The following is a 922746-nucleotide window of genomic DNA, read 5'->3' as shown; positions in this document are numbered from 1 at the left end:
ATGAAGAAGACGGCAAAAACACTACAGCATTCTAGAATTTCCACGACCGCATTGAGTAACTCCATGATAACGCCGAATGCTATCCATACCTCGGCGGGAACAAGGCTCAGGAGCGCGCCCAGGGGTATTCCTGAAAGCAAGCCAATTCCCATACCTATCAGCGGCGTTGAGGCTCCCTGAAATTGCGCGATCAGACCACCAACAATAATGCCCGCTGCCGCTCCAATGGCGCTACCAATGAGTAGGCGCATTTTTGTTTGCATCAATTTCTACCTTATGCAATAGGTATCTATTAATCTTTCACTTCTTTACGATAGCAAGCCGCCTGAGTTGCAGAAAATCTATGTTCTTCATTATATACAAGCAAACAGATATATGGCATAATCATGTGGATGAGTTTCCATTATGTATGTATTTATTTGTGAAGGAACAGAACATCTATGCAATGCCAGAATTGCCATAGTGAATTGCCTGAGGGAGCCAGGTTTTGCTTGGAGTGTGGAACCTCGATTGCACCCGCTCCCCAGGCGGTGCCTACGCCATCTGAGATATTTCAAAGTTCTCCTTTCGACCAGGAGCAGGGAACATCCCATGCGGCATCCGAGCCGACCGAGGTCTACCAGGTCCCTTTATCTTATCAGGAGTACGTGGGACCTGCTATGTATCAGGAGTATGCGGGCCCATCTCAGAATGCCCAGGCTCCGCTTACTGCTACGGCCTACGCACCCAAGCCGGGAACGCCTGCCCCTGGCGCTCCCTATGCGGGCTATCCCGCGCCGGGCTTTCCGCCCAATGCCAATGATCCATATGCCACACAGAGCGCATACACTCCATATTTCGCCGGGGCGGCGCCAAATCAGCCTCGCCGTCGTAAGAAGACTGCTCTCATCGTCACGCTGGTGACAGTGATCGCGCTGGTTGTGCTTCTAGGTGGTGGCATAACTTATTTTGTCGTCCAGAATAACCAGAGGAGCCAAGCCGTTCAAGCCCTGCAATGGGATGATCCCAACTCTCTTTATTCTGGAGTGCAAGCCTTAACTCCAACAACGACCTCGGCACTTGATAGCGCAAGTGGAAGTCTCTGGAAGGAGAGCGCCCCCCTTTCTGATAGTCATCCCTATGCCTGTGAGTTTAAGGACGGCTCATATCATGTAACAACAGCGAAACTGAAATACATGTACACATGTCTTGAGAAGACAAGTTATAGCGATTTCGCTATGCAAGCCGATGTTTCGATCTTACGGGGGGAAGGAGCGGGTCTCTCCTTCCGTCACCCTGGCACTGGCGACTACTATACCTTTCTCTACAATACGCAAGGAATCTATAGCGTTGAGATCTATAGTGGGGGAGAATATAAGCGTTCGCTGGCGTCAGGCTTTCGCTCGCAAGAGCTTAAACCAGGACTAGAGCAAACGAATACAGTCATGATCATTGCGCATAAATCAGCCATTGATATATACGCTAATGGAAAATTTGTGGATACTCTTTATGACAGCACCTATGCTGAAGGTACGCTTGGCCTGACTGCCTCTACCAAAAGCAGCCCCACCGAGGTAAGCTTCTCCAACCTCAAAATCTGGCGTTTGTAGGGTCCATGCTAGCATGGACTCCGAGCGAAGCGATATCCATGTGGGAGGGGAAGCCAGCATCCCACGCCTGTGCAGGTGTGAAAGGTAGTGCTTGTAAACGGCGCACCTACCTTTCGCACCTGTCGGGTGTGGGGCGTATCGACCGTGCGCAGCCGCCCAGCAGGAGGACTGAGGTAGGTTGTGCTCCTGTGCTCCCTAATGGGGGTTAGAAGCACATTCTCAGTCCTCTTGCATGGGCGGCGTGCCGCCTTACGCTTTAATACGTGTGCAGGATGTGCAGCATGTAATCCTTGCGGTTCAAGGGATTGAAGTCGGCGCGCTTTCTGGTGGGGAAGGCGTCCTCTATTTTGCGAAACCCGGAAGGCCTCGTCAGGAAAATGCCTTCGCCCTCGGTAAACGAATGCAGGCTTCTTTTAAACTCTTCCGTCGTTGCCATGGGTAGCGTACCCGTTAAGAGGAAGGTGTCGCCGCGCAGGATTGGTCTCTCCACGCTTGCCTTGAGCGCTGATAACCTGAATAGTGCCTGGCTGATAGCATGGGCGGGGGCGCTCAACTCAAACTGGTTCAGGGGCTCATAGACCCCGGTACCCGCCTGGGAGAGTGCCTCCATCACCACAAGTGGCACCAGGTTACGGAAGTCTGCCGCCGTTGAAACAGGGCTGCTGTAGCCGGTATGTGTCACGACTACGACAATGTCGGTGACCTCCCAGCCGTAGAGTCCTTGCTGCAAGGTCTCGTAGACTGTCTCTTCAATCGCCCGGTGAAAGGCGAGGGGGAGCGCACCCAGCTTGACCTCTAGCCTATAGCTGATGCCGCTGCCAGGGGGCGCTGGTTCGACTCTGAAGCCAACGGTTGCATAGAAGGGATTTCCTCCTTTTCTCATCTCCTCCAGGGCCTGCCCGATCCCGGCAGGCTTTTCGATGCAGACGACCCTTGTCTCTGAGAATTGGATGTCCAGGCCATAGTTTTCCTGAAGTATCGTTTCGACGACCTCTTTCTGTACCTCGCCAAAGAGTCGCAGGTAGATCTCATGATGAAAGGTATCTTGCAGCACTTTGACCAGCGGATCTTCTTCCGATAGCTCCAGCAGGGCTTGATAGAGCTGGTGACTCTGCTCCCGGTGCCTGGCTTCGATACGCGCCTCCATTTGCGGGGCCACAAAATGCAGATCCTTGATGCTGTCGGACCACTCCCCCACGACATCGCCAATTTTGATGTCCTTCGGGCCCCAGACCTTACAGAACTCGCCCGCCTCAATGCAGGAGGACTGAAGCGTTTTCCCTTCCCAGAAGACATGCAGCTTTTTCACCTTGTCGGTGTGGGTTTCAACCACACTCTCGCTGATTTTTCGGCTCACAGGCACATACTCTCTGACATGCAAGCTGCCCGAGAATACCCTCACATAGGCGATCTTCTCGCCCGATGCCTCCTTCTCAATCTTGAAGACGACCCCGGATAAAGGGCCATCCTCTGACCTGGGATTTTCTGAGAAGAAGGTTGCGACGCTCGCGAGCAGTTCCGCGACGCCGATCCCGGTCATAGCTGAGCCAAAGAAGATGGGGTACAGTCTGGCATCTCGAACCTGGCGCTTCAGTGCCTCTTTGACCTGCTCTTCCGCCACTTGCTCTTCGTTGACGTAGGCTTCAAGGAAGGCATCGTCGTTGAGCGCGAGCAGCCCGATGCACTCCTCCATGAAGGCTGGATTTTTGGCGTGGCTAAAGCTATTTTCGACAATAAAGGCCTGTTTTGTGCCGAGATTTTCGGGGATATAGAGGGGAAGCACCGATTCCGCGAGCTTCTCCTTGATATGCTTGACGAGGGTGTGGGACTGCGCCCCGTTTCGATCAATCTTGTTGATAAAAATGATCGTGGGAATACCAAGCCTGGTGAGGAGGGACATGAGGAACTTGGTTTGCGCTTGAATCCCCTCCACGGCGGATATCACCAGAATCGCCGCGTCTAGCACGCTGAAGGAACGCTCAACCTCAGCGATAAAGTCTGCGTGCCCGGGGGTATCAATCAGGTTAATTTTAAGGTTTTTATCTAGGGTTTTATCTTGTATAAAGAAGGAAACGACCGAGGCTTTAATCGTGATGCCTCGTCTCTTTTCCAGGTCTAGCGAATCGGTCTGGGTATTGCCCTGGTCAACGCGACCAATGGCGTCGATAACATGGGTTTCAAACAGTATGCGCTCCGTCAAGCTGGTCTTTCCCGCGTCTACGTGTGCGACGATCCCAATGTTCACTGTTGTCATTCAGTAGAATCCTCTGTATGTGCTCTTTTCTCATTTTTATCTCCTCGTTTGTATTGTTGAATTGGCGCATGTAATTCTCCATTCTTTTGTGGTAATGCTACATAGTAGCGATATTTAATAGCTGTACCATATACGACGAGAGACCCTTTTGTCAAGATAGTTTAGGGCGTTAATTTATCGCTTTTTAATCGCTTTGCATAAGCTTTCGCGCCTGCGGCGCTCAAGAGTAAGGGTGTGTGGGTGGACAACGGCAAAGCCGTTGTCCACCCACACACCCTTACTCCGAGGCTAGCAAGCTTGCCTTAAGTAAAGGGGTGGCGTAGGCGTTAATTTATGGATCTACTTGCGTGCCAGAATGCTTAGGCAAAACGGCTTATCACCATCTGTGCGTCGCATCTCTTCCGGAATATAGCCCTCTGGCATTTCACCGACGAGGCTCTCGGCTACATCGAGGATCGTCAAGCCACAAGCCTGGATTGCCTCCAGGTAATCATCTTTGGTACGCTCTACGGTGGGAAGGTGATAGAGTACTTCCTCGCTCCGGAAGGCCGTCCTCCAACCGTAGAGCGTATGGTCCGGATGAAAATCGGTAATGAGCAGGGAACCACCATCCTGCAATACACGCGCAAACTCCCGAAGCGTATGAGCCAGGTCAGGAACGTGGCACAACGTGAGAGCACAGATCAGTAGGTCAAATTGGCCAGCCTCGAAAGGCAGACCGCTCTCTAGCGAGAGGAGGTGAAAATCAATCGACAGGGCTTCGCGCTGTGCCGATTGACTCGCCACGGCAAGCATCTCGGGGGACTGATCAATCGCGGTGACATGTGCTCCGCGCCGGGCGAGCTTTAAGGCATGCCTGCCAGTCCCGGTGCCCACATCGAGCACCTTGTTGAACGAGAGCGGAGCCAGTAGCCGATCTACCTGCCGTTCTTCAAGAAAGATCAAGCCATTTTCTTCCTGGTCATACGAGGCAGACCAGAGGGCATATCCCTCTTGTACACTGACTTCTTTGATGGGAGTTTCGGTCATACTTCCTCTTTGATGCAAAATAGACAAATAATTCAGAAAACTTGTAGCAGCCTGCTCTATTGTACAAGCCCTTTTCTCTCTTTTACAAGAAAATCCCTCTCGAAGAATCGAAGCCTATGCCTCAAATTCTGCTCTCAAAGGTTTAATTATCTCCTCATCGAGGCGGTGAACGATACCTTCTGGATAGGGCGCGCGCAAACTCAGAATGAGATGGGTCGCGCCAGCCTGGGCATAGCTGCGTACCTGATTGCGAGTTTCCTCCAGGTCTTCGGGATAGACCAGTACTTGGATTGAGCGCTGAATTGTTTGTGGATCTCGTCCAATGGAGGCACAATGGTTATCAAGGACGGCGCTCTTCTGTTGAAAAACCTCAGCGTCCCCTCCCACGAAGTTCCAGATAGAGGCGTACTGAGCAACGATGCGCAGCGTCAGTTTCTCGCCCGCTCCGCCAATAACAAAGGGTGGATGAGGCTTCTGTATGGGTTTGGGTTCACAGTAAGCGTCTTTAATTTGATGGTATTTGCCTTCATAACTTGGCGTGGTTTCGGTCCACATCCGTTTAATGATCTCGCATGCCTCGCCAAGGCGCCGTATACGTTCTCCAGTAGAGTAAAGGGGGATACCATAGGAGCTGTGCTCACGCTCATTCCAGCCCGCGCCGATGCCGAAATCCAGACGACCCCCTGAAATAATATCTACAGTGGCTGCCATATTGGCCAACACTGCCGGATGCCGATATGTATTACCCGTCACCATAAGGCCCAGGCGTACGCGTTTGGTTACAGCCGCGTAGGCTGCCAGCAGCGTCCAACCCTCCAGGCAGGGACCTGTGAAATCCTTCCCCAGGGGCATAAAGTGGTCGAAAAGCCAGGCGTGTTCAATGGATGGGATACTATCGGCCTCCTGCCAGACGCGGAGCATATCCTCATATGTTGTATGCTGTGGTACCGTTTTGATGCCAAAGCTCAGCCTTTTACCTGCCGTCATTATGACTCCTCTAGCTCATAAATAGCGTACGTATATAATTTGCTCGCGAAGCGTTTTAATCTGGAGAGGACAACGGGTCCCCATCGTTTCCTCAGCCTCAACTAGAGTATATGGCGAGAAGCAGCAGAAAAAATCGGCCAAAGGAACGATGTGCAAGGGGGAACAGTATGGTAATATAAGGATGCAAAGAATGCAAATGTTATTTGTCAAATTTCGGGCTTCATAATTTAGGACTATGCTTGCATGGAGTTGTGCAAGGCTGGTTCTGTTTTGCGTGGGAGGCCGTAGAAGGCGGGCTCCAGGCGAGAGGGATGGATTTTGCCGCTGAGACCGAAGAACTCGCAGAAGTTCATGATGAGGGGGCTCCATTTCTCGGGATCGATGTAGTTATCCGTGCCGGGGACGAGGAGGTCTTCCGCGATGTGGACGCGGAGAATGCGCATCTCGATAGCCTTGATGCTTCCATTCTGCTCGTCGAAGGCGTGTACCTGCTCGACCTGCGCCTCCAGTTGGACCGGGCATTCGGCTACGAGTGGCGCGTTGACGAGGTCCGCAGGGATGGGGGTTAGGCCTGAGATGCCGAACTTGTCCGGCTCATAGCGATAACCGATCTCTGCCTTGGATTCGGGGACGGGATTGCGTCCCGTGGTGAGGGCCAGCCGGTCGACCGCGCCGACAAGCTCGGTCGAGGGGAGATTGAGCACGCCCTGACCCTCACGCAGCAGATTCTCCACCGTTTTTGATCTCCCACTCATTCCCAACATGCATGATTGGTTCAGCCACCAGGCTGAGGACATGGGGGCGAGATTGAACGATCCATCTGGATTGCGTGTGCTGATGAGGACGACGGGCGTGCCAAAGTAGAGAATTTTCGGCTCGATGACTCTATGCATTAGGATAGCTCCATTCTTTGTGCTGTATGCGAGGAGAGGCCATGCCAGCATGGCCCCTACATGTGCCAAGCATACGGCAGAAATGAATGGGAGACTATCTGATTCTTGCGCTTCAAACTTCCAGGCGCAGAATAAACTCCTCGGTCTCCGCGCCACGGGCGTTGGCATAGCCCTTGCCCTCGCCGCAGATGGTGTAGCCGCACTTCTCCAAAACGCGGCGTGAGGCGAGGTTATCCTTCGCCACGCGGGCAAAGATGGGGCGTACTTGCATAATCTTCAGAAAGGCCGCCAGGGCCTGGGTGGCGATGCCCTGGCCCCAGTAGGACTTGCCAAGCCAGTAGGTGACCTCTGGCCCCTCCATCTCTTCATCTCGATAGCTCGAGACGCTTCCTGCCACCTGTTCCCCAGAAATAATCGTCTTAATCGTGTTGCTCTCATCATTGAGAATCTTCTGCCAATGGTGCATAAAGGCTTCGCGGTCAGTTGGGTCTTTGGCTGTGAAGGCCGCCATATAATTGGCCTCGGGGTCTAACTGCTGCTCATAAAAAATGGGGAGGTCACTTGCGATCACATCGCGCAGGAGAATCTGATTGGTCGTGGAATCTGGTGTGGGTTGGCTCATTTGTCCCTGCCTTCCTGGCTGCTATTCTATCCTGATGAACATTTTTTCTATGTTCGCTTCATTCTATCACATACAGGAGAGGCTTTGCTCATTCTTGTAGCATAGCATAAGCGTCAATCTGGGCGCATCGGGCGAAATGCCGGTGTTTTCCTCTGGCATTTGACATATACTTTCTCTACCTATGTCCCTCGATGATATGGTGCATCGAGGAAGGTTGAAAAGAGGTTGATCCAGGTCTTGAAGTTGATACTTCTTTAAGAGGAAGGTGAGGATTTATATGGGCAAGCCACTGCTGGTAATTGTAAATGGTCTCCCTGGGGCTGGAAAGACAACCCTGGCCAGGCGCCTGGGAGCGGATACGCACCTTCCAGTTTTCTCCAGAGATGGGATATTTGAAACCCTTCATGATGGCCTTGGAGGCGCCAACAATGAGCTACCCTCACAGCTTGGCTCCGCCTCTTTCGCCCTGCTCTATTACATTGCCGGTTGCTTGTTAGCAGCAGGGCAATCCCTGTTGATTGAAGGCTTCTTTGGGCGCCCAGAATTGAGGGGCGCCGAGTTCCTGCAACTGCAAAGCACTTATGACTTTGAGCCATTGCAAATTCTCTGTAAGGCTGATGGCCAGGTCCTGCTGGAGCGCTTCCTGGCCCGTGTGGAGAGCGTAGAACGCCACGCAGGCCACAGCGACCTGGCATGGCTCGAAGACAACAAAGAGCGGCTCTTGCAGGGAGAGCTTACGCCCATGGCGCTTGGTAGCCAGGTAATTGCAATTGACACCACAACACCGGACAGCTTTGAGTATGCCGAGCTCCTCCAGCAAGTTCGGCAGGCTCTCGCAAACGACCGCGTACAGCAAGTCCGCAGCATATGATAAGATGGAGCAAACGGCGTAGGAAAACAATCATAGACGCCCGATAAATCGGGCGTCTATGAGGGTGGAGTGCCCATTGCAAAAAGTTGCCGCACACCCAATCTCACGGATAATCTAGTCCAACAAATTTCAGATGTGTTAAGATAGTTTTGCAGAAAATAAAGCGATTTTTCTTTCTAAGGAGGATAGATGACCTACGCTTTTACGCACACAGATCGTGCCAGACAACGACTAGAAGTGCTCGCGGAAGTATATTCTGCGTCAACAAGCCTCTTTTTGCGCGAGTGCCTTGAGGAGACGCCCTCTCTTGTGATAGATCTGGGATGTGGACCAGGCTACACAACACACCTGCTTGCAGACACGCTTCAAGCAAAACAAGTGATTGGCCTGGATCTCTCTCCAAGCTTTATCGCCTCTGCACAAAAGACTGCAACGTCTCATATCTCGTTTGCCTGTCATGATATCACTGTTGTACCCTTTCCCTGCAGCCCGGCGGACCTGATCTACTGTCGCTTCCTGCTGACTCACCTTCAACAACCCCAATCTATCATTGAGCGTTGGGCTACACAATTGCAACCAGGCGGTTTCTTGTTGATAGAAGAGACGGAATGGATTCATACACAGCATAAATTGCTTGCCCAGTATCTAGAGATCGTTGCGGCCATGCTAGCTCATCAAGCAAATAATCTGTACATAGGACCATCCTTAGAGGCGCTAACACAAAGCAATTCCCTTCAAATACATAGAAATCGGGTGCAGGCCGTCAAAGTGACGACGGCACAAGCCGCGATGATGTTTTGGATGAATATTCAATCCTGGAAACACCAGCCATTCATCCAACAACACTACTCCCCTGACCTGATCAATAGCATAGAGGAGGATTTACGGGTCCTCACACAAGTCTCTGAGAGAGACGACGAAATTGAATGGGGAATACGACAACTAGCACTTGTGCATATATAACTGGTCGGTTGGTGTTTTTTTCGTGTTATACTTGAGTATATAGATTGAAAGGCTGGAACTTTATTGTGCTGCTTTAGTCATTGCCTGCCTCTTGAGAGGCTATAGCGGAATAATTACTCGCGGATCGTTTGGGAGAAGAGTCCATGCAAGCATGGACCCTACAGATGAGGCGTGTCCGCGAGCTATTACTTTTCCTTTTGGCCGGAGGGCTGCTTGGTTACGCCCTCTCTGTGCTAAGCAATGACTGGAGTTTGATGCATGTTTGATTTTGATGCCGAGTTGGCTGAGCACTATGGCGCCTTTACTAGCTATACGTCTGCTGTCTCCCCCGCTCTCGTTGAGTATTATGGCGAGAATCCCACTGCTGAAGTTGATCGCTTGCTGGACCTGTATGCCACGTCGGAGCGTACTGTGCTGGATCTGGGGTGTGGCGCGGGCCAGACCCTCTGCCGCCTGGCGCCAAAGGTGAAGCATATCTGGGGCCTGGACCAAAATCAAGAGCTGCTGGCGGCCACACGTCTGCGCGCTGAGCGCCTGGGCCTGGAGAACATAACTACTGTGTATGGCAGTAGTTACGATGCTGAAGCCATTGCCAGTCTGCCAGACGCTACCTTTGAGCTGGCCTTTAGCCGCCGGGGGCCGAATTTCAGTGAGCAGCTTGTGCCTAAGTTGCGCCAGGAGGCCATGGTGGTGCAGGAGTTTGTCAGCGGCTTCGATGGCTATCCGCTGGGCGAGATCTTTGGCCGCAGGCACTATACGCCCTACTACTACACCGATCACGAATTGATTATAAGCACATACGCGGGTCTGGGACTCTTCCCAGTAAGCTCCAAGGTGTACTTCTACGAGGAGTACTTCCGTGATGGAGAGCACTTTGAGGCCTATCTGAAGCAGATGTGGGCCATGCTCAGCAACTGGCGCCTGCCGCCATGCCCATATGAGGCCGCTCGCGACCGGGCGGCGCTCGAACTCTATGTGCGCTATAACACGACACCAAAGGGCGTGCGCCTCCTGCGCCAGCGCAAGGTTTACGTCTTGCGCCGCGCCCCCGTGGCCTTCTATCCCTGCCAAAAATTGTAGCAAAAAGCACTGTTCGCTCGTCTCTACTTGAAGCAGACAGAATTGCCTGTACTTCTTGTAGAGAGAGCGGTCGTAGTTATTCGTATTATGTTTGTAAGCGACCAGTATCCTCCCATGATTGGAGGAGTGCCGCAGCTCACGCGAGGCCTGGCGAGCGACCTGGTCAAGCGGGGACACCAGGTCTGGGTGATTGCTCCCAACTATGGCGTGCGCGATAGCCAGCGCGTGGAGCAGGGGGTACACGTCTCACGCTTCACCTCCATCGAGTGGCCAACCTATAGGGAGCAACGCATCCCCTTCCTCCCCTTCACGCCGGTATATAGCCTGCTCAAAGAGTGCGATCCCGATGTCATTCATATTCAATCGCCCGTGGTCCTGGGGAATATCGCGCTGATCCTGGCGGGGCATTTTGCCAAGCCAATCGTCGTCACCAATCACTACCTGCCGATTAATATGAGCCGCTCGCTGACGAAGCACCCCGTCTTTAGCAAGCCCTTCTCCACCATTACGTATTCGTATCTCGTCCACTTCTACAATCGCTGTGACTTCGTCACCTCGCCCACGCGGATCGCCCTGGACCTGCTGATCGAGCGTGGCCTGCGCTCACCTTCGCAGGTGATCTCCAATGGAATTGACCTTAACCGTTACGTGCCGGGACCGCGCCAACCGGAGGTGCTGCGTCGCCTGGGGCTTCCTGAGGACCGCCCGCTGATCCTGCACCTGAACCGCCTCAGTCGGGAGAAGCGCATCGACGTTCTGCTGCACGCCGTCGCACGCATGCGTATGCCCGCGCACGTCGCCCTGGTCAGCACGGGACCAGCCGAGGCCGAGTTGCGCGCCCTGGTCCAGAAGCTGGACATAGAGGAGCACATCAGCTTTCTGGGCTATATCCATGATAGCGATCTCGTACCCCTGCGCCGCTCTACGCACCTCTTTGCCATTCCCTCTGAGGCCGACTTGCAGAGCATGGCCATGATGGAGGACATGGTCTGCGGACTTCCTATAGTCGCAGCCAACAGCTATGCCTTGCCCGAGCAGGTCCATCATGAGCGCAACGGTTTCCTCTTTACCCCCGGTGACAGTGAGGAACTGGCCACGCGCCTGGACCAGTTGCTGGAGGATGAAGAGCTGCGTACCCGCATGGGCCAGGAAAGCCTGGAAATCATCACCGACCATGATCGCACAAAAGTTCTGGAGCAATGGGAGGACCTCTACCAGCGCCTCGCGCGAGTAACTGCGAACACATAGGCGCCACGTTTACGATTCCGCTGGAAAATTTTGTAGGACATGTTGCAGAGAGTAAAAAAGTAGCCATACAGCTCCAGAGGCTAGTAGGGACCCGGTTTACCGCGCCCAAAGGCGATTAATCGCCTTTGGGCGTAGCCCGAAAGACGCTGAAAAGACCTTTCACGTCACCATGCGCTTGCCACCTCGCAAAAACATGGCTGCGCCGAACTGCCATAAATAGCGTTTGGACGCGATGAATCGGGTCCCTACCAACAATTCGGGCGTTTCTCACAAGCCTGTTCGGACAACTTGACGAAATTTTCCAGCGGAATCATAAATGTGGCGCATCCCTTACCTCGTTACTACAGGCATGGTCACGCTTTGCTGGCCTGTTGTGGTCTGCAAGGTTTGTACCTGCTGTAGGACGTTGTCATAGGTGGTAAGGGTTAAGGGACCCAGGGGCCTGGTGACAGGCACGCTGGTATTGGTCTGTACCTGGAAGGTCAGCGCGGTTGGTATAGGATCTGTTGTAGAAATGGCTTGCTGCGTGAAGATCTGATCTCCCCGGTTGAGAGCGGTGAGCTGACAGGTGGGATTGTCTTTGGCCAAGCCAGCGGGATTAAAGAGAAACTGGGTATTGTAGAAGGTGCGCGCCGCCGCTGGCTGGGTCTGCTGAACCTGCCAGCGGGTTGAGAGCCACTGGAGCTGGTTATCAGGTGTGTGCAGGACCTGTGCGGAGGAGCTTAACGCCTTGAGATTGCTGCTGAACGTGCCTGCCACGGGCGCAGGCTCGGCCTGGGCGGTCAGCAGATACATATTGTAGGGTTGCTCGCCCAGGCGGGGTGGGCGGGCGACAAGCGTCGCGTGTGTATACTGCTGGATAAGTTGGTTCTGAATAGCATTCCTCGGGTCAGCGATATAGAGGACTGAGCCAGCCTGTGAGCCGGGCAGGACGGTACACATGGTCGAGCCATAGAGTGTGGTCGGGGTGTGTAGTTGCTCCGCCAGGTAGCGCAGCGATTGTCCATCGGCGAACGTGGTCGAGATATAGATGCGCTGAATGTGGTGAGCCCGGGCAAACTGATCTGCTTCATTTAAGGCCGATTGCATAGACGAGAGATTCTCATAGCCCGGGTAGGCGGCATGCGCATCAAAGCGGCCCTGAGCTGTATCAATCATCATTATGGATATACCCAGGGTTTGGGCGAAGAGGATGAGAACAACGAATCCTAGCAGGCTAAAGCGTGCGATAGTCGTATATGAGGAGCGATATTGTTGCAGGAACTTCACAACTCTGACCACAAAGATAGCAATCAGAATAAACTGACCTGGCAGGTACATGATGTAGTAATGTGGATAGAGAGGAATCGAGCGACGTAGGAGCGTCAAGGGCAGAATGATCTGCCAGATGAGGAGGAGCAAGAGGCCTTGGCGAGCAGGCGATACCCAGAAATTCTTCAGCCAGCTCCAAACCTGCCCCTTGATGCCCTGTGATGCCTGTGTCGCCTGTTCTTTCCTGGGGGACCAGATGACGGAAATCAACGCGCTTACGGCGCTGACCAAGAAGAGTAGTGGCATCACCTTCTCGCTCTCAAAGCGGAGGGGGCGCTGCAAATAGTGCAGTGGTGTGCTGACAAGTACCGAGGTTGGATAGTTTGGCAGATGATTCACGCGCAGTGCTGGACTCATAAAGTAGGCGGAGAACAAGTATTGATAATAATCGATGGTTTGTGTATCGAATTGAACTGTTCTCTTGGATGCATTGAGCAGGATCTGAATGTCCTGGAAATTGTTCTGAAATTCCCAGTAGATAAAGGGCGTGATGATGAGCAAGATGACCAGCGCAGCCAGCACAATTTCGTGCCAGCGAATGGTCTTATACGCCAGAACGCAGGCTACCAGCAAGGGAATGACGAGCAGCAGCGAACTGCCATGGAGCTGATAGAGCAGGCCCAGCAGGACGAGTGCTGGGAAGAGCCAGTTGCCGCGCCTGGTTACGACGCCACGAAACAGGCAGAAGAAGAAGAGCATGATCAGAGGCGGCATCAAGTTTTGCTGCCAGATATTCTGACTGTATGCCCGGGCCATGACGGAGGTGACATAGAGCAGCGCGACCAGGATCGCGGCGAGCCGTCCATAATACTTCCGAGTGAAGAAATAGGAAAGGAAGATTGCAACGACATTGAAGAGCGCGACTAGAATCTCACCTCCCAACGGGTCCGCGCTAAAGGCGGCGGGTAGCATAAAGATATACTCAACGAGGGGAAAATTAAGATTTCCCAGCGAGGCCCTATTGCTAGTAACGGGGAAGAGCCCATGCGCAAAGGCGTCATGGGCCATACGAAAGACAATCGCCTCGTCATCCATAAATGAGGTTGTGTTAAGCAAATAAAAGCGAAAGAGAATCGCTAATAGGAGAATGACATAGAGCTCCCAGCTTTTCAGCCAGGTTAATAGGGAACGAGCCCCTTTGGCTGGGGGAGCTTGTTCATCGCTCACCTGGGGCTTTAGAGATGTCAGGGACATGAGATAACCTCCGGCTACTATGAAAAAATTGAGAAGGGCCTGGTTTCTGCGGCAATAAGCGGCGTTCTGTAGCCTTATAGTAGCATTTATCTATTCAGTTCGTAGAACGGTTGAGGATATTTTGTAGTAACCAGCCTTATACCTTTGGAACTTGACCAGAGCATCTCCATGAAAAGAGGTTTTCATGTCAATTTGAAGCTCAAAACACACTAGCGCCTGAGCACCAGGGATTGAAAGCGCCAATCTGAATTTGTGATTGAGATAGACTTAAAGGAGACAATCTCAAAAAAAGGTGAGACAGCCTGGCGCATGAACTCGTCAGTGTGATGGGCGAAGAAACGCGGCGGTATATGCCAGTCTTCCTCACGCACGCCCTCCTGCTCGTCGCCGCCGTAGACGCCAAGGAAGAAGAGGCCGCCTGGGCGGAGGAGGTCGCGCAGCTTCTCCAGCACGCTGGGGAGATCCTTTGTTGGCACATGGAGCAGGCAGTTGAGCGCGTAGATCGCGTCGAAGGAGGCCGAGGGGAAATCCAGGCCCAGAAAATCCATGACGTGAGCCTCCAGGCCCTTCTCGCGGCATAGCTCGACCATGGCGGGCGAGAGATCAGTGCAGACAACGCGCAGGCCCTGCTGCTGAAAGAAGAGGCCATCCGTGCCGGTTCCTGCTCCCACCTCCAGCAGTGCTTGCTTCCCCTCACGTTGTAAGAGGTCGAGAAAATCCTGCCGCTCGGCAACCTTCCAATCCTCTTTCTTCGTCTGGTTGCGCTTGCTGGCACTCTCGCGACTGTAGGCTTCTTGCAAAAGGGTCGTGACCTGTTGGTAGTCCATAGATACTTGTGCTCATCCTTTCTCACTGCTTATCATTGGCTTCTTGCGCTTTACGGCTCAATTATTGTAACACATACCCACTGAATAGTATGATACAATTGAATATGATTTTGTCGCGCATTTTTGAGCTATGCGCTTTCCGAACTCGTTGGAAGAGGCAAGGCGACAAAAAAGGTCGTGCCCTTTTCTGGCGAAGACTCTACCCAGATGCGCCCGTTGTGCAATACAACAATTTCTTTACAAATGGCAAGTCCCAGCCCCCATCCGGGTGTCGCGGAGGATTGGGCTTCAGGACTCCGATAGAACGGCTCAAAAAGGGTTTCCTGTTGTTCTTTGGTAAGCACAGGGCTTTCATTGTTAACTGCAAGGATGACCTCTCCTGGTCTCTGGCTCACCTCCACGAGTATGGGCGTATTCTTAGGTGAATATTTGAGAGCATTGCTGACCAGATTGCTCACGACCTGAGAGAATCGCCTGTCGTCGACTTGCACAGTCACAGGATCGGCAGGAAGTCGCAGATCGATTGAACGATCTACCAAAGCCTGTTGTTCTTCGACAATTCTCCGGCATAGGCAACCTAGCTCACAGGATGCCAGGTGCACTGGCATCTTCCCTGAATGCAACGTATTGATATCGAGCAAATCATTCACTAGACCCGTTAACCGCCGGGTTTGCTCATCCACTTTACCCAGAGCGTCGTACATGGGAAGCCATTCCGGATTCTGTATGCTTTGCTTCTTCAATCGGTGCAGGAGCAATTGTACATACCCTTGAATACCCGTCACCGGTGTTCTCAGTTCGTGGGAGGCCATCGAGAGAAACTGATCTTTGACCCGGTCCGCCCGTTCGAGTTGAGCATTGCTCTCCGCCAATTCCTCAGCATGTTGAGAGATCTCCTGGTTAGCATGGAGAAGCTGCTGTCGGTAGTTTTTCTGAACGACGACCAGACCCAGGACCATAAGCTGGATGAGAATAAACGGCGCGAATGAAGCAATATTGGGCCACAGAAAAAACGAGATGCTCCCGAGAGGGGGACAAGCCAATAATCGATTGCAAGTACTTCGAGAAGCAAAGCTAGCAGTGCTGGACCGATGCCCCAGAACCATCCAACCAGAAGCGTTGCGATGACAAACGGCGGCTCAATAAAAAGATCCTCAATGCCCAAGGATTTCTCAGACATGGGGATCAAAAACGCGCCGGTGGCAAAGAGAACAGCAAAAGGATAGCCAAGAAGAGGAGAATGCCACCATGAGTGATGTTGGTCAACTTGTCGATGCTTTTGTTGCTTCTCTTTGACTTTCATTGCCTACCTCAAAAATGGAGGCTTCATGCCAGTTGCTGATGATGGTATGCGAGACCTTGTACTCACGACTGAGTTGGCCCAGGTACTTTTCGCCGCTTACCAAGTGTCGAACAATATGCAGTTTTTCTTCTGGGCTTAATGGTCGTTGAGTCATGATGTTTGCTCCTAGCTTGCCCACAGTATATCTCTCAAGGGAGGAATTTGAAATCTGAGCCAGAGTGGCTTTTGAGGAGCAGCCCACCCTGCTGCTTCACCAGCGAAGGAGGTGCGCTACTGACTACCCTAATGAACTTTAACAATCAAGATCGGTAATGCTATCCTCTCAAAGGAAGGTATTTCTCAAGAGAGGAGTTTCTGATGAGCCAAATGAGCAAAGTCGGTCAGAGTTGGCACGTGACATTCAACAAGCCAGAGCGTGTAGCGCTAGAGGAAGCGGTTCATCATCACCCCTTGCCTCATGTGCGAGAGCGTTGCGCAGCCCTGCTCAAAATCGCCCAGGGGCATTCACCCCATTGGGTTGCTAAACATGGACTCTTGCGGCCACGAGACCCTGATAGCGTGTATCAGTGGCTGCAGTGGTATCAGAACGAAGGCCTCATGGGTCTGGTTGTTCACCGACATGGTGGCCCTCATCGGATTCGTCTTCGATCATACTCAAGAGATTGAAGAGCGACTGAGAGCAGGCCCTGGAGCTCAGTGTCGAGAGAACCAAGAAACGCTGCCCAATCGGTGGACGCTCTCTGAGATCGCCAAGGTGTTTCCTTTTCTTGCGAACTACAGTCTGGCTGGGATTTGGAAAGTCCTGCAAGACGCAGGCTTTTGCTTGCGTGCTGCTCGTACTCAGATGTATAGCCCTGATCCTCAGTATCAGCAAAAGCTTGAGCATCTCCTGGCCGTCTTAGAACAAGTTGCTCGCGCCCCTTCTCGCTTCGTTGCCTTGTTTGTCGATGAAATGGGCTTCTTTCGCTGGCCCGACCCAGCTCCTGATTGGGGAGCGCGTGCTCCTGCACCACCGCCAGTAGCTGACCGCAAACGATCTCCTCAAAGGCAATGGCGGATCATTGGTGCTCTTGATGCCTTAACTGGCAGAGTGACGACCCTAGACAATTACATCGTGGGACGCAGGCAGGTCTGTGCCTTCCTGCAACAAATCGACCGCTGTTACCCCAATACTGAGAAGATCTATGTGATCATGGATAACTGGTCGATCCATACCCATGCCGAGGTTCAGGCGCAGTTCAAGCTTCTCCCTCGCCTAGAGATTGTCTGGCTCCCGACCTATGCTCCTTGGCTCAATCCCATTGAAAAGCTCTGGCGCAAATTTCGACAAGAAGTCTTGCACTTACACCGTTTCGCTGATGCATGGGACCAATTTCGTCAACGGTGTCGTGCCTTTTTTGCTCAGTTCGCCCAAGGGTCGCAAGCTTTGCTTCGCTCTGTTGGGCTCCTTGGTAATGGGAAGCTCGCTGTTGCCCTGCGTAGTCCTTGATTACCGACTTTGATTGTTAAAGTTCATAAGGGCAAGGTACGCGCCTACTCAAGTATGCTGGGTGAAGGAAACGCAAGTCATTCGTCCAGCATACTTGAGTAGGCGCGTACATCAGTACTGCACGTTTATGTATGTATGAGAAGCGACTACGTATTTTCGGGCATCATGTCCTCCCCCTCAGTTTTTGTTGTTGTAATTGATAGCTTCCCGCGAAGGGTTCGAGTGTAGAGGTAGAGGGCAGGAAGCAGTAGCAGTCCGGAGAACAGGAGCGCGGGCCGGGTTGTCAAGGCTGTAGCCAGCGCGCCAATAAGTAGCCCACCTGCTATCGCCGCCAGCGCGCCCACCAGGGAGTTAAACGAGAGAATGGTGGCGCGAATGTTGGAGGGCGTATGCTGATTAATCCAGGCTTGCCGGAGAGGAATGCGAGGCCCATTGGCGGTTGTGAGGAGCCAGAGGCCCGCCAGGGCCAGGATAAATTGTCCGGAGAGGGCAAAGAGCACAATACCCAGTAGAGTGGTGCCCTCGATGAGCAAGAGGCCCCAGGCCACGGCTCGCTGGTTGTTGGTATCAAGGCGGCGTTTAGCGATCTCGATCCCGACGATATTTGTCAGGGCAATGACGATCTCGATAACACCAAACCAGGTGATTGAGGGCAGGTTGCTTATAGTTGGAAAGGCAAAATTGTGTAGCAGGTGATACTGCCATAGGCGCCCAAAGGCCTCTCCCACAATCCCCGAGAAAACACCTGTTCCCAGGATCACCAGCAGTGTGGGGTGGAAGCGGATCAGGCGGAAGCCCTTCACAAGCGTCTGCTGCATCTGGCGCCAGGATGAGCTGGATTCCCTGGTGGCGGGCTTGAAGCGACGCTCCGGCATGATCACGGCCAGTAGCAGGCCGAGGGCCAGGTAGCCGCCTCCACCTACAAGCATGGGTAGATTCAGGTGGATGCTACCCAGACCTGCGCCAAGCGCTATGCCCGGCAAGGTACAGAGCCAGCCAACCTGGGTCGCGCGCAGATAGAGCGAGCCTACTTGCTCGCTTCCCAGTTCATCGGCGATCCAGGCTGCATCGGCGCCATCCATCAGCGAGGACCCCAGGCCCCAAAACGCCTGGGCGGCGAGCACAGCCGCGAACGACGGAATCCCGCCCTCGATCAAGAAGCCTAGTCCAATGATAAGCAGTCCACTCACCACCGCCCAGCGGCGGCTATACATATCTGCCAGCACGCCCGTTGGGGCCTGGCACACAAAGACCACCAGCTGATTAACCATACCAGCCAGGACGAGTTGGAAGGGATTAAGCCCAATACTTTGAGCCTGGTAGATCAACTCAACCGTATAGACAACGGCCACAAACAGCGAGGAGATACCCCTCAAGAGCAGGTATATAGTAGCAGCACTATGGCGTGTTTGCATCTCAAAGCCTCTGATTCTTATAGTCATGAAATCCCAAAAACATCTTTAAAAGGCAAGAGGAGAGAGGTTAAAGGGATACAATGAGGCCAGGTGAGCAAACACGAAGGGGACGACGCTACTAAAGTACGCGTCTACATATAAAGGCGCGAGATGCTTCTCTCGTCATATGCAATGCGAGCGGTGCTCTGGTATGTAATCTCTGCCTTGTTTGTTTGACCTCAAAGTAGCCCAAAGCGAAAAACAACAACATGCAGAGATACCTACCTTTCTTGCGAGCAGCCACCCAGGCCGCTTCTGTCTAAGCGATACTATAATGCTTTGATTGTACCCAACTTCGCGCCCTTTTGCAAGACAAAATAGATATTCATGGATAAAGAAAGACTCCCTCTCCCTTTTTGCCTCAGCCCACGCTCTATGTGCGCCTCGTATCGCGATACGGGCCTGGCTCAGCATCTGATGCGCCAGGCCCAGCATTAGGCGGCCACGCGTGGAGCAGCGTGCATACAGTTGTATATCACGACCAGCAATAAGCATGCCCGTGCCTTTTACCGCAAGTGCGGATGGCAACTAGTGCAGGAGATCTGACGCCTGGAGATGCAAGGACAGGGGCCGATGGAACCGCTCGGCGATCTATCATTCAACCGTAAATGTGTTTTCTGAGATATACTATCATTATGCAATTGGATAGTTGCAAGTTAAAAAGAATGGAAAAGTGGAGTAATTCACAAGGAGGAAACACCTTAGCTGCGTGTTTACCTTGAGAGCACCATTTCAGCAATATAGCACAAGCAGCATCCACCGTTTGCGTTTTCTCCTGTATGTGGTGTTTTCAGGATCGCAAACAGGAGAGGGGAACATGTGATGACAGATTCACAGACACACCAGGTCTTTGTAGCCCTCGCAGATCCAACGCGCCGTTTGTTGTTCGAACAGCTCTGCCAAGAAGGGTCTGGGACAGCAACGAGCTTTGCTGCACGTTTACCAATCACACGCCAGGCAGTGACCAAGCACCTGACGATTCTGGCGGAGGCCGGCCTCGTGGTAGTCCACGAGGCCGGTCGAGAACGGCGGTATACGCCACATCCAGAGGCCTTGCAGTCCGTCACGACCTGGATTGCGACCATCGAAGCACGCTGGGATCATCGTTTGGCTGCTTTGCGGAGCTATCTGCTTGATGAGCCACGCACACCATCCACCCCGGAAGAAGAGAATGTCACCATGGCATCAGAGAAGGAAAGAATTGATGAGCATGACCCAAATGATTGAAAAACGGATCTACCTCATCCTGCGTAAGCGAAGTTGCAGCCGCGGCAAGGTTTTCTTTTAGATGTTCAAGGCTTGTGGTGCCCGGAATCGGCAGCATGTTTTCAGAGCGGTGCAACTGCCACGCTAAGGCGAGCTGCTGCAGCGATACTCCGTGCTTTTCGGCGATCGGGTCAAGCACTGCGTGAAAACGCGGTGCGCTGTCGTCTTTCCGGAGAACTGCCGGGTGCCACGGCGAAAAGATGATGCCGCTTTCTTTGGCGGCTTTCAGCAGACACCTTCCCTCTCATTCATAGAGGGCGACAATCTGTTGGGCCTGCGCGCGAATGGCTTCACGAAGCTCCAACGGCTCTAAGACTTCCAGGAGATTCCCCATGCCCAGAACAACTGCCTGCGCATGAAGAAGAGAATGAAACGTCATCGAAATGAGATGCCATCCCTGATCGTCGTCGATTGGCTCTTCTCTCATCGAGGTTCGTACCGTTTCATCTACTCTCTCGAAGAGTTTCTGGATTCCCTCTGGCGCAAGACGAAGACGAACAACATAAGGAGTATACTTCGCTTCCAAGGTATGTTTCCACGTTTCCCAGTAGACCCGCACATCGAACTCTCGCGGGCGTTGACTGCTTTCCGAAAGGCGCCGAGCCTCGCGCACACGCGAAACGCGGAAGATCCGTATCTGGCCATCAACCGCGCCAATCAGATACCAGATGGTGGATTTTGCCACCAACCCGTACGGATCAATGATGCGCTGACGGATTTGACCATCGTGGCGAGAATAATCCACCTCCACTTTCTGACCCAGCCAGAGCGCCTCATTCAACAGAGGTAAAAACGGTACAGGCTCATGTGCCCAAAGCCAGCCTGTGGAATCCAGGTGAATGGATCGTTTGACGGTGTCAATATCTCCCTGCCAATGCGGCGAGAGCACTACTTCAAGTTTGAGGAATGCTGCTTCCAAAGCCGATCCCAGACCCAGATCGTGAAGAGGTCCTCCCGATTGCGATGGGGCCAGTGCGCGTACTTCGGACTTCGTGAACCCCGTCAAGCGCGTTTGATACTGTTCGACGAGTGCGTATCCTCCTCCTGTCCCTGCGTCTGCATAGATAGGAATACCTGCCTGGCTGAGTGCTTGAAGATCTCGATACATGGTCCGCACAGATACCTCGAGACGTTCTGCGAGTTCTTGGGCAGTCATGCGCCCTCGTGCCTGCAGCAGCAACAAAATGGTCAGTAAACGATCGGCTCTCATCTCTCTTCCCCTCTGATTGTTCCGCATGTTCAACGAGAGTGTACCATCTCTTCCGCTCCCTGACAAAAGATGTCAGGGAGCATCAAGTATGCTCTGAGATGAAGATTATGTGTTGAGCCGTTGCCAGCCGATGGCGAGCGATAGCAGATCATGGCGTCCACGTCTCGCTTTTTGAGCGAAAAGAGAACGCAGAAAGTAGGAATGTATGAACAGAAGCATTGAGCCAACCAAACTGGATCTCAAAACAGATTTGAAACACTTCTATACCCCTCCTGTGCAGGAGGTCGTGGTTGTAGAGGTTCCTGCAATGCAGTTTCTGATGCTGGATGGGAAAGGCGATCCCAATACGGCACAGGAGTTTAAAGATGCAGTTGAGGCATTGTATACGGTTGCCTATACCACCAAGTTCTTGCTCAAGAAAGAAGCGGCCATTGACTATCCTATCATGCCTCTTGAGGGACTCTGGTGGGCTGATGGTGGCAAGGACGCTCCACGTGAAGACTGGCAGTGGACGGCGATGATGATGCAGCCGGATTGTGTGACGGAGGTATGGTTTACCGAGGCATGCAGACAGGCGCAGCGCAAGAAGAACCTGCGCGCGCTGGAGAAAGTACGCCTGGAGAGGTTCCACGAGGGAACCGCAGCCCAGATCATGCATGTTGGTCCATTTGCAGATGAAGGACCAACGCTCGAGAAGCTTGACCGTTTTCTGGAGGAACAGGGATATACCTTTCGCGGGAAGCATCACGAGATCTATCTGAACGATCTGCGCAGAGTTGCCCCAAACAAAATGCGCACGGTGATCCGCCATCCTTTGGGATAAGAACTCTTCCAGAACGGTGACGGATATCACAGACAAAGAATGGTCAATCGAGATGATCGGTGACGCGAGGAGAAAGATGATGTAGCTTGAGACGCGCGTCATTGGTCGTACATTGCCACGAGATGGTACAATGTTCCCGATTCCGTAGCACTTTTCCACTGTCGCTTATCCCCAAAGCTGTGTCTGAGCCAAATTGCATTGATTCTATGGGAAAAAGGAGGCATTGGCATGAAGCCGAAACCTGGTCATCTCGGCCTGAAGTATGCCGAACAATTTAAGGATAGCAGCATTGCTGAGGCGTATCACCACCGATCGCCTTATGCTGATGAGGCCATTCACAAGCTCGTTGAGCTTATTACTGACGAGCCACGGACGGTCCTGGATGTAGGCTGCGGCACAGGGGACCTGGCGCGCCGGCTTGCAGGCCTGGTGGAGCGCGTTGATGCCGTCGACTTTTCGCAGGCTATGCTAAACGAGGGGCGAGCGCTTCCGGGTGGCGATCATCCTCACCTGCGCTGGATCTATGGGCGTGTGGAGGAGGTCGAGTTACAGCCTCCCTATGGGCTTGTCACGGCTGGAGAAAGCCTGCATTGGATGGAATGGGGTGTGGTCCTGCCCCTGTTTCACCGCATCTTGACCTCGCATGGCTACCTGGCGATTGTTGAGCGCGGACACGAGCCTGCACCTTGGAACCAGGGACTCGGGGCACTCATTCAGCGTTTCTCCACGAATAAAGAGTATCGCCCATACAATCTCGTTGAGGAACTGGAAGAGCGTCACCTCTTCCAGAAACAGGGAAGCTTTCGTACACGTTCGAGCGTCTTTGTACAATCTATAGAAGACTATATTCACTCCCTCCACTCGCGCAATGGCCTCTCACGAGAACGCATGGACAAGGCTGCGACACAGACCTTTGATGCAGAAGTCAGAAAACTGCTCACACCCTTCCTCCAGGATGACAATCTGACGCTGTCTGTATTCGACGAAGTTGTATGGGGAATTACTCTTGCTTGCTCGCTGTCTCTTTAGTGTGTTATACTCATCCTTGGCGGATAATGAGGTGAGTAGGCAGAAGAAGCAACGGGAAAGGAATCTATGTCACAGACTTCAAGCAAGAGCAGCAGCACACTTCTGTTACAGACCAAACTCGCTCATCCGCAACTTCCTCTGGCACTGGTATCGAGGGAGCGCCTGCTTAGAGACTTGGACGCGGTGTCTGCTCACCGACTAACCCTGCTTTCCGCCTCTGCTGGCAGCGGAAAGACCACGCTGCTCTCCACATGGGCGATCCACATGCGTTCTTCTGCGCGCAAGGTTGCCTGGCTTTCGCTCGATGAATGGGACAATGACCCCATCCGCTTCTGGGCCACGGTCATCGCGGCTCTGCGCACGTACCTGCCTGCTGTCGGAGAGGAAGCACTCCGCATGCTCTCCACCCCGCAGCCGGCGCCGATCCAGGCGATCTTGACCGCACTCATCAATGAGATTCTGGAGCAGGGCAGCGAGATCATCCTGGCGCTGGACGACTATCAGATAATTGAGGATCAAGCGATTCACGAAGCCCTCACGTTCCTGCTCGACCATCTTCCGGTCAACCTGCACCTGGTGCTTGCCAGTTGTATCGATCCTGACTTGCCGCTCTCTCGTTGGCGCACGCGGGGCCAGATGCTCGAAATCCGCGATCCTGATCTGTATTTTACTCAAGAAGAGGCGACCAGCTTTCTCGTCCAGGCGTCGGATTTCCCCTTCTCGGTGGAGGAGGTGGTATCGCTTCCACGATCTCTTTCGCGAGGTGCTCCTCGCGCATTTGCAGGCCACACAGGCGGAGCATGTACCGTCTGTGTGGCTACGGGCAGCACGCTGGTATGAGGCACAAGGTGAGATGCGCGAGGCCATCGTTCACGCGTTGGAGGCAGCAGATTTCTCTTACGCGGCTTCGCTTCTGGAACGTACAGCCGAAGACATCTGGTTGCATGGCGAGACCCATACACTGTACCGCTGAATCATGGCATTGCCAGATGCGGTGGTGGGCGAACATGCTCGTCTGGTGCTAACTATCGCCTACTATCTGGTCACTTCCTCTGCTTCGACAGCGGATGCACAGCAAATCAGAGTACACATGCAGGTAGAGCAGATGATAGAACGCGTGGAGGGGGTTCTCGGGCAACAAGGCAATGATACTCGGCCCTCGGAGGAGGTGGCAATCCTCCAGCAGCGGCTTCGTTTGCTGCGCGCATGGATGCTGTTATTTGAGGCTACAACGACAGGCGATGTGAAATTTCTGCACTTGAGTTCTCAGGCCATGCCGCATGTGAAGAGGGAGGACGAGATTATCTGGCAGATGATCCCATATTTCAGCCGCTTCGTTCGCTACTACACTTTTTTGCGTGAAGGAGGCGTGGTTGTGCCAGAACTCCAGGAGATGAAGCAGCGCGTAAGCCGGGAGAGGAACCGCTATGCGACCCTCAAGGTCACGCAATGGTTGGCACTGGCCTCTGTTCGTTCTGGACAACTGCACCTGGCGTACCAGGAAGGTCTGGCAGTCCAGACCCTGCTGCAACAGATTGAGGGGCATGTTACTCTGGCAGGATACGGTGATTGGGGCCTGGCTGACGTCTTGTATCAGTGGAATCGGCTGGAAGAGGTGCGCGCTTTGTCAGAGAAGATGGTCCATGATGCTATTGCCTGGCAGCAGATCGAGTTACAGAGCACAGGATATGTGTTTTCTGCCAAGCATGCGCTCGCAACGAGGGATCTGGAGAGCGCACATCAGGCGATCCAGGGGATGGAGCACATGCTTCAACAGGAGCGATGGAAGACGTTCTGGGCGCCCTGGATCACCACGGTTCGGGTACGATATTGGCTTGCTACAGGCGACCTGGCTGCGGCAAACGATTGGGCAGCGCACGTTGTCTTTCACACGGAGAACTGGAACCCGAGGCGCAAAGTTGAGTTTCTGACGCTGATGCATGTGTATTGCGCACAACAGCGATATACCTGGGCGATAGAGATGCTCGAACGTTTCCGTGCCTATCTTGATCTGCCAGGAGATATCTTTGATACGATCGGTTTTCTCGCGCTCTCCCTCGTCGCCCTGCATCATGCGGGCAAGCAAGCAGAGGCTCGCAGAGTCGCGGCTCGCCTGTTTGCACTGACCGAGCCAGAGGGCTTCCTGCGTGTGTATCTCGATGAAGGCGAACCTATGCGCCGTGTGCTCCAGGAGCTGCTCAACGCACCGGTAGAGGACACCAGCTTCTCGCGCTCCTATGTCTCAGTTTTGCTAACAGCTTTCGAGCAAGAGGAGCAATATCATGCGAAAATGGCAGATGCATCATCTGCCAACTCTCAAGGAACGCTGTCACCCTTGCCGCAAAATCCCTCTGTTCTCGCCCAGGCAGCGCTCAGCGAGCCGCTGAGTCCCCAGGAGCTACGGGTGCTGCGTTTGCTTGTCGCCGGGCGCACCAATCCCGAGATCGCAAGTGCTCTGGTAGTCTCGGTCAATACAGTGAAGACGCATTTGCAGAGTATGTATCGCAAACTGGGTGTCACCAACCGCGTAGAAGCGAGTGCTGCCGCACGCAGCCTCCATCTGCTCTAATCACTCCTGTTCTCATCCCTCTAGCCTTCCTTAATATCCTTCTTTATCACCCACCCTGAATCACCCACCTGGATGAGTCTGACTCACCCAGATCTTCTATACTCTTCTTATCAAATGAAATAAATGGAGCGGAGGACACATGCGAGATGCATTGCCACATCTATGTGGAAGGGCACCTGGACCCGTCCTGGCAAGAATGGCTGGGAGGATTAACCATTCTCCATGATGCCACGGGAACGACCCTGCTCACTGGCACGCTCCTCGACCAGGCGGCGCTGCATGGAGTGCTAGGAACGCTGCGCCGTTTGAATCTGAGCCTTCTTTCCCTGCAAACGGATGAGACATCCCAGGCTGAGGAGCCGCACGTTTCTTAGGGTCCCGACATAAAAAACCTCAAAATTACGGTAAGGATCTGATGGGCAAGAGCGAAACCGGATATTTTCCGCTAAGCTTGTGCTCCTGGTGTTTTCCGGGTTCCTTTGACAGAGCGGAAGAAGGTCGAGTAGAAATCCTAGGATGTACAAAACGACGACACGGAAGCTTGTCATGTACCCCAGGGATGTCACAGAAAGAACCGGGCGCTAGTTTATCGAGAAAGGTATTACAATCGAAATACTACCTTGACAATAATAGTAATGTGATGTATACTCCAACTATGAGGTGATGAGATGAGTGAACACAAACTGACCTCCGACCTGCTGCGCGGACATATCGATACGATGATTTTACGGCTCTTATCGGAAGCTGACCGCTACGGCTACGAGATTGTCAAGCTGCTTGCTGAGCGCTCGGGTGGGGACTATGAATTAAAGGAAGCCACGATGTACTCTAGCGTCCGGCGACTTGAGCTGGACGCTGATATCGAATGGTATTGGGGCGATGAATCGCAAGGCGGAAGAAGGAAATACTTCAGGATTACGGAAAAAGGAAAAGCAACCTACGATCGCAACAAAGGCAACTGGGAGTACGCGAAGGGCGTGCTGGAGAACCTCTTGTAAAGGAAAGGTGTTGGTATGAATGAGAAATTGACCAACTATGTCAACGGCGTGTTTGCTCCCTACGAGGAGGTCAAAAGCGCCGCCGAATTAAAGGCTGATCTGCTCTCCGATGTGCAGGAGCGCTTCCGTGAGCTCAAAGCCGAGGGCAAGGATGATGAAACCGCCTTTGATATGACCATTGAGAGTATCGGCGACATTGAGCAAACCGTCCAGGAGGTCGCCAACCTCTCCCACGCGCTGCAGCGGCAGGTGGCCATCAACTTGAGTGCAAGCCATCTGCCACAGAGCGACTTTGCGGGCGTTGTCGCGCATCAAGGCAATTTTCAAGCGAGTGCCTTGCGCGGCTCGGACTTTACGGGCGCAGACCTCACCGGGAGCTCATTTCGGGGCAGTGATGTCCGTGAAGCCAATTTTGCAGGCGCCAATCTGACCGATTGCGACTTCTCCACCCTTGACCTTCAGGACGCGAACTTCCGTGAAGCCATCCTTGTGCGCACCAACTTCAGCACATCGGGGCTGGTCGGAGCACACTTCATCGGCGTCACGCTGACTGATGTCACCTTGACGAAGACCGACCTGAGAAAAACAACTTTTGAACGCTGTCGCTTTCTCGGCGTGGACTTCAAACATTCCGACCTGAGCGGACAGCGACTTGATGGGCAGACCTTTCTCGGCGTCACGTTTGACCTGCCAGCACTCAAGGATGTTTCGTTTCAGGGAGCGACCCTGAAAAATGTGTCTTTTCGCCCGGTGGGGATCTGGTCTTTGAAGCGTGCCATTCAATCCATTCACTTTGAGGGCGCGATGATGGATAAGGTCACGTATGCCGCGCTCAAAGGCCTGGGAGCTGATGTCTCGAAGGTGGCTGTTCTATCATAAGGAGCGAAGATTGTGCAAAACACTGCAATTCAGGTAAGAGATCTCCAAAAATCATACAAAAAGCTCAATGTCTTAAAGGGCGTGAATTTCAGCGTGGAGCAGGGCAGCATTTTTGCCCTGCTTGGCTCCAACGGCGCGGGCAAGACCACGCTTGTCAAAATCCTCACCACGCTGCTCAAACAGGACGGCGGAACGGCCATCGTCAACGGCTTTGATGTGGCGTCACAGCCAGACCACGTGCGGCAAGCAATCAGTCTGACCGGGCAATTTACCGCCGTGGATGAGATGTTGACCGGGCAAGAAAATCTGATCATGATCGCCAGGCTCCGACGCCTCAAACAGCCGCGCCAGGTGGCCGACGAGTTGCTGACCCGCTTCGGTTTAATCGATGCTGCCAACCGCAGGGCCTCGACGTATTCAGGCGGGATGCGCCGCAGGCTTGACCTGGCCATGAGCCTGGTGGGAACACCACCGATCCTGTTCCTTGACGAGCCGACCACCGGGCTGGACCCCGAGGCACGCATCGAGATGTGGAAAGTCGTGAAGGAGCTGGCTGATGGGGGCATCACCGTCTTCTTGACCACGCAGTACCTGGACGAGGCGGAACAGCTGGCTGATCGCATTGCCATTCTCCATGAGGGCAAGATTATTGCTAGCGGCACGCTCGCAGAGCTCAAACAGCTGTTTCCCCCTGCTCAAAAGGAGTATGTGGAAAAACAACCGACTCTGGAGGAGATCTTTCTGGCCATCATTGGCAAAAAGGAGGAACACTAAATGGAAGCGATACAGAAACAGGAAACCATACAGAGGCACTTTTTCAGCGATATGAGCGTGATGCTTGGTCGTTCTATGCGCCATATTTTCCGCAGTATGGACACCATTATCACAGTCCTGATCACGCCTATTGCGATGATGTTGCTGTTCGTGTATGTGTTTGGTGGCGCCATTCAAACCGGGACAGGCAATTATGTCAATTACTTATTACCTGGGATTTTACTGATTGCGATTGCGAGCGGGATAGCCTATACGGCGTACCGGTTGTTTAACGATGTGCAAAAGGGGATCATTGAGCGCTTCCGCTCTATGCCGATAGCCCCTTCCACCCTGCTGTGGGGACACGTGCTGACCTCGCTGGTCTCCAACGCGCTTTCGTTGGCGGTTATCATCCTCGTTGCACTGATTATGGGCTTTCGCTCGTCGGCGGGCATTCTGCCATGGCTGGCCGTCGTCGGTATTCTCGCGTTGTTTACGCTGGCGTTAACTTGGCTAGCGGTGATTGCCGGATTGAGCGCCAAATCGATGGAAGGGGCCACCGCCTTTTCGTATCCGCTGATCTTCCTGCCCTTTATCAGCTCGGCGTTTGTGCCGACCAAATCGATGCCACTGGCAGTCCGCGTCTTTGCCGAAAACCAGCCCGTGACGGCGATCGTGAACACCATCCGTGCGTTGCTATATGGACAGCCCGTGTCTCAGGAGATCTGGGTGGCGCTTGCCTGGTGCGTCGGCATTCTGGTGGTGGCCTACATCTTTGCGATGAGGGCCTATCAAAAGCGCGTGTAAACAGAGGGCCTTCTCCGAGGAAAGAAGTTCACACCATCTCTCCTCTTGCTCGACACGTTCAGCACGTCCATATGACAGAGAGACGACAGGATGTACATTTACCTTCAATCCCAGGCTGACGATGGGAGGCCTGCTGATGATGGCGATACAATGACTCTGTTTCAATGAATTCTTTGAAATCCGGTCTTGTTTTTTGAGCTGCCCTTTTTCATCTTCCAGGGAGACACCGATGATCCGTTACAAATCGGGCGCCTGCAGGCCGTGCATGCCCAGGGTCAGGGAGACCTCGCCGCCGTGGTGGATATCGTGCTCGATGAGGTGCCAGATGATCCACTGGCGGGTGAAGGTCTCTGGCTCGTCGCCAGGATCGTTCTGGTAGGTAATATGCCAGTCCTCCTCTGTCCAGCTGGAGATTGCTTCGTACATGACACTCCAGGTTTTCTCCAGTCCATGGACCAGTTCGGCGGCGCTGCGTTCAGGCGCATCCCGTCTATCCCAACCTCCCATGCTAATAAACTCCTCGTCTCCTACCCCCATCATCTGGTGGAACCAGCGCGCACGGCCTCCGATGATGTGGCGCAGGATGATATCGATTGAGCGCAGGCTGGGATCGGCGCGCTGCGTCAGCTGTTCAGGGGTCAGGGGCGCGATGGCTTTAATGAGTAGATTCTGATAGTTCTGCCAGTTTTCGTAGAAGACCGCGAGGGTCGAGCCATTCTCGGGCATGGATTCTAATCCTTTCAATGAGGCTTATGGTATTGTTCTTACATCTTTCCCTTATTGTACCAGGGAAAGCGGACATCATCGCTCCTGTTAGTGCTTAACCTGATTATGATTGTGAGGGACTGGCTGCCTGGCAGGTGCCAGGCAGCCAGTCCCTCACAATTTTATTTTCCCTTGACAGAAACCGGTTTCTAACTTATACTTTTCACAACAACACAGTTGTTTACTAGGAGTGTATCGCGAAGAAGCGGGAGCGTGGGCATGCAGAAAAAGCTGACCATTCAGGATATTGCGCGCCTGGCAGGCGTATCGAAGGCCACGGCATCGCGTGTGCTGAACGGCAATCCATCCGTGAATGGCGAGTTGCGCGCGCGCGTTATGCGCGTGGTTGAGGAACATGATTTTGTGCCTAATGCTACCGCGGTTAGCCTGGCGGGCGGAAATACGCACCTGATAGGGGTGCTGGCTCCTCCCCTGGTCTGGCCCGCTCTACCCGAGATTATACGTGGCGTCGCCGAATATATCGAAGATAGCGCGTATGAAATTGTCCTCTACAGCATTAACTTTGCCAATGCCGAGTGCAATCACTCTGAAGTGGTCAAGCGTATTTTGAATCTGCACCTGGTCTCCGGTCTGCTCGCGATCTTCACAGATGAACTCATGCCTCAGATTACCCGCCTCGCGCAAGATGGTTTGCCCATCGTCCTGATCGATGACCAGGAGGAGCCTGGACACATCCCCTGGGTGGGTATTGATAACAGGGAGAGTGCTTGCACTGCGGTCCGCTATCTATTGGAACTTGGCCACACACGCATTGCGCATATTAGTGGCCCACAGCATTACTACTGGGCGAATGAGCGCTATAGGGGCTACTGCCAGGCATTGCAGGAGGCAGGGATCGCGCCTGAGCCTGAACTGCTCCTTCAGGGCGGTTTTGAGCCACTGCATGGTCGCCAGTGTGCCAAGCAATTGTTCTCACGTGAGCGGGCGAGCTGGCCCAGCGCCATTTTTGTCGCCAATGACCAGATGGCCTATGGCGTACTGGAGTACGCGGAGCAGCAGGGAATCCGCGTCCCAGAAGATGTGACAATTGTGGGCTTCGATGATAACCTGCTCTCTGCCTATACGCGCCCTCCTTTAACCACTGTGCACCAGCCCTTCTCTGAAATGGGTCGCAGAGCCACCGAGCTACTCTTGAACATGATCGACCCCCAATACCTCGCTGGCCCAAAAGCATCGCAGCAAGTCCAGGCGCCAACAGATTTCCCCCGGCTCTCCGAGCGGGATCAACCTGTGCACCTGCAACTACCAACCAGCATGGTGATTAGAGCATCCAGCACCCAGGCATCCCTGTCCGTCAAGACTTAGAAGCCCTGTGGTGTACCCATCTACCATAGGCGCGCGATAAATCGGGCGCCTATGTAGTGTGTAGCCTGTAGACTTGTCACATAGTCATCATGTTGTCGTGTTTTTTCGTTGTAATGTTTTAGCCGGAAAGGGGGTGGTTGCAACCACAAACAAGCTGTATCTAGCAGCGATCTCGCGTATGACCCATCTCCGCGATAGCAGAGTTGAAGGCACAGGAGCTGTGTCAATAGCTCAAATACAAGGATGTTGATTTGCTATAGCCGATAATGTCATCGGAGAAGGAACAATCCATGCAAAACAATTTTGTTTCCTCGCGACCGCCAGGACGGCGGCGCACCTTCCACATCGCGGCACTCCTGCTTATTGCCGCTCTGGTTTTCGCCGCTCTAAGCTTTTTCCCCTATGGTAAGACGTCAAGCGCCCAGGCTGCTACCTGGAACCAGGTCTTCAACGAGGATTTCAATGGGACCTCTGGTACTGGTGTAAATACAAGCGTCTGGAAGTATGATACTGGCACGGGCTGGGGTACGGGCGAGATTGAGAACATGACCAACAGTACATCTAACGTCTCCCTGGATGGAAGTGGACATCTCGCGATCACCCCAAGGCGCGACGGGAATGGAAACTGGACCTCCGGGCGCATCGAAACGGTACAGGATAACTTTGCCGCGCCCGCTGGCGGTCAGTTGAAGATTACCGCCTCGCTGCAACAGCCCAATGTCTCTGGCTCGGCGGCTCTAGGCTACTGGCCTGCTTTCTGGACCCTGGGAACTCCCTATCGCACAGACCAGAACTGGCCCCATGATGGCGAGGTTGACATTATGGAAGATGTCAACGGCCTGAGTTCAGTGTATGGCACGTTGCACTGCGGCGTCTCGCCCGGCGGTCCCTGCAATGAAACCTCGGGTATTGGCAGCGGTAAGCGGGCGTGCTCGGGCTGTCAGACCGGCTATCATACCTATACTGAGATCATTGATCGCAGTGTCTCCCCAGAGCAGATTCACTGGTACCTGGATGGCGTCAACTACTTTTCGGTAAGCGCCTCGCAGGTTGACGCGGCTACCTGGTCCAGTGCCGTCGATCATGGTTTCTTTATCATTTTCGATCTCGCCATCGGCGGTGGCTTCCCCAACGGCGTCTCCGGCACCAATACGCCCACCTCTGCGACCCAGCCCAATGTGCCGATGCTCGTTGACAATGTCCAGGTCTTTACCTCGAGTGGGACGGCTCCCACGCCCACACCGACGCCTGTTGGCTCTACGCCCACACCGACGCCCACACCCAGTGGTGGCTGTACGGGAAGCACTTTCACCCAGGGTGCACAGAGCGTCAACTCCAGTACGGGCCTCCTCTGGTTCCAGCCTTGTGGCTGGACGGCGGGCTATGTGATCGTGCATTATATCGTGGGCAGCAACACACAGCAGAACGTCTACATGAGCTATAACAGTGGCACCGGACACTGGGAGTATAGTGTTGGCGGCTTTAGCGCAGGCAAAACTGTCCAATACTCCTTCACCTACCAGAAGAGTGGCCTCCAGTATGATACTGGCTGGTACACCTGGACGCATCCATAGCCGGGTTACCGAAGGTTCTTAACAGAAAGGGAGCCGGGAGAGATCCCGGCTCGCCTTATTCTCGTAGTTTCTGTAATTGAGGGCGACTTAGTAGATAGGTGAGGGAAATAACCGACCCTTACATGACCTACATTTATTATACTCCGGGATATTAAACAATTAGTGCATTGTCATGGATAAATGCAGATTAGCTTCTCTCGCTGGTAGAATGCTACCAGGCAGTCAGGAGAGAACCAGAACGAGATGCCCTATGATCCACCCAACCAGGCGGCCTGGATGAATGGAAGCACCAATGACTATGCGGCCTATAAGGTTGGCGATTTCGTATGTTTTTAGCCAGGGCCCGCTACTGGCGTACGCGGCTACTGGGGCTGCGCGGCTACTGGCGTGTGACTAACTGGTTGGCTTAGGGACAAAGGAATGTTCCTACTTCAGTGCATGAAGGGAGTTTATGCGATGCCTCAACCTGTCATGGGCAAGCGGGCTGATCTTCCTCTCGCCGCTCGTTCGCATTCTGATGCTCGTGCTCGCGCTCGTAAATGTTTGAAGGGGCTGGCCTTCAGCCTCGCACTCTCTACAGTTCTCGTAAGTTTGTTGCTAGCCTCGCCTCTCTTTACCTCGATCTCCCGGGTTCATGCTGCTGCTACCCTGCTCTCGCAGAATCAGCCCGCGACAGCCTCCTCGACGGAATCGGCTGGTACTCCTGCCTCGGCTGCCGTGGATGGCAATACAGGCACGCGCTGGGGGAGTGCCTTTAGCGATCCACAGTGGTTGCAAGTGGACCTGGGCGCGACGGCCTCCATTAGCCAGGTAGTGCTGAACTGGGAGACCGCGTATGGCAAGGCCTACCAGATCCAGGTCTCCAGCGATGGAACCAACTGGAGCAGCATCTACTCCACTACGACGGGGGCAGGTGGAACGGAGACGCTCAATATTTCTGGCACGGGCCGCTATGTGCGCATGTATGGGACGCAGCGCGCGACTGGCTACGGCTACTCGCTCTGGGAGTTCCAGGTCTATGGAGCGCTCCAGGGGGCGGGCTGCGGCACAACCAATGCCGCGCTGAATAAGTCGGCGACGGCCTCCTCCATCCAGAGTAGTGACCTGGCGGCAAGCAACGCCGTTGACGGCAATACAGGCACGCGCTGGGGCAGTGCCTCCAGTGATCCACAGTGGTTGCAGGTCGACCTGGGTAGCTCCCAAAGCATCTGCAAGGTCGTCTTGCAGTGGGAGGCCGCTTATGGCAAGGCCTATCAGATTCAGGTCTCCAATGATGCCAGCACCTGGACAAATATCTACTCGACCACTACAGGGGCCGGTGGCACCGAGACCCTCAACATCTCTGGTAGCGGGCGCTATATCCGTATGTACGGCACGCAGCGCGGAACCGGCTATGGTTACTCGCTCTGGGAGTTCCAGGTCTATACCGGTGGCACATCTACCACGCCCACGCCAACCCCAACGCAGCCTGCGGGCTGGACCCCCGTCTGGAGCGCCAATTTCACGGGCTCGGCAGGTAGCTCTCCCTCCGCGAATGACTGGACCCTGGATACCGGAACGAGCTATCCAGGCGGCCCGGCCAACTGGGGTACTAGCGAGGTCGAGACGATGAGTAGTTTGACCAGCAACGTCTCCCTCGATGGCAGCGGTCACCTTAACATTACAGCTTTGAACTCCAATGGCTCATGGACCTCGGGCCGCATCGAGACGAAGCGCAGCGACTTCGCGGCCCCCGCGGGCGGCCAGATGATGATCTCGGCCTCTATCAAGCAGCCTAATCCCGCCAATGGTCTGGGCTACTGGCCGAAGTTCTGGCTGATGGGCGCCGATTACCGCAATAACATTTCGTCCTGGCCCTCGGTAGGCGAGCTGGACGTCATGGAGAATGTCAATGGGCGCAGCCTGGAGGCCGCGACCATGCACTGTGGAACCGCACCCAATGGCCCCTGCAACGAGTATAATGGCAAGACCAGCGGCCTGGCGACCTGCTCCGGCTGCCAGACCGACTACCACACCTATTCTGTGATCATTGACCGTACCCTCTCGGACGAGCAGGTACGCTTCTACCTGGACAACCAGCAGATCTGGATTGTGAGCGAGAGCCAGGTTGGTGTGAGCACCTGGCAGGCGGCCATCGATCATGGCTTCTTCATGGTCTTTGATCTCGCCATCGGCGGCTCCTTTCCCAATACGGTCTGTGGCTGTACCTCGCCCAGTAGCGCCACCTCCTCGGGTGGAACGCTCAGCCTGGGCTCGCTCTCTGTCTCGCAGAAGACTGGTACCCCGCCAACCCCGCTTACGACGCCACCTGTGCCCACAACGCCCAGCGTCGTTCACGTCACAGGTACCCAGGGGAACTGGCAACTGAACGTTAATGGCTCACCCTACCAGGTCAAGGGCCTGACTTATGGACCTCCTGCCGCAGCTGCCGATGCCTATATGCCCGACCTGAAATCGATGGGCGTAAATACCATTCGCACCTGGGGGACGGATGCTTCTTCCAAGCCTCTTCTCGACTCAGCGGCGGCCTATGGCATCAAGGTTGTCAATGGCTTCTGGCTTAACCAGGGCGCCGACTACCTGAACGATACGACCTATAAGACCAACACCCTCAATGACATCAAGAACTGGGTCACGACCTATAAGGATCATCCAGGCGTACTCATGTGGGATGTCGGCAACGAGGTCATTCTCACGATGCAGAATACCTACTCAGGCACGCAGCTTGAGCAGGAGCGCAACGCCTACGCGCAGTACGTCGACCAGGTTGCCCAGGCCATTCACGCCATCGATCCCAATCACCCGGTGACCTCGACCGATGCCTGGACAGGAGCCTGGGCGTATTACAAGGCCAACTCGCCCAACCTCGACCTCTACGCGGTCAACTCCTATGGCGCCGTCTGTTCGGTCAAGCAGGATTGGATTAATGGTGGCTACACCAAACCATACATCCTCACCGAGGGTGGTGCCCCAGGCGAATGGGAGGTTCCCAACGACGCCAATGGTGTGCCCACGGAGCCAACAGATGTGCAGAAGCGTGATGCCTATCCCAGCGACTGGAACTGTATCACGGGGCATACCGGCGTGGCCCTGGGTGGCACGCTCTTCAACTACGGCATCGAGAACGACTTTGGCGGTGTATGGCTGAATCTCTTAACCGGCGGTTGGAAGCGGCTGGCCTATCACTCGCTCAAGCAGGCCTATAGCGGGCAGAGTTCGGCCAACACTCCACCCGTCATCTCCAGTATGTCGGTGAGTCCGTCGACAAATGTTCCGGCGGGCGGCCAGTTTACCGTCTCGGTGAGCACCAGCGATCCCAACAACGACCCGGTCCGCTATAACCTGATGTTTACCCATAAGTACGTCGATGGAGGTACGGGGCTCTCCTACGCCACCTTTACTCAGACGGGCGCGGGAACCTTCTCGGTTACCGCTCCGCAGCAGATGGGCGTCTGGAAAGTCTACGTCTACGCCTACGACGGCCAGGGGAACGTTGGCATCGAGACAAAGTCATTCAAGGTTGGCCCGCCGCCGGTAAACGGGACCAATGTGTCAACTGGCAAGCCCACGACCGCCTCGTCCTACCAGGCAACGGGCACTGGCGCGCCCTTCCCGGCGTCGAACGCGACCGATGGCAACTTCTCGACGCGCTGGGCAAGCGACTGGAGCGATCCCCAGTGGCTTCAGGTTGATCTCGGCCAGGTGACTTCGATCAAGCACATTCAACTGGCCTGGGAGAGCGCCTATGGCAGTGCCTACCAGATCCAGACCTCGAATGACGGCACCAATTGGACGACGATCTACTCAACCACCAGCGGTGACGGAGGCTTCGACGACTTCGATGTCACCGGCTCCGGCAGGTATGTACGCCTGTACGCCACGCAGCGTGGCACTACCTATGGCTACTCCCTCTGGGAATTCGGCATCTACGCCTGAGCCTATGATAAGAAAGCGGGACGGTAGACCTCTTGAGGTCTACCGTCCCGCTTTCTTATGAGGTATGAAGTCATCCTCCAAAGATGTTTGGTAAGTTTGGGAGAAAAGTGGAGGTAGAAGCACCCATAATAAGAGGATTTTTGCCTCCCAAATCAGGCAGAGATCCTCTTGTGCTTCTGGAAAAATACTCCTGATGCTTCTCTTTCTGGTGGATGGCGGGAAGCGTGTTTACGTTTATGCTTGGAGCATGAAAACGGACACATGTCATAAACATGTTATTTGAAGAGGAGAGAGCAATGTCTGCAGAAATGACACGAACGCTGGGAAGAAGCGGCATTGAAGTGAGTGCGCTGGGTATGGGCTGTTGGGCGATTGGCGGGCCGTTCTGGGCGGGCGACCTGGCCTTAGGATATGGCAAAGTAGACGATGCGGAGTCTATTCGAGCTATTCAGAGGGCGCTCGACCTGGGTGTGACCCTGTTTGATACGGCCGGGGTTTATGGTTGTGGGCATAGCGAACGTATCCTCGGCCAGGCGCTAGGAAAGCGGCGCGCAAATGTGCTGATCGCTACCAAGGTTGGGGACCAGTTCGACGAAGAAACACGCAGAATTACCGGCGGTCTGGATGATCCTCGATCAGGCGTTCGTCGGGTCTGCGAAGAGAGCTTACGCCGCCTACAAACGGATTATATCGACCTCTACCAACTCCATTTTAATGACTATGATCTTGAGAGGGCCGTAGAGGTGCGTGAAGAGATGGAACAACTCGTGGCGGAGGGAAAAATTCGCTATTATGGGTGGAGCACGGACGATCCAGAACGCGCGAGCCTTTTCGCCCAGGGACCGCATTGTACGGCCATTCAGCATACGCTCAATGTCTTTGAGGACAATCCCGCCATCTTAGCGGTGTGCGAAGAACACAATCTGGCGAGTATCAACAGGGGTCCCCTGGCGATGGGCGTGTTGACCGGGAAATATACCTCAAGAGAGCAGATAGGACAAGAAGATATTCGACTGTCTGACTTTTCGTGGAATTACCTCAATAGCGAACGCTTACCAGGATTGTTGCAGCGACTCGACCAGGTTCGCGAGGTCCTGACGAGTGATGGCCGTACGCTGGCACAGGGTGCTCTGGGCTGGCTCTGGGCGCGCAGCGGGCATACTATCCCTATCCCCGGCTTTAAGACTGTCAAACAGGTAGAGGAGAATGCCGCAGCCATGCAGTACGGCCCACTCAATCAGGAACAGATGCGCCAGATTGATGAGCTATTGGGGAGTGCCAGTGGAGAAGTAGCGGGCAGAGCTTAATGAGGCTGTGAATCTGCGTTTCTTTGAGAAATTGAGCCAGCTCCCCTGGAAGACAAGCATGAGTAGGGGAACTGGCATTTCAAAAATCCCGGCGGCGTGAGTTGGCTTCTGTTGACAGCAGGAACGTTCAGTGTTTATGCTGTACTCACATGGGTTAATAAGTATCGACGGGATAAGAAAAAACGATGGCACGAACCACCCCACGAGTTGAACAGGAAGTCCTGGTACTACCAGAGAACAAAAAGACCTCGGTGCTAGTTGGGTCGCAGCAGTGGTATTCCTGGCTGACTGAGGAGGAGAATCGGTCCTTTTTCTTTGTGAATGAAATTGGTTCTTTTACTGCGCGTAAGGAGCGCCGACGACGGGGAGGGTGGTACTGGATCGCCTATCGCAGCCAGGGCGGGAAGCTAGCCAAGACTTATATTGGACGTAGCGAAGATCTGGGCCTGGAGCGATTACGCGAGGTAACTTCCCGGCTAGTGAGCCAGTGGAGAAGCCAGCACAACACGACCTTGTTGAGTCAGAGTCAGCCACTGGTTGCGACCACCTTTCTTCCTCCTCTGCACGCGAACAGGATGATCGAACGGCCAAAGTTGCTGGAACAGCTCGATCAAAGCCTGAGCGTCAAATTCACGCTGGTGACAGCCCCGGCTGGCTTCGGAAAAACAACGCTGTTGAGCAAGTGGTACGAACGCTTCAGGCAACAACGGGGAGACGAAAGCACCATCGCCTGGATCACGCTGAGTGAACGAGACAACGATCCCACCCGTTTCTGGAGGATGGTCTGGCATGCACTGCAGGGAGAACAGGCAAATACGGATTTTGATATTGCTGCCTCGCTCGCCTCGACCCCCCAGATGCCGCTGGAAACTGTTCTGGCAACCTTGGTGAATACTTTGGGGAAGAGGCCAGCTGGTATCCTCATCCTCGACGAGTATCATGTGATCACGCATCCACAGATTCATGAGGGCATGAACATGCTCCTGGCCCATCTCCCAGCCAGCATGCATCTTCTTCTTGCTAGCCGGAGTGAGCCACCGCTGGCCCTGGGACGAGCCCGCTTGTATGGGGAACTCGTCGAATTGCGTGCCAGCGATCTCCGCGTAACGCCAGGCGAGATCAGATGTTTTCTGCATACCTGCACCGACCTGGAGCTCTCGGATGAGGAACAGGCTCTCTTGGAGCAGCGGCTCGACGGATGGATCGCGGGCTTGCACCTAGTCGGTCTAGCCATGCGAGGGCAACAGAGACCAGGCGAAGTGCTGACACGTTTGAGCGGGAGTCAGCGTTCTCTCTTTGATTATTTCGCCGAAGAGATTTTCGCCCAGCAGCCGGAGGTTGTGCAGCATTTTCTCCTCTCGACCACCCTGCTGACGGAACTTACCCCTCCTCTCTGTGCCGCCATGTGTGATGACGAGAGAGCCCAGGGCAGCGTAGAGCGTGCCCGGCGTCTGCTCGACACGCTTGAACGTGCCAATCTCTTTCTTGTCCCGCTGGACGAAGGACGCCAACGATATCGGTATCACACCCTCTTCCGCGAATTTCTCTGCGAGAAATTGCAGCGTAGTCTGCCTGATCTCGTCTCACACCTGTACCGGCGAGCAACAGACTTGTATGAGCAGCAGGGCATGAGGGAAGAGGCGCTTGAGTACGCCCTGGCCGCGCAGGACACCGAGAGAGCCAGGCGTCTGCTTGAACACATGGGTGAGGAATGGCTGTGGAAAAAAGGCGAGGTGGCAAGGCTGCTGGCCTGGATACAGAAACTTCCTGTCTCAGCGCGTGAAAGGTATCCACATCTGGAGATGCTGTACGCCTGGGCCCTACTTTTGAGTGGACAGAGTAACCTGGAGGAGGTCAAAACGAGGCTTGATACCATTGAGAGGCGAAACGAAGAAGCGGCAAAAGGTGCGCTGCGAGGGGAGATCATGGCTCTGCGCGCCAGGCTTGCCGCCTTTCGCAATGATCTCCCGCAAGTGCTTGCTTTCTCCCAACAGGCCCTGCAGGTGCTGCCGAAAGAACGAGCGCTGCTGCGTGCCGATGTCGCCTTTGGCCTGAGCGGAACATCCAAAAATCTGGATGAGTCTTACCGCATGCTGGCAGAAGCTCAACACCTCAGCCTGGCTCTGGGCAGCCTGCGCACCGCCATGTTTGCCAGCCGATACCTGGCCGCGACCTGTATGGATCAAGGCAAATTGACCGAAGCGGAGGCCATTCTCCAGCAGGCTCTGCACATCACGGGAGATACGGAACAACAACGCGTGCCAGTCGCGGGCTTCATCCATATTGGGCTGGCCGAACTTTTCTATGAGCGCAATGAACTTGCTGCAGCCCGGCGTCACGTCCTGCTAGGTATCGAGATGGGTGAGCGCTGTGGTGAGATCAAATCGCTGTTATATGGCTACTGTCTCCTGGCCCTCATTGCCGCGGCCCAGGGGGAGATCGAGCAAGGATGGCGCGAAGTGCGGCGGGCAGAGCAGATCGCGCTCATAGGAAATGTCCCCTGGCTAAGCGAACGCATAGCTGCCAATGCCGTTCACCTGGCGCTCCTGCAGGGGGACCTGGGAAAGGCAAAGTGGGTGCTGCACAAACGGGGCATCGACGTAGAGCAAGGGAGAGAACACGCTCCAGGCCAGGTGTGGGATGACGAATTGCTCGCTCTGGCCAGAGTCTGGCTAGCCGAAGAGAAGTATGACGCCGTGCTCAGCTTGCTCGAAGTGGTGGGGGCAAGGGCACAGCAGAGGAAACACGTGAGAAATGTCTTCGTGGCCCAGGCGCTACAGGCGAGCGCCTTTTTGGGATTGCAGCGACGCCAGCAGGCCGTGCAAATGCTTAACGAGACGCTGAACCTGGCGGGACCAGAGGGCTACCTGCGCACCTTTCTTGATTTGGGGGAACCGCTGCGAAAACTCTTGCGAAGACTTGAGAGAGCGGGAAGCGCCAGGGGATACGCGCACACACTGCTTGGAGCGTTCGACAAAAACCTCGATCCGCCCGCGCGCCCTTGTGGCTTGAGCGAGCGTGAGTATGAAATCCTTCAACTCGTCGCCAGAGGCATGTCGAATCAGGAAATAGCCGACACGCTGATCGTCGCAGTCAGTACCATCAAAGTCCACGTCAGGCATCTGTGCCAGAAACTAGACGTCCAGAACCGCATCCAGGTGGTTGCAAGAGCGCGCGAGAAAGGGATAGTATGATTCCACAAGAGAGCAGGTGCGAGCGCCAGGATAACATGTGGATACGTTATGGGCAACTGGCGCTCTTTTAGTGAGAGTGATGCCGATGTGGCTGATTTGGGTAAAGGGGATCTTTGATGCTCACCAGGTATAGAAACTTGCCAGACCATATGTTCCCAAGGCCAGGGAAAGCTCGCCTCCATGATGGATCTCATGTTCAAGGACATGCCAGACAATCCACTGTCGGGTGTGCGCAGGCTCTTCTTCTAGCCCTTGATCCTGTAGCCATGCCTGATGAGAGGCCGGGGGTGAAATAAGCTGTTCCAAATCAGCGGAAGTCCAGCGGGTCATGGCGGAAGACATTACGTGCCAGGTCTTCTCGAATATGGCGACCAGCTCTGCTGCCTCATACACAGCTTGCTCGTCCCTGCTCCGCACCTCATGCCAGTGAGCCATATCGGCATTTTCTTCCCCCAGCCACCTGGAGAACCAGGAGACGCGTGCATCGATCATATGGGCGAGAAGTTCTCCGATTGACAAGTAATGTGGTGCAATAGGGAGGGCAAGTTGTTCGGATGAAAGCGATGCGATGGTTGCGACGAGGGCTTGCTGGTAGTTCTCCCAACCTTGTTGGTAAAATGTGACGATGGGAGATGCCTGTTCTGTCATGGATGTCTGCTCCTTGCTTCCGATGATGTGTTCCCATGAGCGGGAGTGTGAGTATCGTAACATAGAGGAGAGGCCAAAACTTCTTCGATCTTGCTCTTCGCGAACCTATAGTCCCTTTGCCTAAATGGATATATAATACTTTTTCACTCTCGGCTTAAGCCGAGCTGGCGGGCTTTGATGATGGCCTGGGAGCGGTTACGGGCGCCCAGCTTGGAGAAGATATGGTTGATGTGGGTCTTAACGGTAGCTTCACTGACGAAGAGCGTGGCGGCGATCTCAGTGTTGCTCTGTCCTAGCGTGACCAGGCGCACGACCTCCAGTTCGCGCGTGGTCAGCCCCAGTTGCTCTGCTACGCTTAAGGGAGTGACTTCTGGGGCCGCTGGTCGAGTTTGCAGGCTGGCAAGGAGCTGAGCGGCGCTCGATGCCTGTAGAAGTACCTGGCCGCGCGCCACGGCCCGGATGGCGGTACACAACTCCTCCGCGCTGCAATCCTTGAGCAGATAGCCGGAGGCGCCAGCTCGCATGCCCTCGATCACCAGCTCAGGTGTATCGAAGGTGGTCAGGAGCAGGATGCGTGGCCTCTTGAGCGCCTGTTGGAGAACGCGCTCGGTCGCGGCAATGCCATCGAGCACGGGCATGCGAATGTCCATCAGGATGACATCAGGTTCCTGGCTCTCGGCGATCTGGAGCGCGCTCAGCCCGTTCTCGGCCTCGCCAACAAGCTCGATGTCAGGTGCACCCTCCAGGATGATGCGCAGCCCCTCGCGCATCAGGCGCTGATCATCAACGATGAGAACGCGAATTTTTTCCTCGCTCACGCTGTTCTCTCTTTCTGCATAGTGTTTGCAACAGGCGGTTGTAGTGGTAGGTGCAGCGTGACTGTGAAGCCACCTTCGACTGCTGGTCCGGCTATGACCTCGCCGTCCAGAGCCATGGCCCGCTCGCGCATGCCCTCGATTCCATGATGTCCACCTACATTAATACTCTCAGTCCCTTGAGCTGTTTGAGCGCTTCCTTGTCCATTATCGTGTACCGCCAGGCTAAGATTGGTATCTTGCCAGCGGAGGGTGATCTCGGCGGCCTCGGCTGTACCATGGCGATGGGCATTGGTCAGCATCTCGCGCAGGGCCTGGTGCAGCGTCTCCCACTGCTGGGCACTTACCTGCTGGGGCGCGCCACTTTCGCTGAAGTGGCAATGAATGCCGGTACGCTCATTAAAGGTGCTGGCGAGCAGGGAGAGGCTTTCGCCCAGGTTCTCGCTCCTGGCATGTGCCGCTGGCTGTACTCTGAGCAGGCCAACCACCTGGCGACTCTCGGTGATGCTCTCGCGTAGGAGCGCCGCCATATCATCTAGCTTGCTCGCCAGGCGCTCGGGATTATGTGTGAGCAGGTGCCGAGCCGCCTGGAGCTGGATTGAGAGCACTGCCAGGGAGTGCGAGAGGACATCATGAATGTCGCGTGCGATTCGCGTCCGCTCATGCTCGGCCGCCAGCTCCGCATTGCGTGCCATCTGCTCCTGTAGCTGCCTCTGAACCTCGTGCAGGCGTACGACGAGCCGGTATTGCGCACGCAAATTTAAGCCAAACCAGCATAGTGCCCCCAGGAGGATGAGATTAAAGACGGAGACGCCTGCATAGGCTGGCTGTGGTAGGGGGAGAAAGCTCAGCATCCCATTGGTGAAGGCGAACGCCAGAATGCATAGGCTCACCAGGGGCAGGGACCAGCGACGCGGCAGGCGGAAGCAGGTGATCACGCAGAGCGAGTAGAAGCCTACATTCCCCCAGGCGCCCGGAAAGGCGAGATTCAAGATACTGCCCAGACCAAGCACGGTCAGGTAGGCACAGACGACTAGCAGACTGTGCTTAAGCAGCCTTGTAACAAGCATCAGCGCGAGAATGCCCGCGAAGAGCAGTTCCATCAGTATAACTGTTGCGGCGGACGCGTGCGTGCTGAGGCCAATAACGACCAGAACACTTACAAGGATCATATCCGAGGTTAGCGCTATACCTCGCCCAAAGGCAAAAGGGACGCCTGGTCCCAACTGGACAGCGCGCCACCAGCGCCAGCGCCAGGCTGGCCGTTCTTCTCCGGATATGACCTCAAATATTGCACTTTCCGGTAACAGGTTCATAGCCGCCTTCTGCTACCTTTCTCATACTCGAATGTACCCAAAGATACCTCCAAGCGGTCAGTTGTTCCTGCTTCCTCGCCGACTGCCATGGCACGGGAACCTTTGAATCAGCCCTCCCGTTTCGGTCTCACACCAGCTCCACAGGCACTTTTCCGTCCGGTCGTAGCCACTACCCAGGACGGCCAACTTTAGGCAAGAAGTTGGCGAAGCATCTCTCGCGCAAACCATTCCAGATTGTAGAGTAGACGGCCAGCGAGGTTCTGTTTCCAGACCTTTTCTGTCCGTCCCTCTCCGAACCTGGGCTTGCACCCTTTCGATGCACCCGGCTCTCCAGTTTCTTGTCGCTTCGTGGAGGTAGGCGTTGCGCATCTCGCGCACCGCTCCGTTCACGAACAATACTCCCTGCTTCCCTTCCCCTTGTATCAAGCATTACCTTGATCATTTGAGTACTATGAAAGCTCCGTCGTCATAGGCTCGCACCCGTAGACGATCCCGCATTTGCGCATATCAAACGTTGAGTACGTGTAGGTGCCCCGTTCGTTTCCTTGAACCAGCTCATTGCTGGTCGTTCATCGGAGAGAGTCTTCCGCACTCGCCATCAATAAGTGCGTATTCCGATGACATCGCCACAGGTATGTTGCGATGAGCCAACGCTTAGACCACTGGAGACTAGGGTTCAGCCAATTCAGGTTTCACCATGCGTACAGGACTTGCGGTGCATCACAGTACATACCTTCCTGTTTAACCGCGTTCCCGACATGCTAATTTTCCCTTTGTGTTTCCACGCCAGGTAAGTTGGGCGCCCTTGAGGTTCTTACTCTCAACCTCATCTCCCTCTGGGAGAAATTTGATATGTACCGAAGCGGCGCACCAAGGCCGCGTTCAGGTCTCGGTCGATGACCAGCCCACACATCTGACACTGATACGTTCGATGCTTGAGAGGCATGCGTTTTTTGACGTGGCCGCACCCCGAACAACGTTTGGTGGAGGGGAACCAGCGAGAGGCCATGAAGAGGTTTCCGCCAGAAGCCGCCACCTTGGTTTTCAAGAACTGCAGGAGTTGTCCCATCGCCGCATCCGCAACGGCGCGGGAGAGCTTCCGATTGGCCATCATTCCCAGGATATTGAGGTCTTCAATGCCAATGGCTCTGCACGTTCGAGCGAGTTCGGTCGTGAACTTGTGCTGGATATCCCGGCGGATGTGAGCGATCTGCTGGTATTTCCGCGCCACCTTCAACCGCTGCTTCTGATAGTTCCGGCTGAAGACCGTTCTCTTGGTTTCTGGATCGTGGGTTTTCTGTTTGCGGCTGAGCGTTCGTTGCAGCTTGCCGAGCTTCTTGAGATGGTGTGCCAACGGCTTTTGGTTCTCAAGCCTGCGTCCATCCGAAACCACAGCAGCCTGCTTCACGCCCACATCCACTCCCACCACCGGTTCGGGCGTGGGAGGTCGCTCACGGGTAACCTCGACCTGGATGCTCACGTACCAGTGCCCCGCTTCGCATGACACGGTGGCCCCTAGAATCTTGGTCTCATCACACAGGACGTGTTTGCGTCGCGTGCGCTTCTTCGTTGGGACGGAGGCGTTCCCCTGCGTGACAAAGCGCAGCTTTTCTGCCAGGTTGACCGTTCCCAGTTTCCGTCTGAGCTTTCCTCGATCCTTCTTGACCTCGCGTTGGTCGAGGATGAAGCGGCCCAAGCCTGCAATGGCGATCCAATGACTGCCGAGGGTCACTTTGTCATTGGACAGATAAAACGATTCGTGGGACTTGCCCTTTTTCTTGTACTGAGGATAGTTGGCCCGTCCGGCAAAGAAGTTCCTGTAGGCTTTTCCCAAATCATCAAAGGCTCCCTCCACCACACACTTGGTCACGTCATACGTCCAGGGATACGCTGTTTCTCGCAGGGCATGGAACTGTTTTTTCAGAGCCAGGGCGTTGGGTGGGTTGAGCACGCGCTCCCCTTCGGGAACAGCGTCTTGCTCCAGCTTGTACGCCTGATACTGCTTTTCCCACTGTTCCCGTCCCCAATTGTAAATGAAGCGCTTTGTGCCACACGCTCGCTTGAGATACTCAATCTGTTCCGGTGTCGGGTTCATCCGGATCTTGTGCGCGGTTTTCATCCTTCAGTGCTTTCTCTCACGCTTTGCGATAAGAACGCCATCCATACACGTTGCAGCAAGGTCTGCTTCGGAAGAGTACCGTCGCCCGGAGGCGGTTCGCTTCACGAGTCTTTTGCCTTCCCCATCCCAATGCTGCAACGTTTTCACGCTCACGCGAACGTGTTTGGCAACGTCCGAGATTGAGTATCTCCATGAAGTGTAATGCACTTTTATACACTTCGTCAAGATCTAGTAAACACCTCCTATTGAAGCGATAGAAACGCCTTTCTCTATTGTATCGCATTGTAGAGTATCTCATCCGCATTAACATCCACCCCAGGGTTGAGATTATCCACGCGCAAACCTCAACCCTAAGTCATCCCTGGCGCGGATGGAGATTTGCCTGTTTTCTTCTACACTTACCAGCAGAAACAACAAACCTGAGTAATGGATTTACAAAATTGAGGGGAGGTGCAGGAGGAGACCCTCCTGCCGGGGTGTGGGGTGTCCCCACATTCTTTTCTGCCTTGCCGCCGTAGGCGGCAGAAACAACTTGTATATGTTGGCAGATAATTTAAGAACAATAAAGAAAGGATTCTAACAATGGAAGAGACTTTCGAGTATGGAGAAAAGCAAGCGAGCCATTCTGAGGCAACATCTCAGCTTAACAGACCAGTTCCTACGCCTTTACTAGTGTGGCTTACCTGCGGAACGCTGGGATCATTGCTTTTCGCGATCACCTACCTGATTGAGGGGGCCACACGTCCCGATTACAACGCCTTACAGCAGTCGATCAGCTCGCTGAGCCTGGGGCCTGGCGGCTGGGTTCAGCAAGTCAATTTTATCGTCTTCGGCTTGAGCGCCATCCTGACTGCTATCGGCTGGCGCGTATTCCTCAAAGGCGGTGTGGGAGCGACCTGGTATCCGATTTTTCGCGCCTTGCAGGGCGTGGCCCTGATCGCAGATGGCATCTTCTCACAGGACCCGGCGTTTGGCTATCCCAAGGGCGCGGTCCTCGTGCCTCCCACGCTTCACGGGACGCTACATGTCATCTTTGCCTTCATCTCTCTTATATCCATCGCTTCAGGTTTCTTCGTCCTTGCCCGGCGCTTTACCCGGGAACCCGAATGGCGTGGCTGGGCCACATGGTCAGTAATCACAGGAATCTTAACGATTGTCTTTATCACCACATTCGGGATACTCAATGGACAGCATAGTGAGATCGCTGGCCTCTTTGAACGCCTGTCTACAGCCGCCGCCACCATCTGGGGTATCATCTTCTTCATTCGCCTCTGGACTGGCACTGGCTTTGGAGCGTTCCGCCGAGATTAGATTCTCTTCTATGGCACGACGCTGCTAATGCAGTTTTAATAATTAATCCGCTAATGGACACGCTCAACGTTAGCGGATTAATTATTAAAACTGCATTAGCAGCGCAACCTGTGACTCGTTCTCTACACTTGATCTCACCTGGCGCGTAACATGCCAGGAGCCATCCCCTCCGTGATGATGAGCAAGACATCCTGGGCCGTTTGCTCTGAGGTCTTTGTGGTCGTTCCCCGGCTCCACTGGACCGCCGCGCCGAAGATAGCCCAGCTCGCGACCTGCGCGGTCGTTTCCAGCGATACTTGCCTGTGCGTCGTCCCTTGCCTCGCCTGTTTCAACCACGCCAGGAGGAGGGCTGCCAGTTCCTCCTGTATAACCCTTTCGAGCAAGGCGTCCCTGACTGGCGATGGATAGCAAGCGTGAAGCAGCTTCTCGAATCCCTCTAGCACAGTCTGAATGAGCAAGCACAACGTGTCCTTGTCCCAGCGCGACAAGGGGGGAAGTCCGTCTAGTATGAGATGCTGAACCTCCTCGCGGAGCAGCGCCTCCAGCAAGTCGTACTTGTCCGCGAAGTGCGCGTAAAAGGTTCCTCGATTGACGTTGGCACGCTCGGCAATATCCCGAATGCTCGTGGCACTGAAGCCCTTCTCTTTCATCACATCAATGGATGCCTGCCGCAACAACTGGCGCGTTCGCTGGACGCTCCGGTCCATGCGCTTCGTAGGGGTCGTCATGACGCTTGCTCCTGTTCCTTTACTGCTGGGTAGCGACCCGACAGATTGACTCTTTTGTTCACTTTCCAACACACATCCGCGATTGCTTATTGATCGCGCGCTCTCTTCCCCCTAGTATGAAAGGCAGCAGTTGAGAAGTCAAGCAGCAGCGATTGGACAAAAGATAATCTTAACAAGCATACAAGGAGGAGATATGAACGCTGAAACTATGAAGGCCATACGCATATATAAGGAAGGAGGGCCTGAAGTCTTAGTGTATGAGGACGTGCCACGTCCTACGGCGGGACCGGGCGAGGTCCTGCTGCGCATTCATGTCGCGAGCATTAATCCCGCTGACTGGCGCGGGCAGAGGGGCTTTCCCGACATTCCGGAGAAGTTCCGGCCTCGCGTCGCCCGTCCGAGTATTCCGGGTTTCGATGCCTCTGGCATTGTCGAGGCGGTGGGACCGGGCGTGAGCGAGTTCCGCGAGGGCGACGCCGTCTTCGGCATGATCCGCTTCCCCGAACGGGCCTCGACCTACGCCGAGTATACCACGGCCCCCGTGACGCAACTGGCCCGCAAGCCAGCGACCATCGATCATCTCCAGGCGGCGGCAATCCCGATGGCTGGATTGACAGCCTGGCAGGAACTCTTTGACCAGGCAAATCTACAAGCCGGGCAAACGGTCCTGATCAACGGCGCGGCGGGCGGCGTCGGTCACTTCGCGGTCCAACTGGCAAAGGTCAGGGGAGCGCGGGTCATCGGAGTAGCGTCAGGCCGTCACGCCGACTTCCTGCGCGACCTGGGCGTCGATCAATTCATCGACTACACAACTACACCTGTAGAACAGGCGGCGCGCGATGTCGACCTGCTCATCGATATGGTAGGAGGCGCGAACAGCGACAGGCTGCTCGCTACGCTCAGGCGCGGTGGCACGCTGATCCCGGTGAACTTCAACTACTACACGCCCGAGCGGGTCGCCGAGGCTGGCGCGCTCGTCAAGGGCAAGCGAGTACAGGTCAATGTGGGCCAGCTAGCCGAAATCGCCAGGCTGGTTGGTGAGGGACGCGTGTGTGTCGCCTTCGAGACGATTCTGCCGCTCGCGGAGGCGCGCAAGGCACACGAGATCGCCGAGGCGGGCCATGTGCGCGGCAAAATAGTCCTCCGCGTCATCGAGTAAGCTATGTATGAGGAAGCGTGCGGCAGAGGATGTTCACGCTCCCTCATATGATCGGTACAAAACACTGGTGGAGAGCTGTTGTAATACGCGCTGGTTGGGAATATCCCCATAGGATATGCTGGCCCAATTAAAGATCTTCCCCTGCTTTTTCACCACTATGACCGTCCTCCCGAATTGTATCTCCTCGACCTCGTTCCAGGGCAGAAACTTCGTGTTGTAGGTAAGGCCAGATAGATCGAGGGTCAATGGCCCAAAGTAAAGTGGTTGCCCCTGCTGATAGGAGGCCCGCGCTTGCGGAAAGAGCAGGCGCGCGGTCTCCTCCTCGATCATGCTTCCCAGTTTTTGATTTGTGCGGAAGAAGAAACCAAGCTTAAACTCGCTGCCATCTTTCCGCTGAAGAGTGTAGGAGTGCGTAATACTATTTTTGTTCCGCGTCACCTTATGCCAGACAATGGCTATCTCCTCCCAACGAACGGCCTCGACGCCATTGGTACGCACCGCAAGCAGCCCGTGCTCATAGATATATATGCGCCTGTTGCGCCCTCTATAGAGGACAATTATGACCGTAAGGCAGCCCAGGATGACCAGGCCACAGATAGGAAGCCATATGGTGGCGAATGAAGCATCGTTGATAGGATGGAGATAAAAGTTTATAAACAGCATTACAATAGGAAACGAGCTCCAAATGAATATATACACCCAGATATTGGGCGTGAATTCTTTATGTAGTTCCCCTAGTTGATAGGTCTCTGCCAGCCCTTGAGACTCATAGAAGCGTGAATCTAATGGTGTAGGTTTCATTCTTTCCTCATCTGCACAGAAAAGGGCAGGATAGGTATATGCTTGCACGCCTTTTCTTTCTATTACTTTCTAGTAGACGCAGATCCTATGCGAAACTCAAACAGTGTAGGACAAGCCTCGGCGCTAATAAATTACGCGCCTACATATGACGTTCGCGCGCGTTTTACGTGGTCGCGTGTCATATCATTTACACGCGACCCTAGAACGGTAACGGCATATGTAATATGTAGACGCGTGCTTATGCAGCGTCGGTCGAGAGCACGAGACTTCTCCTTAAAGAGTCGCCCACCCGGAGCGCATCTCCCAGTGCTTGCCAGCCTGTAGATGCTCGACGACGGCTTTCTCCAGCGTTGTGCGCGTCGGTAATTGATCGACAGACGGCGTCCCATCTTGTCTGAAGACGAACCAGATCACGTCCTCATCGCCGATTTCGCCGCCGGTAACAAGGTGGAAGTGTCGCTGGAAGCGCACGATGTTGGCCGTGGGTGGGAGATAGTCCGCAAGTTGGGGATCAAGCAGCCATGAGTTACAGCGCGCAAAGAGATATTGTTTCTCGGGGAAGTGGCGGGCGAAGAACTCGCGGGCCCAGGCGAGCGAGGCGTCGCAGGCTGCCGGGTCTATTGATCCTCCTGATTCGGGAATATGGATGGAGAGCGCGGGCGCCTCAGGGAAGGGCTTGGGTTCGGGCAGACTATCGCTGTTCGCCTCATCATAGATTGGCCATTTGGGAGAGAAGCGCCACAGCTCAAACTGGAGGCGGCCCAACCGGTAGATGATCCCGCGAAAGTGTAGCGTCAGCCATATGTGGCTGTATAGGCCCGCGTTACCATATACACGCCGGTGGATGGCGATATGTTCACCTAGATCGGCAAGGGTCGCCCAGGAGACCGCGTCCTCAATGTCCCGCTCCTGGTGCCATTGGCGCACAGCAGGCACAGTTGCCAGGTAGACATAGATAAAGAAGAGCCTGCCCAAGGCTCCCAGGTGAGATGGGAGGCGGTGCCACTGACCATAAAGGGAGATATCCGATCTCCCCATGAGCGTTACCAGCTGCCTATGACAGTGTTGCAGCAGCCACCACAACTCTGGATTGCGCTCGGGCGAGGGCCAGTTGGCGCGCAGCTCCTCCCCAGCCTCCGGCGTGATGCACAGGCGCGCGAATAGCTCATCAATCTCATGCTCATCAGGTAAACTTGCGGGCAGCGTAGGCGCCCCAATACGCTCCAACTCCGCCAGCCAGGGCGCGAACTCTTCGCCCAGCCCCAGCCCGGTGCTTACAGCCTCTGCGTTAAGATCCAACCAGTTCATAACAACTCCTTCTGCTCATCATTTTCCTCTGCATATGATACTATTAAGGAGCACATTGAAGGAAGAGGCAGAAAAGATGCTCGATTACATGACGAAGCTAATTGCTGAACGCATCGCCCCCTGGGGCAAGGTCCCGCTGCTGCAAGAGATCTTTCAGAGCGAAGAGCCAGCGACGGTAGCACGCCATATCTATGAGTTCTGTGAAGCGGAGCTGGGCCAGCAGCCAACCGAGGCGCTCTTCTTCTTCTGTAGTATCGGCGTCGTCTTTGGGCTAGAGATGCCTGGTGGGCAACGTATCGTCATCAAGGCCCATAAGCCTGAGCGGCCCCTTACGTTCTTGACCCAGATGGGAAACGTGCAACGCTATTTAGTTGCGCGAGGCTATCCCTGTCCACGGCCTATCTTAGGACCGCGTCCACTGGGGAGGGGGCTGGCAATCATTGATGAACTGATCGATGAGGGTGTATTCAGGGACGCGCACGAGCCGGTGATTCGTAAGGCCATCGCCACTGCTCTTTATGAACTGATCCAGCTCCTGCGGCATGTAGAGCAGGCTGGCATTGATCCAACGCCCTTTGACCTGCGTCTCCCGTCCGATGTTCTCTGGCCCAACCCCCATAATGCCATCTTTGACTTTGAGGCCACGCGCGAGGGCGCGGAGTGGATCGACGAACTGGCCTGGAAGGTCAAAAGAATCATCGAAGCGGATGAGCAGCCCCCTGTCTTGTCCCACGGCGACTTCTCGGCTAACCAGATGCGCTTAGTGGGCGATCACCTGCGCATGGTCTACGACTGGGATAGCCTCACCCTACGCTCGGAGCTGGTCAGCGTCGGCGCCACCGCCTCCACCTTCACCTATAGCGAGCAGCCAGGCATAACCAACATCGAGACTACCTACGCGGATGCCGCAGCCTTTATCGTCGACTACGAGGCGGCGCGCCAGCAGCCATTTACCTCGGAGGAGCAGCGCATCATTCAAGCGGCCACACTCTTGGGACAGCTCTACAGCGCCCGCTGCCAGCACGCCCTGCACCCCCACGAGCACAAGTATTCCCGCATCTGGTACGAACAGATGTGTGCCGAGTATGGGACCATCCTTTAATACTTTGGGTACATAATTCGATGTAGATGTTGTACGGGACGTGGGCATCCGCCCACGTCCCGTACAACATCTACATCGAATTATATTTTTACATTACAGAGGGCATATGCTTGCTTGAGGGAGGTCAATGGGTCGCCGAGGGGGACGAATTCTTGACCGAGGTAGCCCTCGTAGCCAGTGGCTAGAATTGTGCGTACAATGGGTGGATAGTTGAGTTCCTGGGTTTCGTCAAGCTCGTGGCGGCCAGGATTGCCCGCCGTATGGTAGTGAGCAAAATACGTGTGGTGGTCCTGAATGGTGCGTATAATGTCGCCTTCCATGATCTGCATATGGTAAATATCATACAGCAGCTTGACGCGTGGCGAATTGACCATGCGGCAGACCTCGATTCCCCAGGCAGACTTATCACACTGGTAATCGAGGTGGTCGACCTTGCTATTTAGCAGCTCCATAACCAGCGTGACGCCAGCGTCCTCGGCGATCCTGGCGACATGGCTCAGGCCCTCTGCTGTGATTTCGGCCCCGGTTCTGTCGTCAAGCCCCCGGCGGTTCCCACTGAAGACGATTACATTGGGGATGCTCCATTTTTCCGCCTGCTCGATGGTGGCGCGGATATCCCGTTCCAACTGTGCATGATGCTCGCGCCGGTTGAGCCCCTGCTCAATGGAGAGACCGCCATTGGTCGAGGCAATGGTTAGGCCGAACTCCTTGACCAGGGGCCAGTATTCTGGCTCGATCAGCTCAACAGCTTGATAGCCAATGTCGGCGCTGGCCTGTAGTAACTCGCGGGGCGTCAAGCCCCTGTTGGCGAAACACCACCAGGAAACCGCTTGTTTGATGCTGCCCATATGAGATTCCTTCTCCTTCTCTTGCTGGTTATGTGTAGGGTCCATGCTGGCCTGGACTCGCCCAGCTAGCAGGCCGACCCCCCAACGCTGGAGCATATCGCTTCGCTCGGAGTCCAGGCCAGCATGGACCCTACAATTTAGCGCCCGGTGACGGGGATTTTTTCCACGGCCGGGAGTAGCTCAGTAGCGAGGAGATCAAAGGTCGCGGGATCGGCGGGAGCACCAATCATGACTTCATCGATCCCAAGCTCGGCCAGGGCCCTGAATGTGTTGAGCACCGCCGGATCCAGGTGCCCATTATGCGCTGTAGGCGCCATCATGAGCGTGGTCTTCTGAATCTGCTCGTAGGGGCGATTCAAATCCTCGCAATGCTTATGCAGAGTCTCCAGCTTGGCGCGCATGTCGTCAAGATTTTGTGCAAAGCCAATACTGACCACGTCAGCGTACCTGGCCATCAGGCGCAGCATCCTGTTGCCCTGGCCCGCGATCAAGATGGGGGGATGGGGCCGCTGGATATAGAAGGGGTCGCCCAGGGTGCTTGCGAGCTGATAATATTTTCCTTCAAACGGTTTATCCTCGCCTGACCAGAGTTGCAGAGCCATCTGGAGCACCTCTTCTAAACGTGTCACGCGCTCGCCTGCCGGGGGAAAGGGCAGACCCATGCGCTGGTGCTCATCGGCGCCGAAACCAGGACTCGCGCCCAGGCCCAGGTATGCCCGGCCATTTGAGAGCGCGTCCAGGGTGTCCGCCGTCTTCACCAGGACTGCCGGGTAGCGCATGGTGATGCCAGAGACCATGGTGCTAAGTCTAATGCGGCTGGTGCGAGCCGCGATAAAGGCCAGCACGCTCCAGGCCTCATAAAAATCGGTCACGGCCGGTATCGAGCTACTCTCATCTCTTCTGAGCCAGGGTGTACTCTCTGGCCGTAGCGAGAAGTGGTCCGGCACTGTTAGCGTTGAGAAGCCTGCCTGGTCCGCCTGTTTGGCCAGGCCAATAAGATAATCGCTCAGGGAGCGATTTTGAGTTTTCGTTATGCCTACTTGTAATCCTAAACGCATAGTTTCCTCCTGACGAAAAGCAGGCGTGCACGCATACGCATGTGCCTGCTACACTTCTTGCATTATCGCACAAACATGGGTGTCACCTGGAGTACTGGTGAGGAGGGCCAAAAGATTGCGCATTCATTTAGCTGAGGTCTGGTCATACATCATCAGACTGATTCTGGGAAGATGGTGAATGTTCAGATTCGCAGGCGCGTCTGCGCAGCAGCGGCTCGCGAATCGCCGTTGTATCCAGCTTGCTCGCGCCGAGAAACCTCACGAATCGCGCAAACCCACAAGCCAATGCCTCCGCAAAGGCCTCATCGTTGCCGAGAGCCTCATCCTCCAGCCACAAGCCCAGGATGATAAACGTGTTGGTCTTTCGGTCGAGTTTGCTGTCGAACCGCGCGACGAGCCGGTCGCCCCACAAAATCGGCAACGTGTAGTAGCCGAACTTGCGCTGGTGCTCAGGCTTATAGACCTCCCACACGTAGTCGAAGCCGAACAACACTTTGGCTCGCCCTCGCGCACTGACGTGATCGAGCGGTGCAAGGAAGACGACCTCTTGAGTCGTGGTTGTCTCCAGCGGCGTCCAGGCCTTTGGCACGCGTCCAGCGCTCAAATCGCCCAGTACCTCGGCGTCGCTCCCCAGCGCGTAGTGCACCCTTTTCCAGCCTTCAACCTGCACCTCGATGAGGTCGCCATCGGCCACCATTGCCCCAAGCAGCTTCTTCGCTGTGCGATCCGGCTCGCCGCGCCCATGAAACGCATCACTCGTACGGCTCAGCCGCGACAGGCCAAAGAAGCTTACTTCCTTTCTGATCAAGAAGCGCTCAGCCTCGGCCTCGTCGCTTTCGCGAATGAGATGCGCAGGTGCGACCGTTTCCGTGAGGGCGTACACGCGCTCGAAGTTCTCGCGGTGGTGCGTCATCACTTCTCCGGTGCGCCAGAGATAATACAAGGCCAGCGCGCTGTCCTTGCTACCGCGATAATTCTGTGTTCGCGTTCGCGTCGCCATCTTGAAGTCGCGGTTGCTCACGGTGCCGCGCTCGCGCAGGATGGCCCGCATTTCGTCGATGGCATCGGCGTGTTCGCGCGCCATGCGGCAAATTCGCGAGTCGCCAGAGTGGCCATCACGCTCGCGACGCATGACCACGCGCCAGTGCGGCAGCTCGTCCATCGGACGGACAGCCAGCCAGCCACCCCAATCAAAGAACTTGCGCTGCTGATAGGCCAGGTCTTCCCACATGCCAGGCGTGTAATCGAGGACGCGGCTGTGCAGTTTAATGTCCTGGCTGCGCGCGATGATGTGCAGCGGGTCGAGTTGCAGGTACTCCATCGCGCGCATGGCCTGCTCGGCGCCCTCGATGCCTCGCCAGCGCCGTCCGGGCCATAAGCCCTGTTTGCCGAGGATGAAGCGACGGGCTGTCTCGATGTTGATGGTTAGCATAATGACCTCTTGGAAAGTCTCGCAACCAGACCTGTCTGATGGTGTTCGCTAGAGAGAGTATGTTGTGGTAGATTGAAGCTGTAAGGGGTCTGATCACTCATGAAAAAGAAACCCTTCTTTTTGTGAAGATGAGTAATAGGGAGAGGAATGCTCAAGAAGTATGGTATGGTGCTTGCTTGACAGTCTCAAAACGTTTGAGATATGAAGAATAGAATAAAAGTATATTCCTCTGTAAGAATGTAACAGAACTCTTGAAGAATGTAAAGCGTTTAGAGAGGTGTGTAGGGAGGCTGATCCCTGATTGTTGACGGACGCTGTTGATGCTCTTTGGTTGAGGGTACGTGAGGTGCGTGAACATCGTAATTTTTCAGGCTAATTGCAGCGTTGGTCAGATAGCACAATGAAAGGAAACTTGTGTATGTCCTTGCTTAGAGCATCGCAAACCCCAGGCATATCGCTTGTAATGCCTTCAACTCGGGTGGCAGTTATCTTTGGGCATCACGCTCTTCAACTGCCTGCCGGTAAGCTGCTATATACTGTTCGGCATAATCTTGTACCGCAAGGGGATCTTGCCCGGGAACATTCTGCACCTCTTGTTGCGCGATAGCAAAGGCGTGATTTCTTAGATCCCCATCGGCACGCAAGACGTTCGGGAAGGAGGCCCCTACGTCATTTTTCGCTCGTTGCTGGATTTCGTTTTTCGATGATGTCAAGGTGTGTTAACTCCTCTCTTTTTACTTCGTGGTGTACTCCTCTCTAGATTATAATGGAGCAGTTAGAAATCGGTAAAAAAGAATGTACTTTGCTAAACACCGCTCGGCCTCACCCAGTGTGATCCCATAAATCTGGGTAATCAGGGTCCGAAGCTCGCCTGGCAGCGAAAATTGTTGCATAGCTTTAACTCCCTCTTCAAGCTTGATATAAAATGTATCCAATGCATTGCTTGGCTCACGTCAAAGTGCTGCTTTAACACGTTATTAATGTTTGTAGAAAGAATATACGTTATACTTATGCAGAGAACCATAAAAATTCTCTCTTCTATTTTGCCTCTGGTGTCATTCCTCTCTTAACCAAAGAGGGTACGCTTTTCATTCAGAAAGGGAGTTTTGTATGAAAAGATTGTTCCTACTCATCCGAGATTTTGGCGTCAAAAGGCGCTTCTTGCTCTCCCTCGCCCTTGTATTTCTGCTTGTGGTTATAGGCGTGGGGTATTCGTACAACTCGCTTGTCAGCGCGAAGCCCGCACAGCCACAGGACCTGCAAGATGCTGAAGCAGACCATGAGAGCCTTAGACCTCAACCATTGAGCAGCACGGGAAGCTGTGGTGTGGAGCGCTGGGCGGTCAAAACAGGTACGGATGCCGATATTGGCCTGGTCAATCTCCAGTCAATCACCCCAACCACGATTGCCACCTTAACTGCTTTGTCCGCGCCAGGCACTCTGCCAGCCAATAACCGTATCCAGCCAACCGAAACCACCGTCTACCAGGTCCAGGGAACACTGACACAATACAAGTTGGAGAGCGACTCTGACTATCACCTGATCCTCAGCGATACATCAGGCAAGACCATGATTGTCGAGATTCCAGATCCAGCCTGCGTCGGCTCCTCCAGCCCGTTGATGTCGGATATTCAGAAGGCCCGCACGGCCTTTGATGCCCGCTATAACGTTACGAGTAGCTTCCAGACTGCCAATGTCCCTGTGACCGTTACTGGTGTCGGCTTCTTTGACTTCCTGCATGGTCAGACGGGCGTTGCCCCCAACGGCATTGAACTGCATGCCATCCTTGATATTCAGTTTGGCAGCGGTAGCGGTGGAACGCCAACCCCCACTCCAACGCATACGCCATCTACTACACCTACGCCCTCTCCAACTGGGACGCCGACGGGCAGCAACCTGATTCAAAATGGTGGTTTTGAAGCGAGCGGCAACTGGACCTACTCGGGTTCGCCTAATCCGGTACGCTCGACCACTCAGAAACACAGTGGAAGCTACTCGTTGCGTGTCGGTGCCACCAGTGGTCAGCAAGGGGATTCAATCGCCTACCAGATGGTGACTATTCCTAGTACCTCTACCAGCGCGTCGCTCAGCTTCTACTACTGGCCAACTACTAATGACTCGAGCACGTATGCCTGGCAGGAGGTAGACGTCATTAACAGTAGCGGACAGGTAGTGCAGCAGCTCTTTAAGAAGACTGCTAACGACCGCGCCTGGGTGCCGGCAACCTTCAACCTCTCCAGCTACGCGGGCCAGACGATTGGCATCCGCTTTCTGGACCACGAGAACTCTAACAGCCAGTCCTATTATGGATATATGTACGTCGATGATGTGACTCTGACCGCGAACTAAAATCCCTTCGGGCGTCAAAGCAGTCGAAGCACAACAAAGAGAGAGGCATTCTTAACTTATCGAGAATAACTCTCTCTTTTTTCATTGAGCAAGAGTCAGTTCCACACGCTCTGCCAGTTCTTGAGGCCAGGCATAGCCATGCTGGGCGACCATATTGTGACATACTTCATAGGCCAGGTTGGCAGCATTTTTAAGGGCATCGGCTCTGCCACGGCGTACCGCTCTAATGGGCAGGGGAATAACTGGCCTTTCAGACAAGGCGGGATGTTCATTTGTGCCTTAAACTCTTTTGTAACGAGGCCAAGCTTTCCTTAAAGGCTATAAAGAGGAGTGTGTAAGATGAGCATAAATGAAAATGGCTTTTCAGAGAGAAAAACTATTCTGGTTACAGGAGCGACTGGTAATGTGGGCCGGTACGTGGTATCTCAGTTGCTGGACATGGCCGTTCCTGTCCGGGCCGTGGTTCGTAATCCCGGTTCTGTTGATCTGCCGGATGGGGTTGAAATTGTGCGCGGGGACCTGGCAGAGCCCAGCACGTTAGGTGAGACTTTAGCTGGAGTTGGGGCTGTGTTCCTGGTCTGGCCTGGCTTACCTACGAGCCTGGCGCCTGCGGTTCTGGATGAGCTGAAAAAGTACGCCCAGCGCGTGGTTTACCTTTCATCAATGAGCACACGTGAAGGACGCGCGCAACAGGCTGAACCGATTACCGACTTTCACGCCACTATCGAGAAATTGATCGAAGGATCTGGCCTTAACTGGACTTTCCTACGTATCAGTGGACTCGCGACGAACACGCTCGGTTGGGCACAACAAACTCGCTCTGGCGATGTTGTACGCTGGCCTTATGCGGCGGCTGCCAGGACGCTGATTCATGAGAAGGATGTGGCTGCGGTGGCGGTTCAAGCCTTGACCAGCGACAGGCATAACGGGGCAAAGTATATCCTGACCGGTCCTCAAGTGCTCACCCAGGCTGAACAGGTGCAGGCCATTGGTGAGGCTATCGGACGTCCATTGCGCTATGAAGAGATTTCGCCCGAGGTCATCCGACCAAAGATGCTGACCCAATTGCCGCCCGCGATGGTAGATGGCATGCTCAACGCCTGGGCAGGGTTCGTCAGGGAGCCAGAGCCAATCTCGTCCAAAGTTGAAGAGATCACCGGCACCCCGGCACATACCTACAAAGAATGGGCAATTGATCACGCCAGAGACTTTTCCTAAGAGGATATGGGTGTAATATGCGAAACGCTGTGCGCCGCTAGCGGGGTGCACTACTCCACGTGAAACGCGAACTTTTGAAAACTAACCTTCCTGGTGGGCATAATGAGCCATGAGATCGAGCATGCCTTGAGGCGCATCGGAGCGGAAGCTGATGGTGAGATTGCTGGCGGATGCAGCAGCGGCGGCTTCGCTGCGAGGAAATGACGCTTCTTCATAGAGTGCGAGCGCTGTTTCTATGTCGTCTGGATGAGCAAGAATGGCTTCTGCCAACTCTGCACCATCAAGCATGGCGAGATTGGCACCCTCGCCAGCGAACGGCGACATCAGGTGAGCGGCATCGCCAAGCAATGTTACCCCAGGGGTGCGTTCCCAACGGTGGCCAACTGGCAGTGTGTAGATGGAACGAGGAATAAACTCTGCATCACTCTCTGTGATGAGGGCACGTAACTGGTCACTCCAGCCAGTAAAGTGCTTGAGCAGCCATCGCCTGGCGGCCTCAGTATCACGAAAGTCAATTTCACTGGAAGCCGCCCAGGGCTCGGGAGTCTTGAGCGCAATATAGACGTTGATCCGTCCATCGCCGTCCCGGTGCGTAATCAGACCCTTTTCGTCGGACAGAGCAAACATAGAGCCATGTCCAACCAGGTCGGCGCTCTCAGGATGACGCACATCTGCATCAAGAAGATGCGCTTCAACGAATGAGATATCCAAGTATATCGGTTGCGCGTCTGAAAGCAGCGGCCTGACTTTTGACCAGGCACCATCCGCGCCGATCAATAACGCTGTCGTGAATGTCTCTCCACTCGCCAGCGTTACCTCATGTCTTCCACCTTCCAGTTTGACGACATTGGTCACTTTGCTTCCCCAATGAATGCAGTTGGCTGGCAGTGATTGTAACAAGATGTGGCGCAGCGCTCCGCGATCAACCTCTGGTCGAGTATCGTTACCACTGTCTTCCCAGCGAACGGTCCCGGTCTTGTCAAGAATACGCATGTCATCGCCACTTTGAATGACAATCTCTCTAAAAGCCTCAAAAAGTCCAGCCTTCCGTAGGGCAAGCTGCCCCGATTCTTCGTGCATGTCCAGGACGCTCCCCTGATGACGGGCCGTAGCCGACGCTTCAAGCTCGTAAATCGTGGCATCAATACCGTGCCTATGCAGCACGCTGGCGAGGGTAAGACCACTAAGGCCCGCACCGATAATAGTTATGTCTTTTTCCAATAGAGTGTTTTCCTTTCTATTATTAACGATATATCGTTTGAGGCCGCATTCTCAAAGGTCAATGAACTGTCAGCTTGAGTGCCGTGGCCGTTAAGAAGAGTGCAAATGCCATGATCGCTACCCATGTACGAGCCCTATCGAATCGCTGCCACCGACTGACCAGCGTCCGCCAATTCTTCGGCGGCGCAGCAGGCTGCCAGGTGAGCACGGCTGCGTTGATGGGGGCCGTGCCGATGAGCGCGAGCAAGAAACTGGTGAGCACAACGAGTAGTCCTGCTAAGCGGAAGGCAAAGCCCTGATCGAACCCATCTAGAACCGTTATGGCGACTCCCAGGAGGATCGTCAGAATAAAGATGACAGGCATCAATATACGCAGGCTTCGTATCAGGGTTTGGCGTACCTGGATCTGCGACTGTTCGTCCAGAATGGCGGCGACTGCGTGCCCTACCCCGTAGTCAATGACGAAAAGTGCGCCAGCTAAGATACCGGCGAAGAATAAGCTCACGAAGTCGAGGACGGTAGCAGGATTCATGCGTCTTTTCCCCTTTCATGTTTACCTCTATCACACAATACGATATATCGTTATCTTTATTCGAAGCATAAACGATATATCGTTAACTGTCAAGGGTGCATGAGGATAGTTTTGCCCATCGGCATACAGGAGACAGGCAAATGCTGGCAGAAGTCGCATCTGCTGGTGATAGTCAAAGCGCTTACAGCGGTGACTGGCGGATTCCAGCGACCACCGGCTTTTAGACTGGTCACTGGAATACACTCCTGGCCCTCTATCTTAAGCGCATCAAAAAGCCCAGCCGAAAAAGATGTGCCCTAACCAGAAAAATACTAGAAGCAATAATGACCAGGTGAGCAGGCCAAGCCACCAGTAGCGTTTCATTCCCTTCGGGTTCTTATCGGGTAGTTTGAGGTTGCTTCGGATGATGCTCTCAACAGATTTGGCTATACCCAGCCAGATAAAGCCGACCCAGGCCCTCCAGTCAACGGGTAGAAAAAGATTCAGGAGAGCCAGGAGGCTATAGGTACCTCCATATACCATGCCCATTAAAAAAAACATGGTAGGGTTATTTTCCAGATACAACCTTACCCGCTCCATGTCTTTCGGGCGGCGCGAGGGCTCAGTGGAGAGCATCTTATCCAGAAGTTTTCTAAACCTGGGTGAAATTGGTCTGGGATTACGCGAGGGCTCGCCCTCCGCTAGCTCCAAGGGATCGCGTCCGGTGAGCAGGGTTTGCAGAGTCGCGCCCAGGCTGTAGATATCGGAGCGCGGGCTGGTCTGGGCGCGGCCGTACTGCTCTGGCGGAGCGTAGCCGGGCGAGCCGAGTGGTACGGTATCCCTTGCCTTATCACGGGTAAAGGTGCGTGCAATGCCAAAGTCTATCAAAAATATTTTGTTATTGGGCGTGAGCATGATGTTCGCGGGCTTGAGATCGCGAAAAATAACTGGTGGCGCCGTGATGTGCAGGGTGTGCAGGAGGCTCGCAAGTTTGAGGCCAAGCGCGATTACCTCTTTCTCATCAAGATAGCCACCTGGAGCTTTCTGCAAATACTCCTCCAGGGTCTGGCCCTCGATATATTGTGTGACCAGATACCAGTTCTCCGCGTCGGTCAGGTGCTCGCAATAGGTGGGAATGCCACTCAGGTTCTTCACGCGTGCCAGCATGGCGATCTCGCGGTAAAAGGTCTCGGTGGCATCGATTGCCTCGCGCGAGGAGAGCTTATCCAGTTGAATACGTTTGATCGCGACCAGCCGTTGGTCGGGGCCAGCTTTCAAGTCTAGGGCGCGATAGACCGTAGAGAAGCCGCCGCGTCCAATCTCTTCTTGAACCTGGTAGCGTCCGGCCAGGACACTGTCAGGTCGAAAATCGCAGGTTAAGGTGTTGGATGCTGTTACAGGCGCAAACGACTCCTGGTCCTCCAGGTCCAGAGCGGCTCCGGCGCACACTTCGAGTACTGGCTTTGGGGTGAAAGTGATAGGTGCAATCGGTGAAGCGTCGCGTTCACTGTCCTGGCTCTGATGGGCAAGTGAATGCTGGCAGGAGACACAATGGCTGGCGGTAGCTTTGTTAGCCAGTCCGCACTCATCGCAGAAGAGTACCATCGATGATTGCTGCATACATTTTTCTCTATCTTGCAAAGTGGTTTTTCTCAAGAAGTATAACATGCGAATGTGCAAATGATGAGGTCAATATTAGATTTAAGTCATGGGTGTTTGTCTGATTGTTTGCCGCTGATATAGCTGATGAGCAGAGCGATGACTGTGACGAGGTAGAGCTGGCCGGAGAGGGCCTCGATGACGGCCAGGGAGCGGGCGAATCCGCCCTCGGGTGCGAGATCTCCATAGCCCAGCGTGGTAAGGGTGACAAAGCTGAAATAGAGATAGTCGCTGATAGTCGGCTTCATGATTTTGGTAAAGACCGGTACGGGAATGAGGAAATCAAAGACTGTATAGAGGCAGCCGAAGAACAGCCCGATTAGGAGATAGATGCAGAGCGCCCCCAGCAGCGTTTGCATGTTGATAATGTGGCGCAAAAAGAGGCGGCGCGCGATCACAATAGGCGTAATCAAGATCAAGAGCATATCTATTGTCTCCGGCAGCCAGAGATACTGCTCCCCGCGAATGACGGCCTGTACAAAGACTGTGGCAACGCTGATAGTCAGCGCGCCCAGGCCAAAATACATCGTGCGCTGGCCCGAGCCAGAGGCCCACAGCGCCAGCAGGAGCGTTATTGACGTCAGAAGGACGCTGAGCGCGATCACCCAGAAATGATTGGCGCTCCCAGCGATAATGCTAATTGAGAGCACAATGAAGACCAGCACCAGGCCATAGTTCCCCACCAGAGTAATATGTGGATGGCGAATTTTCATCCATATTGAGGACTCGGACAATGCCCCTTCGGGTGGATCTCCAGGCTTCATACGCGCTCTCCTGGTACTTGTATAGCTGTAGAGTTAATAGATGTCTTACATGAGCAATCCTATAACACCACTATATATGCGTTATAAAACCATAGACGCCCGATTTATCGCGCGCAAGGCGATTTATCGCATATATACAGAAGAACGGGACTTTTTCGCCACGCTGGGTTCTCTCGTGGGAAGCATCTTCAAGCCGAAAAACTCTATGCAGAACTATATCATCTTTATATAAGTAGGACCTGCCAAGCCGTATCACTGCGATAAATCGCCTTGCACGCGATAAATCGGGCGCCTATGTTGAATTAATCGTTACGCTCGATTAAACTTTTCTAATTTAGTCAGTGGGTATGCGATGCATAACGACCTGGGAGGGGAAGGCGCGAAATCCTTGTATTTCATAAAAAGGGAGAAGCTTCTCCTGGCAAAAGAGCGTGATGGTTTTGACATTGGGGAGCGCCTCTAGCAAGCGGGATACCAAGAGCTGGCCGATGCCTCGCCGCTGGTAGGTGGGGTGGATCATTACATCCTCTATATAGGCATGGAAGATATGATCAGAAACGACGCGCGCAAAGCCAACCAGGCGCTCTCCATCCCAGGCGCCGACCGCGACATCGCTGGCAAGGACCTGGGCGATCTGCTCTTCGGTCCGTTCAGGCCACCACTCGACGCTAGTGTAAAGCTCGCGCACTGCGTGAGGATCAATTGGTTGCTCCTCGTGGAGAAATATCTGAATTGTGGACATAGTGCTTTTCCTTCTCTATTTATACTGCTTAACGCCTGCCTATTATACCCCAATCCTGGCGTGCTGAATCATCTCGACGCAGAGCCGTGCCAGGGGTATCTTCCCCGGCAACCTTTCCCACTCGTTGCCAATTTTCAATGCGATCCGCTGTCCCTCGATGCGCGCATCGGCGATCTCGTGCCAGGTATTGGTATAGCCATTGCGTTTTATTCCACGTGTGTCGAGAAGGATATCGCCGAAATTAAGCGTCTCGCCGCGCTCATAACGCTCAAGTATGCGCGAACGCAAGCGTTCTTCCAATCTATCTTCAATAACTCTCCAGAGTTCACTATTGATAAGACCCTTCTCAATAGAAAATGCACTCTCATCGCTCCGTTTGAGGGTGCAACTTGTTGTATCATTGGTCACCTCTTGAACTTCATCCCAGCGGATAACCTTTGTCTGCTTGCCAGTGGTAAATAGTAGCCCTTCACTGCACAGGTACAGGCGTTTTTTGCGCTCAGGCCAGTAGAGAAGGAAGAGGACGAGCGTTACAAGCAACGGGAGACTGGATATCCAGATTTTTGTCTGCATTTGCTGTGCTGTAGAGTTAACTATGTTTTGTATGCTCTCTTTATTACTCTCGATACAGGTTGAGCATACTCTGAAGAAGTTGTCTGTACTCTGAGCCCGGCTTTGCCATTGATGATAATCATAAATAGAAAAGACGATGTTGCACGTGGTTATGACAAACAAGGCCAAAGCAAGAATTAAAAGAGCAAGCACTCTTTTATTGCGATAAGACTTGAGCGGTTTACCAACATGGTGCTCGCTTGCCTCTCTGTAAATAGCTTCGGACAGGGTGTTGGGCATAGATACGCTCCTGGAAAAATAATATATCTAGAATAGGTTTTTACTTGCTATCTGGTTTAAGATTATCTGGTTTGGTCGCATACATCGCTGTGTATCCACACACAAGATAGGTAAGGGCGACTGTATCAGAGTATCTATTTTTCTTACTGAAGAGTGGAGTTGAACGCAGGGGTTGCTTGAGCATAAGGAGATTAAATCCTCCATGAACAGGTGTTAAAGCCTCGACAAGTACACGCTGCCCTCCACATTCAGGACATGGCTTAATATAGGGTTGTGTCATAAAGGATGCCTCTTTTTGTGTTTTCTATAGTTTTAGATGTGTGTGGATTATAACCATCAAACAACATTACAAGCAACCCTGGTATGCTATACTGGCAAAACTGAAGCATATTTAGCGAAGTATATTTAGCATGGTTGTTTTGCTAGTGGAAGGAGCCAGAATGCGGCCCTCTTCGGCGTGGGCAACGTCTTTGCTGTGGCGGGCGTCGCGCTGCTGCTGGTAGGCGCCTGCGTCTGGTTGGTACGCGTATCACCCAGTGTAGCCGAGCCTGAGCAGGTGGTATCTGGCGTGCTTGGTGAGTAAGTCAAGGAACCAACATAAACAGAATGAGTAACACAGAAGAAAATATGAGTCTGCCACCAGTGTGGTTGGATTGTACTGTGACCGGAAGGGGATGGGCAGAAGCATCACTCTCTGATGGGACCAACGAGTGGACCATCACAGCCTCTTATCTCTCCGATGGCCTGAGTGATCTCCTTAAGACCGTCATCTCGTTGGTTGAAGGGGCGCAAGAGGGCATATGCCGCTGGCAAGAAGAACCTGGAGAGTACCGCTGGCTCTTCTCTCGGCAAGAAGAACAGATCGAGATCCGTATTCTCTGGTTTAAAGAGACCTTTTCTCATCGGCTAAATGACGCAGGGAGATGTGAATTGGTTCTCACATGTTCGCTGCGCGAATTCGCTACTAAGTTGAGGAGGGAATTTTCGCACCTCCTTAATACCCTGGGCGAGGAAGGCTACGCGAAGGAGTGGGGGTACGGGTTTCCGCGTACAGACCTGCTGAAATTGCAGCAACTCCTCTCACGTAAGAAAGCAAAATAACAAAATTCACTTCACTCCTCTCTTGATATGGGTAAGGGTGTGGTGGCTGCGTGGCTCTGTCACGCAGCCACCACACCCTTTTACTCGGCGAACCTCACAGTGGCGAGTCTCCCCAAATATCCCCCTTGTGGATTGCCTGAATTGCTGTTGTAACAAAAATTGCACCTATACGATGTGTTTTGCGAGATCTCAAAAATACATAAAGTAGGGGAATATATGCGGAAAGAGCACACTCCCTCGCTGAATGATAAGGCCTATTTGACCGCGGTCTATCGGCAATACTCGCCAGCGCTCCTGGCTTATCTGTACCGGCATCTGCGCTCGCTGGAGGATGCGGAGGACCTGCTCCTCGACGTTTTTCTGGCGGCCCTGGAGCGCTCAGGCTTTGAAAGCCTGGGCGCGAAGGAGCAGGAGGCCTGGCTCTGGTGCGTGGCGCGCAACAAGGTGACGGATTATCATCGCAAGCTCAAGCGCCGGCAGGGCATCTCCCTGGAATTTGTGCCAGAGGAGGAATATGAGCAGGACTATGTGACGCCTGAAGTCGTGCTGCTTCGTAAAGAGGAGGCGACACGCCTTCAGGAGCACATTAAGCGTTTGCCCGCTCTGCAACAGGAACTGGTACGCCTACGTTTTGCTCATGGCCTGCGCAGCGCTGAAATTGCGACTATTGTGCAAAAGAGTGAGGGCGCGGTCCGTGTCATGCTCTCACGCGCAGTCAAATTATTACGCAAAGTCTACGAAAATGAGTAGGAGGAACACATATTATGAATGAACACAATGAGCCTTTCTCCCCTCAGCGCGTAGATGAGTCAATTGAAGAGATATTGACCATGGGTCAAGAATATCTGCCTGGACAGCAGCCTGAGGACGTGGATGTACGCCTGGTGCAGGATCTACAGCGTGTATATGATCCAGAGTTTAAGCGCTATCAGCAGGTGTTGCAGCGGGTGGAAGAGCGCCTGGTGGAGCAGCGCGGATTGATAGAAAAGATCGGAGCCGCGCCGCGCCCACCTCTCAGACCTCTGCCAGCTTCGCAGGAGCAAGCGCTGTTCCAGGCACAACATATACAGCGAGGAAATAGAAAGAATATCATGGACGATAAAAAAACTGGTCTTAGACGCTACGAGCGCTCTCTGAGCCTCCTGGTCGCCGTTATTATCCTGGCCGTCCTGGTCGGCGGCTTCTTTGTCGCGCAGAGCCGTTTCGCGCAATTGGGTGCCTCCGGCTCAAACAACCTTAAAGCGGTAGCTAGCCCAACGCCAAAGCCGTTGCCTACCCCGCAGCCTACTGGCAACAATGCTGTGACCATTCCAGGCGATCAGATGGGTTTCCAGAGTGTGGCCTGGTCAAACGATAGCCAGAGGATTGCCTCCACTACTGATGATGGTGTAAAGATTTGGGACGCGGCGACTGGTAAAACGCTCCAGACAATCAAGCTTCCTGGGGAGGGTGAGTGGGCTTATGGCGTGTCCTGGTCGCCAGATAGCCAGTCGCTCGCGATTGCGACGAATCAGGCCTTGCGTATCGCCAACAGCCAATCGGGTACGGTGGTGCGCTCGTATACTACATCGTTGGCACGCACGGCAACTCCAGGGGCCATGAACTCGCTGGTTGGCGGCTCTCATCTCTCGACTCTGTTCCCCGCCAGTGGTGGCCTGGGTTTTAGGGACGCTGCCTGGTCGCCTGATGGTAAATCCATCGCGTTAAACGTGAGCGCGGGACCCTACGGCTACATTCAGGTTGTGAACACACAGACCGCTACGCTTGACTACACGCTGAAGTGGGATGGTGGCTACAATGGAGAAGGCCTGGCCTGGTCCTCAGATAGTCAGTACCTGGCCACTACTGTTTTCAATACGCAAGGTGGCGATCCCACAAGCTCGAATTTTATCTGGGCCTGGAAGCTCTCTAGCCGTGCGCTTGTCTTCAAACAGAATGGCGGCGGTAACCCTGGCTCGCTTGCCTTCCAGCCCAAAACGCACAACCTGGCCTTCAACAAATATGCGATGAATGCTCCTGTGCTCATTCAAGTGTGGAATGTGGAGACCAATAAAACGGTCACCAGCTACCCTGGAGCTAACCTGGTAACGTGGTCGCCTGATGGTCAGCAGGTAGCCTATAATGGTTCTACACAACTGGGTAAGAATAGCTATGAAAGCAATATCACGATTGTAGCTGCTAATAGTGGCAAGGTCGTGCATGTTTACAAAGAGGGTGCTGTGCAAATTTCTCAGCTGTTCTGGTCGCCCAATGGAAAGTATATGCTCGCCATTGAGATGAAGATCATAACGAGCAAAGGTCAGGTCACACCTTCAACAACGCCCGATACCCAGCCCACAATAATGCCCGATCCCCAGACCGTTGCTCGGGTGTTTCCGGTAGCCTGATTTACTTGAGCACTTTGCCATAAAGCAAGAGGGCGTGGGAGGCGGGGCAGATAGCCCCGCCTTCCACACGTTGCAAAATGACCTGGCGATGTGATACAACACGACGTGATAGACTGCCTGACGCTCTACGATAAAGAGTGGGAATATCATACGCGCTCCTGCAAAAGGTGCTATACTGGCTTGTGTAAGCCACTCATGATCATGATGCAGGAGGTTTTCCCGCCCCCGGTTTGTAAGAGATAAGGAGTAATATCGTGCAACAACCACCATCCCCAGGCCCAGCGAATTATCCCGGATCATTCCCACCAGTTCCCCAGCAGCCGGGACAGTCCCAGGCGTATCCGCCTGCATCTGCGCAGCCCAATTATGCAGGCTATCCCAGTCAGCCTGGTATGCCACTTGTTGGCTATCCTTATCCTGGCTATCCGCCTCAGCCGGCGCGACCACGAACCACAAGGGCCGCCGTTTTGAAATATGGGCTGATCTTCGGCGCGATCCTGGTGGTTGCCAAACTTATCGATGCCAGTGTGGGCCATGCGTTCATTCAGGTTTTGATAAGTGCTGCTGCATATTCCCAAAGCACCATTGAAGCCCTTTCCTATATACCGACTATTATCTTCACCCTGGTTTACTGGGTGATCTATTTCCTTGCAGGTCTATTCGCCGCTCGCCAGGCGCGAAATGTGACAGCCGCCACCCTGACAGGTTTGTTGGCGAGCCTCTGTTTCTTTGTGGCCTATTTTATCGTGCTGATTATCAATCTAGCCCCTATCTGGGGAGTGATTATGCGCATTGGTGTGGTAGGAAACTCCCTGGCTGGCCTGGGTGTGAGCATAGCGATCACTCTTATCGTGCAAATAGGCCTGGGTATCGGCCTGGCCGCGCTCGGTGGTCTGCTTGGAAAGGGCAAGACAGCATAGCTCGTGTTGGTGAAAAAGCAAAGGAGAGGGTGCGGAGGATCTTCCTCCATTCTTTTCGCTATGCCGTAAAAGTTTGCCCAATCTATAAAAACCGGGTAAGATACGGAAAAAGTATCCACCTGCATCCGGTGGATAATCTGGGATAGAGGGATAGTAGACGTGAAGAGACCGAACATAGTCAAGATTTATTCAGAGAATAACCAATTTCAATATATCGAAACGCTGCGCAGAAAACGGGAGAAACGGCTCCGCCACAAAGAGTTCTTTATTGAGGGCGTGCGACCTATCAACCAGGCGCTTGCGCACCATTGGACAATCAATGCCTTCGTGTATTCGCGCGAAAAGCAGCTCTCGGACTGGGCGAAGGGTATTCTAGCGCGTTCCCAGGCGCAGACGCATTTTGAAGTTCCCCTGCACTTGCTAGAGAAATTGAGCAATAAAGCCGAGAGTTCAGAGCTGTTGGCGTTGATTGCCATGCCCGAGGACGACCTGGCACGCATTCCCCTGACTCAGAATCTACTTGTGGTGGTCTTTGACCGACCGGCCAGCCCAGGCAATCTGGGAACGATCATTCGCTCATGTGACGCGCTTGAGGCCCATGGCTTGATTCTCACCGGTCATGCCGTCGATCTCTACGATCCTGAAACGATTAGCGCGAGCACCGGCTCCTTCTTTGCCCTGCCGACGGTCAGGCTGCCCTCGCAGAGAGATATTGAACCCTGGCTGCAAAGCGCGAAAAAGCAGCTTGGCGCCTTACAGATTATTGGCACCGACGAGAAAGCCGAGCTGGAAATCTCGCAGCATGATTTTACTGTTCCAACGGTCCTCGTCGTCGGCAATGAAACCTGGGGCATGAGCGCGGCCTACAAAGAATTGTGCGACGCGGTTGTGCAAATCCCCCTTGTAGGCTCTGCCTCCTCGTTGAACGTAGCCTGCGCCACCTCTATCTGCCTCTACGAAGTGAGCCGCCAGAGGCGCCTGGCCTCACGAGCCAGCTCAACAAGCCAGCCTAACAAGACGGTAGGGACCCACTTTAGCGCGTCCAAAGGCGATTAATCGCCCGTGGGCGCAGCCCGAAAGATGCTGAAAAAGCCCTTTCACGTCACCATGTGCTTGCCACCTCGCAAAAACACGGCTGCGCCGACAGGCCATAAATGGCCTTTGGACGCGCTAGCCTCCCGATTCATCGCGGAGGTCCCTCCCAATAATTTGGGCATTTCTAGTATTGATAGTTATGCATGTTCTAATGTGTTTCGGATTACAAATTTTTATATGGTCAAGAGGGGCCGGGTGGGTGGGATAGCGAGCCGGGTGTCTCTGGCAATCAGGCTTGTAGGGCCTGGGCCTGGCTGTTGTGCAGAAATTTGAGAAAGCGGTGCAGCGTGAAGGGGAGCAGCAGACAGGAGATGTCGTGCTCGCTGCACCAATCAGCTACCTCATCGTAGGCGGTGGTAACAATGGTTGGGATGGGGCTGCCCAAGAGCATCTCCAGGGGCAACCCCACTTTTATAATACTATCGCTACTTACTACAAGCATCTCGTAGCCTTGTGAACGCTGAAGGTTAAAATGAAGCATGCTAGGGAAACTGGTGGCGTCTATGTGCTCCATTTCGAGAAACTTTTCGAGTACATAGGCCAGGTCGTTATTGTCTTGTACGAGGGCAATCATTGCTACGCTCCTACTCCGAATACCACACTACCAAAAACCTTTGAAGCATGCCCCATGTTAACATGCATCAGGATATGCGTAAATCAATGAGTACTATAGTAATAGGCTTTTTTATTCTTCCTGTTCATCTTCGAACGTTTTGTCGTGATATGAGGGTGGCGTGCGCATCCATTCCGCCAAATCGATGATCTTCTGCTGGACATAGGTCTCGTCGTCTGAGTTTTGGGCCTGCTCTTGCTCCTGCTCGACGAGGTAGTAGCGCTGGAGCAGGCCAATGTACTTGATCGCCAGTTCCAGGCGTTGTTTGCCGTTAAGCTCGTCCAGGTTGACGCCATCAAGCAGAGCGTTGACCTGTTGCTCTATCCGCTCGATCCAGTAGCGCAGGGTGAATTGCGGGGTGTTTTTCTTGGCGTTGCGGCCCGGTTTCTGCTCTGGCATGGTGTTGTGTCCTTTCTTTTATTTTGTTTCTTTGCTGAGAGATGCGCCACCTGCGGCGGCGAAAAGAGAGAATACTGGGGCACAGCTCCAGACCCCAGTCAAGGGGCAGCGCCCCTTGCAACCCCGTTGATGGGTAGGCACCAGGCGAGGCCATCAACGGGCAGACCAGTTTACATGATGTAGCCGTAAATGTAGACTGTGGCGTAACTGGCGATACTGGCGTTCAACACGAACTGTCCGCTGCTGAGGGGTACGGTACAGCTCATGTCGATCTCCTTATTTGTCGCCTGGACGTTCATGGTACAGGTGGGCGCGCCCGTGGGGCCAATGCTCAGGGTCGCGCTGGCGCTACTGGAACAGATGTAGGCAATATTACAGAGCACGGCGTTGGCCGCGCCGGGAACGTTGCTGACGCCAGCCGCCGTGATGGTTGTCGCGCCGACGGGAAGGCTGGCGTCGTAGATTTTGTATTTAGGAATGAAGGCGACGCGTCCCGGCCTATAAACTGGGACGCTACCACTGGTGGGACTGGCATAGGCCGCGATGACGACGGCGTCATTGATATTATGCTCATCGAAGAAGAGGATGGCGCAGTAAGCCCCGGTCAGCATACTCGTGTTGTCCACGTGGAGCGCGACCGGTACGTTATCAAGCGTGACGGTTTGCGCCTCCATGAGGTAGATCGAGCAGGTATAGATTGCCGGGTTAAAGCTGGCGATGAAGCCACGTTTGATGATCTGCGCCATGCTGCTCTCCTCCTATCTGTCTTTAAACCCATAGGCACCCGATTTATCGCGTGCAAGGCGATTTATCGCCCGAGTACCGAGTGGTAATCCGCTCTATGCCCTGTCGTTGCTTGCTATGGGATATCGTAATATGGGAAAACGCTTGCTATTCTGTATCACTGCGATAAATCGCCTTGCGCGCGATAAATCTGGCGCCTATGTTTGAGGTTGCCCCGCCCGGCAGGAGGCCCTACGCGTCGTTGCAGGCCTGGCCGAGCTGGCTGGCGGGAGGGCATCGCTGCCTGCACTGTAGCTGTGGAAGTTACCAGCGGTATAGGTTGTTCCCAGGACAGTGTTGATTGTGCTGGCGATGACCGTGGCGGTCAGGGTAGCGTTTGTGCTGACCAGGTGCCACGTGCCCGCCAGGGGGAGCGTCCCATCGCTGGCCTGCTGGTAATAGGCGAAGGTACGCATGTTGACATAGGTGCCAATGGGGCAGGTTTGCGTGCCACTATAGCGACCAAAGTTGATTTCCATAATGTTCATCATGATGCTTGCTCCTTCTTATGTTCTTTAACACATTGACTTTGCATCATTAGGTAGCTCACCGGGTCAGGTGTATTGGCGGACGGGCGCAGCCCGTCCACCAATACACTTATATTTCAAGCCACCTATAGGTGATTTTCCAGTCACCGGTGGCGGCGAGGTCGAGGTAGAGCGTAAGGCTGTTGCTGGCGCTGGCTGGCAGCAGGAGCAGGGAGCCGTTGCCCAGGACCTCGATGAGCTGGCCTATGGGAGCGCTAAAGGCGTCGAGCGCCGTGCCGCTGATCGTCTGGTTGCTATTGGCATAGGTCACGTTGCCAGCGGGCAGGAGCGAGCTGTTCCCGCCCAGGCTAGCGTTGCTGACGAGCGCGTTACTGCCCAGGGAGAGGTTGCTACTGCCGCGCGTGAGCTGGTGCGTGCGTGTGCTGCCCGAGAGGCAGGTAATCGAGTAGAGCAGGATGTTGGCGCTGGTATTGTTGTAGAGCGAGCAAGCCACGATCGCCGCGCTGCTGGCTGTTTGCTTGCCCGTGGTGGCACTAAAGCTCTTGCCGTTGAGTAGGGCGTTCTGGAGTGTCCCGCCCGTGACAAGCAGGTTCCCGCCCGCGTCGACGCGCAGGGCCTGCCCGATGCCCTGTGGGTTGAGCGCGCCAACCAGACCAGAGCCATCATTATTAGTAAATCCACTCATGTCTAAGGCTCCTTTGGAAGAGCTTGTAGGGTTCAAGCTAGCTTGGACTCCGAGCGAAGCGACTTTCCCTGCGCCCGGGAGTCGTCCTGCGGGCCGGGCGAGTCCATGCAAGCATGGACCCTACAAGAAGGCTCTAGACGCCCCGATAGAGACCGCGGAAATCCGTAGTCGCGCCCCCATACTCGTGGCGGCACTTAAACGTCAGCACGTCCTGTGTAAAGTTGAGCCCGAGCATGGGCTGGTCCTGGATGAAGAGGGCGGGGTTGACCTGCCCGCCGACGAAGCCGACCTCGATGGTGTCGATCTCGCGTGGGTCGGCCGCCAGGAACCACTGCGTAGAGCTGGTCAGCTGGGGCGAGACGATGGGCTGGACGTAGCCGAGCATGGGATTGATGTCGTTATTGGGTGAGCCGGGGACGCCGGCTGACTTGGTCACGACCATCGAGGTCCACTCTAGCTCGGGTGGGACGATCAGGTAGCGTGGGCGCAGGCCGATGCGCTTGCCCGCGAAGTTGGTCTGCTCGCGCATGGCGGTGACTCCCTGCTGTAGCGCGAGCGTTGAGAGGGCCTGCGCTCCCAGATTGTTATGGGGCGCACCTGTGGTAAAGAGGGGCTGTCCATCGTAGATGCTCGGATTATTGGCGAGGAAGCCATAGACGAACTCGGCCAGGGTATAGGCGGCGGCCACGGCCAGCTTGCCAGGAATCTGCTTGATGGCGTGCAGATCGTCGTTGATGATGGCCTCACGCGAGATGGGCACGAGATTGCCGCGCTTCTGTGCTACATAGGTGGCGGCGCTATCGCCCAGCGTGATGCTCTGGTAGGGGCTATCCTCGGGCACGATGGCAAGGCTACCAAAGGCACCCATGCGCACGCGGCTCTGCTGCTTAAAGTCGCGAATGGGGGCGATAGAAACGAACTTCATCCACTCGGCGGGCCAGGCCTGGTAGTCCTTGAGCAGGCGCTTGTTCATGCTTGATCCCAGCAGGTAGGAGAAGCTGGCCGTGGTGACATCGGCCTCGCTAATGAAGCCCGTGGGTCCGAAAGGAGACATAGGAAGCTGCCCAAGCTGGCTGGAGCCACTGATGCCGCCCTGGAGGCTGGAATCGCCCGTTACGCGGGCGTAGGCCTCGCGGATGCTGGTGAAGCCGCGCACATTGCCCAGGCGGCCCGTGTCGATCTCCAGGTCAAACATGGCGTCGAAGGAGGCCTGAACCTTCTCGGCCTCGCTCACCATGCCCGTGATGCTAGCCTTCTCATAGCCGTGACCGCGCACGAGACCGTCGCGCGTCAACTGGGCCATCATGGTGAGCGCGGCTGAGAGTTCATGCTCCAGTTCTTGCTCCTCGAAGAGGCGTTGCTGGAAGCGACCTCGCACCTGGGACTTGACTGGCTCGGGCAGGATGCTCTCGCTCAGGCGGCGTTCCAGCAGCAGCTCACAGCGCTGGCGTTGCAGCTCCTCTCGCAGGCGGTCGATCTTCTGAGTGGCGATAGCAGGGGTGCTGGTAATGGGCGCATCTATCGGAGTAATAGAAGGCGAGGAGGTGATTTCGGAGGTCTGCGTGTTGTGCTGCTCTGCCATAGGATGTTCTCCTTCTGGTAGTGACGATAGTGACGACTCGGCGTGGAGAATGCGGCGGAAGGCGCCGCCCGCGCTGGGTCGAGTAACGACATCGCAGGAGTTGAGGGTGTGAATGGCGCTGATCTCTTTCGCGCCCGTGGCTTCGTTGACTTGCCAGGCACCGAAGAGGTCGACCGAGAGACCGATCAGCTCGGGGCGACCCAGGGTACAGGCCTCGTTGATCAGTGTCCAGAGCCAGTTGGCTGCCTCGAAGATGTGCAGGGTGGCATCGACATGTCCTGGCTGCCCTGCCGGACCCGCGATATACTCCGCGTCGTGGTAGAAGCCCACGACATCGCGGACACTGCGCGTCTGGAGATCGGCCTCCGAGCGCGAGTGATCGGCGTAGGCGTGCGTGTCTTCCAGCAGTGCCGCGATCTGTCGCAGTGCCGCCTGGTCATAGACGAAGCCGTTTTTGGAGCGCCCGCCCTGGATGACGGTCACGCGCACGGCATGTCCGGCGCCTACGCTTGCATCGGCCAGGCGCTCAATGATGTGTGCCTCTGTGATCGTGATCGGTTGTTGAGAGGCAGCGGTGCTTGTAAACCGCGCACCTACCTGATGTGGGTGCTGGGTCATGAGTTCGGCTCCTGCTCGCCGTCCTCCCCTTGTTCTTCTTGCCAGAGCTGGTCGTCTGCGAGTCCCTGGGCCTGGAGGGTCAGGTCACGACTGCGGTGGCTATTGATGTTGGATTGATCCATGAATACCTCGGGATATATCTTCTCCCCAATGTCCTCATTGTGTAGCTGCTCATCTAGCATCTCCTCGGCCTGGGGGGCCAGGTCGCCTGGGCGCTCATCCTTCGCTAGCGGGGGAGGCGTCGCCGGCAGTGGTGGGGTCATCTCCAGTCCCAGCCAGAGCTCCATTTCCAGCTGGTCGGCAAAGCCCAGGTCCTGGTGCGTGGGAAGCTCGCTGTCGAACTGAGGTTGAATGGGGTCATGGGCCAGAGAGGACATATTGCGGACGCTATAGGGATTGCCGGGGTAGGCATCAGGCTCCAATGTGGGGCGTGTACTTGTGGGCGGGATCGCGTCCGCCTCGTGAAAGGAGTTGTGCATATGTATATCAAGCTGTTGTTTATTTTTCATAGCATTGATCCTTTCTTTATATACATTCAGGTCGCGTAGACTTCTCGCCACTGCGTGGTTCACCGGGGTTATAGGTGTGTTGGAGGTGTCATTTGTTTGCCCACAGAATGGCTCGCCGTTTGTACTCTTTATCGGGTGCCCTACCGGGTCAAGGTGTGTTGGAGGTGCCTCGCCTCCAACACACCCACAACTCTATCTGAAGCGGCGCAGGTAGACACGTAGATGCGTGCCGCCAGGGATGATGCCGGCGGGAACGCTGGTGATGATCTCGTACTTGGGCGCGGCCTGCACGGCTGCTGTGGTCGCAGTCGGCGTGTCGGCGATGAAGACGACGCCGGCCAGATTGGTGCCCAGGGGCGCGATCAGCACGAGTTCCGCTTGCGCATGTGGTGGCATCCCGCTTTGATCGGGTATTTGTGGATCGGCGGCCAGGTCGGGTCGGAAGACGACCGCCATCGCGCTATAGCTGTAGTTGCCAGCAGTATTGGTGACCAGCACAACATTACGCTGGCGCCCGGTGAAGCTTTTATTCACCATCTGCTGGATGTGAGCCGCCTTCTGGTTATCGAGCGGCATGGACTGCACCCATGAGGAAGATTGGGCTGCTTAGTAGTAGTGATTGTGGCAAACGTAGTAGTTGTCTCATTGTGGAAACCCCTCTCCATCCCATCCTTACCAACCTTCTCCCGTCCTACGTGCCCTGCCAGTGAACGTATAAACCCTCTAGCATGTGGATAGGAGAATATGTTATACGACTATGGAAGCACCAGGACCTTTCCTGGTATATATAGGAGCCAACTACGAGCAAAACATTATATTACAGTAACTTTTGCAACTATAACATATGTTTATAAAAAATGCAAATAGAAGAGCAGCAATATTAGTATAAAGAGAAATACTGAAAGGTCTTGACCTCAAGCACTTGAGGTTTTTTATACTACGGACATGAAGAAGAAATTATCTCTTGAGGATCAAGAGTACGAGAGTATTGTGAAGAATTTAAGATAACTAATAAAGGTGGGAAGCAAATGGCAGAATTAATCACAACACCATTCGGTGCGACAACAACCGCGATGGAAGTCATTGAAGGGATAGATCTCCGTGGGAAACGAGCTCTTGTCACAGGAGGCTCAAGCGGTATCGGAGTGGAAACGGCTCGCGCCCTGGCGCAAGCTGGTGCTGAAGTGATGCTCGCCGTTCGTAATACCGATGCAGGTGAACAGGCAGCCAAAGACATCAGGCAGACGACAGGCAACCAGCATATTCGTGTTGGACAGCTCGACTTGTCAGACCTGATTTCGGTACGCGCGTTTGTGAGAGGCTGGGAGGGTTCACTTGATATCCTCGTCAACAACGCCGGCGTCATGGCCATTCCACAGCGGGAGGTCAGTGCACAGGGGCACGAGATGCAATTCGCCACGAACCATCTCGGCCACTTTGCGCTGGCGCTTGGTTTGCACGACGCGATGGCCGCGACGGGCCATGCTCGTATTGTGTCAGTCAGTTCGGTGGGGCATATCAATGGCGGGGTTGATTTTGATGACATCGACTTTCACGCTCGCCCCTATGATACATGGGTTGCTTATGGACAATCCAAGACGGCCAACATCCTGTTTGCAGTAGAAGCATCCAGGCGCTGGGCAAGTGATGGTATCGTTGCCAATGCACTGAACCCTGGTCGAATCGCCAGTACCAATCTTGGACGCCACATGAAAGATGCACCGGTGAACCCCGCACAGTCAGGCCCAGCAAGCACAGGGGTATCGATTAAAAATATTGAGCAAGGCGCGGCGACCTCTGTGTTGCTGGCCGCCTCACCGTTGGTCGAGGGCGTAAGCGGTCGCTACTTTGAAGACTGTAACGAAGCTGGGCCACATCAGCCCGGTATTCGTAGAGGGGTAGCGGCACATGCAATCGACCCTGAGAACGCTGTAAGATTGTGGAACACCTCACAGAACATGCTCAACGAAGCACAATGACACAGATTGCCTCCCTCCTGCGATAGGGAACCCAGGAGGGGTGGCGTCGATTGTATCATGATCTGCCGGAAACTATCCTGGCCCATATGCTTTCGGGGCGAGATCTGAACTCAATCCAGATAGTACCTTGCTGGGCTGAGGGACTCCAGGCAAAATACATGTTGCTTTCATGCGGATAATCGGGGTCAGGCCCATAAGTTCGGAGGGCTATTAGAGCTTCTGTAACCTTGAGAGGGTATGGCCATGTCGTGACAAGGGCTCCACATTGCTCAATAAGGTACTTCGCAGCCCACATTCGCTTGCTCTTATGCTTTTCTGGGATAAGCAAAATGCATTCCTGGGGTAGTGCCTCCAAGACCTGCTCAAGGTTTCCTATTCCTTCTTCAATATACTCACAATGGCAGAGAGGTTTCTGTAGTGAAAATTGGAGGGAATTGCTTTCGACTGGCAGGCGTTGGGGCGTTTTTTCTGTCTTTGGTACGAGTGTGCTCTCCTGGCTCTGCCAGGTGCGTATAGCAGAAACTTGATATACGCCCTGGCATGCCAGGCAATGTTGTATAACAGGCCAGGTCGCGCTGTACCCTTCACTTGGTTCAAATGGGTCTGGTATCAGGCGCTCGTGAATATCTATCTCACGCTGATTAAGTGTCGATAAGGGCCAGCTATCGAAGAGGCTTATGCGTGTGTAGAGTCCACAATAAGGACACTGGTACCAGGACCAGTGCTCATTAGCATGGCTCCATATCTTCCGACCACTCGTTTGCTCACTGCCATGACCTATGAGGACGAGTGGGGTGCCGCAGTCAGCGCACTTCTCTGTGCTTGCCCTGGCGTGCTTTTCTCCTCGCTTCACTTCTTCTTCTTTCATTTTAGGGTAGTGGTTACGCTGAGTATCTCATCGATTTTGCTTATTCTGGTAGCCATCACAACGAAATGTAGTAAGGTGGTCCAGATAATTGCGCTCTAGAAGCGTGACAAATTCCCTGTATATATCTATACTCTAAAAAGAGAATAATGTATATGCCGCAGAAAGAGAAAACAATGGAGACATTCTCGACGCGTCCCGCAACGGAAGCGGATATTCCTCAGCTTTGCCCCCTGTATTGGGATTTTCACCTCTATCATGTCGTGGGCCTTCCCGATTGGCTGCGTATGCCCGATAGAGTGGAGGTGCGCGAGCAGCAAACTGGCGAACTAGCAAAGGGTCTGCGCGACATCATCCAGCGGGAGGATGCCGCGATCCTGATGGCTGAGCAAGCCGACAGCATCATCGGCTTTGTAGAGGTATACCTACGCGAAGACGAGGTGCATCCGCTCAGGGTGGCCCATCGCTATGGCTATGTACAGAGCCTTTTTGTAACCGAGGCCTGCCGGAAAACGGGCTGTGGTCGAGCCCTTATGCAGGCGGCTCATGACTGGGCCAGGGCGCGGGGCGCGATCGAGCTCCAGCTTGAGTCCTGGGACTTTGCCGCCGGACCGCTGCGCTTCTACGAAAAGCTTGGCTATCGCACGGTGAAGCGCCAGATGGTGGCCTCTTTATCCTGAATATGGACATATCCATATTTTTGAGAAGCGCGTGTAATTAGCGTCAATCTCTTTGAGGGATTATTGTTATCTTGTGTATCTATCTTGAAGGGATGGACGTAATGCATATTACCATCTGGCGTATGAGAAATAAAGCTCTCTCCCTCTTTCTGGCCATGCTCGTTGCGCTTCTATGCCTGCTGTTGCTGCCTCTGAGTGGGTGGGCCAAAACGGTGACTATCCATGATCAGGCGCAGGTGCTCAATGCATCGTCTGTGCAGGAGGCGGGAGCGAAGCTTCCCAATGATCTCATCGTTTATACAACTAATACATTTCAAGGAGACCTGGATGCACTCAACACGGAGGCGCGTAGTCTCCTTCCCGATCAGCAATCAATTGTGATCGATATTGATACTGTTCATCGCAATGTGTCTATTCAGAGCGGCACCAGTGTCTCACTCTCGAATGAGCAGGCGCAGGACGCCGTCTCTGCCTTTGGTGATGCCTTTCACAAGGATAACAAGAGCGATTATACCAGTGCTACTATCGCGGCTCTCTCATCGCTCCAGGGGACACTGAATCATGAGCAATCCTCACTTACTCCAGCTGGCATCGTAGTTGCGATTGTGCTGGGTTTTGTTTTGCTTGGTGCGCTTATTATTATTGTGGTTGCCCTCGGGCGGCGGAGAGGTTCCTCAACGGGTGGAGGTCCCCGGCGCTCAGGTGGCCGTGGTCCCTTTTACGGCGGACCCGGCACCTATACTCATGTGCATACTTACACACCTCCAAGTAGTTCTGGTGGTGGAAGCTTTGGCGGCGGGAATACTGGTGGTGGCGCGGGCGGTCACTTCTAGATCTGGCTTACCATGTAGATGGTGATGGGCATTGCTCATCACCATCTCTCTATTTATCGAGAGATCCTTCCATCAGGCTGTAATATGGCATATCCACGTTCAGTCGGCAAAGATTTGAGCATAAAACTGGTCTCTTCCCAAACGGTCAAGATAGGCGATTTTGCGTCGCTCGTAAAAATCCTCTCCCTCCCAGCGCTCGAAATACCAGATACAGTCGAAGAGGATACTCAATTTATACACATCAAAGAGGTGCCACTTTTCGTCCATGCTCAAAGGTCGATGCCTGGCGTATTCCTGCAAGATGGCCCTTGTCTCGTTGAAATCAAATACATTCTCTTCCTCCTGAAAATGAGGCCAGGTGTTCCAGTCGAAAGAAGCCTGGAAAGGATTGATCAAGGCAGCGAGATCTAAGAGAAGGAAGGTGTAATTAGCATCATCAAAGTCAATTAAAGCGCTAAACTTCCCATCTGTGAAGAGCAGGTTGGAGAAATGGAAATCACAGTGACAGACTCCCCTGGGGAGGGATGGCGGTAGATGGAGCCCTGCGAGCGTGTGCTCAAGCCACGCCAGCTTTTCTCTGGCTTGAGCAGTGTTGATCCTTTGAGTGGCCTCTTGAGCTAGTTCCCAGCAAGTCTCTACATTATAGTTCAACCTATATGGCGTATGCAGTGGTTTATAGTCCCTGGTGATGGTGTTTAGCTCGGCAACCTGCTGGACAAGCTGCCTCTTCTGTGCCTCGTTAGGATGCTCTAGATGCTGACCTGTGGCAAATTCAAAGATGGTATACGGTTTTTCGTTATAGATGCCAGCATGTTCCCCGTTTCTATCTTGTAATACAGCCGGGCAGGGATAATTGCAGCGTGTCAAGTAGCGAATGAGCTCGATTTCAAACAAGACGGACTCCAGGGAACGATTCTGATAGTAGCGGAAAACAAACCTACCCTGTGTCGTCTGAAGAAAGTAATTCGTCTGTACCGTCCCCGTGGTAACTGGCTCAAACGCGAGAAGCTCCCCCAATGTGTAATGGGAGAGAATATCTTTCAAAGTATCTTCTGAGAAATGTGTTTTTGCAGCCATACAAGCTATTGTAGCAAACGCTAACCGAAGTTACCATGTTTTATCTATCTATATCTATGTCTGTTTTACAAACAAAGTTGTCCCTGCGCTTGATTGTTCTCAGTCATGCTGGCGGTTAGACTATGGCTATAGTTTGATCGTTGTAATGAGTGCCATGCGGCAAGGAGGTTTGGCATGCTGACACAGGAACAACTGGCGTTCTACCATGAAAACGGCTATATTTTGGTAAAGGGATTGCTCTCCAGAGAGGAAGCGGCGGCATATCGCCAGGAGTGTCATGAACTGGCGGATCGGCTGGCAGCCCAGCGCAATATCGATGCGACCTGGGCTAGTGCGCGCGACGCGATCATGGCGACCGATACAAAAATCCTGCATTGTCATGATGTGCAGTTTTACGGGGCCTCGTTTGGTCGTCTGATCCTCGATGAACGGATTACGGGTGTTGCGGCTGATGTTATTGGTAGCCCGAATGTGCAGTTGCATCATACAAAGATGTTTATCAAGCCGCCCGAGAAGGGTTCGCCCTTCCCGCTGCACCAGGATCATCCCTTCTTCCCGCATGCCAACCATAGCATGATAGCGGCGATTGTGCATTTCGATGACGCGCGGCTGGAGAAGGGCTGTGTCCGCGTGGTGCCGGGCAGTCATAAACTGGGTCCGGTTCCGCATAATCCCGAGGGGAGCTGGCACCTTTCGTTTGATGAGTATCCCCTTGAGGCGTCGCAGCCCTGCCCCGCCGAGGCTGGGGATGTGCTCTTCTTTAGCTACCTGACCATTCATGGCTCGGGCGTCAACGTGAGCAGCGAGGCGCGCACAACCGTCCTGATTCAAATGCGCGATCCCGCCGATCCGCCTACTGTCGATACACATAAGTCACGAGGGCAGGGCATGATCCTGCGGGGTATTGATCCGCTGACTCTGTAGAGTGCCTGCCGTTCCTAAGAGGAGGTTCGCCCTGGATAGTCTCGCGCCGCGCCAGCGTTTTACTGATCTCAGCCATCTCACGCTCTCGTTATGTCTGGGTAGCTTCCAGAGTGAGATTGTGGGGTGGGGCTTTATCGGGCCGCGCTGGTGGCGGAATTACCTGCATACTCATTCCTTCTTCGAGGTTTGCTATGCCTTTCAGGGCCGGGGCCTCTTCCGCTTCGCTGGAGTGGACTATGCTGTCCAGGCAGGCGATGTCTTTATCGCGAAACCCGGTGTGGCGCATGAGATTATCTCATCCGAGGAAGACCCGCTGGGTATCTATTTCTGGTCGTATACGCTCTATGAGCGAGCTGATGCACAAAATGTGTCTGCCTCGGGCGTGGACGAGCTCCTCCGGGCCTATCTCGCCTCGTCCTCCGTGGTTAGTGCGCGTACTACGGCGATGCTGCCCACGCTCGAACTCCTGACTGAGGAGGGTACGCGTCGTGAGCCGGGCTATCTCCAGGTTGTTGAGGGCCTGGTCATCAAGCTCCTGCTGGATACTGCGCGCTCCGTCGTGGATACGAGTGACTTGTATGAGCCGCTTCCCACGCCGGCTCGTAGTCCAGAGGAGGCCGTGACGCAGACAATCAAGTGCTACCTGCGTGATAACTATGCGCGCCCGGTTACCATGCGCGACCTGGCGGCCCAGGTGCACCTCAGCGAGCGCCACACTGCGCGACTCTTTCGCAAGGTCACGGGCGACTCGATTATGGACTATCTCACCAGGTTGCGGCTGGAGATGGCGGCGCAGCTTCTCCTGGACCGGCAGGCTCGTATGCCGATCAAAGAGATAGCCCAGGTCTGCGGCTACCCCGACGTCCGCTACTTTACCACGCTCTTTCGTCAGCGCACTGGCCTGACTCCAGCCCTCTTTCGCCAGCAGGGTGGCACACGTTTCTTCACTTCTTCCCCCTATTTGTCTTGAAACGAAAGTGGCCTCAAGGATAACGAACTCTTCCAATTGACAAAGTCAGCGGTGGGTGTTTTTAATTGATAGATATACACACATGATTATTTGCATGGAAGGGAAAACCGCTCTCTATGAACGATCTCAAAGACCTTTATTTCCTGCCCGCGCCGCGCTCAGTGCGCCGAGACGTGGATCTTTGCATCCTCCCGGCCCGCGCCTCTATTATTTTGCACGCCAGCGAGGCCGGGGCTATCTTCCCCAGCGCGCAACGCTTGCAGCATGCCCTGCTCGACCAGGCGGCTGTAACGGCCGAGATCCGTGCCTCTGGAGCAGGTATGGCGAGTGATGAATTTGGTATACAGCTCGTCCTTGATCCGCAGCAGGAGGGCCACGAGCAGGGTTACCAGCTCCAGGTGACATCTAAGGCCATCACGCTTACGGCGCGGATGCCCGTGGGCCTCTTCTACGCCGTTTGTACGCTGATCCAATTGCTCCAGCAGTGTGGGCGTGTCCTGCCCTGCCTGGAGATCCTCGATTGGCCCGATGTCCCGGCACGTGGCGTGATGCTTGATATCAGCCGCGATAAAGTGCCGACCATGGAGACGCTGTTCCAGCTCATCGATCTCCTGGCCTCCTGGAAGATCAACCAGTTTCAACTCTACACTGAGCATACCTTCGCCTATCGCGCGCACCAGGAGGTGTGGGGCAAGTCCTCACCCATGACAGGCGAAGAGATTCTGGAGCTGGATGCCTATTGCCGTGAGCGCTTTGTAGAGCTGGTCCCCAACCAGAACACCTTTGGACATATGAAGCGCTGGCTGATTCATCCAACCTACGCGCACCTGGCCGAGACGAGCGGGAGCTTCCCCGTTCCCTGGGGAACGCTAGAGGGACCATTCAGCCTCGCCCCCGTTCAGCCTGGCAGCGTGGCCCTGGTGGAAGAACTCCTTAGTGAGCTGCTTCCGCACTTTGCGAGCCGTGTAGTCAATATCGGTTGCGACGAGACCTTTGATGTGGGACACGGCCAGAGCCAGGAGGCCTGCCAGGAGCGCGGACTGGACCAGGTCTACCTGGAGTATGTGCTCAAGATTCGCGATATCGCGCAACGTCAGGGGCGCACTGTGCAGTTCTGGAGCGATATCCTGAATGATTACCCCGAGCTCTTTAAAGAGTTACCGCGTGATATGATTGCTCTCGAATGGGGCTATGAGGATAACCATCCCTTCGCCGAGCGCAGCCAGCACCTGGCGGCGTCTGGTATGTCCTTCTATGTCTGCCCAGGTACCTCCTCATGGAACTCGCTGGGGGGCGCGTCGATAACGCCCTGGGGAACCTGCGTAGCGCGGCTGAGGCGGCTCGAACCTATGGTGCCAGCGGCTATCTCAACACCGATTGGGGTGATAACGGACACTGGCAGCCCTTGCCGATAAGCTATCCTGGCTACGCAGCGGGTGCCGCCTACTCCTGGTGCCTGGCGAGCAATTCCGACAGCGATATCCCAGCTCTGACGGGTCGCTATGCCTTTCAGGATGAGCAGGGGGAGATGGGCCAGCTTATCGCGCGTCTGGGTAATGTCTACCAGCTCTTCGAGATCATTCATAATAGCACGCCTCACTTCTGGGCTCTGCACCGCCCGCTCGCGCAGGTGAAAGATGATCCGCTCTTCCCGCTCCAAACCTTCATCCAGGCCGATGAGCAACTTCTGGAGATCGAGCGTGAGCTCGTGAGCATCCGCCTGCAAAGTCCTGAAGCCGCGCTGATTGTGCAGGAGTACGAACTGGTGTGCCGCTTGATGCACCATGCCAGCCTGCGCGTTCAACTAGCGCATGATCCCACCAACGCCGATCTATTAGAGCGCGCGCGCAAGGATGTTCAGAGCCTTCTCGGCGACTTCCGCCAGGTCTGGCTGGCCCGTAACCGCGAAGGTGGCCTGGCCGACAGCATCGCGCCTCTAGAGAAGATGCTCACCGAAGAGTATCGCTAAGATAAAAAACGATTAGCATTTTAATGCCATAGGCACCCGATTTATCGCGTGCAAGGCGATGTATCGCAGTAATACAGGATAACGATTATGTCTCTATAACGATGGGGTATCATATGACAAGCATTACCAGGCCATATGCTTGGTTGCAACCCCGTATCATTGCGATAAATCGCCTTGTGCGCGATAAATCGGGCACCTATGATTAATGAATTTGTGGGCGCCTATAGCGGATAGATTTATTAGAAAGGAAGAAGAACCATGATGGACCCGATTGTTGCAACTGCCTCGGGCCAGGTCCGAGGCGCCACGAGAAATTCCATTTATGTCTTCAAAGGTATTCCTTATGGAGCCTCGACCGCCGGGCGTGGACGCTTTCTTCCTCCACAGAAGCCCGAACCCTGGAGCGGCGTGCGCGATGCCTTGCGCTATGGCGCTAGCAGTCCCCAGCCAGAGGGCGGCCTGGGAGTGATGCTCTCATTGAGTGGCGGCGCGGAGCCAGAGCCTCTAAGCGAGGACTGCCTCTATTTGAACGTGTGGACCCCCGCGCTCAATGATGGTGGCAAACGACCAGTAATGTTCTGGTGCCATGGCGGCGGCTTTACCATGGGCTCGGGCTCGGCAGGCTTCTACGAAGGGACCAACCTGGCACGCCGGGGCGATGCCGTGGTCGTGACAGTCAACCATCGCCTTGGCGCGCTGGGGTATTGCTACCTGGGAGAGCTGGCGGGCGAGGAGTATGCAGCCTCCGGCAATGTCGGCATGCTCGACCTCGTGGCGGCCCTGGAGTGGGTGCGTGACAATATCGCGGCTTTCGGTGGCGATCCCGGTAATGTCACGATCTTTGGTGAATCGGGCGGCGGGGCCAAGGTCAGCATCCTCATGGCCATGCCTGACGCGCAAGGCCTCTTCCATCGCGCCATCATCCAGAGCGGTCCCGCCCTGCGTGTGAGTCCACGTGCGAAGGCGACTCACCGCGCTGAGAAGCTCCTGCGTGAGCTTGAGATCGCCCCAGGCGATGTCGAGCGTCTGCGTGATATCCCTATTGAGCGGCTCTTTGAGGCCAACGCCAGGATTAACCCGAACGCGCTGGCAGGCTGGGGACCAGTCATGGATGGCGTGGTCATCCCCAATCAGCCCTTTGATCCCGTCGCCCCCGCCATCTCCGCTAATGTGCCGTTACTGATCGGCACAAACAAAGACGAGATCACCCTCTTTACGCTGGCCGATACTGGACTGGCGACGCTCGACGAGGCGGGCCTGCACGCTCGTGTGAGCCAATTCGCGGGTGCCAGAGCGGACGAGTTGATTGCAGCCTATCGTGACGCGCAGCCCCAGGGAACCCCTGCCAACATCTACACGGCCATCGGCAGCGACCGCATGATGCGTATCAACTCGATCACCCTGGCCGAGCGCAAATATGCCCAGGGCGCGGCTCCGGTCTATATGTACCTCTTCACCTGGGAGACGCCGATTCTGAATGGGCGTCTGAAGTCGACGCACGCCCTGGAGATCCCCTTCGTCTTTGATAACCTCGCCTATGCCGTAGGCTTTACCGGTGGTAGCGGCCCCGAACTCCAGGGCATTGCCGACGCCATGAGCGAGGCCTGGCTCGCCTTCGCCCGCACAGGCGCTCCTGGCCCCAACTGGCCCGCCTATACTCCTGAAGAGCGCGCGACCATGATCTTCAACCGCGAGAGTCGCGTCGAGCACGACCCCGCCGGGCCCCAGCGCCAGGCCTGGGGCGACATGCTGATCAACGGTTTCAGCGAGTAGTCACGTCCAGTAGCCGCATATGCCAGTAGCGGACCCGCTACTGGCATATGCGGCTACTGGCCAGATCCGTTTCCTTGACGAGCTATCCCCAGGGATTATACACTGAAACTGTTCAGGTAATGATGTATCTCTGTATGCTCTATACATGGAAGGATCTTCTTTTGCTATCGCCTCTAAATCGATTCAAAACCTTTTTTACAAATCTCCAATTCTCGCGTCCCTTCTGGTTCCTTATCACAGGTTCTTTTATTAATCGTGCCGGGAATTTTGTCATGCCCTTTTTCGCGCTCTATCTTACCTCTTCCCGGCATCTCCCCATTAGCGAGGCCGCGCTGGTCGTCTCGCTCATGGGATTTGGTTCGCTGGCGGCAGGTGCATGTGGTGGAATGCTGGCTGATATGCTTGGTCGCAGGGTCACGATCCTGATCAGTTTGTTGGCTGCGGCGGTGATGATGCTGGCCTTGAGCTTCGCGGGAAACGTCTGGCTGATTGTGGTCCTGGCAATCATCTATATGCTGTTTAATGATCTCGCGCGTCCCGCGACCTCGGCGGCGATTGCCGATATGACGCCGCGTGATAAGCTGGCGCAGGCGTATAGTCTGCGTTACTGGGCGAACAATATTGGTTCAGCCGTTGGCCCGATCATCGCGGGCCTGCTGGCTCCCGTCTCGTATCTGCTACTCTTCCTGGGCGACGCGCTCACCACATTCTGCTTTGGCGTCCTGATCTGGTTTGGCGTTCCTGAGACACGCCTGCCTCGCACAGTCAAGAGTGAGGAGAGTGCCGAGCGACCTGGGTTGATGCGCGTAGCCCTGGCCGATCCCTGGCTCTGGAGTTACGCACTATTAGCGCTGCTCTTCGATATAGTATATTTCCAGCATGTGACCGCTATGCCGCTTGATATGCAGGCGCACAGCCTGAGTCCACTTATCTATGGCTCGGTCATGGCCATCAACGCCGTCCAGGTGGTCCTCATCAGCCTGCCGCTCACCGCGTTCTTCAATCGACGCTCGCCGAACACCTCGCTGGCGATTGCCGCCCTCTTCCTGGGAGCTGGCATGAGCGTGTTTAGCTGGTGGCATTCCTACCCTGGCTATCTCGTGGGAGTCATGATCTGGACGGTAGGTGAGATCCTGAACTATCCCATTTCGACCGCCATCATTGTCGATATCTCGCCAAAGCACCTGCGTGGTACCTATCAAGGTGTCTTCCAGACTGTACGCGCCCTGTCAACCGTTATCGCGCCCGCGCTGGGTGGCTTTGCCCTACAATACCTGGGTGCGACGTTCTTCTGGCAATGCTGTCTCGTCACGGGCTTGCTGATCGCTCTTGGTTACTTTATCCTGGGCAACGCGCGCCGTATCCGCGAGGCCCGTCTTGCCCCACACGTCGCCGAGCCGCTTCCCGCCGCGTCCCCTGTGGGGAGTGAAATCTCGGTTAATGAGTGAGTCCGCTACTAGCGTACGCGGCTACAAAGGAGCAAAATGCAAGTACTCTGTTCAACTGGTGCCTTCACCCGCAGTTCTGACCCTCACTGCCACGAGGTCATCTTGAAGTATAGCCAGGAGTTTGTGGCGGATGGCCTGGAAATTATGTTTTATCCTCGCTGGTATCAGGAACCCGAACCCATTATCCGTGCCTTACGCACCTGCAAGCTGCCTTTCCCGGTAATGCATATGGAGAAAAGCATCGGCGAATGCTTCGGTAGCAGCGATGCAAGCGAACGAGAGCAGGGAGTCCTGCGCTTTGAGCAGAATTGCATCTTCGCCCAACAGCTAGGGGTAGAGATCGCAGTGTTGCATTTGTGGGGGATGCCATCGTCTGACTTCCATCTGGAGTATAACTTGCAACCCTTAGCGCGTTGCCTGGATCTCGCCGAGCAGTATGGGCTCACGCTGGCCATCGAGACCATTCCCTGTAATCGTGCCGACCCCCTCTCCAACGTCAAGCAAGCCTTTGAGCATGACCCTCGTGCACGCGTGGCCCTGGATACAGAGTTCCTGGCCTGGCATGACCAGCTTGAAGCCGTCTTCGCGGCCTCCTGGCTCTGGCAGGCAAAGCTGGTACGCCATGTGCATCTAAAAGACCACCATGGTCTGCTCGCCTCAAGCGAGGGGCGCTACTACCTGCATCCGGGCGAGGGGCACATCGATTTTCATCGCTTTGTGCAGCAACTGAAAGCAACAGGATTTGAGGGAGCCCTGAGCCTGGAGGCGCGAGCTGTCAACTCCGAGGGTGAGATCGATGTCGCACGCATCCAGACGAGCCTGCAATTCATGAGGGACTTGATCGCTGAGAGTGAGTCAGAACGCTACTAGAGCAGTGTACAATGCATTGAGCGTATGTATGGCACGACGCTACTAAAGTACGCGTCGCTCACGACAACCATTCCCACACCTCTACCGCCTGGGCCAGTTCCACTGCCCAGGCCTCATCCATGTAGGTGTAAAATCCCTCTTCCAGCATCTGCCCGGTTGCATCCTCGCGTAGCCAGGCCTGGACCTGGCTGCTTTTGGCTAATCGGCTATCCCAAGCATGGTTGCTGATTACCTCGGCGAGCTGGCGCAGCGACGAAGGCATGCACATATCTCGCCAGGCGTTCAGAAAAGGCGCCAAATCATCGATACCATAGAGCGTCGCCTCCAGGTATTCACTGGCAAGCAGGCTATCCTCCTCGCGCTCCGGATGGCCCGCCAGTATCCAGCGCCAGAGCGCTAGCAGATAGTTGGTGACCGCTTCACGCTCTTGCTCTGTCCACTCTTTGCAGTAGCCCAGCTTCCCAAAGATGACGAAGAGATACGGTAGGTCTCTCCGCTCCTGGGCGTCACTCACCAATTCCAGGATACGCGGCAGAAAATGTTTAAAATCGTCTTCGTCTCCCCAGGTGCTCATAGCCTTCCATGTAAACCGCTCCAGGTCGTAGCCGTCCAAATGGCGCAGAACTTTGGAGGCAATACGCTCCTGATCTGCCCTGGAAACGCAACATGTACAGCCTATGACGGGATGGCGCAAAGGATAGCCAGCGAAGGTTGTGTACAATCTCTCGATTGCTTCGTGCAAATCTGCTAGTTCATTCATGAGCTGATCATATAATGGTGGCGCTCTGCCCAGTTACCCTCGAAGTCCTGGTCGAAGAACGTTCCTACAAAAGTCATACCACATTTCTGCATCACCCGTGCGGAGGCGGTATTCTGCGTTTCGCACTCAGCAACAATACGAGATGTTGCTAGAACGTTAAACTCATAGTCAAATACAGCCTGCAATGCTTCCGTCATATAGCCATGTCCCCAGAAGCGTGGACCGAGGGCGTAGCCAAAAGATTTTGTGTCTTCCCCATGACTGGAACCACCGATGAACAGCCACCCGATCAGCATCGCGTTGTGTTTGAGCGTAATGCCCAGTTATAAGCGTCGCGTTGAGGCTTTAAGGCATGTTCAAGCATCCAGTCAAACCATTTGTGGCGCCTGGTCTCATCCCAATTAGAGAAGTGCATATAGCGTGTGACCTCTGGATCTGAAACAATGGCATTGATGGCCTCCCAATCCTCCAGGGTAAAGCCGCGCAGGAGGAGGCGTTCAGTCTCAAGGGTAAACATCTTTCCTCGCTTGTTCTTGCTTGTATTCTTCTATGAGAGTATATCATGTTACAGTTAGTTCATTGCCTGTGTGATTCCTTATTTGACACAACTTCGAATCGGGGACAAAAAATTGTAAGGCGATGTAGTGAAAGTGGCTGGTAAATAAAATGAGTATTGCATTCGATGACCTGGTAGCACGTTTTGATGTGTCAGAGGTGCGCGCGCTTGTCTTGATGGGAAGCCATACGCGAGGTGAGGCTGGACCCTATAGCGATATCGACCTGGTACGCTTTACATATAACGCAGAGTCCTCTGAGCCGGAGAGCTTTCTCTATCAGGAGCACTTGCTGGTTGTGAGTACGGTTGCGCCGGATGAAGTCGAGCGCTGGTTTCATGAGCCACAGGCGGCGACTGATACAATTGCTGGTGTGCACTGTGCTCGGGCGTTGCTGGATCGCGAGGGCTATTTTGCTCAGATCCAGGCCCGGGCCAAAGCCTTTGTGTGGGATGATACCATGCAGCAGCGGGCCAACCGCTGGGCGAGCGAGATGCTGGTGGGCAACGCCGAGGAGGCTCGCAAGGGACTGGAGGGTCTGCGCCGCAATGACGTTGGACGCCTGTTGAACGCTCGCTTTGGCCTGTCCTGGAGTATGAGTCGCGTAATGAAAGTGCAGCGTGGTATCCTGCTCTCTGGTGATAATGCTATCTATGACGAGGTAGCACAGGCTATGGATGATCAGCCAGAATGGGTGAAACTGCGCCGCGCCGCCTTTGGGATTGAGGACGAATGCGGACAGGCTCTCACTCTGCACGAACAGGTGCAGGCCGGTCTCCAGCTCTATGCTCTAACAGCAAGGTTGCTCTCTCCCATCTTGCTGCCAGTGCATAAGCCAATCATCGAGCATACTGTCTCATTGATCCAGAAAGCCCTTCCGAACCCATCTGAATTCATCGGGGAGACATAACACAGAGCTCACGGTCTTCACAAGACGAGGCTGAGGTCAGTCATCTATGTTCATGGGGGAGGCGCGAGAGTAGCTGGCGAATGGTCACAAAGCGATAGCCACGCTCAAAGAGGGTTTCTAATATTTTGGGTAGGGCGGCAAGCGTCTGGGAGCGGTCGCCTCCCCCATCGTGCATCAGGATGATTGAGCCGTTCTTCACATGGTCGAGCACATTATGCAGAATTGTATCCGTGCCGGGGCGCGACCAGTCGTGTGCATCAACATCCCAGGCCACCGCGACCAGTCGGAGGCTGGTTGCGAGCTGAAGTGAAGATGCGTTATACGCCCCATAGGAGGGACGCATCACAAGAGGTCGCTGGTGGGTTACTCGTTCAATCGTGTTGCTGGTATGTTGCAACTGGTCCTCCAGGCTTAAACCAGTCATGTCGGGATGACTCCAGCTATGATTCTCGACCGCATGTCCGGCCTTATAGGCGCGCAATGTCAGGTTAGGAAAGGCCTGAACCTGGCGACCGATGCAGAAGAAGGTGGCTTTAATTCGATACGCTTCGAGTACGTCCAGCACTTTCGCTGTAAAATTTGGAAAGGGGCCATCATCAAAGGTCAGGGCGACTTCGCGTAGATTCTTGTTTCCATGAGTGATCAAATGATTCGTTCAGTTCTTACATTTTTATGCAACGATGCAAAAGTATCGTGATACCACTCTAATTTGTCAGCCAACGCTGAGCTTACATTCCCTACTATATGTAACCTTTCCCACTATACATAACATTTCCTCCTGCACAAGTTTTTAGATGCTTTAGCTAGCGAAAACAAACTTTTAATATAATTATATCATCTATGCAAAATAATATATCAATAAGATACAGCGCCGCCTCCGCTCAGGAGGCGGCGCTGTATCTTATTGAGCTAATCTACGTTGCGCACGCCAGGATGTAGCAGCCCCAGGCCGACGATAAGTACGCTGAGGAGGCCGCCAACCAGGAAGGTCATGGAGGGTCCGATGTGGTCGGCGACGATGCCCGCCAGGGCGTAGCCGATGGGCAGAAGCGAGTAGGAGCCAAGCGCGTCAATGCTGGAGACGCGCCCCAGGAGTTCGTCAGGCACCAGCTCTTGCAAGCTATTAGCCCAGGCCAGGTTGAGTGTGCTCGTACCCGCTCCCAGGACGAACATGGCGAGGCACATTACCACAAGCACAAGGGGCGGGCCCATGACAAAAAGCATCAGTGACGCGGCCACCCAGGGAACATAGACCAGGTAGCCCCGGTGGCGCAGACGCTTCATGCGCCCCAGCCAGATTGCCGCCAGAATTGAACCCGTGGCCTCGAAGGCCAGGATAAAGCCGTAGAGCTGAGCGTTCGCGCCAAAGCGCAGCTTGACGAGCAGGGGCATCGCCGCGTCCAGGGGACCGCTCAGAGTCAGGTTGCTGAGGCCCGCGACGGCGATGGTCACCCACAGCCAGGGCGAGGCGAGCACCGTTGCGATCCCCTCGCGTAGATCCTTCAGCACGCTCGCTTCAGCCTCCATCGTGCGTACCAGGGCACCCTTGCGCGGCATGGCGAGCAGGCAGATGGCCGAGACGATAAAAGACAGAGCATCCAGGCTGAAGGCTAGCGCCGTGCCTCCCTGGGCGATTACCAGGCCCGCCAGGAGGGGACCGATGATACCCGCCAGGCGCCCGCTAATGCTGCGCAGCGAGTTCGCGCTGGGCAGGGCCTCGGATGGCACCACCTCCGGCACGATGGCGGTATAGGCGGGATAAAAAAAGGCATCCACCACACCGAAGAGCGCGCTGATGACCAGCACATGCCAAACCTCCAGCAGTTGCATGGCGGCCAGGAGCGCGGCCACGCCTACAATAGCAGCGCGTGCAAAGTCCGAGCCCAGCATCATATGCAAGCGCGAGAAGCGATCCACAACCACGCCTCCCAGCAGGAGTAGCAGGAGCGTCGGCGCATTAGCGAATATCAGCACCAGGCCCATCATGGTTGCCGAACCCGTTTTCTCCAGCACCCACCAGGCCAGCGCCACCGTATAGAAGCTATCACCCAGGCGCGAGATAGTCTGCCAGCTCCACAGCAGGGCAAAAGCACGGTGTGTAAGTGATTTTAAGAAGTCCATAAAACAGGCATTTCCTTCTGTCGAAACAATCTCAAAGCCCTTGCCTGTCTGATCATATTTATATAACGTGATGCGCAAGTGAGTGAGGGTTCAGAGGCGCGGCTACTACACTTTTTTTGAGAGCCAGTGGTAGGCGTAGAGCCTGTGGAAGCCAGCGGTGGTGCCCAGGCCGAGCATGGCGGCGTTATCGCTGCTGGTCATGAAGGAGGCCGTGTCGACGTCTCGTGACTTGAGGTAATGCAGACCGCCCAGGAGCACGGCACGGCCCAGTCCCCGGCGCTGGTAGTCAGGGTGGACACCTATGGGATCGGTATAGCCCCAGTTGCGCCCACTCTGCGCGTTCTCCTCAGGGGGTACCTGGCATATACAGTACGCGATGAGTGCTCCACCTGGCGCCTCGATCACCAGGTCTCCGCGAGGATTATAATCCGGCTCGCGCATGATCGAGAGGCGCTGCTCAACCGTCATATTCTGCGTGCCAAAGGCGGCACGATGCAGCACCACACACGCCTCGGCCTCAGCTTCTCCCGCCACATGACGTAGCCTGTAGCCCTCTGGTAGCTTCGGTTCGGGAAACTCCTCGGCAAGTGTCCGCACCATTACGGATACCTCGCCCTCTTCAAGCACAAATCCTGCCTGGAGAAGGTAGTACAGCCGCTGCTCATCGCTATCGCGGCAATTGGTTCCCAACCCTCGCTCTTCTTCGCCCACTCCACTGGCGGCGCACATCGCCGTCGCATAGGCGATAATCTCTGTGGGAATGCTCGTCTCCCATGCCAGTGGATGTATCAAGAATGAGAAGAAGCCAGACGGAAGCGCCACATTCGCATAAGCCAGGAGCTGGCCCTCGCCATCCTCCCACAGCCGAATATGTATATGTTGTCCTTCCCGCACAGAATTAAGAAACTCATGCAGATCCGTCAGCGAGGGGTAATCGGCCACGTTCTCAGGTGTCGTACATGCTCGCCGCAATGCCAACACCGCCTCCCGATCCACCTCTTCAACATAAGCCCGTGTCGTAAATGTCATTTGGCCTCCTGCCTTTCCATTAAAAGCAAACAAACAATTACAGACCGAGTAGGTGCGCGGTTTACAAGCACTTCCTTTTTCTCCTGCTGAGCGTGGGAGGTTGCGGGAAATGCCTCACACCCCATACCGCTCCAGCAGAGGCCTGGCATACTGCTCAAAGAACGCCGGATTATCCTCCCGCAGCCAATAGAGTGGTCTCAGCAACACCGGCGGCAAATTATGTGCCAGCGCATGCTCAATTGCCTCGATTGCCAGGTGTGGTCTCCCTCGGTAGTAATAAGCACACAGCATCCCTTTCCAGAAAAAAGCATCTTCTAGAGTAGTTCTTGCTTGAATTGCCTTCTCCAACTCTTCCAACCCAGCCTTAAGCTTCCCTCGTAGTCCTAGCGCAACCCCTAGACAAAGGTGCGCAGTTGATGCTTGCGGATCGGTTGTTGCTATTTGCTCCAACTGGTCTGCTACTTTAATCCAGCCTACGCGCGGACCCGCAGCGGCCATGACCAGGCGCAGGAGCTGATCGCCTTCGTCAATCTCCTCATAGGTATCGAAGAAGATCAGGATGGGATAGTTCGCGGCGCAACGGGCCAGGTCTCGTCCCAGCGCGAAACCCAGGCGCCGCGCCGGGTCCAGATAATCCTCCAGCCGCTCGCCCAGGCGTCGCTGAAAGCGCTGGTAGAGGTAGGCCACCTGTTCGCCCGTAAGCTGGAGTAGAGCGTCCGCCCCCTTCTTAACCTTCTCGTTCTGGACAATTCCCTTGCTTCCAGGAACATAGGTGCTGAGCGCGCTGGCAACGATGTCGATAGTGGCGCCGCGCAGGGCTGAGCCGAGATCATCCTGTTCGCGCCTGACCTCCTCCAGGATCTTGCTGCTCTCGTGCCTGACCTTCTCCACTTCGCCAACCGCCTGCTGATAGGCGCGAAAATTTCCAGGCTGTCTGTCGAGCCTGGAGGCGAGCTGGGCGCACAGATCCTTGTAGTATGCCAGCGGGTCGAGCGCCTGCCCCTGAGAGGGATTATAGATCGAGCGCCGCCCCTCGACGGCGAACTCCCAATCCACAGGACCGCAGAGCGTGAGCCGCCCACCCAATCCCTGCTCGTTTGCCTGTGCCGCAATGCCATAGTAGCGGTTGAGCAGTGTGCTCTTGCCAAAGCCGCCGCGTCCATAGAGCATCACGACCAGCCCCGGTAGCTTATTGCGGGGCGAGGGTAGCTCTGTCACCTCCGGCACCTCGGCCTCCTCCTGGGCTAGCATATACTTCCACTCGCGCAATAATCGCCCAAATTCGGCCATCTGCTGTTCGCGCCCAATAAAGATCTGGTTAAAGTCGAATGGTTCCTGTGCACCCTGCGCGCCCGGTTGAAGCGAGTGTGCCATCTACCCACATCCTTGCGCAATCTACGAATCTATCTACAATTCTTATGCCCTTATATAATAACGCCTTTCGCGCCTTTATTGTACCCCTAACCTATTAACAATAGCGTTCCTTACACCAGATGGTTCCCCAGCCTGGTAGGGACCAGCTTTAGCGCGTCCGAATGCCATTCATGGCAGCGCGGCGCAAGCCATTCTTTTGCAGGGCTACATCACAACCCAGAAATGGTTTGGGCTGCGCCTACAGGCGATTAATCGCCTTTGGACGCGCTAAAGCTGGTCCCTACCGGCATCAAAAGCGGTCTCGTATTAATTGGCTAGCTCCTCCAGTTCCTGGCGCCAGAGGGCGCTGCTGGCGTCGCTGGGCATGCGCCAGTCGCCACGGGGCGAGAGGGCCACGGAGCCTACTTTGGGGCCGTCGGGCATGGCCGAACGCTTGAACTGGGCGGCGAAGAAGCGCTGGTAGAAGGATTTCAGCCACTCCAGGACCTCGGCGGGCTGGTGATGCTTGGCGAAGACCTGGCAGGCCAGCCAGTAGACCTTGCGCGGCGTGAAGCCGTGGCGCACCACCTGGAAGAGGAAGAAGTCGTGCAGCAGGTAGGGGCCAATAGTGGCCTCCGTCTCCTGTACAAGCGTGTCGTTCTCGCCCAGGGGCAGCAGCTCGGGACTGATGGGCGTGGCGTTGATGTCGTGCAGCACCTCGGAGGTGACGCCGCTGTAGACGCTCTCGGCGCACCACTCGATCAGGTAGCGCACAAGCGTCTTAGGTACGCCCGCGTTGACGTGATACATCGACATATGGTCGGCATTGTAGGTGCACCAGCCCAGGGCCAGCTCGGAGAGGTCGCCAGTACCTACCGCCAGGCCGCCAACCTGATTGCCGATATCCATCAAGATCTGTGTGCGCTCGCGAGCCTGGGCGTTCTCATAAGTTACATTGTGCAGTTTGGGATCGTGTCCGATATCTTTGAAGTGCTGGAGAACCGCGTCGCGAATGGGGATCTGGCGCAGGGAGATGCCCAGAGATTCCGCCAGCCGCTCCGCGTTGGAACGTGTGCGGTTCGTCGTACCAAAGCCAGGCATGGTGATTGCTACAATCCCTTCGCGTGGCAATCCCAGCATCTCAAATGCCTGCTGGACGACCAGCAGGGCCAGCGTCGAGTCCAGGCCACCAGAGAGGGCAATCGTAATCTTCTTGATGCCTGTATGCTTGAGCCGCTTGGCCAGGCCCACCGACTGGAGGTGGAAGATCTCCTGACAGTGTTTGGCCCGCTGCGAGGGATCGGCGGGGACAAAAGGCGTTGGTGTGAGATCATTGCGCAGGAGTTCTGCCTGTTTTCTTGATCCAACTCCCTCGGGCAGGTTGAAAGCCAGCATACGATAGGCCCTATCGGGCAGGGCCGAGGAGAAGCTGCTATTGCGCAGGCGCTCGTGGTTCATACTCTGCACATCCACATCGGCCACGGCCATCTGAGTGGAGAAGAGGAAGCGCTCCGTCTCGGCCAGCATACGCCCGTTCTCGTTAATGTAGGCGCCCCCGGAGAAGACCACGTCGGTCGTGGACTCGCCCGGTCCCGCCCCCGCGTAGAGGTAGATCGCCAGGCAGCGTGCTGCCTGTTGCTGGATTAGTGCACGTCGATACTCGGCCTTGCCCAGGATCTCATCGCTGGCCGAGGGATTCAGGATTACGGTCGCGCCCGCCAGGGCCATGCTGCCGCTGGGTGGCTGGACCGCCCACAGGTCCTCGCAGATCTCGATACCAAAGATACAACCGGGGAAGTTGCTGGCGGAGAAGAGCAGGTCGGTCCCAAAGGGAATGCTTTCGCCGCCAAGCTGAATCTCGCTCAGCGGGGAATCCTTGGCGGAGCTAAACCAGCGCTCCTCATAATACTCGTTTGTGCTTGGCAGATAGGTTTTGGGAACGATGCCCAGGACTTTTCCATCGCTGACGAAGGCGGCGCAGTTGTAGAGCTTTCCTCCCAGGTGCATAGGCAGGCCCACAACGGCAGCTATCTGTGCCTCTGCCGCTGCCTGGGCGATTGCAAGCAGGGCATTGCTCGCTTGATCGAGCAACACGGATTGATAGAAAAGATCGGCGCAGGTATAGCCGGTGATGCATAGCTCAGGAAAGAGGGCCAGGCGGGACCCGCGTGCCGCCGCCTCCTGCAAGGCATCAATGATAATTTGTGTATTATAGCGAATATCCGCCACGCGCAATTCTGGTACCACGACCGCGACACGCAGAAAACCCAGCGAGGTCGGTGAAAATAGATCTTGCTTCACTTTATTCCCTCTTCTCTCCTCTGATGAAGTACCTTTGAGTATAGCACATACAATGGATGTGGCGTTTCTCAGAATACTTTTCGTTTCAGGGTAGCTCCCATGCCGCTCCACAAAGCGAGGGAATGAGAGAAGCGGGATCACAACCATCCCTTTTGTTCGGCCAGGTGTGCCGCCTCCATCCGATTGCGTGCCCCCAATTTCTGCATGGCTGCGGAAAGGTGATTGCGCACCGTTCCTTCGGATAAAGAAAGGCGTGCAGCGATCTCTGCATGACTGAGGCCAGGAAGGGCGGCGGCGAGCACCTCCCGCTCTCGATAGGTCAAGGGATTGTTTCCCTCCGAAAGCGCCAGCAAGGCCAGTTCAGGATCAACGACTCGTTCCCCCTGCATCACCCGCCGTAGAGCGAAAGCGAGTTCGGAGGCTGGGGCATCTTTGAGCAGAAAGCCAACTGCCCCGCTCTCCATCGCCCGGCGCAGATAGCCGCTACGCCCAAAGGTAGTCAGGATCACTACGCGGCAGGATGGCAACGCCGTGCGCAACGCGTGGGAAGCTTCGAGACCGCCTCCCCCAGGCATTTCAATATCCAGCAGCGCTACATCTGGGAGAGCCGTCAGGGCTGCTTCGACGACCGTATCCCCCCGCGCCACTTCCGCGACGACTTCGATATCTGGTTCTCGACTCAGTAACGCTGCCAGTGCCCCACGCACCATCGCCTGATCTTCTGCCAATAGCACACGGATCATGATCATTCCTCCGGTATAGTTGTCACTTCCATCTGGGGCTGCATCGGCAGTTCCACATGTAAGCGAAAATGTGGCTCGCCTTCCAGCAGAAGTGGACCAGCTTCCATCATTCCTCCCAGTACACTCACCCGTTCCCGCAGGCCAAGCAGCCCACTCCCCTGGCCGATGCGTTGCGTGCCAGCATCTGCTGTCCCTTCCCTATCGTTGAGTATCTCCACCCCAATCCACCCCTGAACCCGCGTGAACCGCAGCAGACAGTGTCGTGCCCGGCTGTGACGGATGACGTTGGTGACCCCTTCCCTCACCGTCCACGCCAGGGCCGCATCGAGTGACTGGGGAAGCTCTTCATGAAGCTGCTCAACGGAATACTCGATCCCCGCTGCTTCGAGCAGTTGTTGTGCTCCGTCCAATTCGCTCACAAGTCGCGGTTGCCGGTAGCCCGCGACGGTCTTGCGAACTTCGCGCAGTGTCATCCGCCCGACCTGTTCAATCTCAGCGAGTTCCTGGGCACAGCGGGCGGGATCTTCCGTGATCAGGCCACGGGCCAGTTCACTCTTCAGGGTGATCACCGAGAGCCTTTGTCCCAGCAGATCATGCAAATCCCGCGCCAGGCGCAGGCGCTCTTCCTCCACTTTCAGGCGAGCAAGTGCTCGGCGTGCCGTATGCAGTTCTCGAAGGGCGCTGCCCAGGCGGGATACGCCAATCATATCCAGGCCCAGCCCTCGCACCAGCAGCATCAGCGCGATGAGCCACCACCAATTGATTCCTGCCACGTCTCCATGGGTGAAGATAGTGATGAGGAGCGGCAACAGCGTCAAGATCACGACGACCACCCCCGCCCGGCGCATGGGGAGCACCACTCCAGCCATGGCACTCACCCCAAGAAAGGGCCAGAGCCAGGCAGGATCATCAAGGAGGCTGAACACGGTGACCTGGAGGCCGAGCGCAACCAACAGGGGTACCGACAGATGGGATCGGCCACGGGTTCGCACTCCCCGGCTCGCGGGATGCGGCCACATGATCCAGGTATAACTGATCGCAAAAAAGAGCAGGGCCGTGCTGCTCACAGCGAGACGAAGCCAGGTATCTGGTTTGCGTACCAAAGAAATCAGAGGAAAAGACAGACAAATCAGTAGCCAGAAGTGCTGGTAGAGCCGCCAGATGGGGATGGTGACGCCACTCTCCCTCATCACTTCATCGTTCGTCTCGACTTCCTCCTGGCTTATATTTTCCTTTGCTCGCCACGGATTCTCGTCTCGTACTCGCATAACAGGACCCCTTCTTTTCGGCGCCACAAATGATGTCACTGGGCATCCGCTCTCATTTTACCACCGCCGTTTTGCCCGGCCCACCCTCCATGACGGACTCGACGAAGCGCACCCACGTATCGATCAGTTCCTGTTGCTGCTCGGGTTTCGTCTCAAAAACATTGATCAACGTTACTAGCTGACCCTCTCGGGAAATATGCATCTGTTTCCTCCTCTCGTAGAGTTCTTCTCGCTCTTGATTCCGGTTCTCACCCAGTCAGCCTGACCCTCGCTTGTCTCTCAGCTAGCTTGAGTTGGCTGCGAAAGCGAAACACATCTCCAAGAATTCCAGGATACGGACTTACTTCATATCCGAAAACCCTGAGCGCGAAGCGCTAGTCACGCCAGTGACGTTGGGTTTCGGAATAAGATCTTAGTGGTGCTGGAGCCATGCTTCCCAGCTGATTGTACCAGTCGCCTGTTGGGGGCAGGTATTGCCACCCTGGCGCAGGCCGCGGGCGGTTTTGCCAGGCAGGAAGATCGGGAGAATGATACGGTGCATCCCATGCTGCTTGAGCCAGATCCGTGCCAGCTCTCCCGAAGTGTAGACCTGCGGGCCACCCATATCTGGCAGGCGACCGGAGGGGCCGGCCTGGACGATCTCACAGAGGCGCCCGGCCACTTCCTCCTCGGCCACCGGTTGCAGCAGCAGGTCAGTCGGCACAAGCAGCACCAGGGGAAGCCTGGTCAGCTTGTGCAGCATGAGCTCGATGAGGTAATGAAACTGGGTCGCTCTCAGGATGGACCAGGAAATACCGCTGTGCTCGATGAGATCTTCGCAGGCGAGCTTGACTTTGCCATAGTTATATAGGACCCGATCAATGCCCATAATCGAAATGTAGACCACATGCGAGACACCCGCCAGGCGGGCAGCATCCAGCAGGCGGCGCGTGCCTTCGAAATCGACCTGCCAGGTCCCTTGGCCGGCGGTATGGACCACCACATCCATGCCCTGGACGGCGCGAGAGAGGCCCTCGCCGGTCACCAGATCAGCCTGCTTCCACTCAGCGCCGGGCCAATCCTCTCCCGGGCTGGCCCGGCGACTCATCCCATGCACCCGATAGCCAGCGGCGCTCAAGTGCTTTACCACCAGGCTGCCCAGCCTTCCTGCACCGCCGGTCACCAGAATATGTTGCATCGTTTTTCCTTCCGTGCTTCCCTGTATCTTGCATGCTGCGCATACATGTATCGGCCTCCTGCGGCGTGTGACGACTTTTCAGCAAACAGAAACTCAGAGCCGCGACACTTGAGATGCAGCCTCAGGCTTCGCCTCGCCGCGCTTAAGCGTCCTGTAGCGCGCGCCGATTGCGCTCGTTAGCACGATAGCGCCGATGCCGGCCAGCAGATGCAGCGCCTGGATCAGCCAGTGCAGATTCCCGACGAGCAGGTTGAATTGCAACTCGCCAAAAATTAGCAGGATGATGGCGTAGACGATCCCGACCATGCCCCAGATGCGCTGTCCCCTGGCGGTGAGTGCGATAATGCTCATCACCAGCAGCCCCAGGGTGACAAGCAGGCCGAAGAACATATGGATGTCAGTCAGGTCAGTGTTGGCGATCCAGATTACCAGGCCAAGCACCAGGGCACATAGCCCGGCAAGACCAACGATGATCTGAAGAATACGTGCTGTCATGATGACAATCAACCTCCTACGGATTTGCTCTGATATGCTTATTTCCGTGTGTTCATCCTGGTGAACTTCTACACAGGAGTGTACCTGCATCTGGGCAGGAGGAGAAGTGAAATTCCTCCAGATTTGACCATGACAAATATCACGGGTGGGAAAATCAGCACGGCTCTCCGGATAGGCAATCGGTCTCTGCAACGAGGAAGGAGAACCTGCTCATTGACAATCCTCCCTTTTCTCACGTACTCTTATCTTCGAGGAGGGAGATTCAGAACATGAAACGCTATGGACAGATTATTGGGGTAAAACCAGGGCAGATCGAAGCCTATGAGCGCATCCATGAAGAGGTCTGGCCGGAGGTATTGGCCACAATCGAGGCCTGCCATATTCGTAACTATACTATTTTTCGCCACGGCACTCTACTCTTTGCCTACTTTGAGTATATCGGAGACGACTTTGCCGCCGATATGGCGCGCATGGCCGCCGATCCCAAGACGCAGGAATGGTGGCAGCACACCGATCCCATGCAAGAACCGCTTGCCGACCAGGCCGAGGGCGAGTGGTGGTCCGTCATGCGCGAGGTCTTTCACACCGATTAAAGGAGTGCGCTTCTATATTGATATTTGGATTAATTGTGTGATGCCGGGTTGCCACAGGCAACCCGGCATCACACAATTAATCCTCACCTTATCTTGGGGCGTAGTTCCTGCCAGCTCTGGCGCATGGCTGCTATTTCGCCTTCGCCTGGTTGGGTGCCGCTGTAGCGCGTCATAGTGTACACATTGGTTAGCTGGGTTAGTTCTCCTTCTCCAGCGGGCATGGATTCAAGCAGGCGCTGGCGAAACTCGGCCGGAGTCTCGTCAATCCGGCGCGCATAACCTGCTTTGAAGGCGTGGCGAAGAAATGCGCGATAGATCTCGCGCACGGTGCGCGTGGCAGGCTCGCCTGTGAGCTCCTCGCTCCAGGCTATGTCCTGCTGCTTACGCATACGTGTATGCAGAGTGCTCAGGCTCCTGAAGATGTCTTGCCAGAGGCTCTTGAAGAAGGCCTTGAGTTGCTCTTTAAAAAGCTCCCAGGACCACGCGCTGGTATATATCTCCACAATGATCTGCTGTGTATGGCGCCTCCTCGCGGCCCGCACTATCATCCACCTTGTGCTTAAGATGAGCACTAGTACGACTGCCAGAATGCCAGCTCCCAGGCGCAGCAAAATGGTCCACTCTGGATCGGCCTGCCCTGGTCCAGGTTGTTTAGTTACTTTATGCTTGTTATCAATGATTCCGTGAGGGGGAACCTGATTTGTAGGCAAAGACTTTAACCAGTGGAAGAAGGGATCAGTCAACTGAGCCAGCCAGTTGGGCGAGAGTATAAAGGTAATCAATAGAGTCACCAGGAGTAGCATGAGGCTAAAGAGGAGGGTGTTGAGCAAGAGCTTTCCCTCCTGTGCCCGGACACTCCCCAATAATCCTTGAGCGTGATAATGCTCATTGCGCTTCTCCGCCGCCTTCACCAGGGTATGTGCTAGCAGGCCCAGAAAGAGGAAGCCCGGAATGACCAGCAAGAGCGCGCTGTCTGCGGTGTTTACTCCCCCAATCGTGCGCACCAGCAGTACGCCCAGGAGAAAGCCAATTCCACTCTTGAATACCTGTACGATGTCTTGTGCCTCGACCTCCTTCCTCGACAGGGCGAGACCCCGGATGCCGAAAAAGCCTATAAGCATGGCAATGAAGAGCGCCTGGACGATATAGAGGGGATTGTTGGTAATATCATCGAATGCGAGGGGTAGCCAGCGCGGATCAAGCAGGAAGGCTTGCTGAGTATACCACTGACCCCAGATCACGACCAGGAGCAGCACCAGAAGCGATCCCGAGTACCAGCGCGTGGTAAGCTGCCTCAGTCTTTTTAACGTAACGCCCCCGCTTTGTGAACGTCGCGCCAGCCAGAAACCAAGCAGCCGCTGCATCGTTTGTGCCAGCCAGAGCAAGCCACAGGCCATAAGAAAGAGCCACCAGGCTGGAACAACCTGGTCAACTTCTCTAAAAGGTGGAGAGGTCACCATGCCCTTTAACACTACCAGGACGATACAGGCATCGATAGACGCCAATAAATAGGGGAGGAGGCGTTCACCCATGCTGCCAGACGTATTTGCGTGAGGATATTTTTTATGTTCCAGAGCCGTATTGCTATCCTGTGACGTGGCGGCTAACGGCGAGGATAGTGGCATGTAGTATCTCTTTCTTAGAAAGGGCAATTCAAACAGATAGTTTTAAAGCTTGCTAGCAAGCTTTAAGAGTAATTGCATATATGTCGTTAATACGCATTTTACTAGCCTGATATCACAGAAGAGGATAAATTTATAAAAGCACAGCCCTCGCTTTTAACGCAACGGATGACGCTACTAAAGTACGCGTCTACATATAAAGATATGACACGCTCATATCTTTATATGTAGACGCGTACTTTAGTAGCGTCGTGCCATTCTAGACGCAAGAATTGGCGCTATTTGACCATTCCTTCTGGATAGTATAGTTCCCCTCCTGACGAGTCTGCCAGGCGCAGATGTCGCCGATCTCACCATTGTTCTGATCGTACCAGCCCTGTCCGGGGATGGGATCTGTGATCGCCTCGCACAGCTCATGCGAACTGGTCGATGTGAGCGAATCGAATGCACTGAGATTATTGGTGCAGCCTGCGCAGTCGGGGTAGGGCATGACGGCATAATAGACCTTGTTGTTGATGGCATTGTGATAGCCGCAGAACGAAGAGCAGGAGCTATCACCACTCATCGTGACCGTTGTCCCGCTCGGCAGGTATACAAAGTAAAGCGTATTGGCCGTGGGTTGTGGTAGCGTAGAGTTAGCAATCGCATCGGTTATGAATTGCTGGATCTGGTCGTCTGTGACATTAGAGCCGGGCTCTGAAGTGGTAAGGGTTGTCGTGCCAGAGCGGCTCCCGCGCCCAATCTTCTGCTCGGCGGTGCTATACTCCGCCATCTGGTCCAGCAGCGGACTGGTCAGGATATAATCAAAGAAGGAGTTCAGCTTCTGCGCGAGGTCGCTCTCGGGTGCCTGCTGCCACTGCGAGCCCCAGAAGACGGTGTAGACCTCCACAGTGGTAAGCAGGGGACCATTGTTATAGACAAGCTGCGCCGTAGGAGCAGCAGTTTCTAGAGAGGGCGAATGTACAGGAACAATGCGAATAGGCTCGTCGTATGAGGGGAGGCCGGTTTCGGATGAGGTGAAGTTGCTCGCCATAAAATCCATTCTCCTTGCGGTAAAGACGACGGTGTGCGCGTTTTGCACTCTCCCATTCTATCTCACGAGGTCAAACTCAACCAGAATCCCTCTGCCGTTAAAACAACTATTGGCTTCCCCCGAGGGATTTCTGGCAAATTGAAGAGTCCATGCAAACATGGACTCTTCTCACCATGCGATATACCTACCTCTCCGCACCATTGTCAGTCATTATTAGCTGATCGCGAGAAGAGTAATCCCTACCAGGATAAGCGCGGCCGAGACTATGCGCCGCGCGCCCTGTTTCTCCGCCAGGAGGCGCGTCCCCATCAGGGTGCCGATCAAAACACTGCTCTCACGTAGTGGCGCGATCTGGCTGACTGGATTCGAGATCAGAACAAACAGAATGATCAGGTAGGCCAGGGGAGAGAGAATCGCAACCCCCAGTACCCCCAGGCGCTGTGATCTCCAGGTTTCCTTGACCTGCCCCCAATGCTTTAGCGAAGCTGGCAGCAGCAAAACAGCCATTACAATGCTTGTAAACTCCATCATCAGTAGCGGCGAGGTATGCAGCGTACTCACGGCCTCTTTATCCCACAGCGTATAGATAGCGATAAACACACCTGTAAGGAGGGCGTACAGGATAGCGCGGCGCTTCCCCTCAGCAAAGATGCGCAGGGGATTCCCCACCAGGAAGACGATTCCCACGATAAGCAGCGCTATGCCCACCAGCGCGCCCACCGCTGGTCTCTCGTTAAAAATCGCGATGGCGAAGAGCGTTGAGAGTAGCGGACCCGTGCCACGCGCCAACGGATAGGAGAGCGAGAGATCCCCAGTCTCATACCCTCGCTGCAAGAAGAGAAAGTAGGCCAGGTGCAGGCAGGAGCTCCCCAGCGCAAAAAACACCTGGACCCAACTGAACGATGTATGCTCGGCGAAGAGCACATACGATAACACTGGCACATAGATAATGCTCGACAGCACATTAAATAACCAGACAAAACCCTTGCTATTCCCCGCCCTCTTCGCCAGAAAATTCCAGCTCGCATGCAAAAACGCCGCCACAAGCACCAGCAGAAAAACAAATGAACTCATAATCACCCAGCCTCCTGCTCAAAAAAAAGAAATATTGTTTCCTAGAATAAAGATAAAATAAAGTTTCATTTCTGTCAAGGAAAATCACTGATAATATGTGTATGATGCGGATTGCCCGGCATTGCCGGGCAATCCGCATCATACACATATTATCAGTGAGCGCCACAGGCGCGAAAGCTTAACCCTCTTGACAGAAACTTTATTTCTCTATACACTAAAAGAAATAAAGTTTCATTCGTTAATGAGCTAAGGAGAAAAAAGGCATGACTTTCTCTTTTGTGCAGATTACCGACCACCATCTGGGGGAGACCGAGTCTCAATTGATGAAGGGGTACTCGACCGCACATGCTGTGCGCAAGGTGCTGCGTCATATCGCGGAAAATGTCGGCGAGCGTATCGATTTCTTGATCACGACCGGCGATCAGGTCAATGATGCGTCGGAGGTATCTTATAGCAATTTCTGCCAGATGTTTCAGTTGCAGGCTGTCTCCGCTGCGCCGGGACCAGCGTTAGTCACACTAGAGGGCTTGCAGGCCTTCCCTATGTATTTTCTGCCTGGCAATCACGATGACCGCGAGCTGTTTTTCCGCTATCTCTTTGCCGATACGCCTTCCATGCCTCTGATGAATGTCAGCTTCCAGCACAAAGGCGTGCAATTTATCTGCCTGGATTTTGGCGCGGGCGATGATGCTGTTGCTTATCCTGAGACTCTGGACTACCTTGAGCGCTCATTACAAGCTGGATTCCCATCAGTGATCTTGACCCACCATCACATGGTTCCCATGGGCAATCGTTGGCAGGATGATTATTTTCTGGATAAAGAGAAGAGTGAAATATTCTGGAATATTGCAACCCAGTATCAAGCACAGATCCTGGGTGTGCTTAGTGGACATGTGCATACGACCTATGAGAAGGTGAAGCGCGGCATTCCCGTCTTTGGGCTGCGCTCGACGGCTCCCCAGGTAGTGTTTCTGGATGAGCCGTTCTTTTGTCTTCAACCGTTGCACTATCGCCTGGTGACTGTTCAAGATGGCATCCTGACGACAAGAATTTTTGAGGTTCCGCTATAAATGGGGTGTTCTCCACACCCCACGTACAAGTTATTCTGGGTAGAGAGTGTGATGCGGGTTGGCAGCCGCATGCTGCCAACCCGCATCACACCCTCTACCCAGGCGAGCGCCGCAGGCGTGAGAAGTCATGCCAACAAGTTGCCTCGCGTGGAAAAGCGGGATATACTTTTGCTGACACAGAAGATGTGATGGAGAGGAAGGTCATACCCATGTCGCAATCACAGGAGCGTCCCCTCATTTCGGAAGGCGTCCAGGCGCGTTTACGCGCCGCCTCGCAGACCTTGACTGAGGCCGAGGGACGCGTGGCACAGTTCTTTGAACAGCACCCCGAGGAGGCGATTCATCTCTCTGTCCAGGCCCTGGCCCAGCGCATTCAGGTCAGCGAGGCGACTATCGTACGTTGTTGCCGCTCGCTCGGTTACCAGGGATTACGCGACCTCAAACTCGCCCTGGCGGCGGAGAGTATGACTCCGCTCCATCAGATTCACGAAGACATTCTGCCAGACGATAGTGTAGGCGTGGTGGCGCGTAAAGTGCTCCAATCGGATATCCAGGCCATTGCCGACACCCTGGCCGTGCTCGATGAACAACTCTTAGAGCGCGCGGTCGAAGCCCTGGTGAACGCGACGCGCATTGAGTTCTATGGCATTGGCCCCTCCCTGCCCATTGCCCTGGACGCCTATTATCGCTTCCTGCGTATCGGCCTAACCGTGACCGTAACCCATGACGCCGTGATGCAGGCGGTCTCGGCCGCGAATCTGCCCCCAGGCTCCGTCGCCTTCGCCATCTCACACTCTGGTCGCACGCGTGAGACACTGAACGCGCTCCGCTCAGCTCGCGCCGCAGGCGCGTTCTGCATCCTCCTGAGCAGTCATGTACACACGCCGCTCAGCGAGTACGCCGATATCGCCCTGATCACCGCCTCGCGCGAGACCGCCTTCCGTACCGCGGCTCTTACCAGCCGCATCGCCCACCTCAGCGTGATCGACGCCCTCTACGTCGCCGTCGCCTCGCGCCGCTCCGAGTCATCCCTCATAGCCCTCGAACGCTTCTCCGAAGCCATCGACGAGCACCTCTTGTAAGAGATCTCTGAAATTGTGTTATAGGGTTCATGCAAGCATGGACTAAAAACGCTTACACTTCTCAAAATGCGTGATCCAGAGTCCCGCTATGACCTCTCTCTCCCCTATATCGCGAAAGCCCAGGCCTTCGTATAGCTTTTTAGCAGGCAAGTTCCTGGCCCCCGTTGAAACGATAATCCTCTCTATCCCTTCCTCAACCCCCTCCACAAAGCTTACAAGCGCCTTGCCGATCCCACGCCGGAAATAACGGGGATGAACCATCAGGCGATAAATATCCAGGAGCCCGCCCTCTTTCTTATACGAGATGGCGCCCGCCAATCTGTGATCTATCCAATAGCCATAGAAGATCTCGTCACTGTTTTGGAGCGTCTCCAGATCCTCCTGCAAGGCTGGAATGGCGAACGAGCCGATCAGTTCCGCCTCAACCAGATAGGCCGCTCGCTGCATCTCCAACAGCTCTTTTGCTTGCGCCATATCCTGTAGATATATTTTTCCTATAGACAAAAAGCCCTCTCTTTCTGTGAACACATATGTGCCAGTAGCCGCGTACGCGAGTAGCGGGCTAAGCAAGCTTGCGATACCGGGCTGGAGGAATGCCTGCTTCACGCTTAAAGGCTTTGCGAAAGGCTACTTCCGAATCATAGCCCAGCCTCTGCGCGATCTTTTCTACCTCTACTCCCTGCTTAAGCAGGTGGGTTGCCATGTGCATACGCCAGTGTGTAAGGTATTTCATGGGTGGCTCCCCCACAAGTTGCGTAAAGCGCGAGGAGAACGCTGAGCGGGAGAGGGCGACCGCCTTCGCCAACTCCTCTACCTTCCAGCCGCGTTCGGGCGATTGGTGGATCAGACCCAGGGCGGCGCTAATAGGCTGGTCGCGTAGAGCCGCGAACCATCCTTCAGTGCCCGTCGCTTGTTGCGCGATCCAGACTCGGATAACCTGAATAAAGAGCATCTCGGTCAGGCGTCGCAACATGACCTCTGTGCCAACCTGCTGCAAGGTGGATTCATAGGCAAGCAAACTTACAATATTGGCGAATCCCTCTACCATGAGCCCCTGTTCTCCGGGGATATGGATGACTTTAGGGAGATTTTGCAGCAAGGGGTAATTGCTCGGATTCTCGAAATGGAACGCCCTACAGAGTAAAATTGTCTGTGTTCCTTCGCCCTCAAAGGGATAAATTTCGTACTCACCGTGCGCATCATAGTCCAGGTGGACCGCCGCCTGGGTCAGGGGCGAGGCAGGTTCATCATAGATAGTGTGGGCATGTCCATGGGGAAAGACCACGACATCTCCATCTTCGACTCGCAGAGGTGTGGTATCTCCCTCAATATGTAAATAGCCCCCACCAAAATTGAAAATGTGAAAGGTGCTGTCTGGACTGGCCAGAAAATCAAAACGCCAGGGAGGGGAAACCTCGGTACGTGAACCAAGCCAGCCTTTCAACTCCAGTGTGTTGAGCACATTTGTCAGGATATCCATGATAGTCTCCAAAATTTGGACGTTTAGACATATATTGTGGACAGTATGGCATAGATCCTCTCACCCTTCAAGGGTATACTATGCCCATCAAACACGGTAAGGCTACAAAGAAGGGATGGAGGCCGCAAGCGCCTCTTACCACTTCCTTTGTGTTACTTGAACTGCATAGTCATGAAGAAAACAAGGAGAATGATAATACGATGGCTACCATGAAAACTGTTCAGATATATACACCAGGTAATGTTAACGTCTTGACATACGAAGATGTTGAGCGACCAGTGCTGCAAAAGGGTGAAATCCTGGTGCGGGTACGAGCCGCTGGCATAAATCCAGTGGATTATGTCTCACGCGCGCATGGCTTAATCCTGAGCACAGGTACGTCGGTTTTGCCTTATGTCGTAGGGTGGGACGTCTCCGGTGAGGTCGTCGGGCTGGGCGAGGGCGTGACACAGTTCGCAGTTGGCGACGAGGTCTATGGAATGCCGCGCTTTCCCCATGAAGCGAAGGCCTATAGCGAGTATATTACTGCGCCGGTGGCGGATCTTGCCCTTAAGCCGCGCAGCTTGAGTCACGCGGAGGCCGCTGGTATTCCCCTGGCCGGGTTGACGGCCTGGCAATCGCTGTTCGAGGTAGCCCACTTGCAAGCCGGACAGACTATTCTTATTACTGGTGGAGCTGGTGGCGTTGGTCATTATGCCATCCAGCTCGCGAAATGGAGAGGGGCGCGGGTTATTACGACCACGTCCACGCGCAACGTGGAGTTCGTGCGTGAACTGGGTGCCGATGTCGTCATCGACTATACGCGGGAATCCCTGGCAGAGGCCGTAAAAGATGTCGATGTTGTGCTGGATGCGATTGGCGAAGATGTGCTCAGAGACTCGTTCAAGGTCGTCAAACGGGGTGGGATTGTAGTGTCTCTCCCGGGTCACAAAGGTGTCAAAGCGGTTGGCGAGGAGCTGGCTCCCCAGTATGGCGTGACCTTTGTACTGACCTTTGTGCATACCTCGGGAGAGCACCTAGCTCAGATGGCCGAACTGGCGGATGCTGGTCAGCTCAGAACACATCTCGATGCCACCTTCCCGCTCAAGGATGCAGGCCAGGCTCATACCCTGAGCGAAGGTGGACATGTGCGTGGCAAGCTTGCGCTCACCGTTGAGTAACATCCTCACGCAGGCGGTCTAGCAGCACTTTGAGGTTAAGGGGGATGCCGTGCTGCATCTCCCACCTGGCCTTCATATGAGGAATGATAAGTGTCGCGTAGAGCATAGCCAGGTACAGGGGTGCCAGTCGTTGCGCCAGCTCGAAGGCCTCTACCAGTTGTTCGCGCGTGGCATAGCGTTCCCAGGGCTGAAGATAGGCCCCACGCAGGCAAGTCCGGGCCTTGGGCCAGCGGGCCTCAATGTCGAGCAGGAAAGGGTACAGGCTAAAGAAGGGGTGGGCGATACAACTATCAGTCCAATCGTAATACAGGTAGTCGCCCTCGCTCAGAACGATATTCTGCGCGTGCAGGTCGCCATGCTCAAGGGTCTCTGGGAGCGCATAGCTGGCTAACTTCTGGCAGAGTGAGCGTATAAGTGGTAGTGCGTCATACAGTCGCCTTACCTGCTCCAGCGAAAGGGCCGTAGGAGTGTCAAATAACAGCGACTGCTCATTTGCGAGCAAGTGCCCAAGCTGCTCTGACAAAGTCGCCAGTGGGAGGCGTGGACACCCCAGCTCCTCCAGTTGCTCCACCTGTGTGCTGTGATCAATCTGTAATATGGCATAGCGGCGCAGCGCCTCCTGCCAATCCGCCAGGTCCAGGCTCTGGTCCAGATGTCTATCGCCAAAGTCATGCATCAAGAGCCAGCGTTCACGCTCATCCACGGTCACAAGCGCTGGCATACACCCTACCCGGTATCGTGCCAGGTGTTGTAGCAGCGTAAGCTCATGTCGGAAGAACGCAGGCAGGGCCTTAAAATAAAAAGTGTTGTTTTCCGCTGCCTGCACTCGCAGCAGGCAGCCGCGTTCCGCCACGCCTATCTGCTCTATTGAGACTATGGGCTGGACCTCCAGTTTCGCCAATGCTTGCTCAATCCAGTCCTCAGCCCTCGACAACCAGCCAGGATGATACCAGGGAGTGCGCTCCTCTTCGTCCCGCTTTACCAACCATTCTTCCAGCCATACAAGATGCTCCGCCGGCGTGATCATAATCTCTTTCAAGGCTTCAACATCCATCCAGCAGGTATCCGCCGGAAGATTATCATGGGACGAGTGTAGTTCCATGACATAGACCCGGCTAAAGCGCATTGTCGCGCGCTCAAAGTCCTCGCCCAGGCAGCGGACCGTCGACAAACCCACAGCAAGCAAGCCCTGCATCTCACGATTAAAGCGGGCGACCTCTTTCCACGAACTATACTCGTCTGCCTGCCACTCCACCTGGGGCAGCATCCAGCCACCCTGCACAGCCCGCAAGAGTACTCGCATTCTCACAGGATGCATGATAATACCCGCCATATTGAACGTATAGCGTGCCGCTTCTGGCATATACCAGTTTATACCTCCAATCTACAAGAAAACTATACGGCCCCTTTCGCGAGATGGTTCCCAGGCTGGTAGGGACCCGCTTTAGCACTCACAGGCGATTAATCGCCTGTGAGTGCAGCCCCCATTGATACCATGATTTTATCAAACTCCTTTATCCTTCATATAAGCTACAAGTATCAGGTTCATGCCAATACACGCCAAAGTAATTGTGATTGGGAAACGTAGCGCTTGCTCCAGGTTGAACGAGGCCTGGATAGCGATGATGACCATACCTATTATCATAAGTGAAAAACCAAGGGCTGAAGTGAAGAGATTTTGCCGCTTACTATTATTCTTCTATCTAACTTTGCACGTTCTGTTGAATCCATGAGCGCCTCAAGATATGTATGCCGCAAAAGATTTGCTAAATAACGTGAGTTCTGGATAAGCAAACCCCTTCCGATGGGCGAGAATAGGAGTTAGATGAAGGGCTTCTATTCCACCATCGGAGGGATCTAGACATGAGTGTACTCGAATTGTTTTGCGCTGTCGATGATTTTGTGATGAGCTTTGCCCCACAACTGCAAGCGAGCCAACTGGCAGCAAGTAAACAACGAGCACGTGCGGGCCAACTTTGGCCAAGCGAAATCATGACTATTCTCATCCATTTTCATCAGTCCCGGTATCGCACCTTTAAATCCTATTACACGCAACATGTCCAGGTTCATCTGACGAGTGAATTTCCTCACCTGGTGAGTTATCAGCGCTTTGTGGCTCTCATTCCCTCAGTGCAAGTTCCACTGTTAGCGTACTTGCAAAGGTGCTATGGAGCTTGCACAGGCATCAGCTTCATTGATTCGACGTCGTTGGAAGTCTGCGACCCCAAACGGATCAGTCAGCATCGCGTCTTCGCCGCCGATGCTAAGCGTGGAAAAACCAGTACAGGATGGTTTTACGGGTTCAAGCTGCACCTGGCAGTGAATGATCGCGGCGAGTTGCTGGCTTGTTGCCTCACGCCTGGCAATGTCGATGATCGCGCTCCTGTTCCCACTCTGGTGAAAAAGCTGCGCGGCAAATTGTTTGGAGATCGCGGCTACATTTCCGCTCCTCTGACCCTATGGCTTTTTGAACAAGGATTACAGCTCATCACCAGATTGCGTAAAAACATGAAAGATTGCCTCATGCATCTTTCTGACAAGCTCTTGCTCCGCAAACGAGCGATTATTGAATCGATTATCGATCAACTCAAGAACATTTCCCAGATTGAGCATTCTCGCCATCGCAGCCCGACCAATTTTGTCATCCATTTGATCGCTGGACTCATTGCCTACTCTCATCAAGAGAAAAAGCCGGGTTTGCACCTCGATGAACACGCTCTTCTGGCTGCTTGATTGCCTTGGCTTATCCAGAACTCACGTTAAATACATCTTCAATCATACAGGCAAGCTGGGTTACATACAAGTGTGTAGAGCGCGTTCCTGTCGCTACCTTCTTTTCCCCTTGACATCTCCCTGCATTTCCGTGTACTATTGTCACTAGTTAGTGACGTCACTAATTGGTGACATTTGTGAGGAGAAATCTGGTATGACTGAAGCTGGCAAGAGACGGGGAGAGGCCAGCCGCGAGGCTATTCTGGCGGCGGCGGAGAGCGTTTTCGCAGAACATGGCTTTGATGGTGCGCGCGTCGACGTAATTGCCCATGCCTCGGGCTATGATAAGAAGCTGATCTTTCGCTACTTTGGCGATAAGCTTGGCCTCTATACCGAGGTGCTTAAGCGGGCCGATCAGGAATCGAATACCCTCCTGGCTCGCATCTTCGCGCCCCTGCTGGCGGAAGAACCCCTCATCCTCCAGGCTCAGCAGTTCAAATCTTTCCTTACATCCATGCTCTATGCTCTTTTCGATTACCTGCTTGAGCATCCACGCTTTGTGCGTATCATGACCTGGGAGATGGCTGAGGGCTGGCAGATTTATACCCAGATTGCCTCACAATTCCCTCATGAAGATCTTGACCAGTTTGAGCGCCTCTTTCATAAGGCGCGTAGTGCGGGACTGCTCAGGTCAGACTATCTGCCCGCGATCCAGTTGTCGACAATCACGCAGTTATGCCTGACCTATCTCTCCTCTCTACCTTTATATAAGACGCTATTACCAGGAGAGGATCTCTCATCGCGCGCAGGCCTGGAACGCGCTCGCGAGTATATCGTAGCTTTTGTGGTCGCCGGTATGATGGCCGATCCCACAGAGTCGCGGCCCGAGAAAGGAATGGAATCAAGATGACAGAAATCACATTACAGGACGTTTTCGCGCAAAAACATAATCCCTATCCAGCCTATGCGCGCCTGCGCGAGCAGGGACCCCTCACCCGCTGGAACTGGATGGGGCAGGATATGTGGCTGGCGACCACCTATGAGGACATCATCGCGCTTTTGAAAGATCCGCGCCTGACCATAGACATGCAGAAGCTTCTACCCCCAGAGCATGAACAGAGTCTCGGTGGAGGAAGTGCTGAGCGCTATGTGCCCCTCGCTGGCATGCGGCACCTGCTCAACACGGATCTTCCAGACCATAGCCGCCTGCGCACTCTGGTCTCCAAAGCCTTTACCCCGCGCATGATCGAGCAGTTGCGCCCACGTATCCAGCAGATCGCAGATGACTTGCTCGACGCCGTTCAGGAGCAGGGAGAGATGGACCTGGTCGCCAACTTTGCCTTTCCGCTGCCCATTATCGTTATCTCGGAAATGCTGGGCGTCCCATCGGAAGACCGCCAGCAGTTTCGTACCTGGACCCAGACCATCGTGCAGAGCCAGGGTGCCACGCTTTCGTCCGAGAAACAGGCCGCAGGCCGGGCCGCCGAGGCAGAGTTCATCAACTATGTCAAAGCACTGATAGCTACAAAGAGAAAACATCCAGACAACAGCTTGACAAGTGATCTTATTCAGGTTGAAGAGCAAGGCGACAAACTGAGCGAGAATGAACTCATTGCCATGATCTTTCTCCTGCTGACGGCTGGACACGAGACAACGGTGAACCTGCTTGGCAACGGTACGCTGGCCCTCTTAGAGCATACCGACCAGCTAGAGCTTCTGCGAAGCGATCCTGGCTTGCTTCCCTCGGCCATCGAGGAGCTTTTACGCTATACTACTCCTGTAAGCCTTACCGCTCCGCGCTGGGCCTTGGAAGACATCGTGTTGCATGGCCAGGTAATCCGCCGAGGCGAGATGGTGCGCTGCGCCCTGCTTGGGGCTAACACCGATCCCCAGGAATTCGCGGACCCCGAAGTCTTGAATACCCTGCGCCAGGAAAACCAGCACCTGGCCTTTGGCAAAGGCATTCACTTCTGCCTGGGAGCGCCCCTGGCTCGCCTGGAGGGCCAGATCGCCATCGGCACCCTGCTCCGCCGCCTGCCCAACCTACGCCTGGCAGTGCTCCCAGAGCAGGTCGCCTACAAGGATGCTGGTTCCCTGCGCGCCCTCGCGGCCCTGCCGGTCACGTTCTAAGGTGGAGCCCGCTACTGGCGTACGCGGCTACTCCTGCCAGCCAGCGTAGGCGCGTACGTCAGTAGCGCACTACACAACCCGCAGTGGCCCGCGTAATACGCCCTCGCGCATGGTCTCCAGATTACCAGCGGGTATGTACTCTACCCACCAGGTAACTCCCGCATCGGCCAGGGATTTCATCAGGGTGCGATCATGCTCCCAGTCTGCTGAACGACTGCGTCCTCCAAGTTTGATCTCGTAGGGCTTGCCTCTCTGCTCTTCGCTGCGATGGTTCTCGATAAACTCCTTGAGTGTACGCACCTCATCTGGTGTCCAGTCACTGTCATCTCCCCCCGGCTCATGTTGTTTGTAGAGGCAGCATCCCTCATAGCGTGCCGCCCGGAGTGATGGCCCCTTTAGTGGCCAGCCTCCTCCGACCAGGATGGGGATGCGTGGTTTCTGCACTGAAGTTGGCAGGAAGGTCATTTCTCGCACCTGGTAATACTGCCCCTCATAGCTGAAGGGGTCGCCGCTCCACAACCCCACTATGACATCCAGCGCCTCGTCTAGCATCTTCGCGCGCTCTTTAGCATCGCTCGCTTCATTGACCCGAGTAAAACCGGCCTCCCCCGCGTCGCCTGAACCTACCCCTAGAATAAAGCGTCCATTTGACAGTTGATCCAGTGCCAGCGCCTCGCGTGCCACCTTCCATGGCCGCCTCCTGCTTAATGGCGTCACTGACGTTCCCAGGCGTATATGTTTCGTGCCGATGGCCATCGCTGCCATCGCGATCCAGGGATCACAAGTTGGCACCGCTCCATCACTCTGATGCACAATATAATCCTCGACGAACACTCCATCCCAGCCTGCTTCTTCCGCCAGGCATCCCAACTCTGCCAGCACCCGTGCATCCCCGCATACGCCACCATTTGGGAGCGAAAGACCATACCGCATAAACCGACTCCTTTCAGACTAATCCGTTCCAAGGTCGTAATAAGCAGTATAGCCCGCCAAAATGACACCTTCTGTCTTATTTGCACAAAAGAGGCGGAAATTTACTGTCCATCCACACCATAGTAAGGAGCATTTTTGTAGATTACAGGCATGAATCTATCTTCTTGCTCCATATTTGTGTCTTCTTGTGTTACGTGGAATTCTCTTGCGTTTGGTGTCGTTGGTGTCAAATTTGGTGTCACAATATTACCTTGTCACAGCTCGAAAAGCGGCTCTCAACATAATGCTGCTTGTCTCTTGTAAACTCGAGTACAATTGTAAATGTGCATGCTCGAATTCGCTTTTGTTTTTTTCAGGAATAAGGAGAGAGAAGAGGAATGGACCCACTAAACAACCCGAACGCCTTTGCAGTATCGACCTTGCCCATACTTCTGGTTATCCTGTTGGTTGTGTTGGTATTTAATCTGCTCGACAAAGGCTGGTGGAAGTGCAGTGCCCCAGGATGCGACTTCCGAACAAGAAGCGAAGAGGAAGCGCTTGGACACCAGGCAAAACACGCGCAGCACAAGGCGGTGCTTGAAGACTAGCGTGAAGAAAAGCCCCTGGCCATCGAGTCCTGAACTCACCAGCAGCAAAAAACAAAAAGCATCGAGGTTGACCAGCACCAACCTCGATGCTTTTTGCTCCACATCGACAAACATCACTGAAGCGCTTGTTTTAAGGCCTGAGCCAGCTGGTAAATAAGGCTCACCTGCCATTTTGATGTTGAGGGGAATATCTGAGCGGCAAAGCGTATTAAAACGTGCCACATGAACCTCACTGTGGCTGCCCTCTGCTTCGTTGAACGCAGCTTTTCGGGGTTCGTTTGTTCGGTTGCTTATACTTTTCAATCTCATCATCAAAAGTACGTTTGAGCCTAAACTACCCTTAAGGATAAGTAGTTTTAGAAGGTAGATTGGCAATGAACTCATACGACCTAGACCAACCGCCCACATAACTGGATTATTCGCCTCCTGAGCCGCTTGTATGGAGACTTTGTAATAATGTTGGGCATTGGAATAATCATTCATATCAAAATAGATCGCCCCAATGTGTTGCCCGATCAGGCTGGCAATGCCACACAAGCGCTCGTGAGTACTAGCTGCTTGTGGCCTCCTTAGAAGCGCTATAACTGTATCCAGATGACCCAAGAAGCTACCGAGCAAGTTTTGATAGCCAAGACTGGTACGCAGTGACCAATAATCTGAGGTGATTTGTTCCAAGCTCGTTAAAGCACTACTATCTATTATGGATGGTTTTCTCAGAGTCTGAGAGAGGCGCTCCCAGGGAGGAGGCGCAGTTATTATTGCTTGCGTGCCTACAAGAGTTGTTCCAATAATACCCGCTATCTTTTTTGCGGCTTCACGTCTGTTCACGTCCTGCTCGCTTTCTTCGCCTTCGGCTGGTGTGCTTCTTTCACCTAAATACGAGCTACTATCATAGTGGGTTCTATGCTCCTTTGCCGCCTCTACTCCTTCAAAATTTAAACCCAGTTCCTTGGGGAGAACACGACGATTATAATGCTCGCTAAAAAAGCTACAGATACGATGGATGCTATCAGATCTTAAAGCCTTCCCTGCCTCGGCGCGTTTAATTGTTGCGATTCCCACCTGAATAAAGTCTGCCAGTATTTGCTGTGAGTAACCTAGTTCCAGTCGCGCTTTTTTGAGTGGGTGCATAGGGTATCCCTCCCAAAATCATCACTCAAACTCCACTACCAGGCCTACACATTACATTTTCGATTTTAACTGGTTGAGCTTTTCCGTGGCCCCTTAGGCCCTGTTCTACGCGGTGTCGCAAGAAATACCTTGAGGGAATCCTCATAAACAAGCCAATCATGGCCTGTCTTAAAGCCTTCAACTTGCCCCTTGCGTAGCAATCTTTGAATATATTCTCGGCTAAAACCTGATACTACGCTGGCTTCCTGGGTGGTTATGAGGATACGATCTCCTCCAATTCTTTGCGACATACGCGTTCACCTACAATTAGTTTGTTTAACAAGACTTTATAGTTCTCTAAGTATACCATTTCTTGGATAAATCACCAATTCACCCTAAATACCCTTGACAATTAGTTCGTTTATCCGGTATAAATTAATTAGTTCGTTTATACGAACTCTCGAGGAGACTTTAGGGATCAAAGAAGGATCAAATAGATATCCTAGCAGCATCAAAAGATACGTAAAAGATTTGTATTAGATCCAATTTACCCTGAATTCTGCCGCATAATATGCACAACAGAAAACCGCTTGCGGCGGCAACCACAAGCGGTTTCGGAACCCAACCAGCACCTGGACTGGCACAAGCCTGAGAAACTTTCCAGTCCAGATGCTCTTAACATCGGGCCTGCTCTAACAGTAGCGCAAGCAGGCTCGGGTGTCAACTATCACTTGGCTTTAATAGTAAGAGAAGGAGCCTGTTATGACAACGACACCGCGAACCTTCGCGCAACGCATTGGTCTCTTCAGCCCGTGTGTTGCACCAGCAGCAATTCTCTCTGACGGTCCTCTTCGGATGGAGGAAGACGGTCTCACGCCACTTACTCTACGCCAAGAGGCTTCGCACGACGGTCTCTGCCATCTCCGCGTCCTCCGTCGCCTGCCCTGTGGAGATCTCTATCAAGCTGAAGTTGCGGCCACACCCCAGCTGCTTCATGCACAACCAGTTGTCGCCTACTTCACAGAAGAACAGCTACGCTATGCAGCGCCCTGGGACAAACGGCTAGACGGCGCAGATCCCGACTCGATCCTCGCACGGCTTGAGGCACGCGCAGCCGCGAATCAGCCAGTCATCCGCATCGAGCCAGGGGAACAGAAAAAGCCTGCCACTCCTGAGCCAGTCGTCGCCCTTCAGCGCCTGGATCTACCTGTGGAAGCCACACAGAAACGTTTACAAGAGGCCCTTGAAGCCATCACGGCCGGAACACCTACCGAGGCACATACTCTCCAGAAACAGCGCGAAGTCTCGACCCGTTCTATCGGTGCATTTCATATGCAGCAGGCCTTCCTCTGCGCGGCCATAGATACCCTCATGGATAGGCTTTATCGCTCCACGGAGCAGGTCCATCACCTCATGGTGAAGACAAACTGTGCTCTGATCGCCCAGGTACAACGCTGGCATCGCGACGCCAGGCAACGCGTGGTAAATGCGATCCCATACTTCAACAAGCGCGAACAGCGGCACACCTGGCGGCTGCTCATCGGAGTGCCTGAACACCTCCTCCAGACTGTCTAGCGCTCTTCACTCTGCTCACCTGTACTTTGTCTATCATGCATGCAGTTGCTCCTCGCGAGCCGACTGAGGAGACGTTATGCCTCAAAATACTGCCACGCTCTTAAGAGAGCCGATCTGCACGACTGAGCACCGCGAGAGTACCCAGGGTACCGCCAATGATGTTGATAGGACGCCGCCAGCCGAAATGAGCGCGTCCATGCGCGATACGGTAATCATGTCTCTGCAACCTCAGTTGCGAGCGATGGCGCACCGATTTGCACGACAGATGCATCTTGCAGAGAACGCCGTCGATGGGCCCGATCTCGTACAAGAAGCGAATGTCGTCCTGCTCGAAGTCTATACAGAAGCACTCTGCAAGCCCAATCCATATGCGTACTTGATGGGCGCTGCGCGTCTGACCATGATCAAAAGTGCCTCTTCTCATACGCGAACACACGGAGTACGGATGATGAGCCTGGATGCACCTCTCTCACGCGAGAGCGGTCGCGTGACATGTCTGGCTGATGTGATCGCAGTCCCACAGCGGGAAGAGGCGCCCCTCTCTCAGAGATCTCAAAGCCTTACGCGACACCTTCAGGCAGCTATCGCGAGACTGACGCCAGCACAGCAAACCGTCATTCTTCATCATTTCTATGGCATTGACGGCCCTCCTGAGTCGCTGGCGGCCATTAGTCGACGCTTTACCTGGAGTAAGCAAAATGTCCAACAGCATAAGCAGCGGGCGCTTGCGAACCTCCATAGGCTTCTGAGCCTGCACGTCACCCCATCACAGCTATGAAAGTGAGGTGATCATCCTTATGCAATTCTTCCCTTTTGAGAGGCCTTCTCCTTGCACCAATAGAAGCGTCGGCATACTGGTCTGGCATCCAGAATGTCATGCCCTCCTGCTTCAGGAACACGCTCGACCACCCTTTGGGATCGCGGCCCCAGCTGGGCATGTCGAGCCAGGAGAGATGTACCCACGCGCTGCTCAGAGAAAACTCGAAGAAGAAACTGGGCTCCACATCTTTTCCATGCAATCGGTCTACATCGGCCGCCTGGACTTTGCTTGTTGCAGACCAGGGGGAAATTACCACGACTGGCATGTTTACCAGGCATATGCCAATGGTCCGTTGCTTCCCCGCCTCGATGAAGCACATTCTCTTGGATGGTATTCGCTCGAAACGGTGAAACGATTGGCTGAGCGCACTGCCGCTTATTCTGCGGGTCATATCAACACACATGACTGGGAGCGTGCACCGGGGCTTGAACCCGTCTGGTGTGTCATCTTCGAGAGTTTGGGCTTGCTCTCATGAAGGCTCTTACAACGCTTTGGCAACCCTCATACCTGCTGGTGGAAGACCGCCGGATTGAAGAAAAAGAAGGAAAAAAACTGATGCGACTGCATTTCCCAAAGCGGGCGATACCTGGAGGTGGCACCGCTCCGAAGGAGGAGCCACTGGTGACCCTTCCAAAGGATACGGAAACCTGCTCTTCCTGTGGCGCGCAGACCATGATTTGTTCTCATTGTCGTCGAATCTACTGCCCTTGCTGCGATCTGCACCATGTGCAAGAAGATTCTAAAGGGGAACTCTACTGGGGGTGTGACTACTTTGATGGGCTTCCTAACGACTCGTACACAGGGCATCGTTACGACAATAGCGCCGCAACCCCTGTCGATGACGCCGGGGACTGGGTTCCCTGGATCTACGCCTAAATTTCACCTGTCCTTGATCACTTTCGTTCAAGGGCTTTTTTATGCCTACAAATCAGCAACTACAGTTTTAACACCTCACAAAGAGGGGGAAAAACATGTCTTCTCCAGACCAGGAATTCGAAGAGCTGGACCAGGATCAAGACGAGGGCGAAAAGCTCCGTACTGGCGGTGCGCAACATCACCGTTCTGGTGGCTGTTGGATCATTATACTCATTGTAGGCCTTGTCGTGGCGGCCCTGTTGTATAGCGGCGCTCGCATTGGCAGTAGCGGGCTTAAAGGTGTGCCAGGAGGCGGATTTGATGCCGGGGCAAAAGCCTATGCATTGGCTCAGGAAGCCGAGGCCTATCGGAGAGTCAATCGCAGTAATGCCAACTATTGCGATTTCTCCGTTGTCCTTGAAGATGCACAGGGTAACCTGGCAACGTTTCCCGGGTTGATCTATGAGGGGTACGGCAGGGAGAACAATAAGAATCACTGTGAGCAGAAATCACTGAGATACGTACAATTCAACCTGTTTCCCGACCAGGTTTACCCCAAACTCAAAAACCTTCACGTCATTCATATTGTGGTGTTTTCGCAGGTACGAGTCTGTGATACCTGCGATGAGGGGTTTCCTGCCTGGCAGACAACGTTGCAACAACTCATCAAGCAGAAGCCAGGTGGAGAGAACGTTTCAGTCGATCTTTCTGTTTGGGAGATTCAGGCCGGTTCTCCTAGCGGGTTTGCTCCTGCTGACTACCTCTACGGCCCCTATACACCTGGCGATCCCAAGCCCAACACGACGAAACCAATAAACGTGAGGGCTCAGGATGTCATCCAGGTGTATCCTTGAAAGACTTGACAAGGTTGTTTCTCCTATGGTACATGTAACTTTAAAGAAACAAGCACCATAGGAGATGGGATGGTGAAAAGCGTTTTTGATGCGCAGAGAATGGCCGCTATGGTCCAAACGAAGCGAGGGAAGCAGAGTTTGCGCGATGCCGCTTCTGAGATTGGCGTCAGCGCTGCAACCTTGCAACGAATTGAGCGGGCCGAAATCTCGGATATTGCGATTGCATTGCTGGTCTCAGACTGGCTGGCTCTCCCTTTGCAGGATTTTGTGGAGCAACAAATGAATATCACACCTACGACAGAACAACTTATTGAGCAAATTCGGTTAAAGGCTCAAGTGACGGGATATGGGCCAACGGGTTTGCGCCCGAGAAACACAACGCTAGCTGGTTTTTGGTGCCTTCCAGCAACATCCGAACAAATTCGGGTCACAGAAGAACTCCTTGGCTTCCCCCTACCAAAGGAGTTGGCTACCCTCTATCACGCTCTCGCCAATGGAGGGTTCGGGCCTGCAGCGGGACTGAGGGGAACGGTTGGAGGGTACGGAACGCGCTATACCGCACTTCCGAATGGGGGGATGTTCTATAACGAAGAGACAATAGTGAAGTTTCATCTATGGGCCGAGGATTATCTCGTGGATCTGAATGCCTATAAGGCCGACCAGTGGAAACAACAGGCATCAGGTTCCAAGGTCCTTCCTCTCCCTGCAGAGGTCTGGCCGCGCCAGATTATCCCGCTTTGCGACTGGGGCGATTGCGTAGAAGTTTGCTGTGATCAGCATGGTTTTTTGTGTTACTGGTACGCCTCAGAACGCCCGGGGTACTATGAACTAGAGAAGACAGTGAAGCCCTTCAACTCCTGGCTGCAGGAATGGGCTGTGAAAAAGATCTAGAGCCTCGAACGCCCAAAGAACAATATCCTTAGACAGACAGCCCTCTCAGGTTTATGGCAATGGGGTCATCATCCCGGTGAGCAACGGTTTTGCTAGGTCTTCCTCATCCAGGCGAATCCCCAGAGCCTCAAGGAGGGCAGACATGAGTTGGATGGCATTCCGATTCTCGCTATTCGGATCGATTCTTGCCTGGCGAAGCACTGTCTGGAGACGATCTGGAATCGGATCTGATGCTTCAAACTGTTCCAAGAGCACTCCATTCTCCGCATAACTCAAGAGTGTGAGAGCATTAACGTCACGGTACACCGAGACTGCTACGGCTCCGGCTGCAAGGGCGCAAAGCACTTCCGGACGAATGCTTTGATCCTCATGCATCAATTCAATGGCAAAAGCCCAGTTTCCGCACTGTCCTACCTGAAGAATAGGTCCGTGGAGATCTTGCCAGATATCGAGATCCTCATAGGCTTCAAGATCTTGGAACGTATCAAGATCTCCACAGGGGATCGGCCAGGCATGGGACGGGTCTCCTCCGAAGCGGGTGAGCATCTCGGGCCCATCTATCCCTCAAGCGAAGGTCACACAGAACGGCGAAAATCTCTGGTTCAGATGCGAAAGACTATCAAACATACAGCAATCCTCCTCATGTTTTCCATTCATTGCTCGGATATTCTTTGTCACACCCATTTTTCTGGTGAGCCAGTCTTCGGTTTCTTCAGATCTTGCAGTTGTCCTTTAGCCGCTTAGCCATCGCGGAAGGAACTGGTCGGGGCTACTATACTGAACCGGACAAGCTTCCAAATGAATATGCTAGCCCTCCAGGGCATTACTGCGATGGCTGGCCATGATTCACCCTTACCTTACTGAGCTGATCCTTAGAGACACGCAATGCCTGTTGGATGTTTGTATCGAGAAGCACTACTCCGTTGAGAATAGCACCATTGAGATCCGCCCCACGTAGGTTGGCACCACTCAGGTCTGCATTGCTGAGGCCTGCATTGCTGAGATCCGCCCCGCTCAGATTGGCTCCACTGAGATTCGCTCCATTGAGACACGCTCCGCTCAGATCCGCATTGCTGAGATCTGCGAAGCTAAGATCTGCATCGCTCAGGTCGGTTTTGTTCAGGTAAGAGTCTCTGAGATTCGCTCGGCAGAAAGAGGCTCCTTCAAGCTTGGCAGCTCTCAAATCAGCGTTACTGAGGTCTGCTCCATCGAAGTGGGTTTTGTGCAATCTTGCCCCGCTGAGATCCGCTCGGCAGAGATCTGCTCCTATAAGGTCAGTCATGCTGAGATCGGCTCCGACAAGTATTGCCCTGTTGAGGCGAGCTTTAAAGAGGTGAGATCCTCTGATACTCGATCTACTGAGTCTGGCCATGTTCAGGTTCGCTTCATTGAGGCGAGCCCCGCTCAAATCGGCTTGCTCAAGATTGGCGCCGCTCAGGTTCGCTTCACTGAGATCTGCTTCGCTCAGATCTAGATTATGGGCATCAAATCCTTTCAAATCCATACGATTCATATCTGCTTGATGTAAAGAGACAATACTGGCGCCTCGCTCACTGGTCACGAGCTTGGCTTCTCGTAAGAATGCAAGCAGATAATTTATTCGAGGTGTATCTAGTTGCTTCAATGCAGTCAGTGTTCTTACCCTGGCAACATTCCTGACTTCAGCATCGGCTGCCGATTGGCGCAAATTCTTTTCTAATAAAAGATCGGACATTCGATCTAAATAAGTTTGGAGTAAATCTTCCAGTTGTTTATCCTTCGCGATCGCCTGGTCGTTCAAATATCGTTCTTTGGCTATTTCCTGGTCATTTACGTATCGTTTTTCGGTGTTTTCTTGTTCAGTTTTGCTTGTCGTGTGATTGAGCAAGAAACCACCCACTGCCAGGACAAGAGGTACGACAAGGAGTTGCATCCATTCCCAAAGAGACTTGGGCGTTTGATATTGTGAAAGTGCAACTAACCCCACGCACACTGTGATTCCCAAAATCGTAGCGATGCTCATTTTTCGCTTTCCCCACCAATGTGCCAATTTTTGCTTCACTGTACTTTTCCTCTTCTCTTACATCTAGAGCAATGTAGCCATCACAGATATTTAACTCGTAAAGGGGCGACAAATCAAGTAAGTAAACGCAATAAAAGCGAGAGAACAAAAGTAGACATTGAGAAGCGTAATGAGCCCTCCTGATAGGTGCAGGAGGGCTTTTTCTAGGAAGGACCCCTTGCCTATGCTTTCAGCACCGTCACCACCACTGGCGCTCACGCTTCGGCCCTACCAGGAGGAATGTGTACAACGCGTCCTGAATACGTACCAGGAACAGCCCGAAGGTGGAAAAGCACTGGTGGTGCTTCCCACCGGGTGCGGCAAAACCGTCGTCTTTACCGAAGTAGCGCGACGGCTCGGTCTCACGACCCTGGTGATCGCTCACCGTCAGGAGCTGCTCCAACAGGCGGCGGATAAGTTTCGCCTCGCTGACCCGACTGCAGTCGTTGGGCAGGTGGGAACTGGACGACATGAGTGGGGCGCACCCACCACAGTGGCTTCGATCCAAACGATCAGCAGGCCTGAGCACCTCAAGAACCTCTCCCAGTTTAGGTACCAGCTGGTTGTGATCGATGAGGGCCACCACGCGACCTCTGATGGCTACAAGGCGGTGCTTGCAGCCCTCTCCAACGCGTTCGTGCTCGCAGTGACCGCAACCCCTGACCGGCTCGATAAGCAGCGCATTGAGTCCAGCTTTGGGGAGCCGGTGTTTTCCACCACCATCCTTGAGATGGTCGAGCAAGGCTACCTCTGCGACCTGCGCGCCATTGCAGTCCGAACCACAACCTCCCTCGATGGTGTACACACACAAGGAGGCGACTTTAAAACCAGAGACCTGGAGGAGGCTGTCGATACCCCCGAGCGTAACCTACGCATCATGCGTGCCTACCAGGAGCATGCTAAGGATCGGCAGGCCATCTGCTTTGCGGTTACCGTCGAGCACGCCCACCACCTGGCCGAAGCCTTCCAGAAGGCGGGATTTCGGGCCGCTGTGGTCAGCGGCGACACGCCTCAAGAAGAGCGCAAGCATATCCTCCAGGCGTATGCACGAGGAGAGCTTGAGGTGCTCTGCAATGTCAGCGTGCTCACTGAAGGGTATGACCATCCCGCAACCTCTTGTATTATCATGGCCCGTCCAACTAAGTCCCGTGCGCTCTATACTCAAGCGATAGGCAGAGGGACGCGACTGGCTCCAGGCAAGCGCGACTGTGTGATCCTCGATGTCACCGACAACTGCCTCAAGCATCGACTACAACCGCAACTGCTTCAGCAGGCGCTGGGTGTAGACATGCGCAATGGGGAGAGTATCACTGAGGCACGCCATCGCCTTCACACCGAAGCGGCTGAGGCTCCAGCTCCATCGGAGCCAGGGAAGGAGAGCAATGAACGAACCACCAAAGTGCTGGCGCGCACGAGCGATCTCCTCGTCAATATCCTGGCACCCATGGACTGGAAGCGCCTCTCAAGTGGGGCGTATGTCCTCGAAGTCGGCGAGCACAGGCACCGGATCGCGCTCGTCCCTTCCGCGTTGAGGGAGGGGTACTATGCGGTTTGGGCAAAACTCGCACCCACCTTCAAGCCACAGCTCTGGCTCAAAGAATCCCCGCTGGAATGGGCCCAGACCCATGCCGAGATGAAAGCGCGGCTTTTGCAGACCGACGAGAAAAAGCGGGTGCTGGTCGATAGCCATGCGCCTTGGCGCTCGTACCCAGCATCTCTCAAACAACTCTCCACGCTGCGCTACTATGGTCTCGACTTTCAGCCAGAGATTACCAGCGGCGAGGCCTCGGATCTGATCGGACAAGAAAAGGCGAGACGTGAGCAAGCAAAAGCCAAACAGCGCGTCGCCAGACAGGCCCCCAGATCCAGGCAAAAGACATCATGAGGCAAATTCCCCATATGAGTAGTCCCGCATGGCCTGCTCTCCTTCTTTTGCTCCTTCAATCGCTCATCGAGTCTGAAAGGAAGGTCTCGAATGCTTCTCACTTCATCGCGCCCCACAGCCCCGGCCTGGGCTGAGATGGTCCCATCCCAGATTGCTCGTGATGCATTAGAGCAGCGTGGGTGGTCCGTCTTTCCGCTCGATGCTGGCAAGCGCCCCTTTCCCTTAGGAACCTATTATCCTGATGGAACGCCCAAGCGGCTGGGGTGGAAAATACATCAAACGCGGTGCGCCTCGCTCAAAGAGATCCAGTATTGGGAGCGGCGATACGCACCGCAATTGTGGGCGGTCATCACTGGCAAAATCAGCCGTCTGGTTGTGCTCGACTTCGATGGGGAAGCAGGGCAGGAAACACGCGATAGGCTGGGACTCAGCCCACACGTTCAAACAGGCTCAGGCGGCGCGCATGTCTACCTTGAGCATCCCGGTTGGCCTGTTCCCACTCTCAACAGTAAGAGCAAGCGTGAACTTGGAGCGCGCTGGCCGGGGTTGGATATCCGAGCAGATGGAGGCTATGCGGCCTTCTGCGGGGAGAGCGAGAGCGGACCCTACCTTTGGCTCCGTGATCCTCAGCTTGACCCTCTCGACTGTTTGCCCGAGGAACTGAGGGCCTTTCTGAACCTGCTTCAGCCTCCGGTCTCAGCCAGCACCGCCAGAGGGCAGGAAGTGACCAGCGCGGCATCGACGACGCGCATTGCAGCCTCGACCCTTCTTGAGCGTGCGCTCAAACATATCCATGAGCAGGGGAATGGGCGCAACGATACTGGCTTCTGGCTCGTGTGCCAGCTGCGCGACAACGGTTATACTGCCAACGAGGCGGAGGGGGTCATGAGCCAGTATGTCGAGCACACCCCAAAGACAAATACCAAAGGCATCGTGGAGCCCTATACCATCGATGAAGCACTAGCAAGCCTGGGAAGTGCCTATGGCTCAGAAGCCCGTGAACCCTGGACCCCTCTTGAAGGTGTGCAGTCTGCTTCAAGTGGTCAGCGAGGCGGTGGAAGAGGGAACGGATCGAGAACGACGGTCACGGGGACCGCAACCCCTGAGGAGCCAGAGGAGCCGAAGCCACTGCCAGAGATCCTGATCAACAACTCGCAACTACGTGAGCGCACTGACCAGGCGATTGACGCAATTATGCGGCAGGAACGGCGCAATCCCTCCTTGTTCATGCAGTCTTCGCGCATGGTTCGTGTCAGTCGTGACGAGATGCGACGTCCGATCATTGCCCAGATGGGCGTCACAGAAGTCAAGGAGGTGCTCACCCAGACTGCCAACTACTACCGGCTGAGAAAAGTCGCTGGAGAAGAAGGCGCATACGAGAAGGTACCGATCTCACCGCCTAAAGAACTGGCCGAGCAGACGCTTGCACGACAAACCCAGGCCCCCTACCTCCCTTTCCCTCCGCTGGCAGCCATCGTAGAAACGCCTGTGATTCGCCCGGATGAATCGATTCTTGATATGCCAGGGTATGACTCGATAACCGCGCTCTACTATGCACCGGCTCCTGGCATGAAAGTCTGCAAGGTGCCGCTTCATCCTACACACCAGGAACGCGAGGCGGCCCTGGCTCTGCTCTGGGATACCATCGGAGAATTCCCGTACGTGAGCGAAGCAGACAAAGCGAATGCTCTGGGTCTGCTTCTCACCCCGATCTTGCGCCCGGCTATCGCTCGTCATGTACCCCTTGCCCTGATTGATGCCCCCAAACAGGGAACGGGGAAGGGCCTACTCAGCGATGTTGTCTCCGTGATCGCAACCGGTACCAGTGCCGCCATTCTCACGATGTCAGACAGCGAGGAGGAGTTGCAGAAGGCTATCACATCCTTGCTTCTGGAAGGCTCGACTATTATTACCATCGATAATATCACGGGCCGCCTTCAATCCAAACATCTTGACGGCGTTCTCACCTCCACGACCTGGAAGGGTCGCATTCTTGGTCAGTCGAAGATGACAAAGGTTCCCCATCGGGCAACCTGGCTTGCTACAGGCAACAATATCAAACTCGGCGGAGACCTCGCACGCCGTTGCTACCGCATCCGTCTGGATGCCAAAGTGGCTCGCCCCTTCATGCGCAAGGATTTTAAGCACGAAGACTTACTTTCCTGGGTGACAGAAAATCGTGCCGAGTTAGTGGGAGCATTGCTCACCTTGGCACGTGCCTGGTTTGCAGCTGGAAAACCTCGCTACGTGCATCTACCGGCTCTGGGAACATTTAGCGGGTGGGTCACTATGGTAGGCGGCATTCTTGAATATGCAGGGGTCTCCGGTTTCCTCTCCAATCTAGAACAGCTCTATCAGGAAGCTGACGAGATCTCAGCGCAATGGGAAAGCTTTCTACGCACCTGGCACGATCTCTTTGATGGGGAATGGATCACTATTAAAAAGATCGTAACTCACCTCTCAGATGACGATGATCCAGAGCCTGAAGGAAGTGCGGGGAGTTGCGAGCATCTTTCTCTTTTTGAGTCACTCCCTGAAACTCTCCAAACGGCATTCAAAGAGAAGCCTCAAAGCTTCCGTATACGGCTTGGTAGAGCGCTTGAGAAGTGGGTTGATGCATGCTTTGGTGAGGAGAATTTTCGCCTCGAACGGAAGATGAATGCGCATCAAAAAACAGGGGAATGGCGAGTAATGCGGGGAGTGGCGGGAGTTGTAACCGTCGAATCTACACAAAATTCTGAGAAAGATATTACATATATATAACAGTGGCTACAACTCCCGCCACTCCCCGCATTTGCCCCTCTATTCTTCGACGAAAAACCACACGTCCTGGCTTGTAAAGCCATTCTATTATCCCGGCTAATTGCGGACCTGAGAACAGGCAGCGCGGGGAGTTGCAGACAACTCCCCGCGCTGCCTGTTCTCAACAGAGAGGTGAACCATGCAAACACAAACACACCCTCTTACGACGTTTCTTCAAGAGCTTCAAAAGCAACATATTCAGGTCACACTTGCGGGTGATCGTCTCAAAATAGAGGCCCCGAGAAAGGGAATGATCACGCCCGAGCTATGCGAGCAGCTGGCGCAGAGGAAGGCCGAACTGATCGCACATCTTTCGACTCCCTCGCCCCCTGTTTCCCCTTTCACGCCAAATGGTAGCATCTGTCGGTGCCAGCAGCCCGCAACCTGCTACAGCGACCAGGGAGACTCCTTCTGTGAGGACTGTCGCAACCAGGCCTCGCGTACACAGTGCGCGGCCTCCCCGGCACTCGTACGTGTGACCTCGGCCCCGTTCTTCCTGCAAGATGTCGCAGGTATTATCGAATGGACGCAGACCTATCAGAGCCTCATCGTCGACCTGGAGACGACGGGTATGCACGAACATCTCGACCGAGTGGTTGCGATCACCCTGGGCAGACCTGGAAAGATTGCCATTCTTGACATGCGCCCCTACTACGGTCTTCCCGCTGAAGAGCAGGCCACGTGGCGCGAAGTGCTCCACTACCTCTTTCACCAGGATGGCATCACCTGGATCGGGCATAACCTCAAATTTGACTGGAAATTTCTGGCCGCCCATTTTGAGGTGCATCTTCCTCGCGTCTATGACACCATGCTGGCCGAGCAACTTATCCATGGCGTTGGCCTCAACCGAGCAGGAATGCGCGAGTCAGCGGCTCGCTACCGCCTGCCAGTCTCCAAAGAGGCACGCGCATGGTTCCCAGGTCTGCACACTCGCCCAACGGAATGGGTGGCCCCCTTCCCTGCTGAGCAGTTGGTCTACATGGTGCAGGACATTGAAATCCCCTATGCCATTGCGCAGCACCAACGACCCCGTATCAAGGAGCTGAAACTAGCGAGGGTCGTCCACCTCGAAAACGAGGCCGTTCCAGCGCTGGCAGCGATGGAGATGCGCGGTGTTTGCATTGATGTCGAGCGCTGGCGCTCCATCCTCGCACGCAAACAGGAGCGCCAGCAGGCACTGGAGCCTGAGTTAAGAAAGGCGCTAGGTGCTGCATTGCAGCGCGCGTGTGACGACTACCAGGCCGCCCTTACCCAGGAGGAGAAACGCCTGGTCGACGCCTACCGCGCCAACCCTGCACAGAGCAGCTGGGAACCCTTCCGGCGCAAGGGCCTTGCCCAGTGGCAGGCGACGCATAAAAAGCCACTACAACCGAAAGAGAGGGGAACTATCAATCTGGCCTCGCCGCCACAACTGCTGGCAGCGCTTCGAGCCCTTGGCGTTCCCGTCACTGCGACCGACGAGGAAACGCTCGAGCCCTATGCCAAGGAACATACGGCGGTTGCGTCACTGCTGCAATGGAAGGAGCTGCACAAGTTTGCCAGCTCCTTTGGGGAGAACCTGCTTGCCATGGTCGACACCGACGGTCGATTGCGTACCGACTACGCTCAGATTGGGGCCGTCTCCGGGCGCATCATTTGTAGCAAGCCCAACCTCCAGCAAATCCCGGCTGAGGAAGAGGAAAAAGGCCAGGAAGAACCGGTGCGTCGCTGCTTTGTGGTACCGCCTGGGTACAGCATCCTCAAGGCGGATCTCAGTAACATCGAGCTGCGTATTCTCGCGGAAGTCTCGCGTGATCAGACCATGCTCCGCCTCTTCGCCGAAGGCAAGGACCTGCACGCTGAGACCGCGAAGCTGATGTTTCATCTCTCGCCTGAGACCGACACAAAAAAGCATCTCTACAAAGGCGTACCGGTGCGCAAAATCGCCAAGACCATTAACTTTGGCCTCGCGTACGGGATGGGAGCGAACGGTCTTGCGAACCGCGCAGGCGTCGACCTCCCGACGGCAAAATCCTTGATCCGCACCTACTTTGAAACCTACCGGGGAATTGCGCGCTGGCTCCCACTTACCGCGAAGCAGGCACTAGAGCAAGGCTATGCAGTGACGCTGGCTGGGCGACGGCGCACATTCGGATCGATACCGACTTCGGTGGACTGGAGCAGAGAGGTACGCGCCAGCGCAGAACGTTCAGCGAAAAACCACCCCATTCAGGGGACGAATGCGGACATTCTCAAGCGCGCCCTGGCACTCCTGCATGCATCGCTTCCACCTGGCGCGCACCTGATTTTAGCGGTACATGACGAGATCGTAGTGGAGTGTCCAGAGTCATGTATGGCGGAAGCTGAGCAGGCCATGAAGGAGGTGATGGTGCAGGCCTGCCGGGATTTTCTCAAGGTGGTTCATATCCCCGCGCCAGAGGTACTCATTGATACCTACTGGCGTAAAGAGTAGCCCTATAGGAGGGCTACTGTTAGTTTTGTACTATAGCGGGCCGAGCCGTCCAAACACGTCCCGCTACAGGTTGTAGCATGCCGGGGCATGTACATGTGTAGTATAGCATGACGTGCAGGCCCGGCGGGAGGGTAAACGCATGAAGCGTTTCTTTGGTATTGTCTTCCTTTGCCTCGTCGCTGGCCTCGTGATTGCGAACCTCATAACGAATGTCAAACCCGTTTCGGCAGCCCTCACCTCTTCCAGCGCGACATCGTACCAGAATATGGCCCGCCAGGAAGCAGCGGCCGCAGGTATCCCCCCTGACCTGTTTGTGAACCAGATTAACCAGGAATCCGGCTTTAACCCAAACGCCCGTGGAGGATCGGGCGAGATTGGTATTGCCCAGTTTATGCCTGAGACAGCCAAGGGGCTGGGGATTGACCCAGCAGACCCACGCCAGGCCCTGCATGCAGCGGCTCAACTGATGGCGAGATATTATCAGGCCAACGGGAAGGACTACGCCAAAGCCCTGGCTGGCTATAACTGCGGCGGTGGATGCTTGGCCCACGCGCTCAGTGTTGGTGGAGAGCAATGGGGATGCCAGATCCCGCAATCGACGCAACGCTACATCTGGCTCATCATGAGCAGGCGTGTATGCTAAGGAGGCTCACGGTTCCGTGGACTCGTCTCAATCATCAAAACAGTGAATAGACGGAATACAGGCGTACACTCACCTCAACAGGAAAAATACCAAAATTTAGTAAAAATGAGCGGAAATGGTATAAAAGGGTAAATTTCCCTAAAAGCGTGAGGTGGCGAGCGACCTCACGCTTTCAGCGCATGTACTCATAACGTGCGTAGCGCGCTTTCTACAGTCAGGCATCCCTCTTCTTGGTTCAAGTTTGCAACCTTATGGAGGGAAACGTTCTCTGATGAGAGTCTTTCCATTGGCTAGTCTACCGTTGCAAAAACAGGATACTATGCGATGTTCACGCACTCGAGAGCACGTCCTTCCTCAGCTGAGACGTCGAAAGGATGGCGAGCACCCCTCTGGGCTGAGAGGTGCGCAGTGCGATGGCGTAGGACCATCCGGCATAGTAAACATGTTTGCCCTCAGGCGAGCGGGGTGTGATCCCCTGCGACGGCAACAGCAGCGTCGCCTCCTGCCCGCTATACAAGCAGGAGTTGACCTCCGGAGAGGTCATGCGGTACGACTCGTACCGCCGGGTTTGCTGAGAGGTGAGGAGAAAGGCCATGCCCAGCCGAGCAATGTTGAGCGACGCCGCGTAATCCCTCGCCCCGTTCCACAGGCACTCGGCGTTCGAGCAGCAGAGCATCGGCCCCCACGCCACGGCCTTCTTCCGGTCCTCTGGTGCAGCAGAGGCGTACGTCTTGGCCGGCTCACCACAGCGAGGACAGGTGTGGGTCGTGCCACGCGCTTCCACCTGCCGCGCCCGGATGCCCAACAGGTGGCACTTGTACTTGAGGACACGCCAGAGCTCGCCTCGCACAGTGCTATTGTTGCGCCAGTTGCGGAAGCGTCCCCGCACCCCACGGCCACGCCCCTGCGTCTTGAGCGTCCTGAGGTCTTCTCCGCAGATGAGCCGGCAGTCGGAGAGCAGCGCCAGTAGGATCAACAGGTTGGAGGCCAGGTGCGCCAGTTCGCGGTTTCTCCGCTCGTAGCTCTTCCAGCACTGGCTGATGCGCGCATCGTACTCCCGGACGCGCTGCTGCCAGCCCGCAAGATGCGCGGGGAGCGGGGCTCCATGCTCCTGCTGGGCGGCCTGGGCCTCCTTGACGAGCTGCCCGTAGCGATCGCGGCAGGCCTTGAGCCGATCAATCTCCCTTCGCAAGCGCGCCTGCCTGCCATCGATGCCGCCCGTATCCAGGAACAGTGGACGGCTCACCTGCCGGTACCGCTCCTCGTCGCCCTCCTCCGGCGGTTGCAGGATCGAGACCGTGATCAGCGAGCGCACCCCCCAGTCCCAGCCCAGCACGCGCGTCTCCTGCTCGAGCGGAGAGACGTACCTGGCCGATACCTCCAGGGTGAGATCGAGCACGGCCACACGGCTGCCATCGTCGCCCCGGATCTCTCTCAAGGTCGGCGCCTGGGGGAGAGCCCCTTGCGCGAGGAGCGCGCAGACGGCAGGGGGCAGCGCGATGGCCTGGCTCCAGGCACCCCAGCTCCATTTCCCCTGGTCATCGGGGGTGCGCAGTCGCAGCGAGAGCGATGCGAGTTGTCGCTCTTGCCGGCTCTCGAGATCGCAGCCCGGGGCCAGCTCGATGCGTGCCCGATAGGTCTGACCGGCCTTCATGCCGTCGTCTCCGGCAAAGGTCAGGTGACCAACCGACAGGACGGGCACAGGTTGAAGGGCTTCATAGGTGCTAGGGAACGCTCCGGTGTGCAGGTACCAGTTGCAGGCCTGTGCCATGAGATTGGTCATGGCCACAAACGCCTCAGCATCCTCCCCGGCATCCTGCAGCTGTGCGCGCAGGGTGCTGACCTGCTCGGTGATCTGCCGGTGATCTTTTCTGGCGGGCTGCTTGCCTTGGGCGGGGATGATCAAGCCCTCGGAGAGCAGGGGCACGATCGCCTCGAAGACGCGCTTGCGGCTGGCCTGCGCGCGCAGGATGCGGCCCGCCTGCTCCATCTCGCAGCGCTCTTGCCGGCTGCCGTGACCAGAGCGGGTGAGCAGGTGGCGCTCGACCTGCTTCCAGGCAGGACCAGCCCTCTCGCCAGCAAAGGCATCGAGTTGGGGCCAGAGCGTGGTGATGATCTGGTTGATGGCGAGGCGGCTGGCATCGAGGAGCCGCAGGGCCTGAGCTTGCATGCCATCGGGCACGCGGATGGGGAACGAGAGCGTGTGCGTTTTGACCACCTGCGTCCTCCTGGCTTCCTCCTGGGTTCTGACCCCGCGAGACAATTCGCTGCCGGGCCATCGATGCGTTGACCTCGATACTTGAAGTATACGAAAAATCAACATGTGTTGCAACTGTCAGCAACCCTTGGTGTCTACTCGTCAAGCATCTCACTCTGTTTCATCCGTGTTGGTGCCCGCCAGGGCATCACGCTTCTTAGGAAGGGTGACCGTAAAGGTGGAGCCTTTCCCAACTTCACTGTCCACGGTGATGGTACCTCCATGGTGCTTGATAATCTCGGCCACAATGTAGAGCCCCATGCCCAGGCCGGGAATCGCTCGCTGCCTGGGACCAGTGACCCGATAGAACCGGTCAAAAATCTTGTCGCGCTGCTCTCGCGGGATACCCAGGCCATGATCGCGTACCCGAATGGTAGTGGTCTCAGGGGAGACGCTCAGGTCCATCTCGACCGTCTCTGCGCCGGGAGAATACTTGATGGCATTGCTGAGCAGGTTGATGAAAACCTGTCCGAGTCGGTCTTTATCCCCTTCCAGAGAGCAAAGAGTCGCGCCACGCACGACAATGGTATGAGTAGTGGAGATCTGCTGCATGGTATCTGCCACCTCCCGCAGCAAGGCGTCGAGATCCACCATCTCCAGCCGATACTCCAATCTGCCTGCCTGGATCTTGGAGACATCCAGCAATTCTTCCACCAGCCGGGTGAGTTTGTTGATCTGAGTCTCCATGCTCGAAAGTGCCGGAGTCTGGAGGCCTTGCTTGGCCAGTTGCCGGTGCAGCAAGGTGGTCTGCAGTTTCAAAGCGGTGAGGGGGTTCTTCAGTTCATGGCTGGCCATGCTGATAAAGTCATCCTTGCGTTGTTCGAGTTCCTTGCGCGCTGAGTTATCCAGCACAAAGGTGATCGCTTGGGACGAGTGATGCTCTAAGAGGACCGCGCCCACGAGCACGGGAAGGCGACTGCCATCTTTACACACATACTCTTTCTCATAGGGCGTTATCGACTGCTGGGCGTCAAGTTCCTGCCGGGCCTCTAAGCTCCGAGCCAGATAGTCTGGAGGAGTCATGTGCCACCAGTTCATGCGCCCGGCACGCAGGTCTTCTCGTGTATAGCCGGTCATGTACAGAAAGGTGTCGTTGGCATCCACAATCTGGTCGCCTTTGCCGACATAGATCCCGATAATGTTGGAGTTCATCAGGACGTTCGCTTGTTCCTGACTCTGGCGTAAAGCTTCCTCGACGCGCTTCTGGTCATCAATATCAGTGCCAGTGCCGAACCACTTGATGATCTGACCCGCTTCATCGCGGACTGGGAGCGCACGGGTTAAATACCAGCGGTACTCTCCAGTCCGTCCATCCTTAAGACGATATTCGTTCTCGTAGATTTCCCCTGTTCTGAGTAATTGGTGCCGGAGCACCAGTGTCCGCTCAATGTCCTCTGGATGCACGAACTGACGCCATATATCGTCTCCTTCGAGGGTAAGATTGGCCTGCGTTACGTCGCGATAACGCTGATTCGTGTAGTCTAGACGGCCGTCGGGCCACATGGTCCACACCAGTTGCGGCACCATTTCGGCGAGCGTGCGAAAGTTCTGCTCACTGGTTTTGAGCTGCTGCTCAGCCTGTTTCTGCTCCTCGATGTCAGTGCAGGTGCCAAACCATTTGAGGATCTGACCGGTTGCATCGCGCACCGGCAGCGCGCGGGCTAAAAACCAGCGATACTCTCCAGTTCGCCCATCTCTGAGACGCTGTTCGTTCTCAAAGAGTTCACCGGTGGTAAGGGATTGCTGCCGAAGCGCAAGCGTGTGCTCGGCATCTTCGGGATGCAGGAACTGACGCCATCCATAGTCCCGTATCTGCTCGAAATCGGTCTGCGTCAGGTCACAATAGCGCTGATTACAGTAGTCAAGACGGCCATCTGGTCGAGTGGTCCACACCAACTGCGGCACCGTTTCGGCCAGCACGCGCAAGCTTTCCCGGCTTTCTTTGAGCTGTTGCTCGATCCGTTTCTGCTCCTCGATGTCGGTGCAGGTGCCAAACCACTTGAGGATCTGGCCTGCCTCATCGCGTACCGGGAGCGCACGAGCTAAGAACCAGCGATAGACCCCCGTTTTGCCATTCTTGAGACGATATTCGCACTCGAAGGGTTCACCTGTTTCAAGCGCATGACGCCAGAGCGTCAGCATGTGCTGAGAATCGTCGGGGTGGATGGCCTGGATCCAGCCGTCCCCCTGGGATTGTTCAACGGTCATGTTGGTATAGTCACACCAGCGTTGATTACCGTATTCACTCGAGCCATCGGGGCCCAACATCCAGACGAGTTGGGGGATGGCATCGATCAGGACACGGATTTCGTCTTCGGCCTGCTTTTTGTCGTGAATGTCGGTGCAGGTGCCAACATATTTGAGGATCGTACCCTGGGCATCTGTGTAGGGCGTTGCTTGCATGAGAAACCAGCGATACTCCCCGGTTATGCCATGGCGCAGGCGCTGTTCTGCTTCATAGGGCCTGCCAGTCTGGACGGCACGCTGCCATGTCTGCAGGACGCGTTGCCGGTCCTCAGGATGGGTACACTGCATCCATCCCTCCCCCTGAGCCTCCTCGGTGCTCAGGCCGGTATAGTCGCGCCAGCGTTGATTATAAAAATCGACATACCCGTCTGGTCGCCCGGTCCAGACCAACTGGGGAATAGCATCGATCAGGTTGCGGATTTCATCTTCGACCTGTTTTTTGTCATGGATGTCGGTGCAGGTGCCAAACCACTTGATGATCTGGCCTGTTTTATCACGCATCGGCATGGCGCGGGCTAAAAACCAGTGATAGGCTCCGCTCGTGCCCTGGCGCAGGCGCTGTTCTGTCTCAAAGAGGGTGCCTGTTTTCCTGGATGTCTGCCATGCGTCCTGGATACGTTGCTGATCATCGGGATGCAGGCACTGGATCCACCCATCACCCTGTGCTTGTTCGGTGCTCAAGCCGGTATAGTCGAGCCAGCGTTGATTATAATAGTCGATATAGCCGTCCGGTCGCATGGTCCAGACCTGCTGGGGGATGGCATCGATGAGGGTATGGAGTTCCGCTTCGGCGCGCTTGCGCGCGGTGATGTCGATGCCAGCCATGACGAGATACTCGACGTGGTGATCCGCATCCCTGTGGGGGGTGATCGCGACCTCCAGGTGAAGCTCCATGCCTTCTCTGGGGTGAATGGGGGTCTCGAACCGCACCGTTTCGCCCCTGCTGGCGCGTTTGATGGCTGCGCGTAATTGCGCTTGACTGGGAGGAGAAAAGGACCACCAGGGGCCTTCAACCAGGGGTTTGCCAACCACCTCTTCGCGTCGGATCTGCGCATCGTCTAACGGAACCTTATTGAGGTCCAAGACGATCCCCTCGGGCGTCAGAAAGACGATCCCAGCATGCACGTTCTCCAGGACCTCCATGTAGAGGGACTCGCGCTGGTGAACTATCTCCTGGCGCTTAGCTGGTGTTCCCATCTCATGGAACTGCAAGGTGAGTCCCCCACTAGTCGAAGAAAGATGCACGTGCAGCCAGCGCTGGGTGACGGAAGACACATACTGCACCTCGGTCAGAGCTCGGGTCTGTTTCGTCTTCTGGATGGCCTGGTAGAGCGCCGTGCTCACCAACTGTGGCGCGCAGCGCCAGAAGCTGTTTCCAACCAGTGTCTCTGGTGTGGCGCCTAGCAAGGCCTGTGCGCTTGCATTGGCGTAGAGAATTATTGAGGCATCATCGAGCACAAACAAGGCCCCAGGAAGGGTCTCGAGAATCGTGAGGAGCGTCTCATGAGACTCTGGCGTGAGACGCGTAATGTGCCTTGTCTTTAACATAATGCGGTCAACCTCCCTTTCACGTGTCCCCATCCCTGGTGGCGAAGATGCGTACCTGCTCTCACCTCAAGAAGTCTAGTGAAATGATGTGATATATGCGAGGGAGAAGCAAGCTGTACGATTAGATATCGGTGAAATCGTTCGTCCTCTTCATAGGACTATCGGCTTATGCACATCAATGAGACGTTGAGACCTCAGGGGAACTTGTAAAAATAGACTCAACATCTCTCTGTGGGCCATACCATTTTTCCCACCGAGCGGCACGCTGACCGCCCGAAGACGTCATGTGTCGCAGCTGCACTGCCCGACAGAGAACCTTGGGAAAGGCGCCTTGTCCTCTTGCTCTGAGGTCGTTCTCGATGAATGTACCCCTCTGCACACACCATTCGCATCTGGAGCAGTTTTTCAGCTCGTCAATGGGTGAGCCGCCACTTTCCGGGACATTTATCGGTATAACACGGGAGAGGGTTATGCATCTCCCCAAAAGTAGTGTGTGCCCGCATACATATATAGGTGTAGGTTTTGTTCTTGGTGCTGCAATAAGCATCTTGTCCCGTGGGAATAGCCGCGCCTTTTGCGCTCAGGGACGCGGTCCACTCTTAAAGATAGTGTTTGTACTGAGCGCGGGGAGGAAAAGCCACATGCTTACAGAAACCGAAGTGAAACACTTGGAGGAACTCCCCGAGGAAATGATCAAGGAGATCGAAAACACCGCTACATCCGCCGAGGCCGCCGTAGTGTACGGCAAGGTCGGCCGCGCTTGCTCCAGGGCGCTGGCTCAGGAAGCGGGACGTAACGCCTTGCGTACCGCTCGTACCAGCAATACCACCAAGTTCCAGAGCGCCCGTCAGACCCGCCTTCAGGCCCGTAAAGGTGGAAATGGTTCCGCAGCGAGCCAGCCACAGCCGCAGGTGTCCCCCCTGATCTATTCGTGAACCAGATCAATCAAGAGTCAGGATTCAACTCGAACGCTCATGGAGGATCGGGCGAGATTGGCATTGCCCAGTTTATGCCTGAGACAGCCAAAGGCCTGGGAATTGATCCAGCAGACCCCCACCAGACCCTGCACGCAGCGGCCCAGTTGATGGCGAGATACTATCAAGCCAATGGAAAGGACTATGCCAAAGCCCTGGCAGGCTATAACTGCGGCGGTGAGTGTCTGTTCCATGCCCTCAAGGTTGGTGGAGAGCAATGGGGATGTCATATTCCGCAATCGACGCAACGTTACATCTGGCTCATCATGAGCAGGCGCGTGTGTTAGCTGAAGGAAAATACCAAATTTTGGTAAAACCCTGGGGTAGTTGACGCTTTTGTACATATATAGGTGAAGGTTTTGTTTGTGGTGTCACAAGAGACACCCTGGTTCGTGAGGATGCTGCACTGATCACGCTCCGAGGTGCAGCTCGTTCCCTCTCATAGTGTTATCGTGAGCGTAGGGAGGTACAAACACATGCTCTCAGAAACCGAAGTCAAGCGTCTGGAGGAACTCTCCGAGGAAATGATCAAGGCGATTGAAAACACCGGCACCTCTGCCGAGGCCGCCGTGGTGTACGGCAAGATCGGGCGCGCCTGCTCCAGGGCGCTGGCCCAGGAAGCTGCGCGCAACGCGCTTCGTACCACACGAACGCAGCATACTACGAAGTTCCAGAGCGCCCGTCAAACTCGCCTCCAGGCTCGTAAAGGTGGGAATGGTTCTTCATCGAGTCAAACACAGCCGCAACCAGCGCAAGTCTAGTAGCGCAGAGCCTAACATCATGAGAGATCACCGAGCATCCTCTCTTTAGAGGGCTCCCTTCACTAAAACATTGCATCGAACTAGAGAATGGTCGGTGATCTTCTCCCTTTTTTCTAGAACACGTTGCTGGCAGTATCACGAGGCCAAGTTCTGGGCTGTCTTTTTGCGCATCATTTCGTGAGACACTCATGAGATGACGTGAGACACCCATGGGACTTCGGTGAGAATGGAGGCGAGCTTAATGGTACATCTCCGGTACATTTTCCAACTAAACCGGTACCTTTAACATTTTTGCCTCTCCTTTTTTTGTGCTGAAAATGAGAGGGAGTTTTTCATCTATGCCACGTCTCGACTTTTTCAAACAGAAATACGATGAGAGCACTGTCCTTGAACGAGCCAAGAAGAAAGCGAAGCACGACATTGCGCTCCAGCGCGTGATCGAGATTGTGTACTTTGATCCTCAGGTCGAGGATGCTGATCTCACACAGGCGCTTTCTAACGGCTCCGGCGATGACATTAACCCAAACGATGTTAAGTTACGTTTGCGTCCCCAGGCTCAACGCTTGATTGAGCAGGAACGCTCAAGGAACACATCCAAAGCTCTTGCACCTCAGGTTACCAATACGCCAGCACCCCTGGGGCAGCAAGCAGCAGAAGATGAGACGATCACCATCAATGCCAACGTGACGGAACTTCCTGGCACCTCTATTGATAGTTTGGAGGCCGAGGCCGTACGCATTGTGCTTAAAGCCCATACAGGGGTTTCCCTCAATGCGCGGATGAAGAAGTGGATTATCTTCGTCTTCAAAACCTTTGCCCCCTTTGCCGTCCTGTGTCTGACGATTCCAGAGAGTATCTGGGTCTTTAGCCACATTTATACCAAGACCGACCAGACCCTGGAAGTTCTGACAGGCATCTTTGCTGTCCTGGTTGATTTCGGGTATCTCTATCTCACGGTCCTGCTTGAACTCAACAAAGAAGCCATCTTTAAACGACGGCGGGCAGGCCTGGAGGTCGAGGACCACGAGTTAAAAGCCGTCCGCCTTCAGGAAAAGCTCTGGTGGATGGTTGCGGTCATGGACATTAGCGCTCAGGTGGTTTTTCTCTACGGTGCCACCAAAGATTCAACGTTTTTTACGCACCAAGTGGTCTGGGCGCTGGTCGGCATTCGTATTCTCTCCTTGTTCATCACCATGTTTGTGGTGTCCTTTGCCGGGACGGAGTTGATGACGGATGTCGATACCGTCGCCAATGAGCAGGTCGAACGCGCCGCGAAACTGCAACGCGTCATGACGACGCTTGGCGAAGCGAGAGCCAAGCAGAAAGAAGCCCGCTTGAAGCTGGAACAGATGGAAGAGGATCGGAACCTTCGGCGAGAGGGAGAGCGATTCTTAACGGAATTGTATGCAGATGCACGCGAGGAAGCGAAACGCCAACGTGAAGCGGTTAGGCGTCTGCGCAACCAGGGCCTCGATGATCAGGAGAACAGCACGCTGCGTTAGCTCGATGAAGGGAGGACATGGGCATGCTCTTACGTACGCGTCACCAGATCCTCTCTGTCTTAGAATCCAGGGCGTACACGACGGGCGTACGCCAGATGAATGACGGTCCCGGTCATCGCATCCGCGTTCACTTCAAACGAGGGGCGATTGACCGGGAATTTGAATGTGTGGTCTTGGTGCGCAGTTCGCTCTGGTACGAGCACCGACTCAACCTGTATGGCATGGGGCTGATTGAAATGGTGGTATGTGCCAGACACGATAGCTGCCTCCCCATCCCTGTGTGGTCAGTGGAAGAGGGGAAAGTCTACAACCCTGGAGAGACAGCCTACCTCCTTTCAGCTCTGGAGAACAAAACATTTCGAGGATCTCGCACGGGGCACGCGCTCTTTATCGCGGCCATTCTCACACAAAAACAGGAGGCCCTCACATTGCTAGAAGACGAAAGATATATTCCACGCTCGACACGCTACCGGCTCAAGGCCAAAGTCCGGGCCTATGCGAACTTGAAGCGTGGAAAACGCCTTAGGATTGAATAGTCAAGGAGGAGAGCCATATATGGAATGGATTCTCGGGTTTCTCGCAGTGATCACCTTGTTGTATGTTCTTGCCGTGGCGAGCCTGGCATGGCGACTCACAAACCAGCCACGCCCCTATCCACTCGCGTGGAGCGAGAACTATCGGCGCTCTGTCGCGAAGATGCAGTCCTCGCTCTGGATCGTCTGGGTGATGCTTGGTGGCCATGCTATTGCCTTTTTCCTGCCCTCGATGATGGGCGGCACACCAGAATCACGCTGGAGCGCGTCAGCGTTTGCACTCTTTGACCTGCTTGGGGCAATCGTGCTCTACGGGCTCTGGCGCTGGACCAAAGCTCTTCAACATCAAGCTATGGTAGGGACACGAAAAGACCGATATCAGGAACGATACACCTCCTAACAACAAGCGCATACGTCACCAGAAGGTGATTGCCATGTTTACCATGAAAGCCTATGGTTACCCCCACAAATGCGTGTAAAGCAGATGTGGGGGTTTCTTTTTGAAGGGAACCCGTTATGCGAGACCTTGCAAAAAACGTGCTACTGCTGCTTCTGCTTGCCTGTGTCCTTTTTGTCTTCTGGGGCTATGTCCGCGCGACACCTTCAGCGCAGACGCATGCGCAATCGCCCTCAGCCACAGTAACCCAGGCAGATATACACCCAGCAGAGGAATCACGTCACCTCATACGCGTCAACCAGTGGGATGTGAGCCAGTATGCTAACCAGCAGGAATACGACGATTGGCACCTCTCGACCTGTTCCTCCGCAGCCCTGACAGTGGTCATCAACTACTACACCGGGCAGGCCTATCGCCTCACAGACATCCTGCACGCGCAACTGGCAGTCAAAGCCATCTCTGCGCAGCTGGGTCTCCTCGATGAAGATGGGATCACACGGACGGCTGCACGCTTTGGCCTGGGTACCGCTACCAGCCACGTGCGCACCCTCGATGAATTGATAGCACTGGCACAGCAAGGGGAGCCAAGTATCGTGAGCTTTCCCCCTCCTGCCTTTGATGGAGGCCATATTATCGTCCTGGCTGGGGGAGATACACAGAATGTCCGCCTCGTCGACTCCTCACGCCTCAACATCCAGATCATGGACCGAGCCACATTCCTGAAGGATTGGCGTGGATTTAGCGCCATTCTGCAAAAGAGCGCTTAGAGCATCAAAAGAAGGAGCGTTTTATGACTCTCGATATCACTGCCACAGATATGTTCTGTGGCGCGGGTGGGTCCACCACGGGAGCCGTCGCTGCTGGCGCTACTGTGAAGTTGGCAATTAATCATTGGAGCCGTGCGATTGAAACGCACAACACCAATTATCCGCAGACGCTACACGCGCTGACAGACCTGCACAAGGCCAGCCCCCGGCGGTTCCCTTCGACGACCATATTGATGGCCTCGCCCGAATGCACGTCCCATTCTCTAGCGAAGGGGCGCAAGCGCAAAAAACAGCAGGATGCGCTCCCAGGAATGAACGAGCCGGATCTAGAATCCGAGGCCGAGGAGCGCTCCCGCTGCACGATGTGGACGCCCCTCGATTGGGCAGAGTATCACGACTACCAGGCTATCATCCTGGAGAATGTCGTTGATGCGCATCTCTGGCGACCATTCCAGTCCTGGCTACACGCGTGGCGAAGCCTGGATTATGAATACCAGCTGGTGTATCTCAATTCGATGCATGCTCACCCGACGCCTCAAAGCCGCGACCGGATGTACTTCGTGGCCTGGAAGCGCGGGAACCGCAAGCCAGACCTCAAGGTCACGCCAGCGGCCTATTGTAGGCCATGTGGCACAGATATCGATGCGATCCAGTCCTGGAAGAACCCGGGCAAGCGCTATGGCAAGTACAAACAGCAATACGTCTACCGCTGCCCACGGTGCGCTCGTGAAGTCGTTCCGTACTATTATGCCGCGGCGAACGCCATTGAATGGTCGCTGCCAGCACCCCGGATTGGTGACCGGTTAAAGCCCTTGCGTGAGAAGACCCTACAGCGGATCGCCTATGGCCTGGAGAAGTTTGCGGGGAACCCTTTTAGCATTCCGATGACCAGGGTACAGGACTGGCTCCGAGATATGACCCGGGAGCCATTCCCAACCCAAACAGCGACGGAAACGCAGGGATTGGTAACGCCGCCATTCCTGCTCAACCTTAATCACCCAGAGGTACGCCCGGTCGCGATTGCTGATCAGCCATTCCCCACACAGACAGCGTACGACTCGAGCGGGCTTACTGTTCCACCTTTCATCCTTGATCACCTGGGTGAATATCGACCTCGCGAGATGACACGCCCCTTCTCAACCATTTGCGCGGCCGGGAACCATCAAAGCCTTATTGTTCCGCCTGCCAGGAGTTGGCTGATGACCTACTACAACAATGGGCAGTTAGTTCCTCTACAGGAAGCTGCACCAACGGTGACAACCCTTGCGCGCCATGCCCTAGTGACGAGTCACAGTTCAGCAGAGAAAATAGCGGTTGAAGATTGCGGATTTCGCATGCTCGCTCCTCAAGAGATCCAGGCCGCAATGGCGTTCCCGAAAGGATATATTCTGACGGGTACTCGTCGAGAGCAGGTCAAAATGTTGGGGAATGCTGTCACCCCTCCGATCATGAAGCTCCTCATGGAGCGGGTTATTACATCTCTTGAATAGAGCTAAAAAGGGGTATAACCAGCCCTTATAGCACCTGTTATAGGGCTGGCTTGAGCCTGCAAATGCTGTACAATTCATGTGACGGTAAGCAAAATAGATTCGAGGGAGGAAACAATATGGTACGGGGCTTGCCCCCGCTTTCACAACGAAGACAACTACTTCAAACCGAGTATAGTTGGTTGTATAGTTCACTCATGCATATACTGTTTGATGCTGATCCAATAGGATTGAGCTTTGGATTAACCTTTGATGAAAATCCAGATGAGTATGAAAGTGAGCTGACAACCATTTTGCCTCGATTGCAAGAAGCTCAATCTTCAACAGACGTTCGTCGGATTGTTTACGAAGAATTTGATCACTGGTTTGGTGATGCATTAACGAGTCGTTGTCAGCGTCTCCCACAAAGAATGCAAGCGTGTTTTGATGCCCTTGCTGAGACCATATGGAAGGAATGGCAACGTTGGTTAGAGGAAAAGCAATCTCAAACATGAGCAGCATAACGATACATTCATAATGTCACTTTAAAACCTTTTTTATCAGCCCTCATAGCACCTGCTATGGGGGCTTTTCTTTTGAGGTAAAGCTATGAACTTCCCTGATCTCCACCAGGCAACACGGGTTGTGGTCTCCGTGAGCGGTGGGAAGGACAGCATCGCCATGTTGCTTGAGGTGCTAGAAACCGTTCCTCATGAACTGGTGATAGCCCACCATCAAATTGTCCTGGAGGACTGGCCTGGAACGGTGGAGTATTGTGAAACGATTTGCCGACGGTTAAACGTCCCGCTTTACTGCACGCAAGCGAGCTACAGCGGCTATGAATGCCTGGAGTGTCACCATCGCTACCTTGTCTCGTGTGCCACGCTTTCTATCCCCTACTGTCGGGCCTGTGGCTCGCGTCACGCGAAGTACCTGCGCCAGGTGGAAAGCGTGCTTGACCTGGTGGAGTGGCGGCAAGCATGGCCCTCTCTTTCGGTTCGCTTCTGTACATCCTACTTTAAGCGCGATAACTTCAACTCCTGGGCCAGAGCCAATGCGAAACTTCTGGGTGATCATCCCATGATCTGTCTGGGTGAGCGAGCCTTAGAGTCTCGTGGACGTGCAACGTTACCTGTCTGGCGTGAACGTTCTGGCCTCAAGCAAGGATGGATGCACGAATGGCGGCCCGTGCTTTCCTGGCGACGGATCGAGGTCTTTCAGAAGATGCGAGCCTACCAGATCGAACCGCACTATTGCTATGCGCTCCAGGGCATGACCCAGCAGGACATGTATGAAACAGACGTGGAGGGCGGCCCCCGGATGTCGTGTGTGATGTGCTTTCTCAAGAGTCCTGAGCAGCTGCGCACTGGCTACTACACCCAGGAGGGCCGGGCAGTGATGGAACGAGCGTTAGCCATTGAAGCGAAGACAGGACACACGATCCAGCATGGACTCGCCCTTGCTGAGATGTTGGCGTAAAGATATATCCAGCCCTTATAGATGGTGCTATAAGGGCTTTGGAGGCAAGATCAATCTACAGCAGCGCTCAGAAAGTTTGAGGTCTGCAAAGAGATGAATTGTCCCTCTTCTACCCCTAAAAGCACTACTCGCTTCTGCTATCATAAGAGCATGTCTTGAGATGAGAAAATTGTAAATTTCACTGGAGCATATGGAAGATGAGATGCTTGCGAGTGCTGTGAGCAGAAGAAATATATTACTTTGTTGCATACTGCATATTTTGCTTACACAAATCTCTCCCATGAAATCCAGCTTAAGGCACCCTCTAAGAGAAACAGAGAAAAAGGAGCAGAAATGGATACATGGCCTTTTTTAGAAGATGCGAGTGAAGAGCCGAAAATGGGTTCACTCTTCGAGAATCCTTTCCATATCGAAGATATTATGGTCTTTGATGACTCCACCTTACACCGCTTGCTGGCAAGTAGAGGAACGGAACTAGAAGTGACGCGCCTTGCTCAAAGTCTCCACGGCGTATCAGATGTCATAATCAAGCGTATCGAATACTCTCTTCCAACTGAGCAACAAGCCTACTTTCGAACAATATTGCTCCTCCCGATATCAGACGATCAGATCCGTCAAGCCCGTGAATATGTGCTCAATGTGCTCTTCTGGGATTTGACCTACTGGAAAACCCCTCAATGGTACCACGAGTTAACAGAAGGTGAGTTATTGCATCCAAGCATCTTCGAGCAGTTGGAGCCTGATATACATCATCACATCGTCCTTGATGCTGCAGCAGGGAGTGGGCGTGCTACCTTTGAGTGTTTACGCCATGGAGCAAGGCTGGTCTACGCGGTAGATCCTGCTCCAGAGTTATTGCGTATTCTGGAACACAGGCTGTTCGACGAAGGAGAATCTGAGCGTGTGATCTTACGTCAGGGGAGTTTTGATCACTTGCCGCTGGAAAATGATAGCGTCGATCTGGCCCTATCTTGCTCAGCGTTCCAGCCAAAGGAAGCCCAGGGAGGCGAGTCTGGATTGGCCGAATTGTGGCGTGTGACGAAAGCGGGTGGCAAAATTGTGATGATTTGGCCACTACCACAGGATTATCATTGGTTTGCCAGTCATGGCTTTCAGTACCAATCATTCCCCCCACTTCAAGAGCCAATGGTACGTTTCCGATCCAGGGAAAGCGCATTGCGTTGTGTAAAACGCTTCTATGCTAAGCGCCCTGAGAGTCTGCGCTATCTTCTAGAACACGAGCAACCAGAAATCCCTTACTCCATATTAGGCTTCAAACAGCTGAGCGACTATTGCTGGCTTGTCGTAGAGAAGGGAGGGAGTCTTTAACCATCACGCTTTGTCTGCAATCACGAGTAGCCGCGTGATTGGTTACTCTCGTTTCGATCCACACCCCACTACAAGTCGCTACCACCCTTACAACTCAAAATGATGTTTGTCTAGATTTCAAGCTCTTATAGCTGGTGTTATAAGAGCTTTTCTTATGGAGGCTGATATGGAGAAAGAAATAATCCAGTTAGAATAGCAGTCATTGTGTGCTCTGGTTGCATGGATAGTCGATGGTATAGGTTTTCTCCCCTTTAGTGAAGAGTCAAAACCTGCTGTTGATGCACCGCTTCGTACTCGACCAGATCAGGACCAGCATATTGAAATTGTTAACAAGCGACACTGTTGGGGCGCGGTCTAGTAACACGCGCTCCTCCGGTTTCGATTTGGCGTTATTCCCTGCTCTTTAAGCGAATAGTTCAGAAGGAGAAACACCTATGTCGCGTGCTTTGATACCTGTAGCACCTGTTTCCTCTAGCACCTCAGAGAAAACCCGACGTGGTCGCAAGAAGAAAGAGAGCGCTACTGATGTTACGCCCCAACAACCACCCTTCGATATTGGCCAGGAGCGTGCGCTTACCATTGAGCAGACAGCGCAATATCTGGGCGTTGGGCGTCCTAAAGTCTATGACTACCTCCGAGACGGCCTTCCCTCGGTCAAACTGAGTGATGGCGTGCGTCGCGTCATGCTCTCTTCACTCATTGCCTGGCTCAAAGAGCTAGAGACGCGCGGTGTTGTGTAGGCCCTTCCCCTCTGTAAAGGCGAGACGAGACGAGGTATGCCTCATCTGGTCTCGCCTGTTTCTTTATAAGTTTTGTGGTCTCAGACCAGAAAGGAACCTCTCTATGTCTAAAAGTCTGGATTCTATTGTTGTCACTCTGGGTACTGGTGTCGCCGATGAACGCGCCAAAGGACCTGTACAAAGCTATCAGGACTTGCAAGAGCGTGTGCAGTTACGAGCGAGCTTGTACGAGGGGTTGCAATACATGGAGAGTGAGTTGCAAAGACTTCAGCGAATCGTTCGGTCTCTGCCAGCTCTCCCGCCAGAGCGAGAAGTCCTCTGGGCAAATGCGGTGCTTGCCCTGCCGAACCTGGCCTTCCTGGAGATTGATACCACGGGTCTCTCCGAAGACGCCGAGATCGTACGCGTGACGCTTCTAGATCGCACGGGCACCCTCATTGAGGACATCCTGATCAAACCCAAGCATCCTCTCACGCCACATCTTAGCGAGATCAACGGGTTGCGCAATGAGGATCTGGAGCACGCCCCCTCGATTCACGAGGCCTGGCCACGGATCGAGCAGTATCTTCAGGGTCGCTATATCGTGAGCTTCGCGCAGGATTTTGACCGGGAGAAGCTCAACGAGACAGCCCTCCGTGAGCAGCTCCCTCGCATGAATTTTATTGGTGAGGATCTCCGCCCGCACCTGGGGCATTTTCTGAATGATAACTACATCAAGCTGGCAGATGCCTGCACACATATCGGACATCCACTTCCTGAACGCCCTTATCAGACAGGGATTGACCGAGCCAAGGGACAGCTACACACCCTGCAAGCCATGGCGAATGCGGTCACCTCGTGCAGCACGGTGACGCAAGCACTTGGCTCGGAAAATAGCGAGGATCACCCTTTCGAGACTGGCGACCATCCTTTTTAAAAGCAACATGAATGCCGTCTACCATTGAAAAAAGAAGATGAGAGCCACGTACAAGATCATTCTGTACGTGGCTCTCAGCTTCAGAAAGAACAAGAGGAACAAGAGAATGACAGAACCGAAGAAGAGAGCACGTGGCCCACAAACGAGAAACTTGGTGAGGGTGTTTACAAGAAACGAGCTTTATTCTTTGCAGGAGGCCGCGGAAAGGGAGGGGATCGGCCTATTGTTTCTGGTAGCACTCAGTACAGGCCTACGACGGGGAGAACTGCTCGGCCTGCACTGGCAAGACCTGGAGATGGAAACGCGAGCCCTCTCCATTCATCGGAGCGTATCGCTCTTCCCGAAAAGTGACTTCTTAGAACGGGAGTGCGCGCCTCTTCACCAGCGAGCAATCAAACTTCCCGCTTTGCTCGTACAACACCTCCAACGCCATCAGCAAGTGCAACACGAGGTACGCCAGCAGGCCGGTGAGGAGTGGGAAGAAAGGGGCCTCGTCTTTCCCAACGAGAGGGGAAACTATCTCTCACCTTATCGCCTCAGCCAGTGTTTTCAGCAGGCCCTGGAAGAGGCGAACCTTCCTTCCACCCCGTTTCACGCTGTGCGTAATACGACCATCTCTTTGCTGCTGATGCTTGGAGCCGAGCCCAGAGTGGTACAGAGCATGTTAGGAGTCAGTTGGCGCGATACCTCCACGATATCCATAGCACCTATCACGCTCGACCACTATGAGAATGCGATACAAAGAATTCTTGATTTTCTCCACAATGAAGGCGAAAAAGAGTAAGCAAAAAACGCGCACACAACGCCCAGGGAAACCTCTTTGCTATCTTATAGCCTAACCTCAAACAGAGGCTTCTTGAGGTTTTCAGCAGGATTTAGCAACAAAGACCCCATCAAAGGTGAAAGCGAGGTCGTTATGGCAAGCAGGAAGAAAGACGGTAAGGGTTCTAAACGGCGCAGGAAGGTTCTGCCCGGCAACTGGTCCGTTTACCAACGGGCAGGTGATGGTCGGTGGGTCGCAAAGTTTAAGGTCGAGGAGACCGGGCGCTATAAGGAACTGTATGCCCAAAGCGAAGATGAGGCCTACGAAAAGCTTCAGCAGGCTCTATTTGAGCAGAAACAGGGCGTGCTCGCGACAGGCCCGAAACAAACAGTGGGCAAGTACTTAACACAGTGGCTGGAAGAGGTACATAAGCCAACCCTTCGACCGAGTAGCTATGCTCGCTACCACGGGCTTCTTAAGAACCATATTCTTCCCGCGTTGGGGCACATCCAGCTTCAGAAGCTAACGGCGCAGCAGATCCAGACCTTCTACACGCGCAAACTGGAGGAGGGCCAGTCTGCGAGCTCTGTCACGTCCATGCACAAGGTTATCCATAATGCGCTCGCCAACGCTGTGCGCTGGCGGCTTGTCACGCACAATGTCTCCGAGCACGTTACGGTCCCCAAAGAAACCGCGCGTCGCGTACAGCCTCTCTCGATAGAGCAAATACAGAAGTTTTTGCAGGCTATCCAAGGGGATCGCCTCGAAGCTTTTTTTATTCTGGCCCTCACAACGGGAATGCGTCACGGGGAATTACTGGCCCTGCACTGGAGCGACTTCAATTTTCAGGAGATGAGCGTCGCCGTGCAGAGGAATGTGAACTACCTCGCTGATGCGAATGGCGTGTGCCATTTCGTCGAAGGAGAGCCGAAAACAAAACGGAGCAAGCGCAAAATCTTGCTAACACGTTTCGCCGTCGACGCTCTGAAGGAACATAAAACCCGGCAACTCCAGGAGAGGCTCAGGGCTGGCGATACATGGGAGGAGCGTGGTCTGGTTTTCTGCACGCGTGTTGGCGGCTATCTCTTGAAACCAACTGTTATTGCTCATTTCTACTCGCTGCTGAAAAAGGCCGAGCTCCCAAAGGTGCATATCCACGACCTGCGGCATGGGGTCGCGACATTACTCTTAAGCCTGGGTATTCACCCAAGGCTGGTACAGGAAATCCTCGGTCACGAGAATATCGACACCACTATGAGCACCTATTCTCATATTCTCCCCACCATGCAAGCGGAGGTTGCGGAAAAACTCAATACCCTGTTTGAAGGGCTGATTTGAGCGTTTTTCGGGGCGTTTTGGTGTCATTATTGGTGTCAACTCTTTAAAACTTCAAGAGTCGACACCAATAAACTGAGGTGAGGAGCCGCTTTAAATAGCGGGGGAAGAGAGAAATTGGATGACACCTTCTGTCTTATTTGCGCAAAAGAGGGAGAAATTGCCTCTGACCAAATTTTGGTGAATGATGAGCTTATCTGAGGGTTGCCCTCCTTTTTCTAAATATGTAAACATGAGCGTACACCTTGCGAGATTGGTGGGCGATTGAACATGCATGGGTGCGCATACATTGTTTGAGCCTGGCGGGCAACGATCACTTTCGCGTTTGCTGGCTTGGCAATCCCCAGACGGACGAGCAATTTCACCGGGAAGACTGGAGCAGTGTTGTAGTACAGTACTGCTTGCTTGTTTTTCGCATCTATCGCATAATTTCACTGGGTTTTTTGAGGTGAGGGCAGGAACAACATCTTCACTACCAGGGATAGGGGCGTGTGAAAGGGATAGGGGATCACTATATGTCGAATTCCAAGCAGACCGAGCGTGCCACTCCTGGGTCGTGTGAGACGCTCCTCCACATTCTTGAGGCGCTTCCTGGTGCCTTATTTGTCATCGATGGCACCGAGAAAATCGTGTATGCCAATGCGAGCGCGCAGGCCATGCCAGGCGCCACACCAGAGGCACTTGTCGGGAACAGCTTCTGGCGTGGCGCTCCCCACCTGGTGAACACCACGCTCTATCAAGCAGTGCGTAAGGCCAGACAGACCCAGGAACCAACCGAAGTGGAGTATATTTCTCCCGTCACCCAGAACTGGTTGCATGTGCAACTCGTTCCAACCGCTGGGGGGCTGGTGTTGCATTTCCACGAGAAAAGAGCACTAACTCGACGCCAAGAGACGTCTTCCCCAGACGAACACCTCGCCGCTGATGTCCTGGAGAACATGTATGTCGGGGTCGGATTTCTCACGCCCGAGGGGATCTTGTTGGACATCAATGAGGCTCCGTTAGCAGATGCGCAGGTCCGACGCGAGGAGGTGATTGGCCAGCCGTTCGCCCAAACCCCCTGGTGGACCTTTTATCCCGCGAGCCAAGACCAATTACGCGCAGCCATTACACGCGCCAGCAGGGGAGAAACTGTGCGTTTCGAGACGCTGGTTCACCCTAGGGAGGGGATGGACCTTCACCTTGAGGCAACGATCACGCCCCATAGGGACGTGGATCACCATGTCGAGTACCTCGTCTATGTCGGGACCGATATCACCGCGCGCAAGCGAGCCGAAGGAGAAATCCGTGCCCTCATCGATGCCATTCCCCAGTTGGTCTGGACCGGGCGACCAGACGGCTATGTCGATTTTTATAATCAACGCTGGCGCGACTATACCGGCCTGAGCACCGAGGAGGTCGAGGGAGAGGGATGGATGCAGTGTACGTATCCTGAGGACCGGCAACGCGTCCTGGAGACATGGCAGCGTGCCGTCCAGACTGGCAGGCCCTATGAAGCGGAACAGCGCCTGCGCCATGGCACGACCGGGGAGTATCGCTGGTTCCTGATGCAAGCCACGCCCTACACAGATGCCCAGGGCACGATCCTCAAATATGTTGGCACCTGCACCGATATACATGACAAAAAGCAGGCCGAAGACGAAATCCGTGTTCTGGCCAATGCCATCCCCCAAATCGTCTGGATGATGCGCCCCGATGGCTCGTGTGAATACTGTAACCAACGCTGGCGTGACTATACTAATATGACTTCTGAACAATCTCAAGGGGATGGCTGGCTCCAGGCCATCCACCCCGATGATCAACAGCGCGTCCTGGAGAGGTGGCAGCGTGCCGTCCAGACCGGCAGGCCCTATGAAGCGGAACAGCGCCTGCGCCATGGCACGACCAGGGAGTATCGTTGGTTCCTTGTCAGAGGAGTGCCACACAGGGATGATCAGGGGACGATCCTGAAATGGTTTGGGACTGCTACCGACATCGAGGAGCAGAAACTGACGGAGGAAGCCCTACGCCAGAGTCAGGAGCGCGCGAGTGTCTTGATGAACTCCAACATTATCGGGATCTTTGTCGACGAAGGCGATCGTATTGTGGCCGCTAATGACACCTTTCTGCGCATGACCGGCTATACCCAGGAAGACCTACGGGAAGGGCGCATGAATTGGTTGCACATGACCCCTCCAGACTATCTGGATCGGACCTTAGAGGCCCATCAGGAGCTTGCCTCCAAGCAGTCGATAACCCCCTATGAGAAAGAGTACGTGTGTAAAGATGGTAGTCGCCTTCCGGTGCTCGTGGGTGGGGTGATCTTACAGCATCATCCAAGCCAAGCGATCGGCTTTGTGCTGGATAACACCGCGCGCAAGGAACTCGAGCAACGCAAGGATGACTTTATTAGCATGGCCAGCCATGAACTGAGGAATCCCCTGGCCACTTTGAAACTACAGACCATCTTGCTGCACAGGCAACTGGCCAGGCAAGGCACCTTGGCTCCAGCTCTTTCCAGCATGCAGACCCAGATCAACACACTCACAAGGCTAGTAGAAGACTTGCTGGATGTCTCCAAGATCCAGGCAGGCAGACTGGGGTATGTGCAGGAAACGGTGGATCTCGACGCGTTGCTGCGAGAAATTGTCGATACCATGCAGCAAACCCATCCCAGCCATCGCATCCTGATGCGTGGCGCGGTGCAGACCAACCTGCTTGGGGATCGAGATCGGCTGGAACAGGTCTTCACCAACCTGATCAGCAATGCCATCAAGTATTCCCCGGGCGCCGAGACCGTCGAGATGGATCTCTCCACCTCCCCTGAGTCAGCGACCATTCGGGTCCGCGATCATGGCCTGGGGATCCCGCGAGAACTGCGCGACAAGATTTTTGACCGCTTCTATCGGGTCACTGATCCGAAGCAGATGGCGATTCCCGGCCTGGGCATGGGGTTGTACATTGTGTCGGAGATCATCAAGGGTCATGGGGGAACCATCACGGTGGACAGCGACGTCGGGAAAGGCTCGACCTTTACAGTGACCCTTCCCCTCAAGAGAGATGCCTGATTCATCAAATGTGAGCCTGATCCCACGAGGTGCCTGGGGCATGTATGGTGATGAAAATATTAAATCTCTTGAAGACAGGCAAGCACTCGTTGTACCTCGGGATGGTCAGAGACTGCCTCAGTAGGGAACCATGCCACATCCTCTAGCATTTTGTGCTCCACACCTGCATCTTCTGGATCATACCCTAGAGCAATCTCCGCCTGAGCATCAATTTCAACGAGAAAGATCTCCGACGTGCCTAAATCGTAGGGGAGGGTGAAGAGGAAGTGAAGCATCTTTCCTTTCAGGCCTGTTTCCTCTTCCAACTCACGTAACGCAGCCTCTTCAGGCTTCTCTTGAGGCAAGAGCCCACCTCCTGGTAAGATCCACGAAGAGCTTCCGTCACGCCACCGATGCTTTACTAGCAGAATTTCCTGGTTTTGATTGCGGAGAACCGCGGCAGCAGCCCGCGGTCTGGTAGATGTCGATGTCATATCGATTCCTTTCAACTTTTGTATCCCCTATTGTATCATGGGGAAGCCGCTTTTATATCATCTATTCAATCTGGACCAAGAGACGATGCACTCACGCCTGGCAGGACGGGAGGTGCGCCCTTCAGAAGCACTATCTTCCCGTCCTGCATGGGCGTGGGAGAGCTACGTGAATCAGCGCTGCCCATGTCCCTCGGATGCGGAGCTTCCTGCATGAGTGCGGGAGGTGTAGTAGGGAGGTGGAAAATCTCTTGTGTGATAACAGGCGAGGAAGTATAATTGGCGTGTATTGATATATTGGTAGCTAGGGGTGAGAAAGTGAGCGCCATGCGTACTGAATATGAGGCCACATTTCCTGATGTCGATTTGGAGGAGATACGCCAGCGCCTCAAACAATGTCAAGCCCGGCTAGAGCGCGAAGAATTCCTCCAGAAGCGTTATGTGTTTGACCTGCCAGAGGGACAGGATATTCCTGGCGCATGGTTGCGTCTGCGGCACGAGGGAGATCGGATTACCCTGACGCTGAAAGCGATCACAGGCCAGGCCATCGAACTACAGCAAGAGCTCGAAATCGAAGTCAACGATTTTGAGCAAACATCGGTGTTACTGAGTATGTTGGGATGTAGCAGACGCGCCTACCAGGAGAGCAAGCGTGAGCTATGGGACCTGGATGGCGTTCAAATCACCCTTGATACCTGGCCGTTCTTAGAGCCATTCGTCGAGGTCGAGGGATCATCTGAGCAGGCCGTACGAGGTGCCTGCACCCACCTTCAGCTACCCTACGAGGAGGCCATCTTTGGCTCCATCGACCAGCTCTACGCTCGGCGATATAATATCTCGCGAGAGGTTATCACGCAACAAATCTCTAACCTGGCCTTCACCGAAAACTCACGCCATGAATTCAACCATCACGTAACTAATAACTGCGCAGAGTAGTCGCGTACGCCAGTAGCGAGGAGAACATCTATGACAGATACCAGTCAAGTAGACGCGCTGCGCGAGCGCGCATACCAGGACCGTATGAGCCTGCAAGAGGCGTTTGAGTTGTGCGATGCCCTGCCAGGTGTCGAGATCGAAACCATACTGGGTAGGTGGCGTGGCAGCGAGGTCTCCACCCATCACCCAATGGATGGGATGCTGGAGGCCTTTGGCTGGTACGGCAAAGAGTTTATTGATCGTGACCATGTTCACCCTCTATTATTTTCTGATAACCATAACCAGATCTTCTACATCGATCCCAAGCGCCTGCCCCTTTCTTTCGTGCTCAAATTGCCTATTCCACGCAACAAACTAATACGCCGGTTGGTAATTATGGCGCGCTTCCTCTTGCAGACCCGCCAGGCGAAGGCGCGAGTACGCATGGTGGAGTATCGCGGCAAAGTCAGTGCCTCCATGCTCTATGACAACCTGCCGATCTGCGACACTTTCCGCCTCATTGATCAAGATACGCTCCTGGGCATCATGGACTTCAAAGGCATGGAGCAACCCTTCTTTTTTAAACTGCACCGCGACAAATAGCTGTTTATAGTATAGGCCCGGCGCTACTTATGTACGCGCCAGGCCTATATTGGTTCTTCTTGTTCATATTGTTTAATGGTGTGTCTCGGTGTATATGTCCGAAAACCGCCAGCAAGCATGCAGATTTTCGCGTAGAATGATGTCATCAAAGCAACAATAAACTTACAATATATTAATTGCGGAGAGATGGAAAATAATATGACAAAACGCGAAAAAGCGGAATTGCTCCTACGCTTACAGCAGCGTGGCTCCTCGTTACTACTGCCTAATGCCTGGGACGCGGCGAGCGCGCGCCTCTTTGAAGAGGCAGGGTTTTCCGCGCTAGGCACCACAAGCGCGGGTATTGCCTTTAGCTATGGTTATCCCGATGGGGAGCGGATGAAGCGCGAGGAGATGCTCCAGGTTATCGCACGTATTGTCTCAGTTGTTCAGGTTCCGGTGAGCGCGGATATTGAGGCTGGCTATGGTCCATCGGCCAGGGACGTGGCGGACACCGTTCAAGGAGTTATTGAAGCTGGGGCAGTCGGCATTAATCTTGAGGACAATACTGGCAATTCCACACATCCACTCTTCCCGTTAGAGGCGCAGGTGGAGCGCATCGCAGCCGCGCGTGAAGTGGCGGATCATGCTGGTCTCCCCCTGGTTATCAACGCGCGTACCGATACTTACCTGGCGCAGGTGGGTGAGGGAGAGGCGCGCCTGGAGGAAACTATCCAACGTGCTAATGCCTATATTAAGGCAGGTGCCGATAGCATCTTTGTTCCCCTGCTCCTCGACCCGGAAATTATCCAGATCCTGGTGCGCGAAATTCCCGTCCCGCTCAACCTTCTCTCGCTTCCTGGCGGACCATCCGCACCCGAACTCTTTCAACTGGGCGTAGCGCGTATCAGTATTGGCCACAACGCCATGCTTTCGACCATGGGCCTGGTGCGCACTATTGCCAACGAGCTTCACGAACAGGGAACCTACGAAACCATGAGCCGCTATTTTTATGGCTTTGCCGAGTCAGCGGCCCTGTTTTCAGTTTCTTAATGGTGTGCTGAACAAAAAGAGGCGCAGAAAGGGAATCCTTCTGCGCCTCTTTTTGTTCAGCACACCTTAAATTCTACCCCTCAAATAGTACTACGCTCCCTTGTTTTATATACAAATATATAGCAAAATAGGTGGGGTATAGAAAAAACGCTTTTTCTATAAATTAATAGGCATAGACATAGCCTTGTGGCGTAGGAGCTTCGCTCGCATGGATAGCAAAAATTTGTCTCCTTTTGAAGACAAGAACAACGATGTATGGAAAACTGTTTCTTCTCAACCGGCCCAGCCGACCGGCTCTATGAAACCATTAAACTGGTGGTACCAAGTTGCCACTCCCTCTGACCCAGAGGCCAAAACCTCTTTTGCCGTGCAGGATAAGCTTCGCCGATCTCGTCTTGCCAGCCTTATCCTTCTCCTTATGCTGGTTGTCCTTGTCTCCTTTATCCGACTCGCACTCCTCGCTAAAAATCCCCTGTTATTTCCCATTATTCTGACCGCTATTGGGATTTGCTTACTGGTTCTCTTCCTCAATCGACTGGGCCATGTGACCCTGGTAGGAATACTAAGCGTGATTACGGTGAATGCGGCCATTATGCTCAACCTGATTACCTCGCCAAGTGGCATGTTGGACATGAATGGTTTTCTTACGTTTGATCTGCTCGTCTTCTCAGAACTGGTGGCGGTCTCGCTGCTCCCGCCGAGCAGCGTCTTTTTTGTGGCGGCCCTCAATATTGGCTGCATTTGGGGAGATATCCTCCTGCAACCGCACGCCCCCGATCTCGAACATTTCTGGCTTACGATGTCATATACCTTGCTTGTGCGCCCCATCGCTTTGCAGATTGTCGTTGCGGTCGTGACCTACTTATGGGTGCGCGGCGCCCTGCGAGCCTTTAAGCGCGTAGACCGTATCGAGGAGGTTGAGCGTTTGCAGCTCGCGCTAGCCGAGCAGAAGCGTGACCTGGAGGTTGGCATTCAGCAGATTCAGCGGGCACTGGTAGAGGCGGCAAACGGCAATTTTGCCATGCGTGCACCGCTTGCCCAGGAGAATGTGCTCTGGACGGTTGCCGTCTCGCTGAATACGCTGCTCTCACGCTTACAACGCTCCAGCCAGTCAGAGCAAGAGTTACAGCGCATCCGTGGCGAGGTGCTGCGCCTGGTGAATATTGTCAGTGAGTCGGAGGCGAGACGCGTCCCGCTGCGCCTTGCCCCCACTGGTACGTTGCTTGATCCACTTTTGAAGAACCTGGCTGGTCGCTATCTTCTGCAACCCGCCTCGGGCGATCGCCCCTCGCGCCCTTAAGTCCATGTCAGCATGGACCCTACAAAAATAGGGTAAGGAGTGTGGAAAGTGGCGCAATAGCCGCTTCCCACACTCTTTTACCCTTCTTGACCCGTGTAACGAACCAAACATATATATATATGCTTGCCTCTGTCATGTCTGTATCTCTTTTTTCTCTGTAGCCAAAATGTACACACCTATTGTTAAGTACTTTTTAACAATAGGTGTGTGTATGGTAATGTTATTATGAACAATATATTAAAGGATTAAACATGGATAAAGTATCTATGCATTGCATGGGAATTATAGGCAGATTGCTATTGTAATCTCTTAAGCTCAACACTACACTGTCTTTTAGGTATCAAAGAAGATCTTTTCTCTGCCTTCGATGATATCGAGTTTCTCTGCCCTGTTAATCTGTATCTACTAGATAACTCTCTGTTTGCTGTCTTGTATGCCTTACCCGCAACTGCGCAAAAGTCAGAATGTCTTGGACGCCTGACTGAACGCCTGGCTGCGTAAGTAGGCATTACAATTTTTCAGACCAGGAGCTATGCATTATGGTAGATATGAATGAGCGTTATGCTCGCCGTTTATTTTTCAAACAGGCAGGCGCATTAGGCCTCTCCGCCGCCTCTCTCTCCGCCTTTTTAGCGGCATGTGGTAGCGCCGCCACCACCACCACTGCCTCCTCCGTTGACCTTGCCGGTCCAATCGCTATCGAGACGCTTCTTGAGAAGGCGAAAAAAGAGGGGAAGCTTGAAGCAATTGGTATTCCACCTGAATGGGCTGACTATAAAGACATCCTGGATACCTATACCTCGAAGTATGTAAAGGTGCAGTACCAGGCCGAGGCTGAGTTCTCATCCGCCCAGGAGCTGGAGGTCTTTAAAAAATCAAAGCTTCACCCCCATGGCGATATCGGCGATGTCGGCTTTAAATTCGGTCCACAGGCTGTTCAGCAGGGACTGGTGACTCCATATAAACATTCCAAATGGGATGATATCCCCGCTGAGTTGAAGGATCCTAAGGGCAACTGGTGTACCGAGTATTGGGGCGCCCAGGCCTTCATCATTAATACAGACCTGGTAAAAAATGAGCCGACCTCTTTCAAGGATCTGCTCAATGGTGATTACAAGAATATGGTTGGTATCGATGGCGATCCACGTGAAGCCAACGATGCCTTCATCTCTGTCTACAGCGCCGCGTTGGCGACGAGCGGTAGCCTTGATAGCATTCAGCCAGGCATTGATTTCTTCGCTCAGCTCAAGAGAAAAGGTAATTTTACCGTTGCTCGTTCGAGCCTGGCTAATGTCACAAAGGGCGAGGTCGCTATCGCGATCATGTGGGACTACCTGGGCTTAGGCTTCCGCGATCAACTCAAGGGCAAGCCCAATCTAAAGGTTATTATCCCCTCGGATGGCTCTATTGCAGGTCCCTATGTCTCCATTATCAACAAAACGGCCCCGGATCCCTACGCAGCGCGTCTGTGGATGGAGTATATCTTCTCAGACGAGGGCCAGTTGAACTACCTGAAGGGCTATGCGCACCCTGCTCGCTACCAGTCCCTGGTCAAGGCTGGCAAGGTTCCAACTGAACTGGCGGCCAAACTTCCACCAGCTGAACAGTATGCTAATGTCAAGTTCGTGACAGACCTCAGCAAGCTTGATGCTGCCGCGACCGCGCTCTCCAATAACTGGCAGTCCCAGGTGCTTGGACAATAATTGCTTTTCATGCTTCTCTTCGATTGAGAAGCGTTCATACTCGTGTGAGGGCGCAGGATGTATGCTTGCCCCTCACATGTTCTTGTAGAAGGTGGTGTGATGGACGTTCCTGTTATTCCAGGCACAGATACAACTCAGGCCACGCTTAGCCGCTCTGTCAAGCGCCGCTCGGGCATACGTTGGGGATATTCGATGGTAAGCTGGTTAGGCCTGGCCCCGTTCCTTGTGTTTTGCCTACTGTTTGAAATTCTACCGACCCTTATCATCCTCCAGAGCAGTTTTACGGATGATCAGGGAGCCGCTACGCTGGACAATTATCAGCGAATTCTCACGCAACCCAGCACGTTACGTGCCTTCCAGACAAGCATCTTGCTCTCGCTGGTCTCCGCGCTGATTAGTGTTGTTATCGGCTTTATTGCGGCTTATGGTGTCTATACCATGCGCACCAGCTGGTTGCGCAACCTGCTTATAGGCTTCTCCAGCCTGGCCGCTAACTTCTCAGGCGTTCCCCTGGCCTTTGCCTTTGTTTCGACGTTGGGGGTTACGGGCTTTGTGACGGCGCTCTTTAAGACGTGGTTCCATATCAATCTCTATGATCTGGGCTTCAATCTGTATAACTTCTGGGGCCTGGCTCTCACCTACGTCTATTTTGAACTGCCGCTTATGTTGCTGATCACTGTTCCCGCGTTAAGCGCTTTACGGAATGTGTGGCGCGAGGCGGCGACTAATCTGGGCGCATCGACTTTTACCTACTGGCGTAAGGTGGCATTCCCAATCCTCCTCCCATCGCTTATCGCGGCACTGATGTTGCTCTTCGCTAACGCCTTTGGCGCCTTTGCCACGGCTTATGCACTGGCGCAAGGCAATATTAACCTGGTTACGATCCTGATTAGCTTCGCGGTTGCAGGCAATGTGAGTGTCGATGTCGGCCTGGGAAATGCCCTGGCCGTAGGGATGATTCTTGTCCTTGTGATCTCTGTCTCTCTCTATGTGTTTATGTTGCGTCGCGCCAGCAACTGGCAGGGAAGGTAGGGGAAGTGATATGAAACAACAACAGGCGAAACGTTTCTCCCTGGCATTGGATAAAATTATCCTGTTTCTAGTGATGCTCTACCTTATTATTCCGCTTGGAGCGACCCTGGTTTTTGGCCTTAACGATGGTTCGCGTTTCAACCTCGGTGTCCTGACGCAGGTGTTCAGTGATAGCGATTTTGCGAAAACGCTGCTCCTTTCGCTGGGATTAGCCATTGCATCGACGCTTATCGCGGTTATATTGATTACGCCTACTGTTTACTGGATGCAGCTCCGCCTACCCCAGGCCCGTCCCCTGCTGGAGTTTCTCTCCCTCCTGCCTTTTGCGGTGCCTCCAATCGTTCTTTCGCTGGGCTACCTGGAAGTTTTTGGCGATTCCCATACCTGGATTGATGTGCTTTCACTTGGGCTGGTTCCCTTGCTGAGTAATGAGCCATTCACTATCGCTAATACGCCACAGCTATTGATCTTCGCCTACGTGGTGATTGCTCTCCCCTTTATCTATCGTCCTATCGATAACAGTCTGCGCGCGCTCAATACACGGGTTCTCTCTGAAGCGGCCTCAAACCTGGGATGTGGCTGGTGGCGCACCTTTCTCACTATCATCTTGCCAAATATCTGGCCGGGTGTTATCAGCGCCGCCCTGCTGACCTTTTCGACCGCTATGGGTGAGTTCACTATCGCCGTGCTCTCAGGTATCTATACCTTCCCTGTGTATCTGAATCAGATTGGACAGGGTAACGCTCACCAGGCTGCCTTACTCACCATTATGAGCTTTCTCATCACGCTGCTCTGTGTCCTCGGCATCCTTGTACTGGTGCGCAGCAGGGCTCAAGGCAAAGGACAGACCGTTGAAATTGGCGGGGGGAGATAAACGAGGATTGTGTCTTTTGGGTTTATGGATTTGCAGATAAGGAATAAGATATGGCTTTTCTCGAACTACTAGATATATCCAAGCATTTTGGACATACCGCTGCTGTCGATAACATCGACCTGTCGATTAAGCAGGGTGAGTTCTTGACCCTGCTTGGGCCGAGTGGTTGTGGTAAAACCACGCTCCTGCGTATGATCGCGGGCTTTGAAACGCCTACAACTGGTAGCATCTTGCTTGATGGCGAAGATATCACCAACCGCCCGGCCAATAAATGTCTGATGGGAATGGTCTTTCAATCCTATGCTCTCTTCCCGCATATGAGCGCTCAGGATAATATCGGTTTTGGCATGACTATTAAACGTCAGCCGAAGGATGTTATCAAGAAACGCACGACCGAATTACTTGAGCTCGTTGGGTTGGCCGAGATGGGACACCGTTATCCGCATCAACTCTCGGGTGGGCAGCAACAACGTATCGCACTCGCGCGCGCCCTGGCCGTCGAGCCGAAAGTCTTGTTGCTTGATGAGCCGCTCTCGGCACTTGACGCCAAGGTTAGAATCTCGCTGCGTAATGAGATTCGTCGTATCCAGCAAGAGCTGAAGATAACGGCCATTTATGTTACCCATGACCAGGAAGAAGCCCTCTCGCTCTCCGACCGCATTGCGGTGATGGCAAAAGGCAAAATTGAACAATTGGATGCTCCCGAAAACATCTATAATCAGCCACAGACAGCCTTTGCCGCAACCTTTGTCGGCAACAGTAACCAGTTCAACGGGATCATCGAGTCGGCGGCCAAGGGTCTATGCCAGGTTGGCACACGGACCTTGAAGGTCTCTTCCCTCTCTCAATTCCGCGATGGCGAGAGCGTATTGATCATGGTTCGCCCTGAAGATATTGCTATCCAGGTTGATGTGGACACTCAAGCTGGCCTGAACGTTCTGGCGGGAAGAATTGGCCTTCGTACCTTTCTAGGGCCGTTTACGCGCCTGCATGTAAGCATCGATGAAACCACAACGCTCCTGGTTGATATTCCCACGCGCCAGGCTGCAAGCTATACACCAGGCAGCCAGGTGCGTCTTGTCTTCCCTCTCCAGGCCTGCAAAGTCTTAGCCCTCGATGCCAAGGATGCAGAGTTAGTGCATCTCGCGGCCGCAGAGGCCGTTTAGGTTTCGTGGGAGGACGATGCTGCTGAAGTATTCGTCTACATATAATGGCGCGATATGCTGATTCCGCTGGCAAATTTTGTCTGGACAAGTTCTGAGCGTGGAAAGGTATCCAGAGGCTTTCAAGACCGGTAGGGGCCCGGTTTACCGCGTCCGAAGGCGATTCATCGCCTGTGAGCGCAGCCCGAAAGATGCTGAAAAAGACCTTTCACGTCACCATGCGCTTGCTCAATCGTAAAAGCACGGCTGCGCCGACAGGCCATAAATGGCGTTTGGACGCGATAAATCGGGTCCCTACCACTAATTCGGGCCTTCACCTTGCGCGCGATGGCATCCGCGAAGTGCTCGCATGCAAAATAACTCGTTTCTAGATTACTGTCGCTGGTGGTCCATAATCCAGTTCGTATCCCAGGTCTGACCACCATCAAAGGAGAAGGCTTGCTGCCAGCGAGCACTCTCCTCGGTGATCTGGTCCCAGATAAAGCGACTATGTACTGGCTTCCCATCGAGCGGAGATTCGATGACCTGATAAAAAAGCCCCACGCCCTGCTCGAAATGTCCCAATAGCGGCCTGAAATCCGGTGAATTGCGATTATCGAGCCAGACAATCGACCATTGTTGCGTCTCCTGATCGAAGGCGCGAATGGTCATTCCTTCGAAGCGATCTCTCCAGCGGCAGGGTATTCCCCATTCGGGGATGTAGCGGCCTGCGGGCCGAAGAGTCCATGCCAGCATGGACCCTACAACTTTGCAATTGCTCTACCTAGCGTGGGGTCAGGACCGCGCTGAAGGTCTGCCACATGCCGAGGAACATGGCGCGTGACATGCTGTGGAAGTTGGTGGGGGCGGAATCGGCGATATAGACGTTCTGCGCATCGCCACCGCGCACCACGAAGATATGCCCATAGGGGTAGTATGTTGGATGGCGCACGCTCACAATCACAGGCTTGCCACTGTTGGCGGTATCAATAACCTGCTGGAGCGTCATGGTGTGCCCCCAGCTGGTGTTGAAGCCGAAGTAGTTGGCCGTCATGGAGATGCCCTCTTCGCGCAAGAGGCCCTGATCGACGCTCCAGACGCCCAGGTTAAGCTCCTCTTGCAACACATCGGAGGCGATCAGGTGGCGTCCATAGGCATCCATGACCATCACCATAGCGAAGCCCGAGCAGGAGGAATAGACCCACGTCTGGCGCTCATAGAGCGTGGAGTACTGGCTGGAATCAGCGGAGTCGAGGCGCACCAGGCGCGCGCTCGCGTCGAGAAATACCGGATCGTTAGTACCTGGATTGCCCGGGTTGGTCTTCGCGGGCTGCTCCAGGACATGGCCAGAGGGCGAATAGCTTATGCTATTGCTGTACTGTCCATCCAGGGTACCCTGCGAAAACTTCGCCAGCGTCCCACCCGCCAGGCCTACCTGGAGAAAGAGGGTTAAGCCAAAGAGCACGAGCACACCTACGGAGACCAGCGAGCGCCTATGCGTCGACCAGGGAGAGCGCGTCACGACTGACGGCAGAGAGGCCGTTGGACTCTCGATAGAGACGATCTGGCCCTCGTTGAGGTGCAAAATAGCGGTCACATGTCGGTCGAGTGGATGGGCCGGGAGGCGATTCTGCGTGGCAAGCACTTGCCTGTTATGCCTGTGCTCTCGCCAGGCGCTTACCCCCACAACGGCGGTGATAAGCAACATCAAGATGGCCAGAAAAGACGTCATCGTAGCTGCCGACATAAATATCCCTCTAAATATCCCTATATATCTGGCGCCGCACGCCCCGGCGTTTGCTCTCGCCGGAGATGACGCCGCGCTTAGCATTTCTCCAGTATGTATCGTTATCTATCAATAAGTATATGCGATAATGCCGGACATACACCAGTTTCTCCCCAAAAACGGCCATATGCCCCAGGGGAAAACCAAGAATGTTAACCACTATACCTCCCAAATTGGAGAATGGCCCGGCTATTGCGTCCCCTATCTGCTCCATTTCACGCTTTTTAGCCTGTCTTTCACGAAAGGTTTTGTCCTCGCGCCTGGACGCGTTCCTGCCTATGACAAGAGTTCTAGTCCAGTAAGCAGAAGATCCAGATAGTGAGCAAGTTCCTCTATGGAGATAGACATACCATTCTCAAGCCACCAGCCACCAAGCGTTACGATCGCTCCCCCGTAAAATTGTGCCATGACCTCTGGTGGCATAGGCAGTTGGATTCCTTTTTCCTGAGTCCGTTTGAGATCGTTTTCTATGTCTCTGGTTAACTGCTGGCGCATCAAGTTTGTCAGTGAATGGGTTTCTTTTTCTACCATCATCAGAGAGTAGAAACGCTGGTGCATTGCGATCTGTTCAAGCATTCGTATGTGCCTTCTCTTTGTTTGAGAGGCTTCTACCTGATGAAATTCTTCAAGTAGCTGCATTTGGGTGGTTTGGATGCCATACTCTAACAGGTCATACTTATCCTCGAAGTGTTTATAGAACGTGACTCGATGCACCATTGCTTTCTCACAGATCTCTGTGACGCTGATCGATTCGAATGGACGCTGCTCTAAGAGAGTGAGTAGCGCTTCCCATAAGAGCTTATAGGTTCGTCTGACCCGCAAATCTTCTGGCGGTTGGGATGTGTTTGGCAACATTTTCTCCTTCTATGTTAGTTAGGCTACCATTGGTCTCATTTTGTATCTTGATACTCGTTTGCTTTCCGTCTATAGTAAATAGAAACAGGTATATGTGTAATTATACACCTGTAGCCATTTGAAAACGCAACCGTTCTCAGTTTAGAAGAAGATAAGGAATATAATGGCAATGCCACTTAATGAAAAGAGCGATATCCCACAGACCCATGGAAGCGGAACGCAGGCGCTTGTGCTTGGGGCTGGTATAGCCGGACTGTTCACCGCACGTATCCTTGCAGAGTATTACGACCAGGTTTGCGTGGTAGAAAGAGATACGCTTCCTGAGGAGCCTGAGAATCGTCCAGGCACTCCTCCCTCCGACTGACCAAGAGGGTTTCGATCAGGGCCTGCATCAGTTACTTTCTCAGGAAATTGCAGATGCCTTGCAGGAGGCGGAGCCAGTCACACAGCCGAGAGGCTATCGGATCCTGGAATGCCTTCGTCAGCACTATGGGCAAATGGAACGCTGGCCTTCAGGTCTGCTGGTTATGGGTGATGCATTCTGCAATGTTGATCCTATCTATGGTCAAGGCATGAGCATGTCGGCTATGGAAGCAGAAATGCTAGAAACCTGTTTGCGTGAGCAACGCGAGTGGCCTCAACCCGACTTTGAACGTCGTTTCTTCCAGCGCATGCAGGATGCAACTGAACCTGCCTGGTGGCTCAGTGCTATTGCGGATCGACGCTGGCCTGGTGTCGAGTATGCTGGCTCTTTGTCGTTGGAGGGGATGACATTGGCTCAGAAATACTTTGATCTGTACCTCAAGCACGCCAGTTGGCAGATAGCTCAAGATCCGCAAAATCCGCAAAGCATGGGCCTGCACATGAAATATACGCTGATGAATGGCTTAATGGTATCTCCGCGTGAAATTGTCAATCCGTCGATGATTGCCACCCTTCTTGAGGCCAATTCTTCCTCTGATGAGGGGAGACAACTCACACAATTCCTGGATACCCTTTCCCGTAAATATGGTCGACCATTTGAGCAGATCTTTGATGAGATCGTACCCACCTTTGAGGGGTTTCCAGCTTTGAATGAGGGGAGTTGGCTTCTCTCGGTTTCGTAGAGTGGAAGCAGAGCCATCTGGCACCCTCTCCAGAGGAGGGAAGCATGGCGAAACCACAACCCAGCAATACGAAAGAACCCAAACGTGCGATACGAAGTTGCTGGCAGTGAGTCCCACGAGTGTAACGATAGAACAACCCTGTGAAGCATATGTTGGTACTGCGTAGCATGCCCTGGCAGAGAAATCAAGGGAATGTGAGGGAAAAGGCCACAAAACGGCGGAAGATCAACGCGGTGCCACGATATGCTACAAAAGAGCCACCACGCAGCAAGATCTTCCACTATCTTTTTCCAATAGCTGAACTATCTTTAAGAAATTCTTCAAATTGCTTAATATTTTGAAAGCGCTTAATTCCGACTCCTTGGCCCATTAGGTGACTTTGGAGAAGAGAGTCAAGACGTTCCACAGCTTCACGAAGTGACACTAAATTTTGATTATTCAAGAGGCCTACCAAATCTGAAAACCCTAAACGAAAGTAATAATCTTATCGAATACACCCTTCATCTCCTCGTAAAAACCCTCCATTCTCTTGGGATAGGAGGGCCCATCTGAGAAATCTGGTTTCTTTAAGAGGAGGCACTCCAGTGTATCCTTGGTTAATCGTTCACAGGCTGCTTGAATATCGGCTGGTGACTGCGCGTACATGATTGCGTTTATGAGTAATTCCAACCGAACTGGTTTTAACGGTAGCTGAAGTATTTGGTCCATATTTTTCTCCCAGCCCTTGGTGAAATATGTTTGGTTTAGCAGAGCAAGGGCTTGGAAGACTTTCGTTAAAACCCCGTACGCCTCTGTGCGGAAAAATAACATATCCTTCACCGCATCTGTGGATTTCATCTTATATAAATGAACATAAACATCCCGCAGCTGTAGTTCTGCTTTGTTGAGCAGGTCCAGCCCATGTTTGTGTGTAATTCCATAGCGAGGGGGCGCCACTGGCGTACGCGGCTACTCTCCAAAGTAGCCGCGTACGCCAGTGGCGCTACTCCTGCGGCGTCTCGCGTAGCGTGGTCAGGCGGCGGATGTCGGGAAAGGCGCCCGCGACGATGAGCACGACTAACAGGGTGCCAATGCCACCGGCCACGACCGCGGCCACGGGACCCAGCAGTTGGGCCGTGAGTCCCGATTCAAAGCCTCCTAGCTGGTTGGAGGTGCCAATGAAGAGCGAGTTGACCGCGCTCACCCTGCCGCGCATCTCGTCCGGAGTGCGCACCAGCGCGAGGGTCGAGCGGATCACGACGCTGATATTATCAAAGGCGCCAATGAAGAACAGTGCCAGGAATGAGAGCCAGAACCAGTGCGAGAGGCCAAAGACGATCGTTGCCAGGCCAAAGCCGGCTACCCCCAGCAACAGCACCGGGCCAGCCCTCTTGAAGGGAGGACGGCGTGCCAGGAAGAGCGCCATCGCGATGCCCCCAATAGAGTCTGCTGCCTGGAGCCATCCCAGTCCTACAGGTCCGACATGCAGGATGCCCGTCGCGTAGATAGGTAGGAGCGCGACGGACCCGCCAAACAGGACCGCGAAGAGGTCGAGCGTAATCGCCGCTAGCATGACCTTGGTCTGTCCAAGAAAGCGCACACCACTCACGAGTGAGCTGAGCTTGCGCCCCTCGCCCAGGGTTCTCTTTTGTGGCTGAACATGGATAAAGATTAGCAAGATGGCAAAGGTCAAGAAGAAGCCGCTGCTCAGGAGATAGACGGGAGTCGCGCCCTGAAAGAAGCCGATCAGAAAGCCGCCCACCGCAGGTCCGATCACAGCTGAGAGCTGGCCGATGCTGCTGCGCCACGTCATGGCGTTCTCATAAGCCGTCTCTGGAATGACCTGGGAGACCAGCGCCGAGTTGGCTGGCTGGCTGAAGCTCTGCGCGCCACCTATCGCCGCCAGGCAGCAATAGATTAGCACCAGGGGACCATGCAGATAGGAGAGAAGCGCCAGGCTTAGAGCGGCCAGCACGTTAACGAACTGTGCCACAAGCACAATATACTTGCGATTGACGCGGTCGGCGATATAGCCAGCGGGCAGGAAGAGGAGAATAAGTGGGATCACCTGGGCCAGTCCGACTCCTCCAAGCACAAGCGCGGACTTCGTCTGGATATATAATTCCCAGCCAATGGCGACCGCTAGCATCTGTTGCCCAAAACCCGCCAGGCCCACGCCAGTAAAAAGCAGGCGAAAGTCGAGGAACTGTAAGGCACTGGTGGAAGTATTTGGTGTCTCTACTGGAGGTGAAATATCTCTGGCTTGATCCTCTGATAATGCCGTTTCATCAGCGATAGGTTCCATGTGTTTTCCTTGATCTAGAAATTGTCTCCCGCGATAACCTACTTGGGGTAGGGCTGGTGTGGAGTGGAAATGCCGAAGGCATTTCCACTCCACACCAGCCCTACCCTGCGAGCCACATAGTGGCGAGAAGTCTTGAAGAAATACTTTAAGACATAAGAGGTGTTAGGATAGTGGAAGAACAAAAAAGCGCCAACCTCCACATCCTACAGCCCTCTATGTTATCGCAGGCCGTACCGATGTGCGTTGGTTGACGTTAAACGCTTACGTTTATTCAGTTTTATGAATATAGTGTAGCTTCTATAGCCCCTTTCTGTCAAGAAATCTTGTTTCGCTGGGCGCCCGTCAATATTTTGCAAGAGTGCTTCCAATCGCATAGGCGCTCCGTTTACGGCGCGCAAGGCGATTTATCGCAGGAGTACAGAGTTGCGACCAATGTGAGAGCGTGGTGTGGCTTGCCCGAGGGAGTTAGAGTGTTCTGGAAAGATGCCCTTCATGCTGTATTCTTGCAATAAATAGCCTTGCACGCGATAAATCGGGTGCCTATGGAGTATATTGTGCAAAAATATGACGCACATCCTGTTTCGCTGAGGAGTTTTCTTTTTTGCAGCACAACCGATGAGAACTCCTTTAGAGGTTTCCAGAAGGAAGCAGAAACCAGGCAAAGCACACTGAGAGCTATCAATCCTACGAGTGTGCCTATACCGAGACAAGAACGCCTATCGTCAATGGCCAGATCACCACCACATCGAGACCAATCTACAGGCGAGAGGATGAAGAGGAGGATTCGCGAGTCGTATAATAAAGAGTGCCGGGAGAGTAAGTTGAGTAGTTTATGCGGATTTGCCCGCACATAAGAATGCCAATGATTAATAGAAAAGGATATATATGCCACAGAGAACGATACAGCAGACGAGCAAAATGACCGATGAGGATTGGAAATATCCCCAGCAGCCTTACAGAAAGAACGGTTGGTTACAGGTAGACGATAACCCTCCCCTGAAATCTCCGCATAAGATTTATTACGAGGAATATGGCAATCCTGACGGGGAACCCGTTATGTTTCTTCATGGAGGGCCGGGCGGCACGTGTACCCCCAATTTCTCCCGTTTTTTTGATCCCGAACGTTACCGTATCATTCTCTTTGATCAGCGCGGGTGTGGCAAAAGTGTGCCTAACGTAGCAAAGGATGGCGCACAGGCGGGGCTGGCGAATAATGAAACGTCGTATCTGGTGGACGATATTGCCAAGCTGCGTAACCATCTGGAGATTAAAAGCAAAATGCATGTATTTGGCGGCAGTTGGGGAAGTATTTTGGCCCAAGCTTATGCAATCAAATACCCGGAAACCGTGCAAACTCTGATTTTGCGGGGTATCTGGCAGGCTACCAAGCAGGATCTGGATTACATGTATCAGGGCAATGCGGAAACGTATCATAAAGGCCCCTATAACGTGACAGTGCCCGGCTCTTATCTATTCTACCCTGAAGAGTGGAAAGAGTATGTTGAAATTATTCCCCAGAACAGACGCAAGGATATGATAAAGGCCTATAAAGAAATTTTTGATATGGTTCCGAGGACTCCCGAGCAGCAGGAAACAAAAAGGAAAGCGCTGGTGGCGTGGTCGAAGTGGGAAGAGGTAATAAGCAATATAGTTCCTAATACTAAAAATGTTGGTAAATACGGCAGTGATGAATTTGCCACTAGTTTTGCCCAGATTGAAAATCATTATTTTACGAATAATATGTTCATGGAAAATCATTATTTGATTAAGAATGTGGAAAGAATTAAAGATATTCCTATACATATTGTACACGGCCGTTTTGATCAGGTATGCCCTATGTACCAGGCGGATATTCTGGTGGATGCGCTCAGGAATGTAGGGACGGAACCAGCGAGTTATGTAAGAACTACGGCGGGACACAGTGCTTTGGAGTTGGAAAATGCCATGGTATTGACCAATATCATGGATAACCTTCCCAAAATGGATCACAGTAAATTGCCGGGGACGAAAGTAACCGGAGCGGATGCCACGCAATCCTATTAGAGGATATCCCATCGCCACTTTTCGTGAGTACGTGGAGGAGCGTAAGTCGTCTGGTTTGCTTCGTTCGCGGATGAGGCAGCTTCTAGAAGCTCTCATTCCACTTTGACACAAAGTCAGGAGTGGATCACCTCAATTGTTCCCGCCCTGCAGATGTGGGGAACTTCGCGAGAAGAGGCGTTGGAATTGGTCCCAACGAGACGTTCGCTCTTGCGCCACCGTGCAGAAGAGCAAGAAACAAGGAAGGACTTTGGAGAATGACCTTTCAACTTCCAGATGAGAGCACAATTTTTGGGAAAAATGTACGGCGTCGCGTGCATGAAGAGTATCTCATATGGCTGACCACAGTAGATACGCGCGGGATGCCTCAGCCCGCACCCACCTGGTTCTGGTGGGATGAGACGGCATCCAATTTTTTGGTCTATAATCTGACTCATGCCAGACGCCTGGATTTTGTGCGCCGGAATTCCCAGGTGGCTCTGCATTTTAATGGCGACCAGACTGGCTCTGGGATCATTGTGTTTACCGGGCACGCCCAGATCAGCACCGCTGAACCTCCTGCCGATCTGCATCCGCTCTATCTGGCAAAATATCGTCACTGGATGACCAGCAAGTTTGGCTCGCCGGAACAGTTTGCAGCGGAGTATTCGGTGGCGTTGCGCATCTCTCCCATCAAGGTGCGAGGCTCATCTTCATAGTGTGAGTGTTTTATTTCAACGTCCTTCAGCCGTTTATCTCATGGAGAATGATTCTGTTGAACTGGAGGCTCCATATTTACGCACGTTACCAAGAAGTTCATGAAGCTTTTTTCATGGTTGCTGAAGGTTAAATATGGCTCAGTTAAAAGTGCAACTGTAGTGCCATGCACTCTTACCGTGACTATTCCATCCATTTTACCTGTCGCTTCCGCGAGATACAGCTTCTTGCAGCATCTGAGCGGCTTCTTCGACAACGGCTTCCCATAATCTCTTTCCCAACTCAGCACTCGCGTACGTCGGATCGCCGATCACACCGGTAGAGGAATAGCGAGCAAAATCCAGGTTTGGATCATTCCAGTCAACCTCTGTGGAATGGGGATTGGTGATCCACTCTTGTCGAACTGTTTCCGGTCGGAGATAGAGCGAAATAGATGTGGTAAAGCTATCCGCGTGCCCGACAGGAATCATGGGGTCAGCTAATCGGCACCAGATCTCATGAAAGGGATGAGGTGGTAAGAATGCTTGCGCCTTGCCCTGGTACATCTGATTGAAGCGCTCAACGACCCCGTTTAGAGCATGACCGCCACAGCCTCGCCAGATGACCATTCTCTTAAACCCCTGTGTTACCAACGAGGTCAAGGTCGCTTCGATCAATGCATCATGCAAGCTGACGGGGACATCAATAAATCCGCTACCAAAGTTGCGATGTTCCGGCGTTGGCCCAAAGGGCATCGCCGGTAACACGACAGCCTGGACTGCAGCGTCTTGCGCCGCTTTTTCAGCGGCTGCAACCATGAGCGTTTCAGCAAACCAGGTATCAAAGTCGACCGGAAGGTGAGGGCCTTGCTGCTCGGTACAACCAGTAGGAATGATCGCTAACCAGCCCTGTTGAGCACATTTGCCAATCTCCTGGTAGGTCAAATCACCGAAGCGCTTGCTCTTTTCTTCTATTGGGGGCATATTTTCTTCCTCTCAGATTTCTCATTGCTTCTGAAGAGAGAATATCTCTAATCATTATGGATATGGTATCACCCCTTCTAACCTATGATCAAAGTAGGGGCCGCCACCAGTCAGTGTCTGCACGATATCGAAGACGTTCAGGCTGCCCAGGATCGCCAGGAACAGGATCACCAGACAGACCTACGCCGCGCAATATCGGGACGAAGAACTGTCGCCGCCACCACAGGCGACGTCGCCCACTTCATTTGGACGCTTCTATCTGTCTACAATATGTCTAGTAGATGCTATTGGATGCTAGATAAGGATTCGTTACAATACAGACAGAATCGGCTCTTTCAGGCTCTTACCGTTGCTTACGCTCGATTATTTATGAAGAGAAAGAGAGTTCGTTATGACAAGGATGTCGGGTAGTTTGAGTTTGCCCTATGGGAGGGTAAAATGGATGATCGGCGCGGGGATGTGCTGCATATTGATGCTGTCCATCCTGGTTGTAAGCCCGTTGAGTCACGCGGCTGCCGCGACCAGTGCCCAGGTCACGATTAACGCTGGCCAACCTCTTGGTACTCTTCCCAACACAAGCGAAGGGATCAATACCGCCGTCTGGAATGGGAATATGCTTGATAGCGCGGCGGTCACCGCGCTTGGAAACGCGCATGTCAACGTCGTGCGCTATCCTGGAGGCTCGACCTCAGATGTCTATCATTGGCAGTCGAATACGACGGTGTCAGGTCAGAGCTATGCCAACCCCAGCAATACCTTTGATGCCTTCATGGGCGTCGTCCAGAACATCGGCGCGCAGCCGATCATTACAGTCAACTATGGCTCGGGCACGCCGCAAGAGGCCGCTGGCTGGGTGCAGTACGCGAACAAAGGCGGTTCTGGCTATAGCGGTCCGGTGCCGACCTACACGGGAGGCAGTAGCACCGGCCATACCTATGGCATCAAGTATTGGGAGATTGGCAATGAGCTGTACGGTAATGGCAGCTATACCGCCAACTGGGAATACGATACCCACTCTAAGAAAGGCGCCACCGCCTACGCTCAGAATGCCGTGCAGATGATCCAGGCCATGAAAGCCGTGGACCCGACGATCAAGGTCGGCGTGGTGCTGACTACCCCTGGCGATTGGCCCAATGGTAGTGTCGATACGACCGATGGCGATACGATGGATTGGAACCATACCGTGCTCTCCATTGCCGGTCCCTACATGGACTTTGGGGTTATCCACTGGTACACGGATTACGCCTCGGGTGGCAACTACACCGACGCCGGGCTACTGGGTAGCCCTGCCGAAATCGCCGGGAAGGTCGCCACGCTGCGCTCCCTCTATACGCAATATCTGGGTTCGAGGGCAAGCCAGACTGGCATCGCCGTGACCGAAATGAACTCCAATGGCGGTGGCTATGCTCCTGGTAAGCAAACGGTCAGCCTGGTCAATGGCTTATTCCTGGCCGATGCGTATATGACCTGGCTAGAAAACGGTGTCTTCAATGTCGACTGGTGGGCTGAGCATAATGGCATCTCGACCAGTGGGGACAATAGTTCCAGCCTGTACGGTACGGCCAATTATGGCGATATGGGTGTGTTGTCTAATGGCAGTTCATCGGGAGGCGTCAGCGAGCCACCGGCGGACACACCATTCCCGCCATATTACGGCCTGGAGATGCTCGGTCACGTGTTCAGCCCGGGGGATACGCAGGTCTCGTCCTCGTCCAATCAGAGCCTGGTGGCTGTCCACGCGGTCAAACAGGCCAATGGGAATCTCGCCGTGCTACTGATCAACAAGGATCCCAACACGACCTATAACGTTTCGCTCTCGCTTAACGGCTACAGCGCGGGCGCGAACGCGACGCTCTACACCTATGGCGAGAATAGCAGTGCTATCACCTCGACGCAGGGATCATCCTCAAGCGTGAGCATAGCGCCTTACTCGCTCACAACCGTGGTTTTACAACCGGGCACTGGAGGGACACCTACACCTACGCCTACAACGCCCACTCCTACCCCAACGAATACACCGACGAATACACCCACCCCAACTCCACCGCCATCCGGTACGTGCAAGGTGGTGTACACAGTAACCAATCAGTGGCCTGGCGGCTTTGGGGCGAGTATCGCGATCACCAATACCGGGAGCACAGCAATTAACGGCTGGACGCTGAAATTCACCTTCCCTAATGGGCAGACGGTCACCCAGGGATGGAACGGCACCTTCTCGCAGCAGGGCAGTAATGTGACGATCACCAACCTCTCGTATAATGGCTCGATTGCTCCAGGTACTACGCTGAGCTCCCCTCCGGGCTTCAATGGCTCGTGGAGTGGTAGCAACCAGGCTCCGACCTCGTTTACCCTCAACGGAGCGCCGTGTAGTACTTCCTGAGTGGAGGGGATTTCTTCCATCTCACCTCTGGCACCTGAGGTGGTTCACATGGGGTAAGGGTTGTGGTGCTGGATACCGCAGGTATCCAGCACCACAACCCTCAAGAGCTATGTTTTTCATAATTAGATTTCGAGTTCTAAACCATGGAAAATCATCGGGAAGCAGAGCGTCATCATTGCCGAGTGGCTTCTCAAGCAGGATGTGATAGAAAAGTTCGTCTTGTCTGCTGTTTCTCTTCTATGATATACTCATCCTTGTTGGGATGTTGGGAAGAACCTCTTTGTGGAACAAAAACGTATGCCAAAATCACCTGCAGCGACTCTCACCTGGTCCCCTGAGAGCAACGCCTACAATCTCCATATCTCTGACCACCGACCGATGTGGATTGAGCCGGGAACCGAGGGGCCGTGGCTTGCCTGGTTAACAACCCATACTTCATTCTCTTTCCAGGGACAACACGGGCATCTTAACGTCTATAAAGAGCAGCGAGCACGAGGCGCAGGCTACTGGTATGCCTACCATACAGCCGCTGGCCAGACCCACAAGCGCTATCTCGGACGAAGTGTCACTGTGACGCTTACCCGTCTAGAAGAGGTAGCTCGGGCCTTTCGGGAGTTGCCATCTGGCGAATTGCAGACTGCTCGTATGGGCGGAGAGGCCACTTCCACCACGACACAGCAAGGCAGCGAACCCGGTGAGCTGAGAACGACGATTGTGATGACCAGGCTCTCCCCTCCACATTTGCCTGCCACGCTGGTCGTACGAGAACGGTTGCTCGCGGCGTTGGATACCGCCCTCTCTCGCCCGCTCACCCTCCTCTCCGCTTCCGCTGGATGGGGCAAGACCACCTTGCTTGCGAGCTGGGCACACAGGCATCCTCAATCGGTGGCCTGGTTCCCTCTGGAAGAGATGGACAATGATCCGACGCGCTTCTGGACCTCGCTGATTGAGGCTCTGCGCCGATGCTGGCCTGGGATCGGGGAACGCGCGCTCACCCTGCTACAGGCGTCTGCCCCTTCGCTGGCTCCCCTTGTGACTGTCTTGACAGCCTTGCTCAATGAACTGGCTGACCGGCAAGCAGAGACCTCGCCCATCTTGCTGATTTTGGATGACTATCACGTCATTCACGAACCGGCGATTCACGCCTCCCTGGCCTTCTGGTTGGAGCATCAGCCTCCACATGTGCATCTGCTGCTGGCCAGTCGCGTCGATCCAGAGCTTTCCCTGGCTCGCCTGCGGGTGCGCGGGCGCCTGGGAGAACTTCGCAATGCCGAGCTACGCTTTACGCAGGAAGAAACGCAGGATTTTCTCACCCAACGCATGGGGCTTACCCTCTCGGAGACAGATGTTGAACTGCTACAAGCTCGCACCGAAGGGTGGATTGCCAGCCTGCAACTGGCGGCCCTTGTGCTGCAGAAACACGCCGACCCGTCCGCTTATGTGCAAACACTGCGTGGCAATCAGCGCTTCTTGCTCGATTACCTGCGCGAAGAAGTGCTGGCGAATCTGCCGGAAGCGCTCCAGGATTTCTTGCTGCAGACCAGCGTGCTCCACCGGTTCAGTGCCTCGCTCTGCGCCAGTATCACAGGGAGAGATGATAGTGATCGCTTGTTGGAACAGGTGGAGCGGGCCAATCTCTTCCTCCAACCTTTGGATGACAGTCAGCAGTGGTATCGCTATCATGCGTTGTGGGCGCAGGCCATGCAACACGAAGCCCGCCTGCGCCTGGGAACCGCCGCAGTGCGTGAACTTCACCGCAAAGCTAGTCGCTGGTATGAGCAGCAGCAGATGCTGCCTGAAGCGATTGAAGCCGCGCTGACGGGCGAAGTGTTTGCCCGCGCGGCGAAGTTGATCGAGCGTTTTGCGGCTCCCAACAGCTTTCGGAACGAGTATCGACTCTTACACTCCTGGCTGAGACGTATGCCGGAGGAGGTGCTGCAAGCCCAACCAGATCTCTGTTTTCAGTATGCGCTCACGCTGATGTTTATCACGGATCGACGTTCGTCCATCTCATGGACACGTATCGAGTCATTGGTGCAGTGGGCAGAGCAGGGTTTTGAAGCCAGAGAACAGTGGGAACGGCGAGGGGATGCGCTGCAACTTCACGCGGTCCTGGCCTTTTTTCAAGAAGACCTGATGCATCTGTTTGCGCTGACCCACCAGGCTCAACCACTCCTTACCGAGCGTAGTCTCATGTATTCTAATTATCTTTTGACCAGGGGTTATGAAGCCTTACTCGCGGGTGAGGTGCAGGCGGCCTGGCAGCATCTTCTCAAGGGGTACGAGCAGGTAAAAAACCTCGGCGATTATTCCGGCGCCTTCGGGGCAGCTCTCTTCCTGGGTGAGGTGTGCCTGGAAAAAGGCGAGCTGCGCAGGGCCTCGCACTACTTCCATCAAGCACTGGGCCACATCGATGAAGATCAAAGTCTTGGCCAGCAGCAATTTCTCCTGGAAACAGGGGGCACCGAGCCGTTCTTCGTCTCTTGGGCCTACCATTGTCTTGCTCGGCTCGCGTATGAACACAATGAACTCGCAGACGCTCAACGTTATCTGCTGCAAGCACTGGCGTTGAGAGCAAAACCGGAGGACGAAATCCACGTTCATGCTTCGGGGGGGCTCATCCAGGCTCGCCTCCTCCATGCTTGTGGAGAAACCTCCCAGGCTCAGGAATTGCTCTTGAAATGGGAGAGGCATGCCCGCTTTCCCTGGTCTTTGTGTTCGATACGTGTCTTGTTGGCACGGTTTCATCTGGCACAGGGATATCTCGCCGCGGTTGAGCAATGGGCGCAGGAAAAGGGACAGACATTGGATTTCCAGGCGTCCGAACAGGAGAAAGCGTTCTCGCTCTTGCACCAGCAGGAAGAAGCGCTCATCCTCGCGCGCTTCTCCATTGCACAAAGGAGAGGGGAAGCCGCATTGAGAGAGTTGACTCCCTGGAAAGAGAAGGCCCAGGCGCAGGGGCGCAAGCGAAGCGTTCTCAAAATCCAGATTCTGGAGGCCCTGGCTCACGCTGTCCGTCAAGAACACAGGATGGCCAGATCCGTTCTCATACAAACACTCAAGCTGGCTCAACCTGAAAACGATCAACGCGTCTTTCTGGACGAAGGTCCGGCCATGGAGGCGTTATTGAAAACGCTGTTGCCGGAACTGCGCGAGGCGGCGCTGATCTCCTACGCGCGGATCCTTCTGCGTGCATTTGCCCAGGAATCAGGTGCTCAGCCAACCCGGGAGGCGCAGCCTCGCGGGGAGAATGTACTCCTCCTGGACCCGCTCAGCGAGCAGGAGCAGCGGGTTCTCCGTCTGCTGGCCGCCGGGCGCTCCAATCCAGAGATAGCAAACACCCTGATGCTTTCGCTCAATACCGTAAAAACCCACGTCCAAAGCCTCTACCGCAAGCTAGACGTTCACAGTCGTGTCGAAGCCAGCGAGGCGGCACGGCGCTTCTCCTTGCTCTAATCTCTCCTCCTCCTCCCCTCACCCGCTCACAACCACCCCATCGGGCGATCACAACTCACCCGATGGGGCTTTATACTTCAACCATCCTGAACGAAAGGAGGAAGGCGTTGCAGGTGCGATGCTTTATCTCTGTCGAAGGACATCTGGACACGTCCTGGCAAGAATGGTTTGAGGGACTCGATATTCTTCACGAGGCATCCGGCAAAACGGTGCTGCGCGGATCACTGGTCGATCAAGCCGCGCTCTACCGGGTTCTCTTGAAAATTCAAAGTCTTGGGCTCGTTCTGCTTTCCCTTGAGACGAATGAGCAAGCCCTGGACCAGGAGCAGTAAATTTGCTCATTGGAAGCAGCGCTACGTAAGCTGTCCACCAGCCACAAAGTAGCGGGTAAGAGCAGCAGAAAGAGCATGGGTATTGGGGTCACTAGATCACAGCGGGCGAAACATACGGTAAGCTCTGAAAGGTCTTCTCATCAGGACAAAGAGATTGTCAAATCACACAACCCCTCGTAAGAGCTTTATCCGGCTTTCTCATGCGAGGAACTGGAAACACCTCTTGATTTTGAACCAAGTAAGAAAGATAGAAGAATGAATCGACATTTTCTGCAACCAAATAACAACCATACTCCTGTTGAACATGCCTTTCCGCAACCCCCTCTATCCAATAAGGAACCTATTCCGGCACTTCAACTCACTGCACTCTCTAAAACATTCGACGAGACAATTGCAGTGGATTCTCTTGATTTAAGCGTGCCTGCTGGCTCGTTCTTCGGACTTGTCGGCCCCAATGGCGCTGGTAAGACGACTGCATTGTCAATGGCCGTTGGCTTGTTACGACCAGATACAGGGACGGCCAGGATCTTCGGCATCGATATCTGGAAAGAGCCAACACAGGCAAAAAAACTGATTGGGGTATTGCCTGATGGACTTTCCATGCCCGAACGCTTGACGGGACGGGAAATCCTCACCTACTTCGGTTTACTGCGAGGACTGTCGGCGAGTACGGTTGCTCAGCGTGCTGAAGAACTCCTCTCGGTTCTCGAACTGACTAACACTGAACATACATTGGTGATCGACTACTCGACCGGGATGCGCAAGAAGATTGGCTTGGCTACAGCCCTGCTGCATAACCCGAGATTGCTCATCCTCGACGAGCCGTTAGAAACGGTAGATCCTCTCTCGGCATCTACTATTAAGTCACTTCTGAGACGGTTCGTGGCATCTGGTGGTTCTGTCATCTTCTCCAGCCATGTGATGGCCCTGGTTGAGCAGCTCTGTGATCAGGTTGCGGTGATCGCTTCAGGGCGCGTGATTGCCTCTGGTTCCCTGGAACAGGTACGTGGTGGGATGACTCTGGAAGATCGTTTCATCCAGTTAGTTGGTACGCGTCACGAAGGTGATGAGGAGTTATCATGGTTGGCATTCTGATTCGCATGAAATGGTCAGTGTTACGACACTCCATGAGTTCACAACGAGCGAGCAATCTGGTCAGTGGTATCTCCCTCGGTCTGCTAGTTGCAGTAGGGACCATCTGGCTTGCTACGCGTTCTTTCAGCCTCGAAAGCCTCTCAATAGATGTGCTTGCAGCGACATTCTCCCTCTGGCTGCTTGGATGGATCATGGGGCCGATTTTCTTCGGAGGTGGGGATCAAACCCTGCGCCTAGAGCACTTCGCGTTGCTCCCTATCTCCCCACGTCGCTTAGCTCTGGGGTTGCTGGGTACAGCTTTTGTAGGACCTGGAGCACTCGTCACACTGGTCGCCTTCACCAGTCTCATTGTCTATGGTGCCAGAGGAGGCATTGGACCTCTTATCGTCGCCATACCAGCCGCTTTCCTCCAACTGGTTCTCATTATTCTGCTCTCTCGCTTGACAACCGAAGTATTTAACCAGGCGATGAGTTCGCAGATCGGTGCCGCTCTTGGCGCTCTCATCAGTGCCACGATCATGGCTCTTTTGGGTTCAGGATGGGCACTGGTTCCAACCATTAGCCAGGCGCTCACCCTGGGGTTCCCACCATTGCTTTCTGGGGCAGTACGTGCACTCCCCTCTGGTTGGGGGCTTGTTGCGATAGATGCAGCCAGTAGGTCGAATTGGTTGCTCTCTACTGCTATAATCTTTTGTCAGGTGACACTCATTGGTCTCTTACTGATGATATGGAGCGCATTGCTTGTGCGGCGCACGACAACGATAAAAGCAGCTCATCCGTCGAAGTGGAGGATGGGAGCAGTATTCCAACATCATCTGCTCTCGACCACCCCCGTAGGCGCAGTGCTTGGCAAAGAGCTTGTGAGCTGGTTGCGTGATCCGATGCGCATGTATTACTTCTATTTTGCACTCTTCTATGCCCTTCTCTTCTGCTTCCTCCCTCTGGCGCTAGGCCTCACAGTCTTCCTCCCTTTCGTGAGTGCAATCTTCATCGTCATGGCTGCCATGATCACCAACTTCTACGGGACAGATGGGAGCGCGCTCTGGCTCACCCTGGTGGTTTCCCATGCAGAGCGTTATGATGTGCGTGGCAGACAAGCAGCATGGGTGCTGGTCGTTGCCCCGACAGCAATGGTCCTCACCATTGTTTGCACTGCTGTGAGTGGGCAAAGTTGGGCCTGGCCCTGGGTGCTGGCGCTGCTTCCAGCATTGCTGGGTGGAGCAGCAGGACTTCTTCTGTTGACCTCAGTCTTCTATCTTGTTCCCAGAACCGAGCCTCATCTGCGAAAAAAGGATCTATTGCAGGCAAGTAGCGATATGGGGCAGGCCGTCCTTATGCTTGTACTGGTTCCCATAACAGCCATACCTGCGGCCTCCGTAGTGCTGGTTGGTATGACACAGAACAATGCCCTTCTCCAATGGGCGGGCGTTGGTGTGGGCATTGCTACTGGTGCTCTTTTCTCCTGGTTGCTTGGTCGTATTGCTTACCGACGACTTGAAGCTCGGGGATCTGAACTGCTGCATCTGATGCGTTCGGGATCGAGTAGCCCCTCCAGGCGCCGAGGCGCGAATGGCTTGCTCTCTGGTCTTTCTCCCGCAAAACGGCAAGTAGTTCTTCTTTGCTTATCAGCGTGTTGGATTCCGCTCATCCCTCAAGGGATAGTGCCGATGGTGATGAAACTGAGTGGTACGAGGGTGCTTTCCTGGTTTCTCGCGCTGTATCTGCCGGAGCCGTATCAGTGGCCCATCATTATCATCATGATAGCAGTTGGCCTCCTTCTCTTCTGTACTGGACTGTTCATCATTATTCAGAACAAGAGAGCGCAGCCCTCAAATTCATAAAGCTCTCTGCTGGAGAGGTTTCCGAGCTTTGAGAAAGGGCGGGTCAAGATTGAAAGCAACCATTGACCCACCTTTTCTCATCAAACGAACGGTTTTGTGACACCTCATCGGAAGAGCGCTACTCAACCTGGTCCGATGATCAGATTCTGCTGCGCTGTCTCGACCACGTCTTTCGTCACCATCTGCATGTGATTTGCAGGAAGGACATGCTCAACCTGGAGCATCAGACGTTCAATACTTTGCGTGCGTCGTTTTTGGCCTTTCCGGTTTTCCTTCGCGCAAAGAGAATGGATTGATATCTTCTCGCTTCCTGCGAGAGAAACAGAACTATTGAAAGGAGCTCTTAGATGAACGAACCCATCACACCACTCGACACCCAACACAGCGCCCCACGCGGAGGGGTCACGCCATGGGAGGAGACGCATCGGGTGCTGGAAACAGCCGAGCTCTTTTGGCTCTCAACAGTGCGGGCCGACGGTCGCCCTCACGTCACGCCGCTCGTGGCCGTGTGGCACGACGAGGCTCTTTACTTTACCGCTACCGACACCGCACAGAAGACTGCCAACCTGCGTGGAAATCCGCACGTCGTTCTGACGACCGGCTGCAACCAGATCGACTCGTTCCACAAAAAAGAAGGACTCACCGTGGTGGTTGAGGGCGACGCCGTGCGGATCACCGACCAGGACGCGCTCGAACGCTTAGCCTCGGTGTGGGCGACCAAGTGGGATGGAGACTGGCCATACCAGGTACGCAACGGTTATTTTTACCTCTACGATGAAGACGAACAAAGAGTTCTCACAGATTCGAACCTCGTGTTCTCCGTCAAACCCACCAAGGTCTTCGCATTCGCCATAGGTCGCAGCCAAACCCGCCACCAGTTCTAACTGCTCGCGTCGCGTAGCCACGCACGCGGGGGAGTTGGCGGGGTGGGGTGGTGTCCCCCAAGTTGCCAGAGCTGGCCGGGGTGACTTGCTGCTGCTTAGCCTGGCCGGGGTGATCGTCGAGGCCTCGGCCTGGTCACTGGTGGTTTTCACTTGCCCTGATTCCCCCTTTAGTCAGGGCAGCGTGCCGCCCCCGGAGCGGGAGCAGGCCGAATTAGAGGACGCTCCTGCTGCTCGAATTTACAAAAACGTTCCACACATGTTGGCTTGTGGCGCGGCCTGATCCGCTATCAATGGCTGAACTGCTCAACCTTCTGGGCAAATGTCAACCTTTGAGGGCAAAAACCGCTCACTTCCTATGAAAATCAGAATCCTCACCCGACTCGCTAAGCAACCTCCTTGGGAACGAGCGTCACTGTGTAGCCGAGAGCCTCAAGTTGCCGGACAGAACGTTGGGTCAGCCGCGTGCTATCTCGTTGCTCGAAATAGTCTGCCCCCAGATCGCGGTAAGGTTGCTTGGTAGAGAGCACGTGATAGATGATCACCAGAAGGCTGTGGGAAACCGCCACGACCGCCTTCTTCTTCCCCAGACGACGCGCCAAGCGGTGGTACTGGGCGGAAAGATAGTTATCTTTCATGTGTGAGATCACCCAGACCACTTCTGCCAGAATGGCCCGTAACGTGGCATTGCCTTGGGTCGTCTTGCCGCTGAGCCGTTTGCCCCCACTTTGCTTGTTGCCTGGGCACACCCCAGCCCACGACGCGAGATGCTTGGCGGAAGGGAACCGCGTCATATCATCGCCAATTTCTGCCAGAATAGCCGCAGCAGCAAGGGCGGCAATGCCGGGAATGCTCATGAGCAAGGTCATGGTCTCCTCAAAAGGGCAGAGGTGTTGCTCAATCTCCTGTTGCAGCTGCTCCAAGGTCTCTTCCAGAAAGATGATATGAGCCAGAATATGTTTGAGTAAGAGTCGATGATGGGCCTGGACACGACCATCTAAAGCCTGCTGTAATTGAGGAAGCTGCTTGCGCAATTTCCCACGCGCTAGCTCGGCGAGGATTTCGGCATCAGTGGTCCCTTCAATCAATGCAGAGAGCATATCCCGCCCACTTTTGCCCAACACATCGGTTGCTACCGAGGAGAGCTTGATATTGGCGGTTTCCAACACTTTTTGCACACGATTGACCTCTCGCGCACGCTCCTGAACCAAATTCTTGCGGTATCTGGTGAGATCGCGCAGTTCACGAATAGGGGCCGGAGGAATGAAACTAGCTTTGAGCAGCCCATGGCGCAACAAATCGGCGAGCCATTCGCTATCTTTAATATCGGTCTTGCGACCTGGAATGGCTTTCATATGCTGAGCATTGACCAGGATGACGCTGCGACCCTCTTCCAACAAGTTAAACACCGGTCTCCAGTAAATTCCGGTCGATTCCATGGCGATCACTGTGACGGCCAGGCTCTCCAACCAATCAGAAAGCGCCAACAAACCAGCCGTCATGGTAGAGAAGGTCCGAATATGACGCTGAACTTCTCCATTGGCCAGGGTGATCAAAATACAGGCCACGACCGTCTTTTTATGCACATCTAAGCCACAACAGCGCTCATGGACGACTTGCATACCAACTCCTACCTCTCTCAATAGGCGTTCTTCATCTTCGCTGAGACCAACGAGAGGTGCGAAGTAAGACACAAATTTCCTACGCGTGCTCAGTTCTTTCAATCTGGCGACAATCAGCTCTGCTGGACGCACCCGGATCAGCTTCGTAGACGGGTTGATGCACACCACTGTGAGCCGACCTCTACACGTTGGCCTCCTGGGTATTCTATCCCATTTTCATCATTTTCTCTGACGCAGAGAGTCATCATGCTTCGTAAGTCATTTACCATGTGCATCAGCTTGGCCGCTAGCGCTTTCCTCCGACCCACTGCGTCTTCCCTTAGTGAGCGCCAGGGGCGCGAATAACTCTATTACATGCACGAACGTATACATTGCATGCTCTACTGATATATCAATGCAAAGAGAAGGGAAGAAGTATGCAACGCAAAGGGATAAACTATGATGTAGGGATCTCCTTCGCTCCCGAATACCTGTCCCGCCCCCGTTTTGAACGTAGCGTGGTTCAGCGTGAGCTTGAGATTATTCGCAATGACCTCCATTGTAACGCAGTCAGGATATCGGGTACGGAGATGAACAGGCTGATCGCGGCGGCTGAAGAGGCGCTCAAGCAGGGCTTAGAGGTCTGGCTCTCACCACACCTGCATGATAACGATGAGCAAGAAACACTTGCTTACACCGTCAGGTGTGCTGAGGCCGCCGAGTCCCTGCGCAAGCAGTGGCCCGACCTCATCTTCATCGCTGGTTGCGAACTAACACTCTTTATGCAGGGCATTCTGGAAGGCAATGACATTTTTGAGCGCGTGAACCATCCCAGGCTGATTGAGGTCATTAAAAGCGGGGAACCTACCAGGAAGCTGAATGCCTTCCTCAAGCGAGCGAACGAAGAGATCAGGCAGGTCTTTCATGGCAAAGTGACCTATGCCGCCGCTCCCCTTGAATGGCCTGATTGGAGGCCGTTTGACTGTATCGGCCTTGACCATTACCGTGAATGCACCAACAGAGCATCCTACATTGAAAAGCTGAAGCCTTATTTCGCGCTCAACAAGCCTGTCATCATCACCGAGGTTGGGTGTTGTGCCTACCAGGGAGCGCAAGATCTGGGGGCCAGGGGCTTCATGATCATTGACCAGCAGGATCCTCCGCAACTCAACGGTGACTACGTGCGCGACGAGGGTGTGCAGGCCCGCGAACTCAGCGACGTGCTGACACTTCTGGATGGCGCGGGCGTCGAGGGCGTCTTCATCTTCACCTTCGTCGCGCCTGTTCTTATCCACCAGGAAAGCCCGCGCCACGACCTGGACCTGGCGAGTTTCAGCATTGTCAAGAGCTACGCCAACAACCACGGCTCTACCTACCCGGATATGACATGGGAGCCGAAGGACGCCTTCAAGGCCGTCGCCAACTACTACGCTGGGCACTAGCTCCCCTCCATGCCCGCATCAAGCGCTAGCCATATATCTGCATATGGCTAGCGCTTGATGCGGGCATGGAGCCATCATGTTGATGGGTCTGTGGTGGTGTTATGAGAAATTTTTGAAAAGTTGTGAGCCTGATGCCTAAGAGGCAAAAATGAATTTTCATTGCGATACGGCTATGATGATACCACCGGGATTTTCAACGCTGGTTGGCCCAAGAGAGAAAATGGCATAGGTAATCCCCTTGGTTAAGTTGATATCGTGTATGGCTTCCACTGAATTGTCGATATACAAGGTATCCTTTACCGTAGCCAGTAATTGAAACTGCTGATCATGATCAGAGATCAGGCGATACACATTGTACGCCGTAGCATTCTGCCCCGCGGACCAGGAGAGGGCAACCCCACCATTACTCGTGTGCTGATATTGCCCATGCCCAGGCGCGGCTGGTATCTGCCTTGCTTCTATCCACCTCACCTGCGTTGTGAAGGCAACTACTACCGCACTCGCGCTTGCGTTAATGAGGATGGAAGGAGCGTATTGCTGTTGATAGGTGGCCGTCATCTGGTCCTTGAGCAATACGCCATTAAACGTGATAGTGACGGAGCCCGCCTCGGAGTTCACCACCTGGGTATAGTCGATAGCCGTGCCACCATCTGTATGTAGCGTAACCTGGGCCGTTATGGGCGATGCTCCTGGACTGTAGACTTTGACGTGATCGCTGTTGTCGACCACAAAGAGGAGGCGTTTCAGTTCGCCGGTGATCTCTGTTTTGATGGCATTTGCAGCCAGGGGTGTGATTGCTCCATTATTATCCTTTGTTGCCCCATCAGCGCTGGAAAAGTTGAGGGGCGTAGCGAGCAGGAAGTTTGTCGGCCCATGCAAGGCTGATGACTGTAACGTTGAAGTCGGTGCTGGTGGCGCAGAAGTTGGCACGGGTTGGGTCTGTGAGGCCGTGGGACCAGGGGGCAGAGAGGTCGTATGAGCATCGGTGCTACAACTGGCAAATGCTTGTAAAAGCAAGAGCATCGTTAGCGACAGAAGAAAACAATGCATGGTGTAACGACCGTCACCCGCGTTTCGTGTAAGCAAGGCGCAACTCCTTTCGCAGCAGACTAAGATGGTTCAGGCGTGCGTGGTCCGGCGCTATGAAAGTGCGCGCCTACATATCCAGGCCATATGTAGGCGCGTACTTTCTCGTAGCGTCGGGCCAGTTGGCTTATTGCCCGGTGAATCTCTTAAAGCCCATAACTGGCCGGAAGCAGCTCAGGAGGTACTACAGGTCGTGCCATTGAGCGTAAAGAAAGTGGGAAGCGAATTGCTACCACTCCACGAGCCATTAAAGCCCGGAGGGGAGCTCAGAGTAGCGCCCGGAGCAAGCGAGCCGTTATAGGAGAGGTTGGTAATCGTCACATTACTGCCCTGCTGCGAGAAAGTGCCTCCCCATCCCTGGGTGACCGTCTGGCCATTGGGGAAGGTGAATTTCAGCGTCCAGCCGTTGATCGCCGTGCTCCCGGTATTGGTGATCGCGATGTTCGCGCCAAAACCACCAGCCCACTGATTGGTCACCGTATACTGCACCTTGCAGTTCGTCCCGGGTGTAGGCGTTGGCGTAGTGCCAGGTGTGGGTGTGGGAGTTGGTGTAGTGCCAGGCGTGGGTGTAGGCGTCGGCGTAGTGCCAGGTGTAGGTGTGGGCGTTGGTATGCCCCCGTTGGGAGTATTGCCCCAGACCTGCGTACTGCCATCAAACATCGGAATATTGGTGACCTTGACTGGAGTGGCGCCGGCAGGCGTAGCGACCCCCTGATAGGACCAGTCGTTGGTAGGGTCCCACGCTCCCGAGCTGGTGATGCGGAACTGTACCTGTTTCTGGTAATTGCTCTGCCCGCCAGGGTAGATTGGAGTGCCCGCGCAACTTACCGTTATATAGTAGATGTTGCCGGAGTATTGGGTTGGCCCTGAGAGGTGGCTTCCACACTCGGTATAATTGGTGTTCAATGAAAGCATGCTCGGGGTCACTCCTGGCTCCAGCGTAAAGTAGTAGCGCAGGGAGAGATTGCTGGTTACGCGCGCGGGCCAACCGGTCTTATTGACGAAGATGGCTTTGATCTCGGTAAAATTTGTACCCGAGGCATTAACGGCGGCCGTTGCGTAGATCTCATCGTCATCTTTGGCCTTGTCGGGCAGTGAAGCCGCCGGACTGCCACCATACTCACTGTACAGACGCGCCAGCGCGCCAGTGAGGGCCGCGTTGTAGTCGTCAGCAGGCTCATTGGTCTGATAATCCTGGCGATTATCGGTGAAGGAGTCGTTAGCTGAACTGGGACCACCAGCCACAGCACCGTAGAGGATATGGCGCTGGTAGGAGGGGTCCGTGATATTATCGTCCCATGAGCCATGTGAGGTACGATGATGCGGTGTCTGGGGATAGCATGAGCCGAAGCCGACCATATAGCTACAGTTGCGCGGGTTCGCGCCCAGGATGTAATTGACCTGCTGAACGGCGAAATCATGGTAGCGCGAGTACAGTGAATTGCTTGTTCCCAGGTAATCGGCATAGACAAGGGCTAAGAATGCTGTATTGGCCGCGTAGCGCAGCGATCCCCATTGACTGAGAAATGCCTCGCCACCAGGAGAATATGTAACCTTCTGTCCGTTTACCCCGACCGTCCACCAATCGAGAAAACGCTGGGCGTCGTCCTTATACTGCTGTTGGCCCGTGAGCTGTGCCAGCAGGATGTAACAGCCATAGGAGACATCATCCCAGCTAATCGTCCACTGATAAGAGTGGATGGTGGTCTGTGACTGATAGCTGAGGTTGCTGTAATAGTTCTCGGCTTTAGTGAGATAGCTGGAGTCGTTCGTGGCGAGATAGAGCCAGAGGGCTCCCCAAACCAGTTCGTCATTATAGCCGCTATATGAGGTGTAGAAGCTGCTGGCGGCAGTAATGCAGGAGTCGTATTTGCCACGGAAATTGTCGGCAAATGAGTAGAGCTGCTTGGCGTGGGTGAGGAGTGTACTGGCGTAGGTCGGATCGGTCGCTTGAAAAACAATTGAGGCCGAGGCCATTGCGGCTGCTGTCTCGCCTGCTAGATCTGAGCCTGGGCAGCTCTCACTGATCTTGTATGCGGGGCGAGTCATCTGCATAACCTCTGCTGGTCCCCAGAAGGAGTGATCCGCATTAGGGTCACCAACCTGGCCATATAATACGTCAGGCGAAGGATGCGCCTTGATAAAGTAGTCGGTGGCCCACTTGATATTGTTCAGGCTATACTGCAACTGACCATCCTGGACATAGGCATTGCGGTTCGCGATGATGCCCCAGTCGAGCATGGTCACACTATAGGCCATCGGCAAACCAAATTTAACATGGTCGCCGGCATCATACCAGCCACCAGTCAGATCAAGACCAACGTCTGAACCGTCGTTCAGGGCGGAGTCTCCAACCCAGGGGACGCGGTTCCAGGACGGTTTAGGGCCGGAACTCTGCTCTTCATAAAAGTAAATACTCTTTTGTAAGGCTTCCCCATAGTTAATGACTGGAGCAGCATGTACGGTTGGGATATGCAACGGACCTATGAGAAAAACCACCAGGAGAAACACGCAGAGCAGGGGTAGGATCATCGTAAATGGTCGTTTCAACCTGCGTGTGCCGAGCGTCTTGAGCAACATCATAGAACTCTGCATCCTTTCAGAGTGTACCCAGCTACGCCAGGTAGCATAGAGTACGTCAGCACAAATACTCGTATTTTGTGAACAGCGAGAACGACAGAGTAAATTGTTTGGGTCTTCCTATCTTGTCCTCCTATCTTGCCCCTCTTGTCCCTTTAAAAGCCAGGTATCATAAACGTTTTTAGGAACCATGGCGAATTCTTGATGTTTCTTGACGATCCTCGCCGGTTTTTCGTTCCCACAGGATAGTGCGTCCTCGCTCCAGCAGGCAGCAATCTTTGGGCCGAGCATTGGCTGGCTCGCCCTTTACGCGGGGGAAGGCAAGATATCCAGTGGAATAGATCGAGTTGATCTGCTTCACATATCGTTCTTTCACGCGCACGATGTCCCCCTTGCGAAAGCCATCGAGCTGTTCGTTGACTTGATAGCGGACCCGGCCTTTGCCCTTCTGCGGTACATCCAGAAACCTCCGACGCGTCTGGCGAGGTCGGAAGGAAATCGTGAAAAAGCGCTCTCGCTGATAGGGGACACGCTCTCCAGTCGTGTAGGTGGCGAGGCAGAGGGCATCAACATCATGCTCTTTGGGAAGCTGTTGTGCCTTGCGCCAGGTTGCCGTCTGGTAGCCAAAGAGCGTCGCGAGCCGTGTGGGAGCTCCAAGCATGGCGTACAGATGGCTCTTGCCTTGCATCGTCCGCTGAGCAATCTGGTCAAGATGCCCGCTGACTCCGCTCACGTTGAGCTTCAGCTTCCCTTGATGCAGCTTGTGGTGGCATTCCTCACACAGGGTCAGGAGGTTTGAAAGCATATCCTTGCCGCCATGCTCACGATACTGAATATGATGGGCTTCCAGACGAATCTGTTTCTTCCGGCAGGATTGGCACTGATACTCATCGCGCATCAGGCAGGCGATGCGCAGATTCTCATCGAGCCGTGTCGGATCTTGATACTGACTCCCTTGCAATTGCGGGTTATTGAGCCGAGCAATATCCACTTGCACATCCTCGACGATGATGGCGCTGATGGGGAGAGGAAGCTTTCTTACCACGCGGATCACTTCCTGCACGTTGGTTTTGATCGTCGGCGGGATGCGCCCGCTCCGTTTGCTTGAGGCTCGATTCCGCCAGCGCGGTGGGCGGTGCCAGAGGCGGTGACGCCGACTACGACGATGGGCTCGTCTCGCATCCATTTTGTCTTTGACATCGAGGCGATGGTGGATTTCCCCCGAGAGGAGAATTTGCCCATTCCCAACGCAGGAAAAGCCCGTGACATGGCTGCCCTTGTCAATGCCGAGTGTCACCTCCTGGACATGCTCTTCACAGTCCCAGAGCAGTTGAATGGTGAATGGGCTGTGCTTGATGACCCTGGCCCGCCTGTCTCGCAAGAGTTTGCGGGCCTTGGCTGGCTTGCAGGGCATCAAGCATGCTCCATTCTGGTTGACGACGTATACAAGAGGATGAGTCATAGCTGTAAGCTCTCCTTTCAGAGTGAGATGCTCCTCGCGAAGGTTCAAGAAGGTTTTTCCAGAAGGGACACTTTCAGCTTTCGCTTACCCTTAATCACTTCCCACAGGGCCTGAAGCTGGAACAACACTCCAGGGTGTGATGCACTTCTTGAACTGCTGTCTGCCGAAGCAGTGACCCGCTGGTAGCTCCATGACCGAACAAATCAAAGATTCGCTAGATTTTAGGAACTATGATGTTACTGTATCTACCTCCTGAGCTGGGCACAAGAGCATATACTAGACAGTTACTAAGCACCTGGCCAAGAATCCCATGAGAGTGCCAGCTTAGCCCTCCCATGTATTGTTGCTTTTACCTGTCTACAGGGTGTCTAGCGCATGTCATTGTGTGTTAGAGAAGGACTAGCTACAATACAAACAAAATCAGTTATTTTAGTATATTAACATTACTTACACTCGCCCGTAAACGCTCACGTGAACGTTTACACGCACAAATTCACTATATATGCGATACATGGCTCCGCCGGTAAATTTTAGCAGGTTGTCCAAATGGGCATTTGCGAAAGGCTCGAAATGTCGGTAGGGACCAGCTTTAGCGCGTCCCATAAGTGTCAAGAGAAGGCCAGTATCGCGCTTGCATCACAGATCGGGTAGTGCTTCTAAACCCCCATTCGGGGGCGCAGGGGCATTACCTACCCTCACTTCCCTGGGAATGGAAATGCCCACGCCCGGCAGGAGAAAAAAGGTAGGTGCGCCCTTTAGAAGCACCTCCTTTGCACCTGCATGGGCGTGGGAGGTAAGCAATACTCCTAAACTTGACGCTTATTGGACCCGGTTTACCGCGTCCAAACCACTATTTTCGGGCGTTCCGTGCAATCCTGTTCGGACAACCTGCTAAATTCGCCAGCGGAATTATATATCAGGTATCTATGGAAGGAGGTGATGAATCGATAGGTGAACTGCCCGCGATTTTTATGATGGAACATCAATCTCACGAGCAGGCGGGCAATATTAGGATGACCTGCATCCTCTGGGTTAACATCTTTCATAACAAGGAGGTTAGAATGACCAGGAAGAGGATCTCTCAATCCATATCACTGGTGATCATAGCAATCGCGCTTGTGATCTCTGGCTTTTTAGGCGTCCAACGTATTCCGGTCGCGCATGCCAGTCCGGGCGCTACTCAAGCCACATCTACTTATACCCAGCGTTTCCTGACTTTGTATGGCGAGATCAAGAACCCGGCAAACGGGTACTTCAGCCCACTGGGCATCCCCTATCACTCGGTGGAGACGCTCATCGTTGAAGCGCCAGACTATGGACATGAAACGACCTCGGAAGCCTTCAGTTTCTGGATCTGGCTGGAGGCGACGTATGGTGAAGTGACGGGAAACTGGCAACCCTTCACGAGCGCCTGGGCGACGATGGACAAATACATGATTCCATCGCATGCCGACCAGTCGACCAATAGTGGCTATAATGCTAGCAGCCCCGCGCAATATGCGCCCGAGTCCCCCAACATCACCGATTACCCGACTCAATTGTCTTCCAGCGTGTCTGTGGGACAGGACCCACTGGCGAGCGAACTCCAGCAGACCTATGGCACCGCCGACATCTATGGCATGCCCTGGCTGCTGGACACCGACAACTGGTATGGCTACGGCCATTGTGGAGATGGCACAACCAAGCCGTCCTTTGTGAACTCATACCAGCGCGGTGCCTCAGAGTCAGTCTGGAAGACGGTCGTTCATCCAGAGTGTGAGACATTCACCTGGGGCAGAAACGATGGTACCGGCTTCTTGAGCCTCTTCAACACACCGGCTTCGGGTGGCGGCTACTCGCAGCAATGGCGCTATACCGATGCTCCTGACGCTGACGCGCGTACCGTCCAGGCGGCTTTCTGGGCCTACACGTGGGCGAATGCCCAGGGGCAGGCGAGTGCCGTTGCCAGTCAAGTTGCCGAAGCTGCAAAGATGGGCGACTATCTGCGTTATGGTACGTATGACAAATACTTTAAGACGTTAGGTTGTACGAGCACAAGCTGCGCTGCTGGTAGTGGCAAAAACAGCTCGACCTACCTGCTGGACTGGTACTACGCCTGGGGCGGGGCGGTCCCCTCTTCCGGTAGCTGGGCATGGCGCATTGGCTCCAGTGCGGCCCACCAGGGTTATCAGAACCCCCTGGCCGCGTGGGCGCTGAGCAGCGTGCCCGCGCTCGAACCGAAGTCTCCAAGCGCACCGGGTGACTGGGCAACCAGCTTGCAACGCCAGTTGCAGTTCTATACATGGTTGCAGTCGTCTGAAGGCGCGATTGCCGGTGGTGCGACCAATAGCTGGAATGGCAGCTACAGTGCTCCTCCTGCCGGTACTCCAACCTTCTATGGCATGGCATATGACTGGCAGCCAGTATACCACGATCCACCCAGCAACAACTGGTTTGGCTTCCAGGCCTGGTCCATGGAGCGCGTGGCTGAGTACTATTATGAGACTGGTAACGCGACGGCCAAGTCGATCCTGGATAAATGGGTTGCCTGGACCAAGTCGGCGACGACGGTCAACTCCAATGGAACCTATGCCATCCCCTCGACTCTGAACTGGAGCGGCCAGCCGGGTGGTAACTGGACTTCCAGCACGACTTCGGTGAACAATTCAGGCCTGCATGTAACCGTAGTGGACACCACAACGGATGTAGGTGTAGCAGCTGCTTTGGCCAAGACGTTGCTCTACTACTCCGCCAAGTCCGGCGATACCGCGTCACGCACCCTGGCCCAGACGCTGCTGGATGATATGTGGACCAACTACTCGGACAGCATTGGTGTTTCCAACCCGGAAACCCGCAAGGACTACAACCAGTTTAACGACTCCGTTTCTATTCCTTCTGGCTGGACGGGCAAGAACGCTCAGGGCGCGACACTGGATTCTTCAACGACCTTCCTCTCTGAGCGCCCCAAGTATCCATCGGACCCCGCCTGGTCGAAAGTGCAGACGTACCTGAACGGTGGTTCCGCGCCTACATTCAACTACCACCGCTTCTGGGCGCAGTCCGATATCGCTATGGCCATGGCCGATGTCGACATCCTGTTCCCAAGTTCGTCAGGAGGGACACCCACGCCCACACCGACCCAAACCCAAACTGCTACACCCACGCCGACCCAGACCACGACTCCGACGCCCACGCCGACCCAGACTACGACACCCACGCCCACGCCAAGCCCGACACCTACCCCCGGCACTGCCTGTAAAGTGCAGTATACGGTGACCAACCAGTGGCCTGGCGGCTTTGGCGTAAACATCGCGATCACCAATACCGGGAGCACGGCGATCAACAGCTGGACGCTGAAATTCTCCTTCCCCAATGGGCAGACAATCACCCAGGTATGGAACGGGAACTACACGCAGAGCGGGGCCAACGTGACGATCACCAACCTCTCGTATAATGGCTCGATTGCTCCGGGGACTACCCTGAGCTCCCCTCCGGGCTTCAACGGTTCCTGGAGTAGCGCCAATTCGCCTCCCACTTCCTTTACCCTCAATGGCACGACCTGTAGTACCTCCTGAGCCGCTTGCATCCTCGCGCTGTGGCGCTCATAGTAATAGAGAGTGTTGGGGTGTTCTGGATGAACACCCCAACACTCTCTATTGTGCACCTGGTCTGGTCCAATTTGCTCATAATGGTGAGGCTGTCATACATGAGGAGTCGTCACAATGATGTGCGCACGACATAGTGTGGTGAACGTTCCTCTACGACACGCAGAACGATTTTCCCACGTGCATGACCACTTTCGCTCAGCTCGTGTGCTTTATATGCTTCTGCCAGCGGTTGAACCATCGAAACCTCGACGCGCACACGACCTGTATCGATAAGCTTGCTAATCTCAGCGAGCTGTGCCGTCGTGGGGAGCAACAGGACCACGTCCTCAACGGTCAAAGAAGCCGAGGCTGCGTGCTTAGTGGAGTAATGGCCCCAGGTCGTTGGAATCAGCGTACCGCCGCGTTTGAGCACAGAGAGCAAGCGATTCCCGTTCTCACCGCCCACCGTGTCAATGACGAGATCAACGTCATGTGCAACCTGTTCCACAGGTGTGGTAGTATAGTCGATAAAGAGATCAACGCCAAGTTCGCGCAGAAATGCCTCGTTACGTCCTGAAGCGACCCCGATCACCCGCGCCCCTTGTGCTTTTGCCAGTTGCACAGCAAAGTGCCCAACGCCTCCTGCTGCCCCATTGACGAGAACCGTCTGGCCAGCCACGACACGCGTACGCACAAAGAGAGTATGCCATGCGGTAAAGGTAGACATCGGCACCCCTGCCGCCTGAATGTGATCAATGGACACTGGCTTGAAAGCCAGGTGCGAAGGATCAGCAGTGGTATATTCCGCGTACGCCGCGCCGTGAGTGGTCATGCCATACACTGCATCTCCCCTCTGGAAGGTCGTGACACCGGGTCCAACGGCTTCCACAATCCCAGAGACATCATAGCCTGGAATGTAGGGGAGCGGGACGTCGATTTGGAATTTTCTGTGGGCAAGCCCTGAACGCATCTGCCAATCACCGGGATTCACCCCAGCAGCATGGACACGAACGAGCACCTCTCCTGCTTGGGCACTGGGCAATGGAATGTCCTCAAACTGTAACACTTCGGGGTCTCCGTAGGTATGAAAGCGTATGGCCTTCATGGTTTTGGGAATATCGATCTCCATCTATTTCTCCTTTGACGGTATTGCTCAAAGAGCCTTGCCTGTATGTCATTCCTGTTGCCAGGCCAGGCAAGCATTGTCTACAATGATAAGGGGAAAATGCACAGCAAGCCATGTGCAATCAAGCCCTTTTGTCGGTTAGGGAACAAAGGAGCCCGCCTGTCGGGAAAAAGAGTACAGTACCTGGCAGAATCGTGGTCAAAGAAAGCAGGAACAGGAGCACTTGCCAATGGCGACCCCTCCGAAAAACGTCGATCGACGTGCCCAACGCACCCGTCAGGTATTATGGCAGGCTTTCCTTGAAATTATGCAAGAGAAAGGTTTTACCGCCATGAGTATTCAGGAGATTACCGAGCGAGCTAATGTCCATCGAGGAACCTTTTATGCTCACTTTGCAGATAAGTATGCATTGTTGGAGGCCATTATCCGTGAGGAATTCCGAGATTTGCTGACAAGCACGCTCCCGTCCGAGTCGCAATGGGAGCGAAAGACCTTGCATCTGCTCATTGAGACCACGTTGGACTATTTCAAGAGCATGCATCGTCAGTGCCCCCCATTGGATATCATTGACCCCTTGGTTAAACAGGTAACCCAGGAGGAACTGGCCACACTCCTCTACATCTGGTTGAAAAAGAGCAGGCGCACGCACATGAGGTGGCAGATACCAGTGGAGATGGTGGCTCAACTCATGAGCTGGACGATTCTCGGAGCGGCTATCCAGTGGAGCCAGGATACCACTACGATGTCATCAGAACAGATGGCCCAGAATGTCTTGCTGATGCTTTTAGAAGGTGTAACACATCTGGCTCCTGATGCGTTGCCAGAGTAATACCTCCTCTTTTTACAGCAACCCGAGTTCTCTGGCTTTGAGTGCCGCCTGCGTCCGGTCGCGTACCCCTAGCTTGCCCAGGATGTTGCTGAGGTGATTCTTGACGGTGCCGCTCGCGATGTAGAGGGTCTCGCTGATCTCACGATTGGAGGCACCACGCGTAAGCAAGGTCAGGATCTCCCGCTCTCGCTCGGTTAACTGCTCTACGTCGCACACGCCATCGAATGTAGGGGGAGCAGGAGCGGTCACGGCGGGCAAGCTTTGTGCAGAAGAAAGGGAAGTCAGGACTTTATGTGCAACATCGGGATGCAGAAGAACCTGTCCCTGTGCGACCACCCGAATAGCTGCCGCGAGTTGCTCTGCGGTAATGTCTTTGAGCACATAGCCCAGAGCCCCTGCTTGCAGACCAGTCTGGATCAGCTCTCGATCGTCAAAGGTTGTCAGGATGATGACGCGGATTCCAGGCCAGCGCTCTTTGAGGGCATGCGTCGCGGCAATTCCATCCAGACGTGGCATGCGTACATCCATTAGCACCACATCAGGAAGCATGTGTTCAGCCTGGAGGCGTTCGACGATCGCCAACACTTCCTTGCCATCTCCTGCTATGCCGATCACCTCCAGGTCCGATTCCAGCTCAATCAGCTTGCGAAAGCCCTCGCACAGCAGGCGCTGGTCATCCACAATCATGACACGAATCCGTTCTGCCATAGCTAGATGTTCTCCTTCTTTTGGTGTGCGCATGTTGAGCTCTGCTCCGCTTGCCCTTGTTGTGTGAGCGGGATGATCACTTCAACGCGCCAACCGTGCCGTGGTTCCGGACCAGCCCGCAGTGTCCCACAAAGACTCGCGACACGCTCGCGCATGCCCTGTAGGCCGAAGCCAGATGCGCTGTGCTCGTGCTTTGGTAGATACCCCTGGCCGTTGTCCAGCACCGTCAGTTCTACCTGCGTATCGTTTGAGGAGAGGCGTAGCAGCACTTTCGTCGCGTGTGCATGCTTGCGAATATTGGTCAGCGCCTCCTGTGCACAGCGGTAAAGCGTCAGGCACACGTCTGGATGCAATGGGGGGGTATTTCTTCCAGATCAAGCGTGATCCGGGGTTCTCGGCTGATGGCTTCGCAGGCCGTCACAAGCCTGCGCAACTGCTCCTGCAACGAACCGCTGGTGGCTTCTTCGGGCCGGAGCGCCTCGACGGAATGACGAACGTCCGTCAGGCAGGATTTCGCCACCTGGCGTGCTTCCAGGAGCTCCTCGCGCAAACGGGGATCGCCGCGCATTTCGTGCTGCGTGGCCGTTTCCAGTTGGACCGCGAGCAGCGTCAGCGAGTGGCCAAGCGTGTCGTGGATCTCGCGGGCAATTCGGTTGCGTTCGCGGATGATGGAGAGTTCCTCCACCTGGGCGCTATACTCCCGTAGTTGTGCGTGGGCCGCCGCGAGTTCGCTGATGGTCGCCGTGCATCCACAGGTAGAGCTAAACGAGATCAGGAGAATCATCTGACCGCCAGCATCCCACTGCCGGGTGAGGAGGCCAAGCGCGAGGCTGGTACTCAGCCAGAGGATACCTGCCGCGAGCAGACCGAGAACGCGTGGTTTGGTCGCCATCATCAGGCAAGCAGTCATGGTTGGGAGGATCGGGAGCCAATAGACGTTCGTGCGCGGCAAAGGGAGAAAGAGAGAGGCGCAAGCCAGACAGAACAAGGCAAGCAACCAACCGGGATGGGCGCGTCGTCTTCCGAGATGATAGATCAAGAGCCAGGCACCATAGATCCCCGTAAGCAGGAGAACGCTGACCAGGGTGCGCTGCACCAGAAAGAGACCGAAGAGATAGCCAATGCCAGCGACGCAAGAGGCAGCCGAGCGTTGGAACCAGCCGAATGGGATGGGATGTGTATGGATGATTTGTTCTCGCTTGCCTATCATGGATCCGTCCAGCTTCTTGTGAGAGATATGTTGTGTTTGTTTTCCTCAGTATACCCGACGTTTCTTCTCGCTCGCTAGTGTCTGCGGTCATAGGTCCGCCCGATTGACCTATGACGCAGGTCATACCAGAGAGGCGCAGAAATAGACCTGTGATTCGTGACCGAAGGGACGGGCGTCAACGAGCTGATGCCGGCTATACTCGACCCATCGAGTTCACCGAATGGTCGAACCGAAGACAGAGAAACAACAGACATGTTTGAAGGAAGGATTATATCATGACTGCCCGCATCATCACCGAAGAACACCTGAATCATCCGCAGAGTCAGACGGCATTTCGTAACGTGAAGCTGCTCGTTGGCTGCTACCTTGGCCTCAGCATGCTTACCCTCGTGGCCATCGTCTTGCTGCGCGACAACACCGCAATCGTGACCCCGGCGGTCTGGGTCCGTGGGACCATTGTCGTGGCCTCTGCCTTGCTCACGACCTTCTTCGCCGCCCAGATGGCCCGCGGTTCCCGTGGCGGGTATCTCCGACTCCGGCTCGTCTCCGCCATCATGTTGGTAGCCATCGTGGTCATCATCGCGCTCCCCGGCACCTTCCCGCTGTGGATGAAGATCGAACAGGGCGTCTGCGGACTGCTCCTGCTCGGTGTCGTGGGGGTCGTCAACAGCAAGCACCTGCGATCAACATTTACCACCAGGTAGAGCAAGCGCCCCCGCGTCGTCGCTGTTTGAACACAGTGGTCCTTTACGGTGGTGATCCTTAAGGGCCGTTTTTGTTCGTTCCCGGCTTAGAGCAGTGTATAGAAAGGTTGATTTAGGGCTATCGACCGACGCTACTAAAGTACGCGTCTACATATCAAGGACGAAATGCCCCGTACCTTGATATGTAGACGCGTACTTTAGTAGCGTCGTGCTACCACACGCTCAATGCATCTGGACACTGCTTTAGGTACCTCTACCTGCCTCACAGGCAGCGGCTTGAAATTCGGCTTTTTAATTCCGTTGTAAGGTATCAATGAATTAGTTGGTCGGCGTCCCATTCAGGGTAAACGAGGTCGGGGCGGGATTGCTTCCGTTCCAACTCCCATTGAAGCCCAGCGAGATAGAGCTTCCCGGAGCAATCGTCGCGTTATAGCTGACATTCGTAATCGTTACCTGGTTCCCGGATTGCGTCACCTGGCCATTCCAGAGATTGGTAACCTGTTGCGTTCCAGGAAACGAGAACTTTAATGTCCATCCATTAATGGCCGTCGACGTATTGTTGGTAATGGTGACATTTGTCGTAAAGCCGCCCGGCCACTGGTCCACCACCTGGTAGGCCACATGGACACCTCCAGCAACAGGCGATGGAGTTGGTGTTGGGGACGGTGTATTTATTGGAGTCGGCGTGGGCGTCTGCCCGATTGGCGTGGGAGTGACGCTTATCCCACCACCAAGAGCTTGAATAACTGCAGTATATGCTGGCTTCGGGTTGTAGTTGTTATCAAAAAGCAGTGCCGCCCCTTGACCAGAGAAGGTACCTGGTATCCATGAGTCCGGATCTCCTACACCCCATGTTGTAATATCGTTGCAACGGGTAACTGCCAGGCAGGCAGATACAACCTTACTGTAGTCGGTCGCTTGCTGCTGAAGGTTCGCGCTACTGGCAGGCGTTGGCATACGAATATCCAGCTCCGTAATCTGTACATCAAGGCCGAGATCGGCGAAGCGCTGCAAGTTGGTCTGGAAGTCTGATGGCACCTGGCCCACGATCAGGTGCGATTGGAAACCGACGCAGTCAATAGGGATACCACGTGCCTTGAAGTCCTTGACCATGTTGTAGACGGCTGTGCTCTTTGCATTAACGCCTTCGATGTTATAGTCGTTGTAGCACAGCTTGGCATTGGGATCAGCCGCGTGAGCAGACACAAAGGCGTCTTCGATATAGGCGTTCCCGATTTCATTCTGGAAGATGTCACTCCGGCGTGTCCCATCATCGTTGAATGCCTCATTGACGACATCCCAGTACCAGATCTCGCCCTTATAATGGCTCACTTCACCGGTAATGTGGTTCTGCATAGCACTCAGGAGCGCGGTACCCGAGGTGATATTGCTGACCCAGCTTGCAAGCTGGTTATGCCAGACCAGGGTATGACCACGTACCTTCATATTATGAGCCTGGGCGTGAGCGACAATGGCGTCACCAGGTCCGAAATTGAATGAACCTTGCGAAGGCTCGGTCGTCTGCCATTTCATTTCGTTGCCGGGAGTGGTGCCTGTGAACTCACGATCAAAAACGGTCGTGTACGGCGTCGTGCCAAGGAGATTGCCTGCGACTGCAGCCCCAAAGACACGGCCCTTTGCCGCCGCTGCTGAACCGAGCGTATCGGCGGCCGATGCCTTGAGCAAAGGCATGCTGCACACAAACGCTAAGAGGAGAAACACCAATGTTACTACGAAAAATCCTTTTCGAGTGAGACGATGAAACATCATTATTTTCCTTTTCCTTCCTTGGACTAAGATCTTATTCCGAAACCCAACGTCACTCGCGTGCCTAGCGCTTCGCGCTCAGGGTTTCGGAGAAGTAGTAAGGAAACATCCAGGATTATCTAGTGCTCTGTCAATCTTCATGTCTGCACTCCCCACCTTTCCAATCAACTTTGACAGAGTACTAGTGGGATATCATCCCGTTGTCTCTCATGGTGGAACGGATACTGGAAATCATTTGCGTTCAGTGAGTCGAGCGGAAAATTGGGCGTGAGACGAGGGTGAGACGAAGCAGGCGACTGACCAGCCGCCTGCTTCGTTTACAATGTTTATCCGATGCTACAATGAGAACCATTGAGAGTAAAGGAGGTCGGCGGATTATTAGCGCTGCTCCAGGACCCATTAAAGCCAGGTTCCGAGCTTACCATGCCTCCCGCGGGAATGCTTCCGTTATAGGAGAGGTTGGTGATGGTCACGTTGGCCCCGCTCTGCGTGTAGTTCCCGTTCCACAGCTGGGTGATTGTCTGGCCATTGGGGAAGGCGAATTGCAGGCTCCAGCCGTTGATTGGCGTTGACCCTGTATTGATAATCGTAAAGGTCGCGCCAAAGCCACCCGTCCACTGATTTGTCACCGTGTAGGTTACCTTACAACTCCCGGAGGTCGGAGTAGGCGTAGGCGTACTCGTAGTGGTTGGAGTAGGAGTAGGCGTACTCGTGGTGGTTGGAGTAGGCATAGGTGTATTGGTTGAAGTCGCGGTCGGCGTGGGCGTAGGCGTGCCACCCAGTGAGAGCAAGTGCGCTTTGTATCCAGCGCCAAAGTTGGTCGGCGTACCGTTCCAGTCGCTGATCAGCGCCGGTGTGCCGCCGCAGTTGCCGCTGGCTGTCCAGGTCCAGGCCAGATACCCGGTATTATGCGAATCGAACCAGCTCGTCAATGTATTGACAAAACCAGAGGCGCAATCATTCTCGCCTATCTCACCAGCGATCACCGGTACCTGTGCGATGACTGGCGCGATCTGCGAATCCCAGCAACTACTGTTGGAGCACGCGTTAAAATTGTAGATGTGCACTGAGGCGGCCAGATTGTTCTGCGGATCGCTGGGCTTATTCGCCAGCCACTGCGAGAGATCATTTGACCACGCCAGGCCGCCCAATAGCAGGATATTGGTCGCCCCTGTGGCACGCACGGTGTTGATCAGCGTCTGCATTCCAGCCACGGCAAATCCCACACCGGAGCAGTTCCCCGATTGGGGGGCCGTACTACCGCCAAGCCAGCAGGCCCAGCTAATGTCGTGGGGTTCGTTATACAGATCGAAGATCACCGATGAATTGCTCTTGAACGTATTTGCCACCGAGGTCCAGAAGGCTGGGGAGTGATCCAGGTCCGTCATTGGTTGCTGACCTGTTGACTGATTGCTCCCGGAATTGTTCCAGTGCAGATCAAGAATGACCACCAGGCCATTCGCGTTCAGCAAATTCACCCAATTGACAATGTCTGCCTGGTATTGCGCGGCCGATCTCCCGTTGGCGGGAAAGCCATTGATGCCCAGCCAGCAGTCCTCATTCAGAGGTACACGCACGCTGTTGATGCCCCAGGCCAGCATATTGCTGACGGTCGCCTGGTCGACTGGCCCGTCGAAGTCGGTGGGCGCGTTTGTCGCGTTCTTGGTACACTGGTATTCCGTGCCCATACGGTCTACCCCATGGGACACAAAGACATGTCCACTGCCATCTACAATCTGATTTCCTACCACATGCAGACCCGTTGGTACGCTGGCTGCTCTGGCCGCACCAGGCGACTGCAGCGTGAGCATTGCCGCGACGGAACAGAGTAGCAGCGCTACAATGGCAAATGATAGTAGTCGAAAGTGTCTCTTCCTTGACATACTTTCCTCCTAGATATATGAGCATGAAGCATATCCCTCCTGCTCTCAATGGGGTCCACCCATCCCGCTCATAGTGATACAGAAGAAAAGTATACCGTTTCTCTCCAGCAAAACCACAGCATGTACGAAGCATCCAATCGACAGATAAGAGGCAGGCCCCTTAAAAATATGTTGTCGCATTGACGGTCAAGTGCTTTCTATCTGTTCTGGCTTGTTACCCCTGCGGCCTTCTATATGTGTTATGATATTTTTGTCACCGATGTATTTGTTACAGCACGAAAGGATTTGTACTGTGGTGCAAAACCCCTTTGCCTTCCCGTTTGCCCCAGTGCACAACGTAACCTGCTATAGGGTGCAAAGCAAGCTGTTGTTTGCCAAACCCCATGTTGTTCTCCGTCATCCTCCTATCCAGAGTACCTGTTCTAGCAGAAATATGGGAGAAAATTTTCGTAAGCGTCAAATCGCATTCGCTCAACGGTACATCGTCGTCACGTTTTGATCAAGCGGTCAAGGAAAAGGATTGGTTTATGCTTACGTACACATACTTCTCTCTCAAGCTGCTCAGAGTTTGCCGTCCGAGACGCCTCGCCACGGTAGCTCTCCCTGTGATTGTGACACTGCTGATATGGCAATTGGTATTGCCAGCCTATACTGCAAACACTCGAACAGTACCGCTGCTCACCCCTCTGTCCTCTGGGTGTATTTCGCCTAGTGACTGTGTCTCGAAAATGACTCTGTCTGAAAAAGAGGGGCAGATGACCCAGGTAGAGAACAATGCCTTCACCAGGGCCGGAAACTCGATAACGGATATTAGAACCTATTTCATCGGTTCGGTGTTGAGTGGCGGCGGCGGCGGCCCTAATGGCGCGGGCGGCACCGCCACTCAGTGGGCGAATATGGTGGACAATTTCCAGAGCTATGCCCTCCAGACCCGCTTAGGCATTCCGCTCATCTACGGCGCTGATGCGGTCCATGGACACAACAACGTGTATGGCGCGACGCTCTTTCCACATAATATCGGCTTGGGAGCGATGCATGATCCTGCCCTGATCACCCAAGTCGAGCAGGTGACCCGTGACGAGGTTCTAGGGACTGGCGTCCGGTGGACGTTTGCTCCATGTGTGTGTACGCCACAGGATATTCGCTGGGGACGCACGTACGAGGGCTATAGTGAGGTTCCATCTGATAATGCGACTGACGGCTCTGCAGCCATCGTGGGGTTCCAGGGGCCGAATGGTACTTTGGGGCCAACCAATATCCTGGCAACGGCAAAACACTTTATCGGCGATGGTCACACTGCCTGGGGTACCGGGTCACCTTACCTTAATGAGGGTGATGCCCGGATCTCTGAGCAGCAGTTGGATACGATCGATCTCCCACCCTATCAATCAGCGGTCTCAAACAAGGTCGGTTCGGTGATGATCTCCTATAGTAGCTGGAATGGGCTCAAAGACCATGCCAATCAGTATCTGATCACGACTAAGCTGAAAGGTACGGGAACAGACAGCTACGGCACACCCAATTTAGGGTTCCAGGGCTTCGTGGTCTCGGATTGGCAAGCCATCGACCAGATTTCTTCGGATTACAACTATGATGTGCGTACCGCGATTAACGCTGGCATCGATATGGTGATGGTCCCGGATAATTACAAAACCTTCATCAGTACCCTCGATGCTGAAATCAAGGCAGGTAACATTCCTATGTCCCGTATTGATGATGCGGTCACGCGTATCTTGACCGAGAAGTTTGCGGCAGGCTTGTTTACGCAACCCTATGCAGATCGCAGCTACACTCCCAATGTGGGATCGGCGGCACATCGCGCGGTTGCACGGCAGGCGGAGCGAGAATCGCAAGTATTGTTGAAGAATAACGGTGTGCTGCCCTTATCAAAGACCGGGAGCTATACCCTGGTGGTGGGAGGCGATCACGCGGATAATCTGGGCTACCAGTTAGGTGGTTGGTCGATCTCCTGGCAAGGGGGAAGCGGGACCACTACCGTTGGAACAACGCTCTGGCAGGCTATTCAGCAGGCAGGACTCTCATCCTCGGTGAAACTCAACTTCGTTGGTACACGCACGAAGGGAAATTACAAAGGGGATGTCGGGATCGTCGCTGTTGGGGAAACGCCGTATGCCGAAGGCAATGGTGATACGAATACCCTGGCACTCAGCAGTACCGACGCAACTGAAGTCTCGGACGTGTGTAGTCGGGTCACTAAGTGTATTGTTTTATTGTTCTCGGGGCGTCCGATGATCATCAATACCCAGCTGAACCAATCCTCGGCATTCGTCGCCTCGTGGATCGGTTCAACGGAAGGCGAGGGCATCACCGATGTCCTGTTTGGCGATTATGGTTTTCAAGGGAAATTGACCTATACCTGGCCGAATGCGGTGACGCAAGAACCTTGCAATCAGAATAATGGCTGCACAGGTGCCTTATTCCCTTATGGATATGGTATCACTCCTTTCTAGGAGAAGAAGGACAAGGCGTGATCAATCACGCCTTGTCCTTCTTCCCTCTTCTTCGAAGCTCACGTGACGACAAGTTGTTGAGAACCCCAGGCAACTGCCCCAGGAGAAGAGCCTCCCAGAATCTCGACAGCATGCCCTGTCTCCTGCGCGTACAGTGCAGCAATGTGTTCAATTTGCGCCTGTGAGCCGCGTCGGGCAAGGACTGCGACGGTTCCACCACTGCCACCGCCAGTAATCTTTGCTCCATAGAGATTGGCTGTAGGTCCGGCCTGACGCACCAGTTCTACCAGACGGTCGGTTCCGTTTGAGCCAAGGCCACAAGCGCTATAGCTGGCATGTGATTGATACATCAGCTCGCCGAGCAGGTAACAGTCTTCGTCAGTGAGCGCTGGGCGCGCGAGTAGGGCACGGAAGAGGCGTACGCGATGGTGCTCGTAAATGGGGTGGGCCGTCGGCTGACGAACGGCGTATGTACACGTTGGGTCGATATGTGTCACGCTATCCGTCGAGCCCTGGTACTGACGCAAAAAGGCTGCGCCATGGATCTGGTGTGGAAGACGATCGCGATACGCTCTCTCCCAGAGCGAGGGGGAAATATTTGCCAGATAGCCCTGCCATCTACTGTCCTCGATGGAAACGCTTTGCTCACCATGGGTCTGGACTGGCAGGTCAGCCAGATCAGCAATGATGCGGTAGCCCATAAAAGCCCCGATGCGTACTGAGCCATAATCTGCGCCGGTCACGGCATGACGAATCCCTGAATCAATGCCCCAGACTTCTAGCTCGTTTGGAAGCGTGATGCTCTCCTGCAATTCGGCTGGCTGGCAGAGCAGGGCCAGTAAACTATCCTGCTCGCCACAGGCCGAGGTCATCTGGTCCATAATACCGCATGGCGCCCCGACAACGAGATTTTCCACTTTCTGGCAGAGAAGTGCCAGCTCACGACCAGCGATATGCATATCATAGAGCGTAGATAACGCCTGCATGGTCGCAACCTCAAGCGCGGCCGACGAACTGACGCCCTTGCCTGCCGGAACATTTGAGTGGAGAAAGAGACGCAGGCCACGCTCCAATAGCAACCCACACTCACGTTGTAAAACAATCAGACACCCGGCAACATAGGCTGCCCAGGAACGCTCGGGATCACGAGTGAGGAGGGTGTGTGCCGCGGCATAATCCAGCCTGGCGAGTTCGGCGAGTTCTATCGTCACCTGTGGTGTATCCTCAACCCCTGTACTCCGGAGCGTGATTGCTGGCTCATCGCTAAACTGGACTGCGGCCCAGGTGGCGGCGGCAAGCGGCAATTCCAGGACGAGCGCGCCCGAATAATCGGCGATCCCGCCCATCAGATCCAGGCGGCCAGGCGCGCGCGCCACCACTATTGATTGCTGGGGAGAGAAAAAATCAGCCTGATTGTTCAGGTTCGACAGAAAGCGTTCGGCGTCCGCCCGTGTCGACTCTGGCACGTCTGTAAATCGCCACATTAGGTGTATTCCTTTGTTGTTTGAGATGTGAAAAGCCCTCGCTGGCGTAGCGCGTCGTGTAACACTGGAGCGACCTGCTGCTGAATAGCCTGGTTGGCATAGCCGATCCAGGTGACGTTGGAAGTCACATCGAGCAGTGCTGAAAGCAATTCTCCATGCTCGTCGGTCACGATGATCCCTGCCTCACGCGCAACCAATTCGGTGCAGAGATCATACGGATGGCCGCATAAGCCAAAAATCTGCCCCCGAGCGCGCATCTGGGCATCAATGCCGGGGCGCAGGTCCGCGATCCAGCGATCGTGTCCCACCAATAATTCGTAGAGCTGGCCACCCGATGCAATGTACTGATCTTCAAAGGTGCGCGCCCTCCCCTCGCTTCCTGGGCCAAGGATACGATCAATCACCGTATCCTCAATCTCTGCCAGTTCGGCGCGGCCACCTGGGAAGAAACGCGCGATGCTACCATACCCATTGGCGATCGTTGTAGCCTGTGACGGCTGGATTTGCAGCGGAGAGTGCTCGCCTGTTATGCGGTTCACGCGTTCGCCTTGCGCGCCCTGGCCCGCAATAGCCCAGAGCGTATCGCTCAGGTGCTGCTTGACCAGCGGAATCTCCGTCTGAAGCGCGATCTCGATATCGTGGAGACCGGTCAGGGGACCACGATTAGGAGCCACCCCTGTTAAAATCCAGGCCGCACGTTTCTGATACATCAACCCTCGTGTCCCATCAATGGGGTCGATAATGATACGTAGCTCTGCCTCGTCAGGCGCAGTTCCCGCAGGAAAGGTCATAATTCCATCCTCACCCAGGCCTTCTGCGATTAACACAAATGAGCGTTCCTGGGACAGGACGCTGAAATGTTCGATCAAGACCTCTTCAGAGACGCGATCAATGGCGAAAATGGTATCACCGGCCTGTTCTGCCACTACCAGCGAGAGCTGCTCAATGGCCTGTTGCTCACAAACAGTCACCACCGCGTCACGAATGGCGGCATGGATAGTGCGTAACTGAGCCAGGAGCCTGGCTGCATTTGCGATCATTTCACACCTCACATCTCTCGATAATGCGTTAATGGTAGTGCCAACAGTTCAGCGGCTTTCGCCTCCGGGGACGTGTCGCTGATGAAATTTCCACCTCCGATTTCGGGGCCAGCCAGGTATTTGAGCACATTTGGGCGTCGCAAGGGTGGGTGAAAGGCAATGAAGAAGTGATAGGCGCGATAGTCTCCACCATCACAGGGGGCCTGGTGCAAAGGCATCACGTAGGGAAAGGGCATCTGCCAGAGGTTATCAAAACGCACCGTCACCTGCTTGAGTGCCTGTGCCAAAGATGCCGTTTCCGCGTCGGTCAAGGCGTGAATATGTGGAACGCCTCTCTTTGGCGCGAGGTAAACTTCATACGCGTAACGCGCAAAATAGGGGATAAAGGCAATGCTATACTCATCTTCAAAAAGAATACGCCGGCCATCGGTCTGTTCAGCGGCAATGATATCCGCAAAGAGGCTACGCCCGGTCTCATTCAAGTAGCGTTGCGAGGCTTGCAATTCTTGCTCAATCGTCTTAAACACAAAGTTGGTTGCATAGATCTGGCCGTGTGGATGTGGATTGGAGACTCCGACCACCTCGCCCTTATTCTCAAAGCAGAGCACGTGCTTTACAGCATCGCGCTTGCCCAGATCCAGCGTTTGTTGTTGCCAGACCTGGACCACTTCGGTGATATGAGCAAGGGGCATCTCGGCAAGTGTCAAATTATGTAATGGACTATAACAGATTACCCGTGCATGACCCTGGGCGCGGCGTACGCGGTTGGGGAGGGCAGGAATAGCCAGTTCGTCGGGCGCATCCTGACCAACACAGGGATGATCGTTGTCAAATACAAACGTCCGTTCATACTGCGGATTGCTCTGACCACTGATCCGCTGGTTGCCGGGACAGAGGTAGCAATCTGCAAGATAGGATGGGATAGAGGCGGCCGTGTTTTCGACCGTTGCGCCAATCCAGGGACGATTTTGCCGATGGGCGGCGATAACCACCCACTCCTCACGTAGTGGATGCCAGCGTTCTTCCCAGATAGCTTCTGCCTGGTGCGCTGTTGGGGGTAGTGTCATAGCATACTCCATACATAATGAGAAGGAATGCTTGAACGAGTTTGTGGAAAGGTGGCCTGTGCTCAGTTACGAAAACCCTGCACATGCGTGCTGTGCCACTTCCAGGCTGTTTGCAGAATGACTTCCAGATCATACTGGGCTTTCCAGTCCAGTTCACTTTCTGCTTTGCGGCAATCAGCCCAGACTGTCGCAGGATCGCCAGGGCGGCGTGGAGCATATTCTACCTTGAAGTCAACACCACTGATACGCTTGGCTGCGTTGATCACCTCCTGGACCGAATTGCCCACGCCCGTTCCCAGATTATAGGCCTCGCTGGTATTGGTCCGCTGGATATACTCAAGCGCTTTCACATGCGCAATCGCCAGGTCCACCACGTGGATATAGTCACGCACAGCGGTCCCATCCGCGGTGGGATAATCAGTGCCAAATACCTTAATCGATGGGGTAACACCCAGCGCCGCCTTCATGACCAGCGGAATCAGATTCTGTGTGCGGTCCCAGTCTTCGCCGATCACATTGTCGAGCGAGGCGCCTGATGCATTAAAATAGCGCAGCGCCGCATAGCGAATGTCTCGTGTTTTCTCAAACCACCTGAGCAAGGTCTCGCCCATCAACTTCGTCTCGCCATACACACTCTCTGGGCTGAACGGGGCATTCTCCGTGACGGGTAGTTGCGTAGGGGTACCAAAGACAGAGCAACTGGACGAAAACACAATGAAGCGCACCTGATGGCGAGCCATTGTTTCGAGCAGCGAGATGGTTCCGCCAACGTTGGTACGAAAATATTTTTCTGGCTCAAGCATCGACTCACCCGGCGCTTTGTAGGCGGCAAAGTGAATAACTGCGTCGGGCTTCTCCTGTGCAAAGACGCGCTCAAGAAACGCATCATCGGTAATACTTCCTTGATAGAAGGGAAGTGAACCAATCGTCTGCCTGCTACTTCTCTCCAGCGTATCAAGCACCACCACATCATAGCCACGAGCTGTTAGTTCTCGCACTGTGTGTGAGCCAATATAGCCAGTACCACCAGTGACTAACACTTTCATAGAAGATCTAAGCTCCATTTTCTACTATAAAGATGTAATCATATCGTTCTGTTCCCAGTATAATGCGTCAATTCGTTGCTGTCAATGCACATTCGCGCAAAAATATTGCGCGTTTTTAGGAGATTCCTACAAAATATGCGTGCTTCTTGACTTGTAGTCAAGGGAGACCTATAATGGCCCCACTGAGAATGTGCATGAGAGGGAACATGGCCAACGGAGCAAAGCGAGCCGAATTTATCTTACAGGAATTACGTCGTCTTGGACGCGTTGATGCAGAAGAGTTGAGTTGTCAACTAGAGGTAAACACCTCTACGATCCGGCGTGATTTAGAGCGCCTGGAAAAGCAGAACCTGCTTCGCCGCGTTCACGGAGGTGCTGTTCTCATCGACACGTTGTCCTATAGCGCTTATGGCCATGAGCTTACGTTTCAAACGAATATGAGTAGGCAGGTCGAAGAGAAGACGCAAATCGCGCAAATCGCCCTACGTTTGATTCAGCCAGGTGATGCCATTGCGCTTTCTCCAGGCACCACAACGACCTACCTGGCACGCGCTATCCGTCATACCCAGATCCAACCATTGACGGTAGTGACGAATGCTGTCAATATTGCCATGGAGCTGGCGGGCACAAAGGGGATTACGCTAACATTGACCGGCGGTTTACAGCTGGACGATTTCTTTGCTCTGGTTGGTCCTCTTGCTGAGCAGAGCTTGAGTCAGATCTATGTGGAGAAGGCCTTTCTCGGTGTTACTGGCCTGCACCCCGTTTATGGGCTGACGGGCCCCAATCAACTGGAAACCCTGACACACCGCCTGACGATGGAGCGCGCGCAACAAACCATCATCCTCGCAGACCACACGAAAATTGGCAAAGTAGCACTCCATTCGATCACGCCAATAACAACTATGCAGACGCTAGTCACTGATCGCGACGCTCCCACTGATGTAGTGATGCACTTACAAGAAATGGGAATCACTGTTTGCATGGCTTGAGAGTAGGGTCCTAAACATGTAGCTGTCCCCTGCCTCTCCTTCGTGGGAGGCAGGGGACAAGTCTTTGTGGTTGTGCTTATGAGGCAACGCTGTTCAGCTCGGTCAGCTCGTCCTCGGAAAAGGTCAGCGTGGCACCGGTGACATTGTCGCGCAGATGCGCGACGGATGAGGTACCTGGTATAAGCAGAATGTTCGGTGAGCGCTGTAGCAGCCACGCCAGCGCGACGGCCATTGGTGTGGCGTTGAGACGGGTGGCGACTGATCTCAGCTTGTCGGACTGTAGTGGAGAGAAGCCACCGAGCGGGAAGTAGGGCACGTAGGCGATGCTCTGTGCGGCAAGGGAGTCGATCAGGTCGTCGTCGGCCCGGTTGGCGATATTGTAGAAGTTCTGCACGCACACAATCGGTGCGATGGACTGTGCCTCGGCGATCTGCTCGGCGGTCACGGTGCTGAGACCGAGGTGCTTGATCAGTCCTTCTTGCTGCAGTTGCGCGAGTACCGTGAACGGTTCGGCGATCGAGCCAGGAGTGGGGCTGTCGAAACCCCCGACGCGCAGGTTGACGACGTCTAGTGCGTCTAGCCCGAGGTTCCCCAGGTTGTCGTACACGGCCTGGCGCAGCTGCTCGGGAGCTAGCGCCTGCGGCCAGTTCCCCTCGGCGTCTCGCAACGCTCCGACCTTGGTGACGATGTGCAGCTCGTCTGGGTAGGGGTGCAGGGCTTCCTTGATGATCTGGTTGGTGACATGCGGGCCGTAGAAGTCGGCTGTGTCGATGTGCGTGATACCCAGCGTCACCGCCTCGCGCAGTACGGCCACGGCAGCGTCACGGTCGGCGGGTGGGCCGAACACGTGCGGGCCAGCCAACTGCATCGCGCCGTACCCCATGCGGGTGACCGTCAGACCCTCGGCCATGGTGAACGTTCCTGCGGCTGTGGCTGGCAGATTGCTATGTTCATTCGCTGAATGCGATACCATAGAAAATTTCCTCTTTCTCTCGTTGAAACGATGACGATCACGATGTGTGATACACTGAGGAGTATGCCATGGTGGCTATCGTATAACCAGAGCCGCTTTATCATATGATTGAGACTAGCAGGATAAGGAGCAAAGAGGATGGTGAGCGACGAACAACGTAGACAGGACCTGGCGGATTTTCTACGCACTCGGCGTATGCGCCTCTCGCCTGAACAGGTCGGGTTAATACGTGGTGGGAGGCGGCGCACCCCAGGATTGCGACGCGAAGAGGTGGCGCAGCTAGCGAATGTGGGCGTTTCCTGGTATACCCTGTTGGAGCAAGGACGCGATATTCATCCTTCGAGCGAGGTGCTCCATAGCATTGCTGATGCATTACAACTCACGCCCGACGAACGGCAACATCTTTTCTTGCTTGCTGGTCAGCAACACCTCGTTGATACACACGCATCTCATGAACAGGTAAGCCCTGCGTTACGCCGTGTGCTTGACTCGCTCAGTCCTACTCCAGCTTTCGTCGTTGGTCGTCGTTGGAATTATCTCGCCTGGAATACCACTGCTGAGCATGTCTTTTTGCTGTCGAGGTCGGTGCCGCCATATGAATATAATGCCGTCTGGCGGATTTTTGCTGATCCGATGAGTCTTCATATATACAGCCCTAAGTGGGAGCAGGTAGCGCAGAAAGTGCTAGCGGAATTCCGTGCTGATAGTGTGTATTATGCCGATGAAGAATGGTTCAAACGCTTGATCGCTGACTTACAGCGCGTAAGCCCTGAGTTTCGCGCATGGTGGCCCCGTCACGATGTACGCGGTAGAGCCGATGCACAGAAAGGCATAGAGCATCCGCTTGTAGGGCGCCTGATGTTTGAGCATACAACCTTACAGGTGCCTACCACGCCCGAACTCAAAATCATGATCTATACACCGCTACCCGAAACGGATACTCTAGCGAAGTTACAGCAGCTGATGGATATGAAGATAGCTGAGAATGTTATGTATTGATGTCGACTCTATTCTCGTGGCTTACGCGAGGCCAGCCAGCGCCCATACCTTGTCCAGGCTTTGTTTGACTGCGTCCACCCTTTCATCGGCAGGCAACTTCGCCAATTCAGCATTAAATGGCTCAACGACTACAGGACCTTCATAGTGCATACGCTTCAACACTTGAAGGAACTCAGTAATATTGATCTTCCCACTTGTGCCTGGTAGAAGGCGCTGATTATCTATCTGTTCATCAACGCTCCTATGAACAGGGGCATCATTCAAGTGAACAGAGACCACCTGATCAACGCTTAAATATGTGAGATCTTCAGATGAACCATGCGAGGTATACCAATGGAAGCTGTCAAGCAGTAGTCCTACATTCCCTGTGGCGATGCGTTCGCCAAGGTCTAAAATCCCCTGAAGTGTAGAGATAAATTCATAACGATGACCAGCCCGAAACGTCTTCGCCCCAACAAATTCCAATCCGAAGCGGCAGCCATAATCAGCAAGGATGCGCGCAATTGGCCGCAAGCGCTGTATATGGAATTCCAGGTTGGCATCATACTCTAGTGTATCCGAGAAAGGCTTAACCCAGGTACAGCACCGGGGACTCCCCAGTTCCTGAGCGAACTTCGCGTATGCCGGGAGTAGCTCCAGTCCAGCACGATACGACGCTTCGTCTCCATAATAATCAACCGGTGGTGCCCAACTCCCAGCACGCACTCCTGTTGAATGAAAGAGATCCTTTACCTCTTGCGCAGATGATGCTTCCGCGAGTCGAAACAATTCACCGATAGGAAGATCCAGGCCCGCGAAACCATGACGAGACGCCAGCCCCAGTGCTTCCTCAACATGCACAGATAATGACAATGCACCTGTATTGAGGCAACGAAACATCTTTCTTCAACCTCCTGCAAAATTCTCTACTGAAATTGCCATCAATTGTATTTGTTAAGGCAAATTGTACGCTCCAATCCTGCGCTTTTTCAATGCGGCGAGGCGACACTATGGTAAGAAAATACGACCTCTTCATTTGACTTTAATTTACAACAGGGAGCATCAAATTGATTAATCTTTGCTCCACGAATTGACTAACCACTCCGTGTGCGGCATTCCACGTTGTGAAAGGAGTGCGAGGAACCCTTCGATATCAAACGGCACCCGGAGAAGCTCGACGCTGAATTGGTTCTCATCGATATTCAGAATGGCATATTCCCCCCAGGGTGGATTACGTGCTCCCATCTCGACTCTTACCCGTATGCGATCCAGCGGCTGACCAACACTACCGGGATTGAGCACCAGTTTGTCTCTGTAACGGAGGAAGAGTTGTTGATGGGTATGTCCACCGACCAGAATCTGCGCCGTTGTGTGGTTAGCGAAGTATTCGTCCAATTGTTCCGTTTGGGTCGTAGGATAAATGCGCTCCAGAAATGACCTGGGAGAGCCATGGTAGGCCAGCAACGTTGTCTCCTCATTGAGCCGCCATTCAATGGTAGGCTGAAAGGTGCTTAGAAAAGCTTTGTCTTGATCAGTCAGCTGCTGTGATGACCAGTATTCAACCTCCTGCAAATTCTGCCCATACAGATCTGGGTATTCGCGCAGACGAGGTTTAATCACCCAGGCATCGGTATTGCCCATCACAGTAGGACAGCCGATTTCTCGCAGGCGAGCGAGCGCCTCACGTGGTTGAGGACCAGAGGTAACAACGTCTCCCAGACACAGGATATGCTCAACCTTACGCCGACGAATATCCTCTAAAACCGCATCAAAGGCGAAAAGATTTCCATGAATATCAGAAATCAAAGCCAGTTTCATTCGCTATCCTTTCCTCTGAAAACTGAGTACAAAAGACAAAAATCTCTCCCCCACCATCTGAACCTTCGTTATCAATTGTTCAGATTAGGTAAGAACACTTAGACGAGAGTCATCTCGACCTGAGGCTGCAAGATGACTGTATTGCCCAGGCGTTCCAATTGGCGAACGAGCCGTTGTTGGATCTTCTGTTTGTTGACCGTTGTAAAGTAGTCTACTCCTTTCTCATGGTATGGCTCACCCGTTTTGACCATGTGATAGAAAATCACCAGAATGCTGTGCCCAACAGCCATTGCGGCTTTCTTGCTTCCTCGTCGCGCACTAATCCGACGGTACTGTTCGCCGAGATACGTCTGAGTATGGCCTGCGGCGTGAGCCGCCTGAATAAGCACCGTTTTGGCCCAGCGATTGCCTTGACGTGTGCGGCCACTCTGTTGCTTGCCTCCTGTGCGCATGTTGGCCTGGGCAGATGCCGACCCAGGAAGCTGCGTGAGCGGCGTCAGGAAAGTGGTTCATGTCCCAGCCGAGTTCGCCAAGCAAGACCTCGATGCTCCGTCGCGCAAGTCCCGTCACCGCATCGACCCGTTCAATGAGGGCATCAAACCTCCGTAAGCGTTCAGCCACCTCCCGGTCGAAGTGGGCAATGGAGCGATCTAATGTGGCAATCAACGGGAGCAATTCTTCGAGCTGCATCCGGTGATGTGGGGTCAGCTTACCTTGCAAAGCTGCTTGTAACTGGTCCTGTTTCCTGACCAGGCTCCCTCGCGCCAGATGCGCCAGGTGCTCAGGATCTTCTAGCCCCGCTACCAGCGCGCTCAGAATCGCTTGTCCCGTTACTCCCATAATATCGCTGACCACCGATGCGAGCTTGATATTGGCATCTTCGAGCACCTTCTGGATGCGATTGATCAGGCGGGTGCGTTCCTGGAGCAAGCGCATGCGTGTTCGGGTGAGGTCACGAACGGCTTGTTGCTCGCTGCTTGGAATGAAGGAGGCTTTCAATAACCCATGTTGCAGCAAATCGGCAAGCCATTCTGCGTCTTTCACATCCGTTTTTCTCCCAGGGACGGCTTTCATGTGTTGGGCATTGACCAGCACAATTTCAAAGGAGTCTTCGAGCACGTGAAAAATGGGTTTCCAATAGACCCCGGTGGACTCCATGGCAATCTGGCGACAGCCAGAAGCTAAAAGCCATGCCTTCAATGCCAGGATGTCGCTGGTCATGGTACTGACCTGTCGCAATTCTTTGTGGCGCTGCCCATGCTCGACAATACTTAGGCATGCCACGACAAAGCGCTTATGGACATCCAGACCACTGCATCGCGGATACACGACTTCCATTGCTGTTCCTCCTGAAAACTGATCAGACAGACGCACTGAAAGATCACCAAGAGGGCGTCTTTCCACAATGAGAGTTTCCTCTACGTGCTTCCAGGAATGGAGCGACAATGAGCGGTTCTTCCAGACGCCCAAGACAGCTTCTCTTTCAAGCTCTCTGGCCTTAGTAAGGACATCGTTTTCATTCTTGGCATCTTTCCTCCACAGTATAGTCCTTCGAGTCCTTTTTCATTCAGAACGGGGCGCCTGCGGCGCATGACGCTTCTCTTGTTCTTAGAGAAGAATCTTACCCCATCCGTAGTATGATCTTTGTTGCTCTGGCCGTGCCCTTGACCAGTTCGGCAAAGGCAGCTGGTCCCTCAGCCAGCGGGCGTTCTTCCAGCCAGTCAGCCTCTGGCCGCAGCTTGCCTGCTTTCAACATGGTCACGGCGCTGCCGAAATCATGGTGGGTATAGGCAAAACTGCCGGTAATGGTCACTTCTTGCCGAATAAGATAATTCGCGGCGAGCGGCGATTCCTCATCATGGAGGCCAATAAAAACGACGCGGCCACCAGGGACCACGGCCTGAATGGCCTGCGCTCGTGTGGCGGTTGCGCCGACGGCGTCAATCACCGCCATTGCGCCGCCGCGATAGATCTGCTGGACGCTTTGCACGACATCGCTTGTGCGCGCGTTCAGGGTTGCGCTTGCTCCCCATTGCTGCGCAATCTTTAGGCGCGCGGGAAGCATATCGCTCACAAGGATTTCTGTAATACCTAGTGAACGGGCATAGGCCAGGCAAAAGAGGCCGATGGGGCCGGCTCCGATGATGAGCAGGCTGTCTCCCGGAGAGATATGAGCGAGTGTGACGGCGCGGATAGCGCAGGCCAGCGGCTCTGCCAGAGAAGCAGCAGTATCCGAGAGATTCTCTGGCACGGGCCAACATTGGGTGGCAGGAACGGCTACGTAGGAGGCAAAAGCGCCTGGGCGGTGCGCGCCAACGAGCTGGCGTTGGCGACAGAGGTTGGTGTAACCTGCACGACACCGATCACAGGCACCACAGACGATCAGCGGATTGAAGGTCACACGCGTCCCCACCTGGCCTGTGGTGCCATCGGCGAAGGTCGTTTGCTCGCCTGCTTGTAGGATACGACCAGAAGCTTCATGCCCCATAATCAATGGTGGACGGCGCAGGCTGTTCTGGCCGAGATATCCGCTTAATTCAGAGCCGCAGATGCCGATAGCGCTTGTCTCAATCAGCACTTCACCGGGAGCAGGTTCGGGGAGCGAGACAGTACGAAGCTGCATATCCTCCGGTCCCAGCCAGACTAGTGCTTTCATCTCTGAATCGGTCAACATTCCATTGTCTCCTCTCATGATTCAGCCGTTGTAGTCGGCTGGGGCGTGGTCGTGGTGGCACTGGCCGCGAGATCATCGAGCAGTCGCTGCTCGATATGGGTAAGGTGTTGATACATGGCCTGACGCGCAGCCTCGGAATCACGCTGCTTGAGTGCCTGGATAATGGCACGGTGATCTTCAATAACCTGGTAAGCGATCCCCGGCAACACAGCGGTGCGTTTACGACTGGCGAGGCTCAGATGATGGATGCTGGCCATGATCCTGCTGAGAATAGGGCTTGCGGCTGCTTCGGTAATGATCTCGTGCAACTCCACATCAGCCTGAAAATACAGTTCCGCATCGGTCAATCCAAACAGCGATTTTTCCAGGCAGCATTCCAGGCGAGTGATCTCTTCATTGGTGATGCGCTGCGCTGCCAGGCCACAGATGCCGACCTCCACCACCTTGCGTGCCTCAAAAAGCGAGAGGTAGGTTGAATCAGCCAGAGCAAAGACAAAATCAAGATGCTCGACCAGGCGTTGGGGTTCGAGAGAAGAAATGTATGTGCCAGAACCCTGCCGTATTTCCACAACATGCATGATCGAGAGCGCTCGCAAGGCCTCCCGCAGCGAAGGACGGCTCACCTGGAGTTGTTCCGCCAGATCCCGCTCGGAGGGTAGGCGATCGCCCGGTTGGAGTTTCTTTTCCTTGAGGAGAGCGAGCAACTTGTTCACGATGTCTTCGGAAAGGGCATTTTTGGGAGATATTTCAAACACCGGCTTCTCCTCCTTTCTCAATCGTCTTTCGAGGTTGACAAACTGAGTGGTTATTGGCTACAGTAATTGGTAATATAACTTTACCAATTACTGTAGCCAATAACCACTCAGTTTGTCAACCTGTTTTCAGGGAAGGAGCAATGCCATGCGAGAATCGCGGGTTGGAGTAGGCGTGATTGGTCTGGGGGGTATCAGTAACAGCGTCCACTTGCCTGGGTTGAAGCGCTGCGAGCAGGCGGAAATCATCGCTCTGTGTGATGATAATGCTGAGCGGCTCAAGCGGGTTGCACAGGAGTATCATGTTTCGAATACCTTCACGGAGTACGAGCGCTTACTCCAGCATCCTGCTGTGGACGCGGTGGTTATAGCGACACCCACGCTGCTGCACGCGCCGATTGCGCACGCGGCTATCGCGTCGGGGAAGCATGTGCTGGTTGAGAAACAGCTTGGCATGACCTACGCTGAGACAGTAGAAATGTATGAAGCAGCGGTCGCCGCTGGGGTGCGCCATATGACCGCGTTTACCTATCGCTTTGTGCCCGCTATGCGCTATCTCAAACACCTGGTGGGCCAGGGACTGGTCGGTCTGCCGCGTCAGTTGCGCGTGGCACGTTTGCAGGATTTTCCAGAGACCTCGCTTGGCTGGCGCCAGCAGCGTCACCTGGCAGGCTCTGGTGAGGTGGGAGATATGGGCGCGCACCGCATCGATTTCTGTCATGACGTGATTGGCCCGATCGCCCGTGTGGTCGGCCTGACACGTACGTTCGCGCCTGTGCGCCCAACTCCTGACGGAGAACCGTTCCCCGCGGATGTTGAGGATGCCTCTGTTTTTCTGGCCGAGTTTGCCGCTGGTGTGGGTGTTGAGCAGGGCACAATGGCCTCGTTCGATCTGAGCAAGGTCGCCAAAGGACGCGGAAAGGGCGGATATGGCCTCGATGAGTTTGAAGTGTACGGAACAGAAGGCACACTCATCTATCATCTGCATCGCCCTCATGAGGTTCTCGTCGGTCACCCTGACGGCACGCTGGAGGTGCGGGAGGTGCCACGTGAGTTCCTGGTCTATCCCGATTCGCCACGCAATCCCTCTCTCGGCGAACCAACCGTGACTTTCCGCTATGATCAGGATTTTGCTTTTATTCAGGCTATTCTTACGGGAGGCAATGACATTCCAACCTTTTATGATGGGATGCGCTGCCAGGCGGTGATCGACGCTGTTTTGCAATCCGCGCGGGAGCGACGCTGGGTCGATGTGCCAGATGTGCCGCCCGTCACACGGCCAATCGCCGCCGCCAGGCCGTAGTTGTCACAAAGGAGTAGTGTATATGGCGCTTGACATGTTTAAGCTGGATGGCCGACTCGCGCTGGTCACTGGGGGAACGCGAGGACTGGGCCTGGTCATGGCTCGGGCTCTGGCGGAAGCTGGAGCTGATGTCGTAGTCACAAGCAGGGATCAAGAGAAAGCGCAGCGTGGCGCGGAGGCTCTGGCTGCCGCGACTGGACGCCGTGTTCTTGGCCTGGCGGTCGATGTCACCGACGCCCGGCAGATTGAGCAAATGGTTGAGGCCGTTATCGCAGCCTTCGGACGCATCGATATCCTGGTCAACAACGCCGGAATCAATATTCGTAAGCCAGCCGAGGCTTTTGACGAAGCCAGTTGGGATCTGGTGCAACAGACCAATCTCAAGGCACCGTTTCTCTGCGCGCGTGCTGTGGCTCCCCATATGAAGAGACAGGGCGCGGGCAGAGTCATCAATCTCGCCTCAATGCTTGCGCAGGTCGCTCTGCCTGAGCGCAGCGCCTACGCCTCCAGCAAAGGTGGTGTACTTCAACTGACCAAAGTTCTGGCGCTGGAATGGGCCAGACATGGAATTACTGTCAATGCCCTCTGTCCTGGTCCCATGGCGACTGAACTCAATGCGCCGGTTATCAATGATCCGCAGGCCAACCAGTTCTTTCTCAACCACATTCCGCTGGGGCGTTGGGGCAAACCGGAGGAACTGGCGGGGGCGATCGTCTTCCTGGCTTCGGACGCCTCTAGCTTCATGACCGGCGCAGCCCTGACCATTGACGGTGGATGGACAGCCGAATAAGAAAGGAAAAATTCTATGCGGTTTGGCCTTACAGCATATGGTACCGTTTTTAGCATGGGCCTGACTCCCCAGTCCGGGCGCCCCCGGATCAAGCCGATCCAGCTTTTAGAGCGCGCGCGGATCTGTGGACTGATGGGAGCTGAGCTGCCGGCAGTGCTTCTGGAGGGGGAGGACATTGATGCTGTGGCGCGGTACGCTCGGGAGCATCAGCTCTTCCTGAATCTGGCAACAGGAGGATATGCCCCTGAAAAGCTGGCGGAAACGCTTGAACTGGGAGCGCGGCTGGGTGTGGAAACAGTGCGTACCGTGGTAGGAGGCGCGCAAATTGGTGGGGATCGCAGGCTCATTGCAAACCGTTGGAAGGCGTTTTTAGAAGAAGTGCTGGAGGGATTGCGCGCGGCCACACAGGTTGCCGAACGTGTCGGAGTGAATCTCGCCGTCGAAAATCATCAAGACCTGGCTTCGGAAGAGCTTCTCTGGCTATGCAACGCTATCGACTCATCCCGCTTTGGAATTACGCTGGATACTGGTAATCCGCTGGCTACGGCTGAAGAACCCCTGGACTTTGTCAGGCGCATCGGACCACATCTCAAAAACGTCCATCTCAAAGACTACTGGATCTTTCCTACAGACGAAGGCTATCGCCTGGCACGCAGTCCCATAGGTCAGGGAGTCATCGACTTCCCGCAACTTTTTGCCATTGTGGCAGAATTTTGCCCAGATATTACCATGTCCTTGGAAATGGGAGCCTTAGAGGCGCGTCATATCCGAGTGCTAGCCGACGATTACTGGCCAGCGTATCCACAGCGTTCAGTGCCACAGCTTGCGCGTGTGCTGCGCTTCGTTTATACGAACGCAAGACAATCCGAGAACTGGCAAACGCCTTTTGAACGCCATGAGCCAGCCGAGGTCATCGTGGCCTATGAAGAGCAACAGCTGATGGAAAGCCTGACCTATCTCAAGCAATTTACACATGCATAAAAAGCGCAGGCCAATCATCAAGCGGATCAGATCAAAGACCAGTAGTCGCTTTCAAGAAATCAAGGCAGAGAATGAGCACGCAACGTATTTATCTTGTTGGGGCGGGAGTCATTGCGCGTTCCCACGCCGCCGCTATCCAACGCCTGCCTGACCCGGAACAGGTTATGCTGGCGGTCACAGACCCCAATCCTCAAGCAATGGCAGCTTTTGTCAGGGAATATCCTCAGGCGCGGGTCTTTGAGGACGCGCAAACCATGCTGGCTGAAGCAGCAGATGAGAATGACATCGTCATCATCTCAGCTCCACCATTCGCGCACGAAGAACTGACCTGTGCCGCGCTGGCTACAGGCCGGCATGTGCTGTGTGAGAAGCCCCTCGCGCTCAATCAGGAGCAGGCGCGGCATATGCTGGCGGTAGCCCACGCTTATCACCGTTTGCTTGGCTGCTGTAGCGTCAGGTGTCTTAACTGGCCGCCAGCCGAGGAGGCACGCCGTCTCCTGCAGAAGCAAGCACTGGGCCAGCTTTATCATGTGCGCTTTCTCAATCTAGAGCAGCGTAATCGGCCAGGGATCGAGTTTCAGCCTCAGACAAACTGGTTTCTCGACCAGGCCAGAAGCGGCGGCGGAACCTTAATGGATCGCGCTCCCTACGAATTTACCGTGCTCAATGACCTCTTACAACCCAGGCGCGTGGAGGTGCTCAACGCCTGGCTGGCCAATCCCGCCACCGCCCTGCACCTTCCTCCGCAAACCATCGTTGACGTCGAACAGCACGCCGGAGCTACGCTCCGCTATACGCTCGTCGATGGCAGCAACGTGATCATGAATTACGAACGCGCCTCTGGCACTCATAGCGAGGAGCAGTCCATGATCGAATTTACCGGCGTCAACGGTTCCTTACGCTGGAGCTGGCCGTTGTCCAGAGGTCGTGCCACCCTGACGCACACCTATGACCGCGACGGGGCAAGCGAGAGCCGAATCATCGCTTTTCCCCCACCAGCAGCGGAGGCACTGCGCTTCGGAGAGAAACCGCTCGTGTATTTCTATCAACGCATACACAATCAACCATCAGCAGCAGTAGTAAATGAGCAAGCGCTCTTCAATTTTTCCTGTATCCGTGCCATCTACGACTGCGCAACATCGGGACTGGCCCAGGTTGTGGAGAAGCAATCTCTTTCGTAGAAAAGGATTAGATGTATTGAAACCGATCTTTGAAAGTATAGCGAATTCTTGACAATCATTGAGTAGCATAGTATGATTTGAGCATGAAACTCAGTGATTACGCGAAACAACAAGGGGTCCGCTATGAGACAGCCTGGCGTTGGTTCCGGGACGGGAAAATCCAGGGGCGGCGCGTAGGGGCTCACACGATTCTCATCGACGAGCCAATCAGGGTGTCAGTCCCCTCATCGAAGCCTCAAACCGTGGTCTACACGCGGGTGTCTTCCGCAGAAAACAAGACCAACCTGGACAGTCAAGCTGAGCGGTTGGTTGCCTACTGCGCTGCCCGTGGCTATCAAGTGGGCAAAGTTGTCAAGGAAATTAGCTCTGGCGTCAATGACAATCGGCCGAAGTTTCTGGCTCTCTTGGCCGATCCAAGTGTGGGCCGTATCGTCATTGAACACAAGGACCGGGGTACCCGCTTCGGGTTCCGTTACATCGAGACCCTGCTTCAAACCTATGGGCGTGAGATCGAGGTCGTCAATCAGGCCGACAATGGCACAGAAGACCTGCTCTCAGACCTCACCAGCATCGTGTACTCGTTCTGCGCCCGGCTCTATGGGCAACGGCGTGCCAAACGCAAAACAGAGCGTCTTGTGCAGGAATTGGAGGCCGACCGTGCACCTGGTTGAAAAGCACATCATTCTTCGGAGTGATCCACGCTATGCCACGCTTGACGCGGCCTGTTTTGCTTCCAAAAATCTCTACAATACGGCGCTGTATGAGATCCGTCAGGCCTTCATCTTTGAGGGAAAACACCTCAACTACAATGAAATGGATCGGCGGATGCAGTCGCATGAAGCGTACAAAGCACTGCCTGCGAAAGTGGCCCAACAGGTATTGCTGCTGCTCGAACGCAACTGGAAATCCTTCTTTGAAGCGCTCGATGCCTACAAGCGCGATCCCTCAAAATTTCGCCGACGCCCCCAATTCCCCAAATACAAGCACAAAACGACAGGCCGCAACGTACTCATCTACACGATGCAGGCCGTAAGCCGCAGCAAACGGACCCTTGGACGACACCTCATTCAGCCTTCGGGACTGGGCATCCAGATCAAAACCCAACAAGATCCCAAGGCGATCACTCAGGTCCGTGTGGTTCCCAAACACGGTTTTGTCGTCGTTGAGATCATTTATGAACAGGAGCCGAGCCGCTCCGCCGTCGATCCCGCGCTCATCGCTGGCATCGATCCTGGTCTGGAAAATCTGATCGCACTAACTTCAAATAAACCGGGTTTTGTCCCGGTCGTCGTTAACGGGCGCGGTCTGAAAAGTACGAATCAGTTCTACAACAAGCGGCGAGCAGAACTCCAACAAGCTCTTGGTCGTCCTGGAAACACGCGGCGCATGGAGCGCTTGACTCTCTGGCGCAATCGGCGGATTGAGCATGATCTGCACACCATCTCGCGTTTTGTGATTGATGTGCTGGTGGCTGAGGGGATCGGAACGCTCGTGATTGGTCGCAACGTGGGCTGGAAACAGGAGATCAACCTGGGGAAACGGACAAATCAGAACTTTGTTCAGGTGCCTCATACCCAGTTCATCCAGATGCTCACCTACAAAGCTGAGCAAAAAGGCATCCAGGTGATCCTCACCGAAGAAAGCTACACCAGCAAGGCCAGTTTCCTGGATCGCGATCCTTTGCCGATCTACCAGCAAAGCCAGGAGCATGCGCCTGTTTTCAGCGGCAAACGGATCACACGGAGGCTCTATCGGGCATCCAATGGCCAACTCATTCACGCCGATTGCAACGGGTCCTATAACATCATCAGAAAAGCAGCTCCTGATGCCTTCGGGTCGGAGGGAGTAGAGGATGGGGAGCGCAGGGTTCATCTGCCGGTAGTCCATCCCGTGAGGCTGTCATTCCCTCACAAACCCGCTCGCGAGAAAATCCTGGCCTCTGTCAGGATTCGCTAGTCACGACGGAACTATTTATATCTTGCAATTGCCAAGCGTTGGATGTACATTACAGAGGTAGCAAGCGAAATAGCTGCGGTGGATTGAAACGCTCAGACCGTGTGTCTTTCCGGGCGAGCCAGACGTCCCGCCTATTCGGCTCCGTGCATCTGGGTCCATTCCGGAGGATGCAGTGCCCAGTAGATGGGAAGGTCGTGACCGTTAGTAACGTGAGGGCGGACACACTGACCCCAGAGGAATTGGAGGAAGCCCGGAAGTATAGGACATAAGCGGCCAGCAGCATTGCGGTCTCGTACCTGATCAGGCACAATGCTAGCAGTAAGCAAGCCGTGCTGCAACAAATCGGCAATCCATTCCGCGTCCTGAACGTCCGTCTTACGACCGGGCACCGCCTTCATATAGTGAGTGATTGGATCAACGGAAGACCTGAAAAGGAAGAGTGGGGGATGGTGGTCAGCTACAACTTGAAGAGATATTTCTCAGGCTCATCTGGCTGGATATAGACATTGACTTTGCTCTTACCGGGATAAAGGACACGCGGGAGATTATATACCCAACGACTTTCATAGTCATAGGAGAGATCTGTTAGGGGATCCTTCCAGTGTGCATAGACTTTGTACTTTGTGTAAATGCGGCGGTTGTAGACTCGTTCGCGTTCTTCAATATCAACAACTGTGGCAATGACTTCTTTCCCATGGGTCTTATACCAGCGGCTTCGATAGACCTGGATACCAATGTAGATCAAGAAACCGAGTAAAACTATGCCTGCCAGAACAAGAAGAATCAAGAGATCTTGTGACATATCAAATCCTTTGAAGAAGCTTTGCGTGCATTCTAATAGGTAAATATGGCACTGTCAAGAGTGGGAATCCTAAAGAAAAATGGCTAGATGCCCGCCCTCGTCTTGTTTGTTGTACACATAGGGTGAAAACAGAAACGTATGAGATAGACCCGATGTGGAGAAGGCCCCGGAAGCACAGAACTTGATCCAGATCCTGTGCTTCTGGGGCCTTTTTCAGGCGTCCTGAGGAGGAGCCTGGCCTGAGGCTTGCTCGCCGCGTATTCTGGCCAGCTCGTCGTGGACGCTGATATCTTCGCCAGCGAATTTGAAGAGCAGGCGCATGGCGGTCTCATCGCTGAGCCAGCCCTGGGCCTTGGCGGCTGTGAGGGCCTGTGTGAGGGCGTTAGCGGCCCCGGCAAGCTGCTTGTTATCGTCGAGGTCGATCTCGGGAAAGATCAGGTCATAGCTGAGATTGACATTTTCGCCGAGACGACCGGCGCCCTGAGCCTCGGCAAGCACGCGGTCGAGGATACAGCGCAGGATATATTTCATAGCCCATGGTCGCCGTCCCGATGTTCTATTGCCTTCGCAAATTCGCTCAGTCCCGCAGGGTAGAGCCATACGGCAAAGCTTTGGCTATCCCTCTTAATGGTCTTGCTGCTCGTTTGAGCGACCTGTTCAAGAATTTTAAGTGCAATGGCTCTGTCTGGTATAACATTTAGATCAGAAACTGTCACATTGTCAGCAATAGGTGAGGTTTGGGAAATTTGCCGACGCACACCCAGGAACAGCGCCCGCTCCCGTATCATATTCCAGGTCTTCTCTGGGAAGTGGTTAAGAATCTCCCATTTATTGCCAGCGCCATAGTGGGTTTTGATATATTCGTCTTCTTCGACAGTCCATCGTTCAATATGCCGTCTGCCCCGCTGGCACCAGATAAGACAAACATCGGGCCGAGCAGCGAGAGGGCTGCGCCAGAAAATGGTAAACCGGAGCCAGTGGACGCTGACATCCTCGATTACGATGCTTTCAGTGATAAGTCTTGCCAGCTTTTGCTTTCGCTCCATTGTGCAGCCGTCAAGTTTGCCAGGGATGTCAGCCAGCACATCTGCTAACTCTTGGAAGTCTTCTTTGAGTGTTGTCTGTGAAGTATTGTTTTTAGCCTCAATTAGTTCTTTAGACATAAAGTCGCGTATGAATGTTACCAGCTCCATATCGGTAATTGGCCGCGTGTCGCGGTAGATAGCGTCTTGGCCAGCTCGAAAGCCAGCCTTGACGTCAGGATGCTCGATATTAAACGGTAACTGCAAATCGGTCATCTATTTGCCCTCCGGTAGATTCTTGCTGAATGAGTTGCCTTTGGTGCCGTAGAGGGTAACACCAATGGGGCTTTCCTCCGTGCCAACAGTCACATCAGGAATACCGTCGCTATTGACGTCGCGTGTTTCAAACACCACCACAGCGTTGTCGCCAGCGCTTTGCAGCATAAAGGTCTGGCTGTTCTCGGGATGTCCCTCGGGGATGTCATAGATGGTCACAAAGCCGCGATAGACCTCTCCGACGAAGTGGTGGCCGGATTGATTATAGTGGGTCATATGGCTGTCACCGTAGTGCCACTGGGTCTGTAATCCATTCCAGCAGGGCAGCAGCACATTAATGGTAGACAACAGTGGGAGCAGACCTACGGACATACCGATGCCGAGAAGCAGTACAGCATTGCCTTTCTTGGGACGAGGCTCGGGTAAATCTTCAGTTGTTTGGTCGTTATGTCGCTGCAATTCTTTCTTCTTCATGAACTGGATCTGGTGGGGATCATACGTAGGCCGCGCATCTTCTACCAGCACATAACCGTTCGTGGCAAATGATGCCGTCGTCAGCTTGGGTTTCTTCTTGTTTGGCGGGTCTGGCAACTCACGCACAGGAATATATGTCACGGTTACACCTGCCTTCCCTGAATGGTGCGTGTGGCTTCCTCAGCGGTAAGTAGGCCGTCGTTGTACTGTTGGTTCGCAACCGATACCAGCGCAGGATCGTCGTGACAATTGCAGGTGGGGTCAAAGCAGAATTGCTGAGCCTCAGTGTGGACAGGCTCGTCGTCGAGGGGAATAACCGGCGCAAAGTTGTCGCCATAAGGTTTAATGCTCATAACGCTCCTCTCTGTTCCATTCAAGGCTCCTGGCGCGTTATAACCATAGGAGCCTACTCAGATAGGTTCAGAAAAGGCATCGTCCGGGGTCGAAATCGAGCGATGCCTTTTTGGCGTCCAAAATCGGATGCAATCAAAGAATACCCACTTTTATAATAGTTTGTCAAGCTTCGTAATATATTGTCGGAGTTTGTAACCTATTGACCAAAAAACAGACAGGTCATATAATCTAATGACTTCAAGAAAAGGGGGCACGACGACTTGGCGGATGAGTTACTGACCATTGATCAGGTAGCCAGTGAGCTGCAACTACATCCAGACACCATACGGCGCTACATACGCGAGAAACGCCTCAGGGCCACCCGCGTTGGTGGCCGGTTGCGCGTCCGGCGTTCAGAACTGGACAGGTTCCTGAGCGAAGGCGAAACATCTGAAGATAACCTGGATTAACCGCGCCAGCAGCACTTATTTTTATATGAAAGAAACCCTCACCGTGACACCTAAGTGTCCAGTGAGGGTTTTGATTATCTGAGAGACTTTTCGATTTCTTGTTTGACAAGCTCGAGTGCTCGACCAGATAAATCGCTCTCAGGGAGCTTACCGCGCCATTGCTCCATATATGCGTCATACGTTTCCAGCGCCCCGCCATACTTTTCGCTGACTGGCTTAAACTGCTTCTGCAAGCCAGGAAGCTCTTTGTCGATAAACTCAGCAACAGCTTTCGTCTGTTTGCTCATCTCCTGGTATAGCAGCAACACACCTTAGCCACTATCGTCCGTGTTACGAGCCGATTCGCGCAGCTTTTTAATGCTGGATGTGAAGGTGTTATTGAGCAAACCGATCTGTTTACGGGCTTTGCTGTTCTTGCGTTCCAAACCCTTTCTGTCCTGGCCTCTGCCCATACCCTGCCCCTTGTGCCAGCACTGGCCGTCATGTTGGGAGCAAATGTTGGAACAACCCTTCCGGCGATCAGCGCGGCGCATTCTCGTCATACCTCCATGGGGCAGTGGCTGGCACTCATTCATACTGGGACCAAGTGCATTGGCGCGTGCCTGCTCTTCTTGTTTCTGCAGCCGTTTGCAGCCTTTCTTCTGTCTCACTGGCCCAGCCCTGCAATGCAAGTCGCTATGGCACATCTTGGATTTAACATCCTGTTGACCTGTTTCTGGGTGCCTCTGGTGAGTCCTCTGGTTTGGCTTCTCGTGCGTCTGGTGCCAACGGAGAGAAAGGCGTTTGCAAGCCCAGTGCGAGCACCTGCAAAACATCTCTTCCCATCGACAGTGACTGAGGAATGTGAGGGAGATGCAGGTATTCACGTGTTGATCCCCAGCGGTTCTTCCTCTCAACGTGGCGTGGAAACCTCGGTGGTTCGCTGACATCTCTTCCCTTTTGCTCACTGAACAGAGCCGTCGTGTGATCTGGGGCTGAATTCTTGCCATTGCTGCTAGTCGTGGGTTTGTGCCGAGGAAAAGGAGCGTCAGGCGAGGCGTCGAATGCGGTACAATAAGGAGGGCTATGAAACAAGGAGGGCTCATGCGGTTGATGAAGAGGCAAGAGGGAGTGACAGTCCACATTTCCTTGCCATGGGAGATTGAGTATTTGGCATCTCTGTCCGAGCAAGGAAGAGAATGGGTCCCTCTCTCAAGTACTGGAGATAATGCCCAGGTAGTGGGTATGATCAATAGCCGGTCGTACGAAATCCAACTCCATCCAGGAGTGGAGATTGTCGATCGGCAAGTGGTGGTCCTTTCGCCACCAACGTCTTCCAAAGGCTAAGTGGGAGATTGCCATGGAGGGATCCGGGGCAACCTCAAGGCCCCCAGATCCCACCATGGTTTTTGCAGTATGCTATCTCTCCCAGTGCACACCCTTAAGGACATCCAGCAGGGGAGTAAGCAGCATCCGCTCCTGCGTCTGCCGCACATACTCCTTAGCCTGGGCTTGCGAGAGTCCGTGCTCACGCAACAGCGAAAGTCGCCCGCACGGGATCTCCTGGCTGGCTGTGGTGGAAATGGGGCCTGGTGGGTACTGCTTCCCTCTACCTCTGCCAGTACACTATGTTCTGACATCATTTATCGTGATGGACTTGCCCACCTAAGTGTCAGCTCAAACATGCTGGAAGTGGTACATACGCTGACTTGTGTGCAGCCACCAGCTTGGGCAGGATATGACCGTAGGATCGATATCGAGATGGTACAAAAAGTTGCTTGGCCATTGTGGCAGCAACCACTCGTGTTTGTGTGCAGCCCTACCCAGTTCGTCGGAAGGGTCGTGTTAAGCCTCGTTGAACTTGGATATGAGCCAGAACATATCAAAACCGAACGCTTTGGATAGATGGGAGAGACATGGCGACGGCTCCGTTCCCTAATGGTGGTGCGGACCCTGGCTCTGTCTCTCTGCTAACAAAACATGATGTGGCTGGCCTGTACCTGCAGATCGTCTTTGACATCAGCACTCTCAGTAGAGACCACCCGACCCAATAGGAACTTCGTCTCTATGCACCTGTTGGCATCGTTTCCGGTACTTGGCCCAGCGCAACCAATACTTCATGCAATCGGTCACGGGTCTCGTTGGTCTCAGGATGCGCTGGACTAAGCATAGTTTCACGGATTGTTAGCGCTCGTTGATACAAGACCGCTGCTTCCCCGATTTGTCCTCGGGTCTGATGAAAGCCTGCGAAATCATGCAGGACACGAGCCGTTTCAAGATGCTCGGCCCCTAACTGCTGCTCGCAGATGCACAGTGCCCGCTGGTAGAGCGATTCGGCTTCTGTAAATCTGCCTTGAGCGGTATAGACATTGGCTAGCCCATCAAGTGGTGGCGCCAGTGTAGCGTGTTCAACTCCTAATTGTTGCTCACGGATATGTAATGTTCTCAAGTAGAGGGGTTCGGCCTCTCTATATCTCCCTTGCTTTTCGTAGAGAAGTGCAAGACCGCTAAGAATGATTGCAACATTGCGGTGCTCAGGTCCTAAGTGATGTTCGCGGATACGCAAGGCTTGCTGGTAGAGCGGCTCTGCTTCTCTATATCTCCCTTGCTTTCCATAGAACCAGGCTCGGTTCTGCAAGATAAAGGCGATCATGGGATGCTCTGGCCCATATTGCTGTTCCCAGATGTGCTGCGCTCGTAGATAAAGCGGTTCGGCCTTGGTGTGCATTCCTGGCATAGAGGTATAGAGGACAGCCAGATTGTTGAGAAGTTCGGCTACCTGAAGATGCTCAGAACCCAACTGTTGTTCACGGATACGCAATGCTTGCAGATAGAGCGGCTCTGCTTCTGTGTAGTTGGCCTGTGTTGTATATAAACCCGCTATATCATGTAAAGACTCTGCGATATCTAGATGTTCGGGTTCCAGATACGCTTCACGAAGGTGTCGCGCTTGCTGAAACAATGCCTCGGCTTGTGCGAGTTTATCTTGCCAGTAATAGAGCCTTGCCAGACGATGAAGAATCCGTGCTTCGCTCAGTGGCTCGGGGGGGCCTTGCTGGGTTAAAACGTAGAGTGCCTGTTGGTAGAGTTTTTCTGCGTTAGCGTACAAGGCTTGTTCAAAGAGATAGATACCTGCGCGCTCGAGGATTTGTGCTGCTTCAGGGAGGAAGAGTTGATGGTCCCTGATTAATAGGTCACATACCTGCACCTGTTCCAGGTAGCGCTGGCACTGGGGCCAGGCAGCAACCGGGTCTGTTGGATCAGCAGGAAAAATAGCGTTGACCGAGCTTACTATCCGTTGCGCCCACTGGCGTTGTTCCTCGGGAGAAAGGCCCTCCATCTGTACCGCCTGTACCAGGCGATGGGTACTGAGCAGGCGATCCGAGGTCTGCCGCTTCACCAGGGAAAAGGCCATCAGGATTTCCAGCATCTGATTAAAGCGAAATCGATCCGTCACGGCCTGTTGCAACAGAGGAGGCCAATAGGGGGCACCTCCAGTCAGCAGTTCTTCGGGGATGTGGTCCGGGGCGAGAAACGCGCACAAACGCAGCAACTCGGCGGCTGCCGGGTTGGCCTCCTGAACGTACTGAAAAGAGAGGGACCAGGTCGTGGCGACCGAGGCTGGATACTGCGTCGCCTGCATTCCCCGTCGTGCAAGCAAGGCTCCACGATGCGTCTGGTAGAGTTCCTGGTAGTCAGCGATGCCGCATCCTGTCTCTTCAATATACGCACCAGCCTGATCAAGCGCGAGGGGAAACTGCGCGAGCGCTACCGTCAGATTGGTCGCCTCATTGATTTCCTCATCCGTAGCACTGGCAAAGCGCAGGGCGCGGCGCAGGAGCAATTCGGTTCCCTCCATCACTCCCATAACATCGACCTCAAGGGAGGATGCCAGCCAGCCAACAGCAGAGGCTCTTGTCGTCAGCAAGACACTCCCATTGCCCTTGAGAGGAAGATACGGCTGAGCCAGGGACAAGTCATCAGCGTTATCCATAATCAGTAGCCAGGGTTCCTGGCATTGCTCCAACCAACGAATGACGGCAGCGACGAGCTTGCGCTGATCAGTTTCGGCGGCTGAGGCAAAGGCGGGCAGTTGCGCTGCCAGCGTGACAAAACTCGTCAAGATGGTCTCCTCGCTGGCGGCAGCGATCCAGAGGGTATGGGTATAGCGTCCCAGCTCGCGGGCACGGTAGGCATATTCGACGGCAGTCTGCGTCTTACCGATGCCTCCCAGCCCTTTGATAACCTGCGCCTGGGTCAGGGCCGCGCGATGGAGGGTCGTCGGCTGATCTGACGCGGGAGGGGTGAGCTGCTGCATGAGCTGCTCGAGCAATTCGTCGCGTCCGGTAAAATGAGGATTGCGGGCAAATGGCACAGTCCAGAGCGCGATCTTCTCAGTAGCAACCGCGCTATCTTGCCCGGCAGCAGAGGACGGTTCGCTCGCGGTCTGGGTCGGGGTGGGGGACGGTCGACTGAGCAGTTCCTGCAGCCACCTCTCATCGAGGAGTACCTTCTGGTGGGCCGCGCGCCAGAAAGCGCGGATCTCCTCTTCCTCCTGTCCGGCAGGAAACACGCCGTGCTGCAGGGCCAACGCCAGCAGGGCTTGCAGGTGCGAGGCTTTCGGGTACGTTTCACCGGTCTCCCATCGACCAATGGCTTTGCGCGTGATGCCTAATAACGTCGCCAGGCCCTCCTGGGTCAGCCCGATGCCAGTGCGCATAGCCAGCATCCTCTGGCCGAAGACATAATCTAGCTCTCCGTGGAAGGATCGACTCATGAGGAGACTCCTTTCGACGGACTGCAGGAGGGAACAGACATGGACGTGAAATGGAACCTGTTGGGTACTGCTTCCCTCGACCTCTGCCAGTATACTCTGTTCTATCAGATGTACTCCATGCGAGTCCACTGTGATATTAGGAGGGCCTGGAGACTTCTCACGGGCTTCCAGGCCCTCTCCTTAATATTCTTCTGCTCTTTATCATAGCAGATAACCAGGCAGAAGGCGAGAGGTAGCGTATTCTTCTGAGTCTGCATACCTGATCGCACCTTGTCCACTCGTTCCTACAAAACAGGAGAGTTTCCATGATCCAAAGCGCATATCTGCGTTCACCACTGGTGCGCCGGGCCATCGAAGCCATCAACGAGGGCCGGCTCGAAGATTTCCTGGCGTTATTCGCGGAAAACGCCACTCTCATCGATGGGGCCACCTATCATGGCCGAGAAGCGATTCGAGCGTGGGCGCAACGAGAAACATTTGGGGTCCAAATGCCCACGCGATGCGCAACGAGATGAGGAGGGCGGAGAGAATGGCCTGCTGCACGGTTTGAAGATGTTTTGCTCTCGTTGAGGTTGATCAGCAACGGTGAGGCTTACGAAGCCGCTAAGAAGGTTAGAGAGGGATATCAAAAGAGCCAGCGAGGCGAGCCATGCTCAGGCGATACGGAGACCGAGAGAAGCAGCAAAGGCATCTGGTATTCCGAAAAGCTTGATAGAAACATCTGGAGCGGCCTTCGGGCGAGCATTGCGCGCCAGGCGCTCAGCCCAGGAGAGACGGTAGTGTGCTCGTTCTGCACGAGAAAGTGACCGGACTGGCGGAGGTTGCTCAGATGGAGATGGTTCGGCCAGTTGGATATCGACGCGCTGGGAACGAAGCAGTTTCACCAACTCGCGCCGATGAAAGCGACGCTGCCAGTCGCCCCAAAGCACTGGATGGGAAGCCGATGGACGTGAAGGGACCGCTGACGCAGAGAGAGACTCATCTAAGGTCAGTGCGGACGAAGAGAGAGGCCAATAGACGGCACTGACCCGTCGTGCTTTGATGGTGGTTGCTGATTCTTGACAGCGCTCACGCAGCGAACACGCTCGACAATGGCCAATCCGCGCCGCATAGAGCACTCGTAAGGAGCCATCGCGTTCTGGTCGCCGCTCTTGTGCATACAGAGGTCGCCCGGCTGGACAGCGCAGCGTCCCATCAGGCTGTAAAGAGAAATCGGCTCCGGAAAATCCTTTGGTGTACGATGGGCGTGCCCACTGTGGTAGCCCATAGATGACGGAAACAGATTCAGAGGGTTGAGGGGCCGAAGCAGGTGCAGCCGACGCCTCTTCATTCTCTGCTGCCGGAGCAAATTCCGTCGTACGCATGGGTGTGGGGTGCAGCGTGTGCCCCAATTCGAGCCGGATATTCCAGGCCCACTGAGAGAGAATTTGCCAAAACTCCTGGCCCCAGGCGGTATGAGAGCACCAACGATCTGTATCTTGCTCCTGGTCTTCATCAGCGAGCGTGCACTCAAATGCTCCCCGATGCAGATAGAGATCCACGATATCAGCAGGCGTGAACGCTCCTTGCGGCAAGGCCGTGTAGAACAACTCGTAGACGACCGCCCCACGTGTGGTACCGACCTTCGCTGGTACCGCGCTCGCCGGATGTGTGGCGATGATGACCCGTGTAGATGGCCCTGTTGGAGAAAGATTTACATTAAGGCAGTCAAAAAGTGCCCGGCTGGTTCCTGTTTCGGGATGGATAGTGTGCTGGTCCGGGGGCTGCGCCAGACGGGTCTGGACTTCTGGTTCATCGAGGAGACTGTAGTCTTTGCCCCGCATGACATATGCCAGCCCAGCTACATCTGCCACAATGGCTCCATTGCCGTATTGGCCGTCCAGGCGCACCACGGCTTGGCTTAGGGAGACAAACTGTGCTTTCACATACGCACCAATGGCCTTCGTCGCCAGCCGCAACTCGCCACGGTAATCGCCATTGCCTGCTCCCGATGCCCCAGAAAACGTGCCGATCCATTGGTGCGTATGGGCCTGAAGCACAGTGGTTCGAGTCCGAACGGCTTCCCCTCGCTTGCGTCCGAGATAGCCTGGGGCACACACCTTGTCCAATAGGCGCTGTGCGGGTGGCAAATCAGGTATGGACGGCAAAGCGCGCTGGCGGGCAGCTTGCCGTGTGCCATCAATGTCGAAGATGAGCCATTGGTTTCCCTGTCGATCCCACAATCCACCCATTTTTCCCTCTTTCTCCAGCGGTCGGGCGGCCAGATCTTCGAGAAAAACGGTGCGTAATGCCTCAACTGCTCCTTGATTCAGTGCGGCGAGAAAGCGAGAGAGCGTCGAGCGATGAGGGAGGCGTTCTCGCCCGAAGAGCGCCATGAATGGGGTTGCGAAGGGATGTAAACGCTCATAGAACGTTTCCAGTGTACGTTCGCCGCTGATGGCGTAACCCAGTAACACAACCACAAAGTCGATCAGATCGTAATGGCCGAACCGACGCCGGGCGAAGCGCACTCGCTCTTCAATCATCGAAAGCGCGCCTCTGTGTCGAAGATAGAGCGCGATCACGGTCATTTCTGCAAACCAGGAAGGGATTGCAGGGACCGATTCCGGGGTAATCTGGATAGAGACCGCAGGTGGCGTCATAAATGAAGGGGTCCTCCCAGGTTAAATACCAGCCAATCCTATCAGCTCGTCTCACGAGGCGGTGTCCCGGTGGGAACACCGTCATGCTGTTCCCACCGGGACAGAAGAATATCCGGCATTGAGCATCGTCCGGTTTCCAGGCTGAAACATCCTTGAAACAGCAGAACAAGCCAAAAGCTGTGGTCATGACCGGAGTTACGACCACAGGAGTTCTCTCGGATCGCTGGCTCTACTGACGTGGGGGAGTGAGACCTTGGGCGAGCCCCCCATCGACAAAGAGCGTACTGCCTGTGGTGAAGGTCGCGTCGAAGGCGAGGAACAAGACTGCACGAGCCACCTCCTCGACGGTGCCATGACGCTTCATGGGGGTGATCTGGTCCCCCACCTTCTCAAACGCTTCCCTCTCCGCTTGGGGCAGCCCAGCGGCCCCCATCGTCTCTGTCTTGATAAAGCCTGGGCTGACAATGTTCACTCGGATGCTTCTGGGCAGCAGTTCAGCAGCCAGTACCTGCGCAAAAGCTCGGAGCGCCGCCTTTGACCCAGCATAGACACCCATGCCAGGCGTTCCCCTCCCGTCGGCGATGGAGGTGGTGAAAACGAACGCTCCTCCCTCCTTGACAAGGGGAGCCAATCGCTGTGCGGTGAAGAACGCACCTTTGGTATTGACGTTGAAAACCTGGTCGTAGGTGGCCTCTGTGACCTGATCGAACGGCTCAAGGCGCGCAACCCCGGCATTCATGAACACAAAATCGACCTGACCAAGCTTCTCTTCGATCAACTCATAAAGGCGGTGGATATCGGCTATGCTCGCCATATTGAAGCAGACCACGTCTGCCTGCGTTCCCACTTGACCTCGTGTGGCTTCGAGGTGGGTCTCCGTTTGACCGGTAAGCAGGACCTGCGCACCTCCTTTCACAAGGGCTAGACCTGTTGCAAGTCCTATCCCGGTCGTCCCCCCGATAATCACGGCCTTCTTTCCTGTATACTGTTCCATCTCTCTTCTCCTTCGTTTAAGTATCCAGCCTCTCGTCACCTGGAGAGAGGCTGCTGGGCCCGTTCGAGACGTTGTTCGAGGTACTTTTTTGCCTTTTCAAGAGAGGCGATTTGGCTCTCTATCTCTGCAAGCTTCTCCTGATAGAAGCCAACCTCATTTGGGCAATGAGATGATACTGTCTCCTCACAGAGAACCTCGCCCTCTTCCGGGTTGCGACAAAACACCACGTCAAAAATTTCCTTGGTGGTCAATCCCAGATCCAGATAAAACTGGATCGTTCTCACTCGTTCAATCGCCGTGCTATCGTAGGAGCGATACCCGTTCTCCCCCCGCTGAGAGGATAACAACTGCTTGGTTTCATAGTAGCGCAAGGAGCGAATACTGACGCCCGTCTGGCGCGCAAGTTCGCCAATGTTCATGTGTCTCTCACCTCCCTGTTCATCTCGTCAAGAGCATTCTAAACCATGACATCATGTCAGAGTCAAGTCTTTTCAGAAGCGAGTGTCCTGGATGAGCGACCGACAAGGTCAGTGAGCTGAATCACGCTCAGGAATACCAGGAGAGGAGGGAGTCTCGATCCGAGAAGACGGGAAGGGCTGATGATTGAAACATGACTGTTTGCGTGGACTGAGCAAGATGTTGCGCCGAGAACTCTTGCCCTTTTCATCCAGGATAATACAAGTCAATGGGCTTCCTTTTCGCCATTATTGTTCAGTTAGCGGGCCTCGTTGCGCATCCCGTGGGAAATGCGAATTGATGTCCAGCGAGAAACCAATGCCGATGGCACTTCCCTGGCGATTGAGGCCGCATCTCATGGAGGATATTCCGGTCCAGGCTCGTTTCACTTTACCCTGCGTGGGGATATGGTCGAGCGTTTAGAGATCCACTAAGTGAGGAAAGAGCAAACGTGCGATGGAGAAAGTAGAGAGCATCGATCGCAAGCCTCCTGTTATCGGTATCCTCGCTTTGCCATCATGAAATATATCTAAAGGAGAGAATGCAATGAGTACATCTCTGATCAACAAAGTCGCGCTGGTCACCGGAGCATCTCGTGGGATCGGTCAGGCGATCGCGGAAGCACTGGCGGCCAATGGAGCAAACGTTGTCATCAATTATGCTCACAACAACCGTTTCGCTGAGGAGATCGTGCATCGTATTCAACAAAACGGCGGTCAAGCTCTGGCTGTGCAGGCAGATGTCAGTAACAAAGCTGACCTGGAAGCGTTGTTCCGGGCAAGCGTTGAACACTCTGGACATCTCGATATTCTTGTCAACAATGCCGGGATTATGACGACCAAGCCTCTTGAACAGGTCACGGAACAGGATTTCGATCGGGAGTTTGCCATCAATGTGAAAGGGACCTATTTTGCCTGCCAATTGGCGGCCAGGTACCTCCAAACAGGTGGACGAATTATTAACTTCTCCTCCTCTATTCTTGGGCAAATGGTTCCCACCTACAGTCTCTACGCGGGCACCAAAGGCGCCGTTGAACAAATCACGCGGCAGCTTGCCAAGGAGTTTGGCTCCAAAAAAAATACAATCAATGCGATCGCTCCTGGACCGGTGAACACGTCCTTGTTTACGGCTGAGAAATCAGAAGCTCAGATTGAGACATTCAAGCGGATGATTGCCTTTGGTCGTCTTGGGGAACCGGAAGATATCGCCAAAGTGGTGATGTTTCTGGCAAGCGAGGAAGCCGAATGGATTACTGGCCAGGTCCTGCGCACAAACGGTGGTTTTATTTAGCGCCTGATACGCTTTCCCTGTCAACCTCTCATGCTACATGCAGGGCATCATCCATAGGCCAGTTCATGTGAGAACCATCAATGAAGAACACTAGCAACAAACATGAGGAGATACAACCATGAGTCAAGCCAATACCCCACTCGTCATTCTTGTCACTGGCGCTGCCACCGGCATTGGGCAACTGAGCGCTCGTAGCCTGGCCCAGGCGGGGCACACTGTCTACGCGAGTATGCGCAATATCACGACTCGCAACGTGGCACGCGCGCAGGCAGAACGCGACTACGCTCACTCCCATGGAGTGGATCTGCGCGTTGTCGAACTGGATGTGACCTCTCAGGAGTCGGCGAACCAGGCGGTGCAGACAATTCTGGCGGAACGGGGCCATATAGACGCTGTCCTGCACAATGCAGGTCATCTGGTCGTTGGATATGTCGAAGCCTTTGAGGCCGAGGAAATTGATCGCTTGTTTCAAACCAACGTCCTGGGTGTCGCGCGGGTCAACCGCGCCGTCCTGCCACACTTGCGCGAGCGCGGAGCAGGTCTGCTGCTCTACACGGGAAGTACCACATCAGTCGTCGTCCCGCCGTTTATGGGTCCCTACGTCTCCTCGAAGATGGCCATGGATGCCCTGGCACAGACCACGGCCTACGAAGTCAGTCAGTTCGGCATTGAAACGTGTATTGTGATGCCTGGACCTTTTACGCAAGGTACATCACACTTCCCAGACGCGACCCGTCCCGCCGATCGTGCCACAACAGCCGCCTATGCGCGCCTGGACAGTATGGTAGCGCGCAATGAAGAGGCCACCAGTGGCCTTTTCACGCCCGGAGTGGATGCGCACCCGCAGGCGGTCGCCGACGAGTTTGTGCGGCTTGTGAGCCTGCCCGCCGGGACCCGTCCATTGCGCACAGTGGTCGACTTTTTCGAACGCTCGTGTAGAAGATGCCAATGCGCTGCTCTGGAAGCTCCAGGAAGACTATCTGACGCGCATGGGATTTGCCAATCTGCTCCATCCAGTGATCCCCAACAGCTAGTGCCTTTTCTGGCAAGACGCCACGGCTAGTGCAATGAGACGAGGATGGTCCAAGGGGCGGCTTTTTTAACGACCAGGGCAAGTGCGCCCTGGTCATCTCAACTATTAATTTGTTGTTGTTTTGATATTGTACTCCACTTGAAAGAGGCAGAAAGATGAATTTTCGTCAACTCGGTTCGACTGGCCCACGCGTTTCTGAGATCGGTCTGGGCTGTATGGGAATGTCTGATCTCTATGGTCCTGCAGATGAGATGGAGAGTCTCGCGACCATTCATGAGGCGCTGGACGCCGGGATGACCCTGCTCGACACGGGCGATTTCTATGGCATGGGGCACAACGAACTGCTCTTGAACAGGGCGTTACAGGGACGTTCTCGTGAACAAGTGACGATCAGCGTGAAGTTTGGCGCGTTGCGCGATGCTGATGGCAACTGGCTGGGCTATGACGGGCGCCCGGCCTCAGTCAAGAACTTCCTGGCCTATACACTACGTCGCCTGGGCACCGATTATGTGGATGTGTACCGTTTGGCGCGAGTTGATCCGACCGTGCCGATTGAGGAGACGATTGGCGCTATCGCCGAGCTGGTCAAGGCGGGTCACGTCCGGCACATTGGGCTCTCGGAGGCTGGGGCGACAACGATCCGCCGCGCCGCCACTGTGCATCCGATCTCTGATCTCCAGATCGAGTACTCACTGCTCTCGCGTGGCATCGAGGCCGAGATTATGCCAACTTGTCGCGAGCTGGGTATCGGTATCACAGCCTATGGCGTGCTCTCGCGCGGCCTGCTGAGCGGTCACTGGTCCAAAGAGCGCGTTCTGACTCCCGGCGATTTCCGCACCATCAGCCCACGTTTTCGTGGAGAGAACCTCGATCACAATCTGGAGCTGGTAGAGGCGCTACGCGCCATCGCCGAGGCAAAGGGCATGACAGTTGCACAGATTGCCATCGCCTGGGTCCTCTCACGCGGCCAGGATATCATTCCCCTGGTCGGAGCGCGCCGCCGCGAGCGACTCACCGAGGCCCTGGGGTCGACCGCGTTGCAACTGAGCGCGATTGATCTTGCACAAATCGAACGCGCGGTGCCAGCCGGTGCTGCTGTGGGTTCGCGCTACGCCGCACTGCTGATGACTGAACTTGATAGCGAGCGCTCATAGCACAGCAGATTTGCACGGGCTGGGTTCACAATGGAGGCAAACTTCAGGAGCCTTTCAGAGGTCATGTGAGCAGCCTTTACGCCTGAATAACGTGTGAAGAAGAAGGAAAAGCCACATTATGTACATGCTTACGACTCCAGTACCTTCTGGTAGGGCACAACTCTCCAGCGAAATTGTTTCTCATCTCTCTCCTCATGCATTTCATTGCTATCAGCATGCCCTGGCTGGGCACGCTGAGCGTGTGAAGTTTCTGGCGCAAGCAGTGGCACGCCAATTACAGCAAAGTGAAGATGAGATACACCTGCTGGGCTTAGCCGCTCTGATGCATGATATTGGCAAAATTGCCATTCCCTCTGCTCTGCTCAATAAGCCTGGGCCTCTCTCAGAACAGGAGTGGACAGTCATGCGCCTTCATCCAATAATTGGCGCTCGCCTGCTAGAGAAGGCTGGCGGAATCTTGCCATTACTTGCCCCGTCTGTATTGGCTCATCATGAACGCTGGGATGGGAATGGATATCCCTATGGATTGGCGGGAGAAGCCATTCCTTTACATGCTCGCATCCTGGCTGTCGTAGATTCCTATGCTGCAATGACTGAGCAGAGGCCCTACCGGCTCGCTTTCTCTTCAGCCGAGGCCCGGGCAGAAATTGAGCGCGGTGCTGGTACTGCCTACGACTCCCAGGTAGCTGAAGTGTTTCTTACCCTTCTCTCCCAAGGTGGTAGGCAAGAGCTTGCCTACCCATCCTCAGCAGTCGGGTGATATCATTCATATCCTTTCGAAAGGACATGATGCTATAAGGATGCAAATGTACATTAGAGTACTTATTGGAAAGGGAAATCCATAGTTGGGCGTTGCGACACCTCGCCGTATGATGCTTGAAAGGGGTGCGCACTCAAATTGGGCAAAAAAGTTGGTGTCATCGCCGAGGTTGATAGAGGGCCTCTCACCTTTTCTGGGAATGGGTGCTGACTATAGGTAGAGAAAAGCAAGATGGGAGAAGTTTTGTTCGGGTTCGCATGCTATACTTCGAAAGCGGGCGCAACTCGACTTCTCACAGACCAGATGACCAGAGCTACAGAGCTGCATCACTGAATGATCGATAGGAGGGTAATCATGCCAACTCGTGCAGAGATTTTGGACACACTTGCGGCATCGCAGACGCAGGTCATGGCGTTTTTTCAAGGGCTAAGCCCGGAAGACCTGGAGCGCCCGGCAACGACGAGTGAAGTTCCCGGAGCTGCTCCGTGGCGCGCCAAGGATCATTTTGCTCACCTGGTGAAAAGCGAGCGCAACATCCAGCGATTGCTGCGACGTACACTCGCCGGCGACACTCGAGACGTTCTCTTACGCTCTCAATACCCGGCGGGAATGGAAATGCCGGGCATCCTGGGCGATCTGAGCGCGCTGACCCCGCAGGAGGAGGAGCGGCTGGGGATGGCCGTCGCCAGTGTCAATCAAACCTACGTGAACGAGCACCATGACGACAGTTTGGAGAAGGTGGCAGCGGATTACCTGGCGGCGCGGCAGGACACAGTGGACCTCCTGCACCAGTTCACCGATGATCAGCTGGCCGCTCTGGTGCCCACTGTCGTTGGTGACCAGACCGCTGGCGACTTGTTTGCCGGGAGAGCGGGGCATGCAGCCACGCACATGACCTGGATTGAGGAAGGATTTCGTCAGGGCGTGTGACACTCCCCGAAGCTTATGCCGGAGGCTTCTCGGCTCACGCCGAGCTCTGTGCGGGGTGTCCGCCCAAACTACTGCGCCCTTGGCGCAGATACCTCACCTACAGGGGCAGGCAACGGCCTGGGAGCTTGACCGAGACCCAGGATATGGAGTTGCGGCAACTCGCGTCACGCGGGCTTGTGGCCCTACAGTGCGGGCAACAGTCTATCCTGCGGGGCCCGGCTCCCCTCCCCGCAGACATGTCCCGTCTGCGGGGAATACCTCTCAATACGGGGGTTCATGGCAATTGAATCTGGAAAGAAAGTACCTCATTGTTGAAGAAGCTGTCTCTCTAAAGACGCGTCATGACTGGGAGTTGTACACGCATCTCGCGGCAAGGTTTGGGCCAGTTCTCGCCACTCATGAAGAAACCTGCTGCCGCTGGTTTTCATCGAGATCAGGCAGAGGAAGTTGGATCACATCTGGCTTCCGCTGCGGCTTTTTCCGCGCTGCGTAGTCCGGCAATTTCAGGAAGAGCAGCCATTCATCAGGTCCGAGCGTCCACAGTTTCAATTGAGGCGACTGATAGCCCGTCTCGATGAGACGCGGATTCTTGACCTCTTTAATGTGCTTGTTAGCCTCCCATTCTATCGTGTAGAAAGCCAGCTCCGTCTCCTGATATTCGATCTTGAGCGTGCTGGTGTAAAAGCTCACCTGAACTTGTTGCCTGGCAAGTCCCTCTTCAGCGTAGAAGCGCCATCGGCGAAAGCGAATATACCCTGATCGATCCAAGTGACGGGTAAACTCTGTGGCAAAGAAGATGCGGGCCAGCGTTGGTGCAGGCAGAGTACGCGCCAGTACACCACGCAGGACATCCTGGGGGCTATGGCGATTGTCATTACGCTCCCGGTGCGCAAAGTGAATTTGGGTATTGTAGTCCCGAATGAATTTGCGGTGGGCCTTTTTCATCTCATCAAGCGTAGGAGCTTTATTTAAGTAATAATCCGCAAGACGCCGCATTATCCCGAAGTGCGCCTCTATGTAATTTTGCCAGCTCTGTCTGGGGTCTATCCGCTCCTTGCGGATATCTAGGGCCTCATATATTGCCATTGCGCGTTTTGAATAAAACACCCCACCACTATCTGTAACAATAGCCTCTGGAGCGCCGTAGTTACGCAAGACTTTGGCAAGCACTTTCAGGTAGGCGATGGTGTCCTGTCTTTCCGAGATAGCAGATGCCAGCAGCATTCTCGAAAAGTTTTCCAGAATACTAATTACATAGACTGGACCTTTGATGTTGGGAAGCTGGTGATGCTCGATATATCGTATATCTATCGACCAATATTCGTGCCTCCGAGCGGCTTTAAAGGTCATCTCTTTCTTCGGCTTAGGTGGAGCTTTGGGCTTATCCCATCCATAGATGGCACGATTTTTTGCCATGATGCGTCCACATGTGCGCGGAGACAGCTTTATTCCCTCCTGGAGTAACGCGGCATGCATGCGCCATTCTCCAATGAGCGGGTTCTCTTGCTTTTTGCGAATCTCATTAGCGACTTCAAGCGTGACCTTTCTTGGGCGCGGATGCCGGGCGTGCGATTTGTCATCCAGTCCCTTGACTCCTTCCTGCCACCAGCGTTTCAGTGTTGTGTACACCGTCTGTTTACTCACCGCCAAATACTCGGCGATGGAAGCCACAGACCATCCTTCCGCATGGAGTTGCACAATGTTGTGGCGGCGCTGCGCAGGATCAGGAGTGTCGTTCCAGGGAGGGAAGCGGCGCATCTGAATAGAGGGAGGTGGGCCAGAAGCCAGCACCGTCTTGATTGAATGATGAGAGGGCCGCCGCTGAAAGCGGGTGTCGCAGATCTCCGCAATCTCACGGATGGATATGTTCGGCATTTCCATGCGCAGATCAACAATCAACTGGCGCATATCTGGCGGTAAGCTCCGTGCCGTTTCCTGTGGCTGTTTTCGCGGCCTGGAAGCGAAGAAGCTGACCATGCCTTGCTCATCGAACGTATCCGCTTTGCGCTCCAGGCTAGTGCGCGGCTCGCCTGTCTCTTGTGCCCGTTGAATAACTGGATCGCCGAAAAGTACAACGGGGCGGAGCAACTCGTAAGCCGTTTGCTCCGGCCAGAGTGTATATTGTTGAATGGTCTGCCAGTCTTCGGTATGCTCCCGCTGGACGCGCTTGCGCTTGGGCACCGTGTGATCCCCCTTGACACGATGAGATAGACTGATGCATCAATCGTACCCAGATTCTCTCCCACTTTCAAGCGCCCAGGCGTTTTTTGCCCAATTTGAGTGCGCACCCCTTTCAAGCATCATACGGCGAGGTGTCGGGCGTTGCTACGCATCTTTTCTGCAATGAGCGAGGAAATAGAAAATGAACAAATCCCTTCTTGAAGAACGATATTGCTTTACAAATTCGTCCATAAATATGCCAGACACACTTTTGGCACAGCAGGTTCTGATCGGCAATCAACTGGCCTTTGAAACCATAGTCCGGCGTTACCAGAATCCGCTCTTCAATTTTATTTATCGTTACCTTGGCGACTATGATCAGGCATGGGATGTTTTGCAGCAGGTTCTGTTGCGTTTCTTTATGTCACTACCCAACTTAGACACGAATCGGTCCTTCAAGCCCTGGCTCTTTCGTGTGGCACGCAATAGCTGTGTTGATGAAATACGACGTCGATACCGCTACCCCCTTTCCTTTTCGCAAGTCGAATTCTATGAGGAGGCTCATGACGACCAGGAGTTCTTGCTTGAAATTCTCGATCAGGAGCCTTTGCCAGAAGCAATAGTGGAAAGGCGTGAGATGCAACTGGTTTTACATAAGGCAATTACCTCTCTCCCGCCGAAGTTACGTGCCGTGGTCCGGCTGCGCTATGCCTATCAACCCTCATTTTCTAAAATTGGGAAAGCGCTCAATATCCCAACAGCAACTGCGAAGGTACGCTTCTATCGTGCGAAACCACTCCTGTGCCAGAAACTTTCTGCCTATATAGACAGCTCAGTTGTATCTTTACATCCTGCGTAGTGCTTGAGTCGCCGGCAGAAAGAGCCTTTCGGAAATATCTGTAGAAATATTCTTGAGGTCTTACTACGACTTTTGTTGTATATGCTTCTTTTACTGTCATTAGCCCTTTGGCCATAACATTTTTCATATCCAGATCGAGCCCAAGCAGCGAGGACGGCGAAAAAAGCAATCTGAACGCATTGTCCCTGTGGGGGAGCCACCTCTTCTTCGAACACTCATTCGTTAGGAAGAGGACGCCAACTGCGATCATAAGCTTCAAGGCTCGTCCATCCTCTTTGGCATCATTGGCGTTGATGGCGGGCTGGACGACCTGCCAGCTCTCGGCCTCGTTATGCAGCAGGACGGAGCCGGGCTGGGGAGGCGTCGAGTACTCCATGCGCTTGGTATCGATGGTCTTGCGGTCGGCCCCGCGCAGGGTCACATCCCAGATGAAGGCCCCTTTATATTTATTGATGCGTACACGGTCGGTGAGCCAATCTTTATAGCGACGGAGCCAGGGGAGCATGGTTGCCAGGTCGGAGTTGCCACGCTTGGCGTTGGAGACCTTGTTGATGGCGAACTGCTGCATCTGGCTGTCGGCCTCAAACCACTCGCCCTCCGTCTCACGCTCGCCCGGCCGGAAGACCAGCTTTAAGCCGCCAGTCGTCGAGGATGGAGCGCTGGCGCTCTCGCCCACCGGGCGGCGATGGAAGCGGAGTGGCGTCTCGATATCCTCGGGATCGGTCTCGATCTGGTCGATAAGCGAGGGGTCGGTCAGGCGCACCTTGACGCTGCCATCGAAGCGATTGACGAAGTAGCGCACAAAGATCTCGCCATACAGGGCCAGCTCATTGCAGATGGTGTAGACACGCTCATCCATACTATTGGCCTGCCAGAACTCGTCGAGGAGCTTCTTGACACGCTTATTGCTGGCATCCAGCTTGACACCGCGCCCCAGGACAAAGCTGGTCGTCATCTCAATGATGGCAAAGGCCAGGGGATTGGCGTGATAGGCCTCGTAGACCTGGTTGTGCATCTCCAGGTAGGCTGAAGGCACAAGATCCTTCAGGTAGAAGTTGTCCGAGAGGCGCCGCCAGTAGTAGTCCTCCTCGGTGCCGCTGGCATAGCCCCAGCGCCGCTCCTCCTCCACGCCCGCCGTCGAGGAGAAAAAACCGGGATTCATCTGCTCACTGATACGCGCATCCCGCGCGCCACCACTCACTGCCTGGCGTATACGTCCAAACCACGATATCTGCTGCTTCTGTTCCACACGTCACCCATCCCTTCCAACACGCGCACGTACAGAGAACACCTTACGAGGATATACTGGAGAGGCTTGTTTTTGAGGAAGAACTATGCAACTGTAATTATAACATAAACATGTAAAAAATGCAAATAAGTAGTGATCGATTCGGTCTGTGAAGGTATCATCCCTTGAGTGCGCCCTGGAGGAAGGCGAGCAAGGTGTCGATTTCGCTCACGTAACTCGTGGACGTGCTGTCTTTACGTTCCATTACCAGGAGTGATACGTAGAGGGTTCCCACATAACGACCAAGTTTGTCGTCTGAGATATCAGTACGGATCTCCCCCCGCTGCTGCCCTTGTTGAACAATCATGACAAGTGTCTTGAAAAAGCCATGACCGTGGCTGAGCTTCATCATCGCGGGCTGTGGCTGAAAGAGCTCGGCTCGCAGGCCTCGCTCCATCTCAGGGAGTGTGAGTACTTGCTCGTAGATGCTCATGAACAGAAACCGTAACACATCATGTGTGGCTGGTTGCTCCTTCAGATAGGAAAGTATCTGTGGCTGAATATTCTTCTCGTAGAGTTCATTTGCGAAAGGAAGCAGCAGGGCTCGCTTGGTGGAGAAATAATTAAATAATGTGGCCCGGCTAACCTCGGCCTTGTCTGCGATGTTGTCCATCGTCGTCTGGTCGTAGCCAGCGGTGGAGAATAATTCGATCGCTGCCTCAATAATACGCCGCATCGTACGTTGTCGATTTCGTTCACGCAGGGGTAAACGGTCAATCTCTTGTTTCACGCATGCCCACCCCCTTTCAAGAAAATTGGCACGTTTGCTTTCCATAGTGGAGAGGACTGATTGATTGTAATGCGCCCGCACTGCAATCAATCAGTATCTGAGGCTTTCGGCTAAAATGCGACGGGAAGGCTGGTCAGACCACGCAGATTGAAGGAGCCTCGCCAGGTAACCGATTCGCGTGGTACATTGAGTCTCAGGTCGGGCATACGCCGTAGCAGCGTCGTGAAGGCAATGTCTCCTTCCAGACGAGCGAGAGGGGCACCCAGGCAGATATGAATGCCCTGCCCAAAGGCGATATGCCGATTCAAGTCACGTGCGATATCCAGTTCATCGGACTGTGAGAACTGTGTTTCATCACGATTCGCAGACGCCAGTGCCGTAATAATGATATCACCTTTGCCAATGTGCTGCCCGCCTAGCTCTGTGTCTTCTGTGGCAAAGCGTGGCGCGGGCATGAGCACCGGTCCGTTAATGCGCAAAAGCTCTTCGACTGCTGAGGGAATAAGGCTCATGTCGGCCTTCAACTTTGCCAACTGTTCTGGATTATCAAGCAAGACGAGCGTCCCGATGCCAATCAGGTTGGATGTCGTCTCATGGCCCGCGAAAATGAGCAGGCCCACCATCGAGAGGAGTTCTGGTTCACTGAGATAGTCGCCTTCGGTTTCGGCCTGGATAAGCTGGCTGATCAAATCATCCTGGGGGTTCTTGCGCTTCTCGGCGACCAGTTCCACAATGTAGTTGGAGAAGGCTTGAATGCGTTTGCGACGTTGTTCATCGCCGGGCCCTCCAGTGGCAAGAGCCTCTGACCACTGGCGAATTTGTTCCCGGTTCTTCTTAGGTACCCCAAGCATATCGGAGATGACATTGATGGGGAGCGGATAGGCATAGTCATGCACAAGGTCCATATGCCCCTGGTCCTGTACACGATCAAGCAATTCATCGGCAATATGTTGAATGGAAGGTCGCAAGCTCTGGATATATTTGGGTGTAAAGGCTTTGGAAACCAGGCCTCGAAGACGACGATGGTCTGGCTCGTCAACCGAAATCATGGATTGCCCGAGTAGACCAGGAGCGTCAGCGAACTCACGTTCCCGTTGCCGAAAGAAACCTTTCGAGTCGGCTGCCCTTCTATCAACAGTGAAGCGTTTGTTGTCCTTGAGGACCTGTACTGCTTCCTCCATTCGTGTAATCATCCAGGCTTTCTGTCCGTCACTGTATGGAAGAGGAACCGGGAGAGCGGCCCCCATTGAGCGTGCCATGGCAAGCAATGGAAACGGATTCTCAGAAGACTGGTTGCTGAAGAAGTTGAATGCAACTCCTCCACCGTTCATATCAGATTGCTTATTCACACAGCTTCTCCTCTCATCTGTTTGCTATATTGAATATAAGCATACATCGGGAACAAACTTATACTGAGTATAAGATTTTGGAGGAGCAGGTGTCAATGGAAAAGTGGGGAGTGCAGAGGGGCGTCAGCCCCTCTGTGTCCCTTTCCCCTCCCGCCGCAGGCGGTATGAATCCCTTTCAAACGAAATTGTACAGCGTACTAGCCCTCAACAGGGGCCAGGGGGAAACAGAAGAAGGAGAGAGATGATGGGTGAACGAGATCCCAACACGCGCATGCGTGCGCGCGAGGCGGGGATTATCCTGGGGACACTGCCTCCGGGAACAACCAATAGCATCGCCGATGTCGCAGGCGTACGTGTTGGCCATACGACGCTCATACGCGGAAATGGCGCGCTGGTCCGCGGAGTGGGACCGGTACGCACCGGTGTCACTGCAATCCTGCCGCACGACGACGATCTTTTCCGCTTGAAGGTGCCGGCTGCAGCTTCGGTGTTCAATGGTTTCGGCAAAACCATCGGCCTGGTGCAGCTTGATGAGCTTGGGCAACTCGAAACGCCCATTCTGTTGACAAACACGCTCAACGTGGGTCGGGTCGCTGACGCGCTCGTGGCCTTTATGGTCGAGCGAAACCCGGCGATCGGCGTCACGACGGGCACGGTCAATCCCGTCGTGTGTGAATGCAACGATAGCTTTCTTAACGATATCGGGGGCCGGCATGTCGGGGAGCAAGAGGTACGCCCTGCGCTCACTGTTGCTCCTGGCACGCCGGTCTTGGAGGGCAACGTTGGTGCAGGAACAGGGATGACGACTTATTGCTTTGCAGGCGGGATTGGAACAGCTTCCCGGTGTCTCTCGCCCGCTCAGGGCAGATACACGCTTGGAGCGCTAGTATTGTCGAATTTTGGACGCTGCGGCGATTTGGTTATCGGTGGGGTTCCGGTCGGTCGCGAACTGGAGGAGCCGCGCCAAAAGCGTGTGGCGCAACACGTGGGACAGGAGCAGGGATCAATTATTGTGGTATTAGCAACCGATGCGCCCCTTGATGCGCGCCAGCTTGGTCGCCTTGCTCGGCGGGTGCCGCTTGGTCTCGCACGCACCGGGACCTCTGGCGGACATGGCAGTGGCGACCTGGCTATCGCCTTTTCGACGGCTGATCGCATTCCACATGATGCAGGTCCTCTCGTCCGCAGCGTGCAGGTGCTTAACGAACAGAACCCAGCCATAGATGGACTCTTTGCAGCGGTGGTCGAGGCAACTGAAGAAGCCGTGATCAATGCGTTGTGTACCGCGCACTCCATGGATGGGCGAGATAACCATTGGGCACAAGCCCTTCCACTCGTCGAGACCCTGGCCATTTTGAAGCGGTATGGACGTATCCAGTGAAAAATTCCTGTTGCGGTTATTGTAGGAGTTTTGGGGCAATTTTGGGTTCAACCAGCTGCTGTGTGATTTGAATCACAGTATGCTCCTCTCTCTTGCTCTGGGCAACCACCTGGATGCGGTTCTGGGCGGCCAGTTTCCCCCACTCATGTTCACAAGTGGAGGAAACTAGCCCGGTCTCTCAGAAATCAAAGACCAGCATCTATCCCAAATACTGGCTCGTCAGCGAATGCCTGGCGCCGAGGAGTTCTCGCGGTGTCCCCTCGAAGATGACCATGCCGCCCTTATTGCCGCCTTCTGGACCCATATCAATGATCCAGTCTGCGTTGCGAATCACATCGAGATGGTGCTCAATCACAATCACGGTGTTCCCGCCATCGACCAGCCGGTTCATGATGGTGAGCAGGCGCCCAATATCCGACAGGTGCAGGCCAGTTGTCGGCTCATCCATGACATAGATACTGCCCTGTTTATGGAGTTCGCTGGCTAGCTTGAGCCTCTGGCACTCGCCGCCGGAGAGCGTACTTAAAGGTTGACCAAGTGTCAGGTAGTCAAGACCCACATCACTCATAGCCTGGAGTTTTTGCTGCACACCTTTGACTGTAAAAAACTCCAGCGCCTGGTGGATGGTCATGCCCAGGACATCGGCAATGGATTTCCCATCTAATGTATATGTCAGCACCTCGTCCTTAAAACGCTTCCCACCACATACTTCGCAAGGAAGCTTGACGCCCTCAAGGAAGCCCAGGTCGGTGTAGGTAACGCCCAGACCCTGACAATTGGAGCAGGCCCCCTTTGAGTTAAAGCTAAATAGACCGGCATCGACGTGGTTCGCCGCTGCAAAAGCTTTACGTACGTCATCCATGATGCCAGTATAGGTGGCGGGATTGGAACGGCTGGACGTACTCATAGCTGACTGGTCAATCACCACCGCGTCCCGGTGCTGGCCCAGGAAAGCCTCATTGATCAATGAACTCTTGCCCGAGCCAGCCACACCCGTGATTACCGTCAAGACACCGGCAGGAATATTCACGCTTACATCCTTCAGGTTATTGACCGTCGCATGAACAATCGGTAAGATACCGCTGGCCTGCCGAAATTCATCCTTAAGCGGCCTTGTAGACTGCAAATGGTTGCCGGTGAGCGTGTCAGCTTTGAGCAGGCCAGCAAAGCTACCCTCGTAAACGACCTGGCCGCCTTCACTCCCTGCATACGGCCCCATATCCACAAGGTAGTCCGCGACTTTTATGACATCGGGATCGTGCTCCACCACAATCACCGTATTCCCTTTATCACGCAATTTTTCGAGCAGCTCGTTCAAACGGTGGACATCGCGCGGGTGCAATCCGACACTCGGTTCGTCGAAGATATACACCACATCCACAAGACTCCCGTTGAGATGCTTGACCATCTTCACTCGCTGTGACTCACCACCGGACAGCGTATCGGTGGATCGATCCAGGCTGAGATACTCCAGGCCAATCTCCACCAGGTGTTGCAGCCGTTCGGTCAACGTGCGAACGATTGGCGCCGCCGCCGGTTCTGTGATACCCTTGACTACCTCTAAAAGCTCATCAACCTCCATCGCTGCCATGTCGGCAATAGTGTACTCCTTGACCTTACAGCTTAAGGCGGCCTGGTTGAGCCGGGCACCCTTGCAGAGCGGACAGGGGCCGAGCTTCAATAAAGGCTCGACCTTTTGCCGGATGCGGGGCGAGAGCGTCTGGATGTCCCGCGCAACGAACTTGCGATTGAACTTGTACACCAGACCCTCATAGGTGTTGTACGCCAGACCCGTATGTTTGCGCGGTTCGCTGGAGAGAAGCAGGTCCAGTTCCTCTGTTGTATAATCGGCTATCTTCTTGTCGTTGTCGAAGTAGCCAGAATTCGCATAAAGTTCGCTTTCCCATCCGGCCAGTCCTGGGGCGATGACAGCTCCCTCGTTCAGCGATTTTGTTGTATCAATCAGATCTTGCGGGGTAATGCCGACCTTGCGGCCAAGCCCATTACACTCCGGGCACATGCCCTGGGGATCGTTGAAGGAAAACGCATTTGCAGAGCCCACGTAGGGTTGACCAATCCGCGAAAAGAGCAGGCGCAACACAGACGCGATGTCAGTAACCGTGCCCACCGTCGATTGCGATCCCCCACCCAGGCGTTTCTGATCAACAATCACCGCCATGCTCAGGTTCTCAATCGCATCGGCGTCTGGTTGAGGATAGCGTGGCAGGAAGCTGCGAATGAACATGCTAAAATTCTCGAACAACAGCCGTTGTGCTTCGTTTGCCATGGTATCAAATACCACCGATGACTTCCCCGAACCAGATACGCCGGTAAAAATGGTGATTTTGCGCTTGGGCAGCCTCAGTGAGACATCCTTGAGGTTGTTCTCGCGGGCGCCACGAATCTCGATATATTCTTGAACCATGTTGATATATGTTCCCTCTTGATCTTTTAACCAGGATTTACCTGGCTTGCGCTGTCGGAACGCCTTTGTTCAGGCCCTCCGCGTCTCCGCTTCTAGCTGTACAAAGCAGCAGTATAACATAGAAGGATTGACAAAACCTCTTCTCTTTTGCTCTCGGGTGCGATTCACCTTTGGGAAACATACAAGCATGTCGGAAGCCAGATCTGTCGTCAGCCAGAGGTGATGGTGACTCTGTTGGCGTAGCTGGTGATTTCGATGTCGTAGCATGGGGCAGTCGGATCAAAACCAGGACTTTGCAGTTGCGAGACGTTGCCCGCAACGCTGAAGGTTTGATTGTCGAAGGCTAGCTCGGAGGCCCAGCCCTTGAAGTTGATGCGGATGGCGACGCCCGCGGGGCGGTGCACAGTAATCTCTGACGCTCCTCCTGCGAGCCGTATAGGAACCATGCTGGAGGGCGTGGGGAGATCCAGACGGATCGTATTAAATCCTCCTTTGACTTCCAGCCCGGCGAGATTAAGCCCGCCCAGTTCGGCGACAGCCTCTGCTGCTCCGCCCTGGATCGCGATCCGCCACGGGATGGCGACGCTGAGCGCGACCACCGCCTGGCCCTGCTTCTCGCCCAGGCCCAGCAGGCGCCGTGGATAGCGGATGTTGACCACCCCATCTTTCGCTTTCACGCCCGGTATCGGTCCCTCGAAGCGGGCCTGGTAAAGCTCCGCCATTTCCTCGTCCGTGCGCACAGTCAGCCGGGAGATTCCGCAGGAGACGACGAGCCGGCCACTCTCCTGGCCTTCCAGCGGCGCGGAGAAGATCTCCCCTTCGCCCGCTGGCGCCTCCTGTTGCAACTGAGCAAGTTCTTTCCTGGATCGCGCGTTGCTATATTTGAGAAACTCCAGGAGGAAAGCGAGCTGCTCATCGTCATAGCGCGACGCCACCTCACCCCACGTCTTCTCAACGGAATCCAGAATCGAGCGAACCTTGCTCATTTCATCCTTGCCCCTTTCGAGGCGGACTATGACCTTGCGGCCATCGTTGGGATCGCGTTCCCGGCGCACAAGCCCGGCTTTCTCCAATCGGTCGAGTATTCTGGTGATCGCCCCGGTCGTCAGTCCCGTGAGATCGGCAAGTTGCCCAGCAGTCGCCGGGCCGATGAGATCAAGGATATCGAGCACCTGCATATCCGTAACGGCTATCCCGATTCGCGTTGCTGCCACCCGAAAGAAGGAGGCGTTGATTTCAGTGAATTGCCGGATCTCCCGCGAAAACTCCTCACGGGTGTTCGCGCGTTCATCCTGAGAAAAGCTTGACAAGGCTCGTCCCTCCATCCTACAATATATTTACCTTACATTATCAGATAAATATTTTATATTCATCTGATAATGTAAGGTTAGATTCTAAATATTCGCTGATATGAGCAGCGAATATAGTATAGCATGGCGAGGGCCAGGTGTCACGATGAGGCGAAGCAGGGCGAACGTGCCTGCTCCTTCTGCGACATGTCGTGCCCGGCGACATCAGACTATTCCACGTTTTATTATTAAAATTTGAGGAGGACAAAGGATGCACGTAATGGCTGTTTCCACAATCGCTGACAACGACAAGTTCTGGGGTTCGCTGAAGAAGGCGTACGGCCAGCTGCCCAAGGGGGCCAGGTGGACCCTGGCAGTGGGGAGCATCGATGGGACTAAGGCGGTGAACGTTATCGTTCATGACTCGATCGACAGCGTCAAGAGCTTCTTCGAGGAGCACGCCGGTCCCTTTGGCACGACAGAGTACTTCGAGGCCGACGCCGCTAACGCGGTTGGCCTCCCGAAGAAGTAGCTGTCGACACCAGCACAAGACTGAGATAAGGAGAGGCCCTCAATGACAAAAGGGATAGATCCAACGCAAATTCAAGCTCGGGTTTCCGAGCTCCTTTCGGAATACGGGATCCCGAGTGCTGCGATCGGTGTGCTTCATGACGGAGAGATCACCGACTTCGCCGCCGGTGTCAAGAACCTGTCAACTGAGGAATCCGCAACGACCGACACCATCTACCAGTGTGGCTCCATGACCAAGACATGGACTGCCCTCGCCTTCATGCAACTCGTCGACGAAGGGAAAGTCGGCCTGGACGAACCGGTGCGGACCTACCTTCCCGGTTTCAAGGTCGCCGACCCCGAGGTCAGCGCCAAAGTCACGCCCCGTCATCTCCTGAACCACACGAACGGTATCGAGGAGGACTACGGTTATCCCGGCGAAGACGATGATGTCTATGAGCGTATGGTCGACAACATCGCCAGTGCACCTCAAGTTCAGCCTTTGGGCTACACCCATGGATACAGCGCAGCCCTGGGCTACGCGATCCTCGCACGCATCATGGAGGTGATTGACGGCAAGCGGTGGGACGACATCATGAAGGATCGTCTCTTCGATCCCCTGGAATTGACCAGCACGAGCAGTTGGCGTGAGCAAGTGGACCAGGATCGGGCTGCGACGGGGCATTTGATCCGGTCCCTTGAAGAGGGACCCATTGTTTCGCCACTGGGTTACCTGCCGCGTGCTTTCGGCCCTGGAGGCAACATCACCTCGACAGCTCGGGAAGTGCTCGCGATGGCACACGTCTTCCTCAACGGAGGCAAAGCGCCAAACGGAACGCGAATTGTCTCAGCCAAAATCATGCGCGAGATGATGGAGTCTCGTGTTCCCATACCTGACCCATACATGTTTGGGCCGTACTGGGCGCTGGGTCTCATTGTGTGTAATTGGCACGGCGAGACAGTCTACGCGACCGACGGCAGCACCGTTGGTCAGAACGCGCGTCTGCGAATTCTGCCGGATTCGAACATCGCGATCTCGATGCTGACCAACGGAGGACCGCGAGAGAGCTTCTACAAAAAGGTGTTCAATGAAATCCTGGCCGACCTTGGAGCAGCCACGATCCCAGACTTGCCGAAACCCGATCCGACGCTTTCGCTCGACTTATCCAGGTATGAAGGTGCTTACGAGCGGCCTGGTGTCCGTTACGAAGTAGAAGCCGAAGGCGGGAAGCTCTACCTGACATTCATCCTCAATTCTCTGCAGGCACAAATTCTCGATAAACCAGAACGCATCAAATACGAGCTGCTTCCGATAAGCGAGACGCACTTCTTAATGCCTTCGGACGATCCGCTTGAGGACACACAGACCGTCGCGATCTACGACTTCAAGAACGGAGTCGCGCAGTACCTTCACACCAATTGTCGTGTCAATCCAAGAGTTATAAAGGATGTATGAGTCAACCTTCTTGACACATACCTGACCTACCCATTGGGCTAAAAACCCTTGTCAGGACAACATAAACCGTGTAAGGTGCTTATAGGGGAATATCCAAGTTTTGCATCGAAATCCGGTAAGTTGCCCTGACAGAGGGAGCTATGCTCAAACGGAGATTGGCATCATTGAAGGTAGTGTCTGAACCGCAATTATTATTGACCTGTTTTTGTAGTTCCTCTTGAGCATGGATGTACTGTCTATGCACCTCTAATATGGCTGCTATACTTGAGCAACAAGTGTAATAAAAAGTTCGTAAATTGAATTACAATCTTGTATAATATGTTTGTGGATGTAGAGCCTTGCTAATAACAGTTATTTCTTGCCTTCCCGTTACTCGCTTAACCGCATCATTCACCTTATTTATAGATCCTTTCAGCATAACAAGAGAGGCTGAAAAGGTCTTTTATGTATTCTTTTTAGAAAGGATAAGAATGATGAGTGATAAACACTCATTGATATCTGATTATCGACTGGCTGAGTGGACGAAAGGGATCGCGCCAAGCGTTTTGCAGGAGGCCGGATTGCAGGCACAACGGTCAGATAGTATCTCTTTTGCTCTTGGCATGCCTGCTCCAGAATTATTTCCCGCCGAAACATACACGCAAGCGCTCGCGCACGCTTTACGAGAGCGCCAGGTAACGGAATATGGACTTCCGGACAGCGCTTTGAAGCAGCAGATTGCCCACATGATGAGAGGGCGAGGGTGTGACGTTCAGGAAGATCTCATCTTTGTGACTGCGGGAGCGCAACAAGGAATGAGCTTACTTGCCTCGCTATTCCTTGATCACGAGCGGCAGATTATGGTCGAGGAGTATACCTACGCGGGTATTTACCAGGTTGTTGCACCCTGGCAGCCAGAAATACTCACAGTCCCAATAGATACCGAAACCGGATTGGATGTGGATGCGCTTGAGCAGCAACTACGGGAAGGGGCACGACCAGCGTTTATCTATACAATTCCTCAGGGGCATAACCCGGTGTCAGTGACCCTGAGCCTGGAAAAGCGCTACAGGTTGATTGAGTTAGCACGTAGGTATCAGATACCTATAATCGAAGATGATGCATATGGCTTCTTGTCGTATGCTGATGAACAACTGCCAACATTATATAGTCTGGATAAAGATTGGGTATTTTACGTTGGCTCTTTCTCCAAAATCCTCGCTCCAGGGTTACGCGTAGGGTGGCTAGTGGCCCCAACTCAGTTTCAGCATCTGCTCTGGGCAGCGAAAAACGCCCAGGATCTTCAAACGTCGAGCACCACCCAGTATGCTCTGGCTGCTTATCTCAAAAACACATCCTTTGATGACTACCTGGCGCTCTTGAGAACTACCTATCGTGAGCGCCGAGACACAATGCTTGAGGCTCTGCGTGCTCATTTTCCGTCTTCCGCATGCTGGCATACACCCCAAACAGGTATTTTTATCTGGGTTGAGATGGCGGAAGTATATGATATAGCCTCTTTAGCACGACGCGCGCTTCTTGAAGAGGGGGTTGCGTTCATTCCAGGAAGAGCATTTCTTTCAGCCTCACAAGCAGCCAGAAGAGATCGATATATGCGTTTGAACTTCTCTCATACAAATTGCGAAAACATTCAAGAAGGCATACGGCGTCTCGGAAGCCTGATCAAAAGAATAGGCCAGTAAACGAAATGAAAAGGGTGTTCTAGCTCTATCTGGTTAGAAAGGTTTTTGATGGGGATTCATCCTGAATTTATGCAGATGTTACGTCTTGCTTTGCCTGAAGAGGCTTTCTCTCTCAAGCGCGAAGATCTCCAGAACAGCGCTCGTGACTTCTGGTCGCAACAGAGTGAACCGGGTGCTGTTGTGCGTGCTACCCATATCGAGCACGTTATCAAGACATTGCAATATGCTTCAGCATACAAGGTGCCTGTGATACCACGTGCAGCAGGAACGAATATTTGCCAGGGATTCCACTCCTCTTCTGAGTCCGTGATGCTAGATATGCGGCAATTTAAGCGTATCAAGCAGATCGACGTGGAGCAAAGGCGAGCTATTGTCGAACCTGGCGTTATTAATGGCGTGCTCCAAACTCAACTAAAGCCATATGGCCTGTTCTTTGCTCCTGATCCAGCCTCTGCGCAAATTTCAACAATTGGCGGAAATATCGCTACAAATGCTGGTGGTCCACATTGCTTAAAATACGGAGTGACGACTCACCATGTACAGGAAGTTACTGCCGTATTAGCGAATGGATCAGTGGTGCGTCTGAATGCAGATGATGTAGGACCAGATCTCCGAGGCCTCCTTATCGGTTCGGAAGGTACGTTGGGAGTCATCACGGAGGCTGTGCTCAAGCTCTCTTCCTTGCCTGAGACTACCCATACTCTGCTTGCCGTATTTGATAGAGCCGAACTGGCCACTCATGCTGTGTCAGCTATGATTCGTGCCGGGATCATCCCCACCGCTTTAGAGTTCTTTGACAATAAGGCTGCCAGGCTCTTTGAGAGCGTTCGCCCCTCAGGATATCCATTGGATGCGGAAGCATTGTTGCTTATCGATGTCACTGGTACTGATGATGAAGTGCAGGTTGATTGTGCCCTCATAGAGAAGTTACTACGCGGCCAGGCACGAGAGCTACGCCGAGCCCAGACCGAGGAGGAGCGGGCTTTTTTGTGGCAGGGACGGATCTTTGGCGCACAGGTTCTGCTCACGACTGGGCGTGGCTTCTATATCGCGGATACAACTGTGCCTCGCCATCGTATACATGATATGTTGTATGCCGCACACGAAATTGCGGATACTCATCAACTGGAATTAATTACTACTGGCCATGCTGGCGATGGTAATATTCATCCTGTTTTCCTCTTTGACAAGCACGATCCTTTGCACATCGAGGCTGTGCGCAAGGTATGCGATGAACTTGTGCTGGCAGCCCTGGGTATGGGGGAACATTGACAGGAGAGCATGGAATTGGTGGCGAGAAACGCAAGCATATGCATCTACGCTTCTCAAAAAGTGAACTTGCTGCTCAGCGAGTGCTGAAAGCCGCGTTTGATCCAGCCCATATTTTGAATCCGGGTATTCTACTTCCCGATCCGTATGTCGATGAGCCAGCGCTGCCAGGCTTCCAGCAACGTGTACTTGAAGCTGTCTCAGCTTGTACTTCCCAGGCAGCGGCTTTCCATGCCAGAACGCCCCCCACAGCCCTTCAAGGAGCACAAGCGGACCCTGGTATACAGATCAACGTAGAAAATCTGACCATAACGGCTTTGGCTCATGTTCCTGTCTCTCTTTTGCGAGCATCCCTTAGCGCGCAAGGGCTCTCTTCTGACCTGCTTTTACCTGGATATGAAGACCAGACACTTTCTCAACTTCTACAAGAGGATAGTACGCGCCCGGCGATCCTTGAGCATCTGCTGGCAATCAAGGCTACATTACCAGATGATGTTTCTGTTCGCTTTGGAAGTGAGAATGTCAAGGATGTAGCGGGCTATGACATGAAGCATCTCTTCGTTGGAAGTGGTGATCACTTTGGCTGTGTACAAGAGGTGACTCTGAAGGTGTCTCCATTACCCCATCGGGCATAGCTACCTACACAAGCATTTCTGGTAAGGAGAGAATGCGTTGAATAGATGTGAAGGCCTACCTCCAGGTTTTGAGATGATAGATACTCTCATTGATTTGCTCACATGGAGGGCTCAGCAACACCCTGAGAAGCTGGCATATACATTTCTTGTGGATGGTGAAGAGGAAGCTGTATCCCTTTCATATGAAGACCTCTATCGCCAGGCGAGAGCTATAGGAGGATGGCTGCAAGAGCGGATGACTCCAGGTGATAGAGTGCTTTTGATGCAGCCCTTTGGATTGGAATACATTACCTGTTTCTGGGGATGCCTGTTGGCGGGAGGTATTGTTGTTCCAGCCTATCCACCTTCGCCTAACCGGCCAACGCCGCGTATCGATGCTATCCTTCATGATGCGCAGGTAACGGTGATCTGTACGTCAGTGTCAATGCAAGCCGCGATGGAGAAACACTCCGCTGTTGTTGCGGAAGGTCAGGTATTTCACTGGTTTACTCATGACCTCCTGACGCCTGAACTGTATGAGCGCTGGCAAGCGCCCATTGTGACGTCTGACTCATTGGCGCTTCTGCAATATACTTCTGGCTCTACCGCGGTGCCAAAGGGCGTGATGGTGACGCATGGAAACCTGCTCCATAACTCATTACAGATCTATCGCATATTAGAGCATGACGCGGACAGCCATATCGTCAGCTGGCTCCCTTTCTTTCATGATATGGGCCTGTTATTAGGTTTAATGCAACCAGTCTTTGCTGATGTGCCAGTGACACTCCTCTCAGCTACAGCCTTTTTGCAGCGACCTGTGAGGTGGCTACAGGCGCTATCGCGCACAAAGGCATCGGTCAGCGCTGCTCCGAATTTTGCGTATGAGCTATGTGCCCAGAAAGTGCTTCCTGAGCAACAGGAAGGTCTGGATCTCAGTAACTTGAAATCGGCTGTGAATGGCTCTGAGCCTGTTCGCTATCAGACATTGAAGCGTTTTGCTTCCGCCTTTGCCTCCTCGGGTCTGCGCTGGGAGCACATGAGGCCTGGATATGGTATGGCGGAGAATACCCTGGTAGCCACGATGGGTAAGAAGGAAACTGAGCCACTTGTGCTTGCGTTTAAGGATGAGGCGTTACAATTGCATCAGGCACTGAAAGTGGCTCCTGGCGAAGACGGAGCGCGCTTACTGGTGAGTTGTGGCTATCCACGAGCAGATCAGCAACTGCTGATTGTGAACCCAGAAAACCTCGTTCCGTGTACAGAGGGACAGATCGGTGAGATCTGGCTGGCAGGGCCAAGTACCGCCAAAGGCTACTGGCATAAGCCCGATGAGACCCGGCAGACCTTTCAAGCGTACCATACCTCTTCTCAGGAATGGGGAGATGGTCCCTGGCTACGCACTGGTGATCTGGGCTTTCTTGAACAGGGGGAATTATTCATCACTGGTCGCCTGAAAGATATGATTATTATCAATGGGCGTAATTACTATCCTCAGGATATCGAGCAGAGTGTCGTAGAGAGTCATCCGGCGGCTCGTCAGGATTGTACTGTCGCCTTCTCTCTCGATGTAGAAAATGAGGAGAAGCTTATCATTGTGCAGGAGGTCGAACGGGCGTATCGACATACAGATTTGCGAGAAGTGATCGCTGCGATGCGCCATGCTTTATCCGAGCATTATGATCTTCATGCCTATGCGATTATCCTAATTAAGCCTGCAAGTATGCCTAAAACGACCAGCGGCAAGGTACAGCGCCGGGGATGTCGCAATGCCTTACTCTCCCAGGAATTGGCGATTCTCCATGCTGATATTCCCTCTCCCCTGGCATCGCAGATTTCTCAGCACACGCAGAATGCTTCCATTCCCCAGAAGCAACATGCTCCTGAAGCAGTTCAGGTCGTTGCGCGAGATAGTGATGGCATTGCTGAGAGCGCTTCTCGGCAACCTATGAAGGATATGCAGTTTAGTCTGCTCTATTTCTCTAGCAACGAGGAGACGAGCGATGATGACAAGTATCACCTCTTAGTAGAGGGAACGAGATTTGCGGATCGCAATGGTTTTACTGCGGTATGGCTACCGGAGCGGCACTTTCACCCATTTGGCGGCCTCTACCCCAATCCCTCAGTGCTGGCATCGGCTCTGGCTATGATTACACAGAACATTCGCCTGCGTGCTGGGAGCGTCGTCTTGCCGCTGCATCATCCGTTACGCGTGGTCGAAGAATGGTCTGTTGTAGATAATCTCTCTCAAGGCAGGGTTGACCTGGCCTTTGCGACGGGCTGGAATGTCAACGATTTTGTACTGGCCCCGACACATTATGCCGAGCGCAAAGAGGAGACGCTAGCGAGTATAAGGGTCGTACAGGAGCTCTGGGAAGGGAAATCACTCTCATTCCCTAATGGGAAGCAGCAGGCGACTCCGACGCGTGTGTATCCTCTTCCCAGGCAAAAGACGCTTGTTCCCTGGCTTACATGCACAGGGAGCCTCGAACGTTTTAAAGAAGCGGGTGCTATGGGGCTGAATGTGCTGACTGGCTTGCTTTTCCAGAGCGTAGAGGAACTGGGAGAGAAGATCACGGCGTATCGCATGGCGCGTGCCCAGCATGGCTATGACCCTGAAACAGGCCATGTGACTCTGATGATGCATACCTTTATCCACGATAGCCTCGATATTGTGCGTGAAAAAGTGCGCGCACCATTTACAGCTTACCTTGAATCTTCGGTCAACCTGTGGAGGCATGGGAAGCAGAAGCTTGATCAGTTGACGGTAGCCGAACGCGAAAAACTTCTGGCTTACTCCTTTGAGCGCTACTTCCGCGAAAGCGCCTTATTTGCAACTCCGCAGACAGGCATGGCTTGGGTTGAGCGATTGCAGGCTGTAGGTGTGAATGAAATTGCCTGTTTGCTTGACTTTGGCGTTGACGATGATAGCGTATTGAGTGGTCTATATGCTCTCAATGCCCTACGAAAGCGTTGCCAGGCTCAATCCACCGCGAAAGGGTCCACACCATTAATTACAGGTTCAGCCCTAACCTCAGAGAAGAAGCCTCCTCTTTCTCTACCTGATCGTGAAGTGGATATTCTAGGATCGCAGGTAACACGTGAGGGAGAACTAATTGGCGCAAGTGGGGTCCCTTTTCAGCTGAAAGAGATCGTTGAACAGGTACAGACAGCTTCAAAAGCGCAGCGATTGGCTTTGATCAGGCAATATCTGCTGCTACAGCTTGCGCTCTTATTGCGAAAGCCTTTGGCAGAAATAGAGCATGTAAAAGATTTGAAAGATCTTGGAATGGACTCATTGATGGTGGTGGATATCATTGGTCATTGTCAGAATGATTTTCATGTCTCGCTGGACCCGGTGCAGTTTTACGAGAGGAGCATTCTAGACAAGCTCACGGAATATATTGTAGTGGAAATTGACCGTGTGCATGTACATATATCTTAGTGTTCTATTAAAGCTTTATTGAAAAGGAAAAGTGGGGAGTGCAGAGGGGCATCAGCCCCTCCGCGTCCCTTTCCCCTTGTGATTGAACCTGTAAGCAAAGCGCAAGAAGTTAAAGAGTTAAAGATGAACTATTCACGCGTAGCCGACCAGTGGTTCTCGCCTATACAGGTGACGCCCCAAACGAGCTGTGTATTATTCTGCTTTCCTTATGCTGGAGGCGGGACGGGAATCTTTCGTCATTGGCCTGATTTTCTGTCATCAGACATACTTGCCCGTCCAATCCAGTTCCCGGGACGAGAAGCAAGAATACACGAAGCTCCATACACCCATGTGTTACCTCTTGTTGAAGCTATTGCTGAAGCGATAGCCGCTCAGTGTCGCGTTCCATTTGCCTTTTTTGGGCATAGCATGGGCGCCTTTCTGAGCTTTGAGGTTGCGAATTATTTACATCTGCATTATCAACGTGAACCAGTTCACTTGTTTGTATCGGCGCAACGTGCCCCCCATCTCCCACCGAAGATTCCCTATCCCTCCTCCACACTGTCGGATGCTGATCTCGTTGATGTGTTGCGGCAAGTGGGTGGAATACCGGCATCTCTCTTCTCAAATGCATTGCTTATGCGTTTTCTGCTTCCTTCTATACGAGCTGATCTTGCTGTCTGCTCTGATTACCAATATAAGGAAGGCTTGCCATTGAACTGCCCTATTTCAGTGTTTGGTGGGGAAGATGATCACCAGGCGAATTTCTCAGATCTGGAGGCGTGGAAGAGATATACTCTGGGTTCGTTTGGTATGCAGATGTGGAAGGGAGGGCATTTCTTTTTGCAGCAAGAGCAGGAAAGGCTCGTCGCGACCATACAGACGGCCATCTTACATAGCCTTTCACGCTCAAAGTGATGATAACCAGTAATGCCTAAAGCAGGACAAAATCGACTAATAGCGCCTGAGATTTTGAAGTATGAACGCCTTGTTTGCATGTGCTTTTGTGTTGTGAGGATTGAGCTGTAGTGCCTGCTCGCAGGCATGAAGGGCTTCCTGGTATCTACCCATCTTCATGAGCGCCACGCTTGCATTGTTGTGTGCCCATGCATCCTGAGCATCAAGTTGAAGTGCCTGATTACAAGCAACCAGGGCTTCCTGATATCGTCCCAATTCAATGAGAGCCCAACCTTTGGTAACATAGGGCAGGCCTGAAGAGGGATCAAGCCGGATGGCTTGCTCACAAGCTTCAAGAGCTTGCTGGTATCTGCCCAAATTTGCGAGAGCCACACCTGCATTGTTGTGTATTAGAGCGTTATGAGAGTCATACACAAGCCCTTGATTACAGGTATCAAGGGCTTGTTGGTATCTGCCCAATTCAATGAGAACTCGACTTTTATTGATATAGGTTTTGGGGAAGGAAGGGTCAAACTGAAGTGCCCGTTCGCAGGCTTCAAGGGCTTGCTGGTGTCTGCCTAACTGCATGAGGGCTTCGCTTGCATTATAGTGAGCCAGGGAAATACGAGAATCGCGCTGAAGCGCTTGATCGCAGGCTTCAAGGGCCTCCTGATATCTTTTCAATCCACAGAGAGCACTGGCTCGGTTCACATAAAGCAAAGCAGAGGAGGGGTCAAAGCGCAACGCCTGCTCACATATAGCCAATGCTTCCTGATATTGCTTCACTTCAATGAGAGCCTTGCTTTGGTTAAGATAATAATCCGTAGTTTGCTGAAGCGGCTGTGATACTATTGGTGTTATGATATCGCTGCTTTTCACAGAAGTGTAAGCTCTTCCAGGAAGCGTGTTTGAGATTTCTTGATTCGCAAGCTGCATTCCTGGCTGCTTCACATTTTTTATCGCTTTTTCGCACATATCTGCGAATTCCTGAATCTGCCCGTAGCGGTCTTTGGGGTCTTTCGCTAGCGCTTTCAAGACAACCTGTTCCAGTTCGACTGGCAGGTCTGATACTTTGTTACGCAGGGGAGGCGCTGGTATTGCCAGATGTTGCGCGATCATTTCCATGGAAGAGCCCTGGAAGGGGAGCTCTCCCGTTAGCCACTGATAGATTGTTACAGCTAAGGCATACTGATCGCTCTCTATGCGTGGTTTCCCTTTGATCTGCTCTGGTGGCATGTAGGCCAGGGTGCCCATTAATGTTTGCGTACTCATAGAGGAGGTGGAGTGGGCAATCGTGGCAATGCCAAAATCACTGAGCAGAATATCTCCCCAACTCCCAATGAGCATATTCTCTGGCTTGATGTCGCGATGGATGATCTTACGATCATGGGCAAATTGCAGTGCGCTGGCGATCTGCGTTATATAATCAACAGCCAGCGATGGAGTCAATCGGGTACCTCTGGGATGCTTGTGTCTCAGTGTACCATTAGGGGCGTAATCCAGCACAAGAAATGGAATACCCGCTTGTACCTCAAAATCCAATACCCGGATGATATGTGGATGCGAGAGAGCAGCAATGGTCTGTGCCTCCTGCTGGAAGGCGCGAGTCTCATCTTCCGAAAGGCTGGTATGTAAGATCTTTACAGCCGCTTTCATTCCTAACCGCACATGCTCTCCCAAATACACTTCGGCAAAGCCTCCTTTTCCAAGCAACTGCGTTAATCGATAGTTGCCTAATTGCTGTCCAATATAGTCCGCCATCCGTCAATGTCCTACTTTCTCCTGGCGCCCTCAGATTTAGCGCCCTAATTGCAGCTGGATATGCTGATTATCAACTACTGGCAAACAACGCAAGTTGTCGGAAGAAGACAATGGCTATTCCTCTAGACTCCTTTCGCGGAGCAGATTTATAGTGCCATCATTAGTTGTCTCATGCAAGCTTTACGACTTATGCACAAATAAGCTAGTAATAGCTATGGCGATACTGGAGGCTCCAGTTTAATCTGTGCCAGATCCCTGGTCAATCTTTGAAGGAGCTGGGAGCGTGCTGTCTGCAGAAAGAAGTGATCACCGGGAAAGGTCTGGGTGGCACAGGGACCACTTGTCATTGCAGACCAGCTCACAAGCTCTTCGGGCAGAACGGCCTTGTCACCGGCGCCGCTGAAGGCCACAATAGGACAACGCAGCAACTCTCCGGGTGTGTATGTATAGGTCTCGCAGACGGTGAAGTCTGCCCGTAGAAGTGGGAGTACAAGGTGCATGACATCCGGATTCTGTAGTACCTCTTCACGCGTGCCATTGCGCTGGCGCAGCTCAGCTGCGAACTCGGCGTCAGAAAGTCTGTGCGCAGGCGTAAAACGGTCAGGCATCTGTGGGGCACGATGACCAGAGACAAAGAGAATGGTTGGTTGGAGATGCTGCTCGGCCTGGAGTTGACGGCTAAGTTCAAAAGCTACGAGCGCCCCCAGACAATGGCCAAAGAAAGCAAAAGGTTTGTCGAGGTAGGGCAATAGTGCCTGTTTGGTTGCATGGACGAGTGGCATTATATGTGTGTATGGGTCCTCGCGGAGACGCCGCTCTCGTCCTGGGAACTGGATCGGGCGCAGGTCAACCTCAAGAGGTAGCTCCCGTGACCAACTCCTGAACATAGAGGCCCCACCTCCTGCATAGGGAAAACAGAACAGGCGAAGGGGGGCTTGTGGATGGACACTTGGCCAGGGGAGCCAGGGATTGGCCTTTGTTGTATCAATCACCATTTTATCCTTGCTGTATGCATGATGTTGCGGGTCCGCGAAATGGACCAGGTTGTTTTGGCATAATGATACCTTGTATTGCCTGTTAATACTAATGGGTATAGATGTTGAAATATTTGCTTTTGCAACAACTACTAGATCTATTAAATTTTCTGGTTAAAGACAGATCTAGTAATTTGAATAGTCTGAATACTGAGTTCTCCAATCTATTGACAGCTTGATTGCTCTTCAATATAATACTACATTATGTCAAGGAAGCACCGGTTGATTGCTTTATTGTAATCTATTACAGTATATGAAAACAGACAAGGAGCCACTCGAAAGGATACGCATGAGATTGCATCATGTAGGTATTGTTGTCGATAATATCGATAAGAAGGTGGCGCTCTATCGTCGTGTAGTGCCAGTTGGTTTCCCATCTGAAATCGTCTATGACGAGATACAACAAGTGCGAGTCGCATTTGTGGATGCAGGCAACAACGTCACTTTGGAATTTATTGAGCCCGGTGGTGAGGCGTCGCCAGTGATACGGGCCTTGCGGCAGGGTGTGAATCTTCATCATCTTTGCTATGAGGTGCAGGATCTTGGACAGGCCGTTGCGCAGGCACGTGAAGCTGGTGCTCTTGTCGTGTGTGAACCGGTTCCGGCCCGTGCCTTTGAGGGAAGACGTATCGCATTTGTGTATTCGGCAGTGGGGGGCCTCACTGAGTTCGTTGAGGCTCTTTGACGTTTTGACAGAAAGAAATCGTGTCCTTTATGAAGATTGCTTTGCTTAGTTCCTTCAATGCAGACCTTCTTTCTCGTTGGCTCGCCAGGTTTTTGCAAGAGGAAAGCCATCTTCAGACAACCTTTTATGTCAGCGGTTATGGGCAATATCAACAGGCGATCCTTGATCCTGAGTCAGAGTTTTACAGGTCGCAACCAGAGATTGTGATACTGCTTCTCGATTGCCAGGATGTCTACTCTGACCTGATTCAGCAGCCGCTTGACTACCCGCTTGAGTTGCGACGAGCGCGAGTCGAACGTGAGCTTGAGAGCTTATGGCACGCTATCGACCTCATAGGTAAACGCCTCCCTGATAGCATCCTCCTGTTGAACACGCTAGTTGCCCCCCTGTCACCTCCCTCGGCCTTCTCGAACATAACTCCCTTTACTCTATACGTGGTGCTATCTCTCAATATAATGCCGGACTGATAGAGTTTGCTCAGCGAGGCCAGCGTATGTACATTGTGGATTGTGAGGCGTTGGCATTGGAGCTAGGCTGGCATGTATGGAACGATGAGCGCATGTGGTTATTAGCACGTATGCGCCTGAGCAGGCGGGCGCTAGAGCATGTGGCGCGTCGTTATTACTTGACCATCCAGGCCATATACGGAAGTCCGAAGAAGGTGCTGGCGTTAGATGCGGATCAGACACTCTGGGGTGGTGTGATTGGTGTGGATGGTGTCGCGGGTATTCAACTGGGGCATGAAGGTATTGGCCTTGCTTATAGACAATTCCAACTGGAGGCGCTGACGCTTTATAAGCGAGGAGTCCTTTTAGCACTCGTGAGTAAGAACAACCTGGCCGATGTGCTTGAAGTGCTGGATACGCATCCAGAGCAGGTGTTGAAGCGCGAGCATTTTGCGGCGCTTCGTGTAAACTGGGATGACAAAGCGAGTAATCTGCGTCAGATCGCGGATGAACTGAACCTGGGACTGGAGAGCTTTGTCTTTGTAGATGATGACAATGTTGAATGCGCCTGGGTAAGAGACCAATTGCCTGAAGTCCTGGTACTAAAGATGCCCGCGGAGCCTGCTGAGATGGTACGTGGCTTGCGCGAATCTGACGCCTTTGCAACATTGAAGATTACCGATGAAGACCTGGTGCGTGGAAGACGTTATCGTGAGCAGCAGCGCCAGCAACAGCAGCATACGGCGAGCACGCTTAAAGCGTTTTATGCCTCGCTAGAGATGCGGGCCGTGATCCAACACGTGACTCCTGCAACGCTGGTGCGAGTTGCGCAACTGACCCAGAAGACAAACCAGTTTAATCTGACGGCACGACGCTATACTGAGGCCGAGGTGAGTGCTTTCGCCAGGGATCCAGGTCATGATGTGTATACTCTTACGCTTTATGACCGCTATGGAGATAATGGTTTGGTAGGGGTCGCCATAGTGCAATGGGAAGGCGAAAGTGCCCGGATCGAGACGTTTCTTCTAAGTTGTCGGGTAATGGGGCGCACAATTGAGACCGCTTTTCTTGCTTCTATCGCTGATGCTGCGTTAGCTCGGGGGATGCGCTATCTGATTGGTGAGTTCTTACCAACCCAGAGGAATGTAGCTGTGCGTGAGCTTTACAAGCTTCATAAGTTTGTATCGCTGGATACTGATGGTTGCCTGTGGCAGCTTGACTTGCACACTACCAGCCTATCGGCGCCCGATTATATAGAGCTAGAACTTCCTGAGGAGATACGTAATGCCGCACCAACAACTGATTAAGACGGCTGCCCAGGTTTTCAGGGTTCCTGAAGAGAGCCTGACATTGGAAACTGGAATGGGCGATATTGAAGCCTGGGATTCGCTGGGTCATCTACGTTTGATGATGGAGATTGAGCAAGAGTTTGCGGTACAGTTCTCCACCGAGCAACTTCGTCAATTGACCAGTCTTTCTGAGATCTGGGAGGCCCTCCCGGAAAAAGAGCGCAATTAAGCAAGCTTTTCCTATCCGATAAGCCTCTATTTATTTTTGCAGTGTCAGTATTTCGTACAGGGAGGTATGTAAATTTATGAGTCAAGCTGCAACTGGCCTAACGCGTTACCCACGTGCGTTACAATCCCGCGCCTTTGCCCTGCTCTGGTTGGGTCAGGCTATTTCTTCGCTTGGGGATGGAACGTTTTATATTGCCCTGGCCTGGCAGGTGCTTGTTTTGACGGGCTCTGGAACCGCCATAGCTGGAGTGCTTGTCGCTGGAACGATTCCACGTATCCTGTTCTTTTTGATCGGTGGCGTGGCCGCTGACCGTTTACCACGTCGCCTGATCTTGCTCTGTTCCGATAGTGCACGCGCTGTTATTGTGCTGGTGGTTGCCTTGCTCAGCTGGATGCATGTACTTCAGGTGTGGCACCTGGTAGGGCTTGCGCTTTTATTTGGAATTGTAGATGGCTTTTTCAATCCAGCTTATCAGGCGATCATCCCGCAACTGGTGGAGAAGGAAGCCCTCTCATCAGCCAATGCCTTAACGGGTATCAGTCAAAAGGTGGGCTTGATCCTTGGGTCAGCAGTGGCGGCTGGCAGTATTACATTATTTACAAGCCCGGCCAGTGCCTTTGCCTTCAATGGCGTAACATTTATCGTTTCGGCGATATGTATTTTGCTATTGCGTCTACCTGCTCAGTCCCAGGCAAGCGCTCTCCCTTCGACCGACCTCAAGCAAGTGGATGAGCCCGCCGGGTTAGAAGGTGTTCCCGCAGCACAGGAAAGCGCAACAGTTGCATCGTCAGATTCAACTACACCCGTAGGGATGATTGGGCATGTACGTAGCCTCTTCAAAGACGCGGGTGAAGGGTTTCGCTACGTCCTCAAATCGCCCTGGTTACGTGTCATTATTCCAATCTCAGCTTTGTGCAACATCGTGATCTCCGGACCCAGCCAGGTCGCAACACCCAAACTTGTGCATGACTTCTACGGCGCAGGTGCGTGGCTCCTGGGAACAATTGTCATGGCGAACTCCATTGGCGCGACTATCGCGATGCTTCTGGTAGGGCAAATTCAATTGCAGAAGCGGCGAGGCTTGCTCATCTTTCTCGGACTCATTGGCCTTAGTGCGGCCATGATCACGTTCGGCCTGCCCTTACCAAAGAGTTGGGAGCCAGTAGTGGTAACGGTGGCGGCTCTCATAGGAGGCGGGTGCCTGGGATTCTTCTCGATTATCTGGATTACCTTACTACAGGAGAAGGTACCTGGCGATAAGTTGGGGCGTGTGAGTAGCATTGATATGCTTGGTTCTTTCGCGCTCTTGCCGATTGGCTATGCCCTGGTTGGCGTGCTGACGGATCTGTTTGGAGCAGCTCCAGTCTTCGTTGTTGGTGGAATCGTGAGCCTGGCCCTATGCCTGATCGCACTTAGTTTTCGTGGTGTGCGCGAATTGCAATAATGCACGCACATCATGAATTGTACGAACTATTGAGAACTATTAAGTTGACCCCATTCCGACCGCTAGAGGGTGGAGAAACCATGCATAGCTTTGATCCAATCATGTCTGAAAGCGCTGCACAAGTGGCTGCTTATAAAGCCATGCGGGAAGATGTTCGCTTCAAAGATACGTGTATCGTGCAATTATTTGAGGCTCAGGCGGAACAAAATCCGACTGCTAGTGCGCTCTGGTACGATGGGCAGGACGTGAGCTACCAGGAGTTGAATGAGCGCGCAAACCAGGTCGCACACCTGCTACGAGCATTGGGAGTTGGTCCAGAGGTGAGAGTGGGCATCTGCCTGGAGCGAACGGTGGAGATGGCGGTTGGATTGCTGGGAGTACTTAAATCTGGCGGAACGTATGTGCCCCTGGATCCGCAATATCCACCAGAGCGCCTGCGGTTTATGGTAGAGGATGCGCAACCACTTGTGCTGGTGACCATGAAGCATTTATGTGATAGGCTTCCCGAGAACAAGACCACAAACGTGTATTTAGACACAGACAGAGCGGGGTTGGAGCAGCAGCATATTACGAACCCGCCAGTTACGGCAACTCCTGCAAATATCGCGTATATCATGTATACCTCTGGCTCTACAGGTCGTCCCAAGGGAGTCATGATTTCACAGCGCGCAATCGCGAATCGACTGCTATGGGCGTACTGCGAGAACCCCTTGCGGCCAGGGGATAGCGTCTTTCAGTTCACCTCATTTGGTTTTGATGCCTCGACCTGGGAGTTCTTTGGCCCCTGGCTGAGTGGGGCGCGTTCGGTGATGGTGGACCCTGCCAGGCAGCTTGATGCCGAGTACCTGGTAGCGCTGATGCATGAGCAGCGTATTACCGCTTCGTTTTTTACCCCCGCCGTTCTCCAGGTATTGGTGGAGATGCCTGGGTTGGAGAACTGCACCAGTCTGCGCGCGATTTATTCAGGCGGCGAAGCGGTGCCAGTCACCTTACCTCCGCGTCTATTGGCGCGAGTGCCAGTCGATTTCTATCAATTTTATGGTCCAACTGAGGCTGCGGTCAGTGTGACATCGTGGAAATATAATGGGGATACGAGCCTGCAAAACCTGCCCATTGGTAAGGCGATGCCCGGGATGGAAACCTATGTGCTCGATGACGCTTTGCAGCCTGTGCCAGCGGGAACGGAGGGTGAGCTCTACTTAGGGGGAGACGAGGGTCTGGCGTATGGGTACTTTCAGCGCCCGGAGCTAACTGCCGAGCGATTTGTGCCTCATCCCTTCAGTAAACGAGATGGCGCGAGGCTCTACCGTACGGGTGATGTAGCGCGCTATTTACCAGATGGCGATCTGGAGTTCCTCGGGCGTGTTGATCACCAGGTGAAAGTGCGAGGTATCCGTATTGAAACCGAGGAGATTGAGGCTGTACTTGGCCGTCTTCCTGGTGTGAGAGATGTCATTGTGAGGATGCGCGAAGATCGGCCTGGTGATAAACGCCTTGTAGCGTACCTTGTCGCCAGGGCGAATAAGGGAGAGATGGTACCTCTGACGACCAATGAGTTGCGACAGGCTCTCCAGGCAGAATTGCCACAAGCAATGGTGCCTGCTGCTTTTGTCTGGCTACAGGAGTTTCCTCTCACACTCAATAAGAAAGTGGATCGGCAGGCCTTACCTGCGCCTCAGTGGGAATACTCGGTAGAACTGCGCGCGGAGCAGATGCCACGTACGCCAACAGAGCAGGCACTCGCCGAGGCCTGGGCGGAGGCATTTGGTATACAACAGGTGAGTCGGGAAGCGAACTTCTTTGAGCTAGGGGGCCATTCGTTGCTGGCGACCCAGTTGATCTCGCGTGTGCGCAATCGCCTGCAAGTGAATCTACCGGTACGTGCACTCTTTGAAGATCCAATATTGGCGGCGCTCGCGGCGCGCATAGAGGCATTGACACGGGATGAAAAGGCAAGCAGCAAACCATTGCTACGTGCTCGGAAGCTGGAGGCTGAGGTCCCCCTTGCCTATGAACAGGAGCAACTCTGGTTTCTGGCACAGTTTGATCCATTAAGCCCTGCCTACAACACAACGTTGCTCTTGCAACTGGAAGGTCCATTACAGGTCAAGGCTCTAGAAGAGAGCCTGAACGCAATTGTTGAGCGCCATGAAAGCCTGCGCACGAGTTTTCATGAACGCGATGGCATTCCCTTTCAAGTTAGTAAGTCGGGGGTCACACTCTCTCTGCCACTGCTTGACCTGTCGGAGTACAGTGAGGCGGAGCAGTGTGCGCACTATGAGCAAAGTTGTCAGCGAGAGGCGAACACTCCCTTCGACTTGAAGCAAGCCCCACTGGTGCGTGTCCAACTGGTACGCTTTGGTCCTGAAAAGCATGTTCTATTGCTGACGGCGCACCACCTCGTCTTTGACGGCCTCTCTCAGGAGATCTTCTTCCGCGAATTAAGGATATTCTACCAGGCCAGGGTGACAGGAACAGGCACACAATTGCCCCCATTGCCTATTCAGTATGCAGATTATGCCCGCTGGCAACGGGAGTGGTTGCAGGGGGAGACGCTGGCGGAAGAACTGGAGTTCTGGCAAAGGGAGGTGGCAGGTGCGCCAACCTTCCTGGATCTTCCGACCGATTCTCCTCGTATACCAGGCTCAAGCTCGCGTGGCGCAACATGTTCATTTGCGTTGCCGCAAGATCTGACGGAACAGTTGAAAGCTTTTACACGCCAGGAAGGCTGCACGCTCTATATGGTGCTGCTGGCAGGGCTGGAAGTTGTGCTGAGTCGTTATAGTCGCCAGCAGGATTTCCTGTTAGGGATGCCAGTGCATACACGCAGGCAGGTTGAAGCCGAGGACCTCATCGGAATGCTGGTCAATACCCTGGTGGTGCGTGCGGATGTGCAAGGCGAGCCCAATGGACGCGAACTGGTGCAACGGGTGCGAGAACGCCTGTTGACGGCTCAGGGACATGCCGAGTTGCCATTGGAGAAGCTGGTTGAGGTGCTCAGGCCCGAGCGCGTGGGGAGCGCGACGCCACTGGTGCAGGTGGCCTTTGCCTGGGAGGAAGCGCCTCCAGAAAGCCAGGAACTGGGACCGGGGCTGCGCTTACACGTTGAGCCATGGGCAAGTCACACGGCCAAGTTTGAGCTTACTGTCCTGGCCTGGGAGACACCGGAAGGGGTACAGGGTTTGCTGGAATACAACACAGCCTTGCACCAGGCGGCAAGCATAACCCGGTTGTGCGAACACTGGTGTGCGGCCCTACGGGGTTTTGTCACAAACCCGGAAAAATCGGTTCAGCAGGTAGCGTTACTCAGTGAGTCGGAGAGGGCGCTCCAGATAGTGGAATGGAACCAGACCGCACAGGCGTTTCCACGAGAACGTTGTGTGCATACTTTTGTCGAAGAGCAGGCGCGGGTGCGTCCTGGCGACATAGCCGTCAGCGACGAGATGGGGGAACTGAGCTATGGAGAACTCAACGAGCGAGCAAACCGTCTGGCGCACTACCTGAGGGAGCAGGGGGTCGGTCCAGAGGTACGGGTAGGGGTCTGCCTCCCTCGCTCGATTGAACTGGTGGTGGCGCTGCTCGCCGTCTTAAAGGCGGGAGGGGCATATGTGCCCCTGGATCCGGGGTATCCGCGTGAACGGTTAGCGTACATGCTCAAGGATTCGGGTGCTTTCCTGGTGCTGAGCAGGAAAGATTTGCAAGCGGATCTGTCAGAAGCAGGAAGCCGCGTGCTTGCTCTGGATGCCTTGGATGCTGTTTTGTCACCCTATCCGGTAACGAATGTGGCAAGTGGGGTAGGAGCAACGAACCTGGCATATGTGATGTATACCTCAGGATCAACAGGCTTGCCCAAGGGTGTCCAGGTGACCCATCGCAATATCGTGGACCTGGTCTATGCTCCAACGTATGTGGCGCTGAGCGCGCAGGATCGGGTAGGGGGAGCATCGAGCGTAGCCTTTGATGCGCTGACCTTTGAGATCTGGGCGACATTGATCCATGGTGCGAGACTGATGTGTCTGAATCAGGAGGCGCTGTTGCAGCCCCAGGTGTTGGCGAGCACCTTGCGCCAGCAAGAGATCACTACGCTCTTTTTGACGGCGGCCCTGGTCAATCAGGTTGTGCAGCAGGAGCCGACAGCCTTTTCCTCATTGCAAACCCTCTTAGTCGGCGGTGAAGCGGTTGAGCCACGCTGGATACGGGTCATGCAAGAAGCGGGCGCACCCGGGCAACTAAGAAATGCATATGGCCCAACAGAATATACCACCTTTGCGCTTTCCTTCCAAATTGAGCGCGTGGGTGAAGAGGACATAACCATCCCAATTGGTCGCCCCATCGGCAATACACGAGCCTACGTACTTGATGCATATCAGCAATTGGTGCCCATTGGGGTGATAGGGGAGCTCTACCTGGGTGGGGAGGGACTGGCCCGAGGGTATCTCAATCAGCCAGTGTTGACCGCTGAGCGGTTTGTGCCTGATCCGTTCAGCGAGGAGGAAGGGGCGCGGTTGTACCGGACGGGGGACCTGGTGAGAGCGCGAGCGGATGGAACGGTGGAGTTTGTTGGGCGAGAGGATGGGCAGGTCAAGCTGAGAGGCTATCGTATTGAGACGGGAGAGATTGAGAGCCAGTTGCTCAAGCATCCGGCAGTGCGTTCGGCAACAGTGATCCTGCGCGAGGATCGACCAGGGGAGAAGCGTCTCGTTGCTTACTTGCTGAGGCAGAGCGAGGAGACCCCAACGGCGGAAGCATTGCGAGCGTATACACGTGAGCGCTTACCGGAGTACATGGTGCCAGCAGCCTTTGCCTGGTTGGAGGCGTTGCCATTGACGCCCAATGGGAAGGTGGATAAACGGGCTTTGCCGCAGCCCCAGTGGGGTGAGGTGGGGATGCTGAGTGAAGAGCAAATGCCTCATACCGATTTAGAGAAGGCGCTGGCGGCCATCTGGGCAGAGGTTCTGGAGATACCGCGTATAAGCCGGAATGCGAGCTTCTTTGACTTGGGAGGGCACTCTTTGCTAGCAATCCAGTGCATCTCGCGTGTGCGGAGCCGTCTGAGGTTGGAGGTTCCAGTTCGTGTGCTCTTTGAAGTGCCAACCCTGGCGGATTTTGCGGCAATCTTGCCAAGATATGAGCAGGTACCAGGCCTAGCAAACGCAAGTGCGCGCCTGTTGCTACGAATTAGCAAGATGTCAGCTGAGGAGCTAGAGGTACAACTGAAAGCAAAGAGAAGAGTGGAATAAGTATGGAGCCTAACGATATGAGCCAGGAGCAGGCGTTTTCCGAGCAGCAGGGTGAACTTTTAGCATTGTTGCTCGCGGAAGAAGGGTTCAACGTATCCGTCAGGCCTCCAATCACACGTGGCGCGTATAATGATGGATCGCCAATTCCTCTCGCCTACGAGCAAGAGCCGCTCTGGTTCTTGGCGCAGTTGGAGCCGAATAATCCTTTCTATAATGTGCCACTTGTGTTGCGGTTGGAAGGATCGTTGCAGGTCGATGCCCTGGAAGCTAGCCTGAATTTTCTTATAGCGCGCCATGAGAGCCTACGCACAAGCTTTCATGAGCAGGAGGGGCGTCCCTATCAGGTAGTTGAGCAAGATGTCAAACTCTCTTTGCCTCTTCTTGACCTATCAGCCCAGAATAGAGCGGAGCGAGAGGAGGCGTTGCGATTGGCGGTCCAGCAAGAGGCAGATACCACCTTTGACCTGGAAACTGCGCCGCTGGTACGTGCCCTGCTGCTACGCTGTCAGCTTGAGGAACACTATCTCCTTTTTACTGCTCATCACCTCGTCTTCGATGGTTGGTCGCTTGAAATCTTCTTTCGCGAACTGAAGGCACTCTACCAGGCAAGAGTAACAGGAATGAGCGTGCAATTGTCACCCTTGCCCATTCAGTATGCCGATTACGCTCGCTGGCAACGAGAATGGTTGCAAGGCGAGGCGCTAGCGGAAGAATTGGCCTTCTGGCAAAGGGAGGTAGCAGGAGCGCCCACCTCCCTCGATCTTCCAACCTCTTTACCGCGTACAGGCGTACCAGGCTTTCAGGGCGCTAGCCAGAAGTTTATGTTATCTGAGACTTTAACGGACCAGTTGAAAGCTTTCACACGCCAGGAAGGCTGCACGCTCTATATGGTGCTGCTGGCAGGGCTGGAAGTCGTGCTGAGTCGCTATAGTCGCCAGCAGGATTTCCTGCTAGGGATGCCAGTGCATACACGCAGGCAGGTTGAAGCCGAGGACCTCATCGGAATGCTGGTCAATACCCTGGTGGTGCGTGCGGATGTGCAAGGCGAGCCCAATGGACGCGAACTGGTGCAACGGGTGCGAGAACGCCTGTTGACGGCTCAGGGACATGCCGAGTTGCCATTGGAGAAGCTGGTTGAGGTGCTCAGGCCCGAGCGCGTGGGGAGCGCGACGCCACTGGTGCAGGTGGCCTTTGCCTGGGAAGAATTGCCCCCAGAAAGCCAGGAACTGGGACCGGGGCTGCGCTTACACGTTGAGCCATGGGCAAGTCACACGGCCAAGTTTGAGCTTACCGTCCTGGCCTGGGAGACGCCCAAAGGGATAGAGGGCCTGCTAGAATACAACACGGCCCTACACGACGCGGCAAGTATCATGCGGCTGTGCGAACACTGGCTCGCAGTCTTGCAGGGTCTTGTCGCGGACCCAGAGCAGTCGGTTATGCAACTAGGGATGCTCAGTGAGTCGGAGAGGGCGCTCCAGATAGTGGAGTGGAACCAGACCGCACAGGCGTTTCCACGAGAACGTTGTGTGCATACTTTTGTCGAAGAGCAGGCGCGGGTGCGTCCTGGCGACATAGCCGTCAGCGACGAGATGGGGGAACTGAGCTATGGAGAACTCAACGAGCGAGCAAACCGTCTGGCGCACTACCTGAGGGAGCAGGGGGTCGGTCCAGAGGTACGGGTAGGGGTCTGCCTCCCTCGCTCGATTGAACTGGTGGTGGCGCTGCTCGCCGTCTTAAAGGCGGGAGGGGCATATGTGCCCCTGGATCCGGGGTATCCGCGTGAACGGTTAGCGTACATGCTCAAGGATTCGGGTGCTTTCCTGGTGCTGAGCAGGAAAGATTTGCAAGCGGATCTGTCAGAAGCAGGAAGCCGCGTGCTTGCTCTGGATGCCTTGGATGCTGTTTTGTCACCCTATCCGGTAACGAATGTGGCAAGTGGGGTAGGAGCAACGAACCTGGCATATGTGATGTATACCTCAGGATCAACAGGCTTGCCCAAGGGTGTCCAGGTGACCCATCGCAATATCGTGGACCTGGTCTATGCTCCAACGTATGTGGCGCTGAGCGCGCAGGACCGGGTAGGGGGAGCATCGAGCGTGGCCTTTGATGCGCTGACCTTCGAGATCTGGGCGGCATTGACCCATGGCGCGAGACTGATGTGTCTGAGTCAGGAGGCGCTGTTGCAGCCCCAGGCGTTGGCGAGCACCTTGCGCCAGCAAGAGATCACTACGCTCTTTTTGACGACGGCCCTGGTCAATCAGATTGCCCAGCAGGAGCCGACAGCCTTTTCCTCATTGCAAACCCTCTTAGTCGGCGGTGAAGCGGTTGAGCCACGCTGGATACGAGCCATCCAACAGGTGGGAGCCCCTGGGCGGTTGCGGCACATATATGGTCCGACGGAATGTACGACCTATGCACTCTCCTTCCAGGTTGAGTTTGTAGCGGAAGAGGAGGCAACCATCCCAATTGGTCGTCCCATCGGCAATACACGAGCCTATGTGCTTGATGCATATCAGCAATTGGTGCCCATTGGGGTGATAGGGGAGCTCTACCTGGGTGGGGAGGGACTGGCCCGAGGATATCTCAACCAGCCAGTGTTGACCGCTGAGCGGTTTGTGCCCGATCCGTTCAGCGAGGAGGAAGGGGCGCGGTTGTACCGGACGGGGACCTGGTGAGAGCGCGAGCGGATGGAACGGTGGAGTTTGTTGGGCGAGAGGATGGGCAGGTCAAGCTGAGAGGCTATCGTATTGAGACGGGAGAGATTGAGAGCCAGTTGCTCAAGCATCCGGCAGTGCGTTCGGCAACAGTGATCCTGCGCGAGGATCGACCAGGGGAGAAGCGTCTCGTTGCTTACTTGCTGAGGCAGAGCGAGGAGACCCCAACGGCGGAAGCATTGCGAGCGTATACACGTGAGCGCTTACCGGAGTACATGGTGCCAGCGGCCTTTGTCTGGTTGGAGGCGTTGCCATTGACGCCCAATGGGAAGGTGGATAAACGGGCGTTGCCGCAGCCTCAATGGGGTGAGGTGGAGACGCTGAGTGAAGAGCAAATGCCTCGTACACAGGTGGAACAGCAGTTAGCGAGTATATGGCGCGAGGTACTCGTTGTTGAACAGGTGGGCCGGGAGGCAAACTTCTTCGAACTAGGAGGGCACTCGCTCCTGGCTACCCAGTTGATTTCGCGCGTGCGAAATCAGTTTCATATAGACTTACCGCTTCGAGCGCTTTTTGAGTCGTCGACGTTGATGGGCTTAGCCAGTCAGATCGAGGCAGTACGCCCTGTTGAAAGTGAGTTGCAGTTTCCATCGATATCCAGGGTTTCCCGGCAGCGTGATCTGCAGCCCTCCTTTGGGCAAGAGCGCTTCTGGTTCCTGAACCAATTAGAACCTGAGAATACAGCTTATAATATGCCCATGGCTTTTCGCCTGGATGGTCGCTTGCGACTGGACTGCATGCAACAGAGCCTTGATGAGATTATCAGGCGCCACGAGATCCTGCGAACGACATTTGTGGAGGTGCAGGGCACACCGGTACAGCGGATCAAGGCAGAGTTTTCTCTGGAGTTGCCGTTGCTCGACCTAACGGGTATTGAGGAGGAGGAATGGGAGGCAGAGATACAGCGAAGGCTGACCATTGAGGCCCGGCAACCCTTCGACCTTGAACGAGGACCGTTGCTGCGCGTATCACTGCTACGCCTGGACGCGCAAACGCATGTACTCTTCCTGACGATGCACCATATCATCTCCGATGGCTGGTCATTGAGTGTATTTATGAGGGAATTTGGTGAATTCTATAGCACCTTTGCAGAGGGGCGTCCTTCACCTCTGGCGGATCTAACTGTACAGTACGCCGATTACGCCTCCTGGCAGCGGGAACAGTTGCGAGGCGAGGGCTTGAAGAAGCAACTGCACTACTGGGAAGCGCAACTGGCGGATCGGCCACCTGTGCTCGATCTGCCTACGGACTACCCAAGACCAGCCACGCAGAATTTCCAGGGTGTGGGCCTGGAGCTGATGCTACCAGGTGAATTGACCAGCAAGCTCAAGGCGTTGAGCCAGAGAGAAGATGCCACGCTTTTCATGGTATTACTGGGTGCCTTCTCCATCCTCCTCGGGCGCTATAGTGGACAGGATGATCTCCTGGTTGGTGTCCCAATTGCTGGGCGCACACGCTCGGAGTTTGAGGAACTGATCGGGCTTTTCCTGAACACTCTGGTTTTGCGTGTACATCTGGAGAACAAACCAACCTTCATTGAGTTGCTGAGCAGGATACGCGAGGCGACGCTGGGAGCATACGCACACCAGGATCTTCCCTTCGAGTACCTGGTAGATGTGTTGCAGCCTGAGCGCAGCCTGAACCGCAATCCCCTCTTTGAAGTAATGCTGAATCTGGCGAATATGCCCCAGAATGCATTGAGGCTTCCAGATCTGGAAGTGCATAGTGTGGAACTGACCGAGCCAGAGGCCAAGTTACCCATAACGCTCTATATCGATGAACGAGAAGAGGGACTGCTATTACAACTTGTCTATCAACGCGCCCTATTTTCGGAAGCGCGTATGCGTCTCTTCTTGAGCCAGTTTCAGGTTTTGCTAGAGCAGATCACGGAGTCGCCAGAGAGGGTGATAGATTCATATTCGCTGATCACTCCCGATGTTCGCCACCTACTTCCTGATCCAACAGCAATGCTGCCAGTGCCGTATTGTGAGCCAGTTACGAACCTGATAAAAACCTGGGCCGATGATCCACGCGAGTTGAGCGCACTCCGGCAGGCGGGACGAGAATGGAGCTATCGTGAACTGATTGAGCGGGCAGAAGTTATCGCATGTACGCTGATCAAACGAGGCGTCAGGCGTGGGGATGCGGTTGCGATCCAGGGGACGCGGAGCTTTGGGCTTTACGCGACGCTGCTAGGGACCCTGATGAGTGGAGGCGTGCTCTTGACGCTGGATCGAACACTTCCTCTGCGTAGGCGAGAGGTGATGGTGCGGGAGGCACAAGCCAAATATCTGGTGCTTCTGGACATGAGCGAGGTGGAAGCGTTGGGAGAACTGAGCGCGCTGACCAGATTAGCGGTAGATGGACAAAGTGGGCGACCGGTGGGTGAGCCTGGCGAGGACCTGCAAGCGGTTAAACTACCAGAGATTATGCAGGATGACCCAGCCTATCTCTTCTTTACCTCGGGAACGACGGGCGTGCCAAAGGGGGTGCTGGGGCGGCATAAGAGCTTGAGCCACTTTCTGATGTGGCAGCGCACGACGTTCGATATCGGGCCGGGCGACCGTTGCGCGCAGATAACCTCTATCTCGTTTGATGTGGTGCTCAGAGACATTTTCACGCCCCTGGTGAGCGGAGCAACACTCTGTCTGCCGGAAGCGTATGCCGAATTGATGCCTGAGCGTATCATTCCCTGGTTAGCTCACGAGAGAATTACGATCCTGCATATTGTGCCAACGATGGCCCAAAGCTGGCTCAATGATGAGGCGGTCAAAGATAAGCTACCCGCTATGCGGCGCGTCTTTTTCGCCGGAGAGCCCCTGACGGGCCTCCTGGCCCGGCGCTGGCGCGAGGCCTTTGGTTGCGAGGGGATGCTTGTCAACCTCTATGGACCAGCTGAAACGACGCTTGCTAAGGCTTGGTACCAACTACCTGAGGAGGCCACTCCTGGTGTACAACCAGTGGGGAGGCCTCTGCCAGAGACGCAAATGCTTGTTATGGGGAGAGGCGGTCAACTCTGCGGTCCGGGCGAACTGGGCGAGATTGTCATTCGTACACCGTTCAGGAGTCTTGGGTATATCAATGCCTTAGAGGAGAGCGGTAAGCGCTTCGTGAAGAACCCTTTCCGCGACGACGAGCAAGACCTGCTTTATCATAGCGGCGACCGTGGGCGCTACACCCTTGATGGTACATTGGAGATTCTTGGTCGCCTGGATGAACAGGTGAAAATTCGTGGAGTCAGGGTTGAGCCACACGAAATTGAAGTAATTCTGCTCCAGCACCCGGCCATTCAGGCGACGGTTGTACGAGCGTATGCCAAGGATGATGGTGAGAAGCAGTTAGTGGCCTACATGGTTCCAGCAGCGGATGGGCAGATCAATCCGACGGAGACTGAACTGCGGCGCTTCTTGCGAACGACCTTGCCAGAGTATATGCTTCCCTCCGCTTTTGCCTGGTTGGCGGAGTTGCCGCTGACGCTAAATGGCAAGCTTGACTGGCGTGCGCTACCCGTACCCAGGCCTATCGAGGAGGCAAGTGAAAATTATAGCGCGCCACGAACGCCAATTGAAGAGTTGGTGGCAGGAATCTGGGCGCAGGTACTCCAACGAGAGGCCATTGAGATTGATGACAATTTCTTTGAAGTAGGTGGACATTCACTGCTTGCGGTACAGATCATCTCACGCTTGCGTGATGCCTGCCTGGTAGAAGTCCCGCTCCGTACCCTCTTTGAAGCACAGACGGTTGCGGCCCTGGCGGAGCGTATTGAGCATTTGAGAGCGCGTGCCCAGGTTCGACAAGAACCAATCAAGCGGGCTAAGCGGGAAGGGGAGTTTCCTCTCTCATTCCCTCAGCAACGGCTCTGGTTCCTCGATCAGTGGGAGCCGAACAACCCGTTCTTTAATATCTCGCGCCTGGTGATGATCCGGGGACCGCTGGATGTTCGTGTACTAGAACGAGGCTTGAATACCATCATCCAGCGGCATGAGTCGCTTCTTACCATCATTGTGGTGCACCAGGGGCGACCGGCACAGGTCATCTTGTCCGAGCTTTACCTGCTACTGTCAGAGGTGGATCTCAGCATGTTGCCTGTAGAAGAGCGCGAAGCGGAAATGCAGCGCCAGGCGCGCATGGAGGTTCAACGGACCTTTGATTTGAGCCAGGGGCCTTTGATTCGCGCTCGCCTATTCCGTTTGAGCGATGAAGAGCATGCGCTCTCACTGACAGTGCATCACATTGTCTCTGATGGCTGGTCGCTGAGTATTCTTTTACAGGAGCTCGGCGTGCTCTATGACGCTTTGACAGAAGGTGAGAATAGTACGCCGCTGGTGGATTTGCCGGTTCAGTATGTAGACTACACGCTCTGGCAGGAGGAGCGCTTGCACAGCCGCGCGCGTGATGAGCAAACTGGTGAATTGGGCGCGTCATTGATGGAACAACAGTTAGCCTACTGGCAGGAGCACCTGAAAGGCGCGCCCCCAATGCTAGCTCTTCCAACTGATCGCCCGCGCCCACCTTTGCAGACGTTTCGCGGCGCACAGCACCCATTCAGATTGCCATCGACGCTTGTGCAGGCGCTCAAGGCGCTGGCGCAAAGGGAGGGAGCGACCCTCTCGATGACGATGCTTGCCGCATTTCAGACACTCCTCTTCCGTTACACGGGGCAGGATGACATTGTCATTGGATCGACAAACGCCAATCGAACGCATGTGGAGATTGAGAACCTGATTGGCTGCTTCTTCGATATCCAGGCCCTAAGGACGCGTCTTAATGGTAACCCCACTTTCCGTGAACTCCTGGGGCGTGTACGCGAAGTTGCCCTGGGGGCATATACAAACCAGGACCTGCCATTTGGCAAGATCGTAGAAGCGCTACAACCTGAGCGCAGCTTGAGCCATCCTCCTTATTTCCAGGTTGCGTTCTCGCTCCAGCATATGCCCATGGTAACGCTGGAACTGGCCCGCCTGACACTGAATCTGCTAGAAATCGATACAGGTTCATCACGCCTGGATCTGATGATCTTCCTGTGGGAACAAGAGCAGGACATCTTTGGCACTATTGAATACAACACCGACCTCTTTGATGCAAGTACCATTACGCGTTTTATTTCACACTACCAGCGTTTGCTGGAAGGGATTGTAGAACAGCCTGAGCAGCGGATCGATGCGCTTCCCCTTCTGCATGATGCTACAGGGATGATTCAGCGCCTGGGACCCGTGGAGCGCCAGGTAGAGTTGCGTGGATACCGGATCAGGCTCGGTGAGATTGAGGCGGCGTTACTCTCCTATCCTGGTGTACAAGCATGTGTGGTGGTCGTGCGCGATGACCAGCCTGACGAGTCTCAGCTTATCGCTTATTTTGTGCCTACCCAGGATCAGCCCAGGCCTACGTATAGCGAGTTGCGCCAATACCTGGAGAAGCGCCTGCCTGATTATATGTTGCCTGCTCGATTGGTTCAGGTGAATGCCTTCCAGGTAGATGTGACCGGGAATATCGACCTTCAGGCCTTGCCGCGCCCAGAGGTAGAAGAGAGCAGTGTGATAGAACCTCTTGCACAGAATGAGCGTGGCGATATCGAGGCGAAGCTTATAGAGATCTGGACGGATTTGCTTGACCCCGAAGATGTTGCGCTTGGGGTCTTTGGCGATCCTGCGGAGGGGATAAGTATTGATGATGACTTCTTCGCGCTTGGAGGCCATTCATTGCTGGTAACCCAGGTCATGTCTCGGGTCCAGGAGACCTTCCATGTGCATCTACCCCTTGCTGTGTTCTTTGAAGCCTCAACCATTGCTGAACTGGCGGAGAGGATTGCGGCGGAGCGTGTACTTATCGGGCCGCGCCAGGTCCCCCCACTCCTACCGGTCGCGCGCACGCATCCATTGGCGCTCTCTTTTGCTCAGGAGAGGCTCTGGTTCCTTGAGCAGCTAGAAGCGGAGAGCGCGGCGTACGTTATCATGGGAGTCAGGCGCATAACTGGCAGGTTGAATATCGGGGTGCTTGAGCGTAGCCTGGATATACTTGTAGAGCGACATGAAGTGCTTCGCACGGCTATCCGTGTTGGAGAGGATGGGCATCCAACCCAGGTGATCATGCCAGCATATACCGTTGCCCTTCCAGTGAGCGACCTGAGCACTTTACCCGAGAGGGAGCACGATGTGGCTATACAGCGTATCGCAAATGAGGAGATGCGTACGCCTTTTGACCTTGAGCGAGATCCAATGCTACGAGCACGAGTGTTGCGCTTGAACTCAGAGAGCCATGTGCTGCTGCTGACTATTCACCATATCGCCTCGGATGGCTGGTCGCAGGGCATTCTCTACCGGGAACTCTCGACCATCTACACCGCGCTGTGTGCCAATCAGCAAGTTGTGCTCCCACCGTTGCCCATTCAATATGCCGATTATGCGGTCTGGCAGCGGAACTGGTTACGTGGAGAGACAATGGAGGAGGAGATCGCCTACTGGCGTGAGCAACTGGCGGGTGCGCCCGAACTACTCGACTTGCCAACCGATAGGACCCGGCCAGCGGTCCAGAGCTTTGCGGGAGCTATGTATAGCTTCCATTTGCCTGCTGAACTGGCGGATCGAGTACGGGCCTTAAGCCAGCGAGAGGATGCCACCCTGTTCATGACGCTTCTGGCAACCTTCCAGGTGCTGTTGCGTTATTACAGTGGTCAGGAGGACCTCGTTATCGGCACCCCCATTGCTAACAGGACGCGTATTGAGACCGAAGGTCTGATTGGTTTCTTTGTGAATACATTAGCGTTGCGCACCAACCTGGGAGGCGATCCCACCTTTAGAGAGCTTCTGAGTCGTGTGCGCGCGGTCTGCCTGGGGGCTTATACACACCAGGAACTCCCCTTTGAGAAACTTGTCGAGGCCCTACAGCCTGAACGCAGCCTGAGTTACAATCCCCTCTTCCAGGTCCTCTTCGCGCTACAGAATATGACCATCGATGCTCTGGAACTACCAGGGGCTGTGATTGAGATGCAACCGCTGGAGAGCTCCGTATCCAAGTTTGACCTGAGCCTCTATCTCTCTGAGGACCAGGATGGCTCATTGCAAGGCGCGATTGAGTACAGCACGGATCTCTTTGATCTAGAGAGCATAGCGCGCCTGGTCGAGCATTACCAGGGATTGCTTGAGGCGCTGGTCGCCAATCCTGAGCAGCGAATCAGTCAGGCCCAACCAGTGAGTCCTGACGAACGCGAACAGCTTATCCCATCCTGGAACAAGGCCGAAGTCACCTATCCCATAGCGTCGAGCCTTGTGCATAGATTTGAGGCGCAGGTGGCACGTACACCGGAAGCGACCGCGCTTATCTATGAAGCGCAGCGAGTCAATTATCGTGAACTGGATCGGCAAGCTAACCGGGTCGCACACGCATTACGCGAGCTACATGTTGGGCCGGAGATGCGGGTTGGCTTATGCCTGGAACCATCAATCGAGATGGTGATCGGTATCTTTGGCATTCTGAAAGCTGGAGGAGCATACGTACCCCTGGACCCCGACTATCCTGTTGAACGTTTGAGGCTAATGGTGGAGGATGCGCAGGTGTCGGTTGTGCTCACGCAGAAACATCTTCGTTCGCGCCTCCTCTCTCCCTCCATACGCTTCCTGTGCCTGGATAGCGACCAGGAACAGCTTATGCGTTTGCCAGAGGAGCCTCTGAATGTGCATATTCAGCCAGAGAATCTGGCATATGTGATATATACCTCGGGATCAACGGGAAGGCCAAAGGGTGTGTTGGCGACGCACCAGGCTACCCTCAACCGTTTACACTGGATGTGGCAGACCTATCCCTTTGTGGATGATGAGATCTGTTGCCAGAAAACATCATTAAGCTTTGTTGACGCCGTATGGGAGATCTTTGGTCCGCTGCTTCAGGGCGTCCCAATAGTGCTGATCCCAAGAGCACAATTGCAGGACCCACATGACCTCATAGAGACATTGGCAAGCCAGAACGTTACCCGCCTGGTCCTGGTGCCCTCTTTGCTTCAAAGCTTGCTTGACCTGGATACCCAGATAGGGGCGCATTTGCCAGGCCTCAAGCTCTGGAGTGTAAGTGGAGAAGCTTTATCACGGGAACTAGTACAGCGTTTTCAGGTAGCTTTACCAGGAGCTACGCTTCTAAACCTGTACGGTTCCTCTGAAGTGGCGGCTGATGCCACCTGCTATGAATTGCCTGCTGGTACACAACCAGCTACGAAGGTGTCGATTGGGCGCCCCATTGCCAATATGCGTGTCTACATCCTGGATGCGCAGTTGTCTCCCCTGCCTGTTGGCGTGCCGGGTGAAATCTATATAGGCGGGATTGGTCTTGCCAGGGGGTATCAGGGGCGTGCCGACCTGACGGCTGAACGCTTTGTTCCTGACCCCTTTAGTAAGGAGTCAGGCGAACGGCTCTACAGAACCGGAGATCGCGCGCGCGTGCTTTCGGATGGGATTCTTGAGTACCTGGGACGGATAGACCAGCAGGTCAAGATAAGAGGTATCCGCATTGAGATAGGTGAAATTGAGGCTATTCTCATGCGGGATGAGCGTCTGCGCCATGCCGCGCTACAGGTGGGGCAAGCCCCATCGGGCGAGAAGCGCCTCGTCGCCTACCTTGTCGCGTCCCAGGAACCCTCTCCATCGGCGCAGGACCTGCGGGCCAGGCTCCTGCAACACCTACCCGCTTATATGTTGCCCGCAGCCTTTGTTTTCCTTGATGCGTTGCCATTACTACCCAATGGCAAACTGGATCGACAGGCACTCCCAGCACCTCAACTTGAGCGCGTGGATCTTGAGGAAGGTGATCAGGAGCCGCGCACACCAACCGAAGAAGTGTTGGCGTCCATCTGGGCTGAAGTCTTGCACCTGGAACGTGTGGGCCGGCATGAAAACTTCTTCGAGCTGGGAGGAGACTCTATCCTTACTATCCAGATCGTGACCAGGGCCATGCGGGCAGGATTACGTTTGACCGCCAGAAATCTCTTCCAGTATCAGACCATCGCGGAACTCGCCAGGGCGATTGAGAGCGCCGAGAGCGTACCAGAACATGATGAGCCAGAAGTACAGGAGCACGAGCAACCCTTTCCCCTGGCGGACCTGGATGCAAAAGAGTTTAGCAAGCTTGCCAGCCTGCTTGGTAAAATGACCAGTACAGAGGAGCCACCGAGATGAGCTTTGACAACGTAGAGGATGTGTATGTCCTGTCGCCAATGCAACAAGGAATGCTCTTTCATACCTTGTATGATCCAAACACGGGAGCGTATATACTGCAATCCGGCTGGGAGTTCGAAGGAGGCTTGAACGTTGCCTTATTCAGGCAAGCCTGGCAGGAGGTTATCAATCGACATGCTATTCTACGTACGGGCTTTGTCTGGGAGGGATTGGAGAAACCACTTCAGGTGGTGATGCATAGTGTAAATATTCCCTGGCAGGAGCACGACTGGCGTGAATTGGCGTCTACTGAACAGCAGGAACGTTGGGAGCAGTTCCTTGAAGCTGATCAGACAAGCCCTTTCGCGCTTGACAAAGCACCCCTATTGAGGCTGACGCTCGTGTGCCTGGGCGAGAGAACATACCGATTCGTTTGGAGCTACCATCATATGCTCCTGGATGGCTGGAGTTCGCCGCTGGTGCTCAAAGATGTCTTCACCGCTTATGAAGCTCTGGTGGAGGGGCAGCAACCCAGGTGGGAGGAGTCCCGTCCCTATCGCGATTACATCGCCTGGTTACAGAAGCAGGACGTAACGCAGGCAGAAACGTTCTGGCGCCAAACGCTCAAAGGCTTTACTGAGCCTACAAGGCTGCGCGATCTATCAGTGGTAGAGCATAGATCTGGAGCGGATAAGGAAGGACGCGAGGGTCACTTTGAAGCGCAAACGCTGACGATCTCGCAGGAGACTACAAGCGCTTTACAGGCCTTTGCACGTACACACCAATTGACTCTGAATACGCTCGTACAGGGGGCCTGGGCGCTTCTACTCAGCTGGTATAGCGGAGAGCATGATCTCAGTTATGGAACGGTCGTTTCTGGACGTCCAGCTGCTCTGGCAGGGGTCGAATCTATGATTGGGTTATTTGTGAACACCCTGCCTGGGCGTGTACGGTTTTCTGCTAAAACGGACCTGCTCTCCTGGCTGAAGGAGTTACAGCGCCAGCAGGTCGATCTACGCCAATATGAGCACAGCCCATTAATGCAGGTTCAGGCGTGGAGCGAGGTTCCCCGTGGTCAACCCCTCTTCGAGAGCATTCTGGCCTTTGAGAACTATCCAGTTGTCGAAATGGAAAATGACGGCGCGGAGCGACTACGCATTACACCGCTGTCAGCCAATGCGCGTACGCATTATCCACTCGAACTTATTGTCGTGCCACGCCAGACGCTGACATTGCGTTTAAGCTACTCATGCGAACGTTTTGCTCCCGCCACGATCAAGCGCATGCTCAGTCATCTCCAGTACCTGCTGGAGGGTATACCAGCGCAGAGTGCAAAGTCACTTGGACAACTGTCGATGCTAAGTTCAGCAGAGCGTGAACAATGGTTGCGAGCCATTAACATACCTGACCAGCGAGCAGAAGTAGGCGGTATTGAGCGACAACGTCTATGTGTGCATCAACTCGTTGAAGCACAAGTGGAGCATCAGCCAGAGGCAAGAGCGGTGGTCTTTGGAGAAGCGTCTCTGACCTATGCGGAGCTCAATTATCGTGCCAATCAGCTCGCGCGCTACCTACAGCAGCAGGGCGTGGGGCCAGAGGTGTGCGTAGCTGTATACATGAAGCGCTCTCTTGAGCTTATTGTGAGCCTGCTGGCGATCTTGAAGGCCGGGGGCGGCTATGTTCCATTGGACCCCGCTTATCCGGGTGAGCGCATTGCCTATATCCTGAAAGATGTGCAGACCCCCCTGGTGCTGACCACGCAAGAGATGGTTGCAGGATTGTCGCAGCTCGAAGAAAGCTCCCTCCTGGTTGTCGATCTCGCGGGAGAACTGCTGAGTCACCAGGAGGGCACAAATCTTGCGAGTTCTGTGGTAGCGGCAAATGTTGCAAACGTTATGTATACCTCGGGATCGACTGGTAATCCCAAGGGAACCATTATCACGCATCGCAGTATTGTTAATTTGGCGTATCAGCCAACATATGTTCACATTAGTGAGCAAGATGTGTTGTTGCTCTTCTCTTCCATCGCCTTTGATGTAGCTACCTTCGAAATATGGGCAAGTCTTGTGAATGGTGCGCGGCTGGTGGTCGCGCCAGCGGACGTGTCTTCGCTGGACGAGTTGGTAGAGGTTATCCAGGGGCAAAAGGTTAGCGTTATGTGGCTAACAGCAGCTATCTTTCACCAGATGGTGGAGACCCATCTTGATGGCCTACGGGGAGTAAAACAGTTGATGGCTGGGGGTGAGGCGCTTTCAGTGCCCCATGTGCTCCAGGCGCGGGAAGAACTGGGTGGTTGCCAGATCATCAATGGGTATGGGCCGACCGAGAACACTGCCTTCTCATGTGCTTACGCTATACACGAAGATGATGCACTTGATCCATCCGTCCCAATTGGTAGACCTCTTGCCAACACACGTGCCTACGTCCTGGATGCGGCTATGCAACCGCTTCCTCCTGGCATTATTGGCGAACTTTATGTAGGTGGAGAAGGTGTCGCGCGCGGCTACCTTAAACAGCCAGCCTTGACGGCTGAACGCTTTGTCCCTGACCCATTCAGCGAGATTGCAGGTCAGCGACTTTATCGAACAGGCGATCTGGCATGTATGCGTGAGGATGGAACACTGCTCTTTGAAGGTCGCATAGATGGGCAAGTGAAGTTGCGCGGCTATCGAATTGAATGTGGAGAGATTGAGGCTAGCTTACTCAAGCATCCAGCGGTGCGTTCGGTGAAGGTGATCGTGCGTGAGGACCAGTCTGGCGAAAGGTTATTGATTGCCTACCTTGTCGCGAACCCTCTATCAGGTGAGCAGGCATCGAGCGAACTGCGCGCGCACCTGTTGCAATGGCTACCGGAGTATATGGTGCCAGGAGCCTATGTGTGGCTGGAACGTTTGCCTCTCACGCCAAATGGCAAACTGGACCAGCACGCACTGCCATTGCCAACCAGGCAGGGAGATGCCGCCTCCTATCTCGCACCTCGGACGCCAGTTGAAGAGCAGTTGGCGAGGCTATGGGCAGAGCTGTTTCACCTGGAGCGCGTGAGTATTACTGACAACTTCTTTGAGCTAGGGGGGCATTCCATTCTGGCAATCAGGCTCGTGGGGCAGGTTCAGGCTCTCTTCCAGGTTCAGATGCCATTGCGCACCCTCTTCGAGCAGCCAACAGTGATGGGATTGGCACTGGCAATCGTACAGATGCAACTGGAGCAGAGCGAAGATGATGAGCTTGAGAGGCTGCTTGCGGAGGTCGAGAATCTTGCACCCGAGACGAATAAATAGAAGATTATAAATGTACTCGACAGCGCAGTCGACTCAGAGAATATGAGCGAGGGAGTAAAGCGTGACAGATCTATCCAGGCGGCTTGCCAAACTTACACCGGAACAACGGGCGGTATTGGAGAACCGACTTCGCCAGAAGCAGTCTACCGCGCAGCCTGAAACACGTATCATGGCATGGAGAGGCGAGGTCGGAGCGCCTCCTCTCTCGTTTGAGCAGCAGCGGCTCTGGCTTACCGACCAGCTTGCGCCAGGTAATCCGGCGTATAATTCGCCCCTGGCGCTTCGCCTTCGTGGTGTGCTCGATAGGGCCGCTATTCAGCGTGCCCTCAAGGAGATCATGTGGCGCCATGAAGTATTACGGACCTCGTTTGGTGTGCAAGACGAACAACCTGTGCAGGTGGTTCATTCAGACGCCGATCTTCACCTGAGGAGCATAGATCTGTGCGCACTGCCTGAGAGCGAGCGAGAGGCAGTGGCATATAAACTTGCATGTGAAGAGGCGCAACGTCCATTTGACATCACACAAGGCCCAATATTTCGCGTATTGCTCATGACTATTGGTGAGGAAGAGCATATCCTGACCCTGGTTTTTCATCATATAGCCGTGGATGCCTGGTCCATCGTCATCTTCTTTCGCGAGCTAACCGCCCTCTATGATGCCTATCAGCAGCAAAAAGAGCTGCCATTGCCGCCGCTTACACTTCAGTATGCCGATTATGCGCTCTGGCAGCGCCAGACCCTGCAAGGCCCCAAACTTGATGGCCTGCTTACCTACTGGCGAGAGCACCTGGCCAATCTCCCAACCCTGCGCCTCCCAACTGATTATCCGCGCCTGGCAGGCCCTGCGTTTACTGGGGAGAAGCAGACTATCTTACTCTCGTCGACGCTCAAGCGGAAACTCCTGGCAATTAGCCAGCATAACCAGGCAACCCTTTTCATGACCTTATTGACCGCTTTTCAGATCCTACTCACGCGCTATAGTGGACAAGAAGAGATTGTCATTGGAACGTCTGTTGCTGGTCGCATGCGGAAGGAATTGGAAGACCTGATCGGCTTCTTTATCAATATGCTGATCTTGCGCACAGTATTGCCAGGATCGCTAAACTTCCACAAAGCCTTGCAACATGTGCGTGAAGAATGTTTGCAGGCGTATGCCCATCAAGACCTTCCTTTTGAGCGCCTGGTTCAGGAACTACATCCGGAGCGCGATTCGGCGGGCATGCTACTCTTCCAGGTCCTTTTTCAGAGCGTTGAGAGCCTGAGCGAGAGTGGAACCTTTCCTGGCCTGGTCGTGGAACCTTATGCTTTACAAACAGGAACCTCCAAGTTCGACCTGTTAGTAAGCATTCGCGAGCCTGGAAAGGAGATTAGCGTTGAACTGGAATATAACACCGCTCTCTTTAGGGCTGAGACCATAGAACGCCTGTTGGGGCACTATCTGAGCTTGTTGGAGGCTCTGATGGAGCATCCCGAGCAGCCTATTCAAGAGCTACCGGTTCTAACGAAGCGTGAGTGGCACACAATGATATCGGCCTGGAATCAGACCGAGACTCCCTTCTCAGATGATCTCTGCCTGCATCAGTTATTTGAACGACATGTTGCGCAACAGCCAGGAGCTCTCGCCCTGAGCTATGAAGAGCAGGAACTTACCTATGCTCAGCTCGATGTGCGCGCGAATCAACTGGCGCATTACCTGCGTCGTCTGGGTGTTGGTCCTGATGTTATCGTTGGCCTTTGTGTGGAGCGCTCAGTAGAGATGGTTGTAGGGATACTGGGCATTCTGAAAGCTGGAGGTGCTTACGCGCCACTTGATCCAAATTATCCAGAAGAGCGCCTGGCGTTTCTGCTCAAAGAGACCAGGGCTTCCGTCGTCTTGACACAACGAAGGTTATTGGCCAACTTGCCTGCGCAGGAGAGATATGTCATATGTCTAGACTCTGACTGGACAAGAATTGAGCAGGTGCAAGGTGATGCCCCACTATCAGATGTTGCTCCGACAAACCTGGCGTATGTCATCTCAACGTCTGGTTCGACGGGAAGACCGAAAGGTATTGCCATCCCACATAGAGGGGTCGTCAATAATATCACCGACCTGAACAGGCGTTTCCAGGTTGGGCCAGGTGATAGCGTGTTAGCGTTATCTTCACTGAGCTTTGACATGTGTGTCTACGACGTTCTAGGTATCCTTGCGGCGGGCGGGCGAATCGAACTTCCGTCAGCCTCTTTGAGCAAGGATCCCGCACACTGGGCGCAATTGCTGGTGCGCAAGCGTATTACGCTCTGGAACTCTGCGCCATCCCTACTGGACTTGCTGGTAACTCATTGTGAGCAGACGCAGACGGGACCGTTACACCTGCGCCTGGCGCTCCTGGGTGGCGATTGGGTGCCTGTCACGTTACCGGATCGACTCAAGATGCTGGCGCCTGGAATCGAATTTATTAGCCTGGGCGGTGCGACCGAAGCCTCGATCCACTCGATTATCTACCCGGTGGAGGCGACTGACCCCAACTGGAAGAGCATTCCATATGGGCGCCCCATGGCGAACCAGGAAGCGTATATCCTTGATGCGAACTTTCAGCCTGTCCCTGTCGGCATACCGGGTGAACTGCACCTGGGGGGGATAGGCCTGGCCCGTGGATATCTCAATCGACCGGATTTGACGGCGGAGAAGTTTGTGCCTCATCCCTTCGCTCGGGAGGCTGGAGAGCGGCTCTATAAAACAGGTGATCTTGCGCGCTATCGCGAAGATGGCGTAATAGAGCTACTGGGGCGCCTGGACTTCCTGGTAAAGATTCGTGGATTACGCATTGAGGCTGGCGAGATAGAAGCAACGTTAAAGCAGCATCCAGCCATACGCGAGGCGGTCGTACTCGCCCGAGATGATCGAGCCGGCGATAAGCAACTGGTCGCATATATTGTTGCACCTGAAGGTGAGCCAGAGCCAACGGAATTGCGCTCTCTTTTAAAGAGGAGCCTCCCCGAATATATGCAGCCCCAGGCGTATGTGTTTCTAGAGCGCTTGCCGCTCTCTCCTAATGGCAAGGTTGACCGTAAGGCATTACCGGAACCAGATCGGGCGCAACCACTGCGAAAAGATCTGGTCATGCCTCGCGATGAGCTTGAACGCCGTCTCGCGCGTACCTGGTCGGATATTCTGGGCATCGAGCAGATTGGGATTACCAACAACTTCTTTGAACTCGGAGGCGACTCCTTCAAGGCGATTCGGGCTGCCAGAGCATGTAGTGATACCTTGTCCTTGATTGACTTCTTTCGGAACGCAACCATTCAAGATCTCGCGGCCCATTTGCGCCAATCCCCGGAAAATACCACACGTTTGCTCTATGAACTCACAGGGCATGAGAGCTTACCTGAACTATCCTTCGTATGTGTGCCATATGGAGGAGGCAATGTCGTATCTTATCAAACGCTGGCGAATAACTTGCCTGAAATGTATCATCTCTACTCTGTGGCTCTGCCAGGACACGATTTTGTACGTCGCGAGGAGCCACTCATGCCCCTGGAAACGGTGGCACGTGTATGCGTGCAGGAGATTATGCAGACGGTGGAGAGCAAGCCCCTTGCCCTATATGGTCAGTGCGCGGGTGTGGCCTTAACAATTGAGATTGCGCGCCAGTTGGAAGCGCAAGGGAGAGCACTCACAGCAGTGTATCTAGGCGCGGCATTGCCCGATAGAGAGCCAATGCGTTCAATCGCGCTTGGAAAAGAGGTCTCAGATGAGGACCTCTTAGAATGGCTACAATACCTGGGAGGGCTTGAGGATATTTTTGCGCACGATGATCTCCAGCACATCCTCCGCGCTGTGCGTCACGATTTGCTGAATGCTGCCGAACATTATAGATATGCTTATGAGGTCCCACCTGTGAAGTTGAAAACTCCCATTATCTGTATCGTGGGTACCGAAGATGCCGCGACCAGGGATTACAAAGAAAGATACCGAGAATGGGAGTATTTCGGGGATCAGGTTCATCTACAAACAATCGACGGAGCCAGGCACTATTTCGTGAAGCACAATGCCAGCGAGTTAGCGAAGATTATTTGTCAAACCTCCACTCTTGAGGATGAGTCTCTGCGTAAGGATGGAGATTAGAATGCATAAGGATATGTTAGCGGACTTTCTTTTAAAGGGGACCAGTTTGCTCAAAGAGGAGGATCCCGAACTTGAGAGACTACTGGTTCAAGAGCACCAGCGTCAACTCAATACTCTGACACTTGTGGCTGCATCAAGTATTGCGCACCCATCAATCTTCGCCTGTTTAGGCTCTTCGATTGGCAATCTTACCACTGAGGGCTATCCAGCCAGGCGCTTTCATGGCGGATGCGAAGTTGCTGATGAGATAGAGCGGTTAGCCATTGAGAGAGCAAAAGTTGCCTTTGGTGCGTGCTATGCGAATGTACAGCCACATTCAGGGACCAGCGCGAATCAAATAGTGATTGGAAGCTTGCTCAAACCTGGCGAGAGGATCATGGGGTTGGGATTGAACTCTGGTGGGCATCTTTCGCATGGATCGCGCGCCTCGCTCACTGGTCAGTGGTTCGATGTTGTTGAGTACCATGTCAATGAGGAGAGCCTGCTTGATTATGATGAAGTGTGGCGTTTAGCCTGTCAGACGCGACCGAAATTGATTGTCGCGGGTGCGAGTGCGTATCCCCGCAGTATTGATTTCGCGCGTTTTCGGGCTATCGCGGATGAAGTTGGAGCCTACTTATTGGCGGACGTTTCGCATATAGCGGGTCTTGTGGTTGCTGGTGAGCACCAGAGCCCGATCAATGAGGCGCACTTTACAACGACCAGTACCTATAAACAGCTCTATGGTCCGCGTGGTGGTCTGATACTGATGGGAAGAGACTCTGAACAGTTGTCATCAGATGGACGAAGTACATTGGCTGAGAGGCTTCAGAAGGCCACCTTTCCGTTTTTTCAGGGCACTCCTAGCCTTAATGTTATTGCCGCCAAGGCGCGTGCCCTGGAAATGGTGGTATCGCCGAAATTCAAGCTACTGACATATCATGTGGTAGAGAACGCCAGGGCGTTGGCTGGCGAGTTGCAGGCTCGAGGATATGATGTGCTTACCGGTGGAACCGACAATCATATGGTCATCTTGAATATAGCGTCAAATGGGCTGACAGGTATCATTGCTGAGCGAGCTCTTGAAGAATGTGGCATTGTGGTAAATAAGAACCGCATTCCGGGCGACACGCGATCTGCACTGATAACAAGTGGTTTGCGCCTGGGAACGAACAGTGTTGCGATGCGAGGAATGGGTGTAAAAGAGATGAGGATGTGTGCCGAACTAGTTGATCGTGTCCTTTCATCGATCTCTGTGCGTAATGAAAGGCAATATATATTACCTGAAGATGTAAAATTGGAAGTCAGAGAAAAGGTGGAAGAGTTATGTTCGTCATTTGCCATACCAGGATATGAAGAATGAATACCAGGCAACTAAGTAGCGTTATTGTCAGGTACCCAGTAAAATAGCTCTTCCGTACTTTTCGTGTTCAGCAGCCATCACTCAGTCTCATGCTCCTGGCGGCCAGGCTCAAAGCTGATACTTCTCTGCTTGCATTCGATAAAGTTCTGCTTCCGAATGCGGTTGAAGCGATGTGCAGGCGGGCCGCGAGCGGTTCCCGTCTCTTGCCCCTCTTGCTATGTTATTCCCTTTACAACCCTGGCCAGGTGCTTGATCCCCTCGCGTATTTCCTGTTCATTGACTCCCGCATATCCTAAGAGCAGCCCGGCTCGCTCAGGCTTCTGTTCGCTACACGCTGAGAGAGGCAGAACATCTATTCCTTGCTGAGCAGCCAATTGAGAAAGCAGGTGATCATCAACGCCCTGTGGGAGCCAGCCAATGATATGCATTCCTGCCTCATGCGCCTCCAGTTTTATTGTTTCGCCAAGCTCCTGCTGCATCACCTCAATCAAAAGCTGCTGGCGCTGAGCATATAGCGCCCGCATCCGCCGGATATGGCGGAGAAAATGGCCTTCTGTGATAAAATCCGCCACAATGGCCTGCTCGAATGTGGGGGCGGAGCGCCCGCAAAGTGCACTGAGAGCAAGAAAGGGCTCCAGGATCTCAGGTGGTAACACCAGATAGCCCAGGCGTAGGGCCGGAAAGAGGCTTTTGCTAAATGATCCCATATAGATGACACGCCCATGCGTATCCAGACCTTGCAGAGAGGCCAGAGGACGCCCGCGATAGCGAAATTCGCTATCATAATCATCCTCTAGTATCCATGCTCTGGTGGTCCGCGCCCACTCAAGAAGCGCGAGGCACCGGGCCAGACTCATGGTGATTCCCATAGGATACTGATGTGATGGAGTCACATAGGCCAGGCGTGCCTGCATGCTCAGCTGTATGCCTTCCTGAAGGTTGAGCCCTTCGTGATCAAGTGGAACGGAAACGACCCTGGCCCCAGCTCCCAGGAGAATCTCGCGCGCGAGGATATCCAGGATCTTCTACCCACACGACATCCCCCTCATCGAGAAGAAGACGAGCGGTGAGGTCGATGGCCTGTTGCGCCCCCGAAACAATCAACACCTGTTCAGGCTGACAACATACTGCTCGCGAGGTAGTCAGATAGTGAGCAATAGCCTCGCGTAAAGGACGGTAGCCTGCTGGATCACCATAGGCAAACAGTTCCAATGAGGAGTGCTGAGAACGCCGTGCAATGAGCCTGCATACATCAGCAGGGAAGGCATCCAGTGCAGGCAAGCCTGGCTGGAAAGCCTTCATTGGCGGTGTGTAGGGCAGGGAATGTAACGGAACAGGCATCACCTGCTGGCTGCGCTGTGACACTTGAGGCATCCGCCCCGGGAGAGGTAGGGGTTGGGTTGACACTTGGAGCATCTCTTCAGGCAAGGTCGATAACACAAACGTTCCTGACCCTACACACGCTTCGAGATATCCTTCGGTAATCAGCTGCTCAAAGGCCGTCACGATCGTCGTACGCGACACTGCCAGTTCAGTCGCCAGCACATGTGTGGGCGGCAATTGTGTTCCTGCGCTCAATTGGCCACGCAGAATAGCCTGCCTGAGCGCATGGTAGAGTTGCAGGTAGAGCGGCTCTGCCCTCTGCGGATCAAGCGGCAGGAGATAAGGCCAAGCCACCAACGGTGGCTTGCTCATGTTTGGGCTTCCCTCCGTCTCTCATGAGGAATTGGTATGCCGATCATATCAGATATTGGCTCTGGTCACAACACCAATCGGCCTGTACACTCAGAAAAACTCCCGCCTATGCTGCTTGAGCAAAAAGAGAGCATGGAACGCGCGCAAAAATACTCATTTACCTGGAAAAGGCGGAGAAAATCGCGCGAGGGAGAAGGAGGAATAAATTCTCATGATGAGATGTGAACCTATCACTTTGAGGGGTCAAAAGGTGCTTCTGGAGCCACTTTGTCTTGCACATGCCCCAGCGTTATACGAGGCAATCAGGGAAGCCAATATACAATCGCAACGGGCTATTGAGCGTCTGGGAGCGGTGAAAGAGGGTACTATGCGTAATAACAGGATTATGCCTGATGGCTCCTATCGCCACTCAGTTTACTACAGTATTATTGAAAACGAATGGCAGCAGGTCAAAGCGGGACTTGAGGTAAAGATGCGCCGCGCTTGAGAACGTGAGAACCAACTGCTTAAAGAGATCTACCTTGAAGTGGGTAACGGCGGCTTGGGTCCAGGATATGGGTTGTTTCCGCCTCCTGATCCCTTTGTTTCCTGAACAGGAGGCAAACTAGCAGGATGCCTAATAGCAGGAGCAACGGCGAGGCTCGTTTTTGTGGAAACTTCACACCTGGATGTGAAGTTTCCACTGTGACTCCTTATTCCGCCCACACGCGAAATTCAGCAATCGCCATATCAAAATAGGGATTGGCCTCTGTCGTCAGTTTGACAACGCGAATGTATTGCGCAGAGACAGGGGTATCAAACGCGAGGGTCAGGGTCCCTCCTATAGGGAGGCTGTGGACGCTATCAACCCTTCCAAGTACGCGATAATGACTCATATTCTGCCTATCTTCAGAAGCCTGGATTTCGAAGTTGTAGCGGCTCAGCGGATAGTCGCGGTCACTGAGCGTAGTGAGGTCGAGTTCCCAGATCCGATGGAGACGACCAAGGTCCACTTGCCACCACGTCAGTTCATCTGCTGGTAACACATTGCGATTTTTGGGAGCCCAGGCATGTCCATCTCCTCCCTCACGGTGTCCATCAAGAGCGAACTCTGCTTTCCATGCTTCGCTCCACTCGGAGGAGGCGGTTGCGGTCTTCTTGAAAGCAACATTGGTGAGTTGCGTGCGTACGGGTCGCTGTAACGTAGTAGTCATGCGTTTTCCCTTTCTGGCTCGGCGGTCACGATGGATAACTAACGTACCACCGGTAAACTTTGATTGAAAAGCAAACAGTGTTGCTCATACACCACTGTTTTTTTAGTATAAATACAACCACAACTTTCCTCTCAACCTGGTCCCACCTCCACCCCCGAGCCAATTTGTCACTATCGCGCCAGGCACAGAGCAGGTGATTCTGAAAGCATTGGAGAAAGCGCTCGAACAGCGCTTCCCTGATGTGAGTACCTTGAAGAGGTTGAGCATCTGCAGAGGAAGATTAAGGGGAGAATTAAATAGCCCTGGCTCTATTCTACGAAGCGGTAGCCAACGCTCCAGACGGTGACAATTTTTTCTCCTACGCCGCCGAGTTTCTTGCGCAGGCGTGTGACGTGTGTATCGACGGTGCGATCAAAGCCATCGTAGTCGTATCCCCAGAGCTGTTGCAGCAGGAACTCGCGGCTAAAGGCGCGCCCAGGATGTGAAGCCAGTAAAATCAGCAGTTCGTATTCCTTGGGCGTGAGCATGATACCTTCGCCATGAAGTTTAGCAATGCGGGCATTAGGGTCGATCTCCAATGGTCCGCGTATGATAGGGGGTTGGCCTGGTGTGGGTGTTATCGCGGGTGATACTTGCGCCGCTGGGGGTTCTGTTCGGGCCTGCTGGAGGGTCTGGGCCAGGCGCTGATCCAGATCGACGCGGCGGAGCATGGCGCGCACCCGGGCCATAAGCTCACGCATACTGAAAGGCTTGCTAATATAATCGTCGGCTCCCACTTCCAGACCTAGAATCCGGTCGATCTCTTCATTGCGCGCGGTGAGCATAAGAATAGGCATGAGGTAGTTCAGGCGCACACGGCGACAAACGGAGAGGCCGTCCAGGCCGGGCAACATCCAGTCGAGGATGATAAGCTGTGGCTGGTGCTGCTCAACCAGGGTCAGCGCTTGCAGGCCGTCATTGGCCTGGTAGACAGTATGCCCCTCGGCGCTCAGTTCAGCACAAATCAGGTTACAAATAGCGACTTCATCCTCAACAACAAGCACACGAGCCATGTGACAACTTCTCCTTCGCAACAACATGGGAAAATAAGGACATGGGAATTGGTCCCAAGCCCATGCTTAGTGTACACGCTGCTTGTGGCTGGCGTCCAGGCCTTATTGCTGCGGTATTGTTTGTTATCGCTAATTTGTCATCGCCAGTTTGTTATCACCAGGTTGTTATTGCTAGATTGTTATCGTCTGGGCGAGCCGCAAATGAATATGGAAGCAACTTCCCTCTCCGTCCTGGCTCTCAACCGTTATCTTCCCTCCCATGGCGTCTACCAGGTCTTTGACAATCGAGAGGCCCAGGCCAAAGCCGCCTGAGGAGCGTGAGCGTGATGCATCCGTACGGTAGAAACGCTCGAAAATCTGCGTTAGTTGATCGGCTGGAATGCCCATCCCCGTATCCGCGACCGTGATAACCAGGTAATCGCTGTGCTCCTGGTGCGTCGAGATCGAGATAATGCCCCCATCGGGTGTATAGGTGATGGCATTGCGTACCAGGTTCATCAGGACCTGAGTGAGACGCTGGTGATCGGCCTGTACGCGTGGCAAGCTCTCAGGCAGCGAGCGGACCAGCGTAATCATACGCTCCTTGCGCGCCAGGGGGAGCAGCGCCTGGTAGACCTCCTCAATTATTTCGCCGGGTGGAACCGAGGCCATATTCAGGCGCAACTTATCGGCTTCCGTACGCGAGAGCGAGAGCAGGTCCTCAACCAGAGAGCTGAGGCGTACAGTTTCTCGATGCGCGATGCCCAGGTAATTACTCAACTCCTGGGGCTGGAGTACGAGGCCGTTCTCTTGCGCGCAGGCTTTAAGCAACACCTCCAGATGCGCGCGTATGCTGGCGACCGGCGTCCGTAGCTCATGCGAGACATTGACGATAAGTTGTTGGCGGCTCAACTCGGCACGCTCGGCTTTGGCCTGTTCACGTCTCACCTGTTCCTCTGCCTGGGCGACGCGCAGATCCTGGTTGTTCATGCCCAACAAGGCGCGCCCCAATTGCTGCCAGATCCAGACCATTCCCAGAAGAATATATCTGGGCAGCAGCACCAGGCCAAAGCCCGTAAACACGTAACGTACGAGATCCTTCATGCCATTAAGGTAGATTGGTCTCCGTCCGAGCCAGCGTATTACAAGCGGCGCGTTGCGGGCCACGAGTATCAAATAGAGTATGGGCGTGCAGAAGAAACCCAGGATGAACGTGATCAAGGCCAGTACCAGCATCAAGATCGGAACCTGGATAGCGAAGACAAAACTGAGTATCCCCAGGGGAAATTTGAGCAAGAGAAACGCCAGCGTCTTCCAGGTCATCTTATTGGTGAGACGCGCGCGGAGATACTGGAGCCAGTTCTGTTTGGGCTGCCGGGAGAGCGTAAGCGGCGAGATGTAGCAATTGAGCCAGCGCATAGCGAGGTAGCGCTCGAAGATGGCGAATTGCCAACTCAGATACAGCCCCAGAATGAGCATGGGAATGCCAATCCAGACAATGAATAAGCCCACGCTCAGGGCCAGGAAGACGACCAGGACAACGAAATACAGTATTCCTGACGGAAATGAGAGTAAAAGATAGGCAGCGGTGGGCCATATTTTTGCCTGGCCTCTATTGCTGCTTGAAAGGGTTTCCTGCGCTTGCATTGGACGACCTCGCTATACAGTGTGAAATTACGAGAATGTGTATAGCATAAGGCAAAGATGTTACAGAAGTATGTCTACAGCCCCTTCTTACCCCAATACATAATTGACACACTTTGGCCACAAATTTACTCCAGTTTGGCGATAACCCGTTCACATTTAACCTCTATTATTCCTCTCAACGCACACATTTCCAAAGTGGGGAGTGCACAGGGGGGCATCAGCCCCTCTGCCCAACGCACGCATCTCCAAAGTGGGGAGTGCAGAGGGGCGTCAGCCCCTCTGCGTCCCTTTCAACGCACACATTTCTAAAGTGGGGAGTGCAGAGGGGCGTCAGCCCCTCTGCACTCCCTTTCCTCTGCCGCCGCAGGCGGCATGAATACCTTTCAATGAAACCGAACAGCGCAGTAGTTGCAAAGAAAGATGTAATAGTATGAATACTGCACATAAAGAAGCACAGAAAACACAAAGACTCTACTATTTTGACTGGCTGAGAACGCTTGCATTCGTGTTCGTTGTCTTGATCCATTGTGTAGAGATGTTTCATGACCTCTACCAGGCCCGCAACGCGCCAGGATTACAGAATGATGCGCTCGCGGCCTTCCTGCCCGCGCTCACTCAATGGTGTATGGCCCTCTACTTTCTCCTGGCAGGGGCCAGTACCTGGTTCGCGCTAAAACGCAAATCGCCAGCCGAGTTTGTCAGAGAGCGCTTCTCCCGCCTTTTTATGCCACTTGCGTCGGGCTTCGTTCTGCTCTTCCCATTACAGGCCTATGTGACGATGGTAAGCAATAATAGTTATCAAGATTCTCTCTTTGCCTTCTATCCCTACTTCTTAAGCGAGATCCTGCTCAGGGGAAAGCTATACCTGATTATTCTCTATATTCACCATCTCTGGTTCCTGGCGTACCTCCTCGGCTTCTCGCTACTGACGCTTCCCCTGTGCCTCTTGCTACGGAGCGCTAGAGGGCAGACGTGGACCGCGTGCCTGGGCAACTGTCCTGGCGGCCTGTTAACTCTGGCCTTCCCTCTCCTGCTTCTGCGGCTGACCCTGCTTCCAGCCTTCCCTGAGTATTGTAGCCTCGCGGATGCCTCCTGCTGGCTGCTTACCTATATGTATGGTTATATGCTCTTTGCCAACTCCTCTATCCAGCAGATGCTGCGTCAGCAGGGACGCCAGGCGCTCGCACTGAGCATGCTCTGCTTCGGCACGCTCCTGGCCCTCTGGTGTATGGGACTCCTACGCGGCGAATTGCTGATACCTCGCTATACCCTGAACTCCATGCTCTACCAGGCGACCCAATGTATCGCCCTCTGGTCCAGCCTCATCGCCATGCTGGCGCTGGGAGGCATATATATGAACCGCACATGCCCTCTGCTCAAGTATAGCAGCAGCGCCTCATTCCACTGGTACCTGCTGCATTTTCCCATCGTTGTGATCAGCGCCTACTATATCCTACGCCTCCCTCTGCCAGCCTGGTGCGCCTTCAGCCTCATTGGAGCCAGCTCCTTCCTCGTCACCTTTCTCCTGGCGGACCTCATGGCCCTCCACAGGCAAGGCTTGCGGCAGGTATACAGCTCTTTGAGCTCGTTCCAGCTCGCAATCTCGCCCTCTGAGTAGATAGGCATAACCTTGAGTGCTCACGCCTGCGTAGCTCCAGGAAATCTGCCACGCTGCCAGGCACGTTCAGCGAATCGGCCTCTCTCATAATATGGCGTAGCATCGCAAAGAACGCTCTTGCCGTTTTCCACTTCCCTTCACGTGTCAGATTCCGCAACACGTTCGTCAAGATATTTGGAGAATGCGCCAAGAAATACCTGAAAAAGGTCGCATTTCTGGCCCATCTCAGGTATACTTCTTCTGGCGGCAACCCTGGTCCAGACCGGGACCAGATGGCCGCCAGACGAGAGGAAGAGAGAGACTGCAATGGAGGCGCCAACCCAAACCGCACTGGTGCTCGCCGCTCAGGCGGGCGATCAGAAGGCGTTCGAGGCGTTGATGAGTGCATACCGGCGCGAGCTGCTCGTGCATTGTTATCGGATGCTGGGCTCATTCCATGACGCCGAAGATCTGGTGCAAGAAACCCTGCTACGTGCCTGGGAGAAACGCACCACCCTCACGAGTCCGGCATCATACCGGGCCTGGTTGTACCGTATCGCCACCAATCTCTGCCTGGATCGGCTCAGGAGTGCTCCTCAACGATCTCTGCACCCGGTGAGTGACTCCAATAGTCCCTCCCCGAAACGAATACGGGAGCCAATCTGGCTGGAACCGTTCCCCGATGACCTGCTCGCCGATCAACACAGCGATCCCGAAGATCGAGCGGAGAGGAACGAACGGACCACCCTGGCTTTTCTGGTGGCGCTACAACACTTAACGCCAGCGCAGCGGGCTATTCTGCTCTTGCGCGAGGTGTTGGAATGGCCCGCCAGCGAGGTAGCCGAATGGCTCAACCTCTCGGTCGCTGCCGTCAATTCTGGTCTGCAGCGGGCCCGACGCGCGTTGCAGGAGCACAACAGCCCCTCAGAGAAAGAGACTGCTCTCCCACTCTCTCAATTGCAATCGCTGCTGGACCGCTATGTGACGTGCTGGGAGCAGGCGGACATCCCTGGATTCGTGGCGCTGCTGCGAGAGGATGCCTGGTTCACCATGCCGCCGCTTCCTCTCTGGTTCCAGGGACCAGTGGCTATCGTCACAGAACTCTCGACAAGGATCCGTGTTCCTGGCAGGCACTGGCGCCTGCTTCCGACGCGCGCCAATGGCAGTCCGGCTTTTGGTCTCTATCGGCAGGAGGCCCAGTCCGACAGCTATCAGCTCTTTGGTCTGATGGTGCTGGGTGTGGTGGAAGGGCAGATCGCAAACATGGTCTCGTTCCTGGAATTGTCCAGCTTCTCGTCCTTTGCCCTGCCGCCCACCCTTCCATATGTGAGAGAGCATATCTAGCCCAGGGAGTGCCAGGTATTATGCTCTCTCACGTATGACGAGAGTACCTGGCGCTTCTTTCACCCCAGAAGAAGACACTGCAAGAGGGCGCAAACAGAATCTTTGCAGGCTTCAGGGATTCGACTACCTTGGAGCGTATTCCAAGTATGTGTGAGCTTAGGCTTTGCGGGTGTGTTCGGCAATCCAGTTGGTATCCCAGGTTGCGCCGCCGTCGAAGGAAAAAGCCTGCTGCCAGCGCGCAGTGTTCTCGGTGATGTTATCCCACAGAAAGCGCACACGCATGGGAAAGCCATCGAACGTCTCCATCTCCTGGTAGAAGAGACCGATGCCATCAGTAAACTTGCCTACTACGGCGCTCAGATCTGGCGGGTTGCGATTATCCAGCCACATGATCGACCAGAGTTGGGTCGCTTCGTCGAACGAGCGCAGGCCCAAGCCCTTGCGTACCTCGCCATCGGGCAATGTGCCCTCAAAATGGTCGATGTTGGCCCGGCCATCGAGGTAGGGTATGCAGGTAACGGTGGAGATAAATTCTTGCCAGACGCCCTCCTGATTACGGTAGAGTGCGTTAGTTCTCCGCTTATTCTGCGTAATCCATGAGCCGTAGAAAAAATCGAAGTCGTGTAAACCGGCGCGCTGATCCATGTTTTTCACTCCTCTATATGAGTTCATCACCCGTTGGTGAACTCATATAGAGTATATGCTCCTATGTGGACAATATTGGTCCTCATTAAGTTGACTTGGAGTCATAACATTTTTCCAATTCTGGTATGGAAAAATGTTATGACTCCAATGTTGCAAGCGAGCATGCACGCCGCCAAGGCCACGACAAACAGCAAGAGGCCAGCGACGAACATGAGCCAACGCCCGAAGGAGCTGGGGTCGACCGCGATGGTAACTCGCAAAATCAGGTTCAACAGACCTGGACCGCAGCTTTTTAGCCGCTAGTCATCCGAGCCACCCGTAGTTAAATTGACAGTAGTTCCTGTCATTCTGCTCGCCTTATCGGACGCCATGAAGACCGCGATGTTTGCCATCTCCTTGAGCGTCATGATCCGTTGCGGGTGGGCCGTGCTGGCGAGGCACCCTTGGACCTGTTCCCAGTTTATGCCCGATGCCGCCTTGACGTCGGAAACCTCCTTCATCGTGCGTGTCTCCGGCATGCCGTGTGGTCCCTACCTCCCTTCAGATGGTAGTTCATAGGTGAGCGTGACAATGCCTGTCGAGAAGCTCTTGGCCGCAACAAATTTCAAGGTGGTGTTTAGACCCTCTCGCAAGAACTGCCTCCCGTGACCCAGAACCAGCGGATGGACAGAGAGATCCAGCCCATCGAGCAAGTGGTGCTTGAGCAGCGTTTCACCAAGAAGACCATGACCAAAGATGAGCAGATTGCTTCCTTCCTGCTGCTTGAGCCGACTCACCTCTGCCACCACATCGCCTCGAACCAGGGTCGAGTTGTTCCATGAGGCTGTTTCCAAAGTCGAGGAAAACACATACTTTGGGATCGTATTGAGCCTCTCTGCCCACGGGTGGGGGCTTCTGGGCCATATCTTTGCCCAACTCTCGTAGGTACTACGCCCCATTAAGATGGCGTCACCGGAGAGCAGAAGGCCCAATCCGTCCCTCAGATACGTCTCGTCCTGGTACGCAAAAAACTTCGAGAAGTCTGTTTCTGCGAAAACGCCGTCTACTGAGATCAGGGTAGATTCGATAAGTTTGCGCATAAGTTGATGTCCTTTCGACATTCGCTACCTTCACCCAGGCACCTCGCGCCTGGGTGAAGATGATGGTTCACTATGAGATCGATCACTTTTCACTTATAGGACGGCGAGTTGATCCAAAACTCATCGCAGATGATCAGCAAATTTGGAGAAAGAGGGCGGGAGCCGCGTCGATACATTAAAAAGGCGAAAGAAGAGCAGAGGATCTTCCTCTGATTGAGGTATTCTTTGGAGATCTAGGCAGGGCGCTTGTTGAAGAAGACAAAAAGAAAAGGACCACATTTTTGTGGCCCTTCGCAAAATCAAATTTATTAAGTACAATCAAGTATACCTGGAAATGTGCGAAAAGTCAAGGCTAATTACGAACCAAAAATCACGCCAGATTACAGTCGCGAGTTCTTGAACTGGTGCCAGAGGCGGTTCGCAAGCTCGGTAGAATCCCGGTGCAGGCCATAGCGCCCGATGTATTTGCAGATATTGTCGATATCGCGTAGTAGCAGGTTGTAGGCGTGTGAGTTGAAGCGGGGATCGACCGCCTGGGGAAAGTCGATGATGGTCACCTTGCCCTGCCAGTACAGGATGTTATAGGCCGAGAGGTCACCATGCACGACATTATGCTTGAGCCAGAGCTGGATGTTGTCCATCAGGTTGGCGAAGGTGGGATAGACCTCGTCGGGGGCCAGTTGTACACCCTGGAGGGCGGGCGCGGGCTGCTGCGGCTCTCCCAGGTATTCCATCAGGATCGCGTTGCTGTTATGGGCGATGGGCCTGGGAATCGTGGCTCCGGCTTTATATAGCCCGGTGAGCATCGTGAACTCGTGCGCGATCCACATACTGAACTGGGCCTCGCGTCCCGCGTCCGACTTATTCTTCATGGCGCGCTTGATACGCTGGTCGCCGACGTAGCGTCCCTCCTGGTAGACCGAATCATTCTTAAAGCCGCGATTATTGCGTGAGCGGTAGACCTTGGCCGCGATATAGGGAACATCCTGAGAGGGATGGGCGCGACAGCAATAGACGGTCGCCTCCTTGCCACTTTTCACAACGTGCAGGATCTCGCTAATCAGGCCATCGGCGAAGAAAGAGTCGAGCGATGCCTGAATGGGGTCCGCCGCCTCCTGGTCCTGCTCTTGTAAGGCTTCTAGTTCTTCCTGCTCTTCGAGTGCACGTAACAATTTTCGCTTAGACAATGGTTACTCCTTATATATGTAGACAGATGTTGTTTGTGGTTGTCGTAGTTGTTTAGAAAGTTGTGCATGTGTCACCTCTTATTTCAGAGCGGATATGTGCTCCAGAACAACGAAAAGAGGCCATGAGCATCACGCTCATGGCCTCTTTTCACACAATAAAAAAGACCAACCTTCACGAGGTGGCCTGTCAGTTTATGGTCTTATCTTTGCCCTGGCTTATGGATGCCAGCTAGCAGCAATGGCCCTCTCGGAGACGTGATGCAGTTGATACGACATGATTTCTTTGCGCATCATGGCACGCTCCTTTCAATGTTTGAGCCACCTGGGCTCAGGGCCTTTTTCCTATCTACTAGAGGCTAGGATACCAGATACTCAGCCTTCTTGTCAAGCGAAATTTCGCGCCAGGGTGTGGCTCATGGACTCGTTTGGTGAGAAGAAATGGAACCAGATCGGCCTGGGAACAGCGAAGGGCTATGCTGAATCCTCTCCATGCTCTCGAAGGTGTGCAAGGGCTTGGTGCGCTCTTGCATACGCAATCCGTATCACCAAACGAGTCCATGAGCCAGGGTGTGCTTCACATTTCTCGGCTTAATTATTAAAATCGCATTAGCAGCGCTGTCGGATTTTTTGTTGCCTGAGCCATATTTGTGCTATGCTAAAAGCCAGAAGATCGTTAGAGGGAAAGCGAGGAGCAACCTATGAGCGAGGAGCACGGACGCGTAGGCTTTGCCACGCTGAATGGCACACGTTTCTCCTATGAGATCGCGGGCACGGGCCAGCCAGTCGTCTTCCTGCACGATGGCATCACCGATAAAAGCATGTGGAGCGAGCAGTTTGCTAGTTTTGCCGCCACCTACCAGGCCGTACGCTATGACCTGCGCGGCTTTGGCGAGACTTTACTGGTGGAAGGCACGTATGCGCACTACCAGGACCTCCATGCCTTGTTGGACTACCTGCATATTGAGTCCGCACACCTGGTAGGCTGCTCCATGGGAGGATGCACCATCCTGGATTTTGCCCTGGCCTATCCCCAGCGTGTGCGCTCCCTGACCGTGGTAGCCAGTACTCCCAATGGCTATGAATATCACATAGAGGATGCCTCCGCGCAAACCCTATTGGAGGAGCACGTGGCCGCGGTACGCGCCGGAAATATCAAGCGCGCCGCCGATCTTGAGACGCGCTACTGGCTCGTTGGTGTGCAACGCCGGGTCGACCACCTCCCGCCTGCCCTCATCCAGCGCGTCGAAGCCATGAACCGTGTCGCCATGGCTAATAAAGTCGCCTTCTTCAACCGCGTATCCGAACAGGAGCTACAGCCGCCCGCCGTGGAACGCCTGGAAGATATCCGTGTCCCAACCCTGATTATTGTAGGAGATCTCGATGACCGCAACATTCTCGCCGGCTCCCACTATATGACGACCCATATCCAGCGTGCGCGCAAAGCCACGATCAGCGGCACCGCTCACTTCCCCAACATGGAACAACCAGCCGAGTTCAACCGTCTCGTCTTGGCCTTCCTCCGCGCCCAGGTCTGACAACATGTACAATCCTTTTCTAAATTCCTTAATATAACCGGTCGAGCGTAAGCCATCGTGCTAAAGCTGGTCAATAATGAAAATATGTGCTTCTCAAGAGGCTATACAGGCATTGTTGTATACTATTGCTATGTATAAATATCTCTAGGAATAAAAAATCAAGTGTGAAGGAGTCGTACATGTATCACCTGGCCCAGGTCAATATCGCGCGTATGCGCGCCCCCCTGAGCGATCCCCTGATGGCAGAATTCGTTGCCCAGCTTGATCCGATTAATGCCCTGGCAGATCATAGCCCTGGTTTTATCTGGCGTTTGCAGTCTGAGGAGGGCGACGCCACCGCCATTCGCCCCTTTGATGATAATGCAATCCTGGTCAATCTCTCGGTCTGGGCCTCGCTCCCGGCGCTTGCGGATTATGTTTATAACAGCGCGCATCGCCAGGTCTTACAGCAGCGCCGGCAATGGTTTGAGCGCTTCGAAGGCGTATACACCACGCTCTGGTGGGTGCCAGAAGGACATATGCCGTCAGTCACAGAGGCGAAGGCGCGCCTGGAGCACCTGCAAGCTCACGGCCCCACAGCCTTTGCCTTTGCCTTCAAACAGCCCTTTCCCGCCCCGAAGGAACGCAGGTTACTCCAGATCCCGTTCTCGATGAGTGCCCTGCTTAGCAATTTGCTTTTTTAATCAGTAAGAGCGCCAGTGATGCAGAAAGTATCACCCGCACTCTGCCAGTGAAAGAGAGAAGCGATTTTGAGCGAAACTATCAGGAAGGCTAGCGCTGACGATGTGCCACGTATGCTTGACCTGGCTGAACAGAGGCGCCAGGAGTATGCACACTATCAGCCTGTCTTTTGGAAACCTGCCACGGATGCGCGCGAGAAGCAGAGTGCCTGGTTCGCGCAGCTAGTTCGGCGTGAAAATATCGTTACGCTGGTTTATGAGCGAGACGGAGAGGTCATTGGCTTCGTAATCGCAAATTTTGTACCCTCGCCGCCTGTCTACGATGTACCCGGCCTGACGTGTAATGTCGATGATTTTTGTGTCGCAACGCACGAAGACTGGCTGCATTACGGGCGAAAATTACTGGAGGCCGTTATGGAGGAGGCAAAGCAGCGAGGCGCGGCCCAGATCGTCGTTGTCTGCGCCCACCTTGACCACGCCAAACGCTCCATGCTAAGCGACGCGGGCCTGACTATCGCCTCCGAGTGGTATACCACCCCTCTGTAGGATGCATGCTAGCATGGACTCAATCGCCTTGCTGAATTATGGGCAGCGTGAACCAGAAAGTCGAACCCGTGCTGCGCTGGCTTGTGACTCCAATGTCCCCATTATGCTTGCTGATGATGGTCTGGCAGATGTAGAGGCCCAGGCCCAGGCCGGGGCGTTGCCCATGCTGGATCTTCTTGCCTGGAGTCTGATAGAAGCGCTCCCAGATACGCTGCTGCTCATAGGATGTCAGGCCTGGCCCCTCGTCCTGAACCGAGATACGCACAAACTCATGCTCTATCTCCAGGCGCACCTCGATAGGCTTATTATCATCTGAGTATTTGTGTGCGTTAGTGAGATAGTTATTGAGTACCTGCCCTATCCGGTCTGCGTCGGCAATGATTGGCAGCGTGTCGACCTCGGGTAGCGTAAGATTAAAGGGCCGCTCGGTGTTGACAGCTCGTTGATCGGTGACTACCTCTCGTACGACCTTGACCAGGTCGCAGACATCAAAATGCAGCTCTAAATTATTGGCAGTGATACGTGAGACATCGAGCAGATCGCTTATCAGGCGCGTCTGAATCTGTACCTGGTGCTCTATCCGCTCAAGCAGGTCATCGATTCGGGTTATCTTCTCCGCCTCGCTAACGTTTGGATCGGCCAGGCGTTGTAGGCCGCGCCGCGCAAGCTGTACATATGCTTTGATTGAGGTAAGAGGTGTTCGTAACTCATGGCCCGCCATGCCAATGAAATCATCTTTCTGCTGCTCGGCCTCTTTACGCTGGGTGATATCCTGGACTGCGCCGTAGACGCGCACGACCTCGCCCGTTTCCGGATCGAGTATAGGGCGGCAGTAGTCACGTAGCCAGAGTATCTCACCCTGCCTGGTTGTGATGCGCCACTCGCGCACATCGGATAGGCCCGCAAGCACGGTTCGCAGGCGTTCCTCAACCTGTTCTTTATCATCTGGATGGATGAACTGCTCCCAGCCACGTTCGTCGAACTCCTCGGGTTCAAAACCCGTCAAAGCCATAAAGGCGCTGGTCGTCCACTCTCGCTCAATCGTCCCATCGGGGCGGAAGTGGTAGGCATAGGCGTAGTCTGAAGTCAGTTCGGCAGTTGTACGAGCCTGTGCTTCGCGTTCGCGCAACATATCCTGTTCGATAACCAGTTTTTTTACAAAATCTTGTAATTGCAGGCGTGCCTCTTCTGTCTGTATCTGCTGCATTTGTGCTAGCACATCCCCCCTTTCTTGTAGCCTGGTTTCTCGCTCTAGCTCAGCCTGTTTCTGCTCAGTAATGTCGCGCAATGTAGCGACAATGGCTGCCAGGTTCGGTACATTGAGCCTGTTGACGTAGGTTTCTTCTAGCCAGCGCGTGGTTCCATCGGCCTGAGTGATGCTATACTGCGCCTTTGCCGATAGGCCTGGAGCAGTAGTAACCCGTTCAAAAGCCTTAGCTACTGCTTGCTTATCAATGTGAGAGAGGACATCATAGAGGCTAATAGATAGCGTGTTGGAGGAGGACAGGTTGAGTAGTTGTGCGGCGGTGGCATTCGTGTAGAGGACCTGCCCATGGAGATCGAGAAGCCTGATGCCCTCTGAACTAAATTCGACAAGCGTACGAAAGCGTTGTTCTACGCTACGCATTTTTTCAGAGTGCGCTTCCCTGCTTTTCCCCGTAAATGTGCGGCGAATGAACATCTGACTTTTCCTTTCTCCTTTCTGAATGATATGCCCAACGCATCCCTTTAAAAGCACAGCTTTTTATCTATAATATACTGTATTTTGCTCTGCTATGGCTAGCACAATATCCATATTTCCCGGGCTTTTCAATTCTAGATAGAAGATGGCAGGTGGGCATCTGCCCACCCGCCATCTTCTATCTAATTTTACCAACCCTCGTGATGAATGAAGTCCGTGGTTGCCTTGCGACCGCGTTTGAGCGAGGGTGAGAGACGGTCCTGTGCCGGGTGCCCAACGGGAATCACGCCAACAGGGGTGACCTCAGACGGAATACCCAGTAACTCGCGGAAGCGCGCAAAGTTATGCGCGGGCACGCCCGCGAAGGCCGCTGCCAGCCCCTCATCAACAACTGCTAGCAGCAGTAGCATGACCGAGCAGCCAATATCCATGTGCCAGTAGGGGACGGGCCAGGCGATCTCCTCGCCATCCTCATCGACCTTGTCGCTCTCCTGGTAACGACTATGATAGGCCGCCTCGCTTGTGCAAGGAATGACCAGCACGGGTGCCTCAGAAATAAAAGAATGGAAGCCAGAGGAGACATATTCCTGCTCGTCGCACAACTCGGCGATGGCATTCTTCATCTCCTCGCGCGTCACGACGATAAAGGACTGCCCCTGAGTAAAGCCCGCGCTGGGAGCACGTTGAGCCAGGGCCAGCAGGCGCTCAACAGTTTCGGGCGCGACCGGCTCAGAGGTAAAGTGGCGTACCATGCGGCGTTTGCGTACGACATCGGAAAATTCCATAAAATATGTGTGTCCTTTCGTGGTGCTAAGCTAGCGGGCAATAATGTAGAAGTGTATAGCGGCTATAGCCGGGGGTGAGAATGGTAATAACCACATCCAGATATTTAAATTATATCAATGTATGTCAATCAAGAAGTCTATCCTCGGCGTCCAATATGCATCAGGTGGAAGTATCATTCACCCTTTCTCCGCGTTTGAGCCAACTTTGTGCATTTTGCACTGATATATGACGTATAATCTATACATTATCAAAAGCTTTATATATGCCTTAAGTATTCTATGCTGGCCGCCAGGCGTAATTTCTGAAGCGTATAGAGAAGAGAAGGAACTCATATGCACATTGGGAAATTCTATTTGCCGAAAAAGATCCTCTTCTGGCTTGTTCTATTAAGCATCTTTGCCACATCCGCCACGGTTGTGGCGGCCTCACCCGCCCAGGAGCGCGTCGCGAGCATCAGGTCAAATGGGGTCGAGCTAACTTTACATGTCCCCAATGAACCAATCTTCTTAAGTGAATTACTACCTGTCGATGTGTCCCTCACTAATGAGAATTCCCAACCTGTCACACTCATGGGTGACATCAACTCTACATTGTTCTGTAATGCAGCTGTAAAACTTTCTATAAAAGGTGGTGGCGAGCCACACTTTCAGCTTCCCCATGAACAAAATGGGGTTACTCATGGCTGTGCTGCCTTTGGGGAGGTCACGGTTCAGCCTCATCAGACTGTGACGACCCATTATTTTCTGCCCATGACCGCGAGCGGCGCTGTAACGCTCCAGGCGAGCGCATCGTTAGCCAGTAGAAGTGGGGATATTGTAAGCACAAACGATGCCTTTATCCATCACACTCCCACCCTGGCATTTAACGTCAGCCCGCAAATACCTGCTGAGCGGAGGTTATCCTTACGGCTCTCTGGCTCGCGCATCTTTGTTAGCGCGCCCGCCCCGGCGCGAGCACACCTGTATTATCAAGCGTTTGGCGAATGCCAGTATGGAGATGGTAGCTCGATCCATCGAAGCCTTGAATGGATAACTCTCCCTGACCTCGCTTTGAACGTGCCAGACTGCGCTCGCGATACCTCTAGAACTGTTACTGGCCAGGACTGGGGTGTATCAGTTGGCTCTCCTGGCTATGCCATTGCCACCTTGAACAAATAAAATCCTACGACATACAAAAAGGCCTGGGGCAAATGCCCCGGGCCTTTTTGTATGTCGTATTGCTGCTACGGTATTCTGCTCCGATTAATGTAGGAAAACATATGCAAGCACCGCTCTCCTACACCTTTCGTTGTTGCTGCTTCCTCCGTAGGAGCCGCAAGACAACCTGTGCCTTTTGGTCTTACCCCGCGTCCACAGCCAAGTTTGCGTCTTCGTCCGAGCCAGTACCGGAGACGGCTTGATCTATCAGCCCAATCAAGCACAAGGCTTCATGCAGGATATTCAAAGCTGCATTGTAATCTCTATCCTGTTCAAATTGACAATACGCGCATTCGGCATTCTGACAGAGAAACACCCGATCTGACAATTGCATGTTTTCCCATTTCCAGCCGCAGCAGTGACACGTTTTGCTTGATGGAAAGAAGCGATCCACTTTGATCACCTGCCCGCCGCGCTGCTCCACTTTGCTTGTCAAAAGCGACAAGAGCTTGCCTAATGCCGCATCCGAGAAGGACCGAGCGAGCTTGCGATTCTTCAGCAAGCCCTTGAGATTGAGGTCCTCAATGCCGATGATCCCGTAACAGTTCGCGAGCCGGGTGGTCAGCTTGTGGAGCACGTCATCGCGCAAACAGGTCATCCGATAATGGAACCGTGCTACCTGCCTGCGTGCTTTCTCCCGATTCTTTGAGCTGAGTTTGCGGCGATGTAAGCGTTTGTTGGCCCGGCGCAGTTTCTTGAGGGCGGTCTTGAGGAAAGCTTGGTTCTCGATTTCCTCTCCTGTACTCAAGGTCGCCAGGTGGTTGAGACCCACATCAATGCCAATGGCAGCTTGCTTTTTCTCTGGAAGCACATTAGGCAGTTCGACCTGGATACTCACGAACCACCAGTCTGCCGTCTTCGTGATCCGTGCCCCTGTCACCTTGCCCTGAAAACGCACATTCTCGGCCATATTCACCCAACCGAGTTTGGGGATCCACATGCGATGATCGCCTACCTCGAATTGATCATTAGCAAGATAGAAACTCGGTTTACTGCGCTTTTTGCTTTTGAACTTCGGGCGGCGGGCACGGCCTTCAAAAAACGCTGTAAACGCCTTGCCTAAATCAAGAAACGGCTGATCCGAGGCGTTCTTGGTGACTTCCCAGGTCCAGGGGAAGTGCTCACGCCGGATGGAGTTGAATTGCTTCTTGAGCTTTAATGCTGTCGGCTTTTCTCCGGCCTCGTATTGCCGATTCCATTCAGCTAAGGCCCAGTTCCAAACGAACCGTGCGGTTCCAGCGGCTTTGGCAACGTAGATGGTCTGCTCAGGCGTGGGATGGAGTCTAATCTTGTGTGCCTTGATCATCCTTGATGTCCTTTCCCAGCGCCGCCGCTCGAATCAGATTTTTATGCGAGCGCAGACCATGGAGGCGGGCAGAGAAGACAGTCACAATGGCGATCAAATCCCGCACGAGTTCTTCTTCGGAGGAGAAGGTTTCACCGTTAATCACGGTAATGTCAGTTCCGTGCCGCTGGCAAAACTGCTCAAACCAGTCATAGCCAAAGCGCACAAAGCGATCCTGGTAGCCAATGATCAGCCGCTTGACCTGCCCTAACTCGATGAGTTCAATAATCTGATGAAAGCCCTTGCGCTTGTAGTTAAGCGCGGAGCCAATATCTTCGATCCACTGATCGACTTTGATGCCATGTTCCACGCAGTAGGCTCGCAACGCTTCTTTCTGAATGGTGAGATCCTTCTTCTGACCGGGAGATGACACACGGGCATACGCAATCACTAATCCCTGCTCAGACGAAATCAACCCGCGATACTGCAAGTATTGTTCATGCGTGTAGTAGCGCCGATTCGTCGGACTCCGGTACGCGGGCAAGATGCCTTTGCGATCCCATTTTTGCAGGGTATTGACGGATTTGCCAATCAGTTTCCCAAATTGTTTGGGTGAATACGTATGTTCCATGCATACAGTTTAATATATTATCCTAGCTTTTTCAATACTGTTGAAGGCTCTTTTAGGCGGGATAGTAGGAGAGAATAGTGACACCAGAGCTAAACGTCTTGACCTCACCCAGGCGCAGCGTCTTCTTGTCGATACCCTCCTGGAAGAGGCGCTTACCTTTGCCCACTACGACAGGGTAGAGCATGATCCGGTACTCATCAATGAGGTTATGTTGCGCGAGCGCGTTGACAAGGTCGGCGCTGCCTGAGAGCAGGATGTCCTGGCTCGTCTGCTCTTTGATTTTGGCTACCTCTTCGGCAATGTTCTCCCTGATCACAGTGGAATTATTCCAGGTGGCCTCTTTGAGGGTCGTGGAGATAACATACTTGGGGAGGCTGTTCATGCGGTCGGCGAAGCCTGCGTCATCCTTCATGGTGGGCCATGCTGCGGCGAAACCCTCGTAGGTCACACGACCCAGGAGTAGCGCATCACTGGCAAATAGTTCATCGAGCTTAAACTTCGCTGCCTCATCACTCCAGAACTGGAAGGACCATTCATTGGGCGCCTCCATGACGCCATCCAGGGTTACATACTCTGTCGCAACGATCTTTCCCATTGAATTTTCCTCTTTCTATTATGACCCTATCTGGGATTTTCTCGGGTTGTGCTAAATTATTCTCCCTCTACAGGGAAAAGCGGAAATCTTGTTGCTCCATGACTATTCTATTAGACAAAAAGGGAGGGTATGAGTTGCGGGTGTACATCCGCAACTCATACCCTCCCTTAATCCAGGACCGTCAGACGATGGTTGTATGAGCGATCAGGGCCAGATGGAGGAAGCCTTGATGAAGTCACTGACGGGCGCGAGCTGGCCATTCTTGATCTGCAAGAACATAAAGTCACTGACGCCGCTGTGGTGATCGGCGCTCCAGGTCAGCGAGGGACCAAAGCCGGTGTCATAGCCGCTGAACTGGCTATCGAGTGCCTTGCGCAGGCTATCGCGGGTCAGGTCTTTGCCAGCCTTTTGTAGCGCGTCTACAAAGATCTTGGCGTTGATGTAGCCATAGAACTTGTAGGCGCTGAAGACACTATCCCCGCTGGTGGCCTGCAAGTATTCCTGCCCAATCGGGGTGTTTGTGCTGGTATAGCCGCTGACGTAGATGCCTTCACCCGCCTTGCCCAGCACCTTCGCCCAGGAGTTATCGGCCATGGGATAGTTGGCGAGATAGCCCAGGGATGGACGGTAGCCCTGCTGCGCGGCGGCGGCAACAAACTTGGCGGTAGGCCCTGGCAGGCCGTTTAGTACGATGATATCAGGGTTGGCGGACTTCAGGGTCTGGATTGCCGCCGAGAAGTCAGTGTCGGTCGCCTTATAGCCGGTGGAGGCCACGAGCTGACCACCATACTTCTGCAAGGATTCGCCCAGGGTTGTCTTCTGTTGTAGACCCAGTACATCATCTTCGTAGAGCAGGGCCACCTTCTGGGCCTTAAGCGTCTTGGTGAGGTAGTAGCCCAGGACATGGCCCTCGTCGCCGTAGTTGGGCTGCGTCATCCACATCCAGGGCAGCGTCTTGCCCTGAGCATCGGTAAACTTGGAGCCGCCGCCAACCGGGTCCACCATGGGAATGCCCTTGGGGCCAAGATAGGCCGAGGCGACATTGGCGGCACCCGAACCGCAGACCTGGAAGATGCCAAAGACATTGTCCTGCTCAACTAGTTGGCGTACCGCGTCACGCGTCTTCGTTGTATCGCCGTTATCGCTGACCTGCACGAACTTGATCTTGCGCCCATTGATGCCGCCAGCCTTATTGATCTTGTCGAAATAGAGCTGGTCGCCCTGCAAAATAGGTTGACAGATGACCTTAATAGCGCCCGTGGTGTCGAGTACTCCGCCAATTGTAATCGTGTCGTTCGTCACTCCGGGAACGTTGCCGCTATCACCTGCCGCTGCGCTACTACCGCCGCACGCGGACAAAATCAGTAGAAGCATGGTTGCCAGCCCCAGAGTGGCGTACCATCTGCGCCTGCCCAGGTATGATGCTCTTTTTAAAAATAATTTGCCCATGTCGCCTGGTTTCCTCCTCTTTGATCTCCCCCACACTCTTTGTGGGATGCGCCTCAATATACTTGACGTCAGCCAGATAAAAAGATACATTACTATAAACATGACACTTGAGTCATGTATCATATAACAGATAAATGATAATTGTGTCAAGGGATGAAGTGGGTATAAAGGGATTGATTTGAGATTACTGTAAAAGGAGAACACCATCCATGCTTGCATTGGTCCAGGTTCTCATCTCCGGGCTGGTCACGGGCTGTCTGTATGGTCTGCTAGCCCTGGGCATCGTGCTTATTTATCGCACAACGGGCGTGCTCAATTTCGCCTATGGAGCCATCGCCTCGTTCTGCACCTGCTTTATGTATGCGCTTATGTCACTGGCGCACCTGAACTTCTGGCTGGCGGCCCTGCTGACCCTATTCGGCTCGCTGCTCTTTGGCGCGCTTCTGGAGCGAGGCTTTGCCCATCCTGTGTTGCGCGCTCCCATTTTTACCAAGGCCATCGCGACGCTGGCCCTGGCCCTGGTGCTGGAGACTGTGGCGCAGCTTATCTGGCCTCAGCTTACCTCTCCAGTGCGCTTCTCTACGCCTTTCGAGGGCCTGGCGCTCCATCCGGGTGGCCTCTACCTCTCGCTCATCGATCTGCTTGTGGTGGGGGTAACTGTTGTGCTCGTGCTCGCGCTAAACCTCTTTCTTACCCGTACTAGCCTGGGCATTGCTATGCGCGCGACCTCGGATAATCTCCCCACGGCGCGCCTGATGGGCATCCCCGTGGGCCTGATCTTCTTGTTAGTCTGGTCGCTCGCGGCCCTTATCGCGGCCCTGGCTGGCATATTACTGGCCAGCCGCCAGCAGTTGATCGAGGTGCGTTTTATGGACCCCATCCTGTTGCTGGCCTTTGTGGGCGCGGTCCTGGGAGGCCTGGAAAGCCTGCTGGGTGCCCTGCTGGGTGGTATCCTGGTGGGTGTCGTCGATAACCTGCTAACGCTGCTGCTCGCGGGCCACACGCTGGGGGCGCTGAATATTGGCGACCGGAGTATCGTTGAGATGCTCATTTTCGTGGCTTTTGTGCTGGTTCTCTTGCTACGGCCTCAAGGGCTACTTGGGCGCGCATTGTTGCGCAGGGTATAGCCGTTCCAATCAAGGAAGATTTTGCTATGGCAATGAAAAAGCGTGCTGAGGGCCGGTCTCCCGTGCTCTCGCCCGTCCCGACAGAGACAGCCGGGCGCTTCTCGGGACGCATGTGTGGCTGGATAGCCAGCGCCTGTCTCTTGCTATTTCTCCTGCTGCTCCCCACGCTCTATGATGGGTTCTTCGGCGGCAGTGCTAACTTTGAGCTGCATCGCGTGAGTCTGATTGGCATCTTTGTCATCGCGGCCCTGGCCCAGAATGTGCTGACGGGCTATGCCGCTCAGCCCTCACTGGGCAACGCGGCCTTCTTTGGCGTGGGGGCCTATATGCTGGCCTGGACGACCAATGATCTCAACTGTCCCTTCTGGCTGGGAATTCTTATAGCCATGATTGCATCGGCTATTCTGGGGGTAATCATTGGGGGGCCCGCGCTGCGTATCTCGGGTGCGCACCTCGCCGTGGCGACCCTGGGACTGGTGCTAATCACAGGCTCACTCCTCGATCTATGGGACAAGGCCGCGGGCCGCCAGAACTACGATCTCAATACGATCCCTCTCTGGCTAAGCGATGACCGCGCGCTCTATTTCCTGATTATGGCCGTGGTCGCGCTACTGCTCTTTTTGAGTTTCTACCTGCTGCGCTCGCGGGTGGGGCGGGCCTGGATTGCCATTCGCGACGACGAGGCCGCCGCCGAGGCCTTTGGAGTTAATATCACACGCTATAAACTCCTGGCCTTTGTCGTGAGCGCCGTGCTGACCGGACTGGCGGGCGCGCTCTATGCCACCTGGGCCACGACCGCCAGTTCTTCGATGTCCAGTTCGGACCAGACGATTGCCTTCCTGGCGATGATCGTAGTAGGCGGTCTGGGCTCGATCGTTGGTTCGGTGCTGGGCGCGCTCTTCGTCGGCTTCCTACCCCTGCTCCTGGGCCAGTTGCCCAATCCCCTGGTCATGGGCAGTATGCAGATCCAGGTTGCGACCTTGACCACGGGCATCTACGGCCTGCTCCTGCTGCTGGCCCTGATCTTCTTCCCCCACGGCTTGAGCGGCCTGGTAGAGCGTTTCCAGGGGAGGCGTGATACAAGAGGAGGACAGGCATGATGACTGCACAGAACACGCCTCTACTGGAGATTCGCGATTTGAGCGTGCGCTTTGGTGGCCTGCTCGCCCTCTCCGAATTTTCGCTGACGGTCGAGCAGGGAGAGATCTACGCCCTGGTCGGACCCAATGGCGCGGGCAAGACGACCGTGCTGAATTGTATCAGCGGCTTTGTCCGCCCCGTGGCTGGCTCGATCACCTTCGCGGGCACCTCGCTCTTGCCGCTGGGACGAGACCGCCGCATCCGCCTGGGCATCGGGCGCACCTTTCAGCAGCTACAACTCTTCGCCAGCATGACGGTTCTGGAGAACCTGCTGGTCGCGCAGCACTCCGCCATGCGCTCGGGTCTCTTTGAGGGAATATTGCCCTTTGGTCGCGCTCCGCGTGAGGATCGCAAGGCCCGTACGCGTGCTCGTGATACCCTGATTTTGCTCGGGTTGGAGGAGTACGCCGACACCAGGGTAAGCGTCCTCCCACATGGCATTCAGAAGCTTGTAGGGGTGGCGCGTGCGCTGGTGCTCCGTCCACGCTTGGTCTTGCTCGATGAGCCAGCCGCAGGCATCACGCATCAGGATGTTGAGGCCATGGCGCAAAATCTGCGTACCTGGCGTAAAGAGCTTGGCACGACCCTGCTCCTGATCGAGCATAACATGAGCCTGGTGCAGGCCGTGGCTGATCGCGTCTGCGTCCTTGATTATGGGCGCAAACTAGCAGAGGGTGAGGCGCACACCGTCCTCTCCGACGCTGCCGTGCTGGAGGCCTACCTGGGCCGCGAGGCGCTTGAGGAGCCAGAAGTTGTGCGCAGCGCTGTGCATGAAGCAACCAGTATCTCTGAGGATCAAGAGGCGCGAAGGGAGGATTCAACGTGTTAAAAGTAGAGCATGTAAGCGCTGGCTATGGCGCGGTGGATGTCCTACATGACGTCTCTTTCGTGGTGCCTGAGCGCGAGATTGTGACCATCCTCGGCGCCAATGGCGCGGGCAAGACCACACTCATGCGTGTGCTCACCGGACTGATCAAGACGCGCCAGGGGTCAATCACATTGCAGGGACAGCAGATCGAAAGCTGGAGTCCTGAGCGACGTGTGAAAAAAGGCCTGGCCCTTGTTCCCGAGGGACGTGAGCTCTTCCCCTCGCTTACCGTGTACGAGAATCTCTTGATGGGAGCCTTCACGCGTGCATCGCGCCAGGAGCGCGAGGAGACCCTGGAGCGCGTGCTCAAGTACTTTCCGCGCCTGAAAGAGCGCCTGCATGCCTATGCCGCCAGCCTCAGTGGCGGCGAGGGACAGATGGTCGCCATTGGACGTGCTCTCATGGCCCATCCACGTGTGCTCCTGCTCGACGAGCCTTCGCTTGGCCTGGCCCCAGTCGTCGTGGATACCGTCTTCGACGCCATCGCTCGCTTGAATGTCGACGAAGGATTGACTATCATACTGGTAGAGCAGAACGCTCGCCGCGCCCTGCGCATTGCACGCAAGGCCTACGTCCTTCGTGGAGGGACCATTGCCATGGAAGGCACAACGCGAGAACTAGCCTCCAGTGCCGCCATCCAGCAACTCTATCTTGGAGGCTAAGCAGACCTTACACATTAATTTTCAAAGGAGAAACAAGCTATGACAGGCTTAGAAGGAAAGGTTGCCCTGGTCACCGGTGCCGCATCAGGGATTGGCCTGGCAATTGCCCGCGCGCTCGCCGAACAGGGCGCGCGCGTTACATTGACTGATATTGATATAGAGCGTGGCGAGGCCGCAGCCGCGGAAATTCCCGGCGCGCGTTTCCTGGCCGCCGATATGTCGAAGAGCATCGAGATTGAGCGCCTCGTCGACGAGATTTTGAAGACCGAGGAGCATATCGATATCCTGGTCAATAACGCGGGCATTCAGCATGTCTCGCCCATCACCGAGTTCTCGGAGGAGAAGTGGCGCCTGATCATCGACATCATGCTCACCTCGCCCTTCCTCCTCACCAAAGCTGTGCTGCCCTCCATGTATGAGCGCAAATGGGGCCGTATCCTCAATATTGGCTCCGTACATTCGCTCAGGGCTTCTGCATACAAGTCTGCCTACGTAAGCGCCAAGCACGGTCTTCTAGGCCTGACGCGCGTCACCGCCCTGGAGGCGGCTGAGCATGGTGTGACTTGCAACGCCATCTGTCCCTCCTATGTGCGCACACCCCTCGTCGAGAAGCAGATCGCCGACCAGGCCCGCATCCACAACATCCCCGAAGAGGAGGTCGTCGAGAAGGTCATGGCCGCCGAGGGCGCGATCAAACGCCTGCTCGAACCCAGCGAGGTAGCCCAGCTCGCTCTCTTCCTCTGTAGCGACGCCGCCAGCGGTATCACCGGTAGTGCCCAGACCATCGACTGCGGCTGGACCGCCCACTAGAGCTAATGCCCGACGCGTGCTTTAGCAGCGTCGGGCTATTCGTATAGTCTGCGTAACCGCTCGTGTTCTATGCCTTCCATATCCGTGCTATCGCTCCACTGGCTCAGGCTTCCTATCAAGCGCCGCCCGGCGATACGCTGCACATCGGGATCGGTAATCTCTTCTCGCAGCGCCTGGGCGAATAGCTCGCCGTGGATAACCCGGAAGGGACGATCATAGAAGCTGGAGGCGACCTCGGGCAGGACCTTGCTTACGCTCAGCGCATTGTGCATGCGAGCCAGGACCTCGTAGGCGTCGGCGAGGGCATCCATGCGTTCCTGCCAACTCGCGGCCTGTTGCGCCCGCCAGAGCAAAGGGTAGACCTCCCCGGCACAGCGCAGCCGTTGAAAGCCCGTGCCAAACCACTTGGCATAGGGGGCGTACTGCCTTTCCATCAAGAAGCATAGATTCATCACATCGCGGACGAGGCGCGAGGCGATGAGCGCCGAACCTAGCTCGTCACCCATAAATCCGGCGCGGGGCATCAGGTGCTCCTCCTGCCCAATACGCTGCCAGCCAGAGGCCAGGAGATAGAGCCACACATCATGGGGATACCAGGCGAAGCGCTCGCGCAGCGTGGTAAGCTCGCCTATGTCATCGTGATACACCGCTCCCGCAACGATCTCTCCCAGTGAGTGCGCTGGAAAAGTTAGCCAGTCGGCGGCCTGCAAGGGTTGCGTGAGATCATAGCCAAGCTGAGCACGCCCAAAATCGCGTAGTGTCATCGTGAGCGCACGGTGCTGAATTGGGCCGACCAGGGGGCGCTTCAGGCCACGTAGGGGCGACCCGCTGACGTCTAGTGGCAGCGAGACTGGAAAGCCCGCGAAGGTGGCTGGTAGCCGTTGGCTCAGCATATCGCTAATGGCCTCGCTCAGCCCGGCATCCTCCTCGCGAACAAAGAGAAAGAGGCGTGGGCCCCAATCGTGATCCATTGACATCTCGCTGTCAAAACCCAGCACCTCGCTCCCCGGACCCATCAGGGCGGCGGCATACGCCATCTCGGGAAAAGTCTCTACGAGCAAGGGCCGCACGATCTCCTCATAGAAGCGGCGGCTCAACTCAACTCCCGGGATAAATATGGGCATGCGAACTCCTTCACAAAAGATCTAAGCGCCAGTCATTACAGCGCATAAAGTGGCCCTTTGGATACTCAAACTCGCATTCCTCGATCAGGGTGAAGCCCAGCTTGCGGCAGAGTGCGTTCGATGGCGGATTTTCCACAGAGGGGAAGGCGTGCAGAAAGCGGTGCTTGCCGTCCGCCTTTGCCATGGCAATTGCCAGGGCAGCGCCCTTTCCCGCGATGCCTTGGCCTTGGAAACCGGGAAGCACCGACCAGCCCATCTCATAGATCTCTTCGCCATTATGGCTACTGTCCCAGTAGCCGACCGATCCGACTGCCTCGCCCGTCTCCTGAAGCACAACCTTAAACATCCGCCCTTTGCCAGATTCAGTTAGTTTCTCATAGTTGGCCTGGCGCTTGACCAGCTTCTCATCGCTCTCAGGCCCACCGAGATGCTCCATCATCGCTGGATCGCCCAACAGCTTTTTCAACAGCGGCAGGTCACCCTCACCCCATGCTTCAATCCGCACACTGCTCTTATTGCCCATATCACTTCCTGACTTGCTATTTACAGACATTCTATTCTCCTTTTTGTATGAGTAATACAATTAGAAAATTGTGGGGTCTAAGCTAGCTTGGACTTTCTCTCGCTTGCTACGTTGTTTTAATATATCATTGAAACCTGTCAATACCTGTCAGGAATAATATAGTTCGCGCAACAAACCAGGGCAGAAAGGAAAAACCGTGAATAATCAGCCCGCAAACATACGCTTCGTTCAGCCCTCAACGCTTCCGCCAACGCCAGGCTATACCCAGATTGTCGAGGTCACGCGAGGGCGGACCATCTTTATCTCCGGCCAGATCGCCCTTAACCCATCCGGCGAGATCGTGGGCCTGAATGACTTCCATGCCCAGGCCCAGCAGGTCTTTGAAAACCTCAAGGCCGCGCTTGCCGCCGTTGAAGCCGACTTCACCAGCGTCGTCAAACTGAACATGTACGTTGTGGACATGTCTCAAATTCTCACTCTCCGCGAAGTACGCGACCGCTACATCAATACCCAGAACCCGCCCGCCATGACCCTGGTCGAGGTCCGCAGGCTGGCTCGCGAGGAATTCCTGCTCGAAATCGAAGCCATCGCCCACCTACCGGAGTAGCACAAACATATCCTTTATCCTTCTATGAGGAAATGTGCGACGGAGCCGCAAGTAAAGCACCCGCTTAAGAAGCGTCTTCGTCGCATATCCCCGGGAAACTTTGCCTATTTTTATTCAGCCTGGAGGGATTCCATGAACTTCTCTGTGTTTACCTCTTCATCCGCATTTTATGTCTGGATCAGTGCTTTTTTTGCTATATCTTTGATTGCATTAGGTTGGTTAACGCGCTGGCGAGCCACGACAAAAAAGCCCTGAGATGATGCAAGCATCAAAGGTTTTCGTCAAGAAGCGGAGCGCTGGCATGTTCCCGAAGCTGCGTTATCCGATTACATGTCTAGCATAAATATCTTTATGTCTACGGCCTCAATTGGCGCTGCCGTGGCTTTCCTATTTTTCATGATAATCTACGCCTTTTTGTTGATAAGTCCCGTGTGGTTGCTGATCTGCCCTTTTGCCATCACGATTTTCTTAAATTATGTCTGCTATCTGATTGGAATTATTGGGGCAAGTATTGGTGGCGCTCTCGCGCTTCGTCGTCTACAACGCGCTGCCCGTGGCATACGCGAGCCTGGGCCGCGTCGCACCCTGAGCGATTATCGTTCTCCAATTATCTTCTGGTTTCTCTTTGTGGTGCTGACTCTGACTAGCACCACTGCCTTGCTTTTCCATGTAGTTCATATGCCTGCAAGTGCTTGCGTAAGCGACGATTTCTTTCCTATGCCCTGGCAGCCTGAAATTATCTATCCCTGGGTTGGATTGCTATTTGTAGTTTTGTTGTACGTAGAGCTAATGCTGGTGCGCATTGCTTCCGTTTCCTCACCTATTGTCCCCACTAGCATTCCTGAGGTTGATGCTGTTGATGATATGTTCCGTAGCAGAGTAATAATTTCACTTCAGTATTTAGTTTTGTTCATGCTCTTTCTCTCTATTTCATCAATATCTGGCATCGCGGCCTTGCCCTATTCCTGGATCATTATGCTTCTTTATTTTCTTCGTTTTATTGCTCTCACATTTCTTTGTACTGAGATTGTGGCTGGCAAGAGAGGCTTTGGCGGCAAACTCCCCAGCGCCGCCTGGAAACCTGAACGCTCTTCTCCGGAACAGCAGTAGCCGTGTACCCCAGGAGCGGACTCGCTCCTGGGGTACACGGCTACTTATATTAATGCGCGTCCATAAACTCGGTGCATAACTTGAGTACCTCATCTTGCTTCTCGATGTGGGGCGAGTGGCCGCATTCGGGTAGTACATGCTCCTGGTAGCTGCCGCCATTGGCCTGGTAGCTCTCTAGCAGCGTGCGGATCTGCGTCTTCATTGGCTGGGGTGGATAGATCTGCGCGCCGGGCCAGCCAGGGATCACGCCCAGTTGCCCCAGGAAGCCAATATCGAACATTGAGGTATCGGAGACGATCTGGTCATCCGCGCCATGGAACCAGAGGATAGGCGGCTTGTCTATGATATCGACCAGGGCGCTCTGATTCAGGTATTTGGGCGCCAGGGCATTATTGACGCCTAGCTTGCCGGGGGCGAGGCCGGGCCAGTTCTCGGAGGGAAGTGTGTCGCCGGGATAGTTGCCGGGTGTGACCTTCGTCGAGAGGATGGCGCTTACATAGATCTCCTCACGCTCAGGCGACACCTGGAAGGGGGGCTTAAAATAGAAGGCGTTCATCGTCGTGCGTGACGAGGTGGGGCCGCTGCCACGGTCGCCACTCTGCAGGCTCTTGACGAAATCGGCGTTGACGGTCCCTCCGCCGCTGCCCGCGCTGTCCAGCCAGGTTGGCGTGCCTGCAGCGTCTTTAGAGCCTCCAAAGCCATAGGGCGAGCCGCTCGCCTCCAACAGGAGCGTGCGCGCCGTGCCTGGATAGTCGATGGCGTACTGCATGATGATATTTCCACCCAGCGACCAGCCCAGGAGATGGAAGGGAGGCAGGTTGAGCGCCTGGACAAAGGCGGCAAGGTCATCGGAGTAGTCGCGTACCCCACGCGTGGCGTCGACGGGTAGTGTCTCGCTCTCACCATAGCCGCGCATATCTGGCGCGTAGACTGTGTAGCTTCCCGTGGCCGCCAGGGCCAGCATGAAGTCCTGAAAGAAGAGTGAGGACGAACAGTTACCATGCACCAGGACCACAGGCGTCGTCCCCTGCCCCGTGGCCAAATATGCCATTGTGAGCCGCCTGGTCTGCGTCGTGCGCTGGCTAATTCCGTCCAGCAAAAGCGATGTCGTCATCTGATTATCCCTCCGTTACGAATTGTGTGCGCAACTGTGCCTTCATGACCTTGCCCATGGCGTTGCGTGGCAAAGCATCAGTAAACATAAATATACGCGGAATCTTATAGCGTGCCAGTTTGTCGGCGCAGTAGGCTACGATCTCTTCTGGCGTAAGCTCCGCCTGCTCGCGGGGTACGATCACGGCCAGGCCAACCTCGCCCCACTTGGGATCTGGTCGGGGAATGACCGCTACCTCGTAGATAGCGGGATGCCGCGCCAGGACCTGTTCGACCTCGGCTAAATACACGTTTTCGCCGCCCGAGATCAGCATATCCTTCTTGCGCCCCACGATGTAGTAATAGCCCTCTTCGTCCCGGTGTACGAGGTCCCCGGTGCGCCACCAATCATCTAAGCGCGCCTCCGCCGTGGCCTCGGAACGCCGCCAGTAGCCTGAGCAGACATGGGGACCCGCCAGTAGCAGCTCGCCCTCGCGCCCCGTGGGAACATCGTGCCCCTCTTCATCCACAATGCGCGCTCGTGAATGAAAAACGGGCTGCCCTACCGAGCCTGCCTTGCGCAGGGCATCCTTGGGTGCCAGGCTAAAGCAGTTGACACCGACCTCTGTCAGGCCATAGCCCTGGCGAAAAACCAGGCCCCGCGCGGCATAGCCCTCAATCACTGGGAGCGGACACGAGGAGCCACCCGTGACACAGAAGCGGAGCGAGGAGAGATCACTTGTAGCGAAGGCCTTGTGATGTTGCATCATCTGGAAGACGGTCGGAACGGCAAAGACAATCGTGCAGCGCTCCCGCTCAATGGTTTCCAGAATGGCTTCAGGCGTTGAGTTGCGCAGGAGCACTACCGTGCCGCCGCAGTGGTAAAGTGGCGTGGTTAGCACATTCAGACCGCCCGCGTGAAAGAAGGGTGCGAAGGTTGGCGTAATGTCGTTCTCACGTACGCCCCAGCTAATCTGCGTGTTGATCGCGTTCCAGGTCAGCATGCGGTGCGAGAGCATGGCCCCCTTGGGTGTACCCGTGGTCCCCGAGGTATAGAGAATCAGGGCTATCTCCTCGCCATCCTGGCTCTGGAAGGGCCTGGCACGCTCTGCGAGTTGCGCATCAGCGCCGGGAAAGCTTGCGAGTGCGCGTAGTTGTGGCGCGTGTGAGCTCTGTAGTCCCAGGACTGTCGCGATAGTCTGGGACTGCTGCTGGAAGGTCGCGTCATGCAGCAACAAGCGCGGCTCGCAGTCTATGAGGATCGTTGTCAATTCGTTAATTGTCAGGCGTATGTTTAGAGGAACGAGGATCGCGCCGATGAGGGCGCACGCGAAAAAGGCATCCAGGTATTCTGGCGCGTTCTGCGCCAGGATCGCCACGCGTTCTCCCTGCTGCACGGCGTATTCTTCCTGAAACACAGCCGCCAGGGAGCGTGCGCGCTGGTTGAGCATACGATATGTCAGTCGCCTATGTTTGGAGGCCGTCTCGCTATCTACCAGACCGACTTTGTCTGGCGTCAGTTGTTCACGGCGCTCAAGCCATTCGCCAACATTGATGAATGTCATGTCACACATCGCCTCTCTGCGTTCTCTGCTAACAAGTATGCATGAAAATCGATTGAAACACAACCAGAATAAATTGCTGCTTTAAAACTCACTTTCTGTGCTCAGGCTAGCCCCAGCGCAACGCCGTCGCGCCCCAGGTAAAGCCCAGGCCCGCGCTCGCCAGGACGACCAGTTGCCCTGGGCGAAGCATATCGCGTTGTTGTGCCAGTTCCAGGGCCAAAACCTGGTCGGGCGCGCCAATATGGCCATAATCCGAGAGATAGATTGACTGCTCCTCGCGCAGGTTAAGCATGGAGAGGATGCGGCGATGCATCGAGGGCTTCATATGATTGATCGCGAGCAGATCAATATCCTCCACGCAGTACCCGCTGCGCTCTACAGCGTCACTTACCACCTGCACAAAACGCTGCTCTGAAATAAGGTCCAGCCCCTGGCGCAAGTGCTCAGTATCTGGAACATGAAAGGTATGCAGTCCCTGCTCCAATGTCTCGCGCGAGGTTGGATGCCTCGTCCCGCCCGCGGGAATAATTACATCCTCTGCCAACGAGCCATCCGTGATAAAGGCCGAGTTCAGCACCTGGTTCAGCACATAATCGCGCTTCAGCAGCATCGCGCTCCCTCCATCTGAGAGATTGAAGAGGAAGCGACTGGAGGCCTCGCGAAAGTCGATCAGGTCCGCCGTCCGATGCCCACCACAGATCAAGACCGTGCGCAGCCGCGTATCTGAACGCATTAAGTCGCGTGCAACCTTGAGCGCCAGCACGTTTGTTGTGCAGAGAGCCGCCAACTCAAAGGCGTAGGCGTTTTTGGCCCCTAGCAGGTACTGAATGCGATTCGCCGCCGACCAGACATAGAAATCCTTGTGCATGCTTCCCGAGTAGAGTACCAGGTCAATCTCTCCCGGCTCAAGCGCCGCCAGTTCCAGCACCCTTTGCGCCGCCCTTACCGCCATGACCGAGGTCTGATCTTCATAGCTCGCGCGCCGCTTCTGTTCAATCCCAAGCTTCTCGCGCACGATCTCCTCGGGAATCCCACTCTGTTCAGCAATATAGGTCGCATCCTGTACCTGCTCTGGTAAATAGGTCGCGAATGCCACCAGCCCAATCGGCGCCGCCAGCCCTCCATCCTCGCCTTCTATCGCCCTGAAGCCGCTCTGCTCCTGTGACGCATTCTGTTCCAGGCTCACGCCATTACCCCCTTGTGTTATAATATGACAGTTGAGTCACCTTTCATATATGGTACTCAACCATCTCCAGAAAAGTCAAGCGGGCAAGAGAGAATAGATAGCTGAGAATAGACAGCCGATAATGAATATGCGATTATTGACAGTGACGAGTTCTAGATCATAAAGGGGAGTTGGATAGATGCAAGAACACACCTCAACGACTTCGCAGCCGGAGGAAGGCGCGGAGAAGCAGGCCAAAGGGAATGCCCCACTCACTGCCAGGGGCGAGGCCACGCGTCGCCGTATCCTGGATGTCGCCGAAGAAGTCTTTGGCGAAATAGGTTACTACGAGGCCAGTGTCTCAGAGATCACGCGGCGTGCGAAGGTGGCGCAGGGCACGTTCTATATTTATTTCCCAACCAAACGTGACATTTTCGCCGAGCTGGTGCGTGACCTGAGCCAGCAACTGCGCGGAGCGCTGCGTCAGGCCACGGCTGGCTCCTCAGGTCGCCTGGAGACGGAGAGGCGTGGCTTTAAGGCCTTCTTTAGCTTTGTCGCCTCGCACCGGGGGCTCTATCGCATCGTCCAGGAGGCGGAGCGTGTAGCTCCTGAGGCCGCGCAGGAGTATTACCAGGGCATAAGTCAGGGCTACATTCGCGGTCTCCGCTCGGCTATGTCTGAGGGAACGGTAAGAGACATGGAACCCGAACCCCTGGCATATGCCCTGATGGGAATAGGTCATTTCGTCGCCCTGCGCTATCTCATCTGGCCTGCGGATAACCAGGAGGAGCCTGCCCAGATCCATGACCTACCACCCGAAGTCTTCGAACCCCTCATGAGCTTTATCGAGCAAGGGCTGGCCCAGCCAGCCCACAAAGACACCCCGAAATAAAAGGCGCAACCAAACCGTACTAGCTTATTTTCATAAGGAGACCTGCACATGAACGCAGAGCTTGAGCCCAACCTGCCACCCGTCGGAGCCAGGGTTACCCGCACCCGCACCATTACTGACCAGGACATTGTGCGCTTCGCAGAGGTGAGCGGCGACACGAATCCCGTTCACTTAGATGAGGCCTACGCCGCCCAGTCGCGCTTTGGTCGCCGCATCGCGCACGGCTTCCTTACCGGCTCCATGATCTCCGCGCTTATCGGCACCGAACTGCCGGGACCAGGCAGCATCTACCTGGGACAAACCCTGAAGTTCTCCGCCCCCGTCTACATCGGCGATACCATAACCGTGAGCGTCGAGGTTACCAAAGTCCGGGCTGACAAAGGCCTGGTCTTCCTCCAAACCGAATGCATCAATCAGGACGGAGTAAAAGTTCTGACCGGTGAGGCTACCGTCAAATACGAACCTGATACCACAGCCGCTTCTTAACTCACTGGCAACCTCTCAATGAAAGCGTACAGTGTGTGAGAATTCTTCTCCAAGAATCTCAAGAACTTTCTAAAAGCCAAGGTACTATTTTTTTACTGTTTCTTCGATAGCAAGTGCCAGGCGCGTAAAAGCTGTTGCTCACGTTCAGGCGCGAGGCCAGCATGCAATTCGTTGTTTGCTGGGCGTGTAGCGTCCCAATCAAGAGTATCCTGAATTGTCTCGGTAAGTGGACGAAAGCGCAGGCCCGCAGCAATTGCCTTACTACAATCAACCCGTGCAAAGCCGACCATCTCACTGGGTACCCAGAGGGGTAATTGAAGATAGGGCGTGACCTCTTGCTCCAGGAGAAACTGTTCATCTACCCACTCAAACTGTGCGTCGCTGCCACTCACCTGGCGGCAACATTCCAGGAGTTGACGTATCGTTAATGGATTACCAGGTCCCTTCGCATTATAAATACCAGTTTGGCGCGCTTCGGCCATAGCAATGCACCACGCCGCCAGGTCACGCACATCGATAAACTGAACTGGCTGCTCTGGATTACCGGGTGCTAAAACCTGGCCACCTTGAGCGATACGATGAGGCCAGTAGGTAAAGCGATCAGTGGGGTCATGTGGCCCCACGATGAGGCCTGGGCGAATAACCAGCACGCGGTTGGGTAGCGCCTGCTCTGCGTAGTGCTCACAGAGTGCTTTACGTGCTCCGTAAGTCTCCCGTGTTTGGATCTCAATGGCGGTATCTTCGAGTTCTGAGAGTGGTGAGAGCTCATTGATTGGCGCAACGGTAAAGTCTGCGTAGACCGAAGTAGTAGAGATAAAGGTATAGTGGTCAGCGTTCTCTGCTAACAAGCTAGCACTTTCGTGTACCTGGCGCGGAATTTGTCCGTTGGAATCAATCACTGCATCCCAGATGCGCCCATGAAGCAACTGGAGATCGCGGTCGCGGTCGCCATGGATCTGCTCCACTTGCGGAAACAGTTCGGGATGCGAGAGTCCACGATTAAAGAGTGTTACTGTATGCTGGCGCTCTAACGCTGCCTGAACAAGATGACGACCCAGAAAACCAGTTCCGCCAAAAATAAGAATTCTCATGTTTTTCTTTTTCCTTCTCCAGAATGCACTGAACAAAATGATACATGAGATTCTTTCTGAGTGAAAAGAGCAAATGCATGCTGATAGCATATGTTTGCAAGGTTACAATGCTATCAGCATATGTACTTCATCAAACATTGCCGTATTTTCGAAATTATGATATGTATGCTTTAAATATCCATGGAAGGATGCTTTATGGAAAATACAGAAACTGCACTTATCATTGTTGATGTCCAGGTCAACATGTTCTCGCCTGAGAACCCCGTGTATCAAGGTGAACAATTGCTGGCAACAATTGCTCGCCTCCGCGAAAAGGCGCGCTCAGCCCAGATACCCATTATCTACATCCAGCATGGCAGTCAGCGCCAGGGACATCCTATGGAAGTGGGGAGCGCAGGCTGGCAGATCCATCCTGCTCTTGCACCGGAACCACAAGACGCCATTATCCAGAAGCATATGTCCTCCTCTTTTTATCAAACCTCACTTGATGAGTATCTAGCCAGCCACCAGATCCAAAAGCTCGTTATCGCTGGCATCCAAACAGAACTATGTGTTGACACAATCTGCCGGGAGGCTTGTAACCGGGATTATGATGTCACGCTGGTCAAAGACGGCCATAGTACCTGGCAAAGAGGTGAACTTACAGTACCTCAAATTATTGCCCACCATAATTCACTGCTCAATGATTGGTTTGTCACCGTGAAAGAGGAACAAGCTATCTCTTTTTGAAAAGAGTGGCATGCATTGATGATGGCACGCGCACAAACCCCATGTAGGGTCCATGCAAGCATGGACTTACGCCCCAGCCCAGTAGCCGCATACGCAAGTAGCGGCTACTGGGCTGGGGCGTCACCCATATGGGTGGGTCTATTTGCACAGCTTGACAGCGCCGGGAGGCTGTGGGATAATGCACTTCGCTCCAACACACGGTAAACAGCGACAATCACCGGCTTGATCGGTGCTCCTGTCCGATTTACCCGGCGTCTCTACCTCGCTTTTGAAGCGCAGGTGAACAGATGCCCAGGTGCCACGCTAAGGTGGCTCGCCACGGGTACTTCCCCCGCTGCATGACACGTTCTCTCCAAGAAGAGTGGACGTGACTTTATGCTGTCTCTGATAGGATGCAAAGAGGGTCCCTGACCAGATTTTGCGCGCCTGAAAACGAGTTTTCAGCAGTCGCAAAAAGACGTCAGAAAAGTACTTGACAAAGCGCAAAGTGTATGCGATAATGACGAAGTCAACGGCGAACACGAACACCGCGAGCGCCGGAGCGAGACAACGAATGAGGCAAGCCCACGAGGCCTGCCGGGTTGCGGTTCATCAACAACAAAAAGAAGAACGAACCAGAGCACCCTGAACAACTGAAGAGTGGAATGCAGAAGTACAACGGAACTTCGCTGATTGGGCATGTCTCAATCGCGGAGAACACCGTTCCTGTCAATTCTGCGAACAAAGCAATGAAGTAACGACAACGTGCTTCTAGCCTGGACGCAAACTTACAATGCTTACTACGTCGCTGTGTAGCAGTGATGTGGAAGATACATTCATCACTTGAATGGCGAGTTTGATCCTGGCTCAGGATAAACGCTGGCGGCGTGCCTAACACATGCAAGTCGAACGCCCTCTCGCAAGAGAGGGAGTGGCGGACGGGTGAGTAACACATGGGTACCTGCCCCGAGGTGAGGAATACCGGCGAGAAATCGCCGACAATACCGCATATGTTTCTTCGGGAACAAAGCTCGCAAGGGCGCCTTGGGATGGGCCTGTGGCCGATTAGCTTGTTGGTGAGGTAAGAGCTCACCAAGGCCACGATCGGTAGCTGGTCTGAGAGGATGGTCAGCCACACTGGGATTGAGAACGGCCCAGACTCCTACGGGGGGCAGCAGTGAGGAATTTTCGTCAATGGGGGCAACCCTGAACGAGCAACGCCGCGTGCAGGAGGACGCTTTTCGGAGTGTAAACTGCTTTTCTTGGGGACGAGTAAGGACGGTACCCAAGGAACAAGCCCCGGCTAACTACGTGCCAGCAGCCGCGGTAATACGTAGGGGGCGAGCGTTGTCCGGAGTTACTGGGCGTAAAGCGCACGCAGGCGGTTTCGTACGTCTGGAGTGACAGTTCCCGGCTCAACTGGGAAAGGTCTTTGGAAACGGCGAGACTTGAGGGCTTCAGAGGGACACGGAATTCCGGGTGGAGTGGTGAAATGCGTAGAGATCCGGAGGAACACCAATGGCGAAGGCAGTGTCCTGGGAAGCATCTGACGCTCAGGTGCGAAAGCTAGGGGAGCGAACAGGATTAGATACCCTGGTAGTCCTAGCCGTAAACGATGACCACTAGGTGTGGGAGGTATCGACCCCTTCCGTGCCGTCGCAAACGCAATAAGTGGTCCGCCTGGGGAGTACGGTCGCAAGATTAAAACTCAAAGGAATTGACGGGGACCCGCACAAGCAGCGGAGCGTGTGGTTTAATTCGATGCAACGCGAAGAACCTTACCAAGTCTTGACATGCAGATGCACCAGCGGTAATGCGCTGTTCCTTCGGGACATTTGCACAGGTGCTGCATGGCTGTCGTCAGCTCGTGTCGTGAGATGTTGGGTTAAGTCCCGCAACGAGCGCAACCCCTACTGCCTATTACAACTTCTAGGCGGAACTGCCCTCACGGGAGGAAGGCGGGGATGACGTCAAGTCAGCACGGCCCTTACGACTTGGGCGACACACACGCTACAATGGCCAGTAACAAAGGGATGCCAACCCGCGAGGGGGAGCCAAGCTCAAAAACCTGGTCTCAGTTCAGATTGCAGGCTGAAACTCGCCTGCATGAAGGTGGAGTTGCTAGTAACCGTAGGTCAGCACACTACGGTGAATACGTTCCCGGGTCTTGTACACACCGCCCGTCACACCACGAAAGTCGGCAACACCTGAAGCCGCCAGGCTAACTCCTTGTGAGAGGCAGGCGTCGAGGGTGGGGTCGGTGATTGGGGTGAAGTCGTAACAAGGTAGCTGTACCGGAAGGTGCGGCTGGATCACCTCCTTTCTAGGGAGTCATCACTATCGATTTCGGTAGTGCACTCTCAGGTCGAACAGGAACGACCTGTCCGGATGTACCCTGCTTCCACTCTTGAGCGGTTCGGCCGCTGGTTCAATCCAGATCCGAAGCCCGCATTGTACCTGAACAACCAAAGAAGTATCCTTCAATTTTGCTGAGCGAGCACGTTGGCATGCAAATGCTCAACCGTGACGTGAGTCATTCGAAGCTCGTGACAGTGAAGAACGAAGACCGAGATCCCATACAACAAGGGTTAACACAAGAAGAAGCAGACAAGGCAGAACAAGCGAAACAGAGTACGAGGTGGATGCCTTGGCGCTGAAGACCGATGAAGGACGCGGAGACCGGCGAAACATTCAGGGGGAGCTGCATCCAAGCGATGAGCCCTGAGAGTCCGAATGGGGCAACCCCTCCAGAGTCATGTCTGGAGACCTATCGCTGAACACATAGGCGATATGGAGGATCGTGGGTGAACTGAAACATCTCAGTAGCCTGCGGAAGAGAAATCAACCGAGATTCCCGTAGTAGTGGCGAGCGAACCGGGACGAGCCCAAACCATCTATTCTTCGTGAATAGGCGGGGTTGTAGGACCAACAGTAGCGATCATGTGCTTACTCGAAGGCATTGGAAGGTGCCACCAGAGGGGGTGAGAGTCCCGTAGAGGACGAGGACATGAGCGTGGTTGGCATCCTGAGTACCACGAGACACGTGCAATCTTGTGGGAAGCTGGGGGGACCACCCTCCAAGGCTAAAGAACTTCAGCGACCGATAGCGAACAAGTACCGTGAGGGAAAGGTGAAAAGTACCCCGAGAGGGGGATGAAAGAGTCCCTGAAACCACGTACTCACAAGCAGTCAGAGGCCACTGTGCCACGAGGCACCAAGGGCTGATGGCGTGCCTTTTGTAGAATGATCCGGCGAGTGCATCGCACGTTGCAGGTTAACCAGCGCTAAAGCTGGGGAGCCAGAGGGCAACCGAGTCTCAAACAGGCGGGTATGTAGCGGCGATGCGACCCGAAACCGTGTGAGCTACCCATGAGCAGAGTGAAGCGGATGTAACAGTCCGTCGAGGCTCGAACCCACCAGTGTTGCAAAACTGGGGGATGACTTGTGGGTAGGGGTGAAATGCTAATCGAACACGGAGATAGCTGGTTCTCCCCGAAATGTATTGAGGTACAGCCGCGACCAAGAGCGTGGTGGAGGTAGAGCACTGGATAGGCTAGGGGCCCTGTGCGGGTTACCAACCCTACTCAAACTCCGAATGCCACTACGTGTTTATCGCGAGTGAGACGGCGGGGGCTAAGCTTCGTCGTCAAAAGGGAAACAGCCCAGACCATCGGCTAAGGTCTCCAAATCGATGCTCAGTGTCAAAGGGGGTCAATGCGCCCAAACAGCCAGGATGTTGGCTTAGAAGCAGCCACCATTTAAAGAGTGCGTAATAGCTCACTGGTCGAGTGCAATGGCACCGACAACGTATCGAGGCTAAAGCATCGTACCGAAGCCGTGGAATATAGGACTACCTATATTGGTAGGGGAGCGTTCTCGACGCCTGAGAAGCCAGACCGCAAGGACTGGTGGAGGTAAGAGAAGTGAGAATGCCGGAATGAGTAGCGCAATGTCTGCGAGAACCAGACACACCGAATGCCTGAGGGTTCCTGGGCAACGTCAATCGTCCCAGGGTGAGTCGGGCCCTAAGCCGAGGGCGTCATGCCGTAGGCGATGGAAAGCAGGTCAGAGAATCCTGCACCGGAACATTTCGTTATGAGCAATGGGGGGACGCGGTAGGGAAGGTGAGCCGATCGAATGGACAGGATCGGTGCCTCTGTTGAAGCGCGTGACCGAGGAAAATCCCGGACACATTATGCGTGACACTGAGGCCGAGCGCCCGCGAGGGTGCGGAAGTCATTGGTCCCCAGGCCGTCAAGAAAAGCCTCTCGCCAGAAATTGTTCCGCCCGTACCGCAAACCGACACTGGTAGGCAGGGGGAAATCTCCCCAGGTGATCGAGCGACCCTCTGTTAAGGAACTCGGCAAATTAACCCCGTACCTTTGGAAGAAGGGGTGCCTGCGTAGCTGTGTGTGCTTGCACACATGGTGAGAAGGTTGCAAGAAATCGGCTCAAGCGACTGTTTACCAAAAACACAGGTCTCTGCGAACGCGAAAGCGGAAGTATAGGGGCTGACTCCTGCCCAGTGCCGGAAGGTTACGAGGAGTGGTGTGCGTAGCCACGAATCTAAGCCCCGGTGAACGGCGGCCGTAACTATAACGGTCCTAAGGTAGCGAAATTCCTTGTCGGGTAAGTTCCGACCCGCACGAAAGGAGTAACGACTTGAGCGCTGTCTCGACAGAGGACTCGGCGAAATTGAAGTACCCGTGAAGATACGGGTTACCCACGACAGGACAAAAAGACCCCGTGGAGCTTTACTACAGTTTGGCCTGGAAACGAAGTATGGTGTGCGTAGCATAGGTGGGAGCCGGAGAACTCATCCTTGTGGGGGTGAGGGAGGCAGCAGTGAAATACCACTCTCACCATGGTTTGTGTCTCACACGTCACCGTGATCCGGGACGTGAACAGGGCCAGATGGGTAGTTTGACTGGGGCGGTCGCCTCCCAAAGAGTAACGGAGGCGCCCAAAGGTTCCCTCAGGGTGGATGGACATCACCCTCTGTAGAGTGTAAAGGCACAAGGGAGCTTGACTGTAAGGCGTACAGGCCGAGCAGGGACGAAAGTCGGGCTTAGTGATCCCACATTCCCGTGTGGAAGGAGTGTGGCTCAACGGATAAAAGCTACCCCGGGGATAACAGGCTTATCTTGCCCAAGAGTTCACATCGACGGCAAGGTTTGGCACCTCGATGTCGGCTCGTCGCATCCTGGGGCTGGAGTAGGTCCCAAGGGTTGGGCTGTTCGCCCATGAAAGCGGCACGCGAGCTGGGTTCAGAACGTCGCGAGACAGTTCGGTCTCTATCCGTCGTGGGCGTCGGAAAAGTGAGGGGAGTCATCTTCAGTACGAGAGGACCGAGATGGCTTGACCGCTAGTGCGCCAGTTGGGGGGCCTCCTCCAGAGCTGGGTAGCTACGTCAAGAAGGGATAAGCGCTGAAAGCATCTAAGCGCGAAGCCGACCCGAAGATAACTTTTCCCACTCTCAAGAAGAGTCAAGATCCCAGGAAGAAGACCTGGTGGATAGGCTGCGCGTGGACGCCTGGTAACAGGTGGAGCGGAGCAGTACTAATGATCGTACGGCTTGTTTCCCATTCTGTTTCTTCGCGTATGTGGTGAGTCCTTGTGGTGTGAGTGAGAGCGGTCTGAGATCGGATCTGAGCACGAGTGAGAGGACATCGCGGCACGGGGAGCGTGAGCAGGCCAGCGTGGCTCAGCAAAATTGAGGGAATACTTCTTTGGCAGGTTACATCAGAACGAAAAAGGGTTCGCAACGAAAGAATGATGTTGCGAACCCTTTTTCGTTATCATTCTAGCAACATATTCATATTCCTCACGGCTCTTTCTTCTGAAATGAGGGTCCAACGTGGCAGGGAAGCACTTCAATGCGCTCCCACACCTTGCCTGTGACATAGGGCTCTTTCGCTAACCAGGCATCAAGCTCTTCCCGAGTAGAAAAATCGCAGACGATGACCGAGCCGATCATTTTCTCATGCTCGTTGAGCAGCGCTACTCCAAATAATTGCTGGCCTGAGGAGACCATAGAATCTCCCAAGGCAATATGAGCTTCGCGTGCTGCCAAGCGCCTTTGCAAGGCCTCTTCACCTGTTCCATCATAAGCAATCACGGTAAATTGCATAAACACTTCCTTTCAAGGACACCTATAGGATAATCAGGAGCTTCTCTTTCACTCTACGCCTCCTCAATCTCACACATCGTGGAGTCTATGTCAAGATGCGCTTCTCACTCCAGCGCACAATTCTGGCATCCCTTATCAAAATATGCCCTTTTACCATAACATGTGATACGCTCAACTGTAGAAATTTGCAGCATTCGATGCTATACTTGCGGTCATTCTCTTTCTTGGCTGAGAAGAGTATGCTGTCAGAGAGACCAACTCAAGCGTGCAGTTTATTTGTAATGGCTAATTAATTTGTTATTGGCAGCATAAGCATTTTCAGCGTGGCCCATAGCGCGAGAAGGGCCTTGAGGAGTGGCGCCTTATGAGCAGCACAGAGCTTATACCCTATCGTATAGATGTGCATCATCATGTTATTCCGCCCTTTTATGTCGAGGTTCTGCGCCAGGAGGGCATTACTGAAGCGGTGCCGGGTGTATCCTTCCCCAGCTGGAATATCGACGACATGATCACCATGCTGGACCAACAGGGCATTGCGGCTGCTATTGTCTCGATCTCGGAGCCAGGCATCTACTTTGGGGAGAAGGTCAAAGCTCAGGCCATGGCGCACCGCGTCAATACATTCCTGGCTGAGCTAGTGCAGAGCCATCACACACGCCTGGGTGCCTTTGCCATTCTCCCCCTGCCCGATACTGATGCCGCGCTCAAAGAGATAGAGTACGCGCTCGATACGCTCAAGTTAGACGGTATTGGCCTGCTCACCAACTATCGCGGAACTTATCTTGGCTCTCCAGTCTTTGACCCACTCTTCGCCGAGCTGAACCGCAGACGGATCCCCGTCTTTATCCATCCCTCCACTCCTCCATCCAAGGATCAGCCGCACTTCGGGCTTCCTGCGCCACTCTACGAATTCCCCTTCGATACCACGCGCGCGGTTGCGAACCTGTTATACAGCGGTACCATGGAACGCTATCCCATGCTGCGCCTGATTCTCTCCCACGCAGGAGGTACAGTCCCATTTCTGGCCAAGCGCCTGATGACTGGTGCAATGCTTGCCAAGCTCAGTGATCGTACTCCCGAGCATCTGCTAGCCCTGCTCAAGCGTTTCTATTATGATGTCGCCATGTCAATCTCGCCCTACTCGCTCCCCTCGCTCCAGGCCCTGGCCGACCCCTCTCACATTCTCTATGGCAGTGACTATCCCTTCGTGCCAGTGGACGCCATCGCCCGCGATATCAAAGAACTGCGCAACTACGATGGCTTCGACCGCCAGGAGATCCACCTGGTCGAGCGCGAGAATGCCCTGCTCCTCTTTCCTCGCTTGCGCTCATGAAGGGCAAAAAACAGGCCTCTTCTTAAATGCCCTTTTCACATGCAACAGGCAAGAGGTAAAATAACCGTTGAGATAAAGATGTCCAACAAAGATATTTGAGGAGCAATAACGGGGTATGTCACATGAACACCTTGATCCACATGCTATTCTTGAAACGCTTGGTTTGTTTGATATTACTGTCGTAGCCCCTGTGCATGGAGGAACTGATACTGCTATTTGGCGCGTTGAAAAAGCTGGAACGGTCTATGCCTTGCGTGTCTTCCAGAAAGGGGAGGGTGACGACTGCCAGCGCGAGCAAGTGATAATGCAGGCCGCACTGGCAGCAGGTTTGCCTGTGCCGCAGGTTCATGCAATGGGGAAATGGCACGATTTTCCCGCACTTCTTTTATCCTGGCTCCCAGGAAGGCCTGTTGCTGAGGAACTGCGCGCACATCCCTGGCGAGCCTGGTCTCTGGGGCTGCTATTTGGCCAGATGCAGGCCACTATTCATACCCTTGCTGCACCTGAAGTGCTCTGCCAACAACCCGAGGCGTGGATCAACTGGTCTGGCCCAGACGAGAGGCTGCTGCAAGAGCGCCTGCATCGAGAGAAGCAGCAAGCTCTTACGCTGCTTCACCTGGACTATCACCCTCTCAACGTACTGACTGACGGAAACAAGATAACTGCAGTGCTTGATTGGAGGAATGCTCTCTCTGGCGACCCTCGCGCTGATGCGGCCCGCACAGTCTCTATCCTTCGTTATGCTAGTCTCGGAAGACGATCTATTTTAGAATTGCTCGTGCTGAGGATCTTTGAAGCTGGCTGGCGTAGGGGCTATGAACAAAAAAGAGGAGCCTTAGGAGACATGAACCTCTTCTACGCCTGGGCTAGTGTTGTGATGGAGAGAGACCTGGCAACAAAGCTCACACAGAATGAACTCTCTCTTATTCACCAGTGGACGTTAAAATGGAAAAAGCGCATAGGGTGCCTCTAGAAGCCATCTCTACAAGTCCTCAGTACACTGGATTGTTTTTACATTGAAGGTCAGCTATACCCTTTTTGCATGAGCCGACCTAAGTAAGCAGGCTGATTGTGTTTTGCGCATAACTTGGAAATAGTAAGACCCTGCCAACGCTTCTTAGAGCAAACTTTTATTTTTGATAATCTCTTACACAAAACTTTGTAAAGGATGGTTCTGTAGAGTTCATGGACGCAACTACCAGTACAACCAACCCACGGAAAAGAAATCTTCTGATTAGCCGCAATTATGCCTTTCTCTGGAGTGGGCAGGCCATCTCCAACCTCGGTGACATGGTCTTCGATACCACGCTTGTGCTCTGGGTGGCGACGAAAATCGCGGCTGGTCAGAGCTGGTCTCCCCTGGCGGTTAGTGGTGTAATGCTCTCTGCTGCGCTGCCTGTGCTGCTTGTGGGACCACTCGCCGGAGTATTTGTCGACCGCTGGGATAAGCGCCGCACGATGCTGCTTATGGATGGCATTCGTACACTCCTGATCGCCCTGCTATTTCTTACCGCGCTCCCGTTGCCTCTTCACTTCTCGCCATTTGTGCAATTGGGCCTTATCTATGCGACTGTGGCCCTGGCCAGTACTTGCGCGCAGTTCTTTGAGCCGGCGCGTACAACTCTCCTCGGTGATATTGTCGATGAAGCTGACCAGGCCAGGGCTGGCGGCCTGGGCCAGGTTTCACGCAATCTCGCGGTCATTATTGGTCCACCGCTGGCTGCGCCGTTGCTCTTCGTCGTCGGCGTCCAGTGGGCTCTCCTTATCAACGCGCTCTCGTTTGTGGCCTCTTTTATCGCGATCCTGGCTGTACGTCTCCCTTCGCGTGTAGAGAATAGCGAGAGTGCGAGCAAGCAGGTACCCAACTTTTGGAGCGAGCTGGCAACGGGTTTACGCTTCTTTGCCCATAGTCGTGTGCTTGTGACCTTGCTGATCAGCATCATCATTGTTACCCTTGGTACTGGGGCCCTGAATGCCCTCGATGTCTTCTTTGTCACGCAAAATCTCCATACCGATCCCAACCTGTATGGCGTTATTGGCATGGGTCTTGGCGTGGGTTCAATTCTAGGCGCGCTGCTCTCTGCCTTCTTCACTCAGCGCCTGGGTGTTGTGCGTACCTATTGGGGTTGCCTGGTCTCGGCTGGTTTGCTGATGCTGTTGTACTCGCGCATGAATAGCTTCGTACCCGCGTTCATTGTGATCAGCTTTGTTGGCATTCCGATTGCCGCTTTGAATGCCGCCATGTTCCCTCTCTTATTGCATGCCGCGCCGCGAGAATTGCTGGGCCGCGTCGTTGCCGTGCTTACCCCTTCTCTGACCCTGGCCTCGCTGCTCTCAACAGTTCTGGCGGGTTTTCTGGCCAGTAACCTGCTCCTGGGTTTTCATGCAACTGCATTTGGTGTCACCTTTGGCACTATTGATACCATCTTCAGCGTCTCAGCCATCCTTATCATCCTGGGCGGCCTCTACGCCCTGATCAACCTGCGCCATATCCGTCTTGATGAGAAACCATCCTCACCACAGGAAGAGATTGCAATCGCTGAGTAAATGCATTTTAAGAGCGTGGGAGAGCGCTTTTGGCCAATATGGCGTTCTCTCATGCTCTTTGTTTTTGCTTCTAGCCCGCCAACTGTATTCCTGTGTAATGGTCCGTGTGGTAACGTGTAAGGAGCACCATCTATTTCAACTTTGTGCAGGAGGGCATGTATGAAGCTCAAACGGCTGGGTAATACTGGTTTGCAGGTGAGCGAGGTCGCGCTAGGGACGATGACCTTTGGCCACCAGGCGAACCAGGAGGTGGCCTTTCAGATGATGGATATTGCGGAGAGGGCGGGCGTCAACTTCTTTGATACAGCTAATATTTATCCTGATACCGAGGCTGGCTTGCAGGGACGCACCGAGGAGATTGTGGGAAACTGGCTGCGGGTACGTAAGGCGCGTGAGCGTATTGTGTTGGCGACGAAGTGCGGCGGTCCGATGGGCGAGGGACCAAATCAGTCGGGCCTGAGTCGTAAGCATATCCTGGCAGCCTGCGAGGCCAGCCTGCGCCGTCTGCAAACTGACTATCTCGATCTCTACCAGGTGCATTGGCCCGATCCCCAGACGCCCATAGAGGAGACGCTGAGCGCCCTGGATCAGCTTGTACGTGAGGGTAAGGTACGCTATATCGGCTGTTCAAATTTCCCTGCCTGGCAATTAGCAGATGCGCTCTGGACCAGCAAAATGCATGGTTTGTCCAGCTTTGTGAGCGATCAGCCGCGTTATAACATGCTGTTTCGCATGATTGAAGACGAAATTCTGCCTCTCTGTCGCGCGCATGGCCTGGGAGTCATCGTTTACAATCCCCTCGCCGCTGGTGTCCTGACGGGTCGTTACCGGCAAACCCCAGAGGTGCAGCAAGGGACACGCTTCAGTCTTAGAGGTAGTGGTCAGCTCTATCAGCGTCGCTATTGGAAGGAGGCTATGTTCGAGGCTGTCGAACAACTCCATGATTTCTTCACGCCACGTAATAAGAGTCTTACCCATGTTGCCCTGGCCTGGGTGCTTCAGCAGCCTGGAATTACCAGCGCCATTCTGGGGGCAAGCAGGCCTGAGCAACTCACCGATAGCCTTAAAGGTGTTGAGCTGGCACTGGATGAAGAGGAACTCAACGTGTGCAACGAGGTCTGGTTCCAGTTGCCACGCGAACAGGATCAGGGAGTTGCGCGCAGATAAGTTTGCACTCAGGAGGTGTTAGTATGAGTGAGGTCGTACGGCGAGAGGACCTGCTGCGCCATCTGCGCGACCTCAGTACCGGAACCTATGAAGGCCAGGTAAGTCGTGCGGAGAAAGAAGAGATCTATCGTAAGGCCGTCGAGCTATTAACTCCAGTGGTACAGTCGGTCCTGGAAGAGGCCAACTGCCTATTTCTAGATGGTACAGGCCAGGTGCGTGTTATTGGACCAAAGAATGATGGTCAGGGTGGCCTGGAGACACGCTTTGAGCTGACCTGGCCGAAACAGCGGACGGCCCAGGTCATGCGTGGCCCTCGCGCTCCACTGCGACCTATAATCATCAAGGCGCACTATGGGCGCGGCTTTCTGCACCCACATCTCTCTGGCTCTAGCGGCGGCAACTGGCCCTTACAGATTCTCAACGCTGAGGACGCTGAGCGCCAACGCACTATCCTGGCTGCCATCGTCGAGATGGAGCTGCATGAGCGCATCTTCGAGACCGATTGGCACATCCTGCCTATCAGTCGGCAATGGCAGCAGGATAAAAGCTAACTGCTTCTTATGGACAAGAGGGTGCTTGCACTGACCACAAAGCAGCGCTCTCTTGTCCTTTTCGTTTTTTGCTGGTAAGCAATTGATCAACAATAATATCGCCTGACATAAGAAGTATGTAGAGACGTACTACTGGCTGGCGTTCGCCAGCCAGTAGTACGTCTCTACATATATACTTTTAAACCTATGAGCGCCAAAGGCGCGAAAGACTACGTAGCAAGCAGACTAGCAAACTTTACAAGACATTCTCTCTGGCATGATAATGTAAGGGAAACGGATGAAGGAGTAACAAAAATAATTATGGCTAAATTGCGCTTCACCATATTCATTCAACGCCCGCCGGAGACAGTGTACAAGGTGCTTGCCGACCTGCGCGGCTATAAGTCCTGGCTGCCATCGTCGAACCTGTTTAGGGAGACTGCTGTTACGACTGATGGCCCGGTACAGGTAGGCACAGCCTATGTGGATAAGGGTCCCTCTTCGGAGATGCAGGGCGAGGTCACAGCTCTTGAGCCACATTCACATATCGCTTTCCACCAGGCGGCGCGTAAGGGTATGCTAGATATTCATGTGCGTTATACGCTTCAATCAAAGGAGGGTGGTACGCAGGTTGTCAGGGAACTGAAGTTGCGTACGAAGGGCCTGGTAGCCCTTTTACAGCCGGTTCTTGTACGCGGCATTCGTAAGGAGAACGAACGCATTCTTCAACGCTTGAAGTGGTATCTGGAGGCGCGGTAGCCTGAAAACACTTCCTTCTCTGAGAGAGGTCACATGCCATAACGGTAGTAACAGTGCATGTGGCCTCTTTTTATTTTTGGCGTAACACTTTATATAGCTCATGCGACGGAACAAACGAGATCTCAAAACTAGAAAAATTGCTGAGGACATGGATGCAATTGTTTAAGCAGCAAACAAACCCGGACCATAAAGCCCTGGTGGCCGAATTATATACATGTTATGCGCCGGCCATAATGATGTATATACGTCGGCAAGTACCTTCTCAGGAGGATGCGGAAGATATCTTATTAGAGGTATTTACAGTCGCGCTAGAGAGCAAATTGCTTGGTAAGCTGAATGAATATAAGCGAAAAGGCTGGCTCTGGAGTGTGGCGCACAATAAGGTGATGGATCATCACCGGCGCGCCAAACATCGCACTCATACGAATTTGGAGGATGTGGTAGAGGATCTGCTGGAGGACGAGATGGATGCGCCAGAACTTGTCGCTTTACGCAATGAGGCGCATGCCCAGGTGCGCGAGCGTTTGCTCTCGCTTTCAGAGGTGCAGCAGGAAGTGGTGCGCTTACGCTTCGCCCACGGCCTGCGTAGCCCTGAAATCGCAGCATTGGTCAATAAGAGCGAGGCGGCGGTGCGTGTCATGCTCTCGCGCGCGCTCAACAGTTTGCGGGGAATCTACAACATGGATGGCGAGGAGGCACACGATGGACGATAAAGAGTACTTTAACCCAGGGATTGTAGATGAGCAGATCGATGCGTTACTGCAAACTGGGAGCCATCCCAATGAAGAGACGCGCACTGTACACGATCTACAAGGCCTCTACTGGAGCGATCTGCGCTCACTGGAGCGTGTATGGGAGCGCCTGGACCTGGGTACAGACACAGGCTTTGGGAAAAATCCCTGGACAAAGAGAATTTCTCACAACAACAAATCATTAGAATTTGAAAGGTTTCGATATATGCAAGGACAGCATACTCAACGAGATAAAGCCAAATCACCTTCGACGTTTACGCGCCGCTTTGGCCTGATTGCGGCAGTGCTCTTTACGGCCCTCCTCGTGGGAAGCCTGGTTGCTTTGCTGAACGCTACGCGCGGGCAACATAATAGTCATAATGGTCCTGCCACTTCAAGGCATACACAAGTTGTTACCAATGCTCCCAATCTTCAGGTGAAAACGCCGTCTGGAGTATATGTTGGCGGCGACGGTGGCGTAACCAAGATCGATCCCCAGACGGGAAATGTGATCTGGGGCTATAGCATAACACTTAATAAGACCTTGAAGGGAACACCACCGAGTATGCTCGGTGCAGGTGTTAATCGAATTATCTTGAGTGGCAATACCCTCTTCGCCCTGATTGTTAGTTCTGCGAGTCAAAGTACGGAGGCGCAACAGGGGATAATAGCGCTCAATGCCCAGGATGGTTCAGTCTTCTGGCATAAGAATGTAGATCAAGGTTTAAGGGATATTGCCTTAGGCGATGGCCAGGTCTATGTTAGTACCATCACGTATTCCGCTAAAGATTCTCCTACGTCTGAAATACACATTTTTAACGTGAGCACAGGCATTGAGAAGCGTAGTTACTCCCTCCAGATGGATATCAACTCTATGACGTGGAATGCAAGTAAGTTGTACCTTGGTACCAATCACGGTCTGTATGCCATTAAGCCAGCCGATGGTACCGTCCTCTGGAGCCAGCCAGTATCACATGAGCAATTTTACGTGACGCGGTTACATATCGTGAATGGCGTAGTGTATACCTCCTTCGATTACACTAATGAAGCTGGACCGAGCCATTCGAATATTGAGGCGTTTGATGCCCTGAGCGGCAAGCAGCTATGGCAGACGAACGATATCCCCGGTCAGGTCTATGATATTGCCCTGGATGAGAAGGCTGTGTACCTGGGTATCCTGCGACATAGTCCAGACAAATTAAATGTATTCCGGGGTACGGTCTATTCTTACGATATCAAGAATGGACAGCCAAACTGGTCAACACCTGTAGATGGTGCGGTACAGAGCGCGCCTGTTGTCGCCGATGGTGTCGTCTATGTGCCGACTTATGGAGGTCCAGATGGCAATGGTCATACAACGACCGCTCTGGACGCCAGCACCGGCAGCCAAAAGTGGCAGAAGCCCATTACCCTGGGTATCATGCTCAATCCAGTTGCGGCTAATGGCTTGATTTACGTCGCCGACTGCAATTCCTTCGATTCCAAGTCTCCATTGGGAACCAAGGTCTATGCCTATAAGGCGGATGGCACCCTGGCATGGCATTTTAGCATTGCTCACAGCCTATTAGCTCTGGAGGTGGCTGAATAAGCAGGTTTTCACGGACTTGATGAGAAATGATGACGGCGTGGGTGGTGGGTATGTACCCGCCACCCACGCCGTCATCTCTTACTCTAAATTCGAGCTAGCGATCACCTCTTATCTGGCTGAGCAAATTTTTGGCCTGTTCGGCGTGTTTGTTGGCAGCCTGCTGCTCATCATTAAAGAATTGAGCAATCTCTTGCTGCCCCTGGCTCTGGGCGTCTTGCTTGTAGCACTCACAGGTCTGTGCTTCCCGTAATGAGTGGTACAGTACACTAACTACATTGTATACATCGTTGTGTGTGGAGGTGCTTTGCGGCTCTTGCATCGCGTTCTATCCTTTCCGTGTTGTTGTTCATGGCTTTCTATCGTTGAGTTGCAGCCAGGTGAGAGTTACTCACGCAGGCTGCACGATAAGCGAGCGCCAAACGTTTCGGCATGAGTTTGCACGCTGATACCTTGCCTCCGTGTATATGCCATTCAGGAATTATTTTTGGGCAATATTGGTTGTCAGTAGACCAATTTATCCTCTTATGCTCAAAAATGTACTAGCTTCGACCTCCCGTTTCTCGTACGATACCTGAGCTGATCGCTCTATGAGCGCTACGCCATCGTGCGCGCTTTTGCAGGGCAAGAGCCATGCCCTGGTGCTGCTGGATACCCGGAGCAATACGGTAAGCACGTTGATTTCGCCAGGTGAGGTTCCAGCACCTCCTCTGCCTGGAGACCCAGAATGGTACTAACAAGCTCACTCGCCTGGTAGAGTGGGCAAAGTAGACCCAATTCCGTTTATCACACAGCCGAGGGCGTCGCAAGAGGCCCTTTTTTCTCAGCCCACCACTGGCGTACGCGGCTCCTGGTGGGGGCTACGCGCTACTGTCCTTCGCTCTGCCTGTGCTGCTGAGGACAAGGGATGGTAACGCTATCCTGCGCATTGAAGATGCTCAATTGTTTGCCGTGCTTAATTACATCTTGCTTAAATAGTCACACATGCGATACCAGATGCTGGGAGGATCGCCAGGCGCGGGAGCTGGTGCGTTGGCGTAGTGGAGGTATAGCTCATGGAGCAGTTTGGATTCATGGGAGGGATGGCCTTCGATGATCCATTGCAGGGCCTCCAGGTCTTGCAAGAGTTGCTCAACTGAGATGGCAAGCTCTGTTGGCACCACCGGAGGTGTCTCGCTGGCCTCCTCGACCGCCTGTGCGATGAAGGTGGCAACCTGGTCATCTAGTAACAGGCTTGTTGTGAGTGTGCCTCTCGGTTCAGGAGGAGTGTTACTACTGTTATTTCCCAATTGGAGATCAATGATGGGATATACTTCGTTGAGAGGATCAACAAAAATCTCAAAGAGGGCGTTGTGGATGGCCTCAGAGAAGGCAACAGGATCGTCCAGGGAGTCTGCCAGCGCAAATCCCTGAATGGTTTCGTAACGCTGAAGAGGCAAAGGGAGGCGCGTGCGGACGAGTTGTTGGAGTTCACGCGTAATCTCGCCGCGTAGTTCACTGATCGAGGTGTCAGGCCGCCAGGGACCAGTACCCAGGCAGTAAAAGGACCAGCATTTGATAGTTCGCCACTCAGCGGGCCAGGAACATCGCCGGTTGACGAGATAGATGCACTGGCGCTCGCTGGCACTGATATTTTCTGCAAGCCCGGGTGCAGACTGGTCGAGGAGCGTTATCGCGAGTAGATCAAAAGGCTGGATGTTCGAGGCATCCGCGACACAGCATTGCCCACCGCACTGACAACAATAGTTGAAGCCGTTCCAGAGGATATGGTTATACTCTTGAAATAGAGTGGAGAGGTCGCGCACAAACTCCCGTGCTGACTCATAGGTCCAGGTAAGCCCATATGCTGGCACTGAGATTGTGTTGTTGTGCGCTTGCCACTGAATGATGGCCTGTTCACAGAGACGAAAAGCTTCTCCATTGGCTATATAGACCCGCTGATACTCGGGATGCTGAGTTAATTTCATCTCGCCCTCCCTGAAGAGATGCACCATCGCATTCTGCAATAGTGGTTTGTCGGAGCACACTAATGCTCTATCTTCACCGAACTCACACTGTATTATGGCATATATCTATACTGTGCTCTATTCAAGATGGGAAAGCCGGCGAGTGCATAAGCATTCTCCGGCTATGTGGTGCGAAATAAAAGTGAGGGTCTGGAATGCTCTACATCTCGCCTTGAACGATGGCCGCGATATTAAAGGCGTGGGATAGAACGCGGCTCATGGCGTTGAGCAGGTCGAGGTGAATGGCGCTTGAAGAGAGGCTGGGCGCGACCCTCTGTTGCAGGCGGCGTACATGACGCAGGTGGAGTGTGCGTTTGGTTTGGGCGAGAATTGCTTTGCGGGTGAGGCATTCCGTGGCAAGGGTTGGATCTTGCGACGCCAGCGCTGCCAGCACCTGCTGTACCGCGAGCTGCACTTCCTGATAATAGGTAATAAGATCCTGCCAGCCCTCCTCTGAGAAGACGACCTGTTCGCGCTGCTTGCGTTGTGCGAGCCGGACGATCTGTTTATCAATAATATCGCCAATCGCCTCTAGATCTGTTACAATGTATAGTAGAGCTAGCTCACGCCGCGACTGTTGCTCTGTCATCTGTTCTTCATCAAGCCGGGTCAGGTAGCTTTTCACAGCTTCTTCTAGATCATCGAGCTGGTCATCAAGCTGGTCGATATGCCTGGGAACGTTATCACTTTCTTCATCAAAAGCCAGAATACCACGTTTAAGCATAACTGTGACCAGGTCAGTCATGCGCACAATCTCGCGCATAGCCTGGCCGAGGGCAACGGCCGGTGTTGCCAGGGCTTCTGGATCAAGATGGCGTGGTCCATCTACGCTCTGACTCTCCTGATCGGGTACCAGGGCCGTTACCAGGCGTACCAGTGGTGTTGCCAGGGGAGCGAAGACCAGTGCCAGGGCGATATTCAGCCCCATATGCGCGATTGCGACCTGCGTCCCACCATTTCCAAGATGGGCGAGTAACTGAGCCAGCGGCTGAAGTAGGAGGAACGCCACAGTCACGCCTATGAGTTTGGTTCCGGTATGCAGGTAGGCCAGGCGACGCCCGACGCGGGATGAGCCACCCAGGGCAGATAAAAGTGCTGTGAAGGTATTGCCAACGTTTGTACCCAGCATGATTGCCAGGGCTGCGATAGGCGGTAGCGCTCCATTGCCTGCCAGGACGATGACCAGGCCAATAGAGGCTGCGCTCGAGGTAAAAGCGATTGAGAGGATGGCGCCAATAAGAGCCAGAACAATAGGAGCGTTGACCATAGCTTGTAGTACATCTGCCGTAAGAGGACTGGCGGCGACGGGACGGCTCCCAGCTTCGAGTGCCGCCAATCCAACCGTGATCAAGCCAAAGGCGAAAAATGCCTTCCCAAATGGGCGTAGCCCGGAACGGCGGGTGAAGAATGCTATGGCGGTGCCCAGTCCCAGGATTTCCAGGGCATGATCCGTAATATGTAAGGCTAGCAACTGGACAACCAGGGTAGAGCCAATGTTGGCTCCCAGCAACATAAAAAAAGCCGTCGTCAGGGTAATAAATTGTGTATTGACGAGACCAACAAGCAGGCTGGATGTGGCGCTAGAACTCTGTGTAATCGCAGTGGTGATCAGTCCGAGCAGTAGCGCCATCCAGGGGCGACGTGACAGCGTCGCCAGGGCACTACGCAAACGGGCGCTCATTGTCTTCTGAAAGATATCAGAAATTTGCTGTACTCCATAGAGGAGCAGCAGGACGCCTGCAATTAGAAAACTCACCACCGTGGTGGGCGATGTTGGCAACTGCATAAAGGGGCCTCCTCTCATCCTTGTCGGGAAATGCCTCTACCTCTTCTGCTAGTGGGTTTCCTTTCTCGCTGGTAGCTCTCAATCGAGAGATTCCGACTTTGTGTATAACCCGGCAACCGGCAGTTTGGGCGTGAAAATCAAACAATTAATATTAAGAGAATGTTAACGGAATATTAAGAGAATGTTAAATACTATAACACCTTCTGTCCAGAGGCGCAAGCAGAAAAGAGGGGCAAATTTTAAATACTATAGATGTGTGGTGAATTGGGAGCGAAATAGTATAGTGCCAGCCAAATTTATAACCTGGCTGGCATCTCTTATCAAATGTGGAATGGTGGCTAAACGGAGGCGCTCTCCGCTTTCATTTCGTGCCCAAGCAATATGGCAAGGTTACTTACGCTGTCTATCAGGTGTGTAGGTTGCTGGTCCTGGAGTTCCTCGTAGGAGCCATAGCCATAGGTGACGGCGATGGAAGGGAGGCCATTCTGCTGGGCGCCGATGATGTCGTGTTTACGATCGCCGATCATGATCGCGTTCTGGTAAGCTGGAGCAGGAAGAGAGGCCAGGGCGTAGGCAATGACGTCGGCCTTGGCAATGCGTGTGCCATCCAGTTCGCTGCCTACGATAAGCTCAAAATAATGTGCTAGATCGAAATGGGCCAGAATGCGCTCGGCGAAAACCGTAGGCTTGGAGGTCGCGACCAGCAGGCGCTTATGGCTGGCACGCAGATCGGCGAGCAGAGCAGGAATGCCGGGGTAGACCGCGTTCTCATACAGCCCGGTATCAGCGAAATACTCACGATAGTAAGCAATGGCCTGCTGGGCCTGCTCGGGCGTGAGGCCATAGTAATGGTGGAAAGACTCGGCAAGGGGCGGGCCAATAAAGGGAACGAGCACTTCAAGATCAGGAACATCTATGTCAAAGCGTGCCAGGGCGTACTGCACGGACTTCGTAATGCCTGGCTTGGGATCAGTCAGCGTGCCATCGAGATCGAAGAGCAGAGTATCATAGGTTAGCATAAGTCTTTTTGTAGTTCGCTTTCTTGCATATTGATTAGCTCTATCATAACACAAGAACTTATTTGGAGATGGCATAATACGTCCAGTGCCATAAGCAGTGATGAAATCAATGAGTGGACTGGACGTGGTTGAGTGTATGTAATGTCAATGCGCATATCAGAGGCTGATCCACATGTACATGTTTTTTGTCTCGGCGTGAGCGCGGACGGCGAGCTGGCAGAGCTGTTGGAGAAATTGCGTGGCCGCCTCGGTAGGGGGCAGGCCTTTCTTGCTTTGCCATTCCTTGGTCGCTCCCCACTGCGCGCCATAGTGGCTGATCTCAGTGTCTTGTAGCGTAGCTAATCTGTCAACCAGGGAATCGGGGAACTGGTAGATCCATTGCTCGGTGGATTCGGCCTCGCCGAGCATGCGTTCATCAAGGCTGGACAAGATAGCTGGTAGGCTATTCTTTTCCAGATTCATCACGATGAGTTCCAACTGAGCCAGCATGAGAGGGTCGATATTCTTGCCCTGCATGGTTGGAAAGAACTGGCCTGGATTGCCCTGACTCATGAATTGTGTCTCTTCTAGCTCAGTCTCAGTCGCAATAAAGGCGTCGCTTATGAGGCCCATTGTGTTATCTCCATTATTTTAGCGCTTCTTGTCACAAATAGAAGCTTAATTTGTATTTCATGTATTAATCTATATCTGAAGTTTAAGGTTGTCGTGCAACAAAAGCATCTTCAGTATATCATTAACAGACCATATCCGCCGTATGTAAAATCCATGATGCTTTCATATCTGTTTCTTTGTGGAAGGGAGCCAGGGTGGGCGTCTCCCTTCGCCAAGAATGATACGTGATATAGCTGAAGGATGCGTGGTTGCGTGCTACGGCGCAACCATATTTTCTGCCTGAATTAGTGTTAGCGAAGGGGACAAGAGAGATGGCAAAGCGCTTAGAGGGTAAGGTTGCGTTGATTACGGGCGCATCGTCTGGAATTGGAGAGGCGACGGCGCTGGCCCTGGCGGCTGAGGGGGCGCAGGTAGCGGTGGTAGCGCGTCGGGCTGAACGCTTGCAGGAGCTGGTTAAGCTCATTCATGAGCAGGATGGCACGGCGGTGCCCGTGGTGGCGGATGTGGCCGACGAGAAACAGGTGCAGAATGTGGTCAACCATGTGAAGGGGAAGCTGGGGCGCATCGATATCCTGGTCAATAACGCTGGCCTGATGCTGCTGGGCATGATCGATGGCGCGAATACCGAGGATTGGCGGCGCATGGTGGATGTCAATATTATGGGCTTACTCTACACAACGCATAGTGTGCTACCAATCATGAAGGAGCAGAAGAGCGGGCATATCATCAATATCTCCTCGGTGGCGGGCCGCACGGCGCGTGCGGGGAGCGGCGTCTATAATGTCACCAAGTGGGGTGTTGTGGCGCTCTCTGAGGCGCTACGGCAGGAGGTCTATAAAGACCATATTCGTGTCTCCGTCATCGAGCCTGGCGCGGTCGCGACCGAGTTGACCGAGCATATTACCGATGAAGAGGCTAAGAAAAAGCAGGCCGAGTGGTTGCAAGGCATTACCCCGTTGGAGAGCGAAGACATTGCCAATGCCATCGTCTACGCTGCGACCCAGCCCGAGCGCGTCAATGTCAATGAGATTCTGATTCGCCCAATCGAGCAAGATCGCTAAGCTGCGTGCGGCACAACGCTGCTAAAGCACGCGTCTACATATAATGATATGGCACGCCCATATCATTATATGTAGACGCGTGCTTTAGCAGCGTTGGTCAGAAACTCTAGCGGCTAGCGGCCAGTTGCTCAAAGAATTCGGCGGCCTCGGTGGCTGTGGGTATTTTGAGAATGTTCTCGTCGGCAAAGTCCTGGGCCTGGGGATAGCCGCTCTCGCGTACTTGTTGGGCGGCAGCCTCCAGGTCATACTCCGTCCGGCGGAACTCGTGGCCTTCGGGGGTGAGAAGCAGCCAGTATGCGCCCGGGCTATCCGCGTAGGGCATGCCCACACTACCTGCGTTGATGATGCGTGTGTTGCCTGTCTGGCGCTCAAATTGTATGTGGGTATGGCCGCAAATGACGATAGGATGGGCGGTATTGGCGAAGAGCGTGTCGAGGCGCTTCTGGGGCGTCAGGGGAGTGAAGAGGTCCTCATCGTTGTGGGGCGTGGCATGGCAGAAGAAAATTTCGCCCTGTTCTTCGAGAGGGAGGGTTAGACTCTCGGGTAGGCTGGCCAGGTAATCGCGCTGAACCTGCTCCAGTTGCCGCCCAACCCAGCTGGTTGCCGCCTGGCTCTCTTCTGACATGTGTGAGGGCAGGGGAAGGCCGTCGAAGGCCAGGACGGCCTCGCGTTCTCCATTACCACGAATGGCGCGCATGTGCAGATCGAGTTGTTGCAGGCGTTCCAGCGTCTGACGCGGGAAGGGACCCGAAACAATATCGCCGCCCAGTACCACCAGGTCGGGCTCTATCTCCTCAAGCTCATTGAGCACCGCTTCTAGAGCAGGCAGATTTCCATGAATATCATAGAGGGCCGCAATCTTCATATGTTAACTCCTCTTTCATTTCTATGTCTCTATGCAAAGCATAGCAAAGACAGGCCGTATGGGGAAGAAGATACATATGCTTGTAGCATATATATCCGGTCGTGGGGTGGATTTTTTGCTGGGCTAATGGGAATAGAGCGTGCGGCTCACCCCTCCATCACGTGAGCAGGCACTTGATCGCCCACCCGACTTACTATATTGCCCATCCTTGCACTCAACCACATAACCCTTCCCACTCGAAAACGAAGATATACGGTCAAAGTACCCACAGAAGCCAGCGGGCGCATTGGTGATCACATTTCCTGGATTGAAATCATATCCCCAAGGGTTTCCATTAACGCCTGTGTCTGGGACAGGCGATGGTGTCGGCGGTTGAATAGGTGTTGGTGTTGGGGATGGTTTAGGTGTGGGGATTGGCGTTGGGCTAAACTGGTCCATTGGTGTGTCCTGCGCCTTCGCCACGGGTGAAGGTTGTGACGCAAGTAAATTGCCCGAGAACATGTGGGTGCTCGCGCTAGCGCACGAGAGACAAAGTATGAGTGCTACAAATATCGTAAAGCAGCCAATCCAGCCTTGCACCTTTTTCGATTGTTTTTTGTACCAGGCCCAGGGCGCGAAGGGTCGGCGCGGCGGACGTGGTGGTGTCAATGGCAAAAACGGCGGAGACGGAGGTGATATAAAGTGTGATTGTGTTGGGTCCATCATACATCCCTAAAACATATATTCCTTTCCGTAAATATACCTCTTGTAGATATACCTCTTATATGCGAAAGTGAGAAGGATTTAGGATATGTATGCAGGGCCTTCCAATTCTCATGCATATGGAGTCCTTCGCGCCTGCGGCGCTCGGGGGTAAGGGGTCTGCGTGGAAAATGGCTTCGCCATTTTCCACGCAGACCCCTTACCCCCGAGGCGAGCGTAGCGAGCCGAAACAGAGCAAAAGAGAATTGGAAAGCCCTGGATATGTATGAACGCATCAAAATACGAAATTGGGTATTTGCCATTGTACTGAGCAGGAACGTAGCAAGGGACGCACGCTCATACACAAAGTTTGTTGAATTGATACATAGGCGTAATATTCATAAAGAAGCCAGGTGGTTGGGAAAGTGTTGCTTTGTGTTGCTATTGTGTCTTACACTGAAGTTATGATTGAGCACGCACGAAAATCCCTGATATAAAATAAGGAGGCGCGAGCTTTGAGCCATTTCACCGAAACTGAGATTGCATATATGCAGGGGCAGAAGCTAGGGCGGCTGGCAACGGTGGATGCCAAGGGGGATCCACACGTGGTTCCGGTGGGCTTTCGCTATAACAGCGAGCTGGATACCATCGACGTGGGTGGTTACAATATGGGTCAGAGCAAGAAGTTCCGCGACGCGGGGCGTCATGGGCGCGCTGCCTTTGTCATTGATGATGTCTTGTCGCCCTGGCAGCCACGTGGCATAGAGATCCGTGGGCGTGCTGAAGCCATCCAGCAAGGTGGAAAAGAGATCTTGCAGAATGAGAATGTAGATGCCGAGTTTATTCGTATTACGCCCACGCATATTATCTCGTGGGGCATCGATACCCATCCCTATCATCCCAGCAGCCGGAAGATCTCTTCCTAGCCTCGCTGAAACAGGGGTGGCTGTGCGCAGAAACAAAAAATTTGGAAATGAGTGAGCAAGGATATATGGCTAAGTTTCTTTTTTGTAACGTGCCACGCTATGGACAGGTCAATCCCACGCTGGCGGTGGTGCAGGAGCTAGTTGTGCGGGGAGAGCAGGTGGTGTACTGCTTAACCGAGGATTTCCGGCGCGCGGTGGAGGCTACTGGCGCGCGCCTACAGCCCTATCGATCGACGATGTTTGGTTTCAGTTCGCCGAGCGCGCCGAGGGGCCCCTATTCCTCAAGCACGCCCGCGCGCCTGGTGGAGGAGAGCCGCTACGTCCTCTCGCAACTACGAGATGTCGTGCGTATGGAGAAGCCGGACTGCGTGATTTATGACCCGGCCAGCCTCTGGGGCTATGTGCTGGCTCAAATGCTGGGTGTGCCAGCGATCCAGTTCCGGCCCGGCTATGTCTTCAATGAGCACTTTCAATTTGCGAGCGAGCTGTGGGAGGGGGCCGCGGAATCGATTCATCCCCATCCCTTTGAGCAGGCGAACAATGATTTCGAGGCGCTCTGCCGCGTCTATGGCGTGAATGCGTTTCCCTTACAGGAGATGTATGCTCGGGCGGAAGCGCTGAATGTTATTTCTATTCCCAAGGCCTTCCAACCTGCGGGCGAGACCTTTGATGAGCGTTTTCGCTTTGTCGGACCCTCCATTGTCTCGCGGCTCACGACCTCGGAGTTTCCCCTGGAGCGCATCAATAGCCAGCCTGCGCTCTATATTTCCCTGGGAACGATCTTTAATAACCGCGTCGATTTCTTCAACACCTGCTTTGAGGCCTTTGGCGGGAGCGCATGGCAGGTCGTGCAGGCTATTGGCCAGCGCATCAACCGTTCACAGTTGAAAGAGATCCCCAGCAACTTTATGGTCTATCCCTTTGTGCCGCAGTTGGAGGTCTTGCAGTATACCGACATCTTTATTACGCATGGCGAGGTGGGTAGTATCATGGAGTCGCTGTATTATGGTGTGCCGCTTATCGTGGTACCTCAGACCTCCGAGGAGGCGATCACCGCGCGCCGCGTCGAGGAGCTTGGCCTGGGCCTCTCGCTGGACACGGGCGATCTACATGCCGATGTCCTGAAGCAAACTGTAAATCGTATCGCCAGCGACTCTAGCTTCCGCGTCAGCACCAAGCGTATGCAGCGTGCCCTGCGCGAGGGCGGTGGCTACCACGCCGCCGCAGATGCCATAGTTGATTTTAACCAGCGTAGGTAGCCCGCTACTAGCGTACGCGGCTACTGGGGCTGTGCCCTGGCGTACGCGGCTACTCTCGCCCTCGAGCAGTAGCCGCGTACACCGGTAGCGGCTAAAAGCGACTTTAACAATCTGATGATACTTGTTTGATAAACATATTTTATATTTGTGGTGCAGCTCGTCGTACTGTTTTAGTCCCCCTTTACGTGCATAACTCTCTATTGCCTCTCTGTCTGGTGAGAGATACTCCCTTCACTTGACGCCAATCCGCCTGTTGCCTCAGACGGGCAATCTCCTCTCCTAGGTCGCCGCTGGTCTGGTCATCCGCGACTCCTCCCAGTTGGCCTTCTTGAGAGACTTGGAGAAGACACCTTGGGGATCTGATTCATCGGGGCAGCGAAGACCTCGGCTGAGAAGGGCCAGTACTCCGCCATGGAGAGATAGGTACTCCCCATGATATGGATACCCGCTTCAGAACTGGTGGCGGGTGTGGCTAAAGGTGCCCTTAGCGAACGCAAGGATCTTGGTGGGCGTGACCGAGAACACAGGAATCGTATCGCTTCCTTCGTGCTGAAAGACGCCGTTGTGCACCTTGTATTGCCATCGCCCGTCCCACTTTGTGGTCCATGCTTCGGCGAGGCGTTCGAGTAGGTCATTGTCGGTGAGTTGGACGGCATCGCCCTCGACCACGACGTCTAGTCCTGCATCCCAGTGGTTACAGCCGGTCGTCAAGATCACATGCGGGTTCCCACGAAGGTTCAAGGCCTTCTGTTCGGTAGCACCGGTACAGAAGTAAATGGCCCCATCAAACCACACGGCCACGAGCGGAGTAACATGGGGGCGACCGTCGGCCCGAACCGTCGAGATCCAGAATATCTCGGCTGTTTCAAGTACTCGACGCGTCTCATCCCATGATGTGGCAACCGCATCCGAGTCGCTGAATCGCGGATCGATTTTCGTGATTGGTTCGTTCATCAAAAGCACTCCTTTCAATCACCACGTTTTTTTTGTTGCTCAATTCGCGCTGATTTCCTGACATTCACCCTAAAATTCGTGCTAGTTTGACCCAATTTACTAGCTGCTTTGTGTGCGCCGAGCGACTGCCCTCGTGTGCCCGATCCCGTTGGGGGAAGTCGTGTGAGGTCGGTGTACGCGGCACGATCGGTTCAACCAAGCTGGAGCACGAACGGCTCAGGGCCGAACCAGCCTACTCCTGGGTAAACAGCTTCCAGTGCCCCTCGGAGATGACGTCGACGACGCCATCAACCACTTGTATGGCGGTCTGATCGTCAATCAAGTACGCCGGCACCGGCATGCCGGCGGCCCATTTTTCAGCGTTGGCCATGGAATTGTCCGGCATATCGTGGTGATCCAGGTGCGGACACATCGCAAAATCAACCAGTCCCAGCGTTCTATCGCCACCAGTGGGCGGCTTCCAGCCGACGAAGTCCTCCCCGATGCTGGGGGCCATCACCATGCTTCCGGCGCTCAGTCCCACATAGACCGTCTCGCGCCCAAGCTCCGGCAAGAGGTCGGCCAGTCCGGATTGCCGCATCCAGTAGCACAGATACAGGGGATCGCCGCCTTCCACCAGCAGGGCGTCCGTCTCTTTGACTAGCGGGAGCCAACACTTTTCATCGATACTGGGCAGCGCGGTGAGTTCCAGCACGCCCAACGACTTCCACCCCAATTCGCACATGGAGGTGAATCCGTCAGGGAATGGAGCGGTGTTGGTCTCTCCGCGGATCAGCCGGGCGGCCATGGCTGGACCATTGGGGTTGGCGTACAACGCGGTGGGAATGTAGAGGGCGCTGGACTCGGAGATCGGTTTGCCTAGCAGATCAACCAGGGCGTTACGAATGCTGTCGTTGCTGATGCCACCAGAGGTGAGCAGAAATTTCATGAGGGGTTCTCCTTGCCGATTGAATGGGAGCCGAAAGGCTCCTCCAGTCCCTCTCTTTGAGACTGAAGCAGAACTCCCCCAGAACGGAACGACTGCGTTTCTCCCAACTTGAGTCGTCTGCTCTCGTTGTCAGTCTTGCGTACCAAGGTCTTCCGCTCCCTCATTGCATGCAAGACATTCTACCGTCTTACCAAGCACAAAACTTCTCCTATCTTGCTCTTCTTGCCACGCAGGGTTGCTGTCGTGCATTCCAAAACATGGTCTAAGATAGTGTTTGAAAGTGGTCATCTCGCCGAGAGGAAGAAGAAAGGGGTTGATGTAACGAGTCGAAGAAGCAGAAAGAAAGTGCAGAAGGCGTATGAAGGTGACACTGGGGAGGAAAGCCTATCCCTCCGATCTGACGGATGAGCAGTGGGAACTGTTGGAACCCCTGATCCCTCAACCATCCCTGCAGGGCCGCAAGCCGTTTGTCTCGCGACGCGAGGTCGTCAATGCAATTTTGTACGTTTTGCGCAGTGGATGTCCCTGGCGCATGCTGCCCCATGAATTTCCCGCGTGGCAAAGCGTCTATTACAATTTTCACCGCTGGGAGCGCGAAGGCGTTTGGGATCGTATTCTGCAAACCCTACGCATGCGGATGCGCACCAGGCAAGGCCGAGAGGAAGAGCCAAGTGCGGCGATCATCGACAGTCAATCCATCAAAACGAGTGCGGTTCGGGGTCCTGAAAAGGGCTACGACGTCGGGAAAAAAAACGTGGGGCCGCAAGCGTCATGCATTCGTCGATACGCAGGGCAACCTGTTGGCTGTGAAGGTGACAGGAGCCCAGGCCTCTGATCACCAGGGCGGCACTGCCCTGCTCGAGCCACTCAAGAATGCGCTTCCCCGTCTGCAGCTCATTTGGGGCGATAGTCATTACGGCGGAACCTTTCTGACCTGGGTGAAAGAAACGCTGGGCTGGACGATTGAGACCATCCATGCAGTCACGCTCCCCAAACGAGGCCTGCTCGTGCCCGAAGGGGAGGAGGTGGACTGGGACGCATTGTTTCCCACAGGCTTGCGGCCTCAGCCCAAGCGATGGATCATTGAGCGCAGTTTCTCCTGGATCGTGCGCTGGAGGAGGCTTTGCCGCGATCACGAGGGGCTCCCACAGAGCAGTGAGGCCTTTATCAAGCTCTCTGCCAGCTACCGTATGCTCACCACGCTCGTGCCAGCTTTCCCATCGCGACCGTTTTAAAACACTATCTCAGAGAATGGTACGGGCACATCGCGCCATGATATGAAGACGGTTGAGGTTGTTCGGGGCTGACCTCTAATTTAAGTGCTCTCACACCAAGTGTTCTCACGCCGTTTCGTCGATATCATCCTTTCAGGAATTGTAGAGGTCTTCGGGGTATGGTACAATCTTGCCTAAGATCCACCACTGAAGGAGATATTTATGGAGTCTGCTCAACCTCTTGTCATGCTTAATCCTGCCGCTCGACATGGCAAAGTAGACCTCTATCGTACACTTGTACGCAGCCGCGCGGAACAGGAAAAGGCCGAATATATCGAGACAAGCGCACCAGGAGAAGCGCGGGAGCGTGCCCGGCAGGCTGCTATGCAGAAGCGTCCCGTGATTATTGTTGGCGGGGATGGCTCGGTAAATGAAATCGTCAACGGCCTGTTGAGCGTGAGCCAGCGTGTTCCGTTGGGCATCGTGCCAGCAGGTTCAGGCTGTGATTTCGCCTGGAATACCCTCCACTTGCCTCATGATCCCCAAGCCGCAGTCGAGCGTGCTTTTAGTGGTAGATTGATTGATGTGGATGCTGGCCAGGTAAATGAACAATATTTCGCCAATTCGTTTAGCGTGGGGCTTGATGCCGATATTGCTGTGGCAGCGGGGAGCCTGAAAAAATATTTGCGCCTGGCTGGTATGCCTCTCTATTACACCTCAACCCTGCGCCAGTTGCTGTTCGGCTACCACCGTTGCCCCTGGCTAAAGTTCAGTCTGGATGATAATGGAGAGAGGCGCGAGCAGGAACAGCGCTTTATCCTTATGGCGATTACCACGGGGCCAACCTATGGTGCCGGCTTTCGCATCAATCCTCAAGCCGATCATACAGATGGCCGCTTCGATATCTGTACCATTCGTTACACACCCTTGTTGCGTGCCCTGCGCCTATTACCAATCGTCCAGAAAGGTGAACACAGCGATTTGCCAGAAGTAACCTTCTATCGTGCTAGAACCGTGCAGATTGAGAGTCGGGAGCCTGTGCATATGCAGATGGATGGCGAAACCATGTCCGCGAGCAGCTTCAATGTCACCATTTTGCCGAAGGCCTTGTGGGTACGTGTATGAAAAAGGCCGCAACCTATGGAAGTGGCCGACCAGGCAGCATCATTTACACTCTGTTGCGTCCAGTGGCTCGGTTGTTGATATTGCTGGTCTGCCGTGTCTCGGTGCGTAGTTCGGAGCATGTGCCAGTGACTGGTCCCCTTTTGCTCGTCTCTAATCATCTCAGCTGGTTCGATCCCATCCTGGTGGCGGGTCTTTTTCCTCGCCGTACCTGGTTCTTTGCTAAGAAAGAGATTTTTTCCTGGCCCATTGTGGGCTGGCTGGTGCGCTGTACCGGGCAAATTCCTGTACATCGTGGCGAGAGCGATCGCGCGGCTCTGGAACAGGCGCTTGCCTACTTACAGGAGCAACGACCCTTGCTCATCTTTCCTGAGGGGACTGTCGCCCGCCAGGAGCAGATGCTTCAGGCCCACACGGGGGTCGCGATGCTTGCCCTGCGTACCGGAGCGACAGTTCTCCCTGTGGCGTTGAAAGGGTCACGACGTATTCTACGCCCTGGAGCTGGGTGGCGCCCTCATGTCTCTGTTCAGTTTGGTGAGCCCTTTGTTCCCGTTCTGCCCGCAGGATTGACGCGTAAAGAGGGGTTACGCAGTATCACACAAGAAATGATGTTGCATATCGCTACCCTGTTGCCGCCAGAGCAGCGGGGAGTCTATCGCGATTTGCCGCTGGAGAAGATGTAGAAGGTGTGTCGATCCGTAACTCTGCTGGTAAATTGGGAAATGCGCCACAAGTGGGAGCCCTGTTGTATCTGAACGCTTTTGTGGCGCTTTTGTCACCAGATTTATAACTTACCCCTGAGGGGTTAGATGCAGATTCTGGCGAGAATTGGCCATTTCTGCCTTCTTCGGATGCCGGGCCCGATGCCCGCGCCCAGTAACTATATACACCACCCCCGTATAGTTCACAAGATAGGCATAACTGCAAGCAAACCCAATCAGCGCGATCAGGGAGATGAGGCGTGTCCATCCTATCCAATCGGGAATAGGAGAGGGCTGAAAGGCATCACTGAGTAGGATTTCCAGACCCAGGAAGAAGAGGAAGCCAATACTCGATATAAGGGTCGCGCGCAGCCGTCTCTTCTTGCGCACTTCCACGCTGTCTACCCTAAATTTGACCTCCTGCTGACAATCCGCACATTTTACCAGCACCACTCGGTTCCCACTGAGAGGCGGGCTGAACAAGACGGGTTGGCTCGTGTACTGGGTGGTTGTTTCGCGTGCTCCCAGCAATGCGCGTTCGCGTGTCTCGACGCTCAGAATATGATCTAATTGCAGCAAGACCTGGTTATTTGGGAGCGGATCCATCAGCCCCTGCTGCCGCCACACTACATACTTAAATGCCGCGCCAATTACTACCAACAGCGCGTAGCCATAAAAGATGATCGAGAGAGGATTGAGAAAGCCGGATGGTCCTAAGCCGACAACACCACAACTCGTGCCCAGCGCGAAAGCTACAATACAGTGTAACAGTAGCCTTTGCGGTGTTCCATTAATTAAGTTGATGAGTCCTCGAATGAGCGTATAAAACATGGATAGCGGTGATCCTCCTTCCGGGGGACATAATCTCAAGTATAAATACATGGATTATTTGGCAGACGCATTTTTTTCCCTGTAAAGTGATACGACCCCTTGCAGAAAGAGCGAGATCGCAAGGAGCGCCAGGAGAAGCCAGATGCTAGCACTGATCTCTGGAAAGCCATCAGTAGGAAGCTGCGGGTCTCCTTCAATGGTTCCAAAGATAACCAGGCCGGCGACTAAGACAGGAATAACTATCATGGCGACTAAGAGGTTTCTATTCCCCTTATCTGATTTTGCATCTGCTTGTTTGCTCTTCTGCCGCCGGGAATGTCGCCAATCCCAGAGATTAGTGACAAGCCATCCAATCAGGAGCAAATAGGTGAGTGCGATAAACCCGTACCAGAGCGCGCGTCCACCAGACCAGAAATAGCTTTCTTGTGGCAGCAGGTGGATCTGAACAGGAATAGCGAGATCCTCCGAACTATTTCCAATGGGGCCATTCGTGAGGATAGTTCCCGTAATCCGCCCGGAAAGCTGCCGGTCCATGGGGCCACTTAGCGATGTGGGAAGAGTTACAACCCCCCGCACTTCGACCTTTTTAGGTTGATTACTGATGGTATATGTATCGCCCCAGTCGGGTTGGCTTGATCCAACAATCTGCAAGGGGGTGCTTAATCCAGCCAGTGTCAACCGCACACCTGTAGGACTCGCCCATGCTCCGTCGCCTGAACCTGAAAACCCGAGATCGATAACAATGGAGAGAGCTTCCCCGCGCACTGTGGTGATGTGTAGGCTCTGTTGATTCTGTGTGATAGCAGTATGCTTCTCTACAAATTGACGCGCCGACAAAATATATCCTGGAATAGCCACAACGATGAGAAGAACCAGAAGCAACCACAAGGACTTGTTCAGAGAGCGCTTGCTACTTTTAGTTGTCTGAATTGGCATTTTTGCCATCAATACACCTCCTTTCTTTCTTCGCTTTGCTTGCGACGGCAGCTTTACGCTTCCCGATGATATCAGAAGAAACGGGATTTGACCATGCCATTGACCTGCCATTACCCTGACACTTTGCTTTAAATGCTTTACACAGCCGATTTATTTCCTTTATACTGTTCTTAGTATGATGTGTCGAGAGAACCCCCTCTCTGAGAAAGGGCAGGAAGATAGCATGCAATTTGGTGCACGTTTGCGTCAGGAACGGATACAGCGTCATCTCTCTCAGGAAGCTTTGGCGGAAGCGCTGGGCGTCTCTCCCCGCAGTATCGCTCGCTGGGAGCAAGGTCAGGCCCTTCCCCAGGCGTCTATCCGGCTACAACTCAGTCGTTTCTTTAATCTCCCTCCCAAAGAGTTTTTTGGAGAACATGAGGCACAGGTACCCCTCAAACCCCTCTGGGGTGTGCCATATCCGCGCAACCCCTTCTTTACTGGTCGGGAGGAGGTCCTGCATCACCTGCACGAGCTACTCAATCGAGAACATACCACGGCCCTCACGCAGTCCTGGGCTATCAGTGGACTTGGAGGCATCGGCAAGACCCAGATCGCGCTCGAATATGCCTATCAGTATCGTCAGGATTATCACTACATCTTCTGGGTAAGCGCAGCGACACGGGAGAGCCTGTTCGCTGACATTGTGACCATTATGGACCAATTGCAGTTACCTGAGCGAAATGAACAGGATCAGAAGAAAGTGGTTACAGCCGTCAAACAGTGGTTCGCCTCTCATCAGGAATGGCTGCTGATTCTGGATAATGCAGATGATATTACGATTGTGCCTGACTTTGTACCGACGAAACGTTCTGGACATATGTTGCTTACCACTCGTGCACAAGCATTGGGGGCACTGGCACAACGGATCGACGTTGCAACTATGGGGATGGCAGAAGGTACACTATTTTTGTTGCGCCGTGCCAAAATTGTGCCTCCTGATATGCTACTCGATCAGGTTGAGGAAGAAACACTCGCTGCGGCAGAAACTATCGTCACAGAAATGGATTTTCTCCCGCTCGCACTGGATCAAGCAGGAGCATACATTGAAGAAGTAGGATGTAATCTTTCGACCTATCTGGAACTCTACCGAACACACCGCAAAGAACTTCTGCAACGCCGGGGCACATCCCGACCGACCATCCTGAACCAGTGGCAACAACATGGTCTCTCAACTTTCAGAAAGTTGAGCAGGCTAATCCCGAGGCTGCAGACCTATTACGTCTCTGTGCCTTTCTGGAACCAGATACCATCTCGGAGGAATTATTCAGCGGGGGAGGGGCGCAATTCGGCTCGACATTACAGGGGGTCGCGACCAATGCTTTTCGGTTAAACGAAGCCATCGAGGAGCTACGCAAGTTCTCCCTCATTCAACGCAATCCCGAGACACAAATGTTGCGTATCCATCGTTTGGTACAAGTTGTCCTCAAGGATGCCATGGCGGTGGATGCTCAGCGCCAATGGGGAGAGCAAGTAGTACGAGCGACTAATGCTGTATTTCCTAAACGCATTGAGATTGATACCTGGCCCCTTTGTCGACGTTATCTGTCTCAAGCGCAGGTATGCAGTGGGTTGATCCAGGACTACGCGTTCACCTTTGAGGAGGCAGCAGCGCTTCTCTATCGTACAGCAATCTATTTACAGATGTATGCGCTCTATGAGCAGGCAGAGCCATTGTATCGGCAGGCATTGAATATCTACAAACAGATATTAGAACCAGATAGTCTCGAAATAGCCGCCACACTCAATAGCCTGGCCGACCTCTATCGCGTACAGGGAAAGTATAAGCAGGCCGAGCCGTTGTACCAACGAGCCTTAGGCATCCGAGAGCAAGCGCAGGGGCCGGAGCATCCTGATGTAGCTAACTCGCTCAACGGATTGGCCCTACTCTATCGCGAGTGGGGGAATATGAGCAAGCAGAATTGCTGAATCAGCGAGCCTTACGTATTCGAGAGCAAGCGCAGGGGCCAGAGCATCCCGATGTAGCTAGCTCGCTCAACAATCTGGCCATGCTCTTTTATGATCAGGGGAAGTATGAGCAGGCGATGCCGCTGTATCAACGAGCCTTACACATCCGAGAGCAAGCGCAGGGACCGGAGCATCCAGACACCGCCCGCTCCCTTAGCAATCTGGCCCTTATCTATCACGAACAGGGAGAGTATGAGCAAGCAGAAACGCTCTACCAGCGAGCGCTGCGCATCCGGGAACAAGTATTGGGAATGGAGCATCCAGATATCGCTCGTGCCCTCAACAATCTGGCTGTCCTCTATTTTGAGCAGAAGAAGTATGAGCAGGCAGAACTGTTGTTTCAACGAGCCTTGCACATCCGAGAGCAAGCGCTGGGAGCAAACCATCCCGATACTACTGGCCCACTCAATAACCTGGCCAGTCTTTATGTAGAGCAAGGGAAATATACACAAGCAGAGGTGATGTACCAGCAAGCTCTGCGCATCTTTGAACAAGCGCAGGGGCCAAACTCTGCTGGCATTGCTCACCCACTCAACGGATTAGCCAACATCTGTCGTGAGCAGAAGAAGTACGAGCAGGCGGAGCTGTTGTATCAACGAGTCTTACATATCCGAGAGCAAACGCTGGGGGTAGAGCATCCTGATACAGCAGAAGCGTTGCGCGACCTGGCAACCCTTAGGGAAACTCAGGGGAACAATGCCGAGGCTGTGTCTTTATACCAACGTGTGCTGGGCATCCAAAAGCAGGTTCTGGGACAACAGCATCCGAAAACGGTGGAAACTCATGAGCGCCTACGTGTTCTATTGCAAGGAATGAACGAGTAAAATGCTGCATTGAGGAAATCTTGCCTATCCAATATATCCCCCTGAGTAAAATATAGGTTTGCGGCGGTCTTAACCAGGCTGAGATGGAACCGCCGGCGAGCAGGTGCTGACTGATTGACGAATAATGAGTTGACTCGTTATTTCGACGCGGATAGGAGCGGCCTCGGGCTGAAGGGCGCGGTAGATCATACGCTGTACAGCCAGCCTCCCCATCTCCTCGCTGTTGGCGTGCAGCGTGGTAAGCGCAGGGATCAGAAGTGAGGCTGCGGGAACATCATCATAGCCGATCACAGAGATATCTTCAGGTATACGCTTCCCGGCTTCTTGTAGAGCACGCATGACACCAATTGCGCTCGCGTCATTGGCACAGAAGACTGCGCTGAAGGGGGATGCAGCCTGGAGAGCCAGGTTTGCATCATGTGATGCGCGTCATCTACCTTGAGCTGGCTTTCGAGTAGGAAGGCGGGATCATAGGGAATATGGGCCTCCTCCAGAGCTGCACGATAGCCAGCCAGGCGGCGTTGCAAGGTGCTCCTCCGCTTACTCTCAGGCTCGGTCATGTGTAGGATACGCCGATGTCCATGCTGGAGCAGGTGGCGTGTGGCCTGGAGACCTCCGATGAAATTGTTGGGAAGAAAGGTATCGACCGCCAGGTCGCGCTGCTCGGCATTAATTAGAACCACTGATGTTTTAAGGTTAAGGAGCTCTTCAATGAGCTCACGATCATCAATACTCACCAGTAAGATGCCAACCTCTGGACGTCCTCGGGCCTGGGCCAGTATACTGGCTCTATCGGCTGCGCTCTGCTCAACCACGGAATAGTTCAGTAAAATGTCATGCTGACGGCACTCCGCCGCGACACCGTCCAGGATATTGACGTGGAATGTGTGAGGGGCTTTCATCGTAGCGTAGGACGGTGTAAAAAGATGTAGCTGCTGCAACTTGCCGGGCGTTGCTGTGTCCTGGTGTCCAAGCTCCGCCGCACTTTTTAAGACATGGTCCCGAAGCTCCTCACTAATGCCTTCCACGTTATTGAGCACCCGAGAGACGGTACTGGGGGAGACACCCGCGTGTTTGGCAATAGCCCGTTGTGAGACGCGACGCATTGCCAGGAGGTGAGGGGAAGCGTTGTTCTTCATATGTCCTCTCTTTACTACTTATCCGAAAACCTGAGCGCGCGTGTCCCCGAATGGGGGAAGCGCTAGGCACGCGAGTGACGTTGGGTTTCGGAATAAGCTCTTAGAGTTGGAGGAAATTCCAAATCAGATTTATCTATGTGTATATAGCTTACGCTATTGTGAAATTATGCGCAATAGTGTTTCTGAATTTTACGCTAAATCCGCCTGAAATGCGTGCTGAGGAAATGAATTGTGGTTGAATCGAGGAAAGAAACGGAAAATTTCGCAACGTTTTCGCAACATAATGGCTTGAAAAGGTGCGAAGTTCCTCGGTATACTTGAAGTCATAGATTGCTTTATGTTGCGAAGTTGCAGCGCACTAGATCAAAGGAGAAGTTATCCCGTTACTCTACAGTATCTCATACTTACTTTTATTAGTTTGCCTCCTGTGATGTATTTCAGCGAAAGGATTCTTCTCTATGCCGCGTCTCAAAGGCATATTTATCTTGCATTCTAGCGCATACGAAGAGATATATGGGCCTGAGGTGCGCGAAGCGATTGACGAACTGATCGACGTGGTTGCGCCGCCGCAGACGGCTGAGGAGATACTCGCCCATCCCGAGCTCTTGCGCGAGGTGGAGGTGATTCTCTCTGGCTGGGGCGCGCCCCTCATAGACGAAACCTTTCTGGCGCATGCCCCTTGCCTGCGGGCCATTTTCTATGGCGCGGGCTCTGTTCGCGGCTTTGTCACGGATGCCCTGTGGCAGCGTGGCATCCTTGTAACGAGCGCCCAGGAGGTAAATGCTATCCCGGTGGCGGAATACACACTTAGCGCGATCCTCTTCTCACTCAAGCATGGGTGGCGCCTGGCCGGGCAGGCACGCCAGCAGCAGCGTTTCCCTCCACGCGATGGGGTACCTGGCGTGTATGGAGCCACGGTGGGGATTATCTCCCTGGGCATGGTTGGGCGACAGGTCCGCGAGTTCTTGCGCCCATTTCACCTGCATGTGCTCGTGTATGATCCCTATGTTTCTCCTGCTGAGGCAGCTGAGCTAGATGTCTCCCTCTGTTCTCTGGAGGAGCTCTTCCGTGAGGCCCAGGTCGTATCTCTGCACACGCCCCTGCTGCCCGAAACCACAGGCCTGGTACGTGGCACTCACCTCTCCTCTATGCAGAAAGGATCCACGTTTATCAATACGTCGCGTGGAGGATTGGTGCGGCATGAAGAGTTGATCGCGGTGCTGGAGCAGAGAAGTGACCTGCATGCGATTCTGGATGTGACCGATCCAGAGCCGCCGCAGCCGGACTCTCCGCTCTACACACTACCTAACGTTACGCTCACGCCACATATTTCTGGCTCGCTTGGCTCAGAGCGTCGCCGCCTGGGCCAGGTGATGATGGAGGAATTGCAACACTTTGTTGCGGGAGAACCACTGCGCTATGCGATCACGCGGGAACGACTCTCGCTGATGGCAACGCCATAGTTCTTGCTCAGCGCAACGTAGCCCATGTGCAATGTCGTTTTATTTCGTTCAACAAACTGATTGTGTTTGGTACTCATGCAAAAGTATCAATTTACAGCGTCGTTTGGTTCAGTTCAACAGGAAGGGTTCTTCATATGCGTCAATGGCGCCGTCTGGCATTTGTTGCCCTGATGTTGCTGAGTATGCTACTTACCGCCTGTGGTGGGAGCAATGCTCAAGCAACTATTGTCTTAAAGATCGCCGATTACTCTCCTGAACAGAAAGCGTTTCACGAAGCGGTTGCCGCCGAGTATCATCGACTGCATCCTGATGTGACCATTCAGTGGCAATCGACGGCGCAGGCTCAGTACCTGCAATCGTTGCCGCTCTCGTTCCAGAGCCACCAGGCTCCAGATATTTTCTTCTACAAGTCGCAGCTTTCTCCCGAGCTCTCCATGTCTTTTCTGCTCAAGCAGGGATGGATTCGCCAGCTCGATCCCACGGGTAATCCAGATCAGAGTTTCTTGAGCCGCTGGTCCTCTGACATGTTCCAGGAAGGGATCAATAAGCACAACGGCCAGGTCTATGGCTTTCCCTTCACCGACAATGTGATCTGGGGTCCGGGCTTTATGTTCTACAATAAGTCGCTCTTTCAGCAGGCTGGCCTTGATCCCGCCAATCCGCCCACAACCTGGAGTCAGTTTACCTCCGCCTGTCAGGCAATTAAAGCCAAGACCGGGAAATATTGCCTGGGTGTATCGCTCAAGGGGACCGATTTACAGCGCATGTGGTATCCCATCGCTGGCTCCATCATGACCGACCAGTTCTTTGACTACAAAACCGGGACCTTCGATCTTAACAATCCACAGTTGCTCCAGGCCTTCAGCTTTATTCAGAGTCTCTACCAGAAGGGCCTGGTGGCTCCTGGTGTGAACGACAAGACCTTCTCGCGCCAGCAGCTAGCCAGTGGGCAGGTGGCCATTTACTTTGATGGTACCTGGCTGCCCAGTACCTTAACGCAGCTTGGTTTCTCCGAGAGCCAGTATGGCATCGCGGCGCCTCCTTCTCCTGACAATGGCCCTCGCGGTGCCGAGGCGATCTTGAATACGCAGAATGTCTACTGGGTCAGCAGTCAGACGCAGCACGCCAACCAGGCCTGGCAGTTTCTCCAGTGGATGACTGACCCGACTGGCTTTTTTGCCAAGAACTATTTGAAGGATGGCTTTGGCACCCTGGCCTTCGCGGATAATAAATCGCTGATCACCGATCCGGCCATGAAGACCATGGAGCAGATTGCTGCCAGCGGTCTGCGTGTGAACTATCCTGAACCGTTGCTCAAATGCCCCGACCTGGCGAAGTCACAGGCTTATTCCAAGGCCGCAGGGACCCAGCCCAACGGCGAATGGCAGACCATGGTTGACGCCATTGTCAAGAATACGCCGCTGAAGCCAGGTGCCGATAAACTGGTGACGCAGCGCCAGAAGACCTTCCTCGATACGTTGCAGCAGGAGGCGGCCTCGGGCCTGAAAGTCTCGCAGTCCTGCTTCGCGTTCTCCAATTGGAACTATAACGAGAATTACACAGGTGGCTACTAGCCTGTATAATATCGATTGCCTGCGGTTGCTCGGGCGATTGCCTGAGCAACCGCAGGCGAGACCAAATCACCGCAACGTTGTTAGCATCGCCTACTCGCGATCTGAAGAGAAGGTACACAATGGGTAAAGTTATAGAATCCTCTCGCTCACTTGCTGCATCCGCCTCGGCAGGTGGAGGAAAACGTGTTCAGACGCGTGTTCGTGGCAAGGGTACAACGGGCTTCTGGATCTTCCTTTGTCTACTGCCATTTCTCCTGTTCTTTGGCGCCTTTACGCTCTGGCCGCTGCTGGCTACCGTGGTCTACTCGTTCTTTGATTGGAATGGCATTGATGCTCTCTCCGCGCAAAACTTTGTCGGCCTGAGCAATTACCTGGAACTTTGGCATGATCCCTTGTTCTGGCAGTCTTTCTGGAATACCCTGCTCTTTGCTCTGGCCAATACTGCCATTAAGCTCCCACTTTCGCTCTTTCTTGCCATTATCCTGACACGCAAGTGGCTCTGGTTTAAACGCTTTTTCCGCACGCTCTTCTTTGTGCCGATCATCCTGCCTGTTGCGCTTGCCGGACAGATCTTTACCTTCCTGCTTAATCCCTCCAATGGGGCGTTGGATAGCTTTCTGCTAGGGACCGGGCTGATCAAGCAACCTATCGACCTGCTGGGAAATGGGAACACGGCCTTGTGGACCGTTATTCTGATCTCCGTCTGGCAGATTTTCGGTCAATATATGCTCTATTGGATGGCCGCGTTACAAAATGTGCCGGAGGAACTCTATGAGTCCGCACAGATCGACCGGGCTAACGCGTGGCAGCAATTTGTGCATATTACGCTGCCCACGATCGCGCCCATGGCGATTGTGATTACGCTGCTCGGCCTCGTTAATTCGCTGCATGTCTTTGGCATTGTCGTGACCATGACCAGCGGCGGCCCTGGTACCAGCAGCTATGTACTCTCCTATTATATCTACGAGGCGGCTTTCCAGAACCTGCCTTTCCGCTACGGATATGCCTCGGCGACGGCCGTCCTGTTTATCCTGCTGGCAGCGATCTTTGTTATTATTCAGTGGTGGCTGGGGCGGGACAACACGCAGACCACGCGCCAGCTTGGTGGAGGCCGCGCATGAAATTGCTCTCACAACGGAGTGGAGGCCGCTTCCTCCGCTACAATCTGATTACGGTTACCCTGCTACTGCTGGTGGGCTTTTTCTGGGTCTACCCTTTTTTCTGGGCGATCGCGGGTGCGTTTAAGACGCAGAGCGGTCTGTTTACTTCAGGGATTAGTTTGTGGCCCAATGAGTGGGATTTCTCCAATTTCCAGCGCGCCTGGGTGACGGCTGGCTTTGGTCAGTATTTCTTCAATACGTTGCTCTACTCTACCGCCTCTACGGTGATTGAGCTGTTCAAATCGGCGCTCTGTGGCTATGTCCTGGCGCGCTATCGCTTCCCTGGACGCAACCTGCTCTATGCGCTAATTGTCGCCACGCTCTTTGTGCCGCTGGCATCGATTGTCCTGCCGCAATTCCTGGTGGTGGAGTCGCTGGGTCTACTCAATACCCAGGCCGGGGTAATCCTGGCTTTTTCCGGGGCCACGGGCGCCCTCTATGTGCTGCTCTTCGTCAACTTCTTCAAGGGCATTCCTGAAGAGTTGTTTGACGCGGCAAAGGTCGATGGCGCGGGCTTTGTGCGGCTCTTCCGCCTTGTCTTCCCGCTGGCGCGCCCGGTGATCGCAACGGTGGTAATTTTCAACTTTATCGCCACATGGAATGATTTCAATATCCCGCTGATCTATACACTGAGCGCGCCGGATCTGCGCAACCTGGCCGTGGGAATGTTCGCCTTCCAGGGCGAGAACTCTTTTGATTGGACCGGCTTTGCCGCGGGTACCGTCATCTCATTTGTGCCTGTGCTGCTGGTCTTCCTGGCCTTCCAGGGATACTTTGTACGCGGCCTCTCTGGCGCGGTGAAAGAGTGATTTAGAGAGTAATTGCTAGAAAGAAAGATAGGCGTATGCGCCATCAAGCTGCTAGATGTATCAATGAAGCGTGGCGTTTTCACCTGGGGGACCTTCTGCCCTCGGACGTGATGCGAGCTGAGGGGCAGACCTGGAGCGGGGTCACGCTGCCCCATAGCTGGAACGCCCTGGACGCGTTGACAGTAGAGGAAGCGTACCACTATACCCGCGCGGTGGGCTGGTATGTGCGCGAGTTTGAGTCGCCTGCCGCTGGACAGCGCCTCTGGGTGGAGTTTGAGGCCGCCTCGCAGCGTGCCAGTACCTGGTGCGATGGCGTGTGCCTGGGAAAGCATGCCGGGGGCTATACGGCTTTTACGGTGGAACTTCCCAGGCAGCCGCAAGAGAGCATGCCGGGAGAGTCACTGACGCTGGCGCTGCGCGTGGATAACCTTCCCGATCCCGATCTCATTCCCTCTGACATGTCGGACTTCTTCCTCTATGGCGGTCTGACGCGCAACGCCTGGTGCTATACCACCGGCTTGCGCCGCCTGGCGAGCCTGCGCTGTGAGACGGAGGTGAGTATGGAGTCAGCCACGCTCACTATCCGTGGCGAGCTGGATGCGCCGCCTCCGCGAGCGCTGCGCTTGAGCGCCCGGCTCCTCTCGCCCCAGGGCGAGCTGCTCAGTACCATCGAGGGGCCAGTTACAACAGAAAGCTTCGAACTGCCTGCTTATATTATTAAGCAACCGCAACTCTGGTCCCCAGGCCAAGCGGTCCTCTATACCGTAGAGGTGATGCTGCTGGATGGTGAGGAGGCCTGGGATGTGGTCACGGAGCGGATTGGCCTGCGCTTCTTCGACTTTCCCAAGGGCGGCCCCTTTCTCCTGAACAGGGAGCCGCTCAGGCTGCATGGTACGCACCGGCATGAGGATTGGGCGGGCTATGCCAGCGCCGTCCCTGATACCCTGTCGCGCCAGGAGTTACGGCTGATCAAGGAGGCGGGCTTTAACTTCGTGCGCCTGGGCCACTATCCGCAGGCGCGGGCGGTACTGGAAGCCTGTGACGAATTGGGCTTGCTGGTCTGGGATGAGCTGCCCTGGTGCCGGGGTGGTATTGGCGGCGAACACTTCCGCGCTCAGACTCAGGCGATGCTTGAGGAGATGATAGAGCAGCACTATAACCACCCCTCCATCGTCATGTGGGGCCTGGGCAACGAACTGGATTGGGAGAGCGAGCATCCAGATTCTAGCGATGAGAAGGTCTGTGCCTTTTTGCAGACCCTGCACTACTTTGCCCATGCCCGCGATCCTCAACGCCTGACCGCCCTGCGGCGCTTTGAGCCGGGGGCGAGCATCGTGGATGTCTATTCGCCCTCGATCTGGTCCGGCTGGTATCGTGGGCGCTATGAAGACTATGAGGCAGCGCTCAACGAGGCCCTGGCGCGCCATCCCCGCATGCTGCATATCGAATGGGGTGGCGATAGTCATTACGCCCGCTATAGTGCTGGCGAACATATCAACGCGGAAATCGATCAGGAGAGCGACCACGCCGAGCGGCCAGGTATCGCGACCGGTGTAGGTGGTCCGGCGCGTGGTAGCCGCGATAGCGACTGGAGCGAGAGCTATATTCTCGACCTGATGGAGTGGCACCTGCAAGTTCAGCTCCGTACCCCGCGCCTTGTAGGCAACGCGCAGTGGGCGTTTAAGGACTTTGGCACGCCGCTGCGGCCCGAGAATCCCATCCCCTATGTCAACCAGAAGGGCCTGCTGGACCGGGCGGGTCGACCAAAAGCGCTCTATTACCTCTTCCAGAGCTACCTGGCGACCACGCCCATGTGCTTTATTGAAGCGCCAACCTGGGCCATACGTACAGGCCAGCGCGACGCGTTGCAGCGTGTGCGCATCTATTCCAACTGCCCCCAGGTCACGCTCTTTGTGAATGGTCGGGATTGTGGCGAGCGGCGGCGCGACGGCATGGCCTTTCCTGCCGCGGGCCTGGTCTGGCATGTCCCTCTGCGCCTGGGAGCAAACGAGCTGCGTGCCGTGGGTCTCGCCGTCGATGGACAGTGCGTAGAGCATACGATTAGTGTGGAGTATCACGAGGCTGCAACGGGTCCTGGCGCCGCCTTTCAGTGGCAGATTCAGCCAGCAAAGACGGTTGGTGGTGAGGAGGGGCAACAGGTCACCATCCAGCTTGTAGACGAGGATGGGCATCCCCTTATCGAGGATCGCCGGCGCGTCTCCTTCGAACTAAGTGGTGCTGGAAGGTTGCTCGCCTGCCTGGGAATCGCCGGTGGAAGCAGCGTGATTGAGCTCGCCAATGGGCGCGCCAGTATTACCGTGCTGGCTAAGGAAGCGACTACGCTGCTGGTCAGGGCCGACCAACTTCCAGAAACACTAATTCCCATCGAGCCAGGAGATAGATAAATATGAACCTTGCATATTCTTCCCTTGCCTGTCCAGGCTGGACGATTGAAGAGGCCGCCGAGGCGGCTGCACGCTATGGCTACCAGGCCATTGAATGGCGCCTGGCGGATGGCGAGACGCTTGAACCTGACGCCTCGCCCGTGGTACGGCGTCGCCTGCGCCAGGCCTCCAGTGCCTATGGGATCGAGATTGCCTGCCTGGATAGTTCGTGTCGGGTGACGCAAGGCACACCTGAGGAGCGTGCGGCGGTGATCGAGGCCGGTCAGCGTATGCTCGATATGGCCGCTGAACTGGGCGCGCCTTTTCTGCGCGTCTTTGGCGGCGCTCTCCCTACAGGTACGACGCGCGCCGACATGCTCGCGCCCACCGCCCAGGTGCTACACACGCTTGGCGCCTATGGTGTTGAGCGCGGCGTTACCATCCTGCTAGAAACCCACGATGCCTGGACCCGGAGCGAAGATGTTCTAGACCTCACCCGGGCCGTGGCTCTGCCCACGGTCAAGGTTTTATGGGATGCCCATCACACCTATCGCGCGGGCGAGACTCCCGCGCAGAGCCTGGCGCTACTCGGAGACGAGATCGCCTATGTCCATCTCAAGGATAGCCGTTTGCTTAATGGCAAGCCGGGAGCCTGGACATATTGCCTGCTCAACGAGGGTGATATGCCGCTGCGCACGATATGTACTCTCCTCAAGCAAGGGGGCTATGATGGCTATCTCTCGCTGGAATGGGAGAAGAAGTGGCATCCCGAGATTGAAGAGCCAGAGGTCGCTCTGCCCCAGGCGCTGCCCTACCTGCGCGACCTCTGGCGGCAGGTCTGAAAGGAGGTGAGGCTTATCCACTGACAGCTGTTTGAATGTCTCTTTTCGGTTGTGTGTTTGTGCTAACAAAAGAAGGGATTCTATGAAAAGCATCTCTCGTTATCTTGGATTGGGAGTGGTTTGTCTCCTGGTCATTATGATGGGCATTTTGTCACAGTTGCCGAAGACCAGTCATGCTGCATCTTCTCCGCTGAAGGTGCAATACATGCCAGATAACACCAGCACGACGACGAATAAGCTTCAGGCGGGGCTGCAAATTGTCAATACTGGAAGCAGCAGCGTCGCGCTCAGTGGGCTTACCATGCGCTACTGGTTTACGCGCGATACTAATCAGGCCATCTCGGTGTTCTGTGACTATGCAGCCATTGGTTGTAGCAGTGTGACGGGGACGGCGGCAGCGGTAGCCCAACCCGTAGCGACGGCCGATTACTACGTCCAGGTCGGCTTTACATCTGGTATACTGAATGCCAACGCCAACACAGGCAAGATCAAGATTCGCGCCAGTAAGGCCGACTTCAGCAGCTTTACCCAGACCAACGACTACTCGTTTAACGCCTTGTTCACAGCCTTTACTGACTGGCAGAACGTCACGCTCTACCAGAACGGCGTTCTAGTCTGGGGAGTCGAGCCGACCGGCTCTTCTACGACGCCCACACCAACGCCGACCCAGACCCAAACGACAACACCCACACCGACCCAGACTACGACGCCTACCCCAACGCCCACGCCACCACCCACAAGCTTCGACCAGAGCCAGATCGACGCCGCGGTAGCCGCGCCTCTCCTGGCCTTCCCGGCGCCAACAACGGCCAATAGTGGCAGGCCTGGCGACTCGCCAACGGCGGTTTATAACGCGAAGGCCTTCTACTTCTTGGCCCTGGTGAGCTGGTATAATCCCAATGCTACCGCAACGAATGGCACCTCGGTTGCCAGTCGCCTGGCGGCCTCTATCGGCCAGCTGGTCGCGGGCGGCAACGAGCCTGATGCCAATGGTGGCCTGGAGGGCTGGGGCCATAATGATACCGCGCAGGGACTGCTGCTTGCGCGTAATGAGCCAGCGGTCTGGAACCAGTTATCCTCCACTCAGCAGGCGAAAGTCAATTTGCTGATGCAGGCGCTGGCTATCGCGGCCAACTTCGATTTCAACGACACCAACAACTTCAACCAGGACATTGATTACTACCTTGAAGGGAATCAATGTAAGTTCAACAAGTCCTACAACCCGAACTATCGCGAGGGCTACCTCAATATCATGATTGCGGCCAGCCTCTACTTTGGTCCCAGTACACTAAATACCTTCTTCACCTCGTTTGACTACACCAGCTTTAATCAGCAGTTGCAGTCCGCTGGCTTTACCAATATCCAGGCTGCCTGGGCCAATGCCCAGACGCTCTTCATGAGCGGTGGCAGCGACAATTGTAGCGGCACTGGTTCGGGCGTGCGTACCGCCTTTACCTACAACAACATTCCACTCTCCAATCCCGCCGGTATCTTTGACCAGCTGGCTATCTTCACCTACCAGGATACGGTGACCAGCACGGGTGCAGGCGGCAATGCGTATATCGCCGATAACACCACCAGCCCCTACCAGGGCCAGCAGGGCATGGAGCATGAGTTTAACTCGACCGACTCTGGTGGCGCACGCAGTGATGCCCTCTACGCCTACGAGGGCTGGATGAACAGTATTTCTTCGCGCACGGATATCACCCTCTTGAATGCCTGGGGCTGTGGCACAACCCAGACGCAGGATATACGGTTGGAGAGCGTCGGCTCTGGCGATCTCCTCTACAAGCTACAGCATGGCTATGAAGGCTACTATCTTGCCCAGAGCCGCCTGGTCAACAAGACAACGCCCTCTAGCGATGGGCCCTCTGCCAAGGGCTTCTACTTCGACCAGCAGGTCTGGAACGTCGTTCTCTCAAAGGTCCAGCCCTGCTAAAAAAGTATCCACTGAATCCGCCAAATGCCAATGGGGTCCAGAAAATGGACCCCATTGGTTATGCGCTTTTCTGGCTTTTATTTATTGGTTGGCGTCGTTGTACTCTTGTAGTGAGTCATTCGACTTCTGAACGGCACTATCCAATGCAGATTTAGCACTACTGGTTTGACCAGTGAGATAGGCATCCATTGCGGTCTGAACATTGTTACGCATCGTAAGCATGTTCCCGGTAGCCGCGCCAGCATTGTAGTAGTTAGTCTGGCTGGAGCGAATCTGGTCAAGGCCTACCTGGAACTGGGGGTACTTTGCCAGGGTATCCTTCATCGTCTGCTGATTATAGGCGGAGAGACGGGTCGGGATGTAGCCAGTGTTGGAGGACCAGTACGCCTGAGTGTCTGGCTGAGACAGGAACTTGGTGAAGTCCCAGGCTCCTTCCTGCTGTTCTTTCGTACCCTTGTTCGTGATCCAGAGAGAAGCGCCACCGATGGCGGTGCGGCCCTGGGCAGGGAGGGTCGGGCGAGGGATATAAGCGACGCCGATATCCAGCTTATTACCGTTTTTTGCCGCCGTATTGACGAAGTTGCGCATTGAAGCGACAGACTCAAAGGTCATCGCCGACTGGCCTTTGAGGAAGGCTGACGAGGAAGAGCTTGAGCCGCTCGCACCAAAGTATTTTGCTGAGCCGTCAGAAATCAACTGCTTCTCGAACTCCAGCCACTTGACGCCGGCATCGTTGTTGAAGCTGTACTGCGTCGCGCGACCCGAACGACCATTGTTGGGGGTAGCCAGGAACTGGTTGCTCGAGGCCAATGCCTGTTCAAAGAACCAGCTATAGTCATAGAAGCTAATGCCTGCACGAGTGACCTTGCCGCTAGAGTCCTTCTGAGTTAGCTTCTTCGCAGCCGCAATCACCTGATCATAGCTCCAGAGTTTCTGATTGGGGTCCAGACCTGCTGCTTTGAAGGCGTTCTTATCATAGTACATCACCATCGTCGAGGAGTTGAAAGGCATGGAGTAGAGTGTTCCGTTAATCGTGTAGTAGTTGCGGATCGCTGGCTCCAGGTCATCAACGACGCTCTGCAGATGATCGCGGTTGATCAGATCCTGCACCGGAATAATTTGCTTGGTATCGACCATGCGCTGGGTGCCGATATCATAGACCTGCACGACATTGGGAAGCTGGTTTCCGCTCAACGAGGCATTGAACTTGCTGAGGGTGTCATCATAGGATGACTGGAAGATGCCATCAATATAGTATTTATTCTGGCTCTCATTGTATTTGTTGATCAGTGTGCGCAGAACGTCACCGTTCACACCACTCAGACCATACCAGAAGGAAATTTTGAGCGTTCCTGGTTTCTGTGGATCGAGTTTGACCGCCGGGGTTGCCGCAGGCGCGGCAGGTGTGGACGCGGTATTGGCAGTGCTTGTGTTACCCCCACCACAACCAACCAACAGGATGGTTGCGAGAAGCACTAATATGATTTGTTTTGCGTAACGCATGGGAAATATGATCCTCCAATAAAAGTATTAGTATCTACACAGGACTTCAATTGTTATTTAATAATGCCCGCTGTTAACCCGCGCACGAGTTGACGATGGCCAAAGATCAAAGGTAGAAGCGTTGGAAGCACAACGATAAGCGTAGCGGCCATCTGGGTATTGAGAAAATTGACTTCACTAGAGTGAAAGATTGCAATACCAATCTGCGTAGTACGCCACGTCGACTCGTTAGTGACAAGAAGGGGCCAGTAAAACTGGTTCCAGGTCGTAATAAAGGTATAGAGACCCAACGTCGCCAGGGCTGGGCGTGCCAGCGGAAGCAGGAAGCTCCAAAGGAAGCGGAAGTGTCCGCATCCATCTAACTTCGCCGCCTCTTGCAGTTCGGGCGGAATGGTCATGAAGTACTGGCGTAGCAGGAAAATGCCAAAGCCTCCCGCAAGAAATGGCAGAACCAGTCCCTGATAACTATCTGTCCAGTTCAGGTGTAAGATCAACAGGAAATTGGGCACCAGCGTCGCTTCAAAGGGGATCATCATTGTTCCCATGACAATAGCAAAGAAGATCGGTTTACCCCAGAAATTAAGGAACGCAAACGCGTAAGCGGCCAGCGATGATGTCACCAATATGCCAACGGTGACCAGAAACGAGACAACAAAAGAATTGAGAATCCAGCGCGGCAAATCCGGTTGCTGAGCCAGAACCCGCACAAAGACTCCCCAGTCAAGTTGGGTCAGATCCGGAAGGAGTTGTGGTGTTAGAGTCTGCCCCTGCAATGCGATAGAGAACGCGAAAAGCAAGGGGAAGAGAATAATCAGCGAAACCAGCACCAATAAGATATAGGTGACGATTGTCCCCAGGCGTTTCCCAATACTGATCTTTCCCTGGGGCATTGTATTGACAATGGCACTCATCGGTAATGTACCCTCCTGCCCAGGAAGAGAAATTGCATCGCACTAAGAATGAGCAAAATGATGAACAGAATAATTGACATTGCCGACGCGAAGCCATAGCGATGATCAGCCCAGAACGATTGATAGATCGCATAAACAAAGACATTGGTCGAGCTTTCCGGTCCTGGTCCATTCACCAATACATTGAACTGTGTAAATGCTTGAAAGCACGAAAGGGTGTTAATAATCAACAGAAAGAGCAGGATAGGCGTTAACATTGGCAGTGTGATGTGGAGGAAACGCTTCCAGCGACCAGCGCCGTCCAGAGAGGCGCTCTCGTAGAGGTCCTCGGGTATAGCCTGCATACCAGCGAGCGTGATAACAAAATTGAAGCCCAGACCCGACCAAACCGACATCACGGCTATGGAGATGAGCGCAGTTGAGGCATTATTAAGTAATCCCGGCTGTGGCAAGTTCAATAAGTTGACCAACCAGGTAGTAATGTTCGTCGTTGGATCAAAGATCAGCGCCCAGATGACACTTGAGCTTGCTAGCGATATAGCAATACTAACGGTAAATATCAAACGGAAGACGCCAATACCGCGCACCTTCGCCATCGCTAACGAGGCAAGACCCAGCCCACAGACGATTTGTAGTGAGACTACAAGCAATGCGTACTCAAAGCTTATCAACAGGCTGTTCAGGTAATCATTTTCCGGGTCACTAAAATTCAGGATTTGTTGATAGTAGCGCAAGCCGACGAACTTTACAGGATCACCCAGCTCATTGGTGATGTTGAGACTGAGCCAGATGGCACGGAAGAAGGGGAAATATGTAAAAACGGCGAATACCACAAGTACAGGAGCCAGGAAGAGCAATCCCAGGCTAAATTCGCGTACCCGCCTGCCTAGATTTCTATATACCTGAACATTTATTCTTTTTCCCTCTGGTTGCTCAGATTTCGCAGATAGCTTCTCTGCTTGTAACGGGACATCTACATCCAGGTGTTGTATAGAGGATTGTTTCAACTTACCACAGATACTCCTTCTATTAGGGATAATAGCCACTTCCTTGATTAGCAAGCTTACTTAGAATAAACCTCTTGCGTTAATTTAATATTAAGTATATATAAAGTTCATGATAAATTTGAGTTAAATGATGTCATCGAAACTATATATACCCTTTTCAAAAATATACTTTAATTCAAAAAACAAAAGGTTTAAGTAGATCTTTTATCGTTTCTTCTCCTATCTTCAAAAGACGAGACTATCCCAGGAGCTGTAAGTGGGAGCCGACATCGTGATTGAGCATGGGGAGGCGAGTATCGCAATAAATATTCTTGCGTGTTCGGCGCAAGATTCTATTCAAACTGCGCAAGAACATAGGCGATTGCACATTCTCTCTGAGGTACTCTTAGAGTAAGAGAAAGGTGTAGAGGAGCCATTTGAAAGACCCGGTTAGCTCCTTTCTCTGTACATGATCTCTCTCTCCAGGGATCTATGGAAACAGGTGTGAGTAAGACATACTGCTTTCCATGGACAACCATTACGATATAGCTTGAAAGAAGGAAACTACAGTGTCTGAGAAAAAAACCGCTCTTGTGACTGGAGCTTCATCGGGGATTGGGCTTGAACTGACGAAGACCTTACTTGCTCAGGGATATCAGGTCGTCGCCAACTCGCGCACTATTACCCGTGCGGGAACGCTGACCGCTTCTGATCGCCTTGCTCTCGTTGACGGGGATATTGCCGATCAGGAAACCGCAAAAAAAGTCGTAGACACAGCCGTTCAACGGTTTGGCGGGGTTGATCTGCTCGTGAATAACGCCGGGATCTTTATCGCGAAGCCCTTTACTGACTATACCATTGAGGATGTTGATCGCCTGGTCAAGACAAACCTGCTAGGCTTCTTCTTTGTGACGCAGTATGCCGTGGAGCAGATGCGAAAACAGCATGCTGGGCATATTGTAAACATTACCACCACGCTAGCAGATCAGCCCGTCGCAGGTGTTTCGGCATCCATTGCTCTTTTAATAAAAGGTGGATTAAACGCGGCGACCAAAGCACTGGCCATTGAGTATGCAAGTGAAGGTATTCGCGTCAATGCTGTTGCGCCAGGCAACATTGCAACTCCTCTACACAAAAACGATGATCATGGTTTCCTCAGCCGCATGCATCCAATCGCACGTATGGGTCAGGCATCTGAGATTGTTGATGCGATCATGTACTTAAACGCCGCAACCTTTGTCACCGGTGAGATCATTCATGTGGATGGAGGAGCACATGCCGGCAAATGGTGATCGAAACAGTCCGCGAAAGCATAGTGAGAGGCTGGATGCGCTTGGCATCCAGCTTCCAACGCCTCCCACACCACTTGGGAATTATGTGGAAACATCGTTGGTTGGGACCCTGCTCTTTACCAGCGGTATCCTACCCTTTGTTGATGGGAAGCTCCTGTTCACAGGCCGTTTGGGTGTCGATCTGACGGTGGAACAGGGGCAAGAAGCGGCCAGGTATGCAGCATTGAATGCTCTAGCAGCGGCGAGTCATTTCCTGGGCGATATGGATCGTATTCAGAAAGTGGTACGAGTCGGAATTGCTCTGGCGACGACCGAGGCATTTACGCAGCATGCAGCAGTTGCAGACGGTGCCTCAGATCTGTTTGCACAGATCTTTGGGAAGGAACAGGGGCATACCCGGCTGGTCTCTGGGGTTTACAGCTTGCCTGTTCGAACCCCAGTGGTCCTGGATGTAGTCTTTGAAGTTGTTGTGCAGTAATGTACACCTTCGTGTGGTGAATACTTTGATAGAGGAGGAAGGACAAATGACTCAAAGCACAACGCATTATTATATCCTGAACCTGATATATACTCGCCCATTGGCTGAGGTCGAGCTCTTAATTGATGAGCATTCACATTATCTCCAGTCTGCATTTGATCGAGGTGATTTTCTGCTTTCTGGCCGCAAGGATCCATGGACAGGAGGAATCATCCTCGCGAAAGCGAGTAGCCAGGAAGCTATCCAGGCTATCATTGCGCAAGACCCACTGCTTAAAGCAAACGTTACCAGGTATGAGGTAATTGAGTTCCATCCCACCAGAGCAAATACTGATTTTTCATCTGTACTTGCCTCTAAGAAAAAGTAATGTCTCTCTATCCTTGTTACAGGAACGGGTATGCTCAAACCGACGACCTCAGATTGTCTGCCTGAGCATACCCGGTCGATATGGAAGGGTTTTGCTGGCTGGTTTTCAACCATATGGTATGTTCGTTATCGAGCGTTTGCCTGCTCATTGGGTTGGTAGTGGAGTTCGACGATGCCGGATGAGCGAGTTATGGTGTTGACAAGTTTCAGCTTTGTGTAGTCCTTGAAGAGGGGTTTTCCCTTGCCAAGGGCGATAGGGTAGAGAAGAAGCTGATACCGGTCGATCAGGTTGTGACTGGCGAGGGCCTGAACCAGGCTGGCGCTCCCATAGATAATGATGTTCCTCCCTGGCTCCTGCTTCAGTTGCGTAATCTCGTCAGGGATAATTTCCCGGCGTACAGTGGAGTTGTTCCACTCGGCGTTTCTTAGCGTCTTGGAGAAGACAATCTTGCGCATCTCGTTCAATTTGCGAGCGTATGCCTTTAGACCCTCTGGAGCATCCGGGGAGTTGGGTACATGTGGCCAGGAACCGGCAAAGCTCTCGTACGTGGTGCGTCCTAGTAAGAGCGTATCAGCAGCAGAGACAAATTGGTCCTGATATGGTCCGTTGTCCTCATCGTTGATCTCACCCATCCAATTCATTTCCCCATCGGGTCCAGCGATAAAACCATCAAGTGTCACCCACATGGTCATAATAATGTTTCGCATGGTATGCAACCTTTCTTTTTGTACACTATTACTCTGTCAATCTTCATTGAAAAGGTTTCAAGCCGCCTACGGCGGGAGGGGCTTTAGACGCAGAGGGGCTGACGTCCCTCTGCACTCCCCACCTTTCCAACACCTGAAATTACTTTTTCTTTTGATTTACTTGCATTTTACAAGTGCAGACACTCTACTATTCTGCATGGGGAACCAAAAAGTGGAAAGAATAAGTCTTTTTCGCTTGTCCGCCGTGTGCTAAGTGATTGCGACCAGCACGCTGCCCAGCAGGAACAGTAGCGCGACCAGCAGCAGCGCGATATGCATGCCAGCAAGAAATGCGCTCCTCTCACTTAACGAACCGAGTATCGAGCCTAAAATCGCAACGCCAAGCACACCACCCAGTTGACGGCTCGCATTCAGCAGTGCTGAAGCGACACCCACCTGGCTCTTGGGAACAGTATTAAGGATAGCCGTCGTCATGGCAGGGACCGTCATACCACAGCCAAGGCCAATGAGGATTTCTCCGGCTGTCAGCAAAAGGATGGAAGCGCCAGTTTCGCCCAACAGGAGCAAGAGTGTGCCAAGACAGCTTGCTGCCAGCCCTGCGATCATTGGTCGGCGCGTGCCCAAACGTGCAGTGATCCTCCCTGAGATCAGAGCTGTGCTTCCTGTCGCAACAGTGCTTGGCAGTAGCGCAACACCTGCCAGAGCCGCTGGGTAATGATAGATGTCCTGAAAGAACAGGGAAAGGACAAATAGGATACCATACAGGCCAAAGTTGAGGATGCACCCTACCAGTATTGGCATGCTAAAGGCTGCCGATGAGAAGAATTGTAGGGGAAGCATAGGCGTACTGTGCCTGGTTTCGATGAGCAAGAAGCCACCGGATGCTCCTATGCACAGCAGAAACATGCCAACGATCTGGGGCGAGATCCATCCCTGGCTGCGCCCCTCGATAAGTGCGTAGGTCAGCGTGGCAAGGGCAATGATCACGCATGCCTGTCCCCACAGGTCACGTTTCTGCGTTGTTGTACGTGGCGTCTCGCTAACAAAACGCATGGTGAGAGCGAGAGCGAGTAGACCAAAAGGCACATTCAGTAGAAAGATGCTGCGCCACCCCAGCGTTTCAACAAGCAATCCACCGACGATAGGACCTCCTGCCAAGCCGATGCCCGAACTACCTGCCCAGAAACCGACTGCCCTTGCCCGTTTCTCAGGGCTCTGAAAGCCGTGAGTGATCAAAGAGAGTGAACTTGGAACCAGGAGTGCGGGTCCCACTCCTTGAAGCACCCGTGCCGCTATCAAGATATTGAGCGAGGGAGCAAGGCTACAGAGGAGCGATGCCCCTGTAAACAGCACGTATCCCGTAAGAAATGTGCGCTTATGCCCGAGTCGATCCCCGAGCGTGCCCGCGCTGAGCAGCAAGCTCGCAAAGATCAGGGTATAGCCGTTGACCACCCATTGCAATCCCTCAAGCGAGCCATGCAGATCGTGCTGCATGGCCGGAAGAGCCACATTGACAACGGATGTATCGAGAATAACCATGAAGAACCCGAAGCAGATGGCAGTTAACCCAAGGGCATGAAGCGACTCTTTCTCTGAAGGGATAGATGGAATATGGAGTTCTCTTGACATATCTTCCTGCGTCTCCTGTACAGATTCTGCAAAATACGAGTGCCACAATGTGGTCACATACCTAAGAAGCAGACAGCACTCTTGGCTGCAACCTCCTGGTCGTTCCCGTGAAGGATTTGTTCTCTCCTTACTCTAGTATGAAGCGAAGAGGGATGCACCCATATTCTTGCGTCAGCGCAACATAATCTTGCGCGGTTAACGATAGGAACTGGGGATGAGTCCAGTGAGACACTTGAAACGCAGCGCCAGGTGGCCCTTAGAGGGGATTTTGCTGGGGAAAAATGTTGGGACCCCAAAACTATGAGGAATTTCATAGCTTTAGGGCCCCACTTCTTGTTATACTGGTTTCGGAATCCTAGTCAATAAGATAAAATAGCTGTATTTAGAAGGTGAATGTCAATACTCTGTTAAAATTGAATTAACTGTAAACGACGGCCTACCACTTCACTACAGATAAGAGCGAGAAAGAAAAGGATATACGACGCGTATGGAAACGATACTACAATTGGGTGAGGGCTTGGATGGGTCCTTCTGGTTTATTATCTTGCTAGCATTGATATTACTTGCGCTGGCTTTACTCTTCGAGGGAGTCCTACGTGGAAACAAGACGACTGCTTCTTATGGGTCGGCAAAGTTCGCGCAGATCCGCGACATCAAATCGTTGCTTTCCTCAAAAAAGGACTTCGATGGTCCCGAGCAAGCAGAAGGAGAGCCTGCTCCCAGCAGTTTGCTGTTAGGCCGATACAAAGGGAAGACAATCGCTTTGAATGAGGAGGTATTGGAGAATCATGTTTTGATGGTTGCACCAACAGGCGCAGGCAAAACAAGCCGCGTCATTCTACCTGGCTTGCTCAGGGAGGCGGGCCACCGGAGCTTATTTGTGATCGATCCCAAGCAAGAGCTTGTGAAAAAGAGTGCGGGGTATATTGCTAAGCATCACGAAGTCTGGATCTTTGCGCCCAATGACGCGGCCAGGAGCCATAGCTATAACCCCCTTGCCTACATTACAAACCTCGACGATGCCCGTGACTTTGCCATGAGTTGGATTCAAAATACGGGTGAGTCAAAGGAACCGTTTTGGGATCGTGCGGCCGAGCTGTTGATCACAGCAACAGTACTCCACTTGCGCACTTGTGAACCAGATGCACCGTTCTCCCGGCTTGCTGATATCTTTAGTATGCCATTTGAAGATCTCAAGGCCCTGCTAACAAAGAGCGATAACCAGGCAACGCGAAAGATAACAACTTCATTTCTGTCCAACATGGAAAAAAATGGGAAGCTGATAGGTAGTGTCATGACGGACATTGCTAATCGCTTTTTTATGTTGTTCTCACCAGAGGTCCAGGCTGCAACCGCGGAGAATGACATTGACTTTAACGCCATGTGTGACCGGTCTATTGCTCTCTACCTCTCCATCCCTTTCGGCGACGCCGAACGGTTACGCCCTCTCTCCGCAACCTTGATAATGCAAATGATGCGCACCTGGATCCGGCGTGCCGACCATAGCCCTAACGGGCAACTTCCCCGGGCTATCGGATGTTACCTTGATGAGTTTGCCAATGCGGGGCGTATACCTCACTTTGAGAGTTATATTTCTACTCTCAGAAGTAAGCGTGTTGCACTGTTGATGGCAATCCAGGCGTTTTCTCAGCTTGAAGAAGTGTACGAGCCGGCAGGCAAGGAAACGATCATTAGCAACTCACGTACTAAATTGCTGCTACCAGGCGCTGGCCTGGAAGAGTGCGAGTACTTTAGCAAATTGACCGGGCAGACAACTACTGTAACGAAGAGCCAGAGCAAGAGTATACGTGGGATCAGCATATATGCGATACTCTTTGCTGATAGCCAGAGTTTTAACAAAGCAGAAACTAAGAGAGATCTTATGACACCCGATGAGATGAGAACTATGCGCGAAGGTTCGATTCTCATGATATCGGGTAGTTTTCCTGTAGTGCTTGTGCAGAGCATTCCATACTATCAGAACCAGGTTTTGGTCGAGCGGTCTCAGATGCATTTCCAGCTGCCAGAGCGTACTACAGTAATTGCGGCTAAGGAGGATGCATCTTCCGGACAGGGGCGGAAGCGGAAACGGGGACGAAGGGGGGCCGCCCGGTCACAAGATCAAACGAAAGTCACCGTAAAGGAAGAGGCAATGGTTCAAAGCGAGGATGATGCATATATAGGACATGTGGAGGACATCATTTACTTGTAAAAATAGGTTGAGACAATTTCGCCTTTTTGTCTTGACAAATGTGCCTATCATATGCTATAAATTAAAGCATGTAGTACCTTCTCCATCTCGCTTGTTCGCTGGGCTTACGCTCGCACCGAGATGTGTTACAAGGTGCTTTTTGACCAACTCACAACTTGCATCTCTCACAGAGATTGCTTGTCGTAGTTGGTTTCCCTGAGCTGATGGTGTTTTCCGGCTCACTCATAGACTTTCGAAGTTAGTAGCTACTGTTAGTACTGCTTCGAAGGAAAAAAAACCGTTTTCGACCCAAGGAGGTCATCTTGCAGAACAACGGCAAGTGCGGCTCTTGCGGCGAGGTCTACGACGACGCCGGTCGCTGTAAGTGCTCCAGGTGAGTGGAGAACATCAGCTCCACTCCCTCGCTGAAATGTGAGGGATAACAGGAGGCGGTGCTCTGGGTAACTCCAGGGCACCGCTTCTTGTTTATGATCTCCCGCTCGATGAGCGACTGCTCGCAGCATGCAATGCGATCTGGTACCAGCTTCCGCGTGAGCAGAACAAAAGCCAGCACAACATATTCTTGCGCGGTTAACGATAGGAACTGGGGATGATTCCAGTGAGACGCTTGAAGTGCAGTGCCAGGTGGCTTTCATTCGCAAATCCTACCGCGTGCGCAACGGTGGTGAGGGACCAGTTCGTTGTGGAGAGTAACAGTTTGGCTCGCTCAATTCGACGCTGGATGACGTACTGATGAGGAGAAAAGCCGGTTGACGCTTTGAAGAGACGTGTGAAGTGGTAGGGGCTAAGAGACGCGACCGCCGCGATTTCTGAAAGCGAGAGACCCTCGGCGAGATGGTCTTCGATGTACATGCTGACGCGTCTGAGCGTCACCTTGTCTAGACCAACAGATCTTGAGAGGGAGGGTTGCTTCACCGACGAGTGTTGTCTGAGCAGGTGGATGCCCAGGATGTTCGCTAATGACTCCACATAGAGCTTCCCACCCAGACCATCCGAGCGAAGCTCCGAGAACAGCGAGAGCGCGATGGACTCGATCTGCGGATCGAAAATGCCGAGGGCACCAACGAACTCAACCGTATCAGGATAAATGTCTGCCGAGGTGGCGATCTCCTGGATGAAGGTGGGTGAGAGATACAGATGCAGGTGACGTACCTCTCCCTCGCGCTCCAGGTGCCAGTTGGTCGGCGCTCCCGCAGGCAAAATGACCAGGTTGCCGGTTCCAAGTTGTCCTTGACGCCCAGCGAGCCGTTCTTGAATAGTAGAAGGCGCACTGAGATTGATGATGAGGATATGGCGAGGAAGAGCAGGCAAGGCAAAATCATCGAGCGGGTGGATGACCTCCGCAATATCAAGCCCATTCCAGCCCTTTCCGCTGCTCGACTGCACAATATGTTCAGGCGGAACATCGAAAACAGTGCCGTGTCTGTCGCCTCCTAAAGGAACCTGCTCCACTCCTTGTCTCCTTTTCTACCCACGAAAAAATGATGCCGGGTACATGTTCTACTCACTCATCATATAGGCGTCAATGACCTCATGCGATTATACATCAGACCTTCGCCTCTGGATACTCCATGCCTCAAGGCAGGAGTATCCAGAGGCGTTCCCTTCTGTCTCTATAGGTTCCCATCTTTTTCCCCGGCGCTTTTGGAGCCACGCGACTGAACGCTCCTGAGTTTAGAGACGAAGCACGATTTTGCCATACGAGGCCCGCGACTCCAGCAAGCGGTGCGCTTCCGCAACTTCTTCAAGCGCGAAGGTGCGCATGATGCGTGGGCGAACGTTTCCTTGCTCGACGTAGCGTCTAAAGGCCTGCCTCCCCTGTGCAATGAGATCAGGATGCTGCTGCATGAGGGTGAAGGACGAAAAACCTTCGATCCGTTTCAGCCCCATCATGAGCTGGGAGACGCTCTCCGATGGCAAGGCGGGAATGTGCCCACTAGCTGCACCGGAGACAATGAGACGACCAAATGGAGCTAGGAGTGGAAGGCTTTCAACCAGGATCTGACCGCCCACTACATCAAGGATGACATCAACGCCCTTCCCTCCGGTTGCCTGCATAACCTGCTCGGTCCACCCCGGCTCGGTGTAGTTGATCAGCGTGTCAGCTCCCAGGGTCTGCGCCATGTCGAGTTTAGTCGCGGAACTGGCGGTGGCGATGATCTGTCCTGCCCCCATTGCGCGTGCCAATTGCACCGCAAAATGTCCAATGCCTCCGGCAGCTGCGTGAATCAGCACCCGTTCACCAGGGCGCAACTGCGCCGAGGTCGCCAGTAGATGATACGCCGTATCGCCCGCAACGGGGAGGGCCACCAACTCTTCTGGCGAGAGCGAAGCCTCTGGCAAGGGCTGAAATCGGAGCGAGAGAGGCACCAGCGCGTATTCGGCATAGGCTCCCACTGGAGCAAAACCGAGGATACGCTCTCCCACCTGAACCTCGCCTACCTCTGGCCCCACCTGGGCCACCGTGCCGTACACATAGTCGCCTGGTGCCACCGGGAACGTGGGTGTTCCCCACGGTGAGTTCTCGCTACGTATCTGCGTATCAACATACCCAACATCAATGGCTTCGACTTTGACCAGGACCTGGCCAGCCTCAGGCTGAGGAATAGCCACTTCCTCGACCTGTAAGACTTCTGGTGCTCCAGAGGTGTAATATCGTACCAGTTTCATTTCTTTCTTCTTTCTTTTCATCCAATTTCAACGTGTTCACATAATCGCGTTATTCTATCAGCGAAAACGGCACACCAGACAGGTATCAGGATCATTCCTGGCCTGAAGTCGTGGCGCATCTGAGACGCAGACACCGTTTGTAGCGCGTGTCAGAACAATCACTTTGTCTGTCTGGTGATAGTATGGAACGATTCCTCTGCATTAACCAGGAGTGTGTTGTATCATATGTCTAGAAAGACATAGCCTCCGGAGAACGTGCAGGGAGGTCATGAGGAACCTATGAGAGAAAGAATCAAGAGCCGTGCGGGACTGGCCGATTTTTTACAAAGCCGTCGTGCTCGTCTGCATCCAGAACAGTTTGATTTTCCAGCATTTCAGAGGAGACGAACGCCTGGCCTCAGACGAGAAGAGCTTGCTCAACTGGTTGGCGTGGGTGTTTCCTGGTATACCTGGCTTGAGCAAGGTCGGAATATTCAGGTTTCCGATCAGGTGCTGGAACGTCTCGCATCCATTTTGCAACTTAATGAGGAGGAGCGCCGCCATTTGTTTCTCCTGGCGCAAGGTCCAGGCCCATTCGTGGGTGACCAGGAGGATCAAAAGTATGTGCCCAATGCTACCGTACAAAACATTATTGATGGCTTCAAGTACCCGGCCAGGCTCTTCGATCCACGTTTAAATGTCGTCGGATGGAATGAAAGTGCCAATCGGGTCTTTGGGGATTATCCCAGCCGAACTGACCGAGAGCGCAATGCCCCCTGGTTTCATTTCATGTATCCATCGTCACGAATTTTTGAGGTTCATTGGGAAAGGGAGGCGTGGCGCTGCCTCGCCGCCTTGCATGCCAGGTATGACCAATACCCTGATGATCAATGGTTGAGCGAGTTGATTGCGGAGTTGCAGCAAGCCAGTCCAGAGTTTCGCGCCTGGTGGCCTGAGCATGAGATTGTGTTGGACTGTGGCAGCCTCTACGAAATTAATCATCCGCTCGTTGGCCGTCTTGCCTTGCATCCCACAGTTTTCCCCATGCCTGAACAGCCTGACTTACAGATGATTATCTATACTCCACTGGCTCAGGAAGACACTGCGGCAAAACTGAGTGCGTTAATGGTCGAAGAGGACCAATATCATCTTATGATATCGTAATGCTTGGATGGGCTATGTGCTTGAAATGGCACACGCGTTGTTGCTTCCGACTGAACATATTGTTCAGTCGGAAGCGAGAGTGACCACGAGTTACTCAGGAAACCCAGGCATGCATTTCTTCTCATTGCTGGACAGCAGCAATGTTTCTTATAACTTAGTCCTGCGCGAGCAACTGGCGCAAGATCATGTGGAGCACACCGCCATGGCGCAGGTACTCAATTTCGGCTGCGTTGTCCACGCGAGCCAGCACAGGAAAGCGTTGCAGGCGCTCACCGTCCCTGGCCTCTACTTCGAGCAACCGACCCGGTACCAGACCATCTGCGATGCCCCGAATCGTAAACTCTTCCTGCCCTGTTAGTCCCAGCGACTGGCGGTTCTCGCCCGGCTGATATTGCAAAGGCAGAATTCCCATGCTCACCAGATTTGAGCGATGGATGCGCTCGTAGCTCTCCGCAATGACCGCTTTGACCCCCAGTAAAGATGGTCCCTTCGCGGCGGTATCGCGCGAAGAGCCGTTTCCGTACTCCTTGCCAGCCAGAGCGATCAGTGGTACACCCTCTTTCCGATAGCGCATGGCGGCATCAAAGATCGTCATCAACTCCCCGCTCGGCTGATGAGTAGTCCAACTGCCCTCTTTGCCGGAAGCCAGTTCGTTACGTAGGCGAATATTCGCCCAGGTGCTGCGCATCACGATCTCATAGTTGCCTCGCCGCGTCCCATAGGTGTTAAAGTCTGGTTTGCGCACACCATGCTCAAGTAAAAAATAGCCAGCCGGGCTCTCGGCGGCAATGCTTCCGGCGGGAGTAATATGATCGGTCGTGACGGCATTGCCGAGAGCGACCAGGACGCGTGCGTCCTCGATATCACGCAATGGAGACGGCTCAGGTGTGAGATCCGCGAAAAAGGGCGGTTCCTGGACATAGGTTGAGGCAGGCTCCCAGGCATACGTTGAGCCAGCAGGCGCCTGTACCTGCTGCCATTGCTCATCCCCCTGGTAGATCCGGCCATATTCTTGCGCGAACTGATCTTTGCGCAGCGAAGTCTGCACAATATGCGCCACCTCTTCAGAAGAGGGCCAGAGATCGCTGAGGAAAATTGGCTGGCCCGCGTCTGTGTGGCCCAACGGCTCACTCGTCAGATCCTTGCGCACCGTTCCAGCCAGGGCGTAGGCGACAACCAGTGGAGGTGAGGCCAGATAGGCAGCTTTCACTAACGGGTGGATTCGCGCCTCAAAATTGCGATTGCCCGAAAGCACCGCGGCCACATTGAGTTGCTCGCGCTGAACCTGCTCCTCTATCGCCGGGGTGACCAGCGGACCAGAGTTACCGATGCAGGTGGTGCAGCCATAGCCGACGAGATAGAAGCCGAGCGCTTCCAGATAGCTCAGCAGCCCGGCCTCGTGCAGATACTCGGTGACAACACGCGAACCAGGAGCCAGGCTTGTCTTAACGTGAGCAGGAACGCGCAAACCGACCTCGACAGCACGTTTTGCCAGCAGGCCCGCGGCGATCATTACAGAGGGATTTGAGGTGTTTGTGCAACTGGTCAGAGCCGCAATAACTACCGAGCCATCACTCAACTGTTCGTCCGAGTTGACTGGCGTGGGCACGGCGGAAACCAGGTCAGCAGGGCGCACCTCTTGCTCCTTTGAAGGGAAAGCGGCGGAGAAATTTTCCCGCACTCCGGAGAGCGGCACACGACCCTCAGGGCGCTTTGGCCCCGCCAGGCTCGGCTCGATCGTCGCGAGATCGAGTTCGAGCAGTTCACTGAAGATGGGCAGTGGCGCGCCATCGACGCGGAAGAGCCCCTGCTCTTTGCAATAGCGCTCAACTAGTTGAATAAGCTCGATCTCGCGATTGCTGGTCTCCAAATAACGTAACGTTTGCGCATCAACCGGGAAAAAGGCGGCGGTCGCGCCATACTCCGGGCACATATTGGCGAGCGTGGCCCGGTCCGCGACACTCAGACTGGAGAGTCCATCCCCGCAAAACTCAACGAAGGTATTGACAACACCATGCTTGCGCAGCAACTGGGTGAGTGTCAGCACCAGGTCGGTGGCAGTCGTGCCAGGCGGCAGCGCGTTGGAGAAACGTACCCCGATAACAACCGGGAACGGTAGATACATCGGCTGCCCCAGCATACATGCCTCCGCTTCAATACCACCAACTCCCCAGCCCAGGACGCCGAGCCCATTGACCATTGGCGTATGGGAATCTGTGCCAACCAGGGTATCAGGAATGACAACCTGCCGTCCGCCTATCGACTGGACCTGAACACAGCGACTCAAGTGTTCCAGGTTAATCTGGTGGCAGATACCCATGCCAGGAGGTACCAGCGCAAAATTGTCAAAGGTTTGCTGGGCCCAGCGCAGGAGGGCAAAGCGCTCACCGTTCTGCTCATATTCGCGCTCGCTATTGGCCTGATATGCTCGTTGAGAGCCAGACTGGCTGACCTGAACGCTATGATCAATCACTAAATGGGCCGGCACAAACGGATTGACGCGGCGTGGATCTTTGCCAGCTCGCGCCATAGCTGTGCGCATTGCGGCCAGGTCGACCACTGCCGGTATGCCAGTATAATCATGTAAAAGCACGCGAGCGGGCCTGAAAGGAACTTCAAACTTCTCCGAGGGCGGCTCTCCTGTCCATTGCGCAAGGCCTCTGATGGTCTCATGTGTCGCGTGTTCATCACGCAACTGCATTTCCAACAAGATTTTCACCGTCATTGGCAGACGACTTGGATCTCCCAGCCCCTGATCCTGGAGAGCTGAGAGTGGATAATATTCCAGATCAGTGCCAGGTAAATGGGCACGCAAAGCAAGCATAAGTTTCCTCCTGTTAAGCGCCGTCTTCTTGCTATAGCCAACTCTTCCTGAGACTTTTTATTTTTGCTACTTATTGTCACCCGAAGAAGAGTCGACACTTTGTTTCGCAAATCAATAATAACATGCTAAAATAGCACTAGTCAACCCGATTTTGAGGAAAAGTGTAGACACTTATAAAAGCCGGGCAGAATAGTATATAATTCTCTCTCAGAGAATACACAAAGAGGGGGATAGTCGTGGAAGTCTCAATGCACAGCATCTTCGCCAACGCACTGGAACGTTCGGCAAACCTCGATTCGCTGGTTGGCTCAATCGCTGAGTGGGTCGGCCTCGCCATCATTGATGGGCGCCTGCGGCCAGGTGACGACCTGAACTCGGTCGCGCTTTCCAGGCAATTTAAGACCAGCCGTACACCGGTGCGCGAGGCCTTGATGCTCCTGGAAAAAGAGGGCCTGGTAACGATTCCGCCGCGCCGGCGGCCCTATGTGACGCCCATCAGCCTACGCGAAGTGCGCGAAATCTACCAGGTGCGAGCGCATCTCTACATCCTGGTCGCGAATCTCATCGTCACCCAGGCCTCAGACGAAGCGATTCACGCACTCTGGGAGCACCAGGTGCGCTTAGAAGAAGCGGTCAAAAACAATGACCTGGACGCGTATTTCTGGAGCAACCTCTCGTTTCGCGCCACCGAAGCCGAAATCTGCGGTAACCTCTATCTGCAACAGATGCTCAGTTCCCTTGGCCTGCGCACGCTTCACCTGCGCCATCACACGCTGTCCTATCCAGGGCGCATGGAACGCTCACTCAAAGATCACGCTCGCCTGATCCAGGCTTACGAAGAGCGAGACTCCTCGCTGGCTCAGTCCCTCACCCGCTCGCTCGTCCTGCGTGGACTGGCCTCAATCGAGCAAGCAGAGTGGGGCAACGGGCAGGGCGAGCGCGGCACAACTGCGGAACGAGAAGAGGAAAGCGAAGAATTTTAATTTTTTCAAGTCTTTTGGTCTAGTGGTTGAGCAGGTCGCGTAGCACAACAGCGTTGTTGTGCTCGCTATCATGCGCGGAATACACGAGCGTTAGCGGCCCCTGCAATGCCATGTCGTTGAGGCGTTTGAGGGTGGCCTGTCCCTCTGGCGTCTTTAACTCCTCTTCGTAACGGTGTCGGAACTCGTCAAATTTGGCTGGCTCGTGATTGAACCAGTGGCGAAGATCGTTGCTGGGCGCGATCTCCTTGAGCCAGAGATCAATATGAGCGCGCTCTTTCGTGAAACCGCGAGGCCAGAGACGCTCAACTAAAACGCGCGTGCCGTCATCTTTTTCGGGTGTCTCATAAATGCGTTTGATCGCGACCTGGTGACGTGCCATAAAACCTTGTTAGTCTCCATGAACTCTGCTATAGGGCCTCATTCTCACTGTTACTAGTGTAATCGTTTAGGCGAGTCATCTTTTGAATCCTGATAAGCTGGTCTTTCTGCAACGCCAACTGGAGGAAAGGCGAGGGCAACAAGAGCACAACACATAGTAATCTTTTTCTCTATTTCATGTTAATATGTAAATGCATCAATGTATATGATGGTGAAATTGAGCTAAGCGATATGAAAAAGCATAAAGGAGATTCAGTTCATGAGCCATATTCCCCGACGCATTGGGAAATATGAATTGCAAGAGCTTTTGGGAAGTGGTGGGATGGCAGAGGTATGGAAAGCTCTTGATACTCAATTGCATCGCTATGTCGCTATAAAATTACTGCATGCAAATTTACATGCAGATCCGGATTTTATCTCTCGTTTTACTCAGGAAGCGCAGATGGTTGCAGCCCTGCGTCACCCAAACATTGTACAAATCTATGACTTTCATATTTCGGAGTCAACTGAGACTGAAGATACACCAGCCTATATGGTTATGGAGTATATCCAGGGCCAGACCCTGGCTCATTATATCCGTACTACGTCCCAGCAGAAGAATTTTCCTTCTGCTAACGATATTATTCAGCTCTTTACCCCTATTAGCCTGGCTTTAGATTATGCACATCGGCAAGGCACAATCCACCGTGATATTAAACCGGCGAATATTTTGCTTGACCAAAAGAATCGGACGCATAATCCAATGGGAGAGCCGATTCTCTCAGATTTTGGCCTGGCCAAGGTGATGGATGCTCCTTCCCGAACAATAGCCGGAATGGTGTTTGGCACTCCCCTCTATATTTCTCCTGAGCAGGTGCAGAATGGATTGATAAGCAACCGCACTGACCTTTATTCTCTGGGCATTGTTCTCTATGAATTGTTTACCTCGCAGCCACCTTTTTCTGGTGGGAGTTCGAGCCATATTATGCTCCAGCACGTTCTCGAAGAGCCCACTGATCCACGCAGCATTAATCCCGGCCTCTCCTCTGCGTTGTCAGAAGTTCTCCTCAAAAGCATCGCCAGAGATCCGCAGGATCGTTTCTCCAGCGCTGCTGCTATGACCACCGCAGTGGCGGAGGCACTCGATCTCCCAGTGCCAGAAGCTGTGCGGCTGGCACTGGCCTCGACACCTCAGGCGCAAAGATCAACGAATGATGCACAACCAGTTGATCAAGAAGCCGCGACGGTAATTACTTCGCCTCCTGCGGCTATGCTGGGTCAGCAAAAGATGAATGCGGTTGTTGATGACGATGCAGCGAAAGTCGATCTGCTCTCAGCAGAAAGGGTGGAGGACACTGGCGGCCCCCTGAATTTGCCAGATTCTGAACCGCCATTGGCAGGAGTCGCAACCAGTGACAAAATAGCGGCTGCTGATATTCTTGACTCCGGAGCAACTCTTCTCTCCAAACCAGGCCAACAAGTGCCTGATGATGATGCGCAATCCGAAGCAGCTGCTCAAAGCGATGCCAGGGAGGGGCAGACGGTTGCAATACCGGTAAGGTCCGCATCCTCATCTCCTTCAAAGATGCCACCGGTAGCCCCCCTACCGTCACATGCACCAGGAGCGCAAAAGCGCCAGAAGATGCGTATAGTGATCGCGGCCCTATTCATTAGTATCTTGATTGTGGCGGGGTCAGGCGTGTTCTTTCTCCTGCAAACGCCGCATAAGGCCACCACGACCACCAGCACAAATAGCACTGTTGGGCAGGCTTTCTTTCTCAGTAGCGTAAATATGGACCAGGATACGGCCAGGGGAAACAACAGTAAATTAGAACTAGATCTCAAATCCATTCCGGCCCCTCAAAATGGGAAGAGCTATTATGCCTGGTTACTGCCTGATAAAAATCAGCCTGAAGGGGCGCCTATCCTCCTGGGACAACTTATAGTGAAGGATGGAACTGTTCATTATATCTATCCAGGCAATAGTGATATCTCGGATTTGCTTGCGATGACCAGCCGTTTTCTCATTACTGAAGAAAGTTCCACCATCACACCGGATATCCCTTCTCCTGATCTTAATGCCTGGCGCTATTATGCAGAGATTCCTCAAATGGTGCCTGCCGGTCAGCAGTATAGTTTGCTTAGTCATGTCCGTCACCTGCTGGCGGATGACCCTGACCTTATGTCGCTCCATTTGTCTGGAGGGTTGGATATCTGGGCCAACCGAAATATATACGAGGTTGCTCAGTGGTCTAAAGGGGCGCAGAACGATTGGAAGGCAAAGAATTTTGACGCGATGCACCAGCGTATCGTATCCATTCTTGATTACCTTGACGGAGCTTCATATGTTAAGCAAGATGTGCCAGCGGGTACCCCTCTCTATGCCAATCCCCTGGATGCCCAGGTTGGTTTGCTTAACCTTAATTCCGGAAGTCAAGGTCATCCCAGCTATCTGTATCATATCGCGCTTCATCTCAATGGTGTGCTTTCCTCACCCGGTTCTACTCAGTATCAACGTTCACTAGCACTACAAATCAATACGGGCCTCAGTAACGTAAAATTAGAGTTAGTGCAAGTACGGCTGGATGCCATTCAACTGGTGCATATGAACAATGCCCAACTGGCTCAGCCTTCGTCTCTTGCACTTCTGAATGATATCGTAACGCGGACCAATATCGCTTACGCAGGTCAACTAGATACAGCCACTCACCAGGTAAAGATAATGGGTATGACGCAGATTTACCAGGATAACCAGAGGTTGGCTACCTTTGAGATTAAACCTTATCGATCGTGACGATTCCCCACGTACACATGCGGGGTCTTCTCAGGTGGCTTGATTTAGCGCCTGTTTTGAGGCACTGGTCAAGCACCCGTCCCCTTCAAGGGGACGGGCTTGCAGAAAGACTCACCTTTGTTATCCTTTCAAGCCGCTTTGTGTATAGCCCTGGACGATGTAACGCTGAAAGAAGAGAAAGAGAAGTATCAGGGGGAGGATGCCGATGGCCGCCGCCATAAATAGCTCATGCAGAATAATCGTCTGAGATGTCTCGAACGTAGAGATGACCACCTGCACCGTTTGACCCGAATCACTATTCTGCGCATTCACAAGAGGCCAGAGAAAAGAATTCCAATTGGCAATCAGCCCCGTAATACCGAGAGCCGCGAAAATGGGAAGCGAGTTCGGAACAACGATACGCCAATAGATGCCCCAATAGCCAAGCCCATCGACATGCCCTGCCTCCTCAAGTTCCCGTGGAAAACTCAAGAAGAACTGGCGAAACAGAAAAGTCGTAAAGCCGCTAAACAGACTAGGAATAATCAAGCCCTGTAACGTCCCGATCCAACCAATATATGAAACCACAATATATGTTGGCAGAAACGTGACCGCACCTGGAATCATCATCGTACCCAGAACCGCGCCAAACACAACAGTGGACCAGCGAGAAGGAATACGCGCCATCGCATAAGCCGCCAGCGACGTGACAAGTACCTGCCCGATCGTACCCAGGACAGCCATCAACGCAGAATTTTGCAAACCAACAAGGATCGACGTAGAGCTATCACTAAACAGCTCTTGAATATTCTCAAAGTGGAGGACATTGGGAAAGAGGACACCAAGGCGAATATCCTGTTCGGTTGCCAGACTATTGCGTAGAATTAAATAAAAAGGAACCAGAAAAAGCCCTGCCAGAAAAATGAGCAGCGCATAGCGTAGCACAACGCTCACAATAGATCTTATTGACCTGGCAGCCCTGACGGAACGCTTATCGGGTTTTTGCCTCGAAATAGTTAACGACATAAGCTATTCCCTTTCTTCACGACTGTACTTTGCCAAAGCCAAACACTTTTGCCTGCACAACAGTAAACACAATAATAATGATTGCGAGAATGATTGCACCTGCGCTCCCACGACCATAATCTTGCGAACCTAGAGCGACCTGGAAGATATAGAGGAGCGGCGGTCGTCCCAGAGACGCATTGCCACTGGACGCCGTACTCCCCATAATGTTATAGAACTCATCGAACGCTTGATAGGCTGCGATCAAGTTCAGAATCAGAATGGCAACCGAAGTATTGCGTAGCAAAGGAAAGGTTATATAGCGGAAAGTGGTCCAACCACGCCTGGCACCATCGACCGTCGCGGCTTCATACAATTCTTGCGGAATGGTTTGCAATCCTGCAATAAAAAGCAACATATAGACGCCAACCTGTATCCAGAGACGGAGCGAGACCAGTACAATCCAGTAGTACGGGGGATTTGGGCTGGAAATCCAGGTGTTAATAGGATCCATATGCAAGGAGGTCAAAATGGTGTTGGCAAACCCCGTAGGGAGACCATTGAAGATATCGAGCTTCCAGATGAGCGAGGCCACGACATAAGAACAGGCCGTTGGAAGAAAGAACACGGAACGGAAGAATGGTTGGGCAAAACGAATACTGTTGACCATGAGCGCAAGTCCAAGAGAAAGCGCAAAAGTGGTCGGTATAATGAAAAGCGCGAAGAGCGTGATCGTGACCAGAGCCTGCTGATAGGCTGTATCATTGAGTATGCTGGCATAATTGGCCAGGCCAACAAATTGTGTCGGTGCTATGGTGCTGCGGGCATCGAAGAAACTGAGGAAGATACTCCAGAGAATAGGGATATAGACAAACACCACCAGACCAATTAGGAGAGGGGCCGCAAAACCCCAGAAGGCGAGCTCAATCTTGAGACGTTTTCGTAGCGTAGAGCGTTTCCCTCTCTGTTTCACGTCCAGAGGTGCCTCTGGTTGAGCAGGTGAAATGACTTTGGTGGACTCCATACAGCTATCCTTCCTGAAAGGCACCTGTTGGTATGAACCAGTAAATTCAGTCCAGTACACTGCCAGGTATCGATATGGTCATAGGCCTGCAGTGGAGCATGAAACATTCCGCCAGGTTTGTTCATGCTCCTCGATAAAACTACTTTACAATCGTTTGTAACTCGGCCTGGCACTTTGCTTCTGCTTTAGCCAACTCAGTTTTGGCATCGGCACCATTTTTGACGATATTGGTGACGGCATCTGTAAGTGCTGTACTCATGGTCGTATCCCAGGCGGGAGGATTGGGCTTGCCATATTGGTTGAGGATACTTACAGCATCTGCGGCTGGACCGCTGCTGAGTTTTGAGGCGGAAGCGGCAGCGCTCTTCCGTGGTGGAAGATGGAAGCCGTAATTCAGACTCCAATCCTGCTGATCTTTCGTATTATCAATCCAGAGCCATTTTGTAAACGCTTTGGCCTCCTGCACGTGCTTCCCTTTGGCTGCAACCATCGCACCCCAACCGCCAGAAAATGTCGCTGGTGTCCCCTGTGCATCAAGTTTTGGCCAGGGTACGACTCCAAAGTCATCGCCAAGACCTTTGATAATAGCCGGCATTGACCATAAGCCACCCCACTGCATAGCAGTCGCTCCACTAATGAAAGCGCCAGGGTCCGCCCAGTCAGTGGTATAACCCAGCAGCAGACTCTTCGACTGATAGAGCTCACGCACCTTTTGATAAGCCAACACAGTCCGATCATTATTGAACACAAGCTTATTATCCGTTGTCAGGAAGTCGCTACCAGCAGACCAGGGAGCGATCTGTAGCAATGCGCCAATGCCACCATCGTTTCCAATGAAGAGACCCTTCTGATTACCAGTCGTAAGCTTGTTCGCAGCATTGATCAACTCGTCCATAGTCTCAGGTGGCTTGACTCCAGCCTTTGTAAGGACACTTTTGCGATAGTAGAGCAAACCAGTATCTACAATCATTGGAATGGCATAAACTTTTCCGTTGTATGTGTAGGGGATGAGGCTGGAAGCGGAAAAGTCGTCTTTCGCAGAAGCAAGGATATCATCTAGTGGCTCAAGCAATCCGGCATTCACCTGATCTGCATGAACCCATCCTTCAAAAGTATCAGGAGGATTCCCGCTCAATAAGGATGCATTGAGGGGAGTGAAATAATCGCCAGGTTTCCAGACGAGGTTGATGGAGGTTTGGGTGTACTCCTTTGCGTAACGCTTGGCAGCCTCCTCGGTGCCCGCTTCACCATACTGGTGATACCACTGCTGTAACACCAACTGGCCATTACCACCGGTACTACCCGGAGTGGTATTACCACAGGCAGCCAGAAAAGCGGCACTCGCCGCCGCTGCGCCGGTGGCCTGTAAAAAACGCCGGCGGTTGATTTTGTCGAGAATTGTTTGAGTGTCCATGAAGAAGCTTTTAACCTTTCTGCATCATCGCAAATAAACCTAACAATGTAAATGGCCTTGCCAGTAAAAGCCCCGACAGCGAGATATGCCCATTACTACAGCCATGTAGTAATGTTAGGCAGTCATACTGTCAAACGGTTGAATTGACGTCTTGTTGAGGTCATCCCTGCTCTCCCAAGTGCCGGGACACACACGAGACAGTGATAGACAAATACCGAAAAAAACTAACTCCTTTCTTTAGAGAATTCAGGGGTGAGCGGGCAAGACGAAAAAGCGATGGAGAACCAGAGCCGCAGCCCCGCGCGCCCAGCTTTCGTAGCCAACTAGCGGCTCAACCAGCAGGCGCAGATTTTTCCCTAATTGGGAGAAGAGATTCTGTCGTAGTACGGCTTCCATCGACTGGAACATTGCCGGTGCGACAAAAACTCCCTCGCCCGTGAGAACAATACTCTCGGGATTCAGGACATTCACCAGGTTGGCCAGGGCAATGCCCATCAGTTCACCACTGTGTTCAAAAGCCTGCGCGGCCAGTTCATCGCCTCCCAAAGCCAGTTCGAGTAATTCATGAATCACGCGCTCCTCGGAGCGCACAGCCCGATCCGAGGAGCTGTCCAGAGGCGTATTGAAAGGAAGCGTTTTCTTATAGTTGTGCTCGAGATAATTGGCGATGATGCCGCGAAAGGAGATATACTCCTCCAAACAGCCACGTTTGCCACATTCGCAGCGCCGGCCACCGGGAACGGCTACCATATGGCCAAACTCGCCGGCCCCACCGGTCGAGCCGTGATAGACCTCGCCGTTCAGCACCAGCCCCAGGCCCACGCCGCGCCCCAGTACGACCGTAAAGAAGTTCTCGCTGCTGCCCCCCAGCCAAAGAGCCTCTCGTAGGTCGTAATGCAGCTCACATCGTTATCAATTACCACAGGAAACCCCAGACGCCGACTAAGTGGTTCGGCCAGCTCAATAGAGTGCCAGTCCAGATTCCAGGAATCGATGCAGATGCCATTTTGCGCGTCGATATAGCCGGAGAGCGCGCAGCCAAGCCCGATGACCAGGTCTTTCTCGACCCCCGATTGGGCCAGCAGATCGTTCGTCATCCTGACGATGTGTTCCAGAGCCTGGGCACCTTGATGTCTGAGCACAGTATCCCAATGGAGCGAAAAAATCACATCGCCGCGTAAGTTAACAACCACTCCGATGCATTCAAAGCCCCGTACCATCAGACCAAGAGCAAACCCTCCTTCGGGGTGCAGGTCCAGCAACGTCGCCTTGCGTCCTCCTGTCGATTCCGCCGGGCCACTCTCCACCACAAAATGTCGTCCGATAAGATCGCCAGTCAAACCGATCACCGTAGCCAGGCTCAGACCCGAAAGTTCAGCCAGCTGGGGGCGCGAGATTGGCGCATTCAGCCGAATCAAATTCAGCAAGTTATTCTGATTAATTGCGCGGATCAACCTGCGATCCGCCGGCACTGCTTTCCCCTGCATCGTTTTTCTACCCCGAAAACTTCCTTTAGTGATTGAAGTTAGGCAGAGTATACCCGCGAAAAAAGCTAGTGTCAAGCCCTCAATCCTCTGGATTGCAATAACTCCTGCCTTCTCCGTCCCGAAATATCCCGGAATAAAAGCGACCATAGGAGCAGAAAGGGCTTCTTCTTGACAAGGGAACCCTTTCTCAGTATGCTTATCAGTATACTTAGTTTAATCATTGATTAAACTAACCGGTCACTGTGCTTGTATGGGAAGAGCACGAGACTCTTGTCATTGGCCGCTACAAGGAGGTATTTTTTATGTCTCAACGTCAGAGAACGATGCCCCGACTTCTCTTTGCCCTCACCATTTTGCTCTTATCTGGTAGTCTACTGACCTTTGCAGCCTGGCATCAGGGAAGGACGCCTGTCGCCCATGCTGCAACCAATGTCACCAATGGTTTGGCCCAGACGCCGTATATGGGCTGGAGTAGTTGGAGCCTGGAATCCACTAATGCCAGTGGATATGGGACGAGTTGGCTAACCGAAGCGAATGTCAAAACCCAGGCTGATGCCCTCCATCAAAAGTTACAGGGGAGTGGATATCAGTATATCAACATTGATGCTGGTTGGTGGATGGATTATAGCTGGAATCCTACCTTCGATTCCTTCGGACGTCCGGCGCCTTTCCCAGGTCGCTTTCCCGATGGCATCGCGGCTGTTGCTGACTATGTCCATCACTATGGGCTCAAACTTGGGATCTATTATGGTGCGGGTCTGGATTTTGTTGCCTACAACAACAACTATCCCATCTATGGCACGAGCTGTCACACACAGGACATTGCTGTCCAACCGCTGACAAAGACCAATGGCTGGCAGGGAGCCTATGCCATCGATTATAGCAAACCCTGCGCCCAGGCCTATATCAATTCGATTGCCAATCAGTTTGCAAGCTGGGGCGTCGATTTTATGAAGCTGGATGGGGTCACACCAGGTTCGTTCAATAATGGCGCCAGTTCTGCGGACAATCGTTCAGATGTTCAAGCCTGGTCACAGGCGCTGTTTCAGACAGGGAGACCGATCCAGTTTGTCCTCTCCTGGTCGCTAGATCACGATTTTGTCAACACCTGGCAGCAGAATTCCAATGGCTGGCGCATTGATACCGATGTCGAGTGTTACTGCAATACGCTGGTGACCTGGGATAACTCGGTGAAGCAGCGCTTTACTGACGTGGTACCCTGGATCTCCGCTGCCAAACCGGGTGGTTGGAATAACCTGGATTCGCTCGATGTAGGTGTCGGGAGCATGGATGGCCTGACAAACGACGAGCGCCAGACTTATGAGACCCTCTGGGCTATCGAGGCGGCTCCGCTCTACACTGGGGATGACCTGACAAAACTGGATAGCTATGGCCTTTCCCTGCTCACCAACAAGGATGTCATCGCCATCGATCAGGCTGGCCGTCCAGCCAGGCCGGTTGCGCTATCAAGCAACCAGCAGGTCTGGTATGCTAAAAACGCGGATGGCAGCTATACGGTCGCGCTCTTCAATCTCGATAACACCCCTCAGACGGTCACCGCGAACTGGAGCGATCTGGGCTTTGTAGGGAAAGCCCATGTACGCAACGTCTGGGCTCACGAGCAGCTGGGCCAGTTTGGAAATAGCTTCAGCGCTGCGTTACCCGCTCATGGCTCTCGCCTCCTCAATGTCCAGCCAGATTCTGTCACTTCGGCTCCTCCCCCTCCCACAGGTAATGCCGTTTCCTATGAAGCGGAGGCGCCCGCGAGTATTATCGGCGGGGGCGCGGTTGTAAGTGGTTGCTCGACCTGTTCTGGTGGTCAGAAGGTTGGCTATCTGGGTGGTGGTGGCTTCGTCCAGTTTAATAATGTGACTGCAACGAGCGCCGGTATCTACAATCTGACGATTTATTACGTTGACGGAGATGGTTGTTGCCGATCTGCCGATCTCAGCTTCAACGGTGGCTCAAGTGTCTTGATGGCCTTCCATGGCGATAGCAACTGGGGGAACGTCCAATCGATGCAGATCCCGGTGCAACTCCAGGCTGGCAACAATACCATCAAGATCGATAATCCCACAGGTTATGCTCCCGATGTGGACCGTATCGTGGTCGCCCCCATTGTGAAAACGACCTCTTATGAAGCGGAAGCCTCCAGTAATACCTTGCGTGGAGGAGCATCAGTGGCCAGTTGCTCGGACTGTTCTGGTGGTCAGAAGGTCGGCAATCTGTTGCTGGGTAGCTCCCTGCAATTCAATACCATTACTGTGGCCAACGCGGGTACCTATAACGTCACGGTCTATTATGTTGACGGTTCCTCTGGTCGCTCGTTAAATGTGAGCGCCAATGGCGGCCCGGCGCTCACCATGTACACCAATGGCACCAACGATAACAACTGGAATGTTGTACACTCAATGGTGATTCAGCTCGACTTGCGGGCAGGAACAAATACGATCCTCTTCGCAACCACTACCTCAATGTATGGGGCTGATATCGACCGTATTGAGGTATAATGTTTTCTGATGAGAAATGGGTTGCCTGGCGAGCCGAGCGGCTCGCCAGACAACCCTTCATCCCTTGTCCAAGTTGTCAATTGAAAGGAGTCGATACGCATGCACCAGGCAGCGCGTGTTCCACAAGTCAAACCTCCGCTAAAATTATGGTATCGCCAACCCGCCACACAATGGCTAGAGGCACTTCCGGTGGGTAATGGACACCTGGGGGCGATGATTCATGGTGGCATCAGAGAGGAGGTGTTTCAACTTAACGAGGATACGCTCTGGTCTGGCGAGCCATATGATACGGATAACCCTGACGCAGTTACCCATCTGCCTGAACTCAGGCGCTTAATTCTGGAAGAGCGTAACTATGCGGCTGCTCAGAAGGTTGCGCGCCGTATGCAAGGTCCTTATAATGAATCGTATCAGCCGCTTGGATATTTGCGTTTGAAGTTTGAGCAACAGGGCGAGGTCCAGGCATATCAGCGTGCATTGGATCTGAACACCGCGTTGGCAACGGTACAGTATAAAGCAGGTGATATCCTCTTCTCGCGAGAGGTATTCTCTTCGGCTGTAGATGATCTGCTGGCTATACGCCTGACTAGCGATACCTCTCATGCTCTTTCCTTGACTGTCCACTTAGAGAGCATACATCCGTTTACCTGCGCGCCCGCTGGCCCCAATGCGATCAGGATGACGGGCCGTTGCCCCAGGCACGTTGATCCAAGCTACATTTCTACAAATGATCCTGTTATTTATGACCACGGCGAAGACGGCCAAGGTATGCGCTTTGAGACACAGCTTCAGGCCATTGTTGAGGGAGGGCAGGTCTCTGCGGATGTAGACGGCACACTGCGAGTGGAAAACGCGCATACGGTGACCTTACTCCTTTCTGCGGCTACCAGTTACCGTGGTTTCGCCTCTCGTCCAGACCTTCCTGCGCCTGACCTGGAGCAACGGTGTGTAACCAGGCTCGCCGCGGGCATGAGCAAAGGGTATGAAGTTCTGCGTGCAGCGCACATCAGTGATTATCAATATTTGTTCCAACGCGTTACCCTGGATCTGGGCAGCAGTGAAGGGGGAAAACTTCCTACTGATGAGCGTTTAGCCGCGGTGCAAAAGGGGGCCAAGGATGATGCGCTGCTGGCCCTCTTTTTTCAGTATGGCCGCTATTTGCTTATAGCCAGCTCACGTCCGGGAACTCAGCCCGCGAATTTGCAGGGAATCTGGAATGATCAAGTACGACCTGCCTGGAGTAGTAACTGGACCATAAATATTAATACCCAGATGAATTACTGGCCTGCTGAAACCTGCAATCTGGCGGAATGTCATTCCCCCCTGTTCGACCTATTGGAAGAGGCCAGCGTGAGTGGGGAACGAACCGCGCAGGTTTATTATGGTTGCCGTGGCTGGGTCGCTCATCACAACATGGACCTGTGGCGAAATACCGCCCCAGTTGGCAACTGTAGCGGCGATCCGCAGTGGGCAAACTGGAACATGGGAGGAGCGTGGCTTTGCCAGCATCTCTGGGAACATTATGCCTTTTCGGGCGATCGCTCGTTTCTCTCCCAACGCGCCTATCCGATTATGAAGAAAGCCGCCCAGTTTCTGCTCGATTTCCTGGTGGAAGACAAGCAAGGGTATTTGACAACCTGTCCTTCAACTTCCCCAGAAAATCTCTTTCTGACTGCCAGTAGAGAACAGGCTGGTGTCAGTGCTGGTTCAACCATGGATCTCGCCATCATTCACGATCTGTTTACACATTGTATTACAGCAAGCCAGGTATTAGACATTGATCAGGGATTTGCGCATGAACTGGCGCAAGCACTTGTCCGTTTGCCGCAGCCAGCGATTGGCAGGTATGGGCAATTGCAAGAGTGGAACGAGGATTTTGCTGAAGTGGAGCCTGGTCATCGTCATATATCACACTTGTATGGTCTCTATCCTGGCGAGCAAATTACCTTTGAAAAGACGCCAGAGCTCTTCCAGGCAGCACGCAAGTCCCTAGAGCGCAGACTTGAACACGGAGGAGGGGCCACTGGTTGGAGTCGAGCCTGGGTAATCGCGTTCTGGGCGCGGTTGGGTGAAGGTAATGCGGCCCATGAGCATGCAATCCAGTTGCTCAAAGATTCGCTTGCTCCAAATCTCTTTGATCTGCATCCCCCCGTGATCTTCCAGATTGACGGTAACTTCGGCGCGACCGCTGCAATTGCCGAGATGCTGGTGCAGAGTCATGCTGGCGAACTGGCGATTTTGCCCGCCCTTCCGCATACGTGGAACGACGGATATGTACGCGGCTTGCGTGCTCGGGGCGGTCTTGAAGTCGATGTGGAGTGGAATAATGGGCATGCCATATCCGTCGTTCTGCGCGCAGAACAAGATGGGCGCTACCTGCTACGCCTTCCTCAAGATCAACAGCCAGTAGCCATAAAAGATCAGAGTGGTCAACAGATTCCATGGAGCAGTGAGCGTGGTCGCGTTGTCCTTGTGGTGCAACATGGAAAGAACTATACATTGAGCTTTCGCTAAAGTGCGTACTAGTACTTTGTCAAAGTTGATTGGAAAGGTGGGGAGTGCAGAGGGGCTGATGCCCCTCTGCGTCTCTCCCCTTGCCGACGCAGGCGGCGTGAAACCTTTCGGATGAAGATTGACAGAGCACTAGAGCATATTGATGAGGCTGTGGTGACAATATGACAAATACAAAAATTCAGAGCTATCAGGTATTCCAACGCGATGGCGATAATAAAGCGCGTGTAGATCAAGAAGATGGACAGGGGATTGTATTACCCGTTGGAGGCCCTTACACCGTAGGAAATGCGCAGAATATTCTAGTAGGGGATCTGTGGGTGCTCGCGGGACAGAGTAATATGGAAGGGGTTGGGAATTTAATTGATGTTGAGAAACCTTCGCCATTTGTGCATTCGTTACAATCACGCGAGGAATGGGCGGTGGCCGAAGAACCACTCCACTGGCCGAACGAGTCGCCACGCATTATCCATCATAAACTGATGGGCGCTGACGTTGTGCCTCATCCCTTGCCTTTCCATGATCCCATGCGCAAAACAGGAGCGGGCCTGGGCTTAGCCTTCGCGAAAGAGCGCTATATCCGGACAGGAGTGCCGATTGGACTGATCCCTGCCGCTCATGGTGGAACTTCTCTGGAACAGTGGGACCCGGAGTTACGCGAGCAGGGGGATGCATCGCTCTATGGTGCATTGCTCAAGCGAATTGAGGATGCTGGTGGCAAGGTGACAGGCGTGCTCTGGTACCAGGGTGAGAGCGAGACATCCTCCTTAGAAAACATAGAACGCTATCATCGCCGTATGCATGCTCTGTTGAAGGCTCTACGTCGTGATCTTCAACAGCCTGATCTGCCGTTTTACTACGTGCAGCTCGGCTGTACTGTGTCATATGACGCGGATGCCAAAAATTGGAATGGCATTCGGGAAGCGCAGCGCACATGGCCTCTCCTCCTGTCCCACACCGCGATGGTTTCAGCGATTGATCTTGAGTTGGATGATTCGATCCATATAGGTACTCAAGGACTGAAACGGCTTGGACGTCGCCTGGCGGATGTGGCTGACGGCCTGCCATCACCTCAATTGATAGGAGCGACGTTTGAGGCTGAACAATCTCGTATCCGGGTCTCATATCGCTATGTCCGTGGTGGCCTCCATGCGAGTGCTCGTCCATCAGGTTTTTCTTTGCGTGATCGTAACGAGAGAGAATTACCTCTCGTGCATAAGGTGTCCCTGGACGAGAATGCCGCTGTTTTACATCTTATTGACCGCCCTGTTCCACCTGATACGTTTTTATGGTATGGTTGGGGCTTGAATCCCTACTGTAACCTCACCGATGCTGCGGATGCCGCTCTTCCAGCTTTTGGCCCACTTCCATTGTGATACTCCGCAGATATTGTAGATGAATTAAGGCACAGAAAGGCGTTTCGTTCTTCCAATGATAACGAGTGTTCAACTAAAGCATCCCGATGAAATACAGCGGCTAAGGGATGACTACCTTCATACCCTCGTCGCTCCAATGGATGGAATGTGGGAAAGCGCGATTATTACGCAGGCAACTTTTTGGGAAGTACAAGTCCAAGAGCAACGGGCGGGATATTTTTGTATCGACTCCAACAACGATTTGCTGCGCTTTCACCTCATGGAAAGCTACCAGGCCCGGGCGCAGGAGATCTTTTGTTGGGTTATCTCGGCCTATGGCATCCAAGGTGCTATTGCGAGCACCATAGAACCCCTGTATTTCTCTTTATGCCTTGATATTCAGAGAAGCATTGCACTTCACAGTTATCTTTTTCGAGATAGTAGACCAGTCGAGCAACCGTTCAATCTCAGCAAGGGTATTTTCAGAAAGGCTGAAAAGAGCGAGTTGAGTGATATTGTGCGCTTTTATCAAGTAAATACGGAGGGGCCAGGAGAGTGGATTGAGGCATTTCTGAGAGCTCGTCTCGATTGTGAAGAATTGTTTGTCTTGTTGGATCAGCAAACACCGATAGCAACGGGGGAATGTAGGCCCAGTCAGAAACAGCCACCTTACGCAGACTTGGGGATGGTGGTGGCTCAATCGCATCGTGGAAGAGGTCTGGGTAGCTCTATGCTCATTCAATTAAAGAAACACTGTTATGAAGCTGGCTGGAAGCCTATCTGTTCATGTGAGGCTGCCAATCATGCTTCAAAGAAAGCCATAGAGAAAGCTGGTTTTATCAGTGAGCACAGAATGGCGAAGATACTGTTCTAAAAGTACGTTTCTTCGTAAAGCCATGCTTCTTGACAGGAGATGACTCCTTCAATGCGATACAGACCCGTGGAGCTACTCCATACGCCTTGCTTTCTCCCCAACGATCAAGTAAGATGGTGAACGCATCGATTTTGCTGAACAGATCGAAGAAAGGCCCACAACGAGAGTTTATAGATGAATCGTATTGACCGCCTGACCGCTATCCTTTTGCTCTTACAAACAGGCAAATGCAGCGCCGCAGAGATTGCCCAGCATTTTGAGGTGTCCCGGCGCACCATTCAGCGAGATATCGACGCTCTCTGCGAAATGGGCATTCCCATAGCCGCCGACCTGGGTGTCACTGGCGGCTATAGCTTACCACCAGATTACACCCTGCCCCCGCTCGCTTTGACCTTGCACGAAGCCCTCTGGTTGCGCCTGGCACTGAGCAGTCTCTCTCAACTTAGCGCGACTCCCTTCAAACAGGAGCGCGAATCGCTGCTCGCCAAAATCCAGACCTTGCTGCCCCAACGCGAGAGCGAGCATCTTGAACAGCTCACACACACACTTTCTCTCAACGTCCCCTCTCTGCCCTATCCGACTCCGTTTCTCGATCAGCTTCTGGAAAGTGCACGCGAGCAACAGTGGGTCTGCGTAACCTATCGCTCCGAAAAAGGTGTCTCGCAGCAAATGATCCTGCCGACCTACCTGCGTACCCACGAAGGTCTCTGGTACTGCGATGCCTACTCCCATGAGCGCCAGGCATGGCGCATCTACCGAGTTGACCGTTTTCTGGACGTGAAAACCGCCCCATCGCCTCCACCACCATTGGAACACCCTATCCCAATTCCCACCCGTGAACATCCTTCATTTCCTGAGATACGTGTCCACCTGACAGCCCGTGGCGTTCTTCGCCTGGAACGCAATGCTTATCTGGGTCCCCGCCTACAACGTCAGGACAATGACGAAGGATTGCTTCGTTTGCACTGGCGACCAGAGGAGTACGATTGGCTTGTGCGCGTCTTATTGAGCCTGGGCACCGACGCCGAAATACTTGCTCCAGAAGAGTTGCGCACTCGTGTTCAGCAAGAGGCTCAAAAAATTGCTCGTCACCACACGGAATTATGACATAAGGTTGTCGCCATTCTCTTGCTATACTCTCCCATAGATAAGTGATGAAAACATTACTGCGGAGGAAGAGAATGCACAACGATCAGCCCGATTTTGAGCAATTCAGAGGGAATACAACGATGACAACACACGCGTTAGTGCTCGGCGGAGGGGGAATAGTAGGAATTGCCTGGGAGACCGGGCTGCTGGTGGGGCTGGCGGAAGCCGGGATAGATATTCGCAATGCCGACTTGTTTGTGGGAACTTCGGCAGGTGCCAATGTGTCAGCACAGATCACCAGTGGCCTTGCACTGGATGAACTCTTCCAGCGGCAGGTTGATCCAGCGTTACAGGCTCACGAACTGGCACCGCAGCCGGACTTTGAGAAGATGCTCGCTGAATTCACACGTGCTTTCAAAGAAGGAGGAACCGGTTCAGAGATTCTGCAACGCATCGGCGCTCTGGCGTTAGCAGTTCCTACAGCGCCAGAGGCCCAACGCCGGGAGGTAATTGTCTCACGGTTGCCGGTGCATAGCTGGCCCCAAAGCCGGTTAGAGATCGTGGCTGTTGATGCGCAGAGCGGCAAACGAACCATTTTCAAACAGGATTCTGGGGTTGAGCTAGTTGACGCGGTAATGGCGAGCTCCGCGTTACCCTATGCGTATCCTCCGACTACGATCAATCAGCACCGCTATATCGATGGCGGGTGCTACTCGATAGCAAATCTGGACCTGGCAGCTGGTTTCGACAAGGTCCTGGTACTCCAGCCCGACCTACCTCCATTCCCTTTCCTGGAAAGCCTGGATGAGCAGAGAGAGCGTTTGCAGCGCGAGGGAGCGCAGATAGAGGTGATCACGCCCGATGAGGCAATAAAGGCTGCCCTGGCCTCCGTTGGAGGCAACGCGCTCGATCCCTCTCTGCGAGGAATCGCCGCCAATTTGGGACGAGAGCAGGGCAAGCACGAGGCGGCTCGCGTGGCTGCTCTGTGGCAATAATCGGAGGTGTCTGTTTCCTGCCGCATCTCGTCAAGCAAAGATTGATAGTGCGCTCGCACCTCTTCGGCAGATTGTTGTTCAGCGTTGGTGAGAAGATGTGCCGCTCGGTGCACCCACTTGTATCCAGCTTGCGCGTCGGGCCACAAGGCAACAGTGGCGGTTAATCCCTTTTTGAGAAGGCAGTACAGGCGCTCAATCTCTGTTGGGAGGCCCCCTTTTTTGCGACCCATTCAAGGGAGGTTGCGATGAGAGTCAACCGATCGTGTAGCCTCAGCCCAGAGGCAGTCAGTGGGGGATGCCCATCATCGGTGAGGGCACTGCGGACGGCCAAACAATAGCTGCGAATGACCGTAGCTATCTCATCACTGCGTTTCTCAATCCCACGCTCAATGGGGCGAACGCCGCGCACCTGCTTTTTCAATTCCTTTTTGGCATGACGATCTGCCTTGTAGACTGGTTTGGCTGCTTCTCGCAGATAGTGAAAGTGACACAGTTGATGAGGCACATCCGGCAGTGAGGAGGCGACCGTCTTGCGAATGGAGTGTTGCCCAGAAGAGGGCGACTCATAGACTCCTCCTTGTCTGGATGCATCGGACATTCATAGAAGTTCCGACGCTTTTCCCTTTGATTTCTCTGTGAAGAGGTTGCCTGAATGGCGAAGGAGTGGCGTCTCAATTCGTCACCCACTCACGTTCCCAGACCACTCGTTCCCCTCAGCCAGACAACTGAGGGGAACGTAAGCAAGATATGTGGCGGGAGCCGAGGCATACTGGGAAGCACAAGCCAGAAAAGGTCGTCTCCAATGACCACAAAAGCTGGGTTTAACGTGAAGCAATCTCAGCCTGGCTGATCCGCCCATGTTCTTCTTCCGTCAATTGCCAGCCGAGCGCTCCAGCGTTCTCGCGCGCCTGTCGGGCATTTTTTGCGCCAGGAATGGGGATCACGCACTCGTCTTTCATCAGGAGCCAGTTCAGCGCCACCTGTGCACTCGTTTTCTTGCGCGTACGGGCAATCTCCTCCAACACCACAAACAACGGCTCCAAGCGCTCACGCTGGAGAACACGAGGGGGCGAGAGCAGGCGCTTCACGGCTGGCGTTGACCCTCTGGTGTCCCCGAAGGGATCAAGCCTGTGAAAGATATTCAACTGCCTGGGGGCTGATGTCTCCTGGCTGCGATACTTGCCAGTCAGGATGCCTTTCTCCAACGGATTGTACGCAATCAGCGCAACTTGCAATTCTCGGCAAGCATCCAGTACCCCATTGGTCTCAGGATAGCGATGCAACAGGTTGTAACGGACCTGATTGGAAGCGAGCGCGATCTCATGCTGTGCCAGGCGTGCATGTGCCTGACGCAGCAATGGAGCGCTGTAATTGCTAACACCAACCGCGCGGATCTTCCCCGCGTGGACCGCTTCCGCCAAGACATCCATGAGTTCCTCCACCTTGAGGCGAGGTGAGGGCCAATGGATTTGATAGAGATCGATCTGCTTGATTTCCAGACGCGCCAAACTTTGGTCTAGAGCATCTAGCAAGGAACGCTTCCGAGAAAAACGGGTGAGTGGGGGCGCAAATTTGCTGGCGATGAGGATAGGGCGATGATCGACCTTGAGGCACTCACCCAACAAACGCTCTGATGCCGGGTACGGTTCAGCCGTATCAAAGAAAGTGAGTCCGGTATCCAGACACAGGCGATAGGTCTGGAGAATATCCTCGCGGGTGTGTGACGTTCCGTAACCAGCTTGCTTGTCGCCCCAACTCGCGACGTCGGTTCCCAGAGCCGGGACAACTAGTTCTGATGCCCCTAATTTCCGTTGATCCATAGTAAGCATATCGACTCCATTGAATGCTATGCGATAAACGCTTGGGCGAAGCGGCGACGAGAATCCAGTTGGACAGCGTCAGGAAAAATGATCTGGAGTTCTTGCACGCCTGCCGCCTCGTAGGCTGCTATGCGCTTGCGGATGGTTTCAAGGGTGCATGTGGTTTCGCCTTTCCTCTGTTCAATCTGAAAACTGGAGTGAATGTTCATGATCAAACAGATGTCTTTTGCTCTCGGATGCTCTCAAATCGGTTTCAGTCGCGCTCGATGATGGGCAAGATCAGATGCGAAGGGGGCGCTTCATCATGGTAGATCCGAATTTTTCCCCTACTTTCCCTCTAAAGGATGTAGAGCCAACAATTCAAATATAAATGCTCCTTTTGTATTGTGAGATTTGAATAATTCAAAGCGTAATCTTATATGGTTACTTGTTTCTTCCTTGCTTTAACTATATTTTTGTTCATTTCCGCCGTAGTAACGTGAATAAAAATATAGATAGGCTTCTCTCGAATCAAAGAACTGGCCCATCCTTTAAAGCTTTGGTTCATTGTAGGCGTTTTTATTTTTCAAGGAGAAAAAAGCTTGGAACCTGGAAAGAAACCTGTCTTGTTCCTGATGACCTGTCTATGCCTGCTCACGATGTTGTTAGCGGCATGCGGTGGTGGCTCCTCTGGACCCTCCTCAACAAAGGCTTCGGATGATAAGCAAACATTGCGTTATCCAGTTGTAGGTGATCCAGATATTAACACCTTTGACCCGGCCCTCGTTCAGGATACTGACTCCAATTTCCCTATCCAGGCCGTCTTTACGGGCCTGGTCACCCTGGACGCCAATCTACAGGTAAAACCTCAACTGGCCGAGAGCTACCAGCAGTCCGATGGAGGACTGACCTGGACCTTCAAACTTAAGCCCAATCTGACCTTTAGCAATGGAGATAAGCTCACTTCAGAGGACGTCGTGTATAGCATCAATCGCACGATCGATCCTGCCACGAAGTCGAGTGTCTCTGGTTACCTTCAGCTTGTCAAGGGTTATAAGGACCTGAGCGGCGGCAAGGTGAAGACCCTGATTGGCACGAGTTTGCTGGCCCCCGATCCTCAAACAGTAGTCATTAAGATTAGCCAGCCGGCAGCTTACTTCTTGCAGACCCTTTCCTATCCAACCTCCTATGTGGTCAACAAGAAACTGGTCGAGAAATATGGCGCACAGTGGACCGACCATGTTGAAGAAGGTGGCGGTGCTGGCCCCTGGAAGGTAGAAAAGTACACCCACAACAAGGGTCTCGAACTGGTACGTAATGACGCGTACTATGGGGCGAAACCTCAGATGAAGAGACTCTCAGTGATCTTCTATAAGGACCAGGACTCAATGTACCGCGCCTTCCAGGCTCAGCAGCTCGACTTCACGCCTGTTCCGTCAACAAACCTGGAGCAGGAGCGTAGCACGCCTGGCTTTAAAGAGACACCTATCCTGACCATTCGTTATATTGCGATGAATTACCTGGTGAAGCCCTTCGATAATATCAAAATTCGCCAGGCTTTCGCGCTTGCTATTAACAAAGACCTGATCGTGCAGAGCGCCATGAAGAACGCCTTTACGCCTTCAAACCATGTTATTCCCAAGGGCATGCCTGGTTATGACGAGAATCTTACTGGGCCGCTTGGCACGGGCACCCAGGGCGATGCGAATAAAGCAAAGCAAGTCCTGGCTGAGGGGCTCAAAGAGGCGGGCTACGCCAGTGTCTCCGCGCTCCCCCCTATTACGCTCACGTTCTACCCACGCAACCAAAACTTTAAGGATGCTCTCACCGCGATTGCGCAAATGTGGCAAACGACATTGGGCATCAAGGTGAACATCGACGTTGTCACGCGCCCTAAACTGCTCGATCTGACGACCGCCACCAAGAACAATGGTTCCCTTCAGATGTGGCAGGCTGGTTGGAACGCTGACTATCCCGATCCTCAGGACTGGCTGACGCTCTTCTTCGACAAGGGGCAGGACTACAACCAGTTCAACTATGGTCAGAATAAGATGCAAGATACCAGCGCTCAGTTAGACGTACAGAAGAAGTTGGAGCAGGCTGACCAGGAACAGGATGCTACCAAGCGTATGCAACTGTACAACGAGGCCGAACAGCAGGCGATAAACGATGTTGGTTGGCTTCCTCTCTGGCAGGAGAAGGTCCAGTATCTGGTCAGGACAAACGTGCAGAATCTTTCGCTCAATTCGCAGCAATTGATTCCACCAGATGACTGGAGCAAAATCTATATCACCCAGTAACGTTTACCAGGTCCGGTACCATTCGCGTTTCTATGCGTTGGAACTTTCAATGGAAAGCTCTCTCACATAGGATGCGTCACCAGGCGGTTGCTGTTTGCAGAAACACATTTCTTAGGCTATCTGCGAATGGCAACCGCGACCTATGCACTTTTTACGCGCACGACTACTCTGCCGTCCTCCACGCGCGCCGAGGAGTGCCCATGGCATAGCGTCAAGAACAGACCCTGAAGAACTATGGGGAGTGTTGTATGATTCGCTTTCTGCTAAAACGGCTCATTGGCCTGCTATTTGTCGTTGTTGGGGTCACACTTATCACCTTCTTTATGGGTCATTTCGCGCCCGGAGACCCCATTCGCGTCTTGCTTGGCGACCACCCGAACGCGGTGCTGGAGGCCCAGCTCAAACATCAGTATGGCCTGGACCTTCCCTTATATCAGCAATATCTCAACTATATGGGACACCTGATCAGGCTTGATTTTGGGCTTTCATTTCGGAGTATCAATCGCCCCGTTTGGGATATTCTCAAAGATGGCATACCAGTTTCTCTTGAGTTAGGCTTATGGGGTCTCTTTCTGCAATTACTGCTTGGTATTCCCCTCGGCGTGGCCTCCGCGCTGCGAGCAAACACCTGGGTAGATACGTTCAATATGGGCCTGGCGCTGGTCCTGTACGCCATACCAGTGTTTATCTTTGGTGTGCTCTTCCAATTGCTCATCATCTGGATGGACAAGCAGACTGGTTTGCGCTGGCCCGTTACGCAATGGGGAACGCCATGGCAATACACCTGGCAGGATATACAGTATAAGCTTGCCCCTATTCTGGTCTATACGGCGGCAGGTATGGCCTACTATGCGCGTCTCGCTCGTACCAGCATGCTTGAGGTGTTACGCCAGGACTACATCCGTACGGCTCGCGCCAAAGGACTGCTGGAAAATGCCATTGTCTATCGCCACGCCTTTCGCAACGCGTTAATACCACTGGTGACAGTGATTGGCGTCTCGATTGGGTTCCTGGTAACTGGTGCCTTCTTTACCGAAAAAATCTTTAACCTTCCTGGCATCGCGAATCTAACCCTGGAGGCGATTGATTCGCTGGATTACCCGGTTCTCCAGGCGACAACGGTTATGCTGGCGTGTAGTGTGGTCCTTGGCAATCTGATCTCAGATATCCTCTACACGGTCGTCGATCCACGTATCAGAGCGGAATAGAAGCGCGAGGTAAAGTTATGGACATGGATACCAGGGATAATATGGAAGCCAGCAAGGAGCGTGAAGAACAGGTCGCACAACACCTGGAAGAAACACCATCTGTTGAAGCTGTGACTCCGCCTCCTGTCGATCTGCTGGAGGTTGAAGGTGACGGTACGCCAGAGAAGACAACGTTGCCACCGCTTCAGAAGCCCCCTACGCCTCTACAGGATTCACTCAGGCACTTACGCCGCGATAGACGAGCCATGATCTGCCTGGGGATCATCGTATTCTTCGTGCTGCTTGCCATCGTAGGGCCTCCTATCTATCAGCACGTTGGTGGCGACTACAACAGCCCTATTAACGGGAGAGTTCCTTCCACGGTCTATCATAGCTTCTCGCACCAGGAGCTTAATCGCCTCGATGAGGGACCATCGGCGCAGTACTGGCTGGGAACTGATCGTATCGGGCAGGATCTCTTTGCCCGGGTCTTGCAAGGTTTGTTGATATCAATCCTTGTCGCCGTGCTGGTCGAGGTCGTCAACGTGCTACTGGGCCTCATTGTGGGCGTCCTTGCTGGTTACTATGGGGCTGGACTGATTTTCTCCTGGCCCGCTTTGCCGACCTGATATTTGCCTTTCCTGGCCTCCTCTTCGTCATCCTGCTGACCGGCATTTTTGGGACGCAGGCTGACGTAACGTTGTCTCGCGTCCCCATCCTGGGACCAAACGGTAACGCGCGTCTGATCCTGGTTTCGATGGCGTTGGCTCTCACCTCCTGGCCCCTCATGGCGCGCTATGTACGTGGGCAAACCATGCAGATCAAGCAACAGCAGTTTATTGAGGCAGCCAAAACAGCGGGTTCGAGTGACTTTAGCATTATCGTGCGACATATCATTCCCAACCTGCTTAGCGTGGTTATTATCGTTTCGACCTTGAATATATCCAATACCATTATTAGCGAAGCTGGTATTAGCCTGCTGGGGTTAGGGGTTCAGCCTCCCGGTGCGAGCATTGGTCTGATGATCTCAGATGGTGCGACCCTGTTGAGTACGCACCCCTGGGAAGCCTTGCTTCCTTCGGGAGTACTGGCAGCTATTGTGCTGGCCTTCTCATTTCTGGGGGACGGACTGCGCGATGCTTTCGATCCGCGCACAAAAGATTAATCATCCTCCTAATGGTAGGTTGTTGAGTAGGGATTTTGACTTGTTTTAATCCTATTTCCCTTCTTCCCCCTTCCACAAATTCTGTTTTTCTGGTATCATATACTCATTGTACATGTTCCTCTGTCCCACCTCGGCTTGGCTGAGTTGCTGGGGATATCGAACGCACAAGGGTTGTAATGTGTCCCGCGTGTGTTTCCCTCCGATTAAGCAAAACGAGGTCAGCAATGATCTCTCGGATGGGAAGGAACGCAAAAGCACATGCGCAAAGCACGACTCTTCAATGTTCCGCTTCATTCGAAGGAGTGAGCAATGCCCACGAACCCGAATCCCGAGAACGTCCCGGACCCCAACCAGGCCACGATCGACGCGATCGCGGCAAAGATGGCTGAGGCAGCGGCCGAGGCGGCCCGTAAGGCGGCTGAGGCAGCCAGTCAGGCAACGGAAAAGAAGTGAACGGCAAGGAGGCGTGACAGACAGGCGTCGTCCACTCGCGCGCGCGAGTGGACGACGCCTGTCGCGCTTGTACTTCCCTTTGCACAGTTCTCACTTTCCCAATTCTTTCCTCATCTACCGGTACTTCGTTGACAAAGGGAGCCGCGTCTGATTTTGATCATTTATCCTAAGCCCTAAATCAACCTTTCTGTACACTGCTCTAGGCATGGGGGGTTCTGACTAGAATGTTGCGTTAGCACTTGACAAAGGGGAAGTTGATTCTTATGCTTAATATTAGTGAATATATTCCCCATCGTGCAAAAAAAACTCCGGATGCAGGCACTTTTATTTTTTTCTTTTATGCACACGTGTGCATAAAGATTTCTTGTGAGGATCTCTCGTAAAGGGGGCAAGCGTTGCGCCGACAAGAGGTTTCTATTGCCGATATCGCTCGCGTTGCCGGCGTCTCACACACGACCGTCTCGCGTGCGCTCCGCCAGAATCCGCTCATTAGCGCGGATACACGCGAGCGCATCCGGAAGCTGGCCGATGAAATGGGTTATACACCCAATGCTATCGCGCAAAGCCTGCAAACACAGCAATCCAGCACTATCGGCCTGGTCGTAACCTCGATTGCTGATCCCTTCTTTGGCGATGTTGTCAAAGGCGTTGAGGAAGTGGCGCGTGCCGCGCATTTTAGTGTTTTGCTCAGTGCCTCTTATAACGACCCTCAAAAGGCTACAGATATCATCGAAACCTATCAACGTCGACGCGTCGATGGTATCCTGGTCGCATCATCGCGTATTGCTACCAATTACAGCCACCGCATTTCCCATATCCGCATTCCCACTGTCTTAATCAATAGTCAGGGCGAGTTACAGGCCAGTCAGCTGCACTGGATTGCAGTAGATGATCACCAGGGCGCGCAGCTTGCCGTCAACCACCTGCTGCAACTCGGGCATCACGCTATAGGCTATCTGGGCAGTAGGAGTCGCCCAGGTTCAAATCAACAACGGCTTCAGGGATACATAGACGCGCTTGATCAGGCTGGTATACAGAGGCAAGCAGCATGGGTGATCCAGCCGCCATGTGATGAGGCCTCGCAGGATGAAGATATAAGTGTGGGGCAGAACGCCCTGCTCGATTTGCTCGGCGCAGGTGTTACTGCTGTTTTCTGTTATAACGATATGATCGCTATTGGTATGCTGACAGCATGTCACGAAAAAGGGATCGCGGTGCCACAAGACCTGAGTATCATCGGCTTTGATGATATCCAGATCGCCAGTTGTATGACGCCGCCATTGACTACCATTCATCAGCCCAGAGTAGAACTAGGACGCCTTGCGACTCAGGTAATGTTAGACCTATTGAGTGGTCATCCAGGTAAAAATCATAGCCTGCCCCCATCTCTTGTGTTACGTGGCAGCACCGCGCCATTGCGAGAGCAGTATCGTTAGTACCGCGGCCATGCGGCTCTATCAGACCGGCCTGCCTGTAGACCTGTAATGTGTATAAGCAGACAAGTAGATATGAGAAAGGAATTGATATGCGGCAATATGATGCAAGCAACCTGATTGTTCATTCTGGTAATGTACATGATGCCAATGTTATCGTCGAGGTAACAGCGGAGATGGCGGGCTGGGATTACCTCCATTTTCAGGTGCAACACCTGTCTGCGCGGGACACATGGACGTTTGCCACAGGCGAGCGTGAACTGGCATTGGTAGTCCTGGGTGGTCGTATTCAGGTTGAATCGAATCGCGGTCAATGGTCCCACATTGGGGAACGCGAGAGTGTCTTTGCTGGTCTACCACACGCGCTCTACCTGCCACGCCAGACGACGCTGAATGTTCGAGCCGAAACGGAGTGCGAATATGCCGTTATTTCTGCTCCTGCAGACCAGGATTTCGCACCATGCCTGATCACGCCACACGATATCGCTACCGAGATTCGAGGTGGTGATAATGCCACGCGGCAGATTAACAATATCATCCCGCCCGGCTTCTCCTGTCAGCGGCTCGTCGTGGTAGAGGTGTATACGCCCGGCGGTAACTGGTCGAGTTATCCTCCGCATAAGCACGATATCCATAAGACGGACATACACGGTCAAGTTGTGGAGGCTGACCTCGAAGAGGTGTATTTTTATAAGCTGAGCCGCCCTGAAGGGTATGCCTATCAACGTATCTATACCGATCCTGAGTCACCCTTGCACCAGGCTGGCTTTCCCATCGATGCTCTCTTGATGGCGCATGATAACGATGCAGTGCTGGTGCCAGAAGGGTACCACCCCGTTGCGAGCCCGCCCGGCTACACGACGTACTACCTCAATGCTCTGGCTGGTAGCGCCCAATCTCTGGCGAATAGCGAAGATCCGCGCTACGTGTGGGTCAAGGAACACTACAAAGGGCTTGACGAACGTATACCGCTCTACGAGATCAAGCATAGGCTATAGCATAGGAGAAAGGCATGAATACGGGCAAAAAATATGATGTCGTGACAATGGGGCGCTCGTCGATTGACCTCTACTCGAATGATATTGGTGCCCCGTTTGTGGGGATTACGGGTTTCGCCGCTTACGTTGGCGGCTGTCCAACGAATATCAGCGTGGGCACGCGCCGCCTGGGATTGAATGTCGCATTGCTCACGGCGGTAGGAGAAGATCAGGTAGGCGACTTTATTCTGCATTTTCTCATGCGCGAAGGGGTCGAGACGCGTTTCATTCCGCGCAAACCGGAGAGACGCTCTAGCGCGGTGGTACTGGGCATTGAGCCGCCGGACCGCTTCCCGCTGACCTATTATCGCGAAAATTGCGCCGATATCGCCTTGACTATCGACGATGTGCTGGCAACACCCATCGCCGACAGCTGCGCGTTATTGATCAGTGGCACGGGCCTGAGCCAGGAACCAAGCAGAAGCGCGACCTTGTTCGCGGCTGAGATCGCACATCAGGCGGGCGTAACCGTGCTGCTGGATATCGACTTTCGCCCTGACCAGTGGCACGACCAGCGCGCCTTTGGCGTGACGCTGCGTTCGGCGCTACGCCTGGTGGATGTCGTTTTAGGCACTGAAGATGAAATCAACGCGGTCATGCTGACCGATGTGAGTCAGATACGGCTCACCCATTCCCAGATTTCGGATGCGCGGGTGAGTGGTGATAGCCAGGCTGCTATCCAGGCCATGCTGGGGCTGGGGCCACAATGGGTCATCCAGAAACGGGGGGCTGAAAGTTCTCTCGTTCACTCTACCTCCAGTGATCGCCTTGCCGGGCCACTATCGGTGCCAGGTTTTCCAGTGGAGGTGCAGAATATCCTGGGCGCGGGCGATGCCTTTGCCTCTGGTGTGCTGTATGGTCTGGTCAATGGGTGGGATTGGTATAAGACAGTGCGCCTGGCAAATGCCTGCGGAGCTATTCTGGTGACCCGGCATGGGTGCGCGAACTTTATGCCTACTTACGATGAGGTGATGGCTTTTATTCAGGATCACGGCGGATTCTAATGCTCGCGGGAAGGATGCTGTCAACAACCCCTGGATCCATCATAGGGGTTTTCCAGAAGCGGAGGTTCAGTAAGTTGACGACGATGACAATGGCCCAGGCACTGATCGCCTTTCTCAAGAATCAGTATATCGCGTGTGATGGCGTAGAAAGTCCCTTTTTTGCTGGATGTTTCGGCATTTTCGGCCATGGGAATGTCGGCGGTATCGGTCAGGCGTTGCAACAAATGCCCGATTTTCGCTACTATCAATCACGAAACGAGCAGGCAATGGTACACGCCGCTGTGGCGTATGCCAAAACGAAGAATCGGCTGCAAGCGTTTGCCTGTACGTCATCGATTGGCCCGGGCGCCACTAATATGCTCACGGGAGCGGCCACAGCCACGATCAATCGCTTGCCAGTGCTGCTCTTGCCCGGTGATATCTTCGCGCGTCGCAATGTCGCACCCGTTCTCCAGCAGCTTGAGTTTGAGCATTCACAGGATATATCGGTTAACGATTGTTTTAAGCCAGTGAGCCGCTACTGGGATCGCATCAGTCGCCCCGAGCAACTCTTGACGACACTGCCCGAGGCTCTGCGCGTACTAACCAGTCCCATAGAGACCGGCACGGTAACGCTGGCCCTCCCACAGGATGTGCAGACCGAGGCATATGCATATCCTTCGGAGTTCTTCGAGCGCCGCACATGGCATATAGCGCGCAATCGGCCAGATCGCCGCGCACTAGAGCAAGCCGCCGCCTGGATTCGCGCCAGTGAACGGCCTCTGATTATCGCTGGAGGAGGCGTGATTTACGCGGGGGTGACGGAACTGCTGTGCAATTTCGTCGAGCGTTCGGGGATTCCCGTCGGAGAAACAATGGCTGGCAAGGGTGGCCTGCGCTATGATCATCCGCTTAATCTTGGCGCAATAGGCGTTACCGGCACCTTCGCCGCCAACCGCCTTGCGCGGGAAGCTGACCTGGTGATTGGCATCGGCACGCGCTACAGCGACTTCACAACTGCCTCGAAGACGGCTTTCCAGCATCCCAATGTACGCTTTATCAATATCAATTGCGCCGAATTCGATGCCTTCAAGCACCGAGCCTGCCCCCTGGTTGGGGATGCGCAAGCGACGCTAGAAGAGCTTCAGACACTTCTGGGAGACTATGCGGTTGCGGTTGACTACCGGGAGCAGGCCGAGCGACTTCATAGTGCCTGGGATCGTGAAGTGGAGCGGATTTATGAACTGCGTAATGAGCCGTTACCATCTCAGGGTGAACTTATCGGTGCTGTCAACGAACTGAGTTCACCTGACGCTATTATGGTCTGTGCCGCGGGTAGTCTACCCGGTGACCTGCATAAGCTCTGGCGGGCGCGTCATCCCAAGAATTACCATCTCGAATATGGGTATAGCTGTATGGGCTACGAGATCGCAGGTGGCCTCGGCATTAAGATGGCCGCGCCCGAGCGCGACGTGTATGTGATGGTAGGGGATGGTTCATATCTCATGATGAACAGCGAGATTGTTACCTCCATTCAGGAAAACTATAAATTGATCATTGTGTTACTGGATAATCATGGTTTCAAGAGCATTGGTAGCCTCAGCCGGTCATTGGGCCAGGAAGGCTTCGGTACACGCTATGCCTATCCGGAGAATGGTGCCTTGCCCGGAGACGTGCAGGGCACAGAGGTTCGTCCTCTGCCTGTTGATCTGGCAACGAATGCGCGTAGCCTTGGAGCACATGTCATTGAGTGCAAAAGTCACGCGGATTTTGTTGCCGCGCTTGAAGCTGCCAAAGCAGTTGAGCGTACAACAGTTATTTATGTGCAGAATGATCGCTATCAAGAAGTCCCAGGCTACGAAAGTTGGTGGGATGTACCAGTTGCGGAAGTCAGTACAAAGCCGCAAGTAGAAGTAGCCCGCGCCCAGTGGGAAGAAAAGCGCCAGCAGGAGCGCTACTTCCTATAACATGCCGCTATGGCCTCAATGACGTGGACAAGCGGTTAACCCGTCCCTGGCTAGCGAGAACCAATCACTACATTAGTGTCTTTGTAATAGCCACTGTAGTTCTTCAAGGAGGAGAATAATGAAGCGGTTCTGCCGTATAGTAGCCCTGGTCGCGACCCTACTGTTTATCCTTACTGGTTGCAGTGGAGGAGCGAATAGCTCCCAGAATGCAGCGCCCTCTGGGAACACTGCTCGCTCCAACCTACGCTTTGTTGTCATCACGCATGGACAGGCATCGGACCCATTCTGGTCGGTCGTCAAAAAAGGCGTTGATCAGGGAGCCAAAGATATGGGAGTGAAGGTCGAATACCAGGCTCCCGGAACCTTTGATATGGTTGCCATGGCGCACCTGATCGATGCCGCCGTCGCCTCTAAACCTGATGGCCTGGTCGTCTCCATCCCTGACGCGAACGCCCTTAGCCCTTCAATCCAGAAGGCCATAGCGGCTGGTATCCCGGTTATTTCCATCAATTCAGGAAGTGACGTAGCGAAAAAACTTGGTATTCTAGTCCACGTTGGACAGACCGAGTATGAAGCTGGCCTGGGTGGTGGTGAGCGTATGGCGAGCTCGGGTGTCAAGCACGCGCTGTGTATCAATCAGGAAGTCGGCAACGCTGGACTGGATGCACGTTGTAAAGGCTTCACCGACGCGATGGCGAAAGCCGGAGCCAAAGTTGAAGTGCTTGCTGTGAACCTGGCGAACCCCACGGAATCGCAGCAACGCATTGAGGCAGCCCTTAGAGCCAAGCCTGACGTAGATGGCTTGATGGCTCTCGGACCAACCGGAGCTACACCGGCCCTGAAGGCTCTACAGGCTCTCAATAAAGGCGATAAAGTCAAGCTTGCGACCTTTGACCTCTCACCGGACGTATTGCAGGCCATCAAGGGTGGTACTATGCTCTTCGCCATTGATCAGCAGCAGTATCTCCAGGGCTATCTTCCCATTGTTCTCCTGACCCTGTACCGGACCAACCTCAACACTATTGCGAATGATGTCTTAATGACCGGGCCGGGCTTTGTCACAAAGGATAACGCGGATAAGGTCACTCAGCTAGCGCAGCAAGGGACGCGTTAGTGGGACATGGTTGGAGCCAGGCGCATTGGCTCCAACCATACCATTTGGGAGGAAACATATGCGTGTATCTCGAGGGGCCGCGAGCAAGCGCGAGGTCAATACTGATGAACGTGTCATGCGCGTGAGTGTATGGCGTAAGTTACTGGTTCGCCCTGAAATGGGAGCCATTGGAGGCTCAATTGCTGTCTGGATCTTCTTCGCTATTATCGCTGGCGATAGCGGGTTTCTCACTCTGGCAGGCACGGCAAACTATCTGACTGTATCTGCTGAATTAGGCATTCTGGCTGTTCCCGTTGCGCTCCTTATGATAGGCGGAGAGTTTGACCTTTCAATCGGTTCCATTATCGGTGTTTCTGGCATGGTCGTCACGATCTTATCGGTGCAGTTGGGGTGGAATATCTGGTTCGCTATTCTGGTCGCTATGCTGCTCGCCTTACTGGTGGGATTTCTCAATGGGTACCTGGTGCTGCGTACCGGCCTGCCCTCGTTCATCGTGACCCTGGCAACTCAGTTTATCCTGCGCGGGACAACGATAGGCGTCACACGTGCGTTGACAGGGCTTACCCAGGTAGGTGGCTTGAACCAGACCGCGGGCTATCAACTGGCCAGGGTCGTCTTCGACAGCAGCATTACGATTGGCGATGCTCAGTTCCCAGTATCTATTCTCTGGTGGCTGGCAATCACGGCGATAGCAACATGGGTGCTGCTGGGTACTCCATTCGGCAACTGGATCTTCGGCGTTGGAGGCGATGCTCAGGCAGCGCGTAACGTAGGGGTACCAGTCAGGCGCGTAAAGATCCTCCTCTTTATAGGAACGGCTCTTGCTGCCTGCTTGCTGGCAGTTATTCAAGCAGTTCACGCGACCGGAGCTGACGTCCTGCGCGGACAGAATCAAGAATTTCTCACAATTATTGCCGTGGTCGTTGGTGGCACACTCTTGACCGGCGGTTATGGCTCGGCAATCGGCTCCGCCTTTGGGGCATTGATCTACGGTATTGTGGGCCAGGGCATTTTCTTCGCGGGTGTGGATGCCGACTGGAATAGCGTAGTGCTTGGTTTACTGCTTTTGCTGGCAGTGTTGCTCAACCGCTATGTGCGCAAATATGCAATGGAGGTGCGTCGATGAAGGCAAACGATACTCCTTTGCTCGAAGTGCAAAATGTCTCAAAGTACTTTAGCAGTGTCATCGCGCTAAAAGGCGTCTCCATGAGTGTACGTGCTGGCGAGGTCATGTGTCTGCTTGGCGATAATGGTGCAGGGAAATCGACACTGATCAAAATCCTCTCAGGTGTGCATCAACCAAGCGATGGGCATTATCTGGTAAGGGGCAAAGAGGTTCATTTCAATTCGCCGCGAGATGCCCTCAACGCGGGTATCGCGACTGTATTCCAGGACCTGGCGATGATCCCGATGATGAGTATTTCGCGCAACTTTTTCCTTGGCTCGGAGCCGACGCGAGGCTGGGGACCCTTCAAGCGCTTTGATGCGGCTCGCGCCGATGACCTGACACGCGACGAATTGGCGAAGATGGGTATCTATATACGCGATACGAGCCAGCCTGTAGGTTCGCTCTCTGGTGGAGAGCGCCAATCCATCGCTATTGCGCGTGCTGTTTACTTTGGAGCCAGGGTTTTGATTCTGGATGAGCCTACGGCGGCACTGGGCGTCAAGGAAGCTGGCGTGGTATTACGCTACATTGCCCAGGCGCGTGCGCGTGGACTGGGAGTGATCTTTATCACGCATAACCCTCACCACGCCTATCCGATCGGTGACCGTTTTACCCTGCTCAACCGTGGACGCAGCCAGGGAACGTTCACAAAAGCCGAAATCAGCAGGAATGAGGTCGTTTCTATGATGGCAGGTGGTGAAGAACTGGAGGAACTGAGTCACGAACTGGCTGAGTTCGCGCGTATCGACGCCGGAGCTGGCGAAAAACTAGCGGAGGCTGCGCAAGAATTTGAGGCCGAGCTTGAAACGCTACATCATCAACACCCTACTAGGGATGGAGGACAGGTATGACACAGCATCGTCAACTTATGAACTATATTGGCGGCCAGTGGACACACTCGCGAGCCGCTGAATATCTCCCAGTACGCAATCCTGCGACAGATGAGCTCCTGGCGCATGTGCCCCTTTCACCTGCTGACGAGGTAGATACGGCCGTACAGGCTGCCCAGGCCGCCTTTGACGGTTGGCGACGTACACCCCCAACCGAGCGCATCCAATACCTCTTTAAGTTCAAGCAGCTTCTGGAAGAGCATTCCGAAGAGATTGCCCATTTGACCACGCAGGAGTGTGGTAAAACGCTGGCGGAAGCTCAGGGTGAACTCTTGCGCGGCATCGAGAATGTTGAGGTCGCGACAGGCATTCCCTCTTTGATGATGGGCTATAACCTTGAGGATATCGCCTCTGGCATTGATGAGCATATGTTTCGTCAGCCAGTCGGAGTGGTGGCCGCCATAACACCTTTCAATTTTCCCGGTATGATCCCGCTCTGGTTCCTACCCTATGCTATCGCCTGCGGTAACTGCTTTATCCTCAAACCATCGGAGAAAGTGCCACTGACGATGGCGCGCGTCTTCGAACTGATTGACCAACTTGGCCTGCCAACGGGGGTCGTGAGCCTGGTCAATGGCGGCAAAGAGGCCGTTGACGCGCTGCTCGATCATTCGTTGGTACGCGCTATTTCGTTTGTGGGTTCCTCGCCTGTGGCAAAGTATGTCTATAGCAGGGCGGCAGCCAATGGAAAACGCGCTCAATGCCAGGGAGGCGCGAAGAATACCGTTATTGTGCTTCCCGATGCCGATATGGAGATGACTACACGTATCGTTGCCGACTCATCGTTTGGCTGCGCCGGGCAACGCTGCCTGGCTACCTCGGTCGCGATTACGGTGGGCGAAGCCCGGACAGAGTTTCGCGAACGCCTAACAGACGCGGCAGTGCAACGCAAAGTAGGATCTGGCCTGGATTCAGAGGTTGAGATGGGGCCAGTCATTACCCCTGAGAGCAAGCAACGTATCGAGTCGCTTATCGCGAAGGGCGCTCGGGAGGGCGCGGAACTGCTTGTAGATGGGCGCAATACACAGGTCAAAGGCTATGAGCGCGGGTATTTCGTACGCCCGACACTACTTGATAATCTCGCGCCGCAAAGTGAGCTTGCGCGTACCGAGATATTTGGGCCTGTCCTCAGCCTGATACATGTTCAGGATATCGATGCCGCCATCGAGCTGATCAATGCCTCTCCGTTTGGAAACATGGCCTGCCTGTTTACAAGTAGCGGCGCCGCGGCCCGTAAGTTCCGCTATGAGGTGCGTGTGGGCAATATCGGTATCAATGTGGGCGTAGCAGCCCCGATGGCTTTCTTCCCTTTCACGGGTTGGAAGGATAGCTTTTTCGGCGATATGCACGCTCAGGGGCGCGATGCCATTGAGTTCTATACCGAGAAGAAGGTCGTAGTTGAGCGTTGGCCTTGCGAGTGGTCACGCAAGTTCTAGAGTTCTAGAAACGTGAGAGGGACGAAGATGCGTATTGCTAACGCCCCCTGTTCGTGGGGAGCACTCGAATTTGACGATGTGAAGGGCGAAGGTATCACCTACGGGCGAATGCTTGATGAACTGCGTGATACAGGCTACGTTGGGACCGAACTTGGCGATTGGGGCTTTATGCCCACTGTTCCCGCACAATTGCAATTAGAGTTGAAGCGACGCAACCTGAGTATGGTGGGTGCGTTTGTACCGGTGGCGCTGAAAGATGCGCGTATGCATGCCGTTGGAGAAGCCGAGGCGCTCAAGGTCGCCCGCCTGCTGTCCGCCATGGCCGAGGAGGAAGATCAGTCGCCCTTCCTTATTCTCGCTGATGCCAATGGAACAGAGCCGGAGCGTACTCACAATGCGGGGCATGTCACAAACGAGATGGGGTTGAGCGCGGCGCAATGGACTACCTTCGCCCGTGGAGCTGAACGCATTGCGCGCAGGGTACGTGAGGAGACTGGCATGCCAACAGCTTTCCATCATCATTGTGCTGGCTACGTCGAGACACCACAGGAGATTGAGCGCTTGTTGGATATGACTGATCCCGAACTCTTAGGGTTAGTCTTTGATACCGGGCATTACCTCTATGGTTCAGGGGACATCGATGGCCAGAGGGTATTGGAAGGGCTTGAGCGCTTTGGGAAGCGTATTCAGCACGTCCACTTTAAAGATTGTCATCCTCTGGTTGCCCGGCAAGCGCGCTCCGAAGGTTGGGATTATTTTACGGCAGTGAGCAATGGGGTATTTTGCGAACTGGGGCAGGGCAGCGTCCCATTTGAGGTGGTGCGCGACTGGCTACACGGACGCGGCTATGATGGCTGGATTGTCGTTGAGCAGGACGTTCTGCCTGGTATGGGGAGTCCTAAAGAGAGCGCTCAGCGCAATCGGGCCTATCTGAAGGCAATCGGGCTGTAATAGAGGAAGAGGAGCCTTATGTCAGTAGACACCTTGACGGTCGGCCTGATTGGTGCCGGGCGTATTGGTTTATTACACGCTCAACATTTGGCCAGACACATTCCGATGGCTAGCCTGCTCATGGTTGCCGACGCGAACGAGGAGGCCGCCAGGGAATGCGCCCGGCGCTTTGCGATACCCTATGCCACACAGAATTACCAGGCGATACTGGAAAATCCAGATATTCAAGCCGTAGTGATCTGCTCGCCAACGGATACGCATGCTCGTATGATTCAAGAGGCGGCGCAGGCTGGCAAACATATTTTTTGTGAGAAGCCTATCGCCCTCGATCTTCCCTCCATAGATCAGGCTGTCGCAGTAGTAGCGTCTGCCGGAGTGAAATTACAGATTGGCTTTAATCGACGCTTTGACGCGAACTATCGTCGTGTGCGACAGGCCCTGGAGCGTCAGGAAATCGGTCGCCCTCAGATCCTCAACATCACCAGCCGCGACCCAGGGCCGCCGCCGCTGGCCTATATTCGGGTCTCAGGTGGTCTCTTTCTTGACATGATGATCCACGATTTTGACATGGCTCGCTTCCTGATTGATAGCGAGGTTGAGGAAGTTTTCACCATGGCGGGTGTCATGCACGATCCTGCGCTTGGAGAGGTGGGCGATGTGGATACGGCGGTGGTCATGTTGCGCTTTGCCAATGGCGCCATTGCCACAATTAATAATAGCCGCTACGCTTCCTACGGCTATGACCAGCGTGTAGAGTTGCTGGGAAGTAGCGGTGCAATTAGTATTGATAATAAGTATGCCAATACGGCCATTATCAGCGATGGGCAGAGCATTCGGCGCGACCTTCCGTTACATTTCTTCCTCGAACGCTATAACGAGAGTTTCTTGTTGGAGATGACGGCCTTTGTCGATTCTGTATTGCACGACCAACCTGTGCCCGTCAACGAGCAAGATGGGCGCGCCCCGGTGGTCCTGGCTCTGGCGGCACGCCGCTCGCTGGATGAACGACGACCCATTTCTATTGATAAAATGAGATAAGGGGATGCGCAATGACAGTGAGAATGAGCAAAGGCAAATTCGAGGGACTCAACGCCTGCGCTAATGAGTACGGTTGTATTGCCGCGCTGGCAGTTGACCACCGCCAGAATCTCTTGCAAGCCATTGCGACAGCGCGCGGAGCGGAGGCAACGGCACATGATATGCAAGCCTTCAAAGGAGCGGTAGCAAAGGTTTTATCCCCATATGCCAGCGCTATACTCTTAGATCCAGAGTATAGCCTGATGCATGATCCTCAGGATAAGGCTATAATGCTGGCCTATGAAAAGTCGAGCTACGATAACAGCACAGGAGATCGGCTGCCTGATCTCCTGCTGGAGTGGAGCGTACGTCGTCTCGTCGAGGCCGGAGCCAGGGCTATCAAAATTCTTCTTTACTATAACCCATTCGACAAAGAGCGGATCAATGCCATCAAGCAGGCCTATGTTGAGCGCATTGGTGCCGAATGCATCGCGCTAGATATACCCTTTTTTCTTGAGCCGCTAGTATACGATAACGCAATAGGGGACGAGAAGGGGCTGGAGTTTGCGAAGAAGAAGCCCCTCTATGTTGCGCGTACCATGGAGGAGTTTTCACAGCCTCGCTATGGTGTGGACGTGCTCAAGGTCGAATTGCCAATAAACCCTATCTTTGTGGCGCAAACGCGCGCCTTTGCTGGCGGTCAGGCAGCCTATACACGCCAGGAAGCGTTAATGCACTTACGGAAGACCGCCGATGCAACGAAGCTGCCATTTATCTACTTGAGCGCGGGTATCAATAACGAGGTGTTCTGCGAAATGTTGGAATTGGCCGCCGAAGCGGGAGCGAAATTTGCGGGTGTGCTGTGTGGGCGAGCCACCTGGCAGCAGAGCATTCAGGTATTTGCGCGAGAAGGTGTGAAAGCGTTGGAGTACTGGTTAGCGGAGCATGGCGCTCAAAATATCCAGGCGCTTAATAGGGTGCTGACCACCCATGCTAGCGCCTGGTGGGACACGTATGGTGGGAAAGGCAATATCGAGATCACATAGCTTCGTGTTACATTCCGACCAACACGCTTTGCGCAAAAATTGCGTAACATCTTCTGATATTACTTCTCGTACCCGCTGTGTTTGTTATCTGGAAAGCAGTGTGGAGGTTCATGTATGCTGCAAGGCACACACGAACCTCCACACTGCTTTTCTCTATAGAATACACCATCCACTTCTGTGTCTCTTCCTGTTGTGCTATTGCCAGAGCCGAAACGTTCTCTTGCCATCTTTCCGCACCAATCAACGCGAATGTAGCAGCATAGCGTTATGCAGAAATCAGCATTATTAACAACTCGTTTTCACAAGACATGCATGTTTTTGAAACGATAAAATAAGGAAAGGCATACAGTAATTTGTAGTGCTTTCCATGTTTTTGGACATGTTTGGATTGCTTTCTCAGATTGTAAGCACAAGTATTCGCATGGGCGACCTTACGACATGTCATTCTCTCTATAGCACAAAGAACAGGAGAATGTATTTATGCGATCTGGCACGAAATTTGTGAAGGGCATTCTTCCAACGTTTTTCTGTCTGCTCACGCTCCTGCTCGTAGGCTGTGGTGGTGCACAGCAAGGGGCTGTATCAACGACCAGGGCCGACGATAGTAAGCAAGTCTTCATCTGGCCTAGCAGTGGTAATGATCTCAAGACGATTGACCCCGCGCTCTCGACTGATGGGGGCTCTATTGCCGCTATCGACCTGGTGTTCACTGGTCTGCTCCAGCTTGATAATAAGTTGCAGATACACGATCAGCTCGCGGCCTCACACTCCGTTTCGTCTGATGGCCTCATCTGGACTTTTAAGTTGCGCCCCAACCTCAAGTTTAGCGATGGTACCCCATTGACCTCTGCCGATGTCGCGTATAGCATTGATCGCGCCCTCCAGCCCAGGGTAAAGTCTGCCGTGGCTCTGACCTATATGGGGCTGATTAAAGGCGCGCCAGAACTGGCTGCGGGCAAAGTGAAGACCATCATTGGTGATGGCATTCTTACGCCTGATCCTGATACGGTGGTGATTATTACGACTCAAAAGGCATCTTATTTCCTGGAAGAACTGACGTATTCGTGCTCGTACGTGATAGAAAAGGGCATGATTGAGAAGTATGGCGACCTGAACTTTGTAGACCATCTCAGCCAGGGTATTGGCGGGGCCGGTCCGTTTATGGTTTCCAAGTACGAGCATGGAAAGGCTATCGAGTTTGTCCCTAATCCGCACTACTATGGTCCCAAGCCGCAGTTGAAGAAGATTGTCATTCCCTTCTATAAACAGGCGGATACGATCTATAAGGCCTATCAGACGGGGCAGGTCGACCAGAGTAATGTTCCCTCTGCGCATATAGATGCCGCGAAAGCCTTGCCCGAGGGGCAATTCCATTCCATTCCCCAGTTGTGGATTACGTATTATGGGATGAATTATCTCGTTAAACCGTTTAACAACATTAAGATTCGCCAGGCTTTTGCTTTAGCTATCAATAAAGAAACACTGGCGCATAATACGTATAAAGACAAGGTTATCGCGACAAATCATATTGTCCCACAGGGGATGCCGGGCTACGATGCGGACCTCACGGGACCGGCTGGCGTTAAGAGTCCCGCGGGTGATCCGAAACTCGCGAAACAGTTGCTTGAGGAGGGCATGAAGGATGAGGGCTATACCGCCTCGACGTTCCCATCGGTGACTTTCACGGTCGCGACCAATGGTAGCTCCGATACACGCAATGAGCTCCAGGCCGTCCAGCAGATGTGGCAGAGTGTGCTGGGTATCTCGGTGAAACTCAATGATATTGACTACGGAAAGCTGCTAAGCGATGTTCCGGCGGCGCTGAATAACCCCAATGGTGTGCAGATGTTTGCCCTGGGCTGGGTCGCCGACTATCCTGATCCGCAGGACTGGCTGACACTGCAGTTCGATAAGGGATCACCCAACAACGTAGTTAACTACGGACAGAATCATTCTGCTAACGCATCTCAGCAGCAAGAGACGCAGAAGTTAATGGAGCAGGCTGATAGCACTCAGGATCAAGCGCAGCGGATGAAACTGTACAATCAGGCGGAGCAGCAGCTTGTCAACGATGTGGTATGGCTGCCGACTGTCCAGGTAGGAAGCGTGATTGTGCGTAAACCATGTGTGGTTGGTATTGCGGATAACGCGCAGAGCATGATTCCACCCGACGATTGGACAAACATCTATATCTCGACAGCGACCCCATGCGCCGATACAAGTCAATATTAAACGTTCGCTGTTAGAGATGAGCATAAACATGGATGCCGACTCGCTGTTTTTAGCTTCGAGTTGGCATCCATGTTTGCCTGGTTAGATGTAAATTTGCGAATTAAGTGGGCGGATTGTTAAAAATTTTGATGATTAAATGGGAGAGCAAGCAATCAATATGAATCGGCTTACAGAGAGATCTCGAAACGTCGCCTTGATGGGGAGCAAAAATTTTGTGCTCTGCTGCCCGTTCTACCGCCCATTTAATTGTCAAGATTTAGTCAGAATCCGCCCACTTAATTCGCAAATTTACACTCTAAGGAACACCTTCATTACGACACTGCCTGCCTGTCTGCCTCCTTCCTGACTCCTCTCTCACCTTAGAGAGGAGTCAGGCATTCCCCTGACACTTCAACACCAGGAGTCTTCCCTTGGTATTGTCAACTTGCTGAGCGTCTCCAATTTCTGGTAGACTGACAGTCATGAAAACACAAGCACTTCCATCCCTCTTCAAAGGCTTTCGTTTCCCAGCTGAGATTATTGGCCATTGCATTTGGTTGTACTTCCGCTTCTCCTTGAGTTTCCGTGATGTTGAAGAGATTCTGGCTGAGCGCGGGGTTGTGGTAACCTACGGAGACCATCAGGCAGTGGTGTCTAAAATTTGGCCAAGTGTATGCCAATCAACTGAAACGTCTTCGCCCAAAAACGGGAGATACGTGGCACTTAGATGAAGTGTATCTCAAGATTAATAGGATATTCAGGCTGTCTCTCTTGCCAGAATGTCTGCTTCATTGCTATATTCAAGTGGATCTCATCGATACAACACCATACCATTATGATGGGCTTGCAGGACTTTTGGGGAGAGAAGAAACTGGGAAACTAGCGTCTCTGTTGTTCAAATTCCACCGGACTCACATACGCGAGGGTGGAATGTCGGCGAACCCGATTGTAAAAACATTCCAAATATTCAAAGATCGTTTGTCTGGCTTCGAGCCTCGTGGCGAACCGCGTGCGATCCACACACTCGCCTTTGAGGGTGCTGAAAAAGCTTTCCATGGCCGCATTGTCGTAACAATCTCCCGTGCGACTCATGCTGACCACGATGCCTCGTTCGAGCAGCTTGCCAAGGTAGCCGTGACTGGTGTAGGGGCTGCCTTGGTCAGAGTGCAAGAGCATTTCGGCAGGCGGATTGCGGCGCAGCAAGGCCATCGAAAGTGCCTGGCTGACCAACTCTACTGAGCATCTCAATGAGAAGACAAGTGTGCGCCCTAAAACGTGACCGCTCTTCTCATTGAGATCATAAGCAACCTTTATGCTTGACCACCGAATATACTGGCTGCGATACGTGCAATCTCTTCGGAAGGAACATCTCGTAGATGTTGCGCGAGGTTCCAACGATAGCCAAACGGATCAAGGATTTGCCCATGCAGGTCGCCCCAGAATTGTTCTTGCAATGGCTGTAAGATCACAGCCCCCGCATCTATTGCGCGTTGCCAGAGCGCTTCGACCTTCTTTGTTGTGAGGTGGAGAACAACTGGCGTTCCCCCGATTGCTAAGAGCGAGAAAATACCCGCATCGAGAAACTCATCAGCCAGCATCACCGCTGAGTTTCCAAACCATAACTCAATTTGCATAAACTTACCACCCGGAACAGGAACTCGCCCCCGTTCTTCGGCCCCCAGGACCTCTTTATACCATTCAGCGGCTTTCCCTGCGTCTCGTACAACGATATGGGGTGTGAGGGTGTCTATCCTTTCGGTAGTGGCTTGTATCTCTGCTTGTGTCACAATCATGCTCCTTTCTGCTTCAAGACGCGCAATGCCTCGTTCTGCGCGTGTGAATGTCATACGCCCGTCAACAAATCTCTTTATAAGCGCCCATCAACGAGTTGCCCCTTATCTCCATAGATCCAAGGTGCGGTGGCATTGATAAAATTGGTAGGAAAACCAGGGTCAAATTCCGTGGCGGTATTCAGGTGGGTCATCAGTTCTGGGGGAATTTCAACTGTGAGCGCCCCTAGATTCTCCACCAACTGCTCATGTCTGCGTGCTCCAAGGATAGGGTGAATGGCCCGTGAACGGCTGCGTATCCAGGCAATAGCTACTTGAGCGGGAGTAACGCCAAGCTGATATGCCACATCTTGAACCACGCGGACAACGGTATGGGCACGTTCGCTGATCGCAGTGGGTGCTAAACGTGTTCGCCCTTCAACGCCTCCAGCGCGCGTAAATTTCCCTGAAAGCACACCATCGGCGAGCGGTCCCCAGGTGGCGACACTCATTCCACATGCCTCAGCCATAGGCAATAACTCGCGCTCGATGTCGCGTTTGAGGAGGTGATAGGGAACCTGCAAAGCGGCAAACGGGCTCCAACCGCGCCATTCGGCAAGTGTGTTAGCACGTGAAACAATCCAGGCTGGCGCGTCCGAAATACCCACGTAGAGGATTTTTCCTGCTCGTACAGCATCATCAAGAGCACGCAGAGTTTCCTCAATGGGAGTATGATGATCCCAAATATGCACCCAGTAGAGATCAATGTAGTCGGTACGTAAGCGCTTCAAGCTGCTCTCAAGGGAGTGCATAAGATTCTTGCGGTGATTGCCAGCGGCATTAGGGTCTTCACGGTCGCGTGTCACTGTGTATTTACTTGCAAGCACAAAGCGATCTCTGCGCCCTTCGAGTAGCGCTCCAACAAAGCGCTCGCTTTCGCCGTTTCTATAATTGATGGCTGTATCAATTACATTGCCGCCAGCCTCAGCGTAAGTGTTTAGCATCCGGCGGGATTCCTCTAGTGAGGCGCCCGGCCCTGATTCCTCGCCAAAGGTCATCGCGCCAAGAAAGACTTCTGAGACGCGCAAACCACTTGTTCCTAAAAGTCGGTATCTCATTACAATGGTTTCCTTCTTCTCTCTGCTTCTCGTCATGCACCAGGAATATGCTCTGCTAAGCAGTGAACCGTAAGATGTTCACTTTTGTTCTTGCTTATGCAGAGTATAGAGAAAAGCGGTGTGCTCGTTGGTAGCCGAAAGAATACCTCTTGAGGTGTAAATGTCCCAAAGGTTGGGGGTGGAAGTATAATAATCCTGAAGAAGTAGAGCAGGAGAAGGGATGCCGATGTTGATTGTGCTAGAGGAGCCTGGAATCGCGAGCACGAGCAATGGCCTGTATGCGATTCTCAGCTCCTAGTTTATTCAATAGATTCGTGACATGCTTCTTCACCGTTGCCAATGCAATGACAAGCTCATTAGCAATATCCTGGTTGGTGGCTCCCTGTGCCAGTAGATGTAACACCTCTTGTTCACGTGCGGTGAGAGTGGCAAGAGATGACCTGGAAAATGAGCTAGGAGGGTGGCCCACAAGGATGTGCTGACCATTCATCTGTTGCTCGAAGGCCAAGAGGAGCGCCTTAAGAGCATCGAGAGGGATCTGGATGTGTTGCTGCTTCAGTGGCGCATCAATTTCACACAGAATCTTCTGAAGCACCTGTTGCATAGGATCGCCTATATCCAGATAGACACGGAGGTAGTCTGCTGGCTCGGCCAATTGGAGCAGATGGAGCGCGCACTCTTGTGCTCGCGCAAACTCGCCGGAAGTCTGCCACACGAGGACTTGTAGCGCCAGGATATGTATCAAGTTCCATGTATCCTGGTTTCGCTCCACATGGAGAAGCAATGAAGTCAGCAGTTCGTGAGCGTCGTTATCTTTCTCTGTCGCTAAATAGACCTGTATGAGAGGCAGCATGAAATGTTCAATGGACGCCGGATCGGTGTAGAATGCGCGGCTCTGTGGATCAAGGTCGCAGTAAGCCACCCAGCGTTTTGCCGCGTCTAGCTTGCCCTCAGAAAGCCAGAGGCGGGTCTGAGCGAACCCTAAGCACACACGATGCCACCTCCACGACCCCTGTTGGCTGAGGAGAGTAGAGCATGGTCAACGCTGTTTCGCCTGGTTCTAGCTGACGCTGTGAAGCGACGCCAGAATGCACACGTAGGGCCGCGATGATATAGGCCCAAAAATGGGCCGGGTCATTATCCCGTTCATCAGACGTGCCAGGCTCCCTCTGCGACAGATACTTGCCCTTTTTCGCTCTCACATGCCCGCCTGCTCGCAACCAGCAAAAAAAGAGCGGTTCGCAACAACTCGCTCTTTCACGCTCAATACTATGGATGAAACTCTTTGCTCGCGGGGGAATAGCAATAGTATATAGCAACGCTTCTGCCCCGGTCTAGCTCCCCAGGACCTATCACGCACCTCCTGCTCCTCTCTCCCGAAACAACGACACAACATTCTCGGCAGGAAGCTCCGCTGCGCCATCACGTGACCGAGCACTAGCCTCAATCTTTCGCTGCAAACGCCTTCGCTCGGCGCGGTGTACACCCGCGTCTGCGGGTTCTTCCGGTCAATGATCGCTGCCGGATCCACCAACCCCAGATACCGCGCATGTTTGGAGGCTTGCAACAACATCTCCCAGGCCTCGTTGGCATTCGTATATGGCTTGCCATTTGGCAAATGGATCGCCGGTACCTGGCTCAAGAGCTGATAATGGGCCCGTCTCAGATGTACACCCCGCTCATATCCCAGACGCCCCCCCACAGCGCAGTAAACCATTCTGCTTTCAGGACAACGTTGACATGCTTTCACGACCTCCCCCGGTCCTTTCCCTCTCCCTGACGCTTCCCTGTCCTCCCTTCGGCACGTTGCGCATTCCAGACACGATCATTGCGGGAAATGAGCAATAAATTTCCTCGCTCGCACGGATCGCAGCCACTATACTTTGAACAAGGCCTGTTGCATTTCTATCGTGTGAAAGAGAGGTTTTCATGAACAAGCTTGTAGTGCTTGCCCTGTGGGGGCAATCCTTCTCGGTGGCTTGGGCTTCTGGGCCAGTGGCAATCATACCGCGGCAGCCACCGCTTCCCCTGCGGACGTTCAAGCCACGCGCATCGCCTTTGTCACGAGCGGGGTGGTCCCAAGTGCAGTGGTCCCAACTGCTGCCCGACAGACCGCCCAGCCACCTACCAGGCTGCGCAGTTACATCCCTCCTCTCTATTGGCGCCTATGATGCCAACACTTCAATCCGCTCTTCGCCCATGAGAGGAGGGTCATCATCAAAGCTATCACTCGCCAAGATGGAATCTGGACTCCAACATCTTTGTCATGCTGCGTCTGGTCTGCCATTTCCCATGCACCCTCAGCCTCGATTGGCTCAGCCCAACCGGACACCCAAAACGTGGCTTTGGCGAATCCCTGTCAAGAGCGCTGTGATTTTTTGCATGTGTGATTTGACACTGGTTTCGTCCTCGATATCGAATCATAATGCATATGAGAGGTCAGGAGCAAATACGCGAATTGCTTTTCATCAGAGGAATGTCATTTCATGTGAATCTCCCGTGCGGTATTAAAAGTGTAGCCTAGCAGGTCAAGGCCAAGACGAGCACGCCCCAACTCCTCCACGCTCATCCTGCGCGGCCTTGACCTGCTAGGCTCTGTAAAGGGTAACCCGCACGGAGGGGACGCGGAGCGGGCTGCGGCAGACGGCAGAGAGGGACACGCTGAGGATGACTCGCACGGTCGTCGAGAGGAGAAACAATGGGGACCGTTTGGCGGCTCCAGCAGGAGGGCCTTCCCCCTCTCACAGAACGATCAGCATCCTGTGGTGGGTGGAGAGGCCAGGACTCGTGGATGTGGCCTGCCCAGTTACACACGAAAAGTTGTACTGGCCTTCATTCAAACGCGTATGAAGGATTTTACACACATCCCCCAATTATGGTTTAAAGGTTGACTCATATCCTGTCTAAGGTTCTGCGAGTCCTTTCCTGAAGAGAGCTAATCTTCAGTACCTCTCCACCGAGAACACGTTTGGGAATGATTTCAGGGTTCAAGCTCTGCTACTTTCACCTTTCGTGTGTATCCTGTCCTACGACCTGCCTGAGAAGCGGCTTGAGAGAAACCGCTTGAGCAGGAAATGCTGATCTTTTGACGCATATACGTCACATTGGTCCAATTTAGGAACTATAAAGTGTCCTTTGGCCCATTGCAGAGAGTCTCCCTTTGTGAGAGGACGAAATGCTCTTGTTTTTCGGACTCGCGTTCTCAGATATGCGTCAAACGGGACATCTTATGACTCTTACGCAACCTCGCTGATCATAAATGTGATAAAATAGAAGGTACAATCTTCCCTGCCTTCATTACCCATTTCGCTTCTTCGAGTGTCTCCCATGGTGATTTTCCCAGATCTTTCTGACGGAATGGTAGAGCAGGTTCAGGTCGCCGATGAGATCACGGTGACGCTGCGATCTGCTTCCCAAACAGCCGCTTGTCCGTGTTGCGGTATGGTGGCCAAACGGGTGCAAAGTCGTTACATCCGTCATTTACATGACCTTCCCAGCAGCGAACGAGCTGTTCATTTGCTGGTAGAAGTCCGTCGCTTCTTTTGCCCAAAAAAGACGTGTCAGCGCAAAATCTTTGCGGAGAGGTTTCCTTTCTTGGCACTTCCCCATGCCCAGCGGACGATCCGGCTGCAGCAAACACTGCAGATGCTCGGATTTGCTCTGGGAGGGCAGGCTGGCGCACGCGTCAGTAAACAGCTTCATCTCAAAGCCAGCCGCGATACAATCTTGCGTCTGGTGCGCCAACGTGATTTGCCAGCCCCAGAGCCTCCACGAGTCGTTGGAGTGGACGAGTGGGCGTGGAAGCGCAGACTGCGTTACGGAACCCTCCTATGCGATCTCGAACGGCGGATACCTCTGGACATCCTTCCCGATCGCAGAGTAGAAACCGTTGCAGCATGGTTCAAGAGGCACCCCAGCATTGAAGTGATCAGCCGCGACCGCTCCGCTGAGTTTGCCGCAGCTGCGTCTCAAGGGGCACCTCAGGCCATACAAGTCGCCGACCGCTGGCATCTTGGCAAGAATCTGTCAGAGACGCTCACAGCGGTCCTGGCCCAGTGCCAAGCGGAGCAGAGACGAGCAAACCGAGCAAATGGGCACCAGGAGGAGCCGCTGCGAGAACCTTCCCAAGAGCGCTCGGCCTATCGATCAGAAGAGAGGAACAAGCGCGGCTGGCTCGAAAAGCAGAGCGGGAGCAACGGTATGAACTGGTTCGCACGCTTCATCTGCAGGGTCTGAAGACGAGTGACATTGCCAAGCACGTCGGAATGGGGGAACGAACTGTTCGAGATTGGCTGGCTCACGGCAGCTATCCTGAGCCGAAACGTCGGCGACGACGACCCAGCCTGGTCGATCGCTATGAACGCGAGGTTCTCAAACGATGGGAGCAAGGAAACCACAACGGCGCGTCTTTGTATCGGGAACTGCGTGCCCAAGGCTATCGTGGCTCGCAAAAAGCTCTCTATCGCTATCTCGCGCGCTTACGCGCGCCTCGTCAAAGATCACTCATGCTGGAGAAAGAGCAGGTGCCTGCTGGACCGCTGGAGCGTTTATCAGCTGGGCGTATCACCCGGCTTTTTCTGCGGAAATCGGTGGATCTCAGTCAGGAGGAGCAGGAGGAATTATTCCAGATCAGACAAGCTAGCCCGGAGATTGAGGCTGCTTATCAGTTGGTTCAGACGTTTCTCCAGATGCTGCGGGAGCGCACCGGTTAGCACCTGGAGACATGGCTAAAAGCGGCAGAAACGAGCCACATCCCAGAATTCGAGTCATTTGCTGCCGGGGTGCGACAGGACCAGAACGCAATCCTTGCTGGTCTCACATTACCGTGGAGTAGCGGTCAGACTGAGGGGCAAATCACACGACTCAAGTTGCTCAAACGAAGCATGTATGGTCGGGCAAAGTTTGACCTGCTCCGACTTCGCGTCCTCCATCGTGCCGAAGATAACCCGAAGGTGGACAAAACCACGAGAAAAGTGCATCATCGACAACAAGATCCCGCAACCGTGCCGAGAAGCGGAGAAAAAACCGTAAACTCTCAGCATACCACCGCTGTGATCAGCGAGGTTGCGTAAGAGTCCATCTTATGGGTAAAAAGTATGCTATGAGCATGGGTTTCCTCTTTACTTCTTTGCTTTGAGTATTTATCCTTGAGGAAGGGGACAGACAGACAAGTGTTGTTAGCCCGAATGAAAGGAGAGAGAAGTGAACCACTCCCTTGAGGAAATTGTGCATGCTGAGAAGCAGCTTCAACAGGCAATGGTGAACAATGATGTGCAAGCCCTTGAACGACTAATACATGATGATCTGGTGTTTATTGATGTCGAGGGAAATGTACAGGGAAAACGCGATGATATCGAAAGTCATGCGTCTGGTGCTGTTGTTCAGACAGCAGTGGAGTTTGTCGAAGAACCAGTTATGCAATTCTATGGAGAAAGCGCAATTGTTGCAGTAAAAGCTCATGTAAAGGTGCGATTGCAGGGAAAACCTCTTGAGGCTTTCTGCCGCTATCTGCGTGTATGGCTGTTTCAGGATGAGCGCTGGCAAATTATCTCAGGAGCTGTACGTATCATCTCTTGATGACGACTCATATCATCTGTTTTCTTCAGAACGAAGTGCTTCTGCTGGAAAAGTTCCTCTTTGCTCAGCCGCATACACAGGCTTTTCTGGCAGATGAACTACAACACGGTTTTGACCGATAAACCGTCTGACTTGTCATTGACCCATGTATCCTGTCCTGTGGGGACAAACTGGCTGGCAACATCGAGATTGGGCCTTTTCCGATGAGTTGCCCGAATACCCATCCCTCTTTTTTCCATTCTGTTTGAGCTTGTGGGAACGAACGAAGGCTGATCTGTTCCCTGTCCCTCTTTCTCTCTTTGCCCTTACACACAACTCGGCATGGCGTCTGAAGGTTCGTTGCTCTTTGGCCATGATCTGCTTTCTCCTTTGTGGTTCTCTTTTGTCTCTTACTCCCTCCACAAAGGTGGGCCATGGTCAATCTCCTCCTGCATAGTCTCTTACATCCCAGCTTTAAACCACCCAGAGGGCAATGCGCCTTCGTAAGCTTGCCCGCTCGCGTACCATCGCTCGTCTGCAGAAAACGCTGGAAGAGTATCTGTTGTTCTTCAGAGGCTGAAGAAGCCTATTCAGCTATAACGGAAAAGCGTATAGTTCCATCATATCCATCGTCCCAACTCCCTGACCAGTCACACAGACCGTAGGTGATTTTCACCGTCACAAAGGTCTCTTTGATCGAGTCGATTTCGACATCGACTTGGAGCCGCCCTAAATGGTGGTCTTTTTGGTTCGAAAACTGCACCTCAAAGCCATTGAGAACCGCCACTGCATGTGAACAGGGTTGCTGAATGACAAGATTTCCCTATCCTGTTGTAGTCCGCACACTTCTGTAGGGCATTTGACGAGGTACGCCAGTGCTTCCGGTTTCGCACCACTATAAACCAATCGGTGTCTTTAGCACAACAACGCGAGTTGTTCCTCCGACGACTCGACAACTTGCAGACGCTGGTTGTGGCAACCTAACACCGAAGGTTGGCGGACAAGAACCCCAATAACCTTGGATTGCTTTCTGTGTTCTCAATTCTGACACATCCGTCTGGAGAGAGACTCCTGAGCCTACAACGGCCCGCAACGTTATACAGATTTCTCCCGCTCAATGTTGGGATTTACAACGTGAAGATGATGGTAGCCAGAGCGGCGCAGCTCGTCCAGATGAGAACAACGGATGTGTCTTTCGTGATAAGATAAACGACGAAGACAGCAATGTATGCACCGATCATCCAGATCGTTAAAAGTATACAGATGACATCATTTATCTTGCCCTATGGTGATGTCTATTTTCGCAGAGGCTGGACAATTCTGAAATTATGGGAGGAGCACCAGATATTCTATGAAAATCTACCTAGTGGATGGTACCTATGAGCTGTTTCGCAGCCACTTTGGCGCGCCGCCGCGCAAGGCACCAGATGGGCGCGAGGTCGGCGCAACGCTGGGCCTTTTACGCAGCCTGCTGATGCTCTTGACTACGCCTGGCATCACCCACGTGGCCTGCGCGTTCGATCACGTGATCGAGTCCTTCCGTAACGACCAGTACCCCAGCTACAAGACCGGCGCGGGCGTTGACTCCAACCTGATCGCCCAGTTCCCGCTGGCCGAAGAGGCTGTTTCCGCGCTTGGGCTGGTGGTCTGGTCGATGGTGGAGTTCGAGGCCGACGATGCCCTGTCCAGCGCGACCGCCCGTTTCAAGAACGAAGCTGGGATCGAACAGATCGTGATCTGCTCGCCGGATAAGGATCTGGCCCAGCTGGTCTCTGGAAGCCGTATCGTTGGCTGGGACCGCCGCCGCGATATTCTCATCGATGAGGCGGGCGTGGTGGAGAAATTTGGCGTGCGCCCGCAGTCGATCCCCGACTGGCTGGGGCTGGTGGGCGATGCGGCCGACGGCTTCCCCGGCATCCCGGGCTGGGGTGAAAAATCCGCGGCAGCCGTGCTTGCAAAATACGAGCACCTCGAGGCGATCCCTGCAGATCCGCAAACCTGGGGTTTGAGCGCCAGCCGCGCGGCGCGCCTGGCTGAGAGCCTGGCACAGCACTGGGCTGAGGCGCTGCTTTTCCGCAAACTGGCTACGCTGCGCGAGGATGTGCCATTGAAGGAAACGCTCGCCGATCTGGAATGGCAGGGCGCCTACGAGCGGCTGAAAGATGTCTGCCACCGGCTGGGCGATGAAAAGTTCCCCAGGCGTGTTCCGAGGTGGCGCGAGAGATGAATTTGGCACCTTCAAGCAGGGGTAGCGCTACGCTGGCTTTTTAGCCATTTGCGTGGGAAACGCACCCACATTCGGCCGCGAGCGCTCGTATCTACAAACTACCAGCGCATAGCCATGCCCGGCCTTCCGCTCCGCGCTGTGGAACTAGCCACCCTCTGGGAGCGAGATCCCTAAGCACTGGCAGGCTGTGTGCAGTGATTGAGAGCGGTAGTCGTAGAGACCACGTGGCTCGCCATGGACGACGGCGTATTAACGTTCCCTTACTATAGCATGGCTGCTCAAGCCTGACAAATTGACACCGTTCCGACAGATTCTTTACCACAAAGCGTCGAAGAGAAAGCCGTACTGGAAATGATCGAGGCTGAACCCAACCCATTTAACGAGACGAAAAACGGGACACAAGCTGAACCTGAGATAGAGACTGTTCTGGCAAACAGCCATGATTTATGACAAAATTTTAACAGGCAGACAAAATTGTCGATGAACATAGCCGTATCAAAGGAATCAGGAGAAGATACATGCCACAAGTACGACCGTTTCGCTTTGGCATCATTACAGATGGCGCCCCTACCCGCGAAGAATGGATCACACGGGCACGAGAGGCCGAAGATCTGGGCTACTCTACCCTCTTACAGCCAGATCACTTTACCAACGAGTTTTTCCCTCTGGCCTCCCTCATGGCAGCCGCGGACGCGACGAAAACCTTGAGAATTGGCACGCTGGTCTATAACAACGATCTTCGTCACCCGGTCCTTCTCGCGAAAGAGGTAGCGGCGCTGGATATGCTCTCCGGTGGACGTTTTGAACTGGGCATTGGAGCGGGCTGGAATCGACCGGAATACGACCAGGTTGGTGTGCCCTTTGAACGTGCCGGACTACGCATTGAACGCCTGGAAGAAGCCTTAAAGATTATTAAACAAAGCTTCAGCGATGAAACCGTCAATTTCACCGGCAAACACTATACCGTGACCGATCTCAACGTGACGCCAAAACCCATTCAGCGTCCTCACCCGCCGATCGTCATGGGTGGTGGTGGCAAAAAACTCCTGAGCCTGGCCGCGCGCGAAGCCAATGTTATTGGTCTGCACATCAAGGTGAATGATAATGGCACAGTCGATGCCACAGAAAATATTGAGGATACCCTGACCGAAAAAGTCGGGTGGATTCGCGAGGCCGCGGGCGAGCGTTTTTCGTCCATCGAGTTGAATATTCTTATCTCCGGCTTGGCCCTGGCACAAAATCAGCAGGAGGCCGCGGAACAATATATCCGCGAAAGAGAACTGACAGACGCCACGGTTGAGCAGGTGCTTGCCAATCCTTACGTCATGCTCGGAACCACCGAACAAATAGTCGAGCATATCCAGCTCTGGCGCGAGCGCCTGGGCGTCTCATATCTTGTTATCCGCGCCGAGTATATGCGTGACTTCGCGCCGGTTGTGGCCCAATTGGCAGGGAAGTAAACGGGTAGTGTTGCAAAAAATTTAAAACTCAGCAAATTGAAGCGCACTCGAACATCTCTCACCAGGAAAAGATGCAGAACACGCACCTTTTCTCGGCGGCAATGATTCTTGTGCCGTCATTGCCCGCTCCATTTTCTCAGCTCAAATTTTTTTGCAACACTACCTGACGAAACCTATTTCAGGTGAGGTCAGTGAGTATGTCACGCACCGGGCGTGCTTGCGAGGAAGCACGCACCAGAAGTTGATGTTGTAGGATAATTTCTTGCCTGGAGAGGTTGGGTTGCCGTAGATTTTGCAGCAAGCGAAGGGCCGCCGTTCTCCCCAATTCATAGGCAGGCTGGGTGACCGTTGTGATGGAGATCAGATCAGGAATAGCCCAGCGCACCTCGTCGAAGCCTACAATGGCGATATCTGCTGGCACACGTTTCTGGCTGGCATAGAGGGCACGTAAAGCTCCCACGGTGATACGATTGTTTGCTGTCAGGACGGCTTCTAGCGGAGGATCTACTTGCAGCAAACGTTGTATCCCACGCTCACCAGTCTCTTCTCTAAATGGTCCCCGGTACTTCAGTGAATCATCATATACGATACCCGCTTCCTGCAATGCCTGATGATAGCCAAGTATACGTTCGTTGGCGGTCGTAACGGATCGTGGGCCAGTAATGATGCCAATGCGGCGATATCCATTGCCTATCAGATGAGCCGTAGCCTCTTTGGCTGCCAAAGCGTTGTTGACGAGAACGGCATCAATGGAGGAATCATGCACACGCCTATCTACTGTCACGATAGGGATATTGCGTCCCTGGAGTATGGTGAGTGCGTCCAATCGCTCTCTTGAAGGCACAATGATTGCACCGGCGACTGACTCGGCTGCCAGAATCTTGATATATTGCGCCTCTTTCTGAGGATCTTCAGTGGTATTACAAATGACAAGGAGATAACCATTTTCCTGGGAGACCTCCTCAACACCGCGCATAAGGTCCATAAAAAAGGGGTTCTGAATATCGGAGACGAGCAATCCTAAAAGCGCTGAACGGCTACCGGCCAATGCGCGAGCGGCCCTATTCGGTTCATACTTGAGCGCCTCTATGGCAGTGTGTACCCGCTCTGCGAGTTGAGGATCAACGGTATTGGAGCCGTTGAGGACCCGGGAAACGGTTGCCATCGATACACTTGCCTGTTTTGCGACTTCGCGGATTGTGACAGGTTTGTGCGATTGTGAGTCATGTTTTGTATCTGCCATAAGTGTCAGCGACTCCTCCCCAAGTATCTGTGTGTCGTGTTGTTGTGCTTTGTCGAGCTGCAGTATTGCTTCTGGCCCTGCACGTGGAAAGTAAGCGCTCTCTAGAAATATCTTCTTCGGAAAGAAATCCCTCATATTGTTGATAGGGATATCATAGCGTATTTCCGACATTTATGCAAGTTTACTGAAGCTTTTACGGCAGAACAGTTGAAAGCTTGACAAATCCATGAGTGTAGTTTACTCTTGTTGAGAAAGCGTTTTCTCGTAATGGCCATCTCCAACAATGGTGACATATTCCCTGAAGGCAGGGAAGTGGTTTCCTATAAGGGCGTAGTAGCTGTCCCGGGCCATCGTTCATAAGTCGATGGTGTAGGGAGAAGTATGACACCAGAGGGCCAATGGCTGGCCTTTTCATGGAGGAAACAACAGATGGACCAACAAAGGAGTGTGGAGACCTGGATGCGCGAACTGGAGCAAAAGTTCGCGGAACGTGGCTATAGTCGGCGCGATTTCGTCAAAGTTGCTGGCGCGCTTAGCCTCTCAGGCGTGCTCGTTGCATGCGGTGATGTCAGGCCACAAACCCAGCAGGGAAAGCAGGCGGGCAACACCAATTCCATTTACTCTATCCGTGATGCCGATGGACTTCAGTGGCCTAAGACGGCGGTTCCTGAACCCACTTCCCCGGTACAATTGAGTGTTTCTCATGCCTGGGATGCTACCTTCATGGCTCGTCAACAGCAGTTCGATCAACTCTTCACCAAACGCCACCCGAATATTACGATCAATGCCGAGAATACCCCCTGGAATAACTACCTGCAGAAGTACCTGGCTCAGGCAGCAGGAGGGACCTTGCCTGATATCATGTACACCCACTATAGCTGGATTCAGCAGTTCATCACCCAGGGTATTCCTCTCTCGCTCAACACCTACATCGCGAAGCAGCCCGACTTCAATATGGCTGACTTCACCAAACCATCGATGGGTTTCTACAAGCAAAAAGGGCAATTGTACGCCGTTGCCTATGACTGCGGTCCCGTTGTGCTTTTCTACAACAAAGACCTATTTGATAAAGCAGGGATGAAGTATCCAGATGCCAGTTGGACTCTTGACACCCTCAAGCAAGCTGCTATCAAGCTCACGAGTGGTGACTCCCACAACAGAATCTATGGCCTGGCCTCCCTGCCCACCCCGGCTTCTGCTAACATCGCACCTCCCTTCCTGTTCCCCTTTGGCGCTCGGTATGTCAATGAGGATCAAACAAAGTCTCTCATCGATCAGCCTGAAGCGATTGAGGCCATGCAGTGGTGGATGGAAATCCAACTCAAGCATAATGCTGCACCCGGTCTGGCTGAACAACAGGCAATGCAGCAGCAACAAACCGACGAGTTTACTGCTGGTAGAGCCGCTATGGCCTACAATGGCTCCTGGATCACCCCTGGCCTGCGCCAAAATGCCAGCTTCAAATGGGATATCGCACCCTGTCCAAAGGGACCGAAAGCGCAATCAACCTCTGCCGAGGGCAGCGGATACCTGATCAGTAAGAGCGGCCAGCATAATGATGCGGCCTGGATCTATCTGAACGAGTATCTCTCTTCAGTAGGGCAGCAGTTTATGTGGGGTATGACGGGACGAGGCAGTCCCGCACGCTCTTCGGCCTGGGATTCCTATCTCAAATCCTCCTTCGCGCCTTCAGGGGCGAAAAATATCCTTGATGCCCTCAATAACTACGGGTCGAACGAAGTGCTCTACCTGCCTGCCACGCCAAAGGTCGTGAATGCCGCACAGCCAATCTGGGACCGCGTCGTGAATGGACAATTAGGCGTTGCCGATGGGTTGAAGCAGGTGAAGCAGCAGATCGACCCCTTACTGGCACAAAATGCTGGCTTGCGCTAACAATTCCTGACATACAGATGAGCGGCTGTTGTTCTATCAGTTCACTCATCTGTATGGATATGCAAAGTAAAGAGGAGAACAGATTATGCAACTCTTTATGAGGCGTACCGGGCAAGCAGCGAGCCATGCGCGTAGGAGGAAGCTTAGCAAGGTGGAGTTGCGTGAAGAGAGGCAGTTTTATCTCTTCATTTTGCCATGGATCATTGGCTTCATCCTTTTTGGAGGCGGTCCTATTATCGCCTCGGGCGTGATTAGCCTTACGAACTGGTCGCTGCTCTCGAATCCACAGTGGATTGGCCTGCAGAACTATGTGCAGTTGTTTCAGGATCCGCTGTTCTACCTGACGCTCAGAAATACCTTGTACTTTGGTATCGGGAGCGTCTTGCTCACCGTTGTCGTATCCTTTGCCCTGGCCCTGCTCTTAAATCAGAAGGTGAAGGGGATTTCGGTTTTTCGTACCGTATTCTATCTGCCTTCGGTCGTTTCTGGAATTGCAACTGCTCTGTTGTGGATTAACATCCTGCACCCTGATTTCGGGATGGTCAACTACCTGCTAGGCCTGTTTGGTATTCAGGGGCCTGGATGGCTCTACTCTGAAGACTGGACGATTCCTGCTTTGATCATTATGAGTGCCTGGGGTGCTGGCAATACCATGGTCATCTACCTGGCAGGTTTACAGAGCATTCCATCCTATATGTATGAGGCGGCTTCGATTGATGGGGCGGGTCACTGGTCAAAATTCTGGAATGTGACGGTCCCTATGATGTCACCAGTCATCTTCTTCAACCTGGTGACTGGCTTCATTACATCGTTGCAAGCCTTTGTGCTGATCCTGGTGATGACCAATGGAGGGCCTGCTAATGCCTCGCTGGTCTATGGACTCTACATCTATCGCCAGGCATTCCAGTACTTCAATATGGGCTATGCCTCGGCACTCGCGTGGATTCTCTTTGTCTTGATCATTATCATTACCTTCATTCAGTTTGCTCTGGCTGGGCGCTGGGTCTATTATGAAGGGGGAGTACGAAAGTAGGTAGCTTATGAAAGTCAGCATCTCACGCCCGACCCCTTTGGCAGAGGTTCTGTCGGAGCAGGGGAAACAGGTCCAGCCGACTAGATCCCGTGGTCACGTGCGTCGTTTGTCGATCTACATCGTACTGGTTGTCTGCTCACTGGCCTTTCTCTCGCCATTCCTGTGGATGATCTCGACGTCACTCAAGCCTTCGCAGGAGGTCTTTGTTTTTCCACCCCGGCTTCTCCCCTCGAGTGTGCAATGGCACAACTATTTTGATGGGTGGATGGCATTACCCTTCACGCGCTTTTTAACGAATACGGTCCTGGTAACGGTGGCTGCGATCATCGGCAATCTGGTATCATGCGCGCTTCCAGCGTATGCTTTTGCTCGCCTACGCGCGCGCGGAAGTCGGTTCGCATTTATGCTCATGCTCGCTACCATGATGATCCCGATAGAGGTCACGATTGTTCCCATTTTCCTCTTGTACAGTAAGGTTCACCTGATCAACACACTGTGGACGTTGATCATACCTCCCTGGCTTGGATATCCTTTCTCGATTTTCCTGCTGCGGCAATCGTTCCTCAGCCTGCCACGAGAGATGGACGAGGCGGCACGCATCGAGGGTGCTACGCACTTCCAGATCCTGACGAAGATTATTCTGCCGCTGTCTAAGCCAGCCCTGGGGGCGGTGGCGATCATTGCCTTTGTCGGAAACTGGAATAACCTCTTAGCGCCGTTGATCTACTTGCGTTCGACCGATAACTATACGTTGGCAATTGGCCTCAATCTGTTCTACGGTCAATCTCTGACGGCCTATAACCAGTTGATGGCGGTTTCGGTGCTTTCCATTCTACCAATTGTGATTACCTTCTTTTTCGCGCAGAGATACTTTATTCGTGGCGTAGCATTGACTGGCATGGATCGCTAGCCGCTTAGAAGGAGATATAACTGATGCGCCGTTATGGGCAAGTCATTCGAGTAAAGTCTGATCGTATAGCAGACTACGAGTGCATGCATGCGTCGGTCTGGCCCGAGGTGTTAGCGACCATTCATGCCTGCAACATGCGTAACTATACCATTTTTCGCTACAAAACATGGCTCTTTGCCTACTTTGAGTATGTAGGGGATGATTTTCCTGCGGACATGAAGAAAATGGCAGAGGATCCCATGACACAGAAATGGTGGTCTCTTACCGATCCCATGCAAGAGCCTGTAGAGGAGAGCGGGGGGAAAAGTTGGTGGGCCAGTATGAAGGACGTGTTTCATATAGACTAGTGAGAAGAGGAGAGCGTCTATGTATCGCACTGAAGCAACCAAAGCCATTCAGCAGAGCATCAACGTCGGTCCATTCGCCGCTAACTGGGAATCGCTCAAGGGGTATAGCATCCCTTCCTGGTATGAAGATGCCAAGTTTGGTATTTTTATTCATTGGGGTGCCTATGCTGTTCCCGGCTTTGGGAATGAATGGTATCCACGGAACATGTATCTGCAAGATTCGCCCGAGTTCAAGCATCACCTGGAGACGTACGGTTCACAGAAGCAATCTGGCTACAAGGACCTCATTGCTCAGTTTAGCGCGGATAAGTTTGATCCTGACGCCTGGGCGAATCTGTTCAGGCAGGCCGGGGCACAGTTTGTCGTTCCTGTGGCTGAGCATCACGATGGTTTCGCGCTCTATGATTGCAGTTTCTCCGAATGGAATGCGACCAGGATGGGGCCAAGGCGTGACATCATTGGAGAACTGGCCGAGGCTGTACGTAAACAGTGGCTGGTCTTTGGCCTCTCCAGTCATCGCGCTGAACACTGGTGGTTCTTCAATGGTGGCATGGCCTTTGACTCCGATGTGCAAGACCCTCGCTCTATTGGCTTGTATGGTCCAGCCCAACCCGAAACACTCCCTCCAAATGAGGAATTCCTTGACGACTGGCTGGCTCGAACGTGTGAGCTTGTGGATAAATATCAACCACAGATCGTCTGGTTTGACTGGTGGATTGAGCAGCCGGCGTTCAGCCCATACTTACAGCAATTCGCGGCCTATTACTACAATCAAGCGGCACAGTGGCGGCGAGGCGTCGCTATCAACTATAAGCACCAGGCATTTCCCGAAGAGGCTGCTGTGTTTGATATTGAGCGGGGGCAATTCTCTGATATCCGCCCCCGTTTCTGGCAGACGGATACCTCGCTTTCCAAGAACTCCTGGGGCTACGTCAAGAATCAGGAATATAAAACAGTTGAAGCCGTTATTGGTGACCTGGTCGATATTGTGAGCAAGAATGGGGCCTTGCTCCTCAACATTGGCCCGCGCCCCGATGGAACGATCCCTGAGGCAGAGGAAGCGATGTTGCTAGAGATTGGACGCTGGTTGAGCGTGAATGGTGAGGCGATCTATGGCACACGTCCCTGGAAGATCTTTGGCGAGGGACCAACTCGCATCGAGGATGGAAGCTTTACGGACACTCACCGGGCTAGCTTTACCAGCCAGGATATTCGTTTTACGATTCGTGGCGAATTGCTGTATGCGACCGTTCTAGCCTGGCCGGAAAATGGTCGTGTGACCATCAAGTCGCTGGCAACTGACAGCAATGTGTTCGGTCAGCAGATAGAGAAAGTAGCACTGCTGGGGCAGAAAGAGGAGGTCCAGTGGAGGCATGATACAGATGGGCTGACCATTGAGATGTCCTCTACAAAGCCCTGTGAACAGGCCTTTGTGCTCAAGATCTCTCCAAAGAAATGATATGAGGGGCGGGGATGCAAGGGGCGGTAGCCCCTTGACTGGTTTCCAGGGCTGTGTCCTGGCTTCTTCCTTCCCCGCCCGCGTAGCGGGCAAGCATTCACATGAAGTATGGCAGACTACACACTTGAAGGAGCCACAAAAAGAGAGACTATGAAAGCTATTCTTTTAGAGAAACCCGGTCAATTCCGTCTTCTTGAGCAAGAAGCACCGTCAGCACCCGACCCCGGTACTGCCCTTGTGCGGGTTCGCCATGTAGGCATCTGTGGAACGGACCTGCATGCCTTTCGGGGAGAGCAACCGTTCTTTACCTATCCGCGTATCCTTGGCCATGAATTGAGCGTAGAGGTGATCGCGACTGAGTCTGCAGATCCGTCGCTGGCGGTTGGTACGCTTTGCGCAGTTGAACCGTATTTCGATTGCGGAACTTGCCCTGCCTGCGTGCGCGGTAAACCAAACTGTTGTCTCAATCTCAAGGTATTTGGAGTGCATATCGATGGAGGTATGCGCGAATTTGTGCATATTCCAACCTCAAAACTCCACCCATCGACCAGCCTTTCTTCGGAACAACTCGCCCTCGTTGAACCCCTGGCAATAGGTGCGCATGCGGTGAGTCGCGCTCAACTGACCCCACATGAGCGCGTGCTTGTCGTAGGAGCGGGACCAATTGGTCTGGCAGTCACGCAGTTCGCGCTGCTTGCCGGTGCTCAGGTGACGGTTATGGATATAAGCGAGCCAAGGCTAGCATTTTGTCAACGACTATGGCCTCACATCGCCTGCCTGCATGCTCATGGTGATGCATTGGCTCTTCTGCAACACGAGGTTGGGGATGATCTCCCGCCGGTAGTCTTCGATGCCACTGGAAATCCACACTCTATGCATGCTGCGTTTTCCTATGTTGGTTACGCGGGACGCCTGATCTTTGTGGGTCTCTTTCAGGGGGATGTCAGCTTTCATGATCCTGATTTTCACCGCCGCGAACTCACGTTGCTGAGCAGTCGCAATGCGAACTCCACGGACTTTCGTCGTGTAATCGATCATCTTGAGAGTGGACGTATAGATATTGCCCCCTGGATCACGCATCGAACTACGTCAGATACGGCCCTGGAATCCTTTCTCCATTGGTTTGATAGTAAGAGTAACTTGCTTAAAGGAGTAATAGCGTTTGCGCCAACAGGAGAGACTCTATGACACGGATAACCTTGCTCCCTCGGCGCCAATTGGGAAGGACAGGGCTGCGGGTGACCCCTCTTTGTGTGGGGTGCGCGGCTCTGGGCAATATGCCTGAGACCTTCAGCTATGAGGTAGCTGAAGAGCAAGCCTTGACGACGATTCGCGTGTTTTTTGAGAGTCCCATCAATTTCCTTGATTTAGAAATTTGCTGATCCTCCATGATCGCGATCTGCTGATCGAAGCAAGAGCCGCTGCCATGCTCCCGATTGTTCAGTGGGACGTGAGGGATAAGTGGGAGGACGCCATTGCAGTGTTCAGGTGATGGGTGCTGGGCGCAAGGACGCGAGTCATACGTCTGGGAGGTCGTGGTAGCGGTGGCATCCTGACGGGTATGGCCTGCGCGGGCGAAGGCGTTCGCTGCGTCCATGGTGCTTGTGGGCGTGGGAGGAGGAATAGTCGCGCGGGGGTGCGTATCCTGGCTTGTCTTCGCGCGCGGGTGGGCATTCTGGTTTGCCATTATGTTCATGGTCGCCCAGAAGCTTCCCAGGATGAGTATTTGGAGGAGGAGAACGAGTGCCAGGAGTCCAAGCAGAGATCGTCTTTTCATGTCGCTTCTGCTCCTTTCGCGGAGTGTCTTTGTGGGGACACTGGAAGGTGGGTGATGGTGTGTCTGTGTGGTCTGTGTGTATTTCTTGCGCGCGTACCTGCCGTGTGGCAGGCGGACATGTATGAATTGTTCCAGGGTGATCCGACGGGGCACCTGATGATTCAGTACTTCTGGACCCCTGGGCCTGTTGATGTGTTTGAGGCAGGGGCGCTGACCAGGGATCTGCCAGGGATTGTGGAACACGCTTTTCATGAAGAAAGGTGAAGACGGTCTTCATGATGAAAACGCACCTCTGAAAGAGCGCGGTGCTGTACTCCGCTGTGTGTGATGGCCAGATCCTGGCGAGAGCCTATCTGTAAAGGGTATTGTTGCGAAGGGTTTCTCACGGTGGCCTACCCGAAGCCATGATAGCCGTTGTGGCTCCGTGCGCGACCACTGTTCACAACTCCCACCTGGAGAAAACTGATGACGCTGTTGACCGGACCCCTTTAGGCATGTTCCGAGAGCAGAACACATCTCCCATCAATACGATGAAACCTCACAAAGGCATATTCAGTCTTTCTCTGCTTCCACGATGCGGCTGGTCACCGGGGAAGAGAGGACAATAGATGTCGTAGACTGACCATACTGGGCGAGATGGTCGATGAGCCTCTCCAGATGGTTCATTGAGGAAACAGCCACTTTCATCAGGAAGGAATCTTCACCTGCTACACGATGGCATTCGAGGACTTCGGGAATGTCCTGTAATTGTCTCCCAACATACCCGCTTCGCTCTCTCGGGGTGCTTATTCGTATGAAAGCTATGATTGACAGACCGACCCTTGCCAGGTCAATCTCAGCCCTGTAACCAACAAGAATTCCCGCTCCCTCCATTTTGCGGACGCGCTCAATCACGGCTGGTGCGGAGAGTCCAACGCGTTGTCCTAGTTCTCTGAAGGATTGTCGGGCGTTTTCTTGCAACGCTTGGAGGAGCTTCCATCCAATGTCATCGAGGAGGGAATCGTCATGTTGTAAGGTCATAAAACTCTTTTCTTTTACATTTCTTGCTTATCACGAAGAAATATTTATCATTTCTCCTGTATTATTGCATATTTTCCTTCTATACTGAGTATATACAAGCAAATCACCGAGGAAATGACTCTTTTGTCAAGCAGAGAGAAGTTTCTCCCATTTTTGAGAACAATGAGAGCAAACAAAGGAGACGATAATGAGTACCACCCACGAGAGAGAGGCACATGCAGATGGAACTCCAGTAGATACGCTGCTCAGCCTCACCTCTCCAGCGCAAACCCTTTCCACCTCCGCCACCCTTGCTATGAACGAGGCGGTGGTGAAACGGCGTGCGGCGGGTCGTGAGACGATCCATCTCGGCTTTGGCGAAGCCGCATTCCCGCTGCATCCCCTACTGAAAGCGGCCCTGGCTGAAGCTGCAACGAGCACAAGCTATGCCCCTGTGTTTGGGATACCTGCACTGCGTCAGGCCATCGCTGCGTACCTCACACGCACACGTGAGGTGTCATATTGTGCTGATCAGATCGTGGTCGGTCCAGGAAGCAAAGCATTGCTCTTTGCACTTGTGCAGATCCTCGAAGGCGACATTCTGCTGCCGATTCCTTCATGGGTCAGCTATGCTCCAATAGCCCATCTCGGGAATCGGCGCGTGATCGGAGTACAGACCGAGCCAGATGATCATCATCGTCTGACGCCACAAGTCCTTTCGCAGGCGATGACCCAGGCGCGACAGGACGGAGCCGACCCACGCATTTTGCTTGTGAACACGCCAAGTAATCCAACCGGAAGCATGTTTGACCTTACTGACGTGGAAGCCCTCGCACGCTGGGCACGCGAAGCAGGGGTTACTCTTATTAGTGACGAGATTTATGCTGAGTTGGCTCACGGATGGCGCGAACACATCTCACCTGCTCGTTTCTACCCTGAAGGCTGTATTGTGACCGGAGGGCTCTCTAAAGCCTTTTCGGCTGGAGGATGGCGGCTTGGATATGCAGCACTGCCTTCGACGACCGCGGGCAACAAGGCTATGTCAGCTCTACGCTCCCTGGCGAGTGAAATCTGGTCTGCGGCCGCTACACCAATCCAAGAAGCGGCTCTTGCCGCCTTCCTACCCAATTCATCAGTTGAGCACTATGTCCAATGCTCGGCACTTGTTCACGGGTATGTCGCCCGTCAGCTTTATGACGCGCTCACGCAACTTGGCATTCCTTGCCCACGCCCAGCAGGAGGCTTCTATCTCTATCCGGACTTCTCCCCATGGAAAACCGCTCTCCTGCAACGAGGAATCAAGACCAGCCAGGAGCTTGCGCACTATCTGCTGGAGGAGTGGGACATCGCTACCTTCCCTGGTTCAGCCTTCAATGAAGAGCCACTCACTCTCCATCTTCGCTTAGCAACGAGCCTCCTCTGTGAACCGGAGCATGTTACCTCTCAAGAGGAGCGTGAAGCCGAGCTCTGGCACGTGCTCGATCAGGCTGAGGCGTTGCAATCACCAGGTGGGAAAGGACACCTGTTTCCTATGCTTGGACACGCCAAAGCACGATGGGCCGAAGTGATTCATGATTTGGAAACACGCAGAGTGTCTCACTAATGCAGAAAGACGAAACCCCTTCGTGAAAGGAGGTGCAGGGGTCCTTCTCTGCCGGGGCGCGGGATGTTCCCCGCTCTTGAGCCAGGTGCCGGCGATCCATTTGCCGAATGGCATGTCCATATCTGGGTAAGTTTCGGAGGCGCGCCCGTAACAGGGTACGTAATACAGCGGGAGCAATCCTCATTCTTGTAGACGAAGAATGTGCTCACCATCTTACTCCAGAGCCGAAAGGCAAAGGGGGACCATAGCGCGATGGAGCAAGGGAAAACGACGGCTCTCCCAGGCAAGCGGGTCTCTCAGAGCAATCTTGATAGGGTGAAAGCTACACTGCTTCAAATCGAGAGTCCAGTGGCATCAACTTTGACGGGTGGGAACGGGAGTGACACCCACTCTTCCCTGAACAGGAACCGATTATGAACAGGAACCGATTATCCGATGGTCTTGTGTCTACGCGGGGAACACGACCTGGATCCCAGGAAAACGACTCGAAAGGATCACCTACGTCAAGAGTAGCTGGCTACGTACCTAAACGGGGATCGTGCGAGTCTGAACGCATCGGGTCAACGGCGACCTGACGCTATGGCGAAAGAGCCTGAAAATCAGACCAGACGACGGAGCATCCATAGTAGTCGGTGGAGTCATGATCTCTCCTGTGTGTTGATTGTGTTGTATGCGGCGATCGAGCGGTTTGGCGCACCGAAAAAACTTATCATCGATAACGGCGGCGTCTTTCGAGCGAAGCAATTGCTGGCCATATGTGAAGCTCTGGATATCGAGAAGAAATACATCCATGCCCGTCAAAGCTGGGAAAATCTGGTCGAAACTCATTTCAACGTGATGAGACGGATGAGTCAGGTGCATTTTGAGCAAGTGACGAGTTGGCAGGGAGCGAAGTTGGCCCATGAGCGCTTTGTCACCGATTACAACCAGCAGCCACATTGGGCGCATCGCAAGCGGGATGATCACCGCCTGAGTCCTGCGGAAGTCTTGGGTCAGGAAACCGGGAAGCTGCGTACCCCAGAGCAATTGCACCGTATTTTCTATGCGACCAGACATCTTCGGCGCTTGGATCGGCTCGGCTACGTCCATTTTCGGCGCTGGAAGCTGTATGGAGAGGGAACGCTGGCCCGCTATCCGGCGGTGATTTGGCTTCATGGGGATGCGCTTACCGTGGAATACCGAGAGACACCACTTGCCTAATATATCGTGCGCTACCAGCCAGATCAGAAACATTTCAAAAGCATCCCAGAAGCCAGACGGTTTGAAACACCCTACCGTTCCTTGCAGGGACAGTTCTGGGAATTAGACGGCACCCTTTGGCAGCTTGCCAAACGGCTTCCAGACTACGCGCCCCGCAGGAAACGCACGGTCCAGCCGAAGCCGATCCAGTTGTCCCTGTTGGAAGACGCGAAAGCCACATGCGACGAGGAGGAGTAAGCCATGAGCCTTTCAGACACCCTCCTCCAACGGGTCACGCACCTGTTGAGCACATCTGCTGGAACGCTCGTCCGCATTGTGAAGACAGAGCCCATCACAGAGGGCTGGTCGGCCAGGTTCGGGATGTCCCCTTGGCCCTGGGTGGCCCGATGCGCCATCGCAGCCGAGACCACCACCCTGCCTGCTTCGGTAATCGTCAAAGCCCGCCATCCGGCGAGACATTTCCGCAGCGAGCCAGAGCGCTTCCACAACGAGGCTGTGGCTTTGGACTTCTTAACCAGGATCGAGAGTGCTGCTGGGCCACGCCTGCTTGCTGCTGACTATGAGGAGGGGATTCTCATTCTGGAAGATCTTGGGACTGGTCCAGCCCTGGAAGATCTGCTCGTGGGTCATGATGCTTGGAGGGCTGAGCAAGGGCTTATCGCCTTTGCTACAGCGCTGGGGCGGATGCATGCAACGACCGTTGACCATGCAGCGTCGTACTATCACTTGAGGAGCAGATTCGGGCCGGTTGATCCTGCTTTCGATCGGCTCAGCATCCTTGGCATTGACATTCGTGGGGCATTTCGACGACTCCAAGAGATCACTGCCTCCCGTCCCTACTTACCTCCTGCTGTTGATGTTGAGAAAGATGTCGATGAGATCCTTCGTGTCCTGGCTGAGCCTGGCCCTTTTCTTACTTTCTCCAATGGAGACACCAGCCCAGCGAACTGCCGATTATCCGATGGCGGTCTCCGGTTTCTCGACTTTGAGCATGCGTGCTTTCGCCACGCGTTGCTCGACGTTGCCGCTCTCCGTTTCCCCTTTCCAGCCTGTCCATGCTGGTCGCATGTGCCTGAAGAGATTGTCCAAAGGGCTGAAGACGCCTACAAGAAGCAGGTGGTTCGCTCCTGCCCCGAGGTACTCGACCCCATAAGGTACACCCAGGGGTTAACAGCGGCGTGTGCGGCCTGGACGATTGTGCGTGTCACCCGACTGCCCAAGTTGGAAAAGACCGACGAGCCCCAACCAATGGGGTTCTCACGGCGAGGACAACTCCTGGACACGATCGCCACCACCGTGACCTGTTCGCAACAGTCCCGCAGCTTGCAGTCCCTCGCTGGCTGGTTCACCGATGTGAGTCAGGCCCTCCGTCTCCGCTGGCCCCATCTTCCTCTCGCTCAACCTTTCTATCCCGCCTTCTGTTGAGGGTCAATTTTGGTAGCAAGGGATACTTGCCATAGTCAAACCTCGTGTGAGTTGGTGGCTGTTCGTGCTCTGAAATGGCTTCAGAGGCCCATTGGTCATCGTTACTGCCCGGATCTGTAAACTATCCGTGGCGAGGTCTGATAGGTACCATCCAATCGTGTCAGCGTCCGCTTCGTTTGGTAGGCAACCCATGCGGCTTTTCCACAGATCCGGCAGTGATGGTGCTCAGGCTCAAGGCGATGGGCAAGAACTATTGCCGGAGAACGTTTGATGCGAGACATGCCTCACTCCTCTTCATGAGAAAACATCTGCCCGTGAAGCAAGTAATGAGAGATTGCCGTTTGCCAGGATGCGATCCAGGTCTGGTAATACTCCTGAGTAAACGCAGCGAGATAGGTATTCCCCTGCGGGGTGAGTGCCGTCAAGGTGTAGGTGATATGCGCAATGCTCGCCTGCGTCCCAGCAGATTCACACCGAACATCAATCCAACTCGTATGAGACCCGGGCAAGATGTTGAAATAGGTCACATGAGCCTGTTCTCTCTCATAGGCGATAATGGTCCAGATCTTGGCTGGTTCGTTGGCATGGTGCGTCGTGAAGATGGTACCGACCGAAGCCACTCCAGAGGGGGGATAGAGCATTTCAGGGTCCCAACCTGCTGCCCAGTGCTTTTCACCGAGTGGTTCAAACAGCGGAAATACCTGGTGGAGGGCAGCAGGCAGATGAATCACATGAGATCGTGTGACATGCAAGGCAACAAAAGTCGACATAGCAGTATCATCCTTTTAAGACACCGTTTTACAAGAACGAGAAGCGAATAGTGAGTAGAAGATGAACGAGGAGATCATTCAGGATGGCTCTTTGCGTGTGGTCTGTTCGATAAATCGATGGCTGGCACTGGCATCATAGTCCATCTCATAAACCTCCTTGAGCTGGGCAATGCGTTTGAGGGTTTCCTCGCTAAAGGGATGTTTTTGCTCGAAAGCATGTAAAGCTATCCCTTCAAGCAAATCGCCAAGCGAGATGTCAAAATATTCTGCAAGAGCTTTGAGCACTTTGACCAGATTCTTTTCCATGCGCGCGCCAATTTGCACCCGCTCAACGGGAATAGTCTGTCCATGCGGATTGGCAGTTTCTTCAACCTGACCCATCATATTTCTCTCTTTCAGGGGATGTTACTATATTACATTGGTAACAAAATAACATAGTAACAACAAAGAGTCAAGCAGACGAAAGAAAGAGAGATGCAAAAAGCCAGTGAGGAGGGAAGCTATCAGACTCTTTGTTAGCATTTTTGCTAAGTTTTACCCCTGCAACGTTTGCTGCTGTAGAAAAAAAGCGCGACATTGAAAAGTGTCTGCAGCTATCGATGATGTATAAAGTATCTCCTGAGGAGGAACAACAATGAGAAGGGATCTCCCTCGACCATTAGAATTCGTTGAAAAGATGATCCTGGAATGTCGACCTACTGTATGGGTCGCTCTCAGTATCGGTGGCTGTGGTATTCTCACCCGCGCGATAGTTGGAAAACATGATGAGGATTTCACGGAGGCTCGGCGCACTGGGATGACGTTTGCCCATCGTGTCATTGAGGCGATCGGTTTTGCCTCTTCTCCTCACCGTGTTTCGACACCCCAGATTCTCGTTGATACTGCGGATGCGGTGATCAATGATCCTAAGCATGTATGTTTGGTTGGTACGACTTGGCAGTGCCTGCCAGAGGGAGTCGAGATCTGTTCGGTGGGCACCAACTCGGTACTCGTCTTTGAGGGGGATATCTTTCGAGAGGTGATCATTCCCCATTCAGCCACTGAGTTCCTGCGAAGTCAGGGTCATCAAGTAGACGATTTGAGGTATGGAATGATAGGTACACATGCGCTGGGGGCACAAAGGGCTGTCGTGTTGATGATGTGAGAGTCGCTCGTGTCCCTCTCTTTCCAACGACTACCATTGCAATTATTCAGAATCGGCGATTGGCCGACACCATCATGCAGCTTGTAGTGCCACGAAACGAACTTCCATCCTTTATTGAGGCTTGGGCTCCCCCGGAAAACAGAACCGAACTAGTGTTCTCATCTCTTTGTAAGGAAGAGGGGATGAAATGAAACAGAGAAACTTGGCTAGGTGGTGGGCCAGTCAATGAGCGTCGAGAGGATGCCACAATCACAGGTGATCCCTAGCGCTCTGAGCTGCGCCAGGTGGCTTTCGACATTCAGACCCTGACGCCCTCAGCCAGATGGCTGTATGCTCAAAGGTGTGGTTACACTTGTAGCGCCATCCAGTCTTGGTCGGCCTGGCATGGCACTGCTGGGGTTCTTGAAGCCAGGTAGAGAGCGCATCGAATTGACGTTGATCCAACATCGTCACACCGTCCCTCCCATCGTGCTCCCATTACCGCTTTCGCTGTCCTCTGGAGAAGGTGCCCGCTGAGCCTCTCTCCTATCTTGGAGAGGATTCACCGGAGTGGAGAGCGAGCCTCCATAGCTGATCTCAGCACACCTGATCCAGGACAGCAGGAAGAGTTGCCACGCGACCTCAAGCAGCATGGTATCTACCCCTCTGGGAAACAGGAACCAGACGGTCCTGGGGAGACGTTTCTGACAGTCTGGGAGCATCTCCGGGTCTATCCAAGGTGTGATCTCGGTCAGCACCTCTGTCCAGGGAGTGAAGAAGAGATGGAGACAGTAGAGCCTTGCCGGGTGTGCTACCTGATTTTGCTTTGAGAACAGTTCGTCAAAACACTGCCAGTTCATCCGCAGAGCATAGCCATGGGCCTCGAAGCAAAGCTGGTTGACCAGGGCAATGGCTTCTTGCAGCGAGGCCTCATCCTGGATTACCTGGCGACTTCGCTCATAGGACATCGTTCCCAACGTCACCATCTGCCAGGACCGCGTGGCGAGACGGGTGCGCAGCGCCTCTTCGTGGCGGGCACAGGAGGCGAGGGTCCGCTGGAGCATCTCTACTGCTTTGACCAGAAGGAAACCATCTCCCAGGCGAGAGAGGGGACCAAAGAGTATGTCAGGATCAGGATCGTCCTCGAGCTCATGCACCAGTTCCCAGCAGGCATGCAGCATGCAGCGATCAAAGGTGAGCACCTCCATGAGCAAACCAGGGTCAGTGTTGGCCCCTGTGAGCACATCATGGAGCAACTCACCCGCCCATCCCCGTACATTGGCTTCGAGCCAGAGTTGCTTGAGGGCACGCTCTGTCCGCTCGGTATCGGTACTCCCAAGAATGGCAGAGGCGGCGAGGCGCTGCTGCAAACACGCCTCCACCTCTTCCAGGAGCCCTGCAACGATCTCCTCCGAGAAGAGATGCCCCATCTCCCACGCGTGGGCCAGGGCAATGGCCCGTTTCCAGGTTGCCCTCTCTTCCTCCCACTCCTCTTCGAAGGACGCATAGGGCAGTTGAGGAGGACATTGAGCATGTGCCAGTTCGTGTAACAGGGGTCGCAGGGCCTGCTCATCTGGCGCGTCAGGGGCATACCAAACCCAGATGTCATGATCCTCGAGAGAATAGGCTCCCGCAGCGCGGAAATCCAGTGGCTGACGTACCACCAGAAGGTCGCGCATCCCTATCCCCGCGACTTTGGCACACTCCCACAGGTGGAGGAACGCGTCAGGTGGCGGATCGATCAGGGGATCAGGTGCCTCTGGAGGCAGCGATGCACGCAGCTCCTGGAGTTGACGAGTGAACGTAGTAGATGGGCGGTTATGCATGCCTCGTCCCTCGCCTAGCAGGTGTCGTAGTGGAGACTGCAAACTGTGTGCCCAAGCGTTGCATGACGACGAAGAGGCAATCGGCCAGTGCCTGGTCTTCTGGCATCTCGTGTAATGCTCGCCAGAGGTCATGATAGGCCGCCTGCCAGTGCTGCTGTTTGGCGTGGAGTAACCCGCGAATGGAGAAGAAGCGAGCGCACGTGGGATGCAGTTCAATCGCGGCGTTGAGATCCTCGATGGCTTGTTGATGGTACTGTAAGAGAGAGCATACCCCGCCACGCTGCGCGAAGAGTTCGACATAGGCCTCAGCCCGTTCCTCCTGTCGTGGCAGGCGTGGATCAGGAGTGGTGGGGGAGAGGACCTCGGTGAGGACCCGGTAGGCCTTGCGCAGGTGGTTGAGCTGCACGAGGACCTTCGCAAAGTACCAGGTGAACGCTAAGCGGTCGTATTCCTGTGGGTGGAGCCAGGCCCGCGCCTGTTTCCGGAGCGGGAGCGCATCCGGGTAGCGTTCCTGTTCCGTGGCGAGGATTGCAAGCACGAGGCAGGCGAGTCCTTCCCGTCGCCTCGTTGTCGTTCCACCGCGTTGTAGGAGCGCATGCAGATCCTGCCGTGCCTGCTCAGGGGCTCCAAGGAGGGCATAGGCCGTCCCGCGTTGTAAAAGCAGGCTTGGGTGCGCTCTTTGTTCAGGAAGATGCGTGGGTTGGACAGAGGGCGTCTCAGGTGGGCAGACCAGGTGGTCATGTGCTCAGAGAGGCGTGTGCGTTCGACGGTCCCCTCCTCGCTCACGGAGGAGAAGACCTCGGTGAGCGGGTGGGTTGGATGCAGGGTGAGGATCTGGCGCAATGCGTATCCAACCTCTGAGGCAAGGGTGGGTGTTGGTGATGAAAATGTGAGCATGATGTAACCAAAGTCCTTTCTTACTGAAGCATGTTGTCTGATGGTGCTGTGCCAGAGGGAGAGTGGTGCTGTTTCGCTCCCCCTGGCTGGTCTTTGGGGTGATGGTTAGTCCTCGCCTGCACGAGCCATGGCGCAGAGCACGCCATAGAAGGCCTGGGCGCATTGGAGGGGATCAGGCGTGGATGGGAGCGTGACCCCACATCGCGCGCACAGATCTGAGAGACGCAGCCCGAGTTCGCCGAAATAGGCGCGAGTGTGAGCGCGTAGATCGTCCATTTGTATGGAGAGAGGTGGAAGCTGCAAACGCTTAGCGGCAGCTTCTAGCCGCGCCAGGTCATAGTCGCGCTGGAACGTGAGCAAGAAGCGATCATGGCAAGCCTGGGTAAGGCGTTCCCATACTTCGGTAAGGAGTGGCGCCGAAGCCAGTTGAGCCACCGTCAGACCAAATGCTTCGCAGCGCGCGAACGAGATGGGTTCCGTTGGGCGAATGACAAGATGCTTAATGGGCATGCCTGTGTGATTAACCAGTGTGACGGCAATAATCTCGGCATCATCGGTGAGCCCGGCGGTGGTGAGGTGGAACACGGCCAGATCGGGACGTGTCAGCATCTCCTGTGCCCAGTGGATCTCCTGCAAGGGTGGCAGTGGTGGCAGGGTATGCAGAGCGTAACGCAAGTGACCAATCTCCTGCTGCATGCGGATCTGGATCTGCATGAGCAGTCGCCCGAGTTGTTCGCGTCTCTGTGTTCGCGCTTTGTGAGAGAGACCTGAGGGCACAGGGCTTGCCTGTTGCTCTTCTTCCAGGAGGGCACGTGCTTGCTCGATGGCTTGCTGGTAATCAAAGCGTGGTGGGTTGATATGTGTCATATACATTTCCTTTCAGACAAAGGACGACAGCCTCTCACTATGCATGGAGGAGGCTGTCGTCATCAGAAAACAATGGAGAGAATGTTGCATGCCTGGGAGATCGTGAGGTATGCTCAGAGGAGAGAGCGCGTTGGAGGAAATCCCGCTCCCTCTTCACTCAGTGCCTCTTCAGGGGTGATGTTACAGACTGTGTCCCTGAAGAGGTTCTTTTTGTTTAAAGTTGATCCTCATGCCTCTGCTGCAGCAGGTGTTCAACGGAGACCAGAGCCTCGCGTATCTCCTTGAGCTTGTCGGGCAAGATGTAGTAGTAGTTATGCGTTCCCTGTTGTTTCACTCCAATCAGCCTGGCAAACAGTAAGAGCCGCAAATGGTGTGAGACGACGGGCTGGCTGCGTGGGATTCGCTCGACCAGTTCACTCACACACAGGTTGCCGCCTTCTTGTGCGAGCAAGCGGAGCAAACGAAACTGGATGGGGCTGGCGAGGGCCTCAAGCAGGAGCACGAGGTCTGCGTCCTCTTCCAATCCTGCTTCTCTCCGGTTCGTGTGCTCAGCCGGCGCTGAGGCTGTCTCCGTGACGGAAGGTATAAGCGAGAGGTGAGGGGAACGTTGTTGCTGTGTGTTCATAGGGTGTGTTTATCCTTTCTTCGGTGTGTTGGTTGAAGGGGCGTGGACATCGTTGCGGGTAAAGGGGCCGTCAGTGTACTGACAGAGCGGGCAGACCAGGGTCAGGGTGCGCTGTGTTTGCTGATCCACATGGGGTGTGAGCCAGCTTTCGCAATGTGGACAAGAGGGAGACTCCTGCATGAACCCCAGGGCCGTGGAAGGCAGGCTGGCAACCGGTTTCAGCGGTACAATGACCTCTGTCTGCGCCGTGAGCCAGTGGCGGACCGCATCGGCGGTCTGTCCTCGCAGTTCCAGGGTCTGGATAGAGGAGGTTGAGGTATCTCCCATAAGTGGATCTGGTAGTGAGTTATAGCGCAGGAGGAGGGTATTGTCGCCCTCAATGGCACTTTCCAGCAGTTCGCAGATGTGTGCTCGTGAGAGCAGGTGGGTGCCGAGCTGGAGAAACGGTCGAGAAATCGAGGGACGCGCGTGGAGATACCAGTCGAGCAGGACCTCCTGGTCGGTTGGGTCCTGAATCAAAAGGGGTGCCAGGCGTTCGCTTGCGAACACGACCTCTATCCCCGGTGCAAGCAGGCGGGAGCGATGATCGATGAGGGTGATCATGTGTTCGCGATCAAGGATGCGACCACCTAGTGGGAGGTACCGGTAGGACTGGTCCTTGTAGTCGGCGTCAAAAGGTGCATGTGTGTCATGGTGGGTTTCAGACATAACGGTATGGTGTCCTTTCTATACGTGCGTTGTTGGTGAGACGTTGATCTTGAGAGCGAGGCGCGATGGAGGGCTGCGGCAACGGGGAAGGGAATGACTAGTCATGGATAGTGGCTCTCTGCATGGTCTGTTGTTGTGGGATGCCCCGGCAGGGCGGTGTGTGCGAGGGCAATGGCAGTGGGGTGATCTGAAGGGGGCGCTCCGTGTAAAAAGTGATCAGTTGGGCCAGGCGTTTGGCGAGGGCGCGATGTACTGCGGGAGGGAGGTGTTCCAGTTGTCGCCAGTCGGTGAGGGGCGCCAGCCGATGGAGTCGTGGCAGGAGCAGGGGAGGAAGCAGACGCAATGGGGCGGGCGGGAGCGGAAGGCTCCAGATAACGTAGCCTGTGCAACAGGTGCTCACCTGACATCGGCGTGTTCTCACCCCACCTTCGATCCTGACCAGGAATTGATCGGTATAGCGCCAGGTGCGAAATTCACAGGGGATGAGTGCCCTGGGACGTGTCGGTAGCGTTGGCGGAATATGGGCAAAATCGAGATGGTGGCGTCGCCACGTTTGCCGCCACCATTCGACGAGGTGCTGTTCCATCTCGTCATTGAACGGAGTCAGGACCGTGTCGCGGTAGGGCAGAAAGAAGTGCGTGGGTTGAGGGAGCGGTTCAAAGGGCTGGAAGAGTCCTTTGATCGTGTCAAAGCCGTCGATACGTGCAAGGGCCTGACCAGGAAAGACGTGTCGGTACCCGTGTTCCTGGTCTGTCACGTTGGATGGGTCGCTGGTAAACTCCACGAACCAGTCCCGGGCCGTGGTTTTGTAGAGGCCAGTGAAGGCCTCTATTTCTTTAAGCAGAAAGCGGTAGCGGGTATCTTCTCGACGCATAGGAAATGCTCCTTCTTGTGCCTTCAAAAAAGACATGAAAAAACTGGCTCACCCGCCTGTCCGTGCAGGCAGATGAGCCAGTGAGTACGAAGAAAACGCGAATTTATATATACAGGAACAGCGCTGTTCCTGGGTGATGGTGTCTGCTTAGCGCAGGTAGGAGGTCAGAACCACGTCTCGACGGTTATGCCCGAGTGCCCGTGACACGACCAGGACGGCTTCCTCATCAAGAATGCCAAGGGGGAGTCGCCCCTGTGACGGAGGGAGAGGACGACCAGAAAGGGATTGGTAGAGTGCCTGGGCATGCTGTCGGCGATAGGCATGGATATCGAGGTGCTTCGGGAGGCGAGGAAAGACCTTCTCCTCGCCCCGTCGTCCCTTGACCAGGCGGAGCACCGTGGTTTCTTGCTCTGGAAGGACCGGAACCTGTCGTATTTTGCCCCCTTTGCCGTGGACGTGGGCAAGCACCACCTGTCCATCTGGCTGTCTCTCGATCTGACCAACCCGCAGCGCTCGCGCTTCATGCCGCCGTAAGCCGGTTGCGCCAAGAAAGGCGAGGAGATCCTGCCAGTCTTCAGCGGACATGTGGCGAGGCCGTTTCTGATGCGAAAAAGGGGTACGGGAGCGACGAATGGCCTCTCGGCGACGTGCCGGTAATGCGACTTCGCTGGCAAGGGAAGGGGAGCTAAAGAAGAGGCGCAAGGCGCTGCGCGTGGTTGCAAGTGTCCAGGGACTGTAGCCCTCCTGCACATGCAGGTGCAGATAGGCAGAGACGAGCGTATCTGCACGTTGGTCGATCTCGTGCAGGCGTTTCGTCCCATAGGTTGCGCGGCACCAGCACAAAAAGCGCATCACGATGTTCTGGTACGTTATCCGTGTGGTATAGGCGTGAATCTTCCCATCAGAAAACGGCCAGTGATAGGTTCCCAGGAGACGGGCTCGGGCTTTGGCATGCGCGCGGCTTTGCCCCAACGCCATTAAGCCGTCAAATCTCTGTTGCGCTTCATAGAGGAGCCCTGGTCGTTTCCCCATCGCAGGTACACTCTTCTTTGTGTGAAATGATGTGGTTGCCCTACATGGTCTGTCGTTGCGTTCAGTAATTGCGAAGCCGTCTGTTTGCACATGATCACATATGCAGAGCAGGGAGAAGACGGTGAAGAGGCGCTCCGTGATCTCTTTTGTGTCCTGTTTTGCTCAGGCGCTTGCCTCCCATAGAAGTTGGGAACCACGCACCAGTCTACACAGGCTACATGTTGTCTTCTCGTGAGGTGCAGACAGAGAGCCAGGCTCAATCTGTTGCACGTGCAGTGCCAGCAGAGCAGGAAGGATGGAGCGACTCAACATCTACCCTGCTCTGCCTTCTTATGCACTGCGGTTCTCGTGAGTGAGAACACATGTTCTACTGTGATACGGGTGAGTAGAGGCTGTGGTTACATGTTTTTCCCCACTTTCTCAAAAAGCGACTTTTCTCTTGGAAAAAGAGTTTGGAACAGAATATGCGCCTTACTCCGGTTGAGTGGTAGGAGGCTTCACTGGGGATGGTTGCCGTCGTGGGTCGCTCCCGTCCCAGAAGCTCATGCTTCAGACCGCTTGCTGAACCGGAGGGGTCTACCGGCTCCGCCGCGCCATAGGGGGATTTTTTCTCGGGCGGCACGAAACACGCGAAGGCGTCCACAGCAAGCAGGAGCACCATCCGTGCCCAAACACAGATCTCACGGGCTCAGATGACGTGCGTGGCGTGCTTTCCACACTCAGGCCTCCCTCCTCCTGGGAAGGGTGACGGTAAAGGTTGATCCTTTTCCAACGTCGCTGTCTACCACGATGGTTCCCCCATGGCCCTTGACGATCTCAGCCACAATAGAGAGCCCCATGCCCAGCCCGGGGATCGCTCGCAGCCTGGCAACATCGGCCCGATAGAAGCGCTCAAAAATCTTGTCGCACTGCTCTCGAGGGATGCCCAGGCCATGATCTCGCACCAAGATCGTGACCGCCTCTTCGGAGGAGGAGAGCTCCACCTCGACGGTCTTTGCATCGGGAGAATACTTCATGGCATTGCTGAGCAAGTTGCTGAAGACCTGTCCCAGCCGGTCTCGATCCCCAATCAGGCTGGTCTGCACGCTCCCATGGACCACAATGGTATGACTGGGACTTGTATGTTGCATGGTGTCGGTGACCTCCCGCAGCAGCTCGTCGAGATCCACACGCTTCCAGACGTACTCCAATCTCCCTGCCTGGATCTTGGAGACATCCAGTAACTCTGCGATCAGGCGTTCCAGTTGCTTGACGGGCCCCTCCACCCTGGAAAGCTCGGTGGCCGCCTCATGCTGGGAGTGCTTTTCAAGGTGTTTTCGCACCAGGTGGGTCTGCAGCTTGACCGCAGTGAGCGGAGTCCCCAGTTCATGGCTAACGATATTGAGAAAGTCATCCTTGTGTTGTTCCAGTTCTTTGCGCGCCGAATTATCCAGCACAGAGTGGATCACCTGGCGTGGAGAATGCTGGAAGACGACTCCGCACACGAGCACCGGCAGGCGACGGCCATCTTGACAGAGATACTCTTTTTCATAGGGCGTCATCGACTCCTGGGTGTCCAGTTCTTGACGAGCCTGCCGGGTCCGAGCCATATAGTCTGGAGGGGTCATCTGCAACACGTTCATGCACCCCGCGCGCAGGTCTTCTCGCGTATAGCTGGTCATGTGCAGAAAGGTATCGTTCGCATCCACAATCTGCTCGCCTTCTGTGACAAAGATCCCGATAATCTTGGATTTCATCAAGGTGTCTGCGCGCTCCAGAGCCGGGCGCAAGGTTTCTTCGATCCGCTTCTGCTCGTCGATATCGGTGCAGGTGCCAAACAACGTAACGATCTGACCTGTTTCATCGCGCATTGGCATGGCACGAGTTAAGAACCAGCGATACTCTCCCGTCGGGCACTGTTTGAGACGCTCTTCGTGCTCAAACATGGCTCCCGTCTCCAGGGCATACTCCCAATGCATTCGGTTCCCTTCCTGATCATCAGGATGGATGAACTGGAAATGAGCCCATACGCTTTGCACCTGCTCAAGGGTGAGCCCGGTGTAGTTACACCAACGCTGGTTCACATACTCGTGCCAGCCGTCGGGTCGTGCCGTCCAGACCAACTGGGGAATAGCCTCGATCAGTGTGTCACCTGATACAGGAGGAACACGCCTGGTTTGCTTGCTCTTCAACATAGTGCAGTTAATATCCCTTTCACGTGTCCCAATCCCTGGTGGCGAAGATGCGTACCTGCTCTGAACTCAAGAGGTCTAGAGAAATGATCTGCTCTAATCGAGAAACAAGCGAGCTGGCATTTCGTATTCCCCGGTCACGGCTTGTGCGCTCGTATTGGCATCCACAACCGTCTCAGTGTCATCGACGACACATGAGGTACGGGGAAGTGCCTCCAATAGAGACGTATGTTGAGGACGTGATGTGAGCAGAGCGCTCACTAATGTAGTATCTGGGCACATAGCATGACTTCTCTTCTTTCCCCCTTGCTCAGTCCCTTGGGCAAAAGGAGCAGACGTGCTCGCTCAATGAAACGATCTGTTCCAACCTGGCTGGACGTTCACCACGCCATCATTCTTCAACAGATGGTATTCTGCGTCTTTGCATGCGCTCTACGGCAAGTACCGTCTTCCTCTCTTTGAAGAGAGGGATTGCCATGCGCAACGGAGGTGAAAGACGTTCTCTCCTGAGCAAGAGTTCCCATAACTATTCCTGTCGAGAACAGCCTTTTTCACAAATGTCAACATACAATGGTCAACGTGTGAAAAAAGATTACCCCCAAATTGTGTTGTTGTCAATAGGATTGTGCTCAATCTAAATTTCTTCATGAGTGGAGTACGTCAAACGTGGTTTGGCCATACATTTCACGCTTGATAAGTTTCAATTTGGTCACGTAGCCTTCGTTTCGCTCATTGCTTTCTGGTCGGGGGCGTGCCGCAGTAGAAGCGGCACGCCCCCGCTCAATCCCTTGCGCAAACTGCCGCAGTTCTCGTACCGGGCTCATCTGGGCGCTCTCCAGCCAGGACGGAAGCCCAAACGCATGGGGACAATAGCGCAATTTAGAGTGGGAAAGAAGCGTAGAGAGTGGATCTAGCTCACATTTGATGCTCCCTTGAAAAAGGGGAGTTGAGAATGGTTATCACGTCGCACTATTTCCTCGCGTACAATGTCGACCTCGGGAGGGGCCGTGATCCCGAGTTTTACCCTTCCCTCATGTACCTCGAGCACTTCTAAGAGAATATTGCCAGCGAGGAGAATTTTCTCCCCTTCCTTGCGCCGTAGAACTAGCATGATGGGTTGTTCCTTTCTTTTGTGAAGGGCTCTGATGGCATTGGCGGGTTCGCAGGTGGCGTTTCCTGCTCTGGAGGCACCGTGTTCTCTTCATAGGCTCTGGCAACTGCTTTTTTGATCACCTGCCGTTTGCGCAGGGCGGGGCGCAGCAGTGGGACCCACTTGGGGTCAGGATGCTTGACTGTGACCTCTCCCTCCCGCCGGGTGCCATCTTTGCGCGTTGGGTAGCTCCGGGTAAAGGTGTCGATGATCCGCTGCTCATAGAGCAGATCTTCGGGTTGGGCCTGGACCAGCCAGTTCTTGCGTTTGTTCGTGCTTGTGGGTTCTGGGGCTTCGGCCGCAGCAGGGCGAGGAGCCGTCTCTGAGAGGCCGTAGGAGACGGTGGTGTACGTGCGCGAATGCGTGACCCACTTCTCTTTGGGCTTCCCTTTTCCTCGTTTCCGCGGGACGGATGCTTTGGTCTGGTAGGAGACAACACGATCAGGAAATGACGGCGTCTGAGGGGTGCGTGCATAGCGTTTGTGGAGCATGCCGCTCGCGATGGCAAGCCAGCGTGTCCAGGGGAACACCTGGCTCATGTGCTGGTCGTCTTCTCTCAATAACAATCAATTACAAAAAAAAGAAATACATGAAAAAAGTGAAGATGAATTGAGAGAACATGGTCTTATAAAAAAACAGGTCGACGGTTTGGTGCGTACCGAAGAGCAGCAAGGTCGATCATCTGCCACCTGTACCCGGAGAGAGGTCATTGATGAGCGTTCCTCCACCCTATTTTCTCCAGCGCAAGAGAATGTCTCTCTTGTGACCACAGAGGATGAGGGTGATAGTCCTGTTCTCTCCCTTCGGGATCAGGTGGCTGCAATGAAGCGCGTGTATGAACCAGCGACCCATGAGATGCTTGAGGCACTGGCTCTGGATTACTCACAGCGCTTTAACCAGACGAGTGAAAACGTTGGCGTCTACCTCAAGCGTATGCGTGAGCATCCGGAGTGGCTTCATGTGGCGGCGGTGGACGCTCTGGTGCGCACCTGGTTCCCTGATCCCGGACGTCGTGCGGCCAGACTCGGGGGAGGATGGGTGATCAAGAAATACCGTGAGTATGTGGAGGAGCAGGAAGAGCCTCCCGCCGAAATGGTGGCCTGGGCAGGGTGGATGCTGAATGGTGGGTTGTCCTATAACCATCTGGAGTGGGTGCTTGAAGTCACAGCGCGCGAGGGTTCAGCCACCCCAGATGAGGGAAAACGCCCGCTTCCTCATGAGGTGATTATCGAAGTGGGATGGTTGCAAGAGTTCTGGGCAGCAGGCGGCGCACAAGGCCTGGAGCGCTCTGGTTATCTCTTTGTGGATCTTGATGGAGAATTCTTTACCCCTCAGGACTACGAGCAGTATCGTCAGGCGGCGGTCGACGAAGTGCTTTCTGCCCCCTATGACCCCAGTGATGCTCAGGTGATGTATGAGATCCAGACCTATCTAGTCTGGGCGGAGTCTCAGCGGCTTCCTGCAGAAGAAGAGCAGGAACTCCTCACCGATTTACCACGTCCCCTGGTGCAATGGGTACGCGCACTGGGCAAGCGTATTGATACTGATCACTACAGCATCGGTGTCCGTCTGGCTCCTCGAAGCCGTCGACGGGTGATTGAAATTAGAGAGAAGCCAACGTTTGGACAGGTCTGGCATTTGCGCAACCAGCAGCAGATTCTTGCATGGCTGGATTGGTATCCTCACTCAGCTGTTGTTGTGCCTGAACAGGTGAGAGAAGACGTTTCCCTCTAAGGGCGAAAGTAGCACTTTGCTGGACAGCATAGGTATGTCATATATGCAGAAAGCACAAGAAATCATGTGTTTATCTCAATTTTTAGAGCCTCTACAAAAAGGCCTAAGCTCAAGCATAAACACTGACGCGGGGTGTAGGTGCTCTCACTGTGAATTTCTTGTAGCCATTGTAAATGATATGAATTATGAGAAGGAGCAGTTATGGAACAGCATGATGCTATGCCATCTCTTCAATTACTTTTAACGATTCCCCAAGTCGCCAAGGCTCTGAACCTGGGGCGAACCAAAGTCTACGAATTAATTGGAAAGGAGAACTTACCCGTCCAACGGTTTGGGCGTGCCATACGGGTCTCACAGGAGGATTTAGTGCGCTGGCTAAAGGAGAGGCAGGCGAGGGATGATGGTGGCACATGAAGAAAATGCGGATGAGAGATCACCTTTATTAATCATTATCATCTCGTTGCGCATCCCGTGGGCAGTGAGAACAAAGGAGGCCGATGATACATCATCGGCCTCCTTTGTTCTCACTGAGCTGAGCCACGTGTGTTGCGCTGGTTGTAGGGAGGAGTCTTTAGCCGTTTGAATACATGATGGATGGGCTGTAGTCAGAATAGGCGATGTCTGCGGAAGGGCCGCCATATGGATAGACGATGGATGAGTTGTAGCCAGGATAGACGATGGATGGGCTGTAGCCAGGATAGACGATGATAGGAGCGAGTCCGCCCAGGATAGGCCATATCGAGGTGGCTAGCGCCATACGGGTAGGCGACCTGGGGGGTCGAGTTATGCGGAACGGCAGCGGGAGAGCTAGCGCCATGCGGGTAGGCGACCTGGGGGGTCGAGTTATGCGGAACGGCAGCGGGGGAACTAGCGCCATGCGGGTAGGCGACCTGGGGGGTCGAGTTATGCGGAACGGCAGCAGGGAAGCTAGCACCATGCGGGTAGCCGATAGATGGATGTAACGAGCGTGTATGGTACGTTGCCGTTTGATGGGAGATAGCGAGGGAGTGGGCAAGCAGGATCATGCTGGCCAGGAGAGCAACGATGAGGAGCATTCCATGCAGTTGACTATGATGTTGACGAGCAAACATGATGGTTCGCCGTATGCGCAGTTGACTATAATGTTGACGAGCAAATATAATGATTCGCCGTATGTGCAGCTGACTATGATTTTGACGAGCGAACATAATGGTTCGTCGTATGTAATGTAAAAGATGGGACATATCTGCTCCTTTCGTGTGGTCGTATAAGGAACATGAAACGGGACGCATGGTGCTATCCCGGAGAAGTTTAGATAACCTCTATATTTCAATTATAGCGGAACATACTTCCCCCTAATTGGGTATGTACTTGAACGCGCTGAACCCACGGGTTGCGCAACGAGATTGCAGCAGCACACAGTTGGTAGAGTGCGAAACGGCTTCAGAAGCTATCTTGGCCACAGCATTTGCTTGTGGTCCGCCTCGACCACGCGCCTGCCCTGCTTGCGTTCGAGCGGGAGAATCGAGCCTACTTCGCGGCGGTGATACCGGATCGGGGGATGAGTTCTTTACTGAGTTCGACATGCGGCATGCGCAACTGCTCGCGCGGCAGGCCACCGGGACGGATTACTTCCACCTGCTGGTGGCCGAGGGCGGCGAGGTGGTGGGGCGGGTGAACCTGGCCGAAGTGGCAGGCGGGTCGGCGGAACTGGGATACCGGATCGCGCAGAAGGCCGCGGGGCAGGGACTGGCCACAGCGGCGGTGCGCAAGGTGCGCGAGCTCGCTGCCACAGAGTACGGACTCACCAAGCTGCGCGCGAGGGTCACGTTAGACAATCCGGCCTCGCGCAAGGTGCTTGAACACAACGGATTCGTCGCCGTCGGTGAGTTAACGCTCAACGGCAAGCCAGCCATATCCTACATCTGCGAGCTCCGATGACGAAGCAAAAAAGGAGGGGAAGATTCATCTCTGCACCTCTTTCTCTTCTGCTCCTAACGCGTGAGTAAAACAGCGTTGAAGGCTCTCTCTCCGATGGCGAAGGCGTTCTTTCGCGCGCACCAGTTCTTGGCCTAAATGAGCAAGATCCCGGAAACAAAGATTTTTCAATTCGCGCCGTTTGAGCAAATTCCAGACCTGCTCCTGCAGATTGAGATCAGGCGCGTAGCCAGGCAGGCGCTCCAAATGCAAACGCTTGCCTTCTTTGGATCTGAGAAATTGCTTGATCACCTCTTATGTCTGCCGAGGAAAGCAGGGACCTATCCATTCTCGACGAGAGGAATGCTGCCATTCTCGTTATATTCCTGCTGGGCAGTTGGATACATTGGTCTGGCAGGACCTCTGTGAGGTGCTGCAGCACCCAGTCGTCATTGAACAGGCGTTGCAGCGAGCACAAGCGGGGGCGTGGCTTCCGCAAGAGCTTCAAGCTCGCCGGACACAGGTCCGCACAGCGCGTAACACCCTGTGCGGGCAATTGGAACGGCTGACTGAGGCCTACCGGGCCGATGCATTTCCTCTGGGAGAATACAAACGGCGGCGGCAGGACGTGGAACAGCGGCTGGCAGCGGTGGAGGCGCAAACAAGCCAGATTGAAGCGAGTGTCCAGCAGCACATGGAATGAGCCAGCATCACTTGTTCAATCAACGAATTTTGTCAGCGTATTCGTTGTGGCCTCTCTCAGGCCACCTTTGAGCAGAAACGGCAGTTGGTAGAATTGCTCGTCGACCGCATGGTCGTCACGATGGATGAGGTGGAGATCCGCTATGTGATCCCCACCTCACCGCGCAATGAACAGGTTCGTTTTTGTCATTTGCTTACGGACTATTCAGCCGCAAAGTAGCGGGCAGGATGAGCATAGGATGTATAGATTGATAGAATGAAATATGGTAGAAAAGAGAATAGTGGAGAGAAGGGGAAGGTGGAGAAAGAAACGTTGTGGAATCTTTCTCCACCTTCCTGATAGGGCAGACACTTATTGTGCAGGCTTACGGGCACGCACAAAGGTGCTGATAAAGCGTCCACCTACCTCGCGGCGTTCCTTTGGCGAAAGAACCACAACGGATGCGCTCGCCCCACTTTGATTGATCAAGAACCTTTTCTATGCAATGCTCGCGCCATCTCCATCGGGTTGGGCGCGGTCCTATTGCGCTGCCAGAAGGTTTCGAGCTGCTGGCAAATGAAGTCGGTCTTTTCATCAAAGACCCAGTGACCGCATTCTTCGATCACGCCGCCTTGAGCGCTGAGGGAGATCGCCTTGGCACTGTCGATGCAGTGCGACCCGAAAAACCCCACTCCACCCCAGGCAAGCATCGGGACTTTCAGCTTCTCCCGTGTCAGTTCTGCCGTCTGCTCTGCCATCTGCGGGATGTAGCCATAATAGTTGAGGCTGGCGCGCAGATTGCCCGGCTGGCGCATCTGCATGACGTAGCGTTCAACCTCTTCCTCCGGAATCGCGTTGGGAATGTACGCAAAATCGCGGAAGAAGTGACGCAGATATCTATCCTCACGCCCCTCAATGAGGAAGGTCGCGATGTCCATATTCATATGCATGTTATGATGCCAGTACGACACGCGCGGGTCGACATAGCCAGGGTAATTGAGCCCAAAGAAAGGCGTCTCGATCGTTGACAGCGACAAAGCCCGATCACCTGCCATGTAGGCCAGCGCGACTGCCGGCGGGCCACCGAGATCATGGCTCAGGATGTGAAACGTCTCGATGCCTTCGACCGCGAGAAGCTCTACCAGATCCTGAGCGATCGTCTTCGGCTCGTAACCCGAGTAGGGTTTGTCGCTGTCAGCGAACCCCCTGAGGTCGGGGGCGATAAAGCGGTAGTGGCCTGCGAGTTTCTCGATCACTGGCAAGTAGGCCCGGTGGTTCTGAGCCCAACCGTGTATGCTGAGCACCACAGGTCCTTGACCAGCCAGAATGTAGTGCAGCTTCACTCCGTTGACGACTGCGCGTTTGTTGATGTAGTCAGTCATTGCTTTTCTCCTTCTTCTCTATGTGGTATTAGATTGTATTCACCAGGAGCCCTCCATCCGCAACCAACTCCGTTCCTACGATAAACGATGAATCCATCGTGGCCAGAAACAGCGCGACCTTCGCTATTTCTTCAGGATTGCCAAAGCGCTTGAGCAGTAAACGCTGCTGCAATAGCTGCGAAAATCCTTGAATTTCTTGCGCAGATGCCCCAAGTTTGTCAAAAAATGGTGTGCTTATCGGTCCAATGGTGATGGCATTGACGCGAATCTTGCGATCGCTCAACTCAGAAGACAGGGTTCTGGCCAATGAATGGATTGCGGCTTTACTGGCTGAATACACGGAAACACCAGGGAAACCAACATGTCCATTGACCGAGCCATTGAGAATGATCGAAGCCCCCTCATTGAGATAGGGCAGCGCTTTCTGAATGGTGAAAAAAGCACCTTTCAAATTGATATCCATGATAGTGTCAAAAGACTCTTCCGTAACCTGTTCGATTGGCTCCATCCGAGCGATACCTGCATTTGCGAAAAGGACATCCAACTTGCCAAAGGTCGCCTGTGCGGTAGTGACGGCATGCTCAATATCACTGATCCTGGTAACGTCTGTGGGGATAGCCAAAATACGCTCCCCCAGTTCTGCCCTCACCTGCTCAAGGGCTTTTTTGTCACGACCGGTGATGGCGACCTTTGCCCCCTGGGCATGAAACTCTTTTGCCGTGGCCAAGCCAATACCGCTATTACCACCAGTAATCAGGGCAACTTTCCCTTCTAAATGATTCATGTTGTTCTCTCCTCTGGAAGGATTTCATTCTGACCGTGCTCCAGTTTATCTAGCCCGAAACGGATGTAAAAGCTGTACTAGAACGTTGATCATCAAAGCTCATTTCATGATGCAAGTCACCTGCAAATGAGACCATCTCTGTGCACCATACCGCGTTTGGGGAGCTGAGTGCTAGAGTGCGATGAGGGCTAACCCGGATTCTGGATCGTGACGGCGATACCAATGTGCTGGCGACTCTTCGAGGAGAAACTCCAAAGTTGGCCTTACATGAGCCTCCATGATGTGACCACCATGCGCCAGTCCATGAGAGTCGCCAACGACAACGTGGGCATGGATCTGAGGTGTACCATCCTCCTTCAAGGTAATGTCACCTGTGAGGGCAAGCACCTCGACCTGCTCATCGAGGGAAATCTTCTTATATGACTTCTTTTCAGGCTCGAAATAACCCAGTATCGCATCGCTGAAACCACCGATGGCGGTAAAGTGAGCAGCAGCCAGGCCATTTTGCGTCGCAAATTGGAGTAGGGTTGCTATGAACTCATCATCTTGGTCGAAGACGAGGATATAGGTCTTCCCTCCCTGATCATGCAGTAATTTTGCTTTCATAGGTTTCTCCTCAATGAGGTAGCTACACAAGAGTGCTTTTCTTAACGTAAGATCTGCCTTGGAGCCTCCCTCCCTATCTGAGCTTCCCGCCTTCTCTGGGACGACCAGCAGGAAGTATCATGAAAGCCCTATGAGTATCCGTAGTAATTTTCGCAAGGTTCCTGTGTTTCCTCAATCAACCCTGAGAGAAGAAGAGCTGAAGTGCATGATAGGTTTCTTCAGGGGCTTCTTCTGCAAGAAAGTGTCCTGATGGGATACCATATCCCTGGACCATTTCTGCACGTTCGCGCCAGATTGCCAGGATATCATAGTGGCGTCCGAGAAAGCCGTTTGTTCCCCACAAGACGAGCAACGGGCACTGAACTTTTTGCTGCAAATCCGCTTCATCATGCAGTAAATCAATGCTGGCGGAGGCACGATAGTCCTCACATATGCCGTGGATAGTTGCCGGATCGCTGAAGCAGCGCACGTATTCGGCCAGAGCTTCCGGTGTAAATACGGAGATATCCCTGGATAGACTCTTCAGTGTGTTGTGGAGAAAGTATTCCGCCTGCCCTGCAATCAAACGCTCAGGGAGTTCAGCAGGCTGGATGAGAAAGAACCAATGATAAAAGGCCGTTGCAAATGCTTTATCAACAGTTGCGTATGTTTCGTATGTGGGTACCATATCGATAATGGCGGCTTTTTTGATGCGCTTCCCATGATCGAGGAGCATGCGATGAAGGACACGTGCTCCTCGATCATGTCCAATCACGTGAAACGACTCGTAGCCAAGTTGACTCATCACTTCAATCATATCCTGAGCCATCACGCGTTTTGAGTAATTCGAGTGATCAGGTTCCCCCTTGGGCTTGGAGCTATCGCCATACCCACGTAGGTCAGCAAGGATAACGGTAAATGACTCGGTGAGGCGAGGCGCGATTCTATGCCACATGACATGCGTTTGTGGGTAGCCATGCAGCAGCAAAAGCGGTTCACCTGCTCCTCCTTTCAGCACGTGAAGGCTGGCTCCACCGGTCTGAATTTGCAGAGGAAGAAACGCTTTGAACATTTTTCTGCTCCTCTTGCTCTCCTTTTGTTACCGAGAGATATGCATACAAAATGGTCAATCTCCTTTTCTAGAGCCAGTATACATTCTTCCCAAACCTGGACAGATAACGGCGTGTTACAGCAGCCACTCGTTCTCCCTTTATTGCTCGTTTGCTTCTAGCTCGTTGCGTATCCCGTGGGGAGTTCCAAACTATGCTTCACATCTACCTATTAAGAGATTTTGCAATCATTTAAGCAATTTCAGGAAATTGACCTCATGTTCTGCTTCGTCAAAGACCACTAAGAATCGCCTGAAATTTGGACGTCTTACTCATCAAGCGCCTGGGCCACGGCTTGTTCTAGTGTCAGCTCGCGTCCCTGGGCCCAGGTAGCCTGGAAGGTCTCCTCATCGAGTTGGGCGCGCACAGCGGCGATTATGCCATCTATCTCCCGTTTGTCATTCGGTTGGTGGAAGGCCCCCAATCTCTCCAGGGTTCTTTCTGAAGCGCCGAGCAAACGTGCGGCTTGCTGCGGCTGGCCCAACGTACCAACGGCCCCTGCGAGGAGCGCCAGATCCGTTGCTATTTGGAGCCTATTGTTGATTGCGCGTGCTAACTGTAGCCCCTGGCGTCCCAGGTCTCTGGCGCGCCCAGCCTCACCTTCATGTAGGGCGATGTAGGTGAGGTTATTGTACATAAAGACGATCCGGCGTGTTTCTCCCGTTTGCTGGGATACTGCAAGGCATTCCTCATAAGCATGCCTGGCAAGGTCATCATCCCCACTGAAACGCGCTATTTCCCCCATGATGTTCAGCGCCTGCGCCATCCCTGGCTGATGAGAAAGTTCGCGGAACAATGCTAGACTTTCCTCAACGAGAGGCATGGCTGCAGATCGCTCTCGCAACATCGTGTAGCCCAGCAAAGCAAGTGCCCAGGCCATCTGGAGCCGATCCCCTAAATCACGGGAAATCTCAAGCGCTCTCCTAAACAGGGGCTTTCCGGCATCGAGATCGTAGAGAAAGGCTAGATGTCCAGCGCTGAGCAGGAACTTGGGATGATACACCAAAGATACTTCATCAAGCCGCTCTAAGAGTTGTTGGGTCCATCGGCGCCCTTCAACATGATACCCATCACCGTACCAGAACAGGCAGAGAGCACCCGCTAATCGTATGCCCAGCGCCACATCTCCACTGCTCAAGGACCAGGAGAGCGCCGCACGGATATTCTCCATGTCCAATTCGAGCCGCCCAGACCAATAATCGTACCCTGCCAGCCGCAACTCTGGCTCGGCACGTTCTGCCAGCTCAACAAAATACTCGGCGTGCCGTCTCCGCGTTGTTTCCTCTTCACCGCTTGTTTTCAGTCGCTCACGTGCGTACTCCTGGATCATTTCCAACATGACAAAATGTGGTTCACTGTCTGGCATCTCTTTCTGCTGCACGAGATGTTTATCCACCAGGGATGCCAGCCCGTCTAATACATCAATGGATAGACCTTCACCACAAATGCCCTCGATGGCTTCCAGCGAGCAGCCCCCACGAAAAACTGCTAGTCGCGCCAACAGATGTTTCTCATCCTCATCAAGCAGGTTATAGCTCCATTCAATGGAGTCGCGCAGGGTTCGCTGTCGCGGCGGGGTGTCACGTGAACCACCTGCGAGCAGACGCAAAGGCGAGCTATCCCTCGTTCCTTCCAACCGCTCCAGCAACGCCTGCGGCGTGAACAGTTTACAACGCGCCGCAGCCAGTTCGATAGCTAGCGGTAACCCATCAAGACGGATACAGATTCGCCCAATCACCGGGGCTGTAACTTCACTCAGCGTAAAGCGGGGCAGTGTCATCTGTGCACGTCTAAGGAAGAGCAGACCTGCTTCGGATTTGGTGAGGCTCTCAACGGAAGGTGCCTCAGCGAGAGGTAGTGAGAGCGGCGGGACGAGGTATTCCTGCTCCCCGGCGATGCGCAATGGCTCCCGGCTGGTGACGAGGATTTTCAGGCGTGAAGAAGCTGCCAGTAACTTGGATACCAGTGGAGCTGCCTTGATCACATGCTCAAAGTTGTCAATCAGCAGCAACAGCTCTCGTTGGGCGAGCGCCCGTTTCAGGGTATCTGGTAGGGGTTCCATAGGACGTTCAACTACACCAAGCACGGAGGCGATGGCTTTTGTCACCAGAGTGTAATCTGAGAGGGGAGTAAGGTCGACGAAGCAGACACCATCAGCGTATGCTGAAGCTTCCTCTGCCGCCACCCGCAACGCTAGCTGCGTTTTGCCAGTTCCTCCGGTGCCAGTGAGAGTTAGCAGACGGGATGTGCCCAGCAGTTGCTTTACTTCAGCAATTTCACGGCTGCGCCCGATAAAGAGGAGGGTCTGTGGGGGAAGATTGGACCTGGATACCGGATGCGGCGACGTCGAGACCCTGCTCTCGAGCAAACCGAGGTCTTTCACGCACGCGATAGCTTGAGTACGGCTTTTGACCCCCAGTTTGTTGTAAATCTGGCGGTTGTACCATTTAATGGTATTTGGACTCAGAAAGAGCTCGTCGGCAATCTGCTGATCTGATAATCCGGTTGATAGTCGCTTCAAAATCTCTTGTTCGCGTTCGTTCAGGAGATCAGGCGACGTCGCCTTTCCTTTCATAAGCCTGTTCCCAGATGATAAGGAGACTTATACACAATTATTACGTATTATCACGAACACAAACATTCTACTCTTTTTTTGCTGGGCTTGTCTACCGCTTTTTTCCATTCTTTCTAATGGTGACATTTCTCCTCATTTTCCTTATGCTTAGGAAGACGAAAGCAATGCAAAAGCGAGATCAAGGATCCTGCAGAACCAATGAGGAATTGTCCATCCACTAAGGAGCAACATTGGCGCAAGAGAGGAGGATGTATCATGGCACAAACCACTGTCCATATCCGAACCGGTCAGGATGCCTGTATTGCCGTAGGATGGGCTAGGCATTGCACGCTTACTATTGACCGCGAGACGCAGGCAGGGGGGATGGGATTGGGTTTCAATGAAGGGGAGTTACTCTGAAAAAACATCTCGAGCTTTCTCCTTATTCTTCAGTCACCAGACCCCATGGGTAAACCCAGGGGCTTGCACCTCACCTCCCTCTCCCCAGGGGACCAGGGGTGGACGCATTCACCAGCAGGACAAGCCTGAAGGTCGTTGGGACGGGTGACGAGCGGTTCAACCAACCGCCACTCTCCGTAGAGAGTCGCCCCACCAGGAAAGGGTACTCGCAGGTTGAACGAGCGAGTAGGGCTTTGGCCCCATGCCGATCCTGGCATGCTGAACAGGCGCGACTGATGCAGGTAACCATGCATCACAAACAGTTTCTCGTGCTATGCAGAGGAGTGCCTTTGTGCTGACCTGTTCGTAGCGTCTACATTCTTCTTCTCAAACAATGTAGGAAAACCGGAAAGGAGAAGGAACCTCGCCACCCATGCGCCTGAAAAGGACTCGGCATTCCTCCCCCCGCATTCATGCGGGGGGAGGAATGCCTCGATTCAATGAACGCTCGCTAATTATCATACCGAGAAGAAAGGAAAAGAACCATGTCAACACCGAACAGCGAACAGGGGAAGAGTGCAATTCAGATTGTTGCCGAAGCCCGCAAAACCATCCCAGAACTCACCGTCGCACAGGCGAGAGAGAAGTTGGATCAGGGACAAATTGGTCTGCTGCTTGATGTCAGGGAACCCGTTGAGTGGGAGAAAGGACATATTCCAGGGGCAGTACTAGCCCCACGCGGCATGCTAGAATGGTATGCCGACCCAACAACGCCTTACGCCAAACCAGAACTCACGACGAAGCGGGATGCTCACATCATTGTAGCGTGTGCCTCTGGTGGGCGCTCGATGCTGGCGGCTCAGACACTCCAGTCGATGGGCTACACCAATGTGGTGAGTATGGCAGGCGGCTTCAATGAGTGGAGCAAGCAAGGGTTTCCCACCGAGGAGGGGACGGCAGAGATGAAATGACCGTTTTACCAACATATATGCTGGTGAATATAATGAGAGACGAAGGCAGAAGCCTACCATCTTGGATCGCTTCTGCCTTATACCTGTTTTCTACTATTCGTGAAGTTTTTCTGCAAAACTGTGCTTCCCCAAAAAGACCCTTTTCAGAACAACATGATCAGCAAAAAGAGTCTCCTGCTATCCTCGCCTGCTCCTGAACCTGTTCACCACACTCCTCCAGCCAGAGAAGGGGAGCATGAGAAGCAGGTGGAGGCACAGCATACTCTCCATGTGGTTCCTGTTGCATTGCTTGAGCAGGTGCAACAGGTGTTTGGGTTTCCACAGGACCGGCGCTGTCTCAATGGGCAGGAGTTTCTGGTCCACTGGCTTCGTGTGGCGCGCATCGAACAGATCCCACTTCTCCCTCATGAACCTCCTCAGCCAGTTGCTGTGCTCACGATCCAGAGCCTTCGCGCGTTCTGTACCTCACTCTCACCTGCCTGGCCCTGGTGCTATGATAGCACCGCAAAATACCTTTCGGTGTTACAAGCTGCAGGCCTCCTGCTCAAAGTGAAACAGCCCAAAGGGATGGGGACACGTTATTATTTCCCACTGACCTCGACGCCCTGTCTGCCAGTTTGCGTCGAACAGGTGCAGCAGCTAGCGGGACGACGCAAAAGCGTCAGACGTTCGCGTGCGCTGCAACGCGCCTCGGCATGTATGGAGACCTCTGGCCCAGAAGACACTCACGATGGAAAGGAAGCAGGAGACGTGAAATCCCGTCCAGTTCATCTCCGTCTTGTCCCACCTCTGCAGCAGGGGCAACACGATCACGGAACACGCGATCGTTCTTCTCAGATGACGCAGAGGCATGGTGATTCATCCGACAAAGAAGAGCAGGTGTGGCGTACGGTCGAGCGTCTGGCGGCGATGATGCAGTCCTTTGGGATGCGTCTCACCCCTGCGGTGAGAGCATCGATGTCCGTGATTGTCTGGGAGGAGTTTACTCGCCCGGTGCAATCGGTCTCATCACAATCGTCTGATGAGACCGAGCCCGTCTCCTCGCCACCCAGAACGCAGATGAACACACGCAATGATGGGATGCTCAATGATCGAATACCGATGACGCGCAAACGTCGATGTTCTCGAAGACGGTCCAGAGGCGTGGAAGAGGAACGTCAACCTCAATGTGATGAGTCGACTCCAGAAGGAAAACGTCGACCTCAACCTGATACATCGACTCGTAGAGAGAACGGAGGATGTGCTGAGAAAACGTCGACTCTTGCGGAAGAACGCCGAGCGTCTCCTGAATCGTCGACGTTTGAAACAAACTGTCGACCTATTGTGAGCACATCGGTAGTCGAAGAAGATGGTCAACCTCAACCCAAACCATCGACTTCGGTGCAAGAATGTCGACCTTTGGCGCAAGAAACTGTCGACCTTCGCGGCGCACAAACGCAGACTCGTGAGACCCCTACACATACACGTGCGCGCGCGTGCGCTGAATTCAATCATCTCAATTATCATCTTTCATTAAAAAAGAAATAATTGAGATACGTGAAGATGAAATGAGAGAGCAGGGTCCAACAAACAAACAAGTCGATCATTCATCCAGAGCGCGTATCGCAGAGGAACCAGGTCGACTATCTGCTGCATGCTCTCGTGGAGAAACGGTTGAAGATCCTTCCCAGACACTTCCCTCTCCGAAGCAAGAGGAGGGCTCTCTTGTTGCTATACCTGATGAATCTGAAATTGTGAGGAGGGCGATTGATGCCTATCTCGCATGGAATGACCCAACGTATCAACCAACACCACCCACCCCCAAACAAGGAAGAGCCATTCATCCCCTGGATAAATCACAGGGGCTTTCTGTAAAAGTCATGTGATGCTACTTAGTGGCTCATTCGCTAAAAGAGTTGTAGAATAGAGAAAGGAGAAGCGAGCACAGAAAGGAGAAATCAGATGCGTGGACCATTGCGAATGCGTGCCTTAACAGCTGAAGAAGAACGGGTGATTGGCAAACTCGCCCACTCACGTACGGCTTCGGCTCGCTTGGTGGAGCGGGCAAAGATCATTGAACTGGCCCAGAAGGGACAGACGATCCCGCAGATTATGCAGCAATTGCACCTCTCAGAGCCAACCGTTCGCAAATGGTGGAAGCGCTTTGAGCTGATGGGACTCCCTGGTTTAGAGGATGTCGGGCGCCCTGGGACCCCAAGACACTACAGCGACCTGGATCGTGCAAAGATCATTGAGGTGGCTCTCACCCGACCCGCCAACTTGGGGCTCGCATTCAACTGTTGGACATTTGACCGACTCACGACCTCTATTCAACAGCAGTTCGGGATTGCAATGAAAAAGACACGCATCTTTGAAATTTTGCACGAAGAAGGCTTGCGTTGGCGGCAGCAAGAGAGCTGGTTTGGTGAGCGACTCGACCCCGAGTTCGCCCAAAAAAGGGGGCTATTGAAGCCTTGAGAAAGGATACCCCAGCTAGGCAGTGTGATTGTAGACATCGATGAAATGGGACCAGTTGCGGCAAAGAGTTATCCAGGACAAGAGGCGGTCAATATCAACGTGCGTCCCGCGCAGCGAGCCAAACAAGAGATTGATTATGGCCGTCGTGCCAAGGGGTATGTCTATGGAGCCTTACGAGAAGCGACAGGAGAATGTTTCACCCAGTGCTATCCACGTCGTTGCTTGCTTCATTTTATCGACTTTCTCTGTGAGGTAGATGACTGGCTTGATGCCTCGATTGAGCGCATCTACGCTGTCCTGGACAATCTGGATATGCACCATTGCCGCGATTTGCTGCTCTTCCAGATCCACCATTCTCGTTGGGAATTTGTCTATCAACCCAGTCGCGCCGCCTATCTCAATTTGATTGAACCTTGGTGGAAGACCCTACGCTCCCTTGCCTTAAAAGGAAGACGTTTTGAAACGTGGGAGGAGGTGATGAGGGCCGTTGAAGCCGCCACAGCCTATTGGAATGCGCACAAGCATCCCTTTGGCTGGGGACGTCGTCGTCGTCACCAGCCACTTCGTCAGTCTCACACATTCTCTTTCCAGGTCAAAGTTATGCGTATTTAGCGAATGCGCCACTTAGAAAGGTATCATGTCTCTTTGTACCTCATCGAGATGTGTAGCGAGTGAGGATGGCATCGCTTCAAGTGCCGGGAACCCCGCATGCAAGCAACAGAGGCAGGCCAGCAGGGCTTTCCAATTCTCAAAAGGGTGATGAAAAAGAAGAGTTTTCCTTGTAGAATACGAAAACCAAATCATCTCTCAAGGAAAACTCTGCATGGACTATACCACATTGACGCTTTCAACACGAGCGAAACATCCCCCAGAAATGGTTCCCGCAGCTTCGCTGTACCACACCTTGCAAGCCCTCTCAGACAAGAGACGCAAACAAGGAAAACGCTACGAATTGGCTCTGGTCCTTTCTCTGATTGTGCTCGCCAAGCTCGCAGGGCAACAGACACTCAGTGGAGCCACCGATTGGATTCGTCATCATGGCGTGCCTTTGGCACAGCGCTTTGGACTTCGTCGCCAGCAAATGCCATGCCAGATGACCTATTGCAATGTCCTGGCGATGGTAGACAGCAAGCATCTCGACGAGCTTCTTTCGGCATTTTTCATCCGTTGGGAAGCTCAGGCTCGATGTGGGGAGCAATCCAGTCGCCTCCTCATTCCAAGCCTACAGACCAATCACGCTCATGTCGCTGTTGATGGCAAAGCTCTACGGGCGACGAGCAACGAGGTCCATCCGGTTCACCAACTCAGTTGCTATGAAGTGGCGACTGGCATCGTGCTTTGGCATTGCAATGTGCAGGAGAAGGAAAATGAGATCAGTGCCCTCAAGCCCTTGTTGGCGCCATCATGGGTCAGTGGACGCATTTTGACCCTCGACGCTCTGCATACGCAACGCGACCTCTGTGCGCAGATCCATCGCTTGAGAGGAGACTATCTCCTCATTGCCAAGGACAATCAGCCCACCCTCCAAGAGGATATTGCTGATTTGTTTGAGGACGCTTTCCCTGATCGGCGGCGCTGGAAGCAGGCAGAGACCTGGGACAAAGGACATGGACGATTGGAACATCGCCAGCTTCTCTCTAGCCCTGATCTCAACGATTGGTTTCGCAAGGACTGGGAAGGCATCGAGCAAGTCTTTCGCCTCGAACGAACGACGCGCATCCTGAAAACGGGAAAGCTTCGCCACGAAGTGGTCTATGGGCTCAGCAGTCTCTCGATGAGCAAGGCTCCTCCCCAACGCATGCTCCAACTCGCCAGAGACCACTGGGCCATCGAAAATCGGCTGCATCATCGGCGAGATGTCACTTTGGGGGAAGATCGCTGTCAAACCCGTACAGGATCCGTTCCCAGTTTGCTTGCTCAGCTCAATAGCGCCGTATTGAGTCTGATGGATCGCCTTGGCGTTCGCAATGTTGCTCGCCAGATGCGCTACTTGAACGCCCATGTTGATCAGGCTCTTGATCTTATCCTCCTTGGTCAATGTTCTGTTTATTAGAATTGGAAAGCCCTGGGCAGGCCAGTGCCAGACCTTGACAATATGTTGTATATACACTATAGTGGGGTCACGATGATGAGCACTGAAACTGAGACAGCCGATGCTGGTGTGGTTGGCGAGATCACTCGCACTTGCCTGCTCACGCGCACGCGTCGCATAGCACGCATTATTACCAATATGTATGATCAGGCCCTGCGGCCTTACGCTGTCAATGCTCCGCAGTTCTCCTCTTGTCCCGGAAGAGCGACTCCCAGGTGACCTCTCTCCTCTCAATAGGACACGAACCTTTGTTTAAAATCAAGAATGATTCCGGCAGTCTATCGGTACTTTGTTGGTTCGGGATTTTGTCTTGTTTTAAGCTTATGAAAGAGCAGCATTTCAAGCTCAAATTGCTCGAGATAAAAACGTTCTATCAGACGCAATTTCCCCAGTCCACAAAGTACCGCTATAGCAATATTCACAACGATTGAGCCACCTCATTTTTTCGCCTGTCTTTCAAACCAGCGTGCTCGCCCTGGCGATCTTAGTGTGATGAGATTGCAGCCTTTCTCCACGACGCATACAATAGCCTTAATAAGAGGTGTTCTTTTTCTCAGCTTGCAACACGATTGAGCATTTCTGAGAGGAACTCTAAGGTGGGTAAAAGCTCGCACCATGTCACACCACGCAAACAGGAATGGGGGGGATGTCTGGAGGGAAGTCGATTCCTCACTCCCGCCCTTTGAGGATCACACCACACGACCAGATGCAACTTCACCAGTTGAAAGCCATTTGGGAGTCGTTCCCGGAGGGTCTCATTGCGTGTGACCATAACCAGAAGGTTGTACGGATCAATGCCGCTGCTCGCACGCTCTTTGAAGTGGGTTCCGAAGCCCAATGTCAAGGAAGAGACTACCAGCAATTTCTCACATCCTACATCCGCTCTGATGAGCAGCCACCATGTGCTCCCTCAGAGCAATGGCTGATGAACCTCGCTCTTGCCGGGACAACAGGAGCCGGTTTGCCAGAACAGATGCTGCTGCACCTCCCTTCCGGGCGCAAGATCTCGGTCACGGTTCGCACCTTTCCCGTGAGTGCTCAAGGGCACGATACAGAAGAAACCGTCTCGATCTTCCATTGTGGGGATGAAATTTCCTATCTCCAACGTGTCCACGAGTCGATGTTGGATCTGCTCACCGCGATCGCGCAGATTCCCGAGCAGATGGAATGCGTCTTGCCGGAAGAAACCTTCCTCCTCTCGTCTCCGGTGCTCTTCGTGGCCCAGCAGGTGGTGGATGTCATCCAGTCTGTCCTGAATTGTCACAATGTGAATATGATCGCGCTCGGTCATCGAACGGGCCATCTGTATTATGTCGCAGGAAGTGGCTTGACCGCTGAACAAGAACAGTACTGGCGGGACATCGGGGGATACTTCCATGGCTCAGAAGTGCTTGGCGATGCGGCATACGCTCGCCTGGGCGCCAACCAGGAGGTCGTGCTTGCTATGGATCAGTTGCACACCATTGAACGTCTCGGGAAACAATTGCCTTTTCCGGCGTCTCTTTACCCCGTGTCTCCTGGCTCCGAGACCATCCTGTTCGTTCCTCTGTTTCTGGGGCAGCGGTTGGTTGGTACGCTGCTTGTCGTCAAAGCGCGTTCGGAAGGAGCGTACACGCCAGAGGAGATCGTGCTCGTGAAAGCCGTTACCGCGCAGACCATGCTGCTCATTGAGGGCATTCACGGTTTCTCTGCACAGGAAGGGAAAAAGAACAGAGCCCTTGCCCAGCAGGAAGTGCGTCGCCTGGCTGGCGAATTTCTGACCCTGGCCAGTCATGAACTGCGCACCCCGCTGACGGGGATCCTGGGCAATCTGCAATTAGCCCAGCGCCGCTTGCAGACCTTCAAAGGGCAGCTTGTCCCTCCGCCTGCTCAGATAGGCGAACCCATTGTCTATGTTCAGCACCCCTTAGCCGTTGCCTCGCAGAGTGCCGAGCTTCAGCAGCAGATGATCAATGACTTGATCGATGATGCGCGTATCCAGACCAATACGCTCCCATTCTTCCTGAACCCTGAGGATCTGCTCACACTGCTGAGAGAGGTGGTGGCCAGGCAGCAACGATCTGCGCCAGAGCACCCCATTATGCTGGATATTCCTTCTCCGGAACAAAGGGTGCCCATCCTCGCCGATGCTGGGCGAGTCAAGCACGTTCTCACCACCTACCTGACGAATGCACGCACCTATTCTCCTCCAGGACAGCCTGTGGTGGTGCAGTTAAGAATTGAGGAAGCTCTCGCCCGCATCACCGTCCACAACGAGGGAGCAGGCATTGCGAGAGAAGATCTTGACCATATCTGGGAGCGCTTCTATCGTGCCAAAGGGAGTGCTGTCCAGCATGAACTGGATCTGAGCTTCGGATTGGCCCTCTATTTGTGTAGAGTGTTCATTGAACGGCATGAGGGGAGCGTTGGAGTGCAGAGTGCTCCTGGCGAGGGCGCCACGTTCTGGTTTACCGTGCCCATCACACCATCTCGAGGAAAATGAGACACGTTCCCTTGCCATCTGGCTCAATCTTTGTGAACACCGCTGTAGCGCTAGTTTGTTGACAATGGATTTTGTCTCGTTTGAAACCCATCAAATGATGCCTATCTAAGCACAAATTGTTCAGGCTATACTTCCAAAATTGGGAGCGATTTTCCCTGGTCAACAAAGTAGCACTATGTCAAGTCCGAAAAACTCATGAGTAATTTGCAAGATTGTGAATGGAAGAAAGGATTGGAGATTGAGCGATGTTAAGTATTCAATTTGAACGTTTCGGGGAGCCTACAGAGGTTCTCCAGGTTGTTGACGTGCCCGTACCGGAACCAAAGACCAATCAGGTTCTGATACGTATGCGTGTACGCCCCGTCCATTCTTCAGATCTCCATATTATGCGAGGGCGCTACGGTATCTTACCACCATTGCCGATCAGCCCAGGAATTGAAGGGATGGGAGTTATTGAGAGCCTTGGTGAAGGCGTTCAAGGCTTTCACGTCGGGCAACGAGTGATTCCTTTCAATAGCTGGGGATGTTGGCAAGAATACCTGGTTGCTGACGCGTCCAGACTCTTGCTTGTTCCTGATACGGTGAGCGATGAGATGGCAGCACAGCTTATCATCAATCCCATGACAGCGTGGGTTATGCTGACCCAGGAACTCCAGGTCGAACGAGGTGAGTGGCTCGTGCAAACTGCGGCAAATTCGGCGGTTGGACGCCTGGTGATCCAACTTTCCCAAATTCTTGGGCTGAAAACAATCAACATTGTCCGGAGCCGAGAGCAGGTCCAGGGACTTCTGGACATGGGTGCTGACGAGGTGATCTGTTCTGCCGATGAGAATGTCGTCGAGCGGATAGCACAGATTACTGGCAGCACTGGTGTCGGTAAGGCAATGGATAGTGTTGCTGGACAAGTTGGTGCAGACGTGTTACAAAGTCTCCGGTTTGGTGGCGTCATGCTCCAATACGGAGCACTCTCGACGCATGGACAGACGGACCCCGGCAAGATGATTCTACCAGTGTTTGCACCAAAGATGATATATGGCGTGACGAGTGTGCGAGGCTGGTGGATCTATCCCTGGCTCTCGAGCGTGTCTCTTGAGGAGGCTAGGGGGATCGCGAACCAGTTGCTGAGTTTGATGGCGCAGGGAAGGATCGTTTTGGGATCTGGCCAGGCGTTCGCGCTTGCAGATGCGAAACAAGCGGTGCGCTATGCACAACAGGCACAGAGGCAGGGAGGCAAGGCACTCCTTGTTGGGTAAGAAATGACGACTCCCCACGGCTATAGTTATCTGAAGTTCAGTGACAATATACGCACAAATGACGGCATTGATATGTCTTCAACGTGAAAGTATCGTACAGCAGATTCGTTGAGGCAACGATCTCAGGGGGAGGAAGGGAACCATGCATTGCGATGCGTTCCCTTCCTCCCCTGAAACAGAGGCGCAAGTAGTTGACAAAGGTCGTGTGATGCTCTTCATTGAGCAAGATTGCATCGGTAGTGGCGGTCTTCGAAATGCGGATTTCATAGGGGGAGCCATCACTCATATTCGCTTTGTGATACAAATCGGGAGCAATAACCACATGATAGTATTCCTCTGGGAGCGGCTGTTCTTCTTCTCTATACCCATCGGCCCAGTCATCGCTATCCTCTGGTGGCTCTTCATCCGGTCCCTCAACCAGTTCCCGACCAAATGCGTAGACAACCAACGGATCAAAGATCTCCGCCTCTTCATTCCAACCCACGAAGTTCACCCCGCCAACTTCTTGATAGAAGGCTCGCAAGGAAAGGGGAAGGAGTCCTACTTCACGCTCCAAAACACCTAACTGCACAACGATATTTGAAGGAGGTTCGGTACGTACTGGTGGATTTGCTTGGATCCAAGCAAGCTCCTGCACGGAGCAGCCTCTCTCCTTGGGGAGCTGATCGTGGAGAAATACGTAGCCAAGTGCTCGCAAACGAGGGATCATTCTTTCAATGTTCTGCCGAACCCGTCTCATGGTTTCGCAGGCCACTGCCCAAGCATCGGAGTATATTGGCTCGTTCTGTATCTGATCACCTAGCGCGACAAGACTTGGATACACTCACCTTGGAGATAACGCTCTAAATAACTGGCCATGTCCTTCTTTCCTGTCCTCAGGTCTTCCTCAAACGCTTTTTCTGCAGATTGAAGATCAACATATCAAAACCGAGCATTGTTGTCAAAGCAAGCAAACTCACTTCTGGATACTACTCATCACGATGTTCGCGTTCCTGATCTTCGGCGAGATCGAGCGCGAGCACGCTGGCAAGAATGAGGACATCGTCCTGGTCAGGAGCGATATCGACGCTATAAGTATCCCGCAAAGCGAACCAGCGTTTCGAGACTGTTGCAACAAGCTGACCTGCCTGTGTGATGCTGAACTCGTGCTCAAAGATCGACCCGGTAATGTGCAGATCATTTGGTCCGGGAATGTCCACGGTGAAGCGGTCAACAAATGGGCTAATCAGGTGTTTGCGGACTTCTGCGAGTTCCTGCCCCTACGGGTGATCTCGTAGGTTGGGCGTAAGGCGAACAGCCGTCGATGAACGCTCGCGACCTCGTTTCCACTTCTGTCGCGAATGATGAGCCGATGGTGCAGGCTGAAGACCTTGCCGTCGACCTCAAAGATCGGTTCTCCTGTTTCGCTCAGGATAGTCGAATCTTCCCCCAGATGGAAGATCTTCTCACGGATCAAGTAGCGCATAGGATGGCCTCCTGTTTGCTTCTTTTTATTTGTTATCCTTACTATGATACGTTCAAGTTCACATCTGCGTTTTGCTCCAATGGACCCAACAAGCAACGCAGGAGGCGTACCAGAAAGGTATGCGACAAATCTCAAGACCTACCCACTTGCCAGTTTCACACAGGAGAGGATGATATAGAGAAGGTGATTTGGTATATGCAGCAGCTGCCTGCGTCTCTGAATGCTAGGTAGCAGTAATGGCTTTCGCACAAGCAGGGTATATGCCTATCCTAGCGCTCTGCTTGTGTGCTTGGCTGCCAACGGAGAACGAGCCTTCGTTGGTAGTGAACATCTTCAGCCAGAAGCTGAGAAGTTGCGCCGCTTACGGTGAGAAAATGAGGCGTTGAGGCAGGAGCGTGACATCCTGGAAAAGGCACTCTCCATCTTCTCGCATCCGTGGAAGACCGTTTTCGCTTTATCGAGCACTGCCGAGGGCAGTTTGAGGCTTGTCTCATATGCCGCGAGCTCTAACAGTAGCAAACAGGTATTTTATACGGGGCGCGGCGAGAAAACCGCGAGGTCTTCAGCCTCGTGGATGAACGCCGCCCCTTCCTCCTATCCCTGGCTTTCAATGTACTGGCGAATAGTCTCCTGCTACCACTCCTGCTCATTTATTATTTCTCTCAGAAGCATCTGATCGGCGGTATCGCAAGTATGGGACTTAAAGGCTGATCGGAGCAACGGCTCTTCCGCAAGAGCCGTTGCTCCTGAGAGCCGGGAGGCAGTTCCACATGCGGAACAGTGAGTACACGTGGCTTCATTCCTCTTGCCACACTTTGGACAGAAAAGGGGGGAGTGCTTCATATGTCCAGCATACCTCGAAAGCGTTTCTCAATAGTTGATCTTTTGTTCAGATTATAGGAGCAAGAGGGCGTTTGAGACGAGGACAAGAGGGTATGAACAACATTCAGCAAAAAATCCAAATGCATCTGAAAACGGATTTTCGCTTGAGAGAGGAAATGTAAGAGCGTGTTTGGGACAGGGTTAGGCTCTTCTGCTCAGACCGTGTTTTGCAATGCGCGGCGGTAATGCTGCGTGGCCAAAAGAGCAAGATGGGAGAAGTATTACTCGATCCCTCCCTGGTATAGTAACGGAAACGTGAGCATACGACTGCGCATGTTGAGAGTTTTCGCAACCAGAAGCAGAACCATCATAGGCCGCCTGATTGGTTCTTGATTTCTGTCCTCGATTTTGGTTGCTGAATAAAGAAAGGGTATACCTGATGATGAAGCTCGGCATAGACGCCATACTGCTCTTTGTGCGCGAACTGGACAAATGTACCGCATTTTATCGTGATGTCCTCAAACTCCCCTTTGTAGGAAGCGATCCCGGCGTTGCCACCTTCAAGGTGCAAGACCGCTACCTGACCCTGCAATCACCAGAAGGAGTCGCAAAACTCTTTGGGATTGAGCCCGACGCAGTTAATATCGAGGGCAACCCGCGTGCCATGATAGCCTCTCGAGTTGAAGATGTTCATGCGACCTATGAAACCCTCAAAGCAGCGGGTGTTCCCTTCCTCCGACCACCCACCGATCATCCCTGGGGGGTACGCACTGCCATATTTGTCGATCCTGAAGGCAACCTCTGGGATATCAACCAAGATCTAGAATAATGGGTGGGAACGGGTTCGTAGATGCCGCGCCAAACGGGCGAGGAGCAGCCGAATCATCGCCACCTGGATCAGCGTCTCGCTGGTCTGCACCTTTCGTTCGTAATCCTTACTGAGTCTCCTATTGTGGGAGATCTAACTCAATGTTTGTTCGACTACCCACCTTCTGGGTAAGACACTGAAGCCACGCGTGCCTGGTTGTCGCTCGACGACCTCCAGGTTCCAGTTGCCTTGGGTCAGACACCACTCGGCCAGTTCTTGGCCTCGATAAGCTGCGTCGGCCCAGATCTTTTTGAGGCGTAAGCAACGAAAATGATAGAAAACTGTTTGCCACGGCGGAAAGTTAGTTGGCAGGTAACGCCACGGGCAATCGGTACGCAGGACGTAGAAGATGGCATCAAAAATGGAACGCAATGAGTGAATTGGAGGCCTGCCTTGTCTGGACTGGGGAGGGAGATAACGTTGGTGACACTTTCACTCTACATCAGAAAGATCGCTTGGGTGTAAATCCAAAAATTCAGTGAGGTAATTTCTGTATAATTATCTGAGGTAATGACAGCGAACAGATCGCTTCCTCTTTTTAGCTTATGAGTCTGATGATGGAGTGGTTGCCTCTTTGATATATCGGTAAAGCGTGGCACGAGAGATCCCCAACGCAGCACAAATTTCAGGGATGGAATGGCTCTGGTCGTCGAACATACGCTTCGCCAGAGCAATTTTTCCATTGGTCTTGAGCTTTCTGGGCCTCTCGCCGACCCGTCCTCTGGCCTTGGCTGCTGCTAACCCGGCATTGGTCCGCTCACGAATGAGGTCACGCTCAAATTCGGCGAGTGCTCCCATCAGATGAAAGATCAGCTTGCCACCCGGGGTTGTGGTATCTATCTGTTCGGTAATGCTCACAAACTCGATGTTTCGCCCTTGGAGATTCCTGAGGAGTTCGATCAGGTGCTTCAAGGAGCGTCCTGCCCGATCCAATTTCCAAACCATGAAGGTGTCGCCTGATCGGACATAGGCCAGCGCTTCGTTCAGTCCTTTGCGCTCGGCTTTTGATCCCGTAATCTTGTCCACAAACCATTTCTCACATCCTGCTGCTTCCAGCGCATCAATCTGGAGTGCCTCGTTTTGTTCGTGTTTGGAGACGCGCACATAGCCAATCTTCATAATCTCTTCCTTTTGTCTCAAGACTCCCATTGATTGTCCAACTTTTTGAGAATTGTCAAGAAAAGAGTTCGTGCGTAGGAAGGCCATGCGCCGCAACTCTAGAAAAGCAGAGCTATATGTCTCATTAAAGGGGACGGTTTTGAGATGCATTTAACGGTCGATTTTGAACTATTCTCCTGACGCGTCATTGAACCGTCTGGACAGATGAAGCTGGAGCGGATGCGCACGCTTGCAGGCTCGCCTCCCCTTTGGTATACTCACCCTGTTGGGGAGTTGGGGAAGACGTTCATTGTGGAGTTGTGGAGAAGAAAGGAAGCCATGCCAAAGCCAGCAGCTCATGCCCTGCTCTGGTCTCCCGAGAACCAGTGCTATCTTTTGCATACCCTCAACCAGCCACCATTGCCTATATTTCCAGAAGACAAAGGAGCGTGGCGGGCCTGGTTGGCGACGCATTCCTCCTTTTCCTTTCAGGGCCAATATGGTCACTTGAATGTGCTCAAAGAGGTTCGTTCTCGTGGGAATGGCTACTGGTATGGCTATCACACCCATTCCGGCCAGAGCAGGAAGCGCTATCTGGGAACCGATGCGACCGTGACCCTTGTTCGTTTAGAGGAGATGGCACAGGATCTCCAGGAGAACCAGCAGAAGCCGTCATCGTTCCCCTCGCGCGTGCTGGAGGCGAGTCCTGTTTCCTTGCATCTCTTCCCTGCTGGCAACGAGGCTCCTTCTCGCCTCGTCGAGCCTGGTGACTCCTTCGATGCTCCCGGCATGCTGATGGTGCTGACCAGGCTGACTCCTCCCCCTCTTCCTGCTACTCTCGTGGTACGGGAGCGTTTGCTCTCTGCTCTGGAGGCTGCGCTGTCCCGCCCACTGACCTTGCTCTCTGCCTCCGCTGGCTGGGGCAAAACCACCCTGCTCTCTGCGTGGGCGCAGCAGCATCAGGGAGCCGTTGCCTGGCTGTCTCTGGAGCCCCTGGACAATGACCCGACGCGCTTCTGGATTTCGGTGATCGCGGCTCTGCGGACGTGCTGGCCAGATATGGGAACGCGTGCCCTTGCCCTGTTGCACACCTCTGCGCCGCTTTCGAGCAGCCTGACCACCCTGCTCAATGAGTTCGCAGGTCAACATGCAGAGAACTCCCCTCTGGTGCTGATCCTGGATGACTATCATGTGATCGAGGAACCGAGCATTCATGCCTCGCTGACTTTCTGGCTGGAGCATGCGCCCCCGCAGGTGCACCTGGTGCTGGGCAGTCGCGTCGACCCGGATCTGCCGCTCTCTCGCTTGCGGGTGCGCGGGCACCTGGTCGAGATCCGCGATACCAACCTGCGCTTTACGCGGGAAGAAACGCAGCGCTTTCTCACGCAGCGCATGGGACTTGCCCTCTCGGAGACCGACGTGACGCTGTTGGAAGCGCGCACCGAGGGCTGGATTGCCAGCCTCCAACTGGCCGCCCTCTTCCTCCAGAAACAGGCTGATCCCTCCACTTCGGTGCATCTGCTCAGTGGCAGCCAGCGCTTCGTGCTCGATTACCTGCGTGAAGAAATCCTCACCAACCTGCCGGAAGACCTGCAAGACTTCTTGTTGCAGACCAGCTGGCTCAATCCTTTGAGTGCCTCCCTCTGCGATGCTATCAGAGGCAGAGAGGATAGTGCTCACCTGCTTGAATGGATAGAGCGAGCGAATTTGTTTCTCCAACCCCTCTCCGAGAGTCGGCAGTGGTATCACTATCATGCCCTGTGGAAACAGGCTATGCAGCATGAAGCACAGCTTCGCCTGGGGACAGCCACCATCCGTTCCCTGAGGAGCAAAGCCAGTCAGTGGTATGAGCAACAGCGGATGTTCCCAGAAGCGATTGAAGCGGCACTGGCGTGCGAGGAGTTTTCCCGCGCGGCTGTGCTCATTGGACGATTTCTGGTCCCTCACAGCTTTCACAATGAGTATCATCTGCTCTGCTCCTGGCTCAAACGCATGCCAGAGAAACCGCTGCAAGCTCAACCGGAGCTCTGCCTTCAGTATGTGCTCGCGTTGACGTTTACGACTGATCGACGTTCGCCTGGGACCTGGGAACAGGTCGAGAGGCTGCTTCAGTGGGCAAAGCAGGGCTTTGAGGCGACGCAACAGTGGGAGCAACTGGGAGAAGCACTGCAACTGCACGCCGAGCTGGCTTTTTTTCAGGATGATCAAGCCCGCGCGTTGGCGTTGACTCGTCAAGCCAGCTCACTCCTTTCCGGACAGAGTCTAATGTATTCGGACAACGTTGTGATGAGTGGACTAGAAGCCTTTCTGGCAGGCGAGACGGACGTGGCCTACCAGCGCCTCCTTGAAGGGTATAGGGGGTTAAAAAACCTTGACAATCTTTCTGCTGCCTTCGCGACATCCCTCATGTTAGGAGAAGTCTGCCTGGAAAAAGGTGAGCTACACAGAGCCTCACACTACTACCACCAGGCCCTTGCCCATATGGATGAAGATCAGGAGATTGCTCGACAGCAATTGCTGCTCTCTACAGGAAGCACAGAACCGTTCTTCCTCTCCTGGGCCTATCATGCTCTTGCTCAACTTGCTTATGAGCGCAATGAACTCTCCGACGCTCAGCGCCATCTCTCTGGAGCGCAGACGCTGAGAGCAACGCCGGAGAAAGGGATTCACGTTCTGACATCGGGCGCTCTCGTCCAAGCTCGCCTGCTACACGCTTGTGGGGAGACACAGAAGGCTCTGGAGATGCTTTCGAAATGGGAGATGCATACTCGTTTTTCCTGGTCTTTGAGAGTAATACGCGTCTGCCAGGCGCGGCTCCAACTGGCACATGGAGATCTGTCAGCGGTCGAACAATGGGTGCAGGGAAAGGATCAGACGTTCAGTTCCCGAACACACGAACAGGAGGAAGCACTCCCACTCCTGCTCCAGCAAGAAGAAGCGCTGCTCCTCGTGCGTTTGCACATTGCGCAAAAGCGAGGGGAGACCGCATTGAACGAGCTGGTCCCCTGGAAAGAGAAAGCCCAGGCTCAGAGACGCAAGCGCAGCGTTCTGGAAATCCAGATTCTGGAGGCTTTGGCCCATGTTGCCTGTCAAGAATACAGCCAGGCGAAATCCTCTCTTCTCCAGGCGTTGCGGCTGGCATACCCTGAGAACTACCAACGCCTCTTTCTGGATGAGGGTCCTGCGATGGAAGCGCTGCTGAGCATGCTATTGCCAGAACTACGCGAGGCCTCCCTGATTGCCTACGTGCGTACCCTTCTGGGCGCATTTACCCAGAAAGCAGGCGCTCAGTCCACAGAAGAGGTGGTGCCTCTCAGGGAGAATGCATTGCTCCCGGAACCACTCAGCGAGCAGGAGCAGCGGGTCCTCCGCCTGCTGGTCGCCGGGCGTTCCAATCCTGAGATCGCCAATGCCCTGGTGATCTCGCTCAATACCGTGAAAACCCACGTCCAAAGCCTCTATCGCAAACTGGGCGTCCACAATCGCGTTGAAGCCAGTGAGGTGGCACGACGCTTGTCTTTGCTCTAATCCATTCTGTTTCCTCACCCACCCACAACCATCCGATCAGGTGAAGGCAACTCACCCTCTGGCGCCTTATACTCCAGGCATGTTCAACGAAAGGAGGAAGGCGCTGAATATCCATTGTCGCATTGCTATTAAAGGACATTTGGACCCATCCTGGCAAGAATGGTTTGAGAGCCTTGAGATTCTTCACGAGACAAGCGGCAGAACAGTGCTCCACGGACTCCTGGTCGATCAAGCGGCGCTCTATCGGGTGCTCTTGAAAATTCGCAGCCTCGGGCTGGTTCTACTCTCCCTTGAGACGGATGAACTCCCATCAATTTGACTCTCTATCTTATAGGTGCTTACTCGCCTTAAAAGGTGGTGTACTCATCAAGCACATTTTTGGAAAGGAAAACAATTGAGAAAACTCATTTACTATATTGCATCGACCTTAGATGGTTATATTGCCGGACCAGAGGGCCAATACGATTTCTTTTTCACGATGACTGATCATCTCCCCTATCTTCTCGGGGAATTCCCCGAGACGTTCCCTGCACCTGACCGCGCGCACTTCGGGATCAGCGCTGCCAACAGACATTTTGATACGGTTGTCATGGGACGTGGAACGTATGAACCTGGTTTGAAGGTGGGCCTGACTAGCCCCTATCCGTAGCTCCGCCAGATTGTCATAAGCTCCAGCCTGTCAGCAGAGACCGATCCTTCCATCGAATTTGTCTCTGGCGATCCTCTCAAGAAGATTCAGGAACTCAAGCAGGAAGAGGGAATGGATATTTGGCTCTGTGGAGGCGGCAAGCTGGCTCAACAACTGCTCTCTGAAATAGATAAACTGATTATCAAGCTCAACCCTGTTGTGATCGGCAATGGGATCTCGCTTTTTTCTGGTCCGTTCCAGGTACAGCAGTTTCGTCTGGCGTCTACAAAGCCCTTTGAAAGTGGCGTGATGATTCTCCAGTACGACAAGCGCTCGTAGACCAAAGCATTCGTTGAAAGGAGAACACAGCTCTACCATGTTACAACCTATTCAGACAGCTCGACTGCAACTCATTCCCTTTTCTCTGACATTGAAAAAAGCAACGCTTGAGGATAGAAGCGCTCTGGAGCAATTGCTGGGAGTGCATGTGCCTCCTCATTGGCCATTGCCAGATTACCTTGAAGCCTTACCATTTTTCATTCAACTCATGGAAAATGATCCGAAAGGCGCGATCTGGGATAGCATCATTCTTCATACCGCCGATCAACAGGTCATCAATGACATCGGTTTTAAGGGCGGGCCAGATGAGCAGGGAATGGTCGAGATTGGCTACAGCATTCTTCCCGAATATCGTGGGGCAGGCTATGCGACGGAAATGGCACAAGGCCTCATATCCTGGGCCTTCCAGCATATTTCCATCAGGTGTGTCACAGCTGAGTGTCTTGATGACAATATCGGTTCCATCAAAGTGCTTGAGAAAATAGGCATGCAGCGTCTTGAGCCTGATGGAAGCATGCTCAAATGGAGACGAGAGCGGCCTACCCATCGAAGTACTCCAGCGTCCGGCGGCTTGAGGTCGACAGGGACATCGAATGGTATTGGGGCGATGAATCGCAAGGCGGAAGGAGGAAATACTTTAAGATGACTGAAAAAGGGAAAGCAACATACGAGCGCAACAAAGGCAACTGGGAGTACGCCAAGCGCGTACTGGAGAACCTCTTGTAAAAGAAAGGTATTGTTATGAACGAGAAATTGACCAACTATGTCAACGGCGTATTTGCTCCCTACGAGGAGGTCAAAAGCACCGCCGAATTGAAAGCTGATCTGCTCTCCGATGTGCAGGAGCGCTTCCGTGAGCTCAAAGCCGAGGGCAAGGATGATGAAACCACCTTTGACATGACCATTGAGAGTATCGGCGACATTGAGCAAACCGTCCGGGAGGTCGCCAACCTCTCCCACGCGCTGCAGCGGCAGGTGGCCATCAACTTGAGTGCGAGCCATCTGCCACAGAGCGACTTTGCGGGCGTTGTCGCGCATCAAGGCAATTTTAAAAGTAGCGCGTTACGCGGCTCTGACTTTACGGGCGCCGACCTCACTGGGAGCTCGTTCCGGGGCAGTGACGTCCGTGAAGCCAATTTTGCGGGCGCCAATCTGACCGATTGCGACTTCTCTACCCTTGATCTGGCGGAGGCGAACTTCCGTGAAGCCATCCTTGTGCGCACCAACTTCAGCACATCGGGGCTGGTCGGAGCACAATTCATCGGTGTCACGCTCACGGATATCAACTTCGCGAAGACCGACCTGAGAAAAACAACTTTTGAACGCTGTCGCTTTCTCGGTGTGGACTTCACCTCTTCGGATCTGAGCGGACAACGCTTTGATGGGCAGACCTTTCAGGGTGTCAGGTTTGACGAGGCGGGACTCAAGGACACGTCATTTCAGGGCGCGACCCTCAAAAATATGTCGTTCTGCTCGGCGTCTCTGTGGTCGAAGAAATATTACCGGGCCCTCAAAACCATTTCCTTTGACGGTGCGCTGATGGATAAGCTCACCTATGCCGCCCTCAAAGGCCTGGAGGTTGATCTCTCCAAGGTCACTGTTCTCTCATGAGAAGAAGACGATGCACAACATTTCCATCCAGGGAAACGATCTCCACAAATCATACAAGAAGCTCGATGTCTTACAATGCGTACATTTCACCATGGAAAGCGAACCATAAGCGATGTGTCTGAGTTTTTCTAGGAAGAACGAGCAGAGAAGCAAGAATAAGGAATTATCATGTCAACTACTTTGAGTCCAAAGGAATTCGCACCGGCTAGCACGCCGGAACGAGTGAAGCAGACAGGCGAAACGAACACACAAAAGGGTTCGATGGAAAGCGCAGCGCAGCCAGACACAGCCAAACCGGCTGCTGGGGGGATGATGCGGCTCTTCAAAGTGCCCAATTTTATGTTGCTCTTCGGCGGTCAGACCATCTCGACCTTCGGCGATGCGCTCTACATGGTGGCGCTGCCGTGGCTGATCCTGACCACGGGCGGCAGCGCGCAGGAGCTAGGCATTGTGCTGTCCGCGTACGGTATTCCCCGCGCGGTGTGCATGCTGGCGGGCGGCTGGCTCTCGGATCGCCTGCGCCCACGCCGGTTCATGTTGATTGCTGATACGGTGCGCCTGCTGTTGATGGGAGTCTTGGCGGTGCTGGCCTTTGGTGGTCATCCTCTCCTCTGGCAGCTCTGCGCCATCGCGGTGCCGCTGGGAGCCCTGGGAGGCGCATTCACCCCCGCTTCCATGTCCATGGTGCCAGATATCCTGGACAGAGACGATCTGCAAGCTGGCAATGGACTGATGATGGCCTCGATGCAGGGCGCGAACTTGATTGGTTCATCGATCGCTGGCGTGATCGTCTCCGGGCTTACTTCGGCAGTGGCTCTAGCTATCGACGCGGTCACCTTTCTCTTCTCGGCGGGCTCGCTCGCGCTGATGCGGGGGACCAAACATGCCACACCTGATGGAAGCCAGATCGAAGCAAGCCCAGAAGCAAGCCAGGACCATCCACAAGCCAGCGCGCAGGAAGTGGGGATGCAGATCAGTTTCTGGGGGTATCTCGGCACCTCACGGTTGATTCAGATTGCCCTGTTCATGTTCATCGTGAGCAGCCTTGTGACAGGCGGGTTGATCGAGGTGGCGCTGCCCGCGCTGGTTCAGGGTCCCATGCAAGGGAACGCGAGCGGGTTTGGTTTCATCCTAGGGGGTTGGGGTGCGGGCGCGCTCATCGGGTCCATCCTCGCTGGCATGGTGGGCAAATACAAACGTAAAGGACTGATTATCCTGCTGGGGGGGATGATCATAGCCGCCATGTTTGCGCTGCTCCCGGTTGGGGGTGTGCTTGGAGCCGTGGCCTGCATGCTGATTGGGGGCATTGCCAGCAGTGGCTTCGCCGTCCTGTTCTTCACCGCGGTCCAAATGAACATTCCAAGCCATCTGATGGGGCGTATCATGGGCTTGTTGATGTTCAGTTCACAAGGGCTGTATCCTGTCTCGACGGTCCTGGCCGGTGTCCTCGCGAACCATTTCGGTCCAGCGATCCTCTTCCCATTTGCAGGGCTGGTGCTGGCTGTGGTGATGCTGTTTGGGATGACACAAAAAGTGTTGCGAGAGCTCTAGTGCAGAGAATCAAGTAGAAGATATGAAAAAGAGAAAGAAGAAATATGATGCAGATAAAGACCAATAGAGAAGAGATCGTTGCCTTGTATGACGGGTTTCGTCAGATGCGTGAGACGCAGCCCGTTTCCTTCAACCCGAATTTCCAGGCATGGAACCTCTACCGCTATGACGATGTGGCACGCGTGCTCAGCGATCACGCAACGTTTTCTTCCGAGCAAAACCGCTTCATACCAGCCGAGTACCGCGATAGCAGCCCAATCAGTTCGAGCATTGTGCGCATGGACCCGCCGCGCCATCACAAGCTGCGCCAGATCGTGTCGCAAGCCTTCACGCCGCGCATGGTGGCACAGATGGAGTCGCGCATCCAGGAGATCACCAACGGCTTGCTCGACCAAGTAGTGGCAAAGGGTGAGATGGATGTGATCAGGGATCTGGCCTATCCGCTGCCGATCACGATCATTGCAGAGTTGTTGGGGATCTCCACCGAGCGGCGTGCAGAGTTCAAGCAGTGGTCCGATGCCTTCGTCTCGGGAGACGGAGAAGCGACGGAAGAGGATATGCAGGCGAGCATGCAGGCAATGAGCAGCATGGTCAACTACTTCACCCAGCTCTTTGAGGAGCGGCGTGCCCATCCCCAGAATGACTTAGTGAGCGCGCTGCTGCTGGCAGAAGTGGATGGTGAGCACCTCTCGAACGAGGAATTGATCGGATTCTGCGTGCTGTTGCTGGTCGCAGGCAACGAGACCACGACCAATCTGATTGGCAATGCCATCCTGTGCCTGGATGAGTATCCAGGAGAAGTGGAACGCCTGCGTGCCCAGCGCGACCTGTTGCCCAAAGCGCTTGAAGAGGCCCTGCGCTACTACTCGCCGGTCAGACTCCAACCGCGCTGGGCTGTGACCGAGACGACGATTGGCGAGCAGCGCATAGAGGCTGGTCAAATGCTCTTTGCCTGGATCATCTCGGCGAATCGTGATGAGGCCCAGTTCCCCGAGGCCGATCAATTCAAGATCGAGCGTGAGCCGAATCGGCACCTGGGCTTCGGGCGCGGCGTCCACTTCTGTCTGGGGGCTCCCCTGGCGCGTTTGGAGGCGAAGATTGCGCTGAACGCGATGCTCGACCGCCTGCCTGGCTCCTGGCACGTGTCCGATGCGCCGTTGTTCCCGATCAAGAACATGTCCACTTTTGGCATAAAGAAGCTGCCCTTGACCTGGAACAAGTAACAGCACGTGCGTGCTGGCGAGGAGATCCCTCTCCGATGGCTGTGTAGAAGCCCTCCCAAATGCTTCTACACAGCCATCGGAGGGATCAGCCAATCATCACCGCTCTCTCGCAAAACCCCATGCACGAATCGGAGGCCAGTTCTGGTTATGAAACGTCTTTTTCACGTGGGTCAGGTCGTGTCTCATCCCTCGACACTGGCTGTTTTCTCTGGTTTGTTTGCTGCGATCATCGCCTTTCTCATCAATCTTCTCAGCGGAGGAAATACTTCAGGTCAAATTGTCACCGCGCTGGTCTTCGCACTATTGCTCAGTCTGTGTCTCGCGGCCTGGCAAATGTACACGCAGGATCAGAGCGGGAAGCAATGGATGGCGATGATGCAGGAGATGGTCTTCCAGACCTACTTCCTCACGCTGCTACCGACAATCCAGAGATCTCACAGATCGCACAACAACGGCTGGGCCAGGTGTTGAAAACCTTAAATGGCGATCAGCAGGTTAGCATGGTGGAGTTTTTCAATCACAACGGCTTGCCCGCGACCTTTCTCGGCGATGGCTTGCAGGGAAGCAAAGCCCTGGTCGGGGCTGATCTCCAGAAGATAGTGCTGCCGCAGATCAATTTAGCCCAGATGGATCTGAGGCGTGTGAACTTCAGGGAGGCGAATTTGCAAGGGTCCGACCTCAGCGGCGCGAACCTCACGGAGACGACTCTCACGGAGGCGAATATAGAGGGAGCCAACCTGACAGAGGCAAATCTGAGCAAGGCGACCCTCATTGGCGCGAACCTGCGCCAGGCTGACCTCAGCGGGGCGAGGCTCACCCTGGCAATCTTCGAGATGGCCGATCTGCGCGAGGCAAAGGTAACAGACGAACAATTGGGCACAATAGGCTCTGGTGAGGCGCTCAAACGCGAGCCTTGAGCTCCGCTCAGAGCGCTCGCAGCGTTGCTTGCCACTGGCGTCGGGACGGGATGAACAGGATGTAGATCCCAAAATTCAGCAGGAAAAATTGGATAATGAAGTGGGCGGCTCGGCAGTTTCAAAAACGAACCAGCCTGTTGAAAAAGTCTAGATAATCTCATCATTTTACCCTTGGAGCACACAATTCGAGCATAAATGGTAGTGATATCGTAGGATATGCTCATCCATTGGAGCCTTTTTCAACAGGCTGGAACGATTTTGAGGCAACTCAACCGATATGCTGATTGACTTACGAGCCAGAAGCTCCGATCAATCTCCAATGATGAGATTATCACGAGCGGTCTCCACGACTTCCTTGGTCACTACCTGGAGTTGGTTTGCCGCTAAGATATGCTCCACCTGTATCATGAGACGCTCAATCAAGCGGATATTGCCTCTGGTAATGCGCACAATCGTTGCCTTTCACGCGCCTTCTCCGATGCAGCCGTGGGCAAACTCCTAGACCTGCTGGAAAGCAAGGTAGCCGCTCAGGGGAGGATGCTCATCAAAGTGGATCGTTTTTTCCCATCCAGCCAATTGTGCCAGTGCTGTGGAGCGCGCAAAGAAGACCTCACGCTTGCTGATCGCATCTTTGTCTGCCCGAATCCTGCGTGTGGCTATGTTGGGGACCGGGACGAAAACGCTGCCTGGGTGCGCCGTTTTGGCGCGTATCAGATTTCCCTCTGAGAGGGATGAGGTTGAGAGGAGATGACCTTAAGGACACCTGACCAACCTGGCGGGGAAACCCAAAGGGGAAAGCAGCATGTCACGGAAAGCGGTTAAACAGGAAGGTATGTACTGTGATGCACCGCAAGTCCTGTACGCATGGTGAAACCTGAATTGGCTGAACCCTAGTTTCCAGTGGTCTAAGCGTTGGCTCATCACACCATATCTGAAGTGATGTCATCGGAACACGCATATATTCTTGGCATATGCGCAACCCTCTCTCCGATGAACGACCAGAAGTGATCTGGTTCAAGGAAACGAACGGGGCACCTACACGTACTCAACGTTTGATACGCGTAAATGCGGGATCGTCTACGGGTGCGAGCCTATGACGACGGAGTTTCCATAGTACTCAACCGCTCAGGGTAACGCCTGAGACACGGGGAAGGGAAACAGGGAAATGCACTGAACCCAATCGCAAGACGAGGCCGTGAGATGCGTAAGTCCAAGTCGATATTCGATTGTCAAGGTGCAGGAACTGGAGAGCCGGGTGCTGTGAAAGCAGCAAGCCCTGGTTCGGGAAGGGGCGGATGAAAACGTACCGCAAGGCAACGCGTCAGCCGCCTACTTCACAATCTCATCTTAGAGGCACTTCGCATGTTTGGCCTCAACCTGAACATGCCGTCCGGGGTAGTGGCTACGACCAGACGAAAAACGGCCTGGGGACTTGGAGCAAGACCAAAATCCCTCCGGGGATGAGGCATATGGGGATGAACCAGGAACAACAAAGAGTGTACTTGTAATCACTTATGAGTATATTCGATGTAGCAGAAAGCCCAAGCTGTGTCGCATATTTGGTAATTGCTCCGATCGCTCGTCGCAACTCACCGCGATAATCCCCATTGCCAGGTCCGCCAAACGTGCCGAGAAGCTGATGCGTATGCGCCTGGAGGATCACCGTCCGGGTACGAACCACTTCTCCTCGTTTGCGGCCCTGATAGCCTGGTGCGCAGACCTGATCAAAGCGACGATGGGGAGCAGGCAAGGCGTCCGTCTGTGGCAGCGCTCGTTGGCGAGCTGCTTGTCGAGTTCCGTCCACGTCGATAACGAGCCATTGCCCTCCCGTCCGGTCAAAAAGACCCCCTGAGGATGCAAATGGCTTGCGCGCCAGCAGATCCTTGTCAAAGAGTGTACGGAGTACTTCCACCGTTGGCTGATTAAGGGCAGCAAGAAAACGAGACAAGGTCGAGCGATGAGGCAACTGATCTCGGCCAAACAAGGCCATGAATGGCTCGGCAAATGGCGACAGCCGTTCATAAAAAGCCAGGAGCGTTGGTTCGCCTGAAACCATGTAGCCGATCAACACGGCGACGAAATCGATGAGGTCGTACTGGCCGAAGCGGGCGCGGGAGAAACGCACTTGATCCTGGATCTTTTCAAGATTTCTGTGTGCGTAAGAGCCTGGGCAAAAGCGGCCACTTCTCCCATCCAGGAGGGCATGGCGGGCTTTGATTCCGGCGTAATCTGGATCGTGACAGAAGCATGCGTCATACTACCGATGCGTTCTCCTTGTGGAGGCGAAAGCCGTTTTCTTCCGACGGCGAGGAGGGGCATGTTGTCTACTGCGCTCTGGTAAACAGCATCGCTCCCATTCGTTTTCTGAGACAGAAAACCGCTCCTTCGTGATAGGTGTTGGCAACTGACCGTCGCGCAGGTGTCAAGGGAGGGGCGAGCGCGCTCACCACTCCTTGCAGTTGTCTCCGCTGGTGGTCGTGTTGAGAAACTCCTGGGCGAGATCAGCCAGGAGGGTGCCGCTGCGACTGTTTAGGTGAATGCCATCGCGATGAAAACGCCAGCCATTGAGCTGTCCAATCTCATCATTGCTCTTGCGTAAAACAAACTGCCGGAACGCGTCATGATAGAACGGGAGAAAGTCGAAGCTGGTGAAGGCGCGACCGGGAGACGCACGGATAAGATCGCGCAGGCGCTCGTAGAGAGGAAGATAGCTCACCTTTTCCTGGCACGCGATGTCCTTGATGATGGCGCTGTACTCCTCAATACGCCGGTTGGCCGCAGCCTGGAAAGGATGCTGCGAATCCGGATCTTCCCCAATGGGGATCAGCGAGCAGAGCGCAATGTGGGCCGAAGTGTCGCGTTTCAGGCGACGCACGATCACTTGCATATTCTCACGATACCACTTCGGCGTGGGCTGGACGGGCAGATGCTTCGTGAGGCGATCAAACTGCGCGACCTGCGGAGAAATCAACGCCAACACATCGTTCTCGCCAAGCAGCACGATTACGTAGTCTGGCTGACTGGCGCTGATGGCGGCGACGCGCTGGAGGCCATTGTAGGCCAGATCTCCTCCCTCGGCGAAGCGGTAAAAGCGCAACGACGCGTTTTCGGGCCGCCGCGCCAGGTCTGCGATCCAGTCGTAACTGCCTGCTGCGTCGGTCGCGCTGGCTCCCAGACAGGCGACGATGGTCTGGCCCGGACCAGGTGGTGTTCCCGTCACCACCGCTCTGCCACCTGCCTGGTCACCTCTCCTCAGGAGCGCTCGAAGCAGGCGGAAGAACCAGCTAAAGATGGTTCCCGTTGCTATCTCGCCTGACTGTTCTTGCCTGTCATCTCTTCTCATATCGTTATCTGATGTATTCATGGCCCTTCTTCTGAGTACATGATGCCTGCTCTTCTGTCATGACTATGAGCCTGGCGCTTGTGGATCGACGAGCATGCCGGCCACAATGAGGGTCACCAGGTACTCGCGGGCGCGGAAAAGCGCCTCCCGGGAGGAGAGATCTTCCTCTGGGAGCATCACCTGATACAGGGGCAAAGAGGCCAGGTAGGACTGACAGATCGGGGTAATCATCGCCAACTGGATGAGCGGCGTGAATCTGGAGCGCAGCAGCCCAGTCAGCTCTCCCTGTTGAAAAAGCCGATCGAACGGCTCCCGATCCTCGCTCTGCAAGTGGGAGGCGATCTGTTTGTAGGTTTGCCAGCCTCCAGCCATCTCCCAGGTTAAGATGCGCAGAAAACGGGGATGCTCCAGCAGATAATCAAACAGCGTTTGCACCACGGTGACGAGGAAGTTCCTCATCTTCTGGGTGGGTATGGAGCCTTCGGCATGTTCAAGCATAGGAGCAAGAATCCGCGCCTGCAGGGCGGTCAAATCCTGGTCGGTGCGCTTCAGTACTTCGGTATAGAGGCTGAGCTTGCCCCCAAAATATTGAAAGAGTAAACTAATGTTGTAGCCTGAAGCCTTCGCAATTGCGTCAATGCGTGCCCCATCGAAGCCATGTTCAGCGAAGCCCACTTCTGCCGCATCCAGAATCACCTCACGTGCCAGCCTGGCATCACGCGTTCGTCCTCGTTTGCCTCCTGGTTCAGCCATGTGATTCTTCCCTTTCCATCTGACGCTTTTTATTATCTAAGTGATTAGTTAGATAATAAATGAGAGAGAGAAGCCTGTCAAGAGGAAAGACAAGGAATATCTAGGGGTTGCTCACAGTAGGAACAGAAAGTCGGAATAGGAAAACAGCCCAAACAGGCATGCCTGGGGAATATGCTCATGATTTCTGAATGCCACTTCAGGAAAAGCACAGGGTTCTCGGGAGAGCGGTTCTTTGCAGAACCAACTCCCGAGAACCCTGGCTTGCGCCTTGCCAGCGCTCGTCAGGTAGCTAGCGTACTAGCATACCTTGAGCCCTGATGATCAGCAGGGGAAGCCCTGCCCCAGGGCAACGGTGATCGTCTCCCCCGGTCGGAGTTCCTCGCTGCCCGGCAAAACCAGCTTGCTGCGGGTCGTGTACTCGACGTCAAGCACCGACGCCGGCGTGTTCGGGAAGATGGGCCCCGCCGGCGAAGCGGGGTAGCCTCCCCCTCGCCGGTGACGAAGGAGGCCACCCAGTTCTCGGCGGCCTCCGCGAAGCTTTGGTTCGCCAGCCCGAAGATCCACATCTCGCGAGTGATGCTCTCCGAGCAGCAGAACATGAACCCCCAGTGGTAGGCACCCCTGGAAAGCCTGAAAACGCTCCCGTCGAGCACCTGGAGCGTGCCAGCCTGGTAGGCCAGCCGCGCCTTGCGGAACGCCCCACGGTAGAACCCCCCACCGATCGCGACGAGGACGGCCTCCCACTTGCGAGCCTCGTGGTGGAGGTCGATCTCCACCAGACGCCCCTGCCCGTCACGGTACGTGACGAGAGCAGGCTGGACCTCCAGGACCTTCTCATGGAATTCCCGGTTTGTCCGTGACGGGTCGATCACGTGGATCGGGCACCCATCCTCGGTGTGAGCCACTGTCATCAGCAGCTCATAGATCGATGGCCCGATGCCGATGGCCAGGGTCTTCTTGCTCTTGCGCTGGAAGCCCGGCACATGCTGGAAGCCCAGATGCACGCGCTGCAGCACCCCCAGGTCGAGGGCGCTCGGCTCGCCGACGAAGTTGACGCCGTAGTACCAGTTCGGGTCCCACGGGTACCGCCTCTCCAGCCGACCAAAGTTCTCGGCGACGATGCGGTCTGCCAGGGGGTAGATGGAGGAACGCCCAGACGAGTCCGGGATGAGTCCAGCAGCGATCTGGCGCTCGTACCAGTCGTTGATCTGCCTCGCAGCCCCGCTCAGGAGGTCAGGTCCAAGGACATTCGTTTCGGGGGTAGCCACGAAGACCACCATTCCCTTCTCGTGTGTGATGTGTTGATGGAACAGGCCTGGAACTGCGCGTTCAATCCAGGGTCGTGCATCGGCCACAACCCACCCGAAGTCTTCCAGGCGGATGATGACTGAAACTCTGTCCTGAAAAGACATGCGTTACCAGATTTCGCACTTCTCACACATGGAAAAGCTCCTCAGCATCGCCTGAGGCGACTCTGTGTTAGTGCACCTCCTCTCGATATTGACAACTTGTATCGCCTCGCCTCCTTTGTGCTGGCGATAACGAATTGGACGACGATCGCGTGGTAGATCTTTTAGCATCCTCGCGCAACGAGCGCAGCTCCATTGTCAAGGACGGTACGGGCTCAAGGATCGATTATGCTGATCCAGAGCGCTAGAGAGAACTGCAGCCCCTCCTTCGCGCTCGACCACGAAGTGGCGTCAAGGCGGCGTAGTCAGGTAAAGGCGTGCACTCCAACAGCTCTTCCATGAGGAGCCCAGGAAAGACGTACAGAACCTACTCTAATGGAAGCAGTAGCTTAACTATATACGACTTTTGCGCTGCAAGGAAGGAGTTCTTCTCCCTCTTTGGAGTGATGACATTTTTTGTCCCCATTTTCCCCGCTTCGCCACCTATGAGCTTTGTTCGCGAAGCTGGCGTTTGGTGATGTAGGTGTTGAGCGCGAGATGGTTTTTATACCCAAGGAGGGTGGCAATTTTGCGGAACGAGAGTCCCAATTTGAGGAGGTCCTTGATACGGTCAAGATCTGCGTCAAATTTGCTTTTCTGAAGAGTGCCCCTCGGTTTTCCGAGCGTTTTCCCCTGCTGCTTTTTTGCCGCCAGCGCTTCTTTCGTTCGCAGACTGATCAGATCTCGCTCCAGCTCCGCAAAGAGTGAGAAGAGGGTAATCACAATTTTTGAACTCATATCGTGCCGGGAGATATCCAGGTTCTGCTTGAGGATGATCACCCGGATATTGCGCGCGACCAGTTCATTTGAATCGGGGAGAGGGCGGCACAGTGTCGCTCGCCATGTGTTTCACGGCCAGCGCGGCGAGTTGCGTCAACGGTATCGTCAGGGGCAGGAAGATCAACTGGGTGCGCTGGGCTTGGTCGTCAATATCATCGTGCTCTGGAATACCTGGTACATGCAGGATGCACTCGACGAATTGCGGTGCAATGGGCAAGAGGTCCGACCAGAGGATGTCGAACGATTGGCCCCCTTGCGCTTCCAACATATCAATGTCCACGGACGATATCATTTCACGCTCCCAGAAGCCGTTGCCCTGGGCCACCGCCGCCCTCTCCGGCAACCATCCTCCTCGCCAGAAGACCAGTTCTAAGCTGTCCCCAAAAGATCGCTGGCCTTTTTGGGCTGTTTTCCTATTCCGACTTTCTGTTCCTACTGTGGGCAAACCCCGTCCACTCCAACTACCGTGAAACCTTGTTGCAGGAGGTGAGTAACAACTATTCGGCCAAGGCGACCACTGGCACCTGTAACTACAACGCGCATAATTGCTCCTTTGTAAATTTCTTATTTCTACATTACACCATTTTATAGTAATATAAATGCTTTAAGGATAATTTTGTTTGGTTTAGATTATAAGGGTCTTAGATTTTTTAGCGGTTATACCTCATTTTTCAAAACATCGGCGGGAAAACCCCGGTAGTAGAACCGCACGCGGATCGTGTTAGCGAATAGCTAGAAGCCAGGCAGCTTCTACTTGCTCGACAGAAGTGACCAGCTTTGCAAAACAAGAGGGAGGCGTGGTTGCGAGTCTCTGTTTCCGGTGGTGATCACTGCATCTGCACCTGCATGGGCACGTCGATTTTCTTGCTTATTGAGGACCATACGCGCATGAAACGGACGAACTAATTTGTGTTCCTTTTTTGCCCTTGCGATCTCCTAATGGTTCCGATTATACTGGTTATGTTGAGGCACTATTGATATTGTCACGATAAAATGAGCTTAAATACCCATTTAAAGCATATATGTTCTGGAAGAAGGAAACATGCAATCTGAACAGCAGTTTGATGAAAGACGGAAGGACAATCGCGATCCGCGCGAGCAGGTGCCCGATGCGTATGGTTATCGGGAATCAAAGGCGGATTACATACAACCTCCACAGCGTCCGCAGAAGCGGGGATCAAGATTCCTGGGTGTCTTGCTCGTCTTGCTCCTCTTGCTGGGTGCAGGTTCGTTGTTTGGAGGACATATGCTCTCAAGCAATACCAGCGGCACGCTCCCAGCGCATACGTTCACGCTCACGGGCAAAGATAGCCTGCGTATCATAAGTACGCATGGCGATGTCCATATCCACCAGGGGAACACGAATACTGTTGTCGTGACGGCCACCAAACGCACACCCATTCTAGGCAATTTTGGCGATAATCTGAAGGTAGACTATACTCAGAATGGCAATGCTATCGCCGTGCAGGTCGAGGGCAATAGTGGCGGGTTTCTCTTCAATTCAGCCAGCATTGATCTCGATATCACCATTCCAACCACGAGCGATGTCGACATCAATGACGCCTCCGGTGATATTACAGTGTCAGACATCACTGGGCAGGTCAAGGCTGAGACGGGTAGTGGTGATATTGAAGTGACAAATGTAGAGGGAACAACGACGCTGAAAACAGGCTCAGGGGATATTCAAGCGAGCGGGATAAGCGGAACGGCGGACATACAATCGGGTTCGGGTGACGTAGACCTGGAGGATGCGCACCTACAAGGGAAGAGTGTTCTGCATACCGGGAGTGGTGATATCCGCTTCGATGGCTCGCTCAACGCGAATGGTGACTATACACTTGAGAGTGGAAGTGGCGACATTGATGTGACTCTACCCGCCGATTCCGCACTCCAGTTTAGCCTGCATTCCGGCCATGCTGATATTAAGAACGACTTCGATACCGAAAGCGTCGGCAACGGCCCGCGTGCGCCCGTTTCTATCCGTACCGGTAGTGGCGATATCAACATCCATAAGCGATAACACATCCGAACCTTTTGGGTTGTAGAGCGGTGAAGGGCTGGGTGCGTGATCCCCTGCTATGGATCGCGCCCTATGCCTTACCATCGAGCAGGGTCAGAGAGAAGAGATGGCTGGTTGATCGGGTGCCCCAATCCTCCAACCAGCCGAAGAGGATCAGTGTTCATTGCGTAGGCGTGGAGATGGATCAGTTCACACATTGGTTGCTCCTTTGAGAGAGGGGTTTCGCCCTCTCTCGCTCCAATGGTCCTCACTGGCTTCAACTGTTGCGAAGCTCTGAGGAATAGCAGAAAGCCTTTTGTTCAGGAGCGCTGAATCGCGGGCATGATTTCGCGGGAGAAGATTTCCAGCGTTTCGGTATCAGTGGGAAACTGCGACAGCAAACTCGATCTGAACTGGACATTCTCTTCTCACGGCAAGGAAGTCCACAGGGCTATTTCATTCTCCCTTCGGCGGGAGAATGAAATAGCCCTGCATAAAATGCAGCACATTTGACGGCAGGCCGATGCCTGGGTTATAATCACTGGCGTGCTGCTCCGATTGCGAGAACATGCAGCCCAAAAGAACAAGAAAGAGGTATCTCGTCATGGATACAAGCGTGAGATATGCCGGGCTACGCTCTTTCGATCAGCTTTTCACACAATACGATCTTCCCGCACATTCACCGCTCCTCATCATTTCCGGCAGTCCAGATTGAGTGAGATGCTCCTCTTTTCACTTTTCCGGGGGCACTCGTGGTACAAAGGCGCAAAGTAAGCCAAGTCTCACTCGCAAATGCTCTTCCTTTTGCCCATGAGCCAGACCCCAATTTCTCCGTAGAAATTTTTCTTTGAAACAAAGGAGCTCTTTGTCATGTTTTTGCGCCATTCTGGACTCTGGCGACACGCTGACTTTCTAAAACTTTGGGCTGGCGAGACCATTTCGCTCATGGGGAGCCAGGTAACCTTGCTGGCTTTGCCTCTTACCGCGATCCTGACTCTGCATGCTACCTCTATGCAAGTGGGCATCCTTGGGGCAACTGGATATCTCCCGATGCTCCTGGTAAGCCTCTTCGTAGGAGTATGGGTTGATCGATTCCCTCGACGCACGCTGCTGCTCATCAGCGACCTTGGGCAGGCACTCCTACTCAGTACGGTCCCATTCATGGCACTGCTTGGGATCTTACAGATCGAGTCCCTCTACGTGATCAATTTCTTGGTAGGCATCCTGACCGTCTTCTTCGGCGTGGCCTACCAGTCTTACCTGCCAACGCTGATAGAAACAGAGGAGATGGTGGAGGGGAATAGTAAGCTAGAGGCCAGCGGGGCCTTTGCGGAAGTGGCAGGTCCGGGGATCGCGGGTACACTGGTTCAGGTCATGACTGCTCCTCTCGCTCTCATTGCCGATGTTGTTTCTTTCCTGGTCTCAGCCCTGTGTTTGGGACTCATTCGGCGAGGCGAACCGGCACTGTCCGCTGGAAAGGAGCAGGTGAGTATCTGGTCGCAAATCGGGGAAGGTCTCCAGGTCGTTGGGCACAATCCCGTCTTGCGCTCCATTGCCAGCTGCAATGCAAGCCTGAACTTCTTCAATATTCTGTCATACACGGTCTTTACCCTCTACGCGATTAGCGAACTGCATATGAGTCCAGCACTCCTGGGACTGACAATAGCAGGAGGGAGCGTTGGAGCACTGGTTGGCTCGTTCGCGGCTACTCCGGCAGCCAAATGGTTTGGCGTCGGACGCGCGATAGTGGGAGCCGTTTGCCTGGAAGGACTGGGGGCTCTGCTGATCCCGCTGGCTGGAGGTTCGCTGTGGCTCGCCATTCCCATGTTCATTACCGGGCGCTTTCTCATGGGGGGAATGGATCTCATCTACCATATTAACCAGCTGAGTCTGCGCCAGATCAGGACTCCCAACAACTTACAAGGGCGGGTCAATGCCACCATACGCTTCATTGCTGGCGGTGTCGTCGCCTTTTCCTCCCTGCTTGGCGGTTTTCTCGGCACAGTCATTGGTCTACGCGCAACACTCTTTCTTGGAGCTGGGGGTGTTTGCCTCTCCTGTTTGTGGCTCATCTGTTCTCCCATTTGGAAAATAACAGACCTTCAACCAGTACGTAAGGGCGAATAGTTCGGTCAGAAGCTGATTGTTCGTGTCTTTCCAGAAAAATGAGAGGCCAGTGAGCGTCGTCGTTGCCTGGCCTCTTTTTCGGTGCGATTGCCCTGCACAGGAGATTCGCTATGACGAGAAAGCAAGCGCGCCCTCAACCCGGCCAATACGTCACTCTTGAGCCCTTCCTGACCACCTGTCGAGCATGTAGCTGCCGCATGCGGATGGGGCATCATAGCCACCGAACAGTGACCACGTTACAGGGCGTCACAAGGTTAACCCTCAAAGTGTATCGCTGCCGCAACGCGGAGTGTTTGCGCTTTCATCAGCCAACACGACCGGAAGAGGAAGGTGGATGGGCATTGCCCCACGGAGAATTTGGCCTGGATGCGATCGCCTTGGTGGGAACACTACGCTATCCGCAGCAGCGCAGTATTTCCGCAGATCCATGAAGAAGGGGACTCCAAGTGGCCGAGCGCACCGTCACGAACCAGCTTTATTGCTATGAAGCGCTGCTCGCGTTACACCTGGCTGATGAAACACGGCTGTGCGAGCAACTGAAAGAACACAAGCAGGTAATCCTGACGCTCGATGGGTTGCAGCCAGATGTCGGACACGAGGTCTTGTGGGTCCTGCGCGATTGCTGTTCGAGAGAAGTGCTGGTGGCGCGGAGCCTGTTAGGAGCGACAGAGAAGAATTTGGTTCCGCTCTTGGAAGAGGTTGCTAATCTGTGTCGAGCATTGGAGATCCCACGGGTTGCACAACGAGATGAAGGAACGCAGGTAGATGAGAAACCTCTTTCAGTCAAGAAGAGTGGTTCAGGTGAGCTTGAACCGATCAGACGAAAAAACGCTCTGATCGGTGATGGCGTAGCGGTACCGATATGCCCAATTGCCCAAACCGTCGTCATCAATATGTCGTTCCTTGTTACTCCACTTGAGAAGGATGAGAAGCATGTTGCACGGGAGACTGGGTCTGTTGCCAGAGGGTCAGGGCGCGTTGAAAGTAGTCCTCGGCCTCTGTATACTCCTCCTCCCTGGCATACAAGTCGGAGAGGTAGTGTAGCAGGAGTACCTGAAAGGCTGAATCTGTTGACCTGTTTTGCTGCTTTGCGGCAATGGGGCGCAGGAGCGCAATGGCCTGCGCATAGCGTTTCTGTTTTTTGTACAAGAGCGCGAGGCCAAGCAGAGTAGCATGGCAAAGACCGAATGCTCATTTCAGATGATGGAAAGGGCTGGTCTGGAGCGTTGCCGTAGCAGGCCACCTCTGCGCTGTCAGGCCAGCGATAGCGCCACGATCCTGGCAATGGTTCGTGAGGGACTCGGCATCACGCTCATTCCGCGTATGATGCTCCCGAAAAAGCTTAAGGGAGTAGTGGCTCTGCCGCTTGATCCCCCTCAACCATTGCAAATCGGACTTGCTGTCAGGTCGCAGGAAATGGCCTCCAGAGGAGCAACATTGTTTGTCCAAACGGCATTGGCTTGGGCACAAGAGCAAATATCGTTGCCTCCTCGCGCATGTTGAGCTGCGAGACGGTGCACATTTTTGCCCCTTTCCCCTCCCTTTCTACGACTTTGTTGCGCATCGCGTGGGAAACGCCTACGGGATGCGCAACGAAGAGAGAGAATCCTGCCAGGCTTTCGAGAGGCGAGTGGAGTTGACATTACCCGTCACACCTGTTATTATTTAGACGGCATAATAATAACAGGTGAGGTCTATGCAAGAACCAATCACAACGTATCTGGAAGAGAGTATTAGTTTGTCCCTTGTACGGCTCTATAAAGCGCAGCACCAACAGGCGGAAGTACGGTGTCAGAAAATCGGCCTCCACACAGCTCAAGAGCTTGTCATTTTCCGCTTATTGGAGGAGGATGGCCTCTCGCAGTCTCATCTCGCAGCTCGGCTTGGCGTCGAGATTGGCACAGTTGCCAAAACGGTCCAGCGCATGGAAAAAGAGGGACTGCTGATCCGTCGTCAGGATGCTGAGGATGCTCGGATCTCGCGGGTGTATCTGACTGAAAAAGGACGGCGTCTAGGCGAACCAGCTTTGCACATCTGGAAAGATCTCGATGCTTGCCTCGTGCAGGGGATGAGTCAAGCAGAACAGCTCCTCTTTCGTCGCTTGCTCGTCCAGGCGGCAGCCAATTTCTCGCGCTGCTCGTTTTCTCCGGCAGATGAACACCCATAGAAACTTTTTTTCGCTTATTATTATGCCGGCATAGTATTGTACAAGAGGCCATTTTTGCACAAGCAATGTCTGAAACAAGGCGCAATGGCTCGAAAACGAAAGGAAAGAGATACATGAGTTCAATACGTGCGATCGTCGTTGATCCTGAGGTTCCAGGGCGGCTTGCCATCAAGGAGGTCGAAGCACCCCAGTCTGGTCCATCGGAAGCACTTGTTCAGGTTGAGACCATTTCGTTGAATCGAGGAGAGGTGGGGCGTGTCATGCAGGCCGCAGCGGGCTGGCGACCTGGTTGGGACCTAGCGGGAACGGTCATCAAGCAAGCTGCTAATGGGGCAGGACCGAAGGTCGGGAGCCGGGTGGTGGGCACGGTTAATGCAGGTTCATGGGCTGAGCAAGTGGTAGTTCCTACCAACAGGCTGGCCGAACTTCCTGACAGGGTGACGTTCGCTCAAGCAGCAACCTTACCTATTGCTGGACTCACCGCGCTCCGTGCGCTTGAGAAAGGAGGACTTCTCCTGAACAGGCGTGTGTTGATTACCGGTTCCACTGGTGGGGTGGGACTCTTCGCGCACCAGCTCGCTCGGCGCAGCGGTGCCTATGTTGTCGGTACTGCTCGCCAGACTCGCAACGAGGCGTTAGTCCGTGAGGCGGGAGCCGATGAGGTGATCGTGGGGGATGATCTTGAGCCTGCGCGTGCCTATGGCCCGTACCACTTGATTATCGAGTCGCTCGGTGGGAAAGCACTGGCGAGCGCACTCTCTCTGCTGGCACCGGGGGGAACCTGCGTCACGCTGGGCTGGTCAGTATCTCCAGAGGCCACCTTTGATGTCAGCAATTTCGTGGTTACTGGAGGAACTACCCTCTACGGGCTGGTGATATATGTAGAATTACAGCGCCGTGCGGCATCTGAAGATCTGGCCTGGCTCGCGCAACTGGTAGCCGAGCAGCAATTGCGGACGCCAATCGAGGTGGAGGCTTCCTGGCACGACATTGGTGAGGTCGCACAACGCTTGCTGCAAAGACAATTCACTGGCAAAGCTGTTCTGCATCTGGCGTAGAGAGTACTGAAGCTGCAGGAATCTTGAATGCTTCTCAATGCTGAGAGCATCTTGGTAATGTGTAAATTTTGGCATTACGCTGTCGATTTTTAGGGAATTCTGCTGTCGAGAATATTTCTCTCCCTTTGGCTTCTCAAGCCGACTTTCCGGCGGCTGGTCACGAGAGTGCCTCTCGCCAGCAGGATAATTACCGAGAAAATCGACAGCGTAATGCCAAAATTTACACATGGAGCTGGCACCGAATTCTTCCTCACGGCACAAAAGATGCCATGAAGAAGAGGGAGAAACAGCGTCATCGCATAGCCCCATAGATGCTCTTGAAAGAGGACAGAGAAAGCGTATGATACCCGCTTCGGTCCATGTCCAAATTGCTTCCACTGACCTGCTCTCAACGCCTCCCTGGATGGGAGAAGTGGCAGCCTTTGCTCAGGTTCTCACCCATATGGGAATCTTGGCACGCATCCAGGAGCAGGTGCGGTTCGCCCGTGCACGCTTTGGCACCTACGATGTGATCGATTTCGTTGCCATCCTGATTGGGTATACTGTATCTGGCGAACCCACTCTGTAAGCATTTTACGAACGGCTGTTGCCGTTTGCCGGACCATTCATGGCGCTCTTTGGGCGAAACCGGTTGCCCCATCGCTCAACCCTGTCCCGCTTTCTCGCTGCTCTTGATCAATCCACAGTGGAAGCCTTGCGGACACTCTTTCACAAGGATCTGCTTGCGCGCTCGCCATTTCCCACTTCTCGGTTATAGTTCCGTCGTGACTAGCGAATCCTGACAGAGGCCAGGATTTTCTCGCGAGCGGGTTTGTGAGGGAATGACAGCCTCACGGGATGGACTACCGGCAGATGAACCCTGCGCTCCCCATCCTCTACTCCCTCCGACCCGAAGGCATCAGGAGCTGCTTTTCTGATGATGTTATAGGACCCGTTGCAATCGGCGTGAATGAGTTGGCCATTGGATGCCCGATAGAGCCTCCGTGTGATCCGTTTGCCGCTGAAAACAGGCGCATGCTCCTGGCTTTGCTGGTAGATCGGCAAAGGATCGCGATCCAGGAAACTGGCCTTGCTGGTGTAGCTTTCTTCGGTGAGGATCACCTGGATGCCTTTTTGCTCAGCTTTGTAGGTGAGCATCTGGATGAACTGGGCATGAGGCACCTGAACAAAGTTCTGATTTGTCCGTTTCCCCAGGTTGATCTCCTGTTTCCAGCCCACGTTGCGACCAATCACGAGCGTTCCGATCCCCTCAGCCACCAGCACATCAATCACAAAACGCGAGATGGTGTGCAGATCATGCTCAATCCGCCGATTGCGCCAGAGAGTCAAGCGCTCCATGCGCCGGGTGTTTCCAGGACGACCAAGAGCTTGTTGGAGTTCTGCTCGCCGCTTGTTGTAGAACTGATTCGTACTTTTCAGACCGCGCCCGTTAACGACGACCGGGACAAAACCCGGTTTATTTGAAGTTAGTGCGATCAGATTTTCCAGACCAGGATCGATGCCAGCGATGAGCGCGGGATCGACGGCGGAGCGGCTCGGCTCCTGTTCATAAATGATCTCAACGACGACAAAACCGTGTTTGGGAACCACACGGACCTGAGTGATCGCCTTGGGATCTTGTTGGGTTTTGATCTGGATGCCCAGTCCCGAAGGCTGAATGAGGTGTCGTCCAAGGGTCCGTTTGCTGCGGCTTACGGCCTGCATCGTGTAGATGAGTACGTTGCGGCCTGTCGTTTTGTGCTTGTATTTGGGGAATTGGGGGCGTCGGCGAAATTTTGAGGGATCGCGCTTGTAGGCATCGAGCGCTTCAAAGAAGGATTTCCAGTTGCGTTCGAGCAGCAGCAATACCTGTTGGGCCACTTTCGCAGGCAGTGCTTTGTACGCTTCATGCGACTGCATCCGCCGATCCATTTCATTGTAGTTGAGGTGTTTTTCCTCAAAGATGAAGGCCTGACGGATCTCATACAGCGCCGTATTGTAGAGATTTTTGGAAGCAAAACAGGCCGCGTCAAGCGTGGCATAGCGTGGATCACTCCGAAGAATGATGTGCTTTTCAACCAGGTGCACGGTCGGCCTCCAATTCCTGCACAAGACGCTCTGTTTTGCGTTTGGCACGCCGTTGCCCATAGAGCCGGGCGCAGAACGAGTACACGATGCTGGTGAGGTCTGAGAGCAGGTCTTCTGTGCCATTGTCGGCCTGATTGACGACCTCGATCTCACGCCCATAGGTTTGAAGCAGGGTCTCGATGTAACGGAACCCGAAGCGGGTACCCCGGTCCTTGTGTTCAATGACGATACGGCCCACACTTGGATCGGCCAAGAGAGCCAGAAACTTCGGCCGATTGTCATTGACGCCAGAGCCAATTTCCTTGACAACTTTGCCCACTTGATAGCCACGGGCAGCGCAGTAGGCAACCAACCGCTCAGCTTGACTGTCCAGGTTGGTCTTGTTTTCTGCGGAAGACACCCGCGTGTAGACCACGGTTTGAGGCTTCGATGAGGGGACTGACACCCTGGTTGGCTCGTCGATGAGAATCGTGTGAGCCCCTACGCGCCGCCCCTGGATTTTCCCGTCCCGGAACCAACGCCAGGCTGTCTCATAGCGGACCCCTTGTTGTTTCGCGTAATCACTGAGTTTCATGCTCAAATCATACTATGCTACTCAATGATTGTCAAGAATTCGCTATACTTTCAAAGATCGGTTTCAATACTCTCAATTATAGGCGAGTCAAGCGAGATGCGCTCTTTTGCCAGAGACAAAGAGAGGGGCGGAGAACAGGGACTATGTGTCTGCTTGCCTAAGGGCGCTTCACAAGAGCACTTCACAACACTCGGGAGGGACAAGTCGTCCCTCATCACAACCAAGATTCCGAAGGAGAAACGTTTCATGAGTATCCAAGCTTTTACTATAGCCATTCCTCAAGGAACCCTCGACGACTTGCTCGTACGCTTGAGCCAAACCCGCTGGCCTGATCAGGTGGAGGGAGCAAGTTGGGAGTATGGCACCAACCTGGACTATCTCAAGGAACTGGCAGACTACTGGCAGCATGAGTTCGACTGGAGAGCACAGGAAACGAGACTCAATCAATTTGCGCAGTTTCGTGCAGATATTGATGGCCTGGGTATTCACTTCATCCACGAGCGCGGCAAAGGACCCAACCCGCTGCCGATCATTCTTACCCACGGCTGGCCCAGCTCGTTCTTCGAGATGCTCAAGATCATTCCGCTGCTCACTGATCCGGCGCGTTATGGTGGTGACCCTGCCGATGCCTTCGATGTGGTCGTGCCATCGCTGCCGGGATTCGGCTTTTCCGACCGTCCACGTGAGCGTGGCTGGCAACTCCCCAAAACCGCCGAGTTGTGGGCGCGCTTAATGCGCAACGAGCTTGGCTACCAGCGGTTCGCCGCCGCAGGTGGGGACTTTAACTGCGGACCTTCTATCGCCCTCTCCGCGCGGTATGAGCCCTCCATGCTCGCTAAACGGGAAAGCTGATCCCTGCTCACATGCTTTCACATCTGGTGAGATGCGAAAGCACGTGAAGACTTCAAGGGATGACGTTTTCTTTTCTCTTTACTTGAGTTTATCTCGTTGCGCATCCCGTGGGCAAACCCGGATTTCACCCAATTTACTAACTATCTCACAATGGGTGCTTATCAAACCGCGCCGTAAAACCCCTAGCTTTAGCTACTGTCTTTTACCCACATTGTTTCATGCCTTCCTCCAGACTGCGTCGCACTAACAACCAGCGCTGCCATCCAGTGGTTTCTGGTGCCGCCAGTTCGATGCGGGCCCACGCGAAGAGGCGCGGGCCTTTGCTCCCCGCGCCTGCACTCAGGACCTGCCAATCTTCTCTCGCGAGAACCTGGGCGAGTTGATCCACCCGTTTGCGAACGCCCTGCACTTCCACCTGCTCTTTGCAGGTTACCGCCAAGGCATATGCCTGTCGGCGCTCCTCCAGCGCCATCCGCAGTAACTGGGAGCTCCCATAAACGGTATCTCCTACGACCCAAGCGGCGGGAAGACCTGCGTCCAGAGTTCGTTCGAGCATGCGTTGCGCTAACTCCGGCTTGGTCGCAAACGTCACTCCGTCGGGCACATGTGCTTCTCGGCATCGCTGCGGATCACCTGTCCAGCTTTTCGGCACATACAATTCGCGGTCGACCAGCGTGTGTCCGCGCACGCTTGCGTAGGAGAGAAACACGCCGATTTGGCAATTCTCGATCCGCCCCGCTGTGCCACTGTACTGTCGTTGCACGCCAACTGATTTGCTCCCCTTTTTGAGGAAGCCCGTCGCGTCGATCACCAGGATCGCTTCAGGAGTCGAAAGGTTCTCTGAAACAAAGGCACACAACCCATCTCGTACCTCTTTGCAATCCCATTTTGCTCGATCTAATAGGCGCTGGATGGCATAGGTCGTGGCTTCTCCCACCGCTTCAGCTACTTGCTATCCATTTTTATGTGCCACCATTCCCATCAATCCCTGCACATAGACAATCGCTCGCTGATGGGCTTCTGGTCGCACAAAAGCATGTCTAATCGCTGGCCCAGCTCGTTGAATGCAGTGGCCCATATCTCTTCAGGTAAGGCAGTGGAGGCATAAAGAGGCATGGAGGCATCTCCTTCCGAGAGAGAGATCGTGGGAAACAATTCAAAGCCCGGAGAGCTGGTCGAGAATCTCATCAAGAGAGAGGACTTTCGCAAAGCCCTTTTTGAGCACCTGTAATTCGGGCTCTTGCATCGCAGGATCATCAGTGGCGGTGATATCGCTGCCGAAAATGACCTTGAAGCCGCGTTCATATGCCTGCCGAGCGGTGGTTCCACAACAGAAATTGGTGAGGGTGCCACAAATGATCACCGTGTCCCTGCGTAGGTTCTTGAGGATCGTTTCCAGGGGAGTATCGTAAAACGCGCCATACGACGACTTGTAGAGCACGATCTCGTCTTCTAAAGGCGCCAATTCGTGCCAGATGACGCCATCGCGAAACCAGGCAGCATCCTCTTCGGCATAGCGATTGGGCATGAACTGCCCAGTGAGGGGACGATCCAGGTAATGATGGGTTCTGGCAAAGGCTGTATAAATGACCGGAATGCTTGCTGCGCGGCACGACTCAATCAGTCTCTTGATGTGAGGAACCTGTCGCGTGGCTTCTGGAACCCAGAAGGGTGTGGAGTGTGGTTTGACAAACTCCTCCTGCATATCGATCACGAGCAATGCGCAGTGGTCTCGTTCCACGCCAAAGGCGGAGTTTCCTTCTCGATAGGCCAGACGCGCGAAGGTGAGAACTTCTTGTTCCGAAAAGGTTTTGGTCATGGGATCTCCTTGAAAAGTCTGCTTGTCTGTGCAGAGTATATCAGGAAAACAGTACCAAGTACATGCATTTTTAAAAGAGGTATGTTATACTACTTTCAAAATCGAAAGGAAATGGTGCAATGGCTTTCAAAGATGATCGTCTCCTAGATGAGGCGGGGTGGAGTATTCTGCGTGAGTTGCAAAGAGATGCCCGGCTTTCTTTTCCTGAACTGGGCCGACGGGTGGGACTGTCTACCCCGGCTGTTGCTGAGAGGGTACGCAAACTGGAAGATGCCGGGGTGATTACTGGCTATGGAGCGCGCGTCGATGCGGCAAAGGTTGGCTTGCCTATGATGGCCTTTGTTCGCATTACCACGACTCCCCAGACGGAGGCTGGTCTGCGCGCTCTCATGGAGGATCTTCCTGAACTGTTGGAATGTCACCGTGTCACGGGAAATGAGAGTTTTCTAGTGAAATTAGTCGTCACCTCGATCACTCATTTGGAACAGGCCCTCAATCAACTCATGAGTGTTGGACCTGTCACCACATCCCTTGTTCTATCCACGCCACTCTCTGGAGAGCCTATCAAACAAGAGGCGACAAGAAGAGAGCATAACCCGATTGCTCATGTGAGCCAGGAACGCTAATCGGGCTTCTCCAGAGAGCCTGCTCTTTCATTTACAACTGTAGGATTAGGCGAAAGAGTGAGTCCTTGTGACTTGCTCTTTTTTTCGCGGAAATTTATCAGAGAATTTAAGAGAGAAACGGTGAAAATCAAGAGCATACAAGAAGCCTCTGAATAATCCAAAGGCTTCTTGTATGCTTAATCTCCAACTAGATTCACAGGTACTTAAGACGTGTGCTTAGGAAGAAGGCCTCACGAGGACTTCTCCCTTAAGGTCTAATTGCATTCTCCCAGGGTAGCCCAAGTCTTTGGTCCAACAATTCCATCGACTTTCAGACCCAGTGCACGTTGCCAGTTCTCTACAGCCTTCTCTGTCTGTGAACCAAAAATTCCATCGACCGTGAGGCCGCCAGGAGTACGTGAATAGAGGTCTGACTGGAGCAATCTGACTGCACTCCCGGTTGAGCCTCGACTGATAGTAGGTGGACAACTACTAGCCGCCTGGGCCATGTTGCTCTGTACTGTCGCGGCGGAGACAGGAGAGGGAGTAGCGCCAGTGATGGTAAATACTCCTAGGAGCACCAGCAGACTGAGCAGGCCCCAAATAGTCAACATCTTTTTCATTGGGATCCTCCTTATATAGAAAGAAAAATAATTTGTTCTAACGGGAACAAATACCCCTTTGGCAATTTTTCTCACTTTTGAAGCAAATGCATGCATTTATTTCTCTTATAGTGAGAGTATAAGCAGAAAGACATGTAGGTACCAGGACGAAAGGAGGACACTTTCCGGCCACTTTGCTCCAAATATGTTATATACTGATATTTATCCGTTGTGTTATTTCAAGTTATCTCCATCAAGTTTTTGAAGATGAGAGCTATTTCCCTGAGTGATCCGAACTCATCTGCTCTTGGAATGGCTACAATCTCCATGGGAACATCCCTCCGCGCTACCTCCTCGTTGTTTTGGGGGAGGGTCAGTCCTGTCATCACGTTGCATCTCCTGGGGAGGGTCGTGAACCATGATGGTCCACGATACAATCGATGATAAGCACGGCAGTGTTGTCCTTCCCCCCCACCATATTTGCCGCATGCACCAATGCCTGGCAAGCGGCCTCGGCTTGCGGAGAGGTTCGCAAGATCTGAGCGATGTGTGCTGGTCGGGCACCAGAGCGGTGAGCCCATCGGTACACAGGAGGAGCCGATCTCTGGTGAGGAGCGGCAGCGTCTGGACAACAGGTGTGACCTCGCCTTCCATTCCCACATAACGGGTGAGTTGCCCACGGGCGGGATGGGTGCGTTCCTCTTCTGGGGTGATCTCTCCGCGTTGCCGCAAGAGTGTTACAACGGAGTGATCCTCTGTCAACGGCAGGAGACGATCAGCGTGGAAGAGATAGAGACGGCTATCGCCGAGGTGCGCCAGAGTCATTTGGGCATCATGGAGCCAGGCCACGACGACGGTCGCGCCCAGACCATGCAGTCCCACACGCCCGGTACTCTCCGTTCGCAGGTGCTGGCTCAGTTCCACGATGCTCTCACGCAGGACGCGTTCCCGTACCTGGATCTCAGCGGTGTGAGCTCGTGCCAACCCGCGCGCCAGCAGGGCAGGCAGGACGGTGACCACGGCCTGCGCGGCGACTCAAGAACCACCCACTATTGCACACAGAGAAAGGAACGCTTTTAAAAGAGCAGAATGGACGGTGTGCTTGGTGTGATCTGTACTTTGTGAAACGAGATGAGGACCTCTTGGAAGTTGACCACATCATCCCACAGGCATTAGGAGGGTCCAATGAATTGTCGAACAAGAGAGTCTATCATCGACACTGCCACGATGAGAAAACAGCACGAGACCTCTCTGAGATCAGAGAACAGAAGGCTGCTGGTATCAAGCATTCTTGACTCTACACTGAGGAGCCGGATGTCGTGAAAATGACGTGTCCGGTTCTGGATTGGCGGTGGGGGAAGCAATTCCCTCGCCGACCATACGAAGAAACCTTGCTTGCCTCGCTTGCCCGCCTGGATAATTTTGGCCCTTGAGTATTAACGGACCGGAATATCACACTAAGCACTTAGTGTGATATTCCGGTCCGTTAATACTCAAGGGCCTATCACCCCGGAAGAGGGCGATATGTTGCTGGAGGCGCTAGGAAGCTAATTCAATCCCCAGAAGCATCGATCCCATGTGCTAACAGATCGAGACCAGCCGTGACCATAGCGGAGAGACCAGCATGAATCTCCTCGGAAGATTCGCCTTTTAATCGCCGCCTCGCGTATTCCGCAAAGATCCTCGAATAAAGGGTCAGGATCAGATGCGCAACGAGGCGAGGCACGATATCATCCGATTCTGTGCCCATGTCTTCGGCAAGGGCATGGGCCAGATCCTCTTCAACAGACTCAGTCATTTGCCGACCCCGAGCTTGCAGGGTAGGGCTTTCCCGAATCACCCGGAAGACCTGCTGCCGCGTAGAATCTTGCTCTGGGGACGGCATCGCTTTCATAGGTTCGAGACTGCCGAGCAGCAATTGACGCAGAAAGGTGAGCAATGATTCGCCTTTCTCACGGTGACGAACGATTCCGGCCAGGGAAGCCTCCATAGGTTGATTGAGTCCAAAAAAGAGGTCCTCTTTAGTTGGAAAATAATTATAGACGGTATTTACCGACACATCAGCCGCTTCAGCCACTTCGGTCACTGTCACCTGCTCAAAGCCACGCTCAATAAAGAGCTCTAAAGCCACTCTTGCGATCTTCTCCCGTGTCTGCTGCTTTTTTCGTTCGCGTCGTCCTGGTGTCTGTGTCATAAACGCATTGTAGCTCTTTTTGCAATGGACCGCAAGATTGGGGTTGACTTTCTTTCTGCACCGCATTTATAATTGTGGTAACTTAAAAATTTAAGTGAATGCAAAAATTTATGAAGTGCAGAAAGGAAGAACAATAATGGCAGATGTCTCTGTTCCGGTTTTGATTGTTGGTGCCGGACCAACCGGACTCTCGACCGCGCTCTTTCTGGCGCAGCAACAGATCCCGTATATACTCATTGAGCGACATCCAGGCACAGCGATCCATCCCCGACCAGTTGGCCTGGGAGCGCGGACGATGGAGGTATTTCGGGCGCTAGGGCTGGAAGAGAGAGTCAGGAAAGCCGCCGAGCCGCTCAGCAGGAGCCGGGGTGAAATTTTTGTCGAGACCCTTGCCTCCGCCAACATGGCACAGGTCAAACGCCTGAATCTGGATGGGAAAGATCTTGAGACGTTCGACCAGATGAAAGAAGCAGAGAAGGCTATCAGTCCTGCCACAGGCTGTCTGTGCAATCAGGCTGCTCTGGAGCCCGTGTTGTTTGAGGCGGCGCGGGAACGAGGGGGAGATCTGCGCCTTCAGACTGAATTGCAGTCTTTTGAGCAAGATGAGACGGGTGTGACGGCTCTCGTTGTGGATCGCAAGACGGGAGTGCAGCAGCGTATCCGTGCTGACTACCTGGTTGCCGCGGATGGGGCTAATAGCCTTGCACTGCGCACTCTTGCAATCCCGACGAAAAGCTTTACGTTGTCAAAGATGCATACACTCGCGATTGACTTTCGTGCAGACCTGAGCGAGCTGGTACGAGGCCACGAGTTTATACTCTGTACGATAGAGACCCCTGAAGCTCAGGGCCTGCTCATGGCAGTCAATAATAGTGATCGCTGGCTTTTTCAGATGCCCGGGTATCTCGAAAATGGAGAGTTGAAGGTCCCATCTGTCAAACGCTGCCAGGAGCTGGTGCGCAAGGCTATCGGGATACCTGACCTCGCGGTAGAAATCATGGGTATTCTCCCCTGGGAGCCGCAGGAGAGGCTGGCTGAGCGCTACCAGGTTGGGCGAGTTTTCCTGGCTGGCGACGCGGCTCATATCATCCTGCCCACAGGCGGCGTGGGTGCGAATCTGGGCATCCAGGATGGACAGAACCTTGCCTGGAAGCTGGCTGCCGTTCTCCAGGGTTACGCTGATTCCACCTTGCTCTCGACCTACGAGACGGAAAGGCGTCACGTGGCTGGCTTTGCTGCCGAGCAGGAAGAGATCACCGACCGAGAAAAAACGACGGATAACGAACTACAGGCTCGCTTCGGATTCTACGCCTCTTCAGCTGTGCTCTCAGATGAAGAAGGAATCACACCAGACTATACGGAGCTGAAAGGGCAGTCCGGCTCACGTGTGCCTCACCTGTGGGTAGAGTATCAGGGCCGATGCATCTCAACTCTTGATATTACCAGTCGTCATTTCGTCCTGCTGACAGGCTCAGAAGGGAGAAGCTGGCAACAGGCTGCGCGGGAATGTGCTGTTCACTCTGGCATCGAACTGCCCGTCTATAGTGTTGGTTCTGAAGGAGAGCTTTTAGCAAGCAAGGAGAGCTGGCAACGGGCGACCGGCCTGCCTGATCATGGCATGCTCCTGGTTCGGCCTGACGGCTTTGTGGCGGCTCGTGTGAGCGCCCCTGATGAGGATAGGGGTCGGCAGCTTATGGGGATACTCTCGGCGTTGCATTTGTGTCCCACTTAAAGAGGGATTGGAGAGCAACAAGGGAAGATGGGTGGAGGGGGCAAAACGGACTTGTAAACGGGATGTAGATAGTGTTTTGATTGCCAAGGGGTGGTGGCTGGTCGCTGACGAAAAAATGAGCACAGCTTCTCCCCGCGCTGTGCCGCAGGCACAGCGCCCCGATGAGGCCAGCAGACAGATCCACGTGCGTGGATCAGGTTATGCGGCGGTCAGACCACAGGTCGGATCAAAGGGCTTGCCGGATCGGACCACGCCAAAGATGATGCGGGCTAACTTGCGCATGGCGGCTCCTAGCGCCACCATCTTGAGCTTGCCGCGTGCCAAGAGCCGCTGATAGAGGGCTTTGACCTGTGGATTGAAGCGCGCCGCCACCATCGCCGGGAAGTAGAGCGCACGGCGAAGCCTGGGGGCACCGATTTTACACAGAGGGGAACGCCCCCTGCGCCTGCGTCCTGATTGACGTTGATGAGGCGAGAGGCCCAGATGGGCCACCAGCGCATCAGCGTCTTCAAACTGCGAAAGATCTCCTAACTCGGCCAGCAAACACGTCGCCGTTTTGGCTCCAATCCCTTTGATCGAGCAGAGCAACTCAAAGATCTGTTTGAGATCCTGTGGCAATGTGGCTCTGAGTGCTAGGGGTCTTGTGACTATTGAGACGGGGAATCTGTGCAAGATCTCGCAGTGAGCATGTGTTGGGTCTTCCGGTGGCGAATTGGATTTGCTTGGGTAAAGGGTTGTGGAAGACGATAAAGAGGCACGGACCTGGGTGTGTCTATGCAGGTTCCCAGGGAGGAGGGTTGATACACGCGCTCTGATGGGGCGAGCATCTTGTACTCCTCAGATGTTTCCAAAAATCCCCTGTCCCTTTTGGACGATTGGTGTGTTTCTATATGTGGAAGGTCAATCACCCGAGTAGGCCTGCACAGGTGATTCATTGAAAACCGAAAGAGATCAACCAATACACCATTGTAAGGAAACGTGTGATGAATGAGAGACTTGTATCGTCTGCGGAGGGGTTGTCTGTCAAGGACGACGAGGAGAACGAGGTTGTGTGGATAGAGGCAGCACGCGAAAACCCCGCTGCTTTTGAGCCACTCTACGTGCGCTATCGCACGCGTCTCTACCGCTATCTGCGCACGCGACTGACGAGTGACGAAGATGCAGCAGATGTCACTCATCAGGTCTTCTTGATCGCGCTGGATGCGCTCCCGAAGTATCAACAATGCGGACTCCCTTTTGCTGCCTGGCTATTCCGCATTGCGCACCATACGGTAATAAATATCAATCGTCGCCAACGTTCTGTGGTTTCCTGGGATGCCCTTCCCGACACCCTCCAGCCTCTGGATGATCAGAATCCGGAGAGTTTGGCGCTCCACCAGGAAGCATTGATGCAACTGCGTATGTGGTTAGCGAAGCTGAAGGCGGATCAACGTGAATTGCTTGCCTTGCGCTTCGCTGCTGAATTGACGGTTCCACAGATTGCTGCTGTGGTTGGGAAGAAACCGGAAGCGACGAAGAAACAGCTGAGCCGCCTCCTCCAGTCATACAAGGAGCTTCGATCACATGCATACTAAAGATCGCTATACTGACATCTTTGATGAGCCATTCGATGCCTCATTTGAGCAAGACCTTGCTCAAATGGCAGCCCTCTATGGTGCTCACGAACCGCCTGCGCAGCTCTCCTGGGCGCGTTTGCAGCTTCAATTGCGTAAGAAGGAGCTTGTGAGTTCGAAACAGCAGAAAATGGCGTTGAACTGGATGCATCCAACATCTCGCGAACCACGTCGTCTGGTTCTGGTCGCAAGCCTGCTTCTTTCTCTCCTGTTGCTCAGTGGCTTTGCGTACGCCACATTCAATCTTGGCGTGTTGGATACCCTTTTTCACGCTGAGCCAGCCTCACAGCACTTGTTGCAAACGAAGCAATTTACAACACTGCAACAGAGCCAAGTCATTGATGGCTATACAGTCACGTTGGAGAAGGGGTATGCGGATGCCAACCGCATTATTGTTGGGTTTATCGTCACCTATCCTCATGGGATCGACCCGAAAACCTGGAACACCTCTTTTGTGGGGAGCGGTCGGGAAGTGGTCAACTTGAAGACGTCGTCTGGTCAGTCTCTCTCTCTACTCGGTACAACGAATGGGTTGGACGGTGGAAATCCCAAAGCTGCAAAAGAAGGCATCGCGATGGCTTTCGATGGAGCGACTATTCAGGGGAAGCCAGCAAGGCTTCCGCTTAATCTCACGTTAGGAGCGGAATGTGGCCTCGTCAATTCGCAGTATGGTTGTAAGCAGACGTTGACCTATAACTTTACGCTGCCGTTTCATCAAGGTCGTGTCTTGAACCTCCATCAGACGGTGACAGCGAATGGACATAGACTTACCCTGGAGAGAGTCGTAGTCACTCCTTCTGAGGCACGCGTCTATGTCCGCTGGCTGAAAGGTGATTTGGAGCAACCAGCCTTTGTGCTCCCAGGCGGGCCAGCAGGACCTGCGACCTATACCCAGCCGGTCTACGATCTACAGCTTTCTGCAGGTGGGCAGACCTACCCGATTTGTGAAGTGAGTGGTGGGCTTCCTTGCCGCGTAGGTTTCGGTCCCGGTTCTTTCTCGGAGACAGCTTCATCTTTTGTAGATAAGGGAGGATCATTTTTTGAGCCTGGTCGGCTCGATTCCCAGACGGTGGGTTTTTCGCTCTTCCAGCCGCTCTCCAACCAGCATGGTACCTGGACCCTGACGATCACAAAGATGGATATGCCGATGAAGAAAGTGACTCAAGATGGTCATGTCGGGTATGAGAGTACAAGTTCACCATCGAAGGACTCTTCTGCTCAGCCATGGACGTTCACCTTCAATGCGCAATAACATGGATGTGCTAAGGACGTAAGAGAAAAGATACGGATGGGTAAGATTGTGATTTTGCAGCATACTGTGGCTCATGGACTCGTTTGGTGATACGGATTGCGTATGCAAGAGCGCACCAAGCCCTTGCACACCTTCGAGAGCATGGAGAGGATTCAGCATAGCCCTTCGCTGTTCCCAGGCCGATCTGGTTCCATTTCTTCTCACCAAACGAGTCCATGAGCCATACTGTGGCAAAATTTGTCTTTTGAGAAAAAACGTTAGTGTGAGGACAGAAGCCACATCGCCGTTGCTTCTTCTGGCAAAAAACGTTTGATACGTCTTTCATGGAAAGATCTCGTTCGGCTTGAGAGCGTCACATTTAGCGTTCTCATGAGAACAGGACAACAACGAAGGCGTTCTCACGTCAAACGTTCTCGTTTTTATCGTTTTTTGCGGTACGTCTGTGTCTCGAAAGAAAAAATCGAGCGCGATATACTTCGCAAGGAGAGCGGCACGATATACTTCACAAAGGGGGGGCGGTCGAAATAGGAGATTTCCTCCCATCTGAGTCGGAGTGTCGAGGAGCGTCCGTAGAAAAGTCCCTCACCCCGCGCCGATTTTCTCAAGTTGGCTGGGGTGAGGGTGGCTCGTGGGTCGGGCGCTTTTGTGTTACAAGATCTCCTGCCAAGATATGGCTCATGGACTCGTTTGGTGATACGGATTGCGTATGCAAGAGCGCACCAAGCCCTTGCACACCTTCGAGAGCATGGAGAGGATTCAGCATAGCCCTTCGCTGTTCCCAGGCCGATCTGGTTCCATTTCTTCTCACCAAACGAGTCCATGAGCCATATTTTGGCTCATGGACTCGTTTGGTGATACCACTTGAAGGAATACAAGAGGTCGAGAGAGTTCCTACTAGTGAATCTCAATGAGACCATGAAGAAGTGACTTCTTTTATCATTTGCTCTAGCCAATCATCATATCCTCGTTGTTGGGCTCGCCGCCGTAGATCAGCCAGAATCTCACTCGTGGGAAGCTTCTGCTTCCACCTCCGCTCTAATTGGAGAGGAAGGAGATGGAACGTATCTGCCAGCGAGAAAATCTCTCTGTTCTGCGTCTCGTAGGCTTCGACGCGGATTTCCAACAAGGCAAAAAAGAGCAGCCAATGGAGCCATGATCTCTGCTCAGAAACAGAAAGATCGCTGAGATCTTTCATGGTATCTCTCGGTTCTTCAGCAAAAGCCTTCTGCTGTTTGTAGTGAGTGAAGGCATGATCCAGCCAGTGTAGTACAGGCCTGGGGAGTTGAGAGTGCCACTGCAATCCAATGGAAGACCACGTTTCCTGCAACTGAACCTTCCCCATAGCAGCAGGAAGCCCTTGGCACATACCTGCCAAAAAGATGCACTGCTGCTGCTGCCGCTCTTTACCTTGCTGATACAGCGTGAGCAGACCTCGATCAAGCGACTCATAGAGCAGGAGCGTGTGATCATTTTTTGTTTCCATTCGTAGGTTTTTCCTCCTTTTTCGCTGAAACAAGAGAAGCAGAAGGGCCTCACACACCTGTAGGAAAGGAAAAGTGTCTCAAGCCGCGTTAAGCACACGTTGCCGTAATAAGTCGAGTCCTGCTCGCCCATACATGCTTCGCTTGATCAGTTTCAGTTTGGTAATCTGTCCTTCCACCTGCCCATTGCTCCAAGGCAGTGTTAATCCCGCGAGCACAGCAGCTTTGTCGCGCTCGATACCAGTGGCAAAGCTGTCTAACTCCGCAATCTGGCTCTGGGCAACGGTTTCTAGCCAGACATCAAGCTGGTTTCCTGTCCGTTGGTGTACCATCGTCATGAAGCTTTGGACGAGCTGATATGCTGCCTTTGCCGTTGCACTTGTCTGACACACGGTCGAGAGGCTGGTGCGCTGTTTCTCGTCCAGATCGTCAGGATCACGGACAAAGAGCCAGGTGGTTTCTTGAGCGGAAAAACATGCCAGTTCCTGCTGCAAGGCGGGTGTCACCAAACCTTTGGAAAGTGGTTGCAAGAAGTTGTAGACCGAGCGAGCACTTCCTGCATATCCCTGTTCACGCAGCTCCCGCCACAGTTGATACCCATTAGTACATCCTTCTTGCCATCGACGTAACACATAGCCTTTGTAGGGATCAAAGCGGCTGCGGCGTTGGCGACGCTTGACTTCAGGGAACGAGTCGTGTGCCCGCCATCGTTGGATCGTGCGTACGCTCAGCTTGGTACGACGCGCAATCTCAGCGTCTTTGACTCCCTCTTTCGCGAGGGCCATGATCTGCTGATACTGGCTGAGCCGTTGGCCCCGACGCGCTTGCTGGGCTCGTTGTACATGCGGTGGGGTCAAAGGACGCCACTGTGTCGAGCCGATCTCATCACGACAACGGGCCAGCAAGAGCTTCACTGCTTTGGCCAAATTTTGAATGATATGAAAGCGGTCTGAGACTTGGAGCGCCTGGGGAGCGCCTTGGCGAATGGCGGTGGCATATTCAGCAGAACCGTCGCGACTCACGATTTCCACGCCGGGATGCGCTTGAAACCAGGACTTGACGGTTTCAACAGAGCGATCAGGTAGCAGATCAATGGGTTGGTGTCTCTCTAAATCAACGAGAATACTCCCATAGGTTCGTCCACGCTTCCAGCACCAATCATCGATCCCCACAATCCTAGGAGCAGGCTTTCCTTCAGGGAGTGAAAAAGCATGAAGCGCACGCAAGATGGTTCGTCCACAGACTGGCATCCCCACGTGTGTCGCGAGCCTGGCTCCTGCTTGCCCTCCGAGGGCCAGTCCAATGTGTTCAAGCACCCGCTTACGTAAGAGCGTCTGCTTGCCGTGGGGCTCACAAAGTTCTGGAAGTCGTTCTGTAAAGATGCTTTGAGGGCAGGCGGCAGCTTGACAAAAGAATTTGTGAACACGGAGACGAAGCATCACGGTCTGGCCACTGAAGGAAACGTCCGTCAGCGTCCGTTCATACCGACTATGAATACGGTGCGATATCTGCTGGCTCATCGACACGTTTGGTGATAAAAAAGAGAACTATATCAGCCTGGGAACTGAGAAGAATGCCCAGAGTCACTGCAAATGCGTCTTGTGGATGATGCAAGAGCCAAGGGGCCTTCTTGACTGTGCAAGCCACATCACCAAACGAGTCTAAGAGCCTATCTGCTGACAGCAAGGACATGGTGCCTGTTTGCGTGTGCTCATACAGATCAGCGTAATCTGCTGGTCATTCGTGGAAAGCTTGTCTACGCGAAAATGTTGGAGATGGGGAAACAAGGTGTTCAAGAACATGGGAAACTCCTACTTCCCATTTTATCACATCTGTACGTTTCATCGCATCACCAAACGAGTCCATGAGCCATATCTTGGCTCATGGACTCGTTTGGTGATACGGATTGCGTATGCAAGAGCGCACCAAGCCCTTGCACACCTTCGAGAGCATGGAGAGGATTCAGCATAGCCCTTCGCTGTTCCCAGGCCGATCTGGTTCCATTTCTTCTCACCAAACGAGTCCATGAGCCAAGATATGGCTCTTAGACTCGTTTGGTGATGTGGCTTGCACAGTCAAGAAGGCCCCTTGGCTCTTGCATCATCCACAAGACGCATTTGCAGTGACTCTGGGCATTCTTCTCAGTTCCCAGGCTGATATAGTTCTCTTTTTTATCACCAAACGTGTCGATGAGCCAAGATATGCTTCACAATGTGCCTGGGTGGTGGCCCGCTTTCTTGCCCATGTGGTTACGCTATTGAAGTTTTCTGAACTGGCGAGAGGCATGCAGTCCCCCACAAAGATGAGAATCCCAGCCCCGATATGAAGCAGGTTGGTCGCGTTCAGTTCGCCTGTGGGCAGATGGACGACGACCCCTTGCAGCAGCGTACTGCTCACATAACCGCTGAGGAACGTGGCGAGGAATGAACTCAGGGCCGTGACGGTTCCCAGGGTGGAGAAGACGCGGCCCACCATCTGCTCTGGCGTGGCAAAGAGGACCAAGGGGCCAACCAGCACCTCGGCCTGCATCGTGGCGGTGCCAATAAGCGTGAAACCCACCAGGTCGATGATCGCCTGATTTGGTACGGTTGAGACGACAACCATCACCCCAGCAAAGAGGAGGGCGCGAGCATAGACTCTGGTCGCTCCGACTTTGGCCGCCGCACGATCAACGAGCAAGGTCCCCAAGATGCCCCCAATGGCTGGCACAGCGCTGAAGAGGCCAAACAGGCTCATGGGCACATGAATATTCTGGGTGATGTAGAAGAAGGCCAGGACGCTCACTATGCCCCATCCAAAGGAAAACAGGCTCTCGGTAAGCAGAAGAGTGCGGAGTTGGAGCTGGCCCTGGATGAATCGCAACCCCTCGCGCAGTTCAGTCAAGACGCGCCGCAGTGATGTGGGGTAGGCTGACGCGACCCTTTCTGCCGCAGATACGCGCATGTGCGCGATCAACGCCCAGGAACAGGCAAACGAGGCCGCATTCAAGGCAATCGCCCACCCGATTCCCAGGGAGACATAGCAGATGCCGGCACAGGCAGACCCGATGCCCCAGCTGAACACGCCGCTCCCGACGGTCAGCGCCGAAGCGCGGGTAAGCTGCTCTTGCGGGACCACCTCTTTAAGGATCGCCTTGGTCGCCGGAGTGAAGAACTGACTCAGACCACTGACGGCTGCCACAACGAGGTAAATGATGGTGAGCCTGACAGCCAGTGGCAGCGGGAGCGGGAAACTTATCGGCAAAAGGGAGCACACCAGCACGGCCCGCAGCGCATCCATGAGGCGCATCTTCCGTTGTTTGGGCCAGCGATCCACAAACACGCCAGCGAATGGGCCGATCAGGAGGGCCGGGAGCGCGGCGGCCAGCACCACGCCGCTGACAGCAAGGGGGGCCGCGCTCTGGTTATGCAGTAGCGTACCAACCCATAAGATGAGCATCATCGTGAACAGAATATCGCCAATCAGCGAGATCATACCACCAAGCCACAACAAGGTGTAGTTGCGATTGATGAGCAGTGCGAGCTTTGGGAAGGCGCGCAGGCGTTTGGAAAAGCGAGGAAACATAGGAATCCTTTCACACACACAGAGCGTTGAGATGCGAGATCGGTTCAAGCGTGTCTCAAGAGGGGTGCGGTGCGAAAAAGAGGGGATAGGTCCCAACAGGGGAAACAATGGGGAGAGCTTGCCTCTCCGCTCACTCCTCGATTCGCGCCGCATGCGGCGCGAACACACCCGCAGAGTGAGCAAGGACGTGTATGAGGCAGGTCAGGGAGAGGTGAAGTGGTTTCATCATGGCTGCATCAAGATCCTTGTTGTTAGCTGTTTGAAAAGATGTTTGGAGCTTAGCACAGAATGTTCCCATCTGTCAAATGTCATTCCACATAGGGGTGCGACTCAACATTTTGCAAAAGGGATAGACAGGAAAAAGAAAAGCAGGTAAGATCGTCGTAGCAAAAGAGAAAGTAGGGAGCAAGCCGTGGAACGTGAAGCATAGCTCATCATGAGTGAAAAGGTCTTATCTGACGTCAAAGAATGGTGCAAAGCTCACCCCAAAGCCACCTTTGTGGAAATTGAAGATGAGGTTCATCGGCGTATGGTCCAGTTAGAAGCCCAGCTCCTGCAAGATGCAGCTCTTGAGAGGAGCAGTCGAGAATGGGGAAGAGACCGTTCTGAGCCAGCACCGACCTGCCCCACCTGTCATGTGGCATTACAAGCGCGAGGCAAACGTTCACGAACCTTGCAAGGCAATGGGGGAGAATCGGTGACCCTCACGCGAACCTACGGAACCTGCCCCAAGTGTGGGGAAAGCTTTTTTTTCCCTTGATGAAGAATTGGCTTTGCTTCCTGGATCACTGGCTCCCAGGCAACAGGAACATCTCGTCCATCTGGCAAGTGTCATGCCTTTTGAGCATGCCAGCAGCATCCTCAACGATCTGCTGGGTGTTTATGTAAGTGGGGAAACGGCCCGCAGACTCAGCGAGCAGGTTGGCAAGCATGTGGAGCATGTCCAAACCACCCAGGCCTATCTTCCTGACAAGCAAGAGGCCATCTTGAGATTCAAGGCCCTTCGCCTGGCCATGAGCGCCGATGGCGCGATGGTCCCTTTGGTTGGGGGAGAATGGGCTGAGGTGCGCACCCTGGCCATTGGAGAGGTTCCTGCGACTGGTGCCACCAACACCACCCTGGCGACGGTGCACGTTGGCAAGCTGTCCTACTTCTCCCGTTTAAGTGATTCCGCAACCTTTATTGATCTGGCAGAAGTCGAAACCCGCCGACGCCATCTTGTTGGGGCCAAAGAGGTGTGCGCGATAATGGATGGGGCTGAGTGGTTGCAAGGGATGATCGACGTGCATCGGCCAGATGCGGTGCGTATTCCGGATTTTCCCCATGCCGCAGAACATGTAGCGAAGCTGCTGGAAGCGCTGAGTGCACAGGGAACGTGCTTTCCTGAAAATCTGTTGCAACGGTGTCTGCACGTGCTCAAAGAGCGGGGACCGGCGACGTTAGCCAAGATGGCTGCTGGCTTGAGCGAGGAAGAGATCTCTCAGCCAGAGGTTCGAGAGCATCTAGGCTACTTACAGAAGCGATGCTCACAGATGCAGTATCTTTTCTTTCGACAGGCAGGATGGCCCCTTGGCTCAGGCATGGTTGAGAGCGCCAACAAACTCGTGGTAGAAAGGCGCCTTAAAGGACCAGGGATGCGTTGGGAGCGCCACGATGTGAATCCCATGCTTGCGTTGCGCAATGGGATCTGTAATGAGCGGTGGCAGGAAACCTGGCAACTGGCAAGCTCTCAGCGTCGGAAAGAGCGTAGGCATCTGCGCTGTCAACGGGCAGCACAACGACTCAACCCCCTATCCGCTTCTGGGGGTTTTTGCATAACCCCCCATACGCACCAACTTAAGCAAGGCAGAGGCAAAAAGAGGCTCCATCTGCGATGATGTCAGAAAGAGAAACCTGATATCGAGAGCAGAGGGAGCACAGACATGGCAAATGTAGCACACGTCGAGCAGTCTTTGAAGCACATCCTGGAAGAACGAGCGAATGTCCTGGCCCGCGAAACGGGCTGTATTGAACGGCAGAGAAAATTCAGTGGAGCCGACCTGCTGCAAACGCTGGTTTTTGGCTGGCTGAGCCATCCGGATGCCAGTCTGGAGCGGCTCGCATCCATGGCGACCATCCGCAAGGTGGAAGTGACAGATACCGCGCTGCACAAACGCTTCACGGAGCCCTGTGCCCACTTCTTGCATGCGGTGTTTGAGGAGATGGCCAGTGTGGTCGTTGAAGCCAGCCAGGATGTCCCGTTGGAGCTCCTGTGTCGCTTTCAGTCAGTCGTGCTGGAGGATAGTAGCAGTATCGCCCTCCCAGAGGAATTGGCAGAGCAGTGGCAGGGATGCGGGGGATCTCCTGGAAAGGGGCAAGCTGCGGTGAAATTGCATGTTCGTTGGGAACTCAAACGGGGACAGGTGCAAGGCCCAAGGCTCACGCACGGACGGATCATTGATCGATCCAGTCCGTTCAAAGATGATGGCTTGCCGGTGGGAAGTCTGTATATCGCCGATCTGGGGTATCTGGATTGGGGAGCGATTGCTGCTCGACGAGCGGCTGGCAGTTACACGCTCACTCGTGCCCAGGCCAGAACCAACTACTGGACGCCGGAAGGCAAACCGCTGGAACTGGATGCGCTGCTCCCACAGCAGGTCGGACAGACCCACGAACGCTGGGTTCGTGTGGGCAAAGAGCATCGGCATCTGATGCGTCTGCTCATCTTGCGAGTTCCCCAAGACGGAGCTTCGCGACGACGCGCCAACTTGGAGGCTGATGCCAAGCGACGCGCTCAACCCGTGCGGGAGCAAGCCTGGAAACTGGCCGACTGGACCATCTTGCTCACCGATGTCCCTGCGAATCTTCTGAACTTGCAGGAGGCTCTCGTCCTGGTGCGGGAACGATGGCAAATGGAAATGCTTTACAAGTTATGGAAGCAATACGGGCGGATTGATGAATGGCGCACCACGAATCCCTGGCGCGTGCTCTGTGAACTGTATGCCAAGCTCATTGGACTGCTCCTGCAACACTGGCTCATTCTCCTGTTCGCCTGGCAAGATGAGCAGCGCAGAATGCCGCAAACTGGCACAGGTGGTCCGCGATACCGCCAGTTCGCTGCTGGAAGCTTTTGCAGGGGAGCGCTCGTTTCTCTCTGCCCTACAAGCCATCCAACGTCGCATGCGTTTAGGGTGCCAAATGAACAAGCGCAAAAAGCATCCCAATTCCGCCCAACTCCTCCAGCGGAGATCGACCAACTGGGCTTTGAGTCCTTAAGTTGGTGCGTATGGGGGTTTTTGCATAACCCCCCGAAACGGTGCATTCGGCTTCACCCAGACGTCTCCTTCATCCACATCGAGATGATGGGGTTATGTGCTAATGCTTCGACAATTTCCTCCAGATTGATGGACTCTGGCGCTTTGGTAAACTCATACCGACCATAGAAATTAATGTGTTGCCAGGCCACCGGGGAGATGTGTGCGATGGGTGTCATGTCGTCTTGGGTGGCCTCCTGGCGTGCCCACAACTGCGACAAGATGGTCATATTGTAGTAGATGATGCAGTTGGTGACTAATAGGCTACACTCATGCCACAGATGTTGGTCATCTTCTGATGTGAAGCGCAATTTCCCAAAATTTGCGTAGGAAACCGCACGACGAAGTTGATGGTAACTTTCACCCCGATTAAGCGCAGTCTGGACATTCTTGCGGAGAAGTGGTGAGTCGACAAAATCGAGCAAGTAGAGACTGCTGATGATATTATCGTATTCCCCCAAAGCTTGGCACGTTTTGTTTTTGCGCGCGTAGGAGTTGAGTTTGTGGACAATGATACTCTGCGTGGTGGTTTTTAACGCCAATGAGACGAAAATGCGCTGCAGGTTCTCCCATTCTTCCACAATCAAATCGGTATTGAGTTTGCGTATGGGTTTCAAGAAGACCTCACCATACTGATTGGGGTGCTTGAAGCCATACAGTGAGGTGCGCAGTTTCTCCTGGATGCCTTTATAGCGCGGCGCAAACTGATAGCCGAACAGATGCAGCAACGCAAAATTCACCTGGTTGGTTCCGTGCGTGTCAGTGGAATGCACCTGCGGGTGAATGTCCGTGGTGTTGTTGAAAAGCAAATCGAAGACAAATTGGCTCTCATGATCGTGAGCACCAATCATCTCGGCATTCACCGGGACATGATTGGCAACCAGGGTGTAGGCCACCATACCCTTGTTGAGGCCAAAATACTTTGGTGAATAGCGGGCATTGAATGTAGGAAGCGCTGTTTCAAACTTTTGTCCATCGCTACTGGAGTGGACAGCACCCGCAATATCATAGTGCCGAAAAATCGCCAGAGCAGCGATGGCATTACTGACGCAATCATTGGCCGCTTTCAGGGTTTCGGGGCGCAGAAAGTTGTCCGAGGTACTTGCCAGCGTGGCGAAGGTGATATCCGAAATGTCCCCCATGCGCCCAAGACCCATGTTGGTTGCCCAAGCCACAAGACAGGCACTCAGAATGCGCTCATCGGCAGCCTGTTTGCTGTACCGTCCCAGAACATGCTCGAAACACGTCATGAAGTGGCAGTGGTGATTCACAAAGTGGAGCACACGACTGATGTTCACCTGAGGCACCGTTTCAAAGATCGGATGGTTGATGGGCTCTGAACTCGCTGGATACTGCAGCGTCCAACTCTTGCGTTTCCCCGTGGTCGTGATGTGCAAGTGGCTATTTTCCCCGGCACTGATGCGCTGATTGACCGTGCTGAGACGCTCTTCCAATTGGCCTTTCAGCGCATCGAGATGGTCTTGAATGGGCTGTGCCAGGAGTGCTAAACCCGTCTGCGCAAGTAACACCTCTTTGCTGGCCCACTGCTGATCGTCCACTAAATCATCCTCAAAACTGCGGAAGTGGACACTGTCGCGGCAAAAGAGATCGCCAGCTTCGAGTCGCTGGCGCACCAGGCGATAGACCAGAAATTCATAGCGGTCGGGGATGATGTGTTTCTGATCGGTTTCATTTCGCTGGTAGAGGTAGCGTTTGTCTCGGACGGGAAAGAAAGCGGTGGGAAAATCTCCCGACTCGACCTGGCGGAGTGAGCGGTCTGTTTGGAAGGCGGTCTTGAGAAAGTGGATAGCTTCCTGGATGGGCGCGTTGACTCGGGTGGCAGAGAGATCGATGGCGCGAAAGAGGGGACGGAGATGTTGCTTGAAGCGCCGGGCCATGGAGTCAATATGCTCCCATTCAACGGCCATTTCATCGCAATTCGCCTCGTTGCTGATATACTCAGCAACACGTGTTAAGCGTTGCCGATCGAGAAGAGCAAATGCTTGTTCCTGGACCGTACAAAATGGCGTGGTGGATTCATACTCGGCAGTAAAGAGCTTGAGGACCTCCCCAGCTTTGGGCAGATCTTGATGACTGAGCCCACGGTACTCATACACGGCTCTTTTGGCGGTGGCTTTCGCTTCGTCTGAGTACTGTTTCACCAGATGAAGAAAACAGGTGAGCAGATGATCGTTGAAACGCTGATAGCGATGGACAACAAAGCATAACAGGTAGAGGTAGACGATCCAGGTGTCGAGTTGCTTGAGCCGAAACACCGAATAGTAGGAGACCAACGAGGAATAATACGTGATGCCTTCGCGAGAAATATCCAGATGTGGCACGATCCGTCTGGCCATAGTGTAGAGTTGGACGAGAGACTCGCCACGGGTCATTTCGCGGCGCATTTCACCTAAGCTGAAGTCCTTTGGCTGTCGTTTCAACCAGGTGATGATATAGAACTCGTCAGTTTCCGTGAGGAGAGCATCAAGTGCCAGACACTCTTCAGAGGATAAAAGCGTGTGGAGCATGGTCGCTAAGCGCTTTCCTTCTGCTGTGACGGCCTTCCCAACCAAATCTTCTTGCAGGAATGTATAGCCAGGTTTCACAAGACGATGTTCGGTGAGGTAATGGAGGATTTCACGCAAGATATAGATGGGCTTGCTACTGATTCGTGCGGTTTGCTGGGCATGAAGAAACAGATCATGTCGATCTGTCGGCGTGCAGAGGCGATAGCCGAACAGTTTCAAAATACATTGCCGCTGTTTGAGGATCGTGCGCTTATTGAGCATTCGCAGTTCTGGTCGTGGCGTCTCGGGAAAATAACGCTCAAGCAGGTATATGACATCCTCGGCCACGTCGTCAAAGGCAAAGGCGAAGAACAGTTGTTTGGCTTTGAAATAGCCCAGTTGAAGGAGAAAATAGAGCTGAATAGGGAGAGATGTAAAGGATGCGAGGAGGTCTTTCTCCGGCTGAGTCAGTGTAAACACATCAGTTCTCTCGTCTCCAGTTAAGCAAGGTCTGCCATAGAGAGCTTCAATTTCCTCATCGTCGAGAATATGCAGTCGCTTCAGTTGTGTCGTGACATCCGGCGTGGTCATACATCCTCCTCCTCTACACAGTCTTATCAAGACGGGGCATGAGCAACGGTCAGATCTCACGATGGCGGCGTTCCCACTCGCGGGCTTTGCGTTTGGCTGCCTCACGGTTGTCCGCGATGTAGCGCTCCAGGCTGCGCAAGGTGGTATGACCACTAAAGCGTTTGAGGTCCACTTCGGTATAATCGTGGGCAGCTCTGACACTGATAGCTGTGTGGCGCAGTTGGTGGAGATCCCAGTCCGGCGTATACTGTTTCCAGAGGGTGTCAGCCTGGCGGTACGAGAGGCGCGCATAGCCGTCAGGCGTGAGATCAGCGCGTCGAGGGAGCCGTGCTTTGCGATGGGTCACGAAGAGCGGTCCTGTGGTCGGGCCGCCGCGCGTAGTCAGATATTTGTCCAGGAGTGTCCCAACCGCACGGGAGAAAAACATCTCGCGCTGGTATCCCCCTTTGCCATGAATGAGGATCGAGCGATCCAACCAGGAAATATCGTCAATATCAATCGCAAGTGCCTCCTGACACCGCAGGCCACCATCATAGATGAGCCAGAAGAATGCCCGGTCGCGCGGGTCGGCAATCTGACGCAGCACCGACTCCACACGCCCTGCGTCGAGAGCACGCGTTTCTCGTGCCCGCTCCGGTTTCCGTTCAACGCCTGCAAGGAGTTCATTGGTTTGCCATCCCTGCGCATCCAAAAAGTTCAGAAAACTGCGCAGGGCTGCGAGCCGCCGATTGTAGGTCGTTGGAGCAAGCGGCTCCTGCCGGGCGAGGTACGCCTGGATGACCTCTGTGGTGAGTACAGACACGGGCGCGTGACCATACTGTGTAAGCAGTGGTGCCAGGTCATCGGTATAACTTTCCCGCGTGCGCCGCGCAAAGGATGCACTATCAAGAAACTGTGCAAACGCGTCGGCCAGGGTCGGTGTTTCCAAAGTATCAGGTCGCTCCATCTGCTATCGCACCTAATGCGGATTCTGGGGATCATCGGCATGGTCTCCCCGTGCGAGACCAGTATAACGTTTTGGCCCGAACAGAGCAAGCTATCGCAGCTAATGACCCATTAGCTGCGATAAGGACGCAGACACGACAGGATGGTGTAGGCCCTTGAGTATGAATGGAACCGAAAAACAACGCGAAGCCGCGAAGCCTCTTCCCAGGCTCACTCCCAAACTATCAAGTCGAGTTTACTGAGGCGATAGGAAGTGTGTGGCCGCAGGTACGTGCAAGGTCCATCAAGAGGAGCACGTGCGATTGTGCGATGGATAAGAAGAGACACAAAGCAGGGAGAAACAGACCGAGGAGAATGCCAGGGAAGAGTGCCCCTGTAGAGCGTCACCGCCGGTATTGATACCTGATACCAGCACCGACGATGACGCTCTCTGGGGAGTTGGCAGTCGCGCAGTTCCGGGCTCTGATTCAAGAGATGGCTACGTGGAGAAATAAACTCCTCATAGGTTGCATCAAGTCAAGTTAAGAAACGCCCTCTCCTCCAATAACAACGAGGAGACCACCAAGCATGGCAAGATTTTTGAAGAAATGAATCTTTTGATTAGCTTTTGCTGCAGGATTCTCTTCTTTCCAGTAAGGATGGCCAACAAAGGTCGTAGGAATCAGACAAGCCGCCAGAACACCAGCAGACAGCTTAGGGGCAATGTTGGCGGCCAGCAGAGTGCCACCAAGGACCATAAGGGCGCCATTCAGGATTACAGACTGACGAGCTTGAGGAAGACCAGCAGCCTCAACCTTTTTGGCACGACTATCTGGCTCTAAAAAGGCGCCGAAACCATTTTGAATAAACATATTGGCCAACAGGCCACGGCCAAGAGTGTTCGCAAGCGACATAGAACTCTTTCCTTTCACAACGGTACAAAACAAGAACTCAATGATCCTTTTGCACTTGATACCCGCTCCTCTGCCGCCTTTAGACAACCAGCTTAGCGCTACCCCATCCTGAGTGGTCAATTGCAACACAGCCCTAGTGTGTGGTGGTTGCGGTGCGGTAGAACTCGGCTGCGGTGAAGGTGGCAGGGACGCCGAGTTCGGCGGCGACCGCGGTGATCGCGGTGGCGCCGATGGCGAGGTCAACCTGGCCGTCGGTGGTGTAGTACGGTGCGATGAACCGCTCGTAGTGGGCTCGCACTTCGTCGGCGGTGTGTCGACCGAGGAACGTCTGTATGTACCGCACTGTGGTGTCGGGTTCGTTGTGGATCACCTGCAAGGCGCGCCGGTGGGCTCGTACGACGGCCTGGACTGCGAGGTCGTCCGGTTGGATGTAGGTGGGGTCGACGACCACGCCTACAGTAGGAATCTGGAAGTGATCGCCGACCCAGGCCAGCATATTCCAGCCGTACTCGGCGGCTATCGCCTCTGGTGCCATGGTGCTACCAACAAAAGCGGCGTCGATCCTGCCTTCACGCAGCCAGCGCAGGTCCATGCCGTAGTCGCCGGGCGCGCGGACAATAGTCTGGATGTCGCGGTCCGGGTCGAGGCCAGCCCGGCGCAGCACGATCCGGGCAAAGCATCCGGGTGGGGTGTGGGGGGGATGTACCGCCAACCGTTGGCCAGCCAGGTCGGCCAGGGAGGTCAGGCCGGGGCGGGCGAGGAACCAGAACAGCGGGCGCTGGGTGTTGACAGTGAGTGCGACCCAGGGGATGCCATCGGCCAGTCGGGACAGCAGTGTCCGGCCGAGCCCAATAGTAGCGCAGTGGCGCAGCCGCTCGTCGTTCCAGGAGCAGCCGTCGCGCAGCGCGACGTGGACACCCTCGTCGGCATAGTACCCCTGCTGGTCGGCGATGTAGGCGACCAGTTCCTCGTGCATGCCCCGCCCGACGTAGGCGAGATCGATTGTGTACATGAACGTTTCTCCTTTTTCCTTGATTGTGTCACCGCTATGGGCCCGCGGCACGCGCGGGCCCGGCTGCTGCGGCCCATGGTGCTGAGGTGACGGTGGGCAGGATGCGGTCCAACCGTTGGTCGGACCGGGACGGTATCGCTCCGTGTGCAGAAGACAGCGGGGCGTTACCACATGGACATCCCGCCGTTGAGCGCGGCCGTGGTGCCGGTCATGAAGGAATTGTCCTCGCTGGCATAGAAGGCAACCGCTTGAGCGACGTCGCCCGGGTATGCCAGACGGCCTAGGGGGATAGTAGCCACCAACTGCCGCTTGTGCTCCTCGTCGAGCACATCCGCTGTGCTGCGGGTGTCCCCCACCGGGCCGGGCTCGACGACATTGACCGTGATGCCCCGCGGGCCCAGTTCCTGGGCAAGGTACCGCGCGAACTGCGTCAATGCGGCCTTGGCCGTGCCCAGTGCGATCATACCCTCCCGAGGCTGGCGGCTGAGGCCAGTGCTGAGATAGATGATGCGTCCCCAGCCCTGTTCAGTCATGGCGGGCAGAACGGCTTTGGTGACCGTGAACGCCGCACGCATCTCGTCGTCGAGCTTGCCACCCAGTTCTTCCCACGTCATGTCCTGGAACGGCTTGATCACATACGGGGTGAGCGCGCTGTGCACAAGTACGTCGATGCCACCCCATGCCACCTGAACCTGCTTGATCATGCTCTCGACCGCAGCTACCTCGCGCACGTCAGTCTGCACGGCCATGGCCTGGCCGCCTGCGGCCTTGATGCCGGCTACGACCTCCTCGGCTGCCGTGCTGCTGTGGAGGTAGTTGACCACCACGCGCATCCCTCGCGCGGCCAGAAGGCGCGCGGTGGCCGCACCGATTCCGCTGCTGGCCCCTGTCACCAATGCCACTCTGCCAGTTGCCCCAGTCACAGGCCCACTGCTGCCAATAACCATACTGAACCTCCTCCTTCGTAGCCCGTACGTCGGGCTTGTGATGTCGAAACATATAGTCTGATGAGTGCTGGAAAGCCCTGGATAAGCATTCTATGGAAATTCCATAGCAGATCATCAGCACCTCTGGTACCAATCAAAGGCTCGCCAGTTCGATGGGCGTTCAGCTTCGCTTCGGAATGAAACCCGGAATCCCGGTCTCCACTACCGCATTGAGTCTCTGTCTAGTTTGGATTTGGTTGATCTTGTCAAAAGCGGTCTTTGGAATAGCGCGGATGTTGAAGTTTTCCTGAGCGTGGGCTGGTGTCTTCGCAGTAGTGAGAACTGCCGTGCCACGTTGGATTGCCCAGGCGAGCAGAATCTGTGCTGGGGTTTGGTTGACTTCCTTTGCGATTGCCAAAATTGCCGGGTCATCGAGAGGGCCCGGCCTTGTTCCATGACCTAAGGGAGCAAATGCCAAGAACACAATGCCCTTCTGTTTGCAGAATTCCAACAACTCTGCTTGTGGAAAATAAGGATGCGATTCAACCTGAACAACGGCAGGTTTAATCCTCGCAGAATTGTAAATGCGCACGAGTTCTTGGAGACGGATATCAGACAATCCAATGGCTCCGCACTTGCCATCGTCAACGAGACTTTCCATCGCCCGCCAGGTGTCGATGAGACTCACGCCTTCGTCGTAAAGGATATTGCCATGTTCATCCCGTGGGTCATAGTCGTCCCCCGGTCGAAACGCAAATGGAGTGTGAATGAGGTAGAGATCTATGAAACTGATTCCGAGCCTGTTCCGACTCGCCTCAAACGCCCGCTCAACACGCTCCGGACGATGGTTGGTATTCCATAGCTTTGTGGTGATAAAAAGATCCTCCCGCGTGATTCCGCCAGCTTTGAGTTTTGCCTGCAATGCTTCGCCTACCTCTCGCTCATTCCCATATCGTTCGGCACAATCAAAGTGTCGAAATCCGACTTCCAAGGCGCTTCTGGTCGCACGTCTTGTCTCGGTCGCGTCCGGGATCAATGTGCCAAAGCCGAGAGCTGGAATCTTTCCGCCTCCGAAGTTGAGCGGTATTGTTTCGAATCGAAGTTCAGAAGAGCGATCGAATGTCATTTAGAGCTTCTTTCTGGCACGCTACTGAGCATGTGCACTGTAATTGACGAAGAGACGTTCTAAGTTTGTTTCTCTTGAGAAGAACATACCATCGTTTTCTAATATTGTCCAATATATGTTATAATATCTATATCATATGTTAAATGGTATGAAAAAGGAGAGAAACGGTGGAACTCTTGCAGCTCAAATATTTCCTGACCGTTGCACGATTGGAGCACATGACCCGCGCAGCGGAGGAATTGGGAATTGCCCAACCACCTCTCAGCCAGACCATTGCCCGCCTAGAGGAAGAGTTGGGGGTGCCTTTATTTGACCGTCTGGGGCGAAACATTCAAAGGCTTGAACAATCGGGCAGAAAATTCGCACCAACCCACACGGTTGCGAGAGAAGAAAATGCGGCGTTTCACATCAGCAAAACAGGCACAACACTTTCTTTCCGCCTTCGGCCCAATCTCGGGACATTTTCAACCGCGAAGACACCGTCTGAGTGCTGGGGAATACCATGCCATGTTACAGACCCGATTCCAGACCTGGAATGAGGTAACCAAAACAAAAACTGCGGCATAACGCTGCATGGCCCACTCCTCCTCTTCTGCTTCTTTTTTGTAACCTCTTCCACTCTTTCGATAAGTTGACAAGACCTTTTCAAGCCTTTTCCTCACTTTCACCAGTTAGCAGGTAGGAAGAGTGCTTGTAAACGGCGCACCTTGTATGTTTAGAGAACAGGAAGGATCTGATACACTAAGGGAAACAAAGCAAAAGGGAGTCCCCGAGGGTGAATCTGAGGTGCACCTCGCGTCAACAACGCGAAAGGTAGACGGAGATCCCCTCCCGGTGTCACCCGCTCTTTGGGCAGACCGAATGGTATCAGAAGTTGCTGACACCGCGGTGCGTGATCTGCTCCTGAGGCTGGGCTACCGACTGGCAACCAACAAGAAGAATCTGGAAGGCACCTCACATGAGGATCGTGATGCCCAATTTGCGCAGATCAAAGCTCAGTGCGAGCAGTTTGAACAGCGCGCAGAGCCGATTCTTTCCGTGGATTGCAAGAAAAAAGAGTTGCTTGGGACCTTCAAGAATAACGGAGCAGAATGGCAGGCGAAAAGAGAGCACACCAACGTGAACGTGCCTATCCAACTGGTCTCAAGGTCACTGATGACGAATTGGCGGCTCTTCGTCTGGTTCAAGCATCTTTTCATGGAGAGTGGAACTATACCCTCAACCCCCATGAGGGTTGATCAGGTTATTTCCGTGAGCCGCCTTAGAAAACCAATTCGCCAACACTATCTTAGCAGGGTCCTACCATCTTTTCAGTAAGAAGCATTTCTTCAAGAGTGACTAAATACGCTTTATGCTCGTCGCGCCATCTCTCCCTCCTGTTGTTTGGTTGTTTGCCGGGTAAGTAGCAAGCATATATCGGAGTGTGACTAGCACCTCGCGCAGCATCTCCTTAAGTGGAGGATTGATGCTAATGCGTTGCCCGGTACGGGTTGCATCCTCGACGTCGCGCAGCACCCACTTCATTTGCTGGCGAAAACGTTCGAGTTGATGAAACTCGCCATGCTCGGGCCGGGTCGAAATGTGAGCCGCGAGCGTGGTGACACTATCACAGATACGCTGGTTATACGTGACGAGCATCTGGAAGCGCTCAATTTCATTCTCACTGGCCTTTTGTTCGTTCAGCATGCGCTGGAAAGCCGCTGCCGCGTTCACGTTCTGCACGTGCGCGTCTTTGCTTGCCCGCCGCACCGCTTCCAGTTTGTCCTTCTTGTTACCGCCAGCTATATAGGCCGCGAGAACGCTGGCAATGTATGTCTGGTTGGCCAGGATGGTGCGTCCCATTTGCTGGGGAAGACGCTTATGCTCCCACAGAGGCCAGAAGAGATAGCTCGCCAGGATGCCCATACTGCCACCAACCAGCGCAGTGGCGATGCGAATGAAGGGTACCAACCCGTTTCCCGGCATGACCAAACTGAACATTATAATAAGGAAGGTAGTGAAAAGCAGAATGAAGAGAGTATTATTGTTGTCCTGGTACATAAAGCAGAAGAAAGACACGACGATCAACACTGGAAAAATAAGAAAATTTATGTGCAGGGCGGCTATTGGGAAAGTGAGAAAATTTATGTGCAGGGCGGCTATTGGGAAAGTGAGAAAATTTATGTGCAGGGCGGTTATCAGCAACATCGCCAGGATTGCGCCAATGACGGTTCCGAGAATCCTTTGAACTGTTTGCTTGCGCGTCGAGCCATAATCAGGCCTCAGGATAAAGAGGATGTTCATACCAATCCAACTACCATCGGGGATGTTCAACAGTTTGGCGATAGCCACCGCAACGGCTAAGATAGCCGCTAGGCGCAGGGCATGACGCAAGATAAATGAGCGCAGTGTCAGATTGTCTTTGAAGAGCAAGACACGTTCCCGCACAACGGCATAAAGCGCCTTCCAGGAGAAATTGCTTTTGCTTGTTGCCTCAGTCTGAAGCATTCCCTGCAAGATCTCCTGGCCGTCCGATTGCATGAGAAGATCACGCGTCTCGCGGATAAGCTCGCTCATACGTTCGAGCAGATTTGCCAGGTTGCGCGTGTTGACGAGACGTAATGAGAGCCACTCATGGACTAACGAGTGCTGGGGTTCGGGTTGGGGCTCCAGCTTGCGCGTGTTGGCGAACGCGTAATAGTCTTTCTCCAGTTGTGGAAGTGAAGCGCGCAGGGCATACTCCTGCGTTTCAATGGCATACAGAGAGTGCTCCAGGGTTTCTGGCCGGAGAGCGTGTTTCTTGCCTGCGATAGCGTATGCCAGCTGTTCAAGGAGCGCCGCACACTGTTCCATTACAAACGCCGACTGCTCGCCTCGATGATAGTTATAAGTGCGTGACACCGCCAGTTCTTCGAAGAGGGCAATCACGGCTTCCATTATAGAATCGGCCCTGAGGATGAGCATCAACAGGAGGTAATTGAAAGGATGAGCGCCCGAGCCTTGAGAGCGCCGGTCAGCAACGATCCGGTGCGCCTTATCGTAGGCCTCCCGCAAGCGTGCCCGTTCCTGCTTGACTTCCTCATTCCAATGCTGCCCCAGTTCTATATGACAGACCTTACGTAGCAGAGCACTCCCCGCCTGATAGTATCCGCCTACAGCCTGGCGTGCAGGGAGAAAGCGGCGGAAAGGCCAGGGACAGAGAGATATTGCCATAGACCAGGCAGCGCCAATGATAAAGGCGATCATGCGTACCCAGGCTACTTCTATGCTCGCGGGCTGACCCATAACGAGAATGAAGACTAAATTGGCGGAGAAGCCGACTTTACCCGGCAGACTGCCATAGAGACCAACCATACTACCGAAAAAGGCCCAGGCGAACATGACGAGCGTTACCAGCCAGGGATTACCCCCTGTGATGGTCGCAACCAGGGCCGTAACGGTCATGAAGACAGCTGCGGTGAGCATGGATATGGCACGGTTATGATACGCCCCACCCACATCCGCGAAAGAGACGCTCAACGCGCTAAGGAGGACCATAGTGCTTAACGCGAGATTAGCAGTGAGCACGCCAATGAGAATAGGTACCACGCCAATAATAGTCATGCGCACGCCGTTCTGCCAGGCGGCGGTATCAAGGCGAATATGCGCATGGGTCGCGTTCCGTGCACGCTTAGTAGGTGGCTGTAAGAAAGAGAAGAACATAGAATTTATCATCACTTTCAGATACACTTGAGAGGGTACAGGTCCAGGCCCGAGATCACGTAGACCACCATAAACCACAAACAGAGTTATGCAAGAGTATTTATTCGGATACCTCTTTCCATAAACTCAGGAGCACAAGCATAAACCGTTCCCTTCATACTGCATCGTGTGTTTTTCTTGAAAAGCATATACCATCCTTTTCATACTGTCCAATATATAATATGATATCGCTATCATATATTAGACGGTATTAGAAAGAAGAGAAACGGTGGAACTCTTGCAGCTCAAATATTTCCTGACCGTTGCACGCCTGGAGCACATGACTCGTGCAGCAGATGAGTTGGGGATTGCTCAACCCCCTCTTAGCCAGACCATTGCTCGCCTGGAGGAAGAGTTGGGCGTGCCTTTATTTGATCGTCTGGGGCGAAACATTCGCCTGAATCACTTTGGTCGAGCGTATGTCCAGCGCGTTGAGCGGATCTTTGAGGAACTGGAGCAGGGCAGGCGTGACCTGAACGATCTTGCGGATGGCAGGCAAGGACAGATTGGGCTCGCGATGTATGCGGCAACCCACCTGCTTCCAGACCTGCTCAGCGCCTTTCGCAAAGATCACCCGGGCGTTCATTTTTTGCTCTCGGGGCATCAGACCAATACCGTCACCAGCCTGGCGCAGCACCTTGCCAGGGGAACATGTGACCTGTGTATTTCCTCTCCTCCAATCCAACAACCGGACATCACCAGCGTTTCCCTGCTGACTGAGGATATCTGGCTTGCTTTTCCCTCGGGCCACCCGTTGGCCCAGCGCTCCCAGCTTCGGCTGCAGGAGGTTGCCCAGGAAGCCTTTATCATCATGCAGCCAGGGAACGGCTGGCGTGAACTGACCGATAGTTTCTGCCAGCAGGCTGGGTTTCGTCCCAGGATCGTTTTTGAAAGTGATGATCCTTCGACGATCCGAGGATTGCTCAGAGCGGAGCAAGGCATCGCTTTTGCGCCAGCGATTTCCTGGCAAGGATTAGTCGATCCAGCCGTTATCCTAATGCCGATTTCAGAGCCAACGTGTCAGCGTACAATTGGACTTTCCTGGCTGACCGATCATCGCCTCTCGATGGCGACACTGCAATTCCGCCAGTTTGCCATCGATTATTTTGCTCGTCTCTCCCTGGCATGATGCGTGTCTTCCATCACAGCATAGACGGTCTCTCTCCTCTGCTTATGCGCCGGGCTTCCTGGTTAGAGACGTACTGGCGACGATGAGCGCTCTTCTCGTTCTCTCTGAGAGAGATGAGCATGAGAAGCTATTTGAGCGCTTCACATGCCTCACGGGGACTGCTATGTAAATCCCAACATTGTGGGCTCTTGTCCACTTCGGAAATTACTGTTTGGTTGCTTTTAGATATATTGGGAGGCGGTGATATCATCCCTTCCAGAAGCGTCTTTCATCACTAAGAATGAGGTCATGATGGGCCATTTCCAACGTTTGTGGTTTCAGGGGCAACATGGTTAGAGAGTTCAGGGAGCATGAAATAGCCCTAACGCCTGCCCCTCAAGATATTCGCCTGTGCCTCTGGAGAACGGTTGTTGAGCTACGCACACGAGAAAGAATGTCGATATATTACTTCTACTGACATCCACTCATAAATCGCTTTGCCAGAGCTTCCCATTTGAAAGGATGGTGCGTGGTGCAGCATTGAAGTGGTACAAGTTCATCAATGCCGTACTATGCACAAAATGGTCGCCGCAGGCGACATACAGACCTGAGTCGCTACCAATGTGGCTGCGAAGCCCTTGATTGGATTTATGAGTGGTTGTCAGACTTCTAGCCTTGACATGAATACGGCGCTGTGTCATCTTCACATACGATGGATGGTGCTCTGTACGAGCCAAAGGGAGAGAAACTATGGAAAACGAAGAAATTCGGAGAGCTCTGGATCAACACTGGGCAGCCTCCGCCGCTGGGGACATTGAAGTGGAACACGAGATCTATCACGATGATGTCCTGGTCGAGTATCCTCAGTCGGGCGAGCGAATCCGCGGTCGCCACAACATTCAAGCCCTTCGCGGACACCACCCGGCGAAGCTGGGTTTCACCATCCGGCGCGTCCTTGGGAGCGGCGATCTCTGGATCACCGAGTACGTGCTCAGCTATAACGAGCAGCCAACGCAAACCGTCAGCATTATGGAGTTTCGCGATGGCAAGGTTGCCCACGAGACGCAGTACTTTGCCAATCCGTTCGAGGCACCTGCCTGGCGAGCTCAGTGGGTCGAGCACCAGAAGCAATGAAACGCCTCTCCTTGTTGGGGTCACTCGATTGACAGGGGCAGCGCATACTCTAAGGCAGTCGAATGGGTTTAAGGTAACTGTTTTTACCGCAAAAAGAGAGAAAAGCAGCACCCAGGAAGTCTTGAAAAGACTTCCTGGGTGCTGCTTTTCTCTTGAGGTGAAGCCGCTTGAGAACTGCGCCTATTGCTTAGAGTATATGCTGCCCCCGTCAATCGAGTGACCCCTTCTCGGTGCCATACCCCATCATCCCATTCTCTCGATGTGGGCGAAGGAGATGCCTGGTTGAAGCTGAGTGCACCGTTTCGGGGGGGTATGCAAAAATCCCCTTCTGCGGAGTGCAAGCCTGTTGAGTCTATTTGGCACACGCTGATGGGCTGATTCTTGGCTCAGGAACACGCTATGGAGGAATGTCAGCAGCCATGAAAGCCTTTTTGGAACAAGCGAGTCCCCTGTGGAGGAGCAATGCCCTGCTTGGTCGTCCTGCTGGGGTGATGGCTGTGGCTTCAACCCCGCATGGGGGCGTTGAACAGGCCACTTTGGGGATGATGGTGCAACTGATGCACCTGGGCATGCTCATTGTGCCATGTGGCTATGCCACCCCTTTGCTCCAGCGTGCAGGATCGCCGTATGGGGCGATGGCGATTGCCGGTGGGGCCGTGGGCCGTACCCTCTCCGAAGATGATCTGGCCGTGGCTCATTACCTGGGACAGCAGGTGGCCGAAGTGACGCTTCGGCTTGGTCCCAAGCAATTCCAAGCGTAAGGACAGGAAGAGCAGCAAGGCAAGCGTACAGAAACGGCTCTCCGACCTAGACACCAGAGAGCCGTTTTCGTGACTCAGTCTCACATGAGGAGTGCTGCGTTCTTCCTTCCAACGAGCACCAACAGGGGAAGAGAAATTGTCCTAGTTTCCTTCTCAGGAGGGGGTAGACAAGCGTATGCGACATCCAACCGTAACAATCCAGATCTCTTCAGCGTCGGCCCATCGACTCCTGCATGGTTTGGTGAGGTGGCCATTGTGGCTCAAGTGCTTACCCAGTTTGGTCTGCTCAAAGCAGCCCAGGAACGCATGCGTTTTGCTCGTCCTCGGTTTGGCCACTATGACACCATTGACTTTGTGGTGGCCCTCCTCGGCTATGCTGTGAGTGGAGAGCCCACGTTGAAAGCGTTCTATGAGCGCCTCTCGCTCTTCGAGAAAAACCATAAAATCCGGAATGATTTTAGAAAAAATTCTTAGAATGGATTGAAAACGTCCGCGCTAACTTTGGAAAAAGCAAAAACATTCCATTTACACCCCGGCCACAGAAAAATCGTCGCTTTTCGGGAATATTCTCGCGGACTCCTCATCTTTTAATGAGTAAGAGACGAAGCAGCCAGAAGCAGCTAGTATCAAACTTCCTGGCATGCTGGAATAAGCATCTTACACTAACATTATTAGTTGATGCGACTGGCATCGACAATTAGGAGGAACGATGTCCGAATTTGATGAATGGAATCGCAATGCCGGGGCCCCAATATCGTGAGCGGTTTTGTGCCGCTGCCGTTTTTCGCGTTTTTCCACAGCCAGGGCATTCCGCAGGCCCTGGTGCCATAATATGACCTTGATTTCGCTGCAAGGTCGTGTGAAAATGCCAGCAGGAGTTGGTTTTTTCCGGGAAAGGATTACGTTTACTATTATGCTCGATCAGAGACTGCTTCAGCCTGTCTGGTGGGAAGAAAATGAACAGGGTGTGTATGTTGGCCTCATTGACCAGACCTTGCTGCCGCAGCAGACGAAGCATCTGAGGCTGACCAGTGAAGTGGAGGTCGCGGAGGCCATTCGCGCGCTGCGTGTGCGCGGCGCGCCCGCGATCGGGGCAGCCGCGGCTTTTGGCCTGGTGCTGGGACTGGCCCGCCAGGTACGCGAGCGCGGGGAGACGCTCGGTCTGGTCGAGGCTCGCGAGCAGCTACAGGCAATTGGTGCTCTGCTAACAACCACGCGTCCCACGGCGGTCAACCTGGCCTGGGCAATCAAGCGCTTACTGCGTTGCGTGGACGAGAATTTCGCGCTCGTGCGGAATGCACAGGAACTCCAGCGCGTTTTGCTGGCCGAGGCCAGGGCTATCGTGCAAGAAGACCACGATGCCTGCGAGCGCATGGGTGAACTGGGCGCGGCCCTGCTGGCCGAAGGGGATACAGTGCTGACGCACTGTAACGCGGGCGCGCTGGCGACTATGGGTATCGGGACCGCGCTGGCTCCCATCTACGTCGCGCATAACGCTGGCAAGCGCGTCCACGTGCTGGTCGACGAGACGCGGCCCCTGCTGCAGGGCTCGCGCCTGACTGCCTGGGAACTTCAACGAGCTGGCGTGCCGTTGACCCTGATTACCGATAACATGGCTGGCTCCTTTATGCGCCAGGGCCGTGTACAGGCAGTCTTCGTAGGCGCTGACTGCATCGCGGCCAACGGGGATGTCGCCAACAAAATAGGCACCTACTCCGTGGCCGTGCTGGCCAGCGTGCATCAGATTCCTTTCTACGTTGTTGCTCCAACCTCAACCTTTGACCTCTCGCTTTCCTCCGGCGAGCAGATTCCGGTTGAGCAGCGCAAGCCAGAGGAAGTCACCAGCGTGCGTGGGAGCATCATTGCCCCAGAAGGCGTCAACGTCACCAACCCCGCCTTTGATGTAACTCCCCACCAATACATCACCGCGCTGATCACCGAAAAAGGGATTTTCCGCGCGCCTTATGAAGCCTTATTGCGCAATGTGTGGTGAGCATGGCAGGAGTACAGGGGATGACTAGTCTCCACCAGGGTTTGGGGTGTCCCAAAAACGTATATTGAGCAAAGCGGGAGTGCAGAGGGCGGCGAACCCTCTGCTGGGGTTCGGGGTGTCCCCGAAAATCCCTTATTCTTTTTATGCGCCGCCACAGGCGGTGCAAGAATGTCATCTGAACAGTTGCTAAGAAAGCAAAAGATCCTATGAGCATTATTCATCGTGCCGCCGCGGGTGAGAACGGCGAATTGCGCTGGCAGGGTGTTCCTGTGCGCGCGTATGGGTCGGAGAACAGCGGCGCGGACAGGGCGACGCGCCAGATTATGATTGGTACGGACGAGGCTTCAGACAATTTTCATATGCGCTACTTCGCGGTGCAGCCAGGTGGCTATACCTCGCTGGATCAGCACGCGCACGACCATGGAGTGTATATCTTGCATGGCCGGGCGCGCCTGCGCCTGGGAGAGGAGGAGCACGAGCTGGCCCCGGGCGATGTTGTCTATATTTCGGGCAACGAGGTGCACCAGTTCTTTGCCCTGGAGCAAGAGCCATTTGGCTTTCTCTGTATTGTGCCAGCGAAAAGATGAAAGAAGGTCGCGGTATGCGCGTGGTTCAGTATTATGCAAACGATGATGTGCGTCTGATAGATCTTCCCGTCCCGGAGATCGGGTCGGGCGAGCTGCTGGTCGAGCTACGGGCCTGCGGTATCTGCGCGTCCGATGTCATGGAGTGGTATATGAAGCCGCGCGCGCCCCTCTATCCTGGCCACGAGCCGGTCGGGCGCGTTGTCGCGCTCGGGGCGGGAGTGCAGCAGTTCGCCGTGGGAGATCGCGTTTTTGTGCACCATCATGTGCCGTGTATGGTCTGCCATTTTTGCCAGCGCGGCGCTTTTTCGCAGTGCGCGACCTTCCGAGCGACCCGCCTCTATCCGGGTGGGCTTGCCGAATATATTCGCGTGCCCGCGCCCAACGTTGAGCGCGACGTGCTGCTTTTGCCTGGCGATCTTTCATATGAAAGCGCCACGCTGATCGAGCCGCTGGCCTGCTGTCTGCGCGGCATCGAGCGCGTGAACATACGTCCTGGCGACAGCGTTTGTGTGCTGGGAGCGGGGAGCAATGGCTTGATGCTGGCGCAACTAGCCCGCCAGCGCGGAGCCACGACTGTCGTGATTGTCGACCCGATTGCCTATCGCCGCCAGCACGCGTTACAAACCGGCATCGATCACGCCCTCGATCTCTCCGACGACCTGCTCACGCCGATCTTCGCGCTCAACCAGGGACGCAAGCCGGACATCGTGATCGTCACGCCCTCGAAAATTTCTGCTATGCAGCAGGGGCTCAGTCTAGTTGGACCTGGCGGCACACTGCTTCTCTTCGCCCCTCCGCAGCCCGCAGCGATCCTGCCCATTACACCCAATGCCATCTTCTTCCAGGAGATCACCCTGCGCACCAGCTACTCCGCTGGCCCCTACGAAACGCGCCTGGCCCTCGAACTCCTGCGCACCGGGCGCATCCGCTCCGAAACCATCATCACCCACCGCTTCAGCCTCGACGAAGCCTCTCAGGCCTTCAAATTAGTAGCCAACCCCGGCGAAGCGCTCAAAGTCATTATAGAGATAGAAGAGTAAAGAGATCAGCCAGAAGCATGAGCGCAACCGGACTGGAGCCCTGGCTGACCTCTTTACTCTTCTACCTCTATAATGTGATTCTTTTCAGTCAATCTATTCTGCTTTATTGTAAAGGTGACCGGGAGATTGACAAGGTGCCTGGTTGTTGCCTACCATAATTATTACAGGTTTGCGTCCGAAGGGGTTGTACTGGCTACCTGGTACATCCGTTAACAAAATTACCAGCATCACCTCCCTTGAGCCAGCTACTGACTCGTTCTGGCTCTTCAACTTTCTAAAAGTCCTTTTTCTAAAATTATTGCGGACGGCACACTACTTGATTCTTATTGACCCCTAAAGAAGATGGCAAATTCATGTTTTGCTCCATATTTTTGCATTTATTAATTGGGATAAGGTAAGCATATGAGCGTCATTGGGTATTGCGGCTAAACCTTCGTTTGTTGCATCCCACATTCAAACTTCTTGTATGCCTGTCCCATTGTCAAGCAAGCAAAGGCTTCCTCGACAATGGGATAGCTGCATACTCATGCATGTGCGCCTGCAATGACTGGACCAAGAGTCAATCGAGGTTGAGCATTGAGAAACGCTCCCATACGCTCTACCTGCCCATCGAGTTCGTGGCGTTGAGTTGCGGTGAGTTGGTCAAATGGTTCTACGGTAATATCAAGCCAGCGGCCAGAGCGCCGTTGATGCCAGACCCCTGCGACAATTCCATTGATGAGGAGCACCGGGTAGTTTCCCGCCTGCCCACTCGGAGTCAGAGCACGTTGGGCGGCTTGTCCGGGAAAGAGCAGCTCCCGCGATTGGCTGCCGACAATATAGGCGTCGAAGTAGGGAAGGAGCCGGACGCTTTGAAGCGAACTGGACGGGAAGGCGGTATCTCCAGCCACCGCCCATGCCAGACTGCCGTTGACTGAAACTTCCTCAAGTTCATCAGAAAGAGCGTTGAATAGCTCCCTTGCCCAACTCCGTGGGGCGTTCAGCCACTGTGCGAAGTGCTGAGGTGTGGCTGGCCCATAGGCAGAGAGATAGCTCTTGAGCAGCCAAACGAGCGCACTTCGTTCTTCCACGGGAGCAAATGCTGGGAGAAACCTTCGCGGACTGGTGTAGGTGACTTTGGTACCTTGATTGGGGCCAAAGCACAGCGCGCCGCGAAAGCCGGACTGAGCTAGAGCCATGCGCCAGCGAGGCCACATATCGTTGAACGCAGGCATGACCCGCTCGCCAGCCCAGGGGCCGGTGGCAGCAATCACCGCATCGCTCAGTTCGTCAATGGTTAACTCGGTATCGACAAGCGCGGCAGCAATGGCCTTGATGACCTCATCGGTTTGCTCGGGAGTAAGCCGTACCTCTTTGCTATGACCGTTGTGGGACGGAGGTATCGCTAAAAGCGCACCAGCCCATAGAGGCAGATCTTGTGTCGCGAGCAGGTGAACCGTGCCGCGTGGGCCGAATGTTTTGACCAAGCTATGTTCGGTCCACAGGGCATCTTTGACCTCTGTCGAGGTGAGAGAGGCACCTCGTAGCCCGATGGACCAGAAGGCAGCAGAGGCGACCTGAGCGTGCGCTCCACAGAGCGCTCTCACGATCTCTGCTGGTCGAGCGCTCTGTGAGTGGATGTCGAGCCCTTGGCGAACTAGTCTACGAGCAGTCACCTGGCTCCATGAGAGGGAGAGTCCCCCTGTTGTTGATCGCGTCATCGAGAGACACCTATATGGCTTTCGGTATCGCTTCGGCGCTTCATCTCCTGATCAAGAGATGCTTGAAACGAGCGCATCGCTTCACGATACTGCGGCTCTGCGGCACGTTTTGCCATTTCCTCAAGAGTGAGGTTTTCCAGGCGGGTCTGAATCCACCACACATGACCAAAGGGGTCGCGGACGCGTCCCACGCGGTCGCCAAGGGCCAGGGTAGTCATCTCGGAGACTGCGGCCGCTCCAGCAGCAAGCGCTTGCTGATACACGGCATCCCCATCGGGGACGTAGAGACGCAGGAAGCAAGGAGTAACAGGCCATCCCTCTTGCTGCGCATCAAAGGCCATAACGATGCTGTCGCCAATTTTGGCTTCGGCATGACAGATGGTGCCATCCTCGTTGTAGACCCGTCCCAATTCCTGTGCGCCAAATGCTTTGCGTATGAAATCAAGGAACTGAGCCGTGTCTCGTGAAATGATCCACGGCGTCACGCTATGATAGCCATTAGGGATTGGTTGCACGTTCTTTGGTAGTGTCGTCATATGTGTACTCCTTCTATATTGTCTCGATAGAGACAGTATATCCTCAAAGGAGGTCAGAATCGACCCTTCTTTGAGGATATCTATTAAAAGGCTGGTGGCGAAGGAAAAGCGCGCAACCACTGAGGGATAGCCCAATCGTCGTTGAGCAGATCCGTTTGCAGGGCGACCTTGGCGGCGGCATTCGACTGACACCAGTTCATAGCTCATTTCTGCGCACGAAGACTGACAAGTTGCAAAATTGACCGCAGCCTGTTGAAAAAGTCCGAATTAGCTCATCATTTTACAGATGGCGTGCAAAATCTGAGCGTGAATAGTAGTGTAATTGTCAGGTACACTCATCCATCGGAGGGTTTTTCAACAGGCTGGCCCGTTTGTTGAGATCGTCAAGCGCTCGAAACGTTCAGGATCTTGCTCCCAATTTCATGCACCTCATAACCTGTTGCATTAGATCGAAACCCGTCTCAAAAACGGCGTCTCAAAACGTGCCCATCTCGGCGGAAAACATGAGACAAAAAGCCGAGGCTTTTCACTGCTTGAGGAATGGGAGGCATCTCTCTTCACCTCAACGTTGGCCATGGAATGGCTTCTACGGGACGTGGAGTGTCAGCAACCAATGATATGAGGTGAATATCATACAACTCACTTGTCCTCTGTGAAGGGTGCGGCAAGTTTTTTTGCATGAGGCGGAGTTCAGGCAACAAGCCGTTACCACAAGCGGCATCGACACACTGAGAGCTTTCTTGAGGAGATGATCGTGGGAGGCTGGTGTCATGGGAGGTCCGTATGCAACATCGCGTTCTAGCGCGATTGGCCTTCCTCCTCCCCTTTCGCTTCAGGCTCGTTCTGGCAAGCAGAACCGCTGCTCCTTTCTAGGCCCTGGCGAGGCGGCGTTGGGCTTTGGCCAGAGCGTTCTCTTCCTCACGAAAAAACCTGGGGTTGTCAATGTGGGAGCTATCGGAGAGAAAGGCAAAGGTCTTGAGGGGCTCATACACAGATTGGTGAAACCTCTTCAATAACCCTGTAAGTAAGATGCTCATGTCAAATCGTCTTATGGTTTTGTTGCTCAATTCTACACAAAAAGCTTGACAAATCAATCCAGAAAACGTTATCTTTTTTATAAGCCTTATCTGTTTGCCTGTTACCACATTGTTCATTCTATACAATATGGAAGTTAGCATTTAGTAACAGATGAGCTATTGTCTACTCATGCGTATAGATGGATATATGGACGAAGGAGTACGTATATGCAGATGCATCGACGATCCTTTCTCAAGGCCGTGGGAAGTGCGACTGCGGGAGCCAGTTTATTGCTGAGTGGTTGCGCACCAGCTATCAATACCGGAGCCAAGAAGACGCTCAACTTCTGGGCATTCTCCAACACCCGTATCCAATGGCAACAACAAGCCTGGGAACTCTACAAGAAGGAGAAGAAGCCCGACTTCGAGATCAACTGGATGATCTTTCCTTTTCAGCAAATGCACGACAAGGTCCTGATTACGGCCCTGGCTGGCTCAGGCGGTCCCGATATCGCTGACATCGAGATTGGCCAGTTCGCGCGCTTCATTAAAGGCGACGTCATTTTTGTGGATATCGCTCCTAAGCTTCAGCAAATGGGAGTCATGGACAAGTTTTATCATCCTTCGGCTACCGATCCCTGGTCCTGGAAAGGCAAGATCTATGGTATTGGCAATGAATTGAACACCTGTCTGCTCAGTTACCGTTGGGATCTCTGGGAAAAGGCCGGTATTAAGGCCCCCATTAATACTTGGGATGAGTTCGCGGAAGCAGGTCGGCGTTATCAAAAAGCTACAGGCAAATATTTCATCGATTTCCCCTTCAACGACTCCGGTTACTGGTGGATACAGACACTTCAACGCAAAGGCGGCTTCTTTGATGCCAATGGCAAACCTATCTTCAACTCCTCTGAAGGTTTAAACACGCTTCGCTATCAGAAGCAGGCCATCAACGAAAAGTGGGCAGGGATACGCCCCATTGGTCAGGCATACTGGGCCAAGGTTTCTGATGGTACATTTTCCTCTCTGATCGGCCCTTCTTGGAACTTTAGCGGTTTCGTACAACAGAACGCGGCAGATACTGCTGGCAAGTGGCATCTGCAACCACTTCCGCAATGGGAGGCGGGAGGTTCACGGACCGCCACGCAGGGCGGTACTGGCGTTACTGTGCTTAAGACCTCTTCCAGTATTGAGGAAGCACTCGACTTTGTGCTCTACGAGCACACAAGCATCGAAGCGTTACTTGGCGACTATGGGATACGCCAGACCTGGCCAACCTATAAGCCAGCGCTGGAACAGGCCAAATTAAGCGAGCCGTTGAAGTTCTTTGATAATCAGAGGGCGGGTGAGATCATCAAAGAGGTTTCGCCAGAGATAAACCAGTGGTATAACTCTCCCTACTGGCCTGAGACAACCGATGCTTTTACACGTCTCGCACTCACTCCCTGTTTACAGCAGCCGGGCGTCATGCCAGAGTCGGCGCTACAAACTGCTTATAACCAGGCTTTAAGCATCATCAGTTTCGAAACTGCTTAGCACATGGCTCCATTTAGCTCCTGAGAATATTCGCGTATGCCATACCCAAAGGAGGGATGCACATGACTCAGATACATACCAGCATGACAGCCCAACCTCGCCAGAGTAGCAGTTGGTGGCATCGCAATCAACGCAAGCTCGCTCCTTACATCTTCATCTCACCCTTCTTTATTCTCTTCCTGGTATTTGGGATCTATCCCATCCTCTACTCCTTGTGGCTCAGCTTCTTCAAAGGCTTTGGCTTTGATAAGAAGACGTTTTTTGGCTTTGGCAACTACATCCATCTCTTCCAGGACCCCCGCTACTATACTGCTGTGCTCAATACGACTAAGTACGCTCTCGGTAGTTTGTTTGTCCTCACTCCCCTGGCCCTGATCATGGCCCTTGCTATCAACTCCCTCTTCGTGCGCTGGAAAGGGCTTTACCGCGTAGGACTCTTCTTTCCAGTCATTACCTCAACCGTGGTCATTACGGTTATCTTCGCGCGCGTCCTTGATACGCAATATGGCTTGCTCAATGTCGCGCTTGGCTGGTTTGGTATTCCCCAGATTGGTTGGCTTACAGATCAGCCAGTTGTCATGCCAGCCTTTATCCTCATTGGTATCTGGACCTATCTGGGCATCAATACCCTCTTCTGGATGGCGGGTCTCAATGCCATTAATAAAGAGTACTATGAGGCGGCTATGATCGACGGCGCTAATCGCTGGCAGGCTTTCTGGAGCATTACGCTTCCGCTACTTAAGCCAGTGACGCTCTTTATCGTCATCCAGGCCATTATCGGTTCTTATAACCTCTTCGCTGAGCCTTTGCTGCTCACCGGTGGAGGTCCTTCAGATGCCTCGCTCACCATTACGCTCTATGTCTACACCCAGGGCTTCCAGAACTTTAACGTTGGTTATGCGAGTGCTATTGCCTATTCGATGACGCTTCTGCTGCTCATCCTCTCCGTACTGAATATTAAACTCTTCGGGGGGTATGGAACTGCAGCCTCTTCAGATGTAGCGTGATAGCCGGGTAGTTTGCGCTATGTGCCTTGCCTGTGCCTCACGCACAGGGTTCTTTAGAGAGGATCTCATCATGGCAAGCATTGATACAATGCTTCAGGAACCGAAGACAAAAATGCAGCTTTCTCCTGCCGCCCGTAAACGTCGTTATTCTTTTATTACCGGATCAGTGCTGGTCAACCTTCTGCTCCTTTTGCTGTTGCTTCTGACAGTTATACCTTTCCTTTACATGGTCTTTAGTGCCTTCAAGCCCAACACGGAGATCTTTGGTACGCCAATTACGCTCTTGCCTCGCAACCCAACCCTGGCAAATATGGGGGCCTTGCTTACGCAATTTCCCTTCGCACGCTGGATGTTAAACACGGCAATTGTAGCCATTGGCGGCACAATTACCTCTCTGCTGCTCAGTTCGCTGGCGGGCTTTGCTTTCGCGAAGTATGACTTCCGTTTCAAGAATGCCCTCTTCACCCTTATGCTGGTAACACTTCTCATCCCGCCTCAGGTCTTGCAAATTCCTCAATTTGAGGTGATCCGCGAACTTCACTGGTTCAATACCTACCAGTCTTTGATTATCCCTCGCGCAGTTGGAGCATTTGGGATCTTCTTGATGCGTCAGTACACAACAACCGTTCCCAACGAGATTCTCGATTCTGCCCGCGTTGATGGGGCATCTGAGTTCGCGATCTGGTGGCGCATCGTCCTTCCCCTGGTTCGTCCGGGGCTGGCCGTGCTAGGCATCCTCTCATTCACTGGCTTATGGAATGACTTCTACTGGCCACTCGTCGTGACTACCGATCCATCCATGTTTGTCGCTAACCTGGGAATCGCGTCCCTTGTTGGTCCATATGACTATCAATATGGGATTCTACTCTCGGGCGCTGTGCTGGCTTCGCTACCCATTATCCTTATGTTCCTTATATTCCAGCGCCAGTTTATTGCGGGTCTTACCCAGGGTGCTGTAAAGTAAAGCCAGAGGCATACCTCTGCTGTTCAATGATTGTGGCATGAAACGACATGAGCGGGGAGTATAGGGATACAGGTAACAACCTTCACTCCCGCTCACCATAGACCCCTGTGCTGCTGGCTTTTTTACGTTCGCTTTCACAAACGCTGGGGGAGGCATCTTCTGCTGTTCCAGCTCCTCGATGCGAGCCAGGGCTTCTCGCAGGGCTTGATTTTCTGCCCGAAGATGGGCGATTTCTTCCTCTTGAGTCATGGCTTGAGTGTATCAAAGAGGTCAAGTCTGAACACTTTCTCAATCCGAACAATTCTGTGAGCGTGCTAAATTATATCTATTAGTGTGAATATCCTCACGTATTTTGCTCTTCTTTGCTATACTTGGCATGGCTCTTGTGAAATACGGATAAACCTATCTCTATTTACCTAATTTTATCCCCATCCTCATATCGCAAGAGCCGTATGTGCCGGGAGTAATCCCGGCCTTTTTGCAATTACTGGTAAAATCCCTGAATGTTGAGTCTGGCACAAATTTGGTGATTCGATCTCATAAGCGCGTAGAGGAGAGCGGATGCAAGATCACCACGGGAATTGGTAGTGTTGCAGAAAAATTTAAGCTGAGGAAATGGAGCAAGTAATTACGTCTTACGAATCAATATCGCAGAGAAAAGGCGAATATTCCGCATCTTTTCCTCGTGAGATATGTTCATATGCACTTCAATTGCTGAGCTTTAAATTTTTGCAACACTACCTCAATGAGGATCGGATCGTTTCGCCCTATGATGAATAGGCGCGCTCTGCTCGCAAACGAGAACTGGTCTGGTTAGGGTACAAAGTGCATCTGACATAGACCTGTGATCAAGATCCGCAAGTGCCTCATCTGATTATCCAGGTTCACACCGTTGCAGCGACCGTTCCTGACAGCATGGCAGTGGAACCGATCCTGCAGGACCTGCGCGAACGCGAGGTGGCACCTGCTACCATCTTGGTGGACCAAGGCTACACCAGTGCCACCTTTCTTGTAGAGCAAGCGAAACAGTGAAGTAGCAAAAAAATATATTTTTGAATATAATTATACGGAAGGGCTTGTAATTGAATCCTGGATACTGAATTACTAGTATAACCTGTTCTTCCTATTCGTTTAGAAACATCCAGATTGGCTATCTACTGGACGTTGCTTCTTATAACACCTGTCGCCCTGGAAATGGTCTAGCTGAATTGTCCTTCTGACGGAAAAACTAGCCTTGCAGAGAGACTTCTGGCAGGAAAACCACTAAGTGCATTCATGGAACTTTCGCGGCATTGTCTGCGCTCTGTGAGCAGCCTCATTGCCCAAAAAGTTAGTTGATTGTGCTTAGTGCCTGACCTGCGTTAGATCAGGAGCAGCCCACAAGATCAGCCATCCATTTTCTCAATAGATGTTGTTATTCCCCTGACCATAAAGGAGATTGCATTGACCGAAGAAAAAGCACAACAGACCTGGACCTCTCCCGCCTGGATCCGCGAAGGAGAGCGCACCATACGGTATGGTATCCTCTCAAACATCTTTCTTGACTGGGAAAGTTTGCTCAAAGAAGTTCTTTACATCGAAGAACTTGGCTATGATGCGGCCTGCATCTATGATCATCCAGTGAGTACTGGAAGCTCTGATTGTTGGGCAACTCTGTCTATGCTTGCCGTTACGACCAAACGTATTCGTCTTATGTCATTCGTTAGCAGTGCCTCTTATCGGCATCCGGCAATCTTGGCGCGGATGGCGGCGGATGTCGATCGTGCCAGCCGGGGTCGCCTGGTTCTTGGACTGGGTATGGGCGATGATCAAATTGAGTTTGAGCAGTTAGGTATACCTTTGCCGAGTGTCAGCGAACGCCAGGAGAGACTGGAAGAAACTGTTCAGATTATTAAGGGTCTCTGGCAAGGGAAACCGCTGAATTATCTGGGTGGTCATTTTCAGCTTCAGCAAACAAACGGCTATCCGTTGCCTGTGCAACAACCGCATGTCCCTCTTCTCATTGGTGGCGGAGGTGAGCGTGTCACCCTGCGCCAGGTTGCTCAATATGCTGACATGAGTAACTTCGGTCCCCATGTCTGGACTGGGAGCGCCTATCGTCTTGAGGATGTCCAGCGTAAATACGATGTGCTCAACTCGTATTGTGAAAGGTATAACCGTCCCCCTGAGAGTGTTTTGCGTAGCTATTTTGTTCCAACCCTCCAGGTTGCCCGCACTCCGGAAGAACTGGTCGCCAAACAACTTCTCAACCCTATCCGAGAAGACGCGGTCAAGGGAGCTATCGTTGGCACAATTGAGGAAGTAAAGACGCAGATCCAGACCCTGGTGAATATGGGGATGCAATACTTCATTATGTATGTTTTTCCCACGGATACCGAAACGCTGGAAATTTTCTCCCGCGAAATCATGCCAGCGATTCGGTACTCCTGAGCAAAAGGCTTTCTGCTATTCCTCAGGACTTTGCAACAGTTGGAGCTAAAGTTACCCCAATTCGATGGAAGCCGAGAACTGAAGAGAATCGCCATCTGGTGGCTCCGACGAGACGTTAAAGACACCTACGGACCCGGGGGAAGACCAATGGGCTTGGGCCCGGAGGCACCTGGAATGAAACAGGAATAATGAAAGGTGTGGTGCTCTCGACCGGTGAAGTGGTAGGCAACCCCAAATTCTTTCACAAGGATGAAAAGAACCTGGCCAAAGCCCAACGCCGTCACGCCAGGAAGAAAAAAGGCTCGAAGAACCGAGACAAAACGCGTCTCAAGGTGGCTCGCATGCATGCCCGTATCGCTGATCGCCGCCGTGATTTTCTGCACAAACTTTTACACGCTTGATCCGTGAGAACCAAACGATCTGCGTGGAGAGTTTGCAGGTCAAGAACATGGTCAAGCATCCCACCCTCAGCAAAGCCATCAGCGATGTGGGATGGAGTGAGTTTGTGGTCTAACTGGAATACAAAGCCGACTGGTACGGTCGAGATCTTGTCAAAATTGACAAGTGGTATCCCTCCAGCAAGCGGTGTTTCGAGTGTGGTCATCTCCTCGGCTCCTTAGCGCTTGATGTCCGTCAGTGGACGTGTCCAGCATGTGCTGTGCAGCACGACCGCGACATCAATGCTGCCAAGGTGCGCCGTTTCGGTGCGTGTAAAGATCCTCTCTTGAAGAGAGAAAGGTTGAGAACAAGACCTTTAGGACAACCAACCTACTTAGAGGGGAAACCCAAAGAGGAAAGCAGCATGTTGGTAAAGCGGGTATGAGGGAAGATATGTACATCATGGCTCCGCAAGTCCTGTATGCATGGTGAAGCTGAATTGCTGAACCCAAGTTTCCAGTGGTCTAAGCATTGGCCCGTCACACCATATCTAAAGTGACGACACCGGAATACCTACCTTTTCTTGGCGGATAGGAAATGTTCTCTCCGGTGAACGACCAGTAAGGAACTGGTTCAAGGAAATCAAAGGGCACCTCCCCATACTACTACGTCTTTCACGCGCAAATACGGGATCGCCTACAAGCCGAAAGGCTCATGGCGACGGAGTTTTCATAGTACTCAAATGCTCAGAATAATATCTGAGACAAGGGGAAGGAAAACAGGGAACACCGAGAACTAACATAGGGAGGTGCGCGAGATGCGCTCTGCCACAACTATCTTAGGGATCATTCATGAACGAGGCAAACAGAGATTGCCATTGGAACGAGTGTCTAGGCTCCTGTTCAATCGCGATCTGTATCTGATGGCCTACGGCAAAATCTACAGAAATAACGGAGCCACAACGCCAGGGAGCACCCCTGAAACAGTGGATGAGATGTCCTTGCAAAAAATTGATACCATTATCGAAGCTTTACGCTCCGAACGGTACCGATGGGCACCAACGCGACGTGTCTACATTGAGAAAAAGAACTCGACGAAGAAACGTCCGCTCTCGATGCCCACTTGGTCGGACAAACTCTTTCAGGAAGTCATTCGATTGATCCTGGAGAGCTACTTTGAGCCGACCTTCAGCAACTTCTCTCATGGCTTCCGCCCTGGCAGAGGATGCCATACAGCGCTCAGGCAGATAGACGACAACTGGCACGGAGTCAATTGGTTCATTGAGGGAGACATACAAGCGTGCTTTGACAGCCTCTCACATGAATTCCTCATGCAAGCGTTGGCTGAACACATTCACGATGGGCGATTCCTTCGACTCATCCGAGAACTCCTACGAGCGGGGTACTTAGAGGAATGGAGATACAACGCCACAGTCAGTGGCGCACCCCAGGGCGGGATTGTTAGCCCCATCCTTTCCAATATTTACCTCAGCAAATTCGACGACTACGTTGAAAATACACTCATTCCAATGTATACCAAAGGAGCCAGACGAAAGAAAAACCATGAGTACGATAACCTTCTGTGTCAAGGCTACCGATTACGAAAACGAGGACAATATACTCAGGCGATCAAAGCGCGCAAAGCCGCACAGAGACTCCCCTCAGTAGACCTCTATGACCCTGACTATCGAAGGCTCAAATTTGTACGGTACGCAGACGACTGGCTTCTGGGACTCACTGGTACAAAGAAAGAAGCTGAAGACATCAAAGAGCAGATGAAGACCTTTCTCCGTGAAGAACTCAAGCTCGAATTATCGGACGAGAAAACTCTCATCACTCACGCAAGGACCAAGGCTGCTCGATTTCTCAGCTACCACATTTCAGCTTCACAGGATGACACCCGTCAAACCAAGAAAAAACGGAGTAGCAACGGCCATATTCGGCTACGAGTCCCACCAGATCTCTTGCAAAAGAAATGCCAAAAATATCAGCGAAACAACAAGCCCGTCCACCGAAAAGAATTGAGCAACAACACGGAATACTCCATTGTTGCTCAGTACCAATCGGAATTTCGGGGTTTCGCGGAATATTACCAACTAGCAAATGACCTTCACAGGCTTAACAGTCTGAAATGGATAATGGAACAATCCCTAGCAAAAACGTTGGCAACGAAACTGAAAACGACCGTGAAAAAGGTCCACAAGAAGTACGGAGCCACCTGGACAGGAGACGGAAAACTCTACAGAGGGCTTCAAGTCATTGTCCCACGCGAAGGAAAGAAACCATTAACCGCCAAGTGGGGAGGCATTTCTCTCAAGAGAAAACTACACGCAATCCTCAATGACCACCCCCAACCTTTCTGGCCGAACCGGTCAGAACTAGAAAAGCGCCTCCTAGCTGATGCCTGTGAGTTATGTGGCTCAACAGATCGAGTGGAAGTGCATCATATTCGAGCCCTGAAAGACCTCGAACAGAAAGGAAGACGAGAAAAACCTTTGTGGGCAAAAGTGATGTCGGCCCGCAAACGGAAAACTCTTGTCGTATGTTGGTCGTGTCACAGAAATATCCATGCCGGGCGCTCTGTGACGATGCTTCAGACATGAAGTGGGTGTGACTGGAGAGCCGGGTGCATCGAAAGATGCAAGCCCTGGTTCGGAGAGGGACGGGCAGAAAAGGCCTGGAGACAGAACCTCGCTGGCCGTCTACTCTACAACATTGTGGCCGTGGGGCTCACGGTCCTTAACGCCTGTGGAGAGTCCGTAAGACCTGGACGGGTGTTGGCTCGTTTGGGCAAGACTCCGCGAAGCAGGAACCCCTCGAGGTGACTCGAGGAATCCCCTGGCTTTAGCCATGGGGAGGATGTCAATCGTGAGTAGCGAACATTCTTCTCAGTAGCAGACATTATTGTTGGTGCACAGTAGGAGGAGCATGTACGAATAGGCGTCTAACCTCTACTGTTCGATAGTGCGTGCAAAATTGCCCTTTGCCACAATGGTTACCATTGTGGCAAAGGGCAAAAATGTTCGACAGCTCATACAAAAACTATTCGAGGGGTGGCACAAAATACCACTGTCGTGCTGGGAGCTAAGAGGGATAGTCGTGTTTGTAAAAAAGGAAAACGGGGTCTATACTAGTAATGTCTCAATCAATAGACGCGTCAGGATTGAAGACCATCTTTGCTATGTGGCTTGCGCGAATGAAAGTTGTGCAGGAAACACCGACAGCGAAGATGCGTTTCTCTCAGTGTCTCTTAGACTTTCACGATTGAGAGAAATGAGTTGGAGCCGAGAGCTTGCCAGATATCAGGTAGCGACTCGGCTTCAGCATTTTTGGCAGGTGGAGAGCGTTGAGGCAAATCGCAGCCCGAGGTGAGTGCTCAGTGGTGGGTTGATATTTTCATGTTGGAAAAAGTGAGCACCTCTCACCCGGCCTCAACAGTAGAGGATGAATGAGAGTGGAGTTGATGAACTGCCTGGAGTAACGGTGTCAGGATCTGCTCAATTTGTTCCAGTCTGGCCCAATCTTCAGCCTCGAAGGTGTCTAGCATCATGGGAGAAGGCATACTTGAGAGCAACATTCCTCCACTACGGAGAAATTCCGTGGTCATTTCTCGCCAACGCAGACGGGTCTGCTGCTCGTGGCCCAAGGCATTGCGTTCCAGCACGCTCTCTCGTGCTTGCTCGCTCACACTGGCAAGATGGCGTGAGAGCATGTCGCGCTGAGTGATCAACTCTTTGACGTGCTGCTCCAGCGTCTGTATGTGTTGTTGGACGTGTGCTGGAAGAAAAGGCGCCTCCTGTTCCTTTTGTTGGTGGGAGACAATGTCCTGACGGAGTTGGAGGCGTTCTTGCTCCAACGTTTCGATCTGTCGACGAAGCTGGAGCAATTCGTCATGGCCTGGTGCCTGTTCGGGTGGTGAAGCCGCTACGACGGGTCCCTCAGTGGGTGTCTTCTGGTGCGCTTGCTCTTTGGCCGCGCGCACCGCAGGGAGGGTGGGTGGGATCTCCTGCTCTTCGATCTGCTTGAGCACGTCCTCGGGCGCATTGAGCAGTTCGTAGAGGACCGAGATGGGGATAGCACCAAACCGATGCACATTCTCTCCAAAGCGCTCTGCCACCCGCATGAAATTCTGACAACTCTGCCGCGTCAGTCCCAGTTCCCCTTTGACCCAGGCCATAAATTGTCCGTGGGGCAGGCGCTCTTTGACGGCGTGCAGATTGCGCCCAATCTGCACTACATCTTCGGCAGTTCGTTTGAGATAGCCTTGTGTTTCCACTGTTTTCTGGTAGACGAAGTGACGGGTCTCTTCATCAAAAACGGTGTAGTCAAACCCGAGATGCTGAACTGATTGCTGAGGAGTGTGCTGGGGTGTCTGCATACTCGTCGTTACTCCTTTGTGGTATTCTGAGGCAACATCTCTGCCTGGTCTGCAGAGGGCGCGATCAGAGGCAGAATTGCCTGCGGTAAGGCGACTCCCTCAGGCAATGGAGGGAGTGAGGGCAGTGGGTGGCGGATAGGAACCGTCCAATCCAACAGGCGGGTTGCCTGGATCTCAAAAAGATGCTCGATCATTTCTTTTGCCTGCTCAGGTTGTCTGACGATGTGATGAATGGCCTTGGCGATTTCCGTCGTCATCGTGTTAAGCGCCATGAGATTCCTCATCTCCATGGCGCACCAGCTATCCGCAAAGGCCTGCTCGTTTTGCTGGTAGGTCCAGGCATGGTGTTTGGCCTCCATCACTTTGCGCAGGATGACCAGGGCGGTCACCTGCTCAAACCACTGAATCTGCGCGGGGGTGCTGAGCCAACGATAGCGTTGCGTGTATTTGGTGAGCAGCCAGGTGCGATAGAGTTTGACCAGCGGCTCAGCGCTCTGCGTCAGCGAGAGAACGTTCACGGGATGTTGAAGAGAGGCCAGAAACTTGTTCCAGGTGCGTTCATCAAAGAGATCTTTGCCGTGCATGAGATGGGGCCTTCCTCGTGGGTCGACCAGTTCCAGGTCAGCTGCGAGGTGATGCAGATTCAAGCACTGCGTAAAGTTGGCACCGCGTACTGCCGAGAGCGCCTGGCGTTCGGCATGTTGTTCAAGAAGCAGTGCTTCTGCGTGTTCCTGAGCGATAGGTATATGGGGAGCATGAAACAGATGCATAGCTGTCTTTCCTTTCTACTCTTGTTTCTTTGGGATCGTCTGGGATGGAACAGGCTGAGAGACGGCCTGTTGTTCGTGTGGCGTAATGGACGCTTCCTGGAGAGGGACTGTATCACTCTCTGCTGAGGCCTGCGTCCCCAGTGCCTTGGGGCGGCGAATACGGACACGTTTCTCACTCGATGCGTGTGCCTGTTCGTCCTGAACGATGATCGTTTGTGCCTCTTGTGTGCGTGGGGTTTCCTCTTTTGCCTCCAGCCGGGAGAGCGTGGAGAGGGGGATGATGGCAAGTGAGGAGGAGAGTGCCACCCCTTGATGGTCTGCTTCTTGAACAGAGGGGACTGACTCCAGGTGTGGGAATGGGGAAGCTGTCGGTTCATGGACACTCTCTTTCTTGCGTGGACGCGCTCCATGGCGCGCATTGAGCACATCAAGCAGGGCATCGACCTCCCCGACTGGTCGACCGTACCGCAACGTACATTGCTCGCGCAGGTGTTCTGCTACCTGCATGTTTCCAGATGGCGGCAGATCAAGGGTGAGGGAAAAGAAGGGAAGGCGTTGTCCTTTGAGCGACCAGCGCGCGTAGCAGGTGTAGTCGGGAAGGTTGGTCACGTCTTCGGGGCTGAGCAGATGCCCCAGTTCATGTCGTAGCAAGTAGGCATCTTCTCCGGCGAGCGTAAAGACAAAGAGATGATCTGCGTTGGCAAACACGGTTGGACGCAAGGCCCGGTCCACCACATCGAGTTGGACCAGGGATTGGGTGGCCAGGACCAGGAAGGTGCCTGCTTTGCGCAGTTCGCTCAGGATGGAACCGTAATTGACCGGATAATTTTTGAACTCGTCGACCAGGAGCAAAAAGACGTTGCGCTCTGATAGCGGGAGGGAAAGCTGCCGGGAGAGCGCTGCTGAAAAGAGCCCCAGGATCGAGGCCCCAATGAGCGAGGAGACATTCTGGCCTACTTGCCCACTGGCAGTATTGATCAGCAGGATCTGGCTCTTTTCCACGATCTGCGAAAAGTTGATGGTTGAGGTGGATTGCCCAAGCAGACGTCGTGAGGTTGGTGCGCTGGCATAGGCAGAGATTTTGGTGAGCACGGGCGTCGTAATCTCATCCTGCATTCTGGCATCAAGGCGCTCGTAGTATTGGTGCCACCAGTCAAGCACATGCACATCCTCCACCTGGTCGAGCACTCGCGCCTGGAAGCTCTGTTTGTTGAGTAAGACGGTGAGATCAAGCAGGGTATATTGTTGCGCCGGGCCCTGGTGGGGATCTGTATGTACAAGTGTCCGGTTGGCCTCTAAAAGCGTCTTCAGCGAAAAGCGCATGACATTTTCCACACGCGGCCCCCAGGCCGTGCTCCAGATGCCTTTAAAGGTCGTCAAAAGGTGACTGACAATGAGGTCTGCCTCTTCCAGAGAGGCCACCTGTATGGCATCAAGGGGGTTAATCCCAGGAGGAAATCCCTGTTGATGCAAATCAAGAAGGATGACTTCCTCTTCTCGTTCTGGTGGCAGCAACCCGAGAAGATCCCCGATTAAATCACCGTGCGGCTCGATGACGCAGAGGCCAGGACGCGGTTGTGGGCAGGTGGAGAGATGCGTCAGCGCCAGGTGATGAAAGAGCGTGCTCTTGCCTTTTCCGGTACGCCCAATCACGAATTTATGCTTGAGGAGTTCCGAGGGAGGAAAGCGCACTGGCACACATCTACCAGCATGGGTAGAGGTGCTGATCTGCCACCCGTTTCCGGTTGTGAGCATATGGGGAGCGAGGAGCGAGCGCTCTTGCCGTTGTTCCACATTGGTCCCTTCGCTCAGATGGTCTCCACGTGGCAAGTGCCAGAGGGTCGCGACTTCCTCTCCGGTAAGAAAGAGCGAACCCTGTTGTAAACCTCGCCACCAGGTGCTTTCCTGCGTTAGTCGCTGCGCGTAATGTGTCGAGAGCCTGTGGGAGGTGAAGTAGGCCGTTGAGGTGTGGCAGTGCCGGTAGGCGGCAAAGAGTGTGGCATGGATCTGTTGATGGCGTCGTTGCCGTGCTCGCTGACGCTGAAACTGTTGCCAGGAGGATGCGAGCTGTTCTCTGATGGTGTGTGTGCGTGCAACAGATCGTATCTGGTTTGCATCTATGGGAGAAGACTCTTCAAGAAGGTAGACACGTAAACGCGCCCGATAGGCACTTTTGCTGATTTTCTCGGCCACCCGTTTCATGTCGTAGTATCTTGCCCCCCCCAAACACATGCTCTCCCAGCCAATGTATGCCTCTGGTAAGCACTGCGATGAGCATGATCACGATCACCAGTCCTATCCCAAGGATGGCTTGCTGGGAAGAGGAAAGATGGGGAAGGGAGCCGTGCAGGAGACTGAGCATGTCCTCCTGGAGCCATGGAGGGAGAAGGTGATGCGCCTGGCCATAATTCCAGCCAACCAGTAACGTCACCACGATGCCCAGAAGTAGTATTTGCTCCCAGCCTGGTGCGCCCCGGCGCAGGCGTGATTGCGCATCCCGACGCTGTTCTCGCTCTTCCTCAAGCGGGTGCTCGACGGAGAGGCGTTGATACTTGCGAGCCCAGGTTGGTGGTAGCGGAGTGAGCGCCAGTTGAGTGATTGCGCGTATCCCGGCGGGAAGATGCTCAAGCGTGGTGAGCACCCCGAGCAAGGGATCGATCCCTTGCTCAGGGGACTTCCCGGGAGACCAGGATCGCAGCGTCTCGTAGGCTTCGCCCCCGGCTCGCAGTTCCATCACACTTATTGTCTCATGTTCTTGTACGTGTAATGGGTCTTCTTCAGGGGGAACGTGGCGTACGATGACCTGGGGATAGCGTACCTGGATCTGCCGTGTCGCGGCACGTAAAGCGTCTTCAGATGGTGCGCGTAGCAGAAATTGCACGCTTCGTGCCTGCTGTGTAGTGGTAGTGTGCTTGCGATTCCCAGGGCGAGCGCGCTTCCTTGCAGCACCAGTGACTGCATGGTGCCCTCCAGGGCGCTGCGTTCAACCAGCGTCATCCCGCGAGCAGGGATGATGCGGGCGAGAGAGGGTGTGCTTGTTGCTTGCGAAAACGGCCAGATGGATGTCATTTCTTGCCTGCTTTCTCATGGACCTGCTGGCGTTGAACTGCCAGTTCTTGCGGGTCAGTGGTGATGAGGGCATGCTCTTCAGGTGAGGCATTCATTTCAACCAGCATGCGTTTGGAGCCAACGGAGAGCAAGGCCCGGTTTTGCTGTATGGAGAGCAGCAACTGCTCTTCTTCCAGTGTCAATCCGAAGGCCTCACGAGCGGCCTGAGCACCAACGCTATCCAGGCGTTTTAAGACTTTGATGAGCGCGTTCTGCGCGATGATGTTGCCGTAGAGGTTGAGAATGAATTGCTCCGGGTTCTGGGTGATGGTGACCAGGCTCAGGTAGTGCTTGCGCGCCTCACGTGCTAAGCGTTCCAGAAAGCGCCCACCTTCCTCGTGTGCGATGAGCGACCAGGCCTCATCGATATAGCAACGCCTGGGGCGTGGATGAAAGAGGGCCTGTGACCAGATGAGTTCTGCAATCAAAAACATGCCGATGGGACGCAGTTCTCGACTGCCACGCAGCTCGCTCACATCAAAGCTGATGAGCGAAGTTTCAAGCGTCACACTGGTCTGGCGATTGAAGAGCCCAGAGAGGCTGCCATGGGCGTAGCACTCTAGCCGGTCGGAGAGACCATAGTCATCCTGGCCGACGACCCCGCTTTTGAGCACATCGTAGAGATCGCGCAAGAAGGGGGCCTGCCGATCATGGGTGCGTGGGTCGGTCGTGATGCCCACTTTCCGGTAGCACTCGTAGAAGGCCCGATCCAGGAAGGCCTTCTCCCGCGCAGAGAGCGTGGTGGGATGAGGGATGTATTCTGCGAGCAGCAGGTCCAGAAAAGCGTGCAGTTGCGTCATCTTTTCCGCGAGCCGGTCTCCTCGCCTCTGAGTGGTAACATACCAGTCCATATCGACCCCCTGGGGTAACACATCAAAGGGATTAATAGCGTGCTCGGAGCCGGGAGAGAGGCGAAGGACCGTTCCTCCAAACACGTCGACCAGGCGTTCATATTCGCGGGACGGGTCGAGAATGAGCACCTGGGTATCGGGATGGCGGAAACGTTCATGCAACAGCCACAGTTTGACCGAATAGGACTTGCCACTCCCAGTGACCCCGCCCCAGAATTCGTGCGGGCTTTCCAGCGCCCAGGGATTGAGCAGGACGGGTTCACCACTGGTGGTCACGCCCACAAAGGTGCCGTCCTGCATGGCGAACGACTCACTCATGAAAGGGAAGGTGCAGGCGGCAACCGTACTGGTGGTCGTGAAGGTGCGTCCAAGGGTATCCGTACAGGTTGGTTGGCATGCGCGGAAAGCCTCCGCATGTTCCAGGGTGGTTGGATGGGCCACAAAGAGATGCTGATGCAGGATCTGGCGCAGGCGGTCAGTGCGCGCGTTAAGGGTGGTGAGATCTGGCGCGCGGACCAGGAGGTAGAAGCCCATCTCCAGCATGCTCTCTTCCCCGGATGCTAGCGGCCCAATGAGCGCCGTCACATCGGCTTCAGCGACCTGGAGCGTCGGGTCCTGTTGCCGGCCTCGATGCAGGTTCATCCGCTGGGTGGAGGCGTACTGCTCTTTGCGGAAGAGCAGCCGCTTCACAAATTCAGCAGTGTTTTGTGGCGAGAAATGGAAAGAGAGATCAAAGATCTCATCACAGGCGAGCAGCGGCGAGAGGCACCCCTCCACAATCTCGCGCGGGAAGCCAACGACGGCGAGTCCTCGCACATATTCCTCACCAATCTGCAGATAGCGCGGGGTGACGCGAACACTTTCCGGGGTCAGCAGGTCTTTGAGGGCCATGAGATCGGCAGGGGCCAGCAACCGGTCGCGGGCCGAAGGCAGGAGCAAGGCCTCCTCCATTTGCACGGTGTACGGGTCGAACGAAGTCTCGTCCTCCTGTGATGTGGGTGAGAGCACGTCAAGGGCTGGACGCGCGAATGGTTTATCCGAGAGCGCGAAGATGCTCTCAGGCAGTGGAAAGCGCAGCGCCTGCTCTCCCTGGAGCGCGCCATGCGTCAGATCGGCCAGTTCTTTGCCTGCCAGGCGATGGCTTGGGAGTCCCATCGCGGCGATTTGATGCTGTATGGCCTGAACGCGGGTGGCAAGGATCTGTTGGGCCTCGTCCAGGCGCTTCTCTCGCGCACGCGTTCTGGCTCGACGGCTGAGCAGGCGCCAGAGGGAGGTGTTCCAGGTGTTCTGTATCCCCTCCTGCTCACTGCTGATCAGGAGATAAAAGCGACGATCGATGAGGGTACGCTCAGCTCCAAGCAGGCGCATCGCGCGTTCATGCGAGATGGCAATCTCTGAGGCTTCTCCTTGCCAGAGGGCCTCGTGAGTATGAAGCTCTTCCACATAAGAGGAGAGATCCATACGCTTCGAACGAATGAGGACCTGGATGGGAAAACGCAGTGAACGCAGCAGTGCGCGAAAGGCGAGCATCATCGTCGAACGCTCTTCTTGAGATTTCAATGTGTAGTTGGTCGCCCGAATCTCAAGAACTGCCAGATACGCACGTTCTTGCGGTCCCTCTGCTAGAGGCGCACGATTGACCTGCACATCCTGAACAATATGATCGAGCAAGACAAATTGCTGCTGCACGCTCCCATGTTTCCGGCTCTGTCGATGCTGGCGACGAGCACGAGGTGAACGCTGCGGGCGTGCTGACCGAATCTTTTCCGCCTGGGAACGCTCCTGCTGTGCTGTGAGGAGCGATGGGTCGTTGGTAGGCTGATCATCGTGCACGATCATGACCATCCCTCCTGTTCGTGCTCACGCTGGCCCTCTCGCGTATGGGCGCTGTTTTGTGTGCGAAGACGACGCTGCTCGGCCTCATCCCATTCGGCGCTGCGCCAGACATAGGTGACTGGTGCGAAACGCGCGCGCATCCAGATCACGACCCAGAGTTCAAGCGAGCGATCTGCAATTTGGAGGAAGGTGAAGGCGAGTGTCACCAGAATGAGTGGAAGCACGACCAGCAAGGCGAGGCCTCGACTCCAGAGGAGCCCTCTTTCCCAGGCCATAGTCCAGGTCAGGACCTGGAGCCAGATGGCATAGGTGACACTTGCCCCGGTGATCAGGACCAGGAGCTGACGAGCCGTCAGCCCAAAGAGCAGCTTATCTGGCTCGTTCATATGCGTGGGCACGGTGTAGCTCTGGCGTCTGGTAGATACCTCTGTCGTGTGGGTCGATGTCATTGCAAAAAAGCTCCTTTCATCTCTACCCCCTCAAGGGGCGGCGCTATTGATGATGGACGAGATGGCCGTTGCGAGCAACACGAGGGCCAGCCCTCCCAGCGCGGTAGAGCGCGGCCTTCGCGTGATCCTGGGATCGCTCATGAGGAAACATGAGACTGATCGCTCCCCACGCAAAGAAGAAGAGGGCGACGGCATAGGCCACGGGTTTGATGCCGTTGTCGTAGAGATTTTTGAAAAACTGGGTGATGGTCGAGGCGTCCCCTCCTCCGCCCCCAGCGGCTGCTATGGCGAGTGGGAAGAGGGGATGGGGAATGGGAGGGTCAGCCAGCCAACCCGCAAGGTGAAGCGCGGGCAGTCCTTCCAGGACCCGTACCACGGTGGCAGCGAGTGCCGGGTGCCAGTAAATCATGGTAATCATTGTTATTCGCTCCTTTTTGTTCTGAATTTAGGAAAGGGTGAGGGGGTGGAGGTAGCCCACCACCTCAAAGGCATTCCAGTACCCATTCTGAGTATTGATGGATCCATCCGGGTTGAGAGGAAGGGTTTGAACCGGAAACTCGCCATTGGCCTGGGCAAAGGTGATGGCGGTATGGTGAGGGGCAACGCCAAGGACAATACTGACATGGCCATAGACCCCTCCATTCCAGGCCATAATATCGCCGGGTTGTGGGAGGTTCCCACGCGCAGGGAGGCGTTGCCAACCCGGCTCGCTGGCAAAGTGTTCCCAGTACTGATTGGCATTCTGGCCCTGGACGGGGAGTGGCTGGACATAGGCATAGGCGGCGATGACGAAGGCCACACACTGAAAGGTGTCTGGTTGCCAGGAGGCGCACCCGGGACAGTGCGCGTTGGCCCACGCGATGATCTCAGGTGGGAAACCTGCGTCGTAGTAGTGATCAGCGCCACTGCCCTGACAATCGGTGGCGAGACGAGCAGGGGTACAATGCAGATGGGCGGCCATCTTGAGCGCCCATTGCACCACGTCGCCGCGTTTGCCCGAGCCTGAAGTATCAATGGTTGAGAGACCGGGATATGCTGTCTGAGGTACTCCCTGCGCCTGTGCGTCCATCGCGACCGTCATGCTTGCGCCAAACATCCCAAACACAACAAGGATCATGACGCCAAGAAGGAGGAACTTGAGCATCCCTTCTCACCTACCTTTCTCCCTTTCGCTTAGAGGGCTGCGATGGCTCGAATGGCCATCGACTCGACCTGGGTCGTGACCTGTGATTGGACGGAGTCGGCTTGCTGTTGCGCCTGCAAGATCGGACGCAGGGCATAGCTCTGGATCATGGAGGGCAGACGTGGGACCAGGTAGAACACGGCTCCACTCAGAAGAAGCGCCACAATCTGCTGGATGATCGTGTCGAGTCCCGCGACCGGGTTTGTGCTGATCTGGATGCTGGTGCTATAGCTGACCAGGAGCCCTCCCAGGCTGAGCGCAGTGATCTGAATGAACTGGATCATGACGCTAGAGACAAAGGCGGAGAGCCAGATCTGGCCCCAGCGCTGGGTTTGCGGGAGGGCCAGGCAGAGCAGGCCCAGGGGGGAGAGGGCAGTGAGCAGGGCGACCACGGCAAGACGAACCAGCAGCTGCCAGGCGAGCTAGAGCATGTGCCAGAAGAGAAAAATCACAAACCAGACACGCAGCAAGAATCCGATGGCGACCTGGTCGGGTGTTTGCCCCACGAAATTGATCATCAGGGAGAGGGTGTCTTTGAGAAAAGAGTGAAGAAATAACTCGTCGACACCCAGGCAAAGGGCATTGTTGAAATCAATGATGAGCCGACACACGTACAGGCTGATGTGGGCGGCAAGAAAGGCCACGCAGAGTCGTGGGAGAGCTTCGTGTAGGGAGGGCATGGGAACGCCGATACTTCGTCCAATGAGCACATTGTAGGCCAGGAAGCCGACAAGGACCACCACCGCTGTATCCAGAAAGCCCAGTTCCCACTGCACCATCTGCTGAATCTGACTGTTGTCATAGGTGGCGAGCGCCGGAGTCTGAGACAGAAAATTGAAGGGATTCTGCATGAAGAGTTCGATGATGGGACGCACAATGTTCCAGATCTGCTCGGTCAGGTTGGCCAGGAACTCATTGCTGTAGCAGGTAACATCTCCAATGCCACAGGCAAAGGCTTGCTGCTGAGAGGAAGGGCTGAAAGGCATGCGTGCGTATTCGCCTCCACCGGCCTGAGTGACGGGAGGAGCAGAAAGCGAGGTCCCCTGAACGGCGGGAGATGCGCCAGAGGGCGCAGGCGGATGAGCAGTGAGCAGCATCCAACCCCTCCTCCTCGTGTAAGCATGACATACGGTCTTCTTGTCATAAGTAAAAGTAAGACACGAATAAGCAAGCGAGACATCGAATAGCTCCTTCTTCTGTAGTGATCTCTCTGTCAGGGGTAAGTGTACTCAACGAGGATAGAAAATGGGAAGAGGAAAACCATCCAATGTCGGGCGAAGTTCTTCCCAGTTTTGGGCGAAGTCGGATATATCTGGGGGCTCGCTCTATTTTTCCGGCTAGATGACTCTTATACGCTCAAGAAAGATTGTTTGCAAAAACGACCACATTTTATTTTTTTCTAGGACCGCATTGGTTGCTGGCGCAGTTTTTCCTCCAAGGCTGAGAGATACTCAACAGGGGCCTTTCTGAAACGATATTGCTGACGACGAGCTTTCTGGCGACTTTCTACCTGGTGACGTAACGTTCGCCACTACCGAAGATCGCATGGCTGAAGGTCCGGGCCGGAGAAAAGAGAATGCTGGCTGGCAACCGAAGCGACCATGCGTACTGCACCCCGAATCACCAGGCCAGGTGACGCCTGTTTCCGACCAGTTGCACGCCGTTCATGGTAACTCACAGAACCAAAGGTGTGTTCCAGATCGTTGTTGGTGCGTGGAAGATCGGCCACCTCATAGCAGAAGAAAAGCCCTGCCCAATAGCTGTCTGTTACCTTCAGAAAGGTGGTCATCATGTTCCGAAGCGGCTCAGAAACAGCACCTTCCTGTCGCATCTCATCCAGTAAGGATTGATACTGCTGTTGTACGTTCTGGGCTGTGTGCTGCTCAGAATGAGCCAGGATGTGCGCAGCTCGATGCACCCAAGCATACCCAGCCTGAACATCGGGCCATAGATCGGCGGTCGCAGTCAGCCCTTTCGTTACCAGATGCTGCAATCGCTCCAGTTCTGGCGGGAGGCTCTCTTTTGAGCCACTCGCTCAAGGGAGGCAGCAATAAGGGTCAACCGTTCGTGAAGTTTGAGTCCAGGAGCAGCAAGCGGGGGACGACCATCGTCGGTCAGAGTGCTACGCACGGCCAGACAATACTGGCGAATAATGGTAGCCTCGGCATCGGTGCGTTTCTCGACAGCCCGCTCAATGGGGCGGACACCCCGTACCTGCTTTTTCAACTCCTTTTGGCATGACGATCTGCCTCGTAGACGGGTTTGGCGGCTTCTCGGAGGTAATGAAAATGGCAGAGTTGATGAGGCACTCCTGACAAAGCAGAGGCGACCGCTTTGCGAACGGAGTGTTGTCCATCAGAAACGACGCTGTGGATTGGCACTGGCAAAGCGGCTTGCACTTCTGTGATCAGAGCTGCCAGGTCCGTCTCACATTCACTCAAAAGAGGGCGCGCCAGGAGAATTTCTCCAGACACGCAATCACGAAAGACCCAGAGCACTTCATGACCAACATCCGGACGGAGTCCGTCAAGGGCGAAAATGGCAGCGGTTTGATGAGCAAAGATCTGCTGGAAGCGCTGGTGATCGGAGAGATGAAGGGACACTAACTCCTCGTAGCGGGCCAGCAAGTTGAGCACGGTCCGTTCCCCAATTGGGAGACCACGGTCACGGAGCGCCCGGTGCAATTCTTCCAAGCTGTGATGGTAACGGTACCGGAGCGTTCCGACCAGCGCAATCACGTCCAGACCATATTCCCCATATGGCAATACCCATTGCCCTTCTACTTCGGGGCGGTAGGGCTGGTGATAACGAGGGCAGGCTGCTTTTTGGCACCGTCGTACAGTAAGAGACAAGCAGAAGCGGCCCTGCAAGATCGTGATCCGCCGTTGCGTGTGATACGCAACCGGTGCTGGATGCCCGCAGATGGGACATGTGGTTGAGAGTGGTTGGAAGGAAACCACTGGTGCTGCTTCATCCATACGTCGAGGGCGACTCATGAGATCCTCCTGTGGACGTCTGTTGCCTTGTCTTTCGCTTCGTTGCCAGAACAGCCGCTTCTTTCTGCGATGAACTCTCTGGCGAAGCGGCGAAGCACCTCCAGATCGGTTCCATCCACAAAGCGGAGCACTAACTCCTGCACCCCTGCTGCTTCGTAGGCAGCCAGCCGTTCTCGAATCGTCTCAGGACTGCCAATCAAGGCCGTCTGCACGGCGTTTCCCAACCTGGCTTTGCGATCAGCAGGAAGCTGCTCCAGCGCTTGTTCGTCGCTGTCGGCGAGAAGACAGACGGTACTGGAGGTACGATAAATCTTCTCGTAGTCACGTCCCACGCGCTCGCAATGCTGTTTGAGGACAGCTAACTTCTGCTTCACGGTGGGAGGATCACCGCCCACGTTGCAGGCATCGGCATACTGTGCCACGAGCTTCAGCGTGACCTGCTCGCCACCTCCGCCGATCAGCAGCGGGATATGCGGAGGCTTGACGCCTTTGGGCTGATTGATTGCCTGGTGCACCTGGTAATATTTTCCCTCAAAGACCGCTTCCTCTTGAGTCCACATCGCCAGGATCACCTGCACCGCCTCGCGCAGAGAGCGTAGGCGCTCAGGTGCGTCGGAATACTCGTAGCCATAGGCGCGGTATTCATGCTCGTACCACCCGGCTCCGATGCCAAAAGTGAGTCGGCCATGCGAGAGCACATCGACTGTGCTCGCCATTTTCGCCAGCAGGGCTGGATGACGATAGCCATTGCAGGTAACCATCTGGCCAATGCGGATCGTCCTGGTATCACGTGCCAAGGCTGCTGTACTCATCCAGCATTCAAACGTTACTTCCTGCGAGGGGAAAGGAATCGTATGAAAGTGGTCAACCAGCCAAGCAGAAACGAACCCCACCTCTTCAGCCGTTTGAGCAACCCGTGTCATCGTTTCGTAGGCTTCTACCGGATCGTCGATGTGTGCCAGATCCAAGGTCCAGCCCTGGGGCACCAGTACACCAAATTGGAGTGTCATGGAATAGTTGTTCCTTTCTTTTGATTTTTGGCTTCGATTCGCCTTTCCGAAGCTGTGGCTTTGTTCCTGGCTTGTTTGCCAGGCTGCGCCTCAACTTCCCGGTGGAGGGCTACGCCTCCTGCAACCAGGAGAATCCCTACGATTTCAGGGGTGCTGGGAATTTGGCGCAACACCACGACGCCGATCACCGTAGCGGACGCAGGGAGCAACGAGAGGAGCAGTGCGAAAGTGGCCTGCGGCAAGCGAGCCATGGCCAATTGATCGCAGACATAGGGAATGACCGACGAGCAAATCCCCACGCCAACACCGGCCAGGACCAGCAGCGGATGCGTCAGAGCTGGCAGCGCGCCGCCCAACCCCAGCGGGGTAATGGTTACCAGCGCGATGAGCATGGCTGCTCCCAGGCGATCAATCCCGGCAGCGCCCCCATCCTGAGCGATCCGATGGCCAAGCATGACGTAGAGCATGAAGAAAGCGCAGTTGGCGAAGGCGAACAGGAAACCCAGCGGCTGCCCGCTGAAGCGCACATCAGTGAGCAGCCACACACCACCGATCGCCAGGAGCAACGCGGCGATATTTCTGCGCGTCCGTGCGCCCAGCGCGGCGAGAGTAATCGGGCCAAGGAACTCGATGGCACCCACCGTTCCCAAGGGGAGGCGAGCTATCGCCAGGTAGAAGCAGGCATTCATCAAGCCAAGGACCACCCCAAGCGCCAGCAGGGTGCGCTGCTTTGTCCAGGGCATCTGGGTGAAGTGACGCCAGGGCCGCCGCCAGACGGCAAACACGACAGCGGCGCTGGCAATGCGGAACCAGGCGACACCAAGCACCGAGACAGTGGAGAAAAGCAGCACTGCAAACGATGGTCCCAGGTAATGGAAGACGGCGCTCACGAAAAAGAAGACATGAGGCGGAATTCGCCTGGTCAGAGACGTTTTTTGCCCTTGCAGCAGCATCGTACACACCTCCTTACAGCTTCTCGCTCTTGTTTGTATGGTACAATGGAGATCAGCGAAAGTACATGGCAATGTCAAGGAGATAGAGCATCTATGGTTCAAGATTTAAAGGAAAAACGGCTCTTCACTTACACTGCTCCCAATGAGGCCATTGACGCAGTGAACAAGCGCATTCTGGAGGAATTGCAGCGCGAACCACGCCTCACCATGTCAGAACTGGGTCGCCGAATCGGGATGTCGTCGCCTGCGGTGACGGAACGGGTCCGCCGACTGGAGGAGACTGGAGTCATTCGTGGCTACCGACTGGATCTGAATCCAGCGGCGCTGGGGCTACCAATTGCTGCCTACATCCGCATCCGTCCCAATTCAGGGCAGCTTCCCAGGATTGCGGAACTGGCGCAACAGATTCCTGAAGTCGTTGAATGCCACCGCATCACCGGCGAGGACTGCTTTCTCGTGAAGGCGTACATTCCCGCCATCGATCAACTTGATCGCTTGCTCGACAGCTTTCTCGTGTATGGCTCCACGACCACCTCCCTGATCCAATCCTCGCCGGTCCCACTGCGTCCGCCACCTTTCCCAGAAGAGGCGTTGTTTGAGGAAACCAGCAACTAATGCGACTCTAGTTTTTTTAACGTCAGTTCTGGATAAGCATATCTCACTCCGATGAGCTAGAATAGGAGCAAGCAGACTTCCTCACTAAGACTTCACGCGCGCCAGCAGGCAAATTGTCTGACCATACCCGGATTGCTTGCAAACTTTTAGGGCGTTAGGTACACTTGAGGCAAACAACATTGCATCGGAAGGCAAGGGGAAATACCCGGACCAAAGGGAGCGTGGATGGAATGAGAATTATCACCTATAACATCTTTTATGGAGGAGAGGAAAGGATTCCATTGATCGCTCAGATTTTGCGTGACCAGAATCCTGATATGGTAGCCCTTCAAGAAGCCAATGACCGAAGCAATGCCGAGAAATTAGCAGCCGCACTGAATATGCACCTGATTTTTGGCGAGTCCGACAACACATTCCATGTGGCTTGGCTTAGTCGCTTGCCCGTTTTGCGTATTCGCAATTATCAGCTTCCTCTACTTCATGAAGGCCCGCTGACGGAATTTACAATGCATAAAACCTTGCTGAGTATTGATGTTGAATGGAATGGCTCACTCCTCCATCTTTGCACGACACACCTGCAAGCGAGCTATCCTGATGAATATGAAGAGTGTCGTCTGCGCGAAATCGAGGTCATTCTGAGGGAAATACAACCACTACAGGGAGAACCTTTCCTGTTAGTAGGAGATCTGAATGCCTTTGCTCCTGATGATCCGGTCGAGTCCTTGCCTATCGGCGAGGATGGTTTCGCTGATCGGCGGTTCTATAGAACAGGGAAAGCGTCTCGCCATTGCCCGACTCCAGGAGGCTGGGCTAGTGGACTGCTACCGTGTGCTGCATCCCAGACATGAGGGCTACACCAGTGATGCCAGGAGGAGGCCCTCGATGCGGATCGATTACTGTTTCGCCTCATCTCAACTCGCTCAGTCGTTACACTCCTGCGAAGTCATTAGGAACGAACTGACTCCAAAGGCGAGCGATCATCTGCCTGTACTGGTTGAGTTCGTAAGAAAGTAAATCAGGGGATTTGATCTGGGGAACGCGCGCTAAGGCCACGTTGATACACGGTCTGCTCTCGGTGACCCCAATCCAGAAGCGCGCTTATCAATTGGTGTTTTGATAACCAAAGAAAAAAGGCAGCCTTGATTGCCAAGAGCCGCCAAATCACGTAAGAAGGAGAGCTAGTTGCCATCGAGCAAGGAGAGAGAAAGCAACTGTTTCCAAAAAGGTGGAAAAAAGGGATCAACCGTGGGCAAGGAGCCACGCTTTCGGGCTTCTTGACAGATGAGAACACCTGACCTATACTTAAGAAAACATCAGGCAGGAGAAAGAGCAGAACCGCATGATTCGCGCCCATAAGATCAGACTGCATCCCACCTCAGAACAGGCCAACTCCCTTGCATGCGCCGCAGGGGTGGCCCGCTTCGTGTGGAATTGGGCGCTGGCCGAGTGGAATCGGCAATATGAAGCCGGGGAGAAACCGACAGCCCTCAAGCTCAAGAAGCAATTTAACGCGATCCGACGGGAGCACTTCCCCTGGACCTGGGAGGTGATCAAGAACGCCTCTGACCAGCCCTTTCTCGATCTGGGCAAAGCCTTTACGGCGTTCTTCGAGGGCAAGGCTCGCCGTCCGAAGTTCAAGAGCAAGAAACGCAGCAGGCCGAGCTTCTATCTCGCCAATGACCAATTCGAGATCGGGGATCATCGCCTCTGGGTTCCCAAGCTCGGATGGGTCAATATGGCCGAGAAACTCCGCTTTCAGGGAAAAGTTCTGGGTGCACGCATCACCAGAACAGCCGATTGGTGGTTCGTGAGCATCCAGGTCGAACTCCCTGAGGAGATCCCGGTGGAGAAAGCGGCAGCGGTGGGCATCGATGTCGGACTGAACCGCCTGGCGACCTTGAGTACGGGTGAGCAAGTCGAGAACCAAGCCTTTCTCAAAACCGCGCTCAAGAAGCTGCGCCAGGCCAACAAACGCCTGCATCGCAGAAAACCGGGATCGAGGAATCGGGAAAAAGCGCGCAGGCAGGTGGCACGCCTGCACTACCAGATTGTGTGCTTGCGCCAGGATGTCCTTCAAAAGCTCACCACCAGGCTGGCGGACAGCTATGGAATCATCGGGGTGGAGAACCTGCATCTCAAGGGACTGCTCAAAAACCGACACCTGGCCCGCGCGTTCTCCGACGCCTCGCTGGGCACTCTGGTACGCCTGCTGGAAGCCAAGGTCCCCCAACGGGGTGGACAGGTGATCAAGGTGGACCGTTTCTTTCCTTCCAGCAAGACCTGCCACGGCTGTGGGTGGACATGGGATCAGATGACCCTCAAGGATCGCATCTTTGTGTGCCAGAATCCCTCCTGCCCATATTTTCAATTTCCCCAGGATCGCGACCACAATGCTGGTCACAATGTCCTGCGGGAAGCCCTGCGCTTGATCGGGCTCATTGATCAAGCCGTCTCCGGTACTGGCTCGGACGAAGACGGAAACTGGGCTGTGGACGTGGGGTAAGACCAAAAAGACCAGCCGGTCTTGAGGCACCTGCGGATGAAGCAGCAACAACGAAAGACGCAGGAAGGCGATGCTTGCATACGTTTTCCTCCATTAATCGGAGCAGTTATGGTACAAGCTTCTTACAATGATATCGCCCAGTGGTATGATCAGTTTCTGCGCGAGAGACCTATCTACACGGAAGTGATCCTGCCGAGCCTGCTCGCTCTAGTCGGAGAAGTCGATGGGGAAGTCATTTGTGATCTGGCCTGCGGGCAGGGGTGGGTAGCGCGCGAGTTGGCTCGACGCGGAGCTCAGGTCACCGGTCTCGACCTGGCACCCAACCTGCTGGCGCTCGCCCAACGCTATGAAGAGCAGGAGCCACTGGGAATTGAGTATATTCAAGGAGACGCTCAGCGTGCTGAGGAACTGAGCGACAATCAGTTTACCGGCTGCATCTGTGTGATGGCACTGATCAATATTCCTGATCTTCAGGCCACCTTTCAGAGCATCCGACGGATTCTCAAACCAGGAGGCTGGTTGGTCTTTGCCATTCCTCACCCCTGCTTTGAGACCCCTCACGCTCAGTGGACGTCGCTGTCTGATCCCGAGCATCCGCTGGGTAGGATCGTCACTGGCTATTTTGACGAACGTCAATGGTTCTCATCGAACCCCGATGGAGTCCGTAGCCGAGTTGGAGACTATCACCGCATGCTCAGCACGTACCTCAACCAACTCGCCACCGCAGGTTTTACACTGGAACGTGTCCTGGAACCAGGCCCATCTACCAGACAAGCTGAGCGGGTGCCGGGCAACCGCGAAGTTCCCACGCTTCTTCTGATCCGTGCTCATCTCTCAGACAGTCTTCAGGCTGAGAACGTGAGCTGTGGCTAAGGGCGCTCCAAACAGGGTGATAGCCACATCAGGAGCTGAACGCCCTCGTGCATTGTGAGCCAGCCGCTCAGCCCACAAGAGCCGATAATGGGCCCGCTGGGCGGGCGTAGGCGCGAGCGTTGGGTTGGCAGAGAGCTTCTGCTCTACCTGCACTTCCACATTCTGGTGCCGGAGCAGTTGCATACACACCCGTCGATGGTACCGACGATTCCAATCATGCCAGAGCACAGGAGCCGAGCCGATCACTAATGGATGCTGTAGGACGCTCACCTGGCGCGGCTTCGCGGTTGCGTTGCCCTGCCATTGACACTGCTCGCGCAGAGGACAGGGGCGACAACTGCGAATGCTGGCTGCATACACGACGCGCAGACTCCCGTCAGCTTCTCGACGCTGTTCCTGAGCATGAAGCGGCTGTCCGGCTGGACACCGGAGGGTTCCATCGGGCTGAAGAGGAAAGTCTTGCCCCGAGAAGCGACCCGTTTTCCAGGAGGAGGCCGTGGTGGGTGGGCCATACCCAGGTGCGAGAGCAGGTGAGGGAGCAGGTACATGAGCAATGAGCAGCATACCCACTATCACGAGGAGAACAATACCTCCCCAGCGTGTGAGTATGACATACGGTCTTTTTGTCATGAGTGAGAGTAAGGCACGAGTAAACAGGCGAGACATCGGGTGGCTCCTTCTTCATTGTTGATCTCTCTGTGTCCAGGGGTAAGTGTACTCAAAGAGGGCATGAAATGGGAAGAGGAAAACCACCCAATAGTGGGCGAAGTTCTTCCCAGTTTTGGGCGAAGTCAGAGCCACATGGGTGCGAGGTGTGCCTGTATATTCGCTCGAGGCGCACGTTGAGGCCGATACATCGGGAGTAACTCCTTGCCATCAGCGGAAGAGGTTTTTTCTGCTACCGGAAGTGCAGAGAGATCTTCAGTTGCAGCCCTGGAGGATGGAGACGATCGACCTGCTTGCTCATCAGTGCCGACCATAGCGAAATGGCTGATTTGTTTGTGGGTGAGGTGATATGTACTCACTTCACTATCATTATTTTCATGTTTCTCTTTTTTGGTGAAAGTGAATATGTGAGATGAGTGAATTCATCACGCGCGTGCGCGCGTGTATGCGTATGGCTCTCTCGGGTCTGCGTTTATTGCGCAGAAACGTAGACCTTTTCTGGTGCTAAAGGCCTGTGATCTTCAACGATCGTAGACTCGTTTCCAGACGGTCGAGTATTTTTCGCAAGAGTCGACGTTTTGAGCAAAGGTCTCGTATTCTCGCCAACCGTAGACCTGCTCTCAAAAGTTCGACCGTTCTCTAGAAGAGTCGACCTTTCGAACTGAGGTTTATGACCCTCCCCAATCGTCGACCTCTGCTCAGAAGATCGACCTTTTTGTCGCATTGCTGCTTGTTCCTGCACCAGCACATCATTTGATCGCTTCACCTGGCGAGTGGATGGCGAGGAGACAGATTCTCTCTCGTTGACTCCATAAGAGCGCGTAGGAGTGTCGGACGGGCGAACTCCTCCAGCAAAATGGTGCGTATGGATGCTCTTATCTCAGATGCGATAGGAATGCCATGAGAGTGTATGAAGCCCATCAGACGCCCAAGAGCATGCGAAACCTGTTTTTCCCTCCCAGGCTGTTCGCCATGATCCTGAGGTGTCAGGGGAATGACCTCTTTTGTGTTCTGTCCCTTCTTCCTCTGTTGCTGTGTCTGGGGAACAACGCCCAGACGAATGGTCTTGTGAGTGCCATATTCATGACTGCTTTCTTCCTTTCGTTTCGGGTCTCCCGTTTGGCGAGGGGTCTCAAGACACTCAGATACCCGTTGCAGCGCACGTGAACGACGAACACTTTTGCGTTGGCCCGTTAACTGCTGTACCTGTTCCGCATATACGGGCAGACAGGGCGTCGAGGTGAGTGGGAGATAGTAGCGTGATCCCTGCCCTCGCGGTTGTGGTATTTTGAGAAGCAAGCCTGCTGCTTGTAACACCGAGAAGTACTTGGTAGTGGTGTCACCCACGCGATGCGCAACGAGAATCATAGCTGAACAATAAAAAAACGGCCTCATGATGATGGGATGACATTGCTTCTCCATCCATCTCCAGTGTATGGATCTCCCACCTCTCCTGGAAAATGCTCTTCTCTTGAACCGTAAAAGGAGTCATCTTCTTACAAAGCAACGGTCACTCCTCACAGATACGCGCGTCTCCGGGAGTCAAAAAGGCCAGGAGCCATATCATTGACATTGCTATCTATTGACGATATCAAGAGTTGATGATATAAATGAAAAAGATAACGCCTTCTCCCAAAGTGCGGAAATTACAGAGGACTCGGAGGCAAAGTGACGAATGGATGTTCTTGATGATACCTTCTTTCAACAATTGGCGTCTGTCTGTTCTGAATCCAGACAAGCCTTTGATCACCATGTCGGCATGAGTCAGCTCCGACGACAACTGCTGATCCTGTTGTCCGAGCTCGGCGAGGTGAGCCATGCTGCTTTACAGCACCACTTAGCCGTTGATGGAGCCACGATTACTCGTCTGGTTAAGCAGTTTGAGTCCGAAGGAGTACTCAGCCGTCGCCTCGATCCCCAAGATAATCGCTACACGCTCGTCTCTTTGACGGGTTCCGGTCAGCAAACCGTTGCTGGCCTGATCGCGGCACACCGCCTCTTTCAGGCACGGCTGCTCGCTGATATCCCCAAAGAAGAGCAAGAGACGGCGCTGCGCGTTCTCGAACGCTTACGCGCCAACATACGCGCTCTTCAGGACGAAAGCCGACAGCAACAATGAGTGCATGTGCAATACACAAGCAATCGATCGAAAGACAAGAATCATTTACAGGAGATTTGGCCATGACAGCAACAGACAACAAGGCTTTGGCTTCTCGTGTCTATGAAGCCATTAACACGCAGGACCTCGCGACCTTGGACGAACTCTTTGATCCACACATTATCAGGCATGCCATGGGAGAAGTTGGCATCGAGCGCGCGAGAGCGGCTGTGACCAATGCCTTTGCCACCTTCCCCGAGAGACGCTTCGTCGTCGAAGATCTGATTGCTGAAGGCGACAAAGTCGCGCTGCGGGTCACAGTTCACGGTGTTCCCATGCCTCCGGGAGAGCCTCTCCCTCTCATCATGGAGATTTTTCGCATTGAAAACGGACGCGTTGCCGAAATCTGGGGAGCTGGAACCTTGCGCCGGCCCGATGCATAACCCATCCCACAGACAAACGACATATGGAGGGCGCGTGAGCACATACTGCCAAAACTCGAGCGAGAAGCTCTTCCCCCTGTCCAGCCCAACCTGTCTTCTGGTTCGTTCTCCGAAGCCGTGCCGAACTTTGGCGGTTGCTTTCTCGCATTGAAGAGGAGACGCTTGTCGTATGACGTTTTCTTCCGTCACCGTCCAGATTGCGCCAGAATCGAAGCCCTCAACTCCGTCTTGGATGGGAGAGGCCCACGGGATGAGCAACGAGATGTAGCTCAGAAGTGATTTGGCTTGAGAGTGTTCTTCGCTGCCCTCTCGTTTTCATAAAGCAGAGGTTTTCTGATCCTTTACCAGCAAAAAGCCGGAGCGTGAAACGGCCTGTGAAGACACCTCAATCAAAAACACATCTCGTTGCGTACGGGCCAGATTGATGAGATCACTGGATGAGGGGAAATGGGCATAATTATTTGAGGGAGTACAGGGTTCTTCTGCTTCAGATAATGGTGCGATTTTGCCCTCATCCAGTGATCTCATTTACATTCTTTGCTCAACCACGTCATTATCCGATTTTCGTTCACACAAAGATCTGATTTACAGTCTACTTTAGCGAACGTTGCTTAGCCGTTGCTCGATGTGTTCCGCGATTCTTTGCCGACCAGTGGTTTCAGAACGCTAATCAGCAATGCTCTACTATTGACCTGAGCATGAGGATCTAAAGTGAAGAACGATGCGAGCCGATGAACGGAGGTATGAGTAAGAAAGAAGCCCTTCCCAAAGGTTGGCGCGAAGGCCGACGACTGTGTGCCTGGCAACTCTATCAGCAAGGCTGGAAACAGAAAGACATCGCCGAGGCCTTGGGAGTCACTGAAGGCGCGGTGAGTCAATGGATGCGTCGAGCGAAGAAAGATGGTCCTGATGGGCTGCGCCACCAACCGCCTCCAGGTCCCCAACCCAAACTGATGCCAGGAACAACGCGTCCAGTTGCCTGACCTGCTGGCCAAAGGATCCGAACACTATGGATTTCGCGGCGAGGTCTGGACCACAGCTCGGGTGGCAGTGTTGATCAAGCAGCAATTTGGCGTCAGCTATCATCCAGCCCATTGTAGTCGCCTCCTTCGCGCATCCCGCGTACAGTGTGCAAAAACCGGTCGAACTGGCCACCCAAAGGAATGAAGAGGCCATCAAGGCATGGAAAAAAGAGTGCTGGCCTGCCCTCAAAAAAAAGCATAGCAGGAACAGCGACAGATCGTTTTTGTAGACGAGTCGGGCTTTTATTTGTTGCCGATGGCGGTGCGCACCTATGCTCCTGTGGGCCAAACGCCGGTCCTGCGCGTGCCACTGACGTATGACCACATCTCGGCTATTGGGGCGCTGACTCCTGAGGGGCGCCTCGCGCATGCAGACCCAACAACGCTCTTACAAGGGACCAGATGTGGTGTGTTTTCTGCGACTGCTTTTGCGCGAGATCTCAGGCAAGTTGCTCGTCATTTGGGACGGTTCCACCATCCATCGCTGCCAGGCCGTCAAAGATTTCCTGGCGCAAGCAAGGCGCTGCTGCACGCATTCACCTGGAGCGTTTGCCTGCCTATGCACCCGAGTTCAATCCTCAGGAAGGGGTCTGGAATCTGCTCAAACGCCGTGAGCTCAAGAATCGCTGTTGCAAGGATCTGGCTGAGCTTGAGCAGGAACTGCTGCTTGCCTGAGCCTTGCACGGGCATCGCAAGCAGGCTTTGCGTCACTGTTTTGTTCATGCCGGCTACGCTCTTTAGGTTCTTATGCTGAGATCAATAACTGTAGAAGTTGACTTTGCACTGGAATGGAAGTGGTGCTGTTTTGGAGTGGTGGGGAGAAATCGCACAATTTGGCTTTTTCTCAATGTGTATAACAAATTTGAGCATAACGAAAGGGACATTTTACACCAACGGGAAATGATCATGCTGGTTGCGTATTTCCCACAAAGGACGAAAAAACACGAATATCTTCAGCAATTGCTTCTTGGTGTTCCCATTCGGGGAAGTGGCAACCCGAAGGCAAATCTTTCCAGTGATCACACTTTCAGAAGCGATCGGGCTAGAGGCCTTCCCTTCATTCATGGCACATGAGCCACCGAGATCACCTGAAGAGTTGTATGCCACAATACCCAAGCCAGAGGGAAGGCTAAGATCCTAGCGGAAATGGTAACTATTCAGATGGATCAAGCAAAAGCGGGAAGAACAGGATTCTCCGCCAATGTTTATTCCAATGCAGCAAGCAGCTTTATCCCTTGCTTACGCAACGTGGAAAGATAACTGCGAATGCGACAAAACATGAGGATGGGCTAAGGTCCTAGCAAAAATGTACATTAGCGCACTTCTGTTCTAATATCCAGTGAATAAATACTTTTTTTACCTCTTGTGCACCATGACTAAAAACGTTTAGCCGAAATTTCTCGAGGCTGACATGCATATGCGCATCTTCTTCCCGCTCTCTTGCGGCTAGTAACAGCTCCGTAGCGCGGCCCTATTTCAGCTTGATTTGGTCTTGCTGCACATTTTCGCTAGGATCTTAGTCTACCCTCAAACCAGAGCGCTCGTCCCTTTTGAGGGGGCGATGGGAAATGGAGAGTCCTTTTCTGGGACTTGGGTACCGGGGTTCCGATTTCCTGAGCCCCAATGAGAATAGCCTGGTAGAATCCTCCTTCTGCCATGTGGTCCAGGAGTATGGGAAGGCACTCTTCCCTTGAAGAGAAACGGCTTGTACGCTGATCGGCTCCCGCAAAGAGCGCTTCTGTAAATACATCCTGGGCTGATGATCAGCCCAATCCTAAGGTGATGTGTGCGCAGTGGGTCGGACTCGAAAGCAGTCCGTTGCCCAACAGGCTCATCAGGTCACCCGACCCTGAAGCCCTGGCTCTCCTCGGAGTTGAGGGCAAGCCTTTCCCCTAATGAACTTTAACAATCAAAGTCGGTAATCAAGGACTACGCAGGGCAATAGCGAGCTTCCCATTACCAAGGAGCCCAACAGAGCGAAGCAAAGCTTGCGACCCTTGGGCGAACTGAGCAAAAAAGGCACGACACCGTTGACGAAATTGGTCCCATGCATCAGCGAAACGGTGTAAGTGCAAGACTTCTTGTCGAAATTTGCGCCAGAGCTTTTCAATGGGATTGAGCCAAGGAGCATAGGTCGGGAGCCAGACAATCTCTAGGCGAGGGAGAAGCTTGAACTGCGCCTGAACCTCGGCATGGGTATGGATCGACCAGTTATCCATGATCACATAGATCTTCTCAGTATTGGGGTAACAGCGGTCGATTTGTTGCAGGAAGGCACAGACCTGCCTGCGTCCCACGATGTAATTGTCTAGGGTCGTCACTCTGCCAGTTAAGGCATCAAGAGCACCAATGATCCGCCATTGCCTTTGAGGAGATCGTTTGCGGTCAGCTACTGGCGGTGGTGCAGGAGCACGCGCTCCCCAATCAGGAGCTGGGTCGGGCCAGCGAAAGAAGCCCATTTCATCGACAAACAAGGCAACGAAGCGAGAAGGGGCGCGAGCAACTTGTTCTAAGACGGCCAGGAGATGCTCAAGCTTTTGCTGATACTGAGGATCAGGGCTATACATCTGAGTACGAGCAGCACGCAAGCAAAAGCCTGCGTCTTGCAGGACTTTCCAAATCCCAGCCAGACTGTAGTTCGCAAGAAAAGGAAACACCTTGGCGATCTCAGAGAGCGTCCACCGACTGGGCAGCGTTTCTTGGTTCTCTCGACACTGAGCTCCAGGGCCTGCTCTCAGTCGCTCTTCAATCTCTTGAGTATGATCGAAGACGAATCCGATGAGGGCCACCATGTCGGTGAACAACCAGACCCATGAGGCCTTCGTTCTGATACCACTGCAGCCACTGATACACGCTATCAGGGTCTCGTGGCCGCAAGAGTCCATGTTTAGCAACCCAATGGGGTGAATGCCCCTGGGCGATTTTGAGCAGGGCTGCGCAACGCTCTCGCACATGAGGCAAGGGGTGATGATGAACCGCTTCCTCTAGCGCTACACGCTCTGGCTTGTTGAATGTCACGTGCCAACTCTGACCGACTTTGCTCATTTGGCTCATCAGAAACTCCTCTCTTGAGAAATACCTTCCTTTGAGAGGATAGCATTACCGATCTTGATTGTTAAAGTTCATTAGGGGAGAGGTAGGTGACACAAAACGACAGCGAAACTATTACTTCTGCTGGTAGGTCAAAAGTATCTTCTCCAGTAGCCCAGGGAAGCGCATCTCCAAATCCTCTCGACGTAGCGTAACCTGCATCCGTCTTCCCTGTGGCACCATTCGTACCAACCCAGCTTCACGCAACATCTTAAAATGAAACGAAAGCGTTGACTTTGCCACGGCTTCGCCGACGAGAAAGTCGTGACATGCCATTGTTTCCTCTGACTCGTTCGCAGGAAAGCCAAGGGGAAGTAAACTTTTGATTCTATAACCATATCGGGTCTCGCACCACGAAGTCAAGCACCTTTCCCCTTATTCAAGGGGAGGATGCTTGACTTCGTCTGATTTATGCTTAACTATATTCCTTGGGAGAGAAAGGTGACCCACTGTCACTCTGTCATTTCTCGCTCTCACTGCTCATCCAGGTCCTCACGTGAAGAGGAAGCGAACACGCGCACGCAATCAGATGGAAGCACAAGGTAGGGCTGAAGAACCTGCACCAACGTGAGCTGTTCGAACTGAGCATCGTTGATTTCCACCGCCAGGTGGGCGATGTCGCTACTTGGACGGCCACACGACCAGCCACACGATCATCCATGTGTCTTTCTCTTCTCTCCCATCCATTGTTCTCTGGATCGTGGACGCGGCCTCCCACTCCGTGTATGTCAGTCGCGGATGACGGCTTTGGTGCGCATCAAGAACTCGCCGAGATAGCTATCATGTGGGACGCCTGGTGCTATCCAGTACGTCGGGTGGTTGCCGATATAGAGGTTCTTGATCGTCGGATCCGTGAGCAGTTCGTCCAGCAACTTCTCGTACCGGGTGACCGCCGTAAGCACCAGGGTGTTTTTGAGGGGAGCGATCCCGGCCTCCTGCGTCCACGGCGCAACCCATACGCACGGAAAGGCCAGTTCGATATTTGCCTGCTCGGCGAACGGATTGTCCAGTTGGTGAACGGCTGGCCGCAGCACCGCGCTGCCATCTCCCAGTTCATCCACGACTCCGTTGCCGCCCAGATGAGCCCGGGTCCCGGCGGCTTTGTCCAGCAGGTAGCGCTCGATTTTCTTCGCGGCCTCCAGGGGATAGGCGGGCAGGACCGCCTGCTCGTTTTCGGGCGGCAGGCTTGGAATCGCCGCGAGCCGCTCGGCAATGGCCTGTGCGACCGGCGCCGGGTCGCCCTCTACAAACACTGCCGTGGTGTTGATGCAGGCCGTCCCGCCCATATTGCTGATCGAGTCAACAATCATGTCGAGGGAGGAGTGCCAGTCCGAGTCTGCAGTGACCAGGATCTTCGACCGACCAGGCCCATTGGGCAAGATGGTGGGGTTTGCGGCGTACTTCTCGATGACCTCCTGCCCCCCGTAGACCATACTCAGATCGGCCTGGCGCAAGATCTCGTCGGCAGCGTCATAATCGGTAGGTAGCAGGACCACCTGATCATCGCCGAACCCGCAGGCCCGCAGCGCGTTCATCAATCGATATGGGGTGAGCGGTTCCCGCCGCGAGGGCCGGACGGCCACACGGTAGCCCAGGGCCAGAGGCTCCAGCCAGAGACTGTGCACGCCAGGTTCGTTGCCAGGTGCATGCACGGCAAAGACGTTTCCACGCCGGATCCAGACTCCCGTCCCCTCACGGGCCTGTGGGTCACGCCAGTCGTTCACCGCTCCGATTGGCCGGGCTTGCTGCGCGCTCCAGTAAGCCTTCGCCGCGTATTGGGCAACGGCCTCCACGGCTCCGCGTACGATGGATAGTGGCGTTCCGGACATGCGACACACCGTATGCTGGTACTCTGCAGAGGACATGCCATCGACCTCTCCCATTGCGAACAGTTCCCCAGCCCTGCGGAGGGCGGTCAGGCGGTCCTCCACGGGGAGCGTCTTCGCTTTATGCAGCGCGGCCATGGCCCGCGTGACGAACAATCTGGGCACCAAGCTCAGTTCGGCCAGCGGGTGGCCCGCAACATCCGTAACGGTCAGACGGTTATGTGTCCGGTACGCCCCTTTGGGTCCCAGCGCATCTATGCAGAGCAGTTGACTGAGTACACTCATCAGTACACCCCCTCGATAACAGCTTCGTTGCCAAACTGCGCGACGGGAGCCACGTCGGCCACCGAGTCGCCTACCTGACCCGCCGGGGGTGCGATCCGGGTGGCCAGGTCGCGCTCCAGGTTGTTGGGGAGCAGCATGTTCTTGCTGACGTGGTTCATCACGACCTGGCCTCGTTTGCCGTAGTCCACCGTGTGGCCACTGGCAGGGTCGATCACGGAAAAGGTGATGAAGGGCGAGGGGGGATCGAAAATGCGGGGATCGTCTTCGGTGAGACCCACGCGCTCGGGAATACCGCAGAGGATCATCGTGCTTCCAAACGCTCCGACGAGCTTCACGTTGGGGAAGACCTCGGTCTGAAACAAATGGCGGGTGTCGGTATCCATGTGCGCTCCGGCCCACAGAATCCCCTTCACCTTCTGGTTGATCAGTTCCACCAGATCGTCGTGTTGGGCGATGCGCTCCAACAGAGGTGGCGTGGTCATGAGGACGCCGATGTCCTGGCTGTGCAGTAGGAACGAAGCCTGCTCGACGAGGTGCTCGACGTACGCGCGGGCCTCCTCGCTTTTGCCGGCGGCAATGAGTTTCTTGACCCAGCGCGGATCCATGTCGATCATGAACGCGAGACCACCGCGTGTAGTAGCGTGCAATCTGGCAAACTCGCCGACCATATGAGGTCCTCTCGGGAGGAGGGCAAGCCAGTTCACGTTTCGTGGAAACCCGTGGGCGTCGAGCCGGGCGTCCAGCCATGTTCCCACTTTGTCCGCCCAGTCACGCAGGAAGACCACTCGCTTGGGGATACCAGTAGTGCCACCGCTTTCGGGAACGCCAAAGACATCGGGGTGCGGCCCGTATCCTCTGGGGATGAGATCCTCCGCTCGGACATCGCGCAGTTCGTCGACGATATTGGGAAAAAGCGCCAGGTCCTCGATGCGTTTGACGTCTTTGCGCGGATCGAAGGGCAACGACTTCGCCCGCTTCAGCCAGTATGGCGAGCCGGTCTCTGGATTGAAATGCCACTCCATGGCGGTGTGAAGAAACTCCTGGGGGTCTATCCTGGCATCAAGTGGTAGATCCAGGAGAGCTTGCGATGCGATCATATGAGACTACCTCCATCCTGACCGACGTGATCGACCAGGTGATCATAGTGTTTCACCTTGACAACAACTTCAGGAAGAGTCCCTTCAGTAATATTCTATACATACGCCAATAGATCGGATCAGCCGATTTTTTCGCCGGTGCTATTATGAAGAGAGTCAGGGAAGGGCTGTTTGAACTTGATGAGCAGGCTATCTCTTCCATTGCGGCGGAGGATGATCGTCTGTCTCCCCTCTCGCGTCTTTTTCTTACTCGTTGCCTATGCACTCACGTCCACAAAGGAGGGACGAGATGGGTCAGAACGCGCCGCAACCAGTACCATCAGCGTTTCAAAAATCGATGTCGTTATGGCACCTCGAAACGTATTTTGCCTCTCTTCCCGATGCCATCATGGTGTGGGACCGGGCAGGCAAGCTCCTCTTCCTGAATGCTGCGGCGCTGACGCTCTTTGATGCCCAGCCTTCAGCTCCCTGGTTGGGCACCTCCGCTCAGCAGTTCCTCCAGCGCTATGCGTGGTACGACGAACAGCAACGACCGTTCTCTTTTCCCCCGTGGCTGACCACTCTCAAGGAAGAAACCGCGTCCTTTCCCTACGAGCAGATCCTTGTCCTTGCTCATCCTTCCCAGCACCAGGTGTGCCTCGAACTGCGCTGTTCACTGGTGTTTGACGGACAGCAACAGCCAACAGGCGTGCTAGCGTCCTTTCATGTGGTGGCTTCCCGCTATCAAAAGGCCCTTCACATCCAGCGGGTCTACGAAGCGTTGATGACCTTGAACGAAGCCATCGCGCGGATTCCTGAGCAATTCCAGGGAGCGCCCTCTGAAGAAAACCTTCTCCTCTCTCCTCCAGTACTCTTTGTCGGCCAACAGCTCGTGGACTTCATTCGTCAGATCCTGGCGTGCTGGTGCGTGAGTATAATGGCCTTTCGCCCTCCATCCCCTCATGTGGGGGTACGTGGTGGGCAGCGGCTTCACCGCCGAGCGAGAATACCTCTTACGTGCATTGAATGAACACTTTTACCCCACCGACTTTTTTGACGAAACCGTGCTCGCTCGCCTCCAGGCCAATCAGGAAGTGGTTCTCGCACCAGGTTGCTTCCGCATTCCGACCGGGTATCCTGAGGAGCTGGGGAACGCGAACCTCCTGGTGCTTCCCATAATATTCTGGAAGCAGAGGCTGGTTGGGGTGCTGGTGATCCAGAAACACGAGTGGGAGGGTGGATATACCCAGGAGGAGATTGATCTCATCAGAACGGTCGCCGAGCACGTCCGGCTGTTCATTGAATGTTTGGGCTCCTTGCAAACGTACTTGGGGAAACAGGCCAGGGAATTGGTCATGCCCGAAGTGAATCGGCTGCTCAACGATTTCCTGCGGCTTGCCAGCCATGAACTGCGCACCCCGCTGACAGGGATCAAGGACAATCTGCAGTTAGCACAGCGCCGCTTAGAGCGATTACAGAGCGAGCTCGCCCAACAGGCTGAGCGCACGAGTGTGCAGCTTGAACGGACCCGGCAGTCGCTGGAATCTGCTGAGCAGAGCGTCCGGCTGCAAGAGCGCATGGTGCAGGATATGATCGATGACGCGCGTATCCAGGCTGGTCAGCTAGATCTTACGCTTGCGCCCTGTGATCTGCTCGTGCTGGTCAAACAGACGGTGGCAAAGCAGCAGGAGTCTATACCCGAACGAGCGATCAAGCTCGAAATCCTGACTCCCGAACTCACCATCCCTGTCTTGGCCGATGCTGGGCGAATCACCCAGGTGCTCACCATCTACCTGACCACGTCCCTCGCCTCTTCCCCAGTGGAGCAGCCCGTGACCCTTCAAGTGCAAGAAGAGGAGCAGATGGCCCGCGTCTCGGTCCATGACGAAGGGCCAGGTATCCCACTTGAAGAGCAGGTTCGCCTCTGGGATCGCTTCTATCGGGGAAAAGGCAGCTCCGTTCAGCAGGAACTGGATTTGAGTGGGGGGTTACGCTTCTACCTGTGCCGGACACTCCTCGAACATCATCACGGCACCGTTGGGGTTGAAAGCACCCCTGGGCAGGGAACGACATTCTGGTTGACCTTACCCATGATCAAACCGGCGAGTGCGTCAACAGCATGACACCCCTACCTGTTATGATGGAGTAGTTCCGCTGGTCCGTCGGAGAGGGGACGGGCAGCACGTTTCAGAGGGACACGCCCAGGTGGCTGATCCGGTCGTGGGCCTGCCTGGATCTGCGATGTGGGCCGGATGACGACTTCCTGGGTGGAAAGCGTGATGGTCTCGTCCTCATGCCAGACCGCCAGCGGCGAGCCTTTCAGAAGCACATACCGCACCTCTGTCGGCGTGATGTCCACCCCGATACAGCGGTTGCGGAACACCACGCGGAACGTGAGCCGGGTGATTCCCTCTGGCAGCCTGGGGCCAAACGCGAGCGAATCGCCGCGCAGACGCAGTCCTCCGAAGCCAGCGACCAGGGCGGTCCAGATTCCCACCAACGACGCGAGATGCAGGCCGTTGCGCGTGTTCTGCGCCAGATCATACAGATCCAGAAACGCCACCTCGGCGAAATAGTCATACGCGAGCTGAAGGTGGCCCACCTCAGCCGCAATGACGGCCTGCGTCGCTGCTGAGAGCGAGGAGTCGCGGACGGTCAGCGGCTCATAGTAGGCGAAGTTGCGCGCCTTCTGCTCTGGCGAAAAGGCATCGCCCCGCAGATGCATGGCCAGAACCAGATCAGCCTGTTTGACCACCTGCTTGCGATAGAGATCAAAATACGGAACGTGCAGGAACAAGGGGTACTGCTCTGGTGTGGTGTCCGCAAAGTTCCACCGTTCATAGGAGGTAAAGGCGTCATCCTGGGGGTGACGTTGAGGTCCTGGTCATAGGGGATGAACATCTTCTCGGCTGCCTCGTTCCAACTGGCTATCTCGTCCGTGTCTACGCCGAGGGAGCAGGCTACCTGCGGATGACGCCTGGAAGCCTCTGCCGCTGCGCGCAAGTTCTGCTGAGCCAGCAGATTGGTATAGACATTGTTGTTGGCCAGGGCGCTATACTCGTCCGGTCCGGTGACACCATTGATGCGGAACTGCCCATGGGTATCAAGGAAACCGAGCGAGCGCCACAACCGTGCAGTCTCGACAAGCAATTCCAGCCCCACCTCCTGCTCAAATACGTGATCGTCGGTGCATGCGATGTAAAAGGTCACCGCATACGCGATATCCGCGTTGATATGAAACGCAGCCGTACCAGCCGGCCAGTAGCCTGAACACTCCTCACCATGAATGGTTCGCCAGGGAAAGGCAGCTCCGCGCAGTCCAAGTTGGCGAGCCCGTTCCCTGGCCAGCGGGAGGGTCGAGTGACGCCAGTGCAGGGTTTCGGCGGCAGCGTGAGGGTAGATCAAGGTCAGCACGGGCAGAACAAAGATCTCGGTGTCCCAAAAGGTGTGCCCATCATAGCCGGGTCCGGTCAATCCCTTGGCCGGAATCGGTCGCTGCTCTCCTCGGCGGCATGCCTGGAGCGCATGGAACTGCGCGAAACGTACTGCCTGTTGCAGCTGTGCATCCCCTTCCATCTCGATCCCTGCATGCTTCCAGAACATCTGCACAAAGTCACGCTGCTCCGCGAGCAGGCCCTCCCAGCCCGTGGACCGGGCAGCAGTGAGTGCAGCGAGGAGCTGGTCGTGGATCGCTGATCGCGAGCGCTGGCTCGACCAGCCATAGGCCAGAAACTTGATGATTCGCAGTCGCTCGCCAGGTTGCAACCTGGCACTGAAGGAGATGCGTGCGATGTCCGGAGTACTCTCTGCTTCCATCGTCATCCCCTCCGGCCCCTCGACCAGGTGATCCATTGCCGCGCCGATGCGCAGGTGGCTGGCCTGGGTGTGATGAATCAAGAGTCCACGCAGGTTCTGAACATCGTGCTCCTCGCTTTCGAGCGGGAGCAGGGGAACCGCGCCTGCTCGCGGATCTTTGCCGACATCGGGTAGCGCCTCATTTGCCACGAGCTCCGATTGCACCACGATGCGCACGGGAGCGTCAAGTGGCTCCACCTCATAGCTGATCGCCGCGATCGCCCGTTGGGTAAAGGAAACCAGGCGGATCGACGATACCTTGATCGTGCGGCCGGTCGGCGAGCTCCACATGGCGGTCCGGCGTAAGACTCCTGCGCGCAGGTCGAGTTCCCGCTCATGACGTTGCAACTGGCCATACCGGATATCTAACGGGGCACCATCGACCAGCAGGCGGATGATTTTGCCATTGGTCACGTTGACGATCGTTTGCCCCGATTCAGGATACCCATAGCCTCCCTCTGGATACGGCAGGGGCCGGAGCTCATAGAAGGAATTGAGATAGGTGCCGGGAAGGCCACACGGCTCTCCTTCATCCAGGTTGCCACGCAGCCCGATGTGTCCGTTGGAAAGGGCAAATATCGATTCGGTCTGTGCCAGCACGTCAAGGTTGAGTTCCCTCTCGCGAATGGTCCACGCTTCGACGGCGAAAGCCGGTTGTGTGATCATCGGTCGTTTCTCCCTTTGACTCCAGGAAGGGACGAATTGAGGGGAGAGTCATATGCGAGGGCTTCTTCCCCATGAAAGCGAAAGACTTTTGGCGCCAGAAACACTCCGCCCAGAACTCTGACAGCGTGTCAGATCCATCACAACCCTCATGTCAATGCTCCTTCATACTATACTATTTCTGATCCACCTCCGTGGATGAGAGAGGCTCCTTCATAGTATGAACCCAGGAACAAAGATCAACCAAAAACGGAGAGCCAGGTTATGGGTCAATGTAGCGCTGTGTTTCATCTCAACGCTACATTAAGGATGTATTCGCATAATCTAGAAAGATGATTGATGAGAGATGTTGAGAGAGAAGCAATCATGTTTCCCCTTATACGCTAAGCTTAAACCAAGCCCCCTTGATGAGGGCGGCAGGAAGTGGATAAACTGACTGCGATGGGCAGGAGGGCGAAAGCGCATTTTCTCCACCCGGCTTGACCGACTTGAAAAGAATGAGCTTCGCTTTCCCTGTTCCTGGAAGCCAATGATGATTGGAAGGACGCGCTTTGAGCGCCAAGTATAAGGACCCCCATTTATCCAGGAATGGCCCGGCCCGCGAAAGGATCTCGATATGTGGTATGCTGGCCTCGATTGGGCTGATCGACACCATGACCTCGTGGTCATCGACGAAACAGGCCGCAAAGTCGGCCAACTGCGAGTGGAACACACGCCAAAGGGGCTCGCCAGATTGGTAAGCTTCTTGCAAGACATTGCTCCTCTCAATCAAATTGCTTGTATTGTAGAGACGACTCATGGTTTGCTCATGCGCGACCTTGTTGGAGGACGGAGTCGCTTTGTATCCAGTCAATCCTAAAACCGTTGATCGCAAGCGCCCTGCAAGTGGAGCGAAGACCGATCTGATTGATGCGTATTTGCTGGCCAAGCATGGCCGTTCGGAGTTTGCTGATCTGCGCCGTCTGGACCCTGACAGCCCCACCGTTGCAGAACTGAAAGTCCTGACTCGTGATCAGGATACGCTGATCCAGATGCAAACCCGGCTGGTCAATCAACTGACCGCTTGTCTCAAAGCGTACTCTCCTGTGGCCTTGACCTTGTTCACCAAGCTCCAGCAAAAATCGACCTTGCTCTTTTTGCAAGCCTACCCTACGCTTGAAGCGGTTCAGGCGGCGACCCAGGAGCAACTGCAAGTGCTGCTCAAACAGGCAGGCCACCCCATGCCTGCCAAAGTTGCCTCCACTATCGTCGAAGCGGTACGACAACCGCAACTGTGCGCTGATCCCATCACGGTCAAAACCCGCATCTCGCCTGACGCTGGCCTTGGTCGCCCAGTTGTTGTCCCTGATCGAGCAGATCAAGGCATATGACAAGGAGATTGCTGATCGTTTTTTGACCCACGTCGATAGCCCGATCTTTGAGAGTCTTCCCGGAGCTGACAAACGCCTGGCTCCCCGGCTGTTGGCCGAATGGGGAGACGATCGCCAGCGTTACGCAGAAACCAGAAACATCCAGGCTCTGGCTGGAACCTGTCCCGTCCCCTGGAAGAGCGGGGAGTACGCCACGGTCCATCAACGCTTTGCCTGTGTTAAGCCGCTGCGCAACGCCTTGCACCAATTTGCCTGGCTGAGTACGCAGCAGGAGGCGTGGGCTAACCACTATTACCAGCGCAAGCGCGCGGAGGGCAAAAGTCACAGCATGGCCGTTCGCGCCCTGGCAAATGTCTGGGTGCGTATCATCTTTGCCATGTGGCACAAACGTGAAGTGTATCAGCGCGCCACTTTTGAAAGTGCTCAGCGCTTGCATGCTCAACACGCCGCCTGAGGCCGTTCTTCGATGAGAGACCTGTTTGAACCCATCATTCCAAAGGGTGGGGCGGCTTCTCATACTCGTTTTCTCCCTCGGCAACTTCATCGCTTTCTCTCAGTTTCTGATTACCCTTCCGGGGCTTATAATGGGGGCGGAAAACTGGACAGGGAGATGAGATAAAATAGCAGGAGGGAGAGTACATCCACAAGGAGGCAGATTGTGGCAAGTTCGCCGAAGAAGTACAATAGTGACTTTAAAGTGAAAGTGGCCTTAGAAGCCATCAAGGGACAGAAGACCCTCAACGAGATCTCATCTGAGTATGGAGTTCACACCACTCAAATTACGCAATGGAAAAAGCAAGTGCTTGATGAACTGCCACAGATCTTCGCACGCAACGGTCATGAGCGGGCCAAGAGCGAAGAAGCCTTAATCGCCAACTTGTATCAAGAAATCGGTCAGCTCAAAGTCGAGCTCGATTTCCTGAAAAAAAAATCTGGTCTTTCCCGTTGAGCAGAAGCGGCTCCTCATCGAGCCTGAGCATCCTCACTTGTCGATCGTTCGTCAATGTGAGCTGTTGGGGCTGGCCCGTTCAAGTTACTATTATGAGCCTGTCCCTGAGAGCGAGGAAGATCTTCTCTTGATGCGCTTGCTTGATGAACAGTATACCAGGACGCCTTTTTACGGGAAGCGCAAGATGGTCACTTTTCTTGCCGAGCAAGGATATCAGGTAGACCGCAAACGCGTCAGACGACTCATGCAACGAATGGGGCTAGAGACGATCTATCCCAAACCACGGCTGAGCCGACCTGGCGAACCAAGCGTACGTTATCCGTATCTCTTGAGAGGAGTGAGTATCACCAGCCAAGATCACGTCTGGAGTAGCGATATTACCTACATCCGCCTGGCCCGAGGGTTTGTCTACTTGGTGGCCATCATTGATTGGTTTAGCCGCTACGTCCTGGCCTGGGAGCTCTCAACGACGTTGGACACTGGTTTCTGTGTCGATACGCTTGATCGGGCTCTGGGGGCTGGGCAACCCAAGATTTTCAATACTGACCAGGGGGTTCAGTTTACCAGTCACGAGTTTACCACTCGTCTGCTTCGCTCAAACATTCGCATCAGCTGGGATGGGCGAGGACGAGCCTTAGATAACGTGTTCGTAGAACGTTTGTGGCGCAGTGTGAAGTATGAGGAAGTTTACCTCAAAGACTACCAAACGGTTTCAGAGGCGAGGAGTGGACTGACTCACTACTTCCAGTTTTACAATCATGAGCGATATCACCAGTCGCTGGACTACAAAACACCTTTTGTGGTGTATCGCTCCAAACATTCGTCATGACTTTTCCATAATGCTGAGTTTACTCTCAAAATTGGCCCATTTCTGTCTAGACAAACGGTACCACCATAGCTTGACATAGAAGTTCTTCTCAACAAATTGAGAGATGGTAACATCGGTGATCAAGACAGAGGGGACACATACAGGCACTTGACCTGTCAATTTCTGAAAGTATTGGTCGCAGCGAATGCAGAGGAAGTGAGCAAGTGTGGTTCAGACCAAGATAGGAGGAAATGCGAGGAGTTAGCTGCCGCCTTGAGACACCGCACAAACGCTACCCCGTTCCAATGAAAGGGAGACCTCCGCATTGTCTATTTCATCAGCGAGCTTCAAGGGCCGGTTTGACATTTTTCCTCTCTGATTTTACCACAGATTGCGAGTTGGTATGACACATCCGTATGTCTGGCACAGTGACAGTATAGCCCGCGCTCCTGGCATAGAAGAGACTCTGATAAATTTTACCTTTATCAGAGTCTCACAGTTTGTGTCGAACGATTGCGTATAGAGAACCGGGGCAGAGAAAAGCACGTATTACAGCACCGGCATTGGTACTTCTGAGAGTTCCTCCTGGCCGGAGATTTCACGTCTCATCGTTGCCTCTGCATCTTTATCGCGTACCTGGTGGGTAATGCTCACGCCGATGAGGACAAGTACAGCGGCGACAGCAAAGGCAATCCGATAGGCGGACAGATTGGGGACCGGGATGCCCTGCATTCCGGGGCGTGAGAGTCCGACGATGCTGAGCACTGTACTCATTACCGCAATCCCAAGGGCCGACCCCAGTTGCCAGAGCACATTGTAGACGGCCGTTGCTCTGCCCATCTGTGCGGGCGTGATCGTGGCGAAGGCCGCCGTTTGCATGGAGAGAAACATATAGGCCATGCCTCCACCCATTAAAAACAGCAGGATGCGGATCAGCCAAAGACTCGTGTTGCCATCCACGAAACACATAAACACCATCATCCCGGTAGCCCAGAGCAACCCCCCGATCGTCAGGCGGCGCGGACCGATACGTCCGTAGAGGCGCGAAACAATCTGCATTGACGCAACTACACCTATCGATTCAGGGAAAGTTGTCAGACCAGAAAGGAGCGCCGATATGCCGCGTCCTTCCTGTAAATAGAGCGGGGCCACAAAAAGAACGCCCAGAAAGCCCGCGCTACCGAATAAGCCGACCAGCGTACAGGTGCGAAAAATATGATTGCCGAACAGTCGCAGGTCAATCATTGGTGTTGGTGTGCGTAGTTCAACGATCACGAAGGCGGCCAGTAAGAGCAGGCCGATGATGGCGCTACTCAGAATACTCGGAGAGGTCCAGCCAAAGGATGCCCCTTCACTTAATGCATACATCGTCAGAGCCAGACCGACGCCAGCCAGCACAAAGCCGGGTAGATCGAAGTGTTCATCGGCAGCCTGTCGATGCTCTTGTAGGTAGAGCAGGCCAAAGATCGTTGCCGCGATCCCAAAGGGAATATTAACATAGAAGATCCAGCGCCATGATAATTGATCTACAAAGAATCCACCGATCACTGGACCGGTGGCTGGTGCAAGAACCGTTGGAATCATCAGGATGCTTGACAGACGAATCCGTTCCGATGGTGGAAAGGTGCGATAGAGAATCGCTGTGCCGACTGGTAGGAGTGCTCCCCCTGCCAGTCCCTGTAAAGCCCGAAAGGCCACCAGTGTCTCGATATTCCAAGCCAGGCCACAGAGCGCGGAGGCCAGGCTGAAAAGCGCCAGGGCCGACAAAAAAACCTGTTTTGTTCCCCAGCGATCCCCCATCCACCCTGATACAGGAATAATAACTGATAAACTTACGATATACACTACCATTACAATATTAATAGATGTGCCTGCCATATGAAACTGTTTACCCAGTGAGGGTAAGGCCACAGTAACGATTGTTCCGTCCATAATGCTCATAAATAATGCCGCGACGAAAACAATGCTTACACTTACCTTCGGATTGAGACGAAAGCGGTGCATAAAAAGAATCCTCCAGGGAAATAGACATTCATAGGATTTTTGCTCAATACAATGCATGTTAGAATGATGTCGGCTTCAAAATATCGCCAGTTTGAGCAAAGAATAATGGGTGCGTGCAGATGCACCTCGTTTAGATCGAGAGGCTTACTGTTGAGTTTACTCTATCCTGCTATAACTTGTAAACAGTCCTTCTGATGAACTTATTCCGGTTGTGTTGCAAGAAATAAGCTGATCTGCTACATTCGAGAAAAGAGGATCGCTAATGACCGAGCAGAATCCCGTTATCATTATGCACAAAAATGCCGTCTATCCCAAAGTGTATGCTGAATTGAAAGTGGAAGGACACATCCTTGAATGTCATTTAACTTGATTTGTGGTTCATTCCATAGGATGCATAACGAGATTTATCTCAGCATTTCCCTAAGAGAAGGAGGCACTTTCTGCTCCGATTTTCCTATGCAAACGTATGCAAGCACACGTTTGCACCGAATTTCGTTGTTCCTGTTTCATCCGTAGGTGCCTCCGGGCCGAAGCCCTTTGGTCTTACTCCGCGTCCGCAGGCAAGTTTGCGTCTTCGTCCGAGCCAGTACCGGAGACGGCTTGATCCATGAGCCCGATCAAGCGAAGGGCTTCCCGTAACACATTCTGACCTGCGTTGTAATCTCGATCCTGCGGAAACTGATCATACGGACAAGCAGGATTCTGACACACAAAGAAGCGATCCTTGAGTGTCATCGCTTCCCACGTCCAACCGCAGCAATGACAGGTCTTGCTGGAAGGAAAGAAACGGTCCACCTTGATCACCAGTCCCCCACGTTGCGCCGCTTTTGCCTCAAGCAGACGCCTGAGGGTGCCCAGCGAGGCATCGGCGAACGAGCGAGCGAGACGGCGATTCTTGAGCAGTCCCTTGAGGTGGAGATCTTCCACTCCGATGATCCCGTAACTGTCGGCCAGCTTGGTTGTGAGCTTCTGAAGGACATCCTGGCGCAGGCAGGTGATGCGATAATGCAGGCGGGCAACCTGTTGGCGCGCTTTCTCCCGATTCTTTGATCCCAGTTTTCGGCGATGCAGCCGTTTGTTGGCCTGACGCAATTTCTTGAGCGCGGTTTTGAGGAAGGCTTGGTTTTCGACTTCCTCTCCTGTACTCAAGGTGGCCAGGCGGTTGAGCCCCACATCGATACCCACGGCGGCTGGTTTGTTCACCGGGATGGCCTCAGGGATCTCAACCTGGATGGAAACAAACCACCAATCCGCTGTTTTGGTGATGCGCGCCCCTTTCACACGGCCCACAAACCGCAGTTTCTCAGCCAGATTGACCCATCCGAGCTTGGGGATCCACATGCGATGATCCCCCAACTCGAATTGATCATTGGCAAGGTAAAAGGCGGGTTTGCTTGTTTTCTTGCTCTTGAACGTGGGGCGTTTGGCTTTCCCTTCAAAAAACGCGGTGAAGGCTTTTCCCAGATCGAGAAAGGGCTGATCTGAGGCGTTCTTCGTCACCTCCCATGTCCAGGGAAATTGCACCCGCCGAATCGCGTTGAATTGCTTCTTGAGTTTCAAGGCGGTGGGTTTTTCTCCGGCCTCATATTGGCGGTTCCATTCGGCCAGTGCCCAATTCCACACAAAGCGAGCAACGCCTGCGGCACGAGCAAAGTAGTTGGCCTGCTCAGGTGTGGGATGCAGTCTGATCTTATGGGCACGAATCATGCGGTTCTGCTCTTTCTCTTACCTCATATTTTTTAGTATAGGACAAACGTTCTCATCTGTCAAGAAGCCCGAAAGCGTGGCGTCTTGCCCACGATTGATCCCTGCTTCCCACTTTTTGGGAAACAGTTGCATTCTCCTTCTCTTGTGGAAAATATCTTCAACGTGAACAGAGGAATACGATGCCTCGGTTGACCGAATAGAGCAACTGTTTACTATCTTCTATATGAACTATTCATCAAGTACTGGAAATTCCGTCACACGCAAGTTCGTACAACCATAGGGGATCAGTGTGAGATCCTCAACGGGCTGCTCTGATGAGACTGGAGAAACAGGGAGCGGACCGGCGGCATTGTGTTCAAGCGTCCAAGAAGGGATTCGCCTCCCCTTTACCCTCAGATGCACAGAGGCTCCTTCTGGAGAGAAAGGGACTGCGCCTGGTGAATGAAAGACTGTGTGGCAGGAGTGCTCTAGATGTGCCCTATCCATCTTGAGCGCATAGTTCCAAGGTCCTTTTGGATGGACCTCCCAATCAGCATGTGGAGGCTCGCCTCGAATCTGCTTCCATTCTTCTTCTATTTTCAGAGCATAGACGAGAGGGCCTCGCTCAACCGAGACACTGGCATGATAGCGCGTTTGTGCGTGTATCCGCATAGGAAGGTGCAGACAAATGAGAGCGGGCCGATGCCATTCTTGTTCAACGCGATAATAGGTGCCAGGTTGCATTGGCTCTTGCCTACCACCCTCCAGAATAATATGAGCACCTTCAGCCCAGGTTGGAACACGTAAAAGAAGGGGGAAACGTATCGGACATTCAGTAGAGACGACAATGTGTACTGTTTCACTAAAAGGATAGTTCGAATCCACTTGAATCTGCACTGGTATTCCTAACACCTGAGTAGCAATGGTACAGGGAGCATAGGTCAGTGCTGCCAGTCCTTCGTCCTGGGTTCTCATCCATAAATGCGTCGCAAACTTCGGCCAGCCCTGATGCATATTGGCCGTACAGCACCCAAAGTGTGGTTCCAGACCAAAAATGTTTGCATCCGCCCCATTCGTTGTATAGATCTTATCCTCGTCAATTGCACAAATTACCTGGTTTACTTGTTGGTCATATTGATGTGCCCACATATCTGGTTTGAACGTCGCAGGAAGAGCATTGAAAGCGATTCTTTCCCAACGATCAGCCAGAGAGATCTCCCCCAGAATAGCCAGAAGCACTTCTAACGAAAACAAGTATTCGACGACAACACATAATTCTGTCCCCTGTGAGGGATTCTTTCCAGCAAGGTTTTCATCTGCCGAGAATACTCCAGTGACTTGTCCATGATAGGTATCGAGCGTCTCAATGATTGTTTGTATGGCTTGGCGGTGCTGTTGCTGTTGCGAGAGGCGATACCACACAGCCGGTTGCTTCAAGGCCATACTTGTGTTGACCCCATGATTTTCATGTTCCCAGGTATCCTGCCTCTCTGTATAGAGAAAATGCTCAAAATGCTCTATCCAATCATAGCTTTGTTGTTGAACAGTCTGTATTAACGCAAGAAGCCAATCCTCTTCTCTTCGCTCATACAGCCAGTACAGAGATAAAACAAGATCGGCACTCCGCATCCGAGCCCATGACTTCAGAGATTGCAGCGCAAGCAGTTCTTGCAACCTCTGAAAGAAGCGTACCAGAGCTGGGATGATTCGCGAATCTCCTGTGGCCTCCTGATACTGGGTCATGGCTTTGAGTACTACCGATACGGGCCATGGATCATGTTCATATCCATCCTTGTTCTTTTGCAGAGGACCGATCCATCCATCTTCATGTTGGTGATCTAGAATATACGTTATCCAATAGTGAGCCTTGGCCTTCAGACGTTGATTGTCGAGAAGAAAGGCTAAAGGAACCAGACCATCAAGCCAATAGGGACCTCTCTCCCATGCATCTGCTGTTCCACCAATCCAGCCACTGTTTGCAATATCAGGCCAGAATTCGTCGAGGTGCCCGGTCAACCCTTCGGCCTGGATCTGCAACTGACGTAACAGCCACCCAACTGGACGAATATGGCCTGGTGGAAGAGGATCGAAGGTGGCTCTGACTAGCTTCTTCCTGTTTTGCTGCATGGTTCTTGCTGCCTTTCTAAATCTACTCAAAAGTGCTCACGCACGCTCAAATAGATTCAATTGCTGCACTTGCCCCTCACAGGAAGCCTCCTTGACTTCTACACCGCTTTGGGTCGCATGCAGCACACCGCACTCAGAACGAGCCTGAGCGTGTGGCTCTCGCCGAGCAAAGAACCTCGCTAGGATATTGTGAGCACTATTTTCATCTCTATCCATCACGAGTCCACATTCAACGCAACAATAGGTGCGTTTCCAGAGCGGCATTGCTTGTACATTGCCACAGCCAGAACACATCTTGCTCGTGTTGCGCTCATCTAAGAAATGCAACTCTTTCCCAGAGAGGACACATTTGTACTTGAGCATTTCGAGAAAGGCATACAGCCCCTACTCGTTATAGACCGCTCGATTCAGGTGTTTATTGCGCTCTCTATGCTGTTTTGTGACCATTTGCCGTTGGGAAAGATCCCCCACCACAATAGTTCTTTCAACCAAGTTGTGGCTTATCAAATGGGAAGCCTTATGCAGACTGTCCCTTTGCTTATTGCGTTTCTTCTGGAAAACGCGCTTGTACACCTTGCGCAAATGCAAGTAACGGCGTGACTTTTTCTTGCACTTGTCACGCTTTGACCGAATTTTGTCCAGTTGTTTGTTGTACCAGCGTGACCCTTTGAAGCCTTCGACTGTATAGATTCTGCCTTGCTCATTCACGCCCGTTGCCAGTGTTTTGACGCCTACATCAAAGGCGGCAACACCATCGGTTGTGCATGGCTTGGGTGTTCGCTCAGCCGGGAAAGAGGCAGAGTAGTTGCCTCTGGCATCTCGGCTGATCGCCACTTCCTTATAGCCTTCTGGAGGTATTTCTGTGAGACGTGCAATGATGTTGTGATAGACCTTTGCACCATGCTTGCCTCCGCCTCCTGTGGGTAGAATGAGCTTGTCATCTTCAATCTTGATGTACATGGCTGGATAGCAGAGCGTAAAAAAGCAGTGCCGTGGGCGCACACGTGGGAAACCGGGTTTCTCTCCTGCTTTGACTCTGCGATAGAAGGCTTTCATTGCGCCATGAAGGCGATAGTAGACCTCTTGAAGGAGTTTGCCATAGACCTGAACAAGTTGAGGATCATGCTGCTTACTTTCTTGCAAGCTTCGTTTCGCCTCATAGAGATCCCACTTCTCACCCGCCCTGAGCTTCATCACCCACCAGTTGTACAGTCCCCGACACTTGCCTTGCATAAATTCAAGGGTGGCGGCATCTTGCTCAGAAACCTCAATCCTGATCTTTTTGCAAAGCAGCATCCTTGCTTTCCTCCTTCTGCTGTCGTTGCAAACGGATATATTCTTGCTGAACCAAATGCTTGAACGTGTGAACCATACTTTCTCGACGAAGCGCAGCTACCACTTTGAGAGTTTCAATGTCTTCTTTAAATGCACGAAAATTTGCGTACTTTTTAGTATCCATGTACGCGTTGTACGCAATTGCGCTGTATTTGTCAAGAGGGAAAAATGTATGCAAGTAGAAGATATTTAAGCACAATTACACACAAATTCACTAACTGTTGATATGCTCCTCTCTCTAAAAGCAACGACAAGGATCTATAGGATCAATCTCAGGCTGTCCAGGCTCAAGTGTCTTCTCGGCCATTGTTCACCCCTTTTCGCCCTTCTCTTATCAGTGCGCCTGGAAAGGGCCTGGAAATCGAGCTGTGTAGAACGAGTTGAAAGAAGAGACATTGTATGTTGAAAATGTACGATGTCTCCTCTTCTCTATGAGCGCGAGAGACGCTTCTTACAGAAAGCGAGCCAGAAAGCCCCTGTGATTTATCCAGGGGATGAATGGCTCTTCCTTGTTTGGGGCATGGATGGAGTAGGCTGATACGCCGGGTCATCCCACGCCAGATATGTATCTAAGGCTCGGCGTATGATCTCTGCCATTGGCAAATCCTCTTCCTCACTCCGTTTCTCAAGTTGCTTCTTTTGACGTTCTGTGATGTAGATGTTCGTTCGTTCTTTGCGCATATTCCTTTTCCCTTCTTCTTTGACATACAACCCCATTAGGTGGCATAATAACAGAGAGATACATGAAAGGCAAGGGCGCAAGGATGCTCATCTACGAGTACAAACTTGATGGGAACAAGGCACAATACGCTGCCATTGACGAAGCGATCCGTATTGTGCAGTTCATTCGTAACAAGTGCCTCCGCCTCTGGATGGATGACCACGCCAACAAGAATGACTTGCAGTGCTACTGTGCTGTCCTTGCCAAAGCGTTCCCCTTTGCTTCCTCTCTCAATTCTCAGGCACGTCAAGCCAGTGCCGACCGAGCGTGGTTTGCCATTCAGCGCTTTTATGACAACTGCAAAGCGAAAAAGCCAGGGAAGAAAGGCTATCCCCGTTTTCAGCACGATAACCGAAGCGTCGAGTATAAAGGGACAGGCTGGAAGCTAGAACCCGATGGGCGGCATATCACTTTCACCGATGGATGTGGGATCGGTCGTCTTCGTCTCGTTGGCACACGTGACATGAAAACCTTCCCTGTGAAGCAGATCAAGCGTGTGCGCCTCATTCGTCGCGCCGATGGCTACTATGCACAGTTTGCAGTGCAAGCAGAACGAAAGATTGAACATGTTCCCGCAGGGAAACGGGTTGGTATTGATGTTGGCTTAAAAGCGTTCTATACCGACTCTGAAGGGCAAGCTGTTGAGAACCCACGCCACTATCGCAAAGCGGAAAAGCGTCTCAAGCGGCTGCAACGCCGCCTCTCCAAGAAACAGAAGAAGTCAGCCAACCGCAAGAAAGCTCGTCAAGCGGTCGCCAAAGCGCATTTGAAAGTTCAAAGGCAGCGCGAAGACTTTGCCAGAAAGCAGGCAAACGCGCTCGTCTCGTCTCACGATCTGATTGCCTTTGAAGATTTGCAGATCCACAATATGGGAAGAAACCGCCACCTTGCCAAGAGTATTCACGATGCTGGCTGGGGACGGTTTCTCTTGTGGGTAAACTACTACGCCGCATTGCATCACGTCCCTGTGATCGCTGTTTCGCCTCACTACACCAGTCAGAAGTGTTCAGCGTGTGGCACACTTGTCAAAAAGACGTTGAGTATGCGCACGCATGTGTGTACTGGCTGTGGGGTCGTGTTAGACAGAGACCACAATGCGGCGTTGAACATTTTGCAGAAAGCGCTCAGTACCATAGGGCATATGGGAACTGATGCACCGTTGAGTGCATGAAACGCTTCTGGACAGGAAGACCGCTACTGCCTCTCAGTGATGGGAGTCAGCACGTCGCCTGGGTAAAGGAAGAATCCCCCTGGATTTATCCGGGGGAGTGTCAATCTGGCTTAATGGGGAGCCAGACCTGCATGGGCCCAGCCTCGCGATTGGCCCATGCGTAGTAAGGGATAGCGGTCAGCGTCGCCGGGGCGTAGGTCGGTTGTTCCTCGCCATAGGTGCGGTAGAGTTGTTGTTGCCAGTCTGTGTCTGTACGCGCGAAGGCTAATGTTTGAGCGGTGACGACGCCACCCAGAAGGTTTTCAGCGTAGTGCTCGCTCCACTGAAAGTCTTTGGGTAGGTACAAATCCCAGACATCGGCCTCGTGGTCGGCCTGCTCGACACAGTAGACCAGCGGACCGCGCAGTAGAGCAACACGCCCATTGTTGTTTGAGATGTATGGATGGCTGGTCACGGCGCGCATGACCAGTGGCAACACAAGCTCTACCTGATCGCCGGGTTGCCAGGTGCGTTCGATGCGACAATAGCTGCCAGGCTGGATGGGAGGCGCGAGTCTTTCACCATTAACGCTGACCGTCGCGCCATGCGCCCAGGCAGGGATGCGCAGATTGAGGCCAAAGGTAGTGTTTGCCTGTTCGGGTTTGATGCTGAGCTTGATCTTACCATCCCAGGGATAGTTGCTGGTCTGCTTACATTTGAGCACGCTACCTTGTGGCAAACGCACATTGGCTTCACTACTCGTGTAAAGGTGAACCCAGAGGTCAGCGTCCGAGGTTGTGTAGATGTAACCCGGAAGCGAGGCCAGCAAGCGCGCTACATTGGGTGGGCAGCAGGCAGTCCCGAACCAGGGCTGACGGCGATGCCTGCCACGGTCCGCCAGGGGATTCTGATAAAAGTAGCTCTCACCATCCAGCGAGATACCAGCGAGCATGCCATTGTAGAGGGTGAGTTCCATAGCGTCGGCATAAAGGGCATTGCCGGTGAGGAGGAGGAGACGCCAGGCCCACATGATATGCGCGATGGCGGCGCAGGTCTCGGTGTACGCCTGATCGTTTGGTAGCTCATAGCTCTCACCAACGGCCTCACCGTCGTAGCGTGATCCGACGCCTCCCGTGACATAGACTTTATGCTGCTGTAGGTCCGCCCAGAGGGCATTGATCGCATGCAAGAGAGCTTGTTCACCGGTTTCTGTGTAGACATCAGTGGCCCCGGCATAGAGATAGAGAGCACGGACAGCGTGTCCCACTACCTCGTCTTGCTGGCGGAAGGGCGCGTGATCCTGGTAATAAGTCTTGCCGCTGATAATGGGAGGCTGTTGACCACGATTGTCAATGAAGAATTGTGCCAGTTTAAGATAGCGCTCCTCGTCCGTATCGCGGGCCAGTTCGACCAGGGCCATCTCTATCTCAGGGTGTCCACAGGTGCCAGGACGCTTGCCGGGGCCAAAGACGCTATCGATAGAGTCAGCGAAGCGGGTGGCGACATCCAGCAGGGTTGTCTTGCCCGTGGCGCGGTGGTGAGCTACGGCAGCCTGGATCAGGTGTCCCGCGCAGTAGAGTTCGTGCATGACCTGTAAGTCTGTCCAGCGCTTATCGGCGTTCTCGAAGGTAAAATACGTGTTCAGGTAGCCGTCTTCACCCTGGGCGGCGGCGATCAGTCCAATGACCTCATCAACTAGCGCTTCCAGTTTCTCATCCTTCTCGGCTGCAAGCGTCCAGGCTACGGCTTCGACCCATTTGTACACGTCGGAGTCGTTGAAGAAACGACCCTGGAAGGGACCCTCGATCTGGCCCGCCGCGCGCCGGAAGTTGTCGAGACGCCCCGTCTGCACGCATTGCTGGTACTGCGAAGGAAGTGTGATGGTACGGTTGATCTGGCGGCGTGGTTCCCAGAAACGATCTTGCAGGCGCACCTGGCGCAAGTGTAATGGATGCAGGCGTGCCTGTGGGCTGTAAGTGGTATCTACTACGAATGGCTCGTGAAGGTGAGGATGTGATTCTGTTTGTCGCAGAGTCATGGTTTTGTAGATCCTTTCATTGTCAAAAGTGGGCGAGGAAAAGTCACCTTGCTACGATTTTATGGCACCGGCGATCAGGCCATTGATGTAATAGCGCTGAAGCAGCAGGAAAACGATAATACAAGGGAGTATCGTAATGGTCATTCCGGCCTGGATAGCTCCCCAGTCTACCGTTCCATATTGTCCGCTTTGTGCGCTGATGAGATAGACGGGCATAGTGTACTGGTCGCTATCCGTCATAAAGATGAGAGCGGCCAGAAACTCGTTCCAAGCGGCGAATATCGCGAACAGTGCCACAGTGACCACGCCGGGAAAGATGACATGGATGAGCACGCGGTAAAGCACACTTACTGAGGTGCAACCATCAATATAGCCCGCCTCCTCTAACTCTTTAGGCACGCTATCGAACGAGTTGCGCATCATAAAGATGGCGAAAGGGAGTTGGAAGGTCGTGTAGACCAGAGCCAGTCCCAGAAGTGTATTCTGGAGCCCTAAGGAGTGTAAGAGCAGGAATAGGGGCGTCAGGATGGATTGGAAGGGAATCATCATTGTGGCAAGAATGACCATAAAGATGATGTCTTTCCCCGGAAACTTGAAGCGTGAGAAGCCGTAGCCTCCTAGAATGCTGAGCACGAGCGTCAAGACAACTGTGACAATAACGACAAAGCCGCTATTGAGCAGATAGTTGACGATACCAGTGTTCAAGATGCTGGTATAGTTCTCGAAAGAGATGTGTGACGGCAGAAATGTCGCTGGCGATTGCATGGACTCGCTGGCTGGCTTCAGGCTGGCAAGAATAGACCATCCTATGGGAAAGAGAAAGATCAGGGCGAGTACAGTGCAAACGATATAGTAAAGCGCACGGGTTACAGGCGCTTTGGCCTGAAGGCGGTGCTTTGATTGAACTTTCATTGGGATAGCCATGTTACTTAAGCCTTCCTTTCTCGAAAAAGGACAGCATCTCTAGTATTGAGTGTCATCGCGTAAGAGATATAACTGAATGACGCTCAGGATAATCAGAATGATGAGCAGGATGATAGAAAGCGCCGAGCCGTAGCCAAGCTTGTAGTACGTAAACGAATTATTGTAGATCCAGTACACAACCGTAATCGTGGAGTTTTGTGGACCACCGTGCGTCATAACATAGAACTGGTCGAAGGCCAGATATGAGCCAATCACTGAGAGCACAAGCGCCAGCGCTAAGGTACGTTTCAAGAGCGGCAGCATGATATAACGGATGCGCGCCCAGCGTCCAGCGCCATCCACGTTGGCCGCCGCCAGCAACTCATCGGGAATGGCATTCATGCCCACGACCAGGAAGATCATAGTTGAACCTACAGTTTTCCAGACGACCATGATGCCGATAGCAATGAGCGATGTTGTCGAATCCGCAAGCCAGACGATGGGTTCTTTGATGAGATGTAGGCGCAGCAAAACGCTGTCAAAGATGCCAAATTGATCGTTAAACATCCATGTCCAGAGCAGGCTCGCCGTGCTAAGACCAATCACAACGGGGATAAAGTATGCCGTGCGAAAGACTCCTACCCCCGGTACCTGCTGACGAATGAGTAGAGCCAGGATAAAGGCAATAATAAAGATCGCAGGCGTCACAATGATCGTGTATCTGGTTGTGAACCACAGGCTCTGCCAGAATGTGCTATCCGAGGCCATCTGGATATAGTTTTGCAGTCCGATGAAGTGATGGTCACCAAGCAGGGGCCAGTCATAGAGAGACATAACAGCCGTCATGATGAGCGGAACCAGGAAGAAGACCGCCACGAAGAGCACACTGGGGAGAACGAATAAGATCCCGGCCCAACGCTGTTTCCGCTCGAATCTGCCGGATGCACGCGTCTGCTTTTTCCCTACAAGCACACTTTGACTGCTTTGGGCGTAGGCCATAAACATGTCCTTTCTTCTAAATAGCACGGCGAGAAGTGGCATAAACCAGGAGAATCGCTGCGCCGGAGTATTTAGTCGAGAAGTGCCTAAGAGGTATCTCAGGCGATGTCTCGTCGTATATGATCAGACATCGCCTAGAACCTCTGACGCCGATTGGATAGCTTAGCTATTGAGTATCTTGGTGAACTGGTCTTGAGCTGTCTTCATGGCGTTATCGACCTGTCCATCGAAGATGGCCTTTTGCAGCATAGCCAGCCAGGGGCCATTTGCGTCATTAAAGAGTTGATTGTAGTGGACTGAATAGGGTGTACGACCCTTTGCCATGGCCTGCGATGTGGTAACATAGCGTGGATCGAGCTTGCTATATTTGTTCTCAGCAAGGTCGGTACGGACTGGAATACTACCGTTTTTGGCGAACTGGTTGATCTGGACATCCTCAGAGAGCGCCCACTTGATAAAGTCGGAGGCTTCATTGACGTGCTTGGAGCCGCGAGGAATGCCGATGGTATCTCCACCCGCGAAGGATGAGAAACTGCCGTTTTCGCCAGGCAGATAGGTAATGCCGAAATCGATATCTGGATGCTGCTCCTTGAGCGTGCCGATTGAGAAGGCTCCACTACCCACCATGCCGACTTTACCTGTGGAGAAGGCATTCAGCCCGTTTGAGCCATCATCGACCTTGGCACCTGCGGGAATCTGTCCCTCGTCCCACAGGCGTTTGTAGAAGTTCAGCGCGTCCTTGACTGCGGGGGATGAAGTGATGGTCGCCGTCTTGCCATCATCACTCAGCACATCGCCGCCGCTGGCCCAGATGTAGGGAAGATAGGTGAAAGCATTGCAGCCCGCGCAGCGACCGGAGAAGTAGTATCCCTTCACGCCGTTGCCGAGCGCGGTAATCTTCTTGGAATCTGTCTCTAGTTCGCTCCAGTTGGTCGGAGGCTTGTTTGCGTCCAGTCCTGCCTGCTGGAAGAGTTTCTTGTTATAGAGGAGCACCGAACCCTCGGCGCTGAAGGGTAGGGCATAGAGTTTGTCATTGTAAGTAGAGAGGCGCATGTGGGAAGGGCTGAGCTTATCATAGAACGAGAGCGAATGCGCCATATTGGTAATATCGGTCATCTCGTTAGCAGCCGCGAAAGAAGGCATATATACGAGATCGATAGCCACGACATCAGGCGCGTCTCCGCCCGCGACAGCGGTACCAAACTTGGTCACAAACTGCGCGTCTGGAATGGTCGTCAGTTTGACCTGCGTTTTGTGACTGGCGTTATAAGTGGTGACCAGTGGGCGTACAAAATTCTCATCAGCCGCGCGAACCCAGAAGGAGATAGTATTGGCGTCGGACCCGTTTGACCCTAGTGCCGAACAGCCGAGCAGACTCGTCGAGACGGCTACACAAGCGAACAACAGGCTTGCAGCCCGCCATAAGTTTCGCATCTTCATTGCAAAATATCCTTTCCTCGTCGTTTCATGTGCTGCAATGCACTTAATGCCCGTTCCTGGGGAAAAACTATAGAGGCTCTACTTTGTTTGGGTTCCCCTTTCTAGAAGCATTCAACATATAGGCATGTTGCAATTATGTCCGCATGACGACAAAATATATCCTGACCATTACATCAGAGAGTGATGTTCCCTGTGATATATCTACAGACAGATGTGAAAATGCCTTCCTGGTAAGTGGAAGTTGTTTTATCCAATTGTGGCAAGAAAACCACGAAGTCTTTAGCTTCGTGGATGAATTGCCACATTCACCCCTGATTAATTGGCAGTGGATGAGATATGCGGCATGGGCGCTTGACACATCATCCATGAAGATCGTGCCCTCACTCGCTTCATCTTCTCAAACTTCGGAATTGGCCTGAGATCGACCTTGTTCCCATCAATGTCCATCAGAATGGCATAGCCAGTAGACATTCGGCCTTTAATAAGGTACTCCTGTCCCTGATAGCGCACCATATCAAATTTCCGAAAGCCGCCAATTTTCCCTGTGAGAATGCGTTGTTCGCTGTGTCGCCCTTTGGTTTGCTGGTAATCTCCATCGGGGATGCATCGCTTCTTGAGAACCACCGTGGTCTGAAACGTGGGCATGGCCCCTCGCGTGGTAATCATGACCGCATCAAAGCAATGCTCCTTGGGCAAGCCTGCTATCTGACGGTGTTCTTTGGTCACAAATCCCCACGTTTCCTCTGCCTGAACCTGCTTCAACAATTGAAGACGAATGCTATTCATCTGTGTGGCATGGTTCAAGTTTCCTTTCTTCTTACCAGTGCGCTTGAGCGTCACGGTTCCGGCATGCAGCCCATCGTGACAGGTTTTGCAGAGGGTGAGTAAATTGGCTTCTTCATCACTGCCGTTCTGACTGCGAAAAACGATATGATGGACTTCTAACCGCTTGTCTTTCGATTTTCCTGCACAGTGTTGACAGGTATAGCTATCGCGTGTTAGCACATAGGCTTTGGTATTGGCAAAACCATAGTTGATGCCCTTCTGGTAGAGCCACTTGTGCTTTAAAACGTTAGGATTTTTAAGGGCATGGGGATCAAATGTTCCTGTTTCCAGCACGATATGGCGAATGGGCAGGATGGATTGCACAAAATGGATTTCCCGCAGGTGTGCGTCAATTTTACTACGCATCGTGGGAGAGAAGCGATCTGTTTTGATGGAGTTCTTACGATTACGCCATCGTGCTTTTCTATATCTGGTCTTTCGGTTGCGCCGGTTCCGGCGATACTTTACACGCTCTTTCATGGTGGTGGCAATATCATTGCGAACCTGCACTTCTGACAAATACACCACCTGCCCCTGCGTATCGGTCACCGCTGAACCAATCACGGCACTGCCCGTATCTACCCCAAGGGTCAATGGTTGGGTAGAGGTCGTTGCTGGCTGAACCAACAACTTGATCGTAAAGGGCGTTCTCCTTTTGACTTTTGCCTTGCCATCTTTAAGTAGTAATCGTGCAATAGCACACGAACATGGCATCAATGGCGTGCCATCTGGTGCCAATACATAAACAACGTTCATCGAAAATTCCTTTTCAGAAAAATGCTCTGCCAGGTGGCAGGTGGTGCGTATCCCTGTACTGCGACCATACAGGGAATCCGACTTCATCTCGACAAGGTTCAGAAGGCTTGTTGGGCCTGAATCACCGGGACTTACCTCATCCCTACTTAAACTCAGGCGATAGAGCAACCGTCTGATGCGCCAAGGGTTGGTATCATGACCTCCCAAACATAGCTCACCTTTCGGTGGCTGAGTCTGGTGAACTCAGGCTTCCTCTTCCGAAGAAGCCGCTCAGTCTTTAGCTGAGCGGTAGTTCACAGGATGGGTACCGAATCGTGGCTTCCACAGGAAGCGCGTATGACTAGGTGACAAGGATGTCGGATGACACCCGTCTCTCTTGAGCCATCGATCATCGCTAGCAGGCGACTACCTGCCAGTTGTCCCAGGTGATAGATGTCCAGGTCAACAGTCGTCAGTGGTGGGCGGCTGGACGCCGCGATGATCTCCCAGTTGTCGAAGCCGATGACGGCGATGTCATCAGGAACCTTCCTCCCCAGTTCTCGTAGCATGTCAATAGTGCCACGAGCTATTTGATCGTTGCCACAAAATATCGCATCTACTTGTGGGTCAGAGGTTATGAGAAATTGAGTGGCGTTGTATCCCCAGCTTTCTTGCCAAGGCCCGGAGAGAAAGCGTTGCTCGTGGGTAGCCAGCCCGGCCTCCTTAAGTACCTGGCGCACTGCTTTCTGTCGCAATTGCGTCGACTCAAAGTGGCTTGGTCCCATGATATGGCCGATATGGCGTCGTCCATGCTCGACGAGATGCTCAATAGCAAGACGCGCACCCTGTTCGTCATCAGGTAAGATGCAGAGTGCATTTCCTTCTTTTACCTGTGTATAGGCATAGAGCACTGGTATACCCGTTTGCCCAACGTCGATAGCGGGACGCGGATCGGTCCGGCGCGAGGTAACAATGATACCGTCAACACGCTTGCTGAGCAGTGTCTCAATGTACTGACGCTCACGTTGGGCATCGTCGCGCGCGTCACAGAGAAAGACCAGAATCTGCGCTGTACCAAGCGCGTCCTCAATACCCTTCATCAAGGGGATGCTAAAGCGCCCGTAACTATCAGTGGTGAGCAGACCGACGGTATAGCTGCGGCCTCGTAACAGATTTTGTGCCATCATGTTTGGGCGAAATCCCAGGCGTGCCGCCACTTCTTGAATGCGCTCACGTGTCTCGGACTTCAGTTTTCCCTGTCCATTGAGGGCCTTCGATACCGTGCCAATGCTCACTCCGGCTTCGCGCGCTACATCGTGGATAGTCACGCTCTGCATCTGTCGACTAACGGATTCATTACTTACTTCGCTACTCACGTATATCTCCGAACGATCTGGTAAGGAAAAGCTTTTCCTTGCTACGAATATAGATTACCCCCGATTTATGGCTCTGTCAAGGGATATAACGGCGAATATCGCGCCTTTTTGTCGATAAAATCGATGATAGCTAGGCTCAAAGAGCTAGTAAAGAAAAGGGTTTCCTGATTTTTTATTAATTGATGGTTAGCTAGGTATTGTCAAGTTGGTGTATGAAGAAGGTGTCGTTGTGAAGAAAGGCTTATGAAGGAAAAACAAGACAAGCGAGAGCTGGAGAAAGTGAACGTGTCATGCCCCCTTGTTTCCAGTGGTAATATCGTTCCAGATCTCAAAGCGCTCTTGCAGAAGAGAAGGGCACGATAGTTTGAAGCGCTAAGACGATGTCTTCTCGGTCGGAAATGGTCAGAGATGGGGCCAACGGCCGAGAGGAACCGTTGGGTATGGCCTGGTGATGTGAAACGCCGCATTGCCCGCTCTCGTTGTCGCATTGATTGATGGGAGTTCTCCGCTCGATTGTTGAGGCCTTTGTGTTGGAAATGCTCAACATGAGGCATGATTTCTTTTCTGGCGGCGGCATAGTTTGCCAACTTATCGGTGATGATAACTCTCGGCATATATTCCAGTCCTTTGAGCAGTTTGCGAAAGAATTTCTTGGCTGCTTGTTTGTCTGGCCGGCTCTGGACGAGAATATCAAGAACGTTATCATGTTGATCGACGGCCCGCCACAAATAGTTTTGCTTCCATTGATGGTGAGAAACACCTCATCCAGATGCCACGTATCTCCCGGCCTGACGCGGCGATGCTTCAGCTCATTGGCGTACATTTGCCCAAATTTGAAGCACCACTGACGGACCGTTTCGTAGGAGAGCACGACTCCCCGCTCTGCCATGAGTTCTTCGACATCACGAAAACTGAGCGAAAAACGGAAATACAGCCAGACACAATGACCAATAATCATGGGCGGAAAGCGGTACCCTTTGTAGGGTGAAGATGAGATGTTCTTTTTCATGAGGGCATTGTATCATGCTGTCTAGCTTTTTGTGTATGGCTTCAGCAACTTGACAATATCCTCCCCTGTGCTTTACGGACGAGATCTTGATGTTCGCGGAAGGCACATTGTAGGATATACATGGAGAGGCAGCGAGGAGATGCCCCCCTCGTTCCAAGGAACTGAAGACCCCTGCCTGGCTTTTGGGGTGACCCCTTATACGCATCTGGGGCGACCCCTTGTACATGAATGAGTGCGCCGCATCGGCAGTTCCTTGCCTCTCTCGCCAGGTCTTTGTGACCGTTTGTCTCCTCAGAATGCTCTTGCTTTCCTTTCAGCCGGGGGAGTAGTCACATGCTTTCTCTGATAGATATCTGACAAAAAGAGAGAGATGTCTCCAGCTAGCGATTTTACCAAATTTTGGTAAAACGACTATTTATAGAATTATTCTGCTCGAAAAAAAGCACATTCTTGAAGAATATCGGCATATTCCTCCAGGTATGCCTCCTTAAGAAGCTGTACCTGGAGGAATTTTTGCATGCTCTGTCTATAGAAACGCTTATGTCTCTTCTGAGGAGAGATGATGAGTTACATGTTCATTGTCAGCAACCTCTTCTGGCTGGGTCGTATGAGGCGCTCCCACTATATGCTGACAATGCCGTTTTGCCTCCTCTTTCCCAAAGAAGCCAGCGAGGATCGCCTGAGCGTCAAAATGCTGACCAAAGCACGCGATGCCACCCGAGGCAAACGAGAGTACCGCCAGGGCCTGCGCCAGCCTGTTGAAGAGATCAGCCGTTTCACCTCTTACCTCGCTTCGAAAGAGGAGACGATCTCCTTTCGAGGCCAGGAGTGTTCCTACCCGATGGGCTGTTTCCAAGTCGTTTTCATCGGGACCCTGCCGTTCATAGAGTGCCAGCACGCGAAGAGGAACGGCGGCACTGAGCGCGATGGCGAGATGACTTGAGGCGATTGAAGGTTGCCCAGCAGTGTGAGGCGCTGCACCCAGGGGAGGACGAGGTCGTACCTCCTCCTGGCTCGCTGCCGCCCTTCGCTCGGCACGCTGGGGGTATCGGATGCATCGCTCTTGCGTAAGATGGGTGAAGTACTGCTTCATCTGGGGAGCAAGCACGCGTTAATCATTCATGGTGAGGATGGAATTGATGAATGTTCATTGCAAGCTCCCACGCGAGTGTGCGAGGTTCGCCGGGACGCCAAATTGCGAGAGTATACAATTACACCTGAAGATTTTGGGCTGACGCGTATCAGCGATCAGGTAGTATTACAGGGGGGATCCAGCTTATAATGCCGCGCTTTTAACACAATTGCTTAGCGAAGATACGAACAGCCCGGCCACAGATATACTCTGTCTGAACGCCGGAGCCGCGTTGTACACGAACGATCTGGTTGAGTCGCTGGCTGATGGTATAAAACTGGCGCGAGCAACACTGCGTGAGGGCAAGGTTCGCCAAAAGCTGGCGGATATCGTTGCTTGGTCTCACGCACAGAAATAAGGTCAGGCACAAAAACACTTCCAGCACCATCGAAGGCAACTGGTAAAAAACAGAAAGAGCCGGTCTTCACCATTCAGGCGAAGGATGAGCATATTTTTGAAAGCTCCTCGCGTTTTTGAGTACAAAGAATTGCTTCCCATTGTTCTATTGATATACTTATCACCTGAATTATGCCAGGGCCGCTCTTTACCTTAGTTATCAATCAGCAAGATGACAAAAAGAGAAGGAACACCAATGGACGAACACGCCTGGCATGCAAAGAGTATCGAGATCCTCACGGAGATCAAAGCGTGGCGACAAGCGCATCCCGCCGCTACCTTTGTAGGCATTGAAGAGGAAGTCCACACGCGCCTGATGGAACTGGAAGCATACATCTTGCAAGATGCGGCTTCGACCAGCAAGAACCGGGAGTGGGATAATTCAACGGTCACTCCTGCTCCATTGTGCCCCACCTGCGCGGTTCCGTTGCAAGCACGAAGCAAGCGAGAGCGAACGTTGCATGGCAATGGAGGCCAGAGCGTGACCTTGCCCCGCACCTACGGCATCTGCCCCAGGTGCGGGGCTGGTCTTTTTCCCCCTCGATAAGGAACTCGCACTGCTGCCAGGTCGCTTGGCGCCTCGGCAGCAAGAGCACCTCACCCATCTAGCGTGCTTCATGCCTTTCGAGAAAGCCACTCAGATGCTTGAAACGCTCCTAGGGGTGCGAATGACTAAGGAAATAGCCCGTTGTCTCACCGAGCGCATGGGGGGATGCACAAAACGATCAGAGGACGGAGGCAAACTGCTATGATGACTCTCTTTGGCGAGCTGGCCTTCCAGCAGGTTGAGGCGCTCTTGTTGAGAAGTGATGAGTTCTTCAAGCATCTTGAGGTGCTCCTGCTGCGATTCAATGGCTTTGATCGCTTGCCTGAGTCCCTCACGTAAGTCGTGATTTGCTTGATGTAGTTTGCTTCATTCCTCATCCATTCTCATGCATCAACAGACGCAAGGTGTTTCCGCAACTGCGTGACCCTTCTGAACAGTTACCCCTGTAGGAAAGTAGAGCAACTTTCCATTAAGATGACGACAATACCACTGGAGCTGTTGAGGCGCGTACGATGAGTGTTGGCGTGAAACGCATGAACGTAGGTCTGCCTTCGGGCAACTTTTGGAGCTGAAGATAAGTAGCGATCAGGTGTATTGCCTGTTCGCCAAGGATGCGAGCTGGTTGCTGGACGGTAGTGAGGGAGGGATGAAGCAGGGCGGCGAGAGGAATATTATCATAGCCAACGATTGAAAGCTGTTCGGGAACAGTGAGGCCGGCTTCCTGAGCTTCGATAATAGCGCCTATCGCGACCAGGTCGTTATAGGCAAGAATGGCAGTAGGATAGGAAGCTCTCTCTGGTGGCTCTACCTTCGATCCTGTTGGTAAAAGATGGCGCGCCGCTTCTCTTCCTCCATCGAGTGTGGGCTTGGCTGGCACAATGTAGTTTTCTGGAATGCTGATGCCAGCCTCTGCACATGTCGCGCGAAATGTGGCGAGACGGCGTTGATAGACCTGCGCGGTCGTGATGCCTCCAATGTAGGCGATCCGGCGATGTCCAAGATCCACAAGATGCTGCATCGCAGCTCTGATTCCCGCTTCCTGGTCGGTTTCCACTGTCCCGATGCTCGCTGAAAGTGGCAGGTGATTAATGAGAACAGTCGGGATGCCCACTTGCATCAGTGGGAGTAGGCGCTGTTCTGGCAAGCATGAGGCGCAAATGATCAATCCATCAGTCTGGCGCTCTTCAAGTAAACTCAAAATCTGTGCTTCACGCTCGGCATCTTCTAGCGTATCGTAGAGTAGTATATTCAATCCATGGGTGAATGCCGTTTCTTCGATTCCCCGCACAATCTCCGCGTAAAATGGGTTGGTGATATCGGCAATAATGAGTCCAAGCGTTCCTGTGCGCCGTATCGCGAGATTACGCCCCAGCGCGCTGGGCTGGTAGTTCAGGTGCGCAATAGCCTCAAGTACGCGCCGCCGCGTTGTTTCTGATACGACTGGCCGATTATTGATCACACGCGATACAGTGGCGGGAGAGACGCCTGCCATTTGCGCGACATTATCAATTGTTGCTGCCTCATCAGCGGCTGGTAATCTTTCATGCGTTGCGTTAATTTTCTTCACCATGAATCTGAACTCGTTGCCTTCCTAACTGCTTCACTGTATAGTGCCGCGTCTCAGCCTACTGCCCTATTCTATCTCATTTTTCTTCCAACGTCATTACTTTCCCTTCACTTACATTGACAGCTTGCTGCTGTCAATGTTATAGTTCTTCAATACTTTCATGAAATTTTCTGAAAGAAGTTGCTGCAAGGCATTGAAAGGAGTTCTGAAAGCAGAATTTCCGCTTTCGTAGCTCTACTACTAGCTTTTGCAGGAAAATCAGTTCCCCTGATCACTGTTGTGTGTAATTATCCGTGCAATGTATGCAAATGAAGCGAATGCGCAAGTACTGGACGGCGATCGTCGCCGTCTGTCACTCATCTAAGCGCGATTTTGAATGGAGGCTATCTGGATGTCAGTATTTGATTGGATTGTCCTGGCACTCTACTTCTTGCTCATGGTTGCTATCGGTATCTGGTCCCATCGCCAGGTCCACAATACAAGTGATTACTTTACCGCAGGCGGAAAGATGTCATGGTGGCTCGCCGGTATCTCACACCACATGTCCGGCTATAGCGCGGCTGTTTTTGTTGGTTATGCTGCCATCGCATATACCTATGGCTTTACCCTTTACGTATGGTGGGCCTTTGCCATTAGTGTCGCCGTCATCGCGGGCGCGTTTATCATTGCTCCTCGCTGGTCACGTCTCAGGCAAAGACTGCATATTATTTCACCGATGCAGTACCTGGCAACGCGTTACAATGTACCGACGCAGCAGTTGCTGGCGTGGAGCGGCACCTTGCTGAAAGTCTTTGACGTGGGTGCGAAATGGTCTGCCATCGCGATAATCCTGAACGTTTACACCAGCCTGCCCCTGGCTGTAGGCATTCTAATCTCTGGCGGTGCTTCGCTGATCTATGTTACTGTCGGTGGCTTATGGGCCGACGCGCTGACCGATTTTGCCCAGTTTATTGTGCAGCTGGTTGCCGGCGTTATGCTCTTTGTGATTGTGCTGGCGAAACTGGGAGGGGTAACTGCTCTGGGTGGAATGTGGAATCAGCTTCCGCCTAGCCACCATGCGATCTTTGGTGGCCCATATACCATCTGGTTTGTCCTGGCGTATCTCCTCATTAATTTTTTAAGTTACAATGGCGGCACCTGGAATCTGGCACAGCGCTTTATCGCGGTTCCCAGTGGCTCTCAGGCACGCAAGGCTGCTATCCTATCGGCTGTGCTCTACCTTGTCTGGCCGATTATCCTGTTTTACCCGATGTGGGCTGCCCCCATCCTCTTTCCGCACCTGCCAGATCCCTCTCAGGCCTATGCCATTATGTCTCGTTCCCTCCTGCCTCCTGGTCTGATTGGTTTCGTGCTTGCCGGCATGTTCGCTCATACGATGGCGATGACTTCCTCGGATGCTAATGCTATCTCAGCGGTCGTAACCGGCGATATCCTGCCGTTCCTTTCACGGAGGCTGCGCAATCTGTCAGGTGAAGATACACTGCGCGCTGCGCGTATCGTTACCTTTATCTTTACGGTTTTGAGCATGATCATTGCCCTGGAATCGAACCTCTTTGGGGGGGTCATTGGGCTGATCGTGACGTGGTTTGCCGCGCTCATCGGGCCAATTTCGATTCCCATGCTCTTTGGATTGCTGCCAGCCTTTCGTCGTTGTGGCCCGGCTGCAGCGATTATCTCCTGGGCGGGCGGTATTATCGCTTTCGGCATCATTAAATATGGCTTTACCAATGATGTTGCCGCTACGGTGTCCCTGCCTGTCCTTGTATCCATCATCCTCTATGTTGGTATCGGATTAATAAGCGGTCGTGCCAATCCAGATACCGACGCGTTCGTCAAATCGCTCAACAGTGAGGATGGCGGTGAGGGGTTAGCGGAGCCAGAGCTGGTAGACGCAAAACAGCTTTAGCCCGCTATAAGGTTGCCATCGCTGAGCATAGATCGTCACGCGATCTATGCTCAGCGGTACATTGAGATGAATGAGATAGAGGTGACATAGTGGATATAGACGATTCCCAAGCTTTACAAAACTTTTATCAACAACACCTTGAGATGGTGATTCTGCCGTTCTGGTTAGAGCGGGGCATAGATACGGAGCAGGGGGCGTACTTTACCTGCTTCGATAACCGGGGCGAACGGCTCGTGAGCACCGATAAATATACCTGGTCGCAGGGGCGCATGATCTGGTTGTTGGCTCGCCTGAGCGAATTGAGCCACAATGGCTTGCTACACCAGGATGCTGATCGCTTACTCGACCTGGCGCGTCAGGGCGTCGAGTTTGTGACGCGCCACGCCTTTCTTGCAAATGGAAACTGTGCCTATCTGCTTGATCGCTCTGGACAGAAAAAGGAGCCGATTCCCGGTCAGGGGTTTGATACCAGTTTTTTTGCCGATTGCTTTGTGACGCTTGGTTTTACCGAATACGCGCGTGTCGCTCAGGATGCCCAGGTGCTTGAGCAAGCCTTAGCGCTGTGTACGCGCATTGTGCAGCGCATCAAGGCCGGTTCTATTCGCAGCGAGCCGTATCCCGTTCCAGCCGGATTTGAGGCCCATAGTACCCCTATGATTATGCTGAATGTGACTCAGGAGCTGGCCTCTGCCCTGGAGGTGTTCGGGCATCCCCAGTCCCAGGAATTGCGCCACTTGAGTTTTGCGTATATGCAGGCGATCATGGAGCGTTTCTACCAGCCGGATGGCCTTGTCGCCGAACTTCTTCCACAATCTGGCGACGCGCCAGATACAGTGTTATGCAGACACGTGACGCCAGGCCATACCATTGAGAGCATGTGGTTTGTGCTGCGCGAAGCCCAGGCCAAGGGACAGAAGCAGTGGGTGCGACAGGCGACGCAGGCGATAGCGAAAGCGTATGAGGTGGGCTGGGATCAACAGTACGGCGGTCTGTTTCGCTTCGTCGATCGCTCTGGCGGCAAGCCTGGTGGCACGCAGACTGGCGCTGTGTATGAGCGTTTAATCCTGGACACATGGGATACAAAGCTGTGGTGGCCGCATTCAGAGGCCTTGTATGGCACTTTGCTCGCGTACTATCTTACCGGGGATGCAAGCTTCGCTTCATTGTATCAGCGCACTCATGCGTATGTATTCAAGACGTTTCCTCATCTCGATCAACGCAGCGGCGAGTGGATTCAGATCCGCGATCGACAGGGGCGACCCATTGATAAAGTTGTGGCCTTGCCGGTCAAAGACCCCTATCACATTATTCGTGATCTCGTGCTCATTATTGAATTACTACAGCAACAGTTGACGATGGCATAAGAATGTGCGCAGGGCATGAAATACACTCTATTGACAAGGAGATGAACATGAGTACACCAGTGCAGCCAATCAGTTCTCAAACAGTAGATAAGCTACGGGTCCAGATTTACGCGCATCGACAGGCGCTTGGTCTAGCCGCCGGCCAGGATGTTGGTGCCAGGTTGCGGGAGTTGCTTGCGCAACAGGCGCAGGTACGCATGATCTTTGCAGCGGCGCCCTCACAGAACGAGTTTCTGCACACGTTGTCGCGGTACGAAGGCATCGACTGGGCCCGCGTGGTTGCGTTTCACATGGATGAGTATATTGGGCTGTCGGCGAGCGCTCCCCAGCGTTTCACGCGTTTCCTATCCGATCATCTATTTGATATCGTCAAACCGGGCCAGGCGCATCTCATTGATAGCAGCGGTGACATCGATGTCGAATGTCAGCGCTACTCCGATTTGTTGCGTTCGGCTCCCATCGATATCGTGTGTCTAGGGATCGGTGAGAATGGTCACATTGCCTTTAATGATCCCCCTGTCGCCGATTTTAACGATCCATTGCTTGTGAAACCGGTCGCACTGGATATCACCGCGCGTCAGCAGCAGGTCAATGATGGCTGTTTTGCGCGCCTCGATGCTGTGCCCACTCATGCGATTACGCTCACGATTCCCACATTGCTATCCGCCAGGACATTGTTCTGTATGGTGCCAGGGGCAACAAAGCGTGATGCCGTGCGGCAGACGCTGCGCGGCCCCATTACGACCGCATGCCCTGCGACCATTCTGCGCCAGCATGCCGATTGCGTGGCCTATCTCGATACCGACTCCGCTGCCCTGCTCTAAAGAGAGCACAAGTGGGGCAGGGGCTGGATAAGTAAGGGACTGGCGCGGTTCCAGTCAGGATATGATGAGGAGAAATAACGATGAGTACTCCAGCGATGACCCGGTATCTACAACTGATTGTAGAACATTTACAGCTATTGCATGAATCGAATCGGGCGTCTATTCAGCAGGCCGCTCGTATGGTGGCCGATCAGGTGAAGGCTGATAAGCTTGTCTATGCCTACGGACCGGGTGGGCACTCGAATCTTGGTTCGCAGGAACTCTTCTTCCGAGCGGGTGGATTGATGCATGTGAGCGCGATGCTGGATGAGGGAACGCTGCTAAGCGGAGGCGCGCTGCGCTCGATGGCTATTGAAAGAACGCCCGGTTATGGCAAAATCGTGATCGATGACTATGGACTGGGTGAAGGTGATTTGCTGATACTGATCAATGCCTATGGTATTAACGCTGCTTTGATCGATGCCGCTTTAGAGGCCCGGCATCGCGGTGTCAAGACTATTGGTGTGACATCGGTTCGCCATGCGCAGGCAACGCCAGAGGGTCATCCGGCGCGCCACCCTTCTAAGAAGAATCTGTATGAGTTAGTTGATGTGGTTCTCGATAGCAAGATTGAGGTAGGGGATGCAGTAATCAAGATTGAAGGCATTAGCCAGCCTGTTGCCCCTATGTCTACCTTTGCCACGGCTTACCTGCTCAACTCACTGGTCGCGGAGACCGTCCAACTGCTCGCGCAAGAGGGCGTGGACCCTCCTATCTGGCGCAGCGGGAATGCGCCGGACGGAGATGAGATCAATGCCAGATTCATCGAACATTTTAAAGGGCGAATTAAGAAGCTCTAGAGAAGCAATATGTCCGGAATGTGCTGGAAAGAGAAAGGTTTTATACAGAAAGGTTGTACATCAATGTGGATTGAAGGGCGACTGGTCGAGAGCAATCAGATGGTGCGCTTGGAAGTAGCAGATGGTATGATTGGTCGCATAGAAGCGGCGAGTGCTGCCTCTGCCATTTGGATTGCGCCTGGCTGGCTCGATATTCAGGTGAATGGATATGCCGGACATGATGTAAATGGTCCTGACGTAACGCCAGAAGCTATCATAGCATTGACCCACTCACTCTGGCAGCGCGGGGTGACTGCGTTTTGTCCTACTGTGATTACTGAATCGGAAGAAGCTATTTGTCATAGCCTGCATGCCATAACAGCCGCTTGCGAGGCCGATTCGCGTGTGGCCCATTCCATTCCTTGCGTTCATATTGAAGGTCCAGCCATCTCGCCAGAGGATGGGCCACGCGGCGCGCATCCCATAGAACATGTGAGAGTGCCAAGTCTGGTTGAATATCATCGCTGGCAGGTGGCGGCTAAAGGGCGCGTTGGTCTGATAACGCTCGCGCCGGAGTATCCTCAGGCTTGCGAGTATATTCGCGCCTTGCACGCCGATAATGTCGTTGTCGCCATCGGGCATACGGCAGCCAGCGCGGAGCAGATTCAGGCGGCTGTCAACGCTGGTGCGTGTCTTTCTACTCACCTGGGCAATGGCGCACATGCTCAGCTCAAGCGTCACCCGAATTATATCTGGGAGCAACTAGCCGAGGATCGCCTTGCCGCGAGCTTCATTTGTGATGGCCACCACCTTTCACCATCGGTTATGAAGGCAATGCTGCGTGCCAAAGGAACGGAACGTGCGATCCTGGTGAGCGATGCGGTCGCTATTGCGGGGTTGACTCCCGGCATTTATGATACATCGGTGGGAGGCAGGGTAGAGCTATTGCCTGGTGGACGCCTCAATCTCTACGGTACGCCCCTCCTCGCTGGCTCGGTGAGTTCTCTACCGGAGTGTCTTGCGAATGTTCTACACTATACTGATGTTACTCTGGCCGAGGCTGTGCGCATGGCGAGCACAAATCCGGTACGGCTGCTTAGCTTGGACGAAAGGGCGAAGCGGGGGACGGTGCGCAGTGGGAGATCAGCCGATTTGACGCTGTTCCGGTTCGATGCTGAGACGAAAGCAATCATCATCGAGGCTACCATCGTTCAGGGTGAGGTCGTCTACCAGCGCCATGAATAAACATATTTTGAGCGGTTTTTCTCATCTAAGATGGCAACGAAGCGGAGCAGACTATGTCTTATGCTGAATTTACTACCAGGCGCGACCTCTTGATGGGCGTCGCGCGCGCGGTGATCACTCCTCCTGTGGGAAGCGAAATGTCAGGCTTCATCGCCAGAAATTCTGGCATGTTGGGAGTGCATGATGATCTCTATGTGCGGGCGATGGCCTGGTCCAACGGCGATGATGCCTCACGTGCAATCTTGCTGACACTTGATGTTATTGGCCTCGATTTCTCGACTGTGGAAGCGATCCGGCAGCGCATTACTGCTCGCACCACTATACCTGGAATACGGATCGCGATCACTGCTACACATACACATGGCGGTCCATCGGTTATGGATGGTCGCTTGGGAGGAAAGGTTGATCCCAGCTATCTGGATTTTCTGCTTCAGACCTCCGCTGATACGGCCGTGACAGCTGTCAGTAAACAGGTTCCTGTCACGGCTCGCTTCACGGTTGGATATGAGCCAACGGTTGGGAAGAATCGCCGTATCCCGGACGGTATTATTGATCCAGCGGTTCCTGTGTTGCGCTTTGATGGTCTGGATGGTCGCCCCTATGCTCTGCTGGTGAGTTACGCCTGTCATCCGGTAACGCTGGGAGCTGATAATTTCCTGGCGACGGCAGATTATCCTGGCTATACCGTGCGGGCACTTGAAGCTGTCTATGCGGACGCGCATGTGCAATTTGTGACTGGCTGTTGCGGTCAAATTAATACCGGTCACTCGGCACAGGATAGCGTCAAGGGGCGTGGCTTAGAGCGGCGTACGTATGCGGAGTGTCAGCGCCTGGGCCGTTTGATTGCTGGCGCTGCTTTACAGGCGTCCGAACGCGGCGCTGCTCCGGGGGGAGCACCTCTTGCGATGCTCTCCCGCGCTCAGGGAAGTGCAGCAGTGCAAGTTTTGCGGCGAGTCGTAGAGCTTCCTCTGCTCAAGCCTGAGTCACCTGATGCGTTGCGTCAATTCGCTGTGCGCTGCCATGAAGAAGCGGCGCGACTCCAGTGTACCGGCGTATCGACCGGCGATGTGCTATTGTTGCGCGGATGGGCGGCCTGGGCTGAGAAGATGAGCACCGATCCTCATCCTGCTCGTAGCATTACCGCTGAGATCATCGTCCTTGCGCTAGGCGAGATGAGTATAGTGATGTTACCAGGTGAACCATTTGTGGAGCTTGGTCTCACGATAAAAGCGCGGGCCGGGAATGAAACTCTCATGGTGATAGGGTACGCCAATGGCAGCCCTGGATATATTCCCGATAGATCTGCCTATGAGACAGGCGGCTACGAAGTGACGGAGGCATATCGCTTCTATAACTATCCTGCCGGTTTCGCTCCTGAAGCCGGTGAAGTGCTTGTGCAGGGTGCGCTTGATCTTCTTGCTCAACTTTGATGACAAAAAAGGGGACGCTGCTGGCAGTTTTCCTCTTTCCTTGCCGTGGGAGATAGAACATCTAGCGTCTCTTGCAGCGCAAGGAAGAGAATGGTGACCTAGCTCCCCTATTTGTACTCTCTACGGTTCTGCCAGAACTCAAACCAGATTTTGGCACGGAGCTCATATTTCTGGTATGCTGATCTTACCATTCTGATTAACGCTCTTGAATTTCCTACCGACGTTGTCCTGCTTGCGGTCTTGTGGCGGCTACGCTACAAACTGAGCCTGCGTGACGTGGCTGAAATGTTTTGGCGTCAAGTAGCGTCGGGATAAGGAGAGGTGCGACATCGCTACCAAGGCTTCTGTATTTGTGCGATAAAATGGAAACGCCTCTGCAATAAGAGAGGCGTTTCCGTCGTATAACCACTTCACATACGAGCAAATTGCATAGAAGACGGACTCTTTCAATGTTAAGCGCTAGCGGTTTGCGTGGCTGACACCGCTTCCTGCGCAGGAACTTCTGATGTCTGTATCAGACTGTAGCCGCTCCAGCCGAGTGCCGCTATGAGCAGAAGATCAGCCCCGGTAGTAACCACGGTATTTACTATGCCTTCCAGGGGGAATGCTGCTGCTGATACTAGTGATGAGACTATGAGCAACCAGCCAATCCACGATGAGAAGATGCGCGCTCGAATAGTTGCTATTCCAAGAAGGATACCGCCCACCAGTTGAGTGGCGGCTAAAGTAATAATCAACGCGAAAAAGGAGGCTGGCGGAGCTCCATCTTGAGCCGCCTGGGGAATCAACTGGAAGAATACTGCTAAACCCACGAATAGTCCTGCACCGAGCAGAGCACTGCAGAAAAAAACAATCCATCCAATAAGACCGAGGGTGCCAGCCTTCGTCGCCTGTCTGACGAGAATGCCAGGCATTCCTATGATGAGGAACATGATACCGATCAGCCCGAAAATGGCCGCCAAAGGCGGCGGGGGGGCGCTTGCCTGTGAGTTAAAGACAATGTTGAGCACATCAGAAATGATGTACACTGGACTTCCAACAAGTAGCGCTATTCCACTTAAGCGCAAAAGGTTTTGACCTGACATACTTTCTTCTCCTTTGCAGGTTTTTCTGCATCTTCTCACCAGGGCTGTTGCAAAGTCCTGTTTGTCGCCTGCGGCGACGAGCAAAAGAGGGGAAAAGAGGTTTGTGCGGGGACATCCCGCTCCCCGGCAAAGGGCTGCCGCCCTCTACACTCCCGCTTTGCTGTTTTGTTCCCGACTTTGCAACTGCCCTGTCTTCTCACCAGGGATATATCGTTCCCACGGCTGACTTCAGCTTGCTCTATCGAGAGCAGAGCGGATTACTAGAAGTGTATGTAATCATTGATCTGGATACCATGAGGGAGACCCACATCTTTCTCACAGCTTTTTCTCCTGTGGTTTGGCAATCAGAGACAAAAACCTGAATTGTGCATCGTCTATCTCTATAGAGTGAGAAACAGAGTTCGTTGGGAGACTTATGAAAACACCTTCCTTTGGTGCGCTCCTCAAGCAGTACCGTATCGCCGCAGGGCTTTCTCAAGAAGCATTGGCTGAGCGTGCCAATATCAGTACCCGCGCTATTAGCGATCTGGAACGCGGCATCAATCGCGCCCCCCGCTCCGATACGCTCAATGCTCTCTTGCAAGCTCTCACCCTTTCAGAGGAGCGACGACAGGCACTCATTGATTCCGCCCGGTCAATCACCGCTACAGACTCTGCTCCTGCCAGCCCACTGTATGTGCTGCCTGTTCCTCCAACGCAACTAGTTGGCCGAGAGCAGGAAATTGCCCGTGTCACGATGCTATTTCAGGGGAATAGAACGCGACTCCTGACCCTGGTGGGACCTGCCGGTGTTGGCAAAACACATCTTGCTCTTGAGATCGCTCACCGGCTGCGCAGCGACTATAAAGATGGAGTGGTATTTGTTTCGTTAGCTGCCACTTCCGACGCTCCCCTGGTCCCCTCACTGGTAGCCCAGGCTTTGAAGTTGCAAGAGTCTGCTGGCCCTTCGCCCTCACAACAGGTCGCAGACTTCCTGACGGGAAAACATCTTTTACTTATTTTCGATAATTTTGAGCATATTATTGATGCTGCACCTATTGTCGCTGATCTCTTGCAAAGCTGTCCACACTTACGCGTACTTGTTACCAGCCGTACCCCACTGCGGCTACGAGGCGAGCTAGAATTTCTGCTATCGCCGTTAGCAGTCGAAGCTGCTGTGACGCTTTTTCTCCAGCGTGCCCAGGCAATACGCTCTGACGTAGCAGGCGAGGCACCAATCGCTACCACGATCTGCGAACGGCTGGACTGCTTACCGCTGGCGATAGAACTGGCGGCGGCTCAGCTCAAAGTTCTCTCGTTGCCGCAACTCCTGGAACGCCTGCAACGCCGTTTGCCTCTTCTTCAAAGTGGAACCAGGGATTTACCGAAGCGCCAGCAGACGATGCAAACTGCGATTGCATGGAGCGATGATCTGCTGGCACCACCAGCCCGGCAGCTCTTGCGTATCGCCAGTGTTTGTGAAGGAGGCTGTAGTGAAGAGGCGTTGGCTTTTCTCTGTGCTGAAGACAGTATCGTTGCCACTGATCTTTTGACGCATCTCAGAGCGCTGGTTGAAGCGAGCCTGATACAGAGTGAGGTGATGCAAGATGGAACGATGCGTTTTTACATGCTCAAACTTGTCCAGGAGTATGCTCAGGAACAATTGCGCAGAACGGGACAGGAGGCGGCCTATCGCTGGCGGCACCTCGAACATATGACGCGCCTGATAGAGAGGGCTATCAGGCCAGGCACCCGCCAGGAGTGGATAGAACCTGAACAGCCTAACCTGCGAGCTGCATTACACTGGACTTACGAGCAGAAAAAAGTAGGGCCAGGACTACGACTGGTTGCGGCCTGCGGTGCCTATTGGATCAGGAGAGGCCAGATGCATGAAGGTGATCTGTGGCTGCAAAAGATGCTCAAACTAGACGACCTGGCGACCGAAGAGGACAGGGCCCTCGCTTCGGTGCGGCTCGCTGCACTCTACTGCGCTGGAGGAATTGCCAGGCATTTAGGACAGCCGGAGCGCTCGGCTGCTATTGCTCGAGAGGCGCTTTTGCTGGGCGAACGAACAGATGAGCATGTGGGGATGAGCAATGCGCTGGCTTTATTGGGACATCTGGCGAAGGCTCACGGCCAACTCGAAGAAGCAGCTTCCTATTTTGAGCAGAGTTATCAGCATGCGCGCCTCGGAGGAACGGGAGACGATGGTGGATCGCTGGGTCGTGCACGCGACAATCTGGCGATGATTGCACGAGCACAGGGAAATCTTGCTCTTGCCCACCAGATACTAGAAGAGTCGCTGGCCTATTGTCGGAGCGAACATTTTACCTGGGGTGTAGCCCACGTCTCGACTATGCTTGGGCATGTTGCTCGCGACCAGCAGCAGTATGCCCTTGCCCGGGCCTGCTATCGAGAAAGCCTGTACATCTATCACACCATCGGCAACCTTACCTCTATCGCATCTTGCCTGGAAGGGGTTGCAGTTCTCAGTAGTGTCGAAGGGGATCATGAGCAAACCGTCCGCCTGTGTGCACAGGCAGCCATTCTGCGAGAGAAAGCCCACACGCCACTGCCACCCGATGAGCAGCAAGCCTTCAATATGATCATCTCCCTAGCACGCTCCTGTCTCGCTGAACATCTGTTTACGACAGCATGGCAGCAAGGGGAAGCACTGACCGTTGAAGAAGGCATGGCCCTTGCTCTTACAGGGCTGGGGGAATGCTGATCATCTGCTTAGGCTTGTGATGACCCCTTCACTTGATTTAAACAACGTTTGATTGACAACAACCAGATAGCAATGAGTTATCATAAAACCCCCTCATTTGATTATCGTATTTACTATTTCGTGATGAACTACCCAAGCACCTGGTAGGCCAGGTGCTCAGAAGAAAGCTCTAGGTAGAGCAGTAATGGGAAAAGGTGTGCTAGGCAAAGTGATCACGATCACTTTGCCTAGCACACCTTCTGTTTTGTAGACAGCGAACGTTAGGCAGGTGAGAGATGGTATGCTATGTGTGGGTGAGAGAGTGAAAAAGATCAGGACATTTGCCAGATGCGAGGAGAAACTATGTTGTGGGAGCAGAGCTTGCTCAGCCTATTCCCGCTCATCGTTGCGCTTATAGGCCGAGCAAGCTCTGCCCTCTACTGAATTAGATCAGGAGGAAAACGTTGGAGTATCGCAAGCTGGGACGAACGGGGCTCAAGGTCTCGCAGCTCTGCCTGGGAACCATGCAGTGGGGCTATACCGCTGATGAACAGGCGGCTTTTGCTGTGATGGATGCCTTTGTCGAGCAGGGCGGTAATTTTATGGATACGGCGGATTTCTATGCGCGTTGGATAGATGAGAAGCTGGGCGGTATTTCGGAGACGATCATTGGGCGTTGGCTCAAGGCGCGTGGCAGGCGCGAGCAAGTCGTGATCGCCACCAAGGTCTACCAACCAATGGGGCCTGGACCCAACGAGCGCGGCCTCTCGCGTCAGCACATCATTCAAGGGGTTGAGGCCTCCCTGCGCCGTCTGCAAACGGACTATATTGATCTCTACCAGGCCCACGCCTTCGATGATGAGACGCCTATTGATGAAACCCTGCGCGTCTTCGATGATCTCCAGCGTGCAGGCAAGGTGCGCTATGTGGGCGCGGCCAACTATCCCGCCTGGCGCTTGATAGAGGCGCTCTGGAAGGCCGATGTGGGACAAATAACGCGCTATGACTCGCTGCAGCCGCACTATAATCTGGTGCATCGCGCCGAGTTCGAGAGCGAGCTCAAGACGATCTGCGAGCGCTACCAGATCGGGGTTATCCCCTATAGCTCACTGGCGGGCGGCTTTCTGAGCGGTAAATACCGGCGTGGCGATCAGGTCCCCAGTAGCCAGCGTGCCGAGAGTATCCTCAGGCGCTATGATAATGACCGCGCCTGGAAGACGCTGGAGACCGTGCAATGTATCGCTCACACTCATGAGACGACTTCCTCCGCGGTTGCTCTGGCCTGGCTCCTGGCCCAACCCGTGATTACCGCGCCTATCACTGGGGCCAACTCCGTCGAGCAGCTACACTCCAGCCTCGCCGCTACCCAGGTGAAGCTCACCCAGCAAGAGTTGAGCGATCTGAGCGAAGTCTCGGCCTGATAGTATGAGGGAGTCAGTGACCCCACGCTTCAAGGCCTGTCTTTTCTACACATTTAACGAGGTAAAGAAGAGACCGCACCAGATGCGGATTGACAAACCTGAGATTTCAAGACCATATTTGTCAACTCTTCTTTCCCGGAAAGCTTCTTCAGCCACGCGGCGAATTCGCCTTGTAAAATGTGTAGAAAAGACAGGACACAAGGCAGGGGGACTCCTGCAGTGGTTTGTTGAAAAAACGCTAGTGAAAGGACGCGCTTATTGTATGAATACGCCCCAATTTCAAGAGATAATTACTTCAGAGGAAGATCTGTGTGAGCTGCTGGGTTTCCTAAGCGAGCTTGTTGTGCGCGATCAGCTCTCCACGCTGGATAGTCACCGTCGCAACGTTATCGCTCACCCTCCCTTTCTGCTGATAGGGACATCGGGAGCTGACGGCCACTATGATGTCTCGCCGCGTGGCGATGCACCTGGCTTCGTCCAGGTGCTTACTATATTCAGTTAAGAAGAGAAAGAGCGTTATAGGCCAAATCGTCATAAGCATCCAGAGATGTAGCTCAAAGCCAAAGCCTACTTCAAGTGTTGTTGGCAGAGGGAGTGCTTGTGTGTTTCGAGCAGGCTGAGTAATTGCCAGTGCCCCTCGCGTTTTACCCAGTGAATGTGGTTTAAGATGCGGCCAGTAGCGATCGTGAGCCTGCTGACCTCTAGAGCGCTTTCTCGAAAGTAAGATGAAAAGTGTATCGTTTCATGTGCTCATAAATGAGCGAAATTGTTTCAGAAAAGCGTAAGAAGATGGTTGTTGCCAGGGAGGGCTCATGCTATCGCTGCACACCGTGGATGCCTGCGAATTAGGGGTTTCTTTGTTCTGTGCAAATTCTGCCTGATTGGTACAAGCTCTGTCACGCGTGAGCGACCACATGGAGAGCCGAGCGAGGTGATGTTCCTGTCCAAAGGCCAGAAGGGTACGTGCGTCATCGAGGGTAAAGATTTGGTCCCCTATGTCATTGCGCCCAATCATCGGGGTGATGCCGAGCATTGCCCAGGCTTGTTGTGCTGCTTCTGGATCTGTTGCTGAGAAGAAGAGGGTTTGTAGCCATGCGTGAACGGACGTTGCTGCATGAACCGCATCCTGCTCCATGTTGCGGTGGAGTGGGTAGTCTCCATAGTCCATCATCATGAAGTTGACGGTGGCAAGTTGCAGATGTTGATCTCGAGCATCTGTAAGGAGATGTTTGACTTGGGTGAAGGTTTCCTCATCAGGCACGGTGGGATCATCGAGTCCATAGGGGCCTATAGGGAGGGTATAGGAGATCACTAAACCTTGGTTGCGAGGATTGCGTTGGAGGGCTGCCAGGGCGTGATTGCGCTTCTCGATGGAATCATTATGAGCAAGGAGAGCTTCTCCCTCGATATCCAGGTCGATGGCGGTGGCATGATAGGTATCGAGAACAGATTGGTACTGTGCCTCAAGTTCTGACTCACTGCAGTGTTGAGCAAGCTCAGTGTCGCTTCCGCCCCCAAAGGCAAGAATTACGTCGCCAGGGGCTGGTCCTGTGCGTAGCGCTTCTATCTCGTGGTGCAGAAAGCCTGTTGTCGCAGCAATGCCTGTTGTTCCCCAAACTGCATGACAATTGCCGCCGTCCATAAGGAAACCAAGCGTAAAGTATGGACTTTGTGTCTTCTCAGCCAGCGCCTCCAGGTTGAGAGAAGAATGTGGCGTTGTGATTTCAAGATAGGGGGCAAAGACGTGCGCGGGGAGAGAAGAGGGATGGGACTCCTGTTCTGCATGCGTTGTGTTCTGGGTAAAGAGTGCGAATCTGTCAGAATGCAACAGTGGTGGAAGGACAATCGTGCTCGCCATCACGACAATGATCGAAACAAGGGATGCGATGAGCCATATCCTGCTTTTAAGGTTTCTTCCCATTTACTACTCAATCCTCTTCTTCCTCTCTCGTCTCGCGCCAGTCTGCATGCTCACAACTTTTTCTAGTAGTGGCACTCTATAAGTTGACATCCTCCCCACGTGTCATTTGACATGATTAAAAACCTGTTTGCCTTCATTCTTGGCGCTGCATAACCATGCAGAACGAGCAGGAATGGAGCCTTCTGCCACCATAATATGGCGTGCATCGTCTTCTCGTTTCAAGATGCTCATAACTCATCTATTTGACACTCTTTTTTGCAGCATGCGTCATGATATGTGGCAAAAGGGTCGTATTTTGGGCTGATCTCAGGTATACTTGAGAGAAGATGAGGGAAAGAGATACACGGTTTCAATCCTGCTTACGAGAAGACAATCATGAGGATGACGCCCGAAGAATTTCATAGCTGGAGCCAACGTCTCCAACTCTCCGAGACGACTGAGGCGCTCATTGCAACTATCCGCTCTTCGCCTCCGGTTCGTCGTGTGAGTGGGCGTGCCAACAATATCACCGGACGCTATCCTAGCCCAAAGATGGGGATGTCCATTCAGTTTGAAAGTGAGCGTGTGGAGTTGTGGGCTATCTATGCCATGGAAAGAGATGACGATGTCTTGGAGTTTTACGAGCAGTCTTCTCGCATCCCGCTCTCCTACCGCGCCAAATCAGGCCGCAAGACCACCCAATGGCATACTCCAGACTTCTTCGTCTTACGCCGCACATCTGCCGGATGGGAGGAGTGGAAGCAGGCCTGCGCACTTGAGAAGGAAGCCGCAGACAAGCCCGCTCGCTATCAGCAGGAAGGCACCGGGCGGTGGCGCTGTCCACCAGGGGAGGCATATGCTCAACAGTTCGGACTCACTTATCGTTTGCGTTCCTCTGCCGAATTCCACCCACTTGAAATTCAAAACCGGAAGTTTCTCCAGGACTTCTGGGCACACGAGGTTCCTCCGGCCCCAAAGCTCGAAACACTCGCGCTTTCCCACATCAAGGCTCATCCTGGCGTCACGGTAGACGAATTACTTGCAATCTATCCTGATCTTCCGGTTGATGTGCTTTGGGTCCTCCTCTCGACTTGTCGGGCATTCACTGATCTCTCCAGGACTCTGCTCACGAACCATTCCGACGTTTCTCTTTATGCGGAGGAAACACAGGTTCATGCACGCGACAGTGAAGAAGTGACCTCAGATGTATCGAGATCTGAAAGTCTCCCCTTAGCCTGGGATGGACGACTCTGGAGAATCGAAGCCTTGGGGGATAGAGTGCAACTGCGGCCAGAAATCGGCGAGTTGGTGACGTTGCCGCAAATCGAGTTTGAGCACCTCAAGCAGACCGGCTTGCTCTGGTTCGTGGATTCAGCCTCTCCCTCTCCTATGACATTGGAGGTTCGTCAAATTCTAGAACGTGCTAGTCCCAAAGCACAAGAGGCCGCAAATCGGCGGATGGCTCACATGCTGGCTTATGCACGTGGTGAACCCACAACAGCCCCCAGGCGGTCTGTCCAACGATGGTGGAAGACGTACCGGGAAGCCGAAAAGCACTATGGATGTGGCTATTTGGGACTGCTTGACCGGGTCGCAGCGCGAGGAAACCGGACGCCCCGTATCCCTGATGCGTCTGTGCAACTGCTAGAGGCATATTTACAGACCCACTATGCGACTCCCCAGGCCAAAAACGCAGCAGTCGTCTATCAGATGTATCGAGAGAAGTGTGGACAACAGGGCATTCCTCCCGTGAGCGAGCGAACCTTTTACCGGGTTCGCGCCCGTTTCACCACCAACGAGGTCGAGGTCAGGCGTCATGGCTCGAGTGCCGCCTACGCATCTGCCCCTTTTGCCTGGTTAGATCAAACGACCCCTCGCCACGGAGAACGCCCCTTTGCACTGGCGCACATAGACCATACAGAGCTTGACATCCTTCTCGTCTCGTCGGTAACAGGCAAGCCCCTGGAGAAACCCTGGGCCACCTTTCTGACGGATGCCTACAGCCGACGCGTTCTGGCTTGCTATGTGACGTATGATCCCCCAGTTATCGGTCAGTGATGATGGTCCTTCGGGAGTGCGTGAGGCGTCATCAGCGCTTGCCGCAGGAATGCTTCGTTGATCGTGGTCCAGAGTTTGGCAGTGTGTACTTTGAGACGTTGCTCACTCGGTTCTTTATTACCAAAAAAGAGCGTCCAGCCCGGCAACCTCGCATGGGTTCAGTTATCGAGCGGCTCTTTGGGACTGTGACGACGCAATTGCTTCATCAATTGTTAGGCAACACCCAGGCGACGAAAAAGTCGCGACTTCTGACACGTGAGGTTGACCCCAAACGGCTAGCTGTCTGGACACTGCCCAGGTTTTCTGCCCGTCTGTGCCAATACGTCTACGAGGTGTATGACCAGATGGAGCATCCTGCGCTGTTCATGAGTCCGCGTGAAGCATTTGCGCAGGGGATGAAGCTTGCAGGCATGCGTACCCACTGTCTGACTCACTACACGGAAGAGTTCCTGCAATTGACGTGTCCGACAACACGCACCGGATGTGCAAAGCTCGATAGAAGGCATGGCGTCATCATCAATGGGTTACACTACCACCATCCTCTGATGAATGAGTCGGAGGATGTGGGCAAGTGTGTGCCAGTCCGGTACGAGCCTTTTAATATGGCAAGAGCATATGCCTTTGTCGATGGGCAATGGTTGCCATGTACTGCCGACATCTTTCTCCTGGTTGAGGGACGTTCAGAGCGCGAATGGGAATTGATTGTTGATGAGATGCGTGGGCAACAACGACAACATGGCAAAAACCGAGTTACAGTCAATGGTCCGTTGCTCGCTCAGTTTCTGGAAGAGGTGGCAACTGAAGAACAGCTTTTGCTCCAGCGGCAACGCGACCTGGAAGGGCAATCTATCCGCGAGGCGATTGAAGGTTCGGCTCAGAAGGATTCTCCCGCCATCCCCGTAGTGCAGGAAGAGGAAGACGACGAGCTTGATCTGACAACTCTTCCCCAGTATGAGGAGTATCGCTAAGATGGCAAAGCTTTCAGCAGAGGCAAGAGCACAACTTGATACCTTTAAGGCCGTCACCGTAAAGCACACGCACTTGCAAGCAGTTGATGACCAACTGTCCTTGTGGGTTGAAGAGCATACAGATGCCACACATGTGCTCCTTTGTGGACCAGGTGGGGTTGGGAAGTCGAAAGCCCTCAAAGTTGTGGCAGAACGGTTCACGAGGGAAGAGCCAGATCGCTTTGTGGTTCCGATTCTCTTGCTAGAGCCGATCCCACCCGACCTGGGACCCTACCTCAGGCTCGATTATTACTGGCAAATCATCGATGCGCTCAAAGAGCATCTTCTGGTCAAAGAACTTGTGGGAAATGTGGCTCACCTTATGGCCGCACCCAAAGCGACCCGTTCAAAACTGGGGGCAATCGATTGGCTGAAGATGCGTGCAGTAGCAGAGCAAGCCCTGATCCGAGCTCGCGTCAAAGCGGTGTTCGTGGATGAGGGACATCGCCTGATGCAAGGGGATGGCAGTCACACTGTCGATGAACAACTGGAATGGTTGAAGTCGTTAAGCAATCGCACCAATGTCTTACACGTTCTCGCCGGTCCCTATGCCCTCTTCGGGTTTCGCAATACGAGTGGGCAACTCGCTCGTCGTGGTCGGGATATTCATTTTCAGCGCTACCATGTCAACTCATCCGAAGAACGTAAAGCGTTTGCGGGAGCCGTGCAGTATTTGCTCGAACGGGTTCCTTTGACCTGTGACATAGATGCCTTTCTCAAACGCTGGCGCTGGTTTGCCGAAGGCAGTGTTGGATGTGTTGGCATTTTAAGGGACTGGCTGGTCGATGCAGTAACAGCAACCCTTGCGCAGGGAGGGACCAGCTTAACAGAAGAGGTTCTTATCCGAACTATGCCTCATCCAGCTAGGCGGGTGAGTCTGGAAATGGAAGCACGTACTGGCGAACACAAAGTAGCTCTCCACGATAGCGAGGGTGCCAAGCAGTTCCAGGCTCTGCTAAAAAAGCCTGGAAAAGCGACAAACGCAGAGGTGATACCAACGCAAGGAAGCAGGCCAAGGCCAGCGGAGGCAAGCGTCGCAGAGCCTGCCTCTGTGACACTACCTCTGCCGCAAGTTTCTCCCAAACCCACTCAACCTCGTGTAGGTCAACGCGCCCCAGAGCGTGACCCGGTGGGGAGGACGAGTGTTCCATCTGCGCGGAAAACTTCCGGATGTTCTTTTATCGAAGCAATTCCGGTGACACTCGTTCAGATAGAAGAAGTTGGAGTTTCACGCTTTGAATGTCCAACTTGTTTAGCGGTGAGAGATATCAAGCCAAAGGGAGATCGGGTGAAGTTTCCCTCGCACCCCAGGCGCATGACCAATACCCCAAATCAGGGGTCGCGTTGGGTGAAGAGAGGAAGCGTCTGGAACCTTTTTGACTCCTAAGTGCTGTCCATTTTGGAAGCGAAGCTATACAGAGAGGACAATGATGCAGAACTTACCGACCGGTACGGTCACGTTGTTGTTCACCGATATCGTCGGGTCCCCCCATCTGCTCACCCAGTTGGGTGAGCAGTATGCCCGTGCGCTCTCAGATTGCCGCCAGATCCTGCGCAACGCATTTGGACAGTGGAATGGGAATGTCGTGGACACCCAGGACGGCACCTTTTTCGTGGCCTTTGCCCGCGCCACCGATGCCGTCCACGCCTCCGTGACAGGCCAACGCGCCCTCGCCTCCTACGCCTTTCCGTACGATTCGGTGGTACAAGTTCGTATGGGCCTGCATACGGGCGAGCCCGTGCTCTCGGCTGAGGGCTACGTTGGCCTGGATGTACACCGCACTGCCTGCATCATGAGGGCTGGGCATGGGGGGCAGGTGCTGCTCTCCCAGACGACGTCTTCCCTTGTGGAGCAGGACGTGCCAGAGGGGGTGTCCTTGCGTGATCTGGGGGAGCATCGCCTCAAGGACCTGGGACGCCCCATGCGCCTCTTCCAACTGGTGATCTCTGGCCTTTCTGCCGACTTCCCATCGCTGCACACCCTGGAGAGCTTCCCCAATAACCTGCCGGTCCAACCGACGCCGTTCCTTGGACGTGAGCACGAAGTGGCAGCGCTCCGAGACCTCCTGCATCGCGAGGAGGTGCGCCTGGTGACTCTCACTGGTCCGGGAGGGACAGGCAAAACCCGCCTTGGCCTGCAGGTGGCAGCAGACCTGAGTGATTGGTTCAAGAGTGGGGTGTTTTTCGTGAATCTGGCTCCCATCAGCGATCCGGCCCTGGTTCTGCCAACCATCGCCGAGGCACTCGTCATCCGGGAAGAAAGTAGCCGAGCGCTCCTGCAACAGCTTACAGAGCACTTGCAACAGCGGCGGCTGTTGCTGCTGTTGGACAACTTCGAGCAGGTGGTGAGCGCGGCAGAGCAGGTAGCAGCCTTGCTCGCCGCCTGCCCACGACTCAAGGTCCTGGTGACGAGCCGGGAAGTGCTGCATGTGCGAGCTGAGCACGAGTTCCCAGTCTCTCCGCTGACCGTCCCTGACCCTGATCACCTGCCCGATCTGGCAACCCTGTCGCACCAGGCGGCGGTCGCGCTCTTCCTTCAGCAAGCTCAGGCCGTCAAGCCCGACTTCCATTTGACGGAGACCAATGCCCGCGCCATTGCTGAACTCTGTGCCCGCCTGGATGGGTTGCCCCTGGCCATTGAGTTGGCTGCGGCTCGCATGAAGCTGTTCTCCCCACGGGCCTTGCTCGCCCGGCTGGGCCTCTCCCTCTTGACCAGTGCGTCACGAGATGTGCCCACCCGTCAGCAGACCTTGCGTAACACCATTGCCTGGAGCTACAACTTGTTAGACGCTCGTGAGCAACGGATCTTTCGCAGGCTCTCAGTTTTTGTTGCTGGATGCACTTTGGAGGCGATAGAAGCCCTCGGTACCTCGCTTGACGGCGAATCGGAGGCCGTCCTGGACAGTGTTGCTTCCCTCGTCGACAAAAGTCTGCTGCAACAGATGGAGTGGCAAGTGGGAGACGAGCCACGCTTCGTGATGCTGGAGACGATTCGGGAGTATGCCCTGGAGTGTCTTGCGTCCCATGGGGAAACAGAGGCAGCGCGAAGGGCACATGCCGCCTACTTCCTAGCGTTAGCCGAGGAAGCCAAGCAAGACATGGCAGGTCCACAGCAAGCGCTCTTGTTGGAGCGCTTGGAACAAGAGCACGACAATCTGCGAGCAACCATGCAGTGGTCACTAGAACAAGCAGGAGAAAGGAAAGAAATAGCTTTACGCCTGGGAGGAGCGTTACAATCATTCTGGCATATTCGAGGTCATTTCAGTGAAGGACAGGATTTTTGGGCACGGGCACTCCCACAAAGCGATGAAGCTGCAGCACCTGTGCGAGCAAATGCACTATATGCTGCTGCGAGACTGGATGATGATCTTGATCGAGCTGAGGAATTCTGTCAACAGAGTCTGGCACTGTACCGGGAACTGGGGGACGCGATCGGCGTTGCTTCCTGCCTGCACTTGCTGGCAGACAAAGCCGAGGGACGAGGGAACCTCGCCGTGTCTCGCGTGCTCGGGGAAGAGTCTCTGATGCTCTTCAGAGAAGCAAGTGACAAGCAATCAGTCGTCTATTTGCTCTATCACCTGGTGGTTGTTGCCGTCGAGCAAGGGGAGTACGCCAGGGCGCACGACCTCCTCGAGGAGAGTTTGACGCTCACTAGGGAACTCGGAAATACACGAATCATTGCTTACTCGCTCTTCTACCTGGCGCAGGTGTCCCGCTTGTCTGGAGGTGATCTGAGGCAGGCACACACGTTGCTTGACGAGAGTTTCGCCCTCTTCCAGGAGTTGGGCGACAAAGAGGGGGTCGCCTCCTGCCTTAACCTCTCAGGGATGCTTGCCCTCGATGAGAGAGATACGGCTCGTGCCGCCTCGCGAGTCGAGCAAGCCCTGGTGCTCTTCCAGGAGATGAAACTACAGTATGGCACAACTCTTTCACTGTACGCATCAGCGCAGGTGGCCGAGGCTTCGGGCAACCACATGGCTTCCCAGGCTCTCTACGAGCAAGGTATAGTTCTGGCTCGCAAGTCAGGCAACAAATACACGGTCATCTTGGGCTTGGAAGGATTAGCAGCAGCAGTTGCCGTTCAGGGAAAATATGCCTGGGCGGCCCACCTCTGGGGAGCGGCCGAAGCCCGGCGCGAGATGGTTGGAGCGCCACTCCCGCCAATTGAACGTGACCCCTACAATCGAGCCGTCACTGCTGCCCGTACCCGGCTTGGAGAGCAAGCCTTTGCCTCTGCATGGGCCCAAGGACGCACGATGGAACTTCAGCAAGCCCTTAGCATACTAGGATGGGAAGCTCTTCCTGCCTCCAGCCAAGAAGAAGAAGCATTCTCCCCAACTCCCCTCTCTCCTCCATCCTATCCTGACGGGCTCACAGCCCGAGAGGTGGAGGTACTGCGGCTGCTCGCAAAAGGACTCTCCAACGCCCAAATCGCCGAAGAACTCATTGTGAGCCAGCTAACTATCAAAGCGCATCTGCGCTCTATTTATAGCAAGTTGCAGGTTACTTCCCGCAGTGCGGCCACCCGCTATACCCTGGAGCACGACCTCAGCTGAAGACCATGCATGAGAGGTTGCCCACCTCTTGCGGCCTGGTCAACCCTCGAGAAGTGCAGGGGGCATGAACACTCGATGTTCCTCAAGCACCGTCTAGTTCCTTCGAACTAGACCTTCCCCGCTTTTCCCCGCGACACAAATACCTCCTGCGAACGATGTGTTTGGCCCGCTTCTCGACGTACACTGTGAGTGAGGAGTGAACCCGGGTGAGGACCCAGAAGCAAGCAGGTCCCCAAGATCAGGGGACGCGCCGGGGAGCAAAAAAATCGAGCACCAGGATGAGTTCCAGAACGCATCATGAAGGAGAGCAGAGATGGCTAAGAAGCAACCGGTGGACGAGGTGAACCTCGATGGCTCTGGTGTCCCGACCATTGCATGGGAGCGGGTGCGCGAGCGCTTGGAGGAGGATGCGGGCATTTCGCCAACCCATTGGCTGGCAACTGTACGTCCCGATGGCAGGCCGCATGTCATGCCAGTATGGACGGTCTGGGTGGATGGCGCCTTCTCCTTTGTGGCAGGCGCCACCACGCGCACGAGGAAGAATCTCGCGCACAATGCCCACTGCGTCATCACCGTCGCCAGCACAGGACTCGACCTGGTGGTCGAAGGCGAGGCCAGGAGGGTGAGCGACGAAACCAGACTCCAGCGGATAGCCGACGCGTATGCCGCGCAGGGATGGCACCCCACTGTGCGCAAGAGCGTCTTCTCTGCTGATGACGAGGTGCCAGGCGGGGGTCCACCCCCATACGACGTCTACGAAGTCGTTCCTGTGACCGTCGTCGGCCTGGGGACGGACGAGCCTTACGGCGCGACCCGCTGGCGCTTCTAGCCAGCGGCGACATTATTCACCTTTCATCAGGTGGATGCGCGCCTCTTATAGATGTACATCCCAGCATGGAGTGCGGTGATGGCTGTCTCATGCTTCGAGGAAGAGAGGAGGGAAAGAGCGTCTCCCCTCTACCCATTCCCAAGAGAGACTGGTACAGAGATGACTGCACCCAATTCCAGGATCTACACCGATTACTGACGTAGAACATGATCATTTCCGCATTTTGGAATACTTTCGCAAGAATACTTGCAAATTGCAAGGAAACAAGAGCAACACCGAAGGAGAACACTCATGAGGAATACCGTGAACATTCAACTGACCAATGGAAAGAGAAGAACTGGGCTGCAACGCCTGGGCCTCTTGCCAGTGGCGATTATGATGCTTACTGCGTACGCTGCGATCTACCACTTCTACCTGGCTTACTACCTGTTTGAGTGGATGGCGAGCAGTGCAAAAGCAGCACCGGGCGTGCAGATGTTTGCGATCCTGTTCATTCTCAATGGTCTGGGCTATCTGGCACTGGTGAGCGCGCTTTATCTGCCAGCGCTCCAGCCTGTTCGGCGCATCACAGGCTTTCTCCTGATCGGCTATACGGCCCTGACGATGCTTCTGTGGTATCTCCTTGGGAACCGCAGTAACGAGGGTCTGATGGACTATTCAGTGAATATTGTGGAAGGCGTGCTTCTCGTTCTCCTCCTGGTGAAGATCTGGCAAGAGCGGCAGGGTCGGCGGCACGCAGCCTGATGAAACACCACAGGGAACGCACGAGCGTTAACTTGTCGGCCAAGCGCGGGAGCTGCACATATGCCACAGGCCAAGCGAGAACGCCGGGAGCGAACGGACAACGACCATTTGCTGCAACAATGGTGGCGAACACCAGAGCAACGCTTGTATGAGCAATCAAAGCATGGAAAGCAGAAGCTTTGAATTTTTCGGTGCATCAAGGGCCAAACAATGGTTCTTACTCGCACTCATTCACGAGAGAAAGGACGAACCCATGAAACTAACGACCAATACGCAGATCTCCGTCGATGGAGTGGTGCAGGGAAACGGCGGGCCGGATGAGAATCGCGGCGGCAGAGTGTTCCATTTCGAGCGCGGCGGATGGGCCAGACCGCTGTTCGACAACGAGGTCTTGACGTTCGTCAACGAGTTCTACCAGCGCGCCGACGCGTTCCTGTTCGGTCGGCTGACCTACGAGCTCTTCGCCGACTACTGGGGCGTGAGGAAAGATCTAGAGAACCCCATCGTAGGTGCCTTGAACACGCGGCCCAAGTATGTGGTATCGAACACACTCACTCACCCGCAATGGGCGGACACGACCATCCTCGCAAGTCGGGTCGCGGCGGCCATCCGGGAACTGAAGGCTAAGCCCGGGGGTGAACTCCAGGTGCACGGCAGCGGCACCCTGATCCGGTGGCTGCTCGAGAACGACCTCGTCGACGAGATCACCCTGCTCGTCTGCCCCGTGGTCGTTGGCCAGGGCATGCGGCTGTTCCCTGACACCGGCCCTGACCTAGCGCTTGACCTAGTCGAAGCGCGAGCCTTCCCCAAGGGCATAACGCTCCAGGTCTATCGACCGGCCGGGCGCCCGAAATACGCCAAGTAACTACCAGCGCGATCATGACGAGTAGGACCAACATGAGAGAAAGGACGAACATATGAAACTGACGACCACCACGCAGATCTCCGTTGACGGAGTGATGCAAGGACCCGGCGGGCCGGAAGAGGACGAGCGCGGGGTATTCGAGCGCGGCGGATGGGCCCATTTCGACAACGAAGCCGGGAAGGTCATGGACGAGATCTACCTGCGCGCCGACGCGTTCTTGTTCGGTCGGCGGACCTACGAGATCTTCGCCGGCTCCTGGGGAACGTGGGACGATCCGGGCGACAGCCCAATCTGGACAGCGTTGAACACGAAGCCCAAGTACGTGGCATCGACCACACTCACCGACCCGCGGTGGACGAATACGACCGTCCTCGCAAGTTCGGTCGCGGCTGCCATCCGCGAGTTGAAAGCCAGGCCAGGACGTGAACTGCAGGTGCACGGCTGCGGTGCCCTGTTCCGGTGGTTGCTCAACAACGACCTTGTCGATGAGATGAACCTATTTACCTTCCCTGTGATCGTCGGACAGGGCACGCGGCTGTTCCCTGACACCGGCCGGGAAAGGGCGCTCGAACTGGTTTCCTCGCGGGCCACCCCAAGCGGCGTGACGATCCAGGTCTACCGACCATCCTGAGTCACGAAACGGCCACGCCCGCCTGAACACGTGACGTAGGTGCCGCACGAGGCGTCCAATCGTTTCCTTCCGGGCAAGTCCCGACTGCGTGGGAGTAGCGGGCTCACCGTATGTACACTCCCGCACGGATGGATGCGGGGCTCTGCCAGGTACAGGCCTGAACTGGCTGATCGGATACAAAGAGGCATGTGTCCCGCACCAGCGTTGGTTTCCTGGCATTGCTCTCCCAGGCGCAACAAGGGGAATCAGAGTGCTGACACCAGCTCATAAAGTCAGTACATGGCCGATTTTCCACGCATGTTGGCCTCTTGTTGAGAGATACTTACCAGCATCGCGCGAGCAGCAAAAGGAAGAAACGAACAACTATGCGAAAACTGATTGTCCTGTCTTTTATCACCGTCGATGGCGTGATCCAGGCTCCTGGCGGGCCTCTTGAGGACACCAGCGGCGGATTTCCCTACGGTGGATGGCAGGCTCCCTATCTTGAGGAAGTTCTGGACAAGGTCCTCGATGAGGAATTGCGCGACCCCTTTGATCTCCTTTTGGGAAGAAAAACCTTTGGCATCTTCGCGTCGTACTGGCCTTCTCATGCGGAGCAAGGACCAGGACCGGGCATCAACGACGCGACCAAGTATGTGGTCTCCAAGACGCTTACCTCCCATGAGTGGAAAAAGTCCGTCTTCTTAAAGGGCGAGGTTGCCGAGGAAGTCCGCAAGCTCAAACAATAAGGTGGTCCTCACATCTTTATCTATGGTAGCGCCAATCTGATCCAGACGCTGCTCACACACGATTTGATCGATGCCTTCTGGCTGAAAATCTATCCGATTACGCTGGGGACAGGCAAACGTCTGTTCGCGCAAGGCACGATTCCGGCGGCATTCAAGGTTTCGAAGAGTCTGGTTACACCAATTGGGGTCATTGTCACCAATCTGGAGCGAGCGGGCGAGGTTGCCACGGGGAGGACGGTTGGAGAATAGGCTGAAACCGAGAGTGGGGACGTTTCTCGAAAGCCCCTTGTCTGAAGTGCGAAGGCGTCTGATCTTTTCTGAAGCATTGAAAGGAGACAAGTGATGAACCAATCCTCTCTTCATCTTGACGACTTGCGTTCAAAAATTGACGGCTTAGTGATCGAGCCAGGATCTTTCGAGTACACTGCCCTCCCGAAATTGAACAATGCGCGCTTCGATCACATTCAGCCCCAAGGAGTCGTCCTCTGCTCCACACCAGCCGATGTGACGCAGACCGTTGGTTTCATCCGAAGTCTCCGCCTTGAGACGGCGACGCGATGCGGGGGCCACTGCTTCGCGGGCCGCTCGTCGACGCCAGGACTGCTGATCGATGTGTCGGCCATCAACTCCGTATCCCTGTCCAACGGGACTGCCAGAATTGGGGCCGGTGCCAGGCTTGGTGAGGTCTATAGTATGCTGCTGGCCAATGGTATGACCATTCCTGGAGGGTCATGCCCGTCGGTTGGCATTGCTGGACTCACTCTCGGCGGAGGTCTGGGCTGGCTGGGCCGCAAGTATGGTCTGACATCAGACCACCTTATCGGAGCAAAGATCGTTGTGGCTGACGGTCGGATTCTCTCCTGCGATGAGGGTCACCACCAGGACTTGTTCTGGGCGCTGCGCGGCGCTGGGACCGGGCACTTCGGAGTGGTCGTCGAACTCCTCTTCCAGACCCTCCCCGCCCCACAGGTCGCGACGATCTTTCGCTTGACATGGCCTTTTTCCCACGCTGCTCGGGTCGTGGACGCCTGGCTTGGTTGGGCAGGAGGCGCGCCTTCCGAAATGGCGGCCAGCCTCGATCTGCGAGCCAGCGAAGATCCCACGGAACCGCCGTCGTGTGAACTGTTTGGGATGAACCTTGGGACTCGATCTGACACGTTGGAGTTGCTCGAGGCATTCACCGCCCGTCTCTCTACCTCGCCGACCTCAACGCTCGTAGAGGAGATGACCTACCAGCAGACCCTTCGTCACTGGGCCGATCGGGCTGGCGAACGGCTGGAGGTGCCACGCGCGCCTAACACCAAACGCCGATATGAGGCCATCAAGTCTGAATTCTTTGCTCAGCCCTTGCCCCCCGAAGCTGTCGTCGCCCTTGTTGACAATCTGACAAGAGAAAGAGTGCCGGGCTCGTTCCGCGAACTCAACTTCTCTGCGTGGGGTGGCGCGTACAATCGCGTTCCGGCTGACGCCACTGCCTTCGCGCATCGCGACGGGCGCTATTGGCTCAAGCACACAGCGGCCGTCGAAGTTTCCGCCGAGGCTCATGAGAAACTCGCTGCAGAACGCTGGGCGAACCGCTCGTGGCAAACCGTACGAGGTTGGGGGACAGGCCACGTGTTTCCTAACTTCCCCGATCCCAACCTGGCTGATTGGGGTCACGCCTATTACGGAGCCAACTACGAACGCCTTCTTGAGGTAAAGTACCTGTACGACCGCCACAACGTGTTCCACTTCCATCAGTCTTTACCAACCACTCGCTGAAATTGGCTTGGACTCCAGACACCACATGAGGTGGGGCTAGGATCACTGCAAAAATCTATCACAAGAAATTTGGTCATGCACACTTTTGGTGGAAAAGCACAACAAGAGATCGCCACAGTAGCTACTCAAGCTTTTTTCTTTCAATTGTTGATGAGGTTTTCCACCAAAAGTGTGCATGACCCCCAAATCTGACTACTCTTCGCCTTGTTTACTACTCATCTATTATTAAAATCTCGCGCCACTTTATGGTGGCAAAAAATTGTGCCGCTTCGAGAGAGGCTTCCAACAGATACGCGCCATTTTATGGAAATAAAGTTGGTCATTGTGTCCTTTCTGAAGAACGCTAAAATAGATGAGATAAGATGACATGCCATATTATGGTTCAGAGCCTCTTTTTGGGTCAGACGAGGCTAGGAGTGATTCTAATCTCTACAGACGCCATCACTTACTGGCAGATACGCGCCATTAATCTCGACGAACGACATGATCTTCTTTGCTTTCTCTTTACACCATACCTTGCTTTTTCCACCGAAAAACAAGGAACCGTCTCAGCACGCATCTGAACGGTATCCGCAATGTGTAAACCATCCGTGAGCGTCCTGCGGGGTGATCGTAAGAAGAGCTTGCCCGATCGCCTCTTGCAAAGTTTCTGGAGTGCGTGCTCCCACTCGGCGTAACACGGCTTTGAGTTTGGAAAACGCCTCTTCGATCGGCGACAAGTCGGGAGAGTAGGAGGGCAAAAAGAGGAGCTGACATCCTCGTGCTTCGATGTCCTGCCGCACTTTTTCTCCCACATGCGTGTTCAAATTGTCCAGGATGACAATCTGTCCGGCTGGTAAAATTGGGGCCAGGATCTGCTCAATATACGGCTCATGGCCAGGTTTGGTGAATCATGAGGTTATCGGAAGAAAGGCCTCTGCTCTCTGCAGCGTAAACTAATGAGTTTTAGTCTCTTTTATTGAAGGGCTTTCACCAAAGTTGGCCATGAGCCAATATACAGCTCAAACACCGCAGAATCCGCTGAGCCTTCCAGGATGAACGCTTCACCCATCCCTTGCAGCGAAAGCGACGCGAGCAGCGTGATATTCGCCCTCCTGTTGCGTGGAACAGAACCGTAGACGCGTGTCCCCTTAGGGGATCGAGCATACACGCGCGTGAGGGCAATGTTAGAGCCACATTCATCAAGAAACACCAATTTGCTGGCATCCAGCTCTTTGGCTTGCTCGCGCCAGGTAGCGCGGTCGGTCTCATTCTGCTCACTCGCACGGATCGTCTTTTTCTTGCGAGTCCAGTTCAGACGCGTGATCGCCCGACTCATGGTCGCGGAACTCACCTGGATGCCATGCGTGGCTTCCCACCACTGGCAATGCTCATCAAGGGTCGCATCAGGATGAGTTTTAAGTTGAGGGAGGAGTTCAGCGTGCAGCGCTGCCCCTTTCTTTGAGGGGCGGCCTGCAGCGGTCTTCACAAGAATTGAACTCGCGGCCATTCAGAGTGTGTCTGAACTCCATAGCAGTTGCTTGCTCGCGCCTGCGGCGCTCGTCGCGCGAACACCTTGACCTGAGAGAGCGAGGTCTCCGAAAATCAGATATGTTCTAAAGGGGGAAAGCAGAGCGCGACTTTTGAGAAGCTCTGGTAAAAATATATTTAAGCTTTGCCTTAATTAAGTGAATGGTTTATAATATGTCTATGGATATGTTTGTTGCGCTCTCCGATCCGACACGACGGGCCATTTTAGAGATCCTTGCCAGCCGCGGCGAGCTAACCGCGACCGACATCTACGAGCAGTTTTCCATCAGCCCGCAGGCGATCTCGCAGCACCTCAAAGTCCTGCGCGAGGCCAGACTGGTAGTGATGGAAAAACGCGCGCAGAAGCACCTGTACAGCCTCAATCCACAGACGCTGTCCCAATTTGAACAGTGGGTCCAGCAGACGAGGCAGAGGTGGGAAGAGCGTTTCGGGGCACTGGACAGAGTGCTAGAAGCTGAGAAGCAGAAGCGCGCGCAGAATGAGCAAAAAGAGAAATGAGAACATGAACAAAATAAGGAGGACGCCATGAGAAAAGTTGTTCTCACTCTGACGATGACGCTGGATGGCTTCTTTTGCGGGCCGAACGGCGAACTGGACTGGATGTCGCAGGCGCCGGACCAGGAGCTCAACGATGACATGGTTACCTTCTTTCAAGGAGTCGATGATGGGTTTATTGGCTATCCAACGGCCTCCGGGATGATTCCCTACTGGCTGGGCGTCGCACAAAACCCTGCGGCCTCAAAGGAGGAACGCGCCATCGCGCAGGCTGTGAACAGATTACACGCGTTTATTCTCTCGAACAAGGAAGAAAAACTTGCGTGGGAGAATACAGAGCTGCTCGTAGTGAAGAGCGATGACGAACTGATTGAAACAGTGCAAAAGATCAAGCAAAAGCCTGGGCGTGCCCTGGGCGTGCCCGGCGGCATTCGCACCGCGCAAACGTTTGTGCGCCTTGGCCTGGTTGACGAGTACGTACTGGCAGTCCATCCCGTCACCATCGGCCAGGGGCAGAGCTTGTTCACCAGCAGAGTCAACCTGGATCTGGTAAGCGTGAAGACCTACAGGTCCGGTGTGATGCGCGCGCATTACCGGCCACGCTAAAGAGCCGAAAGGAAGGAAATACAGGAGAAATGGCAGACAAGAACAAAACGACCATTATCGCGGAACCGGGGAAACAGGAAATGCTCATCACGCGCGAATTCGACGCGACGCGCGAACTGGTGTTTCAAGCGTTCACCGATCCAGGGCTTGTCCCGCAATGGTGGGGGCCGAGACGCCTTTCAACCCTGGTTGATAAGCTGGACGCGAAATCTGGCGGCCAATGGCGCTTTATCCATCGAGATCCTGATGGGAACGAATACGGCTTTCACGGCGTCTATCACGAAATACTCGCGCCCGAACGCATTATCGACACCTTCGAGTTTGAAGGGCTGCCGGAAGCGGGCCACGTATGTCTCGAGACGCTCACCCTGGAAGTATTGCCCGGAGGCAGAACCAGGCTCACTGCTCAATCCGTCTTCCAGTCGGTCGCCGACCGCGATGGGATGCTGCAGAGCGGCATGGAAGAGGGGCTCAACGATTCCTACGAGCGGCTTACAGAATTGCTGGAAAAGATGTAAAGGAGAACCCTATGGGAAAAGTTACCTTTGGCCTTTCGGTCTCGCTCGATGGCTTCATCGCCGACAAAAACGATGATGTCTCGGAGGTCTTCGCCTGGATGGGGCGTGCGATGGAGCATTTCTATGAGGTTATAGGCGACCAGTTTAGCGAGGGCGGCGTGGTCATCATGGGACACCGAAGCTTTCATCAGATTGACAATGAGCAGGGGTGGATCATGCCTGATGGCACGCCTCTACCCGGTCCGGTGGTTGTCATGCAGTCGCAAGCGCGCGAACCCCTGAAACAAGGCCAGACGCAATATTACTTTGTCACCGAGGGCATCGAGAGCGCGCTTGCCAAAGCCAGGGAGCTTGCCGGCGAGAAAAATATTGCCCTGCACGGCGCCAGCGCGGTTCAACAGGCCCTGCGGGCGGGCCTGCTCGACGAAATCAATATGAGCGTGGCCCATGTCCTGCTGGGTGAAGGCGTGCGCCTCTTTGATCACCTTGGCTCACAGCCGATCCACCTGGAACACATCCGCACGCTGGAGACGCCGGGAGCAACGCACCTCTCGTTTCGTGTAGTGAAATAACAACGATTTCTTCTGTGTTGTGGAAAAATGCGTGAAATGCATTTTTCCACAACACAGAAGAAATCCAGCGAGCGCCCGCAAACAGCGCAGGTACAGCTGAGCGAGCACGAGAGCACGCGGCTGTGCGTCGTGGACCTCAACATCGACACGCATCTGGCGGTCTGTACGATCCAAACGGTCGAAGGCACGGTGGTCGCCACCCGCTTCATCCGAGGCGACAAGCGACTTCACGGCCTTAGGAAGCAGCAGTTAGGACGCATCGCCCGCAACCACCGGGCCACGGGCATCATCGCGGAGGGGGAGCAAGACAATGTGCAGCGGTGGGCCAAGGTGCGTGCCCTCGACGAGGACACTGCCCACCAGGTCAGCCATCGCATCGTGCCCTTTGCCCAGGCCCACGGCGCCTCCATCCTCGTCTTCGAGCACCTCGGGCACTTCAAGCCAGTGAAAGGCCGTTACAGCCGACGGGGCAATGAGAAGCGCTCGTATTGGCTGCTCAGTTAATTTGAGTGCGTACCTATTCAGAGCAACAATTGGCAGGTTTGCGTGCATCCACAACAACACGCAAGCAAGAGACTGTAGAGCGTCTCCGTACAGCTATCGAATCACTCAAGGGCCAAAAATTGCCGATTACTGCTCAGAGTATCTATGCTGAGTGCGGTTTACACTATTCATCCTATGTTCGTAACGAAGAAGCCATTACGCTTTTTCGAGCCAACAGTACTCATCTAAACGCACAGAAAAAACGGTCAAGACGCAAACACAGCCCCAACGATGAGACGACATCACCACCGCGTGATTCCTACCTCAACTACAAAAAGCCGCAATTAGTAGCTCGTTTGAGGAAAGCAGAGAGTACTATTCAAGATCTAGAGTACCAACTTTCAACACTTGCGGATGCTTATCTTCTCCGTGAGACACGCGTAAGTGAGTTAGAAGCCAAATTGGCAACACTCGAACCGTACAAGGCTTTTGTCGAGCAGGTACGTCAGCGTGTTCGACAAGAAGAGCATGGAAACGACATTTCTCATTCCTCCTAATTGACAAATTTCTTTCCCTTGTGGGGGTGCGGCAAGTTTTTTTGCGCGGACATCGGTGAGACTGTTTTCAAAATAGAGGCAAAACAGGCAACATCTTTCACGTTCCTTTTTGTATCCTCTCTGGTCATACTGCCTGTACAAACAAATCTGCCAATTGGCTGGCGTGTTCAAGTATCCAGTGTGCGTCTGTTATTTTTTCGACGTGCTTGATGACCTCGTTCGCAGGGTTGGGGAACAAATGCGTTTCTGCAATCCAATACAAGGGAACACGTGCCATTTCCAGGGGGAGTGCTCTTATTTCCTGTACCGTTAGTGGCATGAAGGTTGCTTCATTGTAGAAAGCAAGCAGTTCTTTGACTCGGTGCCAGCAACTCACGGCTGCGATGTGCCCCTGCTTGCCGAGCCACCAATACAAGGTGTAGGCAAGCTCAAACACTCGTTTTCTGATTCGCATGAAATCGAAGTCCAGCATCGCTACTGGCTGCTCATGGAGAAACAGCAGATTCCCTCCACCATAATCGCCATGAGTCAACTGCCTGGGGAGTTGTTCTTGTGTCTTATCCCACTGCTCTTGCAAAGTGATGAGCATTTGCATCGCCTCTGTATACAGAGAAAGCGCTTGCCGCGTTTGCTGAGCCTTGATCTGTTGGGGTGACTGAGAGCTTTCTTCTGCTGCTTGACGTGTCCAAGCGAGAAGCATCTCGGGAGTGCCATAATTGCTCACGACGGGATCGATCAGATGGATGTTGGTCGCCTCTGTTCCCAAAAAGGCGTGCAAATTCCCTAGCAGGGAGAAAGCTATGCCATTGCGTTCCCAGGTATCAGCTTCTCCATCATGAGCAATGAACGGCTCCAACTCTAGCAGATGATCGTGGTTGCGCAGGATCGTCTCGCCAGAGATGGCCGGCAACGGCAAGGGCACTGGAAAGCCTGCATGAGCCAGGAGACGCTTCACCTGATGCTGTTGCGAAAGACGCAACTGCGTGACCCAAGGACGATAGAGACGAAGCACATACTTACCCCTCTCTGTTTGCAACAAGGGATTGAGATTGTAGGCTCCCCCTAGATCCCTGACGAGGCTCACCGAGCCGAGACGATACTGTCCACTGAGGAAGGAGACATCACACAGTTGCGCTCTAGGGGCATATCCATCCTGTTTCATCTAAGTCCTTTCCCCACTCTATTGCACGTGATAGAAAGTTTCTGCCGTCTTGCCACAGTGTAGCACACGTGGACAGGATATATTACAGAGATATTGCCGAAAAGTTAGGTGAAATGACACAATGCGACACGTGAAACGATATGGACTCAGCCTCGCGCAAAAAAACTTGCCGCGCCCATACTGTTGTTCCCTTTTTCCTGATGTAAGAAAGGCAGGTATGCGGCGTCTACTCCCTGTTGTCGCGCTGTTTGCAGTAATAGGTAGTGGGTTGTCAGAATCTGATGCGCTCGTAGGTCGATCTGGCTTTCTGCAAGCGTTGCCAACAATGCCTGCTCGGCTGCCTCTGTTAAGAGTTCAGCGTGAGCCTGTAAGTACTTTTGAGAGGTAAGCCAGTCTGGGGTACGAAGCCAGCCTAGGAGGAGAGCTATGAGCTCTTCAGGATCCAGCGGTACTCCTGCAGACGTACCATTGGAGGCAAGTGGCTCTTCTTTGCCGTTCTCCTGGCTATAACCTGTTTCATCTGGTGCATCAGACAGAGGTGGCGCTTGCTCTGCATGCTTATGTGAAGATTCCAGGTTCATCAAAGATTCCTTTCTGGTCTTCTCTCAAGAGAATGTGATGATTGCGTGGGTGACAACCAGTATGCTGCAACGGGTAAGCTGTTTGTGTCCAATTGAAGTATTTCAAATGATAAACGCTCCAGCTCTTTCTTCTTGGGATTAAAATCTTCTTTTGTATAAAATGCTGATACTGTATGTACTTTCTCTGTTTGCTATGGCGAAAGTCATCACGTGAACAAACGTTGATTGCCATAGAGACGAAATGCTGAAGATGAAATGATACGTTTGCTTTGCCTCATTCTGTCGTTCATATAGATAATAAAACTGAAAAATCTGCTTTGGATTATGTTGCAGCTCTTGCGAGATGAATAAAGAAGCCAACAGAAACAGCTAGCTAGCAGGTTTATCACACTTTGGCTGAATTTACCTTTGTATGCTCAAGCACCCTGAGCGAGTATATGCATAAATGAATAATCTCGGCCTGAGTAAGAAAGGAATGATTGTGAGCCTGGAACACTCACATGAAGATGGAGCGCAGGAAGGGACTAAACCAGTTGTAGAGGATGGCATAGACCTTGTTCTGGAGGGGCGTCAAGGAGAACTGCGTTCTGCACATGCCAGACCTGGCAACGATCAGGATATTGTAACCTCTTCGGTGCTACAAGGTCCTGCCATATATAACGAGGCTGGTAACCTAGCATTTAATCAGTATCAAACCAGTAAACACATAGAAGACCTGAGCCGAGCAGTAACATACTGGCAGAAGGCACTCAATTTTGCCCCGTCTGACATGGCGAGTCGAATCCCTTATCTGGTGTCACTTGGTGTCGTGTTACGAGTCCGCTACGAGCGGACAGGTGAGTTGAAGGATCTGGATGCGAGTATTGATGCCTTCCAGCAGGTTGTTCGTGCCACCCCAACTGGGGAGCCCAATCGATCGCAGTATCTGGGCAATCTAGTTTTGGGACTGGTGAAGCGATATGAACGCACGAGAACATTGGAGGATCTGGATGCCGCCATCAGCGCCGTTCAGCAAACAATTCACGCCTTAGCAGCCAATGCACCTGATCTGTCAGACTATGTAAGTGGCCTGGGAGAGTTGCTGCGTATTCGATATAAATATACAGGAGTGTTGGAGGATCTAGAAGTCAGCATTACCCTGTTGCGGCAGGCTGTTCAGGCCACCCCCACTGACGCGCCCAAGTGGCCAGGATATCTGGATAACCTGGCCAAAGCGTTGCAAGACAGATATACTCATACAGGAGTGTTGGAGGACCTGGAGGATGCTATCAACGTCTTGCGACAAGCTGTTCAGGCTACTCCTTCTGATGCGCCCAAGTGGCCAAAATATCTGAACAGCTTGAGCATGGGATTACGTGCTCGATATGCACATACGGGAGTACTAGAGGATTTGGAGGCCAGTATTCATGCGAGCCGGCAGGTTATTCAATTGACTCCAGCCGAAGCGCCTGATCGAGTAATATACCTCAACAGTCTCGGATTAAGTTTATGCGACCGATATGCTCGTACGGGATTGCTCGAGGATCTGGAAGCCGCCATCGACGTTCTCCAGCAAGCTGTGCAGATCGCTCCAACGGATACGCGAGATCAATCGCTTTACCTGAACAACCTGGGCAATGGGCTGCGCTTCCTCTATAAGCGCATTGGAGCCTTTGAAGATCTAGAGCGTGCTATCAGTGCTTTTCGGCAAGCCACTCAGGGCTCGATTGGAGCATCCAAGTTGATTTATCTGAACAATCTTGGAGCAGGGTTACTTGATCGATATCTTCACACGGAAGCATTGGAGGATCTGGAAGCCGCCATCGACGTTCTCCTGCAAACTGTTCGGGTCGCGCCAGCCAATGCCCCCAATCGGCTGCTCTACCTGAATAATCTAGGCCTGGGACTGCGTATCCGATACCAGCGCATGGGAAAGCTCGAGGATCTGGAAAGCGCCATCAATGCCTTGCAGCAAGCCGCTCATATTGCGCCATTAGATGCACCTGGTCGTTCCCTCTACCTGAGTAACCTTGGTGCAGTGTTACTTGACCACTACAATCTTACAGGAAACGTAGAGGGTCTGGATACTGCCATTAACGCACTCCAGCAAGCCGTTCAGGTTGCTTCTGCGAACGCGTCGAATCGATTGCTCTACCTGAGCAATCTGGGAGTAGCGCTGCGTCTTCGATACGAACGTACAGGAAGCCTAGAAGATCTGGAAAGAGCCATTACTATCCTTCAGCAGGCCGTTGAGGTTACCCCAACCGAAGCGCCTGATCGGGCATTAATCTTGAGCAATCTTGGTGTGGGGTTGTATGTCCGGTATGCTCGCACAGGAACGCTGGAATATCTAGATGCTGCCATCAATGCCTTCCAGCAAGCCGTTCACGCCGCTCATATAAATGTATCGAATCAATCACTTTGCTTGAATAACCTGGGCGTTGGGTTACGCAACCGATACGAGCGTACAGGCATTCTAGAAGATCTGGAGAATGCTCTCACTGTCCTTCAGCAAGCTGTCCAGACCGCTCCAGTCGATGCTCCCAACCGGCTCCTGTACGTCAGTAGCCTGGGAGTAGGGTTGCTTGACCGATATCAGTGTACTGGGGACCTGGAAGACCTGGAGGCTGCTCTACGCATGTTTCAACAAGTTGTTCAGATCGCTCCATCCGACGCGCTTGATCAATCAATCTATCTGAATAATCTGAGCTATGGACTCTATATCCGATATGAGCGCACAGAATCGTTGGAAGATCTGGAGAGCGCCATCGACCTTCTCCAGCAAGCTATTCAGGTCGCGCCTTTTAATGCCCCCAATCGCCTGTTCTACCTGAACAGTTTGGGTATGGAGTTGCACGACCGATACGCTCACACGGGAGCGTTAAAGGATCTAGAGGCTGCTATCGAAGCGTGGGAAGCGAGTTGGTCCATCCCTCAGTTGCAGTTCGCCGCACTCCCTGTAGTCTATCAACTGGGCCAGCAACGCCAGGTGGGTGGAGGTATTGCTCGTCTTGTCAACGCCTACTTACAACGCACGAACCAGTTTCATCCTCGCACCTCCAGTGCGCTCCGTCGAGCATTGGAGGTCGTGGAAGGCAACAAATCGCGTGTGTTGACACAACTGGTTGGTCGAGGACCTCTGCCGCTCCCGGATGGGTTTTCCTCTCAGGATGCTGTGCGCGAACGGCAACTCCTGGTTCATCTGACCACCTTAGATACTCAAGAACTAGCCTTTCTTGGTCGCCTAACCTTTGTCGAGGAGGAAACTGGCTATTTGGACCGTCTTCAACAACGTCAGTCCGCCTTACAAGAACTAGAGAACCTCTGGACCAGTCTGCTGCGCCTTAGCCCGGAGGGAGCAGCCTATGTGGCTCTGCGTCGTGGATCTGCCCCTACCTGGCAAGAACTCTCGCATCTGGCGAAAGCGTTGGGGCCAGGAACTGTGCTCCTCTCGCTTTTTACCGCTGCTGATCACACGTTGCTCTTCCTCGTACGGGCTGGTTGGCGTGTGCCTCGTGTCGTTGAGGTGCCGCTCAACCTGGGACGTTGGACTGATATTGTGGAGCGCCTTGCGCGCGAAGTCCATTACTATACACCTGGTCAGTGGCGAGGAGAGACCTGGGAGCAACCGTTGCGTGCGCTGTTGACAAAAGCACAGCAGCATCTGGTTGGAGCCGAGCGACTGATCCTGGCACCAGAGTGGGATGGACACCTGCTCCCCTGGGGGGTGCTGGCTGATCGCGCTGGATGGCAGACTGTGACAGGACAACCCATTCCTCTGGTGACCCTCCCAACTTTAGGTATCCTTCCCAGGCTACGACAACACCCTCGTGTGCGTATCGGGACTGGTTCGGCTCTTGTCGTGGGCAATCCTCGTGGTGACTTACCCTATGCTGAAGTTGAGGCCAACGAGGTGGCAGCGCGCTTTGGAGCACTCCCGCTTCTGGGGACTGCCGCCACCACATCCGCAGTGCTGGCTCGCCTCCCAGAGGCAACCATGATCCATCTTGCCACCCATGCGCGCTTTGAGCCGGAGGACCCGCTCGAATCGGGCGTCGTCCTGGCCGATGGCGTCTTGACAGCGCGCGATATCCTCCAGCATCGTCTGCAAGCTGATTTGCTCGTGCTCTCTGCCTGTGAAAGCGGTCGGGTTGGTTTTCTGGGTGGTGAGGAACTTGCAGGATTAAGCCAGGCCTTCTTACAGGCGGGTGTTCGCTCTCTTCTTGTGAGCCTTTGGAAGGTGAACGACCCGGCAACGGCGGCTCTTATGCAAGCCTTCTATGCTGCTCGGCAGGCTGGAGCCGATAAAGCGCAGGCACTCCGAGAGGCCATGACACAGATCCAACGGGACCCACGCTGGCCACACCCGTACTACTGGGGCGCTTTTACCCTGGTAGGGGACTGGGACTAAGTATTGATGGTGCACTATAACAGTTCTTTCCCAGAAGTGTGAACACGCAAAGGAGATGATTCATGTGGATAACAACCCCTGAAACAATTGAGCAGATCCTGCTTGAGGGCCAACTGGAACCAGTAAGCGATGATGCTCTTCAGCAATCTGCACGTGATTGGCAGAGCCGAGGAGTGAAGCTCACCTCTCACGATGCGTTGCGCATCCTGCCGGTGGTGAGCATCGGCCAGCCCGAGACGTGGCCTCTTCAAGACCTGTATACATCTAAGACGTTGCCGCGCCCTATTCAGACCAAGCTTAAACAGGCAGATTTCTATCTGGTCCGTTTCTCCTGCTCTTTTCGCCCACTCCACGAGGAGAGCCGCGTGGAGTGGGCTCGTTTCTGTGTGAATCTCCTTCCTCATCTAACAACCAGGGAGCACCCAATGGCTTTTGATTTCTATCCCCAGCAGGTGATGCAGGAGGGGGCAAAACGCCAGATCAAAGTGACACTGAGTCCCTTACTCAAGTTTCAAGAACTGGAGGCAAGTCTTGGCAGCGCAGAATTTGGGTTCGAGAGCCTTGCACACATTCCCATTATTAGCGCTGCCCTCGGCACAAGCTTTGATCCGAGTTGGGACTATAGAAGTGATTCACCGTCTGGAGTCCTGGGAACCAGGTGGATGTATCTGCTTGTCAAGGCTCCCAAGGGACTGGCAAATGGGCAGGCCCGGCTGGAGTTGGAGGCAGATGTCCTGGTGCGGGGAACACGCATTGCGGCGAAATTACGACGCCAATCGAATCAGGCAGGTGCGCACCTCATCGTCTCATTGTGGGGCTAATGGCAACATGTAAAAACAACAATGAGCGATGCTATACATGCTTATCACAGAGAGATGCATGGCTGGCGGAACCGATATCCCACTCCTGCAATGGTCTCAAGATAGGTGGGATGTCTCGGATCATCTTCCAGTTTGAGTCGCAATGTATGGAGGTAGACACGAATATAGTCCACTTCCTCGTGATACCCTTGGCCCCAGACAGCATAGAGCAACGATTGATGAGAGAGCACTTTTCCCCCATCGCGCATGAGGGTGAGTAGCAATGCGCATTCGATGGGCGTTAAACGGAGCATCTGCCCACGAACAACGACACATCGCTCCAGGCACAGTAAGCGAATCTGCCGATCCTCACTTTCAAGCACAGAGCACGGGCCAAGATGTTTTGATGCGTCACATGATGATGTCAGAGACGCTCGATGGCGCCTGGCATGCCCGTGTAAGCGGGCATGCAGCTCCTGTTTGCCACAGGAAAAGAAGACATAATCGTCGGCGCCAGCATCGAGCATACTGACGATGTGCGCTTCCTCCCCCTGATCGGAACAGATCACCAGGGGTGTGCGAGGCGTGATCTGACGAATCTGTTGGACCTCACGTGAGCATGTACAGCAGGCAAGCCAGACATCGTGTTGCATCAGCCGTACCGTCATGGCGGCGGCACTACTTCCCAGATGCACCAGATGCGTGACCTTGAGCTGTCCTCCTCGCAGTTGTGGCCGAAGCATGCGCGCTTCTTCCCGAGTACCAAGGAGGAGGATGTGAGGCGGGTGCAATGGCACGGTTCCTCTGGTGTCTTCTGCGTTCATAGATTCTTGTTTCTCTCCTGTGTTCAGTGAGGCCGTCTGTCGGGATTGAGATGAGAAAACGCCTGTGTCCACGATGTGAAGACCATTGGGCGACACGCTCAGGATGCTCTCAACTGCCAGGTCATCAGGTTGCGCTTCTGAAGGATCTGGATGAAGTGCTCAACCTCATCGAGCGGCAATCGCAACACGTTCGCAATGTCCTGGGGAGTGCGTTGCCCATTACTGAGCAAAAAGACGTGGCGTATGCGCATAGGGAGCGCAGCCAGAGGCGCTTGCTCAACAGGAACGGCCTGGAGCGGAACATTGACAGGCGCTTCCGTGGCGCTGCTTCTGCCTCATGATCGTGCTGGGGTGCGTGAATCTGCCAGGGAAGTGCGCTGACTCCGTTCAGGACCTGGAAGGCTTCACGCTGTTGCATGAGCACGCGGCCACTCGTACGCAGGCACATCTGGCAGCGCGTGATCCTTCCCTGCTCAAAGGACAGCTCGGCGACGATCTCCTGCCCCTCCGAGCGTGTGGCAACAGGCACAGATGGGGGAAGGACGGCAGAAATGGAGAGGGTTGCTTGCGCAGTGCGCATCTGCTCAATTAAGGCGGCGAGTGGTAGGTGATAGACGTGTGCGGTCGGTGTCATGTGTCTGTGCTGCATGGTGTCTCTCCTTGTTCTTGGTGTGATGATTTCTCTGTGCTGATCTCTTGCTTTTTCTTCTTGCTTGGCTGCTCTTTCTCGCGTAGCTGTGTTCCCTCCTACGTGATGAAAAGGGAACATAGCTGGGAGCATGGTCGAAGGAACTGCGGGATTGGGTGTTTTACCTGCATGGTGGGGATCGTTCGTGGTACGCGTCCCGAGGGCTTGTAGCCCCAGATGGTGCAGAGGTGCCAGTACCCACGAAAGGTGGGTTCGAGGAGCTCCAATTGCATCTCGTGATAGATCTGTTGATAGGCCTCGCGAGAAAGAGGCGTATCTTGACGGGTGCAGAGTGGCGCCACGAGCTGATAGAAGTCATCGGCCTGCTCACGGAGCGTGCTATGAAAGGGTGTTCCGGCAGAGAAGTCGAGCAGGCTCTCGTGTTGCTCAACAGAGACAAAGCCTCTCTTCTCCATCCGAGTGGGGAGGCATTCAGGTCGAGAGAGACGCATTGTTCGTGTTCCTGGGAGTGATGGGCGAGCCGCCGCTCGCAGCCTGTCCATCTGGTGCCAGTAGGAGGCACACAGCGTGCCAGCAGCAGCGCTGGTACTCGCTCCTTGCACACACTCCAACAGGCGCAACACTCCGCCTGGTCGAAGGAGCCGAAAACAGTCGTCAAGCACCAACGGCCACGCGTACTCAGGAAGAGTCGCATGGAGGAAACGTCCGCTGATGAGGTCCATACTCTCGGCCGGGAAGGGAAGAGGTCGGGTGAGTGGACAGATCTGAAGAGAGACATGGCGGCATCCCTGGACGGCGGCAAAGAAGGCAGCCTGTCTGGCGTAGATCACCTGTGAGGTGACGCCGATGATCTCCGTGGTTGGCCTCCTTGAGGCCAACTGTCGCAGCCACTCGCCGTGAGGGTCTGTTCCGAGTTCCAGTACGCGCTTCATCTGGAGGCCCTCGCCTTGCTCGGGAAGCGGCGTACGGAAATGCTGTACGAGCAGACGCGCCTGCTGGCAGCGCCGCCGCCATTCCAGAGGATGCACCGGCGACACCAACACCTCCTCATCGAGGACCAAAGGATCCGAGGGGGTATAGAAGGGATAGAACGCTCCCTTGTGTGCACGAGGGGCCTGGCATCCCACGTCCTCACGCACCTGTGGCATGAGGAGGTGGGATGGCTTGTCATGTGCCGGGTGCTCGTTCTTTTCAAAGAAGAGCAGGCCTTGTGGTGAGGGAAGGTGAATGCTCTGTTGTAGGCTCATTGTGCTCCTCCTGATTTATAAGCATGGACACGAGAGAGGGTCCAGTGCCCCTTGAAGGTGGGGGCGCTCATCTCTGCTCGCATCTGCTCAAAGATCTCCTCAAACCTCTTCGGGGTCAGGTCGGTGGTCTGGTAGAACACTGGGGCAAGCTGGTAAAAGAAGGATTCGGCATTGGTGCGCATACTGGCTTGGTAGAGCGTGCCCGCCGAAAAGTCGAGCAGACTCCGTTGTTCTTCAATGCCACAGTAGCCAACGTCGTGCAGGTGTTCGAAGAGGCGTGTGTGTTGCAAAGGTATACTGGCAAGGCCTGAGCCCTCCTGGCATTCTTCGTGCTGAGAGGGGAGTGTCTGTGTGCGCACAGCAAGGGCCTGCTCGTAGTAATGAGTCAGCGTTTCACAGGCGGGGCTGTTTGAGAAGGCAGCGATGCATTCCGTGAGGCGGAGGAGACCTCCAGGGCGCAGGACACGCCAGCACTCCCGGAGCAGCCGGGGCCAGCCTGCCTGGGTGAGAAAGGTGCGTAAGAAGTGACCGTTGATAAGCGTGGAGAAGTTGGCAGGGCAGCATAGCTCCCTGGCAAAATCCATCTGGAGAAATTGGACACGTGTCTGGGTCTGTATCTGGCGAAAGGTGTTGGCTTGCCGGACGTAAGGGGCAAGGGCCGAGACGCCAAAGACCAGACAGAAGGGATCGTGAAAGGCCATATCACAGGCCCAGGTGCCTCCTGGCCCACATCCCAGATCCAGAATGAGGTGTGGTGAGGTGGACGTGGTAATGCCTAGCTCTTCCAGTTCGGGTAAGGGCTCCTTGAGGGCTGAGGCGAGCATGTGATATTGCGTGATGACGCGAGCCTGTTCGGCGGAGGCCAGTGGATCAAGCAGCAGGGGGCCATGCGTGCTGCTTTCGGCATAAATACGATGGGAGGCGTGAAACATCTTTCCCTTCCTCTTCTTCACTCCTCTCAACCTGACAAAATGACAAGCGTATCTCTCTTCGCATCAATCGCGTTGATGCTGCATATAGTCATGCTCTGCCCACGTTTCCTCACGAGGGATATCTGAGAGGGGAACAGTGCCATGATTCTCGTGTGGTGATTGCGCTTCTTCTGGTGCTCCACCAGTTTGGCCGTGTTGCTTGATGGGCGCGTCATAGTACTGCGCTTTATGCGCTTGCATGTGGGTGATAAGGCGGTGTTTGCCGTCGGTGGCGTGCTCCCAGTGGTGGGCAAACCAGGTGGTGAGGTGTTCCAGGAGCAAAAGGGTAGGGAGCCGGGCGGCGAGCAGACGCTGCTCCTGGGAACATTGGAGCAGGAGGGTGCGTTCCTCTCGCTCTAAGAGCCCTCGAAGGCGCTTGAGCGAGATGTCCTCGTGGGTGAGGTGAGCGCTATGCATAATGTTGAGTTCGGCATTGATGAGGAGCCCTGCTCGGGTGAGATCGGATGAGCCGACGATTGCAGTCTGTGGGGCGATACATGCGCTATCCTGGTCGGCGTAGAAGAGAAAGCATCGGGCATGAAGGTGCGTGTGCTCGGCAAGGCGGACCTCCACGTGCTCCTGATGCAAGAAGGCGATCAGAGCTTCAATCTGCGTGAGTTGTTCCTCCTGAGGGGCTTTAGAGCACTCGTTGCCTGACGAATGGTGCATGTTCTCCAGAGACTCATCCTCAATGGTGGTGAGGGTCTCAGGATGAAGGAGGAGGCGAAGGTTTCCTACCTGTTGGAGACCTTCACGGACAAGTGCCCACCCTTCCAGGGTGAGACGTGTCGTACAGAGATCAAGGGCTCGGCCAGCGTGGTGAGCCAGGAGATGGTGTAAGGTTTCGTTGAGCGTGACGCGCTGGTTGTCAAGCAGTAAAAGGCGCGCCATGTTGGGTGGCTGGATGGTATTCATGGTGAGAGATGATCATCCTTTCTATATCGAGAGTTGTCACTATGGTCAAAATGGGTATGGGAGTGCTTCTGTACCCACCAGTTCATCAGGGCAAAGACCTGGCACACGCACAGGTCCAATCTGAAAGCCGTTTGGGCACGGAGTAAAGGTGTGATGAGGATGCTGGACAAGCTAGGTTTGAGCACGAAATGCTACCTCCAACTTGTCACGGGCATAGACGAAATGGTAGGCATCGTTGCCTCCTTCTTCCCATCCTTCCTGCTGTTGCATTGAGGCGGAGGCGCGGAGAAGCCAGAGGGCCAAATATTCTTCCCAGAGCACCATGTCGATATTCTCCAAGGTCAGTGTGAGCCTGGTGTGGTTGGAGAACGCCTGAAGGATCTTTTCCGTATCCTGGCGATGGATGGGGCGCTGAAGTAATGCCTGATAGACAATACTAGTTTCTACTCTTGTGGCTCGCGCAAGATCGGGCACGTCGAAGGGGAAGAGGGTTCGTATCTGTTCCAGTGTTGGCTTTTTCTTTCGGTCGTGCATTTCCTGATGTCCATTCTTGAATACATTTTCTGTTCTAAAATAATGAGTGCCGATATTATGTCCTAAGGGGAATTCCTTTAATACAGGTGAGAGACATACTGAAATTTGAGGTGCGCTTTTCGAATTGCATGGTAGACAGCATCTTTTGTATACTCTTGGTAAGAAAACGTACCAGAGAAGGATAGGCATGCACGATGGAAAGTGTTGATTGGGCACGTTTCGGACTTCTCTCTCCAGTCGAGATGGGAACGGACGGATTCCCGCGCCCTGGCAGAACTGCACGCTGGTATCGAGAACAAAAAAAGCATACTGATGCGACCTGGACACAGAAGCGCCTGGCACAGGAGTTAGGTCTGACGGAACGGGCGGTGTGTTACCTGGAGAGCCACGATGTTGGACTCGACTCGATTTCTCTTCGTCGCAGACTGGCACTGTTGTTTAACATCCCCCCCATTCTCTTCGGGCTGGCTTCTATTGAGGATGAAACCGATCCTGGACAGACCGCCAGGTCACATCGTAAGATGAAGCAAAAAGAACACCCCTTGCGCAGCCAAAAAGGACTTGCACGAGCGCTCAGCATGACAGAGAAAGCCATACGAGACATGGAAAAAAGGAATATCGGGCTAGACTCCATTGCGCGCCGCCGCGTGCTGGCTTTGTTGCTCGATATTCCACCAGTAGCATTAGGCATTGTCACCCTTGAGGAAATTCTGCTCCAACAGTACCAGGATGTACCGATCACGCCACATGCCGGAGAAACAAGAGAAAAAGATGCAACTTTCGATCTGGCAATCTACACAGATCGTCTCAAAACCCTCTGGAATCGCAACCATACTGGCACTGCGCAAGACCGCCTGACCCAGATTGCCGCTGCTATGGCAGATCTCACGACTACGTTACCCTACGTCAGTGGGGACGATGAGAAAGAGGTACGGGCAGTACTGTGTCGCTATCACCATCTTTTTGCACATATCTTACGTGATCAGGGTCGGTATGATACAGCAATTGTAGAATTAGAAAAAGCAGCTATTTTAGCTGAAAGGGCTGGACGTCCTCATTTGCTCGCGGTGACGTTGCTTCGGATTGGTAGTGTGCTCCGCGATAGAGGAACGGTATTCGAAGCTCAAGCAAAAATGGAGGCTGCAAGAGGGAATAGCACAGGTGCGCATCAAAAAAGAAGACAAGCGAATACTGATTATCTGGCAGCCATTGACTGCTATACCAGGATACGCAATCTTGAGCGGCTTCCCGAAGCGTTACACGGCGTGATGTTATTCGATGAGGGATACGCAAAGGCACATCTGGCACAAGGAAATCGGGAGGCAAAACGAACTGCGCTGGCTCACCTCAAGGCTGGTGGGAAAATAATAACAGAGACAAGAGATATCCTTGAGGAGGAGTTCTCGATTAGAATCACCGAGCGAACCTATCGTAACACAAAAGTAGCCGCAATGCTGGAAGCAGGCTGGTCCCGCGAAGCCCTCCAGGAACTTACAGACCTGATGGACCTTCCAGAAGAAGGGGACATGACACGGAAAAATGCCTATACCGATTATCTTTGGGCACAAGCCTACGCCAATCTGGGATTGATTGATGCCGCAGCCACTCCAGCACAAGATGCGTTCGCCAGAATGAAGCAAATAAAGTCCCGTATCCACATCACGCGCATTGCCGGATTACAAGGACAACTGAGCCAGCTCGATAGCAAAAACATCGAGGTCATTCGGTTAGGTGTGATGATTCATTCATAAGGGAGAAACAATGTATCGCCAACCTGTCAGAGAGTATCCGAATCGTCAATATGTGACGGGAGAACAACAAAAACCAGGAACGTTCCTGCCAGATTCAACCTATGCAGCAGCATTGGATGCGCTCGTAATTTGTTGTGCTGATGCTGCTCTCTTGCATCAAGGGTTGTGGTTGATTGCCAAGCGGGCATGGGAACCCCATCCCGACTGGTGGGTTATAGGAGGACGGATGCGCAAAGGTGAGCTTATTGAGCAGGCATTACGGCGGAATTTGCGACGAGAATTGCACCTTGATATTCCCGAAGACCGCCTCCGAAATATTATCGGCTACTATAGTCAGATCTGGGATACAAGAGCATGGGAGCCAACAACGAACGGATGCCATATGTTCTCAATCACAACATCCGTCAATCTGACTGATGAAGAAAAAGCGAATGTGCAACTTAATGAAGAGTATGCCGATTCTCAATGGGTCTATCCCTTGCATGTGATAGAGAATACTGATTCCTTTCATCCGTGCCTTGTTCAAATAGCACGGGACATTATCTCAAAATAACTGGATCTTCCCACGAGATGCTGATGTAGGACTCGCCAGAAGAAGCATATTTCCTAGAAATATGTTTCGGATGCTTGAATGCTCACTGTAGGCTACCCTTTGGGATTTTTGGCTTTCTTGATTTCTCTGCGCTTAACCTGATTTACTAGAAAACAACATATATAGAAGAGGAGACGCACTTGGGAAGTTATCAGTCAGAGAGCTGCTATTACCTGCATGTCCAGTTGACTGGCATTGAACCACCGATTTGGCGCGAAATGGTCGTGCCTGGTGCCATCAGTCTTCACACCCTCCATAAAATGCTTCAGGTGGTCATGGGGTGGGAAAACTCCCATCTCTATTTGTTCAGGTTAACCATCAATAAGAAAACAATGGTGTATGGTCTTCCTGATCCTGATTGGGAAAGTGCAGATATGCGCATCAGGGATAGCCGACGCACAAAACTTGATGCAACTGTCTGGGCTGAGTGGCTGACGTTGACCTACGAATATGACCTGGGAGATAGCTGGATGCACCAGATTACGATTGAAAAGATCGAGCATCTCCAAGAGGAAAATAGAAATGAGGATGCTTTTTGGATCACGCCTCGTTGCCTGTCTGGTGAACGGGCATGTCCTCCAGAGGGTGTCGGTGGGATAGGTGGATACACTTCTTTCCTTGAGGCATTGCGGAATCCCAAGCATCCTGAGCACAAACGTCTGCGCCAGTGGGTCGGCGCGTCTTACCATTCTGAGCTCTTTTCTGTCCAGCAGGCCAATTCAGCGCTGGCGATCCTGGATTGACACAAGTTGCCACACCATCATTTCGGTATAGGTTACCTGTGTCGGCATTGTCCCTGCCAGGACAACCAACCCGGCAGTCTTCAGACTACTATTCTCACCCTGAATTTTGACGAGCTGGTTCTTATTCACATAGAACCGGAACATGTTGCCTTGTACCTGAAGCGTCACGATATTGCTTTTCCCTATCCCCTGGTGGATCGCGCCAGTGCTATCATGTTGCGAAAATATGACCTTCACTGTTGCTTCGTTCCCTGTGCCCTCATATTTGCGTAGTGCATAGAGCCCATCAGAGCAGACGAGAAATTCATAGCCATTTTCTGACCCGCCACGAAATCCCACGCCTCCGCAATCCCCTTGGAGGATGCTCATCTGTACTTGCAATGCGAAATTTTCGGGTGGATCTTGTATTGCACACCCATAAGCGTGATGGGTTTTGTCTTCTATGACATGTTCTCCGTCTGGCTTCATATAGCACGTCCCCCCCGCATTTGCATCGGTGAAAGGAACGCTCCACATCCCCGACATTGCCAGTAAGTTATACTGGACCAGTTTCCCTTGCCCGGGTAAGTAGCTTGGATATGGGTGCTTGTTTTTGACCGTTGCCGTCTGTTGGAGGAAATACGCTGTGCGCGTATTAGTGACGCTGATCTGATATGCCTTGGTCTCGTTCTGGATGCGTGGGGCCATAAGCGCTATGAGCAACACCAGGTACGCGAGGAATGCCAGCATAATGCCTAATCGTTGCCCGGGTCGCTTTGTTTGTGCCCGCCCGGGTGCCACAGGTGTATGTTGGGGCGTCGGCGTTGTCCCGGTGGGGGGCTCAGCCTTTGCCCCTGGTGCCAGGGACACAAAATAATCAAGGAACACCTTATGCGTAAAGGCATAACCGCCGCCGACCCTGTAGAGCAAAATATGGTGTGCTGCACCGTTAAGGAACGATGACAACTTTTGGGGCATTCCGTCTTTGCGTGTGAGCAGGAAAGACAACACATGATGTTGGAAGCTGACGAGCCAGCCATTGAAAAGGGCCGCTATAAGTGCAACACTGACAACCCCTTCCCAGTTGCTTTGAAAATAGCCCAGGAAGGAAATGGTATGATTCCCCTGCATCTGAATCCATGCGAGAGCGAGGTGAACCACTCCTATGACGAGCAGGCCTATGAAGCCATAGAGCAGGCCGTTGCTCAGTGAGCGGCGAATGCCCTGGTTGGGTCTTGTCCGCCGGTCGTTGTCGATCGTCTCACTCGATAATCCCTGATAGAACCCCGACACAAGCCAGTAGAGCAGCCCGAAGAGGAGACCCATAAGGAGAAAACTGAGAAGGCTGGTAGGGCGATTCCCTGCGAAGCCAAGATACCCGTAGAAATACATTTCTAGCCACTTGGGCGCTATATATGAGTATGCTCCTATGAGTGCAAATACTGCGACAATGCCTGCTACAATCCCGATTTGACGTTTTGAGCCGAGATGGTTTCTCACACTCCACCAGGACCAGGTAACCAGGTCCGCTGGTTGAATCTCCCAATTTCTGCCAACCAGAAGTCTGCTGAGAATACCACCGGTGATGCCAAAGATCAATCCAAAGAATGATCCATAAAGCAGTCCGAAGAGCAATCCAGCATAGAACCCGTTGGATGCCTGTCCTGTTGGTGTGCCAGTGAGAAAAAGACTAAATACTCCGTAGCATAGGCCAAAACTGAGGGTGGTTGCCAATCCAACAAGAAGGCCGTTGCGCAGCCACACCTGTTTTACGAGAAATTGCCTGATAGGAGCTTTCGATCCTTGTCCGGTCAGCATCGTCTTTCCCGTCGTGCGGGTCGGTTCTAATGCTCTCTGGAGTACGGCACCATACACCACTCCGATGAGTCCTGCAATCAGCGCTTCTACAAGCGAGTACAATGAGCCGAAGAGCACCGCAAAACCAACGCCTGCGATGAGTGCTCCCGGCCAGCGCGTAAAAGCAGGCACACGATGGTTTTCCTCTAAAGTAGCCCCTCGGATGAAGCTGAGGCCCATGAAGATACCCAGACAGACGATAAATACGAGTGTGCCTGGTCCGTTGCTGATGAAAAAAGCGCTGACCGCGAAACTGACCAGTATGCCAAGAAAGCATGCTACGAAACGTATTGCCAGCCAGGTATAGGTCTGCCGTAGGCGCTCTCTGGAGAGCCAGCTTGCTTGAAGGGTCTCGATATAGAATACTACCTGGTTGTGTTGCCGCATGCCGCAGGCCAACCAGCTGAGCCACGCAAGGATATCTTTTTTCGCTTGAGACACCTGCAACATACGATCCACATATGCTGCGAGAATTCGTTGCTGTAATTCCCCTGCTGTGCCAGTGCTCGGCAGGCTGTCTTCTGGCGCGTTGCGGTAGGTGAGCATTAATACATTGAGCATGAGGGGGGATTGGGCTAATTCTCGTAGCAGCCCATGCTGCTGCATGGCGGCGCGGAGCGTGGCTACTTGCTCACCAGCCATGGCCAGATAGCCGTCGATCTGTTCCGTGCTAAGCGGCTGCAACGCAATTGCCCCCTGTAATTCCAGGAGCTTCTGTTGTAAGAAATATTCGGTCGTGCGGCTCGCGACTGCCAGCGGCGTCAGGTGCGCTCTACGATAGGTATTGATCGCCTCGATGCATGCGCTGCGGGCCGTATCGACCACCTCATCTAGCCCATCAAGCAATGGAAGAATCAGGCCGTCTTCCAGCCAGCGTTTACCCAGCTTGCGAGGAACCTGATAGCTTATGAAAAGCTCTTCGACCAGCCACTCTTCCAACGCCTGGCGTTTTTCAGCCCAGGAAGCGAGGTTGAAAATGACTGGTAGGTGTTGAAGATCGTCTGCCTGTGCCCGCTCAATCAGGCTGAGAGCAAGGGTAAGGAGGAGCGTGCTTTTGCCCGAAGCAGCATGCCCCGTGCCGGGACACCACCAGGGATGAAAGAGGATATACTGGAGAGATCGCGGCCAGGTGAGAACGGACGCCCAGTTATGAACATGAGCGTGAGCCCGAAGCTGTCTCCAGGTACCCGTTTGCACCGCCAGTTGTCGCTCTTTTCCAGAAGCACGTAGAGGAATCTAACCTCACAGGCCGGGTACTTCCTGGTCGCTGATCGCTAACCATTGACCACAGCGTATCAGAAGGAGGAACCCTGATGGAAGTCCTGTATCGAAGCTGTTGCGGGATTGATGTCCACAAACAATTTCTGGTGGCATGTTTGCTCGCTGTCGATGAGAAAGGACAGCAACACAAAGAGCTGCGGCGCTTTTCGACGATGACGAGTGAATTACTCTCGTGCGTTGACTGGCTGAAAACAGCGCGGTGCCAGGCCATCGCGATGGAGTCAACCGGGGTGTATTGGAAGTCCCCTTTCAACCTCATGGAAGGGCACTTTGAGCAGGTCATGATTGTCAATGCCGAACATCTCAAACGCGTTCCAGGTCGCAAAACCGATAAAAAGGATGCGGAGTGGATCGCCGAACTCTTGCAGTTTGGGCTCCTCAAACCCAGCTTTATCCCGTCACCCCAACAACGAGAGCTTCGTGATCTGACCCGTCTGCGCACAACTCTGATCGCCGAGCGAACCCGGCTGGTGAATCGGCTCCACAAAACGCTGGAAGATACCAATCTGAAGCTCTCGTCCGTGTTGACGGATATCATGGGGAAATCAGGACAGCAGATTCTCTCGGCTCTCCTTCGCGGAGAGGAAGATCCAGCCGTGTTAGCAGATCTGGCTCTGGGACGTGCGATGAGCAAACGTGACGCGCTGGCACAAGCGCTGCGTGGACGCCTGAGGGACCATCACCGCCTCCTCTTGCAGGAACTGCTCTCCCTGATCGAGCGACATGATCGGGGAATTTCGCGCCTGGACAGGGAGATTGAGGAGCGCTTGCGCCCTCAGGAGGCGTTGATTCAGCGGCTCGATGCTATTCCTGGGTGTAGCCGTCGAATCATCGAAGTTCTCCTGGCTGAGATAGGCTCGGATGTGTCTCCTTTTCCGGATGCCGCTCACCTCGCCTCCTGGGTGGGCATTTGTCCTGGCAATAACGAGAGTGGAGGCAAACGCAAAAGTGGACGCATTCGCAAAGGCAATCGCTGGATTAAAGCGATGCTGGTTCAAGCCGCCAATGCCGCCGCTCGAACCAAGCACAGCTATCTCTCGGCACAGTATCATCAGATTGCTGCTCGTCGTGGCAACAAACGTGCTGTCGTGGCGGTGGCTCACAGCATTCTGGTGATCTACTATCACATGCTCACGACTGGTGAGCCCTATCAGGAAAGAGGAGCAAACTACTTTTCGGAATTAGATCGCAAGCATGCTGAGCGACGGGCAACCAGGCAGCTTGAACGGTTGGGATATCAGGTGACGCTGACCCCTACTCAGATCGCTTAATCCTGCTTCCAGCATACGAGCTTGCGGATGAGGTTCTCTTGGGTCACTTGACCCACAGGGGGGTGTTTTTGTCTCTTTCTCCAGCTCTTTCAGAGGAACCAGGTTCGCCCAGTAGCAGGATTTCTCCTCCCGCTTCGTCATACACCTGTGTGATCGACGTATCCTGTGGTAACGCGCGTTCCTCCGTGTCCAGATGGCGAAAGACGAGACGCGTTGGCGAATTCACCGCCTCCAACCTGGTATGTAAACCAAGCGCAAAGAGCATTGCTCCTTGTAAGGATTGCGCAAGAATAGCGGAGTAGCGGGCATACAGACGGACTAAGAACCGCGCTCGGTTGGCGTCAGGAGACCTGAAATTGCCAATAGCATTCTCTATGCGCTGATAAATAGTGATGCGTTCAGCATTATACTGTGTCTGAACGTTCTGGCCTTTTTGATCAAATGTGATCATTAAAATAACTTTTGTATGGTTTCAATTGCACCGGTAATCACGGGCACCAATCCTGCTACTGCGCTGGCACCTTCCAGGAGAGACCTGGCAGTGACGAGGTAATCAAGGAGCGATTTTTTATTCGGCCTGGCTTCTCCCGCCTCATCGATTGCCTGCGTTACCTGGTTGACGGCATCGTTGGCGCTTTTTTGCTGAATGGCAATCTTTCCTTGTTGAGCTTTCAAGAGTTTCGAGGGAGCTTTCACTGAAAGCTCCCTGAAGAAAAGGCATGTTATGACGAGAGAGACGTACTTATCAGTTCGTTTTCTGGACCGGAATCTTCCGACCGAACCCATTCACCCATGGCTACAAAAAGAGGCTCGAGGCGTCTTCCCCTTTCGGTCAACTGATATTCCACATGCAAAGGCACTTCCGAGTAAATCGTTCTCGTCACGATGCCTCGCTCTTCTAACAGACGTAATCGATCGGTAAGGGTCTTCGGGCTAATCGGGTGGAGCATCCGACGCAATACGCCAAAACGTGTAACACCATTGAACAGATGACGTAGGAGCAGAAGGGTCCACTTCCCTTCTAAGATCTCCACGAGGCGCTCGATCGAGCCAGGGCAGGTCTGTTCGCTCATGCATGATCTCCTTTAGTTCATTTTCGGAAACTATTGCACTTTTTTAAAACTACTTTACAAAACTACCATGGTTCACTATGCTTGTGCAAGAAGCCCTTTTTGCACAAGCAGAAAAGAGCCCGAAAAGAGAGTACCAATAAAGGAGAAGAACATGAATCTCAATGGAAAAATAGCGATTGTGACTGGAGGCAGCCGTGGAATTGGGTCAGCAACGTCAAAGCTCCTTGCTCAGCGTGGTGCGAAGGTCATCGTCAATTATCTGAGTAACGAAACCGCAGCTTCATCCGTTGTTGCGGATATACGGACAAATGGAGGTGAGGCTGTCGCTTTTCAAGCAGATGTACGCGAGGAAGCAGCCGTTGACGCACTCGTGCAGTTTACGCAAGCCACTTTTGGTGCTTATGCAGATATTCTAGTGAATAATGCCAATATTCCTTTTCAATTTTCCCCTTTTGCCGAAGCCTCCTGGGAGGGCTTTGCACTGAAAGTGAACGAAGAACTGAAGGCGGCATTTCTTCTGACGAAAGCGGTTCTTCCTTCCATGATCGCACAACACACTGGACGGATCATTTATCTCTCAGCCGGTCCGGGAACATATCCTATGGACGGGCTCATTGCCCATGGCACAGCCAAGGGAGCACTTGATACCTTTGCCAGATACATTGCCCACGAGTTTGGTCCTCTTGGGGTGACAGTGAATGTCATTGCTCCCAGTCTCACCGAAACCGATGCGACAGCCTTCCTCCCGGAGCAGGTCAAGCAAACGTTCAGGAGCTTCACACCACTTCGCCGCATGGGACAACCTGATGATGTTGCCCACGTCATTGCCTTCCTAGCAAGCGATGACAGCAGGTTCCTCACCGGAACCTATACGCCGGTAGATGGAGGCTTTACTATGGATGTGTACTCCAGGATGGATGCTCCTCTCCCGACTGCCCAATGATCATGGACTTGACCCTACAAGCCCGGCTGCGGGCCTGTCTGTCTGCGACGACCGAGAACTGGATATGAGGTCCAGCTCTCGGTCGTCGCAGGAAACGAAGCGATTGAGGGAATGGAGGCCAGCCGACCGGTCGTTTTGAACACAGGTCAGGCATGGCACCGCCCCAATGTCGAGAAAGGGCGTGTTTGATGGCAAGAAAAGCATGCCGAGCTCCTGCGACGATGGAGCAGGAGCTCACGTGCCTGCATACCTCTTGCAGTTGCTGTGGCTATCCGATAGCGGTGGCGTACCGCAATCCAGCGTGCGCGTGGTATCATCGGCCTTACCGGCCAGAGGAGGAGGGAAAATGGGCCTTACCACATGGAGAGTTCGGCCTCGATGTGATTGCCCTGGTGGGATCATTGCGCTATACTGCTCACCGGAGCATTCCTGAAATCCATCAAGCGCTTCGTGATCGAGGCGTTCCCATTGCTGAACGAACGGTGACCTATTTACTCCAGCGCTATGAGGAATTGGTGACGCTCCATCTTTCCGACCGGCGCCGATTACGGGAACGCTTCAAAGAACAGGGCCAGGTGGCTCTTGCGCTTGACGGGTTACAACCAGATGTGGGCCACGAAGTTCTGTGGGTCGTGCGTGACTGTCTTTCTGGCGAAGTCCTCCTTGCTCGAAGCCTACTGAGCGCCCGTGAGGCAGAACTGGCAGATCTGCTGCGTGAGGTGCAGGAGGTGATTGACGGCATCTCTATTTGTGGAGTGATCTCGGATGGGCAACACTCCATCCGCAATGCGGTTCAAACGGCGTTACCTGACGTGCCACATCAGTTGTGTCACTTCCATTATCTCCGCGAGGCAGCTAAGCCGATCTATGAAGCGGATCGGCATGCCAAGAAAGAACTGAAAAAGCACCTTCGCGGAGTCCGTCCGATTGAGCGTGCCGTCGAAAAGCGGAATGACGTAGAGGCTGAAGCCATTCGTGGCTATTGCCTGGCGGTCCGCAGTGCCTTAACCGATGATGGCAGATCACCCTTAGCGGCCCCAGGGCTCAAGCTCCATGAACGGATTACTGCCATTGCTGCCTCGCTCACGCGGGTCTCTGAAAAAGGGGCTTGCCGCGTGAGCTAGAACGCATGCAGATTTTTCTGGCGAAAGGGCTGACCGAAACCGCGGCCTTGTGGTCAGATGTGAAGCAAGGATATGCTTGGGTGCATCGCGCTGCGCATACTCTCTCCAACAGCGACGAACTGTCGGCAGCTCAGGTGCGCCAGACGTACGAAACGCTCTTGACCGAAATGGAGCGCATATCGACACCCTCTGAGCCCCTCATCACAATGCTCTCTACCTTTCGCAAAGTGACCGCCAGCTATTGGCCTGGCCTGTTTCATTGCTACGATCAGGCTGACCTGCCACGTACCAACAATGAGTTAGAGCAGTATTTCGGCTCGGCGCGCTATCATGAACGACGCACAACCGGGCGAAAACAGGCGTCACCAGGTGTCGTTGTTCGTGGGGCGGTTCGAGTGGTTGCCTCCGTCGCTTCCCGTTTGCATACCTTTTCTGGGGCAGAACTATGTCCGACTGATCTTACCCGCTGGCGCACCTTGCGCAGCGAATTGAACCACCGCCATGAGGCCCGACAGATGCAATGTCGCTTCCGCAAGTCTCCTGAACGCTACCTTGCAGCTCTTGAACAAAAACTCAGCAAGGAAAGATTACCGTTGTAGCTTTTTTTATCCAGTTGCCCGTCTTCCTTTGCTTTGAGGAGCCCGGCTTTTAATTTCTCCAGTTCCACTATCAGGTCCTGAGTCGTTTGTACTGCGCCAAAATTCATCTGCTGGGCATTGTACTGCGTATGTACGTGCTGCCCACGCTGGTCAAAGAGTGCCATGGATCACCCCTTTGTAGATAAAGAGAGGAACGTTTCTGCGGAAAATAAAGAGCGAAACTCTATCGAAAAGAGCCTATGGATTGAATTGTAGCATAAGGGGGAATTGCCCACAAGAACCGCAATCTCCCCTCCTATAATTAATACTGTTTGTGGAATAATGCTGTTCGGTATCGAGATGGAGATGTCGTTTGCTCTGAGCATGAAGCTGCAATTCGCTAACACACTCTGAGCGGAGTTCCACCACGAAAGCTGTATGGAGCCTCGCTTGCAAGCGAGACGAGAGACGCCCTCGGGAACGTCTAAAATCGTTCCCGAGGGCGTCTCTCTGTTTGGGATACTGACATGTTCTCACTCGAGTGGAGTGGTGGGCGAGTAAGAGCTTGCTTGGCAGATCACAATCGCTGTATGAATGTCTGCGCCAGGCTCATCCCTCGCGTAATTCGCTGATGGCCTTAGTGATGCGCCGCTGCCTTGTCTCGGCGGTTTTGGCTCCTTCGATGGAGAGTATGATGCGTTGCTTCGCGCTTTTTGATAGTCCGTCGAAGATGCGCCCGGCATCTGCGTGGACGTCAAGGGCTTCCTTGAAATCGAGGGGTATTGCCACCTCGCGCGGCTCGGTATCCAATGCGATCTCTACATCCACCTCGTCGCCAGCCTTCACACCAGCCTGTTCACGGTTCTCGGCGCTGACGGGAAGCAGGAACTTGCCCCCCATGGGGGCAACTGTGCTGCGGTAGGTGTAGTTGTTGATCGTGACGCGAACCGGTGGGCGCTTGCCCGACTTGAGGCTCTCAACGATATCGGGTGGGACCTGAATACCTGTTGCTGTCTTCCCGTGTCGTTCTATTTGTGCACGAAATTGCACGCGTGAGCTTCCTTTCTCAGTTCTTCTTAGAGATATCAGGCGGTTTAGAGATATCAGGCGGTCAAGAACTCGATCAGGACGGGAACAAGGGCTTCTGCCTTGACCATGTGGGTTTGCCCTTCCAGGGTGCGGTAGTTCGCATTAGGGAGCGTCTGGGCCAGTGCGTGCATTGCATGTCGCATCCATGTCGGACTTTTTCCCCCATCCATGACCAGGATTGGGGCGTTGATATTGGACCCCAGCGTAGGCGGTAATGGTTTGCCCGACCCGTAAGCGACAATGATGCTGATGTCGTACGGCAAGGTATGCGCCACAGCGGTCAATTTCGACCACATAGGGAAGAGCGGCATAATGGCAAGCATAAAACCGGGCGTTCCGACCTGTTTCATGAACATTTTGACCGCTTTCGAGCGCTGGTTCTGCGCGACCGCCTCTTTGAGCCTGGCTAAGAATGCCTGCGTTACCGGTTTGCCTGTCTCATCGACAACAAATGGCGCCTCATACAGAGCCAGTTTTGTGATCCCTGGTAGCTGATTCGCCGCTTCCATGGCAAGCGCTGCCCCTGAGGATTGCCCGGCCACATACGCTGTTCCACCTACGGCCTCAATGAGGGCGGCAAGATCCTCGACTTCGCGTTCAACCGCATATGGCTGAGTATCACCGCTTTCACCACGCCCCCGGCGGTCATAGGTGATGACGGTGAAATGAGGAGCCAGCTTCGCCGCCAGGTCCTGGGACGGCCCGAATTGCCGGTAGCAGAGCGCTCCATCTACCAGGATGAGAGCCGGCCCTTGACCAATCTGAGAGTACGCGATAGTGGTGCCGTCTTTGGACGTAACGGTATGCTGCGCGATGGCTGTGAACATGGACCTTCTCCTTTACTTTGCTTGTATTGTTTGCACATACTCGACCAGGTAATCCCAGGTCATGTTCATTCCCTGCTGCATTCCCATATCGAGAGCGACTTTGAGAGCCTCGACATTCTCGAACTGAACATGCGCAGTCACTCTCGTTTTCCCACCCTCTTCAGTGAAAATGATAGTGGTCAGATGTTCAGGAATGCCTTCAATTGGGTTAGCATGTTCGTCGGCAAAGGTCGAGGTGTAGACCAGCTTCTCCGGCGGGATGATTTCGCTGTACACGCTACGCGACCAGTGCTCCTGCCCCTCTGGCGAACGCATCGCGTAGTGCCAGATGCCCCCCGGTCGTAGGTCGATGGTGCAGGTGGGCACGGTGTAGGGCTGAGGTGCCCACCAACGCTTGAGATGCTCAGGCTGGGTGAATACCTGAAACACTAGTGCGCGGGGGGCAGCAAATTGCCGTTCTACGGTAAATTCTTGCTCGCCAGCACGGGAACTCAGAGAGTGATACTCAAACATCGTTTTCCTCAATTCGATTACTTGTCCGTTGCTCGGTGCCTTGTATTTCCAGGAGGTAGTCATCCAGGCGGTCGAAGCGTTCTTCCCAGAGGTGACGAAAGGAGTAAAGCCAGGATTCCAGTTCCTGGAATGGCTCACGCCTCAGCCGATAAATCCGTCGGTTGGCCTGCGGCTGTACCTCAACGATGCCTGCCTCGCTCAAAACCTTGAGATGCTTCGACACTTGCGGCTGCTGCAATCCCAGCCGATCCGTGATTTCCCCTACCGTCAGGGGGCCATCGCGCAACAGTTCAATAATGTGTAAGCGATTTGGCTCCGTCAGAGCAGTCCACAGTGTTTTCATACCCAAATTATACCCCAAGAGGAATATTCTTGTAAAGGAATATTCCTCTTGGGGTATGCTGTAACTTATCGAGTGATAAACACGGGTGTGAGTGAAACGGAGAGATGCACCTGACCAGCACGCACTTCTGTTGGTATTTCCCGGACAAATACATGAGAGCGGCAAAACTTCAGATGCAATCGTTCCCTCGCCCATTTTGCCTCTTGCAGAACATAGAGCTTATCCGAAAACCTATGATACAATGACGACAAAAATCAAAGAGGTCAACATCGATGGCACGAACCTATCCCTGGAAAGTCAGCGATGCTCCCTGGGAACGCGTGAAGCCCTTGATCCCGGCTCGCCCAGCCCATCCCAAAGGAGGGCGACCAGCCGCCGATGATCGGCAGATGTTTTCTGCCATGGTCTATGACCGCTTTCGCTGGTGGGAAGAACAAGGCTTCTTCCAGCGATTGTGGCAAGCTGGCTTGACGGAGTACGACGAACTGGCTGGGATCGGCTGGGGCTCGCAAAGCGCAGATGGATCGATCGTAAAAGCCCCTTTGGCCCAAGCCGCCGTCGGGCCCGCTCCCACCGATATGCCGCCTTTTCGAGATATGGTATTCTGTAGCCAGAAGAAACCACAAATTTGAGGATGTCGGAGAAGAACATGAGCCACAGCATGCATTATTGCTCCTGTATATACGTTCACAGAGAGGGCCAGAAGTAGCTCAGCTCTCTGTGAACGTATCACCGTGCTCCCCAACAGCCACCTGATAATCGCTGTCTCCTTGCACGTCTCTTGTCTGAGCTACCGCCTCTTTCACACCTGTTGACATATATAAACGCTACCTATTGCAGAGGAGATATGCTCATGTCGTTGCATAGACAGAATACGTCAGCAAAGCACGAAGAAGATACTCTTACCCGCCCACGCGGAGGAGATACGCCTATGTCATTAAAAGTCTATAATACACTGACACATCGGAAAGAAGATTTCGTTACCCTCCAACCGGGGCTGGTCAGGATGTATGTCTGCGGCGTGACGGTCTACGCCAGCAGCCACATCGGTCACGCCATGAGCGCGCTGACGTTTGATATTACCCGCCGCTACCTGGAGTACAGGGGTTATCAGGTCAAGCACGTTGTCAATTTCACCGATATTGATGATAAGATCATTCAGCGCTCCCTCGCCCAGCACGTCGATTGGCGTGCCCTGACCGAGCGCTATATCCGCGAGTATCTCGATTGGATGGATGCCCTCAATGTGAAGCGCGCTACGCATTATCCGCGCGTAACGGAGGAGGCCGATGGGATTATCGACGCGATCCAGATTCTGATCGCCAAAGGCTATGCGTACGAGTTGAAGGGCGATGTCTACTACCGCGTTTCCCGCAAGCCCGAATATGGCGAACTTAAGCACCAGAGCCTGGATGAGTTACGGGCAGGAGCGCGCGTGGAGAAGGATGAAGAGAAAGAAAATGTGCTCGATTTCGCGCTCTGGAAGGCAGCCAAGCCGGAGGAGCCGAGCTGGCCAAGTCCCTGGGGTCCAGGGAGACCGGGCTGGCATATCGAATGCTCAGTTATGTCGCTGCACCACCTGGGCGCGCAGATTGATATACATGGTGGTGGCACCGATCTGATCTTCCCGCACCACGAGAACGAGATCGCGCAAAGCGAGGCGCTCACCGGAAAACGTCCATTTGTGCGTTACTGGATGCACAATGGCATGATGCTGGCCAGAGTCTGGAACGAAGAAACAGGCAGCTATCAGGTAGAGAAAATGTCCAAGTCGTTGGGCAATGCGCTGACGGTAGATAAGCTGCTCGCTATGGGCGATCCCGATATGCTGCGCATATTTGTGCTGGGTTCCCATTATCGCAAGCAATTGACGTATACTGATGAGAGCTTCGATATTGCCCTGCGTCAGCTCGAACGTCTCAAAAGGGCCTTCGAGCTTGAAGAGAAGTGGCCCGATCCGGCATCTGAGGCGGGTGATCCCACCGCTACGGCCACATTAGAAGAGGCCACCCGCACCGCACATCACACGTTTGAGGATGCGATGGACGATGATTTTAATACTTCGGTGGCGCTGGCCAGCCTCTTCGAGCTTTCGTCCGAGATCTTCAAAGGGCGCAGCGCCAATGCGAGCGGGAAAGCGCTTGAGGAGGCACGCGAAACGTTGGCTGAACTGGGTGGTGTGCTCGGACTGCGCATGAAGGAGATTCCGCAGAAACGCTCACAGGATAGCGAGCCATTCATCGCTCTGCTTATTGATGTGCGCCGCGAACTCAAGGCTGCGCGCCAGTTCGCGCTGGCCGACCGCATTCGCTCTCAGCTCAAAGAACTGGATGTGAGGCTGGAGGATCGCAATGACGGTACCACCATCTGGAAGTTCGAGCGCTAAATGCGCTAACATTTAGAACTTACTCGAAAAACCCGCGTAGAAGGCGCTTCCTCTGCCCTCGGCAGCGGCCCTCCAGTTGAGCATGGAAGGCCACCCCCGGAGGCCCACCAAAGCGTCTGGTTTGCCTCCGACAGGACGTGCCACCTGCGCGAAGAAGGGGGAGGTTTTCGGATAAGCAGATATTGGATTAGGGCAAAATTGCTTCGATGTGTCTATTGGCTCTGTAATTGGTGTTTGCATACTCTACAGTATGAGCCTTCCCCGATTTGGTAGAGTATAGCTCAGCTTTAGGGAATCTACCAAATCGGGAAAGGCTCACCCTGGCCAATGTGTGGGTCAGAATCCTCTTCGCCATCAGACGTAACGGTATCAGCTATCAGACGACGACCTTTGAGACGTCTCAGCGACTTCATGCAAGGAAAGCCGTCTGACGACCATCTCGTTCTCGCCTTGAGAGCAATGCCGGCCTTTTGAGAGACAAAACCACCTGTGTTTTGCCCTTGTCAAGCGTGAAAGCACGCTTGACAAGGGACTGTTTATCGCGCTATCATATTTGTATGGACGACCAAATAGCAAAGAAACCGAAGAAAACCTGGACACACCAGCGAGACAACCGTGAGCGTCTGATCGACGCTGGCTATACTCTGCTTTCAGAGAATGGCATCGAGGCCACGACGGTCAAAGAGATTGCACGCCTAGCCGATGTCTCGCCCGGTCTGTTCCATTATTACTTCGCCTCTAAGGACGAACTGCTACTGGCCGTGATCTATGAAGCTGGTACGCGCTTTAATCAACAGTTGATGCAGGAATTTCAGAAGTTGTCAGTCGAGCGCCCATTCGCGGAGGTGGCAATGCTCGCGGTTGCCACGGTCAGTCGCAGTCATACGGCGTGGTACAGGTTGCGCTACGAACTCTATGCCCTCGGGTTGCGCAATCCTGACTTCCTGCCCGCGATAGGCGAGATGCTGGCGAAGGGACGGCAGGGAATCGCGCAGACGATTCAAGAGCAGACAGGTATCGATGAGGTGCGAGCACGGGCTATCGCGTCGGTGTTCCATGCTTGTACTGATGGCCTGGCCCTGCAACAACTGGCACAGCCCGGTCTCGACCTCACGGCGGCCTATGAGCTTGTCCAGCACTTGCTTGTTGTAGAACCTGCACCGGAGAAGTAGCGTTTTTTTATGCGCGAATTTGGTTGGTCATACAACCAGATCGTGAGAGAGTACTTGAGGAAAGGGAAGACAGCTATGACAACTATCTCAGAAAACAATGATGTCGTGACCACAATCAATACCTTCATGTTCGAGCCGGAGAACCAGCAGCGAGGACTGGAATTGCTGGTTGAGATTGCGAAGATGATCCGCAAGGAGGTGCCTGGCTTTCTTTCGGCCAACTTCCACATGAGCGTCGATGGTACCCGCGTGGTGAATTACGCCCAATATAGCAGCCATGAGGCGTTTCAGGTTGCCACGGCAAAGGTGTTTGAGAAGGCGGATACGTCCCTGTTGATCGAATTGCGCCAGATCGCGACGCCAGATGCACACGAATACAAAGTTCGCACTATTCTTGAAGGGTAAAGGATAAGTACATGGCAAAGACATATCGACACACATTTATAAGGCAAGCGGGAAATGCCCTGGCGACGACCCTCGTTCGCGCTGGAATCAAAGCGGGGCCAATTCACCTGCTCACCGTGCGGGGTCGCAAGAGCGGGCAGCCGCGCACGACCCCAGTAGCGGTTGTGGAGCGGAACGGGCAGCGCTACCTGGTAGCGACCTTCGGCCTGGTGGATTGGGTGCGCAATCTGCGCGCGGCAAAGGAGGCAACACTCACGCGTGGTCGGCGTCCCGAGGCCATTAGCGTGGTTGAACTAGCGCCAGCGGAGGCGGCCCCTATCCTGAAAAGCTGTATCGGCACAGGTGGCCCCATCACTGAGGGCTACTTCGACGTGACTCCCGAATCCCCGCTGCAAGACTTTGAGCGCGAAGCCCTACGGCACCCGGTGTTTCAAGTGATAAGCAAGCGGTAGATATTATACGTGACGACTCCCCACGGCTAAAGCGCTGTCTTTTACCCACATTTTACAAAGTGAGCTTGGAGACGCCGTTGATGGGTTTTCCTTTTCAATGGAAGCTCCCAGCGCTCAAGCTCACTTTGTAAAATGTGGGTAAGCGCTATGACCTCTCTGCCAGAGAAGTGAATGAAAATGGGCTACAATAGCAGTGAGAGCGGTGAGTCAAGGTCAAGATTCACTGGTGCCATCGAGCCCGATGGGTAAGCTGACCTGAGTGTCTCCAGAAGAGAAGTGTGTTGCCCTTTGTAAAAAGGAGCACGTGAAGGAAACTTGTTTGTTCATGTTCACTCCTCATCGTTCTCTGTACACACGATGATCAGTTCAGATGAGAGAAAGGAAGAAGCGATGGAAGTGCTCTATGAACGCTGTTGTGGTTTAGATGTCCATAAGAACACCGTTGTTGCCTGTATCATGCTCACGCCACCAAACGGTCGGGTGCAGAAGACCGTGAGAACTTTTGGGACCACCACCGCAGAGATTGTGGCATTACGAGATTGGATCGATGCGCAACACGTGAGCCATATCGCCATGGAAAGTACCGGCATCTTCTGGCGTCCTCTTTACAATCTTTTAGAAGATGAACACACGATCATCCTTGTGAACGCTCATCATATAAAGTCGGTTCCTGGTCGGAAAACTGATGTGAAGGATAGTGAATGGATTGCTGATCTCTTGCGCCATGGATTGCTCAAGGCCAGTTTCATTCCCCCGAAGCCTTTTCGCGACGTGCGGGATCTCATGCGCTATCGAAAAAGCTTGGTCTATATGCGCACAGAGGAGATCAATCGTTTACAGAAAGTGTTGGAGACAGCGAACATCAAACTTGCATCGGTGGCGACCAATGTCTTAGGAAAAAGCGGGCGGCAGATGATTGAGGCATTGATTGAAGGTGAAGATGACCCTCACGTCCTCACCGAGCTTGCGGTAGGCAAATTACGAATAAAACTCCCACAATTGCAAGAGGCTTTGGAAGGACGAGTCGAGGCACATCATCGTCTCTTACTCAAAGAGATAGTTGCCCACATTGATTTTCTGGAACAGCAGATGGAACACCTGCTTGAAGAAATTGAAGCGAGAATGTACCCATTCAAAGAAGCACTCGACTTGTTGATGAGTATTCCGGGCCTCCAATTGCTAAGTGCGCTCACCATCTTGTCTGAGGTAGGCATCGACCTGAGTGCCTTTCCTTCCGACAAGCACTTCGCCTCCTGGATTGGCGTGTGCCCTGGCAACAAAGAAAGTGCAGGCAAACGGCTGAGCGGACATGCAACAAAAGGCAACGTCTTTCTGAGAGCAGCTTTAGCCGAGGTGTGTTGGTGCCTGAGCCGGATGAAAGGCAATTATCTTTCCACCCAACATCATCGCTTTGCGCGTCGAATGATCAAGCCCAAAGCCGCTGTAGCTACCTCACATAGTCTTGCAGTGATTGTTTATCATGTTCTCAAAAAGAAAAAGCCGTATCAGGACTTAGGGCCAACCTACTTGGATGCGTTAGATGGAGAGAGGGCAAAGAAACAAGCAATACGGCGACTTGATGTTTTAGGCTATGAAGTGGTCTTAACACCTAAGGAGGTGAGTGCCTAACTGCGATCTTTCTTTTCATCTCACCAGAGATGTCCTCCTGTACTCCTCATCAATATGAAGAGCACAGGAGGTTTGTGCCCCTTTTCCCAACGATCCTTTTCCCATTTTCGAAGGAAGAATCAGGGTTTTTAAGCGGGGGAGTGTCAATTTGCAGGTAGTGGCATCCCAGCGCGCAACTCCTTTTGCAGGAAAAGATATTCGCGTGTTTTACGCATGCCAACACGTTGATAGAGCCTTGTCGCGCCAGTGAGATTTTGCGCATCGACAGAAAGACTGGCTCGCCGCAAACCACGGCGAGCAAATTCGCCAAAGGCATGTTGCAGAAGTGCCAGGCCAACCCCTCTGCCTCGCCATTCACGGGCAACGGCCAGGGTATTGACCCAACCTACTGGACCTGCACTACATAGCGCACCACCAATCGGTTGATCGCCTGACCAGGCAACGTGGTAGCGTGAAGGATCAAAACCAGCCTGTTCGATGGTGTCTTTCCTTGCGCTAATTCTCTTTTTCCTTTGTGTTTTATTTTGTGCAAAGAACGCTCTACTACCTGGCGTATGCGTTCGCGTGAGAGCGAAAATGTCTGAGCGACCTGTTCTAGCGTATGTGGCTCCCCACTGACAATCCCATATCTCGCTTCAACGAAGGATTGTTCTCGTTCAGTTAGGGCTTCTCTTTGTGCATTGCACTATTCGTGTCATCAATAACAATACTTTCCCAATGTATCCTTTCAAGGAGAGAAGAACCAATATGTCATTGGTCATCTCAGTCTTCTCGAAGAGTCTACCATTCTCGCAAAAAGTCTACTATCTCCGCATATGTGAAAAGTCTACCGTCTGCCGAAGAGTCTACCATTCCTGCCCCTATGAAAGGTCTACCTTCTGTGACACTCCGCCGGCGGTTAAAACCGCGCGGCTTCTTGTGGCACTGCTACGTACGCGATCCTCTGAGTGGATGTCCCGTGGGGACGACTCGGCGAGGATCGTAGTGGGTGAGCAATACCCAAAGAGACGCTTGCCATCCCTCACGTCTTCTTCTGCGCGGTGCCCTGCGCGACCACGGCTCCATGCCCTGCGCCAAGAATGGATGGTTCTCCTGCGCATTGGGCGGCTTGGGAGCCGTGCCCACCTCCCGCTTTCGCGGACCTCTCTGCCTGCAGAGGAGCGTGAGGCTTTTCCTTGTGACACTGGTAGGATCCAAAGCGAGCCAGGAGTCGTTTGCCGATGACGCGGGAGGCATTGCGATCGGCATGGTCCCTCGCATCACAGCTGGGGCAATACATGAGGGGTGCTCCTGGCGTATAGCCCTCTGTGGGTTGCCCATAGGCATAGCGAGCGATCGCCCCTCCGCAGTCGGCATGCTCCCGGCTCGTGTTGCGCGGGTTCACCCGACAGGTGATGATCCCCTGGTGGAAGGCTTTGTAGCGTGTATAGCGGAAGATGCGTCCGCGCAGCCAGTACGAGCGCTTCTCGTTGCCTCGACGGCTGAAGCTGCCCTTCACTGGCTTGAAGTGCCCCAGGTGCTCGAAGACGAGGATGGAGGCGCCGTGGGCCTGGGCAAAGGCCACGATGCGATGGCTCACCTGGTGCGCGGTGTCCTCATCGAGGGCGCGCACCTTCGCCCACCGCTGCACATTGTCCTGTTCCCCCTCCGCAATGATGCCTGTGGCTCGTCGGTTGCGGGCAATGCGTCCAAGCTGTCTTTTCCTAAGGCCGTGGAGTCGCTTCCCGCCTCTGATGAAGCGGGTCGCCACCACCGTGCCTTCGACGGTTTGGATCGTACAGACTGCCAGGTGGGTATCAATGTTGAGGTCCACGGCGCACAGCCGCGTGCCTTTCTGCTCGCTGAGTTGCGTCTGCGCTTTTTGTGGACGCTCGATCTCGCGTTGCAGTGGGGTGTGCAACCACCAGCGCCCACCCTTGCGCACCAACTGGGGGCTGCCTGCTTCCTGCGGCGTGCAGCCCTGGGGCAGGGGAGGGCCTGAGAGGCGCAGTTTGGTCCAGACCCAGCTGCGCCCCGTCCACAGCTTGAGCAGGATCTTGGGGCAAGCCCTCTCCTCAGTTGTGTCTGGTCTTGCCCCCTGGATAGGGGGTCCCTTGGCCTGCTGTCCCAGGGAGCGGCCCTTCCACATTCCGGCGTAGAAGGAGACGGAGCGATTCCAGGTGCGAGGAGGGACCGGAGGACGCTCAGTAAACCGCTTCTGTTTTGCCTGGGCCTTCTCTTTGCGCGCACGCCATTTGGCCAGGCTGATCGTGAAGGCGTGGGCAGCTCCTAAAGCCGCATGGATGGTGGCACGGCGGAACATGGCCGGGAGCTCTTGCGCGATCTGGGAGAGCGGCATGACCGGGTGAGGGTTCTGTTTGGTGGCATGGGTAAGGCGTTCCAGAGCCGTCAAGGCCTCCTGGCTGGAGAGGTCGAGGATCAGAGGGTGGGCTTGGATGACCTCGAAGTAGAAGGACGCTACCTGATTGAAGAGGGTCTGCGTGGCGTGAAACCAGTTCGCCTGCTTGGAGCGAAGGAGCACAGCTTGCTTCATGGTCTTGGTACTCCTGAAAGGTTTCCCTGCCATGGATCCACCTCTTCCTTTCTTCCTCGCGGTGTTCCCGCTTGCCGCTGAATAGGAGTTGAGAGGGTTCTGCTCCCCTTGTTCGTGCCAACGAAACAGGCATCTGCCTCATATGGCTCGTGCAGAGTATAGCACAGATGGAACACGCGTTTAACCCTCTTCGAGGAAAGCCAGCAGAGGATGAAGCCAAGGCAAACCAGCCTCACTGCTGGGGCGACAAGCTACGTGGTTTGCGGCGGGTTCTTCTCTCTCAAGAGGCAAGGGCTCAAGCCGCGTACGCCTAACTACTGGGGCTAAAGCCCCATAGCTTGCGGCGGGCTCAAGCCCTTTTCTGTCAAACGATATGAATAAAGAAGCCTACCATCGCCATTCTTCGTTCTATCACACATCCACTTGCGAAAGGCGAGCTGTGCTGCTCGCCTGGCGTTGGGCAAAGGCATTCGCGTGCTCCAGGCGTTGCTTGAGTATGGGGTGCGTTGAGACCAACAACTTCCATCTTGTGTTGCTTACCGGCAATACGCTGTGGTGTGCCATGCGCTGTATCGAACGTTTAAAAGCGTCTGTATTCTGCGTTACTTGCAGGGCATACTCGTCCGCCCAATATTCACTCCATCTCCGTAACCAGCGGCGCAGGAGGAAGAAACCGATAAAAATCGTATAGCAAAAAAGCAACAAAATGACCGTTCGGTGAGTAAAACTCAGCACGAAGGAGTGCAGACGCATTGTAGGCGAGCCAGAGGCAAACAACAAGTGCTGACAGGCAAATAACCATAGGCCGATGAAAAGAGTCCTCCAGCCAATGTCATGCAGGACATCGCGATGAACCAGGTGCCCAAGTTCATGTGCCAGAATAACTTCTTGCTCGTCGAGAGGAAACTTTTGGTGAAGAGTATCAGTAAGGACGATACGTGTTTGATGACCCCAGTGAGTCAGGTACGCATTGGGCACCAGGATTGCTCCCGTAGGTTTGGCACCTTTCAACTCCTTCATGTACAGACCATCCACATGCGTGCCTGTGCGTTAAAGCAGTCCCTCCAGGCACGCTGTCAGAGGCCCCTGTGGTATCGGGATCTCTCTGGTAAACAGGGATATGTCTAGCACCGTCATAATAGAGGCTTGTGCCAGGTACAAGAGGCCAAAGTAGAGCGTGCTCGCCAACCACCAGGCAGTGGGTAGGAGGATAAAGAGCGCATAGACCACCTCAAGCGACATCAGGAATTGGCATAGGCTGGAGGCGTGGTCCAGACTATACGCTATAAACCAGCGTAGTGAAAAAGCGAAGAGAGACTTCCACCCTCTCTTTTTATAGAGACAGGGGAGCCAGACAGCGTAGATCCAGCGCAGTGGCAAGCGCAACAGATACCTGAGACCATACCCAATGAACCCAATGCCAAGTGCCAGCCAGGGGAACCATTCGGGTCTCGGCTGAGCAAGCACAAATGGCGCCGCAGCAAAGAGCATCAGGAGCGAATGAGCGATGAGGTCTCCATACGAAATACAATAGTGGATCAACAGCAGGAGGAAGACAATGACACAGGTCAACCAGGTAAAAGGGATATAATACAGTCGGGCACGGTTCAGCCTGCGCATACGACGCCTAGTAGCTGCATCCGGCCTCGCTGGTGGAGCTTCTTGTGCTTCGAGGTGAAGGGATGCGAGATCAAAAGAGGCGAGGCCCAGCTGTCCCTGGAGAAGTTCAAGAGTAATCCCCGCTTCACGGAGTAACCTTGCTCCCAGGCTCTGCTCCTCGTACCAGAGCGCCAATAAGAGATGTTCCGGGTTGATGATTGGCCCAAGCGGAGAGCTAGTCAGGCGAGCAGCGCGACCAACCACGACCTTGCTTCGCTTGGACAACACAATCTCACCTTCGACCGACGCCTTTTCCTTCTGTGCTAAGCGAGCGCGCAAATCCTCATAGAGGATATTGATGTCCATGTCTAGCTTGAGCAACATCTCAGCCAAAGAACAATCGCTTGCGTGCAGTAACCCGAGCCAGAGGTGATCCGGCTCGATCCTGGGGAAACCTAGTGTCTGGGTCTCTTCTCGTGCGGAATGCAGTATAGCTCTAGCGGTATCTGAAAATCGGTTGAATGTGCTCATTGTATCCTCAGAACAACTTTTGGCATTCGAAATCAAACCACATGAAAGCGTACAAAATGCATAAATGTCTCTTTCGTATATAGAAGAGTATACATGAATATTTGGCTTAAAAGTATGATGTACCACACAACCTGCTGCTGCGCTTGTACTTCCCTTTCAGAAGTATTCTCTGGATAAGTTATCTCGAACGCCAGGATATTTCTACGGATCTCGTCAGCAGACTGTTGGAATTGACAAACAGCGGTCACTTCTCTGGCACCTCAGTGGACTACGTACACCATGGTGATGGCAAAAAAACATCGGGAGCAACTTTCCTTGGATGATCACCACCGATTCCCGTGATTGACGTCCCCCGTTTCACCTGAAAATCGGTCGAAGTTTGCTCAATTTACCAGCCCTCTCCTATCGTACCGTCTCTCCATTGCTCTGGATGAGCTCGACGCAAAAAAACTTGCCGCACCCCTTTCAGGCTATGTTCCATCGGGGGAATCGCACAGTTTTCATCTCGTAAGAAGCGCTTTTCTCGAAAAAAGTTCCATCTCTTTAAGCAGGAGAAAAAACTTGCACAAACGTAGCTCCCGCCAGTTTGCGCTCGCGTTTCACAAAGCTGGCTTCTTTGGCCAGCGTGTTCGCTTACAAAAAACGAGCCAGAAAGCCCCTGTGATTTATCCAGGGGATGAATGGCTCTTCCTTGTTTGGGGGTAGATAGGGGCGGGCTGGTACGTTGGGTCATTCCATGCGAGGTAGGCGTCAATTGCCCTTCTCACAATTTCAGAAACAGGGATGTTGTCTGTTTCACTCTTCTGCCTGAGCCGTTCTCGTTGTTGGTCATCTAAGTAGATGTTGGTACGGGTGAGCGACATATGGCGTATCCTCTCTTGCAGTACATCTTATTCTGATGTATAATACTACCACAGCAAACAGGAAAGGACAAGGCAAGGACGTGCTGATCTACGAATACAAACTGGATGGCACCAAAGCACAATACGCCGCTCTTGATGAGGCGATCCGCGTTGTGCAGTTCATCAGGAACAAGTGCCTACGCTTGTGGATGGATGAGCATGCCAGCAAGAATGACTTGCAGTGCTACTGTGCCGCCCTTGCCAAAGAGTTCCCCTTTGCGCGCGCTCTCAATTCCCAGGCACGTCAAGCCAGTGCTGATCGGGCATGGTTTGCCATCTCCCGCTTCTATGACAACTGTAAGCAGAAGAAGCCAGGCAAGAAAGGCTATCCCAAGTTTCAGCATGATAACCGGAGCGTGGAGGACAAAGCGACCGGATGGAAGTTAGAACCCGATGGCAGGCACATCACCTTCACCGATGGCTGTGGCATTGGTCGGCTCCGTCTCGTGGGCACGCGTGACATTGAAACCTTCCCCGTCAAACAGATCAAGCGGGTACGCATTCTCAGACGCGCAGATGGCTATTATTGCCAGTTTGCCGTGCAGGCCGAGCGCCATATTGAGCATGTCCCCACGGGCAAACTGGTCGGCATTGATGTTGGCTTGAAGACGTTCTACACCGACTCTGAAGGCGCGACCGTCGAGAATCCCCGCCACTATCGCAAGGCTGAAAAGCGCCTCAAACGCTTGCAACGCCGCCTCTCCAAGAAACAGAAGAAGAGTCAGAATCGCAAGAAAGCACGTCAATCCGTCGCCAAAGCGCATTTAAAAGTTCAAAGGCAGCGTGAAGATTTCGCTCGCAAAGCAGCGAACGCGCTTGTCTCGTCTCACGACCTGATTGCCTTTGAAGACTTGCGCATCGCAAACATGGTGAGAAACAGGCGTCTCGCGAAAAGCATCAGCGATGCCGCGTGGGGTCGCTTCCTCTCCTGGGTCAACTACTACGCCGCCTTGCACAACATTCCTGTGATTGCGGTCCCGCCACACTTCACGAGTCAGAATTGTTCCGCTTGTGGTACCTGCGTGAAGAAGAGCCTGAGCGTGCGCACACACATCTGTACCGGTTGTGGCGTGGTATTGGACAGAGATCACAACGCCGCCGTGAACATTTTGCAAAAAACGCTCAGTACCGTCGGGTAGACGGGAACTGATGCATCGTTGAGTGCATGAAACGCTTCTGGACAGGAGGGCCTCTACTGCCTCTCAGCAATGGGAATCAGCAAGCCGCCTGGATGAAGGAAGAATCCCCCGTGCTTTAGCTGGGGGAGTGTCAATCGCTCAAGATCTGGTTCAATGTAACTTCACACTATGTTATACTGCTCATCGGGCTCGCTCCTTGGTCGGTGAATGTTTGATGGACCTTCATTCTCTCTCAAGGAGCATTCTCTTGTCTTTTTTCAAAATTTCATGCGCATGGGGAGAAATACGGAGAGACCTCATGTAGCCATTGCCGCCACTATGAATGACATTCAACTCATGAGCTGGCTGCGAGGAAGAACGCTGGGGCAGACCCGTACCTCTCCTTTCAAACGGGTCATGGAGCCAGTGGCCTGAGATCGCAGTTTCGACTCTGCCACCAGTAACAAGAGTGACCATGAGCCGTTTAATGTTGGGGATTTTCACTCATGGAGAGGAAAGAGATGAGATTAAGCATTCTGCGCATAGAACTCCTTCTCGCTTCGATGCTGCCTGTCACCGCGATTTTTATTGTAGGTGTGGTAGGAATGAGGCAGAACGATCAGACAGATGTCGGCCCCTTTTTATTTGTGCTTTTTGCCTGTGCTATTGCGGTCTTTGGAGCTGAAATCGCTCTGATAAGTTTTATGCAACGCGCGACAAAAAAGCAGTACGCGCAGCTGATTGAGGTCTGCCAGGCGTATATGGCTGGACAGAGAGAGAGGCGAGCTCCTCTTCTCGGCGATAATGCGCTGGTTGCGCTTGCTCATACGCTCAATGCCCTGCTCGATTCAGCAAATGGGAGTATACAGCAAGCCCAGCGTGCCAGTAATACCGGCTCGCTCGCGCAACAATGGAACGCTTCGATTGCCAACTTTCAGTTACCCGAAGAGAGCCTGGGCTACGCCAGCATGGGGGATTTTTCCACTCCAATGCATCCGCTGTCCCCGCCACCACCAACAATAGCGGCGGCTCCATTGCAACCATTGGCAGCTGAGGCATCAATGGGTATGTCAATGTCGCCATCGTTGAAGCAGAGCGCTCGGCAGTATCCGCGTCGCCACCGGTTACTCCTTGTCTTGGGGAGTGTGTTGCTAGTAATCTTGCTGGTCACCGGGGGAATAGTGGCGGCGTTCGCACGATCTGCACCAGGTAGAACTGGATCTCAGCAAATGGAAGGCGCTAGCGGAACAGCGCAATCAACAGCAACAAGTGGTACAACGAAAAATAATCAGGGCCATCCCACTGCTACTCCCACACCAGTTTCAAGAGCCGCAGCCATTGCCAGCGCAGGACCAGATCAGCTCTATAATGTCGTCACTAGCGTCAGCCCCACGTGGCAGGACCCGCTCAGCTCCCAGGATAACAATAACTGGACTGTCTCGGAGAATTGCGCTTTCAGTGGAGGTGTATACCATATCACCTCTACCACAACAAAGACCGTGAAAACATGCTATGCCGATAATACCAACTTTTGCAATATGGCCTTTCAGGTACAGATCACTAATTTTAGCGGTGAGGGTGGTGGTATAACCTATCGTGCAAGTAACAATGGTACCAAACGCAAGGGATATACGTTTACGCTCAAGCCTGAAGGTGCTTATGACCTTCTAGCATCCGGTGTAAATCTCATTCCTTATACGCGCACCTCATCACCCGCCGTTCACACTGGCTATAATGTGAGTAATGTGGTAACTGTCATTGCTCGTGGGAGCAATTTCTACTTCTATGCGAATCAGCAATTTCTGGTTAGCGCCAGTGATAGCTCCTTGACTTGTGGTAAAATTGCTCTGATTGTTCTAGACTGGACCAGCCTGGCATCGGCATCGTTCAGCGATGTTAAAGTCTGGACCTTTTAAAATCCAGGGAAAAAGAACATGGCAATAGAGTCTTCAGCAGTATTGAAAAAGTAGGGAAATCATGTTAGAATGTATGTATGGAGCATACATATTCACCAAAACAATTTGGAAAACTGATTGGAAAATCGGTCAATACCTTGCAAAAATGGGATCGCAAGGGGATTTTACCCGCGTTTCGGAGTCCGACAAATCGGCGCTACTACACACATGAACAATACTTGCAGTATCGTGGGCTGATTTCCTCCGAGCAGGGATTGGTGATCGCGTATGCTCGTGTGTCTTCCCCCTCACAGAAAAAAGACCTGGCTCTCCAAAAAGAAGCTCTGCGCGCCTACTGCCTGGAACATGGGATCAACGTGGACCAGTGGATCGAAGACATTGGCTCTGCACTCAACTACAAACGCAAAGGCTTCAATCAGGTGATCGAGCACATTGAATTAGGACAGGTGGCTCGGCTCATTATCGGCTATGAGGATCGGTTCGTGCGCTTTGGCTATGACTGGTTTGAGCAGTTTTGTGAACGGCATGGAACCCAGATCACGGTGGTGAACGGCGAACTCTTCTCCCCCGAAGAAGAACTGGTGCGGGACTTGATGGCCATTGTGACCGTCTTCAGCTCTCAGCTCCCCGGCCTGCGTTCGCACAGAAACCTGATTCGAGCAGCAGCTCTGGGAAAGGATATCAAGGATGATCAAGACCCACAAGATCAGACTCCATCCCACACCTGAGCAAGCCCATTACTTTGCAAGAGCCGCAGGAACGAGCCGGTTCGTGTGGAATTGGGCGCTTGCCGAGTGGAATCGGCAGTATGAGGCCGGAGAAAAACCCACTGCCTTGAAACTCAAGAAGCAATTCAACGAGATCCGGCGCTCTCAATTTCCCTGGACATGGGAGGTGACGAAGAATGCCTCAGATCAGCCCTTTCTCGATCTGGGAAAAGCCTTCACCGCGTTTTTTGAAGGGCGTGCCCGCCGTCCCCAGTTCAAGAGCAAGAAAACAAGCAAACCCTCCTTTTACCTTGCCAACGATCAATTCGCGTTGGGGGATCATCGAATGTGGATCCCCAAGCTCGGATGGGTCAATCTGGCGGAGAAGCTGCGGTTTGTGGGCCGCGTGAAAGGGGCACGCATCACCAAAACAGCGGATTGGCGGTTTGTTTCCATCCAGGTCGAGATCCATGATCCCATCCCGGTGAACAAACCAGCCGCCGTGGGAATTGATGTGGGGCTCAACCGCCTGGCCACCTTGAGTACAGGAGAGGAAGTCGAAAACCAAGCCTTCCTCAAAACCGCCCTCAAGAAATTGCGTCAGGCCAACAAACGGCTGCACCGCCGAAAACTGGGCTCAAAGAATCGAGAGAAAGCGCGCCAACAGGTCGCCCGTCTGCATTATCGTATCACCTGCCTGCGCCAGGATGTCCTTCAGAAGCTCACAACCAGGCTGGCCGACAGTTACGGGATCATCGGGGTGGAAGATCTCCACCTCAAGGGACTGCTCAAGAATCGCCGTCTCGCTTGCTCGTTGGCCGATGCCTCGCTGGGCACCCTCAGGCGTCTGCTCGAGGCAAAAGTGGCGCAACGTGGGGGACTGGTGATCAAGGTGGACCGTTTCTTTCCTGGAAGTCAAGACCTGTCATTGCTGCGGTTGGACGTGGGAAGTGATGACGCTCAAGGATCGCATCTTTGTGTGTCAGAATCCTGCTTGCCCGTATGATCAGTTTTCGCAGGATCGAGATCACAACGCAGGTCAGAATGTGTTACGGGAAACCCTTCGCTTGATCGGGCTCATGGATCAAGCCGTCTCCGGTACTGGCTCGGACGAAGACGCAAACTTGCCTGCGGACGCGGGGTAAGACCAAAGGGCTTCGGCCCGGAGGCACCTACGGATGAAACAGGAACAACGAAATTCGGTGTGAACGTGTGCTTGCATACGTTTGCATAGGAAAATCGGAGCAGTATTCGCATCTGTTCCAGTGTTGGCTTTGTCTTTCTGTCGTGCATTTCCTGATGTCCAATCTTGAATGCATTTTCTGTGCTAACATAGTAAGTGCAGATATGATGTCCTAAAGGGCATTCCTTTGGTATTCCTCAAGCAGTCGTGTGATTTCACTTTTATTGGTTTTGTTCATACCATCCCTCAATGAGATCATCAGTCCAGAAACGTTGAGTCGCTTTCTCTAAGTAGACAAGCATGCCTAGTGCTATGACACAGGACTCACTCTATCACAGAAGCAGTAGCCAGCAATACAAGTGAACATATTACAAACCCGATGATCGCGTACGTGAACGAAGGCTGTATGCTGCTCCCGACTCTTTCCCGGATGCGAATTTACCAAAATTTTGTATTGTATAAATAGTGGAATGTTCGCTCAGATAAAGACCCTGTCGTGAACGAATGCTTTCCCGCGCCACGGTGGAGTTGATGACCTCAGATTACCTCATCCTGAGCAGCGAGCAGGCCCGGGCATCTTTTTCGGGACGCATTCCAGTTGGGGGTTGGCATGGCGGTAGACATTCGGCGTAACGATATCTTCCATACTCCAGGCCGATTCGGCTGGACTGGCGGTTTAGGCACGACGGCATACATTGTTCCTGCGGAGGGCATGATCGGTATCCTCTTCACTCAGCGCATGATGGATTCGCCGGAACCACCGAAGGTCTTCTCTGACTTCTGGCCACTGTCGTATGGCGCAATGGAATGGACAATGGGCAACGGATAGCGTCTAGAGAAGAGGCAGATCACTTGTGTGGGCTGTGATCACACCACATTTACAGAGAACGTGGGGAGAAAGCTCCAGTCATTGATGCACGGGGCTTTCTCCCCACGTTCTCTGTAGCCCGCCACATCGAGGCATAGAAAATGCTATGATGTACCTGTGAATACGCAAGGTCATGAAGCGCTTCCGCTTCCTTCGAGGAGGAGATTGTGTGACGTCAAAAGCTACTTGCTTGTCCTGCCGACATTGCCCATTAGAAATACTGCCCGAATCCGACGCAAAGATCACTTTCTACCGCTGTCCTACCTGTCATCGCCACTTTGCCCAACTCCCAGGTCGATCGCTCACCGAAAGATGGGGAGGATCTCTCAGCCTGGTCTTATACGGCACGATCTTCTCTCAAAAGCCCCAGGTAGATGCCCGGCGTATTGCCAGCATGTTCCGCAACCGAGAGAGCCGGGAGCAATTGACTCACATCGTTGCCGACATTCGACAAGAACTCGCATATCCGAGCCAGCCCGTTCGTGACATCCATGGTCAATCCGCCTCCGAAGAGGATCTGAGAGCATTTTTAACCCTGGTCGCGGATCTCTTGACGGAGGAAGTGAAAGAAGATGCGGTCGTGCAGGCGCTCAAGGGGCATGCGAGTTGGGTGCGTTGCCTTGCCTTCCGTCCCGATGGGCAGATTCTTGCCAGTGGCAGTATCGATGGCTCCATCAAGCTTTGGGATCCTTCGCGCGGCCACTTGCTGCACACCCTCACGGGTCATGTCGGCGGCGTGTTCGCTCTCGCCTGGAGTCCGAGCGGAGGGCTTCTGGTCAGTGGTGGACAGGACAGCGCGATCAAACTTTGGGATCCTCAGAGCGGGAAACTCTTGCGCCCTCTTGAAGGCCATGGCAATGCAGTGCGCTCTCTTGCGCTCAGCACTGACGGACAAACCCTTGTCAGCGCGAGCACCGACCAGACTGTCAGACTCTGGGACCTGCAGACTGGACGGCTTCTGCTGCCCTTCATCGACCATCCAAGCCCTCTTTACAGCGTTGCTATGAGTCCCAATCACCAGATCATTGCGAGTGGAGACGAGGTCGGCGTGATCCGCTTATGGCACGCTCGCACTCGAAAACTCCTTCGTACTCTCAGAGGCCACAGTGGGAAAGTGTTGTCTTTGACCATGGTGGAGGACGGGCAATTTCCCATCAGCTCAACGATGCTGCTGAGTGGGAGTGCAGATAGGACCCTGAAATGGTGGGGGGCCGACGAGGGGAGGCTCATTTCCACTTTCACGGGTCACGCCGGGCCTGTCCGTTCAGTCGCGTTTCATCCTGCATGGCAAACGGTCATCAGTAGTAGCGAAGACAAAACCATCAAGGAATGGAATCTTTACGGCTCTCAAGAAACTATTCGTACCTTGCCGGGCCATGCAGGTCCTGTCTACAGCCTTGCCATCAGTCCCGATAGTCGGTTCATTGCCAGCGGCAGTCTGTCAATTAAGATTTGGGGGAAAAAACGTTGATCCTTGATCATTCAGGCTGCTCTCGAATTCCGTAAACAGCATCTTGTTTGGGCAATGATGCGGTCAAGATGCGTTGGAAAGGAGATGTTTACTGGATCTTGACAAAGTGTGCAAATGTGTGTGAAACATTCCACACGGTTCCAGAAATTGGACTGGAAAGCCCTGGTGTTTCAACCCCAGGGGACGCGCAAGTCGTTCCTTTTTGGGACGCAGTCGGGAAAATCGATTTTCCCCCAACCAAACTCCCCTTGACAGTTCTCACCTTCTCTGGTGCATTTGTTCCAATTTACCAGAAGGAGCGTCGCTCTCGTCGATGGCGGACATTCCCACCAGCGTCCGGGTGCGGGCTCGGGTCGGACGAGAGAACCCATCACTGGGCGAATGAGGAGACCGCTGTCTCCGAAGCCCCGATGTGGCGGAGGGGGCGAGCCCATCGACCCAACGTCTGGGGGACCTGTCACCCGAACCTGTTCTTTGGGCAAGGAGCGTGACAGCCAACCCAGCCTCCATCCCATTCCTGGCGGGGAGGAGCAGTCACTGTGGTGAGTTGTTCTTTGTGCGGATGGCGTCAGTACCGCAAAGCGTGAGAGAAGGCACTCAACAATGAAAACGGCGCACAAAATCCGGATGCATCCGACCCCTGAACAAGTGGAGTATCTCAAACGAGCCTGTGGGACGAGACGGTTCATCTACAATTGGGGACGGGAGCAGTGGGAAAAGCAGTACCAGGCGTATAAAGCTGAGCAGGAAATCGTTCCTGAAGAGCAGCGCGTGCTCAAACCGCCACATGCCCTCGCACTCAAGAAGCAATTCAACCAGATCCGGGAGCAGGAGTATCCGTGGACCTATCACGTGACGAAGTGTGTGGTGGAAGGGGCGTTCGATGATCTCAAAAACGCCTACGACAACTTCTTCGCGGGGAGAGCGAACTACCCCCAGTACAAGAAAAAGGGGAAGTCGCACGAGTCGTTCTATCTCTCCAACGATAAATTCACCTTGGGGACCCATTGGATCTCCATTCCTGGCTTGGGCCGCTTCATCCTCGATCAACGCCAAACGAAGAAGGACCGAGGCAAGCTCTTACGCAGACTGGGAACGGTGAACGTCGCCGAAAAACTGCGCTTCGTCGAAAAGGGGAAAGCCACCACTCCCACGAAGAAGCGCAACAAGCGCAAGCACGTCGTGTGCGAACGCGTCAAGATCCTGGGGGCGACGGTCTGCTGTGAAGCGGGCCACTGGTACGTCTCTATTCAAGTAGACATCACACGGGAGTGCCCCAAAACGCCCGAACTAGTGGTGGGGGTAGATGTGGGCTTGAAGCAAGCTGCTGTGGTGAGCGATGGACGCAGGCTTGAGAACCAAAGGCCATTAGCGCTCCATCTCAAGAAACTCGGCAAGCTGCAACGCCAACTCAGTAAAAAACAGAAGACGAAAGACCCTCAAACCAAGCGAACCGTGTTCAGCAAGAATTACGAGAAGCAACGGCTCAAGGTAGCGCGCAAGCATCAGCAAATTGCCACTCTTCGCCGAGATGTGCAGCACAAGTTCACGACCGAACTGGCGCGCACCTGTGGGGGCATTGGCATCGAAGACCTCAACATCCTGGGAATGATGACCAATCGAAAGCTCGCCAGAGCCGTTGCCGATGCCGCGATGGGGCAACTATTGCAATTCTTGAAGACCAAGGTCGCCGCCGCAGGGGGAGAGCTCTTCATCGCCTCTCGCTGGTTTCCTTCGACCAAACGCTGTTCGTGCTGCGGGCAGGTCAAGAAACGCATGCCGCTCAAACACCGCACCTATCAGTGCCAGATCTGTGGACTGGTGATCGACCGGGATGTGAACGCCGCTTTGGTGCGCCGCTTCGGTACATATCAAATTTCTCCCAGAGGGAGATGAGGTTGAGAGTAAGAACCTCAAGGGCGCCCAACTTACCTGGCGTGGAAACACAAAGGGAAAATTAGCATGTCGGGAACGCGGTTAAACAGGAAGGTATGTACTGTGATGCACCGCAAGTCCTGTACGCATGGTGAAACCTGAATTGGCTGAACCCTAGTCTCCAGTGGTCTAAGCGTTGGCTCATCGCAACATACCTGTGGCGATGTCATCGGAATACGCACTTATTGATGGCGAGTGCGGAAGACTCTCTCCGATGAACGACCAGCAATGAGCTGGTTCAAGGAAACGAACGGGGCACCTACACGTACTCAACGTTTGATATGCGCAAATGCGGGATCGTCTACGGGTGCGAGCCTATGACGACGGAGCTTTCATAGTACTCAAATGATCAAGGTAATGCTTGATACAAGGGGAAGGGAAGCAGGGAGTATTGTCGTGAACGGAGCGGTGCGCGAGATGCGCACCGCCTACCTCCACGAAGCGACAAGAAACTGGAGAGCCGGGTGCATCGAAAGGGTGCAAGCCCAGGTTCGGAGAGGGACGGACAGAAAAGGTCTGGAAACAGAACCTCGCTGGCCGTCTACTCTACAACATAAGAAATCATTGGCTCGGGCGGGCCTGAAGGCGCGCTTCAGCGCGGCTCGAGAAGCCCCCGGATGTATCCGTGGGGAGTCGTCACACATTGGGAATATACCATGATCAGAAGGAGCCTCGTCCAATGTCCAACACCCCTCCGGTCTTGTCGCCAGAGCAGGTACTTGAAAAATTGAGGCAGCACGCCGATCCGCAGGTTGTTCAGGGGCAATCTCGCTTTGGCAGCCGACCCGCGCACCCACTAGGTATCAAAATACCAGTCCTGCGTACCATAGCGAAAGAGATCGGGCGCAACCATGCTCTTGGGTTAGCGTTATGGACATCAGGCATTCATGAGGCTCGTATCCTGGCGGCCATGATTGATGAGCCGCAATATGTCACGTGTGAACAAATGGAGGCGTGGGTGCGTGATTTCGATACCTGGGATGTATGCGATCAGGTATGCGGCGGCCTCTTCGATAAGACTCCCTATGCCTACCAGAAAGCCATCGAGTGGTGCCACCGCGAGGAGGAGTTTGTGCGGCGCGCGGGCTTCGTATTGATGGCATACCTGGCGGTTCACGACAAGCGAGCCAGCGATAAAATGTTCTCGCCCTTCTTTCCCCTGATCAAGCAGTATGCCACTGACGAGCGCAATTTTGTGAAGAAGGCAGTCAACTGGGCCTTACGCCAGATCGGCAAGCGGAACGTCCAACTGCGCACCCAGGCTATCGCCTGCGGTGAAGAGATTCAGCAGGTCAATTCCAGAGCTGCTCGCTGGATCGCGAGCGATGCCCTGCGTGAATTGCGGAAGATAGCAAAAACAAGCTCAGGTGTTGAGAGCAACAGCGACGAAGGTGCCTGGCGGCGCTTCCAATCTCTCCGATGCAGCCCTCTCTCATCCATGTCCGGTAGTTACGAGGGTAGTGTTGCAAAAAATTTAGAACCGAGAAAATGAAGTAAGTAATTACGGTACAAGAATCATTTTCGTAGAGAAAGGGTGGGCATTCTGCACCTTTTTCCTCATGAAATATGTTGTGTGCACTTCCATTTGCTGAGCTTTAATTTTTTTGCAACACTACTATGATTTGCGCGTTACCGCTCCAGAACGCTCGCTGGTGCTGGAGGTGCCCGAAGACTGTGCGATTATGGTGCTGGCTGATCGGGCACGCATCTGCCAAGTGATGACCAACTATCTCACCAATGCGATCCGCTATTCACCTCCTGGCCAGCCCATCCACATTGGCCTGACTGTGCAAGAAAACGCGGCTCGCGTTTGGGTGCGAGACCAGGGGCCAGGGCTTACGGAAGAGGAGCAAGCACACCTGTGGCAGCGCTTTTCTCAGATCAAGGGCATTCATGTGCAGAGTGGTTCGGGCAAAGGGTTAGGTCTAGGCCTCTACATTTGCCAAACACTTATAGCTGAGCACCAGGGTGAGGTCGGTGTGGAAAGTGAACCTGGGAAGGGTTCGACCTTCTGGTTTTCCTTACCTCTGATCGGCTGTTGATGCTTCTAATGCATATCTCCTATTACTGTGCCGTCTTGAAGCCGATGTTGTCCTGCACGACCGTTGCCGGTCCCACCGGTAACAACTCGACAGGGTCGATGTTGAGCCTGGTGAAGTCGATCTTTTCGCTCCATACCTTTCTGAGGAGATCCTTGAAGAAACCAATGGTGAGGAACTCACCCGCGCAACGGCGATACCCGAAGCCGAATGGCGCATACCCGGCATCGTCGCATACGGGATAGGCCTGGTCATCGACGCGCGCGTATACTGCACCAAACGCACTGTTGGGTATCGTAGCCTGCCGACCATCCTTGACTCGAAAAGCTTCCCTGCTGAAGGGGCATTGGGCCAACCCGACTTGCTTGCATCTGGCCTCGTCGTTCTGTTCACTCGTGTGAGCCTGCTTATAGCGATCTGGGTCGAAGTCATTCGGATTGTTCCAGTGAAGCGGGTCTCTGCTGGTTTCCGGATGAGGCGTAATAATGGTGCTCAAGCCAGTGTCCCCAGTGCCAAAGGCTTGTTCCTGAGCAGGCAGCACTGAGGCGCTGCCGCGGTTGGGCGAGATGGTCCGGAACAACTCCATCACGAAACGGTCAAGCCTGCTGAAGGCGGAGGTGTCCGTTTCGTCGGGGCCACTCTTCATTGTCTTTTCAAACCATGAGCGGACAACCGGGTCTCCATGTGTTACCTCTAGGCGGTCCATCATGTTGTAGAGCGTATTGCCCCACTGGCTGAATGCAAGAAAGTTGTGGAAGCACTCGAAAACCATGTCCTTCCTCCTGAAGTTCTCCCCCAGCGCGCCGTTCTTGATCCAATAGTAGACCAGGGTCTTCTCGGGATTGGGCACACGACGGTCAATCAGATCTTGCACCCGCTGGTCAATCCAGTCCTTGAGGAATTGACGGAGCTGGCACACACGCATGTAGCTGTCATGAACAACCTGCAAGGTCGGGTACCGGAATCCGACGACAGCCACGAAGCTCTGGCCGATCTGCCTGACTTCGGGCGGAATGTCGTCCCCCGTGACGCCAAGGTGAAGGTCCCAGTACATGTCAAAGTATCTCTGGTAGTACTGGTGCATCAGTGGCTTGCCTTTGTTTGGCTCGTCGAAGAGGGCATCGAGGAAGCGTTTGATCTTGTCCGAGTACATCGGACCATACAGATCCGGCGTGACAGCTGAGTAGTAGATCCTCTTTCTCTCGTTGTTTGGTCCGCGCTTCTGGTACCCCTGGATGAAGACCGTAAGTCCTTCCTCCTCCATATTCAGCTCCCAATTGTCGTAGAGCATCCCGACGAGGTGAGCTGGCATTGCTGCCTCCTTGCTCAGGGCGAGGTCAATCATGGGAAGCACTGGCCGTTCGCCCTGATAGATGGCGCTGCGGAAAAACGGCTTCACGGCGCCCTGGACATAGGCAGGGTCAAAGGTAGGCGGCATCTTCCTGAGGTCGGCAGACGTGTCCTGCTGTTCGGCATGTTTTGCTGGATCAATCATGTTCTGCTCCTTCTCTCTCTTTTTTTTAATCGCTCAAGACAGCTTAAAGAAGGGCAACTGGCTCAGAAAAGTAATCACGAGGACGATCCCTGCGCCGACCAAGATGGTTACCACTCGCCATACGGCAAGGGACTGACCTGACGTCGCGATACTGATGAGCAGCAGGATCAGGATCGTGAAAAAGAAGAGGTACAGGAGGTAGTTCAGCTCTTTTACGGAGAATGCCAGGCATGTGATCGCCACTACGATCAGCCCTAACACCAAAGTGTTCTGCATGCCAGTAATCACTACTGCTGCCAGGAGCGCACCCAGGAACGTCGCAACGACATTCTGTAGCGCCATCATCAGCGAGGCCTCCTGATCCTGCCGGGTGCAGATGATGACGGTGATGGCTGCCCAATAGAACGGCGGCCCTCCCCAGATCCAGCCGCTTCCTGCTGCAACTGCTGCTCCCACGGCACGCAGCAAGCTAAAGCGCAGCAGCGGAGAGGTCAACGTGAACTGCGCTGTAAGCGTGGTGAATCTTGGCTGTGGCCTGTTCGGTCGCGCTTCGTTTCTCAGCGTGCTCCGGTGTGCTGGGAGCCATGCAAACAAGAGCGCGAACAGCATCAAGATTGCCCCACCAAGCAGAAAGCCTCCCGCTGCGGGTAGTGCCGTTGCCGGACCGCCACGGTTCGCAAGCGAGATCACGAACGGGATCGTCAAAAGGAATCCCATGACAGCCGCAACCCGACCATACACTGAGAGGAGTCCGCTGATGAAGACCACGAGGAAGATTTCCACGATCTCTCCCCACCATGGCCCACCGATGAGCCGACCCAGTGCGGTCATGAGCGCACCGCCGACCGCGGTCATTCCCAGCAACCATGCCTGTGTGCGGGACGACGTGCCGACGTCCCCGAATGAGGTAAGCAACGCACCCGTCATGACCAGGACACCAAACGCGCGCTGACCAAGTAAGGTCAGGACAAGCAGGGGCAGGAACATCGCCAGGGCGATATAGAAGCCTTTGACCGAATTTGGTTTGGCGCCAGGGTTGCTGCGGAAAAGAACTGCCATTCTTTCCATCACTCTCTCCCTTCCTCATACGGAACCTCATGGTTGGCTGAATAGACACTAAAGAACGCTGATCCTTCATAGCAGGTCTCCTGTCACAGTCGGTTTCTGCCAGCCTCCGCCAGGCGAAACGCTCTGGTCGGCCTCACTGGCCCTGCCCTGTATTCGGCTCATATTCGTGGACTGGGGTGACCGTTTTGAGTACCGGATCGACGATTCGCTTCGCCTCTTCCACATCGTCCCGCCGAGCCAATTGCGAGCTCTCGCAATCCCACTGGCATTGCCATGCATGCTCTACTTTTGTGTCAACGCTGTCGGGAGTCGGTTTGGACCCCGGCTAGCGCTCGGCTCCACCTCCTCCCTTGGAGACATACTCGGCGTCCGCCAGCCACCGTAAAGCCCGCACGCCGGGCAGAAAGAAGTATTCCCCACCGCGGTTGGTCACGAACTGCGGCAAGCCATGGAGGCGTTGGCGGATGGGCTGTTTGGGGATGGTAAACACACCCGTCCCGTCATTGGGCCCACAAATCGGATCCTTCTCGCTGGGTGCTCCAATAAAGGTGCCCTGATTGACCCACTCACTCTGGACAAACTCGAACTGCCGCGAAAGTGAGGCACCGATGAAGACGAAGATGATGCCACGCTCGGCTCCGTCGTCCTCCAGGACCCCTGGAGGAAGGAGGGGACCGTAGACGGTGCCGCGGCGAATCAAGCGATGGTGATTGACCCGGGTGATTTCGTGCTTGAATTGGTCACGCGGGTTCGTGCGCCGTATATGCGATCCAAGCGGGCATTTGAGGCCCTTGGGGTCGTCGTCAGCGTAGAGAAAATCGTTGTTGCGTTGCGGGTCGGCCCCCAACTCCGGGTCATCAGACTCTGGACAGAGCGCGAGGGGCGCGCCGCTGCGCCAGCGCCCCATCATCTTGGCGGCCAACCATTCTTCCTCTGCTGCGCTGGTAGTGTGTGCCGCCAGGTATCGGCGGAACGCGGCGACATCTTGGTGCAGTTTTCTCAAGGCCACATACGACCCGTTGCGGCCCAACACCTCGGGTTGGGGCTGCGGAGGCAGCCTTCCCGACTCGTCGAGATACCCCAAAATAAACTCCCCCGCCTTGAGCGGCGCTTCCTGGGGATTGCTTCCAGCAAGACCGCTCCCCTCGATCGCTGGTTGGGCGATGCCGTCCCGAAAGCCGAATGGTTCGCGTCCCGTGGGAAGTTGATAGCAGTCCTGCCGGTAGATCGCCGTCACGCCAGGCATCTGCTGGTAGGCATGTCCTGCCGGCTCTAGGACCCTCGCCAGGCGCGTCTGATCAGGTGCGAGCGCAGCGATCACGAGATGGACCTCCGATGTGCCCAATGGCCACTCCCACTTTTCAGGAGCGCTCTCGCCCACATCGCCCAGTTCCGCGGCGCGTGCCGCCATCCCCTGCTGGAACTCTGGTGAGAAGCTCTCAAGCGATGCTTGGGGGACGCCTAACGCCTTCAGGCCATGATAGGAAAGCGCCACCGCAACCCAGGCATCGCCTGCAGGGCTGGTCAGATCGATGGCTGAGGCAATCGCGGGTATGAGTCGCTTCAGCAACTGATGTCCGGCGGCGCGATCGTCAATGCGAAGCATAATGTACGTTCCGGCATACGGCGTCGGACGAGGGTGGAGCACGCCGCTCTGAATGTCGTTGAATTCAAGCATGGTTGATCCTCCTGGTGTCACTACCCCAGGCGTGGTTTGTAAGCGATTGTTTGCTGTCGGATTGGGCAGAGCCAAAGCCGGCCTGTCCGCCCGGCTTGAGCTGCTCTCCCGATTACGTCGATGCCTGCTCAAGCAGTGGTTTCAACGCCGGGTGCTTCAGCGCCTGCTCAGCTTCAGGGTTGTCGAGCACCTGCTGGAACGCGTGCTGCAGTTCCAGCGCTTTCCAGATCTGCTTGACCGTGGGCTCGGGATAGCTGCTATCATAAGCGGTAGCTTCATATTGGTGCGCCGTTAACCAGTCCCTGACGCTCGGGTCCGTGATGCCCGGGTAGCCCTCGACATGCGACCAGAACTCAGCGAATGATTGCGAGACGGCGTTATCGGCAACGGCAAAGTCATCTATGTACTTATCCCACGTGCCGTCGAAGCTGCTGCAAAATAGGAGCCGCGTATCGTTGTCGATGAGAGTAACCCTGGCTTCGTGTATCGTGCCGAACTTTTTGGCGTCCTCTCTTCGGCGGGGATCGGCAGCTCTCCGCTTGATAGCCTCGCGCAGCGCTTGTTGGTGGCCTGGCTTGACGTTCCCAATGACGGTAAATTCTGTCCTTACCCCCGACTTCAGCCCCTTCCGCTTTGGATACTCCTTTGTCGTTTCCATGTCGTTTGCTCCTTTGTGTGAAGATCTCCAGTCTAAACATGGTGCTCCACCGCCAAAATAGATGAGCTTTCCTTGTACGCTGCGTAGATGCAGTGAAGTCATGCTCCTCTCTGAAACGCAAAGCCGCTCTGCTTATGCCCACCTGAGCATCCCCATGAAGCATGCTAGATGAGTCCAACAGTATCGACAACCCATGGCGGAACCCATTGTAGAGCTATTTTTCAAAATGGGCATTTTTGGCGGGTCTGATACACTTATATTACCAATTGGCTGAAACGCTGACCAAGCATGCTGTGCTTGCACACCGTTACCTCATAGAAGTATGACGAAGGGTGAAGAGCACCGTTCGCTGATTCCTTAATCAATCGGATGGGGGCATACATACTTGTTGCATGCAACGTGCAGCCAAATCGCTCGAAGGGGGCCATGGTCATGGGAGAATCTCACATCAGCACAGACCCATTCGATGAGAATGCCAGGAAACAGTTCCATGAAGGCATTGAAATGACGCTCATGGGATGGATTAAAACGTCTCCTACGCTGATCGGCTTCGGGTTTGCCCTTGGAGAGGCTTTTAGCATTGTCAGAACTGGTAAACCAAAGAGTCTGGTGGACACGCCAAGGGAGTATCTCATAACCACAGTTGCGGTCGGCCTCATCGTCCTTGGCGTGTTGGGTCTGCTTGGGGCCGTCATTCAGTGTGGATGGAGCCTGATGCGTTTTAAGCAGGGCTCTCTCACCACGTACCAGAGGCCCTGGTATTTGAGTGCGCTGGTGGCGGTTCTGCTGATGATCATCGGCCTTGTCGCACTGGTGGCAATGGCTCTTCCGTAGCCTCGTTGATCTCCTCCGGACACCGGAATAAGGGAAAAATGCACACGAGAAGACCTGGCTTCATCTGGGTTAGGAGGGAATAATGAGCAACGTTTTGCGATCTTCATCCACACTGTATGCACGAACCAGTGCGGAACGCTATGCTGCTGGCAAGGCGCTCCGTGCTCATTGCCCTCGCTCCAGCCATGCCCGGTGGGAGCCCGCTCCCAATCGCCCAGACCCCCTGAGTATCCTGGAAGCATCAAACCGCACGAGGGTGAAGCAACTTGTGCCCATCCGCTACGGTCGCATGCTCGTCTCGCCCTACAACTTTTTGCGCGGATCGGCTGCGATGATGGCACATGATTTAGCGAGCACGCCTACCACCGGGATCTTGACGCAGATTTGTGGCGATGCCCATCTGGGCAACTTCGGGATCTATGCGACGCCCGAGCGCAACCTCGTCTTTGACGTGAGCGACTTTGACGAGACTGTCTCTGGTCCCTGGGAATGGGACGTGAAACGGCTCACGACCAGTATTGTTGTGGTGGGACGGCAGAATGGCTTTTCCGCGCGTGATTGCAAGCAAGCGGTTATGAGCTGCGTCGCGTCATATCATAAGCGTATGTATGCGTTTAGTACGATGCGCCGGATCGATCTCTGGTACGCGCGTGTGGATGTCGAACTCCTTCGTACGGTCGCTGATCGTGACCTTCTTCCTCGGCTTGACCGCGCAATCTCCCGGGCTCAGCAGCGCACCAGCATTCGCGCGTTTCCCAAACTTACACATGTGGTGAATGGTCAAGTGCGCATTAAGGATGATCCGCCGCTGATTGGTCATCATCCGAACGCACGGCTCTCCACGCATTTGTCGGCATTTGTCGCTGGCTACCTGGAATCGACCCGGGAAGAGCAAAAAACGTTGCTCCAATGGTACCAGCCCATCGATCTGGCCTGGAAAGTGGTGGGAGTCGCCAGTGTCGGCACGCGCTGCTATATCGTGCTGTTGTTGGGGGAAGGAGAGGAAAACGATCCGCTCTTCCTTCAAATCAAGGAAGCACGGCCCTCGGCCCTTGAACCCTATACTGGCCCCAGCCCGTATTCCAACCCGGCTCAGCGTATCGTGCATGGACAACGACTCATGCAGGCTGCCAGCGATATCTTCCTGGGCTGGACTCAGTTCGAGGACGTCAACTACTATGTACGTCAACTGCGCGATATGAGATGGTCAAGCGACATGACCACCATGAGTCTTGCCCGTTTCACCGTATATGCTCAACTGTGTGGATGGGCGCTGGCGAGGGCGCACGCGCGCGCTGGTGATCCGGCGTTGATCAGCGGCTACCTGGGAAAAAGCGACTCCTTTGCTCAGGCCCTGGCTGAGTTTGCCTGTGCGTATGCTGACCAGAATGAACGAGACTACGCCCGCTTAGTGGCGGCTGTAGAAGCCAAACACATCACTGCTACCACAGACATATAGACGGGTAATTAACACCCAGGCACAGATTGCCTGGAGGCGTCAGGTTAAGTTTTCTCCCTTTTCTCATACTAAAATCAAACGAAAGAATAACGGGACTGCGTAAGCTTGCTTGTTTGAGGCAAAGAGGGACAATACCAATGGCGCGAATAAAGAAAGTGTCCGCAGCTGATCCGACCCACATGCCGCATTCAGATCAATTTCATCTCAATAGGCCTTCTCTGTGGGAAGCAATGCTGAGTATGCTTGCGGTAGGAGTCCTTCACACGTTTCTTCCCACCAAACTGCTGATTGGCCCGGCCTGGTTGCTCCTGGCAATCGAAGCGGTCTTTCTGTTGCCAATCGTCTTTACCCTTTTGACAAAAAAAGGGTCATCGGACGCGTTGCAGGGCAAATGATTGAAGCGATGTATGCTTTGCTCAAACGAGACGCAGAAGTGCTCAGTAAAGTACCTCCTGGCCGGCAACCACCCCCTCCGATACTCTATGATCCAGAAGTGCATCGAAACCATCGAGAGGGACACTACCGTCCGATGAAAACAGCTCCCATGCCCAATCCAATTGTTCTGCTTGTAGATCAGGAGTAACGATTCCATACACACAAAAGATTAGCATGCAAGAGCTTGAATATAATGGCCACGTTTCATCGTGTTACTTCTGGAGAGGTACTCAGGGGTCGCTCCCTTGAGCGATGGACCCGCCAAACCTTAGATTCCATATGAGTCAACCTGTAAGAGGTAAGTGGGGGATGTGTGCGAAATCCTTCATATGCCTTTGAAGGACCAGAACAACTTTTCGTGTGTATCTGGGCAGGCCACATCCACGGGTTCTGACCTCTCCACCCACCAATAGAGAGGGTAAGGAAGCCTCATTTCACACGTGTGTGAGGGGACCAGCCCATGCCAAACAAGAAAACCTCTCCCGACCTCAAAGTATTGCCGATGCTTCCCCATGAGTCCATCTACATTGGGGTAGACATTGGGAAGCAAAAACACATTGCTGGTTTTGTTTCAAAAACCCTTTTAGAGCGCCACAAGCACTTCGAGAACTGTCCGGCCTTCTCCTTTGAAGCATCTCGTGAGGGTTTTCGATCATTTGTTGAGCGTATCCGTGACTATTGCCCACTCGAGCACATTTTTGTGCTCATGGAGCTGACCGGCCACTACCATAGGTCGCTACAGCAGTATCTGCTCGAGTTGGATATCCCCGTGTATGTGATGCATGTTCAACGCCGGCAAGCAAGCATGATTAAGACGGACAAGCGGGATGCATTAAGCCTGGCTAACCAACTCTACACGCAACTAGAATTGGGAGCACAAGTGACAGACAAATTACAGGCCGTGCGGCGTACTGTCCCTCCATCGGCAACTGCATCCCAACTCAAAGGCTTAATGCGTCATCGCTACGAACTGGTCAATGAAGCCACACAGAGGAAAAACAAACTGACGGCCATTTGTGACGAACTCTTTCCAGAATTAACCCAGGTCTTGAAAGATCCCAACCTGGCAACCGCATTGGCACTGCGCGAGCGGTTTCCTACACCTCATGCTCTTGCTACAGCGAGCTTCACAGCCCTTAGCGAAGTGAGAGTGGGGCGGCGAGCATCAGACGCTGACTTGCTCCACTTACAGCACCTTGCCACGCAAAGTATCGGCACTAAAGATGTAGCAAGGCAACGCAGTCTGGTGCTGGAACAAAGCTTGCTGATCAAGGAATTACGACTCATCCAGGAGCATCTAGAGCGGCTGGAAGGGGAAGTGTGCCAGATTGTCACGCAAAGCCGCGAAGGGCAAATTCTCACTTCCATTCCTCCGATCGGCCCGCTAGATGCCGCAACCCTCATTGCAGTCATTGGTTCCATTGCCAATTTTGAGAAGGCATGCGACCTCAAATCGTACCTGGGCTGGGCACCCAAGCGAGAGCAAACAGGGACTTCCTACGATCGAACCAGGCTTTCTCAGGGAGGATCACGTGAAGCGAAGAGAGCGATGTATCTCATCGTCTGGAGAGCCATTCGGACGGATACCGAGTGGTCGAAGCTCTACAAGCGTTTAGTTCCTCGCTTATGTTCCTACGACGAGAGAACGCAGTCTTACAGAGGAAAAGGGCGAGCAATCGGTCATGTCGCAGGCCGACTGATCACCCTCGCCTATGCATTGCTGCGGTATGACTATGAAGTAGTGAATCATCTGGCTCCTGGTACTGATCCTCCAGCGCCAATGCTCTATGACCTCGAAGTTCATCACCAGCACCGCTCAGGTCACTATCATCCTCTCAAAAGAAGACCTAGAGAGAACCGCATCGTACAGGTTGAGTCGTAGAATTTCTCCGAAGACAAAAGGGAAAGAGAGCCAGAAGCTCATCAAGCATCCTGGGAGCTTGAGGCTCGGTCGAAGTGCTCCCAGCGTGCTCATGCAAGCTGGAACGCGGGGCAAACGATGCCGCCAGGCCCGACCCTTGACGGAGAGGCTAGACTCGGCACGAGCGAGAGCGACCGGCTGCGGTAAAAACTCATCAATGCAGGACCCGGTCGCTCTCGGCAAGAGCCAGTCAGCCGATACCGTCAAGGGCGGCATCGTCCGCGCTCCGGCTTGCTGGTGGCAAAGGTGGAGCATGTCACGAAGAAGCTCCATGACATGCAGTAGTGGTCTTTTTTTCTGAAAGTTCTATATGCCTTACGTCTGAGGCTGGCGGCATGGTGATGAAGGTGGCGCCCCAGCACACGAGTCAAGCGTGTAGTGGCTGTGGGATGCTGGTGCTCAAAGATCTCTCGGTGCGCTGGCACTCCTGCCCCACGTGTGGGGCCGAGCTCGACCGCGATGAGAACGCGGCGCGCAACCTTCTCCGCCGCTATGAGGAGCAAGGGCCGCTTCTCCCCAACAAGAAACGCAAGTCCACCCGTAGGGTGGCCGGGGCGGGAAGCGCCCCACAGCACCTGGTTGTCTCTTCGGAGAAACCGGGCCGCTGTCGAAGCCCCCGCCTTTAGGCGTGGGGTACTTCACCGCGATCCCGACGACCTGGTTGTGCAGCAAGCACTGGGCCGTCTTGGTGTGCATGTCGATCTGGTCTGCTGGAACGACCCCACCTATCAGTGGGAGCGCCCGTCCCTGGTGGTCGTATGCTCCGTTCGGGATTATGACCGGCAACGTGGTGCATTTTTGCACTGGGCACGTCGTGTCGCCGGGCAGACGTTGTTGCTCAACCCACTTCCACTATTAGAGTGGAATACGCAGAGGTGGTATCTCCGTGGGCTCGCGGTCCAGGGGATCCCGGTTGTCCCTACTCATTGGGTGAAGCCAACCACTGCCGCGCCTCCGTCACTGGCACATCTCCTCGCAGAACGCGGCTGGCAGGAGGCGGTGATCAAATCGGTCATCGGTATTGGTCACACCGGTCTTCGCCTGGTGACACGTGCACAGGAAAGCCTGGTCCAGGGGCAGGCACATCTCGATGCTTTCCTTGCTCGCGGCGCTGCCATGATGGTCCAGCCCTTCCTTCCCGAGGGGGAACAGAGCGTGATGGCGATCTGTGGACAGATCACGCATGCCGTCCATGCGCCTTGTCAGCTCTCAGAGGAGGATGATGAAGTGAGGAATGCTGTTGCGGTCCCGTTGCAGAGGGACTACGTGGCCTTTGCTCGTGACGTCCTTTCCCGCCTTCCCCCGACCCTGTTCGCGCGTGTGGATCTTCTTCGCGATACAACCGGGCGCTTACGGCTGAGTGAGCTCCATCTAGTTCGCCACGTCTCTGCTTTCAGTGCTCTTCTGCGGCCTGTGAACGCTTAGCGAGAGCGCTCTCTCGGCTCGCTCGCCAGCCATCTCTATGGCGCCAGGGATCTGGCCTCTCGGGGGTAGAAGATGAATTGTTGGAGAGGCATTCATCTGTCGTGTCGCATGTCGTTGTTTGACTAAGAGGTGACAACGGTGACGGACGTGCTTTCCGAGGAGCTTTTCTTGCGTATGAAATAGGTTCTGTTGTGGCAGCATGGTTTGGGTGCGCAAAGCAAGAGAGCAACCAGATATGGGCGTCCTGTGCTCATAGTATCGTTTCCTGAAGGTGTGCTTTGTATTGAACACAATAACCTTGAAAGACAGGTGAAAATACGATGTTTGACGTTATGCTCTTTTTACGGATATTCTTTTCTGTCCTGGCAGGCATGGCGCTTTTGCTCTATGGCGTGCGATCGATGACAGAGGTTATCGGACAATCGGACAATCGCTATCTGCGTCAATGCCTCTTGCACATATCACGTTTCCCCGCCGTAGCCTATCTCATCAGCCTTATCATGACGGCATGCATGCAAAGTTCGAGTGCCATGTCTTCGTTGTTGATTGATCTGGTGAGTACGGACCTTTTGCCATTTTCAACGGCTATTGTGATGATGCTCGGTGCAAATGTTGGCTTGACCCTTGCGGTGCAGCTGATTTCCTTTCATATTACCGATTACGCGCTCACTCTTGTCGGTCTCTTTGCCTTGCTTGCGCTCATGACTGCACGCACCCGCTGGCGACGTGTCGGACAAATCGCGTTCCCCTGTGGTCTCATGCTCCTGGGGCTCTCTACCCTATCCCAGGCAAGCGAGCTTCTGGTAAGCAGTGCGTGGGCGGTAGCGGCACTCCAGGCATGTGCTACGACCCCGCTCTTGCTTCTTCTTCTGGGAGTAGCTCTGGCCATGCTTCTTAATTCGAGTACGGCAACGATCGGGTTGGTGCTCGTTCTGGCATCCCGTCACACGTTACCCCTGGTCCCAGCGCTAGCAGCCGTGCTGGGGGCAAATATTGGGACCACGCTCCCAGCGCTGCTTACAGCAAGTTCTCGTAATGCCTCTATAGGACAGCGTCTGGCGCTCGTCCATACAGGGACAAAGTGTCTGGGAGCATGCCTTCTCTTCTTGTTGTTACAGCCTTTTGCTGCCTTGCTCGCAGTGTGCTGGCCGAACCCTCCTATGCAAGTTGGCATGGCGCATCTCGGATTCAATGTCCTGCTGACCTGTTTTTGTGTGCCTCTGGCTAGTCCACTTACCTGGTTGCTCACCTCTTTGATGCCCTCAGGAGAAAAAGTGTCTGTACGCCAGATCTCAGAGTCTACCAGCTATCCCAGGCCCTCACCAGTAGCAGATGGATGATCGGCAAAACGCGTTCGTTCGTCTCTATTGTCCTGGTTATCCACATGTTTTCCATATCGAAAGAGAGCAATGTAGAAATCTGAACAGGAATGAAACCACGAGTCGCCCAAAATGCAAGTAACACACCGCCGGCGGTGTGTTACTTGCTACATAACGCCCTTCTCCTGAATACAACCTGGCTCCAAAGGAAACGTAGTACTCAACAGATGTTGTAAATGTTAGGTAGCATAAGTGCACGCTTTCCTTGGCGAGGAGAAGATGCCGAGACGTATATCTTACCGGTTACAATGGTTTGCGCCGAACCAGGAATACGCAGTCTTTCACGATGGGAGGCTGCTCATTCCCCGTGTCAAGCCAGTCGGTTCGCGCTGGTTTGACTGGCTTGAGACCATCTCCTCTTTCTCCTTTCAGAGTCGCTATGGAGGAAGTTGTACAGTTCGGAAAGAGACGGTGCAGCGAGGAGGAACCTACTGGTATGCCTACCGGCGCAAGGAACGGCGCATGGTGAAACGCTACCTTGCTCGTAGCACTGACCTGACGCTTGCGCGTTTAGAGATGATTACCGCTGCCCTCAATGATGCCGAAGTGCTCTCCAGGTCCTATCGTTTCGCCGATGTGGAGAAGTACCGTCAGGAGGGCGCAGAGGAAACACGCGCCACGCTCTTGCCTGAGTCCTCTCCCCCTTCTCAACTGCTCCTCACGACCAGGCTACACATTCCTCGCCTGCCAGTGCAGCATGTCTCGCGTCCTCGTCTGCTCACACTCCTACAACAAGGCATCCAGAAACCATTGACGTTAGTCTCGGCCCCCGCAGGCTCCGGCAAGACAACGCTGCTGGCGGAATGGGCCTCTACCACAAACCTCCCGGTGACCTGGATCTCGCTCGAACCAACGGATAACGACCCGTTGGCTTTTCTTTCCTATTTTAAGACCGCCATGGCAAGTCTGGATACATCTATTGATTGCGCCATGCGGGCGTATCAATGTAACGACGTGCAGGACACCAAGAGAGTGCTCACCGGTATTCTCAACGATCTCACATACCTGCTGAAGCAAGATGCAGTCGTGATTCTAGACGACTATCATGTTTTGACAGCGAACACCATTCATTCCCTGCTGCATTTTCTGCTTGATCATCTCCCCCCTCACTTACATCTGATCATCGGAACACGTGTTGATCCTCCTTTGTCCCTGGCGCGTCTACGGGCGCGCAGCCAATTAAGCGAAGTACGCACTGAAGCCTTGCGCTTTGTCTCAGGTGAGGTCGAAGCTCTCGTACATACAATGGGACTCGCGCTCTCTAGCGAGGCAACGAGCTTATTGGAACAACGCACCGAGGGCTGGATTGCTGGCGTGCAGTTGCTATCGCTCGCTCTCCGTGGACAACCTGATGCGACGACCTTTCTACGGACATTTCGCGGCACGCATCGCTTTTTCCTCGACTATGTAAGCGAAGAGGTTCTAACGCAGCAGGCACCCGAAACACAACGCTTTCTGCTATTGACCTCCATTCTGGATCGAATGACAGGGTCACTCTGTGACGCGGTCACGGGACTCCCTGGCCCCCGTGGGCAAGCCCGACTTGAGGCGCTACTACGGGCCAATCTCTTTATAAGCGCGCTGGATGACACGCAAACCTGGTATCGTTACCATCCGCTCTTCGCAAGCGCCCTACGCGCCCAGCTTCAAAAGCTCGAACCAGAGTTGATCCCGCAACTCTATCAACGCGCAAGCGATTGGTACGAGCAGCAAGAGCGCATAGAAGAGGCGTGTGATTACGCTTTTCTGGCTGGCGATCTACCTCGCGCTGCGCGCCTGGTCGCGCGGATTTTGCCTCGTATGGTGGAGCAGGGACGATTCGAACGGCTCAAGTACTGGTTACGCCAGCTTCCACCAGACCTGATTGCCACGTCGCCTCAACTCTATATCACCATGCCCTGGCTCCATGCGCTGGGGAAACGCACGCCCGAAAATACTGAACGGGTGCTCCAAAGCATGGAACAGTATGTGCAAGGGCAGCAACAGAGCGAGGCCGCCTCCTGGGCCGAGCCGCAGAGCGTCCTAACCCTCTTCCGCGCGCTTACTGCGTTATCGCAAAGCAATCCATTACAGGCATTCAACCTTGTACGCGAGGCACTGCGTACCCTGACGTCACATGAAACTGACTTGAGCCTGCTGCTCAGACGCTTTCTCCAGATCATTCTCAGTCTTACCTATGGCGTGCGTGGCGATCTAGCGACCGCTGAACACATACTGCTCGATCTCAGTGTTCCACAATCAGCGGAATCGCTCTCACTCATACAGATGGCGGCAACGTTCCTGCTGGGCGAATTACGCAAAGCCCAGAGCCAGTTACGCAAGGCAGGAACACTTTACGATGGTGTCTTCCAGGCATTCGGAGCACGGCAGGATCTTCCGTCTATGCCTCTGCTCCTGGTGGGCTTCACCCTGATGCGTAGAGCCTGCTTGCTGTACGAGTGGAACCGTTTGCCAGAAGCCGCGAGCGCGATACAACAGGTCGTAGAGGTCATTCCACGCGCGATACTGGAGATCATACCGCCTCCGGCCCAGAGTCCTCTGTACGCGTTCGGTCTCTGGGTACAGGCGCGCATTGAACTGGCGCAGGGACAACCAGAGGCCGCCAGGCATTTTCTGGAACTGGTACGCAAGCGGCCAGAAATAGGCGGTGAGTTACCTCAAGGCAAGGAACGGTCACCGGTAGATGTGCCCACACTCGCCGCGCGTCTCGCCCTCGCTTGCGATCAGGTGGAAGAGGCCGAGTATTGGATAGGCACCTGCAGGATACGCTATGATGACGCCCCCGTTACGCTTTTGGAAAGCCGACAGATGTTGGCGTATCTGACACTTGCGCGTATCTTGATCGTGCGTGGACGTACCCAAAGAACGGGAACAACGCTCTCACAGGCCCTGGTCTTGCTCGAAAACTGGCGCGATTGTGCGTCGCGCCTGGGCTTTCATGGCTGGTTGATTGAGGTTCAGGTGCTCACGGCGCTCGCCCTGCAAGCACAGGGCAAAGCAAGGCAGGCACTTGTCACACTCGGTTCCGTTCTGGCTCAGGCAGAGCGGGAGGGGTATATACGGCTTTTCGCCGATGAAGGCCAGCCAATGGCGCGTTTGCTCGTGCAGGTCTCCGCATATACCACGGCCTCGCCCGGTTACATCCAGCAACTTCAGGCCACCATCCCTTTCACACACCGGATGGCTCTCGGTTCAACACAGCCAGAAGCATCACAATCGCTCATAGAGCCTTTGAGTGCTCGCGAAGTGGAAGTGCTCTCGCTCCTGGCCACTGGCGCGTCCAATCAGCAGATCGCAGACCACCTGGTAATCAGCCTCAATACAGCCAAGCGCCACGTCAAACACATCCTGGCAAAGCTCTCTGTAACGAACCGGACGCAGGCAGTTGCGCGCGCCCGCGCACTCCACCTGCTTGAATGAAGCCCAGAATACTCCCTGGTAATGCTCACAAAGGGGCATGGCTGTTTCTTCCAACTGCGCTATGCTATGTAGCGACGACGATCAAACGATCGATTGACAAAGCAACGTATCGGAAGGAGTTACCCGATGTCTCGAATTAGCTTGCAAGAGTTCCAGTCACAGGAAACAAAGCGAGATCTCCATGTCTTCTATGCGCAACTACGCTCTATGGAACCACTTCACTATGTGGAGGATTTGAATTTTTGGTTGACGACTACCTATGAGGGTACGCTGTTTGTTCTGAAGGATCCTCGCTTTACCAAGGACAGGCGCAAGATCTCAGCACAGCAGCACGAGCAGGACCCTCTATTCGCCAGCATCTTCCAGAATATGCTCACGGTTGATCCGCCCGACCATTCACGTCTGCGCCGCCTGGTGTCAAAGGCTTTCACCCCTCGCATGATTGAGCAATTGCGCCCGCGCATCCAGCAGATTACCGATGAGTTGTTGGACGCGGTACAGGAACGGGGAAGTATGGATGTTATTACCGAATTTGCCTATCCATTGCCCATCACAGTCATCTCCGAAATGCTGGGTATTCCCGTCTCAGACCGGGCTTCTTTTCGCGCCTGGACCCAGGCCATTGTCAATCAGCGAGAAGATACCCGAACTGCGCTAGAGGCCTTTCTGCACTATATTCAGTCCCTTCTGGCGGCAAAGCGCGCTCATCCAGGCAATGACCTTGTGAGTCGCCTGGTGCAGGTAAGGGAGAACGAGGACCAGTTGAGTGAGACCGAACTGGTGTCTATGGTCTTCTTGCTCATTGTCGCTGGACACGAGACGACGGTCAATCTGCTTGGCAATGGCACACTCGCCCTCTTACAACATCCCGATCAGATGAACCTGCTTCGGGCCGACCCTTCCTTGCTTCCGACGGCCGTTGAGGAACTGTTGCGCTACACAGCCCCGGTAAGTCTCTCTGATGAGCGCTGGGCAAGCGAAGATATCCCATTGCATGGCAAGGTGATCCGCAAAGGAGAGCAGGTGATGGCTGCTTTGATTTCCGCGAATGCCGATACGCAACAGTTCTCAGATCCCACCGAACTGGACATCACCCGCCAGGAGAACCAACATCTGGCCTTTGGCAAAGGCATCCATTACTGCTTAGGTGCGCCGCTGGCACGCCTGGAAGGACAGATAGCCTTCGGTACGCTGCTCCGACGCCTGCCCGACCTGCGTCTGGCGATTCAACCGAACCAACTCACCTGGAACAATAATCCCATGCTGCACGGTCTTACAAGCCTGCCAGTGGTATTCCAGACAAGCGCCCAGGTTTACGGCACGCAGGACGCACCCGCGTAAATCTTGTGCGTATGCTTTCCTTCCTGGCAAAAGACAGTGCAACACGATAGGCTTGAGCCCGCAGCAAGCCATGCCATGCGAATGGCGTTGGTTTCGCGATCCCGTCGAATCTCGTCAAAACCGATGTAGCTCAGATCCTCTAGCAGGCAAGTTAAAAGCATTCGGATACGATCATGCAGAGGGGCAGGCGAAAGGGGTTTCCTTCCGCTTGCCTCTCTTGATGTTTGTTGTGCCTTGATCTTGTGCTTTCTCAGTGAAGAGGGCGGCGAGAGATCAATGTACGTTGTAGTCCGTCAAGAGCACGTAGCCTGCTATGTGGCTATTATCCAGGTACTGTAAGTTGGCGTAATTCATAACATTACTTCCAGAGGGGACAGAAAACGAACCGCTGTAAGAACAATACGGGCCTGAAGCCGAATCGTACGGTGGGTAGAATCGATATGATGTTTCATTGATGTAGTTGCCATTGATGTACCACTGGTTCCACATGAGCAAGTCAAATGGCTGATGCGGTGGGACCGTGACGCAATCATGATCAGACACTTTTCCCAGATAGGCCCCACTTCCACAAGCACGGAACGATAACAATGAGACGTCCCATCGATAGCCGTTAATAGTTTGAATGGTTTCAGCATCTGTCGCCCAATAGGTACAACTAGCAGGTTGGTGTGTGTGAGCAGAGACAGCGCCAACCATAAAAACGGCGCTCAGTAAACCTGCGAGGATGATTGTGGTGAGTAATCTTCTCATCGAGGCCCTTTCTTTTGGTGTAAATTTTGCGTTGAAGCTGGTGGCTCTGTATAATTACGCTGGTGAGCAGGCAACCTGTACAAAGGAGCATTTGGAGCCGAAATGGCCCATAGGCAGCGAAAAGATTTCCTTTTGTACTTTCGACCCGAGGGTATCGTTCCGGAAGATTGTCATTTATGCGTATAATACGCCTTCTGTGCTACATGATACTGGTCAGACTGTCGCCGTGCCGAGAATGGCAGGGATGACTCTCGCGTCACGCGATCAATGGCGCAAGCGGGAAAACGATCTCACTGCCATCCTGGAACACTGTCCTTATTCTAGGAGCGCGGAATGTTTCGGGTCATTTTTGTTCCCTGTTAAGGCTTTAACTCAGGGCTATTTACCACTCCCCCAGAAATCGTTTTGCCATTATAGACTCCAGTCACCGAAACGTAGGTGTGGAAGCTATCTGAAGAGAAGGTGGCTGCAAAAGGACCATTATAGCCCACATAAACGCCATCTGCCCTGGCATCAGATAAGCAACCATCTGTTTGGCTCCAGGGAGTGTCCCTGGCTGTATCATCTCTGATACTGATGGTAACAGAGCATGAACTCCATAAAGATGGGGTCTGGGCTGTAAACGTAACATAGGCATTACTAACTATATTGCTGAAGGAACCGCTAATACATGATTTGTAAGTGAATTGAGACGTGCTAGGACCATAAGTGAACCAGCCACTACAGCCACCACCGGACCAATGGGGCTGTACCTTGCTTTTGTGAGCGACAGGTGCCGGGGATTTCGAGATAGAAGCTGCATAGGTCTGTGGTGTCGATGCCGAAAAGGCGAAGACACTCAGGAGCAGCGCGAGAGCGAAGATGAGGAGGAATTTGGTGGCACGAGACAGTTTCGCTTTGTGCATCTTATCTCCTTAGAACTTTCTAGAGCTAACAACTTCAAAAGTGCTGTGTAGTTCCGCAATTGAACAAATCGAGTGTAAAGCCTACCAGCCTGGCAAGTCTGAGCTTTGGCGAGGTCACGGATCAACTCTTCTCGACCAAGAGGCGACTTCATCTGGTTCCCACCTTCACTTTGTAAATGTGTAGAAGAGCCGGGCTTGCAGCCGTGAGGAGTCGTCACAGAATTTGAAGGGCAACGACTGTCGCGCGATCATAATATGCGCATTCTCCCCAACCAAAATAATAAGCAGTGGGATCCCCGTAATACCAAACATAACCATGATTATGTCCAAAGCAGATGTACTCGACGCCGTAGATCGTGGCCGGGATATATCCCGCATTTGCATAACAGTACGCAGGACCTTGTGTCTGAACTTTCAAGAAATCAGTTCTCGTCCCACACGAGACCGAGTTGATCAAGGGATGAACTTGAGCAGCTCCATGTTGTACATGCGCCGGAGTAGAAGCTGCATGGGTTAAAGGCGCTGTTGCGAAACTGACAGCCGTCAGAGCGCAAACCAATACCAAGATCACTGCGAGTCGTTTCATGTGTTTCATGTAATTCTCCTTCTGTTGATGTGCTTGAATTGAGTCAGATTGAGTTGATGCATGTAAATGCTATAATTCAATGGAAGGGGTTTGCCAATGGAATGAGATGTAAAAAAGTAATTTCATGCAAAAATCGCATAAAAAATAGTCACTGTCTCATTCGGCTCCTCTACGCATTTCGCACTACTCGCCTGCTCACTCATTGTCAATGTGGTACATTTCAAGCATACCCGATTGCACGGGAAAAGAGAGTACCATATGCTATAAAAGGTGTACCATCTGTACCATTTCCCAAATACACCTGAGACGGAGTCTGTTTGATGATAAAGAAAGCGCGTACATCTCTGATTGAAGAGCGCAAACGGCAGCGGTGGTCACAACAGGAGCTAGCAGATCGTCTTGGTACCACGCGGCATAATGTCAGCCGCTGGGAGGCAGGAATGACCACCCCTGGTCCTTATTTCCGTGCCAGGCTCTGTGAAGTCTTTGGCAAACTGCCTCAGGAACTCGGTTTGCTCGGGGACACCGAAGCAGGGGCTGTCAATGACCTTCCTCTCAAATCTGCTCCTCATCCTCATCTCAGTGATCCGGCATTGCCCCTTTCACCAGAGCAGCTACCTACTCTGATTGGTCGTCAGACCTTCGTACATCAACTTGTTCAGGAGCTTTGCCGTTGTAGGCATAATGCTTTTGCGTTGACTGGATTGCCGGGAATAGGCAAGACGGCTCTGGCGGTAGCCCTGGCTCATCATCCCCAGGTACGGCAGCAGTTTCAGGATGGCATTCTTTGGGTCGGTTTGGGACAATATCCAGAGGTGCTGGAAAGCATGTATCGCTGGGGGACTCTACTGGGTATCACTCCCACAGAGGCGGGGCAACTGACGACGCCAGATGCCTGGGCCCGGCGCCTCTATCAACAGATTGGCCAACGCCGAATGCTCTTGATTCTCGATGATGCCTGGGATCTGAGCGATGCTGTGACGTTCCAAATCGGTGGAACGAACTGTGTGCATCTGCTCACCACGCGCATTCCTGTGTTGGCTCATACCTTTGCCCCAGAGCAAGTGTTCCACGTGCCGGAATTAAATGAAGAGGAGGGGGCAATGCTGCTGGGGCACATCGTCTCCCAGGCATCTCAGCAGCTATCCGCGTCCCAGATGCGGGCCCTGGTTCATTCGGTTGGCGGTCTTCCCCTGGCCCTCGTCCTTATGGGAGGGTATCTCTATGTGCAAGCACAGAGTGGGCAACCCCGCCGGCTGCAAAGGGCATGTGAGCAACTCCAGCAGAATGTCGAGAGACGGTTGCACCTCAACAGGCCACAAACACTTGGGCAATACATCTCTAGCTTGCCTATTGGTACAAGTCTGTCGCTACAGGTGGCTATTGACATTAGTGTTCATCGAATCCCAGTAGACGCTCAACGAGCACTCCACGCCCTCTCTCTCTTCTCACCCAAACCCTACAGCTTTTCAGAGGAAGCGGCTCTGGCGGTTTGTAACATGGGGATAGATGTGTTGGATCTATTAGCTGATAGCGGTCTATTGGGCACTCATCAATCGGGACGATATCATCTGCATCAGACCATTGTAGACTATGCACAGCTCCAACCCCCAGACCCAGAGGCGAAAATGCGCCTGGTCACCTTTTTTGTCGAGTTCGTCTGTGAACACAGTGACGAGCATGAGCTTCTAGAACAGGATCTGCATACTATTCTCACAGCCTTCGCGTTTGCCAGGGAAGGTCAACTGTTCCCCGCCCTGGTGCGGGGAAGCCTGGCCTTTATGCCCTTTTTAAGTACCTTGCGGCTTTTTGATCTCGCGGACAGGCTGCTCACCTGGGCTCAAGAGGCCGCTACCGCGTTAGCTGATTGGGAGAGCCTTGCCCATATGTGGCGTCATCGAGGGCACATGGCAGAATTGAGAAGTGATCTTGCACAAGCCGAATATGCCTATCTCACAGGTCTGGCAATCGCTCGTGAGCGAGAACTCACTCAGTTGACCGCTGCTCTTTTTGTGCTGGCTGGAGGGGTAATCGTCGATCAAGGGGACTACCTGCGGGCAGAGACCTATCTGCAGGAAGGGCTTGCGATGGCGACAACGCTGGATGAGCAGGAGCAGCGCAGCATTGCGCTCAAGAATCTGGGTGAGATTGCAGATAATCTGGGCGATCCACGAAGAGCTCAGACGCTCTACCTGGAAAGCCTGGCGATTGCGCGCCAGCAGGAAAACTGGAAAGTGGCAGGCGCGCTGTTGCAAGATCTGGGTTCCCAGGCAGCACAACGGGGAGAGTATGAACAGGCAGAGGCCTATTATCAGGAAGGCCTGACCTATGCCGAGCACTTGATGGATCTGCAGCGACAGAGTGCCATACTTATGAACCAGGGTCTTCTCGCCAGCTATCGTCGAGAATACGAGAGGGCCTTGACACTCTCTCTGCAGAGCCTGAGCTTGGCACGAAAGATTCGTAACGGGGTGCGGATCAGTTCTGTGCTGCAAAACCTGGGAATCATCGAAAGATGCCTTGGTCACTATGCACAGGCAGAGGCCTATTTAAAGGAAAGCCTGGATGTGGCACATGCTATGGGACACCGTTGGTTGATCTGTGAGACGACTGGAGAGTGGGGAACGTTGTATGTATACCAACAGAAACTGGATGCCGCCTGGGAGACGTTCCAGCAGATGCTGAAAGATGCTATGAGCATGAGGGCGCCGCTCTTGCAGGCACAGGCTCTCTTTGGTTTGGCCCAGGTCGAGGATCAGCGAGGACGGGGCCAGCAAGCACTTCAGTATGCCCGCGAGAGCCAGACGCTCTTTCGGGAACTGGAGCATCAGCAGGTGGAGCAGATTGAGCAATGGTTGGCAGAGCGTCTGTGACACGATGGGCTTGAGCCCGCCATAAGCCATGCCATATGAATGGCAATGGTGAGGCGTCTGTGACTTGAGCCCTTGCCCTAAACAAACACGTGTCCTTCTGGTAGAATAAGCAAATGCAGTAACGCGCGGTACGGCTTTAGGACGTGTTGCGAGCACGGAGAACATGCAGAAGAAAAGCCTCCCACTGCTCTTCCCAGCAGTTCTTGAAAGAGAAAGGTGTTCACCCTCTCCAAGTTGCCGAAAGCTTCGCAGGGCTACACAACGGCGAAGCAAGGCATGAGAGCGTGAACGGGCAGGGTACCGCCCTTCAAGATATCTGGTGTGGAGACCAGCGCTTGAGCGTATTTCTCACCCACTACGGTGTTGAACGAGTCGTAACCACGCTACATCTACTCACAACACCGCTTACAGGAACCGAGCCAGAAAGCCTCGGTCATTCATGCTTGTCTTTTCCCCACATTTTCCAATTGATGTCATGTGTGAGCTTGGAAACGTTGTTGATGGGCTTTCATTTTCAATGGAAACAGTCTGTGCTCAAGCTCCCTTTGTAAAATGTGGGAAAAAGACAGACCTTTTAAGCAGGGGGGAGTGTCAAAGCAAGAAGCCATCCAGGGATATTGATTTGTGCGGGAGTCTGGATGACTTCCCTGCTATTGTACACCCAAACAATCTACAGAAACTAAAGACAATCTAAAGAAATCGCCATCTTTTCGTTTTAATTTGCTCTACAAGCCGTGCAAGGTTTTTCCTTTTTCTAACGAGCAGCGAGCTATTGTTAGCCAGCCTCAACGGTATGAGACGTGTGATAATGAATTCGGCCAATGACCTGCACTAATTGCGCCAAGATGTGTTCGACCTGTTCCAATCTGGCCCAATCTTCCGCCTCAAAGGTATCGAGCATCAGAGCAGAAGGCATGTTTGAGATCAACATCCCCCCGTCCCGCAGAAATTCTGCCGTGAGCTCTCGCCAACGCGTGCGGGTCTGCTGCTCGTGGCTCAGAGCATTGCGCTCAAGCACGCTTTCTCGCGCCTGAGCGGTCGCGCTGGCAAGATGTCGTGAGAGTGTCTCGCGTTGTGCGCTCAGCTCTCTCACCTGTTGCTCTAACGCCTGGATGTGTTGCTGGATGTGCGCTGGCAGAACGGGCTTCTCGCGTTCCTTTTGCTGGTGGTGCTCGATTTCCTGTCGCAGTTGTAGCTGCTCCTGTTCCAGGAGGGTGATCCGCTGGCGAAGCAGCACTGTTCCATCTTCTTCTGGCACGTGCTCTGATGATGCGGTGAGGTGATGTTCTCCGACTGTTTCCTGACGGGCCTGCTCTTTGGCTGCACGTACCGCCAGGCGCGTGAGCGGGATCTGCTGTTCCTCAATCTGCCTGAGCACGTCTTCGGGGGCATCGAGCAGTTCATACAGGGCGCTGATGGGGATCGCACCGAACCGATGGATGCGTTCCCCAAAGCGCTCTGCCACGCGCATAAAGTTCTGGCAGCTTTGCCGGCTCAGCCCTAGTTCGCTTTTCGCCCAGGCCATAAAGTGCCCATGCGGGAGGTGATCTTTGACGGCACGGAGATTGAGCCCAATGCGCACGACATCTTCAGCCGTTCGTTTCAGGTACCCCTGTGTCTCAGCCGTCTTCTGATACACAAAGTGACGCGTCTCCTCATCGAGGAGGGAATAGTCGAACGCGATCTGCTGGTCCACTGCTTGCGCATCCTGTCGTCGGGGCGTTGGCATGGTGGTCACGACTCACTCCTTTCCTGAAACCAAGGAGGGCACCTCTGCCTCTTCTGTCTGCTGGGTGATACGGGGGAGGAGCGCTTGCGGGAGCGCAACGCCTTCTGGCAGCGAGGGAAGGGGGGGCAGTGGCTGTCGCATCTGAAACGGATTCTCTCGCAAACGGGTGGCCTGCATGTCAAAAAGCTGTTCAAGCATCTCTTTGGCCTGCTCAGGTTGCTTGACAATATGGTGGATGGCTTTGGCAATTTCCGTCGTCATGGCACTTAGCGCCATGAGGTTTCTCATCTCCATTGAGCACCAGGCGTCAACAAAGGCGTGCTCGTTGTGCTCATAGGTCCAGGCATGATATTTGGCTTCCATCATCTTGCGAATAACGGCCAGGGCAGTCACCTGCTCAAACCACTTGATTTGTGCAGGCGTGCTGAGCCAACGGTAGCGCTGCGTATATTTGGTGATGAGCCTGAGCACGATGATGTTTTTCTGTAAGCGTTGCGCAAAAAGGAGTAAGCGTTCCACTTCTTCTGACTGCGCTGCTGCCTGGCTCCAGAGCAGGATACATACCGCACTACCTACAATCATTTGCTCTTGGTTGGTAGGGGAAAGACTCTCGTGAAATCGAAGCGATTGTGACCTGGGCCTGGTTTGGTAGCCCAGAGTTTCACAACCGTGAATAATTTGTTCAGCGCAGGCCGAATCTTCGAGTGTAGATAAGACAAAAATACGTAAGGCCATCGTAGTTTCTTTCTATGTGAAGTTATGATTGCTGTGACTGATTAATACCTATATTACTGCAGTTCATCGGGCGATTCTGCTCCGCTCTGCCTTATGATGGAGGAGCATATTTTCAGTTCTAGCGATATCTGAGTCAGCCTCTGAAAGGTTCTTGGACACGTTCTATCGCAAGAGAGGCAACCAGTACGTACCAGGCTTGTGCATATTCTCCAGCCAAGGCTGTTCCCAAACCGGTTGGATCTCCATTTGCATCGAGTAATGCTAGGATTGTATCGAGTAACATAATAAAATCGTTATCATCTTCATCCAGTTTCTCCTGGACAAGCTGTTCTCGCCACTCGTTTCGTTGATTCGCGGCTTCACCAAGCACTGCAAGCGTATTATTCACAAGAAATGCGATATCATCGTCGCTTACTCTGATAAATGTTTCGTCCTCTTCATCCTGTTTGGGAAGCTTTCTCTGTGCAATGCCGGCCTGGATAGCTGAGATAGTAAGAGAATAAGGATGATCTGAGGGAAGGGAGGGCTTTTCGCCATCCAGAATATCGAGTAGCGATGTGTAAAAATCAACCTCGTTTTGCCAGGATGGCCCATTTTTCTGTGCCTCATGACGCATTTGTTCTATCTCTATGCGATATTCCTGTTGATGTTCTGGCATTATTGTCATAATTGCTATGATAGTAACGATCCATTGCTGCTGTATTGCAAGGAATGACGTTGCTTGCTGGGAGGTCGATTGGCTTTGTGGTAAGCTCTGCTGTATCGCTTCCTGGATCTTGTCTATTATTTCTAATGTGTCCCCATCTATACCTTGCGGAAGGCTATCATGCTCAAATATCTGCCGAACCTGTTCTAGATAGTGTAATGCTTCATGCGGACGTTCAAAATTGCTATAAAGAAGAATTGCCATACGAGTGAGCGAGGTCGCTTCTCTGGTATGATCGCCGACCTCGCGCAAGATGGGGAGGGCTTGTTCGAAGAGGGAGAGGGCACGTTGCGAATGACCGATATCTTGATATACCGATGCCATGCCGTTGAGTGCGATAGCTTCGCCAGCACGATTGCCAACTTCTTGTGTGATGAGGAGGGCTTGTTCGAGAAGGGAGAGGGCACGCTGAGGTTGCCCAATAGCTTGATAGGCCAAAGCCATACTGTTGAGCGTGGTAGCTTCGCTGGCACGATCGCCAGTGTTGCTCTCGATAAGGAGTGCTTGCTCAAAGAGGGAAAGAGCCTGTTGAGGTTGCCCAATAGCTTGATACACCCCAGCCATATTATGGAGCGTGTTTGCTTCGCCGTTACGATCACCTATCTCACGTCTGATGGGGAGTGCTTGCTCAAAGAGGGAGAGGGCGCGTTGTGGTTGGCCCATGGTTTGATAGACCGTAGCCATATTGTTAAGTATTTTTGTTTCGCTGAAACGATTACCAACTTTGCGTGTGATAGGAAGAGCTTGCTCATAGAGGGAGAGGGCATGTTGGAGTTGCCCAATAGTTTGATACATCTGCCCCATATTACTTAACATGGTAGCTTCGCTGGCATGATCACCAATTTCGCGTATGATAAGGAGAGCTTGCTCCAAGAGGGACAGCGATTGTTGAGGTTGCCCGATATATTGATACACCCCAGCCATATTGTTGAGTGCGGTAGCTGCGCCAGGGCGATTGCCGATTTCGCGCCTAAGAGTGAGAGCTTGCTCAAAGAGGGAAAGAGCCTGTTGTGGTTGTCCGATGTCTTGATACACCCCAGCCATATTATGGAGTGTGGTTGCTTCGCCGTTACGATCACCTATCTCACGTCTGATGGGGAGTGCTTGCTCAAAGAGGGAGAGGGCGCGTTGTGGTTGGCCCATGGTTTGATACATCTGCCCCATATTATTTAATATGATTGCCTCGCTAGTGCGATCACCTATCTCACGCATGATAAGAAGAGTTTGTTCAAAGAGAGTAAGGGCGCGTTGTGGATGAAAGGTGTCTTTATATATCCCTGCTATATTACTGAGCGTAGCAGCTTCACCGGCCCGATTGTTAGTCTCACGTCTGATGGAGAGGGCTTGCTCAAAGAAGGAGAGGGCGCTTTGTGGTTGGCCCATGGTTTGATATACCTTACCTAAATTGTTGAGGATGGCTACTGCGATTTCGCGATTGCCGACCTTGCGAGAGAGGGAAAGGGCCTGTTTAAAGAGGGAGAGAGCCTGTTGCAATTGCCCGGTGTCTTGATACACACTACCTAAATTGTTGAGGATCACTAATTCAGTTTGCTGATCAGATCCTTGTGCCTGCTCCAGTACATCTTCGAGAATTGCTTGTGCTTTATGCAGTTTCCCTAAGCGATAAAGGACCAGAGCCCAATGCGCTTTGTAGTATCTTTGCCTGTGAACTGCTATGTAGCGTTCTCCTTGTTCCAGGTCTTTTTCTATGTGTTTCACTATAGCGACCATAAGGGCACTTTGGTCAAGCCTGATGCACGCCATAGTTATGAACGTTTCGTACGCTTCCCCATAGCGCTGAAATAACTCTTCTTGTGACATGGTACTGTGCAGATAGAACTGGATATATGGGCGTGTGGTTGGCAAGAGATAATACAGAACTTGTGTGCCATCACGGGCGGTGATTGTGATTCGTGCCAGCAGTCCACGCTGCCAGAGAGTAGCCAATTGTGTACTTACTAGTGAATGGGTCTCTTCTGTGTCTGGATCAAAAATGTAACGAGCAATCTCTGGCAAGAAAGGTGCTTGGAAAATCCAGAGATTGCTGAGCAGGTTACGCAGATCGCCGTTCAGGTAGCGAACGCTGGTTTCGATACTGGCATAGAGTTTGCGATGCCGATGCTCGTCTCCAACATAGGCGTTTTCGGCCTGAACCAGTTGCTCTTCATAGTCCTGGATAAAATCCTTCAGTGAGAGGGTGCTGGCACTATATGCTCCAGCCAGCAGGCGCAGACCCAGTGGATGCCCTTCTATTTTCTTGCTGAGTTGCCTGGCTTCTTCTTTGCCAATAGTTTCTAGACGCTCGGGGGCATATTGACGAAAGAGGAGTGCTCCTTCTTCTGCTGTTAAGCCGCCTAGTTCATGGGTAATTTCACTGGGCCAGCCAAGTTGGATGCGTGAGGTGACGAGCAGGCTCACGGATGTGCTGGGAAGTTGTTGAATGAACTCAGCGAGGGACGTTGCTTGAGGATCATGCGCCTCGACTGCATCAATGAGCGTTTCAGCATTGTCCAGCACAAGGAGTGTGCGTCTTGCTGCAAGCTGTCGTGAGACTAGATGTTCCATGTCTTGCAGATTGGGAATCTCCCGTACGTTGATCCCGAGAAAGTGCGCTAACTGACTGACAAAGCCTGGGCGATCTGGGAGCGGATCAAGCATGATACCCCAGACTCCACCGGGCCAGGCATAAGCAAAGCGTTCAATCGCCTCACGCGCCAGCGCGGTCTTACCTTGTCCACCGCCACCATGGATGGTAAGGATGCGTGGTCGATTCCCTTTAGTAAGCAGGCTTCCAAGGCGCTTCAGATCATCGATACGCCCCTGAAAGGTTTCGATTGCACGGGCTATACTACTCACTTCAATGCGTGGTTGATGTTCATCGATGGAGGATGCGCCAGCGTGCTGCACAAAGCCACCTGTTGGTGTTGCCAGAGATGTATAGAGGACTGGGACACCCACGATCCACATGCGGGGTCTTTGTGCCAGGGAACGACGAGCGTGCAACAACGCTTCTTCAACAGGAGCACCTTGTGCCAGTTGCGTATAGAATGTGCGGGAAAAGGCGAGAGCATCATCGTCATAAATGTGGAAACGCATACCCAGCGCATAAGGGATTTTCGTTTTGGCGATGGAGGCCGCGAGATTGCTGAACGCTGTAGGTCCCGGAGACGCGCTGACACAAGCATTGAGCGTGATCAGAAATGTGGTGTCACGTATGCGGGAGATCAATTGTTCCGCTTCGACGAGATCCAGATCTCCATTTTCTTTCTCAAAGCAGAGGTAGGCTCCGTCCTTCACCTGTCCTCCATGTCCCATAAAGTGGAGAACGCGTTGGTGTTTATTGGCAAGCAGGCTGCGCACTTGTTGCAAGGTGGGAGGGCTAACGCGCTCCAGGGTGATGTTGAAAGGGAGCGGGTCGATAATCTCTTTGAGATGCCACCACTCCGCATCGATATTGAGCGGTTTAACCAGAGGACTCAATGGATTTGAAGGAACGGCCAGGATATGCAATGATGTCTCGAGAACAGGTGGAGATATACGTTGTTCTGAGGGAAGTCCACGCACAAAAGGTATTTCGAGTACCAAAAAGCCTGCGGGACCATAAAGATATTCCCAGGGCAGTGTATCGAGATCATCATCTGTCGCTACCAGCACAATGCGTTCTGGACGGACATTCAATGCTTGCCGTGCTGTGGAGCCCCCAGGGAAAAGAGCACGAAAGAGGAGTTGTCCATAACTGATAGGATCATGTGAGATCCGTTCAAACCAATGACCAAGGAGTCGTAACGGTTGCAGGTCAAAGGTGTGGGATGCGTGATTATCGCAGGTGACGTTGACCTGATAATCTTCTAGTTGGGTAAGTACGAGTTCCATCTCCACTCTCTTTCATTCAGCGTTCCTCTGCATATCAGCACATTGACAAGGAGGTCAATAGATCCAATATATCATAATTTGTTAATTAGATGCGTATCAATGCATTTAATAGGCGCTGTTCTCCGGTAAAAGTCAAAACAGGAGCAATCCAGTTCGCGACATTATTGTTCTGGTCCATCACCGAGTCCCGCCGGCGGATGCCCCTGGGTTTACCCATGGGGAGGAAGCAGGCGCTCCTTTCAGGGCGGAAGGGAAGGGGGGCTCCTCAGTCCGTCAGACATGCAGGATCGTGGCCACCATGGCGTAATCGTAGCCGTTGGTCCGTTGGAGCACCCGACAAAAACGCGCGGGTATCCTCCTTCCCCCGACCCATACGAAACTGCCGGTTGGCTCGCACCGCGATGCGCCCGGTATGGGTGCCATGCGCCGCAAACCCCCCGGGAACCACCGCCCGCACCCGGTCCCCCGTTTTGATCAAGAGGACCTGCTTCTGACGCATGAGATAGCCCACCGGGAACCCGACTCGTCGACATTGGTGTGGCTGTAGCGACCCCGACCCGTGGCTTTGATGGCCAGGGGCTGGTGCGCACCAACCTCGACTCCCGCCAGCTCCCCCCACGCACGTGGAACGAACACCTGGAACCCCGCTGCTTTCGCGCGGGGAGCTCTCAGATGGCTGAGGATTCTCTGACTGCAGTTGCAGGAATTGCCTTCGCATCCGCAGCGGGTATCTTATCCGAAGAGTGGTCATGCCATTGGCATACTAGACAGCCATGCTCCGCATCTGTTCACGAATGGCGTCGCCCAACTGGTGAGTGGTGGTTGTCCCACCCAGATCGGGGGTGCGCGCCTGACCTCGTGCCAGAACCTCTTCGATAGCTCCCATAAGGAGCGTGGCAGCCTCGTGCTCACCCAGAAAATCTAGCAAGAGTTGTCCCGACCAGAGAGAGGCAATCGGATTGGCAATCCCTTTGCCTGCGATGTCGGGTGCAGAACCATGAATCGCCTGGAAAAGACTGGGAAAGCGCCGTTCTGGGTTCAGATTGGCACTGGGAGCCAGTCCCATACTGCCAGAAATCGCTGCACCCAGATCGGTCAGGATGTCCCCAAAGAGATTCGAAGCAACAACCACATCCAGACTCTCTGGAGAGGAGACGAAACGGGCACCCAGTGAGTCAATCAGTTGCTGTTCGTGTGTAATATCTGGGTACTCTGCGGCCACCTGCCGAAAAACGTCATCCCAGAAGACCATATTGTATTGCATACTGTTGGATTTAGTGGCACTGGTGACCTTTTTACGGCCAGACTGGCGGGCATACTCAAACGCGTAGCGCATGATGCGCTCCGTGCCCTTGCGCGTAAAGATCGTCGATTGGATCGCTACTTCGTTCTCTGTCCCTTGATGGATGCGTCCTCCGGCACCGGCATATTCTCCCTCGGTATTCTCTCGAATGCACACGATATCAATATCCTTGGGATGCTTCTCGGCCAGGGGGCTGCGGACACCCGGCAACAGGCGCACAGGTCGAAGATTGATATACTGGTCGAACGTCTGGCGCAGAGGCAAGAGCAGGCCCCACAACGTAACGTGGTCTGGCACGCGTGGATCACCCACCGGACCCAGGAGAATGCCGTCAAAGCCTCCTTGCGCCAGCGTGGCGAGTCCATCTGTTGGCATCAGCACTCCTTCCCGTAGGTAATAGTCCGTTCCCCAGTCGAAGTGCTGGAGGTCAAACTGAAAGCCACCATGCATCTCGGCAAGGCTTGTCAGAGTCAGGATACTCTCTGGAATAACCTCTGGTCCGATTCCGTCGCCTGGTATGACCGCGAGTCGATACGTTCCCATCGAATACATCGGCTTTGTGGAGATCCCTGGTTTCTCCCATGGGGAGGAGCACAAAGCCGCTCCTTTCCGTTTGTGTTGTGTTGAAGAAGGAGAGATGTGTCTATGTTGTGAACAGGCTCACCTCAAGGCACTCCTCTAATATAAGAGAAACGGTTTGTGGTGCGAGGTTACCTGCACGAAGTAGACTGTTCACCACTGTGAACAGCATATGATACATTTGTGCTCTTTGGCTACCTACTACAACCTCATTACGCAACTTGTGGGCAGAGCCAGGTTTCAGGTCATTTACCAGCTGGCTAGAATGTGTTCGAGGAATGTTGTATCCGCTCGATTTAGGTTTTTTTCATGCTTTGCCTCTCTCTACAGCTAGAAAAAGGTTTGAAGACAAAATACAAAAATTTTGTATTCTGATGATGAAGTAAAATGATGTGCGCAATTGCCTTTAGCTGAGTTCCCGCCAAAGTGGATTGATTGATACCTAGCGCCTGTGTTCCATTACTTCGCAAGTGGTGGTATCCCTATGAGCAACTCTTTTTGCAGGAAAAGATATTCGCGTGTTTTACGCATGCCGGCACGTTGATAGAGCCTAGTCGCGCCGGTGAGATTTTGAGTATCAACGGAAAGACTGACTCGACGCAAACCACGACGGTAGAACGCGCCAAAGGCGTGTTGCAGAAGTGCCAGGCCAACACCTCTGCCTCGCCATTCACGGGCAACGGCCAGGGTATTGATCCAACCTACTGGACCTGTACTACATAGCGCACCACCAATCGGTTGATCGCCCACCCAGGCAATATGGTAGAGTGAAGGATCAAAACCCACCTGTTCAATGGCCCAATGCCGCCACTCAGCGAAATCTTCGGGTGAATGTCCCCAATGATCTCGAAAGGCCCTCTCGATCATCTCGAAGACCGCGTGGTCATCTCTCTCAGGGACAAAGGGTCGTAGCACTACACCTTCGGGCCACGTTGGCGAAGCTGGTCGTCCATTGAGCTCAATCTCCATACGCCAGTTTCGTCGCACTTCTTGAAAGCCTGCCATCTCATAGCACTGGAGACTCTCCTGGTCAAGCGAGGAGACCCAACTGTCCAACGTCACCTGTACGCCTGGCTGAGCTTGTGCCATCAGCGTTCGTGCCTTGCTCACTGCCAGGCGCAACAGATAGTGGTTCACATGTGAGCCTGGCTCAGGTGGAAACACGCAGATGGTCACGCTAAAGGTTGTATACATACTCTGTTCCAGGAGCATTGAGCCAACGAGTCGTCCCGCTTGATCAAAGACCAGGCAGGTCTGTTCTGCCAGATCAAGCGTCGGTGAGGAATATGGTACCTGTACCGATGCCAGGAATTTGTCGGTATAGCCATAGAGTGCACGCTCATGAGACTGGAACAGGCCATAGATCGCTGGCACATCATCTAGCGTTGCCGGACGTAGGGTGAAGCCCTCTGGTAAGGCATTGCTCATGGGCTCTGATGCTCCTTTTCTTTGTTAAGAACGTGAATTTCCCCCCCATCTCAATCAGCACTCGTATTGTGATCTGACCCGTAAATTCGCCGAAAGGGGGGTGCGTCAATAGAATAATTTGGCGAGATCGTGGGACAAAACATCTCATCTCATGGTCTTTGAGAAACCAAATCATGCGCTCAGTTTTCGTTGCCGAGAATATATCCCTGGGTAAGTAGATGTTCTAAAGGGAGAAAACGTGGAGTTGGTAAATCAGTCCAGGAGAACCATCCAACGGCTGACATCTCACGAGCAGAATTGATCTGTGCTTCTCCAGAGAGATACGTTCCCTCCATCCAAATGGTGACGTAATGCTTTCCTTCCTCCTCAAAAATATCATTGGTGATCGTGCAAAAGGTGAGGTTGGTAATCTGTACCCCAACCTCTTCCTCTGCTTCACGAATGGCACACTCCTCTGGCGATTCCCCATACTCTAAATGGCCTCCAGGCATAGACCAGGTTCCATCTCCATGAGCGTTTTGGCGCTTCATGAGAAGGACGTGATCGCCGTTTCTGATAATCACGCCAACGCCTACTAAGGGCCGTTCTGACATACGTTTTTCCTCCACTATCTGTTTTTGAATATGTTTGCCCCCGTTAACCGCCTGTGCAGGCTCTACGGGCTAAGCATACTTAATTCTTGTGCTAAGAACAAGGTGCTGAGCCGTACGGGGCTATTTTATCGCCACTTTGACGCAATTGCTCGCCTCAAAACGGCATTGGCAGTTACAGAAGTTTTAACGGATAGTTGGATATGTTCACAGAATCAGTAACGAGTTTCTACTAATTGCAGCGTTAATTGTATGAGATTTAGTGTGAAAGTGGAGAGCCAACCAAAACGTTGTTCAAGAGGATGCTCTCTGAAAGGCCCCAACAGAAGGTTTAGTCGGGAAAACTCATCAAGGTAAATTTTTAAGTTGACAATACCTATACCTTTATTATCTTTGATAAAAGAGGAGCCTTAAAATGTATCAAGAGGCATCACTTCCTGAAGGCGGACGACAGGGTGCTGCAAAAGATACCAGCACAAACGAGGATAAAACGTTATTTACGCCACCCTCGATCTCGCTGCCCAAAGGCGGTGGTGCAATCCGAGGAATTGGCGAGAAATTCGGAGCCAATCCCGTCACTGGCACTGGCTCTATGACTGTGCCCATTGCCACCAGCCCAGGCCGCTCTGGCTTTGGTCCACAACTTTCGCTCTCGTATGACTCTGGTGCCGGTAACAGCCCCTTCGGCCTCGGCTGGAATCTTTCCTTGCCTGCGATCACGCGCAAAACGGATAAAGGGTTGCCGCGCTATCAGGATGCCCAGGACACGGAATCGGATGTATTCACCCTCTCGGGTGCTGAAGATCTGGTACCCGTGCTCAAACAAGATGCATCGGACACATGGAGGTACGAGGAACTGCCTCCGCGAACCGTCAACGGCACCACCTATCGTATTCGTCGCTATCGCCCGCGCGTCGAAGGGTTGTTCGCCCGCATTGAGCGATGGACAAACGCGGATAAGCCAGACGATAGCTTTTGGCGTTCCATCTCGAAAGACAACATCACCACCTGGTACGGTAGAAGCGACAATTCGCGCATCGCCGACCCCACGCATCCTGAACGCATTTTCGGCTGGCTGATCAGCGAAACCTACGACGACAAGGGCAACATCATAGCGTATCACTATAAACCAGAAGACGCCGAACACGTTGATCTTGCGCAAGCCCACGAGTACAATCGTGGAGACACGCTCGACCCACGACGCACTGCCAACCGCTATCTCAAGCGCATTTTCTATGGCAATTACACACCCTATCTACCCGAACTTGAGGCCGGCCAGCCGTGGCCGGAGCCACCGGGAGAGGGCAACTGGTACTTCGAAGTCGTGTTCGACTATGGCGAGCACGACCAGGCCCATCCCACACCACAAGAGGACGGCATATGGACGGTCCGCCAGGACCCCTTCTCATCTTACCGCTCGACGTTTGAAGTGCGTACCCATCGCCTGTGCCAGCGCGCGCTGATGTTCCATCACATCCCTGAAGCTTCAGACAGCCAGGAGGGGTACGACGGTCTCGTACGCTCGACCGACTTTACCTACGAGTACGAGCAGGACGCGGCAAACGTCCGCGCGCCTCTTTTCTCCAAGCTCATCGGGGTGATGCCGCGCAGCTATCAACGGCAGGCAGGTGGAGACGATCTCTCTGCGTCGCTCCCCCCGCTCGAGTTCACCTACAGCGACGCCACCATCCAGGCGGAACTGCGCGAACTGCGCGAACTGCGCGGTGAGAGCCTGGCAGATCTGCCGATCGGCATTGACGGTGCACAGTATCAATGGGTTGACCTTGATGGCGAGGGGCTCTCGGGCGTGCTGACCGAACAGGCTGGAGCGTGGTTCTACAAACGCAACCTCAGCCCGACCAACATGGTTGGGAATGATGGTGACGTGCACATCGAGGCGAAGTTCGCCACGGTAGAGGTCGTCTTGTCAAAGCCTGCGATGGCGCTGTCCGGTCATGCGCAGTTCCTCGATCTGGCGGGCGACGGCCGCCTGGACGTGGTGCAATTTGCAGGCCCGACGCCGGGGTTTTACGATCGGACCATGGGCGAGCAGTGGGACCCATTTGTCTCGTTCGCCTCCCTACCCAATGTGGACTGGAGCGATCCCAATCTCAGGTTCATCGACCTCGACGGGGATGGTCACGCCGATATCCTGATCAGCGAGCACGACGCGTTTGTGTGGTATCGCTCATTGGGCGAAGACGGCTTTGGAGCCGCGCAACGCGTGAGCAAACTCTGGGATGAAGAACAAGGCCCAGCCATCGTCTTTGCTGATGGGGAACAGTCCATCTCGCTTGCGGACATGTCGGGCGATGGCTTGAATGATATCGTGCGCACTCGCAACGGCGAGGTATGCTATTGGCCCAATCTCGGCTATGGCCGCTTTGGCGCGAAAGTCACAATGGACAATGCGCCGCTGTTTGACGCTGTCGATCAATTCGATCACCGCCGCCTCCGCCTGGCCGATATCGACGGCACCGGCACAACCGACCTGCTGTATCTGCACCGTGAGGGCGTGCGTGTGTATTTCAATCAATCGGGCAATAGCTGGAGCGCAGCGACTACGATCACGCACTTCCCCGCACTCGATAACGTCGCCGACGTGCAGACGCTGGATCTGTTCGGTAATGGCACCGCCTGCCTGGTCTGGTCATCGCCGCTTCCCAATGAGGCGCGCCGCCCGCTGCGCTACCTTGACCTGATGGGCGGGCAAAAGCCTCACCTGCTCGTCAAGACGGTCAACAATCTGGGTGCGGAGACGACAGTTGCGTATGCGCCTTCGACCAAATTCTACCTGCAAGACAAGGCGGCAGGCAACCCCTGGGTCACCAGGTTGCCCTTCCCCGTGCATTGTGTGGAGAAGGTGACGGTGCGCGACACATGGCGCAATACCACCTTCTCCACTACCTACAGCTATCACCACGGCTACTTTGATGGGCCAGAGCGTGAGTTTCGCGGTTTTGGCCGCGTGGAACAGGTCGATGTCGAAGACTACGGCACCTTTGCAGCGGGCAATACTGGCAGTCCCTACATTACCGACGACCACACGCTCTATCAGCCGCCGATCAAAACCGTGACCTGGTATCACACCGGCGTGTTTCTCGACCGCGAACGCATCCTGAATCACTTTCAGGATGAGTATTTCCCGAACTGGTTTGAGGATGAGCAACCTGGTCAGCAGGTGCTGGGTACGTTCCAGGAGCGTACCTTGCCCGAACCCGACCTCGATGTCCTCGACCTCAGCGCCGAAGAGTGGCGCGAAGCGCTGCGCGCGTGCAAAGGCATGATGTTGCGACAAGAGGTCTATGAACTGGATGTGGATGCGCTGGCTACTGGCAGACACACGCCGGTCAAACTGTTCTCGGCTGCCTACCACACCTGCCACATTCACCGCCTGCAAGCGAAAGCGGCCAACCAGCACGCGGTCTTTCATGTCACCGAAAGCGAAGCGATCACGTATCACTATGAACTCGACCTGCGCCCCCAACAACTGACCCCCGATCCGCGCATCGCCCACACGCTCAACATGCGCATCGACGAGTACGGCAACATTCAGCAATCCGTCGCCGTGGTTTACCCCCGTCTGGGCACGTATGTCGATGCCGCCTTGAGGGACGGTGCGCAGGAGCTGATCCAGCAGGTGCAGTCCGAGTTGCACCTGGCCTCTACCGAGACACGCTACACCAACGACGTGCTCGAGCCGGACGCCTACCGCCTGCGTCTGCCCTGCGAAGTGCTGACCTATGAGTTGACCGGCATCGTGCCCACGAGTCGCTACTTCACGCTGGACGACGTGCGCGCCTACAAACTGAGTGATACCTATCAGACCGGTGGAATAGCCGTTGAGGAGATCGCCTATCATGTGCTGCCCAACCGCACCTCGCCGCAAAAGCGCATCGTCGAGCACGCTCGCTCACTGTTCTTCGATACGACCCTGGATAAGCCACTGGTGCTGGGGCAGCTCAATGCGCTGGGGTTGCCCTACGAGAGCTACAAGCTGGCACTGACCGATGACATGCTTGGACTGATCTTCAAAGACAAGATCCAGCCGGGCGTTCAAACGGCCCTCTCGGACAAGCACATTAGCGGGTACCTGAGCGGCAGTGAGTTGACCGAACGTTTTGGCGGCGAGGCTGTGCCGGGACAATATTGGATGTGTTCGGGTGTGGCTGGCTTTAACGCTGATGCTGCCCAACACTTCTATCTGCCCGAGCGGTACACTGACCCATTTGGGAACCCGACCGCGCTCACCTACGATCTATGCAATCTCTACATCCAATCCAGCACCGATGCACTGGGCAACCGCACCGAGGTGACCGGGTTCGACTTTCGCGTGCTGGCCCCATGCCAGATGAAAGATGCAAACGACAATCTTTCAGAAGTGCGCTTCGATATCCTGGGGATGCCCGCCGCGATGGCGGTGATGGGCAAAGGGAATGAAGGCGATAGCCTGAACGCTTTTGATGACGCGCTGCTGAACCCAGATCTGGCTACCATGCAGGAGTTCTTTGCCACCAAAGACTACGACGTTACCGATGCCAAAAACCTGTTGCGCGGGGCCAGCGTGCGGCATGTGTATTCATTCGGCGAAATCATCACAGACGGCAAGACGCTCTGGGGACAGCACCCCTCTTGCGCCTGTAGCATCGTGCGAGAGCGACATGTAGCCGACGAGCCTGATAGCGCGGTGCAGAGTGCCTTTGCGTATTCGGATGGCACGGGCAACGTGCTGGTGAAGAAGGTGCAAGCTGAGCCAGAGCAGCCTGGTGGGCCTCTGCGTTGGGTCGCCAGCGGCAAGACCATCCTTAACAACAAGGGAAAACCTGTCAAACAGTATGAGCTGTATTTCAGCCCGCCCGAGGTGGGGCATCGCTTCGAGGAACCGGCCGAAGTGGGGGTGACACCCGTACTGTATTACGACGCGGTCGGGCGGGTGATCCGCACCGAGTCGCCGGATGGCTCCTACAGCCGCGTCGAGTTCTCGCCCTGGTACGTGACCCACTATGACGCCAACGACACGGTGAGCGAAACGGGCAATGCCTGGTTTGCCCGTAAGAGCGCGCCGACAGCCTCGGCAGAAGAGCAACGCGCGGCACGCCTGGCCGCTGAACATGCAGACACGCCATCTGTGACCGTGCTCGATAGCCTCGGGCGCGAGGTCGTCGCTATCGCTCATAACCGCGTGGGGTCAGCCAATGTGCTGGTCGACGAGAAATACGTCACGTTTAGCAAGCTCGATACCGAGGGCAAACCCCTGTGGGTGCAAGATCCACGCGGCAACTGTGTGATGCAATACGTTCTCCCGCCGCTGCCCGACGGCGTTCACCCATTCAATGACGCAAGCAACTTGAGCGCGCAAGGTTTCGCGCCCTGTTACGACATTGCTGGCAACTTGCTCTTTCAGCACAGCATGGATGCCGGTGACCGCTGGATGCTGAATGATGCTGCGGGCAAGCCGATGTTCGCCTGGAACAGCCGTGGCTTCATCACACGCATGGAATATGATGTGTTGCATCGGCCCACTGGCTCGTTCGTCACAGCGACGGGCGACTCAACGCTCTCCGGTGCGCCGCGCAACCCTGCTCTGTCGCCAGATCCAGAAGTTCAAGTTGAGAGGCTCATCTACGGCGAAGGGCAGGTCAATGATAAGCAACGTAACTTACGCGGCAAGCTGTATGAGCATTCTGACACAGCGGGCGTGGTTACAAGCGATGCGTACGACTTCAAAGGTAATCCACTGCACACGACACGTCAACTGACCGTGGATTACAAGGCCATACCCGATTGGTCGCAGCATCCCGCGCTGGAAGCCGAGATATTCACCGCCAGCACACGGTACGATGCATTGAACCGACCAGTCCAGATCATCGCGCTCCACAGCCTGGCAACCAACCCGCAACGCATCAACATTACCCAGCCTGTCTATAACGAAGCAGGGCTGCTGGAGCGCGTGGACGTGTGGCTCGACCAATCAGCAGAGCCAATCACCTTGCTCAATCCAACGACTGCGAACCTGCATGCCATCACCAATATCGACTACAATGCGAAGGGCCAGCGCCTCCTGTTGCAATATGGCAATGGCTCAGAGACGAGATACGATTACGAGCATGACACGTTCCGACTCAAGCAATTGAAAACCACGCGTACCAGCGACAGCGCAGTGTTGCAAGACCTGAACTACACCTATGATCCAATGGGCAACATCACCCAGATTGTTGACAATGCCAATGATCACGTATACCACAGCAACGCCTGTGTCTTGCCGGGCGCGGAGTATCGCTACGACGCACTGTATCGCCTGATGGCCGCCAGTGGGCGTGAGCACAGAGGCAACGGCCAGCAGTATGATTGGGATGACAGTTCCCACGTTGTACCAACGCTGCCCAATGATTGCCAGGCATTGCAGAATTACGTTGAGACGTATCGCTACGACCCGGTCGGCAACATCATGCAGATGGTGCATCACGTCGGGCGCAACCTTGAGCAACCAGGTCAGGTGATGTGGAATCGGCGTTACCAGTATGCGCTAGACAGCAACCGCTTGCTTGCCGCCAGCCTACCCGGCGACCCTGCCAACCTAGCCGACCACGTCGCAATGCCTGGCTACAGTGCCAACTACACCTACGATCTGCACGGCAACATCATGGCCATGTCCCACCTACCACAGATGGGTTGGGACTACCGCGACCAGCTCCAGGCTACTGCGCAACAGAAGATCAACAATAGTGGCACTGTAGAGACGACCTATTATTGCTACGATACCAATGGGCAGCGCGTGCGCAAAGTAAGCGAACGCCAGGCCAGTGCCGGGCAGACGCCCACGCGTATGAAAGAACGCCTCTACCTTGGTGGTTTCGAGATCTACCGTGAGTATCAGAGCGACGGTGACACACGAGCACTCGAGCGTGAGATACTGCATATTATGGACGACAAGCAGCGCATCGCCCTGGTGGAGACGCGCACCATCGACCTTGCTAGCAATGACCCAGCGCCACAACAACTCATCCGTTACCAGTACGGCAACCATCTGGGCTCGGTGTCTCTGGAATTGGATGATGCCGGACAGATCATCTCTTATGAGGAATATACCCCCTACGGCAGCACCGCATATCAAGCAGGGCGCAACGCGGCGGAGGTCAGCTTGAAGCGGTATCGATACACTGGCATGGAACGGGATGAAGAGAGTGGACTGAATTACCACAGCGCAAGGTATTACGCGCCATGGTTGGGGAGGTGGGTAAGTGCGGACCCATCTGGACTGAAAGGTGGCATCAATCTATACGGCTATGCTAATAGTAATCTAACAAGGTATACCGATAAAAGCGGCGCAGAACCTGATGAATTCTTGCCAGGACTCATCACTGATTATCCGTATCTCGGCCAGGCCTGGCAAGATGCGGCCAAAACCGTCCTGGAAAATAAGTACGGTCAGGGAGGCTTTAAGGCAAATATGCAAGCGTTCCATGCCGCACTAGATGCCTTGCCTGTAGGGCCAAGAAGGACCGAGCTCGCTCGAGATGTATTCAATTCGGTGAGGTCAGGTTTTTACCGACGAGTTGGAAGGCTTTATGAACAGGGCATCAAAGCCTTCGGAGGCATCGATCTGCCCCAGGATATGATCGAAAAAATGATCGAGAACGGCACTGGCCTCACCGGAGTGCAGATCGACCATGCGATCGAGGAACTGGCCCTGCGACCACATAGCGCACTCGATCCAATGAATCTCGGCATCCGCAAGGGGCACGCGGGTGTACCGGGAGGGTCACACTTTAAGGCCACGGAGGGCCGCAAAGCGATGCGGATTCTTGAACGTATCGCCGAAGTCGCGTTTATTTTGGATGCGAGTGTCGCGGCCGCACGAACAGTGGATCGCTTGGTTCATGGCGACTTCCGTGGAGCCGCGCGCGAAGTGGGTTCGTTCGCGTATGACCAGACTGTCGGGGTTGTGGTCGATGCTGCCGGCCTGGTGAAGGATGCGGCCAAATTCGTGTCGGATCCATTGGCAGGGATTAGGGAGAGCGTAGATACGCTCAAGAAAATGCAGGAGGAAGAGGATGCGACCATGGACCGAATCTTCGGCCACGATGAGCAGAAGGCTCCGTCTGCCCCTCCAGTCGTCGATCGGCCAGCGCCAAGAAAACCAGACCGAGGCAATGAGGCGCAGGGCTTGATGTTGTTTGCTGCTGCAGTAGGCCTCGCCGCATCACCGCAGGCGAATGCCCCCGCGCCGGTTGAAGCGTCAACCACGGAAACTCAGCCGTCGGGGGCGGACGGAAGCAACTTCACACCCGTTAATCCGTTTTGTTCTTTCTGGACTCCAACCGGAATCCCATTCAATGTTCCGGGACCGTGTTCTTATCCATTTTAGACCGGGATAAACGGTCTGAGCATCGCTCCCGTTATTTGCTAAGTGTTGAAACAAAAAGAACCGTTATCTCCCGGGAGGGCAGTTGAAATGAAACCAGTGATCTCACCACTCAAGGTTGGCGACCACGGCGCGGACGTGGCAAATTTGCAGGGGGCGCTCCTGCTGCTGAGCGGCAAGGATATCATCCAGTTTTCGGCTGCTGGTCTCAACCGGACACTGAAGGATCTGAGCCCGTTGGATGCTGTGCAGAACGGCCAGAAGCCAATGGTTGCGTAGGTACTTGGTCGAAGTGTTCCGGTCAATGAAAAAGCGAGCTGGGTGCTGGATCCTGACGCAGTTGCTGTCCTGAAAGGGCTTCAGACAGAATTCTTGCGTCCTGGTAGCTGAAAGGAGAAACAGATGTCAAATTTAATCGTCATCCGCATTGTTCCGCAGTCTCCGGTGAACGCGGCAACTTTTACCAACTACCTGAGCTATCAGGGCGGCTTGCAAATCACGGCTTACGACTTGTCGTTCAATAGTCCGACAAGCGGGCAAAGCGTGGGAACGGCAGCCTACGTCACGCCGATTGCAGGACCAGAGCCTCCAGACCCCGTTCCCTATAATCCAGGCGATGTACCCGCATCTCCCAATTATGGGAACGCCAGGATTGCGCAGCAGGTGGATCTGATCCCTGTCGGGCCTGATCCAAATAACCCTTTGCAAACGGATGACGCCTACTATCAGTATGAATCCGTGGCAACTGCAGTCATCGAAATACCGTCACCCGCAGTCGGTCAGACGACATTCGAGAATCTGAGGCTGGTTGCGACCTGGGGCAGTGGCGTGAACTCCGTGGCGATCCCTGTTAGTGGTGATTACTACAGCGTTGCGCTTACCCCTGGCCCGGCACCAGACCCCAGCCAATGGTCCTCACTCCAGCCCAGCCTCTACTTCTCGCTACCGGCACCACCGGTGACCGCCAGTACTGTTTCCTTCACTCTGCCGAGCGATGGCACACCTCCTCCGTTCGCGTCGTTGCTGAGCGCGGTACAGAGCACGTTGAATGTTGACCCGAGCGGACCTCAGCCGAACCTGGGGAAATTATCCGCCGCCCAGTGCCGCAATATTGCTTATGAAATTATATGGAGCCAGCAGAAGCCGCTTCCGACTCCGCCCGACCCGATCGAAAATCTTTATACCGACCCTCCTAACAACGGAGTTTTGCTGTCTGGAACCACCCCTAACCAGAATGAGGGAGACCGCCAGCAGTTCGAGGGGAATCTCCAGGGTTACTATGCCACGGCTAACGCACAAGCAGATCGATTAGCTGGTTTCGTCTACACGCTCTCGGCAGCCATCGCCTGTTCTGAGCTTAGTCTGCAGGCGACCAGCGTGCACTTCCAGTTTCCCATCATCGTCGATCCCGGCAAAGCCCCTCCGGCAGGAATCAGTGAAGCCACTGTTCTGTTGACAAATGGGAACGCTCCGATGAATCCCAGTTTTGCCGTTCCCGCCGAGTACTTCTACGCGCTTGGCCTCGGTTTGCCGTCCCAGGTCACACCCCAACAACAGTACCAGATGGCGTGCCTGGCAAGCGAGCAGCAGATTCTGCCCAAACTGCATCATGCCATCGATACAGGTATCATCAGCGCCCCTGTTCCCCCCCCAATCCCCAGGATCCCAATGCACCTACGATCACACCCGAACAGGCGGTGCGCCAGTTGAACGCGCTAGGCGTAGTCAGCAAAACAGACCCATCAAGTCCAATCAATGCCGACCTGCAAGCGCTAGTGGGAGCGTGGCTTGCCATTACCGGCGACGATACAACCATCGACCCCTTCTGGCAAACTGCTGTGACAACCTACAAACGTGGATACCTGGACCTGGTCCTGTGCGCAGTTACCGGCGGTTTCCAGCTGTTGATTGACGCTATCAAGCAAAGTCCGGCTGGCCCGAACTCACTTGGCGTCGACTCGGTCGGCGCGCTGGTCAATGTATCGGCTGATACCTGGGTAACCTTTTTCAACAACAATCCCAATCTCTTACCGCCTTTCATCGCTACGGGTTCTACCACAGACCGCGCAAAGGCTTTTGTCCGTCAGTTACAAAATTTCTTCACCGTCTCTTACGGGTCTGCAGGTCCACCTCCTCTTGCGCTGGGTAGTCCTCCAACGTTCTCCCTGCACAATGGAGATCCCATTCTCACCTTTATCAGCTTCTATGGCCCTCTTACATTTGGGCAGAGCTTCCCATCGCAGCCAGCATTTCAGAATGCGCTCGATGCCACCTTCCAGCATGATGAGGCGGCTAAAGCATGGATGACGCAGGTACTTGAAACGATCAATGCCCTCTCTATCCTGACGGCGAGTGGCATCCCAGAGGCCAGCCAGCCTGGTGCGCCCGACCTGCGCTTCTCCGTCATGGAGGCCCTTTACGCTCGTGGGTTCACCAGCGTGCAGAGCGTACAGGATCTGACACAGGCTGATTTCCAGGAAGCGCTGACGGGCACGGTAGCCTACGGCTACGCTCCCCAGATGTATCAAAATGCGCAGGCCGCAAAGCAGCCGGACGAGCAGGGAGGGCAAGGGTTCCAGCCGATCAACCCTGATGGCTGCCTGGTGAACTGCGTACCACCACTGTACCTTTCGCCGCTCGGCCCGGTGGCTTATCTGCACGACCTGCTGCGGGTCTCCACAGCCTCCACCTGTGAGAATCCATTGCCTGAAGATGTTGAGCAGACGTTGGAAGACATGATCGCACAGCGGCGCGGCAACCTGGGTTCGCTTCAGGTAACTGAGGCCAACCTTGAGACACCCTTGCCGCTCATCGACATCGTGAACGAGTGCCTTGAAGCCGTCGCCGCTCAGGTTCCGTTATCAAGTCCGCCTGCTGGCGTCGTCTACAACACTGCCTGCGATATGCTTGACGAGCATACACTCTGCGCGGATGAGGACGATACGCACGATAAACACAACTCACACAGGCACAATAAGCACGTCGAATCCTGCCACAACCCGGCAACGCTGTTTGAGACCGCGCCACAGTACTCCTCTCCAGCCACGCCGGTAGCCCAGCCGGGCGCGTATGACAGGCTGGAAAGCGACTTCTCATCGCCATTGCTGCCCTACTCGCAACCGCTGGACATCTCGCGCTCTTACCTGCGACAATTGGAGACGAGCCGCTACGCCGTGATGCGGAGATTCCGTAAAGACATCACCGAGTTTGTCCTCGATCCCGCCGGCGAGCCGGGCGATTTCCAGCGGCATCTCTGGCGCTACCCGGTCCGTATCGAGATTGCCAGAGAATACCTGGGCATCACTCCAGAAGAATATGACTTGCTCTTCACGCAGGACATCGTCACGGCTCCGGCAGGCAGCCGGCTCCTGCTCTGGCAGGTCTACGGCTTCGACTCGGAGACGGTATTAGTGGGAAATACCAACGTCCCCTGGACGCAAATTGTCGTCCAGGTGCCCGAATTCCTGAAGCGAACGGGCCTCTCGTATTGCGATTTCCTCGAACTGTGGAAGTCGAACTTCGTGCAATTCCGCTGCGCCGGCAAAGATGGCGCTTTCCCCGACTGTGAGCCGTGCTGCCTGGACAAGTGCGTGATTGAGTTTGAGAATCCCGAGGCAGCTAGCGAGGCGCTCAAGCATCTGGCCGTCTTTATCCGCCTCTGGCGCAAGCTCCAGCACGTAAAGAATGCGAGATATTCGTTCACCCAATTGTGCGACATGTGCAGCGTTCTGAAGCTGTTCGATGGCGACTCAATCAATCCCGACTTCATCCGCCAGCTCGCGGCATTCCAGATCCTGCGCGACCACCTTGGACTCAGGCTCGGAGACAACACCAACCACCAGGCCGCGACAGGACAGACCGGGGTGGAGCGAACGCACCTGCTGGCGCTGTGGGTTGGCGCGAGCGCCAGCAAGTGGGCGTGGGCCGTGCAGCATCTTCTTGATCGCGTCCAGCATTACGCACGCATGCGGCATCAGTGCGGCAGTCGCCCGCCCCACTTCATCAAGCTGCTGGCAGAGAATCTTGACCCGCTTTCCTTGCTGGCGGGCTTCGATCCCAGCCGGTCCGCCAATACCTGGCACGCGCTGCCCACCCACACCCTGCGCTTTGCCGAAGTCCTCTCAAAGATCTATGCGTCCGATTTTAGCGTCGGCGAGATTCTCTTCCTGTTTACGGCGGGCAATCACCTGGATGGCGATGATCCATTTCCCTTGCCGGACGATAACGAGGGGCTTGATTTCCCCCTCGCTTTTCCAGACGATGACGATGAGGAAGGTTTTTCGCTCTGGGCATTACGGCGCAAGCTGCTGAATGTTCGCATCTCGGAAGAAGAAGCAGAGAGATGGACATGGCGGCACATTGAGTCTTCCCTGCGCCATGAGTTCGGCTATGAGCAGATAGCCAGCGCGGACCCTCTGCTTTCAATCGGCGAGCACTTCTTCCCCGGTGTTCTCTCGGCCTGCGGCAACCACGTGGATACGAAGCCTCGACAGTACCGGGTTCCTCTTACTGCCGCCAGCACAAACCCCGCTATGTGGAACACGCCGGATAGCCCATTCCGCTACGATACGAGTACGCAAGAACTCTGGATTCGCTTGCCGCTGACGGACGAGGAGATGTTTGAGAAGCTGAGCCATATCCGGGAACTGAACCAGGAGGAACAGGACGCGGTACAGAACCTGTACTTTGCGCCTCGTGTTGACCTCGCCGCGTTCGCGTTCATCTTCTCCGACTTCGGCGCGGCGGTGGAGCACCTCATCCAGGAAGATGAGGAGGAGAAGCGCTGGGCCTACTTCCGGCGTGCATTCGCTCGCTGTCACGCTCGCAGCCGCGTCATCGCCGAACACCTGGCGCATCATGTGGCCGCCGCGACCGGCCAGGAGCAGCCCGATGGCGTCAAACTCGCCTGGCGTTTGCTGCAACACCTCTTTGCCGATGAGAATCGCGCAAAAAGCCCCTGGGAGACAGATGGTGGGCAGGTGCCAGCCGTCGCCTGGCAGCCGCAACCCAATGGCGGCGCCTTCGCGGCTCTGCTTGGGCTGACGGGCACCGGGCTGCTCGGTGAGTTTATACCCGAGGGCGGCAACCTTACCTGGCGCGAGGTGCGAGGGCCAGTGAGCGCCTTCGGACATGAAAAGAATCGCTGGAACATTCCCGTACCAACCGTCCTGCCATCGATGAACGTGAATCTCTCGCCTGCCCAGGCACGATTTGCTGGTGTCCGCAACGGTTTTGCCATGAAAGGGCGCAATGGAGAGCCGCTCGGTGGGCCGCAAGGCTTCGGCGTGCGCTGGCAGGGCATCCTGCTCATCGAACACAAAGGCATGTATGAATTTTACGCCGGCGCGCCGACCCCCGACGGGGAGAGGCCCAATTTTGAGGCAGCTGAACAGCGCAGGTGGCGCGTCACGCTCAAACAGGGGCAGAAAACCTGGTTCGTTCTGGGCCATCACTGGTCCAACACACAGGCACCGGCCGCACATGCCGAGCCACTCCTGCTCAAGCGCGGGGCCTATCGTATCACCGTCGAGCTCGCTCAACCGGAAGCGGCCTTCACCCACGAGGAGACCTGTCCTCAGCATACTGGCTTCCAGGTGAAATACCGCGGACCGGACAGTGAGAATCACCTCGTCGCCATTCCTCTTGAGCGGCTGTACCGTGATGAGCAAGATGAAACACTGGGGGCCGGAATTGAAAGGGGCGGTGCGGCCAGTGCGTTCCTGAATCTGCATTTTACCAGCACGCTACGCGACATGCGGCGGACGTATCAACGCGCCTTCAAGGCGCTGCTCTTCGCGCACCGCTTTAGCCTCTCTGCCAGACCCATCACCGAGTATGGGCAATCCGAGATCGGCTACATGCTGGCTCATCCCGACCTGTTCGAGGGAACATCGTACTATCGACAGGGGCAGAATTCCAGCTTCGGTACGCATCATGCCTACTTCGACTTCAATTTCCTGCCCCTGCTCGACAATTATCACGCGCCATCGTCAGCAGAGGACCAGCGCGTGAAACCCTCGGTCAAGCGGCAGCAGGCGCTCTTTGACTGGTGGGAGCGCATCTTCGACTATGTCCAGGTGCGCAAGGAAACGCAACGCGTGCGCGAGCATCCTCTCTGGCTGCTCTTCGACGAAGCGGCTGAGAAGCAGCCGGATAACCCGGCCCAGTTGCTCCGTCATGTGGGTGTCGAGCTTGACCACGCTAACCTGGCAACCCGCTACTATCAGGGCTACAACGTCAGCAGTGATGATCTAGAAGACGAGCGATGGGCTGTCCGCGCCTGGCGGGCCGAAAAGTGGCTTCGAAACCTGCTGTCCAACTTCGCGGCGAAGGATGTTCAGATGGCACGTCCCGACCTATGGGCCTCCGATGGCCCAAATGCCGTGCTGTCCGGAGAAACGCGGTCTGGAAACGATAACCTCACGCGCTTTGTGCGCGATGGCTCCATCGAAAATGGCAGACCGCGCCGCTACAAGGATGTCATGCGGCTCAATGATGAGCTGCGGGAACGCGCCCGGCGAGCGCTATTGGCCTACCTGTGTGGCATGAACCGCGTGCCGCTGCCCTGGGGCGGCCATGCGCAAGAGGCGGACGACCTGAGCGCGCTGCTGCTGCTGGATGTCGCAGCCGGTCTCTGCGAGCGGACAGCGCGCATCGAAGAGGCGATCAGCGCGGTGCAGACCTATATCCAGCGCTGCCGCCTCGGCCTCGAAGCCGGTTTTACCGTGTCACCGGAGTTCATCCAGCTCTGGGAGAGCTGCTTTGCCACGTTCCGCATATGGGAAGCCTGGAAGCGCCGCGAGCTCTATCGTGAGAACTGGATCGACTGGGATGAACTGGAGAAGGCGAAACGCACGGAAGCTTTTCGCTTCCTCGAAGCCGAACTCCAGCGCGCCATCCTGACCATGCCCAGGCCGGGCGGCATGGAATACTGGCCAGGGCAACTCACGCCGACGCACGCCGGGCTTGCGCTGCTCCAGAGACACGATCCCTCACACATACGAGAATTTGCCCAGCCACAGCAGCCGGAGGGGCTTGACCTGCTCGGTATGCCGGAGCGTGATGCACGCCTATCGTGGCTCTCGGCGGTGCCGCAAGAAACTCCTCAACAAGACAATGGGAATCCCGACGGACCGGTTATCCTGGCAGCGTCTACTCCACCACCACAACCTGGTGCCTCGCAGAAGCTGCCATTATGGTTAGAGGCAGCTATCAGGCTAAATGTACGTTTCCTGCGCGTGGCCGCCGCTGCTGAGCCGCCAGCTTCGACGGCGTTCACTCCTCATCACAGGGATGACGAGGCAGGATGCTGCTGCGAATGCGGCAAAGTACACCCCACCGTTGTCGATGAGTATTACTTCTGGCTGCTCGACTCGCGCTCCTACGCAGCGCAAACACAGGACGCTGCCTGGGACTGGCAAAACGCGGACGCTCTACCGCAGCTGCTCCATTGGGATGACCAGCCAATGGTTCACCTGGCGTGGTGCCGCGTTCACAATGGCGAGTTCCAGCAACCGCGCCGGTCTGATGAGGGCATACAGGTAGATGCTCAGTCCACGCCCCAGCTTGAATTACTGGGGAGGGCTGGCGACTCGCTCACCTTCAAAGTAGTTGGTGGACTCGCGCCTGAAGGCTACACTGATCCTGAACCACCCGGCTTCCGTTACGACCTGGCAACCGATACTGCTGTGACGCTGCCGCTGGTAGTCGTGCCACCGCCAGCATCTCATTCCTATCCGGGTGGACTGGCGGCTTATCCGTACTTTGCCTACTTCGAGCCGGGTGCGCCGGTCATGCCGCGCTCTCTCTTTGGCCCGTCCCTGGTTGTTGCCCGTACACTCTGCACGCACTGCCGCTTTGAGGAGGCGCTGAAATGGTATGCGCTGGCCTTCAATCCTCTCAGCGAAGACTGCTCATGGTGTCCCCAGGAGCAAACGGTCACGACAGGAGGTGTCGCAGGAAGCCCGGTTGGAGTCTCTATCGAGGAGCCGATAACACCTGTCACAGGAGCCGTTGTCGAAGCGAGGAACTTGTTGGCAGAAGGCTCAAGCAGAACCGGGGAATCCGCTCGCGCTCAGAAAAACAGGGAAAGTGTGCCAGCGCCAAAGCCCAGGAAGAAATCTCGTGCACGCGCAGCCAGTACAGACGGAAACTCTGCCGAGAGGCCGATGGACGGAGCGAGCGACAATGGTAGACAAACAGCTGGTGGTACTGGCAGTATCGAGGGCACTCCCGGACGATCGATCGTCAATCCAGAACCCGGACAAGGGGATGCGCATGGTACCAGAGGCATGCCCTGCTGTTCGAGCGTCGCGGTCTCAGACGAGGTGGCGCGTAACCGCTCCATCACCCTGCACTACCTGGAAACCTTGCTGCAATGGGGTGATGCCTTGGTGCGCCATAACTCGCCGGAGGCGTTTCAGCAGGCGCGGGTGATCTTTGACACCGCCGAGAGCATCCTGGGGAAACGTCCTCGCTCCGTCAGAGATATGCAGGCCAGCAATGGAAAGGAAGGGCAGGAGCCCCAGGTCGTTCTCACTTTCGTCCCGGCGTGCGCTCCTCTCAATCCCCGCCTCCTCGATCTCTATGAGCAGATAGACGACCGGCTTGCCCTGATTCATAGGTGCCTCGATGAGCGCAGGCTGCGCAATGGACGCCCCAGCCGCGATATGCCTTACTGGGGGAATGATCCACTGCGCAATGGTTGGCAGACAATGACCGAGAGCGAGATGTGCGCTCTCGGGGGCGAGCAATGCTGCCCCCACAGCCCCTATCGCTTCGCGTTCCTCATCCAGAAGGCACAGGAGATCGCCAACCAGGTGCGAGAGTTCGGGGCCGCCCTGCTTGCCGCGTTCGAGAAGGGCGATGCCGAGTACCTGACTTCGCTGCGCGCCCTCCACGAGCGTCAACTGCTGGACCTGACTCTGGAAGTTCGCCAGTACCAGTGGCGAGAGGCCGACTGGCAGGTGCAGGCGGTGCAGAAAACGTTGGAGGAAACGCAGGCGCGGCTGAACTACTACACTGGCCTCATCCAGAACAGGTTGATCAGCAACGAGGCACAATACAAAACCTTCACAGAGGTCTCTCTAGCCGCACGGGCGGCGGCTGGCACCTCTGAGATGATTGCTCAGAGCATGGGCGGCGCCCCAGATTGGTGGTTAGGCGCAGCTGGCTTCGGCGGCACTCCGCTAAATTACCATCAGATGCCCATCGGAAGCAAGCTGGCCGGAGTCTTAGCAACTGCTGCGAGAATATTGAACGTTGCGGCTGAGATCGCCAGCACAACAGCATCGCTTGACCTGACACAAGCAGGCTGGGACCGGCGCGAGCAGGAATGGCACTTCCAGGTCCAGGTTCTCACCATCGAGATCGAACAGGTAACGCGCCAGATCCTTGCCGCCGAGCGGCGGCGGGATGCCGCGCTGCGCGAACTCAATAACCATCGGCTGCAAATGGAGCACGCGGCGGAAGTGCTGGATTTCCTGCGCGATAAGTTCACGAACCACGCGCTCTACCTGTTCCTGCAACAGGATACCGCCATGCTGTATAGCCGCATGTACGATCTGGCGCTCTGTGCTGCCCAACAGGCCCAGCGAGCGTTCAACGACGAACGCGGTCATACTACGCGCCACTTTCTGCCCACCCAAATATGGGATAACTTGCACGAGGGGCTGCTCGCAGGCGAACGGCTGCAGCTCGCGCTGCGCCAGATGGAGAAGGCTTACCTCGATGAAAATCTTCGCGAGTACGAACTAGCCAAGCATTTCTCTCTGCGCCTGCATTTCCCACGTGAGTTCCTGCTCCTCAAGGAAACTGGCTGCTGTGAGATCGAAATCCCCGAATGGATGTTCGATCTCGACTATCCCGGCCATTACATGCGCCGCATCAGAAATGTATCGCTGACCATTCCTTGCGTCGTTGGCCCCTACACCGGCGTGCATTGCCGCCTGACCCTGCTGCGCAGCATGACGCGGGTGCATCCACGCCTACGCGATCCGCTCATCGAGTGCTGCGATAACGATGAGGAGGATAACGGCTACCGACCAGTGTACGATGACCCGCGCATTGTTACCCAGTATGCCGCCACAGAGGCTATCGCGACATCGGGAGGGCAGAACGACTCGGGCCTGTTCGAACTCAACTTCCGCGACGAGCGCTACTTGCCATTCGAGTTCATGGGCGCGGCCAGTCGCTGGCGCGTCGAGCTTCCGCAGGAGAACAACCAGTTCGATATCGACAGCGTGACCGACGTGATTCTGCATTTGAACTACACAGCGCGCGAGGGCGGGGAAGTCTTGCGCCGGGCTGCCAACGAGGTCGCCCAGCGGCATCTTCCCGGCGCGGGTGTGCGGTACTTCGACATCAGGCACGAGTTCCCGGATGCCTGGCACCGCTTCCAGGGCAGCTTTAATCGTGAAAAAGCGCCAAAGCATCTCGGTATCCGGCTCAGCCGCGACATGTTCCCCTTCATTCCTGGCCGCAAAGCGTTGTGGGTCAACCGGTTCGACATCTTCTTCGAAGCGCCAGAAGCGGAACCAGGTCGGCACAAAGTGGTGAAATTCCTCGTCGGTCAGAGGGCCGGGAAAATAGATGAAGATAGGGATGACTGCCAAGTGTATGAGATCACCTGTGTTGCGAGCGAAGAGTGGCCGGATTTTTACCATGGAGTTCTTGATATTCGATTGGGACCATTAGCTCAGAGGACGGATCATGATCTCGGCACGTTCAGATTCCCAACAGAAACGAGCATGGTCGCACGAGCTTTCCTGCTCTGTGGCTATGATGTCAAACGGAGGAGCTCCGATGAGGGGGGGCCCATAAGGTAGCGACAGTCCAGATAAACAGCGATGATCTTGTTGCTCCATGTGCTCTCCTTGCTGAGATGGGCAAGGAATACAAACTCAGATGAAGCACGAGAAACTATGGGGCAACAGGATTGCGTTGGCTTTACCCATCGTGCCTATGAAGCCATTAATAGCAGAAACGTCGCGGCATTGGAGGAAGTCTTTGTTCCACACATTATTCGACATGCGGCAGGAGAGACTGGCATTAAGAGCGTCAAAAAGGCTGTGGCGAGCGCCTTTACGACCTTTCCTGAGAAGCGCTTTATCGTCGAAGATGTGCTTGTTGAAGACAATAAAGCTGCTCTTCGTGTCACTATTCAAGGCATCTCAACGGCCCCTGGACAGCCCTTGCCAACCATTTTGGAGATCTTTCGTGTCGAAAACGGGCAAGTGGTGGAAGTATGGGGTGCTGGAACCTCGCGTCGGCCCGGTGCATAAGGCAGAACGCAAAAGCTATCTTTTTTATGAAATGTGCTCAAGGAACGCAAAGGGTGAGCGACCTCGGTGCGATTGTCTGGAGAAGCCACTCCACAGCCGGCGTTTTCCATCAATACCTTGGAAAGGGGAGAGCAGGGTGCGAACTTTCGATCATCCATGGTATCCTTTCAGGTCTTAAGACACGGGGCTTCCTTATTGCAAACCCTGTGAGCATGGGCGTGAACGAAGGCTGCACGCTGCTTCCGGTCCTTTTGGGATGCGAATTTACCAAAATTTTGTATTCCACTATTTGTAGAATACCTTGCTCGAATAAAGACGCCTGGAGGAATGTGGTAGTGCTGTGAGGAACATCTGTATATGCACGTGTCTCTCTCATCTCTTCTGGAGAGTGAGAGGCATGCTGTTGGTAAGGGTATGGTTTTGCCGGGTACTTTACCAGTTAATTGGATACATTCACTTGATCATGAACGAGATTCTGCTAAGTATATTTACTAGCAATATATCTTCTATCAAGAAACATTCCTTGAAACTGCTGTGCTATGTATGTATAATTAAAAGCACCAATGCGACTTTAATTAGCAAACTCAAATGCAAAGTTCCTTAGAAGGTAAGGTTAAAATAAACTCCTCAATCTTTTGCCTTTGTACCAACTGCTCTTCCCATTATTGCCTCCTCCTTTAAGGTGATTTTTGCACTCTGCTTGCCGTCCTTTTTGAAGGGCCTTTCTCTCCTACTTCTGCACGCTTGTGCTTCCCTTCCCTGCTGTTCTCTGCTAGACTGCTTGTATACAAGGTTGTCTCCTCCTAACTGGTCTGACACGACGGCAGTTTGGATGGCATGCACCTGCATCCACGAGGAGACCACCGTTTTTCGTTGAAGGCACGTATGAAAAAGAGATCCACACTCCTTGAAGAAAAATATCCTCGTTCGGAACCCACTCCCCTCCCTATCGGGCCGGGAAAATGGGGAGCAAAGGTCATTTCTGAAGTGGCGAACCCGCTTCTTGTTGCCCTGCCCACCTTTCTTCTTGTCGCTCTTGCAACGGCACCGGATGTCCTCCACGCGCTCCTCTGGTGGGGTATTGCCGTACTCGGCATTTCTCTCGCTCCGCTCCTCTTCATCTGGCAAGGGGTGCGTCGAGGACGCTATAGCGATCACCATGTCAGCAAACGCGAGCAACGCCGGGTTCCACTCCTCTTTGGCCTGGCGTGTATGGTGCTTGCTTTCGTCTTGCTGCTGTTCTTGCATGCATCGTTACCCCTTCTTGCAACGGTGACTGCTACGCTGGTCGCAGTCGCCGTTGCTGCGGTTATCACCCAGTACTGGAAAATCAGCTTGCATCTGGTCGGGATAGCAGGCGCGGTGACGGTCTGCTGCCTGCTCTGGGGGCCGCTCTGCTTGTTCCTGTCACCGCTGGTAGTGCTTGTTGGCTGGGCACGCTGGCGGCTGCACGCGCATACATGGTTCCAGGCTCTGGCCGGAACCATCCTGGCCGTCAGCGTGACGCTCCTCATGTACCGCCTCTTTGGGCTGGTGTAATCGCCTCGTTTGAGCGATGACTGCCTCCCGTCTCTATCATGCTTTCCTTGCTCCTCAAGAGGTAACTCTACGAATGTGCAAAAAAGTATTGAAACTGGGGACGTGACCCCTGTCCACGCATCACACGCACCGGCACAATTACGTTACACTCTCCGGTGACGAAACACGCTTTTGAGAGGTCAAGACTTTTGCCACTATCCTTGGGTGCATGAGGGAGAGCGGAGAGCGAAGCATGTGGATCACCTCCAGAAAGGTTAGCCATATGGCCTGGTCTGTCGGCAGCAGTGAGATCAAGTGCTCCAGATACCAGCGAGATACTCTTCCTGTCAGGCTCTCTTTGGTCCCCGGGAGGGCTGCGGCGGTCGCTAATTGCCATGGCGTGGCAATAGCATGGGCCACTTTTCTCTGAAAACGATGAGCGAACCCTTGCTGTCTCCTGGCTTCGCCCAAGCAGACATCGAGCATGAGCGCTTCTAAGGCCGCAACTGTCATGCCTTGTCCGTAGATTGGATTAAAGCAGCAGGCCGCATCGCCGAGAACGAGAAACTGTTCCGGGTACCGCTGTAATTGCTCAAAATGTCGAATGCGATTTGCGGTGCGTCGATACCCGTAAATTGGCGAGATGGGAGTGGCCTCCTTTATTGTCTCGTAGAGCGTTGGGTCAGGAAGACTACGCGCGAATGTGAGGAATTCTTCCTCCCTGGTTGAGGGGTAATCTTTCTTCGTTCCCGCAAGAACCACCATCCGGCGGTTTCCCTCGATCGCCATTAACACGCCACCGCGTTGACTTTGCTGGGTTCCCTGGATGGCAATGAGTTTCCAGTCATTCCGCTGTGCAGGAGGCGTATAGAACCGTGTTGCGTACCCAACTAACGTATCGACGACGGTTTCTTTGGGTGCCTCATAGCCCAGTTCTTCCAGCCACCGCGGTGCGAGAGATGAGGAACCACTGGCGTCTACCACAAGGTCCGCCGTGATCTGGCTGATTTCTCTCTTCTCCGGGGGAGTATGCGTGCGTTCTCGGATGCACACACCGGTCACCTGTTTCTTCTCAGCAGACGCGACCAAACCAACCACTTCATGGCCTTCCTTAAAGCACAGGCTATGGTAGCCCAAAAGTTCCTGGCGAATTTGCCACTCCAGCAGTAAGCGTGAACTGGTCCATCCCTGGAGTAAGGTAGAGGGAATGTGGGGGCAACGACCACCGTAGTAGTACAGGCTTTCGTTGCCATAATCGTGTGCGATGGCCCCATGTGCAAGCAACTTCTTTCCCAATCCAGGAAAAAGGGTTTCAAGGGCCAGTTGCCCTCGTAGCAACAGCGTGTGAACCTGCCGACCCTGCGGAACTCCCGGACGAAAGATCGGTTCCTGTGGGTAATGATCTCGTTCCACAAGGGTGACGTGCTGAAAATGTTTGATGAGGACGCGCGCCGCTAAAAGACCTGCGATACCGCCTCCGATGACAAGAGCGTGGGTTCGTTGTAAGGTGTGCATGGTTTCTTCTTTACTCTTATTCTAGTATTTGCGCCAGAATGCCTCTTGGCTTTAGCCATAGGGATGAATCCTCCTGGAGGGCACGGTGGCGCGTTCCTCTCAAATTCTCTGGGTCTCTTCTGTTTGGTTTGATAAGCTGGCGAAATACTCCAGGAGCAAGCGATGCGAGAACATGTACCCTCCGCCGATTTTGCGCATGAATGTATGTTCCACCGCATCATCAAGGAAGCAAACATATTTCCAGGGGATCGAGCCAGCACGCCAAAGATACCAGCGAAGGATATAATGCTCAACGAACGCATTGCCACCATAGGCTGTCCAAAACCGGAAAGCAAAGATAGCGCCAAAGGCCAGCGTCATCCCTACCAGAAGAATCGACCATCCTGGGACGCCTGCCAAGCGAAAGGACAGCCCACTGGTGAGGCCACACGCGATGGCGCCAATGATGCCAAAAAGGCCAGCGGCAAAAAAGGCATGTTTGAGCGAGTTCTGAATACCTTCATTTGGTAGGAGGCGCTGATTCTCAGCTATCATATTGCTCGACCACCCGCTATTGAGCACACCCGTCAGGATGGCTGCCACGCCAGTGGCGATGCCGATGATCGAGCCATAGACCAATCCATAACGCCAGGCGTAACCTGCGCCATAGTAAACCTGGCCTGCGCATCCAAGGACCACGACCATCAGGATGAGAATGGTCCCTGCCATGGGCAACCCTTTTTTCACATTGGAGGCAAGGTGTTGGGTCACGTTCGCCCAGGACCATGCTACACTCTCGGCAGGCTTGATGGTCAGGCCAAGGTCTGGCACGAGCTCCGTGCCGTTCCCCAGGCCAAAGAGTATGCCACAGGCAACGCTGACAACGAGCCCATAGACCAGGGCCTCGATCACGTAGCCCCCGGCGAAAAGAGCGTAGGCACTCGTTGTCCCAATTCCTGAACACAGACCAAAGATGACAAAATTCACGAGGCGATCAACGAGACTGCGTCCCTGAAGCAACTTTTGCTTCTTCTGCTCTTTTGAAGCATTACCCCGCTCATAGCTCAGGCCAGCGATCAGCCCGGTCATCAAACCAACAAGCAATCCTTCAAAGACGCCAGTCCCGAGAGCGCGGTATATTCCCGTCGCCACCCCTTCTGTAATTCCAAAGAGCACCGCAGTAAAAAGGGCGATAATGCAGCCAAAGAGAAGACCACTGCGGAGACCGCTGAGTGCGACGCGTGGAAGGAACTGAAGGGTAATGGAGGGCAGTCCACTTCGTCCCACAATGAGCGCGGCAATCACATCGACAATAAAGGCGATAATCTCGAGACTTCCTCCACCGCGTAGTCCACCTCCCAATCCTGGTGCCATCCATCCCAGGATATGTACTCCCCACCCTTTCCCATTCAGATAGAAGGATAATCCTGATGGGTCTGGAACGGAGTCACTCATAAAGGCGCCAAAGAAGGCTGCATTCAGCAGTAAATTGAGCCCGAAAATGATCCGAATGATGGCATTTCGATATGAGCGACGCACATGACTCTCAAGCCAATCAGGTTGCATATGCTCAATATAAAACTCCGTTTGCTTGTGTTGGGTCAGTTGTTGGGCGAGCCACGCTAACCAGTGCTTCGTCTGCTCAAGCGTATACCCATGTTTGGGGCCTCGTCGCAGGAGGACCCGCTCAACATATTTTGCGAAGAGAAGGTCACGGCGTATCTGGGGGGATCCAACGGCGAGAATTTCGTCATTTGACACCCCTTGATAGGCAGCCATCAATGTATTGAGCATCAATGGTGTTGAGGCCATTTCTTGCAAGGCTGGGTCATGCTGGAGTGCCAGTTGCAGCGCTGCCAGGTCTGGGCCAACGTGAGTGATATACTCATTGACCTGGTGCGTGGTCAGTGGTTGAACGGCAATGGCTCGATTGAGCAAGAGACGAGCTGGCTGCGACAAATAATCAGCAGACCGACTACAAACGACAACGGGTACCAACCCACGATTTCGCCGATAGGTATTGATTTCCTCGATACATGCGGTGCGATACTCGGAAGCTATCTCGTCTAGTCCGTCGAGCAGCAAGACGATCTGCTCTGTCTCCATCCATGCCAGGGCAAGTTTGGTTGGAACCTGGTACTTGGCATGAAGCTCCTCCACAAGCCAATCCTGTAACGGCTGCCGCTTTTCCAACCATTCCGATAGATTAAACACGACTGGTATGGGGTGTTGCTCATCGCGCTTGGCTCGCGCTAGAAGCGTGCGCGTAAGCGCTAATAATAATGTAGTTTTGCCTGCACCTGGCTCTCCCAAAATAAGGAGTTCTCCATCAGCGTCATCATAGACCTGGCTGATATGACTTCCAACAGGGAGGAGGTTTCCTGGTCGCTGTGCCGATTCCTGCGCCACGTTCCGCCAGGGATTCTCAACGACCTCTGGTTCCTCTCGCAAGGACAGCAAAATGAGGGCCTTCTGATAGAGAGAATGCTCTAGCCCATCGGTAATCCAGCGCATCTGTACTCGTTTGAGCATCCGTTGGCGATTCTTGTCCCCTCTCAGCACGACGCCATCTCGTGGCAGCGATGGCATTGCCAGAACGACATTCCCTGCGTGTTGAATTTCCTGGTGAGAGATATCTGTGAGGAACACAGGGTCCGAAGGAAACATATCTACCTGAGCCTTCTCATTGTGTATCCCATTTGCCTCAGCAGCTTGCAATCCTAATTGCTCTGATGATTTGCCTAATACTTCACACAGTCGAGGGCGTATCTCTAACGACGGGGAACGTATACCCCGCTCCCAGGACCTCACTGTTTGCTCCTCAACATGGAGCTCAAAAGCCAGGTGGCGTTGGGTCCATCCTCGTTCCTGGCGCGCTTGCTTCAACAAAGTATTCGCGGCTTTTTTCGTCGTCATCTACTTTGGTCTCTCCATCGGTAAAGCAAGTGAAAACATATAGAGAAGAGAAGACATTGTTTTACAATGTATGTATTATCTCTTAAAAAAGATGCATAATGCATCTACGGCTCAAAGATCATAACATGTCTTGTGTATTTTCACAAGTCTTTTTTACTAGAAATAAGGACCCTACGTGCTGCAGAGATGTTGTATAGATGTGGTACAGGCATTGTATCGGTAACGTATCGGTGTTGTATCTGTGCAATCAAGCAAAAAAGAGACATACTTTTGATGAACATGTTGCCAAGAGAGAGGGTGGTATGCCTCTTCAATTTTCTCAGCGTCGTTATCTTCACATTGCAGGTGACGGCACAAGTACGATTCTGGCCCGCCATCTTCAATTCTCTTACCAAGAATAGATAGAGAGGAAGGCAATGATCTTTCTTGAGGATGATATGTCGCCTACAGGCCTACCATCTTTGCCACAGGAGCAGGGTGGAACTTCAGGTCACGCTCCGGTACTTATTTCGTTCTTGTCTTATAAGGCGCTGATTTTTCACGAGCGTTTTATCTACATTTTTCAGCGGAAACAGTTGACCGAGGGCTTTCAACTGCATTGTACTCCCATACAATGTCGCCTGCTGGCGGCATTTTTATCCCATCCTGAGCAAGTTCTTTCCTTTGGTGACCTGGCTGCCTGTGCTTTTGGCCTTGATGCCGATCACTGTGATGCACCAGAGATTGTAACGCTCCAAAAGCACGTGTCCAAACTCAAGCAGAAACTCCCACCGTTTCTGAAATTAGCTGTGGTTAAAGGGCATGGATATGTGCTGCACCATCGCCAGGAGGGGCACAAGGCGGAAAGCAATCATACGTCTGAATGATCTCACGGCTGTTGGTTTTCCTATATACATAGTACTTTGCCCGGAATTGGGAAGAACTTCGCGCACTATTGGGTGGTTTAGATCTTCCCTTGTCTCCTTGTTTCCAGGTACACTTGTCACGTACCTCGCGACATGGACCGAAACATCCCTGGATCTACACTGGTGATGGTGATGATAACTGTGCGCCAGGAATCTATCCAGGACTGCTTCTCATGACAAAGGCTGAGCGCTTTCAGTATGTCTACAGTACAACAGTATGTCCAGGCAAATTACAAAATTTTGGTAAAATGGAGGACTTTTCACGATGGCAACATCCATTTCCCTTTGCTCTGATCAGCATCTTTCCCTTTATCCAATTGGACGGAGGCTATGGTGCCGGTTCGCAGGCACCCCTCAAAACCCACCGTTGCTCTTGCTTCACGGCGAGTGGCAAAGTAGCGCGGTGTTTACGCCGTACATGGCATCACTTGCTCGCCACTACTACGTTGTGGCGCCGGATCTCCTTGGACATGGGTTTTCTTCCAAACCAGCGGAACAATCTGCCTACACTATTCCCGCCTGGGTTGAAGACGTGGCGATCTTATGCGATACCACCCTTCACCTGGATGGCATACATGTGGTCGCACTCGGACGCTTTGGCATGTGCGTGCTCGATGCGTTACAGTGGCATGCGACGCTCGCAGAGCGCCTGCGCGCGTTCACCATCCTTCCTTTCCCACACATATACCCGTTTGCCCTTCTGACGCGTTTGTCTTCACCTGACGTTGATGTCTCCTACAGTGCCGCTCACGAGCTTGCCTCGCTCCTGCTTCCCCTCTTTCCACAGGACGGTATCGCTCCTGAGCGTGCACACGGAGAACTGGTGTCGCAGATCCGGTTGGTGCACCCTCTGGTTAGTGCAGAACTCTGCCACCTGGTGGAGTATATGGAAACGGAGTACACCCGCTGGGGAAAGCCGCTCATGATCCTTCAGACGCTCAAGGATCTCTCGGGCCTTGTAACGCAGAGCAATGCATCTCTTGCCGGAGGAACCGGCTCTCAGGAGCACGAATCGAGCGCATGTACGGCGCTTGTCTCCGAGACACCTCTCTAAAGCTGGTGTGCATCCGTACTATGCGCTCTTGTATTGGCCTCATTCACTCTATGATTCGTTCATCCATGACAACACGCCGTCACGTTGTCTATAAAGAGAAAGAACATCGCTATGACTCGTACTACGTTTTCTTCTCCTGTGCACGCGCAAGCACCGTCCTCACCCGTGCATGATGAGCAGCAGGGATTGCCATCCTCCCATCTGCTTCTTGAGCAGGTGCTCACCAAAAGTGAAGCCCCGCTCGATGCCGCTGTGCTCACGTGTCTTCCTCCCCTTCAAAAGGAGGAAGCTTCGCTCCTACAGACCTGGCATCAGGGACGCCCCATACTGACGCAGATCGTCACGACGCAGCTCGGACGGGTGGGAACCTTTCTTTTGCCCTTAGAGGATACCCACAGTGATGAACAGCGGCAGCAGAAGGTGACTGAGCAGGCCTGCAAAGCTGTGGCCCTCGCTCAGGCCTGCGGTGCTAGAAGCGTCTCCCTTTCAGTGCCCCTCGCCTTGCAGACCAGAGGTGGGCAAATGATTCGAGAGCACCAGGTGTCGTGTGCCGGTCGTCGTCCATGCCTTACCACCACGGACGCCACCACCAGTGCCGCGGTCCTCCTGAATCTCGAATGGATCCTCACACGCGTTGGTCGCGATCTCTGCCGTGAACGGCTTGCGGTGGCAGTAGGACCCGATGATTTCGTCAGTACGTTTCTTCGTCTCCTGCTCGCCACGCGACCGCATCCCGTATCTCTGATGCTCTGCACGCTTCCGGGGCAGGGGACGCATGGTGAGCACCTTGTGGCGGAACTGTTGGTGTCTGGCTTTCGGGGAGACATCGTGCGCAGCGAGATGCGAGCAGGGGAGATGCTGCCAGATGGCGTGTATGAGGAGGGCACCCTGCTCCTTGGGACAGGCGATTTGCTCAGAGGACTCGATGTGCAACGCCTTCGCGCCGGGACGATTCTCCTTCGGCTTCCGTCGGCTCTCTCCCCAGAGGTGTCAGAGCCCCTCTCGGCTCGGATACGCGCACACCAGGATATCCTTGCTCCTCGGGGAGATGAACTGACCTCTCCAGCACCGATGCGAGAACTGCGAGTGTTTGCGAGTGGGTCACTGCTCGATTTGCTCATACAAACGGGGGAAGGGGGTGGGCTACGCAACCCATACCAGGTCAAGAGTTCCCTGCTTGCCGGGCTGGCGGTCGCGAAACTCGATGTCCTTCCGACCTCTGGATGGGTCGACACCAAAACGGCGCAGAACTACTACTTCGCGCTGAGACGGGCCGGGTTCCGAGGGATGGCACCTGATCTGGGTGTGCATGATTCCCCATCGCTCTACCTCACGCAGTTTCGCGCCCGTTTCCGTCACTGCCTTTGACCAGGGGATCTCTCCACCGAGAGCTGTGTTCATGATACAGGCGGCGCGGAACTCCTGCGTTTCAACCAGGGGAGGAAGCGCCGCCATCTCAGGGGCTTCACAAGGAGTAGAACATTTGTTATACTGATGGGTATGGATGTACAGCACATCACACATGTCACCTACAAGCTGGCTTCCTACTTTATCACGAGAAAGCGAACGACATCAAGCAGATCATCACCGCTAAACTGAAACTTCTGCCCACGCCAGAGCAGCAGCAACGCTTACGCCAGACGCAACTGGCGTACCGCGACGCGCTCAATGCGGTGAGTCACTATGCCTTCGCGCACGGCAAAACCAGTAGTGTGACCAAACTGCACAAAGGCATGTATGCCGAGCTACGCGCGCGCTTCGGTCTTCCCTCGCAACTGGCCTGTAGCGTGGAACGGCAGGTCTCGGCAACGTACAAAGGGCTGTGGACGAAACTGGTGAAGAATATCGAGCATCGCCGAGCTAAGATCACAAAAAAGCGCTTCAAGGGATTGGACCAGCCGCCACAGTATAGCTCCCCAACCGTGCAGTACACCTACGCGCGGGACTACACCTTTCAGTGCGAGAGCCGGGTAAGCATCGGCACCCTCACCGGACGCATCAGCATCCCCTATCAGGGCTACGACAAGCAGACGGCCCTCATCCAACACGGGGCGCGCATCGGAGATGCGAAACTCTGGTACGATCAGCCAAAGAAGCAATTCTATCTGCTGGTGTCCTTAGAGATTGAGATTTCTGATCCCACTCCTGCACAACTCACCGAAGTCGTTGGGGTGGATGTGGGTATCCGCTACCTGGCGGTCACTTCCATCTCGACCGGCAAAGCGAGCTTTCACTCAGGAAAGCGAGTGAGGCACCGAGCCAACCATTACGCACGATTACGCAAACGCTTGCAGCAGAAAGGCACTCGTGGCGCGAAACGTCGTCTTAGACGCATTGAGCAACGAGAGAGACGGTTGAAACTGCACGCCAACCACATAGTCGCCAAACAGATCATCGAGCAGCACCCACACGCCCTGATTGGGCTGGAACAACTCACCGATATCCGGGAGCGGACCAGACGCAGAAAGCGCAAGCGCACGACAAAGGGGAAGGGCATCGAGGCGGTGTCTGCGAAGGCTCGCAAAGCCAATCGCGTGCACTCGCAGTGGTCCTTTGCCGAACTTCAGGCGCTTGTGAGCTACAAGGCCACGCTTGCCGGGTCGCTCGCCGTCAAGGTGGATGCGAACTACACCTCGAAGGCGTGCCCGATGTGTGGGCACACGGCTGATGAGAATCGCCCGAACAAGGGGTTGCGCTTTGGGTGTCAGCAGTGTAGGTACACGCTCCACGCTGATCTGATTGGCGCGAGGAATGTGACCTTGAGGACGCTCTTGATCCGGCAAGACTGGATCAGGACGGGGTTTGTGTCAATGGCCCCTGATGCATCGGACGGTGAAGCCAAAGCGGCGCGCCTGCGAAGGTACGCCGAGGTGCGGTGGAGTCCAGGTGTAACGAACAAGCCTCCGGTCTCTGACCGGAGGTGATTGACATGCCTCACGAGCAAGAGGTGCTGGGAACGTGCTTTCTCAGACGAGGAAGACAAAAGATGACGCAATTGTACCCTCTCGTCGCACTTGCGACCTGTGCGGACGACTTTTATCGCGATCACGATGACCTGGTCGTGCAGCAAGCGCTGAGCCGCCTGGGTGTCCATGTCGACCTGGTCTGCTGGAACGACCCTACCTATCAGTGGGAGCGCCCATCCCTGTTGGTCGTGCGCTCCGTTCGGGACTATAACCGGCAGCGTGGTGCATTTTTGCACTGGGCGCGTCGTGTCGCCCGGCAGGCGTTGTTGCTCAACCTGCTTCCACTCCTGGAGTGGAACACCCAGCGGTGGTATCTCCGTGATCTCGCGGCCCAGGGGATCCCGGTTGTCCCGACCCATTGGGTGAAGCCAACCACTGCCGCGCCTCCGTCACTGGCACACCTCCTCGCAGAGCGTGGCTGGCAAGAGGCGATAATCAAACCGGTTATTGCCACTGGTCCCACCGGTCTTCGCCTGGTGACACGTGCACAGGAAAGCCTGATCCAGGGACAGGCACATCTCGATGCTTCCCTGGCTCACGGCGCTGCCATGATGGTTCAGCCCTTCCTTCCCGAGGGGGAGCAGAGCGTGATGGCGATTTGTGGACAGATTACGCATGCCGTCCATACGCCTTGCCAGCTCTCACAGGAGGAGGATGAGGTGAGGAACGCTGTTGCGGTTCCACTACAGAGGGACTATGTGGCCTTTGCTCGTGACGTCCTTTCTCGTCTTTCCCCAACCCTGTTCGCGCGTGTGGATCTCCTTCGCGATACAACCGGGCGTTTGCGGCTGAGTGAACTCCATCTGGTTGCGCCACACCTCTGTTTCCAGTGCTCTTCTGCGGCCTGTGACCGCCTGGCGAGAGCGCTCTCTCGGCTCGCTCATCAGCCCTCGTTATGGCGCCAGGGACATGGCCTCTCGGGAGCAAAAGATGAATTGTTGGACAGGCATTCGGCCGCCGTGCAGCATGTCGTCATCCGCTAGGATGTGACAGGCCTGACTGAAATGCTTCGCAAGGAGTTTGCCTTCCATATGAAACAGTTTTTCCTTGTGACAGCAGAAGGTGGACTAAGATCCTAGCGAAAATGTGCAGTAAAGCAATTTGTTATATTTGAGAGAAGAAGCTACTTCTTCACTTGCGGGGTGACGAACCTGGTCCGCGTAGTCCGCGTTTCTGGACGTAGGTGTTAAGCGAGTGATGGTTCGGATAGTTGAGGATTTTGGCGATCTTGCGCACGGAAAGTCCGAGATTGAGCAATTCCTTGATCCGTGGGAGATCGGCGTCAAATAGGGGGGTGCATATCCCCCTGAAACCTTGTACTCGTTTCCCTATTTCATTGCTATTTTTTGCATCAAAGCAATATGATCTGGATCTAATTGCCTCCCCAAGTAATTAGATCACCAGTTCGGCCATCAAAAATCATGTAAACCTTCTTGAAGCTAAGAAGTTGTCCATTTGGCTTAGCTACAGTATCTAATTGAATAGGTTGGGTATCAGTAAATTCTACATAGCAAAGCGTAGGAGCTTCTGCGCTAAAGTCAGCATTCACCTTTTTCCCTAAATCCGATGAAGACATAAAGGTAATAATGTGTTTGAGCTTAGATTTTTCTCCCACCGGATAGGGGTTTGTCTTGAGATAGGCCTCAACGTCGCTAGCAGTAAATGTTGGCAATGCGTTATTATTGGCTTGCAGCTTGTTGCTAGCAACTGGTATACCTTTCATATGTCCAGCTGATATTGTATGTGCAGGGGGAGTAAAACCTTTGGGGCCATGGCTTCCTGATCCTGAAGCATTTTGTGGATTTGCTATAGTAACAAACAAAAGCACTGTTAAAGCAAGCGCAGCAAGTAAGCCAATTAGAGCGATGCGTTTCATTTTTCCTCTTCCTTTGTGGTATGATGCTGTAACAGCTAATTCATTTCACAAATTTCTTACATCTTCCTCCGTAAGAGAATACGAGTTTGCGGCCTTAGCACGTACATGCCCACCAGCTTCCACCTGATGTGCTTCCACTTGGTCTTGTATTCCAATCTGAATAAGGAGGACTTGTATTTTGAGTTACAAATTCCCCTATCTGTCCATCTTGGAATTGATAATTGTATGAGCCATTACTTGGACTTATGTATTGATTGTAATTAAAGTTTGCGGCACCATCCGACGAAACGCCCGAGCCACCTATTTCTTGTCCTATTTGTATAACCGTAGCATTCATTGAAAGAGGGAAACCATTAGGAAGCCAAGAAGTGGCGTTTCCATATATTGCAACATTCCAATGACTGCTATCCTCCCACCAGACATATACAGCAGCAGGGTGGCCAAAATCCCCATATGTACCTGTATGCAAGCCTCCAGAATCATATTCATGATAGTCAGTGTCACCTGCACTGTATGCCCAATACCAGAACTCATATAACATGGTGCTATGGACCTTGTAGCCTCCCTCAGCCCATTGAGAAAGATCTGAAGTTGTCACCCATAACGTGTTATTCATAATGAGGGAACCTGCATGGAGCTGTACAACATCCATTTCTGTATAAGCACCATGGTTTGGTCCATTCCAATCATTTACTCCATAACAGCGAGCAAAACCTACACAACTATAACTCATGGGGGCATGCTTGGCTAACTCTGCCGCCTTTACCTGTCCTGAAGAGCAAAAAAAATATACACTTAGGAGGATTAAAAAAACGGCAAATAACTGCATTTCTGAAAGGGGTAGCGCTACGTAAGATACGGTATTGTTTGTCAAGAGGAGCATTGCTCAGTTTACCAAAAATAAAAAACATGTGGGATATGAAGAAGAAAACATTTTCTTCTCTTGATGTGTCAAACTATCAAGCCGTTTTTTGTGCTCTGGCTGCATACAACGGATCAAAGTCCGCCTCGTTTTTGACGACCGCAAAGGCAATGTGTAAGAGCTTTCGCGCCGCAGCGCAGCGGGCGACCTTCATGGGTTTGCCTGCCGCTCGTAAACGATCATAAAATGCCTTGATCACGGGGTTGTATTGAGCGGCACTCAAGGTTGCCAGATACACTGCCGTACGAAGTGCAGCATTTCCTGTATGCCCAATGCTTGCTCGCCCATGGACACTGGTTCCCGATTGGAAGGGATGAGGAGCCAGCCCAGCATATGCCGTCAGTTCTTCCACCGTGTTACACAGCGTAAAATTGAGTGTCGTAACCAGGAGCCAAGCGGCAGTCAGTAGCCCGATCCCAGGAATAGTCTGGAGCCTGATGGCGGATGCTGTCCATAAGGAATCAAGAGAAAGAGCCTCATCAAGCTCGGCCTCTCCTTCCAACATCTGTTCGGTCAGCGACTCTATCAAGAATTGCATGCGTGTGTGTACGGAGGCAATCACGCGCGGGACAGTGACTCAAGGCATGCAATTGGTTGCGGAGCTGTTGACGCATGTGCATGAGGCTCTCACGTTCGTTCAATCGTTGATAGAGTTCAACAAAAATGGCCGGAGGAGGGTCCATACGGCTGGCTGAAGCAAAGCGGCGAGTTGCGCCAGCGTTTGAGCATCGATGGCATCTGTCTTTGCTTGCTTAAGTAAGGCTTTGGCAAAATGGTGAGCCTGAGCTGGGGTAATGACACTGATGGCGAAGCCAGCTTGAGCCAGGGTGGTTGCCAGCGTCATCCAATAGGAACCAGTTGCTTCCATCACAACAAGAATGCTCTTGGCTGAATGCCCTGTAGCGAGCAAGCGTTGCTGGAGCGTCTGGAAGCCTTGAGGGGTCTGATCAATAGTGAGCGCGTGCCAGATCTTCCGGGAGGGTTCCTTCCAAGCGACAGATGCCGTTACCGCTGCGATGTCAATGCCAACGAAGAGGTCATACAATGGTTCTGGTGAGGATGTCATAGCGACTCCTTTCGTCTGATCGAGAGAGAAATTCATTCCTGTCTCGGACCTGGGGCAAGGCCAGTCTTAGCTCGTGATACGTGGTCAAAGCCACACCATACGGTTCAAACTTGGGCCAGCCCGAGATGATGGGGGACCATCTTACGTTCGCGGTCGAACCGCTGCTGTCACCTCGTCCTCACCATCATCTTGGAACCGATGCTCCTAGTATACGAGCTGTCACCAGGCCACCTTTGAGCAGAAAAGGCAGTTGGTAGAATTGCTCGTCGACCGCGTGGTCGTCACGATGGATGAGGTGGAGATCCGCTATGTGATCCCCACCTCACCGCGCAATGAACAGGTTCGTTTTTGTCATTTGCTTACGGACTATTCAGCCGCAAGGTAGCGGGTATAAACAGCATAGAAGACAAAAGTATCTTTCTGTTGTTTTACTGAATGGGAAAATGTTCCATGGCTTGATTGTAAGATGGTTGCGCATCCGCCAGTGAAAGCCTGGATTAGATTTCGAGTGATTGTCGTGTGGCGTGTCCAGAGTAGGGCTGGATCAGAGCATCCTCGATGCCCTCTTTTTTCAGCCAGGTGAAGAGAAAATGCCTCCATTTGTGGGGAGACATGGAGCGCGTGATTCCAGCAGCCTGGGCGTAGCGCGTCAGCATTTTGCGCACCCCTCGATCTGTGTACCGACGCTTGCGCACCGACTCGAACAAATAACTGCTCCACGGACCTTCATCTGCTCCATGTGCAGTGCGAGCAGTTCGCGGAAAGGGCGAGGGAAGGGAACCTGGCGATCCTTGTTCCCTTTCCCCTGAATAATGCGAATCAGGCAACGCTCGATATGGAGAGCTTCGTGTTCAATAGCCGAACCTACCATTTACTGGCATCGGCTCGTTTAGGCTAACCCTGCCAAAATTGACAAGGAAGCGAGCTCTGCTTGTCCTCCCATCACGTTTTTGGAAGAGATCACAGCAAATGCTGTGAGACCAGGGGATTTTGTGCCTGGCGAGAGGCAGCATACCACGTTTTCTGCTCCGATTAATGTAGGAAAACATATGCAAGCACCGCTCTCCTACACCTTTCGTTGTTGCTGCTTCCTCCGTAGGAGCCGCAAGACAACCTGTGCCTTTTGGTCTTACCCCGCGTCCACAGCCAAGTTTGCGTCTTCGTCCGAGCCAGTACCGGAGACGGCTTGATCTATCAGCCCAATCAAGCACAAGGCTTCATGCAGGATATTCAAAGCTGCATTGTAATCTCTATCCTGTTCAAATTGACAATACGCGCATTCGGCATTCTGGCAGAGAAACACCCGATCTGACAATTGCATGTTTTCCCATTTCCAGCCGCAGCAGTGACACGTTTTGCTTGATGGAAAGAAGCGATCCACTTTGATCACCTGCCCGCCGCGCTGCTCCACTTTGCTTGTCAAAAGCGACAAGAGCTTGCCTAATGCCGCATCCGAGAAGGACCGAGCGAGCTTGCGATTCTTCAGCAAGCCCTTGAGATTGAGGTCCTCAATGCCGATGATCCCGTAACAGTTCGCGAGCCGGGTGGTCAGCTTGTGGAGCACGTCATCGCGCAAACAGGTCATCCGATAATGGAACCGTGCTACCTGCCTGCGTGCTTTCTCCCGATTCTTTGAGCTGAGTTTGCGGCGATGTAAGCGTTTGTTGGCCCGGCGCAGTTTCTTGAGGGCGGTCTTGAGGAAAGCTTGGTTCTCGATTTCCTCTCCTGTACTCAAGGTCGCCAGGTGGTTGAGACCCACATCAATGCCAATGGCAGCTTGCTTTTTCTCTGGAAGCACATTAGGCAGTTCGACCTGGATACTCACGAACCACCAGTCTGCCGTCTTCGTGATCCGTGCCCCTGTCACCTTGCCCTGAAAACGCACATTCTCGGCCATATTCACCCAACCGAGTTTGGGGATCCACATGCGATGATCGCCTACCTCGAATTGATCATTAGCAAGATAGAAACTCGGTTTACTGCGCTTTTTGCTTTTGAACTTCGGGCGGCGGGCACGGCCTTCAAAAAACGCTGTAAACGCCTTGCCTAAATCAAGAAACGGCTGATCCGAGGCGTTCTTGGTGACTTCCCAGGTCCAGGGGAAGTGCTCACGCCGGATGGAGTTGAATTGCTTCTTGAGCTTTAATGCTGTCGGCTTTTCTCCGGCCTCGTATTGCCGATTCCATTCAGCTAAGGCCCAGTTCCAAACGAACCGTGCGGTTCCAGCGGCTTTGGCAACGTAGATGGTCTGCTCAGGCGTGGGATGGAGTCTAATCTTGTGTGCCTTGATCATCCTTGATGTCCTTTCCCAGCGCCGCCGCTCGAATCAGATTTTTATGCGAGCGCAGACCATGGAGGCGGGCAGAGAAGACAGTCACAATGGCGATCAAATCCCGCACGAGTTCTTCTTCGGAGGAGAAGGTTTCACCGTTAATCACGGTAATGTCAGTTCCGTGCCGCTGGCAAAACTGCTCAAACCAGTCATAGCCAAAGCGCACAAAGCGATCCTGGTAGCCAATGATCAGCCGCTTGACCTGCCCTAACTCGATGAGTTCAATAATCTGATGAAAGCCCTTGCGCTTGTAGTTAAGCGCGGAGCCAATATCTTCGATCCACTGATCGACTTTGATGCCATGTTCCACGCAGTAGGCTCGCAACGCTTCTTTCTGAATGGTGAGATCCTTCTTCTGACCGGGAGATGACACACGGGCATACGCAATCACTAATCCCTGCTCAGACGAAATCAACCCGCGATACTGCAAGTATTGTTCATGCGTGTAGTAGCGCCGATTCGTCGGACTCCGGTACGCGGGCAAGATGCCTTTGCGATCCCATTTTTGCAGGGTATTGACGGATTTGCCAATCAGTTTCCCAAATTGTTTGGGTGAATACGTATGTTCCATGCATACAGTTTAATATATTATCCTAGCTTTTTCAATACTGTTGAAGGCTCTTTTTCTTTCTACTTGACAGGGTACTTCATCGGTCACTGCAAAAATCTATCATAAGGGTGCTTATGATAGATTTTTGCAGTGACCGATGAAGTACCCTGTCAAGTAGAAAGAAAAACACGCAAAATCCCTCTGACCCCGCAAAGGCTCTGGGGCCTTCCAGATGAAAAACCTCTTTGATGATCTCTTTGGGCAGGCTCAACCGGAACGAGTCGATGCTGGTAAATGATAGGTCCGACCATTGAAGACGAAGCTCTCCATGTGGGCTCCGATCCCGAGCCGATCCAGTTCGCGGCGCACAAATTCGACACGAGAAAGCCCTTGTCGAGTCGCGGTCGATTTGTTTCGTGCCCATTCCATAATCGCCCGTGTGACCATCGCTTGATCGGCCTGCCGATCAGCCTCCTGTTTGGAAAGCACATGCCAGATGATCACGAGCAGCTTACGTGCAATAGCTACAATGGCTTTCTTCTTGCCGATCCGCATCGCCAGTCGCTCAAACTGGTCTTTCCAATGAGGATGGTGCTCGACCGCCATCCAGGCTGCTTCGACTAATGCTGCCCGCATGTCCCTTCGCCCCTGTTTGGTAATATGCCCGGTTTGGTAGATCTGCCCAGAAGCGTGGACACTCGCTCCCAGACCAGCATATCCCACGAGCTGTTTCGCGCTGGGAAAGCGGGTAATGTCCCCGATAGCGGCCAGGAGGATGAGGGCATTGATGACCCCAATCCCGGGCACCTGGAGCAGAAAAACCACCTGACTTGCCCACGGCTCAGTCCCACTTAAGCGAGTCAGTTCCGTTTCCACCTCGCCAATCAACGGCTCCAGACTCTCTATCAGGCTCAAGTCCTGGCGGATACGCAGTTTCTCAACTGCCGAGAGGGAAAGGTTCTCCCACCAACTCTGTTGGGCTGGGGCGAAGAGTCCTGCAGATGGCGGGACGATGTTGTAGCGGTGCAAGGTGCTGCGCAGCCGGTTTTTGGCCTGGGTACGCTGACGAATCAAGCGAGCCCGATGCGCGAGGAGCCCGCGCAACTCACGCACGTTCTGAGGGGGAATCCACACTGCAGGAATGAGACCGGCGGCCAGAAGTCGAGCCAGGTGGAGGGTGTCTCGTGCATCGGTCTTGACCCGAGCAGTGGTAATGAGCTTTACGAGGTTGGGATGAGCGACGGTCACAGAGGAAACCAGAGGGTGGAGCTGGTCGCACAGATGCCAGGCATTGGTGGTAGCTTCCAACACCACTGCATCAGTTGAGCAAAGATGCTGCTGACTCCAGGAAGGAAGATCATCCAGATCCACTCGACGAGGAGAGAGCACCACCTGTTGAGTAGTATTGACGGCTCCGACGACGACATAGTGCTTGTGAACATCCAGGGCAACGAAACGCTCTCCAGACACATCTGCAAGCATGAGGTATGTCCTCCTTGTTCAGGCAATGACCAGAACGAGAGTACGCCGTTTGGGTTTCGCAGTGTTCACACACCGATTCGGGCTGCGCTCTTTCACGCTCCCAGTTTAGCGGACTCGACGGGTGGCCAAACATCCTATCGGGCTTGGTGTCCCAACCTGCAAACGGGCCAACCCTGACGCCGCGTACCCTCGGCGTCCCCGTCAGCTTGACCTCACAAGGATACCGGAACAACGCACTCTCTGCAACTGACATGCTAACATCCTAGCCCTACCTCTAGTTATCTTCCAACCTTGCGCAAGCAAGGGATGAAACTGCTTTCTGCACTGGAGCAGACGCTGGCGGGCAATCCCGTTCTTCCCGCTTTTTCATGACCCTACTGAATAGTTACTATTTTGGATCGTATCCTGGAGGTACCTCATAAACGGTATACCCCGGCAACCGACGGTCAACTACGTCCCATCGTCGGCCGAGTCGGGCCATAAACAGCCATTGGCATTCGGATTCCTATCATCCCAAGGTATCCGCACTGATCTCGTCGATGCTTGGATAGTCGGTGTAGCCGCGCTCGCCGCCACCATAGAATGTGGATCGGTCAGGCGCGTTGAGTGGCGCGCGAAGCGCGAAGCGCCTCGACAGATCGGGATTGGCGATAAAGGCGCGTCCAAACGCGATGAGGTCTGCCGTTCCAGCCGCGAGCGCTTGCTCCGCGGTATCAGCGGTAAATCCCCCCGACACGATCAATGGCCCTGGAAACCGTGAGCGAAATAGCGTCGCCACAGATCGCGGCGCCTCATCATTTGTCTCCTCCACCAGGCCAGCACGCACCTGCGGCTCGATCAGGTGCAGATAGCAAATTCCGCGCGCGGCCAAGGCCTTGATCACGTGTGTATACAGCTCCGCCGGATCACTGTCAGCGATATCGCCGACATCGCTGAAGGGCGATAGCCGAACACCGACACGATCGATCGGCCAGACTTCCGAAACGGCATCGAGTACTTCAAAAAGAAGCCGCGCGCGGTTTTCAATCGAGCCGCCGTAACGGTCATTTCGGTGGTTGGTCTTGTCTTCCAGAAACTGTTGAAGAAGATAGCCATTGGCGGCATGAATCTCGATTCCGTGGAATCCGGCTTGCTTGGCATTCTCCGCAGCCCTGCGGTAGTCAGCCACAATCTGCGGAATTTCATTCAGTTCGAGGGCGCGAGGTGTTTCAAAGGGCATGCGCTGCCCACTGCTTGTAAAGGCATTGCCAGCTGGTCGGATCGCAGACGGTGCCACAGGAAGGGCTCCGTCCCTTTGAAGCGAGGAGTGTGAAATTCTCCCCACATGCCACAACTGGAGGAAGAAAATTGCACCTCGCTTCTTGACCGCCTCGGTGACGGTTCGCCACCCGGCGACCTGATCCGGCGTATAGATCCCAGGCGTGTGCGGATAGCCTTGTCCTTGTTGTGAAATCTGGGTTGCTTCTGCGATGATCAGGCCGCCTTCGGTCGCGCGTTGACTATAGTAGGTGGCGGCCAGAGGCGAAGGGACATCATCGGCGCCGGCGCGCATCCGTGTCAACGGCGGCATCACGATGCGATGAGCCAGCCGATCTGATCCAAGCATAAAGGGCATGAACAGTTGTTTCATTAGTACCTCCAAATAAGTGAAATGACGTTTCTCGGAATACTTACAGCTTCGTTCCAATATTTACAAGTTACTTCTTCCCATGAGAAACATTCGATAATGTTTCTGAGAAGTTTTCCTGAGCAGGAGTGGCAAGGACTTTGTTGCGCATCCTGGGATGCATAAAGAAAACCAGAATTATTGCTCCTCCACAAAGAAGCGCGCAAGTCAGTGCGATCAACCCGAAGGCTTGAAAAATACTCGTTTCTACCCCCAGAACATTTTCTCCTTGAGCCGGGAGAAGGAATTGATCGGCGGCCGCTCGACTGGCTGCAGAAGAGAGTGACAGGGTGGAGTTCACATGAAAAAGATACACTTGATTCAGTACTGCAACCCCAAAGGCAGTTCCGATATTGCGCGCCATAGCGATGGTGCCGGAGGCCAGCCCTGATTGCTTGAGCGACACCGCGTTTACCACGGCAAGCGTAGTACAGGATGTTACCACAGGAATAGCCAGACCTCGCATGAGAAAAGCAGGAAGCAATCCATTGCTATATGTGCTCTGTGGGCTCAAGGTGAGGGTCACAAAGAGAAAACTGATGCCACTGAGCAATAATCCACCGAGAAGAAACACATCGCGTCGAGCTTTGGCCCATTGAGCAAGAATGCCTGTCACTGGTGTCAAGAGGACAATCAAGCCGGTAGCAGGGACGAAAGCCAGGCCACCTTGCAGCGGGGAAAATCTCCAGGTGTTTTGCAGGAATAAGCTCCAATAAGGCTGTGATCCATAAAGTGCCGCAGAGAAAAAGAAAAAGCCCAGACATCCCATGACGAACTGACGATTGCGAAACAGGGCCAGATCAATCAGTGGCCAGCGAACCCGCCTTTCAGTGATGACGAACAGTGCCAACAGTACCACACCTGACAGGCAGCTTCCTACGACCACTCCATTGGTCCATCCTTCCTCACCGGCACGTGTGACGCCGAATAATAAACAGAGCAGGCCAACAGATAAAAGCGCAAGACCGAGCCAATCAACGGGTACGGAAGCAGTTTCCTCGTGTGATGATGGAATGAAGAGTATCGTCATGATCAATGCAATGATCCCAAGGGGAATATTCACCAGAAAGATCCAGCGCCAACTCTCTCCCTGAACGAGTAGGCCACCGAGAACTGGTCCGGCAATCAAGCCCAGACCAGAGATGCCCCCATTGATACCGATTGCCAGGCCATGTTGACTCTGAGGAAAGGCCCGCACGATAATCGCGAGGGTTCCAGGTGTCATGATTGCCGCGCCAATGCCCTGAACCACTCGAAAGACGATCAGAACGGTGATATCAGGGGCCAGACCACAGGCGAATGACGCGGCACTAAAGATTACCAAACCTGCCAGATAGACGGAACGCTGGCCCCAGAGATCCCCCAGGCGACCAATGCCCATAGGCAAGACTCCGATCATCAAGGCGTAGCCTGAAATCGTCCAGGAAACCGTGCTGAGTGGAGTACGAAAATCCTGTCCAATGGTTGGCAAAGCTACATTGACAATAAACAAGTCGATATAGAGCATCAGTAAACCAAAGCAAGTGGCAGCCAGTGTGAGCCATTTGGAGGGTGGATGCTTTCTCATGAAGTATTTTTCCTCTTTTTTATATTACTGAGTATAAATAGCGAAATGAAGCTGTTGGGGTTTCTGCAAGTGTCCTGGCGAGAGAGCTTTCCCTCCTTTGGCTTCCCAAACCAATGCACGAGGCAACGAGCCGAGGAGCAATGCCCTCTGATCAGCAGCGTCATTGCCAAAAAGCAACAGCTTCGCTCCCATAGATACCTATTACAGAACCTCGATGGTCCTCTCCTCCTCGAGAGTCGCGCGCAAAGTCTCAGCCTTCGGGGAAGCAGAGAAAATCTCTGTTTTTATCCATAGCTAATAATGGCTAGATATGGATGAACGAAGTATATCTGCAAAAAAAATCCTTGTCAAGATGGAAATAGTGTTGGATAATAAAGAGAGTAGACACAAAGGAGAAAAAGCTATGGAAAGATCGGAGCAAGGTGGTCTGGTTCATCCAGGAAAGCAGAACGATGATCTCTTTCCGCCGTTTGTTGGCGATCTGTTTGTTGGCGATGCATTGGCCCTTGATGCGGTGAATACCGAGAGGCTTGTGAAGGGAACGCGTCGAGATCTACTCGTGTCACCTGATGCTTTTGCTCACTGGTGGCATCAAGCGCAGCTTCACTACCCTCCCCTTGAATTGGAACAAGGAAACCAGGAAGGGCTGACAGCAGACCCGGGAGTGCTTGATACGTTCAAAGTGCTCCGTACCGCCTTACGCCGACTCTTTGAGGATGTGATGGCAGAGCGTGAAATCCATGAGGAGAATCTTGCTCCCCTCAATGACATCCTCAAAATGGGATCGCAAGTTCTGGAACAGACCGAACCCGGAACCTTTCGTCTCAGAGATAACCTTGATGCTCAGCCACAGGCACGGGTGTTCCTGCCGATCGTTCGTTCTGCCATCTGGCTGCTCACCGAGGGAACCAGGAGCCGCTTGCGTACGTGTCACAATCCGCGCTGTCATCTCTTCTTTTATGACCGAACCCGTAGTGCCACCCGCCAGTGGTGTTGTCTGAAATGTATGGATCGTGCTCGCTCACGGAGACGATACAAGCAAGTCAAAGAGCATGAGAGCATGCAGTAGCTCAAGGGCCTTATAGAAAGAAACCTTCTCGAATCCATTCGCCACCAACCAACATCGAGTCAATTATTGGTTTGAGCCTCCCGAACTCAAACCCGATCGTACAGCCTGGATGTGAGGAACTCCCTACGGGTTGCACAACGAGGTTGAGGACCACTTCACCACAGAGAACATGGCTGGCATGGTTTCTCGCACATTGGCTCTTGCGAGAGAAAGCGAACATCTGGCAAGATAGTTTCAAATTTCCATGACTGGAGCGTAATCATTTTATGAAGACGGTTCTGCTGACACGTTCAGAGGTCGAGCCATTGTTGCACGTACCTGCCTTGCTGCCCCAGATGCGTCAAGCCTTTCAAGCCTACTCGCTCACGCGTTCCATCGCGGCTCAGCGGGTGCGCTCGCTTCTCCCTGGCCAGCCTGCTCCCACCGCGATGCTCCTGTTTCCTGGCCTGCTTCCCGATATTCCTGCCTATACGGTGAAAGTTCACGCCAAATTTCCCACCAGACAACCAGCGATTACCGGAGTGCTGCTGCTGCATGAGCTCCAGACAGGGGATCTACTCGCTCTCATGGATTCGACCGCGATCACCGCCGTCCGTACCGGACTGGCAGGCGCAGTAGCTGCCGATGTCCTGGCACGTTCAGACGCTTCACGAGTCGCTCTCATTGGAGCGGGAGTGCAAGGAAGGTGGCAATTACGCGCGCTCTCCCTTGTCCGTCAGCTTTCGCAGGTTCTGGTCTATGATCTCGTGGCAGAGCGTGCCGAGACCTTAGCCCGTGTGATGGAGGAGGAACTGCCGTGTGCGGTGCGAGTCGCTTCCACGCTGGCTGAGGCGACGAAAGACGCAGACATCATTGTCGCTGCCACCTGGTCGCGCGAGCCTTTTCTCTTCTCCAATATGGTGCAGCCCGGCACCCATATCACCACGCTGGGACCCGATGAACCAGGCAAATGTGAAGTGGCAGCCGAGCTTCTCCAACACGGGCTCTTTGTCTGCGATGATCGAGATCTGGCCATCAGTATGGGAACCATAGGGAGTCTGGGCCTGGATCGGCAAAGTATACATGCCGAATTGGGCGAAGTCATTGCCGGGGGAAAAGCAGGGCGCAGCAGCGCGGAGCAAATTACCATCTATGGCGGTGTTGGTCTGGCTTTTCAGGATCTGGTGACCTGTTGGTATGTGTATCAACAAGTCGTCGGAGGCAACGAAAGCAGGAGACTGGATTTCCTTTCCTAATCCTGACAGATTGGCTTTCCTTTCTCACTCTCTTCTCAGATTTGGCCTATGTGGACGTCTGAGGCTTGGCATGGCCTCAGGCTATGCCTAGATGTTTGGTTGGTGAGATGTGACTCAGACCTACATGCCTTGAAAGATGGCCAACTGGGTCCGCGTGAGGACTCAGTTGTAAATGCTCTGGCTTTTCTGCCCTTGCCCAATTGGCTCTTATCACCGCAGAGAGCCTCTGGTATCTTGATCCAATATCACTTTCTTTGGAGGAACTCTCATGATCCAGGAATGGCGTCGTGGAATGTATGTTATTAGCACGGATAAAAATCGCCTCGATCTTCAGGTCATTCATCGCTTTCTTACCACCTCCTACTGGGCCCAAGGCATTCCCTTGGAAACAGTCAGGCGCTCACTTGAGCATGCTCTGACCTTCGGCCTGTATCTGCACGATCAACAGGTGGGGTTTGCGAAGATTCTCACGGACTATGCTACCTTTGCCTATGTTGCTGATGTGTTTATTCTGGGCCCCTATCGAGGTCAAGGGCTGGGAATATGGTTGATGGAGACGGTGAGAGCGCATCCAGACTTGCAGGGATTGCGGCGCTGGGTTCTCTCGACGAAAGATGCTCATTCTCTCTATCAAAAAGTTGGCTTTACTGCTTTGAATTTCCCTGAACGATATATGGAAATTCTGGTGTTTGATATCTATCTCAAAGAACAAGGACCATCTTGATGTCTTCCCAATACGCTCGTCAAACGGGGTCATTTAGGGGTCACTAGATTGGCAGGGGCAGAACATACTCTAAGCGATAGGCACCCTACACAGGCGGCGTTAGCAACATAGGCGAAAAGCTTCTGAAGCCCTGAGCATGAGGTTTGCACACCCGTAAGTCTCGGCCTCACATCGCCAGAGGCCTGGTGGTGAAGCAAGGAGAAAAGGCATGAGTGGTTCCCCGCTATCCCATCACCCTGACTGAGGCAATGCATCGTTCACCCCGAACAGTGCTCACCCGACACCAGGCTCTTTTTTGGGGTGATCGTTTCTCACTGGAATGAAAGGACGCGGCTTGTAGCACAGAGAAGAACTACTCAGTCTGATCGAAAGTTGGCATACTCGCCGCGCAGCACCTGGTGGCCTGTGGATATCGCTGCTTGGTCATTGTCAAACCGGATGATGCGGTCCAGGAAGAGGCTTTTGCGCAACGCCTGGTCGGGATGCACTCGATCCTGGCGACGCATTCACTGCTTATCCGAAAACCGCCCCCTTCTTCGCGCAGGTGACACGTCCTGTCGGGAGCAGACCAGACGCTCTGGTGGGTCTCTGGGGGTGGCCTTCCACGCCCAACTAGAGGGCCACAAGGAGTGCGCTGCCGAGAACAGAGGAAGCGCCTCCTACGCGGCTTTTCGGATATGTTCTCAATGTTCGCGTATTTAGCGCTCGAACTTCCAGATGGTGGTACCGTCCTTGCGATCCTCCAGCCTCACACCCAGCTCTTTGAGCTGAGAGCGAATGCGGTCGGCCAGCGCGAACTGGCGCGCAGACTTGAGTTCGCGGCGCACATCAACAAGCAGAGTGATGAGTGGCTCGCTCTCCTGTGAGCGTTTCTGCGGGATCTCCTTCATGCGCAGTCCGAGCACACTGCCCAGTTCAGCCAGCGTTTCGCGTGCCTCCTCAAGCGCTTTCCCGCTCGCATTGGCGCTGCGTCCTTTGAAGATCTCGGACGAAAGCTCGAAGAGGCTGGCCAGCGCCACCGAAGTATTAAAATCATCGTCCATCGCATCCTCAAACGTGTGATGTGCGGTGCGGGTGGCCTCTTCTAATGTGGCCGTAGCGGCGGGATCACCCGCCTCAGATACCGGATCGGGCCACTTCTCTTCAGGCTCGAAGGCCCTTTTGAGACGTTCGAGCTGACGCAGGGCAATATCGAAGCTCTCATCAGTATACGTCAATTGCTTGCGATAATGGGAGCCCAGCACAAACATGCGCAGCATATCGGGATCGCCCAGAGCGAGCAGCTTATCTATCGTCAGCGTATTGCCCAGCGACTTGGACATTTTCTCTACCTGATAGCTGCCTGTTTCTTCATTCCAGACTCTGGCCTGCATCATGCCATTGTGCATCCAGTAACGCACAAATGGACGTTTTCCGGTGAGCGTCTCGCTTTGCGCGATCTCGTTCTCATGGTGCGGGAAGATCAGATCGGTGCCACCACCATGTATATCGATCTGCGCACCCAGGTGGTGCAGCGACATAACTGAGCATTCGATATGCCAGCCCGGTCTCCCTGGACCCCAGGGACTTGGCCAGCTCGGCTCCTCCGACTTGGCTGCCTTCCAGAGCGCGAAATCGAGCACATTTTCTTTCTCTTCATCCTTCTCCACGCGCGCTCCCGCCCGTAACTCATCCAGGCTCTGGTGCTTAAGTTCGCCATATTCGGGCTTGCGGGAAACGCGGTAGTAGACATCGCCCTTCAACTCGTATGCATAGCCTTTGGCGATCAGAATCTGGATCGCATCGATAATCCCATCGACCTCCTCTGTCGCGCGCGGATAATGCGTAGCGCGCTTCACATTGAGGGCATCCATCCAATCGAGATACTCGCGGATGTAGCGCTCGGTCAGGGCACGCCAATCGACGTGCTCGGTGAGGGAGCGCTGAATGATCTTATCATCAATATCGGTGAAATTGACGAGGTGCTTAACCTGATAGCCCCTGTACTCCAAGTAGCGGCGGGTAATATCAAACGTCAGCGCGCTCATCGCGTGACCGATGTGGCTGCTGGCGTAGACCGTCACGCCGCAGACATACATCCTGACCAGCCCCGGTTGGAGGGTAACGAAATCTTCTTTCCGTTGTGTCAGTGTATTATAGACTTTTAATGATATAGGCATATCTCCTCCGCGTGGGCGGGTAATAGTACCTTCTTCGTGCTTTGCTGACGTATTCTGTCTATGCAACGACATGAGCATATCTCCTCTGCAATAGGTAGCGTTTCTAGATGTCAACAGGTGTGAAAGAGGCGGTAGCTCAGACAAGAGACGCGCAAGGAGACAGCGATTATCAGGTGGCTGTTGGGGAGCACGGTGATACGTTCACAGAGAGCTGAGCTACTTCTGGCCCTCTCTGTGAACGTATATACAGGAGTAATGATGCATGCTATGGCTCACGTTCTTCTCCGATATCCTCAAATGGGTGGTTTCTTCTGGCTACAGAATACCATATCTCGAAAAGGCGGCATAGTAGACAAACTATCTATGTGAAACCTTCCTTCTGACGAAGAGCTTATCCGAAAGCCGAAAGTCGATCACACCGATGAAAACAAATGAGCGCACAAGCCAACTTGAGAAATGCCTCGTAAGGAGCGGCAAGCTTCTCCCAGCGAATCAAGAGCCGTCGAGAGCGATTGAGCCAGGAGAAAAGCCGCTCCACTACCCATCGCCTCGGTTGTTTCGTGGCTTCCAGGCTGTTCGTGGGCCCATCCTCGGCAGGTTGACGCTTGAGTGCTTCCCAATACCATCTGTGATATTTGGGATTCAGGCGCACATGGGGCTCATAGCCTCGAAGATAGAGATCTGCATACACCGGGTTATAATCGTAGCCAGCATCCAGGCAGAGGTTTTGCGGGTACTCCATCGTCGGTTCAGGACGCTCAACCACCTGGCTATCCAGCGTGGCGGAAAGCAACTTCATATCGTGCCGGTTGGCTCCCTCAATCATCAGGCCCAGTGGGATTCCTCGCCGATCACACAGGATGCTCCGTTTGGTCCCCTGTTTGCCGCGGTCGGTGGGAGCGGGTCCGACGGCGGCTTGCGCGAAAGGGGCTTTGACCGCCGAGCCATCGACGCTTTGCCAATCCCAGCCGATCCCAGCCAGTTTGTCATACTCCTGCAATCCTGCTTGCCACAGACGCTGGAAGAAGCCCTGGCTTTCCCACCAGCGAAAGCGGTCGTAGACCGTGCTCGAAGCGCCCAACTCGCGCGGCAACGCATTCCATTGGATACCCGTTCGCAGCACATACACGATGGCAGAAAACATCTGCCGATCATCGGCAGCGGGTCTGCCTCCTTTTGGATGAGGTGGGCGAACTGGAAGCAAGGACTCAACGCGCTCCCAGAGTGCGTCATTGATTTTCCAGGGATAGGTTCGTGCTATGGGTCTTGACCTCTTTGGTTCTTGTCGTCATTGTATCATAGGTTTTCGGATAAGCAGGTAGTGAACGTGATAGCTCTAAAAGATCGGCGAAAATAGGATGTTGAACGCTACCCTCTTTTTTTAGATATTCTTTTCTGTCCTGGCGGGCATGGCGCTTTTACTCTATGGCGTCCGCTCGATGACAGAGGTCATCGGGCAATCGGACAATCGCTATCTGCGCCAATGTTTCTTGCATGTGGCACGTTTCCCCGCCGTAGCCTATCTCATCAGTCTCGTCGTGACGGCATGTATGCAAAGTTCGAGTGTCATGTCTTCGTTGTTGATTGACCTGGTGAGTACGGACCTTTTGCCCTTTTCAACAGCCGTTGTCATGTTACTGGGGGCGAACGTTGGCTCGACGCTTGCGGTACAATTGCTTTCCTACCACGTGACTGATTATGCGCTGTATGCTGTTGGTCTCTTTGCCTTGCTTGCCCTCTGTACTGCTCATACTTCCTGGAAGCGCGCGGGACAGGCTCTGTTTTCCTGTGGTCTTATGCTCCTGGGCCTGTTCACTCTCTCTCAGGCAAGCCAACTCCTCGCGAGCAGTCCCTGGGTGGTTGGAATACTTGATACATACGCGGGCAGACCGTTTCTCCTCTTCGTGCTGGGAATACTGCTGGCGATGCTACTGAACTCGAGCACGGCTGCTATCGGGCTGGCACTTGCTCTGGTCTCCGCTCATACCCTTGCTCCCGAACCTGTGCTTGCGCTGATGCTTGGGGCGAATGTAGGTACGACGCTTCCTGCATTACTGGCATCCCGTCGTGCAACGACGCGCACGGGACAGTGCCTTGCGCTGGTTCATACTGGGACCAAGCTCACTGGTGCATGTCTCCTATTCCTCCTTCTACACCCTCTAGGCCTTCCTTCCTGTACAAGAAGATGATAAAGCATGCTCAGAAAGCTTATCTGGGCTATCCAGAAGAGCAACCCAAGCATCATGGTAGCCATCAAGGCCAGTCGGGCTATCAAAGAGATGATGCGTACCACTCTCATGAAAGCTTCCTTCCCAATACAAAGCCTATTTCGGGGAGCCGTGTCTCCCCAGTTTCTAACTTCCCGCTTTCAATCTGCGAGAATCCCGCTTCTTGCAGCAAGTGCGGCTGATCCTGGACGCCACTGTTCCAGGGACCGGTATGAACAAGCCGTCCAGATTGGTCGTGCTCCTTCGGGCGCCTGGTATCGACAACCAGCAGGCGCCCTCCCGGTTTGAGGACGCGAGCAATTTCAGAGAGTCCCTGACGTTTAAGACCGTCAGGCAAGACGTGCATCATGAAGGTGCTCAGCACGATATCGAACGAGTGGTCAGGGAAGACGAGCCGCTCGATCACCCCGATCTGGAAGTCGATAGGGAAGCTTGCTCGCTTCGCTTTAGAACGGGCACGGGTGATCTGCCTGGGCCCTGGATCGATGCCAGCCACGTGGCCCGTTGGACGAACGCGCGCGTACGCTTCCAGCGCGAGCGTTCCGGTGCCACACCCCACGTCCAGGACTGTTTCTCCGGCGTGAAACTGGGCGAGATCAACGATCATTTGCTGAAGCGCCTGCCACTTGCCATGCAGCATGAGGTCGCTCCACCACAGCATCAGATCATAGCGCCAGCCCCAGTTTATGACGTGTCCTCGTGTTACACCTGTCTGTGCTTCGCCCGATTTCCTGTAGTGGTGATGCGCGAACGAATGCATAAATCTTGCTCCTTTGAGAGAAATCTTCTCCTCGTTTAGAGATCCATTGTTTGTGTGTATGCGCAAGGGAACAATCGCCTCCTTTCACTCATCGATGAGAGGCGCGGATCCTACGCGCATCACGGTCGTCAGCTGTTGAGTCGCTGCTCTCTAGAGCTTCTTGTGGTTTCCTATATTCCACAAGAAAGCGGCGTACTCCTGCTCTCTCCTGATCCTGAAAACGGACTTCTTGAAGGCCAGAGTGAAGGAAGAGATCCAGTTCGGTGTGCGCAAGGGCCCAGGGAGGACCATCCGTTGGCTCGCCCGACTCGCGTCCATGACACATGATGAGCAATGTGCCCGCTTTCGTGACAGTATCAGCGATGGCTGCAATAGCTCTGTCGTGCAGGTCTGGTGGGAGTGATTGTATGGTAAAGGCATCAAAAACCAGGTCAAAGGCGGATTGCCAGGCCTCGGGAAGCTGGAAGAGATCGGCAACCTGATACGCGACGGCAGAGGTAGGGAACCGTTGGCGACACCAGTCAATGGCCCGTGGTGCAATGTCGAAAGCGGTCACTTGAAGACCAAGCCGAGCAAACATCTCGGCATGATCTCCAAGGCCACAGCCAACTACCAGTGCTCGCCTGTTCGCGAACGTCTGATGCTGCTCAGAGAGCCAATGGGTCAGGAGGGAGTAGTCGGCACTCCTGGCCCAGGGAACCTTGTTGATATCGTTTTCAGCACTGCTATAGACAGCTTCATACCAGGTCGAAGGATCAGTAAAAGGCTGGTGAACAGCGGGGGTGACAGGCCCAGATCGGTGTTTCGCGGTATTCCTATCCATGTTCTTTTCCTTTGTTCTTGTCACAATGACGAGTATCCTCTCATCCGGAGAGAAAAAGTGCCCGGTAAGAGGCGAGCAACAGGGCAGCATAAGAACTCTGCTTTTCTTCTCTCATATGACAGCAGCAGGTCCTCAGGTCCAGATGAACTGATGAGCATTGCATAGCTCTAGAACTTCTTGTTACAATGAATGTACCTGATACAGGTGAAAGAAACAAGTACGCAAAATAATCTGACATAGTGTGAAAAATCATACCCTGGAGGAGGAACGAGTTATGAAACAGGTAGAAGAGATAGCCTGCCCGGTCGAAGTGACGCTTTCGATTGTAGGAGGGAAGTGGAAGCCGATCATTATCTGGTATTTGCTCAGTGGCACCAAACGCTTCGGCCAGCTTCGACGGCTGATTCCGGGAGCCACCCAGCAAATGCTCACCATGCAATTACGCGAGTTAGAGCAGGCCGGAGTCCTGCATCGGCAGGTGTATGCGCAGGTCCCCCCGAAGGTGGAATACTCGTTGACCGAACTGGGACAGAGTTTAGAGCCAGTGATCTGCCAGTTGGCAGACTGGGGAGAATGGTACTGCGCCCAAACCGGTCGAGAGCGTTCTCGTGTGAGTGAGCTTCGAGAGGTTGCGGCGCGGCTTGTGGTTGAAGAAGAGGGGCGCGCCAGGTAGAGCATGGTTCTCCATGAGTATGCAATAGCAACAGCAGCTCCTGCCCTTTCATTCAGAGGGGAAGACCACTTGATGGCCCCTCAAAGACCTGGAAAGGCAAGAGAGCAGTCTTTTGATTTTCTGACCGGCGCGCTCTAGCGCATCCTCAACGTTTTTTTGCTTGAGGAGTTGCTCTTGTCCACGTAGGCCAAGTTCAATGGCAATTTACACATCCAGAAAACGCTGCCGGCTCGATCTTACATAGATGGCTCAGATGAGCAAATGGGAGATATGTACCAGCACAAGATCCTATTATCGTACAGATATCTTGTTGATGCTCTTCAGAAATACATGCATTTCTGTTAATAATCATATTATAATAGAATCTGTGACCCACAGTAATTCCAATCCTATCTAGAGCCCCTTACAGACCCCATAGACATCCGCTCTATGGGGTCCCCCTTCCAGGGAACAGCCATGGGGGCAGGCATACCTTATGGCTCCTTCCATTTCACCGATGTCCCATGGGAGCACCTCCACGCATGTCGGCAAAAAAAACACAGGCATTCTTCCGGCTTCTCGAGAAGACGGAAGAATGCTGCGGTTGGGATCGTCTCTCTGGTTGGGCTCTCAAACGCTTTTTTTGCTTGCCAAACTCAAGAACAAAGAATGTCGACAAATCGATGCCTTTCACCGAAAACGCCGCAGGATGCCCCTGCCCTTTCAGGCATGGGGAGGAATGCGGCGTTCCTTTGTAGGTATCTTGAGTGGAATACGCCGTAGGCATGCTTTCATCTACTCCTTCTCTCTTGACAGGCTGTTGAAAGCATGATAGACTTTTCAGTATGGAAACGGTATTAACAGTAAAACTTAAATTGCATACAACGCCCGAGCAGTTCAAGGCATTACGCACCATACAACTGGCCTATCGTGATGCTCTCAACTCTGTCAGTACATATGCCTTTGAACATGGCAAGATGAGCAATGCTGTTCGTTTGCAAGAGGGAACCTATGATGAGATTCGCCTCCGTTTTCATCTGCCCTCACAAATGGCCTGTTCCGTTCCTCGCCAAGTTGGTGCTACCTATAAAGCCCTCTGGACAAAGGTGAAGAACAATGCTGCCATGCGTAAGGAAGGTAAGACCAAGAAACGATACAAAGGGCTTGATCAGGCTCCCACGTTTCTCTCCCCCACGTTGACCTACCAGTATAAGAAGGACTATACCTTCAAAAAAGAGCAGCACGTTAGTCTCCTCACTCTTGAGGGACGTATCGTTGTGCCCTATACTGGCTACGATGCACACGTCGCCTTGATCCAGCATGGTGCGCAGATAGGTGCATCGAAACTTTGGTATGACAAGCCCAAGAAGCAGTTTTATCTGCTCGTCACTCTGGAAGTGGAGACGGCTGATCCTACCCCTGAAGCGCACAAGCAGGTCGTTGGTGTGGATGTTGGGATGCGGTACCTCGCCGTCACGGCAACGATGCAAGGCGATTGCACCTTCCATGCTGACATCTCTCCTCTTGCCAAGTCTCACCACTATGCACGACTGAGAAAGCGTCTGCAAAAAAAAGGCACTCGTTCCGCGACGAGAAGGCTCGTCGCCATCAGTGGACGAGAGAGACGGTTGAAAGCAAACGTCAATCATGTTGTGAGTAAGCGGATCGTCCTAGAGCACCCACAAAGCTTAATTGGACTGGAGCATCTGACAGACATTCGTGAGCGGACCAAACGACGGAAAGGCAAACAAGCCAGTGCCAAACAGCGAAAAGCCAATCGTACCTTCTCCAAATGGGCTTTTGGTGAGTTGCACACTATGATCGCCTATAAAGCGCTCTTGCACCGAAGTATGGCGATCAAGGTGGATGCCAACTATACCTCTCAGGCCTGCCCCAAATGTGGGCATACCTGCAAGGAGAATCGTCCTCACAAGGGCTTGCTCTTTGTCTGTCAGAATTGTCAGTATACCCTCCATGCTGATCTGGTTGGCGCGAGGAATATTGCCATGAGAACGCTTCTTATCCGGCAAGACTGGATAGGAACGGGCGTCTTGTCAGTACGCCCTGATGTGTCGGACAATGAAGCCAAAGCAGCACGCCTGAAAAGGTATGCTGAATTGCGGTGGAGTTCAGACACAAGCCCTCGGCTTTAGCCGTAGGGTATCTGACTCTATAATAAAGGTCCATCGTGGCGGAGGACGTTGCCAGTGCTAGCCTGGTCGCAACGAGGGTAAAGAAAGTAGCGTCCACCAAAGAAAACCCGGTCTGCAATGAGCTGACCGGGTTTTCTGTTTTCGCTCTTTGCTCGCTTGACGAATAAAAAATGCCGCAATCGAAGTACGTTAGAAGTCCTGTGCCTGACGAGCAAAGAGCTCTTGTTAGTCCTACAGTTGTAGATGATTGGAGATGTCACTTCGGCGCTTGTAGTGACAAAGCCGAGCAAGAGCCTGATGGGCGCGTCTCCAAAATGACCAAGCCAGGTGGTAGGCAAAAGAAAGAGGCGGTTTGCCGATGAGACGAGATAACAGCCGCCGAATTTCTGCAACGCTAAGGGGAACCATCACCGGAAGATCGGAAAACATGTTGGCTTGGGTTGAGTCAAGGGCATCCGGCTCCGGTGTCTGCTCAGACTTTTTTAGTACGTCTTCTTCCCCGTTGGCTCGTAAGGCTGCTAAAAAAGCCAGAGCCAGCATCTAAAGTGCGCCAGAGCATTTGCGCGGCCAATTCTGGTTTCGTCGCAAAGGTCACCGAAGCAGGCACATGAGCTTCTCGACAACGCTCCTGATCACCAGTCCAGCTTTTGGGCAGATACAATTCTCGGTCGAGCAACGTGTGTCCACGCGAACTCGCATAGGAAAGAAACACGCCTACCTGACAGTTTTCGATACGTCCAGCCGTGCCGCTGTACTGCCGTTGCACTCCTACCGATTTGCGTCCCTTTTTGAGAAAGCCTGTTTCATCAATCACCAACACCGCATGGGACTCCGCAAGCGTTTCCCAGACGTACATACGCAACGCATCTCGCAGCCCATCGCAATCCCACTTGGCCCGATCCAACAAATGTTGCATGGCATACGGAGTGGTCTCTCCTACCTCTTCCGCTGCTTGCCATCCGTTTTTTCGTCCCACAGGACTCATCAATGCCTGCATGTAGGCAAGTGCTCGTTGGTGAGGTTCTGGTCGTACGAAATGCTGTCTGATCCGTTGGCCCAGTTCATTGAAGGTCGTTGTCCACACCTCTTCCGCCCTTGAAGGGGGGTAAGCCGTAGAAGCAAATAGGGACATAGATGGTCCTCCTTTGTTGCCAGACGGCAGATGAGGCGCACGAACAAAGACGCAAACTAGGGAGAGAAGATTTGTCTCTCCCGAGGGGTGAATGGATTACCCAGCTCGTATTTGCCCGCACACCTCCACTTCTGATGTTGGGGAAGAGACTTAACCTGTTTGCGAGGCTTTCTCATCGGACAACCCGGTCAGTTGTTCACTGATCTGTCGGAGAAGGCTTCGTGCGAGAGGATCATACGCTTGAGGATGCGCGCGTGCCTGCTGCTGCTGATCAAAGTATTGGCCTGTCACATTGTCTAGCGTCGGCGATGTTGCCAGGTACATCACGGAACGAACACCTTCTTCGACCGTGGTCTGGGTAAAAAGGATCGTCTCGCGAACCATTTTGGTGTTCATCAGCGAGGCTGGATGCACACAGTTGACGGTAACATGTTCTCCTTTCAACAGGTCAGCCAGATCAATGGTAAACATCGCCAGCGCGAGCTTACTGCAGCGATAAGCATCATAGCCATTATAGCGGCGTTCAAACATGATATTGTCAAAATCAATCGGAAGCTGCCCGACTGATCCCACGTGAATAATGCGGGCCGGCGGGCTTATGCGCAGACTGGGTAACAGTAGATGTGTGAGTAAGAAAGGCGCGAGATAGTTCACTGCAAAACGAAGCTCATACCCATCTCGACTGAGTTCGCGTTTGCCTCCCAGGAGCTTTCCGCTCCCCACACCGGCGTTGTTAATGAGCATATCAAGCTGAGGATGTTGGGTTTGCACACGCTCGGCCAGACTGCGTACCTCTGAAAGATCGGCCAGGTCTGCCAGATAGGTCTCCAGGTTCCTATTTCCTGTTGCGTCTTGAATTTCTCGCAGCGTCTTCTCCAATCGCTGTTGATTACGCCCATGAAGCAGCACGGTTGCGCCTTGTCTGGCCAATGCAAGCGCGGTCTGTTTTCCAAGTCCATCGGTTGATCCGGTGATCAGGATTGTTTGTTGCGCAAGAGGTTTCATCATTCGTTCTCTTTTCAAGCATGATGTTTTCTGTTTACGAGGATGCTCCGCTCTGCGTCGCGCTCATCTATGAGACGGGTTGGGCGTTTGCAAGGCCTAATGCTCTTAGCAGCAGTCCATCACGTGTACGGTCAGGCAACAAGCGTAGGACAGCAATCATTCTGAGCCCTCGCCCAGCGAAATAGCGCGTTTTGGGACTGCGGGAGGTCAGCGCCTGAACAATGGCAGCTACTACGACATCAGGGTTCTCCAGTGGCTGGCTGGCTGAAGCTTTAGCTACTGCGGCAAGTGCTGGCGCATACAGTTGCACAAGTTCGCCAGGCAACTGCTCCCTGGCCTGTTGGGCCGAGGCTTTCGACTTTTGAAAGATCTCTGTCTGCATAGCCGCCGGTTCAACGATAGAGACAGATATCCCCCAAGGGCGAAGCTCGCTCCGCAGCGCATCGGTTACCGATTCTAGCGCGGCTTTCGAGGCTGAGAGCACCCCCAGATAGGGAATTGACACCAATCCAGTCGGCGCTCCAATATTAATGATACGTCCCCGCGCTTTCCGTAGCAGAGGCAGAAAAGCTTGTGTGACCGCAATATGTCCGATGACATTCACCTCGAATTGTTTGCGTACCTCCTCGATAGGAACCAATTCAACCGGACCCTCAACGATCATACCGGCATTATTCACCAACCCAACCAGTCCTGCATTCCCAATTACCCTGGTAACGGTTTCCGCTGCTTGAGCAACGGAAACGGAATCAGTGATGTCGAGCAAAACAGGAGTAATCCGGGCAGAGATATCACGTTGGAGCTTCTCCCCATCAGAGGATCTTCGTACACCTGCAAAGACCTGAAATCCTGATGCATCGAGCCGGCGTGCAGTTGCCGCACCAATACCACCCGCTGCTCCCGTAATCAAAACGGCTCCACTCCGTGCCTGAGTCGTTGTCGCCATAGAAATCATTTTCCTTTCGCTGAAAGAAGAGAACAGCTTGTCTCTCCATCCAGCTTCTGCTATAATAAACGAAACGTAGCGTGTCACTCATTGACTGGTTATAAATATATACGAAACGTGGCGTATCTGTCGAGAGACATTCCAGAAGTGGAAAGGAACACCAAGATGACTCAGCAGGCGAAGAAACTGGAGTCCTTCACGCCTGGTCGTCGGCGCAGTGATCAGGCGCATCGGGCGATTTTGCAAGCGGCTAGGGAGGTGCTGGAGCAGGTGGGCTATCGGGCGATGACCATTGAAGCGATTGCGGAGAGAGCTGGTGTGGGAAAAAAGACCATTTATCGCTGGTGGCCTTCCAAAGCAGCAGTAGCGCTTGAAGCCCTGACCTCGCATACCGAGGTGCAGGTGCTTTTTTCCGACACAGGTTCTCTGGAGGGGGACTTACTCGCCTACTTTGAGCTTTCTTTTTCAGGCTTGCGGGGGAAATCAGGAACGGTGTTGAGCGGGCTCGCTGCTGAAGCGCAGTTGGACCCGGAATTTGCGCGGGAATTTCAGCGGACGTTCATTGTGCCACGCAAGCAAGAGCTGGTTGCGCTCTTGCAACGCGGCGTACAACGAGGTGAACTGGCCCCTGATACCAACCTCGAGGTCCTGGCGGACTTGATTTATGGAGCCAAATGGTACCGCTTTCTCTTATATCCTGCGCCATTGGATGATGCGTTCGCCAGAGAAATTGTCAAGCTGATCCTACGCTTGAGATCAGAAGCGTAGCGCTCGTATTTGCTGATGAAAAACGTTCGCCTCTGTTTGCATCTTTGCCAAAAAGCCGCCAACAAGAGGAGAGATTTCAGCTCTCAACAATATCTACAACTGTAGGATTAGCCAGACTCAACTGTATGAGACGTGTAATGACGGATCTGGCTCATGGCCTGTGCTAATTGTGCTAAGACTTGCTCGACCTGTTCCAATCTGGTCCAATCTTCTGCCTCAAAGGTCTCAAGCATCAGGGCTGAGGGTATGTGTGAGAGTAACATCCCCCCGCCTCGCAGAAATTCCATCGTGAGCTCTCGCCAACGCGTGCGAGTCTGCTGCTCATGGCTCAAGGTATTGCGCTCAAGTACCTGTTCTCTTGCCTGAGCGGTCGCGCTGGCAAGATGCTGTGAGAGTGTCTCGCGTTGTGCGCTCAGCTCTCTCACCTGGTGCTCTAACGCCTGTATGTGTTGCTGGGCGTGCGATGGCAGAACGGGCCCCTCGCGTTCCTTTTGCTTGTGGTATGCAACTTCCTGGCTCAGCTGCAGCCGCTCCTGTTCCAGGAGCGTGATCCTCTGGCGAAGCTGGAGCAATGTCGCGTCGCCTGGCATCTGCTCTGATGACGCCGTGAGGTGATACTCTTCGACTGTTCCCTGATGGGCCTGTTCCTTGGCTGCGCGCACGGCGGGGCGCGTGAGCGGGATCTGCTGCTCTTCAATCTGCTTGAGCACGTCTTCGGGGGCATCGAGCAACTCATACAGGGCGCTGATGGGGATCGCGCCGAACCGGTGGATACGTTCCCCAAAGCGCTCTGCCACGCGCATAAAGTTCTGACAGCTTTGTCGGCTCAGCCCCAGTTCGCTTTTCGCCCAGGCCATAAAGTGCCCATGCGGGAGGTGATCTTTGACGGCACGGAGATTGAGTCCAATGCGAACCACATCTTCAGCCGTTCGTTTCAGGTACCCCTGAGTCTCAACCGTTTTCTGATACACAAAGTGACGCGTCTCCTCATCGAGAAGGGAATAGTCGAACTCGAACTGCTGACCCGGTGCTTGTATATCTTGTCCTCGAGGTGTCTGCATGGCGTCCACGACTCACTCCTTTCCTGAGACCGAGGACGATGCCTCTGCCTCGTCTATGTGATGAGTGATATGGGGGAGGAGTGCTTGCGGGAGCGCAACCCCTTCGGGCAGCGGGGGAAGTGGAGGCAGTGGCTGTTGCATCTGAAACGGATTCTCTCGCAGACGGGTGGCTTGCGCGTCAAACAACTGTTCGATCATCTCTTTGGCCTGCTCGGGTTGCTTCACGATATGGTGAATGGCTTTGGCGATTTCCGCGGTCATAGCACTCAGTGCCATGAGGTTGCTCATCTCCGTGGCGCACCAAGCGTCGGCAAAGGCGTGCTCGTTTTGCTCATAGGTCCAGGCATGATGCTTGGCTTCCATCACCTTGCGAATGGTGACCAGGGCCGTGACCTGTTCGAACCACTGGATGTGTGCAGGCGTGCTGAGCCAGCGGTAGCGCTGCGTGTATTTTGTGATGAGCCAGGTCCGGTAGAGCCTGGCAAGTGGTTCCGCGTTTTGCGTCAGGGAGAGCAGGTTCGCGGGGTGTGGAAGCGAGGCGAGGAACTTGCTCCAGGTGCGCTCGTTACAGAGGTCTTTCCCATGCAAGAGAAACGATCTTCCACGTGGATCGACCAGTTCAAGGTCTGCTGGAAGCTGATGCAGAGCCAGGCACTGGGTAAAGTTCGCGCCGCGTACCGCTGAAAGCGCCTGGCGTTCGGCATACTGTTCGAGAATGTGTGCCTCGTTGTGTTCCTGAATCGCTACTGATGTGTGAAGGGAAGAAAAAAGATGCATCTCTGATGAAGTCCTTTCTCTGATGATCTCGCTGATAGCGGTATTCGTCTTCCTTGTCGTGAAGCCTGTCTACGAATGAAGCTTCTCATCAACGGGTGGTGGTGAGTGCATCACCTGCGCTTTCGGACGGCGGATACGGACGCGTTTTTCGCCCGGAGGTGATGTGCCCGCCTGTGCCACCGGGAGGAGTGTGGTGTCAGGCGAGGATGATGATGGTGCCACATCCGCTTCCTGGGCACGCGTGACTGGCCCTGGTTGTGTTGCTGATGCCTGTGTCGGTTCATGGATACTCTCCTTCTTGCGTGGATGATGTGTCCCGTGACGCGCGTTGAGTGTCTCAAGCAGGGCATCAACCTCTCCGACCGGTCGACCGTCACGGAGTGCGCATTGCTCACGCAGGCGCTCTGCTTTCTCCCCATTGCCGGACGGGGGGAGATCAAGGGTAAGGGAGAAGAACGGCAACCGTTGCCCGTTGAGCGACCAGCGAGCATAGCAGGTATAGTCGGGGAGGTTGGTCACATCTTCGGGGCTGAGCAGATGCCCCAGTTCATGCCGCAGCAAGTAGGCATCTTCTCCGGCGAGCGTAAACACAAAGAGATGGTCGCTATTGGCAAACACTGTTGGGCGCAAGGACCGGTCAATCACATCGAGTTGGGCCAGGGATTGAGTGGCAAGGACCAGGAAGGTGCCAGCTTTCCGCAGTTCACTCAGGATGGAGCCGTAATTGACCGGATAGTTTTTGAACTCGTCGACCAGGAGCAAAAAGACGTTGCGCTCTGACGGCAGGAGGGAGAGTTGTCGGGAGAGCGCCGCTGAAAAAAGCCCCAGGATCGAGGCCCCAATGAGCGAGGAGACATCCTGGCCGACATGCCCACTTGCCGTGTTGACCAGCAGGATCTGTTGGTGTTCCACGATCTGCGCGAAGTTAATCGTCGAGGTTGGTTGCCCGAGGAGGCGCCTCGAAATCGGTGCGCTGGCATAGGCCGAGATTTTGGTCAGGACGGGCGTCGTAATCTCATCCTGCATTCTGGCATCAAGACGTTCGTAATACTGGTGCCACCAGTCAAGTACATGCACATCCTCCACCAGATCGAGCACGCGTGCGCGAAAACTCTGCTTGTTGAGTAAGACGGTGAGATCAAGCAGGGTGTATTGCTGCGCCGGACCCTGGTGGGGGTCCGTATGTACGAGTGTCCGGTTTGCCTCTAAGAGCGTCTTCAGCGAAAAGCGCATGACATTCTCCACACGCGGTCCCCAGGCCGTGCTCCAGATGCCCTTGAAGGTGGTGAGCAGGTGACTAACAATGAGGTCGGCTTCTTCCAAAGAGGAAACCTGTGTGGCGTCCAGGGGATTGATCCCTGGAGGATATCCCTGGTGATGCAGGTCAATCAGAACAATCTCCTCTTCTCGCTCTGGTGGGATCAAACTCAGGAGATCGCCAATCAGGTCTCCGTGCGGTTCGATGACACAGAGGCCCGAGCGTGGTCGTGGGCAGGTGGTGAGGTGTGCTAGTGCCAGGTGGTGAAAGAGGGTGCTTTTGCCTTTGCCAGTACGCCCAATCACGAATTTGTGCTTGAGGAGTTCGGAGGGAGGAAAGCATACCGGTACGCTTCGCCCCGCGTGTGTCGAGGTGCCAAGCTGCCACCCGTTTCCAGTTGTGAGCACATGGGGAGCGAGCAAGGAGCGCTCTTGCCGTTGTTCCACATTGGTCCCTTCACTCAAGTGGTCTCCAGGCGGCAAATGCCAGAGGGTCGCCACTTCCTCTCCAGTGAGAAAGAGTGTCCCCTGTGTGAGACCTCGCCACCAGGTGCCTTCTCGGGTCAGGCGCTGGACATGACGCTGAGAGAGCCTGTGAGCGGTGAAATAGGCGGTTGACGTGTGAGTATGCCTATACGCCGCAGTGAGCGTGGCAAGGATCTGTTGATGACGCCGTTGCTGTGTTCGCCGCTGCTGAAATGCTTGCCAGGAGGATGCAAGCTGCGCTCTGATGGTGGTGTGTGCCAGTTGCGTCTGTTGCGTCTGTGCAGGCGATTGCAAGTGGTCAGCCTCTTCGATGAGATAGATACGCAGACGCGCCCGGTAGGCACTCTTGCCAATTTTCTCGGCCACTCGTTTCATATCGTAATAACGTGCCCCTCCAAACAGATGCTCTCCCAGAGCGCGTATGCCTCTGATTGTTCCCGCGATGAGTATGATTCCCACCACCAGCCCGACCCCAAGGATGGCTTGCTGAGAAGAGGAGAGATGCGGGAGGGTGCCATGCAAGAGACTGAGCACGCCCTCCTGGAGCCATGAGGGGAAGAGATGATGCGCCTGACCGTAATTCCATAGGATCAGGAGCCCTACTACCATACCCAGGAGCACGATCTGTTCGGAGCCCGGTGCCCCGCTGCGCAGACGTGCTTGCGCCTCTCGACGTTGCTCTCGCTCTTCTTCGAGTGGGTGCTCGATGGAGAGGCGTTGATACTTGCGTGCCCAGGTCGGCGGCAGCGGAGTGAGTGCCAGTTGGGTGACTGCGCGTATCCCGGCGGGAAGATGCTCAAGCGTGGTCAAAAGCCCGAGTAACGGATCGATCCCTTGCTCATGGGTCTTTACAGGAGTCCAGGAACGTAAGGTCTCGTAGGCTTCTCCCCGGCTCGCAGTTCCATGGCACTCACGATCTCGTGCTCTTGTACGTGTAATGGATCTTCTTCAGGGGGAACGTGGCGTACGATGGCCTGGGGATAGCGCACCTGAATCTGCCGTATCGCGGCACGTAAGGCGTTTTCAGATGGGGCGCGTAGCAGAAACTGCACGCTTCGCGCCTGCTGTGTGGTGGCAGGTGTGCTTGCGATTTCCAGAGCGAGCGCGCTTCCTTGCAGCACCAGGGATTGCATGGTCCCCTCCAGCGCGCTGCGTTCAACAAGCGTCATCCCGCGGGCAGGGATGATGCGGGCGACAAAAGAGAGAGGCTTTTGCTGTGCCAATGGCCAGATGCTCTTCATGCTCTCTTCCCTTCCTTCTGTGTCTGCAGGCGTTGAACTGCCAGTTCTTGTGGGTCAGTGGTGATGAGGGCATGCTCTTCAGGTGAGGCATTCATTTCGACCAGCATGCGTTTGGAGCCAACGGAGAGCAAGGCCCGGTTTTGCTGTATGGAGAGCAGCAACTGCTCCTCTTCTTGTGTCAATCCGAAGGCCTCACGAGCTGCCTGAGCACCAACACTATCCAGGCGTTTTAAGACTTTGATGAGCGCGTTCTGCGCGATGATGTTGCCGTAGGGGTTGAGAATAAACTGTTCCGGATTCTGGGTGATGGTGACCAGGCTCAGGTAGTGCTTGCGCGCCTCACGTGCTAATCGCTCCAGAAAGCGTCCCCCTTCCTCGTGTGCGATGAGCGACCAGGCCTCGTCGATGTAGCAACGCCTGGGGCGTGGGTGAAAGAGGGCCTGCGACCAGATGAGCTCCGCGATCAAAAACATGCCAATGGGACGCAGTTCTCGACTGCCACGTAACTCACTGATGTCAAAGCTGATGAGCGAGGTCTCAAGCGTCACGCTGGTCTGGCGATTGAAGAGGCCAGAGAGGCTGCCATGGACGTAGCGTTCCAGTCGGTCGGAGAGACCATAGTCATCCTGGCCAACTACCCCGCTTTTGAGCACATCGTAGAGATCGCGCAAGAAGGGGGCCTGCCGGTCATGGGTGCGCGGATCTGCCGTAATGCCCACCCGCCGGTAGCACTCATAGAAGGTCCGATCAAGGAAGGCCTTCTCCCGCGCAGAGAGCGTGGTAGGATGAGGGATGTATTCTGCGAGCAGCAGATCCAGGAACGCGTGCAGCTGCGTCATCTTTTCCGCGAGTCGGTCTCCTCGCCGCTGAGTGGTGACATACCAGTCCATGTCGACCCCCTGGGGTAACACATCAAAGGGGTTAATGGCGTGCTCTGAACCCGGCGAGAGGCGAAGCACCGTTCCCCGAAACACGTCGACCAGGCGTTCATATTCGCGGGAAGGGTCAAGAATGAGGACCTGAGTATCGGGATGACGGAAGCGTTCATGCAACAGCCACAGCTTGACCGAATAGGACTTGCCACTGCCAGTGACCCCACCCCAAAATTCGTGTGGGCTTTCCAGCGCCCAAGGATTGAGTAGGACGGGTTCACCACTGGTGGTCACTCCCACAAAGGTGCCGTCCTGCATGGCGAACGACTCACTCATGAAGGGGAAGGTGCAGGCAGCGACGGTACTGGTTGTGGTGAAGGTGCGCCCCAGCGTATCCGTACAGGTGGGTTGGCATGCGCGGAAAGCCTCCGCATGTTCCAGGGTGGTTGGATGGGCCACGAAGAGATGCTGATGCAGGATCTGGCGCAGACGGTCGGTGCGTTCATTAAGGGTGGTGAGATCTGGCGCACGGACGAGCAGGTAGAATCCCATCTCCAGCATGCTTTCTTCCCCGGATGCCAGCGGCCCAATGAGTGCCGTCACATCAGCTTCAGCGACCTGGAGCGTCGGGTCCTGTTGTCGGCCTCGATGCAGGTTCATGCGCTGGGTGGAGGCGTACTGCTCTTTGCGGAAGAGCAGTCGCTTGACGAACTCGGCAGTGTTTTGTGGCGAGAAATGGAAAGAGAGATCAAAGATCTCATCGCAGGCGAGCAGCGGCGAGAGGCATCCCTCCACAATTTCGCGTGGGAACCCGACGACGGCGAGCCCACGCACATATTCCTCGCCGACCTGCAGATAGCGCGGGGTGACGCGCACACTTTCCGGGGCCAGCAGGTCTTTGAGGGCCATGAGGTCGGCTGGTGCCAGCAAACGGTCGCGAGCCGAGGGCAGGAGCAAGGCCTCCTCCATCTGCACGGTATACGGATCGAACGTTGCCTCTTCCTCCTGGGATGAGGGCGAGAGCACATCAAGGGCTGGACGCGCAAAGGGTTTATCGGAGAGCGCAAAGACACGCTCAGGCAGCGGAAAGCGCAGCGCCTGCTCTCCCTGGAGCGCGCCATGCGCCAGATCGGCCAGTTCTTTGCCTGCCAGACGGTAGCTGAGTAACCCCATCGCGGCCAGTTGATGCTGTATGGCCTGAACGCGTGTGGCGAGGATCTGTTGGGCCTCGTCCAGACGCTTCTCTCGTGCACGCGTTCTGGCTCGACGACTGAGCAGGCGCCAGAGAGAGCTGTTCCAGGTGGTGGTTGGCCCCTCTTGATCAGCGGTGAGCAGGAGGTAAAAGCGGCGATCAATGAGGGTACGCTCAGCTCCAAGCAGACGCATCGCGCGTTCATGCGAGATGGCAATCTCGAAGGCTTCTCCTTGCCAGAGGGCCTCGTGGGCATGAAGCTCTTCCACATAGGAGGAGAGATCCATACGCTTCGAACGAATGAGGATCTGGATGGGAAAGCGCAGCGAACGCAGAAGGGCGCGAAAGGTGAGCATCATCGCCCTGCGTTCCTCTTGAGATTTCAGCGTATAGTTGGTGGCTCGAATCTCAAGGGCTGCCAGATAGTCACGTTCCCGCGGTCCCTCTGAGAGGGGCGCACGATTGACCTGTACATCCTGAACAATATGATCGAGCAAGACAAATTGCTGTTGTACGCTCCCATGTTTCCGCTTCCGTCGATGCTGGCGACGAGCACGAGGTGAACGCTGCGAGCGTGCTGACCGAATCTTTTCCGCCTGGGACCGCTCCTGCTGTGCTGCGAGGAGCGATGAGTCGTTGGTAGGCTGATCATCGTACACGATTATGACCATCCCTCCTGTTCGTGGTCACGCTGACCCTCTTGCGTATGGGCGCTGTTGTGCGTGTGAAGACGACGCTCCTCGGCTGCGTCCCATTTGGCGCTGCGCCATACAGAGGTTCCCGGGGAGAGATGTGCGCGTATCCACACCAGGACCCAGAGTTCCAGGGGGCGGCCTGCAATCTGGAGAAAGGTGCCGGCCAGTGTCACCAGCACCAGTGGGAGCACGGCCAGGAACGCGAGTCCTCGGCTCCAGAGAAGCCCTCCTCCCCAGGCGATGGCCCAGGTCAGGACCTGCAGCCAGGTGGCATAGGCCAGGCTTGCGCCCGTGATGAGGAGCAACAACTGGCGTGCGGTGAGCCCAAAGAGCAGCTTATCCGGCTCATTTATGTGCGTAGGCACGGTGTAGGTCTGGCGTCTGGTGGATACCTCTGTCGTGTGGGTCGATGTCATTGCAAAAAAGCTCCTTTCATATATACCCCCTCAAGGGGCGGCGTTATTGATGATGGACGAGATGGCCGTAGCGAGCAACACAAGGGCCAGCCCTCCCAGAGCGCGATAGAGCGCGGCCTTCGCGTGATCCTGGGATCGTTCATGAGGAAACATGAGACCGATCGCTCCCCACGCAAAGAAGAAGAGGGCGACGGCATAGGCCACGGGTTTGATGCCGTTGTCGTAGAGATTTTTGAAAAACTGGGTGATGGTCGAGGCGTCCCCTCCTCCTCCTCCCCCAGCGGCTGCTATGGCGAGTGGGAAGAGGGGATGGGGAATGGGAGGGGTAGCCAGCCAGCCCACAAGGTGAAGCGCGAGCAGTCCTTCCAGGACCCGCACCACGGTGGCAGCGAGCGCCGGGTGCCAGTAAATCATGGTAATCATTGTTATTCTCTCCTTTTCGTTCTTTTTTTAGGAAATGGTCAGGGGGTGGAGGTAGCCCACCACCTCAAAGACATTCCAGTACCCGTTCTGAGTATTGATGGATCCATCCGGGTTGAGAGGAAGGGTTTGAACCGGGAACTCGCCATTGGCCTGGGCAAAGGTGATGGCGGTATGGTGAGGGTCAACACCAAGGACAATACTCACGTGTCCATAGGCCCCTCCATTCCAGGCCATAATATCGCCAGGTTGTGGGAGGTTCCCACGCGCAGGGAGGCGTTGCCAACCCGGCTCACTGGCAAAGTGCTCCCAGTACTGATTGGCATTCTGCCCCTGGACGGGGAGTGGCTGGACATAGGCATAGGCGGCGATGACGAAGGCCACACACTGAAAGGTGTCTGGCTGCCAGGAGGCACACCTGGGACAGTGCGCGTTGGCCCACGCGATGATCTCGGGCGGAAAGCCCGCGTCATAGTAGTGGTCAGCTCCACTGCCCTGGCAATCGGTAGGGAGGCGAGCAGGGGTGCAATGAAGGTGAGCCGCCATCTTGAGCACCCATTGCACCACGTCGCCGCGTTTCCCCGAGCCTGAAGCATCGATGGTTGAGAGACCAGGATATGCTGTCTGAGGGGCTCCCTGAGCCTGTGCGTCCATCGCGACCGTCATGCTTGCGCCAAACATCCCAAACACAACAAGGATCATGCCGCCAAGAAGGAGGAACTTGAGCATCCCTTCTCACCTACCTTTCCTTTCGCTTAGAGGGCCGCGATGGCTCGAATGGCCATCGACTCGACCTGGGTCGTGACCTGTGATTGGACGGAGTCGGCTTGCTGTTGCGCCTGCAAGATCGGGCGCAGGGCATAGTTCTGGATCATGGAGGGCAAGCGTGGGACTAAATAGAACACGGCTCCACTCAGAAGGAGCGCCACAATCTGCTGGATGATCGTGTCGAGCCCCGCGACTGGGCCTGTGCTGATCTGGATGCTGGTGCTATAGCTGACCAGGAGCCCGCCCAGGCTGAGCGCGGTGATCTGGAGAAATTGGATCATGACGGTGGAGACAAAGGCAGAGAGCCAGATCTGGCCCCAGCGCTGGGTTTGTGGGAGCGCCAGGCAAAGCAGGCCCAGCGGAGAGAGGGCAGTGAGCAAGGCAACCACGGCGAGGCGAACCAGCATCTGCCAGGCGAGCCAGAGCATGTGCCAGAAGAGAAAGACCACAAACCAGACGCGTAGTAAGAACCCGATGGCCACCTGATCGGGTGTTTGCCCTACGAAATTGATCATCAAGGACAGGGTGTCTTTGAGAAAGGAATGGAGAAATAGCTCGTCGATACCCAGGCAGAGCGCATTATTGAAATCGATGATGAGTCGACAGATGTATAGGCTGATGTGGGCGGCAAGAAAGGCCACGCAGAGACGTGGGAGGGCTTCCTGCAAGGAGGGCATGGGCACGCCGATACTTCGTCCAATGAGCACGTTGTAGGCCAGGAAGCCGACAAGGACCACCACCGCTGTATCCAGAAAGCCTAGCTCCCAGCTCACCATCTGCTGAATCTGACTGTTGTCATAGGTGGCGAGAGCCGGGGTCTGGGACAGGAAATTAAAGGGATTTTGCAGAAAGAGCTCGATGATGGGGCGCACGATGTTCCAGATCTGCTCGGTCAGGTTGGCCAGGAACTCATTGCTGTAGCAGGTGACATCTCCAATGCCACAGGCAAAGGTTTGCTGCTGAGAAGAAGGGGTGAAAGGCATGAGTGCGTATTCGCTTCCACCTGCCTGGATGACGGGAGGAGCAGAAAGCGAGGTGTATTGAACGTCGGAAGATGCGCCAGAGGGAGCAGGTGGATGTGTAGTGAGCAGCATACCCACCATCACGAGGAGAACAATACCTCCCGAGCGTGTGAGCATGACGTACGGTCTTCTTGTCATCAGTGAAAGCAATACGCGAGTAAACAGGTGAGACATAGGGTGGCTCCTTCTTCGTTGTTGATCTCTCTGTGTCAGGGTAAGTGTACTCAACGAGGGCATGAAATGGGAAGAGGAAAACCACCCAATAGTGGGCGAAGTTCTTCCCAGTTTCGGGCGAAGTCAGAGCCATATGGGTGCGAGGTGTGCCTGTATATTCGCTCGAGGCGCACGTTGAGGCCGATACATTGGGAGCAACTCCTTGCCATCAGCGGAAGAGGTCTCTTCTGCTACCGGAAGTGCAGAGAGATCTTCAGTTGCAGCCCTGAAGGATGGAGACGATCGACCTGATTGCTCATCAGTGCCAACCATAGCGAAATGGCTGATTTGTTTTTGGGTGAGGTGATATGTACTCATCTCACTGTCATTATTTTCATGTTTCTTTTTTGGTGAAAGAGAATATGTGAGATGAGTGAATTCATCACGCGCGTGCGCGCGTGTATGCGTATGGCTCTCTCGGGTCTGCGTTTGTTGCGCAGAAACGTCGACCTTTTCTGGTGCTAAAGGTCTATAATCTTCAACGATCATAGACTCGTTTCCAGAAGGTCGAGTATTTTTCGCAAGAGTCGAAGTTTTGAGCAAAGGTCTCGTATTCTCGCCAATGCTAGACTTTTATCGGAAGATCGACCTTCTCCAGAAGGGTCGACGTTTTGGGCATCGCCTGGAATGAGACCCCATGACGGCATCTGCCAGGAGACGGGAAGGAGGCCATGTCTTGATGAGTGGCTCCCTTTATGTATTTTTGCATACGTTTGGCTGGCAATTGTTTTTATGGGGGAGACGTGAAAAATACGAATAGTTCTCGCTGGAAAAGAAGTTGATGCCCAAAAATACAAAAATTTTGTAAAATGACCATGTGTGCTAAAACGGTATGGGGGGCTGTATTGAGCTGAACTTTATAAATGCTCTCAACGTGCGGGTCGAGTTGGGAGCAGTCTCTGTCTGCCCCTTCCTAGAGGAAAGGACAGGCAGAACAAAACAGACGAGAGAGAAATGTTGAAGCAGTTTCTGGCGGTGCAAGTTACTCCTCGCTTGCCTCCCAGAGGGGTTGAGTGGTGCGATATTCCCGCACAGAACTGATTTTCCCTTCCTTGAAGCGAACAAGGGAGGCTCCTTCAAAGCTCTTATGCGCCTCGAAGATCCATTCAAGAAAACAGAGCTCATTGGCAACAACGAGCGTGGTAATGTCCCATCGGTTGATCTTCCAGGGGCCATACTCGCCTGCAATGCGCTTTTCCACCTCGCGGATGATCTTGTGAGCGCCCCGAATGGCCTGGCCTTGAGACTCGATGAGAACACAGTCTGGATGGAGTGTACTCAGGATTTTGGCAGGGTTATGTTCCTTCCATCCATCTACATAGGCGCGAATAAGCTGTTCTGCAAGCACTTGATCCAATTTTCAACCTCCATGTTGTGCTCAAGGGATGGTGTTGAGAGAAGAAACAGCCTCTCGTGGGAAGGCTGACTCTCTGAAATAGGCTTCGTCTCCATGTTTGATCTTGACTCATCTCTGCTTTGGGAAAGCCCGATATTGGGAAGGAAACCTTCTCATGTTCTGGGCCATGTGAAAACCAGTATGCTCTTGGGAGGTCCGATCCTGAGAGACAGGTCAAGCTGTCTTGCCTCTCGCCAACAAAGCCAGAAGAGAGTGTCCATCACCACTGAGGATATTGCCAAAGCGTCCATTTCCCAGAAGGAGTATACCAGATAAAGGCGCGGATGCAAGAGGGAAGGTAGTGCTCCCTTAACTGGTGGAGGGACATACAACCCCCTTGCTTCGTTTCCGCAAGGGGCGAGAGGGTGGAGGTCCCGTTTTCTGGCCCGCCTTTTCCAGGGTTGGAGGTCGCCCTCGTCGTCTTGGGGGAACCCAGGCCGGGGGAGCCACGCGAAAAGTGAGCAGTTCCCGCACGCTCCAGATGTGGTTGGTCAGTCCGCTCGCGAGAGCAGGGGTGATGAGCACTTCTCCTCTGCGTGCCTGTACTCTGGTCGCTCTTCTGCTCAACTCGCGATGAGGCCAGCAAAAGTTATACGTGCAGCCCACCAACCACATCCCGGCTTCGAGTTGAGAGACTTTGCGTGCGGCGTGCCGACAACGCCTACTCAGACTAGCCAGACGCTCCCTCATGGTTCCATTAAAGCGTTCGATAAACGCAGTATTCAACACCTTTCCTCCCAGCGTTTGAGCCACGATCTCGTTGGCTCGCTCAAGTGATCCTTGTGCCATCCGCCGAATCACTTCCACCACCCGCTTTTTCGCCGTTTTCTTGATCACGGTTCCGATGAGCACCTCAGGCCAGGTCTGGAGCCGATGACGCCCACGACCAGAAGGAGAAGGTGTTTTTTTCGAAACGCCCGCCGAATGCTGCCCGGATAGGCTGACCAGCCGTCGGTCAAGATCAGCAGGGGACGCAGCAACCGGGCACAGGCTTTGACCATCTGCAGGAGCTGATCGGACAGGTGACGATCACGAGTCAAACTGACCACTCCTCCCAACCACAAATGTGTCGAAACCATCAGGGCCATCGCCATCCACGGAATGATTGTGCTGCCTTTGGCTCGAATCTCATCCGCCTGCACGTGTTGCAGATCCAGCTTCGCCTGGACCACCTGATCCTGGTGGACTCTTTGGCAATGGGCTCCTGCTCGTTGTTGCCACCGGCCAACGGTTCGCTCATCCAGATCATAAGCATGGACGATGGCCTGAGGTGGACACCCATAGGCAAGCAAGGTGACGACAATCACAACCAGGTCCTCTGGTTTGCGCAGACCCTCAAACATGGTTCCTGCCCGTCCGCTAAACGTCTTGTTGCACACGTTGCATTTATAGCGCTCACGCTCCTTTCCGTGGCTGACGATGTTCCCAGTTCCGATCTTTCCTCTTGCAGGACAGTCCAGGTTCCTCTGAAAGAGCTGGAGAAAGAGACAAAAACACCCCCCTGTGGGTCAAGTGACCCAAGAGAACCTCATCCGCAAGCTCGTATGCTGGAAGCAGGATTAAGCGATCTGAGTAGGGGTCAGCGTCACCTGATATCCCAACCGTTCAAGCTGCCTGGTTGCCCGTCGCTCAGCATGCTTGCGATCTAATTCCGAAAAGTAGTTTGCTCCTCTTTCCTGATAGGGCTCACCAGTCGTGAGCATGTGATAGTAGATGACCAGAATGCTGTGAGCCACCGCCACGACAGCACGTTTGTTGCCACGACGAGCAGCAATCTGATGATACTGTGCCGAGAGATAGCTGTGCTTGGTTCGAGCGGCGGCATTGGCGGCTTGAACCAGCATCGCTTTGATCCAGCGATTGCCTTTGCGAATGCGTCCACTTTTGCGTTTGCCTCCACTCTCGTTATTGCCAGGACAAATGCCCACCCAGGAGGCGAGGTGAGCGGCATCCGGAAAAGGAGACACATCCGAGCCTATCTCAGCCAGGAGAACTTCGATGATTCGACGGCTACACCCAGGAATAGCATCGAGCCGCTGAATCAACGCCTCCTGAGGGCGCAAGCGCTCCTCAATCTCCCTGTCCAGGCGCGAAATTCCCCGATCATGTCGCTCGATCAGGGAGAGCAGTTCCTGCAAGAGGAGGCGGTGATGGTCCCTCAGGCGTCCACGCAGTGCTTGTGCCAGCGCGTCACGTTTGCTCATCGCACGTCCCAGAGCCAGATCTGCTAACACGGCTGGATCTTCCTCTCCGCGAAGGAGAGCCGAGAGAATCTGCTGTCCTGATTTCCCCATGATATCCGTCAACACGGACGAGAGCTTCAGATTGGTATCTTCCAGCGTTTTGTGGAGCCGATTCACCAGCCGGGTTCGCTCGGCGATCAGAGTTGTGCGCAGACGGGTCAGATCACGAAGCTCTCGTTGTTGGGGTGACGGGATAAAGCTGGGTTTGAGGAGCCCAAACTGCAAGAGTTCGGCGATCCACTCCGCATCCTTTTTATCGGTTTTGCGACCTGGAACGCGTTTGAGATGTTCGGCATTGACAATCATGACCTGCTCAAAGTGCCCTTCCATGAGGTTGAAAGGGGACTTCCAATACACCCCGGTTGACTCCATCGCGATGGCCTGGCACCGCGCTGTTTTCAGCCAGTCAACGCACGAGAGTAATTCACTCGTCATCGTCGAAAAGCGCCGCAGCTCTTTGTGTTGCTGCCCTTTCTCATCGACAGCGAGCAAACATGCCACCAGAAATTGTTTGTGGACATCAATCCCGCAACAGCTTCGATACAGGACTTCCATCAGGGTTCCTCCTTCTGATACGCTGTGGTCAATGGTTAGCGATCAGCGACCAGGAAGTACCCGGCCTGTGAGGTTAGATTCCTCTACGTGCTTCTGGAAAAGAGCGACAACTGGCGGTGCAAACGGGTACCTGGAGACAGCTTCGGGCTCACGCTCATGTTCATAACTGGGCGTCCGTTCTCACCTGGCCGCGATCTCTCCAGTATATCCTCTTTCATCCCTGGTGGTGTCCCGGCACGGGGCATGCTGCTTCGGGCAAAATAGCTGCGATGCATCTTTCAATAATGTCGTGCTTTTCATATATTACAGAGTACTGATGGATGCTTCTTTTCAAAATCCAGCCGCTTTTTCATCCGCCGGCTAAGAGAGCCCTACCAGGAGAACTACGGGTGAGAGACTTTTCAGGCACAAGGTAGCAATGCTAAAGGAGGACAAAGCAGTGATCATTACAACGTACGTCCAGGCCAGCGATTTTCTGGCACGGGCACGAGCCGAAATGGAACGGAATGAGGTATTGAACGGCTTACCTCTGGGTATCGCGCTGCGTTTACAGCAGTTTCCGGATCGTATCAAAAGTCTGCCCTATCTGGCGACGGTAGAAGAGACGGGGCAGTTGATCATGGCGGCGGTAATGACGCCTCCTTTCAGGCTGATTGTCACTAGTAATCAAGGAGATGGCTTTGGCGAGGCCCCCGCATCGCTCATCCACAATCTGCGCGATCAGGAGTGGTCAGTTCCGGGGGTGATGGGGCCAGCGTCCCTCTCCGACCTCTTTACCCAGACCTGGACCAGCCTGACCGGTCAGGTAGCTCACCTGAGAACACGCGAGCGGCTCTTTGAGTTGACGCGAGTCACTGCTCCCCGACCCGGACCAGGCTCGCTGCGTATCGCTACTCCAGACGATAGCGATCTGGTTACGAGCTGGGGGAAGGCTTTTCAGCAAGAGGCATTGCAGACTACTCCGAGTGATGAGGAGGCAGCTTCCTGGGCCAGCGTACGTATCGGCAATGGGGAAATTTATCTTTGGGTACTGCCTGATGGGACGACTGTCTCACTGATAGGTACGACGCGTCCGATCTCGCGAGTTATCAGCATTGCTCCCGTCTACACCCCGCCAGAACTGCGGGGTCATGGCTACGCCTCACGTGGTGTTGCTGCGCTTAGCCAGCAGTTACTTGACAGCGGTTGGGAACGGTGCAGTCTGTTTACCGATCTCGCCAATGCTACTTCCAATAGCATTTACCGGCAGGTGGGTTACCGACCCGTTTGCGACTTTCACGAGTATGACTTCTTGGGTTAATAAGTGGTCTGGTTTCGCGTGGCTCCCCCGGCCTGGGTTCCTCCAAGACGACGAGGGCGACCTCCAACCCTGGAAAAGGCGGGCCAGAAAACGGGACCTCCACCCTCTCGCTCCTTGCGGAAACGAAGCAAGGGGGTTGTATGTCCCTCCACCAGTTAAGGGAGTACTACCAGTACGTTGACAGGGCAAATTTGTTAAAAGGAATTCACTTGGCAGTTTTTGGGATTTTTGGCTTTCTTGATTTATCTGCACTTAATCTGATTTATTAGGAAACAGCAGACGTAGAAGAGGAGACGCATTTGGGAAGATATCAGTCAGAGAGCCGCTTTTATCTGCATATTCAGTTGACCGGCATTGAGCCACCTATTTGGCGCCAAATGGTGGTGCCTGGTGCTATCAGTCTACACACCCTCCATAAAATGCTTCAGGTAGTCATGGGGTGGGAGAACTCCCATCTCTACTTGTTCAGGTTAACCATCAATAAGAAAACAATGGTGTATGGTCTTCCTGATCCTGATTGGGATAATGCAGATATGCGCATCAGGGATAGCCGACGCACAAAACTTGATGCAACCGTCTGGGCCGAGTGGCTGAAGTTGACCTATGAATATGATCTGGGAGATAGCTGGATACACCAGATTACGATTGAAAAGATCGAGCATCTCCAAGATGAAAACAGAAATGAGGATTCTTTTTGGATGACACCTCGCTGTCTCGCCGGTGGGCGGGCATGTCCTCCAGAGGATGTCGGTGGGATAAGTGGATACACTTCTTTCCTTGAGGCACTGAGGAATCCCAAGCATCCTGAACATACACGTCTGCGCCAGTGGGTTGGTGCGTCTTACGATGCCGAACTCTTTTCTGTTCAGCAGGCCAATTCAGCGCTAGCAATCTTGGACTGAGAGCCATCTCTCAATTTGCCTTGAACGGGCCTGCTACTGAATCACAAGAAGCTGGCAAATGAAGGCCATTTTCCCAGCATATTCTCCTCCATGAGAATATGCTGGGAAAATCAAATCTTTATAGAATGGGGTGAAGAAACTTGGTCATCACTGGTTGGAAATGGCTCATGGCTTCCGTTGCCCACTCTTGTAATGCGGTAAGGTTTGACTTCGTATCTGTAATTTCTCCTGAATGGTACAAGGCGATGCGGGAAGCTCGTTTATCATCCATACGATCCCACTCCAATGCTTCTGCCAGTTCTCCTAACTCCTTTTTTATTTCTTCTCTACGCTCATAAAGCGCATCGAAAATGAGTTTGTTTCTTTCCCTATCTCCAGTATCAATATATAATTCCACCCTAAAACTATGAAAATGAGTAAAGGAGAAATCAAGCCAGGTAACTGGGGCACCTTTATCTGGTATCCATCTCCACCGCATCCAGTGTGTACCATCGGGAGAAGGGAGACGGTAGTATGGAAGATGTTTTTCTTGTAATGTCTGAAGAAGCTCACTAAAAAAGTCAATATGCTGTCTTTCTCGTTTCTTAATACGTGAAAATATGATTTTTTCTTCAGACATATTAATTCTGGAGACGCGCCAGCCCGCATCAAGCCATTGCTGAGATTGGATGTGGGCGACAGAGTCATTTGCCCACCAGGAGCGATGCTGGCGTGCTGATGAAGGTAATTGACCACGAATAATAGTTTCTACCTCTTGAAACGTTAATGCAACTTTACTCTCCGTAAGAGGTCGTTCCCGTAAATAAAAAGCAAGTAAGGCGTAATGGCTTTCGTTTCCACTAATGGGTTCGTCTACGATTGCAGACCCAGAACCGTTTTGTTGTTGTATAAGTTGGGTGCCATACAGGTAGATGAACCAGTCCAACTCGATAAAGTCACGTGTTCTGAGTATCTTATGCAATGAGAGCAGTACATCCTGGAGTTGCTGCCAGGACTGCGTACTGGCAGCAGTGTGCCCCATATGCTGTAAGTGCTCCCTAGTGGCTCCGTTGATAATGCCGATGTCCTCAGGATGGAAGATCATACCAAGCCCGGTGGCGTTGTTCTCGCCGAAGCCCTTCGTGTTCAAGACTTGCTCTACCTTTTGTCGCGGAGTGAGGGTCGGGTTATTGAGGTGATGAAGCGCCTGCTTGACCAGGTGAAAGCGCGTGTGTTGCTCTTTAAGCATGGGAGCAAAGATAGCCGAGGTTTGCCCAAAGTGGTAATTCCCTTGGAGTTCGAGGTCTCCGGTATGCAGTGCTTTGTGCAATTCGTCCAGCGTCAGGTGATGTTCGGCCATGGCTTTATGCAGCTGGGTTTGCTCATAGTAATTGGAGAAAATATTCAATTTAACTTGACGGCTGCGTAGATAGGTGCGTGACTCAAGCCGCCAGATCTTGCGTTCGTAGGTCTCAATGTCTGGTAGGGCTTCGGGATCAATAGTCAAGGTGCGAATCTGTTGTGCACGAGTGCGGCGGACGTCGACAATGAAGTTTGCCATTGCGTTGCGACGGAAATCGAGGTAAGCACGCTTGAGCGCCTCAATATCATGAATGGGCATAGCAGCAATCTCCAGCTTCAATTGTTGGTTTTTACATAGAAATATGATGTGCTGTGTTTCGTTTGTTTATGGATGGCAAAGATTTCTTTTTATCACAGAATTGAATACTACTCCAGGCACATTTGCTTCTCTATGAGAATAGGTAGGGTCGTGGAAAATGATCGTATCGCAAAATTTAATAATTACAGTTGGTTCTGCTTGGCCTAAGAAGATACACGGATTGTATATCTTATATGTATATAAGTCAATCGCATATTAAGCCTTTAATCCAAATCCGGTTTGATATTGCCTATTGCAGATTTCCCTACTCTCTAGGTGTCTGCTATTCTTTTGGTAATGCTTTCCCATCGTCTGATACAGCTTCAGCCATCTCCACACCGCTATTTTGCCTGCTTTTACCCTTGGAATTTTGGCGCTACTTTGGCATATGCAAAATAGCCGCCTAAGAGATCATTTTCAATTTCGTGTATGTGATGAGGAAGCAGGGTATCTGGCAAAAGCGAGTAGGCAAAGGCTGGACCTGAACACTGCCAATTTTTGCGAGCCTGTGTTTGAAAGGCACTGCGTAGATTTTTTGCGGAGCCAATAAAGAGCAGTTCACCAGAATCACTATCTACTATTTTGTAGATACCATACGACGTTGGAACCTCGTTTCTACTATGGAATGAGTAGAGTTCGCTCCAGTTCAGCCACATCCACGTTTGTTCAACTGGGGTGGCGGTTAATAGTAATGGGGGATAGCTTGGTCCTCCATGTAAGTTCCTTTGCCCTTCTGGCAGACGTTCACCTCTCCGCCCAGCTTTTCTATCACCCGATTTTGTATACAACGGATGAAACCTGCCATGATTTGCAAGGGTTGAAGTACCGGTTTCTACCCGATATCTCCATAAGAGATAGTGGACAAGAATATCCAGATTTGGGTGCGTCGTATCTGTTGCTGCGGAACACTCAAAATGAAGGCCTTCTGCGTTTTGCCATGCCCAGAGTGATGGCGCTGCTGTATGCGGATCGTTGAACGGCATTTGTGTACTATCTTTTGCCAGGTTACGGTAGAGATCCCCAATACGTCCACGCAAATCGCGACCCGTTGATCCTATATAAAATAACTCGTCACGTTCAATCGCTCTAATTCGATAAATACCTTGACCAGTGGGGAGAGCAGGGCTAGATAATGGGAGCCAACCTGTCCAGACAATGCCTTCCCAATCTAAGCTCATAAATGATTTGTGCTCAGTATATGGTTGGGACGATTCTTTGATGGCAACTACTCCCGGTAGAGATGTGTTGCCCTGCTTGTTTTGCTGTTCATGTTCAATCATAAGGTTGGTGATCTGTTGTCTGTGTGCAGGCGCAGAACCGTTTTGTTGCGTAAGTTGTGTGCCATACACATAGAGGAACCCGTCCAATTCGATGAAGTCGCGTGTTCTGAGTAACCTATGTAATGAGAACAGTACGTCTTGGAGTTGTTGCCAGGTCTGCTGACTTGCTATAGTGTGCCCCATCTGTTGTAAGTGTATCCTGGTGATGCTATTGACGATGCCGATGGCCTCAGGATGAAAGATCATTGCAAGACCGGTGGCGTTGTTCTCATCAAAGCCCTTCATGGTTAAGGCCTGCTCTACCTTTTGGCGTGGAGTGAGTGCTGTATTGTTGAAGAGATGGAGAGCCTGCTTGACCAGGTTGAACCGAGTGTCTTGCTCTTTGAGCATAGGCGCGAAGATATCCGAAGTTTGCCTGAAGGTATAGTTCCCCTGGAGTTCGAGATCCCCGGTATGCAACGCTTTGTGCAAATCGCTTAGTGCCAGGTGATGTTCGGCCATGGCTTTGCGAAGTTGCGCTTGCTCGTAGTATTGGGAGAAAATATGGAGTTTCAGGCGACTGCTGCGTAAATAGGTGCGTGATTCTAGCTGCCAGATCTCCCGTTCAAAGGTCTCAATGTCAGATAGAACCTCCAGATCAGAGGTCATAGCACGGATCTGTTGTGCACGAGTGCGGCGGATGTCGACAATGAAGTTTGCCATTGTGTTGCGACGGAAATCGAGATACGCGCGCTTGAGCGCCTCAATATCATGAATGGGCATAGCAGCGATCTCCAGATTGTGAGTTTTTCTTAAAAAATATGAAATATGCCCCATCGCGTATTGATGATAGAGAATGCCTCTTACGTGGGATGTTGAATGTAGCCGCTTGCTTGTCGGCATACTTCTAAAAGGCTGTTCAGTCAAGCGGCATCGCCGGAAATACTCATATGGCAAAGGCAGAAGGTGTTTATTTGCATTCATCCAGGCATATAGATGGGATTTTATATCTTGTGTAAAAATAAGTCAATCACGATAAAGAAAAATATTTGTTCTCTTCTATGCTGAGTGAGTTTTTGCTGCTTGACAAGCATTAAATGCGGCCCTACAATAGTAGGCAACCTGAAAAGAAGCAATATGAGCTGCTCGAAGAGAAGAAATAAGACAGTCATTATTGAGGCAAGGCATGAATTATTATCTTTATCCTGACGAGAGTGAAACACTTACCATAAAAAACTTTTACCCATTCAATGACACACTGACGATTAGCTATTCCTCAGATGGGTTGCTATCATTTCAAGTGGATGAGCGTGTGTTCGTGCTTCAGATTAAAGAAGAATATCTGCTCCCCTATGAATTCAGCATTGAGGGCATCAACCGCTCGGCACAAACACTGGTGTTACGTGTGAATGATATTTACCAGAATGGTTTACCGCTCGCAACGCTTGCTGTCCTGTTACCAGAACTTGAGTTGTTTACTGGTACACAACTCACCAGGCAACAGGTCTCAGGGATTGTCAGTCTGATGAATGCCTTCACCCTGAGTGATCTCGATGGCTACCCCCTCAATGAAGGTGAACCTAAAGCGTCCCTCATCCGTGAATCCAGCGCCGATGCTCCAAAAAAAGATGAACCAGGGGAACTTACACTGGCAGGCCTTGACGTGCTCAATGCCAACTTGAGTAAAATGGTCACGCAGTTTGAGTCGATGCAATCCTCTCTTTTGTCCAGGCTCGCCTCTGGTGGGCAATCAGAGGAGGTGGTAGATGAGGATAGTGACGTTGATGACGAAGAAACGATTGAAGTCATAGACTCCGATGAGGAAGACGAAGCGCTCTTTGAAGAAACTGAGGTCTTAGATTATGTCAAAGATCGCATTCGCAAGCAGGGCTATTCCTTTGATGATGAGACTGTCTACAACTACCATATTTGCCTGAAGACGCGCCCCTTCGTTATCCTGGCCGGACTTTCGGGAACAGGCAAATCGAAGCTTGCCCAACTCTACGCTGAGGCCCTGGGGCAAGACGGCACGTTTAAGCGCCTCCCGGTACGTCCCAATTGGAACGATGACCGGTACCTGTTGGGTCATCTCAATACGATCACTGGAGAGTACATCACAGAACCTGCCGTGGAATTTGTCCTTGCCGCGATTGCCAATCAGAAAAAGCTTTACAGTCTCTGCCTCGATGAAATGAACCTTGCACATGTCGAATACTACTTCTCGCAGTTCCTTAGCGCCATGGAAGGGGACAGCGAGAAAGAGCGGCGTATTGAGCTGATGAGCCAACGGGCATTCGCCCAATTGCAAGAGCAATACCGCGGCCAGAAGAAGAATGCACGGCTCAGACTCCCGCCCGCGGAGATTTGCCTGCCAGATAACCTTCTCTTTACTGGGACGATCAATGTCGATGAGACGACGCAGCCTATCAGCGACAAGGTGATCGATCGTGCGAACACGATAGAGTTTTTCAATGTTGACCTGAGCACTATCCCAGAGCCAGGCGATTCTCGTCAACCGCTGCCGCTGCCCATTTCCAATCGCGCCTGGCAGAGCTATCGCGCTAGCCATCCCGATACCCGTTATCGCAACCAGATCGTCGAAATAGACAAGATCCTCAAGAAAGTGAATATGGGTCTGGGCTACCGTATCGTCCGCGAGATAGAACTTTACCTTGCCAATAGTCGCGGGCTTCTCGATCCTCTGGTCGCTTTTGACCTGCAGTGCAAACAGCGCATCCTGCCGAGAATTCACGGGTCTGAATCCATTGATGAGATGCTGGGCGACTTGATCGCCTTCAGCAAAAAAAACAAGCTCGATCGTACCGAAAAGCGGCTGCAAGAAATGAGGAGCAGGTTGAAACGCGATGGCTACACCAGCTTCTGGCGCTAATGCCAATCCGGACACGTGGCTGACACTGAACGGAAAACCGTTGAGCTTTCAAGAAGGTGCCGAAAATCTTGAAGCTGGAGCGATGGAATACAGGCGTAATGAACTCATTATTACTGCCTATGCGCCTCGCCCAATAGAGATTTTTATCGATCAGGTTCAATTGCATACCCATGACTATGGCTACTGGCAGTGGAGGCCACGCAGTTATGCTGGCCTGTATGAGGTGCGCGTAACTGCGCCTGGCTACCCTGATGCGATGACAAACGTTCGGGTCATCCCTCAGTACTTTACGCAAACGCTCTATCAAAGGATGCAGGATGATCTGAGTGCGATCGCTGCTGATCTTCTTTTTAGTTTGGTCTCGAGTGTGAGCGAACGTGTGAAGAGCGTCAGGCGGCTTCAAGAGACCTCTGCTTTGCAAGATTATCGTCATGTACGAGCCATCGTTCATAAACTGGGCGATGTTCTCAGTGAGATTCGTCGTGATCCTTATTATGTCTTGAGCAAGACGACGGAACAGCGAGACTGGCACGATGTCTGGCAATTTAATGCGGACTGTCAGAGTATTGGTGGAGATGCGATTCACGTTCCTCGGCGATCAACTGGAAACGCGCGTTCACTAACACTCCCTACACGCTGGCAAGTTGCTCACTCCACCGTTTCCTATGATGTGTACGAGAATCGTTTGCTAAAACAATTTTTACAAAAACAGCTCGTGGCGAAACTCAACTCAATTCAGGAACGGGCGGAGAGCGAGATCAAGCAGCGCAGCGTTACTCTGGCATACATGCAACGAAATCACTTTCAGAATGCCGAAGATGAACAGCGCGAGATTACGGCTCTAAAAGGTGCAATCGAGCAATGCCAAAGCATGAAGGTTCGTTGCAGACAGTGGGGTAGTGAGCGGTTTCTCCATTCTGTACAAAGCAACGTATTGGGCGGAAAAGCAACACAGGTCCTGCTCAAGCACCCTATTTACAGCCGCTTTTATAAGCTCTACTTGGAATTTCAGCAGCAGCTTCAAATAAGCCTGAACGCGCAGGACTATCTGACGGAGCTCAGTGTGCGGAAAATCCCTGAGCTCTACGAGATGTGGAGTGTCTTCGCGCTCACCAGGATGGCGATTGACGAATTGCTGCGCAATGGATACGAACAGGTCTCCCAGGGTCTCTTCTACGAGGTAGAGAAAAATAACTTTCGTTTCGAGGTGCGCAAAAATGCTGCCAGTATTGTGCTCGCCAAAGAGGAGAAGCGCATCAAAATCATTTATGAGCCGGTCTACCCCAATCGCAATGTGACCAGGGCGGAGGCGTTGGTGACGACGAATGGGAGGAATTTACCTCAGACACCGGATATGTCTATTGAGCTTTATGAGCACAATAAGCCACAAGCCGTTTGTATTTTCGACGCCAAGTATAAACGGGTACGAGAAACAGATGGGTACTATTATCCGCTTACTGAGGACATGGACAAAATGACGAACTACGTGACTCGCATCAAGTACCAACGGTATGACAGTGCGGCTCGAGATTTCAGGACACGCGATATCGTCTCATCTGCATATGTGCTCTATCCTGGAAATCGTATTTACGAGGAAGGAGACGGCGAAGTTGGAGGCATTCCCTTACGACCCAATATGCCCTCACATCTCCAGGAGGCGGCCAGAAAAAAGCTCCATGACATTCTCTATGAGGCAAACATGATCTGATCGCTGTTTGTTGGGGCAATATGTAGATGCCTTGGTCATGAAGGGCTCTTACGCCTATATCGTGTGTTTTTTTGGTGACGAATGCAGGTACAAGTTGCCTTTTGTGCAGGATAGTCGACTGTTTACCTACTTGCCTTTTCGCCCAGATTACTGATAATAACACCTGAAATTCTAAAAAGAATGTGAGAAATATGACCGATTATTTTGACGTAACTGCCATGCCAAGGCAGTTACTCGTTCCAACAAGGGAACAACTCTTCTCCTTCTGTCACGACCTCGTGGAAAGTAACATTGTCATGTTCCCATGCCTGATCCTGCAACCTCAAGAACATTTTGATCATCAATCATATCAATCATGTATGTATCTGGACTCCATGGAATATAGGCCTGGACTTCCCAAACCAGTGAGTGGTGCATTGGATCAAGAGGGCCAGGCGGACCTCCTCTTCTATTGTAATGATGAAGCTACCTTGCGCGAAGCCATTGATAACATTCCCTCTGGGGAATCCAACCTTTGTTTCCGCTTCGACAATCTCAATTTTGGGAATAAGGATATCGCGGCACTCTATCAATCTGGCTTTAAAAACAATATAGAGGAGCACCAGTGGTCTGGCATACGCGTGAGAGCAAAAGTATTTGTATTCCGCGAACCCCAGAGGATCCCAATAGATTACGAAGGAGAGGATGAGTATAGCGACCTGGGGAATTTGGAGGAGATGGTCGAGGCTCGGGAAGATGTAGGAGAGCAGTATGATGGTACATGGAGCCACAGACACTACCGTCCAACATGTTATTGTGTCCGAATAGGGTGGGATGGAGGAACCGGCCATCTTAGCGCCTCTATCAGAGCAGTCCTCAGCCGCCATTTTGGTGCTGATTTCCTCGAAGGATATTCTGGAGGAACTTTAGATCAATAAACGCTTCTCTTGTAGCGAGCATGCCATTGCTGAACCCACTCAGCATTTGATGGCTCAAGAGGTCAGGCGACGGGATTGCAACCACTGTGACTGTGTGATTTGACAACCGATTTGTCCTTGCCAGTGACGCATAAGCTATCCAGTAGTTGGCTTGTCAAGCCAGTCGAGAACCGTGCCGAAAATCGGTATAGTTCAGTTTTTGACGCATATCCGTGACTGTGGCACCATTTTTGACAGAGTTCGTGTCCATTGGTCCATTCATGCAGAGATGAGCTATTTTATTCGTCTCTGCATGGACTACGAGGACAGTAATTGGTTCAAACCGGACGGGATATAGTTCAAAGTGGCAAAAAGACGGTTTGTAGTCGAGCAAGGGCACGTGACTAAATGATTCCGGGTCTCTGTCTTGCGGGTGAAATGAGATAAAGGGAGGAAGAAAAAAAGCTTATCATTCGTTGACTTGGTAAGAATAAAAACAGCCAGAATAAAATATGCTCATTATAATTTGTTCGCCTTTGGGCGACAAGGTGAGCGTAGAACATGTATTTTTTGAGGAGGTTGAGCAAATGAAATATTATAAAAAAATTACTGGTAATCGTTTATATCTCTCACCTATAAATACCGATGATGCAGAGAAGTACATAAAATGGCTGAACGATAAGGCAGTAGCCAAAACATACGCTCAGTATTCATCGGTCGTATCATCGAAAAATGATTTGAAATGGCTTTTTGAGCCTGCAAATGGGGTACATCGTTATGCTATAGTGCTCCTTGACGGTGATGTATTGATTGGTAGCATCAGCCTACATGACATCAACCACCTAAACCGTAACGCTTTCATTGGCATTTTTATAGGCGAGGAGGAGCAAGGCAAAGGGTATGGTACTGAAGCCATTCGGTTAATACTTGGCTATGGATTCAATACAATGAATCTTAACAACATCATGCTTTCCGTCCATGCTGACAATTATGCGGGCATCGCTTCTTTCAAAAAGGCGGGTTTACGGGAAACAGGACGACGGCGCGAGTGGGTATTCAAAGACGGAAAGTACATAGACGTGATTTACATGGATATATTGGCACGCGAGTTTGAAGAATAATGTGTGCTTGGATAATAACCACGCAGTACAAGCATTATCTCCATTCACATTGTATTCCAAAGGTGGGCATTGGCTCTATCAAGCTCATCGGTTCCCCCTAAAGGACGGAGAACCATGATTCCCTCACGAATGAGTGGCTGTAGCTCTGCTGCTTCAAGTGGCTTCTCAGGCCAGTGAACTACTTTGCTATTTTGACTCATAAGCTGTCCGGCCGGTCATTGACCCATAAACGTTCCGATCAGGACAAAGAGATTGTCAAACCACAGACTGTGAGCTTCTTGGACGTTGTACACAGGAAGTTTCTTGATTCTGCAGTAGGTACGTTTTTGTGTTATCTCAACAAGAACAATGCTTTCGTGCGGAAGAGTTTATGCTCTGAACAGCCCGAACGCCGGAATTCCCTTTTCTTTTACTCGCAACTGCAATACAATCTACTTGTTTGATTGTAAAAATATTTGTGCGTTGCCAGGTGATTGTATGAAGCGATTGATGTTGATTAGCTGCTCCGGTAGCAAGAATCCTACCTCTGGAATGCTTCCCGCGATAGAGCGCTATATCGGTGGCGTGTATAAAAGTATTAAAAAAGCTAGGAGAGAAGGATATTGGCCAGCGGAAACGGATATCCTTATCATTTCCGCTAAGTATGGGCTTATTTCTGAAGACACGCCCATTGAGATGTACGAACAGAAGATGACCAGGGACCGTGCCGTAGAATTGCAAAAAGAGGTCAGCAGCAATCTGGATGTGCTTTTACAAGAGAGGAACTATAATCAGATTTTTCTGAATCTGGGCAGCATATATATGCAGAGCATTGCGTTATCCTCCGAGATTGATCAGGCTCGCCGCACTGGTATTGTTCAAGAGGCGGCGGGGGAGATAGGTATGAGATTACGCCAGACAAAACAATGGATAGAAGAGCAGCATGAGGTGAATAGAAAAATACCCATTGATTAATGGAGTTCATTACAGACATGCCTCAGAAAACACTACAATTCCTGAGAAAGTACCAGGAAGTAAATTTATTTATAGGAGTGGCTTTCTATGCAAGGACGACAGCAAAAGTATTGGGCTTTTCTTGCCAATCCAAAAATATACAATATTGAAAAAGCTATTCAACAGGAGGAAGATAGCTGGACTACTAAAAGGAGTAAAGTTCGAGCTGGCGATCGGGCCATCATCTGGAAAGCCAAAGGGAAGGATCAGCACAGAGGAATTGTCGCACTAGCCGAAGTGTTGACAGATCCCATACCTGCAAAAGCCCGTAATGGGTGGCAGTATTGGGTAGATCAACAAAAAGCAAATGAACAAGTAGATCGAGTGCAAGTGCGCTACTATGTCCCCTCAATTTTGCCCTTGTGGGACGATCGGACAGATGTGCCTATTTTGAAAGAATTGACTGCGTTTCGTGCGACAGGTGGATCGGTATTTCGCGTCACCGCTGATCAATGGGACACGCTTATGGAAATTGTCGGAGGGTGGCCTGGAAGCACTCCTAAATAGCCAGCGTTGAACGTGCTATCACAGAATACGCAGAAAAAAGACGTTTGGGACAGGGATATGTCCTCGATGCCGATCTCCGTCGAGCTATCGAACCGTACACGATGGAGATCGCAAAGGCCTTTTATGAAGAACAGGGGCGGAGCATCTTCGATGTTTCTGCCACTCATTCCTATGATTTGCTCTGCACCTCGGCAACTGGAAAGGAACTTCACGTCGAGGTCAAAGGAACGACCTCGGACGGAACACAAATTTTGCTCACAGCAAACGAAGTGACGCATGCGCAAAATTTTTATCCCAATGTCGCGCTCTTTATCCTCTCGCATATCCAGGTTACTTCAACAGCACCTTTGAAGCTCGAAGGTGGCGAAATTCAGCGCCTGGAGCCCTGGAATATTGGCGAAGGGACGCTCTCACCCCTCGCCTTCTCCTATAAAACGGGAAAAATAAACAGAATTCTCCAATATGACTGATACGTCACGATAGTTCAGAGTATGGCAAATGCGAACAAATAACCTGGCGTGTCGTAGACTCTTCCACATTGGATCAACCCGAAAAAATGGGAATGCATGGTTGGCGGAACCGATATCCTACGCCTGCGATCGTTTCGAGATACGTAGGCTGCCTGGGATCGTCTTCCAGTTTGAGGCGCAGGGTATGCAGGTAGACGCGGATGTAATCCACTTCCTCGTGATACCCTGTACCCCAGACGGTGTGGAGCAACGACTGATGGGTGAGGACCTTCCCCCCTTCGCGCATGAGCGTCAGGAGCAAGGTACATTCTATAGGTGTCAGACGTAGCATCTGCCCACGAACGACGACACATCGTTCCACGCACAATAAGCGAATCTTTGTGTCCTCGCTTTCCAGCACCGAGCATGGGCCAGTCTGCCTTGAGGTATCACACGAGGATGAGAGGGATGCGCGATAGCGCCTGGCATGCCCGTGTAAGCGCGCATGGAGCTCCTGTTTTCCGCAGGAAAAGAAGACATAATCGTCGGCGCCGGCATCAAGCATCCTGACAATGTGCGCTTCCTCTTCCCGCTCAGAATAGATCACCAGAGGCGTGCGCGGCGTGATCTGGCGAATCTGTTGCACCTGCTGGGTATGCATGCAGCAGGCAAGCCAGACATCGTGTTGCATCAGTCGTACCGTCATGGCGGAAGCGCTACTTCCGAGATGGGCCAGGTGGGTTACCTTGAACTGCCCACCTCGCAGCCGTGGTCGGAGCATGCGCGCTTCTTCCTGTGTCCCCAGCACGAGGATGTGAGGCGGGTGTTGTTGCCCGCTCTCCAGGGAATATCTGGTGTTCATGATCTCTTCTTTGCACTCCTTTTGTAAGGCCTGTCGATGTGGGGGTGAGATGCACAGACGTTTGGGCCTGTGCATCCACTGGGTTGGCTCAGGATGCTTTCGATTGCCAGATGGTGAGGTGGCGTGTGTGCAGGATATGAATGAAGCGCTCCACCTCATCGAGTGGCAAGTGAAGCATACACGCAATATCTCGGGGCGTATGGCGTCCATTGCTGAGCAAAAAGACGTGGCGGAGACGAATCGGAAGTGTACCCAGAGGCACCTGCTCAACGGGAACTGCCTGAGAGGGAACACGATCTGGCTCCTCTGTGTCGCTGCTTACGGCGGGCAGCGATGTGGTCTCGGCATCGGCCACGTGGATGTTCTGGTATGAAGACTCCTGCCAGAGAAGCATGCCTGCTGTGTGCAGCACATGGAGCGCATCACGATGCTGCATGAGGACTCGTCCGTTCGCGCGGATGTAGATCTGGCAGTGAATAATCTTCCCCTGTTCAAAGGCCACTTCGGCGATGGTCTCCTCGCCTTCTCGTTGACCTGGAAGGGGAAGAGAAGGTGGAAGGATGGTTGTCAGGGACAGGGTTGCGTGTGTCGCCCGCATCTGCTCACAGATGGCGATAAGAGGCAGGTGATAGGATGGCGCTATCTGTGTCGCGTGTGTCTGTTGCATGGTCTTTTCTCCTTGGTGATGGTGTGCATCTGTTGCTTACAGCTGATCAATTGGTGTGTACTGGTGTCGTTGCCTCCCTACGCTGCTCACTCTCGTGTGCCTGTGCTCCCTCTTGCTCAATGAAAAGGGAACATGGCTGAGAGCGTGTGTGAAGGACCTGCGGGAATGGCTGCTCCACATGTATGCTGGGGATCGGTCGTGAGACGTCCCTCGATGGCTTGTAGCCCCAGGTGGTGCGGAGGTGCCAGTAGCCGCGAAAGGTCGGTTCGAGCAGTTCCAATTGCATCTCGTGATAGACCTGCTGGTAGGCCTCGCGAGAACAGGAGTGTGCTGTACAGATCGGCTCCAGGAGCTGAAAGAAGTCATCGGCCTGCTCAAGGAGCGTGCCATGAAAAGGCGTCCCGGCAGAAAAGTCGAGCAGGCTCTCCTGCTGCTCAATGGCGACAAAGCCTGTCCTCTCCATTCGGATTGGGAGCCGTTCTGGCCGGGCGAAACGGATGGTCTGTGTTCCTGGAGCAGATGGACGGGCCGCCGCGCGCAATTTGTTCATTTGCTGCCGGTAGGTGGCATACAGGGTACCTGCGGCCGCGCTGGTGCTCTCACCCTGCACACACTCAAGCAGGCGTAACACTCCACCTGGTCGAAGGAGCCGAAAACAGTCTTCCAGCAAGAGTGGCCATGCGTACTCGGGAAGGATCGCATGGAGAAAATGCCCACTGATGAGGTCTATGCTCTTTTCTGGGAAGGGAAGCGGCCGGGTGAGCGGCCAGACCTGAGCAGAGACATTGTGGCAGCCCTGAACGGCAGCAAAGAAGGAGGATTGCCTGGCAATGCTTTCCTGTGAGGTGAGACCGATGCACTCCGTTCCGGGCGCGTGTGCCGCCAGGTGTCGCAGCCACTCGCCATTGGGATCGATGGCCAGGTCCAGGACGCGCTTCATTGGGAAGCCCTCGGGTTGCTCGGGAAGGGGGGCGCGAAAATGCTGCATGAGCATGCGTGCCTGCTGGCTGCGGCGTCGCCATTCCAGAGGATGCACTGGCGGCACCAAGACCTGCTCATCAAGGACCAGCGGGTCGGAAGGGGTATAGAAGGGATAAAGCGCTCCTCTGGACGCTGGAGAAGGTGGCTCCTCTTGCACCTGCGGCAGGAGGATAGGCAGCCGTGTGGCGCGATCCTGGTGCTCGTTCACGTCTTCTTCGAAGAAGAGCAGCAGGCCGTGTCGGAGCGGGATACTCTGGGTGTGATTCATTGGGCTCCTCCTGGTTTGTAGGCATGGACGCGTGAGAGGGTCCAGAGGCCCTTGAAGGTGGGAGCGCTCATCTCTGCGCGCATCTGTTCAAAGAGGTCGGTAAACCGCGCCGGGGTGAGGTCTGTGGCCTGACACAACAACGGGGCAATCTGATAGAAGAAGGATTCCGCATTGGTACGCATACTGGCCTGATAGAGCGTCCCAGCCGAGAAGTCAAGCACGATGTTGTGTTCCTCGATGGCACAGTAGCCAAGCTCATGGAGCAACTTCAGGAGGTGTTTGTGCTCAAAGGGCGCACTGGCAAGAGCCGAAGACTCCTGGGTGCTCCCCGTGTGTTGAGCGAGGAGAGATTGTGCTCGTATGGCAAGGGTCTGCTCGCAGTAGTGGCTCAGCAGTTCACAGGCGGGGCTATTCGAGGTTGCGGCCGTGCATTCAGTGAGACGAAGGAGTCCTCCTGGGCGCAGAACACGCAAGCACTCCTGAAGCAGGTGTGGCCAGCCGTCTTGTGCGAGAAACGTGCGTAAGAAGCGGCCATTAATGAGGGTGTAGAAGTTGGCAGGACAACAGAGTTCTCTGGCAAAGTCCATCTGGAGAAAGCGGACACGGGTCTGCTCCTGCATCCGGCGAAAGGTATTGGCTTGCCGGACATAAGGGGCAAGAGCCGAGACGCCAAAGACCAGGCAGAAGGGATCGTGAAAGGCGACATCATAGGCCCAGGTGCCTCCTGGTCCACACCCAAGATCCAGAATGAGGGAAGGTGAGGAAGAGACTGCAAAGCTGTGTTCCTCCAGTTCAGGCAAGGGCTCCTTGAGGGCTGAGGTGAGCATATGATGCTGCGTGATGACGCGGGCCTGCTCAGCGGAGGCCAGTGGATCTAGCAGCAGGGGACCATGGGGGCCGGGTCCTCCTGCATAAATACGGGTGGAAGCGTGAAACATCGTTCCTTTTCCTCTTCTTCGCTATTATCAACCTGACAAAATGACAAGCGTATATCTCTGTGAGTGTCAACCTGACAAATGCTGCTTATAGTCATGATCTGCCCACGTTTCCTCGCGAGGAGTTTCTGAGAGGAGGGAACCTGAGGCGTTATCCAGAGGATCATTGCCAATGGTGGCGAAGGCGGTGGGATGGAGGTACAGACGCATGTACCCTATGTGCTGGAGACGTTCAGGTACAAGTCTCCAATCAGCAAGGGAAAGGCAAGCGGTGCAGATATCGAGTGCGCGGTTAGTGTGATGAGCCAGGAAATAGTGTATGGTCCCGTTGAACGTAGACTGCTGCTTATTAAGCAACAGGGGGCGCGTGGCGTTAGGTAGTTGGATAGTGCTCATGGTGCGAGAAATAGGTCCTTCCTACATCGATAGGTCTCACTTTGGTCAAAATGGGTATGGAAGTGTTTCCGTATCCACGAGTTCATCCGGGCAAATGCCTGGGACACGTAGTGGCCCGATTTCAAAGCCGTTTGGGCAGGGAGTGAACGTGTGAGTGGGAAGGTGGAGATGCTGGGCAAGCCAGATCTGAGCACGGAACTGTGCCTCCAACTTGTCACGGGCATAGACGAAATGGTAGGCGTCTGTATGCTCTTCTTCTGATTCTTCCGACTGGGCTGATGCTCGAAGCAGCCAGAGGGTCAAGTATTCTTCCCAGAGCACGATTCCGACGTTCTCCAAGGTCAGGGTGAGGTTTGTATGAGTGGAGAGCGCAAGAAGGATCTGTTCTGCATCCTGGCGATGGATGGGGCGCATGAGTAATGCCTGATAGACAATGCCTGTTTCTACTCTTGCAGTTCGTGCCAGATCAGGTACGTCGAAAGGAAATAGGGTCCGTATTTGCTCTAAAGTTGGCTTTTTCTTCCGGTCGTGCATTATTCATAATCCTATTGCTTTAGAAGTCAAAAGAACGCTCAGATGTTGTCCTCTTAAGAAGGAAGATTTAGTGTCGATTATCCTTTAAAGGGTATCCTTATAAGGTTATGAAATAAGGATAACCTAATAAGACCAATACTGTCAAGGCGTAATCACTGCTATATTAAAAGGCATGGAAATTAGGTTGCGAGTTAAAGAGATCGCGATGCAGAAGGGATTTAACCAATCCTCTCTTTCCCGAGCTGCAAATGTAGATTTCAAAACAGTGAAGCGAATATTTCAGGATCCAACAAGAGACGTCTCCTTAAGCACAGTTGTAAAGATTGCTTGGGCGCTTGATGTCCCTTTGACTGACATCTTGGAGATACACGGTGAACCTCATGATCGTCCAGAGGATTCTGAGGCGTAATTTGAATTCAATCAATTTGCAAGACTGTTTTTGTGCGTCTTTGTATTGGTGCTTCTCACTTTAGTCAAAAAGGATCCGGTCATATTGTCAGCCTAAAGACCTGGTGTATATCTCCAGGAAAGCAGATACTGGGATTAGTCTATTTCAACACACTCTCCGAGGAGTACTGATAGTTGGATAGAAATCCTTTTTTATCGAATATTTCTAGGTTGCTTGGGAATACTAACTATCTCCTTGGTTTATTAGGAGCTTAATGAAATTTCTTACGCTTAACTGGTGTGGCTTATCATGGTCTTCTTGGCAGCCATTCTCCGATCCTCTCACATTTAGACAACTTCCCGCAATGCCAGGAGTCTATCGCATTCGCGCAATTGGCATTGAGGAACTTTTCTACATTGGCGAAACAGGTCGCGATTTGCGAGAACGTCTCGGTGGTTTGCGTCGCAACACGATGCGAACTGAAATGCCATTTAACGATCCCCATACGGCAGCTCCTTCACTCTGGGCCTGGCGACACGCTGAAAACCTTCATTTTGAGTGCTCTGCAGCTCCCGTTATCTTGGCCGATGACTCTGAGGAAGCAAGGAAGCGTCGTGAGGGATTAGAGTTTTATCTTCTCTGGCAATACCGCCTAGAATATGGCTCATCAACTCGATGTAATCATGGTCGTTTCCATTCACGTTATACTAAGAGCTTATCCGAAAACTGAGAGACGTTCACAATGATGGAAACAAATGAGAGCACAGGCCAAACGCAGGAAGGCATCATAGGTGCGATCCAATTTTTCCCAACGAATGATGATTCGACGCCAGCGATTGAGCCAGGAGAAGAGGCGCTCGACCACCCATCGCCTGGGGACTTTGGTCGTTTCCAGAGCATTGGCAGACTCCTGGGTCTCTCCCTGTTGCGAAAGCGCTTGCCAATACCACGCATGGTTATGGCGATTAAGGCGAACATGCGGCTCATATCCTTCCTCGTAAAGCAGACTGTAAATGACATCATAGTCATAGCCAGCATCCAGGCACAGATGTTGGGGATGCTCGATGGTGGGTTCAGGACGTGCAATCGCGTGATACTCCAACGTCGCAGCGACCAGTTTCATATCATGGCGATTGGCCCCATCAATGACCAATGCCAAGGGCAGACCTCGGCGATCACAGAGGATGCTCCGTTTCGTTCCCTGCTTGCCGCGATCGGTGGGAGCGGGTCCGACAGCGGCTTGGGCAAAAGGAGCTTTACTGGTCGAGCTATCCAGGCTCTGCCAGTCCCAGCCAATGCCTTGCAACTCGTCGTAGAGGTGCAGACCTGCCTCCCACAGGCGAGCAAAGACGCCCTGAGCTTCCCAGTGGCGAAAGCGGTCATACACGGTGGAACTGGCGCCCATTTCACGGGGCAAAGCGTTCCATTGAATGCCCGTTCGCAGGACGTACACGATGGCTTCAAACATTTCTCAATCATCGGCGGCTGGTCGTCCTCCCTTGGGGTGAGGAGGGCGAGCAGGAATCAGGGGGCAAATCTGTTCCCACAACTCATCGCTGACTTTCCATGGATGTGTTCGAGCCATATGTCTGCTTCACCTCGCTTGGTTTTCTTTTTATTGTACCAACCGGTTTTCGGATAAGCTCTAAATCAACTGATCGGAGAAAGAACATTCGAGGGAGCCGCCGAGCTGATGATGATCCTGAGAATCCAGCAGGAGGAAAAAGCTTTCCAGTGCATTCACTTGTTGCAAAACCAAGCGATGGTAATTGGATGGGTTTACAGTGGAGTATAGCTCTATCATTCACCCAAACTGCACTGCGAGAAGTTCCAACATTGCAAGGTGTCTACAAAATTTTTGATTCTGATATATCTAGCCTCCTCTATATAGGCGAAACAGCAAATTTGAGGAGCCGCCTAACTACTCACGCGAAAAAGAATTGGCAATGCCAGCAACCCCTCTTTTCATTTGTAACATTACCTGAGGGCACGCCTTCCTACCAACGGCATGAGGTTGAAAACGATCTTCTGGGGGGATACTATGCTCAATTCCAAACGATGCCAAGATTTCAGTTAATGAATCATCATTAATCGGAACTTATCGAGATATAAGCCAGTAATGGCCAGGGCTTTCTTTCAGCTTGTTGATCGTGAGAGCAAGGTAAATATTGATGACTTAGTAAAAGTATTTAGAGACTACTATGTGCAGCAGATCTAGGCGGGTAATCTATGGAGATCTATAACTCATCCATTGTTTCTGCTTCTTCACTCATGCAATCATTCTGGAGCTACCCACATGCTTGACAGCAAGTCCGTAATCCACGACAATCAGCGCAGGCCAATCCTTCATCGTCGTCAAAGTGGCTAGGTAGAGAAAAGCAGAAATGGGAATACCCATGCAAGTAGAAAAACAACGTGGAGGCAATCCAGCCGAACGCCCGTTAGTCACGCTCGACAATAACGTTGTGGTTGCGTATCGCAACAACGATCCAAACGATGCTCTCGTTCAGCTAGCACGTCAACTTCGTGCCTTAAATCGTGCCGGCGTGATTACGCTCAATGTTACCTTGAGCACCGCGCTCGAAGAGCAGCGCCCAGATGCAGAACTAACAATGCACGAATATGCGACCTGGCTGCAAGAGCAAGGTATTGATCGCTGCAACATCTTCACGAGTTCGCGTACAATCGGTTTTCGCGTGCCAAGTACTGATCCCAATACAATCACGTTCGATTTTCAACTCGAACGCGCACTCAATGAGCGCATTCACCGCATCCTTTTCCCTAAGACCCCCTTCAGCTGGTTTGAGTACCGCAACCAAGAATGCACACGCCAAAACATCGTAGGTATAAAGCGAGATGCACTCATTGAGCTAGACGCCCGAGATTTCTACTTTCAATCTTCGCCTCAAGCACCGGAACAGATGCTAACCCCGGCACTCGACGCGCTCGAGCAGACAGAGCGAGAAGAGATGCATATGCTTCTTAAGCGCCTGCGTCGCAGGTGGATGAATGCAAAGAATGATGCGTTAGGCCTCTACGGCCACATCACGAACGCTGTTCATACCATCTATCCGGATCGAGCCGTTTTTGTCACCAATGACAATAATTTTTTCAAGCAAACAAAAGTCGCTGGACTCCGGGAACTGAACATTCCCGGCAGAATCTTACGACCTGCGGATGCTGTTGTTTTTCTCTGTAGCATCACAGGTGTTTCTTTAGCAGATATCACAGTTGAGTAACAATAGAATAGTTTTACAATAAGGTGCTTATATGCGCGCTTGGAGAGATTTGGAAAGCATCCATGCCTGGACCAGAGCCATCGCAAATGTCTTGACATATGCATAACGTTGGTGTGGGTCTTTCGAGAGCGCTTTGTGGGCAATATATTGACCAAACAGCATATTGGTCTTGAGTTTTCCTTGATTCTGCAAGAGCTTGGTTATTGTTAGGCCAAGGAGCATGAACCGGTATTCACTGGAAATGCTATATAAATACAAATCTGCTATAATTCCTGCATACGGTAGATAGGAAGGTCATGGGTCTGATCAAGGCAGAGAACCAGGGACAATTCTTTAGAGTAGTTTAAAGCCATAAACAATCTGAGAGAGATCGAGGCTGTGGAAGAAGGTGTAAAATAGAGCGAACGATGAGAAAAATACCTGTTCATGCTTTCATTCATGAAGCGACGCAATTATTGAAAGCAGATAGCACTGGCATTATAAGTAATAAAGATATTGTGAAGCAATTGGCCTGGTTGCTCTTTCTCAAACATTTAGATAAACCTGGAAATGGTCAGGAGCTTTTTGCTTCCCAGAAGCAAGAAGGTTGGCACTATTCATGGTCTACATGGGTTCCCCGCGTCCTTCAACAAGGAGCTACTCATTTTGAGGAATGTCGGCGCTCTCTTCGTGAGGAGTTGCATCCACTCCTTGGAAAACTTTTTGGCCTCAAAAGCGAGTACATGGAGATCAACAAAAAATTTGAGATCTTTCAACGTCTCATACAACTTATTGATGAGGCTGAATTTATTAGCAAATCAGGGGAAGATTGCATTGCACAACTCTATAGTGCACTTCTTGCGCTTTTAGCCGAAGAGGATAAAAAGAAGGGAATTTTCGCAACTCCGCCTGCGATCACACGTTTTATGGTCCAGATTCTCGATCCTGGATCAGAGGATATCGTCTATGACCCAGCCTGTGGTACAGGAGATTTTCTGCTAGCCGCTGAGAGGCATTGTACTCAGAAAAAAGATGCCATTGATACGAACCGTCTCTATGGGAGAGATAGCGTCGAGGAGGTTGTTCAACTGGCGCGTATGAATATGTTGCTGCATGGCATAAATGCTGAACAGGTCCAGCAACAAGCAGTTGAGAGTGCACTCAGAATTGAGGATACACTCAATCGGCCACTTTTCTATCTCAATGGGGAAGTGCCGGATGCATCCGTAATAATGATGCACCCACCTTTAGGCCGCTATTCCTCTAAAGCAAAGGACGCGCATTCCCCAAAATCTTCGGTATCTTTTGACTGTTACGAGGCGTGGTTTCTCCAACATAGCTGGAGAAAAATGCAAGGTTATACAGCATATGCGCGTTGTGGAATGGTTGTTTCATCGGCCATTTTGGATGGTAGGGAAAAACAAAAAATACAGTTACGCAAAGAAATTCTCCAGAAATGGAATATTTTAATGGTCGTCTGGCTGCCAGAAATTGCATTTAGCCCGACATCGAGCGAAAGGACATTCTTACTCTTTTTTGACAAGCGACCATTAACAAAGAAAATTTTGCACTATAACTTGGCCTCACGCCTGGGGAACAGAACGTACACCTATACAGAATCGATCCAGGATAGTGATTTTGCTGAAATATTGGAGACATGGAAACACTGGAAAGCTCATCTGGAATCTCCTGAACAGATCCAGGAGCCAGATCAGACAGAGTTTCGATGGATCATGAGGTACGATCCACAGACTTTTGACTGGCTTCCTGCTCATGACCCTTACACGTTACTGCCTTTGCCTCCCTCCACACCTTCGCAAGAGGAACAATTGTCTCCAGATGAATTGCTTAGGCAGATTGAGAAAAATCATTTGCAGCAGCGACAGCACATACAACGTTTGCAAGAACTCCTCTCTCGGTTTAGCAAGGAAGGGAACAACGTATGAGTGACCAGCGTATCGAGACGCCGGAGGCCGTTGTCTGGAAAAAGAAAACCATTGGAGATATCGTCTATATTCAGGGAGGAGACGCCAAAGCGACGAACGCGCTGGCAGAGAAAGCCGCCGATGAATTAGCTCAGAAGGCCACCGATGACCTGGCAGTCTCGGCAAACTCTTATCCATACATTCAATCAGGGGATCTGCAAAACACTAGAGAAATTGTGATAACCAGGAGAATTCTCAAAAGTGACGCTACTAACATTCGCCGCGTCCCGGTAAAATGCGTCCTGTTAGCGGCTGCACGACCTGATACGGTAGGGCGTTGTGGTATTCTCTCGGAGGAAGCCATTATTAATAACGTCACCCAGGCGCTGATCCCTCGTAATCCACAAGAGTTACTGGTTGACTTCCTTTTCTACTATTTTCGCTTACCTTCAACCCAGAAAACCCTGAGGGATATTTTAATCCATCGCGGACAAACCCAATTACGGCGTGGCGATACCGAGGCGCTGGAAATTTTTCTGCCACCGCTCAACGTGCAAAGAAACATCACGCTTCGTTTAAATGCCCTCACTAAAGAGATCCAACAGAACAAAAGTACATTAGACCAGATCAGTCCAAAAATTACTCAGACCAAAGGAGCAAGCATTGATAAAATTTTTACTACTTTGGAACAAGACCCGGTCATCGAACGCCTGCCTTTGCGGAATGTAGTTACGCAAATAAAACACTCAGTGCATTCACGAGACGATCAAACACATGGAGAGTATATTTATGTTCCGCTGCAAGGGTTAAGCGCAGGAACTCTTGTACCAAAACAGATAAAGCCGTTGCGTGAGATAAATTCCCTACCAGCAAAGTTTTATGGCTCGCAATCATCTCCATCTTCTACCATACTCTACTCATTGATTAATCCAGAACTAAGACGCATCGCTTTAGTGAATGATATAAGCAATAACGGGTACATTACCTATAACCCCAACATCATTGCCCTCACAGTGACCAATCCCAAATGTGATCCCACATTTTGTATGTGGGCACTGATAGCTGCGCCGATCACTCAATTTATATCTGGCATGGTTATTCCACGTGTCAACATGACAGCTTTACTGAATTATCGCCTGCCTTTGCCGCCCTTGGCCGAACAAAAAAGGATCGTTGATACGATCGACACCCTTAGTAAAACATTCTCAGAATTAACGAAGAAGCAGGAGGAGCAGAGACAAAAACTTGATCAATTAGAACAGGGCATCATTGTGCAGGCGTTGCAAGGGGCTTCATAAAGTATGGCAGAAAACACACGCTCATTGCTCGCAAAAATATGGGATATCCTCGGAAAAGCTGGACTCACCAGCTCACAGGAACGTATTGTCTATATCGCAGCGCTGCTCACTGAGGGTAACGCGCATCTGCTCTCTTTTCCAGAAGAATATAGACCGCATAAGCCACCAGTCATTCGAGGCATTGACGAAGTGACGTTAAAGCACTATTTAGAGCAAGTAAGGGCACAGGAGGGATTACAGGGTGATGCCCAATTGTTTGATCAATTTGTCCTCTTCTATACCTCATCCTTCGTGCCAAAAGACGCCTACCCTATCCCTAGGCATATTGTTCATTTTATGCTTAACCTGCTAGATATTCGCCCTGAACATCATTTCGCTGATTTCACCTGCGGTTCTGGCGGTTTCCTGGTCAATACTGCGAGAAGGCCGGAGAGAATGATTGGTGTCGAAATCTCTTCTGACTGGCGCTCTATTGCCGTAGCAAATGCAGCGCTTCATCAATTAGAACGACCTCAGATAGATTTTCACCTCGATAACGCTTTCCATGCTTGCAGTCCAGAAGGCGTTTTGAGCAATCAAACATTTCACCGCATTGCGATGGCACCATCATTTGGACGCACCATCGACAAAAGGTTAGCCCAGGCTGTGCTTGCAGATGACACCATTACAACGGGGGTCAGCGAAGTGCTCTTTACCTATATGGCATACAAAAAGCTAGCGCCAGGAGGGAGGGCCGTGGTTATGGTGCCTATCAGTCTACTCACCAATAGAACTGGCAATGCCCTTCGTCAAAGGCTAATCGATGAACACGTATTAGAAGCAGTCATCACCTTTCAGGCTGGCATGCTACAACCATTCAATAATGAACGGGTCGCTTTGTTGTTGATACAACAGAAGCAGAAGAATTGGCCACCTTTAGAGCAGTGCTGGTTTCTCAATCTGGAATATGACGGGTATCCACGCAACCCTAATCGTGATTTACTCTCACCTCCTTCTCTGCTTGAGAATGACCTGCCACTTGCGCAAAAGGTTTTGCATCCTGAAGATCATGCAACCGAGATAGAGAACAGCCATCCAGCGCAAGCCAGTTTAGACATTCAGCATCAAACGGCGGTTCCAATCACGCTTATGCAAGTGCCAGAAAACGCTACTCTGGTTGGGCTCAGGCATTTCGCCGTGCAAAAAAACACACAGATAAAACATTTTCTCCTTGCGCAAGTACAACAGAACGAGCACATATCCCTAACGGCTGTTTCCTTGCAAGAACAAACCTTGCAGCCGATTACTGATTCAGTGGCCTGGAGACGTGAATTGTATAACATTCCTGAGGAAGTGCCGCCGCCGGAGGGTGATCTGCTTGTAGAGAAAGCCATAGCAGGGCAAAAACTTGCTATTACACGAGAAGGTCGTTTATTGGGGGTCTCAAAAGCTTTTTCAGAGTTGGCGCGTAACGCATATAGCCTCATAACGAGTGATTTCACAGCAACGACAAGAGAGACCAGTGATCTCGTTACAAATACAAGTGCGCATATATCACTATCTATGAATGAGGCAATTTCAGAAGCGTATCAATCGGCTCACATCCTCTTCCTGGAGCTGAGTCAGATAGAGCAACAGATCAGCAATCTGCAAGGGCGGCTGGAAGATCTGGAAACACCAGGACGTTTCGGTGAACCCCTTCCTCCCATTCAGCCCATATCAGCACTTATTCTGCGCTATCTGGGGACGAAACAATACAACCACTGGGAAAAGCTTCAGCCATTAGTTGAAGTCTCGCTGAGAGGCAAAGACACCTATCCCATACCCTTTCATCCTCAGCAGATTGAAGCACCTGGCATGAATCAAACGGAAATCGCTCAATTGCTGCAACTGCTAGAACACCTGGGAATAGTAATTAAAGTCAGTGGCAATCCATCTGAAGGAAATGGAGAACTGCCCAGGGTCGCATATCGTCGGGTATCAAGACGCGACATTTTCCCTAGAGAAAAGCACCCCTGGGAGTAGTCTGCGATGAGAATAGAAGAACTAAGAATAGTTGGCTATCAAATACTGCGCGATATCACCATTCACCCAGGGAAAACATCTCAACTCAATGGCGCTCCAGGTCTTCAAAGCTCTATTGATCTGCTTGTAGGAGTAAATGGAACAGGTAAATCGACGTTATTGCGGGCGCTGGCAATCATCTTTCAATGTTTAGAGCAAAACAATAGTATACCTCCCTTCGGATTTGCCATAAAATACATGTTAGATGAGCAACCGAAAATGATTTTTGTCAGTAATCTGGACGACAATACTGATCAACTCACCCCCCTCTTGCGCTTTCGGCTGGGAGATGACCCGGAAGAGGTCGTCGTAGGGAAGATTAAGGAAGAATATCTCCCTCGTCACATTATCGCCCTGACCAGCGGAAGTGAAACCGGTTGGCTCTATAACGGCGAGACAACTGACGAAACTGAGGTTGGCATCCTCTCTAGAGGCGCTCAGATAGAGGATCTGGAAAGTTTTCTCCAGACCTGGGATCTCACAGAAGTGCCGGGCAACCCTTTAGAGCGTGACAGAGGCCAGGTTCATCCCAATCCATCTAGCCGTTTCCAGTTAATTACTGCAAACCTCATGCCCTATGTCGTGCTTTGTGGTTTATTAAGTGACATGTGCAATGATAGCAAATATTTACAACCCATACTGGAATCCGCAAAAATTGAAAAACTCTACGGCTTCTCGTTGCAACTCTATCTAGACAAGGATCAGATCGCACAGGATCTTGTCCCATTTATCGCCCATCTCTGGGAGTGCGCAACCTACATAGTGCGAACTGGAAAAAACTATCTTCTAGTCTTCCTCTTCGACAATCAGGTAAGTGCTGACGCAACACTTTCTCCAGACGAGGAGAATCAGGGACAGAGCAGACCAGAACAATTACTAGGAGAAACAGGAGATGGATTAACCTTCTTTACCCAGATGTTACCTTTAATCATAGCTGATGATCCTAATAGCCAAATTATGCGCAAGACCAACCTTTTTCTCAAGAGTGCTCGTCCTCTGCCTCAAAACTCAACTGAGGAGATGAGCCCCTCAGAACAATCATCTCTCTATCTGTTCGATTGGTTAAGTGATGGAGAGCAAAGCCTTTTAGGCCGTCTGTGCCTGCTGCCATTGCTCAGTTACACCGAAGCTATGGTTCTGCTGGACGAGCCGGAGGTCCATTTTAACGATTACTGGAAACGTCAACTCCTGCAAATGCTGCACTCTTCCTTACAGCAACAGAAACCAGGCCAACGTCCAACGAGTAGTCATATTTTGATGACGACCCATTCCAGCATTACCCTGAGCGATGTTGCCAACACTAACATCTGGATACTTGAGCGTGACTACGATCATCAGAGCCGTGCAACTCAGCCCCGTTTACGTACACTAGGCACCGATCCCAGTGATATTATTATCCATATTTTTCGTGCTGACAGCGCAATTGGTGCCTATAGCGCCGCTTATATTCGTGAACAACTACAAGCTTCAGAGGAATTTCCTGATGATAAACGCATCAAGAAGCTCAACGAGCTGCTCAAACAAGTAGGTCCTGGTTACTGGCGCTATTTAATTCGTCGCGAAATACTGAGCCTGGAGGCTCCCCAAATCTGGAATCCGCTAGATTCAGGAGAAGAAACGCTTTCATGATCCATGACATAAAGCTTCCCCTCTTCACAAAACGCTGTCTATTCTCAATTGTTCAGCTACAAATGAGCTTGTTGGATTTTGCAGCTTCAGATCCAGCTACCCGCATCGAACTAGAGGCATACGGGAAGTATCTCGATAGAGATGACTGCTGCTTCAAAGGTTACGGTCAGCACATTGCAGCAGCCGTATGGCACGGACATCGTCCAAAGCGACCACTCGCAAAAATCGCATTACTTCAGGAGTTCAGCCAATCATTTCATAGCTCAGACGATCCACGACCCGTATACAATGCCCAGGATTTTAAGCGAAACTGGCTGAAACGCATTCGTAAAGAGGTAGAGAACCTGTACCAATGCACTGAAGCAAAGATAGAGATAGGGTACTTCTATGGCGATGGCATACAGTATATCAAAGGTAAGGCGACCAAAAACCAATCTGAAAACACGGAGGTTGCACCAGTCTGGCAACAAAAGGCAGGAGAGTTTTTTCTTTATTTTTACAATGCCTACCTGGAGGATTCAAAAGATGGCTTTCCTGCAAGCTTCTTTCCTCCTGATATGAGCGCGCTCATCCCCGGAGGGAAGCACTTTGGCCGACAGGAATTACTGAAGCTGTTTCTAGTGGAGAATAATAACCTCCATATTTGTCCTGTCTGTGACGAAAACGGCTATTACACTGATAGTCGTGGTACGATACGCGCAACCATTGATCATTTTCTCCCCAAAGATACATACCCCCATTTTGCCTGTCATCCGCACAATTTAATACCCACCTGTTACGGTTGCAATTCTAGTGTGAAAGGACTCAGAGATCCCCTTCATGTGACAAAAGGAGAACCTGGTCCTGGCATTTTATATAAAGAGGCGATGCCTTATGCTGAAGAAACCAGACGAAAAGATACCTTCTATCTGACGGTTGATCTCAGCAAAGGATTAAGGGAAATTCGCCTAGGCAATCTCGAATACAACACTCAACTACAAGATGGAAACGAGGATGGGTTGAACGCAGCATTAGAGATATTGGCGCGTGTCTATGATATTCCTGGGCGTTGGGCGACCGGCAACCCACTTCAGGAAAATAAGGGACCCAAAGATATCCTGGCCGAAGAGAGCAAGCAGAACGACACATCAGTAGAAACAAAAAAGCCCGGCTTCGTAGCTGATAGAGTCAGTGAAACACTTTTCCGGCGTATGCGTCATTTTCTAGGACAGGGTAAGGATATTATGCCGGGAGATAATATGATTGACGAGCTCTACAATGCGCTCTCGCTTCTTCTCTATTATCTTTCAGAGGAAGATCGCTATAAAGACCCTCTCACAGTGCCGATGCTCTGGATACTTGCAGCATTACTTGCTCAGGAGAAGCAGCAGCTACATCAAGTCCTGCTATTGCAACAGCAGGGTATATTACCTAAAGATCGTCATTTTATTCCTGCGGGATTAGATGAAGTGCTTTCATGGAGTGGGCAAGATAATGCAAAAATTCAACGAAGAGAAGATACAATACAAGCAATACTCAATGTAGCAATGAAAAAGAAAGGAAAATAATCCTGGATTAACATGAAGTCCAGTACCTTCCTCTCATTTGCTCTTGTTTAGTATATCAGGCACCAGACATACAAAATACCTGTTTCGTAAAGAATGGCCTTTCTAGTAGATGACAAACTTTAAATAGAAGGAAGAAACCAGAAGCCCACTCGCACCCCTCTTTCGCCGATCCGATGACCTTTAAGGATCCTAATTTCGTGAATTCTATAATCCTTAGCGCTTTGATGATAAGTTCCTAGAAGAGGGCCAAAGCTGTCTATTAGAGGTTTTATAGGGCCTTCAAAACTGAAGTCACCTATACGTGTCTCATCTGAATCAAAGATTAAAATCAATCCAAGCGGCTCTTCATCACCAATAATATTTTGCCCTTCTAACTCAGGAAGTAAAGCTGCTGAGCTAATGGATTTAATGGGTGGATTACGTATATACAAGGGTTCTTGACAAAGATTAGAGGGGATTGGAGGGGGGTGGTTACTTATAGCAACACCAGGAGTCTCGCCCAGTTCCATCGATACCCATACAGTGGAGGACTCCATCCCAACTACATTCAAAACTGGCCCTGCAATATTATCCAAGTCGAAATAATTATATCTGCGCACCCATGAGCTAACGACGAATCGTAAGCATGGATGCTGCAAGGATTGCGAACATATTGCTCTAACATTTTCTTTCCATTCTTTCTCCCCACTTGATAAAAAAGTAGGAGGTTCATCCTCAAGAAATGGATATTCTGGCATAGATTCAGCTCCTGAATAATTTCGTTTAAACTTCCTGCTCTTCTTAAGAAGATCTTCTATACCCGTTAACGGGATGTGCAAGCTGTTTCTGCCCATCCGTAGCAGCAAGGGGAGAAGGCAGTATTCTGAGTGGTGTGTAAAAAAAAGGTCTGGTATCCTGAACTGGAAAATGTAGTGAAACTGAACCAGGAGGATAGCCATGACCCTTTACGATCACTCTAGCGAAGACATCATCACCCGTCAAGAGGCCTTTGAGCAGCTGGTGAAAGAGCGACTCCAGTACGCCGTTCGCATCGCATTCATCAATGTGCTGGAAGAAGAAGTGACGGCCTTTATTGGAGCCAAGCCGTATGAGCGCAGCCAACACCGTCGAGATCAACGCAACGGACACTACAGCCGTCATCTGGACACCACTGTGGGAGAAATCGCCGATGTGCCCGTTCCTCGCACGCGAGGAGGGTATCACACGCAGTTGTTTGAGCGTTATCATCGCCGCCGCGACGAGCTGGATGGCGCCATGCAAGACATGTTCATCAAAGGAGTGAGCATGGCTCAAGTCGGAGAGATCATCGAGACATTAACCGGTTTGCATCCGAGTGCCTCAACCGTCTCGCGGGTGTTTCATACGCTGCAAGAGGAGTATGAGCAGTGGAAAGCCCGTCCCCTAGCTCAGCGCTATGCCTACGCCTTTGCCGATGGGACCTACTTCACCGTGATCTACCAGAGCGAAGGCTGCAAGATGCCCATCTTGGCGGTGGTGGGCATTGCCATCACCGGAGAGCGAGAAGTGCTGGCTTTTCGCGTGGGGGATCGGGAGAATCAGCAGGCGTGGGAAGATCTCATGGAGGATCTCAAAGCACGAGGAGTCAAGGAAATCGGGCTCTGGATCAGTGATGGCAACCGAGCCATGCTCAATGCCATCACCAAGCACTTCCCGACCGCACAGAGACAACGCTGTGTTCTGCACAAGATGGAGAACGTGCTCAGTTACGTTCCGAGCAAGCAGCGAGAACAGCTTGAACTTGAGCTCAAAGCCCTCTTTTCCCAAGAAAGCCGACAGCAGGCCGATCAAGCCGTGGCTGCTTTCCTTGAGAAGTACCAGAAGGTCTATCCCACCGCGGTAGAGTGCTTGCAGCGGGATCTGGAGGCTTGTCTCACCTTTTACGCCTTTCCGAAGACGCACTGGAAGACCATTCGCACCAACAATGTCAGTGAGCGGCTCTTTGGAGAAGTCAAACGTCGTTCGCACAAGATGGCTGCCGCGTTTCGCAATGAGGGGAGCTGTCTGCTGCTCTTCTATGCCGTCATTCGCGGCTTGACCTTCCACAAGCTCACGATGCCACCAGCATCGCAAGCTCAGCCAGATCTTGTCCTTTTACACAGTACTTGACATACTGCCGGGGAGAAAGAGATAGGGAACCTCCCAACTTCGCTAGGAGCAGCGTCCTTGGACCCAGTTCACACAAAATAGCATATCGCGTTAATTAACTGGCCTCATCATAGATACTCTTCCCCATACCATCATAAGTACTCGCGATATGCTCGTAAATTTTTACTCCCAGCATGTTTAGCTCCTGGAGATAGGGGTTAGGCATCTCTGTTAGAGACGCTTTGATCGCGTTGCGCACCTGTGCTTTCACTGCTTGCTTTGTATTCCAATCAGAACGCAGTTTTTCATTTTTTAGAGTCGCTAAAAGTTTACGCACTATTATCTTGATGCGATCTTTTTCATCTTCGGTAAGCTTGATGTCAGGCAGGAGCACTATATCATAGAGTGCTAGCTCTTCTTCGGTTAGACCTTCTTTGACATGACGCTCGTCTTCTTCTCCCAATTTTTTCATGAATTGCAACAGTTTGTAATAGTGGATTTCCTGATTGGCGCTTCCCTGGTTGTACTCATCAATCATCCTTTGGAATTCTTCTTGATAATTGACGCGTTTCTTGTTACGGCGCAGCATATACTGTACCTTGCCCGCAACCTTACCACGTAGTCGATCATATTTGATCGCTTGATTTCCAGCATTAAAATCTTCCGCCAGAGCCTGGTAGTCTATTTTGCTCAAGTCAATGCGCTCTGGCAGGATATACTGGCTAGTAGACTCATCTACCTTGCGAACAACGTAATCTTTGGTAGTTACAGACTCGCTCATCAAATTATTGATATTTTCCATTATGGAAGATACATCAGTTGGCTCCTTGAGGGAGTAAAGGATACGTGCAATCTCTACTACGAGGGCTACACGCTTCTCGTAGGTTTCTCGGATCTCTCTGTTTGGCAGCATTGCATTGTAATAGCGCTCAGCAGACGCTGCCAACGAGACGTATTGCTTTTGTGTCTGATCGTTTTTAACGATTTTATTTGTAGCGTCGGCAAGTAAATGAATGGAGTCCATAGTACTGGTTGCCAAGATTGCTGGGAGGTCAATGTCTTGCTTTTGACAGAATTCTTCGACTTCTCGAACAGCTCCTTGTAGATAAGGCAGGAGAACACGCTTGTTTCGGATCGGCATATCGCCTTTATCAGCAGGATCTGTATTCTTATCTCGATTGGATGCATAAATAGCCAGCGCTTTCCGTATGTCATTGAAGATTCCGAGATAGTCAACAATAAGGCCATTGACCTTAAGCCCATTTTCTCTGTTACGGAAAACACGATTAGCCCGTGCAATAGTTTGCATCAGGGTATGATTACGCATTGGTTTGTCGAGATAGACAGTGGAAAGGCTGGGTACATCGAAACCTGTCATCCACATAGCACAAACGAAGACAATACGCAGGTTATGGATAGGAGACTTAAACATGCCTTCAAGGTCTTCGGTCTCCATGCGGCGGCGATGCGTCTGAATGTCTAGCCCTTTTTTCTTAAACTTTTCATCTTCATTCTGTTCTGAAGAGACAACAACCGCCATATCTGTTGCCTCCATATAATTGATGTCATGTTGTAGTTTAGCTCGCAAGTCCTCTTGCGTTTCATCATTTTCATCCGTGGCTTGCAGTTGGGCCTTCAGCTTATCGATCTCAATACGCCAGTATTTTTGTACTTTGTTATACATTTTGACTGCTGTCATTTTGTCAATAGAGACAACCATAGCTTTTCCTCGATAACCACGGCGCATGAAATGTTGTGCGATGTCTTCAGCTATTGTTTCCAGGCGAGGTTCTAAAGTGATAATATTGTAGAGTTCCTTAAATTTCTTTTGTACGCCCTCTTCCTCTTCTTCCTCCGCTTCTGCCTCAGCGAGCACTTCACTAATCTGTGTATTAATCTCGCTATTAATCACCTGTATTTCGGGAGAACGGTTCTCGTAGAAGAGCGGTACTGTTGTACCATCTTCTATAGAGTGACCAAAATTATACTTACTGATGTAATCTCCAAATTTTTTGCGTGTTTCTTCGCGTTCTTCACCTTCAATAAGGGGTGTGCCTGTAAAGCCGATAAACGCCGCATAAGGCAGAGCTTCACGCATGTTTTGAGAAAGATCAGCATATTGAGAGCGATGTGCCTCGTCAGAAATGACGATGATGTTTGAGCGGTCAGTGAGTGCTGGATATTTCTTCCGCTCTTTTTTTGCTGGTTTCTTTGGTTTAGCTTCTTTCTTTGTTTTTTCTCCTTCATTGAGTTTGCGGAGATGAAATTTTTGGATGGTGGTAAAGATAACGCGATGATTCTCTTTTAACAATTGCTGAAGATGCTTGCCTCCTCTGGCATGGGTCTCGTTTCCTTTGACCACATTGGCATTTTTGAATGTCTGATAGATTTGCTTATCCAGGTCTTCACGATCCGTCACGATCAAGAAGGTCCAGTCACCCTTGAGTTTGTAGTGAACCTTTTGGACAAAGAAAACCATTGAGTAACTTTTGCCGCTTCCTTGCGTATGCCAGAAGACGCCCAACTTGTCATCATATTCCTTACGATGCTTCAAAATTTCGATAGCATTATTGACGCCAAGATATTGATGGTTCCTGGCAATGATCTTTTTTACTCCTCCGCTTTCATCGCTGAATAAAGTAAAATTCTCGACCATGTCTAGCAAGCGCTTTGGTTGGCAAGTTCCTCTGATAATGGTTTCCAGGGATGCTCTCGGAGGTTCGTCTTCACGTTCGATTCTCGTCCATGTGGAGAAATGCTCCCAGCCCGCTGTCAAGCTGCCAATGCGGCTTTCACGACCATTTGAGAGGATAATGAAGGCATTGTACCAGAAGAGTTGCGGAATGTAGGTTTTGTAGTCTTTCAGGTTATTGTTGTATGCATGTTCCAGGCGTTCATGAATAGCTTTGAATTCAACAAAAATAAGTGGTATACCATTCACGAATCCAAGCAGGTCAGTACGACGATTGTAAATATCATGGCGAATCCAGAGCTGGGAGACCAATAGATAGTTATTATTGCCTGCCTCTTCCCAGTCTATATATCGAAGCGTAATGCTTTGAGTCTCATCACGCTTATTTTCACCTGCAAGAGGTATCTTTACGCCCTCTTTCAAGAGCTGATATACTTCGCGGTTAGCTTCCGCTAAAGATCGATCACTACGGTCTTTTCTGATTTCTTCTATTGCCTGGCCAATTAGATCCTCTGCTTGTTCTGCAATGGGAGATAAAATATCCTTATTCAGCTCTTCTAGTGCAGGTCGCAAATACTTAACCAGAACAACTTCGCTCTCATGCTGACGCCCTAATGCACTATATGGTCCAGCTTTATCGTAATAAGCGTTTTTGGGAGTGTATCCAAGCTGTGTGAAGAGGTCAATCGCTGGTTTCTCAATACGGTTAAGCTCATTGTACTCGTACATGTACTAAAGCACTTTCTAAGGCGAATAAACCCCTGTTAAATATGTTTGTTGGTCTCTAGTTGCTCGGTACCATGTTTGTAATCTTCACCCTCACTATCATCCTCTCTCGCACTAATAGAATAACATAGTTCGTCATGGGGTATCTCTTTTTATGGATCTCTTTTGGCGTCAACTTCATAATTCTGCCCTGTCATGATGGAGGTAAGATAATCATCATCAAGCAGTTTGAGAATGTCCCACGGATAATCTTCATCATAATGTAACATCTCTTGCTGCCCATTGTTGATATCTATAATAGGGATATGAAGTTGATGCCTTTTGATGGCTGGCTTCATCTCAGCAATCGTGAGGTTGCTCAGGTAAGGTCGCCTGGCAATGCTAGTCAGCTTCTGCATTTTGCTCTTGTCGTTGATACAGGCCCGTGCAAACTGGCTGAAGTTTTCTATTGGTATGCGCTGCTGTATCAGATCAAGCGTCTCTTTCGCTGACTCAATCAGTTCATTGAGAATTTGGAACATGTAATAGAAGTGGCTTTTTGCCAGAACGAATAAACTTGTATTGCACCCGATGCAGTCAATGGCTTTATCAAACAGGAAGATCGGTGTTTTCACGTCTTCAAACTCATCTGTATTTCCCAGGATGCGCTTGATGGCGATTGGCGCAGAGGCGTGTAATACTCTCTTGGGACTGTAGCGACGATAGAAGTAGATAGGCTGGCCCTGGGGTGGCTGGAGAATAACGACGTAAAAGCGCATCTTCTCTGTAAAGGAAGGTTCTTCTTTGAAGGTTTCGAGGCCGTGGAGCATGTTCAGGGGTTGGTTCTGCTCTACGATATGGTCGTAAGGTGGTTTAGTTAGCTCAATATGTTCAACCTGGTATTTCTCTGGCTTTCCAGCTACATCGAAATCGAGTACCTGTAGGTTATGCAGATGCAGTTGTTTCTGATATTCGACAAGGCAATCAGCTACGAGATCGCGAAATTCCTTCTTGATTGACTCAGCCAACCGTAGTCTGCGGAACTCTGGTAAGCTCTCACTATCCTTGCGTGCTGCAATACAAACTTCTGCCGTACAAGTGCTGATGTCTAGGCTGAGAATATCTTGAAGTGCTCGAAAATACTTGGCTCTGGCAACTGTCATATCGTCTTCTTAACTTTCTTCTCCAGATAAACGTTGGTGCTAATCTCCACGAAGTAAAGTGTGCTATTCGGCCTGATATCCTGGCGTGCGATCAGATAATGTGGCACCTGGTCGGTATTAATGGTGATCGAGTATAGGTGCCATCCGACCAAGTTGAGCATTGGATTTACGTAAATCATATTGGAATTGACGTACAGAATGAGCAATACTGCAACGAGAATCAGTATGGCTGCAGCCTGCTCTGGAGTAGCCAGTGGGAAAGTGACAAATGGGATCAGATACGTTGCAATGTAACTTACAACATTCTCGTCTCGTTTCTCAACGCCTGTAATTTTTGCCTGCGACACACCGCCTCTACTCTTACGCATGCCAATAAAGAGAAAGGTAACCAGGAGGCTAAAGAGCGCAAGAATAAGAATACTAAGCGCCCAGGGAAGATTTGACCGCCATAGTAATATGCTGAAGATGAGCATTAAAGGGAAGTACGAACTAAAAAACAGCATACAGCGAACAAGCAGGCTGGGCATATCTGTATCCCTTCCGCAAGAGCGTTTCACGCCTCTTCCGTAAAATTTACCTTATGATTACACAATTAGCAACAAAGAAGCTGTGATAAGGCCAAAATACTATCCCTTGTAAAGATATTTCAAGGTAGCGAGATGTGATCAGTTCTATCCTTAGAACAAAGGCAATGCTAGCTGAGTTGCGTTGATTGGTTCTGGATTCGCTATGATAGCCGAGTCTTGTTGTTCTTCAGGTTCTATAATATCTGGGACTGTAATATCTAATGTTTCGACATCGATTTTGCCTGAGATTAGTTTGGGGAGTAGCATGTTGCGAGTGCCACGAAGGCTCTCATTTTTTTTACTTAGTTTTATTTTTAGCTCAAAAATCGCTGAAACGTATGAATCAAATTGTTTGATTATTTCATAAGGCGGAAGTATGATCAACAGTCTATGTACATTATTTCTATCGAGTGTAGGGACAGCAGCACCAGAATTAAGCCCAGCCAAGTCAAGAGACCTGAGTAAGTAAAAGGCATAGATAGGCGTAACAGAGTGAAAATGTTTCACCCAGAGTGTTGTATTTAAAGGCCAGAAATCCTCTTTAACATATGTTACAGTTCCTAAAGAACCGCTTCTACCAGTTAATACACCTGGCCCTTTAACCTTTGCTTGATTGTGGGTACCAGCTCTACCTGTGGAGGCGTAAACTGGTATGTTTCCCTTTTCTCTCTGTGCTGTTGGTAAATCAAAACCTCTTTGTAAAGTTAGTGCTGAATCCAACTTTACTACGTTCCAATCTTCCGGTATCATTCCCATTTCCGACTCTACCATCCGATGCTTCTTATGTCCTGGATAGCGAAAATGCACAAACCATTCACTATAGAGCGACTGAGCCAATTCTTCTAAAATAGCAATACGCCGCGTATTGTTCTCGAGGAGATCGTCGTAGGCTGAGAGGATGGAAGCGATTTTGCGTTGAGCGGATAGATGGGGATACTTTACCTGGATGCTACGAATAATACTAGTATTTAAATTAGGAAGTGTAGCACCAATAGCCTGGTTAGCAACCCATGCTACTACTTTAGGATCGCCTAAATAGTAATAAAGAAAGGTTGGATCTAGTACCCTATGTCCGAGGCTAATACGTAAACAACCTGTACCACAAATCCATCCCTCTTCTTTTTTTGTTATAAGTCCTCTCCGTCCTATATCTCCCCTACGCCCATATATTATGTCTCCTACGTGTAATTTGTGCTGTGATAAGCGACGAGTATCGTCATCTCCAATGCGTGCGATATCCTCAACTGATATTTTGCCGTCCACAATATTCTTTGGCATTATTACAGGGGTTCCTTGCTCCAGGTAATCAGATTCGTGCAGTTGTGATCCAAAAGGACCTGTACGTATAGTTCCTCTAACTTCATCGCAAATATCACCAAGCGTACGAGAAATTAACTTCATCTTTCTTTACCTTCCAATAAAGAAATCATGTTCTCACTAATTCGCGTTTCTAGTTCACGTGCTTCAAGATTGAGCATCTCTAATTCCTCATTCAGTTCTTCAAGCTTCATCATAAAATCAAAGTCCTCGAACGCTTTTTCTGCAATTCCTACATAACGCCCGGGATTGAGATTTCCACCTTGCTCTTCGATCTCCTTTAATGTGGCCACTTTACATAAACCAGGTATATCTGAGTATTTGCCTTCAAGGAAAGTTTCCTGCACTCTTGGTTGACTACCATTAACCGTTTCAATCTCTTCCCCACGATAGAGTCGCACGATGTTCGCAATAAATTCTATATCTTCCGGCCAGAACTCGCGGTGAGTACGATCAATGTAGCGATAAATCTGTTGGGCATTGATAAATAAAACTGTATCCTCCCTTTGTGTGCCGCGCTTACCTTTGTCGAGAAACCAGAGAGTGCAAGGAAGTGTCACTGTGTAGAAAAAATTTGAGCTTATTGAGATGATAACATCAACAGATTTTGTCTGTAGTAGCTGGCGGCGTATAGCTAATTCTGAATTACCTGCATCACTCGCAGAACTTGCCATCACGAAGCCTGCGCGGCCTTTATCCTGTTTCAAGGCACTATAAAACATCTGAATCCAAAAATAATTGCCTTTGTTGATGTTGGGTATTCCAAATGGATATCGTTTTTCCTGATTTTGTAGCTTGACCTTATCAATATTTTTAAGATTAAATGGAGGATTAGCCATCACAAAGTCAAATTGTCCCCAAAACTTGTGTAGTTCACCATAAAGGCTATTGGTAAAGGTGATATTGCCTGGGAGTCCATTGACCGCTAGGTTCATGCGGCAGAGGCGTACTGTCTCTTCCATGATTTCCTGGCCCCAGATGGAAATATCATCTGCTTGGCGTTGATGATTGCGCACAAAGCGAGCGCTCTGCACAAACATACCACCGGAACCACAAGCTGGGTCAAAAATGCGTCCTTTGAAGGGCTCTATGATTTCTACTATTAACTGGACTATTGAGGTTGGCGTGAAGAATTGACCACCGCGCTGTCCTTCCGCCATCGCGAATTCACCCAGGAAATATTCATAGACCTTGCCGAAGACATCGCCCTCAATATCGAAAGAAATACTGTCGAGGGCTTTGAGGAGCGCAAATATATTGCTGGTGCTGAGCCGGGTGAAGCTTTTAGGGAGCGCGCCCTTTAAGTCTTCATTTTTTTCTTCGATGTCTCCCATTGCCTGGTTGATGATCTTGCCCATATTGGTGCTTTCTGGTAGCTTCAGCAGTTCGTCAAACTGGGCATATTGAGGAAGTACAAGCGCACCACGCTCTAAATAATCATCGTCTGTAATCTCATAGCCTGCTGGTTTCTCAGCCTGTATCTCTGCGGTCACTTTCTTAAAGCGTTCACTCGCAAAACGGAGGAAGATCAAGCCAAGTACCGGTTCCGAGTATTCAGAAGCTTTCAGGCCTGAGTTGGCACGTAGATCGTCTGCAATGGCCCATAATCGTTTCTCTATCTCTTCCAGTTTTGTTGCCATGTATGAATCCCCTTAGAAGTGTATTGTGAGCGCTTTTGACGTTGCGAATATGTAAAGTTCCACAAAACAAAAGTGCGTCCTATTGGCCTGCATCATAGTATAGCAAAGAGTGACGAAGATATATAGTAGTAACAAACTGATAATGCTGAAGAGGCTATATAGGTTGATATGTTTGCAGATTATAATGATGGATGATGGTCAGATTAGCTCTAATCTCCATAAAGTAAGCATAGTATTTACATCAGATCAATGAAATGTTTTTCTGCTTTAACATTTGTGTTTCTGGAGGGCTAGTTTGACTCATCAGTTAAAAGTTTTAAAGTCATCAAATCCATCTAAATTTAGATTAAATGCGCCCTGTACGCTTTCCCCTTCTAGCCGCTTATCGCCTTCCTTGCGTTGTTTGAAGAAGCACAAATGTGTCTCGTGATGAGTATATTCGTTTGCCAAAATTTGGTAAAGTGGATGCAAGTCCAATATCTGATCATCTCTATCCATTAATACAATGGAGTTTGTCAAGTATTTTGTGTATGTGTTTTTGTCTATTGGGGAAAACGCTCCCCGAATGCAATGGCAAAACAGTTGAGCGCAGGTATCCAGTTTCGAATGGGCATGGTCCACTTTTTGGCAATGTTGTGCATGGCCAGGTACACCACCTTGTACACCGCCTCATCTGAGGGAAAAATGCGATGGTTGCGCGTGACCTTGATGCCTAAGCGAAGAGGTCGCCCTCTCCGCTCGGCTCCAAAACCGTGCTTGAGACTTGTCGCCTCACACGGCTCCTCAATACTGCGGTCATTTGTCATTGATACGCTCCGTCGCGTGTTTCGCATGCCTTTGGTCGTGGCAGTGGCGGTGAAGCGCACATTTGTTGCTTAATTCCTCTCCGCCGCCTTCACTTCTTGGGGTGATATGGTCGATCTCTATGTGATCTTCCTCCCGGAAGTAAAGTTCACACCATCGGCATTTTCCTTGCTGTTTCCGTAGCAGTTTTCCCAGCGTTTTCTTCGTTAATGGGTGATCTTTTAAGCGTTTTGCCCAATAAAGGAGATTTCCGTCGAACGGGCTTGCTTTGCCTTTTACCTTTATGTGGCGTTGGATGGGTATCGCCGCATGCCATCTCAGCACGTGCTGCCCTGGTCCCTCTGGCGTAGCATATGTCCAGGTGTTCCCTTCAATTGTCCGCCAGTACTTCCCTTTTACCCATCTCGCGCTTTTTTTCGGGTGTTTTCGGGTCATCTTCTGCCACAGCATACGTACCAAGTGGTGGTCACATGTCACAAATTGCTTTGTAGACACGACCGTTCGATAGTATAGCGCCCAACCATGGATAACCGGGTTGAGTTGGTCAATGATTTCCTCCTGCGGAAGCGATTGACTTTTCTGCACTATCTTCCTGAGTTCTTGCAAATGGCGTTGGATGCCTTCTTTACTCGGCGTGATGATCGTCTTGAAACCGGACGGTTTTCCTTTGCCTGTATGGGTTTTCCCTACGGGGAATTGTCGAATGGTAAATCCCAAGAAGGTAAACCCTACATTCCCTTGATATTCTTTCAGGGTATGGGAGAGCCGTGTTTTGCTCGGTTTCAATTCCAGTCCGATGCCTTCTAACCATGTAGCGATGGTTTGCTGCGCCTTGATAACTTCTGTTTCCTGGGCATGCAACACCACAAAATCGTCGGCATAACGGATGAGTTGAGGCGCTCCCCGCAGTGCGGATGGAGCCTTGTTCTCACCGATATAGGCGGAAGTCAATGCTGCTTCCATTCCGTAGAGGGCGATGTTGGCAAGCAATGGAGATACGACCCCGCCCTGCGGGGTTCCCGCTTTGGTCGGAGAAAGTTCCAATACTTCCATGACTCCAGCCTTGAGCCAGCCTTTCATCAATCGTCGCATTGCAGGATAGGTGCGCAGTTTTTCTAAGAGCGCTTGATGATCGATATTGTCGAAACAACCCTTGATATCCGCGTCCAGAACATATTTGCTCTTTAATCGGATATTGTTGAAGATTGCTCCTACCGCATCATGGGCACCGCGTCCCGGTCGGAAACCGTAACTATTGGCCTCGAACAAGGCTTCCCATTGTGGTTCCAGGGCAGCTTTGGCGAGTGCCTGACATGCCCTGTCAAACATCACGGGCATCTTCACCGCACACTACCTCCTTTGACAAGCCATCTGTGGAATGGGTGACCGTTACCCATCCATTCCATCCCTTGCATGGTCAACGCGTGCGACTCGTTCGCGTGCGCCGCGGGTCAGATCCTGACCTCATCATTCGTCTGCCCGATGGTTATCACGGAGCGATTGCGGCAAGCCTAACGGATTACGCAGGCGCTTGCGAGGCTGATTCTGGCGCAACAGTACCTGCCCTGCTCTCGATTGAAGGATTGTGGCAGATTGCCCAATTCATTGAGCAGCAACGCCAACGTCATTTGCTTGCAGGAGGTCTTACGATATGAGCGTGATCGTCGTGCTTCATCTGATCGGTGCTCAACAAGGAGGTGTGTGTATGTTGCCCATGTTCTCACACCCATGTTCTCGTGATGTGCAGGTGACACCGAGGCAGGTGTGGCCTGCCCTCCCTCATGATCTGCGCACTCGTATTGCTGGTTTGCTGGCTGAGCTTGCGTTACATATGGTAGCTGCTCATCCTGGCAACGCCTGCACTGCAAAGGAGGCCGGCTGTGCTTACCCGACAACCCGCTCCAAAAATCCGTTCTGATCATCTCGACCGGCTCGCTGTCATCTATGTGCGACAATCGACCTTGTTCCAGGTACGAGAGAACAGCGGCAGTACCACCAGGCAGTATGATCTCGTTCAGCGCGCTCAGGACCTGGGGTGGACTCCTACCAGCATCCAGGTAGTGGACCAGGATCAAGGGCAATCGGGCTCTTCTTCCCTTGGCCGTGATGGCTTTCAATGGCTGGTTGCTGAAGTCGGTCTGGGACACGTTGGAGCCGTACTGAGTCTGGAAGTCTCGCGCTTGGCTCGTTCGTGCAGTGACTGGTATCGACTGCTGGAGATCTGTGCGCTCTCCGAGACGCTCGTCATTGACGAAGAGGGCATCTATGATCCGGGAGCCTACAATGACCGCTTGCTGCTTGGCTTCAAGGGCAATATGTCCGAGGCCGAACTGCATTGGTTGCATCAACGGCTGCAAGGAGGCAAACTGACGAAAGCAGAGCAAGGACAGCTGCGCTTTCGCTTGCCCATTGGCCTCGTCTACGATCCGGTCGGCAAGATCGTGCTTGACTCGGATGAGGCAGTTGCCGAAGCCGTTCGTCTGGTGTTCTCGCTCTTTGAGCACTACAATTCGGCGCTAGCTGTGGTCAGGACCTTTGCTGACCAGCACTTGCGGTTTCCGACGCGTTGGTGGGGAGGCAAGCAAGCCGATGAACTGATCTGGGGCCGTCTCACCCATGAACGGGTCTTGAATATCTTGCATAGCCCTTTGTATGCAGGAGCCTACGTCTACGGGCGCACCCAGTTCCGGCGACGTCCCCTTCCTGGTGAAGAACCTCGCATCAAAGGGAGAACCTGCCGGATCAAACAGGAAGACTGGCCCATTGTGCTGCTGGATGCCCATCCCGGCTACATCACCTGGGAACAATTTCTGCGCAACCAGCGACAACTCGACGATAACCGCACCTGGCGTGCTGAGGAACATCGAGGAGCAGTTCGTGAAGGGCCATCGCTCTTGCAAGGCATGGTGTTGTGTGGCTCCTGTGGTCGACGCATGACCATTCGCTATCAACGCAATGGCTCCTTGTTGATGTATGAATGTCACCAGATCCATTCGCAACTTGCCGGGAAAACCTGCCAGACCATGCGGGGAGATCGTATCGATCAAGCCGTGGTTCGGTGTTTTCTGGAAGCGATCGAGCCTGCCAATCTGGAGGTGGCGCTCTGGGCACTTGATCAGGTGGAAGCGCGTGCCAGACAGGCAGATCAGCAGTGGCACCGCCAGATTGAACGAGCGCAGTATGAAGCTGACCTGGCTTGCCGACGCTACAAGACCGTGGATCCGGACAATCGCCTGGTGGCCAGGAGTCTGGAGCGAGAATGGAATGAGAAATTGGCTGAGGTCGAGCAATTGGAGCGAGAATATGCCCTCTTGCCCAAACAGGCAGCCCTCTCGCTCACAGCCTCACAACGGGAGCAGATTCGCACCCTTTCCCAGGATCTGCCCGCCATCTGGCATGCTCCAACAACAACATTCGCAGAGCGCAAGCGACTGCTGCGTTGGTTGATCAAGGATGTGACGCTCTCCAAGCGAGGCAACGTCATCGATGTTGCCATTCGTTGGCAGACCGAGGCCCTCACGCGTCTAGCCATCCCACGTCACAAAAAATCGTGGGAAGAGCGTCAGACCAGCCAAGAGGTGGTGGATCGCGTGAGGGAGTTGTCTGCAAGCCATACCAATGCGCAAATTGCCGTTGTGCTCAATGAGGAAGGGGCGCAAGCTGGGATGGGAGGCTCGTTTACGACGAGCAAAGTTGAGTGGATTCGCTATGCCTATCACATTCCTACTGGCTGTCCAGAACGTCCGAAGGCAGCTCCAACCGGGCAGCGGGGAGACGGACCCTACTCGGCAAAAGCCGCTGCGGAATTGCTTAACGTGGACGTCTCGACCATTGCCGCGTGGTGCAAGACGGGGCGGTTGGAAAGCGTTCGTTCTACGCCTCTGGGACCGCGCTGGATCACGCTCACCCCTGAGATCATCTCCGCGTTACGCAAGCCCATCAAGCGGAAATGGAAGCGGCACCAAGCCCAAGAGGCAACGTCGTCTGTGGTAAAGTAATACTATGATGGTGGATCGAATCTTCCGATCCACCAGGAGGAGGACACATGGAATCCCGAACATTGCCTGGAAAGAGAGGCAGTGTGCAACACATATGGGAATGCCCAATGGCCTTTGCTCAGTTTTTCCCGGCTTGGGTATCCAGACGCGCCTGAGCGGCTGTGGCTTCCTCTGGCTCATCCGTTTCGGGTGAATTGCTTCCACCATGGCAAATCGACTGGTTGGTTGGACGGATTTTATTCCATCTATGCCAGCGGTTTTCTTGCCCTGGTTATCCTGGGTCACTCGCCGGACTGCTAAGAGTCGAGCGGACCGAGACTTCATTAACAATTTCTGTAGCTGGTGAACTGTTTTCAGATCTCCACGTTCAGAGGCTTTGAAGATGCGCTTTTGCAGGCGGTACTGGTGTTGCTCTAGCTTACGCCAGGGTAATCCTGCCCATTCCTCACTCGAACTTGCGTCCGGTGCCTTGGTTTCTTCCATGCGACTTGCACTCCTTCATTCCACAGTATCGGGTCTGCGTCAGCGTATCCTGGGCATTACCCCAGGCATTTGCTTCTCAGACCATCCCACCAGACAGATGCTTGCGGCTGGTGCCTGCTCATGCTTTCGACCTTGCATGAGAACAATCTGCTGGTTACTTCGTTCCGATAGTCCGTTTTCCGTTGCCGTAGGACTCCTGCTATCCGCCGGGTTTTGTGGGGGTGAATGCCGATCATTTACGCACATGTCGGCCCCTAGCCTTGTCCATTTTGGACCAAGCCCCGCGTTGGCTCAATGATACTTGCGTTAACTCGCGTTGGCTTGTTCATGTTAACGACGGTTCTGGTACAGGTTCGCTTACGCTAGCCATAGCAACTTGCTAGGGATGTTCGTTGCATCGAGTTTGTAACTTAACCCCATTTCCTCCCGCTTCTCAGATTGGTGACCAGTCGCTACTGAGGGGAGAATGCTGTTCCTCTTTTCACCTGGAGGGATGGGAATTACGCCCATCATCGAACTATCAGTTGTCAGCCGGATGTATATCCGGTGCTGTTCCTCCCCCGTTTTCACGGTTTTGGAACAAACGAATCGCACGCGTAACGACATATTGACCGACTCAATGGCGTTGGTGGTGTAAATGACCTTGCGGATGTCCTCAGGAAAGGCAAACAGCGGAATCACATGACTCCAGTGCATAGCCCACAGCTTACTGATGCTTGGATACTGCCGATCCCACTTCTCGGCAAAGAGGTCGAGGTAGACCTGCGCTTCGCTTTCCGTTGCGGCGGAGTAGATCAGCTTTAAGTCGGCTGCCACCTCCTTGCGGTGTTTGTAGGAGACATATTTGAGTGAATTGCGCACCATATGCACCATACAGAGCTGGACACGGGTGCGTGGGTAGAGAGTTTCAATCGCCTCTGGTAAGCCAGTCAGCCCATCGACACAGGCAATGAAGATATCTTTAAGCCCTCGATTATGCAGCTCGGTGAAAACTGACAGCCAGAATTTGGCCCCTTCATTGTGTCCCAGCCACATCCCAAGCAATTCTTTTTGCCCTTCCATATCCACGCCCAGAGCCAGATAGAGCGCTCGATTGATGATGCGCTGGTTCTCGCGGACTTTCACCACCAGGCAATCAACGTAGACAATGGGATAGACTTGCTCCAGTGGACGGTTCTGCCATTGACGTACCTCCTCCATCACGGCTTCGGTGACGTTAGAGACAAAGGTGGGAGAAATCTCCACCCCATACAACTCCTGGATTTGTGCTTGGATATCTCTGGTTGTCATGCCACGCGCATAGAGAGCCAGAATCTTGTCTTCGAAGCCCTCCAGTCGCATCTGGTGCTTGGGAACCAGGACCGGTTCAAAGCTGGCTTCACGGTCACGTGGGACAGCAACCGTGATTTCTCCTTGTGATCCCTTGAGGGTCTTGCGGCTGCTTCCATTGCGGGTGTTGCCTGGGCTCTCGCTACGTTTGGTGTGCTTAGGATAGCCCAGGTGCTCTTCCATCTCTGTTTCCAGGCAGCGCTCAATGAGGGCCTTGGTCAGTTGTTTGAGTAAGCCACCCTCAGCAAGAATCTCCTTGGGGTCGCCACATTCTTTGAGCAACTCATCGATCAGTTCGCGTCGAATGGTCATCGGTTTTCCTCCTTCTTGCATCATCTTCATCTACTACGTTTTCTGTGACCACTTACACAAAATATTTTACATCCTCTTTAAGCCGTGGGGAGTCGTCACAAAATGAAAGGCTACAAATGACACTTGCCTAGCTGATACGCCTGTTTGTATCATAAACCTCTATTTGACAATTTATATGGTTTCATTCAATGCTTCTTCCATCCTCGGAGGCTCGATTGGCTGTCCGATGACGTGACAGACGCGCGGATTCTTCAGGCAATCTCTATCTCGGTTGACGATGTCAAATACTCCCGGACCAATATGCGGTTTGGGACAGAGTATGCTGCATGATTGTGGTGTATAACCTGCTGCATTTACGGTTCCTCTCTCCAGAAAGGTTCCCTGACAGACCGGTTTGGATCGCTCCGGCAGGTTGTCGGTGGCGCGATCGAGGATGGCCCGCAGCCGCTGTTGCAAGATGGATAGTGGAAGCGCCGGGCTGATCTGATACAGGTGGATTCCCGGCGAGGCGATTGATGATGGCTGATAGTGCCCCTCTCTACGCTGAATGGTGCGCGTAATCTGAGTATCGTCCGTCGGCTCGGCGATAAGGGGAAAGAAGAGCATCCCGCATGGTGATCCCAGCAACTCCATGTCGCCGAGCATCTTTTTGATCGGTTTATGGGTACTGGTCGGGTCGCTACCACTTAGATAGTATTTGGCGTCGAGAATAACGGATGGCTCACGCCAGATCAATTTCTCCCGATGCTCGACTGTGAGTGGGGTTTCGCGCTCGATAGTGTAGTCGGGACGCGTTGCGGGACCGTGCTCCCATGTCGATCGATAGTTGCTTGAAGTGTCAAGCTGGCGGTTGTAGATCAGCCGGAAACGCCGTTGCTGCCAGCTAAATGTGCACTGCAACAGGTCGGTAGCAATTGTCATGTCTTGTGGCTGAATTGCTGCCTCCTGCTGTAAAAGGTGAATCATCTCCAGCATGATCCAGAGTTCGTATAACCATGCGTCCGTCTTTTCATCATTGCGGGTGGTGCTCAGGGTGGTGGACCGTTTGTCGGTTGCACGCCCAATCCTGAAGCGGGTAAAGTGTTGCCACCATGCCAGGAGATCCCGATAGGATCCGGGACGCAGACGGGGTGCAATTGTCTGGATGTGAGCCTGGATGTCGATCTGGCTGGCCTGTTCTTTGAGCATACGGGCGTAGGGGGCGCTAAGCTCGCGCTCGACACGCTCGTCGGCGCTGACCAGTGTCTGACGCTCCTGAACGTTCAAGGCTTCGTCGTCAAAAAATTCTCCGATGGCCTGCTGGACTTCCTGACGAAAGGCGAGCAGGATGGCGACAGTCAACAGGTTCTCCGGCGTTTTCATGCTGCGCTGACGGATACGGCTCTCGAAGAGCAATGCCGGTTGTCCGGGTAGCTGCTGCCAACTTCGCTCCAGCGTGCGATTCCAGTCGATGTTGCCACGTGTTGGCGCTTCCTCTCTCAGACGGAGATGATTGGTCTGTAAGCTCAGTTGTCGTCTGATACGCGGCATAATGTCGTCCAGGAGCTCATTACTCAATGTTTGTAATTTGATGTATCGATCGTATTTCTGTAAGAGGGGGATGGACGGTAATGTGCTGCTGGCAAAGAAGAGACGAAACTGGTTGCGCAGGAGCGGTCGGTCGTGCTGCATGAGGAGACGCAGCACACGTCTTTGCAAATGCTGCGACCAGCCGTATTCTTGTGCCTGTCCCATTCTCTTGTCACTGATGGTTGATGTCTCGCTCACGTTTGTGCTTTCTCGTGCTTGTTCCTCATCCCTCTACAGACCGCGTTCCGCTTTAAACGAGCGCAGACGACGGGGGAACTGTGGAAGCGCTGGAAGTGGACTTTCGAAGTGGAAGAGCCAGTTTAATACGTCCAGGGAAACCTGCGGCTGATCCTGGGCAACGATGCGTTCTACCTCCTCGTCGCTCAATATTGGTTTGTTCTGGTTATCGTGGACGCTGCCAAGTGCAATCAGTTGCCCGGTGAGACGTTGTGGCGTGCTGGTCAGGTCTATCAGCAGAGTGTTGTACTGTGCACCAAAGCTTGTATGATCGACGCTAAGATAGGTATGCAGAACGTCGATTTCATCGGGTAGCAGAACCTGGAGTTGGTCCGCGACAGTATGGCAGAGGGCATGATCCAGGGCCTTGCTCCATTGTATATCTGTGGTGTAGTTTTCGAGTACACCCCGAATGAGCATATGCTGAAGCAGCGTAATCGCCTGGGCTGTTCCCAACTGACGGTAGATGCGAATGACCTCCAGGAGATTCCACATCTGCTCGAAGATCTTCTGAAAGGCGAGCTGCTCCTGCTTCCAGTCGATGGTGTAGGTCCCGTTGCTGTCGGATTCGATGGTTGCGTGGTTCTGCCAATAGATGCTGTCGCCCTCACCGATGGTGATGGTCGGGCTCAGATGGCTGATCTTCTTCAGGGCCTTATAGAGCGCAATGCTTTGTTCGGCGGCACGTTGTGTTCTTCCCGGTGGATTGATCTCGATGAAGGAGAATCGTCGTTTTAATGCCTCGCTAATCTGGTTGAGATAGCTGCGGTCGAAGCTATTCAGAGTCCCGATGATACGGAAATCCTGTGGAATGGGCAGTGTCGCGCTACCTCCATCGATGGCGACACGCAGAACGTCGTTGCCGCCCAGCGAGGTGAGCGCATCACCGAGCGCAAGATCGATAGGGGCGCGATTGAATTCGTCGATGACGAGCCATTGTCCACGAAATTGTTGCGCCACACCACGCTGGAAGCCACTAGTAGTGGTCACGGTGCTCCGTTGAAGTGTGACGTTACTCCATTCCTCCGGTCGGTCCTCCGGTCGGCTACCCTGGAAGGACCAGTTTTTGAGAATGGCGGTGGTGAGATGGCCGTACTGCACGCTGTAGGTGACGGTGCCGTTCTGGCTCTGCGGGGCGATACCACTGATCAGGGTTCGCACACTCCATTCGTCGGTGGCGGTGACCAGCTGCGTTGTATAGGCTGTCTTCGTGGTCAGGTTCGGCTCACTCTCATCATCACTTTCTGGATTTTCCTCGCTCCTCCACAGGTATTCGGGGATGATGCGGGCCAGTTCGGTCTTGCCGGTTCCCGGCGGTCCCGAGAGGATGACGTGCCCTGCCAGCAAGGCGTAATAGATACTGCGGATCGTCTCTTCATCGAGGAGAATCTGCCGTTGCACCTCTTGAATCAGGCGCGTGAGGAGCGGCTCTGGGGTGGCTTGCAACGGCCCGTTCTCGATCAGTTGAGCGGTACTGTGCCGGGTGATGTCCGGTTCTGTGACACCCTCAGACGATTGCTCGCTGTTCGTATTGATGAAGTCCGTATCTGACGGTTCACGTGTGGTTTCGGGTCGGGCCGGGCTGTGTGCCAGCAAGGTATTGGTTTCTCTTTCTTTGATCAGCGTGTTCGTTGGCTCGGCGAGAGATTGCAGGTTTTGGGTGACCCAGAGGCAAAAGCTTCCGGCCCAGTAGGCGTCGATTTTGATGCGTGCATCTTGCTCGACGAGAGAATCCAGCAGGTGCAAACAGGCCTGGTGCTCGGTATTCGAATGCACTTCGATGGCATTCGGCCCTAGCCGGAGGTTGGGCGGCTGCGATACCAGGTAGGCTTTGATGAGCAGGAAGATTCCCTTGCGCAAACTTTCATAATAGATGATGCTGCTATGCTCTGCATCGAGCCAGAAGGCGAACAGCGAGATCATAAAGGCGCTGTTGCGGGCGGCGACAATCATATTGCTGGATTTACCGTCGCGACGGAGACGCTCTCGTTCCTGGAGCAGGAATTTGTAGCATTGTTCGATGCGTTGTCCCAGGTTGCGCGCGTTTAGTCCGCTGAGGATATGGCGGAGCTGCTTCTCGGCATAGGAACTGGCATCATTATGGTATTTTCCGAATTTGTTGAGCTCCATCATGAAGCCAAATCCGGTAGCTTCCCAGTCCTCTCCTGCTCGCAACGTTTTCTCCAGTTGTATACGCAAACTCTGTATATCGATGTCTCCCTGGATAAATTCCTGGACGAGGGCGCGAAGTGCTGGAATGCTGGCGTTCCGCCTTGCAGCTAGCTGGATGCGCGCTTGCCGAAATTTTGTATCGGCCAGATAGGCGTGTATGACTTCTGCCAGGGTGGTTGGCATGGATATGCTCCTTCGCTAGATGACGGGAAAAAAGGCCAGGTTGCTGCGATCGACGGTGGGCACAAAGACCGAACGGTCCAGGTATTTGTTGCCGCGTTCGCAGGATGTTTCTGGTAGGAACATACAGGCATGGCAGGCCGCCCCATGCAGTTTGTTGTCGTCGAAGTGCGTATGTTCGGCGCACAATGGGTCCGAGGCGCAGCGCTGCATCTCTTCACGAGCACCGTCGATATGGTAGCCGATGCGTTTCCCTAGGCTGACCAGACCACCCAGCGTCCCTTCACTGTCCGATGCGGCTGTATAGAGCAGGATTCCCGCCATGGGCCCGTTTTCGTGCTCGGGTGGCAGGGCGTAGATGCGTTCACGTATGCTGGCAGCGGTATACCCGGATTCGAGGGTGAGCTGACGTATCAGAGCATGGGCGAAGGTGTGCAGCAGCACATAGCGTATGCCAGGATAGTTAGCCTCTGGATTCTCGATGCGACGGGCACGACGCCATCGGCGGTGCGCATCGAAGAAACTGGCGCTGTGGCGTTTGACGTCGAAATTCTGTAGCCACTCCTGGATGGTGTCCTCTCGAAACTGGATGAACAGCCCCTCGCCACGGACTTCGGAGGCCGGTACCCAGGTGGTTCGCTTGCGTACCAGCGGCATGATATGGTCCGTGGGCAGATTGTCCTCCTCGGCGTAGTCGTTGAGCGATTCTATACGCGTGAAGCCGGTGAGTGCCCGCACTTCGCGTAGCCGTTCAACCAGCACTACCTGTTCTAGATAGTGCTCATAGCCATCAGGTAGCGCGACTGGTGTGACTTCGAAATCGGCGGATTTCGGTGCCTGCTCTGGATGGCTGAGCGTTTCCCACTCGGGAACTTTGAGATCGGCCGGTCTGACCGTTTCCTCGGCTTTGCCGGTGGCCTGCTTTAACTCAACGCGGTTCCAGATTTCGTCGTCGCTATATTCGCTGAGATCGCCCAACAGTCTCATTCGTCGCAGCATGGCGATATTCTCGGCACTCTGGACCTCCTGGAGGATGGGCCATTTGCTCTCGACACGCTGGCCCAGCAGATCGGGTGTGCTTGGCAGGGAGAGCGTCGAGAAGATGAGTGGAAACCAGGTGTTTGATGCGGCCAGTAAGATCGAGCGTGCCTCGTTCGAGCACGCTTTCTCTTTGTCGCGCAGATGGGGACGCCGACCAGTGCAAGTTGGACGATACTTTTGCTTCTCGTCGTTACTCAGTGCATCCGACATTGGACGTTTGGCCCCGCAGGTGTCGCAGACGATCAAGATGTCTGATGGCTCACCTGATACTCCCAGCTCGAGCATACGTAACATGGCGTTGCAGTGTTTATCGCCATGCAAGAAGTGCATCCAGGGGAAGTCGTCCAGATGGCCGGATTCACAGGCGATCATAAAGCGTGAGGGTAGGACGGACGGTTGATGCTGACAGTTGACATGGATGTAGCGTGTCTGTTCCGGCTGGTAGCGATTGACTTTGAGCTGGAAGTAACCGGACTCGACGGGCGCGAGCAGATGACAACGCGGGCAGACGAGCCAGCGCGGAAAGGCGGCTACCGGCACGCCGATGCGCGCCGCGTAATCAAAGGGATTTCCCGGCTCAACTTCGCTAGCTGGTGGCGTGAGGAGACGCTTAACCTGGGGACCGAGCGCGCTTTGAATCGCATGCAACAAACGCTCTTCGGTAATTTCTTGCGAATTGTTGATGTCCCAATCGTCCAGCCCCATGATCAGAGCCGAAAGGTTGGGTAATGCGATCAGTGCGCCGACGCCGTAGGTCTGGAGGAGCTGGCTGGGGCGTATATCACCGACGTGGTATTTTTCGTTGGTCTTCATGCTCGTGTGATTCCTCTGCTTGTTATTGGGCGGCCTGTTCGCCAGTTGCTGTATCGTTATCGTCGTCGCTATCGTTATTGCCACCTATAGGGCGCTCGTCGAAGATGAGCCGGACCGTTGGTTCGACGTCGCGGAGTGAGTTCAGGCAGGTAAAGGGTTCCCAGTTGCCACGCTCCGGTTGCTTCAGCAGTTCCTGCGTTTTGCCATCACGGCGCGCTTCGTAGCCAAGGACTGGGACGGTCTGCGCTTTGTGTACCCAGTAGTGCTTGAGGCGTTCCAGGTCGCTCTGCACACGATCAACCTCACCATCGTCATTATTGGTGATCTCTTCCGCGCGCCGTGCGATGGCCTGCCGGGCCTGCTCAAAGTAGGGCGTCTCGTCAGTGACGTCACCGGCCTCCTCGTTCTTGTTGTATTCGGGACCCGAGAGGCGCACAAAGCTGGTGAGCAGCGCGGCGAGTCCGCGATCCAGTGCACGCGGTGCAAACGGTGTGACCGAGAGCGCTTCGACCTGCTGATAGAAAGTGGCGTGATAGTGCTCGAATTGTTCGTAATGCGAAAGGTCGCGTGGACGGGCCCAGTTGAAGACGGTGCAGACGAGACCGGGGAACGTACGTCCAACGCGACTGGTGGCCTGGATATATTCGGCAGTTGTCTTTGGCTGGCCGGTAACGACCATCAGACCGAGTCGCCGTACATCGACGCCGACCGAGATCATGTTGGTTGCCAACAAGACGTCGATGGGTTTCTCGCCCTCGGAGCCAAAGCCGACTTCCAGTCTCCCGAGAATCTCCGGGATGACGCTTGAGCTCTTGCGTGAGGTAAGCTCTTCGACGATGGGCCGTTTGCGCTGGGCTAGCCCGCGTTGGTTCATACGCCAGATACGCATGCGCACATCATCTTCGACCAGGCGGCGTGTGCCGCCCAGTTCGCTCATCGAGTTGAAGTAGCCGACGAGCGTCATCCAGGGGTCCACGGCTGCGCCGTATTTGTTGTAGAGCGCCTGCGCAGCCGAGAGATAGGCGGCATAGACGCGGATGATGGCGGCTTTCAAGCGGCGACCATTGGCACAGATGCCGAGGTAGCGTCGTCCCGGTGTCTCCTCGCTCGGTGTGCGCTGGCGCGAGAAAAAGTTGTCGCCGACGTCGAGTCCCTGCGGCGGGAAAATATTGACCTTGCGCAGGAAGAGCGCCTGCAGTTGATATTCCGCGCGCCGAATGGTGGCGGTGGCGGCAATCACTTTGGGGCGTACTTTCTTGCCGTTGACTTCCCAGGTTGCCAGATGATCGACGGCGGTTTCGTAGAGTCCGACAAGGGTGCCCAGTGGACCCGAGATGAGATGCAGTTCGTCCTGGATGATCAGGTCGGGTGGACGTAACGGAGCATGCGGCGTGGATGTGGCACGTGGCAACTTGCCAAAGGCGGGATGAGCATCTTTATCTTCGAGGTCGGGTGAGCGGAATCCGTGACGGCTGCACTTTTGATTGACCTGTCCAAAGAGCATCTGCGTGGTGCCGCGCCAGGGAAGCTGGGCGAATTTGTCGACGGTGGCGATCAGGAGTGCTGGGAGCAGACGGTAGATCTCTTCGTCGACGACCACGACGGGGAGCCCTTCCTCGGGCGATTTCCGCTCGCTAAAGGGACACTGTCCCAGGTTATCGCCACAATAGATCAGTGTACGTCCTCGACCACGATTGAATGGCTCTACTTTGATATGTTTGCCACCTTCGATCAAGGTGCCGCACCAGGGACAACTGGTCAACTGGCGGGGGCTGCCGATGCCACCGACACCACTATTATAGACACCATGCGCCAGCTCGTTGGCCTGTTTGCTCTGCTCGGTGGTGTTGGGCGTCGAGCGCATACCAACCCAAAGACCGAGACGAAACGGTGTGCTACCCCAGGTGGCGGGATCCTCACAACGGATGATCTCACAGGCGCAGATTAATGAAGCGGCACGCTGGAACTGCTGTAACGTCAATAGACGCAGGGTGTAGCGCATGATCACGGCGACGCCGTCCATGCCGGAGCGCCCCTCGACGGTTCCCTGCAAGCGACGAATGGCGAGCGTATAGGCGGTCAGGCCGAGATAGGCTTCAGTCTTACCACCACCGGTCGGGAACCAGAGCAGGTCGGCGATGGCGTTGGCGCTTTCGCTCCGATTGGGATGGTTCAGGTCGGTCAGCGATGGCAGGTTGAGCAGGATGAAGGCGAGCTGGAAGGGCCGCCAGCTACGATTCTTGCTCTGATCGACATCCTCCAGGCTGGTATTGTGCCCTTTGCGGCGCTCTTCGGCGTAGAGCGTATGGATACGCTGCTGCCACATGGCGCGATTCATAAAGGCAAAGGCCTGAGCGGCCTCGTCGCTGCTCTGCAATTGTTGAATACCGGTCTGGATACGGAAGAGCGTACGGTTGCAGCCTTTCAGGGCGTCCCTGGCGGCGGCCTCGTAACTGGCCAGACCGCTCGCGGGGTTGTTGATACGTTGTTCCTGCTCTTCGATCCACTGCCCATAGGCAGTAATCAAAGGCTGCAACTTGTCGGAGAGCTCCTGGACCGGGGTTTCGGCCAGTTCGCGCATGTCCAGGCAGAGACCGGCCAGGGCTGGCACTTCCGCTGCGGTGGGAGCGTCAGTGCGCGGGACATCGTACTCAGGGACGATGCGCGTTGAGATGCGCACGGCACAGGTGGGATCGTCAGAGGAAGTCTCGGCATGGACGCTCACACCGTGCCCAATGGCGAAGCTGACATGCTGGCGATAGAGCATGGCCATCGCTTTCTCTTCTTTTGTATAATGCTTTTGCTGCTCGTTGGCCCGACGCTGGAAGACTGGGCTTCCGTCTGGTGCCTCAACGACAAGCTCTGGCTGAAAGAGCCATGCCTGGTCACGCAGGCGTTCGGGCTCCTTCTGTCCATTGACGAGGAAGAGGGTGATCATCCAGCCATCGCCGATATCACGAATGAGCCCCTTGACGTGAACCTCCGGCTGCTCTTCCTCTTCGGGTGACCACGGCACGATGTGTCCTGGTTGCAAGGGGATCTGTCGTGATGTGCCACCACGGGGTGTGCGCCGCCAGACGGTATAGGGCTCACCATTGGCTTTGTTCTGGAATTCACTGGTGGTACGCTGATATTGTCCCCAACTGGCCGTGACGAGCAGGGCGGTGGTCTGCTTCTCGACGCAGAAGCTCAGGCCCATCGATGAGGGACTGAGGCTGGACATCTGCGCGACATCGGCATCGACGGTGTTCTCCTCGCTCTTGCCCTCTTCGAGCGTTGTCAGCGAGTCGAGCTCTTCGGGTTGGGTCTGCACTTTCATCGGGGCGAGCATCCCAACCAGGTAGCGATCGCGCACGCGGCTCTCTGTATGGTCGAGCTCTTCGTTCTCACCGCCCGCCGGTCCCAGCAGGTCTCGCAGCACCATCTCTTCAAGCTCGTCGCGGATCGCACTTTGCGTTGGGGCCTCCAGTAGGGGAGTGGTATCCTCTTTCTGGATTTTCGGTGACGGCTTTTTGCTGATCACGGTGGCTGAGAGTGGGTCGCCCTCTTCGTCCACGATGGGCGTTAATTCTTTCTCCGGGAGCCAGACATCGGGAACGCTGCCCGCGGGCTGCTCGGCCTCTGGATTGTCCTGTCCCTCGTCCACCACATCTTTCTTCTCAAAGTGTGCCAGGACCACCGGCAAGACGCTCTCGGACATCGTCCCGTTGTCGAGATCCTCTACATAATCGGCGAGCGCCATATCCTGGAATAAGGCCGCCAGTTGCTCGCTTGTGATCGGCAGCTTCACATCCGACCAATCGAGGGAAATTGTGTGATCCCTGAGTTGTTGATTGAGGGCAGCCAATGCTTGCGGATCGTTCGGTAACTGCTCTGGTAAGCGGATGCTTTGCACGCTCGTTCTCTTTCTATCGTCTCTCTATCTCAACCATCATTTCTTCTAGCTCATATTTTTCTGGTAAAGTTCCAGTATGTTGCATCAAATCCCTCGAAAAGCGATGTGCCCAGATCGGTTGGCGTGATGACAAGTAGGGCGCGCATGGCGCGGGTCATGCCCACAAACATCGTGCGCCGCTCACGAGCCAGGATCTCCAGTTGCGCTTCTTCCGATGCGGAGGAGGGGAAGTAGGGATAGCTGCTGCCAACGAAACCGGCCAGCGCCACAATCGGGAACTCCAGCCCTTTCGATGAGTGCAAGACCAGCACCTTGATGCCGGAGCGCGCCAGGTTGAGATCATCGCCAGTCATGAATGTTGCCTCTAATCCCTGATCGCTGAGGGCCTGGGCCAGTGTCTTACCGGCGTGCTCGCTGGGGCAGAGCACTGCGCACGAGCCGAGCGTCAGGCGGAAACTGCGGGCGGCCTTCTGAAAGAAGCTGGCCAGCAATTGCGCCTCGTAGTATGCATTGTGGACCGAGCGTGCATCGGGCATGGGACCGCTATGAATATACTGGCGCTCGATCTGTTCGGGTTCCAGTGTGCCATAGGTGAGATAGGATTGTGCTGCCTCACCGATCTCCTGCGTCGAACGATAGTTGGCGCGCAAAATACTGGTGCGTCCCTGGAACTTCAGGCAGTCGTGGACATCCTGCCAGGAGAAGCCACTTCCATAAATAGATTGATTGGCATCAGCGGTAACAAAAATGCGATTGGGAGCTTTGCAGAGTTTGATGAGCAGACGGAGCGCACTGGGATCAATGTCCTGCGCCTCGTCGATCACTACCGCATCATACGATTGGGCGAGCGGACTCTGTTCCACAATGTTCTCGGCACGTGCGCGGCGCTGCTGCCACGTCTCCTTGCCGCTTGCTTCTTGTAGGGCGCAGAAACGTTCGTAGATCTTCCAGAGCATCACACGTTGATTGGCATTCAGACGCACTTTGCGTCCATTGCGTGACGTTTTTTGATAGTCATCCGCACTGTTCAACTGGCGGGCGATGATGACGGTGTTGAACTCCTGCAAGAGATACTCGTAGCCCATGCGTTCGAGCGTCTGTTTCTGTGCAAGCTGCTGGAGCGGACTGCCCGCCTTTGGCGTCTCGTCCACCGCCTGTTTGAGCAGGGCGAGCTGTTCTCGCTCGCTCAGAATATCCTTGACCTGTCCGGCGTGGTGGAGGATCTCGCGGGCCAACTTATCGACGGTATCGACGCGTACATGCTGCGCTTGCTTGCCCAGCAGTTGCTGCAAGAGTTGTTCGGACGATTTGATCAACGCCTTCGTATAGGTGGTGAAGAGGATGCGCGGCGCTTTGTTGGTTTTGGCGAGCTGTTCCAGCAGCGAGCGGACGCGATAGAGCGCCACGGTACTCTTGCCGGTGCCAGGACCGCCTTTGACGAGCGTGGGACCGCTGGCATTCATCGACCAGTGGGCATACTTCTCCTGTTCGGGTGAGAGGTGCAGCAGGAAGGTGAGCAGCTCGCCTTCTTTATAGCGCAGCAGATCATCGACATCCTTGAGGACGAGGTTGGGCTGCTGTATGGCCTGCTCAAGTGGCGTCTCGAAGAGTTCATGGATCAGTTGCAGAATGATAGCATCATCGACCTGGCCTTCGCAGTCGTACAGTTCTTGCTCCGTCTTGACGGACAGCAGCCGCTGATGATAGCCCTTCGGTACATAGAGTTTATTCAGCAGTTCCGACGTGATCGGTTCCGGCAGGAGCCGACTGGTATCCCGTGGCTTGAACCACTCCTCCTGATACCAGCCCTCACCGTCCGTTGGAGGTGCATCCTTGAACGCACTGATATCATCGAAATCGGTATCGAGTCCCTCAACCGGTTCGGCTGTGAGGTTCTTTTTATAGGTTGTCTCGTTGCGTCGCTCGATCCTATAGACGCAGACATTCGCATTGTCGAAGGTATAGAGAATACGATAATCGCCGGAGCGAATGCGATAGGGTTTCCCTGGATGATAGATCAATTGTTTTTTGACATCGCCATCAGGCAAGGGATTGTGGATCAGCGTATTGACCTTGGCAATGATCTGATGGGTATCCTTAGGTTGGAGTTTTCCCAGATCCTGCAAAAAGGCCTCTTTCATCAAGATTTGCCATTGTGTTGCCATCGTGCCAGACTTTCCATCCGGGCGGCGGAGCAGTTCGCCATTGATCCGCATTATGCTATTCAACATGCATCCCTGCTCGCCCATCCAGAAAAACGAAAACGTGTTATCGGTGCCTAGAGTAGCGTGCTTTGTAGTGTGCTATCGCTATTCGTTGCGTTACCATGCTGTCCGTTCTGTGCCGCTTTCGACGCAGGCGCACTGCGTGTCCCCTTCGCGCTTTTCCCCTTGCCCCCTTTCGCCGTCAGACCAGCCTGCTCCTCCTCGGCGTGCCGTTGATGGTTGAGCAGCAGCAGCCGATCGAGCACTTCGCGACGTGCTGCCTCGCTGATGGTGTAGCGTAGCCCCTGCTTGGTTTCGTGGAAGCCATGCTCGAGTGCGAGATCATCCCAGCCGTAGGCGTGGGTGACGGCTTCGTCCATCTCTTTGTGCAGCTTGTGCAGTTGGACGATATCGGCTGAGGATTCGTTGGGATCGTGGAAGCGGTTGTAGGTTTTGGTGAGCCCTTCCTGCCGTGCGAGCATGATGGACTGGCGGTAATTGTGATAATCATTTCCTATCTTATCAAGACAATTAATATCTTGTGGAAATGGAAATGTTTCAAATGCATTTCCTGGAGAATATTTTAAACGATTTTCCAGATGTGAACAGAGAAGTCTTGCCCACGCATCGTGAAAAGAGTTTTGAAGGATGGCAAACAGGCCCCCTGTTGGGGGAACAAAAATATCTAGATTAGCTGAGTAAATTATGTTACTTGGAACGAAGCAGAAGCTTAAATGTTTTGTTACCTCTGAACAAACTAAAACTCTTTCTAGGCTAGAGACTGTCTTATATAAGTTTGGACGTTTTTCTGCATGATGCCACCACTTTTCTCGATAAATTTGGCGTTTATTTTTTTCCCTCTGTGGCTTTACTTTATTAATAACTATATCCATGCAATCAGTATATTGGGATGCTGCTTCCAACGACCAGTCTTGGAAATTTATTACCCAACGGCTTGCAGATTGATCTGGCCTTGTGTTGACGTCTTCTCCATTTAAAAATGGAAATAACACCTCTTTATTGTGAGGGTCTTTTGTTATGAGATTTTGAGCTTCCTCTGGTTGTAAGACAAAGCCAATCGCATCCAATTTTGTTCCAGTAAAGCTCTGCTGTATATTAGAGATTAATGAGTAAGGTTTGATTTCAACAGTATTTGGCTCTGTAAGATATGCATTAATTTCCCTTACAACACGGTTATCGAGAATATAATTCCCTTGCCATTCTTTTGAGCTTACCCATATTGCAGATATTTCTAGCGCTGCCTCTCCGGGCCATTTTTGACTTGAAATAGCACGTATAATTGTCCAATTTGTATCTAAGATTTGAGCTAATCCAACATCTCTAGTTTCACCTTGTGAAACTGTGTTTGTTGCAATTAAGGCGCTAACTGCTGATTTGTTTAAGATTTTAGTAGATCTTAAAAAGAAGTAGGCGCATAAATCAGCATTTCCTCTTTTGTTGTTTGCAATATGTTCTACTAAATATTCCCTATAATCCGTTCCCAACGTTCCTGTAATCTTACTTCCACCCTGAAATGGCGGATTTTCCACAATCGATGCGAAGCCCGCATCATCTCCCTTGCCAATAAATATCTCGGGGAATTCCAGGTGCCAGTGGAACGGACGACGAGGTTGCCCGTTATAGTTCAGCAACTCATCGACCTCTTTACGCAACTTGTTAAACGCATCCCTTTTGGCAGCCCAACTGGCCTCAGTGTGTCTCTCATGGATTGCCTCTTCGTAGGCTTTGGCCAGAATCGAATATTCAAGCGTCAGAGTATCTTGAAGGGCCTGCTGGCGTTTGGGATCGCTCAATGTGATACCTATCAACAGGTCCGCTCCGAGGTTGAGGATGCGGGTCACATCCTCGGCCTTCTTGAGGTTGCGCTCTTTCTTTTCGGTATCATGAATGTCGATATTGGGCGAGTTGATGATTTGTTTGCGCAAGATGATGGCGGTATCCAGGTTGCGCCTGATCTGATCTCGCAGACCCCAAACAGTCTTGCCAATCTCACCGGATTTGGCATCGAGAGACCAGTTGGCGAGTTGGCGATCACTGACGCCGAGCAGCGAGTCACCGCAGCGCAGGGCATGGTCCAGAAAGGTGAAGGGGCGACCCTTGGCAAGTGTGATGAGCCACATCGAGAGTTTGGCCATCTCCACGGCCATCGGGTTTTTGTCGACACCGTAGATGCAGCGTTCGCTGACGAGGCGACGAGCCATGATCAGGCGTTCTTCTCGGTCGATCGGGATGATTTCTTCGCTGATGCTACCCTGTGATGGCCCTCCTTCGGGGGCTTTCTGGGGTTTGGATGTGAGGCTATTGCCGTGCAAGGTAAGATCGACGTTTTCCCAGGCTTCGACGAGTTTCTCCGAAAGATAGCGACAGGTCTGGACCAGGAAAGCGCCCGATCCCATGGCGATGTCACAGACAGTGAGGTTGAGGATCTCAGCAGCCGAGCGTAGTTGCCATTGCTCTTCAGGCCAGCCTTCGGCCGGTCCCACGTAGACGAGGGGATCGAGGGCGTGCTTGACGATAGGTTCGGTCAGGCTGCGGGGTGTGTAGTGGGTGCCGGTGGAACGGCGATCGGTGCCCTTGGTCATGTAGACCGAGTTGGGGGCGACGATGACCAAGTTGTTGAAGGTGTCCCGACGCAGCAGGCCTGCGAAGGGAAGGATACGCTGAAAGATGTCCTGTTTGTTGTCGCAGGCTTCCATCAGACGGCTGCGCTCGGTCTGCTTCTCCAGCACCACGGCGAGACTTTTCTTGAGCGTTACGACACTGCGTCCGGTCAGTGTATGGAGATAGTCGAGGAAAACTTTTTCTCCTTTACTGGCCTCGCGCTCTAGATCATCCAGTGTAGATTCGGGCTCGGTGTCGCTGGTTCCCTGGAGCCCCAGCAGCGCTCGCTCGGCACGCTTCACCGTATGGTCGAGCAGTCCTTCATAGACATGTCCAATTTGTTCGATGTCCAGGCTGCGGAAGGAGAGACGGCGTGCCTCGACGATATTGCCGACTTTGACCTGCAGGTATTGCAGGGCGTTGAGCAGATAGAGGACGGTACGGTTATCAATGCGCAACGGGTGTGCCTGGACATCGCGCCAGGATGTACTCGTCGCACGTCCTTCGAGAAAGGGGAAGCGATCAGGATCAAAGAGATGTCCACCATATGCGGGCAGTTGCAGGTCGGGATAGTCAACCCCACCGAAGACCGCGCGGAAGATGGCGAGCAAACGGCTCCAAGCATCGTAGCGCAGTCCCAGCACCTCCTCACCATGCTGGTCGGCTTGCTCCTGGAGCTGTTTCTGGAGCGTCGAGACGGCATAGTTACTGTCATAGATCGGATCGTCCAGCAGGAGCAGTTTGCGCTCCTCGGCTGAGAGCAGGAAGACCAGCCGCATCATCACCGTCAGCGCTGCCTCGTAGAGTTCGGTCTCGGTAATGTCTTTGAGCAAGGTGCGCTGACTATCCTTGTCGATGCGATCGAGCGTCTGCACCAGCACCTCGACCGCGCGGCGGACCTGATTCCCAAGCTGGGTCGTTACCTCCTGCTGCTTGTCTGCGCTTTGCGTCAGTAGCGCCTCGATGGTCTGATTAACGCGGACGCCGAAGAACCGCCGCATCCCGAGTAGGCTATAGAACGCACGCAATGTCATCGGCTCTTCCAGCCAGAGTGAAGCATACCAGGAGTAGTAGCCCGTTGGTTCATTGGCGGGTGCATCGACGAGCATCCACTGTTCGCCGTTGGTGATCAGTCCCAGGCGCATACCGGTTGAGCGTAGCAGCTCCATCATGCGTGCAGCGGGCGTGGCTTTCCAGGTGCTCTCTGCAACAGATTTTTCGAGATTCTGTTGAGTCGGGTACAGATGGACCAGCAGGCGTGGTTCGGGTTCAGAGGGTGAGGATGAGCGAATCATCAGTGTCGGACGGAGGAGCATGCCATTTTCTTTATGCTCGTAGCAGATTGATGCGGGGATCTGCGGTCCCTCCAGAATGGTCCGTGGTTCCATCTCCAGAATCTCTTCGAGCACAAAACGAAGCCATTGATAGTGGATGGCCGGGTCAGGATGTGCGCCACCCTGGTTGTCGGCCCACTCTTCATAGGCCAGACGTAGACGGCGACGAGTTTCGACATCATCCTCGCGTAGATCGAGGCCATCGGGGAAGGTTTCCTGGAGGATTGGCAGGCTGACGAAGGGGCCGGATATTTCAATCAGCGAGAGCCAGTCAGCGTGCTGGCGCGTAATGGTTTGTTGTGCTGGCATGGTTGTGTCTCAATCCTTTCAAAAAAGGAGGGAGCCATCCATATATTGATTAATCGATATATGGATGGTGCGCTTCCTGTGCGTAATGTTGCTTACTTCTTGTATGATGGGTTGCCGCCTGCGGCGGTGAGGAGGAGGGAAGGGGGATTTTGGGGCACAACCCCCAGATCCCCAGTCAGAGGATTGCACACCCTGCATCCCTGCCTCTAGCGAAAACTACCGTGCCAGATGTGCCGGTACCAGATAGGTGATGGCGACTGGGAAGACGCGCGGCTGTGGATCGGCGAAGCGCTGTTGAATGCGCTCGGTTTCCTGCCGGATTTCGTCGTCGATCTGCTTTTCGCGTGCTTCCAGGGCACTGATGTCGCGTCTCAATTGCTGATGCTCCTCAGCCGAGAAGCCGGTGAGCGAGAGTTGCCGCATACCGGGCTGTTCGAGTTCGGCCAGGTGCCCAAGTTCTTCCGCGATGTTCTTTTTCAGCTCCATCAGGATAGATGTGATATCACGCTGTTCTTTGTTCTCGCGATCGGACAACTTCTTTTGCAGACTCTTCATGCGTTCATTCATACGCTCTTCTAGCGCCTTGACCAGCGGCTCGCGATGGTGATCCCACTGCGCGGCCAGTTGGTGCTGCATGTTTTCCGATACCGGATAGTTTTGGGCTGCCGCCAGCGCCTCTTTCAACTGAGTCTCGCGCATGTGAACAAAGCGACCCTCGCGTAGATAACCACCCGCCGTGATCAACTCCTCATGCAGACGTTGCTTGTCGCCACCCAGGACCAGCAGGCGCGCATAGGCGATCACAGCCGGGACATCCATCGTCACCGAGGGAACCATGCGGGCGGTGACGCGATGCAACTTGCTTTGCTCACCGCTAGCCCAGACCTCGGCACGCAGCAGCCGTAGCGACATCGTCACCAGGCGGTGATTGAGATGCGCGAGCACGACATCGTCGCGCCCCTGTGCCAGCGTATGATCGAAGACGATCGGGCGCCTCTGCTGTGTGTTGTGTGGGTGGTAAAGTCCCTCCGTACACCTGGCCCAGCTCCCGGGCAGGTCGGGGACATCGAAAACCTCAATCGGGGGATATTTGCCGTGTGAATCTTCCAGGATGCGTTTCTGGAGAGCTGGCAGGTGCGCCAGTTCCAGCGCCGTTTCGACCACCGCTTGGATATTCTCAGGTGTCAGGCCAAGCTCGCGTTTGCCTTCCTGCAACTGCTCGTACAACTGCCGAATGTGTGCCTCGATCTTCTCGCGTTGCTTGCGCTGGAAGGCCAGCAGGCGTTTCGACGGGGATTTCTTCTCGGCCTCGCTCGTATCCAGCGTGCGACGGCGACCGAGCATCGCCTCCTCAACCTGCGTTGCGATCACCGGACCAACGTTGCCCAGATCCTCACGAATCGTCTCGATCTTTCTGACCGCCTGCATCAAGAACTCAAGGTCGTCGTCGAGCTGCTCACGCTTCAGTGTGCTCATTGAGCGCTGATCGTAGAGACTGCTCACGAAGTGGTAGATATTTACTACGGCGGCACGCTGACCATGACGATCGATACGACCATTGCGCTGTTCCAAACGATTGGGATTCCAGGGAATCTCATAGTGGATGAGGTGCGAACAATGGTTTTGTAGATCGATACCTTCCGATGCAGCGTCCGTCGCCAGCAGAATACGCACCGACGAATCGGCTGGATCGGCCTGGAACGCCGCTTTGATCATCTCGCGAGTTTTAGTATCCATGCCGCCGTAGAGCGTCTGGAGGCGCGCCTCGCCATCGGGACCTTGTTCTACAAAGCCCTCGCGTACCAGCAGACCATACAGCCAGTTCTGGGTCGCGCGATACTCTGTGAAGATAATTACCCGCTCATTCGACCACTTCCCGCCAGGTTTGATCGTGCGATGCAGCCAGTCGATCAACTCCTGCGCCTTACTATCGGGACGTCTGCGTGTATCGTCCGCCCAGGTCAGCAGGCGTTTGAGCAAGCTTTGTTCCTGCGCCGTTGGCTCGTGGAAGAGGGGCGCGGCAGTATCCAGCGCTTCTGCTGTTGCCTCATCCAGCGACTCATCGCTATCGCTTTCCTCTTCGAGTCGTTCCACGCGTGCACGCAGAATACCCTCACCGGGTCGTTTTGTCACCGATGTATGGCGTTGCTTCTCCCCGAGGGTGCGCTGATGCTGTTCCAGCGTCAGATAGAACGCTTCCGGGGAAGAGAAGAGACGTTTCTTGAGCAGCTTCAGCACGAATTCGGTCGCGTAGCGCCCAACATTATCGCCTGATGCCTTGATGCGTGACTGGCCGTACTCCTGTAGCAGTTGATGGGCCTCACGTTCCTGTTGTGTATAGGGCACCCGTAGAGGCGTAATCTCGCGCACCGGGAAGCGGGACGAGCCATTCCAGCGGCGTGGGAGTTCCGTCTTGAGGCGACGAATCATCACTGCATTGAGTTGCTCATGGTCGGGCTTCACGCCGCGGGCAAAGCGCTGATTATCGAGCAGTTCCAGCAGAGCCGTAAAGCTCTCGCTATAGCCATTATGTGGTGTGGCTGAAAGGAATAACTTATGTTCAAAGTGGGGGGCGAGCAGGCGGATCGCCTCCGTGCGCATTGACGAAATAGCATATTTGCCCTGTCCTGATGGTGCGACATTATGGGCCTCATCGAGGATCAGCAGATCGAAGCGGCGTGGATAGATCGACTCGCCGCTGCTGGGGAGTGCCTCGCGGAACAGACGTTGAGGCCGATCACGTTTCAAGAAATCGATCGACGTAATCAGGCGCGGAAAATGCTTCCACGGATTGACATGCAGACCCCGTTCGCGGCGCAGCGACTTCATCAGTTCGCTATCCACGATGCGGAACTCCAGACCAAACTTATCGCGCATCTGATCGCGCCACTGGACCTGAAGAGCGGCCGGGCAGACAATCAGGATGCGGCGAGCGCGCTGGCGAATAATCAATTCCTGCGCCACCAGACCGGCCTCGATGGTCTTACCGAGGCCAACATCGTCCGCGATCAGCAGATTCGCGCGCGGCATCTGAATCGCGCGTGCCACCGGATCGAGCTGATAATCTTCCAGATCGATACCACTGAGGAACGGAGCCTGAATCGCCTTCACATCGGCACTAGAAGCCGCACCCCAGCGTACCGCATTGAGGAACGTATCCAGGCGCTGGGGCGTATCGAAGCCGACCGGTTGTGGGAGGGGTGTTTTCTCAATCAGTGACGCGCCCGGTTCGATTTCCCATATCACCTGGAGATCCTCACCGAGGCCATCATCTTCCACTGAAGAGAGCGTAATCAAATGTTGAGAATGAAGTGTTTGAGAATTGTGCACACTGGTAGGAATATCTACCACCACATAGCGGCGTTGTCGAACATGGACTAATTGTCCGGGCTCTGGGAGCGAAATAGAGCGAACCACGGGATATATTCTCCTGACTAGGTCCGAAAAGATGATGGAGTGGATCATCTAAAATAATGTAAGGATAGAATTCTATGGCATAAAGAACTGACATGGAGTGCATATTTATAAAGGGGTACAGTAAAAGAACTGTGGCAATATTATACCGTATCAAAGTTAGAATTGCTATACATTGATAGAGAGTTTATATGGCTAATAGAGTAGAACAATAAAAAAGATCGTAGTTGTCTGGGCATTGCACCACTAGTGGGATGAACGATAGCGTAGTGTTGATGCAACAGACTTGCCAGAATATGAAAATGGTGGACGCGTGAAATTGGAAGGGTGGTGCGTGCATCGAAAAAACTCTCTCCGGGTTTATTGATGAATGGATATGATGCATCGCTTTTGGCAAGCCTAGAGGAGCTTGATCCCGCTTTGTGTGAGTTGGCAACCCAAGTTATCCAGGCGGAGCGGCACTACAATCTCCAACGTCTACTTTGGGATAAACAATGAACAATTTGTGAAAGTGCTTCGTCGGTGTGGAACTATCGTGAAATGTGTGAGGCTGACTGAAGAAGTGGATCACCTATAAAGTGCTGTGAGTCTTGCCAAACTGTGTGATATTCTTTATCGCTCTATTGCTGAGCACGGAAGTTGCGGAAGAGCCAAAGCTCTTTACAGATCCTCAGAAGTTGGTGAGCCCGAACGCTACGCACTCCGAACTCTTCTTGAAGCCCTTCGCAGGGACTGATTCTACCGAATAGGTGCAATACTTCCAAAGCTTCTACCGGTAACAAAAAGGCCAGGAGCGTTCCTGGCCTTTTTGCTTGTTGTTGACGACCATGATGAGTATTCCTTGCCTATTTAGGAAACTAAAATATAGCAGGAAACAAGGTAAGGGAATTTAGAGTTTCTACTGACTTATGCTCTTTTTTTTTAGTGCTTTTTGAAGATGGCTGGCGTCTCCTAGTCTTTGGGGGATTTGGCTGTTCTGTGTCTGGCATGCCAGGAATCTCTTTTTTTGCATAACGCTGATTTTGTATATAGTCTTTGAGCCGTTTGAGAGAAACTTTTGCAAGGTCTGGTATCTCTGCCAGGTCTCCTATGGAATGAAACTCAATTTCCCTACGCCTCTCAGCAACTTGTTTTGCTCCCTTTGCACTGAGCTGAACCTCTTGAGCCAGTTCTTCCCAATTCAGTGCTAACTTATTAAGCTGCTCCCATATGAATGCTTCGGCTTGATTATTGTTGGTATATTCCTTATCTCCATCGCTGATGTAAATATAAATATCGAGATCAAGATCCTCTAAATACTGTACCATAAGTGGGCCAACTTCATCCCAAGAAAGCTTGCCATTTTGTGTACCTAATTTAGGGAATGCAATGCTGGTTATTTCTGCCTTTTTGTAATTAGCTGCAAAATATGCCAGGCCCTTTTCAAGATACTCAATTTTTGAATTGCCTTTCCAGTGATCTTTCGTGGGAAAATTGAGTATCCAGGGAGTGCTTTTTTTGTAAAGAGTTGGATGCCCTATGCGTAGTCTGCCAGTCTGGCAATCTTGCTGATATTCACGAAACATTGCTGGATATTTTTGTTTAAACGCAAGTGCCAGACCTTTCCCCATAATACCTTTGCAATTTACGGTATTTACAAGTACCTGAGCTTTTGAATGAAAGATATCTCCTTTTACATAATGTATGGCTACCATACTTCTCACTCCATAGATTCGTAATTTTGTCCTACTTTTTTAAAGTCTAACATCCTATCTGTTTAAATACAACATTTGCATAGGATTATCCTAAATTGCTTTACATGTTTTAATTAGAACGTATGTTTATGGAAGAGTTCATGAAAATATGTTAATATAATTCGATGCAATAGCGAATATAAGTGTATTATGCATTTGAAAGGAATCAATGGTTGTGCACAATTTTTTAGGTGGCTATGCATATCATATGGTTCACATTAGCAATTTCCCAAGCATCTTGAGAGAAAAAGCTCTTCTTTCTAAAGAAAGTTTGAGTCAAAAGGGGATTAACCCTTACTCTATTGCATTAGAGAGTGTGCAAGCTTTGCGGAAACGTATTACTGTTCAGCGACCTGGCATGCCCTCACCTCGCCAACTTCATAGCTATGTTCCGTTTTATTTTATTCTTCGCGCCCCTATGTCCTATGCACCCAATGTTAAAGGACAGCAAAATCGATTACTCGTTTTAGAAATAGAACTTATTATTTTAAACGAGCCAGAGGTTCTATTTACAGATGGAAATGCATCGATGCAGAAATTATCCAGGTATGGTACGGAAGTTGTAGTGATAGATCCAGCAAACGCTCGAAGAGATACTTGCATTCGTCGATACCATCCAGGTGGCCCTCACGGTACGGGTGAAAACTGGTCTGATTTTTATAGTGATGTTGCGTTTCTTGATAGGCTTAATTGGGGCGTTCTTAATGGAGGAACTTTTATCGATAATCGAGAGGAATTTACAAGGATACGAAGCTCAGAGGTACTTATCCCTGATCGCTTACCTATAAGTAAAATAGTTGGGATATATGCATCTAATCCAGATTTGGCACAAGACGCAAACGATGTGGTGAAAATGTTTGGCTTAGAGAGGGCTGTACCAGAGGTTGTCTGCCGCAGGGGTCTGTAAAGAGTTAGTTTTGGTTCCCCATCATCTCTCGTACTAAGCACAACTATAAACAGGAAGTGCTCTGCCGCTCTTCGCTCAAATAGCCAATCTGTTAGACATAATGGTTTCAGGCAGCATCTTATTGCACGAAAGATGACGGAGAACCAGAGCTTTGGTTCTTCCGCACTTTCCGTACTCAACAATACAGAGAGCCAAGTATGGCCATGCACAATATTGCCAAGAAGTGGACCATGCCCATCCGCAACTGGACACCTGCACTCAATTGTTTTGCCATTGGATTCAAGGAGTGTTTCCTCAATAGACAAAAACACATACATAAAATACTTTACAGACTCGGAACTGTAAAGAGAGAATGGGAACATATCTCAATGGCTCCGTGCTCTATCCGAGCCGGTCTCGATCCGCTATCAGGCTACTCTGCACCGCGCCACGCAGTAGCAGGATATGGCTAGGATGGGTTTGCTGCATGGTGTCGGTGATCTCCCACAGCAATGCGCCGAGATCCACCCTCTTCTGCCGATACTCCAGTCCCGAGAACTGCTCGTCGCGGCGGCTCGACATAGCAAAGCGACCGCGCCATCGACTGACGATGACGTGGCCTCCTGGGTCAAGTTGCTGCCGCCAGATCGCTGCAGCGATTATGTGATTCGCTTGGCACACAATGAGCCTAGTCTGAGCCGCCTGCTCGTCAAGGAGTTGCGCGAACTTGCAGAAGATGGGGCATACGGCGGCAAGCAAACAATCCTGGCCGGAGCTTCAGGTTGTGCTGCTCTCATTGCACAAGTTGCTCAGGATGCGTGATTTCATCGAGCTGGACTGATTCTTGTATCTGTATGGCAGGTGGCTATAACAATCGCAGCAAATACTTGTAAAGATCACATGCAATAATGTAAAATTTATTAGTGCGCTTAATTAATGTTCTTAACTATAGCATGTTAACAGCGTATAGAAAGAAGGACAAGATGAGTGGCTCTCAGCTTTCCTCACCGATAGTCTCAGCAATAAATATTCAGAAGCAATACCATCACGATGTAGAAGCGAAATTGCTTGCATATGGATTAGAGTCGGGCATAAGCAAAACAATCACCACAGACATATTTGCCAAAGACACCATCTATTTCTCACGCAACCGCTCATACAAGCCTATAGATCAAACCTTCGACGAATTCTGCAAGAGTCACGCATTTCATACTGAATTACCAAGAACACTATCCCATCTCAAAACAGACGGAAAGACCCTATATCAACACCAGGCGCAAGCCATTGAAAGTATCATTGATGGCAAAACCACCATTATCGCCACAGGCACAGGCAGTGGCAAAACCGAATCGTTTTTGATCCCCATCTTGAACCATTGCCTTGTACAGAAAAACCACAGGCAACCAGGAATAAAAGCACTGATCCTCTATCCGCTCAATGCGCTAGCGAACGATCAAATTAGCCGTATCCTCAAAGCAGTTGCAAGACAAGGTATTCGTGTTGGTTGTTTTATCGGCTCTACGCCACCCACAAAGCAGAGAACTGCAGAAATACAGCCAGAACTATGCATAAGCCGCCAGGAAATGATTGATAATCCACCAGACATTCTCATCACCAACTACATTATGCTAGATAGGCTGATCACAAAACCGGATACCTACACAATGTTTCGCAACTCACCCAATTTAAAGTATCTAGTGGTAGACGAGATTCATTATTTCCGAGGCACCAAAGGAGCCAACCTCAGCCTTTTGCTGCGGCGCCTGCGCGCACTCTATCAACACACCATTGTCCAGATCGGGGCCAGCGGCACCTTACGCCAAAGCGGTGGTTACTTTGCAGATTCGTCAGAGACACAAATTGAACAATTCGCACGCTTGATTTTTGGGCAAGAAGCGATAGGTACGAGCGGTTTTCAAATTGTCGAACCATCATTTCAAGAGGATGAAAAGCGGCCCCTTGATCCACTCCCACCAACGGAGAAAATAGCTGGACCGACACTGATCGATACGCGCAACAGAGAACAAGCCAACGCACTCTGTCAACAGGTATTCGGAGCAGCAGCCTTTAAAAACTATCAGCAGCAGCATCGAGGAGAAACTGGACTACGTGCATTTCCTGGCTACGACCTTATCCAGGCCAGTCCATTTGTAGACGCAATACGTAAACAGCTCACGCATCAAGCCGCTCCTTTTAGCAGACTTCTCAATATTTTTCAGAAGCTTTTTCAAGCACACTACGGATATGAACCGGAAGATCCTAAAAGTGTTGTCGAGGCATACTGGAGCTTAATTGACTATATAAATGAAGGATGTGCGGATGCCAAACTTGCGCCCATTCTAGATTATCGTATTCACCTGATTCTGAACGATGTCAGCGAAGAACTGACTCGTTGTTTGCACTGTGGACATTATCATGATGGCAGGTGTTCACGCTGTAGACACTGCAATGGCTTGCTTTTCAAAGTCAGTAAGCAACATCCCGACCAATGCATAGCATACCTCACCAGGAACGAACTTTATCCAAAGAAGATAGGAGGCAAACAGGTATTTTCCGTATTGGTTAGCATGGATATACCAACGACGAATGAGGCAGGATCCCCCGTCTTCCTATTGGAAGAACATACAAGCTATGCAGACGAAGAAGGATACGTGCTGCAACCAGAACTTGACTCACTAAAAAAGGGCATCACCATTGATTTTAATCAGAATAAACAAGACCTGGAAACATTACCGATCAGCGATGCCCATATCTACTGGCACAATGTCTTCAAAATAATTGATGGTCTTGTCACGCAACAGGAGACACGCATCTCAGACAAACTGCTCGGCTTCATCGATAATCGAGAGAAAGCCTCAGGACTCAAACTACGCCTCAACGACGATTTCGCTGAACGCGCCCTGACAAAGAAAGCTTCAAGCATCTGGCAGAATGAAGGACCAATAAATCTGGTGGAAGCATTTGAAGCACTGAGAGATGCTCTCAAGGAAGATGCATCTGAAGATAGCGACCACAACGAACGGGACAAGACGGTTGCCGAATTGCTTCAGGAGATGCCATTCTGGTTTCATCGAGCACTTACCTACATTCAAGATGGGCAGTTTAATGAGAATCCTGACTGGAAGATCAGTATTGATACCAATCTCGAACTGACTAGCGAAGAATCTGAGCTACTTGAAAAAGTCATGCTACAGGAAAATGCTATTGACCGCAGCAGTTTTCCGCATTCAACAGTCTTGAAGCATTTCCATCTGGATAAATATCGTGTAGAAACGCAATATGGCATAGGATTACGCAGTGTGACAGAGCAAGGCTATCATGTTACGTCTCTGGGAGAGCGTGGAGTGCTTTACCAGGAGGTTATCCAACGTATTGGAGCGGCTACCATTGAACAGATGCTACACGATCTGGCAGACAGGGGCATCGTACAGTGCCGCACAACCCCCAATGGTTACGAGTACTACCAGATCTGTCCTCAGTATATTTATCTCGAAACAAACGAAGAGAACCGGGTGAGTATAGACGCAAATGCATGGAAGAACGAGTTCGCCCTGGTTGAATGCCATACAGCCGATCATAACGAAGGAAGAAGAGCGGACATAGAGCGCCGCTTTAGCGACACACAGATCCAGGCCTTAATTTGTACCCCCACATTAGAGATGGGCGTCGATATCGGAAGTCTCTCCAGCGTGCTCATGATAGGCTTTCCACCCAGCCCCGCCAATTATGCACAAAGAGCAGGAAGGGCGGGACGCAGCGAAAAATCACGCCGAGCCACAATTGTAGTGCTATCTTCATCAGATGATGCACACGATACCTACTACTATGCACAACCCGGAAAAATGATCGACGGCGAAATTACTCCACCGCAATTCACATTAAAGAACTTCTCCCTGCTCGCAGCCCATAGCTACGCCTATCTGCTTGCAGGAACAAAGCAATCATTCCTCGCAACAAAAATCAGAAACATACAATGGGATGTGCAGAAGTTCATTGCTGACGATGAACTACATCTCAAAGAAACGTTAGGGCATGAATCATACAGAAACTTTGCGCGCTATCTCTATAACGATCTTGATCAGAAAAAACAAACCGTCTTACAAGAAAAAGTAACGCAACACATCACCTTAGAGTACTGCTATACCCATAATATTTTTCCCGACTACGGATTCAGAAACGACGGCTTACCACTCTATGATAAGAACGAAGCAACATCCAGAGAAGACCAGGATCGATTTCTTACCGCGCGCGAACCAGAGGGGGCGGCAAGAAAACTGGCACCAGGGCGGATTGTCTTCTGTGGTGGTAGGGCGGTACAGGTAAAAGAAGAGCAACCTCTAGATAGCTATCACATTAAACGCGACCCCAACGACAACCATTTTAGATTACCACACTATGTCATTGCTAATACAGAGGAACCTACACAGATTGAAAAATGGCGCGATCCGAACAAAGCGTATCGAGTCTCACGGATGATAGAAATTGCACAGCCGCTAGAGGAGCTTGAGGCAACCGGGCCGCTCTACAGCCGAGTTTATCTTGTTCCTGAAAGTACACTCTACTTTATCAATGAGGGAGAGATAAAACCGGATCAGGAAAAGCCGCAGCCACTGACAGATACGAATGGAGAGCCATATCGCTTCGGCACGAAGATTGTACGTGGTGGTTTGCTTGTCCGATGCTCAAATAGTATTCTCTCATCAACGATGAAGACAAGCTTCCTGGCAGTCCTACTGCGCAGCATTCCTGACTACTTTGATCTGGATGATACCGAATTACGCGTTATCCAGAATATACAAATTGCCCATGCAGGCCAACAGAATGATCACTACGCCGACTTTTTTATCTATGGCCAGGACAAAAGTGGACTTGTTCCTTTTGAGAGAATTTTTGCACGCTTTAATAGTTTTTTACAAAAAGCCCTCGAAAAATTAAAAAAATGCGAATGCCATGGCTCAGGCTGTTATCTCTGTCTATTCAGCTCTAATTCGTCAATGCTTGCCGGACGCATTTCGCATACCGACGCAGTCAACTTTTTAGCAGCTTATATGAAAGAAGAACGACTCAAACCAGATCTCGCACTCAAGCAGAACCCAATAGATCACCCTGACATTGTTCTACACATCAAGAGCCGAGGCAATGATTGGATCTTCGAAATGCGAGATACGCACACAAATAAACAGGAAGAACATAGAGCCACGAAATCACACGATAGCAATACGGTCCTCTACCAAGAGCTACGTCAACTACTGCAAAAGCAATGGATAAAAGGTGCGCGTTCTACTCAAATATGCTCGAACCAGGAATACATACGAAATCAACTGAGTGGTGAGTATAACATCAATAAAGGGAAACATGCCTTTTTCGCCCTATGGCTAGAACGTATGCGCTGGCGAAACTGGCAAGTAACCAGCGAGGAGCATGACTATGCCTAAGATTATTCCCGCACGCGGTTTAGATTTTACAGGGGCCGGAGGCCGAGCAGAAAGGCAAGCGTTAGAAGCGCTTAAAGAATTACCCGACGAATATTATATTCTTCGCGAATGCAAATTTCTACCCAGCGCGAAGAAACAAGCGCACGGATCACAGGAAGATCGCGCTGACTTTATCGTTATCGGTCCAGAGTTGGGAATTCTCGTTCTAGAAGTTAAAGACTGGAATATTAAGCGTAACGAATTTAAACTGACGGATCAGGTTATGATAGATAAAATCGATAGGCAAAACGGCACAACAATATCCATCAAAAATCCCTGGTACCAGGCTGAGGAATACGCACACGCATTACAAGACCTGCTCAAGATAATTCCTCAGAACGAGCAGCTATGGATCAATCACGCAGTTGTCTTTCCTGGACTTAACAGGGTCGAATTCAAAGATGTCTTCGTCAATCCCCAGCCATACAATCCCCAAACCAGGTGGCAACTGGACCTGAATAAAACACTTTTTAAAGACGATATCGCAAACAAATCACAATGCGAGCTCCTTAACATACTTCAGCACTATATAAAAACTCAAACATCAGCGAATCGCATCTCACGCAGCTACACACAGAAGCAAATAGAAGCAGTTATAGTTCGGCTTATCCCTGCAGAGATGCGTGTTGGAGGTCTGCCAGAACAGAACGAGGCCACCCAAAAACTTGCGATACTTGATGAGGAACAACAGAAGTGGGCAATTAGCAAAGCATTTGAGCAAAAACACTATCTTTCAGACGTTGCAGGCAGTGGAAAAACCAATGTGCTCCTATCCAGAGCCATTTATCAAGCCAAACAACGTTATGATAGCGGAGGTTGCCGCATTCTAATAACAACGTACAATACAGCACTCAAGTACGAATTAGAACGGATCTTTAAAGCCAAGATCAAGCACGACCCTCTTGAAAGCTATTATGAAAGGCGCATTCGTATATATGATATTGTCACAATCATGGAAGAAATTATAGAGAGAACATTACAAGGTGATTTCGCAGCCTGGCAAAGAAACGTAAAAGCAGAAACATCAAAGACCACCTATGAAGAAACAAGACTGCCACAGGAATGTATCGAAATCATCGCAGGAGATCCCCATCACTATGAAATCTACGACTATTTATATGTAGATGAAGTGCAAGATTTTAGCACTGCATTTCTCACAGTTGTTAGAGGTCTGCTCAAAGAGAAAAAGAATTTTTTCGCAGTAGGTGATATTGGACAAAGGATTTTTGATCGCACCATCGAATGGTTGGACTTCGATATCGGGCCGGAGCGTGTTGGCATTCAAAGTCGCTTTCTCATGTATCGCAGCCCCCAACCAGTCGCAAAGCTCGCCTGGAAATTTCTTATGGCGGACCCGTTCATCCGTCAAGAACTGGTAGAAGAAAAATACGAAACAAAAGTTAAACCCAAGAGTCCCATACAGACTCATCCTTGCTTTATTTCTTTTAGCAATGAGGACGAGCTACTCCAAAATCTTGTCGAAGATATAGAAGATTATCTACACACTGACTTGCCGCGAAAAATCCTCTGCATTGGTCTCAAAGACGGTTTACTCACACAGCTTCAACTCAGGCTTGCAGAACAACACATACCTGCTCGCTTGGCAACAGAGACTACAGCAAATTCAGGTGATTTCATTCTCCTGGCGGATTACATAGAAGCGAAAGGACTAGAACGCGATTACGTCTTTATAGTTGACGCTGATCACTTGGCTCGACCACAGGGCATAGTTGAAAGTGATGAACAGTATGAAAAAAAACTGCGCAAAGATCGCATTAAGCTCTTCATAGCCTTGACACGAGCAATACGAACCGTTCGGATCTACTACATTAACCAACAACATCCTTTTATACGAGAAATCAATCAGTTATAACTAGAAATGAGTATGTAATGTGATGGATAATAAAACACTGAACGATATTCTGGAGAGCAAGGCCAATGAAGTGAAACAGTACCTTGTATCACTCGACTACCGTTGCACCTATACCCCTATTCAATTTGGTATAAATTTTACAGTTCACCTCGCTAGACAAACAGCACAATTCACGATTTACTACAAACCTAAAAACAACACATGGAAACTTCACACCGTCGATGAATGGGTAACTAGTGAACTGAAATCCAGAATTATGCCACTACTCGGACTACAGCATACACTAGTTCATGAGCACAGATCAACCGCAACAAAAGTGCCCGGGGACCCCTCCTCCTACTTTGAAGCGGCAATCGAATATCTACATATTCTTCAGCCTTTCGCCAAAGAATATATTGATTTCGCCATTATCTGCGAACAAGTAAAAATAGGCCTTCAGGGTATACTCAGCGACTCGCGTTATGCGTATCTGGATCAACAAGCGCTCCAGGAAGCATGGCAGAAACCATTATCACCTGACTTCCTCTATGCAAAGGAGTATTTGACACAATGTTTGAGGATCTGTCAAATCCCAACGCCATTTTAAGTAAACAGGCAACCGAATGCGAACAGGCACAAGACTATGCCGGAGCTGCCGAAATTTATAAGCAGATACATACAAATAGACCTAGTGACAGTTACGCAGCTTCTCGCTATATACACTGTCTGCGCAAATTGCGCAAGTCACAAGAAGCGATGGATTTTGGATGGAGTCTTAGCAAAGAGCTACGCGCGAACCAATATGTACACAACGCTTGGGCCTGGGCCATCTACGACTACTACTTCAAAACATCTGAAAATAAAGAGGATGATGAGGCTGATCATATTAAATCGACATCTCAAGATGAGGCTACATTCAAAAAAATGCAGAATGCTGCTGAATACATACTCAAAAATAGTCCTGAGACGGACACGCTTATACGTACAAAAATTGTTTTTGGTATCTGTCGCGAAGCCAAACAACGAGGGAAATGGCAGATTGTCTACAAATTTGCCAACCAGCTCGATCCAGCACAGCTTACAAAAGAACCCTATCAACAAGGCCGAATGTCAGACCAGGAGCGATGGTTTTATAGCATGATCAAAGCGCTGTTTGAGATGGGTCAGAATGAAGGGTGTCAAAAATTGGCCCAGCAGGGCGCAGAGAATTATCCATCAAATAAACATTTTCGCTGGTGGAATGCAGTAACAAAAGCAAGAATGGGTCATCAGGAAGAGGCACTGACAGAACTACAAAATTTAGACAAACAGTACCAGGAATGGTTTATCCGCGAAGACATCGCGAAAATTTGCGAGCAACTCCAACGCACAGATGATGCCTGGATCTGGTATTGCAAAGCCGCATCACTCCAAGGCCCAATCAAGGGGCGTTACAAAATGATCGGACATATGTCAGTGCCACTACAACAACTAGGGCGAAATCAAGAAGCATACGAGCATTTGCGATTGGCCCATCTCCTTGCGGAGCGCGAAGGATGGGACAAAGCAAAAACAGCTCAAGAACTTAGAGAGCAAATGGAACTGCTACAAAGTGGCGACACAACGCAAATCACCCCACAAACATATACCCCACAAGACGGCTATCAGCTACAGCGAAAATTGCAGAATCTATGGAGAGACGAAATAGCTGGCACACTCCCTCACCGACAAGGTTTCATCAAGACAGTAAATGAAGAAAAACAATTTGGTTTTATCCGCTCAGACACTGATGACTTTCACTTCAGCTTCCGTGACCTGCCACGCAACACGAGTCCAACTCCATCGATGCAGGTCGAATTTGATGTTGAGGAAAGCTACGACCGCAAAAAACAAAGGAATAGCTTCAAAGCGATCCATATTCGTCTCATTTAAAACTTGCCATAGTCGCAACATTATAGAACATATAGAACGATCAGGAAACGTATTGAGACGGGCATGCCAAATAGAGCTTCACGCGACAAAAGAGAAGGCTTTTTTTATATTACTTAGGTATAAAAAGGACGTGTGCTAATAAAACGTTAAGCATCGTACATATAGGCATTATACCGATTTTATGTACAGACAAATCTATCTAAAGAGGATTATTTTAGATGGGAATACAGGCACTAAGTAAGATTGGCTGAAAGATGGGAAAATGAAGTCAAAACCTCTCTATTCTCCAGTATCCCATTGAGCTATATACTCATAATGAATTTTTAGCTTCTGTCGAGCAATCTCACGCAGTTGAGGTGTAAATAAACTCTTATATTCCGGTTTTAGTATGAGAGCCTCAGCAGAAAGATCCAACATCTCAATTTCATAGAGCTTAGTAAGGCCATAGGGGATATTATCTGACTCTATTAAATTTTTGGCAGCCTGTACTCCACCATAATCTTCTATGTTTTGCCGAAAAATATGTGCATTATAATGATGTCTACTTCGCAGAGGAACTGTATAGCTATTCCACATATCTTTCTCAAAAAGAATTTTAGCTTCTTCAAGGCTTGACATAAATGCAAAACCTCCAAACGCCTATTATTTTTCAGATATTACTAATGGTACTTAATACAATTTTTTTGTCAAGACATGACAAATATTACTTTATAAATTTTAATAAAAATAAACAATCTGTAGCAAAAATAAAGCCATTTTAAGAGTAAAACAAATAAAAAAAGTGCGTATAAGGTGTTGTGCTCAACTTCTCAGCCAGTTGATTATACTCTTCTCGCCTCTCTGCTCGTCTGCTTGCCAGGGCCAATATAGCGGCGACACGCTCCTGATCGAGATGCCTCTCTGTCTTTGGTTTATTCATGGAGTATCCTTTCCCCATAATGGGTTGCTATCTAGCTCCAAAAGAGTCATCTATAAACGTTGTACACAGGGCTGTGATCTCAGATGCAGATAGTATATCCTACCACTCTCCATTGTGTTTTTACCCATGAGCAGAAACAGCAGATCCTTTCGATGTATTGGCAACATGAGCAGTACACCGCTTCTGAAGGCTGGGGCTAACCAAGCCAGTTATCTTTCTGGTAAGAGGGGTTGAATTAGCAAACTCCCTTGGAAATAATGCGTTCTGTAGCCATATCATGGTGAGATCCTGCGGCGGATGTAGAGATGCCTAATTACACCCTTTTCTAATGCTTGTATGTATGTTACAGTAACAGCAATACCTGTTCTTTGTGAAAATCGTAAGCAGAGTATCGCGTTTACCGGCAAAAGCAGTGAGAGCGCAAAAATTGGAAATCAGTATTAGTAAATACATTGATATTACTTTTGATGAGATACGAAGTCAAATCATTACTCTTCTGGCAAGAGAAATGCCTCCTCCTGGAAAGCGTCAAGCTCCTTTTAATCCTGTTGAGACATTGTTGTGTTATGGTCTCTTCACTCTGGTAAATCCACATACCTATGGAGGAGGCAATATTGCCTCTGCTCCTCAAATTGTGCATCAACTTGCTGCGCTTTTTCGTCGATCACCTGGCTCTATCACCAGCAAGATGTTAAATTTAGAGGGCGCACGTACCAACGGTGCTCGTGAAGAACCTCTCCTCTTTGCGACGTTGGCTTCTCAGCCTGATCTTTATCCTAGCCTTTATCGTAAAATTCTCGGCGCGGCACGTGATATGAATGTCGATGCTGCTGTTTTGCCTGATTTCCTTGGGTTGCTGACATCTACCTCTTCACAAGAAGAATTGCTGGCTCAAGACGAGGTTTCTGAGTCTCTCTCCATTGCTCTCTCAGAGGCGGAAACGGAAATGGAGGCTATTGAGCAGAGTTTTCAAATCAACCAACGTTTAACGGAAAAACTTGTTGAGCGTAAAGTGCGTCTGGCCCAGCATCGCTTTGCCCTTGCAGTCCTTGAGAATTGCAATCGAACCTGTGTCTTTTGTGGTTTTGCTCCCCATTCTCTCTACGGGAGAGGAAGTAATCTTCTCAGAGCATCGCATATTAAACCTTGGGCGAAATCTACACCAAGGGAGCGGATAGATGTGCGCAACGGTGTTGCTGCCTGCCCAACGCATGATGCTGCATTTGATCAGGGGTTACTCGCTGTTGATGGCAACTACGCTATTCTTCGTTCTCATACGCTCCAAGAGAGCATAAGAAGTGATCTCAATGTCGCTCTCTACTTTGGCAATGTACTTAGCCAGTCACTTGTTTTACCAGGAAAAGCTCATTTTCCTGACACGACATACTTGCAATATCACTTGGAATCTCTATTTAAAGGATTATGAGAAGGATCTCTCTATGTCTTCAAACGCTTCACTTCCTCCAGTTCACCCTGATATCAAACGCGAGTTGAAGCACCAACTGCTGAGTATGTCTGCGAGGAGCTTTGAGTTCTTTGCAGGTGATTTTTTGGTTTACGCAGGGTTAGAAGCGGTATCCGTCACGCGCTATATTGGAGATGGCGGGATTGATGCCCTGGGCAACCTGGTAGCAGGGCAGTTTCGCATTCCTATTGGAATCCAGGTAAAGCGCCATAGAAACAATGTGCAACGACCAGATATTGATCGGTTTATCGGGGCATTGTCTGGGCGTTTCTCTGAAGGCATGTTCATGACGACTGCGAATTACGCGCCGAATGCACTGCAGAAGGCCACGTCATCGATTCCTCGTATCCTGACTTTAAATGGCGACCAGATTGTCACAATGATGGTTGAGCATCGTTTGGGGGTCAAATCCTCGACGTTCGATGCTCAGAAACTAGACATTGATCCCGATTACTTTACCGCTTTTGAGTCGATGCGAAGCTTGCTTGCGAGTCATGTCGAGGAAGATGTACAAAATTATGTGCCAGGAGCTTCAGAAACGCAATCGATTGACCTGAAGCCTGAGGAGGATCTCATCTCACTGAATGCACTCGGGTATGCTTTGCGTGTCGATCCAGCCCGAGTGCGTCGCTGGGTTGAATCTGAAATGCTCAAGCCAGATGCTGCCCAACTATCAGGGGGTCGTACGAACTACTACTTTCGGCGTGATAGCATTGAGGTAATACGAAAAAAGCTTGGTATTGGAAATATGCCAACTTCAAGCGACGAGTGGAAGCAGGAATTCCTCGACTTCGCGAAGAGTCGGAACTTATCAAGATCGTATAAGCCAGTAATGATCAAGGCCTTCTTTCAGCTTGTTGATCGTGAGGGCAAGGTACAGATTGACGAACTGGTGAAATCATTTCGAGACTATTACGTGCAACAGATCCAGGCTGGCCAACCACTAGAGCAAAGCAGCTCGCTTATGGTCAATCCGCTTGTTGCAAGTGATCAGGCTATTAAGAGCCTTATTATTAGCAATCCTTTGGAGCGTTTCCTGATCAAAAACTTTATTACGTATAATCGTGATGAAGGTATTTTGCAGATTGCCCCACAGCTATGGCGCGAACTACGTCTCTACGATGTTATAGATGTGCTCAAGCATGCTGATGAGCAGCTTCGCTACTACCTGTCTCGGTAGAGCTAGTGAAACCGCTCAAGGCCTCTGCAGCGTCAAATTCCCAGTTTTAACGTTTGGCCAGATTAAGATAGGAGGGGCTGGAATGTTTCTCCCACTGCCTTCACTACTGTTGGGAGAAAGCGAGTATAAAGCCACAATCTTTCCTCCGCGTTGGTGTGGCGAATATACCGATGCATGACTGGCGGGAACGCATAAAAGATCAACAGATGCGCTTCGTCTTCACACAGGCTGCGAGCGGCCTCAGGATAGCGCTTCTGATATTTCGCTTTGAAGGCCGCCAAATTGAGCAGGGCATCCTCTTTCTTCTCCTGCTTCCAGATGCCCAGCAGGTCCGAAGTGACCTCCTGCCGTTCCCGGCGGGGAATGGCGTTGAGGACATTGCGTTGTTTATGGATGAGGCAACATTGCCGAGGAGTGGCGGGAAACAGCGAGCCAACCGCTGCAAGCAGTCCATCATGCCCATCGGTGATGATCAGATCGATCTCTGCAACTCCACGGGTACGCAGATCCTGAAGCAGGTAACTCCAGCCATTTTTGCTTTCTTCAGCACAGGCCCGCAAGGCTAACACGTCTTTATTCCCGTCCATGTCCACCCCAGCGCTGTTAAAATGATGGTGAGATCGGTCTGGTTGCCATGCCGAACGGTGAAATGGATACCGTCCAGGTACAGAATGCGATAATGAGCCAGAAGCAGGCGCTCGCGCCACTTTTCAAATTGTTCGGTGAGACTCTGATTAAGCCGACTGACGGCACTGGCACTGGGAGCAACACCCATGAGCGTTTGGGCTACTTCTCCTACTTTATGGGTACTGGTGCCACTCACAAACATCTGGGTCAGTCCCTCGGCGATCTGGGGCTCATAGCGCTGATAGCGCTCAAACACCTGCGTGTGAAAAGCTCCTTCGCGGTCTCTGGGCACCTTCAACTCCTCAAGAGGACCATTCGCCGTGCCTAAATCGCGCGTGTAGGGGCCATTGCGATGCTCCCGGCGCTCCGGTGTGCATTCCCCCAGGACGCTCCCACAAACTGGGTAAGTTCCTCACACATGATTTCTTCCATGACCACTCGTGTCGCCTCCCGAATCTGAGCAAGCAGATACTGATGAAAGTCCTCTGGGACGGGAAGCAGTGGAACAGACGACTCCGAGGAATGAGATTGACGGGTTTCTCGCGTGGTATGGTTGTTCTTGTGGATAGGCATAGTTCTCTCCTTTTCTGAGATAAAGGTCTTGACCTATCGGGTCACTCTATGCCTGTATTATCTTCTCAGTTGGCCTTTTGGGGAGAAGGAATCGCTACACAACATTCGGCATGGCGTCACGTCTAGGACCATTGTGGTCCCATGCAGGCGTTCGTGTACTGGATGATGACGGGGTTGCCCTCACGCAGCGCAGGATCGAAAATGGGGTTGTGGTGGAAGAGAAGACCGTCGAAATGAGTGACGCGGAGTTCGCTGAGGAGTTTGCTCGATTGAGCGAAACCTGCCTGGCGTTGCAGCTTGGCATAGTTCCGTGGCTTTTCACGCATCAGTCAGCAGAAGTTGTGCGAGTGCGACAAGCAGCATCTCCGACGAGGAGAGAATCCGAGAGAATAGTGCGCCTGCTTGCGGGGCTCCAAGGACTCCTGCATGTGGAGGTTGAGCGAGATGGGAACACGCTGACGGTGCGAGCGGTCGCTGCCGAAGGGACGGACGCACGTTCCCCACATATTCCCTACCTGGCACCGATGACCTTTCAAAGTTGGAGCGATGTAGATACTATGATACTGAACATCAGCCACGAGATCCGGTGACCTATGAACGCGCAGATTTGCCGGATGTGAACCCTCTGAGCGGCAATCAGGATCTCGTCGCGGTTGGACTGATGGGCCGCAAATGGCTTGATGAGTTGTCAGGAGATGCGGCGATTAAGGCGGATATCACGTACCTGATACGGCCTGTGTTAAACGCTTTGCTGGAGGCAATCCGCCATGCAAGCATGTTATCAGCCTCCGTGGCTCATATCGCGGAGGCGCACTCGCGTGTTGTTGCGCTCACCAATCGACTGCGGCGTGCCCAACTCCCGCCACCTGATACCTCCCCTCGTATCTGAGGTTCGAGAGGCCGCGTACGATGCCGCTCGGTGTCTGGATCGGCTCCGATGGGCATTTGTCGGAACGGAGAATCGCGAGCGACAACGCCAGGCGCGACTTGTGCCGCTCTTGCCGAGCGAATCGGAATTATCGACCGAAGAGCTACTGACGAACTCACTCGGATTGAGGCAACCGAAACGGCGCAGTGATGGGCATACGCATTGCATCATAAAAGTTCTTACCCAGGGGTAAGAACTTTTATGATGCAATGCGGGCTCCAAGAAAAGCCTGCCTCGTTTTGAGGAAACAGCCTGCCCGCACTCCGTCATGGGAAATGTTACTGGCCAGTAATATTTCCTCTGAAACCGACGTGGAAAAAATCCAAAAAGCCTCTTATCCTCGATAGTCTTTTTCAGGATCCATCTCACCATCAATCTATACTTGACTTTTAACACAACGTATGGCATTATTTGCAAAATATTAGTCCTTTCACCCTAAAAAAGAGATAGAGTCAGATTAGCTGATAAGAAGGCTGCTTTCCCTAGAGCGGTACGCATAAGTTTTGAGCCAAAGAGTAGGCGAGAGAGATGAAAGCGTATTCAACTGACCTACGAGAACGAGTGGTGCGTGCCGTCGAAGAAGGCCGCTCACGCGAAGAAATCGTCCAGCTCTTTGGGGTGTCTCGCGCAACTATCAAACACTATGCGAAACAGTATCGGGAAGCAGGAGATCTCGGCCCCAAACCCATTCCTGGCCGTCCGGCAGTCAAAGAAGCTTCCTTGCGATCAGGCTTGTGGAGCCAGTTAGAAGCCAATCGAGACGCGACGCTGGAAGAGCACTGCCACATCTGGGAAGCCATCCATGGGCAACAGGTACGTGCAGCTACCATGGGTCGCGCTATCAAGCATTTGGGCTGGACGCGAAAAAAAAGACCTTGAGAGCCATCGAACGAGACGAGGAGGCGCGAGCCGCTTGGCGCGTCCTCGTTGGACAACACTAGCGGGAGGACTGGATGTTTGTCGATGAATGTGGAACGCATATCGCTCTGACTCCTCTGTACGCCCGATCGCCCCAAGGGACACGAGCCTACGGCAACGTTCCTCGCAATTATGGAACCAATACCACCTTGATCGCCTCGCTTTCTGTGAACAGGATGGGTGAGGCATTGATCCTGGAGGGGGCAGTCGATGCTCGCGCTTTTGAGATCTCCATCGAGCAGGCCCTGGCTCCCAGTTTACAGCCAGGACAAACGGTCGTCATGGATACTTTGAGTGCGCATCAAGGTCCGCGTGTTCGTGAGGCCATTGATGCCAAAGGATGCCATCTCTTGTACTTGCCAGTCTCCTCGCCTGATCTTTCGCCGATTGAGCAGGCATTCTCCAAAGTGAAAACCTATTTACGACGCAAGGGTGCTCGGACACGGGAGATACTCCAAGAGGCGATTGCCGAAGCCCTGAAAACCGTGACTGCTCAGGATGCCCGCGGTTGGTTTACACACTGCGGCTATCTCGCCCATGAAGGGGAAGCCATCTTTCCAGAAGCACAGCAGTTTGATGCTCAAGCCTTTTGATTACTGCCTAGTTGGCCCTGAGTTGAGCGCCAATTAATAGGAAATCCTATTGATAAGGGTGTAATGGAATCTAATTTGATCTGTTAGTGGCTTGAAATCCAGCAAGAAGTATTTGTAAACTATTCATGAGGATTGGTTGGTATCTTTTAAGAGATACGCGCTAATACTCTTGCACCTTTGAGGGGTTAGATGAAGCAGCAGCTTATTATCTCTAGTGTTGCTTTTAATATCAGGGTTTCTCCTAAAAAAGCACTGACGCTCCTAGAGGAACTGAGATCTGATATTTGGCTATCTGGTAGTGATTTTCTTCAAAATCCTATTATTCATGAGCAATTACAAAACACTCGTTATATACGAGATAATCTACTTGTATTGGTAAGTGCTGGTTTGGTAAGGCAAAAACGAGGAAAACAAGGCCTTCTTTATCAGCTATCAGATTTGGGGCAGTCGTTATACCAGGTGCAATCTACACGCCCTCAACTTTATGCTGATATTATTCACTATCTATTTTTCACTTTATATGAAGAACAACAAGGGCAAGGCATCGATATTAGCGGGTGGAGTTGGGTATATCAAGCTACTTGTCGCCTCCTTTGGGATGCTCGTCCCAATGTTCCGACTTTCCCTGAGCAAGCCTCGATACTCAACGACAAATTATTGATGGAGTATCCTGAATACACCAAAGGGGTTTATGCTGATAGCCCAAATACTGCTGTCGTATGGTTAAGAGAACTTCAACCTCCATTTTTGCAAGGTAAAGGTAAAAGTTGTAAAACGTATAGCAGATCATGGTGTTCCCCTGAATTACTTGTGTTAGGAATTGATCGTTTATACAGACGTGCAGAGCTCCCTTATAATACGCCGCTATTACTTGTGGAGCAAATTTGGAGCGAGCTATCGCAGTTATGTCTCATGGAGGTTGCGCTTTTAGAAGAGGTATTGGAAGTAGCTAGATCGACATTCTCTTTTCTCAAGGTGCTTAGTGGTGAGTGGGGGCTCTCAGTTATTCTTGAGCGAGCAATCATTTACTCGGACGTTTTATAATCCAATCATTCACCCACCAGGTTGGAAAGGCCTCATTTACGCATGACTGATCATCGTTTGACCACCATCCGTGAGAAAGACCCTGTCATTTCTACCTACAATGCGGAGTCTTTGATAACGTCCCCTGAGATAGTTGATGCAGTCTATTCTGCTCATGCTAGCACTCACATGTCGATGGGAGACACGTCCGGCTTTGTTGAGAAGCTTATTCACTGGGCCCATCACAACAAGGGCTGTGTAATTGGGGCCATTGTTGGCCGTTACGGATTTGGTAAAACCAGTACTGCTGTCCATCTCTGGCATGAGTGTGAGAAGCAGAATGTGATTGCCGTGCCCCCATTTGCCTGGTTCGGGTTGACTGATATTATTAGAGCCACGTATGTTTGGGTAAACTATCGTTTGAGCCAGCTTGCACCAGATTATTGTCAAACCCTTAGAGTAATTTATGAGCGTTATCAATCTCAATCTTTGGAGGCTTTAGCTACCGAACAAGATACTACAGTAGATGTATTGCAAAGGTTACTCGACCATGGCAATTTAAAACTGGAGATGAGGCCCATTGGCGTCGTCAAATTTTTATCTGAAGTGAGCGATCTCTTAGCAAAAATAGGGCGAGAAGGCCCCGTCGTTTTTACAGATGAATTACAAGTCACACTAAGTGAATATCCCACTCGCGAGGAATTCATAGAAGATCTGTTTGGTCTGCTCAATGAACTACATCATCAACAAGGCAGTTATGGTTTGGTGATTAGTATGCCAACTACAACAGAGGCTCTTATCGCTGATGTGCGCAATGATATTATTCACCGCATGCAATCCTTTAACTTCTATCTGCGCCCTGAAAAGATGTACGGACGTTCTTTTGCTTCTGACCTCTGGCGTAAATATGCTCAAATATTCGGCTTTGTTGATGATATGAGCAAAATTTTACCATCATATACCCTAAAAAGTATCGGGCAGATTGCATCTCGGCCAGATCTGGGAGCTGGTCCTCGCACTGTTATTGATGCTTTTCGTCGGGCGGCTGCTTCTTACGATAAGAGTGGGACCACTTATATGCCGGTAGATTTGGTCGATGATTATCTGAATGGTGAGGTGGCATTCGAGCAAAACGGGAAGCTGGGTATGGCAGTTCGCGAAGCATTGGGAGTGGCTCCAATCGTGGGTAACACAGACAATGAATTTGCTATTAAAGTACTGGGAGCGTTTCCTGATGGTTGTCCAGAAGAAATTCAGGATTATTATGGAGTAGCAGAGATTATTGCCCAACTACCTCCTGCTTATCGTCGTGAGTATTTATATGATTTTGTTGAGGGGCTATCTCTACGTAAACTCGCCCAGACAGAGGTACGTCCCGACCCAGTTTTTCTACGCTTGACAAAAGAGTTTATCGGACGCTATCAAGAAGACACATACCATGCTCAAAAAGCACTTGCAGCTTTTCAGGAGCTCATAGTACGAGATCGGATTTTCAGCGAGCGCCGCGGTTCCTCCTTGACCGGGTGGAAATGGGAAAGCGAACACGATCTCCGCGGCTCTTTTAATGAGCGATTTCCTGACCGAAAACTCTATTTGAAGGTCGCGCTGACGCAGAGCGAGCTTGATACAACACGAGTGATTGAAGAATTCGGGATCTGGATTCAATTCGACCTGAGTTCAGGAAACCAGGATCCTGGCCAGATACACAAACTAAGTAGCTCTAAAAGAGCTATGTATCGGTTAAATGGCCTGCTCAGACCAGAGGGCGTGCTAAATATTGCATATTTGGGTGATTTAGGGCTATCTTCAACCCGTCTAACGCCCCTTTTTATGCTTGCTTTACTGCAACATCTTATGGAGAATCGCAGCGCTATTCCAAACGAAGAGCAAGTTCGTGGAATGAAAACTTTCACCGACCAATTGTTAAGCAATGCGATCAAGTTGCTATTTAATAACGAATTACGCGAGCATAGTGATTGGTCGCTCACCCTCGTTGGTGCTGAGATGGTGAAGGATGTGTTCAAGAGAATGTGTGAGGACTCCTATCCTACCTATACAACATTTATTACTATACCTGGTTGGGAGAAGTCTTTAGCTCATTATGTCAATGCATTGGATAATGCTCGTATCAGCTCAGCCATAGCCCATGGACAGCAACTGCTCAGTGGCACGAAAGATGAGATTATTCGCATATTCGGCCAAGCGAGCAGCCAGGCATTTCAGAATTTTCAGCGTTCTATTCCATATTTGCTCGACCTAATCAAGTGGAGTGGGCGTGATGGAGGCGAACAGGGTCAGGTCAAATTCAAACTCCATCCCCTTGAACAAGCTATCCTGGATGCTTTAGACGCTAGCTCTGATAAGGTAAAAATGAAAGGGATGCTTGTTGGCGCATTAAGAGCCGAAGAATTACTGAGCCTTTTTCGTCGACAGGGCTACCTGGAATCAGAAATGAGCCAAGCATTGAAGTTGCTCATTGCTCGTCGTTATGTGAAACTCGATGAACGTACGCGTAAATTGGCTCGTTTGGTAGAGTCACCTGACGAATTGCGCCACCTGATCAACGAGAAGCTGAATACTATTAGAGAAATACTGAAACAATTGAGCACATCAATGGGGGATTTTGATGATACTAAGTATAGTGCTCAAGTTGCCACACAGACAAGGCGGGCTGAACGAGCGATAGATATAGCTGAACTTGAAGCTGCGCTCTTGGAAATTAATCGCTTGCGCAATGAACTGGACCATCACATTGAAAAACTTAACCAGAGTAATCGGAGTGAGCTCAATAGTATTCTCGATACCGCTCGCAAGAGCCTTAAGAATCTCCCTACCATTCCTGAAGTGAACAGCCAATCCCCTTGGTTACGGCATAGTCAAGCACTTCGTGTTGTAGTGGAGGCGAAAATACGAGCCGAAGTTGAAGAGGCACAAGCGTTTCTGGAGATTGCGGAGGGCATTCTCACCAATGCTGAAAGTGCTGAGACTCCTGTAGCTCGACTAGTTGTCTTTTATCGCGGACGCATTGATATAGGTGACAAGCATAAACATCTGAAAGACCTGAGTGCAAAGGTGGTTCATCTATGTACTCAATTTAATGCATGGAATTCTCTCCTTGAGCTAGCAACCAGGGTCAAACGTGAAGCAGATAATTGCGCTAATACGTACGATTTGCCTGAGTTTCGCGACCAATTTGAAGTTCTGGATCAGTTTGTCGCTAGTGAAATAGCTTTAGGTCATGGCTTTAAACTCACGTCCCACCTGCGCGAGAAACTGGAGAATTTAGAACGCGCAGCGCAGCAACGCATCGCTGGGCAACGTGATCAATTTATGGCTGTGAAAAAGCGGTATGAGGCTCTTTTAGCCGATTTGAATGGCCGTTTTGTACAGCTCTATGCGAACTTTGACCATTATCATCCCACGGACTCATATCGAAATCTCGATCTCGAGGTGCAAAAGCAACTCCAAGTGCTTGTGGTAGAATTAAACAATCGCCTGAACCATATTAAGAGCGATATGGCCTATCTTTTGCTCATACTTCCCAATTCTCAGTTACCGGATTTATCATCTATTGAGCAATTAGAGCTTGCATTGCGAGATGTGTTGGGGAAAAGAGATTCCCTATCGTTAAACTCCTGGGATGAAGGTTTCCATCGCGCGCGTACACAAATCGAAGAATTACAAAAGCAGGTTTCTGCTTTGTTTGTGAAGCAAGCCCCAACGCGTAGCGAAAGCCAGGTGCTGGAATTATTGAGTGCTAACCAGACTGTAGAATTAAGTGAAATTATTCGCTCGCTCGCGCAAAAACGTGAGGTGCAAGAATTTGCCCTTGACGAATTGATAGATGATATACAAAGCTTATTCCAGAAAAATCAGATCGTCATTAAATTGGAGCGGCGTCAGTAGGCGATCGCGGCTTACCAAAGCACAACATTCCCATAAATAAAAAGAGGAGATAGTAGTATGGCCCAAGTGATTAATCTAGGAGGGGTTCAGCCGGTCGATGAAGGAGAAGCGCTGGTTGTTCAGCATCTGGCGAATGCTCTTCCCTCCAATTACTTACTCTATCCCAACATAGAATTGACCGAGCCTGGTCGCCAGCCGTATGAGTATGATGTGATTGTAGTAACTCCTCACGCTGTTTATGTTGTCGAGATCAAACGTTGGCTTGGGCAGATTAGCGGTGGTGATTATACCTGGACGCTGGCTAGTGGCAAAGAGAAAGCCAATCCATTGCGCTTGGCCAATCAAAAGGCGCGGGTTCTGAAAAGTCGGCTGGTACAATTTTCTTCATCTCTTAATAGTGTCTGGGTGGAAGCGTGTGTTGCCATCGCCGATACTCGTACTCGGCTACGGTTGCACGGTGCAGCAGCAGAGCGTGCTTTTCTTTATACTGATGTGGTAACGTTCCTACAAGTTCCGTCTCGGTTAAACACAAGGCGTCCTCTAGTTCCCAACGCCTTGATGTCCTCTCGCAATACTATTCGCGATGGCATTGAACAAGAGGCACGCATTCGAACACAGGCACCGCATCAAATTGGCCACTATACCGTAGTCGAAACCCTGGCGCGTACTGATTTGACTGACGAATATATTGTACAGAACAATTTGCTCCCAAACTCACCAAAACTGCGGATGCGGATGTATACATTTTCGCCATATGTCTCACTGGATCAACGTGCTCAACAATTGTTGCGCATCAGGCGCGATGTTCAGGCCCTGCAATCGATCGGGAACCATCCTAACCTCGTGATGATTAATGATTTTTCTACGGATGATTCGGGACATTTCATTGAACTCACCCAGTGGTCAGAACACGGCACGTTGCGTGACCTACTAGAGCGGGGAGAGCACCTGAGCCTTGAAGAAAAAGTAAGAATCATAATCGGCGTCGCAAAAGGGCTGGCGGCAGCCCATGCCAAAAATGTCGTTCACCGGGACTTACGCCCTGAGAATATCTTGCTCGACACTTACTATACGTCTCGTTTGATGAACTTTGAACACGCTCGGGTGGAGGCACTAGGTCAGGCAACTATCTGGAGCCCGTTGGCGGCCGATGCTGATAGACGCTACCTCGCTCCCGAATTAGATCAGCTCAATCCCCTTGTTTCGTCCGCGAACGATCTCTATGCATTAGGGGCGATCATGTACGAATTACTAAGTGGACATGTTCCTTTTGCAAACCTCGCGGAACGAAATCAAGCTGGCGATAGCACCCCTTTTTTGACAGCGTTTCCGCCAGATCTTCCACCACAACTTGTCGATCTAGCAGCCACTCTCTACCAGGTAGAGCCTGCTGCTCGGCACTATACTTGTAGTGAGGTAGTTGAGTTTCTAGAACAATTACTCCACCCACCAAAGGTTCAGGAAACAGCAGTGGTGGCGCAACAACCTCCAACCTATCCGCTTTATTATTCGGTGGGTTATGAAATTGATGGGAAGTTTAAAGTATTAGCACAGCTTGGATCTGGCGGATTTGGGCAGGTGTATAAAGTCTTCCACGATATGACCAATCGTGTTTGTGCGATGAAGATAATCAATGGCGATTATGTCCTAAAGCATCTTCAAGTAGAGTATGGTATTCTATCTGCTCTGAATCATCCTAATATTGCTAAAGTATACTTCGCTGATCGTATCCATTCAAAGCAGTTTTATCTTTTATTGGAGTTTATTGAAGGGGAACCTTTTACTACATATACAAAGCCCGAGAATCTTCTTCCTCCCCAGAGAGTTGCACTTTTGATAGCACAATTACTTCGTGCTCTTGATTATCTCCACCAGCCGCATCGAGAGCGAGAAGCTGAATTGCTGCATAAAAAAGAAACAGGTGAACTGACCCAGGAAGAATTCGAGGAATTTCAGCAAGTCAGCACGCATTATCTGCATCGCGATATTAAGCCTGGTAACCTGATGCTGGACAGGCATGGCGATCTCAAGCTGATTGATTTCAATATTGCTACGCGTCTCAGCACACTTCCTCAGAACACGCGAGCTGGTACTCCACTCTACATGGCCCCGGATATTGTAACTGAGGGCTGGAACGAAAGTAGTGACTTGTTTGCGGTCGGTGTCGTTTTCTATGAAATGATTACAGGTCACCACCCCTTCCCAAATACACCCCAATTGGATAGTGTACCTGAGCATCCCCTTGCTTATCGTCCCGATCTATCTGATGTATTTGCTTCGTTTCTGTACAAAGCAATACAACCGGTACGTGGACAGCGTTTTTCTTCAGCTCAGGCGATGCTCGCGGAGTTGATTGCTGTTACTGATAATTTGTTGCGGCCTAAGGCAATCACACCTTTCCCATCTGTTGGGGTAAAGACCCCTGAAGCCAGAAGCGACGAGGCACAATTATACGAACCCGATTTTGAACTCGAAGACTGGGAGCGCGATAAGGCGAATTATAATCCCTATGTTACTCGCTTGCTCACGCTCTACAGTCAAGCTCGCCAAAGTAATGCAGGTACACGAGGCCTTGATCCCATTGCCAGAGTTACGTATGTGCCTACTTGGCTGGATGATCGGCTATTGCTTGATATCTTGGCTGGGAAACACCGTTTGGTGATCATTACGGGTAATGCTGGAGATGGTAAAACAGCCTTCATCCAACAGCTAGAGTCTGAGGCTGAGCGGCGGGGTTCTATATTGCAGGCACGCGAGAGCAGCAATGGGAAGCGATTCTCCGTGGCCGGGCTCGATTTCGAGACAAACTATGATGGTTCTCAAGATGAAGGCGGCAAAGCAAATAACCAGGTTCTGGATGAATTCTTTACGCCTTTTACTGGTTCTGATCCCTTTGCTAATAAAGAAACCGCAGCGCGCATTATTGCTATTAATGAAGGGCGGCTACGCGACTTCCTCCATGCTTATCGCCAGCGCTACTCCTACTTGCATAAAGCCGTTCTGGATTTCCTGGATTTCTCGGAGGTCGAAAAAGCCCTCGATCCGGGCCTACTGCTAGTGAATCTGAATTGGCGTTCGGTAGTAGCAGGAAACGAGAAGTCAATTATCAGTCGTCAGGTGAAAAAGCTGGTCGATCCACATTTTTGGGTAGCTTGTCAGACCTGTGAGTATAAAGAGCGTTGTTTCCTGAAAGCCAACGCTGATCGCTTTGCTGATGTGAATGGAGGCGAACAGGTGGTGGAGCGTTTACGCTCCTTGTTTGAGGTGGTGTATCTGCGCCGTCGCCTGCATATCACAATGCGCGACACTCGCTCCGCACTCTCCTATATCTTGCTGCGCGATCATAATTGTGAAGATGTAGCTCGTTTGCTGAAGGAAGATATATCGCCAGCTGACTACTTGAGAAATTTCTACTACAACTCTATCGCCGCTTCAGATGAACCAGCCAGTGAATTGGAGAAAGTTAGTGGGAATGCAACAGAGTTAGCAGGCACAGCAGACCGACTCGTAGGCCTGCTCATGCAGGTTGATCCTGCACATGTTGCTAATCCAGACGATGACCGTGCGCTCTATTTTGCTACCAGTAGTCAATTAGTCTCATCGCCGCTCCTGGGCTTTGGTAATAATGAGTATGAACGTGAGTTGCTGAGCAGAATCCATGCTGAATTACAGAACGAGGAAGATGATCCAATCCGCCGTCATGAGCCAGAAGTATTAAAACGCCGCTTATTCTATCATGCTATGCTGCGCCGCAAGAGCTTCTTTGAGCGGCGGGACGCTAACTGGCGAGCGATGCTGCCCTACCAGTATATTCAAGAATTCCTGAAATTCACCGACGTCGATAAACAACGAGCTGATGGGCAAGAACTCAAATCTAAAATCGTCTTTGCAATCTCCCGTGCTGCCGGCATGCGTGAACGGAGCTATGCGGAGAAAAACGTGGTGCTACGTGCCAGTTCCACCGCGAAGACTTCTTTAAAGAGTTTTCGCCTTTTTCCACTTGAAGCTTTTAACTTGCGCACCCCCACGCTGGGAACGCTGGCCAATTATATCGAGTACACGCCAGATCGGCTCATATTCCAGCACGAGAATAAATCGGTAAGCTTGGCTATTTCGCTCGACCTATTCGAACTTTTGAATCAGATCAGCGATGGATTGGTGCCTTCGCCTGCTGATATTCAAGGGTATTTCCTCAATCTTTCACTCTTTAAGAACGCCTTGGCTCACCTGCCTTACCGAGATGCGTTGCTTACCGAAAACGACCGGGAATTTTATCAAATTGGAGTTGATGACCAGAACATTCTTTACATGCGAGCAGTGGAAAAGAGGAACAACTAACCATGCCCATAAAATTAACCAAAGAAGAACAAGAATTTAGAAAACCGCTTATTGCTCATTTCGATGCCAAGGCGGTGAATCTAGATCGAATGCTGGTAAATCTTTTTATGTTGATCAAATATGGGGGACGGCGTCCAGTGACCACCAGAGCGCGCGGCGAGGTGACGATTGACTCTCTCTACGAGCGCTTAACCAGAGATCCAAACACCCAAAAGGGGTTAAGTGGTTACCCAGAAATTACAAAAAAATGGTTGTCGAGCGATCTGATAGATGTGGTCTCGCGTGGCGAACAAGGGAAGGAGGCCGTTGCCGCCCCCATCCCTTTAAGTCTGGATGCCTATAAACTGCGCAACACCAAATACACTCGTGATTACAATAGTTCAGATCAGGCATATAATATGCTCTATGCTGGTGACCCAGATATCATTAAATGCCTGCGTGAGTGTTTTGGAGAGAGAGAAGCGACTCCGGCCGTTCAACTTGATCTAGATACCCTCGTGATCAAACGGTTGGTTTCAGATAAAGACTTACATGATACACCAAGTTCAGATAACAAAGAACTACTAATACCCCTGCTCTCTCAGGCGCCCGCGCGTTTACTCGCTGATGATGTTCGGCGATTGCTTGCTTATCAAGAAGTAGTGCCTCGCCACGTTATGCTCGACTATCTTAAAACCATCCTAGGTATTCACATGGGGTTGTATATGTTGCGTCTGTTTTCCTTGCTTCCCGGCTGGGTAAAAGTCAAGCGCACAGGTGGCACCTGTGAGCACTGCCTGGGACCTTCCAAAAATGACTTTATGATCCCATGTTTATATAAACCCTTGCTGCTCATAGATATGGGAAATGACTATCAGAGTACCATGGCTACGATGTCACAAGCTAATGCTTTAGAACAGTTCGCACGCATTAATGACTACATTAAAGCTGTCTTCACGGTAAATCAGCTTCTCTATTATTTGAATAACGATTTTTCGCGCCGGGGAGAACCGGCATCTGTACAGGAAGCATTGGCAACCTATCATAATCCACCAGCAGACTTCGAAATCATGTTTAAGCTTCGGCTAAACACATTGTTTCAGGAGTTGGATCACCAGCGGCAAGATGCCGACGACCCTGGCATCAGTTCACGCAAGCAAGCCAAGGAGCAGGCACAGTGGTCGGAAATCGATGCGATTCGGGATATGCAGTTATCTCCTTTTGAGATGTTTATTGAGGTGGTGAGCTATATTCGTACTCCTTTTCACCAAAAGTACCATATAGCATTGTTGGATTCTCTATTGCAGAAAAATGAGGATACTGGTTTAGTACGGCAGGGGCGATCGCGTAAAAATGGACGGCGTTTCCACATTGGGAGCCGATTGCTGGAGGTTTTAGTGCAGATTGCCGTATTGGAGCAAGATGGTCCAAATCACTTTCGATCGCGCCCTATTTTGATCGATGAGTTAGTTCGTTGGCTCTTAGATCGGTATGGGTTTGTGATTAACGGCCTGGATGTACCGGCGCTGGCTGAGCAAGCCGGCGTGCGAGAGCTGGCGGCATATCGGGATAACCTGCGAGCGTTGAAAGATCGCCTGCGCGAAATTGGATTCTATATCGACCTGAGTGATGCCTATAACGCCCAGACTATTCGCCCGCGCTATCGTTTGGAGGGGAAATAAGTGACTACAGATCTTTCTCATAGACCGTTTCAAGACCTGGACCCTACCCTATTCTCCCATCTGCTCACTGAGAAAGCTGCAGAAGAGATTGAGAAGCGCTTAGAGAATAGTGCGCCTGGTAACTGTCTACGCATCTCCGATCTACCCATTGCTGTTATGCGAGAATTGGCCCAGCGGCTCTATCAGAGCAAGGGCGGGAGCACCTATATTTGTTTCCTTATCAAAGATGAGGAAACCAAAGAACATCCCTGGCAGGTTAAGGCGGCGCAACTCATTGCACTGCGTAATACGGAGGACAAGCCTCTACTGGTATTTATTGCACCTGGCCTACATACAAGCGCGGAAGACTCTTTTGACGTTTCGACATTTACGGATCTTAGTTTCACCAATCTTGGTCAGATTTTGCGAAAAGCTGTCCTCGCCCAGTTACCAGCAATTCTTCAGCCGCAAATCACGAAACTACTGGACCGGGTTACCCACTTTGGAGGGCGTCTAACCGATGATCAGATAGTAAAATTTTTACTCACTATAGGGCAAAATGGAGCGACAGTTACAGCTATAGGTTGTTCTCTCTATCAGCTTGATCTTATACCCGATCGTGCTTTATTTGAGTCTGAGGATAGCGACAACGAATATCTAGAGGCGTGTATAAAACGCAATGTACATGCGCGACAAATATTAACCGATTCCAGTACGACACTCTTGACTCGCATCTACCGCCTTAAACTAGAACCCAATTCAATCCAGACAAAACTTTACAGTTTTCTTAAAGAATATACTTTGGAGAAAGTTACACAGTGGGGCAAAGTGATCGCAACTGATCCTGCCCATCAAGATTTATCATTTGACCTCTGGCCTTTCGCAAAATCCGAGCCGGAGTGTCTTTTGTACGTGAATCCGCTGAAGTTACCCGTGCGTCAAAATGGTGAAACTCCGGTCAAACTCTTTCATCCAATCAAAACGAAACATCTTACTGTCTCGTGGGAGACAGAGCCTGAATTCAAAAATATAAACCACCTGGATCATTTTAGGGTTGAAGTGGTTGATAGCGCTGGATCTGTGCTCTTTGAGAGCGGACGCGTGAAAGTCAAAAAAGGTGCATCTAAGAGGATGAGCCATGCTATCAAAGATGTAGCCGATGTGGGTCTGGAAGAAGGACTGTATTTCTTACGTGTTCGTGCTTATACAATGGATGGCGTATTACTGAATAAGGAAGATAGAGAGAATGACCCAGAGGTAAGGCGTAATCCACATGATCCTAGCAGCAAACGGATTAATGAAACAGAAGAGTTTTTGTATATTGATGATAACAGCATAACTATCGATCCCCCCGAAACAGTACGCAACCAGACCGTTACCTCATACCAGGAAGCTTACCTATGTGCACTTGATCGCCTGTTAGGTTCTGTCGGGCGTGGTGAAATGGCCATTAAGATAAAGGGATTGAAGCCAGAGAAGGCATCTTGGGCGCATGTGGGCGGTCGTGGGCATGCGGTAGAAGAAATTTTTAATGTGCGTTTTGGCCCTAATAACAGTTATAGTTTGCCTTTGAGCGGCGTGCTAGCAGATATTGAGCGACGTACACTCACACTCGAAGATCCCCTGGGACGATGGACCCTTGATTTATCGGAGCATAATGGCCCATCGCCCCGCATAAAGGGGCGCCGCACTACTGAACGTGAAAAAATATATATACCACCGGACTTTCAGGAAGCCCGCCGCCGTCTGCTATATGCCATTTCAAGTATGGAGCAGATCGACGCGGAGATTGCCGAGCAAGAACTTTCTACACCTTCGGCAGCTGGCCTGCTCATCGCTACTATAAGTCTGCTTCCTCTAGCTGACGAAATAGAACAGTATTTTGCCAGCTATCGGAATTGGTTGAGCAGGATATCCAAAGATCTTACATCACTGAGTGATATGGATAGACAATCTAGCCTCCAAAGCGAATTGTTGGTTGCCTTGGATATCGATGTAGTGCAGGCGACGATCGAGCATGGTATGAATAGTAAGGTAGCGATACGTCTGCTTGCCCCAACACACCCTTTGCGCCTCTGGTGGCATTTACAACACCAACGGTTGGCTGAAGCATGGCTCGGTAATGCGTTTGAGGCTGACAATCCCAGGAGCCTGTTTTCCTCAGCCGTTATTAATTACTTGCGTCAACTCACTCCACGTTATCTTCCACAACTGTTGTTAGATACGGCTGATCAATTTTATCTTGATAACGGCTCACTCACCCCTTTCTGGCAGCTTTATCTACCAGCAAATATACATGACAGCCGCTCAATCCGTTCACGCTTGGTCTCATCACTTGGCATACAAACGCATATGTCATCAAGCAGCAGCATCCGCGTGGACGAATTGGCAAAAAAACTCAGACACTACCTGGAGCAGCATCCTTATGTCTCTACACTCAAGCTGAACGTTTTTAATCCTGGAGACGCGCATCTAATTGCAGATGCATTGGTGGAGTTGCAGAAAGGGAGACCAGATGCCAAATATCCGACTCAGCATTTAAAGTATCAGATTCAATTGTTCAGTGAAAGCGGTATTTTAGATGATATTGGGGGAGCTTTGGAAGATTTGTTGAGCCCTAATCGGCAAGTATCGGAAACACAAGATGAGTTTACCCTGACGAGCCGGAATTTGCTCTTCCCAAAATTACGTTTTGCCCGCAATCAATTCAGCGATTTCAAAGAAAACCCGGAACGTTTTGCGGCACACATAAGCCTGCTCCTCAACGTTTTTCCTGCAAGTGTCTCACTAGAGAACGCGCTTGAAAAGGGGCGCTCAAGTTATCTCCATGGTCTGATCCAGGAACCTGTCACTTGGTTTAACAATAAACAGGGTAATCTGGCATGGTTGCACCAACTCCGTCCAGGGCAAGCCAGAGAATTGAGTGCCGTTCCGGATGCTTCGCGTCAATTGGCAGATGTACTCACTCAATTTGCGCATTTGCAATCCTTGCTTTGTACAAAGAGCGCCCAAATACCATTGCGCCCAACTGTTTGCCTTACCCTTGACCTGGACGAAAAAAGTTTACTCTATCAAGTTCATACTGCTTCTGATTGGGTATTGATAGTAGATAGCAATCTAGGTCTGGAATATTTTGATAGCGCGCCTGAGCTCGATCGCCCAGTTTTTGTGCTCGACTTCGCTCCAGAATACCTGGAGGCAACAGGAGAACACTTAATGCTTACCACTCAGGCGACTGATGAGGTTGTAAATATCCTTGGCCCAGTCTTGGAACGGTATGGGATCAATGAGGGAGAAAGTCAAGAGTTGCTTTTTTTCCGCTTATTGCGTTCACTGTCAGGCCCGTTGACGCTGAGGTTGCTAGCTGCTCCTAAATTGGCAGATGAAGTTATTAGCTTAGCTCTTGCACGCTTATTTCTGGAGCAGTATGGCTTGTTG

The 922746-nt window shown here is 53.4% G+C and carries 751 protein-coding genes, 2 rRNA genes and 40 pseudogenes (2 of these 793 running past the window's edge); 425 read left to right on the top strand and 368 right to left on the bottom strand.

The features are described from left to right. A protein-coding gene (locus JMJ04_RS25875; protein ID WP_201373306.1) for a hypothetical protein crosses the window boundary here: on the bottom strand, positions 1 to 263 show its 5' portion. Its footprint begins 148 nt before the window's first position; the window shows 263 of its 411 coding nt (coding positions 1–263); the start codon lies at positions 261 to 263; its stop codon lies beyond the left edge, outside the window. A gap of 177 nt (positions 264 to 440) precedes the next feature. Between JMJ04_RS25875 and JMJ04_RS25870 the strand changes: the two genes are divergently transcribed. Next, complete coding sequence (locus JMJ04_RS25870; RefSeq protein WP_201373305.1) at positions 441 to 1589, top strand: zinc-ribbon domain-containing protein; 1149 nt, start codon at positions 441 to 443, stop codon at positions 1587 to 1589. Positions 1590 to 1845: 256 nt separating this feature from the next. Here JMJ04_RS25870 and JMJ04_RS25865 read toward each other — a convergent pair whose 3' ends face one another. From JMJ04_RS25865 to JMJ04_RS25845, 5 genes are all read right to left on the bottom strand, one after another. Next, positions 1846 to 3843, bottom strand: a complete 1998-nt coding sequence (locus tag JMJ04_RS25865; protein WP_201373304.1) for an elongation factor G — start codon at positions 3841 to 3843, stop codon at positions 1846 to 1848. Between the two features lie 339 nt (positions 3844 to 4182). Next, complete coding sequence (locus JMJ04_RS25860; RefSeq protein ID WP_201373303.1) at positions 4183 to 4872, bottom strand: class I SAM-dependent methyltransferase; 690 nt, start codon at positions 4870 to 4872, stop codon at positions 4183 to 4185. Positions 4873 to 4986: 114 nt separating this feature from the next. Then, positions 4987 to 5859 carry an LLM class F420-dependent oxidoreductase gene (locus JMJ04_RS25855; RefSeq protein WP_201373302.1) on the bottom strand — a complete coding sequence of 291 codons (873 nt, stop codon included), beginning with the start codon at positions 5857 to 5859 and terminating at the stop codon, positions 4987 to 4989. Positions 5860 to 6092: 233 nt separating this feature from the next. Then, complete coding sequence (locus JMJ04_RS25850; protein ID WP_201373301.1) at positions 6093 to 6752, bottom strand: flavin reductase family protein; 660 nt, start codon at positions 6750 to 6752, stop codon at positions 6093 to 6095. A 112-nt stretch (positions 6753 to 6864) separates the two neighbouring features. Then, the gene (locus tag JMJ04_RS25845) at positions 6865 to 7374 is read right to left on the bottom strand and encodes a GNAT family N-acetyltransferase (RefSeq protein ID WP_201373300.1); all 510 of its coding nucleotides are present in this window, start codon (positions 7372 to 7374) and stop codon (positions 6865 to 6867) included. Positions 7375 to 7651: 277 nt separating this feature from the next. Here JMJ04_RS25845 and JMJ04_RS25840 point away from each other — a divergent pair, with 277 nt between their 5' ends. The 4 genes from JMJ04_RS25840 (at position 7652) to JMJ04_RS25825 (ending at position 11536) form a co-directional block, all read left to right on the top strand. Further along, on the top strand, positions 7652 to 8245 hold the full coding sequence (locus JMJ04_RS25840) for a P-loop nucleotide/nucleoside kinase family protein (RefSeq protein WP_201373299.1): 594 nt from the start codon (positions 7652 to 7654) through the stop codon (positions 8243 to 8245). Positions 8246 to 8434: 189 nt separating this feature from the next. Further along, the gene (locus tag JMJ04_RS25835) at positions 8435 to 9208 is read left to right on the top strand and encodes a class I SAM-dependent methyltransferase (protein WP_201373298.1); all 774 of its coding nucleotides are present in this window, start codon (positions 8435 to 8437) and stop codon (positions 9206 to 9208) included. Positions 9209 to 9466: 258 nt separating this feature from the next. Continuing rightward, entirely contained in the window at positions 9467 to 10288 is an 822-nt protein-coding gene (locus JMJ04_RS25830) for a class I SAM-dependent methyltransferase (protein WP_201373297.1), read from the top strand. Positions 10289 to 10330: 42 nt separating this feature from the next. After that, on the top strand, positions 10331 to 11536 hold the full coding sequence (locus JMJ04_RS25825; RefSeq protein ID WP_201373296.1) for a glycosyltransferase: 1206 nt from the start codon (positions 10331 to 10333) through the stop codon (positions 11534 to 11536). A 330-nt stretch (positions 11537 to 11866) separates the two neighbouring features. On the opposite strand, the gene JMJ04_RS25820 is transcribed toward JMJ04_RS25825, so the two are convergent. From JMJ04_RS25820 to JMJ04_RS25805, 4 genes are all read right to left on the bottom strand, one after another. Then, positions 11867 to 14041: an ArnT family glycosyltransferase gene (locus JMJ04_RS25820; protein ID WP_201373295.1), complete on the bottom strand. Its 2175-nt coding sequence runs from the start codon at positions 14039 to 14041 to the stop codon at positions 11867 to 11869. Between the two features lie 209 nt (positions 14042 to 14250). Further along, on the bottom strand, positions 14251 to 14868 hold the full coding sequence (locus JMJ04_RS25815) for a class I SAM-dependent methyltransferase (protein WP_201373294.1): 618 nt from the start codon (positions 14866 to 14868) through the stop codon (positions 14251 to 14253). Between the two features lie 128 nt (positions 14869 to 14996). Beyond that, positions 14997 to 15911, bottom strand: a complete 915-nt coding sequence (locus tag JMJ04_RS25810; RefSeq protein WP_236038398.1) for a sensor histidine kinase — start codon at positions 15909 to 15911, stop codon at positions 14997 to 14999. 219 nt (positions 15912 to 16130) lie between these two features. Beyond that, complete coding sequence (locus tag JMJ04_RS25805; RefSeq protein WP_201373293.1) at positions 16131 to 16325, bottom strand: hypothetical protein; 195 nt, start codon at positions 16323 to 16325, stop codon at positions 16131 to 16133. Positions 16326 to 16697: 372 nt separating this feature from the next. Between JMJ04_RS25805 and JMJ04_RS25800 the strand changes: the two genes are divergently transcribed. Beyond that, the gene (locus tag JMJ04_RS25800; protein ID WP_201373292.1) at positions 16698 to 17660 is read left to right on the top strand and encodes an IS630 family transposase; all 963 of its coding nucleotides are present in this window, start codon (positions 16698 to 16700) and stop codon (positions 17658 to 17660) included. Positions 17661 to 17806: 146 nt separating this feature from the next. Here JMJ04_RS25800 and JMJ04_RS25795 read toward each other — a convergent pair whose 3' ends face one another. Then, complete coding sequence (locus JMJ04_RS25795) at positions 17807 to 19075, bottom strand: MFS transporter (RefSeq protein ID WP_201373291.1); 1269 nt, start codon at positions 19073 to 19075, stop codon at positions 17807 to 17809. A gap of 861 nt (positions 19076 to 19936) precedes the next feature. Between JMJ04_RS25795 and JMJ04_RS25790 the strand changes: the two genes are divergently transcribed. Next, positions 19937 to 20341 carry an ArsR/SmtB family transcription factor gene (locus JMJ04_RS25790; protein WP_201373290.1) on the top strand — a complete coding sequence of 135 codons (405 nt, stop codon included), beginning with the start codon at positions 19937 to 19939 and terminating at the stop codon, positions 20339 to 20341. Here JMJ04_RS25790 and JMJ04_RS48870 read toward each other — a convergent pair. After that, positions 20289 to 20519, bottom strand: a complete 231-nt coding sequence (locus tag JMJ04_RS48870) for an aldo/keto reductase (protein ID WP_201373289.1) — start codon at positions 20517 to 20519, stop codon at positions 20289 to 20291. The genes JMJ04_RS25790 and JMJ04_RS48870 overlap by 53 nt on opposite strands. A 105-nt stretch (positions 20520 to 20624) precedes the next feature. Continuing rightward, the gene (locus JMJ04_RS25780; protein WP_201373288.1) at positions 20625 to 21590 is read right to left on the bottom strand and encodes a helix-turn-helix transcriptional regulator; all 966 of its coding nucleotides are present in this window, start codon (positions 21588 to 21590) and stop codon (positions 20625 to 20627) included. 205 nt (positions 21591 to 21795) lie between these two features. Here JMJ04_RS25780 and JMJ04_RS25775 point away from each other — a divergent pair, with 205 nt between their 5' ends. From JMJ04_RS25775 to JMJ04_RS25735, 9 genes are all read left to right on the top strand, one after another. Continuing rightward, positions 21796 to 22413 carry a GyrI-like domain-containing protein gene (locus tag JMJ04_RS25775; RefSeq protein ID WP_201373287.1) on the top strand — a complete coding sequence of 206 codons (618 nt, stop codon included), beginning with the start codon at positions 21796 to 21798 and terminating at the stop codon, positions 22411 to 22413. A 228-nt stretch (positions 22414 to 22641) separates the two neighbouring features. Beyond that, a complete protein-coding gene (locus tag JMJ04_RS25770; RefSeq protein ID WP_201373286.1) occupies positions 22642 to 23442 on the top strand; it encodes a class I SAM-dependent methyltransferase in 801 nt (266 codons plus the stop codon). Between the two features lie 66 nt (positions 23443 to 23508). Continuing rightward, positions 23509 to 24282 (top strand): P-loop domain-containing protein, encoded by a 774-nt coding sequence (locus tag JMJ04_RS25765; RefSeq protein ID WP_201373285.1) that lies wholly within the window; start codon positions 23509 to 23511, stop codon positions 24280 to 24282. 136 nt (positions 24283 to 24418) lie between these two features. After that, positions 24419 to 26011, top strand: a complete 1593-nt coding sequence (locus JMJ04_RS25760) for a LuxR C-terminal-related transcriptional regulator (RefSeq protein ID WP_201373284.1) — start codon at positions 24419 to 24421, stop codon at positions 26009 to 26011. A gap of 146 nt (positions 26012 to 26157) precedes the next feature. After that, entirely contained in the window at positions 26158 to 26385 is a 228-nt protein-coding gene (locus tag JMJ04_RS25755) for a hypothetical protein (RefSeq protein ID WP_201373283.1), read from the top strand. A 294-nt stretch (positions 26386 to 26679) separates the two neighbouring features. Beyond that, entirely contained in the window at positions 26680 to 27009 is a 330-nt protein-coding gene (locus tag JMJ04_RS25750; protein WP_201373282.1) for a PadR family transcriptional regulator, read from the top strand. Between the two features lie 15 nt (positions 27010 to 27024). Further along, positions 27025 to 27888, top strand: coding sequence for a pentapeptide repeat-containing protein (locus JMJ04_RS25745; RefSeq protein ID WP_201373281.1), 864 nt, complete (start codon positions 27025 to 27027; stop codon positions 27886 to 27888). A gap of 12 nt (positions 27889 to 27900) precedes the next feature. After that, positions 27901 to 28662: an ABC transporter ATP-binding protein gene (locus tag JMJ04_RS25740; RefSeq protein WP_201373280.1), complete on the top strand. Its 762-nt coding sequence runs from the start codon at positions 27901 to 27903 to the stop codon at positions 28660 to 28662. Then, a complete protein-coding gene (locus JMJ04_RS25735; RefSeq protein WP_201370406.1) occupies positions 28663 to 29448 on the top strand; it encodes an ABC transporter permease in 786 nt (261 codons plus the stop codon). A gap of 237 nt (positions 29449 to 29685) precedes the next feature. Here the strand turns inward: JMJ04_RS25735 and JMJ04_RS25730 are convergent, their stop codons facing one another. Further along, positions 29686 to 30174, bottom strand: coding sequence for a DinB family protein (locus JMJ04_RS25730; RefSeq protein WP_201373279.1), 489 nt, complete (start codon positions 30172 to 30174; stop codon positions 29686 to 29688). Between the two features lie 258 nt (positions 30175 to 30432). Here JMJ04_RS25730 and JMJ04_RS25725 point away from each other — a divergent pair, with 258 nt between their 5' ends. From JMJ04_RS25725 to JMJ04_RS25700, 5 genes are all read left to right on the top strand, one after another. After that, a complete protein-coding gene (locus JMJ04_RS25725; protein ID WP_201373278.1) occupies positions 30433 to 31539 on the top strand; it encodes a LacI family DNA-binding transcriptional regulator in 1107 nt (368 codons plus the stop codon). A 290-nt stretch (positions 31540 to 31829) separates the two neighbouring features. Beyond that, on the top strand, positions 31830 to 33113 hold the full coding sequence (locus JMJ04_RS25720) for a glycoside hydrolase family 16 protein (RefSeq protein ID WP_201373277.1): 1284 nt from the start codon (positions 31830 to 31832) through the stop codon (positions 33111 to 33113). A gap of 456 nt (positions 33114 to 33569) precedes the next feature. Then, positions 33570 to 37049: a discoidin domain-containing protein gene (locus tag JMJ04_RS25710; RefSeq protein ID WP_236038396.1), complete on the top strand. Its 3480-nt coding sequence runs from the start codon at positions 33570 to 33572 to the stop codon at positions 37047 to 37049. A 296-nt stretch (positions 37050 to 37345) separates the two neighbouring features. Continuing rightward, positions 37346 to 38356, top strand: a complete 1011-nt coding sequence (locus JMJ04_RS25705) for an aldo/keto reductase (protein ID WP_201373276.1) — start codon at positions 37346 to 37348, stop codon at positions 38354 to 38356. Between the two features lie 185 nt (positions 38357 to 38541). Then, positions 38542 to 41550: a winged helix-turn-helix domain-containing protein gene (locus tag JMJ04_RS25700; RefSeq protein ID WP_201373275.1), complete on the top strand. Its 3009-nt coding sequence runs from the start codon at positions 38542 to 38544 to the stop codon at positions 41548 to 41550. Positions 41551 to 41670: 120 nt separating this feature from the next. Here JMJ04_RS25700 and JMJ04_RS25695 read toward each other — a convergent pair whose 3' ends face one another. From JMJ04_RS25695 to JMJ04_RS25675, 5 genes and pseudogenes are all read right to left on the bottom strand, one after another. Then, on the bottom strand, positions 41671 to 42198 hold the full coding sequence (locus JMJ04_RS25695) for a DinB family protein (protein WP_201373274.1): 528 nt from the start codon (positions 42196 to 42198) through the stop codon (positions 41671 to 41673). Positions 42199 to 42341: 143 nt separating this feature from the next. Next, positions 42342 to 43016, bottom strand: a complete 675-nt coding sequence (locus JMJ04_RS25690) for a response regulator transcription factor (RefSeq protein ID WP_236038394.1) — start codon at positions 43014 to 43016, stop codon at positions 42342 to 42344. Then, positions 43013 to 44329, bottom strand: a complete 1317-nt coding sequence (locus JMJ04_RS25685) for a sensor histidine kinase (RefSeq protein WP_201373273.1) — start codon at positions 44327 to 44329, stop codon at positions 43013 to 43015. Before JMJ04_RS25685 ends, JMJ04_RS25690 begins: the two co-directional genes overlap by 4 nt. A gap of 826 nt (positions 44330 to 45155) precedes the next feature. After that, positions 45156 to 46424, bottom strand: a complete 1269-nt coding sequence (locus JMJ04_RS25680; RefSeq protein WP_420799503.1) for an RNA-guided endonuclease InsQ/TnpB family protein — start codon at positions 46422 to 46424, stop codon at positions 45156 to 45158. 78 nt (positions 46425 to 46502) lie between these two features. Further along, a pseudogene (locus JMJ04_RS25675) lies at positions 46503 to 46655 on the bottom strand (MerR family transcriptional regulator); the annotation flags it as partial. A gap of 375 nt (positions 46656 to 47030) precedes the next feature. Here JMJ04_RS25675 and JMJ04_RS25670 point away from each other — a divergent pair. Beyond that, positions 47031 to 47759: a DUF998 domain-containing protein gene (locus tag JMJ04_RS25670; protein WP_201373270.1), complete on the top strand. Its 729-nt coding sequence runs from the start codon at positions 47031 to 47033 to the stop codon at positions 47757 to 47759. A gap of 134 nt (positions 47760 to 47893) precedes the next feature. On the opposite strand, the gene JMJ04_RS25665 is transcribed toward JMJ04_RS25670, so the two are convergent. Continuing rightward, on the bottom strand, positions 47894 to 48487 hold the full coding sequence (locus JMJ04_RS25665) for a TetR/AcrR family transcriptional regulator (RefSeq protein ID WP_201373269.1): 594 nt from the start codon (positions 48485 to 48487) through the stop codon (positions 47894 to 47896). Between the two features lie 193 nt (positions 48488 to 48680). Between JMJ04_RS25665 and JMJ04_RS25660 the strand changes: the two genes are divergently transcribed. Further along, complete coding sequence (locus JMJ04_RS25660; RefSeq protein ID WP_201373268.1) at positions 48681 to 49646, top strand: NADP-dependent oxidoreductase; 966 nt, start codon at positions 48681 to 48683, stop codon at positions 49644 to 49646. Between the two features lie 33 nt (positions 49647 to 49679). Here JMJ04_RS25660 and JMJ04_RS25655 read toward each other — a convergent pair whose 3' ends face one another. Together JMJ04_RS25655 and JMJ04_RS25650 are read right to left on the bottom strand one after the other, a co-directional pair. Continuing rightward, on the bottom strand, positions 49680 to 50447 hold the full coding sequence (locus tag JMJ04_RS25655; RefSeq protein WP_201373267.1) for a DUF6585 family protein: 768 nt from the start codon (positions 50445 to 50447) through the stop codon (positions 49680 to 49682). A 273-nt stretch (positions 50448 to 50720) separates the two neighbouring features. Then, the gene (locus tag JMJ04_RS25650) at positions 50721 to 51755 is read right to left on the bottom strand and encodes an acyltransferase domain-containing protein (protein WP_201373266.1); all 1035 of its coding nucleotides are present in this window, start codon (positions 51753 to 51755) and stop codon (positions 50721 to 50723) included. An 88-nt stretch (positions 51756 to 51843) separates the two neighbouring features. Between JMJ04_RS25650 and JMJ04_RS25645 the strand changes: the two genes are divergently transcribed. Continuing rightward, positions 51844 to 52857 carry a phosphotransferase gene (locus tag JMJ04_RS25645; protein ID WP_201373265.1) on the top strand — a complete coding sequence of 338 codons (1014 nt, stop codon included), beginning with the start codon at positions 51844 to 51846 and terminating at the stop codon, positions 52855 to 52857. 80 nt (positions 52858 to 52937) lie between these two features. On the opposite strand, the gene JMJ04_RS25640 is transcribed toward JMJ04_RS25645, so the two are convergent. From JMJ04_RS25640 to JMJ04_RS48115, 5 genes are all read right to left on the bottom strand, one after another. Next, the gene (locus JMJ04_RS25640; RefSeq protein WP_201373264.1) at positions 52938 to 53705 is read right to left on the bottom strand and encodes a hydroxypyruvate isomerase family protein; all 768 of its coding nucleotides are present in this window, start codon (positions 53703 to 53705) and stop codon (positions 52938 to 52940) included. 137 nt (positions 53706 to 53842) lie between these two features. Continuing rightward, positions 53843 to 54763, bottom strand: a complete 921-nt coding sequence (locus tag JMJ04_RS25635; RefSeq protein WP_201373263.1) for an LLM class flavin-dependent oxidoreductase — start codon at positions 54761 to 54763, stop codon at positions 53843 to 53845. 142 nt (positions 54764 to 54905) lie between these two features. Continuing rightward, positions 54906 to 56195, bottom strand: a complete 1290-nt coding sequence (locus JMJ04_RS25630) for a winged helix-turn-helix domain-containing protein (protein WP_201373262.1) — start codon at positions 56193 to 56195, stop codon at positions 54906 to 54908. Positions 56196 to 56680: 485 nt separating this feature from the next. Next, positions 56681 to 56908: a hypothetical protein gene (locus JMJ04_RS25625; protein ID WP_201373261.1), complete on the bottom strand. Its 228-nt coding sequence runs from the start codon at positions 56906 to 56908 to the stop codon at positions 56681 to 56683. Between the two features lie 48 nt (positions 56909 to 56956). Further along, positions 56957 to 57088 (bottom strand): hypothetical protein, encoded by a 132-nt coding sequence (locus JMJ04_RS48115; protein ID WP_268887373.1) that lies wholly within the window; start codon positions 57086 to 57088, stop codon positions 56957 to 56959. Positions 57089 to 57305: 217 nt separating this feature from the next. On the opposite strand from JMJ04_RS48115, the gene JMJ04_RS25620 reads away from it, so the two are divergent. Beyond that, complete coding sequence (locus tag JMJ04_RS25620; protein WP_201373260.1) at positions 57306 to 58544, top strand: hypothetical protein; 1239 nt, start codon at positions 57306 to 57308, stop codon at positions 58542 to 58544. Positions 58545 to 58625: 81 nt separating this feature from the next. On the opposite strand, the gene JMJ04_RS25615 is transcribed toward JMJ04_RS25620, so the two are convergent. Next, positions 58626 to 58802: a hypothetical protein gene (locus JMJ04_RS25615; protein WP_201373259.1), complete on the bottom strand. Its 177-nt coding sequence runs from the start codon at positions 58800 to 58802 to the stop codon at positions 58626 to 58628. 81 nt (positions 58803 to 58883) lie between these two features. Here JMJ04_RS25615 and JMJ04_RS25610 point away from each other — a divergent pair, with 81 nt between their 5' ends. Further along, positions 58884 to 59762 (top strand): SDR family oxidoreductase, encoded by an 879-nt coding sequence (locus tag JMJ04_RS25610; RefSeq protein ID WP_201373258.1) that lies wholly within the window; start codon positions 58884 to 58886, stop codon positions 59760 to 59762. Positions 59763 to 59843: 81 nt separating this feature from the next. Here the strand turns inward: JMJ04_RS25610 and JMJ04_RS25605 are convergent, their stop codons facing one another. The 8 genes from JMJ04_RS25605 to JMJ04_RS25570 all read right to left on the bottom strand — a co-directional run bounded on the left by JMJ04_RS25605 (position 59844) and on the right by JMJ04_RS25570 (position 65791). Continuing rightward, positions 59844 to 60983, bottom strand: a complete 1140-nt coding sequence (locus JMJ04_RS25605) for an FAD-dependent oxidoreductase (protein WP_201373257.1) — start codon at positions 60981 to 60983, stop codon at positions 59844 to 59846. A gap of 58 nt (positions 60984 to 61041) precedes the next feature. After that, positions 61042 to 61515: a DUF1772 domain-containing protein gene (locus tag JMJ04_RS25600; protein ID WP_201373256.1), complete on the bottom strand. Its 474-nt coding sequence runs from the start codon at positions 61513 to 61515 to the stop codon at positions 61042 to 61044. Positions 61516 to 61604: 89 nt separating this feature from the next. Then, complete coding sequence (locus JMJ04_RS25595) at positions 61605 to 61748, bottom strand: hypothetical protein (protein WP_201373255.1); 144 nt, start codon at positions 61746 to 61748, stop codon at positions 61605 to 61607. Positions 61749 to 61782: 34 nt separating this feature from the next. Next, positions 61783 to 63114 carry a protein kinase domain-containing protein gene (locus tag JMJ04_RS25590; RefSeq protein ID WP_201373254.1) on the bottom strand — a complete coding sequence of 444 codons (1332 nt, stop codon included), beginning with the start codon at positions 63112 to 63114 and terminating at the stop codon, positions 61783 to 61785. A gap of 86 nt (positions 63115 to 63200) precedes the next feature. Further along, positions 63201 to 63917: a potassium channel family protein gene (locus tag JMJ04_RS25585; protein WP_201373253.1), complete on the bottom strand. Its 717-nt coding sequence runs from the start codon at positions 63915 to 63917 to the stop codon at positions 63201 to 63203. A 334-nt stretch (positions 63918 to 64251) separates the two neighbouring features. Continuing rightward, positions 64252 to 64659 (bottom strand): GNAT family N-acetyltransferase, encoded by a 408-nt coding sequence (locus JMJ04_RS25580; protein ID WP_201373252.1) that lies wholly within the window; start codon positions 64657 to 64659, stop codon positions 64252 to 64254. Positions 64660 to 64701: 42 nt separating this feature from the next. After that, positions 64702 to 65511, bottom strand: coding sequence for a DUF6585 family protein (locus JMJ04_RS25575; RefSeq protein WP_307811739.1), 810 nt, complete (start codon positions 65509 to 65511; stop codon positions 64702 to 64704). Positions 65512 to 65551: 40 nt separating this feature from the next. Beyond that, positions 65552 to 65791: a hypothetical protein gene (locus JMJ04_RS25570; protein WP_201373250.1), complete on the bottom strand. Its 240-nt coding sequence runs from the start codon at positions 65789 to 65791 to the stop codon at positions 65552 to 65554. A 177-nt stretch (positions 65792 to 65968) separates the two neighbouring features. On the opposite strand from JMJ04_RS25570, the gene JMJ04_RS48110 reads away from it, so the two are divergent. The 6 genes from JMJ04_RS48110 to JMJ04_RS25545 all read left to right on the top strand — a co-directional run bounded on the left by JMJ04_RS48110 (position 65969) and on the right by JMJ04_RS25545 (position 70975). Then, positions 65969 to 66094 carry a hypothetical protein gene (locus tag JMJ04_RS48110; protein ID WP_268887372.1) on the top strand — a complete coding sequence of 42 codons (126 nt, stop codon included), beginning with the start codon at positions 65969 to 65971 and terminating at the stop codon, positions 66092 to 66094. Positions 66095 to 66117: 23 nt separating this feature from the next. Beyond that, complete coding sequence (locus tag JMJ04_RS25565) at positions 66118 to 66612, top strand: hypothetical protein (protein WP_201373249.1); 495 nt, start codon at positions 66118 to 66120, stop codon at positions 66610 to 66612. A gap of 216 nt (positions 66613 to 66828) precedes the next feature. Then, complete coding sequence (locus tag JMJ04_RS25560; protein WP_201373248.1) at positions 66829 to 67362, top strand: RNA polymerase sigma factor; 534 nt, start codon at positions 66829 to 66831, stop codon at positions 67360 to 67362. Between the two features lie 14 nt (positions 67363 to 67376). Then, on the top strand, positions 67377 to 68999 hold the full coding sequence (locus tag JMJ04_RS25555) for a WD40 repeat domain-containing protein (RefSeq protein ID WP_201373247.1): 1623 nt from the start codon (positions 67377 to 67379) through the stop codon (positions 68997 to 68999). A gap of 254 nt (positions 69000 to 69253) precedes the next feature. Further along, positions 69254 to 69919, top strand: a complete 666-nt coding sequence (locus tag JMJ04_RS25550) for a DUF3824 domain-containing protein (RefSeq protein WP_201373246.1) — start codon at positions 69254 to 69256, stop codon at positions 69917 to 69919. Between the two features lie 159 nt (positions 69920 to 70078). Further along, positions 70079 to 70975 (top strand): RNA methyltransferase, encoded by an 897-nt coding sequence (locus JMJ04_RS25545; RefSeq protein ID WP_201373245.1) that lies wholly within the window; start codon positions 70079 to 70081, stop codon positions 70973 to 70975. A 268-nt stretch (positions 70976 to 71243) separates the two neighbouring features. Here the strand turns inward: JMJ04_RS25545 and JMJ04_RS25540 are convergent, their stop codons facing one another. The 8 genes from JMJ04_RS25540 to JMJ04_RS25505 all read right to left on the bottom strand — a co-directional run bounded on the left by JMJ04_RS25540 (position 71244) and on the right by JMJ04_RS25505 (position 77267). Next, a complete protein-coding gene (locus JMJ04_RS25540; RefSeq protein WP_201373244.1) occupies positions 71244 to 71588 on the bottom strand; it encodes a hypothetical protein in 345 nt (114 codons plus the stop codon). A 111-nt stretch (positions 71589 to 71699) separates the two neighbouring features. Beyond that, complete coding sequence (locus tag JMJ04_RS25535) at positions 71700 to 72026, bottom strand: hypothetical protein (RefSeq protein ID WP_201373243.1); 327 nt, start codon at positions 72024 to 72026, stop codon at positions 71700 to 71702. Positions 72027 to 72196: 170 nt separating this feature from the next. Next, the gene (locus tag JMJ04_RS25530) at positions 72197 to 72772 is read right to left on the bottom strand and encodes a hypothetical protein (protein ID WP_201373242.1); all 576 of its coding nucleotides are present in this window, start codon (positions 72770 to 72772) and stop codon (positions 72197 to 72199) included. Between the two features lie 195 nt (positions 72773 to 72967). After that, positions 72968 to 73300: a hypothetical protein gene (locus JMJ04_RS25525; protein ID WP_201373241.1), complete on the bottom strand. Its 333-nt coding sequence runs from the start codon at positions 73298 to 73300 to the stop codon at positions 72968 to 72970. 106 nt (positions 73301 to 73406) lie between these two features. Then, positions 73407 to 73982: a hypothetical protein gene (locus tag JMJ04_RS25520; protein ID WP_201373240.1), complete on the bottom strand. Its 576-nt coding sequence runs from the start codon at positions 73980 to 73982 to the stop codon at positions 73407 to 73409. Between the two features lie 133 nt (positions 73983 to 74115). Then, positions 74116 to 76182 carry a phage major capsid protein gene (locus JMJ04_RS25515; RefSeq protein WP_201373239.1) on the bottom strand — a complete coding sequence of 689 codons (2067 nt, stop codon included), beginning with the start codon at positions 76180 to 76182 and terminating at the stop codon, positions 74116 to 74118. Next, a complete protein-coding gene (locus JMJ04_RS25510; RefSeq protein WP_201373238.1) occupies positions 76179 to 76691 on the bottom strand; it encodes a hypothetical protein in 513 nt (170 codons plus the stop codon). Before JMJ04_RS25510 ends, JMJ04_RS25515 begins: the two co-directional genes overlap by 4 nt. A 192-nt stretch (positions 76692 to 76883) precedes the next feature. After that, positions 76884 to 77267, bottom strand: a complete 384-nt coding sequence (locus JMJ04_RS25505; RefSeq protein ID WP_201373237.1) for a hypothetical protein — start codon at positions 77265 to 77267, stop codon at positions 76884 to 76886. Positions 77268 to 77719: 452 nt separating this feature from the next. Between JMJ04_RS25505 and JMJ04_RS25500 the strand changes: the two genes are divergently transcribed. From JMJ04_RS25500 to JMJ04_RS25485, 4 genes are all read left to right on the top strand, one after another. After that, the gene (locus tag JMJ04_RS25500; RefSeq protein ID WP_201373236.1) at positions 77720 to 78670 is read left to right on the top strand and encodes an SDR family NAD(P)-dependent oxidoreductase; all 951 of its coding nucleotides are present in this window, start codon (positions 77720 to 77722) and stop codon (positions 78668 to 78670) included. A gap of 733 nt (positions 78671 to 79403) precedes the next feature. Further along, positions 79404 to 79637, top strand: coding sequence for a hypothetical protein (locus JMJ04_RS25495; protein ID WP_201373235.1), 234 nt, complete (start codon positions 79404 to 79406; stop codon positions 79635 to 79637). 53 nt (positions 79638 to 79690) lie between these two features. Further along, complete coding sequence (locus JMJ04_RS25490; RefSeq protein WP_201373234.1) at positions 79691 to 80215, top strand: GNAT family N-acetyltransferase; 525 nt, start codon at positions 79691 to 79693, stop codon at positions 80213 to 80215. Between the two features lie 101 nt (positions 80216 to 80316). Then, the gene (locus tag JMJ04_RS25485) at positions 80317 to 81048 is read left to right on the top strand and encodes a hypothetical protein (protein ID WP_201373233.1); all 732 of its coding nucleotides are present in this window, start codon (positions 80317 to 80319) and stop codon (positions 81046 to 81048) included. A gap of 99 nt (positions 81049 to 81147) precedes the next feature. On the opposite strand, the gene JMJ04_RS25480 is transcribed toward JMJ04_RS25485, so the two are convergent. Continuing rightward, the gene (locus JMJ04_RS25480) at positions 81148 to 82092 is read right to left on the bottom strand and encodes a homoserine kinase (RefSeq protein ID WP_236038391.1); all 945 of its coding nucleotides are present in this window, start codon (positions 82090 to 82092) and stop codon (positions 81148 to 81150) included. A 207-nt stretch (positions 82093 to 82299) separates the two neighbouring features. Between JMJ04_RS25480 and JMJ04_RS25475 the strand changes: the two genes are divergently transcribed. The 6 genes from JMJ04_RS25475 to JMJ04_RS25450 all read left to right on the top strand — a co-directional run bounded on the left by JMJ04_RS25475 (position 82300) and on the right by JMJ04_RS25450 (position 90079). After that, entirely contained in the window at positions 82300 to 83049 is a 750-nt protein-coding gene (locus tag JMJ04_RS25475; RefSeq protein ID WP_201373231.1) for a phytanoyl-CoA dioxygenase family protein, read from the top strand. A 1-nt stretch (position 83050) separates the two neighbouring features. Further along, entirely contained in the window at positions 83051 to 84019 is a 969-nt protein-coding gene (locus JMJ04_RS25470; protein ID WP_201373230.1) for an AraC family transcriptional regulator, read from the top strand. A gap of 116 nt (positions 84020 to 84135) precedes the next feature. Beyond that, on the top strand, positions 84136 to 85434 hold the full coding sequence (locus tag JMJ04_RS25465; protein ID WP_201373229.1) for a family 20 glycosylhydrolase: 1299 nt from the start codon (positions 84136 to 84138) through the stop codon (positions 85432 to 85434). 812 nt (positions 85435 to 86246) lie between these two features. Continuing rightward, complete coding sequence (locus tag JMJ04_RS25460; protein ID WP_201373228.1) at positions 86247 to 87761, top strand: carboxylesterase/lipase family protein; 1515 nt, start codon at positions 86247 to 86249, stop codon at positions 87759 to 87761. 47 nt (positions 87762 to 87808) lie between these two features. Continuing rightward, on the top strand, positions 87809 to 89209 hold the full coding sequence (locus JMJ04_RS25455; protein ID WP_307811738.1) for an MDR family MFS transporter: 1401 nt from the start codon (positions 87809 to 87811) through the stop codon (positions 89207 to 89209). A 36-nt stretch (positions 89210 to 89245) separates the two neighbouring features. Further along, complete coding sequence (locus tag JMJ04_RS25450) at positions 89246 to 90079, top strand: sugar phosphate isomerase/epimerase family protein (protein WP_201373226.1); 834 nt, start codon at positions 89246 to 89248, stop codon at positions 90077 to 90079. A 58-nt stretch (positions 90080 to 90137) separates the two neighbouring features. Here JMJ04_RS25450 and JMJ04_RS25445 read toward each other — a convergent pair whose 3' ends face one another. After that, positions 90138 to 90839, bottom strand: a complete 702-nt coding sequence (locus JMJ04_RS25445) for a hypothetical protein (RefSeq protein ID WP_201373225.1) — start codon at positions 90837 to 90839, stop codon at positions 90138 to 90140. Continuing rightward, positions 90836 to 91356: pseudogene (locus JMJ04_RS46870) on the bottom strand (GNAT family N-acetyltransferase). Before JMJ04_RS46870 ends, JMJ04_RS25445 begins: the two are co-directional and overlap by 4 nt. A 149-nt stretch (positions 91357 to 91505) precedes the next feature. Between JMJ04_RS46870 and JMJ04_RS25430 the strand changes: the two are divergent. Beyond that, positions 91506 to 92303, top strand: coding sequence for a nucleotidyltransferase domain-containing protein (locus JMJ04_RS25430; RefSeq protein WP_201373222.1), 798 nt, complete (start codon positions 91506 to 91508; stop codon positions 92301 to 92303). Positions 92304 to 92343: 40 nt separating this feature from the next. On the opposite strand, the gene JMJ04_RS25425 is transcribed toward JMJ04_RS25430, so the two are convergent. The 10 genes from JMJ04_RS25425 to JMJ04_RS25380 form a co-directional block, all read right to left on the bottom strand. After that, positions 92344 to 92949 (bottom strand): polysaccharide deacetylase family protein, encoded by a 606-nt coding sequence (locus JMJ04_RS25425; protein WP_201373221.1) that lies wholly within the window; start codon positions 92947 to 92949, stop codon positions 92344 to 92346. Positions 92950 to 93212: 263 nt separating this feature from the next. Beyond that, positions 93213 to 94424, bottom strand: coding sequence for an MFS transporter (locus tag JMJ04_RS25420; protein WP_201373220.1), 1212 nt, complete (start codon positions 94422 to 94424; stop codon positions 93213 to 93215). 105 nt (positions 94425 to 94529) lie between these two features. Beyond that, complete coding sequence (locus tag JMJ04_RS25415; protein ID WP_201373219.1) at positions 94530 to 95453, bottom strand: GNAT family N-acetyltransferase; 924 nt, start codon at positions 95451 to 95453, stop codon at positions 94530 to 94532. Between the two features lie 114 nt (positions 95454 to 95567). After that, the gene (locus JMJ04_RS25410; RefSeq protein WP_201373218.1) at positions 95568 to 96827 is read right to left on the bottom strand and encodes a hypothetical protein; all 1260 of its coding nucleotides are present in this window, start codon (positions 96825 to 96827) and stop codon (positions 95568 to 95570) included. Between the two features lie 306 nt (positions 96828 to 97133). Then, the gene (locus JMJ04_RS25405; RefSeq protein ID WP_201373217.1) at positions 97134 to 99107 is read right to left on the bottom strand and encodes an NAD(+) synthase; all 1974 of its coding nucleotides are present in this window, start codon (positions 99105 to 99107) and stop codon (positions 97134 to 97136) included. Positions 99108 to 99244: 137 nt separating this feature from the next. Continuing rightward, the gene (locus JMJ04_RS25400; protein ID WP_201373216.1) at positions 99245 to 99850 is read right to left on the bottom strand and encodes a response regulator transcription factor; all 606 of its coding nucleotides are present in this window, start codon (positions 99848 to 99850) and stop codon (positions 99245 to 99247) included. Positions 99851 to 99852: 2 nt separating this feature from the next. Next, entirely contained in the window at positions 99853 to 101118 is a 1266-nt protein-coding gene (locus JMJ04_RS25395; RefSeq protein ID WP_201373215.1) for a sensor histidine kinase, read from the bottom strand. Positions 101119 to 101170: 52 nt separating this feature from the next. Continuing rightward, positions 101171 to 101320, bottom strand: coding sequence for a hypothetical protein (locus tag JMJ04_RS25390; protein ID WP_201373214.1), 150 nt, complete (start codon positions 101318 to 101320; stop codon positions 101171 to 101173). Between the two features lie 210 nt (positions 101321 to 101530). Then, positions 101531 to 102295 (bottom strand): SDR family oxidoreductase, encoded by a 765-nt coding sequence (locus tag JMJ04_RS25385; RefSeq protein ID WP_201373213.1) that lies wholly within the window; start codon positions 102293 to 102295, stop codon positions 101531 to 101533. Between the two features lie 93 nt (positions 102296 to 102388). Next, a complete protein-coding gene (locus JMJ04_RS25380; RefSeq protein WP_236038389.1) occupies positions 102389 to 102982 on the bottom strand; it encodes a hypothetical protein in 594 nt (197 codons plus the stop codon). Between the two features lie 77 nt (positions 102983 to 103059). On the opposite strand from JMJ04_RS25380, the gene JMJ04_RS25375 reads away from it, so the two are divergent. Further along, complete coding sequence (locus JMJ04_RS25375) at positions 103060 to 103383, top strand: L-rhamnose mutarotase (RefSeq protein WP_201373212.1); 324 nt, start codon at positions 103060 to 103062, stop codon at positions 103381 to 103383. Between the two features lie 83 nt (positions 103384 to 103466). On the opposite strand, the gene JMJ04_RS25370 is transcribed toward JMJ04_RS25375, so the two are convergent. From JMJ04_RS25370 to JMJ04_RS25360, 3 genes are all read right to left on the bottom strand, one after another. After that, the gene (locus JMJ04_RS25370) at positions 103467 to 105008 is read right to left on the bottom strand and encodes a DUF4129 domain-containing protein (RefSeq protein WP_201373211.1); all 1542 of its coding nucleotides are present in this window, start codon (positions 105006 to 105008) and stop codon (positions 103467 to 103469) included. 256 nt (positions 105009 to 105264) lie between these two features. Beyond that, positions 105265 to 106038 (bottom strand): hypothetical protein, encoded by a 774-nt coding sequence (locus JMJ04_RS25365; RefSeq protein WP_201373210.1) that lies wholly within the window; start codon positions 106036 to 106038, stop codon positions 105265 to 105267. A gap of 213 nt (positions 106039 to 106251) precedes the next feature. Beyond that, positions 106252 to 107112, bottom strand: coding sequence for a DMT family transporter (locus JMJ04_RS25360; protein WP_201373209.1), 861 nt, complete (start codon positions 107110 to 107112; stop codon positions 106252 to 106254). Positions 107113 to 107375: 263 nt separating this feature from the next. On the opposite strand from JMJ04_RS25360, the gene JMJ04_RS25355 reads away from it, so the two are divergent. Beyond that, complete coding sequence (locus tag JMJ04_RS25355) at positions 107376 to 108182, top strand: metallophosphoesterase family protein (protein WP_201373208.1); 807 nt, start codon at positions 107376 to 107378, stop codon at positions 108180 to 108182. A 209-nt stretch (positions 108183 to 108391) separates the two neighbouring features. Next, on the top strand, positions 108392 to 109264 hold the full coding sequence (locus JMJ04_RS25350; protein ID WP_201373207.1) for a MurR/RpiR family transcriptional regulator: 873 nt from the start codon (positions 108392 to 108394) through the stop codon (positions 109262 to 109264). A gap of 42 nt (positions 109265 to 109306) precedes the next feature. Here the strand turns inward: JMJ04_RS25350 and JMJ04_RS25345 are convergent, their stop codons facing one another. Together JMJ04_RS25345 and JMJ04_RS25340 are read right to left on the bottom strand one after the other, a co-directional pair. Beyond that, complete coding sequence (locus tag JMJ04_RS25345; RefSeq protein ID WP_201373206.1) at positions 109307 to 109768, bottom strand: GNAT family N-acetyltransferase; 462 nt, start codon at positions 109766 to 109768, stop codon at positions 109307 to 109309. A gap of 58 nt (positions 109769 to 109826) precedes the next feature. Further along, positions 109827 to 110744, bottom strand: a complete 918-nt coding sequence (locus JMJ04_RS25340) for an AraC family transcriptional regulator (RefSeq protein WP_201373205.1) — start codon at positions 110742 to 110744, stop codon at positions 109827 to 109829. 200 nt (positions 110745 to 110944) lie between these two features. On the opposite strand from JMJ04_RS25340, the gene JMJ04_RS25335 reads away from it, so the two are divergent. Further along, entirely contained in the window at positions 110945 to 111904 is a 960-nt protein-coding gene (locus JMJ04_RS25335; RefSeq protein ID WP_201373204.1) for an NADP-dependent oxidoreductase, read from the top strand. On the opposite strand, the gene JMJ04_RS25330 is transcribed toward JMJ04_RS25335, so the two are convergent. After that, complete coding sequence (locus JMJ04_RS25330) at positions 111891 to 113267, bottom strand: phosphotransferase (RefSeq protein ID WP_201373203.1); 1377 nt, start codon at positions 113265 to 113267, stop codon at positions 111891 to 111893. The genes JMJ04_RS25335 and JMJ04_RS25330 overlap by 14 nt on opposite strands. Before the next feature lie 500 nt (positions 113268 to 113767). Between JMJ04_RS25330 and JMJ04_RS25325 the strand changes: the two genes are divergently transcribed. The 3 genes from JMJ04_RS25325 to JMJ04_RS25315 all read left to right on the top strand — a co-directional run bounded on the left by JMJ04_RS25325 (position 113768) and on the right by JMJ04_RS25315 (position 116746). Beyond that, complete coding sequence (locus JMJ04_RS25325) at positions 113768 to 114637, top strand: IS982 family transposase (protein ID WP_201372594.1); 870 nt, start codon at positions 113768 to 113770, stop codon at positions 114635 to 114637. A gap of 193 nt (positions 114638 to 114830) precedes the next feature. Further along, positions 114831 to 115526, top strand: coding sequence for a TetR/AcrR family transcriptional regulator (locus JMJ04_RS25320; protein WP_201373202.1), 696 nt, complete (start codon positions 114831 to 114833; stop codon positions 115524 to 115526). Beyond that, positions 115523 to 116746: a cytochrome P450 family protein gene (locus tag JMJ04_RS25315; RefSeq protein ID WP_201373201.1), complete on the top strand. Its 1224-nt coding sequence runs from the start codon at positions 115523 to 115525 to the stop codon at positions 116744 to 116746. The genes JMJ04_RS25320 and JMJ04_RS25315 overlap by 4 nt, the downstream gene beginning before the upstream one ends. 69 nt (positions 116747 to 116815) lie before the next feature. Here the strand turns inward: JMJ04_RS25315 and JMJ04_RS25310 are convergent, their stop codons facing one another. The 3 genes from JMJ04_RS25310 to JMJ04_RS48865 all read right to left on the bottom strand — a co-directional run bounded on the left by JMJ04_RS25310 (position 116816) and on the right by JMJ04_RS48865 (position 119687). Continuing rightward, positions 116816 to 117679 (bottom strand): LLM class flavin-dependent oxidoreductase, encoded by an 864-nt coding sequence (locus JMJ04_RS25310; protein ID WP_201373200.1) that lies wholly within the window; start codon positions 117677 to 117679, stop codon positions 116816 to 116818. A 386-nt stretch (positions 117680 to 118065) separates the two neighbouring features. Beyond that, positions 118066 to 119397 carry a helix-turn-helix domain-containing protein gene (locus JMJ04_RS25305; RefSeq protein ID WP_201373199.1) on the bottom strand — a complete coding sequence of 444 codons (1332 nt, stop codon included), beginning with the start codon at positions 119395 to 119397 and terminating at the stop codon, positions 118066 to 118068. A gap of 65 nt (positions 119398 to 119462) precedes the next feature. Further along, entirely contained in the window at positions 119463 to 119687 is a 225-nt protein-coding gene (locus tag JMJ04_RS48865) for an excisionase family DNA-binding protein (RefSeq protein ID WP_201373198.1), read from the bottom strand. Between the two features lie 451 nt (positions 119688 to 120138). Between JMJ04_RS48865 and JMJ04_RS25295 the strand changes: the two genes are divergently transcribed. The 6 genes from JMJ04_RS25295 (at position 120139) to JMJ04_RS25270 (ending at position 124371) form a co-directional block, all read left to right on the top strand. Then, entirely contained in the window at positions 120139 to 120951 is an 813-nt protein-coding gene (locus tag JMJ04_RS25295) for a hypothetical protein (RefSeq protein ID WP_201373197.1), read from the top strand. Positions 120952 to 121027: 76 nt separating this feature from the next. Then, positions 121028 to 121729, top strand: a complete 702-nt coding sequence (locus JMJ04_RS25290; RefSeq protein ID WP_201373196.1) for an RNA polymerase sigma factor — start codon at positions 121028 to 121030, stop codon at positions 121727 to 121729. Positions 121730 to 121748: 19 nt separating this feature from the next. After that, the gene (locus JMJ04_RS25285) at positions 121749 to 122246 is read left to right on the top strand and encodes an NUDIX hydrolase (RefSeq protein WP_201373195.1); all 498 of its coding nucleotides are present in this window, start codon (positions 121749 to 121751) and stop codon (positions 122244 to 122246) included. Positions 122247 to 122326: 80 nt separating this feature from the next. Beyond that, positions 122327 to 122647: a hypothetical protein gene (locus JMJ04_RS25280; RefSeq protein WP_201373194.1), complete on the top strand. Its 321-nt coding sequence runs from the start codon at positions 122327 to 122329 to the stop codon at positions 122645 to 122647. 95 nt (positions 122648 to 122742) lie between these two features. Further along, positions 122743 to 123480, top strand: coding sequence for a hypothetical protein (locus tag JMJ04_RS25275; protein ID WP_201373193.1), 738 nt, complete (start codon positions 122743 to 122745; stop codon positions 123478 to 123480). A 69-nt stretch (positions 123481 to 123549) separates the two neighbouring features. Continuing rightward, positions 123550 to 124371: an SMI1/KNR4 family protein gene (locus tag JMJ04_RS25270; protein ID WP_201373192.1), complete on the top strand. Its 822-nt coding sequence runs from the start codon at positions 123550 to 123552 to the stop codon at positions 124369 to 124371. 51 nt (positions 124372 to 124422) lie between these two features. Here JMJ04_RS25270 and JMJ04_RS25265 read toward each other — a convergent pair whose 3' ends face one another. Both JMJ04_RS25265 and JMJ04_RS25260 read right to left on the bottom strand, forming a co-directional pair. Next, positions 124423 to 124917, bottom strand: a complete 495-nt coding sequence (locus JMJ04_RS25265) for a DUF6461 domain-containing protein (RefSeq protein ID WP_201373191.1) — start codon at positions 124915 to 124917, stop codon at positions 124423 to 124425. 277 nt (positions 124918 to 125194) lie between these two features. Next, complete coding sequence (locus JMJ04_RS25260) at positions 125195 to 126412, bottom strand: pentapeptide repeat-containing protein (protein WP_201373190.1); 1218 nt, start codon at positions 126410 to 126412, stop codon at positions 125195 to 125197. A 184-nt stretch (positions 126413 to 126596) separates the two neighbouring features. Between JMJ04_RS25260 and JMJ04_RS25255 the strand changes: the two genes are divergently transcribed. From JMJ04_RS25255 to JMJ04_RS25240, 4 genes are all read left to right on the top strand, one after another. Next, on the top strand, positions 126597 to 128297 hold the full coding sequence (locus JMJ04_RS25255; protein WP_201373189.1) for a DEAD/DEAH box helicase: 1701 nt from the start codon (positions 126597 to 126599) through the stop codon (positions 128295 to 128297). Positions 128298 to 128387: 90 nt separating this feature from the next. Next, positions 128388 to 131060: a bifunctional DNA primase/polymerase gene (locus JMJ04_RS25250; RefSeq protein WP_201373188.1), complete on the top strand. Its 2673-nt coding sequence runs from the start codon at positions 128388 to 128390 to the stop codon at positions 131058 to 131060. A 178-nt stretch (positions 131061 to 131238) separates the two neighbouring features. Then, the gene (locus JMJ04_RS25245) at positions 131239 to 133551 is read left to right on the top strand and encodes a DNA polymerase (RefSeq protein WP_201373187.1); all 2313 of its coding nucleotides are present in this window, start codon (positions 131239 to 131241) and stop codon (positions 133549 to 133551) included. A gap of 139 nt (positions 133552 to 133690) precedes the next feature. Continuing rightward, complete coding sequence (locus tag JMJ04_RS25240) at positions 133691 to 134194, top strand: lytic transglycosylase domain-containing protein (protein ID WP_201373186.1); 504 nt, start codon at positions 133691 to 133693, stop codon at positions 134192 to 134194. 328 nt (positions 134195 to 134522) lie between these two features. Here JMJ04_RS25240 and JMJ04_RS46865 read toward each other — a convergent pair whose 3' ends face one another. Further along, entirely contained in the window at positions 134523 to 134978 is a 456-nt protein-coding gene (locus JMJ04_RS46865; protein WP_236038603.1) for a hypothetical protein, read from the bottom strand. A 207-nt stretch (positions 134979 to 135185) separates the two neighbouring features. On the opposite strand from JMJ04_RS46865, the gene JMJ04_RS46860 reads away from it, so the two are divergent. Beyond that, the gene (locus JMJ04_RS46860) at positions 135186 to 136484 is read left to right on the top strand and encodes a hypothetical protein (RefSeq protein ID WP_236038661.1); all 1299 of its coding nucleotides are present in this window, start codon (positions 135186 to 135188) and stop codon (positions 136482 to 136484) included. 78 nt (positions 136485 to 136562) lie between these two features. Here the strand turns inward: JMJ04_RS46860 and JMJ04_RS25230 are convergent, their stop codons facing one another. Then, positions 136563 to 140246: a PAS domain S-box protein gene (locus JMJ04_RS25230; RefSeq protein ID WP_201373184.1), complete on the bottom strand. Its 3684-nt coding sequence runs from the start codon at positions 140244 to 140246 to the stop codon at positions 136563 to 136565. A 641-nt stretch (positions 140247 to 140887) separates the two neighbouring features. Here JMJ04_RS25230 and JMJ04_RS25225 point away from each other — a divergent pair. The 16 genes from JMJ04_RS25225 to JMJ04_RS25150 all read left to right on the top strand — a co-directional run bounded on the left by JMJ04_RS25225 (position 140888) and on the right by JMJ04_RS25150 (position 156255). Continuing rightward, entirely contained in the window at positions 140888 to 141181 is a 294-nt protein-coding gene (locus JMJ04_RS25225; protein WP_201373183.1) for a hypothetical protein, read from the top strand. Next, complete coding sequence (locus JMJ04_RS25220) at positions 141178 to 141507, top strand: lytic transglycosylase domain-containing protein (protein ID WP_201373182.1); 330 nt, start codon at positions 141178 to 141180, stop codon at positions 141505 to 141507. The genes JMJ04_RS25225 and JMJ04_RS25220 overlap by 4 nt, the downstream gene beginning before the upstream one ends. A gap of 189 nt (positions 141508 to 141696) precedes the next feature. After that, positions 141697 to 141981: a hypothetical protein gene (locus tag JMJ04_RS25215; protein ID WP_201373181.1), complete on the top strand. Its 285-nt coding sequence runs from the start codon at positions 141697 to 141699 to the stop codon at positions 141979 to 141981. Positions 141982 to 142319: 338 nt separating this feature from the next. Then, positions 142320 to 143483: a hypothetical protein gene (locus tag JMJ04_RS25210; protein WP_201373180.1), complete on the top strand. Its 1164-nt coding sequence runs from the start codon at positions 142320 to 142322 to the stop codon at positions 143481 to 143483. Between the two features lie 23 nt (positions 143484 to 143506). Continuing rightward, entirely contained in the window at positions 143507 to 144019 is a 513-nt protein-coding gene (locus tag JMJ04_RS25205) for a hypothetical protein (protein ID WP_201373179.1), read from the top strand. Positions 144020 to 144038: 19 nt separating this feature from the next. Next, complete coding sequence (locus tag JMJ04_RS25200; RefSeq protein ID WP_201373178.1) at positions 144039 to 144416, top strand: hypothetical protein; 378 nt, start codon at positions 144039 to 144041, stop codon at positions 144414 to 144416. Between the two features lie 116 nt (positions 144417 to 144532). Further along, the gene (locus tag JMJ04_RS25195; protein ID WP_201373177.1) at positions 144533 to 145180 is read left to right on the top strand and encodes a C39 family peptidase; all 648 of its coding nucleotides are present in this window, start codon (positions 144533 to 144535) and stop codon (positions 145178 to 145180) included. A gap of 23 nt (positions 145181 to 145203) precedes the next feature. Next, positions 145204 to 146670, top strand: coding sequence for a DNA cytosine methyltransferase (locus JMJ04_RS25190; RefSeq protein ID WP_201373176.1), 1467 nt, complete (start codon positions 145204 to 145206; stop codon positions 146668 to 146670). 116 nt (positions 146671 to 146786) lie between these two features. Further along, positions 146787 to 147161, top strand: coding sequence for a hypothetical protein (locus tag JMJ04_RS25185; RefSeq protein WP_201373175.1), 375 nt, complete (start codon positions 146787 to 146789; stop codon positions 147159 to 147161). Positions 147162 to 147255: 94 nt separating this feature from the next. After that, a complete protein-coding gene (locus JMJ04_RS25180) occupies positions 147256 to 148125 on the top strand; it encodes a phosphoadenosine phosphosulfate reductase domain-containing protein (protein ID WP_201373174.1) in 870 nt (289 codons plus the stop codon). Between the two features lie 333 nt (positions 148126 to 148458). Further along, on the top strand, positions 148459 to 149454 hold the full coding sequence (locus JMJ04_RS25175) for a class I SAM-dependent methyltransferase (protein WP_201373173.1): 996 nt from the start codon (positions 148459 to 148461) through the stop codon (positions 149452 to 149454). A 434-nt stretch (positions 149455 to 149888) separates the two neighbouring features. Next, positions 149889 to 150194, top strand: coding sequence for a helix-turn-helix domain-containing protein (locus tag JMJ04_RS25170; protein ID WP_201373172.1), 306 nt, complete (start codon positions 149889 to 149891; stop codon positions 150192 to 150194). Positions 150195 to 150297: 103 nt separating this feature from the next. Beyond that, positions 150298 to 151110, top strand: coding sequence for a 3'-5' exonuclease (locus tag JMJ04_RS25165; RefSeq protein WP_201373171.1), 813 nt, complete (start codon positions 150298 to 150300; stop codon positions 151108 to 151110). 37 nt (positions 151111 to 151147) lie between these two features. Beyond that, a complete protein-coding gene (locus JMJ04_RS25160) occupies positions 151148 to 151894 on the top strand; it encodes a tyrosine-type recombinase/integrase (protein WP_307811736.1) in 747 nt (248 codons plus the stop codon). Positions 151895 to 152026: 132 nt separating this feature from the next. Beyond that, positions 152027 to 153211, top strand: coding sequence for a tyrosine-type recombinase/integrase (locus JMJ04_RS25155; RefSeq protein ID WP_201373169.1), 1185 nt, complete (start codon positions 152027 to 152029; stop codon positions 153209 to 153211). 512 nt (positions 153212 to 153723) lie between these two features. Continuing rightward, positions 153724 to 156255: a PAS domain S-box protein gene (locus JMJ04_RS25150; RefSeq protein ID WP_201373168.1), complete on the top strand. Its 2532-nt coding sequence runs from the start codon at positions 153724 to 153726 to the stop codon at positions 156253 to 156255. Positions 156256 to 156314: 59 nt separating this feature from the next. On the opposite strand, the gene JMJ04_RS25145 is transcribed toward JMJ04_RS25150, so the two are convergent. Next, positions 156315 to 156728 (bottom strand): NUDIX hydrolase, encoded by a 414-nt coding sequence (locus tag JMJ04_RS25145; protein ID WP_201373167.1) that lies wholly within the window; start codon positions 156726 to 156728, stop codon positions 156315 to 156317. 324 nt (positions 156729 to 157052) lie between these two features. Between JMJ04_RS25145 and JMJ04_RS25140 the strand changes: the two genes are divergently transcribed. The 8 genes from JMJ04_RS25140 to JMJ04_RS25105 all read left to right on the top strand — a co-directional run bounded on the left by JMJ04_RS25140 (position 157053) and on the right by JMJ04_RS25105 (position 165350). After that, a complete protein-coding gene (locus JMJ04_RS25140) occupies positions 157053 to 157661 on the top strand; it encodes a class IV adenylate cyclase (protein WP_201373166.1) in 609 nt (202 codons plus the stop codon). Between the two features lie 30 nt (positions 157662 to 157691). Next, positions 157692 to 158243 (top strand): DUF4334 domain-containing protein, encoded by a 552-nt coding sequence (locus JMJ04_RS25135; protein ID WP_201373165.1) that lies wholly within the window; start codon positions 157692 to 157694, stop codon positions 158241 to 158243. Positions 158244 to 158441: 198 nt separating this feature from the next. Next, positions 158442 to 159275: an isocitrate lyase/PEP mutase family protein gene (locus JMJ04_RS25130; protein WP_201373164.1), complete on the top strand. Its 834-nt coding sequence runs from the start codon at positions 158442 to 158444 to the stop codon at positions 159273 to 159275. 208 nt (positions 159276 to 159483) lie between these two features. Beyond that, the gene (locus JMJ04_RS25125) at positions 159484 to 160575 is read left to right on the top strand and encodes a hypothetical protein (RefSeq protein ID WP_201373163.1); all 1092 of its coding nucleotides are present in this window, start codon (positions 159484 to 159486) and stop codon (positions 160573 to 160575) included. 539 nt (positions 160576 to 161114) lie between these two features. Next, the gene (locus tag JMJ04_RS25120) at positions 161115 to 162278 is read left to right on the top strand and encodes an extracellular solute-binding protein (RefSeq protein WP_201373162.1); all 1164 of its coding nucleotides are present in this window, start codon (positions 161115 to 161117) and stop codon (positions 162276 to 162278) included. A 99-nt stretch (positions 162279 to 162377) separates the two neighbouring features. Continuing rightward, complete coding sequence (locus tag JMJ04_RS25115) at positions 162378 to 163310, top strand: ABC transporter permease (protein ID WP_236038385.1); 933 nt, start codon at positions 162378 to 162380, stop codon at positions 163308 to 163310. Between the two features lie 10 nt (positions 163311 to 163320). Then, the gene (locus JMJ04_RS25110; protein ID WP_201373160.1) at positions 163321 to 164184 is read left to right on the top strand and encodes an ABC transporter permease; all 864 of its coding nucleotides are present in this window, start codon (positions 163321 to 163323) and stop codon (positions 164182 to 164184) included. A 50-nt stretch (positions 164185 to 164234) separates the two neighbouring features. Next, entirely contained in the window at positions 164235 to 165350 is a 1116-nt protein-coding gene (locus JMJ04_RS25105; protein ID WP_201373159.1) for an ABC transporter ATP-binding protein, read from the top strand. Between the two features lie 369 nt (positions 165351 to 165719). Here JMJ04_RS25105 and JMJ04_RS25100 read toward each other — a convergent pair whose 3' ends face one another. The 4 genes and pseudogenes from JMJ04_RS25100 to JMJ04_RS48860 form a co-directional block, all read right to left on the bottom strand. Further along, entirely contained in the window at positions 165720 to 166082 is a 363-nt protein-coding gene (locus JMJ04_RS25100; protein WP_201373158.1) for a hypothetical protein, read from the bottom strand. Between the two features lie 28 nt (positions 166083 to 166110). Then, positions 166111 to 167073, bottom strand: a complete 963-nt coding sequence (locus JMJ04_RS25095; RefSeq protein ID WP_201373157.1) for a C39 family peptidase — start codon at positions 167071 to 167073, stop codon at positions 166111 to 166113. A 315-nt stretch (positions 167074 to 167388) separates the two neighbouring features. After that, positions 167389 to 167688, bottom strand: a complete 300-nt coding sequence (locus JMJ04_RS46855) for a TetR-like C-terminal domain-containing protein (RefSeq protein ID WP_236038383.1) — start codon at positions 167686 to 167688, stop codon at positions 167389 to 167391. A 144-nt stretch (positions 167689 to 167832) separates the two neighbouring features. Beyond that, positions 167833 to 167967, bottom strand: a pseudogene (locus JMJ04_RS48860) (TetR/AcrR family transcriptional regulator); the annotation flags it as partial. 169 nt (positions 167968 to 168136) lie between these two features. On the opposite strand from JMJ04_RS48860, the gene JMJ04_RS25085 reads away from it, so the two are divergent. Continuing rightward, entirely contained in the window at positions 168137 to 168331 is a 195-nt protein-coding gene (locus tag JMJ04_RS25085; RefSeq protein ID WP_201373155.1) for an FAD-dependent oxidoreductase, read from the top strand. 58 nt (positions 168332 to 168389) lie between these two features. Beyond that, positions 168390 to 169073 carry an FAD-dependent monooxygenase family protein gene (locus tag JMJ04_RS25080; protein WP_201373154.1) on the top strand — a complete coding sequence of 228 codons (684 nt, stop codon included), beginning with the start codon at positions 168390 to 168392 and terminating at the stop codon, positions 169071 to 169073. A 982-nt stretch (positions 169074 to 170055) separates the two neighbouring features. Here JMJ04_RS25080 and JMJ04_RS25070 read toward each other — a convergent pair. Then, a complete protein-coding gene (locus tag JMJ04_RS25070) occupies positions 170056 to 171357 on the bottom strand; it encodes an MFS transporter (RefSeq protein ID WP_201373152.1) in 1302 nt (433 codons plus the stop codon). A gap of 918 nt (positions 171358 to 172275) precedes the next feature. Here JMJ04_RS25070 and pip point away from each other — a divergent pair. After that, positions 172276 to 173400, top strand: coding sequence for a prolyl aminopeptidase (gene pip, locus JMJ04_RS25065; protein ID WP_201373151.1), 1125 nt, complete (start codon positions 172276 to 172278; stop codon positions 173398 to 173400). A 254-nt stretch (positions 173401 to 173654) separates the two neighbouring features. Continuing rightward, positions 173655 to 174095 (top strand): TIGR03667 family PPOX class F420-dependent oxidoreductase, encoded by a 441-nt coding sequence (locus JMJ04_RS25060; protein ID WP_201373150.1) that lies wholly within the window; start codon positions 173655 to 173657, stop codon positions 174093 to 174095. Between the two features lie 195 nt (positions 174096 to 174290). On the opposite strand, the gene JMJ04_RS25055 is transcribed toward JMJ04_RS25060, so the two are convergent. Further along, on the bottom strand, positions 174291 to 175055 hold the full coding sequence (locus tag JMJ04_RS25055) for a creatininase family protein (RefSeq protein ID WP_201373149.1): 765 nt from the start codon (positions 175053 to 175055) through the stop codon (positions 174291 to 174293). A 391-nt stretch (positions 175056 to 175446) separates the two neighbouring features. On the opposite strand from JMJ04_RS25055, the gene JMJ04_RS25050 reads away from it, so the two are divergent. The 7 genes from JMJ04_RS25050 to JMJ04_RS25020 all read left to right on the top strand — a co-directional run bounded on the left by JMJ04_RS25050 (position 175447) and on the right by JMJ04_RS25020 (position 185323). After that, positions 175447 to 177435: a cellulose binding domain-containing protein gene (locus JMJ04_RS25050; RefSeq protein WP_201373148.1), complete on the top strand. Its 1989-nt coding sequence runs from the start codon at positions 175447 to 175449 to the stop codon at positions 177433 to 177435. Positions 177436 to 177732: 297 nt separating this feature from the next. Continuing rightward, a complete protein-coding gene (locus tag JMJ04_RS25045; RefSeq protein WP_201373147.1) occupies positions 177733 to 180891 on the top strand; it encodes a winged helix-turn-helix domain-containing protein in 3159 nt (1052 codons plus the stop codon). A 113-nt stretch (positions 180892 to 181004) separates the two neighbouring features. Further along, on the top strand, positions 181005 to 181223 hold the full coding sequence (locus JMJ04_RS25040) for a hypothetical protein (RefSeq protein ID WP_201374484.1): 219 nt from the start codon (positions 181005 to 181007) through the stop codon (positions 181221 to 181223). A 255-nt stretch (positions 181224 to 181478) separates the two neighbouring features. Further along, positions 181479 to 182318, top strand: a complete 840-nt coding sequence (locus JMJ04_RS25035; RefSeq protein WP_201373146.1) for an ABC transporter ATP-binding protein — start codon at positions 181479 to 181481, stop codon at positions 182316 to 182318. Beyond that, complete coding sequence (locus tag JMJ04_RS25030) at positions 182303 to 184159, top strand: hypothetical protein (RefSeq protein WP_201373145.1); 1857 nt, start codon at positions 182303 to 182305, stop codon at positions 184157 to 184159. The genes JMJ04_RS25035 and JMJ04_RS25030 overlap by 16 nt, the downstream gene beginning before the upstream one ends. 347 nt (positions 184160 to 184506) lie before the next feature. After that, entirely contained in the window at positions 184507 to 185043 is a 537-nt protein-coding gene (locus JMJ04_RS25025; RefSeq protein WP_201373144.1) for a pyridoxamine 5'-phosphate oxidase family protein, read from the top strand. 34 nt (positions 185044 to 185077) lie between these two features. Then, positions 185078 to 185323, top strand: a complete 246-nt coding sequence (locus JMJ04_RS25020; RefSeq protein WP_201373143.1) for a hypothetical protein — start codon at positions 185078 to 185080, stop codon at positions 185321 to 185323. 103 nt (positions 185324 to 185426) lie between these two features. Here JMJ04_RS25020 and JMJ04_RS25015 read toward each other — a convergent pair whose 3' ends face one another. Further along, positions 185427 to 186662 (bottom strand): IS110 family RNA-guided transposase, encoded by a 1236-nt coding sequence (locus JMJ04_RS25015; RefSeq protein ID WP_201373142.1) that lies wholly within the window; start codon positions 186660 to 186662, stop codon positions 185427 to 185429. Positions 186663 to 187078: 416 nt separating this feature from the next. On the opposite strand from JMJ04_RS25015, the gene JMJ04_RS25010 reads away from it, so the two are divergent. After that, positions 187079 to 188083 (top strand): abortive infection protein, encoded by a 1005-nt coding sequence (locus JMJ04_RS25010; RefSeq protein ID WP_201373141.1) that lies wholly within the window; start codon positions 187079 to 187081, stop codon positions 188081 to 188083. A 156-nt stretch (positions 188084 to 188239) separates the two neighbouring features. On the opposite strand, the gene JMJ04_RS25005 is transcribed toward JMJ04_RS25010, so the two are convergent. The 3 genes from JMJ04_RS25005 to iscB (JMJ04_RS24995) form a co-directional block, all read right to left on the bottom strand. Beyond that, entirely contained in the window at positions 188240 to 189169 is a 930-nt protein-coding gene (locus JMJ04_RS25005) for a hypothetical protein (protein WP_201373140.1), read from the bottom strand. A 174-nt stretch (positions 189170 to 189343) separates the two neighbouring features. Next, positions 189344 to 191752, bottom strand: coding sequence for a glycoside hydrolase family 9 protein (locus tag JMJ04_RS25000; protein ID WP_201373139.1), 2409 nt, complete (start codon positions 191750 to 191752; stop codon positions 189344 to 189346). A 178-nt stretch (positions 191753 to 191930) separates the two neighbouring features. Continuing rightward, the gene (iscB, locus tag JMJ04_RS24995; RefSeq protein WP_201373138.1) at positions 191931 to 193211 is read right to left on the bottom strand and encodes an RNA-guided endonuclease IscB; all 1281 of its coding nucleotides are present in this window, start codon (positions 193209 to 193211) and stop codon (positions 191931 to 191933) included. Positions 193212 to 194272: 1061 nt separating this feature from the next. Between iscB (JMJ04_RS24995) and JMJ04_RS24990 the strand changes: the two genes are divergently transcribed. After that, positions 194273 to 196765, top strand: a complete 2493-nt coding sequence (locus JMJ04_RS24990) for a glycoside hydrolase family 48 protein (RefSeq protein ID WP_201373137.1) — start codon at positions 194273 to 194275, stop codon at positions 196763 to 196765. 142 nt (positions 196766 to 196907) lie between these two features. Here the strand turns inward: JMJ04_RS24990 and JMJ04_RS24985 are convergent, their stop codons facing one another. Beyond that, entirely contained in the window at positions 196908 to 197906 is a 999-nt protein-coding gene (locus JMJ04_RS24985; RefSeq protein WP_201373136.1) for an NADP-dependent oxidoreductase, read from the bottom strand. 226 nt (positions 197907 to 198132) lie between these two features. On the opposite strand from JMJ04_RS24985, the gene JMJ04_RS24980 reads away from it, so the two are divergent. Beyond that, positions 198133 to 198732, top strand: a complete 600-nt coding sequence (locus tag JMJ04_RS24980; RefSeq protein WP_201373135.1) for a TetR/AcrR family transcriptional regulator — start codon at positions 198133 to 198135, stop codon at positions 198730 to 198732. 12 nt (positions 198733 to 198744) lie between these two features. Here JMJ04_RS24980 and JMJ04_RS24975 read toward each other — a convergent pair whose 3' ends face one another. The 3 genes from JMJ04_RS24975 to JMJ04_RS24965 are packed head-to-tail and all read right to left on the bottom strand — an operon-like array spanning position 198745 to position 200650. Beyond that, positions 198745 to 199440, bottom strand: a complete 696-nt coding sequence (locus JMJ04_RS24975) for a response regulator (RefSeq protein ID WP_201373134.1) — start codon at positions 199438 to 199440, stop codon at positions 198745 to 198747. A gap of 2 nt (positions 199441 to 199442) precedes the next feature. After that, positions 199443 to 199793: a sensor histidine kinase gene (locus JMJ04_RS24970; protein ID WP_201373133.1), complete on the bottom strand. Its 351-nt coding sequence runs from the start codon at positions 199791 to 199793 to the stop codon at positions 199443 to 199445. After that, positions 199772 to 200650: a sensor histidine kinase gene (locus tag JMJ04_RS24965; RefSeq protein WP_201373132.1), complete on the bottom strand. Its 879-nt coding sequence runs from the start codon at positions 200648 to 200650 to the stop codon at positions 199772 to 199774. Before JMJ04_RS24965 ends, JMJ04_RS24970 begins: the two co-directional genes overlap by 22 nt. Positions 200651 to 200925: 275 nt before the next feature. Between JMJ04_RS24965 and JMJ04_RS24960 the strand changes: the two genes are divergently transcribed. Beyond that, positions 200926 to 201354, top strand: a complete 429-nt coding sequence (locus tag JMJ04_RS24960) for a hypothetical protein (protein ID WP_201373131.1) — start codon at positions 200926 to 200928, stop codon at positions 201352 to 201354. Between the two features lie 318 nt (positions 201355 to 201672). Here JMJ04_RS24960 and JMJ04_RS24955 read toward each other — a convergent pair whose 3' ends face one another. Beyond that, positions 201673 to 203124, bottom strand: a complete 1452-nt coding sequence (locus tag JMJ04_RS24955) for a glycoside hydrolase family 10 protein (RefSeq protein ID WP_201373130.1) — start codon at positions 203122 to 203124, stop codon at positions 201673 to 201675. A gap of 323 nt (positions 203125 to 203447) precedes the next feature. Continuing rightward, a complete protein-coding gene (locus JMJ04_RS24945; protein ID WP_236038381.1) occupies positions 203448 to 205004 on the bottom strand; it encodes a cellulase family glycosylhydrolase in 1557 nt (518 codons plus the stop codon). A 527-nt stretch (positions 205005 to 205531) separates the two neighbouring features. Between JMJ04_RS24945 and JMJ04_RS24940 the strand changes: the two genes are divergently transcribed. Then, positions 205532 to 207475 carry a glycoside hydrolase family 3 protein gene (locus JMJ04_RS24940; RefSeq protein ID WP_420799501.1) on the top strand — a complete coding sequence of 648 codons (1944 nt, stop codon included), beginning with the start codon at positions 205532 to 205534 and terminating at the stop codon, positions 207473 to 207475. A 59-nt stretch (positions 207476 to 207534) separates the two neighbouring features. Here JMJ04_RS24940 and JMJ04_RS24935 read toward each other — a convergent pair whose 3' ends face one another. The 4 genes from JMJ04_RS24935 to galE form a co-directional block, all read right to left on the bottom strand. Then, entirely contained in the window at positions 207535 to 208959 is a 1425-nt protein-coding gene (locus JMJ04_RS24935) for a galactokinase (RefSeq protein ID WP_201373128.1), read from the bottom strand. Further along, on the bottom strand, positions 208959 to 209999 hold the full coding sequence (locus JMJ04_RS24930) for an FIG domain-containing protein (RefSeq protein WP_201373127.1): 1041 nt from the start codon (positions 209997 to 209999) through the stop codon (positions 208959 to 208961). Before JMJ04_RS24930 ends, JMJ04_RS24935 begins: the two co-directional genes overlap by 1 nt. Before the next feature lie 8 nt (positions 210000 to 210007). Next, complete coding sequence (gene galT, locus JMJ04_RS24925; RefSeq protein WP_201373126.1) at positions 210008 to 211066, bottom strand: galactose-1-phosphate uridylyltransferase; 1059 nt, start codon at positions 211064 to 211066, stop codon at positions 210008 to 210010. 62 nt (positions 211067 to 211128) lie between these two features. Further along, positions 211129 to 212112, bottom strand: coding sequence for a UDP-glucose 4-epimerase GalE (galE, locus tag JMJ04_RS24920; RefSeq protein WP_201373125.1), 984 nt, complete (start codon positions 212110 to 212112; stop codon positions 211129 to 211131). A 206-nt stretch (positions 212113 to 212318) separates the two neighbouring features. On the opposite strand from galE, the gene JMJ04_RS24915 reads away from it, so the two are divergent. Beyond that, the gene (locus JMJ04_RS24915; protein ID WP_201373124.1) at positions 212319 to 213104 is read left to right on the top strand and encodes a DeoR/GlpR family DNA-binding transcription regulator; all 786 of its coding nucleotides are present in this window, start codon (positions 212319 to 212321) and stop codon (positions 213102 to 213104) included. 76 nt (positions 213105 to 213180) lie between these two features. Here JMJ04_RS24915 and JMJ04_RS24910 read toward each other — a convergent pair whose 3' ends face one another. Beyond that, entirely contained in the window at positions 213181 to 214077 is an 897-nt protein-coding gene (locus JMJ04_RS24910) for an aldo/keto reductase family oxidoreductase (protein ID WP_201373123.1), read from the bottom strand. A 138-nt stretch (positions 214078 to 214215) separates the two neighbouring features. Here JMJ04_RS24910 and JMJ04_RS24905 point away from each other — a divergent pair, with 138 nt between their 5' ends. Then, on the top strand, positions 214216 to 215076 hold the full coding sequence (locus tag JMJ04_RS24905; RefSeq protein WP_201373122.1) for a helix-turn-helix transcriptional regulator: 861 nt from the start codon (positions 214216 to 214218) through the stop codon (positions 215074 to 215076). A gap of 21 nt (positions 215077 to 215097) precedes the next feature. Here the strand turns inward: JMJ04_RS24905 and JMJ04_RS24900 are convergent, their stop codons facing one another. The 5 genes and pseudogenes from JMJ04_RS24900 to JMJ04_RS24875 form a co-directional block, all read right to left on the bottom strand. Continuing rightward, on the bottom strand, positions 215098 to 215955 hold the full coding sequence (locus JMJ04_RS24900; RefSeq protein WP_201373121.1) for a sugar phosphate isomerase/epimerase family protein: 858 nt from the start codon (positions 215953 to 215955) through the stop codon (positions 215098 to 215100). Positions 215956 to 216126: 171 nt separating this feature from the next. Beyond that, positions 216127 to 216873, bottom strand: a complete 747-nt coding sequence (locus JMJ04_RS24895) for a metallophosphoesterase family protein (protein ID WP_201373120.1) — start codon at positions 216871 to 216873, stop codon at positions 216127 to 216129. A gap of 98 nt (positions 216874 to 216971) precedes the next feature. Further along, positions 216972 to 218211 (bottom strand): annotated as a pseudogene (locus JMJ04_RS24885) (IS110 family RNA-guided transposase). Between the two features lie 283 nt (positions 218212 to 218494). Next, positions 218495 to 219547 (bottom strand): zinc-dependent alcohol dehydrogenase, encoded by a 1053-nt coding sequence (locus JMJ04_RS24880; protein ID WP_201373117.1) that lies wholly within the window; start codon positions 219545 to 219547, stop codon positions 218495 to 218497. 14 nt (positions 219548 to 219561) lie between these two features. Further along, on the bottom strand, positions 219562 to 220302 hold the full coding sequence (locus JMJ04_RS24875; protein WP_201373116.1) for a FadR/GntR family transcriptional regulator: 741 nt from the start codon (positions 220300 to 220302) through the stop codon (positions 219562 to 219564). Between the two features lie 145 nt (positions 220303 to 220447). Here JMJ04_RS24875 and JMJ04_RS24870 point away from each other — a divergent pair, with 145 nt between their 5' ends. The 6 genes from JMJ04_RS24870 to JMJ04_RS24845 all read left to right on the top strand — a co-directional run bounded on the left by JMJ04_RS24870 (position 220448) and on the right by JMJ04_RS24845 (position 226510). Further along, positions 220448 to 221602 carry a Gfo/Idh/MocA family protein gene (locus tag JMJ04_RS24870; protein WP_201373115.1) on the top strand — a complete coding sequence of 385 codons (1155 nt, stop codon included), beginning with the start codon at positions 220448 to 220450 and terminating at the stop codon, positions 221600 to 221602. A gap of 22 nt (positions 221603 to 221624) precedes the next feature. Then, positions 221625 to 222392 (top strand): SDR family NAD(P)-dependent oxidoreductase, encoded by a 768-nt coding sequence (locus JMJ04_RS24865; RefSeq protein ID WP_201373114.1) that lies wholly within the window; start codon positions 221625 to 221627, stop codon positions 222390 to 222392. A gap of 15 nt (positions 222393 to 222407) precedes the next feature. Further along, positions 222408 to 223373: a sugar phosphate isomerase/epimerase family protein gene (locus tag JMJ04_RS24860; protein WP_201373113.1), complete on the top strand. Its 966-nt coding sequence runs from the start codon at positions 222408 to 222410 to the stop codon at positions 223371 to 223373. Positions 223374 to 223444: 71 nt separating this feature from the next. Continuing rightward, positions 223445 to 224554, top strand: coding sequence for a Gfo/Idh/MocA family protein (locus tag JMJ04_RS24855; protein ID WP_201373112.1), 1110 nt, complete (start codon positions 223445 to 223447; stop codon positions 224552 to 224554). A gap of 83 nt (positions 224555 to 224637) precedes the next feature. Beyond that, positions 224638 to 225225: an IS607 family transposase gene (locus JMJ04_RS24850; RefSeq protein ID WP_201373111.1), complete on the top strand. Its 588-nt coding sequence runs from the start codon at positions 224638 to 224640 to the stop codon at positions 225223 to 225225. Further along, the gene (locus JMJ04_RS24845) at positions 225212 to 226510 is read left to right on the top strand and encodes an RNA-guided endonuclease InsQ/TnpB family protein (protein WP_201373110.1); all 1299 of its coding nucleotides are present in this window, start codon (positions 225212 to 225214) and stop codon (positions 226508 to 226510) included. The genes JMJ04_RS24850 and JMJ04_RS24845 overlap by 14 nt, the downstream gene beginning before the upstream one ends. A 131-nt stretch (positions 226511 to 226641) precedes the next feature. Here the strand turns inward: JMJ04_RS24845 and JMJ04_RS24840 are convergent, their stop codons facing one another. From JMJ04_RS24840 to JMJ04_RS24815, 6 genes are all read right to left on the bottom strand, one after another. Next, positions 226642 to 226899, bottom strand: a complete 258-nt coding sequence (locus tag JMJ04_RS24840) for a hypothetical protein (RefSeq protein WP_201374539.1) — start codon at positions 226897 to 226899, stop codon at positions 226642 to 226644. Positions 226900 to 226967: 68 nt separating this feature from the next. Continuing rightward, positions 226968 to 227312 carry a hypothetical protein gene (locus tag JMJ04_RS24835; protein ID WP_201373109.1) on the bottom strand — a complete coding sequence of 115 codons (345 nt, stop codon included), beginning with the start codon at positions 227310 to 227312 and terminating at the stop codon, positions 226968 to 226970. Positions 227313 to 227525: 213 nt separating this feature from the next. Further along, positions 227526 to 227843, bottom strand: coding sequence for a hypothetical protein (locus JMJ04_RS24830; RefSeq protein ID WP_201373108.1), 318 nt, complete (start codon positions 227841 to 227843; stop codon positions 227526 to 227528). Beyond that, on the bottom strand, positions 227840 to 228610 hold the full coding sequence (locus tag JMJ04_RS24825; RefSeq protein WP_201374538.1) for an SANT/Myb-like DNA-binding domain-containing protein: 771 nt from the start codon (positions 228608 to 228610) through the stop codon (positions 227840 to 227842). The genes JMJ04_RS24830 and JMJ04_RS24825 overlap by 4 nt, the downstream gene beginning before the upstream one ends. Next, on the bottom strand, positions 228611 to 229225 hold the full coding sequence (locus JMJ04_RS24820; protein ID WP_201373107.1) for a hypothetical protein: 615 nt from the start codon (positions 229223 to 229225) through the stop codon (positions 228611 to 228613). It lies immediately after the preceding gene. Positions 229226 to 229227: 2 nt separating this feature from the next. Then, complete coding sequence (locus JMJ04_RS24815; RefSeq protein WP_201373106.1) at positions 229228 to 229437, bottom strand: hypothetical protein; 210 nt, start codon at positions 229435 to 229437, stop codon at positions 229228 to 229230. A 261-nt stretch (positions 229438 to 229698) separates the two neighbouring features. Between JMJ04_RS24815 and JMJ04_RS24810 the strand changes: the two genes are divergently transcribed. Further along, positions 229699 to 229887 (top strand): helix-turn-helix domain-containing protein, encoded by a 189-nt coding sequence (locus JMJ04_RS24810; RefSeq protein ID WP_201373105.1) that lies wholly within the window; start codon positions 229699 to 229701, stop codon positions 229885 to 229887. Positions 229888 to 229961: 74 nt separating this feature from the next. Here JMJ04_RS24810 and JMJ04_RS24805 read toward each other — a convergent pair whose 3' ends face one another. Both JMJ04_RS24805 and JMJ04_RS24800 read right to left on the bottom strand, forming a co-directional pair. Then, on the bottom strand, positions 229962 to 230174 hold the full coding sequence (locus tag JMJ04_RS24805; protein ID WP_201373104.1) for a hypothetical protein: 213 nt from the start codon (positions 230172 to 230174) through the stop codon (positions 229962 to 229964). 24 nt (positions 230175 to 230198) lie between these two features. Then, positions 230199 to 230537, bottom strand: a complete 339-nt coding sequence (locus JMJ04_RS24800; protein ID WP_201373103.1) for a hypothetical protein — start codon at positions 230535 to 230537, stop codon at positions 230199 to 230201. Positions 230538 to 230979: 442 nt separating this feature from the next. Between JMJ04_RS24800 and JMJ04_RS24795 the strand changes: the two genes are divergently transcribed. Together JMJ04_RS24795 and JMJ04_RS24790 are read left to right on the top strand one after the other, a co-directional pair. Then, positions 230980 to 231213, top strand: a complete 234-nt coding sequence (locus JMJ04_RS24795; RefSeq protein ID WP_236038377.1) for a transcriptional regulator — start codon at positions 230980 to 230982, stop codon at positions 231211 to 231213. 69 nt (positions 231214 to 231282) lie between these two features. Further along, a complete protein-coding gene (locus tag JMJ04_RS24790; RefSeq protein ID WP_201373102.1) occupies positions 231283 to 231771 on the top strand; it encodes a ferredoxin reductase domain-containing protein in 489 nt (162 codons plus the stop codon). 160 nt (positions 231772 to 231931) lie between these two features. Here JMJ04_RS24790 and fxsT read toward each other — a convergent pair whose 3' ends face one another. Next, complete coding sequence (gene fxsT, locus JMJ04_RS24785) at positions 231932 to 234643, bottom strand: FxSxx-COOH system tetratricopeptide repeat protein (RefSeq protein ID WP_201373101.1); 2712 nt, start codon at positions 234641 to 234643, stop codon at positions 231932 to 231934. 305 nt (positions 234644 to 234948) lie between these two features. Between fxsT and JMJ04_RS24780 the strand changes: the two genes are divergently transcribed. Next, a complete protein-coding gene (locus tag JMJ04_RS24780; protein WP_201373100.1) occupies positions 234949 to 235158 on the top strand; it encodes a nuclear transport factor 2 family protein in 210 nt (69 codons plus the stop codon). Between the two features lie 138 nt (positions 235159 to 235296). Here the strand turns inward: JMJ04_RS24780 and JMJ04_RS24775 are convergent, their stop codons facing one another. The 3 genes from JMJ04_RS24775 to JMJ04_RS24765 all read right to left on the bottom strand — a co-directional run bounded on the left by JMJ04_RS24775 (position 235297) and on the right by JMJ04_RS24765 (position 238698). Next, positions 235297 to 237285, bottom strand: a complete 1989-nt coding sequence (locus JMJ04_RS24775) for a hypothetical protein (protein WP_201373099.1) — start codon at positions 237283 to 237285, stop codon at positions 235297 to 235299. 229 nt (positions 237286 to 237514) lie between these two features. Beyond that, on the bottom strand, positions 237515 to 238279 hold the full coding sequence (locus JMJ04_RS24770) for an SDR family oxidoreductase (RefSeq protein WP_201373098.1): 765 nt from the start codon (positions 238277 to 238279) through the stop codon (positions 237515 to 237517). Positions 238280 to 238314: 35 nt separating this feature from the next. Further along, entirely contained in the window at positions 238315 to 238698 is a 384-nt protein-coding gene (locus tag JMJ04_RS24765; protein ID WP_201373097.1) for a MerR family transcriptional regulator, read from the bottom strand. 327 nt (positions 238699 to 239025) lie between these two features. Here JMJ04_RS24765 and JMJ04_RS24760 point away from each other — a divergent pair, with 327 nt between their 5' ends. From JMJ04_RS24760 to JMJ04_RS24735, 6 genes are all read left to right on the top strand, one after another. Continuing rightward, on the top strand, positions 239026 to 239169 hold the full coding sequence (locus JMJ04_RS24760) for a hypothetical protein (RefSeq protein ID WP_201373096.1): 144 nt from the start codon (positions 239026 to 239028) through the stop codon (positions 239167 to 239169). Between the two features lie 112 nt (positions 239170 to 239281). Then, on the top strand, positions 239282 to 240025 hold the full coding sequence (locus JMJ04_RS24755; RefSeq protein WP_201373095.1) for an SDR family oxidoreductase: 744 nt from the start codon (positions 239282 to 239284) through the stop codon (positions 240023 to 240025). Between the two features lie 118 nt (positions 240026 to 240143). Continuing rightward, positions 240144 to 241088 carry an SDR family oxidoreductase gene (locus tag JMJ04_RS24750; protein ID WP_201373094.1) on the top strand — a complete coding sequence of 315 codons (945 nt, stop codon included), beginning with the start codon at positions 240144 to 240146 and terminating at the stop codon, positions 241086 to 241088. A gap of 125 nt (positions 241089 to 241213) precedes the next feature. Beyond that, positions 241214 to 242212 (top strand): aldo/keto reductase, encoded by a 999-nt coding sequence (locus JMJ04_RS24745; protein WP_201373093.1) that lies wholly within the window; start codon positions 241214 to 241216, stop codon positions 242210 to 242212. A gap of 118 nt (positions 242213 to 242330) precedes the next feature. Then, positions 242331 to 242972: an HD-GYP domain-containing protein gene (locus tag JMJ04_RS24740; RefSeq protein WP_201373092.1), complete on the top strand. Its 642-nt coding sequence runs from the start codon at positions 242331 to 242333 to the stop codon at positions 242970 to 242972. Between the two features lie 354 nt (positions 242973 to 243326). Next, a complete protein-coding gene (locus JMJ04_RS24735; RefSeq protein WP_201373091.1) occupies positions 243327 to 243902 on the top strand; it encodes a DinB family protein in 576 nt (191 codons plus the stop codon). Between the two features lie 396 nt (positions 243903 to 244298). On the opposite strand, the gene JMJ04_RS24730 is transcribed toward JMJ04_RS24735, so the two are convergent. Next, entirely contained in the window at positions 244299 to 246083 is a 1785-nt protein-coding gene (locus JMJ04_RS24730) for a helix-turn-helix domain-containing protein (protein WP_201373090.1), read from the bottom strand. A gap of 181 nt (positions 246084 to 246264) precedes the next feature. Between JMJ04_RS24730 and JMJ04_RS24725 the strand changes: the two genes are divergently transcribed. Continuing rightward, positions 246265 to 246921: an RNA polymerase sigma factor gene (locus JMJ04_RS24725; protein WP_201373089.1), complete on the top strand. Its 657-nt coding sequence runs from the start codon at positions 246265 to 246267 to the stop codon at positions 246919 to 246921. Here the strand turns inward: JMJ04_RS24725 and JMJ04_RS24720 are convergent. From JMJ04_RS24720 to JMJ04_RS24710, 3 genes are all read right to left on the bottom strand, one after another. After that, positions 246809 to 248170: a phage portal protein gene (locus JMJ04_RS24720; RefSeq protein WP_201373088.1), complete on the bottom strand. Its 1362-nt coding sequence runs from the start codon at positions 248168 to 248170 to the stop codon at positions 246809 to 246811. The two genes, JMJ04_RS24725 and JMJ04_RS24720, sit on opposite strands and share 113 nt — an antisense overlap. A gap of 157 nt (positions 248171 to 248327) precedes the next feature. Then, a complete protein-coding gene (locus JMJ04_RS24715; protein ID WP_201373087.1) occupies positions 248328 to 248939 on the bottom strand; it encodes a TetR/AcrR family transcriptional regulator in 612 nt (203 codons plus the stop codon). Positions 248940 to 249049: 110 nt separating this feature from the next. Beyond that, positions 249050 to 250288, bottom strand: a complete 1239-nt coding sequence (locus tag JMJ04_RS24710; RefSeq protein WP_201373086.1) for a cytochrome P450 family protein — start codon at positions 250286 to 250288, stop codon at positions 249050 to 249052. A gap of 271 nt (positions 250289 to 250559) precedes the next feature. Between JMJ04_RS24710 and JMJ04_RS24705 the strand changes: the two genes are divergently transcribed. Further along, on the top strand, positions 250560 to 251669 hold the full coding sequence (locus JMJ04_RS24705; RefSeq protein ID WP_201374483.1) for a DmpA family aminopeptidase: 1110 nt from the start codon (positions 250560 to 250562) through the stop codon (positions 251667 to 251669). A gap of 199 nt (positions 251670 to 251868) precedes the next feature. Here the strand turns inward: JMJ04_RS24705 and JMJ04_RS24700 are convergent, their stop codons facing one another. Together JMJ04_RS24700 and JMJ04_RS24695 are read right to left on the bottom strand one after the other, a co-directional pair. Then, a complete protein-coding gene (locus JMJ04_RS24700) occupies positions 251869 to 254094 on the bottom strand; it encodes an ATP-binding cassette domain-containing protein (protein ID WP_201373085.1) in 2226 nt (741 codons plus the stop codon). Positions 254095 to 254303: 209 nt separating this feature from the next. Beyond that, complete coding sequence (locus tag JMJ04_RS24695) at positions 254304 to 255404, bottom strand: MarR family winged helix-turn-helix transcriptional regulator (RefSeq protein WP_201373084.1); 1101 nt, start codon at positions 255402 to 255404, stop codon at positions 254304 to 254306. 259 nt (positions 255405 to 255663) lie between these two features. Here JMJ04_RS24695 and JMJ04_RS24690 point away from each other — a divergent pair, with 259 nt between their 5' ends. From JMJ04_RS24690 to JMJ04_RS24660, 6 genes and pseudogenes are all read left to right on the top strand, one after another. Further along, positions 255664 to 255915 carry a hypothetical protein gene (locus JMJ04_RS24690; RefSeq protein ID WP_236038373.1) on the top strand — a complete coding sequence of 84 codons (252 nt, stop codon included), beginning with the start codon at positions 255664 to 255666 and terminating at the stop codon, positions 255913 to 255915. Between the two features lie 42 nt (positions 255916 to 255957). Beyond that, a complete protein-coding gene (locus JMJ04_RS24685) occupies positions 255958 to 257349 on the top strand; it encodes a serine hydrolase (RefSeq protein WP_201373082.1) in 1392 nt (463 codons plus the stop codon). A 470-nt stretch (positions 257350 to 257819) separates the two neighbouring features. After that, positions 257820 to 259031 (top strand): aminotransferase-like domain-containing protein, encoded by a 1212-nt coding sequence (locus JMJ04_RS24680; RefSeq protein WP_201373081.1) that lies wholly within the window; start codon positions 257820 to 257822, stop codon positions 259029 to 259031. A gap of 48 nt (positions 259032 to 259079) precedes the next feature. Continuing rightward, a pseudogene (locus JMJ04_RS48855) lies at positions 259080 to 260935 on the top strand (FAD-binding oxidoreductase). A gap of 37 nt (positions 260936 to 260972) precedes the next feature. Further along, positions 260973 to 264356, top strand: coding sequence for a MupA/Atu3671 family FMN-dependent luciferase-like monooxygenase (locus JMJ04_RS24665; protein ID WP_201373078.1), 3384 nt, complete (start codon positions 260973 to 260975; stop codon positions 264354 to 264356). A gap of 123 nt (positions 264357 to 264479) precedes the next feature. Further along, positions 264480 to 265253, top strand: a complete 774-nt coding sequence (locus JMJ04_RS24660; protein WP_201373077.1) for a thioesterase II family protein — start codon at positions 264480 to 264482, stop codon at positions 265251 to 265253. Between the two features lie 36 nt (positions 265254 to 265289). Here the strand turns inward: JMJ04_RS24660 and JMJ04_RS24655 are convergent, their stop codons facing one another. Next, a complete protein-coding gene (locus JMJ04_RS24655) occupies positions 265290 to 266993 on the bottom strand; it encodes a serine/threonine-protein kinase (protein ID WP_201373076.1) in 1704 nt (567 codons plus the stop codon). Positions 266994 to 267205: 212 nt separating this feature from the next. Continuing rightward, complete coding sequence (locus tag JMJ04_RS24650) at positions 267206 to 267988, bottom strand: thioesterase II family protein (protein ID WP_201373075.1); 783 nt, start codon at positions 267986 to 267988, stop codon at positions 267206 to 267208. 328 nt (positions 267989 to 268316) lie between these two features. On the opposite strand from JMJ04_RS24650, the gene JMJ04_RS24645 reads away from it, so the two are divergent. The 11 genes from JMJ04_RS24645 (at position 268317) to JMJ04_RS24595 (ending at position 297942) form a co-directional block, all read left to right on the top strand. Further along, the gene (locus JMJ04_RS24645; protein WP_201373074.1) at positions 268317 to 268712 is read left to right on the top strand and encodes a VOC family protein; all 396 of its coding nucleotides are present in this window, start codon (positions 268317 to 268319) and stop codon (positions 268710 to 268712) included. Positions 268713 to 268741: 29 nt separating this feature from the next. Then, entirely contained in the window at positions 268742 to 269179 is a 438-nt protein-coding gene (locus tag JMJ04_RS24640) for a hypothetical protein (protein WP_201373073.1), read from the top strand. Between the two features lie 26 nt (positions 269180 to 269205). Continuing rightward, positions 269206 to 270465 (top strand): HAD-IIIC family phosphatase, encoded by a 1260-nt coding sequence (locus tag JMJ04_RS24635; protein ID WP_201373072.1) that lies wholly within the window; start codon positions 269206 to 269208, stop codon positions 270463 to 270465. After that, positions 270443 to 270676: an acyl carrier protein gene (locus tag JMJ04_RS24630; RefSeq protein WP_201373071.1), complete on the top strand. Its 234-nt coding sequence runs from the start codon at positions 270443 to 270445 to the stop codon at positions 270674 to 270676. Before JMJ04_RS24635 ends, JMJ04_RS24630 begins: the two co-directional genes overlap by 23 nt. 76 nt (positions 270677 to 270752) lie before the next feature. After that, the gene (locus JMJ04_RS24625; protein ID WP_201373070.1) at positions 270753 to 272120 is read left to right on the top strand and encodes an MFS transporter; all 1368 of its coding nucleotides are present in this window, start codon (positions 270753 to 270755) and stop codon (positions 272118 to 272120) included. Between the two features lie 80 nt (positions 272121 to 272200). After that, complete coding sequence (locus JMJ04_RS24620) at positions 272201 to 277360, top strand: non-ribosomal peptide synthetase (protein ID WP_201373069.1); 5160 nt, start codon at positions 272201 to 272203, stop codon at positions 277358 to 277360. 2 nt (positions 277361 to 277362) lie between these two features. Next, positions 277363 to 280035 carry a non-ribosomal peptide synthetase gene (locus tag JMJ04_RS24615; RefSeq protein ID WP_201373068.1) on the top strand — a complete coding sequence of 891 codons (2673 nt, stop codon included), beginning with the start codon at positions 277363 to 277365 and terminating at the stop codon, positions 280033 to 280035. Further along, entirely contained in the window at positions 280032 to 289235 is a 9204-nt protein-coding gene (locus JMJ04_RS24610) for a non-ribosomal peptide synthetase (RefSeq protein ID WP_201373067.1), read from the top strand. Before JMJ04_RS24615 ends, JMJ04_RS24610 begins: the two co-directional genes overlap by 4 nt. Beyond that, positions 289232 to 292492, top strand: a complete 3261-nt coding sequence (locus JMJ04_RS24605) for a non-ribosomal peptide synthetase (protein WP_201373066.1) — start codon at positions 289232 to 289234, stop codon at positions 292490 to 292492. Before JMJ04_RS24610 ends, JMJ04_RS24605 begins: the two co-directional genes overlap by 4 nt. A gap of 61 nt (positions 292493 to 292553) precedes the next feature. After that, entirely contained in the window at positions 292554 to 296600 is a 4047-nt protein-coding gene (locus tag JMJ04_RS24600; RefSeq protein ID WP_201373065.1) for a non-ribosomal peptide synthetase, read from the top strand. 1 nt (position 296601) lies between these two features. Further along, positions 296602 to 297942: a serine hydroxymethyltransferase gene (locus JMJ04_RS24595; RefSeq protein ID WP_201373064.1), complete on the top strand. Its 1341-nt coding sequence runs from the start codon at positions 296602 to 296604 to the stop codon at positions 297940 to 297942. Between the two features lie 215 nt (positions 297943 to 298157). Here the strand turns inward: JMJ04_RS24595 and JMJ04_RS24590 are convergent, their stop codons facing one another. The 5 genes from JMJ04_RS24590 to JMJ04_RS24570 all read right to left on the bottom strand — a co-directional run bounded on the left by JMJ04_RS24590 (position 298158) and on the right by JMJ04_RS24570 (position 303508). Further along, positions 298158 to 298856 (bottom strand): aminotransferase-like domain-containing protein, encoded by a 699-nt coding sequence (locus JMJ04_RS24590; protein ID WP_201373063.1) that lies wholly within the window; start codon positions 298854 to 298856, stop codon positions 298158 to 298160. Between the two features lie 40 nt (positions 298857 to 298896). Then, on the bottom strand, positions 298897 to 299637 hold the full coding sequence (locus JMJ04_RS24585) for an aminotransferase-like domain-containing protein (RefSeq protein WP_201373062.1): 741 nt from the start codon (positions 299635 to 299637) through the stop codon (positions 298897 to 298899). A gap of 692 nt (positions 299638 to 300329) precedes the next feature. Continuing rightward, on the bottom strand, positions 300330 to 300830 hold the full coding sequence (locus JMJ04_RS24580; protein WP_201373061.1) for a discoidin domain-containing protein: 501 nt from the start codon (positions 300828 to 300830) through the stop codon (positions 300330 to 300332). A 308-nt stretch (positions 300831 to 301138) separates the two neighbouring features. Beyond that, the gene (locus JMJ04_RS24575; RefSeq protein WP_201373060.1) at positions 301139 to 301882 is read right to left on the bottom strand and encodes a response regulator transcription factor; all 744 of its coding nucleotides are present in this window, start codon (positions 301880 to 301882) and stop codon (positions 301139 to 301141) included. Between the two features lie 171 nt (positions 301883 to 302053). Next, on the bottom strand, positions 302054 to 303508 hold the full coding sequence (locus JMJ04_RS24570) for a sensor histidine kinase (RefSeq protein ID WP_201373059.1): 1455 nt from the start codon (positions 303506 to 303508) through the stop codon (positions 302054 to 302056). A gap of 430 nt (positions 303509 to 303938) precedes the next feature. Here JMJ04_RS24570 and JMJ04_RS24565 point away from each other — a divergent pair, with 430 nt between their 5' ends. Both JMJ04_RS24565 and JMJ04_RS24560 read left to right on the top strand, forming a co-directional pair. Further along, positions 303939 to 305126, top strand: a complete 1188-nt coding sequence (locus JMJ04_RS24565; RefSeq protein WP_201373058.1) for an acyltransferase family protein — start codon at positions 303939 to 303941, stop codon at positions 305124 to 305126. Between the two features lie 306 nt (positions 305127 to 305432). Further along, positions 305433 to 306449 (top strand): RNA polymerase subunit sigma-70, encoded by a 1017-nt coding sequence (locus tag JMJ04_RS24560; protein WP_201373057.1) that lies wholly within the window; start codon positions 305433 to 305435, stop codon positions 306447 to 306449. Between the two features lie 156 nt (positions 306450 to 306605). Here the strand turns inward: JMJ04_RS24560 and JMJ04_RS24555 are convergent, their stop codons facing one another. The 4 genes from JMJ04_RS24555 to JMJ04_RS24540 all read right to left on the bottom strand — a co-directional run bounded on the left by JMJ04_RS24555 (position 306606) and on the right by JMJ04_RS24540 (position 309360). Beyond that, entirely contained in the window at positions 306606 to 307094 is a 489-nt protein-coding gene (locus JMJ04_RS24555) for a DUF1579 domain-containing protein (RefSeq protein WP_201373056.1), read from the bottom strand. 299 nt (positions 307095 to 307393) lie between these two features. After that, positions 307394 to 307612, bottom strand: coding sequence for an SDR family oxidoreductase (locus tag JMJ04_RS24550; protein ID WP_201373055.1), 219 nt, complete (start codon positions 307610 to 307612; stop codon positions 307394 to 307396). A gap of 12 nt (positions 307613 to 307624) precedes the next feature. Then, positions 307625 to 308173 carry a dihydrofolate reductase family protein gene (locus tag JMJ04_RS24545; RefSeq protein ID WP_201373054.1) on the bottom strand — a complete coding sequence of 183 codons (549 nt, stop codon included), beginning with the start codon at positions 308171 to 308173 and terminating at the stop codon, positions 307625 to 307627. A 380-nt stretch (positions 308174 to 308553) separates the two neighbouring features. Further along, on the bottom strand, positions 308554 to 309360 hold the full coding sequence (locus tag JMJ04_RS24540) for an RIO1 family regulatory kinase/ATPase domain-containing protein (RefSeq protein ID WP_201373053.1): 807 nt from the start codon (positions 309358 to 309360) through the stop codon (positions 308554 to 308556). 698 nt (positions 309361 to 310058) lie between these two features. On the opposite strand from JMJ04_RS24540, the gene JMJ04_RS24535 reads away from it, so the two are divergent. The 3 genes from JMJ04_RS24535 (at position 310059) to JMJ04_RS24525 (ending at position 312121) form a co-directional block, all read left to right on the top strand. Next, entirely contained in the window at positions 310059 to 310895 is an 837-nt protein-coding gene (locus JMJ04_RS24535) for an alpha/beta fold hydrolase (protein ID WP_201373052.1), read from the top strand. A 179-nt stretch (positions 310896 to 311074) separates the two neighbouring features. Continuing rightward, complete coding sequence (locus tag JMJ04_RS24530) at positions 311075 to 311578, top strand: DUF3291 domain-containing protein (protein ID WP_201373051.1); 504 nt, start codon at positions 311075 to 311077, stop codon at positions 311576 to 311578. 66 nt (positions 311579 to 311644) lie between these two features. After that, positions 311645 to 312121: a GNAT family N-acetyltransferase gene (locus tag JMJ04_RS24525; protein ID WP_201373050.1), complete on the top strand. Its 477-nt coding sequence runs from the start codon at positions 311645 to 311647 to the stop codon at positions 312119 to 312121. 19 nt (positions 312122 to 312140) lie between these two features. Here the strand turns inward: JMJ04_RS24525 and JMJ04_RS24520 are convergent, their stop codons facing one another. Next, on the bottom strand, positions 312141 to 313802 hold the full coding sequence (locus JMJ04_RS24520) for a sensor histidine kinase (protein ID WP_201373049.1): 1662 nt from the start codon (positions 313800 to 313802) through the stop codon (positions 312141 to 312143). Positions 313803 to 313990: 188 nt separating this feature from the next. Beyond that, positions 313991 to 314587, bottom strand: coding sequence for a nitroreductase family protein (locus JMJ04_RS24515; protein WP_201373048.1), 597 nt, complete (start codon positions 314585 to 314587; stop codon positions 313991 to 313993). Between the two features lie 333 nt (positions 314588 to 314920). Here JMJ04_RS24515 and JMJ04_RS24510 point away from each other — a divergent pair, with 333 nt between their 5' ends. Next, a complete protein-coding gene (locus tag JMJ04_RS24510; RefSeq protein ID WP_201373047.1) occupies positions 314921 to 315745 on the top strand; it encodes a hypothetical protein in 825 nt (274 codons plus the stop codon). Between the two features lie 181 nt (positions 315746 to 315926). Here the strand turns inward: JMJ04_RS24510 and JMJ04_RS24505 are convergent, their stop codons facing one another. From JMJ04_RS24505 to JMJ04_RS24490, 4 genes are all read right to left on the bottom strand, one after another. After that, complete coding sequence (locus JMJ04_RS24505) at positions 315927 to 317090, bottom strand: RNA-guided endonuclease InsQ/TnpB family protein (protein WP_201372703.1); 1164 nt, start codon at positions 317088 to 317090, stop codon at positions 315927 to 315929. Beyond that, positions 317068 to 317700, bottom strand: coding sequence for an IS607 family transposase (locus JMJ04_RS24500; protein WP_201372702.1), 633 nt, complete (start codon positions 317698 to 317700; stop codon positions 317068 to 317070). The genes JMJ04_RS24505 and JMJ04_RS24500 overlap by 23 nt, the downstream gene beginning before the upstream one ends. 52 nt (positions 317701 to 317752) lie before the next feature. Then, complete coding sequence (locus tag JMJ04_RS24495) at positions 317753 to 318295, bottom strand: dihydrofolate reductase family protein (RefSeq protein ID WP_201373046.1); 543 nt, start codon at positions 318293 to 318295, stop codon at positions 317753 to 317755. A gap of 204 nt (positions 318296 to 318499) precedes the next feature. Continuing rightward, positions 318500 to 319744 (bottom strand): ABC transporter substrate-binding protein, encoded by a 1245-nt coding sequence (locus JMJ04_RS24490; RefSeq protein WP_201373045.1) that lies wholly within the window; start codon positions 319742 to 319744, stop codon positions 318500 to 318502. Positions 319745 to 319953: 209 nt separating this feature from the next. Between JMJ04_RS24490 and JMJ04_RS24485 the strand changes: the two genes are divergently transcribed. From JMJ04_RS24485 to JMJ04_RS24465, 5 genes are read left to right on the top strand one after another with little or no spacing between them, the layout of a single operon-like run. Further along, on the top strand, positions 319954 to 320871 hold the full coding sequence (locus JMJ04_RS24485) for a branched-chain amino acid ABC transporter permease (RefSeq protein ID WP_201373044.1): 918 nt from the start codon (positions 319954 to 319956) through the stop codon (positions 320869 to 320871). A 26-nt stretch (positions 320872 to 320897) separates the two neighbouring features. Next, positions 320898 to 321971, top strand: coding sequence for a branched-chain amino acid ABC transporter permease (locus JMJ04_RS24480; protein ID WP_201373043.1), 1074 nt, complete (start codon positions 320898 to 320900; stop codon positions 321969 to 321971). Beyond that, positions 321968 to 322840: an ABC transporter ATP-binding protein gene (locus tag JMJ04_RS24475; protein WP_201373042.1), complete on the top strand. Its 873-nt coding sequence runs from the start codon at positions 321968 to 321970 to the stop codon at positions 322838 to 322840. Before JMJ04_RS24480 ends, JMJ04_RS24475 begins: the two co-directional genes overlap by 4 nt. Next, on the top strand, positions 322834 to 323541 hold the full coding sequence (locus JMJ04_RS24470; protein ID WP_201373041.1) for an ABC transporter ATP-binding protein: 708 nt from the start codon (positions 322834 to 322836) through the stop codon (positions 323539 to 323541). Before JMJ04_RS24475 ends, JMJ04_RS24470 begins: the two co-directional genes overlap by 7 nt. Before the next feature lie 39 nt (positions 323542 to 323580). Beyond that, positions 323581 to 324351 (top strand): 3-hydroxybutyrate dehydrogenase, encoded by a 771-nt coding sequence (locus JMJ04_RS24465; RefSeq protein ID WP_201373040.1) that lies wholly within the window; start codon positions 323581 to 323583, stop codon positions 324349 to 324351. Positions 324352 to 324386: 35 nt separating this feature from the next. Here the strand turns inward: JMJ04_RS24465 and JMJ04_RS24460 are convergent, their stop codons facing one another. Next, the gene (locus tag JMJ04_RS24460) at positions 324387 to 325475 is read right to left on the bottom strand and encodes a DUF4037 domain-containing protein (protein ID WP_201373039.1); all 1089 of its coding nucleotides are present in this window, start codon (positions 325473 to 325475) and stop codon (positions 324387 to 324389) included. Positions 325476 to 325485: 10 nt separating this feature from the next. Continuing rightward, positions 325486 to 326028 carry a GNAT family N-acetyltransferase gene (locus JMJ04_RS24455; RefSeq protein WP_201373038.1) on the bottom strand — a complete coding sequence of 181 codons (543 nt, stop codon included), beginning with the start codon at positions 326026 to 326028 and terminating at the stop codon, positions 325486 to 325488. 166 nt (positions 326029 to 326194) lie between these two features. On the opposite strand from JMJ04_RS24455, the gene JMJ04_RS24450 reads away from it, so the two are divergent. Together JMJ04_RS24450 and JMJ04_RS24445 are read left to right on the top strand one after the other, a co-directional pair. Then, positions 326195 to 326605 carry a RidA family protein gene (locus JMJ04_RS24450; RefSeq protein WP_201373037.1) on the top strand — a complete coding sequence of 137 codons (411 nt, stop codon included), beginning with the start codon at positions 326195 to 326197 and terminating at the stop codon, positions 326603 to 326605. 351 nt (positions 326606 to 326956) lie between these two features. Next, positions 326957 to 327715: a hypothetical protein gene (locus JMJ04_RS24445; RefSeq protein WP_201373036.1), complete on the top strand. Its 759-nt coding sequence runs from the start codon at positions 326957 to 326959 to the stop codon at positions 327713 to 327715. Between the two features lie 49 nt (positions 327716 to 327764). Here the strand turns inward: JMJ04_RS24445 and JMJ04_RS24440 are convergent, their stop codons facing one another. The 3 genes from JMJ04_RS24440 to JMJ04_RS24430 all read right to left on the bottom strand — a co-directional run bounded on the left by JMJ04_RS24440 (position 327765) and on the right by JMJ04_RS24430 (position 331558). Then, positions 327765 to 328829 carry an alpha/beta hydrolase gene (locus JMJ04_RS24440; RefSeq protein WP_201373035.1) on the bottom strand — a complete coding sequence of 355 codons (1065 nt, stop codon included), beginning with the start codon at positions 328827 to 328829 and terminating at the stop codon, positions 327765 to 327767. Positions 328830 to 328833: 4 nt separating this feature from the next. Next, a complete protein-coding gene (locus tag JMJ04_RS24435; RefSeq protein WP_201373034.1) occupies positions 328834 to 330372 on the bottom strand; it encodes an acyl-CoA synthetase in 1539 nt (512 codons plus the stop codon). 106 nt (positions 330373 to 330478) lie between these two features. Further along, complete coding sequence (locus JMJ04_RS24430) at positions 330479 to 331558, bottom strand: 3-oxoacyl-ACP synthase (protein WP_201373033.1); 1080 nt, start codon at positions 331556 to 331558, stop codon at positions 330479 to 330481. Positions 331559 to 331736: 178 nt separating this feature from the next. Here JMJ04_RS24430 and JMJ04_RS24425 point away from each other — a divergent pair, with 178 nt between their 5' ends. Further along, positions 331737 to 332429 carry a TetR/AcrR family transcriptional regulator gene (locus JMJ04_RS24425; protein ID WP_201373032.1) on the top strand — a complete coding sequence of 231 codons (693 nt, stop codon included), beginning with the start codon at positions 331737 to 331739 and terminating at the stop codon, positions 332427 to 332429. A 48-nt stretch (positions 332430 to 332477) separates the two neighbouring features. Further along, positions 332478 to 332915, top strand: coding sequence for a MaoC family dehydratase (locus JMJ04_RS24420; RefSeq protein WP_201373031.1), 438 nt, complete (start codon positions 332478 to 332480; stop codon positions 332913 to 332915). Positions 332916 to 333007: 92 nt separating this feature from the next. On the opposite strand, the gene JMJ04_RS24415 is transcribed toward JMJ04_RS24420, so the two are convergent. Then, on the bottom strand, positions 333008 to 334006 hold the full coding sequence (locus tag JMJ04_RS24415) for an NAD-dependent epimerase/dehydratase family protein (protein ID WP_201373030.1): 999 nt from the start codon (positions 334004 to 334006) through the stop codon (positions 333008 to 333010). 195 nt (positions 334007 to 334201) lie between these two features. Between JMJ04_RS24415 and JMJ04_RS24410 the strand changes: the two genes are divergently transcribed. From JMJ04_RS24410 to JMJ04_RS24400, 3 genes are all read left to right on the top strand, one after another. Then, complete coding sequence (locus JMJ04_RS24410) at positions 334202 to 334735, top strand: cysteine hydrolase family protein (RefSeq protein WP_201373029.1); 534 nt, start codon at positions 334202 to 334204, stop codon at positions 334733 to 334735. 823 nt (positions 334736 to 335558) lie between these two features. After that, a 16S ribosomal RNA gene (locus tag JMJ04_RS24405) occupies positions 335559 to 337037 on the top strand. Between the two features lie 292 nt (positions 337038 to 337329). Then, positions 337330 to 340297 (top strand): 23S ribosomal RNA (locus JMJ04_RS24400). The 16S and 23S rRNA genes sit together here, the layout of an rRNA operon. Positions 340298 to 340538: 241 nt before the next feature. Here JMJ04_RS24400 and JMJ04_RS24395 read toward each other — a convergent pair. Then, the gene (locus JMJ04_RS24395) at positions 340539 to 340844 is read right to left on the bottom strand and encodes a YciI family protein (RefSeq protein WP_201373028.1); all 306 of its coding nucleotides are present in this window, start codon (positions 340842 to 340844) and stop codon (positions 340539 to 340541) included. Positions 340845 to 341208: 364 nt separating this feature from the next. Between JMJ04_RS24395 and JMJ04_RS24390 the strand changes: the two genes are divergently transcribed. The 9 genes from JMJ04_RS24390 (at position 341209) to JMJ04_RS24350 (ending at position 349749) form a co-directional block, all read left to right on the top strand. Next, positions 341209 to 342177 (top strand): amidohydrolase family protein, encoded by a 969-nt coding sequence (locus JMJ04_RS24390; RefSeq protein WP_201373027.1) that lies wholly within the window; start codon positions 341209 to 341211, stop codon positions 342175 to 342177. Positions 342178 to 342292: 115 nt separating this feature from the next. Continuing rightward, a complete protein-coding gene (locus tag JMJ04_RS24385) occupies positions 342293 to 343150 on the top strand; it encodes a phosphotransferase family protein (RefSeq protein ID WP_201373026.1) in 858 nt (285 codons plus the stop codon). Positions 343151 to 343362: 212 nt separating this feature from the next. Next, the gene (locus tag JMJ04_RS24380; RefSeq protein WP_201373025.1) at positions 343363 to 344724 is read left to right on the top strand and encodes an MFS transporter; all 1362 of its coding nucleotides are present in this window, start codon (positions 343363 to 343365) and stop codon (positions 344722 to 344724) included. A gap of 159 nt (positions 344725 to 344883) precedes the next feature. Next, the gene (locus JMJ04_RS24375) at positions 344884 to 345891 is read left to right on the top strand and encodes an aldo/keto reductase (protein ID WP_201373024.1); all 1008 of its coding nucleotides are present in this window, start codon (positions 344884 to 344886) and stop codon (positions 345889 to 345891) included. A gap of 23 nt (positions 345892 to 345914) precedes the next feature. Then, the gene (locus tag JMJ04_RS24370) at positions 345915 to 346442 is read left to right on the top strand and encodes a hypothetical protein (RefSeq protein WP_201373023.1); all 528 of its coding nucleotides are present in this window, start codon (positions 345915 to 345917) and stop codon (positions 346440 to 346442) included. Positions 346443 to 346742: 300 nt separating this feature from the next. Beyond that, entirely contained in the window at positions 346743 to 347180 is a 438-nt protein-coding gene (locus tag JMJ04_RS24365; RefSeq protein ID WP_201373022.1) for an SRPBCC family protein, read from the top strand. A gap of 152 nt (positions 347181 to 347332) precedes the next feature. Then, positions 347333 to 347893 (top strand): RNA polymerase sigma factor, encoded by a 561-nt coding sequence (locus tag JMJ04_RS24360; RefSeq protein ID WP_201373021.1) that lies wholly within the window; start codon positions 347333 to 347335, stop codon positions 347891 to 347893. Next, entirely contained in the window at positions 347883 to 349499 is a 1617-nt protein-coding gene (locus JMJ04_RS24355) for an outer membrane protein assembly factor BamB (RefSeq protein ID WP_201373020.1), read from the top strand. Before JMJ04_RS24360 ends, JMJ04_RS24355 begins: the two co-directional genes overlap by 11 nt. A 16-nt stretch (positions 349500 to 349515) precedes the next feature. Beyond that, entirely contained in the window at positions 349516 to 349749 is a 234-nt protein-coding gene (locus JMJ04_RS24350; RefSeq protein ID WP_201373019.1) for a hypothetical protein, read from the top strand. A gap of 706 nt (positions 349750 to 350455) precedes the next feature. Here JMJ04_RS24350 and JMJ04_RS24345 read toward each other — a convergent pair. From JMJ04_RS24345 to JMJ04_RS24330, 4 genes are all read right to left on the bottom strand, one after another. Continuing rightward, complete coding sequence (locus JMJ04_RS24345; protein ID WP_201373018.1) at positions 350456 to 351463, bottom strand: hypothetical protein; 1008 nt, start codon at positions 351461 to 351463, stop codon at positions 350456 to 350458. A 199-nt stretch (positions 351464 to 351662) separates the two neighbouring features. After that, positions 351663 to 353288 (bottom strand): Na/Pi cotransporter family protein, encoded by a 1626-nt coding sequence (locus JMJ04_RS24340; protein WP_201373017.1) that lies wholly within the window; start codon positions 353286 to 353288, stop codon positions 351663 to 351665. A 338-nt stretch (positions 353289 to 353626) separates the two neighbouring features. Beyond that, positions 353627 to 354307 carry an HAD family hydrolase gene (locus tag JMJ04_RS24335; protein ID WP_201373016.1) on the bottom strand — a complete coding sequence of 227 codons (681 nt, stop codon included), beginning with the start codon at positions 354305 to 354307 and terminating at the stop codon, positions 353627 to 353629. A 156-nt stretch (positions 354308 to 354463) separates the two neighbouring features. Next, positions 354464 to 354919 (bottom strand): hypothetical protein, encoded by a 456-nt coding sequence (locus tag JMJ04_RS24330; RefSeq protein ID WP_201373015.1) that lies wholly within the window; start codon positions 354917 to 354919, stop codon positions 354464 to 354466. A gap of 311 nt (positions 354920 to 355230) precedes the next feature. On the opposite strand from JMJ04_RS24330, the gene JMJ04_RS24325 reads away from it, so the two are divergent. Then, positions 355231 to 355980: an SDR family NAD(P)-dependent oxidoreductase gene (locus JMJ04_RS24325; RefSeq protein ID WP_201373014.1), complete on the top strand. Its 750-nt coding sequence runs from the start codon at positions 355231 to 355233 to the stop codon at positions 355978 to 355980. Positions 355981 to 356086: 106 nt separating this feature from the next. Here JMJ04_RS24325 and JMJ04_RS24320 read toward each other — a convergent pair whose 3' ends face one another. Beyond that, positions 356087 to 356845 (bottom strand): metallophosphoesterase family protein, encoded by a 759-nt coding sequence (locus tag JMJ04_RS24320; protein WP_201373013.1) that lies wholly within the window; start codon positions 356843 to 356845, stop codon positions 356087 to 356089. Positions 356846 to 356968: 123 nt separating this feature from the next. Beyond that, positions 356969 to 357283, bottom strand: coding sequence for a DUF3761 domain-containing protein (locus JMJ04_RS46850; RefSeq protein ID WP_236038371.1), 315 nt, complete (start codon positions 357281 to 357283; stop codon positions 356969 to 356971). A gap of 758 nt (positions 357284 to 358041) precedes the next feature. On the opposite strand from JMJ04_RS46850, the gene JMJ04_RS24310 reads away from it, so the two are divergent. Then, on the top strand, positions 358042 to 358452 hold the full coding sequence (locus JMJ04_RS24310; RefSeq protein WP_201373012.1) for a PPOX class F420-dependent oxidoreductase: 411 nt from the start codon (positions 358042 to 358044) through the stop codon (positions 358450 to 358452). A gap of 65 nt (positions 358453 to 358517) precedes the next feature. Beyond that, complete coding sequence (locus tag JMJ04_RS24305; RefSeq protein WP_201373011.1) at positions 358518 to 359711, top strand: macrolide family glycosyltransferase; 1194 nt, start codon at positions 358518 to 358520, stop codon at positions 359709 to 359711. A gap of 450 nt (positions 359712 to 360161) precedes the next feature. Here JMJ04_RS24305 and JMJ04_RS24300 read toward each other — a convergent pair whose 3' ends face one another. Next, complete coding sequence (locus tag JMJ04_RS24300; protein ID WP_201373010.1) at positions 360162 to 360665, bottom strand: pyridoxamine 5'-phosphate oxidase family protein; 504 nt, start codon at positions 360663 to 360665, stop codon at positions 360162 to 360164. A gap of 232 nt (positions 360666 to 360897) precedes the next feature. Continuing rightward, positions 360898 to 361593 (bottom strand): Type 1 glutamine amidotransferase-like domain-containing protein, encoded by a 696-nt coding sequence (locus JMJ04_RS24295; RefSeq protein WP_201373009.1) that lies wholly within the window; start codon positions 361591 to 361593, stop codon positions 360898 to 360900. Between the two features lie 358 nt (positions 361594 to 361951). On the opposite strand from JMJ04_RS24295, the gene JMJ04_RS46845 reads away from it, so the two are divergent. The 4 genes from JMJ04_RS46845 to JMJ04_RS24280 all read left to right on the top strand — a co-directional run bounded on the left by JMJ04_RS46845 (position 361952) and on the right by JMJ04_RS24280 (position 364612). Further along, the gene (locus JMJ04_RS46845) at positions 361952 to 362428 is read left to right on the top strand and encodes an IS5 family transposase (protein WP_236038369.1); all 477 of its coding nucleotides are present in this window, start codon (positions 361952 to 361954) and stop codon (positions 362426 to 362428) included. After that, the gene (locus JMJ04_RS24290) at positions 362316 to 362828 is read left to right on the top strand and encodes a transposase (RefSeq protein WP_338001075.1); all 513 of its coding nucleotides are present in this window, start codon (positions 362316 to 362318) and stop codon (positions 362826 to 362828) included. Before JMJ04_RS46845 ends, JMJ04_RS24290 begins: the two co-directional genes overlap by 113 nt. Before the next feature lie 201 nt (positions 362829 to 363029). After that, entirely contained in the window at positions 363030 to 363932 is a 903-nt protein-coding gene (locus JMJ04_RS24285) for a diacylglycerol/lipid kinase family protein (RefSeq protein WP_201373007.1), read from the top strand. After that, positions 363929 to 364612 (top strand): lysophospholipid acyltransferase family protein, encoded by a 684-nt coding sequence (locus JMJ04_RS24280; protein WP_201373006.1) that lies wholly within the window; start codon positions 363929 to 363931, stop codon positions 364610 to 364612. The genes JMJ04_RS24285 and JMJ04_RS24280 overlap by 4 nt, the downstream gene beginning before the upstream one ends. 108 nt (positions 364613 to 364720) lie before the next feature. On the opposite strand, the gene JMJ04_RS24275 is transcribed toward JMJ04_RS24280, so the two are convergent. Together JMJ04_RS24275 and JMJ04_RS24270 are read right to left on the bottom strand one after the other, a co-directional pair. Then, positions 364721 to 365461 carry a hypothetical protein gene (locus JMJ04_RS24275; RefSeq protein WP_201373005.1) on the bottom strand — a complete coding sequence of 247 codons (741 nt, stop codon included), beginning with the start codon at positions 365459 to 365461 and terminating at the stop codon, positions 364721 to 364723. Between the two features lie 54 nt (positions 365462 to 365515). Continuing rightward, complete coding sequence (locus JMJ04_RS24270; RefSeq protein ID WP_201373004.1) at positions 365516 to 366406, bottom strand: hypothetical protein; 891 nt, start codon at positions 366404 to 366406, stop codon at positions 365516 to 365518. 214 nt (positions 366407 to 366620) lie between these two features. Here JMJ04_RS24270 and JMJ04_RS24265 point away from each other — a divergent pair, with 214 nt between their 5' ends. The 3 genes from JMJ04_RS24265 to JMJ04_RS24255 are packed head-to-tail and all read left to right on the top strand — an operon-like array spanning position 366621 to position 369228. After that, positions 366621 to 367769, top strand: a complete 1149-nt coding sequence (locus JMJ04_RS24265; RefSeq protein WP_201373003.1) for a helix-turn-helix domain-containing protein — start codon at positions 366621 to 366623, stop codon at positions 367767 to 367769. After that, on the top strand, positions 367673 to 368365 hold the full coding sequence (locus tag JMJ04_RS24260) for a tetratricopeptide repeat protein (protein ID WP_476630027.1): 693 nt from the start codon (positions 367673 to 367675) through the stop codon (positions 368363 to 368365). Before JMJ04_RS24265 ends, JMJ04_RS24260 begins: the two co-directional genes overlap by 97 nt. Next, entirely contained in the window at positions 368359 to 369228 is an 870-nt protein-coding gene (locus tag JMJ04_RS24255) for a tetratricopeptide repeat protein (RefSeq protein WP_201373001.1), read from the top strand. The genes JMJ04_RS24260 and JMJ04_RS24255 overlap by 7 nt, the downstream gene beginning before the upstream one ends. 69 nt (positions 369229 to 369297) lie before the next feature. Here JMJ04_RS24255 and JMJ04_RS48850 read toward each other — a convergent pair whose 3' ends face one another. Both JMJ04_RS48850 and JMJ04_RS24250 read right to left on the bottom strand, forming a co-directional pair. After that, positions 369298 to 369567: a substrate-binding domain-containing protein gene (locus JMJ04_RS48850; protein WP_420799499.1), complete on the bottom strand. Its 270-nt coding sequence runs from the start codon at positions 369565 to 369567 to the stop codon at positions 369298 to 369300. Further along, positions 369516 to 370367: a LacI family DNA-binding transcriptional regulator gene (locus JMJ04_RS24250; protein WP_268887370.1), complete on the bottom strand. Its 852-nt coding sequence runs from the start codon at positions 370365 to 370367 to the stop codon at positions 369516 to 369518. Before JMJ04_RS24250 ends, JMJ04_RS48850 begins: the two co-directional genes overlap by 52 nt. A 458-nt stretch (positions 370368 to 370825) precedes the next feature. Here JMJ04_RS24250 and JMJ04_RS24245 point away from each other — a divergent pair, with 458 nt between their 5' ends. From JMJ04_RS24245 to JMJ04_RS24215, 7 genes are all read left to right on the top strand, one after another. Then, the gene (locus JMJ04_RS24245) at positions 370826 to 371830 is read left to right on the top strand and encodes a hydroxyacid dehydrogenase (protein WP_201373000.1); all 1005 of its coding nucleotides are present in this window, start codon (positions 370826 to 370828) and stop codon (positions 371828 to 371830) included. Between the two features lie 134 nt (positions 371831 to 371964). Next, complete coding sequence (locus JMJ04_RS24240; protein WP_201372999.1) at positions 371965 to 373404, top strand: ABC transporter substrate-binding protein; 1440 nt, start codon at positions 371965 to 371967, stop codon at positions 373402 to 373404. Positions 373405 to 373523: 119 nt separating this feature from the next. Continuing rightward, a complete protein-coding gene (locus JMJ04_RS24235; protein ID WP_201372998.1) occupies positions 373524 to 374525 on the top strand; it encodes a carbohydrate ABC transporter permease in 1002 nt (333 codons plus the stop codon). Next, the gene (locus tag JMJ04_RS24230) at positions 374522 to 375373 is read left to right on the top strand and encodes a carbohydrate ABC transporter permease (protein ID WP_201372997.1); all 852 of its coding nucleotides are present in this window, start codon (positions 374522 to 374524) and stop codon (positions 375371 to 375373) included. The genes JMJ04_RS24235 and JMJ04_RS24230 overlap by 4 nt, the downstream gene beginning before the upstream one ends. Positions 375374 to 375408: 35 nt before the next feature. Then, positions 375409 to 377778, top strand: coding sequence for a glycoside hydrolase family 2 TIM barrel-domain containing protein (locus tag JMJ04_RS24225; RefSeq protein ID WP_201372996.1), 2370 nt, complete (start codon positions 375409 to 375411; stop codon positions 377776 to 377778). A gap of 2 nt (positions 377779 to 377780) precedes the next feature. After that, entirely contained in the window at positions 377781 to 378599 is an 819-nt protein-coding gene (locus tag JMJ04_RS24220) for a sugar phosphate isomerase/epimerase family protein (RefSeq protein WP_201372995.1), read from the top strand. Positions 378600 to 378681: 82 nt separating this feature from the next. Beyond that, positions 378682 to 380538: a cellulose binding domain-containing protein gene (locus tag JMJ04_RS24215; protein ID WP_201372994.1), complete on the top strand. Its 1857-nt coding sequence runs from the start codon at positions 378682 to 378684 to the stop codon at positions 380536 to 380538. A gap of 81 nt (positions 380539 to 380619) precedes the next feature. Here the strand turns inward: JMJ04_RS24215 and JMJ04_RS24210 are convergent, their stop codons facing one another. The 3 genes from JMJ04_RS24210 to JMJ04_RS24200 are packed head-to-tail and all read right to left on the bottom strand — an operon-like array spanning position 380620 to position 383959. After that, a complete protein-coding gene (locus JMJ04_RS24210) occupies positions 380620 to 382041 on the bottom strand; it encodes an ABC transporter substrate-binding protein (protein WP_201372993.1) in 1422 nt (473 codons plus the stop codon). A gap of 53 nt (positions 382042 to 382094) precedes the next feature. Beyond that, positions 382095 to 382952 (bottom strand): carbohydrate ABC transporter permease, encoded by an 858-nt coding sequence (locus JMJ04_RS24205; protein WP_201372992.1) that lies wholly within the window; start codon positions 382950 to 382952, stop codon positions 382095 to 382097. Beyond that, the gene (locus tag JMJ04_RS24200) at positions 382949 to 383959 is read right to left on the bottom strand and encodes a carbohydrate ABC transporter permease (RefSeq protein WP_201372991.1); all 1011 of its coding nucleotides are present in this window, start codon (positions 383957 to 383959) and stop codon (positions 382949 to 382951) included. The genes JMJ04_RS24205 and JMJ04_RS24200 overlap by 4 nt, the downstream gene beginning before the upstream one ends. A gap of 548 nt (positions 383960 to 384507) precedes the next feature. Here JMJ04_RS24200 and JMJ04_RS24195 point away from each other — a divergent pair. Genes JMJ04_RS24195 through JMJ04_RS24185 form a run of 3 tightly spaced genes read left to right on the top strand, consistent with a single transcriptional unit; the run spans position 384508 to position 386075 of the window. Further along, positions 384508 to 385230 carry an SDR family NAD(P)-dependent oxidoreductase gene (locus JMJ04_RS24195; RefSeq protein ID WP_201372990.1) on the top strand — a complete coding sequence of 241 codons (723 nt, stop codon included), beginning with the start codon at positions 384508 to 384510 and terminating at the stop codon, positions 385228 to 385230. Further along, on the top strand, positions 385214 to 385708 hold the full coding sequence (locus tag JMJ04_RS24190) for a RidA family protein (protein WP_201372989.1): 495 nt from the start codon (positions 385214 to 385216) through the stop codon (positions 385706 to 385708). The genes JMJ04_RS24195 and JMJ04_RS24190 overlap by 17 nt, the downstream gene beginning before the upstream one ends. A gap of 46 nt (positions 385709 to 385754) precedes the next feature. Beyond that, entirely contained in the window at positions 385755 to 386075 is a 321-nt protein-coding gene (locus JMJ04_RS24185; RefSeq protein WP_201372988.1) for a YciI family protein, read from the top strand. Positions 386076 to 386200: 125 nt separating this feature from the next. Here the strand turns inward: JMJ04_RS24185 and JMJ04_RS24180 are convergent, their stop codons facing one another. Beyond that, entirely contained in the window at positions 386201 to 386782 is a 582-nt protein-coding gene (locus JMJ04_RS24180; protein WP_201372987.1) for a dihydrofolate reductase family protein, read from the bottom strand. A 249-nt stretch (positions 386783 to 387031) separates the two neighbouring features. Continuing rightward, positions 387032 to 388411 carry an MFS transporter gene (locus tag JMJ04_RS24175; protein WP_201372986.1) on the bottom strand — a complete coding sequence of 460 codons (1380 nt, stop codon included), beginning with the start codon at positions 388409 to 388411 and terminating at the stop codon, positions 387032 to 387034. Between the two features lie 487 nt (positions 388412 to 388898). On the opposite strand from JMJ04_RS24175, the gene JMJ04_RS24170 reads away from it, so the two are divergent. Beyond that, entirely contained in the window at positions 388899 to 390623 is a 1725-nt protein-coding gene (locus JMJ04_RS24170; protein WP_201372985.1) for a type IV secretory system conjugative DNA transfer family protein, read from the top strand. 570 nt (positions 390624 to 391193) lie between these two features. Here JMJ04_RS24170 and JMJ04_RS24165 read toward each other — a convergent pair. Both JMJ04_RS24165 and JMJ04_RS24160 read right to left on the bottom strand, forming a co-directional pair. Then, a complete protein-coding gene (locus tag JMJ04_RS24165; RefSeq protein WP_201372984.1) occupies positions 391194 to 392075 on the bottom strand; it encodes an AraC family transcriptional regulator in 882 nt (293 codons plus the stop codon). Between the two features lie 222 nt (positions 392076 to 392297). Then, positions 392298 to 393293 (bottom strand): quinone oxidoreductase family protein, encoded by a 996-nt coding sequence (locus tag JMJ04_RS24160; RefSeq protein ID WP_201372983.1) that lies wholly within the window; start codon positions 393291 to 393293, stop codon positions 392298 to 392300. 279 nt (positions 393294 to 393572) lie between these two features. Here JMJ04_RS24160 and JMJ04_RS24155 point away from each other — a divergent pair, with 279 nt between their 5' ends. Further along, a complete protein-coding gene (locus JMJ04_RS24155) occupies positions 393573 to 394436 on the top strand; it encodes a helix-turn-helix transcriptional regulator (protein WP_201372982.1) in 864 nt (287 codons plus the stop codon). Positions 394437 to 394590: 154 nt separating this feature from the next. On the opposite strand, the gene acnA is transcribed toward JMJ04_RS24155, so the two are convergent. Then, entirely contained in the window at positions 394591 to 397260 is a 2670-nt protein-coding gene (gene acnA, locus JMJ04_RS24150) for an aconitate hydratase AcnA (protein WP_201372981.1), read from the bottom strand. A 236-nt stretch (positions 397261 to 397496) separates the two neighbouring features. On the opposite strand from acnA, the gene JMJ04_RS24145 reads away from it, so the two are divergent. Beyond that, positions 397497 to 398243, top strand: coding sequence for a GntR family transcriptional regulator (locus tag JMJ04_RS24145; protein WP_236038365.1), 747 nt, complete (start codon positions 397497 to 397499; stop codon positions 398241 to 398243). A 19-nt stretch (positions 398244 to 398262) separates the two neighbouring features. Here the strand turns inward: JMJ04_RS24145 and JMJ04_RS24140 are convergent, their stop codons facing one another. Beyond that, on the bottom strand, positions 398263 to 398622 hold the full coding sequence (locus tag JMJ04_RS24140; RefSeq protein ID WP_201372980.1) for a DUF488 domain-containing protein: 360 nt from the start codon (positions 398620 to 398622) through the stop codon (positions 398263 to 398265). Positions 398623 to 398880: 258 nt separating this feature from the next. Between JMJ04_RS24140 and JMJ04_RS24135 the strand changes: the two genes are divergently transcribed. Next, positions 398881 to 401394 carry a serine/threonine protein kinase gene (locus JMJ04_RS24135; protein ID WP_201372979.1) on the top strand — a complete coding sequence of 838 codons (2514 nt, stop codon included), beginning with the start codon at positions 398881 to 398883 and terminating at the stop codon, positions 401392 to 401394. Between the two features lie 120 nt (positions 401395 to 401514). Here JMJ04_RS24135 and JMJ04_RS24130 read toward each other — a convergent pair whose 3' ends face one another. The 4 genes and pseudogenes from JMJ04_RS24130 to JMJ04_RS24115 all read right to left on the bottom strand — a co-directional run bounded on the left by JMJ04_RS24130 (position 401515) and on the right by JMJ04_RS24115 (position 405913). Then, positions 401515 to 402399, bottom strand: coding sequence for a carbohydrate ABC transporter permease (locus JMJ04_RS24130; protein WP_201372978.1), 885 nt, complete (start codon positions 402397 to 402399; stop codon positions 401515 to 401517). A 16-nt stretch (positions 402400 to 402415) separates the two neighbouring features. Further along, entirely contained in the window at positions 402416 to 403402 is a 987-nt protein-coding gene (locus JMJ04_RS24125; protein ID WP_201372977.1) for a carbohydrate ABC transporter permease, read from the bottom strand. A gap of 139 nt (positions 403403 to 403541) precedes the next feature. Beyond that, a complete protein-coding gene (locus JMJ04_RS24120) occupies positions 403542 to 404816 on the bottom strand; it encodes an ABC transporter substrate-binding protein (protein ID WP_201372976.1) in 1275 nt (424 codons plus the stop codon). 246 nt (positions 404817 to 405062) lie between these two features. Further along, positions 405063 to 405913: pseudogene (locus tag JMJ04_RS24115) on the bottom strand (ROK family protein). Positions 405914 to 406605: 692 nt separating this feature from the next. On the opposite strand from JMJ04_RS24115, the gene JMJ04_RS24105 reads away from it, so the two are divergent. From JMJ04_RS24105 to JMJ04_RS24080, 6 genes are all read left to right on the top strand, one after another. Further along, a complete protein-coding gene (locus JMJ04_RS24105) occupies positions 406606 to 408813 on the top strand; it encodes an alpha-galactosidase D (RefSeq protein ID WP_201372973.1) in 2208 nt (735 codons plus the stop codon). Between the two features lie 99 nt (positions 408814 to 408912). Then, complete coding sequence (locus JMJ04_RS24100) at positions 408913 to 411327, top strand: glycoside hydrolase family 95 protein (protein ID WP_201372972.1); 2415 nt, start codon at positions 408913 to 408915, stop codon at positions 411325 to 411327. 161 nt (positions 411328 to 411488) lie between these two features. After that, complete coding sequence (locus tag JMJ04_RS24095) at positions 411489 to 412700, top strand: sialate O-acetylesterase (protein ID WP_201372971.1); 1212 nt, start codon at positions 411489 to 411491, stop codon at positions 412698 to 412700. A 55-nt stretch (positions 412701 to 412755) separates the two neighbouring features. Further along, positions 412756 to 413553, top strand: a complete 798-nt coding sequence (locus JMJ04_RS24090) for a GNAT family N-acetyltransferase (RefSeq protein ID WP_201372970.1) — start codon at positions 412756 to 412758, stop codon at positions 413551 to 413553. 174 nt (positions 413554 to 413727) lie between these two features. Next, a complete protein-coding gene (locus JMJ04_RS24085; protein ID WP_201372969.1) occupies positions 413728 to 414660 on the top strand; it encodes a helix-turn-helix transcriptional regulator in 933 nt (310 codons plus the stop codon). A gap of 122 nt (positions 414661 to 414782) precedes the next feature. Next, positions 414783 to 415637, top strand: a complete 855-nt coding sequence (locus JMJ04_RS24080) for a patatin-like phospholipase family protein (protein ID WP_236038600.1) — start codon at positions 414783 to 414785, stop codon at positions 415635 to 415637. Between the two features lie 32 nt (positions 415638 to 415669). On the opposite strand, the pseudogene JMJ04_RS24075 reads toward JMJ04_RS24080, so the two are convergent. The 3 genes and pseudogenes from JMJ04_RS24075 to JMJ04_RS24065 all read right to left on the bottom strand — a co-directional run. Beyond that, positions 415670 to 416193 (bottom strand): annotated as a pseudogene (locus tag JMJ04_RS24075) (ISNCY family transposase); the annotation flags it as partial. 265 nt (positions 416194 to 416458) lie between these two features. After that, positions 416459 to 417466: an aldo/keto reductase gene (locus tag JMJ04_RS24070; RefSeq protein ID WP_201372967.1), complete on the bottom strand. Its 1008-nt coding sequence runs from the start codon at positions 417464 to 417466 to the stop codon at positions 416459 to 416461. A gap of 17 nt (positions 417467 to 417483) precedes the next feature. Further along, a complete protein-coding gene (locus tag JMJ04_RS24065) occupies positions 417484 to 417666 on the bottom strand; it encodes a hypothetical protein (RefSeq protein WP_201372966.1) in 183 nt (60 codons plus the stop codon). A 372-nt stretch (positions 417667 to 418038) separates the two neighbouring features. Between JMJ04_RS24065 and JMJ04_RS24060 the strand changes: the two genes are divergently transcribed. The 18 genes and pseudogenes from JMJ04_RS24060 to JMJ04_RS46830 all read left to right on the top strand — a co-directional run. After that, positions 418039 to 419736, top strand: a complete 1698-nt coding sequence (locus JMJ04_RS24060) for a peptide ABC transporter substrate-binding protein (RefSeq protein ID WP_236038363.1) — start codon at positions 418039 to 418041, stop codon at positions 419734 to 419736. 248 nt (positions 419737 to 419984) lie between these two features. Continuing rightward, positions 419985 to 420944 (top strand): ABC transporter permease, encoded by a 960-nt coding sequence (locus JMJ04_RS24055; RefSeq protein WP_201372965.1) that lies wholly within the window; start codon positions 419985 to 419987, stop codon positions 420942 to 420944. Between the two features lie 23 nt (positions 420945 to 420967). Beyond that, entirely contained in the window at positions 420968 to 421552 is a 585-nt protein-coding gene (locus JMJ04_RS46840) for a hypothetical protein (protein WP_236038361.1), read from the top strand. After that, entirely contained in the window at positions 421531 to 422088 is a 558-nt protein-coding gene (locus JMJ04_RS46835; RefSeq protein WP_307811775.1) for an ABC transporter permease, read from the top strand. The genes JMJ04_RS46840 and JMJ04_RS46835 overlap by 22 nt, the downstream gene beginning before the upstream one ends. Positions 422089 to 422397: 309 nt before the next feature. Continuing rightward, complete coding sequence (locus JMJ04_RS24045) at positions 422398 to 422541, top strand: hypothetical protein (protein WP_201372964.1); 144 nt, start codon at positions 422398 to 422400, stop codon at positions 422539 to 422541. Positions 422542 to 422936: 395 nt separating this feature from the next. Next, positions 422937 to 423977: a LacI family DNA-binding transcriptional regulator gene (locus JMJ04_RS24040; protein WP_201372963.1), complete on the top strand. Its 1041-nt coding sequence runs from the start codon at positions 422937 to 422939 to the stop codon at positions 423975 to 423977. A gap of 89 nt (positions 423978 to 424066) precedes the next feature. Continuing rightward, on the top strand, positions 424067 to 424972 hold the full coding sequence (iolB, locus tag JMJ04_RS24035) for a 5-deoxy-glucuronate isomerase (RefSeq protein ID WP_201372962.1): 906 nt from the start codon (positions 424067 to 424069) through the stop codon (positions 424970 to 424972). A gap of 14 nt (positions 424973 to 424986) precedes the next feature. Next, positions 424987 to 426015: a 5-dehydro-2-deoxygluconokinase gene (iolC, locus tag JMJ04_RS24030; protein ID WP_201372961.1), complete on the top strand. Its 1029-nt coding sequence runs from the start codon at positions 424987 to 424989 to the stop codon at positions 426013 to 426015. Between the two features lie 14 nt (positions 426016 to 426029). Continuing rightward, complete coding sequence (iolD, locus tag JMJ04_RS24025) at positions 426030 to 427961, top strand: 3D-(3,5/4)-trihydroxycyclohexane-1,2-dione acylhydrolase (decyclizing) (protein WP_201372960.1); 1932 nt, start codon at positions 426030 to 426032, stop codon at positions 427959 to 427961. Between the two features lie 118 nt (positions 427962 to 428079). Continuing rightward, a complete protein-coding gene (locus tag JMJ04_RS24020; RefSeq protein ID WP_201372959.1) occupies positions 428080 to 429075 on the top strand; it encodes a sugar ABC transporter substrate-binding protein in 996 nt (331 codons plus the stop codon). Between the two features lie 58 nt (positions 429076 to 429133). Next, a complete protein-coding gene (locus tag JMJ04_RS24015) occupies positions 429134 to 430201 on the top strand; it encodes an ABC transporter permease (RefSeq protein ID WP_201372958.1) in 1068 nt (355 codons plus the stop codon). Further along, positions 430198 to 431094: an ATP-binding cassette domain-containing protein gene (locus JMJ04_RS24010; protein WP_201372957.1), complete on the top strand. Its 897-nt coding sequence runs from the start codon at positions 430198 to 430200 to the stop codon at positions 431092 to 431094. Before JMJ04_RS24015 ends, JMJ04_RS24010 begins: the two co-directional genes overlap by 4 nt. Further along, positions 431091 to 432569, top strand: a complete 1479-nt coding sequence (locus JMJ04_RS24005; RefSeq protein WP_201372956.1) for a CoA-acylating methylmalonate-semialdehyde dehydrogenase — start codon at positions 431091 to 431093, stop codon at positions 432567 to 432569. The genes JMJ04_RS24010 and JMJ04_RS24005 overlap by 4 nt, the downstream gene beginning before the upstream one ends. A gap of 27 nt (positions 432570 to 432596) precedes the next feature. Continuing rightward, positions 432597 to 433520, top strand: coding sequence for a TIM barrel protein (locus tag JMJ04_RS24000; RefSeq protein ID WP_201372955.1), 924 nt, complete (start codon positions 432597 to 432599; stop codon positions 433518 to 433520). A gap of 18 nt (positions 433521 to 433538) precedes the next feature. Then, positions 433539 to 434558 carry an inositol 2-dehydrogenase gene (gene iolG / locus JMJ04_RS23995; protein ID WP_201372954.1) on the top strand — a complete coding sequence of 340 codons (1020 nt, stop codon included), beginning with the start codon at positions 433539 to 433541 and terminating at the stop codon, positions 434556 to 434558. An 11-nt stretch (positions 434559 to 434569) separates the two neighbouring features. Beyond that, a complete protein-coding gene (locus JMJ04_RS23990; RefSeq protein WP_201372953.1) occupies positions 434570 to 435583 on the top strand; it encodes a tagatose 1,6-diphosphate aldolase in 1014 nt (337 codons plus the stop codon). A 480-nt stretch (positions 435584 to 436063) separates the two neighbouring features. Beyond that, positions 436064 to 437815, top strand: a complete 1752-nt coding sequence (locus tag JMJ04_RS23985; RefSeq protein ID WP_201372952.1) for a peptide ABC transporter substrate-binding protein — start codon at positions 436064 to 436066, stop codon at positions 437813 to 437815. A 461-nt stretch (positions 437816 to 438276) separates the two neighbouring features. Further along, positions 438277 to 438544, top strand: a pseudogene (locus JMJ04_RS46830) (IS6 family transposase); the annotation flags it as partial. Positions 438545 to 438673: 129 nt separating this feature from the next. Here JMJ04_RS46830 and JMJ04_RS23980 read toward each other — a convergent pair. The 5 genes and pseudogenes from JMJ04_RS23980 to JMJ04_RS23960 form a co-directional block, all read right to left on the bottom strand. Next, positions 438674 to 439024, bottom strand: a pseudogene (locus tag JMJ04_RS23980) (IS3 family transposase); the annotation flags it as partial. An 80-nt stretch (positions 439025 to 439104) separates the two neighbouring features. Beyond that, complete coding sequence (locus JMJ04_RS23975) at positions 439105 to 439581, bottom strand: VOC family protein (protein WP_201372950.1); 477 nt, start codon at positions 439579 to 439581, stop codon at positions 439105 to 439107. An 80-nt stretch (positions 439582 to 439661) separates the two neighbouring features. After that, positions 439662 to 440681, bottom strand: coding sequence for an aldo/keto reductase (locus JMJ04_RS23970; RefSeq protein ID WP_201372949.1), 1020 nt, complete (start codon positions 440679 to 440681; stop codon positions 439662 to 439664). Between the two features lie 238 nt (positions 440682 to 440919). Then, complete coding sequence (locus tag JMJ04_RS23965) at positions 440920 to 441672, bottom strand: helix-turn-helix transcriptional regulator (protein ID WP_201372948.1); 753 nt, start codon at positions 441670 to 441672, stop codon at positions 440920 to 440922. Then, complete coding sequence (locus JMJ04_RS23960; RefSeq protein WP_201372947.1) at positions 441632 to 441883, bottom strand: hypothetical protein; 252 nt, start codon at positions 441881 to 441883, stop codon at positions 441632 to 441634. The genes JMJ04_RS23965 and JMJ04_RS23960 overlap by 41 nt, the downstream gene beginning before the upstream one ends. A gap of 753 nt (positions 441884 to 442636) precedes the next feature. Here JMJ04_RS23960 and JMJ04_RS23955 point away from each other — a divergent pair. The 8 genes and pseudogenes from JMJ04_RS23955 (at position 442637) to JMJ04_RS23925 (ending at position 449924) form a co-directional block, all read left to right on the top strand. Continuing rightward, positions 442637 to 442852 (top strand): hypothetical protein, encoded by a 216-nt coding sequence (locus JMJ04_RS23955; RefSeq protein ID WP_201372946.1) that lies wholly within the window; start codon positions 442637 to 442639, stop codon positions 442850 to 442852. A 1156-nt stretch (positions 442853 to 444008) separates the two neighbouring features. Further along, positions 444009 to 444917, top strand: a complete 909-nt coding sequence (locus JMJ04_RS23950; protein WP_201372945.1) for an ISL3 family transposase — start codon at positions 444009 to 444011, stop codon at positions 444915 to 444917. Between the two features lie 29 nt (positions 444918 to 444946). Beyond that, the gene (locus JMJ04_RS23945; RefSeq protein ID WP_201372944.1) at positions 444947 to 445393 is read left to right on the top strand and encodes a transposase; all 447 of its coding nucleotides are present in this window, start codon (positions 444947 to 444949) and stop codon (positions 445391 to 445393) included. 12 nt (positions 445394 to 445405) lie between these two features. Continuing rightward, a pseudogene (locus tag JMJ04_RS49495) lies at positions 445406 to 445618 on the top strand (transposase); the annotation flags it as partial. A gap of 265 nt (positions 445619 to 445883) precedes the next feature. Beyond that, positions 445884 to 446258 carry a nuclear transport factor 2 family protein gene (locus JMJ04_RS23935; RefSeq protein WP_201372943.1) on the top strand — a complete coding sequence of 125 codons (375 nt, stop codon included), beginning with the start codon at positions 445884 to 445886 and terminating at the stop codon, positions 446256 to 446258. Positions 446259 to 447074: 816 nt separating this feature from the next. Next, positions 447075 to 447221 (top strand): annotated as a pseudogene (locus tag JMJ04_RS48840) (IS6 family transposase); the annotation flags it as partial. Between the two features lie 367 nt (positions 447222 to 447588). Continuing rightward, positions 447589 to 448464: a 5'-3' exonuclease gene (locus JMJ04_RS23930; protein WP_201372942.1), complete on the top strand. Its 876-nt coding sequence runs from the start codon at positions 447589 to 447591 to the stop codon at positions 448462 to 448464. Positions 448465 to 448982: 518 nt separating this feature from the next. Continuing rightward, a complete protein-coding gene (locus JMJ04_RS23925; RefSeq protein WP_201372941.1) occupies positions 448983 to 449924 on the top strand; it encodes a TIGR03621 family F420-dependent LLM class oxidoreductase in 942 nt (313 codons plus the stop codon). A gap of 178 nt (positions 449925 to 450102) precedes the next feature. Here the strand turns inward: JMJ04_RS23925 and JMJ04_RS23920 are convergent, their stop codons facing one another. Continuing rightward, positions 450103 to 451167, bottom strand: coding sequence for a LacI family DNA-binding transcriptional regulator (locus tag JMJ04_RS23920; RefSeq protein ID WP_201372940.1), 1065 nt, complete (start codon positions 451165 to 451167; stop codon positions 450103 to 450105). 429 nt (positions 451168 to 451596) lie between these two features. Between JMJ04_RS23920 and JMJ04_RS23915 the strand changes: the two genes are divergently transcribed. The 6 genes from JMJ04_RS23915 to JMJ04_RS23890 all read left to right on the top strand — a co-directional run bounded on the left by JMJ04_RS23915 (position 451597) and on the right by JMJ04_RS23890 (position 457997). Continuing rightward, positions 451597 to 453060, top strand: coding sequence for an ABC transporter substrate-binding protein (locus JMJ04_RS23915; RefSeq protein WP_201372939.1), 1464 nt, complete (start codon positions 451597 to 451599; stop codon positions 453058 to 453060). Between the two features lie 85 nt (positions 453061 to 453145). Next, positions 453146 to 454093 (top strand): carbohydrate ABC transporter permease, encoded by a 948-nt coding sequence (locus JMJ04_RS23910; protein ID WP_201372938.1) that lies wholly within the window; start codon positions 453146 to 453148, stop codon positions 454091 to 454093. A 7-nt stretch (positions 454094 to 454100) separates the two neighbouring features. Next, positions 454101 to 455003: a carbohydrate ABC transporter permease gene (locus JMJ04_RS23905; RefSeq protein WP_201372937.1), complete on the top strand. Its 903-nt coding sequence runs from the start codon at positions 454101 to 454103 to the stop codon at positions 455001 to 455003. Positions 455004 to 455026: 23 nt separating this feature from the next. Then, entirely contained in the window at positions 455027 to 455350 is a 324-nt protein-coding gene (locus JMJ04_RS23900; RefSeq protein ID WP_201372936.1) for an L-rhamnose mutarotase, read from the top strand. Between the two features lie 19 nt (positions 455351 to 455369). After that, positions 455370 to 456809: an alpha-L-fucosidase gene (locus JMJ04_RS23895; protein WP_201372935.1), complete on the top strand. Its 1440-nt coding sequence runs from the start codon at positions 455370 to 455372 to the stop codon at positions 456807 to 456809. Between the two features lie 150 nt (positions 456810 to 456959). After that, complete coding sequence (locus JMJ04_RS23890) at positions 456960 to 457997, top strand: zinc-binding alcohol dehydrogenase family protein (RefSeq protein WP_201372934.1); 1038 nt, start codon at positions 456960 to 456962, stop codon at positions 457995 to 457997. A gap of 106 nt (positions 457998 to 458103) precedes the next feature. On the opposite strand, the gene JMJ04_RS23885 is transcribed toward JMJ04_RS23890, so the two are convergent. Beyond that, entirely contained in the window at positions 458104 to 458586 is a 483-nt protein-coding gene (locus tag JMJ04_RS23885) for a hypothetical protein (RefSeq protein ID WP_201372933.1), read from the bottom strand. A 117-nt stretch (positions 458587 to 458703) separates the two neighbouring features. Here JMJ04_RS23885 and JMJ04_RS23880 point away from each other — a divergent pair, with 117 nt between their 5' ends. Continuing rightward, a complete protein-coding gene (locus tag JMJ04_RS23880; RefSeq protein ID WP_201372932.1) occupies positions 458704 to 458850 on the top strand; it encodes a hypothetical protein in 147 nt (48 codons plus the stop codon). Between the two features lie 288 nt (positions 458851 to 459138). Here JMJ04_RS23880 and JMJ04_RS23875 read toward each other — a convergent pair whose 3' ends face one another. After that, entirely contained in the window at positions 459139 to 459606 is a 468-nt protein-coding gene (locus JMJ04_RS23875) for an Lrp/AsnC family transcriptional regulator (RefSeq protein ID WP_201372931.1), read from the bottom strand. Between the two features lie 187 nt (positions 459607 to 459793). Between JMJ04_RS23875 and JMJ04_RS23870 the strand changes: the two genes are divergently transcribed. The 3 genes from JMJ04_RS23870 (at position 459794) to JMJ04_RS23860 (ending at position 463813) form a co-directional block, all read left to right on the top strand. Then, positions 459794 to 461188 carry a pyridoxal phosphate-dependent aminotransferase gene (locus JMJ04_RS23870; protein ID WP_201372930.1) on the top strand — a complete coding sequence of 465 codons (1395 nt, stop codon included), beginning with the start codon at positions 459794 to 459796 and terminating at the stop codon, positions 461186 to 461188. Positions 461189 to 461767: 579 nt separating this feature from the next. Continuing rightward, positions 461768 to 462388, top strand: coding sequence for a hypothetical protein (locus JMJ04_RS23865; protein WP_201372929.1), 621 nt, complete (start codon positions 461768 to 461770; stop codon positions 462386 to 462388). Positions 462389 to 462628: 240 nt separating this feature from the next. Continuing rightward, positions 462629 to 463813, top strand: a complete 1185-nt coding sequence (locus JMJ04_RS23860; RefSeq protein ID WP_201372928.1) for a hypothetical protein — start codon at positions 462629 to 462631, stop codon at positions 463811 to 463813. Positions 463814 to 463914: 101 nt separating this feature from the next. Here JMJ04_RS23860 and JMJ04_RS23855 read toward each other — a convergent pair whose 3' ends face one another. From JMJ04_RS23855 to JMJ04_RS23845, 3 genes are all read right to left on the bottom strand, one after another. After that, positions 463915 to 464094 (bottom strand): hypothetical protein, encoded by a 180-nt coding sequence (locus JMJ04_RS23855; protein WP_201372927.1) that lies wholly within the window; start codon positions 464092 to 464094, stop codon positions 463915 to 463917. 3 nt (positions 464095 to 464097) lie between these two features. Further along, positions 464098 to 464583, bottom strand: a complete 486-nt coding sequence (locus JMJ04_RS23850; RefSeq protein WP_201372926.1) for a hypothetical protein — start codon at positions 464581 to 464583, stop codon at positions 464098 to 464100. A gap of 78 nt (positions 464584 to 464661) precedes the next feature. Then, positions 464662 to 464964, bottom strand: coding sequence for a hypothetical protein (locus JMJ04_RS23845; RefSeq protein WP_201374478.1), 303 nt, complete (start codon positions 464962 to 464964; stop codon positions 464662 to 464664). Between the two features lie 253 nt (positions 464965 to 465217). Here JMJ04_RS23845 and JMJ04_RS23840 point away from each other — a divergent pair, with 253 nt between their 5' ends. After that, positions 465218 to 465727 (top strand): hypothetical protein, encoded by a 510-nt coding sequence (locus JMJ04_RS23840; protein ID WP_201372925.1) that lies wholly within the window; start codon positions 465218 to 465220, stop codon positions 465725 to 465727. Positions 465728 to 466176: 449 nt separating this feature from the next. On the opposite strand, the gene JMJ04_RS23835 is transcribed toward JMJ04_RS23840, so the two are convergent. The 12 genes from JMJ04_RS23835 to JMJ04_RS23780 form a co-directional block, all read right to left on the bottom strand. Continuing rightward, positions 466177 to 467532 carry a hypothetical protein gene (locus tag JMJ04_RS23835; protein ID WP_201372924.1) on the bottom strand — a complete coding sequence of 452 codons (1356 nt, stop codon included), beginning with the start codon at positions 467530 to 467532 and terminating at the stop codon, positions 466177 to 466179. Then, positions 467525 to 468070 carry a tetratricopeptide repeat protein gene (locus JMJ04_RS46820; protein WP_236038355.1) on the bottom strand — a complete coding sequence of 182 codons (546 nt, stop codon included), beginning with the start codon at positions 468068 to 468070 and terminating at the stop codon, positions 467525 to 467527. The genes JMJ04_RS23835 and JMJ04_RS46820 overlap by 8 nt, the downstream gene beginning before the upstream one ends. Before the next feature lie 464 nt (positions 468071 to 468534). Then, positions 468535 to 469296 (bottom strand): 3'-5' exonuclease, encoded by a 762-nt coding sequence (locus JMJ04_RS23825; RefSeq protein WP_201372923.1) that lies wholly within the window; start codon positions 469294 to 469296, stop codon positions 468535 to 468537. 214 nt (positions 469297 to 469510) lie between these two features. After that, positions 469511 to 469921, bottom strand: coding sequence for an ArsR/SmtB family transcription factor (locus JMJ04_RS23820; RefSeq protein WP_201372922.1), 411 nt, complete (start codon positions 469919 to 469921; stop codon positions 469511 to 469513). A gap of 9 nt (positions 469922 to 469930) precedes the next feature. Continuing rightward, entirely contained in the window at positions 469931 to 470629 is a 699-nt protein-coding gene (locus JMJ04_RS23815; protein WP_201372921.1) for a hypothetical protein, read from the bottom strand. Positions 470630 to 470726: 97 nt separating this feature from the next. Then, positions 470727 to 471503, bottom strand: coding sequence for a hypothetical protein (locus tag JMJ04_RS23810; protein ID WP_201372920.1), 777 nt, complete (start codon positions 471501 to 471503; stop codon positions 470727 to 470729). A gap of 147 nt (positions 471504 to 471650) precedes the next feature. Beyond that, positions 471651 to 472535, bottom strand: a complete 885-nt coding sequence (locus tag JMJ04_RS23805) for an integrase (protein ID WP_201372919.1) — start codon at positions 472533 to 472535, stop codon at positions 471651 to 471653. 719 nt (positions 472536 to 473254) lie between these two features. Continuing rightward, a complete protein-coding gene (locus JMJ04_RS23800; RefSeq protein WP_201372918.1) occupies positions 473255 to 474709 on the bottom strand; it encodes an ATP-binding protein in 1455 nt (484 codons plus the stop codon). Positions 474710 to 474802: 93 nt separating this feature from the next. Continuing rightward, positions 474803 to 474988 (bottom strand): hypothetical protein, encoded by a 186-nt coding sequence (locus JMJ04_RS23795; RefSeq protein ID WP_236038353.1) that lies wholly within the window; start codon positions 474986 to 474988, stop codon positions 474803 to 474805. Between the two features lie 362 nt (positions 474989 to 475350). Continuing rightward, positions 475351 to 475530, bottom strand: a complete 180-nt coding sequence (locus JMJ04_RS23790; RefSeq protein ID WP_201372917.1) for a transposase — start codon at positions 475528 to 475530, stop codon at positions 475351 to 475353. An 86-nt stretch (positions 475531 to 475616) separates the two neighbouring features. Next, positions 475617 to 475817 carry a carbon storage regulator gene (locus JMJ04_RS23785; RefSeq protein WP_201372916.1) on the bottom strand — a complete coding sequence of 67 codons (201 nt, stop codon included), beginning with the start codon at positions 475815 to 475817 and terminating at the stop codon, positions 475617 to 475619. Beyond that, complete coding sequence (locus JMJ04_RS23780; protein WP_236038351.1) at positions 475811 to 476395, bottom strand: hypothetical protein; 585 nt, start codon at positions 476393 to 476395, stop codon at positions 475811 to 475813. The genes JMJ04_RS23785 and JMJ04_RS23780 overlap by 7 nt, the downstream gene beginning before the upstream one ends. A 109-nt stretch (positions 476396 to 476504) precedes the next feature. Here JMJ04_RS23780 and JMJ04_RS23775 point away from each other — a divergent pair, with 109 nt between their 5' ends. Together JMJ04_RS23775 and JMJ04_RS23770 are read left to right on the top strand one after the other, a co-directional pair. Further along, entirely contained in the window at positions 476505 to 477590 is a 1086-nt protein-coding gene (locus JMJ04_RS23775) for a hypothetical protein (protein WP_236038349.1), read from the top strand. Between the two features lie 201 nt (positions 477591 to 477791). Next, positions 477792 to 478004 (top strand): helix-turn-helix domain-containing protein, encoded by a 213-nt coding sequence (locus tag JMJ04_RS23770; RefSeq protein ID WP_201372915.1) that lies wholly within the window; start codon positions 477792 to 477794, stop codon positions 478002 to 478004. Between the two features lie 191 nt (positions 478005 to 478195). Here the strand turns inward: JMJ04_RS23770 and JMJ04_RS23765 are convergent, their stop codons facing one another. Then, a complete protein-coding gene (locus JMJ04_RS23765; RefSeq protein ID WP_201372914.1) occupies positions 478196 to 478813 on the bottom strand; it encodes a hypothetical protein in 618 nt (205 codons plus the stop codon). Between the two features lie 224 nt (positions 478814 to 479037). On the opposite strand from JMJ04_RS23765, the pseudogene JMJ04_RS23760 reads away from it, so the two are divergent. Further along, a pseudogene (locus tag JMJ04_RS23760) lies at positions 479038 to 479510 on the top strand (GNAT family N-acetyltransferase). Positions 479511 to 479534: 24 nt separating this feature from the next. Here JMJ04_RS23760 and JMJ04_RS23755 read toward each other — a convergent pair. Then, positions 479535 to 479798, bottom strand: coding sequence for a transposase (locus JMJ04_RS23755; RefSeq protein WP_236038346.1), 264 nt, complete (start codon positions 479796 to 479798; stop codon positions 479535 to 479537). 118 nt (positions 479799 to 479916) lie between these two features. On the opposite strand from JMJ04_RS23755, the gene JMJ04_RS46815 reads away from it, so the two are divergent. Next, positions 479917 to 480189: a hypothetical protein gene (locus tag JMJ04_RS46815; protein ID WP_236038345.1), complete on the top strand. Its 273-nt coding sequence runs from the start codon at positions 479917 to 479919 to the stop codon at positions 480187 to 480189. A 464-nt stretch (positions 480190 to 480653) separates the two neighbouring features. Here JMJ04_RS46815 and JMJ04_RS23745 read toward each other — a convergent pair whose 3' ends face one another. The 5 genes from JMJ04_RS23745 to JMJ04_RS23725 form a co-directional block, all read right to left on the bottom strand. Continuing rightward, entirely contained in the window at positions 480654 to 481550 is an 897-nt protein-coding gene (locus JMJ04_RS23745) for an alpha/beta fold hydrolase (protein WP_201372913.1), read from the bottom strand. A 28-nt stretch (positions 481551 to 481578) separates the two neighbouring features. Further along, positions 481579 to 482334 carry an SDR family oxidoreductase gene (locus tag JMJ04_RS23740; protein WP_201372912.1) on the bottom strand — a complete coding sequence of 252 codons (756 nt, stop codon included), beginning with the start codon at positions 482332 to 482334 and terminating at the stop codon, positions 481579 to 481581. Between the two features lie 171 nt (positions 482335 to 482505). Continuing rightward, entirely contained in the window at positions 482506 to 482940 is a 435-nt protein-coding gene (locus JMJ04_RS23735) for a PPC domain-containing DNA-binding protein (protein WP_201372911.1), read from the bottom strand. A gap of 175 nt (positions 482941 to 483115) precedes the next feature. Next, the gene (locus JMJ04_RS23730) at positions 483116 to 483991 is read right to left on the bottom strand and encodes an alpha/beta fold hydrolase (RefSeq protein WP_201372910.1); all 876 of its coding nucleotides are present in this window, start codon (positions 483989 to 483991) and stop codon (positions 483116 to 483118) included. Positions 483992 to 484296: 305 nt separating this feature from the next. After that, positions 484297 to 486603 (bottom strand): LuxR C-terminal-related transcriptional regulator, encoded by a 2307-nt coding sequence (locus tag JMJ04_RS23725; protein WP_201372909.1) that lies wholly within the window; start codon positions 486601 to 486603, stop codon positions 484297 to 484299. Positions 486604 to 486858: 255 nt separating this feature from the next. On the opposite strand from JMJ04_RS23725, the gene JMJ04_RS23720 reads away from it, so the two are divergent. After that, positions 486859 to 487002 carry a hypothetical protein gene (locus JMJ04_RS23720; protein WP_201372908.1) on the top strand — a complete coding sequence of 48 codons (144 nt, stop codon included), beginning with the start codon at positions 486859 to 486861 and terminating at the stop codon, positions 487000 to 487002. 70 nt (positions 487003 to 487072) lie between these two features. Here the strand turns inward: JMJ04_RS23720 and JMJ04_RS23715 are convergent, their stop codons facing one another. Beyond that, positions 487073 to 487291: a hypothetical protein gene (locus JMJ04_RS23715; RefSeq protein ID WP_201372907.1), complete on the bottom strand. Its 219-nt coding sequence runs from the start codon at positions 487289 to 487291 to the stop codon at positions 487073 to 487075. A gap of 235 nt (positions 487292 to 487526) precedes the next feature. On the opposite strand from JMJ04_RS23715, the gene JMJ04_RS23710 reads away from it, so the two are divergent. The 8 genes from JMJ04_RS23710 to JMJ04_RS23675 all read left to right on the top strand — a co-directional run bounded on the left by JMJ04_RS23710 (position 487527) and on the right by JMJ04_RS23675 (position 496236). Then, positions 487527 to 487952: a rhodanese-like domain-containing protein gene (locus JMJ04_RS23710; RefSeq protein WP_201372906.1), complete on the top strand. Its 426-nt coding sequence runs from the start codon at positions 487527 to 487529 to the stop codon at positions 487950 to 487952. 246 nt (positions 487953 to 488198) lie between these two features. After that, the gene (locus JMJ04_RS23705) at positions 488199 to 489479 is read left to right on the top strand and encodes a hypothetical protein (protein WP_201372905.1); all 1281 of its coding nucleotides are present in this window, start codon (positions 488199 to 488201) and stop codon (positions 489477 to 489479) included. 414 nt (positions 489480 to 489893) lie between these two features. Beyond that, positions 489894 to 490409: a helix-turn-helix domain-containing protein gene (locus JMJ04_RS23700; RefSeq protein ID WP_201372904.1), complete on the top strand. Its 516-nt coding sequence runs from the start codon at positions 489894 to 489896 to the stop codon at positions 490407 to 490409. Between the two features lie 24 nt (positions 490410 to 490433). Beyond that, a complete protein-coding gene (locus JMJ04_RS23695; protein WP_201372903.1) occupies positions 490434 to 491021 on the top strand; it encodes a transposase in 588 nt (195 codons plus the stop codon). 211 nt (positions 491022 to 491232) lie between these two features. After that, positions 491233 to 492462, top strand: coding sequence for an ISAs1 family transposase (locus tag JMJ04_RS23690; protein ID WP_201372409.1), 1230 nt, complete (start codon positions 491233 to 491235; stop codon positions 492460 to 492462). A gap of 72 nt (positions 492463 to 492534) precedes the next feature. Beyond that, the gene (locus JMJ04_RS23685) at positions 492535 to 492720 is read left to right on the top strand and encodes a hypothetical protein (RefSeq protein WP_201372902.1); all 186 of its coding nucleotides are present in this window, start codon (positions 492535 to 492537) and stop codon (positions 492718 to 492720) included. A gap of 427 nt (positions 492721 to 493147) precedes the next feature. Beyond that, on the top strand, positions 493148 to 494983 hold the full coding sequence (locus tag JMJ04_RS23680) for an ATP-binding protein (protein ID WP_201372901.1): 1836 nt from the start codon (positions 493148 to 493150) through the stop codon (positions 494981 to 494983). 245 nt (positions 494984 to 495228) lie between these two features. Next, positions 495229 to 496236 (top strand): zinc-dependent alcohol dehydrogenase family protein, encoded by a 1008-nt coding sequence (locus JMJ04_RS23675; protein ID WP_201372900.1) that lies wholly within the window; start codon positions 495229 to 495231, stop codon positions 496234 to 496236. Positions 496237 to 496273: 37 nt separating this feature from the next. On the opposite strand, the gene JMJ04_RS23670 is transcribed toward JMJ04_RS23675, so the two are convergent. Together JMJ04_RS23670 and JMJ04_RS49490 are read right to left on the bottom strand one after the other, a co-directional pair. Then, positions 496274 to 496873, bottom strand: a complete 600-nt coding sequence (locus JMJ04_RS23670; protein WP_201372899.1) for a hypothetical protein — start codon at positions 496871 to 496873, stop codon at positions 496274 to 496276. Positions 496874 to 497204: 331 nt separating this feature from the next. Beyond that, positions 497205 to 497701, bottom strand: a pseudogene (locus tag JMJ04_RS49490) (LURP-one-related/scramblase family protein). Positions 497702 to 498962: 1261 nt separating this feature from the next. Here JMJ04_RS49490 and JMJ04_RS23655 point away from each other — a divergent pair. Then, on the top strand, positions 498963 to 499352 hold the full coding sequence (locus tag JMJ04_RS23655) for a VOC family protein (RefSeq protein WP_201372896.1): 390 nt from the start codon (positions 498963 to 498965) through the stop codon (positions 499350 to 499352). On the opposite strand, the pseudogene JMJ04_RS23650 reads toward JMJ04_RS23655, so the two are convergent. Both JMJ04_RS23650 and JMJ04_RS23645 read right to left on the bottom strand, forming a co-directional pair. After that, positions 499274 to 499862 (bottom strand): annotated as a pseudogene (locus JMJ04_RS23650) (transposase). The gene JMJ04_RS23655 and the pseudogene JMJ04_RS23650 sit on opposite strands and share 79 nt — an antisense overlap. A 72-nt stretch (positions 499863 to 499934) precedes the next feature. Further along, positions 499935 to 500510 (bottom strand): recombinase family protein, encoded by a 576-nt coding sequence (locus JMJ04_RS23645; protein WP_201372895.1) that lies wholly within the window; start codon positions 500508 to 500510, stop codon positions 499935 to 499937. A 318-nt stretch (positions 500511 to 500828) separates the two neighbouring features. Between JMJ04_RS23645 and JMJ04_RS23640 the strand changes: the two genes are divergently transcribed. The 10 genes and pseudogenes from JMJ04_RS23640 to JMJ04_RS23595 all read left to right on the top strand — a co-directional run bounded on the left by JMJ04_RS23640 (position 500829) and on the right by JMJ04_RS23595 (position 511012). Continuing rightward, positions 500829 to 504017 (top strand): winged helix-turn-helix domain-containing protein, encoded by a 3189-nt coding sequence (locus JMJ04_RS23640; protein WP_201372894.1) that lies wholly within the window; start codon positions 500829 to 500831, stop codon positions 504015 to 504017. A 139-nt stretch (positions 504018 to 504156) separates the two neighbouring features. Further along, positions 504157 to 504336, top strand: coding sequence for a hypothetical protein (locus JMJ04_RS23635; protein ID WP_307811734.1), 180 nt, complete (start codon positions 504157 to 504159; stop codon positions 504334 to 504336). 75 nt (positions 504337 to 504411) lie between these two features. Then, positions 504412 to 504984: pseudogene (locus JMJ04_RS48835) on the top strand (dihydrofolate reductase family protein). A 37-nt stretch (positions 504985 to 505021) separates the two neighbouring features. Then, positions 505022 to 505465, top strand: a pseudogene (locus tag JMJ04_RS46805) (GNAT family N-acetyltransferase); the annotation flags it as partial. Positions 505466 to 505536: 71 nt separating this feature from the next. Next, a pseudogene (locus JMJ04_RS23620) lies at positions 505537 to 505710 on the top strand (helix-turn-helix transcriptional regulator); the annotation flags it as partial. A gap of 15 nt (positions 505711 to 505725) precedes the next feature. Further along, positions 505726 to 506595, top strand: a complete 870-nt coding sequence (locus JMJ04_RS23615) for a pentapeptide repeat-containing protein (RefSeq protein ID WP_201372891.1) — start codon at positions 505726 to 505728, stop codon at positions 506593 to 506595. A 168-nt stretch (positions 506596 to 506763) separates the two neighbouring features. Then, entirely contained in the window at positions 506764 to 508146 is a 1383-nt protein-coding gene (locus JMJ04_RS23610) for an MFS transporter (protein ID WP_201372890.1), read from the top strand. A gap of 44 nt (positions 508147 to 508190) precedes the next feature. Continuing rightward, positions 508191 to 509369: a cytochrome P450 gene (locus JMJ04_RS23605; RefSeq protein WP_236038343.1), complete on the top strand. Its 1179-nt coding sequence runs from the start codon at positions 508191 to 508193 to the stop codon at positions 509367 to 509369. A gap of 362 nt (positions 509370 to 509731) precedes the next feature. After that, positions 509732 to 510286, top strand: coding sequence for a pentapeptide repeat-containing protein (locus tag JMJ04_RS23600; protein WP_201372889.1), 555 nt, complete (start codon positions 509732 to 509734; stop codon positions 510284 to 510286). A gap of 390 nt (positions 510287 to 510676) precedes the next feature. After that, positions 510677 to 511012, top strand: coding sequence for a zinc ribbon domain-containing protein (locus JMJ04_RS23595; protein WP_201372888.1), 336 nt, complete (start codon positions 510677 to 510679; stop codon positions 511010 to 511012). 676 nt (positions 511013 to 511688) lie between these two features. Here the strand turns inward: JMJ04_RS23595 and JMJ04_RS23590 are convergent. From JMJ04_RS23590 to JMJ04_RS23580, 3 genes are all read right to left on the bottom strand, one after another. Then, a complete protein-coding gene (locus JMJ04_RS23590; protein ID WP_236038342.1) occupies positions 511689 to 512411 on the bottom strand; it encodes a hypothetical protein in 723 nt (240 codons plus the stop codon). Between the two features lie 318 nt (positions 512412 to 512729). Further along, entirely contained in the window at positions 512730 to 513650 is a 921-nt protein-coding gene (locus tag JMJ04_RS23585; protein ID WP_201372887.1) for an SGNH/GDSL hydrolase family protein, read from the bottom strand. Positions 513651 to 513692: 42 nt separating this feature from the next. Next, the gene (locus JMJ04_RS23580; RefSeq protein WP_201372886.1) at positions 513693 to 514382 is read right to left on the bottom strand and encodes a TetR/AcrR family transcriptional regulator; all 690 of its coding nucleotides are present in this window, start codon (positions 514380 to 514382) and stop codon (positions 513693 to 513695) included. Between the two features lie 608 nt (positions 514383 to 514990). On the opposite strand from JMJ04_RS23580, the gene JMJ04_RS23575 reads away from it, so the two are divergent. Both JMJ04_RS23575 and JMJ04_RS23570 read left to right on the top strand, forming a co-directional pair. Next, positions 514991 to 515242, top strand: a complete 252-nt coding sequence (locus tag JMJ04_RS23575) for a hypothetical protein (protein WP_201372885.1) — start codon at positions 514991 to 514993, stop codon at positions 515240 to 515242. A gap of 12 nt (positions 515243 to 515254) precedes the next feature. After that, positions 515255 to 515773: a hypothetical protein gene (locus JMJ04_RS23570; RefSeq protein WP_201372884.1), complete on the top strand. Its 519-nt coding sequence runs from the start codon at positions 515255 to 515257 to the stop codon at positions 515771 to 515773. A gap of 501 nt (positions 515774 to 516274) precedes the next feature. Here JMJ04_RS23570 and JMJ04_RS23565 read toward each other — a convergent pair. After that, positions 516275 to 516610: a recombinase family protein gene (locus JMJ04_RS23565; protein ID WP_236038341.1), complete on the bottom strand. Its 336-nt coding sequence runs from the start codon at positions 516608 to 516610 to the stop codon at positions 516275 to 516277. A gap of 34 nt (positions 516611 to 516644) precedes the next feature. Between JMJ04_RS23565 and JMJ04_RS23560 the strand changes: the two are divergent. From JMJ04_RS23560 to JMJ04_RS23545, 4 genes and pseudogenes are all read left to right on the top strand, one after another. Beyond that, a pseudogene (locus JMJ04_RS23560) lies at positions 516645 to 516983 on the top strand (Tn3 family transposase); the annotation flags it as partial. A gap of 669 nt (positions 516984 to 517652) precedes the next feature. Continuing rightward, complete coding sequence (locus JMJ04_RS23555) at positions 517653 to 518630, top strand: DUF4097 family beta strand repeat-containing protein (protein ID WP_201372882.1); 978 nt, start codon at positions 517653 to 517655, stop codon at positions 518628 to 518630. A gap of 849 nt (positions 518631 to 519479) precedes the next feature. Continuing rightward, on the top strand, positions 519480 to 520736 hold the full coding sequence (locus JMJ04_RS23550) for an MFS transporter (protein WP_201372881.1): 1257 nt from the start codon (positions 519480 to 519482) through the stop codon (positions 520734 to 520736). Between the two features lie 110 nt (positions 520737 to 520846). Next, positions 520847 to 521167 carry a hypothetical protein gene (locus JMJ04_RS23545; RefSeq protein WP_201372880.1) on the top strand — a complete coding sequence of 107 codons (321 nt, stop codon included), beginning with the start codon at positions 520847 to 520849 and terminating at the stop codon, positions 521165 to 521167. Positions 521168 to 521642: 475 nt separating this feature from the next. Here the strand turns inward: JMJ04_RS23545 and JMJ04_RS23540 are convergent, their stop codons facing one another. After that, positions 521643 to 521903, bottom strand: coding sequence for a tetratricopeptide repeat protein (locus JMJ04_RS23540; RefSeq protein WP_268887396.1), 261 nt, complete (start codon positions 521901 to 521903; stop codon positions 521643 to 521645). 6 nt (positions 521904 to 521909) lie between these two features. Between JMJ04_RS23540 and JMJ04_RS23535 the strand changes: the two genes are divergently transcribed. The 4 genes from JMJ04_RS23535 (at position 521910) to JMJ04_RS46800 (ending at position 524529) form a co-directional block, all read left to right on the top strand. After that, a complete protein-coding gene (locus JMJ04_RS23535) occupies positions 521910 to 522239 on the top strand; it encodes a LysR family transcriptional regulator substrate-binding protein (protein ID WP_201372878.1) in 330 nt (109 codons plus the stop codon). A 193-nt stretch (positions 522240 to 522432) separates the two neighbouring features. Further along, the gene (locus JMJ04_RS23530; protein ID WP_201372877.1) at positions 522433 to 522903 is read left to right on the top strand and encodes a MarR family winged helix-turn-helix transcriptional regulator; all 471 of its coding nucleotides are present in this window, start codon (positions 522433 to 522435) and stop codon (positions 522901 to 522903) included. A gap of 113 nt (positions 522904 to 523016) precedes the next feature. After that, on the top strand, positions 523017 to 523961 hold the full coding sequence (locus tag JMJ04_RS23525) for a zinc-binding dehydrogenase (RefSeq protein ID WP_201372876.1): 945 nt from the start codon (positions 523017 to 523019) through the stop codon (positions 523959 to 523961). A gap of 340 nt (positions 523962 to 524301) precedes the next feature. After that, positions 524302 to 524529, top strand: coding sequence for a hypothetical protein (locus tag JMJ04_RS46800; protein ID WP_236038339.1), 228 nt, complete (start codon positions 524302 to 524304; stop codon positions 524527 to 524529). A 200-nt stretch (positions 524530 to 524729) separates the two neighbouring features. On the opposite strand, the gene JMJ04_RS23515 is transcribed toward JMJ04_RS46800, so the two are convergent. Both JMJ04_RS23515 and JMJ04_RS23510 read right to left on the bottom strand, forming a co-directional pair. Further along, a complete protein-coding gene (locus JMJ04_RS23515) occupies positions 524730 to 526028 on the bottom strand; it encodes an RNA-guided endonuclease InsQ/TnpB family protein (RefSeq protein ID WP_201372295.1) in 1299 nt (432 codons plus the stop codon). Further along, positions 526015 to 526602 carry an IS607 family transposase gene (locus JMJ04_RS23510; RefSeq protein ID WP_201370004.1) on the bottom strand — a complete coding sequence of 196 codons (588 nt, stop codon included), beginning with the start codon at positions 526600 to 526602 and terminating at the stop codon, positions 526015 to 526017. Before JMJ04_RS23510 ends, JMJ04_RS23515 begins: the two co-directional genes overlap by 14 nt. A gap of 246 nt (positions 526603 to 526848) precedes the next feature. Here JMJ04_RS23510 and JMJ04_RS23505 point away from each other — a divergent pair, with 246 nt between their 5' ends. Beyond that, entirely contained in the window at positions 526849 to 527454 is a 606-nt protein-coding gene (locus JMJ04_RS23505; protein ID WP_201372875.1) for an epoxide hydrolase family protein, read from the top strand. Positions 527455 to 527656: 202 nt separating this feature from the next. On the opposite strand, the gene JMJ04_RS23500 is transcribed toward JMJ04_RS23505, so the two are convergent. Then, positions 527657 to 528391: an IS701 family transposase gene (locus JMJ04_RS23500; RefSeq protein ID WP_201372874.1), complete on the bottom strand. Its 735-nt coding sequence runs from the start codon at positions 528389 to 528391 to the stop codon at positions 527657 to 527659. A gap of 219 nt (positions 528392 to 528610) precedes the next feature. Continuing rightward, positions 528611 to 529273: a cysteine hydrolase family protein gene (locus JMJ04_RS23495; protein WP_201372873.1), complete on the bottom strand. Its 663-nt coding sequence runs from the start codon at positions 529271 to 529273 to the stop codon at positions 528611 to 528613. A 119-nt stretch (positions 529274 to 529392) separates the two neighbouring features. Between JMJ04_RS23495 and JMJ04_RS23490 the strand changes: the two genes are divergently transcribed. Continuing rightward, a complete protein-coding gene (locus tag JMJ04_RS23490; RefSeq protein ID WP_201372872.1) occupies positions 529393 to 529899 on the top strand; it encodes an Lrp/AsnC family transcriptional regulator in 507 nt (168 codons plus the stop codon). A 254-nt stretch (positions 529900 to 530153) separates the two neighbouring features. Here the strand turns inward: JMJ04_RS23490 and JMJ04_RS23485 are convergent, their stop codons facing one another. From JMJ04_RS23485 to JMJ04_RS23475, 3 genes and pseudogenes are all read right to left on the bottom strand, one after another. Then, complete coding sequence (locus JMJ04_RS23485; RefSeq protein WP_201372871.1) at positions 530154 to 530501, bottom strand: peptidoglycan-binding domain-containing protein; 348 nt, start codon at positions 530499 to 530501, stop codon at positions 530154 to 530156. A 218-nt stretch (positions 530502 to 530719) separates the two neighbouring features. Continuing rightward, positions 530720 to 530866, bottom strand: coding sequence for a hypothetical protein (locus JMJ04_RS23480; RefSeq protein WP_236038659.1), 147 nt, complete (start codon positions 530864 to 530866; stop codon positions 530720 to 530722). 220 nt (positions 530867 to 531086) lie between these two features. After that, positions 531087 to 531500 (bottom strand): annotated as a pseudogene (locus JMJ04_RS23475) (PP2C family protein-serine/threonine phosphatase); the annotation flags it as partial. A gap of 32 nt (positions 531501 to 531532) precedes the next feature. Here JMJ04_RS23475 and JMJ04_RS23470 point away from each other — a divergent pair. Beyond that, entirely contained in the window at positions 531533 to 531775 is a 243-nt protein-coding gene (locus JMJ04_RS23470) for an HNH endonuclease (protein WP_201372870.1), read from the top strand. Between the two features lie 257 nt (positions 531776 to 532032). Here the strand turns inward: JMJ04_RS23470 and JMJ04_RS23465 are convergent, their stop codons facing one another. Next, positions 532033 to 532674 (bottom strand): TetR family transcriptional regulator, encoded by a 642-nt coding sequence (locus JMJ04_RS23465; RefSeq protein WP_201372869.1) that lies wholly within the window; start codon positions 532672 to 532674, stop codon positions 532033 to 532035. Positions 532675 to 532810: 136 nt separating this feature from the next. Here JMJ04_RS23465 and JMJ04_RS23460 point away from each other — a divergent pair, with 136 nt between their 5' ends. After that, positions 532811 to 534406, top strand: a complete 1596-nt coding sequence (locus JMJ04_RS23460; RefSeq protein ID WP_201372868.1) for an FAD-dependent oxidoreductase — start codon at positions 532811 to 532813, stop codon at positions 534404 to 534406. 198 nt (positions 534407 to 534604) lie between these two features. On the opposite strand, the gene JMJ04_RS23455 is transcribed toward JMJ04_RS23460, so the two are convergent. Beyond that, positions 534605 to 535024, bottom strand: a complete 420-nt coding sequence (locus JMJ04_RS23455) for a transposase (RefSeq protein WP_201372867.1) — start codon at positions 535022 to 535024, stop codon at positions 534605 to 534607. A 365-nt stretch (positions 535025 to 535389) separates the two neighbouring features. Here JMJ04_RS23455 and JMJ04_RS23450 point away from each other — a divergent pair, with 365 nt between their 5' ends. Continuing rightward, a complete protein-coding gene (locus JMJ04_RS23450; protein ID WP_201372866.1) occupies positions 535390 to 535980 on the top strand; it encodes an RNA polymerase sigma factor in 591 nt (196 codons plus the stop codon). Beyond that, positions 535970 to 537271 carry a DUF4179 domain-containing protein gene (locus tag JMJ04_RS23445; RefSeq protein WP_201372865.1) on the top strand — a complete coding sequence of 434 codons (1302 nt, stop codon included), beginning with the start codon at positions 535970 to 535972 and terminating at the stop codon, positions 537269 to 537271. Before JMJ04_RS23450 ends, JMJ04_RS23445 begins: the two co-directional genes overlap by 11 nt. A gap of 904 nt (positions 537272 to 538175) precedes the next feature. Here JMJ04_RS23445 and JMJ04_RS23440 read toward each other — a convergent pair. From JMJ04_RS23440 to JMJ04_RS23430, 3 genes are all read right to left on the bottom strand, one after another. Beyond that, a complete protein-coding gene (locus JMJ04_RS23440; protein WP_201372864.1) occupies positions 538176 to 538754 on the bottom strand; it encodes a hypothetical protein in 579 nt (192 codons plus the stop codon). 78 nt (positions 538755 to 538832) lie between these two features. Further along, complete coding sequence (locus JMJ04_RS23435; protein WP_201372863.1) at positions 538833 to 540272, bottom strand: ISL3 family transposase; 1440 nt, start codon at positions 540270 to 540272, stop codon at positions 538833 to 538835. Between the two features lie 580 nt (positions 540273 to 540852). Next, positions 540853 to 542316: an MFS transporter gene (locus JMJ04_RS23430; RefSeq protein ID WP_201372862.1), complete on the bottom strand. Its 1464-nt coding sequence runs from the start codon at positions 542314 to 542316 to the stop codon at positions 540853 to 540855. 773 nt (positions 542317 to 543089) lie between these two features. On the opposite strand from JMJ04_RS23430, the gene JMJ04_RS23425 reads away from it, so the two are divergent. Further along, positions 543090 to 544193, top strand: coding sequence for an ISKra4 family transposase (locus JMJ04_RS23425; RefSeq protein ID WP_201372861.1), 1104 nt, complete (start codon positions 543090 to 543092; stop codon positions 544191 to 544193). 45 nt (positions 544194 to 544238) lie between these two features. Next, a complete protein-coding gene (locus JMJ04_RS23420) occupies positions 544239 to 545738 on the top strand; it encodes an IS4 family transposase (RefSeq protein WP_236038334.1) in 1500 nt (499 codons plus the stop codon). Here the strand turns inward: JMJ04_RS23420 and JMJ04_RS23415 are convergent. The 6 genes from JMJ04_RS23415 to JMJ04_RS23390 all read right to left on the bottom strand — a co-directional run bounded on the left by JMJ04_RS23415 (position 545624) and on the right by JMJ04_RS23390 (position 553609). After that, positions 545624 to 548707 (bottom strand): Tn3 family transposase, encoded by a 3084-nt coding sequence (locus JMJ04_RS23415; protein ID WP_201372860.1) that lies wholly within the window; start codon positions 548705 to 548707, stop codon positions 545624 to 545626. The genes JMJ04_RS23420 and JMJ04_RS23415 overlap by 115 nt on opposite strands. A 49-nt stretch (positions 548708 to 548756) precedes the next feature. After that, a complete protein-coding gene (locus tag JMJ04_RS23410; protein ID WP_201372859.1) occupies positions 548757 to 549635 on the bottom strand; it encodes a tyrosine-type recombinase/integrase in 879 nt (292 codons plus the stop codon). Between the two features lie 538 nt (positions 549636 to 550173). Continuing rightward, positions 550174 to 550545 (bottom strand): DoxX family protein, encoded by a 372-nt coding sequence (locus tag JMJ04_RS23405; RefSeq protein ID WP_201372858.1) that lies wholly within the window; start codon positions 550543 to 550545, stop codon positions 550174 to 550176. 133 nt (positions 550546 to 550678) lie between these two features. Next, positions 550679 to 551557: an ABC transporter substrate-binding protein gene (locus JMJ04_RS23400; protein WP_201372857.1), complete on the bottom strand. Its 879-nt coding sequence runs from the start codon at positions 551555 to 551557 to the stop codon at positions 550679 to 550681. Between the two features lie 164 nt (positions 551558 to 551721). Then, positions 551722 to 552480: an SDR family NAD(P)-dependent oxidoreductase gene (locus JMJ04_RS23395; protein WP_201374473.1), complete on the bottom strand. Its 759-nt coding sequence runs from the start codon at positions 552478 to 552480 to the stop codon at positions 551722 to 551724. Between the two features lie 184 nt (positions 552481 to 552664). Further along, the gene (locus JMJ04_RS23390) at positions 552665 to 553609 is read right to left on the bottom strand and encodes an aldo/keto reductase (protein WP_201372856.1); all 945 of its coding nucleotides are present in this window, start codon (positions 553607 to 553609) and stop codon (positions 552665 to 552667) included. Positions 553610 to 553776: 167 nt separating this feature from the next. Between JMJ04_RS23390 and JMJ04_RS23385 the strand changes: the two are divergent. The 3 pseudogenes from JMJ04_RS23385 to JMJ04_RS49485 form a co-directional block, all read left to right on the top strand. Then, positions 553777 to 553971: pseudogene (locus JMJ04_RS23385) on the top strand (LysR family transcriptional regulator); the annotation flags it as partial. Further along, a pseudogene (locus JMJ04_RS23380) lies at positions 553943 to 554176 on the top strand (IS6 family transposase); the annotation flags it as partial. The pseudogenes JMJ04_RS23385 and JMJ04_RS23380, both read left to right, overlap by 29 nt. 288 nt (positions 554177 to 554464) lie before the next feature. Next, positions 554465 to 554737, top strand: a pseudogene (locus JMJ04_RS49485) (ISAzo13-like element transposase-related protein); the annotation flags it as partial. Between the two features lie 210 nt (positions 554738 to 554947). On the opposite strand, the gene JMJ04_RS23365 reads toward JMJ04_RS49485, so the two are convergent. Next, complete coding sequence (locus JMJ04_RS23365; RefSeq protein ID WP_201372855.1) at positions 554948 to 557290, bottom strand: FUSC family protein; 2343 nt, start codon at positions 557288 to 557290, stop codon at positions 554948 to 554950. A 268-nt stretch (positions 557291 to 557558) separates the two neighbouring features. Between JMJ04_RS23365 and JMJ04_RS23360 the strand changes: the two genes are divergently transcribed. From JMJ04_RS23360 to JMJ04_RS23330, 7 genes are all read left to right on the top strand, one after another. Next, on the top strand, positions 557559 to 558458 hold the full coding sequence (locus JMJ04_RS23360) for a LysR family transcriptional regulator (protein WP_201372854.1): 900 nt from the start codon (positions 557559 to 557561) through the stop codon (positions 558456 to 558458). A 729-nt stretch (positions 558459 to 559187) separates the two neighbouring features. Further along, positions 559188 to 559571 (top strand): nuclear transport factor 2 family protein, encoded by a 384-nt coding sequence (locus JMJ04_RS23355; protein ID WP_201372853.1) that lies wholly within the window; start codon positions 559188 to 559190, stop codon positions 559569 to 559571. 356 nt (positions 559572 to 559927) lie between these two features. After that, positions 559928 to 560332: an NAD(P)H-dependent oxidoreductase gene (locus JMJ04_RS23350; protein ID WP_201372852.1), complete on the top strand. Its 405-nt coding sequence runs from the start codon at positions 559928 to 559930 to the stop codon at positions 560330 to 560332. A gap of 255 nt (positions 560333 to 560587) precedes the next feature. Next, on the top strand, positions 560588 to 560806 hold the full coding sequence (locus JMJ04_RS23345) for a hypothetical protein (RefSeq protein ID WP_201372851.1): 219 nt from the start codon (positions 560588 to 560590) through the stop codon (positions 560804 to 560806). A gap of 439 nt (positions 560807 to 561245) precedes the next feature. Next, on the top strand, positions 561246 to 562325 hold the full coding sequence (gene mtnA, locus JMJ04_RS23340) for an S-methyl-5-thioribose-1-phosphate isomerase (protein WP_201372850.1): 1080 nt from the start codon (positions 561246 to 561248) through the stop codon (positions 562323 to 562325). A gap of 206 nt (positions 562326 to 562531) precedes the next feature. Continuing rightward, complete coding sequence (locus tag JMJ04_RS23335) at positions 562532 to 562912, top strand: cupin domain-containing protein (RefSeq protein WP_201372849.1); 381 nt, start codon at positions 562532 to 562534, stop codon at positions 562910 to 562912. 14 nt (positions 562913 to 562926) lie between these two features. Then, entirely contained in the window at positions 562927 to 563952 is a 1026-nt protein-coding gene (locus JMJ04_RS23330; protein ID WP_201372848.1) for a zinc-dependent dehydrogenase, read from the top strand. 524 nt (positions 563953 to 564476) lie between these two features. Here the strand turns inward: JMJ04_RS23330 and JMJ04_RS23325 are convergent. Continuing rightward, positions 564477 to 565652 carry a winged helix DNA-binding domain-containing protein gene (locus JMJ04_RS23325; RefSeq protein WP_201372847.1) on the bottom strand — a complete coding sequence of 392 codons (1176 nt, stop codon included), beginning with the start codon at positions 565650 to 565652 and terminating at the stop codon, positions 564477 to 564479. Then, positions 565649 to 566188, bottom strand: a complete 540-nt coding sequence (locus JMJ04_RS23320) for a VOC family protein (RefSeq protein ID WP_201372846.1) — start codon at positions 566186 to 566188, stop codon at positions 565649 to 565651. Before JMJ04_RS23320 ends, JMJ04_RS23325 begins: the two co-directional genes overlap by 4 nt. A gap of 1244 nt (positions 566189 to 567432) precedes the next feature. Between JMJ04_RS23320 and JMJ04_RS23315 the strand changes: the two genes are divergently transcribed. The 7 genes and pseudogenes from JMJ04_RS23315 (at position 567433) to JMJ04_RS23285 (ending at position 576118) form a co-directional block, all read left to right on the top strand. Further along, on the top strand, positions 567433 to 568737 hold the full coding sequence (locus JMJ04_RS23315) for an ABC transporter substrate-binding protein (protein ID WP_201372845.1): 1305 nt from the start codon (positions 567433 to 567435) through the stop codon (positions 568735 to 568737). A gap of 62 nt (positions 568738 to 568799) precedes the next feature. Continuing rightward, positions 568800 to 569744, top strand: a complete 945-nt coding sequence (locus tag JMJ04_RS23310; RefSeq protein ID WP_201372844.1) for a carbohydrate ABC transporter permease — start codon at positions 568800 to 568802, stop codon at positions 569742 to 569744. Between the two features lie 70 nt (positions 569745 to 569814). Beyond that, the gene (locus JMJ04_RS23305; protein WP_201372843.1) at positions 569815 to 570708 is read left to right on the top strand and encodes a carbohydrate ABC transporter permease; all 894 of its coding nucleotides are present in this window, start codon (positions 569815 to 569817) and stop codon (positions 570706 to 570708) included. A gap of 861 nt (positions 570709 to 571569) precedes the next feature. Further along, on the top strand, positions 571570 to 571740 hold the full coding sequence (locus JMJ04_RS23300; RefSeq protein WP_201372842.1) for a hypothetical protein: 171 nt from the start codon (positions 571570 to 571572) through the stop codon (positions 571738 to 571740). Between the two features lie 411 nt (positions 571741 to 572151). Further along, on the top strand, positions 572152 to 573138 hold the full coding sequence (locus tag JMJ04_RS23295; protein WP_201372841.1) for an LLM class flavin-dependent oxidoreductase: 987 nt from the start codon (positions 572152 to 572154) through the stop codon (positions 573136 to 573138). Positions 573139 to 573329: 191 nt separating this feature from the next. After that, positions 573330 to 573826 (top strand): annotated as a pseudogene (locus JMJ04_RS48820) (RNA-guided endonuclease TnpB family protein); the annotation flags it as partial. A gap of 507 nt (positions 573827 to 574333) precedes the next feature. Next, positions 574334 to 576118, top strand: a complete 1785-nt coding sequence (locus tag JMJ04_RS23285; protein WP_201372840.1) for a reverse transcriptase/maturase family protein — start codon at positions 574334 to 574336, stop codon at positions 576116 to 576118. A gap of 818 nt (positions 576119 to 576936) precedes the next feature. On the opposite strand, the gene JMJ04_RS23280 is transcribed toward JMJ04_RS23285, so the two are convergent. From JMJ04_RS23280 to JMJ04_RS23225, 13 genes and pseudogenes are all read right to left on the bottom strand, one after another. Further along, a complete protein-coding gene (locus JMJ04_RS23280; RefSeq protein WP_201372839.1) occupies positions 576937 to 577893 on the bottom strand; it encodes a DUF3102 domain-containing protein in 957 nt (318 codons plus the stop codon). A gap of 8 nt (positions 577894 to 577901) precedes the next feature. Next, a complete protein-coding gene (locus JMJ04_RS23275; protein ID WP_201372838.1) occupies positions 577902 to 578663 on the bottom strand; it encodes a hypothetical protein in 762 nt (253 codons plus the stop codon). A gap of 15 nt (positions 578664 to 578678) precedes the next feature. Then, positions 578679 to 580865 (bottom strand): type IV secretory system conjugative DNA transfer family protein, encoded by a 2187-nt coding sequence (locus tag JMJ04_RS23270; RefSeq protein ID WP_236038329.1) that lies wholly within the window; start codon positions 580863 to 580865, stop codon positions 578679 to 578681. Next, positions 580798 to 581544, bottom strand: coding sequence for a hypothetical protein (locus JMJ04_RS46780; protein WP_236038328.1), 747 nt, complete (start codon positions 581542 to 581544; stop codon positions 580798 to 580800). Before JMJ04_RS46780 ends, JMJ04_RS23270 begins: the two co-directional genes overlap by 68 nt. A gap of 184 nt (positions 581545 to 581728) precedes the next feature. Then, complete coding sequence (locus JMJ04_RS23265) at positions 581729 to 584461, bottom strand: VirB4 family type IV secretion system protein (protein ID WP_201372837.1); 2733 nt, start codon at positions 584459 to 584461, stop codon at positions 581729 to 581731. Next, on the bottom strand, positions 584458 to 584907 hold the full coding sequence (locus JMJ04_RS23260) for a PrgI family protein (protein WP_201372836.1): 450 nt from the start codon (positions 584905 to 584907) through the stop codon (positions 584458 to 584460). Before JMJ04_RS23260 ends, JMJ04_RS23265 begins: the two co-directional genes overlap by 4 nt. A 43-nt stretch (positions 584908 to 584950) precedes the next feature. Beyond that, complete coding sequence (locus JMJ04_RS23255) at positions 584951 to 585325, bottom strand: hypothetical protein (RefSeq protein WP_236038326.1); 375 nt, start codon at positions 585323 to 585325, stop codon at positions 584951 to 584953. Between the two features lie 27 nt (positions 585326 to 585352). Continuing rightward, positions 585353 to 586051 carry a CHAP domain-containing protein gene (locus JMJ04_RS23250; RefSeq protein ID WP_201372835.1) on the bottom strand — a complete coding sequence of 233 codons (699 nt, stop codon included), beginning with the start codon at positions 586049 to 586051 and terminating at the stop codon, positions 585353 to 585355. Positions 586052 to 586080: 29 nt separating this feature from the next. Continuing rightward, positions 586081 to 586497: a hypothetical protein gene (locus tag JMJ04_RS46775; RefSeq protein WP_268887395.1), complete on the bottom strand. Its 417-nt coding sequence runs from the start codon at positions 586495 to 586497 to the stop codon at positions 586081 to 586083. A gap of 15 nt (positions 586498 to 586512) precedes the next feature. After that, on the bottom strand, positions 586513 to 587187 hold the full coding sequence (locus tag JMJ04_RS46770) for a hypothetical protein (protein ID WP_236038323.1): 675 nt from the start codon (positions 587185 to 587187) through the stop codon (positions 586513 to 586515). Between the two features lie 302 nt (positions 587188 to 587489). Further along, positions 587490 to 589068, bottom strand: a pseudogene (locus tag JMJ04_RS23235) (ISNCY family transposase). Between the two features lie 14 nt (positions 589069 to 589082). Next, entirely contained in the window at positions 589083 to 590096 is a 1014-nt protein-coding gene (locus JMJ04_RS23230) for an LLM class F420-dependent oxidoreductase (RefSeq protein WP_201372834.1), read from the bottom strand. After that, on the bottom strand, positions 590093 to 591049 hold the full coding sequence (locus JMJ04_RS23225) for an EamA family transporter (RefSeq protein ID WP_201372833.1): 957 nt from the start codon (positions 591047 to 591049) through the stop codon (positions 590093 to 590095). The genes JMJ04_RS23230 and JMJ04_RS23225 overlap by 4 nt, the downstream gene beginning before the upstream one ends. Before the next feature lie 93 nt (positions 591050 to 591142). On the opposite strand from JMJ04_RS23225, the gene JMJ04_RS23220 reads away from it, so the two are divergent. From JMJ04_RS23220 to JMJ04_RS23205, 4 genes are all read left to right on the top strand, one after another. Continuing rightward, positions 591143 to 591664, top strand: a complete 522-nt coding sequence (locus JMJ04_RS23220) for an Lrp/AsnC family transcriptional regulator (protein ID WP_201372832.1) — start codon at positions 591143 to 591145, stop codon at positions 591662 to 591664. Between the two features lie 230 nt (positions 591665 to 591894). Continuing rightward, complete coding sequence (locus tag JMJ04_RS23215; RefSeq protein ID WP_201372831.1) at positions 591895 to 592512, top strand: endonuclease/exonuclease/phosphatase family protein; 618 nt, start codon at positions 591895 to 591897, stop codon at positions 592510 to 592512. 491 nt (positions 592513 to 593003) lie between these two features. Further along, a complete protein-coding gene (locus tag JMJ04_RS23210; protein ID WP_201372830.1) occupies positions 593004 to 594167 on the top strand; it encodes an RNA-guided endonuclease InsQ/TnpB family protein in 1164 nt (387 codons plus the stop codon). A 108-nt stretch (positions 594168 to 594275) separates the two neighbouring features. Continuing rightward, the gene (locus tag JMJ04_RS23205; RefSeq protein ID WP_201372829.1) at positions 594276 to 595040 is read left to right on the top strand and encodes a class I SAM-dependent methyltransferase; all 765 of its coding nucleotides are present in this window, start codon (positions 594276 to 594278) and stop codon (positions 595038 to 595040) included. Here the strand turns inward: JMJ04_RS23205 and JMJ04_RS23200 are convergent. After that, on the bottom strand, positions 595002 to 595706 hold the full coding sequence (locus JMJ04_RS23200) for a hypothetical protein (protein ID WP_236038321.1): 705 nt from the start codon (positions 595704 to 595706) through the stop codon (positions 595002 to 595004). The two genes, JMJ04_RS23205 and JMJ04_RS23200, sit on opposite strands and share 39 nt — an antisense overlap. A gap of 762 nt (positions 595707 to 596468) precedes the next feature. Continuing rightward, positions 596469 to 597128 carry a hypothetical protein gene (locus JMJ04_RS23195; RefSeq protein ID WP_201372828.1) on the bottom strand — a complete coding sequence of 220 codons (660 nt, stop codon included), beginning with the start codon at positions 597126 to 597128 and terminating at the stop codon, positions 596469 to 596471. A 253-nt stretch (positions 597129 to 597381) separates the two neighbouring features. Between JMJ04_RS23195 and JMJ04_RS23190 the strand changes: the two genes are divergently transcribed. The 6 genes from JMJ04_RS23190 (at position 597382) to JMJ04_RS48090 (ending at position 600963) form a co-directional block, all read left to right on the top strand. Beyond that, positions 597382 to 597825 (top strand): MarR family winged helix-turn-helix transcriptional regulator, encoded by a 444-nt coding sequence (locus JMJ04_RS23190; RefSeq protein WP_201372827.1) that lies wholly within the window; start codon positions 597382 to 597384, stop codon positions 597823 to 597825. Between the two features lie 62 nt (positions 597826 to 597887). Further along, complete coding sequence (locus JMJ04_RS23185) at positions 597888 to 598247, top strand: ester cyclase (protein WP_201372826.1); 360 nt, start codon at positions 597888 to 597890, stop codon at positions 598245 to 598247. 743 nt (positions 598248 to 598990) lie between these two features. Next, a complete protein-coding gene (locus JMJ04_RS46765; RefSeq protein ID WP_236038319.1) occupies positions 598991 to 599230 on the top strand; it encodes a helix-turn-helix domain-containing protein in 240 nt (79 codons plus the stop codon). Positions 599231 to 599291: 61 nt separating this feature from the next. Continuing rightward, entirely contained in the window at positions 599292 to 599414 is a 123-nt protein-coding gene (locus tag JMJ04_RS48815) for a hypothetical protein (protein WP_420799524.1), read from the top strand. Positions 599415 to 599671: 257 nt separating this feature from the next. Continuing rightward, positions 599672 to 599944 carry a transposase gene (locus JMJ04_RS46760; RefSeq protein WP_236038317.1) on the top strand — a complete coding sequence of 91 codons (273 nt, stop codon included), beginning with the start codon at positions 599672 to 599674 and terminating at the stop codon, positions 599942 to 599944. 893 nt (positions 599945 to 600837) lie between these two features. Next, positions 600838 to 600963 carry a hypothetical protein gene (locus tag JMJ04_RS48090; protein ID WP_255552818.1) on the top strand — a complete coding sequence of 42 codons (126 nt, stop codon included), beginning with the start codon at positions 600838 to 600840 and terminating at the stop codon, positions 600961 to 600963. Positions 600964 to 601191: 228 nt separating this feature from the next. Here JMJ04_RS48090 and JMJ04_RS23175 read toward each other — a convergent pair whose 3' ends face one another. The 4 genes from JMJ04_RS23175 to JMJ04_RS23160 all read right to left on the bottom strand — a co-directional run bounded on the left by JMJ04_RS23175 (position 601192) and on the right by JMJ04_RS23160 (position 605567). After that, positions 601192 to 602154, bottom strand: coding sequence for an IS630 family transposase (locus JMJ04_RS23175; protein WP_201372825.1), 963 nt, complete (start codon positions 602152 to 602154; stop codon positions 601192 to 601194). Between the two features lie 280 nt (positions 602155 to 602434). Then, positions 602435 to 602635, bottom strand: a complete 201-nt coding sequence (locus JMJ04_RS23170; RefSeq protein ID WP_201372824.1) for an ArsR/SmtB family transcription factor — start codon at positions 602633 to 602635, stop codon at positions 602435 to 602437. A 452-nt stretch (positions 602636 to 603087) separates the two neighbouring features. After that, positions 603088 to 604470, bottom strand: a complete 1383-nt coding sequence (locus JMJ04_RS23165; protein ID WP_201374471.1) for an aldehyde dehydrogenase family protein — start codon at positions 604468 to 604470, stop codon at positions 603088 to 603090. Next, on the bottom strand, positions 604470 to 605567 hold the full coding sequence (locus JMJ04_RS23160) for a phenylacetate--CoA ligase family protein (RefSeq protein ID WP_201372823.1): 1098 nt from the start codon (positions 605565 to 605567) through the stop codon (positions 604470 to 604472). The genes JMJ04_RS23165 and JMJ04_RS23160 overlap by 1 nt, the downstream gene beginning before the upstream one ends. Positions 605568 to 605856: 289 nt before the next feature. Between JMJ04_RS23160 and JMJ04_RS23155 the strand changes: the two genes are divergently transcribed. Beyond that, the gene (locus JMJ04_RS23155; RefSeq protein ID WP_201372822.1) at positions 605857 to 606576 is read left to right on the top strand and encodes a PAS domain-containing protein; all 720 of its coding nucleotides are present in this window, start codon (positions 605857 to 605859) and stop codon (positions 606574 to 606576) included. Beyond that, positions 606524 to 607669 (top strand): sensor histidine kinase, encoded by a 1146-nt coding sequence (locus JMJ04_RS23150; protein ID WP_201372821.1) that lies wholly within the window; start codon positions 606524 to 606526, stop codon positions 607667 to 607669. Before JMJ04_RS23155 ends, JMJ04_RS23150 begins: the two co-directional genes overlap by 53 nt. 5 nt (positions 607670 to 607674) lie before the next feature. Here the strand turns inward: JMJ04_RS23150 and JMJ04_RS23145 are convergent. Beyond that, a pseudogene (locus JMJ04_RS23145) lies at positions 607675 to 610067 on the bottom strand (glycoside hydrolase family 65 protein). Positions 610068 to 610680: 613 nt separating this feature from the next. On the opposite strand from JMJ04_RS23145, the pseudogene JMJ04_RS49480 reads away from it, so the two are divergent. Together JMJ04_RS49480 and JMJ04_RS23135 are read left to right on the top strand one after the other, a co-directional pair. Further along, a pseudogene (locus JMJ04_RS49480) lies at positions 610681 to 611888 on the top strand (IS110 family RNA-guided transposase). A gap of 204 nt (positions 611889 to 612092) precedes the next feature. After that, positions 612093 to 613212, top strand: a protein-coding gene (locus tag JMJ04_RS23135) for an IS3 family transposase (protein WP_420799497.1) whose coding sequence is annotated in 2 segments (ribosomal slippage) — positions 612093 to 612367 and positions 612366 to 613212 — 1122 coding nt in all. Because the reading frame shifts where the segments join, the coding sequence is not laid out codon by codon here. 528 nt (positions 613213 to 613740) lie between these two features. On the opposite strand, the gene JMJ04_RS23130 is transcribed toward JMJ04_RS23135, so the two are convergent. The 6 genes and pseudogenes from JMJ04_RS23130 to JMJ04_RS23105 form a co-directional block, all read right to left on the bottom strand. Beyond that, positions 613741 to 615195, bottom strand: coding sequence for an MDR family MFS transporter (locus JMJ04_RS23130; protein WP_201372820.1), 1455 nt, complete (start codon positions 615193 to 615195; stop codon positions 613741 to 613743). A 543-nt stretch (positions 615196 to 615738) separates the two neighbouring features. After that, positions 615739 to 616902: an RNA-guided endonuclease InsQ/TnpB family protein gene (locus JMJ04_RS23125; protein ID WP_201372819.1), complete on the bottom strand. Its 1164-nt coding sequence runs from the start codon at positions 616900 to 616902 to the stop codon at positions 615739 to 615741. A 228-nt stretch (positions 616903 to 617130) separates the two neighbouring features. After that, positions 617131 to 619008, bottom strand: a complete 1878-nt coding sequence (locus tag JMJ04_RS23120; protein ID WP_201372818.1) for a beta-L-arabinofuranosidase domain-containing protein — start codon at positions 619006 to 619008, stop codon at positions 617131 to 617133. A gap of 36 nt (positions 619009 to 619044) precedes the next feature. Beyond that, positions 619045 to 620304: pseudogene (locus JMJ04_RS23115) on the bottom strand (RNA-guided endonuclease InsQ/TnpB family protein). Next, positions 620276 to 620467, bottom strand: coding sequence for a hypothetical protein (locus JMJ04_RS23110; protein ID WP_201372817.1), 192 nt, complete (start codon positions 620465 to 620467; stop codon positions 620276 to 620278). Before JMJ04_RS23110 ends, JMJ04_RS23115 begins: the two are co-directional and overlap by 29 nt. 359 nt (positions 620468 to 620826) lie before the next feature. Beyond that, a complete protein-coding gene (locus JMJ04_RS23105; RefSeq protein ID WP_201372816.1) occupies positions 620827 to 621024 on the bottom strand; it encodes a ribbon-helix-helix domain-containing protein in 198 nt (65 codons plus the stop codon). Between the two features lie 83 nt (positions 621025 to 621107). Between JMJ04_RS23105 and JMJ04_RS23100 the strand changes: the two genes are divergently transcribed. Beyond that, positions 621108 to 622235, top strand: a complete 1128-nt coding sequence (locus tag JMJ04_RS23100) for an RNA-guided endonuclease InsQ/TnpB family protein (RefSeq protein ID WP_201374469.1) — start codon at positions 621108 to 621110, stop codon at positions 622233 to 622235. Between the two features lie 100 nt (positions 622236 to 622335). Here the strand turns inward: JMJ04_RS23100 and JMJ04_RS23095 are convergent, their stop codons facing one another. From JMJ04_RS23095 to JMJ04_RS23060, 8 genes and pseudogenes are all read right to left on the bottom strand, one after another. Beyond that, positions 622336 to 624252 (bottom strand): glycoside hydrolase family 127 protein, encoded by a 1917-nt coding sequence (locus JMJ04_RS23095; protein WP_201372815.1) that lies wholly within the window; start codon positions 624250 to 624252, stop codon positions 622336 to 622338. 51 nt (positions 624253 to 624303) lie between these two features. Further along, the gene (locus JMJ04_RS23090; RefSeq protein ID WP_201372814.1) at positions 624304 to 625176 is read right to left on the bottom strand and encodes a carbohydrate ABC transporter permease; all 873 of its coding nucleotides are present in this window, start codon (positions 625174 to 625176) and stop codon (positions 624304 to 624306) included. A gap of 39 nt (positions 625177 to 625215) precedes the next feature. Continuing rightward, the gene (locus tag JMJ04_RS23085; protein ID WP_201372813.1) at positions 625216 to 626154 is read right to left on the bottom strand and encodes a carbohydrate ABC transporter permease; all 939 of its coding nucleotides are present in this window, start codon (positions 626152 to 626154) and stop codon (positions 625216 to 625218) included. Between the two features lie 162 nt (positions 626155 to 626316). After that, the gene (locus JMJ04_RS23080; protein WP_201372812.1) at positions 626317 to 627594 is read right to left on the bottom strand and encodes an ABC transporter substrate-binding protein; all 1278 of its coding nucleotides are present in this window, start codon (positions 627592 to 627594) and stop codon (positions 626317 to 626319) included. Between the two features lie 315 nt (positions 627595 to 627909). Then, positions 627910 to 629175, bottom strand: a complete 1266-nt coding sequence (gene iscB, locus JMJ04_RS23075; RefSeq protein WP_201372811.1) for an RNA-guided endonuclease IscB — start codon at positions 629173 to 629175, stop codon at positions 627910 to 627912. Positions 629176 to 629468: 293 nt separating this feature from the next. Then, positions 629469 to 630530, bottom strand: a complete 1062-nt coding sequence (locus JMJ04_RS23070; protein ID WP_201372810.1) for a LacI family DNA-binding transcriptional regulator — start codon at positions 630528 to 630530, stop codon at positions 629469 to 629471. A 350-nt stretch (positions 630531 to 630880) separates the two neighbouring features. Next, positions 630881 to 631539: pseudogene (locus tag JMJ04_RS23065) on the bottom strand (IS6 family transposase); the annotation flags it as partial. A 538-nt stretch (positions 631540 to 632077) separates the two neighbouring features. Beyond that, positions 632078 to 632647 (bottom strand): hypothetical protein, encoded by a 570-nt coding sequence (locus tag JMJ04_RS23060; protein WP_236038313.1) that lies wholly within the window; start codon positions 632645 to 632647, stop codon positions 632078 to 632080. Between JMJ04_RS23060 and JMJ04_RS48810 the strand changes: the two genes are divergently transcribed. The 3 genes and pseudogenes from JMJ04_RS48810 to JMJ04_RS23045 all read left to right on the top strand — a co-directional run bounded on the left by JMJ04_RS48810 (position 632549) and on the right by JMJ04_RS23045 (position 633614). Further along, positions 632549 to 632821, top strand: coding sequence for a hypothetical protein (locus JMJ04_RS48810; protein ID WP_476630026.1), 273 nt, complete (start codon positions 632549 to 632551; stop codon positions 632819 to 632821). The two genes, JMJ04_RS23060 and JMJ04_RS48810, sit on opposite strands and share 99 nt — an antisense overlap. Beyond that, a pseudogene (gene trpD / locus JMJ04_RS48805) lies at positions 632817 to 633029 on the top strand (anthranilate phosphoribosyltransferase); the annotation flags it as partial. The gene JMJ04_RS48810 and the pseudogene trpD, both read left to right, overlap by 5 nt. A 234-nt stretch (positions 633030 to 633263) precedes the next feature. Then, complete coding sequence (locus tag JMJ04_RS23045; protein ID WP_201372807.1) at positions 633264 to 633614, top strand: hypothetical protein; 351 nt, start codon at positions 633264 to 633266, stop codon at positions 633612 to 633614. A gap of 90 nt (positions 633615 to 633704) precedes the next feature. Here JMJ04_RS23045 and JMJ04_RS48800 read toward each other — a convergent pair whose 3' ends face one another. Then, entirely contained in the window at positions 633705 to 633878 is a 174-nt protein-coding gene (locus JMJ04_RS48800; protein WP_420799523.1) for a DUF6444 domain-containing protein, read from the bottom strand. On the opposite strand from JMJ04_RS48800, the gene JMJ04_RS23040 reads away from it, so the two are divergent. Beyond that, positions 633816 to 633953, top strand: coding sequence for a hypothetical protein (locus tag JMJ04_RS23040; RefSeq protein ID WP_201372806.1), 138 nt, complete (start codon positions 633816 to 633818; stop codon positions 633951 to 633953). The two genes, JMJ04_RS48800 and JMJ04_RS23040, sit on opposite strands and share 63 nt — an antisense overlap. A 130-nt stretch (positions 633954 to 634083) precedes the next feature. Here the strand turns inward: JMJ04_RS23040 and JMJ04_RS23035 are convergent, their stop codons facing one another. After that, entirely contained in the window at positions 634084 to 635184 is a 1101-nt protein-coding gene (locus JMJ04_RS23035) for a LacI family DNA-binding transcriptional regulator (RefSeq protein WP_201372805.1), read from the bottom strand. A gap of 388 nt (positions 635185 to 635572) precedes the next feature. Here JMJ04_RS23035 and JMJ04_RS23030 point away from each other — a divergent pair, with 388 nt between their 5' ends. The 7 genes and pseudogenes from JMJ04_RS23030 to JMJ04_RS46740 all read left to right on the top strand — a co-directional run. Continuing rightward, a complete protein-coding gene (locus JMJ04_RS23030; protein WP_201372804.1) occupies positions 635573 to 637087 on the top strand; it encodes a sodium:solute symporter family protein in 1515 nt (504 codons plus the stop codon). Positions 637088 to 637176: 89 nt separating this feature from the next. Further along, entirely contained in the window at positions 637177 to 638451 is a 1275-nt protein-coding gene (locus JMJ04_RS23025; protein WP_201372803.1) for an AGE family epimerase/isomerase, read from the top strand. Positions 638452 to 638498: 47 nt separating this feature from the next. Beyond that, positions 638499 to 639275: a glucosamine-6-phosphate deaminase gene (locus tag JMJ04_RS23020; protein WP_201372802.1), complete on the top strand. Its 777-nt coding sequence runs from the start codon at positions 638499 to 638501 to the stop codon at positions 639273 to 639275. Positions 639276 to 639355: 80 nt separating this feature from the next. Further along, a complete protein-coding gene (locus JMJ04_RS23015) occupies positions 639356 to 640114 on the top strand; it encodes a sugar isomerase domain-containing protein (protein WP_201372801.1) in 759 nt (252 codons plus the stop codon). 63 nt (positions 640115 to 640177) lie between these two features. Continuing rightward, a complete protein-coding gene (locus JMJ04_RS23010) occupies positions 640178 to 641338 on the top strand; it encodes an N-acetylglucosamine-6-phosphate deacetylase (protein WP_201372800.1) in 1161 nt (386 codons plus the stop codon). A 53-nt stretch (positions 641339 to 641391) separates the two neighbouring features. Continuing rightward, entirely contained in the window at positions 641392 to 642768 is a 1377-nt protein-coding gene (locus JMJ04_RS23005; RefSeq protein WP_201372799.1) for a hypothetical protein, read from the top strand. Positions 642769 to 642966: 198 nt separating this feature from the next. Beyond that, positions 642967 to 643059 (top strand): annotated as a pseudogene (locus tag JMJ04_RS46740) (IS6 family transposase); the annotation flags it as partial. A gap of 161 nt (positions 643060 to 643220) precedes the next feature. On the opposite strand, the gene JMJ04_RS23000 reads toward JMJ04_RS46740, so the two are convergent. After that, positions 643221 to 643853: a hypothetical protein gene (locus JMJ04_RS23000; RefSeq protein ID WP_201372798.1), complete on the bottom strand. Its 633-nt coding sequence runs from the start codon at positions 643851 to 643853 to the stop codon at positions 643221 to 643223. Between the two features lie 415 nt (positions 643854 to 644268). Here JMJ04_RS23000 and JMJ04_RS22995 point away from each other — a divergent pair, with 415 nt between their 5' ends. From JMJ04_RS22995 to JMJ04_RS22985, 3 genes are all read left to right on the top strand, one after another. Then, positions 644269 to 646560, top strand: a complete 2292-nt coding sequence (locus JMJ04_RS22995) for an ATP-binding protein (RefSeq protein WP_201372797.1) — start codon at positions 644269 to 644271, stop codon at positions 646558 to 646560. A gap of 443 nt (positions 646561 to 647003) precedes the next feature. After that, complete coding sequence (locus tag JMJ04_RS22990; protein ID WP_201372796.1) at positions 647004 to 647960, top strand: aldo/keto reductase; 957 nt, start codon at positions 647004 to 647006, stop codon at positions 647958 to 647960. A gap of 262 nt (positions 647961 to 648222) precedes the next feature. Then, positions 648223 to 648462, top strand: coding sequence for a PNPOx family protein (locus JMJ04_RS22985; RefSeq protein WP_201372795.1), 240 nt, complete (start codon positions 648223 to 648225; stop codon positions 648460 to 648462). A gap of 240 nt (positions 648463 to 648702) precedes the next feature. Here the strand turns inward: JMJ04_RS22985 and JMJ04_RS22980 are convergent, their stop codons facing one another. Then, positions 648703 to 649881, bottom strand: a complete 1179-nt coding sequence (locus tag JMJ04_RS22980; protein ID WP_201372794.1) for a chitinase — start codon at positions 649879 to 649881, stop codon at positions 648703 to 648705. A 375-nt stretch (positions 649882 to 650256) separates the two neighbouring features. On the opposite strand from JMJ04_RS22980, the gene JMJ04_RS46735 reads away from it, so the two are divergent. From JMJ04_RS46735 to JMJ04_RS22935, 11 genes and pseudogenes are all read left to right on the top strand, one after another. Beyond that, entirely contained in the window at positions 650257 to 651918 is a 1662-nt protein-coding gene (locus JMJ04_RS46735) for a Tn7 transposase TnsA N-terminal domain-containing protein (protein ID WP_236038311.1), read from the top strand. Positions 651919 to 651938: 20 nt separating this feature from the next. Beyond that, positions 651939 to 652886 (top strand): Mu transposase C-terminal domain-containing protein, encoded by a 948-nt coding sequence (locus tag JMJ04_RS46730; RefSeq protein WP_236038309.1) that lies wholly within the window; start codon positions 651939 to 651941, stop codon positions 652884 to 652886. A gap of 1 nt (position 652887) precedes the next feature. Next, positions 652888 to 654312 carry an ATP-binding protein gene (locus tag JMJ04_RS22970; protein WP_201372793.1) on the top strand — a complete coding sequence of 475 codons (1425 nt, stop codon included), beginning with the start codon at positions 652888 to 652890 and terminating at the stop codon, positions 654310 to 654312. A gap of 40 nt (positions 654313 to 654352) precedes the next feature. Beyond that, complete coding sequence (locus JMJ04_RS22965) at positions 654353 to 657481, top strand: LuxR C-terminal-related transcriptional regulator (RefSeq protein ID WP_201372792.1); 3129 nt, start codon at positions 654353 to 654355, stop codon at positions 657479 to 657481. A gap of 313 nt (positions 657482 to 657794) precedes the next feature. Beyond that, positions 657795 to 658310 (top strand): pyridoxamine 5'-phosphate oxidase family protein, encoded by a 516-nt coding sequence (locus JMJ04_RS22960; RefSeq protein WP_201372791.1) that lies wholly within the window; start codon positions 657795 to 657797, stop codon positions 658308 to 658310. Positions 658311 to 658601: 291 nt separating this feature from the next. After that, entirely contained in the window at positions 658602 to 659054 is a 453-nt protein-coding gene (locus JMJ04_RS22955; protein ID WP_201372790.1) for a hypothetical protein, read from the top strand. A 60-nt stretch (positions 659055 to 659114) separates the two neighbouring features. Further along, a complete protein-coding gene (locus JMJ04_RS48080; RefSeq protein ID WP_268887367.1) occupies positions 659115 to 659237 on the top strand; it encodes a hypothetical protein in 123 nt (40 codons plus the stop codon). A gap of 70 nt (positions 659238 to 659307) precedes the next feature. Then, on the top strand, positions 659308 to 659919 hold the full coding sequence (locus JMJ04_RS22950) for a dihydrofolate reductase family protein (protein WP_201372789.1): 612 nt from the start codon (positions 659308 to 659310) through the stop codon (positions 659917 to 659919). Between the two features lie 52 nt (positions 659920 to 659971). Further along, positions 659972 to 660550 (top strand): dihydrofolate reductase family protein, encoded by a 579-nt coding sequence (locus tag JMJ04_RS22945; RefSeq protein ID WP_201372788.1) that lies wholly within the window; start codon positions 659972 to 659974, stop codon positions 660548 to 660550. A 365-nt stretch (positions 660551 to 660915) separates the two neighbouring features. After that, positions 660916 to 661527: pseudogene (locus JMJ04_RS22940) on the top strand (dihydrofolate reductase family protein). A 93-nt stretch (positions 661528 to 661620) separates the two neighbouring features. Next, entirely contained in the window at positions 661621 to 663039 is a 1419-nt protein-coding gene (locus JMJ04_RS22935) for an FAD-binding oxidoreductase (protein ID WP_201372787.1), read from the top strand. A gap of 548 nt (positions 663040 to 663587) precedes the next feature. Here the strand turns inward: JMJ04_RS22935 and JMJ04_RS22930 are convergent. Beyond that, entirely contained in the window at positions 663588 to 663893 is a 306-nt protein-coding gene (locus tag JMJ04_RS22930; protein ID WP_268887394.1) for a transposase, read from the bottom strand. 101 nt (positions 663894 to 663994) lie between these two features. Next, positions 663995 to 664507: a winged helix-turn-helix domain-containing protein gene (locus JMJ04_RS22925; protein WP_201372786.1), complete on the bottom strand. Its 513-nt coding sequence runs from the start codon at positions 664505 to 664507 to the stop codon at positions 663995 to 663997. A gap of 215 nt (positions 664508 to 664722) precedes the next feature. On the opposite strand from JMJ04_RS22925, the gene JMJ04_RS22920 reads away from it, so the two are divergent. Genes JMJ04_RS22920 through JMJ04_RS22895 form a run of 6 tightly spaced genes read left to right on the top strand, consistent with a single transcriptional unit; the run spans position 664723 to position 667800 of the window. Further along, complete coding sequence (locus tag JMJ04_RS22920) at positions 664723 to 665067, top strand: ArsR/SmtB family transcription factor (protein ID WP_201372785.1); 345 nt, start codon at positions 664723 to 664725, stop codon at positions 665065 to 665067. Positions 665068 to 665094: 27 nt separating this feature from the next. Next, the gene (locus JMJ04_RS22915) at positions 665095 to 665670 is read left to right on the top strand and encodes a dihydrofolate reductase family protein (RefSeq protein ID WP_201372784.1); all 576 of its coding nucleotides are present in this window, start codon (positions 665095 to 665097) and stop codon (positions 665668 to 665670) included. A gap of 29 nt (positions 665671 to 665699) precedes the next feature. Then, positions 665700 to 666188 (top strand): SRPBCC family protein, encoded by a 489-nt coding sequence (locus JMJ04_RS22910; protein WP_201372783.1) that lies wholly within the window; start codon positions 665700 to 665702, stop codon positions 666186 to 666188. A gap of 11 nt (positions 666189 to 666199) precedes the next feature. Beyond that, a complete protein-coding gene (locus tag JMJ04_RS22905; protein WP_201372782.1) occupies positions 666200 to 666760 on the top strand; it encodes a dihydrofolate reductase family protein in 561 nt (186 codons plus the stop codon). A gap of 36 nt (positions 666761 to 666796) precedes the next feature. Next, positions 666797 to 667264, top strand: a complete 468-nt coding sequence (locus tag JMJ04_RS22900) for a hypothetical protein (protein WP_201372781.1) — start codon at positions 666797 to 666799, stop codon at positions 667262 to 667264. 38 nt (positions 667265 to 667302) lie between these two features. Beyond that, entirely contained in the window at positions 667303 to 667800 is a 498-nt protein-coding gene (locus JMJ04_RS22895; protein ID WP_201372780.1) for a hypothetical protein, read from the top strand. A 124-nt stretch (positions 667801 to 667924) separates the two neighbouring features. Here JMJ04_RS22895 and JMJ04_RS22890 read toward each other — a convergent pair whose 3' ends face one another. After that, the gene (locus JMJ04_RS22890; RefSeq protein WP_201372779.1) at positions 667925 to 668962 is read right to left on the bottom strand and encodes a phosphotransferase enzyme family protein; all 1038 of its coding nucleotides are present in this window, start codon (positions 668960 to 668962) and stop codon (positions 667925 to 667927) included. Between the two features lie 146 nt (positions 668963 to 669108). After that, positions 669109 to 669543 (bottom strand): hypothetical protein, encoded by a 435-nt coding sequence (locus JMJ04_RS22885; protein WP_201372778.1) that lies wholly within the window; start codon positions 669541 to 669543, stop codon positions 669109 to 669111. 481 nt (positions 669544 to 670024) lie between these two features. Here JMJ04_RS22885 and JMJ04_RS22880 point away from each other — a divergent pair, with 481 nt between their 5' ends. Both JMJ04_RS22880 and JMJ04_RS22875 read left to right on the top strand, forming a co-directional pair. Further along, positions 670025 to 673933, top strand: a complete 3909-nt coding sequence (locus JMJ04_RS22880; protein ID WP_201372777.1) for a CHAT domain-containing protein — start codon at positions 670025 to 670027, stop codon at positions 673931 to 673933. Between the two features lie 62 nt (positions 673934 to 673995). Beyond that, positions 673996 to 674754 (top strand): hypothetical protein, encoded by a 759-nt coding sequence (locus JMJ04_RS22875; RefSeq protein WP_201372776.1) that lies wholly within the window; start codon positions 673996 to 673998, stop codon positions 674752 to 674754. A 44-nt stretch (positions 674755 to 674798) separates the two neighbouring features. Here JMJ04_RS22875 and JMJ04_RS22870 read toward each other — a convergent pair whose 3' ends face one another. The 6 genes from JMJ04_RS22870 to JMJ04_RS22845 all read right to left on the bottom strand — a co-directional run bounded on the left by JMJ04_RS22870 (position 674799) and on the right by JMJ04_RS22845 (position 679873). Continuing rightward, positions 674799 to 675557, bottom strand: coding sequence for a winged helix-turn-helix domain-containing protein (locus JMJ04_RS22870; protein WP_201372775.1), 759 nt, complete (start codon positions 675555 to 675557; stop codon positions 674799 to 674801). 124 nt (positions 675558 to 675681) lie between these two features. Next, the gene (locus JMJ04_RS22865) at positions 675682 to 676206 is read right to left on the bottom strand and encodes a hypothetical protein (protein WP_236038306.1); all 525 of its coding nucleotides are present in this window, start codon (positions 676204 to 676206) and stop codon (positions 675682 to 675684) included. Between the two features lie 98 nt (positions 676207 to 676304). Further along, a complete protein-coding gene (locus JMJ04_RS22860; protein ID WP_201372774.1) occupies positions 676305 to 677453 on the bottom strand; it encodes a class I SAM-dependent methyltransferase in 1149 nt (382 codons plus the stop codon). Then, the gene (locus tag JMJ04_RS22855; RefSeq protein ID WP_201372773.1) at positions 677450 to 678385 is read right to left on the bottom strand and encodes a class I SAM-dependent methyltransferase; all 936 of its coding nucleotides are present in this window, start codon (positions 678383 to 678385) and stop codon (positions 677450 to 677452) included. Before JMJ04_RS22855 ends, JMJ04_RS22860 begins: the two co-directional genes overlap by 4 nt. Before the next feature lie 63 nt (positions 678386 to 678448). Continuing rightward, on the bottom strand, positions 678449 to 679339 hold the full coding sequence (locus tag JMJ04_RS22850) for a phospholipase D-like domain-containing protein (protein WP_201372772.1): 891 nt from the start codon (positions 679337 to 679339) through the stop codon (positions 678449 to 678451). 171 nt (positions 679340 to 679510) lie between these two features. Continuing rightward, positions 679511 to 679873 (bottom strand): hypothetical protein, encoded by a 363-nt coding sequence (locus JMJ04_RS22845; RefSeq protein WP_236038305.1) that lies wholly within the window; start codon positions 679871 to 679873, stop codon positions 679511 to 679513. A 194-nt stretch (positions 679874 to 680067) separates the two neighbouring features. Between JMJ04_RS22845 and JMJ04_RS22840 the strand changes: the two genes are divergently transcribed. The 3 genes from JMJ04_RS22840 (at position 680068) to JMJ04_RS22830 (ending at position 682959) form a co-directional block, all read left to right on the top strand. Then, a complete protein-coding gene (locus JMJ04_RS22840) occupies positions 680068 to 681624 on the top strand; it encodes a hypothetical protein (protein ID WP_201372771.1) in 1557 nt (518 codons plus the stop codon). A 10-nt stretch (positions 681625 to 681634) separates the two neighbouring features. Next, positions 681635 to 682177 carry an NUDIX domain-containing protein gene (locus tag JMJ04_RS22835; protein ID WP_201372770.1) on the top strand — a complete coding sequence of 181 codons (543 nt, stop codon included), beginning with the start codon at positions 681635 to 681637 and terminating at the stop codon, positions 682175 to 682177. A 179-nt stretch (positions 682178 to 682356) separates the two neighbouring features. Continuing rightward, positions 682357 to 682959 carry a plasmid pRiA4b ORF-3 family protein gene (locus JMJ04_RS22830; protein WP_201372769.1) on the top strand — a complete coding sequence of 201 codons (603 nt, stop codon included), beginning with the start codon at positions 682357 to 682359 and terminating at the stop codon, positions 682957 to 682959. Here the strand turns inward: JMJ04_RS22830 and JMJ04_RS22825 are convergent. After that, the gene (locus JMJ04_RS22825; RefSeq protein WP_201372768.1) at positions 682936 to 685992 is read right to left on the bottom strand and encodes a hypothetical protein; all 3057 of its coding nucleotides are present in this window, start codon (positions 685990 to 685992) and stop codon (positions 682936 to 682938) included. The two genes, JMJ04_RS22830 and JMJ04_RS22825, sit on opposite strands and share 24 nt — an antisense overlap. Before the next feature lie 116 nt (positions 685993 to 686108). Between JMJ04_RS22825 and JMJ04_RS22820 the strand changes: the two genes are divergently transcribed. Next, on the top strand, positions 686109 to 687347 hold the full coding sequence (locus JMJ04_RS22820; RefSeq protein ID WP_201371172.1) for an IS110 family RNA-guided transposase: 1239 nt from the start codon (positions 686109 to 686111) through the stop codon (positions 687345 to 687347). A 43-nt stretch (positions 687348 to 687390) separates the two neighbouring features. Here JMJ04_RS22820 and JMJ04_RS22815 read toward each other — a convergent pair whose 3' ends face one another. Genes JMJ04_RS22815 through JMJ04_RS22805 form a run of 3 tightly spaced genes read right to left on the bottom strand, consistent with a single transcriptional unit; the run spans position 687391 to position 688420 of the window. Continuing rightward, a complete protein-coding gene (locus JMJ04_RS22815; protein ID WP_201372767.1) occupies positions 687391 to 687798 on the bottom strand; it encodes a hypothetical protein in 408 nt (135 codons plus the stop codon). Then, positions 687798 to 688043 carry a hypothetical protein gene (locus tag JMJ04_RS22810; protein WP_201372766.1) on the bottom strand — a complete coding sequence of 82 codons (246 nt, stop codon included), beginning with the start codon at positions 688041 to 688043 and terminating at the stop codon, positions 687798 to 687800. Before JMJ04_RS22810 ends, JMJ04_RS22815 begins: the two co-directional genes overlap by 1 nt. Positions 688044 to 688069: 26 nt before the next feature. After that, positions 688070 to 688420, bottom strand: coding sequence for a winged helix-turn-helix transcriptional regulator (locus tag JMJ04_RS22805; protein WP_201372765.1), 351 nt, complete (start codon positions 688418 to 688420; stop codon positions 688070 to 688072). A gap of 151 nt (positions 688421 to 688571) precedes the next feature. On the opposite strand from JMJ04_RS22805, the gene JMJ04_RS22800 reads away from it, so the two are divergent. Both JMJ04_RS22800 and JMJ04_RS46725 read left to right on the top strand, forming a co-directional pair. Beyond that, on the top strand, positions 688572 to 689363 hold the full coding sequence (locus JMJ04_RS22800; protein WP_201372764.1) for an SDR family NAD(P)-dependent oxidoreductase: 792 nt from the start codon (positions 688572 to 688574) through the stop codon (positions 689361 to 689363). A 221-nt stretch (positions 689364 to 689584) separates the two neighbouring features. Beyond that, positions 689585 to 691086: pseudogene (locus JMJ04_RS46725) on the top strand (transposase). On the opposite strand, the gene JMJ04_RS22785 reads toward JMJ04_RS46725, so the two are convergent. The 5 genes from JMJ04_RS22785 to JMJ04_RS22765 all read right to left on the bottom strand — a co-directional run bounded on the left by JMJ04_RS22785 (position 691035) and on the right by JMJ04_RS22765 (position 693837). Continuing rightward, entirely contained in the window at positions 691035 to 691250 is a 216-nt protein-coding gene (locus JMJ04_RS22785) for a hypothetical protein (protein ID WP_201372761.1), read from the bottom strand. The pseudogene JMJ04_RS46725 and the gene JMJ04_RS22785 overlap by 52 nt on opposite strands. A 424-nt stretch (positions 691251 to 691674) precedes the next feature. After that, entirely contained in the window at positions 691675 to 692115 is a 441-nt protein-coding gene (locus JMJ04_RS22780; RefSeq protein ID WP_201372760.1) for a YdeI/OmpD-associated family protein, read from the bottom strand. A gap of 53 nt (positions 692116 to 692168) precedes the next feature. Continuing rightward, positions 692169 to 692981, bottom strand: a complete 813-nt coding sequence (locus JMJ04_RS22775; protein ID WP_201372759.1) for an alpha/beta fold hydrolase — start codon at positions 692979 to 692981, stop codon at positions 692169 to 692171. A gap of 12 nt (positions 692982 to 692993) precedes the next feature. Next, a complete protein-coding gene (locus JMJ04_RS22770; RefSeq protein WP_201372758.1) occupies positions 692994 to 693494 on the bottom strand; it encodes an SRPBCC domain-containing protein in 501 nt (166 codons plus the stop codon). Beyond that, positions 693487 to 693837, bottom strand: a complete 351-nt coding sequence (locus JMJ04_RS22765) for an ArsR/SmtB family transcription factor (protein WP_201372757.1) — start codon at positions 693835 to 693837, stop codon at positions 693487 to 693489. Before JMJ04_RS22765 ends, JMJ04_RS22770 begins: the two co-directional genes overlap by 8 nt. Before the next feature lie 272 nt (positions 693838 to 694109). On the opposite strand from JMJ04_RS22765, the pseudogene JMJ04_RS22760 reads away from it, so the two are divergent. From JMJ04_RS22760 to JMJ04_RS22735, 6 genes and pseudogenes are all read left to right on the top strand, one after another. Next, positions 694110 to 694415 (top strand): annotated as a pseudogene (locus JMJ04_RS22760) (transposase); the annotation flags it as partial. A gap of 275 nt (positions 694416 to 694690) precedes the next feature. After that, on the top strand, positions 694691 to 696223 hold the full coding sequence (cysS, locus tag JMJ04_RS22755) for a cysteine--tRNA ligase (RefSeq protein WP_201372755.1): 1533 nt from the start codon (positions 694691 to 694693) through the stop codon (positions 696221 to 696223). A 557-nt stretch (positions 696224 to 696780) separates the two neighbouring features. After that, positions 696781 to 697395 carry a TetR/AcrR family transcriptional regulator gene (locus JMJ04_RS22750; RefSeq protein ID WP_201372754.1) on the top strand — a complete coding sequence of 205 codons (615 nt, stop codon included), beginning with the start codon at positions 696781 to 696783 and terminating at the stop codon, positions 697393 to 697395. Between the two features lie 75 nt (positions 697396 to 697470). After that, positions 697471 to 697800, top strand: a complete 330-nt coding sequence (locus JMJ04_RS22745; RefSeq protein ID WP_201372753.1) for an antibiotic biosynthesis monooxygenase — start codon at positions 697471 to 697473, stop codon at positions 697798 to 697800. Positions 697801 to 697811: 11 nt separating this feature from the next. Next, on the top strand, positions 697812 to 698252 hold the full coding sequence (locus tag JMJ04_RS22740) for a nitroreductase family deazaflavin-dependent oxidoreductase (RefSeq protein ID WP_201372752.1): 441 nt from the start codon (positions 697812 to 697814) through the stop codon (positions 698250 to 698252). Positions 698253 to 698642: 390 nt separating this feature from the next. Next, positions 698643 to 699881, top strand: a complete 1239-nt coding sequence (locus JMJ04_RS22735; protein ID WP_476630025.1) for an IS110 family RNA-guided transposase — start codon at positions 698643 to 698645, stop codon at positions 699879 to 699881. Positions 699882 to 700024: 143 nt separating this feature from the next. On the opposite strand, the gene JMJ04_RS48795 is transcribed toward JMJ04_RS22735, so the two are convergent. The 5 genes from JMJ04_RS48795 to JMJ04_RS22710 form a co-directional block, all read right to left on the bottom strand. Further along, complete coding sequence (locus JMJ04_RS48795) at positions 700025 to 700360, bottom strand: GNAT family N-acetyltransferase (protein ID WP_420799521.1); 336 nt, start codon at positions 700358 to 700360, stop codon at positions 700025 to 700027. Continuing rightward, a complete protein-coding gene (locus tag JMJ04_RS48790) occupies positions 700267 to 700503 on the bottom strand; it encodes a sigma factor-like helix-turn-helix DNA-binding protein (protein WP_201374466.1) in 237 nt (78 codons plus the stop codon). Before JMJ04_RS48790 ends, JMJ04_RS48795 begins: the two co-directional genes overlap by 94 nt. A 399-nt stretch (positions 700504 to 700902) precedes the next feature. Continuing rightward, positions 700903 to 702414, bottom strand: coding sequence for a zinc ribbon domain-containing protein (locus JMJ04_RS22720; RefSeq protein WP_201372750.1), 1512 nt, complete (start codon positions 702412 to 702414; stop codon positions 700903 to 700905). 411 nt (positions 702415 to 702825) lie between these two features. Next, on the bottom strand, positions 702826 to 703434 hold the full coding sequence (locus tag JMJ04_RS22715) for a M48 family metallopeptidase (RefSeq protein ID WP_201372749.1): 609 nt from the start codon (positions 703432 to 703434) through the stop codon (positions 702826 to 702828). Between the two features lie 30 nt (positions 703435 to 703464). Beyond that, a complete protein-coding gene (locus tag JMJ04_RS22710) occupies positions 703465 to 704544 on the bottom strand; it encodes a Clp protease N-terminal domain-containing protein (RefSeq protein WP_201372748.1) in 1080 nt (359 codons plus the stop codon). A gap of 561 nt (positions 704545 to 705105) precedes the next feature. On the opposite strand from JMJ04_RS22710, the gene JMJ04_RS22705 reads away from it, so the two are divergent. Continuing rightward, positions 705106 to 705249 (top strand): hypothetical protein, encoded by a 144-nt coding sequence (locus JMJ04_RS22705; RefSeq protein WP_201374536.1) that lies wholly within the window; start codon positions 705106 to 705108, stop codon positions 705247 to 705249. On the opposite strand, the gene JMJ04_RS22700 is transcribed toward JMJ04_RS22705, so the two are convergent. Further along, entirely contained in the window at positions 705210 to 705407 is a 198-nt protein-coding gene (locus JMJ04_RS22700) for a ribbon-helix-helix domain-containing protein (protein WP_201372747.1), read from the bottom strand. The two genes, JMJ04_RS22705 and JMJ04_RS22700, sit on opposite strands and share 40 nt — an antisense overlap. A gap of 80 nt (positions 705408 to 705487) precedes the next feature. Between JMJ04_RS22700 and JMJ04_RS22695 the strand changes: the two genes are divergently transcribed. From JMJ04_RS22695 to JMJ04_RS22660, 8 genes and pseudogenes are all read left to right on the top strand, one after another. Then, a complete protein-coding gene (locus tag JMJ04_RS22695; RefSeq protein WP_201372746.1) occupies positions 705488 to 706585 on the top strand; it encodes an RNA-guided endonuclease InsQ/TnpB family protein in 1098 nt (365 codons plus the stop codon). Between the two features lie 500 nt (positions 706586 to 707085). Then, on the top strand, positions 707086 to 708480 hold the full coding sequence (locus JMJ04_RS22690; protein WP_201372745.1) for a hypothetical protein: 1395 nt from the start codon (positions 707086 to 707088) through the stop codon (positions 708478 to 708480). A 77-nt stretch (positions 708481 to 708557) separates the two neighbouring features. Further along, the gene (locus JMJ04_RS22685) at positions 708558 to 709208 is read left to right on the top strand and encodes an IS607 family transposase (protein ID WP_201372744.1); all 651 of its coding nucleotides are present in this window, start codon (positions 708558 to 708560) and stop codon (positions 709206 to 709208) included. Beyond that, positions 709168 to 710332 (top strand): annotated as a pseudogene (locus JMJ04_RS22680) (RNA-guided endonuclease InsQ/TnpB family protein). The gene JMJ04_RS22685 and the pseudogene JMJ04_RS22680 overlap by 41 nt, the downstream one beginning before the upstream one ends. Positions 710333 to 711407: 1075 nt before the next feature. Further along, positions 711408 to 712709, top strand: a complete 1302-nt coding sequence (locus tag JMJ04_RS22675) for a WD40 repeat domain-containing protein (protein ID WP_201372743.1) — start codon at positions 711408 to 711410, stop codon at positions 712707 to 712709. A 603-nt stretch (positions 712710 to 713312) separates the two neighbouring features. Next, positions 713313 to 714605, top strand: coding sequence for an RNA-guided endonuclease InsQ/TnpB family protein (locus tag JMJ04_RS22670; RefSeq protein WP_201372742.1), 1293 nt, complete (start codon positions 713313 to 713315; stop codon positions 714603 to 714605). A gap of 718 nt (positions 714606 to 715323) precedes the next feature. Beyond that, positions 715324 to 716136 (top strand): DNA alkylation repair protein, encoded by an 813-nt coding sequence (locus JMJ04_RS22665; RefSeq protein WP_201372741.1) that lies wholly within the window; start codon positions 715324 to 715326, stop codon positions 716134 to 716136. Positions 716137 to 716248: 112 nt separating this feature from the next. Next, positions 716249 to 716686: a sensor histidine kinase gene (locus JMJ04_RS22660; RefSeq protein WP_236038304.1), complete on the top strand. Its 438-nt coding sequence runs from the start codon at positions 716249 to 716251 to the stop codon at positions 716684 to 716686. 22 nt (positions 716687 to 716708) lie between these two features. Here the strand turns inward: JMJ04_RS22660 and JMJ04_RS22655 are convergent, their stop codons facing one another. The 4 genes from JMJ04_RS22655 to JMJ04_RS22640 all read right to left on the bottom strand — a co-directional run bounded on the left by JMJ04_RS22655 (position 716709) and on the right by JMJ04_RS22640 (position 721582). Further along, on the bottom strand, positions 716709 to 718178 hold the full coding sequence (locus tag JMJ04_RS22655; protein WP_201372740.1) for a cytochrome P450 family protein: 1470 nt from the start codon (positions 718176 to 718178) through the stop codon (positions 716709 to 716711). A 33-nt stretch (positions 718179 to 718211) separates the two neighbouring features. Further along, entirely contained in the window at positions 718212 to 719246 is a 1035-nt protein-coding gene (locus tag JMJ04_RS22650) for an FUSC family protein (RefSeq protein ID WP_201372739.1), read from the bottom strand. A 325-nt stretch (positions 719247 to 719571) separates the two neighbouring features. Continuing rightward, a complete protein-coding gene (locus JMJ04_RS22645; protein WP_201372738.1) occupies positions 719572 to 720924 on the bottom strand; it encodes a Dyp-type peroxidase in 1353 nt (450 codons plus the stop codon). Between the two features lie 112 nt (positions 720925 to 721036). After that, positions 721037 to 721582 carry a hypothetical protein gene (locus tag JMJ04_RS22640; protein ID WP_201372737.1) on the bottom strand — a complete coding sequence of 182 codons (546 nt, stop codon included), beginning with the start codon at positions 721580 to 721582 and terminating at the stop codon, positions 721037 to 721039. Positions 721583 to 722014: 432 nt separating this feature from the next. On the opposite strand from JMJ04_RS22640, the gene JMJ04_RS22635 reads away from it, so the two are divergent. The 9 genes from JMJ04_RS22635 to JMJ04_RS22595 all read left to right on the top strand — a co-directional run bounded on the left by JMJ04_RS22635 (position 722015) and on the right by JMJ04_RS22595 (position 733796). After that, complete coding sequence (locus JMJ04_RS22635; RefSeq protein ID WP_201372736.1) at positions 722015 to 722416, top strand: hypothetical protein; 402 nt, start codon at positions 722015 to 722017, stop codon at positions 722414 to 722416. Positions 722417 to 722498: 82 nt separating this feature from the next. Continuing rightward, a complete protein-coding gene (locus tag JMJ04_RS22630) occupies positions 722499 to 723875 on the top strand; it encodes a DUF2252 domain-containing protein (protein ID WP_201372735.1) in 1377 nt (458 codons plus the stop codon). Positions 723876 to 724114: 239 nt separating this feature from the next. After that, positions 724115 to 724270, top strand: coding sequence for a hypothetical protein (locus tag JMJ04_RS22625; protein WP_201372734.1), 156 nt, complete (start codon positions 724115 to 724117; stop codon positions 724268 to 724270). A gap of 500 nt (positions 724271 to 724770) precedes the next feature. Then, the gene (locus JMJ04_RS22620; protein WP_201372733.1) at positions 724771 to 726192 is read left to right on the top strand and encodes an IS110 family RNA-guided transposase; all 1422 of its coding nucleotides are present in this window, start codon (positions 724771 to 724773) and stop codon (positions 726190 to 726192) included. A gap of 374 nt (positions 726193 to 726566) precedes the next feature. Continuing rightward, positions 726567 to 726857, top strand: coding sequence for a zinc ribbon domain-containing protein (locus tag JMJ04_RS48785; protein WP_420799494.1), 291 nt, complete (start codon positions 726567 to 726569; stop codon positions 726855 to 726857). Continuing rightward, on the top strand, positions 726811 to 727656 hold the full coding sequence (locus JMJ04_RS22610) for an ATP-grasp domain-containing protein (RefSeq protein WP_201372732.1): 846 nt from the start codon (positions 726811 to 726813) through the stop codon (positions 727654 to 727656). The genes JMJ04_RS48785 and JMJ04_RS22610 overlap by 47 nt, the downstream gene beginning before the upstream one ends. 320 nt (positions 727657 to 727976) lie before the next feature. Further along, complete coding sequence (locus JMJ04_RS22605) at positions 727977 to 728996, top strand: Na/Pi cotransporter family protein (protein WP_201372731.1); 1020 nt, start codon at positions 727977 to 727979, stop codon at positions 728994 to 728996. A gap of 258 nt (positions 728997 to 729254) precedes the next feature. Beyond that, positions 729255 to 732455 carry a winged helix-turn-helix domain-containing protein gene (locus JMJ04_RS22600; RefSeq protein ID WP_201372730.1) on the top strand — a complete coding sequence of 1067 codons (3201 nt, stop codon included), beginning with the start codon at positions 729255 to 729257 and terminating at the stop codon, positions 732453 to 732455. A 126-nt stretch (positions 732456 to 732581) separates the two neighbouring features. Further along, on the top strand, positions 732582 to 733796 hold the full coding sequence (locus JMJ04_RS22595; protein ID WP_201372729.1) for a cytochrome P450 family protein: 1215 nt from the start codon (positions 732582 to 732584) through the stop codon (positions 733794 to 733796). A 1869-nt stretch (positions 733797 to 735665) separates the two neighbouring features. Here the strand turns inward: JMJ04_RS22595 and JMJ04_RS22590 are convergent. Continuing rightward, the gene (locus JMJ04_RS22590; protein WP_201372728.1) at positions 735666 to 736046 is read right to left on the bottom strand and encodes a hypothetical protein; all 381 of its coding nucleotides are present in this window, start codon (positions 736044 to 736046) and stop codon (positions 735666 to 735668) included. A 311-nt stretch (positions 736047 to 736357) separates the two neighbouring features. On the opposite strand from JMJ04_RS22590, the gene JMJ04_RS22585 reads away from it, so the two are divergent. Further along, on the top strand, positions 736358 to 738910 hold the full coding sequence (locus tag JMJ04_RS22585) for a helix-turn-helix domain-containing protein (RefSeq protein WP_201372727.1): 2553 nt from the start codon (positions 736358 to 736360) through the stop codon (positions 738908 to 738910). A 775-nt stretch (positions 738911 to 739685) separates the two neighbouring features. Here the strand turns inward: JMJ04_RS22585 and JMJ04_RS22580 are convergent. The 7 genes from JMJ04_RS22580 to JMJ04_RS22550 form a co-directional block, all read right to left on the bottom strand. Beyond that, a complete protein-coding gene (locus JMJ04_RS22580) occupies positions 739686 to 740639 on the bottom strand; it encodes a DUF3102 domain-containing protein (RefSeq protein ID WP_236038583.1) in 954 nt (317 codons plus the stop codon). Between the two features lie 12 nt (positions 740640 to 740651). After that, on the bottom strand, positions 740652 to 741374 hold the full coding sequence (locus JMJ04_RS22575; RefSeq protein ID WP_201372725.1) for a hypothetical protein: 723 nt from the start codon (positions 741372 to 741374) through the stop codon (positions 740652 to 740654). A 133-nt stretch (positions 741375 to 741507) separates the two neighbouring features. Beyond that, positions 741508 to 745953 carry a tetratricopeptide repeat protein gene (locus JMJ04_RS22570; RefSeq protein WP_201372724.1) on the bottom strand — a complete coding sequence of 1482 codons (4446 nt, stop codon included), beginning with the start codon at positions 745951 to 745953 and terminating at the stop codon, positions 741508 to 741510. A 265-nt stretch (positions 745954 to 746218) separates the two neighbouring features. Continuing rightward, positions 746219 to 746452, bottom strand: a complete 234-nt coding sequence (locus JMJ04_RS22565) for a hypothetical protein (protein WP_236038303.1) — start codon at positions 746450 to 746452, stop codon at positions 746219 to 746221. Between the two features lie 264 nt (positions 746453 to 746716). After that, the gene (locus JMJ04_RS22560) at positions 746717 to 747799 is read right to left on the bottom strand and encodes a tartrate dehydrogenase (protein WP_201372723.1); all 1083 of its coding nucleotides are present in this window, start codon (positions 747797 to 747799) and stop codon (positions 746717 to 746719) included. A 495-nt stretch (positions 747800 to 748294) separates the two neighbouring features. After that, positions 748295 to 749263, bottom strand: coding sequence for a GNAT family N-acetyltransferase (locus tag JMJ04_RS22555; RefSeq protein WP_201372722.1), 969 nt, complete (start codon positions 749261 to 749263; stop codon positions 748295 to 748297). 179 nt (positions 749264 to 749442) lie between these two features. Continuing rightward, positions 749443 to 749856 carry a nucleotide triphosphate diphosphatase NUDT15 gene (locus tag JMJ04_RS22550; RefSeq protein ID WP_201372721.1) on the bottom strand — a complete coding sequence of 138 codons (414 nt, stop codon included), beginning with the start codon at positions 749854 to 749856 and terminating at the stop codon, positions 749443 to 749445. A gap of 412 nt (positions 749857 to 750268) precedes the next feature. Between JMJ04_RS22550 and JMJ04_RS22545 the strand changes: the two genes are divergently transcribed. The 6 genes from JMJ04_RS22545 to JMJ04_RS22520 all read left to right on the top strand — a co-directional run bounded on the left by JMJ04_RS22545 (position 750269) and on the right by JMJ04_RS22520 (position 771039). Continuing rightward, on the top strand, positions 750269 to 758221 hold the full coding sequence (locus JMJ04_RS22545) for a SpvB/TcaC N-terminal domain-containing protein (protein ID WP_201372720.1): 7953 nt from the start codon (positions 750269 to 750271) through the stop codon (positions 758219 to 758221). 87 nt (positions 758222 to 758308) lie between these two features. After that, positions 758309 to 758497 (top strand): hypothetical protein, encoded by a 189-nt coding sequence (locus JMJ04_RS22540; protein ID WP_201372719.1) that lies wholly within the window; start codon positions 758309 to 758311, stop codon positions 758495 to 758497. Between the two features lie 123 nt (positions 758498 to 758620). Continuing rightward, the gene (locus JMJ04_RS22535; RefSeq protein ID WP_201372718.1) at positions 758621 to 759928 is read left to right on the top strand and encodes a hypothetical protein; all 1308 of its coding nucleotides are present in this window, start codon (positions 758621 to 758623) and stop codon (positions 759926 to 759928) included. After that, a complete protein-coding gene (locus JMJ04_RS22530) occupies positions 759925 to 769044 on the top strand; it encodes a Tc toxin subunit A-related protein (RefSeq protein ID WP_201372717.1) in 9120 nt (3039 codons plus the stop codon). Before JMJ04_RS22535 ends, JMJ04_RS22530 begins: the two co-directional genes overlap by 4 nt. 96 nt (positions 769045 to 769140) lie before the next feature. After that, positions 769141 to 769500, top strand: a complete 360-nt coding sequence (locus JMJ04_RS22525) for an ester cyclase (RefSeq protein ID WP_201372716.1) — start codon at positions 769141 to 769143, stop codon at positions 769498 to 769500. 885 nt (positions 769501 to 770385) lie between these two features. Next, positions 770386 to 771039: a hypothetical protein gene (locus JMJ04_RS22520; protein ID WP_201372715.1), complete on the top strand. Its 654-nt coding sequence runs from the start codon at positions 770386 to 770388 to the stop codon at positions 771037 to 771039. Positions 771040 to 771177: 138 nt separating this feature from the next. Here JMJ04_RS22520 and JMJ04_RS22515 read toward each other — a convergent pair whose 3' ends face one another. Together JMJ04_RS22515 and JMJ04_RS22510 are read right to left on the bottom strand one after the other, a co-directional pair. Continuing rightward, positions 771178 to 772533, bottom strand: a complete 1356-nt coding sequence (locus JMJ04_RS22515; RefSeq protein WP_201372714.1) for an NAD(P)/FAD-dependent oxidoreductase — start codon at positions 772531 to 772533, stop codon at positions 771178 to 771180. A gap of 99 nt (positions 772534 to 772632) precedes the next feature. Beyond that, complete coding sequence (locus JMJ04_RS22510) at positions 772633 to 775428, bottom strand: NACHT domain-containing protein (RefSeq protein ID WP_201372713.1); 2796 nt, start codon at positions 775426 to 775428, stop codon at positions 772633 to 772635. Positions 775429 to 775844: 416 nt separating this feature from the next. Between JMJ04_RS22510 and JMJ04_RS22505 the strand changes: the two genes are divergently transcribed. The 5 genes from JMJ04_RS22505 to JMJ04_RS22485 all read left to right on the top strand — a co-directional run bounded on the left by JMJ04_RS22505 (position 775845) and on the right by JMJ04_RS22485 (position 781336). Further along, on the top strand, positions 775845 to 776294 hold the full coding sequence (locus tag JMJ04_RS22505) for a helix-turn-helix domain-containing protein (RefSeq protein ID WP_201372712.1): 450 nt from the start codon (positions 775845 to 775847) through the stop codon (positions 776292 to 776294). Between the two features lie 304 nt (positions 776295 to 776598). Further along, positions 776599 to 777387, top strand: a complete 789-nt coding sequence (locus JMJ04_RS22500) for an alpha/beta fold hydrolase (RefSeq protein ID WP_201372711.1) — start codon at positions 776599 to 776601, stop codon at positions 777385 to 777387. Positions 777388 to 777498: 111 nt separating this feature from the next. Then, the gene (locus tag JMJ04_RS22495) at positions 777499 to 778755 is read left to right on the top strand and encodes a thioester reductase (RefSeq protein WP_201372710.1); all 1257 of its coding nucleotides are present in this window, start codon (positions 777499 to 777501) and stop codon (positions 778753 to 778755) included. Between the two features lie 203 nt (positions 778756 to 778958). Further along, a complete protein-coding gene (locus JMJ04_RS22490; protein WP_201374464.1) occupies positions 778959 to 780311 on the top strand; it encodes an RNA-guided endonuclease InsQ/TnpB family protein in 1353 nt (450 codons plus the stop codon). 62 nt (positions 780312 to 780373) lie between these two features. Beyond that, the gene (locus tag JMJ04_RS22485; protein ID WP_201372709.1) at positions 780374 to 781336 is read left to right on the top strand and encodes an ATP-grasp domain-containing protein; all 963 of its coding nucleotides are present in this window, start codon (positions 780374 to 780376) and stop codon (positions 781334 to 781336) included. Between the two features lie 389 nt (positions 781337 to 781725). Here JMJ04_RS22485 and JMJ04_RS22480 read toward each other — a convergent pair whose 3' ends face one another. From JMJ04_RS22480 to JMJ04_RS22425, 11 genes are all read right to left on the bottom strand, one after another. Continuing rightward, positions 781726 to 782229 carry a hypothetical protein gene (locus tag JMJ04_RS22480; RefSeq protein ID WP_201372708.1) on the bottom strand — a complete coding sequence of 168 codons (504 nt, stop codon included), beginning with the start codon at positions 782227 to 782229 and terminating at the stop codon, positions 781726 to 781728. A 94-nt stretch (positions 782230 to 782323) separates the two neighbouring features. Then, positions 782324 to 783103 carry a hypothetical protein gene (locus JMJ04_RS22475; protein ID WP_201372707.1) on the bottom strand — a complete coding sequence of 260 codons (780 nt, stop codon included), beginning with the start codon at positions 783101 to 783103 and terminating at the stop codon, positions 782324 to 782326. 85 nt (positions 783104 to 783188) lie between these two features. Next, a complete protein-coding gene (locus JMJ04_RS22470; protein WP_201372706.1) occupies positions 783189 to 783689 on the bottom strand; it encodes a transposase in 501 nt (166 codons plus the stop codon). Between the two features lie 99 nt (positions 783690 to 783788). Continuing rightward, positions 783789 to 784217, bottom strand: coding sequence for an IS110 family transposase (locus tag JMJ04_RS22465; RefSeq protein ID WP_201372705.1), 429 nt, complete (start codon positions 784215 to 784217; stop codon positions 783789 to 783791). Positions 784218 to 784714: 497 nt separating this feature from the next. After that, positions 784715 to 784912 carry a tyrosine-type recombinase/integrase gene (locus tag JMJ04_RS22460; RefSeq protein ID WP_236038581.1) on the bottom strand — a complete coding sequence of 66 codons (198 nt, stop codon included), beginning with the start codon at positions 784910 to 784912 and terminating at the stop codon, positions 784715 to 784717. Continuing rightward, a complete protein-coding gene (locus tag JMJ04_RS22455; protein WP_201374535.1) occupies positions 784867 to 785088 on the bottom strand; it encodes a hypothetical protein in 222 nt (73 codons plus the stop codon). Before JMJ04_RS22455 ends, JMJ04_RS22460 begins: the two co-directional genes overlap by 46 nt. A gap of 258 nt (positions 785089 to 785346) precedes the next feature. Continuing rightward, the gene (locus JMJ04_RS22450) at positions 785347 to 786510 is read right to left on the bottom strand and encodes an RNA-guided endonuclease InsQ/TnpB family protein (RefSeq protein ID WP_201372703.1); all 1164 of its coding nucleotides are present in this window, start codon (positions 786508 to 786510) and stop codon (positions 785347 to 785349) included. Then, the gene (locus tag JMJ04_RS22445) at positions 786488 to 787120 is read right to left on the bottom strand and encodes an IS607 family transposase (protein ID WP_201372702.1); all 633 of its coding nucleotides are present in this window, start codon (positions 787118 to 787120) and stop codon (positions 786488 to 786490) included. The genes JMJ04_RS22450 and JMJ04_RS22445 overlap by 23 nt, the downstream gene beginning before the upstream one ends. Before the next feature lie 246 nt (positions 787121 to 787366). Beyond that, positions 787367 to 788581: an IS110 family RNA-guided transposase gene (locus tag JMJ04_RS22435; protein WP_236038298.1), complete on the bottom strand. Its 1215-nt coding sequence runs from the start codon at positions 788579 to 788581 to the stop codon at positions 787367 to 787369. Between the two features lie 508 nt (positions 788582 to 789089). Continuing rightward, on the bottom strand, positions 789090 to 790211 hold the full coding sequence (locus tag JMJ04_RS22430; RefSeq protein WP_201372700.1) for an alkene reductase: 1122 nt from the start codon (positions 790209 to 790211) through the stop codon (positions 789090 to 789092). Between the two features lie 67 nt (positions 790212 to 790278). Further along, positions 790279 to 791814, bottom strand: coding sequence for a DHA2 family efflux MFS transporter permease subunit (locus tag JMJ04_RS22425; RefSeq protein ID WP_201372699.1), 1536 nt, complete (start codon positions 791812 to 791814; stop codon positions 790279 to 790281). 403 nt (positions 791815 to 792217) lie between these two features. Between JMJ04_RS22425 and JMJ04_RS22420 the strand changes: the two genes are divergently transcribed. From JMJ04_RS22420 to JMJ04_RS22410, 3 genes are all read left to right on the top strand, one after another. Continuing rightward, a complete protein-coding gene (locus tag JMJ04_RS22420) occupies positions 792218 to 792883 on the top strand; it encodes a CGNR zinc finger domain-containing protein (RefSeq protein ID WP_201372698.1) in 666 nt (221 codons plus the stop codon). Positions 792884 to 793149: 266 nt separating this feature from the next. Beyond that, the gene (locus JMJ04_RS22415) at positions 793150 to 794118 is read left to right on the top strand and encodes an ornithine cyclodeaminase family protein (RefSeq protein ID WP_201372697.1); all 969 of its coding nucleotides are present in this window, start codon (positions 793150 to 793152) and stop codon (positions 794116 to 794118) included. Positions 794119 to 794386: 268 nt separating this feature from the next. Beyond that, the gene (locus JMJ04_RS22410) at positions 794387 to 794842 is read left to right on the top strand and encodes a GNAT family N-acetyltransferase (protein ID WP_201372696.1); all 456 of its coding nucleotides are present in this window, start codon (positions 794387 to 794389) and stop codon (positions 794840 to 794842) included. 356 nt (positions 794843 to 795198) lie between these two features. On the opposite strand, the gene JMJ04_RS22405 is transcribed toward JMJ04_RS22410, so the two are convergent. From JMJ04_RS22405 to JMJ04_RS22395, 3 genes are all read right to left on the bottom strand, one after another. Beyond that, positions 795199 to 795348 carry a hypothetical protein gene (locus JMJ04_RS22405; protein ID WP_201372695.1) on the bottom strand — a complete coding sequence of 50 codons (150 nt, stop codon included), beginning with the start codon at positions 795346 to 795348 and terminating at the stop codon, positions 795199 to 795201. Between the two features lie 192 nt (positions 795349 to 795540). Beyond that, entirely contained in the window at positions 795541 to 797073 is a 1533-nt protein-coding gene (cysS, locus tag JMJ04_RS22400) for a cysteine--tRNA ligase (protein ID WP_201372694.1), read from the bottom strand. Between the two features lie 319 nt (positions 797074 to 797392). After that, positions 797393 to 798262, bottom strand: coding sequence for an IS5 family transposase (locus JMJ04_RS22395; RefSeq protein WP_201374463.1), 870 nt, complete (start codon positions 798260 to 798262; stop codon positions 797393 to 797395). 148 nt (positions 798263 to 798410) lie between these two features. Here JMJ04_RS22395 and JMJ04_RS22390 point away from each other — a divergent pair, with 148 nt between their 5' ends. Further along, positions 798411 to 799190 carry a Na/Pi symporter gene (locus JMJ04_RS22390; protein WP_268887366.1) on the top strand — a complete coding sequence of 260 codons (780 nt, stop codon included), beginning with the start codon at positions 798411 to 798413 and terminating at the stop codon, positions 799188 to 799190. Positions 799191 to 799296: 106 nt separating this feature from the next. Here the strand turns inward: JMJ04_RS22390 and JMJ04_RS22385 are convergent, their stop codons facing one another. Next, positions 799297 to 799989 carry a class I SAM-dependent methyltransferase gene (locus tag JMJ04_RS22385; protein WP_201372693.1) on the bottom strand — a complete coding sequence of 231 codons (693 nt, stop codon included), beginning with the start codon at positions 799987 to 799989 and terminating at the stop codon, positions 799297 to 799299. Positions 799990 to 800077: 88 nt separating this feature from the next. Further along, positions 800078 to 800812 carry a class I SAM-dependent methyltransferase gene (locus JMJ04_RS22380; protein WP_201372692.1) on the bottom strand — a complete coding sequence of 245 codons (735 nt, stop codon included), beginning with the start codon at positions 800810 to 800812 and terminating at the stop codon, positions 800078 to 800080. A gap of 274 nt (positions 800813 to 801086) precedes the next feature. On the opposite strand from JMJ04_RS22380, the gene JMJ04_RS22375 reads away from it, so the two are divergent. Beyond that, positions 801087 to 801485 (top strand): winged helix-turn-helix transcriptional regulator, encoded by a 399-nt coding sequence (locus JMJ04_RS22375; protein ID WP_201372691.1) that lies wholly within the window; start codon positions 801087 to 801089, stop codon positions 801483 to 801485. A gap of 490 nt (positions 801486 to 801975) precedes the next feature. Here JMJ04_RS22375 and JMJ04_RS22370 read toward each other — a convergent pair whose 3' ends face one another. Further along, positions 801976 to 802251: a hypothetical protein gene (locus JMJ04_RS22370; protein WP_201372690.1), complete on the bottom strand. Its 276-nt coding sequence runs from the start codon at positions 802249 to 802251 to the stop codon at positions 801976 to 801978. Between the two features lie 58 nt (positions 802252 to 802309). Between JMJ04_RS22370 and JMJ04_RS22365 the strand changes: the two genes are divergently transcribed. Further along, complete coding sequence (locus JMJ04_RS22365) at positions 802310 to 803617, top strand: RNA-guided endonuclease InsQ/TnpB family protein (RefSeq protein WP_201372689.1); 1308 nt, start codon at positions 802310 to 802312, stop codon at positions 803615 to 803617. A gap of 532 nt (positions 803618 to 804149) precedes the next feature. Here the strand turns inward: JMJ04_RS22365 and JMJ04_RS22360 are convergent. The 3 genes and pseudogenes from JMJ04_RS22360 to JMJ04_RS22350 form a co-directional block, all read right to left on the bottom strand. Then, positions 804150 to 804749, bottom strand: a pseudogene (locus tag JMJ04_RS22360) (IS701 family transposase); the annotation flags it as partial. Between the two features lie 150 nt (positions 804750 to 804899). Then, positions 804900 to 805757 carry an SDR family NAD(P)-dependent oxidoreductase gene (locus JMJ04_RS22355; protein WP_201372688.1) on the bottom strand — a complete coding sequence of 286 codons (858 nt, stop codon included), beginning with the start codon at positions 805755 to 805757 and terminating at the stop codon, positions 804900 to 804902. 64 nt (positions 805758 to 805821) lie between these two features. Next, complete coding sequence (locus JMJ04_RS22350; RefSeq protein WP_201372687.1) at positions 805822 to 806700, bottom strand: SDR family NAD(P)-dependent oxidoreductase; 879 nt, start codon at positions 806698 to 806700, stop codon at positions 805822 to 805824. 165 nt (positions 806701 to 806865) lie between these two features. On the opposite strand from JMJ04_RS22350, the gene JMJ04_RS22345 reads away from it, so the two are divergent. After that, positions 806866 to 807468, top strand: coding sequence for a TetR/AcrR family transcriptional regulator (locus JMJ04_RS22345; protein ID WP_201372686.1), 603 nt, complete (start codon positions 806866 to 806868; stop codon positions 807466 to 807468). 107 nt (positions 807469 to 807575) lie between these two features. Here the strand turns inward: JMJ04_RS22345 and JMJ04_RS22340 are convergent, their stop codons facing one another. The 13 genes from JMJ04_RS22340 to JMJ04_RS22285 all read right to left on the bottom strand — a co-directional run bounded on the left by JMJ04_RS22340 (position 807576) and on the right by JMJ04_RS22285 (position 822082). Next, positions 807576 to 808529 carry a DUF3102 domain-containing protein gene (locus JMJ04_RS22340; RefSeq protein WP_236038580.1) on the bottom strand — a complete coding sequence of 318 codons (954 nt, stop codon included), beginning with the start codon at positions 808527 to 808529 and terminating at the stop codon, positions 807576 to 807578. Positions 808530 to 808541: 12 nt separating this feature from the next. Further along, positions 808542 to 809306: a hypothetical protein gene (locus JMJ04_RS22335; RefSeq protein ID WP_201372684.1), complete on the bottom strand. Its 765-nt coding sequence runs from the start codon at positions 809304 to 809306 to the stop codon at positions 808542 to 808544. Between the two features lie 69 nt (positions 809307 to 809375). Further along, the gene (locus tag JMJ04_RS22330) at positions 809376 to 811859 is read right to left on the bottom strand and encodes a type IV secretory system conjugative DNA transfer family protein (protein WP_236038296.1); all 2484 of its coding nucleotides are present in this window, start codon (positions 811857 to 811859) and stop codon (positions 809376 to 809378) included. 38 nt (positions 811860 to 811897) lie between these two features. Then, entirely contained in the window at positions 811898 to 812290 is a 393-nt protein-coding gene (locus JMJ04_RS46705) for a hypothetical protein (protein WP_236038294.1), read from the bottom strand. Next, positions 812287 to 815025, bottom strand: coding sequence for a VirB4 family type IV secretion system protein (locus JMJ04_RS22325; protein ID WP_236038293.1), 2739 nt, complete (start codon positions 815023 to 815025; stop codon positions 812287 to 812289). The genes JMJ04_RS46705 and JMJ04_RS22325 overlap by 4 nt, the downstream gene beginning before the upstream one ends. Continuing rightward, positions 815016 to 815465, bottom strand: coding sequence for a PrgI family protein (locus JMJ04_RS22320; RefSeq protein WP_201372683.1), 450 nt, complete (start codon positions 815463 to 815465; stop codon positions 815016 to 815018). The genes JMJ04_RS22325 and JMJ04_RS22320 overlap by 10 nt, the downstream gene beginning before the upstream one ends. A 30-nt stretch (positions 815466 to 815495) precedes the next feature. Next, positions 815496 to 815888, bottom strand: coding sequence for a hypothetical protein (locus JMJ04_RS22315; protein ID WP_201372682.1), 393 nt, complete (start codon positions 815886 to 815888; stop codon positions 815496 to 815498). 27 nt (positions 815889 to 815915) lie between these two features. Next, complete coding sequence (locus tag JMJ04_RS22310; protein ID WP_201372681.1) at positions 815916 to 816614, bottom strand: CHAP domain-containing protein; 699 nt, start codon at positions 816612 to 816614, stop codon at positions 815916 to 815918. Positions 816615 to 816640: 26 nt separating this feature from the next. Continuing rightward, positions 816641 to 817849 carry a type IV secretion system protein gene (locus tag JMJ04_RS46700; protein WP_236038290.1) on the bottom strand — a complete coding sequence of 403 codons (1209 nt, stop codon included), beginning with the start codon at positions 817847 to 817849 and terminating at the stop codon, positions 816641 to 816643. A 1021-nt stretch (positions 817850 to 818870) separates the two neighbouring features. Then, positions 818871 to 819236, bottom strand: a complete 366-nt coding sequence (locus JMJ04_RS22295) for a nuclear transport factor 2 family protein (RefSeq protein ID WP_236038579.1) — start codon at positions 819234 to 819236, stop codon at positions 818871 to 818873. A 357-nt stretch (positions 819237 to 819593) separates the two neighbouring features. After that, positions 819594 to 820121 carry a transposase gene (locus tag JMJ04_RS46695; RefSeq protein ID WP_236038288.1) on the bottom strand — a complete coding sequence of 176 codons (528 nt, stop codon included), beginning with the start codon at positions 820119 to 820121 and terminating at the stop codon, positions 819594 to 819596. Next, positions 820118 to 820627 carry a hypothetical protein gene (locus JMJ04_RS46690; protein WP_236038286.1) on the bottom strand — a complete coding sequence of 170 codons (510 nt, stop codon included), beginning with the start codon at positions 820625 to 820627 and terminating at the stop codon, positions 820118 to 820120. The genes JMJ04_RS46695 and JMJ04_RS46690 overlap by 4 nt, the downstream gene beginning before the upstream one ends. A gap of 216 nt (positions 820628 to 820843) precedes the next feature. Further along, entirely contained in the window at positions 820844 to 822082 is a 1239-nt protein-coding gene (locus tag JMJ04_RS22285) for an IS110 family RNA-guided transposase (RefSeq protein ID WP_201371172.1), read from the bottom strand. A 439-nt stretch (positions 822083 to 822521) separates the two neighbouring features. Here JMJ04_RS22285 and JMJ04_RS22280 point away from each other — a divergent pair, with 439 nt between their 5' ends. Together JMJ04_RS22280 and JMJ04_RS22275 are read left to right on the top strand one after the other, a co-directional pair. Then, the gene (locus tag JMJ04_RS22280; RefSeq protein WP_201372679.1) at positions 822522 to 823382 is read left to right on the top strand and encodes a GNAT family N-acetyltransferase; all 861 of its coding nucleotides are present in this window, start codon (positions 822522 to 822524) and stop codon (positions 823380 to 823382) included. A 299-nt stretch (positions 823383 to 823681) separates the two neighbouring features. Beyond that, positions 823682 to 824284 carry a plasmid pRiA4b ORF-3 family protein gene (locus JMJ04_RS22275; RefSeq protein ID WP_201372678.1) on the top strand — a complete coding sequence of 201 codons (603 nt, stop codon included), beginning with the start codon at positions 823682 to 823684 and terminating at the stop codon, positions 824282 to 824284. A gap of 118 nt (positions 824285 to 824402) precedes the next feature. Here the strand turns inward: JMJ04_RS22275 and JMJ04_RS22270 are convergent, their stop codons facing one another. Continuing rightward, positions 824403 to 825884 (bottom strand): DUF4268 domain-containing protein, encoded by a 1482-nt coding sequence (locus JMJ04_RS22270; protein WP_201372677.1) that lies wholly within the window; start codon positions 825882 to 825884, stop codon positions 824403 to 824405. 395 nt (positions 825885 to 826279) lie between these two features. Continuing rightward, the gene (locus JMJ04_RS22265) at positions 826280 to 827965 is read right to left on the bottom strand and encodes a hypothetical protein (RefSeq protein WP_236038284.1); all 1686 of its coding nucleotides are present in this window, start codon (positions 827963 to 827965) and stop codon (positions 826280 to 826282) included. Between the two features lie 403 nt (positions 827966 to 828368). Here JMJ04_RS22265 and JMJ04_RS22260 point away from each other — a divergent pair, with 403 nt between their 5' ends. The 7 genes from JMJ04_RS22260 to JMJ04_RS22230 all read left to right on the top strand — a co-directional run bounded on the left by JMJ04_RS22260 (position 828369) and on the right by JMJ04_RS22230 (position 835767). Next, positions 828369 to 830072, top strand: a complete 1704-nt coding sequence (locus JMJ04_RS22260; RefSeq protein WP_201372675.1) for an McrB family protein — start codon at positions 828369 to 828371, stop codon at positions 830070 to 830072. Continuing rightward, a complete protein-coding gene (locus JMJ04_RS22255) occupies positions 830047 to 831780 on the top strand; it encodes a DUF2357 domain-containing protein (protein ID WP_201372674.1) in 1734 nt (577 codons plus the stop codon). The genes JMJ04_RS22260 and JMJ04_RS22255 overlap by 26 nt, the downstream gene beginning before the upstream one ends. Positions 831781 to 831971: 191 nt before the next feature. Beyond that, positions 831972 to 832697: a hypothetical protein gene (locus JMJ04_RS22250; RefSeq protein WP_201372673.1), complete on the top strand. Its 726-nt coding sequence runs from the start codon at positions 831972 to 831974 to the stop codon at positions 832695 to 832697. Between the two features lie 566 nt (positions 832698 to 833263). Then, entirely contained in the window at positions 833264 to 833797 is a 534-nt protein-coding gene (locus tag JMJ04_RS22245; RefSeq protein WP_201372672.1) for a GNAT family N-acetyltransferase, read from the top strand. A gap of 477 nt (positions 833798 to 834274) precedes the next feature. Next, positions 834275 to 834751: a DUF6884 domain-containing protein gene (locus tag JMJ04_RS22240; protein ID WP_201372671.1), complete on the top strand. Its 477-nt coding sequence runs from the start codon at positions 834275 to 834277 to the stop codon at positions 834749 to 834751. Positions 834752 to 834838: 87 nt separating this feature from the next. Then, on the top strand, positions 834839 to 835297 hold the full coding sequence (locus JMJ04_RS22235) for an EVE domain-containing protein (protein WP_201372670.1): 459 nt from the start codon (positions 834839 to 834841) through the stop codon (positions 835295 to 835297). Between the two features lie 44 nt (positions 835298 to 835341). Further along, complete coding sequence (locus tag JMJ04_RS22230; protein ID WP_201372669.1) at positions 835342 to 835767, top strand: protein NO VEIN domain-containing protein; 426 nt, start codon at positions 835342 to 835344, stop codon at positions 835765 to 835767. Between the two features lie 73 nt (positions 835768 to 835840). Here JMJ04_RS22230 and JMJ04_RS22225 read toward each other — a convergent pair whose 3' ends face one another. From JMJ04_RS22225 to JMJ04_RS22200, 6 genes are all read right to left on the bottom strand, one after another. Next, a complete protein-coding gene (locus JMJ04_RS22225; protein ID WP_201372668.1) occupies positions 835841 to 836608 on the bottom strand; it encodes a winged helix-turn-helix domain-containing protein in 768 nt (255 codons plus the stop codon). A gap of 88 nt (positions 836609 to 836696) precedes the next feature. Next, positions 836697 to 837275 carry a hypothetical protein gene (locus JMJ04_RS22220; RefSeq protein WP_201372667.1) on the bottom strand — a complete coding sequence of 193 codons (579 nt, stop codon included), beginning with the start codon at positions 837273 to 837275 and terminating at the stop codon, positions 836697 to 836699. A 46-nt stretch (positions 837276 to 837321) separates the two neighbouring features. Further along, positions 837322 to 838524, bottom strand: coding sequence for a class I SAM-dependent methyltransferase (locus tag JMJ04_RS22215; protein ID WP_201372666.1), 1203 nt, complete (start codon positions 838522 to 838524; stop codon positions 837322 to 837324). Next, on the bottom strand, positions 838521 to 839462 hold the full coding sequence (locus tag JMJ04_RS22210) for a class I SAM-dependent methyltransferase (RefSeq protein WP_201372665.1): 942 nt from the start codon (positions 839460 to 839462) through the stop codon (positions 838521 to 838523). The genes JMJ04_RS22215 and JMJ04_RS22210 overlap by 4 nt, the downstream gene beginning before the upstream one ends. 66 nt (positions 839463 to 839528) lie before the next feature. Next, entirely contained in the window at positions 839529 to 839855 is a 327-nt protein-coding gene (locus JMJ04_RS22205) for a hypothetical protein (RefSeq protein ID WP_201372664.1), read from the bottom strand. 45 nt (positions 839856 to 839900) lie between these two features. Beyond that, the gene (locus JMJ04_RS22200; RefSeq protein ID WP_201372663.1) at positions 839901 to 840389 is read right to left on the bottom strand and encodes a hypothetical protein; all 489 of its coding nucleotides are present in this window, start codon (positions 840387 to 840389) and stop codon (positions 839901 to 839903) included. Positions 840390 to 840561: 172 nt separating this feature from the next. Here JMJ04_RS22200 and JMJ04_RS22195 point away from each other — a divergent pair, with 172 nt between their 5' ends. Next, complete coding sequence (locus JMJ04_RS22195) at positions 840562 to 840798, top strand: helix-turn-helix domain-containing protein (protein ID WP_201372662.1); 237 nt, start codon at positions 840562 to 840564, stop codon at positions 840796 to 840798. A 694-nt stretch (positions 840799 to 841492) separates the two neighbouring features. Here JMJ04_RS22195 and JMJ04_RS22190 read toward each other — a convergent pair. Beyond that, positions 841493 to 842362: pseudogene (locus JMJ04_RS22190) on the bottom strand (IS5 family transposase). Between JMJ04_RS22190 and JMJ04_RS48780 the strand changes: the two are divergent. From JMJ04_RS48780 to JMJ04_RS22155, 7 genes are all read left to right on the top strand, one after another. Continuing rightward, positions 842344 to 842868 carry a GIY-YIG nuclease family protein gene (locus JMJ04_RS48780; protein ID WP_420799492.1) on the top strand — a complete coding sequence of 175 codons (525 nt, stop codon included), beginning with the start codon at positions 842344 to 842346 and terminating at the stop codon, positions 842866 to 842868. The pseudogene JMJ04_RS22190 and the gene JMJ04_RS48780 overlap by 19 nt on opposite strands. 305 nt (positions 842869 to 843173) lie before the next feature. After that, on the top strand, positions 843174 to 844016 hold the full coding sequence (locus JMJ04_RS22180) for a hypothetical protein (protein ID WP_201372660.1): 843 nt from the start codon (positions 843174 to 843176) through the stop codon (positions 844014 to 844016). 407 nt (positions 844017 to 844423) lie between these two features. After that, positions 844424 to 845941: an HsdM family class I SAM-dependent methyltransferase gene (locus tag JMJ04_RS22175; RefSeq protein WP_201372659.1), complete on the top strand. Its 1518-nt coding sequence runs from the start codon at positions 844424 to 844426 to the stop codon at positions 845939 to 845941. Further along, complete coding sequence (locus tag JMJ04_RS22170; protein ID WP_201372658.1) at positions 845938 to 847218, top strand: restriction endonuclease subunit S; 1281 nt, start codon at positions 845938 to 845940, stop codon at positions 847216 to 847218. Before JMJ04_RS22175 ends, JMJ04_RS22170 begins: the two co-directional genes overlap by 4 nt. Before the next feature lie 189 nt (positions 847219 to 847407). After that, positions 847408 to 849222: an HsdM family class I SAM-dependent methyltransferase gene (locus tag JMJ04_RS22165; RefSeq protein WP_201372657.1), complete on the top strand. Its 1815-nt coding sequence runs from the start codon at positions 847408 to 847410 to the stop codon at positions 849220 to 849222. Between the two features lie 6 nt (positions 849223 to 849228). Then, positions 849229 to 850890 (top strand): AAA family ATPase, encoded by a 1662-nt coding sequence (locus tag JMJ04_RS22160; protein ID WP_201372656.1) that lies wholly within the window; start codon positions 849229 to 849231, stop codon positions 850888 to 850890. Beyond that, positions 850887 to 852437, top strand: coding sequence for a hypothetical protein (locus JMJ04_RS22155; RefSeq protein ID WP_201372655.1), 1551 nt, complete (start codon positions 850887 to 850889; stop codon positions 852435 to 852437). The genes JMJ04_RS22160 and JMJ04_RS22155 overlap by 4 nt, the downstream gene beginning before the upstream one ends. A 119-nt stretch (positions 852438 to 852556) precedes the next feature. Here JMJ04_RS22155 and JMJ04_RS22150 read toward each other — a convergent pair whose 3' ends face one another. Then, positions 852557 to 853174 carry a hypothetical protein gene (locus JMJ04_RS22150; protein WP_201372654.1) on the bottom strand — a complete coding sequence of 206 codons (618 nt, stop codon included), beginning with the start codon at positions 853172 to 853174 and terminating at the stop codon, positions 852557 to 852559. Between the two features lie 199 nt (positions 853175 to 853373). Here JMJ04_RS22150 and JMJ04_RS22145 point away from each other — a divergent pair, with 199 nt between their 5' ends. Beyond that, positions 853374 to 854564, top strand: coding sequence for an IS256 family transposase (locus JMJ04_RS22145; RefSeq protein WP_201372653.1), 1191 nt, complete (start codon positions 853374 to 853376; stop codon positions 854562 to 854564). 94 nt (positions 854565 to 854658) lie between these two features. Here JMJ04_RS22145 and JMJ04_RS22140 read toward each other — a convergent pair whose 3' ends face one another. From JMJ04_RS22140 to JMJ04_RS22110, 7 genes and pseudogenes are all read right to left on the bottom strand, one after another. Then, the gene (locus JMJ04_RS22140; RefSeq protein ID WP_201372652.1) at positions 854659 to 857964 is read right to left on the bottom strand and encodes a type I restriction endonuclease subunit R; all 3306 of its coding nucleotides are present in this window, start codon (positions 857962 to 857964) and stop codon (positions 854659 to 854661) included. Positions 857965 to 858113: 149 nt separating this feature from the next. After that, on the bottom strand, positions 858114 to 859103 hold the full coding sequence (locus JMJ04_RS22135; protein WP_201372651.1) for a Kiwa anti-phage protein KwaB-like domain-containing protein: 990 nt from the start codon (positions 859101 to 859103) through the stop codon (positions 858114 to 858116). After that, positions 859100 to 859630, bottom strand: a complete 531-nt coding sequence (locus JMJ04_RS22130) for a hypothetical protein (protein ID WP_201372650.1) — start codon at positions 859628 to 859630, stop codon at positions 859100 to 859102. The genes JMJ04_RS22135 and JMJ04_RS22130 overlap by 4 nt, the downstream gene beginning before the upstream one ends. A gap of 150 nt (positions 859631 to 859780) precedes the next feature. After that, complete coding sequence (locus JMJ04_RS22125; RefSeq protein WP_201372649.1) at positions 859781 to 861070, bottom strand: restriction endonuclease subunit S; 1290 nt, start codon at positions 861068 to 861070, stop codon at positions 859781 to 859783. Continuing rightward, entirely contained in the window at positions 861067 to 862626 is a 1560-nt protein-coding gene (locus tag JMJ04_RS22120; RefSeq protein ID WP_201372648.1) for a type I restriction-modification system subunit M, read from the bottom strand. Before JMJ04_RS22120 ends, JMJ04_RS22125 begins: the two co-directional genes overlap by 4 nt. Before the next feature lie 542 nt (positions 862627 to 863168). Then, positions 863169 to 863333 (bottom strand): annotated as a pseudogene (locus tag JMJ04_RS48775) (IS256 family transposase); the annotation flags it as partial. Between the two features lie 88 nt (positions 863334 to 863421). Further along, positions 863422 to 864768 (bottom strand): group II intron reverse transcriptase, encoded by a 1347-nt coding sequence (locus JMJ04_RS22110; RefSeq protein ID WP_236038578.1) that lies wholly within the window; start codon positions 864766 to 864768, stop codon positions 863422 to 863424. A gap of 44 nt (positions 864769 to 864812) precedes the next feature. On the opposite strand from JMJ04_RS22110, the gene JMJ04_RS22105 reads away from it, so the two are divergent. Together JMJ04_RS22105 and JMJ04_RS22100 are read left to right on the top strand one after the other, a co-directional pair. Beyond that, complete coding sequence (locus JMJ04_RS22105; RefSeq protein ID WP_201372645.1) at positions 864813 to 865085, top strand: DUF5372 family protein; 273 nt, start codon at positions 864813 to 864815, stop codon at positions 865083 to 865085. Positions 865086 to 865310: 225 nt separating this feature from the next. Then, the gene (locus JMJ04_RS22100) at positions 865311 to 867428 is read left to right on the top strand and encodes a recombinase family protein (protein WP_201372644.1); all 2118 of its coding nucleotides are present in this window, start codon (positions 865311 to 865313) and stop codon (positions 867426 to 867428) included. A gap of 93 nt (positions 867429 to 867521) precedes the next feature. On the opposite strand, the pseudogene JMJ04_RS22095 reads toward JMJ04_RS22100, so the two are convergent. The 10 genes and pseudogenes from JMJ04_RS22095 to JMJ04_RS22050 all read right to left on the bottom strand — a co-directional run. Beyond that, a pseudogene (locus tag JMJ04_RS22095) lies at positions 867522 to 867911 on the bottom strand (reverse transcriptase N-terminal domain-containing protein); the annotation flags it as partial. 498 nt (positions 867912 to 868409) lie between these two features. After that, positions 868410 to 869552, bottom strand: a pseudogene (locus tag JMJ04_RS22090) (IS256 family transposase); the annotation flags it as partial. A 171-nt stretch (positions 869553 to 869723) separates the two neighbouring features. Then, positions 869724 to 871319, bottom strand: a complete 1596-nt coding sequence (locus JMJ04_RS22085) for a hypothetical protein (RefSeq protein ID WP_201372641.1) — start codon at positions 871317 to 871319, stop codon at positions 869724 to 869726. A 33-nt stretch (positions 871320 to 871352) separates the two neighbouring features. Then, a complete protein-coding gene (locus JMJ04_RS22080) occupies positions 871353 to 873713 on the bottom strand; it encodes an AAA family ATPase (protein WP_201372640.1) in 2361 nt (786 codons plus the stop codon). Positions 873714 to 873728: 15 nt separating this feature from the next. Beyond that, positions 873729 to 875564, bottom strand: a complete 1836-nt coding sequence (drmB, locus tag JMJ04_RS22075; protein ID WP_201372639.1) for a DUF1998 domain-containing protein — start codon at positions 875562 to 875564, stop codon at positions 873729 to 873731. Positions 875565 to 875586: 22 nt separating this feature from the next. Beyond that, positions 875587 to 879459, bottom strand: coding sequence for a DISARM system helicase DrmA (gene drmA, locus JMJ04_RS22070; protein WP_201372638.1), 3873 nt, complete (start codon positions 879457 to 879459; stop codon positions 875587 to 875589). Between the two features lie 50 nt (positions 879460 to 879509). Further along, positions 879510 to 881690: a UvrD-helicase domain-containing protein gene (locus JMJ04_RS22065; RefSeq protein ID WP_201372637.1), complete on the bottom strand. Its 2181-nt coding sequence runs from the start codon at positions 881688 to 881690 to the stop codon at positions 879510 to 879512. Positions 881691 to 881737: 47 nt separating this feature from the next. Then, the gene (locus tag JMJ04_RS22060) at positions 881738 to 885928 is read right to left on the bottom strand and encodes an Eco57I restriction-modification methylase domain-containing protein (RefSeq protein ID WP_201372636.1); all 4191 of its coding nucleotides are present in this window, start codon (positions 885926 to 885928) and stop codon (positions 881738 to 881740) included. A 216-nt stretch (positions 885929 to 886144) separates the two neighbouring features. After that, on the bottom strand, positions 886145 to 889393 hold the full coding sequence (drmD, locus tag JMJ04_RS22055; RefSeq protein WP_420799491.1) for a DISARM system SNF2-like helicase DrmD: 3249 nt from the start codon (positions 889391 to 889393) through the stop codon (positions 886145 to 886147). Between the two features lie 806 nt (positions 889394 to 890199). Further along, positions 890200 to 891036, bottom strand: coding sequence for a macro domain-containing protein (locus JMJ04_RS22050; RefSeq protein WP_201372634.1), 837 nt, complete (start codon positions 891034 to 891036; stop codon positions 890200 to 890202). Positions 891037 to 891250: 214 nt separating this feature from the next. Here JMJ04_RS22050 and JMJ04_RS22045 point away from each other — a divergent pair, with 214 nt between their 5' ends. From JMJ04_RS22045 to JMJ04_RS22020, 6 genes are all read left to right on the top strand, one after another. Next, entirely contained in the window at positions 891251 to 891982 is a 732-nt protein-coding gene (locus JMJ04_RS22045) for a DUF4433 domain-containing protein (protein WP_201372633.1), read from the top strand. A 453-nt stretch (positions 891983 to 892435) separates the two neighbouring features. Next, positions 892436 to 892783, top strand: a complete 348-nt coding sequence (locus JMJ04_RS46685) for a hypothetical protein (protein WP_236038280.1) — start codon at positions 892436 to 892438, stop codon at positions 892781 to 892783. Positions 892784 to 892944: 161 nt separating this feature from the next. Next, positions 892945 to 897396 carry a DEAD/DEAH box helicase gene (locus JMJ04_RS22035; protein ID WP_201372632.1) on the top strand — a complete coding sequence of 1484 codons (4452 nt, stop codon included), beginning with the start codon at positions 892945 to 892947 and terminating at the stop codon, positions 897394 to 897396. After that, entirely contained in the window at positions 897389 to 899308 is a 1920-nt protein-coding gene (locus JMJ04_RS22030; protein ID WP_201372631.1) for an NERD domain-containing protein, read from the top strand. Before JMJ04_RS22035 ends, JMJ04_RS22030 begins: the two co-directional genes overlap by 8 nt. A gap of 19 nt (positions 899309 to 899327) precedes the next feature. Beyond that, positions 899328 to 899894, top strand: a complete 567-nt coding sequence (locus JMJ04_RS22025) for a hypothetical protein (protein ID WP_201372630.1) — start codon at positions 899328 to 899330, stop codon at positions 899892 to 899894. Next, positions 899858 to 901198 (top strand): S1 domain-containing protein, encoded by a 1341-nt coding sequence (locus JMJ04_RS22020; RefSeq protein ID WP_201372629.1) that lies wholly within the window; start codon positions 899858 to 899860, stop codon positions 901196 to 901198. Before JMJ04_RS22025 ends, JMJ04_RS22020 begins: the two co-directional genes overlap by 37 nt. Before the next feature lie 279 nt (positions 901199 to 901477). On the opposite strand, the gene JMJ04_RS22015 is transcribed toward JMJ04_RS22020, so the two are convergent. After that, positions 901478 to 901816, bottom strand: coding sequence for a hypothetical protein (locus JMJ04_RS22015; protein WP_201372628.1), 339 nt, complete (start codon positions 901814 to 901816; stop codon positions 901478 to 901480). Between the two features lie 139 nt (positions 901817 to 901955). Beyond that, the gene (locus JMJ04_RS22010) at positions 901956 to 902117 is read right to left on the bottom strand and encodes a hypothetical protein (RefSeq protein WP_201372627.1); all 162 of its coding nucleotides are present in this window, start codon (positions 902115 to 902117) and stop codon (positions 901956 to 901958) included. A 370-nt stretch (positions 902118 to 902487) separates the two neighbouring features. Here JMJ04_RS22010 and JMJ04_RS22005 point away from each other — a divergent pair, with 370 nt between their 5' ends. Continuing rightward, positions 902488 to 903543 carry an HNH endonuclease gene (locus JMJ04_RS22005; RefSeq protein ID WP_201372626.1) on the top strand — a complete coding sequence of 352 codons (1056 nt, stop codon included), beginning with the start codon at positions 902488 to 902490 and terminating at the stop codon, positions 903541 to 903543. 13 nt (positions 903544 to 903556) lie between these two features. Next, positions 903557 to 904762 (top strand): restriction endonuclease, encoded by a 1206-nt coding sequence (locus JMJ04_RS22000; RefSeq protein ID WP_201372625.1) that lies wholly within the window; start codon positions 903557 to 903559, stop codon positions 904760 to 904762. A gap of 119 nt (positions 904763 to 904881) precedes the next feature. On the opposite strand, the pseudogene JMJ04_RS21995 reads toward JMJ04_RS22000, so the two are convergent. Then, positions 904882 to 905962 (bottom strand): annotated as a pseudogene (locus tag JMJ04_RS21995) (IS256 family transposase); the annotation flags it as partial. A gap of 110 nt (positions 905963 to 906072) precedes the next feature. Here JMJ04_RS21995 and JMJ04_RS21990 point away from each other — a divergent pair. The 9 genes from JMJ04_RS21990 to JMJ04_RS21955 form a co-directional block, all read left to right on the top strand. Next, positions 906073 to 906552, top strand: a complete 480-nt coding sequence (locus JMJ04_RS21990) for a hypothetical protein (protein WP_201372624.1) — start codon at positions 906073 to 906075, stop codon at positions 906550 to 906552. Then, entirely contained in the window at positions 906549 to 906851 is a 303-nt protein-coding gene (locus tag JMJ04_RS21985) for a hypothetical protein (protein WP_201372623.1), read from the top strand. Before JMJ04_RS21990 ends, JMJ04_RS21985 begins: the two co-directional genes overlap by 4 nt. 567 nt (positions 906852 to 907418) lie before the next feature. After that, complete coding sequence (locus tag JMJ04_RS46675; protein ID WP_236038278.1) at positions 907419 to 907769, top strand: helix-turn-helix domain-containing protein; 351 nt, start codon at positions 907419 to 907421, stop codon at positions 907767 to 907769. Between the two features lie 74 nt (positions 907770 to 907843). Further along, positions 907844 to 908401, top strand: a complete 558-nt coding sequence (locus tag JMJ04_RS46670) for a transposase (RefSeq protein WP_236038277.1) — start codon at positions 907844 to 907846, stop codon at positions 908399 to 908401. 189 nt (positions 908402 to 908590) lie between these two features. After that, on the top strand, positions 908591 to 909445 hold the full coding sequence (locus tag JMJ04_RS21975) for a hypothetical protein (protein ID WP_201372622.1): 855 nt from the start codon (positions 908591 to 908593) through the stop codon (positions 909443 to 909445). A gap of 42 nt (positions 909446 to 909487) precedes the next feature. After that, positions 909488 to 913330 carry an AAA family ATPase gene (locus JMJ04_RS21970; protein WP_201372621.1) on the top strand — a complete coding sequence of 1281 codons (3843 nt, stop codon included), beginning with the start codon at positions 909488 to 909490 and terminating at the stop codon, positions 913328 to 913330. Positions 913331 to 913387: 57 nt separating this feature from the next. Next, the gene (gene mads6, locus JMJ04_RS21965; RefSeq protein ID WP_201372620.1) at positions 913388 to 917668 is read left to right on the top strand and encodes a methylation-associated defense system protein kinase MAD6; all 4281 of its coding nucleotides are present in this window, start codon (positions 913388 to 913390) and stop codon (positions 917666 to 917668) included. Positions 917669 to 917670: 2 nt separating this feature from the next. Beyond that, the gene (mads7, locus tag JMJ04_RS21960; protein WP_201372619.1) at positions 917671 to 919329 is read left to right on the top strand and encodes a methylation-associated defense system protein MAD7; all 1659 of its coding nucleotides are present in this window, start codon (positions 917671 to 917673) and stop codon (positions 919327 to 919329) included. Then, positions 919330 to 922746: the 5' portion of an ATP-binding protein gene (locus JMJ04_RS21955; RefSeq protein ID WP_201372618.1), read on the top strand. 2148 nt of this gene lie beyond the right edge of the window; the window shows 3417 of its 5565 coding nt (coding positions 1–3417); its start codon is at positions 919330 to 919332; its stop codon lies off the right edge, out of view. It begins immediately after the preceding gene.

Origin of the sequence: Ktedonobacter robiniae (genome assembly GCF_016587375.1) — a bacterium.
GTDB lineage: Bacteria > Chloroflexota > Ktedonobacteria > Ktedonobacterales > Ktedonobacteraceae > Ktedonobacter > Ktedonobacter robiniae.
The sequence above is the reverse complement of the archived record's forward strand: the minus strand, read 5'-3'. Positions and strand labels throughout refer to the sequence as shown.

Coding starts and splice junctions, on each gene's coding strand:
- JMJ04_RS23680 (WP_201372901.1), top strand. CDS start 493,148: ATGTCTGGAGGGAAGTCGATTCCTCACTCCCGCCCTTTGAGGATCACA.
- JMJ04_RS24220 (WP_201372995.1), top strand. CDS start 377,781: ATGAACCTTGCATATTCTTCCCTTGCCTGTCCAGGCTGGACGATTGAA.
- JMJ04_RS21970 (WP_201372621.1), top strand. CDS start 909,488: ATGACTGATCATCGTTTGACCACCATCCGTGAGAAAGACCCTGTCATT.
- JMJ04_RS23165 (WP_201374471.1), bottom strand. CDS start 604,470: ATGAGTGTACTCAGTCAACTGCTCTGCATAGATGCGCTGGGACCCAAA.
- JMJ04_RS25340 (WP_201373205.1), bottom strand. CDS start 110,744: ATGGATATCCTGACAAATGTGCTCAACACACTGGAGTTGAAAGGCTGG.
- JMJ04_RS22515 (WP_201372714.1), bottom strand. CDS start 772,533: ATGCACACCTTACAACGAACCCACGCTCTTGTCATCGGAGGCGGTATC.
- JMJ04_RS25610 (WP_201373258.1), top strand. CDS start 58,884: ATGAGCATAAATGAAAATGGCTTTTCAGAGAGAAAAACTATTCTGGTT.
- JMJ04_RS23905 (WP_201372937.1), top strand. CDS start 454,101: ATGAAAGTCAGCATCTCACGCCCGACCCCTTTGGCAGAGGTTCTGTCG.
- JMJ04_RS25580 (WP_201373252.1), bottom strand. CDS start 64,659: ATGTCCACAATTCAGATATTTCTCCACGAGGAGCAACCAATTGATCCT.
- iolG (WP_201372954.1), top strand. CDS start 433,539: ATGTCAGTAGACACCTTGACGGTCGGCCTGATTGGTGCCGGGCGTATT.
- JMJ04_RS22420 (WP_201372698.1), top strand. CDS start 792,218: ATGGAAAGATCGGAGCAAGGTGGTCTGGTTCATCCAGGAAAGCAGAAC.
- JMJ04_RS22985 (WP_201372795.1), top strand. CDS start 648,223: ATGAATACGCCCCAATTTCAAGAGATAATTACTTCAGAGGAAGATCTG.
- JMJ04_RS22345 (WP_201372686.1), top strand. CDS start 806,866: ATGACTCAGCAGGCGAAGAAACTGGAGTCCTTCACGCCTGGTCGTCGG.
- mtnA (WP_201372850.1), top strand. CDS start 561,246: ATGCTCGATCAGAGACTGCTTCAGCCTGTCTGGTGGGAAGAAAATGAA.
- JMJ04_RS24215 (WP_201372994.1), top strand. CDS start 378,682: ATGAAAAGCATCTCTCGTTATCTTGGATTGGGAGTGGTTTGTCTCCTG.
- JMJ04_RS25850 (WP_201373301.1), bottom strand. CDS start 6,752: ATGCATAGAGTCATCGAGCCGAAAATTCTCTACTTTGGCACGCCCGTC.
- JMJ04_RS24765 (WP_201373097.1), bottom strand. CDS start 238,698: ATGAACATTGGCGAACTTGCGCGCCAGACGGGCGTCAGTATTCGCTCC.
- JMJ04_RS23850 (WP_201372926.1), bottom strand. CDS start 464,583: ATGTCGACTTTTGTTGCCTTGCATGTCACACGATCTCATGTGATTCAT.
- JMJ04_RS25350 (WP_201373207.1), top strand. CDS start 108,392: ATGTCGCAATCACAGGAGCGTCCCCTCATTTCGGAAGGCGTCCAGGCG.
- JMJ04_RS24355 (WP_201373020.1), top strand. CDS start 347,883: ATGGACGATAAAGAGTACTTTAACCCAGGGATTGTAGATGAGCAGATC.
- JMJ04_RS23325 (WP_201372847.1), bottom strand. CDS start 565,652: ATGACGCGATCAACAACAGGGGGACTCTCCCTCTCATGGAGCCAGGTG.
- JMJ04_RS22350 (WP_201372687.1), bottom strand. CDS start 806,700: ATGGCGACAACGACTCAGGCACGGAGTGGAGCCGTTTTGATTACGGGA.
- JMJ04_RS23605 (WP_236038343.1), top strand. CDS start 508,191: ATGATGCAGATAAAGACCAATAGAGAAGAGATCGTTGCCTTGTATGAC.
- JMJ04_RS22870 (WP_201372775.1), bottom strand. CDS start 675,557: ATGAACGCAGAAGACACCAGAGGAACCGTGCCATTGCACCCGCCTCAC.
- JMJ04_RS23840 (WP_201372925.1), top strand. CDS start 465,218: ATGAGAAGGGATCTCCCTCGACCATTAGAATTCGTTGAAAAGATGATC.
- JMJ04_RS24555 (WP_201373056.1), bottom strand. CDS start 307,094: ATGGATCAGCGCGCCGGTTTACACGACTTCGATTTTTTCTACGGCTCA.
- JMJ04_RS23845 (WP_201374478.1), bottom strand. CDS start 464,964: ATGGGTCAGGTTGAAGAAACTGCCAATCCGCATGGACAGACTATTCCC.
- JMJ04_RS23780 (WP_236038351.1), bottom strand. CDS start 476,395: ATGAGCCAGGTGTTCCCCTGGACACGCTGGCTTGCCATCGCGAGCGGC.
- JMJ04_RS25770 (WP_201373286.1), top strand. CDS start 22,642: ATGAAGCCGAAACCTGGTCATCTCGGCCTGAAGTATGCCGAACAATTT.
- JMJ04_RS24965 (WP_201373132.1), bottom strand. CDS start 200,650: ATGATAGGCAAGCGAGAACAAATCATCCATACACATCCCATCCCATTC.
- JMJ04_RS24835 (WP_201373109.1), bottom strand. CDS start 227,312: ATGTCACAAGATCTCTTGATTCTTCTTGTTCTGGCAGGCATAGTTTTA.
- JMJ04_RS24825 (WP_201374538.1), bottom strand. CDS start 228,610: ATGACCGATTTGCAGTTACCGTTTAATATCGAGCATCCTGACGTCAAG.
- JMJ04_RS24990 (WP_201373137.1), top strand. CDS start 194,273: ATGACCAGGAAGAGGATCTCTCAATCCATATCACTGGTGATCATAGCA.
- JMJ04_RS25745 (WP_201373281.1), top strand. CDS start 27,025: ATGAATGAGAAATTGACCAACTATGTCAACGGCGTGTTTGCTCCCTAC.
- JMJ04_RS23970 (WP_201372949.1), bottom strand. CDS start 440,681: ATGAGATACCGACTTTTAGGAACAAGTGGTTTGCGCGTCTCAGAAGTC.
- JMJ04_RS24365 (WP_201373022.1), top strand. CDS start 346,743: ATGGCTAAATTGCGCTTCACCATATTCATTCAACGCCCGCCGGAGACA.
- JMJ04_RS24015 (WP_201372958.1), top strand. CDS start 429,134: ATGCGTGTATCTCGAGGGGCCGCGAGCAAGCGCGAGGTCAATACTGAT.
- JMJ04_RS25735 (WP_201370406.1), top strand. CDS start 28,663: ATGGAAGCGATACAGAAACAGGAAACCATACAGAGGCACTTTTTCAGC.
- JMJ04_RS23795 (WP_236038353.1), bottom strand. CDS start 474,988: ATGTGCCCAGATACTACATTAGTGAGCGCTCTGCTCACATCACGTCCT.
- JMJ04_RS23640 (WP_201372894.1), top strand. CDS start 500,829: ATGCCAAAGCCAGCAGCTCATGCCCTGCTCTGGTCTCCCGAGAACCAG.
- JMJ04_RS25050 (WP_201373148.1), top strand. CDS start 175,447: ATGACAAGGATGTCGGGTAGTTTGAGTTTGCCCTATGGGAGGGTAAAA.
- JMJ04_RS24120 (WP_201372976.1), bottom strand. CDS start 404,816: ATGGACACTCAAACAATTCTCGACAAAATCAACCGCCGGCGTTTTTTA.
- JMJ04_RS25575 (WP_307811739.1), bottom strand. CDS start 65,511: ATGCCCAACACCCTGTCCGAAGCTATTTACAGAGAGGCAAGCGAGCAC.
- JMJ04_RS25155 (WP_201373169.1), top strand. CDS start 152,027: ATGGCAAGCAGGAAGAAAGACGGTAAGGGTTCTAAACGGCGCAGGAAG.
- JMJ04_RS24340 (WP_201373017.1), bottom strand. CDS start 353,288: ATGCAGTTGCCAACATCGCCCACCACGGTGGTGAGTTTTCTAATTGCA.
- JMJ04_RS24750 (WP_201373094.1), top strand. CDS start 240,144: ATGAGTCAAGCCAATACCCCACTCGTCATTCTTGTCACTGGCGCTGCC.
- JMJ04_RS24485 (WP_201373044.1), top strand. CDS start 319,954: ATGCTTGCATTGGTCCAGGTTCTCATCTCCGGGCTGGTCACGGGCTGT.
- JMJ04_RS23525 (WP_201372876.1), top strand. CDS start 523,017: ATGAGTTCAATACGTGCGATCGTCGTTGATCCTGAGGTTCCAGGGCGG.
- JMJ04_RS23255 (WP_236038326.1), bottom strand. CDS start 585,325: ATGATTACCATGATTTACTGGCACCCGGCACTCGCTGCCACCGTGGTA.
- JMJ04_RS22425 (WP_201372699.1), bottom strand. CDS start 791,814: ATGAGAAAGCATCCACCCTCCAAATGGCTCACACTGGCTGCCACTTGC.
- JMJ04_RS25055 (WP_201373149.1), bottom strand. CDS start 175,055: ATGCCCCCAATAGAAGAAAAGAGCAAGCGCTTCGGTGATTTGACCTAC.
- JMJ04_RS25285 (WP_201373195.1), top strand. CDS start 121,749: ATGCAATTCTTCCCTTTTGAGAGGCCTTCTCCTTGCACCAATAGAAGC.
- JMJ04_RS24625 (WP_201373070.1), top strand. CDS start 270,753: ATGAGTCAAGCTGCAACTGGCCTAACGCGTTACCCACGTGCGTTACAA.
- JMJ04_RS25845 (WP_201373300.1), bottom strand. CDS start 7,374: ATGAGCCAACCCACACCAGATTCCACGACCAATCAGATTCTCCTGCGC.
- JMJ04_RS23715 (WP_201372907.1), bottom strand. CDS start 487,291: ATGGTTACCTGCATCAGTCGCGCCTGTTCAGCATGCCAGGATCGGCAT.
- JMJ04_RS22205 (WP_201372664.1), bottom strand. CDS start 839,855: ATGAGCACTATCCAACTACCTAACGCCACGCGCCCCCTGTTGCTTAAT.
- JMJ04_RS25515 (WP_201373239.1), bottom strand. CDS start 76,182: ATGACCCAGCACCCACATCAGGTAGGTGCGCGGTTTACAAGCACCGCT.
- JMJ04_RS24080 (WP_236038600.1), top strand. CDS start 414,783: ATGACAACACACGCGTTAGTGCTCGGCGGAGGGGGAATAGTAGGAATT.
- JMJ04_RS24690 (WP_236038373.1), top strand. CDS start 255,664: ATGGCTGTTTCCACAATCGCTGACAACGACAAGTTCTGGGGTTCGCTG.
- JMJ04_RS24125 (WP_201372977.1), bottom strand. CDS start 403,402: ATGGAGTCCACCAAAGTCATTTCACCTGCTCAACCAGAGGCACCTCTG.
- JMJ04_RS25755 (WP_201373283.1), top strand. CDS start 26,158: ATGCATTGCCACATCTATGTGGAAGGGCACCTGGACCCGTCCTGGCAA.
- fxsT (WP_201373101.1), bottom strand. CDS start 234,643: ATGAGTCGATCCTTCCACGGAGAGCTAGATTATGTCTTCGGCCAGAGG.
- JMJ04_RS25145 (WP_201373167.1), bottom strand. CDS start 156,728: ATGACATCGACATCTACCAGACCGCGGGCTGCTGCCGCGGTTCTCCGC.
- JMJ04_RS24335 (WP_201373016.1), bottom strand. CDS start 354,307: ATGCTAACCTATGATACTCTGCTCTTCGATCTCGATGGCACGCTGACT.
- JMJ04_RS25095 (WP_201373157.1), bottom strand. CDS start 167,073: ATGTCGGCAGCTACGATGACGTCTTTTCTGGCCATCTTGATGTTGCTT.
- JMJ04_RS24085 (WP_201372969.1), top strand. CDS start 413,728: ATGAATCGTATTGACCGCCTGACCGCTATCCTTTTGCTCTTACAAACA.
- JMJ04_RS23985 (WP_201372952.1), top strand. CDS start 436,064: ATGCGATCTGGCACGAAATTTGTGAAGGGCATTCTTCCAACGTTTTTC.
- JMJ04_RS25250 (WP_201373188.1), top strand. CDS start 128,388: ATGCTTCTCACTTCATCGCGCCCCACAGCCCCGGCCTGGGCTGAGATG.
- JMJ04_RS22335 (WP_201372684.1), bottom strand. CDS start 809,306: ATGCATCTTTTTTCTTCCCTTCACACATCAGTAGCGATTCAGGAACAC.
- JMJ04_RS23450 (WP_201372866.1), top strand. CDS start 535,390: ATGAATGAGAGACTTGTATCGTCTGCGGAGGGGTTGTCTGTCAAGGAC.
- JMJ04_RS24240 (WP_201372999.1), top strand. CDS start 371,965: ATGCGTCAATGGCGCCGTCTGGCATTTGTTGCCCTGATGTTGCTGAGT.
- JMJ04_RS23400 (WP_201372857.1), bottom strand. CDS start 551,557: ATGTACACAATCGATCTCGCCTACGTCGGGCGGGGCATGCACGAGGAA.
- JMJ04_RS22325 (WP_236038293.1), bottom strand. CDS start 815,025: ATGGTCATAATCGTGTACGATGATCAGCCTACCAACGACTCATCGCTC.
- JMJ04_RS24250 (WP_268887370.1), bottom strand. CDS start 370,367: ATGAAGAACAACGCTTCCCCTCACCTCCTGGCAATGCGTCGCGTCTCA.
- JMJ04_RS25585 (WP_201373253.1), bottom strand. CDS start 63,917: ATGAAGCCTGGAGATCCACCCGAAGGGGCATTGTCCGAGTCCTCAATA.
- JMJ04_RS24190 (WP_201372989.1), top strand. CDS start 385,214: ATGCCGGCAAATGGTGATCGAAACAGTCCGCGAAAGCATAGTGAGAGG.
- JMJ04_RS22665 (WP_201372741.1), top strand. CDS start 715,324: ATGTCCAACACCCCTCCGGTCTTGTCGCCAGAGCAGGTACTTGAAAAA.
- JMJ04_RS22575 (WP_201372725.1), bottom strand. CDS start 741,374: ATGGCCTTACGTATTTTTGTCTTATCTACACTCGAAGATTCGGCCTGC.
- JMJ04_RS22885 (WP_201372778.1), bottom strand. CDS start 669,543: ATGAACCTGGAATCTTCACATAAGCATGCAGAGCAAGCGCCACCTCTG.
- JMJ04_RS25830 (WP_201373297.1), top strand. CDS start 9,467: ATGTTTGATTTTGATGCCGAGTTGGCTGAGCACTATGGCGCCTTTACT.
- JMJ04_RS22920 (WP_201372785.1), top strand. CDS start 664,723: ATGTCTATGGATATGTTTGTTGCGCTCTCCGATCCGACACGACGGGCC.
- JMJ04_RS25355 (WP_201373208.1), top strand. CDS start 107,376: ATGACTTTCTCTTTTGTGCAGATTACCGACCACCATCTGGGGGAGACC.
- JMJ04_RS46735 (WP_236038311.1), top strand. CDS start 650,257: ATGAGGATGACGCCCGAAGAATTTCATAGCTGGAGCCAACGTCTCCAA.
- JMJ04_RS25025 (WP_201373144.1), top strand. CDS start 184,507: ATGAACGAACCCATCACACCACTCGACACCCAACACAGCGCCCCACGC.
- JMJ04_RS24745 (WP_201373093.1), top strand. CDS start 241,214: ATGAATTTTCGTCAACTCGGTTCGACTGGCCCACGCGTTTCTGAGATC.
- JMJ04_RS25295 (WP_201373197.1), top strand. CDS start 120,139: ATGACAACGACACCGCGAACCTTCGCGCAACGCATTGGTCTCTTCAGC.
- JMJ04_RS23890 (WP_201372934.1), top strand. CDS start 456,960: ATGAAAGCTATTCTTTTAGAGAAACCCGGTCAATTCCGTCTTCTTGAG.
- JMJ04_RS22215 (WP_201372666.1), bottom strand. CDS start 838,524: ATGAATCACACCCAGAGTATCCCGCTCCGACACGGCCTGCTGCTCTTC.
- JMJ04_RS22545 (WP_201372720.1), top strand. CDS start 750,269: ATGTATCAAGAGGCATCACTTCCTGAAGGCGGACGACAGGGTGCTGCA.
- JMJ04_RS22590 (WP_201372728.1), bottom strand. CDS start 736,046: ATGAAACACATGAAACGACTCGCAGTGATCTTGGTATTGGTTTGCGCT.
- JMJ04_RS24480 (WP_201373043.1), top strand. CDS start 320,898: ATGGCAATGAAAAAGCGTGCTGAGGGCCGGTCTCCCGTGCTCTCGCCC.
- JMJ04_RS24620 (WP_201373069.1), top strand. CDS start 272,201: ATGCATAGCTTTGATCCAATCATGTCTGAAAGCGCTGCACAAGTGGCT.
- JMJ04_RS25175 (WP_201373173.1), top strand. CDS start 148,459: ATGGATACATGGCCTTTTTTAGAAGATGCGAGTGAAGAGCCGAAAATG.
- JMJ04_RS22670 (WP_201372742.1), top strand. CDS start 713,313: ATGAAAACGGCGCACAAAATCCGGATGCATCCGACCCCTGAACAAGTG.
- mads6 (WP_201372620.1), top strand. CDS start 913,388: ATGGCCCAAGTGATTAATCTAGGAGGGGTTCAGCCGGTCGATGAAGGA.
- JMJ04_RS22260 (WP_201372675.1), top strand. CDS start 828,369: ATGAATTATTATCTTTATCCTGACGAGAGTGAAACACTTACCATAAAA.
- JMJ04_RS23490 (WP_201372872.1), top strand. CDS start 529,393: ATGGCTTTCAAAGATGATCGTCTCCTAGATGAGGCGGGGTGGAGTATT.
- JMJ04_RS25590 (WP_201373254.1), bottom strand. CDS start 63,114: ATGCAGCAATCATCGATGGTACTCTTCTGCGATGAGTGCGGACTGGCT.
- iscB (WP_201373138.1), bottom strand. CDS start 193,211: ATGACTCATCCTCTTGTATACGTCGTCAACCAGAATGGAGCATGCTTG.
- JMJ04_RS25210 (WP_201373180.1), top strand. CDS start 142,320: ATGCCACGTCTCGACTTTTTCAAACAGAAATACGATGAGAGCACTGTC.
- JMJ04_RS23405 (WP_201372858.1), bottom strand. CDS start 550,545: ATGTCGCTTGCGAACACTCTTGGCCGTGGCCTGTTGGCCAATATGTTT.
- JMJ04_RS25120 (WP_201373162.1), top strand. CDS start 161,115: ATGGTAGATATGAATGAGCGTTATGCTCGCCGTTTATTTTTCAAACAG.
- JMJ04_RS23155 (WP_201372822.1), top strand. CDS start 605,857: ATGGGTCAGAACGCGCCGCAACCAGTACCATCAGCGTTTCAAAAATCG.
- JMJ04_RS24560 (WP_201373057.1), top strand. CDS start 305,433: ATGGAGGCGCCAACCCAAACCGCACTGGTGCTCGCCGCTCAGGCGGGC.
- JMJ04_RS24475 (WP_201373042.1), top strand. CDS start 321,968: ATGATGACTGCACAGAACACGCCTCTACTGGAGATTCGCGATTTGAGC.
- JMJ04_RS22125 (WP_201372649.1), bottom strand. CDS start 861,070: ATGAAGTTAATTTCTCGTACGCTTGGTGATATTTGCGATGAAGTTAGA.
- JMJ04_RS23415 (WP_201372860.1), bottom strand. CDS start 548,707: ATGACCACGCCGGATGTCACGACACAACTGAAGCGACTGCATATTCTC.
- drmB (WP_201372639.1), bottom strand. CDS start 875,564: ATGAAGACCAACGAAAAATACCACGTCGGTGATATACGCCCCAGCCAG.
- JMJ04_RS24490 (WP_201373045.1), bottom strand. CDS start 319,744: ATGGGCAAATTATTTTTAAAAAGAGCATCATACCTGGGCAGGCGCAGA.
- JMJ04_RS22935 (WP_201372787.1), top strand. CDS start 661,621: ATGAACCAATCCTCTCTTCATCTTGACGACTTGCGTTCAAAAATTGAC.
- JMJ04_RS22175 (WP_201372659.1), top strand. CDS start 844,424: ATGAGAAAAATACCTGTTCATGCTTTCATTCATGAAGCGACGCAATTA.
- JMJ04_RS24945 (WP_236038381.1), bottom strand. CDS start 205,004: ATGTCAAGGAAGAGACACTTTCGACTACTATCATTTGCCATTGTAGCG.
- JMJ04_RS22995 (WP_201372797.1), top strand. CDS start 644,269: ATGAAAACACCTTCCTTTGGTGCGCTCCTCAAGCAGTACCGTATCGCC.
- JMJ04_RS22405 (WP_201372695.1), bottom strand. CDS start 795,348: ATGCGTCGCCAGGATCGAGTGCATCCCGACCAGGCGTTGCGCAAAAGC.
- JMJ04_RS24980 (WP_201373135.1), top strand. CDS start 198,133: ATGGCGACCCCTCCGAAAAACGTCGATCGACGTGCCCAACGCACCCGT.
- pip (WP_201373151.1), top strand. CDS start 172,276: ATGACCGATGAGGATTGGAAATATCCCCAGCAGCCTTACAGAAAGAAC.
- JMJ04_RS25500 (WP_201373236.1), top strand. CDS start 77,720: ATGGCAGAATTAATCACAACACCATTCGGTGCGACAACAACCGCGATG.
- JMJ04_RS23925 (WP_201372941.1), top strand. CDS start 448,983: ATGCCACAAGTACGACCGTTTCGCTTTGGCATCATTACAGATGGCGCC.
- JMJ04_RS23770 (WP_201372915.1), top strand. CDS start 477,792: ATGGAACAGCATGATGCTATGCCATCTCTTCAATTACTTTTAACGATT.
- JMJ04_RS24705 (WP_201374483.1), top strand. CDS start 250,560: ATGCGTGCGCGCGAGGCGGGGATTATCCTGGGGACACTGCCTCCGGGA.
- JMJ04_RS24530 (WP_201373051.1), top strand. CDS start 311,075: ATGTATCACCTGGCCCAGGTCAATATCGCGCGTATGCGCGCCCCCCTG.
- JMJ04_RS22385 (WP_201372693.1), bottom strand. CDS start 799,989: ATGCATTCGTTCGCGCATCACCACTACAGGAAATCGGGCGAAGCACAG.
- JMJ04_RS23205 (WP_201372829.1), top strand. CDS start 594,276: ATGGTACAAGCTTCTTACAATGATATCGCCCAGTGGTATGATCAGTTT.
- JMJ04_RS24860 (WP_201373113.1), top strand. CDS start 222,408: ATGCGGTTTGGCCTTACAGCATATGGTACCGTTTTTAGCATGGGCCTG.
- JMJ04_RS22250 (WP_201372673.1), top strand. CDS start 831,972: ATGACCGATTATTTTGACGTAACTGCCATGCCAAGGCAGTTACTCGTT.
- JMJ04_RS23895 (WP_201372935.1), top strand. CDS start 455,370: ATGTATCGCACTGAAGCAACCAAAGCCATTCAGCAGAGCATCAACGTC.
- JMJ04_RS22890 (WP_201372779.1), bottom strand. CDS start 668,962: ATGAAACAGGATGGATATGCCCCTAGAGCGCAACTGTGTGATGTCTCC.
- JMJ04_RS23690 (WP_201372409.1), top strand. CDS start 491,233: ATGGACTATACCACATTGACGCTTTCAACACGAGCGAAACATCCCCCA.
- JMJ04_RS23230 (WP_201372834.1), bottom strand. CDS start 590,096: ATGACACTCCAATTTGGTGTACTGGTGCCCCAGGGCTGGACCTTGGAT.
- JMJ04_RS24370 (WP_201373023.1), top strand. CDS start 345,915: ATGAGTGAGGTCGTACGGCGAGAGGACCTGCTGCGCCATCTGCGCGAC.
- JMJ04_RS22960 (WP_201372791.1), top strand. CDS start 657,795: ATGGCTAAGAAGCAACCGGTGGACGAGGTGAACCTCGATGGCTCTGGT.
- JMJ04_RS48090 (WP_255552818.1), top strand. CDS start 600,838: ATGGAGAGTCCTTTTCTGGGACTTGGGTACCGGGGTTCCGATTTCCTG.
- JMJ04_RS22715 (WP_201372749.1), bottom strand. CDS start 703,434: ATGAAGGAGTTGAAAGGTGCCAAACCTACGGGAGCAATCCTGGTGCCC.
- JMJ04_RS25650 (WP_201373266.1), bottom strand. CDS start 51,755: ATGAACTGGTTGGATCTTAACGCAGAGGCTGTAAGCACCGGGCTGGGG.
- JMJ04_RS22845 (WP_236038305.1), bottom strand. CDS start 679,873: ATGCACGACCGAAAGAAAAAGCCAACACTGGAACAGATACGAACCCTC.
- JMJ04_RS23645 (WP_201372895.1), bottom strand. CDS start 500,510: ATGAAGATTGGCTATGTGCGCGTCTCCAAACACGAACAAAACGAGGCA.
- JMJ04_RS25370 (WP_201373211.1), bottom strand. CDS start 105,008: ATGCCACTATCCTCGCCGTTAGCCGCCACGTCACAGGATAGCAATACG.
- JMJ04_RS22620 (WP_201372733.1), top strand. CDS start 724,771: ATGCCAAACAAGAAAACCTCTCCCGACCTCAAAGTATTGCCGATGCTT.
- JMJ04_RS25320 (WP_201373202.1), top strand. CDS start 114,831: ATGACTGAAGCTGGCAAGAGACGGGGAGAGGCCAGCCGCGAGGCTATT.
- JMJ04_RS25520 (WP_201373240.1), bottom strand. CDS start 73,982: ATGAGTGGATTTACTAATAATGATGGCTCTGGTCTGGTTGGCGCGCTC.
- JMJ04_RS22445 (WP_201372702.1), bottom strand. CDS start 787,120: ATGGAACATACGTATTCACCCAAACAATTTGGGAAACTGATTGGCAAA.
- JMJ04_RS25795 (WP_201373291.1), bottom strand. CDS start 19,075: ATGCAAACACGCCATAGTGCTGCTACTATATACCTGCTCTTGAGGGGT.
- JMJ04_RS22060 (WP_201372636.1), bottom strand. CDS start 885,928: ATGCCAGCACAACAAACCATTACGCGCCAGCACGCTGACTGGCTCTCG.
- JMJ04_RS22485 (WP_201372709.1), top strand. CDS start 780,374: ATGACGCAATTGTACCCTCTCGTCGCACTTGCGACCTGTGCGGACGAC.
- JMJ04_RS24865 (WP_201373114.1), top strand. CDS start 221,625: ATGGCGCTTGACATGTTTAAGCTGGATGGCCGACTCGCGCTGGTCACT.
- JMJ04_RS24660 (WP_201373077.1), top strand. CDS start 264,480: ATGAACTATTCACGCGTAGCCGACCAGTGGTTCTCGCCTATACAGGTG.
- JMJ04_RS46855 (WP_236038383.1), bottom strand. CDS start 167,688: ATGCTTGAACAGATCGCAATGCACCAGCGTTTCTACTCTCTGATGATG.
- JMJ04_RS22480 (WP_201372708.1), bottom strand. CDS start 782,229: ATGAAACGCATCGCTCTAATTGGCTTACTTGCTGCGCTTGCTTTAACA.
- JMJ04_RS24230 (WP_201372997.1), top strand. CDS start 374,522: ATGAAATTGCTCTCACAACGGAGTGGAGGCCGCTTCCTCCGCTACAAT.
- JMJ04_RS25130 (WP_201373164.1), top strand. CDS start 158,442: ATGACAAAACGCGAAAAAGCGGAATTGCTCCTACGCTTACAGCAGCGT.
- JMJ04_RS25490 (WP_201373234.1), top strand. CDS start 79,691: ATGCCGCAGAAAGAGAAAACAATGGAGACATTCTCGACGCGTCCCGCA.
- JMJ04_RS25410 (WP_201373218.1), bottom strand. CDS start 96,827: ATGGCACACTCGCTTCAACCGGGCGCGCAGGGTGCACAGGAACCATTC.
- JMJ04_RS23000 (WP_201372798.1), bottom strand. CDS start 643,853: ATGTCAGGTCAAAACCTTTTGCGCTTAAGTGGAATAGCGCTACTTGTT.
- iolC (WP_201372961.1), top strand. CDS start 424,987: ATGAATACGGGCAAAAAATATGATGTCGTGACAATGGGGCGCTCGTCG.
- JMJ04_RS24595 (WP_201373064.1), top strand. CDS start 296,602: ATGCATAAGGATATGTTAGCGGACTTTCTTTTAAAGGGGACCAGTTTG.
- JMJ04_RS22640 (WP_201372737.1), bottom strand. CDS start 721,582: ATGGAAACGACAAAGGAGTATCCAAAGCGGAAGGGGCTGAAGTCGGGG.
- JMJ04_RS22255 (WP_201372674.1), top strand. CDS start 830,047: ATGGCTACACCAGCTTCTGGCGCTAATGCCAATCCGGACACGTGGCTG.
- JMJ04_RS23445 (WP_201372865.1), top strand. CDS start 535,970: ATGCATACTAAAGATCGCTATACTGACATCTTTGATGAGCCATTCGAT.
- JMJ04_RS25420 (WP_201373220.1), bottom strand. CDS start 94,424: ATGGACTTCTTAAAATCACTTACACACCGTGCTTTTGCCCTGCTGTGG.
- JMJ04_RS22285 (WP_201371172.1), bottom strand. CDS start 822,082: ATGGAAGTCCTGTATCGAAGCTGTTGCGGGATTGATGTCCACAAACAA.
- JMJ04_RS23130 (WP_201372820.1), bottom strand. CDS start 615,195: ATGCACCGCTTTCGTCTCAATCCGAAGGTAAGTGTAAGCATTGTTTTC.
- JMJ04_RS25705 (WP_201373276.1), top strand. CDS start 37,346: ATGTCTGCAGAAATGACACGAACGCTGGGAAGAAGCGGCATTGAAGTG.
- JMJ04_RS22840 (WP_201372771.1), top strand. CDS start 680,068: ATGGAAAGTGTTGATTGGGCACGTTTCGGACTTCTCTCTCCAGTCGAG.
- JMJ04_RS24360 (WP_201373021.1), top strand. CDS start 347,333: ATGCAATTGTTTAAGCAGCAAACAAACCCGGACCATAAAGCCCTGGTG.
- JMJ04_RS24465 (WP_201373040.1), top strand. CDS start 323,581: ATGACAGGCTTAGAAGGAAAGGTTGCCCTGGTCACCGGTGCCGCATCA.
- JMJ04_RS22195 (WP_201372662.1), top strand. CDS start 840,562: ATGGAAATTAGGTTGCGAGTTAAAGAGATCGCGATGCAGAAGGGATTT.
- JMJ04_RS23190 (WP_201372827.1), top strand. CDS start 597,382: ATGGATGTTCTTGATGATACCTTCTTTCAACAATTGGCGTCTGTCTGT.
- JMJ04_RS25185 (WP_201373175.1), top strand. CDS start 146,787: ATGGTACGGGGCTTGCCCCCGCTTTCACAACGAAGACAACTACTTCAA.
- JMJ04_RS25315 (WP_201373201.1), top strand. CDS start 115,523: ATGACAGAAATCACATTACAGGACGTTTTCGCGCAAAAACATAATCCC.
- JMJ04_RS25765 (WP_201373285.1), top strand. CDS start 23,509: ATGTCACAGACTTCAAGCAAGAGCAGCAGCACACTTCTGTTACAGACC.
- JMJ04_RS24940 (WP_420799501.1), top strand. CDS start 205,532: ATGCTTACGTACACATACTTCTCTCTCAAGCTGCTCAGAGTTTGCCGT.
- JMJ04_RS22775 (WP_201372759.1), bottom strand. CDS start 692,981: ATGTTCACAGCCATCGCGCAGCATACCGTTACGTCCAAAGACGGCACC.
- JMJ04_RS23005 (WP_201372799.1), top strand. CDS start 641,392: ATGTCTTATGCTGAATTTACTACCAGGCGCGACCTCTTGATGGGCGTC.
- JMJ04_RS25015 (WP_201373142.1), bottom strand. CDS start 186,662: ATGCAAGTCGTCCATGAGCGCTGTTGTGGCTTAGATGTGCATAAAAAG.
- JMJ04_RS24605 (WP_201373066.1), top strand. CDS start 289,232: ATGAGCTTTGACAACGTAGAGGATGTGTATGTCCTGTCGCCAATGCAA.
- JMJ04_RS23655 (WP_201372896.1), top strand. CDS start 498,963: ATGATGAAGCTCGGCATAGACGCCATACTGCTCTTTGTGCGCGAACTG.
- JMJ04_RS24930 (WP_201373127.1), bottom strand. CDS start 209,999: ATGATCGCAAATGCAGCCAGGCTCCTGGCTCAGTTACGCACTATCCAT.
- JMJ04_RS23390 (WP_201372856.1), bottom strand. CDS start 553,609: ATGACATTCGATCGCTCTTCTGAACTTCGATTCGAAACAATACCGCTC.
- JMJ04_RS22080 (WP_201372640.1), bottom strand. CDS start 873,713: ATGCCAACCACCCTGGCAGAAGTCATACACGCCTATCTGGCCGATACA.
- JMJ04_RS22500 (WP_201372711.1), top strand. CDS start 776,599: ATGGCAACATCCATTTCCCTTTGCTCTGATCAGCATCTTTCCCTTTAT.
- JMJ04_RS22315 (WP_201372682.1), bottom strand. CDS start 815,888: ATGATTACCATGATTTACTGGCACCCGGCGCTCGCTGCCACCGTGGTG.
- JMJ04_RS25160 (WP_307811736.1), top strand. CDS start 151,148: ATGAGAGCCACGTACAAGATCATTCTGTACGTGGCTCTCAGCTTCAGA.
- JMJ04_RS24590 (WP_201373063.1), bottom strand. CDS start 298,856: ATGCAGGCACGCCTGGCCTATGTGACTCCATCACATCAGTATCCTATG.
- JMJ04_RS25455 (WP_307811738.1), top strand. CDS start 87,809: ATGCGGCTACTGGCCAGATCCGTTTCCTTGACGAGCTATCCCCAGGGA.
- JMJ04_RS23285 (WP_201372840.1), top strand. CDS start 574,334: ATGCGCTCTGCCACAACTATCTTAGGGATCATTCATGAACGAGGCAAA.
- JMJ04_RS22535 (WP_201372718.1), top strand. CDS start 758,621: ATGTCAAATTTAATCGTCATCCGCATTGTTCCGCAGTCTCCGGTGAAC.
- JMJ04_RS22800 (WP_201372764.1), top strand. CDS start 688,572: ATGAATCTCAATGGAAAAATAGCGATTGTGACTGGAGGCAGCCGTGGA.
- JMJ04_RS24460 (WP_201373039.1), bottom strand. CDS start 325,475: ATGCCCATATTTATCCCGGGAGTTGAGTTGAGCCGCCGCTTCTATGAG.
- JMJ04_RS23320 (WP_201372846.1), bottom strand. CDS start 566,188: ATGACGACACTACCAAAGAACGTGCAACCAATCCCTAATGGCTATCAT.
- JMJ04_RS24915 (WP_201373124.1), top strand. CDS start 212,319: ATGGCCAACGGAGCAAAGCGAGCCGAATTTATCTTACAGGAATTACGT.
- JMJ04_RS22970 (WP_201372793.1), top strand. CDS start 652,888: ATGGCAAAGCTTTCAGCAGAGGCAAGAGCACAACTTGATACCTTTAAG.
- JMJ04_RS24975 (WP_201373134.1), bottom strand. CDS start 199,440: ATGGCAGAACGGATTCGTGTCATGATTGTGGATGACCAGCGCCTGCTG.
- JMJ04_RS23505 (WP_201372875.1), top strand. CDS start 526,849: ATGAGTATCCAAGCTTTTACTATAGCCATTCCTCAAGGAACCCTCGAC.
- JMJ04_RS22635 (WP_201372736.1), top strand. CDS start 722,015: ATGGGAGAATCTCACATCAGCACAGACCCATTCGATGAGAATGCCAGG.
- JMJ04_RS23870 (WP_201372930.1), top strand. CDS start 459,794: ATGAGTACCACCCACGAGAGAGAGGCACATGCAGATGGAACTCCAGTA.
- JMJ04_RS22720 (WP_201372750.1), bottom strand. CDS start 702,414: ATGAAGCAAGCTGTGCTCCTTCGCTCCAAGCAGGCGAACTGGTTTCAC.
- JMJ04_RS23735 (WP_201372911.1), bottom strand. CDS start 482,940: ATGAAAGCAAAATTACTGCATGATCAGGGAGGGAAGACCTATATCCTC.
- JMJ04_RS24325 (WP_201373014.1), top strand. CDS start 355,231: ATGGCAAAGCGCTTAGAGGGTAAGGTTGCGTTGATTACGGGCGCATCG.
- JMJ04_RS23880 (WP_201372932.1), top strand. CDS start 458,704: ATGTATGAATTGTTCCAGGGTGATCCGACGGGGCACCTGATGATTCAG.
- JMJ04_RS25815 (WP_201373294.1), bottom strand. CDS start 14,868: ATGGACTACCAACAGGTCACGACCCTTTTGCAAGAAGCCTACAGTCGC.
- JMJ04_RS22020 (WP_201372629.1), top strand. CDS start 899,858: ATGTTTGAGGATCTGTCAAATCCCAACGCCATTTTAAGTAAACAGGCA.
- JMJ04_RS23010 (WP_201372800.1), top strand. CDS start 640,178: ATGTGGATTGAAGGGCGACTGGTCGAGAGCAATCAGATGGTGCGCTTG.
- JMJ04_RS23725 (WP_201372909.1), bottom strand. CDS start 486,603: ATGAAAGGAAAGGCGACGTCGCCTGATCTCCTGAACGAACGCGAACAA.
- JMJ04_RS25070 (WP_201373152.1), bottom strand. CDS start 171,357: ATGGAACCTATCGCTGATGAAACGGCATTATCAGAGGATCAAGCCAGA.
- JMJ04_RS22375 (WP_201372691.1), top strand. CDS start 801,087: ATGAAACAGGTAGAAGAGATAGCCTGCCCGGTCGAAGTGACGCTTTCG.
- JMJ04_RS25790 (WP_201373290.1), top strand. CDS start 19,937: ATGACAGATTCACAGACACACCAGGTCTTTGTAGCCCTCGCAGATCCA.
- JMJ04_RS24575 (WP_201373060.1), bottom strand. CDS start 301,882: ATGGCTCGTGTGCTTGTTGTTGAGGATGAAGTCGCTATTTGTAACCTG.
- JMJ04_RS25325 (WP_201372594.1), top strand. CDS start 113,768: ATGAGTGTACTCGAATTGTTTTGCGCTGTCGATGATTTTGTGATGAGC.
- JMJ04_RS25225 (WP_201373183.1), top strand. CDS start 140,888: ATGCTTACAGAAACCGAAGTGAAACACTTGGAGGAACTCCCCGAGGAA.
- JMJ04_RS25195 (WP_201373177.1), top strand. CDS start 144,533: ATGCGAGACCTTGCAAAAAACGTGCTACTGCTGCTTCTGCTTGCCTGT.
- JMJ04_RS24270 (WP_201373004.1), bottom strand. CDS start 366,406: ATGGCAAAAATGCCAATTCAGACAACTAAAAGTAGCAAGCGCTCTCTG.
- JMJ04_RS24265 (WP_201373003.1), top strand. CDS start 366,621: ATGCAATTTGGTGCACGTTTGCGTCAGGAACGGATACAGCGTCATCTC.
- JMJ04_RS24440 (WP_201373035.1), bottom strand. CDS start 328,829: ATGACGACATCGCTTTTGCTGGACGGAATTAGCCAGCGCACGACGCAG.
- JMJ04_RS24910 (WP_201373123.1), bottom strand. CDS start 214,077: ATGGTATCGCATTCAGCGAATGAACATAGCAATCTGCCAGCCACAGCC.
- JMJ04_RS23675 (WP_201372900.1), top strand. CDS start 495,229: ATGTTAAGTATTCAATTTGAACGTTTCGGGGAGCCTACAGAGGTTCTC.
- JMJ04_RS24205 (WP_201372992.1), bottom strand. CDS start 382,952: ATGAGTGCCATTGTCAATACAATGCCCCAGGGAAAGATCAGTATTGGG.
- JMJ04_RS25665 (WP_201373269.1), bottom strand. CDS start 48,487: ATGACGACCCCTACGAAGCGCATGGACCGGAGCGTCCAGCGAACGCGC.
- JMJ04_RS23225 (WP_201372833.1), bottom strand. CDS start 591,049: ATGCTGCTGCAAGGGCAAAAAACGTCTCTGACCAGGCGAATTCCGCCT.
- JMJ04_RS22380 (WP_201372692.1), bottom strand. CDS start 800,812: ATGGATAGGAATACCGCGAAACACCGATCTGGGCCTGTCACCCCCGCT.
- JMJ04_RS24455 (WP_201373038.1), bottom strand. CDS start 326,028: ATGTCTGTAAATAGCAAGTCAGGAAGTGATATGGGCAATAAGAGCAGT.
- JMJ04_RS25460 (WP_201373228.1), top strand. CDS start 86,247: ATGATGGACCCGATTGTTGCAACTGCCTCGGGCCAGGTCCGAGGCGCC.
- JMJ04_RS24850 (WP_201373111.1), top strand. CDS start 224,638: ATGAAACTCAGTGATTACGCGAAACAACAAGGGGTCCGCTATGAGACA.
- JMJ04_RS25540 (WP_201373244.1), bottom strand. CDS start 71,588: ATGATTGCCCTCGTACAAGACAATAACGACCTGGCCTATGTACTCGAA.
- JMJ04_RS22030 (WP_201372631.1), top strand. CDS start 897,389: ATGCCTAAGATTATTCCCGCACGCGGTTTAGATTTTACAGGGGCCGGA.
- JMJ04_RS25305 (WP_201373199.1), bottom strand. CDS start 119,397: ATGCACCCACTCAAAAAAGCGCGACTGGAACTAGGTTACTCACAGCAA.
- JMJ04_RS24635 (WP_201373072.1), top strand. CDS start 269,206: ATGTACATTGTGGATTGTGAGGCGTTGGCATTGGAGCTAGGCTGGCAT.
- JMJ04_RS25135 (WP_201373165.1), top strand. CDS start 157,692: ATGACAGATACCAGTCAAGTAGACGCGCTGCGCGAGCGCGCATACCAG.
- JMJ04_RS25640 (WP_201373264.1), bottom strand. CDS start 53,705: ATGGGCAGCATCAAACAAGCGGTTTCCTGGTGGTGTTTCGCCAACAGG.
- JMJ04_RS25245 (WP_201373187.1), top strand. CDS start 131,239: ATGCAAACACAAACACACCCTCTTACGACGTTTCTTCAAGAGCTTCAA.
- JMJ04_RS24185 (WP_201372988.1), top strand. CDS start 385,755: ATGACTCAAAGCACAACGCATTATTATATCCTGAACCTGATATATACT.
- JMJ04_RS24280 (WP_201373006.1), top strand. CDS start 363,929: ATGAAAAAGGCCGCAACCTATGGAAGTGGCCGACCAGGCAGCATCATT.
- JMJ04_RS25450 (WP_201373226.1), top strand. CDS start 89,246: ATGCAAGTACTCTGTTCAACTGGTGCCTTCACCCGCAGTTCTGACCCT.
- JMJ04_RS23365 (WP_201372855.1), bottom strand. CDS start 557,290: ATGTTCTTCTCTTTCTTACAGCCACCTACTAAGCGTGCACGGAACGCG.
- JMJ04_RS48785 (WP_420799494.1), top strand. CDS start 726,567: ATGGTGATGAAGGTGGCGCCCCAGCACACGAGTCAAGCGTGTAGTGGC.
- JMJ04_RS22950 (WP_201372789.1), top strand. CDS start 659,308: ATGAAACTAACGACCAATACGCAGATCTCCGTCGATGGAGTGGTGCAG.
- JMJ04_RS24170 (WP_201372985.1), top strand. CDS start 388,899: ATGGAAACGATACTACAATTGGGTGAGGGCTTGGATGGGTCCTTCTGG.
- JMJ04_RS22565 (WP_236038303.1), bottom strand. CDS start 746,452: ATGCGTCAGAAGCAGGTCCTCTTGATCAAAACGGGGGACCGGGTGCGG.
- JMJ04_RS23550 (WP_201372881.1), top strand. CDS start 519,480: ATGTTTTTGCGCCATTCTGGACTCTGGCGACACGCTGACTTTCTAAAA.
- JMJ04_RS24955 (WP_201373130.1), bottom strand. CDS start 203,124: ATGATGTTTCATCGTCTCACTCGAAAAGGATTTTTCGTAGTAACATTG.
- JMJ04_RS25415 (WP_201373219.1), bottom strand. CDS start 95,453: ATGACATTTACGACACGGGCTTATGTTGAAGAGGTGGATCGGGAGGCG.
- JMJ04_RS24935 (WP_201373128.1), bottom strand. CDS start 208,959: ATGTGGCGATTTACAGACGTGCCAGAGTCGACACGGGCGGACGCCGAA.
- JMJ04_RS23595 (WP_201372888.1), top strand. CDS start 510,677: ATGCTCCACCTGTATCATGAGACGCTCAATCAAGCGGATATTGCCTCT.
- JMJ04_RS25775 (WP_201373287.1), top strand. CDS start 21,796: ATGAACAGAAGCATTGAGCCAACCAAACTGGATCTCAAAACAGATTTG.
- JMJ04_RS24500 (WP_201372702.1), bottom strand. CDS start 317,700: ATGGAACATACGTATTCACCCAAACAATTTGGGAAACTGATTGGCAAA.
- JMJ04_RS23900 (WP_201372936.1), top strand. CDS start 455,027: ATGCGCCGTTATGGGCAAGTCATTCGAGTAAAGTCTGATCGTATAGCA.
- JMJ04_RS25555 (WP_201373247.1), top strand. CDS start 67,377: ATGAATGAACACAATGAGCCTTTCTCCCCTCAGCGCGTAGATGAGTCA.
- JMJ04_RS23275 (WP_201372838.1), bottom strand. CDS start 578,663: ATGCATCTGTTTCATGCTCCCCATATACCTATCGCTCAGGAACACGCA.
- JMJ04_RS22965 (WP_201372792.1), top strand. CDS start 654,353: ATGATGCAGAACTTACCGACCGGTACGGTCACGTTGTTGTTCACCGAT.
- JMJ04_RS23330 (WP_201372848.1), top strand. CDS start 562,927: ATGCGCGTGGTTCAGTATTATGCAAACGATGATGTGCGTCTGATAGAT.
- iolD (WP_201372960.1), top strand. CDS start 426,030: ATGCTGTCAACAACCCCTGGATCCATCATAGGGGTTTTCCAGAAGCGG.
- JMJ04_RS23080 (WP_201372812.1), bottom strand. CDS start 627,594: ATGAAGATGCGAAACTTATGGCGGGCTGCAAGCCTGTTGTTCGCTTGT.
- iolB (WP_201372962.1), top strand. CDS start 424,067: ATGCGGCAATATGATGCAAGCAACCTGATTGTTCATTCTGGTAATGTA.
- JMJ04_RS22220 (WP_201372667.1), bottom strand. CDS start 837,275: ATGCAACAGACACACGCGACACAGATAGCGCCATCCTATCACCTGCCT.
- JMJ04_RS25255 (WP_201373189.1), top strand. CDS start 126,597: ATGCTTTCAGCACCGTCACCACCACTGGCGCTCACGCTTCGGCCCTAC.
- JMJ04_RS23745 (WP_201372913.1), bottom strand. CDS start 481,550: ATGACTGACTACATCAACAAACGCGCAGTCGTCAACGGAGTGAAGCTG.
- JMJ04_RS22470 (WP_201372706.1), bottom strand. CDS start 783,689: ATGCAATTCTTGATAGAGTCGCTGACCGAACAGATGTTGGAAGGAGAG.
- JMJ04_RS46675 (WP_236038278.1), top strand. CDS start 907,419: ATGAAAGCGTATTCAACTGACCTACGAGAACGAGTGGTGCGTGCCGTC.
- JMJ04_RS25855 (WP_201373302.1), bottom strand. CDS start 5,859: ATGACGGCAGGTAAAAGGCTGAGCTTTGGCATCAAAACGGTACCACAG.
- JMJ04_RS23045 (WP_201372807.1), top strand. CDS start 633,264: ATGGACGAACACGCCTGGCATGCAAAGAGTATCGAGATCCTCACGGAG.
- JMJ04_RS24815 (WP_201373106.1), bottom strand. CDS start 229,437: ATGAGCATTAAACCTTATGGCGACAACTTTGCGCCGGTTATTCCCCTC.
- JMJ04_RS22850 (WP_201372772.1), bottom strand. CDS start 679,339: ATGAATACCATCCAGCCACCCAACATGGCGCGCCTTTTACTGCTTGAC.
- JMJ04_RS23580 (WP_201372886.1), bottom strand. CDS start 514,382: ATGGCTGAACCAGGAGGCAAACGAGGACGAACGCGTGATGCCAGGCTG.
- JMJ04_RS25495 (WP_201373235.1), top strand. CDS start 79,404: ATGGCTCCATATCTTCCGACCACTCGTTTGCTCACTGCCATGACCTAT.
- JMJ04_RS23335 (WP_201372849.1), top strand. CDS start 562,532: ATGAGCATTATTCATCGTGCCGCCGCGGGTGAGAACGGCGAATTGCGC.
- JMJ04_RS24680 (WP_201373081.1), top strand. CDS start 257,820: ATGATGAGTGATAAACACTCATTGATATCTGATTATCGACTGGCTGAG.
- JMJ04_RS25140 (WP_201373166.1), top strand. CDS start 157,053: ATGCGTACTGAATATGAGGCCACATTTCCTGATGTCGATTTGGAGGAG.
- JMJ04_RS24070 (WP_201372967.1), bottom strand. CDS start 417,466: ATGCTTACTATGGATCAACGGAAATTAGGGGCATCAGAACTAGTTGTC.
- JMJ04_RS22860 (WP_201372774.1), bottom strand. CDS start 677,453: ATGAGCCTACAACAGAGCATTCACCTTCCCTCACCACAAGGCCTGCTC.
- JMJ04_RS25275 (WP_201373193.1), top strand. CDS start 122,743: ATGTCTTCTCCAGACCAGGAATTCGAAGAGCTGGACCAGGATCAAGAC.
- JMJ04_RS23215 (WP_201372831.1), top strand. CDS start 591,895: ATGAGAATTATCACCTATAACATCTTTTATGGAGGAGAGGAAAGGATT.
- JMJ04_RS25105 (WP_201373159.1), top strand. CDS start 164,235: ATGGCTTTTCTCGAACTACTAGATATATCCAAGCATTTTGGACATACC.
- JMJ04_RS25525 (WP_201373241.1), bottom strand. CDS start 73,300: ATGATGAACATTATGGAAATCAACTTTGGTCGCTATAGTGGCACGCAA.
- JMJ04_RS22355 (WP_201372688.1), bottom strand. CDS start 805,757: ATGATGAAACCTCTTGCGCAACAAACAATCCTGATCACCGGATCAACC.
- JMJ04_RS24095 (WP_201372971.1), top strand. CDS start 411,489: ATGACAAATACAAAAATTCAGAGCTATCAGGTATTCCAACGCGATGGC.
- JMJ04_RS23020 (WP_201372802.1), top strand. CDS start 638,499: ATGAGTACACCAGTGCAGCCAATCAGTTCTCAAACAGTAGATAAGCTA.
- JMJ04_RS23185 (WP_201372826.1), top strand. CDS start 597,888: ATGACAGCAACAGACAACAAGGCTTTGGCTTCTCGTGTCTATGAAGCC.
- JMJ04_RS22390 (WP_268887366.1), top strand. CDS start 798,411: ATGGCGCTTTTACTCTATGGCGTCCGCTCGATGACAGAGGTCATCGGG.
- JMJ04_RS24960 (WP_201373131.1), top strand. CDS start 200,926: ATGACTGCCCGCATCATCACCGAAGAACACCTGAATCATCCGCAGAGT.
- JMJ04_RS23875 (WP_201372931.1), bottom strand. CDS start 459,606: ATGACCTTACAACATGACGATTCCCTCCTCGATGACATTGGATGGAAG.
- JMJ04_RS25780 (WP_201373288.1), bottom strand. CDS start 21,590: ATGAGAGCCGATCGTTTACTGACCATTTTGTTGCTGCTGCAGGCACGA.
- JMJ04_RS22820 (WP_201371172.1), top strand. CDS start 686,109: ATGGAAGTCCTGTATCGAAGCTGTTGCGGGATTGATGTCCACAAACAA.
- JMJ04_RS24320 (WP_201373013.1), bottom strand. CDS start 356,845: ATGAAGATTGCGGCCCTCTATGATATTCATGGAAATCTGCCTGCTCTA.
- JMJ04_RS25535 (WP_201373243.1), bottom strand. CDS start 72,026: ATGCCAGAGCAGAAACCGGGCCGCAACGCCAAGAAAAACACCCCGCAA.
- JMJ04_RS48865 (WP_201373198.1), bottom strand. CDS start 119,687: ATGTCGCAAAGAATTGGAGGAGATCGTATCCTCATAACCACCCAGGAA.
- JMJ04_RS25660 (WP_201373268.1), top strand. CDS start 48,681: ATGAACGCTGAAACTATGAAGGCCATACGCATATATAAGGAAGGAGGG.
- JMJ04_RS23885 (WP_201372933.1), bottom strand. CDS start 458,586: ATGAAAAGACGATCTCTGCTTGGACTCCTGGCACTCGTTCTCCTCCTC.
- JMJ04_RS22015 (WP_201372628.1), bottom strand. CDS start 901,816: ATGTCAAGCCTTGAAGAAGCTAAAATTCTTTTTGAGAAAGATATGTGG.
- JMJ04_RS25750 (WP_201373282.1), top strand. CDS start 26,680: ATGAGTGAACACAAACTGACCTCCGACCTGCTGCGCGGACATATCGAT.
- JMJ04_RS24285 (WP_201373007.1), top strand. CDS start 363,030: ATGGAGTCTGCTCAACCTCTTGTCATGCTTAATCCTGCCGCTCGACAT.
- JMJ04_RS24735 (WP_201373091.1), top strand. CDS start 243,327: ATGCCAACTCGTGCAGAGATTTTGGACACACTTGCGGCATCGCAGACG.
- JMJ04_RS24130 (WP_201372978.1), bottom strand. CDS start 402,399: ATGTCGTTAACTATTTCGAGGCAAAAACCCGATAAGCGTTCCGTCAGG.
- JMJ04_RS25805 (WP_201373293.1), bottom strand. CDS start 16,325: ATGACTCAACGACCATTAAGCCCAGAAGAAAAACTGCATATTGTTCGA.
- JMJ04_RS25860 (WP_201373303.1), bottom strand. CDS start 4,872: ATGACCGAAACTCCCATCAAAGAAGTCAGTGTACAAGAGGGATATGCC.
- JMJ04_RS23740 (WP_201372912.1), bottom strand. CDS start 482,334: ATGAATCATTTAGAAGGGAAAGTTGCCCTGATTACTGGTGGTAATAGC.
- JMJ04_RS25505 (WP_201373237.1), bottom strand. CDS start 77,267: ATGCCGCTCGATAACCAGAAGGCGGCTCACATCCAGCAGATGGTGAAT.
- JMJ04_RS24180 (WP_201372987.1), bottom strand. CDS start 386,782: ATGCGAAACATTATTATGACCATGTGGGTGACACTTGATGGTTTTATC.
- JMJ04_RS22270 (WP_201372677.1), bottom strand. CDS start 825,884: ATGCCCATTCATGATATTGAGGCGCTCAAGCGTGCTTACCTCGATTTC.
- JMJ04_RS46705 (WP_236038294.1), bottom strand. CDS start 812,290: ATGAAGAGCATCTGGCCATTGGCACAGCAAAAGCCTCTCTCTTTTGTC.
- JMJ04_RS22180 (WP_201372660.1), top strand. CDS start 843,174: ATGCAAGTAGAAAAACAACGTGGAGGCAATCCAGCCGAACGCCCGTTA.
- JMJ04_RS25400 (WP_201373216.1), bottom strand. CDS start 99,850: ATGATCCGTGTGCTATTGGCAGAAGATCAGGCGATGGTGCGTGGGGCA.
- JMJ04_RS25645 (WP_201373265.1), top strand. CDS start 51,844: ATGACGAAGCTAATTGCTGAACGCATCGCCCCCTGGGGCAAGGTCCCG.
- JMJ04_RS46770 (WP_236038323.1), bottom strand. CDS start 587,187: ATGCTGCTCACTGCTCATCCGCCTGCGCCCTCTGGCGCATCTCCCGCC.
- JMJ04_RS23200 (WP_236038321.1), bottom strand. CDS start 595,706: ATGTCTCGCCTGTTTACTCGTGCCTTACTCTCACTCATGACAAAAAGA.
- JMJ04_RS22520 (WP_201372715.1), top strand. CDS start 770,386: ATGAAAAAGAGATCCACACTCCTTGAAGAAAAATATCCTCGTTCGGAA.
- JMJ04_RS24390 (WP_201373027.1), top strand. CDS start 341,209: ATGAGCAGCACAGAGCTTATACCCTATCGTATAGATGTGCATCATCAT.
- JMJ04_RS48780 (WP_420799492.1), top strand. CDS start 842,344: ATGGATGTGTTCGAGCCATATGTCTGCTTCACCTCGCTTGGTTTTCTT.
- JMJ04_RS24880 (WP_201373117.1), bottom strand. CDS start 219,547: ATGTTGACCGATTCAGAGATGAAAGCACTAGTCTGGCTGGGACCGGAG.
- cysS (WP_201372755.1), top strand. CDS start 694,691: ATGTCGTTGCATAGACAGAATACGTCAGCAAAGCACGAAGAAGATACT.
- JMJ04_RS22265 (WP_236038284.1), bottom strand. CDS start 827,965: ATGCCCATTCATGATATTGAGGCGCTCAAGCGCGCGTATCTCGATTTC.
- JMJ04_RS22855 (WP_201372773.1), bottom strand. CDS start 678,385: ATGTTTCACGCCTCCCATCGTATTTATGCCGAAAGCAGCACGCATGGC.
- JMJ04_RS23530 (WP_201372877.1), top strand. CDS start 522,433: ATGCAAGAACCAATCACAACGTATCTGGAAGAGAGTATTAGTTTGTCC.
- JMJ04_RS23825 (WP_201372923.1), bottom strand. CDS start 469,296: ATGACACATATCAACCCACCACGCTTTGATTACCAGCAAGCCATCGAG.
- JMJ04_RS25865 (WP_201373304.1), bottom strand. CDS start 3,843: ATGACAACAGTGAACATTGGGATCGTCGCACACGTAGACGCGGGAAAG.
- JMJ04_RS25600 (WP_201373256.1), bottom strand. CDS start 61,515: ATGAATCCTGCTACCGTCCTCGACTTCGTGAGCTTATTCTTCGCCGGT.
- JMJ04_RS23790 (WP_201372917.1), bottom strand. CDS start 475,530: ATGAGCCCGGTACGAGAACTGCGGCAGTTTGCGCAAGGGATTGAGCGG.
- JMJ04_RS46700 (WP_236038290.1), bottom strand. CDS start 817,849: ATGTCTCACCTGTTTACTCGCGTATTGCTTTCACTGATGACAAGAAGA.
- JMJ04_RS25125 (WP_201373163.1), top strand. CDS start 159,484: ATGGATAGCAAAAATTTGTCTCCTTTTGAAGACAAGAACAACGATGTA.
- JMJ04_RS23015 (WP_201372801.1), top strand. CDS start 639,356: ATGAGTACTCCAGCGATGACCCGGTATCTACAACTGATTGTAGAACAT.
- JMJ04_RS23990 (WP_201372953.1), top strand. CDS start 434,570: ATGACAGTGAGAATGAGCAAAGGCAAATTCGAGGGACTCAACGCCTGC.
- JMJ04_RS22875 (WP_201372776.1), top strand. CDS start 673,996: ATGTGGATAACAACCCCTGAAACAATTGAGCAGATCCTGCTTGAGGGC.
- JMJ04_RS23465 (WP_201372869.1), bottom strand. CDS start 532,674: ATGACACAGACACCAGGACGACGCGAACGAAAAAAGCAGCAGACACGG.
- JMJ04_RS22430 (WP_201372700.1), bottom strand. CDS start 790,211: ATGAAACAACTGTTCATGCCCTTTATGCTTGGATCAGATCGGCTGGCT.
- JMJ04_RS24760 (WP_201373096.1), top strand. CDS start 239,026: ATGCGAATTGATGTCCAGCGAGAAACCAATGCCGATGGCACTTCCCTG.
- JMJ04_RS23460 (WP_201372868.1), top strand. CDS start 532,811: ATGGCAGATGTCTCTGTTCCGGTTTTGATTGTTGGTGCCGGACCAACC.
- JMJ04_RS23105 (WP_201372816.1), bottom strand. CDS start 621,024: ATGCGCAAAGAACGAACGAACATCTACATCACAGAACGTCAAAAGAAG.
- JMJ04_RS24550 (WP_201373055.1), bottom strand. CDS start 307,612: ATGCCGGAGACACGCACGATGAAGGAGGTTTCCGACGTCAAGGCGGCA.
- JMJ04_RS25045 (WP_201373147.1), top strand. CDS start 177,733: ATGCCAAAATCACCTGCAGCGACTCTCACCTGGTCCCCTGAGAGCAAC.
- JMJ04_RS24585 (WP_201373062.1), bottom strand. CDS start 299,637: ATGAGCAAGCCACCGTTGGTGGCTTGGCCTTATCTCCTGCCGCTTGAT.
- JMJ04_RS23160 (WP_201372823.1), bottom strand. CDS start 605,567: ATGATCGCATCGCAAGCTCTCCTGGATCTACCACTTGATGCCAGGATA.
- JMJ04_RS23435 (WP_201372863.1), bottom strand. CDS start 540,272: ATGAGCCAGCAGATATCGCACCGTATTCATAGTCGGTATGAACGGACG.
- JMJ04_RS22495 (WP_201372710.1), top strand. CDS start 777,499: ATGACTCGTACTACGTTTTCTTCTCCTGTGCACGCGCAAGCACCGTCC.
- JMJ04_RS24055 (WP_201372965.1), top strand. CDS start 419,985: ATGATTCGCTTTCTGCTAAAACGGCTCATTGGCCTGCTATTTGTCGTT.
- JMJ04_RS24755 (WP_201373095.1), top strand. CDS start 239,282: ATGAGTACATCTCTGATCAACAAAGTCGCGCTGGTCACCGGAGCATCT.
- JMJ04_RS24000 (WP_201372955.1), top strand. CDS start 432,597: ATGCGTATTGCTAACGCCCCCTGTTCGTGGGGAGCACTCGAATTTGAC.
- JMJ04_RS23765 (WP_201372914.1), bottom strand. CDS start 478,813: ATGTCCCATCTTTTACATTACATACGACGAACCATTATGTTCGCTCGT.
- JMJ04_RS24380 (WP_201373025.1), top strand. CDS start 343,363: ATGGACGCAACTACCAGTACAACCAACCCACGGAAAAGAAATCTTCTG.
- JMJ04_RS46670 (WP_236038277.1), top strand. CDS start 907,844: ATGTTTGTCGATGAATGTGGAACGCATATCGCTCTGACTCCTCTGTAC.
- JMJ04_RS22240 (WP_201372671.1), top strand. CDS start 834,275: ATGAAGCGATTGATGTTGATTAGCTGCTCCGGTAGCAAGAATCCTACC.
- JMJ04_RS22000 (WP_201372625.1), top strand. CDS start 903,557: ATGTCTTCAAACGCTTCACTTCCTCCAGTTCACCCTGATATCAAACGC.
- JMJ04_RS22235 (WP_201372670.1), top strand. CDS start 834,839: ATGCAAGGACGACAGCAAAAGTATTGGGCTTTTCTTGCCAATCCAAAA.
- JMJ04_RS23095 (WP_201372815.1), bottom strand. CDS start 624,252: ATGACTCTGCGACAAACAGAATCACATCCTCACCTTCACGAGCCATTC.
- JMJ04_RS23090 (WP_201372814.1), bottom strand. CDS start 625,176: ATGGCTATCCCAATGAAAGTTCAATCAAAGCACCGCCTTCAGGCCAAA.
- JMJ04_RS24445 (WP_201373036.1), top strand. CDS start 326,957: ATGTCTACGGCCTCAATTGGCGCTGCCGTGGCTTTCCTATTTTTCATG.
- JMJ04_RS24905 (WP_201373122.1), top strand. CDS start 214,216: ATGGTGAGCGACGAACAACGTAGACAGGACCTGGCGGATTTTCTACGC.
- cysS (WP_201372694.1), bottom strand. CDS start 797,073: ATGTCGTTGCATAGACAGAATACGTCAGCAAAGCACGAAGAAGGTACT.
- JMJ04_RS22065 (WP_201372637.1), bottom strand. CDS start 881,690: ATGTTGAATAGCATAATGCGGATCAATGGCGAACTGCTCCGCCGCCCG.
- JMJ04_RS25060 (WP_201373150.1), top strand. CDS start 173,655: ATGACCTTTCAACTTCCAGATGAGAGCACAATTTTTGGGAAAAATGTA.
- JMJ04_RS25205 (WP_201373179.1), top strand. CDS start 143,507: ATGCTCTTACGTACGCGTCACCAGATCCTCTCTGTCTTAGAATCCAGG.
- JMJ04_RS24020 (WP_201372959.1), top strand. CDS start 428,080: ATGAAGCGGTTCTGCCGTATAGTAGCCCTGGTCGCGACCCTACTGTTT.
- JMJ04_RS22130 (WP_201372650.1), bottom strand. CDS start 859,630: ATGCCCAGCCTGCTTGTTCGCTGTATGCTGTTTTTTAGTTCGTACTTC.
- JMJ04_RS24175 (WP_201372986.1), bottom strand. CDS start 388,411: ATGTCAAGAGAACTCCATATTCCATCTATCCCTTCAGAGAAAGAGTCG.
- JMJ04_RS24045 (WP_201372964.1), top strand. CDS start 422,398: ATGCCCACGAACCCGAATCCCGAGAACGTCCCGGACCCCAACCAGGCC.
- JMJ04_RS25820 (WP_201373295.1), bottom strand. CDS start 14,041: ATGTCCCTGACATCTCTAAAGCCCCAGGTGAGCGATGAACAAGCTCCC.
- JMJ04_RS22140 (WP_201372652.1), bottom strand. CDS start 857,964: ATGTACGAGTACAATGAGCTTAACCGTATTGAGAAACCAGCGATTGAC.
- JMJ04_RS22510 (WP_201372713.1), bottom strand. CDS start 775,428: ATGACGACGAAAAAAGCCGCGAATACTTTGTTGAAGCAAGCGCGCCAG.
- JMJ04_RS23610 (WP_201372890.1), top strand. CDS start 506,764: ATGTCAACTACTTTGAGTCCAAAGGAATTCGCACCGGCTAGCACGCCG.
- JMJ04_RS25170 (WP_201373172.1), top strand. CDS start 149,889: ATGTCGCGTGCTTTGATACCTGTAGCACCTGTTTCCTCTAGCACCTCA.
- JMJ04_RS24855 (WP_201373112.1), top strand. CDS start 223,445: ATGAGCACGCAACGTATTTATCTTGTTGGGGCGGGAGTCATTGCGCGT.
- JMJ04_RS23700 (WP_201372904.1), top strand. CDS start 489,894: ATGCGTGGACCATTGCGAATGCGTGCCTTAACAGCTGAAGAAGAACGG.
- JMJ04_RS24830 (WP_201373108.1), bottom strand. CDS start 227,843: ATGAAATATATCCTGCGCTGTATCCTCGACCGCGTGCTTGCCGAGGCT.
- JMJ04_RS48115 (WP_268887373.1), bottom strand. CDS start 57,088: ATGCAACAATTTTCGCTGCCAGGCGAGCTTCGGACCCTGATTACCCAG.
- JMJ04_RS23865 (WP_201372929.1), top strand. CDS start 461,768: ATGGCGAAAGAGCCTGAAAATCAGACCAGACGACGGAGCATCCATAGT.
- JMJ04_RS24140 (WP_201372980.1), bottom strand. CDS start 398,622: ATGGCACGTCACCAGGTCGCGATCAAACGCATTTATGAGACACCCGAA.
- JMJ04_RS24545 (WP_201373054.1), bottom strand. CDS start 308,173: ATGCGCAAACTTATCGAATCTACCCTGATCTCAGTAGACGGCGTTTTC.
- JMJ04_RS23495 (WP_201372873.1), bottom strand. CDS start 529,273: ATGACCAAAACCTTTTCGGAACAAGAAGTTCTCACCTTCGCGCGTCTG.
- JMJ04_RS24005 (WP_201372956.1), top strand. CDS start 431,091: ATGACACAGCATCGTCAACTTATGAACTATATTGGCGGCCAGTGGACA.
- JMJ04_RS22320 (WP_201372683.1), bottom strand. CDS start 815,465: ATGACATCGACCCACACGACAGAGGTATCCACCAGACGCCAGACCTAC.
- JMJ04_RS22805 (WP_201372765.1), bottom strand. CDS start 688,420: ATGAGCGAACAGACCTGCCCTGGCTCGATCGAGCGCCTCGTGGAGATC.
- JMJ04_RS22110 (WP_236038578.1), bottom strand. CDS start 864,768: ATGCCCGTGATGTTTGACAGGGCATGTCAGGCACTCGCCAAAGCTGCC.
- JMJ04_RS22945 (WP_201372788.1), top strand. CDS start 659,972: ATGAAACTGACGACCACCACGCAGATCTCCGTTGACGGAGTGATGCAA.
- JMJ04_RS46840 (WP_236038361.1), top strand. CDS start 420,968: ATGGATACCAGGGATAATATGGAAGCCAGCAAGGAGCGTGAAGAACAG.
- JMJ04_RS24630 (WP_201373071.1), top strand. CDS start 270,443: ATGCCGCACCAACAACTGATTAAGACGGCTGCCCAGGTTTTCAGGGTT.
- JMJ04_RS23310 (WP_201372844.1), top strand. CDS start 568,800: ATGACTCAGATACATACCAGCATGACAGCCCAACCTCGCCAGAGTAGC.
- JMJ04_RS48080 (WP_268887367.1), top strand. CDS start 659,115: ATGCCACAGGCCAAGCGAGAACGCCGGGAGCGAACGGACAACGACCAT.
- JMJ04_RS25035 (WP_201373146.1), top strand. CDS start 181,479: ATGAATCGACATTTTCTGCAACCAAATAACAACCATACTCCTGTTGAA.
- JMJ04_RS25680 (WP_420799503.1), bottom strand. CDS start 46,424: ATGAACCCGACACCGGAACAGATTGAGTATCTCAAGCGAGCGTGTGGC.
- JMJ04_RS25115 (WP_236038385.1), top strand. CDS start 162,378: ATGGACGTTCCTGTTATTCCAGGCACAGATACAACTCAGGCCACGCTT.
- JMJ04_RS24330 (WP_201373015.1), bottom strand. CDS start 354,919: ATGGGCCTCATAAGCGACGCCTTTATTGCGACTGAGACTGAGCTAGAA.
- JMJ04_RS22555 (WP_201372722.1), bottom strand. CDS start 749,263: ATGAGCAATGCCTTACCAGAGGGCTTCACCCTACGTCCGGCAACGCTA.
- JMJ04_RS23510 (WP_201370004.1), bottom strand. CDS start 526,602: ATGAAACTCAGTGATTACGCGAAACAACAAGGGGTCCGCTATGAGACA.
- JMJ04_RS25800 (WP_201373292.1), top strand. CDS start 16,698: ATGGACTCTTGCGGCCACGAGACCCTGATAGCGTGTATCAGTGGCTGC.
- JMJ04_RS25870 (WP_201373305.1), top strand. CDS start 441: ATGCAATGCCAGAATTGCCATAGTGAATTGCCTGAGGGAGCCAGGTTT.
- JMJ04_RS23860 (WP_201372928.1), top strand. CDS start 462,629: ATGAGCCTTTCAGACACCCTCCTCCAACGGGTCACGCACCTGTTGAGC.
- JMJ04_RS25730 (WP_201373279.1), bottom strand. CDS start 30,174: ATGCCCGAGAATGGCTCGACCCTCGCGGTCTTCTACGAAAACTGGCAG.
- JMJ04_RS24225 (WP_201372996.1), top strand. CDS start 375,409: ATGCGCCATCAAGCTGCTAGATGTATCAATGAAGCGTGGCGTTTTCAC.
- JMJ04_RS23815 (WP_201372921.1), bottom strand. CDS start 470,629: ATGTCTGAAACCCACCATGACACACATGCACCTTTTGACGCCGACTAC.
- JMJ04_RS23685 (WP_201372902.1), top strand. CDS start 492,535: ATGATGAGCACTGAAACTGAGACAGCCGATGCTGGTGTGGTTGGCGAG.
- JMJ04_RS25385 (WP_201373213.1), bottom strand. CDS start 102,295: ATGCAACATATTCTGGTGACCGGCGGTGCAGGAAGGCTGGGCAGCCTG.
- JMJ04_RS23085 (WP_201372813.1), bottom strand. CDS start 626,154: ATGGCCTACGCCCAAAGCAGTCAAAGTGTGCTTGTAGGGAAAAAGCAG.
- JMJ04_RS25725 (WP_201373278.1), top strand. CDS start 30,433: ATGCAGAAAAAGCTGACCATTCAGGATATTGCGCGCCTGGCAGGCGTA.
- JMJ04_RS24790 (WP_201373102.1), top strand. CDS start 231,283: ATGCTATCTCTCCCAGTGCACACCCTTAAGGACATCCAGCAGGGGAGT.
- JMJ04_RS25215 (WP_201373181.1), top strand. CDS start 141,697: ATGCTCTCAGAAACCGAAGTCAAGCGTCTGGAGGAACTCTCCGAGGAA.
- JMJ04_RS25375 (WP_201373212.1), top strand. CDS start 103,060: ATGAAACGCTATGGACAGATTATTGGGGTAAAACCAGGGCAGATCGAA.
- JMJ04_RS22145 (WP_201372653.1), top strand. CDS start 853,374: ATGACCCTTTACGATCACTCTAGCGAAGACATCATCACCCGTCAAGAG.
- JMJ04_RS25190 (WP_201373176.1), top strand. CDS start 145,204: ATGACTCTCGATATCACTGCCACAGATATGTTCTGTGGCGCGGGTGGG.
- JMJ04_RS24535 (WP_201373052.1), top strand. CDS start 310,059: ATGAGCGAGGAGCACGGACGCGTAGGCTTTGCCACGCTGAATGGCACA.
- JMJ04_RS22410 (WP_201372696.1), top strand. CDS start 794,387: ATGATCCAGGAATGGCGTCGTGGAATGTATGTTATTAGCACGGATAAA.
- JMJ04_RS23480 (WP_236038659.1), bottom strand. CDS start 530,866: ATGACAGGACTGACCCTCCCCCAAAACAACGAGGAGGTAGCGCGGAGG.
- JMJ04_RS24435 (WP_201373034.1), bottom strand. CDS start 330,372: ATGACATTCATCAATGTTGGCGAATGGCTTGAGCGCCGTGAACAACTG.
- JMJ04_RS25310 (WP_201373200.1), bottom strand. CDS start 117,679: ATGCGGTATGGTCTTTCGCTCCCAAATGGTGGCGTATGCGGGGATGCA.
- JMJ04_RS24650 (WP_201373075.1), bottom strand. CDS start 267,988: ATGGTGATTGATACAACAAAGGCCAATCCCTGGCTCCCCTGGCCAAGT.
- JMJ04_RS22740 (WP_201372752.1), top strand. CDS start 697,812: ATGGCAAAGACATATCGACACACATTTATAAGGCAAGCGGGAAATGCC.
- JMJ04_RS23855 (WP_201372927.1), bottom strand. CDS start 464,094: ATGTCTCGCATCAAACGTTCTCCGGCAATAGTTCTTGCCCATCGCCTT.
- JMJ04_RS25760 (WP_201373284.1), top strand. CDS start 24,419: ATGGCATTGCCAGATGCGGTGGTGGGCGAACATGCTCGTCTGGTGCTA.
- JMJ04_RS22225 (WP_201372668.1), bottom strand. CDS start 836,608: ATGAACACCAGATATTCCCTGGAGAGCGGGCAACAACACCCGCCTCAC.
- JMJ04_RS46690 (WP_236038286.1), bottom strand. CDS start 820,627: ATGTTTGAGGGTCTGCGCAAACCAGAGGACCTGGTTGTGATTGTCGTC.
- JMJ04_RS25700 (WP_201373275.1), top strand. CDS start 38,542: ATGGCACGAACCACCCCACGAGTTGAACAGGAAGTCCTGGTACTACCA.
- JMJ04_RS22525 (WP_201372716.1), top strand. CDS start 769,141: ATGGGGCAACAGGATTGCGTTGGCTTTACCCATCGTGCCTATGAAGCC.
- JMJ04_RS24725 (WP_201373089.1), top strand. CDS start 246,265: ATGAACAAATCCCTTCTTGAAGAACGATATTGCTTTACAAATTCGTCC.
- JMJ04_RS23120 (WP_201372818.1), bottom strand. CDS start 619,008: ATGCAGCAAAACAGGAAGAAGCTAGTCAGAGCCACCTTCGATCCTCTT.
- JMJ04_RS22200 (WP_201372663.1), bottom strand. CDS start 840,389: ATGCACGACCGGAAGAAAAAGCCAACTTTAGAGCAAATACGGACCCTA.
- JMJ04_RS24495 (WP_201373046.1), bottom strand. CDS start 318,295: ATGGGAAAGATCGTTGCGACAGAGTATGTAACCCTGGATGGCGTCATG.
- JMJ04_RS23910 (WP_201372938.1), top strand. CDS start 453,146: ATGCAACTCTTTATGAGGCGTACCGGGCAAGCAGCGAGCCATGCGCGT.
- JMJ04_RS25165 (WP_201373171.1), top strand. CDS start 150,298: ATGTCTAAAAGTCTGGATTCTATTGTTGTCACTCTGGGTACTGGTGTC.
- JMJ04_RS25280 (WP_201373194.1), top strand. CDS start 122,327: ATGCGACTGCATTTCCCAAAGCGGGCGATACCTGGAGGTGGCACCGCT.
- JMJ04_RS48850 (WP_420799499.1), bottom strand. CDS start 369,567: ATGCGTGCTCTACAAGAAGCCGGGAAGCGTATACCTGAAGATATCTCT.
- JMJ04_RS22595 (WP_201372729.1), top strand. CDS start 732,582: ATGTCTCGAATTAGCTTGCAAGAGTTCCAGTCACAGGAAACAAAGCGA.
- JMJ04_RS22770 (WP_201372758.1), bottom strand. CDS start 693,494: ATGTTTGAGTATCACTCTCTGAGTTCCCGTGCTGGCGAGCAAGAATTT.
- JMJ04_RS25360 (WP_201373209.1), bottom strand. CDS start 107,112: ATGAGTTCATTTGTTTTTCTGCTGGTGCTTGTGGCGGCGTTTTTGCAT.
- JMJ04_RS25530 (WP_201373242.1), bottom strand. CDS start 72,772: ATGGCGCAGATCATCAAACGTGGCTTCATCGCCAGCTTTAACCCGGCA.
- JMJ04_RS23110 (WP_201372817.1), bottom strand. CDS start 620,467: ATGGATACTAAAAAGTACGCAAATTTTCGTGCATTTAAAGAAGACATT.
- JMJ04_RS24135 (WP_201372979.1), top strand. CDS start 398,881: ATGAGCCATATTCCCCGACGCATTGGGAAATATGAATTGCAAGAGCTT.
- JMJ04_RS24565 (WP_201373058.1), top strand. CDS start 303,939: ATGAATACTGCACATAAAGAAGCACAGAAAACACAAAGACTCTACTAT.
- JMJ04_RS25240 (WP_201373186.1), top strand. CDS start 133,691: ATGAAGCGTTTCTTTGGTATTGTCTTCCTTTGCCTCGTCGCTGGCCTC.
- JMJ04_RS23720 (WP_201372908.1), top strand. CDS start 486,859: ATGGCACAAACCACTGTCCATATCCGAACCGGTCAGGATGCCTGTATT.
- JMJ04_RS22580 (WP_236038583.1), bottom strand. CDS start 740,639: ATGCCAACGCCCCGACGACAGGATGCGCAAGCAGTGGACCAGCAGATC.
- JMJ04_RS23210 (WP_201372830.1), top strand. CDS start 593,004: ATGATTCGCGCCCATAAGATCAGACTGCATCCCACCTCAGAACAGGCC.
- JMJ04_RS25150 (WP_201373168.1), top strand. CDS start 153,724: ATGTCGAATTCCAAGCAGACCGAGCGTGCCACTCCTGGGTCGTGTGAG.
- JMJ04_RS24295 (WP_201373009.1), bottom strand. CDS start 361,593: ATGAAATTTCTGCTCACCTCTGGTGGCATCAGCAACGACAGCATTCGT.
- JMJ04_RS24505 (WP_201372703.1), bottom strand. CDS start 317,090: ATGATCAAGGCACACAAGATTAGACTCCATCCCACGCCTGAGCAGACC.
- JMJ04_RS22210 (WP_201372665.1), bottom strand. CDS start 839,462: ATGTTTCACGCTTCCACCCGTATTTATGCAGGAGGACCCGGCCCCCAT.
- JMJ04_RS23100 (WP_201374469.1), top strand. CDS start 621,108: ATGCTCATCTACGAGTACAAACTTGATGGGAACAAGGCACAATACGCT.
- JMJ04_RS23920 (WP_201372940.1), bottom strand. CDS start 451,167: ATGGCAGATACAAAACATGACTCACAATCGCACAAACCTGTCACAATC.
- JMJ04_RS25655 (WP_201373267.1), bottom strand. CDS start 50,447: ATGAAACCTACACCATTAGATTCACGCTTCTATGAGTCTCAAGGGCTG.
- JMJ04_RS22785 (WP_201372761.1), bottom strand. CDS start 691,250: ATGGCACTCTTTGACCAGCGTGGGCAGCACGTACATACGCAGTACAAT.
- JMJ04_RS22415 (WP_201372697.1), top strand. CDS start 793,150: ATGAAGACGGTTCTGCTGACACGTTCAGAGGTCGAGCCATTGTTGCAC.
- JMJ04_RS22370 (WP_201372690.1), bottom strand. CDS start 802,251: ATGCCTACGGCGTATTCCACTCAAGATACCTACAAAGGAACGCCGCAT.
- JMJ04_RS23420 (WP_236038334.1), top strand. CDS start 544,239: ATGGCAAATGTAGCACACGTCGAGCAGTCTTTGAAGCACATCCTGGAA.
- JMJ04_RS22465 (WP_201372705.1), bottom strand. CDS start 784,217: ATGACATCCTCACCAGAACCATTGTATGACCTCTTCGTTGGCATTGAC.
- JMJ04_RS23265 (WP_201372837.1), bottom strand. CDS start 584,461: ATGATCGTGCACGATGATCAGCCTACCAACGACCCATCGCTCCTCACA.
- JMJ04_RS25030 (WP_201373145.1), top strand. CDS start 182,303: ATGGTTGGCATTCTGATTCGCATGAAATGGTCAGTGTTACGACACTCC.
- JMJ04_RS46850 (WP_236038371.1), bottom strand. CDS start 357,283: ATGGACCAGTTTAGCCCAACGCCAATCCCCACACCTAAACCATCCCCA.
- JMJ04_RS22710 (WP_201372748.1), bottom strand. CDS start 704,544: ATGAGCACATTCAACCGATTTTCAGATACCGCTAGAGCTATACTGCAT.
- JMJ04_RS23030 (WP_201372804.1), top strand. CDS start 635,573: ATGTCAGTATTTGATTGGATTGTCCTGGCACTCTACTTCTTGCTCATG.
- JMJ04_RS22540 (WP_201372719.1), top strand. CDS start 758,309: ATGAAACCAGTGATCTCACCACTCAAGGTTGGCGACCACGGCGCGGAC.
- JMJ04_RS22750 (WP_201372754.1), top strand. CDS start 696,781: ATGGACGACCAAATAGCAAAGAAACCGAAGAAAACCTGGACACACCAG.
- JMJ04_RS22135 (WP_201372651.1), bottom strand. CDS start 859,103: ATGACAGTTGCCAGAGCCAAGTATTTTCGAGCACTTCAAGATATTCTC.
- JMJ04_RS24385 (WP_201373026.1), top strand. CDS start 342,293: ATGTCACATGAACACCTTGATCCACATGCTATTCTTGAAACGCTTGGT.
- JMJ04_RS22050 (WP_201372634.1), bottom strand. CDS start 891,036: ATGGTAGCCATACATTATGTAAAAGGAGATATCTTTCATTCAAAAGCT.
- JMJ04_RS25630 (WP_201373262.1), bottom strand. CDS start 56,195: ATGCTAACCATCAACATCGAGACAGCCCGTCGCTTCATCCTCGGCAAA.
- JMJ04_RS23930 (WP_201372942.1), top strand. CDS start 447,589: ATGAAAATCTACCTAGTGGATGGTACCTATGAGCTGTTTCGCAGCCAC.
- JMJ04_RS46765 (WP_236038319.1), top strand. CDS start 598,991: ATGAGTAAGAAAGAAGCCCTTCCCAAAGGTTGGCGCGAAGGCCGACGA.
- JMJ04_RS24985 (WP_201373136.1), bottom strand. CDS start 197,906: ATGGAGATCGATATTCCCAAAACCATGAAGGCCATACGCTTTCATACC.
- JMJ04_RS25710 (WP_236038396.1), top strand. CDS start 33,570: ATGCCTCAACCTGTCATGGGCAAGCGGGCTGATCTTCCTCTCGCCGCT.
- JMJ04_RS22570 (WP_201372724.1), bottom strand. CDS start 745,953: ATGGAACTCGTACTTACCCAACTAGAAGATTATCAGGTCAACGTCACC.
- JMJ04_RS23175 (WP_201372825.1), bottom strand. CDS start 602,154: ATGGACTCTTGCGGCCACGAGACCCTGATAGCGTGTATCAGTGGCTGC.
- JMJ04_RS22900 (WP_201372781.1), top strand. CDS start 666,797: ATGCATTTTTCCACAACACAGAAGAAATCCAGCGAGCGCCCGCAAACA.
- JMJ04_RS22910 (WP_201372783.1), top strand. CDS start 665,700: ATGGCAGACAAGAACAAAACGACCATTATCGCGGAACCGGGGAAACAG.
- JMJ04_RS22685 (WP_201372744.1), top strand. CDS start 708,558: ATGGAGCATACATATTCACCAAAACAATTTGGAAAACTGATTGGAAAA.
- JMJ04_RS24420 (WP_201373031.1), top strand. CDS start 332,478: ATGAACGCAGAGCTTGAGCCCAACCTGCCACCCGTCGGAGCCAGGGTT.
- JMJ04_RS46685 (WP_236038280.1), top strand. CDS start 892,436: ATGGGTTTGCTGCATGGTGTCGGTGATCTCCCACAGCAATGCGCCGAG.
- JMJ04_RS25475 (WP_201373231.1), top strand. CDS start 82,300: ATGCTGACACAGGAACAACTGGCGTTCTACCATGAAAACGGCTATATT.
- JMJ04_RS25290 (WP_201373196.1), top strand. CDS start 121,028: ATGCCTCAAAATACTGCCACGCTCTTAAGAGAGCCGATCTGCACGACT.
- mads7 (WP_201372619.1), top strand. CDS start 917,671: ATGCCCATAAAATTAACCAAAGAAGAACAAGAATTTAGAAAACCGCTT.
- JMJ04_RS22650 (WP_201372739.1), bottom strand. CDS start 719,246: ATGGAAAGAATGGCAGTTCTTTTCCGCAGCAACCCTGGCGCCAAACCA.
- JMJ04_RS22155 (WP_201372655.1), top strand. CDS start 850,887: ATGATCCATGACATAAAGCTTCCCCTCTTCACAAAACGCTGTCTATTC.
- JMJ04_RS24570 (WP_201373059.1), bottom strand. CDS start 303,508: ATGCAAGCGCAGGAAACCCTTTCAAGCAGCAATAGAGGCCAGGCAAAA.
- JMJ04_RS23710 (WP_201372906.1), top strand. CDS start 487,527: ATGTCAACACCGAACAGCGAACAGGGGAAGAGTGCAATTCAGATTGTT.
- JMJ04_RS24900 (WP_201373121.1), bottom strand. CDS start 215,955: ATGTTTCGTTGCCTCAATACAGGTGCATTGTCATTATCTGTGCATGTT.
- JMJ04_RS24375 (WP_201373024.1), top strand. CDS start 344,884: ATGAAGCTCAAACGGCTGGGTAATACTGGTTTGCAGGTGAGCGAGGTC.
- JMJ04_RS23195 (WP_201372828.1), bottom strand. CDS start 597,128: ATGGAGAAGCAATGTCATCCCATCATCATGAGGCCGTTTTTTTATTGT.
- JMJ04_RS25835 (WP_201373298.1), top strand. CDS start 8,435: ATGACCTACGCTTTTACGCACACAGATCGTGCCAGACAACGACTAGAA.
- JMJ04_RS24100 (WP_201372972.1), top strand. CDS start 408,913: ATGCACCAGGCAGCGCGTGTTCCACAAGTCAAACCTCCGCTAAAATTA.
- JMJ04_RS22690 (WP_201372745.1), top strand. CDS start 707,086: ATGAGATTAAGCATTCTGCGCATAGAACTCCTTCTCGCTTCGATGCTG.
- JMJ04_RS22630 (WP_201372735.1), top strand. CDS start 722,499: ATGAGCAACGTTTTGCGATCTTCATCCACACTGTATGCACGAACCAGT.
- JMJ04_RS22560 (WP_201372723.1), bottom strand. CDS start 747,799: ATGGGAACGTATCGACTCGCGGTCATACCAGGCGACGGAATCGGACCA.
- JMJ04_RS46760 (WP_236038317.1), top strand. CDS start 599,672: ATGTGGTGTGTTTTCTGCGACTGCTTTTGCGCGAGATCTCAGGCAAGT.
- JMJ04_RS22010 (WP_201372627.1), bottom strand. CDS start 902,117: ATGAATAAACCAAAGACAGAGAGGCATCTCGATCAGGAGCGTGTCGCC.
- JMJ04_RS23545 (WP_201372880.1), top strand. CDS start 520,847: ATGACGAGAAAGCAAGCGCGCCCTCAACCCGGCCAATACGTCACTCTT.
- JMJ04_RS24345 (WP_201373018.1), bottom strand. CDS start 351,463: ATGAAATTAACTCAGCATCCCGAGTATCAGCGGGTCTATATAGCCAAT.
- JMJ04_RS22865 (WP_236038306.1), bottom strand. CDS start 676,206: ATGCAGCACAGACACATGACACCGACCGCACACGTCTATCACCTACCA.
- JMJ04_RS22980 (WP_201372794.1), bottom strand. CDS start 649,881: ATGGGAAGAAACCTTAAAAGCAGGATATGGCTCATCGCATCCCTTGTT.
- acnA (WP_201372981.1), bottom strand. CDS start 397,260: ATGCTTGCTTTGCGTGCCCATTTACCTGGCACTGATCTGGAATATTAT.
- JMJ04_RS22625 (WP_201372734.1), top strand. CDS start 724,115: ATGCTTGCGGTAGGAGTCCTTCACACGTTTCTTCCCACCAAACTGCTG.
- JMJ04_RS22455 (WP_201374535.1), bottom strand. CDS start 785,088: ATGGTAGGTTCGGCTATTGAACACGAAGCTCTCCATATCGAGCGTTGC.
- JMJ04_RS22905 (WP_201372782.1), top strand. CDS start 666,200: ATGGGAAAAGTTACCTTTGGCCTTTCGGTCTCGCTCGATGGCTTCATC.
- JMJ04_RS23810 (WP_201372920.1), bottom strand. CDS start 471,503: ATGCGTCGAGAAGATACCCGCTACCGCTTTCTGCTTAAAGAAATAGAG.
- JMJ04_RS21990 (WP_201372624.1), top strand. CDS start 906,073: ATGGCGTCACGTCTAGGACCATTGTGGTCCCATGCAGGCGTTCGTGTA.
- JMJ04_RS25720 (WP_201373277.1), top strand. CDS start 31,830: ATGCAAAACAATTTTGTTTCCTCGCGACCGCCAGGACGGCGGCGCACC.
- JMJ04_RS24425 (WP_201373032.1), top strand. CDS start 331,737: ATGCAAGAACACACCTCAACGACTTCGCAGCCGGAGGAAGGCGCGGAG.
- JMJ04_RS24235 (WP_201372998.1), top strand. CDS start 373,524: ATGGGTAAAGTTATAGAATCCTCTCGCTCACTTGCTGCATCCGCCTCG.
- JMJ04_RS25485 (WP_201373233.1), top strand. CDS start 80,317: ATGCATATTACCATCTGGCGTATGAGAAATAAAGCTCTCTCCCTCTTT.
- JMJ04_RS25620 (WP_201373260.1), top strand. CDS start 57,306: ATGAAAAGATTGTTCCTACTCATCCGAGATTTTGGCGTCAAAAGGCGC.
- JMJ04_RS24275 (WP_201373005.1), bottom strand. CDS start 365,461: ATGTTTTATACGCTCATTCGAGGACTCATCAACTTAATTAATGGAACA.
- JMJ04_RS22310 (WP_201372681.1), bottom strand. CDS start 816,614: ATGCTCAAGTTCCTCCTTCTTGGCGGCATGATCCTTGTTGTGTTTGGG.
- JMJ04_RS23260 (WP_201372836.1), bottom strand. CDS start 584,907: ATGACATCGACCCACACGACAGAGGTATCTACCAGACGCCAGAGCTAC.
- JMJ04_RS25695 (WP_201373274.1), bottom strand. CDS start 42,198: ATGACAGAACAGGCATCTCCCATCGTCACATTTTACCAACAAGGTTGG.
- JMJ04_RS24615 (WP_201373068.1), top strand. CDS start 277,363: ATGGAGCCTAACGATATGAGCCAGGAGCAGGCGTTTTCCGAGCAGCAG.
- JMJ04_RS24740 (WP_201373092.1), top strand. CDS start 242,331: ATGTACATGCTTACGACTCCAGTACCTTCTGGTAGGGCACAACTCTCC.
- JMJ04_RS24870 (WP_201373115.1), top strand. CDS start 220,448: ATGCGAGAATCGCGGGTTGGAGTAGGCGTGATTGGTCTGGGGGGTATC.
- JMJ04_RS24780 (WP_201373100.1), top strand. CDS start 234,949: ATGATCCAAAGCGCATATCTGCGTTCACCACTGGTGCGCCGGGCCATC.
- JMJ04_RS25840 (WP_201373299.1), top strand. CDS start 7,652: ATGGGCAAGCCACTGCTGGTAATTGTAAATGGTCTCCCTGGGGCTGGA.
- JMJ04_RS22655 (WP_201372740.1), bottom strand. CDS start 718,178: ATGATTGATCCAGCAAAACATGCCGAACAGCAGGACACGTCTGCCGAC.
- JMJ04_RS25395 (WP_201373215.1), bottom strand. CDS start 101,118: ATGCGAGTACGAGACGAGAATCCGTGGCGAGCAAAGGAAAATATAAGC.
- JMJ04_RS25230 (WP_201373184.1), bottom strand. CDS start 140,246: ATGTTAAAGACAAGGCACATTACGCGTCTCACGCCAGAGTCTCATGAG.
- JMJ04_RS46800 (WP_236038339.1), top strand. CDS start 524,302: ATGATACCCGCTTCGGTCCATGTCCAAATTGCTTCCACTGACCTGCTC.
- JMJ04_RS24580 (WP_201373061.1), bottom strand. CDS start 300,830: ATGACTACTACGTTACAGCGACCCGTACGCACGCAACTCACCAATGTT.
- JMJ04_RS22550 (WP_201372721.1), bottom strand. CDS start 749,856: ATGTCAGAACGGCCCTTAGTAGGCGTTGGCGTGATTATCAGAAACGGC.
- JMJ04_RS24645 (WP_201373074.1), top strand. CDS start 268,317: ATGAGATTGCATCATGTAGGTATTGTTGTCGATAATATCGATAAGAAG.
- JMJ04_RS25510 (WP_201373238.1), bottom strand. CDS start 76,691: ATGAAAAATAAACAACAGCTTGATATACATATGCACAACTCCTTTCAC.
- JMJ04_RS22170 (WP_201372658.1), top strand. CDS start 845,938: ATGAGTGACCAGCGTATCGAGACGCCGGAGGCCGTTGTCTGGAAAAAG.
- JMJ04_RS24245 (WP_201373000.1), top strand. CDS start 370,826: ATGCCGCGTCTCAAAGGCATATTTATCTTGCATTCTAGCGCATACGAA.
- JMJ04_RS24210 (WP_201372993.1), bottom strand. CDS start 382,041: ATGCGTTACGCAAAACAAATCATATTAGTGCTTCTCGCAACCATCCTG.
- JMJ04_RS24395 (WP_201373028.1), bottom strand. CDS start 340,844: ATGCAATTTACCGTGATTGCTTATGATGGAACAGGTGAAGAGGCCTTG.
- JMJ04_RS22435 (WP_236038298.1), bottom strand. CDS start 788,581: ATGCTTGCAGATGTGTCTGGAGAGCGTTTCGTTGCCCTGGATGTTCAC.
- JMJ04_RS25670 (WP_201373270.1), top strand. CDS start 47,031: ATGGAAGAGACTTTCGAGTATGGAGAAAAGCAAGCGAGCCATTCTGAG.
- JMJ04_RS23280 (WP_201372839.1), bottom strand. CDS start 577,893: ATGCAGACACCCCAGCACACTCCTCAGCAATCAGTTCAGCATCTCGGG.
- JMJ04_RS25560 (WP_201373248.1), top strand. CDS start 66,829: ATGCGGAAAGAGCACACTCCCTCGCTGAATGATAAGGCCTATTTGACC.
- JMJ04_RS23785 (WP_201372916.1), bottom strand. CDS start 475,817: ATGCTAGTTCTACGGCGCAAGGAAGGGGAGAAAATTCTCCTCGCTGGC.
- JMJ04_RS25685 (WP_201373273.1), bottom strand. CDS start 44,329: ATGAACCTGTTACCGGAAAGTGCAATATTTGAGGTCATATCCGGAGAA.
- JMJ04_RS25270 (WP_201373192.1), top strand. CDS start 123,550: ATGGTGAAAAGCGTTTTTGATGCGCAGAGAATGGCCGCTATGGTCCAA.
- galT (WP_201373126.1), bottom strand. CDS start 211,066: ATGACACTACCCCCAACAGCGCACCAGGCAGAAGCTATCTGGGAAGAA.
- JMJ04_RS25570 (WP_201373250.1), bottom strand. CDS start 65,791: ATGACACAACCCTATATTAAGCCATGTCCTGAATGTGGAGGGCAGCGT.
- JMJ04_RS25445 (WP_201373225.1), bottom strand. CDS start 90,839: ATGAATGAACTAGCAGATTTGCACGAAGCAATCGAGAGATTGTACACA.
- JMJ04_RS22915 (WP_201372784.1), top strand. CDS start 665,095: ATGAGAAAAGTTGTTCTCACTCTGACGATGACGCTGGATGGCTTCTTT.
- JMJ04_RS22835 (WP_201372770.1), top strand. CDS start 681,635: ATGTATCGCCAACCTGTCAGAGAGTATCCGAATCGTCAATATGTGACG.
- JMJ04_RS23270 (WP_236038329.1), bottom strand. CDS start 580,865: ATGAAACGGGTGGCCGAGAAAATCAGCAAAAGTGCCTATCGGGCGCGT.
- JMJ04_RS23315 (WP_201372845.1), top strand. CDS start 567,433: ATGCAGATGCATCGACGATCCTTTCTCAAGGCCGTGGGAAGTGCGACT.
- JMJ04_RS24775 (WP_201373099.1), bottom strand. CDS start 237,285: ATGACGCCACCTGCGGTCTCTATCCAGATTACCCCGGAATCGGTCCCT.
- JMJ04_RS25635 (WP_201373263.1), bottom strand. CDS start 54,763: ATGCGTTTAGGATTACAAGTAGGCATAACGAAAACTCAAAATCGCTCC.
- JMJ04_RS22505 (WP_201372712.1), top strand. CDS start 775,845: ATGATCTTTCTTGAGGATGATATGTCGCCTACAGGCCTACCATCTTTG.
- JMJ04_RS23430 (WP_201372862.1), bottom strand. CDS start 542,316: ATGTTTCCTCGCTTTTCCAAACGCCTGCGCGCCTTCCCAAAGCTCGCA.
- JMJ04_RS23220 (WP_201372832.1), top strand. CDS start 591,143: ATGGTTCAAGATTTAAAGGAAAAACGGCTCTTCACTTACACTGCTCCC.
- JMJ04_RS22245 (WP_201372672.1), top strand. CDS start 833,264: ATGAAATATTATAAAAAAATTACTGGTAATCGTTTATATCTCTCACCT.
- JMJ04_RS25000 (WP_201373139.1), bottom strand. CDS start 191,752: ATGATGTTGCTCAAGACGCTCGGCACACGCAGGTTGAAACGACCATTT.
- JMJ04_RS23820 (WP_201372922.1), bottom strand. CDS start 469,921: ATGAACACACAGCAACAACGTTCCCCTCACCTCTCGCTTATACCTTCC.
- JMJ04_RS24770 (WP_201373098.1), bottom strand. CDS start 238,279: ATGGAACAGTATACAGGAAAGAAGGCCGTGATTATCGGGGGGACGACC.
- JMJ04_RS23800 (WP_201372918.1), bottom strand. CDS start 474,709: ATGTTGAAGAGCAAGCAAACCAGGCGTGTTCCTCCTGTATCAGGTGAC.
- JMJ04_RS22450 (WP_201372703.1), bottom strand. CDS start 786,510: ATGATCAAGGCACACAAGATTAGACTCCATCCCACGCCTGAGCAGACC.
- JMJ04_RS24700 (WP_201373085.1), bottom strand. CDS start 254,094: ATGGTTCAAGAATATATCGAGATTCGTGGCGCCCGCGAGAACAACCTC.
- JMJ04_RS23950 (WP_201372945.1), top strand. CDS start 444,009: ATGGTGATTTTCCCAGATCTTTCTGACGGAATGGTAGAGCAGGTTCAG.
- JMJ04_RS22600 (WP_201372730.1), top strand. CDS start 729,255: ATGCCGAGACGTATATCTTACCGGTTACAATGGTTTGCGCCGAACCAG.
- JMJ04_RS22035 (WP_201372632.1), top strand. CDS start 892,945: ATGAGTGGCTCTCAGCTTTCCTCACCGATAGTCTCAGCAATAAATATT.
- JMJ04_RS25085 (WP_201373155.1), top strand. CDS start 168,137: ATGCCACTTAATGAAAAGAGCGATATCCCACAGACCCATGGAAGCGGA.
- JMJ04_RS22340 (WP_236038580.1), bottom strand. CDS start 808,529: ATGCAGACACCTCGAGGACAAGATATACAAGCACCGGGTCAGCAGTTC.
- JMJ04_RS22365 (WP_201372689.1), top strand. CDS start 802,310: ATGGAAACGGTATTAACAGTAAAACTTAAATTGCATACAACGCCCGAG.
- JMJ04_RS24410 (WP_201373029.1), top strand. CDS start 334,202: ATGGAAAATACAGAAACTGCACTTATCATTGTTGATGTCCAGGTCAAC.
- iscB (WP_201372811.1), bottom strand. CDS start 629,175: ATGAACGTTGTTTATGTATTGGCACCAGATGGCACGCCATTGATGCCA.
- JMJ04_RS24805 (WP_201373104.1), bottom strand. CDS start 230,174: ATGAGCAAACAGACGAAAGCTGTTGCTGAGTTTATCGACAAAGAGCTT.
- JMJ04_RS24515 (WP_201373048.1), bottom strand. CDS start 314,587: ATGGAATTTTCCGATGTCGTACGCAAACGCCGCATGGTACGCCACTTT.
- JMJ04_RS23585 (WP_201372887.1), bottom strand. CDS start 513,650: ATGAATACATCAGATAACGATATGAGAAGAGATGACAGGCAAGAACAG.
- JMJ04_RS24795 (WP_236038377.1), top strand. CDS start 230,980: ATGAAGAGGCAAGAGGGAGTGACAGTCCACATTTCCTTGCCATGGGAG.
- JMJ04_RS23040 (WP_201372806.1), top strand. CDS start 633,816: ATGATGACTCTCTTTGGCGAGCTGGCCTTCCAGCAGGTTGAGGCGCTC.
- JMJ04_RS24655 (WP_201373076.1), bottom strand. CDS start 266,993: ATGGCGGACTATATTGGACAGCAATTAGGCAACTATCGATTAACGCAG.
- JMJ04_RS24640 (WP_201373073.1), top strand. CDS start 268,742: ATGAAGATTGCTTTGCTTAGTTCCTTCAATGCAGACCTTCTTTCTCGT.
- JMJ04_RS25390 (WP_201373214.1), bottom strand. CDS start 101,320: ATGCATATTTCCCGAGAGGGTCAGCTAGTAACGTTGATCAATGTTTTT.
- JMJ04_RS46845 (WP_236038369.1), top strand. CDS start 361,952: ATGAAGGTGACACTGGGGAGGAAAGCCTATCCCTCCGATCTGACGGAT.
- JMJ04_RS24305 (WP_201373011.1), top strand. CDS start 358,518: ATGGCTAAGTTTCTTTTTTGTAACGTGCCACGCTATGGACAGGTCAAT.
- JMJ04_RS25430 (WP_201373222.1), top strand. CDS start 91,506: ATGAGTATTGCATTCGATGACCTGGTAGCACGTTTTGATGTGTCAGAG.
- JMJ04_RS25365 (WP_201373210.1), bottom strand. CDS start 106,038: ATGGCGAGCAACTTCACCTCATCCGAAACCGGCCTCCCCTCATACGAC.
- JMJ04_RS25565 (WP_201373249.1), top strand. CDS start 66,118: ATGAGTAACACAGAAGAAAATATGAGTCTGCCACCAGTGTGGTTGGAT.
- JMJ04_RS24300 (WP_201373010.1), bottom strand. CDS start 360,665: ATGAACGAACCAATCACGAAAATCGATCCGCGATTCAGCGACTCGGAT.
- JMJ04_RS24105 (WP_201372973.1), top strand. CDS start 406,606: ATGTCTCAACGTCAGAGAACGATGCCCCGACTTCTCTTTGCCCTCACC.
- JMJ04_RS23600 (WP_201372889.1), top strand. CDS start 509,732: ATGGATGGCGATGATGCAGGAGATGGTCTTCCAGACCTACTTCCTCAC.
- JMJ04_RS24155 (WP_201372982.1), top strand. CDS start 393,573: ATGAGAGAAAGAATCAAGAGCCGTGCGGGACTGGCCGATTTTTTACAA.
- JMJ04_RS23170 (WP_201372824.1), bottom strand. CDS start 602,635: ATGGCATGTCACGACTTTCTCGTCGGCGAAGCCGTGGCAAAGTCAACG.
- JMJ04_RS22815 (WP_201372767.1), bottom strand. CDS start 687,798: ATGATCACATTTGATCAAAAAGGCCAGAACGTTCAGACACAGTATAAT.
- JMJ04_RS25335 (WP_201373204.1), top strand. CDS start 110,945: ATGGCTACCATGAAAACTGTTCAGATATATACACCAGGTAATGTTAAC.
- JMJ04_RS22955 (WP_201372790.1), top strand. CDS start 658,602: ATGAGGAATACCGTGAACATTCAACTGACCAATGGAAAGAGAAGAACT.
- JMJ04_RS24685 (WP_201373082.1), top strand. CDS start 255,958: ATGACAAAAGGGATAGATCCAACGCAAATTCAAGCTCGGGTTTCCGAG.
- JMJ04_RS23555 (WP_201372882.1), top strand. CDS start 517,653: ATGCAATCTGAACAGCAGTTTGATGAAAGACGGAAGGACAATCGCGAT.
- JMJ04_RS22605 (WP_201372731.1), top strand. CDS start 727,977: ATGTTTGACGTTATGCTCTTTTTACGGATATTCTTTTCTGTCCTGGCA.
- drmD (WP_420799491.1), bottom strand. CDS start 889,393: ATGATCCACTCCATCATCTTTTCGGACCTAGTCAGGAGAATATATCCC.
- JMJ04_RS25465 (WP_201373229.1), top strand. CDS start 84,136: ATGAACGATCTCAAAGACCTTTATTTCCTGCCCGCGCCGCGCTCAGTG.
- JMJ04_RS24010 (WP_201372957.1), top strand. CDS start 430,198: ATGAAGGCAAACGATACTCCTTTGCTCGAAGTGCAAAATGTCTCAAAG.
- JMJ04_RS22700 (WP_201372747.1), bottom strand. CDS start 705,407: ATGTCGCTCACCCGTACCAACATCTACTTAGATGACCAACAACGAGAA.
- JMJ04_RS23535 (WP_201372878.1), top strand. CDS start 521,910: ATGGCAAAGACCGAATGCTCATTTCAGATGATGGAAAGGGCTGGTCTG.
- JMJ04_RS22735 (WP_476630025.1), top strand. CDS start 698,643: ATGGAAGTGCTCTATGAACGCTGTTGTGGTTTAGATGTCCATAAGAAC.
- JMJ04_RS23915 (WP_201372939.1), top strand. CDS start 451,597: ATGGACCAACAAAGGAGTGTGGAGACCTGGATGCGCGAACTGGAGCAA.
- JMJ04_RS25010 (WP_201373141.1), top strand. CDS start 187,079: ATGCAACGCAAAGGGATAAACTATGATGTAGGGATCTCCTTCGCTCCC.
- JMJ04_RS22160 (WP_201372656.1), top strand. CDS start 849,229: ATGAGAATAGAAGAACTAAGAATAGTTGGCTATCAAATACTGCGCGAT.
- JMJ04_RS23615 (WP_201372891.1), top strand. CDS start 505,726: ATGAACGAGAAATTGACCAACTATGTCAACGGCGTATTTGCTCCCTAC.
- JMJ04_RS23035 (WP_201372805.1), bottom strand. CDS start 635,184: ATGGTGAAGAAAATTAACGCAACGCATGAAAGATTACCAGCCGCTGAT.
- JMJ04_RS25180 (WP_201373174.1), top strand. CDS start 147,256: ATGAACTTCCCTGATCTCCACCAGGCAACACGGGTTGTGGTCTCCGTG.
- JMJ04_RS23805 (WP_201372919.1), bottom strand. CDS start 472,535: ATGGGGAAACGACCAGGGCTCCTCTATGAAGCGCAACAGAGATTTGAC.
- JMJ04_RS24415 (WP_201373030.1), bottom strand. CDS start 334,006: ATGAGAATTCTTATTTTTGGCGGAACTGGTTTTCTGGGTCGTCATCTT.
- JMJ04_RS23355 (WP_201372853.1), top strand. CDS start 559,188: ATGGAAAACGAAGAAATTCGGAGAGCTCTGGATCAACACTGGGCAGCC.
- JMJ04_RS24160 (WP_201372983.1), bottom strand. CDS start 393,293: ATGAAACTGGTACGATATTACACCTCTGGAGCACCAGAAGTCTTACAG.
- JMJ04_RS21975 (WP_201372622.1), top strand. CDS start 908,591: ATGAAGCAGCAGCTTATTATCTCTAGTGTTGCTTTTAATATCAGGGTT.
- JMJ04_RS22745 (WP_201372753.1), top strand. CDS start 697,471: ATGACAACTATCTCAGAAAACAATGATGTCGTGACCACAATCAATACC.
- JMJ04_RS25200 (WP_201373178.1), top strand. CDS start 144,039: ATGGAATGGATTCTCGGGTTTCTCGCAGTGATCACCTTGTTGTATGTT.
- JMJ04_RS24065 (WP_201372966.1), bottom strand. CDS start 417,666: ATGAACATTCACTCCAGTTTTCAGATTGAACAGAGGAAAGGCGAAACC.
- JMJ04_RS22585 (WP_201372727.1), top strand. CDS start 736,358: ATGATAAAGAAAGCGCGTACATCTCTGATTGAAGAGCGCAAACGGCAG.
- JMJ04_RS25330 (WP_201373203.1), bottom strand. CDS start 113,267: ATGCCAGAAGCGGCACGCTATACGTTCAATATGGCGGGTATTATCATG.
- galE (WP_201373125.1), bottom strand. CDS start 212,112: ATGAAAGTGTTAGTCACTGGTGGTACTGGCTATATTGGCTCACACACA.
- JMJ04_RS22645 (WP_201372738.1), bottom strand. CDS start 720,924: ATGCTTGAATTCAACGACATTCAGAGCGGCGTGCTCCACCCTCGTCCG.
- JMJ04_RS23485 (WP_201372871.1), bottom strand. CDS start 530,501: ATGAAAAAGATGTTGACTATTTGGGGCCTGCTCAGTCTGCTGGTGCTC.
- JMJ04_RS22765 (WP_201372757.1), bottom strand. CDS start 693,837: ATGAAAACACTGTGGACTGCTCTGACGGAGCCAAATCGCTTACACATT.
- JMJ04_RS24895 (WP_201373120.1), bottom strand. CDS start 216,873: ATGAAACTGGCTTTGATTTCTGATATTCATGGAAATCTTTTCGCCTTT.
- JMJ04_RS24090 (WP_201372970.1), top strand. CDS start 412,756: ATGATAACGAGTGTTCAACTAAAGCATCCCGATGAAATACAGCGGCTA.
- JMJ04_RS23250 (WP_201372835.1), bottom strand. CDS start 586,051: ATGCTCAAGTTCCTCCTTCTTGGCGTCATGATCCTTGTTGTGTTTGGG.
- JMJ04_RS25265 (WP_201373191.1), bottom strand. CDS start 124,917: ATGCTCACCCGCTTCGGAGGAGACCCGTCCCATGCCTGGCCGATCCCC.
- JMJ04_RS23835 (WP_201372924.1), bottom strand. CDS start 467,532: ATGCATAACCGCCCATCTACTACGTTCACTCGTCAACTCCAGGAGCTG.
- JMJ04_RS22120 (WP_201372648.1), bottom strand. CDS start 862,626: ATGGCAACAAAACTGGAAGAGATAGAGAAACGATTATGGGCCATTGCA.
- JMJ04_RS22150 (WP_201372654.1), bottom strand. CDS start 853,174: ATGCCAGAATATCCATTTCTTGAGGATGAACCTCCTACTTTTTTATCA.
- JMJ04_RS23305 (WP_201372843.1), top strand. CDS start 569,815: ATGGCAAGCATTGATACAATGCTTCAGGAACCGAAGACAAAAATGCAG.
- JMJ04_RS23945 (WP_201372944.1), top strand. CDS start 444,947: ATGGGGGAACGAACTGTTCGAGATTGGCTGGCTCACGGCAGCTATCCT.
- JMJ04_RS25100 (WP_201373158.1), bottom strand. CDS start 166,082: ATGCTGGCATGGACTCTTCGGCCCGCAGGCCGCTACATCCCCGAATGG.
- JMJ04_RS24520 (WP_201373049.1), bottom strand. CDS start 313,802: ATGTTCATTCGCCGCACATTTACGGGGAAAAGCAGGGAAGCGCACTCT.
- JMJ04_RS23440 (WP_201372864.1), bottom strand. CDS start 538,754: ATGGAAACAAAAAATGATCACACGCTCCTGCTCTATGAGTCGCTTGAT.
- JMJ04_RS25110 (WP_201373160.1), top strand. CDS start 163,321: ATGAAACAACAACAGGCGAAACGTTTCTCCCTGGCATTGGATAAAATT.
- JMJ04_RS23125 (WP_201372819.1), bottom strand. CDS start 616,902: ATGATTCGTGCCCATAAGATCAGACTGCATCCCACACCTGAGCAGGCC.
- JMJ04_RS24510 (WP_201373047.1), top strand. CDS start 314,921: ATGCACATTGGGAAATTCTATTTGCCGAAAAAGATCCTCTTCTGGCTT.
- JMJ04_RS23730 (WP_201372910.1), bottom strand. CDS start 483,991: ATGTTCAAAGCGTTTCTTCCTCTGCAAATTCAGACCGGTGGAGCCAGC.